The sequence below is a fragment of the Pseudoalteromonas sp. SaAl2 genome (assembly GCF_052947895.1).
In genome coordinates this window covers 2824889-3747634 of record NZ_CM129605.1, presented here as the reverse complement: position 1 = coordinate 3747634, position 922746 = coordinate 2824889, and the positions used below count along the sequence as shown (strand labels likewise).

Annotated in this window: 726 protein-coding genes, 10 tRNA genes, 12 rRNA genes, 1 other RNA gene, 125 pseudogenes and 3 riboswitches (2 of these 877 only partly in view); of the genes and pseudogenes, 476 read left to right on the top strand and 398 right to left on the bottom strand. The window is 40.7% G+C overall.

What is annotated here, in order from left to right; translation table 11 throughout:
- Positions 1-206 (bottom strand): annotated as a pseudogene (locus ACU8V8_RS17695) (efflux RND transporter permease subunit) (it extends 3083 nt beyond the left edge of the window).
- 5 nt (positions 207-211) lie between these two features.
- Entirely contained in the window at positions 212-514 is a 303-nt protein-coding gene (locus ACU8V8_RS17690) for an ArsR/SmtB family transcription factor (protein ID WP_087532521.1), read from the bottom strand.
- Between the two features lie 130 nt (positions 515-644).
- Between ACU8V8_RS17690 and ACU8V8_RS17685 the strand changes: the two genes are divergently transcribed.
- Positions 645-833, top strand: coding sequence for a YgaP family membrane protein (locus ACU8V8_RS17685; protein WP_145241955.1), 189 nt, complete (start codon positions 645-647; stop codon positions 831-833).
- A gap of 1 nt (position 834) precedes the next feature.
- Positions 835-1179 carry a rhodanese-like domain-containing protein gene (locus ACU8V8_RS17680; RefSeq protein WP_145241957.1) on the top strand — a complete coding sequence of 115 codons (345 nt, stop codon included), beginning with the start codon at positions 835-837 and terminating at the stop codon, positions 1177-1179.
- Between the two features lie 63 nt (positions 1180-1242).
- Here the strand turns inward: ACU8V8_RS17680 and ACU8V8_RS17675 are convergent, their stop codons facing one another.
- Positions 1243-3258, bottom strand: coding sequence for a diguanylate cyclase domain-containing protein (locus ACU8V8_RS17675; RefSeq protein ID WP_446888376.1), 2016 nt, complete (start codon positions 3256-3258; stop codon positions 1243-1245).
- A gap of 168 nt (positions 3259-3426) precedes the next feature.
- Here ACU8V8_RS17675 and ACU8V8_RS17670 point away from each other — a divergent pair, with 168 nt between their 5' ends.
- Positions 3427-5208 (top strand): alkaline phosphatase D family protein, encoded by a 1782-nt coding sequence (locus tag ACU8V8_RS17670; protein WP_446888375.1) that lies wholly within the window; start codon positions 3427-3429, stop codon positions 5206-5208.
- Positions 5209-5778: 570 nt separating this feature from the next.
- Here ACU8V8_RS17670 and ACU8V8_RS17665 read toward each other — a convergent pair.
- Both ACU8V8_RS17665 and ACU8V8_RS17660 read right to left on the bottom strand, forming a co-directional pair.
- Positions 5779-6111 (bottom strand): SDR family oxidoreductase, encoded by a 333-nt coding sequence (locus ACU8V8_RS17665; protein WP_446888374.1) that lies wholly within the window; start codon positions 6109-6111, stop codon positions 5779-5781.
- Positions 6112-6219: 108 nt separating this feature from the next.
- Positions 6220-7125, bottom strand: coding sequence for a haloalkane dehalogenase (locus ACU8V8_RS17660; protein WP_446888373.1), 906 nt, complete (start codon positions 7123-7125; stop codon positions 6220-6222).
- A gap of 196 nt (positions 7126-7321) precedes the next feature.
- Here ACU8V8_RS17660 and ACU8V8_RS17655 point away from each other — a divergent pair, with 196 nt between their 5' ends.
- Together ACU8V8_RS17655 and ACU8V8_RS17650 are read left to right on the top strand one after the other, a co-directional pair.
- Positions 7322-7924: a TetR/AcrR family transcriptional regulator gene (locus tag ACU8V8_RS17655; protein ID WP_008304784.1), complete on the top strand. Its 603-nt coding sequence runs from the start codon at positions 7322-7324 to the stop codon at positions 7922-7924.
- A gap of 914 nt (positions 7925-8838) precedes the next feature.
- Positions 8839-9201, top strand: a complete 363-nt coding sequence (locus tag ACU8V8_RS17650; RefSeq protein WP_294121907.1) for an MmcQ/YjbR family DNA-binding protein — start codon at positions 8839-8841, stop codon at positions 9199-9201.
- A 772-nt stretch (positions 9202-9973) separates the two neighbouring features.
- Here ACU8V8_RS17650 and ACU8V8_RS17645 read toward each other — a convergent pair.
- From ACU8V8_RS17645 to ACU8V8_RS17625, 5 genes are all read right to left on the bottom strand, one after another.
- Positions 9974-10516 carry a PH domain-containing protein gene (locus tag ACU8V8_RS17645; RefSeq protein WP_446888372.1) on the bottom strand — a complete coding sequence of 181 codons (543 nt, stop codon included), beginning with the start codon at positions 10514-10516 and terminating at the stop codon, positions 9974-9976.
- 112 nt (positions 10517-10628) lie between these two features.
- Positions 10629-14633 carry an alpha-1,6-glucosidase domain-containing protein gene (locus ACU8V8_RS17640; protein ID WP_446888371.1) on the bottom strand — a complete coding sequence of 1335 codons (4005 nt, stop codon included), beginning with the start codon at positions 14631-14633 and terminating at the stop codon, positions 10629-10631.
- Positions 14634-14653: 20 nt separating this feature from the next.
- Positions 14654-17533 (bottom strand): TonB-dependent receptor, encoded by a 2880-nt coding sequence (locus ACU8V8_RS17635; protein ID WP_446888370.1) that lies wholly within the window; start codon positions 17531-17533, stop codon positions 14654-14656.
- Positions 17534-17816: 283 nt separating this feature from the next.
- Complete coding sequence (locus ACU8V8_RS17630) at positions 17817-18434, bottom strand: LysE family translocator (protein ID WP_446888369.1); 618 nt, start codon at positions 18432-18434, stop codon at positions 17817-17819.
- Positions 18435-18833 (bottom strand): DUF3224 domain-containing protein, encoded by a 399-nt coding sequence (locus ACU8V8_RS17625; protein ID WP_446888368.1) that lies wholly within the window; start codon positions 18831-18833, stop codon positions 18435-18437.
- A gap of 88 nt (positions 18834-18921) precedes the next feature.
- On the opposite strand from ACU8V8_RS17625, the pseudogene ACU8V8_RS17620 reads away from it, so the two are divergent.
- A pseudogene (locus ACU8V8_RS17620) lies at positions 18922-20702 on the top strand (ABC transporter transmembrane domain-containing protein).
- 67 nt (positions 20703-20769) lie between these two features.
- Positions 20770-21435, top strand: coding sequence for a hypothetical protein (locus ACU8V8_RS17615; protein WP_446888367.1), 666 nt, complete (start codon positions 20770-20772; stop codon positions 21433-21435).
- A 138-nt stretch (positions 21436-21573) separates the two neighbouring features.
- On the opposite strand, the gene ACU8V8_RS17610 is transcribed toward ACU8V8_RS17615, so the two are convergent.
- Complete coding sequence (locus ACU8V8_RS17610) at positions 21574-22206, bottom strand: OmpA family protein (RefSeq protein ID WP_446888366.1); 633 nt, start codon at positions 22204-22206, stop codon at positions 21574-21576.
- 76 nt (positions 22207-22282) lie between these two features.
- Positions 22283-23038 carry a substrate-binding periplasmic protein gene (locus tag ACU8V8_RS17605; protein WP_446889669.1) on the bottom strand — a complete coding sequence of 252 codons (756 nt, stop codon included), beginning with the start codon at positions 23036-23038 and terminating at the stop codon, positions 22283-22285.
- Between the two features lie 157 nt (positions 23039-23195).
- On the opposite strand from ACU8V8_RS17605, the gene chrA reads away from it, so the two are divergent.
- Positions 23196-24347, top strand: a complete 1152-nt coding sequence (chrA, locus tag ACU8V8_RS17600) for a chromate efflux transporter (RefSeq protein ID WP_446888365.1) — start codon at positions 23196-23198, stop codon at positions 24345-24347.
- Here the strand turns inward: chrA and ACU8V8_RS17595 are convergent.
- The 4 genes and pseudogenes from ACU8V8_RS17595 to speA all read right to left on the bottom strand — a co-directional run bounded on the left by ACU8V8_RS17595 (position 24307) and on the right by speA (position 29290).
- Entirely contained in the window at positions 24307-25518 is a 1212-nt protein-coding gene (locus tag ACU8V8_RS17595; RefSeq protein WP_446889668.1) for a mechanosensitive ion channel family protein, read from the bottom strand. The two genes, chrA and ACU8V8_RS17595, sit on opposite strands and share 41 nt — an antisense overlap.
- Positions 25519-25565: 47 nt before the next feature.
- On the bottom strand, positions 25566-26489 hold the full coding sequence (locus tag ACU8V8_RS17590; RefSeq protein ID WP_446888364.1) for an acetyltransferase: 924 nt from the start codon (positions 26487-26489) through the stop codon (positions 25566-25568).
- 19 nt (positions 26490-26508) lie between these two features.
- A pseudogene (locus tag ACU8V8_RS17585) lies at positions 26509-27387 on the bottom strand (acyltransferase).
- Positions 27388-27412: 25 nt separating this feature from the next.
- Positions 27413-29290 carry a biosynthetic arginine decarboxylase gene (speA, locus tag ACU8V8_RS17580; protein WP_446888363.1) on the bottom strand — a complete coding sequence of 626 codons (1878 nt, stop codon included), beginning with the start codon at positions 29288-29290 and terminating at the stop codon, positions 27413-27415.
- Positions 29291-29499: 209 nt separating this feature from the next.
- On the opposite strand from speA, the gene speE reads away from it, so the two are divergent.
- Positions 29500-30363, top strand: coding sequence for a polyamine aminopropyltransferase (speE, locus tag ACU8V8_RS17575; RefSeq protein ID WP_446888362.1), 864 nt, complete (start codon positions 29500-29502; stop codon positions 30361-30363).
- A 53-nt stretch (positions 30364-30416) separates the two neighbouring features.
- Here speE and ACU8V8_RS17570 read toward each other — a convergent pair whose 3' ends face one another.
- Entirely contained in the window at positions 30417-31637 is a 1221-nt protein-coding gene (locus ACU8V8_RS17570) for a hypothetical protein (protein ID WP_254911188.1), read from the bottom strand.
- Positions 31627-32250, bottom strand: a complete 624-nt coding sequence (locus tag ACU8V8_RS17565; RefSeq protein ID WP_446888361.1) for a methylamine utilization protein — start codon at positions 32248-32250, stop codon at positions 31627-31629. The genes ACU8V8_RS17570 and ACU8V8_RS17565 overlap by 11 nt, the downstream gene beginning before the upstream one ends.
- 182 nt (positions 32251-32432) lie before the next feature.
- Here ACU8V8_RS17565 and ACU8V8_RS17560 point away from each other — a divergent pair.
- From ACU8V8_RS17560 to ACU8V8_RS17545, 4 genes and pseudogenes are all read left to right on the top strand, one after another.
- Positions 32433-34477: pseudogene (locus tag ACU8V8_RS17560) on the top strand (glycoside hydrolase family 97 protein).
- A 279-nt stretch (positions 34478-34756) separates the two neighbouring features.
- Positions 34757-36163: a hypothetical protein gene (locus ACU8V8_RS17555; protein ID WP_446888360.1), complete on the top strand. Its 1407-nt coding sequence runs from the start codon at positions 34757-34759 to the stop codon at positions 36161-36163.
- A gap of 68 nt (positions 36164-36231) precedes the next feature.
- Positions 36232-39237 carry a LodA/GoxA family CTQ-dependent oxidase gene (locus ACU8V8_RS17550; protein ID WP_446888359.1) on the top strand — a complete coding sequence of 1002 codons (3006 nt, stop codon included), beginning with the start codon at positions 36232-36234 and terminating at the stop codon, positions 39235-39237.
- Positions 39238-39241: 4 nt separating this feature from the next.
- Positions 39242-40408, top strand: coding sequence for an NAD(P)/FAD-dependent oxidoreductase (locus ACU8V8_RS17545; protein ID WP_446888358.1), 1167 nt, complete (start codon positions 39242-39244; stop codon positions 40406-40408).
- Here ACU8V8_RS17545 and envZ read toward each other — a convergent pair.
- The 3 genes from envZ to ACU8V8_RS17530 are packed head-to-tail and all read right to left on the bottom strand — an operon-like array spanning position 40405 to position 42434.
- A complete protein-coding gene (envZ, locus tag ACU8V8_RS17540; protein WP_446888357.1) occupies positions 40405-41709 on the bottom strand; it encodes a two-component system sensor histidine kinase EnvZ in 1305 nt (434 codons plus the stop codon). The genes ACU8V8_RS17545 and envZ overlap by 4 nt on opposite strands.
- 6 nt (positions 41710-41715) lie before the next feature.
- Positions 41716-41877: a winged helix-turn-helix domain-containing protein gene (locus tag ACU8V8_RS17535; protein WP_446888356.1), complete on the bottom strand. Its 162-nt coding sequence runs from the start codon at positions 41875-41877 to the stop codon at positions 41716-41718.
- A complete protein-coding gene (locus tag ACU8V8_RS17530; protein ID WP_446888355.1) occupies positions 41877-42434 on the bottom strand; it encodes a response regulator in 558 nt (185 codons plus the stop codon). Before ACU8V8_RS17530 ends, ACU8V8_RS17535 begins: the two co-directional genes overlap by 1 nt.
- A 191-nt stretch (positions 42435-42625) precedes the next feature.
- Between ACU8V8_RS17530 and greB the strand changes: the two genes are divergently transcribed.
- From greB to ACU8V8_RS17510, 4 genes and pseudogenes are all read left to right on the top strand, one after another.
- The gene (gene greB / locus ACU8V8_RS17525; RefSeq protein ID WP_446888354.1) at positions 42626-43105 is read left to right on the top strand and encodes a transcription elongation factor GreB; all 480 of its coding nucleotides are present in this window, start codon (positions 42626-42628) and stop codon (positions 43103-43105) included.
- 143 nt (positions 43106-43248) lie between these two features.
- A complete protein-coding gene (locus tag ACU8V8_RS17520; protein WP_446888353.1) occupies positions 43249-43560 on the top strand; it encodes a hypothetical protein in 312 nt (103 codons plus the stop codon).
- A 46-nt stretch (positions 43561-43606) separates the two neighbouring features.
- Positions 43607-44188 carry a CBS domain-containing protein gene (locus ACU8V8_RS17515; RefSeq protein WP_446888352.1) on the top strand — a complete coding sequence of 194 codons (582 nt, stop codon included), beginning with the start codon at positions 43607-43609 and terminating at the stop codon, positions 44186-44188.
- A gap of 157 nt (positions 44189-44345) precedes the next feature.
- A pseudogene (locus ACU8V8_RS17510) lies at positions 44346-46680 on the top strand (Tex family protein).
- Positions 46681-46745: 65 nt separating this feature from the next.
- On the opposite strand, the gene ACU8V8_RS17505 reads toward ACU8V8_RS17510, so the two are convergent.
- The 5 genes from ACU8V8_RS17505 to bioH form a co-directional block, all read right to left on the bottom strand.
- Positions 46746-47513 carry an outer membrane beta-barrel protein gene (locus tag ACU8V8_RS17505; protein ID WP_446888351.1) on the bottom strand — a complete coding sequence of 256 codons (768 nt, stop codon included), beginning with the start codon at positions 47511-47513 and terminating at the stop codon, positions 46746-46748.
- Positions 47514-47581: 68 nt separating this feature from the next.
- Positions 47582-48310 carry a hypothetical protein gene (locus ACU8V8_RS17500; RefSeq protein ID WP_446888350.1) on the bottom strand — a complete coding sequence of 243 codons (729 nt, stop codon included), beginning with the start codon at positions 48308-48310 and terminating at the stop codon, positions 47582-47584.
- Positions 48311-48456: 146 nt separating this feature from the next.
- Positions 48457-49314 (bottom strand): putative metalloprotease CJM1_0395 family protein, encoded by an 858-nt coding sequence (locus tag ACU8V8_RS17495; protein ID WP_446888349.1) that lies wholly within the window; start codon positions 49312-49314, stop codon positions 48457-48459.
- Between the two features lie 6 nt (positions 49315-49320).
- The gene (locus ACU8V8_RS17490; RefSeq protein ID WP_087532549.1) at positions 49321-49629 is read right to left on the bottom strand and encodes a hypothetical protein; all 309 of its coding nucleotides are present in this window, start codon (positions 49627-49629) and stop codon (positions 49321-49323) included.
- A 101-nt stretch (positions 49630-49730) separates the two neighbouring features.
- Positions 49731-50468 carry a pimeloyl-ACP methyl ester esterase BioH gene (gene bioH, locus ACU8V8_RS17485; protein WP_446888348.1) on the bottom strand — a complete coding sequence of 246 codons (738 nt, stop codon included), beginning with the start codon at positions 50466-50468 and terminating at the stop codon, positions 49731-49733.
- Positions 50469-50526: 58 nt separating this feature from the next.
- Between bioH and ACU8V8_RS17480 the strand changes: the two genes are divergently transcribed.
- The gene (locus ACU8V8_RS17480; protein ID WP_446888347.1) at positions 50527-51228 is read left to right on the top strand and encodes a ComF family protein; all 702 of its coding nucleotides are present in this window, start codon (positions 50527-50529) and stop codon (positions 51226-51228) included.
- A 2-nt stretch (positions 51229-51230) separates the two neighbouring features.
- On the opposite strand, the gene ACU8V8_RS17475 is transcribed toward ACU8V8_RS17480, so the two are convergent.
- Positions 51231-53780, bottom strand: coding sequence for a M14 metallopeptidase family protein (locus tag ACU8V8_RS17475; protein ID WP_446888346.1), 2550 nt, complete (start codon positions 53778-53780; stop codon positions 51231-51233).
- Between the two features lie 145 nt (positions 53781-53925).
- Between ACU8V8_RS17475 and nfuA the strand changes: the two genes are divergently transcribed.
- Entirely contained in the window at positions 53926-54501 is a 576-nt protein-coding gene (nfuA, locus tag ACU8V8_RS17470) for a Fe-S biogenesis protein NfuA (protein WP_087532553.1), read from the top strand.
- 12 nt (positions 54502-54513) lie between these two features.
- Positions 54514-54783, top strand: coding sequence for a hypothetical protein (locus ACU8V8_RS17465; protein ID WP_446888345.1), 270 nt, complete (start codon positions 54514-54516; stop codon positions 54781-54783).
- An 82-nt stretch (positions 54784-54865) separates the two neighbouring features.
- Here ACU8V8_RS17465 and ACU8V8_RS17460 read toward each other — a convergent pair whose 3' ends face one another.
- The gene (locus ACU8V8_RS17460; protein WP_446888344.1) at positions 54866-55477 is read right to left on the bottom strand and encodes a hypothetical protein; all 612 of its coding nucleotides are present in this window, start codon (positions 55475-55477) and stop codon (positions 54866-54868) included.
- Positions 55478-55936: 459 nt separating this feature from the next.
- On the bottom strand, positions 55937-56404 hold the full coding sequence (locus ACU8V8_RS17455) for a hypothetical protein (protein ID WP_446888343.1): 468 nt from the start codon (positions 56402-56404) through the stop codon (positions 55937-55939).
- A gap of 187 nt (positions 56405-56591) precedes the next feature.
- On the opposite strand from ACU8V8_RS17455, the gene ACU8V8_RS17450 reads away from it, so the two are divergent.
- Positions 56592-57128: a helix-turn-helix domain-containing protein gene (locus ACU8V8_RS17450; RefSeq protein WP_446888342.1), complete on the top strand. Its 537-nt coding sequence runs from the start codon at positions 56592-56594 to the stop codon at positions 57126-57128.
- A 207-nt stretch (positions 57129-57335) separates the two neighbouring features.
- Here the strand turns inward: ACU8V8_RS17450 and rpsQ are convergent, their stop codons facing one another.
- From rpsQ to rpsJ, 11 genes are read right to left on the bottom strand one after another with little or no spacing between them, the layout of a single operon-like run.
- On the bottom strand, positions 57336-57593 hold the full coding sequence (rpsQ, locus tag ACU8V8_RS17445) for a 30S ribosomal protein S17 (RefSeq protein ID WP_058561414.1): 258 nt from the start codon (positions 57591-57593) through the stop codon (positions 57336-57338).
- Positions 57593-57784 carry a 50S ribosomal protein L29 gene (gene rpmC, locus ACU8V8_RS17440; RefSeq protein ID WP_004588692.1) on the bottom strand — a complete coding sequence of 64 codons (192 nt, stop codon included), beginning with the start codon at positions 57782-57784 and terminating at the stop codon, positions 57593-57595. The genes rpsQ and rpmC overlap by 1 nt, the downstream gene beginning before the upstream one ends.
- Positions 57784-58197, bottom strand: a complete 414-nt coding sequence (gene rplP, locus ACU8V8_RS17435) for a 50S ribosomal protein L16 (RefSeq protein WP_054206129.1) — start codon at positions 58195-58197, stop codon at positions 57784-57786. The genes rpmC and rplP overlap by 1 nt, the downstream gene beginning before the upstream one ends.
- Complete coding sequence (rpsC, locus tag ACU8V8_RS17430) at positions 58197-58910, bottom strand: 30S ribosomal protein S3 (RefSeq protein WP_446888341.1); 714 nt, start codon at positions 58908-58910, stop codon at positions 58197-58199. The genes rplP and rpsC overlap by 1 nt, the downstream gene beginning before the upstream one ends.
- Positions 58911-58921: 11 nt before the next feature.
- Positions 58922-59254 carry a 50S ribosomal protein L22 gene (rplV, locus tag ACU8V8_RS17425; protein WP_087532558.1) on the bottom strand — a complete coding sequence of 111 codons (333 nt, stop codon included), beginning with the start codon at positions 59252-59254 and terminating at the stop codon, positions 58922-58924.
- A gap of 14 nt (positions 59255-59268) precedes the next feature.
- Positions 59269-59547: a 30S ribosomal protein S19 gene (gene rpsS, locus ACU8V8_RS17420; protein ID WP_004588689.1), complete on the bottom strand. Its 279-nt coding sequence runs from the start codon at positions 59545-59547 to the stop codon at positions 59269-59271.
- 15 nt (positions 59548-59562) lie between these two features.
- Positions 59563-60387: a 50S ribosomal protein L2 gene (rplB, locus tag ACU8V8_RS17415; protein ID WP_004588688.1), complete on the bottom strand. Its 825-nt coding sequence runs from the start codon at positions 60385-60387 to the stop codon at positions 59563-59565.
- Between the two features lie 17 nt (positions 60388-60404).
- Positions 60405-60707 carry a 50S ribosomal protein L23 gene (gene rplW / locus ACU8V8_RS17410; protein ID WP_016709050.1) on the bottom strand — a complete coding sequence of 101 codons (303 nt, stop codon included), beginning with the start codon at positions 60705-60707 and terminating at the stop codon, positions 60405-60407.
- Positions 60704-61309 (bottom strand): 50S ribosomal protein L4, encoded by a 606-nt coding sequence (gene rplD / locus ACU8V8_RS17405; RefSeq protein ID WP_058561416.1) that lies wholly within the window; start codon positions 61307-61309, stop codon positions 60704-60706. The genes rplW and rplD overlap by 4 nt, the downstream gene beginning before the upstream one ends.
- Before the next feature lie 17 nt (positions 61310-61326).
- Entirely contained in the window at positions 61327-61962 is a 636-nt protein-coding gene (gene rplC / locus ACU8V8_RS17400) for a 50S ribosomal protein L3 (RefSeq protein ID WP_058561417.1), read from the bottom strand.
- A 27-nt stretch (positions 61963-61989) separates the two neighbouring features.
- Positions 61990-62301: a 30S ribosomal protein S10 gene (rpsJ, locus tag ACU8V8_RS17395; protein WP_002957900.1), complete on the bottom strand. Its 312-nt coding sequence runs from the start codon at positions 62299-62301 to the stop codon at positions 61990-61992.
- Positions 62302-62691: 390 nt separating this feature from the next.
- On the opposite strand from rpsJ, the gene plsB reads away from it, so the two are divergent.
- On the top strand, positions 62692-65133 hold the full coding sequence (gene plsB / locus ACU8V8_RS17390; protein WP_446888340.1) for a glycerol-3-phosphate 1-O-acyltransferase PlsB: 2442 nt from the start codon (positions 62692-62694) through the stop codon (positions 65131-65133).
- Positions 65134-65176: 43 nt separating this feature from the next.
- Here the strand turns inward: plsB and tesB are convergent, their stop codons facing one another.
- Positions 65177-66034, bottom strand: coding sequence for an acyl-CoA thioesterase II (tesB, locus tag ACU8V8_RS17385; protein WP_446888339.1), 858 nt, complete (start codon positions 66032-66034; stop codon positions 65177-65179).
- 74 nt (positions 66035-66108) lie between these two features.
- Between tesB and ACU8V8_RS17380 the strand changes: the two genes are divergently transcribed.
- The gene (locus ACU8V8_RS17380) at positions 66109-66567 is read left to right on the top strand and encodes an EVE domain-containing protein (protein WP_446888338.1); all 459 of its coding nucleotides are present in this window, start codon (positions 66109-66111) and stop codon (positions 66565-66567) included.
- A gap of 66 nt (positions 66568-66633) precedes the next feature.
- Positions 66634-67665: a cytosolic protein gene (locus tag ACU8V8_RS17375; RefSeq protein WP_446888337.1), complete on the top strand. Its 1032-nt coding sequence runs from the start codon at positions 66634-66636 to the stop codon at positions 67663-67665.
- A gap of 25 nt (positions 67666-67690) precedes the next feature.
- On the opposite strand, the gene ACU8V8_RS17370 is transcribed toward ACU8V8_RS17375, so the two are convergent.
- Both ACU8V8_RS17370 and ACU8V8_RS17365 read right to left on the bottom strand, forming a co-directional pair.
- The gene (locus tag ACU8V8_RS17370) at positions 67691-67897 is read right to left on the bottom strand and encodes a PLDc N-terminal domain-containing protein (protein ID WP_446888336.1); all 207 of its coding nucleotides are present in this window, start codon (positions 67895-67897) and stop codon (positions 67691-67693) included.
- Positions 67897-68964: a potassium channel family protein gene (locus tag ACU8V8_RS17365; RefSeq protein WP_446888335.1), complete on the bottom strand. Its 1068-nt coding sequence runs from the start codon at positions 68962-68964 to the stop codon at positions 67897-67899. The genes ACU8V8_RS17370 and ACU8V8_RS17365 overlap by 1 nt, the downstream gene beginning before the upstream one ends.
- Before the next feature lie 156 nt (positions 68965-69120).
- Between ACU8V8_RS17365 and ACU8V8_RS17360 the strand changes: the two genes are divergently transcribed.
- Both ACU8V8_RS17360 and ACU8V8_RS17355 read left to right on the top strand, forming a co-directional pair.
- On the top strand, positions 69121-70071 hold the full coding sequence (locus ACU8V8_RS17360) for a chemotaxis protein CheV (RefSeq protein ID WP_446888334.1): 951 nt from the start codon (positions 69121-69123) through the stop codon (positions 70069-70071).
- A gap of 76 nt (positions 70072-70147) precedes the next feature.
- Positions 70148-71461 (top strand): short-chain fatty acid transporter, encoded by a 1314-nt coding sequence (locus tag ACU8V8_RS17355; protein WP_446888333.1) that lies wholly within the window; start codon positions 70148-70150, stop codon positions 71459-71461.
- A 39-nt stretch (positions 71462-71500) separates the two neighbouring features.
- On the opposite strand, the gene ACU8V8_RS17350 is transcribed toward ACU8V8_RS17355, so the two are convergent.
- Positions 71501-72517: a metalloprotease gene (locus tag ACU8V8_RS17350; RefSeq protein WP_446888332.1), complete on the bottom strand. Its 1017-nt coding sequence runs from the start codon at positions 72515-72517 to the stop codon at positions 71501-71503.
- A gap of 144 nt (positions 72518-72661) precedes the next feature.
- Here ACU8V8_RS17350 and ACU8V8_RS17345 point away from each other — a divergent pair, with 144 nt between their 5' ends.
- The gene (locus ACU8V8_RS17345) at positions 72662-73879 is read left to right on the top strand and encodes an EAL domain-containing response regulator (RefSeq protein ID WP_446888331.1); all 1218 of its coding nucleotides are present in this window, start codon (positions 72662-72664) and stop codon (positions 73877-73879) included.
- Here ACU8V8_RS17345 and ACU8V8_RS17340 read toward each other — a convergent pair.
- Positions 73876-74943: a hemolysin family protein gene (locus ACU8V8_RS17340; RefSeq protein ID WP_446888330.1), complete on the bottom strand. Its 1068-nt coding sequence runs from the start codon at positions 74941-74943 to the stop codon at positions 73876-73878. The two genes, ACU8V8_RS17345 and ACU8V8_RS17340, sit on opposite strands and share 4 nt — an antisense overlap.
- 82 nt (positions 74944-75025) lie before the next feature.
- Between ACU8V8_RS17340 and ACU8V8_RS17335 the strand changes: the two genes are divergently transcribed.
- Positions 75026-77521, top strand: coding sequence for an alpha/beta hydrolase family protein (locus tag ACU8V8_RS17335; RefSeq protein WP_446888329.1), 2496 nt, complete (start codon positions 75026-75028; stop codon positions 77519-77521).
- A 140-nt stretch (positions 77522-77661) separates the two neighbouring features.
- Positions 77662-78369, top strand: a complete 708-nt coding sequence (locus ACU8V8_RS17330; protein WP_446888328.1) for a response regulator transcription factor — start codon at positions 77662-77664, stop codon at positions 78367-78369.
- Here ACU8V8_RS17330 and ACU8V8_RS17325 read toward each other — a convergent pair.
- From ACU8V8_RS17325 to ACU8V8_RS17305, 5 genes and pseudogenes are all read right to left on the bottom strand, one after another.
- The gene (locus ACU8V8_RS17325; RefSeq protein WP_446888327.1) at positions 78366-79877 is read right to left on the bottom strand and encodes a YifB family Mg chelatase-like AAA ATPase; all 1512 of its coding nucleotides are present in this window, start codon (positions 79875-79877) and stop codon (positions 78366-78368) included. The genes ACU8V8_RS17330 and ACU8V8_RS17325 overlap by 4 nt on opposite strands.
- A gap of 33 nt (positions 79878-79910) precedes the next feature.
- The gene (locus tag ACU8V8_RS17320; protein WP_446888326.1) at positions 79911-80525 is read right to left on the bottom strand and encodes a trimeric intracellular cation channel family protein; all 615 of its coding nucleotides are present in this window, start codon (positions 80523-80525) and stop codon (positions 79911-79913) included.
- A gap of 319 nt (positions 80526-80844) precedes the next feature.
- Positions 80845-84321: pseudogene (locus tag ACU8V8_RS17315) on the bottom strand (PKD domain-containing protein); the annotation flags it as partial.
- A 767-nt stretch (positions 84322-85088) separates the two neighbouring features.
- Positions 85089-89102, bottom strand: coding sequence for a two-component regulator propeller domain-containing protein (locus ACU8V8_RS17310; protein WP_446888325.1), 4014 nt, complete (start codon positions 89100-89102; stop codon positions 85089-85091).
- Positions 89103-89201: 99 nt separating this feature from the next.
- Positions 89202-90475 (bottom strand): annotated as a pseudogene (locus ACU8V8_RS17305) (MATE family efflux transporter).
- Between the two features lie 39 nt (positions 90476-90514).
- On the opposite strand from ACU8V8_RS17305, the gene ACU8V8_RS17300 reads away from it, so the two are divergent.
- Positions 90515-91546, top strand: a complete 1032-nt coding sequence (locus ACU8V8_RS17300) for a polysaccharide deacetylase family protein (protein ID WP_446888324.1) — start codon at positions 90515-90517, stop codon at positions 91544-91546.
- Between the two features lie 10 nt (positions 91547-91556).
- Here the strand turns inward: ACU8V8_RS17300 and ACU8V8_RS17295 are convergent, their stop codons facing one another.
- The 13 genes and pseudogenes from ACU8V8_RS17295 to ACU8V8_RS17235 form a co-directional block, all read right to left on the bottom strand.
- Complete coding sequence (locus tag ACU8V8_RS17295) at positions 91557-92588, bottom strand: protein-glutamate methylesterase/protein-glutamine glutaminase (protein WP_446888323.1); 1032 nt, start codon at positions 92586-92588, stop codon at positions 91557-91559.
- 8 nt (positions 92589-92596) lie between these two features.
- On the bottom strand, positions 92597-93214 hold the full coding sequence (gene cheD, locus ACU8V8_RS17290; RefSeq protein ID WP_446888322.1) for a chemoreceptor glutamine deamidase CheD: 618 nt from the start codon (positions 93212-93214) through the stop codon (positions 92597-92599).
- 1 nt (position 93215) lies between these two features.
- Positions 93216-94028, bottom strand: a complete 813-nt coding sequence (locus ACU8V8_RS17285) for a CheR family methyltransferase (protein WP_446888321.1) — start codon at positions 94026-94028, stop codon at positions 93216-93218.
- 78 nt (positions 94029-94106) lie between these two features.
- Positions 94107-96436, bottom strand: a pseudogene (locus tag ACU8V8_RS17280) (methyl-accepting chemotaxis protein).
- Positions 96437-96484: 48 nt separating this feature from the next.
- Entirely contained in the window at positions 96485-96970 is a 486-nt protein-coding gene (locus tag ACU8V8_RS17275) for a chemotaxis protein CheW (RefSeq protein ID WP_446888320.1), read from the bottom strand.
- Positions 96967-99051: a chemotaxis protein CheA gene (locus tag ACU8V8_RS17270; RefSeq protein WP_446888319.1), complete on the bottom strand. Its 2085-nt coding sequence runs from the start codon at positions 99049-99051 to the stop codon at positions 96967-96969. Before ACU8V8_RS17270 ends, ACU8V8_RS17275 begins: the two co-directional genes overlap by 4 nt.
- Before the next feature lie 15 nt (positions 99052-99066).
- Positions 99067-99429, bottom strand: a complete 363-nt coding sequence (locus ACU8V8_RS17265) for a response regulator (protein WP_290209780.1) — start codon at positions 99427-99429, stop codon at positions 99067-99069.
- A gap of 9 nt (positions 99430-99438) precedes the next feature.
- A complete protein-coding gene (locus ACU8V8_RS17260; protein ID WP_446888318.1) occupies positions 99439-99711 on the bottom strand; it encodes an STAS domain-containing protein in 273 nt (90 codons plus the stop codon).
- 277 nt (positions 99712-99988) lie between these two features.
- Complete coding sequence (locus ACU8V8_RS17255; RefSeq protein WP_446889667.1) at positions 99989-100576, bottom strand: SCO family protein; 588 nt, start codon at positions 100574-100576, stop codon at positions 99989-99991.
- 35 nt (positions 100577-100611) lie between these two features.
- Positions 100612-101520, bottom strand: a complete 909-nt coding sequence (gene cyoE / locus ACU8V8_RS17250) for a heme o synthase (RefSeq protein WP_446888317.1) — start codon at positions 101518-101520, stop codon at positions 100612-100614.
- A 9-nt stretch (positions 101521-101529) separates the two neighbouring features.
- Positions 101530-102519 (bottom strand): COX15/CtaA family protein, encoded by a 990-nt coding sequence (locus ACU8V8_RS17245; RefSeq protein ID WP_446888316.1) that lies wholly within the window; start codon positions 102517-102519, stop codon positions 101530-101532.
- Positions 102520-102539: 20 nt separating this feature from the next.
- Positions 102540-103035, bottom strand: a pseudogene (locus ACU8V8_RS17240) (transmembrane cytochrome oxidase associated protein).
- Between the two features lies 1 nt (position 103036).
- Entirely contained in the window at positions 103037-103774 is a 738-nt protein-coding gene (locus tag ACU8V8_RS17235; RefSeq protein WP_446888315.1) for an SURF1 family protein, read from the bottom strand.
- On the opposite strand from ACU8V8_RS17235, the gene ACU8V8_RS17230 reads away from it, so the two are divergent.
- Entirely contained in the window at positions 103725-104015 is a 291-nt protein-coding gene (locus tag ACU8V8_RS17230) for a DUF2909 domain-containing protein (RefSeq protein WP_446888314.1), read from the top strand. The genes ACU8V8_RS17235 and ACU8V8_RS17230 overlap by 50 nt on opposite strands.
- On the opposite strand, the gene ACU8V8_RS17225 is transcribed toward ACU8V8_RS17230, so the two are convergent.
- From ACU8V8_RS17225 to ACU8V8_RS17200, 6 genes are all read right to left on the bottom strand, one after another.
- Positions 103989-104864, bottom strand: a complete 876-nt coding sequence (locus tag ACU8V8_RS17225; protein WP_446888313.1) for a cytochrome c oxidase subunit 3 — start codon at positions 104862-104864, stop codon at positions 103989-103991. The genes ACU8V8_RS17230 and ACU8V8_RS17225 overlap by 27 nt on opposite strands.
- A gap of 11 nt (positions 104865-104875) precedes the next feature.
- Entirely contained in the window at positions 104876-105403 is a 528-nt protein-coding gene (locus ACU8V8_RS17220; RefSeq protein ID WP_446888312.1) for a cytochrome c oxidase assembly protein, read from the bottom strand.
- A complete protein-coding gene (ctaD, locus tag ACU8V8_RS17215; RefSeq protein WP_446888311.1) occupies positions 105403-107004 on the bottom strand; it encodes a cytochrome c oxidase subunit I in 1602 nt (533 codons plus the stop codon). Before ctaD ends, ACU8V8_RS17220 begins: the two co-directional genes overlap by 1 nt.
- Positions 107004-108146 carry a cytochrome c oxidase subunit II gene (coxB, locus tag ACU8V8_RS17210; protein ID WP_446888310.1) on the bottom strand — a complete coding sequence of 381 codons (1143 nt, stop codon included), beginning with the start codon at positions 108144-108146 and terminating at the stop codon, positions 107004-107006. Before coxB ends, ctaD begins: the two co-directional genes overlap by 1 nt.
- Positions 108147-108556: 410 nt before the next feature.
- Complete coding sequence (lexA, locus tag ACU8V8_RS17205) at positions 108557-109174, bottom strand: transcriptional repressor LexA (RefSeq protein WP_087532594.1); 618 nt, start codon at positions 109172-109174, stop codon at positions 108557-108559.
- Between the two features lie 94 nt (positions 109175-109268).
- A complete protein-coding gene (locus tag ACU8V8_RS17200) occupies positions 109269-110045 on the bottom strand; it encodes a hypothetical protein (protein ID WP_446888309.1) in 777 nt (258 codons plus the stop codon).
- 110 nt (positions 110046-110155) lie between these two features.
- Between ACU8V8_RS17200 and ACU8V8_RS17195 the strand changes: the two genes are divergently transcribed.
- Positions 110156-110599 carry a PaaI family thioesterase gene (locus ACU8V8_RS17195; protein WP_087532596.1) on the top strand — a complete coding sequence of 148 codons (444 nt, stop codon included), beginning with the start codon at positions 110156-110158 and terminating at the stop codon, positions 110597-110599.
- Here the strand turns inward: ACU8V8_RS17195 and ACU8V8_RS17190 are convergent.
- Positions 110596-110977 (bottom strand): annotated as a pseudogene (locus tag ACU8V8_RS17190) (hypothetical protein). The gene ACU8V8_RS17195 and the pseudogene ACU8V8_RS17190 overlap by 4 nt on opposite strands.
- A gap of 160 nt (positions 110978-111137) precedes the next feature.
- Here ACU8V8_RS17190 and ACU8V8_RS17185 point away from each other — a divergent pair.
- From ACU8V8_RS17185 to ACU8V8_RS17165, 5 genes are all read left to right on the top strand, one after another.
- Positions 111138-111839, top strand: a complete 702-nt coding sequence (locus ACU8V8_RS17185) for a hypothetical protein (RefSeq protein WP_446888308.1) — start codon at positions 111138-111140, stop codon at positions 111837-111839.
- Positions 111840-111973: 134 nt separating this feature from the next.
- Positions 111974-112627, top strand: coding sequence for an endonuclease (locus ACU8V8_RS17180; RefSeq protein ID WP_446888307.1), 654 nt, complete (start codon positions 111974-111976; stop codon positions 112625-112627).
- Positions 112628-112723: 96 nt separating this feature from the next.
- On the top strand, positions 112724-113626 hold the full coding sequence (locus ACU8V8_RS17175) for a PDZ domain-containing protein (RefSeq protein WP_446888306.1): 903 nt from the start codon (positions 112724-112726) through the stop codon (positions 113624-113626).
- Positions 113627-113681: 55 nt separating this feature from the next.
- A complete protein-coding gene (locus tag ACU8V8_RS17170; protein ID WP_446888305.1) occupies positions 113682-114356 on the top strand; it encodes a S41 family peptidase in 675 nt (224 codons plus the stop codon).
- Entirely contained in the window at positions 114349-114720 is a 372-nt protein-coding gene (locus ACU8V8_RS17165; RefSeq protein ID WP_140394315.1) for a hypothetical protein, read from the top strand. The genes ACU8V8_RS17170 and ACU8V8_RS17165 overlap by 8 nt, the downstream gene beginning before the upstream one ends.
- Before the next feature lie 41 nt (positions 114721-114761).
- Here the strand turns inward: ACU8V8_RS17165 and hmpA are convergent.
- From hmpA to ACU8V8_RS17150, 3 genes and pseudogenes are all read right to left on the bottom strand, one after another.
- Positions 114762-115944: pseudogene (gene hmpA / locus ACU8V8_RS17160) on the bottom strand (NO-inducible flavohemoprotein).
- A gap of 27 nt (positions 115945-115971) precedes the next feature.
- Positions 115972-117199 (bottom strand): annotated as a pseudogene (locus ACU8V8_RS17155) (NnrS family protein).
- Positions 117199-117456, bottom strand: a complete 258-nt coding sequence (locus ACU8V8_RS17150; protein ID WP_446888304.1) for a hypothetical protein — start codon at positions 117454-117456, stop codon at positions 117199-117201. The pseudogene ACU8V8_RS17155 and the gene ACU8V8_RS17150 overlap by 1 nt, the downstream one beginning before the upstream one ends.
- A gap of 158 nt (positions 117457-117614) precedes the next feature.
- Here ACU8V8_RS17150 and norR point away from each other — a divergent pair, with 158 nt between their 5' ends.
- Positions 117615-119174: a nitric oxide reductase transcriptional regulator NorR gene (norR, locus tag ACU8V8_RS17145; protein ID WP_446888303.1), complete on the top strand. Its 1560-nt coding sequence runs from the start codon at positions 117615-117617 to the stop codon at positions 119172-119174.
- 4 nt (positions 119175-119178) lie between these two features.
- On the opposite strand, the gene ACU8V8_RS17140 is transcribed toward norR, so the two are convergent.
- Together ACU8V8_RS17140 and ACU8V8_RS17135 are read right to left on the bottom strand one after the other, a co-directional pair.
- Positions 119179-119409, bottom strand: coding sequence for a hypothetical protein (locus tag ACU8V8_RS17140; protein ID WP_446888302.1), 231 nt, complete (start codon positions 119407-119409; stop codon positions 119179-119181).
- The gene (locus ACU8V8_RS17135; RefSeq protein WP_446888301.1) at positions 119409-120305 is read right to left on the bottom strand and encodes a LysR family transcriptional regulator; all 897 of its coding nucleotides are present in this window, start codon (positions 120303-120305) and stop codon (positions 119409-119411) included. The genes ACU8V8_RS17140 and ACU8V8_RS17135 overlap by 1 nt, the downstream gene beginning before the upstream one ends.
- Before the next feature lie 121 nt (positions 120306-120426).
- Here ACU8V8_RS17135 and ACU8V8_RS17130 point away from each other — a divergent pair, with 121 nt between their 5' ends.
- Entirely contained in the window at positions 120427-120996 is a 570-nt protein-coding gene (locus tag ACU8V8_RS17130; RefSeq protein ID WP_446888300.1) for an NADPH-dependent FMN reductase, read from the top strand.
- 5 nt (positions 120997-121001) lie between these two features.
- Here the strand turns inward: ACU8V8_RS17130 and ACU8V8_RS17125 are convergent, their stop codons facing one another.
- Positions 121002-121448 (bottom strand): tellurite resistance TerB family protein, encoded by a 447-nt coding sequence (locus ACU8V8_RS17125; RefSeq protein ID WP_446888299.1) that lies wholly within the window; start codon positions 121446-121448, stop codon positions 121002-121004.
- Positions 121449-121543: 95 nt separating this feature from the next.
- On the opposite strand from ACU8V8_RS17125, the gene ACU8V8_RS17120 reads away from it, so the two are divergent.
- Positions 121544-121915 (top strand): hypothetical protein, encoded by a 372-nt coding sequence (locus ACU8V8_RS17120; protein WP_446888298.1) that lies wholly within the window; start codon positions 121544-121546, stop codon positions 121913-121915.
- Between the two features lie 9 nt (positions 121916-121924).
- Here ACU8V8_RS17120 and ACU8V8_RS17115 read toward each other — a convergent pair whose 3' ends face one another.
- Positions 121925-122518 (bottom strand): hypothetical protein, encoded by a 594-nt coding sequence (locus tag ACU8V8_RS17115; protein ID WP_446888297.1) that lies wholly within the window; start codon positions 122516-122518, stop codon positions 121925-121927.
- 205 nt (positions 122519-122723) lie between these two features.
- Here ACU8V8_RS17115 and ACU8V8_RS17110 point away from each other — a divergent pair, with 205 nt between their 5' ends.
- The gene (locus tag ACU8V8_RS17110) at positions 122724-123038 is read left to right on the top strand and encodes a hypothetical protein (RefSeq protein WP_446888296.1); all 315 of its coding nucleotides are present in this window, start codon (positions 122724-122726) and stop codon (positions 123036-123038) included.
- Positions 123039-123091: 53 nt separating this feature from the next.
- Here ACU8V8_RS17110 and leuD read toward each other — a convergent pair whose 3' ends face one another.
- From leuD to fabR, 5 genes and pseudogenes are all read right to left on the bottom strand, one after another.
- Entirely contained in the window at positions 123092-123691 is a 600-nt protein-coding gene (gene leuD / locus ACU8V8_RS17105; RefSeq protein WP_446888295.1) for a 3-isopropylmalate dehydratase small subunit, read from the bottom strand.
- Positions 123691-125091: a 3-isopropylmalate dehydratase large subunit gene (gene leuC / locus ACU8V8_RS17100; protein ID WP_446888294.1), complete on the bottom strand. Its 1401-nt coding sequence runs from the start codon at positions 125089-125091 to the stop codon at positions 123691-123693. Before leuC ends, leuD begins: the two co-directional genes overlap by 1 nt.
- A gap of 61 nt (positions 125092-125152) precedes the next feature.
- Positions 125153-126229: a 3-isopropylmalate dehydrogenase gene (gene leuB, locus ACU8V8_RS17095; RefSeq protein ID WP_446888293.1), complete on the bottom strand. Its 1077-nt coding sequence runs from the start codon at positions 126227-126229 to the stop codon at positions 125153-125155.
- Positions 126226-127780, bottom strand: a pseudogene (leuA, locus tag ACU8V8_RS17090) (2-isopropylmalate synthase). The gene leuB and the pseudogene leuA overlap by 4 nt, the downstream one beginning before the upstream one ends.
- A 389-nt stretch (positions 127781-128169) precedes the next feature.
- Entirely contained in the window at positions 128170-128793 is a 624-nt protein-coding gene (gene fabR / locus ACU8V8_RS17085) for an HTH-type transcriptional repressor FabR (RefSeq protein ID WP_087532616.1), read from the bottom strand.
- Positions 128794-129001: 208 nt separating this feature from the next.
- Here fabR and ACU8V8_RS17080 point away from each other — a divergent pair, with 208 nt between their 5' ends.
- Positions 129002-130054, top strand: a complete 1053-nt coding sequence (locus ACU8V8_RS17080; RefSeq protein WP_446888292.1) for an acyl-CoA desaturase — start codon at positions 129002-129004, stop codon at positions 130052-130054.
- A 13-nt stretch (positions 130055-130067) separates the two neighbouring features.
- Positions 130068-131495 carry a Si-specific NAD(P)(+) transhydrogenase gene (gene sthA / locus ACU8V8_RS17075; RefSeq protein ID WP_446888291.1) on the top strand — a complete coding sequence of 476 codons (1428 nt, stop codon included), beginning with the start codon at positions 130068-130070 and terminating at the stop codon, positions 131493-131495.
- Between the two features lie 85 nt (positions 131496-131580).
- Here sthA and hemE read toward each other — a convergent pair whose 3' ends face one another.
- On the bottom strand, positions 131581-132645 hold the full coding sequence (gene hemE, locus ACU8V8_RS17070; protein ID WP_256829048.1) for a uroporphyrinogen decarboxylase: 1065 nt from the start codon (positions 132643-132645) through the stop codon (positions 131581-131583).
- Between the two features lie 482 nt (positions 132646-133127).
- On the opposite strand from hemE, the gene rsd reads away from it, so the two are divergent.
- Positions 133128-133598 (top strand): sigma D regulator, encoded by a 471-nt coding sequence (gene rsd / locus ACU8V8_RS17065; protein WP_446888290.1) that lies wholly within the window; start codon positions 133128-133130, stop codon positions 133596-133598.
- Positions 133599-133657: 59 nt separating this feature from the next.
- Here rsd and fkpA read toward each other — a convergent pair whose 3' ends face one another.
- Positions 133658-134413, bottom strand: coding sequence for an FKBP-type peptidyl-prolyl cis-trans isomerase (gene fkpA / locus ACU8V8_RS17060; protein WP_087532621.1), 756 nt, complete (start codon positions 134411-134413; stop codon positions 133658-133660).
- Positions 134414-134615: 202 nt separating this feature from the next.
- Between fkpA and ACU8V8_RS17055 the strand changes: the two genes are divergently transcribed.
- Together ACU8V8_RS17055 and ACU8V8_RS17050 are read left to right on the top strand one after the other, a co-directional pair.
- The gene (locus ACU8V8_RS17055) at positions 134616-135614 is read left to right on the top strand and encodes a WD40 repeat domain-containing protein (protein ID WP_446888289.1); all 999 of its coding nucleotides are present in this window, start codon (positions 134616-134618) and stop codon (positions 135612-135614) included.
- A pseudogene (locus ACU8V8_RS17050) lies at positions 135601-135814 on the top strand (SlyX family protein). Before ACU8V8_RS17055 ends, ACU8V8_RS17050 begins: the two are co-directional and overlap by 14 nt.
- 8 nt (positions 135815-135822) lie before the next feature.
- Here ACU8V8_RS17050 and ACU8V8_RS17045 read toward each other — a convergent pair.
- The gene (locus ACU8V8_RS17045; RefSeq protein WP_087532624.1) at positions 135823-136026 is read right to left on the bottom strand and encodes a YheV family putative zinc ribbon protein; all 204 of its coding nucleotides are present in this window, start codon (positions 136024-136026) and stop codon (positions 135823-135825) included.
- Positions 136027-136157: 131 nt separating this feature from the next.
- Between ACU8V8_RS17045 and ACU8V8_RS17040 the strand changes: the two genes are divergently transcribed.
- Together ACU8V8_RS17040 and ACU8V8_RS17035 are read left to right on the top strand one after the other, a co-directional pair.
- Positions 136158-138080: an ATP-binding cassette domain-containing protein gene (locus ACU8V8_RS17040; RefSeq protein WP_446888288.1), complete on the top strand. Its 1923-nt coding sequence runs from the start codon at positions 136158-136160 to the stop codon at positions 138078-138080.
- A complete protein-coding gene (locus ACU8V8_RS17035) occupies positions 138067-138489 on the top strand; it encodes a TIGR02444 family protein (RefSeq protein ID WP_446888287.1) in 423 nt (140 codons plus the stop codon). Before ACU8V8_RS17040 ends, ACU8V8_RS17035 begins: the two co-directional genes overlap by 14 nt.
- Here ACU8V8_RS17035 and ACU8V8_RS17030 read toward each other — a convergent pair.
- Positions 138469-138873, bottom strand: a complete 405-nt coding sequence (locus ACU8V8_RS17030; RefSeq protein ID WP_446888286.1) for a hypothetical protein — start codon at positions 138871-138873, stop codon at positions 138469-138471. The genes ACU8V8_RS17035 and ACU8V8_RS17030 overlap by 21 nt on opposite strands.
- Positions 138874-139520: 647 nt before the next feature.
- On the opposite strand from ACU8V8_RS17030, the gene ACU8V8_RS17025 reads away from it, so the two are divergent.
- Positions 139521-140501 (top strand): hydrolase, encoded by a 981-nt coding sequence (locus ACU8V8_RS17025; RefSeq protein WP_446888285.1) that lies wholly within the window; start codon positions 139521-139523, stop codon positions 140499-140501.
- On the top strand, positions 140498-140746 hold the full coding sequence (locus ACU8V8_RS17020; protein ID WP_446888284.1) for a YheU family protein: 249 nt from the start codon (positions 140498-140500) through the stop codon (positions 140744-140746). Before ACU8V8_RS17025 ends, ACU8V8_RS17020 begins: the two co-directional genes overlap by 4 nt.
- Here the strand turns inward: ACU8V8_RS17020 and ACU8V8_RS17015 are convergent, their stop codons facing one another.
- From ACU8V8_RS17015 to ACU8V8_RS17005, 3 genes are all read right to left on the bottom strand, one after another.
- Entirely contained in the window at positions 140747-141478 is a 732-nt protein-coding gene (locus ACU8V8_RS17015) for a LytR/AlgR family response regulator transcription factor (RefSeq protein WP_028834815.1), read from the bottom strand.
- A gap of 146 nt (positions 141479-141624) precedes the next feature.
- The gene (locus ACU8V8_RS17010; protein WP_446888283.1) at positions 141625-142527 is read right to left on the bottom strand and encodes a sensor histidine kinase; all 903 of its coding nucleotides are present in this window, start codon (positions 142525-142527) and stop codon (positions 141625-141627) included.
- Between the two features lie 56 nt (positions 142528-142583).
- Positions 142584-143228 (bottom strand): hypothetical protein, encoded by a 645-nt coding sequence (locus ACU8V8_RS17005; RefSeq protein ID WP_099295494.1) that lies wholly within the window; start codon positions 143226-143228, stop codon positions 142584-142586.
- Between the two features lie 193 nt (positions 143229-143421).
- Here ACU8V8_RS17005 and ACU8V8_RS17000 point away from each other — a divergent pair, with 193 nt between their 5' ends.
- The 3 genes from ACU8V8_RS17000 to ACU8V8_RS16990 all read left to right on the top strand — a co-directional run bounded on the left by ACU8V8_RS17000 (position 143422) and on the right by ACU8V8_RS16990 (position 146723).
- Positions 143422-144609, top strand: a complete 1188-nt coding sequence (locus tag ACU8V8_RS17000; RefSeq protein ID WP_446888282.1) for a dipeptidase — start codon at positions 143422-143424, stop codon at positions 144607-144609.
- Between the two features lie 188 nt (positions 144610-144797).
- Positions 144798-145709, top strand: coding sequence for a hypothetical protein (locus tag ACU8V8_RS16995; protein ID WP_446888281.1), 912 nt, complete (start codon positions 144798-144800; stop codon positions 145707-145709).
- Positions 145710-145799: 90 nt separating this feature from the next.
- Positions 145800-146723: an alpha/beta fold hydrolase gene (locus ACU8V8_RS16990; RefSeq protein WP_446888280.1), complete on the top strand. Its 924-nt coding sequence runs from the start codon at positions 145800-145802 to the stop codon at positions 146721-146723.
- A gap of 129 nt (positions 146724-146852) precedes the next feature.
- Here the strand turns inward: ACU8V8_RS16990 and tuf are convergent, their stop codons facing one another.
- The 8 genes from tuf to murB form a co-directional block, all read right to left on the bottom strand.
- Positions 146853-148037 (bottom strand): elongation factor Tu, encoded by a 1185-nt coding sequence (tuf, locus tag ACU8V8_RS16985; RefSeq protein ID WP_446888279.1) that lies wholly within the window; start codon positions 148035-148037, stop codon positions 146853-146855.
- A 136-nt stretch (positions 148038-148173) separates the two neighbouring features.
- Positions 148174-148249, bottom strand: a tRNA-Thr gene (locus ACU8V8_RS16980).
- 12 nt (positions 148250-148261) lie between these two features.
- A tRNA-Gly gene (locus tag ACU8V8_RS16975) sits at positions 148262-148336 on the bottom strand.
- A 45-nt stretch (positions 148337-148381) separates the two neighbouring features.
- Positions 148382-148466: transfer RNA gene (locus ACU8V8_RS16970), tRNA-Tyr, on the bottom strand.
- A gap of 39 nt (positions 148467-148505) precedes the next feature.
- A tRNA-Thr gene (locus tag ACU8V8_RS16965) sits at positions 148506-148581 on the bottom strand.
- 120 nt (positions 148582-148701) lie between these two features.
- Positions 148702-149397 (bottom strand): type III pantothenate kinase, encoded by a 696-nt coding sequence (locus ACU8V8_RS16960; RefSeq protein ID WP_446888278.1) that lies wholly within the window; start codon positions 149395-149397, stop codon positions 148702-148704.
- Entirely contained in the window at positions 149394-150386 is a 993-nt protein-coding gene (gene birA / locus ACU8V8_RS16955; protein ID WP_446888277.1) for a bifunctional biotin--[acetyl-CoA-carboxylase] ligase/biotin operon repressor BirA, read from the bottom strand. Before birA ends, ACU8V8_RS16960 begins: the two co-directional genes overlap by 4 nt.
- On the bottom strand, positions 150383-151393 hold the full coding sequence (gene murB / locus ACU8V8_RS16950) for a UDP-N-acetylmuramate dehydrogenase (protein WP_446888276.1): 1011 nt from the start codon (positions 151391-151393) through the stop codon (positions 150383-150385). Before murB ends, birA begins: the two co-directional genes overlap by 4 nt.
- 143 nt (positions 151394-151536) lie before the next feature.
- Between murB and ACU8V8_RS16945 the strand changes: the two genes are divergently transcribed.
- Complete coding sequence (locus ACU8V8_RS16945) at positions 151537-153381, top strand: M1 family metallopeptidase (RefSeq protein WP_446888275.1); 1845 nt, start codon at positions 151537-151539, stop codon at positions 153379-153381.
- 25 nt (positions 153382-153406) lie between these two features.
- Here the strand turns inward: ACU8V8_RS16945 and ACU8V8_RS16940 are convergent, their stop codons facing one another.
- The gene (locus ACU8V8_RS16940) at positions 153407-154024 is read right to left on the bottom strand and encodes a DUF2057 domain-containing protein (protein ID WP_446888274.1); all 618 of its coding nucleotides are present in this window, start codon (positions 154022-154024) and stop codon (positions 153407-153409) included.
- Positions 154025-154113: 89 nt separating this feature from the next.
- Here ACU8V8_RS16940 and ACU8V8_RS16935 point away from each other — a divergent pair, with 89 nt between their 5' ends.
- From ACU8V8_RS16935 to ACU8V8_RS16915, 5 genes are all read left to right on the top strand, one after another.
- Positions 154114-154485 carry a histidine triad nucleotide-binding protein gene (locus tag ACU8V8_RS16935; protein WP_446888273.1) on the top strand — a complete coding sequence of 124 codons (372 nt, stop codon included), beginning with the start codon at positions 154114-154116 and terminating at the stop codon, positions 154483-154485.
- A gap of 226 nt (positions 154486-154711) precedes the next feature.
- On the top strand, positions 154712-155368 hold the full coding sequence (locus tag ACU8V8_RS16930; protein ID WP_087534627.1) for a helix-turn-helix transcriptional regulator: 657 nt from the start codon (positions 154712-154714) through the stop codon (positions 155366-155368).
- Between the two features lie 119 nt (positions 155369-155487).
- Positions 155488-157239 (top strand): ATP-binding protein, encoded by a 1752-nt coding sequence (locus tag ACU8V8_RS16925; RefSeq protein ID WP_446888272.1) that lies wholly within the window; start codon positions 155488-155490, stop codon positions 157237-157239.
- A 97-nt stretch (positions 157240-157336) separates the two neighbouring features.
- Positions 157337-157645: a hypothetical protein gene (locus ACU8V8_RS16920; protein WP_446888271.1), complete on the top strand. Its 309-nt coding sequence runs from the start codon at positions 157337-157339 to the stop codon at positions 157643-157645.
- Between the two features lie 329 nt (positions 157646-157974).
- On the top strand, positions 157975-158238 hold the full coding sequence (locus tag ACU8V8_RS16915) for a hypothetical protein (RefSeq protein WP_446888270.1): 264 nt from the start codon (positions 157975-157977) through the stop codon (positions 158236-158238).
- Between the two features lie 17 nt (positions 158239-158255).
- Here the strand turns inward: ACU8V8_RS16915 and ACU8V8_RS16910 are convergent.
- Positions 158256-159672, bottom strand: a pseudogene (locus ACU8V8_RS16910) (mannose-1-phosphate guanylyltransferase/mannose-6-phosphate isomerase).
- Between the two features lie 210 nt (positions 159673-159882).
- Between ACU8V8_RS16910 and ACU8V8_RS16905 the strand changes: the two are divergent.
- The gene (locus tag ACU8V8_RS16905; RefSeq protein ID WP_446888269.1) at positions 159883-160131 is read left to right on the top strand and encodes a hypothetical protein; all 249 of its coding nucleotides are present in this window, start codon (positions 159883-159885) and stop codon (positions 160129-160131) included.
- Positions 160132-160195: 64 nt separating this feature from the next.
- Positions 160196-160366, top strand: a complete 171-nt coding sequence (locus ACU8V8_RS16900; RefSeq protein ID WP_446888268.1) for a hypothetical protein — start codon at positions 160196-160198, stop codon at positions 160364-160366.
- Here the strand turns inward: ACU8V8_RS16900 and ACU8V8_RS16895 are convergent.
- Positions 160355-161472 (bottom strand): annotated as a pseudogene (locus ACU8V8_RS16895) (aminotransferase class V-fold PLP-dependent enzyme). The gene ACU8V8_RS16900 and the pseudogene ACU8V8_RS16895 overlap by 12 nt on opposite strands.
- Positions 161465-162646, bottom strand: coding sequence for a PrnB family protein (locus tag ACU8V8_RS16890; RefSeq protein WP_446888267.1), 1182 nt, complete (start codon positions 162644-162646; stop codon positions 161465-161467). Before ACU8V8_RS16890 ends, ACU8V8_RS16895 begins: the two are co-directional and overlap by 8 nt.
- Positions 162647-162787: 141 nt before the next feature.
- Between ACU8V8_RS16890 and ACU8V8_RS16885 the strand changes: the two genes are divergently transcribed.
- From ACU8V8_RS16885 to ACU8V8_RS16870, 4 genes and pseudogenes are all read left to right on the top strand, one after another.
- Positions 162788-163246, top strand: coding sequence for an Lrp/AsnC family transcriptional regulator (locus tag ACU8V8_RS16885; protein ID WP_446888266.1), 459 nt, complete (start codon positions 162788-162790; stop codon positions 163244-163246).
- Positions 163247-163314: 68 nt separating this feature from the next.
- A complete protein-coding gene (locus ACU8V8_RS16880) occupies positions 163315-166029 on the top strand; it encodes an ATP-binding protein (RefSeq protein ID WP_446888265.1) in 2715 nt (904 codons plus the stop codon).
- Positions 166019-167383, top strand: a complete 1365-nt coding sequence (locus ACU8V8_RS16875) for an alpha/beta hydrolase (RefSeq protein ID WP_446888264.1) — start codon at positions 166019-166021, stop codon at positions 167381-167383. The genes ACU8V8_RS16880 and ACU8V8_RS16875 overlap by 11 nt, the downstream gene beginning before the upstream one ends.
- An 8-nt stretch (positions 167384-167391) precedes the next feature.
- Positions 167392-168536, top strand: a pseudogene (locus ACU8V8_RS16870) (GNAT family N-acetyltransferase).
- Here ACU8V8_RS16870 and ACU8V8_RS16865 read toward each other — a convergent pair.
- Complete coding sequence (locus ACU8V8_RS16865) at positions 168520-169113, bottom strand: DUF938 domain-containing protein (protein ID WP_446888263.1); 594 nt, start codon at positions 169111-169113, stop codon at positions 168520-168522. The pseudogene ACU8V8_RS16870 and the gene ACU8V8_RS16865 sit on opposite strands and share 17 nt — an antisense overlap.
- Positions 169114-169294: 181 nt before the next feature.
- Here ACU8V8_RS16865 and ACU8V8_RS16860 point away from each other — a divergent pair, with 181 nt between their 5' ends.
- From ACU8V8_RS16860 to ACU8V8_RS16840, 5 genes are all read left to right on the top strand, one after another.
- On the top strand, positions 169295-169477 hold the full coding sequence (locus ACU8V8_RS16860; protein ID WP_446888262.1) for a hypothetical protein: 183 nt from the start codon (positions 169295-169297) through the stop codon (positions 169475-169477).
- A 97-nt stretch (positions 169478-169574) separates the two neighbouring features.
- Positions 169575-169940 (top strand): hypothetical protein, encoded by a 366-nt coding sequence (locus ACU8V8_RS16855; protein ID WP_446888261.1) that lies wholly within the window; start codon positions 169575-169577, stop codon positions 169938-169940.
- An 8-nt stretch (positions 169941-169948) separates the two neighbouring features.
- Entirely contained in the window at positions 169949-171325 is a 1377-nt protein-coding gene (locus ACU8V8_RS16850; RefSeq protein WP_446888260.1) for a class II fumarate hydratase, read from the top strand.
- A 129-nt stretch (positions 171326-171454) separates the two neighbouring features.
- A complete protein-coding gene (locus tag ACU8V8_RS16845) occupies positions 171455-171928 on the top strand; it encodes a hypothetical protein (protein WP_446888259.1) in 474 nt (157 codons plus the stop codon).
- Between the two features lie 10 nt (positions 171929-171938).
- The gene (locus ACU8V8_RS16840) at positions 171939-172334 is read left to right on the top strand and encodes a hypothetical protein (protein WP_446888258.1); all 396 of its coding nucleotides are present in this window, start codon (positions 171939-171941) and stop codon (positions 172332-172334) included.
- A 16-nt stretch (positions 172335-172350) separates the two neighbouring features.
- Here ACU8V8_RS16840 and ACU8V8_RS16835 read toward each other — a convergent pair whose 3' ends face one another.
- The 8 genes and pseudogenes from ACU8V8_RS16835 to ACU8V8_RS16800 form a co-directional block, all read right to left on the bottom strand.
- The gene (locus ACU8V8_RS16835) at positions 172351-172536 is read right to left on the bottom strand and encodes a hypothetical protein (protein ID WP_087534552.1); all 186 of its coding nucleotides are present in this window, start codon (positions 172534-172536) and stop codon (positions 172351-172353) included.
- 70 nt (positions 172537-172606) lie between these two features.
- Positions 172607-172925: pseudogene (locus tag ACU8V8_RS16830) on the bottom strand (hypothetical protein).
- On the bottom strand, positions 172922-173560 hold the full coding sequence (locus ACU8V8_RS16825) for a DUF4178 domain-containing protein (protein ID WP_446888257.1): 639 nt from the start codon (positions 173558-173560) through the stop codon (positions 172922-172924). Before ACU8V8_RS16825 ends, ACU8V8_RS16830 begins: the two are co-directional and overlap by 4 nt.
- Positions 173561-173629: 69 nt before the next feature.
- Positions 173630-174322: pseudogene (locus ACU8V8_RS16820) on the bottom strand (PspA/IM30 family protein).
- Between the two features lie 58 nt (positions 174323-174380).
- The gene (locus ACU8V8_RS16815) at positions 174381-174794 is read right to left on the bottom strand and encodes a YjfI family protein (RefSeq protein ID WP_087534556.1); all 414 of its coding nucleotides are present in this window, start codon (positions 174792-174794) and stop codon (positions 174381-174383) included.
- An 80-nt stretch (positions 174795-174874) separates the two neighbouring features.
- Complete coding sequence (locus tag ACU8V8_RS16810) at positions 174875-176596, bottom strand: polyamine aminopropyltransferase (protein WP_446888256.1); 1722 nt, start codon at positions 176594-176596, stop codon at positions 174875-174877.
- Positions 176597-176599: 3 nt separating this feature from the next.
- Positions 176600-177499 carry a DUF350 domain-containing protein gene (locus tag ACU8V8_RS16805; RefSeq protein WP_421960093.1) on the bottom strand — a complete coding sequence of 300 codons (900 nt, stop codon included), beginning with the start codon at positions 177497-177499 and terminating at the stop codon, positions 176600-176602.
- Positions 177500-177538: 39 nt separating this feature from the next.
- Positions 177539-178471: a CHAD domain-containing protein gene (locus ACU8V8_RS16800; RefSeq protein WP_446888255.1), complete on the bottom strand. Its 933-nt coding sequence runs from the start codon at positions 178469-178471 to the stop codon at positions 177539-177541.
- A gap of 705 nt (positions 178472-179176) precedes the next feature.
- Here ACU8V8_RS16800 and ACU8V8_RS16795 point away from each other — a divergent pair.
- From ACU8V8_RS16795 to ACU8V8_RS16775, 5 genes and pseudogenes are all read left to right on the top strand, one after another.
- Positions 179177-179872: a hypothetical protein gene (locus tag ACU8V8_RS16795; protein WP_446888254.1), complete on the top strand. Its 696-nt coding sequence runs from the start codon at positions 179177-179179 to the stop codon at positions 179870-179872.
- On the top strand, positions 179869-180528 hold the full coding sequence (locus tag ACU8V8_RS16790; protein ID WP_446888253.1) for a hypothetical protein: 660 nt from the start codon (positions 179869-179871) through the stop codon (positions 180526-180528). The genes ACU8V8_RS16795 and ACU8V8_RS16790 overlap by 4 nt, the downstream gene beginning before the upstream one ends.
- Positions 180529-180793: 265 nt before the next feature.
- Positions 180794-181057: a helix-turn-helix domain-containing protein gene (locus ACU8V8_RS16785; protein WP_446888252.1), complete on the top strand. Its 264-nt coding sequence runs from the start codon at positions 180794-180796 to the stop codon at positions 181055-181057.
- Positions 181014-181403 (top strand): annotated as a pseudogene (locus tag ACU8V8_RS16780) (IS630 family transposase); the annotation flags it as partial. The gene ACU8V8_RS16785 and the pseudogene ACU8V8_RS16780, both read left to right, overlap by 44 nt.
- An 88-nt stretch (positions 181404-181491) precedes the next feature.
- A protein-coding gene (locus ACU8V8_RS16775) for an IS630 family transposase (protein WP_446888251.1) occupies positions 181492-182509 on the top strand; the annotation gives its coding sequence in 2 pieces (ribosomal slippage) (positions 181492-181932 and positions 181934-182509; 1017 coding nt in all).
- A 165-nt stretch (positions 182510-182674) separates the two neighbouring features.
- On the opposite strand, the gene rrf (ACU8V8_RS16770) is transcribed toward ACU8V8_RS16775, so the two are convergent.
- The 3 genes from rrf (ACU8V8_RS16770) to ACU8V8_RS16760 form a co-directional block, all read right to left on the bottom strand.
- Positions 182675-182789: ribosomal RNA gene (rrf, locus tag ACU8V8_RS16770) — 5S ribosomal RNA — on the bottom strand.
- 192 nt (positions 182790-182981) lie between these two features.
- Positions 182982-185869: ribosomal RNA gene (locus ACU8V8_RS16765) — 23S ribosomal RNA — on the bottom strand.
- 295 nt (positions 185870-186164) lie between these two features.
- Positions 186165-187699 (bottom strand): 16S ribosomal RNA (locus tag ACU8V8_RS16760).
- Positions 187700-188312: 613 nt separating this feature from the next.
- Here ACU8V8_RS16760 and ACU8V8_RS16755 point away from each other — a divergent pair.
- Positions 188313-188846, top strand: coding sequence for a gamma carbonic anhydrase family protein (locus tag ACU8V8_RS16755; RefSeq protein ID WP_446888250.1), 534 nt, complete (start codon positions 188313-188315; stop codon positions 188844-188846).
- Here ACU8V8_RS16755 and ACU8V8_RS16750 read toward each other — a convergent pair.
- Both ACU8V8_RS16750 and aroE read right to left on the bottom strand, forming a co-directional pair.
- The gene (locus tag ACU8V8_RS16750; protein ID WP_446888249.1) at positions 188843-189097 is read right to left on the bottom strand and encodes a DUF1488 domain-containing protein; all 255 of its coding nucleotides are present in this window, start codon (positions 189095-189097) and stop codon (positions 188843-188845) included. The two genes, ACU8V8_RS16755 and ACU8V8_RS16750, sit on opposite strands and share 4 nt — an antisense overlap.
- A complete protein-coding gene (gene aroE, locus ACU8V8_RS16745; protein ID WP_446888248.1) occupies positions 189094-189918 on the bottom strand; it encodes a shikimate dehydrogenase in 825 nt (274 codons plus the stop codon). Before aroE ends, ACU8V8_RS16750 begins: the two co-directional genes overlap by 4 nt.
- A 53-nt stretch (positions 189919-189971) precedes the next feature.
- Here aroE and ACU8V8_RS16740 point away from each other — a divergent pair, with 53 nt between their 5' ends.
- Together ACU8V8_RS16740 and ACU8V8_RS16735 are read left to right on the top strand one after the other, a co-directional pair.
- Positions 189972-190409: a group II truncated hemoglobin gene (locus tag ACU8V8_RS16740; RefSeq protein ID WP_446888247.1), complete on the top strand. Its 438-nt coding sequence runs from the start codon at positions 189972-189974 to the stop codon at positions 190407-190409.
- A gap of 104 nt (positions 190410-190513) precedes the next feature.
- Positions 190514-192119: pseudogene (locus ACU8V8_RS16735) on the top strand (methyl-accepting chemotaxis protein).
- Positions 192120-192220: 101 nt separating this feature from the next.
- Here the strand turns inward: ACU8V8_RS16735 and hemF are convergent.
- The 6 genes and pseudogenes from hemF to ACU8V8_RS16705 form a co-directional block, all read right to left on the bottom strand.
- Positions 192221-193171: an oxygen-dependent coproporphyrinogen oxidase gene (gene hemF, locus ACU8V8_RS16730; protein ID WP_446888246.1), complete on the bottom strand. Its 951-nt coding sequence runs from the start codon at positions 193169-193171 to the stop codon at positions 192221-192223.
- Between the two features lie 3 nt (positions 193172-193174).
- Positions 193175-193741: an L-threonylcarbamoyladenylate synthase gene (locus tag ACU8V8_RS16725; protein WP_087533873.1), complete on the bottom strand. Its 567-nt coding sequence runs from the start codon at positions 193739-193741 to the stop codon at positions 193175-193177.
- Between the two features lie 32 nt (positions 193742-193773).
- On the bottom strand, positions 193774-194346 hold the full coding sequence (locus tag ACU8V8_RS16720; RefSeq protein ID WP_087533874.1) for a DNA topoisomerase family protein: 573 nt from the start codon (positions 194344-194346) through the stop codon (positions 193774-193776).
- 61 nt (positions 194347-194407) lie between these two features.
- Positions 194408-194881: a DUF494 family protein gene (locus ACU8V8_RS16715; RefSeq protein ID WP_446888245.1), complete on the bottom strand. Its 474-nt coding sequence runs from the start codon at positions 194879-194881 to the stop codon at positions 194408-194410.
- A gap of 1 nt (position 194882) precedes the next feature.
- On the bottom strand, positions 194883-195971 hold the full coding sequence (gene dprA, locus ACU8V8_RS16710; protein ID WP_446888244.1) for a DNA-processing protein DprA: 1089 nt from the start codon (positions 195969-195971) through the stop codon (positions 194883-194885).
- A 29-nt stretch (positions 195972-196000) separates the two neighbouring features.
- Positions 196001-197123, bottom strand: a pseudogene (locus ACU8V8_RS16705) (LysM peptidoglycan-binding domain-containing protein).
- A gap of 117 nt (positions 197124-197240) precedes the next feature.
- Between ACU8V8_RS16705 and def the strand changes: the two are divergent.
- The 4 genes and pseudogenes from def (at position 197241) to trkA (ending at position 201399) form a co-directional block, all read left to right on the top strand.
- Positions 197241-197747: a peptide deformylase gene (def, locus tag ACU8V8_RS16700; RefSeq protein WP_446888243.1), complete on the top strand. Its 507-nt coding sequence runs from the start codon at positions 197241-197243 to the stop codon at positions 197745-197747.
- Positions 197748-197768: 21 nt separating this feature from the next.
- On the top strand, positions 197769-198722 hold the full coding sequence (fmt, locus tag ACU8V8_RS16695) for a methionyl-tRNA formyltransferase (RefSeq protein WP_446888242.1): 954 nt from the start codon (positions 197769-197771) through the stop codon (positions 198720-198722).
- Positions 198715-200013: a 16S rRNA (cytosine(967)-C(5))-methyltransferase RsmB gene (gene rsmB, locus ACU8V8_RS16690; RefSeq protein ID WP_446888241.1), complete on the top strand. Its 1299-nt coding sequence runs from the start codon at positions 198715-198717 to the stop codon at positions 200011-200013. Before fmt ends, rsmB begins: the two co-directional genes overlap by 8 nt.
- 8 nt (positions 200014-200021) lie before the next feature.
- Positions 200022-201399 (top strand): annotated as a pseudogene (trkA, locus tag ACU8V8_RS16685) (Trk system potassium transporter TrkA).
- Between the two features lie 91 nt (positions 201400-201490).
- On the opposite strand, the gene ACU8V8_RS16680 reads toward trkA, so the two are convergent.
- From ACU8V8_RS16680 to ACU8V8_RS16615, 14 genes and pseudogenes are all read right to left on the bottom strand, one after another.
- Positions 201491-201706 (bottom strand): EF-hand domain-containing protein, encoded by a 216-nt coding sequence (locus tag ACU8V8_RS16680; protein ID WP_446888240.1) that lies wholly within the window; start codon positions 201704-201706, stop codon positions 201491-201493.
- A 68-nt stretch (positions 201707-201774) separates the two neighbouring features.
- On the bottom strand, positions 201775-201987 hold the full coding sequence (locus ACU8V8_RS16675; RefSeq protein ID WP_446888239.1) for a calmodulin: 213 nt from the start codon (positions 201985-201987) through the stop codon (positions 201775-201777).
- 81 nt (positions 201988-202068) lie between these two features.
- Positions 202069-202281, bottom strand: coding sequence for an EF-hand domain-containing protein (locus tag ACU8V8_RS16670; RefSeq protein WP_446888238.1), 213 nt, complete (start codon positions 202279-202281; stop codon positions 202069-202071).
- A gap of 484 nt (positions 202282-202765) precedes the next feature.
- On the bottom strand, positions 202766-203230 hold the full coding sequence (locus tag ACU8V8_RS16665; RefSeq protein WP_446888237.1) for an OsmC family protein: 465 nt from the start codon (positions 203228-203230) through the stop codon (positions 202766-202768).
- A 13-nt stretch (positions 203231-203243) separates the two neighbouring features.
- Positions 203244-203663: a GNAT family N-acetyltransferase gene (locus ACU8V8_RS16660; RefSeq protein ID WP_446888236.1), complete on the bottom strand. Its 420-nt coding sequence runs from the start codon at positions 203661-203663 to the stop codon at positions 203244-203246.
- 40 nt (positions 203664-203703) lie between these two features.
- Positions 203704-204284: pseudogene (locus tag ACU8V8_RS16655) on the bottom strand (DUF998 domain-containing protein).
- A 148-nt stretch (positions 204285-204432) separates the two neighbouring features.
- Positions 204433-204645: a calmodulin gene (locus ACU8V8_RS16650; protein ID WP_446888235.1), complete on the bottom strand. Its 213-nt coding sequence runs from the start codon at positions 204643-204645 to the stop codon at positions 204433-204435.
- A gap of 122 nt (positions 204646-204767) precedes the next feature.
- Positions 204768-204986, bottom strand: coding sequence for a calmodulin (locus tag ACU8V8_RS16645; RefSeq protein WP_087533887.1), 219 nt, complete (start codon positions 204984-204986; stop codon positions 204768-204770).
- A gap of 68 nt (positions 204987-205054) precedes the next feature.
- Positions 205055-205267, bottom strand: coding sequence for a calmodulin (locus ACU8V8_RS16640; protein WP_446888234.1), 213 nt, complete (start codon positions 205265-205267; stop codon positions 205055-205057).
- A 460-nt stretch (positions 205268-205727) separates the two neighbouring features.
- Positions 205728-206408 carry a PilZ domain-containing protein gene (locus ACU8V8_RS16635; RefSeq protein ID WP_446888233.1) on the bottom strand — a complete coding sequence of 227 codons (681 nt, stop codon included), beginning with the start codon at positions 206406-206408 and terminating at the stop codon, positions 205728-205730.
- 83 nt (positions 206409-206491) lie between these two features.
- Positions 206492-207942 (bottom strand): annotated as a pseudogene (locus tag ACU8V8_RS16630) (TrkH family potassium uptake protein).
- Between the two features lie 47 nt (positions 207943-207989).
- On the bottom strand, positions 207990-208604 hold the full coding sequence (locus ACU8V8_RS16625) for a YigZ family protein (RefSeq protein ID WP_446888232.1): 615 nt from the start codon (positions 208602-208604) through the stop codon (positions 207990-207992).
- A gap of 57 nt (positions 208605-208661) precedes the next feature.
- Positions 208662-209985: pseudogene (gene pepQ / locus ACU8V8_RS16620) on the bottom strand (Xaa-Pro dipeptidase).
- Between the two features lie 94 nt (positions 209986-210079).
- Positions 210080-211966 carry a transglycosylase SLT domain-containing protein gene (locus tag ACU8V8_RS16615; protein WP_446888231.1) on the bottom strand — a complete coding sequence of 629 codons (1887 nt, stop codon included), beginning with the start codon at positions 211964-211966 and terminating at the stop codon, positions 210080-210082.
- A 210-nt stretch (positions 211967-212176) separates the two neighbouring features.
- Between ACU8V8_RS16615 and fadB the strand changes: the two are divergent.
- The 3 genes and pseudogenes from fadB to tusA all read left to right on the top strand — a co-directional run bounded on the left by fadB (position 212177) and on the right by tusA (position 215942).
- Positions 212177-214337, top strand: a pseudogene (gene fadB, locus ACU8V8_RS16610) (fatty acid oxidation complex subunit alpha FadB).
- Between the two features lie 4 nt (positions 214338-214341).
- Positions 214342-215511: an acetyl-CoA C-acyltransferase FadA gene (fadA, locus tag ACU8V8_RS16605; RefSeq protein WP_087533895.1), complete on the top strand. Its 1170-nt coding sequence runs from the start codon at positions 214342-214344 to the stop codon at positions 215509-215511.
- Positions 215512-215702: 191 nt separating this feature from the next.
- Positions 215703-215942, top strand: a complete 240-nt coding sequence (gene tusA / locus ACU8V8_RS16600) for a sulfurtransferase TusA (protein WP_421962069.1) — start codon at positions 215703-215705, stop codon at positions 215940-215942.
- A 28-nt stretch (positions 215943-215970) separates the two neighbouring features.
- Here tusA and ACU8V8_RS16595 read toward each other — a convergent pair whose 3' ends face one another.
- From ACU8V8_RS16595 to dnaA, 8 genes are all read right to left on the bottom strand, one after another.
- Entirely contained in the window at positions 215971-216495 is a 525-nt protein-coding gene (locus ACU8V8_RS16595; protein ID WP_446888230.1) for an REP-associated tyrosine transposase, read from the bottom strand.
- Between the two features lie 218 nt (positions 216496-216713).
- Complete coding sequence (locus ACU8V8_RS16590) at positions 216714-217163, bottom strand: hypothetical protein (RefSeq protein ID WP_446888229.1); 450 nt, start codon at positions 217161-217163, stop codon at positions 216714-216716.
- A gap of 60 nt (positions 217164-217223) precedes the next feature.
- Positions 217224-219293 carry a glycine--tRNA ligase subunit beta gene (gene glyS, locus ACU8V8_RS16585; protein WP_446888228.1) on the bottom strand — a complete coding sequence of 690 codons (2070 nt, stop codon included), beginning with the start codon at positions 219291-219293 and terminating at the stop codon, positions 217224-217226.
- 2 nt (positions 219294-219295) lie between these two features.
- Positions 219296-220195, bottom strand: a complete 900-nt coding sequence (glyQ, locus tag ACU8V8_RS16580; protein ID WP_087533901.1) for a glycine--tRNA ligase subunit alpha — start codon at positions 220193-220195, stop codon at positions 219296-219298.
- 143 nt (positions 220196-220338) lie between these two features.
- Positions 220339-222765, bottom strand: a complete 2427-nt coding sequence (gyrB, locus tag ACU8V8_RS16575; protein WP_446888227.1) for a DNA topoisomerase (ATP-hydrolyzing) subunit B — start codon at positions 222763-222765, stop codon at positions 220339-220341.
- A 12-nt stretch (positions 222766-222777) separates the two neighbouring features.
- Positions 222778-223872 (bottom strand): DNA replication/repair protein RecF, encoded by a 1095-nt coding sequence (gene recF / locus ACU8V8_RS16570; RefSeq protein ID WP_446888226.1) that lies wholly within the window; start codon positions 223870-223872, stop codon positions 222778-222780.
- Positions 223873-223878: 6 nt separating this feature from the next.
- On the bottom strand, positions 223879-224982 hold the full coding sequence (dnaN, locus tag ACU8V8_RS16565) for a DNA polymerase III subunit beta (protein ID WP_256829194.1): 1104 nt from the start codon (positions 224980-224982) through the stop codon (positions 223879-223881).
- A 13-nt stretch (positions 224983-224995) separates the two neighbouring features.
- The gene (dnaA, locus tag ACU8V8_RS16560) at positions 224996-226384 is read right to left on the bottom strand and encodes a chromosomal replication initiator protein DnaA (RefSeq protein ID WP_446888225.1); all 1389 of its coding nucleotides are present in this window, start codon (positions 226382-226384) and stop codon (positions 224996-224998) included.
- A gap of 508 nt (positions 226385-226892) precedes the next feature.
- Here dnaA and rpmH point away from each other — a divergent pair.
- The 5 genes from rpmH (at position 226893) to mnmE (ending at position 231003) form a co-directional block, all read left to right on the top strand.
- Positions 226893-227027: a 50S ribosomal protein L34 gene (gene rpmH, locus ACU8V8_RS16555; protein ID WP_004335215.1), complete on the top strand. Its 135-nt coding sequence runs from the start codon at positions 226893-226895 to the stop codon at positions 227025-227027.
- 5 nt (positions 227028-227032) lie between these two features.
- Complete coding sequence (gene rnpA / locus ACU8V8_RS16550) at positions 227033-227458, top strand: ribonuclease P protein component (protein ID WP_016710423.1); 426 nt, start codon at positions 227033-227035, stop codon at positions 227456-227458.
- A gap of 125 nt (positions 227459-227583) precedes the next feature.
- Positions 227584-227859 carry a membrane protein insertion efficiency factor YidD gene (gene yidD / locus ACU8V8_RS16545; RefSeq protein WP_192541280.1) on the top strand — a complete coding sequence of 92 codons (276 nt, stop codon included), beginning with the start codon at positions 227584-227586 and terminating at the stop codon, positions 227857-227859.
- 8 nt (positions 227860-227867) lie between these two features.
- Positions 227868-229502, top strand: a complete 1635-nt coding sequence (yidC, locus tag ACU8V8_RS16540; protein WP_446888224.1) for a membrane protein insertase YidC — start codon at positions 227868-227870, stop codon at positions 229500-229502.
- A 136-nt stretch (positions 229503-229638) separates the two neighbouring features.
- Positions 229639-231003: a tRNA uridine-5-carboxymethylaminomethyl(34) synthesis GTPase MnmE gene (mnmE, locus tag ACU8V8_RS16535; RefSeq protein ID WP_192541272.1), complete on the top strand. Its 1365-nt coding sequence runs from the start codon at positions 229639-229641 to the stop codon at positions 231001-231003.
- A gap of 522 nt (positions 231004-231525) precedes the next feature.
- Here mnmE and ACU8V8_RS16530 read toward each other — a convergent pair.
- Positions 231526-233712, bottom strand: a complete 2187-nt coding sequence (locus ACU8V8_RS16530) for a S8 family peptidase (protein ID WP_446888223.1) — start codon at positions 233710-233712, stop codon at positions 231526-231528.
- A complete protein-coding gene (locus ACU8V8_RS16525) occupies positions 233712-234833 on the bottom strand; it encodes an AAA family ATPase (RefSeq protein WP_446888222.1) in 1122 nt (373 codons plus the stop codon). The genes ACU8V8_RS16530 and ACU8V8_RS16525 overlap by 1 nt, the downstream gene beginning before the upstream one ends.
- 1206 nt (positions 234834-236039) lie before the next feature.
- Here ACU8V8_RS16525 and ACU8V8_RS16520 point away from each other — a divergent pair.
- The 21 genes and pseudogenes from ACU8V8_RS16520 (at position 236040) to rrf (ACU8V8_RS16420) (ending at position 257708) form a co-directional block, all read left to right on the top strand.
- Positions 236040-236495, top strand: a complete 456-nt coding sequence (locus ACU8V8_RS16520; RefSeq protein ID WP_446888221.1) for a flavodoxin domain-containing protein — start codon at positions 236040-236042, stop codon at positions 236493-236495.
- A gap of 422 nt (positions 236496-236917) precedes the next feature.
- Positions 236918-238808: pseudogene (gene mnmG / locus ACU8V8_RS16515) on the top strand (tRNA uridine-5-carboxymethylaminomethyl(34) synthesis enzyme MnmG).
- Positions 238809-238823: 15 nt separating this feature from the next.
- Positions 238824-239444 carry a 16S rRNA (guanine(527)-N(7))-methyltransferase RsmG gene (rsmG, locus tag ACU8V8_RS16510; RefSeq protein WP_087533914.1) on the top strand — a complete coding sequence of 207 codons (621 nt, stop codon included), beginning with the start codon at positions 238824-238826 and terminating at the stop codon, positions 239442-239444.
- A gap of 13 nt (positions 239445-239457) precedes the next feature.
- Positions 239458-240243 carry a ParA family protein gene (locus ACU8V8_RS16505; protein ID WP_087533915.1) on the top strand — a complete coding sequence of 262 codons (786 nt, stop codon included), beginning with the start codon at positions 239458-239460 and terminating at the stop codon, positions 240241-240243.
- Between the two features lie 20 nt (positions 240244-240263).
- Positions 240264-241187 carry a ParB/RepB/Spo0J family partition protein gene (locus tag ACU8V8_RS16500; protein ID WP_446888220.1) on the top strand — a complete coding sequence of 308 codons (924 nt, stop codon included), beginning with the start codon at positions 240264-240266 and terminating at the stop codon, positions 241185-241187.
- Between the two features lie 143 nt (positions 241188-241330).
- Entirely contained in the window at positions 241331-241711 is a 381-nt protein-coding gene (locus ACU8V8_RS16495) for an ATP synthase subunit I (RefSeq protein WP_446888219.1), read from the top strand.
- Between the two features lie 15 nt (positions 241712-241726).
- A complete protein-coding gene (atpB, locus tag ACU8V8_RS16490; protein WP_087533918.1) occupies positions 241727-242584 on the top strand; it encodes a F0F1 ATP synthase subunit A in 858 nt (285 codons plus the stop codon).
- A gap of 60 nt (positions 242585-242644) precedes the next feature.
- Positions 242645-242878, top strand: a complete 234-nt coding sequence (atpE, locus tag ACU8V8_RS16485; protein WP_010561330.1) for a F0F1 ATP synthase subunit C — start codon at positions 242645-242647, stop codon at positions 242876-242878.
- A gap of 41 nt (positions 242879-242919) precedes the next feature.
- On the top strand, positions 242920-243390 hold the full coding sequence (atpF, locus tag ACU8V8_RS16480) for a F0F1 ATP synthase subunit B (RefSeq protein WP_446888218.1): 471 nt from the start codon (positions 242920-242922) through the stop codon (positions 243388-243390).
- Between the two features lie 16 nt (positions 243391-243406).
- Positions 243407-243941: pseudogene (gene atpH / locus ACU8V8_RS16475) on the top strand (F0F1 ATP synthase subunit delta).
- Positions 243942-243955: 14 nt separating this feature from the next.
- Complete coding sequence (atpA, locus tag ACU8V8_RS16470; RefSeq protein WP_192541262.1) at positions 243956-245497, top strand: F0F1 ATP synthase subunit alpha; 1542 nt, start codon at positions 243956-243958, stop codon at positions 245495-245497.
- Positions 245498-245556: 59 nt separating this feature from the next.
- Entirely contained in the window at positions 245557-246417 is an 861-nt protein-coding gene (gene atpG, locus ACU8V8_RS16465; protein WP_008112136.1) for a F0F1 ATP synthase subunit gamma, read from the top strand.
- A 33-nt stretch (positions 246418-246450) separates the two neighbouring features.
- Positions 246451-247836 carry a F0F1 ATP synthase subunit beta gene (atpD, locus tag ACU8V8_RS16460; RefSeq protein WP_192541261.1) on the top strand — a complete coding sequence of 462 codons (1386 nt, stop codon included), beginning with the start codon at positions 246451-246453 and terminating at the stop codon, positions 247834-247836.
- 13 nt (positions 247837-247849) lie between these two features.
- Positions 247850-248272, top strand: a complete 423-nt coding sequence (locus ACU8V8_RS16455; protein ID WP_008112140.1) for a F0F1 ATP synthase subunit epsilon — start codon at positions 247850-247852, stop codon at positions 248270-248272.
- 163 nt (positions 248273-248435) lie between these two features.
- Positions 248436-249296, top strand: coding sequence for a winged helix-turn-helix domain-containing protein (locus ACU8V8_RS16450; RefSeq protein ID WP_446888217.1), 861 nt, complete (start codon positions 248436-248438; stop codon positions 249294-249296).
- Between the two features lie 61 nt (positions 249297-249357).
- Positions 249358-249567 carry a hypothetical protein gene (locus tag ACU8V8_RS16445; RefSeq protein ID WP_446888216.1) on the top strand — a complete coding sequence of 70 codons (210 nt, stop codon included), beginning with the start codon at positions 249358-249360 and terminating at the stop codon, positions 249565-249567.
- Positions 249564-250463 carry a hypothetical protein gene (locus ACU8V8_RS16440; protein ID WP_446888215.1) on the top strand — a complete coding sequence of 300 codons (900 nt, stop codon included), beginning with the start codon at positions 249564-249566 and terminating at the stop codon, positions 250461-250463. Before ACU8V8_RS16445 ends, ACU8V8_RS16440 begins: the two co-directional genes overlap by 4 nt.
- 341 nt (positions 250464-250804) lie before the next feature.
- Entirely contained in the window at positions 250805-252163 is a 1359-nt protein-coding gene (glmU, locus tag ACU8V8_RS16435) for a bifunctional UDP-N-acetylglucosamine diphosphorylase/glucosamine-1-phosphate N-acetyltransferase GlmU (protein ID WP_446888214.1), read from the top strand.
- Positions 252164-252739: 576 nt separating this feature from the next.
- Positions 252740-254275 (top strand): 16S ribosomal RNA (locus ACU8V8_RS16430).
- A gap of 295 nt (positions 254276-254570) precedes the next feature.
- Positions 254571-257457 (top strand): 23S ribosomal RNA (locus ACU8V8_RS16425).
- A 136-nt stretch (positions 257458-257593) separates the two neighbouring features.
- Positions 257594-257708 (top strand): 5S ribosomal RNA (gene rrf, locus ACU8V8_RS16420).
- Between the two features lie 249 nt (positions 257709-257957).
- On the opposite strand, the gene ACU8V8_RS16415 is transcribed toward rrf (ACU8V8_RS16420), so the two are convergent.
- The 4 genes from ACU8V8_RS16415 to hslR form a co-directional block, all read right to left on the bottom strand.
- A complete protein-coding gene (locus tag ACU8V8_RS16415) occupies positions 257958-261182 on the bottom strand; it encodes a TonB-dependent receptor (protein WP_446888213.1) in 3225 nt (1074 codons plus the stop codon).
- Positions 261183-261599: 417 nt separating this feature from the next.
- Positions 261600-263138, bottom strand: coding sequence for a phosphoenolpyruvate carboxykinase (locus ACU8V8_RS16410; protein WP_446888212.1), 1539 nt, complete (start codon positions 263136-263138; stop codon positions 261600-261602).
- A 264-nt stretch (positions 263139-263402) separates the two neighbouring features.
- Entirely contained in the window at positions 263403-264248 is an 846-nt protein-coding gene (gene hslO, locus ACU8V8_RS16405) for an Hsp33 family molecular chaperone HslO (protein ID WP_446888211.1), read from the bottom strand.
- 12 nt (positions 264249-264260) lie between these two features.
- Positions 264261-264680 (bottom strand): ribosome-associated heat shock protein Hsp15, encoded by a 420-nt coding sequence (hslR, locus tag ACU8V8_RS16400; protein ID WP_446888210.1) that lies wholly within the window; start codon positions 264678-264680, stop codon positions 264261-264263.
- 207 nt (positions 264681-264887) lie between these two features.
- On the opposite strand from hslR, the gene gspC reads away from it, so the two are divergent.
- From gspC to ACU8V8_RS16335, 13 genes and pseudogenes are all read left to right on the top strand, one after another.
- The gene (gspC, locus tag ACU8V8_RS16395) at positions 264888-265829 is read left to right on the top strand and encodes a type II secretion system protein GspC (RefSeq protein ID WP_446888209.1); all 942 of its coding nucleotides are present in this window, start codon (positions 264888-264890) and stop codon (positions 265827-265829) included.
- Between the two features lie 23 nt (positions 265830-265852).
- A pseudogene (gene gspD, locus ACU8V8_RS16390) lies at positions 265853-267914 on the top strand (type II secretion system secretin GspD).
- On the top strand, positions 267907-269463 hold the full coding sequence (gene gspE / locus ACU8V8_RS16385; protein WP_446888208.1) for a type II secretion system ATPase GspE: 1557 nt from the start codon (positions 267907-267909) through the stop codon (positions 269461-269463). The pseudogene gspD and the gene gspE overlap by 8 nt, the downstream one beginning before the upstream one ends.
- A complete protein-coding gene (gene gspF, locus ACU8V8_RS16380) occupies positions 269463-270698 on the top strand; it encodes a type II secretion system inner membrane protein GspF (protein ID WP_446888207.1) in 1236 nt (411 codons plus the stop codon). The genes gspE and gspF overlap by 1 nt, the downstream gene beginning before the upstream one ends.
- 74 nt (positions 270699-270772) lie before the next feature.
- Positions 270773-271195 (top strand): type II secretion system major pseudopilin GspG, encoded by a 423-nt coding sequence (gene gspG / locus ACU8V8_RS16375; protein WP_087534409.1) that lies wholly within the window; start codon positions 270773-270775, stop codon positions 271193-271195.
- Positions 271196-271241: 46 nt separating this feature from the next.
- The gene (locus ACU8V8_RS16370) at positions 271242-271844 is read left to right on the top strand and encodes a prepilin-type N-terminal cleavage/methylation domain-containing protein (RefSeq protein ID WP_446888206.1); all 603 of its coding nucleotides are present in this window, start codon (positions 271242-271244) and stop codon (positions 271842-271844) included.
- Positions 271844-272218 (top strand): type II secretion system minor pseudopilin GspI, encoded by a 375-nt coding sequence (gspI, locus tag ACU8V8_RS16365; protein WP_446888205.1) that lies wholly within the window; start codon positions 271844-271846, stop codon positions 272216-272218. The genes ACU8V8_RS16370 and gspI overlap by 1 nt, the downstream gene beginning before the upstream one ends.
- Positions 272218-272877 (top strand): type II secretion system minor pseudopilin GspJ, encoded by a 660-nt coding sequence (gene gspJ / locus ACU8V8_RS16360; RefSeq protein ID WP_446888204.1) that lies wholly within the window; start codon positions 272218-272220, stop codon positions 272875-272877. The genes gspI and gspJ overlap by 1 nt, the downstream gene beginning before the upstream one ends.
- The gene (gene gspK / locus ACU8V8_RS16355) at positions 272874-273860 is read left to right on the top strand and encodes a type II secretion system minor pseudopilin GspK (protein WP_087534413.1); all 987 of its coding nucleotides are present in this window, start codon (positions 272874-272876) and stop codon (positions 273858-273860) included. The genes gspJ and gspK overlap by 4 nt, the downstream gene beginning before the upstream one ends.
- Positions 273857-275062, top strand: coding sequence for a type II secretion system protein GspL (gspL, locus tag ACU8V8_RS16350; RefSeq protein WP_087534414.1), 1206 nt, complete (start codon positions 273857-273859; stop codon positions 275060-275062). The genes gspK and gspL overlap by 4 nt, the downstream gene beginning before the upstream one ends.
- Positions 275059-275532 (top strand): type II secretion system protein GspM, encoded by a 474-nt coding sequence (gspM, locus tag ACU8V8_RS16345; protein WP_087534415.1) that lies wholly within the window; start codon positions 275059-275061, stop codon positions 275530-275532. Before gspL ends, gspM begins: the two co-directional genes overlap by 4 nt.
- A 2-nt stretch (positions 275533-275534) precedes the next feature.
- Entirely contained in the window at positions 275535-276293 is a 759-nt protein-coding gene (locus tag ACU8V8_RS16340; RefSeq protein ID WP_446888203.1) for a type II secretion system protein N, read from the top strand.
- Between the two features lie 18 nt (positions 276294-276311).
- Positions 276312-276932, top strand: coding sequence for a UPF0149 family protein (locus tag ACU8V8_RS16335; protein WP_446888202.1), 621 nt, complete (start codon positions 276312-276314; stop codon positions 276930-276932).
- Positions 276933-277136: 204 nt separating this feature from the next.
- On the opposite strand, the gene ACU8V8_RS16330 is transcribed toward ACU8V8_RS16335, so the two are convergent.
- Positions 277137-277496 (bottom strand): hypothetical protein, encoded by a 360-nt coding sequence (locus tag ACU8V8_RS16330; protein ID WP_446888201.1) that lies wholly within the window; start codon positions 277494-277496, stop codon positions 277137-277139.
- 281 nt (positions 277497-277777) lie between these two features.
- Between ACU8V8_RS16330 and ccoG the strand changes: the two genes are divergently transcribed.
- The 5 genes from ccoG to ACU8V8_RS16305 all read left to right on the top strand — a co-directional run bounded on the left by ccoG (position 277778) and on the right by ACU8V8_RS16305 (position 282091).
- A complete protein-coding gene (gene ccoG / locus ACU8V8_RS16325; protein WP_446888200.1) occupies positions 277778-279208 on the top strand; it encodes a cytochrome c oxidase accessory protein CcoG in 1431 nt (476 codons plus the stop codon).
- Positions 279209-279270: 62 nt separating this feature from the next.
- Positions 279271-280245 carry a serine/threonine protein kinase gene (locus ACU8V8_RS16320; protein ID WP_087534421.1) on the top strand — a complete coding sequence of 325 codons (975 nt, stop codon included), beginning with the start codon at positions 279271-279273 and terminating at the stop codon, positions 280243-280245.
- A gap of 32 nt (positions 280246-280277) precedes the next feature.
- On the top strand, positions 280278-280901 hold the full coding sequence (locus tag ACU8V8_RS16315) for a thiol:disulfide interchange protein DsbA/DsbL (RefSeq protein ID WP_087534422.1): 624 nt from the start codon (positions 280278-280280) through the stop codon (positions 280899-280901).
- A 35-nt stretch (positions 280902-280936) separates the two neighbouring features.
- Entirely contained in the window at positions 280937-281575 is a 639-nt protein-coding gene (locus tag ACU8V8_RS16310) for a thiol:disulfide interchange protein DsbA/DsbL (RefSeq protein WP_446888199.1), read from the top strand.
- A 60-nt stretch (positions 281576-281635) separates the two neighbouring features.
- Positions 281636-282091 (top strand): DUF523 domain-containing protein, encoded by a 456-nt coding sequence (locus ACU8V8_RS16305; protein WP_446888198.1) that lies wholly within the window; start codon positions 281636-281638, stop codon positions 282089-282091.
- 5 nt (positions 282092-282096) lie between these two features.
- Here ACU8V8_RS16305 and trmA read toward each other — a convergent pair whose 3' ends face one another.
- The gene (trmA, locus tag ACU8V8_RS16300) at positions 282097-283194 is read right to left on the bottom strand and encodes a tRNA (uridine(54)-C5)-methyltransferase TrmA (RefSeq protein WP_446888197.1); all 1098 of its coding nucleotides are present in this window, start codon (positions 283192-283194) and stop codon (positions 282097-282099) included.
- Positions 283195-283359: 165 nt separating this feature from the next.
- On the opposite strand from trmA, the pseudogene ACU8V8_RS16295 reads away from it, so the two are divergent.
- Together ACU8V8_RS16295 and murI are read left to right on the top strand one after the other, a co-directional pair.
- Positions 283360-284474, top strand: a pseudogene (locus tag ACU8V8_RS16295) (DUF5610 domain-containing protein).
- Positions 284475-284537: 63 nt separating this feature from the next.
- On the top strand, positions 284538-285302 hold the full coding sequence (gene murI / locus ACU8V8_RS16290; protein ID WP_446888196.1) for a glutamate racemase: 765 nt from the start codon (positions 284538-284540) through the stop codon (positions 285300-285302).
- Positions 285303-285322: 20 nt separating this feature from the next.
- Here murI and ACU8V8_RS16285 read toward each other — a convergent pair whose 3' ends face one another.
- A complete protein-coding gene (locus ACU8V8_RS16285; protein ID WP_446888195.1) occupies positions 285323-285802 on the bottom strand; it encodes an RNA recognition motif domain-containing protein in 480 nt (159 codons plus the stop codon).
- Between the two features lie 650 nt (positions 285803-286452).
- Here ACU8V8_RS16285 and ACU8V8_RS16280 point away from each other — a divergent pair.
- The 5 genes from ACU8V8_RS16280 to rrf (ACU8V8_RS16260) all read left to right on the top strand — a co-directional run bounded on the left by ACU8V8_RS16280 (position 286453) and on the right by rrf (ACU8V8_RS16260) (position 291771).
- Positions 286453-287988 (top strand): 16S ribosomal RNA (locus ACU8V8_RS16280).
- 76 nt (positions 287989-288064) lie between these two features.
- A tRNA-Ile gene (locus tag ACU8V8_RS16275) sits at positions 288065-288141 on the top strand.
- A gap of 111 nt (positions 288142-288252) precedes the next feature.
- Positions 288253-288328, top strand: a tRNA-Ala gene (locus tag ACU8V8_RS16270).
- Positions 288329-288633: 305 nt separating this feature from the next.
- Positions 288634-291520: ribosomal RNA gene (locus ACU8V8_RS16265) — 23S ribosomal RNA — on the top strand.
- Positions 291521-291656: 136 nt separating this feature from the next.
- Positions 291657-291771 (top strand): 5S ribosomal RNA (rrf, locus tag ACU8V8_RS16260).
- A 218-nt stretch (positions 291772-291989) separates the two neighbouring features.
- On the opposite strand, the gene ACU8V8_RS16255 is transcribed toward rrf (ACU8V8_RS16260), so the two are convergent.
- Positions 291990-293258 carry a LysM peptidoglycan-binding domain-containing protein gene (locus ACU8V8_RS16255; protein ID WP_446888194.1) on the bottom strand — a complete coding sequence of 423 codons (1269 nt, stop codon included), beginning with the start codon at positions 293256-293258 and terminating at the stop codon, positions 291990-291992.
- A gap of 66 nt (positions 293259-293324) precedes the next feature.
- Positions 293325-294189, bottom strand: a pseudogene (locus tag ACU8V8_RS16250) (LytR/AlgR family response regulator transcription factor).
- A 183-nt stretch (positions 294190-294372) separates the two neighbouring features.
- On the opposite strand from ACU8V8_RS16250, the gene ACU8V8_RS16245 reads away from it, so the two are divergent.
- On the top strand, positions 294373-295653 hold the full coding sequence (locus ACU8V8_RS16245) for an acyltransferase family protein (RefSeq protein ID WP_446888193.1): 1281 nt from the start codon (positions 294373-294375) through the stop codon (positions 295651-295653).
- A 130-nt stretch (positions 295654-295783) separates the two neighbouring features.
- Complete coding sequence (locus ACU8V8_RS16240) at positions 295784-296263, top strand: REP-associated tyrosine transposase (protein WP_446888192.1); 480 nt, start codon at positions 295784-295786, stop codon at positions 296261-296263.
- A 109-nt stretch (positions 296264-296372) separates the two neighbouring features.
- Here the strand turns inward: ACU8V8_RS16240 and ACU8V8_RS16235 are convergent.
- The 4 genes and pseudogenes from ACU8V8_RS16235 to ACU8V8_RS16220 form a co-directional block, all read right to left on the bottom strand.
- A pseudogene (locus tag ACU8V8_RS16235) lies at positions 296373-296908 on the bottom strand (sugar O-acetyltransferase).
- A 175-nt stretch (positions 296909-297083) separates the two neighbouring features.
- Positions 297084-299477: an ABC transporter permease gene (locus ACU8V8_RS16230; RefSeq protein ID WP_446888191.1), complete on the bottom strand. Its 2394-nt coding sequence runs from the start codon at positions 299475-299477 to the stop codon at positions 297084-297086.
- Positions 299471-300205, bottom strand: a complete 735-nt coding sequence (locus ACU8V8_RS16225) for an ABC transporter ATP-binding protein (RefSeq protein ID WP_446888190.1) — start codon at positions 300203-300205, stop codon at positions 299471-299473. The genes ACU8V8_RS16230 and ACU8V8_RS16225 overlap by 7 nt, the downstream gene beginning before the upstream one ends.
- An 11-nt stretch (positions 300206-300216) precedes the next feature.
- Positions 300217-301443, bottom strand: coding sequence for an efflux RND transporter periplasmic adaptor subunit (locus tag ACU8V8_RS16220; protein ID WP_182798114.1), 1227 nt, complete (start codon positions 301441-301443; stop codon positions 300217-300219).
- 189 nt (positions 301444-301632) lie between these two features.
- Between ACU8V8_RS16220 and ACU8V8_RS16215 the strand changes: the two genes are divergently transcribed.
- The 5 genes from ACU8V8_RS16215 to ACU8V8_RS16195 all read left to right on the top strand — a co-directional run bounded on the left by ACU8V8_RS16215 (position 301633) and on the right by ACU8V8_RS16195 (position 309417).
- A complete protein-coding gene (locus ACU8V8_RS16215) occupies positions 301633-303687 on the top strand; it encodes a winged helix-turn-helix domain-containing protein (protein ID WP_446888189.1) in 2055 nt (684 codons plus the stop codon).
- Between the two features lie 158 nt (positions 303688-303845).
- Entirely contained in the window at positions 303846-304604 is a 759-nt protein-coding gene (locus tag ACU8V8_RS16210; RefSeq protein WP_446888188.1) for a DeoR/GlpR family DNA-binding transcription regulator, read from the top strand.
- Positions 304605-304717: 113 nt separating this feature from the next.
- Positions 304718-306538 carry a glutamine--fructose-6-phosphate transaminase (isomerizing) gene (gene glmS, locus ACU8V8_RS16205; RefSeq protein ID WP_421962258.1) on the top strand — a complete coding sequence of 607 codons (1821 nt, stop codon included), beginning with the start codon at positions 304718-304720 and terminating at the stop codon, positions 306536-306538.
- Positions 306539-306650: 112 nt separating this feature from the next.
- A complete protein-coding gene (locus ACU8V8_RS16200) occupies positions 306651-307838 on the top strand; it encodes an alpha/beta hydrolase-fold protein (RefSeq protein ID WP_446888187.1) in 1188 nt (395 codons plus the stop codon).
- Positions 307839-308118: 280 nt separating this feature from the next.
- Positions 308119-309417, top strand: coding sequence for a DEAD/DEAH box helicase (locus ACU8V8_RS16195; RefSeq protein WP_446888186.1), 1299 nt, complete (start codon positions 308119-308121; stop codon positions 309415-309417).
- A gap of 96 nt (positions 309418-309513) precedes the next feature.
- Here ACU8V8_RS16195 and ACU8V8_RS16190 read toward each other — a convergent pair whose 3' ends face one another.
- Together ACU8V8_RS16190 and ACU8V8_RS16185 are read right to left on the bottom strand one after the other, a co-directional pair.
- On the bottom strand, positions 309514-310926 hold the full coding sequence (locus ACU8V8_RS16190) for a 5-methyltetrahydrofolate--homocysteine methyltransferase (protein WP_446888185.1): 1413 nt from the start codon (positions 310924-310926) through the stop codon (positions 309514-309516).
- A 33-nt stretch (positions 310927-310959) separates the two neighbouring features.
- The gene (locus tag ACU8V8_RS16185) at positions 310960-313383 is read right to left on the bottom strand and encodes a TonB-dependent receptor (RefSeq protein ID WP_446888184.1); all 2424 of its coding nucleotides are present in this window, start codon (positions 313381-313383) and stop codon (positions 310960-310962) included.
- A gap of 93 nt (positions 313384-313476) precedes the next feature.
- On the opposite strand from ACU8V8_RS16185, the gene ACU8V8_RS16180 reads away from it, so the two are divergent.
- The 7 genes from ACU8V8_RS16180 to ACU8V8_RS16150 are packed head-to-tail and all read left to right on the top strand — an operon-like array spanning position 313477 to position 318237.
- Positions 313477-313989, top strand: coding sequence for a ZrgA family zinc uptake protein (locus tag ACU8V8_RS16180; RefSeq protein WP_446888183.1), 513 nt, complete (start codon positions 313477-313479; stop codon positions 313987-313989).
- Complete coding sequence (locus ACU8V8_RS16175) at positions 313986-314462, top strand: Fur family transcriptional regulator (protein ID WP_176372495.1); 477 nt, start codon at positions 313986-313988, stop codon at positions 314460-314462. The genes ACU8V8_RS16180 and ACU8V8_RS16175 overlap by 4 nt, the downstream gene beginning before the upstream one ends.
- A gap of 11 nt (positions 314463-314473) precedes the next feature.
- On the top strand, positions 314474-314902 hold the full coding sequence (locus tag ACU8V8_RS16170; protein ID WP_087531377.1) for a MerC domain-containing protein: 429 nt from the start codon (positions 314474-314476) through the stop codon (positions 314900-314902).
- On the top strand, positions 314899-316227 hold the full coding sequence (locus tag ACU8V8_RS16165) for a dihydroorotase (protein ID WP_446888182.1): 1329 nt from the start codon (positions 314899-314901) through the stop codon (positions 316225-316227). Before ACU8V8_RS16170 ends, ACU8V8_RS16165 begins: the two co-directional genes overlap by 4 nt.
- A gap of 17 nt (positions 316228-316244) precedes the next feature.
- A complete protein-coding gene (gene folE2 / locus ACU8V8_RS16160) occupies positions 316245-317159 on the top strand; it encodes a GTP cyclohydrolase FolE2 (protein WP_446889666.1) in 915 nt (304 codons plus the stop codon).
- Between the two features lie 50 nt (positions 317160-317209).
- Positions 317210-317809, top strand: a complete 600-nt coding sequence (locus ACU8V8_RS16155) for a CobW family GTP-binding protein (RefSeq protein WP_446888181.1) — start codon at positions 317210-317212, stop codon at positions 317807-317809.
- An 11-nt stretch (positions 317810-317820) separates the two neighbouring features.
- Positions 317821-318237, top strand: coding sequence for a hypothetical protein (locus ACU8V8_RS16150; protein ID WP_446888180.1), 417 nt, complete (start codon positions 317821-317823; stop codon positions 318235-318237).
- Here ACU8V8_RS16150 and ACU8V8_RS16145 read toward each other — a convergent pair.
- The gene (locus ACU8V8_RS16145) at positions 318225-318812 is read right to left on the bottom strand and encodes a DUF3299 domain-containing protein (RefSeq protein WP_446888179.1); all 588 of its coding nucleotides are present in this window, start codon (positions 318810-318812) and stop codon (positions 318225-318227) included. The two genes, ACU8V8_RS16150 and ACU8V8_RS16145, sit on opposite strands and share 13 nt — an antisense overlap.
- An 84-nt stretch (positions 318813-318896) precedes the next feature.
- On the opposite strand from ACU8V8_RS16145, the gene ACU8V8_RS16140 reads away from it, so the two are divergent.
- Positions 318897-320123 (top strand): ABC transporter permease, encoded by a 1227-nt coding sequence (locus ACU8V8_RS16140; protein ID WP_446888178.1) that lies wholly within the window; start codon positions 318897-318899, stop codon positions 320121-320123.
- 37 nt (positions 320124-320160) lie between these two features.
- Here ACU8V8_RS16140 and ACU8V8_RS16135 read toward each other — a convergent pair.
- From ACU8V8_RS16135 to ACU8V8_RS16080, 12 genes and pseudogenes are all read right to left on the bottom strand, one after another.
- A pseudogene (locus ACU8V8_RS16135) lies at positions 320161-320407 on the bottom strand (DUF3297 family protein).
- 205 nt (positions 320408-320612) lie between these two features.
- Positions 320613-322642 (bottom strand): annotated as a pseudogene (gene rnr, locus ACU8V8_RS16130) (ribonuclease R).
- Between the two features lie 33 nt (positions 322643-322675).
- Positions 322676-322729, bottom strand: a pseudogene (locus tag ACU8V8_RS16125) (hypothetical protein); the annotation flags it as partial.
- A 382-nt stretch (positions 322730-323111) separates the two neighbouring features.
- Complete coding sequence (locus tag ACU8V8_RS16120) at positions 323112-323321, bottom strand: cold-shock protein (protein WP_007377377.1); 210 nt, start codon at positions 323319-323321, stop codon at positions 323112-323114.
- Positions 323322-323504: 183 nt separating this feature from the next.
- Positions 323505-323714, bottom strand: a complete 210-nt coding sequence (locus tag ACU8V8_RS16115; RefSeq protein WP_011329603.1) for a cold-shock protein — start codon at positions 323712-323714, stop codon at positions 323505-323507.
- Positions 323715-324001: 287 nt separating this feature from the next.
- Positions 324002-325861, bottom strand: a complete 1860-nt coding sequence (locus ACU8V8_RS16110) for a monovalent cation:proton antiporter-2 (CPA2) family protein (protein ID WP_446888177.1) — start codon at positions 325859-325861, stop codon at positions 324002-324004.
- Positions 325862-326027: 166 nt separating this feature from the next.
- Positions 326028-326918, bottom strand: coding sequence for a hypothetical protein (locus ACU8V8_RS16105; protein ID WP_446888176.1), 891 nt, complete (start codon positions 326916-326918; stop codon positions 326028-326030).
- A gap of 330 nt (positions 326919-327248) precedes the next feature.
- Positions 327249-329654: a PKD domain-containing protein gene (locus ACU8V8_RS16100; protein ID WP_446888175.1), complete on the bottom strand. Its 2406-nt coding sequence runs from the start codon at positions 329652-329654 to the stop codon at positions 327249-327251.
- Between the two features lie 393 nt (positions 329655-330047).
- Positions 330048-330890, bottom strand: coding sequence for a DUF4198 domain-containing protein (locus tag ACU8V8_RS16095; RefSeq protein ID WP_446888174.1), 843 nt, complete (start codon positions 330888-330890; stop codon positions 330048-330050).
- A gap of 59 nt (positions 330891-330949) precedes the next feature.
- Entirely contained in the window at positions 330950-331453 is a 504-nt protein-coding gene (locus ACU8V8_RS16090; RefSeq protein ID WP_446888173.1) for a DUF2271 domain-containing protein, read from the bottom strand.
- On the bottom strand, positions 331453-332085 hold the full coding sequence (locus ACU8V8_RS16085) for a PepSY-associated TM helix domain-containing protein (RefSeq protein ID WP_446888172.1): 633 nt from the start codon (positions 332083-332085) through the stop codon (positions 331453-331455). Before ACU8V8_RS16085 ends, ACU8V8_RS16090 begins: the two co-directional genes overlap by 1 nt.
- Before the next feature lie 78 nt (positions 332086-332163).
- Positions 332164-332559, bottom strand: coding sequence for a YbaN family protein (locus ACU8V8_RS16080; protein ID WP_446888171.1), 396 nt, complete (start codon positions 332557-332559; stop codon positions 332164-332166).
- 162 nt (positions 332560-332721) lie between these two features.
- On the opposite strand from ACU8V8_RS16080, the gene ACU8V8_RS16075 reads away from it, so the two are divergent.
- The 9 genes from ACU8V8_RS16075 (at position 332722) to ACU8V8_RS16035 (ending at position 340231) form a co-directional block, all read left to right on the top strand.
- Positions 332722-333309, top strand: a complete 588-nt coding sequence (locus ACU8V8_RS16075; protein WP_446888170.1) for a biliverdin-producing heme oxygenase — start codon at positions 332722-332724, stop codon at positions 333307-333309.
- Between the two features lie 105 nt (positions 333310-333414).
- Positions 333415-334479 carry a TonB family protein gene (locus tag ACU8V8_RS16070; protein ID WP_446889665.1) on the top strand — a complete coding sequence of 355 codons (1065 nt, stop codon included), beginning with the start codon at positions 333415-333417 and terminating at the stop codon, positions 334477-334479.
- 110 nt (positions 334480-334589) lie between these two features.
- Positions 334590-335051, top strand: a complete 462-nt coding sequence (locus ACU8V8_RS16065; protein WP_446888169.1) for an RNA polymerase sigma factor — start codon at positions 334590-334592, stop codon at positions 335049-335051.
- Entirely contained in the window at positions 335038-335355 is a 318-nt protein-coding gene (locus ACU8V8_RS16060; RefSeq protein WP_446888168.1) for a DUF4880 domain-containing protein, read from the top strand. Before ACU8V8_RS16065 ends, ACU8V8_RS16060 begins: the two co-directional genes overlap by 14 nt.
- On the top strand, positions 335345-335977 hold the full coding sequence (locus tag ACU8V8_RS16055; RefSeq protein ID WP_446888167.1) for a FecR family protein: 633 nt from the start codon (positions 335345-335347) through the stop codon (positions 335975-335977). The genes ACU8V8_RS16060 and ACU8V8_RS16055 overlap by 11 nt, the downstream gene beginning before the upstream one ends.
- 139 nt (positions 335978-336116) lie before the next feature.
- Complete coding sequence (locus ACU8V8_RS16050; protein WP_446888166.1) at positions 336117-337970, top strand: TonB-dependent receptor domain-containing protein; 1854 nt, start codon at positions 336117-336119, stop codon at positions 337968-337970.
- Positions 337971-338044: 74 nt separating this feature from the next.
- On the top strand, positions 338045-339052 hold the full coding sequence (locus ACU8V8_RS16045) for a TonB-dependent receptor domain-containing protein (protein WP_446888165.1): 1008 nt from the start codon (positions 338045-338047) through the stop codon (positions 339050-339052).
- Between the two features lie 87 nt (positions 339053-339139).
- Positions 339140-339817 carry a MotA/TolQ/ExbB proton channel family protein gene (locus tag ACU8V8_RS16040; protein WP_446888164.1) on the top strand — a complete coding sequence of 226 codons (678 nt, stop codon included), beginning with the start codon at positions 339140-339142 and terminating at the stop codon, positions 339815-339817.
- Between the two features lie 3 nt (positions 339818-339820).
- Positions 339821-340231 (top strand): ExbD/TolR family protein, encoded by a 411-nt coding sequence (locus ACU8V8_RS16035; RefSeq protein WP_446888163.1) that lies wholly within the window; start codon positions 339821-339823, stop codon positions 340229-340231.
- Positions 340232-340296: 65 nt separating this feature from the next.
- Here ACU8V8_RS16035 and ACU8V8_RS16030 read toward each other — a convergent pair whose 3' ends face one another.
- Together ACU8V8_RS16030 and ACU8V8_RS16025 are read right to left on the bottom strand one after the other, a co-directional pair.
- Positions 340297-341604, bottom strand: coding sequence for a carbohydrate porin (locus tag ACU8V8_RS16030; protein ID WP_446888162.1), 1308 nt, complete (start codon positions 341602-341604; stop codon positions 340297-340299).
- A 128-nt stretch (positions 341605-341732) separates the two neighbouring features.
- Positions 341733-342221, bottom strand: a complete 489-nt coding sequence (locus tag ACU8V8_RS16025) for a MarR family winged helix-turn-helix transcriptional regulator (protein WP_446888161.1) — start codon at positions 342219-342221, stop codon at positions 341733-341735.
- 336 nt (positions 342222-342557) lie between these two features.
- Here ACU8V8_RS16025 and ACU8V8_RS16020 point away from each other — a divergent pair, with 336 nt between their 5' ends.
- The 5 genes and pseudogenes from ACU8V8_RS16020 (at position 342558) to ACU8V8_RS16000 (ending at position 348797) form a co-directional block, all read left to right on the top strand.
- Positions 342558-343409: a D-hexose-6-phosphate mutarotase gene (locus ACU8V8_RS16020; RefSeq protein ID WP_290209892.1), complete on the top strand. Its 852-nt coding sequence runs from the start codon at positions 342558-342560 to the stop codon at positions 343407-343409.
- Positions 343410-343462: 53 nt separating this feature from the next.
- The gene (locus ACU8V8_RS16015; RefSeq protein ID WP_446888160.1) at positions 343463-344023 is read left to right on the top strand and encodes a PH domain-containing protein; all 561 of its coding nucleotides are present in this window, start codon (positions 343463-343465) and stop codon (positions 344021-344023) included.
- Positions 344016-345549, top strand: a pseudogene (locus ACU8V8_RS16010) (PH domain-containing protein). Before ACU8V8_RS16015 ends, ACU8V8_RS16010 begins: the two are co-directional and overlap by 8 nt.
- A gap of 204 nt (positions 345550-345753) precedes the next feature.
- On the top strand, positions 345754-345885 hold the full coding sequence (locus tag ACU8V8_RS16005; protein WP_254911135.1) for a hypothetical protein: 132 nt from the start codon (positions 345754-345756) through the stop codon (positions 345883-345885).
- A gap of 80 nt (positions 345886-345965) precedes the next feature.
- Complete coding sequence (locus tag ACU8V8_RS16000) at positions 345966-348797, top strand: TolB family protein (RefSeq protein ID WP_446889664.1); 2832 nt, start codon at positions 345966-345968, stop codon at positions 348795-348797.
- Positions 348798-348812: 15 nt separating this feature from the next.
- Here the strand turns inward: ACU8V8_RS16000 and ACU8V8_RS15995 are convergent, their stop codons facing one another.
- Positions 348813-349958: a tetratricopeptide repeat protein gene (locus ACU8V8_RS15995; RefSeq protein WP_446888159.1), complete on the bottom strand. Its 1146-nt coding sequence runs from the start codon at positions 349956-349958 to the stop codon at positions 348813-348815.
- 325 nt (positions 349959-350283) lie between these two features.
- Here ACU8V8_RS15995 and ACU8V8_RS15990 point away from each other — a divergent pair, with 325 nt between their 5' ends.
- From ACU8V8_RS15990 to ACU8V8_RS15960, 7 genes and pseudogenes are all read left to right on the top strand, one after another.
- Positions 350284-350898 (top strand): SemiSWEET family transporter, encoded by a 615-nt coding sequence (locus tag ACU8V8_RS15990; RefSeq protein ID WP_446888158.1) that lies wholly within the window; start codon positions 350284-350286, stop codon positions 350896-350898.
- Between the two features lie 88 nt (positions 350899-350986).
- Complete coding sequence (locus ACU8V8_RS15985) at positions 350987-351775, top strand: PhzF family phenazine biosynthesis protein (protein WP_446888157.1); 789 nt, start codon at positions 350987-350989, stop codon at positions 351773-351775.
- Positions 351776-351924: 149 nt separating this feature from the next.
- Positions 351925-353103 (top strand): efflux RND transporter periplasmic adaptor subunit, encoded by a 1179-nt coding sequence (locus tag ACU8V8_RS15980; RefSeq protein ID WP_446888156.1) that lies wholly within the window; start codon positions 351925-351927, stop codon positions 353101-353103.
- 14 nt (positions 353104-353117) lie between these two features.
- A pseudogene (locus tag ACU8V8_RS15975) lies at positions 353118-356295 on the top strand (efflux RND transporter permease subunit).
- A 161-nt stretch (positions 356296-356456) separates the two neighbouring features.
- Positions 356457-356540: riboswitch (cyclic di-GMP riboswitch) on the top strand.
- A 114-nt stretch (positions 356541-356654) separates the two neighbouring features.
- Positions 356655-357224, top strand: a complete 570-nt coding sequence (locus ACU8V8_RS15970; RefSeq protein WP_446888155.1) for a chitin-binding protein — start codon at positions 356655-356657, stop codon at positions 357222-357224.
- 116 nt (positions 357225-357340) lie between these two features.
- Positions 357341-359422, top strand: a complete 2082-nt coding sequence (locus ACU8V8_RS15965; protein ID WP_446888154.1) for a S9 family peptidase — start codon at positions 357341-357343, stop codon at positions 359420-359422.
- A 31-nt stretch (positions 359423-359453) separates the two neighbouring features.
- On the top strand, positions 359454-359711 hold the full coding sequence (locus ACU8V8_RS15960; protein ID WP_446888153.1) for a hypothetical protein: 258 nt from the start codon (positions 359454-359456) through the stop codon (positions 359709-359711).
- A 33-nt stretch (positions 359712-359744) separates the two neighbouring features.
- On the opposite strand, the gene ACU8V8_RS15955 is transcribed toward ACU8V8_RS15960, so the two are convergent.
- The gene (locus tag ACU8V8_RS15955) at positions 359745-360218 is read right to left on the bottom strand and encodes a Dps family protein (protein WP_301561693.1); all 474 of its coding nucleotides are present in this window, start codon (positions 360216-360218) and stop codon (positions 359745-359747) included.
- Between the two features lie 366 nt (positions 360219-360584).
- On the opposite strand from ACU8V8_RS15955, the gene ACU8V8_RS15950 reads away from it, so the two are divergent.
- Positions 360585-360794 (top strand): hypothetical protein, encoded by a 210-nt coding sequence (locus ACU8V8_RS15950; RefSeq protein WP_446888152.1) that lies wholly within the window; start codon positions 360585-360587, stop codon positions 360792-360794.
- On the opposite strand, the gene ACU8V8_RS15945 is transcribed toward ACU8V8_RS15950, so the two are convergent.
- Positions 360791-361387, bottom strand: a complete 597-nt coding sequence (locus tag ACU8V8_RS15945) for a lipase family alpha/beta hydrolase (RefSeq protein ID WP_446888151.1) — start codon at positions 361385-361387, stop codon at positions 360791-360793. The two genes, ACU8V8_RS15950 and ACU8V8_RS15945, sit on opposite strands and share 4 nt — an antisense overlap.
- A gap of 26 nt (positions 361388-361413) precedes the next feature.
- The gene (locus ACU8V8_RS15940; protein WP_193050055.1) at positions 361414-361950 is read right to left on the bottom strand and encodes a YaeQ family protein; all 537 of its coding nucleotides are present in this window, start codon (positions 361948-361950) and stop codon (positions 361414-361416) included.
- Between the two features lie 397 nt (positions 361951-362347).
- Here ACU8V8_RS15940 and ACU8V8_RS15935 point away from each other — a divergent pair, with 397 nt between their 5' ends.
- From ACU8V8_RS15935 to ACU8V8_RS15905, 7 genes and pseudogenes are all read left to right on the top strand, one after another.
- On the top strand, positions 362348-362746 hold the full coding sequence (locus ACU8V8_RS15935; protein ID WP_446888150.1) for a type IV pilin protein: 399 nt from the start codon (positions 362348-362350) through the stop codon (positions 362744-362746).
- Complete coding sequence (locus ACU8V8_RS15930) at positions 362740-363201, top strand: pilus assembly FimT family protein (protein WP_446888149.1); 462 nt, start codon at positions 362740-362742, stop codon at positions 363199-363201. The genes ACU8V8_RS15935 and ACU8V8_RS15930 overlap by 7 nt, the downstream gene beginning before the upstream one ends.
- Positions 363179-363589, top strand: a complete 411-nt coding sequence (locus ACU8V8_RS15925) for a type IV pilus modification PilV family protein (RefSeq protein ID WP_446888148.1) — start codon at positions 363179-363181, stop codon at positions 363587-363589. Before ACU8V8_RS15930 ends, ACU8V8_RS15925 begins: the two co-directional genes overlap by 23 nt.
- A gap of 8 nt (positions 363590-363597) precedes the next feature.
- A complete protein-coding gene (locus ACU8V8_RS15920; RefSeq protein ID WP_087531337.1) occupies positions 363598-364200 on the top strand; it encodes a hypothetical protein in 603 nt (200 codons plus the stop codon).
- Positions 364201-364223: 23 nt separating this feature from the next.
- A complete protein-coding gene (locus ACU8V8_RS15915; protein WP_446888147.1) occupies positions 364224-366464 on the top strand; it encodes a hypothetical protein in 2241 nt (746 codons plus the stop codon).
- Between the two features lie 554 nt (positions 366465-367018).
- Positions 367019-367972 carry a ribosome biogenesis GTPase YlqF gene (ylqF, locus tag ACU8V8_RS15910; protein WP_446888146.1) on the top strand — a complete coding sequence of 318 codons (954 nt, stop codon included), beginning with the start codon at positions 367019-367021 and terminating at the stop codon, positions 367970-367972.
- A gap of 1148 nt (positions 367973-369120) precedes the next feature.
- A pseudogene (locus tag ACU8V8_RS15905) lies at positions 369121-372571 on the top strand (PAS domain-containing hybrid sensor histidine kinase/response regulator).
- On the opposite strand, the gene ACU8V8_RS15900 reads toward ACU8V8_RS15905, so the two are convergent.
- The 9 genes and pseudogenes from ACU8V8_RS15900 to ACU8V8_RS15860 all read right to left on the bottom strand — a co-directional run bounded on the left by ACU8V8_RS15900 (position 372563) and on the right by ACU8V8_RS15860 (position 382980).
- A complete protein-coding gene (locus ACU8V8_RS15900; protein ID WP_446888145.1) occupies positions 372563-373849 on the bottom strand; it encodes a sensor histidine kinase in 1287 nt (428 codons plus the stop codon). The pseudogene ACU8V8_RS15905 and the gene ACU8V8_RS15900 overlap by 9 nt on opposite strands.
- Positions 373849-375226: pseudogene (locus ACU8V8_RS15895) on the bottom strand (sigma-54-dependent transcriptional regulator). The gene ACU8V8_RS15900 and the pseudogene ACU8V8_RS15895 overlap by 1 nt, the downstream one beginning before the upstream one ends.
- Positions 375227-375293: 67 nt before the next feature.
- Positions 375294-375689, bottom strand: coding sequence for an ABC transporter permease (locus ACU8V8_RS15890; protein ID WP_446889663.1), 396 nt, complete (start codon positions 375687-375689; stop codon positions 375294-375296).
- A gap of 261 nt (positions 375690-375950) precedes the next feature.
- Positions 375951-377288 (bottom strand): annotated as a pseudogene (locus ACU8V8_RS15885) (FtsX-like permease family protein); the annotation flags it as partial.
- Between the two features lie 91 nt (positions 377289-377379).
- Positions 377380-377745: a hypothetical protein gene (locus tag ACU8V8_RS15880; protein WP_446888144.1), complete on the bottom strand. Its 366-nt coding sequence runs from the start codon at positions 377743-377745 to the stop codon at positions 377380-377382.
- 1 nt (position 377746) lies between these two features.
- A complete protein-coding gene (locus ACU8V8_RS15875) occupies positions 377747-378502 on the bottom strand; it encodes an ABC transporter ATP-binding protein (protein WP_446888143.1) in 756 nt (251 codons plus the stop codon).
- Complete coding sequence (locus tag ACU8V8_RS15870) at positions 378499-379776, bottom strand: HlyD family secretion protein (RefSeq protein WP_446888142.1); 1278 nt, start codon at positions 379774-379776, stop codon at positions 378499-378501. Before ACU8V8_RS15870 ends, ACU8V8_RS15875 begins: the two co-directional genes overlap by 4 nt.
- A gap of 159 nt (positions 379777-379935) precedes the next feature.
- Entirely contained in the window at positions 379936-380598 is a 663-nt protein-coding gene (locus ACU8V8_RS15865; protein ID WP_446888141.1) for a response regulator, read from the bottom strand.
- A gap of 96 nt (positions 380599-380694) precedes the next feature.
- Entirely contained in the window at positions 380695-382980 is a 2286-nt protein-coding gene (locus ACU8V8_RS15860; RefSeq protein ID WP_446888140.1) for a TonB-dependent receptor, read from the bottom strand.
- 261 nt (positions 382981-383241) lie between these two features.
- Between ACU8V8_RS15860 and ACU8V8_RS15855 the strand changes: the two are divergent.
- The 11 genes and pseudogenes from ACU8V8_RS15855 to ACU8V8_RS15805 all read left to right on the top strand — a co-directional run bounded on the left by ACU8V8_RS15855 (position 383242) and on the right by ACU8V8_RS15805 (position 394870).
- Positions 383242-384544: pseudogene (locus ACU8V8_RS15855) on the top strand (GntP family permease).
- A gap of 9 nt (positions 384545-384553) precedes the next feature.
- A complete protein-coding gene (locus ACU8V8_RS15850; protein WP_446888139.1) occupies positions 384554-385738 on the top strand; it encodes an E22 family MetX-like putative esterase in 1185 nt (394 codons plus the stop codon).
- A gap of 4 nt (positions 385739-385742) precedes the next feature.
- Positions 385743-386503, top strand: a pseudogene (locus tag ACU8V8_RS15845) (3-hydroxybutyrate dehydrogenase).
- Positions 386504-386511: 8 nt separating this feature from the next.
- On the top strand, positions 386512-387219 hold the full coding sequence (locus ACU8V8_RS15840) for a CoA transferase subunit A (RefSeq protein ID WP_446888138.1): 708 nt from the start codon (positions 386512-386514) through the stop codon (positions 387217-387219).
- Between the two features lie 10 nt (positions 387220-387229).
- Entirely contained in the window at positions 387230-387889 is a 660-nt protein-coding gene (locus ACU8V8_RS15835; protein ID WP_446888137.1) for a CoA transferase subunit B, read from the top strand.
- A 332-nt stretch (positions 387890-388221) separates the two neighbouring features.
- Entirely contained in the window at positions 388222-389463 is a 1242-nt protein-coding gene (locus tag ACU8V8_RS15830; RefSeq protein ID WP_446888136.1) for an OprO/OprP family phosphate-selective porin, read from the top strand.
- Between the two features lie 93 nt (positions 389464-389556).
- Positions 389557-390458 (top strand): annotated as a pseudogene (locus tag ACU8V8_RS15825) (Bug family tripartite tricarboxylate transporter substrate binding protein).
- 12 nt (positions 390459-390470) lie between these two features.
- Positions 390471-390941: a tripartite tricarboxylate transporter TctB family protein gene (locus tag ACU8V8_RS15820; RefSeq protein WP_446889662.1), complete on the top strand. Its 471-nt coding sequence runs from the start codon at positions 390471-390473 to the stop codon at positions 390939-390941.
- A gap of 3 nt (positions 390942-390944) precedes the next feature.
- Entirely contained in the window at positions 390945-392486 is a 1542-nt protein-coding gene (locus ACU8V8_RS15815) for a tripartite tricarboxylate transporter permease (RefSeq protein ID WP_446888135.1), read from the top strand.
- A 15-nt stretch (positions 392487-392501) separates the two neighbouring features.
- Complete coding sequence (locus ACU8V8_RS15810) at positions 392502-394124, top strand: ATP-binding protein (protein ID WP_446888134.1); 1623 nt, start codon at positions 392502-392504, stop codon at positions 394122-394124.
- A 23-nt stretch (positions 394125-394147) separates the two neighbouring features.
- The gene (locus tag ACU8V8_RS15805; protein WP_446888133.1) at positions 394148-394870 is read left to right on the top strand and encodes a response regulator; all 723 of its coding nucleotides are present in this window, start codon (positions 394148-394150) and stop codon (positions 394868-394870) included.
- Here ACU8V8_RS15805 and ACU8V8_RS15800 read toward each other — a convergent pair.
- From ACU8V8_RS15800 to ACU8V8_RS15790, 3 genes and pseudogenes are all read right to left on the bottom strand, one after another.
- Complete coding sequence (locus tag ACU8V8_RS15800; RefSeq protein WP_446888132.1) at positions 394867-396150, bottom strand: DUF3472 domain-containing protein; 1284 nt, start codon at positions 396148-396150, stop codon at positions 394867-394869. The genes ACU8V8_RS15805 and ACU8V8_RS15800 overlap by 4 nt on opposite strands.
- 54 nt (positions 396151-396204) lie before the next feature.
- The gene (locus ACU8V8_RS15795) at positions 396205-399042 is read right to left on the bottom strand and encodes a TonB-dependent receptor (protein WP_446888131.1); all 2838 of its coding nucleotides are present in this window, start codon (positions 399040-399042) and stop codon (positions 396205-396207) included.
- A gap of 98 nt (positions 399043-399140) precedes the next feature.
- Positions 399141-400516 (bottom strand): annotated as a pseudogene (locus tag ACU8V8_RS15790) (Gfo/Idh/MocA family protein).
- Positions 400517-400780: 264 nt separating this feature from the next.
- On the opposite strand from ACU8V8_RS15790, the pseudogene agaR reads away from it, so the two are divergent.
- The 7 genes and pseudogenes from agaR to ACU8V8_RS15755 all read left to right on the top strand — a co-directional run bounded on the left by agaR (position 400781) and on the right by ACU8V8_RS15755 (position 409146).
- A pseudogene (agaR, locus tag ACU8V8_RS15785) lies at positions 400781-401550 on the top strand (transcriptional repressor AgaR).
- A 46-nt stretch (positions 401551-401596) separates the two neighbouring features.
- Complete coding sequence (locus ACU8V8_RS15780; protein ID WP_446888130.1) at positions 401597-402880, top strand: D-tagatose-bisphosphate aldolase, class II, non-catalytic subunit; 1284 nt, start codon at positions 401597-401599, stop codon at positions 402878-402880.
- Between the two features lie 17 nt (positions 402881-402897).
- On the top strand, positions 402898-404034 hold the full coding sequence (locus ACU8V8_RS15775; RefSeq protein WP_446888129.1) for an SIS domain-containing protein: 1137 nt from the start codon (positions 402898-402900) through the stop codon (positions 404032-404034).
- The gene (locus tag ACU8V8_RS15770) at positions 404027-404956 is read left to right on the top strand and encodes an ROK family protein (protein WP_446888128.1); all 930 of its coding nucleotides are present in this window, start codon (positions 404027-404029) and stop codon (positions 404954-404956) included. The genes ACU8V8_RS15775 and ACU8V8_RS15770 overlap by 8 nt, the downstream gene beginning before the upstream one ends.
- Positions 404953-406125, top strand: a complete 1173-nt coding sequence (gene nagA / locus ACU8V8_RS15765) for an N-acetylglucosamine-6-phosphate deacetylase (RefSeq protein ID WP_446888127.1) — start codon at positions 404953-404955, stop codon at positions 406123-406125. Before ACU8V8_RS15770 ends, nagA begins: the two co-directional genes overlap by 4 nt.
- 145 nt (positions 406126-406270) lie before the next feature.
- A complete protein-coding gene (fusA, locus tag ACU8V8_RS15760) occupies positions 406271-408355 on the top strand; it encodes an elongation factor G (protein ID WP_446888126.1) in 2085 nt (694 codons plus the stop codon).
- Positions 408356-408714: 359 nt separating this feature from the next.
- Positions 408715-409146 (top strand): hypothetical protein, encoded by a 432-nt coding sequence (locus ACU8V8_RS15755; protein WP_446888125.1) that lies wholly within the window; start codon positions 408715-408717, stop codon positions 409144-409146.
- 96 nt (positions 409147-409242) lie between these two features.
- Here ACU8V8_RS15755 and ACU8V8_RS15750 read toward each other — a convergent pair.
- The 12 genes and pseudogenes from ACU8V8_RS15750 to ACU8V8_RS15695 form a co-directional block, all read right to left on the bottom strand.
- Positions 409243-411988: pseudogene (locus ACU8V8_RS15750) on the bottom strand (ExeM/NucH family extracellular endonuclease).
- Between the two features lie 166 nt (positions 411989-412154).
- Positions 412155-413162 (bottom strand): porphobilinogen synthase, encoded by a 1008-nt coding sequence (hemB, locus tag ACU8V8_RS15745; RefSeq protein ID WP_446888124.1) that lies wholly within the window; start codon positions 413160-413162, stop codon positions 412155-412157.
- Between the two features lie 9 nt (positions 413163-413171).
- On the bottom strand, positions 413172-415022 hold the full coding sequence (locus ACU8V8_RS15740; protein ID WP_446888123.1) for a sensor domain-containing diguanylate cyclase: 1851 nt from the start codon (positions 415020-415022) through the stop codon (positions 413172-413174).
- Between the two features lie 2 nt (positions 415023-415024).
- Entirely contained in the window at positions 415025-415807 is a 783-nt protein-coding gene (locus tag ACU8V8_RS15735) for a TatD family hydrolase (protein ID WP_446888122.1), read from the bottom strand.
- Positions 415807-416328 carry a hypothetical protein gene (locus tag ACU8V8_RS15730; protein ID WP_446888121.1) on the bottom strand — a complete coding sequence of 174 codons (522 nt, stop codon included), beginning with the start codon at positions 416326-416328 and terminating at the stop codon, positions 415807-415809. Before ACU8V8_RS15730 ends, ACU8V8_RS15735 begins: the two co-directional genes overlap by 1 nt.
- Positions 416329-417072: a twin-arginine translocase subunit TatC gene (gene tatC, locus ACU8V8_RS15725; protein ID WP_087531289.1), complete on the bottom strand. Its 744-nt coding sequence runs from the start codon at positions 417070-417072 to the stop codon at positions 416329-416331.
- Positions 417073-417118: 46 nt separating this feature from the next.
- Positions 417119-417448: a Sec-independent protein translocase protein TatB gene (gene tatB / locus ACU8V8_RS15720; protein ID WP_087531288.1), complete on the bottom strand. Its 330-nt coding sequence runs from the start codon at positions 417446-417448 to the stop codon at positions 417119-417121.
- 5 nt (positions 417449-417453) lie between these two features.
- Positions 417454-417693 carry a Sec-independent protein translocase subunit TatA gene (tatA, locus tag ACU8V8_RS15715; protein ID WP_087531287.1) on the bottom strand — a complete coding sequence of 80 codons (240 nt, stop codon included), beginning with the start codon at positions 417691-417693 and terminating at the stop codon, positions 417454-417456.
- A gap of 67 nt (positions 417694-417760) precedes the next feature.
- Positions 417761-419365 carry a ubiquinone biosynthesis regulatory protein kinase UbiB gene (gene ubiB / locus ACU8V8_RS15710; protein ID WP_087531286.1) on the bottom strand — a complete coding sequence of 535 codons (1605 nt, stop codon included), beginning with the start codon at positions 419363-419365 and terminating at the stop codon, positions 417761-417763.
- 17 nt (positions 419366-419382) lie between these two features.
- On the bottom strand, positions 419383-419988 hold the full coding sequence (locus tag ACU8V8_RS15705; RefSeq protein WP_446888120.1) for a ubiquinone biosynthesis accessory factor UbiJ: 606 nt from the start codon (positions 419986-419988) through the stop codon (positions 419383-419385).
- Between the two features lie 37 nt (positions 419989-420025).
- The gene (gene ubiE / locus ACU8V8_RS15700; RefSeq protein WP_087531284.1) at positions 420026-420781 is read right to left on the bottom strand and encodes a bifunctional demethylmenaquinone methyltransferase/2-methoxy-6-polyprenyl-1,4-benzoquinol methylase UbiE; all 756 of its coding nucleotides are present in this window, start codon (positions 420779-420781) and stop codon (positions 420026-420028) included.
- 98 nt (positions 420782-420879) lie between these two features.
- Complete coding sequence (locus ACU8V8_RS15695) at positions 420880-421866, bottom strand: GGDEF domain-containing protein (RefSeq protein WP_446889661.1); 987 nt, start codon at positions 421864-421866, stop codon at positions 420880-420882.
- A gap of 343 nt (positions 421867-422209) precedes the next feature.
- On the opposite strand from ACU8V8_RS15695, the gene ACU8V8_RS15690 reads away from it, so the two are divergent.
- The gene (locus ACU8V8_RS15690; protein WP_446888119.1) at positions 422210-423997 is read left to right on the top strand and encodes a DUF885 domain-containing protein; all 1788 of its coding nucleotides are present in this window, start codon (positions 422210-422212) and stop codon (positions 423995-423997) included.
- Positions 423998-424129: 132 nt separating this feature from the next.
- Positions 424130-425610 (top strand): annotated as a pseudogene (locus ACU8V8_RS15685) (FMN-binding glutamate synthase family protein).
- Between the two features lie 75 nt (positions 425611-425685).
- Here the strand turns inward: ACU8V8_RS15685 and mtnK are convergent.
- Positions 425686-426903 carry an S-methyl-5-thioribose kinase gene (gene mtnK, locus ACU8V8_RS15680; protein ID WP_446888118.1) on the bottom strand — a complete coding sequence of 406 codons (1218 nt, stop codon included), beginning with the start codon at positions 426901-426903 and terminating at the stop codon, positions 425686-425688.
- A 132-nt stretch (positions 426904-427035) separates the two neighbouring features.
- Here mtnK and mtnA point away from each other — a divergent pair, with 132 nt between their 5' ends.
- Entirely contained in the window at positions 427036-428061 is a 1026-nt protein-coding gene (mtnA, locus tag ACU8V8_RS15675; RefSeq protein WP_446888117.1) for an S-methyl-5-thioribose-1-phosphate isomerase, read from the top strand.
- On the opposite strand, the gene ACU8V8_RS15670 is transcribed toward mtnA, so the two are convergent.
- The 4 genes and pseudogenes from ACU8V8_RS15670 to ACU8V8_RS15655 all read right to left on the bottom strand — a co-directional run bounded on the left by ACU8V8_RS15670 (position 428058) and on the right by ACU8V8_RS15655 (position 430250).
- Positions 428058-428396 (bottom strand): gamma-glutamylcyclotransferase family protein, encoded by a 339-nt coding sequence (locus ACU8V8_RS15670; protein ID WP_446888116.1) that lies wholly within the window; start codon positions 428394-428396, stop codon positions 428058-428060. The two genes, mtnA and ACU8V8_RS15670, sit on opposite strands and share 4 nt — an antisense overlap.
- 13 nt (positions 428397-428409) lie before the next feature.
- Positions 428410-428953: pseudogene (locus tag ACU8V8_RS15665) on the bottom strand (1,2-dihydroxy-3-keto-5-methylthiopentene dioxygenase).
- Positions 428950-429636 (bottom strand): acireductone synthase, encoded by a 687-nt coding sequence (gene mtnC, locus ACU8V8_RS15660; protein WP_446888115.1) that lies wholly within the window; start codon positions 429634-429636, stop codon positions 428950-428952. The pseudogene ACU8V8_RS15665 and the gene mtnC overlap by 4 nt, the downstream one beginning before the upstream one ends.
- A complete protein-coding gene (locus tag ACU8V8_RS15655) occupies positions 429633-430250 on the bottom strand; it encodes a methylthioribulose 1-phosphate dehydratase (protein ID WP_446888114.1) in 618 nt (205 codons plus the stop codon). Before ACU8V8_RS15655 ends, mtnC begins: the two co-directional genes overlap by 4 nt.
- A gap of 90 nt (positions 430251-430340) precedes the next feature.
- On the opposite strand from ACU8V8_RS15655, the gene ACU8V8_RS15650 reads away from it, so the two are divergent.
- Complete coding sequence (locus tag ACU8V8_RS15650; RefSeq protein ID WP_446888113.1) at positions 430341-431483, top strand: methionine aminotransferase; 1143 nt, start codon at positions 430341-430343, stop codon at positions 431481-431483.
- Positions 431471-432247 (top strand): amidohydrolase, encoded by a 777-nt coding sequence (locus ACU8V8_RS15645; RefSeq protein WP_446888112.1) that lies wholly within the window; start codon positions 431471-431473, stop codon positions 432245-432247. The genes ACU8V8_RS15650 and ACU8V8_RS15645 overlap by 13 nt, the downstream gene beginning before the upstream one ends.
- Positions 432248-432590: 343 nt before the next feature.
- On the opposite strand, the gene ACU8V8_RS15640 is transcribed toward ACU8V8_RS15645, so the two are convergent.
- The 3 genes from ACU8V8_RS15640 to ACU8V8_RS15630 form a co-directional block, all read right to left on the bottom strand.
- A tRNA-Ser gene (locus tag ACU8V8_RS15640) sits at positions 432591-432683 on the bottom strand.
- Between the two features lie 52 nt (positions 432684-432735).
- Positions 432736-432826 (bottom strand) — tRNA-Ser (locus ACU8V8_RS15635).
- A gap of 212 nt (positions 432827-433038) precedes the next feature.
- On the bottom strand, positions 433039-433179 hold the full coding sequence (locus ACU8V8_RS15630; protein WP_176372489.1) for a hypothetical protein: 141 nt from the start codon (positions 433177-433179) through the stop codon (positions 433039-433041).
- A 325-nt stretch (positions 433180-433504) separates the two neighbouring features.
- On the opposite strand from ACU8V8_RS15630, the gene ACU8V8_RS15625 reads away from it, so the two are divergent.
- Complete coding sequence (locus ACU8V8_RS15625; RefSeq protein WP_446888111.1) at positions 433505-434383, top strand: diacylglycerol/lipid kinase family protein; 879 nt, start codon at positions 433505-433507, stop codon at positions 434381-434383.
- Here the strand turns inward: ACU8V8_RS15625 and ACU8V8_RS15620 are convergent.
- Positions 434333-435346 (bottom strand): DMT family transporter, encoded by a 1014-nt coding sequence (locus ACU8V8_RS15620; protein ID WP_446888110.1) that lies wholly within the window; start codon positions 435344-435346, stop codon positions 434333-434335. The two genes, ACU8V8_RS15625 and ACU8V8_RS15620, sit on opposite strands and share 51 nt — an antisense overlap.
- Before the next feature lie 115 nt (positions 435347-435461).
- Here ACU8V8_RS15620 and ACU8V8_RS15615 point away from each other — a divergent pair.
- Positions 435462-436905: pseudogene (locus tag ACU8V8_RS15615) on the top strand (aminotransferase-like domain-containing protein).
- A gap of 59 nt (positions 436906-436964) precedes the next feature.
- Here the strand turns inward: ACU8V8_RS15615 and ACU8V8_RS15610 are convergent.
- Positions 436965-437762: a YggN family protein gene (locus ACU8V8_RS15610; RefSeq protein ID WP_446888109.1), complete on the bottom strand. Its 798-nt coding sequence runs from the start codon at positions 437760-437762 to the stop codon at positions 436965-436967.
- 391 nt (positions 437763-438153) lie between these two features.
- Here ACU8V8_RS15610 and ACU8V8_RS15605 point away from each other — a divergent pair, with 391 nt between their 5' ends.
- Positions 438154-438342: a PA3496 family putative envelope integrity protein gene (locus ACU8V8_RS15605; RefSeq protein WP_446888108.1), complete on the top strand. Its 189-nt coding sequence runs from the start codon at positions 438154-438156 to the stop codon at positions 438340-438342.
- Positions 438343-438411: 69 nt separating this feature from the next.
- Here the strand turns inward: ACU8V8_RS15605 and ACU8V8_RS15600 are convergent, their stop codons facing one another.
- On the bottom strand, positions 438412-438900 hold the full coding sequence (locus tag ACU8V8_RS15600; protein WP_446889660.1) for a glutathione peroxidase: 489 nt from the start codon (positions 438898-438900) through the stop codon (positions 438412-438414).
- 68 nt (positions 438901-438968) lie between these two features.
- Complete coding sequence (locus ACU8V8_RS15595) at positions 438969-439838, bottom strand: LysR family transcriptional regulator (RefSeq protein WP_446888107.1); 870 nt, start codon at positions 439836-439838, stop codon at positions 438969-438971.
- Positions 439839-439991: 153 nt separating this feature from the next.
- On the opposite strand from ACU8V8_RS15595, the gene ACU8V8_RS15590 reads away from it, so the two are divergent.
- Positions 439992-441146, top strand: a complete 1155-nt coding sequence (locus ACU8V8_RS15590; protein ID WP_446888106.1) for an iron-containing alcohol dehydrogenase — start codon at positions 439992-439994, stop codon at positions 441144-441146.
- A 7-nt stretch (positions 441147-441153) separates the two neighbouring features.
- Here the strand turns inward: ACU8V8_RS15590 and ACU8V8_RS15585 are convergent, their stop codons facing one another.
- Both ACU8V8_RS15585 and ACU8V8_RS15580 read right to left on the bottom strand, forming a co-directional pair.
- Positions 441154-441453 carry an AzlD domain-containing protein gene (locus tag ACU8V8_RS15585; protein WP_446888105.1) on the bottom strand — a complete coding sequence of 100 codons (300 nt, stop codon included), beginning with the start codon at positions 441451-441453 and terminating at the stop codon, positions 441154-441156.
- Positions 441450-442157, bottom strand: a complete 708-nt coding sequence (locus ACU8V8_RS15580) for an AzlC family ABC transporter permease (protein ID WP_446888104.1) — start codon at positions 442155-442157, stop codon at positions 441450-441452. The genes ACU8V8_RS15585 and ACU8V8_RS15580 overlap by 4 nt, the downstream gene beginning before the upstream one ends.
- Positions 442158-442279: 122 nt before the next feature.
- Here ACU8V8_RS15580 and ACU8V8_RS15575 point away from each other — a divergent pair, with 122 nt between their 5' ends.
- Complete coding sequence (locus ACU8V8_RS15575; protein WP_446888103.1) at positions 442280-442936, top strand: cytochrome b/b6 domain-containing protein; 657 nt, start codon at positions 442280-442282, stop codon at positions 442934-442936.
- Between the two features lie 65 nt (positions 442937-443001).
- On the opposite strand, the gene ACU8V8_RS15570 is transcribed toward ACU8V8_RS15575, so the two are convergent.
- Both ACU8V8_RS15570 and ACU8V8_RS15565 read right to left on the bottom strand, forming a co-directional pair.
- Positions 443002-443454 (bottom strand): c-type cytochrome, encoded by a 453-nt coding sequence (locus tag ACU8V8_RS15570; protein ID WP_446888102.1) that lies wholly within the window; start codon positions 443452-443454, stop codon positions 443002-443004.
- 122 nt (positions 443455-443576) lie between these two features.
- Positions 443577-444047 (bottom strand): DUF2721 domain-containing protein, encoded by a 471-nt coding sequence (locus ACU8V8_RS15565; RefSeq protein WP_087531245.1) that lies wholly within the window; start codon positions 444045-444047, stop codon positions 443577-443579.
- Between the two features lie 240 nt (positions 444048-444287).
- On the opposite strand from ACU8V8_RS15565, the gene ACU8V8_RS15560 reads away from it, so the two are divergent.
- Positions 444288-448346, top strand: a complete 4059-nt coding sequence (locus ACU8V8_RS15560; protein ID WP_446888101.1) for a S8 family serine peptidase — start codon at positions 444288-444290, stop codon at positions 448344-448346.
- Between the two features lie 139 nt (positions 448347-448485).
- Positions 448486-450669, top strand: a complete 2184-nt coding sequence (locus tag ACU8V8_RS15555) for a S9 family peptidase (RefSeq protein ID WP_446888100.1) — start codon at positions 448486-448488, stop codon at positions 450667-450669.
- Between the two features lie 43 nt (positions 450670-450712).
- Here the strand turns inward: ACU8V8_RS15555 and ACU8V8_RS15550 are convergent.
- The 4 genes and pseudogenes from ACU8V8_RS15550 to ACU8V8_RS15535 all read right to left on the bottom strand — a co-directional run bounded on the left by ACU8V8_RS15550 (position 450713) and on the right by ACU8V8_RS15535 (position 454442).
- A pseudogene (locus ACU8V8_RS15550) lies at positions 450713-452199 on the bottom strand (sensor histidine kinase).
- 5 nt (positions 452200-452204) lie between these two features.
- Positions 452205-452930, bottom strand: coding sequence for a response regulator transcription factor (locus tag ACU8V8_RS15545; RefSeq protein ID WP_446888099.1), 726 nt, complete (start codon positions 452928-452930; stop codon positions 452205-452207).
- A 58-nt stretch (positions 452931-452988) separates the two neighbouring features.
- The gene (locus ACU8V8_RS15540; protein WP_446889659.1) at positions 452989-453729 is read right to left on the bottom strand and encodes a spondin domain-containing protein; all 741 of its coding nucleotides are present in this window, start codon (positions 453727-453729) and stop codon (positions 452989-452991) included.
- Positions 453730-453740: 11 nt separating this feature from the next.
- The gene (locus tag ACU8V8_RS15535; protein WP_446888098.1) at positions 453741-454442 is read right to left on the bottom strand and encodes a spondin domain-containing protein; all 702 of its coding nucleotides are present in this window, start codon (positions 454440-454442) and stop codon (positions 453741-453743) included.
- Between the two features lie 120 nt (positions 454443-454562).
- Between ACU8V8_RS15535 and ACU8V8_RS15530 the strand changes: the two are divergent.
- A pseudogene (locus ACU8V8_RS15530) lies at positions 454563-454709 on the top strand (DUF4870 domain-containing protein); the annotation flags it as partial.
- 68 nt (positions 454710-454777) lie between these two features.
- Complete coding sequence (locus ACU8V8_RS15525; RefSeq protein ID WP_446888097.1) at positions 454778-455212, top strand: YqaA family protein; 435 nt, start codon at positions 454778-454780, stop codon at positions 455210-455212.
- Here ACU8V8_RS15525 and folX read toward each other — a convergent pair.
- The 3 genes and pseudogenes from folX to folM all read right to left on the bottom strand — a co-directional run bounded on the left by folX (position 455209) and on the right by folM (position 456869).
- Positions 455209-455567 (bottom strand): annotated as a pseudogene (gene folX / locus ACU8V8_RS15520) (dihydroneopterin triphosphate 2'-epimerase). The gene ACU8V8_RS15525 and the pseudogene folX overlap by 4 nt on opposite strands.
- Before the next feature lie 3 nt (positions 455568-455570).
- Entirely contained in the window at positions 455571-456125 is a 555-nt protein-coding gene (gene folE, locus ACU8V8_RS15515; RefSeq protein ID WP_087531235.1) for a GTP cyclohydrolase I FolE, read from the bottom strand.
- 23 nt (positions 456126-456148) lie between these two features.
- Positions 456149-456869 (bottom strand): annotated as a pseudogene (folM, locus tag ACU8V8_RS15510) (dihydromonapterin reductase).
- Positions 456870-457081: 212 nt separating this feature from the next.
- Here folM and ACU8V8_RS15505 point away from each other — a divergent pair.
- Positions 457082-457987: a TSUP family transporter gene (locus tag ACU8V8_RS15505; RefSeq protein WP_446888096.1), complete on the top strand. Its 906-nt coding sequence runs from the start codon at positions 457082-457084 to the stop codon at positions 457985-457987.
- On the opposite strand, the gene nadE is transcribed toward ACU8V8_RS15505, so the two are convergent.
- The 3 genes and pseudogenes from nadE to ACU8V8_RS15490 form a co-directional block, all read right to left on the bottom strand.
- A complete protein-coding gene (gene nadE / locus ACU8V8_RS15500) occupies positions 457972-458808 on the bottom strand; it encodes an ammonia-dependent NAD(+) synthetase (RefSeq protein WP_446888095.1) in 837 nt (278 codons plus the stop codon). The genes ACU8V8_RS15505 and nadE overlap by 16 nt on opposite strands.
- Positions 458809-458866: 58 nt before the next feature.
- Positions 458867-459496, bottom strand: coding sequence for a YceH family protein (locus ACU8V8_RS15495; protein ID WP_446888094.1), 630 nt, complete (start codon positions 459494-459496; stop codon positions 458867-458869).
- 18 nt (positions 459497-459514) lie between these two features.
- A pseudogene (locus ACU8V8_RS15490) lies at positions 459515-462875 on the bottom strand (ATP-binding protein).
- Between the two features lie 235 nt (positions 462876-463110).
- Here ACU8V8_RS15490 and ACU8V8_RS15485 point away from each other — a divergent pair.
- The 3 genes and pseudogenes from ACU8V8_RS15485 (at position 463111) to ACU8V8_RS15475 (ending at position 467464) form a co-directional block, all read left to right on the top strand.
- The gene (locus ACU8V8_RS15485) at positions 463111-465405 is read left to right on the top strand and encodes a penicillin acylase family protein (RefSeq protein WP_446888093.1); all 2295 of its coding nucleotides are present in this window, start codon (positions 463111-463113) and stop codon (positions 465403-465405) included.
- A gap of 210 nt (positions 465406-465615) precedes the next feature.
- Positions 465616-467147 (top strand): annotated as a pseudogene (locus ACU8V8_RS15480) (GNAT family N-acetyltransferase).
- Positions 467147-467464: a DMT family transporter gene (locus ACU8V8_RS15475; protein ID WP_016709982.1), complete on the top strand. Its 318-nt coding sequence runs from the start codon at positions 467147-467149 to the stop codon at positions 467462-467464. Before ACU8V8_RS15480 ends, ACU8V8_RS15475 begins: the two are co-directional and overlap by 1 nt.
- Before the next feature lie 47 nt (positions 467465-467511).
- Here the strand turns inward: ACU8V8_RS15475 and ACU8V8_RS15470 are convergent, their stop codons facing one another.
- The 4 genes and pseudogenes from ACU8V8_RS15470 to ACU8V8_RS15455 form a co-directional block, all read right to left on the bottom strand.
- On the bottom strand, positions 467512-468393 hold the full coding sequence (locus ACU8V8_RS15470; protein ID WP_446888092.1) for a DMT family transporter: 882 nt from the start codon (positions 468391-468393) through the stop codon (positions 467512-467514).
- A gap of 273 nt (positions 468394-468666) precedes the next feature.
- Positions 468667-469879, bottom strand: a pseudogene (locus tag ACU8V8_RS15465) (M56 family metallopeptidase).
- A 10-nt stretch (positions 469880-469889) separates the two neighbouring features.
- Entirely contained in the window at positions 469890-470264 is a 375-nt protein-coding gene (locus ACU8V8_RS15460) for a BlaI/MecI/CopY family transcriptional regulator (protein ID WP_446888091.1), read from the bottom strand.
- Positions 470265-470346: 82 nt separating this feature from the next.
- On the bottom strand, positions 470347-471039 hold the full coding sequence (locus tag ACU8V8_RS15455) for a pseudouridine synthase (protein ID WP_446889658.1): 693 nt from the start codon (positions 471037-471039) through the stop codon (positions 470347-470349).
- Between the two features lie 83 nt (positions 471040-471122).
- On the opposite strand from ACU8V8_RS15455, the gene ACU8V8_RS15450 reads away from it, so the two are divergent.
- Together ACU8V8_RS15450 and ACU8V8_RS15445 are read left to right on the top strand one after the other, a co-directional pair.
- On the top strand, positions 471123-471428 hold the full coding sequence (locus ACU8V8_RS15450; protein ID WP_446888090.1) for a DUF6482 family protein: 306 nt from the start codon (positions 471123-471125) through the stop codon (positions 471426-471428).
- A 13-nt stretch (positions 471429-471441) separates the two neighbouring features.
- Entirely contained in the window at positions 471442-471846 is a 405-nt protein-coding gene (locus ACU8V8_RS15445) for a GNAT family N-acetyltransferase (RefSeq protein ID WP_446888089.1), read from the top strand.
- Here ACU8V8_RS15445 and ACU8V8_RS15440 read toward each other — a convergent pair.
- The 8 genes and pseudogenes from ACU8V8_RS15440 to lptM all read right to left on the bottom strand — a co-directional run bounded on the left by ACU8V8_RS15440 (position 471843) and on the right by lptM (position 477998).
- The gene (locus ACU8V8_RS15440) at positions 471843-472205 is read right to left on the bottom strand and encodes a HopJ type III effector protein (protein ID WP_446888088.1); all 363 of its coding nucleotides are present in this window, start codon (positions 472203-472205) and stop codon (positions 471843-471845) included. The genes ACU8V8_RS15445 and ACU8V8_RS15440 overlap by 4 nt on opposite strands.
- Positions 472206-472218: 13 nt before the next feature.
- Positions 472219-473343, bottom strand: a complete 1125-nt coding sequence (locus ACU8V8_RS15435) for a retropepsin-like aspartic protease family protein (protein ID WP_446888087.1) — start codon at positions 473341-473343, stop codon at positions 472219-472221.
- A gap of 11 nt (positions 473344-473354) precedes the next feature.
- Positions 473355-474062: an HAD-IA family hydrolase gene (locus ACU8V8_RS15430; RefSeq protein WP_446888086.1), complete on the bottom strand. Its 708-nt coding sequence runs from the start codon at positions 474060-474062 to the stop codon at positions 473355-473357.
- A gap of 10 nt (positions 474063-474072) precedes the next feature.
- Positions 474073-475038 carry a tyrosine recombinase XerC gene (locus ACU8V8_RS15425; RefSeq protein ID WP_446888085.1) on the bottom strand — a complete coding sequence of 322 codons (966 nt, stop codon included), beginning with the start codon at positions 475036-475038 and terminating at the stop codon, positions 474073-474075.
- Positions 475035-475658, bottom strand: coding sequence for a DUF484 family protein (locus ACU8V8_RS15420; RefSeq protein WP_446888084.1), 624 nt, complete (start codon positions 475656-475658; stop codon positions 475035-475037). The genes ACU8V8_RS15425 and ACU8V8_RS15420 overlap by 4 nt, the downstream gene beginning before the upstream one ends.
- Positions 475655-476486, bottom strand: a pseudogene (dapF, locus tag ACU8V8_RS15415) (diaminopimelate epimerase). The gene ACU8V8_RS15420 and the pseudogene dapF overlap by 4 nt, the downstream one beginning before the upstream one ends.
- Positions 476487-476549: 63 nt before the next feature.
- Complete coding sequence (lysA, locus tag ACU8V8_RS15410) at positions 476550-477803, bottom strand: diaminopimelate decarboxylase (RefSeq protein ID WP_446888083.1); 1254 nt, start codon at positions 477801-477803, stop codon at positions 476550-476552.
- Positions 477804-477998 carry an LPS translocon maturation chaperone LptM gene (lptM, locus tag ACU8V8_RS15405; protein ID WP_087531218.1) on the bottom strand — a complete coding sequence of 65 codons (195 nt, stop codon included), beginning with the start codon at positions 477996-477998 and terminating at the stop codon, positions 477804-477806.
- Between the two features lie 134 nt (positions 477999-478132).
- On the opposite strand from lptM, the gene cyaY reads away from it, so the two are divergent.
- From cyaY to add, 8 genes and pseudogenes are all read left to right on the top strand, one after another.
- Complete coding sequence (cyaY, locus tag ACU8V8_RS15400; RefSeq protein WP_087531217.1) at positions 478133-478456, top strand: iron donor protein CyaY; 324 nt, start codon at positions 478133-478135, stop codon at positions 478454-478456.
- On the top strand, positions 478453-479109 hold the full coding sequence (locus tag ACU8V8_RS15395; protein WP_446888082.1) for an alpha/beta hydrolase: 657 nt from the start codon (positions 478453-478455) through the stop codon (positions 479107-479109). Before cyaY ends, ACU8V8_RS15395 begins: the two co-directional genes overlap by 4 nt.
- Positions 479110-479132: 23 nt before the next feature.
- Positions 479133-479972 carry a DUF2914 domain-containing protein gene (locus tag ACU8V8_RS15390; protein WP_446888081.1) on the top strand — a complete coding sequence of 280 codons (840 nt, stop codon included), beginning with the start codon at positions 479133-479135 and terminating at the stop codon, positions 479970-479972.
- A 36-nt stretch (positions 479973-480008) separates the two neighbouring features.
- Positions 480009-480959, top strand: a complete 951-nt coding sequence (gene hemC / locus ACU8V8_RS15385) for a hydroxymethylbilane synthase (protein ID WP_446888080.1) — start codon at positions 480009-480011, stop codon at positions 480957-480959.
- Positions 480960-482795, top strand: a complete 1836-nt coding sequence (locus ACU8V8_RS15380; protein WP_446888079.1) for a uroporphyrinogen-III C-methyltransferase — start codon at positions 480960-480962, stop codon at positions 482793-482795. It begins immediately after the preceding gene.
- Positions 482792-483895: a heme biosynthesis HemY N-terminal domain-containing protein gene (locus tag ACU8V8_RS15375; protein WP_446888078.1), complete on the top strand. Its 1104-nt coding sequence runs from the start codon at positions 482792-482794 to the stop codon at positions 483893-483895. Before ACU8V8_RS15380 ends, ACU8V8_RS15375 begins: the two co-directional genes overlap by 4 nt.
- Positions 483896-483934: 39 nt before the next feature.
- Positions 483935-486624 (top strand): annotated as a pseudogene (locus tag ACU8V8_RS15370) (CHASE domain-containing protein).
- 89 nt (positions 486625-486713) lie between these two features.
- Positions 486714-487715: an adenosine deaminase gene (gene add, locus ACU8V8_RS15365; RefSeq protein ID WP_446888077.1), complete on the top strand. Its 1002-nt coding sequence runs from the start codon at positions 486714-486716 to the stop codon at positions 487713-487715.
- A 34-nt stretch (positions 487716-487749) separates the two neighbouring features.
- Here the strand turns inward: add and ACU8V8_RS15360 are convergent, their stop codons facing one another.
- From ACU8V8_RS15360 to ACU8V8_RS15330, 7 genes are all read right to left on the bottom strand, one after another.
- Entirely contained in the window at positions 487750-488163 is a 414-nt protein-coding gene (locus ACU8V8_RS15360; protein WP_446888076.1) for a CBS domain-containing protein, read from the bottom strand.
- Between the two features lie 107 nt (positions 488164-488270).
- On the bottom strand, positions 488271-489008 hold the full coding sequence (locus tag ACU8V8_RS15355; RefSeq protein WP_446888075.1) for a helix-turn-helix transcriptional regulator: 738 nt from the start codon (positions 489006-489008) through the stop codon (positions 488271-488273).
- 26 nt (positions 489009-489034) lie between these two features.
- Entirely contained in the window at positions 489035-489355 is a 321-nt protein-coding gene (locus ACU8V8_RS15350; RefSeq protein ID WP_256828775.1) for a hypothetical protein, read from the bottom strand.
- Positions 489356-489458: 103 nt separating this feature from the next.
- On the bottom strand, positions 489459-490172 hold the full coding sequence (gene fre, locus ACU8V8_RS15345; protein WP_446888074.1) for an NAD(P)H-flavin reductase: 714 nt from the start codon (positions 490170-490172) through the stop codon (positions 489459-489461).
- A 73-nt stretch (positions 490173-490245) separates the two neighbouring features.
- A complete protein-coding gene (gene ubiD / locus ACU8V8_RS15340; protein WP_446888073.1) occupies positions 490246-491712 on the bottom strand; it encodes a 4-hydroxy-3-polyprenylbenzoate decarboxylase in 1467 nt (488 codons plus the stop codon).
- A 74-nt stretch (positions 491713-491786) separates the two neighbouring features.
- The gene (locus tag ACU8V8_RS15335) at positions 491787-493808 is read right to left on the bottom strand and encodes a methyl-accepting chemotaxis protein (RefSeq protein ID WP_446888072.1); all 2022 of its coding nucleotides are present in this window, start codon (positions 493806-493808) and stop codon (positions 491787-491789) included.
- A 74-nt stretch (positions 493809-493882) separates the two neighbouring features.
- Positions 493883-494167, bottom strand: a complete 285-nt coding sequence (locus ACU8V8_RS15330; protein ID WP_446888071.1) for an MliC family protein — start codon at positions 494165-494167, stop codon at positions 493883-493885.
- A 120-nt stretch (positions 494168-494287) separates the two neighbouring features.
- On the opposite strand from ACU8V8_RS15330, the gene ACU8V8_RS15325 reads away from it, so the two are divergent.
- On the top strand, positions 494288-495205 hold the full coding sequence (locus ACU8V8_RS15325) for a DUF808 domain-containing protein (RefSeq protein WP_446888070.1): 918 nt from the start codon (positions 494288-494290) through the stop codon (positions 495203-495205).
- Between the two features lie 33 nt (positions 495206-495238).
- Here the strand turns inward: ACU8V8_RS15325 and ACU8V8_RS15320 are convergent, their stop codons facing one another.
- From ACU8V8_RS15320 to ACU8V8_RS15310, 3 genes are all read right to left on the bottom strand, one after another.
- Positions 495239-496180, bottom strand: a complete 942-nt coding sequence (locus ACU8V8_RS15320; RefSeq protein ID WP_446888069.1) for a tetratricopeptide repeat protein — start codon at positions 496178-496180, stop codon at positions 495239-495241.
- 86 nt (positions 496181-496266) lie between these two features.
- On the bottom strand, positions 496267-497667 hold the full coding sequence (locus ACU8V8_RS15315; protein ID WP_446888068.1) for a M20/M25/M40 family metallo-hydrolase: 1401 nt from the start codon (positions 497665-497667) through the stop codon (positions 496267-496269).
- 133 nt (positions 497668-497800) lie between these two features.
- Positions 497801-499882 carry a TonB-dependent siderophore receptor gene (locus ACU8V8_RS15310; RefSeq protein WP_446888067.1) on the bottom strand — a complete coding sequence of 694 codons (2082 nt, stop codon included), beginning with the start codon at positions 499880-499882 and terminating at the stop codon, positions 497801-497803.
- 187 nt (positions 499883-500069) lie between these two features.
- Between ACU8V8_RS15310 and dbpA the strand changes: the two genes are divergently transcribed.
- The gene (dbpA, locus tag ACU8V8_RS15305; protein WP_446889657.1) at positions 500070-501458 is read left to right on the top strand and encodes an ATP-dependent RNA helicase DbpA; all 1389 of its coding nucleotides are present in this window, start codon (positions 500070-500072) and stop codon (positions 501456-501458) included.
- Here the strand turns inward: dbpA and ACU8V8_RS15300 are convergent.
- Positions 501455-502048: a DNA-J related domain-containing protein gene (locus ACU8V8_RS15300; RefSeq protein WP_446888066.1), complete on the bottom strand. Its 594-nt coding sequence runs from the start codon at positions 502046-502048 to the stop codon at positions 501455-501457. The genes dbpA and ACU8V8_RS15300 overlap by 4 nt on opposite strands.
- Positions 502049-502176: 128 nt before the next feature.
- Here ACU8V8_RS15300 and ACU8V8_RS15295 point away from each other — a divergent pair.
- Positions 502177-505012, top strand: a pseudogene (locus ACU8V8_RS15295) (tetratricopeptide repeat protein).
- A 26-nt stretch (positions 505013-505038) separates the two neighbouring features.
- Here the strand turns inward: ACU8V8_RS15295 and rho are convergent.
- Positions 505039-506298, bottom strand: coding sequence for a transcription termination factor Rho (gene rho, locus ACU8V8_RS15290; protein WP_087531197.1), 1260 nt, complete (start codon positions 506296-506298; stop codon positions 505039-505041).
- 179 nt (positions 506299-506477) lie between these two features.
- Positions 506478-506804, bottom strand: coding sequence for a thioredoxin TrxA (trxA, locus tag ACU8V8_RS15285; protein ID WP_058561197.1), 327 nt, complete (start codon positions 506802-506804; stop codon positions 506478-506480).
- Positions 506805-506894: 90 nt separating this feature from the next.
- On the opposite strand from trxA, the gene rhlB reads away from it, so the two are divergent.
- The 14 genes from rhlB to ACU8V8_RS15215 all read left to right on the top strand — a co-directional run bounded on the left by rhlB (position 506895) and on the right by ACU8V8_RS15215 (position 522749).
- The gene (gene rhlB / locus ACU8V8_RS15280; protein WP_446888065.1) at positions 506895-508172 is read left to right on the top strand and encodes an ATP-dependent RNA helicase RhlB; all 1278 of its coding nucleotides are present in this window, start codon (positions 506895-506897) and stop codon (positions 508170-508172) included.
- 47 nt (positions 508173-508219) lie between these two features.
- A complete protein-coding gene (gppA, locus tag ACU8V8_RS15275) occupies positions 508220-509713 on the top strand; it encodes a guanosine-5'-triphosphate,3'-diphosphate diphosphatase (RefSeq protein ID WP_446888064.1) in 1494 nt (497 codons plus the stop codon).
- Positions 509714-510254: 541 nt separating this feature from the next.
- A 16S ribosomal RNA gene (locus tag ACU8V8_RS15270) occupies positions 510255-511790 on the top strand.
- 76 nt (positions 511791-511866) lie between these two features.
- Positions 511867-511943: transfer RNA gene (locus tag ACU8V8_RS15265), tRNA-Ile, on the top strand.
- Between the two features lie 112 nt (positions 511944-512055).
- Positions 512056-512131 (top strand) — tRNA-Ala (locus ACU8V8_RS15260).
- A gap of 303 nt (positions 512132-512434) precedes the next feature.
- A 23S ribosomal RNA gene (locus ACU8V8_RS15255) occupies positions 512435-515321 on the top strand.
- Between the two features lie 135 nt (positions 515322-515456).
- Positions 515457-515571: ribosomal RNA gene (gene rrf, locus ACU8V8_RS15250) — 5S ribosomal RNA — on the top strand.
- A 290-nt stretch (positions 515572-515861) separates the two neighbouring features.
- Complete coding sequence (locus ACU8V8_RS15245; RefSeq protein WP_446888063.1) at positions 515862-516320, top strand: helix-turn-helix domain-containing protein; 459 nt, start codon at positions 515862-515864, stop codon at positions 516318-516320.
- A complete protein-coding gene (locus ACU8V8_RS15240; RefSeq protein ID WP_446888062.1) occupies positions 516211-516732 on the top strand; it encodes an IS630 family transposase in 522 nt (173 codons plus the stop codon). Before ACU8V8_RS15245 ends, ACU8V8_RS15240 begins: the two co-directional genes overlap by 110 nt.
- 249 nt (positions 516733-516981) lie before the next feature.
- The gene (locus ACU8V8_RS15235; protein ID WP_446888061.1) at positions 516982-518793 is read left to right on the top strand and encodes an assimilatory sulfite reductase (NADPH) flavoprotein subunit; all 1812 of its coding nucleotides are present in this window, start codon (positions 516982-516984) and stop codon (positions 518791-518793) included.
- Between the two features lie 61 nt (positions 518794-518854).
- Positions 518855-520552 carry an assimilatory sulfite reductase (NADPH) hemoprotein subunit gene (gene cysI, locus ACU8V8_RS15230; RefSeq protein WP_446888060.1) on the top strand — a complete coding sequence of 566 codons (1698 nt, stop codon included), beginning with the start codon at positions 518855-518857 and terminating at the stop codon, positions 520550-520552.
- A 43-nt stretch (positions 520553-520595) separates the two neighbouring features.
- On the top strand, positions 520596-521336 hold the full coding sequence (locus ACU8V8_RS15225) for a phosphoadenylyl-sulfate reductase (RefSeq protein WP_446888059.1): 741 nt from the start codon (positions 520596-520598) through the stop codon (positions 521334-521336).
- A gap of 100 nt (positions 521337-521436) precedes the next feature.
- Complete coding sequence (locus ACU8V8_RS15220; RefSeq protein ID WP_446888058.1) at positions 521437-522174, top strand: substrate-binding periplasmic protein; 738 nt, start codon at positions 521437-521439, stop codon at positions 522172-522174.
- Between the two features lie 44 nt (positions 522175-522218).
- Positions 522219-522749, top strand: coding sequence for a DUF4124 domain-containing protein (locus tag ACU8V8_RS15215; protein WP_446888057.1), 531 nt, complete (start codon positions 522219-522221; stop codon positions 522747-522749).
- Between the two features lie 172 nt (positions 522750-522921).
- Here ACU8V8_RS15215 and ACU8V8_RS15210 read toward each other — a convergent pair whose 3' ends face one another.
- The 4 genes from ACU8V8_RS15210 to ACU8V8_RS15195 form a co-directional block, all read right to left on the bottom strand.
- Positions 522922-523185, bottom strand: coding sequence for a hypothetical protein (locus ACU8V8_RS15210; protein WP_446888056.1), 264 nt, complete (start codon positions 523183-523185; stop codon positions 522922-522924).
- Between the two features lie 106 nt (positions 523186-523291).
- Positions 523292-526039, bottom strand: a complete 2748-nt coding sequence (gene acnA / locus ACU8V8_RS15205; RefSeq protein ID WP_446888055.1) for an aconitate hydratase AcnA — start codon at positions 526037-526039, stop codon at positions 523292-523294.
- Between the two features lie 215 nt (positions 526040-526254).
- Positions 526255-526683 (bottom strand): hypothetical protein, encoded by a 429-nt coding sequence (locus ACU8V8_RS15200; RefSeq protein WP_446888054.1) that lies wholly within the window; start codon positions 526681-526683, stop codon positions 526255-526257.
- Positions 526684-526769: 86 nt separating this feature from the next.
- Complete coding sequence (locus ACU8V8_RS15195; RefSeq protein WP_446888053.1) at positions 526770-527150, bottom strand: RNA-binding S4 domain-containing protein; 381 nt, start codon at positions 527148-527150, stop codon at positions 526770-526772.
- 268 nt (positions 527151-527418) lie between these two features.
- Between ACU8V8_RS15195 and ACU8V8_RS15190 the strand changes: the two genes are divergently transcribed.
- A complete protein-coding gene (locus ACU8V8_RS15190; protein ID WP_446888052.1) occupies positions 527419-527706 on the top strand; it encodes a hypothetical protein in 288 nt (95 codons plus the stop codon).
- Between the two features lie 56 nt (positions 527707-527762).
- Positions 527763-528428, top strand: coding sequence for a hypothetical protein (locus ACU8V8_RS15185; protein WP_446888051.1), 666 nt, complete (start codon positions 527763-527765; stop codon positions 528426-528428).
- Here the strand turns inward: ACU8V8_RS15185 and ACU8V8_RS15180 are convergent.
- The 5 genes from ACU8V8_RS15180 to glnA form a co-directional block, all read right to left on the bottom strand.
- Positions 528425-528883 carry a Crp/Fnr family transcriptional regulator gene (locus ACU8V8_RS15180; protein WP_446888050.1) on the bottom strand — a complete coding sequence of 153 codons (459 nt, stop codon included), beginning with the start codon at positions 528881-528883 and terminating at the stop codon, positions 528425-528427. The two genes, ACU8V8_RS15185 and ACU8V8_RS15180, sit on opposite strands and share 4 nt — an antisense overlap.
- Positions 528884-528911: 28 nt before the next feature.
- Complete coding sequence (ntrC, locus tag ACU8V8_RS15175) at positions 528912-530297, bottom strand: nitrogen regulation protein NR(I) (protein ID WP_421962185.1); 1386 nt, start codon at positions 530295-530297, stop codon at positions 528912-528914.
- Between the two features lie 16 nt (positions 530298-530313).
- Complete coding sequence (glnL, locus tag ACU8V8_RS15170) at positions 530314-531384, bottom strand: nitrogen regulation protein NR(II) (protein ID WP_446888049.1); 1071 nt, start codon at positions 531382-531384, stop codon at positions 530314-530316.
- An 87-nt stretch (positions 531385-531471) separates the two neighbouring features.
- Positions 531472-531984: a DUF4124 domain-containing protein gene (locus ACU8V8_RS15165; protein ID WP_446888048.1), complete on the bottom strand. Its 513-nt coding sequence runs from the start codon at positions 531982-531984 to the stop codon at positions 531472-531474.
- 135 nt (positions 531985-532119) lie between these two features.
- Positions 532120-533526, bottom strand: a complete 1407-nt coding sequence (glnA, locus tag ACU8V8_RS15160; protein ID WP_446888047.1) for a glutamate--ammonia ligase — start codon at positions 533524-533526, stop codon at positions 532120-532122.
- A 505-nt stretch (positions 533527-534031) separates the two neighbouring features.
- On the opposite strand from glnA, the pseudogene typA reads away from it, so the two are divergent.
- The 4 genes and pseudogenes from typA (at position 534032) to ACU8V8_RS15140 (ending at position 545341) form a co-directional block, all read left to right on the top strand.
- A pseudogene (typA, locus tag ACU8V8_RS15155) lies at positions 534032-535854 on the top strand (translational GTPase TypA).
- 641 nt (positions 535855-536495) lie between these two features.
- Positions 536496-538643, top strand: coding sequence for a winged helix-turn-helix domain-containing protein (locus ACU8V8_RS15150; protein WP_446888046.1), 2148 nt, complete (start codon positions 536496-536498; stop codon positions 538641-538643).
- A 770-nt stretch (positions 538644-539413) separates the two neighbouring features.
- On the top strand, positions 539414-542173 hold the full coding sequence (locus ACU8V8_RS15145) for a collagenase (RefSeq protein ID WP_446888045.1): 2760 nt from the start codon (positions 539414-539416) through the stop codon (positions 542171-542173).
- Positions 542174-543112: 939 nt separating this feature from the next.
- The gene (locus ACU8V8_RS15140) at positions 543113-545341 is read left to right on the top strand and encodes a fibronectin type III domain-containing protein (RefSeq protein ID WP_446888044.1); all 2229 of its coding nucleotides are present in this window, start codon (positions 543113-543115) and stop codon (positions 545339-545341) included.
- 123 nt (positions 545342-545464) lie between these two features.
- Here ACU8V8_RS15140 and ACU8V8_RS15135 read toward each other — a convergent pair whose 3' ends face one another.
- Entirely contained in the window at positions 545465-546187 is a 723-nt protein-coding gene (locus ACU8V8_RS15135) for a CBM9 family sugar-binding protein (RefSeq protein WP_446888043.1), read from the bottom strand.
- A gap of 191 nt (positions 546188-546378) precedes the next feature.
- On the opposite strand from ACU8V8_RS15135, the gene ACU8V8_RS15130 reads away from it, so the two are divergent.
- Positions 546379-546654, top strand: a complete 276-nt coding sequence (locus ACU8V8_RS15130) for a hypothetical protein (protein ID WP_446888042.1) — start codon at positions 546379-546381, stop codon at positions 546652-546654.
- Here ACU8V8_RS15130 and ACU8V8_RS15125 read toward each other — a convergent pair.
- Both ACU8V8_RS15125 and ACU8V8_RS15120 read right to left on the bottom strand, forming a co-directional pair.
- Positions 546649-547741: pseudogene (locus ACU8V8_RS15125) on the bottom strand (MBL fold metallo-hydrolase). The gene ACU8V8_RS15130 and the pseudogene ACU8V8_RS15125 overlap by 6 nt on opposite strands.
- Positions 547742-547912: 171 nt before the next feature.
- Positions 547913-548569, bottom strand: a complete 657-nt coding sequence (locus ACU8V8_RS15120) for a DUF2959 domain-containing protein (protein ID WP_290211017.1) — start codon at positions 548567-548569, stop codon at positions 547913-547915.
- Between the two features lie 88 nt (positions 548570-548657).
- Between ACU8V8_RS15120 and ACU8V8_RS15115 the strand changes: the two genes are divergently transcribed.
- Genes ACU8V8_RS15115 through dtd form a run of 3 tightly spaced genes read left to right on the top strand, consistent with a single transcriptional unit; the run spans position 548658 to position 550967 of the window.
- Positions 548658-549554, top strand: a complete 897-nt coding sequence (locus ACU8V8_RS15115; RefSeq protein ID WP_446888041.1) for a virulence factor BrkB family protein — start codon at positions 548658-548660, stop codon at positions 549552-549554.
- A gap of 34 nt (positions 549555-549588) precedes the next feature.
- Positions 549589-550542 carry an alpha/beta fold hydrolase gene (locus ACU8V8_RS15110; RefSeq protein ID WP_446888040.1) on the top strand — a complete coding sequence of 318 codons (954 nt, stop codon included), beginning with the start codon at positions 549589-549591 and terminating at the stop codon, positions 550540-550542.
- Positions 550530-550967: a D-aminoacyl-tRNA deacylase gene (gene dtd, locus ACU8V8_RS15105; protein WP_087532757.1), complete on the top strand. Its 438-nt coding sequence runs from the start codon at positions 550530-550532 to the stop codon at positions 550965-550967. Before ACU8V8_RS15110 ends, dtd begins: the two co-directional genes overlap by 13 nt.
- 1 nt (position 550968) lies before the next feature.
- Here dtd and ACU8V8_RS15100 read toward each other — a convergent pair whose 3' ends face one another.
- Positions 550969-551658 carry a spermidine synthase gene (locus tag ACU8V8_RS15100; RefSeq protein ID WP_446888039.1) on the bottom strand — a complete coding sequence of 230 codons (690 nt, stop codon included), beginning with the start codon at positions 551656-551658 and terminating at the stop codon, positions 550969-550971.
- A 195-nt stretch (positions 551659-551853) separates the two neighbouring features.
- Between ACU8V8_RS15100 and ACU8V8_RS15095 the strand changes: the two genes are divergently transcribed.
- Positions 551854-552747 (top strand): bifunctional GNAT family N-acetyltransferase/hotdog fold thioesterase, encoded by an 894-nt coding sequence (locus ACU8V8_RS15095; RefSeq protein ID WP_446888038.1) that lies wholly within the window; start codon positions 551854-551856, stop codon positions 552745-552747.
- Positions 552748-552816: 69 nt separating this feature from the next.
- Here the strand turns inward: ACU8V8_RS15095 and ACU8V8_RS15090 are convergent.
- The 5 genes and pseudogenes from ACU8V8_RS15090 to dapA all read right to left on the bottom strand — a co-directional run bounded on the left by ACU8V8_RS15090 (position 552817) and on the right by dapA (position 558050).
- Positions 552817-553858, bottom strand: a pseudogene (locus tag ACU8V8_RS15090) (phospholipase A).
- A gap of 221 nt (positions 553859-554079) precedes the next feature.
- A pseudogene (locus tag ACU8V8_RS15085) lies at positions 554080-555199 on the bottom strand (succinylglutamate desuccinylase/aspartoacylase family protein).
- A gap of 5 nt (positions 555200-555204) precedes the next feature.
- Positions 555205-556410, bottom strand: coding sequence for a PLP-dependent decarboxylase (locus ACU8V8_RS15080; protein ID WP_446888037.1), 1206 nt, complete (start codon positions 556408-556410; stop codon positions 555205-555207).
- Entirely contained in the window at positions 556410-557150 is a 741-nt protein-coding gene (locus ACU8V8_RS15075; RefSeq protein ID WP_446888036.1) for a 2,3,4,5-tetrahydropyridine-2,6-dicarboxylate N-succinyltransferase, read from the bottom strand. Before ACU8V8_RS15075 ends, ACU8V8_RS15080 begins: the two co-directional genes overlap by 1 nt.
- 15 nt (positions 557151-557165) lie before the next feature.
- Positions 557166-558050 (bottom strand): 4-hydroxy-tetrahydrodipicolinate synthase, encoded by an 885-nt coding sequence (gene dapA / locus ACU8V8_RS15070; protein ID WP_446888035.1) that lies wholly within the window; start codon positions 558048-558050, stop codon positions 557166-557168.
- Between the two features lie 131 nt (positions 558051-558181).
- Positions 558182-558376: riboswitch (Lysine riboswitch) on the bottom strand.
- Between the two features lie 186 nt (positions 558377-558562).
- Between dapA and ACU8V8_RS15065 the strand changes: the two genes are divergently transcribed.
- From ACU8V8_RS15065 to ACU8V8_RS15010, 12 genes are all read left to right on the top strand, one after another.
- Positions 558563-559267, top strand: a complete 705-nt coding sequence (locus ACU8V8_RS15065; protein WP_446888034.1) for a DNA-3-methyladenine glycosylase I — start codon at positions 558563-558565, stop codon at positions 559265-559267.
- Between the two features lie 17 nt (positions 559268-559284).
- Complete coding sequence (locus tag ACU8V8_RS15060) at positions 559285-560694, top strand: protein adenylyltransferase SelO (RefSeq protein ID WP_446888033.1); 1410 nt, start codon at positions 559285-559287, stop codon at positions 560692-560694.
- Between the two features lie 499 nt (positions 560695-561193).
- Positions 561194-562252 (top strand): OmpA family protein, encoded by a 1059-nt coding sequence (locus ACU8V8_RS15055; RefSeq protein WP_446888032.1) that lies wholly within the window; start codon positions 561194-561196, stop codon positions 562250-562252.
- Positions 562253-562711: 459 nt separating this feature from the next.
- The gene (gene acnB, locus ACU8V8_RS15050; RefSeq protein WP_446888031.1) at positions 562712-565309 is read left to right on the top strand and encodes a bifunctional aconitate hydratase 2/2-methylisocitrate dehydratase; all 2598 of its coding nucleotides are present in this window, start codon (positions 562712-562714) and stop codon (positions 565307-565309) included.
- 210 nt (positions 565310-565519) lie between these two features.
- Entirely contained in the window at positions 565520-566464 is a 945-nt protein-coding gene (locus tag ACU8V8_RS15045) for an autotransporter outer membrane beta-barrel domain-containing protein (protein WP_446888030.1), read from the top strand.
- The gene (locus ACU8V8_RS15040; RefSeq protein WP_446888029.1) at positions 566464-567462 is read left to right on the top strand and encodes a hypothetical protein; all 999 of its coding nucleotides are present in this window, start codon (positions 566464-566466) and stop codon (positions 567460-567462) included. Before ACU8V8_RS15045 ends, ACU8V8_RS15040 begins: the two co-directional genes overlap by 1 nt.
- Positions 567463-567559: 97 nt before the next feature.
- On the top strand, positions 567560-568555 hold the full coding sequence (locus ACU8V8_RS15035; RefSeq protein ID WP_446888028.1) for a PKD domain-containing protein: 996 nt from the start codon (positions 567560-567562) through the stop codon (positions 568553-568555).
- Positions 568500-569294, top strand: a complete 795-nt coding sequence (locus ACU8V8_RS15030; RefSeq protein WP_446888027.1) for a hypothetical protein — start codon at positions 568500-568502, stop codon at positions 569292-569294. The genes ACU8V8_RS15035 and ACU8V8_RS15030 overlap by 56 nt, the downstream gene beginning before the upstream one ends.
- Before the next feature lie 59 nt (positions 569295-569353).
- Positions 569354-572638, top strand: a complete 3285-nt coding sequence (locus ACU8V8_RS15025; RefSeq protein WP_446888026.1) for an InlB B-repeat-containing protein — start codon at positions 569354-569356, stop codon at positions 572636-572638.
- 11 nt (positions 572639-572649) lie between these two features.
- Positions 572650-573231: a hypothetical protein gene (locus ACU8V8_RS15020; protein WP_446888025.1), complete on the top strand. Its 582-nt coding sequence runs from the start codon at positions 572650-572652 to the stop codon at positions 573229-573231.
- 213 nt (positions 573232-573444) lie between these two features.
- Positions 573445-574077 carry a 2OG-Fe dioxygenase family protein gene (locus ACU8V8_RS15015; protein ID WP_446888024.1) on the top strand — a complete coding sequence of 211 codons (633 nt, stop codon included), beginning with the start codon at positions 573445-573447 and terminating at the stop codon, positions 574075-574077.
- A 9-nt stretch (positions 574078-574086) separates the two neighbouring features.
- Positions 574087-575319 carry a cysteine desulfurase-like protein gene (locus tag ACU8V8_RS15010; protein ID WP_446888023.1) on the top strand — a complete coding sequence of 411 codons (1233 nt, stop codon included), beginning with the start codon at positions 574087-574089 and terminating at the stop codon, positions 575317-575319.
- Between the two features lie 113 nt (positions 575320-575432).
- Here the strand turns inward: ACU8V8_RS15010 and ACU8V8_RS15005 are convergent.
- Positions 575433-576138: pseudogene (locus tag ACU8V8_RS15005) on the bottom strand (2OG-Fe(II) oxygenase).
- 23 nt (positions 576139-576161) lie between these two features.
- Between ACU8V8_RS15005 and ACU8V8_RS15000 the strand changes: the two are divergent.
- Positions 576162-576563: an acyl-CoA thioesterase gene (locus ACU8V8_RS15000; protein ID WP_446888022.1), complete on the top strand. Its 402-nt coding sequence runs from the start codon at positions 576162-576164 to the stop codon at positions 576561-576563.
- 81 nt (positions 576564-576644) lie between these two features.
- Here ACU8V8_RS15000 and ACU8V8_RS14995 read toward each other — a convergent pair whose 3' ends face one another.
- The 4 genes from ACU8V8_RS14995 to ACU8V8_RS14980 all read right to left on the bottom strand — a co-directional run bounded on the left by ACU8V8_RS14995 (position 576645) and on the right by ACU8V8_RS14980 (position 578474).
- The gene (locus tag ACU8V8_RS14995) at positions 576645-576893 is read right to left on the bottom strand and encodes a YdcH family protein (protein ID WP_446888021.1); all 249 of its coding nucleotides are present in this window, start codon (positions 576891-576893) and stop codon (positions 576645-576647) included.
- Between the two features lie 170 nt (positions 576894-577063).
- Positions 577064-577255 (bottom strand): hypothetical protein, encoded by a 192-nt coding sequence (locus ACU8V8_RS14990; protein WP_446888020.1) that lies wholly within the window; start codon positions 577253-577255, stop codon positions 577064-577066.
- Positions 577252-578151, bottom strand: a complete 900-nt coding sequence (locus ACU8V8_RS14985; RefSeq protein ID WP_446888019.1) for a TraB/GumN family protein — start codon at positions 578149-578151, stop codon at positions 577252-577254. The genes ACU8V8_RS14990 and ACU8V8_RS14985 overlap by 4 nt, the downstream gene beginning before the upstream one ends.
- Before the next feature lie 38 nt (positions 578152-578189).
- Positions 578190-578474, bottom strand: coding sequence for a hypothetical protein (locus ACU8V8_RS14980; protein ID WP_446888018.1), 285 nt, complete (start codon positions 578472-578474; stop codon positions 578190-578192).
- 362 nt (positions 578475-578836) lie between these two features.
- Here ACU8V8_RS14980 and ACU8V8_RS14975 point away from each other — a divergent pair, with 362 nt between their 5' ends.
- The 8 genes from ACU8V8_RS14975 (at position 578837) to speD (ending at position 586685) form a co-directional block, all read left to right on the top strand.
- Entirely contained in the window at positions 578837-579418 is a 582-nt protein-coding gene (locus tag ACU8V8_RS14975) for an anthranilate synthase component II (protein ID WP_446888017.1), read from the top strand.
- Positions 579419-579464: 46 nt separating this feature from the next.
- Entirely contained in the window at positions 579465-580625 is a 1161-nt protein-coding gene (locus ACU8V8_RS14970; protein ID WP_446888016.1) for an HDOD domain-containing protein, read from the top strand.
- A 379-nt stretch (positions 580626-581004) separates the two neighbouring features.
- Complete coding sequence (locus ACU8V8_RS14965) at positions 581005-582210, top strand: aspartate aminotransferase family protein (RefSeq protein ID WP_446888015.1); 1206 nt, start codon at positions 581005-581007, stop codon at positions 582208-582210.
- 88 nt (positions 582211-582298) lie between these two features.
- Positions 582299-583315 (top strand): arginine N-succinyltransferase, encoded by a 1017-nt coding sequence (astA, locus tag ACU8V8_RS14960; protein WP_446888014.1) that lies wholly within the window; start codon positions 582299-582301, stop codon positions 583313-583315.
- A gap of 15 nt (positions 583316-583330) precedes the next feature.
- Positions 583331-584800: a succinylglutamate-semialdehyde dehydrogenase gene (gene astD / locus ACU8V8_RS14955; protein WP_446888013.1), complete on the top strand. Its 1470-nt coding sequence runs from the start codon at positions 583331-583333 to the stop codon at positions 584798-584800.
- 145 nt (positions 584801-584945) lie between these two features.
- Positions 584946-585293, top strand: coding sequence for a DUF3802 family protein (locus ACU8V8_RS14950; protein ID WP_087532733.1), 348 nt, complete (start codon positions 584946-584948; stop codon positions 585291-585293).
- A gap of 78 nt (positions 585294-585371) precedes the next feature.
- The gene (locus ACU8V8_RS14945) at positions 585372-585785 is read left to right on the top strand and encodes an OsmC family protein (RefSeq protein WP_087532732.1); all 414 of its coding nucleotides are present in this window, start codon (positions 585372-585374) and stop codon (positions 585783-585785) included.
- Positions 585786-585872: 87 nt separating this feature from the next.
- Positions 585873-586685: an adenosylmethionine decarboxylase gene (gene speD / locus ACU8V8_RS14940; protein ID WP_446888012.1), complete on the top strand. Its 813-nt coding sequence runs from the start codon at positions 585873-585875 to the stop codon at positions 586683-586685.
- On the opposite strand, the gene ACU8V8_RS14935 is transcribed toward speD, so the two are convergent.
- The 4 genes from ACU8V8_RS14935 to ACU8V8_RS14920 form a co-directional block, all read right to left on the bottom strand.
- The gene (locus ACU8V8_RS14935; protein WP_446889656.1) at positions 586655-586873 is read right to left on the bottom strand and encodes a pentapeptide repeat-containing protein; all 219 of its coding nucleotides are present in this window, start codon (positions 586871-586873) and stop codon (positions 586655-586657) included. The genes speD and ACU8V8_RS14935 overlap by 31 nt on opposite strands.
- A 9-nt stretch (positions 586874-586882) precedes the next feature.
- Positions 586883-587323 carry a hypothetical protein gene (locus ACU8V8_RS14930; RefSeq protein WP_446888011.1) on the bottom strand — a complete coding sequence of 147 codons (441 nt, stop codon included), beginning with the start codon at positions 587321-587323 and terminating at the stop codon, positions 586883-586885.
- An 18-nt stretch (positions 587324-587341) separates the two neighbouring features.
- On the bottom strand, positions 587342-587617 hold the full coding sequence (locus tag ACU8V8_RS14925) for a hypothetical protein (RefSeq protein ID WP_446888010.1): 276 nt from the start codon (positions 587615-587617) through the stop codon (positions 587342-587344).
- Positions 587618-587729: 112 nt separating this feature from the next.
- Complete coding sequence (locus ACU8V8_RS14920; protein ID WP_446888009.1) at positions 587730-588128, bottom strand: VOC family protein; 399 nt, start codon at positions 588126-588128, stop codon at positions 587730-587732.
- A gap of 146 nt (positions 588129-588274) precedes the next feature.
- Here ACU8V8_RS14920 and ACU8V8_RS14915 point away from each other — a divergent pair, with 146 nt between their 5' ends.
- Entirely contained in the window at positions 588275-589756 is a 1482-nt protein-coding gene (locus ACU8V8_RS14915; protein ID WP_446888008.1) for an NAD(P)H-hydrate dehydratase, read from the top strand.
- A gap of 91 nt (positions 589757-589847) precedes the next feature.
- On the opposite strand, the pseudogene rnk reads toward ACU8V8_RS14915, so the two are convergent.
- The 4 genes and pseudogenes from rnk to ACU8V8_RS14895 all read right to left on the bottom strand — a co-directional run bounded on the left by rnk (position 589848) and on the right by ACU8V8_RS14895 (position 593059).
- Positions 589848-590262 (bottom strand): annotated as a pseudogene (gene rnk, locus ACU8V8_RS14910) (nucleoside diphosphate kinase regulator).
- Between the two features lie 186 nt (positions 590263-590448).
- Positions 590449-592097: pseudogene (gene groL, locus ACU8V8_RS14905) on the bottom strand (chaperonin GroEL).
- A gap of 47 nt (positions 592098-592144) precedes the next feature.
- Positions 592145-592432 carry a co-chaperone GroES gene (locus ACU8V8_RS14900; protein ID WP_087532715.1) on the bottom strand — a complete coding sequence of 96 codons (288 nt, stop codon included), beginning with the start codon at positions 592430-592432 and terminating at the stop codon, positions 592145-592147.
- 150 nt (positions 592433-592582) lie between these two features.
- A complete protein-coding gene (locus tag ACU8V8_RS14895) occupies positions 592583-593059 on the bottom strand; it encodes an FxsA family protein (protein WP_446888007.1) in 477 nt (158 codons plus the stop codon).
- Between the two features lie 160 nt (positions 593060-593219).
- On the opposite strand from ACU8V8_RS14895, the gene cutA reads away from it, so the two are divergent.
- The 25 genes and pseudogenes from cutA (at position 593220) to ACU8V8_RS14770 (ending at position 619592) form a co-directional block, all read left to right on the top strand.
- Positions 593220-593540, top strand: coding sequence for a divalent-cation tolerance protein CutA (cutA, locus tag ACU8V8_RS14890; RefSeq protein WP_446889655.1), 321 nt, complete (start codon positions 593220-593222; stop codon positions 593538-593540).
- Positions 593540-595364: pseudogene (locus ACU8V8_RS14885) on the top strand (protein-disulfide reductase DsbD). The gene cutA and the pseudogene ACU8V8_RS14885 overlap by 1 nt, the downstream one beginning before the upstream one ends.
- Before the next feature lie 278 nt (positions 595365-595642).
- A complete protein-coding gene (aroQ, locus tag ACU8V8_RS14880) occupies positions 595643-596095 on the top strand; it encodes a type II 3-dehydroquinate dehydratase (RefSeq protein ID WP_446888006.1) in 453 nt (150 codons plus the stop codon).
- Between the two features lie 33 nt (positions 596096-596128).
- The gene (gene accB, locus ACU8V8_RS14875) at positions 596129-596593 is read left to right on the top strand and encodes an acetyl-CoA carboxylase biotin carboxyl carrier protein (RefSeq protein ID WP_087532711.1); all 465 of its coding nucleotides are present in this window, start codon (positions 596129-596131) and stop codon (positions 596591-596593) included.
- 26 nt (positions 596594-596619) lie between these two features.
- Entirely contained in the window at positions 596620-597960 is a 1341-nt protein-coding gene (gene accC / locus ACU8V8_RS14870) for an acetyl-CoA carboxylase biotin carboxylase subunit (protein WP_087532710.1), read from the top strand.
- Between the two features lie 144 nt (positions 597961-598104).
- The gene (gene tsaE, locus ACU8V8_RS14865; protein ID WP_446888005.1) at positions 598105-598572 is read left to right on the top strand and encodes a tRNA (adenosine(37)-N6)-threonylcarbamoyltransferase complex ATPase subunit type 1 TsaE; all 468 of its coding nucleotides are present in this window, start codon (positions 598105-598107) and stop codon (positions 598570-598572) included.
- A 29-nt stretch (positions 598573-598601) separates the two neighbouring features.
- Positions 598602-599945: an N-acetylmuramoyl-L-alanine amidase gene (locus ACU8V8_RS14860; protein WP_446889654.1), complete on the top strand. Its 1344-nt coding sequence runs from the start codon at positions 598602-598604 to the stop codon at positions 599943-599945.
- Between the two features lie 16 nt (positions 599946-599961).
- Positions 599962-601794, top strand: coding sequence for a DNA mismatch repair endonuclease MutL (gene mutL / locus ACU8V8_RS14855; protein WP_446888004.1), 1833 nt, complete (start codon positions 599962-599964; stop codon positions 601792-601794).
- A gap of 37 nt (positions 601795-601831) precedes the next feature.
- The gene (miaA, locus tag ACU8V8_RS14850; protein ID WP_446889653.1) at positions 601832-602722 is read left to right on the top strand and encodes a tRNA (adenosine(37)-N6)-dimethylallyltransferase MiaA; all 891 of its coding nucleotides are present in this window, start codon (positions 601832-601834) and stop codon (positions 602720-602722) included.
- Between the two features lie 81 nt (positions 602723-602803).
- Positions 602804-603070 carry an RNA chaperone Hfq gene (hfq, locus tag ACU8V8_RS14845; RefSeq protein WP_087532705.1) on the top strand — a complete coding sequence of 89 codons (267 nt, stop codon included), beginning with the start codon at positions 602804-602806 and terminating at the stop codon, positions 603068-603070.
- Between the two features lie 16 nt (positions 603071-603086).
- The gene (gene hflX, locus ACU8V8_RS14840; protein WP_421961182.1) at positions 603087-604370 is read left to right on the top strand and encodes a ribosome rescue GTPase HflX; all 1284 of its coding nucleotides are present in this window, start codon (positions 603087-603089) and stop codon (positions 604368-604370) included.
- A gap of 106 nt (positions 604371-604476) precedes the next feature.
- A complete protein-coding gene (gene hflK, locus ACU8V8_RS14835) occupies positions 604477-605643 on the top strand; it encodes an FtsH protease activity modulator HflK (protein ID WP_446888003.1) in 1167 nt (388 codons plus the stop codon).
- Between the two features lie 5 nt (positions 605644-605648).
- A pseudogene (gene hflC / locus ACU8V8_RS14830) lies at positions 605649-606528 on the top strand (protease modulator HflC).
- Positions 606529-606745: 217 nt separating this feature from the next.
- Positions 606746-608059, top strand: a complete 1314-nt coding sequence (locus tag ACU8V8_RS14825) for an adenylosuccinate synthase (RefSeq protein WP_446888002.1) — start codon at positions 606746-606748, stop codon at positions 608057-608059.
- Between the two features lie 115 nt (positions 608060-608174).
- Entirely contained in the window at positions 608175-608798 is a 624-nt protein-coding gene (locus ACU8V8_RS14820) for a tetratricopeptide repeat protein (RefSeq protein ID WP_446888001.1), read from the top strand.
- Positions 608799-609054: 256 nt separating this feature from the next.
- Positions 609055-610645: pseudogene (locus ACU8V8_RS14815) on the top strand (alkaline phosphatase).
- An 11-nt stretch (positions 610646-610656) separates the two neighbouring features.
- Complete coding sequence (locus ACU8V8_RS14810) at positions 610657-612453, top strand: alkaline phosphatase (protein ID WP_446888000.1); 1797 nt, start codon at positions 610657-610659, stop codon at positions 612451-612453.
- Between the two features lie 111 nt (positions 612454-612564).
- Positions 612565-613278 carry a hypothetical protein gene (locus ACU8V8_RS14805; protein WP_446887999.1) on the top strand — a complete coding sequence of 238 codons (714 nt, stop codon included), beginning with the start codon at positions 612565-612567 and terminating at the stop codon, positions 613276-613278.
- Positions 613279-613363: 85 nt separating this feature from the next.
- A complete protein-coding gene (locus ACU8V8_RS14800) occupies positions 613364-614170 on the top strand; it encodes a VOC family protein (RefSeq protein ID WP_446887998.1) in 807 nt (268 codons plus the stop codon).
- Positions 614171-614273: 103 nt separating this feature from the next.
- Positions 614274-614939 (top strand): SDR family oxidoreductase, encoded by a 666-nt coding sequence (locus ACU8V8_RS14795; protein WP_446887997.1) that lies wholly within the window; start codon positions 614274-614276, stop codon positions 614937-614939.
- Positions 614940-615073: 134 nt separating this feature from the next.
- Complete coding sequence (locus ACU8V8_RS14790; RefSeq protein ID WP_446887996.1) at positions 615074-615439, top strand: hypothetical protein; 366 nt, start codon at positions 615074-615076, stop codon at positions 615437-615439.
- A 1-nt stretch (position 615440) separates the two neighbouring features.
- Positions 615441-617770: pseudogene (locus ACU8V8_RS14785) on the top strand (fatty acid cis/trans isomerase).
- 106 nt (positions 617771-617876) lie between these two features.
- On the top strand, positions 617877-618155 hold the full coding sequence (locus ACU8V8_RS14780) for a type IV pili methyl-accepting chemotaxis transducer N-terminal domain-containing protein (RefSeq protein ID WP_446887995.1): 279 nt from the start codon (positions 617877-617879) through the stop codon (positions 618153-618155).
- The gene (locus tag ACU8V8_RS14775; protein ID WP_446887994.1) at positions 618130-618336 is read left to right on the top strand and encodes a hypothetical protein; all 207 of its coding nucleotides are present in this window, start codon (positions 618130-618132) and stop codon (positions 618334-618336) included. Before ACU8V8_RS14780 ends, ACU8V8_RS14775 begins: the two co-directional genes overlap by 26 nt.
- A 23-nt stretch (positions 618337-618359) precedes the next feature.
- Positions 618360-619592 (top strand): hybrid sensor histidine kinase/response regulator, encoded by a 1233-nt coding sequence (locus ACU8V8_RS14770; protein WP_446887993.1) that lies wholly within the window; start codon positions 618360-618362, stop codon positions 619590-619592.
- A gap of 23 nt (positions 619593-619615) precedes the next feature.
- Here the strand turns inward: ACU8V8_RS14770 and ACU8V8_RS14765 are convergent, their stop codons facing one another.
- The gene (locus ACU8V8_RS14765; protein WP_446887992.1) at positions 619616-620233 is read right to left on the bottom strand and encodes a hypothetical protein; all 618 of its coding nucleotides are present in this window, start codon (positions 620231-620233) and stop codon (positions 619616-619618) included.
- A 153-nt stretch (positions 620234-620386) separates the two neighbouring features.
- On the opposite strand from ACU8V8_RS14765, the pseudogene modF reads away from it, so the two are divergent.
- The 4 genes and pseudogenes from modF to ACU8V8_RS14745 all read left to right on the top strand — a co-directional run bounded on the left by modF (position 620387) and on the right by ACU8V8_RS14745 (position 622982).
- Positions 620387-621833 (top strand): annotated as a pseudogene (gene modF / locus ACU8V8_RS14760) (molybdate ABC transporter ATP-binding protein ModF).
- A gap of 294 nt (positions 621834-622127) precedes the next feature.
- Positions 622128-622217 (top strand): annotated as a pseudogene (locus tag ACU8V8_RS14755) (type II toxin-antitoxin system RelE/ParE family toxin); the annotation flags it as partial.
- A pseudogene (locus tag ACU8V8_RS14750) lies at positions 622214-622306 on the top strand (helix-turn-helix transcriptional regulator); the annotation flags it as partial. The pseudogenes ACU8V8_RS14755 and ACU8V8_RS14750, both read left to right, overlap by 4 nt.
- Before the next feature lie 415 nt (positions 622307-622721).
- Positions 622722-622982 (top strand): hypothetical protein, encoded by a 261-nt coding sequence (locus tag ACU8V8_RS14745; protein ID WP_446887991.1) that lies wholly within the window; start codon positions 622722-622724, stop codon positions 622980-622982.
- A gap of 255 nt (positions 622983-623237) precedes the next feature.
- On the opposite strand, the gene ACU8V8_RS14740 is transcribed toward ACU8V8_RS14745, so the two are convergent.
- Both ACU8V8_RS14740 and ACU8V8_RS14735 read right to left on the bottom strand, forming a co-directional pair.
- Entirely contained in the window at positions 623238-623429 is a 192-nt protein-coding gene (locus ACU8V8_RS14740) for a hypothetical protein (RefSeq protein WP_446887990.1), read from the bottom strand.
- 29 nt (positions 623430-623458) lie between these two features.
- Positions 623459-624336 (bottom strand): annotated as a pseudogene (locus ACU8V8_RS14735) (TraB/GumN family protein).
- Between the two features lie 592 nt (positions 624337-624928).
- Between ACU8V8_RS14735 and ilvG the strand changes: the two are divergent.
- The 7 genes and pseudogenes from ilvG (at position 624929) to can (ending at position 633347) form a co-directional block, all read left to right on the top strand.
- A pseudogene (gene ilvG, locus ACU8V8_RS14730) lies at positions 624929-626624 on the top strand (acetolactate synthase 2 catalytic subunit).
- On the top strand, positions 626575-626820 hold the full coding sequence (gene ilvM / locus ACU8V8_RS14725; RefSeq protein WP_446887989.1) for an acetolactate synthase 2 small subunit: 246 nt from the start codon (positions 626575-626577) through the stop codon (positions 626818-626820). Before ilvG ends, ilvM begins: the two are co-directional and overlap by 50 nt.
- 101 nt (positions 626821-626921) lie before the next feature.
- Positions 626922-628777: pseudogene (ilvD, locus tag ACU8V8_RS14720) on the top strand (dihydroxy-acid dehydratase).
- Positions 628778-628779: 2 nt separating this feature from the next.
- A complete protein-coding gene (gene ilvA, locus ACU8V8_RS14715) occupies positions 628780-630330 on the top strand; it encodes a threonine ammonia-lyase, biosynthetic (RefSeq protein WP_446887988.1) in 1551 nt (516 codons plus the stop codon).
- Between the two features lie 88 nt (positions 630331-630418).
- Positions 630419-631463 (top strand): annotated as a pseudogene (locus tag ACU8V8_RS14710) (ABC transporter substrate-binding protein).
- 32 nt (positions 631464-631495) lie between these two features.
- The gene (locus ACU8V8_RS14705) at positions 631496-632674 is read left to right on the top strand and encodes a methyltransferase (RefSeq protein ID WP_446887987.1); all 1179 of its coding nucleotides are present in this window, start codon (positions 631496-631498) and stop codon (positions 632672-632674) included.
- Positions 632675-632690: 16 nt separating this feature from the next.
- Complete coding sequence (gene can, locus ACU8V8_RS14700) at positions 632691-633347, top strand: carbonate dehydratase (protein ID WP_087532682.1); 657 nt, start codon at positions 632691-632693, stop codon at positions 633345-633347.
- 19 nt (positions 633348-633366) lie between these two features.
- Here the strand turns inward: can and map are convergent, their stop codons facing one another.
- The 3 genes from map to ubiK all read right to left on the bottom strand — a co-directional run bounded on the left by map (position 633367) and on the right by ubiK (position 634736).
- Positions 633367-634140, bottom strand: a complete 774-nt coding sequence (gene map / locus ACU8V8_RS14695; RefSeq protein WP_446887986.1) for a type I methionyl aminopeptidase — start codon at positions 634138-634140, stop codon at positions 633367-633369.
- Positions 634133-634339: a ParD-like family protein gene (locus tag ACU8V8_RS14690; protein WP_087532680.1), complete on the bottom strand. Its 207-nt coding sequence runs from the start codon at positions 634337-634339 to the stop codon at positions 634133-634135. Before ACU8V8_RS14690 ends, map begins: the two co-directional genes overlap by 8 nt.
- A 136-nt stretch (positions 634340-634475) precedes the next feature.
- The gene (gene ubiK, locus ACU8V8_RS14685; RefSeq protein ID WP_421961160.1) at positions 634476-634736 is read right to left on the bottom strand and encodes a ubiquinone biosynthesis accessory factor UbiK; all 261 of its coding nucleotides are present in this window, start codon (positions 634734-634736) and stop codon (positions 634476-634478) included.
- A gap of 114 nt (positions 634737-634850) precedes the next feature.
- Here ubiK and rep point away from each other — a divergent pair.
- Positions 634851-636870 (top strand): annotated as a pseudogene (rep, locus tag ACU8V8_RS14680) (DNA helicase Rep).
- A 16-nt stretch (positions 636871-636886) separates the two neighbouring features.
- Here the strand turns inward: rep and ACU8V8_RS14675 are convergent.
- The 3 genes and pseudogenes from ACU8V8_RS14675 to elbB form a co-directional block, all read right to left on the bottom strand.
- Positions 636887-639465: pseudogene (locus tag ACU8V8_RS14675) on the bottom strand (diguanylate cyclase domain-containing protein).
- 193 nt (positions 639466-639658) lie between these two features.
- Entirely contained in the window at positions 639659-640051 is a 393-nt protein-coding gene (locus tag ACU8V8_RS14670; protein WP_087532677.1) for a c-type cytochrome, read from the bottom strand.
- Positions 640052-640233: 182 nt separating this feature from the next.
- On the bottom strand, positions 640234-640884 hold the full coding sequence (gene elbB, locus ACU8V8_RS14665) for an isoprenoid biosynthesis glyoxalase ElbB (protein ID WP_446887985.1): 651 nt from the start codon (positions 640882-640884) through the stop codon (positions 640234-640236).
- Between the two features lie 553 nt (positions 640885-641437).
- Between elbB and polA the strand changes: the two genes are divergently transcribed.
- The 3 genes from polA to ACU8V8_RS14650 all read left to right on the top strand — a co-directional run bounded on the left by polA (position 641438) and on the right by ACU8V8_RS14650 (position 645680).
- Positions 641438-644173, top strand: coding sequence for a DNA polymerase I (polA, locus tag ACU8V8_RS14660; protein WP_446887984.1), 2736 nt, complete (start codon positions 641438-641440; stop codon positions 644171-644173).
- A gap of 401 nt (positions 644174-644574) precedes the next feature.
- A complete protein-coding gene (locus tag ACU8V8_RS14655) occupies positions 644575-645162 on the top strand; it encodes a YceI family protein (protein ID WP_446887983.1) in 588 nt (195 codons plus the stop codon).
- On the top strand, positions 645162-645680 hold the full coding sequence (locus ACU8V8_RS14650) for a DUF1285 domain-containing protein (RefSeq protein WP_446887982.1): 519 nt from the start codon (positions 645162-645164) through the stop codon (positions 645678-645680). The genes ACU8V8_RS14655 and ACU8V8_RS14650 overlap by 1 nt, the downstream gene beginning before the upstream one ends.
- 6 nt (positions 645681-645686) lie before the next feature.
- Here the strand turns inward: ACU8V8_RS14650 and yihA are convergent, their stop codons facing one another.
- The gene (gene yihA, locus ACU8V8_RS14645) at positions 645687-646343 is read right to left on the bottom strand and encodes a ribosome biogenesis GTP-binding protein YihA/YsxC (protein WP_446887981.1); all 657 of its coding nucleotides are present in this window, start codon (positions 646341-646343) and stop codon (positions 645687-645689) included.
- 282 nt (positions 646344-646625) lie between these two features.
- On the opposite strand from yihA, the gene ACU8V8_RS14640 reads away from it, so the two are divergent.
- The 3 genes from ACU8V8_RS14640 (at position 646626) to ACU8V8_RS14630 (ending at position 649098) form a co-directional block, all read left to right on the top strand.
- Entirely contained in the window at positions 646626-647258 is a 633-nt protein-coding gene (locus ACU8V8_RS14640) for a c-type cytochrome (RefSeq protein ID WP_087532671.1), read from the top strand.
- Between the two features lie 734 nt (positions 647259-647992).
- Entirely contained in the window at positions 647993-648586 is a 594-nt protein-coding gene (gene yihI, locus ACU8V8_RS14635) for a Der GTPase-activating protein YihI (RefSeq protein WP_446887980.1), read from the top strand.
- Entirely contained in the window at positions 648583-649098 is a 516-nt protein-coding gene (locus ACU8V8_RS14630) for a DUF2489 domain-containing protein (protein WP_446889652.1), read from the top strand. Before yihI ends, ACU8V8_RS14630 begins: the two co-directional genes overlap by 4 nt.
- Before the next feature lie 34 nt (positions 649099-649132).
- Here ACU8V8_RS14630 and hemN read toward each other — a convergent pair whose 3' ends face one another.
- The gene (hemN, locus tag ACU8V8_RS14625) at positions 649133-650506 is read right to left on the bottom strand and encodes an oxygen-independent coproporphyrinogen III oxidase (protein ID WP_446887979.1); all 1374 of its coding nucleotides are present in this window, start codon (positions 650504-650506) and stop codon (positions 649133-649135) included.
- Positions 650507-650615: 109 nt separating this feature from the next.
- Positions 650616-652643, bottom strand: a complete 2028-nt coding sequence (locus ACU8V8_RS14620; RefSeq protein WP_446887978.1) for a methyl-accepting chemotaxis protein — start codon at positions 652641-652643, stop codon at positions 650616-650618.
- Between the two features lie 129 nt (positions 652644-652772).
- Between ACU8V8_RS14620 and ACU8V8_RS14615 the strand changes: the two genes are divergently transcribed.
- Positions 652773-653543 (top strand): NAD-dependent epimerase/dehydratase family protein, encoded by a 771-nt coding sequence (locus ACU8V8_RS14615; RefSeq protein ID WP_446887977.1) that lies wholly within the window; start codon positions 652773-652775, stop codon positions 653541-653543.
- Here the strand turns inward: ACU8V8_RS14615 and hutH are convergent.
- The 3 genes from hutH to hutC all read right to left on the bottom strand — a co-directional run bounded on the left by hutH (position 653540) and on the right by hutC (position 657540).
- Complete coding sequence (gene hutH, locus ACU8V8_RS14610) at positions 653540-655072, bottom strand: histidine ammonia-lyase (RefSeq protein ID WP_446887976.1); 1533 nt, start codon at positions 655070-655072, stop codon at positions 653540-653542. The genes ACU8V8_RS14615 and hutH overlap by 4 nt on opposite strands.
- 2 nt (positions 655073-655074) lie before the next feature.
- The gene (hutU, locus tag ACU8V8_RS14605; protein ID WP_446887975.1) at positions 655075-656748 is read right to left on the bottom strand and encodes a urocanate hydratase; all 1674 of its coding nucleotides are present in this window, start codon (positions 656746-656748) and stop codon (positions 655075-655077) included.
- A 75-nt stretch (positions 656749-656823) separates the two neighbouring features.
- On the bottom strand, positions 656824-657540 hold the full coding sequence (gene hutC, locus ACU8V8_RS14600) for a histidine utilization repressor (RefSeq protein WP_446887974.1): 717 nt from the start codon (positions 657538-657540) through the stop codon (positions 656824-656826).
- A 111-nt stretch (positions 657541-657651) separates the two neighbouring features.
- On the opposite strand from hutC, the gene hutI reads away from it, so the two are divergent.
- Both hutI and ACU8V8_RS14590 read left to right on the top strand, forming a co-directional pair.
- Complete coding sequence (gene hutI, locus ACU8V8_RS14595; RefSeq protein WP_446887973.1) at positions 657652-658899, top strand: imidazolonepropionase; 1248 nt, start codon at positions 657652-657654, stop codon at positions 658897-658899.
- Between the two features lie 130 nt (positions 658900-659029).
- Positions 659030-660688: an EAL domain-containing protein gene (locus ACU8V8_RS14590; protein ID WP_446887972.1), complete on the top strand. Its 1659-nt coding sequence runs from the start codon at positions 659030-659032 to the stop codon at positions 660686-660688.
- A gap of 13 nt (positions 660689-660701) precedes the next feature.
- Here ACU8V8_RS14590 and ACU8V8_RS14585 read toward each other — a convergent pair.
- Positions 660702-661749 (bottom strand): annotated as a pseudogene (locus ACU8V8_RS14585) (formimidoylglutamase).
- Positions 661750-662248, bottom strand: a pseudogene (gene rraA, locus ACU8V8_RS14580) (ribonuclease E activity regulator RraA).
- Positions 662249-662465: 217 nt separating this feature from the next.
- Here rraA and ACU8V8_RS14575 point away from each other — a divergent pair.
- The 5 genes and pseudogenes from ACU8V8_RS14575 to ACU8V8_RS14555 all read left to right on the top strand — a co-directional run bounded on the left by ACU8V8_RS14575 (position 662466) and on the right by ACU8V8_RS14555 (position 666858).
- Complete coding sequence (locus tag ACU8V8_RS14575; protein ID WP_421961142.1) at positions 662466-663005, top strand: phosphatase PAP2 family protein; 540 nt, start codon at positions 662466-662468, stop codon at positions 663003-663005.
- Positions 663002-664030: an MJ1255/VC2487 family glycosyltransferase gene (locus tag ACU8V8_RS14570; RefSeq protein ID WP_446887971.1), complete on the top strand. Its 1029-nt coding sequence runs from the start codon at positions 663002-663004 to the stop codon at positions 664028-664030. The genes ACU8V8_RS14575 and ACU8V8_RS14570 overlap by 4 nt, the downstream gene beginning before the upstream one ends.
- Positions 664031-664145: 115 nt before the next feature.
- A pseudogene (locus tag ACU8V8_RS14565) lies at positions 664146-666027 on the top strand (methyl-accepting chemotaxis protein).
- A 265-nt stretch (positions 666028-666292) separates the two neighbouring features.
- Complete coding sequence (locus ACU8V8_RS14560; RefSeq protein ID WP_176372539.1) at positions 666293-666571, top strand: type II toxin-antitoxin system Phd/YefM family antitoxin; 279 nt, start codon at positions 666293-666295, stop codon at positions 666569-666571.
- A complete protein-coding gene (locus ACU8V8_RS14555) occupies positions 666571-666858 on the top strand; it encodes a type II toxin-antitoxin system RelE/ParE family toxin (protein ID WP_446887970.1) in 288 nt (95 codons plus the stop codon). Before ACU8V8_RS14560 ends, ACU8V8_RS14555 begins: the two co-directional genes overlap by 1 nt.
- A gap of 657 nt (positions 666859-667515) precedes the next feature.
- Here ACU8V8_RS14555 and ACU8V8_RS14550 read toward each other — a convergent pair.
- From ACU8V8_RS14550 to priA, 5 genes and pseudogenes are all read right to left on the bottom strand, one after another.
- Positions 667516-667890, bottom strand: coding sequence for a gamma-butyrobetaine hydroxylase-like domain-containing protein (locus ACU8V8_RS14550; protein ID WP_446887969.1), 375 nt, complete (start codon positions 667888-667890; stop codon positions 667516-667518).
- Positions 667891-667965: 75 nt separating this feature from the next.
- A pseudogene (gene hslU, locus ACU8V8_RS14545) lies at positions 667966-669293 on the bottom strand (HslU--HslV peptidase ATPase subunit).
- Positions 669294-669304: 11 nt separating this feature from the next.
- Positions 669305-669823 carry an ATP-dependent protease subunit HslV gene (gene hslV, locus ACU8V8_RS14540; RefSeq protein ID WP_054552816.1) on the bottom strand — a complete coding sequence of 173 codons (519 nt, stop codon included), beginning with the start codon at positions 669821-669823 and terminating at the stop codon, positions 669305-669307.
- Between the two features lie 79 nt (positions 669824-669902).
- Positions 669903-670433, bottom strand: coding sequence for an SPOR domain-containing protein (locus tag ACU8V8_RS14535; RefSeq protein WP_446887968.1), 531 nt, complete (start codon positions 670431-670433; stop codon positions 669903-669905).
- Positions 670434-670453: 20 nt separating this feature from the next.
- Positions 670454-672640: a primosomal protein N' gene (priA, locus tag ACU8V8_RS14530; RefSeq protein ID WP_446887967.1), complete on the bottom strand. Its 2187-nt coding sequence runs from the start codon at positions 672638-672640 to the stop codon at positions 670454-670456.
- Positions 672641-672872: 232 nt separating this feature from the next.
- Between priA and rpmE the strand changes: the two genes are divergently transcribed.
- Both rpmE and ACU8V8_RS14520 read left to right on the top strand, forming a co-directional pair.
- Positions 672873-673085, top strand: coding sequence for a 50S ribosomal protein L31 (gene rpmE, locus ACU8V8_RS14525; protein ID WP_421961133.1), 213 nt, complete (start codon positions 672873-672875; stop codon positions 673083-673085).
- Between the two features lie 605 nt (positions 673086-673690).
- The gene (locus ACU8V8_RS14520; protein ID WP_446887966.1) at positions 673691-674932 is read left to right on the top strand and encodes a malic enzyme-like NAD(P)-binding protein; all 1242 of its coding nucleotides are present in this window, start codon (positions 673691-673693) and stop codon (positions 674930-674932) included.
- Between the two features lie 94 nt (positions 674933-675026).
- On the opposite strand, the gene metJ is transcribed toward ACU8V8_RS14520, so the two are convergent.
- Entirely contained in the window at positions 675027-675347 is a 321-nt protein-coding gene (gene metJ / locus ACU8V8_RS14515) for a met regulon transcriptional regulator MetJ (RefSeq protein WP_016709540.1), read from the bottom strand.
- Between the two features lie 235 nt (positions 675348-675582).
- Between metJ and metB the strand changes: the two are divergent.
- Positions 675583-676847 (top strand): annotated as a pseudogene (metB, locus tag ACU8V8_RS14510) (cystathionine gamma-synthase).
- A 5-nt stretch (positions 676848-676852) separates the two neighbouring features.
- Positions 676853-679197: pseudogene (gene metL / locus ACU8V8_RS14505) on the top strand (bifunctional aspartate kinase/homoserine dehydrogenase II).
- Positions 679198-679276: 79 nt separating this feature from the next.
- Here metL and ACU8V8_RS14500 read toward each other — a convergent pair.
- Positions 679277-681805: a penicillin-binding protein 1A gene (locus ACU8V8_RS14500; protein WP_446887965.1), complete on the bottom strand. Its 2529-nt coding sequence runs from the start codon at positions 681803-681805 to the stop codon at positions 679277-679279.
- A gap of 132 nt (positions 681806-681937) precedes the next feature.
- Here ACU8V8_RS14500 and ACU8V8_RS14495 point away from each other — a divergent pair, with 132 nt between their 5' ends.
- The 9 genes and pseudogenes from ACU8V8_RS14495 (at position 681938) to ACU8V8_RS14455 (ending at position 690831) form a co-directional block, all read left to right on the top strand.
- Positions 681938-683017: a pilus assembly protein PilM gene (locus ACU8V8_RS14495; RefSeq protein ID WP_087532644.1), complete on the top strand. Its 1080-nt coding sequence runs from the start codon at positions 681938-681940 to the stop codon at positions 683015-683017.
- Complete coding sequence (locus tag ACU8V8_RS14490) at positions 683005-683571, top strand: PilN domain-containing protein (RefSeq protein WP_087532643.1); 567 nt, start codon at positions 683005-683007, stop codon at positions 683569-683571. Before ACU8V8_RS14495 ends, ACU8V8_RS14490 begins: the two co-directional genes overlap by 13 nt.
- A complete protein-coding gene (locus tag ACU8V8_RS14485) occupies positions 683568-684188 on the top strand; it encodes a type 4a pilus biogenesis protein PilO (RefSeq protein ID WP_446887964.1) in 621 nt (206 codons plus the stop codon). Before ACU8V8_RS14490 ends, ACU8V8_RS14485 begins: the two co-directional genes overlap by 4 nt.
- Positions 684185-684721, top strand: a complete 537-nt coding sequence (locus tag ACU8V8_RS14480) for a pilus assembly protein PilP (RefSeq protein WP_446887963.1) — start codon at positions 684185-684187, stop codon at positions 684719-684721. Before ACU8V8_RS14485 ends, ACU8V8_RS14480 begins: the two co-directional genes overlap by 4 nt.
- Positions 684708-686810: a type IV pilus secretin PilQ gene (locus ACU8V8_RS14475; protein ID WP_446887962.1), complete on the top strand. Its 2103-nt coding sequence runs from the start codon at positions 684708-684710 to the stop codon at positions 686808-686810. The genes ACU8V8_RS14480 and ACU8V8_RS14475 overlap by 14 nt, the downstream gene beginning before the upstream one ends.
- A gap of 183 nt (positions 686811-686993) precedes the next feature.
- On the top strand, positions 686994-687512 hold the full coding sequence (aroK, locus tag ACU8V8_RS14470) for a shikimate kinase AroK (protein ID WP_087533154.1): 519 nt from the start codon (positions 686994-686996) through the stop codon (positions 687510-687512).
- A gap of 25 nt (positions 687513-687537) precedes the next feature.
- Positions 687538-688609, top strand: a pseudogene (gene aroB / locus ACU8V8_RS14465) (3-dehydroquinate synthase).
- The gene (locus tag ACU8V8_RS14460; protein WP_446887961.1) at positions 688609-689925 is read left to right on the top strand and encodes an AAA family ATPase; all 1317 of its coding nucleotides are present in this window, start codon (positions 688609-688611) and stop codon (positions 689923-689925) included. The pseudogene aroB and the gene ACU8V8_RS14460 overlap by 1 nt, the downstream one beginning before the upstream one ends.
- Before the next feature lie 54 nt (positions 689926-689979).
- Complete coding sequence (locus ACU8V8_RS14455) at positions 689980-690831, top strand: Dam family site-specific DNA-(adenine-N6)-methyltransferase (protein ID WP_087533151.1); 852 nt, start codon at positions 689980-689982, stop codon at positions 690829-690831.
- Here ACU8V8_RS14455 and ACU8V8_RS14450 read toward each other — a convergent pair.
- Both ACU8V8_RS14450 and ACU8V8_RS14445 read right to left on the bottom strand, forming a co-directional pair.
- Entirely contained in the window at positions 690794-690928 is a 135-nt protein-coding gene (locus tag ACU8V8_RS14450; RefSeq protein WP_446889651.1) for a DUF2970 domain-containing protein, read from the bottom strand. The genes ACU8V8_RS14455 and ACU8V8_RS14450 overlap by 38 nt on opposite strands.
- A 55-nt stretch (positions 690929-690983) precedes the next feature.
- Positions 690984-691274 (bottom strand): hypothetical protein, encoded by a 291-nt coding sequence (locus tag ACU8V8_RS14445; RefSeq protein ID WP_446887960.1) that lies wholly within the window; start codon positions 691272-691274, stop codon positions 690984-690986.
- A gap of 308 nt (positions 691275-691582) precedes the next feature.
- On the opposite strand from ACU8V8_RS14445, the gene rpe reads away from it, so the two are divergent.
- The 3 genes and pseudogenes from rpe to trpS all read left to right on the top strand — a co-directional run bounded on the left by rpe (position 691583) and on the right by trpS (position 693986).
- Complete coding sequence (gene rpe / locus ACU8V8_RS14440; protein WP_087533148.1) at positions 691583-692266, top strand: ribulose-phosphate 3-epimerase; 684 nt, start codon at positions 691583-691585, stop codon at positions 692264-692266.
- A pseudogene (locus ACU8V8_RS14435) lies at positions 692266-692932 on the top strand (phosphoglycolate phosphatase). Before rpe ends, ACU8V8_RS14435 begins: the two are co-directional and overlap by 1 nt.
- A 49-nt stretch (positions 692933-692981) precedes the next feature.
- Positions 692982-693986, top strand: a complete 1005-nt coding sequence (gene trpS / locus ACU8V8_RS14430; protein ID WP_446887959.1) for a tryptophan--tRNA ligase — start codon at positions 692982-692984, stop codon at positions 693984-693986.
- Positions 693987-694104: 118 nt separating this feature from the next.
- Here trpS and ACU8V8_RS14425 read toward each other — a convergent pair whose 3' ends face one another.
- A complete protein-coding gene (locus tag ACU8V8_RS14425; RefSeq protein ID WP_446887958.1) occupies positions 694105-694377 on the bottom strand; it encodes a hypothetical protein in 273 nt (90 codons plus the stop codon).
- A gap of 264 nt (positions 694378-694641) precedes the next feature.
- Here ACU8V8_RS14425 and ACU8V8_RS14420 point away from each other — a divergent pair, with 264 nt between their 5' ends.
- Positions 694642-696789, top strand: coding sequence for a winged helix-turn-helix domain-containing protein (locus ACU8V8_RS14420; RefSeq protein ID WP_446887957.1), 2148 nt, complete (start codon positions 694642-694644; stop codon positions 696787-696789).
- A gap of 143 nt (positions 696790-696932) precedes the next feature.
- On the opposite strand, the gene suhB is transcribed toward ACU8V8_RS14420, so the two are convergent.
- From suhB to gorA, 3 genes are all read right to left on the bottom strand, one after another.
- A complete protein-coding gene (gene suhB / locus ACU8V8_RS14415) occupies positions 696933-697736 on the bottom strand; it encodes an inositol-1-monophosphatase (protein ID WP_290209436.1) in 804 nt (267 codons plus the stop codon).
- Between the two features lie 178 nt (positions 697737-697914).
- The gene (locus tag ACU8V8_RS14410; protein WP_446887956.1) at positions 697915-698748 is read right to left on the bottom strand and encodes a mechanosensitive ion channel family protein; all 834 of its coding nucleotides are present in this window, start codon (positions 698746-698748) and stop codon (positions 697915-697917) included.
- Between the two features lie 172 nt (positions 698749-698920).
- Positions 698921-700282 (bottom strand): glutathione-disulfide reductase, encoded by a 1362-nt coding sequence (gene gorA / locus ACU8V8_RS14405; protein ID WP_446887955.1) that lies wholly within the window; start codon positions 700280-700282, stop codon positions 698921-698923.
- Positions 700283-700413: 131 nt separating this feature from the next.
- Here gorA and prlC point away from each other — a divergent pair, with 131 nt between their 5' ends.
- The 4 genes and pseudogenes from prlC to ACU8V8_RS14385 all read left to right on the top strand — a co-directional run bounded on the left by prlC (position 700414) and on the right by ACU8V8_RS14385 (position 706637).
- Positions 700414-702465 (top strand): oligopeptidase A, encoded by a 2052-nt coding sequence (prlC, locus tag ACU8V8_RS14400; RefSeq protein WP_446887954.1) that lies wholly within the window; start codon positions 700414-700416, stop codon positions 702463-702465.
- Between the two features lie 130 nt (positions 702466-702595).
- A pseudogene (locus ACU8V8_RS14395) lies at positions 702596-703778 on the top strand (response regulator).
- 57 nt (positions 703779-703835) lie between these two features.
- A complete protein-coding gene (locus ACU8V8_RS14390) occupies positions 703836-704591 on the top strand; it encodes a class I SAM-dependent methyltransferase (protein ID WP_446887953.1) in 756 nt (251 codons plus the stop codon).
- A gap of 120 nt (positions 704592-704711) precedes the next feature.
- Positions 704712-706637, top strand: coding sequence for a methyl-accepting chemotaxis protein (locus ACU8V8_RS14385; protein WP_446887952.1), 1926 nt, complete (start codon positions 704712-704714; stop codon positions 706635-706637).
- A gap of 48 nt (positions 706638-706685) precedes the next feature.
- Here ACU8V8_RS14385 and yjgA read toward each other — a convergent pair whose 3' ends face one another.
- Positions 706686-707210, bottom strand: a complete 525-nt coding sequence (gene yjgA / locus ACU8V8_RS14380; protein ID WP_446887951.1) for a ribosome biogenesis factor YjgA — start codon at positions 707208-707210, stop codon at positions 706686-706688.
- A gap of 136 nt (positions 707211-707346) precedes the next feature.
- Here yjgA and pmbA point away from each other — a divergent pair.
- Positions 707347-708697 (top strand): annotated as a pseudogene (gene pmbA, locus ACU8V8_RS14375) (metalloprotease PmbA).
- Positions 708698-708850: 153 nt separating this feature from the next.
- Complete coding sequence (locus ACU8V8_RS14370; RefSeq protein ID WP_446887950.1) at positions 708851-709267, top strand: VOC family protein; 417 nt, start codon at positions 708851-708853, stop codon at positions 709265-709267.
- Between the two features lie 121 nt (positions 709268-709388).
- Here the strand turns inward: ACU8V8_RS14370 and ACU8V8_RS14365 are convergent, their stop codons facing one another.
- Complete coding sequence (locus tag ACU8V8_RS14365) at positions 709389-710045, bottom strand: LiaF domain-containing protein (RefSeq protein WP_446887949.1); 657 nt, start codon at positions 710043-710045, stop codon at positions 709389-709391.
- 327 nt (positions 710046-710372) lie between these two features.
- Here ACU8V8_RS14365 and ACU8V8_RS14360 point away from each other — a divergent pair, with 327 nt between their 5' ends.
- Together ACU8V8_RS14360 and ACU8V8_RS14355 are read left to right on the top strand one after the other, a co-directional pair.
- Positions 710373-710942 (top strand): BON domain-containing protein, encoded by a 570-nt coding sequence (locus ACU8V8_RS14360; protein WP_446887948.1) that lies wholly within the window; start codon positions 710373-710375, stop codon positions 710940-710942.
- 73 nt (positions 710943-711015) lie between these two features.
- Positions 711016-711174, top strand: coding sequence for a YqaE/Pmp3 family membrane protein (locus ACU8V8_RS14355; protein WP_087533135.1), 159 nt, complete (start codon positions 711016-711018; stop codon positions 711172-711174).
- A 425-nt stretch (positions 711175-711599) separates the two neighbouring features.
- Here ACU8V8_RS14355 and mgtE read toward each other — a convergent pair.
- The 12 genes and pseudogenes from mgtE to ACU8V8_RS14295 form a co-directional block, all read right to left on the bottom strand.
- A pseudogene (mgtE, locus tag ACU8V8_RS14350) lies at positions 711600-712959 on the bottom strand (magnesium transporter).
- A gap of 103 nt (positions 712960-713062) precedes the next feature.
- Positions 713063-713335, bottom strand: coding sequence for an HPr family phosphocarrier protein (locus tag ACU8V8_RS14345; protein ID WP_446887947.1), 273 nt, complete (start codon positions 713333-713335; stop codon positions 713063-713065).
- A 20-nt stretch (positions 713336-713355) separates the two neighbouring features.
- Entirely contained in the window at positions 713356-714198 is an 843-nt protein-coding gene (rapZ, locus tag ACU8V8_RS14340; protein ID WP_087533132.1) for an RNase adapter RapZ, read from the bottom strand.
- Between the two features lie 20 nt (positions 714199-714218).
- A pseudogene (gene ptsN, locus ACU8V8_RS14335) lies at positions 714219-714672 on the bottom strand (PTS IIA-like nitrogen regulatory protein PtsN).
- Between the two features lie 4 nt (positions 714673-714676).
- Entirely contained in the window at positions 714677-714964 is a 288-nt protein-coding gene (hpf, locus tag ACU8V8_RS14330; RefSeq protein ID WP_087533130.1) for a ribosome hibernation promoting factor, read from the bottom strand.
- Positions 714965-714994: 30 nt separating this feature from the next.
- A complete protein-coding gene (locus ACU8V8_RS14325) occupies positions 714995-716491 on the bottom strand; it encodes an RNA polymerase factor sigma-54 (RefSeq protein WP_087533129.1) in 1497 nt (498 codons plus the stop codon).
- Positions 716492-716559: 68 nt separating this feature from the next.
- Positions 716560-717285 carry an LPS export ABC transporter ATP-binding protein gene (lptB, locus tag ACU8V8_RS14320; RefSeq protein WP_087533128.1) on the bottom strand — a complete coding sequence of 242 codons (726 nt, stop codon included), beginning with the start codon at positions 717283-717285 and terminating at the stop codon, positions 716560-716562.
- Positions 717282-717809, bottom strand: a complete 528-nt coding sequence (lptA, locus tag ACU8V8_RS14315) for a lipopolysaccharide transport periplasmic protein LptA (RefSeq protein ID WP_446887946.1) — start codon at positions 717807-717809, stop codon at positions 717282-717284. The genes lptB and lptA overlap by 4 nt, the downstream gene beginning before the upstream one ends.
- Positions 717799-718353, bottom strand: coding sequence for an LPS export ABC transporter periplasmic protein LptC (gene lptC, locus ACU8V8_RS14310; protein WP_446887945.1), 555 nt, complete (start codon positions 718351-718353; stop codon positions 717799-717801). The genes lptA and lptC overlap by 11 nt, the downstream gene beginning before the upstream one ends.
- Positions 718350-718901 carry a 3-deoxy-manno-octulosonate-8-phosphatase KdsC gene (gene kdsC, locus ACU8V8_RS14305; RefSeq protein ID WP_446887944.1) on the bottom strand — a complete coding sequence of 184 codons (552 nt, stop codon included), beginning with the start codon at positions 718899-718901 and terminating at the stop codon, positions 718350-718352. Before kdsC ends, lptC begins: the two co-directional genes overlap by 4 nt.
- A 1-nt stretch (position 718902) precedes the next feature.
- Positions 718903-719874, bottom strand: coding sequence for a KpsF/GutQ family sugar-phosphate isomerase (locus tag ACU8V8_RS14300; RefSeq protein WP_446887943.1), 972 nt, complete (start codon positions 719872-719874; stop codon positions 718903-718905).
- A gap of 23 nt (positions 719875-719897) precedes the next feature.
- Positions 719898-720869, bottom strand: a complete 972-nt coding sequence (locus ACU8V8_RS14295) for a calcium/sodium antiporter (RefSeq protein ID WP_290209454.1) — start codon at positions 720867-720869, stop codon at positions 719898-719900.
- A gap of 255 nt (positions 720870-721124) precedes the next feature.
- On the opposite strand from ACU8V8_RS14295, the gene mlaF reads away from it, so the two are divergent.
- The 7 genes from mlaF to murA are packed head-to-tail and all read left to right on the top strand — an operon-like array spanning position 721125 to position 725784.
- Positions 721125-721940 (top strand): phospholipid ABC transporter ATP-binding protein MlaF, encoded by an 816-nt coding sequence (gene mlaF / locus ACU8V8_RS14290; protein WP_446889650.1) that lies wholly within the window; start codon positions 721125-721127, stop codon positions 721938-721940.
- Positions 721940-722719: a lipid asymmetry maintenance ABC transporter permease subunit MlaE gene (gene mlaE / locus ACU8V8_RS14285; RefSeq protein WP_087533122.1), complete on the top strand. Its 780-nt coding sequence runs from the start codon at positions 721940-721942 to the stop codon at positions 722717-722719. Before mlaF ends, mlaE begins: the two co-directional genes overlap by 1 nt.
- Positions 722720-722733: 14 nt before the next feature.
- On the top strand, positions 722734-723282 hold the full coding sequence (gene mlaD, locus ACU8V8_RS14280; RefSeq protein WP_087533121.1) for an outer membrane lipid asymmetry maintenance protein MlaD: 549 nt from the start codon (positions 722734-722736) through the stop codon (positions 723280-723282).
- A 5-nt stretch (positions 723283-723287) separates the two neighbouring features.
- Entirely contained in the window at positions 723288-723962 is a 675-nt protein-coding gene (locus ACU8V8_RS14275) for an MlaC/ttg2D family ABC transporter substrate-binding protein (protein ID WP_446887942.1), read from the top strand.
- On the top strand, positions 723955-724248 hold the full coding sequence (locus ACU8V8_RS14270; RefSeq protein ID WP_446887941.1) for an STAS domain-containing protein: 294 nt from the start codon (positions 723955-723957) through the stop codon (positions 724246-724248). Before ACU8V8_RS14275 ends, ACU8V8_RS14270 begins: the two co-directional genes overlap by 8 nt.
- 5 nt (positions 724249-724253) lie before the next feature.
- Positions 724254-724511, top strand: a complete 258-nt coding sequence (locus tag ACU8V8_RS14265) for a BolA family protein (RefSeq protein ID WP_087533118.1) — start codon at positions 724254-724256, stop codon at positions 724509-724511.
- Between the two features lie 13 nt (positions 724512-724524).
- Complete coding sequence (gene murA, locus ACU8V8_RS14260) at positions 724525-725784, top strand: UDP-N-acetylglucosamine 1-carboxyvinyltransferase (protein WP_446887940.1); 1260 nt, start codon at positions 724525-724527, stop codon at positions 725782-725784.
- A gap of 39 nt (positions 725785-725823) precedes the next feature.
- Here the strand turns inward: murA and ACU8V8_RS14255 are convergent, their stop codons facing one another.
- From ACU8V8_RS14255 to ACU8V8_RS14245, 3 genes are all read right to left on the bottom strand, one after another.
- Positions 725824-726906, bottom strand: coding sequence for a trypsin-like peptidase domain-containing protein (locus tag ACU8V8_RS14255; RefSeq protein ID WP_421961100.1), 1083 nt, complete (start codon positions 726904-726906; stop codon positions 725824-725826).
- A 102-nt stretch (positions 726907-727008) separates the two neighbouring features.
- Positions 727009-728361: a Do family serine endopeptidase gene (locus ACU8V8_RS14250; protein ID WP_446887939.1), complete on the bottom strand. Its 1353-nt coding sequence runs from the start codon at positions 728359-728361 to the stop codon at positions 727009-727011.
- A gap of 130 nt (positions 728362-728491) precedes the next feature.
- Complete coding sequence (locus tag ACU8V8_RS14245) at positions 728492-728935, bottom strand: YhcB family protein (protein WP_446887938.1); 444 nt, start codon at positions 728933-728935, stop codon at positions 728492-728494.
- A gap of 182 nt (positions 728936-729117) precedes the next feature.
- Between ACU8V8_RS14245 and zapE (ACU8V8_RS14240) the strand changes: the two genes are divergently transcribed.
- From zapE (ACU8V8_RS14240) to ACU8V8_RS14165, 16 genes and pseudogenes are all read left to right on the top strand, one after another.
- Complete coding sequence (zapE, locus tag ACU8V8_RS14240) at positions 729118-730206, top strand: cell division protein ZapE (protein ID WP_446887937.1); 1089 nt, start codon at positions 729118-729120, stop codon at positions 730204-730206.
- 362 nt (positions 730207-730568) lie between these two features.
- Complete coding sequence (gene secA / locus ACU8V8_RS14235) at positions 730569-733277, top strand: preprotein translocase subunit SecA (RefSeq protein WP_446887936.1); 2709 nt, start codon at positions 730569-730571, stop codon at positions 733275-733277.
- A gap of 549 nt (positions 733278-733826) precedes the next feature.
- Positions 733827-734237, top strand: a complete 411-nt coding sequence (gene mutT / locus ACU8V8_RS14230) for an 8-oxo-dGTP diphosphatase MutT (protein ID WP_446887935.1) — start codon at positions 733827-733829, stop codon at positions 734235-734237.
- Positions 734238-734305: 68 nt separating this feature from the next.
- Entirely contained in the window at positions 734306-734791 is a 486-nt protein-coding gene (locus ACU8V8_RS14225) for a DUF721 domain-containing protein (RefSeq protein ID WP_446887934.1), read from the top strand.
- A 228-nt stretch (positions 734792-735019) separates the two neighbouring features.
- A complete protein-coding gene (gene rplM, locus ACU8V8_RS14220; RefSeq protein ID WP_002957960.1) occupies positions 735020-735448 on the top strand; it encodes a 50S ribosomal protein L13 in 429 nt (142 codons plus the stop codon).
- 8 nt (positions 735449-735456) lie between these two features.
- Entirely contained in the window at positions 735457-735849 is a 393-nt protein-coding gene (rpsI, locus tag ACU8V8_RS14215) for a 30S ribosomal protein S9 (protein WP_024600778.1), read from the top strand.
- A gap of 827 nt (positions 735850-736676) precedes the next feature.
- Positions 736677-737267: a ubiquinol-cytochrome c reductase iron-sulfur subunit gene (gene petA / locus ACU8V8_RS14210; protein ID WP_087533109.1), complete on the top strand. Its 591-nt coding sequence runs from the start codon at positions 736677-736679 to the stop codon at positions 737265-737267.
- Positions 737267-738532, top strand: a complete 1266-nt coding sequence (locus ACU8V8_RS14205; RefSeq protein ID WP_087533108.1) for a cytochrome b — start codon at positions 737267-737269, stop codon at positions 738530-738532. The genes petA and ACU8V8_RS14205 overlap by 1 nt, the downstream gene beginning before the upstream one ends.
- Positions 738529-739272, top strand: a complete 744-nt coding sequence (locus ACU8V8_RS14200) for a cytochrome c1 (RefSeq protein WP_446887933.1) — start codon at positions 738529-738531, stop codon at positions 739270-739272. Before ACU8V8_RS14205 ends, ACU8V8_RS14200 begins: the two co-directional genes overlap by 4 nt.
- 79 nt (positions 739273-739351) lie before the next feature.
- Positions 739352-739978: a stringent starvation protein SspA gene (sspA, locus tag ACU8V8_RS14195; RefSeq protein WP_087533162.1), complete on the top strand. Its 627-nt coding sequence runs from the start codon at positions 739352-739354 to the stop codon at positions 739976-739978.
- Positions 739978-740421, top strand: a complete 444-nt coding sequence (locus ACU8V8_RS14190; protein WP_087533106.1) for a ClpXP protease specificity-enhancing factor — start codon at positions 739978-739980, stop codon at positions 740419-740421. Before sspA ends, ACU8V8_RS14190 begins: the two co-directional genes overlap by 1 nt.
- A 226-nt stretch (positions 740422-740647) precedes the next feature.
- Positions 740648-742721 (top strand): annotated as a pseudogene (locus ACU8V8_RS14185) (M13 family metallopeptidase).
- Between the two features lie 452 nt (positions 742722-743173).
- Positions 743174-744054: pseudogene (locus ACU8V8_RS14180) on the top strand (nucleotidyltransferase family protein).
- Between the two features lie 49 nt (positions 744055-744103).
- The gene (locus tag ACU8V8_RS14175) at positions 744104-745177 is read left to right on the top strand and encodes a phosphotransferase enzyme family protein (protein ID WP_446887932.1); all 1074 of its coding nucleotides are present in this window, start codon (positions 744104-744106) and stop codon (positions 745175-745177) included.
- Positions 745178-745312: 135 nt separating this feature from the next.
- A complete protein-coding gene (locus tag ACU8V8_RS14170) occupies positions 745313-746683 on the top strand; it encodes a Gfo/Idh/MocA family protein (RefSeq protein WP_446887931.1) in 1371 nt (456 codons plus the stop codon).
- 110 nt (positions 746684-746793) lie between these two features.
- Positions 746794-747566 (top strand): annotated as a pseudogene (locus ACU8V8_RS14165) (YggN family protein).
- A gap of 64 nt (positions 747567-747630) precedes the next feature.
- Here the strand turns inward: ACU8V8_RS14165 and ACU8V8_RS14160 are convergent.
- The gene (locus tag ACU8V8_RS14160; RefSeq protein WP_446887930.1) at positions 747631-749259 is read right to left on the bottom strand and encodes a methyl-accepting chemotaxis protein; all 1629 of its coding nucleotides are present in this window, start codon (positions 749257-749259) and stop codon (positions 747631-747633) included.
- Between the two features lie 114 nt (positions 749260-749373).
- Entirely contained in the window at positions 749374-750072 is a 699-nt protein-coding gene (gene rsuA / locus ACU8V8_RS14155) for a 16S rRNA pseudouridine(516) synthase RsuA (protein WP_446887929.1), read from the bottom strand.
- Positions 750073-750135: 63 nt separating this feature from the next.
- Here rsuA and zapE (ACU8V8_RS14150) point away from each other — a divergent pair, with 63 nt between their 5' ends.
- Positions 750136-751236, top strand: a complete 1101-nt coding sequence (gene zapE / locus ACU8V8_RS14150; RefSeq protein WP_446887928.1) for a cell division protein ZapE — start codon at positions 750136-750138, stop codon at positions 751234-751236.
- Positions 751237-751289: 53 nt separating this feature from the next.
- On the opposite strand, the gene ACU8V8_RS14145 is transcribed toward zapE (ACU8V8_RS14150), so the two are convergent.
- Both ACU8V8_RS14145 and ACU8V8_RS14140 read right to left on the bottom strand, forming a co-directional pair.
- A complete protein-coding gene (locus ACU8V8_RS14145) occupies positions 751290-751619 on the bottom strand; it encodes a 5-carboxymethyl-2-hydroxymuconate Delta-isomerase (RefSeq protein ID WP_421961927.1) in 330 nt (109 codons plus the stop codon).
- A gap of 8 nt (positions 751620-751627) precedes the next feature.
- Positions 751628-752215, bottom strand: coding sequence for a hypothetical protein (locus ACU8V8_RS14140; RefSeq protein ID WP_446887927.1), 588 nt, complete (start codon positions 752213-752215; stop codon positions 751628-751630).
- A 122-nt stretch (positions 752216-752337) separates the two neighbouring features.
- Here ACU8V8_RS14140 and ACU8V8_RS14135 point away from each other — a divergent pair, with 122 nt between their 5' ends.
- The 6 genes from ACU8V8_RS14135 (at position 752338) to ACU8V8_RS14110 (ending at position 757288) form a co-directional block, all read left to right on the top strand.
- Positions 752338-752808 carry a CreA family protein gene (locus ACU8V8_RS14135; RefSeq protein WP_087533097.1) on the top strand — a complete coding sequence of 157 codons (471 nt, stop codon included), beginning with the start codon at positions 752338-752340 and terminating at the stop codon, positions 752806-752808.
- A 9-nt stretch (positions 752809-752817) separates the two neighbouring features.
- Entirely contained in the window at positions 752818-753600 is a 783-nt protein-coding gene (locus ACU8V8_RS14130) for a hypothetical protein (RefSeq protein WP_446887926.1), read from the top strand.
- A 4-nt stretch (positions 753601-753604) separates the two neighbouring features.
- Entirely contained in the window at positions 753605-754228 is a 624-nt protein-coding gene (locus tag ACU8V8_RS14125) for a LysE family translocator (RefSeq protein WP_087533159.1), read from the top strand.
- Between the two features lie 12 nt (positions 754229-754240).
- A complete protein-coding gene (locus ACU8V8_RS14120; protein ID WP_446887925.1) occupies positions 754241-754735 on the top strand; it encodes a gamma-glutamylcyclotransferase family protein in 495 nt (164 codons plus the stop codon).
- 21 nt (positions 754736-754756) lie between these two features.
- Positions 754757-756301, top strand: a complete 1545-nt coding sequence (locus ACU8V8_RS14115) for a serine hydrolase (protein ID WP_446887924.1) — start codon at positions 754757-754759, stop codon at positions 756299-756301.
- A gap of 69 nt (positions 756302-756370) precedes the next feature.
- Positions 756371-757288, top strand: coding sequence for a histone deacetylase family protein (locus tag ACU8V8_RS14110; protein WP_446889649.1), 918 nt, complete (start codon positions 756371-756373; stop codon positions 757286-757288).
- Here ACU8V8_RS14110 and ACU8V8_RS14105 read toward each other — a convergent pair.
- On the bottom strand, positions 757274-757570 hold the full coding sequence (locus ACU8V8_RS14105; protein ID WP_446887923.1) for a DUF4144 family protein: 297 nt from the start codon (positions 757568-757570) through the stop codon (positions 757274-757276). The two genes, ACU8V8_RS14110 and ACU8V8_RS14105, sit on opposite strands and share 15 nt — an antisense overlap.
- Before the next feature lie 75 nt (positions 757571-757645).
- Between ACU8V8_RS14105 and ACU8V8_RS14100 the strand changes: the two are divergent.
- Positions 757646-760164, top strand: a pseudogene (locus ACU8V8_RS14100) (EAL domain-containing protein).
- On the opposite strand, the gene ACU8V8_RS14095 reads toward ACU8V8_RS14100, so the two are convergent.
- The 13 genes from ACU8V8_RS14095 to rsmD all read right to left on the bottom strand — a co-directional run bounded on the left by ACU8V8_RS14095 (position 760136) and on the right by rsmD (position 775604).
- Positions 760136-760945 (bottom strand): DUF2797 domain-containing protein, encoded by an 810-nt coding sequence (locus ACU8V8_RS14095; RefSeq protein WP_446887922.1) that lies wholly within the window; start codon positions 760943-760945, stop codon positions 760136-760138. The pseudogene ACU8V8_RS14100 and the gene ACU8V8_RS14095 sit on opposite strands and share 29 nt — an antisense overlap.
- Positions 760946-761023: 78 nt before the next feature.
- Positions 761024-763537 (bottom strand): EAL domain-containing protein, encoded by a 2514-nt coding sequence (locus ACU8V8_RS14090; protein ID WP_446887921.1) that lies wholly within the window; start codon positions 763535-763537, stop codon positions 761024-761026.
- A gap of 99 nt (positions 763538-763636) precedes the next feature.
- A complete protein-coding gene (gene purD / locus ACU8V8_RS14085) occupies positions 763637-764920 on the bottom strand; it encodes a phosphoribosylamine--glycine ligase (RefSeq protein WP_446887920.1) in 1284 nt (427 codons plus the stop codon).
- 14 nt (positions 764921-764934) lie between these two features.
- Positions 764935-765753, bottom strand: a complete 819-nt coding sequence (locus ACU8V8_RS14080; protein WP_446887919.1) for a class I SAM-dependent methyltransferase — start codon at positions 765751-765753, stop codon at positions 764935-764937.
- A 108-nt stretch (positions 765754-765861) separates the two neighbouring features.
- Positions 765862-767448 carry a bifunctional phosphoribosylaminoimidazolecarboxamide formyltransferase/IMP cyclohydrolase gene (purH, locus tag ACU8V8_RS14075; RefSeq protein WP_446887918.1) on the bottom strand — a complete coding sequence of 529 codons (1587 nt, stop codon included), beginning with the start codon at positions 767446-767448 and terminating at the stop codon, positions 765862-765864.
- Between the two features lie 305 nt (positions 767449-767753).
- Positions 767754-768044 carry a DNA-binding transcriptional regulator Fis gene (fis, locus tag ACU8V8_RS14070; protein WP_002957804.1) on the bottom strand — a complete coding sequence of 97 codons (291 nt, stop codon included), beginning with the start codon at positions 768042-768044 and terminating at the stop codon, positions 767754-767756.
- Positions 768045-768064: 20 nt separating this feature from the next.
- The gene (gene dusB / locus ACU8V8_RS14065) at positions 768065-769036 is read right to left on the bottom strand and encodes a tRNA dihydrouridine synthase DusB (protein WP_446889648.1); all 972 of its coding nucleotides are present in this window, start codon (positions 769034-769036) and stop codon (positions 768065-768067) included.
- Positions 769037-769315: 279 nt separating this feature from the next.
- Complete coding sequence (prmA, locus tag ACU8V8_RS14060; RefSeq protein ID WP_446887917.1) at positions 769316-770200, bottom strand: 50S ribosomal protein L11 methyltransferase; 885 nt, start codon at positions 770198-770200, stop codon at positions 769316-769318.
- Between the two features lie 66 nt (positions 770201-770266).
- Positions 770267-772114: an RNA polymerase sigma factor RpoD gene (rpoD, locus tag ACU8V8_RS14055; RefSeq protein WP_446887916.1), complete on the bottom strand. Its 1848-nt coding sequence runs from the start codon at positions 772112-772114 to the stop codon at positions 770267-770269.
- 126 nt (positions 772115-772240) lie between these two features.
- On the bottom strand, positions 772241-773995 hold the full coding sequence (gene dnaG, locus ACU8V8_RS14050) for a DNA primase (RefSeq protein WP_446887915.1): 1755 nt from the start codon (positions 773993-773995) through the stop codon (positions 772241-772243).
- A gap of 163 nt (positions 773996-774158) precedes the next feature.
- Positions 774159-774605 carry a GatB/YqeY domain-containing protein gene (locus ACU8V8_RS14045; RefSeq protein WP_087533082.1) on the bottom strand — a complete coding sequence of 149 codons (447 nt, stop codon included), beginning with the start codon at positions 774603-774605 and terminating at the stop codon, positions 774159-774161.
- Positions 774606-774625: 20 nt separating this feature from the next.
- The gene (gene rpsU / locus ACU8V8_RS14040; protein WP_002957797.1) at positions 774626-774841 is read right to left on the bottom strand and encodes a 30S ribosomal protein S21; all 216 of its coding nucleotides are present in this window, start codon (positions 774839-774841) and stop codon (positions 774626-774628) included.
- Between the two features lie 163 nt (positions 774842-775004).
- Positions 775005-775604, bottom strand: a complete 600-nt coding sequence (rsmD, locus tag ACU8V8_RS14035) for a 16S rRNA (guanine(966)-N(2))-methyltransferase RsmD (protein WP_446887914.1) — start codon at positions 775602-775604, stop codon at positions 775005-775007.
- Positions 775605-775802: 198 nt separating this feature from the next.
- Here rsmD and ftsY point away from each other — a divergent pair, with 198 nt between their 5' ends.
- From ftsY to ACU8V8_RS14010, 5 genes are all read left to right on the top strand, one after another.
- Complete coding sequence (gene ftsY, locus ACU8V8_RS14030) at positions 775803-777821, top strand: signal recognition particle-docking protein FtsY (protein WP_446889647.1); 2019 nt, start codon at positions 775803-775805, stop codon at positions 777819-777821.
- 58 nt (positions 777822-777879) lie between these two features.
- Entirely contained in the window at positions 777880-778557 is a 678-nt protein-coding gene (ftsE, locus tag ACU8V8_RS14025) for a cell division ATP-binding protein FtsE (protein ID WP_421961944.1), read from the top strand.
- The gene (gene ftsX, locus ACU8V8_RS14020; protein ID WP_446887913.1) at positions 778554-779540 is read left to right on the top strand and encodes a permease-like cell division protein FtsX; all 987 of its coding nucleotides are present in this window, start codon (positions 778554-778556) and stop codon (positions 779538-779540) included. Before ftsE ends, ftsX begins: the two co-directional genes overlap by 4 nt.
- Positions 779541-779764: 224 nt before the next feature.
- Positions 779765-780628, top strand: a complete 864-nt coding sequence (rpoH, locus tag ACU8V8_RS14015) for an RNA polymerase sigma factor RpoH (RefSeq protein WP_290209493.1) — start codon at positions 779765-779767, stop codon at positions 780626-780628.
- A gap of 406 nt (positions 780629-781034) precedes the next feature.
- Positions 781035-782906, top strand: a complete 1872-nt coding sequence (locus ACU8V8_RS14010; RefSeq protein ID WP_446887912.1) for a methyl-accepting chemotaxis protein — start codon at positions 781035-781037, stop codon at positions 782904-782906.
- A 180-nt stretch (positions 782907-783086) separates the two neighbouring features.
- Here ACU8V8_RS14010 and ACU8V8_RS14005 read toward each other — a convergent pair whose 3' ends face one another.
- Positions 783087-784013 carry a manganese-dependent inorganic pyrophosphatase gene (locus tag ACU8V8_RS14005; protein ID WP_446887911.1) on the bottom strand — a complete coding sequence of 309 codons (927 nt, stop codon included), beginning with the start codon at positions 784011-784013 and terminating at the stop codon, positions 783087-783089.
- Between the two features lie 155 nt (positions 784014-784168).
- On the opposite strand from ACU8V8_RS14005, the gene ACU8V8_RS14000 reads away from it, so the two are divergent.
- The 7 genes and pseudogenes from ACU8V8_RS14000 (at position 784169) to ACU8V8_RS13970 (ending at position 795988) form a co-directional block, all read left to right on the top strand.
- Positions 784169-784684, top strand: a complete 516-nt coding sequence (locus ACU8V8_RS14000; RefSeq protein WP_290209497.1) for a hypothetical protein — start codon at positions 784169-784171, stop codon at positions 784682-784684.
- 1 nt (position 784685) lies between these two features.
- Positions 784686-785495, top strand: coding sequence for a bifunctional DNA-formamidopyrimidine glycosylase/DNA-(apurinic or apyrimidinic site) lyase (gene mutM, locus ACU8V8_RS13995; RefSeq protein WP_446887910.1), 810 nt, complete (start codon positions 784686-784688; stop codon positions 785493-785495).
- A gap of 582 nt (positions 785496-786077) precedes the next feature.
- Positions 786078-786956 (top strand): NAD(P)-dependent oxidoreductase, encoded by an 879-nt coding sequence (locus ACU8V8_RS13990; RefSeq protein ID WP_446887909.1) that lies wholly within the window; start codon positions 786078-786080, stop codon positions 786954-786956.
- A gap of 282 nt (positions 786957-787238) precedes the next feature.
- Positions 787239-788546 (top strand): MFS transporter, encoded by a 1308-nt coding sequence (locus ACU8V8_RS13985; RefSeq protein WP_446887908.1) that lies wholly within the window; start codon positions 787239-787241, stop codon positions 788544-788546.
- 75 nt (positions 788547-788621) lie between these two features.
- On the top strand, positions 788622-789554 hold the full coding sequence (locus tag ACU8V8_RS13980; RefSeq protein ID WP_446887907.1) for a sugar kinase: 933 nt from the start codon (positions 788622-788624) through the stop codon (positions 789552-789554).
- A 553-nt stretch (positions 789555-790107) separates the two neighbouring features.
- Positions 790108-792863: pseudogene (locus tag ACU8V8_RS13975) on the top strand (poly(beta-D-mannuronate) lyase).
- Between the two features lie 71 nt (positions 792864-792934).
- Positions 792935-795988 (top strand): annotated as a pseudogene (locus ACU8V8_RS13970) (TonB-dependent receptor).
- A gap of 73 nt (positions 795989-796061) precedes the next feature.
- Here the strand turns inward: ACU8V8_RS13970 and dolP are convergent.
- From dolP to ACU8V8_RS13950, 4 genes are read right to left on the bottom strand one after another with little or no spacing between them, the layout of a single operon-like run.
- Entirely contained in the window at positions 796062-796628 is a 567-nt protein-coding gene (dolP, locus tag ACU8V8_RS13965) for a division/outer membrane stress-associated lipid-binding lipoprotein (protein ID WP_446887906.1), read from the bottom strand.
- Positions 796628-797215, bottom strand: a complete 588-nt coding sequence (locus ACU8V8_RS13960; RefSeq protein WP_087533069.1) for an SIS domain-containing protein — start codon at positions 797213-797215, stop codon at positions 796628-796630. The genes dolP and ACU8V8_RS13960 overlap by 1 nt, the downstream gene beginning before the upstream one ends.
- 1 nt (position 797216) lies before the next feature.
- On the bottom strand, positions 797217-797588 hold the full coding sequence (locus ACU8V8_RS13955) for a YraN family protein (protein WP_421961957.1): 372 nt from the start codon (positions 797586-797588) through the stop codon (positions 797217-797219).
- Between the two features lie 24 nt (positions 797589-797612).
- Positions 797613-799478: a penicillin-binding protein activator gene (locus ACU8V8_RS13950; protein WP_446887905.1), complete on the bottom strand. Its 1866-nt coding sequence runs from the start codon at positions 799476-799478 to the stop codon at positions 797613-797615.
- Positions 799479-799539: 61 nt separating this feature from the next.
- Here ACU8V8_RS13950 and rsmI point away from each other — a divergent pair.
- From rsmI to ACU8V8_RS13935, 3 genes and pseudogenes are all read left to right on the top strand, one after another.
- Positions 799540-800396: pseudogene (gene rsmI, locus ACU8V8_RS13945) on the top strand (16S rRNA (cytidine(1402)-2'-O)-methyltransferase).
- A gap of 42 nt (positions 800397-800438) precedes the next feature.
- Positions 800439-800802: RNase P RNA component class A (gene rnpB, locus ACU8V8_RS13940), an RNA gene on the top strand.
- Positions 800803-800925: 123 nt separating this feature from the next.
- Positions 800926-801312 carry a DUF6538 domain-containing protein gene (locus ACU8V8_RS13935; protein ID WP_446887904.1) on the top strand — a complete coding sequence of 129 codons (387 nt, stop codon included), beginning with the start codon at positions 800926-800928 and terminating at the stop codon, positions 801310-801312.
- Between the two features lie 303 nt (positions 801313-801615).
- Here the strand turns inward: ACU8V8_RS13935 and ACU8V8_RS13930 are convergent, their stop codons facing one another.
- Genes ACU8V8_RS13930 through ACU8V8_RS13920 form a run of 3 tightly spaced genes read right to left on the bottom strand, consistent with a single transcriptional unit; the run spans position 801616 to position 802593 of the window.
- Positions 801616-802215 carry a hypothetical protein gene (locus ACU8V8_RS13930; RefSeq protein WP_446887903.1) on the bottom strand — a complete coding sequence of 200 codons (600 nt, stop codon included), beginning with the start codon at positions 802213-802215 and terminating at the stop codon, positions 801616-801618.
- A gap of 1 nt (position 802216) precedes the next feature.
- The gene (locus tag ACU8V8_RS13925) at positions 802217-802417 is read right to left on the bottom strand and encodes a hypothetical protein (protein WP_446889646.1); all 201 of its coding nucleotides are present in this window, start codon (positions 802415-802417) and stop codon (positions 802217-802219) included.
- A 2-nt stretch (positions 802418-802419) separates the two neighbouring features.
- Entirely contained in the window at positions 802420-802593 is a 174-nt protein-coding gene (locus tag ACU8V8_RS13920) for a hypothetical protein (protein ID WP_446887902.1), read from the bottom strand.
- A gap of 244 nt (positions 802594-802837) precedes the next feature.
- On the opposite strand from ACU8V8_RS13920, the gene ACU8V8_RS13915 reads away from it, so the two are divergent.
- Together ACU8V8_RS13915 and ACU8V8_RS13910 are read left to right on the top strand one after the other, a co-directional pair.
- Entirely contained in the window at positions 802838-803062 is a 225-nt protein-coding gene (locus ACU8V8_RS13915; protein ID WP_446887901.1) for a hypothetical protein, read from the top strand.
- A gap of 3 nt (positions 803063-803065) precedes the next feature.
- Positions 803066-803866 (top strand): hypothetical protein, encoded by an 801-nt coding sequence (locus tag ACU8V8_RS13910; protein ID WP_446887900.1) that lies wholly within the window; start codon positions 803066-803068, stop codon positions 803864-803866.
- Between the two features lie 205 nt (positions 803867-804071).
- On the opposite strand, the gene ACU8V8_RS13905 is transcribed toward ACU8V8_RS13910, so the two are convergent.
- The 3 genes and pseudogenes from ACU8V8_RS13905 to ACU8V8_RS13895 form a co-directional block, all read right to left on the bottom strand.
- Positions 804072-804572 (bottom strand): DUF3299 domain-containing protein, encoded by a 501-nt coding sequence (locus ACU8V8_RS13905; RefSeq protein WP_446887899.1) that lies wholly within the window; start codon positions 804570-804572, stop codon positions 804072-804074.
- 10 nt (positions 804573-804582) lie between these two features.
- On the bottom strand, positions 804583-805848 hold the full coding sequence (locus ACU8V8_RS13900) for an ABC transporter permease (protein ID WP_446887898.1): 1266 nt from the start codon (positions 805846-805848) through the stop codon (positions 804583-804585).
- Positions 805845-806533 (bottom strand): annotated as a pseudogene (locus ACU8V8_RS13895) (ABC transporter ATP-binding protein). Before ACU8V8_RS13895 ends, ACU8V8_RS13900 begins: the two are co-directional and overlap by 4 nt.
- Positions 806534-806716: 183 nt before the next feature.
- On the opposite strand from ACU8V8_RS13895, the gene ACU8V8_RS13890 reads away from it, so the two are divergent.
- The 9 genes and pseudogenes from ACU8V8_RS13890 to ACU8V8_RS13850 all read left to right on the top strand — a co-directional run bounded on the left by ACU8V8_RS13890 (position 806717) and on the right by ACU8V8_RS13850 (position 815839).
- A complete protein-coding gene (locus ACU8V8_RS13890; protein ID WP_446887897.1) occupies positions 806717-807823 on the top strand; it encodes a phosphoribosylaminoimidazolesuccinocarboxamide synthase in 1107 nt (368 codons plus the stop codon).
- Between the two features lie 160 nt (positions 807824-807983).
- A complete protein-coding gene (locus ACU8V8_RS13885; RefSeq protein ID WP_446887896.1) occupies positions 807984-808646 on the top strand; it encodes a methylamine utilization protein in 663 nt (220 codons plus the stop codon).
- Positions 808636-810952, top strand: a pseudogene (locus ACU8V8_RS13880) (EAL domain-containing protein). The gene ACU8V8_RS13885 and the pseudogene ACU8V8_RS13880 overlap by 11 nt, the downstream one beginning before the upstream one ends.
- Positions 810939-811772 (top strand): DUF3034 family protein, encoded by an 834-nt coding sequence (locus tag ACU8V8_RS13875; protein WP_446887895.1) that lies wholly within the window; start codon positions 810939-810941, stop codon positions 811770-811772. The pseudogene ACU8V8_RS13880 and the gene ACU8V8_RS13875 overlap by 14 nt, the downstream one beginning before the upstream one ends.
- Positions 811772-812188, top strand: a complete 417-nt coding sequence (locus ACU8V8_RS13870) for a group I truncated hemoglobin (RefSeq protein WP_446887894.1) — start codon at positions 811772-811774, stop codon at positions 812186-812188. Before ACU8V8_RS13875 ends, ACU8V8_RS13870 begins: the two co-directional genes overlap by 1 nt.
- Positions 812189-812279: 91 nt before the next feature.
- The gene (locus ACU8V8_RS13865; protein WP_446887893.1) at positions 812280-813347 is read left to right on the top strand and encodes a CDP-glycerol glycerophosphotransferase family protein; all 1068 of its coding nucleotides are present in this window, start codon (positions 812280-812282) and stop codon (positions 813345-813347) included.
- Positions 813344-813751, top strand: a complete 408-nt coding sequence (locus ACU8V8_RS13860) for an adenylyltransferase/cytidyltransferase family protein (RefSeq protein ID WP_446887892.1) — start codon at positions 813344-813346, stop codon at positions 813749-813751. The genes ACU8V8_RS13865 and ACU8V8_RS13860 overlap by 4 nt, the downstream gene beginning before the upstream one ends.
- A gap of 74 nt (positions 813752-813825) precedes the next feature.
- Positions 813826-815061 carry a capsular polysaccharide export protein, LipB/KpsS family gene (locus ACU8V8_RS13855; RefSeq protein WP_446887891.1) on the top strand — a complete coding sequence of 412 codons (1236 nt, stop codon included), beginning with the start codon at positions 813826-813828 and terminating at the stop codon, positions 815059-815061.
- The gene (locus tag ACU8V8_RS13850) at positions 814994-815839 is read left to right on the top strand and encodes a sulfurtransferase (protein WP_446887890.1); all 846 of its coding nucleotides are present in this window, start codon (positions 814994-814996) and stop codon (positions 815837-815839) included. The genes ACU8V8_RS13855 and ACU8V8_RS13850 overlap by 68 nt, the downstream gene beginning before the upstream one ends.
- Here ACU8V8_RS13850 and ACU8V8_RS13845 read toward each other — a convergent pair whose 3' ends face one another.
- The 3 genes from ACU8V8_RS13845 to ACU8V8_RS13835 all read right to left on the bottom strand — a co-directional run bounded on the left by ACU8V8_RS13845 (position 815840) and on the right by ACU8V8_RS13835 (position 820364).
- Positions 815840-817375, bottom strand: coding sequence for a tetratricopeptide repeat-containing sulfotransferase family protein (locus tag ACU8V8_RS13845; RefSeq protein WP_446887889.1), 1536 nt, complete (start codon positions 817373-817375; stop codon positions 815840-815842).
- A gap of 56 nt (positions 817376-817431) precedes the next feature.
- Entirely contained in the window at positions 817432-819837 is a 2406-nt protein-coding gene (locus tag ACU8V8_RS13840) for a TonB-dependent receptor (protein ID WP_446887888.1), read from the bottom strand.
- A 170-nt stretch (positions 819838-820007) separates the two neighbouring features.
- The gene (locus ACU8V8_RS13835; protein WP_446887887.1) at positions 820008-820364 is read right to left on the bottom strand and encodes a DUF5522 domain-containing protein; all 357 of its coding nucleotides are present in this window, start codon (positions 820362-820364) and stop codon (positions 820008-820010) included.
- A 57-nt stretch (positions 820365-820421) separates the two neighbouring features.
- Between ACU8V8_RS13835 and ACU8V8_RS13830 the strand changes: the two genes are divergently transcribed.
- Positions 820422-820748 carry a hypothetical protein gene (locus ACU8V8_RS13830; RefSeq protein WP_446887886.1) on the top strand — a complete coding sequence of 109 codons (327 nt, stop codon included), beginning with the start codon at positions 820422-820424 and terminating at the stop codon, positions 820746-820748.
- 153 nt (positions 820749-820901) lie between these two features.
- Here the strand turns inward: ACU8V8_RS13830 and ACU8V8_RS13825 are convergent, their stop codons facing one another.
- Positions 820902-821870 carry a class 1 fructose-bisphosphatase gene (locus ACU8V8_RS13825; RefSeq protein WP_421961013.1) on the bottom strand — a complete coding sequence of 323 codons (969 nt, stop codon included), beginning with the start codon at positions 821868-821870 and terminating at the stop codon, positions 820902-820904.
- A gap of 162 nt (positions 821871-822032) precedes the next feature.
- Between ACU8V8_RS13825 and ACU8V8_RS13820 the strand changes: the two genes are divergently transcribed.
- Complete coding sequence (locus tag ACU8V8_RS13820) at positions 822033-824462, top strand: zinc-dependent metalloprotease (protein WP_446887885.1); 2430 nt, start codon at positions 822033-822035, stop codon at positions 824460-824462.
- Positions 824463-824519: 57 nt separating this feature from the next.
- Here the strand turns inward: ACU8V8_RS13820 and ACU8V8_RS13815 are convergent, their stop codons facing one another.
- Positions 824520-825632: a mechanosensitive ion channel family protein gene (locus tag ACU8V8_RS13815; RefSeq protein WP_446887884.1), complete on the bottom strand. Its 1113-nt coding sequence runs from the start codon at positions 825630-825632 to the stop codon at positions 824520-824522.
- A gap of 125 nt (positions 825633-825757) precedes the next feature.
- Here ACU8V8_RS13815 and ACU8V8_RS13810 point away from each other — a divergent pair, with 125 nt between their 5' ends.
- Complete coding sequence (locus ACU8V8_RS13810) at positions 825758-826732, top strand: YihY/virulence factor BrkB family protein (protein WP_446887883.1); 975 nt, start codon at positions 825758-825760, stop codon at positions 826730-826732.
- A 10-nt stretch (positions 826733-826742) separates the two neighbouring features.
- Here the strand turns inward: ACU8V8_RS13810 and ACU8V8_RS13805 are convergent, their stop codons facing one another.
- The 4 genes from ACU8V8_RS13805 to ACU8V8_RS13790 form a co-directional block, all read right to left on the bottom strand.
- On the bottom strand, positions 826743-829841 hold the full coding sequence (locus ACU8V8_RS13805) for an EAL domain-containing protein (RefSeq protein WP_446887882.1): 3099 nt from the start codon (positions 829839-829841) through the stop codon (positions 826743-826745).
- A gap of 284 nt (positions 829842-830125) precedes the next feature.
- On the bottom strand, positions 830126-830383 hold the full coding sequence (locus ACU8V8_RS13800) for a hypothetical protein (RefSeq protein ID WP_446887881.1): 258 nt from the start codon (positions 830381-830383) through the stop codon (positions 830126-830128).
- Between the two features lie 21 nt (positions 830384-830404).
- On the bottom strand, positions 830405-830851 hold the full coding sequence (locus tag ACU8V8_RS13795; RefSeq protein WP_446887880.1) for a hypothetical protein: 447 nt from the start codon (positions 830849-830851) through the stop codon (positions 830405-830407).
- 7 nt (positions 830852-830858) lie between these two features.
- Complete coding sequence (locus ACU8V8_RS13790; RefSeq protein WP_446887879.1) at positions 830859-831194, bottom strand: DUF883 domain-containing protein; 336 nt, start codon at positions 831192-831194, stop codon at positions 830859-830861.
- 493 nt (positions 831195-831687) lie between these two features.
- Here ACU8V8_RS13790 and mraZ point away from each other — a divergent pair, with 493 nt between their 5' ends.
- The 17 genes and pseudogenes from mraZ (at position 831688) to lpxC (ending at position 849432) form a co-directional block, all read left to right on the top strand.
- Positions 831688-832146, top strand: coding sequence for a division/cell wall cluster transcriptional repressor MraZ (gene mraZ / locus ACU8V8_RS13785; protein WP_446887878.1), 459 nt, complete (start codon positions 831688-831690; stop codon positions 832144-832146).
- 33 nt (positions 832147-832179) lie between these two features.
- Positions 832180-833118: a 16S rRNA (cytosine(1402)-N(4))-methyltransferase RsmH gene (gene rsmH / locus ACU8V8_RS13780; protein ID WP_446887877.1), complete on the top strand. Its 939-nt coding sequence runs from the start codon at positions 832180-832182 to the stop codon at positions 833116-833118.
- A complete protein-coding gene (gene ftsL, locus ACU8V8_RS13775; RefSeq protein ID WP_446887876.1) occupies positions 833115-833441 on the top strand; it encodes a cell division protein FtsL in 327 nt (108 codons plus the stop codon). The genes rsmH and ftsL overlap by 4 nt, the downstream gene beginning before the upstream one ends.
- Positions 833438-835254: pseudogene (locus ACU8V8_RS13770) on the top strand (penicillin-binding transpeptidase domain-containing protein). The gene ftsL and the pseudogene ACU8V8_RS13770 overlap by 4 nt, the downstream one beginning before the upstream one ends.
- Complete coding sequence (gene murE / locus ACU8V8_RS13765; RefSeq protein ID WP_446889645.1) at positions 835247-836725, top strand: UDP-N-acetylmuramoyl-L-alanyl-D-glutamate--2,6-diaminopimelate ligase; 1479 nt, start codon at positions 835247-835249, stop codon at positions 836723-836725. The pseudogene ACU8V8_RS13770 and the gene murE overlap by 8 nt, the downstream one beginning before the upstream one ends.
- Positions 836722-838110, top strand: coding sequence for a UDP-N-acetylmuramoyl-tripeptide--D-alanyl-D-alanine ligase (locus tag ACU8V8_RS13760; RefSeq protein ID WP_446887875.1), 1389 nt, complete (start codon positions 836722-836724; stop codon positions 838108-838110). The genes murE and ACU8V8_RS13760 overlap by 4 nt, the downstream gene beginning before the upstream one ends.
- Entirely contained in the window at positions 838104-839186 is a 1083-nt protein-coding gene (mraY, locus tag ACU8V8_RS13755; RefSeq protein WP_446887874.1) for a phospho-N-acetylmuramoyl-pentapeptide-transferase, read from the top strand. The genes ACU8V8_RS13760 and mraY overlap by 7 nt, the downstream gene beginning before the upstream one ends.
- A complete protein-coding gene (gene murD / locus ACU8V8_RS13750) occupies positions 839187-840512 on the top strand; it encodes a UDP-N-acetylmuramoyl-L-alanine--D-glutamate ligase (RefSeq protein ID WP_446887873.1) in 1326 nt (441 codons plus the stop codon).
- Entirely contained in the window at positions 840509-841684 is a 1176-nt protein-coding gene (ftsW, locus tag ACU8V8_RS13745; RefSeq protein ID WP_446887872.1) for a cell division protein FtsW, read from the top strand. The genes murD and ftsW overlap by 4 nt, the downstream gene beginning before the upstream one ends.
- Positions 841681-842045, top strand: a pseudogene (locus tag ACU8V8_RS13740) (UDP-N-acetylglucosamine--N-acetylmuramyl-(pentapeptide) pyrophosphoryl-undecaprenol N-acetylglucosamine transferase); the annotation flags it as partial. The gene ftsW and the pseudogene ACU8V8_RS13740, both read left to right, overlap by 4 nt.
- A gap of 18 nt (positions 842046-842063) precedes the next feature.
- Complete coding sequence (locus ACU8V8_RS13735) at positions 842064-842762, top strand: UDP-N-acetylglucosamine--N-acetylmuramyl-(pentapeptide) pyrophosphoryl-undecaprenol N-acetylglucosamine transferase (RefSeq protein WP_446889644.1); 699 nt, start codon at positions 842064-842066, stop codon at positions 842760-842762.
- A 53-nt stretch (positions 842763-842815) separates the two neighbouring features.
- Positions 842816-844225 (top strand): UDP-N-acetylmuramate--L-alanine ligase, encoded by a 1410-nt coding sequence (murC, locus tag ACU8V8_RS13730; protein WP_446889643.1) that lies wholly within the window; start codon positions 842816-842818, stop codon positions 844223-844225.
- Positions 844222-845142, top strand: coding sequence for a D-alanine--D-alanine ligase (locus ACU8V8_RS13725; RefSeq protein WP_446887871.1), 921 nt, complete (start codon positions 844222-844224; stop codon positions 845140-845142). Before murC ends, ACU8V8_RS13725 begins: the two co-directional genes overlap by 4 nt.
- A gap of 5 nt (positions 845143-845147) precedes the next feature.
- Entirely contained in the window at positions 845148-845924 is a 777-nt protein-coding gene (locus ACU8V8_RS13720; RefSeq protein ID WP_446889642.1) for a cell division protein FtsQ/DivIB, read from the top strand.
- Positions 845921-847154 (top strand): annotated as a pseudogene (ftsA, locus tag ACU8V8_RS13715) (cell division protein FtsA). The gene ACU8V8_RS13720 and the pseudogene ftsA overlap by 4 nt, the downstream one beginning before the upstream one ends.
- A gap of 21 nt (positions 847155-847175) precedes the next feature.
- Positions 847176-848417: a cell division protein FtsZ gene (gene ftsZ, locus ACU8V8_RS13710; protein WP_446887870.1), complete on the top strand. Its 1242-nt coding sequence runs from the start codon at positions 847176-847178 to the stop codon at positions 848415-848417.
- A gap of 103 nt (positions 848418-848520) precedes the next feature.
- Positions 848521-849432 (top strand): UDP-3-O-acyl-N-acetylglucosamine deacetylase, encoded by a 912-nt coding sequence (gene lpxC, locus ACU8V8_RS13705; protein WP_087531093.1) that lies wholly within the window; start codon positions 848521-848523, stop codon positions 849430-849432.
- Between the two features lie 91 nt (positions 849433-849523).
- On the opposite strand, the gene yjjG is transcribed toward lpxC, so the two are convergent.
- Genes yjjG through ACU8V8_RS13690 form a run of 3 tightly spaced genes read right to left on the bottom strand, consistent with a single transcriptional unit; the run spans position 849524 to position 851711 of the window.
- Entirely contained in the window at positions 849524-850198 is a 675-nt protein-coding gene (gene yjjG / locus ACU8V8_RS13700) for a pyrimidine 5'-nucleotidase (RefSeq protein ID WP_446887869.1), read from the bottom strand.
- Positions 850199-850753, bottom strand: coding sequence for an inosine/xanthosine triphosphatase (gene yjjX, locus ACU8V8_RS13695; protein ID WP_446887868.1), 555 nt, complete (start codon positions 850751-850753; stop codon positions 850199-850201).
- 58 nt (positions 850754-850811) lie between these two features.
- Positions 850812-851711, bottom strand: a complete 900-nt coding sequence (locus ACU8V8_RS13690) for a phosphoribulokinase (RefSeq protein WP_087531090.1) — start codon at positions 851709-851711, stop codon at positions 850812-850814.
- Between the two features lie 136 nt (positions 851712-851847).
- Between ACU8V8_RS13690 and ACU8V8_RS13685 the strand changes: the two genes are divergently transcribed.
- Together ACU8V8_RS13685 and ACU8V8_RS13680 are read left to right on the top strand one after the other, a co-directional pair.
- A complete protein-coding gene (locus ACU8V8_RS13685) occupies positions 851848-852717 on the top strand; it encodes a hypothetical protein (protein WP_446887867.1) in 870 nt (289 codons plus the stop codon).
- 58 nt (positions 852718-852775) lie between these two features.
- On the top strand, positions 852776-853141 hold the full coding sequence (locus ACU8V8_RS13680) for a hypothetical protein (protein ID WP_446887866.1): 366 nt from the start codon (positions 852776-852778) through the stop codon (positions 853139-853141).
- Between the two features lie 93 nt (positions 853142-853234).
- Here the strand turns inward: ACU8V8_RS13680 and ACU8V8_RS13675 are convergent.
- The 6 genes and pseudogenes from ACU8V8_RS13675 to ACU8V8_RS13650 form a co-directional block, all read right to left on the bottom strand.
- Positions 853235-855807 (bottom strand): annotated as a pseudogene (locus tag ACU8V8_RS13675) (M1 family metallopeptidase).
- A gap of 85 nt (positions 855808-855892) precedes the next feature.
- Entirely contained in the window at positions 855893-856573 is a 681-nt protein-coding gene (locus ACU8V8_RS13670) for a hypothetical protein (RefSeq protein ID WP_446887865.1), read from the bottom strand.
- Positions 856574-856660: 87 nt separating this feature from the next.
- On the bottom strand, positions 856661-857011 hold the full coding sequence (locus ACU8V8_RS13665) for a DUF2750 domain-containing protein (protein WP_087531085.1): 351 nt from the start codon (positions 857009-857011) through the stop codon (positions 856661-856663).
- Positions 857012-857027: 16 nt separating this feature from the next.
- Positions 857028-857606 (bottom strand): glutathione S-transferase family protein, encoded by a 579-nt coding sequence (locus ACU8V8_RS13660; protein WP_446887864.1) that lies wholly within the window; start codon positions 857604-857606, stop codon positions 857028-857030.
- A 67-nt stretch (positions 857607-857673) separates the two neighbouring features.
- A complete protein-coding gene (locus tag ACU8V8_RS13655; RefSeq protein WP_087531083.1) occupies positions 857674-857955 on the bottom strand; it encodes a peptidylprolyl isomerase in 282 nt (93 codons plus the stop codon).
- A gap of 86 nt (positions 857956-858041) precedes the next feature.
- A complete protein-coding gene (locus ACU8V8_RS13650) occupies positions 858042-858617 on the bottom strand; it encodes a glutathione peroxidase (RefSeq protein WP_087531082.1) in 576 nt (191 codons plus the stop codon).
- 106 nt (positions 858618-858723) lie between these two features.
- On the opposite strand from ACU8V8_RS13650, the gene ACU8V8_RS13645 reads away from it, so the two are divergent.
- The 3 genes and pseudogenes from ACU8V8_RS13645 (at position 858724) to ACU8V8_RS13635 (ending at position 862466) form a co-directional block, all read left to right on the top strand.
- Entirely contained in the window at positions 858724-859212 is a 489-nt protein-coding gene (locus ACU8V8_RS13645; RefSeq protein ID WP_446887863.1) for an N-acetyltransferase family protein, read from the top strand.
- 118 nt (positions 859213-859330) lie between these two features.
- Positions 859331-861255: pseudogene (locus ACU8V8_RS13640) on the top strand (ATP-binding protein).
- Between the two features lie 79 nt (positions 861256-861334).
- Positions 861335-862466: pseudogene (locus ACU8V8_RS13635) on the top strand (response regulator).
- Between the two features lies 1 nt (position 862467).
- Here the strand turns inward: ACU8V8_RS13635 and queG are convergent.
- The 4 genes and pseudogenes from queG to ACU8V8_RS13615 all read right to left on the bottom strand — a co-directional run bounded on the left by queG (position 862468) and on the right by ACU8V8_RS13615 (position 866542).
- Positions 862468-863598 (bottom strand): tRNA epoxyqueuosine(34) reductase QueG, encoded by a 1131-nt coding sequence (gene queG, locus ACU8V8_RS13630; protein WP_087531079.1) that lies wholly within the window; start codon positions 863596-863598, stop codon positions 862468-862470.
- 57 nt (positions 863599-863655) lie between these two features.
- Entirely contained in the window at positions 863656-864882 is a 1227-nt protein-coding gene (locus ACU8V8_RS13625) for a methyl-accepting chemotaxis protein (RefSeq protein WP_087531078.1), read from the bottom strand.
- Between the two features lie 100 nt (positions 864883-864982).
- Positions 864983-865681 carry a glycerophosphodiester phosphodiesterase gene (locus ACU8V8_RS13620; protein ID WP_087531077.1) on the bottom strand — a complete coding sequence of 233 codons (699 nt, stop codon included), beginning with the start codon at positions 865679-865681 and terminating at the stop codon, positions 864983-864985.
- Positions 865678-866542, bottom strand: a pseudogene (locus tag ACU8V8_RS13615) (DMT family transporter). The gene ACU8V8_RS13620 and the pseudogene ACU8V8_RS13615 overlap by 4 nt, the downstream one beginning before the upstream one ends.
- Before the next feature lie 303 nt (positions 866543-866845).
- On the opposite strand from ACU8V8_RS13615, the pseudogene ACU8V8_RS13610 reads away from it, so the two are divergent.
- From ACU8V8_RS13610 to ACU8V8_RS13575, 8 genes and pseudogenes are all read left to right on the top strand, one after another.
- Positions 866846-867016 (top strand): annotated as a pseudogene (locus ACU8V8_RS13610) (response regulator transcription factor); the annotation flags it as partial.
- Between the two features lie 119 nt (positions 867017-867135).
- Positions 867136-869636: pseudogene (rnr, locus tag ACU8V8_RS13605) on the top strand (ribonuclease R).
- Positions 869633-870379 carry a 23S rRNA (guanosine(2251)-2'-O)-methyltransferase RlmB gene (gene rlmB / locus ACU8V8_RS13600; protein ID WP_087531074.1) on the top strand — a complete coding sequence of 249 codons (747 nt, stop codon included), beginning with the start codon at positions 869633-869635 and terminating at the stop codon, positions 870377-870379. The pseudogene rnr (ACU8V8_RS13605) and the gene rlmB overlap by 4 nt, the downstream one beginning before the upstream one ends.
- A gap of 145 nt (positions 870380-870524) precedes the next feature.
- Positions 870525-871214, top strand: a complete 690-nt coding sequence (locus ACU8V8_RS13595; protein WP_446887862.1) for a tRNA-uridine aminocarboxypropyltransferase — start codon at positions 870525-870527, stop codon at positions 871212-871214.
- 870 nt (positions 871215-872084) lie between these two features.
- Positions 872085-873089, top strand: a complete 1005-nt coding sequence (locus ACU8V8_RS13590; RefSeq protein ID WP_446887861.1) for a Fe(3+) ABC transporter substrate-binding protein — start codon at positions 872085-872087, stop codon at positions 873087-873089.
- Positions 873089-874720 (top strand): annotated as a pseudogene (locus ACU8V8_RS13585) (ABC transporter permease). Before ACU8V8_RS13590 ends, ACU8V8_RS13585 begins: the two are co-directional and overlap by 1 nt.
- Positions 874721-875768, top strand: a pseudogene (locus ACU8V8_RS13580) (ABC transporter ATP-binding protein).
- Between the two features lie 35 nt (positions 875769-875803).
- A pseudogene (locus ACU8V8_RS13575) lies at positions 875804-876704 on the top strand (Dyp-type peroxidase).
- Here the strand turns inward: ACU8V8_RS13575 and argR are convergent.
- Positions 876701-877167: pseudogene (gene argR / locus ACU8V8_RS13570) on the bottom strand (transcriptional regulator ArgR). The pseudogenes ACU8V8_RS13575 and argR sit on opposite strands and share 4 nt — an antisense overlap.
- Before the next feature lie 250 nt (positions 877168-877417).
- On the opposite strand from argR, the pseudogene mdh reads away from it, so the two are divergent.
- Positions 877418-878354: pseudogene (gene mdh, locus ACU8V8_RS13565) on the top strand (malate dehydrogenase).
- 94 nt (positions 878355-878448) lie between these two features.
- Here mdh and ispB read toward each other — a convergent pair.
- Positions 878449-879421 (bottom strand): annotated as a pseudogene (gene ispB, locus ACU8V8_RS13560) (octaprenyl diphosphate synthase).
- A 409-nt stretch (positions 879422-879830) separates the two neighbouring features.
- On the opposite strand from ispB, the gene rplU reads away from it, so the two are divergent.
- The 6 genes from rplU to ACU8V8_RS13530 all read left to right on the top strand — a co-directional run bounded on the left by rplU (position 879831) and on the right by ACU8V8_RS13530 (position 885056).
- Positions 879831-880142 (top strand): 50S ribosomal protein L21, encoded by a 312-nt coding sequence (gene rplU / locus ACU8V8_RS13555; protein ID WP_004587921.1) that lies wholly within the window; start codon positions 879831-879833, stop codon positions 880140-880142.
- A 16-nt stretch (positions 880143-880158) separates the two neighbouring features.
- Positions 880159-880416: a 50S ribosomal protein L27 gene (rpmA, locus tag ACU8V8_RS13550; RefSeq protein ID WP_058561666.1), complete on the top strand. Its 258-nt coding sequence runs from the start codon at positions 880159-880161 to the stop codon at positions 880414-880416.
- A gap of 153 nt (positions 880417-880569) precedes the next feature.
- Positions 880570-881724 (top strand): Obg family GTPase CgtA, encoded by a 1155-nt coding sequence (cgtA, locus tag ACU8V8_RS13545; protein WP_087531065.1) that lies wholly within the window; start codon positions 880570-880572, stop codon positions 881722-881724.
- Between the two features lie 72 nt (positions 881725-881796).
- Positions 881797-882288: a type 3 dihydrofolate reductase gene (gene folA / locus ACU8V8_RS13540; RefSeq protein WP_446887860.1), complete on the top strand. Its 492-nt coding sequence runs from the start codon at positions 881797-881799 to the stop codon at positions 882286-882288.
- 79 nt (positions 882289-882367) lie between these two features.
- Positions 882368-882745, top strand: coding sequence for a DUF3718 domain-containing protein (locus tag ACU8V8_RS13535; protein ID WP_087531063.1), 378 nt, complete (start codon positions 882368-882370; stop codon positions 882743-882745).
- A 288-nt stretch (positions 882746-883033) separates the two neighbouring features.
- Positions 883034-883186: riboswitch (cobalamin riboswitch) on the top strand.
- A 34-nt stretch (positions 883187-883220) separates the two neighbouring features.
- Positions 883221-885056 (top strand): TonB-dependent receptor domain-containing protein, encoded by a 1836-nt coding sequence (locus ACU8V8_RS13530; protein ID WP_446887859.1) that lies wholly within the window; start codon positions 883221-883223, stop codon positions 885054-885056.
- Between the two features lie 94 nt (positions 885057-885150).
- Here ACU8V8_RS13530 and msrA read toward each other — a convergent pair whose 3' ends face one another.
- From msrA to ACU8V8_RS13515, 3 genes and pseudogenes are all read right to left on the bottom strand, one after another.
- Entirely contained in the window at positions 885151-885687 is a 537-nt protein-coding gene (gene msrA / locus ACU8V8_RS13525) for a peptide-methionine (S)-S-oxide reductase MsrA (RefSeq protein ID WP_446887858.1), read from the bottom strand.
- A gap of 129 nt (positions 885688-885816) precedes the next feature.
- Positions 885817-888917, bottom strand: a pseudogene (locus tag ACU8V8_RS13520) (efflux RND transporter permease subunit).
- A gap of 3 nt (positions 888918-888920) precedes the next feature.
- The gene (locus tag ACU8V8_RS13515) at positions 888921-889973 is read right to left on the bottom strand and encodes an efflux RND transporter periplasmic adaptor subunit (RefSeq protein WP_087531059.1); all 1053 of its coding nucleotides are present in this window, start codon (positions 889971-889973) and stop codon (positions 888921-888923) included.
- Between the two features lie 242 nt (positions 889974-890215).
- On the opposite strand from ACU8V8_RS13515, the gene ACU8V8_RS13510 reads away from it, so the two are divergent.
- The 4 genes and pseudogenes from ACU8V8_RS13510 to ACU8V8_RS13495 all read left to right on the top strand — a co-directional run bounded on the left by ACU8V8_RS13510 (position 890216) and on the right by ACU8V8_RS13495 (position 893579).
- Positions 890216-890923, top strand: a complete 708-nt coding sequence (locus ACU8V8_RS13510; RefSeq protein WP_446887857.1) for a DUF2982 domain-containing protein — start codon at positions 890216-890218, stop codon at positions 890921-890923.
- Between the two features lie 33 nt (positions 890924-890956).
- A pseudogene (locus tag ACU8V8_RS13505) lies at positions 890957-891288 on the top strand (hypothetical protein).
- A gap of 105 nt (positions 891289-891393) precedes the next feature.
- Positions 891394-893125: pseudogene (locus tag ACU8V8_RS13500) on the top strand (PKD domain-containing protein).
- A complete protein-coding gene (locus ACU8V8_RS13495; protein WP_446887856.1) occupies positions 893070-893579 on the top strand; it encodes an Lcl C-terminal domain-containing protein in 510 nt (169 codons plus the stop codon). The pseudogene ACU8V8_RS13500 and the gene ACU8V8_RS13495 overlap by 56 nt, the downstream one beginning before the upstream one ends.
- Positions 893580-893595: 16 nt before the next feature.
- Here ACU8V8_RS13495 and ACU8V8_RS13490 read toward each other — a convergent pair whose 3' ends face one another.
- The 3 genes and pseudogenes from ACU8V8_RS13490 to ACU8V8_RS13480 all read right to left on the bottom strand — a co-directional run.
- Positions 893596-893754, bottom strand: a complete 159-nt coding sequence (locus ACU8V8_RS13490) for a hypothetical protein (protein ID WP_446887855.1) — start codon at positions 893752-893754, stop codon at positions 893596-893598.
- The gene (locus ACU8V8_RS13485; protein ID WP_446887854.1) at positions 893741-893989 is read right to left on the bottom strand and encodes a hypothetical protein; all 249 of its coding nucleotides are present in this window, start codon (positions 893987-893989) and stop codon (positions 893741-893743) included. Before ACU8V8_RS13485 ends, ACU8V8_RS13490 begins: the two co-directional genes overlap by 14 nt.
- Before the next feature lie 88 nt (positions 893990-894077).
- Positions 894078-894707, bottom strand: a pseudogene (locus ACU8V8_RS13480) (tRNA nucleotidyltransferase); the annotation flags it as partial.
- A 128-nt stretch (positions 894708-894835) separates the two neighbouring features.
- Between ACU8V8_RS13480 and ACU8V8_RS13475 the strand changes: the two are divergent.
- Both ACU8V8_RS13475 and ACU8V8_RS13470 read left to right on the top strand, forming a co-directional pair.
- On the top strand, positions 894836-895753 hold the full coding sequence (locus ACU8V8_RS13475) for an ExeA family protein (protein ID WP_446887853.1): 918 nt from the start codon (positions 894836-894838) through the stop codon (positions 895751-895753).
- A 12-nt stretch (positions 895754-895765) separates the two neighbouring features.
- Positions 895766-896794, top strand: coding sequence for a general secretion pathway protein GspB (locus ACU8V8_RS13470; protein WP_446887852.1), 1029 nt, complete (start codon positions 895766-895768; stop codon positions 896792-896794).
- A gap of 119 nt (positions 896795-896913) precedes the next feature.
- On the opposite strand, the pseudogene putA reads toward ACU8V8_RS13470, so the two are convergent.
- Positions 896914-900718: pseudogene (gene putA, locus ACU8V8_RS13465) on the bottom strand (bifunctional proline dehydrogenase/L-glutamate gamma-semialdehyde dehydrogenase PutA).
- A gap of 170 nt (positions 900719-900888) precedes the next feature.
- On the opposite strand from putA, the gene ACU8V8_RS13460 reads away from it, so the two are divergent.
- The gene (locus tag ACU8V8_RS13460; protein ID WP_087531044.1) at positions 900889-901368 is read left to right on the top strand and encodes a winged helix-turn-helix transcriptional regulator; all 480 of its coding nucleotides are present in this window, start codon (positions 900889-900891) and stop codon (positions 901366-901368) included.
- A 74-nt stretch (positions 901369-901442) separates the two neighbouring features.
- Here ACU8V8_RS13460 and ACU8V8_RS13455 read toward each other — a convergent pair whose 3' ends face one another.
- On the bottom strand, positions 901443-902042 hold the full coding sequence (locus ACU8V8_RS13455; protein ID WP_446887851.1) for a TIGR04211 family SH3 domain-containing protein: 600 nt from the start codon (positions 902040-902042) through the stop codon (positions 901443-901445).
- Between the two features lie 208 nt (positions 902043-902250).
- On the opposite strand from ACU8V8_RS13455, the pseudogene ACU8V8_RS13450 reads away from it, so the two are divergent.
- The 3 genes and pseudogenes from ACU8V8_RS13450 to ACU8V8_RS13440 all read left to right on the top strand — a co-directional run bounded on the left by ACU8V8_RS13450 (position 902251) and on the right by ACU8V8_RS13440 (position 905027).
- Positions 902251-903770 (top strand): annotated as a pseudogene (locus ACU8V8_RS13450) (CYTH and CHAD domain-containing protein).
- A gap of 32 nt (positions 903771-903802) precedes the next feature.
- The gene (locus ACU8V8_RS13445) at positions 903803-904462 is read left to right on the top strand and encodes an START domain-containing protein (RefSeq protein WP_446887850.1); all 660 of its coding nucleotides are present in this window, start codon (positions 903803-903805) and stop codon (positions 904460-904462) included.
- A gap of 157 nt (positions 904463-904619) precedes the next feature.
- Positions 904620-905027 carry a diacylglycerol kinase gene (locus tag ACU8V8_RS13440; RefSeq protein ID WP_446887849.1) on the top strand — a complete coding sequence of 136 codons (408 nt, stop codon included), beginning with the start codon at positions 904620-904622 and terminating at the stop codon, positions 905025-905027.
- Positions 905028-905221: 194 nt separating this feature from the next.
- Here ACU8V8_RS13440 and metK read toward each other — a convergent pair whose 3' ends face one another.
- A complete protein-coding gene (gene metK / locus ACU8V8_RS13435; protein ID WP_087531040.1) occupies positions 905222-906373 on the bottom strand; it encodes a methionine adenosyltransferase in 1152 nt (383 codons plus the stop codon).
- A 276-nt stretch (positions 906374-906649) separates the two neighbouring features.
- Between metK and tkt the strand changes: the two genes are divergently transcribed.
- Positions 906650-908641: a transketolase gene (gene tkt, locus ACU8V8_RS13430; RefSeq protein WP_446887848.1), complete on the top strand. Its 1992-nt coding sequence runs from the start codon at positions 906650-906652 to the stop codon at positions 908639-908641.
- A 352-nt stretch (positions 908642-908993) separates the two neighbouring features.
- On the opposite strand, the gene ACU8V8_RS13425 is transcribed toward tkt, so the two are convergent.
- A complete protein-coding gene (locus ACU8V8_RS13425) occupies positions 908994-909779 on the bottom strand; it encodes a hypothetical protein (RefSeq protein WP_446887847.1) in 786 nt (261 codons plus the stop codon).
- A 347-nt stretch (positions 909780-910126) separates the two neighbouring features.
- On the opposite strand from ACU8V8_RS13425, the gene ppnP reads away from it, so the two are divergent.
- The 5 genes and pseudogenes from ppnP to ACU8V8_RS13400 all read left to right on the top strand — a co-directional run bounded on the left by ppnP (position 910127) and on the right by ACU8V8_RS13400 (position 913076).
- The gene (ppnP, locus tag ACU8V8_RS13420; protein ID WP_087531038.1) at positions 910127-910438 is read left to right on the top strand and encodes a pyrimidine/purine nucleoside phosphorylase; all 312 of its coding nucleotides are present in this window, start codon (positions 910127-910129) and stop codon (positions 910436-910438) included.
- Positions 910439-910622: 184 nt separating this feature from the next.
- Positions 910623-910979 (top strand): ribosome hibernation-promoting factor, HPF/YfiA family, encoded by a 357-nt coding sequence (gene hpf / locus ACU8V8_RS13415; protein WP_087531037.1) that lies wholly within the window; start codon positions 910623-910625, stop codon positions 910977-910979.
- A 193-nt stretch (positions 910980-911172) separates the two neighbouring features.
- Positions 911173-912344, top strand: a pseudogene (locus ACU8V8_RS13410) (NRAMP family divalent metal transporter).
- A gap of 98 nt (positions 912345-912442) precedes the next feature.
- On the top strand, positions 912443-912775 hold the full coding sequence (locus ACU8V8_RS13405) for a type II toxin-antitoxin system RelE/ParE family toxin (protein ID WP_446887846.1): 333 nt from the start codon (positions 912443-912445) through the stop codon (positions 912773-912775).
- A complete protein-coding gene (locus ACU8V8_RS13400; RefSeq protein ID WP_446887845.1) occupies positions 912762-913076 on the top strand; it encodes a helix-turn-helix domain-containing protein in 315 nt (104 codons plus the stop codon). The genes ACU8V8_RS13405 and ACU8V8_RS13400 overlap by 14 nt, the downstream gene beginning before the upstream one ends.
- Before the next feature lie 38 nt (positions 913077-913114).
- Here the strand turns inward: ACU8V8_RS13400 and ACU8V8_RS13395 are convergent, their stop codons facing one another.
- The 3 genes from ACU8V8_RS13395 to ACU8V8_RS13385 are packed head-to-tail and all read right to left on the bottom strand — an operon-like array spanning position 913115 to position 915444.
- Positions 913115-914302: a vWA domain-containing protein gene (locus tag ACU8V8_RS13395; RefSeq protein ID WP_446887844.1), complete on the bottom strand. Its 1188-nt coding sequence runs from the start codon at positions 914300-914302 to the stop codon at positions 913115-913117.
- Position 914303: 1 nt separating this feature from the next.
- Positions 914304-915152: an AAA family ATPase gene (locus ACU8V8_RS13390; protein ID WP_446887843.1), complete on the bottom strand. Its 849-nt coding sequence runs from the start codon at positions 915150-915152 to the stop codon at positions 914304-914306.
- 52 nt (positions 915153-915204) lie between these two features.
- Positions 915205-915444 (bottom strand): DUF1653 domain-containing protein, encoded by a 240-nt coding sequence (locus ACU8V8_RS13385; protein ID WP_290210175.1) that lies wholly within the window; start codon positions 915442-915444, stop codon positions 915205-915207.
- Positions 915445-915504: 60 nt separating this feature from the next.
- Between ACU8V8_RS13385 and ACU8V8_RS13380 the strand changes: the two genes are divergently transcribed.
- The 11 genes and pseudogenes from ACU8V8_RS13380 to rpoS all read left to right on the top strand — a co-directional run.
- Positions 915505-915981 (top strand): DUF2947 domain-containing protein, encoded by a 477-nt coding sequence (locus tag ACU8V8_RS13380; protein ID WP_256829146.1) that lies wholly within the window; start codon positions 915505-915507, stop codon positions 915979-915981.
- A gap of 63 nt (positions 915982-916044) precedes the next feature.
- Positions 916045-916663 (top strand): annotated as a pseudogene (locus ACU8V8_RS13375) (hypothetical protein).
- A 72-nt stretch (positions 916664-916735) separates the two neighbouring features.
- Entirely contained in the window at positions 916736-917026 is a 291-nt protein-coding gene (ftsB, locus tag ACU8V8_RS13370; RefSeq protein ID WP_087531029.1) for a cell division protein FtsB, read from the top strand.
- On the top strand, positions 917016-917717 hold the full coding sequence (ispD, locus tag ACU8V8_RS13365; RefSeq protein ID WP_446887842.1) for a 2-C-methyl-D-erythritol 4-phosphate cytidylyltransferase: 702 nt from the start codon (positions 917016-917018) through the stop codon (positions 917715-917717). Before ftsB ends, ispD begins: the two co-directional genes overlap by 11 nt.
- Positions 917714-918196 (top strand): 2-C-methyl-D-erythritol 2,4-cyclodiphosphate synthase, encoded by a 483-nt coding sequence (gene ispF, locus ACU8V8_RS13360; RefSeq protein ID WP_446887841.1) that lies wholly within the window; start codon positions 917714-917716, stop codon positions 918194-918196. The genes ispD and ispF overlap by 4 nt, the downstream gene beginning before the upstream one ends.
- Positions 918193-919221 (top strand): tRNA pseudouridine(13) synthase TruD, encoded by a 1029-nt coding sequence (gene truD / locus ACU8V8_RS13355; RefSeq protein ID WP_446887840.1) that lies wholly within the window; start codon positions 918193-918195, stop codon positions 919219-919221. Before ispF ends, truD begins: the two co-directional genes overlap by 4 nt.
- On the top strand, positions 919222-919986 hold the full coding sequence (gene surE, locus ACU8V8_RS13350; RefSeq protein ID WP_446887839.1) for a 5'/3'-nucleotidase SurE: 765 nt from the start codon (positions 919222-919224) through the stop codon (positions 919984-919986).
- A pseudogene (locus ACU8V8_RS13345) lies at positions 919976-920615 on the top strand (protein-L-isoaspartate(D-aspartate) O-methyltransferase). Before surE ends, ACU8V8_RS13345 begins: the two are co-directional and overlap by 11 nt.
- Positions 920616-920624: 9 nt before the next feature.
- Entirely contained in the window at positions 920625-921203 is a 579-nt protein-coding gene (locus tag ACU8V8_RS13340; RefSeq protein ID WP_446887838.1) for a YqaA family protein, read from the top strand.
- Positions 921204-921244: 41 nt separating this feature from the next.
- The gene (locus ACU8V8_RS13335; protein WP_446887837.1) at positions 921245-922069 is read left to right on the top strand and encodes a peptidoglycan DD-metalloendopeptidase family protein; all 825 of its coding nucleotides are present in this window, start codon (positions 921245-921247) and stop codon (positions 922067-922069) included.
- Between the two features lie 57 nt (positions 922070-922126).
- Positions 922127-922746 carry the 5' portion of an RNA polymerase sigma factor RpoS gene (rpoS, locus tag ACU8V8_RS13330; RefSeq protein ID WP_446887836.1) on the top strand. It continues 361 nt past the right edge of the window, so 620 of the gene's 981 nt are visible here — the first part of the coding sequence; its start codon is at positions 922127-922129; its stop codon lies off the right edge, out of view.

The window sequence follows — 922746 nt, the reverse complement described above, 5'->3', positions numbered from 1 at the left end:
GGCTGAGTAACCAGCCTAGCAACTTCTGGCGCTTCAACATTAGGGGCTGAGACATAAATATCAAGCATGGGAACGACAATTTGAGGCTCTTCTTCTCGAGGCGTTTGCTTTAAAGCCATCATGCCAAGCAATACAGCCATGACAAAAATAATGATCGGAATACGACCATTTAGGCTATTTTTTACTGCACTATCAAGTCCACTCATTAAGCTCAGTCCTTACAAAACAAACCATATAATGTCGCCAGCATAGCTTGCGCATTTTCATCGATCACTCGGTAAAAAATTGTTTGCCCATCTCTACGGGTATTTACAATATTTGCTTTGCGTAATGCAGCTAAGTGTTGCGACAAAGCAGACTGCGCAAGAGGTATCGATTCATTTAATTCAGACACACTCATTTCACGCTCCTGTAAAGAGCACAAAATCATTAAACGGTTTTTATTAGCAAGAATTTTCAATAATTGCTCAGCGCGCTCAACATTAGTAGCCATGGCAGCGAAGTTAATGCTCATAAATACAGCCTTATATTCAAATTACACGCTAAGTATAAAAGTATATATTAGAAAAGTCTAATATTAGAATTTACTAATGTATATTTATCGAATATATTAAAAGTAACAAACACAATAAATAAGGTTCACTATGAAACTAAACGACGCACTGCGCCTAATTGCAGGAGTAATGATTGGTATTTCATTATTACTACAACACTTTCACAACCCACAGTGGGTTTGGTTTACTGTGTTTATTGCTCTAAACTTAATTCAATCGGCATTTAGCAAATGGTGCCCTATGATCACAGTATTAAAAAAACTTGGTTTCGAGGAATAATATGCTTACATCAATCCCTGACTTACTAAAAATTATTGCACCAAATCAACGTCGTATCGACGCCACACAAGCTAAGCTAGAAATTGCCGAGAATAAAGGCCTGCTAATTGACGTACGTGAGCCTGCTGAACATGCTGCAAAAGCTGCAACAGGGGCAATTAATATCCCTAGAGGTTTACTTGAAATGAAGCTCATGGAAATTGAAAAAGATTCAACACGACCTATTTACTTACATTGCGCCAGTAGCGCACGGGCCACATTAAGTGCAGAAGCCCTGACTCGAATTGGCTATGAGAATGTCACTGTGATTACTTGTAATGCAGGGGAAGTTTGTCAGGTATTTTGACTATAAATCATCAGCTCACCTTTAGTTAGCTGTTTATATAAATAAGCTAGCCTGAAACTTAGGTTAGCTTTGAGTGTTTTCACCATAAAATATATAGTCACTTGTCATAGAATTTTTGACTTGATACATGGCTTCATCTGCTTGTTGCAATAACTCATCAACTGTTAAATTGATACCTGAATAATCCCAAATACTAATCCCAAAGCTTGCAGATAAAGTCAATTTTTGCTTATTGTAGTACATAGGTGTCTTTATAACTTGTACCAACTTTTGTAATAACTCAATGCATTCCTGTTTGGAATTCAGGTTATTAATAACAGCAACAAATTCATCCCCACCAATTCGAGCTAATGTATCCTCTGCTCCGATTGTCTTAGACATACGCTCTGATAAAGTCGTTAGTACAAAATCCCCTGCATCATGCCCAAAAGTATCATTGATTGGTTTAAATTTATCGAGGTCTATAAAGACACAATAAATAGATTGCCTCTCTTGCTTAGCTAATTTTAATGCTTGTTCAAAACGTTGTTGTAATACTATTCGATTGGGGAGCTTAGTTAATGAATCCGTAAATGCAGCTTCTTCTAAATAACGTTGGTGTTTAACTTTATCGGTGACATCAGAAAACACAGCCAGATAATTACGCGTTTTTCCTCGCTCATCTTTAACCACCATTACTGTGGCGGCTTCAACGAGTAATTCATTATTTTTTTTCTTATTCCAAATCTCTCCTACCCACTCACCCGTTGTTTGTATACTATCCCATAACTGGCTAAAAAAAGTTCCATTGTGATTATTAGAAAAAAGTACTTTAGGACTACTTCCTATGAGCTCTTGCTCTGAATACCCAGTTATATCAATAGCAGCCTGATTCACTCGAATAATTTTTTTGTTTTCATCTGTAACAAGAACCCCCTCTCTTAATTTTTCAATTATATTATTAGAAAGGTTGATCTCCCAGTTAGAAAAAATCAAATTACTTGCTTGTGCTTTCACTTCTTTTTCTAATGAATTCACCGCAAAACGAATCGCAAAATAAATTAAAACCTCAATGAATAAAAAGCCAAATATTCCTAATAAAATATTGTACTTTATTGTTTCATTTAAAGATTCGACCTGTTTATCAATGTTACGCCAAAAAATAACAGCCCCAATAGCTTCTCTCTCAGGATGTTTTTTTCCTATATAATCTTTCAATGGGAAAAAAGTTAACATCAGGTTTTCTCCATCGACCTGAATACGCTCTATACCTGAGTCAGAAAAATCAAATTTTTTGTCTTCAGATTTTATTATTTTATCAATACCACCTCTGGATGTTGCTTCTAGATAACAATCGCAATTAACTAAAATATTTTTAAATCGTTGTTCTATTGCGTCTTGCCACATAATACTTTCTATATGCTTCCTCGATAAAAATACTGCGACTCCAATATTTAATTGCTCATCGAGTGCTGATACTAAAGAATTAAATGAAGAGCCCACTTCGAGAGCGCCGATATACTTTTTTTCAACAGCACTGACTCCAGCATTAAAAACCGGAACTACACCTCTAATACCAGAATACACCCTACCCGTTTCAAAACCAGATACAGCTTTTTTATACGTATTAACATCAACGATAGTATGGCGAACATCATCCATATTATCGCCAAATTTTTCTGGTCGATGAACTCTAAGATAACTTTTGGCCCCAGGACCAAATAAAAAGTGTAACTGACGAGCAGCAAACTTATTCTGAACTACTTTCCATGCAGGAGAAACTTTTTCATACAATTGCTGGCGCAGTTTGGCTGATTCCTTTAAAGCTTCCTCCCCGCCTTTTTCAGCATTATCTTTTGCTTTAGAGAAAATGGCTGTCACAGCAGGGTCACTCGCAATAAAAGTAGCCATCGCTTGCATATTTTCTTGCTCTTTAGCCATAACTAATTCATAACTTGAGCGTAATACATTACTGTCTTTTACAAGGGATTCGTGAAGTGTCTGTTGGGCTAAGTCGATATTCATTCTTATATACATAAAATCAAAACTAGCAATAAGTAGTGTAATTACTAAGAAAACTTTTTGTTTTAATGTAAACAAAATAGCTGCAGCCTTAAGAATGTATTATTAACTTTTTATTCCTGAATTTTTACCCTAGTTTGTACCTAACGTCAAGCTAGCTGCTTTAATACAAATAGCATCACAACTTCATATAAAAGTCACACTGGTCGGATAAGCTCGTAGTTTTACTTTTAACGGTACAGAGCAATGACGTTTACACGAAGAAGTTTTTTAAAGGCATCGGCAGCGGGTTTTGGCGCTGCCGTTTTATCATTAGGCATCACAGGTTGCACTTTAGATAACGATGATGATGAAATTATTGAGGTTAGCTTTGATCACGGTGTAGCCAGCGGCGATCCATTGAGTGACAGCCTAATTTTATGGACTCGTGTAACACCCGTTGACGCAACAGCCACTAGCATAAAAGTACAATGGCAAGCAGCCACCGATCCTAACTTTAATAATATCAGCCATGACGGTGAAACCCTGATATCAGCAACCAGTGACTTCACTCTAAAAGTTGACTTACAAGGCTTAGATGCCAACACCACTTACTACTATCGCTTTATTTCGAACGGTAAAGCTTCACCTGTTGGCACAGGTAAAACATTACCAACGGGTAGCATTGATAAAGTAAAATTTGCAGTCGTGTCTTGCGCTAACTACCCTGCTGGCTTTTTCCATGTGTATGGTGAAATAGCAAAACAAACTGACCTTGATGCTGTACTTCACCTTGGTGACTACATTTATGAATACGGCAATGGTGGCTATGCCAGTGAAGACGCTGCTTTACTTGGTCGCCTCCTACCTGAAGACAATAGTGACGAAATAATCAGCCTAACTGATTACCGTAAACGTTATGCCCATTATCGCAGCGATAGTAACTTACAAGCTGCCCATAGCAATTGCGCGTTTATAACCGTGTGGGACGACCATGAGGTTACTAATGATACTTGGCGTGAAGGCGCAGAAAATCATAACGATGGTGAAGGTGAATTTAACGCGCGTAAAATGCACGCTTTACAAGCCTACTTTGAGTGGATGCCTATACGTAATGTAGCTGATAAAGAACGTATTTACCGTCGTTTTGAATTTGGTGATTTAGTCTCGCTGTATATGCTTGATACCCGAGTACTCGCTCGCGATGAGCAACTAAGCTACGGTGACTTTGATTTAACCAGTGCGCAGGGGCAAAGTGACTTTGTTGCTGCGATTAGCTCGCCAACGCGTGCATTGCTGGGAAATGAGCAGCTAACCTGGCTTACCGATGGCATGACAAACTCTAGTTCAAAATGGCAAGTACTTGGCCAACAAGTATTAATGACCAAGATGCACCTACCGTTTGAAGTACTGCAACTTTTAGTTAGCCTGCAAGTAAGCCAAGCTAATGGCGCCGATACTAATGCCTTATTAGCTCAAGCATCAGCATTATTTACAGAACTAGCACAAATTAAGGGCCGCATTCTAGCCGGTGATCCAACAGTCACTGATGCTGAGCGCGCGCGTGTTGATACCACTGCGCCTTACAATTTAGATGCATGGGACGGTTATGCTTATGAACGTGAAGTATTACTAGGCACTGCGATAGCGACACAAAAGAACCTAGTTGTATTAGCTGGCGATACTCATAATGCGTGGGCGGGCCAATTAACCACCGACGCCAGCAACCCAATTGCTGCATCACAAAATGCTGGTGTTGAATTTGCTACCTCATCAGTGTCTTCGCCCGGTCTTGAAGAGTACTTAGCGCTGAACACCCAAGGGCCAGAAGTAACCGCGCAAATGGAGCAAGTTATCCCGCTATTGGTTAATGACTTGATGTATAACAACCTCGTCGATCGTGGTTATTTAACCGTTACCTTTACACCAGAGCAAGCCGAAGCCAAATGGAATTACGTCAGCAGTATTAAAACCGCGTCTTACGAAATGCAAACTGAGCGAAGTAAAGCGTTACATATGCTAGCAGGTCAGCCCGTAATTCAAGGGTAAAGGCTCAAGAAAGTATCTAGGGGCTAGGGAAAAGGTTCTAGTTGAAAGATCAAAACAGCCCGGCGATCAGTTGTTCGCCGGGTTGATTTGAGTGCAACGAAGCCATCGAAATGCGCATCCCTTGCAGTTAATCGAATTACCTTGGATTATCGGATTTATACTTTCGCTAAAACATGCAAAAGTCTTAAAATGATTTATTCACAAAGAGATTAAGAGACGCTGCGCTTTAGAGGAAAGACCTAAGTTAAGAGATTAGATAACGAATTCCTAGGTGCTGGTATTTTCGTAGGTCGTACTTTAGCGCGTTAATTACATGTACTAGCTCATATCTGAACTTACAGATTAAATGAATAGGTTTAGACTTCATCTGACAGACAGCCATGAGCGAGAAGCAGACGGTCGATCAAACTCATTTTTGGACAGAACTGTGTCAGTACTTCTTCTAAATTAGCAGCCCATGGATTACCTAAGGTATTGCAAACCTCTAATCAGGTGTCCAAAATTACTCATCCATTACAACAGATCATGGTCGACACACGTCATATCGACCGCACATACTGTTAGTGCCAGTTAAAATTCTTGTACTGTAGGGCGCAATACAATCTCGTTAACATCAACATCGTTAGGCTGTTCAATCACATAAGTGACAGCATTAGCGATAGACGTCGCTGAAATGGCATCGTTATACACCTCATTCACAAATTGAGAGCTCGTTGCTTCTGAGGTGCCATGTTTAAGTTCAGAATCAATGAGTCCAGGTGAGATGACAGTTGTGCGAATATTACGACCCACCTCCATACGTAGCCCCTGACTAATTGCACGAACGGCAAATTTAGTATCTGCATACACACTGCTCGCTGGCGAAACTTTATGATCTGCAACAGAGGAAATGCTTATGATCAAGACTTTATTCATTGGGGATAGGATAAATATATAGAGGTTGGTTTTCAGATATCACCTGACAGATGCCGAGTCGAGTTATAGACGACTGTCAGGTTTGAATGAGTACAACTAACTCATAGTAAATGAAGCAAGAGCTTGCTCTGCTATTTCAACACCATACTCTTGAACAAAGTGACCCGCTTCTTCAATTTTCATTGGCTCAGGACAACCTTTGATAACCGCTTTAAGTTGCATCATGGCGGCCTCACCTAAGATTGCATCTTTCATTCCTATCGCCATAAAGCTTTCACCGCTCCATTCATTTGACCAGAACTCAATCGCACGAAGTCCATACTTCACCGCATCATCATCTACATTCGTTGGGATCATCTGTGGGAATCGTTTCACGCCAACTTTGTAGTTTTTGTCAGGGAATGGCGCGTCATACGCAATTGCATCCATCACATTGACAGCTGCGCCAGCATCACATGCTATGATCCCTGCTACTGGTAATTCTGAAATTGTTTCATTAAAAGCCATCCACTGTAAAGCGGCTTCGGCCAGCGGTTCACCATTTGAGATAGCAGTGTTCATCACAATAAGTTTTTTGAAACGATCTTGCATATCCATTGGTATCGTCAAACCAAGGCACCCGCCCCAATCCTGACAAACCAACACAATATTTTTAAGATCTAAGTGTTCAATTAATTGAATTAGACTGTTTCTGTGGAACTCAAAGTTGTACACAGAGTCTTCAATAGGCTTATCTGAGCGGCCAAAGCCGAATAAATCAGGGGCAACAACACGATGACCTGCATCAGTAAAAACTGGGATCATTTTACGATATAGATAACTCCATGTTGGTTCACCGTGCAAACAAAGAAACGTGTATTCCGAGTCTTTATCACCTTCATCAATATACGCCATTCGCAGCGATTCATATCCGCCGAGATCATCAACATAATTAGGTTGATAAGGAAACGCAGGGAGTACTGAAAAACGTTCTTCTGGTGTTCTTAATGCTTTAATCGTCATTATTTTTTCCTACAGATTGGTTAGTATTCATAAAATCGTCTGCACGGTCATTAATATTTTGTAGTGATCGATACATATTGTGTAAATGCATTCTGTACCGATCGACAAAGCAAGTCAACAACGAAATTGACATTTTTTAGTGAATACTACAAAATAGTTATCAATCAATATATTCTAGGTAGGAGCACCATCGGTAATGGCCGGAAGAAAAAGAGCATTTGACAGAGAGATCGCACTCGATAAGGCAATGCGCATATTTTGGAACAACGGTTATGCAGCTACATCTGTGGCGCATCTAACCTCAGAGCTTGGGATCAATACGCCTAGCTTGTATGCCGCTTTTGGCAACAAAGAGAAGCTATTCAAAGAAGTGATCGCGCATTACATCACGCAATATAGTGACCCGTGTTATCGCCATATCACAGAGCCTTCAGACGCGCCTTTCATAGAAAGGTTACGAGCGTGTTTCTATGAATTGATTCAAGAGTTTTCAGATGCTGATACCCCGCTGGGGTGTTTATTAGTAAAAAGCGTCAATGAGTCTGACAGCGTTGCCTTTCCTGAAGAAGCGACGGTGTACATCAATCAATTTGGATTGAAAACCCAAAACTTGATCACTACCTTGATCGAGTCTGAGGGTGTAATAACTGAGTCTGAGACCGCAGAACTGCAGACAAAATACTTGCTATCGGTTCTTTATGGGCTTTCTACTCAGATTCGAGCGGGTGAGTCACAGCAAGTTGCAGAATCGGTCATGGACTACGCACTCAATTCGATACAGACGAGCAGCGGTCAGTAATACTATTGTGGTGACGATGCCATTTCACTTAAACCAGTAATATCCGCCATATCTGTTGCAACCACGCCAGGGTGAAAATTCCGTATCGATCACTAAGTAATGTCAAAGCTATAACTAAATATTTTTTAGTGAACGATGCAGAATTAGTTCGAACAACCCTTTCATTTGATTGGGGAGAGAAAGGGTAAAGGAGTTTGTGTCGCTTATTGTGATGGTGAGTATCGCCGTTTGAGTCTTGTTGTAAGTTGGCAAACTCTTTTTTTGTTGTTCTGGTAAATGACAGAGCATAAGCGAATTCTTCATGCAGTCTGTGTGATTGATTTGCAACGAGGATAAGGGGTGAAACCTATTTTGTAGTTATCGCTAAAAAATATTGACATTACTTACTGATCACTACAAAATAAATCCTAGTCAACCGATACATTCAAATGATTGAGTAGAGATATGTTTAAGAAGTTTGTACAAATTACCGCCATTTTTAATTTTCCTGTCGCGATTGGGATCATGATCCCTGAGCTTCTTTCTCTCTAAGCCAAGTTCATTCATTGTTACTCTTGTGCTCGCTTCGTTCTTAATATGTATCGGGGTAGCATTACTTTGGGCTGTCTCAGATTTACCTAGACGTGCTCCAATTATTGTCTGGAATGGCCTTGTTCGACTTTTCGGCTTCTTCGTTGTCAGCTATGCCGCTCTGCTTGATATCGCGCCAATGGCATTTATTCCTATTTCATTAATGGATCTGCTCGCTGCCACAATCTACATAATCGGAAGTTCAAAAATAACGGGGATTCCAGTTATGTCTCTGATTTTAGGAAAGTCCGCTTCTTAAAAGCTTTCGCCTTTTCACTTATAAAGCCAATGTAGCTAAAGTGAGCTAAGTAGCTTAAAAAGCATCAGATAAGGAATACAGGGGTATGAAACACGATGAATTCAATCAATTTTGTGAAGCTTTAAAATCCTCAACCTATGTCATGCAATGGGGAAACTCACATGTGTGGAAGGTGGGGGGAAAGGTGTATGCGATTGGCTTTACTTTAAAAGGAGGCACGACAGCATACACATTCAAAGCATCGAACCTGAATTATGAGTTTTTGTGTAACCATGATGGCTACCGCCCTGCTCCATACTTTGCTAGTCGAGGGATGAAATGGATCCAGCAAACCGATACCGACGGAACGCTTGATGAAGAGCTGAAGTATTACCTGTCTGAATCCTATCGAATAGTTTCCTCAGCGCTAAGCAAGCGAAAGCAAGCAGAGCTTGGTTTACCTCAATGATAAAAATGCACTTGGGCGATCTAACCATAATAGCTCGCTAAAGTTGCTTGCGGATTAAGTGTGTACATCAACTGTTAAACTATGCGTGTAACACTTCTGTCATTGGTCGTATTTCAAGAAGAAGCCGAACCATGAAGCTGGATCGGTATATCTACTTTTACCCGCTTATACTTGCAATTTCACGAGAGTCGTAAGGTTAAGAGCTTGATGTGAACACATCAATCAGAAAGCTGTTTTGCAAGCTCACTCATTAGTAATTGTAGGGCGTATTCCTGAATGAAAAACACACTATTCTGTTGCGCAAACTCATAATGGGGCAGAAACGAGTTACGCTTTAATGTCCGCTATTGGCACATTCAAGACAGCCGTTCATGCAAAATATTGACGCTAATTGATTGGGGCTTTTTCGTTGGGTTTCGCTGCGCTCAAACCAACCTACGTTGATAACTCTAAAGCGCAGCGCCTCTAAACCTCTTTGTGAATAATTCACTTGAAGCTCTTTTTCTATAATGTTTCGCAAGAGGACAAGAAAACGTAACATGGGGTCGCGTCTTGCCTTTTGCCATTTATTTTTTGAATGACCGCTCATGGCATATATGCGACTATCAGATTTGATCAAAATCTAAAAATCACACCTGACAGATTAAGTTAAGACTTATTCAAATTACACTACTGTCGCCATAAATGACGACTTACATGCTAAGTTGATCTCCCTCATTCACTTCTCATTTTCTTCTCTTTGTGCAAAACACAGTACAATAATAAGTTAATTTTACTTTTTCTCATCAAGTAGCGTGACCATCATTTGCTCGATGTTTTTCACACTGTAGGTGAGTGCGCGGAGTAATTCGACTTGGCTTTGTGGTTCATCAGCTTTAGCCTTGCTTGGCTTTGTTTCGGCTAGATTGTCTTTTTGCGTTAATATAGCCTCACGAAACACGCTGGCATTCTCAACCCCGAGTAACGATACTAACGCACCGTGTCCCGACTGACCTGCAGTTTCAAAACTTAATCGATATAAACCAAATAAACGCATCAATGGCCCTTGGCTTAATCCTACATCGGTTATTTTTTCAAGTGGGATGGACTTTTCTTCTTTAAAAAATACCCCACGCTTTACCACCAGCTTACGCTCTAAGAGCACTGCTGACATTGCTTTAAGCATACGCCCTGCCACGAGCCAAATTATTAAGGCTACGATTGGAATCAATGGGATACCAACCAAACACACTAAGCAGGTAATGACTCCTAACGTGATCCAGTAAGATTTTACTTTAGGGTTAAAACTGGCGGTTTTCAGAGCTAACTCAGACATTCATAACCTCCTTGATATTTATTCTATTAACCTAGGGAATATTGTGACTGAATGCAACTATAATAAAAAAAAGCCGAGTATAAAACTCGGCTTTGGCTATCTTAGTGAAAGCTTATTGCAAGTTAACAATAATAAAAGGCGCTTCGAGATCATTTGCATTAACCACAAAGCGATACTCTCCTTCTGTTTCAATTAACAAGCTCAAGTTATTATTAGAAGCCGCTAAAGATGTTTCACTCCCGACTATTACTTCTGAACTATCTCCACCAGCTCCTAAATTGACAGTGCTCCAATCACTGGTAGCAACTTTAAACTCATATGCATCACTTTGTGCACTAAGCTGTTTAGAAAAAGTATATAAACCATCACCACTGTATGTGAATTGATCGCCCGTCCCCCATTCACTACCAGCTTCATTTAAACTGCCACGTAAATACAACGACACATTTCCAAATGGCCCTATTTTTACCACTGTTAATGTTGGGTTTTCTTTATCTGAAGCATTAAACGAGAACAAATAGTTATCTGCGGTGTCAGCCGTAAAGCTAATATTAGCTCCATTAAAACTAAGTTGCTTTTCCGTTCCTAATTGAATAACAGCCTCTTGCTCTGAGTTAGCACCAAAATTCACGATATCCCAACTCTCTGAAGCAACTTTGAAACCAAAGCTTTCCCCAGCCGTTAGCGCCTTCATAATTTGATACTCACCGTTACCAACATATTCAAATTGGTCAGAGATGCCCCACTCATTTAAATCACCGCGAAGATACACCTCAGTGCTACCATAAGGTACTATATCTGCTGCACCAACAGTTGCATCAGCACTCAAGCCAACGCCTTGGCTCTCGCCTTGTGGTTTAACAAACACAGCCATGGTGTAAGCAGGTACATTAAACGTGCCTTCGGTTTCGTTTGCACTAAAACTCACACCCGCCATGCTACTATCTACACCATTTTTAAGAGTAGGATGTAATTCAAACCCAGTAGCCGTAAGTACCGTGTGTGAAAGCGCTTGCTGCGTCGCATTAATAACAACAACAACAGCATCTACTTCTGTATCTAAATCAACGAGACCTTCACCATCGTCAATACTCATTACTATCAAACCATGCTGCTGGTTTTCACCTACATTGTGAAAGCCTACACGGTCAATTACATCTTGCTCGGTGGTTAATCTAAATAATGGACTGCTACTGCGAATTGCTAAGAACTCCTGGAACACATCGCCTGCATAAGCAATATCTTGTGACATTGCCTGTGCATCAGAGTTAGCAGAAATAGGCATGATCTCAGCCCATTTCTCTTGGTTCTTCTCGGCATTTGGTAAACCGATATTCCAGTTATTGTTCTCTTTGGTTAAATCAACAGCATTAAACCAATCACCGGCATTATAGCTATCGCGGTCCATTGATTTTGAGCGCAGTAAGTCAGCACCCAATTGCATAAACGGGATACCTTGGCTCACTAATGGTATAGCTAATGCCATATTATGAGCACGTACACGTTGCTCTATACTCATGCTTGATGCATGCTTATATTGCAACTGATCCCACAGTGTTTCGTTATCATGCTTAGATACGTAGTTAATGCTATCTGCTGGGTCTAACGCATAAGCCGTCGGCTGGGTGTTCCAGCTAAAGCTATTGCCCTTTGCCGAGTTACCTTTAAAGTCTTTGAGTATGTAATTTTGTAAGTTACCCGCCAGCGATAAACGTAAAGTATCTTGATCTGCTAAATTAGCATCTGTCGGGTTATTACTAAACATTGCACCACCACGCACGGCTTCACGAATACGGTCGTTAAATGTACCGACCTCTGAGCCTGCCATATCAGCCTGTTTAGCTTGGGTGAATAAACGATTGTTAGCTACTTCACCAAAATCCCAGCCTTCACCGTAAAAATAGTTATCAGGGTCAACCGCTTGCACAGCTTCGCGCGCTGCTAAAATTGATGATTTAGGCATGTGGCCCATTACATCAAAACGGAAACTGTCATAACCAAAATCACGAGCAAGAATAACCATTGAGTCTGTGACAAATTTGTCCATCATTACATGTTCTGTAGCTGTGTTTTCACAACATGTTGAGCGCTCTATCGTACCTGATACTTCATTGTATCTGTGGTAATAACCAGGCACTAGTTTGTCGAAGACTGATTTTTCCCAGACGCCTGATGATGTTGTGTGGTTATAGACCACATCAAGTACCACACGAAGTCCTACTTCTTGTAATGATTGCACCATGGCGCGTGTTTCAAGTACACGAGCAATACCTTCGCTGCTTGATGCATATGAACCCTCTGGAGCTATAAAATGGTGCGGATCGTAACCCCAGTTAAAACCGTCTAAATCACGCATCACGCTGGCAAGTGCTTGTGCATCATCAGAGCCCGGTAAGTAGCTTTGCATTAAATCTGCAATGATACTGTTTTTATCTTCGATTTTGCAGGCATCTGCTTCATCGTCTATTCGCTCACATAATTTACCTAAGGTGTCAGTGATTTCAACGCGTTGCTCTGCATCTTCTTCAATGGTGCCAATATCAGTCACTGGGAGTAAATGAAAGTGTGTTAAGCCTTTATCAGCTAATTGCTTAAGGTGCTGCATTGGCACGCTTTCAAGTTCAGTGAATGCGAGGTATTTACCACGGTTTGCTTCACTCACTGACTCATCACGTATACTAAAATCACGCACATGACCTTCGTAAATTATTGCATCCTCAGGGTTAGCCACCGTTGGTACAATGCGCTCGTCCCAGCCCTCTGGCTTAGTGTATTCATCATTTAAATTGATCAACTGCGAATACAGGCCATTACTAGATACATTTAACGAATAAGGGTCTGTACTCCATAGGCTTTCGATTGCTTTGGTGGTTGGATGATAAACATCAAACGCAAAGCGATAATAATGGCGGTCGTATTGGCTGTCTAAACTGACAGACCAAATACCGGTATTGTTGTCTAACGTCATGGCTGTGCTATGCACTTGTGCTTTATCGGCGTCAAATACATTGATCATCATATTGCTAGCGGTTGGTGCCCACACTGATACATCAATTGCATTGTTATTATAATGCACGCCTAACATGGCTTCATTCGCGTCACTTTCACCTTCGGTGTACAGTGCATCAAGGGCTTTTGCTGTTTGCACTAAACTTGCTTCAAGTAGCTTACCGTCCGCATCGTAGCCTGCAATTGCTAACTGCTGCTTAATGAGCTGTTTAGCTGTTTCGCCATCCCAATTACCTTGGTAAGCAGTCCACTCAGCTAAATGAGGTACTTTTGCAGCTTGCTCATCACTTAACTGTGTTGCTGTAAGCTCAACGGTCTCACCATTTAAACCTGTATCTAAGTCAACCTCTAGCTCAGCGGTTGCAGATGAGTGTAACTTGATGATTTGCGAAAGCTCATTACTAGGCTTATACAACACCGTATTTAAGTCAATCCAATGCGCTGATGCACCATCAATTGCAACTGGGCGTTCCCCAAGGTCTGCAACTGGGAACTCAAATACAGATGGCTCACCGTCAAAGGTAAAGTTCATGCGCACAAAACGTTCATCGTCTTGCATTAGTGGCATAGTTAAGTCCACGTCACCATGGGCTTTGCCGGTGCCTTCTGTACCAATATGTATGATGAAATTAGCACATTCGGTATAGTCTTCTTTAAGTGCCACAATCCAGTAAGCACCATAATTTGGATCAATACCGTCGTATTCGTGACCATCAGCCCAATCGGTTGCATCAAACGGTGGCGCATAAGCATCACAACCGTCGGTATTCCATGAATGTAAGCGGTAGCCTTCGTACCCTTCATTTTCATCGCGTTTATAAAATAATACAGCTTCGTTATCTCCAGCAAAAACAACTGGATCAGGCAAATCCGGGTTGTAGCCATTGATACAGCTTTCATTGTTCGCATCTGGAAATAACGGTGCGTCGCAAGAGATAGGCTCGGGATCAACGCATTGAGTTCCTTCGGTGTTAGGGACTTGTGGTACGTTACAAGTTAAAAGAGTTTGCCCAGCTTCTACATCGCTACTACCTGAACCACCACAGCCATAAAGTAACGTTAAACTCACAGCGAATAGCAAATGAGTCATTTTAGTTATTATATTCATTATGTATGCTCCAATTTGCATTAATGGCTATAGGTAAAACCTAAATAAACCTGACGTCCAAAGTACTGGGTAGTCCCAGTAATACTTTCATTACCAAAGTAGCTTTGAGTGGGTTCATCGGTGAGGTTATTAACCTGTAGCAACATGCCAAATGAGTCTGTAAATTGGTAAGAGGTTTGAAAATCGACCACAGTCTCGGCATCAAAATTAACCACTTGTTCATTGATAGCCACTTGCTCTGACACAAAGTCTGAGCGGTAGCGCACGTTAAGGCGGGTTTCAAAGTTATCTAAACTATAAAACAAAGTGCCGTTTAACACGTTTTTAGATAAACCAGGTAAACCTTGAGTCGTCGTGTCGCCACCTAAGCTAGTGATAGATTCAACTTCGCTTTCGGTGTAGGAGTAGCTGCCGTTAAAGCCTAAACCATCAAAAGGCGCAGGTAAGAATGAAAAAACTTGTGTATAAGCAAGCTCAATACCGCGAATATAACCGCCATTGGCGTTATTAACTGCGGTTGTATATGTGCCATTGGTGGTAGCTACTTGCTCGCCGCTGACTGGATTTTCTATATAGTCAGGGACGTTAAAGCCATTACCCTTAAAGTCAAACCCCTCTATCGCAATCGTATCGATAAACGAATCTATATTTTTATAAAAACCAGCCACAACTAACGCACCATCTGATTCATCAAAATAATGCTCATAAGAGATATCGTATTGGTCGGCATAAAATGGTTTTAAGAATGGATTATTAGTACTTGAGCCGTTAATTTTACCTGTAGTTTTATCTGCCTGTGCACTAGCATCTCCCGCTAGGCGATTGATTGGTGGACGCGACATAACTTTAGCTGCGGCAAAACGCAATTGCGTGTTATCCGTTAACTGAAAGTTTAAGTTAAGTGATGGCAGGTAGTCGGTGTAGGTCGTGCCAAGCACATTTGGTAAATAGTTTTGATTTACAATGCCGATGCTGTCGGTAATATTTTGTGCGCCTAGCGCTAAATCCCCGTTGACGTTCTCTAAAATAGTGGCCGATTGGTCAGTATCTACACGGCGAATACCAATATTACCCAGCACGGGCATATTGCCAATCTCAGCATTAATATTAAGCATAGCGTACGCTGAAAGCACTTCTTCATACACTGAGCCACTTTGCAACATAGTCCATGAATAGTTTGTGGTGTAACCCTGTGCATCAACCACCCCATCAGCGTTACCCCATGTAGTTACAGGTGTCGGAGCACCTTCAGGGAACCACGCATTCAGCGCTTTATCAACATCTATTGCTAAGTAGGATGGAAAGTAGCTAAACTCGCCTTGCCAATCCACCACATCAACCATGTCATCAGTTAAACGAAGTGGTGGCTCACTTGCTGAAAACGCACCATCATCACCATATTCAAACACAGAACGGTTATTGCTATATTCACGGTCAGAATAACGCGCACCAAATTCAACTGAGCTGAACCAGTTATTATCTAGTTCATATTTCAAATCGAGACGATAAGCTGTTACTTCATCTTCATTTTGAAAAGGGTAAATACCGTACTTACTCACCATAACACGGTCTATGTCGCTAAATGCGGCTGCCTGATTAAAACCTACATCGGGCAGGTTGAGACCATTAAGCTGATAATTTATTGACACATTATTATCAAGTACCGGTTCTTCAGCGCTAGCATCTTCTGCCACTAATGCCCAAAGTAAACCATTGCGAAAGTTACTTTTTGCTCGTGACAAAGACACATCCATGTTGACATTTAAACGCTCTGTTACTTGCCAATCCGCGTTAACGCCGTAACTGTCTACTTCGTCAAAATCTTGATTGTCATCGTTAACGATTTCAATTCGGGTATAGCTTTTTGAGGTACGATTAACGGCTGCACCAATAACTGAATTACCCTCTAACTGCGCATTGGTAAAAGTTGCAGATGGGCCACCAAGTTTAACTCGCAAACCACGGGCAAATGACTCAGTATCAAAGCGTGATAAAAACACATCCCCCTTCAACTTAAAGTTATCTACAGGTATCCACTCAATCGCTGCCATGTAACCGTTACGGGTTTCTTCACCGCCTAAGTGCTGGAGCTCAAAACCCTCACTGATGTATTCGTTCTCTGGGTTTACTTCAGGGCCACCAGTATCATTTGCCAAGCCATCTATTTCTTTATTATCGTTATAAGCGAGGCCAATAAATTGCGTTGCTACACTAGGTTGAAATAGACGCGCATAACCGAGTGCAACCCCTAGGGTGTCGTCAAGGTATTTACCTTGATATGAAAAACTAATGCGATCGCCAAACTCTGTGGCGTCATGCACTTCTGAGGCACGGTCGTTATACATACCTCTGGCGTTAACCACAAACTTATGTTGCTTTTCATTATCAAGCGGACTGGCTGTTTGTAGCTCTACCGTACCTGCAACACCGCCTTCAATGAGCGATGCTTTTGGTGATTTATAAACGGCAGCAGAACTAATTAGCTCCGACGGGTATTGATCAAACTCAATACTGCGACTACCACTTGTAGATACTTGCTCTCGACCATTGAGGGTTGAGAATACAAATCCACCCGACATGCCTCGAATATTTATTTCGGCGGCTTGGCCACCTGTGCGTACAGCTGAAATCCCCGGTAGTCGAGTAAGCGCATCTGCCATTGATACATCAGGTAGCGCCCCTAAATCATCAGCAGATAGCTGCTCTGACACTGTATCTGTAAAACGTTTTTGGTTAAGTGATTGAATTAAGCTTCGGCTAAAGCCTGTTACTTCAATAACCTCTAGATCATCATCTAACTGTGGATTGACTGTCGCTTGTGCATCACTTTCAGCTGCGGCCAATGCACTGCTGGCTGCAAACATTGCGAGCATTAATGCACTCAGTTTAAATTTCCCCATGAGCTTCCTACCCTATTGATTTTATAATTGTGTGCGATTTATTTTTAAATTGTGGATAAAATAAAACCAACAAAGTGTAACCAAAAAGTAAAATAAGTGTGATGAATACGTATGCACTAATAAGGGTAACGTCTAGCTCTGAGAAGTAACTTGTCGCCAAATGTTACGATTGGGCAACTAACGTGAAATGAATAGAGGGTTTGGTATGGAAAAAAGTAAGCAATAAATGTTCAGTCTGAGCCCCAAATTTTTTATTTGGTCCAGAAAACTGGATGATTTAATATTACGTTGTTAAAACGACACGTACGGCAAGGGCTATAAAAATCACCGCGAGAACTTTATCAAGCCAAGGTGATGACTTAGTAAACGCAAATCGTTTTTTTGACAGTTCTGTGAGTGCTGCCACTAACAAATACCAGCCAGTATCAATAACAAATACGGTTAAACACATGATCATGCCCACTTTAAAAGTTAGGTTTGCAGGGTCAATAAACTGTGAGAATAAGGCTAAAAAGAACACCGCAAGTTTGGGGTTCAAAAATGCAATAGCAAAACCATCTTGCAACGCTTGTTGAGCACTACCACTTTGCTGCGCAACTTGAAGCTCATCAGCACTGGGTTTTGCTAATAAAATCTTAATACCTAAATATGCTAAATACGCAGCACCTAAGTAAACTAACACTTGATACACAGTGGGAAACTGTAACATCAATGCACCAAGACCAAGCAAAGATGCCGCTGCATAAAAGCCAACACCTACCCCATGACTAATAGCCGCAAGCATGCCATTTTTCATACTGCCATGAATACTGTGCTTCAAAACCACAGCCAAACTGGGCCCAGGAGACATCGCACCCATCATACAAATGGCGACTAAACTGAGCCAAAGTGATAGTGTCATTTATAACTGATACTCAAAATCATAAAAATGAGTTCCGTCTTCAATGCGAATACTCATTTTACCACTAAGCCCTTCAAGCTCATTACTACCAGAATCAGGTATAACATTTAAAATTAATGAATCTTGGCCTTTATCCATGGTGCCAAAGTGCTGCAATACAAAACTACCTTGCTTACCTGCAAGTGTGCCAACCACTTGCTCAATAGCAACATAGCCTGCACTGCCTTGGGTGGTAGTCATCGCGCTGAGCATTTCGCCAGTGCTAGTTGCATCAAGAGAACCTGTAAAGGTTTTATCAATCGACATACGGCCTAAATTTACACCATCAATGCCTTTTGCATAGCCTTCAATGGGGTTGAGTTTAACGTTAAATTCACCGGTTACTTTATGAGTTGCCATGTTAGTCCCTTAGTTGTTATGAAGTTAGTTATTGAAATTACAATTTAAGTAACCATATCTATACCCTATTGCACAAAAAGAATCCAGCATGAGCACCAGTAAAGCCGAGCCAAAAGACAAAGCTGCTTTTAGTAGTTTAATTCCAATTTTTCAATTCATTAAACCCTATAAATGGGTGGTATTTTCGGCGCTTGTTGCGCTACTTGTCACCGCTGGAGTTAATTTATCGCTAGGCCAAGGGGTTAAATTTGTCATCGATCATGGCTTTATTGCGGGCTCCCAAGCGCAATTAAAACAAGCGGTGCTAGTACTAATAGGGCTGATCAGTTTATTAGCTGTTGGAACATTCAGCCGTTTTTATTTAATGTCGTGGATTGGCGAACGTGTTAGTAATGATATTCGTAAAGCGGTGTTTGATCGCATCGTCACTCTGCACCCAAGTTACTTTGAAGAAAACCGCAGCGGCGAGCTCATGTCGCGCTTAACCACTGACACCACCTTACTGCAATCCATTATAGGCTCATCGTTTTCAATGGCATTGCGCAGCGCACTGATGCTTATTGGCGGCTTAGTGATGCTGCTCGTCACTAACTTAAAACTCACTTTAGTGGTGGTTGCTTGTGTGCCGTTAGTATTAGTGCCGATGATGGTTTTTGGCAAAAAGGTACGCAAACTCGCGAGTTCTAGCCAAGACGCGATTGCCGACATTAGCACTTACGCTGGGGAGATCATTCAAAATATCAAAGTGGTGCAAAGCTATAGCCATGAACAACGCGAGCAACAGGCCTTTGCTCTTGAAACCGATAAAGCATTTAATGTAGCTAAAAGCCGTATTAAGCAGCGCTCATTTTTAATTGCCGCGGTTATATTTTTAACCTTTAGTGCCATTAGCGTCATGCTTTGGGTTGGCGGCACTGACGTACTTGCAGGCACTATGACCGGAGGGGAACTCGGTGCCTTTGTGTTTTACGCTATTATGGTAGCAATGTCGGTAGCCACCGTTGCCGAAGTATATGGTGAGCTACAACGCGCCGCTGGCGCTGCAGCACGACTACTTGAGTTATTAGCGGTAAAAAGTGAGATTGTAAACCCTGAAACACCGCTTGATGATCAATTGCAAACAAATAAAGAGTCAGCTGCCATAGAGCTCAATAACATTAGCTTTAATTATCCGTCACGTCCTGATGTAAGCGCACTTAAAAATGTATCACTAACTATCGCACAAGGCCAAACAGTAGCAATTGTTGGCCCATCTGGTGCAGGTAAAACCACTCTTTTGAACTGCTACAGCGCTTTTATGACCCAGCCACCGGCGATATTAAGTTTCATAGTATTAACATTAAAGATTTATCACTCAATACCCTGCGTAATAGTATGGGTATGGTGGCACAAAACCCGATTTTATTTAGCTCAGATGTAATGCACAACATTCGCTACGGCAACCCAGATGCAAGCGATGAGCAAGTTTATGCTGCGGCTAAGCATGCCCATGCTGATGATTTTATACAACAGTTACCAAACGGCTATGAAAGCTTTTTAGGTGAACAAGGAGTGCGTTTATCTGGCGGGCAAAAACAGCGGATTGTGCTCGCTCGCGCAATATTAAAAGACCCTGAAATACTATTGCTTGATGAAGCAACCAGTGCTCTTGATGCGCAAAGTGAGCACCATGTACAAGCCGCGCTGGAGCATTTAATGCAAAATCGGACTACGCTGATTATTGCCCACCGCTTAGCTACAGTAAAACATGCAGATGTAATCGTAGTGATGGAGCAAGGTGAAATTATCGCAACGGGCACTCACCAACAATTATTAGCGACAAATCCGCTTTATCAAAAATTATGTGAGCTGCAGTTTAATAGGGATTGAAGGAAAGCGGTAAAATTGAATTCATCAGATACAATTTAAATCACTACCGATCTTTAAAGGAATGAGCATGGACAAAAAATTTGATAGTTTCAAACCAAGTATACCTAGTAATCACCTAGCATTCCCAGTAACAACAACTTCAGTGAAGTCCAGAGTTTCAGTACTGAAATCAGTATTCAAGCAAGTTGAGGCGATGCAAGATGAATATAAAGACTTATTAATAGAACTAAATGAAAGAGAGCTTGAGCGGACTAAGCATGAGGATACAGATGATAATTACAATTCCAACTTTAGCCATGAGCTATACGACTTAGATTTTACTTTCTATCGAGTTCATCGTATATCTTCCGTTTTAACGATGTACACATACCTAGAGAATACTCTAAATCGTATTTGTCAATTAAAACAAGCTGAAAATAATATACCAATCACTGTTACTGATCTTTCAAAAAGCGGTATAGAACGTGCTAAAACTTATTTGGAAAAATTTAAGCTTGTTGATTTTTCTGGATGCAATGGTCATTGGTCAAAAATAAAGAACTTAAGTAGATTAAGAAATACTTTAGCCCATGCTGAAGGCGATATTGAGTATAGCAATAATTTAGATGAAAAAAGGATATCTCAAATCCAAGGATTAAGCCTTTCAGGATCAACCATAATGATTTCTGATACATATATTATCGAGGCGCTAGATAATATTGAGGACTTTTTAGTGTATGTGTGTGAAAGCTGAAGTAAGTATGTAACTTAGCATTGATATCAAATATTAATACTTATCCACATAAGCATTTTAAGGTTAGATAAGAAGCTAGCGACAGTATACTTGATTACTGTCGCAGCTAACTTGGTAACCAAAACTATAAGGTAAGTATTAACCTTCAGTATTTGGCACGATTTGAATTTCTACACGGCGGTTTTGCGCGCGACCGTTAGCACTGTCGTTACTGGCGATTGGCTGGGTTTCACCGTAGCCGCGAGTGCTGATACGCCCAGCTAGAATTTGTTGATTCACTAAGTAGCTTTTCACACTTTGTGCACGCTGCTCAGATAGTGTCATATTGTAGCTATCTTTACCTGTGCTATCGGTATGACCTTCAATGCTAAGGAAGGTTTTTTCATATTTGTTCATTACTTTAGCAATCGCATCTAAGGTGTTATGAAAACCCGATGAAATATATGATTGGTCTGTCGCAAAGGTAATATTTGACGGCATAACTAAGCGTAAGTTGTCACCTTCACGGACTATTTCAACACCAGAACCGGCGAGTTCATCACGAAAAGCCTGCTCTTGCTTATCCATGTAATCACCAACAGCTGCACCGGCTAAGGCCCCTATTGCAGCGCCAATAAAAATACGCTTGTCATCGTGGTCACCTGTTGCTTTACCTAGTACAGCACCTGTTGCAGCACCAATACCTGCGCCCATGCCAGTATTATTGGTTTCACAACCTGTCAGTAATACACCTACGATTGTTGCTGTTAGTAGTGGTTTAGTTAACGTCATGGTAAGTCCTTGCCTCTAAATACTCATTTGCTAGTAAGTATGCAAAGCTGTCCATGAACAAACTATGAAGAATCAGTTAAAAGCCCAGCGACTCTCGATCTACGGCGGGTAATTTATAAGGTGCAACGAGTTTCGTTAATTCGCCGCTATCAGCCAGCTTTTTTAGTTGCTCATCAATACGCTTAGCCAAATCAGTGCTATGAAACTGCTTGCTTAGAGCAAGGTAGCCATAAATGGTATCGCTGTGACGGTAATCCATTTTCACGAGTTTATTAGCCGGTTGATTTAAAACACTCATTGCATGATCCGTTGTGCTTTCAATGCCGACCACTAAATCCACTCGACCTTTTACTAGTAAATCAATAGCCGTCTTTTCGGTCAATACAGGAACTTTAATTAACTTATCATCCTCATTAAAGCGCTTAAAATATGCAGCTCCGCGCATAATGGCTATTTTCTTTCCATATAAGTCATCGTAGTGCTTAATTTCTAACTTGCTTTCATGACGCGCATAAAATACAAACGACGAGGTGATCACCATATAAGGAGGCGTAACAAACTGCATCAATTTCTGGCGTTCAGGTGTAAGTATTAACCCTCCCATCGCGTTAACTTCACCATTTTCAAGCATTCTGATACAACGAGAAAATGGGCAACCTACTAATTCTAATTTAAAATCAAGTTGCTGCTGCATTAACTGAAAAATATCAACAATAGCGCCAGTGATTTCACCACTTTCTGATATTTGGCTATATGGTGGACCATGATCCACAGCTAATGAGACCTTAGTTATAGCAACGGCCGCATGAGAACTGTTGCTCACACAAAGCATAATGCCAATAAAAACGGAAACTATAAATCGCATATCTACTTTATTTTAGCTATCACCTACTCTTATTGTAGACAAGTACATAGATTAATAACCATAAAATTGTCACTAAAGTTTGTAATAATGAAACATAAACGTGCTAAAGGAAAATAAATCCATTATGTTACTCGCTATTTTTAAACAGTTTTTTTTACTTGGTTGCATGAGCTTTGGCGGCCCTGCAGCACACCTTGGATATTTTAAACGCCACTTTGTCGATAACCTTAAGTGGTTAAACACCCAGCGTTATGCACAGTTAATTAGTTTAAGCCAAGCATTACCAGGGCCTGGGTCAAGCCAAGTGGGGTTCGCTATCGGTGTTGAGCGTGGTGGCTTATTAGGTGGAATCGCAGCTTTTATAGGCTTTACGCTACCATCATTATTGATCATGATATTACTTGCTATCAGTGCTCATCAATTTGATGCAATTTACTTTGCTATTATCGCCGGATTAAAGTTGTTTGCAGTAGTAATTGTCACTGATGCAACACTCAGTATGGCAAAAAGCTTTTGCACCAGCAGAGTATTAAAAGTATTAGCCGCTTCGAGCACCTTGTTGCTTATAATAATACCTAGCCTTGCAAGTCAAATAGCGGTACTACTGATAGCTGCAACTATTGGCGCTATTTGGCCAATGTTAAACTTAACTGATAACAATGAACCGCAATCCGTAACCAAAGCAGGCGTTAACTGGATTGCTTTGCTGCTATTTGCCTTACTGCTGATAATAAGCTTTCTGCCCATGACTGAAAGCAGTGCATTATTTGCCCCATTTTATCAAGCTGGCGCTATGGTGTTTGGTGGTGGGCACGTTGTACTGCCAATACTTCAAGCTGGTTTACCAACACTCAATACCGAGCAATTTTTAACAGCCTATGCCAGCGCTCAAGCAGTACCTGGGCCTATGTTTACTATAGCAAGTTATTTAGGGACACAATTTGAGGGTATTCAGCCTATAGTAGGTGCATTAATTGCCACAACATTAATTTTTCTACCAGGACTGTTACTAATGTTTGCTTTGCAGCGTAGTTGGTTGCAGTTAGCCCAGCACCCTCGTTTTGCAAGCAGTATTGCTGCACTTAACGCTGCGGTTGTGGGCTTTCTTGCGGCGGCACTATACTCACCAATTTGGACTTCAGCAGTTCACAACGTTTGGCATATAGCGCTGGTAATCGCCGCATTTGCATGGCTAAAATTCGCCAAGCCACCTATATGGTGGCTATTAATTGGCTTTATTCTGATGGGTCTTGGGCAGCATTATTTGCCACTTTAACGGTCGGTTTAATCCCCGTCGAACCATTTATTGCAGGGCTAAACTGCCCTGTAACACTTTGATAAGGACGTAAATCAAACAGCGGTAATACCGCAAGTAGATGATCCATTATTTCGGCTTGTAAATGTTCGAATGATATCCATCGCTTATCTTGGCTAAAGCAGTAGAACTCAATGGGTAAACCATGATTTAGCGGCTGTAGCTCACGCACCATTAAGGTTAATGAGGTGTTTATTTTGTCATGTTGCTTTAAATAGCCTTCAGCATAACGACGAAACAAGCCTAAATTTGATACCGGCTCAGGCAAACTGTTCATTTTTATATAGTCTTTTAGGGCAATGGTTTGACCAATAGTTTTTGTAAGCTCGTCATCAGCTAAGCGAATACTATTCATATCAATATTAAGAGAGCGTTTAATACGGCGGCCGCCAGACTCTTGCATACCACGCCAATTTTTGAATGAGCCAGCTACCAACATGTAAGTTGGGATAGTCGTAATTGTATTATCCCAATTACGTACTTTTACTGTGTTTAAGCCTAAGTCGATGACTTCACCGTCTGCGCCGTAATTATCAACTTGGATCCAATCTCCGTAGGTCACTAAACGATTTGCAGCTATTTGGATACTCGCGACAAAACCTAAAATGGTGTCTTTAAATACCAGTAAAGTAACCGCCGCAATAGCACCAAAACCAGACAAAATATAAGTAGGTGACTTTTCAAGTAAAATACTAACAATTAAGATTGCACAGATTATGAAGGTGATCAGCTTCACAACTTGAATCAATCCTTGTATTGGCACTTCACGAGCAAATTCTAGTTGGTTATAAATTGCTCCAGCGATACTCACTATACTGCTAATGATAAAACCAACATGAATGATCAACAGGGTTTGACCTATGGTTTTAAATACTTCGGCGGCAAATTCACCAACAGGATAAATACTATCGAATGTAGCCAAAAACAATACACAGCAAAGCATGCCTGCAAAGCGACGATTAAGCTTTGTAAGTAATGGCGAGAGGGAGCCAATTCGCTCAGGTGAGAGTTTAGTTACCACGGCCTGAATGCCTGGTAACATTAAGCGCCGAGTAAATAAATACACAATCAGTAATGTACATACTCCAATAGCAGTAGCAGCTAGTGAGCCGAATAGTTCAGCATCCGGCATTCCCTCAAACCAAGGGGTCACAAGCTGCTGTAGACGAGTCGATGAAGTCACGGTAGTTCAATCTCCTTATTGTTGATTATTGCAGTCTCAAAGCCTTGCTCTGCATAGGCTATAGCCAGTTCACTATCTTTTTCTAACCATAACCGATTAATCGACTCTTGGAAACGAGTCCTAAACTGGCTATCTTGTTGGTAGTTACCTAATAACTCGAGGCCCACAGGCACTACAGTAATATTAACGCTCACTTTATTTAAGCGCCCGCGTAAAAAGCTACCACAAATATGATTACTCTGTGCTTGGTATACCAGCGTGGTATTAAGAATGGCATCAAATTGTTCACCTAGAACTTCAAGCGCAAATGCGACACCACCAGCTTTGGGCTTTAATAAATACTTAAATGGGCTTTGCTGTGTTTGGTGCTTTGCCTTGGTAAAACGCGTGCCTTCAACAAAATTAATGATAGTGGTTGGATGACTGCGAAAATTACGGCAGCTATGCTTAGTGCGTGCAACATCAAGGCCTTTTAATGCAGGATTTTTAGCGAGCTGAGCTTTACTAACACGCTTCATAAATGGCATACCCATAGCCCAAGCGCCTGAGCCAATAAGCGGCACATACTTAAGCTCATCTTTTAAAAAGAACTTAGGAGCAGGTAATACATCAATGGCACTAAGCACTATAATATCGAGCCAACTAAAATGATTCGATATCAGCAAGTACCAACCAAGTTTATTTACATCACCATTAATAACTGTTGTGATTTGCGCATTGCTCAATTTTAACCCGAGCCGGTTACCACTACACCAACCTTGATACGCACTATGTAACAAGTTACTTACCCACCCCATGGGCAATACTAGTTTTATTAAGCCCAGTACTAAAACAACACAGCCCCACAGTAAGGTATTACTAAAAAGTACAACCCCCACAATTAGGCCATTCAGCCATTTTGGAATAACACTATTTAGCATGTGCACTCACTATTAATGATCACTTAGCTTGTTGCTCAAGCTTTACTAATTGCTGCTCTTTCTCATGCCATAAACGGTTTAACTCTGATTGAAAGCCAACTCTAAACTCAGAATCCCCGGTGTAATCGCCTATTAACTCTTGGCTTACAGGTAACACTTCAACGTGCACGTTGATGTTTTTAACCCGGCCACTGGCAAAATCGACAAACGTAGGTATGCCATCGGGGTAATGAATTGTCACATTCACTACTTTAGAAATTTGCTCTCCCATCGCTTGCATTACAAAAGCAATACCGCCCGCTTTTGGTTTTAATAAATGCGGGAATGGGCTATTTTGGCGTTGATGCTTAGCTTGAGTAAACCGCGTGCCTTCAACAAAATTAACAATACTCACTGGCATTTCTTTAAACTTTTCACACGCTTTACGGGTTGTTTCTAAGTCTTTACCGCGCAGTTTAGGATTCTTTTTTAAGCTGGCTTTTACTGGTGCGGGTCATGAATGGGAAGTCTAAAGCCCACCAAGCTAAGCCAAGAATCGGCACATAGATGAGCTCTTTTTCAAAAAGAAATTTAAAAACGGAATTTTACGATTTAATAAGCGCTGTAAAACTAAAATGTCGACCCAGCTTTGGTGATTAGCAATAATCAAATACCAATCTTTGAGTTGAACTTGCTCAAGGCCCGTTACATTTAGCTGATAAGGTGTAAATATATTTTGATTTAATGAGTTGCAGCTCACCCACATAGAGGCGCACTTTTTAGCCGCCCAACTCATCGCTTTTTGCAATGGTTTAATTGGCAGTAATTTAATTAAGCCAAAAAGAAAGATTGGTATAAACCAAATTACCGTATTTAAGGTGTAAAAGAAAATACTAAACACACAGCGAATCATCGACATTACTACTTAATTCCTTTCATCAAATTTAATCTTCAAAATACGTGTAACCAGCAAGTCCTGCATTTAGCTCTACTAAATACTGTGCTTTTTCGCTATCACTGATACTTAATTTTGCGACAGTTGCTGCAAAGTTCTCGGCTAAAATTTCGCTATCATAGTCTACAAACTTTAATACATCCTTAACGCTATCACCCTTTATCGCATTTGTTAGTTGATAGCCTTGTTCGTTCAACTCAACATGCACCGAATCAGTGTCACCAAATAAGTTATGTAAATCACCTAAGATCTCTTGGTATGCGCCCACCATAAACATGGCAACATGGTATTGCTGCCCCGGAACATATTGCGGTATTGGTAAACTTGTTTCAATTCCAGCTCCTTCAACGTATTCGCGAATTTGCCCGTCTGAGTCACAGGTTATATCTTGGATAATGGCGCGTTGCGTTAATGGTTTATCTAAATTCTCAATTGGCATTACTGGGAATAGCTGCTGAATACCCCATACATCTGGTAACGACTGAAACAGTGAAAAGTTAACGAATAGCTTATCGGCAAGTTTTTCATTTAAGTCATCAAGTACTTCACGGTGAGCCCGAGCGTTACTTAATGATGCCCGAACACGATGTAGAATTGTAAAGTACAGCTGCTCTATTTTAGCCCACTCTAACATGCTTACTAAACCATGCACGTACTGATCATGCGCTTCACTAAATAAGTGCATCGCATCGTGATAAATTTCAAGCGCCATACGCGGATTCAAACGCTGTAAACATTGCCACATTTCATCAAGCACTAATACACTGTTAGGTTCAGGTGCGCTTGGGTTCAGATGATTTGGCGCTTGTTCAACGTCAATAACATCGGTAATTAATACCGCATGATGCGCTGTAAGCGCTCGACCTGACTCTGTAATAATGGCCGGATGTGGTAAATCATGCTGTTCACACACCTCCGCGAACGCATTCACAACATTGCGAGCGTACTCATCTACTGTGTAGTTCATTGAACAGGCACTGCGTGAACCTGAACCTTCATAATCAACGCCGAGTCCACCGCCCACATCGACGGTATTTAATGGCACACCTAATTGGGTTAACTCAGCAAAATGGCGCGAACATTCGCGTAAAGCTCGGTGAATATCACGAATATTGGCAATTTGTGAGCCGATATGAAAATGCACCATTTGCATTAAATGCAATTTATTATGTTGTTTAAGTACCTCAACCGCATTAAGCACCTGCCCCGCAGTTAAACCAAATTTGCCTTTTTCACCGCCGGTATTTTGCCATTTACCCTTACCCACAGAATTTAAGCGAATACGAATACCAATAGCTGGCTCAATGCCTAAATCATCAATTTCAGCTAGCAAGGTGGTCGGTTCTGATAGCTTTTCAACAACCACTTTAACCTTGTGGCCCATCGCTTGACCAATACAGGCTAGGCGTAAGAATTCGCTATCTTTATACCCATTACACACAATAGTGATAGGTGATGTTGCCACTCCTAAAATAGCCATAAGCTCTGGTTTTGAGCCAGCTTCAAGACCTACTAAACCACTTGGGTGAGCTAACAGTTTACTCACGACTGAACGCTGCTGGTTTACTTTTATTGGGTAAACACAGGTGTAGTGACCATGATAGTCGCGCGCATCTCGGGCTTTGCCAAACGCACTGGTGAGAGTATCAACTCGGTTTTGCAAAATATCAGTAAAGCGCACTAACACAGGCAGTGTTAGACCTTGTTTTTTAAACTGCTCAGTTAAATCAGTTAATGAAATAGCAGCTTTGCTTTGGTCACCATCAGGATAAGCCACCAGCTCGCCTTGGCTATTAATATCAAAGTAACCATCACTCCAATGAGCAACGTTATAGGTAGCGCGTGCTGTGTCTAAACCCCAAGTCATGGCAAATTCTTCTTAATTCTTAAGTTGGCAATTACGTGTTTAATCATGCATTTTAATACGTCATAACTCGCTAAGCTAACAAAAATTAACCTTTAAGCCAAAGCTAGGATAAAATATTCGCTATACTGATAAAATTTCATTGAGCAAAACGCCAACCACTGGCAGAATTGCCCCTTTTTCATACTCAACTAAAAAGTGTAGCTAGCGACATGGCAAATTTAGATCAAAGCAAATGGTTTACCGAAATAAGCGAACGTGACGGCAGTGCGTTTTCTCTACGCATTAATAAAAAATTAGACGAAAAACAGTCTCCTTTTCAAAAAGTAGAAATGTTCGAAACCACAGATTTTGGTAACTTAATGATTATTGATGGTTGCACTATGGTAAGTAGTCGCGAGAACTTCTTTTACCATGAAATGATCAGTCACCCTGCACTATTAGCTCACCCGAATCCTAAGAATGTCGTGATCATTGGCGGTGGTGACTGCGGTACTTTACGCGAAGTACTAAAACACCCAAGTGTTGAGGCAGTAACACAAATAGATATTGATGAAGTCGTTACGCAAATGTCGCTAAAATACTTCCCAGAGTTATGTGAAGCAAATCAAGACCCACGTGCAACGGTGATGTTTGATGACGGTATTAAATATATGCGTGAACTACCAAGTGATTCTATCGATATAGTGATTGTTGATGGTACTGATCCAGTTGGCCCAGGTGAAGGCTTGTTCAACCATGCTTTTTACACGAGCTGCTTAAACGCCCTTCGCCCTGGCGGTATTATGGTACAACAAAGTGAATCTCCACTAATGCACATGCCGCTACTAGTCGAAATGCGCGATGCCATGACTGAAGTAGGCTTTAAGGATTTGCAAACCCTGCCTTTCCCACAACCAATTTACCCAAGCGGTTTATGGTCAGTGACGCTAGCACGTAAAGATGAAGTATTTGCAGGCTTTAGAGAAGATGCTGCTAGTGAGCTTGCTCAAAGTACTGAATACTATAACAGTGGTATTCACCACGGCGCATTAGCTACACCTAATTTTATGAAGCGTGCCTTTGATAAAAAATAAGGTGTTTTAAAAAGTAAGGGGCTCCAAGAATCCCTTGCTTTTTTCATGCTGGTCTAAAAACGCCATTGAGCATTTAGGCTAATTTGTTGCTGGGAAACTTTTTCTGCTATGTCCATAGCGGCACGATTATCTACTTGGCTATGTAATGCAGACCCTTCAATACCTAACTGCCATTGTGGTGAAAGCTGATAACGCCAAGTTGCTGTAACCCCTTCGCCATGACTAGCATTTGGATCAAATGCCCAATCGTCTTTATCTGTTACTTCAAAGTAGTCATAACGAATAGATAGCCTATGAGATGCCATTTTATGGCTCAATAAAACAAAGTGGCTATAAAAACGGTTATCTACACCTCGTGTATCTCCCATCGCCGTACTACCAGACATAACCTGAGTAATTAAACGTGTTTTAGCATTGAATTTATATAACCATGCAGCGCTTGCAAAACGTGTATCCCACGCGTATTGCCCAGTACTGTAATTTACAGCAGCTGGGTCACCATTATTATCATAGTAATAGAATCGAAATTGCGACTTTTTTAAATAATCCCAATGTACACCAGCATAATAACCAAAGCGGCCATCAATCTCTTCAAACGGCAAAACCTGATTAGCTTGAAATTGCAGTTGAGGCGTATCAAGCGATGCAACAGCGGCAAATGCCACTTCTTCGTTCAGTGTTGTTTGGCGGTCATGCATCGCAAAACCACGCCAAGCTAAAAGCGTACCTGCGGGGTCATTACCTTTAAATGTAGCACCAACAAAGGCAAAGCTATGCTTACTATTAAAACTGCGACCAGGGCGTTTAATTGTTGCTTCTACGCCCAAAGTACGCACTTCCTCGCCAATCCATGAGTTTATCGCAGAATTCGTGTAATTGTAGGGAGATATCCAGCCCATATCAGGGTTTTCTAGTGACAATAAGGGATAAAAACCACCAGCGCGAACATGCCATTTATATTTGCTACTAGTCAGAGGTTTATACTGCAAATACACTTGACTGAACCCAAGCGTTGGTTCAGGGTCTTGATAGGCATTAATCACCCCATGCGCAGACCAACCACTTGTTATATCGGCTCTAAAATCGATTAACCCTTGCGTAAGTACAATACCGTCGGTATCAGTGTCGTAGCGATAAAGCCCTACACCACCTTCTTGCCAAGTAGCGTAGGAATCGCCTTTTATTGCACCTACTTGCAATAAACCTTTTACTTGCGCAGTGGCATTTGACACAACAGCCAGAAGGGCAAAACCTAATACGACTCTAATATTCATCAAATTCATCTACACCAATTGCAATACGCGGAGTTACTTTTTGTTTTAATTGATAGTTGAAATCTGTATCACTAACTGTAACGGTTTGCGACTCTGTTGAGCTAATATCGCCAAATCCTTCGTGCCATACACTAAGTGTGTATTCACCTGGCGGTACATCAAAAGAAAACTGGCCTTGCTCGTTTGTTATGCCATAAAATGGGCTATCAACAACCACTATATAACCAAGCATCCAATCGTGGATATTACAGCCAAGCTCAACAACCCCAGCTTGATCAAAGGTGATCGGCACTTGCGGTTGTTCACGATAAAGCTTTAATTCAAACGCCTTGCTTTTAGAAAACGAATAAACGTGATGCATAATCGAATCTAAATTAGGAAATTCGACCTCGGCATTTTGCTCAACCACCAACACATGCGGAGTAAACTGGCGATCCTTTTGCGACATGGTAAATGACTGATTAGTGCGAGCCTTATTCTCTGAGGCTTGTAACGGGGTTAACCACGCCACCACATTTGCTACAGTTTGCTGATCTAAATCAGAAATTGTCACGGTGACGGCATAGCTTTTAACTGAAATAAAAGCTAAAAGTACAAAGGTGATGAATTTCATATTGGCTATTCTAATTATTTTGCATACCAGTATAGACCTGTTTTATAGATACTTTATTACTTATTTTAAAAAATTATTGAATTGAATACGTATGTAGCTACCTCGTAAATTCCCCCCCGTGCGTTTTATGCTAACTAACTGAACTCTGGATAACTTACCCAGTTAGACATAAAGGACACACAATGCGATTACCTTTACTACTACTAGCGCTTTTATCAAGCAGTGGCTTCGCTAAAGAAGCAACTGTTGAATCACCAAACAAAAAAATCAAAATAACCATATCAGATCAAAATACCACGCCTCATTATTCAATCAGCTTTAACAATAAAAATGTTATTGAAAACTCATCCCTAGGATTTGAGTTTAAGCAGCAAGCAGCATTTGATGAAGGTTTCACAATCACTAACATTGCGAGTGAACAGGTACATGACCAATGGCAGCAACCATGGGGTGAGCGTCAAACGGTTGTTGATCAACATAATGAAGTTGCAGTTACTTTTAGTAAACCAACCCCTCATGGTGGTACGTACACAGTGCGTTTCAGAGCATTTGATAGTGGTGTAGGTTTTCGTTACGAAGTACCTAAACAAGCTGGCTTTGAAAACATTGAAATAACCAAAGAACTCACAGAATTTGCAGTTGCCGCTGCGGATAAAGCCACAGCCTGGTGGATCCCCGCGCGAGGCTGGAATCGCTACGAATATGTTTACAACACCACACCATTACAAGATGCAGCCCTTGTGCACACCCCTTTCACATTTAAAAATGCTGACGGTGTGCATATCAGTATTCACGAAGCAGCACTAGTTGATTACGCCGGTATGGTACTCAACCAGCGCCGCCCAGGTACATTACAAGCTGATTTAACACCTTGGTCTGACGGCATCGCAGTTAAAAAATACGGTGCATTTAATACCCCATGGCGTACGGTACAAATTGGCGAACAAGCCATTGATTTGATTAATTCAGATATAATTTTAAACCTAAATGAGCCAAACAAATTAGGCGATGTATCTTGGGTCAAACCAGGTAAATATGTGGGTATTTGGTGGGGTATGCATATCAATGAAACCACCTGGGGCAGCGGTGAAAAACACGGCGCTACCACAGCAAACACTAAGTACTATATGGATTTTGCAGCTAAATACGGCTTTGATGGGGTACTCGTTGAAGGCTGGAATATTGGTTGGGACGGTGATTGGTTCTTCAATGGCGATGTATTTAGCTTTACCAAACCTTATGATGATTTTGATATCGCCGAACTGACTCGTTACAGTAAACAAAAAGGTGTGCAGTTTATAGGCCATCACGAAACCTCAGGTAACGTTACAAACTACCGTAATCAAATGGAAGATGCTTACGCGCTGTATGAAAAATCTAACGTTAACCAAGTAAAGACAGGCTACGTCGCAGATGGCGGTAACATAAAACGCATTGACGAAAATGGTATTGTTCGAAAAGAATGGCATGACGGTCAATTTATGGTTAACGAATACCTACACAGTATAAAGCTGGCCGCTAAACATAAACTCAGTATTAATACCCATGAGCCAATTAAAGACACCGGCCTGCGCCGAACTTACCCAAACTGGATTGCTCGTGAAGGTGCTCGCGGCCAAGAGTTTAATGCATGGGGCACGCCACCTAACCCACCAGAACATATTCCGATGCTTGCCTTCACTCGTATGTTAGCGGGCCCTATGGATTTTACCCCGGGCATATTTGATATGGGTTTTAATGGTTTAGGCGCTGATACTAACCGTCCGCAAACAACCCTAGCTAAACAACTGGCTTTGTATGTAGTGATGTATAGCCCTATTCAAATGGCTGCTGACTTACCCCGTAATTACTTAGCAAAACCGGATGCGTTTAAATTTATTCAAGACGTGCCGACTGATTGGCAACAAAGTATCGCATTGGCAGGTGAAGTTGGCGACTACGTAGTGTTTGCACGTAAAGAGCGCAAACGCGACAACTATTCTGGTAATGACTGGTACTTAGGCGCAGTCACCGATGAGCAAGCTCGTACAATAGATATTAAGCTCGACTTTTTAGAGCCTGGCAAAGTATTCGAAGCACATATATACCGCGATGGCGATAAGGCAGAGTGGAAAAACAACCCTTACGATATCAAGATTGAACAACGTATTGTGACAGCAAAGATACATTATCGCTAAAGCTAGCGACGAGTGGTGGCACAGCCATTAGGTTTAAAGCATTGCAATAACAAACTTAAATAATCTGTGAGCGTGAGCATTACCATTACTCACGCTTACTCATTTCATAGTTAATACTAAGTTAATAGTTATTCCTTATTAAAACCGAGCGACAACACCACAATTATTAATCCCCCTCTAATAAAGCACTCAACTTGATTAACCTAAATACTGAATAACTCGCTATTAGCTATTTGCTGCAATGTCGTGTAATAGATTTAATACCTGTAGTGACCTACTTTGAACTAATAAAAATGATTAGCTCAATTAGCAACTGTAGGAACATAATAATGAAACGTTTTCAGCCAGTTAAAACCGCCGCAGTGGTATTGCTCTGCTTAAGCTCGTTCACCACTTATGCAACGGGAAAATCTGCGGCTCAATATGCTACACAAGCAAACTGCAGTGCTCAAGCACAGTGGTTTAAGTCTCCAGTTAAACCACCAAAAGAAGGCAAAGACAGTCCGTTTGCATGGGTAAATGGACAAGATCAATCTACCAACTGTAATTTTCATCAGTGGTCTTGGCAAAAGTTTCTGTATTTAACTCAAATAGATAAAAACACCAATCAACTAGTCATGTTTGGTGGTGATTACATACAAGTAAATAACGAAATGATGCCTTACCTTGAGCCCTGGAATGATTTACTCAACCCAGCAGGCCTAAAATTAAGCGCTCAGTTAATTTTAGAAGATACTACTCAAGCAGGTAGTAGCCATGGCAAACTCTTTACAAAATATGGTGATCAACCAGCTTATTATTCAATACATATAAACCGTGAATTTATCAAGTCAGCAGCTAAAACGCCTATCACTAGCAGTGATCAATTTGCTGTTGGCTCGGTTGAATTAAAGGTTGCTTGGCTAGAAGTCGATCAATTACGCCCCCTTTATTCTGAGCAAGAAATAGATGAGCAGTTTTATACACACCAAGCATTGATCAAAGCCGATAATAAAACCATACGTAGCAGCAAAGTTGCATTAATTGGCATGCATGTTGTTGGCGTGGTAGAAAATCACCCAGAATTTATTTGGGCCACTTTTGAGCATCAAGCGTCAACACCAGATTATTATGGCTCAACGAGTGCGTTTAAAAAGGTCGATACCGATTACGATGCAAATAAAGTGGTAAGCGATAGTGATAATTTTATTTTCTATCGAAAAAACACCACCGCAGGAGATGCTCACCTGAGCTATCCTTCAGCTGAAAGCACCACCAATACATTTAGACTTTACCAATTTGGCGTACCTAACGGCGCCCCCTATATCCACCTTGCAACAGCAGCTCAGCAAAGCCAAGATGCGGAGAACTTCAATAATATTCAGCAACTAAACCATAGTGTTTATAAAGGGCTAGCTGCGCAGGATAGCCATTGGCAGCATTATTTTTATGCCGGTAGTGTTTGGTTAAGTACTCAGGATTATCAGTTTAGTAACGGCATTAGCGGCAATATTGTCCCACCTAACGCTAACGACAAGTTACGTGGTTCACTTGCACTGGCCAATATAACGCTAGAAACCTACACCCAAACCTATGGCGATCCAAATCAAACCACTAACTATTCAACCAATAATTGCTTTGCGTGTCACGGTATCAGTGCAGGTAAGTCAACCATGGCCGTTAGCCATATTTTTAATAACTTTGAAAAATTAGTCAGTAGCAATCAACAGCTCAATGTGCAAACAAAAAAACCGTGATCAACGAACGGAAATAGGTTTTCAGCTCAAACTATCGAGAGCCCCTAAATTGTATAAGGAATAAAGTGATGACTAAAAAAACAACAAAGAATGAAAACGCCTCTATAACTGCTAACAATGTACCGTGTTGGTCAAATGATAAAGATGTTGAATTGGCTTGCCAACGATTAACCGAAATGTTTGTCGGCCTAGGGCAAATACCCACTATTGACAAAGGACAAAACCCGGCTCAACGGGCAGTATTTAGGAAGCAACATGGTATTGCATATGGTAAATTGGAAATTAACTCAGACATTGCTCAACAGTTTAAAGTTGGTATTTTTGCAGGCAAAGAATATGAATGTGCTGTGCGCTTTTCAAGTGACACCCAGCCAGCTTCGCCAGATTTACACAGTACATTGGGACTGGCAATAAAGCTATTTAAAGTGGAAGGCCCTAAGTTGATTGGTGAAGGTGAAACTGCTGATTTTATTTTTCAAAACATGAATCGTTTTTTCACCAAAAATGCGCAACAAATGTGCCAATTTACAACAGCAGGCGTAATTGACAAAAACTATGATGCCTACTTAAATAATCCTGAAAACAAACAAACAGCTGATATTCTTGAGGCAATGCAAAAAGTAGAAGCCAGTTGTTTAAGCGCAAAATATTGGGCTATATTACCTTTCAAGTTAGGCGATAAGCAAATTGTAAAATATCGCTTAGTCCCAGAGGATAGTGAGCTTGGGGCACCTAGTGTAGATAACAACTATCTTGCCCTAGATTTACAGCGTCGTTTACGTCAAAGCTCAGCCACATTTCGGTTTGAAGTGCAGCTAAGAAGTAATCCCAAAACAATGCCTTTAGATGATGCTCAGGCGCTATGGAGTACAAAGGAAAGCCCCTATATATGTATCGCACGACTGCATTTAGCTCAGCAGAATATTACTGCTATAGGACAAGCTGAGTTAGGAAGTAATCTTTCTTTTAACATTTGGCGCACATTAGCCGCTCACGAACCTTTAGGTAGTATCGCACTCGCTCGAAAATCAGCTTATGCAGCCAGCGCTCACGCTCGTCATTGCGCTAATGGTCAACAATTACAAGAACCTAAACAACTGAGCGATTTCAATCCGCAGCAGAATCAAGATACTGATTCCGAATGCATAGTTTACGCAGGTATTTACCCGCCGATTGGAGTCATGCGCGTAGGCAATAGCAAAACAGAATACTTTATCGGCCCACAACAGCCACTGCCAATAGCACACAGCGATGAAAACAGTTATCGAGATAAAACCGGCGCACTAAAACGCCAAGCTGCTGAATTTAGAATATACGGTTTTAATGCCGCAGGGAAAGCCATAAAAGAACTAACCCTCGATAATGCAGACATTACTTGGCATGCTGAATTAGCAAATCAAAAAGCCTCCTGGTACGAGTTTCAAATTGCCTTGGATATCCCAGAAGCCGCGGATGCACCACCATCGTTACTACGTAATAACAATGTAGCTGATCGTAGTAAATTACTAATCAACGGTGGTAAACACTGTTTAAGCCGTAAAAACGTCAAATCTAACCATGAATTTATCGGCCACTTTATGGATCAAGAAGTTTACTTAGGTGAAATGCGCAGCGATCAAAAAGGCCGTTTAGTTATGCTTGGTGGCCACGGTGTTTCACGTAATATTAACGGCGATATTGCTATTACTTTTGCCAATAATGAAGGTTGGTATGATGATACTTCTGATGGCCCTATTACCGCTGAAGTTGAATATCAAGGTGTCGCATTACGAGTTGAACCCGCTTGGGTAATTTGTGCGCCACCAGATTATGCTCCAATGCAAAAATCAGTGCGAACAATGTGGGATTTAATGCGTGACGTTGCTGTGGATGCCGGCATGTTAGCAAGACCACAGCGCCCATCATTTTGTAATGACATTCAACCCATCTTTAACAGAATGACTGACTTGCAATGGGTTAATGATGGTTTCGCAGGTGCATTTGGTTGGGGTGGGCAATTTAATTACACCAGCGAAGAGTGGCTAACAAAGCTCAGCGACCCCTCGCCTGCTTATCAAGAGTTACGTCGCACTTTGAGCAACAACTTTCGTAGGTTTGATGTGCCTGGTGCTCAAGCCCCACAACTATGGCCTTGGCTGTACGGTGATGCTATAAGCATTCCTCCAACAGGTTCTGTACGTCAGCATGCAACCTTATCTAATTTACAATTGAGCTTTTTAGATCAATGGGTTAAAGGTGACTTTATAAATGATTTTACACCAAAGTCGCACTGCCCTGCACACGCGAACGTGCCAACTATTGACGATTACCCTGTGTCCGAACAACCAGAATTATTAACCCGCGGTGCGATGGAGTTTTGCCTTGCCGACGCATTTCATCCTGGCTGTGAAATGACTTGGCCAATGCGCACCGCAGGTATGTATATGTCGCCATTTCGATTAAAGCATGCCACAGCTGATTTACAAAGTGATCGATATTATTATGGCCCCGTCATGAACAGTGATGTTTATACCTTAGCGCAAGGGCCTTTATTTGGTGGTCAAGTTGCAGGAGGTATTACCCGCTGGATGGCTGTTCCTTGGCAAACAGATACCGCGAGTTGTAGAGATGGTTATAGTTCTGAGTATGATCCATTTTTACCAACATTTTGGCCTGCTCGAGTGCCAAATCAAATTATGAGCCAGTTCCGTTATCAACAAGTGCTTGATACCTCATTATCTGACAGTACTCGTCAACAGGCTTTCGCTTATCGAACTGACTGGCTTGATGATTTACCTTTACATGGCAATCCCGCCACTTATACAAACCAAATCAATAGTATGATAGATAACTTTGCTGAACTTGCTATTGTCCAGCCTCATATCGGCGTAATAGGAAATACACAATTTCCCAGCGCGATGCAGGTTGGTATATTGCCGCACAACCAGCAAAGTGAAGGGTTAGTCAACTTGGCTAGTAAAGCTATGCATCATACTAAAGCAAGCCTCAGCGCTGAACACTCCTCACATCGCAGACAAACGAACTTAGGCGTGACTGAAAAAGCGAACCGCTTCCATCGTATCAAGGGGCGCTAAAAATATGCCATTGCACGAGCATATTCAGCGTCAAGCAGATGTTGTGATCATAGGGGCTGGTGTCGCTGGATGTATAGCAGCACTCGCTTTATGTGATACGTATCATGTTATATTAATTGATAAAGTAACAGCGCCAGAAGAACGCGTTGGCGAATGTTTAGCCCCTGCCGCTAGGCGTATTTTACAGCAATTGGGTTTACTCGCTGAGTTTGAAAGTCAACTGACCAGTAACTCAAGTGCCGCAAACCATTTGCACAATGTTGGTATGAAAATAAGCTGGGGCCAAGAAGCAATCCATATTGCTGACAATTTAAATAACCCTGACGGAAGTGGTTGGCGGTTAGATAGGCAAGCTTTTGAGGTCTTTTTACGCGCACAAGCACAACGGCGTGGCGTAACGTGTATTTGGCCAGCTAAACTCAATAATAGCCATTACAACAACCGGATGTGGCAAATCTCTTTAGCTACAGCTGATACACAACCAAATATCAATATTGCAGCACAATTTGTGATTGATGCATCAGGGCGCCAAGCACATTTCGCTAAAAAGTACACTACACGTATACAAACGGATCGGCTGATTTCTTGCTGGGCCACCATGCCTGATATTGCCCAAAACAAACTTGGTAGTATTTGTGCAACTAACAATGGCTGGTGGTATAGCGCCCCTCTGCCAAGACAGCGGCGTGTCATTGCATTTCAGACAGACTCTGATTTAATTACTAAGGGGCTACACAGAAATGTACAGTTATTTATTAAGCATGCGCAATGCCAGCAGCAGCTCGCCTCATTATTGGTTGGTAATGAAAGTGCACTAAATTTAAAGGGAATTGTTAGTGCCAACTCAACTCGTTTAAAGATCTTTAGCGGACAACAATGGGCTGCACTAGGTGATGCAGCCATCAGCTTCGATCCATTATCATCGCAAGGAATTTTTAATGCGATGGCTAGCGCAATGCAGCTAGCAAAATTAATTAACGAATCGCAGATTATTAAATTTATTGGTAACGATACTCAACAGTTTTTCAACAAAACACATCAGCGACAAATTGAGCTAATCTGGCAACAATACTTATATCACCAACACTACTTCTATAGCCAAGAACAGCGCTGGTCAAACCACGTATTTTGGTGTCGGCGTCAATTACAAGATGAATTCCTACATAGCTAGCTTTGCTTTAATAACAAATAAATTTGCGCACTCAAGCCGCCTTCTGGCCGGTTTACTAATTTTACTTTTCCGTCGTGCATATCAATAATTCGTTTGATAATAGCTAAACCAAGCCCACTGCCTTCACTGCCTCGGGCTGCATCACCTTGTTTAAAGGGCTCAAAGACTGTTTCCAGCTCACTTTCTGGAATACCCGGGCCCTGATCATTAACCATTACAATGGCATATTTTTTATCAGGGCTTAACGCGGTTTCAACCTCTATATCATCATTAGAGTAACGAATGGCATTCTCAATCATATTGGTTACTACGCGCTTAATTGCCACCATACTTAAAGGTACGCTATCGAGGTTTGGATTTTCAATAAAGCGAATATTACGCTGATGCTTTTGTTCAGAATGCACCACTTCAGAGACAATCGCATTTAAGTCTTCGAATGCTAGCTCTTCACGTTTATGATGCCGTAAATATTCAATAAATTGGTCGATAATGGCATTCATATCTTCGATATCGTAAATAATACCTTCACGCAGATAATCTTCTTCCGCCGACATCATTTCAGTGGCTAAGCGAATGCGTGTAAGTGGTGTACGTAAATCATGTGATACTCCGGCCATCAGTAAACGTCGGTCATTTTCAAGTGCAGCAATACCTCGCGACATCTGGTTAAACGCTCGTGTTACCTCTATGACTTCAGTTGAGCCATGCTCTTCCAGTTTAGTAGAAAAGTCCCCAACGCCAACTTTTACAGCCGCTTGCTGCAATGCTTTTAATGGCCGATTTAAATGACGGGCAAACAACCAGCCACCTAAAACGCTCAAGAAGCCAATGCTCGATAAATAGAAGGTTAAAAACTCTAAGTTGTTATCTTTAAATCCTGTGAGGGGTACTTTTACCCAAAAACCCGGCGCTTGTGGGGCTTCAACCCAGTATATTAATGGGCCTATTTGGCTAATACGCACACGGGCAGAGCCATTTAATTGCTCCGACATGCTGCGCGATAACATAGGGTACTCACGTGTCTGCCCAAGCCCTTGAGACATAGCTTGGCGTTGGGTCATTACTTCAATGCCGGTAATTTCGAAAAACTTAGCTGATACTTCATCACTAATTTCAACACCATCTTCCCAATCAATAAACACGGTTTTCACTTGTTTCGCGAGGATGAGATTTACTTGCTCAATTGTAGGCTTAACCACGTAAAGGCTAACAGTAATGTATGAAACAACTTGGTTGATCAGCAATAATGCTGCCACCAAAAACACTGTTTGGCCAAATGCACTTTTGGGAAACATACTCATAAACGGTTATTTTTCACCGTCAGGAACAAAAACATAACCGAGACCCCACACGGTTTGTATATAACGAGGGTTGGCAGCATCATCCTCAATCATACGACGCAGACGCGATACTTGCACGTCGATGCTACGCTCTAGTGCACTGTAATCACGGCCACGGGCTAAATTCATTAACTTATCGCGGCTAAGCGGTTCCGGGGGTGAGTCACTAACGACTTTAACACCGCAAATTCCCCACTGGTCAATGACATGGTTTTATCACCTTGGGTCATTTCTCGCGTAGCGAGATTCAACGAAAACTCACCAAATGTGATCTCGTTTTCCTCTGCTGCGGGCGCACCTGGTACTTCCTTAGAGCGGCGGCGTAAAATAGCTTTAATACGCGCCAGTAATTCACGCGGGTTAAATGGTTTAGGGATATAATCATCTGCACCGAGCTCTAAACCAATGATGCGGTCAACTTCATCACCTTTCGCGGTCAGCATAACAATGGGGATTTCGTTTTCTTTTTGGCGTAAACGCTGGCAAATAGATAAGCCATCTTCACCTGGCAGCATTAAGTCGAGCACCATTAAGTGAAAGTTTTCACGCTCTAATAACCTATCCATTTGTTCAGAGTTTGCAGCGCTGCGTACAATAAACCCCTGCTCAACCAAGTAACGTTCTAATAAGCTGCGCAATCGCATATCATCATCGACGACTAGTACTTTTGTGGTTTCGTGTCCCATAACATTCATTCTTGTTGTTTTTGACTTGTTAATGGTTAATATAAATGAAAACTAAGCTAATAAAAAATGAATTGATTGATTAGATTGTTACACAACATTTCAAACATGCTAACTGGCGTAAAATCCACTCGACAAGATAAGTGGTTTTTTATACCTTGCCACGGCATTCAACAACAGAGTAAACAACAACAGTGAAAACGAATCTAATTACCCGCGAAGGGTATTTACAACTACAACAAGAGCACGACCACCTTTGGAATGTGAAGCGCCCTGAAGTTACTAAAATTGTTAGTTGGGCAGCTAGTTTAGGAGATCGATCTGAGAATGCTGATTACCAATACAATAAACGATTGCTTAGACAAATAGACCGCCGCGTACGTTATTTGCGTAAACGCATGCCTGATTTACAAATCATTGATTATTCACCGCAACAAGCAGGTAAAGTGTTTTTTGGGGCATGGGTAGAAGTCGAAAATGAACAAGGCGAAATACTCAAGTTTAGAATTGTCGGCCCCGATGAAATCTATGATCGTAAAGATTACATCTCGATTGACTCACCGATGGCGCGAGCACTACTTAAAAAGCAAGTAGATGACGAATTTTATGTCACAACCCCACAAGGGAAAAAAGAATGGTACGTCAATAGTATTGAGTACCCAGGAGCAAAGTAAACAAGCAAGTACTTAGCGAACTTTAAGCTAGAATAATTCAGATAAGGTTAATTATTGATTGTCTAAAGTGTATTAGTAGACTATAAATAGTGTTACTCAAGTAAAGCATTTTGCACTTGAGGTGGTAATTGGAAGGTCGTTTTATGTCAAACTTAATGCATCGCATAGTTAATAATGCCGTGTTATTTACACTCTTAATGAGTGTGAGTTTGACCGTATTTGCCCATGACTTTGATAATTCAACTGAGCTTTCTACCCCAACCGCCCATTATATTGCTTGTGATATTCCCGACCAAGCTAGCCTTGACGTTGACATAGATACTCATGCCAACGCACTTTATTTTGGGGCGTTTCAACCACTCCCTGAAGCCACAATTTCACATTATGTGATACCACAATTAGCCTCACTTTTTAATCGTGCTTCAGTACGAGGGCCACCTACTTACTTTATTTAATTCATTGCTTTAAAAAATATTAAATTTAATAAGAATGGTGACTACTATGGCTAATTTCAAAGAATTACGTACTCAAGATGTATCAAAAGGCGTGTTATCTCATGTGTATAGTGACACTCAGCCGCTAATTGATCTAACTTCTCCGGCTTTAAAAATGGTAAATAACTTTACCCAAAAAGATCCACTGCGCGCTCATTACGACATCAGTATCATAGAGGCTCTACAAAAAACCAGCAGCCAGCATACTGACTTCATTTTAGTAATCGACGATAGCGAAAAGCTTATTGGTATTGTATCAAGTGCAGATTTGCAAAGCTCAAAAATCATGGTGTTAGCACAACGTTTAAATGTAAACCGTGCTGATATTAGTTTACGCCATGTAATGACTCCGCTAACGCAATTAACTGGCGTCAGTATGCAAAGCTTAAGCTATGCCTGTATTGGTGATGCCTTACAAACCATGGAGCATCATGGCACTATGTTTTTGTTAGTCACGACCGCTGATAACGAAATATGCGGCTTATTATCAGCACGTGAAATTACTAAAACATTGCAAATTCCACTGCATATTAGCCCAATTGCCCATACTTTTAGTGAAGTATTGGAGCATGTTGAACATCCCCATTAATATCTCTTTCCCCGCGTTGTGTCAGTGATTTTAACAAGGCCTTAAAAGCTCAGCTTTTAAGGCCTTTCCATTGCTTAGTACTGTGATATTATTCAGTTAGTCTTACTGTGCCAGTAAAGTAATACTGGCTTTATTTTTCGTTTGAAAAGGTTTATGCATGAGCACACTCTCTGCACGTTTAGCCACTGAGCTAAATGCTCAACAGCAACAAGTTGTTGCTGCAACTAAATTACTTGATGAAGGGGCAACCGTTCCCTTTATTGCTCGCTACCGTAAAGAAGTAACCGGTGGTTTAGATGACACCCAATTACGCTTATTAGAGCAGCGCTTATCTTACTTACGTGAATTAGAAGAACGTAGAACATTTATTTTAGCCACGATAAAAGCGCAAAATAAACTCACCACAGCCCTTGAAGCAGATATAAATAATGCAGCGAGCAAAACAGAGCTTGAAGACTTATATCTCCCTTATAAAGCAAAGCGCCGTACTAAAGGTCAAATAGCGATTGAAGCAGGCATCGAGCCACTAGCTGATGCGCTGTTTAAAGACCCAACCCTTGATCCTGAGCAGCAAGCAAGCCAGTTTATAAACAGTGATGCTGGCTTTGCCGATAATAAAGCGGTGCTTGATGGGGCTAAGTTTATTCTGATGGAACGCTTTGCTGAAGATGCTAAATTATTAGCAAAATTCCGCAGTCACATCAGCCAACATGGTCAGATAGAGGCAAGTATCATTAAAGGCCAAGAGCAAGCGGGGGCAAAATACCGAGATTACTTTGAGCATCAAGAGCCACTGAAAAAAATACCATCTCACCGTGCACTGGCTATGCTGCGTGCTCGCAATGAAGGTATTTTACAATTAAGTATTAACCCTGAGCCAAACGCTGAAGATCCATCTATTGTTTGCGCCATTATGATTGCCGATCATTACCGCCTTGATATAAAAAACCAAGCTGCCAGTGCATGGTTAATGACCGTGGTGCAATGGGCATGGAAAATAAAACTTGGCCTACATTTAGAAAACGAATTTTTAGCCGCCATGCGCGAAAAAAGCCGAAACGGGTGCGATTGATGTATTTGCTAAAAATTTAAAAGACTTATTAATGGCGGCACCTGCTGGCGCTCGCACAACACTTGGACTTGATCCAGGCCTGCGTACTGGCTGTAAAATTGCCGTAGTTGATAGCACAGGTAAGTTATTAGCAACACAAACTATCTTCCCACATGCGCCACAAAACCATTGGGATAAATCATTACGCACCCTTGAGCAGCTATGTCGTCAGCATAAAGTTGAGCTAATCGCCATTGGTAACGGTACCGCATCGCGTGAATCAGACAAACTAGTCGCTGAGCTCATCAAAGCAAACACAGAGCTTAAACTCAATAAAATCATGGTCAGCGAAGCGGGGGCATCGGTTTATTCAGCCTCTGAATTTGCCGCCAATGAATTTCCGGATCTAGATGTATCACTACGTGGAGCTGTGTCTATTGCCCGTCGCTTACAAGACCCACTTGCCGAGCTGGTTAAAATTGAGCCCAAATCAATTGGTGTAGGGCAATATCAGCACGATGTATCACAGAGTCAATTAGGGCAAACCCTAACTGCAGTAGTTGAAGATTGTGTAAATACCGTTGGCGTTGATTTAAATATGGCCTCTGTACCGCTGTTAACTCGCGTATCAGGGTTAAATAGAACCTTAGCGCAAAACATCGTTAACTATCGCGATGCTAATGGCTCTTTTGCTAAACGTTCAGAGCTTAAAAAAGTAGAGCGCTTAGGGCCAAAAGCATTTGAACAAGCGGCTGGTTTCTTAAAAATCAGTAACGGTAAAGATCCGCTCGATAACTCATCCGTTCACCCTGAAGCCTACCCTGTTGTTAAGCGTATTTGTGAGCAAAATAACTTAGACGTAAACAGCCTTATCGGTAATTCAGAGTTATTAAATAAGCTTGTTGCAAACGACTACATCGACGGCAAGTTTGGCCTACCAACTGTGACCGATATTATTAGCGAGCTCGATAAACCCGGTCGCGACCCGCGCCCTGAGTTTAAAACAGCTGAATTTAAAGCCGGAGTTGAAAAAATCTCTGACTTAAAACCCGGTATGATTTTAGAAGGTGTAGTGTCGAACGTTGCAAACTTTGGTGCCTTTGTTGATGTTGGTGTACATCAAGATGGCCTAGTGCATATTTCAGCGATCACGAATAAGTTTATTTCTGATCCGCGTGAAGTTGTTAAGGCCGGCGACATTGTTAAAGTAAAGGTAGTGGAAGTCGACGCTGCACGTAAACGTATTAGTTTTACCATGCGTTTAGACGATGATATTGACACTAGCAATAAGCCGGCACCTGCAGCTAAGCAAAAGCCGCAAAATAATGCTCGTGGCAATAATCACCAGCCTCGTGCTGCTAAGCCAAAACGCGACACCGGTAATGCTATGATGGGTAATGCCTTTGCAGACGCCTTCGCCAATGCAAAAGTGAAAAAATAACGCGTAAACACAAACACCACAAAGCCTACTTTGTGGTGTTTGCTATTCTATTATTTAAATTTTCTTTAAAAATAATAACGAAATGCTGCAGCTGCGATATCAGCGTATTCATCAGTGTAACTGTAGGAAGCAGCAAACGTTATTTTATCAGTGACTGCATAATTTATACCCGCTTTTAACAGGAGGTTATTTTCACTTTCAGCATCATGCAAACGTACATAACCAGCTCCTACACCATGTAAACGCTCATAACTAATGCCTGCATTTACTTCAAATTGTTCGGTCAATAAATGTCGAATTTGTGCCGTTACTTCAAAGGAGTCAGCTGTTTCTGATCTTTCAGTGTATCCTTTTGAAACATCAAAAAAATTACCATCAGATTCAAGCCGTTGTACAAATGTTTCCTCAGTTTCAACCTTACTTTTCCCATATTTCAGGGCATAGTCAACAGAAGTTTCTCTTGAAAAAAGTTGAATGTATCCAAAGCCAACATTAAAACGAGTTAAACTCATATCCGTTGTTTCATGGTAAGAACCTGTCATATTAGACCCACCTGGAAGTGGTGTAAATGTAGTTGTGCTAGAATAATCAACACGGCTTTGAGAATACGAGCCTGTAACGTACCAATTTTCAGAAAGTTGTTTGCTAAGATTAATAACGTACCCATCGTAGCCAGAATACATTGGGCTGTCAGGGTCCGTTTTATCATTGCTTTTAATGTCAGTTTTTGTATAGCCTGCTTCAACATAATCGTAGCTTAAAAGTGATATTTGGTTTGCTGCTGCGGTAATTGAGAAAAGTGATAAAGCCCCTGCTAATACTGCATATTTCATTTAATTGTCTTCCATACTAAAATCGCCACAAAATCTATTTGCGACGATTTTAATTTTTTATTTCAAGATTAAAAGTAGAAGCGTAACGTCGCCGCGATGTCAGCATATTCATCAACATAACGATAAGATGCACCTAAAATTGCTTTTTCAGTCAGAGCAAAGTTAAAGCCCGCTTGAAGTACTAAGTTATTTTCGCTTTCATCATCGTGCAAGCGCTCGTAACCAATACCTGCATTTACTTCGAATTGCTCGGTTAATAAGTGTCTTAATTTTACATTAGCAGACAGAATATCCGCACTGTTTGACTCTGAATCACCATCAGAATATGAATCAAATACTGCCCCGTTAAACCTTTCTTCAAATAAATAAGTATTGTCCGATTCGAACTTCAGTCTGCCCAACTTAATGCTGTAATCTAAATTGGTCACTGCTGATAACTGCTGGATATACCCTAGACCAAGCTCTAAGCGCGTAATTTCAATGTCTAAACCTGATTCTGTATACAAGGTTGAAGTGCCAACATAATCACCATTTTGATAAAGATCGCGATAATCCATCGATTCGCTCTCAAAAAGATCACCTGATGTACTGGCGTATAAACCTGTTAGGTACCAATTATCACTCACTTGCTTGCTAAGCTTTACAACATAACCATCAAAGCTAAGCTCATCAATATCATCTACGTCCATTTTAGCGTAGCCCGCTTCAACATAATCATAGCTTAAAAGTGATATTTCATTTGCTGCGGCGGTGATTGAGAAAAGTGATAAAGCCCCTGCTAATACTGCATATTTCATTTAATTGTCTTCCTTAATAAAAATCGCAGGAAAAGTAACAATTAGAAATGTTCTTAACAACATAAAAAGCAGTATAGTGTAAACAAACGTAAAATTATTTTAATAGAGAGTCTTATTTAATAGGCAATAGAAATTTACGGCTTAAACTAAATAGTGGCCGAAAACCCTGCTTGTCCATAAGGAGATGTAGCGCCTTGGTAGAATTGAGCTATACGCCCTGCTCGTGCGTCAACATCGGCGTCACGCTTAGCTGTTGCGATTTCAGAATTTGAAGTCGATGAGGCTTGCTCATTGTTACTATTGACTTTAAAAGTTGCGCCGCTAGCCCCGTCGCTTTCATCGTCATTTTCAGGCGTCGTTAACTCTGCTTGCGCTGCTGCGAGTTTTTGTGTGGCATCTGCTGCAATAGCTCGATCCGCGCCTGAAGGTTCAGCAGGGGCAAGTGCTGCTGCACGTACGGTTTGCATTTTTTCAATTGTAGCTTGTGGATCCCCTTCTATTTCGGCAACATCTATTTGAACCTCGCCGCCCACCGCATAATTCTGTCCATCGGGGCCGCGCTGGTATTCATAACTCGGTGAGCCTGCGTACTGACCACCTACAGATGCATGAGCTTGTTCGTGAACACGCACTTCAGTGTCCCGTGCTTTTAGCTCTGATATTTGTGTTGCGTCTAACTCTTCTTGCTCGGCTGTTTGTTGCTCTTTTTTAGTTTCTTTTTGTTGTTCTTCACTTTGTTGTTCAGGGTTTTGCTCCCCTTGCTCACGTTCTTGAACAACCGTTTCGTCAGCAACCTTCCCCTTAGAATCGTAAGTAACGCTTTCAGAGGTGCCGGGTTGTTTGGCCTTGTCATTATCACCAAGCGCTTTATTTTCAGCATTGCTTGGTTTTGTGGCCGCAGGAGGGGGGATTACTTCACGTAGCTGGTTGTCACGCCGAGCAGTTTCCGTATAAACATTTGCGGTGTTTATATTTACATTTGGAAATGGCGTGACAATATTCATGCTTAATTAAACTCGCACATCAATTAAAGTACCCAGTACTTCATCAGCTGTTTGGATCGATTGCGTATTCGCTTTAGCGTTAAACTCTTCAACTTTTAAATTGACCAAAGCTTCATCGATTCGAGCAGGCTGCGATACTGGCGCCGTTACAGCCTCTTCAGGACGTGCTGCTTGTAATTGGCGCTGCTGCGCGAGTTGCGCATCGTCTTGCTGATCAATACTGGCACGATTTATCTCCGCGCTCGCCTTTTCAATACCTTGGCTGGCACGGTTAAACCCTTCTACTCCATTGTTAAATACTGATCCGATTGGCATATTACACCTCCACCAATGTTAAACTACTTTAATTATCGCTCATAAAACAGACAAAATAAAGTATAAAGCCCTTATATTTAATGGCCTCAGACTGCTACATTTTAAAGCATTGATTTAATAGCAGATAAGAACTCTTCTTTATGAGAGATAAATGGTGCGTGGGATGATTTATCAATAACCTCGTATTCAAATGTATCATTTAACGCTTTTATTTTATTAATCGCTCGATAAGGGACTAAAGCATCTAGGCGACCAAATACACCGAATATTGGCACGTTACATGTGGTAAGTAAGTCACGTAAATCTTGTTGTTGTAAAATCTCAAGGCCTGCTGTCAGAGCTTCATTTTTAGGTGCGGGAAACTCATTTAATAATTGTTTTAATTGCTTAATATCATCCCGTGCACTTGTGCTGCCCATCGCTTGGATTGCTAAAAAGCGTTCTATTGTTTTCTCGCGATGTGTGACTAATTGCTCTTTAAATGCATTAAGCACATTGGGTTTTATACCCGGCCAATCAGCTTTTTCAGCAAACAATGGGGTTGATGCCACCAGGATAACTTTAGCGACTTTTTCTGGCCAATACTTAGCAATATACAGTGCAAATAAACCGCCCAATGACCAGCCCATTAGGGTTGATTTCGGCTGTAACTGTTCACTAAGTTGCTTTGCGGCATCATGCAAGTTATAAGGTTGAGGGCATTGCTGGGTATTGCCGTAACCAGGCAGGTCTAAACACTTTACAGTACCACTATGTAAAAACTCTAGCTCAGGTAAAATCACCTGCCACACACCTTGATTCATACCCCAGCCATGTAACAGCACTAACTCATTTTGCATTTTTACCAACCCTCATCCAAACTTAGCGCTCATAATAGCGTTTAAGGGAATGAATGCAATGACTAGCTTAAGTGAATATACCAGTGCGGTTTTTGATTGGTTTTTCCCATCATTTTGCACGCAATGTCAAACCCCAATAAAAGCAAGCCAAGGTATTTGTGACTGTTGTCTCAACGATTTACCTTTATTGGATTTAAGCAGGCAAGCAAACTTGTTACACCGGCCTGACATTGTTGAGTTTTTCCCAGATTGCCAATTTGACCATTTAATTGCATGTGCCTGGTATAGAGCCCCTTTTGATCACTGGCTTAGCCAACTTAAATTTAGCAATCAAATTTTTTATAAAAAAGCGCTACAACAGGTAATTAAGCAACAACTGACAGTTAGTAAAGCATGCTGTGAGCAATGGCCTGAACTATTTATTATTTTACCTTTACACAACAAGCGGTTTCTACAGCGCGGTTATAATCAAGTAGCACAAACGTGGGCAGCTTGTTTACTGACAGATGAAATAAATCTTAATTACTTACAGAGACATAAAAGAACAAAAGCACAGTCCAGCTTAACTAAAGCAAAAAGAATAAAAAACTTAAAAGGCGCGTTTGTGTATAAGGCCGATTTAACCGGAAAAACGGTGGCTATTGTAGATGACGTAATGACCACTGGTGCAACACTCAATGCAGCAACAGTGGCTTTGAAAGAAGCTGGCGCAGAGCAAGTATGGGCTTTTGTTACTTGCCTCACGCCACTAGGGCGATAACGTTACTCGCTGTTTGATCTAAATGTATGACCAAAAAACAACGCATTGCTTAGTAACCGGCTGGTACCATACCAGTAACCTCTAAACACTGGGTTGTCTGTCATACCAATCACATTACCACGGCCATAAGAATGCGCCACAAGCCCAGCAGCACCAGCAACTTGCTCTACGTTCACATCATCAGTAAACCCTGCTAATAATGGTTTTTGAGTATATTGCAGTACATTTACAAAGGGGGCTGATGAGACCTCTAGTAACCAGGTACTATTTTTAAACACAGGTAACGTTTTGCGCTCAAGGGAATAGGTAAGTGGGTGTGTTAAATCAACATGCGTGTTGAATATTGCACCTGCAATACGCTGTCTACCTGCTAAGTGATCTTTATCGCCATAGTTTAAGCCATCTGTATTAAACGCACTTGCTACATCTTGGCGTGATAAATAACCTGTTTTTAATAGTTGTTGGTCAACTAAAAACTTAGCGCCACCTTTATGTCCCCAAATAACCCCGCCTTTGCGGACCCATGTTTTAATAGCAATTTTATCAGCATCACTCAAGCTGTTGTAGTTACCATGTGCCAGTACGATATGACTGTAGTCACTAAGCTCTAATCGCCCTAAGCGCTGCATTTCAACAATAGTAGGCGCAACACCGACAAAGCGATCAAGGTAATACCACACTTCACCGACTTCATATTGACTAGCTCCTTGTCCACCAACCAACAACACTTTAGGTGCTTTAACAACCGCGAGTGAGCGCGAGCCTAAATCGGCACCTTTTGCAGTTAAACCCGAAGTAATTGGTGTTATTTCAATGCCAAATTCGCTTTGTGCTGCGTTTAATAATTCAACCCAATTCTCTTGTTCTTGAATACCCGCAGGAACGATAATGCTACCAGCTGCAAAATCGACACTCTTTGCTACTGATTGGGCCGAGAGCGGACTCAGCGCAACTCGTGCTTTAACGCCTTGGCTAAGCAGTTTATTCAGCATTTTTGGTGCTAAATAATTATCCCATTTAAAACCAAATGCATACTGATTTGATAACGCTGTAAAGCCAGGCTTTTCAGTTCGTTGCCATGGCTTATCGCTAACATCAAGTCCCCAACCACTTTTTACTGAGGCAAACTCAAGGTTAAAAGCATGCGCTAGCGTCCAGCCTGATACGTCGTAAAAAGTATTATCTACAAAGCGTTTTTGCTCACTAAACACCGCTTTTACCAAACGAAATTGTGGTTGCGCTAATGGCACAAAGTAGCTGCCCTCAGAAAAACGCTTGCCGTCAGCTTTTAGTTCTTTGTTTAATGGGTAAGCCTCTATTTGATGCTGTTTTAGTAAATCTAAAAATAACCCTAAACGAGCCGGATCGTTACCTGCTTGTACCACATAACCTTTAAAATCTTCTTCGTTTGCAAGCTCCACTGCTTGGTTATAAAATTTTGCCTGATAATCAAGTAAGGCTTGGCGATTGTCTATTGCAGCTTGAAACGTAGACATGCTGGTCAAGAGCTGGTTTTTAATTGTGAAAGGGAAAGTTAAAGTGCCATTTTGGGTTTCTTGCACATGACCACGCGAGCTTGCTTGCTCAAATAAGATACCCACGCCACCATTTACGTCTGGATAGGTAGAGCCTTTACCATAATAGAAATCATCAAAGCTTTCTTCAGTGAAATACAATGCATTGTTTTCATCTAAGGTTTTTGCATGGTAGTTAGCAATTGCTTTAGTCAGACTGACGTTTTCATCAGGAGTTATAGGGTGCTTACGTGTTGGAATACCCGGTTGGAAAAAATAAGTGCTATTTGGCCCCATCTCGTGGAAGTCAGTTAAAACATTAGGCTTCCAATGGTGGAATTTAGCAATACGAGCACGCGATTCCGGGTGCTGTAACAACAACCAGTCACGGTTTAAATCAAACCAATAATGGTTTGTGCGGCTACTTGGCCAACTTTCAATATGCTCACGAGTTTGTGGGTCTGACGATAAGTTCATGCCGCGGTTGCTGTTTGCCCAATTAGCAAAACGCGCTAGACCATCCGGATTCAATGATGGATCAAGTAAGATGACGGTATTGTTTAATAACGTTTCAACTTCTCTTCCTTGCGCCGCAGCTAAGTAGTAAGCAACTAACAGCGCTGTGTTACTGCCTGATGATTCATTGCCATGAACACTGTAACCCATCCATACCACTGCTGGTTGGTCTGCTTTTTTAGCGTTTTTATCTGCCAGGCGCGCTAAGTGAGCTTGGCGAGTTTGCTCTACATTCGCTAACTTATCAGCTGCGGTAATGGTTAACATTACTAAAGGGCGCTGCTCATGGGTGCGACCAATCACTTCAAAGTTTATACGATTGCTTTTTTCTGCCAGTATTTCCATGTATCTAACTAGCTGGTCATGGCGAACATGCCACTCCCCCACTTCATAACCTAATACATCCTCTGGGGTGGGGATTGCCGGGTCAAATTTTACGTCATCTTCAAAGTAATATGACAGTGGTTGAGCCAAACTCGAAAAGCTCAAACATAGTGTAAAGATTGTTATTATCAAACGCATATAAAACACTCATAAAATGATCAATGTTTGCACGCTAACATTGCTTAAATTAGATGCCAACTTTTTACGCTCAACACTGGCGACAACGCGATGAGCGGAGTATGATACTCAGTATCCGAGTAATTTAGTCAAGTATAGTTGTTTTATGATTTCTATTTCCGAAACCGCACAATCACATTTTGCAAAATTATTAGCTGACCAAGCTGAAAAAACAAATATCCGTGTATTTGTTGTTAACCCAGGCACATCACAAGCGGAATGTGGTGTTTCTTACTGCCCAGAAGATGCAGTAGAAGAAAGCGATATTCGCCTTCCTTTTAATGGTTTTGATGCCGTAGTTGACGTTGAAAGCGCACCATTTTTGGAAGAAGCTGAAATTGATTTTGTTACTGATAAAATGGGCACCCAGTTAACACTTAAAGCACCTAACGCAAAAGCCCGTAAGATTGGTGATGATGCCAGTCTTAACGAACGCATTCAGCATATGTTAGAAACCGAAGTAAACCCGCAGTTGGCTAACCATGGTGGCCAAGTAAGCCTAGTTGAAGTAACAGCTGAAGGCATTGCTGTACTTCAGTTTGGCGGTGGCTGTAATGGTTGCTCTATGATCGATGTCACGCTAAAAGAAGGCATTGAAAAAGAGATGATTGCTAAGTTTGATGAAATTTCAGGGGTTGCAGATATTACTGATCACCAAGCTGGCGATCACTCTTACTATTAATAGTAAGCAGTCATGATAAAACCGCTTATATACCGCTTAGGCTCTAACCCTAAACTAAGCTTAAAGCGCTTTTTACACGGCCTAGCACTGTTTGTGCTGGCCGTGGTATTTATAGCAGTTGGTTATTACAGCCACTATATTCTGCAAGTTATCGGTTTAGTTATTCTCGCTGTGGCACTTAGTCTTGCAGCTTGGGGTTACTTAGGTATTTTTGCCAACCGCTTCTCACAAGTTTTAAATAAAACCACACCTGAGCAAGATGATCCCGATCTGTGGAAATAAAAAGCAACTCAAGATTTTAAGACACAAAGAGTCGCTATTTAGCTCGGCATGAACAATGATTTTTGACTCTCGGTAAATGCAGTTAGCTCGCTAAGACACTGCTTTCAACCAATGGCACAACTTTACCTTGTGCTATCAAATTACTAATATACTGCTTTTCTTGCTGCCAAGGGTGGCGTTTCCAGCCTTTAAAGCCAAAACCTGCAATATGCACCGTTTGATAGTGCGCTAAGAAATATTCTATTGCGAGTAGCCCCGAACTAGCACAACGTGGTTTGCAGCTTGGCTCTCCTAACAACAATAAACGGGCTAACAAGTCGGTCCGAAATTCGCTTGATAAACGTGACGACTGCTCAACAAGACTGTATTTTTGCTGCAGTAACCCGCCATGATCTATTTTCCCTTGACGATGAATAAGCTTAAAGAATGACTGTGATATTGGTGAAGGCTCAGGGTCAGTTATCACAACATTTTTGACCTTATAGAGTTTTGGGTTTATTGGCGCTTTTAACAACTTTGCTGCTTGCCGCCCTCGCCCAGTCAGCCACAAATCGGTACATTTAGTGCCAAGTTTTTCAGGCATGTCTGCACAAAAATTAAACCTTACAACGCGTTCACAGTTATCTACTTGTTCAGCGATATCAGCATCAATAGGGCCATTTCCCAAAATAATAATACTCGGGCTTGCTGTCATGTTACTCTTCCTTGGCAGTATGATTTTTACTCTTTTTAGGTACTAAATTGTTTCATATAGAAGCTACAAAGTAAATGTGTCTAAGCTACTCTAATAACCAGTAAATAGGCATAGGTCTTATACTCGTAGTTTATAGCACAGCAAATCTAGTAAAAATGTCATCAATGCATATTCATTTGTAATCATAGAATTACAATTATTTCTTTCTACCCAAGCTAATGCCGCTTGTGCAAACTCACAGTTGTCTGCCATTGACTGTTGCACTGCTTGAACGAGCTTCACAACTTGTAGAAATGACGGCTTATATTCTGTTAGCCTAGGGCTTAAAAGGTAATTTTGAATTGGGCACATAATGTTGTTGATTAGTGAGAAAAACACATCATACAAGCTCAAGCTAAGTTGAGGTAAAGGGGTTTTTAAGCTATGCCCCATTTATTTAAAAACAATCACTTTTATAATTTAGTTCTGCAAACTCGCTAAGCCAAGCTCCTCAGATGCGAACCGATTTCCCGTTAATTTTATTAACCATGTACTACCTGAAAAGTTGCGGCTAAAGTACACTGTCTGTCCACTTGGTATATGTGGCATAAACGAGGTTATCGATTGCCACTTTCCATCTGTTTTGTCCTTTAACTTCATTGCCGCATTGAAAAAGGTGCCATCTTTATTTGTCTTTACTTCAAGTGCGGTTAAACGGTTTTCATCCCCAATTTCAATTAATGCGCTTTCACCCAATAAAGCTAATAAAGCAGGTTGATGAATAGGGGCTAATAGCTTTAAAGTTTCAGCTACTTTACTATCAATTGTTATTTCGTTTTTTAACTTATAAATATCAGCTTTAACGGCAAAAACAGGTTCGGCATTAGTTTGATAACTTACTAATAATAAAGCCATGAAGCTAAGTAATAAATAGGCGTGTTTTTTCATAATACAATATATCCTTTCGTTAGTTTGATAATGCTAGCATAATTTAAAATAACCCATAAAAAACGCTAATCCATTAATATTCATAGTATTCTTTTATTCATATATATGAATATTGGTAATCCCTCTATCTCTAGATTAGCTAATTGGAGATAATAAAGCGTCAACAATAAATAAAAGAATATTAGATATGCAATCTTTAGGGGTAGAATTAAAACGTCTTCGAGCAAACAGAAAGTGGACCCAAGCGTTTGCTGCTCGTGAGATAGGTATTCAACAATCCTATTTATCAAAGCTAGAAAATGGACAATTTATCCCCTCTCCTGAAGTGATTGATAAACTGAAAGTATGTTATAGCGAGGCGTGTTTTGATAACTGCTTACCTTCGACACCATCAACAAAAGCACCTCTAAAAATACTGCCGATTTTAAGTTTTATATTGTTATTAATTAGCCTCACTGTTTGGCTATGTGCAACCTATGAAATTTTCTATCCGGAAACCTACTTTACTTATCAGGCAAAGCAAGGTGATTTTTTAGCGTTTAATATTAGCCAGCAGTATCAAGGTGAGCGATTTATTGAAGGAGATGTTACTTATCAAATTGTAGGTGAAAGACAAGTAAGTAGGATCGAAAACCGTTTTCTGATTGTAAGTTCCGCAGTATGCATATTAATATCTATTGGCGCTGGTCTATTTTCACAAAGGCATAAATTTCGTAAATTATAAATCCGATATTTAGTTGTTACTTAGCTATAAGAATATTATTTCAGCACGTTTATTGTGCTCTTTTCTCTTTATTTACCTACTCTTACGTATTCTCGGCGTTCTTTGCTCCTCGGGTTTCGCAATACTCAACCCAATCTACGGGGTTCTTTACAAACAAAAAGCCCCGGCTAATGCCAGGGCTTTTTAGTAAAGTAAACTTAATTAAAATTAAGCTTTCTTTGGACGCTCAACAACGTCTACTAAAGTCCAAGATTTATTCTTAGAAATAGGAGCACACTCGCGGATAGTAACTACGTCACCAGCCTGAGCTGTATTGCTTTCGTCATGTACGTGTAACTTAGTCGTACGTTTGATGAATTTCCCATAGATTGGGTGCTTCACGTAACGTGCGATAGCAACAGTGAAAGATTTTTCCATCTTGTCGCTGATTACACGGCCTTGAAGAGTACGGATTTTATCGCTCATTATTGACCTGCCTTCTGGTTAATAATTGTTTTTACACGCGCGATATCGCGACGTACTGTTCTTAGCGTGTGAGTTTGAGCTAACTGACCAGTGCTTGCTTGCATGCGCAGGTTAAACTGCTCACGAAGAAGTCCTAGAAGTTCAGCATTAAGCTCTTCTACGCTTTTGTCTTTTAGTTCGCTAGCTTTCATTACATCACCGTCCGAGTTACGAAAGTTGTTTTGAATGGTAATTTACGTGCAGCAAGGTTGAACGCTTCACGAGCAAGCTCTTCAGAAACACCTTCCATTTCGTAAAGTACTTTACCAGGCTGAATTTCAGCAACCCAATATTCAACAGAACCTTTACCTTTACCCATACGAACTTCAAGCGGTTTGTTTGTAATTGGCTTGTCTGGGAATACACGGATCCAGATTTTACCTTGACGCTTGACGTGACGTGTCATAGCTCGACGAGCTGCTTCGATTTGACGAGCAGTCATGCGGCCACGACCAGTAGCTTTCAAACCGAAAGTACCGAAGCTTACTTTGTTACCGTTTTGCGCAAGACCACGGTTGCGGCCTTTGTGCGTTTTACGGAATTTTGTACGTTTTGGCTGTAACATTACTCGCTACCTCTACTTAGCACTTTTTTGGCTTTCTTTGGTGCGCGTTTAGCTGGCTTCTCTTGCTCTTGTACTAGTGGTAAACCACCAATAACTTCGCCTTTGAAGATCCAAACTTTAACACCAATGATACCGTAAGTGGTTAAGGCTTCAGAAGTTGCGTAGTCGATATCAGCACGAAGAGTATGTAGAGGTACACGACCTTCACGATACCATTCTGAACGTGCGATTTCTGCGCCGCCAAGACGACCGCTAACTTCAACTTTGATCCCTTTAGAACCGATGCGCATTGCATTTTGTACCGAACGCTTCATAGCGCGACGGAACATAACACGACGCTCTAGTTGAGAGGCAATGCCGTCTGCTACTAGTTGTGCATCTAATTCTGGTTTACGTACTTCAGAAATATTAATCTGAGCAGGTACACCTGCGATCTTAGTTACCGCTTGACGTAGCTTTTCAACGTCTTCGCCTTTTTTACCGATAACAACACCCGGACGAGCCGTGTGGATTGTTACGCGGATCGATTTTGCTGGACGCTCAATAACGATTTTAGACACAGAAGCCGCTTTTAATTCCTTTGTAAGGAAAGTACGTACTTTGTGATCGCCAAAAAGCTGATCAGAGAAATCTTTAGAACTCGCGTACCAGGTAGAAACCCAAGGTTTAGATATACCTAGGCGAATACCAGTAGGATGAACTTTTTGTCCCATTACTTATACTCCTAGCTATCTGAAACCACAACAGTGATGTGGCTTGTACGCTTAAGGATGCGGTCTGCGCGTCCTTTAGCACGTGGCATAATACGCTTCATTGTAGGACCATCGTCCACAAAAATCGTGCTTACGCGAAGCTCATCAATGTCAGCACCTTCGTTATGCTCTGCGTTAGCAATAGCAGACTCAAGTACTTTTTTAACTAATACAGCCGCTTTTTTCGGGCTGTACGCCAGGATTTCTAGAGCGCGATCGACAGGTAGTCCGCGGATCTGATCTGCAACTAGACGAGCTTTTTGCGCCGAACCAGAGGCGAATTTATGTTTAGCTAATGCTTGCATTTATCATTCCCCTCTTAGCGTTTCTTCGCTTTCTTATCCGCAGCATGGCCACGGTAAGTGCGAGTTGGTGCAAATTCACCTAGTTTGTGACCGATCATTTCGTCAGAAACGAAAACTGGTACATGCTGGCGACCATTATGGACAGCAATGGTCAATCCGATCATGTTAGGTATGATCATTGAACGACGGCTCCAAGTTTTAATTGGCTTCTTTTCACCGCTTTCCAAAGCTTTCTCTACCTTCTTCAGCAAGTGTAGGTCTATAAAAGGACCCTTCTTGAGAGAGCGTGGCATGGCTATTCCTCAATATTACTTAGTACGACGACGTACTATAAATTTATCCGTACGCTTGTTCTTACGCGTCTTAGCACCTTTAGTAGGCTTACCCCATGGAGACACAGGATGACGACCACCAGATGTACGACCTTCACCACCACCGTGTGGGTGATCAACCGGGTTCATGGCAACACCACGAACTGTCGGACGAATACCACGCCAGCGATTTGCACCTGCTTTACCAAGTGAACGAAGCATATGCTCAGCATTGCCTACTTCACCTAGCGTTGCACGACAATCAGATTGTACTTTACGAACTTCGCCAGAACGAAGACGTAATGTTACGTATTGACCATCACGCGCAAGGATTTGAACGTATGCACCAGCAGAACGTGCGATTTGAGCACCTTTACCTGGTTTTAATTCTACGTTGTGAACAGTCGAACCTACAGGCATGTTACGCATAGGTAATGCATTACCAGGCTTGATTGGTGCATCAACACCAGACTGGATTGCATCGCCAGCTTTTAAGCCTTTAGGTGCGATAATGTAACGACGCTCACCGTCTGCATATAATACAAGAGCGATGTTTGCGCTACGGTTTGGATCATATTCCAAACGCTCAACAGTGGCTGGAATGCCATCTTTAGTACGTTTAAAATCGATTAAACGGTAATGATGCTTATGACCACCACCGATATGACGAACCGTAATACGACCATTGTTATTACGACCACCTGATTTAGAGTTTTTCTCTAATAGTGGTGCGTAAGGTTTACCCTTATGTAAATCTGGGTTAACCACTTTAACTAGGTGACGACGACCCGCAGAAGTTGGTTTACACTTTTGAAGTGCCATAATTCTAACTCCCCTTATTACTCGGCGCCGCCGACAAAGTCTAGCTCGCTACCTTCTTTAAGAGTAACGTAAGCTTTCTTCCAGTCGCTACGACGACCGAAACGCATGCCAGTACGTTTTGTTTTACCCTTAACGTTTAGTGTGCGAACACCAGTTACTTCCACTTCAAAAAGCTTCTCAACAGCTGATTTGATCTCAGCTTTAGTTGCGTCATTTGTTACTTTGAAAACAATCGTGTTGTTTTCTTCAGCAGCAATTGTGCTCTTTTCAGAGATATGTGGAGCAAGGATCACTTTTAAAAGACGTTCTTCACGGATCATGCTAGCGTCTCCTCAAGTTGCTTAACAGCAGCAGCTGTAATAAGTACCTTGTCGAAAGCGATTAAGCTTACAGGATCGATACCAGCTACATCGCGCGTGTCAACCTTGTACAGGTTACGTGCCGATAAGAATAGATTCTCATCTACTTCTTCAGTCACGATAAGAACATCTTTAAGCTCAAGTTCTTTAAGCTTAGAAACTAGTTCTTTAGTTTTTGGTGCTTCAAGACCAAAACTTTCAACAACGATTAAACGCTCTTGACGAACTAATTCAGATAAGATGCTTTTGATCGCACCGCGGTACATTTTACGGTTTACTTTTTGGCTGTGGTCTTGTGGTTTAGCTGCGAAGCTAACGCCACCTGAACGCCAAATTGGACTACGGATTGTACCAGCACGTGCACGGCCAGTACCTTTTTGAGCCCATGGTTTTTTACCACCACCGCTTACTTCAGAACGTGTCTTCTGAGCACGAGTACCTTGACGAGCACCTGCTGCGTATGCAACAACTACTTGGTGTACTAATGCTTCGTTAAACTCACGTCCAAAAGTAGCTTCAGAAACTTCAAGAGCGCCAGAAGCGTCTTTAATTGCTAATTCCATCACTAAATCTCCAGGACTTATGCTTTAACAGCTGGTTTAACGATAACGTCACCGCCGATAGCGCCAGGTACTGCACCTTTAACTAAAAGCAAATTACGCTCAGCGTCAACGCGAACTAGTTCTAGGTTCTGAGTTGTTACTTGCTCATTACCCATTTGACCGGCCATTTTCTTACCTTTAAACACCTTACCAGGTGATTGGTTTTGACCGATTGAACCAGGAGCACGGTGAGATAGAGAGTTACCATGTGTAGCGTCTTGCATGCTGAAATTCCAGCGCTTAACACCACCTTGGAAACCTTTACCTTTAGAAGTACCGGTTACGTCAACTTTGTTGATTTCGTTGAATAATTCAACAGTAAGCTCAGCGCCTACTTCAAAATCGCCTTCACCACCATTTAGGCGGAATTCCCACAGACCGCGACCCGCTTCAACACCAGCTTTAGCGAAATGACCCGCTGCTGCTTTGTTTACACGGCTTGCTTTTTTAGTGCCTGCGGTTACTTGAAGTGAGTTATAACCGTCTGTTGCTTCAGATTTGATCTGAGCAATGCGGTTAGGTGTCGCTTCAATAACTGTCACAGGGATAGATACACCATCTTCAGTGAAGATACGTGTCATACCCACTTTACGACCGACTAGACCTAATGCCATTTTCCTAAAACCTCTCTAATCTTCCGATTAACCCAGGCTGATTTGAACATCAACACCAGCAGCAAGATCTAAACGCATAAGAGCGTCAACAGTCTTGTCAGTTGGTTCTACGATGTCGATCAGACGTTTATGGGTGCGGATCTCGTACTGATCACGCGCGTCTTTATTAACGTGCGGTGAAGTAAGTACAGTAAAACGTTCAAAGCGTGTAGGTAGTGGAATTGGACCACGTACTTGTGCGCCAGTGCGTTTCGCAGTTTCCACGATTTCCGCCGTTGATTGGTCAATCAAACGGTGGTCAAAAGCTTTTAGGCGAATACGAATGCGTTGATTTGACATTCTTAAACCTCAATATAAAGAGCATTTAAAAGAGCATAAAAAAACGACCGAAACAATCTTAATAATTAAGATGCCGGTTGTTGATTTATATCTACGTTGAGTTCCAAATCGGAACTCCTGTTTTATTAGCTTGAAATCCAAGCTTAATGTTCCTTCCAAGTTCCCGGGGAATTTTGAAAGCCTGCGTATTATAGTGATATTGGTGATAAATGCAACAACTATTTCAATAATCCTTGTCAGGCATTGAATTGTTCATTAAAAATACAACAAACTCAAAGTAGTATCCGCTATAATTAATAACGTATAAATACTATCTTAATGGTCAGTCCAGTTATTACTTGGTATTATCTGCGCTTATTTTGCTTTTTACCCTCTAACTTTGGTGAGTTGATGCGTATTTTTAATTATTGTTTAAACTTCTTCTCTATGCTGATGAATCGTTTGCTTGTTAAAAGCAAGGTTCTTCCTGAGAACCCTATTGAACAATACGGCCTTAACCCGGCATACCCTACCTTTTATATAGTTAAACTTAATGCACGATCTGATCTAGCGACACTTGCTCGCGTATGTAAAAAGTACGGGTTACCAGACCCTACCGAACAACAGTTATTAGGCAGTGCAGAGCTTGACCGTTTTATAGGCCTACAAAATCCGCCACCTTTATTTGGTGATACAGCAAAACCAACAGACGCTTTACAAAAAGGTAAGCATATTATTGATCAGCTCATTGGCAGCGATGAAAAGAATGTACAAGTTATTCCTGTCACCATTTTGTGGGGCCGTAATCCAGGTAAAGAAAAGCCTGGGTTAGGCACGCTAGTGTCGCACTCTTTAACACCAAGTTGGTTTCGCAAGTTTTTTGTTTTACTGTTTTCAGGGCGCGATAATTTTGTGCGCTTTAGCAAACCGTTAGATTTGTCACTACTGGTTAATGAAAAAGCCGACGTTGATGAACTACCTCATAAACTACTGCGAGTGGCGCGTGTTCACTTTCGTCGACAAAAGCTTGCTGCTACAGGGCCCAAAATGCCCTCTCGTGAACAGTTATTTAATTCATTATTAGCTTCACCTACGATTAAAAAAGCGATTCAAACAGAAGCTAAAGAAAAAAACATCAGCCATGACCAAGCAAGGCAGAACGCTTTAAAATTACTTGATGAAATTGCCGCTAATTATAGTGACGCTACAATTCGGGTTGCAGAGCGTGTACTTACTTGGTTATGGAACAAGCTTTATAACGGTATTGATATTAAATACACTGAGCAACTACACGATTTAACTAATAAAGGTCATGAAATAATTTATATGCCGTGCCATCGCAGCCATATGGATTATTTACTACTTACCTATTCTATTTATCACCTAGGTTTGGTACCGCCACACATAGCAGCAGGGATTAACCTTAACTTTTTCCCGGCCGGTGGCATATTCCGCCGCAGTGGTGCGTTTTTCATTCGCCGTTCTTTTGCCGGCAATAAGCTTTACTCAGCGGTATTTAAAGAATATTTAAGCCAACTATTTATTAAAGGTTATTCTGTAAAATTTTATACTGAAGGCGGCCGCAGCCGAACCGGGCGCCTACTACCACCAAAAACAGGCATGCTGGCAATGACACTGCAAGCTATGATGCGTGGAATTGATCGCCCAATCTCTATAGTGCCGGTGTACATTGGCTATGAGCATGTCATGGAGATCAATACCTACTTGAAAGAATTAGCTGGTAACGATAAAAAAGGCGAATCAGTATTTGGTATTTTTAAAGCCATTAAGAATTTGAAAAACTATGGTCGCGGTAATTTAAACTTTGGCGACCCAATCTCTATTAACCAGTATTTAAATGAGTATCAACCAGATTGGCGCGAATCAATTCACCCAACTGATGTACAAAAACCACAATGGTTAGGGCCGCAAGTTGCCAACCTTGCTGATAAAGTCATGGTTAATATCAATAGTGCCGCAGCGCTTAACGCTGTAAACCTGCTAGCAATGATTTTATTAGTGAATGATAAGCAAGCACTGAGTAAGCCTAAACTTTTAGCCCAGCTTGATTTTTACTTACACCTGCAGCGTAATGCACGCTATAGCGAGAAGGTAAGTGTACCAGATGACAGTGCTCAAGAGTTATTAAAGCATGCCCTAAAACTCAATAAGTTTGATGTGATCAGTGATGAATTTGGCGAGATAATCGCTATTAACGACAAAGAAAAGACGTTATTTAATTATTATCGCAATAATATTTTACATGTGTTTGCTGTGCCAAGCTTACTCGCCTTACACATATTCAAAAGCCACAAAACCACCTTGAGTGAATGTAAAAACCTCATTAGTCTGTTTTATCCTCTCTTTGCTAAAGAATGGTTTTTACATGAATTAGACGAAAACTATATTACCCGTATTTTGGCAAGCTTTGTTGATCAAGAGCTGATTGAAATAGAGGGAGATAATATAAAAATAACCAACAGTAATGACTGCCTAGCAAAACTAGAAATGCTAGGCCGTGCACTTAGCTTAACTTTACAGCGGTATGCCATTGCTATTGGCTTTATACAAACTAGCTCGGGTATTGGACGCGAAGAATTAGAGCGCGAAAGCCAAGTATTAGCGCAGCGCCTTGGTACTTTACATGGCATAAAGAGCCCTGAGTTTTTCGATAAAAAAGTGCTGGTAGGTTTTATTAGCAACTTAAGAGAACAAGGTTTGATCAGCGAATCAGAAAACGGTTTACAAGGTAGTAATGAATTATGTGAACTCTACATGCATCTCAAAGCATTATTACCTGCTCGTATTTGGCAATCAATAACCGATATAGTGCAAAGTCAAAGTAACGACTAAGCGAGGTTAGGTAGTTGTTATATCTAACCTCGCACTTAGCATATTAACGCTGGCGCATGACACCTTCTTGAATCGTTGAGGCAACTAAGTTGCCTTGACGGTCAAAAAACTGCCCACGTACTAAACCACGCCCCGAGCTCGCGCTTGGGCTATCAATGGTATATAAAATCCAGTCATCAAGTCTAAATGGACGATGAAACCACATTGCATGATCAATCGTTGCAACCTGCATATTTGGTTGCATAAACGACACTCCATGCGGCTGCAAGGCGGTAGGTAAAAATTCAAAGTCTGACGCATACGCTAATAAGTAGTTATGAATGCGTTGATCATCTGGCATATCACCATTGGCTTTAAACCAAATATGCTTAACCGGCTCCATCACCTCAGGTTTAAACGGATTGTGAAAGGTTACTGGCCGCATGTCTATCGGCACTTCTCGGATAAACTTATTTCGGATCACCTCTGGAATATGACTGGCATTTGTTTGGTAAAATTCCAGCGAAGATTTAAGATCCTCAGGCTGCGGCACATCGGGCATAGTTGCTTGGTGCGATAACCCTTCTTCAACCCCTTGGAACGAGGCCGTCATATAAAAAATAGGTTTGCCATGTTGGATTGCTTTAACTCGACGTGTGCTAAAGCTTTTACCATCTCGAATTGTTTCAACATCGTAAACAATTGGCTTTGCGGCATCGCCCGGACGTAAAAAGTAAGAATGCAGAGAGTGAACAATACGCCCTTGCGGTAAGGTTTCTTTAGCGGCAGAAAGCGCCTGCCCCATCACTTGGCCACCAAATACAGCACCAAACCCTAAATCTTGGCTTTGCCCGCGATACAAGCCTTGTTCAATTTCTTCCAATGCTAATAACGACAATAAATCATCTAAAACCTGGCTCATTTTTATATCCTCAATCCCGACAAGGCTCACATAATACTATAGACTATAATTATGTAAATCTTAGGGAGATAACAATGGCTTATTGGCTATTTAAAACCGAGCCTGATGCATTCTCAATTGCTGATTTAAAAAATGCGTCACAACAAACAACGCAATGGGAAGGTGTGCGTAACTATCAAGCCCGTAACTTTATGCGTGATAATGTAAAGCTCGGCGACTTAGTGATGATTTATCATTCGAGCTGTAAACATGTTGGCGTAGTAGGCATTGCCACCGTAACGCGTGAGGCTTACCCTGATCCAACCCAATTTGATTTAAGCAGCGATTATTACGATGCCAAATCAGCAACCGATAATCCACGTTGGGTAGTTGTTGATGTGACCTATCAGCAGCATTTAAATAAATTAGTTAGCCTTAAAGCGATTAAAGACAATGATACAATAACTGACATCGCACTAAAAAAAGGCGGCCGTTTATCAATAATGCCAGTGACTCAAAATGATTGGGATGAAATTATCAGTATGGCAAATTAACGACAACATTTGACCCTTTTTGTTTGAGTTTGCTATGATCTCGGCCGAATTTTTTATGGGGGATTAATGAAACTACTGTATTGGCTTGATGAATGGTTAACTCACCCCCGCGATGAACAACAAAGTAAACTACCTATGGCTGGCAGTGATTTACTTGGCGATGTTTTTATAAAATACCACTTCACAGATCTCAAAAAACCTCTTCTTTTTACATTTTCTCCAGCTGGCACTAATTATAAAGAACATGATCTTCATGAAGCGTTTGCTCCTTGGGGCTATAACTTGGCGAAAAAGCAAAATGTAAATATAATTTCTTTTCAGCACCTTGGAAGAAGTAATTGGTTTAGAAGCCGCAATTTAATCTTTTTTTTGGAACAACTTGCACAGCTACTTGAACCATTCAATCAGCGCTTAGGTTATGGACTCAGCCGTGGTGGTTTTGCTGTAGGTGCTTTTGCTAAACTACTAAAATTAGATCAAGTCTTACTTTTTCATCCAGTTAGTACCAAAAATCAAGTGATTGCGCCTTGGGATAACCGCTCAAGCACAGATATAGCACAACAGTTTGATTGGAATAGTGATTACCATGACCTCGATTTAGGCCATGCCAAAGGTTATATTATTTATGACCCAACCAATCATATCGACCGCCTACATGCAAAACGCTACCAACAACTCACTCATTTACGCGTCTTTGGTCTGGGTCATGGCACACACGCAAGTTACTTGAACAAATTTGGCTTTTACAAACAAGTGGCTGTTGATTTTATTCGTCATCAACAACTTGATATTGCACAGTTTAGATTACAAACCAAAACTCTGCGGTTAAAAGAAGATTATTATCAATGTCTTAATAAAGCGAATGCTCACTCGAAACACCGTCTTGAGCTACTCAGCACCGCACACAATATTTTAATTGATGAAAAGCAGGCCCATATGCAAGAGCAAAAAGATAAAATTGATGTGCAACCACTGATTGATGTGGCAATAACACATCAAAATGAGCATCCGAATGATGCCATAAAGCTGCTCGAAGTAGCGCAACAGCTTGCACCAGAAGATCCACTAATTGATCATAAACTTAAACAGCTAAAATAACGCGATAGTGCATCAGCATATTAAGTTAGGCCTTTTTCTTTAGGCCTTTCTTTTTGTGACCATGCTTTGGCACAATCGCAAAGTACATAACAAGTCCGAGCCATGAAAAGAAAATGATGCCAATTAACCAACCGTTTTTTTCATGCCCTTGCGTACGCTTACTATTAAGCACTAACACCACAGGTAAAATATAAGCGCTTAAGATCAGCAGTAAAAACGCAATCTCGTCCATTATTTTGCCAACTCTTGCCAGTCAACTTCGTTACTTAACACTCGGTCAATTGCAATATAGTGTAAAATATCACCACTGTTTACTGGGTAATTAAGCGGCGGGTTTAAATCCATATTTTTAGCACTCAGGTTATGTGCAACACCGAGCAAAATTGCATCGTGATCATGTTTAAAATGATGAAATAACCTACCAAACTCCATTTGTGCTAAATTATCAGGAATAACCAAGCTAAATTGTGTATCACCATGAAGGGTTGATAACAACTCTTCTTGCACTCGGCTTGAACCTGGGTCTTGCATTGAGCGCACTAGAATCTCTGCTGATTTTGCACTTGAACACTCCACATTATGGCAATGCTCTAATAGCATTTCTACTTTACTTTCATCATTAAAGTGCGCGCTAATATGGCAGCCCTCTTTCACCAATTTACTAATACGTAACGCAGTGGTAAAGGTTTGATCATCATCTTGACCATCAATAATAATTTTATCGGCGTGTTTGATAGCCACACGTTCTAATTGCTCACAATCAGTAAAGCTACTTAAACGCGCAAAATCAACATGCTCATTGGTTAAAAACGGATGTTCCATTTGCTCCGTTACTGCGAGTAAAATTCGTCTATCAGTGCGTTTTTGATCAGCCAGAATATAATCAATCATCTTTTTTGTACGCGTTTGATGCCAACCAAAAATAATAATGTGGTTGTTAGAATGCGAAAAACTTTTATCACCTGTCATAGCACGCCTAATTAAATATGTAACTGTTTGCCCTGTTTTACCTAACAGAACACCAAATAAAGCTAACCCAAATGGGATTTGTAATAATGCAACAATCCAGCGACCTAAATCTGTGCTAACGCTGAAATCACCGTAACCTACCGTTGATGTAGTTACTATATAGTAATACACAAAAGTGCTAACTGGCGTAAGTGCGGATTCACCTGCAAATAATAGCAGCAGCCAAGTTACTGTCATATGTAGCAGTGTCGCTAAAGCTACCGCTTGCCAACTCACTTGATCTATATGGCTTCTTACCAATAGAAAAATTCGTTTAAATATAAAAGGCATACCACCACTTAATAGTTCCTGTTCATCTAGCCATTAAGTTACTGCAATGCGTTATTGATGACAATGTTTAGATAAAGAAGATTATTTCTAGGATGCATTTTTATACTAGAACAGTGTAAGCTATAATTACATTATAACTTTAAAGACGGGTGTATTATGTCGGGTGTATTAGCTTCTGTAGATCAACGAACCCAGCTAGTCGGTGAAAACCGTCTTGAGTTACTGTTATTTTATTTACACAGCCGCCACTTATTTGCGCTAAATGTATTTAAAGTAAAAGAAGTAGTAAAGCTGCCTCATTTAAATATTATTCCTCATGCTCACCCTAAAATATCTGGAGTGGCGAATATTCGCGGCGAATCAATTCCCGTCATCGATTTACGCCAAGCTATTTGCATGCCTGCGGCTAAAAATATAGAAGATAGTAATTTGGTTATTACTGAATACAACCGCACAGTGCAGGGGTTTCTCATAGGTAAGGTTGACCAAATAGTTAATATGACATGGTCTGATATTATGCCGCCGCCAACGTCTGTAGGTAAGAATCACTATTTAACAGCACTGACAAAAATTCAACGAGATGGCCTAGAACAATTAGTTGAAATTATAGATGTAGAAAAAGTGCTGGCTGAAATAGTCGAATATGAAGTACAGATCTCGGATGAAATACTCGATAAAAGCATCGTAAATGAGTTTGTCGGCCGTAAAATTCTTCATGCCGATGATTCACCTACCGCACGCAAGCAAGTCAGTGACACTCTGTCTCAGCTGGGTATTGAAATTATCCCCGCAAGTAATGGCCTTGAAGCATTGAACATGCTGAAAAGCTGGGCCGATCGCGGCGATAACGTAGAACAAGACCTATTAATGGTGATCACCGATGCCGAAATGCCAGCAATGGATGGCTACCGCTTAACCCATGAAATTCGTAACGATGCTCGACTAAAAAACCTACATGTCGTACTTAATACGTCACTCAGTGGCAGCTTTAATCAAGCCCTTGTTGAAAAGGTCGGCTGTAATGCGTTTTTATCCAAGTTCCAACCTGACTTATTAGTCGAAGAAGTACAGAACCGTTTAAAAACGGTATTAAATAATAACAGCTAATACCTTGGTTGATTTGCCAATTAAGCTATTTCATGATTAATTGGCAATATGTAACCATAATAAAAACACTCTCACTATGCTTAACCGTGTTGCAAAACCCTTCACTCAATTAGTTGAACGCTACTTACCTGATCCATTTATTTTTGTTATTTTGCTAACACTTTTAAGCATTATAATTGCCAGCCTATTTACACCTGCGAACCCAGTTGAAGTACTTGACGCTTGGGGAAGAGGCTTTTGGAATTTACTGCAATTTGCAATGCAAATGCTACTGGTACTACTCACCGGTTACATGTTGGCAAGCACCCCTATAATCAACCGCTCACTGGCAAAACTAGCAAGCTTTGCCAACACACCAGCCAAAGCAATTATTTGGGTCACATTGGTTTCATTGTTAGCTAGTTGGCTTAATTGGGGGTTTGGCTTAGTAATAGGTGCATTATTTGCCAAAGCGATTGCAAGGCAAACAAATGTGGACTATCGATTATTAGTGGCCAGCGCTTACTCTGGATTTATTGTATGGCATGGCGGCTTAGCGGGATCAGTACCTTTGACAATTGCCACCATAGAGCACTTTTCAGAGCAAAGTATTGGCGTAATAAGTACATCTGAGACACTATTTTCAGGCTTTAACATTGCGATTGTTTTGGGCTTATTTATTATTATGCCGCTTGTTAATCGCTATATGCTCCCTAACGATAGCGACAGTGTGTATGTTGATCAAAACAAGCTAATAGAACCGCAAAATAAAGAAGTCGCATTAACTCGTCCAGCAGATCATATCGAGCACAGCCGCGTGTTAGGTATGAGCATAGGCTTACTTGGCCTTGCATATTTAGCTTATTATTTTATTTTTAATAATGGCTCACTTAATCTGAACAGTGTTATAGGGCTGTTTTTATTTACCGCAATATTATTACATCAAACACCACATAACTTACTAGCGAGCTTGCAACAAGCCATTTCCAGCGGCGCGGGTATTATTATTCAATTCCCCTTTTACGCTGGGATCATGGCGATAATGGTTGATACCGGTTTAGCACAACAAATTTCCCACGTTTTTATCACTATAGCCAGCGCAGAATCATTGCCCTTTTGGAGCTTTTTAAGTGCAGGACTAGTCAATATATTTGTGCCATCAGGCGGCGGTCAATGGGCGGTACAAGCCCCTATAGTTATACCCGCTGCGCAAGCTTTAGGGGCTGATATGCCCCGCGTGGCAATGGCGGTAGCCTGGGGTGATGCCTGGACTAACCTGATCCAACCGTTTTGGGCGTTACCAGTTCTCGCTATTGCCGGCTTAAAAGCCAAAGACATTATGGGCTTTTGTTTAGTGCAGTTAATCATCACTGGTGTATTTATTGCGTTGATGTTGAGTTTTTATCCATGAATGCGCAGGCGTAATTGTGGATTACGCCTGCGCTATAAATCAACTCGAAAGTATCTTCACTGGTAGGCTTAATATCGCGCTTTCAGAATCAGCAAAGTGCATCATCACCACCACATGGCCAGCCACCACCAATGCGTACATCACCGCTGAAAAACCTTGGCCGTATTTATCCAGCGGCACAAGGTGTGAAAAATGACGGCCGCGCCATTCAAAGACAATTTCCAGTGCACCGATAAACAGAAAGAACACCAGTAGCATTAAGCCAAACGTATAGCTTATCCATAAACCAAATAGAACACCGAGTAAGCACACACTCAAGCCAACCCATGAACGCATTGAAAAGCTTATGCTTTTTAATACATGACCACCATCAAGCGGTAAAATGGGCAATAAGTTAAATAAGTTAAGTAAGGCACTGAGCACCGCGACACCTGCGAAAACCTCCATCTCAGTGACGTAATAAAGCACCACGCCAAGTACTGAAGTGATCAGACCAAACGCGGGTCCCATTAATGAGATCACCACATCCTGCCAACGGGTGGTAATCTTGTCGTCGCTCACCGCTAAGCCGCCAACAAAGGGGATTAAGTAAATACCTTTAGTTTTAATACCAAAATACTGCATGGCGCGTACGTGCCCGTATTCGTGGATCACTAAACAAGCAATCAGCATCAAGGCAAATTCAAAGGTGAACAGCCACGCATAACCGGCAACTGAAGCGCCCGCTAAGGCGACTTTAACTACCTTTGCACTTTTAAACAGTTTGAAACCCAAAGCAAAAATACCCAATAAGCCTTGCTTAGGTTTAGTTTTTTCAATCGGTGGAATATTCAACTCTTGTACTAATTGATCATTCACATACAACATTAAGCTTTGCTCATTGACTAACGAGGTGTCCAGACCTATCACTTTATCGTCGAGCTCAAATTCAAAGTAGTTATCTCTGGGATTATCAAAACCAATCGCTTGTTGCTGTTGGAATATTTGCACAATCTTTTGCTCAGCTAGCACTAAATTAAAAGATTGCTCAGCAAGAGTAAGTTGTATTTGGATCATCGTATCTTAATCTTAATAACATTGCGGCCATTATACCTATTTTACGAATAAATATGAGTGAATTTATTTTAGCCCTATTGCTGACTTTTCTATTTAAACCTACTACTTTTAAATAATTGATGAGTTTTTATTCAAGGAATGAAGATGACAAAACTAGCGCGTAACATAATGGTGGTTGATGACTCCAAAGCGATTTTGATTGTTATGGAGGCAATTTTAAATGAACTTGAAGTACCCCAAGTTACTACCTGCCTAAGCGCTCAAGAAGCGCTTGATAAAGTCAAACAATCCCCTTTTTTATATGATGCTGTATTTACTGACCTAAATATGCCAGAAATGGATGGCATGGAGCTTATTCGCCTCCTAGGTGATATAAAATACACAGGCGCGATTGTTATTATTTCTGAAATGGACATTAAAGTCATAGATTTAGCCGCTGACTTGGCTAAAAAAAGTAATACTCATCTAATTGGTAATATCGCAAAACCAGTGCAGCTTGGCCAGGTTCACACCTTACTTAAAAAGCTGGAGCATTTAGCCTATCATATTGAAAAACCAATTGAGCCAATCACTGAATCACAATTACTTCATGCAATTAGTTATAATAAGGTAACTCCTTACTATCAACCAAAAGTAAATCGTCACACCAATAAAGTACAAAGTGTTGAAGTACTTGCACGAATTATGACAGAAAAAGGTGATATCATTTTACCTGAGCGTTTTATTTGTGTTGCTGAAGAATTAGATCTAATAAACCTTATTACTTTTCAGTTATTTGAAAAAGCAACAGCGGATTTTAGCGAGCTAAAAAATAGCCTAGGTTACATGTTTAAACTGGCATTTAACCTATCTCCTTGCCAGTTAGAGGATTTAAGCTGCCCTGATAAATTAGCGCTCATCTTACAGCTTAATAATTTAACACCCAATGAAATTATTTTAGAAATAACCGAGCAACATGCACTATGTAGTAATGCGCAATTAGAAACATTAAACCGCTTACGAATACGCGGTTTTGATATTTCTTTAGATGATTTTGGTATCGGTTTTACTAATGTTAACCAGCTAAAAACCTTACCTTTTACAGAAGTTAAAATTGATCGTACTTTAATCAGCCACATAGACACAGACCAATTTTCTCAAGTCATTACCAGTAGTTTAGTTAATATTGCAATTCAAAGAGATATTGTGATTGTTGCTGAGGGCATAGAACGCATTGAAGAACTTGAGTATCTCGATCGTTTTAAAGAATTTATTTTGATGCAAGGTTTTTTAATATGCGGACCAAAAGCGAAACAAGACTTTACTCGCTGGGCAAAATCATGGCTGCAAATGACTAATAAATCGAGTCGTAGCCAGCGCTAATCCTTATTTTCATCGTCGTCACTTAGCAGCTTGTCAGACGCAGCTAAGCGCTGGCGCCAACGTTGTTTGGCAACCATTTGCATATTAGCTGATTGATCATGTTCGTCGATTATATCTAAACCCATCAGCGCTTCTATCATGTCTTCGAGTGTAGCAATGCCTTGCACTTCGCCATACTCATCAATGACTAGGCATATATGCGTACGTTCGGCTAATAAAGTATGAAATAAGGTAGGAACGTAAAGTGTTTCTGGCACAGTATAGATAGGTTTGACGAGCTTACTTATCTTATATTCTTCCCCAATCCGGTGGTAAGCCAACATAATGTCGTTTTTATGTACAAAGCCGATAATATCATCACCGTTTTTATCATAAACAAGCACACGTGAAAATGAAGATGAGCCATGCTCTGCTAAATACTGATTAACGGTAATGTCCTTATGTACCTTAAATAACACGGTACGCGGGGTCATTATTGACTCAAGCTTGGCATGGCGAAAATGCAACAAGCTACGAATTATTTCAGATTCCTCTTGATGCAGAGCACCTGATTCTGAGCCAATATCTGCCATCGCTTCTATTTCTTGACGAATATAAAATGCCTCATCGTAATTTCTACCCAGTAAATTAGTTAACTTATCAGCAAACCAAACAAAAGGTTTTAATACCACCACTAAATAAATTAGCCCCTTTGCGACTATTGGGGTTAATGCCCGCCAATGATTAGCTCCCAAAGTTTTTGGAATTATTTCAGAAAGAACTAATACCAATAGAGTCATTATTGCGGAAGCAATTCCCACGGCGGCATCTGAAAAAACCACTGCGGCCTGTGCACCAACTCCAGCAGCGCCGGCAGTATGCGCTATGGTATTTAAAGTTAAAATTGCCGCTAATGGCTGGTCAATATTCTGTTTTAACGCTTCAACACGTTTCGCAAGCTTTGGCTTTTGCTTTCGCAATAAAGCAATATAGCTTGGCGTAATGCTTAGTAACACCGCTTCCATTATCGAGCATAGAAAGGATATGACTATGGCTGCTAGCATGTAAACAATTAATAACGTCATTAAATTCCCCTCATAGCTGGACTAATGAGCATCCTAACAATACATGCTATATTTAGCCAAATTATCGTTCACAGGCTTAATTATGACTTTCACTTTATTTGCAAAATCATACCCCCGGTACATTGCAAAAACACTTAGCTTATTAGCATTGTGTGCTACTGCAAACTCAGCGCTAGCCTCTTCTCTTGATAAGAGTAATATTGCGTTTATTGGCCCGCTAGGCGAACAAATGCAGCTAAAGCCCTACCAAACGCAGCACCATGATGCGATTATCGATAACTTGCTACCCAACTTACAAGCAGACAGTAAAAGCATTTCCGTATTTGGTAAGCAATATAAATGGCAAACGCTAAGTGATATAAACGCACTAACTTTGGCAGGTATACAAGGACTAAAATTTACTGTTAAAAGTAATCGTTTCAGCCAAGGCACGCTAAAACTTATTGGTATAGAGCAAGCTAAGGTTTTTCTCAATGGTCAACTACAAAGTGCTAATGACCACAGCTATGAACTGGCTTTTACGACTGGCGAACATCAAGTTGTTATCATCGCTGAACAAGTAGCTAACTGGCATAACGTTGATATTGAATTTAGCCCAAAATCAGAGTTTGACAACATTACTATTAGCCAACAGCCAAGTAGTAGCTTATCTGCGAAGCAGTTATTTGATGCACCAACCATCAGCATGCTTTCACTGTCACCCGATGGCGAACATTACATTACCAGCACACGCCATTACAGTGATAAAACCACTAACCAAGCACAAATAGTGACCGAGCTTAAAAATCAAGATGATAAAGTCGTTTATCGCTTTGAATCAGGCCAACCTAGTAATGTGATTTGGAGCCCTGATAATGATTATATTGTTTATTTAATCGATGGCCAATTGAAGAAGCTTAATCGCCACACGCTCGCATTAGATGTAATTGCGAATAACCTTAAAGGTGCGAGCGGCTTTGAATTTTATACCAATACAAGCCTACTTTTTACTTGGTCAAAATACCCTGAAGCTGACACGGGTCTCACAAAGCATTATCGTGGCTTACAAGATCGTTGGTCATATGCTCGTACAACTTCGCAAGTATACTTGATGGATATTAGCTCAGGTTTGAGTAAAGCACTTAGTGAAGGGCCACTCAGCCATAGCATTGAAGATTATAATAGCGAGCAAGGCACTGTACTGCTTAGCCGCAGCGCTCACTTAATGGAAGCCGCGACTCATCCGCTAACCGAGTTATTAGAAACAGATATCAAATCAGCACAACATACTGTTTTAGGCCAATTTAAAACATTTAACCAAGCAAAGTATACCCAAAAGGGGATATACGTTGTCGCAGGGCCAGACTTTAAGCAAGGACTTGGCCGAAATATTCCAACTGATATGTTAGCAAATAACTACGACGGTCAGCTGTATTTATTGACCCAGCAAGGCAAGCAAGCTGAAGCATTAAGTAAAGAATTTGACCCTGCGATTGGGCAAATAGACGTACTTGGTAATGGCGATGTCGTACTTAAAGTCACTGAACAGGATACGCAACAGCTTTACCTTTTTGATATAAGTAAAAATCACTTTAAAAAGCTTAAAACCAAACTTGATGTAGTTGAGCAATTTAGCGTTTCAAAAAATCGTTCGCCGGCTATTTTATATAGTGGAACCACGGCATCAACACCACAACAGTTGAAGCGTTTAAACATAAACAAAAATAGAGCCAGTACCGTATGGGATTCTAAACCACTAAACTACGCTGCAACTAAAACCCCAACACTTGAAGAGTTTAACTTTACTAATCAACAAGGTGTAGAAATTAAAGGCCGCGTGTATCTGCCAACCAATTTAGATAAATCTAAGAAGCACCCAGCTTTGATTTATTATTATGGTGGTACATCACCGGTATCGCGTGGTTTTACTGGTCGTTATCCGTTTAACTTATGGGCAGAAAATGGTTACATTGTTTACGTTGTGCAGCCCACAGGGGCGACTGGCTTTGGCCAAGAGTTCTCTGCTAAGCATGTCAATGCGTGGGGCGAACACACCGCCGACGATATTATGCAAGGTACTCAAGCTTTACTTGCTCACTACTCATTTATTGATAAGAACCGTTTAGGTAATTTAGGCGCCTCATATGGTGGCTTTATGACCATGCTGCTAGCAACTAAAACCGATATGTTTAGTGCCTCTATCGCACATGCAGGGATTTCAAATATTACCTCATACTGGGGCCAAGGTTGGTGGGGCTATTTATACTCAGGCGAAGCATCTAAAAATAGCTTCCCTTGGAACAATAGCGATTTATATAGCCAACGTAGCCCGGTGTTTCATGCAGATAAAGTAACGACACCTTTACTGTTATTACACGGCGATTCAGATACTAACGTACCTGTTGGCGAAAGCCATAATATGTATACAGCATTAAAGCTACTTGGCAAAGAGGTCGACCTTATTGAATATAAAGGCGCAGATCATCAAATATTTGCTCGTGACAAGCGCTTCAATTGGTGGAACACCATGCTCGCCTACTTTGACAAACATTTAAAACAAGAGCCGCAATGGTGGCAATATTTATACCCTGAAAAATAACGTTTCGCCAAAAGAAAGAAAATGACCCATTTTCTTTCTTTTGTTTTGTGCAAAAAACTATAAAAAACCCCCACTCTGCACTCTCCCCTTTTACTAATGAGTGCTAACATAGGGTTATTATTGAAAGTAATTAAGATACTATGACTATTCACGTTTTACTGGTTGAAGATGACGAATTATTAGTTAAACGCATCATCAATCACTTTGCTCAAACCGAGTTTCACATTGAAAACGATGCAACGGGTGCTCAAGCACTTGAGATTGTTAAATCCCGTGAAAGCGCCAGCAATGCTATTTCATTAGCCGTTGTAGATATAGTTTTACCTGAACGAGACGGTCTTCATCTAGCAAAAGAACTGAATACACTCACTAACATTGGTGTGATCATGCTATCTAGCCGCGACTCACAAGCAGATAGAATTGCAGGCCTTGCGCAAGGTGCTGATGATTATATTTGTAAACCCGTAGATTTGTTAGAGCTTGAGCTACGTATGCGAGCACTTTATAAACGCTTAAAAAGCAATAATAGCAGTAGCGATGAAAGCGAAGAGTTTATCGAATATGCAGACTTCAAATTGCATCCAGACAACCGTACTTTAATCACTGCTAATGGCATTGAGTCTAGGCTCACAGAAGCGGAACACAAAGTGCTAATTTGTTTGATCAGTAACGCCGGTAAAGCCACTTCCCGAGAGAAGATATCTGAAGAAATTGGCCAGCCGGATTGGAGTCCAAACGACCGAACGGTTGATGTGCTAATTGGCCGCTTACGTAAAAAGTTAAGTGACGAAAAAGACCAAAAGCGCATTGTTACTGTACGTGGCAAAGGCTATATGTTATCAATTTAATATTGGCTCAGCTGTGCTAATAAACGTTCAAATGCCCGATAATTTAACGCTTCCTTTAACTCACTTAAGGTAATATTTTCCTGCCCTTTTAAGTCACTTATCGTCCGCGCCACTTTAATCACTCGATGATAAGAGCGTGGCGATAACGACAGTTTCTCACTGGCTTTGGCTAAAAACTGTAACTCCGCTGCTGCCAGTACACAATACACGCTCATCTCTTTATTATTAAGCCGTGCATTCACTTTGCCTTGCCGATTTAACTGTAAATTATAGGCAGCTTCTACGCGGGCTCGCACTGTTGCACTGCTTTCTTCCTCTTCAGTGCTTTGTAACTGAGCGCTATTTAATCTAGGCAACTCTATCTGCAAATCGATACGATCAATAAAGGGCCCAGATACCCGAGATAAATAACGCATAACCTGATCAGGCGTCGCACGTTTATCATTATGACAACCGGTGGGGCTTGGGTTTAAGGCCGCTATAAGCTGAAATTGCGCTGGGAATTCCATTTGTCGTGCAGCCCTTGAAATAGTTACCGTGCCGGTTTCCATAGGCTCACGTAAAGAGTCTAGCACTTTTCTTTCAAATTCAGGGAGTTCATCTAAAAACAGCACGCCATTGTGCGCCAACGATATTTCGCCGGGTTTAGGGTTAGAAGAGCCGCCAACTAAAGCCACGGCGGAGCAAGTATGATGGGGACTACGAAAAGGTCGTTTACGCCAATTTGTTAAATCGATAGATTGGCCAATGATAGAATAGAGCGCGGCACTTGAGAGAGCTTCTTCATCAGACATACTCGGCATTATAGTAGGCATACGCTGCGCGAGCATCGATTTACCGGTACCTGGCGGCCCTAAAAATAGCAAATTATGGCCACCAGCCGCTGCGATTTCTAATACTCTTTTAGCCCCCGCCTGACCCTTAACATCACTTAAATCATGGATAAAATGCGTATTATTAACGCGCTGCGCATACTCAATGTTTAAAGGCAGTGGCTGCTGGTTAAGTAAATCATTCCATACATCTTGAATTGAATAAACAGCCTTGCGAGCAACTCCGTTAACTAAACTTGCTAAGCTATCATTGACCGCGGGTAAAAAACAGCACCGGCCTTGCTCTTTCGCAGCTAATACCGACGGTAAAATAGCATTCACGCCACGCACTTCACCGTTGAGCGCAAGCTCACCGTAAAATTCATAACGCTCGAGCTCATTACACACCACTTGCCCTGATGCGACTAAAATACCCACGGCTATTGCTAAATCGAATCGGCCACCGTCTTTAGGTAAATCTGCTGGCGCTAAATTGACGGTAATTCTCTGATCTGGAAAACCAAATTGAGAGTTTTCTAATGCGCTACGAACTCGGTCTTTTGCCTCTTTAACTGACGCTTCAGGCAGGCCAACAATATGAAAAGCAGGCAAACCATTACCTAAGTGAACTTCAACCATCACTTCTGGGGCTTGAATCCCTATTTGTGCGCGAGAATATATACGAGCTAACGACATCCTTTGTCCCTGTAATGTTACTTTTATTACAGTCTAGTCAGGATATTTGAAAATATGTAGTGTTAGTTGCCATTTCATGGCTGCTAAGCGTAAAAATAAGGTCGTTAGCATTGCTAAAACCATAGCAACTTCTGTCATTACATTAAATGAGATGCTTTGCGTATACACAAATCCACCAGCAATGCAGGTGATCGCGTACAGCTCGCCTTTTAAAAGCATCGGAATATTGCCAGCTAATACATCGCGGATCATCCCACCAAAACAACCAGTGATTATTCCCATTATAATCGCTGTCGTAGCAGGCATGCCTGCTAATAATGCTTTTTGCGCCCCCATCACTGCAAAAAATGCTAAACCAAACGCATCTGCAACATGTAAATGGTATAACGGAATAGACTTTTGCTTATTGATTAGTCGCGCGGTAACAAAAATAGCAGCTAAAATAGCGATAAAATAACTTTGATCATGTAACCAAAATACCGGCACATCTAGAATTAAATCGCGAAGAGTACCTCCACCAATAGCGGTAACGGTTGCCAGTACTACCACCCCAAAGCCATCCATTTTTTTATCATACGCAATTAAAGTGCCCGACACAGCAAACACGGCTACGCCAATTAAATCAAACCAGTGGTAAAGTTCAGTCATATTTGTAACTAAAAGTTGAGAATATGGACTTTGTATCATAAACCTTAACAACTTTTAAGAATTAGTCACTTTTTCTAATCACTCAATAAATTATATTTAAAAGCGCTTTGTGCTGCTTAACTTTGCTTTGCCAGCTTCAATAAATACTTCTTACGCTTTAAGACAAGCACCTTCGGTAGACAGTAAATCCGTAGAGCTTAAAAATTCACAATTACTTAGCTCAGTAAGATTAATGGTAAGGATAAAAATAAGAACTTCTTACATCACTCATTAATTAGTAACAGGGTCATTTCGACCCTGTTACTAAATTAAATAATTACTACGGTTGTTTAATCATTTCTCCCATCACACTAATATGTAACTCAGGGTCTTCTTGCATAGGGTGATTATCTGGCGCTTCGAAGCCAAATGCTGACACTATGAAGCCACTTTCAAGTTTCGAGTATGGTGTTATCATTACACCATACGTTGAGTCTTGCGTTGGAGCCAGAGGACTGAAAGCTTCGCTATATAACTTCAGGTTCCCAAGATCAATAGACCATGTGGCAATGCGTATTTCACCGTTGATTTCAAATTGTGCTGTGCCATCACTTTTAACTTCTATGGCAATTTCGACAGTACCACTACCATCTTCAGTAACATGTCTAAGCCTATGCAGACCAACAACATCTGCCGCAGTGAACTTCTCCTGCACCATAATATCTGTCACGCGCTGCATCACGCCAAAGTCATCGCCATCCTTCCAAATAAGCTTATTGCCTTCTGCTTTTATAACAAAGTAAGGGTCATAGTATTCATCTCCCTCCAATTCATTAATATATGTTTCGACCGTAACATTCAGTACTTCAGGGTCACCGCTTAGATCTCCTTCAACAATATAAGTTCCTGCAGCAATAGCTGGATCCGACTCATTTGTATGTTCAAATTCAAAGATATAACCATCACTTTTCAATACTGACAAGAAGAAATCATTATTAGTAATTGAGCCGTCAAAATAAGCTCCCACATGGGGCTTACTAGGATCATAAATGCGCGTCATTTCATATGTGAATCTTTCATAACCCGCATCACCTTCACCACATTTATCACCAGTATAATCATCTGCGCATTCATCAACTGCCAATGCTATAGTATCGCCATCAGCTAGAACACTAGCATAGATAATATGACGAATATTATCAGTCCCAGGGGAGACGATATCACTACTTAACCCCCATGAACCATTGGTGTCTTCAATTACACTTACTGTTACTCGACCTGTTGTTTCATCCCACGAAAAATCACCAACTTCATAGCCTAAAAATGCATCGTCAACATCATCGTTACCTCTGGTTTGTATATGAACCCATTTACCATCTAAGAATACAATGACTACCGTTGGTTCATGGGCCAGCTGCCATGCACCATCAAGTGGATGTGCTGGCGTTGGACGAACCACCACGACTTGCTCTTGAGCTTTAGCTGAATCGAAATACCAATTTTGTTGATCCGCTGCTGTACAGGTTGCCGTATTCTCGTAAACACAAACGGTTAGGTATTCGCGATCAAAACCACTGATTTCAGCCTTCATCGTCCCAAACAGCATTTTCCCTGCAGCTAAGGTGTAGCTATTTTCAGTTGTCGTACCTTGATATTGCTGAGTTAGCGTATATTCATTTTTATCAAGCTCTTCATTATACGTTGTCGCGATTGTAATTGATTCTACTGCTTGCTCCTTTGGCGTATAAAGTGTGATGTAATTAACATTGGTTGGGTAACCATTTTCATCGAAGCCTGAATTGTTTTCTAACCAATATGGCGCAAATTTATTGACCCCATAGTCAGCAGAAACCGAGAATTCACGGATATGTGACGAGTAATTTTCAACTCTCTCACTACCATCATAATTAAAGAAACGGTATTTACGGTAGCTGTAGAAGAGGCCATTATTTTTAGCCAACAGTTGTTGCGAAAACTCACTATAAACAGGGCAGCTATTATCTGGACGATCACAGATAGGCTGAACACCTGAGTCAGTAAAATAGTTATTACGAATGAATTTACCTTCACTATCAACTAGCCAAGAACGGTAGTTTTGGTCAAGATTAAAGTTCATTAAGCCATCTTCATATACATCATAATGAAGATCTATTTGCGGCACGTTATAACCTTGGTAAATAGTCCATTTACCTAATAATTCAGAGCGTTCAAATGTTAAAGAGTTATCTTTAATCATTAACCCAGAAGCTGTACGTGTTGCACTTTCATCTTTAGCATTCAAAGATGCAACAAACTGATAACCTGCGACAACATCTTTAACCAACCAAAATGCATAATTAAAGCTAAGCTCTTCAGCTTCGCTAGTTACTTGCAGCTGATTGCCAAGAATAGTCCAAGTGATCGCAACTGGAGTCTTATCATTATCAACCAGTGTACCTGTACCGCCACTTTGCAAATTAAGTGCAACAGCCTCACTAAAACCATCAAACCGAGAAATGCGGTCTACATACCAAGTGCCAAGCAGTTGCTGCTCGTTTACTGTTAAGGTTTTTTCTTTCGCTATTAAAGTTAGGTTGCTAGAGTTCTCGTTGGTATTTACCACCTCAGAGGATGACTCAGCTATTGTTTGGTATTGCTCATAAAACTCCACTGTGCGATTAGCTTCGTTCTCTAACAAAACAGTCATATTCATCGCGACCAGATAGTTACACTGTTCTTGCTCGGTACCACTGTCGTCTGATACAAAGCTACATGACTCTTTTACCGGCTCAGTAAGTGAAATTGCAATATCACCACCTTGTTGTTGCCAAGTAAACGATGTATCTAAATTATAAGTACTAAAATAACCAGAACCATCACTATTAAAATTAACCTGCGAAGAATTATAATTATAATATTTAGGTGCCAACATTACATATTGGCCACTGATCTCACCAATACTCTCATCGACGAGGTCGTTATCTTCTTTTATCTCATTCTTAGTGGCTTCAATTAAATCAGGATCTTGGCTATTAACGGTATTAACAAAATTATCTATATCGTCGGCATTTGAAATTAACTCTAAGGTTGATTCAACGCCTTCAGGCAATTCATAGGCTTCATTATCAACAACTATCTTAATTAAAGCGGCTAATCGTAATTTTTCATCCGCATCAACAGCTAGTAATGCGTTATCAAGTGCCTGTTCATCTTCTACCTCACCATGATCTCGCTTAATAAGAGCAAACTCTGATGTGCTTACGTTGGTAATGTTAACGCCGAAATTTTCATCTTTTGTCAGTTTTCCATCTTCTCCAGCTTGCGATAGTAAGGTAGCCACTGAACGCAATTGTGAAATAAATTCAACTTCAGGATTAAACGCGTTGTTGCCCAGTGCAACCAGCTTAACGAGCTTATTGGCATACGAGTCATCAACTTCTATATCAATGCTGTATATACCGTTCCTATCAGCATCTATTGCAAATTCTTCATCACCAATCATCACTACAACATTCGGTGAGTCAATCGGCTTATCCGTCACGATACCGGTAATTGTTACTGTTAGTACTTTACGCTTTAATTCAATTGTCACTTGAGCTGATGCTGTTGCCCCTTCGTTATCGGTTACAGTGACTTCAAGTACCAGTTGTGCATCATCTTCAAGTTCAGGAGCAGTAAAACTAATATTTGCAGTGTCACTGCCTGTCAAGGTGATTTCTGGCCCTGACACATATTGCCATGAATAACTAGCAATACTGCCATCGCTATCGCTTGCGGTAGCTGAAATTTCCAGATCACTTCCTTCAGTTACTTGTGTATCACCAGAAATACTCACTGTAGGTTTATTATTAGACGTTGGTGGTGTTGAATTATCCTCCCCCCACTATCACCACCACCGCCACAACCGGCAAGATGTAAGGAACTAATTAGTAGCGCTGAAGCCCCGAGACTTTTCATTTTATTTGATGAACTCATTTTATTATCCTTATTTACCTACAATTCAAATCAAGCATTTACTCAACATTAGCTAAAGTGCGAGCTTGATAAATTAGGTGGATGTATTGATAAACGAGGAAATAGCTTTTCAACGATACATAAAATGCTGAGCCAAGCAATCCAAAACTAGGAAGTCAGACATCCATGTAACATATAAATTTATTCCATTTCGTGTATCGGTAGATGTGCGCATTTAAACGCCGATTAGCTTTGTTAATAGTAGGTGAATACACTAAAAAACAACGTATTTATTTACGCCAAAAATGCACTCTTATCCGACAAAAACTAAACTTTCAATAACCTAGAACTAATCTTCATCACCATGGATGAATAGATATTTAACTGCCTAATACAAAATACAGGGCGAAAGGAGTAATTAAAAATAGCAGAAACTGGCCTACTCTCCAGAATCCGCCGAAGGAGAAAACTCAATACAACAAGCTAACTTGCTGCTTTTAATAAAGATGCCGATGCACTATATTAAAGTATAGGATTAGATAATATGACTTGCGTTTTAAAACTAAGTTACAGCATAAGTGAAGACTCAAAAAAAAACAGCTCTCATTTGCGACGAAATTGTTCTCATATACGACAAACCATTAAAATCAACTAGTTAGAAATCTGAAATTCTTTTGCTGTCATACCATATTTAGCTTTAAATGATTTTGAGAAGTGAGATCGAGACGTAAACCCTACATCATCTATGACTAAATTAATTTGCCGACCCTGTTTTAATAACTCAGCCGCCTTGGCCAGTCGAAAATCGCGGATGTATTCCGTAGGAGATATATTAATCAATACTTTTAATTTGCGCTGAAATTGTCGCTCACTTAAAGCGAGCTCTTTGGCGCAACGTGGGACTGTTAATTGTGTATCGTTATAATGACTTTCGAGGAAATCATTCAAACCTGATAATAGCTGAACATCTTTGGGATCATGCATAGGCTCATTGACTGCAATTGCGGGGAGAGTTTTTTCACTGTCTGTTCGCTGGTGATAGGTTTTAATCCAGGCTATCCAGTTGTCAACTTTAACCAATAACTCTGCGCGGTCAAAAGGCTTTGTAATCACATCAAGAGCATAATGGTTTAACCCTTTTAATTTACTTTCATGATCCCCTTTCGCTGTTAATATAATCGCAGGAATATGGCACGTGACATGAGAATCATGCACTGCTTTTAATAACTCAAAACCGTCCATTTTAGGCATCATTAAATCAGTTATTAATAAATCAGGTACATGCTTTAACATAAGTTCCATAGCTAGATCGCCATCTCCAGCCGTCAGCACAGTGTATTTCTGTTTTAACTCATTTCGAAGGTAATACCGAAGTTCATCATTATCTTCTACAATGAGTACCATAGCTGAATGCTTATGTTTTTTCTCATGAGCGACAGCCACTTTCTGACCATCTTCAATTTTCGCTGTTTTTTGTGCAGCGACTAACGCAAATTTAATTGTAAACTTAGCTCCTTCACGTAACTTACTTTTTAAATCGATTTGCCCTTGGTATTTATCAACAAGCCTTTTTACAATTGATAAACCGACCCCACTCCCTTCAATATTGATATTTCCTGTTGCGCGATAAAACAAATCATAAACCTTATCAAGTTCGACTTCAGCTATGCCTCGACCTGTATCGATAAACTCGATAACTGCCTGTTCATGATTGGCGAAAACCTTAAACTCAATTTTCCCAGTTTCTGTATATTTAAAAGCATTACTCAATAAATTATTAAAAATAGTGATTAAGCCTTCTCGGCTCGCTTCAATATATAGGGCTTCTTCAATATGATAATCAAATTGTAGGTTTTGCTTGCCTAGTACTTTAAATTGTTCGGCAACTTCTCGTGAGATAGCTGAAAGGGAAAGCAGCTTTACTTCATCATCACCGCTTTCATCAAACCGCGTTAAAGTTAATAATTTATCGACTAATCCCTCTAAGCGTTTAGCATTTCGTAAAATTAAGTTCAGATCCTCACGTTTTTGCAACTCCCCCTCATTAGCTAATAATGCTTGAGTTGGTGCAACAAGTAAGCTTAACGGGGTTCTTAACTCATGTGATGCATGGGTAAAAAAGCGTACTTTACTTTCGAGGGTATTGCTCAAGGCAACAGCCTGCTTTTCAATGAGGCTTTTTTGTGTTGCTATTTCTTGAGTTCGCAACGCCACAGAATGCTCTAACTCGTACTTTTGACTGCGTAAACGACGTGTCCATAAAGTACTACACAACCAGATAAAACCAATTAATAAGATAAAGTACAAAACATATGAAATTGGCGTTTGCCACCAAGGGGTTATCACGTGAAAGTTTATTACTAGAGGAGTTATGGCTTTTGCGCCAGCATTAGACGTTGCCTCAACAACTAACTTGTATTTCCCCGCAGGTAAGTTGGTATATTCAATTGCAATACTACTACCTGTTGCGGATCGCCATTGTTGCTCAAAGCCCGTTAAGCGATAACGAAACCTATTTTCTTGAGGCTCTTGATAATGCAGATAATTAACCCCAAGCGAGACCCTTTTTACTGAGAATGGGATAGTTAAATGACGGCTTTTATCAACCTCATAATGCATACCGAACTCACTGCCAATACTATTCACTAGCGGCTGATCATCAAAACTTAATTGTGTAAGTGCTAGCTTTGCGGATAACTGTTTTGCTGTTTGTGTATCTGGCGTAAAAACAGTGAGCCCTTGGGTACCACCAAATATTATTTTACCTTGACTGGTTTTGTAATATGCGCCCGCATTAAATTCATTCCCTTGTAAGCCGTCTTTAGCTTGAAAGTGTTCCATATTAAGTGTTTCGGTGTTCACTTTTACTAGGCCATTATTAGTGCTCAGCCAAACATATTGCCCCTGCGATATTAGTCCGTACACCACCTGATTTGGCAGTCCTTCCTCAATACCTAAGTGAATTATTCTACTGGATTTCGCTTTTATAATATTCACACCATTAGAAGTAGCAAGCCACATATCACCATTTTCAAGCAATAAAAATGCGCGCACCGTATTATGACTTAGGCCTTCACCCTGCGATGATTTACTAAAATGAGTGACATCTTCAGAGCGCGTATTAAATTTATATGCGCCACTTCCATCTGTAGCAATCCATAGATTATTATCTGAACCTTGATACAAACTTGTTACTCGAGGAGCGTCGATTAATAGAGCACTGCCTTGTTGAAGCTTGGCGTAACTAATAAACGAGCTTAACTCTCGATCAAATCGAAACAGTCCCCCTCCATTGGTACCTACCCATACTTGATTGCGGTTATCGACTAACAGGCTATAAATGCTGTTTTCACTCAAGCCATGATGACTATCATCAGCATTATACCTAATGAGTTCGCCTTCTTTGGTGATCACGTTTATGCCGTCAGCCCAAGTACCGATCCACGTATTACCAAGCTTATCTTGCGTAATTACTTTGACAGCATTGCTCGATAAGGTCAGTGGTGATGACTGCGTATCTAAATGCTGTAATCGGTTAAATTTCTCATCCAGTATGTCAATACCGCCTCCCCAACTTCCATACCATAGCCGGTGCTGTGGATCCTCATACAGTGCCCATGAATCATTACTCGATAATGGGTCTGGCTTTTTTAGCTTTGTAAAGTTTAAAGATGCGGGATCTAGCTTATTGATTCCATTTGCAGTACCAAACCACATAATACCCGTTTGGTCCTTAAATACGCTGTACACTCTGTTATGAGCTAGACTATACCTATCGAATGGATCATGCTTTAAATGAGTAAAACGCTTTTGTAATTTATTATATATACTCACACCACCACCACGAGTGGCAAACCAAACCCGTCCTGCATCATCGAATTCGATATCCCGCACTTGGTTGCTAGATATCGAGTAGGGATCATTTGGATCATGACGCCAGTTTATGTATTTATTACCAGCTAGATTAATCCTGTAAACGCCTCCTCCTTGTGTAGCTAGCCATACATTGGACTCTACATCCTCCTTAATCGAAAAAATGCTCGGATGTACTTTATGACTATTAAAAACGCTATGTAGGTAATTATTAACAAGCTGATTTGTTTGCAAATCATAATGAAAAAGCCCACTGCCATGAGTGCCAATCCATAAAACACTATTAATCATTGTGAGTGCATAAACTGGTTTTTTTAAATGTTCTGCAATTGTTTCAATTTTTGCGGACTCACGACTTATTCGATATACAACCCCATCAAATGTGCCAACATATAACCAACTTTTAATTGGAAGTACTGAGGTAATACGCTTATTTTTTAAAAATGGGGCAGCAAACTCATAGTTATAAAGATTCAGTTGATTCAACCCACCATGACGTGTGCCAATATATAATGTGTTTTGATTATCTAAGGAAAGGGGATAAATATAATTATTAGTTAAAGAGTTAGTATTTTTCGCAGATGTCTTAAAAACGTCAAAATGGTTGCCATCATACCGATTAAGACCATCTTGTGTAGCAAACCACATAAAGCCGAGCTGATCTTGCTCTATATTAAATACCACACTTTGCGACAAGCCCTCTTCGATACTGTAATGCTTAAACGCCGCAAAAGCACTTGCAACCTGAAAGAAACATAGGAAACTAGCTAATACCCATAGCTTAACTTTCATCCACTACTCTTTAATCTTTTTGTTGTTAGGATAAAGAATAGACGAAACCTAAAATTAACACACGTAATTATTCAGCTGTACCTGTTAATTTTAACTCACTCACGTTTTTGTTAAGCTTCCTTCTTTATATAGCTGTGAATAGCGTATAATCAAGGTCACGCCACGTAACAACATAAAACTAGTCATAGCTAACCATAGAGCGTGATTTTGCCATCCACTAAAAAGTAAAAACACACCAAAAAAGCCAACTCCAGCCGAAATAACCATGGTGTTTCTCATATCTTTTGCACGCGTTAAACCAACAAATATGCCGTCAAATAAAAAACAACTCATCGCAGCAATTGGTAATACAACTAACCAAGGAAGATACATATTAGCAGCGCTGATAACTTCTGGAACAGAAGTTAATAGTGAAATGATTTGCAAACCAAACAAAGCAAAGAAAATACTGTATGCACACGCAAAGATCCCCCCCAAAACAAACTGACCCTCACCCATAAATGAATTTTACGCGCGCTATTTTGCCCCTTAGCATGACCGACTTTAGCTTCGCTTGCGTAAGCTATGCCATCTAACGCAAAGCTCACTAACATTAAAAAGTTAAGCAATACAGCATTTGCTGCAAGGGTGACTTCACCAATACGCGCACCATAAAAAGTCATAAAACTAAAGCAGAGCTGTAAAATGAGTGAACGAATAAAGATATCGCGATTCAAACTGAGTAAATCCAGCATTTTTGCAGCGCTGAACCAGCTTTCAACAAAAAGAGGTACAACCATTTTTTTTGCTAACTTAAACACCATACAAACTGCAAATACAAGCGCTGTATAATCGGCAATAACAGATGCCCAAGCAGCGCCTGCAACTTGCCAGTCTAAAAAAACCACAAAATAGACATCTAATACAATATTTGTAATATTGGTTACTAATAATAAATAAAATGGCCCTCGTCCATAATGCACGCCGAGCATCCACGCTAATAACACTAGGTTGCATAATGCGGCAGGGGCACTGAATATTCGAATATCAAAATAACTGTAAGCTTGCTGTAAAACCTCGCTATTTGAACCCGACAAATAGGCAATAGCTTCCTTTATAAAGGGTGATAAAGCCAACAACAAGAAAGCGACAACTAATGCCAATACTAGACTGCGTTTTAATAAACCCGCTAATAAAACTAAATCTTGCTTACCATATGCTTGCGCGACCAACCCTGTGGTACTCATGCGTAAAAAACCAGCTAGCCAAAATAATAACGAAATTACTGAGGCTCCCAATGCAATTCCAGCAAGATAGTGCGCACTACCAAGGTGACCAATTACCGCAGTATCAACAATTCCTAACAATGGCACGGTTATATTTGATAGTATCATCGGACCCGCTAACAACAGCAAGCTTTGATGGTGTGCCTTATGACGTTTAAGAAATTGTTTCACTATGTTTTCCCAATCCTATTTTGGTTATCTTTACCTGCCAAAAGTGCAGTTATTTTACAATACCATCATGTTAGCGAAACGCTACCAGCGGTCACAAGCATCAGTGCTAATACTTTTACTGAACACCTCAGTTATTTACAGCAACATGATTTTAAAGTAATACCTCTCAATGAGTTATTAACGGCGCTACAAGCCGGGCGAAGTTTACCAGATAAAACAGTATCGATTACATTCGATGATGGTTATAACAATAACTATGAACAAGCTGCTCCTATACTTGAGAAGTTTAATTTTCCTTATACTATTTTTGTGAACCCTAAACTTATTGATGAAAGAAAAAGCTACGTTATGGGTTGGGATAAATTAAGAGAGCTAGCTAAAAAAGGGGCACTGATCAGCAACCATAGTGCTCAGCATGATTATTTACACAAACAATATGACGGTGAAAGTGATGCTCAATGGCAAGCACGTATCAAGCAAGATATTTTATCGTCGCAGCAACGCATAAAAGAAGAAATTGGCCATGATTACAAATACCTAGCATACCCTTATGGTGAGTTTAACAATAAACTACAGACATTAGTAAAAGATATTGGTTTTATCGGTATTGGTCAACACTCTGGGGCGCTTGATGCAAATGCCGACTTTACCCGCCTGCCTCGCTTTCCTGCATCCGGTTTCTACAGTAAGCTAGAAACCTTGATAACTAAATTAAACTCACGGGCTTTTTCAATCAAAGAGCTGACTTACAACGACAGTGTTACAAACCAAAACCCTCCACAAATTAGCATTACATTTAATATGGGGGATTTTCACAAAAGCCAACTGGCGTGTTATGTCTCTGGTGTTGGACAAGCAGAACTAAACTGGATCAATGATGACACTGTCGTTGTTAATTCTTCGAAAAAGCTTAGCCGAGGACGTTCAAGGTTTAACTGTACCGCGCCATCTAAAAAACACAAAGGCAGTTACTATTGGTTCTCACAACCTTGGGTAATTGTTAAATAATATCTTAATATCAATTTTTTTGCGCACGCTGCAATAATTTATGTGCCACTTTATCTAGCGGCACAATATCTGTTGCAGCATTTAATTCTATAGCGGCTTTTGGCATGCCCCACACAACTGATGTTAATTCATCTTGTGCTAGGGTATATGCGCCTTGTAACTTTAACGCCAACAACCCTTTCGCCCCATCACTTCCCATACCTGTTAATAATGCCGCGACGGTATTTTCTGGGCATACATTAACTAATGAATTAAATAAACTATCCACCGCAGGGCGGTGACGATTAACCGGTGGAGATTCATCTAAAGCACAAAACAAATCCCCCCCTTTTTTGATCACGCTTAAGTGCTTATCACCTGGTGCTATATACGCAGTGCCTGACGTTAATTTATCACCGTGCTCAGCTTCTTTAACATTAATTAGACAGGTTCGATTCATTCGCTGAGCAAACGAATAACTAAATACCGCAGGAATATGTTGGGTAATAACAATTGGAGGGCAGTTTTTTGGCATCCTTAATAACACTTCCTTGATAGCTTCAGTCCCACCAGTAGATGCACCGATAGCTACCACAGCTTTTAAATCAAACTCAGAAATACTAACAACATCCTGAGGTTTATCTTGACTCATCTTAAACGAACGTACCCGGGCAGACGCAGCAGTGCGTACTTTTTGCTGTACGAACTGAGCATATTGGATAAATTGCTGCGATACATTAATAGTCGGTTTAGCAATAAAATCCACAGCCCCGAGCTCTAAGGCTTCGAGTGTAATCGGCGAGCCTTTTTTTGTGAGTGTTGAAATCATCACCACAGGCATTGGTCGCAATCGCATTAAATTTTTTAAAAAGCTGATCCCATCCATTTTCGGCATTTCAATATCAAGTGTAATAACATCTGGCTTCAGTTGTTTAATCATTTCACGTGCTTGGTAGGGATCCTCTGCGCAACCGACAACTATTAAGTCCTTAGCTTGGCTCAAAACTTCAGTCAGCAAGCGCCTGATCAAAGGCGAATCATCAATAACTAACACTTTGATCATTGTTTCTCCTAAAATAATTCGATATCTGTTTGAGAGTCTTGTTTTTCGATATCATGTAAGTAACGTATTTCACGTTTTTCAAGGGCATCACTATGCATTCCTCGTAACTTTTTCACTTGCGCCTTGCCTGTTTGCGGATTAAATAACACCTTTCTTGGCCAAGGCCCGCCAACATCATGTGACACAAGCTCAAGCCCTTCCTCTTGTGCATATGCGCGAGCAAAGCGAATGTTTCCTAATCCAATATCCGTTGTAGAACGAATAATTTTCCCACCACCAAACAGCTTTATTTTTAAGTGTTGTCGAGACCCGCCATTTTTTATAACCTCGTTAATTAAGAATTCCATCGCCCAATTACCATAACGACAATTTAAGCTGTGAGCGCCGGTAAACTCAGTCCCTTTTTCCATGGGTAGCATAAAATGGTTCATTCCTCCAATGCCTAAACGGTCATCATAAATACATGCAGCAATACACGAACCAAGTACCGTTGTGATTAATTCATCATTCTTAGATACATAAAACTCGCCCGGTAAAACTTTAGCTATCATATGCTGCTTCCCAGCATCCCAAAACCGCTTAACATGTTCAAAACCAGGTAATACAGGTTTAAACCTTTGCTTCATGCTACACCTTTTGATAAATGGTTCGACCTAAATTTTTAAACTCACTATGCTCTTTCCCCATGCTTTCAGAGTGACCTAAAAATAAATGCCCACAGGGCGCCAAAATAGTGCAATACCGCTGGAAAAGCTGATCTTTGGTTTCTTTATCAAAATAGATAACAACATTACGGCAAAAAATTACGTCAAAAGGCCCCTTCATTGGCCACTCTTGGAGCAAGTTCAATCGCTTAAAATATATTTTTTCCTGTAGTTCAGGCTTTACTTTAAAGAGTTCCCCATTTTTACTTTTTAAAAACCAACGTTGCAAATGATGCTGCCCAAGACCATTCACATTCGCTGCGGTGTAACTTCCTGACTGCGCTTTTGCAAGTACATTAGAATCTAAATCTGTGGCGAGTATCTTCACATCCCAATTAATTGGAAATAACTCATTTAATATCATGGCCAAGGTGTAAGGCTCTTCACCACTCGAACATCCAGCAGACCACACTCTTACTCGTTTTGTCTGTTTATTAGCTTGTAACAACGCAGGAACAATGTGCGACTTTAAATATTCAAAATGATGAGCTTCTCGAAAAAAAGATGTTAGGTTTGTAGTAATCGCATTAATAAAATCACTAAACTCTTGCTCTTTATGAGCATCTAAATAGTCTAAATACTGTTTGAAGTTGGCTAAACGCAGAGTACGAATACGCCTTGCAAGACGAGAGTAAACCATTTCGCGCTTATGCTCTCCAAGTACGATGCCACATGCGCCATAAACCAATGATGCAATTTTTTTAAAATCATTATCCGTTAGTAAAAACTCTTTCATTGCGCGCACTCGACATGCCAAAAACATTAAAACAAATAGATCGGCAGCTCAAACCTTGAACCTACCCTTTAGCTTTAACTAAAACTCTTCCCACTCATCGGAAGAGTCAGAAAAATCGCTGCCTCGAGGAGCACTGCGAATATTTTGACTAGCTCGTATCGGTGTTTTTGCGGTTGGCGTTGATTCAATTAAATCGGGTATCTCTTGCTGACTGAGCGAGAAAAAATTCAGCAGCCTACGCATATCATTCGCCTGCTCCGACATAGATTCACCAGCAGCTGACGCTTGCTCAACTAACGCGGCATTTTGCTGAGTCATCTCATCCATTTGCGAAATAGCTTTATTTACCTGTTCGATACCTGCACTTTGCTCTTCAGAGGCTTCTGTTATGTCAGAAATCATCTCTGTCACTTTTTGCACTGAACTTACAATATCTTGCAGTGTAGCACCGGACTCATTCACTAATAGCGTACCGTCTTCCACTTTCCCAACGCTGTCTCTTATTAACTCTTTAATTTCTTTTGCGGCACCAGCAGAACGCTGTGCGAGGTTACGGACTTCCCCCGCTACAACAGCAAAACCACGCCCTTGCTCTCCCGCTCGGGCTGCTTCAACAGCCGCATTGAGCGCCAGCAGATTTGTTTGAAATGCGATCTCATCAATAACACTAATAATGTCAGCGATCTTCTTACTTGCTTCATTGATAGCCGACATACTAACAACCGCTCGGTTTACAACTTCCCCCCCTGCATCGCTTTGTCGCGAGTTTCTACTGCTAAACTGTTCGCTACCTTTGCATTGTCAGCATTTTGTCGCACAGTGCTGGTCATTTCTTCCATACTGGAAGCGGTTTCCTCTAATGACGATGCTTGCTCTTCAGTACGCTGACTTAAGTCAGCATTACCTTGTGAGATCTCCTCTGCACCACTGGCAACCATAGTCGCCGAAGAATTAATCCGATTAATCACTTCAGTGAGCTTATCTGCTGTTGCATTAGCGTCTGTTTTTAGTTTATCAAATGAGCCTTGATATTCTTTCTCAATCCGAATAGATAAATCACCATTAGCCATAGCATCAAGCATAGTTCCAGTATCAGCTACTGCATCATCAACAATACTGACTAAACTATTTAAGCCTTTCGCTAGACGAAGATAAAAGCCCTCTTTGCCAGCTTCATTTACACGAGTCTTCAGCTCACCTTTACCTGCAGCACTAACCAAATCAGCCATTTCTTTTTCAATAGCGACTTCATCGGTGCGATCTTCCCACTCAACAACTGTACCAATGCGCTCTTTTTCAGGTGTGAATATTGGATTAGCAACAAGACCAAAAGTTCGCCCACCTACATTAATTTCAGTACTGTATATATTCGTTAATTTACTTAATAAATGTTGCTGGTGTGCTGGATTTTTATGAAATACATCAATATTTTGCCCTAGCAACTTACTGCTATTAAAATTAGGCAAATCTTTACGAATATCAGCTTCAGCTGCCGTCATCATATTTAGTACCGATTCATTCATATAAATAATGTCATTATCTGCATTTGCAATCATTGTATTCGTTGCAACACGATCCAATGCTCGACGTACTCGCAGATTTTCTTCAGCTTCTTGCTTTTCTTCTTCTGCTTTATTAACACTATCAGTAATATCTTGCCACTCAACAATTGTGCCTAGACGTTCACCGTCACGACTCATCCAAGGTGTTGCGATTAAACTAAAAATGAGACCTGCCAAACGTAATGTTGCTTTATAAGGGTCATTTAAACTCGCTAATAACTGACGCTGATGCGCCGGCTGCTTATGAAAATCATCAACACAAGTGCCTATTAAGTTTTCAACAGCAAAGCTAGGTAGTACTGTTTGAAGTTGGCTCTCACGTGCTTGCAGCATTTGCTTAACTTGCTCGTTAACGAAAATTATTTTTAAGTCGTTATCAGCAATCATCACATTCGCTTGGCACACTTCAAGGGCATTTGCGAGATTAGCGATACGTATTGCTTCTTCCGTTGCCGATTTTTGCTCGCTAATATCGGTGGCAAATTTCACAACTTTTATAACCTGACCTTGTGAATTAATAACAGGGTTATACGTTGCTTGAATCCATATTTCTTTTCCATTATTTCCTATGCGCTTAAATTCATTAGAAATGAATTCGCCTCCTTTTAAGCGCTGCCAAAATTGCTGATATTCACTACTAGCCACTTCATCCGGTTCGACAAATATAGAATGATGTTGACCTTGAATATCTGCCAAACCATAGTCCACAACATTTAAAAAATTATTATTTGCTGTAAGAATTCTTCCATCTGGCTCAAACTCAATAACAGCTAACGATTTATTCAACGCAGTTAGAACTAAATCACTCTGTGATTTGCTCCGTTGAGAATTACTAAACCATCCCATGTCCATCACCTTTTTATATCAGTTTTTATTAGCTCGATTAACAGATACTCATATATCCATTGCTTTTGTTAGGTCGAGTAATGCAACCATTTTTTCCCCAACGTTTACTAATCCAGCAACAAACTCCGAGTTATCTGATTCTGTAAATGAAGGCACCATCTTCGCGTCTTGTTCCATAATGCTATAAACATCAGACACAGCATCTACCGCCATGCCCATTATTTTACTTTGTTGTGCGCACTCTACTTTCACGACAATGACCACAGTTAAACCACCATACTCGATGTAGGGTAAGCCAAATCTCAGTCGCAAATCTAAAATAGGTACTATAGTTCCACGTAAATTAATCACACCTTTTACATAGTCGGGTGCATTTGGTATTTCGGTGATCTCTTCCCAGCTACGAATTTCTTGCACTGTTAAAATATCAACTCCATATTCTTCCTCGGCCATAATAAAGGTAAGAAACTGTTTCACGCCCTGGACGTTTTCAAGCACTAGCTTATTGTCTAACTCACTACTCAGTGCGCTCATGACGCCTCCAAATTAGCTTGTGACTCAACAATTAACTCTTGGCTGCCTGGCTTTCTTAATCCGGATAATTTGATCAACCCGCTAATATCAACAATGAGCGATACGCGGCCATCACCCAATATGGTTGCTCCTGAAACACCATCTACTTTTTGGTAGTTTGCTTCTAAGCTTTTAATCACGACTTGTTGTTGCGATAGTAAATCATCAACCAATAAGCCTATTTTTTGATTGTCACTTTCAACCACAACCAATAAGGTTTTATCCAAAGTTTCGATTGCATCTTGATGATTAAATATCTGATATAGCCGTAGAATAGGAATGTACTCATCGCGTAACCGTAATACATCTAGGTCTTTGCCTACACGGCTGACTTTAGTGATATCAATTTGCAACGATTCCACGATAGAAATTAACGGAATGATATAAGTATGTTGTGCAACTTTAACTAATTGACCATCCAATATTGCCAATGTCAGCGGCAGCCTAATTGTAAAGGTAGAACCAATACCTGGCGCCGATGACACTTCAACAGAGCCATTTAACGATTGAATATTACGCCGAACAACATCCATTCCAACCCCGCGCCCAGAAAGGTCACTTACTTCATCCGCGGTAGAGAAACCGGGCATAAAAATGAGCTCGTTAATTTCATTATCTGATAATTCATCACCCTCATTAATAAGCCCATTTGTAATGGCTTTTTGTTTTATTTTTTGAGTATTTAAGCCTTGGCCATCATCCATAATCTCGATAACGATATTGCCACCTTGGTGAAAGGCATTTAGGGTCACAGTCCCGATAGGGTCTTTACCTGAGGCTATACGCTGTTCAACTGTTTCTAACCCATGATCCAAAGAATTTCTAACCAAGTGCACCATAGGATCTGATATTTTTTCCATTACAGTTTTATCAAGCTCCGTTTGCTCACCAATTAATTTCAGCTCGACTTGTTTGTTTAATTTTTGTGATATATCTCTGACTAAACGGGGAAACCGGCTAAACACAAAGCTAATTGGAAGCATACGGATGCGCATTACATTTTCTTGTAAGTCACGGGTGTTGTGTGCAAGTTGCGCGAGCCCTTCTTGTAGCGACGCTAGTGTTGCCTCAGTAATTTCTTGCTCACCTAATTGACTTAACATCGCTTGCGTGATCACAAGCTCGCCAACCATGTTTATTAATGAGTCTACTTTATCAATACCCACTCTGATTGAAGTTGATTCCACTGCTGTAGCAGGCGCTGTGACCTTAGCAGTAATGGCGGCTTTTACTTCTGGGGCAGTGTTTTTTGGTACTGAAGTGTTAACTTTAGAAGACTCAATAATTTGAGTTTCTTTTGATTGTTTAGGCTGTTCATCATCTGAAAATAATCCACCACACAGAGCAATGGTTATATCTGCATCATCTTCAACCCATTCAAAAATTTCAGAGATGGCTTGCTCTGGTTTATCAGTGTTTAAAAAAAATCGCCAAGATAAAAAGCAGTCGTCTGCACTTAAGTCGGTTATATCTGGAACTTCGCTATGAAACGCAACAATTTCTAAATCACCTAACTCAGCAAGTTCACTGATCATATACAGTGGTTCATTGCCAGTTTTGAATAAATGATGATGCGGTTTAAAGTCAATCTGGTAGGTATTTACTTCGACTACGGTATCAGTAATGGTATTAGCTTGAATTGAAGGGGTATCATCAAGCGCTAAAATTTTCTCAAACTGCTTTTTAAGCTCTGTTGATTCACTTAAGTCAGGGGTTTGCTCAGCCTGCAATACACTTAACATTGCTCTTAAGCAATCCACCGATTTTAGCAATAAATTTACCAGCTCAGTAGTTAAAACTCGCTTACCCTCACGAACCTCATCTAACAGCGTTTCTAATACATGCGTAAACTCAGCAACTGAATCAAAACCAAAAGTGCCACTGCCACCCTTAATTGAATGCGCAGCACGAAATATTGTATTAATTGTTTCAGAGTCTTCTTCACCAGGCACCAAATTAAGCAGTTCAGCTTCCATGGCATCCAAGCCTTCAAAGCTTTCTTCGAAGAAAACTTCAAAAAACTGACTTAAATCTATACTCATGCCTCGCTCCCTAAATTAGCGAATCACTTTTTTTAAAACCGCTAGTAATTGATCAGGGTTAAAAGGTTTAACTATCCAGCCTGTTGCTCCAGCTGCCTTACCTTCCACTTTTTTGTCCATGCCAGATTCGGTAGTCAGCATTAATAAGGGTGTAAACTTATAATTGGGTAAATTGCGCAGCTCTCTAATTAAAGTAATACCGTCCATAACAGGCATATTTACATCCGAGATCACAGCGTCAAAACCCTGTTGCTTAGCTATATTCAACGCCTCACTGCCATCCTTTGCTTCGGTTACATCAAAGCCGGCTTTTTTTAATGTAAAGCCCACCATTTGACGCATCGATGCAGAATCATCTACAGCTAAAATTCTTTTCATATACACCTCTTAATTTTCATTATCGAGTATTAAATATTCATTTAAACCTAATTGATTGATAACGCTCTTTAATGGCTCACTCTGTCCAATCCAAATTATTTTATGATGCACAGACAGTAAGTGTTTTTGTAAAGCACACAGTAGTTGAATGGACGCAGTATCAGCACGTGATACATCGCTGATGTCTAGGCAAACATCGTCATTAGTACTTAGCTCATTTAGCAAGTCTTGATGTAAAGATTCGACTTTGGTGATTGCTAACTCTTCAGGAAGCTTCAACATACTTTCATCACTTTGCGTAATTTACCAATTCATAACAAAAGCTTAGACTGAGTTGTGAAAAATGCCATATATGCATCGAAAAAAGAGGAAATTATTTATAGAGGGGGAAATAAAAGTAAAAAAGAGGCCAACGCTTCCAAAAACAATCGAAAATATACTTAGTCTGCACTCTGCTTAGAGGGTTATGTAAAGCATTGATTTTAAAAATAAATACTAACACCCCTCTCGCTAGAAACTAATTTATTATCCAGAGTTTTGGCTACTTATTAATAGCAATTTATTGATAGTAATCAGCTATCAATTTAAATTCACTAATTAATAATTTAGCATTAACTAATGGAACACTACCTTGTTTAAACTCAGGTTTAAATATTGCCCTTACAGCCCCGCGTGAATCAACCAAAGCAACAGACGCGCTGTGATCAACCGCGTACTCTTGTTCATCACTGTCACTAATGGCATAAATTAATCCAAGCTCACGCACCAATGGAAATAAGTCTTTATGCTCACCTGAAACGGCTAAAAAATCTGGGTTAAAATAATCAATATAAGCTTTGCGTTTATCTGCAGTATCACGCTTTGGATCCACAGATAAAAACCAAATTTGCAGCGGGTATTGCTCACTTAACGCCTTGTGCACGGCATTTAACTTTGCCAGCGTTAACGGACAAATATCAGGGCAGCTAGTATACCCTAAAAACACTAAATTCCACTGCCCGACAAAAGCTGCTTTCGTCACTTTATTATTATGTTGATCAAGCAATGCAAAATCACTAAGTGGTTTAGCTTGCTCATAGACTAACGCTTCTACATCAGGTTTAGTCGCGTCACTGCATGATGCTAATAGCAACAGGCTTATTAACATAAAAAAACGTTTGCTAAGTGTCCGGGTTAAAAACTTCATATGACCAGCCATTTATCTATAAATAAGGCGACGAAGAGTATCATTAAATGAATAATTGAAAAACGAAATAAATCCATAGCTGTATCATCATTTGGCGCTGCTTTTAGCTTAATCGCTTTGTAAATAAACACCGCGTTTAATACGCAGGCAGAGACTAAATATATTAAGCCTGACATACTGATTAAATAGGGCAGCACACACACCAAAGCAAGTAAAACAGAATATGCAATCACGCATGTTTTACAAAAATCAATACCATGCGTAACGGGTAACATCGGAATTTTAGCCCGTTCATAATCGCTCTTTCGGGCAATGGCTAATGCCCAAAAGTGTGGCGGGGTCCAAGTAAATATGATCATCACTAATAACCAAGGTGCAGCGGCCATTTGCCCAGTTTCAGATACCCAACCAAGTAAAGGTGGCATCGCTCCAGCCAGCCCACCAATAACAATATTTTGCGGTGTAGCGCGCTTTAAAAATGACGTATAAATAAAGGCATAACCCACTAAAGCAAATAGCGTTAATATTGCGGTAAGAGTATTTGCCCAAATCACCAACATAGCAAAGCCACTTAAACCGATTACACTGGCAAAACTTAAGGCATGAAATTTTGATAAACGCCCTTTTGCCACAGGTCTATGCCTAGTGCGGGCCATTTTACTGTCAATTTCACTATCAACCACATGATTGATTACCGCAGCCGCTGCCGATAGTAAACCTATACCTAATAAACTTATAAACTGTACCCCAACACCACGCCCAACATCAGGGGCTAGCGCTAAGCCAACCCATGCTGTTAATACCAGCATTGCGACCACTTTAAATTTACTAATCGCTAAGTAGTCTTTAAATAGCTCTGTCAGTTGGTGTGGTGCATCTTTTGTTATTGCTAATAAATGTGCCATAACAGCCTCCTAGGTACGGGCTTTTAAATAAAAGCATAAACGAACGAGTGTAATTAACAGTATGGCTGCCATTAAATTATGTGCCAGTGCAACACCCAAAGGAAAATGCCAATGCACCACAGCAAGGCCTAATGCTATTTGGCAAAATAAAGCACCGAGTACGGATACACAGCAGTGTTTAATTTTCGTTGAAAGCGCACGACTATATATACGCCACATAATCAACGCGAGTACCACACAGGTAACCAGTGCCCAAATCCTGTGGAGTAAATGAATCGACATTCTCGCTTGTTGTGAAAGCACGCCATATTCATACGTACTGTGCTCCATAGGTAACTGAAATACACTACTAAGTGAAAATGGCTGACCATAGCTGCAAAGCGGTAAACCATTACAATGAGGTGCAGCATAATTAGCGGCAAGCCAGCCACCCAATGCAATTTGCAATATCAGTACCACTAACGCAACCAAACTTAATTTAAAATGGCGCCTCGCAGGTGCATCTCCTCCATCGATAGGTTTTGAGGTTAGCCGTAAGTACAGTAGCGCCACTAGCGACAAAATACTAAAACCGCCTAGTAAATGCCCCATCACGATTAAGGGCTGCAAATTCATGGTGACCGTCCACATCCCAAGTGCAGCTTGAAAGATGACTAATATGAGCAATAGTAAAGGCAATCCAACAGGCATAGTCGGCTGCTTGCGCTTAATAAACGCCACAATAAATAGCGCTAAAATTAATACCCCTAACGTGCCAGCAAAATAGCGATGAATCATTTCTTTCCATGCTTTTGCTGTTTCAAACATCATATCTGGGTATGTTTGCTCAACCAAAGCTAGATCTACCTCATGCTTTGGTACTGTTAAAAAACCATAGCAACCGGGCCAGTCTGGGCACCCCAACCCTGCATCACTCAAACGTGTATATGCACCAAGCCCAACCACTAAAATAGATAAAAAGAAGGTCGCTACCACTAAATATTTATAATTTTTATACATAATCAAACCCTTAGATAAAATTAGCTTGAGCGTGAATAGTTAAGTAATTTTTTTTAAGTCTTTTAATAACCCTTTTTGAATCAGCCGATTTTGCTGCGGCTCTTGCTGGTAGGGGTATTGCAAAACCACCAACCCCATATGATCTATTAAATATAAACTCGCAGGCTCCAGCTCAGCAGTTTCGGCTAATTGTCGCCACGTTGAATCTCGCTTTTGGGGGCTGCCTAAAATAACCATATCGACTTTGCTTTGGTTTTTACCCAATGCTACATACAAGTTATCGAGTGCATGTAATTGCTCTGCACATGCTTGTTGGCACTGTTGAGGATGATTTAAAGCAATCGTCCACTGTTTATGCTCTGAGCTTTGCCAGTTTTTAAGTTTTATTTCTGTGCTTAAGAACGTGCCATTATTTGTTGCAGCTGAAGGTATCCATTCCAGTTTTAGTGCTAAATAGGCCAACACCAAAGGCACCAAACAGCAGCCGATAAAAATAATCAGGGGTTTGTTTTTCATTTTAATTCCTTCTTTTACTAGCAACGATGGCAACCACGACGCAAGACAAGCCAATTAATAGCCATTGAACTGCATAGCCATAATGCTTTTGCGGGCTCATTACGACAGCTTGGTAATGCGGTATACCAAAAGCATCACCAACACCTTGGCGATAAGCAATAAAATCGACTAAGGGCTGCTGTACATGTTTCTCAAATAGCGCTAAGTCGATATTTTGTACGCGTTTGGGCCAATCATTTTTGTGTTCTTGGTGCTCCGAGCTATCTAAAGTAAAGCCACTGAGTTTGCCTTGTTTTAGCTGAACATTAATATCGATAACACCACGAGGTAACGTAACTGACGGTAATTGCTGACGGGAGGCTGGCGCTTTAATCCAGCCAAAATTAACTAATATCGGCGTTTGACTATGTGAAGGTTTAAATAATGCTAAAACATCATAACCAACCTGCCCTTGCACGACTTGGTTATCTAACAACCAATAATGCACCGTGTTTACAGTGCCAGTTAAAGTGGCTTGGATACCAGTTTTATTCCACTCACTGGGCAACGCCAATACTTGCTGCCACGGCATAACCCCTTTAGATTGCACCTTCGCTATATGCGATAGTTGCAAGCTCTTCGCTTGGCCTCGCTGTATTTGCCAATAGCCTAAGCGTAAACACACCAACACCACAATCAGTACCACGCAAATGATGAAAATTGAGCTAAGCTTTTGTTTACGCCATAAAATTAGCTGCATAAAGGTGAATCCAGTGATTATTAAAATTATTATCGTACTGTTGTTATTGTTTATACTTTTTAACTTGTTTAGAGCGTTATTTATTATGGTATCAGGGCGCGATAGTGGGCGGCCAATGTCACATTATTTAGGCCGCCGCGTGATGTTTTCCGTCATCGTACTTATCGTAGTAATTGCTGCTCTTAAACTTGGATACATCTCCCTAATGCCAATCCTACAACACATATACAAACACAAATAAACATAACCAAACCACATCAACAAAATGCCAATACCAAGCAGCCGCCTGAAAAGCAAAGTGTTTATCTGGGCTAAAGTGACCTTTTAATACTCTAAAAAATACCACCAACAAAATTATCGTGCCGAGCGTTACGTGCATACCGTGAAAACCGGTCAACAAGAAAAACGTATTACCGTATACGCCAGCATCTAGGGTGAGACCTAAGTCATTGTAGGCATGAATATACTCTTCAACTTGCAGCCCTAAAAAAGCAATGCCAAGTAAAATAGTAAATCCTAAAAAGGCTTTAAGGGGGCCACGCTTATTATTCTCCATCGCTACATGCGCAAAGTGTAAAGTCACCGATGAGGTAAGTAGGATTAATGTGTTTATTAATGGTAAACCCTGCCAACCCATTGCTTGTGTAGTGCCCCCGCCTGGAGCTGTAACTAGCGGCCACATTGCTTCAAACGTTGGCCATAACACCTCGTTGGTCATGGCGTTATTGCCAGCGCCGCCAAGCCAAGGGACTGAGATCATTCGCGCATAAAATAATGCACCAAAGAAGGCCATGAAAAACATCACTTCAGAGAAAATAAACCAGCTCATACCTTGGCGAAATGATCTATCCATTTGCGCTGAATACAAACCTTGGTGCGACTCATCAATCACATTTTTAAACCAGCTAAATAGCATATAGAGCAAAATAGCGATGCCACCATAAAGTACATACTGGCCAGAGCCGCCTTCTGAGTTTACTTGCATCACAGTCAGTGCTGCACCAACAGCGATTAAAAATAACGCCACAGCGCCTACAATTGGCCACGGGCTTTGTGCGGGTACATAATATTTATCGTAATTTTGATTCATTTCACTTGCTCCTAATTACTAGCCACTAACTGGCTACTAATATCAAACACGGTATATGATAAAGTGAGCTCTTCTACTTCATCGGGCAGCGTGGTATCAACATAAAAAAGCAACTTAAATTCCACTTCCTCACCGGCTTTTAATGGTTGTTGATCAAAACAAAAGCAGGCCATTTTATGTAGATATTTAGCAGCCTTCCCGGGCGATACCGAAGGCACCGCTTGCATGACTTTGTCTTCATTACTGAGGTTCTTTGCTTTAAACAACACTTCGCGCATTGCACCGGGTTTAACGACCACGCTGTACTCCTGTGATTTCACCTCAAATGGTGCACCACTTTGTGCATGAGTAGTAAAGCTAACATCAACTTGGCGTGACTCAACAACCTGCGTACTTTGCTTCGCTTGCTCAAGAGAAGGCTTACCATTAAGCCCGGTGATATCGCAAAAAACATCGTATAAAGGCACCAAAGCAAACGCGAAGGCAAACATACCAAGGCATATTAAAACTAAGCGCTTAAGCAAAGGTGCGTGATTCATTACTTGATCTCCGGTGGTGTATCAAAGGTATGATAAGGCGCAGGAGAATCAACTTCCCACTCTAGCCCTTGCGCCCCATCCCACACCTTAGCCGGTACTTTGTCGCCACCTCTAGCACATTTAAATACCACCACAACAAACAGTAATTGTGACAAGCCAAAAGCAAACCCACCAATACTGATAATGGCGTTAAAGTCAGCAAATTGCAGCGCGTAATCAGGGATCCGCCTTGGCATACCTGCAAGGCCAACAAAGTGCATCGGAAAAAACAATACATTCACACTGACCAAAGACAGCCAAAAATGCCATTTTGCTAAGGTGATATTAAACATATTGCCAGTCCATTTAGGTAGCCAATAATAGGCTCCTGCCATGATTGAAAAGACTGCACCTGTAACAAGTACATAATGAAAATGCGCCACAACAAAATAGGTATCATGATATTGAAAATCAGCCGGTGTAATTGCTAGCATCAATCCTGAAAAGCCACCTAAAGTGAACAACACAATAAACGCAATACTAAATAACATCGGCACTTCAAAGCTTATTGAACCTCGCCACATGGTAGCTACCCAGTTAAATACTTTTACCCCGGTAGGCACTGATATCAACATGGTCGAATACATAAAAAACAGCTCAGCAGCCACTGGCATTCCCGTGGTAAACATGTGGTGCGCCCACACAATAAAACTCAGTAATGCTATCGATGATGTGGCATAAACCATCGAGGCATAGCCAAATAATTTCTTGCGTGAAAAGGTAGGCACTATGGTCGAAATGATACCAAATGCTGGTAAGATCATTATGTACACTTCAGGGTGACCAAAAAACCAGAATATATGCTGAAACATCACCGGATCACCACCACCCGCAGCATCAAAAAAGCTAGTGGCAAAGTATTTATCTGTTAGTACCATGGTCACAGCGCCAGCTAAAACAGGCATAACTGCAATCAGTAAAAACGCAGTAATAAGCCACGTCCATACAAACAACGGTAACTTCATCCAAGACATACCAGGGGCGCGCATATTCACTATGGTAACAATCACATTGATTGCCCCCATAATGGAACTAATGCCCATAATGTGAACGGCGAATACAAATAAAGCCGTGTTGTCATTACTGTAAGTCGTAGACAGCGGGGCATAAAAAGTCCAACCAAAAGCGGGGCCACCACCTGGCATAAATAGTGATGCTAATAGAATCAAAAACGCAAATGGTAGAATCCAGAAGCTCCAGTTATTCATTCGCGGTAATGCCATGTCTGGCGCACCAATCATCAGGGGTATCATCCAGTTTGCCAGCCCAGTAAATGCCGGCATGACAGCACCAAACACCATTATCAAACCATGGACTGTGGTCATTTGATTAAAAAAGTGCGGGTCAACTAATTGTAATCCTGGCTGAAATAATTCAGCACGGATCACCATCGCCATGGCACCACCGATCAAAAACATGGTCAGTGAAAATATTAGATATAAGCTCCCGATATCTTTATGGTTAGTCGTAAACAGCCAACGCTTAAACCCAGTTGCACCGTGATGATGTCCAGCATCGTGATGCGCAGCGCCGTTATTATTTTCGTCTGTTATGCTACTCATTACTTAGCCTCCGCAGTTGCATCAATCAAAGCCTGAATTTGGCTAGGTTGAACCACATCGCCCGTGTCATTACCCCATGCATTACGCTTATAGGTCACGACCGCCGCAAGTTGTTTTATCGATAGTTGTTTTACAAATGCCTGCATTGCTGTGCCTGGGCGGCCATGAACCACAACGTCAATATGCTCATTAACATCACCCAATACCACAGGGCTACCTTTTAGGGCAGGGAAAACACCAGACAACCCCATACCGGTAGGCTGATGGCACGCTGCACAACTGGCCATATAGACTTGTTCACCTAAGGTCATTAACTCTTCTTTAGATAAGGTTTGGTCCATCAATGCTGCATCTGCGGCAGCCGCCTTTTGTTTAGCTTGCTTGGCATCGGCTAACCAATTAACAAAATCTTGCTCAGACTTTGCCTCTACAACCACAGGCATAAAGCCATGGTCTTTACCGCATAGTTCGGCACACTGGCCACGGTAAATACCCTCTTCGTTAATTTTGGTCCATGTTTCATTAATAAACCCAGGGTTGGCATCTTTTTTAACAGCAAAGTCAGGCACCCACCACGAGTGAATAACGTCATCTGAGGTCATTAAAAAGCGAATTTTTTTATTGATTGGTAAAACTAAAGGTTTATCAACTTCAAGTAGGTAGGTTTCCGTTTTTTCAGCCTGGTTGCCAATTTGGTCGCTCGGTGTTGATAAAATAGAGTAAAAATCTACGTCTTCTCCCATATATTCATAATGCCATTTCCATTGCGAGCCAGTAATTTTGATTGTTAAATCAGCTTTACTGGCATCTTCCATTGCAATTAAGGTTTTTGTCGCAGGCACTGCCATTGCAATTAGGATGACGAACGGAATCGCAGTCCAAAGTATCTCAACTTTAGTGCTTTCATGGAATTGGGCTGGTATAGCCCCTTTTGATTTGCGATGATGTATTAAAGCCCAAAACATAACGGCAAATACAATCACCCCAATCACACAACATATAATAAAAATTGTCATGTGCAGTTGATAAACATTATTACTTATATCGGTTACACCTTCGCGCATATTAAATTGGCTATTTGCCAATAATTGCTGCGGCAGCATAAATAATATAAGGCACAAGGTAGAGCTCAGTTTACCCATGTGACGGCTCCTTTTGATGCTATTGCTAAACGCAAAGCGAAAAGGCGGCACTGCTTTTTTCGCGCCAATTCGTTATTTTTATTGTAACTGGTTAAGTTAGTCTCTTCGCATGCAACAATAAATTGCAGCAAGGCCCCAAAGATCTGTCGTTAACACAGTGTATTAACCAATTAGTTAAAAAATGAACAATTAGCAAGTTTTAGTGCAAATAAAATTCTATTTTGGTGCAAAAATAACAATACAAAATCAGCGCGTTATTTTAAATTCAAGAGGGAAAAGAAATGGCTAAAAGCAGGAGAGTCCTAGCTTGTATAGGGGTTTAGTAGCTACAGGTAAGTGCTAAAACTAGCAGTTAAATAAAAATATAAAAGTGAAAGCACCAAATATCACCAATTTGGTGCAAAATAGGTTTACATCCAATCTGCATTGCGGATCACACCGACTGCAAGCCCTTCAATATTAAAAGACTCATGTTCTAAATCAACTTCAATGGCTGAGAACTCTTCATTTTCGGCGTGCAACAAAACTTTACGCCCGGCTTTTTCTAGGCGCTTTACTGTTACATCATCATCAACGCGCGCAACAACTACTTGGCCGTTTTCAGCAACTTGTGTTTTATGCACAGCAAGTAAATCACCATCCATAATGCCAATATCTTTCATACTCATACCCTGTACACGCAATAAAAAATCAGCGGCAGGCTTGAACATTAAAGGGTCAATCTGGCAATGGCTTTCAACATGCTGTTGCGCAAGTATTGGTTCACCAGCTGCTACTCGGCCAATTAATGGTAATCCTAGTTGCTCGGGTTCATCCTCTTCCACCAGCTGAATACCGCGGCTTGCGCCTGGCTTCATTTTAATAACACCTTTTTTAGCCAGTGCTTTTAAGTGTTCTTCAGCAGCATTTGCACTTTTAAAACCCAAGGTTTGGGCTATTTCAGCACGCGTAGGCGGCATACCAGTGTCTTTGATAAACACTTTGATTAATTCAAGAATTTGAGCTTGACGATTCGTTAATGGGCGCATACAACTGGTTTTCCATACAGTACATTTAACTGTGAGTATATACAGTTATTTAAAAATCGCAAATTTTAAATTAGTTACCTTTAACCCTTCTTGATTACCATCTGGTACTCAACAATAAAGTGGCGCTATTTAAACCATCATCAGATTTCAAAGATGAGCCTAAACCAAACTTCAGTGCTATATGTTCATTAAACCAGTACTGTGTTTGCAACTCATAATTATCATTTCTATCGCCACGGTTATGTACGTTAGCAACTAAAGCAACCGACCAACCTTGGTTTACATAATAGCTTGCCCGGCCTTGAATAAAGCGATAACGCCCTGCCAATTGCTTTGCCTCTATATCCCAGCCTTGGTTATGATTGATTTTAGTCCAGCGAATGTATGGCGCATAACTCCACTCTACCGAAGTTAGCTCCTCGCCTGGATAATAAACGCGAGTTTCTTCTACCCGACTATAAAAAGCAGTTAAGCCAATTTGCAATTGATCGTTTACTTGATTACCTATTGATGCACTTAGTAAAGAGCTATCTGATTGCCAATTACTACTATCGTCATTTATATGTTGGATACCACCGGATAGAATTAATCCATTTTCAGCGTAATATGCGCCATCAGCATTTATGTAATACAGGTTATCATTAGCAAACCCGCCGATAGCGACATTACTCACGCTATGTAAATGTGCCTTTAAGTTCTGCGGGCCAGATAAAGCATTTAAGTCATCACTAAAATAACGATATCTCGCACCTAAAAATGCTTTATCCAAGCCACTTAAATCCGTGAACCCGAGATCAATCTGATGATTGATATCTGCATAGCTGGATAACGATAAGCAGCTAATTAACAGCATTATTCCTTTTTTCATCATGCGTTCCTAAAATGTAACATTAGGTACATTTTAGCTATTTTGATGATCTTAACTGTAGGAAAGTGTACAAAAGTGTAGACTGGTTTTAAATTTTCAATTGAGGACATTCCATGACTATTTGGTATCAACCAATCACCTTAGAACAGTGTAAACAACTTGATGAGGGCATTAACGGCCAAGGTACATTAATGAAAACAATGGGTATTGAAATTAGCGAGATTGGTGATGACTACTTAGTTGCCACTATGCCCGCGATACCTCAACATCATAATCCTATGGGCATGGTACATGGCGGTGCCAATGTCGTACTTGCTGAAACGGTTGCCAGTTATGCAGCAAACTTTGTGATTGATTTTACTAAGTTCTATTGTGTCGGCCAAGAAATCAACGCCAATCACTTAAAAGCTTCACGCAATGGAACTTTAACCGCAATAGCAAAGCCTATTCATTTAGGCAGACGTACTTCAGTATGGGAAATTAAAATAACAAATAGCCGCAACGAGCTATGCTGCGTATCAAGAATGACCGCAGCAGTGGTTGAACGTAAAAATTAGCTTTCGATAGGGTAAATCGTTATTTCAACACCCGCACCAATTGCAGATATTCTGAGCAGAGTGTCTGCTTGCAGTGCTTGATTAAAACATTTCGGTGAAGTACCCGACTCAAAGCCAATATCAAATGTACGCCGAGAACACGACAGCCACTGTTTTAATGCATTACGTGAGCATGACTCTATTAACTCACATAAGTGATTAATTGCTTTATCCGGCGTAGATACCTCGATATTTGCTTCTACACGCGCTAATTGACGATATTCATCGTGGTCATAATGTAAAACTGTGGCAATTTTTTTTTAAGTCAGCCACTAGCGCACTAATATCTTGTTTAGACTCAAGCTCTAGATCTACGTTTAAAAATTGAATTTCCGACATTTGTAGCTTTACCCTTAACCCATGTTAAATACACCGCAAACTTTAACCTAAATTTGTATATATACCAAATCATCTATTACCTGCGACAATTTGCCACATTGGCAAAAGCCCCCTAATCTATAAAATATCGCACTGAAAAATAACAACAAATGATTAAGTAATGAACAAACGTATTTTCAAGCATGCACGAAAAATTCATAAATGGCTTGGTTACATACTCGCACTACAAATCTTTGCATGGCTGTTAGGTGGTTTCGTCATGAGTGCAATTCCTCTCGATAAAGTACATGGCAAACATTTAGCGATGCGTTCGCTTGAAAACCCGTTTACGCAGGTCGACTACCCTACATCACTCGATAACATTGTTTCTCAGGTGGCGCAGCCAATACAAATAAATTACACCCACTTTTTAACAACACCTATTATTACTGTGACTAGTGAAAATGAAGAGCACAATTTTAACGGCTTAACTGGCCGCCCTTTCATTGCGCCAAGTAAAGTGCAAATAATTGCTAATGCACAAGCTCACTTATTAATCGATGCCAAAGTAAATGCAGCGACTAAACTCAAAATAGGTCCAAGGGAAGTTGGCTATAAAGAGAATATTTGGCAAGTTAGTTTCGATGATAATTTTAATACAACCTTGTATTTATGGGCTGATAGCGGCAAAGTTATCACTGTTCGCAGCACTATTTGGCGAATTTTCGACTTTTTCTGGATGTTACATATAATGGACTACGATGAACGAGAAGACTTTAATAACCCCTTGTTGATTAGCTTTTCGGCAACCAGTGTGCTGTTTTGCCTAACGGGTATCACTTTGTTACTACAAAATGTTCGTCTACGTCGTCGTAAGCGTTAAATAAGCCCTATCGGGGCAGAATCACAGCCTCGCTTATCATTGCATTTATAACAACTCAACCCATTCAACCGATTTACCTAATAGATCAATCACTCTAAAATAGCGTTTCCTGTAGTTCACTTAAGTGATTGGATATGCCTTACTTTATTATTGCGTTAGTAATTTCCCTTGCAAGCTTTAACCTTCACAGCGAGCAGTTTACCCGCTTCTCAACAGCAAAAAGACATTTAATAAAAACGTTACCCAGTGATGCCAAAAGCATTTACTGTGGCTGCGATATAAAGCGCCAAGGTAAAAAATTAATACCAGACCCTGCAGCATGCGGCTATAAACCGCGCAATGCAGTTACGCGCTCAGGTAAACCTAATGCACGAGCTGTTCGTATTGAGTGGGAGCATATAGTACCAGCGTGGGAGTTCGGTCATCAGTTACAATGCTGGCAAAATGGCGGACGTAAAAACTGCGTGAAAACCAGTGAACAATTTAGAAAAATGGAAGCTGATATTAATAACCTAGCCCCTGCAATTGGTGAGATTAATGCGGATAGATCGAATTATCGTTTTGGTATGATTGCAGGTAACGCCACTCAATATGGCAACTGCCAAGTAAAGGTGAATTTTAAACAACGGGTAGTTGAACCACCCGCCTATTCACGCAAGCGTATCGCAGATGCATACTTTTACATGCAAAAAACCTACGGCTTAAAAATATCTAACAAGCAACAGCAGTTATTTAGAGCATGGCAAAAGCAGAGCTTGGCACAAACCCGAAACTCTCAGCATCTTTAACTCTACAAATGTTTACATTATAAACGTATTTTTTGTTGCCTATCGTCAGCTGTATTGATATTTTCGAAACAAGTATTTACAGGAACGTAACTAAGTATGTTTAATAAAAAAAGAATCTCTACTGCTATTCTCATTGCTTTTTCTGGCCTTGCAATTACAGCATGTGGAGGCGGCGGTAGCCTAAATAAAGATTCAAATAATACAGACTCTACCAATGTGGTAACACCGCCACCACAGTCTAATGAGGTTGAATGGGTTGCGGGTGAATTTGACGCATCAAGTACATTTAAAAACCAATGTGATGTGCCACGCACAGGCAACGATCCATACAATAATAACCAACCATACCCTGATAAAGCGGGCTCCACGCTGACAGAAAAAATGTGGCTGCGCTCTTGGAGTGATGAAACATACCTTTGGTATGATGAAATCACAGACAAAAACCCTGAAAGCTTTGATACTGTCGCGGCATATTTTGCACAATTAAAAACAGAGCAAACCACAGATTCTGGTGCTAAGAAAGATAACTTTCATTACAGCGAACCAACAGAAGACTTTTACAAAGAAGCACAATCAGGCGTGGTATCAGGTTACGGCATTAACTGGTCATTTATTTCAAATACGCCACCAAGAGTGTTAAGAGTTACCTATCTTGAAGATAATTCACCGGCTCAGAATGCGGGGATCCAACGTGGCGATACCGTTCTCTCTGTAGATGATGTAAGCATAGATACCAACACTCAAGATGGAATTGACTCGCTCAATAGTATTTTGTTTGGCCCAACAGCTGGCGAAGCTCATAACTTTAGAGTGCGCAGTAATGATGGGACTGAAAAATCAATCACCATTACAGCGGGTAATATCGCCAAAACCCCGGTTCAGAACGTAAATACGTTTACTACACAAAACAATACACGTGTCGGTTACATGCAGTTCAATAGCCATATCGCTGTTGCACAAGAAGGTTTAATCGATGCCGTTAATAAGTTTATAGGCTGATCAAGTCGACGAATTAGTCATCGACTTTAGATACAACGGAGGTGGTTTATTAGCCATGTCATCACAATTAGCTTACATGGTTGCTGGCCCTGCTAACACCGATGATTTTTATTATTATCAAACCATTCAGAATGACAAGCTACCACAAGAACTACCTTTGTCATTCATTAATCAAGAAATTGATTACTCAACATTTGAAGGCAAACAAATACTTTTACCTGATTTAAATCTATCAAAAGTTTATGTACTGAGTACATCCGGTACCTGCTCTGCCTCTGAAGCCTTTATTAATGGCTTGAAAGGGATTGATGTTGAAGTGGTATTAATTGGTGATACAACATGTGGTAAACCTTATGGTTTTACGCCTACACACAACTGTGCAACTACTTACTACACGATTCAGTTTAGTGGTGCTAATTACAAAGGCTTTGGTGAATATTCAGATGGTTTAACACCCACCCCTTCACCCCAGTTTTCAGCTGATGTTAAAGGCTGCCCTATTGCTGATGACTTTGATCATCAACTAGGTGATACAAACGAAGCACTGCTATCGACGGCGTTATACCATATTACAAATAATGGCTGCCCTGAAGTGCCACAAAATGCAAAACAACAACCTGCCAGCTATTCACCAAGCAACGAAACTGGTTTATCGCTTGAGATACCTCAGTCGCTTTACAACACAAATATGGATTTAACCTGGCCTAGTACAGGAGATGCAAATGACTAAATACATGCTAAGTGCTGTTTGCGCAGTAATACTAACCGGATGCAACAGCACACAGGCTTTAGAGCCTCAAGATGCAACTCTAACACGAGTAAATCCGGGCATTGTTACACAGCTGCAACAAGCAATTCAAACTGCAAAAGGTGGTCCTTTAGTGACTCTTGCGGATGATGTATTTACTAAAAGCGCACAGCTTTTGATAGATCACGGCACGACTAAAGGCCCTGATGGCATGCCTATTATGGGCACACATAACATCCCTTCAGAAAAGTTTGTCTTGCAAAAATCAGGGGAGCAATGCTTTTTATTTTACCCTAAAAAACAACTGAGTATTCCACTTAGCAATGTCGAATGTGAAGTTATCTAAAACCAAAAAGGCGCATTAAGCGCCTTTTTGCTATGAGTGGATTAAAGCGCTTGGTGTGGACCAAACACCTCGTAATGTATGCGTTCAGCATCAACATCAAGTGCAAGTAATTGCTGTTTAATAGCAGCCATAAAGCCGCTAGGTCCACAAATATAAAAATCACCATCCACTAATGGTAACTGCTGAGCAACTGCACTGATATTCATTAAACCAATAAAGTCAGCACCCTCGCCACCTTGATTAAACCATGTATAGTAATTTAAACGCTCATGCATTGCGGCTTGATCAGCCAAAAATTGATTAAACGAATGCTGCTGAGCATTTTCACAAGCATGTAAATAAGTGACCGCTTGATTCGACGTGTCGCTTAATAACGTTTGTAACATTGGCAACATAGGTGTTTGACCAACCCCCGCCGAAATTAACACCACAGGTTTATTGTTTACACGTAAAAAGAAATCCCCTGCTGGCGGGTAAAGCTCTACAACACTCCCTTCGTCTAGCGAATGCAAATAATTTGATACAATACCTGCAGCTGGCAGCAATTCTTTTTTAACACTAATACGGTAATTTTCACCATTACTTTGCTGGGAAATAGAATACTGACGTATTTCGCTATATTGTGCCTCTTCAGGCTTAACTTTAATTCCCAAATATTGCCCCGGTTTGTGGGTGATTACTGCTTTACTATCTACAGGAGTAAGTGTAAAACTTGTTACCAATGCTGATTCTGGTTGCTTTTTAGTGATCACAAATTGACGTGGTTCCTGACCAGCCGCCGTGGTTATTTTTATTGTGCTCATATAGAGCAGCCTCTTCAGTAATACAAATATCAGCAAGTAACGCATACGCTTCACGCCATGCATATTCAACTTCTGGTGTAAATTGCTCGGGGATCAATTCCTTTAAAGTACCAATTAAATGTCCGCCCACAATCGGATAATGCTCAGGCAAAATATGCATACTGGCATGCTTATGATTAATACGCGCAAGCGCTTCTTTTAATACAGCTAAATTATCAATATTTTGCGCATAGGCGGCTAAGGCATTAAATAACGCAAATTGCTGACGACCGCTACGCTGATTCGCCATATTAAAAATATCTTGTAGCTCAGGATTATGGCTAAACATGCGGTTATAAAAATGCTCCGTAACAACGGTCCCAGCTTGTGCGAGCAAAGGCACAGTGCTTTTTACAATATTGATGGTTTTTTCAGATAACATACTACTTTCCTATAACTAAAATAATAATTAACCACGCCGCCCATCAACACGACGCCGCGTTAAAATAGGAATGCAATGGAGTAGAAACAACACAAATGCCACCAACCACAACATAGCGCTCAGTTGCCACGCTATGTGAGGCCCAATAACAAAGGGTAATAACGAACGAACAATCGCTGCAACAAGCACTAACGCAAACGCCACAGCCATAAAATGTGGAATAGTTAAAGGACGTCCTGTATGACCATGAGATACACGCGTCATCATGGCTAAAATCATCAAGCCAATGGTTCCGATAGTGATCATGTGCAGCGCATCTTTGAACAAAATCAGTGAGCTGAAAAAGCTAAGCGTAACCAGTGCCAAGCCTAAGCCTAACGCTAAATATGAAAAGTGTAATGACCAAAGTAGCGGCACCTTGAGGGCTTTACTGTTCCACCACATGAATGAACGGCTTAAATGCAACACAGCCACAATACCCATTCCCCAACCAGGGTTAAAATTATGCAGCTGGCTTAAAAAATAAAGAAAAATGGCTAAGATTGAGCTAAACAATAAAACCTTGTCTAATCGAGGTGTATGTATTTGTTGCTCTAAGTTTAAGCCTCTTGCAGTAAAAAAAGGTAAAACACGCCCTGCGACTATCCCAACTAATAACGTCATAACAAGCACAGCGGTATCAACGATAGATAAAGCCAGCGCCATATTTTTTTTGCAGCGCTAACCACAGATAAATCGCGTTTAGTGCGCACAACACAGCTAGTATCAATAAAAACTGATAGTTATTTTTACTCTTCGCTGCAATTAACATATTTGCTAAGGTAACAATGGCGCTCAGCCACCACAGTGTTTGCAAGCCAATCACAAGGTATAAATTTAAATTATCAATGCCTGTAGCCGTGATAAAAAAAGCGCCTCTGGCTGCCAGCCAAACTAAAGTAAGCAACATCAGCTTATTGCCGCTGATACTTGCTACGCCAGTCCACGTTTGTGCTGCGGTTAATAAAAAACCCACAGCAACGGCGCCTGCAAAGCCAAATAGCATTTCGTGAGCATGCCATAATGTTGCTGGCATGCTTAATTGCCAACTTGCGTTACCCGTTAAAATTAACAGCCAATAAGCCATGGATAAAACAGCGAGTAAACTCGCGCCTAAAAAGTAAGGCCGAAATGCTAACCCCCAAAGCGGCCACTGTCCTACTTGATAAAAACGGATTTGTTTAGGCATGGGTTCGGTTAAATTAATAGGTCGCATTATCGTACCTCTCTGCCTAAGCTATTGAGTGCAATACAGCGAAGTACATAACTAATTTTTAAAATAGTGGCAGCGATGATGGTTGAGATATGAGCTGAAATTTGCAGCTTTATCGTTAACAACTCTGCAAGTGGATAACTTAATATCACGGTGATAACTAAGCTAACTGTACTCAATACCAAGGCCCAATTAGCAGCACTTAGTAAACGAATATAGAAACCTGTTAAATCGTTATAAATCGATGTGTGGGCAGTCATACAATCACCATTATTTAAATATCTACACGATGTACTGCATGGAGCGAGCCAAGTTTAAAATAACTTACTATCAATAAGTTACTGTTTAACCCTTTGACAGATGAGTCATAATGACCTACCGTAGTGAAAGGTAAAAAACATATAAGAGTCAATTTGACATGCTCACTACTGAAGCACTTCTTAAGACAGCAATGCAGCTCGCTGTTATTGAACAACCTCACTGCCCCTACCAACATATTATTGAGTGTGTAAAAAAAGTGCTGCCTAGTGATGCTATCGCTTTACTCATTCGCCAAGATGACGTGTTAAAACCAATGGCTATTCACGGCCTGATGCCTGACACTTTAGGGCGACGGTTTGTGATCAACGACCACCCTCGCCTACATGCTATTTGCAACGCAAGCCAGCCACTACAATTTGCTCAAGATTGCTCACTTCCAGACCCATACGATGGTTTGCTCAGTTGTAAGCAAGGAGATATTCCGGTACACGCTTGCTTAGGCATGCCTTTACTCGATAAAAACGATGATTTACTCGCAGTGATTACCCTAGATAGCCTCAATGCAAAAGCGTTTGATGAGTATGATTTACAACAGCTAACCGTATTGAGTCAGCTCTGTGCTACCCAGTTAAAAACCACTTTGTTGTTACAGCAATATCAAAATCACGCGCAGCACAGTAATGCATTAGTACAAGAGCTAAACCGTGAGGCACTTACCCGTGATGGCGTTGAAATAATAGGGCAAAGTGCTGCGATGCAAAGCTTAAAAAACGATCTAAAACTCGTGGCAGGCTCTGAGTTTAGTGTATTAATTCAAGGTGATACAGGAGTTGGTAAGGAGCTCGTCGCACGTAATATACACATGCATTCAAAACGCAGCAAGCAGCCACTTATCCACTTAAATTGTGCATCATTGCCGGAAAACCTAGCCGAAAGTGAGTTTTTTGGCCACGCGAAAGGGGCATTTACAGGTGCAGAGCACGCACGCCAAGGTAAGTTTCAACTCGCTGACGGCGGCACTTTATTTTTAGATGAAATTGGCGAATTACCTCTGGCGATGCAAAGTAAATTACTGCGAGTTTTACAAAGCGGTGAAATTCAAACCGTAGGCGAAGATAAGGTAAAATATGTTGATGTACGCGTAATTGCCGCAACAAATCGCAATCTAAAAGATGAAGTTGCACAAGGACGTTTTAGGGCCGATTTATATCACCGCTTAAGTGTTTACCCATTACATGTTCCACCTTTAAATCAGCGCGAAAACGATGTGATACTGTTAGCGGGATTTTTTATCGAAAAAACCGCCCGTAAATTGGCGATTGAACAACTCAAACTTAGTGTCGAGGCACAGCTCACACTAGCGCAATACAGCTGGCCTGGTAATGTACGTGAACTTGAGCATGTTATTAGCCGCGCGGCTTTAAAGGCTAAGCAAAGCCAATGGCAACAAGCAATTATCACCATAGAGCCAGAACATTGTGAGCTAAACCTGACAACCAGTAAAACTGTTTCGCCATTAATACCGACACCAAAACCGCATGACTCAGAGCTTTCGTTAAAGCAAGCAACTGACGCATTTACCCACCATCTAATTACTCAACAATTAGCGCATCATGAATTAAATTGGGCGGCAACTGCACGTACTTTAAATATTGATAGAGCCAATTTAGTGAGACTTGCTAAGCGACTCGGGATTACAATTAAAAAGACACTGTAATACTTTAAAGTGCTGTTAAATCTTGTTGATCAGGCGCTAAGCACGGACTGGCTAAACACTGTTTAGCCAGCTCACTTGCCGCGGGTGGAAAATAAACAATCACTTCACAATGCAAACCATGCTTTGCCACATAACGCACAAACAAAGGCGCATAGGCTGCTTTAGCTTGTTGTTTTATTTTATCAAGCTCATTGCCTAACAGCATCGCATCACCTAAATTTTTGCAATGCCACATCAGCCTAATTTACGCTCTTTGAAATAGGCTTTTAGTAACTGGCTAAACGCTTGAACTTTTGCGGTACGGTGCACTAAGTGATGCGTTACAAGCCATAAATCGGTAGGCCAACTTAGTTCACTGGCTAATACCGGCACAAGATCATCATATTGTGCAGCCACATCATGTTGTAAACCACCAATGCCTAAACCTTTAACGATCGCTCGTGTTGCTTCTGAGGTTTCAGATACTCGCAACTTGACCTGTGAAGCAGGAATGTTTTCATCAACCCAGGCAAAGTAAGGCACTTTGCCATTGTAACCTGCAACCCCCGAGACAAAGTTATGTAATTCAAGCTGCTTTAATGATTTCGGCAGTCCGTACTTATCAATATAACGTTTAGAAGCATAAAACCCCGATGACAAATGCGCTAAGTGCTGAGCAATATAATCACCTTCATCTGGACGCGGGCCAGCACGTACTGCAATATGCGCTTGTCCATGGTCCAGCCGCAAACGTTTTTGGTCAAGTATCACTTCTAATTGCACTTGCGGATGCAAACTTTGAAACTGCTCACATACATCACTTAGCACATCAATAAAGCCGCTAACGGTAGTAAGCAATAAACTGCCGCGCAAGGTGCTGTCAGCCGCAATTATATCGTTATGTAGCCGCTCAAGTTCGCTATTGATAGATTGCGCTGTTGTGAATAACTTAGCGCCTATTTCTGTCACTTTATAACCACGAGCATGACGATGAAATAAACGTGCATTCAAGCTTTGCTCTAAGTTATTTATACGCCTAAGTACGGTACTGTGGTGTACGTTAAGCTTTTGCGCTGCGGCAGTTAACGTACCTAACCGCGCAACTTCAAAAGCAACTTTTACGTCTTGCCAGTCATCAAATTGAATCGCCATTTTGCCTCACCCACACTATGTGCATTTATGCACATAAGTTTTGCGTTTATTTGGCTTTTCTGCAAGCAAATTTTTGCTAAAGTAATAACAACGCAACAACAAATGCATACAAGGAATACTCATGACTGCACCAAAAATCATTGCCCTTGCTGGCAGCTTACGCAAAGACAGCTTTAACCAAAAATTGATCAATGAAGCCGCACGTTTTGCACTAGAAAGCGGCGCAGAAGTAGAGGTAATCAAACTTGCTGATTTAAATTTGCCATTGTTCGATGAAGATATCGAAGCGCAAGGTACACCACAAGGCGCCCAGCTTTTAAAAGACAAACTTCGCGCTGCTGATGGTATTTTATTAGCAAGCCCAGAATACAATGGCTCAATCACTGCGGTACTTAAAAATGCCATAGACTGGGCTTCACGCACCGAGCAAGGCGCGGTTCCTGCATTTCGTAATAAGGTAACCGCATTATACGCCTCATCACCAGGCGGATTAGGCGGCCTACGCGGCTTAAACCATGTACGTGATATTTTATCGGGTATCGGTAGTTTAGTACTGGCTGATCAACTTGCAGTACCCGCTATTCATACGTTACTCGATGACTCTGGGCGCATTAGCGACCCTGTTACCGCTGACAAAGTTGCAGGCTTGGCACAACAACTTGTAAGCGTTGCCAGTAAACTAAATAAGTGAACCCTTTAAGAAAGCTTTGTCGCGGCTAGTTTAGCGGCGATAAAGTCTTCATGGGTGACATACAACAAGTTAGCCACACGCCGAATGACGTACTCTTCTTGCGGGTCAAGCTCACCATCGGCATAAGCCAACCGCCAAAGTAATTCAATAATTTCAATACGTTGCTCTGCGCTACACTGATTATTTATTTGTTTAGAAAATTGAAAGTAATCAATCGCATCATCTAAGCTTTTGCCCGCACTTTGCATCAGCTCGTCAACTTCTTCATCCGTTAACTGAAAATACTTTTTAAGTGTGAAGGTTAACGTTTTAAGTTCATCATCTTGCTGCTGGGTATCAGCACGCATTACCTCAATCAATAATGCTGCGACCGCCGTTTTCAGATCATGCTCTTGCATCTGATTGGGCTGCTCATTAAAAGTTGAAAATAGCTGTTTTATTTGTTTGAACATCACATTTTCCCTTTTTGGGTGTTAGACTTAACGCATGACTAGTTGCCCACTGTAGTTAAATCGCGTGCGCAATACAATAATGGAGAACAAGGTTTATGACAGGAAAATGGAGTAAAAGCCTCACAAGTATCTTTATTTTTATAATATTAGCGGGGTGTAATACTGCCTACGCAGAAAAAGGAGAAACCGAAAAGCTCTATGACTTTGATGAAAAAGTACATTACCACCAAACTCAAATAGACGATAATAACTACCACCTTGAAATTCAATCTGACGATTACAAACACTTTAAAAATCAAAGTGTATTTTTACTTCGTCATGCTAACCGCCTATGTCGTGGCAACACCTTTATGATAAAAGTGACTGATGGCGTACAGGAATATGACCGTTTCCCGACCAAACCTCGTAAATATCAGCCACCTTTAACTGTATTACTGCAATGTGAGACTGAGCCCACAAAAGACTAGTCTTTGCTTTTAATCTTTATAACCCCAAGGTGCAGCAGGTGGAGTAATTGGTTTAGTTAAATCAAAATCAACACGGAATTCACGGCCTTGGCGAATCAAGCGGTAAGTAAACTTTTCAGGGTAAATATACATTTGCCATGTATTACCCATTGATTGTGGAATACCTTGGTTAACAAACAATTCTTTTGAGTATTGATCAGCAGGAAAAGACTGCACGTTCTCAAAACCCGCATCAACCGTATGACCGCCATACATAGTAGATACATCATCAGTGCCGTCTTTATGGCGATGATCGTGCTTTAAGCTCAAGCCACTGCCTGTTTTTGTAATTATCCAAGTACGTGAGGCATCATCGCCAACGTGAAATGGCACTTGCAGTTCACTATCAGTGCATTTACGAACATGCATGATTAATTTTTTACCCGCAAACGAACTAGGACCAGCAGCATTATCAACTGTTACAGTTCCTTCGTAAGCTTTACCACAATGGGCGGCAATATTATCAAAAAAGCCATCATGGCTAGGGATAGACACTAACGGTGCTGGGCGTGCAAACACAGCAGTTGATGCCAAAAATAAGGTTGCAGCAGTTAATAACTTCATAGCATGTTCCTAATAGATAAAAAGCCCACCTTAGCTTGTTACTAAAGACAAAGGAAGTAATCGCGGTGAATGGCAGTTCAGCTATAAGTAGGTGAGATAAAAGTTAGCAAGTCTAAAAATAAAACAAAAGCGGCCATCACTGTTGAACTTAAATGAAAAACAACTTATGTTCGGTTAATAAAAGATAAACAAAAATAAGGAAGGTATGATGGGAAGTTATCCATTGCTGGTGTTTATTTTAATTTTTGCGCTATTCATTATACAAAATCGAAAATATAACGCATTACTTACACATTTAGCGCAGGCATACCCAACTCAGTGGGAGCAATTAACGCAAAATACACTAGGCGATACTTCACGCTCCACATTGACTGCTAATTTTAATGAATCACTCAAAAATGGCTTTTTCTCAACCCTAGACGACCCTAAAGTTAGTCAATTTAAAAAGCTTAAAACTATTAATATGACTATTTGCTTTGCACTTGCAGTACTAGGTTTGACGATTGCTTATATGTATTAACCATAAAAAACGCGGCCTGAGCCGCGTTTCATTGTTTAATAACTTTTAAACATCTACTGCCATGGACGCTCGGCGTTAAGCTTTGCTTCAAAGGCGTCGATTTGCGGGTTTAGCGTTTCAGTAACGCCGATAAAATCTAAGCCACTTAATAAACGCTCTTTTACGTCTTTGCGAATATCAAAGCTGATTGGCGCAAACTTGTTACTGGTAAGCACCTGATTTTCAAGGTCGATGTCGATATGAATATCGTCGTGCTGTTCACTCAGTACAAACAAATCTTCCAATGTTTGTGCAGGTAATGCAATCGCCAGCATTTGGTTATTGCCGCAGTTGTTAAAGAAAATGTCAGCAAAGCTTTCTGCCAAAATTACTTCAAAACCGTATTGTTTAAGTGCCCAAGGTGCATGCTCACGTGATGAGCCACAGCCAAAATTATCACGGGTTAATAATATTTGCGCGCCTTGGTAACAAGGGCGATTTAAAATAAACTCTGGGTTTGGCTCGTCGTTATCTAAATAGCGCCAATCATAAAACAAGGCAGCATCAAAGCCATCACGGCTGGTTGAAGTTAAAAACTGCTTAGGAATAATTTGGTCAGTATCGACGTTGTTTTTATCTAGTGGGGCCATTAAGCCGCTAAAATAAGTGCTCATTAAGCTTCTCCTCTAATATCAACAAAGCGACCATGTATTGCTGCTGCTGCGGCCATTGCAGGGCTAACTAAGTGCGTACGACCGCCACGACCTTGGCGGCCTTCAAAATTACGGTTTGAGGTAGATGCACAACGCTTACCTGCACCTAAACGGTCATCATTCATTGCTAAGCACATTGAACAACCTGGTTCTCGCCATTCAAAGCCTGCGGCTTTAAAAATATCAGCTAAGCCTTCGTCTTCGGCTTGTTTTTTCACCAAGCCAGAACCAGGTACAATTAACGCCTCAACACCAGTGGCTACTTGCTTGCCTTGCACGATATGAGCAGCAGCACGTAAATCTTCAATACGGCTGTTAGTACATGAGCCAATAAATACCGTATCAACGCTTGCTGATGACAGCTTTTCGCCCGCTTTTAAGTCCATGTATTTAAGTGCGCTACGAATTGCATCAGCTTTAATTAAATCAGGCTCTTTGTCTGGATCTGGAATAAATTCATCTACACCAATAACTTGCTCAGGGCTAGTACCCCAAGTAATTTGCGGCTGAATGCTGCTCGCTTCTAGTTCCACTTCTAAATCAAACTGCGCGCCTTCGTCGGTTTTTAACGTTTCCCAATAGGCAATAGCTGCATCAAAGTCCGCGTCTTTTGGTGCAAATGGGCGACCTTTTAAGTAATCATAGGTAATTTGATCAGGGGCAATTAAACCGGCTTTCGCGCCCATTTCGATGCTCATGTTACACAGCGTCATACGAGCTTCCATCGATAATGCTTCAATGCCTTCACCACAAAACTCTGCTACATAGCCAGTACCACCAGCCGTGCCTAACTTGCCAATAACGGCCATTATCAAATCTTTTGCTGTTACAGTTGGTCGTAATACACCATTAATTTGAATTTTTAATGACTTGGCTTTTTTCTGTTGTAAGGTTTGCGTTGCTAATACGTGCTCAACCTCAGAGGTACCAATACCGTGAGCAAGCGCACCAAATGCACCGTGCGTTGAGGTATGACTATCGCCACACACTATGGTAGTGCCCGGTAAGGTAATACCTTGCTCAGGCCCCATTACATGCACAATACCTTGATTAATTGAGTTTAAATCGTAAAGCGTAATACCAAATTCTTTACAGTTTGCATCAAGCGCCATTAATTGATTTTTTGACACTTCACTAGCAGCATCAAGTGATCGGCTTTTAGTCGATACATTATGATCCATGGTCGCGATGGTTTTTTCTGGGCAACGTACTTTACGGTTTTTTTCACGAAGGCCTGCAAACGCTTGCGGCGAGGTTACTTCGTGTACTAAGTGACGATCAATATAAAGTAAGTCGGTTTGCTCATTAATACTGGCAACTACATGTGCTTGCCAGATTTTGTCGTATAAAGTTTGGGCCACTTGCTAATTCCCTAATGCTGTTTTGAGCCGAAGCATAACGGTGCTTCGGCTATAAAAATATTTAGATGCGGGCAACGATTGCTGCTGCAACATCACTAGTAGTGTATCCGCCATTTGGATAAATATCTGGCGTGCCGACGCCCGCTTCTACGGCTTCTGCGACTGCTTTTTCAATACTGCGCGCCGCTTCATCTTGGCCTAGCGAATAACGCAACATCAGTGCCGCACTTAAGATTTGTGCGATTGGGTTAGCAATACCTTTGCCTGCGATATCTGGGGCAGAGCCACCAGCAGGTTCATACATACCAAAACCCGATTGATTCAAACTGGCTGAAGGTAATAACCCCATAGAGCCGGTGATCATCGCGCACTCATCTGACAAAATATCACCAAACAAGTTATCGCAAAGCAATACGTCAAACTGACTTGGTTGCTTAACCAATTGCATTGCTGCGTTATCAACATAGATATAGTCAAGGCTGACTTCTGGGTAGTCTTTGCTTACCTCTGTAACCACTTCACGCCATAATACACTTGATGCGAGTACGTTCGCTTTATCTACTGAGGTTACATGGTTGTTGCGCAACTTTGCCGCTTCAAAGGCAAAACGCGCAATGCGTTCTATTTCTTTACGCGAGTAGGTTTGTGTATCAAATGCGGCCTCATCAGCACCTTCACCAGTACGCCCTTTATCACCAAAATAAATACCACCAGTTAATTCACGTACACATAAAATATCAAAACCACGCTCACTAATATCTGCTCGCAATGGCGAAGCTGCACTTAATGCTGGTAATAGCTGAGCTGGGCGTAAATTACAAAATAAGCCGAAGTGCTTACGTAGCGGTAATAAAGACGCACGTTCTGGTTGTTCATCTGCCGGTAAATGCTCCCACTTGGGGCCGCCGACTGAGCCAAACAAAATTGCATCGGCACTTTCACAGGCTGCAAGCGTTGTATCTGGTAATGCTTTACCAAATTGATCAATCGCAGCGCCGCCAATAGCATGTGGGTGACGAGTCATGGTAAAGCCAAATTTGCTGCTTACCGCATCCAGCACACTTTCTGCTGCTGCCATTACTTCTGGGCCGATACCGTCGCCTGCTAATACCGCAACGCTATAATTTGTTTGACTCATCCTGCTTTCCTTTGTTGTTTTAAATCAGACACTTTTTGTGCACGATAAATTAAGTTATAAACACGGATCATGGCGCGTACTGACGCTTCAACCACATCCGCTGCAATGCCCGCGCCGTGATAAGGACGACCATCGTATTTAGCTATAATATTGACTTGCCCCAGTGAACTGGCACCTTCACCTGTGGCTTCTAAATTAAACTCTATCATTTCAACAGCCATACCTGTTAAGCGCTCAATCGCTAAGAATGACGCTTCAACAGGGCCATTACCAGTTGCGGCTTCTTGTTTCGATTCGCCACCGATAGTCATGCCAATAGTTGAGCTTGCCACCGACTGTGAATTAGACGTTGAGTTAACAAACTCTAATTGATATTTTTCGTCTTTATCATTGATTTGATTAAAATAAATCATCGCTTCAAGATCATAGTCGTAAACCGTGCCCTTTTGATCAGCTAAGGCTAAGAAGCTTGCATACAAGCTATCCATATCGTAATCAGACTTTTGGTAACCAAGCTCTTCTAAACGATGTTCAATAACATGACGACCCGAACGTGAGGTCATATTTAATTGGTTATTTGGCACGCCGACGCTTTCTGGCGACATAATCTCATAAGTATTTTGCGCTTTTAATACACCGTCTTGGTGAATTCCCTGAACTGTGAGCAAATGCGTTTTCGCCAACAATGGCTTTATTCGGTTGCACTGGCATATTGCAAATTTTTGCCACTTGACGAGAGGCGCGGTAAATTTCTTCACTACGAATATCAGTGTGTACTTTTAAGTGGTCTTGGCGCATTTTCATGATCATCGCCACTTCTTCAAGCGAGCAGTTACCCGCACGTTCGCCAATACCATTGATAGTACACTCAATTTGGCGTGCGCCAGCTTGAACAGCGGCAACTGAGTTTGCAACTGCCAACCCTAAGTCGTTATGGCAATGCACACTCAAACGGGCTTTATCTATATTTGGCACATTATTCATTAAATGATGGATCATTGCCGCGTATTCGTCTGGCGTTACAAAACCAACCGTGTCGGGTAAGTTAATCGTAGATGCACCGGCATTGATTGCCTGCTCTACAATTTTGCATAAATCCCAATGCGGTGTACGCCCGGCATCTTCACACGAAAACTCAACATCATCTGTATAATTACGAGCAAGTTTGATTGATTTAACCGCCATGGCTGTGGCGTCATCTAAGCTCATACGTAATTTGTGTTCTAAGTGCAACGGGCTGGTAGCAATAAACGTATGAATACGACTTTGTTGCGCCGTGCGTAATGCTTCACCACAGGCTTCAATGTCTTTGGCCACAGAGCGAGCTAAGCCGCAGATAATTGGGCCCTGTACTTCTGTAGCAATACGTTGCACTGAACGAAAATCAGCAGGGCTCGAAACCGGAAAGCCAACTTCCATCACATCCACATTTAGACGACTAATAGTATGCGCCAGTTGGATTTTATCATCTTCAGTTAGGCTTGCTTTAAGCGCCTGCTCACCGTCACGTAATGTGGTGTCGAAAATCCATACCTTGTCTTTATCTTGCATAATCTGCCCTTAATTCTCAGCTGCCCTAGTTGCGAGATAAAAAAAAACCCCGCATATTGCGGGGTTTTTAATGTTTTCTAATGAAAATACACTAATCCCCGCTTACATACGTTAGCAGTAAGAGGTTTAGTTTTAATGTAATTAAACGTGTATTTTGCATCATCTTTACTAAATGTGTGTGTTCAGTGAGCCTTATTTTTAACACCTCACAGTCGAGCATGCAAGCATAATAATTCCCAAAAAACAGAAAAAACACTCCGTATTAAGGATAAAAAATCCAACAAAACAAATAAAACAAATTATTTATTATGTAAACATGAAATATAAAGCGTATTAAACCAATGCAGCTACAACCAATGCTTAGATTAACTTATCGTACTTTTTCTCGTTTATTCACTTTCAGCTTTGGTTTCTCTTACATAATTGCTTGCGCCACGAGTAATGTAACGCAGTTGCCAAATTACTCGCTCTACCAGTTCATCACGTTGTTGGCCCTCTATATCAAGGGCTTCTGCGCCGGCATTAAACACCAGTGTTACCATGGCTTCGGCTTGAATATAGGCATGCGTAGCATCGCACGGGGTTTCACTTTCAAGGTAATGGGCCAGCTCTAAAATGAAATGCTTAATTTCTCGGGCAACCGCGGCTCTAAAGGCTTTTGAAGTACCAGAGCGTTCACGTAATAGTAACCTGAATTGGTTGCTCGAGTTATCAATAAACTCCATAAAGGTCACCACTGAGGTGGTAATAATACTGCCGCCACTGGCAATACGACGTCGCGCTTGGCGCATTAATTGACGCAGTGTTAGGCCTGCTTCATCCACCATGGTCAAACCCAGCTCATTCATATCTTTGAAGTGACGATAAAACGAGGTAGGCGCAATACCAGCTTCACGAGCAACTTCACGTAAACTGAGGTTAGAAAAACTATGATCAGCACTTAGCTGATTAAATGCCGCCTCAATTAAAGCTTGTCGTGTTTTTTGTTTCTGTTGCGCGCGAACACCCGACATGAACTACTCCTGATTTAATTTAAATCAATTTATGATGACTTTTATGTGAATTCGTCAGTCTAATACTTGACGGCGAGAGAATGAAATATTATTTTAGCTTACAAGTGTACGCTCAGATTTTAAAAGATGAAAAAACCACCTATTATTTGGACCAATGTCCTGTTCTTCAGCCTAACTTTTTTAGCTGCTGCTACTTTAGTCCCTTGGTATGGAGTTACCTACGGATTTACCAGCGCGCACTGGATTGCATTTGTCGGCTGTATGTTTTACGCCGGTATGTCAATTACTGCTGGTTATCACCGTTTGTGGGCTCATAAAACATACGATGCACACCCTGTTATTGAAGCCTTTTTTTGCTCTAGGTGGGGCCTTTGCATTACAAAACAGTGCATTGCATTGGAGTAGCGATCATCGAATTCATCATGGTCAAGTAGATGACCCAATCAAAGACCCATACGCTGCAACCAATGGTTTTTGGTATAGTCATATTGGCTGGATGCTGCGTGATTATCAAGGTGACAGCTATGGTGATTACAGCAACTGCCGTGACTTACAACGTAATAAAGTAGTGATGTGGCAACACCGTCACTACATGAAGCTAGTACTTGCTACTAATATTGGCATTCCATTAGCACTTGGTTTAATGGTCGGCGATGTGTTTGGTATGCTATTATTAGCAGGATTATTGCGTTTGGTTTTAAGTCAGCATTTTACCTTTTTTATCAATTCAGTGGCGCACATTTGGGGTTCTCGCCCTTACACTGAAAAAAATACAGCAAGAGATAACGGCTTTTTAGCGCTGTTTACTTATGGTGAGGGTTATCATAACTTCCATCATATTTTTGCCAGCGATTACCGCAATGGCATTAGATGGTTTCATTATGACCCCACCAAATGGATGATCCGCTCTTTAGCTGCTGTTGGCTTAGCTAAAAAGCTTAAGCGCACGCCGGTAGAGCGTATTGAAAAAGCAAAAGCCGAAACGTTAATGAACAAAACGCAAGTTCGCTTAGCTAAATTGCCATTAGCGCAAGATAAGCTTACATTATTGCAGCAAGAATATGATTTATTGTTGAAAAAGCTACAACACTTTTGTGCCCTAAAAAAACAGGTACTTGAAGTTAAAAAGAATAACATGCTGCAACAATGCGAAAAATCAGCTTTAATTACACAATACCATGAGCTAGAAGCCGCTTGGGAAACACAAAAGCAAGCATGGCTAGCACTGAATGCGAGGTTATTAAAAGCCTCTTTTAGTTAATGTAGGAGTGGCTGTGGCCAAACAACAAGTAAAGAAAGAACAACAATCGTTTCAATATGATGCGATTATTATAGGCACGGGTCCTGGCGGTGAAGGCACCGCCATGAACCTATCTAAAAGCAACAAAAAAGTAGCCGTTATAGAACGCCAAGAAGGCGTCGGTGGCGGTTGCGTACATTGGGGTACGATTCCCTCAAAAGCGCTACGTCACTCTGTTAGCCGTTATATTGAGTATAAAGCCAACCCACTATTTAATGTGGGCGAGCGACCAAGCCGCTTGACCTTCCCTGATATTTTGCGCCATGCAAGTTCAGTAATTTCAAAGCAATCTAATTTACGTAGCAGCTTTTACGATAGAAACCGTATTCACTTGTTTCAAGGTGATGCAAGCTTTGTTGATAAAAACACCGTAGAAATTAGGCGTCTTGATGGCTCAACTGAGCGTTTAACGGCAAAAACCATTGTAATAGCAACAGGTTCACGCCCGTACCGCCCACCAGAAGTCGACTTTGACCATTCGCGTATTTACGACAGCGACACAATTTTAGGCCTTGAGCATGACCCACATCGCGTTTTAATTTATGGCGCTGGTGTAATTGGTTGTGAGTATGCGTCTATTTTTAAAGGCTTAGGCGCAAAGGTTGATTTAGTAAATACCCGTGATCGCTTATTGGCGTTTATGGATGCTGAAATATCAGATGCATTAAGCTACCACTTTTGGAACAGCGGCATTGTTATTCGTCATAACGAAGAGTTTGACCGTATCGAAACCCGCGATGACTGTGTAGTAATGCATTTAAAATCAGGCAAACGTGTTAAAGCCGATTGTATTTTATTTGCCAATGGCCGTACGGGTAACACTGATGGTTTAAACCTTGAAGCAGTCGGCTTAAAAGCGGATGGCCGTGGGCAATTAAAAGTAAATGAAACCTACCAAACCGAGGTTGATAACATTTACGCGGTGGGCGATGTAATTGGTTATCCAAGTCTTGCCAGTGCTGCATTCGATCAGGGTCGAATTGCTGCTGATGCTATAGCCTGTGGCAATTGCGATGAAAAACTAATCATTGATATTCCGGCGGGTATTTATACCATTCCTGAAATGAGTTCAGTCGGTAAAACCGAGCAACAACTTACTGCGGCTAAAATACCGTACGAAGTAGGCCGTGCACAGTTTAAACACTTAGCACGTGCTCAAATTGCCGGCACTGAAGTAGGCAGCTTAAAAATATTGTTTCACACAGAAACTAAAGAAGTGCTTGGCGTACATTGCTTTGGTGAGCGTGCCTCTGAAATTGTTCACATTGGCCAAGCCATTATGGAACAAAAAAATGGTGGCAATAATATCGACTACTTTGTAAATACTACGTTTAACTACCCAACCATGGCTGAGGCTTACCGGGTTGCGGCGTTAAATGGTTTAAATCGCTTATTTAAATAACTCACATTTAAAAAACGCTTTAAAAGACAACAAAAAGCCCGCTAACATTAGCGGGCTTTTTAATGCGTAAGTAATGAGTTACTTATTATTTATGATATTGCGCACTTAGCTCATGTACAGCATTAATGAATACACCCGCGTTTTCAGGATCTACATCTGGTGTAATACCATGACCTAAGTTAAATACATGGCCATTACCGGTACCAAAGTCTTCTAAAATTGTGCCGACTTCTTGGCGAATACGATCATGCGTACCATGTAGCATTGATGGGTCCATATTCCCCTGTAACGCCACTTTATCACCAACACGACGTTTAGCATCAGCAATATTGATAGTCCAATCAAGGCCTACGGCATCACAGCCTGTTGCCGCAATCGCTTCAATCCATTGGCCACCATTTTTAGTAAATAGCGTTACAGGCACTTTACGGCCGTCGTATTCGCGAATCAAACCATCAACAATCTTATGCATATATTGCAAAGAAAACTCATTGTAATCACGCGGGCTTAATACCCCACCCCATGAATCGAAAACCATGAGTGATTGAGCGCCGGCTTTTACTTGCGCATTTAAATAATCGATCACTGAGTCGGCTAGCTTATCAAGTAACAAGTGTAGGGTTTGCGGCTCTGCAAACGCCATTTTTTTGATTTTGCCAAATACTTTACTGCTTCCACCTTCAACCATATAAGTGGCAAGCGTCCATGGTGAGCCAGAAAAACCAATAAGTGGCACTTCACCTTTTAACTCACGACGAATAGTGCTTACGGCGTTCATTACATAACCAAGCTCATCCGTTGGGTCAAGCTTAGGGATTTTTTTTACATCGGCTAACGAAGAAATTGGGCGTTCAAATTTAGGGCCTTCACCGGTTTCGAAGTATAAACCTAAACCCATTGCATCAGGAATCGTTAAGATATCGCTAAATAAAATAGCGGCATCTAATGGATAACGTCGTAACGGCTGTAAAGTCACTTCACAGGCTAGTTCAGCATTTCTACACAGGCTCATAAAATCGCCCGCTTGTGCACGTGTAGCGCGGTATTCAGGTAAATAACGGCCAGCTTGGCGCATCATCCATACCGGAGTCACATCAACGGGTTGTTTCTGTAGTGCACGTAAATAACGGTCGTTTTTTAATTCGCTCATAGCGTAAAGGATCCTAAAGCTGTATATATTGCGCAGATTGTATCACCATATCGCCAAGCGCTCTATTGCAATGAAGCTAAAACATAGTTTGATAGATACAGATCAAAGGTTTTATTTAACGTTTAAAAGTCGAGTAACAAAAAATAACATTTGAAATTTTTCATTAATAAGTTTGCAACACAACAAAAAGCTTGGTATAACTTGTCCTGCGTTAACAATAACAACAATAAAAATTATATAACAACAATAATAAAAATCTTCTCATAACAAAAAGAAAGCTTGTTTAAACAAGTCATGGAAAAGAAATTAAACCACCTTTATGGTGGTTTTTTCTTGCCTGAAATAATACTAATAGTGTATAAAAAATGCTTACATATCATTCAGTTCAACTTTTATTACCGAAATAATAAAAAAATGTGTTGATCTTTGCTGCATATTTCATTGTTATATAAAGAAAACCAACCCAGCTTAGGAGAATAATCATGCTGACGCGTTTGGAAAAAGCTCAACAAAAATGGGGCGGTAGCCACACAATAATCGACAAATGGTTAACAGAGCGCCAAGAGCTATTAGTACTTTATTGTAAAATTGCAGGTTTTGCTCCTTATGATAAAAAAGATCATGCCTTGCCTGATCAACTACAAATTCAAAGCTTTTGCCAAATATTAATGGATTATTTGTCAGCTGGGCACTTTGAGGTTTATGACGATATAGCCAAAGCTTGTGAGCAAAAAGGCCCAAAAAGCCAACAGCTTGCCAACGACCTATACCCTCGTATTTCTGACACTACAGATATTGCTCTGGATTTTAATGATAAATATGCAGAAGTGACTAAAGATGAGTTATTAAATAACTTTGATAACGACTTATCTAAATTGGGTGAAGCATTAGAGCTACGCTTTGAGCTTGAAGACGAGCTCATTGACAACTTATATTCTAATCACACAGATTAAGCTTTTTAAGTTGCATTAAAAAAGGGGCCAATTGGCCCCTTTTTGCTAACTTGAGTAAATTACTCAGCAGCTGCAGCTTGCTCTTCGTCTTGGATTTCAAGTAGTTCTACTTCAAAAACAAGTGTAGAGTTAGCTGGAATTTTACCTAAGTCACGGTCACCGTAAGCAAGATCAGCAGGGATTGTGAACTTATATTTAGAGCCAACAGGCATAAGCTGTAGACCTTCAGTCCAACCAGGAATAACACGGTTAAGTGGGAAAGTTGTTGGTTCATTACGTGAATAAGAGCTATCAAATTCAGTGCCGTCTAATAATGTACCTTGATAATGTACTTTAACTACGTCTGTCGCCACTGGTTTTTCACCATCACCTTGAGTGATCACTTCATATTGAAGACCTGACTCAGTCACTGTAACGCCTTCTTTTGCAGCATTATCAGCTAGGTATTTTTCACCGTCAGCTTTGCTTTTCTCAGCTTCTACTTTTGCGTGAGCTTCTTGCTTAGTACGTACAGATGTATCAAGTGCCGTTAACACTTCACGGATTTTCTCTTCATCAAGCTTAGACTCACCAGCAAGTGCATCTTCAAAACCGCGCATAAGTAGTGCTTGATCAAGCTCAACTCCTAGCTCTTTTTTATCGGCTAAGTCTTTATTTAAGAAGTTACCAACTGATGCACCAATACCGTATGCTTGTTGTTGTGCTTCAGTTTCTAGCTTAACTGGTGCTGCTTGTTCTTGTTTTGCTTCTTGATTACAAGCCGTAAGCGCTAAAACTGACGCTGCAATCAATGACAATTTAATCGTCTTTTTCATTTTAAATCTCCGACACACTTTGCAGATGTCATTTATTGTATTATTACTAGTTAAAGATTAACGGCCTACATGGTAGGCTGCTTATCTAATTACTGAGTACGGCGATATGCCAATTTCAAATCATTAGATAAACGACCTCGACCTTTATCGCGTCCTAGTCTAACCTCTCAGTCAACAAGAGTTAAGGGGAAATACCTGTAATATGTCGATATTTCGTACTTTTTTGTATCTTCTGAGCTGCACTTTATTAATTGCTTGCTCAGAACAAAAAGAACACGCGACTGCCAGCTATGAGCATGCAGCTCGAGGCGCGTTTGCCTCTGCACTTTCTCACGATGGCCAGTATAGCCTGATCTCATCTATACACCATGGGGTCGCCCTATGGGATAATCAACAACAGGTACTAAAATATCAATGGTTTCAGCAACAAGACCAGGATAGCCTGGTACACACCGTGGCCATAGCCTTTGATAACAGCTATGCCGTTACCGCAGAAAAAACCACTTTTGCCGTATGGGATATTAATACTGGTGACAACGTTGGTTATTATAAAATAAAAACCGCCACCATTCGCGATATCGCTATTAGCAACCAAGGCCGCAGTGTTTTATATGGCCGTAGCGACAATGTCGTTGTTTATCTTAACTTAGAGACCGGCCGGCGCATTGAGTTCCTTGGTCACCAAGAAAAAATTAACGTGGTAGACCTCTCACCCAATGGCCGCTTTGCACTGAGTGGCTCAAACGACTACGTTGCTTACTTTTGGGATACCCAAAGCGGCCAAGTCATTCACCGTTTTAACCACCCTAACCGCGTAACCCAAGTGGCCCTTGATCCACAAGGTCGCTACGCCTTTACCGCAGACAGTATGGCACAAGCACATGTATGGCAGCTGACAACAGGTGATCTTGTTAGCAAACTAAAGTATATTGCCCGTCAGAAAATTTTTACTGCGGTTCGATTTAACGAACAAGCAACGTTGCTGTTAACTGGATCACCTAACCGCTTAGTTGATTTATGGCAAATTGCTGATGGTGAAAATATTCAAAGCTGGCGAGTCACTCCGCGCGAAGGCAGTAAGCCTAAATCGGCGGTGGTGTTAGATGTCGCGTTTACTGATAACGATACTGCGTTGTTAACCGAAAGCTCCAGCGGAATCGCTGAGCGCTTTACTATACGAGAAGCTAATGAACACAATTGAACATCGCTTAATGGAACTTGAGGCAAAAGTGGCCTTTCAAGATGAAACGATTGATATATTAAATGATGAAATTAAAGCTCACCAGCAGCTGTTGGCTAAAATGAAGCGCCAAACAGAACTACTGGCTGAGAAAATAAAAAGAGTCGCAACAGCCCTCTTTGATGTCGCAAATGCAAGAGCCACCGCCACCGCATTATTAAACAAGCGGTTAATCACCCGGCTTAAACACGCCAATCACTTGTTCAAATTGGCGTGTTGATGCTTGCACTGCCTGTTCCGGCTGAGTCATTTTATGACCGCACTGAACACATTCAACTTTTTCCACGTCATGCTCTTTATATAGCATCATCATGTCCATGGTTTTACATTCAGGGCAAGTTGCCCCCGCAATAAACCGTTTTCTCTGTTTCACAGCAATTCCCCACAGTTTTAACTGCTATCATTTTATCCTAATATCTACCTAGGTGATACGATTGATAACCATAAGTCGATCCGTGCTATGATATAAGCAATTCAATCAGGGCACAGTAAAGTAACGTATTCATGATCCAAATCTCAGAAATAGAACTATTACGTGGCGGTAAAGCACTGTTAAAAGATGCTTCAGCAACCTTATTCCCGGAGCATAAAGTAGGCTTAGTAGGCGCTAATGGCTGCGGTAAATCTACCTTATTTAGCTTGTTAAAGTCAGAGCTTTCATTAGATGCAGGTAATTATACCATTCCTAAAGATTGGTCTATTTCGTCAGTAAAACAAGAAACCCCAGCGCTTGAAATAAGCGCGATTGATTACGTATTACAAGGTCACCCTGATTATTACGCGCTACGGATTGCCTTACGTGAAGCCGAGCAAAATAATGATGGCGACACCCAAGCTAAAATACACATTCAGCTAGAAAATATCAAAGGCTACAGCATAGAAGCCAAAGCGGGCGAGCTATTGCATGGTTTAGGTTTTGCCAATAACCAAATTGAAAACCCAGTCAGTGCATTCTCAGGTGGCTGGCGTATGCGTTTAAACCTAGCCCAAGCTCTTATTCGCGATGCCGACTTACTATTGCTGGATGAACCAACTAACCACTTAGACTTAGATGCAGTTTATTGGCTCGAACGTTTTTTACGTGCTTACACAGGCACACTGGTATTAATTTCTCATGACCGTGAGTTTTTAGATGCGGTGGTTGATCAAATTTGGCATATCGACCAGCAAAAGATTAACGTATATAAAGGCCATTACTCGCAATTTGAACGTCAAAAAGCCGAGCGCTTATTGCAACAACAAGCCATGTTTGAAAAACAACAAGAGCAAATTGCCCACCTTGAGCAATTTATTACCCGCTTTAAAGCCAAAGCCAGCAAAGCTAAGCAAGCACAAAGCCGCGTTAAAGCACTTGAGCGCATGGAAAAACTTGCCCCCGCACATGCCGACTCACCGTTTGATTTTGAATTTGCCGAACCGCTTGCGTTACCGAATCCACTTATGACACTTGATAAAGCCAAAGCGGGTTATGGTGATGTGACTATTTTAGACAGCATAAAACTTAACTTAGTACCCGGTAGTCGCATTGCACTTCTCGGACGTAACGGTGCGGGTAAATCAACCTTAATTAAACTCCTAGCTGGCGAACTGCAACCGCAAGCCGGTGAAGTATTTCAGCATCAAGGTTTAAACATAGGCTACTTTGCGCAGCATCAATTGGAGTCATTAGATTTAAAAGCCAGCGCCGTTACACATATACAACGTTTAAACCCAAAAGCCAGTGAGCAATCACTACGTGACTTTTTAGGCGGTTTTGCGTTTATAGGCGACAAAGCGCTTGAGCCAGTTGCCCCATTCTCTGGGGGTGAAAAAGCCCGCCTTGTTTTAGCTATGCTGGTTTATCAAAAGCCAAATTTATTGCTGCTTGATGAGCCAACCAACCACCTTGATTTAGAAATGCGCCACGCTTTAGTAATGGCGTTGCAAGGCTTTGAAGGTGCTATGGTTACCGTATCGCATGATCGCCACATGCTCAAAAACACCGCTGATGAATATTACTTGGTTGATAACGGCGAAGTCACGCAGTTTGGCTATGACTTAGATGAGTATTACCAATGGTTACTCAATGCCAATAAAGAAGCTGCCAAGGTTGGACAAACTGATGACGAACCAAAAGCAAACTCACAAGTTAACCGTAAAGAGCAAAAGCGCTTAGAAGCAGAGTTTAGAAAATCAATTCAGCCCCTTAAAAAGCAGATTGAAAAACTTGAAAAGCAACTCGATAAACATTCCGCAGAACTTAGCGAAGTTGAAGTAGCACTTGGCGATAACGAGCTCTATAACGATGACAACAAAGCCAAACTAAAAGAGTTAATTAGCAAACAAGCGACATTAACACCTAAAGTAAACGACATTGAAGAAGAGCTACTTATGGCCCTTGAAGAAATGGAAGAAAAAGAACAAGCGTTTGCCGATGAACTTGCTTAACAGCGATGATTTTTGGCAATTTGCATGTGACCTTTACAGCAAAGGTGACATGCAAACGCGTCTGTTGGCTTATCAAAACCAGCAAGGTAAAAACGTAAACCTGTGTTTGTTACTGTATTATTTAGACTCTCTCAACCTCTGTATTAATCAAGCTCAGTTGAACGAACTTGAACAATCCATTAGTGAGTTTGATCAACAGGTATTAAAGCCCCTACGCGCCACCCGCAGCTATTTAAAAACCAATCACACCGAGATTGCAGATTACGCTATAATTCGTAAAAAACTACTCAGTGCCGAGCTTAAGCTTGAAAAGCAACAGCAACAGAGGTTGGTGGAAAAAGTTAACACTTTAACATTAGAGTCTAACTCAAAGATCACCAATGTAATGCTATATATTGGAAAGCTTTAAGCGCTCGTTTTTCGCTTGTAATTTCAACCCTGTCAGTGTTGCTAAAATAATAACTAATAATGAAATGGGCAACTCTATAATGGAAGTTTCTGAAAAAAAGTAAAACTCTTGCAACATCAATGAAACAGTTACCGCACCAATCAAGAAGCATAAAAAGAAAACAACAAATGCATATCGCCAAGCAAAATTATCACTGCGATATGCCATTACACCGTATAGTAAAAAAGATAAGACACTAGAAGGGATGATTGCAATAAGAATGTAATCGCCAAGCCCCGATGATGTATAGCGCTCAAAACCAACAACAAGATTGAGTAATGTCGATAAGGCAACTTGCAGTAGCATAATCACTAAAGTGTATTTAACTATCCGTGTAATTTTCAATGTCCACCACCACTAGGTATAAAAAATAAAGCTATGAAGGAAAATTATAAGCCCAAGCAGATGTTATTTCTACCAATCTTGTAAGAGCCAAGTTTACTGCAAATAAATTTTGTACTCCCCTCCTTTATTTCTCATTCTCTTCTCTTTGTACAAAAAATCTTTAAATGACTTACTGCAAAAATTGTCGCCATAAATAACGTATCTACAGTAATTCATTACCTTGTAACAGCTTTTTATCATTAGTTCTCGTTGGGTTTCGCTATGCTCTACCCAACCTACTTGATCCAAATCAACTTCTGTATCACTGCTAATCAACTTAGGAAAATAGCTTGATCTGGATCATATCAGCCCCAGCCAAACCAGCCTATGATTAACCCATAGACATTAGGAGGCGGTTATGGACGTATTCTTTAGAGATTTTTTTAGCGACCCAGTACTATTTTTATCATTTGGTTTTTTAGGTGTTGTTATTAGTTTATGCCTTTTCTTTGTGTATTTTTTTATTAAGAAAGTACATGACGATGATACTCCTAACCAACCACATTAAGCACGACGCGCAAAGCCCCTATCAACTTGTTTGATTAGGGGCTTTTTATTACGAAAAATTTGTTACACTCATAATTAAATTAGCTAAACAGTTTTAAATAATGCTTTCAAAATTTAAGCCAGCATGGTGGATGAGTAATCGTCATGTGCAAACTATTATGCCACGGTTTTTTAGGCCTCTTCATACTACTCGCTACCAGTTAGAACTACTTGATACGCCCGACGGCGACTTTTTAGAACTCGCTTGGTCGTTACCAAAAAATGACAATGCACCGCTTGCCATTGTATTACATGGCCTTGAAGGCAATATTAATAGCTTTTATGCCAAAGGTATGATGAAAGCATTAAAAAAGCAGGGCTTTAGTGTTGTTTTAATGCATTTTCGCAACTGTTCGACGCAAGCTAATAAATTGCCCCGTGCTTATCACAGTGGTGAAACTGGCGATCTTGATTTTTTTGTTAAGCAACTTAAACAACAGTTTCCAAATCGCCCTATGGTTGCGGTTGGCTTTTCATTAGGAGGTAATGTACTGGCTAAATACCTAGGAGAGCAAGGTAAACAATGTGTGCTCAAAGGTGCGGCAGTTGTCTCTGCACCGTATGACTTATCACCGTCATGCCAAGTAATACGTAAGAGCCTTGGTAAAATATACCAAAAGTATTTGCTCGACCGAATGAAAAAATCAATGCACCGTAAATTACCGCTAATTAAGCAGCAAATCGACTTAACGCCAGATCAGTTAATGAAAATTGATGATTTATGGCAATTTGACGATCAACTAACCGCCCCTCTACATGGTTTTGAAAGCGCAGAAGATTACTACCAACAAGCCAGTGCTAAACCCTATTTAAAACACATTACTACTCCAACTTTAATTGTCCATGCGAAAGATGATCCTATGCTATCAATTAAAGCAGTTCCAAGTAGGCAAGATGTGAGTGAACATGTTACGCTGCGCATCTCAGAAAAGGGCGGTCACGTTGGCTTCATATCAGGTAGCAACCCATTTAAACCTATTTATTGGTTAGAACAAGTTGTGCCAGAGTACTTTAATCAGCTAGTTAATAAAGAGCAGTTATGATCATTCCACACCAGCAACTCGATAAAGACACACTTTATAACTTAATTGAAAGTTATGTTTTACGTGAAGGCACCGATTACGGTGAGCAAGAGTTCAGTATTGAAAGTAAAGTTGCACAAGTTAACCAGCAATTAAAAAATGGCGATGCGATGGTATTTTTCTCTGAACTGCACGAGTCGGTCACCATTATTTCGAAAAACGAATTCAAAGCTATGCAAAGTGAAGAGCAACATCAGCAGCAATAACTATAAATTAAAGCTTAATTGTTGCTTTAATTTACTTGCTTGACGACGAGATATTTCAACTTGCGCACCATTACTGAGCTTTGCTAATAGCCCATAGTTAATAGTTTCTTCGAGTTCTATTATCGCGTCTAGTCGTATTATGTCACTGCGGCTTGCTCGTAAAAAGTAATCTGGATTTAAGCGAGCTTCAATTTTAGTTAAAGAGCTATGAATATAGGCCTTCCCGAAAGCAGTATAGATCGCCGCATGATTACCAATACTTTCAAACCTTAAAATATCTGCCAATTTGATAATTTTCATGTTCTCAGAAAATTTAACCATCAATTTAAAGTTATCATCTAAGTAACTAACAGGGCGCTGTGTCAGTTGCCCTTCCAGCTTTTCTAAGGTGCCTTCTAAACGCTCTTTTACAATGGGCTTTAGTAAATAGTCAACGGCATTAAGACTAAAGGCATCTACAGCAAACTCGTTGTAGGCTGTGCAAAATATAATAGGTGTCTCACCTGCAAGCTGCTCTGCAAGCTCAATACCTGTGCCGCCCGGCATTTCAATATCAAGAAAAACAACATCAGGCTTATGCTTTTTTATTAATTCATTGGCATGGCTAATATTTTCAGCCTCATCAATTATATCTATGTGCTTATAAGGCTTTAATAACCGAGCTAACTCATTTCGAGCAAGGAGCTCATCATCAACAATTAATGCTGTTATGGTTGGCTTATTATGCAGCATAGGGCACCTCCAAAGTTGCATTAAACTGACCGCTCTGTTTTTGAATGAGTAATTTACCTCGTTGCGCAAACATTAGTTCAAGTCTTGATTGAATATTCTGTAATCCTAATTTGGTGCCGGACTTAAGTTTCGTTTCATCAAAAGGGTTACTCACTGTAATCGTGACAGTTTCCCCTGGTTCTCACTACATTTACTTTTATTTCTCCACCCTCTTCTAAATGAGCAATGCCATGCTTTGTAGCGTTTTCAATTAAAGTTAATAAAGCCATACTCGGTAATACGACTTTTTTTAACGCGCCATCACACTGCATTGAAACTTGTAGCCGTTTACCAAACCTTACTTTTTCAATCGCTAAATAATGTTCACATACCTTCCACTCTTGATCAAAGTTGACGTGGGTTTGTAAGTCTGTGGTGAGGTTATATCTAAATAACTCCGAAAGCTGAGTAACAATATCAGCAGCTTTATCTTGATCTTGGTAAATCATGCCGCGAATTGTATTTAAAGTATTGAATAAAAAATGAGGGTTTATTTGGTTTTTAAGGCTTTCAAGTTGCTGCTCTTTCAGCTGGCTCATAATAAGTTTTTTCTCTCTTCGCGATACAACAGCTAAGTAACAACCACTCCATATTAAACTCATTACTAATGCATTTAAAAAGCTTGAGATTATTCCGGTAAACTGTTTCTCATTCAAATCTACGGCTGTTTCTCCATACATTTGTATGCTCATACTCGACGCGCTCTCAGGTAAAATGAAAGGCGTAAAATAAATCACATTCAGCGTCTGCATTAGCGCTAACAAAATAGACAATGCACTTAGCAAAAAAATATTGAGTCGTGCTATTTTTAACTTACCACATAGCCTGTTACCTAGGGTGTAAAGGATAAAATGTGTCAATAAAACAAATACAGATGCATGCGAGATAGTCCTTAAAAGCAAATTAGCATGGTGCTCAATTGACGTATTTAATAACGCAACTCCTAAACCATAGTTTATAAGCACAATACTAATAAAAACTAAAAACTGACAAAGCCAATAAGTTCGCATGGGTACACTCCTTTGATAATACACAGTATTGTACCCAAGCTATGTTAGTTTGCTACTCAAAACTTTGATATTAAAGTAAAAAACATTGATTGATTATTACCTACACTTAGGTAACCCGCGCTAAATAAAGCATATTTTGCCTTGGTTGTCTCAAGTGCCAACTTATACCCGGTCTCGTTTTTTAACGCATCGCGATGCTCTAGAGCCGCATTCACCACAAAATCCTTATAAAAATTATATTTGCCACCGAGACGAGTAATATTAAATGTTTGAGAACCAACGCGATTATTAACTTCAAGTTGCTGCTTCATTAATGCACTTTCGATATAAAAATGTGTCTTATCTGAATACGCCCAATTAACCCCTAAGGTGATTTCAGTTTGAGTTAAATTAGATTTACTGCCCTCTTCATTTATTTGGTGCTGCAAACGCCCATAAAGATCAACCTTACCATTAAGCTGGTCTTCTGAAAGCTCGCTCAATGAAGCTTGGTAATTAATACCAACACCGTTACCATCAAACACGTCTTTTATTTTGGCTGTTTGAAAGTCAACAGAGAAACCCTCATGGAATTTAAGCACTAAATCGGTTTTATCATCTGTTTCATTGGCGTAACTAATTGATGACAATCCCAGTAATAATACTGCTAAGGTTGGTTTTAAAGATAGTTTGCACTGCTTATTGTTGATAGTAAATTGCATAGTGATACCCCTTAAATTGCAGTACGCCTTAGATGCATACTGAGTCTTTGTTGGCTAGGACTATAACGATTACGCTTGATACCTAAGGGTAATAAGTGATTAATGGCTAAAAAAGAGGATAAACGGATAGTAGGCAGGACGAATCGATTGTTGTTACAATCATTGGCATTATTATAATAAAACAGGTAAGAACATGAAATTACGTCTAGCACTTAGCGCCATCGCACTCACCGTTGCAGGGGCACACGCTGCGCAAGTTACCCCTTCGGATAAAGCAATCAAGCTTGCTCACGATACCATTTTAATCGACACCCACATTGATGTACCTTACCGTATTCACGCTAAGTGGGCAGATGTAACTAAAGCCACCGATGGCGGTGATTTTGACTACCCTCGCGCGGTTGAAGGTGGTTTAAACGCCCCTTTTATGTCGATTTATATTCCCGCTCATTTAGAATTTGAAGGCAAAGGAAAAAGCTTTCAGCTAGCGAATCAGTTAATCGATAGCATGGAAGCGATTGCACAGCGCGCCCCTGATAAATTTGCTATTGCAGACTCAACACTAGATATCGAACAGCAATTTAAAGACAATAAAATGTCGATTGCAATGGGGATGGAAAACGGCTCACCTATTGAAGGTGACATGAATAACCTCAAACATTTTTTTGACCGCGGTGTACGTTATATCACCCTTGCCCACTCACAAAGCAATCATATTTCTGACTCATCTTATGATATTCGCCGTAAATGGAAAGGTCTAAGCCCATTTGGTAAAAAGCTGGTTACTGAAATGAACAACATTGGCATGTTAGTAGATGTATCACATATTTCTGATGATGCATTTTACCAGGTTATGGAAATCTCAAATGTGCCTGTCATCGCTTCACATTCATCACTACGTAAATACACTCCAGGCTTCGAGCGTAATATGGATGACGACATGCTGTTAGCGCTGAAAAAGAACGGCGGTGTCATTCAAATAAACTTTGGTTCAAGCTTTGTAACCGCTAAAGCAGGTGCTTGGGGCAAGCAGTTAAAGAGTAAAAAAGAGTCGGCAAAAAAAGAAGGCACTAAATTAAGTCAAGATTTTGATGCCGCGTATCGTGCTAAAAACCCCTACCCGTTTGCTAGCCTTGCACAAGTACTTGATCATATTGATCACGTTGTTGAGTTAATTGGTATTGATTATGTGGGTATTGGCTCTGATTATGACGGTGTAGGTGACTCTTTGCCAATAGGTTTAAAAGATGTTTCAAGCTACCCTAACCTTGTACAAGGTTTAATGGATCGAGGCTACAGCGACAAAGACATTAAAAAGATTTTAAGTGGCAATATGCTCAGAGTTTGGAAGCAAGCTGAACAATACGCTAAACAACATTAAACTTTATTTGCTAGGTTCAAAAATGAGCCTAGCTTTTCGTCAAAAATTCAGTAATGGCGTCTTTTATTAATTTATTCGACAACTCTCGCGCCGCCTTTTTAATTACCCATACATTCATTTAGCACACTTTTTAACAGACTTTTATCCCGAAAACAGATAAATTACCCATTTTAGAAGCGAGTTATCTCATGGCTATAAACAAAGGAACTATTGCGATCACCATAGCAACGCTTGCCTTGGTAATTTCATGCTACGGAGTATTTTTTCAAGACAAGCCAGGTTCACTTAACGAGCCCGAGCAGCAACCGCTAAGAGCCACAGTTTCTGTTAATACTGCTGCACAATACCCACAATCAAATGCAGCCTTAATTGACGAGCTAAACAAAAAAGTGAATTCGCTACAACACCAAATAGTTAACTTAAAGCTACAGGCACCAGGCTCTTACCAAGAGCAAGATACCGACGAATTTAAAGAGCTAGTACTTAATGTGCTAGAAGAAAAACAGCAACAAGAAGCTGAAGAACTGCGCGAACAGAACCCGCTTTATGGCTTCTACGCAGATTTGCCAAAAGACTATGATTTAAGAATCAAATCAGAACCTGATTATGCAAAACAAATAAACTCTCAATTAAGGGAGCAAGTACTAGACCCAAATATGGCAGATTTAGATAGATTGGCAGCACTGAGCCAGTTGCAAATGAACATGTTTATCTTGAATAAATCGAATATGCCTGAATATGACTACGAAGTAGTAGGCAACATGTTAGATTTAGCGAATAACAGTAGCGACGAAAAATTTAAAATCCAAGCTATAGAGTTAACAACTCAAGCACCGGTACTTGATTACCGCCTTGCAGAGCAGTTTACAAACTTGTTAGAACGAGACTCGAATGATTATGTTCGTCGCTTAGCCGCACAGGGATTAATGGCGCAATACTACCAAGCTCATAATGAGCAAGATGGCTACATGAAAAAAATGGCGCAACACCTGCTTTCAGTTTATAACGACACCTCTGATAATTCAGTCAGAGCAACACTGGATGAGATGATGGGCAACCAAGATTTACTTGATGAGCTGCGCAAGAATGCCGGTTATTAACTTATAAAATTCATATTTATAGCCATGATACGACACGCTATTATGGCTATACTCTCTTAAAACTACGCATAACCTTGTAATCAATTAAGTATGCTTACAGTTCAAACCCAAAGCGGGATTACCATTAGTTATGAAGACACAGGTGATAGAACCGCGCCTGTTATAATCTTAATTATGGGTTTAGGTGCACAGCTGACTGTATGGCCGGATGAATTATATTTAGGCTTAGTAGATAAAGGCTTTAGAGTAATCCGTTTTGATAACCGCGACACGGGGCTTTCAAGTCAACTTGAACAATTAGGCAATCCTAATTTATTTAAAGTATGGTTAAGTAAACGCCTCCCTGTTGCTTCTCACATCCCTTACACTTTGGATGATATGGCAAATGATGTGCTGGAGTTAATGGCTGCGTTAAAAATCAAAAAAGCGCACCTAGTGGGCGCCTCAATGGGCGGTATGATTGCACAATTGATTGCTGCACAGCATAAAAAGAAGGTCTTAAGTTTAACCTCAATTATGTCGAGCTCAAGTAAACCTAAGCTGTCGGCCTCTAGCTTAAAGTTATTTTTACAGCTTGCAAAACATCGCTCTCGTCAAGCCAATCGTGATAGTGCTATACATTATAATATAAAGCTAAATCAATTAATTGGTAGTCCAGCCTACCCTCAAGATGAGCAAACGCTACGTAAGCAAGCAACATTAGGATTTGATAGAGCACACAACCCGCAAGGTTTTAACCGGCAACTGGCAGCCATTGCCGCCAGTGATTGTCGGCAACATTTAATGCCAAAAATAAAAGCCCCTACATTAGTTATTCACGGCAGTTTAGACCCAGTCATGCCAGTAGCCGCTGGAAAGCAAACCGCAGCCCAAATCAGGAAAGCTAAATTAAAGATAGTAAACGGTATGGGTCACGACTTCCCGCCAGCATTAATGGCAAAAATGACCAAGTGGATCAGCAAACACGTTAAAAAAGCAGAACAAAAGCGCGAGCAGAAAAAGAACAAGCGGTAAGCTACGGCGTTTAAACTCACACCGAGCAGCTCGCCAACTTTACTCTCGCAAACTCGCTAACTTTTCTACAGGCATTAAAAAAGGCCACCGAGGTGACCTTTTTCTAATAATTAACTTAAAAGTTAACTATTACTCTACGATAGTTGCTACAACACCAGCACCTACAGTACGGCCACCTTCACGGATAGCGAAACGAAGACCTTCATCCATCGCGATTGGTGCGATTAGAGTTACAGTCATCTTAACGTTATCACCAGGCATTACCATTTCTACGCCATCTGGTAACTGTACGTCACCTGTTACGTCAGTTGTACGGAAGTAGAACTGTGGACGGTAACCTTTGAAGAATGGAGTATGACGACCACCTTCATCTTTCGAAAGTACATATACTTCTGAAGTGAAAGTAGTGTGTGGCTTGATTGAACCAGGCTTAGCTAGTACTTGACCACGTTCAACGTCTTCACGCTTAGTACCACGTAGAAGTGCACCAATGTTCTCACCTGCACGACCTTCGTCAAGAAGCTTACGGAACATCTCAACACCAGTACAAGTAGACTTAGTAGTCTCTTTGATACCAACGATTTCAACTTCGTCATTCACGTTGATGATACCAGCTTCAACACGACCAGTTACAACTGTACCACGGCCTTGGATTGAGAAAACGTCTTCGATAGGCATGATGAATGGCTTATCGATGTCACGCTCTGGCTCTGGGATGTAAGAATCTAGTGCTTCTGCAAGCTCAACGATCTTGTCTTCCCACTCTTTCTCACCTTCAAGTGCTTTAAGAGCTGAACCTTGAATTAGTGGTAAGTCATCACCTGGGAAGTCATATTCAGAAAGAAGTTCACGAACTTCCATTTCTACTAGCTCAAGTAACTCTTCGTCATCAACCATGTCACATTTGTTCATGAATACGATGATGTAAGGAACGCCAACCTGACGAGAAAGTAGGATGTGCTCACGAGTTTGTGGCATAGGGCCGTCAGTTGCAGCAACAACTAGGATAGCGCCGTCCATTTGAGCAGCACCAGTGATCATGTTTTTAACATAATCGGCGTGTCCAGGACAGTCTACGTGTGCGTAGTGACGAGTAGGCGTATCGTACTCAACGTGTGAAGTTGAGATTGTGATACCACGCTCGCGCTCTTCTGGAGCGTTATCGATTGATGCGAAGTCTTTAGCTACACCACCGTATACTTTTGCAAGTACGTTAGTGATTGCTGCAGTTAGGGTAGTTTTACCGTGGTCAACGTGGCCGATTGTACCAACGTTTACGTGCGGTTTTACGCGTTCAAACTTTTCTTTTGCCATGACGGAACCTATCAGTTTTGTTTATCTAGATTACATATGAAAATAATCCACCAGCAGGTAGATTAAATTAAATTTTTCAAATTTCAAATAGTATTTTCTGACAGATAAAGGAAGTAATCAAGAAGATTCGTGTGACTGGTGCTGATAGGCAGATTTGAACTGCCGACCTCACCCTTACCAAGGGTGCGCTCTACCAACTGAGCTATATCAGCAACACCAGAAACTGGAGCGGGCAGCGGGAATCGAACCCGCATCATCAGCTTGGAAGGCTGAGGTAATAGCCATTATACGATGCCCGCGTTAGGAACCTGTTCTTAATCTACCTCTAACCGTCAAGAATAAAGTGGTGGAGGGAGCTGGATTCGAACCAGCGAAGGCTGAGCCGTCAGATTTACAGTCTGATCCCTTTGGCCGCTCGGGAACCCCTCCACGATAATTCTTTACTAAGCACTTCCGGTAAAAGGAAAGTGGTGCCGACTAACCGAGTCGAACGGTTGACCTACTGATTACAAGTCAGTTGCTCTACCAGCTGAGCTAAGTCGGCACTGCTTTAGTACGGGGCGAGATATTAGAGTAAGGCGTATTGGGATGCAACAATAAATTTGAAAAAAATGTAATTTTTTAACCCAAATGCTCACAAATCAGTCAAAACGAGTTTTTTTTGTTACTTTTCGCTTAATTCACGCCAATAGTTTAAACCCAACATAACTAAATGCTCCGCAAAAATAGCATCAACAAATTGCGTTTGTAACAGTTTTGCATAGCCGCCAGCCAAAATTAGCTGTGGTTTTTTATTTGTTAAATGCAGTTTAGCTTGTTCAATAGCGCCAATGGTTGCCACAAGTGCCCCATTTTTTAAACCATTGGGTGTGTTAACTCCCAACTCAGTGCTAAAAGGCGTTGTTTGATCGTCAAAAACTCGTTGAGTATTTTGTGTCAGTGAGCGAGTCATAAGTTCTAGCCCTGGGATTATCCAGCCACCTAAATGTTGCCCTTGCGCGTTTAATACATCAATGGTGGTAGCGGTGCCGGTGTCAACAATGATGCAATTTTGCTGCGGCCATAACTTATAAGCTGCAATTAGGGCTAACCAACGATCAATACCTAAGTTTTGAAATTGCGAATAGCCACAGGTTAATCCGTCGAGCTGTTTAGTCACTACAGCTTCAAAACAAGGAATGTTAAGCGTACTTACACGTTTAATTAGCTCATCGAGCTGTTCACTCTTACCTACACATGCGTACACAACTTCTGTTACTTGTTGCCACTGTACAGTATCTACATTACAGCTAGTGATATTACCCTTGTTAAATAACGCTGCTTTTAACGCGGTATTACCTACATCTATCAGCAGTCTCATAGCTGTGCTTTCCGTAAAGAAATTTCACCGCCATAGTAACTCTTCGCTTCACCATCTTGGCGAATTCGAATACCGCCATGCATATCTATTCCCTCACAAATACCCCGCCAGCTTCTATGCCCTGTATTTAGCTCAACACATTGCCCTGCAAAGGCATCTAGGGTATTCCATTGCTGATACATTTCTTGCAAGCCAGTTAGGCTATATTGTGCCAAGCGTTGTTCTAAGTGATAGGTCAGATTCGCAACGAGTTTGTTTTTGTCTAATTTTGTGGTGTGTTGACTTAAGTCTGTCCATGCTTGGTCTATTTGCTGGCTAATGCTTTGTGGCATTTGTAAGTTTATGCCAATACCAATCACTAACTGACATGGCCCTTGAGGTTGTCCGTCAAGTTCAACTAATACGCCGGCTAGCTTTTCTTTATTAAGGTAAATATCGTTTGGCCATTTGAGCTCGATATCTAACTGGTAAAGCGCCTTTAAGGTATCGTAAACAGCAAGCCCTACAGCAATAGACATCCCCATAGCAGCTTGTAAACCATCATCCAACTTCCAGTAATAACTATAATACAGGTTTGCGCCAAATGGCGACTGCCACACTCGACCTCTACGCCCGCGCCCAGCTTGCTGCATTTCAGCTACAATCACAGTGCCCGATTCTAACTGTTGCTTTGCAGCTATACGACGCATTAACTCACTATTGGTTGAGTCGATTATAGGTTGTACTTCTATTTGTGCATTAGCAGCACCGAGAGCTTGGTAATAATGTTGAATTTTGCTTTGTTCTAGTAAACCAACTGTATTATTTAAGCTATAACCCTTTCCATTCACTTTAAAAATATCGAGGCCCATCTCTTGTAAGCTTTGTATATGTTTACTCACTGCAGCGCGACTAATACCAAGCTGCTCTCCTAGTAATTGTCCTGAGATAAAGCCACCGTTATTTAACGCATTTAAAATTGCTAACCTATTTCCATCGGGCGCTTTCATGGAGCTTCCTCTAAATCAATGTGACATTCACCATCACTTGTCATCAAGCGTACTTCATGTTGTAACCGTATTTGATAGCACTGCCACACTTGCTGCTGAATATGTTGCACCATGGCAATTAAATCAGCCCCTGTACTATTACCATGATTAACTAACACCAGGGCTTGTTGTTGATGTACTTCAATATCTGCTATTCGATACCCTTTTAAACCGGCCTGCTCGATTAACCACCCTGCTGCGACCTTGTTGTGCTTAGTGTCATAAAAATAATATGGTAATTGTGGGTACGTTTTTAGCAGTGTTTGCAGCTGCGAGTTGGTCACTATTGGGTTTTTAAAAAAACTGCCGGCATTTGCCAGTTCATAGGGGTTAGGTAATTTGCTGCTGCGTGTTTTAATCACTTGCTTAAAAATGCTTTTTGCACTGGTATCCTCAAGCTCCTGTAATGGTCCATAGCTTAATTCTGGCTGCCATTGTTTTGGTAAACAAAACCCGACTTGGGTGATCACCGCGTTATTTTTCAAGCTATGTTTAAAAATAGAATCGCGATAGCCAAATTGGCACTCAGCATTATTAATACGTATAAACTGCTTGCTAGTGATATCAAAGTACTCTACGTATTCAATGTATTTCGCCAGTTCAACGCCATAAGCACCGATGTTTTGTACCGGTGCCGCCCCCACGGTGCCCGGTATAAGTGCTAGATTTTCAAAACCTGGCATACCATGTTCAAGAGTATAAATAACTAACTGATGCCAACTTTCTCCTGCAGCGGCTTCAAGCAAGTAGTCATACTCTCGCACAGTTGCAGTAATCCCTTTGGTCGCCATTTTGATCACCTGACCATGGTAGTCAGTTAAAAAAACGGTATTGCTACCCTCACCCAAAATACAAAAAGGGCTATCAAATGATTGCTGCTGTAATTGCTCGAGTTCAGTTATTTCAATTAATTGTGAGCACTGACTCGGTAATGAAAATGTGTGAAAAGCCTGCACAGAGTGAGTCACAAAATGCCTCAAAGGTTAATTACCACTAATCGCATTAGTTTACCCCATCATCGCAAAACGCGCATCAGATTGCAGAAATTGTTCAAACTCGACTATCAATCGTGTTATAAAACCAGCACTTTTTATTTGTCTTCAGGGTAATTATGAAAATCACACCTCTTTTTTTCAGTCTCGCAATGGCTGGTATGTGTTCTCAAGCAATGGCCAGTGCTGTTGACCAAAACTCGTATGCGAACCTTAACGATGTTATTACAACGCACTTAAACCTTGATTTAGATGTCGACTTTGCCGACAAACAATTAGAAGGTTTTGTTGAGCACACGTTAGAATGGCAAAACAGCCAAAGTAAGAAACTCGTGCTTGATACTCGCGACTTAGATATTGATAAAGTCATGTATAAAACGCACTCTGGTGGCTGGAAAAAAGCAGATTTTACACTCGCTAAACGCGACGATGTAAAAGGCTCAAAACTAACTATTAGCTTTAAAAGCCAAGCGCAAAAAGTACGTATTTACTACAATAGCCGACCAGAAGCCTCTGGCCTGCAGTGGTTAACACCAGAACAAACGGCGAGCAAAACTCATCCATTTATGTACAGCCAGTCGCAAGCAATTCATGCCCGTAGTTGGTTACCCGTACAAGATACGCCAGCAATGCGTGTTACTTATACTGCACGTATCCATACTCCTGAAGATATTCGTGCAGTAATGAGTGCCGATAATAAAGATGCGCTCTATAAGGATGGAGATTACCACTTTGATATGCCGCAAGCCATTTCGCCTTACTTGATTGCAATTGGTGCGGGTAACTTAGAATTTAAAGCGATGTCTAAGCAAACAGGAATTTTTGCTGAGCCGGAGATCCTTGATGCCTCAGTTGCCGAATTTAACGATACCCAAGCAATGATCGACAAAACGAACGAAATGTATGGTGAATATGCATGGGGCCGTTACGACTTATTAATGTTACCGCCAAGTTTTCCATTTGGTGGCATGGAAAACCCACGTCTTTCATTTATTACCCCAACTGTAGTAGCTGGTGATAAGAGCTTAGTTAATCTAATTGCCCATGAACTTGCGCACTCGTGGTCTGGTAACTTAGTAACCAACGCGACATGGGAAGATTTATGGCTAAACGAAGGTTTTACCTCATACGTAGAAAACCGCATTATGGAAGAAGTCTTTGGCCGTGACCGTGCCGTAATGGAACAAGCACTCGATACTGCAGGGCTTCGTGCACAGCTTAAAACTATTGATGCGCCAGACACTCGTCTTAATTTAAAACTAAATGGCCGTGATCCAGATGATGCATTTAGCTCAGTACCTTACACCAAAGGTCAGCTATTTTTAATCTACCTTGAAAACCAATTTGGCCGTGAAAAATTTGATGACTTCGTAAAAACCTACTTTAACGAGTTTGCTTTTAAATCATTAACAACGGCACAGTTTGTCACTTATATTGAAGCTAACTTAATTAAGAAATACCCAGGTATTGTTAGCATGGATAAAGTAAATGAGTGGATTTTCCAGCCTGGTTTACCAAGTGATGCACCTAACCCAACGTCTGATGCGTTTGACAAAGTAGATGCTGCAACCAAAGCATGGTTACAAGGCTCTACCACTGCAGCACAACTGCCAACAGCAAACTGGACAGTGCACGAGTGGTTACACTTTCTAAATAACCTACCACGAGACTTAAGTATTGAAAAAATGACTGAGTTAGACAACGAATTTAATCTAACTCAATCAACCAATGCTGAGCGTGCCTTTGCATGGTACATGCTTGCTGTAGGCAATGGTTATCAACCTATTTATCCTTCGCTTGATAAGCACTTATCAGGAATTGGCCGTCGTAAGCTAATTGTGCCGTTATACAAAGCATTAATTAAAAATGGCAAGCGTGAGTGGGCACATGATGTATACATCAAAGCACGCCCAGGCTACCACCCGCTAGCACAGGGTACTATTGATGATTTATTTGCTAAGTAAATAAGTTTAATTATGATAAAGGCGCTTAATTAGCGCCTTTTTTTATGACCTTATCTAAGAAGGCTTGCTGTTGTTGTGGACTTGCTTGCTGCCACCAAAAATCTAACATAGCCGCTGCACTTGGCGTACCTGCTACAGCGGGCGCAGGTTGAGATATTGGTGCATTGGGAGCAACCTCAATAGGTTGCTTATTCCCTATAGGTGCTGCCACAACATGCGAGCCTTGACCTTCCTTAGGGCTTGCAGCACTATCTAAGGGAACACCTAAAGACGAGCCTTTAGCTTGCAGGCTGACTTGCGGGGACTCTGCAAATACTTTAGCTGCTACGGCATTGTCTGCACGGTTAAACACGATGTTATAATCTTGACCTTGCTCAATCGTGGCTGATACCCAAAACGGTTCAGAGTCTACAACTTGATGCTCATCATATCCTTGCTCATACAAATCAGTGTATTTAAGCTTAAATTTATATGTGCCTGGCGCTAGCTCTAATTCGTCCACGCGACTAAAAAATGAATGTTCAATTACTTTATCACCCACTTGTAGCGGGACAATTTCTTCTGGGAAAGAGACTGTTTCGGCCATCGCTGCTGTAGCTAAACCTAACGATACAATAGTGCTTACTAATAGTAATTTACGCATAAAAACTCCTTCTGTTTGATTTCAGTTTGACACTGCTAGCAAAATTTGTCATTAGTGACTTTAGTACAAGCCAACACAGAGCCACAAAAATGACGACCGAAACAATTTTTACCAAAATCATTAATCGTGAAATTCCTGCAGATATTATTTATGAAGATGAGCAATCGCTCGCCTTTAAGGATATCAACCCACAAGCACCGTTTCATATTTTAATTATCCCAAAAAAAGCGATTGCAACAATTAACGATATTACAGAGCAAGATGCTCCTATTGTTGGCCATTTATACGTTGTAGCCGCTAAAATTGCGAAACAGCATGGTTTCAGTGAAGATGGCTTTAGAGTAGTCATGAATTGCAACGAGCATGGCGGGCAAACCGTTTACCATATTCATTTACATATGTTAGCAGGTAAAAGTATGGGTTGGCCCCCTTATCAAGATAGCAAAAAAGAACCACTATAAAAAAAATACCCAGCACTTTTGGTTCAATCAAAAATTACCCGTTTAAAAACAATATTCAATAAATTCATATGCATAACAATGAATTTACATGTTTTATCTTTATGTATGACATGCTTAAAGCCATAAAAATGTACTTTTCCTGCCCCTTTCTAGGAAATTTCTAATACGAAAGGGGTGGATTGCGTGATAGGATTGATTAGTCAACTTTATTCAAGAGTATGTAAGTATGAGTAATTCAGCCTTTTTGTTACTAGATTTAGAGCCAATTAATACAATTGGTATTAATGTATTAGAGCCATTGTTAAAAACCCAAGGGCTAAATGTTACAACGGGAACTAATATTTTAGATGTTCCTGAGGACACTCGTTTATTGTTTATTGAAACTTCAAGTAACGGTGCATGGGAAAAATTAAAAGAACAATTAGTAAATCTCCGTGTAAAATGCGATATCGTATTATTTAACTTAGATGAAAATCCTGAGCTTGCTAATCGTGCACTATTAAGCGGTATTCGTGGTGTATTTTATACAACTGATAATGCTGATGTATTAATGAAAGGTATTCGCTTATTGCTTGAAGATCAGCTTTGGTATCGCCGCGATATCATGTGTAATGCGTTAAACCGCATGTTGCAGTTTAATAAAGACGCCCTACACAAGCTTACAGAGGGTGACATTGAGCCAGTTAAGTTAACTAAGCGCGAAAAAGCAATTATCTCATTAATGAGTAACGGCTCTAAAAACAAAGAAATAGCTGAAGCACTTAGCATTAGCCCACACACAGTAAAAACACATTTATATAGCGCATTTAGAAAAACCAAATGCCGCAACCGCATTGAGTTACTTTCTTGGGCTCAACAAAATATACCTGACGAAATCCGCTAAACGTTCGTTTGGTTTTAAATTAAAACAGGTACTTTATGTGCCTGTTTTACGCCTGATAAATTGCTAAGCTTGAAAAATCCTATTATTCTGAACCGGTCTCTGATCTGCTTGGAATAAATATGCTCGACTCCCTCACTCTTTACTTTGCCAGTGCAGCTATGATGGCAGTAATGACATTGCTAAATTTTCTAACGTGGCGTACCAATAAAAACACTCCAGGCACACTCCTTTTCATTTTTTATCCTCTAGTACTTTTTGCTGCACTTATGAGTTTTGCCTTACATGGTAATATTGATAGCGTGCCAATTGTTATACTCGCTAATACGCTTTGGTTTAGTGCATCAGTTATACATGCATTAGCAATTAGTCAGTTTTTTAATTACAGAGGTAAAGAGTTAAACTTTTTTATTATCAGTACACTGTTCTGCGCAGCCCTACTAGTATACTTCACGGTTGTTGACTCAGATTTACGCAACAGAATACTTGCTGCTGATTTACAGCATCTAAGTGAAGCTATACTTTTGCTGTACTTATTTATCTGCTTTGCCAGAAAGCCCTACCCTAATGGCAGTATTGTTTATATATTTATTCTTTCAATTGTCAGCTGTATCTATGCTGGGCGCGCCTTTTTAATGGAAGACGTCAACAATTTCACCCTGTTAAAAGAGAACTGGTTTAGTGTTACTTTATTAGTCAATGGGGTAATAGCCCCCATGTTCTATACGACGGGTATGGCGCTACTTTGTAATGAGCGACGCGAACAAAACCTTAACCAACTCACCGCTAAAGCACAAAAAGATCTCGAGATCCGTGGTTTGTTTTTATCAACGATTAGTCATGAAATTCGCACGCCCCTCAATGGTATTTTAGGCAGTGCACAATTAATTCTTAACCAGTCAAGTGACTCTCGCGATAAACCCTACTGTGAAGCGATAATTAATTCAGCTGAATCTTTGAACCTGCTAGTAGACAAAGTACTCGATTACGCAAGCTTAGATCAACACAACGAAGCTCTATACGAAGAAGATGTTGAGTTTAAAACTTGGCTACATAATTTATGCCTACTACTCACACCATTAGCAGAGCAAAAACGCCTGCACTTTGAGCTAATCTACAATCTCCCTGAGCAAGCTTGTTATTATTGCGATCAACAAAAATTGCGCCAAATAATTATAAACTTGATGGGTAATGCAATTAAATTTACTGATCAAGGTGAAGTAAAAATTCGAGTCGAATTGCTCGAAGAGCGTCAGCTAGAACACCGTATTCGTATAAGTGTCATTGACTCAGGCCCTGGCATTGAAGATGATGAAATTGAATATCTCACCGAGCCTTATGTACAAAGCAATGCAGGAAAAGAAAAAGGCGGAACAGGCCTTGGTCTTGCGATCACCAGCAGGTTATTAGACAAACTAGGTTCTCGCTTAGATATCTTCAGCGAATTAGATAAAGGCAGTTCGTTTAGCTTTGATATTACGCTTGCATTAGGTGAATTGAGCTTGGTCGAACAGCGCCATCAATCGAAAGAATACATTACGGGACTTGATGTTTTACTGGTAGAAGACTTAGACCTGAATCAAAAAATAGCCATTGAATTTATGGCTGATGATGAACATAAAATCAAACTAGCTCGCGATGGCAAAAGTGCTATTAAATTGATGCAACAGCACCACTTTGATGTGGTTTTATTAGACATGAATTTACCCGACCTAACAGGACAAGAAGTACTCAAGACTTTAAAGGGGGTTGAGCATAAAAACCAACGCACACCCGTCCTTGCTTTTACTGCGAGCTTGAGCCCTGACGAAATAAAAAGAATATTTTGCGCTTGGCATAAAAGACATTGTCGGCAAGCCAATAAAACACCATAAACTACGCCAAGCTCTGAGCGACTCACAAAATAACCAAGCACCGATTATTGCCGTTGAACTCAGTAACGTACTCTACGATGAAACCGCCGCAGAGACATTGAAAAGCTCTTTTAGTGAAGATGAAGTCTCATCAATCTATAATGAGTTTGTCCTCTCAGCTCGTAACAAGTTAATACGTGCGCAACAATTACACGATGAGGACAAGGATCAATGTATTAAAGTACTGCACCGACAAGCTAGTACGGCATTGCAGCTTGGTTTTAACCGTTACGGCTCCGAGCTAAAAAAAATAGAACGGCGACTGTTAGACAACAAGCCGCTTAAAGATGCCCTCACCGATGCAATCGTATTATGGCAAAGTAGTTTAGAACAGTATTTAAAATATGTGAGAAGTGAGCTGAGTTAGTGAGTTAGTGAGTTTGCGAGTTTGCGAGTTTGCGAGTTTGCGAGTTTGCGAGTTTGCGAGTTTGCGAGTTTGCGAGTTTGCGAGTTTGCGAGTTTGCGAGAGTATAGTTTCAAGGAATAAAGAAGCAAAGTTAAAAAAACGGGTTTATTCACAATTACTGTAAAGTCGTTTTTCAATAAATTAAGATGACTGTCTTTTTTATTTGTTTTTTTATTTGTTTTCTAAATTGTAATGTTTGCACGCCGCATTAGCATCCTATGAGAAACCGATTGCTCAACTCATAATATTTTAGTTTAATAGGTACGCGCTGAATAACTAAGGATAGAACGATGCTCATTTTTAAAGTTTTGATTTTGGTCGCTCTATTAAAGCTACTAATTAATACTGAACGCCCTAAATTATGCGCAGGGATTTACACTGGAATTGTATTATTGATTAACTTAATGTCTGGTGTAGGATTTCTTACAGCTATTGTTGCAACAGCCATTGCAGGTGCATTGGCGTTACTCTACTTTTGGCTACTCAACCATTTTAGAGATACCGCTATTTTCTGGGTAATATTAATTATAGGCTTGGTTATTAGCCTGATTTGATTCGTCAAACCTAACCATTAACTTCTACCGTAAACATCGTCAAAACGTTCAATATCGCTTTCATCCAGTATGCTACCGGTTTGCACCTCTATTAATATAAGTGGTTTATTTTGGCTATTAGCTAAACTGTGTATATGACCTGCGGCTATATAACAGGATTGATCGGCAGTTAAAGCACTGGCTTTGCCATCAATACTGACATCTGCAACCCCCGACACCACCACCCAATGCTCAGCTCGATACTGATGGCGCTGAGTAGAGAGCCTGCCGCCGCTATTAACCGTGATTTTTTTTAACTTTAAAACCACTTCCTTCCACTAGCACACGGTAACTTCCCCAAGGTCGATAAACAGCCTGATGGTTAAGTAGCTTATCGCTTTGCTTATTCGCTAACTGGGCTAGGAGCTGTGGTAACTGATCTAATTGCGCTTTATTTGCCACTAACGTTGCGTCGTGGGTATGAATAACGGCTAAGTTATTTACACCTAGAGCCGCGATAATGTGGCCTTCTTCACTGTAAACAAGGTTATTTTCGCTATTAAACAACACGTCGTTATAGCTAGCATGATTGCCTAAACTATCTTTACTGACACTTTGCCACAGCGCATTAAAGCTACCAACATCACTCCAATTAAGAGCTAAAGGTAGCACCACTACATTATCGCTACGCTCTAATATTGCATAATCAATAGAATCACTTGGGCATGAGCTAAGCGCGGCTTCATCAGCCCTTATAAACCCTAAATCTTGGCTAAAATTGGCAGCATCGGCAACGGCACGGGCTATTTTTGGCGCAAACCTTTCCAGTTCGCGAAGGTAGCTTTTTGGCGTAAACAAAAACATGCCACTATTAAATGAGTATTCACCACTTGTCACATACTGTTGTGCCAGTTCTAGATCTGGTTTTTCTTTAAACTCATCAACTTGATAGCAGTGTGAATTAGCTATTTTTGAGCCTTGTTTAATATACCCATAACCACAGTTAGCTGTATCTGGCTTAATTGAAAAAGTAACCAGTTTCCCTTGTTCGGCCATTGCGATTGCATCTGGAAGTTGTTGCACTAAATGCTCAAAGTTAGCGATATAATGATCGGCAGGAATAACAAAAATAGGTGAATCAATTCCCTGAGCTAATGCATACTGTGCAGCAAGTGCGATAGCTGGTGCGGTATTTTTACCTTGCTGCTCTAATAGAATAGCTTTAGGCGTTACGCCTATGGCTTCACACTGATGGCTGGCAATAAATCTATGCTGTTCATTACATACTAAAATAGTGTCATTGAAACAATCACCATTAACCCGTGCTAAGGTATTTTGTAATAACGATTTCTCATCTAACAAAGAGAGAAATTGTTTTGGCATCGCTTGGCGAGATAAAGGCCATAACCTTGATCCGATCCCACCAGCGAGAATTACAGGAGTGATTAAAGACATTTACCAGCCACAGCTTGATTTAATTGCTTCATTCTAACAGAAGATTAAGCTCCTTTAATATGCTTCGCCCTATAACTCATAGAGATATTTCTACCGTTACTTTAAGAGTAACTGAAAATATATCCATTAAATTCGTTACATTAATTACTCAATTGCTACACTACAAAAAAGTAAACTAAATTCATGTTTTATGTATTTTAAGGATTAATAATGCGAGCGTTGTTATGTTTTTTTGTATTAACCATAGCTGGCTCAAGCCAAGCTGCAACCACCGTATTCCAATGTGAAAAGAATGGTATTGCTATATTTAGTCAATTCCCTTGTGATGAAAATGCCAAAGAAGTCAATATTAAAACGCCTAATATAGCGCAAACTCAAAGTGAACAAACTCAAAAAAATACACTAGACTCTGTGGATAACTACCTGAAAATACAAAAAAATAGATCGCGAAATTACTGAGCACCAACAGGCAATCAAAAAGTTACAAGAAACGTTTGCAAAGAATAAGCAAAAAGTTGACTACATGACGCAAGACAGTGCTAACCGCATGGGTGCAAATTCCATCGCAGATGCGATTGCTCAGCGCACTGATGAGTTAAAAAGTTATTTTAAGCCACAAATAAGCAGCCATGAGAAAAAAATTAAAACACTCATTGAACTAAAAGATGACTTACGCCAACAATCAGGGCCTTAGCACGCCTTGTACGACTGCGATAAACTGCTCAATATCTTTTTCATCATTATAAATATGCGGTGAGACCCTAATCCCATACGCTCTTTCATCAACACTGATGTTCGCAGCTGTCAGAGCATGCATCACATTAGCTTGTTGCTGTGCAAAATTAAAAATAGCGGTTCCACTAGAGGCTTGTGCCGAGCTGGGTGAAACCTGATATTCACTCAAGGCTAAATTTAACTGGGCTAACAATTTAAGATTATATTCACGAACTGATGCAACACCTAATTTTGCAAAGTATGCAATGCTATGCCCTGCTATAACATAGGGAGCAATCGAAGGGTTCCTCCCCAAAAACGTAATGCCGTAGTATTGTAATCAAAATGATTAATATCAAACTCAAAGGGGTTTTGATGTGAAAACCAGCCGACATCTGTCGGTTGGCAAAGTTCGAGTTGCGCTTCACTGACCCACAAATAGGCCGCGCCAGGCCCTGAGCACAACCACTTTACACTGGAGCCAATCATAAAGTCGACTTCAACAGTTGCTAAGTCGAGCGCTAAGATACCCGCAGATTGTGCTACATCCACTAGACTTAAGCAGTTATTGTGCTTACATAGCTGTGCAATGTCGCTAACAGGAGCTTGTTGCCCCGTGTTGGAATAAGCATGACTAATAAAAACTAAGTCAGTATCTGGTTTTATATATTGCTGCCAAACGTTAATATCTGTTAAGTCTAACTCACTGGGTATATAGTCAATCTGAGCACCTTTGGCCAACGCTTTTTGCATAACAAAACCCATACTCGGGAAATCGCTTTGCGCCATTAATACTCTGCATTTACTTTGTTTAAACCTTGGGTGCGACATTAATATTTTAGTTAATGCACTGGATAAATTAACCTGCGGACAAAAAAGTGTTTGTTTACTGTTAAATAAATCGCTCAAAGCCTGAGTGAAACGCTCAATGGTACATAGCCATTGTTGCCATGGCTCTTTATTAGTCGTTTGCCATGGTGAAAAAAACTGCTCGTTGAAATCGCTTTGGCTACTTTTTAATGCTCGCCCAACCGAGTGATTTAATAGATAACACCCTGAAGATAAATTAAAGTCATCTTTATACATTTATTTTTTTCACCCACTTTTTTAGCTGCGATAAGTCATCATAGCGAGTTTTTATATCATCACGTTTAGCCGCAGCACGGCGATCTCTGAGTTTCTCAAGTGAATCTAACAAAACATGCAATGGCGGCCCGCTCGCCGTCACTTTTTGCATATGTTGTTGCTGCATTTGCTGAGCAGGTTGCGCTATAAACTTACTAACCAATTGATTATGATGACCAATTGCCGTATCACCATGAAGCTTACAAACCTGAATAAACAGTTTTACATTGGTTTGAAACCAATCACTTTCACGCATATTTGATGCAGCTAAAAAATCATCCATAATACTTGGCATACGCATTGATTCACGAAGTATTTGTTGATCTTCTGGCATCATGTATAAAAATTTATCCACCAGCATTTGTGAGTAGTTTGGCTCATTTGCAAAACATAAGCCCAGTAGCAAATCAATTACATTAATACCAGCAAAATCTCCCGCATTCGCGCCACGATAGACTTCTTTACCAACTCGATACGGCTTGTAATATGGACGTACACAAAAAAAGAATCGATCTGTATCGAGCTGTGTATATAACGCGTTATTTGATTCAATAACATCTAAAAGTGCCATTTTTGCAACTTTAAGTAGATCGCCGCACAACGGGTGTGAAATACCTAGAGGTTGCATCTTTAATAGTGCGTCGGCTGCTCGCTTATACGCCAAAATACCTTTTGTGTTGTAATCAATAAACAGTTTTTCATCTGGTAAATCCGTAAAGCGTTTATATACACCATCGACGGCTTTGTTATGGGTGGTTAAATGCGCAGTAGCAAAACGTGGAGTCACCCCAATCGAAGCGCCTATGTGCATCGCTAAAGCCGACGCTTCAACGAGTGGCGATGTTGTTTCTCGTGATGGCTCAGTAATTTCATGACGACGACACGCCGCCATAAATAAACCCACATTGCCAAGTAAATCAAATGCGCTGTCAAAGCCTTCATCTGTATTGCCCTCAGCTAACAGTTTACTTATATGAGTATTCCCTTCAAGCTCTAGCTGATGCTTATATTGCTCCCCTACAAACTCCACATTGGCTTTATCATCTTGCTGCCAATATAACTTCTCCAAGTTAGTATTTATTTCAACAAACCGGGTTCTGAGCCATTCGTCAAATGCTTGAGTATTTTTACTCATATTTACTTTATCCAAAGTTTTTTATTGCATTTATGTTAACAGATAGCATAGAGTAGTAATCAGCAAAAACCCTAAAAATTATTTATAAAATTAGTGGTTTTAACTATTTAACAACCAACTTTCAAAGAAATCCTACAACTCATGAGTTTAGATAAAAAAGATCGAGAGCTGTTAATTCGCCTACAAGATAATGCGCGTAGCCCTATTTCACAATTGGCCAGCGAGGTAAACTTATCGGATACACCTTGTTTAAGACGCATAAAAAAGCTCGAAAACACTGGGGTTATTTGTGGCTATCATGGCGCAATTAATCCAAAAAAGGTTGGCTTAAATGTTTTAGTGTATGCATTTGTAAGATTAAATCAGAACTCAGTCAGTGCAGCAAACTCCTTTGAAGAACAAGTTGAAAAGCTTGCCTATGTTTTAGAGTGTGGGGTGATTTCTGGCAGCTATGATTATTTACTAAAAATAGTGGCTACTGATTTAGAAAGCTACGAGCACTTTGTTAAATATAAGCTGGGAAGCATTGATTGTATTGCAAATATTGAGTCAACTATTGTTTTAAAGCAAGCTTTTAGTAAAAAGCAATTACCATTATAAAAAGCCCCCTTTCTTGTACTATTTAGCTATACTGAAGCGAATATAAAAATAAATACAACAGGACACACGTGAAGGTATTTCAATCTAAAATAAGCTCTTTATGCTTTTACGTAGTTCTCTGTGCCGCTTACTTCTTGATCGGCAAATTACTCACGAATTTCGCATTCCAATCCCAGGTCATTCCTATCTGGTTACCAGCGGGTATTGCTCTTGTGGGTTGCTTTATTTGGTGGTGGCGATTTATCCCCGCCCTTTTTATTGCCTCAGTTGCATTTAACCTCAGTGCTGGCGAAAGTAGCGTCAGCGATAATGTGCTTGTAGGTAATACACTAAATGAAGTTTTATTAATAGGTTTAGGGGTAGTGGTACAAGCCATGGTAGGGGCTGGCTTGTTAAAGTATTGGCTAGGACACCCTCTTTACCTTAAAACTCGAAAGGCGATTATATTTTTCATATTTATCATTGGCATAGTCGTCAGTCTTATTTCGGCAAATATTGGTGTATACGCCCTAAGTATCTTTAACCCGGCTTACAGTATTAGTAATCACTGGAGTAATGTATTGTACTGGTGGCTGGGTGATGCTTTAGGAGTGTTAATAACAACGCCTTTATTACTTGCTTTACTACAAACTAAAAATAAGCGATACAACCTAACCTCCCTCCCTACCATTTTAGTATGCTCCGTATTGCTAGTGTCGGTTGCAATGACGACAAAACTCTATAATCAAGAAAGTAGTTCTAATGCGTTACAAATAGCGAATCGAGAAGCGCTGATCATTGAAAATAGCCTATTTCGCTATTTAAATCGTAGCCAAATTGCAGTACAAAGCCTCGCAAGCCAGATGCAATCTGACCCTAACTTAACATTACAAGAATTTTATAGTTATGCATCAGAGTTACTCTCACAACATGCTTTTATAAAAGCATTGTCTTGGAATGAAAAAATCAGCCAACAACAAATACCTAAACTCCGTAGTGAGTTAAAAGATATTTATCATATGGATATTGAAATCAAAGGTGATCCCTTATCCACAAACGACCCACTTGTAGTGGTAAAGTACATAGCACCTTTTACTCAAAATCAATCTGCACTTGGTTTTAATGTATTCTCGCGTGCTGATAGGCGGCAAACGTTATTAGATCCCAGTATTAAATATCAACCTGTAGGAACTAAAATAATAAAACTGGTGCAAACGGATCAACCTGAGCCAGCTTATTTACTTTTTGCTCCCGTGTTTAAACAAAACAATGATCAAGCGACTATAAAAGGGTATGCAACAGGGGTATTTCTAGTAAGAAATATCATTGAGCAAGCAATTACCCAAGAGCAAGTCGATATGTTCAATATCGTTATTTATGAAGATAAAACACACCCTGCTTTTTTTATTAATGGGCAAGAGAGCAATAAAAAAAACGCCATATTTTCAACGGTTGAGATTAACTTCTCTGGGCAAACCTGGTTTATCGATTTAACCATAAAAGATGAGTTTATCCCTCATTACACAAATCAACTGACTTTATTTTTACTTGTATTACAGGTCGTTGTTTGTAGCCTTATCCTCATGGTTTTATTGTTGTTTAACCACCAACATATCGCGCTTTCAAGGTTAGTATCGGAGCGCACCCGTTCACTTGAGAATGCGAAACAACAGTCCGATGAAGCCAATAAAGCGAAAAGTCGCTTTTTAGCAAATATGAGTCATGAAATTCGCACACCGTTAAATGCAGTGATTGGTTTTTCAAGTTTAGCGAAAAAAGAAGACAATCTAGAGACTTTAACTCACTACCTTAATCAAATTAATTTAGCATCAAAGTCACTTTTGAACTTAGTCAATGACGTATTAGACATATCTAAAATTGAGTCTCAAAAGCTAGTATTAGAAAGCCGCCCTTTTGACTTGAACGAACTACTAGAACGCATTAATAGTATGTTCAAATCCACAGCTGAAAATAAAGGTATCAGCTGGCATTGCAATAATAATCTACCTCATGACACATGGTTTGAAGGTGATGCAATGCGGATTGAGCAAATACTCTTAAATTTATGTAGTAATGCAATTAAGTTTACTCATCAAGGTGAAGTAAGTATTAATGCAACTGTTTTCAAAACAATCGATGATAAAATGGGTATCTCTATCAGTGTAAAAGACAGTGGCATTGGTATCGCAGCATCAGAGCAAGACAAACTTTTTGATGCTTTTACTCAGGCGGATGATTCAACTTCTAGGCGCTTTGGTGGTACAGGCCTTGGTTTAACAATAGCTAAAGAACTTAGTTTATTAATGTCTGGTGACATTTCTTTGCACAGTAAAGAAGACGAAGGCTCCACATTTACTTTAAACCTTGAGCTTGTAACGTGCCCAGCACAAAAGAAATTACAAAAACTCAAAAGCGATATTGATTTAAGTAAATTAAAAGTACTTGTTGCTGAAGATAACTCAGTAAATCAACTCGTAATAAAAGCGATGCTCGACTCGTTAGATATAAAACCGACCTTAGTTGAAAATGGCGAGCTTGCCGTTGAGCAAGTAAAAAATAATGAGTTTGATATTATATTAATGGATTGCCAAATGCCGGTGATGGATGGTTATAAAGCCACGGCCTTAATTCGCCAATTTAAAACAATTGAGCAATTGCCTATTATAGCACTTACAGCTGATGTAATGCCTCAAGATAAAGCGCATGCGTTAGCTATTGGCTTTAATCAACACCTTGCAAAACCGCTTGAACTCGATAAGCTAACACAGTGCCTCACTCAATATGTAGATAATAATGAAAATTAAAGGATTTTTCAGCTCACTTGGCTTATTTGTTTCACTTAGTTTTAGTTCCTTAGAGCTTGCAGCTGATAATAATTGTGTTGATCAGTTAACAGATCTCGACTTCATAATAAAAAGTAAAGAACAAGGTTTACTGCGTTTTACCAAGCAACAATCCAAACAGGTATTTTCATATCAACCTAACACCAGCTTTACCAAGTATTTAGAGTTTGCTTATCAGCATATTACACAAGAAAATCCACGAGCAAAAATGCCTTGCCCAGTATTAACGCCAACCTATAAACAACTTGTAGAGCAAGGTTCACGACCAGAAAAGGCAAACATTGCCGATATTATTGCACCTTTTGAATTACGCCAACCAAATAACGATAAGGTTGCCTTACTCGTTCATGGCCTAACGGATTCGCCCTTTACTTTTCATGATTTAGCGCAAGTTTATTTTCAACAAGGTTACAGTGTAAGAACCATACTGTTACCCGGCCACGGTACCGCAGCAGATTCACTACAAAACGTTAACGCAAAGCAATGGCAAGACGCTGCTGACTACGCCATAGAACGCACATTAATTGATTATGACAGCGTCGTGCTTGGCGGCTATTCTACAGGTGCAGCATTACTGGTTAACTACCTAACTACTCAACCTGTTGATCAAAATATCAAAGCTCTCATGTTGTTTTCTCCTGCAAGCGAGCCCCATAACAAAAATGGCTGGTTAGCACAGTGGATTGATTTAATTCCATTTGTTGATTGGATAGATGAAGACGCTGACATTGACTTTGCCAAGTATGAGTCATTCCCTTGGAATGCCGCAGCTGCTGCACACGATGCAATGGCAACGATTAAGTTAACAAGCCTTAAAAAGCGCAATTTACCTAACATCCCTATATTTAGCGTTTTAAGCGATGTAGATACCACGATTGATAGCCAAGTAACACTGGCATTACTTAACACATTGCACGATAAAAAAGCTCGCCCTAAGAACGACTTAGACACCCTAGTGTTATACGGTGATAAAAAAGCAATACCGACAAGCTTTGCTGAAGATTACACTATTTATAACCCTCAGTGCGTAAATAATAGTTGTAAAAATATTCATGGGATATCACATATTGCTGTGGTTAATTCACCAAATAATCCACATTATGGCAGTAAAGGGGCTTATCGTAATTGCGGCAGCTACCTTGATGATGAAATACTTTACCAACAATGTAAAACGATAGAGAAACCTAACATAGGTGAACGCACAGCTGATAACTTAGCCCAATACAAACCTTTTCAGCGTTTAACGTATAATCCTTATTTTGACGAACTAAGTCAGCAAATACAGCAGTTTTTACACGCAGTTGAACAACAATAGAGCCGTTTATGTCACGTTTTCGTCATCATTGGTTTAGCGCTATTAGTGAAATAGATGCCAACATTTGGCAGTCTTTTTTTGGCGATAACCCATTTACTGATCACGCCTTTTTATTTGCATTAGAGCAAAGCCAGTGCGTGAGTCAAACCAGTGGCTGGCAACCTTTGCACTTAGCTATTTACGAAAATGACGAAATCGTCGCACTCGCACCTGGCTACTTAAAAGGCCATTCTTATGGTGAGTATGTCTTTGATTGGGCATGGGCAGAAGCCTACCAGCAGCATGGTTTAGCCTATTACCCGAAATGGCTATGTGGCTCACCGTTTAGCCCCATTGAAGGTGAGCGTATTGCGATACATGCGAATGATTCAGGTGCTGTGAATGAGTACATTGTGCAATTACTTAACGAACATTGCCAAGAAAATGGCTGGTCTGGTTGGCATATTAACTTTTGCCCGAAACAACAAGTTAATGACTTTGTAGACCTTAATGCAATGGCCCGTATTGGTGTGCAATTTCAGTGGTTTAATCATAGCTATAAAAGTTTTGCTGACTTTTTACAAAACTTAAACGCCAGAAAGCGCAAAGCAGTCAAAAAAGAACGCAACAAAATCACTCAGCAAGGTATCACGATTAAATGGTTACAAGGCAATCAGATCACGCGCGAAGTAGTCAGTCAATTTTGTGAGTTTTATCAGCGTACATATCTAAAGCGCTCTGGCCACATGGGCTATTTAAACCATGAGTTTTTTATTTTATTACAGGCTTTAATGTTAGATAAATTGGTGATCATGCACGCCCTGAAAGACGAAAAGGTAATCGCAGCAACACTGAGCTTTAAAAGTGATGGTACCTTATACGGCCGCTATTGGGGAGCCAGTGAAGAAGTAGATTGTCTGCATTTCGAGCTGTGTTACTACCAAGGTATTGAATATTGCATTAACAATGAATTAAATTGCTTTCACTCAGGTGCTCAAGGCGAGCACAAGATAGCCCGCGGTTTTGAGCCTGTTTTTACGCATTCTATTCACACCATAATAGATCAAAATTTTAGCCTCGCGATTGCTGACTTTTTAAAGCGAGAAACCAACGGCACACTCTAGCTTACCTGCAACACTGTGAGACCCTATTACCTTTTAAACGAGATGTTTAAACACTAATAATTGGTTATTAGCAGGCATTTGGTTATCACTCAAAAGTGTTAAACCAGCTTGCTGCGCAAGTTTAATAATGAGTTCAACGTCGCGAATACCACTTTGACTATCTTGCTGTTTTAGAAACTCATCAAAGCGCTGATTACTATCACTGGTAAATTGGCCTTGGTACTTAAATGGGCCATAAATAAACACTATACCAGCAGGTGCTAAATGCTGTTTTACACCCGCAAAAAATTGTTCAACTAACTTCCAACTTACGATGTGTAGCGTATTAGCAGTGTAAATAGCCTCCACTTTATTAACTGGCCAATCGTGATTTAAATCTAATGTTAAAGGCGAGTGTAAGTTACTTAACTTGGCATCCTCTAACCATTGCATTATGCCAGCATGATTAATTAAACGGTCACTCGTATACCACTGCAAATGAGTTAAATGCGCCGCAAAATGCACACTATGCTGCCCTGTCCCTGATCCCACTTCTAACACATTTTGGGTGTCACCAAGATACTGCTGTAAAACAGCTAATATAGGCCCTTTATTATTTTCACAAGCTTGAGAAAATGGTTTATTCATTCTTTTTTGCGCACCACAATCAGGAATTTATGCACAACAGTAAAGCAAATTTAATTACTTTTGTCGTGTCCAAAAAGCGCTGTTTGTTTTTAATTTACTAAAATCATGCGGTTACATGTTATTGCTCAAGTTGGTACAGCTTATGCTTTATGTAATGTGAACCCATAAATAGGAGAAAATCATGTATATATCACCCTACACCGCACTCGATGCAGCACTCGCAGCTAGCGAAAAACCCGTAAGCGAAAAAATAAACTGTGATGAAAGAGCCACCGTAATTGATTTACTATCACAAACAAATCAACTAGATAAGGCTCATAAAAAGCATGAAACAGATCAAATTTTCATCCTTGGTTATAATTAATACCAGAAACTTTCAACAAGTTTTACACATTCAAACTTGCACCAAAACCGAATAACTGTAATGATAACAATTATCGTTACAGTTATTCGGTTTTATTATGCACGAACACCAAGCAATGCTTTATTATCAACAACAAATGAGGTGTATTTGCCAACGTCCCGGACTACATGCCCCCGCTTTAGTTGCAAACTATATTGAAGCCGGCCTCAATGCTGCACGCTATTACGAAAAAAGCCAAAGTATCTTGCTCCAAGAACTTTATTTAAGACGCACTTTCCATGAAATTCTTAACAAAATGTGCGATTCTTTAATTCATTGCGCAATACGTAAGCAATGTTCAGAGCAACTATACAAACCCTTATTGGCGTTAAAACGTTTTTATAGAACCCATAATGGTAACGAAAAATATCTTATCCTTGAACGAGAAGCACGTATTCTCAGTCACGAATTCAACCCTTTTTAGGAGCTTTTATGAGCGAGTATAGAACTGAAACTGATAGCATGGGCGAATTACAAGTACCAGCCGATGCGCTTTACCAAGCACAGACCCAGCGTGCGGTTAATAATTTTAGTATTAGTGGTTTAGCCATGCCAAAACAGTTTATTACGGCATTGGCATACGTTAAGCAAGCTGCTGCACAAAGCAACTGCGAACTAGGTCATTTAGAAAAACAAAAAGCCCAGGCAATAGAACGCGCCTGCCAAGAAATAATTGATGGCCAACATTTAGATCACTTTCCGATTGATGTTTTTCAAACCGGCTCAGGCACCAGTACTAACATGAATGCCAACGAAGTCATTGCAACACTTGCAAGTCGCTACAATGACGAGCTAATTCACCCAAATGATGATGTGAATATGGGTCAAAGTTCAAATGATGTGATCCCAACGACTATCGCTGTTAGCAGTGTAATTAATGTCGTTTATGAACTGTTTCCTGCCCTTGATCAGCTATCACAGATGCTAGAGCGTAAAAAAGCTGAAGTAGGCGATGTAGTTAAAACTGGCCGCACTCACCTAATGGATGCAATGCCTGTCACTTTTAGTCAAACTCTAAATACATGGCAGCATCAAGTTGATACAGCAATGGCGGCTATTCGCCATAGCTTAGATGGCGTATCAGCACTTGCACAAGGAGGAACAGCGGTGGGGACAGGTGTAAATGCAGATCCCCAATTTGCTGAGCAATTTTGTAAAAACTTAAGCACTAACGTAGGCATACGTTTTACGCCTAGTAAAAACTTTTTCTATAACATTGGCTCACAAGACGCCATCGTTTCATTATCTGGGCAATTAAAAGTACTTGCCGTAGCACAAATGAAAATAGCCAATGATTTGCGCTGGATGAACTCGGGACCACTCGCCGGGCTGGGCGAAATTGAACTTGAAGCATTACAACCAGGCTCTTCAATTATGCCTGGTAAAGTAAACCCTGTGATCCCAGAAGCAGCAGCAATGGTCAGCGCACAAGTGATTGGTAATGACGCCACGATTACTGTTGCAGGACAATCTGGCAACTTTGAGCTTAATGTCATGCTGCCAGTCATTGCCTATAATATATTGCAAAGTATCGAGTTACTTGCAAATAGTAGCCGCGCATTAGCTGATAAAGCCATTCGCACGTTTAAGGTCAATCAGCCAAATATTGATAAAGCCTTGGCAAAGAACCCAATTTTAGTCACGGCCTTAAACCCTGTTATTGGCTATGCAAAAGCAGCTAAAATTGCCAAACAGGCGTATAAAAGTGGTCAGCCAATCATTGATGTAGCAGAGCAAGAAACGCAGCTATCTCGCGCTGATTTAGAAGAATTACTTAATCCCACCAAGCTAACCCAAGGCGGCCTATAAGCGCCTTATGTAACCCGTTTAGCTAAATAGCTTTGCGGGTTTACCTTACTGAATGTAATAGTTTTTATTGCTGTGTTATGTGCAAAGTGTATGATAGTGATTACTTGTTAATCACTATAAAGGTTTGTTATGCGCTTTTCATTATGTGTTGTTGTATTACCTCTTTTTATTGTTGGCTGCTCGGACGCTGCAACACCAGAGGCAGAGCAATTAAAACCAGCCCCCACCGCTTTAGCCAAAAATAATCAGGCAGTGGCTATAGGTGATAAAAACAAAGCCGTTTCGAGAGAAGCAATTCAAACAGCCCACGAACAATTAAAAACACTCACCGAAGATCTTAGCTGCGATACTAGCGCACAATGTAAGGTATTGCCTGTAGGGAGCAGAGCCTGCGGCGGACCAAGCAGCTACCTTGTTTATTCAACTAAAAATAACGATAGTCAGAAAGTTGAACAGGCAGCAAAGCATATAACAACCCTCGAAAGCCAATTGAATGCCCAAACGGGGATGGTCAGTATTTGCCAACATTTAACTGCGCCAGCAGCGCAGTGTAGTAGCAATAAATGTGTTAAAGTTGCTGGTAATGCAACAAGTGTTTATTAAAGGAATTAATATGAAGTGCGTTTCATATTCGAGAACGCTGGCAATTGCAGCCGGCCTATTTAGTATTACCGGCTGTGAAAGTACGTTTGATACTAGCTCATCAGGCCCTGCAAGTTTGGCTAAAGCAAACGATGCATTATCTAAACTAGTTGAAGATACCAGCTGTACAGCGAGCTTTCAGTGTAAAGTTCTTGAGGTAGGTCAACGAGCGTGTGGCGGGCCCAGCAGGTACTTAGTATATTCAGCTTTAAATACTGAGCAGGAAGCCGCTGAGCAGTTAGCTCAACAAGTAACTGAGAAAGAAGCCCTTGAGAATCAAGCGAGTGGAGCAAGCGATTGCTCACCAGTTTTACCAGTACAAGCTTTGTGTATTAATCAAAAATGCCAAGCATTTGAAATCAAATAACGCTTTTCTTGCTGCGCTAAACCATCAATGGGATTAGCGCTGATATTACTAATACGCCAACAATACACACACCTGCTTTAAATATATGCTGCATTGGCATTTGCTTTTTTACCCAGTAAGCGTAAATAAATCGCACAAAGTAACTCGCAGCAGTACCAAATAAAGCGAAAATAATTAAATAAGCGATTAAAACGATATTCACGGCAACTCATTTTTTATTAGGATATGAGCCCTCAGTGTAAGGGCTTATATTTAAGAAGGCAAAACTGCAGCTACTTTTTATTACTGTGGGCAATAAGTAATTCAGCGACTTGTTGCTTAACTGCTCGTTTGTCATCGACCGGAACACCAAAGCGTTCAGCTAGTAATGCAATTTCCTCATCATTGAGATTAAATGACAATCGTTGACGCGTTTTTTTTGACTTAACATCGAGCGCTAAAATTTTACGGATCATATCTGAAGGTGTTAGCTCCTGATCAATCGCCTGCTTTTTTTATTGATTTTTGCACTTCGCTGCTTAGATCAAAGGCCATTTGCGTTGCTCTTACAGCTTGCTCTTGGCGTTGCCATTTAGCCTTTGCATCACTCACTTTGCATCTCCAGGAAATAAATCCACAATATCGGATATGGGTCTAGTCAGTGTAAGGGATACCTCAGTTTCACCACCATCCCAAATTTCAATATTTAAGCTGTGGCTTTCATCGTCAGAGGCTAAGCATATCATTTCACAAGGTTCTCCACCTTCTTGCTCGTAACGAGGTAAAGGTTGTTTACGATAATCTTGCTTATGGAAATAACAAACGTATGGCGATTCACTTTGCTGGTAACTTTTACCTAAGAACTGCATAAAGCGCTCAGGTGTATTCTTAACTTCTATAAAGGTTAGAGATTCTTCGTCAAAAATACGCGCAAACTCGTCGAGGGTAAAAATATCATCTACTTCATCACGTTGAATCTTTATTGAAAAATTAGCCGACTGCTCGCCATCTTCCATTTCAATTTGTAAAAAAACAACTTGCCCACTGTTAGTCTCTAAAACAAACTCGGTATCGCTACTGTGCTGATATTGATAGGTTTGCACATCAATCACTCGCACCGTTTGCCCTTTTAACCAACTAGGGTAAGCAAACGAATCAATGATGCTTAGCATATCGCCTTTTTGCAATTCACTAGCATGAGTTAATTGACGTTCTGGGGCTTTTTTAGATTTAAAGAAATTAAACATAGACTGCCTCTTAAGCAAAAAAGGTAACGCGCTGGTGCTGCGTTACCTTTTAAAATTTATAGCTGATGATTAGCCGTTTTGTTTAGCTTTAATGCGCGCTAATATATCTGCACTTTTCGGGCTGCTATCACCAATACCTGCTTCAGCCATTTTAGCTTTTAAATCGCCGCCACTGGTTTCAGCTTCAGTTCTTTTGCAGCACCAAGTTGGTCGCTACGATCTTGTTGGCGTTTTTTAATACGCTCAAGCGATTGACGAGCATTGGTCATCGACGAGCTATTAGTATTCAATGTACTATTAACAGCCATAGTCGCTTGTTGCACGCTTTCTGTGGTTTTAACCATAGTAAGCTGACGTTGATTTTCTTTAATCGACTTTTCAGCATCTTTTACTTGCTGCTTTAATGTGACGATATGATTACTAAAACCAGCCAACACTTGCTCGTGTTCAGCTTTTTCGTTTTCAAAGTCGCCAATTTTTTTCAGCAATTTCTAAAGCAAGTGCTTCGTTACCTTTTTCAAGCGCTTGACCTGCATAGGCTTCGTGCTCAGCAATCGACGCATCAAGTGCACTTAAAGCACGCTTAGTTTGCATTTCTTTAGCCATAACTTCTGTTAAGCTTTTTTTAGCGCGTTGCAGTGCGTTTTGCGCATCAGCAATCTCTTGTTCAAATATACGGATACCATTAGCATCAACGATTGCTTCACCGGCTTCACGCGCACCGCCACGAACTGCTGTAAATAATTTCTTTAATATACTCATAATCTTAACTCCACTTAAAATAGCTAACTGTTATTTAATTGCACTGATAAATGAGATATTAATCATTCAAATACAAAGTAACAGCTTCTAGGGCATCGATAGCATTATCGGCTAATGTTACTAACTCATGGGTGATGTCATCAAATGATGAGTTCACCGACAGAGCGCCAAAAATTGCATATTTGTCGTCAATTTTGGCAAATGCACTCAATGGAATTGGTACATTCAAGCGTAATAACGTTTCGTTTAGCTCATTACGTAAATCTGGTTTTACTTCGTCATCTGCAAACAAGTAGCTAATACATAACAATTGCTCTTGTGTTTGCGTAACAAAAATTGGAAGTTCATCATTTCCATCAACAATAACTTGTAACACATCTTGCTCGTCTTGGTTGGCGATCAAGAAAGATTCAAAATTAGCGCCTTCAGTTTCAAAAGATGCTAGCTTTATTGAAAGTTCGTTTAATTCCATGTCTCTGCCTTTTTGTTATCTGACATATTATGTCTGAGTTAAGATTCGCACGAGCGACATATTATGTCAACCCTGTTTTATTAATTTTTATACAATTCGCTTTCTACTTGCCATGCACTACGGTAATAGTCATACAAAGTGCCTGACCCTAATCTATTGACTTCAATATCTTTTATTTGTTCAAAGTAACTGCTTGGAAAAGCGAATGTAGCCAGTAAATATTTTTGGCTAATCCACCTTGAAGTAACAGGTAGACTCGTAACATCTTGTATTCGTCCACTTGCTGATTTGCCATTTGTGGTAGCAATTGTCCAGCCCCACTGACCAAATGACGGTATGTTTTGTTGATACTGTTCAACATGTTTGAAGCCCGCCGCTTTGACTGTTTTACCTATACTTAAAAATGCTTTTTTTGCATGATACGGTGAAGTCGATTGCACAGCCATTGCACCATCTGCTGCAAGTAACTGGCGAATATGGTTATAAAAGTAATCACTGTACATTTTGTTTAGATCTGGGTGATTTGGGTCCGGCAAGTCGATAATAATCGTATCGAATCGCTTACCTTGATCAAGTAATCGTTCCACTTCTATAAATGCATCACCTACAATCACATTCGCTCTAGGATCATTCATCGAATTGGCGTTCAATTTAGTTAATCGACTGACTATATGTGCAGGCGCATTATATATCTCATCACGATGACCGAATAAATTAAGTAGCTGAGCATCAAGGTCTATTAACGTCACCTCATCAACTGGCCACTTAAGTACATCACGCATTGCTAAGCCATCACCGCCTCCGATGATTAATATCTTATCATGACGGTTAGATGCTAATAGCGCAGGGTAGACCAACATAGAGTGATAGATTTGTTCATCAACACTTGAGAATTGCAAACGACCATTTAAGTAAAGGTCAGTTATTGGGTCTGGTTGATTACGGCTTAAACGCTCAGTTAAAACTAGATGCTGATATTTGGTTGCTTCAGAATAGATAACCTTATCTTTATAGAGCACATTACTTAAATCTTTCATCCAGCTGCTACCAAGCACTAAGATAAAACCGAATAAAACTAACAGTGCTACATGACATACTAAAAGTAATTTAGCAAAGCGTACATAGCTGTGATAACGCCATAAAAATGCCAAACCAGCAATGATATTAAAAAGAGCAGTCCATGCCGCAGCTTGCATAATTGGCATAGCAAGCATAATACTTACCCAAATTGCCGCACCTATACCCGCCCCAATATAATCTGCGCCATAAATTGTCCCCGCGTTATTTTCTAAAAAACGTCCATATACATGTTGGCGAATTCGGGCAATAAGCGGTATCTCCATACCGATTAATAAGCCAAGTAACAAACCAAATACATAGGGAAGAAAACGCGACCACTCTTGCAGCTTTTGAAAAACATAGCCATTTAATATAGTGTCGGCGGGAAGGTTAAAAATTTCAGAAAATATATGTGGTAATGAATAACTAACCGCAATCACACTAGCTATAGCTAAAATACACCCCATACCGACTAAGGCAATAATACTTTCAAGCCATGCAAAAGCAGTAAAAGGGTCTTTAAACCAGCGAGCTAAAAATGCCCCCATGCCCATTGCGACTATCATAGTACCAATCATGGCATAAATAGCGCTTTCAACCGAACCTAGTACTCGCCCAGCATAATGTGATAAGAGGTATTCATAAATAAGGCCGCACCCAGCGAGTACGGCCATAACAGTTATTAATAAAAAATCATGCCCAAGTAAGGCATTCTTACTTGGGGTCGTTGTTGTGTGTGACAAATCTTATGCGCCTAATAACGTAGCCATCGTTATACCTACTGCAAACGAGATTGCAGCCGAAATTGTTGCTACGCCAACATTCTTTTGGCGATTAACTTCATCAGAAATATCACAACCCGTTAGGATTATTTTTATCGTTATTAAATGTAATAAGATAAAGGCAATTAAGCACACAACCGCACTAATAGCCCAATACACTAGGCTAGCATTAATACTGTCGGCAACATAAGGCGCGATACCTGAAGCCGCAGTAATAGCAAGTGCGCTGCCGATTAAAAAGCCAGCGTAACGTATACCAACAGCTAAATTGCCATCAATGATAGCTTGCTGTAAGCAGTCACCACTGCGATTAGTGCGTTTAAATAACTGCACACGATACTGACTAACAAGTAACAGAGCGAGACTACCAATAATGAATGCTGCAATAACAATCGGTATGCCGTGCCACCCTTCTGTTGCAACCCAAAATAGCGCTGAGCGAATCACTATTGCAACACTCACAACATGACCAAAGTCGATGATTGCAGCAGTAGCATTACCTTTAACTATTTCGTCATGTAGGCTCACTTTGCGTAGTGCTACTTTATCTTGAAAAAAGTGACCTAGTTTTATTAGGACAATTGCCAACACCCCGTAGGCTAGCATTTGCAGTGCTTCTTGCTGTAGGGTTGCAGCAAATGCACCACTACTTACACCAGTGAGTACAATTGCCAATGCAACCAGACCCGCCGCAAAACTGATACCAAAGGCGAAGTTATCGCGCTCTGTGATTTCATCATTGGCATGTAAGTTAGATACCCAGCCTTTAATAAATTTAAGACTGACAAATAAAGCGATAATTATTGCAAAATCAATTGCCAACGCTTGCAGAGACCACATAGTTATTCCATTAAATTCGTACATATTCTTTTAACTCCAACACTTAATTCTTTACGAGGCAGTTTATTTACCGCGGCTAACACCACGAGAAGTGCGACTATTACTGTTTCTTACCGAACCTGAGCTATTACTGTAACTACTCGTTTTTGAGTAACTACTCTTGCTTTTAGGTGGTGTGTAACTGCTACGACTAAGCCCTGAAGCACCTGTTTTTTTCGTCGCGTACGGACTGGTAAATTGTTTACCCTGACGCTGATAAGACTGACGAGTTCTCGTTTCAACTGCCGTTTGTGCTTTCATTTGTTTAGGGCTGGTGTAACGCGCTCTACCATAATCATTGTAATAACTGTACTTACGGCGTTTACTCCAACTACCATATTCAACACGGTCAAATACATCACCTAAAATACGGTACATGCCATACCACTGCCAAAAACTAATACCATTACTATTAGTTTGCCAGTTACCGTAATTTGGGTTACCAACTAATTGATTACCTTCGCCGGCACCTTCTGCTTGCTGACTTATAGCGCCAACACGGGCAAGTGAACCACCTGACATATCAGCTAGCATATTGATAGGATCAGTCAATGCATCAGAAAACAAAGTGGGTTTTGCTGCATCTCTTAATAAATCTAAGTTGCGTAATGTTTCTTCATAAGGCGGTATAAGGTGCGTGCTCTTAATATCAGCTAAGCGTTGCTGTAAGCCAGAATAAAGCGCACCATTTCGCGTTGCATCTTGAGCCATTACAGAAGCAATTTGCGACAACTGAGGTTTTTCATTACTGATTATGCGCGCATATTCAGTCAATAAGACAGCATTACGAATTGAACCATTCTCTAAGGCTTTACCAAGCCCATCTAGTTCAACCTCTGCTTTAGTTATAGATTGTTGAATTGTTTGTTGTAACTGCTCTTCTTTCGACTGGCAGCCCATAAGCAAGCTTATCAAACAAAACAGGCTTATAAGTTTCCAAGCTTTTATATCCGACATTCATGTCACCTGATTTACTAAATTAACTCAGCTAGTTTTACACAGCTTACTTATTAAACCAAGAATGAAATTGCAACAAGATAATATTTTCTAAGGATCAAAGCCTATGTTTTACTGCACTCAACTTTTAATTAGCTAGATGACAACTAGAAGGTGACACGAGCTCCCCTCATAGCCGACAAACACTTTATACGATAACCACTCTCACAAATTTGAAGCCTCTGCTTTTCTGCTTTATAAACATAAGCTCAGCGAGTTAATCTAGTAATGGTTTTTGCAATTTAGTTGGATGCCCTCTCATTTGAATTTACAAAAGTGCTCAATTAAAAATGGATACTTAAACGTACAAATATCCATTACATAGTATGGCCCTAGCTAACTAAACTGAATAATTTGTTCTTATTACATTGACAATGTTTTCTCATTAAAATAATGTAAAAAAGGTACAAAACCACAAATGAAGAACTCTCCAATTATATAATAAGGAATTTTTAATGGAGAAAATGTCTATTGCCGCTTTTCTAATGTCTTCGCTATTTTTAAGCAGTCAAACAATTGTTCATAGAGTTGAAGCAACTGGTACTTTCCATTATTCAACACCAAATAGAATAGAAAGTATAACTTTTAACTACACAACTAACTAATTAACACCTTAGACTCCAAATTTAATCAAAGGAGTCTATTTTCGTTTAGAGGGTCAATAGTATGGATATACCTGATATCAAGAGAAGTTTGTTAAATGCGAGAAAAGCTTTTCCTCAGCCACAATCTGACCCCAAAAAAAGTAAGGATATAGAAATACACGCATCAGTTTCTTCATTAGCGTCGAAATTAAGTAAGGCCAAAAGCTCTATTGATATTTCTAAATTAAGTCAGCAAAATTTATCTCTACATAAGGAAATACTCTCTTCAAATGCAAAAATAAATAGTGATGAGGTTGCCACAGCAAAATGGGAATTTGAACATTTATCCAAATCAAAACTTGAGACGATAGCATTAGACACAAGTAATACATTTAGCAGCTCAGAGAGAGTAGCTGCATATGAAAGATGGCACACACTTGATCAGCAAAACCTATCAAACCTAAAACGAGACAGCCTTAAATACGAAAGTAACGTTACCGCACTAGCATCATTTGAAGAATTACTATTATCTCATATGAACTCTTTTTCTTCTTTTAGTAAAGCGATGGTTTCCGATGAATATAGCTCGCAAGTAACATCACAGTTCGAGTCTATTTTAGATGAACGGGATTTAGAAAAAAGCAAAAATATAAGCCGGTCTGAGCATTATTATGAAACTATGGTGACGGATATTTTTGGTGGTACTGAATCAGAAATTTTAAGCGGCGCTGATGGAATGTCCTTATCTAACTTAATGCGAAGTTCTTATGAATTTTGACACAAGGAGATAGAGAGTTATTAGCTGATATCTATGAATATGCTGATAATAATAATATAGATTTTAAGTATATCCGTCAGTTTGCCAGTGATCTTGGTGGTTACAGAATGCATGACGATGGGAAGATACTTAATAATTTTAATAATGGACACTTCAACGGTGAAGGATACCAGCTTGCGGTCAGCTTTACGGATAAAGATCAAGCTACGATAAATAATATCCTTGATAGTCAGAAAAAACTATCTTCATCTGATATAGATGAGGGTTTCATTTCGTTTATGACTGAGCCAGGTTTAAGTGCATTGTCTCATCGGGGTAGTTACCAATTTCTACAACATATGATAGAAATAAAAGCGGGAATAATGCCAAGCTTTTCGGCTGAAAAATTTAAGGCTTTTGAAGATTCTTCTAAGGTTGATGATCGGTATGTTATTATTACTTCAGATAAGCAGCTCCTCAGACCAGAACCTGATGTTATTTGTAAAAATGGCACCTGTGAAGTAACCGAAAAAGGTCTTAAAAACAATGTTACTTTGGAGGAAAATAAAGGCAATCCAATATTAGATCTTAAATCTAATTCAATGAGCTCTCTTTTACAACTCAGAGTAAATAATGAAACCGAAAATAACACTTTATTTCAATGGCTTGCTGATTGAAGTAGGATTTATTTTAACAATTCTGTAGGCTAATACCGTATATAGTATAACACCTGTCACTTTTACAACAACCGTACGGTTTTTAACTTTAAGAAATTGGCGAACAACTTGATAGCGGGTCTTTAATCGCGCATCTTTGGTGTAGGGAAAGTTTGCAATGTTGGGCAATTTAGATCAATAAGAGTGACTGTATTTATCTCTATTATACCAATTTGCAAAATTATGTGATCTGATTAGCACATCATTACCTATTTACTTTACTAAATTGAGCTTAGATGAATCCAAACAACTTTTAGCCCTATCACGTAAAGAATCTAATCCAAGAAAACGTATACATCTTCTTGCCGTCTCATTATTTTTAGAGAGTGAAAACAAAACCAATATTGCGAAACAGCTGAATACAGCACGTAGTAGTATTAATAAATGGGTTTCAAACTATCTTAACAATGGCGTTGCTGGCTTGAACAACAAACCGATTAAAGGCCGCACGGTTTGGCCAACAAAATCAAACAACGCGCGTATGGGCTGAAACAGACTCTAGACCTTGCGCAACAAAACAACAGCAGTTCGAGTATGGATACTTATTTGGTGCTGTGTGCCCAAGTAATGGTAAAACAGAAGCGCTGATCAGCCCTATCGTCAATAAAGACGCCATGACGCAACACATGGAATTAATATCAAAAGCCACGGAGACGGGACGTCATGCGGTTGTGATCGTTGATGGTGCTGGTTGGCATACTATTGATACTGTACAACCATTTAATAATATAACGTTGATAAAGCTTCCACCTTATACCCCAGAGTTAAACCCAATGGAGCAAGTATGGAGTTGGCTAAGGCAACACTGTCTATCAAATCGTGTATTTAGTGGTTATACCAAACACATTTAATTCATGATCTATTTTAATTACCTTCTTTTTATGATCTAATACTCATAAATTTGTCATTATCATTGAGTCTAGCTTGTCTACTATTCCTAACTTCCCGTATACCAGAGATGCCCGATTAAAAACGCGTTATGAGGTTATTCGCCTCTTTCTCGAAGTAAAAAATCGTACTGTTGTCGCAAAAACTACCCGCGTTAGCCGTCGACTGGTTAATGAGTGGGTTACTGCATACTTATCCGATGGACTTAAAGCGCTTGATATTAAAAAACAATCAGGTCGCCCTTGTGGCTTAACATTAAAACAAAAGTGCCAGCTTAAAGATTATATCTGTGCGCACGCAGTGAAAGAGGAAGGTGGGAGGCTAATAGGTGAAGATATACGCAAATACATTTACGATACATTTGGTGTCCAATACAAACTCAATAATGTTTACCGTTTGATGTATGAGCTTAATCTTTCATGGATAACGTCTCGCTCTAAACATCCTAAACAGTCAATTGAGGCACAAAAAGACTTTAAAAAATTTCCATTATAATACGATCATCACAATTCCAGGCCACGTGGCGCTTGATAGAGTGGATGTGTGGTTTCAAGATGAAGCGCGATTTGGGCAACAAAATACCCCCTCAAAAATTTGGGCTAAAAAAGGCACTAGGCCACGTGTTGTGAAGCAACAGCAATTTCTCTCCACTCATATTTTTGGTGCAGTATGCCCCGCAACAGGGCAAACAGAGGCGATTATAGCCCATTATTTGAGTAAGGATATAATGAAGCAACACTTACAACTCATTTCAGATGCTACGCCATGTGGACGGCACGCAGTGGTTATTGTTGATCGCGCAAGCTGGCATATGGGTAATGTTGGTGAAGGGATTAAAAATGTGTCGGTGATACCGTTGCCTCCTTATTCACCAGAACCTAATCCGGTTGAGCAAGTATGGGCATGGATGCGAGACAGAGAGTTATCTAATCGTACTTTTTCAGATTATGACGACATTGTGGAGCAAGTAAGTAGAGCCTGGAATGTATTTCGTTCAAATATTACTAACGTTAAGCATATGTGCTTTAGAGCATGGACAAATTTGATCACTTAATAAATAGTATTGGTATAAGTAGGGCGTGGAATACATTTCGCTCAGACATTGATAACGTTAAGCGTATCTGTTCGAGAAAATGGATAAATTTGATCACTTAATAAAAAGTATTGGTATAAACGTAAAAAAGCCCGATTCTTTCGAATCGGGCTTTCTCAATTTGGAGCCTGGCGATGACCTACTTTCACATAACAAATGCTACACTATCATCGGCGCTGTTTCGTTTCACTACTGAGTTCGGCATGGGATCAGGTGGGTCCAAAACGCTATTGTCACCAAGCAAATTTGGTATTAATCCGCTCTTTCGAGCCAATTAATTAAAATTTGGAAAATGGCTGATAATTGTCTTCTTACAACTTTAAGCTTATCGCTTACAGCTGCCAGTAAATCTACTTTAGTTGTCGCGATAAATCACGACCTACAATCTTAACTTCTTCGCTTAAACTGTCGCATAAAACGCGTTTGGCGTTGTATGGTTAAGCCTCACGGGTAATTAGTACAAGTTAGCTTAACATATCACTATGCTTCCACATCTTGCCTATCAACGTTGTAGTCTTCAACGGCCCTTCAGAGACTTTAAAAGTCTAGTGAGAACTCATCTCGAGGCCTGCTTCGCGCTTAGATGCTTTCAGCGCTTATCAGTTCCGAACGTAGCTACCGGGCAATGCCATTGGCATGACAACCCGAACACCAGCGGTTCGTTCACTCCGGTCCTCTCGTACTAGGAGCAACCCCTCTCAATTCTCAAACGCCCACGGCAGATAGGGACCGAACTGTCTCACGACGTTCTAAACCCAGCTCGCGTACCACTTTAAATGGCGAACAGCCATACCCTTGGGACCGACTTCAGCCCCAGGATGTGATGAGCCGACATCGAGGTGCCAAACACCGCCGTCGATATGAACTCTTGGGCGGTATCAGCCTGTTATCCCCGGAGTACCTTTTATCCGTTGAGCGATGGCCCTTCCATTCAGAACCACCGGATCACTATGACCTACTTTCGTACCTGCTCGACGTGTCTGTCTCGCAGTTAAGCTGGCTTCTACCATTACACTAACCGTACGATGTCCGACCGTACTTAGCCAACCTTCGTGCTCCTCCGTTACTCTTTGGGAGGAGACCGCCCCAGTCAAACTACCCACCAGGCACTGTCCGTAACCCCGATTCAGGGGCCAACGTTAGAACATCAAAACTACAAGGGTGGTATTTCAAGGACGACTCCAACAAAACTAGCGTCTCATCTTCTAAGTCTCCCACCTATCCTACACATGTAGGTTCAATGTTCAGTGCCAAGCTGTAGTAAAGGTTCACGGGGTCTTTCCGTCTAGCCGCGGGTACACAGCATCTTCACTGCGATTTCAATTTCACTGAGTCTCGGGTGGAGACAGCGTGGCCATGGTTACACCATTCGTGCAGGTCGGAACTTACCCGACAAGGAATTTCGCTACCTTAGGACCGTTATAGTTACGGCCGCCGTTTACCGGGGCTTCGATCAAGAGCTTCGTCCGAAAACTAACCCCATCAATTAACCTTCCGGCACCGGGCAGGTGTCACACCGTATACGTCATCTTGCGATTTTGCACAGTGCTGTGTTTTTAATAAACAGTCCCAGCCACCTGGTCACTGCGGCTCCCGTCCGCTTAGAGAGTAAATCTCATCACAGATAGGAGCGTACCTTCTCCCGAAGTTACGGTACGATTTTGCCTAGTTCCTTCACCCGAGTTCTCTCAAGCGCCTTAGTATTCTCTACCTGACCACCTGTGTCGGTTTGGGGTACGATTCGGTATAATCTGAAGCTTAGAGGCTTTTCCTGGAAGTATGGCATCAGCAACTTCATCACCTTAGTGACTCGTCTCGTGTCTCAGTCTTAGCAACCCGGATTTTCCTAAGTCACCAACCTACTCACTTTCACATGGACAACCATCGCCATGCTTGCTTAGCCTGCTCCGTCCCCCCCATCGCAATTATACCAAGTACGGAAATATTAATCCGTTTCCCATCGACTACGCCTTTCGGCCTCGCCTTAGGGGTCGACTTACCCTACCCTGATTAACATGGGATAGGAACCCTTGGTCTTCCGGCGTGCGGGTTTTTCACCCGCATTATCGTTACTCATGTCAGCATTCGCACTTCTGATACGTCCAGCATACCTCCCGGTACACCTTCAACCGCTTACAGAACGCTCCCCTACCACTCAGAATAAATTCTGAATCCGCAGCTTCGGTGCATAGTTTAGCCCCGTTACATCTTCCGCGCAGACCGACTCGACCAGTGAGCTATTACGCTTTCTTTAAAGGATGGCTGCTTCTAAGCCAACCTCCTGGCTGTCTGGGCCTTTCCACATCGTTTCCCACTTAACTATGACTTTGGGACCTTAGCTGGCGGTCTGGGTTGTTTCCCTCTTCACGACGGACGTTAGCACCCGCCGTGTGTCTCCCGGATAGTACTTTACGGTATTCGGAGTTTGCAAAGGGTTGGTAAGTCGGGATGACCCCCTAGCCTTAACAGTGCTCTACCCCCGTAAGTATTCGTCCGAGGCTCTACCTAAATAGATTTCGGGGAGAACCAGCTATCTCCCGGTTTGATTAGCCTTTCACTCCAAGCCACAAGTCATCCCCTAACTTTTCAACGTTAGTGGGTTCGGTCCTCCAGTTGATGTTACTCAACCTTCAACCTGCTCATGGCTAGATCACCGGGTTTCGGGTCTATACCTTGCAACTATTCGCCCAGTTAAGACTCGGTTTCCCTACGGCTACCCTAATCGGTTAACCTCGCTACAAAATATAAGTCGCTGACCCATTATACAAAAGGTACGCAGTCACCCAACAAGTGGGCTCCTACTGCTTGTACGTACACGGTTTCAGGTTCTATTTCACTCCCCTCACAGGGGTTCTTTTCGCCTTTCCCTCACGGTACTGGTTCACTATCGGTCAGTTGGGAGTATTTAGCCTTAGATGATGGTCCACCTATATTCAGTCAAAGTTTCACGTGCTCCGACCTACTCGATTTCACTTAAAATGTCTTTTCATGTACGGGACTATCACCCTGTATCGTGGCACTTTCCAGAGCCTTCCATTAACACATAATAAGCTTAAGGGCTGTTCCGGTTTCGCTCGCCGCTACTTCCGGAATCTCGGTTGATTTCTTTTCCTACGGGTACTTAGATGTTTCAGTTCTCCGCGTTCGCCTCGTTAACCTATGTATTCAGTTAACGATACCTGCAAGCAGGTGGGTTTCCCCATTCGGAAATCTTAGTCTCAAGTGCTTTTTACTAGCTCGACTAAGCTTATCGCAAGTTAATACGTCCTTCATCGCCTCCAACTGCCAAGGCATCCACCGTGTACGCTTAGTCACTTAACCATACAACCCAAACGGGTCTTTGTTTCGTGACAGTTTAACTTCGCCAGAAGTTAATATTGAATACTAAAGTAGATACCAATCAACAAACGTAATCGTTCATTAAATGGCACTGAATGATACTGCTATCATTCTTTTTTACTTTTGAAAACTCTGTACAAATAACAATGTTATTCATACGAATTTTATTATCAGCTTTTCCAAATTTTTAAAGAGCATATTAATTAGTAAACTCAATGAGCAAACTAACTAACAATCATCTGTGTGGACACTACGAACAAATAAGTTCTAAATCGTATAAGGAGGTGATCCAGCCCCAGGTTCCCCTAGGGCTACCTTGTTACGACTTCACCCCAGTCATGAATCACTCCGTGGTAAACGTCCTCCCTAAGGTTAGACTATCTACTTCTGGAGCAACCCACTCCCATGGTGTGACGGGCGGTGTGTACAAGGCCCGGGAACGTATTCACCGCGTCATTCTGATACGCGATTACTAGCGATTCCGACTTCATGGAGTCGAGTTGCAGACTCAATCCGGACTACGACGCACTTTAAGTGATTCGCTTACTCTCGCGAGTTCGCAGCACTCTGTATGCGCCATTGTAGCACGTGTGTAGCCCTACACGTAAGGGCCATGATGACTTGACGTCGTCCCCACCTTCCTCCGGTTTATCACCGGCAGTCTCCTTAGAGTTCTCAGCATTACCTGCTAGCAACTAAGGATAGGGGTTGCGCTCGTTGCGGGACTTAACCCAACATCTCACAACACGAGCTGACGACAGCCATGCAGCACCTGTATCAGAGCTCCCGAAGGCACCAAACCATCTCTGGTAAGTTCTCTGTATGTCAAGTGTAGGTAAGGTTCTTCGCGTTGCATCGAATTAAACCACATGCTCCACCGCTTGTGCGGGCCCCCGTCAATTCATTTGAGTTTTAACCTTGCGGCCGTACTCCCCAGGCGGTCTACTTAATGCGTTAGCTTTGAAAAACAACTCCGAAGAGCCGAGCTTCTAGTAGACATCGTTTACGGCGTGGACTACCAGGGTATCTAATCCTGTTTGCTCCCCACGCTTTCGTACATGAGCGTCAGTGTTGACCCAGGTGGCTGCCTTCGCCATCGGTATTCCTTCAGATCTCTACGCATTTCACCGCTACACCTGAAATTCTACCACCCTCTATCACACTCTAGTTTGCCAGTTCGAAATGCAGTTCCCAGGTTGAGCCCGGGGCTTTCACATCTCGCTTAACAAACCGCCTGCGTACGCTTTACGCCCAGTAATTCCGATTAACGCTCGCACCCTCCGTATTACCGCGGCTGCTGGCACGGAGTTAGCCGGTGCTTCTTCTGTCAGTAACGTCACAGCTAGCAGGTATTAACTACTAACCTTTCCTCCTGACTGAAAGTGCTTTACAACCCGAAGGCCTTCTTCACACACGCGGCATGGCTGCATCAGGCTTGCGCCCATTGTGCAATATTCCCCACTGCTGCCTCCCGTAGGAGTCTGGACCGTGTCTCAGTTCCAGTGTGGCTGATCATCCTCTCAAACCAGCTAGGGATCGTTGCCTTGGTGAGCCATTACCTCACCAACTAGCTAATCCCACTTGGGCCAATCTTTAGGCGAGAGCCGAAGCCCCCTTTGGTCCGTAGACATCATGCGGTATTAGCAGTCGTTTCCAACTGTTGTCCCCCACCTAAAGGCATGTTCCCAAGCATTACTCACCCGTCCGCCGCTCGTCAGCAAAGTAGCAAGCTACTCTCTGTTACCGCTCGACTTGCATGTGTTAGGCCTGCCGCCAGCGTTCAATCTGAGCCATGATCAAACTCTTCAATTAAAAGTTTTTTCTGTCCTTCCCATAAAGGGAGCGGACATGCTCAATGAATTCTGAATTTATTTAATATCTTTCGATATTGAATTGACTGTGCTGAATAATTACTAAAGGTAACTATCCTGTTGGTCACTCAGTTTCAATTGAGACTCTAAATTTTTTGCCTTGCTTAGCGAACTAAGCCAGGCTGTTAGAACTCAATCTGTACGAGTGCCCACACAGATGATTGCTTTATATTGTTAAAGAGCGTTGCGATTAAAGCGCTTTGCTTTATCTCGCTAGGGCTGCGCATGTTACGCTTTCCTATTTTTTTTGTCAACACTTAATTTTAAACTTTATGAAAAATCTAAACTCAAGTTTTACTCGACTCACTAAGTGGTTTGCTTGCCTCGCTAAGCGTTGCCTACTCTGCCGTCTCAGTGGGGTCGCATTATAGGGAGAACAGATTTTTACGCAAGTGTTTTTTAAAGAAAACTTGAAATAAAGTACTGTTCGCTCGATTTACGACCGAAACACCTTAAAACCGCTATTTTAGTAGTCAATTCACTTCCTCTCTGGCCATTTTATAAGCTCTACTGCTATCATCAGCTTTAATAGCTTTTATTTTATTAGGTGTTCTATGACTATCCGTTCTTATAAAGGAGTTACTCCTACTGTTAATCAATCTGTCTATGTAGATGAATCAGCAGTATTGGTCGGTGATATCACATTGGGTGATCACAGCAGTGTTTGGCCATTAGTTGCTGCTCGCGGTGACGTTAACTATATCCGCATTGGCGAACGTACAAATATACAAGATGGCAGCGTGTTGCATTTAACTCGTTCAAGTAAGAGCAACCCAGACGGTTATCCACTGATTATTGGCAATGATGTTACAGTTGGCCATAAAGTAATGTTACACGGCTGTCGTTTGGGTAATCGTATCTTAGTTGGTATGGGCGCTATTGTTATGGATAATGCCGTTGTAGAGGATGATGTGATTATTGGAGGAGGTTCATTAGTGCCGCCAAATAAACGTTTAGAATCGGGCTACCTTTATGTTGGTAGCCCTGTAAAGCAAGCTCGCCCCTTAACAGAGCAAGAACTTAGCTTTTTAAAAATCTCTGCAAATAACTATGTTGAGCTAAAAGACGAGTATTTAGCAGAAAGCTAAGTAAGTGCCTTTATCTCTATTTTCCCTGCTGAGTTATACTCTTCATCTTCGATAAGTTGCTCAGCAAGCTCTTCATAATCAAAACGCAGTGATTCAAAATGTTGTTTTGCTGCTGTCATATCTGAGATTGATAAGCTTTGCGTATTCACAATACACCCAACCATGAGTCCGCTAACTTGCGCATAAAATGTCAACTGCTGACTTTGCTCATCAAACTCAACCCTATCTATAAATTGAATAGCTTGGTTCATTTAAGCTCTCCAGCTTTTAATGCACTAACTACGGGTAATATCTCTGGCATTTTATTGCGCCACACATAAAATGCTTGGGCGGCTTGGCCAACCAACATGCCACTGCCATCTAAAACTGAAATATCGGGTTTATTATCTTGCGCCCACTGCATGAATAAAGTGTTTTTAAGCGAATAGAACATATCATAAACCCAATCACAGCCACTAAGGTGCTTTTTATCAAGCGCAGGTAGCTCGCCAAGCATACTGCTAGATGTCGAGTTTACAATTAATGAGTAGTTACTTACTGGCAGATCATCAAAGCCATATCCTTTAACTTGGCCATACTGTGCAAATAAATCGGCAAGTGCTTGTGCTTTTGCACTAGTACGATTAACGATAACAATTTCACTAGGCTGTTGAGCTAAAAGCGGTAACACCACGCCACGGGCAGCACCACCAGCACCAACTAACAGTATTTGCTTATCTTTTATAGCAACTTTGTTTGCAAGTAAGTCATTTACAAATCCTACACCATCGGTGTTGTCACCGAGTAAACGACCATCATCAAGTAATTTAATGGTATTTACTGCACCAACGATTTTTGCAAGTTCTGTACGCTCATCGACCAGCTCATAGGCTTGTTCTTTAAATGGCATAGTGACATTAGCTCCGAGACCACCTTGAGCAAAAAAGTCTCTCACTGATTTTTTAAAGCCGTCAATCGGTGCTAATATTGCGCGGTAGTCAATTTGCTCGCCTAATGAGGTTGCAAATTGCGTATGTATAGCGGGTGATTTTGAGTGTTCGATTGGGTTTCCAAAAACCGCATATTTGTCCATGTTCAAGCAACCTCTTTGCACAGTAAATACTGTTAATTAACGATGATAAAATTATGATTAAACGACTTTTCTCAAAATCGAAACCAGCAGAGCCACAACAAGCTCCCTCGCCAGAAAAAACACCTTATCAGATGATGGGCGGTGAACTAGGAGCACGTGCTCTGTCTGATAGATTCTACGATATAATGGCGAGCGATGAATACGCTAAACCGTTATATGATATGCATCCTCAACCATTAGACCGCATACGCCAAGTTTTTTTTGAATTTTTATCAGGTTGGTTGGGCGGTCCAGACTTGTTTGCAGAAAAGTACGGCCACCCAATGCTACGAAAGCGCCATATGCCGTTTCCTATTGATCAGGACTTACGTGATCAATGGATGCATTGTATGAACAAAGCATTGGATGCTGAAATTGATAACCCATTACTGCGTGAAGGGCTACGTAAATCACTTGAGCAACTTGCTAGCCATATGATTAATCAGCACTAAAATAAATTATAGCAACTTTAACCTTTTAAGTTTGCGCTACATCAAAGCCCATTGCTTTTAAATGAAGATAATAATGTAATCTTGTTTAACAGAGCATATCGCGCGTGAAATCCATTCAACATAAAATTTATGCACTACTTGCGCTCACTGGGGCGCTTGTTTTGTCTGCTAGTCTTTTTAGTAGTTCCAATCAGCAACATTCTCTCGCGCAAGATACTATTAAAAGTAATATAAAATTGCTTGCTGATAATTATTTTGACTCTATCAATACTATGATGCTCACTGGCACAATGGCTAATCGTGATATTTTAGGAAGTAAATTGCGTAGCCACCCTAATATTGAAGATGCGCATATAATTCGCGGCCCTATTGTGACAAAAGCATTCGGGCCTGGGAGTCAAAATCAGGCTCCGGTCACCTCTGCGGAACATTCAGCATTAACAGGCAAAGAAGCTCTATTTATTGAGCAACACAAAGGCACTCGTTTCATGACCTACTTAAAGCCAATGTTTGCACGCAGCGACTACAAAGGCACCAATTGCTTAGGATGTCATCAAGCAAAAAGAAGGTGATGTGTTAGGCGTTGTTAAAATTAGCTATTCACTAGATGACATTGATGAAAAGGTCACTAGAAACACTCTAATTAACACGCTGTTACTCTCAACCTTGTTTTTAATTGCATTCGTATTATTAGGTTTGTTATTTAGAAAGATATTCATTAAAAGACTTAAAAAAATGAATCATGTTATTCATTTAGCCACCAGCAATAATGATTTGAGTTTAACTATTGATGACAACAATAATGATGAACTTAGCTCTTTAGCCGGTAGCTTTAATCAGATGATAGGGGCATTTAAAGAAAATATTGCTCAAGTATCTCACTCATCGAAGGTACTAATTCATTGTGCAGAATCAATTTATGCATCTGCAGATGCAACAGAACACGCAATTTTAAATCAAAAACAAGGGACTGATTCGGTCGCGGCTGCGATAAATGAACTTGAAAGCTCATCAAATGAGGTTAAAAATACAACACATTTCGCCTCGGAAAAATCACAAAGTAGTAACTCACTCGCACAAGAGAGTTTACAAGTAGCAACATATACCGAGCAGAGCATTAATCAACTTGCCGAAGATGTACGCAGTGCGGCTGCGCAAGTAAGTCAATTACAAGCACAAACCATAGAAGTAGGAAATGTACTAGAGGTGATCAGTAGCATTGCTGAGCAAACTAACTTACTGGCACTTAATGCAGCAATCGAAGCTGCACGTGCAGGCGATACTGGTAGAGGGTTTGCTGTAGTGGCAGATGAGGTACGTACTTTAGCAACTCGTACACACGCTTCAACAGATGAAATTCGCCAAACAATTAATAAGCTGCAAGCTGAAGCGGCAAATACTGTCACAATGATGAGCGGTTCTTGTGAGGAAGCTGATGAACGGGCATTGCAGGTTAAAAATGTCGCCCAAGCTCTACAGGAAATATCTTCGCAGATGAACGAGATCAATCAGCTGAATGTTCAAATTGCCAATGCCACCGAGCAACAAAACTTGGCTGCCGAAGAAATTAATCAAAGCGTTGTGGCGATTAGCGATAATGCTGAATGTTCGTTAGTTGATGCTAAAGATAATCAAAAAGTCAGTGAAGAGTTATTATCACTCGCTCGATCTTTAGACGAGAAAGTACGTTCCTTCAAACTGACTAAGTAAACCTGCATAAAAATGGCGCTAATGTATTAGCGCCTTATGCCTAAATCGCTTTTAATTCCAACGACGCTCACATATAGAGGTGGCTTGGTTATAATTTGGCTCTACAGTTGCCAGTCTCGGGCAACTAACTGATCGTGTTGCGTATCTAACCAGTTTTGTGGACGTAAGTAATATTGATATAACGCCACTTCAGCGCTATCAGGTTCGGGGTTATAATTATATTCCCAACGGGCTAAAGGTGGCATAGACATTAAAATAGATTCAGTCCTGCCTCCTGTTTGCAAGCCAAACAGGGTTCCTCTGTCCCAGACCAGATTAAACTCGACATATCGACCACGACGATATAATTGAAAGTCACGCTGTTGTTGGGTGTATTCGTCATGCTTACGACGTTCAATAATCGGTAAATAAGCATTGAGAAAACCATTACCGACGGCTTGCATAAACTCAAAGCTCTTTTCAAACCCTTGCTCGTTCAGATCATCAAAGAATAAACCGCCCACACCCCGAGTTTCATTGCGATGCTTAATATAAAAATACTCATCACACCATTTTTTATAGTTCGGATAAACCTCATCACCAAACGGCGCACAGAGATCACTGGCAACTTGATGCCAATGCTTAACATCGTCAAACACAGGATAAAATGGAGTTAAGTCAAACCCACCACCAAACCACCAAATAGGTTGTTCACCTTCTTTTTCTGCAATAAAAAAGCGAACATTTGCGTGGCTCGTTGGAATGTGTGGGTTTTTTGGATGAATAACTAATGACACACCACAAGCATGAAAGCTACGACCAGCAAGCTCAGGACGATGCGCCGTCGCAGATGCGGGCATTGAAGCACCAAAAACATGCGAGTAGTTAACACCGCCTTGTTCAATAACGTGACCATCACGAATAACACGAGTGCGGCCACCGCCGCCTTCAGCTCGCTGCCAGCTATCTTCAACAAACTTGGCGCTACCATCAGCTTGTTCTAAGCCTTGGCAAATGCTGTCTTGCAATGCCATTAAATAGGTTTTTACTTGTTCGAGTAGGTTACTGTGCATTGCTTATCCTCTAAATACTTTGCCTGTCATTACATCTTTAATGGTACTAGGTTGTGTGTTGCCGCCCAGTGGTTCATCGACATAAAATGCAACCTGCTCAGCAAACTCACTTTTAGCCATAACTATACTGGTGACCGTGTCTTGTCCAGATAAGTTAGCACTGGTTGAAACTAAAGGCTTACCTAGCTCTTGGCACAAGCGTTTTACTGTTGGGTGATTGGTTACACGTACAGCAATAGTGTCGAACTGACCCGTTAACCATTTAGGTGTATTTTTAGCTGCTGGCATAACCCAGGTAATCGCACCGGGCCAGCTAGAGAAAATATCAGCACGTTTATCCATTGGAATTTTTACATCATCAACATATTTTAATAATTGACCATAATTATCAGCAATTAAAATAAGCCCTTTTTCGACTGGACGATGTTTAATTGCTAATAAGCTTGCTACGGCTTGTTGGTTATCTGGGTCGCAACCTAAACCAAATACAGCTTCAGTTGGATAAACAATTACACCACCTTGCTTTAATGCATCAACAGCAGTTAAAGGTGAAGGGATTGGATCTGTCACACAAATCTCCAAATACAATAAAAGTTAAGCGTTTACTCGCTGACAGTTATTTTATGCGAGCAACTTTTCTGTGGGCATTGTAACACAACGCTGTTAGTCATTTGCTTTTGCATCATCACTGGCCACTGACACTCGGGGCAAGTATGTTCAATAGGTTTAAAATTAAGGGTATATTTACAGCTTGGGTAGCTATCGCAGGAATAAAATGTTTTGCCAAATTTATTACTGCGCGCAACTAACTGCCCTTTATTGCATTTAGGGCAAGTGGGTAACATTTCTTCATCTGGCTCTTTTTCATCGTGCACAATATAATGGCACTGAGGGTAACCAGTACAGCCAATAAACATGCCATAACGCCCATTCTTAACCACCAGCGGATTTCCACATTCAGGACACGGGCTGTCATCAAGTACTTTAATTTGTTGAGTATCGTGCTGTGCTAAGGGCCGAATAAAATCACACTTGGGGTAACTTGCACAACCGAGAAAAGGTCCACTTTTACTGTTACGGATCACTAGCTCAGAACCGCATTGAGGGCAAATTTCGTATTCTTTTTCGAGGGCATGCTGGTTAGCAGAGAAAAGCGAATGATCTATTTTACTCATGTGATTCCAAAGCGATTGGCTAATTTTCGCCTAATATACCCAAACTAATTAAAGATACAAGTTAATGTAATACCTCTGCTGGCTCGTCAAAAATAAGATCTTCCATTTGCGAATAAGCAAGCTCAGAGCCTGGCACATTAAAGAGCACCATCAACACAACCCATTTTAAGTCATCAAGACCAATATAAGGTTTGTCTAGCGCGAATAATCGATCCATTACCATTTCTCGAGTTACATTATTGATAACCCCAATTTGCTCTACGAACATTAAAAAGCCTCGACACTCGGTACTAAGCATCTGACATTCACTATCGGTAAAAATTCGTACGGCATGATGCGGGTAGGCATTTAAATAGGGCACTTCGTCACTATGTTGCAAGTCAGCCAATTGCTCAAGCCAATCAAGGGCTTTGAATATTTCGGGTTTATTAAAGCCTGCACGCAATAACTCGTCAGTAAGCTCATTTTGCTCAACAAAAATTTCAGCTTCGCTGTGGATATAATTTTCAAACAAATACATAAGAATATCGAACATATTATGTTGCTCCTAACTTGATATAGCCGTCTAAGACTCGCTCCACTTTATCGTCTAATTCAAGATCGAGTAAACGGGTCTGTACTTTGTCAATCGGCAACTCACAGCGCCGAGCAATTACATCTACAGGTGTTACTTCAAAACCTACACTTTTGAGCACTGCACATTCGGGCTCATTTTCAATCGGCTCTTCTATATTATATAGACTGTTTTGACCAAAAAAGCTCACCTCCTCTAAAATATCACTGACATTTTCGACTAATTTAGCCCCCTGCTTTATTAAAAAATGACTCGCTTGTGATAATGGATTTTTAATAGAGCCAGGTACAGCAAACACCTCTTTATTTTGCTCAAGTGCATAGCGCACGGTAATTAATGAGCCACTTTTAATCTCGGCTTCAACAATCAGCACGCCTAACGATAGCCCCGAAATAATTCTATTTCGCCTTGGAAAGTTATTAGAGTTAGCCGCCGTCCCTGGTAAAAACTCACTAACTAGCACACCATTTTTTAATACTTGATCAGTTAATAGTTTATGGCGTTTTGGGTAATAAATATCAACCCCGGTGCCAAGTACTGCAATTGTTTTACCTGTACTTGATAATGCCCCTTTATGAGCAGCACCATCTATGCCCAATGCCAAGCCGGAGGTAACTGTTAAACCGGCTTCACATAACTGGTGGGCTAATTGCGCAGCTATCTCAAGGCCTATAGGGGTTGCATTTCGACTGCCCACAATGGCTATTTGCGGACTCAACAGTAAATCACAATTACCACGACAAAACAGTAATAGTGGGGCGCTGGCAATTTCTTTTAATAATGGCGGGTAACGTGAATCAAAATAGCTTATAGCTTGGATGTCGGCTTGATTAATTAGGGTTTCGTAGTGCTTAACTTGCGTCCAATTGGTAGCCACTATATTAGTGGCAACTTGCTGATTCAAACCTAATGCAAGTAATTGCTCATGTGATAACGTAAATAAATCTGCTAAGGGTAACTTTTGGACCAATGCCAATAAGGTTTTAACCCCCAACCCTTTGCATAAATAAAAGGCAAGCCAATGTGTTAACTTACCATATGACTGTTCCATGCTCTCTCCTTAGAGCACTCAAACCTGTATTAATTTATAACTGCAAAATCACCGACGCGGATTGGGTGCTGATTTTTTACGATTAAGGCATAGCTAACGTTGTCATATACTTTAAACACCATTAACTCACCTACTTTTTCTTTTGGCATATGCCAAACTGTAGCATCTTCATCTGCTTCTACACCAAAAAACTCACTAGTTTTTGTGATCAGCTTTTCCAAACTATTTGAGTCTTCTTTATATCTTGGTCCGTTACGACCGTCAAATACGGTTGGAGATTGACGCTCTATATCTAATATATGGCCAGCTTTAATTTGCTGCTCAGTACCTAAGTTTAGCACTACAATATCCATAGTGCTAAATTCTCGCAATTCATTTACTGCGGCAATAATGTTACCTGTAACAGGCTGCTCAGGACGCTGCATCGTAAAAAAATGCAGGCAGTGCTTGCCCTTCCATTGCTGGTAATAAAAAATCCGTTGGTCTGATTTCTTGCTTTACACTTTCAATTCTAACCGATGCCGGTACAGCATTTTCTACATCACCACCACGAAATGCCCTACCAATCCCTACCAATACTGATTTATAAGCCAATACTTCATCACTATCTATGTCAGTATAAGCCTCTCCTTTTCGGTAAATGGCATAGCTTTCGTGTTGTTTTAAGTTCCCTTTAACATACACAATATGCCCTTTGGTATTCATTTTAGTATTTTCGTTCGCACCTAAAATGTATGGCTTATCTGCAATATCATCACCACTAATTGCTCGTTCATAAGTTAAATACGGTCTTAATAATTCTAATGGTAGCGTCGGTATTGCGTTTTTACCTTTAGGGGTTATACGGCCCTGCGGAGAAAGCTTTTTATAGCCACTATTAATAACCAATCGCGGATTTCCGTGCTCATCATATATTAAAGAAAGTGCATCACCGGGATAAATGAGGTGTGGGTTATTAATTTGTGGGTTCATTTGCCAAAGCTCTGGCCATAGCCAAGGTTCGCTCAAATAAATAGCAGAAATATCCCACAAAGTGTCACCCTTTTTTACAACATATTGTTTAGGCGCATCTTTTTTTATAGATAGAACGTCCGCATAAGACGAAAAAGCAGTGCTTAATGTAAGCAATGCAGCTAAAAATGGGTATTTCATTTGGCTTCCTTGTGGTGTTTTTTCATTATTATTAACCAAAACCTGTTAAAGGTGAACGCGAATGGCTAAAATAAGAGCATACAATACCCTATATTATGCACAAGTGAAAAGGTTACTATGGCTAGGTTAGAAGTTTTAAGATTTCCAGATGAGCGTTTACGTACAATAGCAAAAGACGTTGCACAAGTTGACGACCAAGTTCGCCAAATTGTCAAAGACATGCTGGAAACGATGTATGACGAAAACGGCATCGGACTAGCAGCAACACAAGTTGATATTCATCAACGTATTGTGGTGATCGATGTATCAGAAGAGCGCAACGAACCATTGGTTTTAATTAACCCTGTTATTACCAAGCAAGATGGTGCAACAGTGAGTGAAGAAGGTTGTTTATCTGTACCACACTCTTACGCAAAAGTAGATCGCGCAGAGACCGTAACAGTTAACGCACTCAATGAGCACGGTGAAGAATTTAGCCTGGATGCTGACGAGCTGTTAGCTATATGTATTCAGCATGAGCTTGATCACCTTAAAGGCAAATTGTTTATTGATTACTTATCACCATTAAAGCGCCAACGTATTCGTAAAAAGCTTGAAAAAGAAGCTAAATTTGCAGCACAGTAATAAGCACCTTAGGAAAACTCAGTGACAAAACCACTACGCATTATTTTTGCTGGTACGCCGGACTTTGCTGCGCGCCATTTACAAGCTCTTATTGATTCTGAACATCAAATTGTTGGTGTCTATAGTCAACCAGATCGTCCTGCCGGACGCGGTAAAAAACTCAAAGCCAGTGAAGTAAAAGAGCTTGCTTTAGCCAATGACTTACCTGTATTTCAACCTGCGTCATTAAAAAATGACGATGCATTAAGTGAATTAAGCAACTTAAAAGCAGATATCATGATCGTCGTTGCGTACGGACTATTACTGCCAAAAGCAATTTTAGAGGCTCCACGCCTTGGTTGTTTAAATGTGCATGGTTCAATTTTACCACGCTGGCGTGGTGCAGCGCCGATTCAGCGCGCTATTTGGGCGGGCGACGATGAAACTGGTGTAACCATAATGCAAATGGACGAAGGCTTAGATACCGGTGATATGCTGCACATTAGCCGTTGCCCTATTGATGCTGCTGAAACCAGTGCCAGTTTATATACTAAACTGGCTGAGTTAGGGCCAACCGCACTTGTCGAAACCATAGCCAAATTAGCCAATGGTGAGATAACCCCACAAGTACAAGATGACGAACTAGCCAATTACGCCAAAAAGCTATCAAAAGACGAAGCTAATATTGATTGGACAATGGACGCTACACAAATTGAGCGTAATATTCGTGCCTTCAACCCTTGGCCAGTGTGCTTTACCAAAATGGGCGAGAACACGGTAAAAATTTATCAAGCCAATGTGGTTGAGCAACAAGGTACACCGGGCACTATTTTAAACAGTGACAAACACGGTATTGTAGTCGCTTGTGGCACACACGCGCTAAAAATAACCCAATTACAGCCACAAGGTAAAAAACCAATGGCTGTTACAGACTTTTTAAACGGTCGCAGTGACTGGGTTACTCCAGGCAGCGTCTTAGGCGAAAATAATGAGTAATGTTCCAAACGTACGTGCGCTTGCCGCCGAAACTTTATATAACGTTGTTGATAAGGGCGCATCTCTAAACCAAGAGCTCCCTTTTGCAAGCCAAGGCTTATCGCCTAAAGATAAAGCCTTATTGCAGCAAATTTGCTATGGCGTGTTACGTTACCTGCCGAGTTTAGAGAATTACTGCCAACACTTGGTTGAGCAACCGCTAAAAGGTAAGCGCCGTATATTCCAGTTTTTGTTGTATGTAGGTATTTACCAACTACAACACATGCGCGTTCCACCACATGCCGCAATTAGCGAAACCGTTAATGCTTTAGCGCAACTGCGGGCACTTGGTTTAAAAGGGCTAATTAACGCAATTTTACGTAGCTTTCAACGCCAACAAGCTGAGCTTGAAGAAAAAGCCAAACAAATTCCAGTGTGTTTATACAACCACCCAAACTGGTTTATCAAACAAGTAAAAGAAGCCTACCCTGAACAATGGGAACAAATTTTAGAGGCGAACCAACTGCAAGCTCCTATGTGGTTACGTGTCAATCAAGCGCAATACAGTACTGCTCAATACAGTGAGATGCTCAGCGCGAATGATATTGAGCACACAGTAAACCCAGATTTTGTCGATGGAATTAAACTTGATAAGCCGCGCGATGTATTCTCACTGCCTGAATTTGATACTGGTGCTTGTTCAGTACAAGATGCGGCAGCTCAATTAGCTGCACGTTTATTAGATCCAAAAGATGATGAGCATATACTTGATGCCTGTGCAGCGCCTGGCGGTAAAACCTGCCATATTTTAGAGCTCGCCGACGCCGATGTGCTTGCCCTTGATAGCGATGCAACCCGCCTTGAACGCGTAAAGCAAAACTTAACGCGTATCGGTTTAGGTGCAGACCTACAATGTGCAGACGCATCGCAGCCTCATACATGGTGGGATGAGCAGCAGTTTGACCGCATTTTATTAGATGTACCCTGCTCTGCGACCGGCGTTATCCGTCGTCATCCAGATATAAAATGGCTACGTCGTGCGTCAGATATTAACGACTTGGCGGCGCTACAAGGTGATATTTTAGATAGCATCTGGCCTTTATTAAAACCAGGTGGCACATTAATTTACGCAACCTGCTCAGTATTACCACTAGAGAATCAACAGCAAGTTGCTAAATTTTTAGCAAATAACACAGATGTTGAGCATATACCTTTGCATGATAACGACACCGCCACAAACCCAGGATTACAATTACTACCAGGCGAAAGTGATGGGTTTTATTATGCCAAGCTTGTAAAAAAACAGTCATAAGATAAATAATGAAAATAATCATACTCGGCGCCGGGCAAGTAGGCGGCACACTCGCTGAAAACTTAGTCGGTGAACAAAACGAAATAACGGTTGTTGATATAGATGGCAATCGCTTACGTGAGTTACAAGACAAGTACGACCTACAAGGTGTTACTGGCCACAGCGCACACCCAGATGTATTACGCAGGGCTGGTGCCGAAGACGCCGATATGATCATTGCGGTAACCAGCTCAGACGAAGTCAACATGGTAGCCTGCCAAGTGGCTTACAGTATTTTTAATACACCGACTAAAATAGCCCGTATTCGTTCTGAGCAATACCTAAAGTACCGTGAAAAGCTATTCCAAAACGACGATTTACCTGTTGACCACTATATTGCACCTGAGCAATTGGTGACTAAGTATATTCGCCGTTTAATCGATTACCCCGGCGCATTACAGGTATTACAGTTTGGCGATGGCATGCTGTCATTAGTGGCTGTAAAAGCGTACTACGGTGGCTTGCTGGTCGGCTATGCACTTTCAGCTCTCAAAGAGCATATTCCTAATGTTGAGACACGCGTAGCGGCTATTTATCGCCAAGGTAAAGCCATCAAGCCATTAGGTACCACCGTGATTGAAGCTGACGATGAAGTATTTTTCCTTGCAGCAACCAAACACATTCGCGCAGTAATGAACGAACTGCAAAAGCTTGAGCGCTCATACAAAAAAATTATGATCGCCGGTGGTGGTAACATTGGTGCAGGACTCGCCCGCTCGTTGGAAAAAAACCACAGTGTAAAACTGCTTGAACGCAGTAAAGAACGCGCCGAACAATTATCAGAATTACTCGACAACACCGTTGTTTTTTGTGGTGACGCTTCAGATCAAGAGCTCCTCTCTGAAGAGCACATTGAACAGGTTGATGTATTTATCGCAGTAACAAATGATGATGAAGCAAACATAATGTCAGCCATGTTAGCAAAACGCATGGGGGCACAAAAAACCATGGTGCTAATACAGCGCGGCGCATACGTTGATTTAGTACAAGGTGGCGAAATAGACATAGCAATATCACCGCAGCAAGCCACAATCTCAGCATTGCTTACTCATGTACGCCGTGGTGACATTGTTAATGTTTATTCACTGCGTAAAGGTGCTGCAGAAGCAATTGAAGCGGTAGCCCATGGCGACGAAACACACGTCAAAAGTTGTTGGTCGCGCTATTTCAGACATAAAACTCCCTGCAGGCACCACCATTGGCGCTATTGTACGAAACGACGATGTACTCATTGCCCACGACGATACCATCATCCATTCTGGCGACCACGTTATTATGTTCTTAATCGACAAGAAACATATCACTGTCGTTGAAAAACTATTCCAAGTTAGCGCCATTTTCTTGTAAACATAAAAAAGCAGCTTTGCCTATTTTATAAGGTAAAGCTGCTTTAACGTATATGAAGTGAAATTACCGTATTTTCTATTACCAAACAGTACTACTGTACTTTAGAGAACTCTTCTTTTGAAAGTTCGCCATTTTGGTCAGTATCTAACGCCGAAAAAATTTCAACAAGTTGCGCATTCACAGAGGCTTCTTTTTGGCTAATTACGCCATCGCCATCTGTATCGAATGTGTCAAAGCTCACAGCAGCAAAAGCAGCAGATGAAGTTGCAAGGGCAAGAATAGCGAGTGTTGTATTAATATGTTTCATAATTTGTATCCTAATAAATAAAGGGTAAGAAATCCTTTTCAGAGATCCATTATGTGATAAAATTCACATTAAGCTTCTGAAAACTCTTGTTTTGAAAGCTCACCATTGCCATCAGTATCAAGCTCTGAAAATTGACTCATCAACTTTGCATCCACCGACGCTTCGCTTTGACTAATTACACCATTGCCATCAACATCTAAAGTATCAAAGTCTGTGCCAGCAAAAGCGGCTGATGAAGATGCAAGTGCGATAAGTGCTAATGTTTTATTTAATGTGTTCATAATAAAATTCCTTCAGTTTCTATCTGTTAATGCATAAATTAGTAAGAGTGGAAATCCTTTTCTAAGATCCCTGTGGCTCTATTAAGCCTTTGAAAACTCTTCTTTCGAAAGTTCACCGTTGCCGTCTGTATCCAGCTCTGTAAACTTACTCATTAATGCAGCATCAACTGATGCTTCGCTTTGGCTGATAACACCATTGCCATCTACGTCAAGCGTATCGAAGTCTGTAGCAGCAAATGCCGCTGATGAAGAAGCTAGTGCGATAAGTGCTAAGGTTTTATTTAATGTGTTCATAATCAATCTTCCTTCAAAGTTTATGTACGATGCGATTAAAAGCTTAACCACGTTTTCGTTTCGTTCGAGTTAAGTATTACAACTTCAATGCCAAGATTGATAAACCCTTTTAAAACATACAGTTGAAAGGAATATCAGCAATAATAACAACTATTTGCTGAAATATATGTTGCTGTTTAGCAACACCTCTTCCCTAACGAAAATAAAAACCTTTATTTTCAAACAGTTAGATTTAATAAAAAAGACACAATATTGAAGAAGGGATAATTAAAAGGGTTTTATTAACTAAAATAGAGGTAAACGCTTGCTGAACAGCATTTTTTGAAGAAGCTTATTAAATTAATTTAACTTCTTAACATGTTGATTAAATTTAACTATTTAATTTATTTTTATAAAATCTATAAATTAATTCGTCGTATTTGTGTAAATCGTAAGGTTTGTTGCAAATAAGCGAAAGCAGTGATTTAAATCACTGCGCTTTATTTTATAAAACAACCTCAGTAGTTACTTTGGTCTTTACTGAATTAGCAATAAAGCATAGTTCATGTGCTTGATGATGCAATTCTTCAAGCTGCTCGATAGTTGCTTGCTCGCCAGAGAACTTAACGCACGGTTTTAACACAACCTCAGTCATGGCCATACGGTTATCAGCCCCTTTTTCCATTACGCCAACAGCATTATCGGTATAACTCTGAACCACAAACCGCTTTTTTGCAGCTATTGATAAAAAGAACAACATATGGCAACTCGAAAGTGAGGCTATAAAAGCCTCTTCTGGGTCAACATTTTCAGCAACTGAGTAAGGTAATGGCACGATATGTGGCGATGACGAGGCTTCAATGGCCGCTCCACCATCAAACTGCCACTGGTGAGCTCGGCTGTATTTATTATCTACAAACGATTCGCTAGGGTTGCGTGACCAAGTCACTTTCGCACTATACTCAGACATTAAAACTCCCACCTTATATAAATTTACACATCCCGCAGCCTAATACTGCATTAGGTCTGTCACGGTAGCTATAACGATTATAAAAACTCTCCCTCCCTTTAACTGAAAACAATCCTACTGTTGCACCTTTTTTTGCTGCGCCCGTCAAATACATTTCTATATTATTCATAATCAATGCACCAATACCTTGCCTTTGAAAGTCTGGTTCGACAGCCACATCTTGAACATAAAAAAATAAGCCTCCATCACCAATTACACGACCCATTCCAATCAGTCTCTGTTCTTGGCGGATCACGACATGAAATAGTGAGTTATATAAACTAACACTTGCCATCTGTTTATCTACCTCACCCCATCCTACCTTTTCCCTCAAAAAAATATATTCTTCAAGGGTCGGGGCGTTAAATTCCACTTTCAATTTATCGTCTAGCATTAAATATGACTCCTGCTCTAATACACTAAAACCAGTAAGCTTAAATAATTAAAGAAAAAGCGCTTAACCAAATCAACTGCACACCATATGCTAATCTTTGATAAGCCCCTGCATTTGTGCGCTGTTTAAATGCTTTAGTTAGCTTGAAGCAAAAATAACAGGTGACGCAAACAAAGCAGGCTGAAAACACTCTAAAGCTAATGGATAAGTAATCACTTATCGCGATTAAAATTGGCGCGATCAATAATGACAATAGCATAACTAATCCTGCCCAAGAATGGACTTGGCAAGTTACAGTAGGTGATTCTGTATAAGGGTTTGCATCCATTGGGAAATACCCAGCGACCCAAGTTCCTATACCATGGACAATAGAAAGCCAGCCCACTAAAACAACTAATATAGGTGCATTTTCAAGATTAATTACATACCAACCAAAAGCGCAAAAAAGTATGCCTAAAGGGTAGTTGTTTATAAGGGGAGATAATTTTTCTGTCGCACTTCCTGCTGCGCCAAGCTCGCTGCAAAATTGTTTATTATGGCTATAAGTTTAGCGACTGTAAAAACACCAATTACAATCCAAATACTTGCGATAATTGCAGTATAAGCTAATAATTCAAACATAATTTACTTCCATGTGTAGTCAAACTACCATGATAATAAACTCGTTCAGTGACCTTGTATACTTTGCGTATTAAATATGAAAAAAGCAGCCTGAGGTTGGCTGCTTTAGTTTAGGGTAAAATCCATTTCGCGTAAGCACAGGCTAAATTTATGCGTTATCAAACTCTTGTTTTGATAACTCACCGTTGCCATCGGTATCAAGCTCAGCAAATGTTGCTGAGGTAATGCCACCCATTGATGCTTCTTGCTGGCTAAGTGCACCACTGCCATCAATATCTAACTCTTCAAAGTCTACAGCTGCAAAAGCCGCAGATGAAGATGCCAATGCAATAAGTGCTAATGTTTTGTTTAATGTATTCATAATATAATCCTTCAATGTACTATCAAAAAAATGTGTAAATTCAATTGAGACTGTCCTTGTTATCCTTTGTCATGGGCTCCTTGCCCACTTAGATTGTCTTTGGCAACTCAGGATAAACTCAGTTATGCTCTTGAATACTCTTCTTTTGATAACTCACCATTTTGGTCAGCATCACGCTGTGCAAATTGATTAAATAACTCAGCATCTTCTTTTGCTTCAACCAAGCTGATGGCACCATCATCATTTACATCAAGAGTGTTAAAATCTAATGCCTCAAATGCAAATACAGATGATGAACAAGTTATCGCTATAAGTGCTATTGCCTTGCTAAATGAACTCATCACTAAGCTCCTTTCACTGTCGTTTTAAATATTTAAGAAATCCTTTTCAACATTCCATTGCAAAAGAATTAAGCTTTTGAGTACTCTTCTTTTGATAACTCACCATTTTGGTCAGTATCAAGCTCTGCGAACTTGCTTAGTAACTCGGTATCTACTGACGCTTCGCTTTGACTAATTACACCATTACCATCAACGTCTAGGGTGTCGAAATCTGTTGCAGCAAACGCTGCTGATGACGAAGCTAATGCGATTAGTGCTAATGTTTTATTTAACGTGTTCATAATTATATTCCTTCAAGTTATGGCTGCGATTAATTATCGCGTTTCGTTTATTTCAATAAGACTATTACAACTTCGATGCCAAAATTAAAAATAACATTAATATCAATACGTTAAATTGAACCTTTAATTTTTTCGTTTGCTTTAGTAGACCTTTTTGTTGCTATTTAGCAACAACCTCAGCAAAGGAAAATAAATTAACAATATAATCAACTAGTTAAAAATATATAAAATGATACAAAAGTTACACCTAGAGTTTTTTATAAGTCGAGGGAGGGTTGTTGAATATACAAATGAGGAATAAAAAATAAAATAATAGATATTATCTAAATCAAAAAATAGACTAACCAATTGATAATTAATAACAAGTTTGTTTTTCAATGATAATTAAAGATAAGCTAAATACTCAGTTTTGAAATATTAGCTAGTTTGTTGCAAAATAGCGAATATCAGCAAAAGTATCTTAGACTAAAGGTTCTAATACGGAGAGATCGATAAAGTGATCTTTCATAAATTTTTTCATTTCATCTTCACTTGCATGCAGCTGCACACCAAACTGCACCTGAGTTGCCAAACTACGAACACTGCATATTTGGCCACTAAATTCTCTCATCCCCTTATTCTCTTTATCAAGTAAGATATTACACTGAGTGTTTTTGAGGCCTGATAAGTCTTCTTTGCTTTTAATTTCAAACATAACTCCAGTTGCCGAGATGTCTTTAATAACCCCTAGCCACTGGCGTCCATCACTTAGTTTAATTTCTGCAGGCAATAAGGTGGGTATGCGCGTATGTGAGCGTAAACTAAATAATTGTACTTGTGTTGGAAAGTCTATAAAAATCAATCTTGCAGGGTGTGATGCAACTGACATAACTTGTTGGCGAAAGGCAATAACCTGTCCCCCTCCACTTTCAAGTACAGCTCGAATAATAAGCACTACGCCATCTTTAAGATATTCACCTGCGTTATGTAAACGTCTGACCGATGGGTAGTTAAGTACAATAAAACGATTATTGAGAAGCCCAATAAATTCAGTTTTTACTCGTTTGCTGTCTGTGGGAGTCAATATTTCTACATCAACAAGTGTTCCCGCAGTGATCTTACCCAGCTTTTCTAAATTGAGTTGTAACTTCGTTTTTGGCATTCCCTTTCACCACATACTAATATTAATAGAGTATTTATATTAACCTAAATAGAGATAAAACAGCGATAACCCTAAAGTCTGAACTATCCTCGCCAAAATGTTGGTGTAAACAATACTAATAGCGTAAATATTTCTAATCGACCAAACACCATAGCTATGGTTAATAGCCACTTAGCTGCATCGCTCACGGCACCATAATGGCTAGCCACCTCACCAAGCCCTGGCCCTAAGTTATTTAAGCAAGCTGCAGTTGCCGAGAAAGCGGTAATGTTATCCATACCCGTTCCCATCAAAGCTAACATTATAATAACGAATACGAGTGCGTACGCAGAAAAAATCCCCATACAGCTTCAACAACTTTGTCTGGAAGTGCTTTACGACCCAGTTTAATTGAGTAGATTGCCCGAGGATGTACCAACCGATTAAGCTCGCGCACACCTTGTAAGTAAAGCAAGAACACGCGTACGACTTTCATTCCTCCACCCGTTGAGCCCGCGCAACCACCAATAAAACTAGAGAAAATTAACAAGATAGGTAAAAACAATGGCCACGTAGAAAAAGTGTCTGTGGCAAACCCTGCGGTAGTACTCATAGATACAGCTTGGAATAAAGCCTGATCAAGGGTTTCATCACCATTCGCATAAATGTTATTCGACGACAATACTGTAAAACACACAACAACTAATGCTAATTGAATAAACAAAAATACTTTAAACTCTGGATCTCGAATATAAATTTTTAAGTTTCGACTAGAAACGGCAGCATAATGAAGCGTAAAATTTACAGCTGCGATAATTAAAAAGACCACACAGATAAAGTTAATTAGTGGACTATCAAAGTGACCTATTGATGCGTCATAAGTGGAAAAGCCGCCAATAGCTATAGTAGAAAATGCATGGCAAATAGCATCAAACCAATCCATCCCTGCTGCCCAATACGCCAGCATACATGTAATAGTTAGCGATACATAAATGTACCAAAGGTGCTTCGCTGTATCAGCTATACGCGGGGTCATTTTTGAGTCTTTGACTGGGCCAGGTATTTCAGCTCTATATAACTGCATACCACCAACACCAAGCATTGGTAATATAGCAACGGCCAGTACAATAATCCCCATTCCACCAAGCCATTGAAGTTGTTGGCGATAGAATAATACCGATTTAGGTAAATATTCAATCCCTGTTAATACAGTCGCCCCAGTAGTGGTAAGGCCTGAGAATGCTTCAAATACAGCGTCAGCCAGAGAGAGATTTGGTTCTTGCAAAAAGATAAGCGGGATAGAAGCAAATGCCCCCAGCACTAACCAAAATAGCACCACAATTAAAAACCCTTCGCGTGCTTTTAAATCACCATGCTCTTGTCGATTTGGATAATATGCGATTAAGCCAATAACAACACTAAAAATAAATGCTAATACAAATGGTACACCACCACCATCTTTATATATCAATGATACAACTGCTGGCGGGACCATGGTAATACTAAACAGTACAACAAGTTGGCCAAGAATTTTTATTATGGTACGAAATTGCATTTAGCTATCGCTTATTTAGGTATTTTCATTAACTGTTGGTTATTGTCTTACTGTTTAACTTTTAACTCAACCGCGCCATGGCTCAAATCATAAATATCTTTGATTGCTTGAGCTGCCTCGCGGCTATCTATAGTAATAGTCCATTCAATATTAGCAGTAAATTGCTTTTCAATATTAAGTACTTGATATTTTGTTTTTAATAATTGTTCAATAGCACCTTGAACGCTGTAATCAGTAAAACCTGTAAGCTCTACACTGGGTACTTTCACCACAGTGTTTAATTTTGCTAAAGCGTTATTAAGAGAGCCACCGTAAGCACGCACCAAGCCACCGGTACCCAGTTTAATCCCACCAAAATAACGGGTAACTACCGCTGTAATTTCACCCAAGCCAGAGCCAACTAAAACATTTAGCATAGGTTTGCCTGCAGTACCATTTGGTTCTCCATCATCTGAAAAGCCATATACATGACTGCCCCCTGGGTTTCCAGCAACGTGAGCCCAACAGTTATGCCGTGCATCGGCGTACTTTTCTTCAATATTTTTTATAAATGCTTTGGCTGCAGCTAAATCTGGGGTATGTGCAATATGCACAATAAACGTACTTTTTTTTATTTCTTCTTGATGAAACACATCATCTGCAGGGTATTTGTATTCTGACATATTTTACTTAACCAAAAAAATGGGGCCAACAGGCCCCTTCTCTCGCTAGCTTACAACTTAATCTAAGTGTAAGTCGCGCGTCATATTCTCTAAGCTATCTTCGTGTACTATGATGTTATCTTCTATACGAATACCACCAAATGGTTTGAACGCTTCAACTTTTTCCCAGTTAATAAACTGTTTGTTGTCAGTTTGCGCTAAATCACCTAATAATGAATCGATAAAATATAACCCAGGCTCAATCGTAAACACTTGGTTCTTCTCAATTAAACGAGTGCATCGTAAGAACGGGTGCCCTTCTGGTGGAGCTTGGTGACCGCCTTTCTCATCTGCCATAAACCCACCCATATCATGAACTTGCAAACCAAGGTGATGGCCAAGACCATGCGGGAAGAAAGTTGAAGTAATACCGCGTTCAACAATTTCAGCAGCTGGCAGTTTAACAATATTAAAGTCACTCAGTACCTGCGCCATACGTTGGTGACAATCAAGGTGTAACTCACCGTACAGTAAGCCTGGCTTTAAGGCACCGCCTAATGCAATTTGATGTTCAGTCATAACGTTAATCAAATCAGCAAATTCACCTGACTTTTTAAAGTCATAAGTACGGGTAATATCTGCGGCATAACCATTAAAGTTAGCACCAGCATCGATTAAAAATGATTTATGCTCTTTAGGTGCTACTGGGTCAAAGTGCGTATAATGCAAAATAGCGCAATTTTCGTTAAGTGCAACAATGTTGCCATACGGCATTTCGTTTTCACTTTGGCGTGTTGCGATTAAATAGGCTTGTTGAATATCAAACTCAGAAACCACCAGCAAAGAAAGCATCTCGCGCTGCTTTGTGGCCATCTACCGCTATACGGTTTGCTTGGCGTAAACATTCAAGTTCATATTGTGTTTTATATGCACGATGATAGTTTAGATAATTTATAACCGGCTCAGGGTTCATAACGCTAAAGCCAAGCGCTTGCGCTACTTCGAGATACTCACCGATATACGCATACTTTTCTTTATCGTACGGTAATAACTTCTCAACCTGATCTGGCTTTAAAAGAAGTTCAATATCAAAGTAATCAGCCCAAAAATCACGAGGTTCATCAGGTACTTTGTGCCAAAAATCAACGGGGCGATAAAAAATCAGTTTTGGCTTATCACTGCCATTCACTACAATCCAACAGTGAGGATTATCAATGACCGGTAACCAAGCTTTAAAATGAGGATTAACTTTAAACGGGTAATACATGTCGTCTAAAAACTGGCGTTTAGCTTGGCCTGAATGAATCACTAAACCTTCTAAACCTTCACGATCAATAATAGTACGCGTACGCTGTTGCAGTGTTGCAATATGTTCGGCGTATGAAACGGCTAATTTATCCATAGAAAACCCATCTGTTAAATTTAACTTGTGCGAGAGTCTACCATAGACTCATATAACCCCCAATGTAGATACGTCAAAGCGTACCTGAATAAGGTTAACCGCCCATTTTCATGTCGAGTATCGGTTCGAGTATATTACCCTCTCGCCCTAAACGTGTGTGATACACCTGACGATAAGCAAACACATTTTTAACGTAATTACGTGTTTCACGATATGGGATAAGCTCAACCCACAACTCTGCTGGCATAGCGTCATCAGGTAACCAGCGTTTTATACGATGATACCCAGCATTATACGATGCTGTGGCGAGCACTTCATTACCATGATTTTTCTTTTTTAAGTACTCTAAATACTGAGTGCCTAAACGAATATTAGTTTTTGGTTGATTAAGCCGCTTACTCGATACAGTGCTTTTATTTACGTATTTTGCTGTGCTAGGTAGTAACTGCATTAAACCACGTGCATTAGCATGCGAACGTGCATCCGGTGCAAAGGAGCTTTCTCGACGCGATATAGCAATGCTCCAAGTCATATCAATATGATTACGTTTGCTATAGCGTTCAAATAAGTCTTGAAAGGCAAATGGAAAACGCAGCTCAACATAATCCCATGCTTTGATTTGTGCCAAGGTATAAATGGTGCTGTCGTACCAATCAAGCTCTGCCGCAAGCTTTGACGCTGCGAGCTTTTCTTGTTCACTGGAGGTACGTGTAAGATAATTCCACTCTCGTCTCGCTGAGGTAAAACGCTCTAGCTCATAAAGCGCTTTGGCACGCTTAAAACCTGGTGCTTGCGCAACTTCTGCCACTAACGCATCACTGACTTGCAATGGCTGATTGTTTAATTGCACTGGTATATTTAATCTCGCAGCAGCTAAAAACCCGTAGTAATCACGCTCTTTCGCCACCGTTTGCCAAATAGCATTGGCACGTTGTGTATCACCGCGCTGCGCTAAGCTATAAGCAAGCCAATATTGCTGGCCAAGGCTAAGGTTTTCTTTACCTGTAAAAAACGCCACTATGCCCGACCAATCTTGAGCTTTTAACATATTACCCAATTGCCACTGCATTAATTTACGATCTTGGCGTTCCTTAGGAACTTTGTTTAACCAGAACCGCGCTTGTTTATGTCCACTCGATGCTAATGACAAAGCGAAGGTGTAATACACATCTGCTTTTTCCTCATCAGAGTAGGCAAACATTTTATCAAGTTTTTCCCACGCCTTTAGCGCTAAATCTCTATCACGCCAAACTAATCGCTTCACACCATAGTGAGCTATTTCACTTTCTTTAACTGTTTTATTTTTATACCGATAAAGCCCAGCAGCGGCACTTGGATCACTGCGTACTTTTTTGTATAAGTCAGCTAAGTACTGTTCATTTTTCGGGAGTAACGTTTTTAAATACGAAAGTAAACTCCTGTCGCCACCTTGAGCAGCTAAAGTAATACGCTGCCAAACACGATCTTGGTTAAGGTAACCTTTTTTGCTCCATAAACTAAATAACGAGTCGCATTCCTTAGGTTGTGACTTACCAACCACCCACAAATCACTCACTTGGCTTAAAATTGCTTTTTCTGGCGCGCCTAAATCAAGCTGGTATTGCAAGTAAGTACAGGTGAGTTCATTGTTAGTCGTTTTACGATAGTTATTTATGTAAGTAGCCTTGTGATCATGCTTACGCAAATATTGTAGCCAAGATTTACGCACAGGCCATTCAAGTGGTGTGTTTTGATAAACCGTTAAGTAATTTTCTATCTCTGTTTGATACTTCACATTTGGATGTCGCTGCCAATAGGTTTTCTCGACATACGGCTTAAGTGGATGATCCAGGTTATTAATAACGTCTTGAAATTCTTTATAGTCGCTATAACGTACTTTTTTTTCAGCGTCTAAAAACGCGTCATGTTTGTCATTGGCCCCGGCAGAAAAAAGAGGGAGAAATAATGCAGCTGCCGTCCAACCTAATAAATGTTTTTTCATGATGACCTTTACGATTAAAAGTACTCAAAAATAAAAATATAAATTCAGCTAAAAACTTCACCTACACCTTAGCACCAAACCAGCTATATTTTAACCAGTAGTAACACAGCATAGTAAATTTTTCGTTGCATTTTTAATTTAAAGCAAGCACACTGATTGAAATGCAAACTCATCGTACCAGTCTTAGTTCACACACTAGGGAGAATAATAATGTTATATAAGAGCGATTCCTTTGAAGTTGCTTTCATCAAGGATAATATCGCCGAGTTCAAATTTTGTGTTGCAGGTTCTGTAAACACTTTGTCTCAGCAAACCTTGAAAGATTGCGCCTCTGCATTAAAAGAATTAGCAGCAAATACAGATATCAAAGGCATGATTTTTACCAGTGATAAAGACCACTTTATTATTGGCGCCGATATTTTTGAATTTTTACCAACGTTTACTAAACCAGAAGCTGAATTAGTTAACTGGATCAAAGATGCCACTGACGTATTTGACGCATTAGAAGACCTACCTTTCCCAACGTTAAGTGCAATAAACGGCTTAGCACTTGGTGGTGGATGTGAGTGGGTACTTGCTACCGATTATCGCGTTGCCAGTACTACGGCTAAAATTGGCCTTCCAGAAGTTAAACTTGGTATCATGCCTGGTTTTGGTGGTACTGTTCGCTTACCACGCATAGTTGGCGCTGATAATGCGATGCTTTGGATCACTTCAGGCACAGAAAACCGTGCTGCTGACGCCCTAAAGGTAGGTGCAGTTGATGCCGTAGTTAGTGCTGACAAACTTTTAGAGTCAAGTATTTCAACACTTGAACTAGCTATTTCTGGAAAGTTAGATTGGCAAGCAAAGCGTAATGTTAAGCTACAACCGCTTAAACTAAACCGCGTTGAGCAAGGCATGAGCTTTGCAATGGCTGAAGGTATGGTTATGGGTAAAACCAAAGGCCACTATCCTGCACCAGTTATGGCAGTTCGCACTATTAAAGCAGCGGCTAACTGTACTCGCGATGAAGCAATGGCAATTGAAAATGCCAACTTTGCAAAACTAGCTCGTACACCAGAAGCAGCAGCACAAACAGGTATTTTCTTAGCAGACCAATACATCAAAGGTAAAGCACGAAAATCGGCTAAAACCAGCGATGTTGAAATCAAGCAAGCCGCTGTATTAGGCGCAGGCATCATGGGTGGCGGTATCGCTTATCAATCTGCGTATAAAGGCACGCCTATCATAATGAAAGACATCCAGCAGGATGCCCTTGATTTAGGTATGGGTGAAGCATCTAAACTATTAGGTGCTAAAGTTAAACGCGGCCACATGGCAATGGATAAAATGGTTGCCACACTAGGTAAAATCAAACCGACTCTAAATGATAGCGACCTACAAAGCGCAGATATCATTGTTGAAGCGGTTGTTGAAAACCCTAAAGTTAAACAAGCGGTGTTATCACAACTTGAAAAAGACATGCCAGAAGGCACTGTACTTACATCAAACACCTCAACTATTCGTATTGATGAATTAGCTACGGCGCTCGACAAGCCTGAAAATTTCTGCGGTATGCACTTCTTTAACCCAGTGCCTAAAATGCCTCTTGTTGAAATTATTCGCGGTGAAAAAAACCTCAGAGCAAACAATTAATGCAGTGGTAGATTACGCATTAAAATTGGGTAAATCACCGATTGTTGTTAATGATTGCCCTGGCTTCTTTGTTAACCGTGTTTTATTCCCTTACTTTGCAGGCTTTAGCAAGCTCGTTGTTGAAGGCGCTAACTTCGCAAAAGTAGATAAAGTAATGGAAAGCGTATTTGGTTGGCCAATGGGCCCAGCCTACTTACTAGATGTTGTAGGTATTGATACCGCATACCATTGTACCGGTGTTATGGCTGACGGTTTCCCTGAGCGTATGTCTCGTCAAGAGAAAGATCCTGTTACTGTATTTGCCAACGAAAAACGTTATGGTCAAAAGAACAAAGCAGGCTTCTACCAATATGCACCAGACCGCCGTGGTCGCTTGAAAAAAGCCCAAGACCCACAAGCTGTTGAATTACTAAACTCAATCACTGATGCACCAAAAGAATTTGATAAACAAGAAATTATTGACCGCTGTATGGTGCCAATGATTAACGAAGTATTACTTTGTTTACAAGAAGGTATTGTTGCTTCGCCACAAGAAGCAGATATGGCACTTATTTACGGTATCGGTTTCCCTCCATTTAGAGGCGGCGCGTTCCGTTACTTAGATCAAACTGGTTTAGCTAACTTTGTGGCAACAGCCGACAAATATGCTCACCTAGGTGCGATTTACCAAGTATCAGAGCAAACTCGCAAATGGGCTGAAGAAGGCCGTGTATTCTATAAGGTGGAAGGATAAGACCATGAATAATCCAGTAATTGTAGATTGTATCCGCACGCCAATGGGCCGCTCTAAAGGCGGCGTATTCAAACACAAGCGTGCCGAAGACTTAAGCGCCCACTTAATGAAGGGCCTACTTGAACGTAACCCAGCGGTTGATCCTGCATCAATTGATGATATTTATTGGGGTTGTGTACAACAAACTTTAGAGCAAGGCTTTAACGTTGCTCGTAACGCATCATTACTTGCCGGTATTCCGCATTCAGTACCAGCAACGACAGTAAACCGCTTATGTGGCTCATCTATGCAAGCATTGCATGACGCTGCTCGCGCTATTATGACTGGCGCTGGTGACACTTACCTCATTGGTGGTGTTGAGCACATGGGCCACGTACCTATGACACACGGTAATGACTTTCACCCAGGCTTAGCAACATCAATTGCACAAGCGTCTGGTTCAATGGGTTTAACTGCAGAGTACCTTGCTACTATTCACGGCATTAGCCGTCAGCAGCAAGATGAATTTGCATACCGTTCACACCAACGTGCACATGCTGCAACTGTTGAAGGCCGCTTCCGCCGCGAAATTCTCGCAATGGAAGGTCACGATGCAGATGGCTCATTAATTCTTGTTGAAGACGACGAAGTAATTCGCCCAGAAACAACAGTAGAAGGCCTATCGCAGCTACGTCCAGTATTTAACCCTGCTACGGGCTCTGTTACTGCTGGTACTTCTTCAGCACTTTCGGACGGCGCATCAGCAATGCTAGTAATGAGCGAAGAAAAAGCCAAAGCATTGGGCCTACCAATTCGTGCTCGTGTTAAAGCAATGGCGGTTGCGGGTTGCGATCCATCAATCATGGGTTACGGCCCAGTACCAGCAAGTAAAAAAGCACTTGCACAAGCGGGTATCACTATTGATGACATCGACGTTGCTGAACTTAACGAGGCATTCGCAGCACAATCATTACCCGTATTAAAAGACTTAGGTCTTGCAGATGTGGTTGATGAAAAAGTGAATCTAAATGGTGGCGCAATTGCACTTGGACACCCGCTTGGTTGTTCTGGTTCGCGTATTAGCACATCATTAATTCACTTAATGGAAGACAAAAACGCAAAATATGGTTTAGCGACTATGTGTATTGGTTTAGGCCAAGGCATCGCAACTGTATTTGAGCGTGTACAAGACTAATTAGCTTATACACGTAACCAACTCTTGGTGATAAAAGGCCGCGCTGATTTATAAATCAACGCGGCTTTTTTTATATGCTGTGCTTTGTAGCTTAAAAAGCATAACTGAAGTGACTTTATTTATTGCAGCGAGGTCGTTAAACTAGCAGCCTTAAATTAATCGTTAAGCGCCACTTGATAAAGGTCACCGCCATGAGTTTTGATAATCCCGATCACCAATTAGACGCCATCGGCCTACGTTGCCCAGAGCCTGTCATGATGATCCGCGGTGCGGTACGCAAAATGGCAGAAGGCGAAACCTTACTAATCATCGCCGACGACCCATCCACTACCCGTGATATCCCTAGTTTCTGCACATTTATGGATCACACGTTGGTGGCTAAAGAAGTTGACGCCGTGCCGTATCGGTATTTGGTGAAGAAAGGATTGTAGGTTGAGTGAAACGAAACCCAACAGAAAATTATTCTACGTCTACACTGATATTTACAGCATCAATTCCCCAATCAACAGCTAATGTCCCTGAATTTACATATTTATGAAAACTAGAATATGGCCAATCAACAGCTCTGGTTACATATTTATGTTTCACAGGATTATAATGAATGTAGTTAATATGGTTTTGCAGATCATTATCGTCTCTAATTTTATGCTCCCAGTAACGACGTTGCCATATGCCTCGCTCAGATTTAGCAATTCGGCTTTTGCTGCGAAACTCATCTATCGGTAATGAGCGTGAGAAGTTACTTTTAATTAATCGCCAGCGCAAAGCATAGCCGCTATCATTTTCAGGAAGTTGCCATAGAGCATGTAGGTGATCGGGCATGATAACAATTGCAATTGTTTCTAGTGGGTACCTTTTAATAACTTTTGAGTAAGCACTTCGCAATAAATCAATATATTGTGTTAGGTATTCTTTATTTCTGTCTTCTAGAGTCAATGTGAAAAAATAACAAGCTCCAGAGTCTAAAACCCGCCTATATTGCATCTATATTCATCCATGAACAATTGGAATTTTTTAATTATAGAACACAAAGTAAATTAGGCACATGTAGGTTGGGTTGAGTCTTGCGAAACCCAACATTTATAAAGGTAACCATCACTCATTCACAACCTAAATACATTGTTATATATGTTTGAGTAAAAGTATTTACCTAACTTGTGTTGGGTTTCGTTTCACTCTACCCAACCTACAGCTTACAGCTCTTATTTCTTGGTTATCGTCACTTTCGGTTCATCGAAATTACGATAGTCGATGCTAACAATGTAGCTGCCTTTGATTGCTGGGGTAAAGCTAAAGTAATTATAGATGGTATTACAATCGGCGGTGGCGGCTTGGCCGAGTATTAATGACTGCCCTGTTGGTGCGGCTTCGCTGTAACCACAATTGTACCCTTCACTAAAGTCTGCATCGGCAATTTTAAATTCGTATACTTTACCAGGTGTTGAAAACTTAACATTGGCTTGGTAAATCGCGGGGGCAACTTGCTCAAACTGATATTGTGGTTCTGCATCCCATAAGGTGAAATCACCGCGTAAGTACATGGTTTTGTCTAGCTCTTTACTAGGCAATACATCATCAATACTTGGGAGTTGGACCTGACTCGAACATGCGGTTAATAAGCTAACTACCGCAAGCGTTAAAATACGTTTCATAGGTTAACCTCTTATACAAAAAAGCCAGCATAGCTGCTGGCTTTTTAAGCTAGGCTGAACTTACTTCTGTAGTACAGAAATATCAGCAATATCTAAAAATAAGCTACTTAATTGGCTCAGTAAGGCTAAACGGTTTTGCTTAACGGCTTCATCATCTGCCATCACCATGACATTATCAAAGAAGTTATCAACACTTTCGCGGATACCTGCTAATTGCGCTAATGCTTCTTGGTAATCGCCTGCGGCATATAATGGGGCAAGATCAGTTGCGAACTTAGCAACCTGTGAAGCAAGTACTTTTTCAGCATCATCACTTAGTAAGCTCTCATCGACCTTACCTTGGCTTGTAATGTCATTCTTAGCCAATATGTTACTTACGCGCTTATTCGCTGCTGCAAGTGCTTCTGCGGCGTCTAATGTACGGAAGTGACTTACCGCTTTAACTCGGCGGTCAAAATCAACAGGCTTAGTTGGGCGACGTGCCAGTACCGCTTGAATTACATCGACTTGAATACCTTCATCTTGATACCAAGCGCGGAAGCGACCAAGCATAAACTCAAATACATCGGTTGATACATTTAAGTTAGTTAGCTTTTCGCCAAATAAGCTTTGTGATTTAGCAACTAAGTCTAGAATGTCTAACGGCAGCTCTTTCTCTACCATGATACGTAACGCACCAATCGCTGCACGGCGAAGTGCAAACGGGTCTTTATCGCCTTTTGGCGCTTGGCCAATTCCGAAGATACCCACTAGCGTGTCAAACTTATCAGCAATCGCAACCGCACAGCTGATTAAGTTTGTTGGTAAACTGTCGCCTGCAAAGCGCGGCATGTACTGCTCATTTTGCGCAATGGCTACGTCTTCGGCTTCACCGTCATGACGTGCGTAATGCATGCCCATAACACCTTGTACGTCAGTAAATTCCATCACCATTTCGGTCATTAAGTCTGTTTTACTTAGTAAGCCGGCGCGCTCCGCCAGTGTTTTATCTGCACCTAGTTGCTCAGCAATGTAACCAGCAAGTGCTGCAATACGCTCTGACTTATCTTTCAACGTACCCAGTTGTTTTTGGAACAATACGCTATCAAGTGATTCTAAGCGGCTTTCTAAGGTTTTCTTTTTGTCTGTTTCAAAGAAGAACTGCGCATCCGCTAAACGTGGGCGCACTACTTTTTCGTTACCCGCAATAACAACACTTGGGTTTTTGCTTTCAATGTTTGAAACAAACAAAAACTTGTTAAGTAACTTGCCATCTTGATCTAGTAACGGGAAGTATTTTTGGTCGTCTTTCATGGTGTAGATCAGCGCTTCTGCTGGTACATCTAAAAACGCTTCTTCGAAAGTTGCGGTCAGTGTCACTGGCCACTCAACTAAAGAAGTTACTTCTTCTAGCAAGTCTTCATCCATCGCAACCACCGCATTAACTGCTTTTGCTGCAGCTTCAATTTGGCTACGAATTTGTGCTTTACGTTCCTCGTAATCGGCAACAACGTGTGCAGATTTAAGTACGTCAAAAACTTCATCAGCATGGTTAATGTTAATTTTTTCTGGATGATGAAAACGGTGCCCTTGAAGCTGGTTACTTATTGCTTTACCAAGTACTTCGCCTTCTATTAGCTTATCGCCAAACAAAATAGTGGCAGTATGTACCGGTCGAATAAATTGTGTTTTATTCGTGCCCCAACGCATTGGTTTTGGGATCGGTAATTTTGCTAGCGCTTTATTTACTACATCATTCAATAAAGCAGTGGTTTCTTTACCTGCCACTTTAGCTATGTGTAATAACCATGCGCCTTTATCTGTTTCTAGTGTTTGTGCTTCACTTACGTCGATTCCACAGCCTCGTGCCCAACCCATGGCCGCTTTAGTTGGGTTACCTTCACTGTCAAATGCAGCTTTAGTTGCAGGGCCACGCTTTTCAACTTCTTTATCTTGTTGCTTAGCTTCAAGCGCTGCCACTTGTAAACCTAAACGACGTGGTGATGCATACCATTTCACGCCTTGGTGTGCTAACTCTAAGCTCTCAAGTTCAGCTGTTAGATTTTCTGCAAATGCTTCTGCTAATTTACGCAGTGCTTTTGGTGGCAGCTCTTCGGTGCCAATTTCTACTAATAAGTTTTGTGCTGACATGGTTAATCCTTACAAAGCGGGAAGCCAAGGGCTTCGCGTGCATCATAATAACTTTGTGCACATGCTTTTGATAATGCACGAACACGTAATATATAACGTTGACGCTCTGTCACAGAAATAGCATGACGCGCATCAAGCAAGTTAAATGCGTGCGATGCTTTCATTACTTGCTCGTAGGCAGGTAATGGTAAGCCAGCTTCAATTAGCTTTTCGCTCTCAGCTTCACATTTATCAAACTGTGCAAATAAGTCTGCAACGTTTGCGTGTTCAAAGTTATAAGTTGATTGCTCGACTTCGTTTTGATGGAATACATCACCATAGGTAACGCGTCCCATTGGACCATCTGCCCATACCAGATCGTAAATACTGTCTACGCCCTGAATATACATAGCTAAACGCTCAAGGCCATAAGTAATTTCACCAGTGACTGGTGAACACTCTAAGCCACCGACTTGTTGGAAGTAGGTAAACTGTGTTACTTCCATACCGTTTAACCAAATCTCCCAACCTAGGCCCCAGGCACCTAATGTAGGTGATTCCCAGTTGTCTTCTACGAAGCGCACTTCATCTGTTAGCGTATCTATGCCTACAGCTGCTAAAGAGCCTAAGTAAAGCTCTTGGATGTTCTCTGGTGATGGCTTTAATACTACTTGAAATTGGTAGTAATGTTGTAAGCGGTTAGGGTTTTCACCATAGCGGCCATCTGTAGGACGACGACACGGTTGTACGTAGGCGCTAGACATTGGTTCAGGGCCAATAGACTTTAAGAATGTTTGTGGGTGGAATGTACCCGCGCCAACTTCCATATCGAGTGGCTGAATAATGACACAGCCTTGCTGTGCCCAGTAATCCTGTAAAGCCAGGATCAAACCTTGAAAGGTTTTAACGTCATATTTTTGCATATTTGGCTTTTAGTATCTGCTGTGATGTAGCGTGAATATTACCCTCAGTATACCTTGTGCGTAGTCATGTTTTAAGCAGTTTGTGCAATTGCAGCCAATAAAAAAGGAGCCAATTGGCTCCTTTTTTAAATTATTACTCGCAATTAAACATCTAGGTTAACTACGCGTAGTGCGTTCGTTTCGATAAATTCACGACGAGGCTCTACTTGATCCCCCATTAATGTAGCAAACAACTGATCTGCACCAACAGCATCTTCAATGGTTACTTGCAGCATACGACGAGCATCAGGGTCCATTGTAGTTTCCCACAGTTGACTTGGGTTCATTTCGCCAAGTCCTTTATAACGCTGTATATAGATCCCACGCTTAGACTCTGCAATCAACCAATCCAATGCATCCACAAAGTTATCAACAGCTTTTGTTTTTTCACCACGTTGGATATATGCCCCTTCAGAGATGATATTGGCAATGTTTTTACCTGTTACGGCAATACGTTGGTAATCTCTTGAAGTAATAAAGTCATAATGTAATACGTGTGCTTTATCCACACCATGCTGACGAATATTCACAACTGGGTAATATAAATTACGCTCAGTATCGTACTCAGTACCGGCATGGAAAATCGTTGCATCTTCGTCACGCTCGATTAAGTCATCTACAAGTTCTTTGGTCCACGCGATTACTTTCTCTTCATCAGCAAGATGCTCAACTTTAAGCTCGCTTTGATAAATCAAACGATTCATAACCGTATTAGGGTATTTACGTTTTAATCGCTCAATTACTTTTACTGTATTTTGGTAATCGTGAACAATACTTTCAAGTGCTTCACCTTCAAGTGCTGACGCATCTGCACCGGTATAAAGTGCTGCACCATTTAGTGCTAACGATGTTAAGTAATCAACTAATGCAGGATCATCTTTGATATAGCGTTCTTGCTTACCTTTTTTCACTTTATAAAGTGGTGGTTGCGCAATATAAATATAGCCACGTTCAACAATTTCTGGCATTTGACGATAGAAAAAGGTCAATAGTAAGGTACGAATGTGAGAACCATCCACGTCAGCATCGGTCATGATAATGATGCGGTGATAACGTAATTTTTCAGGGTTATACTCGTCACGACCAATACCACAACCTAATGCTGTGATCAGTGTCGCTACTTCTTGCGAAGATAACATTTTATCAAAACGTGCTTTTTCAACGTTTAAGATTTTACCTTTAAGCGGAAGAATCGCTTGATTCTTACGGTTACGACCCTGCTTGGCTGAACCGCCAGCTGAGTCACCCTCCACTATGTATAGTTCAGATTGTGCGGGGTCTTTCTCTTGGCAGTCAGCTAGTTTACCCGGTAAACCGGCTAAATCCATAGCACCTTTACGACGAGTCATTTCACGTGCTTTACGTGCAGCTTCACGTGCCCGTGCCGCATCAATAATTTTACCAACAACGATTTTTGCATCCATTGGGTTTTCTAATAAAAACTCAGTGAATTTTTCAGCCATTGCTTGCTCAACCGCAGACTTAACTTCACTCGATACTAGCTTGTCTTTTGTTTGCGATGAGAATTTTGGATCAGGAACTTTAACACTCACAACTGCAGTTAAGCCTTCACGTGCATCGTCGCCCGTTGCATTACTGGTTGTTTTAGCTTTCTTGTTAAAGCCTTCTTTTTCCATATAGTTATTAAGCGTACGAGTTAGCGCAGATCTAAAGCCCGCTAAGTGAGTACCACCATCACGCTGTGGAATGTTATTTGTGAAACAGTATATGTTTTCTTGGAACGCATCATTCCACTGCATAGATACTTCAACGCTAATACCATCTTCTTCACGTTCGTGAGTAAAATGGAAAACACCTTTATGTACTGGGTTTTTATTACGATTTAGATATTCAACAAATGCTTGAATACCCCCTTCGTATTTGAAGTGATCTGATTTATTTTCTTCTCGCTCATCCGTTAAGATGATGCTCACACCTGAATTCAAGAATGATAATTCGCGTAATCGTTTGGCTAAAATATCATAATGGAAATCTAAGTTAGTAAACGTTTCAGCACTTGGCCAAAAGCGTAATTCTGTACCTGAGCTATCAGAGTCACCAATAACTGCTAGTGGTGCATCTGGTACACCCATGGTGTAAGTTTGCTCGTGTAACTTACCTTCACGGCGAACAGTTAGTTTTAGTTTTTCTGATAGTGCATTTACAACGGAAACACCCACACCGTGTAAGCCACCTGATACTTTATAAGAGTTATCATCAAACTTACCACCAGCATGAAGTACCGTCATAATAACTTCAGCAGCAGATACACCTTCTTCTTCATGGATTGAAGTTGGAATACCACGACCGTTATCTCGAACAGAGACTGAACCGTCTAAATGAATTGTGACAAAGATGTCATCACAGTGGCCAGCTAAGGCTTCATCAATAGAGTTATCAACGACCTCAAACACCATGTGGTGTAAGCCTGTGCCATCATCGGTGTCCCCTATATACATTCCAGGACGCTTTCTTACTGCGTCTAATCCTTTTAGTACTTTAATACTCGACGAATCGTAATTCTCAGACATGGTTAATCCCACTTATCTTGTTATTAGGTTGCCATGTTTCACGTGGAACATTTGTAGTTCTCGTTGCATGGGTTCCACCACAGCAGAAATACTTTCAGACTCAATTGCAGAGATAAATATTTGAGAATTACAGTGCGACAATAATTGGCCGACCTTCTCTTTTGTATCTTCTCCAAGTTCTGAAGGTAAATCATCTATTAGCAATATAGATTGCTTTTCAGTCTCTGATTCAATCAAACTATTTTGCGTTACTTTTAACGCATAAAGCAATAGTTTCAATTGACCGCGGGAAAATGTATTTTCAACACTATTACCAGAGACACTAAAATTAAAATCGGCCTTATGTGGGCCTTTACTTGTAAAACCTTGGCGGCTATCGCGTTCAAAGTTTTGCTCAAGCGCTTCGCTTAAAGACTCTGTCTCTTTCCAGCCAGCTTGATAGTTTATTTCTAAATCGCTAATAAGCGTTAAGTCTGCACACATTTTATCAAAAAACTGCTGCTTAAACCTACTTATATACGCAATTCTTAAAGTATTTATTTGTTCAGCCAGTCTAACAAATTCTTTATCCCAAAACCTAATTTGGTCAAAATAATTTCTAGGTTTGCTTTTTAATAATGCATTACGCTGCTTTAGTACTTTATTGAATGATTGCCACAAATAAAAGAAGTCTTGTTCCACGTGGAACAATCCCAAATCTAAAAATTTACGACGTTCTTTTGGGCCACCAAAAAATAACGAATAGCTCTCAGGCGTAATAACCTGAACAGGCATGAGTTGTGCGAGCTCAGAGACTCTACGGCTAGTTTTCCCTTGAATCTTAAGCTCTGTATCTCCATTTAAGCTTTTGCTGATACCGATAGGTATAGATAAGTTATAAAGCGCTTTTCGACCATGAATCGTAAACTTACTTTGCTGGTGCTTTATGATGCTTTTATGTTTAGGTGTACGAAATGATTTGCCATGAGAAAGGTAATAAATAGCCTCTAAAAGGCTGGTTTTACCACTGCCATTATCACCGTAAATTACATTAATACCGTTTATAGGCTCTAATGTAAGCGCCTCAATATTTCTAAAATCATTGAGGCTTAAATGACTTAAACTCATAGAACCTTATAAGCGCATTGGCATAACAACGTACATGGCTTCTTCGTCACCTGCACCTTCAATTAATGCACTACTATTTGAATCTGCAAGCGTAAATAAAACATCTTCAGTTTTCAGTGTATTTAACACATCAAGCACATAAGAAACATTAAAACCAATTTCTAAGTCATCGCCTTGGTAATTTACCTCAACCACTTCTTCAGCTTGTTCTTGCTCTGGGTTATTGGCGGTAATTTTTAATAGTCCATTCGATAAATTTAAACGTACGCCTCTAAACTTTTCGTTTGATAAAATAGATACACGTTGAAACGCACTGCGCAACCATTCACGATTTGCGGTAATGACTTTATCACCACCACGAGGTAATACTCGACGATAATCAGGAAAACGACCATCAACCAGCTTGCTGGTAAAAGTAAACTCAGTATCAATAATTCGAATATGGTTAGCGCCAAATTGAATGGTGACCAGTTCTTCGTCGGCAACCATTAGGCGCATAATTTCTTGCACACCTTTACGCGGGATAATTAACTGACGCTGGGTATTTAATGATTGCCCAAGTTGTTTCTGTGCAATCGCTAAACGGTGACCATCTGTTGCGACTGTTTTAATATCAGCATTATCAACTTCAAACGACATACCATTTAAGTAATAACGCACGTCTTGGTTAGCCATTGAAAAGTGAGTGCTTTCCAACAGCTTTCGTAATTCTAATCGAGTTAACTGAAACTCAACTTCACCATCCCACTGCTCTAAATTAGGAAAATCTTCAGCTGCAAGTGTTGTTAATGAAAAGCGGCTTTTGCCACTCGTTAACAGCAGTTGATGATCTTGGCTTGATAAAGTTAACTCACAGCCATCGGGTAAACTTTTACAAATATCGAGCAATTTTTTGGCTGGTAACGTTAGCTTTGTATCTTCAACATCGTCACCAACAAAGACGTTCGCGACTAGCTCAATTTCAAGATCAGTACCTGTCATGGCCAACTGACCATCTACGACCTCTAACAACACGTTAGATAAAATCGGCAAAGTGTGTTTGCGTTCTATAGCACCCGACACTTGCACTAAAGGTTTTAAAAATTGATCTCTTGGTATGGTTATTTGCATAATAAAGTCAGCCTTAAGATGACAATGTTCTTATTAGGTTTTGATAATCTTCTTTCACTTCGTGGCTTTCGTCACGTAGTGATTTAACTTTGCGACACGCATGTAATACGGTGGTGTGGTCACGACCACCAAACGCATCACCAATTTCAGGTAAACTGTGATTAGTGAGTTCTTTTGATAATGCCATAGCAACTTGACGCGGCCTTGCTATAGAGCGACTACGACGTTTTGAAAGTAAATCTGATACACGAATACGGTAATACTCCGCAACAGTGCGTTGAATATTATCAATAGTGACCAGCTTATCTTGCAAAGCAAGTAAATCACGTAGTGCTTCTTTTACAAAGTCGATTGAAATTGGGCGGCCAGTAAAATTAGCGTTGGCAATTACACGGTTAAGCGCACCTTCTAGCTCACGTACATTTGAACGCAGTTTTTTCGCAATGAAAAACGCCACTTCGTGCGGTAAATTAATTTTGCTCTGCTGCGCTTTTTTCATCAAAATAGCGACTCGAGTTTCAAGCTCTGGCGGCTCAATAGCAATGGTTAAACCCCAGCCAAAACGTGATTTAAGGCGGTCTTCAACCCCTTCAATCTCTTTTGGATAACGGTCTGAAGTTAAAATAATTTGTTGGTTACCTTCAAGTAATGCATTGAAAGTATGGAAAAATTCCTCTTGAGAACGCTCTTTGTTAGCAAAAAACTGAATATCATCGATCATTAATGCATCAACACTACGATAATAACGCTTAAATTCTTCAATGGCATTATTTTGCAGCGCTTTTACCATATCTTGTACAAACCGCTCTGAATGCATATACACGATTTTAGCATCTGGCTTATTCGCCATGATGCCATTACCTACCGCATGTAATAAGTGCGTTTTACCTAAGCCGGTTCCGCCATATATAAATACAGGGTTAAAAGCAGCACCAGGGTTATCTGCAACTTGTGTTGCTGCCGCTTTGGCTAGTTGGTTAGATTTACCCTCGACAAAACTATCAAAGGTATAGTTTTCTTTGATATTTGATTTATATCCGGACTTAGGCGCGGGTTCAACAGCTTGCTTAACCGCTTTAGGCGCTTGTTTAGCAGCAGGTTGATTTACGGGGGCTGCACTTTCTACTACTGGAGCGGCCATTTGTGTATTAAGAATCGGCTTACTGCCAACATCAAAACGCAACTCTGGCGCTTCGTCTTTACAGATCTCAACCAATAATTCGTTAATGCGATTAAGGTACTTCTCTCTTACCCAATCAAGCACAAAACGATTAGGCGCATAAATAGTAAGGGTATCTTCGGTACTTTCTGCTTGTAGTGGTCTTACCCACATACTGAACTGCTGCGAAGGCAGTTCATCTTGCAATACATATAAACAACTTTGCCAAACCGACAGATACACAGTTAAACTCCCAAAGATTTAGTTTTTATTCCCGGTCATATTAAAACAACCAAAAATCATACTTTAATTACTATTATTTAGGCAATTTATTAACCCAAGACCGAGTATTATGAAGGTACTTTATCCACAAGTACAAGATTGATTTTTTTGAAAAATATGATCTCGGCCATAAAAAACAGTAACAAGTTGATTTTAAACAAATAATATTTTTAATACTAATGAGTGATCATAACAAAAAAGACACTAGATCGCGATTGAAATATATGATCTAATTTACTTACCCCAAGCTTTTATGCACTTTTTATACAGAGGCTGTGGAAAACTCTATATTAATGATGATCCTATAAGATCCCATAATAAGATCCTTTATAATTAAAGTGTTTGCGCTGTAATTATGATTGACTTTTGCTGCCTTCCTCTATAATATCTCGCGCTCGCAATGGCACCTGTGCCAGGATCGCGACCTGCATAGGATGTTTTAACCTTTAACCGATCGGATGGAATTGTTATGAAAAGAACTTTTCAACCTAGCGTTTTAAAACGCAAACGTGCTCACGGTTTCCGTGCTCGCATGGCAACTGTAAATGGCCGTAAAGTATTAGCTCGTCGCCGCGCTAAAGGCCGTAAAGTTCTTTCTGCTTAATATAAGTGGAAGACTTTAACTTTGGCAGGGAGTTACGTCTGTTAACTCCCTCGCATTACTCTCGCATATTTAATGAACCCGCTCGGGCTGCAACTCCTTTTTTTACCTTATTAGCAAAACCTAATGACCAAGCAAAACCTCGCTTAGGCCTTACAGTTGCTAAAAAACGAGTTAAAAAAGCCTGCCAACGTAACCGTATTAAACGTCTTGCTCGCGAAAGTTTTCGTTTAAATCAGCACACCATTGATAATATCGATATTGTGTTAATGGTTAAAAGTGGCATTGATGAACAGTCAAACGAAGAGCTCACTAAACAATTAACTAAATTGTGGCGTAAAATTAATGAACGCTGCAAACCTGGCGCACCTAAGCCTCCACCATTTAAAAAGCGCCCTAACAAATCGGCTAAATCCAATAAACAAAGCCAATAGCAATAGAATTATACAGTTAATTAAGGTATCTTTAGCTCACCTTTTAATCATGCATTTAAAATTCCGTTTCGGGTGTTTAAATTCATGGTATCAACCCACTAAATCTACACAGAGGATAGAACATCATGAGGTTACTTAAACCACTTGTTGCTTTTCCAAAGTTCTTTTTAGTGTTATTAATTCGCGGTTATCAAAAGTGGATTAGCCCACTGTTAGGCCCGCATTGTCGTTTTAATCCCACCTGCTCAAGTTATGCTATTCAAGCAATTAATTTGCACGGATCAGTAAAAGGCAGTTGGTTAGCGCTCAAACGCATATTAAAATGTCACCCTTTACATTCAGGCGGAGACGACCCCGTACCTGAAAAAACAACCCATATTAACCACCAACACGAGAAATAAGAGCTGTTATGGAATCGCAACGCACGTTTTTATTCATCGGTTTGATGCTTGTATCGTTTTTATTGTTCCAAGAATGGAATAACGACTACAACGCACCTAAAGCCGATCCTAGTGCCAACACACAAACACTACAATCTAACTCACCTGATTCTGATGATTATGTACCTTCATCTACAGATGGTGATTTACCAACTGCAGCAACCAGTGCAAAACGTTCAGTAATCGAAGTTACAACAGACGTATTCACTGTAAAAATTGATACCCGCGGTGGTGATATTGTTGAATCAGACCTACTCCAATATGAAGAAGTAAAAGGTGAAGAAACACCATTTATGCTTTTAGGTGAGTTTGATGGCAATCAATACTTCTCACAAAGTGGCTTAATTGGTTTAAATGGCCCTGACGCTTCAAAAGAAGGTCGCCCAGTTTACAGCACTGAACAAAAAAGCTTTACCCTTGAGGGTGATGAACTTCGTGTTCCTTTAACGTTTACTGATAGCAAAGGTGTTACGTTTACTAAAACCTATGTATTCAAAAAAGGTCAGTACGATGTTGCTCTAGAATACAACGTAAACAACGCCACAGCTGAGCCGATTCAAGTACAGCTTTACACACAAATTAAGCGTACAGTTCAAGAAAAAGGCAACTTAGTTGACCAAAACTACTTAGGTGCTGCTTACGGCTCTAGCGAAGAAAAATATGAAAAGTATAGCTTTTCAGACATGGCTGATAAAAACCTAAGTATCAATACCCAAGGTGGTTATGTTGCCTTTATTCAGCATTACTTTGTAAGTGCTTGGGTACCTGAACAAGAACAACAAAACACCCTTTACAGTTTAATCGCATCAGGTAATGCTGCCATCATAGGTACTAAAGGTGAGCCGGTAAATATTCAAGCTAACCAACAAACTACCATTGGTGCAACGTACTACATGGGCCCGAAAGAGTCTGATACATTAGAAGCGATTCACCCTAACCTAGATTTAACAGTGGATTACGGTTGGTTATGGTTTATCTCACAACCATTATTTGTATTACTAAAATGGTTGTACGGTATTTTAGGTAACTGGGGTCTAGCGATTATCGCTATTACAGTTATTATAAAATCACTAATGTACCCACTTACTAAAGCACAATACACCTCAATGGCGAAGATGCGTGCGCTACAGCCTAAAATGGCTGCACTTAAAGAAAAGTATGGTGATGACCGTCAAAAATTCGGTCAAGCAACGATGGAAATGTACCGCAAAGAAAAAGTTAACCCTATGGGTGGCTGCTTCCCTATTTTGCTACAGATGCCAATCTTCTTAGGTTTGTTCTATGTATTCTTAGAATCAACAGAACTACGTCATGCTGAATTTATATTTTGGTTAACTGACTTATCAGCGAAAGACCCATACTTCATCCTGCCAATATTATTTGGTGCAAGTATGTTTATTACCCAAAAGCTACAACCAATGACAGTGACTGATCCGATGCAGCAAAAGATGATGACTTACATGCCTGTAATCTTCTCTGTGTTCTTCTTATGGTTCCAGTCTGGCCTAGTACTTTACTGGTTAGTGTCTAACCTTATTTCAATCGCGCAAATGCTCTATATTTACCGCGGAATGGAAAAGCAAGGAATAAAAGTAAGGGGCTAACAAACCTTATTACTGAAAAAGGCGACTTAGGTCGCCTTTTTTATTGCCTGTTTTTCAGCACAGCTATTCGCTACAAATAAATCCATAGGTTACAATACGCACATATCGTTATTCATTTAGTTGGCAAATTATTAGCATGATCAATCAAGATACAATTGCAGCCCAAGCAACCGCGCCAGGACGTGGTGGTGTAGGTATTATTCGCGTTTCAGGTAGCTTAGCAAAAAGTGTTGCAGAGCAAATTATTGGTCGTTGCCCTAAAGTACGCTATGCCGACTATGTGCCGTTTAACAGCCTTGCAGGTAAACAGCTTGATCAAGGTATTGCTATTTTCTTTGCGGGCCCTAACTCATTTACCGGCGAAGATGTACTTGAGTTACAAGGCCACGGTGGCCCGGTAGTGCTAGATATGCTATTAAAAGAAATAAGCCAGATAGACGGCGTACGACTTGCTAAGCCGGGTGAATTTTCAGAACGTGCCTTCATGAACGATAAAATGGATTTAACCCAAGCTGAGGCCATTGCTGATTTAATAAATGCAACCAGTGAGCAAGCAGCTAAAAGCGCCTTACAATCGCTTCAAGGTGAATTTTCAAAGCATATTGAGACGCTCGTAGAAAAAGTAATTCACCTGCGTATGTACGTTGAAGCAGCCATTGATTTTCCTGATGAAGAAATCGACTTTCTATCAGACGGTAAAGTCTCAGGTGATTTAAATGCCATAATAGAGCAGCTTTACAATGTCACCAATCAAGCCAAACAAGGCAGTATTATGCGCGAAGGTATGCGTGTTGTTATTGCTGGGCGCCCTAATGCAGGTAAATCAAGCTTACTTAATGCCTTAGCAGGTAGAGAAGCCGCCATTGTCACTGAGATTGCCGGCACAACGCGTGACGTACTGAGAGAACATATCCACATTGATGGTATGCCACTACATATTATTGACACCGCCGGCCTACGTGAAAGCCCAGACCGAGTCGAACAAATCGGTATTGAGCGTGCCTGGGATGAAATAAACCAAGCTGACCGAGTGTTATTTATGCTCGATGGTACAGACACCACAGATACCGACCCACATGCAATTTGGCCGGAGTTTATGGCTAAGCTTCCAGACGGTATGGGGGTGACGGTGATCCGAAATAAGGCTGATTTATCAGGCGATGAAGTAGGTATGAGTGAAAACCAGCAATATCCTGTGATAAGTCTCAGTGCTAAAAATGCTGATGGTATAGAGTTAGTTCGTACTCACTTAAAGGCATGTATAGGGTTTGATGGCGCAACGGAAGGTGGTTTTATGGCACGTCGTCGTCATTTAGATGCATTAGACAATGCCGCCCATCATTTGCATACAGGTAAAGACCAATTAGAGATGCATATTGCTGGTGAAATCTTAGCAGAAGAGCTGCGTTTAACGCAGCATTACCTCAATGAGATTACTGGCGAATTTACTTCTGATGACCTGCTCGGAAAAATATTTAGCTCATTCTGTATCGGTAAATAACAAGGTAAACCAACACCTAAATTAAGTTAATAACCTAATTTATTGATAAATTTAATAGCTTTTAAGTCTTTCTTTAGTTTCATAATATGGGCCTCGAATGGCCCATCGACCTCTTTGTCATAACCATTACTGATCCACCAAATAGGAAATTATTAAGGTTCGAAAGTAAAAGAGCCGATGAGCACCCTACCAAGTCTATTTTAATAAAGAAGATTAGATTAGGGAAACAGATAAATATAGGCTTATTTACCTTCCCGCTTTATTTGAAAAGCCAGTTGTATCCAGAATATGTGAAAACATCGAGTGCTTGCCCCTCAGAGCGCAGCATACCTCTAGAATAACCTTCACTACGCAGAGAAAAGTCAGTCAAGCTAGAAATAGCCCGAAGGGTTGCGAAGCAAAGGGGTCCCGCTTGCGGGGTTCTGATTTATGGCTTTACAGGATTTGAAAGGAGTGGTTACACATATAGATATGTGTAGACCACTAATTCAACTAATAATTTACGTTCGCTTTTCTCATTTTTTATAGTTGTAAAGGTACTTGCTGATCAATTACCAGATCTGATACTTCCCAGTTATAAGCATCCATCAAATTAATCATTTCATTATATACAGGCTGCTCTTTGTCAATGTCTCGGATTGTAAGTAGTAAAGTGAACGGGATTTGAACCCCCTTTGCCTCGTAGCCGTCTCGATCTAAAACCTTAATTCTTAAACGCCAATTTTCAATATTGACACCTCTAGGGAAGCTCTTCTGATAAACTTTTATTGGTGACCACTTGTCACCGTTTTTCACTAAGTCTTCTTCATACAAATGGGAGTCATTTTTTGGAGGTATTCTAGAAGTAAACTTTCCTTCCTTGTCTATTTCACCAAATCCAACTTTTACATCTAACTGGCAGTATTCAAATGCCTGATTTGGATCAAGGTCAGGTTGATATACTAGCGTCATAAAAAATTCACCTCTAACCTTTCCATCTTCAGTCCTAAGACAATCAGGTATAGGAAATGGTAGTTTCTCAACTTCGAAACTTTTTTGAGCATGCCCCTCGAAAGCTAATGTTGTTTCATAGTCGGCAACACTTAAGATCTCTGTAATATCTTGTGGGAGTCCCCATCCATAGTATGGGCGATGTTCATCAATTACGTTACAGCCAAATGATTTATTCGCATTATGTATAAGAAGCGCTTTAACCAAATTAGGCGTAGCGCGCTCTCCAAGTTCTTGGAATAAATTTGCAGCTAGGCTAGATATGATAGGTGTTGCATAACTCGTCCCTATATCGTTTCGTTTATTGCCATAAGGGCATATAGAATTCACGCCTAGTGCTATTGGATTGCCACCCACAACTAATTGATTACCACCAAAGTGAACTAAGTCCGGTTTCTGCACATAATTTGATACGGGACCTTTTCTGGAAAATGGTGATGGTTCCTCATTTTTAACAACACCGTCTACATGTGCAATTGAGCCTATTGTTAAACCTCTAACTGAATCGCCCGGACTAGAAACACCATCGTTTAATTTAGTCGTAGGAGGCCATACTCTTGGTGAATCACAATAGTTTCCAGCTGCAATAATACATAAGCAGTTATATTTATCTTGAAACTCATCTAACATTAATGCCATAGCCGATATCTCAGTCTGAGATACAGGTTCACTGGTGCCTAATGATAAATTCCAGACCTTAATTTCAGGGTGTTCTTCAGCCGTTTCATACATAGAATTCACTATGTTATAAATGTCACCAACATTATTACCAAGTACTTCTACACTGACGACTTTTGATTGGCATGTAGGAAATCTAGGGTCTTGATTGAATAAGTAACTGTTAGTAATCATACCGCTAACAAATGTACCATGATTTAAATCCCTTAAGGCTTCAGGAACGGTCTTCTTTTGGCTTATTACCCAATCAGTTAACGGAGCACAATTCTGACTTACGCCACTATCAACGACCCCTACTACAGGGTAATTTACTAAAGGGTCAGGGGATTTAATATCTGCGGGTGAAGGTGTAACACCAGAGTTTTCCATTGGTTGAATAATAATACTATTAGATACAATGGCACTTTGAACTGTTACGATATTAGGAAGTTTCTCTAACAAACGCTCTACATTTGAGCTTACTTTATATAATCTTACAGATTCAGAGCGATGCTTTTCCCATTCACATTCAAGGTGATTTAGTGTCAATTCAAAATCTGCATCTACTTTTTGATTTAGCTTTTCTGCAGAATACCGAAACAAACGAACGATAATTCCATCACTTTTGTCTTCAGGGACTGAGATTGGAGCCGTATATGCTTTGATTGTTTTTATTGCAGACAAAGCTTTAATACCGTTCTTAGTATTAATGCTATATATTTCTCCCTCGAGCTTATTTAAACCAGAACTATGTACCTCAATCAACATATTCCCATAACCAGCATCCCCAAAAAAAGGGCATGTTCGTTCGTTGAATATATCTGTTGGCCGATGAGACTTTGCAATAGCATTATCTTCTAGCTCTACTACAGCAGTACATACATCTAAATTACTTGATGATAGGCTCTTTTTTATTGAAGTAAGTGAACTAACTAACTCTTCTCTAAAATCATCACTAACTTTTTTTAAAGGAGCGTTACTACCTCCACCATTTACTTCTGGTTGGTAGTAGTCTTCAGCTGAAAACTCAACATGCTTTATCGGATTTTTCCCTTTACTCATTATTTGTTTTCCTTAAGTAATTTGCTGATGTAACTAGGAGAAACCCCCCACAGTTCAGCTAATAGTTTTCCAGTAAATATACTTGGGTTAACAGCTTTTAATCTAGGTATTGAGGTCTGCTTCGATTCTAGATCATTAAAGTTTAACCATATGTGGCTCACCATAAGTAGCTCTTTCAATAATCCTAAATACGAGGGAAGCTCATCATTTATTACTACATGCCTCAAATACTCAAATGCAGCTATTTCAATCTCAGCACCAGTCATACCTTCTGAAGCTTTAACACAAATATCAAATACGCCCATGTCGATATCAAAATTTTGAAATATTGATTCAATTAACCTTCTTCTTTCCCTCTCTTTTGGAGGTATTAATTCAAGTTTGTAATGAAAGCGCCTTCCTACTGCTGGATCTAGCAAATGAACGTGATTAGTTGCAGCAACCAAAACAGTATCACCCAAATTATCTATATTTTGTAATAGACTCACGACTACACGCTTTAACTCACCAATCTCATTTTTGTCGTCTCGAGCTTTGGCAATAGCATCAAACTCATCAAGAAATAGAACACAAGGCTCATTTTGAGCATATTCTAATAATAAACGAATGTTTTTAGATGTAGAGCCCAAATAAGATGATATCAAGGCATCAGCTCTTGCAGTAACTAATGGAAGATCAAGTTTTGCAGCCAGAAAATTAGCTAGTTTGCTCTTACCTGTTCCTGGTTGGCCGTGTAGTAAAAGAGTTGGGTTTAATGGAATTCCAACAGCTTTTAACTTGTCCTTTTTATGCAGATACTCAATAAATGCATCTACTGTTTTTTCATTCTCATTAGAAAGAAAAACGAGTGAATCTTCAATGCTTGGTGTTGTTTTATCAGCTAAGGAAAATCTATTATCTTTTTCAACAGGAACAGGCCTGTCTAACTTAGTTAACGAAAATGATGCTGCTTTAGTTTTAGCTGTAAGGCTAGAGATATTATCACTTAATCCCTTTGCAGCTAACTTTTCACCTTCTTTGGATAGCTTTTCGATCAACTGTTGAGTGTAAGCTGTAACCAAAACTTTATCTTCACTCATTGCGCCACGAACGATATGAGATATTTCATTAAAATACTTCATTATTAACCAGAACAAGAAATTAATTAACTTATTGTACAACAAAATAAACCAATATTCCTCTTAAATAAACATACATATAAAATAAAAGTAAGTTTATAGGCTACTTTCACTTGAGTCGTCCGTCGAGGCCACAGCTCATGATGCCTCGACACCCAATCCGCCTTAAAAAGGTGTTGCAACCTCTGATCACTGTGATAATTTTAATATTGAACTCGCTCGAAATGAGCATCAAAAAAAGGGCGTATTTCACTGCCCGCAACACTTTTCTGGGAGCTGCATTCGCAGCATTATGGATCACACGACCACCCCCTATAAACAACACAAATATAAACCACTGTAGTTCGCGCTGTATTTCAACAGAAATCACACAGCTCAGCTTTGTTGCTTTAGACCCGTTAGCTTTTTTAAACTCACAAGGAAGGTAAAATGAACAAATGAGGGTATCGTTTTTAACAACTGATAAGCTGGTGGAAAAGTATTACAGGAGAAGATTGCACTAGCTCGTGCAAAGAAAATGGTGAACAAAGTTCGTGTCAGTATCTTTAAATCAACATGGATTAGCACAATTTTTGCTAATACATGCGAAGCTGTTACCTGAAAACTATAAAAAACTTACACTCAAAAAGCCAAAAACAACCAATTAATACTGCTTTAGATCTCGATCTGTAAAATTTGTTATCCACAATTGCTGCTGATCGAGCCTTATTTAGCTGAACGAGGAATAAATAACTAATTAATTTTAGCTACGCCCCTCGGGTTTGTTCAATAAAACCACAAAAATGCACTTAATTTGTAATTTTAAGTCGATTACTAATAAATTTTCAGTTTTATTAAAATCCATAGCCTAACAAAATGATCGTTATCAACAAGCTTTCTATCCACAATCAAATATAGAGCGTCAAAGCACTTAAAAAATCGTAATTAAGATTAACGACGAAATTAAAGATCAAAAGCTTAGGCCATATAACTGGCAATAACATAATTAAAGAACAGAGCTTTCTTACTATTTATCAACAGCTTGATCATAAGATTACAATTAGGAATATATTATTTTATATAACAAAATCATAAACTTAATGCATCATTAATTTTGTTGTATAGTTTTACACCATAAAAACTTATACAAAGATCGATTATCTACTTTACTGCACAATAAACTTGTTTATCATAACCATCAAATCTAGCAGGAAAGCGATCAAGAAAAACATGTATTCAGTAAACATTATTATCGGTAGTCAAATGGGATCTGCAGAATATGTAGGTGAACAACTAGCCGAGCAGTTAATATCGCAAGGGATCACCACTGAAGTACATGATCAACCTGACTTTTCACAAATAGATCAAGCAAACACTATTTGGCTATTATGCACCTCAACATATGGTGCGGGTGACTACCCTGAAAACCTATTACCCTTTATTAATGATCTTAACCAAGTTGATGATCTAAAAGGACTAAAATTCAGTGTTATTGGTCTCGGTGATACCAGTTACGATACCTACAACCTAGCTGGTCGTAATTTAGAACAACTACTTATAAGTAAAGGAGCTGAGTGTACAGCAGCAAGGTTAGAACTGAATATTTTGGATGAAGAGCTACCAGAAGACACTGCTTTAGCCTGGTTACCTGAGTGGATCGAAATAAACAACCTTAAAACACAGTGATCTAATATAAGTCCACCAGCTAAAGTTATACACAATTTATCTATAATTTAGATCGGATTGTGGATAAGCTATGATCTAATTGCGTTTTAAAGGGGTGTTATCCATTGGATAAGATCCGAAGTTAAACCCCCTGTGCATAAATAGCCTTTTTGATCAGAGCTTATATCTACCTTGATCCGATCATATAAACACCTTTAGATCGGATCTAACTTCATGTTTTTAATTATAAACTAAACCTTATCAACAGAAATGGCGATCACTAGTAGTAATAGAAATAAAAGATCTCTTTAAAAGATCCTTTATATTATTAGAGATCACTTACTTAGATCTTGGCGAGAGTTTAATCATTTATCTTCTGTCAATTTATAGGTAGAATACGTTCCCCTTGGTAGTTTGCTGGTTGATTTAAGTAGGATCCTGAAATGATTTTTCACGAAAATTTTGATGTTATTGTTGTTGGTGGTGGACACGCTGGTACAGAAGCTGCGCTTGCTGCTGCACGAATGGGTATGAGCACCCTGCTGCTAACTCACAATATGGATACTCTTGGTCAAATGTCATGTAACCCAGCAATCGGTGGGATTGGCAAAGGTCACCTGGTAAAAGAAATTGATGCTCTAGGTGGCGCAATGGCGCAAGCTATTGATAAAGGTGGGATCCAATTTCGTACATTAAATTCATCTAAAGGCCCTGCTGGTTCGTGCAACTCGTGCACAAGCTGATCGCGCTCTTTATAAAGCTGCTATCCAAGATATTTTACAAAACCAAGCTAACTTAAAGATCTTTCAACAATCGTGTGATGATCTTATTGTTGAAAATAATCAAGTTAAAGGTGTAGTTACCCAAATGGGATTACGCTTTAGCGCGCCTTCTGTTGTATTGACCGTTGGTACTTTCCTTGGTGGTCAAATTCATATTGGCCTTGAGAATTTTAAAGGTGGCAGAGCTGGTGATCCACCTTCAATTGCATTAGCCGATCGCTTACGTGAGCTACCATTTCGTGTTGATCGTTTAAAAACGGGTACTCCACCACGTATTGATGCGCGTACAGTTGACTTTAGCAAAATGCAAGAGCAACCAGGGGATGCGCCTACACCGGTATTTTCATTTTTAGGAAAGCAATCAGATCATCCGCAACAGATCCCATGCTATATCACCTATACCAATGAAAAAACGCATGATGTGATCCGCAATAATTTACATCGTTCACCTATGTATTCAGGTGTGATCGAAGGTATTGGCCCACGTTACTGCCCTTCTATAGAAGATAAAATTGTTCGTTTTGCAGATAAAGACAAGCACCAAATCTTTGTTGAGCCTGAAGGCCTTACTTCTTACGAGCTTTATCCAAACGGTATTTCAACAAGCTTGCCTTTTGATGTACAACTAGAGATTGTGCAATCCATTGCCGGTTTTGAAGATGCTCATATTTGTCGTCCGGGCTATGCTATTGAATATGATTTTTTTGATCCTCGTGATTTAAAAAAATCGCTCGAAACTAAATTTATTGATGGTTTATTCTTTGCTGGCCAAATCAATGGCACCACAGGTTATGAAGAAGCCGGTGCACAAGGATTAATAGCCGGCATGAATGCGGCATTACAAGTTCAAGGTAAAGAGCCTTGGACACCACGTCGTGACGAAGCCTATGTGGGTGTACTTATTGATGACTTAACAACACTCGGTACTAAAGAACCATACCGTATGTTTACTAGTCGCGCTGAGTACCGTTTATTACTACGTGAAGATAATGCTGATATTCGTTTGACTGCAAAAGGTCGTGAGTTAGGTCTTGTTAATGACGAGCGTTGGCAGTCATTTAATGAAAAAATGGATGTGATCGCCAAAGAATCACAACGTATAAAAGAAACCTGGATCCACAAAGATCACGCTGTTATTGATCAAGTAAACAGTTTGCTTAAAACACCTTTAGTGCGTGAAGCTAGTTTAGAAGATCTTCTGCGTCGTCCTGAAATTCGTTATAACGATCTTATGGCTATTGATGGCCTCGGATCTGAGTTTGATAATGCACTGGCACTTGAGCAAGTTGAGATCCATACTAAATATGCAGGCTACATTGCACGCCAGCAAGATGAGATCAACAAACAACTGCGTCATGAAGAAACTGTATTGCCAAAAGATTATGATTATTCGACTGTTTCGGGGTTATCAAATGAAGTTGTTGCTAAGTTAACAGAGGCGCGTCCGGATACCATTGGCCAAGCATCGCGTATTTCTGGTATCACCCCTGCAGCTATTTCGCTATTATTAGTGTATCTAAAGAAGCAAGGCTTGTTACGTAAAATTGCGTAATAATTAAGGAATACTGTGTTACAGCAACAATTGACCTCTTTGTTAGCGCAAACTGATATTGCGCTAACCGAAAAACAACAGCAACAACTTGTTCAATATGTTGAGCTACTTAACAAATGGAACAAAGCATATAACTTAACCTCAGTGCGAATGCCTGAAGAAATGATGATAAAACACATCATGGATAGCTTAGTTGTTGCACCTCACCTACCCGGTCATCATTATATTGATGTTGGAACGGGCCCTGGCTTACCTGGTATTGTATTAGCAATTGCGTTACCTGATACTCAGTTTGTGTTATTAGATAGCTTAGGCAAACGCGTACGTTTTTTAATGCAAGTTAAACATGAGTTAGGCCTTAAAAATGTAACCCCAGTTCAGTCTAGAGTTGAAGAATATCAACCAAGTGTTAGATTAGATGGTGTTTTAAGCCGCGCATTTGCTTCATTACAAGATATGGTTGACTGGTGTTCGCACTTGATTGATCATTCAGGTAAATTTATAGCATTAAAAGGTGTTTTTCCTAGTGACGAGCTAGAATCATTACCTGCTGGCATTAAATTTGAGCAAAAAATAGCATTGGAAGTTCCAGAGTTAGATGCACAAAGACATTTAATTATTCTTTCTAAAGACTAGGGATCAGAGCACTGTGGCAAAAGTCATCGCAATAGCAAATCAAAAAGGCGGCGTGGGTAAAACCACTACAGCTGTAAATTTAGCAGCTTCAATGGCGGCAACAAAACGCAAAGTGCTATTAATCGATTTAGATCCGCAAGGTAACGCAACCATGGGTAGCGGTATCGATAAATACAGTGATGTTGCCACTATCTATGACTTATTAATCGAAGATAAGCCGATTGATGATGTTGTCTGTAAAGAAACATCAGGCGAGTATCATTTAATCGCCGCGAATGGTGATGTGACTGCGGCTGAAGTTAAATTAATGGAATTGTTTGCTCGCGAAGTCCGTTTGCGAAATGCACTTGAAAAAATATCAGATCAATACGAGTTTATCTTTATAGACTGCCCACCTTCATTAAACATGTTGACCGTTAATGCAATGGCCGCTGCTGACTCTATTTTAGTGCCTATGCAGTGTGAGTATTATGCTCTTGAAGGTTTAACCGCTTTAATGGATACCATCACCCAATTAGCAAAACTGGTAAACCCTAAATTACAAATTGAAGGTATTTTGCGCACTATGTATGATCCGCGAAATCGTTTAGCTAATGATGTATCTGAGCAATTAAAACAACACTTTGGTGATAAAGTATACCGTACAGTGATCCCTCGTAATGTTCGTTTAGCTGAAGCCCCTAGTTTTGGTGCTCCAGCCATGTATTATGACCGGGCATCAAGTGGCGCTAAAGCCTATTTAGCACTTGCCGGTGAAATGTTACGCAGAAAAGAAAAAACATCTCCTATTGTCGCCTAACTTTGAGGTAAAAAAATAACATGTCTGCTAAAAAACGCGGTTTAGGCCGAGGACTCGATGCTTTACTTAGTTCATCAAAACCAGCACCAAACCAAACAGAAAGTGTTCAAGATAGTGTGCCTACGGTGGATACAGCTGCCTTAGAACAGCCAAAAAGTGAATTACAAAAGTTAGCTATTGAGTTTTTACATTCGGGTAAATACCAGCCGCGTAAAGATATGTCAGAAGAAGCGCTGGAAGAATTAGCAAGCTCGATTCGATCGCAAGGTATTATTCAACCAATTGTTGTTCGCCCTATTGCACAAAATAGTTACGAAATTATCGCTGGTGAGCGACGCTGGCGTGCAGCGCAACTTGCTAAGCTTGAGTTTGTACCCTGTATTATTAAAGACGTACCAGATGAAGCGGCTGTAGCCATTGCACTGATTGAGAATATTCAGCGAGAAGATTTAAATGCCATGGAAGAAGCCATTGCATTAAACCGCTTACTCAACGAATTTGAATTAACTCATCAACAAGTGGCTGATGCTGTAGGTAAATCACGTACAACAGTGACCAATTTACTGCGTTTAAATAATTTAAATGACGATGTTAAAATATTGTTAGAACATGGTGATATAGAAATGGGCCATGCACGTTGTTTATTAGCCCTAGAAGGTGAACCTCAATCAGACGCTGCTCGATTGGCAGTTGCTAAAGCATTAACGGTACGCGAAACTGAAAAATTAGTCCGTTCAATTTTAGAGCCTGCGCCTAAAAAAGAAATTGTAGAAAAAGATCCAGATGTCAAACAGTTAGAACTGCAATTAGCAGATAACTTAGGCGCAAAAGTGGAAATTAACTACAACAAAAAAGGTAAAGGTAACTTGGTTATTTCTTACACTAACCTTGATGAGTTAGACGGGATTTTAAACCGTATAAACCAAGACTATTCCCAGCATTAATTAATATCATGTCCAAAATGAGACAATTGTCTCATTTTTTGCACCACAATACACCGACTCAAGTTGCAAAACTGGTAGGATTCAGTATAATTTCGCCAGTTTTCATACCCTGACAAATAGAACGCTAATAAGGTTAACTAAACGTGACTAATAAGTTAGCAGCGCCTTATCAATTGGCTGCATTTAAATTAATCTGTTTGCAAGGTAGTGTAGCATTGGTTGCTGCCATAATTGTTTTCATCGGTTGGGGAGTAGAAGCCGGGCTCTCAGCATTAGCTGGAGGCGCTGTAGCAGTACTTCCCCACTGTGTATTTGCCATCTATGCATTCAGGTATATGGGTGCAAGTAAGGTAAATCAAGCGTATTCCTCGCTAAAACGAGGCAACGCACTAAAATTTTTGCTGACAATCATATTGTTTGCACTAGTACTTAAGCATTTTTCGGTAATTTTATTACCTTTTTTTAGTATCTATGTACTGGTGTTATTAACTGGATTGTTCGCACCCGTTTTTTTTAAACATTAACTTTTGGGATATAACATGGCTGCAGAAGAAGTTACTCTATCTAGCCATATTCAGCACCACTTAACCAATGCTAAGATGTGCTCGACCGATGCTGGTCTTGCCTTCAATAAAGCATGTACGGACAGTGGTTTCTGGACATGGCATGTAGATACCCTCGCATGGTCTATCGGTTTAGGTCTTATATTTTTATGGATCTTCCGTAGTGCCGCTAAAAAATCAACACTGGGTGTACCAGGTAAATTTCAATGTTTTATTGAAATGATCGTAGAGTTCGTTGGCGACAACGTACGCGATACCTTCCACGGTAAGAGCAAGCTTATTGCACCATTAGCATTAACAATATTCGTGTGGATATTCTTAATGAACTTAATGGATTTAATACCAGTTGATTTTCTACCTGCATTTGCTGGTGTTGTTGGCGAAACTGCATTTGGTATGGATTCACACGACGTATACATGAAAATCGTACCTACTACTGACATCAACTTAACAGCTGCGTTAGCGCTAGGTGTTTTCTTATTGATGATCGGTTACTCAATTAAAATCAAAGGTATCGGTGGTTTTATTAAAGAACTAACACTTCACCCGTTTAGTTCAAACAATACAGCTATGCAGATTCTTTTAATCCCATTCAACCTATTACTAGAGCTTATAGCATTGGTTTCTAAGCCATTTTCACTGGCTCTGCGTTTGTTCGGTAACTTATATGCAGGTGAGTTAATCTTCATCCTTATAGGTGCTATAGGTTTAATGCAACTACCGTTGCACTTTGTGTGGGCTGTATTCCATATCTTGGTAATTGTATTGCAAGCATTCGTATTTATGATGCTAACAATCGTATACCTAAGCATGGCAAGTTCGGATAATCACTAATTACTATATTTACAATTTTACTTTTAACTTTAATTTACAATTGAAACTTTGGAGAAAAAAATGGAACTAATGATCGGTCTTAAGTATATCGCTGTAGCTTTACTTATCGGTTTTGGTGCAATCGGCACTGCAATCGGCTTCGGTAACATGGGTGGTAAATTCCTAGAAGCATGTGCACGTCAACCTGAACTTGCTCCTTCACTACAAGTTAAGATGTTCATCCTAGCTGGTCTAATCGATGCTGTAGCAATGATTGGTGTTGGTATCGCGATGGTATTGTTGTTCGTACTTTAATTTTATTTTTTGAACAGCTTACTATTTAAGGAGGAGCGGTTGTGAACTTAAACGCCACTCTTATCGGTGAATTAATTGCATTTACGGTGTTCGTACTTTTCTGTATGAAGTTCGTATGGCCACCACTAAACGGTGCAATTGAAGCTCGCCAAAAGAAAATCGAAGATGGTTTAGCTGCCTCTGATAGAGCCGAGAAAGACTTAGAACTAGCGCAACAGAAAGCTGCAGAACAGCTTAAAGATGCAAAGGCTCAAGCGGCAGATATCATTGAACAAGCTAAAAAGCGTGCCGTGCTAATTGTTGACGAAGAAACTGTTCGTGGTCAGCAAGAGCGTGAAAAAATTATTGCTCAAGGGCACTCTGAAATTGAATCAGAGCGTAACCGTGTGACAGAAGAGCTACGTAAGCAAGTAGCAACTCTGGCAGTGGTTGGCGCAGAAAGAATTTTAGAGCGCGAAATCAATCAAGCCGCACATAGTGACATCGTTGAAAAACTTGTCGCTGAGCTGTAATTAGGAGGGTATGAGCATGTCTGAATTGACTACTATCGCTCGCCCATACGCTAAAGCGGCTTTTGAACTTGCCGTTGAAAAAGGCGCTATTGATAGCTGGAATGACATGTTGTTCTTTGCTGGCCACGTTGCCAGCAATGAACAGGCATCTACCATTTTAGCTGGATTGCCTACTGCTACTGCACAAGCTGAGTTATTTATTAACTTATGTGGTGAGCAGCTCAACGAACAAGGTCAGAACCTAGTTAAGGTGATGGCTGAAAATGGACGTTTGATTGCACTACCTGAAGTTGCTCATTTATTTTCTGCTTTAAAAGCAGATTATGAAAAAAGAAATCGATATTGATGTGATTTCGGCAACACCTCTTGCTGCAGCGCAGCAAGAATCACTGGTAGCGGCACTTGAAAAACGTTTCGCACGCAAAGTTAAGCTGAATTGTAGTGAAGACGCTACAGTAGTTGGCGGCCTTATTATTAAGGCGGGTGACACTGTAATTGACGGCTCTTTACGCGGTAAATTAAATCGCTTAGCCACAACACTACAATCGTAATTGGGAAAAAGAGCATGCAACTTAATTCCACTGAAATTTCAGATCTGATCAAACAACGTATTGAGAAGTTCGAAGTTGTAAGTGAAGCTCGTAACGAAGGTACTATCGTATCTGTTACGGACGGTATCATCCGCATCCACGGTCTAGCTGACTGTATGCAAGGTGAGATGATTGAGCTTCCTGGCAACCGTTATGCTATCGCACTAAACCTTGAGCGTGACTCAATTGGTGCAGTAGTAATGGGTCCTTACGCTGACCTTACAGAAGGCGTAAAAGTATACACAACTGGTCGTATCTTAGAAGTTCCTGTTGGTGCGGGTCTACTTGGTCGTGTTGTTAACACACTAGGTGCTCCTATCGATGGTAAAGGCGCTTTAGATAACGACGGGTTTGAACCTGTAGAAAAAATTGCACCAGGTGTAATCGAGCGTCAATCAGTAGATGAGCCAGTACAAACTGGTTACAAATCTATCGATGCTATGATCCCAGTTGGTCGTGGTCAGCGTGAGCTTGTTATCGGTGACCGCCAAACAGGTAAAACTGCACTAGCAATCGATGCAATCATCAACCAAAAAGACACAGGCGTTAAGTGTGTGTACGTAGCGGTTGGTCAAAAAGCATCTACTATTGCTAATGTAGTACGTAAATTAGAAGAGCACGGTGCACTTGCAAATACTATCGTAGTTGTAGCATCTGCTTCTGAATCTGCGGCACTTCAGTACTTAGCACCGTTCTCGGGCTGTACTATGGGTGAATACTTCCGTGACCGTGGTGAAAACGCATTAATCGTATATGATGATTTATCTAAGCAAGCTGTTGCTTACCGTCAAATCTCATTGCTACTTAAGCGTCCACCAGGCCGTGAAGCATACCCAGGTGACGTATTCTACCTTCACTCGCGTCTTTTAGAGCGTGCATCACGTGTAAACACTGATTACGTTGAAAAGTTCACTAACGGTGAAGTGAAAGGTAAAACAGGTTCATTGACGGCATTGCCTATCATTGAAACTCAAGGCGGCGACGTTTCTGCGTTCGTACCGACAAACGTTATCTCTATCACCGATGGTCAGATCTTCTTAGAAACTGACTTATTCAACTCAGGTATCCGTCCGGCAGTAAATGCTGGTATCTCGGTATCGCGTGTTGGTGGTGCTGCACAAACTAAAATCGTTAAGAAACTAGGTGGCGGTATCCGTCTAGCCCTAGCTCAGTACCGTGAATTAGCTGCGTTCTCGCAGTTCGCGTCTGATCTTGATGATGCTACTCGTGCTCAACTTGAGCATGGTGAGCGTGTAACAGAGCTAATGAAGCAGAAACAGTACGCACCAATGTCTGTTGCTGAAATGTCTTTGTCGTTATTCGCAGCTGAGAAAGGTTACTTGCAAGATATCGAAATCTCAAAAATCATGGATTTCGAAGCGGCATTAATTTCTTTCGCAAATAGCACATACGCAGAGCTTATGGCTCAAATCAATGAAACTGGTAACTACAACGCCGAGATCGAAGCGCAGCTTAAAGAACTTCTAGAGAAGTGTAAGTCTACGCAAACTTGGTAATTTAGTTATTAATGGTGCGCTTTATATCCTAAAGCACACCTTGATTCGGAGAGAGAGTCATGGCCAGCGGAAAAGAGATTAAAAGCAAGATCGGCAGTATTAAAAATACTCAAAAGATCACTAGCGCAATGGAAATGGTTGCTGCGTCTAAAATGAAAAAGGCGCAAGAACGAGTGGCTTCAAGCCGTCCATACGCTGAAAAATTACGTAAAGTGATTGGTCGTGTTGCTCAAGCAAATCTTGATTTTACTCACCCGTTCTTAGAAGAACGTGAAGTAAAACGAGTTGGTTATATTGTTATCTCTACTGACCGTGGTCTATGTGGCGGCTTAAACTCAAATGAGTTTAAGAAAGTTGCATTAGACATTAAAGCGTGGAAAGAGAAAGGCGTAGATGCTGATTTTGCTACTTTAGGTAGTAAAGCAGCTGGCTTCTTTCAACGTTTTGGTGGTCAAGTGCTTGCTAAAAAAGCAGGTCTTGGAGATAAGCCTTCAGTACAGGACGTAATTGGTCCGGTAAAAATAATGCTAGATGCATTCTCTGAAGGTAAAATTGACCGTTTATTCCTGGTATATAACAACTTTGTTAATACCATGAAGCAAGAGCCAATAGTAGATCAGTTACTCCCTTTGCCAAAAGCTGAAGAAGAAGTATCTACACATGCGTGGGATTACTTATATGAACCAAACCCAGAGGCTATTTTAGAGTCTTTGTTAGTTCGCTTCATTGAGTCTCAAGTATACCAAGGTGTAGTTGAAAACGCTGCCTCTGAACAGGCTGCCCGCATGGTTGCAATGAAAGCTGCAACTGATAATGCCGGTGACCTTATGGATGAGTTACAGCTTGTATATAACAAAGCTCGCCAAGCAGCAATCACACAAGAAATTAGTGAGATTTGTTCTGGTTCAGCAGCAGTTTAATGCTTCAGGCAAAGATTAACGAGAGGAATAGACATGAGTTTAGGTAAGGTCGTCCAAATTATCGGCGCCGTTGTGGATATCGAATTTCCACAAGACAGCGTGCCAGCCGTATATGACGCGCTAAAAGTAACAGATGGCGATTTAGCTGGTTTGACTTTAGAAGTTCAACAGCAGCTAGGTGGCGGTGTGGTACGTACTATCGCACTAGGTACTACAGACGGTTTACGTCGTGGTGCTTCAGTAGAAAACACAGGCGAAGCAATTCAAGTTCCAGTTGGTACTAAGACCCTAGGTCGTATCATGAACGTACTTGGTGAGCCAATTGATGAAGCAGGTCCAATCGGTGAAGACGAGCGTATGTCTATCCACCGTGCAGCACCTACTTACGAAGAGCAATCAAGCTCAGTTGAACTTTTAGAAACGGGTATTAAGGTAATCGACCTTGTATGTCCATTCGCTAAAGGTGGTAAAGTTGGTTTATTCGGTGGTGCCGGTGTTGGTAAAACCGTAAACATGATGGAACTTATCCGTAACATCGCAATCGAGCACAGCGGCTACTCAGTATTCGCAGGTGTTGGTGAGCGTACACGTGAGGGTAACGATTTCTACCATGAAATGAACGATTCAAACGTACTTGATAAAGTATCGCTTGTATACGGTCAGATGAACGAGCCACCGGGTAACCGTTTACGCGTAGCGTTAACTGGTCTTACTATGGCTGAGAAGTTCCGTGACGAAGGTCGCGATGTACTTTTCTTCGTAGATAACATCTACCGTTACACACTTGCAGGTACTGAAGTATCAGCACTTCTTGGTCGTATGCCATCAGCGGTAGGTTACCAGCCTACACTAGCTGAAGAAATGGGTGTATTACAAGAGCGTATCGCATCTACTAAGACGGGTTCAATTACTTCAATCCAAGCGGTATACGTACCTGCGGATGATTTAACGGATCCATCTCCAGCAACAACGTTTGCTCACTTAGATGCAACAGTAGTACTTTCACGTGATATCGCTTCACTTGGTATCTACCCTGCGGTAGACCCACTTGATTCATCTTCACGTCAACTTGACCCACAAGTAATTGGTCAAGAGCACTACGATACAGCACGTGGCGTTCAAACAGTTCTTCAGCGTTATAAAGAACTTAAAGACATCATTGCGATCCTAGGTATGGACGAGCTTTCTGACGAAGATAAGCAACTTGTATCTCGTGCACGTAAAATCCAACGTTTCCTATCTCAGCCATTCTTCGTGGCAGAGGTATTTACAGGTGCGTCAGGTAAATACGTTTCACTTAAAGACACAATTGCAGGCTTCAAAGGTATCTTAAACGGTGAGTTTGATGATATGCCAGAGCAAGCGTTCTACATGGTTGGCTCTATTGAAGAAGCTCAAGAAAAAGCCAAAAGCATGTAATTAGGAGGGTAGTATGGCAGCTATGACTGTACATCTTGACGTAGTAAGTGCTGAAGAGAAATTATTTTCTGGTTTAGTTGAATCTATTCAAGTAAGTGGTAGTGAAGGTGAACTAGGTGTTAATGCTGGTCACGCTCCACTACTAACTGCCCTTAAACCTGGTATGGTACGTTTAGTTAAGCAATTTGGTGAAGAAGAACTCATCTATATTGCTGGCGGTACACTAGAAGTTCAACCGAACATAGTGACCGTACTTGCTGATACAGCTGTTCGTGGTGAAGACCTAGACGAAAAAGCTGCAGAGCAAGCTAAACGTGACGCTGAAGCCCAAATGGCAAAAGGTGCATCTGCTGAGCTTGATTACAATCAAGCCGCAATGCAACTAGCTGAAGCAATTGCTCAGCTACGCGTTATTCAGCAATTACGTAAAAAGTAAGCCTATCTGGTTTTTAAAAGCCCACTTTATGTGGGCTTTTTTGTGTCTGAATAGATGACACTGAAAGATTTAGCTGTTAACCTGCGGTTAATGGGAAATGGTGGTTTATTATGGAGATCAAGCTATAAATAAGCTGCTATAAGGATATTATGTAAGCGAAAAAATGAAACAAGCAGAGTTTCCGGATTCAGTAGTAGAAGTAAAGTTTGGTGCTTGGTGTTTAAATATAAAGCGGCAAATAATTAGTGATGGCATCGTTGAAAAAGAGCTAGAGCCACTACTGTTTAAAATTTTAAGTTATCTCATCTTAAATCAAAGTACTATTATCACCCGCCAAAATCTAATCGATGATGTTTGGTGTCAAAGTTACGTTGATGATAACGCCATAAATCGCGCGATATCAGAACTTCGAAAAATCTTAAAATCCCCAAACCAAGCTGCTTTAGTTGTCAAAACACATTACAGAAAAGGGTATAGTTTTGTACCCGATATTGAAATTATAGAAGGAGGTTACCAAACCCCGAACTCAACACCAGTCAATGACCTAGATGCTAAAGAAGCCGCTAAGCCAGTGACAAAAAAATACAGTGTTTGGTTATTTGCCTTAATGACCATTCTGTTAGCAAGCATTGTAGTTAGTATATTTATGTGGACTGTTAAAAAGGACGAAGTAAAAGTTACTGATAGAAACTACCAAGAAGAAATATTATCCATGAAAGAAGGGGTGCATTCTTTTCTCTCACTTTCGCCTAATGAGAAAAATTTAGTTTTTACACTTATAAAATATGCAACTTCAGAGTTTATTTTAATTAATAAAGAGCTTGCTACGGGAAAAGAAAAACTATTAATTAAACCTGGCTATGAACTACACCCAGTTGGTTGGTCTCATAACAATAATGAGATTATCTACTGGCAAAGTAATGGCTTGGATTGTCAGGTATTTATTGTTGATAGTAACTTTGCTGGCGAGAGTAGATATTTGTTTGATTGCTCACATTTGCCTTTTTTTTGGGGAGGGTATTAATGATACTAACCTCGTATATTCTAAATTTGGTTATCGTAATCGGGATGAGCTTGCTGTATTGATGAATCGTAACCTCATAACAGGTGAAGAGTATCAAATAAGCTCTCCGAACCTAAACTCTTACGGTGATAAATTTTTAGCGCATATAGAAGGTAAAAATAAAGTAGTTTTTGAACGGCATCAATTTGGTTTTAGTGAGTTGTACATTACAGATATTGAGGGGGAGCTCAAACTCATCTGTTTACGACTAAAAATCGTATCTGGACATTGAAGTATAACCAGGAGTTAGATTCATTACTTTGGTACGACAATGTAGACAACATTTTATTTCAGTACTCTTTATCCGAGCAAAAACTATTAAGTAAAACATCAATGCAAGGAGTGTCGCTTTACTCTATGACCCTACCAATTAGTCCAAATGAAATGTTGGCTTTTCAATATCCTTACAATGCTGATATTAATAAAATTGATTTAAACAGCTTTAATTTATCCGATTCATTAACTGATAGTGATTTACTTGTTCACATATTCCCGCAAGTAACGAATAATGGAGATATATTTTTTCTTAGTGCAAAAAATGATTTAGGGACTAGTCGTTCCTATAAATTGCAAGTTCTGGATGAAACAACAAAAAATATAAACACAAAATCGAGTATTGATTTTAATCCGCTATTAAGAGTGTCACGAGATGGTGAAGAGGCGTTACGAGTCACTACAAAGACGATAGAAATTCGTGATACTGAGCTGATTAATTTAAAAGACTCTATTCAGGTTAATAATACTATTGTTAACACTGAGTTTTTGATAAATAAAAATATAGGCTTTATTGTACGTAGTAGTCATTCTTCGGGTAATTCATCTTACATTTATGATAGAACAACGAAAAAGAACGTTATATTGCCCATAAGTAATGCTGTGTGGTTTGATCAACTGTCGTCAACACAATATATATTTCTTTCTGCACAAAACAAGCTACTAATTTTTGATAGTTGGAAAAATTTAGTCATTAAAGAGCTTGATTTAAATCCAATGAAATATAAGCACTCTCTATCGCTAGATGGCAATAAACTATTTCATTCAGATGGTATAAATGTTTTCTTATATGATTTTAGTGTAGGTTTTAATACCGCCCCCAGGTTGTTTTCAAAGGAGAAAGCTCAAGGGTGATAAGAAGTATTGATTATAACGAAGCAGTTAATACTCTATTTATTGGTTCGATTACGGCACATAATAATAAAATATTTAAAGTAACTCAGGTTGAAAATTAAAGTTGGATAACGCTTTGCAATTTAGGTTAGTAGAAGTCACTCATAATATTTTTACTTATATCCTTCATCAATCCTCGCTACAATAGTCGCAAATAAAGCGAATAATAATTTCAGCTTAGATTCAGTGGCTACTGCTAGATTGCTGCTGAGTAGGTGCACATGATGTGACTTACGTAATCTTATTGAATTCACGCTCGCTTACTTATTTCAATAAAACAAAGAAAGAAGGAAATTGTTTTAATGTTTTTAACAACTGTCATTCTTGCAGCGGGTAAAGGTACTCGTATGCGTTCAGCTCTTCCTAAGGTACTGCACAAAGTTGCAGGCAAACCTATGGTGCAGCACGTTATTGATAATGCTAATGCACTTGGTGCGACATCAACTAATTTGGTTTATGGTCATGGCGGCGAATTATTACAACAACAACTTGCTGACAACGATGTAAACTGGGTACTTCAAGCTGAGCAGCTAGGTACAGGCCACGCAGTGGCACAAGCAAATCCTCATATTAACGATAACGACACTGTACTGGTTTTATACGGCGATGTACCACTTACAAAGCAGTCAACCCTGGAGCGTTTACTTGCTGCAACCCCTAGTAATGGCTTAGCCGTACTTACAGTAAACTTAGTTAACCCTAATGGTTACGGTCGTATGTTACGCGTTGATGGTAAGTTAGTAGGTATTGTTGAGCAAAAAGATGCAACACCAGAGCAGTTACTTATAAACGAAGTTAACACTGGCATTATGGCTGTTAATGGCAAGCTATTAAAAAGCTGGTTAGGTAACTTATCTAACGAAAACGCACAGGGCGAATACTACCTAACAGACATCGTAGCAATGGCGCACAGTGAAGGTGTTGAGATCAGCTCAGCGCAACCGGATCACCCAATGGAAGTTGAAGGTGCAAATAACCGTGTACAACTTGCTGGTCTTGAACGTGCATATCAAGCATGGCAGGCTGAAGAGTTAATGTTAAATGGTGCAACCCTTGCCGACCCTGCGCGTATCGATGTACGCGGTGAAGTGACTACCGGTGAAGATGTGTTGATTGATGTAAACGTTATTTTTGAAGGTAAAGTAACTTTAGGTAACAATGTTGAAATCGGCCCTAATTGTGTACTTAAAAATTGTAGCATCGGCGATAATGTTGTTATTAAAGCCAATACATTAGTTGAAGATGCGAGCGTCGCTGCTAAATGTACTCTTGGTCCATATGCTCGCCTTCGCCCTGGGGCGATTATGGAAGAAGACTCGCATATTGGTAACTTTGTCGAAATGAAAAAATCGCGTCTAGGCAAAGGCTCTAAAGCAAATCACTTAACCTATCTTGGCGATGCTGAAATTGGCGAAAAAGTAAATATAGGCGCAGGCACTATTACCTGTAACTATGATGGTGTGAATAAATCAAAAACTATTATTGGTGATAATTCATTTATTGGTTCTAACTCATCATTAGTAGCACCTGTAAATATCGGCGCAATGGCTACCATTGGTGCAGGTTCGGTTATTACCAGCACAGTAGCCGATGACCAATTAGCACTAGCGCGCAGTAAACAGCGTAATTTAGATGGTTGGAAGAGACCAGTAAAAAAATAAGATTATAGGCTGCAATTGCAGCCTTTTTTATAACCGCAGAAAAACCGCTCAAAAAGTAGCTGAAATACCGTTTCAACCCCCGCTTTGTATGCCATTTGTACAGAATTGAAATTAATTTAATAAAACTGAAATAAAGCGTTGACGGCTTCATTAATATCCCTATAATGCGCATCCACTGACCCGGCAAGCAGCAATGAAAAGCGCTGAATAAAGGGTAGGTGAGTCGAGTAAAACTTAATATTATAAATTCTTAAAATTAAGTGTTGACAAAAAAATAGGGAAGCGTAACATGCGCAGCCCTAGCGAGATAAAGCAAAGCGCTTTAATCGCGACGTTCTTTAACAATATAAAGCAATCATCTGTGTGGGCACTCGTACAGATTGAGTTCTAACAGCCGAGCTTAGTTCGCTAAGTAAGGCAAAAAATTTAGAGTCTCAATTGAAACTGAGTGACCAACAGAATAGTTACTTTTAGTAATTATTCAGCACAGTCAATTCAATATCGAAAGATATTAAATAAATTCAGAATTCATTGAGCTGTTCTTCACTCTTTATTGGGTGGGAACAAAAAAACTTTTAATTGAAGAGTTTGATCATGGCTCAGATTGAACGCTGGCGGCAGGCCTAACACATGCAAGTCGAGCGGTAACAGAAAGTAGCTTGCTACTTTGCTGACGAGCGGCGGACGGGTGAGTAATGCTTGGGAACATGCCTTTAGGTGGGGGACAACAGTTGGAAACGACTGCTAATACCGCATGATGTCTACGGACCAAAGGGGGCTTCGGCTCTCGCCTAAAGATTGGCCCAAGTGGGATTAGCTAGTTGGTGAGGTAATGGCTCACCAAGGCAACGATCCCTAGCTGGTTTGAGAGGATGATCAGCCACACTGGAACTGAGACACGGTCCAGACTCCTACGGGAGGCAGCAGTGGGGAATATTGCACAATGGGCGCAAGCCTGATGCAGCCATGCCGCGTGTGTGAAGAAGGCCTTCGGGTTGTAAAGCACTTTCAGTCAGGAGGAAAGGTTAGTAGTTAATACCTGCTAGCTGTGACGTTACTGACAGAAGAAGCACCGGCTAACTCCGTGCCAGCAGCCGCGGTAATACGGAGGGTGCGAGCGTTAATCGGAATTACTGGGCGTAAAGCGTACGCAGGCGGTTTGTTAAGCGAGATGTGAAAGCCCCGGGCTCAACCTGGGAACTGCATTTCGAACTGGCAAACTAGAGTGTGATAGAGGGTGGTAGAATTTCAGGTGTAGCGGTGAAATGCGTAGAGATCTGAAGGAATACCGATGGCGAAGGCAGCCACCTGGGTCAACACTGACGCTCATGTACGAAAGCGTGGGGAGCAAACAGGATTAGATACCCTGGTAGTCCACGCCGTAAACGATGTCTACTAGAAGCTCGGAGCCTCGGTTCTGTTTTTCAAAGCTAACGCATTAAGTAGACCGCCTGGGGAGTACGGCCGCAAGGTTAAAACTCAAATGAATTGACGGGGGCCCGCACAAGCGGTGGAGCATGTGGTTTAATTCGATGCAACGCGAAGAACCTTACCTACACTTGACATACAGAGAACTTACCAGAGATGGTTTGGTGCCTTCGGGAACTCTGATACAGGTGCTGCATGGCTGTCGTCAGCTCGTGTTGTGAGATGTTGGGTTAAGTCCCGCAACGAGCGCAACCCCTATCCTTAGTTGCTAGCAGGTAATGCTGAGAACTCTAAGGAGACTGCCGGTGATAAACCGGAGGAAGGTGGGGACGACGTCAAGTCATCATGGCCCTTACGTGTAGGGCTACACACGTGCTACAATGGCGCATACAGAGTGCTGCGAACTCGCGAGAGTAAGCGAATCACTTAAAGTGCGTCGTAGTCCGGATTGGAGTCTGCAACTCGACTCCATGAAGTCGGAATCGCTAGTAATCGCGTATCAGAATGACGCGGTGAATACGTTCCCGGGCCTTGTACACACCGCCCGTCACACCATGGGAGTGGGTTGCTCCAGAAGTAGATAGTCTAACCCTCGGGAGGACGTTTACCACGGAGTGATTCATGACTGGGGTGAAGTCGTAACAAGGTAGCCCTAGGGGAACCTGGGGCTGGATCACCTCCTTATACGATTTAGAACTTATTTGTTCGTAGTGTCCACACAGATGATTGTTAGTTAGCTAAGCCACTGGCTTAACTAATTAATATGCTCTTTAAAAATTTGGAAAAGCTGATAATAAAATTCGTATGAATAACATTGTTATTTGTACAGAGTTTTCAAAAGTAAAAAAGAATGATAGCAGTATCATTCAGTGCCATTTAATGAACGATTACGTTTGTTGATTGGTATCTACTTTAGTATTCAATATTAACTTCTGGCGAAGTTAAACTGTCACGAAACAAAGACCCGTTTGGGTTGTATGGTTAAGTGACTAAGCGTACACGGTGGATGCCTTGGCAGTTGGAGGCGATGAAGGACGTATTAACTTGCGATAAGCTTAGTCGAGCTAGTAAAAAGCACTTGAGACTAAGATTTCCGAATGGGGAAACCCACCTGCTTGCAGGTATCGTTAACTGAATACATAGGTTAACGAGGCGAACGCGGAGAACTGAAACATCTAAGTACCCGTAGGAAAAGAAATCAACCGAGATTCCGGAAGTAGCGGCGAGCGAAACCGGAACAGCCCTTAAGCTTATTATGTGTTAATGGAAGGCTCTGGAAAGTGCCACGATACAGGGTGATAGTCCCGTACATGAAAAGACATTTTAAGTGAAATCGAGTAGGTCGGAGCACGTGAAACTTTGACTGAATATAGGTGGACCATCATCTAAGGCTAAATACTCCCAACTGACCGATAGTGAACCAGTACCGTGAGGGAAAGGCGAAAAGAACCCCTGTGAGGGGAGTGAAATAGAACCTGAAACCGTGTACGTACAAGCAGTAGGAGCCCACTTGTTGGGTGACTGCGTACCTTTTGTATAATGGGTCAGCGACTTATATTTTGTAGCGAGGTTAACCGATTAGGGTAGCCGTAGGGAAACCGAGTCTTAACTGGGCGAATAGTTGCAAGGTATAGACCCGAAACCCGGTGATCTAGCCATGAGCAGGTTGAAGGTTGAGTAACATCAACTGGAGGACCGAACCCACTAACGTTGAAAAGTTAGGGGATGACTTGTGGCTTGGAGTGAAAGGCTAATCAAACCGGGAGATAGCTGGTTCTCCCCGAAATCTATTTAGGTAGAGCCTCGGACGAATACTTACGGGGGTAGAGCACTGTTAAGGCTAGGGGGTCATCCCGACTTACCAACCCTTTGCAAACTCCGAATACCGTAAAGTACTATCCGGGAGACACACGGCGGGTGCTAACGTCCGTCGTGAAGAGGGAAACAACCCAGACCGCCAGCTAAGGTCCCAAAGTCATAGTTAAGTGGGAAACGATGTGGAAAGGCCCAGACAGCCAGGAGGTTGGCTTAGAAGCAGCCATCCTTTAAAGAAAGCGTAATAGCTCACTGGTCGAGTCGGTCTGCGCGGAAGATGTAACGGGGCTAAACTATGCACCGAAGCTGCGGATTCAGAATTTATTCTGAGTGGTAGGGGAGCGTTCTGTAAGCGGTTGAAGGTGTACCGGGAGGTATGCTGGACGTATCAGAAGTGCGAATGCTGACATGAGTAACGATAATGCGGGTGAAAAACCCGCACGCCGGAAGACCAAGGGTTCCTATCCCATGTTAATCAGGGTAGGGTAAGTCGACCCCTAAGGCGAGGCCGAAAGGCGTAGTCGATGGGAAACGGATTAATATTTCCGTACTTGGTATAATTGCGATGGGGGGACGGAGCAGGCTAAGCAAGCATGGCGATGGTTGTCCATGTGAAAGTGAGTAGGTTGGTGACTTAGGAAAATCCGGGTTGCTAAGACTGAGACACGAGACGAGCACCTAAGGGTGTGAAGTTGCTGATGCCATACTTCCAGGAAAAGCCTCTAAGCTTCAGATTATACCGAATCGTACCCCAAACCGACACAGGTGGTCAGGTAGAGAATACTAAGGCGCTTGAGAGAACTCGGGTGAAGGAACTAGGCAAAATCGTACCGTAACTTCGGGAGAAGGTACGCTCCTATCTGTGATGAGATTTACTCTCTAAGCGGACGGGAGCCGCAGTGACCAGGTGGCTGGGACTGTTTATTAAAAACACAGCACTGTGCAAAATCGCAAGATGACGTATACGGTGTGACACCTGCCCGGTGCCGGAAGGTTAATTGATGGGGTTAGTTTTCGGACGAAGCTCTTGATCGAAGCCCCGGTAAACGGCGGCCGTAACTATAACGGTCCTAAGGTAGCGAAATTCCTTGTCGGGTAAGTTCCGACCTGCACGAATGGTGTAACCATGGCCACGCTGTCTCCACCCGAGACTCAGTGAAATTGAAATCGCAGTGAAGATGCTGTGTACCCGCGGCTAGACGGAAAGACCCCGTGAACCTTTACTACAGCTTGGCACTGAACATTGAACCTACATGTGTAGGATAGGTGGGAGACTTAGAAGCAGAGACGCTAGTTTTTGTGGAGTCGTCCTTGAAATACCACCCTTGTAGTTTTGATGTTCTAACGTTGGCCCCTGAATCGGGGTTACGGACAGTGCCTGGTGGGTAGTTTGACTGGGGCGGTCTCCTCCCAAAGAGTAACGGAGGAGCACGAAGGTTGGCTAAGTACGGTCGGACATCGTACGGTTAGTGTAATGGTAGAAGCCAGCTTAACTGCGAGACAGACACGTCGAGCAGGTACGAAAGTAGGTCATAGTGATCCGGTGGTTCTGAATGGAAGGGCCATCGCTCAACGGATAAAAGGTACTCCGGGGATAACAGGCTGATACCGCCCAAGAGTTCATATCGACGGCGGTGTTTGGCACCTCGATGTCGGCTCATCACATCCTGGGGCTGAAGTCGGTCCCAAGGGTATGGCTGTTCGCCATTTAAAGTGGTACGCGAGCTGGGTTTAGAACGTCGTGAGACAGTTCGGTCCCTATCTGCCGTGGGCGTTTGAGAATTGAGAGGGGTTGCTCCTAGTACGAGAGGACCGGAGTGAACGAACCGCTGGTGTTCGGGTTGTCATGCCAATGGCATTGCCCGGTAGCTACGTTCGGAACTGATAAGCGCTGAAAGCATCTAAGCGCGAAGCAGGCCTCGAGATGAGTTCTCACTAGACTTTTAAAGTCTCTGAAGGGCCGTTGAAGACTACAACGTTGATAGGCAAGATGTGGAAGCATGGTGACATGTTAAGCTAACTTGTACTAATTACCCGTGAGGCTTAACCATACAACGCCAAACGCGTTTTATGCGACAGTTTAAGCGAAGAAGTTAATATAACTAAAGTAGATTACTGAAGACTTTTTATTATCAGAAATTCCAAATTTTAGTTAGTACGTAGAAATACGGACTGACACCAAATTTGCTTGGTGACAATAGCGTTTTGGACCCACCTGATCCCATGCCGAACTCAGTAGTGAAACGAAACAGCGCCGATGATAGTGTAGCATTTGTTATGTGAAAGTAGGTCATCGCCAGGCTCCAAATTGAGAAAGCCCGATTCGAAAGAATCGGGCTTTTTTACGTCTGCAGGAAAGTGAATTAGCTCGCGAGTTAGCGAGCCGCCCTGCGTCAATCAATACACCGTAGCGTGGGTTGAATATCATGAAACCCACGGTTAAAGGAACGCCACAATCCCTCTGGGCCAACTTACACCTTACCTTGGCTTGTATTTTAATCTTGAAAAACTCGCACTCCTTATAAGTGAATGCAAACTCGAGCTTTCATATTTAGAATATTGCACGAACGCTTAATGCGTAGCGGCGATCTGTGGTAAAACTGAGTGCTTCAGTTCTGGTGCCATCTTGATCTAATTGATACTGAGTTTTTGTTTCTGTATCGAGTAGATTGCTCGCTTCAAAGCCTATCTTCCAATGATCATTGATGGTGTAGTATATGCTAGCGTCCATCATACCTGAAGCTTCAGCATAAGCTGGGACGTATTCTTCCGATTCACGTAGTGTCAACAGATACTCAGAGCGCCAAGTATAAGCGAGACGAAATGAAATGTTTTCGTACTCGTACATACCAATAATATTTAGATTTTGGTCTGAATAGCCTTGTAGTGGTAAATCAGTAAAGACACGAAAGGTGTTGCGATTATCTGCGATAGGGTTACCGTTCTCATCAAAGCCAAGAGTACCCGCAGATACTTTGTTTGGATCTTCTAATCCGTCTTGGTCTATATAGGTGTAGTTAAACTGTAACCCTAAACCGCTAAATGCACCAGGTAACATGTCATAGAATTGAGAGTAGGAAAATTCAGCCCCTCGGATGGTACCAGAACCTGTATTTGCAGGGCCATAAGCAGATACATCATAGGTTTCATCATTGTAGGTAACGTCTAAATCGAAAGCTCTATTACGAATAATATTACTGAGTTTTTTATTAAATAGGCCTACTGTGACATAGCCTGCTGGAGCAAAATACCATTCTGTTGATAGGTCAAGGTTTATTGATTCTTCAGGTTTTAGATTAGGATTACCAGATAATGCCGTTAGCTCTATATCATCAAGTGCAACAACCGGATTATTGGCTTCGTCATAGTCGGCGCCAGGGTTTTGTAGGCGACGTGTATAATCTAAATTAAGGATACTGATGTTACGTGCGTCTACTAAGCTTGGGTAATACAATGCTTTCGATGCACCAAAGCGCACAACGACATCTTCGCTTACGCCAAAACTTAAATTTAAACTCGGCAGTATAGTGTTGTAGTCGGTTCCATCAACAGTACTTAATTGAGATTCACCATTGGCAATATCGTAGTAACGCTTATATTCAGCCTGTTGCATTACGTCATTTAATGATGTACCAAGTTCACCACGTTTAATTACTTGTGGCTGCACAAAAGCGCCTGTTGATTGCAATTGATAGTTCACATAACGTAAACCAATATTACCTGTAATTGGAATTGCTAAATCTATAAAATCAAAATCGCTGCGAATGTAAAATTCACTACGCTTTTCATTTGTTGAACTAATATTATGGGCTGCAAAAGGGCCTTCGACACGATTATCTTTATCTGCATAGGGGACGTAAGTGCCTGAGCACGTCCCATTGTTTGCGGCGCTATTTGTGGCATTATGCCAACCATCCTCACAGCCTTGACGCAAAGAGTCTGCGTAGTTTTTAACTAGATCCATGCTAGGGAAAAGAAAGTTGTTCACGCCTCCTTGTAGTACTTGGCCATGGTAGTAATCAGAAAAGTCCACGCGTTCAAATAGTTCAGGGCGGTTAATTGCTGCTGCGGCATTACGGTCTGCTTGTATCCAAGGGGTACCAATTGCCGACCATCCCTCATAGGCTGTATCGCGCACAGTTAGGTCTTTATCTGAGATATAGAAGCCAGCTTTAATGTTTGTAAAATTACCATCAAGCTCATAATTCATATCAAATTTAAAGCTGTTTGCTGTTGCTGTATTATGCTCTTCTTGTTCCATACCACTGCCTAAAAATAAATTAGGCACTGGACCGTCCCAATCTTCATTTGGCGACCAACCCGCAGTCATTATGTTCTCACTGAGAAACTCAACTGTAGGTCTGTCACCGCGCATATCCAGAAAATACGGTGATACGGCATGAACGTGGTTACCTCTAGTTTGGCCTGACATGCTGTAATTATTTACGACCTTTTCCGAGTCTACATGTTGATAATCGAACTCTAAGGTGAGTCTATCGACTGGCTTTAAGACAAGATTAAATGAAGTGTCTTCAACTGTGCTCTCATTGTAGTTCCAGCGGCTGCGGTAGAAAAAAGGCGTTTCAGGGCTAACGCCAAGCGCAATACCTGATGTGACAAAGCCATTCTCTGTCGTTAATGGGTGGCCATTTGCAGAATCATCTTGCCAATTTTGCGATGATCCCATAAAGCCTCTAAAGCCCTGTGCGGCCTGTCCTATTTGACGCTCATTCCACTCTAAAGATGCTTTTGAGTTGATGTGTTCAAGCGTTGCGACAATTTTGTCATCATTACTTGCCCATTGTAATGAAGTAGTGAAGCCAGTTCGTTCTCGGTCATTGGTTGCTGTACTCATGTGGATCGCTGCAGGCACATACCAAACACTTGCAGGTTCTTGCCCTGGCAAAGCTGCGCCATCTACAGGGGAGCTTGGGTCAACACCTGTGATGCCGCCCCATTGATCTAGTGTCGGAATGAAGGAGTCACCACGAGCATGAAAGTTACCTAAGCCAACGCCATCACCACGGGTTTTATACTCGGATTGAGATGCTGCAATTAAAAAGCCAAACTTACCAGCACTGGTTTCCCAATTATCAGAGAAAAGCGCAGAGAAAGAAGGGGTGGTTTCATCGCGAAAATCACTATAGTTTGCTTTGGCGTTAAAAGAGATTATACGGTCGGTAGAATCAAATGGTTTACGGGTAATTAAATTTACAGTTCCAGCAACACCACCAGAGATAAGATCTGATGTTTGGTTTTTCACCACCTCTACGGCGTTGAGTAATTCGGCAGGAAAGTCTTCATAGCTTAAACCACCATTTGGATTTGCACTGAATGCATCACGGCCATTCACCTCAGACCGCACTCGGTCTAAACCGCGAACTAAAACACCAGTACCTTCATCAGCATAATGTTTTGGATCACTCGATGAAGCAAAACGTTCAATGGTAACGCCTGGCACACGTTGTAAGGCTTCTGTTACAGATTTGTCAGGTAATGCACCAATATCTGAAGCGGTAATGACATCTTTTACTGTATCGGCATAACGTTTAAGATTTTGCGCGCTATTGATACTACCTCTGATCCCTGTTACTTCGATGACTTCAATAGGATCATCTTCATTAATTGACATGACATCGCTGTCATTTACTTGCGAATTTTGAGCTGAAAGTAATAATGGGCACAAACCTAATATTGCATATGAAACCGCTAAGCTAAGCCGGGTTTTAGTTCGTTTTATATTTTTATTACAGCTACAGGTGACTCGTGTTGACATGGTTTAATTTTTCCGTTTCTTTTTATAATGACCATTAACTTCATAAGTAATTTGATTACCCGAGAAGTTATCCTTTTTATCTGACATTAAGACTTAGTATGCCAAATTAGATTACACTCAAATTAACATTTAACTCTCATTTTGAGTAATAAAGTAACATTTAATTTAATATGCGTCGTTACTTTTTAACATAAAGAAAAAGAAAGTAAATGTTTTCGCATAAAATATTTTAACTATTAAAAGCTATTGCTTGGATGAGTAAATATATTTTCTAGTAGCATTAGGGCTTAGTGACAAAAGAGCAGTCATAAGGGAAGAAGTTAAATAATTCTGTTTTGATAATGAATAAAAGTATGCTTTATCTGATCAAAAACGCCAGCTCGTGGCTGGCGTTTAATATAACTTTAAAGCATGTAGTTATGCTTTAGGACCTGCATTTTTAATTTCATCTGAAACATCGTATTTAGCGAAGTTTTCAGTGAAGTCTGCTGCAAGCTTAGCTGCGTATTCAGCATATTTAGCTTTATCTTCCCATGTATTGATTGGGTTAAGTAGCTCACTTTCTACGCCCGGTACAGCAACGGGTACATCTAGGTTTAAAACATCAATATGTTGAGTTTCAACACCAGCCAGTTTACCCGATACAATTGCATCTACAACAGCGCGTGTTGTTGGAATATCAAAACGCTTGCCAGTGCCGTAAGGGCCACCAGTCCAACCTGTGTTTACTAGGTATACTTTAGCGCCAAACTCACGTACACGCTTCATAAGAAGCTCTGCATAAACGCCTGCTGGGCGTGGGAAGAACGGAGCGCCAAAGCAGGTTGAGAAAGTTGATTCAATATCACTTGTTGAGCCAATCTCAGTTGAACCTACTTTAGCCGTGTAACCACTTAAGAAGTGAAATGCTGCTGCTTCTTCTGTTAACACAGATACAGGTGGTAAAACACCGCTAACGTCACATGTTAAGAATACAACTGCTTTTGGTTCACCTGCGCGGTTTTCAACTTTACGCTTTTCAACATGTTCAAGAGGATAGGCTGCGCGGCTATTTTGAGTCAAGCTAGTATCGTTAAAGTCAGGTACGCGATTTTCATCAAGTACTACATTCTCTAAGATAGTACCAAAGCGAATAGCATCCCAAATGACCGGCTCATTCTTTTGTGAAAGGTCGATACATTTCGCGTAACAACCGCCTTCGATGTTAAATACACTGCCAGGTGCCCAGCCGTGTTCGTCATCACCGATTAAAAAGCGTGTTGGATCTGCTGATAAGGTTGTTTTACCTGTTCCAGATAAACCAAAGAATAAAGCAGTATCGCCAGCTTCGCCTACGTTAGCAGAGCAGTGCATTGGTAATACACCTTTTGCTGGAAGTAGGAAGTTTTGAACTGAGAACATTGATTTTTTCATTTCACCGGCATAACGCATACCTGCTAGCAATACTTTACGTTGTGCAAAGTTGATAATTACAGTGCCATCACTGTTTGTGCCATCACGTTCTGGGTCACATACAAATGAAGGAACATTCATTACCTGCCACTGGGGTAAATCAGATGCATTATAAGATTTAGGTTCGATAAACATGTTTTTGGCAAAAATGTGATGCCATGCAGTTTCTGTAGTTACAACTACGGGTAAGTAATGCTCAGGATCAGCGCCAACTTCAAGGTGAGAGATGAAGTGGTCATTGCTTTGCACATGTTCTTCTACACGTGCCCATAAAGCGTCAAATTTATCTGCATCGAAAGGGCGGTTTACATTGCCCCATTGAATATCATTTTCAGTGCTTGGTTCTTGAACAATAAAACGGTCTTTTGGAGAGCGACCAGTACGGTGACCAGTTTTTGCAACAAAAGCTCCATTGGCGGCTAAAGTCCCTTCGCCACGACGGATCGCGTGTTCGACAAGTTCAGCTGCAGTTAGATCGACAAAACGAGTAGCGCTTGAAGTCATGTTTATACCTAAATTGTGTGAGATTGAACGGGATAGCTCTGGGGTTCTTGTTTCCCTTTAAGCTGTAATTATAGTAACAGATGGATTAGGGATATTCGAGCCTATGAAAGGTCTAAAAACACATATATTTGGTAAAAAACATGAATAATTTCAATGATACCGGTGTCATAAAAATCATAAAATTTATGACACCGGTATCAATTGGGCGCACAAAAAAAGCCGCAACTATTGCGGCTTGATTATTGAGCAGATTAAAGAGGTGCTTTAGTTAAAAATACTTTTTATATCTTGCTCAGAAAAGATGTAATCTTTTAAACAATAATGACAGCTGATTTTTACTTCGCCATTAGCTGCTACATCATCAAGTAGTGTCTGTTGACCAACATTTACCAATGCCGTTATTGTTTTCTCACGTGTACAGCCACATTTGAAGTTAATAGGCTGAGGCTCATAAACACGCGGGTTATCTTCATGGTACAAGCGAGTAAGCACAGTTGTTGCAGCTAATGTTAGCAATTCTTCATCTTTAATCGTATTAGTAAGTGCTTCAAGGTGTGTAAAGTCCTCGATCGACTTTTCTTTATTTACAGGTAAAACCTGCAGTAATAGCCCTGATGCTTTTTCTGAACCGGTAGTAGTATCTGTAGCAAACCAAAGGCGTGTTTGTAGCTGCTCTGATTGGGCAAAGTAAGCTTCTAAACATTCAGCTAGGGTTTTATGCTCTAAAGGGACGATACCTTGATAACGCTCACCATGGTTGGGTGTAATGGTTAATACCATGACGCCATTGCCAATAAGGTCTTGTATGGTATTTCCTGTTACTTCACTTTGTAAGCGAGCAATTCCTCGCATGTTTTGCTGATCATCACCATTAATAACAGCATATTTAACAGGGCCATCGCCTTGTAGTTGCACGGCTATGTCACCTTCAAACTTCAGGGTTGCTGTTAAAAGGCATGTAGCCACTAAAAGCTCGCCTAATAGTTTTTGTACAGCAACAGGGTATTCATGACCTGAGATCATTTCTTGATAGGTTTGTTCTATTTGAACTAGTTCGCCTCTGACGTCTAGTTGATCAAATGTATAACGGTGAAGTAAATCTTGTTGCATGAGTGACATTACCTAACTTGATTTCATTTTTAAAAGTTCGCGTCTTTGTTTTTTATCCGGCTTGCGATCTGGATGCGGGGCAAAGAAGCTATTATTTTTGCGGGCAATACTATTTGCTTCGCGTTTTTCTATACTGGCTTGCGATTCTTCATATAGGGTTTGTGCAATGGGGGCTCCGGCACGTTTTTCAACTATTTTAAGTACAGTAATGATTTTTTCATCAACCCCTTGCGCTAATTTTATTTGCGCACCCAGCTCAACTATTTTACTCGGTTTAGTTCGCTTGCCATTATAATGTACTTTGCCGCCTTGCACCATGTCACGAGCAATAGCGCGGGTTTTATAAAAGCGAGCAGCCCATAGCCATTTATCTAAACGGACATTAATTGTTTCATCAGTTGACGCTAAATTACGGGTGTTACTTTTTGACACAATAATACTCTTTATAAAGCGATTGCTATAAGGCAAAATTTACCATGAAACTAACTGACAAAGAAACAGTCATAGTATTTCTCACTCGTAACCCTAGTTAATTTACCTTGTTTACAAAGTTTAATATTAGTGCGCTTGTTGAATGAAAAATGAAAAGGTACTATAGGCTCGCGATATAGCAGTAAATTAAAATAAGAAATGGCATTTATGGATCAGCAATTACAGCAGCTAAAACAATATATAGGTAAACTACCTTACGCTAAATTAAGTTGGGTGGTAACACTTTTAGCCGTTGTTTACATTGCCTTTTTAATGGCTAAGCTATTTTGGCTTTTATGGCCTGAGCCAGTAAATCCACCTCTTCCTACCAGTTATAATACAGCAACTAATAACCAATCTGAGCGCGTTAATTCTAAGTCTATAATTGACCTACATTTATTTGGTAAAGCCGATGCTGTGGTGAAAAATAACCCAAGTAGGCAAGAGAAAGTTATTAACAATGCTCCAGAAACTCGTTTGAGTATCAATTTAACGGGCATTGTAGCAGTAAGTGATAATGATCAAACAGGCCTTGCTGTTATAGAGTCACAAGGGCAGCAGGCGACCTATTTAGTTGAAGATGTTGTAAAAGGTACGCGAGCCAAACTTGCACAAGTACTTCCTGATCGTGTAATTCTGGATGTAAGTGGCCGCTTTGAAACATTAATGTTAGATGGCTTAGACTTTACTAAAACAGTCTCAATGCCTGTATTAGCTGAACGTGAAGCCGATGTTGAGCAAGGCCCTCGAGAGCTTGAAATTGATCAACAAATAGATGCTACAGCAGACGAAGACGTTAAAGAAGCCATTATTGAAACTCGCGATGAGCTATTGCAAGACCCAGGTAAGCTTTTTGATTATATTCGTGTTTCGCAAGCTATGAAAGATGGTGAGCTGATCGGTTATCGATTAAGCCCAGGTAAAGACCCAGCCTTATTTAAGCAAATGGGTTTACAGAATAATGATTTAGCTGTTTCTATCAACGGCTATCAACTATCAGATATGCAACAGGCCATGTCAGCTATTAATGAGCTGCGTAATAGTACCGATGCCAACATTACAATTGAACGTGATGGTGAGCAAATCGATGTGCAATTTAGCCTGCAATAACCTAGCTTTGGAGTTTTAATATAATGGTTAACGTGCTACACCTCAAAAAAATCAGAAAAGGGTTAGCTAAGTACGCAACACTTTTTTTTGCGGCTAGTTTATCTTTATCGGTGTCAGCCGTTGAATATGCTGCAAATTTTAAAGGCACAGATATTAATGAGTTTATTAATATCGTGGGTAAAAACCTAAACAAGACGGTGATCATTGACCCTAATGTGCGTGGCAAAGTAAATGTGCGTAGTTATGAGTTAATGGATGAAGCACTGTATTATCAGTTTTTCTTAAATGTGTTGGAAGTGTATGGCTATTCTGCTGTCGAAATGGATAACGGCATCATAAAAATAGAAAAAAGCTCAGATGCCAAAAAATCAAACGTTCCGTTAATTACTGAAGATAACCAAGCCAGTGGCGATATGATGGTGACTCGTGTAGTACGAGTAAAGAATGTAAGTGTACAAGAGCTAGGCCCATTAGTACGCCAATTTAGTGACCAAAAAGATGGCGGTCATGTTGCCAATTTTAACGCCGCAAACGTAATGATGTTGACCGGTCATGCTGCTTCAGTAAACAGGTTAGTAGAAATCATCCGTTCGGTTGACCAAGCGGGTGATAAACGGGTTGATATTGTTAAGCTTAACTTTGCTACCGCTGACGATGTGGTATCCGTCGTTGAGAATATTTATAAAGATAGTGGCAAAGGCAGTGGTTCCTGAGTTCTTAATCCCTAAAGTGGTTGCTGATGGCCGTACTAATAGCGTTATTGTGAGCGGTGAAGGGCAAGCTAGAAATCGTGCTATTGAATTGATTAAGCGTCTTGATGGCGAGTTACAAAACCAAGGTAACACTAAAGTAATTTACTTAAATTACGCCAATTCAGAAGACTTAGTAAAAGTACTCCAAGGTGTAAGTAAAACACTTGCTGAAGAAGGGCAAGGTAGCGCAACAAAAACACGTAGCCGCAGTCAAAATGAGACTAGTATTGAAGCACATCCTGATTCAAATTCACTGGTTATTACTGCTCAGCCAGATACTATGCGTTCACTTGAATCTGTTATTGAGCGATTAGATATTCGCCGAGCTCAAGTACTTGTTGAAGCTATTATTGTTGAAGTCATGGAAGCCGATGGTGTTAACTTTGGTTTGCAGTGGATTTCTGAGCAGGGTGGTATGATGCAGTTTAATAACGGCACTACAGTTCCTGTTGGCTCTTTAGCGGTTGCTGCTGAACAAGCTCGTGACACTACAGTAACTAAAACCATCACAGGCGATAATGCCGAATTAAACGAATATGATGAAACAGTCGAAGGTGATTTAAACCCTCTTGCCGCTTTACTAGGAGGGATTAACGGACTTGCCATGGGGATTATTAAAAACGACTGGGGCGCGATAATTCAAGCAGTATCAACAGATACTAATTCAAACATTCTTGCTACGCCTTCTGTCACGACCATGGATAATGAAGAGGCATCTATGATTGTAGGTCAAGAAGTCCCTATAATTACAGGCTCGCAAACGGGTTCTAATAACTCAAATCCATTCCAAACAGTCGAACGTCAAGAAGTAGGTGTAAAATTAAAAGTAACACCGCAAATTAATGATGGCACAGCAGTTCAGCTAACTATTGAGCAAGAAGTATCAGGGGTAAGTGGTACTACATCGGTTGATATTTCTATCAATAAACGTGCAATTAAAACTACTGTTATGGCGGATGATGGCGGGATGGTGGTACTTGGTGGTTTGATTGACGAAGATGTACAAGAGAGTGTTTCGAAAGTGCCTTTATTAGGTGATATTCCGATTCTTGGTCACTTATTCCGCTCAACGAGCACCAGTAAGCGTAAACGTAACTTGATAGTATTTATACGCCCGACGATTATCCGAGATGGCGTTAAAATGAATCAACTTAGCCACTCTAAATATAACTTTATTCGTGGTGAACAGCATAAGCAAAAAGAAGATGGTATTGATTTAATGCCACTAACTGAAGCACCCATTTTACCTGAGTGGAATGATGCATTAGTGTTGCCACCAACATATGAAGAATATTTAAAGCAGCAAAATGCGGATGAGCGCAATAATGACTGAAGCTATTACATCAGTAAATGAAGAGCTTGAAGCAGCACAACACAATGAGCTGCTAACCAGTGATGACTTAGTTGAGTTACCACCTAAGCGGTTGCCATTTTCTTACGCCAGACGTACTGGTGTGCTATTAAGTAAAAATGACGATGACTGGGTAGTGTATTATCGTGGTGAGCTTGAAATTGATGTTCTACTCGAAGTTCGTAGAATTGCAGGGCATGGTTTTACTCTTGAGCAGCTGGAAGACGATAAATTTGAGTTATTACTAGAGGCCTCATACCAGCGCGATAGCTCTGAAACACAGCAAATGATGGAAGATATTGGTAACGAAGTTGACCTATTTTCGCTTGCTGAAGAAATGCCACAAACGGAAGACTTACTGGCCGGTGATGATGACGCGCCAATCATTAAACTGATTAACGCGATGCTTAGTGAAGCAATCAAAGAAGGTGCTTCAGATATTCACATTGAAACCTTTGAGCAAGAGCTTGTTATTCGCTTTAGGGTTGATGGCGTACTTAAAGAAGTGCTTAAACCTAACCGTAAACTGGCATCGCTGTTAGTTTCACGTATTAAAGTAATGGCCAAGCTTGATATTGCTGAAAAGCGTATCCCACAAGATGGTCGTATAAGTTTACGTATTGCAGGGCGTGCAGTAGATGTCCGGGTATCAACCATGCCGTCAAGTTTTGGTGAGCGAGTGGTACTGCGTTTACTCGATAAAAATAATGCCCGTTTAAATCTTGAAGACTTAGGCATGACGCTACGAAATCGTGAGCTGTTTTCTGACTTGATCAGTAAGCCTCACGGTATCATATTGGTGACGGGTCCAACTGGTTCTGGTAAAAGTACCACGCTTTATGCCGGTATGAGCCAAATTAACTCTCGGGATCGCAATATTCTAACCGTAGAAGACCCAATCGAGTATGAAATTCCCGGGATTGGTCAAACCCAAGTTAACGCAAAAGTGAACATGACTTTTGCTCGTGGTCTGCGCGCAATTTTACGCCAAGATCCCGATGTGGTGATGGTCGGTGAAATACGTGATTTAGAAACGGCACAAATTGGTGTGCAAGCTTCACTAACTGGTCACTTAGTCATGTCTACGTTACATACCAATACCGCAGCTGGTGCTATATCACGGATGGAAGATATGGGGGTCGAACCATTCTTATTATCATCGTCGTTACTGGGGGTCCTTTCGCAGCGCTTAGTCCGTACTTTATGCGATAGTTGTAAAGAAGCGCATGTTGCCGACGAGCGTGAATGTGAACTCCTTGGTGTAGCAAGCGATAATCCGCCAACAATTTATCGTGCGATGGGCTGTGAAGAGTGCAACTTTAATGGTTACCGTGGCCGTACAGGTATTCACGAGCTACTCGTCGTTGATGAAACCGTACGAGAGCTTGTTCACAGTGGTAAAGGCGAGCAGAGTGTTGAAAAATACATTCGCAAACATACCCCGAGTATTCGTCAAGATGGCTGTAGTCGCGTATTAGCAGGTAAGACTACTCTGGAAGAAGTATTACGTGTTACCCGTGAGGAAGGCTAATGGCTGCGTTTGAGTACCGTGCTTTAGATGGCCGCGGAAAAGAGAAAAAAGGCATTTTAGAAGCTGATACAGCAAAGCAAATACGCCAATCTTTACGTGAGCAAGGGCTTACTCCGCTAGAGGTTGTTCCGGCAGCTGAAGGTGATAAACAAGTTAAAGGGGCGAAAAAATCTGCTTTTGGCGGCTTGTTTAAATCTAAAATTTCTACGTCGGATTTAGCACTTATTACCCGCCAGCTTGCAACGCTTATTCAATCTGCATTGCCAGTTGAAGGTGCCGTTATGGCTGTTGCTGAACAATGTGAGAAGCCGCGCTTAAAACGCATGCTGATGTCTGTGCGTTCAAAAGTTGTTGAAGGTTACACTTTAGCTGACGGTATGTCAGAGTTTCCTCATGTATTTGATAACTTATATCGCGCTATGGTGGCGGCTGGAGAAAAGTCGGGCCACTTAGATGCCGTACTAAACCGTTTAGCTGATTACACAGAGCAACGCCAACATATGCGCAGTCAAATTACGCAAGCCATGGTATATCCTGTGATCTTAGTGATTTTTGCCATTGGTATCGTTTCTGTTTTATTAGGTACTGTGGTGCCTAAAATTCTTAAAACATTTGAAAAATCAAAACAGGTATTACCTTGGACTACCGAGTGGGTAATGGCTGCCAGTAACTTTGTGCAGAATTATTGGCTGATCTCATTAGTAGTGATCACCATGCTCGCAATCTCTATAAAACATGCGTTGAAGCAACCTAAGATTCGCTTTTGGTATGATTCCAAAATTTTAATAATGCCAGGCATAGGTAAAGTGGCGCGTAGCATAAACACAGCGCGTTTTGCTCGTACTCTAAGTATTTTATCTTCAAGCTCGGTACCTTTGCTTGAAGGTATGCGAATTTCGGGTGGAGTGCTCGTTAATGAAAAAATCAAAAAGTCGGTGGGTGATGCTGCAACACGCGTGAGTGAAGGGGCAAGCTTACGCGCGTCTTTACAAGAAACGAAGTTGTTTCCGCCTATGATGCTGCATATGATTGCCAGTGGCGAAAAATCCGGTGAGCTTGAGCAAATGCTAGAGCGTGCTGCAAACAATCAGGATCGTGAATTTGAGACCATGGTAAATGTCTCGCTAAAACTCTTAGAGCCTGCGATGATAGCGTCTATGGCGGTGATAGTCTTGTTTATCGTAATGGCAATTTTACAACCAATTATGGCAATGAATAAAGCAATCGGGCTTTAACATTTTCAAGGATTTGTAGCAGCAGTATGTGTGTTGTTACAGTGATTAATTAATAAGAAAATAGAGGTACATACGTGAATAAACAATCAGGTTTCTCATTACTCGAAGTTATGGTAGTACTGGTTATCATTGGCATGATCATGTCAATCGTGGCACCAAATATCATGGGGCAACAAGAAGAGGCTGCCATCGATAAAGCGCATTTAGATATTCAACAACTTGAAGATGCGATGAGCCTTTATAAACTAAAAAATAAAGCTTACTTAAGCACTGAGCAAGGTCTTGAAGGTCTAGTTAATCAAACTAGTATAGAGCCTGTTCCACGTCGCTTCCCTGAAGGTGGGTTTATTTCTAAATTACCAGAAGATCCATGGGGCAATCCGTATCAGTTAATTAGCCCAGGAGAAATTGGTAAAATTGATATTTTTTCAATGGGGCCTGATGGCGAAGCCGGTACTGATGATGACATCGGTAACTGGGATGAAGAAAAGCAATAATGAAGCATTCAAGCAAGGCGCAAACTAAAAAAGAGCGCGATTTATTATGATAATAAATCGGGCATCTTTGCGCCATGCTAAGCAGCGCTCTGTTATAAAAGGGTTTAGCTTAATAGAAATTTTAGTGGTATTGGTGGTTATCGCCTTTGCCACCAAAATGGTGGTATACAGTCTTGATGGCGGCGCTGAAGACGCGCTAGAAAAGCAAGCATTGAGACTGCATACCACCATTAACATGGCGTCTGAATTTGCCATATTAAACCAAGTTGAACTAGGTTTTCATATCGATGAAGACATCTTTGAATTTTTAGTGTTTGACGGTGAAAAATGGATCACCTTCGATCGCGAAAAACTGTTTGCGCCGCTTACCATCACAGAAGACTTTAAACTAACCCTAAACTTAGAAGATTTAGCCTGGGCACAAGAAAACCTATTAGAGCAATCTAATTGGCGTGAGCTTATGAGTTCAGGCGATGATGAAAGCCTATTAGAGTTAAAAAAGCTTAAAATACCACAAGTACTCATTTTATCGTCAGGAGAGATCAGCGCGTTTCAATTGACTCTTGAGCTAGAAGAGCAAAGAGAGCCTGTTTACTTCATTGAAGGTGAGTTTTTAGCTCCTGTAAACCTACGTAGAGAGCCTGAATAATGCACAGCTTTAAAGGGTTTACCTTACTAGAAGTCATGGTTGCACTGAGTATTTGTGCGCTCGCTGGTATTGCTGCTATGCAAGCGACGGGAGAGCACATTAATCATTTATCAAGCCTTGAAGAACAGACTTATGCCTCTTGGGTTGCTGAAAACGTCATGGTTGAGCAACGCGCAAAAGGGAAAGAGTGGCAAGGCAAAAATGGTCAAAAGGGCACTGAGAATATGGCTGGTATCGACTGGTATTGGCGTCAAGATGTGGTGGCAACTGCCGATAAAAGTTTTGTTAAAGTGACGATCAATGTATTTACCGATGAAAAGTTAGAGCACTCAGTGTATGAGTTAACGAGCTATTTAAATAAAGGCGGTAAATAGTGAAACAACGTGGTTTTACACTGCTAGAGGTAATGGTAGCGCTGGGCATTTTAGCTTTTGTAGTATTAGCGACTCACCAAATCTTAGACTCTACAACTAAAGCCAAAGAAGCATCTGACGAAAAAATAGCTGAGCTTAATGGTTTGCAGACTACCTTTAGGTTAATGGATCAAGACTTTAGTCAGATGACAAAACGTGAAGTGCGCAATCAATCTGGCGATATTCAAGAAGGCTATATTTTAGCAGGACGCTACACGCTTGATAGTCAGTATGATGGTATTGGCTTTGTTCGTGATGGTTGGATCAATCCTATTAACTTACTTCCTCGCTCTGAGTTACAGGCTGTGGGTTATCGAGTTATCGACGATAAGCTCGAACGTGTATATCGTGTTTATGTAGATCAGCTCGATAATACAGAGCCGCGTGCGCAAGTTATTTTAGACGATATTGAAGACCTTAAGTTTGAATTTTTAGATGACAAAAATGAATGGCAAGAGCAGTGGCAAATAAAAGCATTACCTAAAGCGGTTGCGGTGACAATTCAGCAAATTGAAGAAGAGCCGATTAAGCGGATTTTTTTAGTCCCAGGTGATGGGAAGGTTGCGACACCTTCTACGCAAACACCAGGAAACGGCCAAAATCTAGGTGATGACTCATGAACAGTAAGTCGTCACGCGGAGCTGCCTTAGTCATTGTTTTATTCATCGTTGCGCTGGCTTCTATTCTGGCTGTAGAAATGAGCGCAAATTTGATGGTGCAAGTACAGCGTAGTACTAACATTCAAGGCCATCAACAAGCTAAGTGGTATGCTTATGCTGCTGAAGAGCTAGCCATCAAAGCTTTGCAGCAAAGTAAGAAAGACGACCCAGATAAAACCACGCTGCAACAAATTTGGGCACAACAGGGTGATATTCCATACCCAGTTGATAATGGCACCCTACAAGGTAATATTACTGATTTACAGGCGTGTTTAAATTTAAATGCGCTAAGAGCGAAAGCGCCGGCAAATGGTAAAACAAAAACCAACCCTGCGCATAAAGCCTTATTAGCATTACTTGAAAATATTGAAGATCTCCCCTCGGATGAATCCGAAGAAACCATGGCAGATAGTGTCTATGATTGGCTGGATCAAGACAATATTACTTACCGTTCAGGGGCTGAAGAAGATGAATACTCATCACGAGATTTTCCGTACTTAACTGCTAATAATTACTTTGCTTCGACCTCAGAGTTACGTTTAATTCGAGGGTTTAATCCACTTGTCATGGAAAAGGTACTTCCTTATGTGTGTGTTATACCAGGCAGCGAGCTACTGGCTATTAATGTCAACACATTAGACCCAGAGCATGCGCTTTTATTAAGTGCGCTGATTGATGGTTTGGAAGAGTCTGGCGCGCAAAGTGTGCTCTCAGCTCGCCCTGAAGAAGGCTTTGGGGATATTGAAGAATTTTTTGAACAGATAAATCAACAAGGCGCACAAAATGTGAAGTCCGTTGAAGATCTGTTCACTATTAATAGCGAATATTTTAAACTACAGGCGCAGGCTGAATTTGTAGAACTGCGTTTTTCGATGACCACTTTACTGCAAGCCAAAAATGGCGAAGTAACTATACTGGCGCGAAAATTTGGAGGCGTACAGTGACAGAAACACTCTTGATCCGAACGGGTCAAACCCAACAAGATTGTATTCATTGGTTGGTTTACTCGCCATTAGAACAAGAAATAATTGCCAGTGGCGAACTGCCTAATGCTGAGCAATTAACAGAGTTAACTGATAAAGCACAAAGCCGTGAAGTTGTGGTTTTGTTACCAAGTGATCAAGTGCAGTTAAAAACAGTTGAACTTCCTACTAAATGGAACCGAAAACTGGAGCAAGCATTGCCTTACATGCTTGAAGAAGACATTGCATGTGATGTTGATGATTTGTTTATTGCTATTGCCGAACCAACAATAGTTGGTGAAAAGCACGCAATTAATGTAGCAATGACAGATCGAGAATGGTTTGAAAGCTGGCTTGGGGTTTTTGCTGAGCATGATATTGAAGTATTTACTCTCTTACCAGATGCATTATTACTTCCAACCGCAGAGCAAGGCATCAGTGCAATTGAGCTAAAAGGGCAATGGCTTTGTAAGTTTGGGCAATGGCACATTAGTGCGGTTGAGCAATCATGGCTGGCAGAGTATCTATCTGCACTGGGTAATCCTGATATTGCTCATTACAGCCCTGCTACTAATTTCCCTGATACAGTGAATCTTGATGCGCAAACTTCTGCTTACGATTTACCGCTAGCATTATTTGCTACGCAATTACCTAATACCAAGTTCAACCTACGCCAAGGCGAGTATCAGTTAAAGAAAAAAAGCGCACTTTGGTGGGGTTACTGGAAAGGTGCAGCTATTGCTGCCAGCATTGCATTAGTGAGTTCTATATTAATTAAAGGGTTTGAGCTGCATCAGCTTACTCGAGACCTTGAGGTGGCAAAATCACAAGTGGTAGAACGCTATCAAAATGCATTTCCGGGAAAAACTGTGCGACCTCATCTAATTAAAAGCCAAATCAACGGCGAGCTAGCTAAATTAGAGGGCGGCAGTAGCGCAGGCTTTTTAGACTTAACCAGTGAGCTGGTTACTGTGTTTAGTCAAGTGCAAGATTTCACTCCAGAAACACTACGCTATGACCAACGCCGTAATGAATTAAGAATTCGTGCTCGTGGTAAAGATTTTCAAACCTTTGGTAAAGTGAAGTCAATTTTAGAGCAACGAGGCTTAACGGTTGATCAAGGCTCGTTAAACAACGACGGTGATTTTGTGGTTGGTGAATTAAAACTAGGAGGTGCAGCATGAAGCAACAACTAGTGAAGTATTGGCGCTCATTGAAAGAGCAAGAGCAACAGTTGGTAATGATTGCTGGTGGTATTTTTGTTATTTTTGTTTTGGTTATGGGTATCTTTAGACCGCTTAATAATGCCATTGCCAAAGCGCAGCAGGACCAAGTAAAGCAACAAGAGCTTTTGACTTGGGTTGATAGCAGCATTGTTCGATTAAAAGCAGCGGGCAGTCGCTCTGTTGTAAACAATAAAAACTTAAGCCAAATAGTTAATGCTACACGTGGCCGCTTTGGTATCACTATTAGCAAAATGCAACCTAACGATAACTCATTACGTTTAACAATAGACTCAGTGCAATTTAATAAGTTAGTACAGTGGCTTGATGAGATTGTTTACAAAGAAGGTGTGCAGATTGAAAATTTAGATCTCAGCCGTGACGATAAGCAAGGTTATGTACGCGTAAGCCGACTGGTATTAGAGAAGTAATAATGAAAAAAACAGCGTTTCTTATAATTATATTTATTATTAGCTTTATTGTATTTGCAGTAATAAAAACACCTGCAGCAGTTGCTATCAACTTAGCGAGTGGTTATTTACCGAAAGATCTAAAACTAGGTCAAGCCTCTGGCAGTGTGTGGCAAGGTCGTATCATGCAGCTGCACTATCAAGGTGAGCAAATTAATAACCTAAGTTGGGATATTTCTGGATGGGCCCTTTTTACTGGGCAATTAACCGGAAACCTCAAATTTGGTAATGTTCGTGATACGGCTGATATTTCTGGTCGTGGAGATTTTAACTATGGCTTATTCGATCAAACTGTTTCACTTACCGACGCAACACTTAGGTTGAGTGTTGAACGAGCAATGGATCGCTTGCAGCTACCTTTGCCAGTAAAAGCGAAAGGTCGAGTAATTGTTGACCTAGATGAGTATAAATCGGGCGTTCCTTATTGTGATGCGCTAAACGGTGAAATCGCCAGCCCTAATATTGACGTTCAAGGTCTATCCGGTTGGTTTAGTATTGGCCCACTAAGCGGTCGATTGAGCTGTAAATCAGGTGATGTCGCAGTATTAGTTGATCCTGATAATCGTCTGGGGTTAGAAGCCGATGCCGTATTAAAGGCGAATTTAGACTTTAAAGTTGCAGGATTCATTAAACCGGATGCAACATTGCCAAAAGAAGTGCATGATGCAGCTAAATTTTTAGGCCGCGCCGATAGAGATGGACGCTATCCGCTTAATTTTTAATGTCATATTGAGTTTTTCATGCAAATACCCGCATTTACACCTGAGCACGCACAGCAATTAAGTACATTTTTGGCAAGCCATGGTCAAGCCATGACGCTTCCTCAAAGCCAAGGCTATTTGTTTGCAGTGATTTGTTCTCCTGAGCCACTAGACGTTCACCAATGGCTCGAAGTTATAGTGCCTAATACCGGAGGTCAGCTTGATGAAACAATCTTGTTTGCTTTTATGGGGCTATACCACCAAATAAGTGAACAAGTTTATGAAACTGGTTTTAAGCTACCAGTCACGTTAAAACATCATGCTGATAGTGACAGTTACCTAGATCTTGATGAATGCCAAATGTGGTGTCAGGGTTTTATTCAGGGCGCACAAGAATACTACATCAAACTGAGCCAAGCGCCGGCTTTAGATGCAAACTTGTTAGAGGCTTTACAAACTGCGTATGCAAGCTTAGTTTTTTTCGCTCTGGATGCACAAGTGATGACTACTATTGCTGAGCAAAATAGTATAACTGACGTACAGCTAGCGCAAAGCCAGTATGAACTTATGGGCGATTTTGCATTAGGATTTGCTGAGCTAATAGAAATAATCGCTGTGCAAAGCGGTTTATATAGTGAAGAAGATGAGAGTTGGAGCTAGGTTAACCTAGCTCTAATACTATTTCAGTGCAGCCTTTAGCGCACCTAGCAACCCCTTGGCCAGGCTTAGGGGTTTTTAAATCTAACGTTAGAACCCCCTGACACTGCTCGCATTTTACAGTCTGCCCTTTCGCCAGCTTTTTTAATAGATTCTTATGCTGATTAAATGACTCACTACTTTTTTTGGTTAGCGCTGAAAAGTCCACTATTTGCCTCTGCGTTCTGCGAGTGATTCAGCTGCAATTTTACATACTGTATTTAAACGGTCTTCGTAAAAATAAAGATTTAGATCTTTGCTGCGACAGTATCGCGTGTGAAACAGTTGTAATTGCTCATCTGTTTGCATGGTTTCTTCTAAGTACTCAAGCTCAGACTCTGATAATGATAGTGTTGATTTAATTCTGTTTTTAGCCATGCTTGCAGCTGGACCGCGATTAATATTGCTTGCACTGCTTAAAATACCGACACCTTCGCCGAGTAGTTTTTCTCTGGGTTCTTTTATCATTGGGTGGTCAATGGTAAAGAGCGCGAGTACGACAATAACAAGAAAAAGAAATTTTTTCATAGTTGACTTTGATCTGAACGGGTAAGAGTTGAGCAACAGTGTAATAAAATGCACCTTTATAAAGCAAGTGACTAAGATGAATAAATTATTAGCGATCAATGTCAGCTTTTTTGAGCAGACTTGATATAATGCTAAAGAACAATTAGATTTTTCAGAAATCTCTGAACATACTTGGGTATGTTTAGTTTAGCTCTACTTTAACAGTTAAGTTAAATACATTAGCTATAACGGCGAGCAATAATTGTTTGACTATTATTCTCCAAAGGCGTTGAGGAACTTCGATGGAAAAGCAAATTAAGGTAAAAAATATTCCGACAGAGGTAAAGATCGAAAAACCCGATCTTAATGCTCCAGAGGATAGGTTTAATCCCCGAAATCGTATTTATGTACGTGCAGTTAAAGGCTTGCATCAATTATTAAGGCAGCGTATTGGGTTTATCGGCATGCTCGCATTTATGCTGCTGCCATGGATAAACTTTAACGGTCAACAGGCTGTATTATTTGATTTAATGGGGCAAAAGTATAATATTTTTGGCCTTACTTTGTGGCCACAAGATTTCACTATTTTAGCATTTATTCTAATGTTGGCAGCATTCGCCCTATTTTTGGTAACGACTTTCTACGGTCGCGTCTGGTGTGGTTACACATGCCCGCAAACTGTCTGGACATTTATATTCATTTGGTTTGAAGAAAGGTTTGAAGGCACAGCTAACCAGCGTAAAAAGCTTGATCAAAGGCCAATGGACTTTGATAAGTTTTGGCGAAAAGCGGCTAAACATACAAGCTGGATCGCGTTTTCACTTTATACCGCTATTTCATTTGTCGGCTATTTTACGCCTATTCGTGAGCTCCTGCCTGACTTTATCACCTTCAATGTGGGTGGTTACGCATTAGTGAGTATTATCGTGTTCGCCGTATGTACCTACGGTAATGCTGGTTGGATGCGCGAAATCATGTGTCTACATATCTGTCCTTACTCACGCTTTCAATCAGCAATGTTTGATAAAGATACTTATACCGTAAGTTATGACGAGAAGCGAGGTGAAAACCGCGGTCCTCGTTCACGCAAACAAGACCCTAAAGAGCTTAACTTAGGTGACTGTATTGATTGTAATTTATGCGTACAAGTATGCCCGACAGGTATAGATATTCGTAATGGTCTACAAGCTGAGTGTATCAACTGTGGCGCATGTATTGATGCATGTGATGGCGTTATGGACAAAATGAATTACCCTCGAGGACTTATTTCTTATACCACGGAACGCAATTTAGAAACGCCAGAGAATAAAACCAATCCATTGCGCCCCAAAATTATTGGATACTTAGTTATTTTAATTGTGCTAAGTGGTGCATTAGTGGGTAATATCGTGATGCGTAAGCCGATGGATTTAGATATTATTCGCGATAGAAACCAACTTTATCGGGTCGACTTTAACGGCTTAGTTGAGAATACTTACACGCTTAAGGTGATCAACAAAGCACAATATGAGCAAAGCTTTAATATTAAGGTCGAGGGATTAGAAAACTTTAAATACATTGGTAAGCAAACATTCACGGTGCAAGCGGGTGAGTCACATAATGTACCATTGTCATTAGTGGTGGATCCGTATGATTTGAAAAAACCAATGACTGAGTTTAACTTTGTTTTATCGCCAGTAAATGACCCTAGCTCGAAAATTTCGCAGCCGAGTAACTTTTTTAAAGCGCGATAGTTAAGTACACTAACATAAATTAAAAAGCGGGGTTTTCCCGCTTTTTTATATTGATGAGAATTATGAGTAAATTTAGCTTTGAAGGCTTAACACCCGACTCTATTTTAGATGCCGTAGAAAGTATTGGCATTTATGCTGAATCGGGGTTGTTGGCGTTAAATAGTTACGAAAATCGGGTTTATCAATTTAAAGCTGAAGATGGTAATCGTTATGTGGTGAAGTTTTATCGTCCTGAGCGTTGGAGCAAAGCGCAAATATTAGAAGAACATAGCTTTGCATTTGAACTCGCAGACGCGGAGGTGCCAGTTGTAGCACCTATAATTCATAATGATGAAAGTTTATTTGAACACAATGGGTCTTTATTTACCTTGTTCCCAAGTGTTGGAGGACGAATTTTTGAAGTTGATAACCTTGACCAACTAGATGTCTTGGGCCGTTTGATTGGTCGTATGCATCAAGTTGCGAAAGCGAGCGAGTTTAAAGAGCGACCGTTGATCGGCTGTGATGAATATTTAGATACAGCTAAAATTCAGCTACAAAATAGTAATCTCGTTCCCGCAAGCCTTGGGACTGCGTTTTATACCATTTTAGATATGGTGATCACTGAAACAAAAGCTCAGTACAAAAACGTTGAAACGATTCGTCTACACGGTGATTGCCATGCTGGTAATATTCTGTGGTCCGGGGATGCGCTAATGTTTGTTGATTTAGACGATAGCCGCCAAGGTCCCGCAATACAAGATTTATGGATGATGCTCAGTGGCGATCGAAATAATCAACTGTTACAGTTAGACACCTTAGTGGCTGCTTATGAAGAGTTTTGTGATTTTGACCACGCTCAACTTAAATTGATTGAACCATTACGTGCTATGCGTATGATTCATTATATGGGGTGGTTAGCTAAACGCTGGGATGATCCTGCATTTCCAAGGAACTTTTCTTGGTTTGCGGATGACAAATACTGGGAGCAACAAATTTTAGCTTTAAAAGAGCAGTACTCTGCACTGCAAGAACCACCGCTAAAGTTACTGCCATAAATTATTTTCAAGAAAAATGAATAGAGAGTCAAATGCTTAAAAAATTAAAACTGAGTTTACTACTATTATGCTTGCCATTCGCCGCTATGGCCGCTGACTTTAAAGCGGGCGACCAATATACGGTATTAGATATTGAAAAAAGTAAAACCCCTCAAGTAACAGAGTTCTTTTCATTTTATTGTCCACATTGTTTTAAGTTTGAACCAGTGGCAAAGGCGATGGAAAAAAGCCTACCAGCAGGCACTGAATTTATTAAAAATCATGTAAACTTTTTAGGTGGTTTATCTCCACAAGTGCAAAGTAATTTAAGCTATGCCTACATTATTGCAAAGCTAAATGGTAAAGGTGAGCAAGTTGCTGATCAAATATTTAATAGTATTCATGTTCAACGCGCGCCGCTTGATAACATTAAAGATGTAAAGCAGCTACTTGAGCTAAATGGCATCGATAAAGCTAAATTTGATCAAGAAATTGCTAGTATGCCTGTAATTTCAGCTGAACGTGCAATGCAAGATAAACAAAATAAGTTTTCTAAAGCGGGTGCTTTGACAGGCGTGCCAACATTTATCGTTAATGATAAGTATAAAATCAACATTAATACTATCAAAAGCCAACAGCAGCTTGATGAGTTAGTTGCCTTTTTATTGCAACAATAAGCTATTACAACAATAATTTTTGGAGTTAATAAATAATGATCAAATTAGTTAAAGCTGGGTTACTGGCACTTTTATTACCTTTGGCCGCAACTGCCGCACCAACAGAATATGAAGAAGGCGTGCACTACGATGTAGTATCTGACCGCGCCAGTAAAAAGCCTGAAATAAAAGAGTTCTTTTCATTTTACTGCCCAGCATGTAATAACTATGAAGCTTTACTTGCCGATGTTAAACCTAAACTAGACAAAACAGTTACTTTTAAGAAAAGTCATGTGGATTTTGTGGGTGTACGTGATACTGAAAACCAGCAAATGATTTCTCAAGCGCTTGCTACAGCTGAAGTGCTACCACAAAAAGATGCATTGATTGCAGCAATGTTTAATCACATACACACTAAGCGCGCCAAGTTTAATGAATTAGCTGATATTAAAGATGTATTTGTAGCACAAGGTGTTGATGGTGATAAATTCGATAAAATTTATAAAAGCTTTTCAGTACGTACTATGGCCTCAAAAATGAAACGCGAGCAAGATTACTATAAAGAGAAGGGTGCTCTGAGAGGCGTACCAACCTTTATCGTAAATGGTAAATACAAGCTGAATCTTGGGCGTGAAACAGGTATTACAGCGCCTGAAGATATTAGTAAATTGATTAACTACTTAGCTGCTAAATAACAAAGCAGATTGATCTTATAAAAGCTCCGCTCACGGAGCTTTTTTGTTATTAGAGAAATAATGCAAAAATTACTCGTTTCAAGTTGTTTACTCGGAACGCCTGTTCGTTACGACGGTACTGGGCAAAAGCTAGTTCACCCACAAATTACCACATGGCAATCACAAGGGGTTATTATACCGCTGTGCCCTGAGGTTGCTGGTGGATTATCGACACCTAGAGCGCCAGCTGAAATCAAGCATAATAAAGTGATTACAAATGACGATGAAGATGTAACGGCTGCATTCAAGTTAGGCGCGAAGAGGGCTTTACAATTGTGTCTGTCTCATAATATCCACTTTGCACTACTAAAAGAATCAAGTCCATCTTGTGGCCGTAATACGATTTATGATGGTTCGCACCGCGGTATTAAAGTCGCGGGAATGGGTTTAACGGCTGCGTTATTAGAACGAAATGGAATTAAAGTATTTAGTGAGGAGCAAATGCCAGCACTTTTAAAAGCGCTGGCTTCATGCTGAGCAGTCTATTTCTTTTGTAAGAAAACACCCGACTCGATGTGGTGGGTATAAGGGAACTGGTCAAAAATAGCAAAACGCTCAACTTCATGGGTTTGGCATAAATGATCTAAGTCTCGTTCCAAAGTGTCTGGGTTACATGAGATATAAATAATATTTTCATAGTTAGCGACTAAATCACAGGTAAGTGTATCCATACCTGCACGTGGCGGGTCGACTAAAATGGTTTGACAGTCGTAGCTTGTTAAATCAATTCCTTCTAAACGAGAAAAAGTACGCTCGCCATTCATTGCTTGAGTAAACTCTTCACTCGACATACGAATAATATCTAAATTAGTAACGCTATTTTTAGCTATGTTGTATTGGGCAGAGTGTACTGATGACTTCGAAATCTCTGTTGCGAGTACTTTATTAAATGAACCGGCTAGGGCGATAGAAAAGTTACCATTACCACAGTAAAGCTCTAGTAGATCGTTTTTCAGCGGTGCGCATAACTGTTGTGCCCACTCAAGCATTTTAATGTTCACCTTGGCATTTGGTTGCGTAAAGCTATTTTCAACTTGTTGGAATATTAACTCTTGGCCATTTACAGTTAAGCGCTCAGTAACAAAGTCTTCACCTAGCACTTCTTTTTGCTTTCGAGCTCGGCCAATAAAATCAATTTTGTATGTGTTACTTAGTTTAGCCTTTAATGCTTTTATCTCTGTCATCCACTGCTCATCAAGTGGTTTGTGATAAAGTAGGCTAACTAAAATTTCACCGCTTAAAGTAGATAGGTAATCAATTTGAAATAACTTACGGCGTAAGACTTCGCAGTCTTTCAAATTTTCGATCATGGCAGCCATAACTTCACCAATTAAAGGTGCTGCAGGGTCAAAGGTATCAACACGTATTTTTTCTTTTGTGGCTTGATCAAACATAATATGGAACAAATCATCCCCATCATGCCATACTCTAAATTCAGCCCGTTGGCGGTAGTGAATAGGCTCTGAGCCAAATACTTCTAATTGCTCAACCCCAAAACGTTGGAATTGCGCAATAATACGCTGCTCTTTTTCACTTAGTTGTGCATCGTACGTTGATGTATCGATCTTAATAACTGCCATTATGCCCACTACCTTCTATCTTTAAGCTATTTGTCGGCGCTATTGTAGGGGGCCGGAAGTATTTGTCTAGTTTTGAGTAAAAGTAAGTGCTGATTTTTTGTCCGTTTTACTTTAGGTTTTTGTAAACTTGCCGATAATAAAGAATGCAAATATAGGAGTCGGATTATGAAAATTGGCAATTTTGGCTATGTCCCAAACAATAACGTCAATCAAAACAGCAGTAAGGCCGCATTTACTCAGCCTACAATACAGTCCCCACAAGACAGTTACCAGCAACGTGGTAAAGAGCTAGCGGCAAAAGTATTGGGCGACAAAATGGCAGAAGCGCTCGGCTTACCTGTTGAGCAAGAGAAAAAGACAAGCCTTTGTTTGATTTTGAAGAAATCGTAAAAAATGTTTTAGACTTTGTCACAGGAGCTGTAAAAAAAGCGCAAGCTGATGGCGCTGATGATGACAAGCTCAAAGGTATGCTTAGTGATGCTCGCAAAGGAGTTCAAATAGGTATTGATGATGCGTATGCAGAACTCAAAGATACTGGTGTTTTAAATGACGATATTGAACAAGGTATCGAAAAATCAAAAGAGGGCATTTTTAATGGTCTTGATGAATTTGAAGACGACCTATTTAACCCTCAACCGGATTCTGTCAGTGTTAGTCAGGCGCAATATTTAAGTTTAAGCAATAATGCGCAGTATAATTTTACAACTGCCGAAGGTGATGAAGTAAGTATTAGCTTTGCCGATGCCTTTACTCAGCAGTCAGCAAGTAGCTATCAGCGCTCTGGTGATAGCGAAGGTTTTGCTAGTGAGTCATCTCAATCTCGTGAGCTTTCATTTAGTATGTCAGTAAATGGTGATTTAAATGAAGATGAACAAGAGGCAATCAATGCCTTAATGGAAGACTTACAAAGTGTCAGTCAAACTTTCTTTGGTGGTGATTTAGATGAAGCCTTTGAGCAAGCGCAAGAACTTAGTTTAGGCAGCGAGCAGCTGGTCGCTTTTTCGATGGATCTAAAGCAAACTAAAACATTTGCATCGATTAAAGGTTATGAAGAAAACAAACCAGCTCCAGAAAAAGAAGTAGCAAATAAAGTGGCGCCGTTTAATGATGAATTGAGAGAGACATTTAATAAGGCAAGTGAACTTGGGCTGCAAAATCAGTTGTCAGGAATTTTACAATGGCTAAATCAAGATCAAGAAGAGGTTAGTAAGCTGGTCGATTATACGAAAACTATGTTTGAACAAATGAATAAACTTCGTGATGCCGTGTCAGAAGCTTAAGCTTTATTTTATATGATGCTCATGGCAAACTGCTCAGCTTAAGTAAAGCTTGGAGTAGGCGGTTTGTCATCACACATTATGGTATTCGATTCAGGAATAGGCGGCACAACAGTACTTGAGCATATCCAAGCCTTATTACCTCAAGCTCAGCTAAGTTACTTTATGGATAATGCTTATCTGCCTTACGGTAAGTTAAGCCAAGAAACAATTGTTGCACGTCTAACCTCTTTACTTCATTACATTACAGCCCACCAATTAAAAGTTGATGTTCTAGTGATAGCTTGTAATACAGCATCGACATTAGCATTAGCAAAAGTAAGAGAGTTGACTAGCATACCTATTGTGGGTGTTGTTCCTGCAATAAAGCCAGCCACTTTATTTACACAAACCCATCGTATAGGTTTATTAGCAACACCTGCCACAATAAGCAATAGTTATACTCAGCAATTAATAGCACTTTATGGTAAGGGTTTGATTGTAGACTCATATAGCAGTGTTGAGTTGGTGGCTATCGCAGAACGACTCTATTTTACAGGTGAGTTCGACCAAGTTAAGTTTGCAAAGGAAATGAAAAGACTTGCTATTAAGCCAAGTACTGACGTACTGGTATTAGGGTGTACGCATTTTCCGATATTGGCTAAGCAAATAGATAACTTTTATAATAGAGCTATTAAACTGATGGATTCTGGGGCAGCAATAGCCAAAAGGGTTGCAACAGTATTAGTTGAGCAAAACGATTCTGATCGGCTAGCCTCCAATATTGAAACTATACAAGCAAAACAAAAAAAAACCGCTGCATTACTATGCAACGGCTTCTGTATTAACTAATAAGCTAACGGTGGAACGTATTAAACTGATTGATTCGCCTCTGAACGCATAGAGGTTGAATCATCATCTTGTTTTTGTTTTGCTTCACGAACCTTTAATGTACGTTGTTGGAACTCGCTATCGTTTAATTGCGAAATAGCATTGTCAGCATCTGACTCCGCCATTTCAACAAAACCAAAGCCACGACGCTTGCCTGTATTTTTATCCTTTAATAGGCGTACGTTGAAAACTTTACCTTGTTCTTCAAATAAGGCGCGAACAACACTTTCATTTGCACGATAAGGAAGATTGCCAACATAAAGCGTTTTTGTTTTTACTTCGACTTCTTCTGCAACGCCAGATGATAGTGCACTAACTACAAGGCCACCAACTAAAACACCTACAGCAAATAGTAAGCCAGGGCTTAGTGCTAAGCTTGAAAGTGCGAAATTGACTATAACAAAACCAATAACAGCCAGAATAACTAAAGAGATAAGAGATTTTTGATCGGGTAATTTCATTTTGATCTACCAATAAACAGGAAATAAACATTAATTTAACATTGTGAACTTGCTATCTTAACGCGATAAATGAACATATCAATGTTATTTATGTGAAATTATTAAATTTGCCGTAAAAAATGGCGTTAAACCCTCTGTTAAGTGACTATTTTGCAGGTTTTTGGGCGCTTTTTGAGCGAACGATTAAAAGTTTTAAAAAAAGGGTTGATCTGTTTTCGGATCTCCCTATAATGCGACCCCACTGAGACGGCAGAGCGCAACGCATAGCGGAGCACGAGCTACTTAGTAAGTCGAATAAAACTTGAGTTTAGATTTTTCATAAAGTTTAAAATTAAGTGTTGACAAAAAAATAGGAAAGCGTAATATGCGCAGCCCTAGCGACGTAAAGCAAAGCGCTTTAATCGCAACGTTCTTTAACAATATAAAGCAATCATCTGTGTGGGCACTCGTACAGATTGAGTTCTAACAGCCTGGCTTAGTTCGCTAAGCAAGGCAAAAAATTTAGAGTCTCAATTGAAACTGAGTGACCAACAGAATAGTTACTTTTAGTAATTATTCAGCACAGTCAATTCAATATCGAAAGATATTAAATAAATTCAGAATTCATTGAGCTGTTCTTTACTCTTTATTGGGTGGGAACAAAAAACTTTTAATTGAAGAGTTTGATCATGGCTCAGATTGAACGCTGGCGGCAGGCCTAACACATGCAAGTCGAGCGGTAACAGAGAGTAGCTTGCTACTTTGCTGACGAGCGGCGGACGGGTGAGTAATGCTTGGGAACATGCCTTTAGGTGGGGGACAACAGTTGGAAACGACTGCTAATACCGCATGATGTCTACGGACCAAAGGGGGCTTCGGCTCTCGCCTAAAGATTGGCCCAAGTGGGATTAGCTAGTTGGTGAGGTAATGGCTCACCAAGGCAACGATCCCTAGCTGGTTTGAGAGGATGATCAGCCACACTGGAACTGAGACACGGTCCAGACTCCTACGGGAGGCAGCAGTGGGGAATATTGCACAATGGGCGCAAGCCTGATGCAGCCATGCCGCGTGTGTGAAGAAGGCCTTCGGGTTGTAAAGCACTTTCAGTCAGGAGGAAAGGTTAGTAGTTAATACCTGCTAGCTGTGACGTTACTGACAGAAGAAGCACCGGCTAACTCCGTGCCAGCAGCCGCGGTAATACGGAGGGTGCGAGCGTTAATCGGAATTACTGGGCGTAAAGCGTACGCAGGCGGTTTGTTAAGCGAGATGTGAAAGCCCCGGGCTCAACCTGGGAACTGCATTTCGAACTGGCAAACTAGAGTGTGATAGAGGGTGGTAGAATTTCAGGTGTAGCGGTGAAATGCGTAGAGATCTGAAGGAATACCGATGGCGAAGGCAGCCACCTGGGTCAACACTGACGCTCATGTACGAAAGCGTGGGGAGCAAACAGGATTAGATACCCTGGTAGTCCACGCCGTAAACGATGTCTACTAGAAGCTCGGCTCTTCGGAGTTGTTTTTCAAAGCTAACGCATTAAGTAGACCGCCTGGGGAGTACGGCCGCAAGGTTAAAACTCAAATGAATTGACGGGGGCCCGCACAAGCGGTGGAGCATGTGGTTTAATTCGATGCAACGCGAAGAACCTTACCTACACTTGACATACAGAGAACTTACCAGAGATGGTTTGGTGCCTTCGGGAGCTCTGATACAGGTGCTGCATGGCTGTCGTCAGCTCGTGTTGTGAGATGTTGGGTTAAGTCCCGCAACGAGCGCAACCCCTATCCTTAGTTGCTAGCAGGTAATGCTGAGAACTCTAAGGAGACTGCCGGTGATAAACCGGAGGAAGGTGGGGACGACGTCAAGTCATCATGGCCCTTACGTGTAGGGCTACACACGTGCTACAATGGCGCATACAGAGTGCTGCGAACTCGCGAGAGTAAGCGAATCACTTAAAGTGCGTCGTAGTCCGGATTGGAGTCTGCAACTCGACTCCATGAAGTCGGAATCGCTAGTAATCGCGTATCAGAATGACGCGGTGAATACGTTCCCGGGCCTTGTACACACCGCCCGTCACACCATGGGAGTGGGTTGCTCCAGAAGTAGATAGTCTAACCTTAGGGAGGACGTTTACCACGGAGTGATTCATGACTGGGGTGAAGTCGTAACAAGGTAGCCCTAGGGGAACCTGGGGCTGGATCACCTCCTTATACGATTTAGAACTTATTTGTTCGTAGTGTCCACACAGATGATTGTTAATTGTAAAGAGAACAACACTTATTGTTTGGGTCTGTAGCTCAGTTGGTTAGAGCGCACCCCTGATAAGGGTGAGGTCGGTAGTTCAAATCTACTCAGACCCACCACTTCTTCTTAATACTGCGTTGTAAGCTTCGTTGTTTAGTGAACTAAACGGCCTCAACTTACGCCTTGTCTTAAAAAGAAGTCGGTATACAAACAGTAAGACCAGCATATGTGGGGCTATAGCTCAGCTGGGAGAGCGCCTGCCTTGCACGCAGGAGGTCAGCAGTTCGATCCTGCTTAGCTCCACCACTTTTACTTCTTAAAAATAAATATTCTTTATCGGGTAGCAACACCACCTGAGAATAGAGTGTGTTTAATTTTGAGAAGTTTTTGATTCTCTGCTCTTTAAAAATTTGGAAAAGCTGATAATAAAATTCGTATGAATACATTGTATTTGTACAGAGTTTTCAAAAGTAAAAAAGAATGATAGCAGTATCATTCAGTGCCATTTAGTTAACTCTTATGAGTTGATTGATTGGTATCTACTTTAGTATTCAATATTAACTTCTGGCGAAGTTAAACTGTCACAAAACAAAGACCCGTTTGGGTTGTATGGTTAAGTGACTAAGCGTACACGGTGGATGCCTTGGCAGTTGGAGGCGATGAAGGACGTATTAACTTGCGATAAGCTTAGTCGAGCTAGTAAAAAGCACTTGAGACTAAGATTTCCGAATGGGGAAACCCACCTGCTTGCAGGTATCGTTAACTGAATACATAGGTTAACGAGGCGAACGCGGAGAACTGAAACATCTAAGTACCCGTAGGAAAAGAAATCAACCGAGATTCCGGAAGTAGCGGCGAGCGAAACCGGAACAGCCCTTAAGCTTATTATGTGTTAATGGAAGGCTCTGGAAAGTGCCACGATACAGGGTGATAGTCCCGTACATGAAAATGCATTTTAAGTGAAATCGAGTAGGTCGGAGCACGTGAAACTTTGACTGAATATAGGTGGACCATCATCTAAGGCTAAATACTCCCAACTGACCGATAGTGAACCAGTACCGTGAGGGAAAGGCGAAAAGAACCCCTGTGAGGGGAGTGAAATAGAACCTGAAACCGTGTACGTACAAGCAGTAGGAGCCCACTTGTTGGGTGACTGCGTACCTTTTGTATAATGGGTCAGCGACTTATATTTTGTAGCGAGGTTAACCGATTAGGGTAGCCGTAGGGAAACCGAGTCTTAACTGGGCGAATAGTTGCAAGGTATAGACCCGAAACCCGGTGATCTAGCCATGAGCAGGTTGAAGGTTGAGTAACATCAACTGGAGGACCGAACCCACTAACGTTGAAAAGTTAGGGGATGACTTGTGGCTTGGAGTGAAAGGCTAATCAAACCGGGAGATAGCTGGTTCTCCCCGAAATCTATTTAGGTAGAGCCTCGGACGAATACTTACGGGGGTAGAGCACTGTTAAGGCTAGGGGGTCATCCCGACTTACCAACCCTTTGCAAACTCCGAATACCGTAAAGTACTATCCGGGAGACACACGGCGGGTGCTAACGTCCGTCGTGAAGAGGGAAACAACCCAGACCGCCAGCTAAGGTCCCAAAGTCATAGTTAAGTGGGAAACGATGTGGAAAGGCCCAGACAGCCAGGAGGTTGGCTTAGAAGCAGCCATCCTTTAAAGAAAGCGTAATAGCTCACTGGTCGAGTCGGTCTGCGCGGAAGATGTAACGGGGCTAAACTATGCACCGAAGCTGCGGATTCAGAATTTATTCTGAGTGGTAGGGGAGCGTTCTGTAAGCGGTTGAAGGTGTACCGGGAGGTATGCTGGACGTATCAGAAGTGCGAATGCTGACATGAGTAACGATAATGCGGGTGAAAAACCCGCACGCCGGAAGACCAAGGGTTCCTATCCCATGTTAATCAGGGTAGGGTAAGTCGACCCCTAAGGCGAGGCCGAAAGGCGTAGTCGATGGGAAACGGATTAATATTTCCGTACTTGGCATAATTGCGATGGGGGGACGGAGCAGGCTAAGCAAGCATGGCGATGGTTGTCCATGTGAAAGTGAGTAGGTTGGTGACTTAGGAAAATCCGGGTTGCTAAGACTGAGACACGAGACGAGCCACTAAGGTGGTGAAGTTGCTGATGCCATACTTCCAGGAAAAGCCTCTAAGCTTCAGATTATACCGAATCGTACCCCAAACCGACACAGGTGGTCAGGTAGAGAATACTAAGGCGCTTGAGAGAACTCGGGTGAAGGAACTAGGCAAAATCGTACCGTAACTTCGGGAGAAGGTACGCTCCTATCTGTGATGAGACTTGCTCTCTAAGCGGACGGGAGCCGCAGTGACCAGGTGGCTGGGACTGTTTATTAAAAACACAGCACTGTGCAAAATCGCAAGATGACGTATACGGTGTGACACCTGCCCGGTGCCGGAAGGTTAATTGATGGGGTTAGTTTTCGGACGAAGCTCTTGATCGAAGCCCCGGTAAACGGCGGCCGTAACTATAACGGTCCTAAGGTAGCGAAATTCCTTGTCGGGTAAGTTCCGACCTGCACGAATGGTGTAACCATGGCCACGCTGTCTCCACCCGAGACTCAGTGAAATTGAAATCGCAGTGAAGATGCTGTGTACCCGCGGCTAGACGGAAAGACCCCGTGAACCTTTACTACAGCTTGGCACTGAACATTGAACCTACATGTGTAGGATAGGTGGGAGACTTAGAAGATGAGACGCTAGTTTTGTTGGAGTCGTCCTTGAAATACCACCCTTGTAGTTTTGATGTTCTAACGTTGGCCCCTGAATCGGGGTTACGGACAGTGCCTGGTGGGTAGTTTGACTGGGGCGGTCTCCTCCCAAAGAGTAACGGAGGAGCACGAAGGTTGGCTAAGTACGGTCGGACATCGTACGGTTAGTGTAATGGTAGAAGCCAGCTTAACTGCGAGACAGACACGTCGAGCAGGTACGAAAGTAGGTCATAGTGATCCGGTGGTTCTGAATGGAAGGGCCATCGCTCAACGGATAAAAGGTACTCCGGGGATAACAGGCTGATACCGCCCAAGAGTTCATATCGACGGCGGTGTTTGGCACCTCGATGTCGGCTCATCACATCCTGGGGCTGAAGTCGGTCCCAAGGGTATGGCTGTTCGCCATTTAAAGTGGTACGCGAGCTGGGTTTAGAACGTCGTGAGACAGTTCGGTCCCTATCTGCCGTGGGCGTTTGAGAATTGAGAGGGGTTGCTCCTAGTACGAGAGGACCGGAGTGAACGAACCGCTGGTGTTCGGGTTGTCATGCCAATGGCATTGCCCGGTAGCTACGTTCGGAACTGATAAGCGCTGAAAGCATCTAAGCGCGAAGCAGGCCTCGAGATGAGTTCTCACTAGACTTTTAAAGTCTCTGAAGGGCCGTTGAAGACTACAACGTTGATAGGCAAGATGTGGAAGCATAGTGATATGTTAAGCTAACTTGTACTAATTACCCGTGAGGCTTAACCATACAACGCCAAACGCGTTTTATGTGACTGTTTAAGCGCAGAAGTTAATATAACTAAAGTAGATTACTGAAGATTAATTTATTATCAGAAATTCCAAATTTTAGTAAGTTTGATTAAATCGAACTTACACCAAATTTGCTTGGTGACAATAGCGTTTTGGACCCACCTGATCCCATGCCGAACTCAGTAGTGAAACGAAACAGCGCCGATGATAGTGTAGCATTTGTTATGTGAAAGTAGGTCATCGCCAGGCTCCAAATTGAGAAAGCCCGATTCGAAAGAATCGGGCTTTTTTACGTTTATACACCGTAGCGTGGGTTGAGTATCACGAAACCCACGGTTAAAGAACGCCACAATCCCTCAGGGCCAACATACCTTACCTCGGCCTGTATTTTAATCTTGAAAAACTCGCACTCCATAAGAAAATACTACCCACAGTCCTCTGAGTGAATTTCAAGTATAGGTTTACTTTTAACTATTAGATAAAAATACAGTGAGCTTTTCACCTATTTTTAAATTATCCCGCGAAAGATTATTCCATTGTTTAAGTTTAGTAATACTGACTTTGTAGTGGTTGGCAATTTTCCACAGGCTATCACCAGATTTAACCTGATACTCAATTTGAGTATCAGCTAATTGTGGTAGCACTAGCCTTTGGCCAATCCTAATAGTGTTTCCCTTGAGGTCGTTGAATGCTTTTAGTTGGCTTAAAGTTACTTTGTAGCGCTTAGCGATCACGCTCAAACTATCGCCACGCTTAACTGTATAATGTTGCCATTGGCTGTAGTCGTTAGAATCTTGATCAGCAATCATAGTCTCAAATTGCTTTTGCTCACTAGCAGGGATGACTAGATGCGGTGCATCAATAATCGCCGGAAAGCGAATGACCCCGTAGTTTAAGGGCTCTAACTGTTGCCATTGGGCTTTATTATCTAAAATAACTGAGCCATCAATAGGCAATACTGTAATTGCTGGGCTATTTGAAATTGCAGGAAACGCCATCTTTTGGCTTTTTAATAATTGCGCCGCAGCAAGCAGCTTAGGGACATACTGACTGGTTTGCTGAGGGAGTTTTAAACTGAAAAAGTCAGTTGGTTTACCTTGCTTTTTATTGTTGCTGATCGCTCTAAGTACACGGCCTTCACCTAAGTTATAGGCTGCTATAGCGTGATACCAATTACCATCAAAGCGTTTGTATAAGTACTCCATAAAATCCAGAGCAGCGTGGGTACTGTCGATCACATCTTGGCGGCCATCGTACCAAGGGCTAATTTTTACCTTAAAGTACTTAGCAATGGCAGGCGTTAATTGCCAAAGCCCAGATGCATGCTTATGCGAGTAGGCACTGGCGTTAAAGTCACTCTCAATAAGAGGCATTAATGCCAGTTCTATGGGTAATTCTCGTTTTTCTACCTCATCAACAATATAGTAAAGGTAAGGCTCAGCACGGCGACTTATTTCATCCATATAGTTGGGGTGAGATAAATACCAAGCAATGCGTTGTTGAACGGCGGGGTGGCTTGAATTGGCAAATGTTAGCTGTGCGCGAATACGTTGCCATACATCATCGAGTTCTTTTGTTGTGAGTGGCGCTATTTGTGTAATATCTTCGCGCTGTTCACTAACAATTGTTTTGGGGTTAGCCTTTATTTCAGGAGTTGATGTTGGTGTATCGGGCGTGCTTTCACAACCAGATAAAATTATTAATGGCAAAATGCGGATAAATCGATTTAAAAACACGTACTACACTACTCCGTAAATATAAATGCGGCTAACCTAAAGCAGGTAAGCTTAACATAGGGTGAGTTAGATTTGAGCGGAAGATGAATTAATCTGCCCCTTAAACTGCTCTTTGTAACGACGTGATAAGTTAAGTACTTCTCCTGTTGTTAATTTTACTTCGCTATCGCCACTGGATAAGGGGGGTTATTGATTCAATCGTATCGAGTCTAATAGCATGAGAGCGATGAATACGGCAAAAGCCTTGTGGTTCTAACCTAGCTATAAGATTGGTCATGGTTGCTCGTAGCGGGTAAATGCGTGTCCCAATATGCAGGTTTACGTAATTACCGCTAGACTCAAGCCAATCAATTTTATTTGTAGAGATAATAAACTCTTTACCTAGTTTCTTAACGAGTAATCTGTCGAAATTCAAATCTTGTAGTGTGTCCTCCTCATGTTTAATTGGCGTGGCTTCACCAGTTAATTGGCTAACAACATATTGATAGGTTTTAATAACAACAATCAAAAATAAAAAGCCCCATAAGTCTTTACGGTATTCATAAAGCAGCTCAAACCACACCAATCCAAAGTCATACTGCATTTGTTGAATGCTATAAATAAACTTGCGGATAGTTACCATGATCCCTACATGCAATAACGAGAAAATAACGCTTGCGAATAAGTAAATGAGTAATGAGCGGGTGATCTTTTGCCAATTAAAGGGTTGGGCTTGTAATAACCAAACTAAAGCAGGAAACAACAATAAAGTACCAATAGCACTTGAATACTCCCATACAAATGGCTCCCAGAGCATAAACGGGAGTACGCCATCGCGCTGGGCTTCCATAATGTTTGAGCTGGCATTAATGGTATTGTTGATAAAAATATAACTACATAAAAATAGTGTCGCATACCAAGTTTGGTAACGCTGAAAATGCGTTAAGGTGATCATTACTATTGTTACTCTTAAGCTGCCTCACTATTAGACTATCAACATAGCGAACAATTACCAAACTTATCATCCCTGTTATCCACCGCTTATCCCTACTGACTGTTTTATCAGCCTTTTTTAATTTTTTAGCGCGGTAAGAGGGGCATAGTTGTTATTAATTAGTCGTAAGTTAAATCTACCATGACACTTAAAATAGTAATTAAAAACACAACCCGCATGCTATTACAGCCATGGCATAATGCGTTCAATCAACCAGTTGAATCACCAGAGCGCCGCTATGATTTAGATTGGCTACGGGTGATTGCATTTGGTTTATTAATTTTCTACCACAGCGGTATGCTATACAGTGAAAATTGGGGTTTTCATTTTAAAAGCCAGTATTTATCCAGCAGCATTGAAAATATCATGCTCTTACTGTCGCCATGGCGGATGGGATTAATTTGGTTCATTTCAGGTGTGGCGCTGCGCTTTATTGTTGCGCGTTTTAGTCTAGGTATGTTTTTAACTACGCGCAGTGTAAAGATATTACTGCCTTTATTGTTTGGCATTTGGTTTATAGTGCCGATTCAGCTTTATGCGCAAATGAGCCAAGAGGTTGGTTTAGCTATGAGCTTTTGGCAGTTTTACAGCCAGTTTTTTGATTTAACCAACACTTTATTTGAGCACTATCAAGCTGGAGTTTGGCCGCATGTTGATGTAAACCACCTTTGGTATTTGCGCTCCTTATGGCAATTTACTTTATTACTGATGTTAGTGATGCCGCTGCTTCATCACGCTAATGTGCAAGCAATAATCACGCGCTTATCTGGGCGCTCGTTATTTACAGTTTTTATCGTATTACTATTGCCGATTTGTATTTTAAAATTAAGCTGGCCAAGTGATACATTCAGATATCCCATGGGGGCGCTGTTTTTACTTTATGGTTACCTGCTTGCTTGGCAGCCTGCATTTTATAGCAAATTGCTACGTCACTGGCAGGCGTTATTACTGGTATTCATTTTAGGTTATTTAGTTGTAGTGCTGGGTTATCACATGATTTGGCAAAATCCTGCTGTTAGCCAATGGCAAATTACCAGCATGGATATGCTGTATACTGCGCAACGATTAGTCGGTGTGCTGTTGATGCTAGCTCTAGCACAACGTTTTTTGAATCACGATCACCCCAAACTAGCTTTACTAAACTGTGCAGTATTTCCTTTTTACCTATTACATCAAAGTGTGATTATTGGCTTGGCCTTTTATTTGTCTAAGCTGCAATTAGGTGGTTTTGTGGAGCCATTACTTATACTAAGTCTCACATTCATTATTTGTTGGCTAGTGTTTATTGTTGCGCGCCGTGTCGATCTATTAAGCCCATTGCTAGGGATTAGAGTCACAAGGAAATATAAAGCATGGCAAGTTAAAGCAGGCTTTCTTTGCGGACTAATATTGGTAAGCCCGCTGATCTTTAGGTTGATTTAACTATCTGTATTACAGACTAATTGTCGCCGTAAACGACGACCTACGGATGTGTATTGAGGTGATGTAGGACGTGCTTTAGCGCGTTAATAGGCTATATTTTACTTCTGCTTTAGGAAAAGGAGTTTATCTAATGAGCTGGAGTTACTTAGAGAAAGGGCGCGTATCAATTCAATCTGGTGAATACTTCATTACATTTGCATGCCACCGCAGAGAAAGAATATTTAGTAGCTACGATCTTGCCAATATTTTTTGTAGATGTATCGCTAGTAACGAGCTCAAGTTTCAATGTCGTTGGTTAACTTGGGTTTTAATGCCTGATCATTTCCATGGTTTATTGCAATTAACATCAAGTGAGTTAGGAATAACTGTGGGCCATTTAAAAGGTGTATCTGCTCGGGAAGTTAATATAGTACGAAATAAAAATCAGCCTGTTTGGCAAAGAGCGTATTATGATCATGCACTGCGAGAAGAAGAAAATAGGATAGTAATAGCAAGGTATATTGCTGCAAATCCTTTGAGAGTAAGTTGGTCACTCGAATTGGTGACTATCCATATTGGAATTCAGTATATTTATAAGCTTAATTTCGCAGAGAGTTGTTGCCATAAATGACGACCTACGGATGTGTGTTGAGGTGATGTAGGACGTGCTTTAGCGCGTTATGTTTAGTTTGGGTCTTTATGCTATTGTCGCCGTAAACGACGACCTACAATATATACGATTAAATATCTTTAATTTTCATTGCAGGATTACCAGCAACTACAGTATTTTCGGCAACATTTTTGGTGACGATAGACCCCGCGCCCACGACAGCGTTATCGCCAATGGTAACACCCGCTAAAACGATAACTCCCGCGCCAATCCACACGTTATTACCGATTGTAATCGGTGCCGCAAAGTTGTCTTTATTGAGTCGCTCTGTGGGGGAACCGCATGCGATACAGCCAAAAGCTGAACGTTTGGGCCGATTAAACAATCGTCGCCAATGCTTATCGCCCCCTCATTAATTGGCGCATCTAACACAGTGCAGTTAATGTTTATAAAAGTACGATCACCTATTTGCACTTGCGAGCCGTAATCTAAGTGGAAGCCGGCTTCAATAATCACGTCTTCACCACAATGCGCAAATAAACTCTTAATACGTTTTAAATTACCCTTGCTGGGGCTTTTTGCAAATAACCGACAAGTCTCATGGGCGACTTTGCGTTGCTCAATCAGTGGTTTTTCTAGGCTATTAAATTGAGTTAGATGAGTCATCGTTTTAGGGAGTTAATGAGTATGTATTGATGATAAAGCAAAATTGGCTGCTAACCAAACGGGACTATCAGTTGTTGACCGTAATTCAATGAAACCCGACTTTACGCAGAATAGATTAAAGTCGGGTGTTTATTTATAACTTCAATTGTGGGTATGAGTCGCCAGAGTCTCAGTTTCACTCATTTCGTAATGCCTTTATTGGATCTTGTCGTAACGTTTGGTTGATCGGAAAAAAGCTGGCAAGTACTGATATTGCTAATAAACCCAGCCAAATGACCGTTGTTAACCACCAGTCTATAGGCAGGTCAACCTCAGGTAATGACATACAATAGCCTATAATTAAAAATGCCAACGAAAAGGCTAACACTAAGCTCATTGTTATGGGTTGCATGAGTTCTAATAAGCTTTCTTTTAGTAACCTATAATTGTCAGCCCCCATAGAAAGTTTGACGCCTAAGCTATATCTGCGCACTTTAACTAAATAGCTAACAATACCGTTTATGCCAATACACACCATCAGCAGCGATGTTGATGCCAACACAATAGCCAGCCATGCTGCATTTAAGTGACGTTGCCTTTTTTCATCAAACATACTTGTTAAAGAGGCTATGTTATTAATGTCTAATCGTTGGTCGACTTCCAATACTGCTTGTTGAATATGGGCAATTGCATTATTTTCATCTGCAACAGTAATCAAATATGTAAATTGTTGCCAACCAGGGTAATCTTTAGGTGTAAAAACTTCAAAGTCTTCACTTTCAGGGCTGCCCGGTACATAGGTGTTGCTGACAATACCTATGATTGAGTAATATCTTTTATTATCAAAACTCACTTTACTGTTTAGTACTTCATTACTGTTTTTATTAAGTAAATCTGCAAGGCGTTGATTGATAATGATCGGTGGGTTTTTTAGTTGTTCATCCCCTTTGGCAAAGCCTTTCCCCGTTATTATTAAGTTAAGTTCAGTAAAGTAATTGGCAGTTACTAAGCTATTACGTGCTTGGGCAATATACTGTCCAGCTTCGTTATATATTTGATTGACATTAACCGTTTTTGGCAGCCTCATTTCGGATGACACAGCTAAGCTGCTCACATTATTAAGCGCCAGCAACCTCTGGTTAATTGCTTTGTGTAAATTAATACGTTCGCCGGATTTATCGACATTACTATAGTTTATTGTTAATGAATATTTACCTTGTGTATCCAGTCCGTTATCTCTGAGTGCTTCAGAAAGAGTTACTAAAACTACGTGGCTAGCAGTGGTTAATACTAAAAACGAAAACAAAATTTGCAGACCAACAAGTAAATGGCTGGTGGCTGAACTCATTTGCTTACCCGTTCCTTTACCGCTGCTTTGTAGGCTGCTCATTAAGTTTTGCTCTTTCACTACACTAAGTTCTATAAATGAATAAAGTGAGGCAATACTAATAATCAGAAAAGCTGAAAATAACAAAGTATTAAAGCTAAGAGAAAGCGTGTCTAAACGTTGAATGGCGTCAGCTGCTAGGTTTTGAATAACGATAAAGCCGATTTGAGTAAGTGTTAAAGCAAGTAACACTGCAATACTAATAAGTAAAATATTGTGTTTTAACGTTTCAATAATTAGTTGTTTTTTGCTTGCCCCAAATGCAAAGCTGATTGCAAGAGGTTTGATGCGCGTAATGGCTTTAGCGAGCTGCATACTAGAAAGGTTGATAAGTGCAATGAGCATTAATAAGCACACACCCAATAATAGCATTAATACAATCTTCCCGCTGTCGCCCCTAAGTGCATCATTAAATGCAGTAACACGCGCATTGACAGTAAAGTCTTTTAAAATATTAGGAGCGTGCAACTGCGCACCTTTGAGTGATAAATCACTTAATTGTTTACTAATTTCTTGCTCTGAGGCTGTGGGCTTAAATCTAACAACACTCTTATATGCGCCCATAAAACCGTTAGATGTTTTAGGGTTAAAAGCTTCGTCAGCATCAATAGGAAGCCATATTGCATCATTTATATTGCTATATGAGGGTAATACGAGACCGTCAGGTGCAACACCTACAACGGTAAAGCGACGTTGGTTGAGTTGTATTTTTGTACCAACAATATTCGAGTCACCATTATAGTGGGTTTGCCAAGCGCGATAGCCTAATACGACTGACATTTGCTGAGTACCGAGTGCTTCTGTCTTGTTAAATAATCGACCAAGTTTGGGTTGTACACCGAGTAGATCAAATAAATTATGTGTGGCAAGTATTACGTCCACAGCAGGTCTAGTTGGTTTATCTAGTAGCTTGTAGTCAGTCCATCGATGGTAAGCAGCAACATCAGTAAAAACGGTGTTTTCGTTTTCAATGTAGTTCATTACCTTTGAGTTACTAGCGGGCCCTGAATAGCCTTTAGAGTTAATAGTGCCTTCAAGTAAGTATAAGTTATCACTTTGTTGATAAGGCAAAGGCGAGAAGAACACTAAGTCTACTAAACTAAATGAACTAAGCACCATCGACAGTGTAAGTGCCAGTGTAAAAACGGTGGTGAAATAGTATTGTTTGGCACGTTTAAAAGTATTGTAGGCAGTTTTTAACATGACTGAGCAACCTGTTCTACATTTGCAGGTGTGCTTGGCACGAGTTCATCGTTTTGGGCAACTACAGTACCGTCTCTTAACTGGATATTACGCGTAGCCATATCGGCATAACGGGGATCATGGGTAACCAATACAATGGTGGTGCCTTGCTGATTTAGGTCTTTTATTAACGCCATGATTGCATCGCCGTTTTTTGAGTCTAAGTTACCTGTGGGCTCATCGACCAGCATGATGCCAGAATCGCCAGCTAGTGCGCGTGCAATCGATACGCGTTGTTGTTGACCACCAGAAATTTGATTCGGATGTAAATCAGCTTTATCAGCCAAACCTACTTTTTCTAGGCAATCTAACGCTCTTGCGTGACGTGATGATAAAGAGTCACCACGGTATTTTAGCGGTAGCGCAACGTTTTCAAGTACGGTCATTTCATCAATTAAGTTAAACGATTGAAACACAAAGCCAATGCGATTACCGCGTACTTTCGCACGTTGGTTTGAGTCCATATCAGAGACGAGTAAACCGTCAATGTAATATTCACCACTTTGAGGGGTGTCGAGCAGCCCCATAATGTTAAGGAGTGTTGACTTGCCACAACCAGAAGGCCCAGAAATAGAAATAAACTCACCGTCGTACACGGTAAAGCTAATCCCTTTTAAAATTTGACTGACTTGTTCGCCATTAGAGAAAGACTTGCTTAGGTTATTAACTCTTAAAATTTCAGTACTCATATTATTCTTCCTTAACCAGCAATTTTTATTGTTGTTGTTTCAGCGGGGATATCTAATGTAGAAATAATAACCTGTTCGCCAGGCTCAAGTCCTGACAACACTTGGATGAGCTGGCCAGATGCTTTGCCGTATTGCACTTCAACTTTAACGGCTTTGTTATCCATTGTGAGCTTAAATAATGAGCCATAGCTGCCTTCACTTGCACCTGTTGGTTGTTTTATATAATTCACCTCTTTTTGTACATCGGCAAAAATAGTCGCATCTACTTGTTGCATGGGTTTCATGGTGTCTGATTCAGAAACCTCGAGCTCAATATCAATTTGTACAGCGCCGTCGCTGATCACAGGATCTACACGCACTACTTGGCCGCGCACCTGGTCATTCAACGTGCTAATTTGGGCTGTCATACCTATTTGAATTAAATGAGCTTGAATTTGCGGTACTTTTATTTCACCAACTAGAGGAGAGAGGCTGCCGATTAGCGCCAGTTCAGAGCCTGCACTGACACTTTGCCCTAAACTTAAAGGCAAGCGCTGAATAACACCATTCATACCTGCTTTAACTGAAAGTTGCTCAACCATTAATTTGGCTACATCAAACTCGTCTTGTGCTTGGGCTATTAAGTCATCTTGAATTGAAAGCGACTCTTTTTGCATCTGTGCTAATTTATCAAGCTTAGATTCTTCAAGGTTAATACGCTTTGATAGCTGTTTGGCTTCGAGCTCATTCTTCTTCGCGCTGATCCCCGATACAATACCTGATTTAGCCAGTGTGCGTTCTGCTTCAACTTGTAACATGGCAATTTCAGATTGTGCTTTTAGCTCTGACACGGTTGACTCGTTATTTAACAACTCACGCTGTTGCAGTAATACGGTTTGTCGTTTTTGGGTTTTGGCATTTTTAAGTTTTGCTAATGCCAAGCGTAGCTTACTTTCTAGTTCGGGGTTATTTAAAGTGAGGATCACTGTGTCATGGTTAACCACAGCACCCGCTTTTAGTTTTATTTCGTCAACCACCGCATTACTTGTAGCTGTGAGAAGTCGTTTATTGATTGATTGCAGTGAACCATAGCCATCCACCTTAATTGAAAAATCACCGCGCTCAACCTTCGCAATGGTGACAGAGTCTTTTGATATAACTTCGGCATTATCTGCAAAGCCTAATTGCCAGCCAGAGATAAGCATAACGACAGATAAACCTATCAACCCTTGATAGATTAGTTTGGATGTAAACTTCATAGTTATTCCTTTTTTAAACGAAAATACGGCAACGTATCAATTAGGCAATAATGTATTAATAATTTTACTGTAACCAAACTGTGACTATGTTTAAAATCAAGTAGTTAAGCTGTTGTGGTAATGATAGGTTGCGTAGGTTATGATTGGACTAAGTAAAAGAAATTGGCCGTTAAGAGCTGTAATGGAAGTATGTTGATTCAATTAGGTGAATATTGCTTAGATACAGATGGAATGTCTTTGCAATTTGATAAGCAAGTGGTGACACTAGAGCCCCAAGTATTTGCAGTATTAATGTACTTAATTGAGCATCATGAGCGTTATATATCAATGGATGAATTACATGAAAATCTATGGCAAGGTCGTTGTGTGTCAGATGCGGCTGTACGGCGGATTATTAGTAAAATACGCTTAGTGTTGAATGATGATCACAAAAATCCTAAATACCTACAATCACTTTCTAAGCGCGGCTATAAATTAATTTGTCCTGTTTCTAAATTTTCTACATTGTCAGTCTCAGAAGACAGTAAAAAACGGATTTCCACAGAAAGTAACAACACAAAAAAAACGAAAACTTTTTTGCTTTTTGCAATTATAGCTTTATTGATTTCGTTAGCCTATTTTATATATGAAAATATTGATGACAAATCACATGTCGTTACAAAAGTTATTGACTCGATTATCTCTGATAAAAAAGCGCTGGTAGTTTCGAATGATGGTAGGTACATCGCATTTACAAGTAAATTAAGCCGTGGAAATAACTATCAAATTTATTTAAAAGATCAAGATAGTCAAACAGTAAAGGTGCTAGTTGATGATACAAGGTTACCTAGGGGCTTAGCTTTCTCACGTGATGGAAATTACTTATACTTCTCTGATAATGTCGGTGATGCAGCATCATTAAAGCGGGTAGCTCTTAAAAATAAAGAATATGAAATAGATGTTTTAGTGACACATTTTTATTTTATCTCAGATGTGTTTATCGATAAAAATGAAAGTAAAGTTATTTATTTTTCAGCACAAAAAAGTAGAGAAAGCGCAATGCTTATCTATAAATTCAATACTGACGCTGGTTTGGTAGAAGAAATCACCTCTGTCTCTCAAAAAGGCTCACATGATAGTCGTGCGGACATTTCTCCAGACTCTGGTAAGTTGGTTGTACTTCGAGTTTATATGGATAGTAAGCGTAATTCTATTCGAGTACGTGATTTAAAGACTGGCAGTACTATTTTTCAGCATGATCAAGATATAGTTATCTATAATGTTCAGTGGCTTGATAATGACCATATCATTTTAATTGATGATAAAAAGCTAGCTAAAATAAATGTTAAAACTGGGCGTTTAGATGAAATCGCCATTACAGGTCAAGATATTTTCTCACTTGATGTGGTGAGCCCAAGCATGCTGTTTGCTATTAGAGATACCTATGGAGTCAGTGCAATTACTGAGAAAAAATTACCGTTAAGTAATTTTAAAGATATCGAATTGTTTCATGGTGAGCAGTCAGGGCAACGTCGTATTGTAGATTATCAACCATTAGGAGATAAGGTTTGGGTGATCGAGAAGCTTAAAGGTATAAGCGATTTAGCTTCTTATAAAAAACAGAAGCGAAAGGAAAAGGTGGTGTTTTTAAGTACGAAAAAGTCGCTTGAGCTAATAGCTCCATCTCTGTCGGGACAATATGTACTAATTAAACTCCAAGGTCGTATTGCTATACTCAATACGCTTAATAACAATTTAACCTATATATCTAAAGTGGATGAATTGATTGGCGATATTGCTTTCTCAGAAGATGAAAAATCTATTTTGTACACCAGAAAAAGTAATGGTGAATGGTTGGTTTTTGAATATTCTATTAAGGAAGAAACACAATCCATTCTTTTTGAGGGATATCGTTTCGTCCGACAATTTAAATACGGTTATATATTAGGTGATAATACAGGCAAGTTGTTTCGTTTTAATGTTAATTTAAAAACAATGACCCCACTGCAGATAACTGTTTCAAAAGAAAAAAATACTAACTGGGATGTTGTAAACGGTAAAATTTTATGGAGCAGCCACAACTTAATAAATACAACATTCAATGAAATCGATATAGATGATGTTGATGGCTCTAGCCTAAGCTCTAAAACGTTTGACTTTAGTGTGATCAGACCAAATTTTTATGTGGACAAAATAAATAATACGGTTGTAGTTGAACGTTTAGGTAGTAGGACTAGTGAAATAATTACAATTGAAATTCAGTGAGTGATTTTAATGCAATAGTTTTAAATGCGTTTGAAATCCATTGTTTTGGGGTTAATTAAAAGCGCATTTTGCGCTTTTTTTTGATCTACACCTTGCCATTCTCATAGTTTCGTTTAAAATCTCGTAACTTTCGAAACGAAACTTAAATGGTTTGCTTAATGACTAAACGAAACACCCAGCAACGTCGTCACCTTATTCTTACTCAAGTTAATGAGTTAGGCGAGGTAGCTGTAGATATTTTAGCTGAGCAGTTTCAAACCTCTGAAGTAACCATTCGTAAAGACTTAACAGCGCTTGAAAAAAGCGGACTATTACTGCGCCGCTATGGTGGCGCGATAGCATTGCCGCAAGAAATTGTAAGCGATGATATTGATTCAAAACGTAAAGTGGCGATTGCAAAAGCCGCAGCAGCACTCATCAAAGATCATAACCGCATTATTATCGATAGTGGCCGGACAACGGCGGCAATGATCCCAGAGTTGGGTAATAAGCGCGGCTTAGTGGTGATGACTAATGCCATTAAGGTCGCAAATAGGTTGTTAGCGCTGGAAAACGAGCCAACACTTTTGATGACCGGTGGTACCTGGGACCCGCATTCTGAGTCGTTCCAAGGCCAAGTTGCCGAGAACGTTTTGCGTTCTTATGATTTTGATCAGCTATTTATTGGTGCTGATGGCATTGATGTTGAGCGCGGTACCACTACCTTTAATGAACTTGTAGGCCTAAGCCAAGTTATGGCAGGCGCTGCTCGTGAAGTTATAGTGCTAGTTGAGTCTGAAAAAATAGGTCGTCGAATACCCAATTTAGAATTGCCTTGGCAGAGAGTCACTACACTCATCACAGATAGTAATTTGGCGCTTGATACACGCCAAGCTATTAAAGCATGCGGTGTGCAGTTGATTTGCGCTGAGCTTTAAATTTATAAATTCGTGTTTATTGCAGGCCGACAACACCTGCGATGGACATTTAAATATTAAATAACACATACGGCCTAAAGCTTTAGTTTTGGCACGTGCAAATGGAGAATACTATGTGTGGAATCGTTGGGGCAGTTGCAGAACGCCCAGTAAATAAAATTTTAGTAGAAGGCTTAAAGCGCCTTGAATATCGTGGCTATGACTCTGCGGGTGTCGCACTTTTAGAAGGCAACACGCTCAATACAGTAAAAGCAGTGGGTAAAGTCGCTAACCTTGAAAGCGCCCTTGAAAATGCCGGTGTAAAAGGCACAACCGGTATCGCGCACACACGCTGGGCGACACATGGTGGCGTAACAGAAGCAAACGCTCATCCGCACATCTCAAACAGTGAAATTGCCTTAGTACATAATGGTATTATTGAAAACCATGCAAGCCTGCGCGAAGCGCTTAAAGGCGATGGCTACGAGTTTTTATCAGATACTGATACCGAAGTCATGGTGCATTTAATTCATCAACTTCGCCAGCAACATAGCTCACTATTAGCAGCAGTACAAGCGGCCGTTAAGCAGTTTGATGGTGCATTTGGTACTGTAGTATTTGATAAAGCTAATGATAACGAAATCATCGTAGCCCGTTCAGGCAGCCCGTTGGTTATTGGTTTAGGCCTTGGCGAAAACTTTATTGCCTCTGACCAACTCGCTTTATTACCAGTAACACGCAGCTTTATATACCTTGAAGAAGGCGATGTAGCGCGTATAACCCGTGACACCGTGGAAATTTTTGATGCAGACGGTAATGCTGTTGAGCGCGAAGTCATTGAATCAAACATTACCCAAGATGCGTCAGGCAAAGGTGAATACCGCCACTACATGCTAAAGGAAATTTACGAGCAGCCGCTTGCCGTACGTAATACACTTGAAGGGCGTTTAAATGACGACCGCGTAGCGATTGATGCCTTTGGCGACAGTGCACAGCAAATTTTTAAAGACGTAAAACACGTACAAATTATTGCCTGTGGTACCTCTTATCACTCAGGTATGGTTGCCCGCTACTGGCTTGAGCAATTTGCCGGTGTGAGCTGTAATGTTGAAATTGCCTCTGAATTCCGCTATCGCGAGTCTTTCGTGCACGAAAACAGCCTACTTGTGACAATTTCACAATCTGGTGAAACAGCTGATACTTTAGCTGCACTGCGTTTAGCGAAAGAGCAAGGTTACATGGCCTCAATGACCATTTGTAACGTACCTGGCTCATCACTCGTTCGTGAATCTGATTTAGCCTTTATGACTAAAGCAGGTGCTGAAATTGGTGTTGCGTCTACTAAAGCATTTACCACGCAATTAGTTGGTTTGTTAATGCTTACTGCGTCTGTAGCGCAAGAAAAAGGCTTAGATCAAAGTGTAATTGTGAACGCAATTAAAACCTTACCAAACAAGTTAGAAGAAGCGTTATTACTTGCTGATGGTATTGCAGACTTAGCAGAAGAGTTTGCCGACAAGCACCATTCACTGTTTTTAGGTCGTGGTTCACAATACCCAATCGCAATGGAAGGTGCGCTTAAGCTTAAAGAAATTTCATACATTCACGCTGAAGCATACGCAGCAGGCGAACTCAAACATGGTCCGCTTGCGTTAATTGATGCCGACATGCCTATTATTGTTGTTGCACCAAACAATGAGCTATTAGAAAAGCTTAAATCAAACGTGGAAGAAGTACGTGCTCGTGGCGGCATCATCTATGTATTCGCTGATAAAGACTCACACTTTGAATCAGACGAGACCATGCGTGTAATTAACGTAAACCACGTAGATGACGTAATTGCACCAGTTGTATATACAATTCCACTACAGTTACTTTCATACTACGTAGCGGTGATTAAAGGCACTGATGTAGATCAGCCTAGAAATCTCGCAAAAAGTGTAACTGTTGAGTAAAATCAATGGGTTAATGAAACTTCATTAATTTTAAAAAAAGCGCGTAACGCGCTTTTTTTGTGCCTGAAACTCTGTTAGCTTAAGTAACTCATTATTCTCTAAGGGATTAGTCATGCGTTTATTTACCACTCTGTGTTTTATTAGTTTTTGTATTTTTAGTTCACAAAGTGCCTTTGCACAATCTAACACCAAACAACAAACCGTAGATTATTCTCAGCACACACATACATTTAAATCGGCAGTTTTAAATGAAGAACGTACCGTTGTCGTTCAATTACCTAAAAGCTACCAAACTAACCCCGATAAAGTTTACCCTGTGATATATCGCTTAGATGGAGCGGGTAATATACCGCTTGCCAGTGCTGTTATTGAGCGTTTACAAAATGATAATCGTGCGCCAGAGGTTATTATTGTCGCTATTGAAAACACTAGCCGACTTAGAGATATGTATCCTACCGTGAACAAGGAGCCGCAAGGTCCAGTTGGTGAAGGGGGCGGTGCTGCAAAGTTTTTAGCGTTCTTTGAACAAGAGCTTATTCCTCTCATTAATAAAAATTATCGTACGCATGACTATAAGATTATTGCTGGTGCCTCTGCTGGTGGTGTATTTTCGTTATATGCGTTGCAGGCAAAGCCTGAGTTATTCCAAGCACATATTGCGTATAGCCCTGCGGTTTGGTGGAACTATGGCGCATCGGTAAAAAGTACAAAGTCGTTTTTAGCTAAAAGCAAAGACCTTAACAATTACGTTTATATAAATATCGGCGAAGAAGCCGGCATAATGCGTGAAAGGTATGATGAATTACAGCAATCACTGCAATCACATAAAGCGCGGGGGTTACGCTTTTTTAATGATGCGTTTGATGGCATCTCGCATGGCTTAACTACTGCTGCTGGCGTATTTAATGCCTACTACAACTTATTTTTACCTAAACAAATGCCCATAAGTGCTTTAACTGACGATGTAGCCTCTATTGATGTTTATTATCAAAACTTATCTCAGCAATGGGGTGAGCAGATATCGCCACCGGATCGCGCTGTTAGATCACTAGGTTATAACTTAACGGGCAGCAAACAATTTAACCGTGCTATTGAGGTGTTTAAGTACAATATAAAAAATCATCCTAAATCAGTCGATGCGCTTTCTGCTCTATCTTATGGTTATGAAATGCAAGGCGATACTAGCCAAGCGCTTAAACATATGGAATCTGCTTTAGCAATCGCAGATGACTCATACCCTTATATAAATTACCTAAAAGAAACAAAAGCTAGGCTGCAAGCTGAACTAAGTAAGAGCTAATAATATTGCCAACTTAGTTGTTGGCTTTTTATGAAAGCCTCGATAGGCTTGAAACACTTACGGTGATAGTCTAATTTACTTGTGTTTCTATGAGGAGGCAAGATTCTGCACCTTTAATTACTTAGATTCGGCAAAAAGCAATATCACAAATTAACTCGTAGTTTGTAGATCGAAGCTCGCGGCTGTTACCTAAACCACATTAAAATCACTAATCCCTACTTAACGGGCAATAAATACGCTAAAATTGCAGGCTATTTTTAGTAATGAGCCCGCACCCTTTATGACCTCAGCCGCAAACCCTAGCAATTTCAACGAACTTGGCCTAATTCCAGAGCTAATTGCTCGATTGTCTGATCTTGAATACACGCAACCTACGCCAATTCAAGCTAAGGCAATACCAAGTATATTAGCGGGCAGTGACCTTATTGCTGGTGCAAATACCGGCTCTGGTAAAACAGCGACCTTTGCATTACCAATGCTACAAACGCTGTTTTTAGCACAAAATGCTAAAAAAACGGCTAGCAAAGGTAATTTTGTTTCAGGGCTTATTTTAGTGCCTACTCGCGAGCTTGCTACGCAGGTGGCTGATAGCGTTAAATCGTATTCTGCGAACTTTAATGGCGCGATTAAAACCGTGGCGGTATTTGGTGGTGTGTCGGTTAATACCCAAATGCAGGCATTACGTGGCGGTGCCGATATTATCGTAGCAACCCCAGGGCGTTTGCTTGATTTAATCTCAAGCAATGCCATTAAGCTCGATAAAGTGAGTACATTGGTGCTCGATGAAGCTGACCGCATGTTAAGCCTTGGCTTTACTGAAGAGCTGGCTGAGCTGTTAGCGTTAATGCCTGCTAAAAAGCAAACCATGTTGTTTTCAGCGACTTTCCCTGAGCAAGTTAAGTTATTAACCCAAGAGCTTTTAACCAACCCTGTTGAAATTCAAGTACAAAGCAAAGACGAAAGCACCTTAGTGCAGCGCGTATTTACGGTAAATAAAGGCGAGAAAACCACGGTTTTAGCGCATTTAATTAAGCAGCATAAATGGCGCCAAGCGCTTATTTTTGTCAACGCTAAAAAAGACTGTGAGCATTTAGCGGGCAAGCTTGAAAAACGCGGTGTTAACGCGCAGGTATTTCATGGTGATAAAGGCCAAAGTGAACGTACTCGAGTAATCGAAAAGTTTAAAAATGGCGAAATTGAAGTACTGATTGCTACAGACATTGCCGCCCGTGGTTTAGATATTGAAAAACTGCCAGTGGTAATTAACTTTAACTTACCGCGTAGCCCAGCTGATTATATGCACCGCATTGGCCGAAGTGGCCGTGCCGGTGAAGTGGGTTTAGCGTTATCGTTAATTGATTATGAAGACTTTCACCACTTTAGAATTATCGAGAAGAAAAACAAACTACGTTTAGAGCGCGAAGAGGTAGCAGGCTTTGCTGTAAACCAAGCCAATCTTGATGCGGCACAGGCACTTAAAAACGAAAAGCCAATGGCCAAGCCTGAAGGCACTGGTAAAAAGAAGAAGAAAAAAGCCAACCAAGAAGATGACGTATGGAGCGGCTGGCGCCGTAAATAGTTCAGTCAATTAAAACATAGTAAAAACCCCGTAATTAAGTTAGTTACGGGGTTTTTATTTTGTGGCGTTAGCCCAAAGCGTTAACGGTTAAACACGCTACGAACTTAGTGGTTCGTGGTCGTGCTCTTCTTCCTCTTCTGCAATACCTAACCAAGTGATTGCCGCTGGTGGGAATGTAAGCTCCAGTTCACTTTCAATTTCTAAATCTTCTAGGTGTACTTGTACAACATGTTGAGCAATAGGGTCGGCTACGTAAGCAAACTGACCATTTTGCGCCACTGTCATACTAAACTTCATGCCTTCAGGCATAGTTGTTACGTCTTCTTCAGTGATATCAACTTGGCCTGCTAATTCCCAGTGTGTGTGGTCGTCGTGTGCATGTGCTTCAAGCACGTTTAAAAAGCCTAAGCTGTCTAATACTAAAAAGTGCTCGCCGTTGGCGGAGAAAGAGTAAGAAATGGCACTTGCGCCATCAGCTAGTTGCCATTCTAATTCTTCCATTTCAGCATTTTCAGGGTCGATGCTTACAATTACGGCAGGGCCGCCGCCATGACCAGACGCAACGCCAATAAAGCTCTCGCTGTTTTCATGGCCATATATAGTGCCAATACGTAGATCGCCAACGGCTGCAATATTCGCTATTTTTTCAGCTTCGTATTCGTCATCATGCTGATGAGCTAATAGTACGCCATCGCTACAACCAAATATTACGTAATCGTGGTTTTGTGCTGCGCCATGTAAATCAGGGCAAGTTAACTCTAAAGTTTGTTCAAGCTCATATTCACCATCATGAAAATGATAAACACCCACTTGGTCTGGCAGGATTTTAGCAACTGATGTACTTTCAGCATCATCACGACGAATGGTTGATAGTAAATGCTCACCACGAGGCTCTGCAACACCGTGCATATTAATATCGTAAGTGATGCCCGGTAACGCTGCTGTTGCACTTGTGATGTCGTTATCTGTTAATACTTCAACAGATGCAACCGTACCTGACTCTGCATCACCATCGTAAAAGATAGCTAATTTACCATCGTGTTTAACCAGGTGCGTTGGGCGGCTACCGCTGGTTAACTCAAAGCTGCTAGCTGCTGGGCCTTGCTTGTAGTCGTGTAAATGCTCGCCGTGGTCTTCACGCCATAAACCACCGTCGATAAAACCTAGGTAATCTTGTGCGCGACTAGCAATCACTGCATAACGAAAATCAGGTGACGATGACAGCGTATTCGAATCATTGGTAAGGGTAAATGTATCCAAAAGTTCATTATCGTCTAAATCAAAAAAGCTTGCGGTGTTGCTGTCGTTAGCAAGTACTACAAGTCGCCCTAATGAATCAATAGTGTATTCATCACCGTGGTCATGATCGTCACCATCACCGTGATCATGGTCATCAGGCACTTCTATCGGATTTTTCTCAACGATATTGGTTTCTGCATCGCCACAAGCGGTGATTAGTGTGCTGCTTATTGCCAGTGCAATCAGTTTTAATTTGAATAATTTAGTCATGTTAATTTCCTTAATTTATAATTTTTTTAGCGCTTAAAAGTAACCGCGAATACCAAGTGCAAAACTACGACCTGGACGTGGTGCTATATTCTTTAAAAATGAGCTATGCACACGTGCTTCGGTGTCTGTTAAATTAGTGCCACGTAAATACAGGGAGACATCTTGATTAAGCACTGATAAATCATATGAAACGCTGGCATCAAGCATGGTGTAACCGTCAGTAGCTGTTTCTTCTGGCGCGGTACGGTCTTGCTCTTGATAGCGAGTCACGTGTAGGTGTGCGCTCAGCTTTTCTGTTTGATAGCTAAACTCAGTACCGAAACGAAGTGGTGGTGTGCGTGGTAAATCGCCGCCGTCTTTTAAGCGGGCGCGAACGTAATCTGAGAATAAATCGACTTTAAACTCATCAGTTAACTGCCATGCCACTTGTGCTTCAAAACCATGTAAAATGACGTCATCTGTTTTGAATAAATAAACCGGTAATTCAGATGAATGGTCGTGTTCATCACCATGATCATGACCGTCTTCATCACCATGGCTATGGCCGCTTTCAGCGTATAAGCCCGTATCTATTTGGTAGTAATAGTTGTCTACTTGGTTGTAGAAAGCATTAAAAATAAAGCCGATATCACCTTGCGTTTTACGGAAGGTTAAATCAATGTTGTTGGCTGTTTCTAGGTCTATCGCTTGCTCAGACAAGCCAAAATGGCCGTCTTTATCAACATCAAATAACGCACCTACTTCGTAAGTACCAGTACCAATGTGCGCACCGAATGATAATAATTCAGAAGCCGAAGGGGCGCGCTCTGAGCGTGATACTGACAACCCTAAATTATAGCTAGGGGTAAAGTCCCACACTACGCCAGCAGATAAGCTAACCGGGGTAAACTCGTGCTCTACGTCAAATACGCGAGTGATTGCAGTGCTTTCTTCATGGTCATGGTCATGGTCGTGATCATGCTCATCAGCCTCTTCTTCATCATGAGTGTGAGCGTCAATATTAGGCAATAGCGCGTTGTCTGCATCAATAGTTACACGTTCAACACGACCACCTAGTTGCACTAAAAAGTCACCAAAGTGTCTTTCTTCCATTAGTGCGACAGCAAAACTTTGTGTTTGTGAAGGTGGAGTAAATGCTTCCTCTCCTTGTGCTTCAACATCGCTTTGTTTGTAATGAAAACTTAAACCACCATTCCACTCACTAAATGGGTTGTGCATTAAGTCTACGCGGAACTCATTTGTTTCATTTTTGAATGTGGTGCCCACTAGGCTATTTTCAATTTCGGCATGTTTGTAATCAGTGTGGCCAACGCGAAGGTTTATTTTATTAAGCCACTCATTATCTAGGTTATACTCGCTTAATAATTGCACCTTAGTTTGCTCTAAGTCAGCGTATACGCTTTCTTCTTCGCTGTGCTCTTCTTCTTCGCCGCCATGTGTATGGCCAGGAATACCGTATTGACGATTAAATTGCTCAATAGCGATACCAATGAAACCTTGGTCCATTAAATAGCTGGCACCTACGGTGAAACCATCAGACTCTTCATTGCTGTTTTCAACTGTATAATCACCACTGTGCTCTTCATGATCATCGTGATCTAACTCAGCAGCTACGGGAATTTCATAGTCATCAGCTTCACGCCAAAAAGCATCGGCATAAAATGCGAATGAATCAGTGCCTGTGGTGGCATTAAACGAAGCCACTTTTTGATTATCAACAGAGTTATGTTCTAGGTTCCACTCGCCGCGCGTTGTGCTATCTGTTGGCACACGGTTATCAACGACATTAACAACACCGCCAATTGCGCCGCTGCCATAAAATAATGTTGCAGGACCACGTAATACTTCGATTTGCTGCGCAGTTGACGCTTCTGAAGCAACAGAGTGATCAGGGCCCACTCTTGATACATCACTGACATCAAGGCCGTTTTGAGTGATCAATACACGAGGGCCGCTTAAACCACGAATAATAGGGGTACTGGCTACTTTGCCATGAAAGTTGGTATTAACACCCGGGAGTTTTTCAAGGCTATCACCTAAGGTTGCTGCTTGCTGGCGTCTTAATTGTTCACCAGATAGCACACTGACAGGAGACGCTGATTCCATTGCCGACATATGAATAGGCGTTGCTTCAATGTCGATTACTTCGATTGGAGAACGTTTTAAATTAAATGTAATTGACTGGTTTTCATCGCCACTTACTGTGATGTCGCGATGAAGGTGAGCGTACCCAGGTGCAACAACATGAAGTTCTTTTAAGCCATCTTTTAAATTTACGATGACAAATTTACCATTTTCGTCGGTGGCGACTTTTACGTCTGAGCCTTCAACTTCTACCGTTGCGTTAGCAACAACATTACCTTGGTTGTTGAGTACTGTGCCTTCAATAGAATTTGCAAGCACACTTGCAGGTAATAAAGCTGCTATCAAAACAGCTAATTGAGATCTTCGTTTCATTTGACTACCTTGTTGGATGTTATACTATATCAATTGTGCTTGAAATGTTATACTGTATCAAGTGAAAATTAACTATTGTGTAGAGATTTTTAAGTGGGTCTTATAAAAAACCGTTATTTACAGTTCATGCTGCTGGTAATTTTATTAATGCCTTTTTTTGCTGCAAGTCATGAGCATCAACATGTTCATGGTCAAGGTCAGTTATTAATAGTGCAGCAAAAGCAACACTGGCATTTACAATTCACTTTGCCAGCAGCGGATGTGCTTGGTTTTGAGCACACCCCAGAAACACCAGAACAAATACAGCGAGTAGCTGCGCTTAATAAGCGGTTGGCAGTTATAGAACAAGTTGTAAAGTTTGATAATGCATGTGTTATGGAGCAAAGCGAGTCAACGTTGCCCAGCGCACACGATGATGCTCATGCACATCAAGATATTAAGGTCGAATATAGACTGTTATGTGAATCACCAGCCAAGCAAATAACGCTAACGATTTTTGATTGGGTAAGCTCATTGCAACAGGTAGAGGTTCAATGGAGTCATGAAAAGGGGCAAGGAATGGCAAAACTCAAGCCAAGTAAACCTGAGTTAGTGTGGTTAGAGTGAATCAACAACAACTTAAAAAAGCAATTCGTTTTGCAGATATAAAGTGTGCGACTTCAGGCGGGAAACTCACAGAAAAACGCCAGCAAGTTTTAGAAATATTACTAAAAGCAAAAAAACCTTTATCTGCATATGAGCTGACAGATCAATTCAATAAGGTAATGGATGCGCCTATTTTGGCGATGTCTGTTTATCGAATTTTAGACTTTCTTGAATCGGTAGATTTAGTACACCGATTAAAGTCAGAGAATAAATTTATGGCATGCAGTCATGCAAATGACGGATGCCAGCATCAGCTATCTATGTTTTTGATTTGCAGCTCATGTAACAAAGTCATAGAGATGAATGATGTGAATGACAAAGTAAAAGCCTTGTTCGAACAGGTGGAGATCGCAGGCTTCACACCGAGTAAGTCACAGTTAGAAATTACGGGTTTATGTTGCCAATGCAAACCAAAGCCACCTAAAACCAATTAGAGGAAACGAGAATGAAATCAACACAAAGTGTAATGGATAAGTTTGCTATCGGACTTTCAATGATGTGCACAATCCACTGCTTTGCAACCCCTATTTTACTGACGCTATTACCTAGTTTTGCAGCATTACAACTAGATAACGAACAGTTTCATTTTTGGATTTTAGCGGCCGTTATACCTACCAGCGTACTTGCATTGAGTTTGGGTTGTAAAAAGCATAAACGTTTTCGTTATATGGTTTCAGGATTTGTAGGCGTTATTTTAATGGTACTCGCAGTGACTGCTGGTGAGGCGTTATTCGGTGAGTTAGGCGAGAAAGGATTTACGCTTGTTGGTGCGGCTTTTATTGCTGTTGCGCATTGGTTTAATTATCGCCAATGTTTAGCTAAAGATGATGAAGAGTGCCCGTGCACTGGTAGTGTATCGGAGCAAGCAAATTGAAAGTGACATTAATAAAGCAGGCTAAGATTGTAAATGAAGGCAAGTCATACATTAGTGATGTACGCATAGTTGATGGCCGGATAGAAAAAATAGCAACAGAAATTTCAGCACAAGCTGGCGATACTATAATCGCAGCAGATGGCTGTTATTTATTACCCGGCATGATTGATGACCAAGTACACTTTCGTGAACCTGGTTTAACGCATAAAGGTAATATAGCGAGTGAGTCGCGGGCTGCGGTTGCTGGTGGCATTACAAGTTTTATGGAAATGCCCAATGTGAGTCCATCAACCACGACCATTGAAGCATTGGAGCATAAGTTTGCGCTAGGGCGTGATAACTCTTTGGCAAATTACAGTTTTTATTTAGGTGCGACTGAAAATAACTTAGAGCAGATAAAGCGGCTCGATCCTGCGCGTCACTGTGGGGTAAAAGTTTTTATGGGCGCATCGACAGGTGATTTATTAGTTGAGCACCCCGCAGCGTTAGAGGAAATATTCAAACATAGTCCAACACTTATAGTTACACACTGTGAAGATGGCAGTGTTATTGCCAAAAACCTTGAGACCTTACAAGGGAAGACGCTAGAAATACAACACCACCCGATCATTCGGGATACGCAGGCGTGTTATGCATCATCTTCTTATGCGGTGGGGCTTGCTAAAAAGCACCACAGCCAATTGCATGTGCTACACATCACCACAGAAAAAGAGCTGAGCTTGTTTTCAACAGGTGATATTCGTAATAAACATATTACTGCCGAAGCCTGCGTTCATCATTTGTGGTTTAGTGCAGAGGACTACGCTCAGCGCGGGAACCCGATTAAATGTAACCCTGCGATCAAAGCTAAGAGTGATCGTGATGCGTTGCTGCAAGGAGTGAACAATGGTCAAATTGATATTATTGCCACCGATCATGCCCCGCATACATGGGATGAAAAACAACTGCCGTATAGTCAAGCTCCGGCTGGTTTGCCTTTAGTTGAGCATGCATTACTCAGCTTACTTGAGCATGTGCAACACCAGCGCTTAACCATAGAGCTAGTGGTTGAAAAAACAGCGCATAATCCAGCACTGCGTTATAACATTATTGACCGAGGTTTTATCCGCGAAGGCTACTTTGCCGATCTAGTGTTAGTTGATATGAATGACTCAACACTAGCAAGTCATGAAACAGCCCATTATCAATGTGGTTGGACGCCATTTGATGGCCACCGCTTCCCTGCCAAAATTAAAGCTACTTGGGTTAATGGCGAGCAAGTATTTGATGGTCAAAACCTAATTACAAAAACTGGCATTGCTATGCCTTTGCTATTTAATCGCTAAGAATGAAAAGATAGATAATAAATATGAATTTACCTGATGTTACATCTAAACAACTTACAACAGCTTCGTTACCTTTAAAATGGGTAGGTATGGAAGGGATAGCCTTACCAATAACACTTGCAGAGCAACCTAGTTCATTATTATCTGCTAAAGCGAATGTGTTTGTGAGTTTAGATAAGGCGGATGCTAAAGGCATTCATATGTCGCGGCTGTATTTGCGGTTAAAAGAGTCATTAACCAATGAACCACTTACAATGGAGGCGCTCACAACTTTACTACAGACGCTCGTTAGCTCACAAGAGGGCTTAAGCCTAGCTGCAAGACTGCAGTTAGATTTTGAATTAACGATACGAAAGCCAGCTTTGCTGAGCGGGCAATTTGGTTATCAAACTTACCCGGTAAGTATTCGTTGTGAATATATCAATGAAAAAATGAATACAGAGCTGTCATTAAGTATTCCTTACTCTAGTACTTGCCCTTGCTCTGCCGCGCTATCAAGACAAGCGATGAGTGATGCAATTGCTGAACAATTTAGTGAAGAAGTCGTAGCAAAAGAGGCGCTGTTAGCGTGGGTTACCTCGCAACAAGGCTCTGTTGCTACACCGCATAGTCAACGTTCATTTGCATATTTAAAGTTACAATTACAGCATAGTGAGCTACCTGACTTTTCAGCGCTGATCAAAAACTTTGAAGACGTGATTGGTACGCCCGTACAAACAGCGGTAAAACGCGAAGACGAGCAAGCATTTGCAAAATTAAATGCCGAAAACCTGATGTTTTGTGAAGATGCTGCAAGGCGTTTAAAACAAGCGCTGGAAAACAACGAGAAAATATCGGATTATTGGTTCAAAGTTGAGCATCAAGAAAGTTTACATGCTCACAATGCGGTGGTTATTGATCATAAGTTTCCACAAGGCTACGACAAGTTATAAGTAATTATAACTTTGTATTATTTCTTCTCGTGAGATTATAAGCATTACCTATGAATACAAGCACGAAACCATTACAAGGTATTCCAACTAATATAATTACTGGCTTTTTAGGGGTAGGTAAAACAACGGCAATTTTGTCATTACTTAAACATAAACCAGAGAGTGAACGTTGGGCCGTATTAGTAAATGAGTTTGGCGAAATCGGTATTGATGGCGGTTTACTAAATAACTTAAATGGAAAAAGCGACGAAGTATTTATAACAGAAGTGCCCGGTGGCTGTATGTGCTGTACAGCTGGGTTGCCTATGCAAATTGCACTAAACCAGCTATTAAAACAGGCCCAACCACACAGGTTATTAATTGAACCGACAGGACTTGGTCATCCAAAAGAGGTGCTAGAGGTATTAAATTCTGCGCACTATCAAAATGTGTTGGATATACAAAATAATGTGACACTCGTTGATGCCAGGAAACTACATGATCCCCGTTACACCAATCACGATACCTTTAATCAACAAATAGATATTGCGGATATTATTGTTGGTAATAAACAAGATCTTTATCAAGCTGGAGATAAAAGCCTATTGCAAGACTATGTAATAGCGCGCAGAGGTAAAAAATTCCAGTTGTTTTTACTGAGCAAGGCTTAATTGAACCTGCATTGTTAGAGGGTGACTCAAATACGGCATGGCCTCATGATAGCCACGATCACCACCACAATCACCACCATCAAAACAGTCATACATCAGATATTAACAGTGTCGCCATCCCAGCATCTGGTATGCTAATGGTTGAAAATAAAGGTGAAGGTTACCAAGCTATTGGTTGGCGCTTTGCACCAGATAAAATTTTTAGCAGAGATACGCTGTACACCTGGTTAAGTGGCTTGCAAGTAGAGCGTGTGAAGGCTGTTATACTTACAGAACAAGGCACATTCGGTTACAACTTTACAGCAGATACGTTAACTGAGTTACAGTTAGAGAAAGTGGCTGAAAGCCGCCTCGAAGTAATCGCCACCCAAACAGATGCTCATTGGCAGGCGCAATTAATGGCATGCCTTATAACTCATTCTTCGTAAGGTGCTACATTGTTTAGCTGAAGTCGATACGCTGAACTCGCCACGCTGTTTTCAATGTTTTCAATGACTAACGTACCTTCAAACCAAAACGGTTCATACAAGCTATCCAATTTAATACCTTGTTCAGACGTTGAATAGATTATTTGATTCGGTGGCGGTGGTGGCATGTGTAAACATGCGCCAAAGTAAGGAACAATAAAAAACTCCGTGACGTTTTGCTCTGCATTTGAGGTCAAAGGCACGATAAACCCAGGGATACGAATAGCTTTTTGGTCAAATTCAGCTATCACTCTGCTTGACGATAATGCTTGTAAGTAACGAGTGGTTTCAGAGTCTGCTACATCACCTTCTTTGAATACATCTAAATCGTCTTGCTCTGAGCCATCTTCAATGTCGTATAAAGACTCTGGTGGGTTTAATAAAGCATCCAAGTCATCAGCAGGCATCAACTGCGTCCACTCTAATTGCTGATAGCTTACCGGTTGGCTGACATTGGCGTGGGAGCTTAAAGAGATTAAAAAACAAAGGGCTAATAATAAAAACGGTTGCTTGGCAAAGCGCAAATCACGAAACATAAGAAATAACGACTATAAACTTAACTATAATTTGTTATAACATATCACGTGTGTTTTTGTATAGATGAACTACTTAGGAGCCAGATGTTAATCACACTTGCGTGCAAAAGCTTAGCAAGCCGACGAAAGTCAGTGATGCTTACGTTTTTATCATTGTTGATAAGTATTAGTGTGCTACTGAGTGTTGAGCATATTCGATTACAAGCCAAGCAGAGCTTTAATCGCTCTATAACTGGTGTAGATTTGATTGTTGGTGCGCCTAGTGGGCAGCTTAACTTGCTGCTATATGCTGTTTTTAGAATGGGCAGCGCAACTAATAACATTCGTTATGAAAGCTATGAGTTATTAAAAAACAATGAGCAAGTAGAGTGGGCAGTCCCTATCTCTTTAGGGGATTCGCACCGAGGGTTTCGGGTTATGGCCACCGATGACAGCTATTTTAAACATTATAAATACGGTGATGCACAACCATTGAAAATGCAAGGTGGAAAGGTATTTAGCGACTTATTTGATGTGGTGATTGGCGCCGATGTTGCGAAAGAATTAAACTACCAACTGGGCGATAAAATAGTCATAGCCCATGGTATTGGCAGCACCAGCTTTACCAAGCACGATAATACACCGTTTGTCATTTCAGGGATTCTAAAAGCAACGGGGACACCGGTTGACAACACTTTACACATTAGCTTACCCGCAATTGAAGCCATTCACTTACCTGCAAGTAAACAACGCCTGCTGCTAAACGATAATAGCGCAATAGATTTAACCCCCAAAAGTGTTACTGCGGTGATGTTAGGGCTGAAATCAAAATTCACTACGTTTACTTTACAACGACAAATCAACAACTACCGTAAAGATAGATTAATGGCCATGTTACCCGGTGTTGCCATGACCGAATTATGGCAGCTTATGGGCACTGTAGAGCAGCTATTACGTGTGATCAGTTTATTGGTGTTGTTATCGTCGCTATTTGGTTTATCAACCATGCTGCTTGCATCTATGGAGCAACGAAAAGCGGAAATTGCAGTCTTAAGAGTGGTTGGTGCCAGTCCTGTGGTTATTTTCAGTTTAATTTTGCTCGAAGCGTTAGTGATTGTACTCGTGGCAAATGTGGTTTCAGTGCTTTTGCTTAGTGCAAACTTAATGGTGTTAGGTGATTGGCTAGCAACAGAGTTTGGTTTATTTTTAGTTGGAGGTTTATTTACTTGGCACACGTTACAAATGACAGGATTAGTCACTATGGCAGCAATAATAACAGCACTTTTACCCGCACGTGAAGCCTATAAAAGTGCGTTGCATACCTCATTGTAAGTCTAATAAATGGGCTTACAATGAGGTAATTGAGATGTTACTTATAAAACACGTCAACAGTGCCTTTTACTTTCATAAGTAAAGGCTGACCACGGCGGTCTAGTGCTTTTGGTGCGGCTACTTTTATCCAACCTTCGCTGATACAGTACTCTTCAACGTCAAAGCGGTTCTTTGCCATTAAGGGTTACACCAATTTCATGTTCAAATACTTCTTCTACATAAAACTTGCTGCGCGGGTTGATAGATAATTGGTCTGGTAACTCTGGTTTATTTGTATCAGTCATAGTTGTGTCTGCATTGAATAGATTGTGCGCCATTGTAGGCAATACAAGCCTTAGGCTCAATATACTGTTCAAAATAAATTAACTACAGACTTGTTCCAATTGCTTTTAAGTAGATTTATTTTGGTACGCTAAGTGTGTTTGTTATTAAATGTAAACTAGCTTTTAGGCTAATTAATAAGTGGCTTTAGTAGCCCGCAAAATATGACTAATGGAATGTTAAATTAGAGATAGAAAAATTCATTTTACGCTGGCGTAGATCAATGCTTTTTAAGGTAACATTAATACGTTGGCCAATAGTGAATTTTTGTTTGTTGTTGCCCCATAGTTGTTTTGCAGCATTAAAAACAAATTCACCTTGGCTAAAGCTACTGACTGGTACTAATCCTGCAACGCCGGTATCGTCTAGCTCAACAAAAAAGCCGGCACTTGATACTCCACTTATCGTGGCGGTAAAGGCATCACCAATGGATTTTTCCATATAGCTGCACTTCAAAGCGCTTTCTACCTCTCGGCTGATATCGTTAGCTTTTCGTGATTGTGCGGAGCAATGCATACTGAGTGTTGCTATGCGTTCAAGCTCATAAGAATAAGCTTTTTTAGCTGATTTATTATTGGCTATTTTATTCGCAAATATTTTTAAGTTGCTTATTGCCCGCTGGAATCCATTTTGCTGTTTAGTTTGAATTTTGGCACGAATTGCACGGTGGGTAACTAAATCCGCATAGCGACGGATCGGCGATGTGAAATGTGCATAGGCATCATACGCTAGACCAAAGTGCCCTTGGTTATCAACACTGTACTCGGCTTGCGATTGTGAGCGTAGCAATAAAGTACGGATCACGGTTGCATCACTTCGTTGGCTAATATTGTTTAGTAATTTATTATAATGCGCCGGTGTTGGTTGCTCCCCACCACCAAGTTGCAGACCTTTTTCTGTTAGTAGCTCGCGTAATACCTGAAGCTTTTTGGCTGTGGTCCTGCATGGACTCGAAATAAGCTTGGGGTTTGGTGTTGGTCTAGAAATTGTGCTGTACACACGTTAGCACAAAGCATGAATTCTTCGATCATTTTGTGTGCATCATGACGTTCTATAGGTTCAATACTGGTAATTTTTTGATTTTTATTGAGATTAAGCTTGAGTTCTTGCGTGTCAAAATCAATCGCACCACGAAGCTTGCGAGCTGCGTTTAAAGCCAAATAAAGATAATATAAGTTTTTTATTAGTGGTGATATATTAGGATTTGACTTCGCTAAGTTTGAATTTGGTTTTGTGATTATTGCATGAGCTTGATTATAAGTAAGTCTTGCATGGGAATGGATCAATCCTTCGGTAAAATGGGATTGGATAATTTTACCATCTTGGTTAATGCTCATATCACATACCAAAACTAGGCGATCTTCACCTGGATTTAGTGAACATAGGCCATTTGATAAAGCTTCTGGTAGCATTGGAATAACTTGTCCTGGGCAATAAATAGACGTTGCACGTTGCTGCGCTTCTAAATCTAACACATCATTAGGTTGTACATAATGAGATACATCAGCAATAGCGACAAGTAAGCGCCAATGGCCTTGCTCTGTTCTTTCACAATAAACTGCATCATCAAAGTCTTTTGCGTCGGCGCCATCAATAGTGACAAACGGAAATAAACGGTAATCTATACGGTTTAACTTGTCTTGCTCGGCTACCTCTTTTCCTAATGCGTCGGCTTGAGTTAGTAAGTTATTACTCCATTTTGCATCAACACCATGGCGAAGTAGTGCAAGCTTGGTTTCTATTCCTGCAGAGTGAGGAAAGCCTAGTACTTCAGTTATTTGTACTTGAGTTGCCTGCTTATAATTAGGGTATTGAGTGATTTTAGTATTTACATATTGGCCCACGCTTGAGTTTGTTTGTTGGCATTGTGCTACGTGTACTTTTTGTGGGCTTTTAGTGCTATCAGCGACTAGTACGAAGTCGTTACCCTGACGTTTTAATATGCCAGCTAAATGGGTCGTTTTACGCTCAATTATTTTTATTAGTTTATTGTTTGAGCGTCTGTTATTGATTGATTCAAGTAATACTTGGACAATATCTCCTTCAAAAACATGTGCTAACTGATTTTTAGGGATAAATAAATCTTTTTCAGTCGCGCTATAATTAACGAAGCCAAAGCCATCTGCATGTAGGGTTATAGTTCCACTCACGAGCAGAGCTTGATCAATAACTTGATAACCTTTTCGTTGGTTAAACATAAGTTGGCCATCACGTTCCATAGCACGTAAACGCCTTCTGAGGGCTTCTTTTTGAGCGGCATTTTTTAGCTCTAAGGCCTGCGCGATCTGTTCGCGGTTAAGGTTTTTTTCATTTTGCCAAAAAGGCTTAAAATAAATTCACGACCTGGGATCGGATTGTCATAAATTGGTGATGATAATGGTGCGGTTGGGTTCAAATTCATAAAATTCTCTTAAATTCGCCCATCGCTTTTACTGTGTATCTTCAAACTAGGAATATAAAAACTTAATATAAATAAAGATAAGGTGGAATAAAGCATGAGGCGAGAGTGACTCAGTAGTGAGTCGATATAATAAATTAAGCTTGTATTCGTGCATGCTTAATTGGAGGGAAGTACCAGCTATTTCATATAAATGGTAAGTACATGCTCACTAATAAATTAGTTATGAGTGAGCAATTAATACATTTTGACGTATTATTTTACAATGTTTATATGCAAACAATGTTTTCGGCTTGTGGGCCTTTCTGACCTTGTGTCACAGTAAACTGAACACGCTGGCCTTCAGCTAAGGTTTTAAAACCGTCGCCAGAGATAGCGCTGAAATGTGCAAAAACGTCTGCGCCAGATTCTTGCTCAATAAAACCAAAGCCTTTTGCTTCATTAAACCATTTTACTGAACCAGTTGTTGTATTAGACATAATATGTATCCTAAAAATTAATTAAAGTGTGCCTGATAGGCGATTGAGCTGGAAAAAATAGTTAACTTGAGGATAGCGCGTAGGATTATTACTAAAACAACGGGGTACTAACAAATAAAACAAAACTTCTTTCAAACTAATATTCTAAATGGGTTATTACTAACCCATTAAATTGTTATGTAATTAGATACAAACAATATTTTCGGCTTGTGGGCCTTTTTGACCTTGTGTCACAGTAAACTGTACACGTTGGCCTTCAGCTAAGGTTTTAAAACCATCGCCAGAGATAGCACTGAAATGTGCAAAAACGTCTGCGCCAGATTCTTGCTCGATAAAACCAAAACCTTTTGCTTCGTTAAAAAATTTTACTGTACCAGTTGTTGTATTAGACATAATAGTATCCTAAGAATTAATAAAAGATTGCCTTAAATTAGGCAGTTTAACAGGGAGAAAACAAGCATTTAACTGAGGATAACGCGTAGGATTATTACTAAAACAACGGGGTACTTACAAATAAACAGGGCTTTCAATCAACCCGATGGAGCGAATGATAGAGTAACTTAGATAACATAGCAAGTTATATATAATAAAAAGTTATAAAAACAGCAGGCTTTAAGTTTAGGGTATTGTTTTATATAAAATAAATAAATCAACGGTTCGAGCTAAACTACAGTAATAACTTAGCTCGAAGTATTTTTACTGTGCTCCTCACAATCACCTTGGTCACATGTATTAAGGCTTGAACGGGCTTGTTTATCTTGATTAAGCACTTGTTTTAAATCTTCAGTTCGTTGTCGCACTGCAACACCATAACTGTGATCGTCGCCCCACAATTTTGCTAGTTTAACTACCGACTCACGATCATGCTCTCTAAATAAATGTCCTGCACGTTGTGCATCTTCTTTTGAATTACCTAATAACTCAAGGGTTTCTACGCCTAAGTTTATAGCCGAATCAACAGTTTCACGGTTAAATGCATCAACCTCTAGTTGCAGTAGTTGGTATGCGTGACGGCGGTCGATTGCACGGGCAACAATCTTTAGTTGAGGAAAATGTTTTCTTGCTAATGATACTATCTCTAAGGTTTTATCGGCGTTATCTATGGCAATCACCAGTAGCTGTGCAGTGTCAGCCCCAGCGGCTTCGAGTAACTCTTTTCTGGCTGCATCGCCATAGTGAACGGTGTTACCAAAGCGACGTAGTAAATCTATTTGACTCGGGCTGTGATCAAGCACGCTAATATCATAGCCTTGGGTACTCAATAAACGCCCCATAATTTGCCCAAACCGACCGTAACCGGCGATGATCACATGCTTAGCAGGGCTGATCTGCTCAGGCTTATCAAACGCTGGCACACTGGTGATGTTGCTGCGTTTTTGTAATTGCTCGTAAAGCATCAGTAGTAGCGGGGCAACTAACATCGAAATTGCCACAACTAGGGTGGTTAAACTGCTTTGCTCCGGAGTGAGAATTTGCAGTGAGTTGGTCATTGTTAATAATACAAATGCAAATTCACCGCCTTGTGCTAAGGCTAAAGTGAAGAGTAATTGTTGTGTCTGGTGTATTTTAAAAGCACGAGCGAGTGCATATAGTACTGCGGCTTTCACGGCAATTAAAGCCACCACAAGCATAGCTACATTAGCAAACTGATCGAACAACAGAGCAAAGTTTATCGATGCACCAACCGCAACAAAGAACAACCCTAGTAATAACCCTTTGAACGGCTCAATATCGGCTTCTAGTTCATGACGAAACTCACTTTCGGCTAAAACTACACCAGCTAAGAAGGTGCCGAGTGCGGGTGATAAGCCCACGTTTTGCATAATTATTGCTATAGCGACAACTAAAAATAATGCAAAAACAGTAAATATTTCGCGCATGCGAGTCTCGGCGATATACCTAAACAGCGGCGCTGAAATATATTTACCAGCTAAAATAATAGCTGCTATAACAGTTACCGAAGCCATTACTTGCCCCCAGACGGGCCAGTCGGCTGTGAGAGAATGATTTATGTCAGTGGTATTTAATTGTGGCTCAAATGCAAGGAGAGGCAATAAAGCCAAAATCGGGATCACCGCAATATCTTGAAATAGTAAAACAGAGAAGGCATTTTGACCTGCCTCGGTTTTTAGCCAGCCTTTTTCTTCAAGGCTTTGTAATACAATGGCTGTTGATGATAGCGCTAGCATTAAGCCGATAGCCAGTGCGCTTTGCCATTTCATTGCTAATAACCAATAGCATATGGCAAAAATGAGCGTTGCAGACAATGTGACTTGCAAGCCACCGAGGCCTAAAATAGAGTGGCGCAATTTCCAAAGCCGAGCTGGCTGTAACTCAAGGCCGACTAAAAACAGCATCATCACCACGCCAAACTCAGCAAAGTGCATGACGGAGGTTTGATCTCCTACTAAACCTAAAATAAACGGACCAATTAAAATCCCCGCTAATAAATAGCCAAGCACAGAGCCAAGCCCTAAACGTTTTGCAATTGGCACTGCAACAATCGCTGCGGCTAAGTAAATTAAAGCAACTTCTAACATTGCAGATTCCGAGATTATGCTGATTAGATGTAAGTATGCCTTAAATTTAGATTTTCGAAAGGTGTGTTTATGTCATCTAGCAACGATTTTGATAGCCTTTGAAGCTTAGTAGGTTGACGGCCACGCTAACTGAATAGCATAACCGTACCGTTCAGGTTCGTTAAAGTTAGTCGAGTTTTACCGGGCCATTGATATTATCAATGCTTAAATCGCCTGAGCCAGCTTCAATAATAGTTAGGCCTTTACTGTCGTTGACGCGAATACTGCCTGAGCCGTCTTCAATCGTGACTAAGCCATTGACGTGCTCAACATAAATATCGCCAGATTCATCTTCAATTGTGATGTAACTGCCTAGGGTTTTGGCATTAATACTGCCAGAGTTATCGTCAATATCGACACTGCCAGTAATGTTGGTCAGGGTGATATCGCCAGAGTCATCTTCGATAACCAGGTTACCACGTACATCTCGAATATTGATGCTGCCTGAGTCGTCACTGATTTCAATATTACCAGTTATATTCTGCAAATCGAGATCCCCAGAATCATCATCAATCGTAATATTGTGCCCTTGATTAATAGTGATGCTGCCTGAGTCATCATCTATTTCTATATTGCCTTGCACACCAGCTATATTAATATCGCCAGAGTCATCATCTATATCAAGGTTAAATGCACTTGGTACAGTCACAACTAAATCAATGCTTGGCGAATTACCTTGGTATACAACCATGCCTGTTGGGTTGTAGTTTTCTGCAATTAATACTGCTTTGTTGCCTACTTGTTCTAGAGTGAGTGTGTAAGCGTCATCTATCTTTGCTGTATAAATAGTCGCATCTACGGTGATTTCAGTGGCGGTGTTTGAGCCCATTATTTGCAATGACCCCGATTCAGCATCAATAGAAAGTTGCTGTAACTGCGCTGCTGACAGTGAGAGTTGTTGTTGCTGTTGTACATTGGAGCCTGAGGTTGAAAGATGCACAATACAGCCACTGAGCAATAATAGGCTAGCGGTAATAGGGAGGGCTTTAGTTAGCAAAGACAGACGTTTGTTGATCATTATATTGGTTCTCATTTTTTTAATTAGATTTACAGCTTATGATTTGAAGAGCAAAAATAAAGCCAAAATTTAACAAGCTGTTTTTATTGGTTTTAATTTTTTATTGCTGATAAGCATAACGAATAATTGGTCAAATGGACTAAATTCGAGTGATTATTAATATAGTGAGGTCGAGAGAGAAGGCTTATACCCGAGCCACCTCAAGATGTAGTTTCAGTTGGAGTTAAAAGCGATTTAGGCAAGGCATTGATTGCAAATAATGGTTGTTCCCTTGTTAAAATCAGTATCTAAGCCACTTCAACAAGGGTTAAAGTGGCTTAGATGATTATTTTAGATATTACAAATACTTATTATTGCTAGGTTTGGTGTGGCTTGAGAGTAGTAAATAGTTGTGTTTGCACCCGTTATATTACTCACAGTATCCTCAGTGACCGTTACCTCATAAATTGCGCTGCTAGGAAGTGCAATATTCAAGGTGGCATCTAGGTAGGTGCCATTACTTTTTGGCAATACCAAAGGTTTTGTTTCGTCAAACTGAAACTCAAAGCTACTTGAGGTTAAAATAGTATCAATCATTTTAAAACGTAAATTTACTGTATCAGGGCCAGTAAACTCAGGGCATACGAATACTGATACTTCAGCGTCTTGCATTACTGGTAAACTTGATTGGCCTAAATTTAAAGTAAAGTCATTTTGTGTAATAGCTACTGACTTATATTCGCCGTTTGCTAGTCTTTCATCTGCGGTTGTAATTGTGGTTTTTGCGCCTTCTTCTAACGCCGTTACTGTATCAAACACGCCGCTAGCATCGGTTGTATGCTCTACTCCATTAATAAGCAACTTAGCATTGGGTATACCAACTTTTTGGGTATTAGTAATTTGTCCTTTTACAGCACCTGTGAGCATCGCTGTATCTGTTGCTGAGGTTATGAAAAGCATACTTTTCGAATTACCATCAGTATCTTCAATAACAATATTAGTACTGTAGATGCCAGCAGTATCAGGTGTAAATTGTGTGGTGCTTTGATCTGTAGTTGTTAAAGCTGCACTTGAACCATCAGGCTTAATAAGTACCCAAGTGTAATTAAGCGCGGTACCTTCTGGGTCATAACTTTGGCTAACATCAAACGTAACGGGGTTGCCAACAACAGCTATGCGGGTTTGCTGTCCTTCAAAAATAAGCACTGGCGGCGCATTTCGATTAACTGTGATGGTAATAGTTTGAGTGTCAGAGTATTTAGCGCCATCGTTGGTACGTAACGAAACAACAAACTCTCCCGCCATTGATGCTTTAAATAAAGGCTTAGCAACATTGGTGTTAGAAAGCGTAGCATGACCTAATGGTGATACCACTTCCCATTCATAGGTAAGGCTTTCTCCTTCAGGGTCTGCACTTTGTGAGCCGTCAAGTTGAATTTCCTCATCGACTAAAATAGGTTGGACATCACTAATAATGGCTGTTGGTTTTTCATTGGCTTGCGCGCTTAGCACGGTTATAGCTTGTTCAGAGTTAAGTTCTCCATCTGATACGATTAATGTGATCACATAATCACCTTCAATATCAGCGCTAAGCGAGGGTGTTGCTGTTGTGTGCTGGATTAGTTGCGCAATACTGTTTTCTGGTTTGCCTTGTAACTTCCAAAAATAGCTTAAAAGTTGCTCTTCAGGATCGTTGCACTGCGCGCACTCTAGCGTGACTAAATCATTGAGCATGATACTTCTTTCGGGCACAAGCTGTGCAATAGGTGCTTGATTAGTTGCCTCTACCGCTAGCGTTACTGAGGCTGTATTTGCTTCACCATGTTGATCTTTAACTGTCAATGCGAGCGTGTACAGGCCAAGTGCTGAGGAAGAGAACCCAGCTGTGTGGGTTAAGTTATCAGTTAGTGTGGGGTTACTGTTTGCAGGTTGTGAGGTAATCGCCCATAAGTAACTTAAAGTATCACCTTGATCAGGGTCGTTACTTTGTGTGCCATCAAGTGTAGCTATGCTATTAGGTGCGATGGTTTTATTTTGCACTTTTATAACAGCTTGAGGAGCTGAATTCTCATCAAGTGCTTCGCTTTGTATTAATACTTCATTGCTTGCTGTTTCGCCTAGTGAATTAGTAATTGTTAACTTTACTGCATAACTCCCACTTTTATCTGCAATGAATTGACTTTTAACGCTATTATTGTTTTCTATCGTTGCATTACTGCTCTGTGGTCTGGTATTAAATTGCCATTTGTATTGAGTGATCACACCATTTGAAGTGCTGCTTAGTGCGCCATTTAATAAAACTACATCACCTTGCTTTACGGTTTGAGGTTGTCCAGCACTGGCTATTAGTTGCGTGGGAGCTGTTTTAATTTCAATTAATTTATCAACCGGTGTACTTAAAAGCTTACCATCACTTACGATTAAAATAAGCTTATAGCTTTGTGCTTCAGTTACGGATATTTCGACTTTACTTTGATTGTTCACAGCAATGGCAAATTCATTTTTTTCATCAGTGCTAGTTAGGCGCCATTGGTAAGTTAAAGTATCGTTCTCAGGGTCGCTACTGCTTTCGCCGCTAAATATAAGTTTTGTATTTACACGCATTTCACCTGTCGGGGTGTTAATTATCGCGGTTGGTTTAGTGTTTGTTAGTGCTGCTTTACTTGGGCTTGTATTGTCTTTTGATGAATCGGAGCTACCACCACATGCAGTGAGTGTAAATGCCAAAACACACGGAATTAAGGTCTTCCACGCCATATTAATTTCCTTGTCGGTAATATTGATGTGTAAATTTATTTTAAGGATGTGAGATAGATTTAAGTATTGGAGGGAAAGTAATTACATTGCAGATGCAAGAATGAAATCCATTTTCCATAATATTTATATCCGTTAAATATATTTTAAAGTAATTATTCAAAATAGGTGTTTAATATGTACCTAAAAATGCAAACAAGCAAGTGAGTTGCGTTAATTAATTGTGTTTTTTTTAATCATGAAAGCTTTAATGTATAGCTATAGATTGTTTTTTGAGCTAAGGCCAAGGTATTGATTTTATAGTTTAACTTTCGAATATGGGGGGAGGTGGTGAGATATTACAGGTAAAAGGCCAAACATGTTGCTTGGCCTTAGCTGTTGAGTTACGTAAAGAGGTTACTCAGGTGCTACGTCTAATGTAGTGAAAAGAGAGTAACGTACACTGTCGATACCTTTTTCTTTAGAGTCTTCGCTTATGCTTGCCTCAATCAGATATAAACCAGGATGCTGCCAAGTATTAGTAAAGAAACCTGCTTTATCAGTAGTTACTTTTACTTCGTTACGCTCATTACGGTAACGAGTGTCGCCTTTTAAAATAGCAAGCTCTACGTTTGCAGCTGGTTTACCATCTTTTAATAATTGAAAACGCGCTTCTTCACCAACAAATAGATCATTAGGGTGGGTTGGGCCACTGATCTCTAAACCTTTACCTAAGAGCGCAGGCTTTGAAGTACCGTTACGGCTAACAAATGTATCAACCGTTGAGAATGCCTTCGTTGTTCTTACATCTTTTGCATCTGCAGGAATATCTTTGCTTGTTTTTGGACCAAATACACGCTTGCGCTCGCCTTCTGCATTTTTGTAGAAAGTCATGATACGCGGCTCACGTTTCATCGCGATATGATAAGTACCTTCGTCTGCAAGTTTTACTGCAGCTGAATTTTTACGTTGCAAGTAATAAGCGCGGATTTTGTCGCTAATAGGTTTACCATCAGGGCCGATAGCGATAAGTAAATTATCGTCATATTCTGCGCCTTTCTCTTTCGGGCGATACGCTTTATCAGCAGCAAATATTTCGTTTGAAATACTTGCGTCGATCATCACATAGTGTGCTTTATCACCAGATAATGAAGTATGAGAGGGTACTAGCCACTGCGCATGGGCGTTTGCATAGCTAGATGCAAGTGCAGTAAACGTAAGTGCGCCAATAAATGCGCTTTTAAGTAAATTGATTTTCATAATCTTTCCTTATTTAAATAATTTATAAGCATTTTTTACTTGCTAGTTATTTAATGCTGTTATTTGGCTTTAATAGTGACGAAGCTTTCTGAAAATTCTTTTGTGCCCGCAATCGTAATTTTACCGTTTTTGCTTAAATCAAGTTCTACACGGGTATAATCGCGGCCACCTTCTTCACGTACCACTTCTAAGTTCAGTAAATATTTACCCGGTGTGACGGCATTACCTTCTAAGTCTTTACCATCCCAATTAATCGTGTAGTTTCCTGGGCGTTTTGTGGCGCCAGTTACACCATCAAAATTAGCATTACTCTTACCTGCTTTACGCCACCACTGGCGTAAGTCTTTAAACCATTCTGCTTCTTGGACCCATAACGCAACAGTGGTTACATGTTTACGCTTGGGAGTTTCAAGCCACACAGCCACGTATGGGCGGTGATAAGGCTGTACGTCAAGTTCAGGTAAGGTGAGTTCTATTTCAAGTTCAGCTGCATCAGCATTGGGTTGAAATAAAGCGGCTGTGAATAAGATCACAGCGCTAAATAAGGTATTAAGTTTTAGCATTAAGACACTCCTTTAAGTTGCGGAACCCAGCATAGATAAATGACTACAGGTGTTGCGACCCCAAGTACTGTAAGCCATATTCCTACTAAGCGTTTTTTTCTATTTTGAAATAAAATAATCATGCCGGTGATAGCAAATAAAATCATCAACACGGCTGATATATCAATCACCCAGCTCCATGCTTCACCTGTATGGCGACCTTTATGTAAGTCACCTATTAGGCTTAAAATGCCACCGGTTTGATACTCTAAATTAAGCTCGCCACTTACAAAGTTGAATTCTGCAAAGGCAAAACCAGCGGGCAGCGGGTAATCAAGCATAACTAGCGCATCTTCTTTTTCCCAATCAATGCTTTTTACTTTCGTTAAGCCATGCTCAGTTGCTAGATAAGCTTCGATTTCAGGATAGAGCGTTGGTAAGGTGTTTAGGTTTTCATTCGCTTTTGTTACCAAGGCCTCTGGCAAGGCGATTGTGTGTTGGCCATCATTTTTGTCACCTTTAAGCCACTCGACGTGATTTAACACTATGCCACTGATACAAAATAAAATGAGTAAAAATAACAAGGCTGTTGATAGGTAAATGTGCAATGCACGGCTAGTGCTATATAGCGTGCGCTTATTAATTAACGGCATAAATAATTAAAAATGTTATAGGCATAATACATACATGGTAATGATTTGCATTAGTTATCACAACAACATTTACGAAATTTACACTTTAGGCGCTGTTGAAGGGCGAGAAAGTAAGTAGATCATCACCACTATTTCAATGCTAGCTACTAAGCCAACAACCCACCAAGGAGGGTGGCCAAGCATCAAAATGATTAACCCAATAAACATGCCCGTTGCTGCAAACAATTTCGCTCTTTTGGGCACTACTTTATATGCTTGCCATTGCTGCAAGGTGACGCCATAACGAGGGTGGTTGAGTAGCCAAGCCGCCAGTGTGGGTGATGAGCGGGTAAAACAGGCTAACGCCAAAATAAAAAAAATAGTCGTGGGCATTACAGGCAATACAATACCAATGATGCCTAAAGCCACAAAAAATAGCCCCAGAGCTTGATAGCATGCATTTTTATATGCAGTGAAAACATTTTTTACTTTCATAATAAATAACATGCCTGACAAATATAAATAGGGTAGCTACTTGGTAACTATTACATAAATAACTTTACTATGAACTTTCCTGAAAAAAAATCATATTTATAGGTGTGGGTATTACTGGTTCATTCGTCTTTATAAGTAATGATGGTAAATTAGAATCAAATTATGTCGAGCATAGCCCAAGTAAACTTCCCACGCATGTCGCAGCTTAAGCGTACAACAGCTGAAGTACACGATAACTTAGATAATAAAATTATGGCGCAATCACCTTTTGCCTCTAAAGCAAACTACGGTGATTTTTTACGTTTTCAGTATTTATTGTTAAACCATGTTGTGCCAATTTATAACAGTCAGCAGTTAAAAGCCTTTTGTGCTGATCTAGCGAGTAGAAATCGCTGCGATGCTATTGCACTCGATTTACAAGATCTAGGCATGCAGGCTGAAGGTTTAGCTGAGCAAATTCAGCTTGATGATTTAACATTGGCGCAAGCGGTAGGCTGGTTATATGTTATTGAAGGCTCTAAGCTAGGTGCGGCAATGCTGGCAAAAGAAGTAACACAGTTAGGTTTAGACGCTGATTTTGGCGCACGCTTTTTGGCTGGGCCTGGTAATGGTCGTGGTAGTCAGTGGCGTGAGTTTATGCAAGCAGTTGAAGCGTTACAATTAAATGCAGATGAAGAGCTAGAGCTTTATCAAGGTGCAAAAGATGCGTTTGCTGTTGCGCATCAGCTGCTTGATGTTATTTATCAATAATTGTCTTAATCAGTGTTAAGCGCCGCATTTAGGCAAACTTTGCCAATCAAAAAATTCATCTATTTTATACTAGGCTGCCTTAGCGTAGCCTTGGCTATAATAGGCATGCTGCTGCCTGTTATGCCGACCACTGTTTTTTTAATTCTAGCACTTGCATGCTTTACCCGTTCAAATGATAAGCTTGCAGCTTGGCTCTTGAATCACCCTAAGTTCGGTAACACCCTAGTTAACTGGCAAACAAAACGAGTGGTGCCCATAAAAGCAAAATATTTTGCGTCGCTTGGTATGTTTATTAGTTTAATTATTATTGCTTTAACAAGTAAATCTATCTGGTTAGTGAGTTTTTGCTTACTGCTCTTCTTGCTAGTGATTAACTACCTATGTTCCAAGCCTAGTCAAGTAAATGAGCCTTCATCTAAACCATATTTTAAAGTGATACAGGGCGTATTATTCGCTATGTTGTGTCATTTTTTAATCGCTTGGTTAGTGTTTTTTCAATTCACAGGCAGAGCACAGCCAATACAAGTACAACAACCGAATGTTATTGCGGTAGAGTTAATTGCGGCGCAAGCACCTAAACCAGAAGTCTCAGAAGCCAAAAAATTGGCTGATCAAGCCGCGCTGAGCCAAGTGGCAGTAACGCAAAATACGCCCCCGCCAAAGCCGGTAAAAAAACAAAAAATACTCACTAAAAAACAGCCAGATGAAATTAAAGTGGCAGTGCCAGAACCTAAACCGTTAAGTAAAAAACAGCAAGAAGTGCAGCCAAAGACTAAAAAGCAGCAGCCTACACCGCCAGCAATTGAGCAGCCGAAACGCCAAGCGGTAGCGACCACTACAAAACAGCAACATAGTGTGTCTAAGCAACTGGTGGCTCAAGGTAAGCAAAGTTGGACGGCAAATCTACTGACGCACTTAATGGCGTATCGTAAATACCCGACAAGTGCGATTATGAAAAAGCAGCAAGGCGTGGTGTATTTGGAAGTGGTATTGGCGCGTGATGGCAAGGTGATAGCGCTGGAAATAGTTAAAGGTTCAGGTGTGAGCGTGCTCGATAAAGCCGCATTAAAAACAGTAGCAGATGCAGCGCCTTTACCCAAAGTGCCGAAGGGTTTAACTGCTCCTCATAAATTATTATTGCCTATTGAATTTTTTATTAACAATAAATGATAATTATTACTATTTAAGTTTAATTCTATTTTGTATTAAAATAGGGCCTGTTTTAACAACGCAGTAGTAAACTATGCCTTTTTTCCGATTTTAGCAACGTCATAAATATTATGGCGCGGCGAACGGGCTGCCGTGATAAAGCGCAGAGCTTGATCCAAGAAGCGATAACCCGACTATTAAAACAAGATACAAAGCAGCTTGATAAAAATAAAGAAACTGAAAACCGTGCTTTAATTTTAAAAACCGCAAACAATTTATTGATTGACCTTTATCGTCGTGAAAAAGTATGTCAATTTACTGCGCTGCCAGAAGAAGAAAGTGCGATATACGCTCAAGAGCACTTAAACCCTGAATCAACATTAATGGCTCAGCAGCAACTTGACGCATTAGAGCAATGTGTAGCGAGTTTGCCTGAAAAGTGCCGAGAGGCATTTGTATTGTATAAATACAAATGCCTCAGTCAGGCGCAAATCGCTGAGCACATGCAGATTTCCCAAAGTATGGTCGAAAAACATTTAATCAAAGCAATGAGTCGTTGTCGTGAGATATTAATAGCAAATGAAGAATACTAAAAATAATACCCCGTCATTTGAACAAGCAATGCAGTGGCTATTACGCTTACAAGAAAACCCGAGCCAAGAGCAGTTACAGCAATGGCAGCAATGGCTACAAAGTGATCCTGATAATGGTCGTATTTTTAAGCAGTGTTTGGTTTTAGATGCCAAGTTAACCGACCTTCCTCCTGAAACCGTTAGCAGTTTATTGGCTTTACTCCCGACTAAAAAAGCATCGTTACCTCAATGGTCAAAAAGAATCGCAATAGCTGCTTCTGTGGTCGTTGCATTTATTGGTATTTCTTTTTTATATGCAGCCTAGTGCAGAGGTTTATACAACATCAGTAGGTGAAACTGGCTCTTATACTTTAGTTGATGGTAGCGAGATAACATTAGACAGCGATACTCGTTTAGCTGTTTATTATAATGACTCACAGCGCCGTATAGAGTTGCATAAAGGGCAAGCTATCTTTGATGTAGCTAAACAAGTACATCGGCCTTTTTTGGTTGTCGTAGATGAAATTACGGTAACAGTATTGGGGACCCGCTTTAATGTTAATCGAGTCGAAGATGATGCAATCATTGCTGTCGAACGTGGCAAGGTGAGCGTTTATGATCCAACGCTAGGTAATACATTATTACAAGCACAGCAAGGTTATTACAGCTACGATGATCGTGCCGTTGAGCTTGCAGCTACACAGTTTGCCATGTGGCAACATGGACAAATTCGCTTTTCTCACACGCCATTAAACCTTGCTATTGATCAGCTAAATCGTTATCAGGCTAAAAAACTACAATTGGATCAGCAGCAACTAAGCCGGCTTACTATCAGTGGTACGTTTCAATTGAATGATATTACGAATACCGCTCAGCTATTGCCAAAAATATTACCCGTTGAGGTTGTCGCAAAACATAATCATTGGCTAATACAGCCTCGCAAATAAAGCGCTGTTAAATAAATGGCGCTTTTACATTTTAAATTCTTATAAAAATACTTAATTCAGACATAAATATTAAGTTATAGGTGAGGGATAATTATTCTCATTCGTTTTATTGGGTAGTGAAACAACATGAGAACATAAAATGAAAAAAATGCAGTTATCAACCGTTGCTTTGGCAATTGGTATCGGTCTAGCTATGCCAGCTATGGCAAATACCAATGTAATGATGTTGGATATCAAGCCTCAGCCTCTAGAGATGACGTTAAATCAACTCGCCTCAGAGTCAAATATGACCCTTATTTTTGAACCTGAGTTGGTTGATTCATTAAATGCCCCTGAATTACAAGGACCAGCTACAGTGCGCGACGCTTTAAATCAGGTGCTGCAAAATACGGGGATTACTGCAACGATTGAAGGTAATTCAATCATATTAAAAAAGTTAGATAGTTCTAAATCATCAACAGACTTAGCGGCGCTTTCAGTGGTTGGTGGTTATGTTGCGCCAGGTATGTTTGATGAAGATAGTGTTGCCGCAGAAGATTTACCATACCTAAAAACCAGCTCAAACGTGCAATTAGATAGTCAATACGTTGAGCAATTTCGTGGCACCTCAGCTGGTGATATGCTCAAAGGGATCCCAGGGGTTGAGGTTGGTGAATCGCGTAATGGTGGCGCTATTGATGTAAATATTCGAGGTGTACAAGGTCAAAATCGCGTTCCAGTAGTCATTGATGGCAGCATTCAAAGCAACACCGTATATCGAGGCTATGCAGGGGTTTCTGATCGCGCATACATCGACCCTGACCTAATAAGCACCGTCTCTATCGACAAAGGCCCCGCAAACAATGCCCAAGGTATGGGAGCTGTCGGTGGGGTGGTGGTGATGGAAACTTTAAAGACAGCTGATATTTTACGTGATGGTGAGCATCATGGTGTGCGACTTAAAGTGGGGATGCAAAGTAATAGTATTGATGCACAAGATAAGTTTGCAGCAATACCACGTACAGATGCGCCCAGTCTTGTTGCTAGTGATGGTGAATTTGCCAATATTGCTTATGCCACTGAACAAGATGGCTTTGACTTGGTTCTAGCTGCTTCACGTCGTGATATTGGTAATTACTTCGCAGGAGAAAAAGGCCGCGAAGACTACTTTTATGACGAAGAAAAAAGTCGCTGGAATGAAGTGGATGGTGCTTGGGTTGAAGAAAAGTACACCGAGGTGAACGAAGGGATCGCTCGCTTTTATAAACCCGGAGAAGAAGTACTCAATACTGCGAATAAAAGCACCTCTTTACTTATTAAGCCAACCCTTAAAATTAACGCTGATTCTAAATTAGAGTTAAGCTATCGAAAGTACCAAGCCGAGTACGGCGAAATCATGGCGTCGCAAATATTTCGTAACGATGGTGATACATTAATGCAATGGAAACCATCGAAGCAAAGTATCGATAGCTACAGCGCACGTTATAAATATGCATCGCCAACAAACCCTTTACTACATAATTTAAATATTAATTTATGGCATACGGAGACTGATTCTGCAGCTTATAACGGTTTTGCATTTGGTAATCCTCTAGAAGGTAAAGAGCCTCCCGCTGGTTATGAATGTGAGTCATGTATCGATGTGTATTATTTAGCAAAAACAGCCTCGCTTAGATCTGGGTTTGATATTAGTAATCAAAGCATATTCAATAGTGAACGCTTTGGTACAACAACTTTAGATTATGGTTATAGCTTTCAAAAAGAATCCGTAGGCAAAGGCGATGGCGTTAAATATTCGCAAGATGATATTCAAAATAATCGTACCCATAGGGATGGGGATCGATACGAGAGCAGTGTATTCTTACAAGCTAAGTGGTCACCAATAGACTGGTTGAGCCTTGAGCTGGGTGGACGTTACTCTTGGTTTAAGGTACATGATAATAACGCTAATTGGGTTGAAGATACGAAAAGTATAAAAATATCACGCTGTTTGGTGATGATGGATCGAGTTTAGGAGATGTTCGCTGGTTTAGGGATGAAAATGGTGAGTATAGTGACATCACCGATCCTCGTTTAACAGGAGTAGGGATGGTTGAAAAGTGGGGAGAAGAGCCGAGCGATATTAGCTCTATAAATTTCGAATCTAGTTATGTTGGTGGGTATGAGTACGGTTTATCGTTAGGCACTTTTACCGTTGGCGATAAAATGTCGCGTAAGCACGATGGCTTTGCACCTAACATTGCATTAAATATGCAGTTAAACGAATCATGGCTTGCATATGCTCGATACAGTGAAGCTTTACGTATGCCAAGCATAATGGAATCTACATTGGGCTGGTCAGTATCAAGGCGTATTTTTGATGTTGACCCAGAACGTGCAAAAAATAAGGAAATAGGCCTTTCATATCTCAATGATGAATTAGTAGATGATCTTGTTTTGCGTGCGAAAGTTGTGTACTTCGATAACCAAATTAAAAACTATATTACTCGTCGTTCTGTAGATAAAGAATTAATAGAGTCTACAGATGTTAGTTTGGCTATCGGTAATTCAGACAGTTTTAACACCAGTGGCATTGAGTTACAAACACGTTTGGAATATGGTAATTTTTATGGCGATGTAAGCGCCACCTATTATACCGAAGCCAAGCTGTGTGATGCTGAACTCGCTCAATCATTTCGTGATAACCCTATGATTTCATGGAGACAAATTGATATTCCTAATTGTTCTAGTTCAGGTTTCTCTGGGATGTATGTATCAAATCATATTCCGCCGAAGAAATCAGTGGCTGCTATTTTGGGGTTTAAGTGGCTAAATGGTGCTGGAGATATTGGTATGAGAATGACTTATACGGGGGCGCCAGATACAAGCTATGACAGGCAGTCAAGCTGGCAAAATTATCATGGTACAGCCCCACATATACCAACAGAGGCTTACACATTAGTTGATATATATGCGCGCTATGCAATAACAGATAATATGGACGTTAACTTTAATATTGCTAACTTAACCAATGAGTTTTATCTCGATGCATTAGCGCTCAGTTTAATGCCGGGGCCGGGCCGCACTTCTCGTCTTACCTTTACGGCGCACTTTTAAATAAAGCGAGTTCATACGTTTTTACAATTTTATCTTAGCCGCATTGCGGCTAAATTTTTTATAAACAACGGGTTGTTGGAGAATGAAATGGAAAACCCTTATGGCATTGCAGCGCTGTGGCAGCAAAGTGATGCAGTCATTAAATTTGTTGGCTTCTCTTTATTAGCGATGTCGCTTGCATCGTGGGCGGTCATTTTTATACGTTTGTTTAGCTTACTAAAATTACGAAAAGCAAAGTATTTAGTCGTTGGGTTTTGGCAGCAGCAAGATATTAATAAAGGTATTGAACTCTTGGCGCCACAGGTGCATTTTCAGCAGTTAGCCGCTCAAGGCTTGCAAGCTAAAGAGCACCATCAAAATCATGAAGAACAGCTACAAGGCCAAGTTCCACTAGCTGATTGGTTAACAACAGCACTTAAAAACAATATTGATGATACTCGCGAGTCTCTCACTGGTGGCCTTGCTATTTTGGCCTCTGTAGGCTCCACATCACCGTTTATTGGTTTGTTTGGCACTGTGTGGGGGATTTATCATGCGTTAGTCGGAATCGGTGTTTCTGGCTCGGCAAGTATTGATAAAGTGGCAGGTCCGGTGGGTGAAGCTTTGATAATGACCGCATTTGGTCTTGCGGTGGCAATTCCTGCGGTACTAGCATATAACGCCATTAGTCGTGGTAACAAGTCGGTGATTATTCAACTAAATCGTTTTGCATCACAGTTACACGCTTATTACTTAACCGGCACAGTACATACTAAGGCAGGGTAGTGTATGTCATTCCACTTTGATAATGATGATGAAGAGATTATGAATGAGATCAACATGACACCATTAGTGGATGTGATGTTGGTATTATTGATTATTTTTATTATTACCGTGCCGGTGATTAACCAATCTATACAGGTTGAGCTACCCTCTGCAGAAAGCGAGCCTGTAGCAGCAAAACCTGGCACCATTGTATTGTCTGTAGACAGTGACGGTGGTTATTTTTGGGCTGAACAAGCCATTACAAAAGAGCAATTGATAACGCGCTTAGCAGAGCAAGCGACTAAAACTCCGCAGCCGATTTTGCATATTCGGGGCGATAAAACCACAGAGTATCAAAATGTGGTGTTTTTAATGGAGCAAGTGCAGCAAGCTGGTATTAGTAGTATGGGCTTTATTACTGAAGCGAAAAAATAACAGCAGTGATTGTTTGCAACTGTGCGCTATTGCTTTGTTAGCAATAGCGCACAACGTATGTCGGGCTAGAAGTAATAGCCGATATTGATATTAAAACGGCCTTCAGTTTCATCACTATCACCAGCGACAGAGCCACCAACAAATGCTTGGTTTTTCGCTAATGCGTAATCAACATAGGTGAATAACCCGCCAGCGGCAATAGACACACCCGTAACGTTCATCCAAGTATCAGCGCTGTTATCTGACTTATCATAAATAGCGCTATAGTCGTTATAAAATTGCAAGTTACTTACCGGGCCCCACTCCACAGGTAAACTATAAGCGATATTTAAGCTGCTCATAGTGGCATCAGCGGCAACAGAATCATAAAAAGCGTATGCGCCTACCGCAATGCGGTTTGTATCATCGATATTATAATCGTACTCACCGTGCTGAAGCTGAATATTCCAGCTGTTGATATTGCTGTTTACGTGTAGTGCCCACGCGTTGTAACTGCCTGCGCGGTCTTGGCCATCATGCAGACCACCGGCTAAGGCTGAAAAGCCCACTTCGGTTTTCATACCTTCGCCATGTTCAAAAAAGTAGGCGTAGCGGCCAGTAAAGGTATTGTATTCGCCTAGAGGGTTGCCACCCTCGCCAGGGTCGGCATAAATACCTTCATCGGCAGTGCGACTACCGACTATGTCGTAAGAATAGCGATGACTACGGTCTTCTACATAACCATCTACGCCACCGAGCTCGTCATTTTTGAAAAAGCCTAAATCCAGTTGCCAATTATCGGCGACCTTACGCTTAAACATCACACCTAAGTCATGATCATCTTCAAGGCCAACGTAGTAGTTGGCACTAAAAAAGTAATTATGTGAATTATATGGATCGTTACCGAATGGCACTTTGGTAACACCGACTTGCACTTGCCAATCATCAGTGAATTGATAACCAGCCCAAGCTGATTTAATTGCGGTCATATAATCAAAAAAGCGAATCTCACCGCCGATTAGTACGCCGCCAATGTCACCTGAAACATTGACGCGGAATATATCAAAATCAAAATCACCACCGCGATTTTTATTGCCATCGTTATATGAGGTATGGCTGTAGTTAGTACGAATGGCACCGCCAAATTTCACCCCAGACTCTGCCGTGTCGGTATTTTTTTGTGCTTGCTTAGCAATAATTTCGTCTTGCTTTTCGAGCTTTTGATTAGTCTGTGCTTGCTTTGCTTTTTCGTCAGCAAGCTGCTTTTGTAATTGCTGCATTTGCTGCTGAAGTTGATTAAGCTGAGTTTGCATTGCATCAATATCTGATGCATAGGCTTGGCTAGTGGTGGTCCCTAGCAATGTCGCGAGGGCTAACTGTGATAGTTTAAGCATGATAAGTCGCTATTTTGAGATTGAGTATGCATAGAATAGACTATTTATACTTATTACCCAAGTGAGCAAGTGTTTTATTCAAAGATAAGATACTGTTTATTTTAATTATTATGACAATATTTTTACTACTAAATTTTACTATCTGCAGCTCGGGTAATCAGGCCGACTTCAAGCAATGGGGCTGCATCAATACTTTGTGCATCCATCATAGTCGCAATACGTTGCATTGACGATAGCAACTGGCTCTGCTCCCATTGTTCAAGTGATGAAAACTGTTCTATAAAGTGTTCTTGTAGAGGTTGAGGTGCATCTGCAAGAATATCTTTACCACTTTGAGTGAGGTAAATACTCACGCGACGTTTGTCTAGTTGGCTGCGCACTCGAGTAACTAAGTTGCGGTTTTCTAATCGATCCAGAATATTGGTTACAGTAGCGGGGCTTAAATTCACATTTTGCGCGATACGACTGGCAGTAATGCCGTCTGTTTGTGCTACCTCGGTCATTATTAACAGCTGTGGCCCAGTCAGCCCTGACGTTTTATTTAACTGTTTAGAGTGCAGATCAATCGCACGAATTACTTTGCGTAATGAAACCAACAGCTCGTCATATTTTTGCATTATTTTATCTCTTGATAGGGGCGGTTGCGATCAAGGAACGATCGTAATCAATAAATATTACACATCAAATAAATAGAGTTCAAATAGTTGAGGTGGATTAATGCTGTATTATTGGCTTTACAGTTAGTCGTTACTGATAGCAACTTTATTTGAGTTGAAATTAAATTTAGCTTATTTGTTACTTATTTTATTAACTGTTTTTATCAGCTAAGTTATATGTTGAGCGTGACTAAGTGAGAAATTATAACTTTGCTGCAAAAACCATTAATTAATATTTACTAATTGGGGAAGGATTGGGTAAGGTATTACAGGCTTTTCATTATTATGGGACGTATTATGAAGTTATCTCCATCTGTAAGCATTGAACAATCGGACTCTGGATTAGAATATATTAATATCGCAAGCGACTTTTGCAGCGCGAAAATTTTTCTGCAAGGTGCGCAATTAACTGAGTTCACTCCGAGTGGTAAAAAGCCGCTGATTTGGGTTTCAAGCGAAGAAGATTACCAAAAAGGTAAGAGTATTCGTGGCGGTATACCAATTTGTTGGCCTTGGTTCGGGGTAAACCCAAATCCAGATTGGCCTATCCATGGTGTTGCGCGTACCAGTTTATGGCGTGCAGATGAGGTATCGGAACAAGATAAAGAGATCCGCGTTAGTTTAACGTTACCAATGACTCAGGTAGATGAAACATATTGGCCTTATAAATCAACACTAAAAGTTGAATTTATTTTAACTCACAAGCTTGAAGTGCGTTTAACAACCACCAACTTGAGCGAACAAATAATTACCTTTAGCCAGGCACTACATACTTACTTCCCAACTCCTGCAATTGAAGAAACCAAAGTAGATGGCCTGCAAGGCGCTAAATTTATTGAATTTGGGGAAGGCCCATTTGATCAAAATGAACTTGTTGGTTTTGCCCGAGAAACAGATATGGTTTATACCCAAGCTGTTGAAACGCAGAAAATAATTACGCCTGATGGTATTATTGAAGTCGGCCGTGAAAACTCAAGCTCTTGCGTACTCTGGAACCCGTGGATCGATAAATCTAAACGCTTATCTAATTTTGCTGACGACGAATATCACACTATGCTGTGTTTAGAGGCGGCTAATGTGATGGATGACAGTGCTGTTATTGAGCCGGGGCAAAGTCATACACTCGCCACGACAATTAGCTGGGTTTAAGCAAACTTAAGCCAACTTACACTGATAAGTTGGCTTTTGAAGGAAAATACAACGTGTTTGAAAACCATCAACTTGACTGTTTACCGCAACACCAGTCTATCGAATTTAAACCCCTCGCAAATAACGCATTACTGCATACACAGTTGAGTTGGTTATTATTTTACGTACCTTTGATGGCTGTGTTAGCCGCGGTGTGCTTTTTCAACCAAAATTTTGCAAATGCGGCACAAACCCCATTAATGATTGGCTTGCCAGTCATTTTAGTGGTGTCGTTAATTTTTAATATAATTAGCGTGCGTTTGAAAGGTGTTGCAGTTCGTAACCACGATATCGCCTATCAAAAAGGTGTTATTTGGCAGCAAGTAACCATTTTGCCGCTTTCTCGAATACAGCATACCGAAATACACCGAGGCCCACTTGAGCGCAAGTTAGGCTTAGCAAGCTTGCGCTTATACAGTGCTGGTGGCATGAGTGCTGACTTAAATATTGGCGGCTTGAGCCACACTGACTGTAAAGATATTCGCCAATTTATACAAGACTACACTCAAGACAAACAAGCGCCCGAGCAATCACAAAGCACCCAATCAGTTAGCGAAGCATCAACAAATGAATAAGCAACACTGGCAGCGTGTATCGCCGTGGGCGTTACTTTACTTTGTATTGCATTTTGCCTATCGCTTTATTAAAGACGGTATTTTTAACTTATTACCTATTGCTGTTGTATTTGTCACTCAAGTTCAAGATAAGTTATTTTGGGGAAAAATCGGTGCATCGATTGCTGTTGTGGGGCTTTTATTGTATTCGTTTGCCTATTACTTAAACTTTCGATTTTGCATCACCGATGATCACGATATCTTACTCAATAAAGGGGTATTTAAAAAAGAACGCCTAACGCTTAGCTTTTTGCGAGTTCAAAATGTGAATGTGGCCGAGCCATTTTATTTTAAGCCGCTAGGATTAGTTAATTGTATTTTTGATGCTGCTGGCAGCGTAGCGCAAGAGGCTGTACTTCCAGGAGTTACTCAAACATATGCTGAAGATATACGAGAACAGGTGCTCACTTACAAAGAGTCGCAGCAAGTAGTTGAAGATCAACAAACGACTAATAATGAGCAAGTAGAAGAAACCCAGTACAGTTTAAAATTGACCAACAAAGAAGTCGCTAAATTTGGCCTAATGTCTAATATGGCGATACTTGCACTGGCCGCTTTAGCGCCATTTATGAATGTGCTGTTTGATTTTTTTGAACAAGCAGTGATTAATCGCTTGGAAGCTTTTTATGAGCAGGAAGTGGGCTTACTGGTTAATGCAGCTGCATTGGCAATATTTTCAATATTGTTTATGCTAGTCATGCTTGCGATTTTGTTGTCGGTTATAATGTCGCTAATTCGGTTCTATAACTTTGAGTTATATTTTCAGGCCGGTAAGTTCAAGCGTATCTCTGGCTTGCTAGAGCGCCATCAATTGTCGGTGAGCCTTGATAAAGTGCAATCAATTGTAATTAAACAAAATCCGATTGCGCGTATGCTACAGCGTTACACAATACAGTGTTTTCAAGCGACAAGTGGTTATGTTACGGGGGGCAAAGAGTAAGCAAAGTTTAGTTATGCCGGTATTAAAGCGTGAGCAAGTTAATCAAACACTCCAGCGCGTTTACCCTTGGTTAAGTGAAGCGAACTTTGATTTCAAAGCATTGAAATTTAAAGGCGTTGAACAAGCTCTACTGCTTAAAAACTTTCTGTTTTACTCATTGATACCAAGCCTATTGTTTAGCCTCTTTAATTATTATGTAGTTGCTAGCCACGCTTTATATAGTATCTGTATTTTGGCGGTGTTGAGCTGCTTAGTGTATTTATCTTATAAGCGCTATGGCTATTACTTTTATCATTATCAAGGGCGCTACTACGGTATTTTCAGAAGCGGAATGCTGGGTGTGCAGTATCGAGTATTTGAGCTGTACAAAGCACAGAGTACGCGTGGGGTTAGCACGTATTTTATGCGAAGAGCTGGGTTGAAAAGCTTGTCTATACAACTTGCGTCAGGCAATGTTAGCTTGCCTTATCTAAAAGCAACGTTGGCAGATGAAATTATAGACTTCACTTTGTTTCAAGCTGAGTCAGAGCGGCGAAATTGGATGTAAAACCTAATTGCAAATAATTATCAATTGCATTGATATATTTTAAATACTCATTATACTAACAATCTCGGTAACTCATTTGTTGTGGAGGTTATGATGGTTTCAACGCTCTGTTTAATCGCTTTTTGCTGCATTTTGGTTTTAATGTTCCATGTACGTTGCCATAAAAAGCCATCGCTGATTTGCGCGCGCTGTGGTGTGCTTGTAGTGGGTAGCTTAATCACATTGGCTATGTACAGCGCAGGCCTTGGCGCATTACGTACCGTATTGGTGTTCGTTGTATCTGTGTTTATTATCAGTATGTTAGTGAGTTTAGTTCAGCCGTTAGAGATTGACTAACACGCTTTTTACATTTTTATGCTCTCTTTTATTACACGTTATGGCCATAATAGTTAAAAATAAAACTATCAGGGATCATGATGAAAAGAACACTTCTTACAGTTTGTTTATTAGTCGCATGTAATGTTCAGGCTCAGTGGCAAACTATTTATACCGAGCATTTTAACGTCCATCATACTCACGATAATCAAGATTGGGCGCGATCTGCGGCGATTGAATTAGAAATTGTGCGCACTAAAGTGTTAGAGCAACAAAATCGAGCGCTTGATACAGCGGTCGATGTTGTCATATTTGATCCTCTCAATAGTGCCAATGGGTTTGCCCTACCTCCCTCTGAAAATCCTATGATGGCTTTGTTTACCACGCCACCTCAGTCAGATACGATTATTTCGAATAGCAGTGGCTGGCAGCAACTATTAATTTTGCATGAGTATATTCACCTAGTGCATTTAGCCCAGCCAACTCGCAGTGATTGGCGCCAAGCTGTTCGAAGTGTATGGGATATTTACGATTTAACTTATGCTGCAATGCCCCGCTGGGTTGCTGAAGGCTATGCAACCTTACTCGAATCTAAAATGACTGGTCGTGGGCGGCTATTTGATAATTACTCAGATGCTATTTTACTGGAATTTGCACAACAAGGTTCATTACCCAGTTATGACCAGCTCAATAGTACTAAAGGCAGCTATATGGCTGGTTCTATGGCATATTTAATGGGCGCTCGTTTTTTATATTGGCTAGAAGAAAACTATTCTGAGCAGCAGCTAGACGCGGTATGGACGCGAATGCAAGGGGTGAAAAAACGCGAGTTTGATGAAGCATTCAGTGGCGTGTTTGGTGATTCTGCGAGCAAGCTTTATCGACGTTTTATTGCTGAATATACGTACAAAGCGCTGGCAAAAGAACACGATGAAACTGAGCTAAATAGCGATCTATGGCTTGAGATAGATTTTAGTGCTAGTAATCCTACATTATCACCTAATAAGCAGCAATTAGCCGTCGTTGAACGTGATAAAGACGGTAAAACCCAGTTGGTTATTTATAGTACAGAGCAAAATGCAGAAGCAGCTGAGCAGTTCGCGAAAGATCAAACCGATTTATTAGCTGATGACCCTGATGATATTGCAGATAAAAAGCCCACTGTTTTTAAACGTAAGCAAAGGCAGGTGCTCAATCAAATCAATCGTGCAAGTATTCAAAACCCACAATGGCTTAACGATGAGGTACTTTATTTTGGTGCCTATACCAATAATGATGTTGTTGAAAATAGCCGAGTAGCAGATATTTATAGTTTTAATACAACTACAGGCCAAGTGGAACAACTTACTAAGCTTGCAGGACTGCGCCGTTTTAGTATTTCAGAAAATGGCCAAACACTTTATGCAGAACGGGCAAGAGCAGGTTACTCTGAGCTAGTTAAGTTTGATCTACAAACAGCTACAGCGACCCCTTTATTCGAAAAAAGTTTAAAGAACGTATACGATTACCCAGTTTTAAGCCCTGATGAGCAACAACTGGCCTTTTTAAAGACAGAGCTTAACCACAATTGGCAGTTGTATATACAAGATTTAGATGGGCAAAATGCCCAACCAGTACCTATGCCACATGGTTATCAGTACCTCTCACAACCTAGTTGGAGTGATGACGGTCAGTCACTGTATTTTATTGCGGGGCTGAATAGCTCACTTGATATATACCGTTATGATCTCATAAACAAAGACCTTTACAAACTTACCCAAGGCCAACAAGCAGTTGCTAACCCAATTGCAATGGCGGATGGCTCTGTATTATATCTTGCTATCACCAGTGATGGACCTGACTTTTATCAGCTCAAACCTGACAGCGAGACTGCACTTGTAACAGATTTTGCTACTAATTCTATTGCTCCAACCTTTATGGTTTCGCAGTCGGTACTACCGCCAGCAAAAGTCTACACTGCTGCGCTAGGGCAGCAGCATGATTATGATATTTGGCAGCAAAACAGCACGCTGGCTATCGGTGCGCAATATAACTCAGCATCTGCAGCGCTACTTAATTTCAGTCTCAAGGGAAGTGATTTATTAAAGCAGTTCGATTGGCAAATTGGCTATAGTGCGGATTTGCATGATGACGCTATCGCTGGGATGTTTGCGCAGGCAAAGTTTAACGCGAGTGTAATAAAATACAGTGGCCAAATATTCTCTTTTGATTTGGACAGTGCAAAACAGTACCAAAGCGTCGATTTACAAAAATATAGCACCAAAGGAGGTTACCTTGATGCCAAATACCCGCTTAGCTTTGGGCAGCTTAAGCTAACACCAACACTTGCCTATAACTACTCTGAATTTGACACTCATACACGTACAGGGGCTTCCCAGCAATGGCTGCGAGCAGGTATTACGCAGCGCTGGGAGCATGATCGACAATCATTTGCCGTTGGGCAAAGCTTCAAAGCGCGCTGGTACGAAGGTAAAATAGAGCATAAAGATTGGCAGGGCTATGATATTTCAGCGCATGTTTTTGGTAAACTAGCCGATATCCCAATGTATTTAAATTACCGACAACAACATCGAGATAATGCAAGTTTAGCTTTAGGGGGCTTTGGTTCTTCACTTATTAGCCCAAATACTCATGCTGAGTTTGTGTTTGCCCCTGAGTTGCCTTTTTACGCTACCACAGCTGAGCGCTATCAAGCATATGGTGGTGGTATCAGTGTTGCTGCTGGCATGCCATGGTTTTACTATCAACAGCATCAAGTTGATAGTGCAGTGTTTGCGCAAAGTTATGGTATTAAATGGCAAGGCGAGTTTGACTTTGGATTAGGCATTGCAGGAATCAACGACCTTAACTTTGATTTTGGCTTAGTTAAAGTCGAAGGTGATAGCGTTGAAAATGAGCTTAGAAGCTGGTTAGGCTTTTATTACTCGCTGTAATATATAAAAAAGCGGCTATTGATACATTTGAACAGCGTTAAGCTTAGCTTGGTATACATTTATTTGTTCTTTATTTCTTTCAAGTTGTATAGCTTGTTTAAGCAACCTTTTTGCGTCTTTTTGATGACCTTGTTGATAGCTGATTTTTGCTAATGCTACGTAAGGTTCAGCCAGGTAAGGGGCTTTATTAATGGCTTCGTTTAAATGTTTTTTAGCGCTCATAACACGCCCGCTCAAGTTTTCTGTTTCACTAAGCGCAATTAATTCGAACGGATCTTTATCTTGCATACCAATTATGGAGTCAAGTTTATCAGCCAACATAGAATCGCCCAAGCTTTGTGCAAGTAATTTGTAATTACTCAATAAGTTCAAACTGTGTAGCTTTTGATCAAGCGCTGATTGATAAATCCGTTGGCTCGTTGCTATATCGTTTGAGCGACGGTGTATTATTGCAGCAAGGTTAAATAATTCAGGATCATTAGGTGTGTATTCATTCGCTTTAATAAGCAAGCTGAATGCTAAATCGTAATTATTTTTTAATACGGCATCAGCTGCTAAGTTGCTGTAATATTTAGAAACTAAGTCATTTTTGTTAGCGCTATTCACATAAAAACTTCCTCGAGACGGAAAGTAATCAATGAGCGTGCCTGGGCGAATAAATGTGATCTCACCTTCTGCTTCCACATACGGGCGATATAACTTAGTGCGAAAGTGATTAGCAATTAAAACAATGTTGGACTCTTTACCGTAAACGGGTTCACTGGTCATTTCTTGAAAGCTTGTTTCAAGGTCAATTAGGTTGGCATAAGACTGAGTTAGTATGGCTAAGCTTATGCAATTGCCATGTTGAAATTTCAGCGTTTGCTCAGCTGTGAGAGTATCTCCGTGGTAACTAAAACGACTATAGCTACGTTCAATGTAGTCAGAAAGAATTACATCGTCAGTCGGTTCGCGTTGGCGCTGCTCGTTTACATAAGATAAAAACTTATTTACTTCATTTTGGGGGAGTATAAAAATTTCATCTTCAGAGGGAGTTAGCTGTAATTCAAACCGCGAATAATTGAGCAAACTATTTAAAGAGGCTGAAGGTGTGTTTAGAGGTTCAGTACTCTTACAGGCAGCTAATAAGCATATTAATAATAAAGAAAAATAAAGTTTCATAATCACCTCCTCACTTAAATCTACACATTTGGGAAGACTTGAGCAATATTTAATTTTAGCGCGTAAAATTTTTAAAAATTAGATATCGAGGGTGAAACCCTAAGAGCGGTATAAACCTGAGAAGTAAGTCATACTAGCGTAAACTGTAAGGCTAAGTTGCCAGTTTTAAGTTGCCTTAATTTTAAACAAAGGTTGCTTGTAAATCTCAGCCCTATACAATGCCGCGCCTAAAATAAATCAAGTAAAAACAGTTGTTTACATTTTGTTTTTGCTTGGTTTATATGATAGTAACTTATTAACCATTATGTAACTAGCGAGGTTTGCTTTGGCGCATTATTTGCCTGTTTTATCATCTTTTATTTTAGTGTTTAGCTTCTTACCACTTCTAAATAAAATTCGTAAAAATCGCAGTGTATCAGGACTGTCATTATTGATGATGAGCTTTGGTGTAGCGCAAAGCGTTTATTTTATAACCTATAATTTATATTTTGAACGTTTCTACATGGTGTTGCCATTTGTAGTGACTGGTAGTTTGAGTGGTTTAATTTTATATTATTTTGCTCGCTACAATGCAAAAAAAAGAGAGCGAATTCAGTTGAGTGCAATGCTCGGGTTTTCTCTTCTGCCATTTTTATTACTATTAAATCCAGAATTAGAAACAGCAAAGGTATTGACCTGGCTTACTTTTGTTGGGCTAGTAATGAGCTCTGTGCGTGTTATGCCGCAAACGTACAAAACCCTGCGTAGCGGTGATATTAGTAACCTAAGTGCCCGTTATTTCAGCTTGCAATTTATTGCAGGTTTATGCGGTTTGTTTGCTGAGCTAGCAATGACAGAGCCAAGCACATCGCATATTTTGACTTTTGTGATGATCTTACTTACTAATGCAGCCCAACTTGGCTGTATCCAATACTATAAAATGCGTCCAGTCGCGGCTTAGTCCACCAAAAATGAAATAATTTTGATGTTCAATTAGCTCAGTGTATGGCAGTTTATTAGAAATATGTTTCCATACCGTGAGCTTTTTAATGCAATTAACTATTCATCAAATAGATGCATTTACCAGTGAGTTATTTAAAGGCAATTACGCAGCTGTTATTGATTTAGAAGCGTGGCTAAGTGATGAGCTAATGCTCAAAATTGGCGCAGAAAATAACGTCTCTGAAACGGCGTTTACGTGCCGTCAAGCCGATGGTAGTTATGCAATTCGTTGGTTTTCACCGCTAATGGAAATAGACTTTTGTGGTCATGCAACGCTTGCCGCTGCCTTTGTATTGTGTGAACAGCACAATTTATCGCAGATTTGCTTTCAAGCCACTGCGGTGGGTGAGTTAATCATAAATAAAAATAGCGATGGTAGTTTTGCCATGACCTTCCCTAAGCAAGCACCAATTGAAGCTGATAATATACCTTCAGAGCTACTTAAAGGCTTATCTATACAACCTGTTAAGGTATTGAAAAACCAACAAGCTTATTTTGTTATATATGAAAATGAGCAAGATATTTTGAATCTAAAAACAGATTCGCAAGTACTTAAAACCTTGTTTCCACTGGACGTAGTGGCAACGGCTCCGGGCACAGAATATGACTTTACCTCTCGTTATTTTTGGCCTGCCAGTGGTGGCGATGAAGATTTTGTAACAGGCTCCATTCATACCGGTCTTGCGCCATACTGGGCGCAGCAATTAAATAAAACCTCTTTAAGTGCTTATCAGGCATCAAGCCGCGGTGGCCATATGCAATGTGATGTAGGTGAACATACCGTGACCCTAACAGGGCATGCAGTGCGTTATATGCATGGCACTATTTACCTTTGATTTAATCTCGTTTTTTACTTTCTTGAGTTGTAATCGCGTGGGTTACTAAGCAGTGTATGTATTTTTGTAACAGTTGCTTACAAATGTCACGTTAATGTTTCATTCAGCTCTGTTATTATGGCTCCAGTAAAAATTAAGGGGTATTAATAATGCGAACAACTCTATTGAAGTGGGTGTTGCCATTTGTTGTGTTAAGCGTTGGTATTGCTGGCTTTGCAGGAATAAATGCGATTGCACAAGAACCAGAAAAACAAGACGTTGTAGATACACGACCGGTTGTTAAAGTAGAGCCTGTGGCTGCGAATAATCATCAAGTTGTGATTAACAGTTATGGTGAAGTTAAACCGCTTGAGAGCACTCGCTTATCAGCGCAAGTCTCGGGTGAGGTAGTAAGTTGGCATCCTAACTTTGTCGCAGGTGGCATAGTGGCACGTGGCGAAACCTTATTTACGATAGAAAAAGATAATTACGAAGCCGCTTTATTACAAGCTCAAGCAGAGCTTGCTCAAGCTCAAGCACAATTAATAGAAGAGCAAGCACAAGCACAAGTAGCCGAAGATGAAGCTAAGCGTTTTCCTGGTAAGGAGCGTACCGCGCTATTTTTACGTAAACCACAAGTGCTCAGTGCTGAGGCATCGGTTAAATCTGCTCAAGCTCGATTAAAACGCGCACAACGCGATTTAGATAACTGTGAAGTTACAGCCCCATATGATGCACTGGTTGTGAGCCGTGAAATTGGTGTTGGTCAATATATTAATATGGGCACGCAAGTGGCTGAATTAAACAATATTGAAACAGCAGAAGTTATTATCCCGATCGCAGGCTTTGATAGTGTGTTTTTACCTGAGCGTGTTAAAGGTATTAAAGCGACGGTAATGAAAACAGGTTTGCATGGTTTCAGCCGTGAAGCAAAGATTGACCGTGATTTAGGTGTAGTAGACAACGCGACTCGCATGAGTAGTTTAGTTGTTCGTATTGATGACCCATATGGCTTAGTAAATAAACAACATGCAATTAAATACGGCACATATGTACAAGTTAATTTTGCCGGTGCGATGCTTGAAAATATTTATCGTTTACCGCAAGAGTTGGTAAACAATCAAACGGTATGGATTGTAAATGCTGAACAGCAATTAGAACCACGTAAAGTAAAAGTGATTCGTGAAGAGGGTGAGTATTTTTATATTAGCGATGGTTTAGAGGCCGATGACCAGCTGGTAATGACTCTACCTGAATATCCGCAAAAGGGGATGGCGGTTAAAGTTGCTGGTGTTCAAGATGTTAAAAAAATTGATGCACTCGATAGTGCAGCCACTGAAAAACTATAAAAGGTGACTGCGTTATGAGTAACACGGAACTACCAAAATCAGAGCAACCAAATGTTGCCCCTGCAAGTACAGAAAAGCAAACGGGCTTAATAGCCTATTTTGCTAATAACTCTGTTGCTGCAAATTTAATGATGGTTTTCATTATTGTGATGGGCATCATTAGTTTTTTCACAATTCAACGTCAGATGTTCCCAAACATCGAAGTTAACTATATTACTATAAACGCAAACTACCCAGGTGCTTCGCCCCAAGAGATGGAAGAAAGTATCTTAATTAAGATTGAAGAGTCTTTAAAAGATATTACTGAAATTAAAAAAGGGACCTACCGCGCATTTCGTAATGGTGGCAGTGCACAGCTTGAAATCAATACCGATGTTGAGTTGACCGATGTACTCGATAAAGTAAAACTGCGCGTCGATGGTATTGCGACTTTTCCTGCGGGAATGGAACCGGTCACCATAAGTCAGGTTGAGTTTCGCCAAGATGTAATCGGCATGACGCTCGTTGCTGATTTACCACTTAATGAACTCAAGCCTATAGCTAATCGAATTGAAGATGAATTATTGCAGCTATCAAATGTATCATTGGTGGTTAATGATGTTCCATTGGATGAGATAGCAATAGAGATTGAGCCAGATACGTTACGTCGTTATAACCTTACGTTAAGTGAAGTAGCCGCAGCTGTGCGCCGCTATTCAGCAAATTTTTCTGCAGGACAATTAAAAACCGATGCAGGTGTAATATCTGTAAGGGTTGAAAACCAGCTTTACTCTGGTGAAGAGTTTCGTCAAATTCCAGTTAAAATTGGCGCTAATGGTGCCAAAGTATTACTGCAAGATATCGCTGTTATTAAAGATCAATTCACAGAAGGTGAGCGTTACTTTAAGTTCAATGGTGAAAATGCCGTTTACTTATCAGTGAAGGCAACGGAGCAGCAAAGTATCATTCCTGTTGCAGATTCAGTTAAAGCATTTATCGATCAGAAAAATAAAGAACTACCGCCAGGTGTGCGTTTAGAGCCGTTAATGGACTTCACTTATTACCTGAATGCGCGTTTAGATATGATGGTAAATAACTTGATCCAAGGCGCTATTTTGGTAGCCATTATGTTATCTATTTTCTTGCGTTTTAAGCTTGCATTGTGGGTAATGATTGGTCTGCCAGTGTGCTTTTTAGGTGCGATGATGATGATGCCGCTGTTTGGCGTAACCATTAATATTCTATCGTTATTTGCCTTTATTATGGTGTTGGGGATTGTGGTGGACGATGCCATTGTCATCGGTGAGAGCGCCTATACCGAAATTGAAAAGAAAGGCGGTGGTGTTGTTAACGTTGTTAATGGTGCTAAAAAAGTCGCAACACCAGCAACCTTTGGAGTACTCACCACTGTTGCCGTATTCGCGCCATTTACTCTATCAACCGGTCCTGAGAGTGCATTCTTTTATGGTATTGCCGTTGTGGTTATGCTGTGTTTAATTTTTAGCTTAATTGAGTCAAAACTAATTTTACCAGCGCACATCGCACATACTAAATTTCCACCAATTAAGCCGGATAGTTGGCGAGCACGTTTTAATAAGCGCTTTTTTGGCTTTGTGAATGGCCCATACAGACGCTTTATTGTGCGCTGCGTTGAATGGCGCTGGGCTGTGTTTTCTTTATTTGTTGCTCTGTTAATTATTACTTTTGCTTTGATAGCATCAAATCAAGTACGTACTGGGTTTATGCCCAAAATACCGCATGATTATCCACAAATTAATTTAGAAATGAACGATAATGTTTCGGATATGCAAACTATTGAAGCGATACGTGAAATTGAAGCAATGGTTATTGCTATTGATAAAGAAACTGAACGTGAATATGGGCATAAGTTAATTAGGGATGTATTGGTTTTTAATCAAGGCCGTACAGAAGCGCAGCTTTTAGCACCTTTGGTTGAAGAAGATTTACGTCCTTATAATGCATTTGAGCTTTCTCGTCGCTGGCGAGAGAAAATGCCTGTTATTGCGGGTGTGAAGTCGTTAACAATTTATGATGATGTAAATGGCCAAGGTGGTGGCGATGGTGAATTTGGCTACCTACTATACGGCTCTGACATTGATACTTTAAACGATGCTGGGCGTCGCTTTATTCAACTGTTACAACAACAAGATGGTTTGTTTGATATAAGCTCAACCATTGACCCCGCTAGTAAAGAAGTGCAAATGAGCTTGAAGCCAGTGGCTTATGACTTAGGCCTAGACTTAGCAACGATAGCTAACCAAGTGGGCGCTAGTTTTTACGGTGGTGAAGCGCAACGTGTTATTCGCCGTGGTGAAGAAGTACGCGTTATGGTGCGTTACCCTAAACTCACTCGTGAAGCATTTTCTTCACTTAAACATGCCGTAATTACAACACCTCAAGGTAAAGAGGTGCTATTAGGTGATGTAGTTGAGCTTACTGAAACACCAGGGATCAGCTATATTCGTCGCGAAGGTGGTTATCGTACAGTATATGTTTATGGCAATATTGACGAAGAAGTTATTGAACCAAATGAAGTGATTAACCAGGTAAAAGACAAATTACTACCGCAGCTTAAAGAAGAGGTTCCCAAGTGTAAAATCAGAACTTGGTGGTGCAATAGAAGAGCAGCAAGCGCAAGCTAATCAACAGGTAATGTTTTTCTTTGGCGGCATGATTTTAGTTTACATTTTGCTCGCTGTACCACTAAAAAGCTATGCCCAACCGCTGATTGTGATGTCGGTAATACCATTTAGTTTAACTGGTGCAATTTGGGGTCACTTCTGGTTTGGGCTAGATTTAACGCTAATGTCTGGATTTGGGATTATAGCTGCCGCAGGCGTTGTAATTAATGACTCACTGGTAATGACTGATTTTGTAAACCAAGCCCGTCGACAGGGGGTTGCAGTTAAAGATGCTGTAATTGAAGCTGGCTGTGCGCGTTTTAGACCAATATTACTGACGTCAATAACAACGTTTGCAGGCGTTTTACCCATTATGTTTGAGACCAGCCTACAAGCACGGTTTGTAATTCCAATGGCGGTAGCACTGGGCTTTGCAGTTATGTTTGCAACGTTGATCACCTTGGTGTTGGTACCGTGTTTATACATTATGATGAGTGATATAGGCGCGGTGTTTGGAAGTCCATTTAGAAGGCTTAAAAAACTTTTTAATCGAAACAGACAAACCGCGTAAAAAGCGACAATCCAACTATAAAAGCCAGCACCAATGATGCTGGCTTTTTTATACCTGATAATTAGATATCCGCTTTTTGAATGTTTATAGGTTTTAAGGATTGGTTTTTATTTCTGGTTACATTCTTTTGTTTGATCTTTGTAGGACGTCACTTTATACTTCAAACGTTTTGGCAAACTAATCGAAAGGTTAGGACGCAAAGCCTCCGGTCTAAGGTTTAGTACTAAGATAGCGGGGTTGCTGCACGGGTAGTCTCCTTCACCGTGTATCATTTGCCTAAAACTAGTAAAAAAGTATTTATTTTATTCTGTAAATGTTGGATAGTACCTATTAAGTATTCATAAGGTGTTACTTTGTTTATGCATTCGTCATTGGCCTGTGGAAAATGGTCGGCAATAGGTTGCTTAAATCACCATACCCAGTTATTTGTTGGCGATATGGTGACAGTGACCTTTTATGATATGCAAGGAGAGCTAGTCGATTTATCGTTTGATTATAAAATCACTAATAGTGAACAAGGTGAGCCACAAAACTGGCCTCGTCGCATTGCCGAGCACATTAATATGTATATCCCATTAATTGAAGCGGGAAAAATGACAGAGCAAGGCTTGGTGATTGGCTATCGCTCTAATCAAATTTATGCGCTTGATGGAAGTGGTATCACGCAAGCGGAGCTAACATTCCATTGTATTGCCCAATGCGATGACTGGGAGCAAGCTAAACCTGCATATGACTATGTTTATCCAGATAAAAGTAAAGATTATAATGCAGGAGTTAAAGTTTTACAGCCAAAAACAGGGATGATTTACAAGTGTAAACCTTGGCCATTTGATCGTTTTTGTAAAGTAAAAGAAGAGAATAACCCGTTGTATGAACCGGGCGTTGGCCAAAGCTGGGATTTAGCTTGGCAACAAATGCCAAATAATTGAACTGTTCCCCCTAATGCTATTTAGCATTTTCGGCCCACTCATTTGAGTGGGCTTTTTTATGGGATTTGAAAAGTTATGATAAACTCACCGTAACAAAATTTTTTATTGGTTATTCTGTGTCTCTATCAAACGTATCTTTGTCTTTATTACCTAACGCCCCTGTAGCGCGTAAACAATCACATTCTTTAATTGCGCATGAGAAAAAGCGTGTCGATGAATACTACTGGATGCGCGATGACGAAAGAGAAGCGCCTGAAATACTTGAGCACTTAAATGCAGAAAACGAATACTGCGATAAACAACTTGCGCCAATTAAGTCCTTCCAAACGCAACTATTTGATGAGTTAAAGGGCCGGATAGTTAAAGACGATAATAGCTTTCCGGTGAAAGATGGTCAGTTTTGGTATCACGCAGAAGTGCGTGGTGATGATGAATACGCTCGTCACTATCGTAGTAGTGATATTAGCAGTAATGATAAGCAGCTTCTGTTAGATGTTAATAAGCTAGCTACCGGCTATGAATTTTATGACTTAGGTGAAGTGGCGATCAGTCCTAATGAGCAACTACTTGCTTACTCAGAGGACACTGAAGGTCGCCGTATATATACTGTGAAGTTTAAAGTAATTAGTGATGATTGTTTACTTGATGATGTACTTGAGAATACTGAAGGCCAAGTGGTTTGGGCTAACGATAATCAAACGGTATTTTACGTTAAAAAAGATTTAAAAACCTTACTAGGCTTTCAAGTCTACCGTCATGCATTAGGTACCTCGCAAAATGACGATGTCTTGGTATATGAAGAGCATGATCGCAGCTACTTTATGGGCTTGGGCAAAAGCCGCGATGAAAGCTTAATTATTATCGATTTAGCAAGTACAGAAACCAATGATACCTGGGTGCTCGATGCCAATCAGCCAAGCGGTGAGTTTTCACAGTTAATGCCTCGAGAAGAAGGTCATGAATTTGATATTGATAAACTTGGCGAAACTTTTTATATCGTCACTAATTGGCAAGCCAAAAACTTTCGTTTAATGACCGCTACACAAGCAACGGTAGCAGATAAAAGTCAGTGGCAAGAACATACCCCGCACCGTGAAGATGTGCTGCTTGAAGGTGTTGAAACGTTTGATAAATTTTTAGTGCTAACGGAGCGCGAGCTAGGCCAAACACGGTTTGTAGTTGTTGATCAGCAACAGCAACGTATGACCCTGAAGTTTGATGATCCCTGTTATTATGCAGCGGTTGCCATGAACCCAGAAAGTAACTCTGAAACAGCACGTATTTATTATTCGAGTCTTACGACCCCTGGTTCTTTATATGAAGTAGATTTAAAAACAGGCGCAAAAAAACTGTTAAAACAGCAACAAGTTTTAGGCGACTTCAAAGCAGAAAGTTATGCGTCGGAGCGTTTAATGGTGACTGCACGAGACGGCGAAAAAATTCCTGTTTCATTAGTTTATCGTAAAGACTTGTTCAAACAGGATGGTACTAACCCATTATTTCAATATGGTTATGGCGCATATGGTATAACCATTGATCCCAGTTTTTCGAGTACCTCGCTTAGCTTATTAGACCGCGGTTTTGTTTACGCGATCGCACATGTTCGTGGTAGTGAAATGCTAGGGCGTTATTGGTACGAGAGCGGTAAAAAACAACATAAGCAAAATAGTTTCAATGATTTCATTGATGTCACCAATGCCTTGGTTGAGCAAGGTTATGGGGCAAAAGATAAGGTGTTTGCATCGGGTGGTAGTGCGGGTGGTTTATTAATGGGCGCGGTGGTTAATCAAGCGCCAGAGTTATATTTGGCTATTGGTTGCCATGTACCATTTTTAGATGTACTCACTACAATGCTTGATGAGTCTATCCCATTGACGACTAATGAGTATGATGAATGGGGTAACCCAAATGACTCTGAGTATTATGATCTAATAGCTGCGTATTCTCCGTATGATAATATTAGAGCACAAGCTTACCCAAATATTCTGGTGACTACAGGCTTACATGACTCCCAAGTGCAATATTGGGAGCCAATGAAATGGGTGGCTAAAGTACGAGAGTACAAAACAGATGATAATATTCTAGTATTTAAAACTGATATGGATGCTGGGCACGGCGGCGCATCAGGGCGCTTTAAAAGCTTAGAAGAAAAAGCCTTAGAAATGGCCTTTTTTATCAGCTTAATTAACAAAAAGTGACCAGTAGGGGGCGCCTTCAATAGGTATAACAATGTTCAATGCGCATGGTGATTGGCAATATTCAATCGAGCCGCCAATTATTTATATTAAAGTGATAGGCTGTTTTAATAATGAAGGCGTCCAAGCCCGTGGCTACAAACGGGTTGACTACCTTCAACCTAGTTTAATTGCAAAAAATACGGTGGAGCATATTTGTCAAGGAAGTGATATGAACATACAGTTTTATCCTAGCGTTCAAAGCTACTTAGAAAACTACCCTGACTATGAATATGTAAAAAGCTGGCTTTAAAAAGAAGGCCCTTAATTAAGGGCCTTATTAATTTTAATCTAAGTATGCTTTTAACATCCAAACTAATTTTTCTTGCTCAGAAATATAATCACTCATCAGTGAAGCCGTACCTTCATCTTGTGCATCACTTGCTTGTTCTAAGATATCACGCTGCATCTTAATTAGCGTGCTGTAACCTGCTAATAAGTTTTCGACTGCTGTAACACCATCACTAATGTTTTTAGCTTCTTTAATCTCGCTGATCTCTAAGTAATCAGAGAATGCATGCAGTGGTGCACCATCAAGCGTTAAAATGCGCTCAGCGACTTCATCTACTTTTAAAAGTAATAGGTTATAAATTTCTTCAAACTTGATATGTAGTTCAAAAAAGTTGCGGCCTTTAATATTCCAATGAAAACCGCGGGCATTCATATATTGAATCTGGTAGCTGCTTAACAGAGTATTGAGTGATTTTACGATACCTTCACTTTTGGCGCTGTTAAGACCTATTGCATTTACCTGTGACATATTCTTCTCCTTAATAAAACTGTTAAGTGTGTTGCTCAATGGCTTAGGGTAAGTATCAGCCATTATTGCTCATGTGTAAAATGGTTAATATCAATAATATCTATAGTTTTTACCTATCAATAATTAAGCTCTATCTATAAGTTTATAAATTACTATGGTTGCTTAATAGAGATGGGACTTAATTCTGCAAAAAACACCCCTAGTAATGAAAACGCCCAGTTGATAAGTAAAAATAGATGCTAAATATGATCTAAAGCAAACTTTTTATCGCATTGTGGATTATGCCTTAGCATATTTGATTTAGGTCAATAGTTTGTTTTTTAGTCGGCGCATACTAAACCCAGTTAAATAACTGGGAGATTACTCATGCAAGCTAAAACACAAAAAGAAAATAAAATGGAGTTGGTTGTAATAGGGATCGCATTAGTTGCGTTTGTGGTTGGATTAGTGGGTCATTTGGCTGGAGCGAGCTTTGCTAATTTTAATACCTTTGGCTATATTGCTGCCCCAACTCAATTGTTATTAGCCATCATTGCATTCGTAGCTTATAAAATTGCTGCTAGCGCAGAAGATTAAACTAATAATTCAAGAATATAATTTATGACTTGGCGTGAGTAAATCATACTAGTATGGCTTAAATGAAATACTTTATGTTCTGCCATGCCTTGCAACTTGGTTTCATCAATTAATACAGTACCATCTGATTGACTGCCTTTAGCAATTAGTGGCATTAGGCCGATTGGTAAGTCGCCAGCAATACTATAGAGCTTTGCGTTAAATGGCCAATCACCATTTTCGGTAAGTAAAAAATCGACGCTATTTTTTAAAAACACATCAAAGCCTTTTTGCTGCATTCTGCGTGCGATATGACTGCCCTTATGCGGGGTGCCTAAGGTAATGACTTTTTCAACATTTTGACTTTGCAGAGAATTAGCGGCCAAGTAAGCTCGCGCCACAAGGCCGCCCATAGAGTGACATACGAGTGCCGTACTTTTATTATCTATAAATGTATCAATTTGCTCAAAAATAGCTGCTCGATCGGGAGAAAGCGTATTATAAGAAAGGTTAAGAATGTTCAACCCAGACTTTTCGAGCTGCGAGCATAAAGGGCGCATTACAAAGCCAGACATATACAATCCGTGAAGCACCACAACGTGTTGAACAGCCATACATCCTCTTTTTTACAGGATACAATTTACATTAATTGTACGGGTTTAATCTCAATGTTCACTGAATCAGAGCTCACCCATACATCACCATCTTGAATAGTAATAGTCAGCGATATATTGCGATCAACCAATCCGGCAAGTGCCTGTGTTGCTGCAAAGTCTAAACTATAAATGCTTAAGTTTTTAAATTCATACAGCTTAGGTTGATGTTTTTGCCACCAAATAGCTTGATTATTTTCACCATAAGTATAGAGCACGACTTGTTTAGATTTATTACAGGCCTTTTTAAGGCGCTTTTCATCTGGTAAGCCAAGCTCAACCCATAATTCAATCTCATCGCTGTAGTTTTTATGCCATAGCTCTGGTTCATCATCAGCCGATAAACCTTTAGTGAATTCTAAACCTTCACAGGCATTGAGTGCATATGCCAGCAAGCGGATCATCAAGCGCTGATCGTTTTCAGATGGATGCTGCGCCAAGGTTAAATTAAAGTCTTGGTAAAGGTGGCGGTCCATATCGCTTAGCGATAATTGCGCTTTAATAATCGTCGATTTAAGAGCCATAACAGTTTATTTGAAAAAATTTGCGCCAGTATAGCGCAATTAAACATTGATAAAGTAAAAATAGGTGATGTTTTAAGCTTTGTTAGTGGTATTAAACTAAACCTGTAGAGTTATATCTGTATCTGATTTTTAGCTCAGCTGCCGAGATTGATCTAAGTTAAATAAAAATTGTAATATTACCGTGTAGAGCTCTTATGCATAGTGAGGTATAAAATTATTATAGCAAAGCTATAAATAGTTTCTTTTATAATCAATAGTTATTACCAAATATCATCTCTTTTAGTGTATAATGTATAATTTAGAGTTAGGGTGATGCGTTGGTAATAGTATCGGTCCAGAATGTTAGTCTTCCTCGCGTTTATAGCTCTAAATTGTTTTTTTATATAAAGGTGTTGTAATGAAATACTGTTCTAATCAGTATAATTGTTGTTTTAGACAGCTAGGTTTTACCTTAATTGAGTTAATGATTACACTGGCTATCATCGCTATTTTGGCGACAATTGCATTACCATCTTATCAAAATTATATTGAACGTAGCCGTGCTCAAGTCGCAGGTGCTGATTTAGTTGCGCTCTCAGTGGCACTTGAAAACCACTTTCAACGTCAATTGAGTTATACCGGTGCAACTACCAGCAATGTGAATTGGTATCAAGCTTCTACTGATTACACTATAACCATGACTCTTACCGCAAGTACTTATAGCCTAAAAGCAACCGGCTCTGAATGCACCCTCACATTAACTCATGAAGGCACTCGTACCCTATCTGGTGGCTGTGGCGGATTGAGCTCTTGGTAAGCAAAGAATCGGGCTTGTCCCTTATTGAATTAATGGTGGTGGTAAGCATTATCGGTGTATTGGCATTGGTGGCTGTGCCTTATACAAAAACATGGGTGTACGATGCACAAATTAATGATGCTAAAAGCCAACTGAATAGCGCTTTTAAACAAAGTAAAGCATTAGCTCTGCGCAACCCTGTAGACGCGCGAGGCGATAGTAGTAGCGCTTCTTGTATTAATCTAACGAATAATAAACTAGAAGTTCGTCAACCGAATGGAAATATTTGTTCAGGCACTATTATATGGCAAGGAAAATGGCCAGAAGGTGTAGAGTTAAGCAGCGATAATAAAAGTCTAACGGCTATCTTTATCAATAATCGTGGAGCCGTGTTGAGCAATAATACCCCACTCAATACCAATTTAGATTACGTACTAAGCAAAGGCAGTGTTAATGATACCGGTCAACTTTACTAAGGGACGAACTTATCAAAGAGGTATCTCTTTGATTGAAGCCATGGTTGCAATGTTGATTCTCGCGGTTCTTTTTTTGGGAATTGCACAAGTGCTAGCGCGCGGACTTGTGAGTCAGCGTTATATGAATACTCAAAACTTGGCTTTGTTGGAAATGCGGGAGCGTTTTCAACAAAGCAACGAAATAAACCTATGCACAAATCCAGGCAGTTTAAACTGGGTGGGTACTGTACCGCTGACGGCGAACTGTAACGAATCCGAGGTGACTATTTCTGCTGGTGGTATTAGCGTTCCTGTAACGGCTTATTCTATTACTTTATCTACTACAGAAAATGATACCTCAAGCGAGTTATTTGGTGGAGATGGAGTTATACGAATGTCGGACGAGTAGGAAGTAGAATGAATAAGCAATACGGTATATCGTTAATTAGCTTGTTAATTGGGTTGTTAATCTCATCTATTGTTTTGATTGGGATGATGATGATTTTTCGCAATACGATACAAACTACTGTACCTGCGTCTGAATCCTCTCGTAGCGATGGTGAACGTGTATCAGCTTTACTATCTGCGCACATGTTATTACAAGACGCAGGCTTTGGTATCGCTGATGCGGCTTATAATACACACTTACGTATATTAAATGACGATACGTTGGTAGCTTTAGATGCGCCTTCGGGGTCAATAGCCACAGGAAATACCATTGTGTGGTTAAGTGATATTGCTGGCAGTATCCAATGCAATGGATTACGTGCCGATACCAGTGGCGGTTTATGGCGAGTGTCTTGCGATACTATGATGGGTAACATTACTCCTACAGCTCGACTTGTTTTACCTTCTCAATATTCAACTGACGATGTAGAGCCAATTACAATAGTGGCGACACGGGCCCCTTGTTGGCCATTTGGTATCGGAGTTGAGGGGAGCATTAAAATTACGTTAGTTGTGCAAAACTCAACAGAGCACTTTATAGATAGCTCTACGTGCATGGTGAATTTTGTATAATAAGCGAGCAATAAATGAGTGCCATGAAGTTTTATAAACCATTCAAACAAAATGGAGTTGCTACTATTGCTATATTGCTTTTTGTTGGTGTAGCAATATCCGTTGCAGTATTTGGAGCTTTTAGAGCTGTAGAGGGATCGCAAAGTCAAGCCATGACCTTTCACGCTCAAACTCAAGCTCAGCGAAAAGCCTGGGCAGGAGTCGATATAACATCAAAATATTTAAGCTCTTTAAGTAGCGATAACTTAGAAATATTAATTGAAGCTTTACCCTCAAAATCAGATTCAGAGCTGCCACAGCAAAAGTTAAATGCAGAAATTGAGGATGAAAATATACAATTGTATATTTATAAAGAAGAAGTTGATGATGATGTATTTGTTTATGCAGAAATCACAGGTGAAGCTGCAAAAAATACAAAGGCACATGCTACCTCAACCATAGAAGCTGTATTTGAAATGCAAAGAAGTAGCGAACCAGAGGCTTCATCATGTTCAGTAAACCGAACTGCAGTTATGAGGGGGGTAACTAATTTAACAGGAGGGGGGACGGATTTTCTCTCTGGTGATACCTTATCTGATATTGCTGTTGAAGGTAGCCTAACGCTTGGGGCCTCTTCAAAAAGTGGTATATCAGGCTGTGCTAGCGGTGATGTTACTATGAGTGGTGGAGGAATTAAAGATAATGCAACTTTGCTCGTTGGAGGAGAGTTTAAGGTTGATTCGATGTCTCAGCCAAATAATGCAAGTGTCTGGGCGCGTGATATTAATATTGGAAATACAGGCAATGGAGATTATAACTTTCTTCGTGCAGGCGCTTATACCACGACTATATTAGATAAAAATGGAATTGTAATAGGCACGGGTGATGTTGGGGGCAAGCTAATTACAGATTCTACAAATTCTTCTCTTCCTTGGATATCTGGTACTTTAATCCCAACTAAAAATATTCCTTTTGTTATAGAAATGGATACTGGTGGGAGGTTATTAGTTGATTTGAGCGAAGCTATTATAGATGAGCTAAGTGGCTTTGTGACTGGGCAGAAATATGAGGTATTAGAAGGTGAAGGGTCTTTACCTTCTACATTACGATTTGAAGCAAGTAATATTTCTGGTGGCAGTATAAATATATATAGCCTAAACGTTAACCAGCTCTGGGGGCATAGCATTTTTGCTGATGGCTATGGTGCTAACTATAATACCGTTCTATCAAATGGTGATTTTATTATGGGGGCTGGAGATATTGGAACATTAGTTGGTGGAGGAAACCTAACAGCTAGCAAAGGTGGATGTAGTAGTAGTTCAAACTGTTGGAACACCCCCAACCTTGCAAGCACAAGTGAAATTGCAGGTTTATTTAATGTACCTAGCTACTCAGGGAGTGTTGGTCTTAAAAACTTAACTCAGCAAGTTTCGTATCTTAGCCCAGGGTTACCTGGAATTCCATTTTGTGACACAAGAGTTGAGCAAGTTGTTGCCGAAGATTTTAAAGCATCTGCTAATTATATATTTGAAGAGATAGGTGCAAAACGACAATTAACCATCCAGCATGTAACATTATCAGACGGTACAGAACTAGATGGGGTTTATGATTTATTGACAGAAGATCTGCGATCATTCAATGGGCAGCCATTTTTAACGTGTGGTTGGGGAAATAATCATTGTTTTCGAGGTTATAACGTTTGGGAACCAGATGGTCTTTCAGCTTTCCCTCCAGGGGTTGCTTGGTTTGATAGCTCACTTAAAATTAATGGTGTGAGTAGTAATAATGCAGTAAGTGGCATAGGAAAAGATCTTCTTAACACTTTAATTACTGTTGGGGATGTTGAGTTAACTAGCTCAGGACATGGTGATATTATTGCTCCCAATTTTGATGTTGTGGCCCTATGTCAAGGCAATATCATTCCTACAAATCTTTGTAATCAAAGTGGCGAGTTAGTTGGTGATGACAATAGCGGTTTATCAATTGCCAATTCAGCTATTGTTTCAGAAGAGTCTTTAAGTGTTGCTGGTTGGAGTATGAGTGGCCATGTTACGCTGGGTGGTGGAATCACAACGACAGGAGCTAAAGTTATTATCAACGGGGGCTTAGTTGTCGGATCTAATAAGGATGGAAGTACTACTGTCGGTCAAGGAGGATTGGAAGTTAACACTCAGAATTTATCTGAAGACCAATTACAAACTTCATGCACTAATGATAATGGAACTAATGAAAGCTCAGGTATTCAGCTCAAAAGAAGCAGTCCGATTTGGACTCGATACCTATAAATAATGCATACAACTAATTTGAGCCAAAGTTACGCTAAGTGTATTGCTGTACTCAATGCGAATTTGGTGCTTTGTAAATTGAGTATCTAAACTTTATAGTGTAAAAGTTCTAAATTTAGGTTCTTTGGAGTCTAACAAACTATGGGAAGTCCATACGTCCTTTTATGCCTACACATATTTCCCATTAATTAGATGTAGCATCGCGAAAATATATATCTAAACCCTTCTGATTATAAAGTTCTAACAACTTAAAAAAGGCAGGAGATAAATCATCTGTCCAAGTTACTGTAGCTCGGGTGATCTTTTATAGAGGCTATGAGCGCCATATTAAGCCCCTTCAATTATGATTAAAAGTAATTACATAACTTATAGCACATAGGTAATCTTGGTTTGATTACTCTTTTTATTTTTAGAAGCATTAAATTGCTCTTCTGTAGTAAACTATCCATTATTAGTTGAGGTGATAAATCGAAATTATTCACCCAGTACCCCACATAGCACTTAATTAAGTAAAGCATGGTGTTGTGGGCTGAATTAAAAGGTTTATAAATCAAATGAGTAGAGCAGGAATACAGTGGTTCCCTGGGCACATGAACAAAGCCCGTAATGAAATTAAAGAAATCATGCCACAGATGGATGTGATCATTGAAGTGCTTGATGCGCGCATTCCTTACAGTAGTGAAAACCCTATGGTGACGAGTTTGCGTGAAGGTAAGCCGGTCATCAAAATTCTCAATAAAGCCGATTTAGCCGATCCTAAAATGACCCAAGCGTGGAAGGATTACTTTGAGCAAGAAAATGGTGTAAAAGCTATTGCGTTCGGTAATGATAAAGCGGCTGAAGTTCATCGTATTAATGAGCTGTGTAAAAAATTAGTACCACACAAGGTTGGCGCTGATAAGCAAATTAAAGCCATGATCATGGGCATTCCCAATGTAGGCAAGTCTACGCTTATTAATACCTTAGCAGGCCGTATAGTTGCCAAAACAGGTAATGAGCCTGCGGTTACAAAGGCGCAGCAACGTATTAAGCTTGAAGATGGTATTATGCTTTACGATACGCCTGGTATGTTATGGCCAAAAGTTGAAAACGAAAACTCTGGTTATCGCCTTGGTGCGACAGGTGCTATTCGTGATACGGCGCTTGATTATGAAGAAGTGGCGAGCTACACCGCTGAATATTTATTGCATGCCTATCCTGAGCTTTTAAAAGCGCGTTATAAAATTGATGAATTACCGCAAAGCGATTGGGAATTTGTTGAAATGGCGGGTAAAAAACGTGGCTGTATTCGCGGTGGTAACCAAATCGATACGTATAAAATGTCAGAAATTCTAATTAATGAATTACGCGATGGCATTATTGGCCGTATTACTATGGAAACACCAGCCATGCGTGAAGAAGAAGAAGTGATGGTTGCTGAACTTCGTGCTGCAGCTGAAGCTAAAAAAGCAGCTAAAGAAGAAGAGAAAAAACAACGCCGAGCGCGAGCACGTAAAAATCGTCGTTAGTTTTTGCTAAGGTTCTTCAAGCCATAAATCACAGACATAAAAAAAGCCCGTAAGGGCTTTTTTAGTTTCATATCAACCGTCACCGATATGAGCAATGTAGCAAGTAAATAGTAGGAGCGGTTACCCGTTATCAATATCAAGGGGCGTTGCGATTAATAACAGGTAACCATAGCTTTAACGTGGGCTACACGTTGCTTCAGGGTCGAGAAACAAATTCAGTTTATTCAGTACAAGCCGCTGTGCTTTATCGTCTTATTGATATTGATTATCAGTTAGATTTGATAAAGTGTCAACACCTATTTGAAAATAATTCTCATTAAGTTTTGTCTGTTGGTTATTTCTATTTAATTTAAGTAGTTACCAGGTGGATCTAATTTTTATAAGAATTTTAGGCATAAAAAAAGCCCGTAAGGGCTTTTTAGTTTCATATCTACCGTCACCGATATGAGCAATGTAGCAAGTAAAATAGTAGGGTGGTTACCCGCTATCAACATCAAGGGGCGTTGCGGTTAATAACAGGTAACCATAGCTTTAACGTGGGCTACACGTTGCTTCAGGGTCGAGAAACAAATTCAGTTTATTCCGTACAAGCCGCTGTGCTTTACCGTCTTGTTGATATTGATTATCAGTTAGATTTGATAAAGTGTCAATACCTATTTGAAAATAATTCTCATTAAGTTTTGTCTGTTGGTTATTTCTATTTAATTGAAGTAGTTACCAGGTGGATCTAATTTTTATAAGAATTTTAGGCATAAAAAAAGCCCGTAAGGGCTTTTTAGTTTCATATCTACCGTCACCGATATGAGCAATGTAGCAAGTAAAATAGTAGGGTGGTTACCCGTTATCAACATCAAGGGGCGTTGCGGTTAATAACAGGTAACCATAGCTTTAACGTGGGCTACACGTTGCTTCAGGGTCGAGAAACAAATTCAATGCTGGTTCTAACAAGTCGTTATGTCTATCGACTTGTTGGTATTGATTATCAGTTAGATCTTTTGATGTGTCAACAGTCATTTGCAAATAATTCTCATTATCCCCCTGCTTTGATAAAGCTGTTTTTACAACAGCTACTTAGGACTAAAGTTAGTGCTGATTTTTTTTACAAAAACACCTATGCTGATTTAATAATAATTAAAAAATCTGTGATTATGTTTTCTATTTGGTCAATAAGTTTGCTTGCTGTGGTCTATTTAGGGATTTTATTTGCTGTAGCTGGTTGGGCTGATAGACGAAAAGTATTACCTTTTAAAGGCTTAACTTACGGTTTATCTTTAGGGGTTTATTGTACCTCGTGGGCATTTTTTGGCACCACAGCGCAAGCGGCAAACAATGGTTGGTGGTTAGCCCCAACCTATGCGGGTACTATTTTATTGTTTCTTTTTGGCTGGCAAATTTATTGTCGTATTGCGCATATATGTCGTCAGCAAAAGTTGACCTCAATGGCTGATTTTATTGCTACCCGTTATGGCCAATCATCAAGTTTATCTGGCTTGATTTCGCTGATTTCAGTTATTGCAATTGTGCCTTATATTTCGTTACAGCTTAGTGCGACTGCGCAAAGTATTAACTTACTCACTGCACGGGCTGCATCACAAAGTCATCAAGTATGGGCTGATAGCACTTTTTATATCACCTTGTTATTAGCGCTATTTGCTATTTTATTTGGCGCTAGGCGATTAAGGCCTAGTGAACATAATCCAGGGCTTATCGCCAGTATTGCCTTTGAGTCTGTGGTTAAATTAATTGCATTTATTGTGGTTGGTTTATACGTTTGCTTTGTGCTTTTTGATAGCCCGAGTGTGTTGTTTGCAAAAGCTGGCGAGCTTAATATAGATAAACAAGTAGCCGCAACTCAAAGCCCAACCTATGTATATGTTGCGCATACAATATTGGGTGTTTTGGCTACCCTATGTCTGCCGCGACAATTTCATATGAGTTTTATTGAAAATAATAATGACAAAGAGCTGACAACAGCACGTTGGTTATTTCCAGTTTATTTATTACTTATTAACCTATTTATTTTGCCGATTGCTTATGCTGGTCTGATTTACTTTCAGCACAGTGATGTTGGTTACGATACCTTTGTACTGGCACTTCCCATGGCGGCAGACAGTCCGCTTGTTGCTTTACTCGCTTTTTTAGGCGGCTTTTCTGCTGCAACCAGCATGGTGATTGTGTCGGCTATTGTATTGTCGGTCATGATCACCAATGACTTTATTAACCAATTTATTCTCCGTCGGTTCACAGCTTACTTCGGGTAGCCGAGGACTTGATAAGAGCAATTTACTGCATGCCCGAAAAGTGGTTATTGTGTTAATTTTGCTGCTTAGTTATTTTACTCATCGGGTGTTGGGCGAGACCAATACACTAGCCAATGTAGGTTTAATGTCGTTTACTCTTGTGGCACAGTTTGCTCCTGCGATGATCATTGGATTATGGTGGCGGCAAGCCTCATGTAAAGGTGCGCAACTGGGTATTTTGAGTGGCTTTGTTATTTGGGGTTACACCTTATTGTTACCAAGTCTAGCGAGCGGTTTAGGCGGTGATAACAGCTGGCTAGTAAATGGTCCTTGGCAGATTGCTTGGTTGGCACCAACGGATCTATTTTCCCTTGGGCTTGAGAGTATTAGCCAAGCGTTAATTTTATCATTGGGTGCCAACTGCTTAGTTTATTTTTTAGTTCCTCTGTTTAGCCAAGCCACATTAGCTGAGCGCTTGCAAAGTAATAAATTTATTAGCCAAGTGACTGACTCGCGAGTAAATACAGCCTTGCAACCACTTAGCTACCATGATTTAGGTGCGCTACTACAACGCTTTGCTGAAAAAGATGCCAGTCAAACCTTAGTGAGTGACTATTTTCCTGCTGATAAAAGTAAGTGGAAGCATCCTGCTAATGTTGAACTTGAGCTATTAATTGAGCGAGAGATGTCGGCAGTAATAGGTGGCGCATCTGCGCGGCTAATTTTAGACGTGGCTAAGAATGAGCAGCGTCAACCGCTTGAGCAAGTGGCTGAGTTTGTTGATGAAGCAACACAAGTATTAAAGTTTAATCGTGATTTATTACAGTCGACCATAGAAAACATACAGCAAGGTATTAGTGTGGTCGACAGTGAGTTGCGCTTGGTGGCGTGGAACCAAGGCTATAAACAGATGTTTGCCTACCCTGATGACGCGCTTTATATTGGTCGGCCAGTGGCTGATATTATTCGCTTTAATGCTGAGCGAGGCTTATTTAGTAGTGAAAACATTAATAATGAAGTGGAGAAGCGGTTAGCGTATTTAAAACAAGGCAGCGCTTATAAATACCAGCGTTCTCATAATGATGGTCGGGTGTTTGAAATGCAAGGGAACCCTTTGCCGGGCGGAGGCTTTGCAACCACGTATACAGATATTACTGAGTTTGTTAAGCAGCAAAAAGCACTCACCGAGGCCAATGTTAGCCTTGAAGAAAAAGTAGCAGCACGCACTACTGCGTTAACGCAAGCAAATCATGAACTATCACAAGCCAAGCAAGTCGCAGAGCAAGCGACTGTGAGTAAAACACGCTTTTTTGCCGCTGCGAGTCACGATTTATTGCAACCATTTAATGCTGCTAGTTTATTTTGCTCACTTATGAATGAAAAAGCACATAATACTGAGCTCAAAGAATTAGCTCTTAATATTAAAAATTCACTGGGAAGTGCCGAGGAGCTGCTATCGAGTATTTTAGAATTAACCAAGTTAGATTCAGGTGCATTTAAAGTGCAAACTAGTGAGTTTTTGGCAAGTAGCCTAGTTGAGCCACTACGTAATGACTATGCAGCTCTTGCTAAAGATAAAGGGTTGAGCTTTATTATTGAAACCTGTGACGTTCGTTTAACAACAGATAAAGCCTTGCTACGTCGAGTTCTTCGTAATTTACTGAGTAATGCAATTCGTTATACTGATCAAGGTGAAGTGCGGTTGAAAATGCAACATCATGATGAGCATGTTTCTTTCATTGTTGAAGATACGGGGATTGGCATTGCAACGGCTGATCAGCAAACTATTTATCAAGAGTTTAAACAACTAGGCGCTAAGCATAACGCTGAAGGATTAGGTTTGGGCTTAGCCATTACTAAGCGTATTTGTGATTTACTTAATATCCCTCTAGTTATGGGCTCAGAGTTGGGCAAAGGCACGCAATTTACGCTAACGCTGCCTTGTAAAAAAAATCATACTCATAATGGTGTTCATCATATCGAGCAAAGCCAAGAAACAGAGTTAGGCCGCTTACGAATTTGGTTAGTTGATAACGACAGTAATGTCCTCGAAGCACTTAAGCAGTTACTTGAAAATTGGGGCTGTGAAATAGCCACTGCAACTAACTTAGTAGAGCTTGAGCAATTAAAAGTAGCTCACAATTTACCGCAACTACTGATCGTTGATTATCAACTAGATGACGGTGTGACTGGGCTTGACGTTATTGAGCAGGCAGGCCTTGATACTCTGCCTGCCATAGTTAACACAGCCAATCATGATGAAGGTATTCGTGAGCGGGTGCTTGATGCAGGCTACCCGCTGCTTTACAAACCACTCAAAGCGCCCGCGCTAAAGCGAATGATAAAACGACTAACGTGATTGCAAGGACACGAATACTTGGGTCCCCGGTTTATTTGAACGTGCGTTAATAGTCAACTCGCCACCTTGGTTGCGTATTAATTCGCGGCTGATCACCAAACCAATGCCCGCGCCTTGTGCTTTGGTTGAGTAAAAAGGCACAAATAGGTTGTCGGGGTTGGCAATGCCTGTGCCGCTATCAGTCAGCTCAATCACAACGTTATCTTTATACTGTTGCCAGTTAAGCGTGGGGGGCGTGTTACCGCCCGCTTCAAAGGCATTTTTTATTAGGTTGATAAGTGCTTGCTCAAGCTGGCCTAAATCGGCTGTAAAATTCACAGGCTGAGATGAGTGAATTACGAGTTCTGGGAATATTGCCTGTAGCCGTAAATTCACTTGTTCGTTATTGATTTGCTGTTTATTTGGCGAGGGGAGTTTTGAAAATGCGCTGTAGCTATTTACAAAATCAAGCAAATGTTGCGCACGTTTTTCAATCACTTGCAGCATATCTTGGGCAAGGTCTGGGCCTGGGGTTATTTGCCCTTGCTGTTTCATGGTTTGCAGTGATTGGCTCATGGAGTAAATCGGCGTTAAGGAGTTACGCACTTCATGGTTGAGCACGCGAATTAAGCGCTGCCAAATGTCTTGTTCATTTGCGCGTAGCTGTTGTTCAATAGAAAATAGCGTAAGCAGCTCGTAATTTCGCCCTGTGCGCCAAAATGTTTGTGCTGATACGATAAAACGGCGTTTAAAACGCGACTCTTTCTCTATTTGCCAACGACCACTGTTATAAATCAGCCCTAGATCGGTGCTACTTAATCCTTCAACATTGGGTGCTGTTAAGGTGTTTAAAAATGCGTTATTGGTAAAGTAAACTTGTCCGTGAGGGTCTAAAATAACAATGGGTAAATCAAGCATTTTAGCAAACTCAAACACGAACTCTTCAGTTTGCATATAGTGACGCTTACCTTGCGCTATTTTGTCACTGAGCTTGGTAAAGTCATTTTTAAGGTTGGCTACTCGCCCGTTTTGATACTGTGCTAAATGCCAGCTATTACTCTCGTTGTTAGCCAGTGCATCGAGCTGTGTACCAAAGCGTTCGATAACATCAAGGGTCAGTTTGTAGCTTTTGACTACTGCAAACAGGCTAACTGCAACGACGGGGAGTATAATACTAATGCTTGCAAACCAATCGAGCCCCCACGTTATTACAAGCAAAATACACAAGGTTAATACAATAAATATAACTAAGGCAGCATAACGCATTAGGCGCTGTTCGAGCGAGTGAGTGCGGGTCATTAAAAGTCTGCTTCTTTTAAATCAAGCTGGTGTTTATCGATTCGTCTGTAAATCGCTGATTTACTCAAGCCTAAAAACTCACCCGCGGCAATAACATTACCATTAAATTGTGCCAGCGCTTTTTGAATCATTTGTTTTTCAAGTTCTTCCAGTGGCAGCAACGGTAATGAATCACTTGTTGCGCTGTTGCTTGCATCACTACTGGGTTGTTCAAGAATCAAATCATTGGCATCGATATTGTCGTTATCGCTCATGATCACGGCACGTTCAATACAATGACTAAGTTCTCGCACATTGCCTGGCCACGTATAGTTCGTGAGCGCTTTAATCACAGTGGCTGAAAGTGACATGCCTTCACGCTGGTATTTTTTACTGTGCGTTGCAAGTAAGTGATGGGCTAATTCTATAATGTCTTCAGGGCGCTCGCGTAGTGGCGGAATATGCAGTTCAATAGTATTGAGCCTGAACAATAAATCGCGGCGAAACTCACCCGCTTCAATGGCTTTAGCGAGCTCTGCGTTAGTGGCAGCAATGATCCGTACGTCCGCTGTTTGCGTTTGGCTTGAGCCCAATACTTCAAACTCTTGACTTTCTAGTACGCGCAGCATTTTACTTTGTAGCTCAAGGGGGAGCGTGGCTATTTCATCTAAAAATAAGGTGCCGCCATTGGCTATTTCAAAGCGGCCTAAGCGGTCTTCTTTGGCGTCGGTAAAGGCGCCTTTTTTATGACCAAATAATTCGCTTTCAAATAAAGAGGGGGCAATAGCACCAATATTTACGCTCACATAGCGCTGCTCGCAGCGATTGGAGTGCTGGTGAATATAGTTTGCTAGTAGGCTTTTACCGGTGCCATTTTCTCCGGTGATTAAAATACTGGCATCGGTTTTTGCGGCGCGTTTTGCGCGTGTTAGTAATTGTTGCATCACCGCTGAATTGGCGATGTAATCACTATTTTTTGGTAAGTTCAGTGCTTTTAAACAGGCATTATCGTGATTGCTTTTTTTTCAGCGTTAGTTGCTGTTGTACAACGGCAGTTAAACGCAGGTTATTCCAAGGTTTTTCAACAAAATCAACGGCGCCTAATTGCATCGCTTTGACCGCGACATCCACACTCGCCCATGCAGTCATTACGATAACGGGAGTGGTTGAATCAAGTGATTGCAGTTGCTTTAAAAATCGCAGCCCTTCATCTCCTGAGGTGGTATCGAGCCTAAAGTTCATATCGAGCAAAATAAGGCTAATTGCATTGCTGTTTATAATATCGAGGGCTTGCTCAGGGCCTTGGGCTTCAATACATTGCAAGCCGAGTTGATTTAAAGCGACGATGGCGGCCATGCGAACATCGGCTTGGTCGTCGATTACTAAAATTGGGTCCATTTTGTTCTTCTTATTGCAAGCAAAAGCAAATTACTTTGCTTTTGCTTGGTGGGTAAACAATATTCGCTTAGTCGTTACGAAGTGCGGCCATCGGTTTGGCTTTAATTAGTAGCAATAGTGGCCTAAAGCAGGCGAACATTGCAATAATCAAAGTGATAAACCATGCCATTAATTGCAAGCGCACGTCTAAAATTAACCATGTGACAAGCTGTTCTTGCAGGCTATGGTAGCCGACTACCATTACACTTAGCGCTAAAATAAAACCGATTAACACGGGGAGTACGGCTTCTTTGCTCATAAGTTTAAACAAGCGTGCTTTTTTAGCCCCTAGTGCCATTCGAATGCCAAATTCATACCGACGTAGGCCTAAGTTGTAACTCAGTACGCCAAATATACCTATTGCAGCGAGTAATAGAGTAAAAAGCGCCAGCGTACAACACAGTACTACTGTAAGGCGGCTCATATACAGCAAACCATCGTACTCTTGCTGTAAGTCTCTAAATTGCCATAAGGTTAGGTGGCTATTGGCTTTTCTTAATAAATTCAAAACTTGCTTGCTAGTAAGCTCAACACTGGGTTCTGTTTCAATAACAAACATATAACTCCAAGGTTGTGCCGGCCACCACATGTGCCGACCAAATGATTCATCATAATATTTAGGGTGGTTAAAATCTTCAGTTATGCCGACAATCTCAAACATTTTATCTTCAAGGCCTTTGTAGCTTTTACCGATAATGTCTGTGTATTCTTGATCAGGTAATAACCATTTAGCCACACTAATAGATACCAAAAGTTCATTTGTTTCCCCTCGCATAGCTTGTTCGCTAAAAGTACGCCCTGCGAGTATTTTGGTGTTCACTAAGTCAAAGTAATCAGGCCCGACCCATTGGCTGGGGAAGAAGATGGAGCTTTTACCTTCAACGTCGGTCAGGGTGTTGGCATTTTGCCTTGCGGATACTGGGCTTTGCCCAAGTGCGACATCTTTAATACCTTCACTGTTTTGTAATACTTTTTGATACTGCTTAATTTGCTCGTAGCGCTCAGCTAATGTTGCATCGTTATTAACTTGAAATAATTGTGCAAAATACAGGTTTTCAGTATCGCTGCCTAAAGGGCGGTTGATGGTCTCTAAGGATTTACTCACCACCATGACCGAGAAGCTAACCAGTAAAGCGGCTACAAACATTTGCACGCCAATTAATAAACGAACAGTACGCCCTGATACTTGCGAAACACCGCCTTTACCGCTGTTCTGCATTTGCTGGTTGAGGGTTTTATAATTAATTAAATACGCTGTGATGATTGAGAAAATGTACGCTAAAGCAATACACATCACTATGGCGATAAGTACCAAGTTGATATCTACAGCTAGGCTATTCACTAATGGTAAGCGGCCTTCAGCAAGCACTTTAAATAGTCTAATTCCCCAGACTGACAAAAACAGCGCAATACTGACCGAAATACTCATCAATATAAGCGATTGTAGTAAAATGCTGTTAAATAATGTTTTACGTTTTGCGCCCAGCACAGCTTGTAAAGCTAAGGTTTTATGTTGCGCTAACGCTCGAGAAAAGAATAAGGTACTGACGTTTAGTACAGCAATGACGAGTAGCCCTAACGCACCAGCGAGCATCATTAAGCTTAAATCATCGTTGTTACCTAGCTCGACTTCACGGTAAGGCGTGACAACGGGGTTCACATCTGTAATACCACCATTGTTCAGCCACTCAGATTTTATGGTATCAATTTGGGCTTTTAAGTCGGTTTTTACTTGCGAAGTAGTGACGCCAGGCTTTAATACTGCTATTAACTTGAGATTTCTAAAGGTGTTAGTCCATGGGCTTTGCCAGTCATCGTTATGAAAAAATCGACGATCGGCACTGCTTGGATACCAAACATCAACAGAGCCCGCTTTAATCATGTAGGGTGGGCTGAAATTAGCCGCTACAACACCGGTTATAATATGCCCATCACCTTCAATTTCACTGGCTGTTTTTAAGGGTTTACCAATTACATTAGGGTCACTATTAAAATGCTCTTTCCAGAACTTTTCTGAAATGACTACACTATTATCAACGTCCTCTAAGGTTTCGCCCTTTTTAAAGCCACGTCCGAGTAAAAAGGAGTATGTAGGAGTTCAAAGTATTCACCACCTACATACAGCACATCTTTTTTGGTTGACCGTCTAAGTTTAAAAAAATATTTTCAGCGGCATTCATCATAAATGCCTGCTCAAAACTTTGATTGTTCTTAATCCAGTGCACCATGGATTGATAACTTTGAAAGCCAACCGCATCATAATCATCATAAGTGAGGCTTTGCTCAACCACCACCATGCGGTTCTCATCAAATACATCGAGCGGTTTTAAAAAGTAACTATTCACTAAACTCAATACAACAAATAATGCCGCTAAAGTCAGTGCGAGGGTTGAAACAACGGCGGTGACAAATCCTGGTGCATTCATCAGTGATGCCCATGCTAAGCGCAGTTGGCTACGTGTTTTAGTTAAACGGCTCATATTAAATCACCTCGGCAGTATCAGCGGGTACAGCGCTGGTATTTTCAGTGTGCGCATCTTGGCGTGCTTGCGAATACGAGACAATTTCGCCATCGAGTAGTTTTAGCTGAGTTTTTGCCCGCCCGGCATAACGTAAATCATGGGTTACCATGCAAATGGTGGTGCCTTTTTGATTCAGACCATCGAGTAGGTCCATCACCGCATCGCCGTTTTTAGAGTCAAGGTTACCGGTTGGCTCATCGACCAATAAAATGCTGGGCTTTCCGGCAAGGGCGCGAGCAATAGCAATACGCTGTTGTTGGCCACCAGAGAGTTGGTTGGGCTTATGTTGCGCGCGGTGACCCATTTCAACTTCATCAAGGGCATGTTTTACTGCACTTTGAATGTCAGCTTGGCTCATAGCTGGCTCACGATAAGTCAGCGGCAGGGCGACGTTATCAAATACTGATAATTCATCGATTAAATTAAATGACTGAAAAATAAAGCCAATGTGCAAATTGCGTAGCTCGGCTTGTTGGTCCATATCAAGGGTTTTGGTATCGACATTTTTTATCGCATATTGACCGTCTGTTGGGCTATCAAGTAAACCTAATAACGACAGCAAGGTCGATTTTCCGCAGCCTGAAGGGCCGCTAATACAAATATAATCACCTTCATGAATAGTCAGGTCGATATTTTTTAAGGCATAGGTTTCAACATTTTGGCTGCGATAAACCTTGGCGATATTTTTTAATGAGATAAGTGTATTGGTGTTCATAAACTTTCCTGTTCTATTTTTATAGTTGCCAAATGCTGCCATTTAGAAAGGTCTGAAATGATCAGCTGTTCGCCCACCGTAGCGCCATCTAAAAGTTGAATTTTATTATCACTGAGTGTACCAAATTCAATATTTATCGGGGCAGCTAAATGAGTGTTGGGGTTGAGTTTAAAAAGCATCGCTTTTGAATGAGCTTTTGCTTTTTGCGGTAATTTGATGGTCAGTGCATTCGCTATTACATCGCTTATAACATGGCCTTCAATGCTTAGGTCGGGGCGAGCATTAGCGGGTAATTCACCAATAAGGTCGAGCTCAATCATTACTCGACCATCACTTACGATAGGGTCGATTCGGGTCACTTTAGCTGTCACTTCGCCTAGCTTTGAGTTGCTAAAGGTATTGACGCGGGCTGGCATATTGAGTGCTATTTTTTCAGCGTCACTTTGTTTAATACTGAGCTCTGCTTTGAGTGCGCTATCAGAACCCACCACAGCTAAACGAGTGCCAGGTGTGAGGTTTTGGCCTAGTTCTACGTTGAGCTCTTGCAGCATGCCGTCAATGCCCGCTGTAATTTTTAGGTCATCAAAAGCTTGCTGTTGTACTTTATAATTTAACTCAAATTGGCGTAATAGCTCCTGCTGAACCTTACTGCGCTGCAGGTGCATTTGCGCTAATTGCACGAGACGTTTCTGTTCAATCTCAACGCGCTGCTTGAGCTGTTTTACGGTGAGTAAGCTGCGTTTGTAATCAAGGCTTGAAACAATGCCTTGTTCGATTAATTGACTCTCTGCTTCGCTTCTTAGCTGGGCGCTTTCAAGCTCACTCTGTAAAAGAGTTAGGTTAGCTTCGCGCTCCAATAGCTGACTTTTTTGATTGATTTTTTGTTCGCTAAAGCTAGCTTGTTGTCGTGCAAGCTCCAGTCTTGCGACCGACAAACGCTGCGCTTGCAGTGGGTTCACTAGGCTGATAATAACCGTGTCTTTGCTTACACGCGTACCTGGGTATACATGGATGGCTTCGACCATTGCAACATCTGTGTTGGTTAAATAACGTTGATATTTGGATTTTAATCGGCCAAAGCCCTTAACTTTCACAACAAAATCCGCTTGTGTCACGCTGGCAATTTGTAATTGGTTAGCAGGAATTGTTGTGGGGGCAAGCCAAGATTGTACCAGCCATATCATAATGATGATGCTAACAATTAAGGTAGCAATAATGAGTTTTTTACGCTGATTTGGTTTATTACTGGGCTTTAAGGTGCTATCTAAATCCATTGGCTGTGTTTCATTATATTCTAATTAATAAACACGATAGCGAGGAATATGCCAAAGTTTAAACTGCTGATTTTATTTTGTTTTTGTTTTTTTGCTGAAGAGGGTTTTCCCGGAAATGGGATTGTTAAGTTGAAACTGGGATAGCTGTTTGCTGGTTTGCTAGCCTTCTACTGCTTTGCCAACTTGTGAGAGCTGATTAAATAAAATGCCTGCTTGGGTGCGGTTATATACGTTGAGTTTGCGCAAGATAGCGGATACATGTTGTTTGATTGTGGTTTCTTGAATCGACATTTCAAACGCAATTTGTTTATTCAGCAGGCCATCAGCAATCATGGCTAAAACACGGTATTGTTGCGGGGTGAGCTTTTCAAGGTTGCGAGCAAAACTGCTTTGTTCATCATTGACGACTACATCGGTTAAATCTATGTCGAGTGGCAGCCAGGTGTCGCCGTTGAGAACATGGCTAATGGCTTCGCTTATGACATCCAAGGATGATGATTTTGGGATATAGCCTGCAGCACCTAAGCTCATGGCTTGTTTGATTATAGTAGGGGTTTCGTTGGCTGATACCATAATAACCACTATATCAGGGTAGCGGTTTCGCAGTTGCGATAGTGCTTGTAAGCCATTGGCACCGGGAATGGTTAAATCTAAAAAAATAAGTTCAGTTTCCGGGTGATTTTTGAGTAAAGTGAATAAGCCATCGATATCGCTGGTTTCTTTTATATGTTCTTCAGGCACACAGGTTGCAGCCGCTTGGCGCAATGCGCTTCTAAATAGAGGGTGATCATCGGCAATTATTGTGTTCACAGCGAAAGACATTCCTAATACTCCAACACGTTATGTTATAAGTGATTTTTTAGATTGAAACAAGGTTTACCTGCTAGGGAAATATCAGGCAAACCTTTAAACATCAGCTTAGAAACGATAGCCCACAGTGAGTGACACTGTGCGAGGGTCGCCGTAATAGCTGATTAAGGTGTTATCACCACCAAGGCCTGGAGTATACTTACTGGTATCGCTAGGATCACTTGGATCAGGGGCAACAAATTGATAGCCGCCGATCATATACTCCTCGTCAGTAAGGTTTTTACCATATAATCCGGCACTCCAATGGCCGTCAGTGCTGTACCATGTGATACCGATATTCAGTAGCCCATAGGCATCTTGCGTGAGCAGGCTATCTTCTTCAAAGAGTGCGTAATCACCTCGGTAATAGTAGTTACCGTTCATAACAAAGTCGCCCATGTCGGTATACATACGGTACGTTGCACCTAAATTAAAGGTGAGATCTGGCGTGTTTGATACACTAAAACGGTCTGATTTATCGAAGGTTTCGCCAGTTTCAGGGTTTGTATCAATGACGTTATCAAAACTACTGTCAATATAACCAACGGATGCATCAAAGCTTAGTGCTTCGGTAGCAACATAGCTTAGCTCTATCTCTATTCCATCTGAGGTCGATTCACCAATGTTACCTAAGCGCTGATTTAAGTCGGCGGCGTTGTCACCTGGTAGTACAGAGATGTATTGGCGGTCTTGGTGATCAAGTGTGAAAAGTGTGACATTGGCGCGTAGGTTATTGTTCCATTCGCTTTTCATACCCAGTTCAAATGAGTCTACTATCTCAGGTTTTGCAGCCGGTTCAGCGGTGGTTGCACGCGGGTTGAAGGTGCCTGATTTAAAACCTTGCGCGTAACTGGCAAAGAACATGATATCGCGGTTGTATTGATACTCAACCCCTGCACGCGGTGTAAAGCGTGACCAGTCTTCGCTATCATCCAGTACTGTGGGGACTAATTGACCTTCAGGGCGAACATAGCCCGGCACCCAGCCAGATTCAGGGTATACGGTATCAAATATAAGGCCGTTATTGACCGTTGCTTCTTTGCTGTCTTGGGTATAGCGAGCGCCCAAAGTCATTGACCATTTATCGTTAAAGTCATAACTACCTTGGATATAGGCTGCTTTACTGGTGGAGTTGCTGCACCCACTTACTTCGCGGGTAAGGCCCGGTGCGGCTAAGCTTTTACCGAGTTCTTCTAAAATAGCTTCAAATTGACCACACGATTCACCGTCATAATAATACAGCCCCGATACGAGCTTGTAGTTATCACCTTGGTGGTTCAGCTGTAATTCGTGAGTGGTTTGCTCATCATCATAAATAGCGGGTACGTCAAAAATACGGATAGAGGTATTATCAAAGTCAATATTTGTTGGCGAGTAGCTTTCACGGCTTGAACCAATGTACTTTAAGCTGGTGTTGTTACTCATATCCCAGCGTGCGGTTAAGCTATAGCCTTCAAGCTCCACTTTGTTCCATGTTGGCAAGCTGGTGTAAGAATCGTATACGCTATCGGGGACGGGAGCATCAGTGAGTAAGCTCGGCAATAAGCGATAGCCGCCTTTGGCGTTTGACTCATCTTCGGTTTTATCCCACGCGAGTCTAAAGAATAAGTCGTCAGTGGGTGTGTACTCTAAGGTCACGCGTGCAGCGGTAACGTCTTTGTTGTAGTTTTCACGGTCTTGATTATCAAGGTCAGAGGTTAAAAACTCACCAAAGCCATCACGGTTCAAGGTAGCAAAACCAAAGCCAACATAGAGTTTTTCATCGATAAGTGGTAGTTGCCCGGTAATTTTTAAATCTTTTTGATTGTAGCTTCCTACGGTACCTTGTACGTTGAGTGTGGCATCGCCACTCATTTCTTTAGTAACGTATTTAATTGCCCCACCAATGGTATTTTTACCATATAGCGTGCCTTGTGGGCCGCGTAGTACTTCAATTTGTTGTACGTCCAGTAAATCCAGTACAGCACCTTGTGGACGAGCTAAATAAACGTCATCGATATAAATACCAACACCGGGTTCATAGCCCCAGAGTGGGTCTTGTTGGCCAACTCCTCGAATGAATGCCGTGATGGTTGAGTTAGTACCGCGGCTGGCTTGTAACGTAGTGTTAGGTGAAAACTGTTGCACTTCAGTCATCACGCTAATGCCGTTCTCGGCCAACTCTTGTGCCCCGATAGATGTGACTGCCACGGGGACTTCTTGTAGGTTTTCCACAGTTTTACGCGCGGTTACTTCAATGCGTTCTAACTCGCCTTTGGCTTGAGTGGTTTGCTCGGCGGCAATACTGCTGGTACTTAATAGTGCCAGTGAAACGGCGAGAGTAACCGGTGTGATTGTTTGATTGAGCTTAATCATGGTGTATTCCTGTTTTTGTTGTCTTTGTTGATTGTTTCATTGCTCATGTCACCTGCATCTAATGTAGAAGATAGTTGCAAAAAAGGAATTAGTACCATAGTGCTATACGCTCTCAATGCCTTGACTTACCAGGCTTTTAAGCCAAATTTAAACGGTGTAGTACCTTAGTGTTATGTCATTTTTAATGTTTTAACGTAAGACTAAATCTAATTACTGCGATGTCACCTCATCTGTGTAATAACAATAATTATAGGAATGTCTATGCTGAGCATGATAGGGCTGTTAGGCGGTTTAATACTGCTAATTATATTAACGTTGCGTGGCGTGAATTTGTTTATAGCCGCGCCAATCTGCTCACTGCTAGTGGCACTAAGTAGTGGGATGGCTATATTTCCAGTCTCGGCAGAGAGTAATTTTATCTCTGCTTATATGGACGGTTTTGCTGGGTTTTTAAGTGCATGGTTTTTTATGTTCTTACTAGGATCGCTATTCGGTAAGTTTATGGAAGACACCGGTGCGGCAGATAGCGTAGCAAGCTACATTGTCGGCAAGCTAGGCATGAAACATGCGGTGCTCGCGGTGGTTATTGCTTGTGCCGTACTTACTTACGGTGGCGTTAGTGTGTTTATTGTGGCGTTTTCGGTCTATCCGATGGCGCTTAGTTTATTTAAAGACGCTGATTTACCCCGGCGTTTTATTCCTGCCACCTTGGCATTTGGCTCGGTGACATTCACCATGACCTCGGCAGGCTCGCCTGAGATTCAGAACTGGATACCGGTTAAGCACCTTGGTACATCACCTTATGCCGCATGGGAAGTGAGCCTAGTAGTGGCTATTTTTATGGCGATAGTGGGTTATGTTTGGCTTAACAAAATGATTAAAAAAGCGGTTTCAAACGGTGAACGATTTGCTGCCCGTGATGATGATCCGGTGATCTTAGAAACGTGAACGACCACACCCAATCACTGGGGTTATTCCGCTCATAGTGGTGTTGCTTTTATCATTTATGTTGCACGATATTTTACAACAAACAGCCTTAATCGTGGCGCTACTCGGTGGGGTATTAAGCATTGTAGTAATCAATTTTAAATACTTTCATAACATGGCCAGTGCCATCAATGTGGGCACTACCGGCGCTTTGGTCGCCATTGGTAATACAGCCGCCGTGGTGGGGTTTGGTGCAGTGGCTAAAGTGTCGCCGGCGTTTATTGCGGCTGTTGATCTAATGACTCAAGTGCCTGGTAATGAGTTAGTCGGCGCAGCGGTGGCGGTGAGCGTTATTGCTGGCTTAACAGGCTCTGCTTCGGGCGGTCAAGCCATTGCGCTACCGCTTGTTGCCCCTGGTTATTTAGATATGGGTGTCAACCCTGAACAATTACATCGAGTAGTGGCCATTAGCTCCGGCGCACTGGATAGTTTACCTCATAATGGATATGTGGTGACCACTATACGGGCTATTTGTAATGAAACACATCAACGGGCTTATTGGCCGCTGGCTGCATTAACCGTGGTTATTCCACTTATTGGTGTCGCATTGGCACTGGGTCTATTTATAACTTTTTAAGGAAGGGCAATGAAAACAACATTCATAATAATCGGGTTGCTTTTGTTTTATAGTAGCGCCGCATTTAGTGCAGATAAAATTGTACCAATGTTGGTCGAAAAACAACATTTTACCAGCAAAGATTTTACCACTGTGTCGGGTAAGACTTTACCGCAGGTTGATATTGGTTGGGAAAGCTACGGCACGCTGAATAAAGCTAAAGATAATGTGATTTTAATTACTCATTATTTTTCTGGTACATCCCATGCTGCGGGTAAATACAAAGCCGATGACGCCCTGCCTGGGTATTGGGACGCGATCATTGGCCCTGGCAAAGCCATTGATACTAATAAGTACTTTGTGATCAGCTCTGACACTTTAGTAAATGCAAACTGGCATGATCCGAACGTAATTACAACGGGTCCTGCTTCAATCAATCCTGCGACTAACAAACCCTATGGACTCGACTTCCCTGTGGTGACAATTACTGACTTTGTAAATGTGCAAAAACGGTTGCTTGATAGCTTAGGTATTAAAAAACTACACGCAGTGATGGGTGCATCAATGGGGTCATTTCAGGCGCTTGAGTGGGCGGTGCGTTACCCTGAACAGGTTGAGCGACTTATTCATGTGATCGGTGCTGCAACTATGGATGCGTGGACGGTGGCGGCCCTTGAAAAATGGGCATTGCCCATTCGGTTAGATAAAAATTGGCAGCAAGGTAATTATTATAACAAAGAGCGCCCGCTAGATGGTTTGGCGGCAACCATGCTGAACATTACTCAAGATGCCATGCACCCGATTATTTATAACGCCAGCTTCCCTAAATTTACCGTGCTTGACCAAGGGGCGTTGAGTGATATTCGCACCTTGCCACAGCTTAGCCAAACATTAGCAACACGGGCTATGGCACGCGCGAAAACCCAAGATGCTAATCACGTGTTGTATTTAGTGCGAGCATCACAGCTGTTTACCGCAGGTATGCAAGGTGATTTAACGAGTGCACTGAAAAGCGTGAAAGCAAAAACCTTATTGCTGCCTGCAACAAACGATTTATTACTTCGTCCTGAAAACATGCGAGCAGTATATAGCGCGATGAAAGCAGCAGGAAAAGAGGTTGAAATTTCAGAGATTGAAGGCGGTTGGGGGCATTTAGATGGTATTTTTTCTATCTCACCAAAGGCTGAGCTTATCAGTGACTTTTTAAAGGAGTAATTGTATGAGTAAAACGGTATTAATTACTGGGGCTGCCAGTGGCATTGGTTTTTATATTGCTGAGCAATTAGCCAAGGCTGGTCATTACATTATCGTCACTGATTTACATCAACACAGCGCCGAACAAGCTGCAGCTAAGATCATTGAGCAGGGGGGAATGCACAAGGCTTTGCACTGAATGTGGCTGATAGTGATGCAATAGAGGCATTTTTTAATGAGTTTAAACGGTCGGTTGATGTATTGATCAATAACGCGGGTATTCAGCATGTAGCTAAGCTGGAGGACTTTCCGGCTGATAAGTGGCAGCTTTTACAACAAGTGATGTTGGTTGGGCCAGCGATAATGACCAAAGCGGTGTTACCGCGTATGCGAGAGCAAAATTTTGGCCGCATTATTAATATTGGTTCTATCCATGCGATGGTCGCGTCTAAATATAAGTCAGCTTATATTGCTGCCAAACATGGTTTAATTGGCTTTGCTAAAACCATGGCGCTGGAAACAGGGGATGCCAATATTACCATTAATACGGTATGCCCTGCGTACGTAAAAACGCCGTTAGTTGAACAACAAATTGCATCACAAGCTAAAGAGCATGGCCTATCAGAGCAGCAAGTCATCGATACTATTATGCTTGCACCCATGCCTAAAAAAGCCTTTATTGGTTTGGATGAAATACATCATACCGTCGCGTTTTTAATGGCAGATGCGGCACGTAATATTACCGCACAAGCAATAGCAATAGATGGCGGTTGGACAGCACAATAGGGGGTATTATGGCAGGTTTTGATAAAGTAGTAGCTAGTTACGATGAGGCCATGGCTGGTCTTACTGATGGCATGACAATTATTGCCGGTGGTTTTGGTTTATGCGGTATTCCTGAAGGACTTATTGCGCAGGTTAAGCACCAAGGTACTCGAGATTTAACCGTCGTATCAAATAACTGTGGGGTTGATGGCTTTGGCCTTGGGGTGCTGCTTGAAGATAAACAAATTAGCAAAATGGTCGCCTCTTATGTGGGTGAAAACGCGTTATTTGAGCAGCAATTATTAAGTGGTGAGCTCGAAGTAGAGTTAACCCCACAAGGCACATTAGCCGAAAAAATGCGTGCCGGTGGCGCGGGTATACCTGCCTTTTATACCGCAACTGGAGTGGGTACCCCTGTGGCTGAGGGCAAAGAAACACGCACGATTAATGGCCGTGATTATTTACTCGAACCGAGTATTACCGGAGATTTTGCCATTGTTAAAGCATATAAGGCAGACCGCTACGGTAATTGTATTTATCGTCACACGGCGATGAACTTTAATCCGATGGCCGCTACAGCTGGGAAAATTACCGTATTAGAGGTGGAAGAAATTGTTGAACCAGGAGAGCTTGAGCCTAGTCAAATTCATACCCCAGGTATCTATATCGATAGAGTAATAAAAGGCGAGTTTGAAAAGCGCATCGAAAAAGTCACTACGCAAGCGGCAAAGCTTTAAGGAGTAAATAATGGCGTTAACACGAGAGCAAATAGCAAAACGCGTTGCTATGGAATTACAAGATGGCTATTACGTTAATTTGGGGATTGGTATCCCAACACTTGTCGCGAACTATGTACCTGAGGACATTGAGGTAATGTTGCAGTCTGAAAATGGCCTACTAGGTATGGGGCCATACCCCAGTGAACTTGAGGTCGATGCAGATATGATCAACGCCGGAAAAGAAACCGTCACGGCAGCGAAAGGTGCTGCCATTTTTAATTCCGCTGAAAGCTTTGCCATGATCCGCGGTGGCCATGTTGATTTAACTGTGCTCGGTGCGTTTGAAGTGGATCAAAACGGCAATATTGCCAGCTGGATGATCCCTAATAAGTTGGTTAAAGGCATGGGCGGTGCAATGGATTTAGTCGCGGGGGCTAAAAATATTATTTGCACCATGACCCATGCTAACAAACATGGTGAATCTAAATTGTTGCGAGAATGCAGCCTACCACTGACTGGTGTAGCGTGTATTAATAAAGTGATAACCGATCTTGCGCTGTTAGAAATAAAAGACGGTGCGTTTCATCTATTAGAGTGTGCACCGGGTGTGTCAATTGAAGAAATAAAAGCTAAAACGGCAGGTAAGCTTGTCGTTAGCGAGAGTGTAAAAATCATGAATGTTGATTAATAATATAGGACACTTACCTAAATTACCTGCCATGAAAAAGTGCTGTTGCATGTTTTATATATGTATAAAACATGCTCATCTATCGCTTTGAATACCTCTTGTATAACCAAAAATAAATCAATCACTTACTATTAAACACTGCTTGTTTATTCTTTTTGCTCATAAAGTTCATGCATTTTATGGTTTTAATCGTTTTTAGATCGATCAATGCAGCTTAACTTCTAAACATTTCGTTAATTTCACGTTAACACTATGCTCGAAGACAGATGGCAGTGTGCAGTCGCTCATCTAACGACAACAAACGATTATAAAAATGAGTGTGGAGAACACAAATGAAAGCAAGTAACACACAGCTCGCTTTAGCAACTGCAGCAGCCTTAGCTAGCGGCTCAGCTTTTGCTGATAACGATACTCAACAACTACAACAGCAACTAGATGCATTACAAAAAGAGGTTGATTCATTAAAAGGCAATAAAGCCTTTGACCTTGAGTTTGGTGGTCGAGTGCAGCTTGATTACAACTATTTTAATGGCGCGTATAACGCTAATAACGGTGGTGATGCAGGAAGTGATTTTTTCCCGCGTCGTATTCGTACTTATGTAGAAAGTGGACACGGTAACTGGGATCACAAATTACTCCTTGAATTTGGAGAGGGGACTGCAGAAATCGTTTTGGCTCGTGTTCGTTATGCATTTGATAACGGCCTAAAAATTAAAGCCGGTAAAATTCGTGAGGATATGTCGCTTAATGCTTTAACTAGCTCTAAACATATAAATACGATTGAACGCAGTACTTTAGCAAATACTTTTTCACCCTTCTTTCGGTGGGGTGCCTCTGCATATCAATACTTTAAAGATAGTGGATTGCGTTATGCAGTCGGCGTTTATAAAAATGATGCGTTTGGGGCATCAGGTAAAGATGAGGATGACCAATTAACATTGGCATTTACGGGTCGGGTTACATGGTCAAGTGCTGCTCCTGGTGATGTTATTCATTTAGGTGCATGGCACTCATATCGTGATATGGGTGGGAATGATTTAAGCGCTCCTTTTGCTCGTGGTGAAATCCGTGAAACCAATGTTCGCTTACTTGATTATGCTGTAGGTGGTAGTGAGGTTGCCCTTGATAGTATGTCACAAAGCGGCCTTGAATTTGCGTATCAAGCAGATTCTTTAACTCTTGAAGCTGAGTATGCAAGTCGTTACCTAGATACCTTGGATGGTGCTAATCCTCTAGATGGTGAACGTTTCGATGGTTTTCATGTTTCTGCTAGTTATTTCTTAGGTGGTGAGCAGCGCCAATATAAAACGGGCTCTGCACTATTTGTCCAACCAAAAGGTGTTAAAGATACATGGGAGCTAGTAGGTCGTGTTTCTCAGATGGACGCGACAAGCAGCACACAGGGCACTGAAGTTACTACTTATACAGTGGGTACATCATATTATTTGAGTAGCAATATTAAGTTTATGGGTAACCTTGTATACAGCGATGTAGAGGGCCCTGGCACGACCGCATTAGTGGGCGAGGAAGACGATGGTCTAGGCTTTGCTGCGCGTGTTCAGTACTTATTTTAAGGGGAACTAAGTATGAAATTACTTACAAAAACATTTAAATCAATTAAAACTACGGTGCTGGCTACTTCGCTAGTACTGAGCAGTCCTTTTGCAATGGCGGATATTCACTTTTTAGTACCTGGCGGCCCTGGAGGCGGTTGGGACACGACGGCACGTGGTGTTGGCGAAGGCTTAGTCAAAGCGGGCATTGAAGATAATGCGTCTTTTCAAAATATGTCAGGTGGTGGCGGTGGTCGTGCGATAGCCTATTTGATTGAGTCTGGAACTAAAAAAGGCGATATCCTAATGGTTAACTCAACACCAATCGTGTTGCGCGCATTATCAGGGAAAATTCCTTACAGTTATCGAGATTTAACACCAGTCGCGAGTATGATTGCCGACTATGGTGCGTTTGTTGTGCGAAACGACTCACCTTACAAAACGTGGCAGGATGTGATTGCTGCAATGAAAAAAGACCCAGGCTCGGTAAAAGTTGCGGGGGGTCAGCTCGTGGCAGTATGGATCATTTAGTTGCTGCTCAAGCAGTTAAGTCAGCAGGCCTTGACGGGCGACGTTTACGTTATATTCCTTACGATGCAGGTGGCAAAGCCAAAGCGGGGCTGTTATCGGGCGAGGTTAACTTGCTCTCTACAGGCTTGAGTGAGGCACTAGAAGTGGCTAATGGTGGTCAAGCTCGTATTTTGGCAGTGACTTCAGGGAAAACGCTCCCTGATTATCCACAAATTCCAACACTTAAGTCACTGGGCTACGACATGGAATTTGTTAACTGGCGTGGCTTTTTTGCAGCCCCTAATTTACCCGCAGAGAAACTAGCGCAGTACACCGAAAAATTACGCAAGCTACAAACTACCCCTGAATGGGAAGCCGTACGAGCTCGTAATGGGTGGTTAAACCTGTTTCAAGAGAAAGATCAATTTATAAAGTCACTTGAGCAGCAAGAAGCACAGCTTAAAGTCGTTATGGAAGAACTCGGCTTTATTCGTACATTACGTTAATCGGGGCTAATGATGTTAAACCGTGAATTACTAGGGCCAAGTTTATTCTTGGCGCTATTTACCTTATACGCCATTGTTGCATGGCAAATTCCACTGCTTCCTTTTGAAGAATATGAGACGGTGACCTCGGCAACGTTGCCCAAGGTTTACGCTGCTTTTGGTATTGTCGTCTGCCTGCTATCGATTGGGGCGACTTTATTAAAACCTAAAGAGCAAACCGCTGAGTTAGCACAGCGCTTAGATAAGGATGATGTGCTTCGCACTTTCGCCTTGCTAGTGCTGATGGTTTTATATAGTGCGGCATTAGAGCCAATTGGTTTCTTAATTTCTACGAGTGCTTTTTTATTAGTTGGTTTTTTTGTGATGGGTGAACGACGTAAAAAGATTTTATTGTTTGCATCTATTCCTGTTGCCGTGGTTTTTTGGTTTTTAATGACCCAAGTGCTCGGTATTTATTTGGTTCCTGGTGATCTGTGGAGTTAAGTTATGTTTGATGGAATTATGCTAGGTTTGTCGACCGTGCTCGACTGGAATAATTTGTTGTACGTTATTGTCGGTTGCTTTGTTGGTACGTTTATCGGCATGCTACCAGGCCTTGGTCCTATTACTGCAATCGCGTTAATGATCCCAATTACTTATAGCATTGGTGCCGATTCAGGGATGATATTAATGGCTGGGGTTTATTATGGTGCTATTTTTGGTGGTTCAACATCATCAATATTAATCAATGCACCAGGTGTTGCAGGCACGGTAGCCTCCTCTTTTGATGGCTACCCATTAGCTAAGCAAGGGCATGCTGGTAAAGCATTGGCTATCGCTGCTTATTCTTCCTTTATAGGTGGCACAATAGGCGCAATTTTACTCATGGTTGCTGCGCCGCTGTTAGCAAAAGTATCGTTAAGCTTTCAGTCACCGGATTACGTTGTATTGATGTTTTTAGGCTTGACTGCGATTGCTGCATTTTCTAATAAAGGGCAATTTTTAAAAGCCATGATGATGACTGTATTCGGTCTTATGCTTGCAACAGTGGGCATTGATCCATCGTCTGGCACAGAGCGTTTTACCTTTGGCCAAGCAGACTTACTTGATGGTATTAGCTTTTTACTTGTGGCAATGGCGACCTTTGCATTAGCAGAAGCGTTAATCAATGTGGTTCGCCCTGAGAAAAAAGAGGTGAAAAGTATTAATGACTCAGACACTCCGCAAATTGGTTCAACCAAATTAAGTAAAGAAGAAATTAAAGAGATGGCACCAACTGTTGGCCGATCTTCTCTCCTTGGTTTTATTGTTGGTGTACTCCCAGGCGCTGGGGCGACAATTGCTAGCTTTATGGCGTATGCAACTGAGCGTAACTTAGCACCAAAAGCATTAAAAGATAAATTTGGCAAAGGTTCATTGCGTGGTTTAGCTGCGCCAGAGTCAGCTAACAATGCAGCTTGCACAGGCTCTTTTGTGCCATTATTAACATTAGGTATTCCAGGCTCTGGGACTACTGCAATTATGTTAGGGGCATTAATTGCCTACGGCATTCAGCCAGGCCCAATGTTGATGGAAGAAAACCCAAGCGTATTTTGGGCTGTTATTGTTAGTATGTACTTTGGTAACATTGTACTGCTTATCTTAAATTTGCCACTGATCCCTTACTTTGCAAAAGTACTGGCGATGCCTAAATCAGTGCTCACTATCATGATCTTATTCTTTAGCTTAATTGGGGTTTATTTAGTCTCTTTTAATACATTTGACTTGTTTATGATGGTTGGTTTTGCGCTGGTGGCTTTGGTGTTAAGGATTCTAGCTTTCCCAATGGCTCCTTTACTACTAGGCTTTATTTTAGGTGATATGATTGAGCGCAACTTCCGTCGTTCGATGATGCTATCAGATGGTTCACTAAGCTTTTTATGGGAGCGCCCACTGACGTTGAGTATTTTTATCATCTCAATCTTGGTATTGTTATTCCCACTAAAAGACTTTATAACTCAACGCCGTGTAGATAAAGCCGCACTAAAAGCGAATCAAGAGCATACCTAATAATTAAGGTTAAGTATGAAGTACACCAAAAAGCGAAATTCGTTGCACAGCATGGTTAAAAAACCTAAGCGTTTAGAAACGCGGTTAATAATATGGGTGACTGGATTATGCGTACTACAAGCAATATTATTTGGCGGTTTGGTGTATCAAATTACTGCACAAAGTTTGCATAACCACATTGGTGATAAAGCACTTGCAGTAGCAACCAGTATTGCATCAAGCGATTATGTTATTAAAGCATTAAAAACCCCCAATGACTTGGAGATAATTAACCAAAAAATAGAAAGTCTGCGTCAGCTTACTGACGCAGATTTTATTGTTATTGGTGATAAAAATGCCCATCGAATTGCGCACCCAGATCGTAATAAACTCGGCCAACCTATGGTCGGTGGTGATAGCCAAGCTGCATTGCGCGGAGAGCGCTATATATCTGTAGCTCAGGGTAGTTTGGGAGAGTCGATTCGAGGAAAAGTACCTGTATACGATGAGCAAAAAAATATTATTGGTTTAGTCTCGGTTGGCTTTTTAGTTCAGTCAGTGGAGCCTTTGATTCAGGCGCGTATTGTTGAAATAGTCGCTTGGGGTTTGCTATTAGTTGTACTGAGTATTTTAGCCGCCGTGTTTATTGGCCAACGTGTTCGTAATGCTATTTTTGGTTTGCAGCCTGATGAAATCGCCCGTTTATTTTCAGAGCAAGACGCAATTTTAAATACAATGCGCAGTGGTGTTATAGCCCTTAGCCCTGATGGGCGAGTGCGTAAATTAACGCAGCGCGCGTGTGAAATTTTGGATAAACCGACAGCCTCTAGTGAGCCGGATTTAATGCTCAATGATCTACTGCCAGAGCATGCTGACTTTTTATTGCGTAATCAACGCCGTAAAATGGTTGGCTTTGAATTGTTTGCCGCAGATAAACGGTTAGTGCTGTCTCGTTTTTCACTACAAGTTCAAGGCCAAGCGGATGGTATTTTATTAACTTTGCGCCCTGCTGATGAGCTTGAATATATGAGCCAACAGCTCACTAAAGTTCAAGCGTTTGCTGAATTATTACGTGTTCAAACTCATGATTATTCAAATAAACTCAACCTTATTGGCGCATTAATTCAAATGGGCGAGACGGATAAAGCGGTCGAATTGATAGGTCAAGAAAGCCAAGGCTCGCAAGCACAAATTCATCACTTGTTAGAGCGTATTCAAGACCCTGTGTTAGCAGGTTTGCTTGTTGGTAAATACCACAAGGCACGAGAGCTTAATGTGATACTTGAGTTAAATCCTGACAGTTTACTTGGCGCAATGACGCGAAAAGATATGATTGAACGAGTAGTGTCAATATTAGGTAATTTAATTGATAATGCGATTGATGCGGCAATTCGAGCATCAGAACAACGTAAACCTCATGTCCGAGTAACTGTGGACGAAACCAGTAAAACACTGTTGTTTGATGTTGAAGACAGTGGCATGGGATTAGGCAATGATCATGAAGTGATTTTTACCCCACAGTATAGCTCAAAATCAGGGGCTGAACACGGCATCGGCTTGTACTTAGTAAAAACCAATTTAGACTCATGTGGCGGAAGCTTAGAAATTGGTGAGTCAGATCTAAAAGGCGCTCGATTAAGCGTTTACATTCCCAAATAAAACAATTTAAGAGTGGTAGTAAAATGACATATTCTGTGGTCATTATCGAAGATGAAATCGAAGTTGCGCAATTACTCGCCCAATATTTGCTGCTGCCTAATGGTGGAGCTGGAAGCCAAGTTGCGCGGCAAGGACTACGTAAAGGGCAATATCAAGTTGTTGGGATTGCGGCGAATCTTGTGACCGCAGATGCTTTATTAAAAGCAATAGAGCCAGATTTAATATTATTAGATATTCACTTGCCGGATGGAAATGGATTAGATTTACTGACAGAGCTTCGCGCACGTGCAATCAAAAGTGATGTGATGCTACTCACGGCTGCAAAAGAAGTTGAAACTCTTGAAAAGGCAATTCAACTAGGCGCATGTGATTTCTTAGTGAAACCGTTAATGTTAAACCGCTTAGACCAAGCATTGGCTCGTTTCGAAGCACGTCATCAATGTTTGTCAGATGCTAATGAAGTTACGCAATCTATGGTCGACACTTTATTTGGTTCGAGTGAGCAAAGTAAAGCACCCGCTCGGTTACCCAAAGGAGTTGATCAACTCACATTACGAAAAATTATAGATGCTTTCAATATGAACAAAAAAACACCTTTCACAGCTCAGCAAATGGGTGATCTAGTGGGAGTGAGTCGCTCTACAGCAAGGCGTTATCTGGAATATTTACTTGAAGCTGAACAAGTGAGTGCCGACCAAAGCTATGGTAGTATTGGCCGACCAGAACGCTGTTATAAAATGGATTAGTACTTAGGCAGTGTACTGAGTTCAACATCAGGTTCTGCTGTTGTCTTACGTTCAAATTGACTATGCAATTTGGTAGGGCCAGTGAAAAAACCCGTATTACGTAAGTAAAATTGCCCTTTGTGAGTGCCTCCTTGATAATCCATTCTAGATTGTTTAGCGGCAGTTGCATCATATGAAAATTTAGCTTTAGTTAATGCATGCCACTGACCTTGGGTGTCCCTTAGCCATTGGTTATTGTATAAAGCTTTGCGTTCAAATTGCCCAGCGTCAGGAATGAAGTTTTCTAAAAAGCTATGTGGTCTGGTTACATAAGTATTTGTGTTTGGGCGCCTGAATGATGCGATAAATAACCAGCCTTCATTCAAAGGGTCATAAAAATAAGCGCTGTAATCAGTGTGATTGACCAGATTGTCGGTAGGGTTGACCTTTAGCAAAAAACGATATGTTTGGTCAGTTTGCCATGGAAAGATCAAATAACTTTGCCCACCCGAGCCTTCATTACCAAATTTACCAGTGTAAACATTTTTACCCTTTGCTAGCAGTTGAATACGCATATTATTTGGTATCGCAGTTGGATCATCCGTTTGAAATGGACTCCAAACTGAAAACAAAACTCTGCGCTCGGTTTCAGAGTTAACCTGTATACCAAAGTAACCCTCAGCAAAGCCATTGGCCATAAAATAGGCGCCTTGACGATCATACCCTTGTGGTACCGTGAGTTCTGAGTAAAACCATTGATAGCTTTTTGAAGTATCGTTTATTGGGTAGTTTAAATGTACAGATGGACCGCGACGTCCCCAATAAATATCATCCTTTACATACAAAGGTGCTGGCGACTCTTTATCTAGAGTGATAATTAGCCCTTGAATATCAGCAAAGGTGTCTGCTGTTTTAGCTATACCCCTAAGTTGTAATTGTTGGTACCCGATCTGTTCTGGCATAAACTCACCAAGGTCGATATCTTTAAAATGTTGATTAGTTAGCGTAATTAACTGACTTTGTTGATTGAAATCGACTTTAAGCTGGCTTTGTTCACCTGTAACTTTTACGCGCAACTTTAAATTAAAGGCGGCTTTTGTTGGTAGGTAAAAGTAGTGATTGACGGGTATTGTTGAGTCTTGCCAGTGCGTGATCCCCGCATCACTAATCAGTTTTTTATTTACTGAGATACTATGGCTAGTAGCACTATTACCGTAACTAGGAATAAAGTAATCTGTGGTTTGGTTCGCCACTGCAAATGAAGTCCATAATAATGAACCAATAAATAGTAATACTCTCATAGCGAGCTCCATAAAAAGCGCCGACAAACGGCGCTAATATAAGTGGGTATAAGCTTAAAATGATGCTGAAAAACCAAGGCTTACTGAGCGTCCATAACGCGCTAAACGACGGATCTGTTCTTCGTTTTTCACATATGACCATTGTCTTTCATTAGTTAAATTAGTGACGCTTAAATCTAAACGTATTTTTTCGCTAATATTGTAGCTGGCACTAAAATCATATTGACCATAGTCAGCTGCCCATTCAGGGCCACCCCAAGCATCAGGGTAAACTAAATAATCGTCGCGCCAGTTATAAGCTATACGCGTTTGAAATGCCTCTTTTTCATAGTAGACAACAGCATTATATGAGTGCTCAGACATACCAACAAACGGTAGATCGTTTAGCTCTTCATCGTCATAACTACTGTCTGTGAATGTGTAGTTTATTTGCACTCCTAAACCATCAAATGGTGCAGGTAAAATGTCGTCAAATGATTGTTGATAGGCGGTTTCAAAACCTAAAATAGTCGCGCCTTTTTCTGATGTAGGTGATATTTTAGTAAAAACAGGACCATCTACTTCAACACCATCTTTAAAGTAATTACCTACCTGCGCAGTGCCTATACGGCCGCGAGCGATTACTGATTCTATGTCTTTATAGTAAGCGGCGAAGGTCAATGCGCCATAATCAGAGAAATACCATTCAATGGTGCTGTCTATTTGGTTGGCTCTCAGTGGCTTTATACCTGGATTTGAGGCATGGTATTCAGCATTATTAAAATCTAAATAACTATAAGGTGAGAGATAGTCTAAATTTGGTCGCGTGATCACTTTTGCGGCACTAAAGCGATAAAGTAAATCATCACGTAAATTCAATTTAAAATTTAAACTTGGTAGCACATCGGTGTAGCTTTCTTCTGTGGTAGAGCGAGTGTAGTAATCTTCAATTTCGCCATCAACACGATAGCTCAATGCGCCATCTTTTTCGGTTACATTGTAGCGAACGTTCTCAACATCAAAAGTATAGCCATCTGAAGATACATCAGTTTGTATCACCCTTACGCCCATGTTAAGTGCAAATGGTAATTTGCCTAAGTCACCTTGCAGATTTGTTTCGATAAAAGCAGCTAAAGTTTGCTCTGTTAAGGCAAACGAATCATTTGGGCTACTCTTAGCGGTGATTTTATCTTGTGCAGCTTGTGGATTAATTGATTCATAAAAAGCATAAAGTTTGTCGTAATCAAAACTTGCCCATGGATCAGGGTGTTTACCAGGCTCACCATCTAAAAAGTTATCAAAGTTTGCAGGCACTAATACATCGGCAGGTAAGCGAAATAAATCCAAGCCACCCAGTTCTTCAACGCTAGAGTCATCAAAACTAGGGTATTCTGAGTTTTTAAAATATGCACCACCGTTACTAAACATTGAAGCATTTTTAGACTTATAAACACTGCGCTCTTTTGTTTGTTTGCCATAATGCACACCAAACTGTATATCTTTGACTAATTCAAAAGTTGGGATATAAGTTGCTGCAAGTCGAACTTCTTCAATCTTATCTTTTACATCAGTGCCATAATTATAGCTGTAGTGTGCCCCAAAGGGCTGCTCGGCACTTAAAGCTGGTGTCATGGTAACATCTGGCAGCATGTTGTTACCTGTTTGGTCAATCGTGATTCCATCGACAAAGCCGCGAGCTACAATAAAGCGATTATTTCCATTACTGACATTTTTGGCTTGTGATTGTGAAATATCTAAATCAAATGTTAGAGTGTCTGTCGCGTACCAAGCGGTATTAAATCCCCATTGCCAAGTATCTGTATTACGTGGCACAGATACATTTAGTAGCTCCGCCATTGCTCCATCGACTAACTCGACATAATTTGCATTGCCGTCTTCGTTAAATTTTACTTCACCAATTGATGGTATACCTGGTGTCCAAGATTCATCGTACGTTACAAACGAGATTTGGTATTGCTCGCCATTGGTCTCGTACTGTGAATACATGCTGTCAAAGTTGACGTCTACACTGTCTGAAGGGCGCCATTGCATTGCTAAGCTTGCACCAAGTCGTTCGCGAGTATCTTGCCAGTTTGAATAGCGGACGTAGCCTGGAATAACCGATGGGTGCGATTGTTCGTTATCTTCAAGTGTGTCGTTACCATTACTATCAATGGGAATACGTACATCCACATTTTCGTCAGGATCATAAAAACCTTCACCTTCATACGAATCGGCACGTTGTGTGCGTTCAGAATAAACGGCAGTAAATAGCGCGCCAAAAGTGTCATCAAAAAATGTATCGCTAATTAAAAAAGATGCTTGCGGGTTAGTGTCCCCAGTACGTTCTTCGTAAATTCCTTTGGCGCTGCCTGATAAGGTAAAGCCATCTAAATCGAGGGGCTTACGGGTTTTAATATTGATAACCGAACCAATCCCGCCTTCTTGCGTTTTACTTTGTGGTGATTTATATACTTCAAGTGATTGCACTATTTCAGGGGCAATCAAATCAAAGTTAAAGTTACGACTAGAGTGCTCTGATGCCATGCGCCGGCCATTGACTGTGGTTACATTGTAGTCCCCGCCTAAACCTCGAACCGTAACGTTTTGTCCTTCGCCACCGTTACGCGTAATGGCAATGCCGGTCATTCGTTGCAGTGCTTCTGCAATATTTTGATCGGGAAACTTGCCAATATCTTCTGCAACAATGGCATCCATAACCCCAACGGCTTGTTGTTTTAAATACAGGGATTCCTTAATACTCGAGCGAACACCTCTAACTTCGATTACTTCTACTTGCTCGGTTTCGGCTTCTTTTTCCTTTTCTTTGTCTTCTTCAGCAGCCAAGGTTGTACCACTGAAAATGGCACTCATGGATAAAAAAAGGGTGGGCAGTTTTAGTTGTGTTTTCATAATAGTTACCTGTATTTTACTTGTTGATGGTTGTTTTTATTAATTTATTTAGAGCTAAGGGCATTAGCTTGGTTACCACTAATACCCTTTAGGGTTAATTACGAAATAATGCCAAGTGGTTTGGCTTGTTGCCAAAGTCCACGAGTGAAGTCAGGAAAGTCTTTGCTATTACTGCGATCACCAACAGATTCAACCGAAAGCGGGAATACAGCTGACCATGCTGCAGCGTCATACACATCTTGATCAAGTGGCTCACCGTTGCGAAGGCAAAAAATAATGCGCCAAAACATTAGAAAATCCATGCCACCATGGCCGCCGTTACGCTCAGCTTCTGCGCCCATTTTTTTGCCAAAGTGGATGATCGTATTTGTTATACCAATCAGCCATGTCGTAATCCCACTCGTGGTAGCTTTTACTGCCACCTTGCTCAAGGGCAATGCGGTTAGGGGAAACCTGCAAATACACCATTAGTACCTTGAATTAAGTTATGACGAGAGTAAGGGCGTGGCGTGGTTGTATCGTGTTGGACCATAATGCTACGACCTTTAACCGTTTTAATGATGCTGGTATTCATATCGCCGGCAATGTAATTTAGTTTGTTACGACCATGCTCAGCTGGGAATTCCTTTTTAGCGTATGCTGCGCGCCCTAGTGATGGTGAGCTCATTGATGTTATGTAGTCAAACCGATCGCCACGGTTGATATTCATATACTGAGAAACTGGGCCTAAACCATGAGTAGGGTATAAATTACCGTCAACAGCTGCATGCCAAGGAGTACGCCATGAACCTGTTTTATGGTCAATTTCTTTCATTTGCCAGCGTAACTCGTGGATATATGCCGCTTCACCATGCAATAGTTCACCAAAAACACCTTGGCGAACCATATTTAGTACCATGAGTTCATCACGGCCATAACAAACATTTTCCAACATCATGCAATTCATCTGGGTTCGCTCAGACGTATTAACTAGTTGCCATGCTTCTTCAACGGTAACGGCTGCGGGCACTTCAACAAAAGCATGTTTGCCACTTTCCATAGTGGCTACCGCCATGGGGGTATGCCATTTCCAAGGGGTTGAGATAATGACAATATCAATATCTTGGCGCTCTAACATACGAAGGTAATCATGATCGTTTTTGCCGTAGGTATCTGGCTTTTTAAAGCCCTTATCGACAACTATTTTTACTGCTCGGTCTACAACGGCCTGATGGGTGTCGCAAATTGCTTTGATTTCAACACCGTCTAAATGGCAAAAATGTTTAACGGCACCAACACCCCGCTCACCAACACCAATAAAGCCGACTCTTACTACATCCATTTTAGATACTGTTAAGCCAAGTGTTGAACGCCCTTGTGTTGCTGTTTTTAGCATTGAGTTGGCATTGGTTGTGGAGGCACAACCTAACGCTGCGCTGGTTGCTGCAATTGCGGCCATTGATTGAAGAAATCGTCTGCGGTTTAGATCGCCCATGATAGTGCCCTTATATGTTTATTATTTGTAAATTTGTTTTCACAGGGTTTTATTTGTACACGTAAGGAAATCCTAATGCAAGGCAAAAATCTTTCGTTTGCTTTCGTTTTTGTGTGTGCTAAATTATTTTTATATTTTAAATTCTTTCATTTCAATCGGTTGGTTTCTTTTTTCGTGAGTTGAGGGGGAATGTAAAAAAATTGAATTGAAAGTAAACGAAAGCTGCGTACAATGAATGAAAGTTAATTATGAAAGAGAGCGAGCATGCTTAACACTATCGAAAGACGACATGAAATTGTGCAATTGGTTTTCAAGCAAGAGCGTGTACAGGTTCCTGAGCTTGCTCAGTTGTTTGGTGTATCAACGGTGACGATTCGCAATGACCTTAATGAGCTTGACGAAAAGGGCTTGCTAGTACGTTCCCGTGGCGGAGCGGTGGCGAGTAATCGTTTAACTCAAGAGTTATCATTAAAAGAAAAGCATGACGCAAATCGTGGCATTAAAGAGCGATTAGGTAAGTTTGCTGCCAGCCTGATTAAAGATGGTGAATCGATCATTTTAGATTCTGGTACCACGACCGAAGAAGTCGCTAAAAACTTAACCAATCATCATAGTGTTGTTGTGATGACAAATGGTTTAAACGTCGCACACTCTTTACTCAATGCACCTTCTGTCGAAGTGCTGATGACAGGGGAACTTTGCGTAAAAAATCACTGTCTTTTTATGGTCGTCAAGCCGAACAGCACTTGCAACAATATCACTTTGATAAGTTGATTTTAGGTGTTGACGGTTTTGAGAAAGATATTGGTATTACCACGCATTTTGAACTTGAAGCCTTGTTAAATCGAGTCATGTGCGAAGTGTCACGAGAGATTATTGTTGTTACCGACTCAAGTAAATTCAATCGAAAAGGAGTGCACAAAATAATTTCTGCCAGTGAAGTAAATACAGTGGTGACAGACAGCGATATTCCAGCCGATATTAAAGCGGCTCTCGAAAGTGTTGGTGTCGAGCTGCACATAATCGACCTTTAATTTTCCATAGTAATTATACAACGACTAATCAATATAGAGGCTTGCAATGAAAATATTACAGCAATTAATCGCAGCGAATAAATGTGGCGATAAACAAGGTATATATGCCGTTTGTTCGGCACATCCATTGGTACTCGAAGCCGCTATATTGCAAGCCAAGCAAGACAATAGCTACTTGTTAATTGAAGCTACTGCGAATCAGGTTAATCAGTTTGGTGGCTATACCACGATGATGCCAGCAGACTTTATGGCATTTGTTAAAGAGCTTGCTACAGAGCAAGCGTTTGCAGTTGATAAGCTGATCCTCGGAGGTGATCATTTAGGCCCAGTGTGTTGGTGTGATGAAAGTGCAGCAGTGGCAATGCAAAAGGCAGAGCAGCTAATCGCCAGTTATGTGGCAGCAGGATTCAAGAAAATTCATTTAGATACCAGTATGCGCTGCGCTGATGATGAGGCGGTTTTAGCCGATGAAATAGTTGCAACACGAGCAGCACAGCTATGTGCAGTGGCGGAGCAAACAGCATTAGATACTTTTGGCCACAGTGATTTAGTGTACGTGATAGGAACTGAAGTGCCCCCGCCAGGTGGAGCTGACGAACATATCGATACGCTTGCGGTGACAGAAACAGACCATGTAGCGAGTACACTGGCACTGCATTATGATGCATTTTCACAGCTTGGTTTATCAGCTGCTTGGCAACGTGTAATAGGCTTAGTTGTACAGCCGGGTGTTGAGTTTGATAATACCCAAGTATTTGATTACGACAGCAGTAAAGCCCAGCAATTAAAACAATATATACAAACTGTGGATGGAATTGCTTTTGAAGCACATTCAACAGATTATCAAACCCCAATTGCTTATAAGCAGTTAGTGAATGACCATTTCGCGATTTTAAAAGTGGGCCCTGAGCTTACGTTTGCTTTACGCGAAGCGTTATTTGCATTAAGCCATATTGAGGATGCGCTTATAGACCCTGAATATTGCTCGCATTTACGTACTGTAGTTGACGCTGATATGCAGCAATTCCCAAAAAATTGGCAGCGTTTTTATCAAGTTGATAGTTCTCTACAGAAGCTATATCGACGTTTTAGTTTTAGCGATCGAATCCGCTATTACTGGGGAAAGCAAGGAAATCAAAACGCGGTAGAGACCCTATTTAGTAATCTTCAAACACAGCCGATCCCGTTACCGCTATTAAGCCAATATATGCCATTGCAGTATCTTGCTGTGCGCAATCAATCAGTGCAAAACAGTCCTAAATCTTTGGTGCTTCATCACATAATGCAAGTAACCAGCCGCTACGCAGATGCGTGCTTTAAACAACAATAGACGTAGATGAGGTAGTTATGTCGAATTATTTAGCAATTGATGACTCTCTTTTAGAAGCGAATAATAGCTTGTGGACCGCAAAAGAAATTATGCAGCAGCCTGATTGTTGGCGAGAAACGCTCAAGATAGTCAAAGCGGCTCGTACTCAACTTGATAGCTGGTTGGCAACGGTGTTAGAGCGTGCAAATACACAAATAATTTTTACAGGCGCTGGTACGTCTGCCTATGTCGGTGAGGCGGTAGTTGGCTATTTAAATCAGCAGCTGGATATTACTTGTCGAAGTGTTAGCAGCACCGAGCTCGTTGCTTGCCCACAACAGTATTTACAACAAAATAAGGCCACTTTACTGGTGTCGTTTGCGCGCTCAGGAAATAGCCCTGAAAGTGTTGCTGCTGTTGAGGTGGTAAATAACTATGTGAAGCAATGTGCTCATCTATTTATTACCTGTAATCCCGATGGGGCGCTGAATCAGCAAGCGGCAGAGCATGAGAATTGTTTTTCGTTACTGATGCCACCGCAAACGCTCGATCAAAGCTTTGCAATGACCAGTAGTTTTACTTCGATGCTAATAGCAAGTATCGCGGTGTTTAGTGAAGCGGATAATGCAGTATCTATAATGGCTAACTGTGTTGAAAAAAATATTCCTCAGCAATTGTCTCAGTTAAAAGCACTCGCTGAATTACCTATGCAGCGTTTGGTGTATTTAGGGGCAGGGTCATTAAAAGGTTATGCGCAAGAGGCTGCTTTAAAACTGTTAGAGCTTAGTTCAGGTAAAGTGATGGGTTATTTTGAATCGCCGTTGGGTTTTCGACATGGTCCGAAGTCATTGGTCGATGAAAAAACCTTCATTGTTTTATTTAGCTCAAATAATAGCTATACCAAGCAGTATGATACGGATTTATTACATGAGTTAAGCAGTGATAACCAAGCGCTTGGCGTAGATGCATTAGCCGTGCCGCAGGAAATGCAAGTAGAACAGTTAGATGATGTTTTTTATGGCTTATATTATATGGTATGCGCGCAGATCATTTCTTTTTATAAAGCATGGCAATTGGGTATTACTGTTGATAATCCGTGCCCAACAGGGGAGGTTAACCGTGTAGTGCAAGGTGTGACTATTTACCCGTTCACACAAGGAGATATTAATGGCTAAGCAGTATATTTACGGCATTGATATTGGTGGTAGTAAAATTGAACTAGCTGTATTTGACACGTCATTAAAGCAACTTGAATCATCACGAATTGCGACTCCACAAAGTAGCTATCAAGATTTCTTAAATGCGTTAGTGGCTATGATTTTAAGCGCTGATAAAAAGTACCAATGCCAAGGCGCAGTAGGCATTGGTATGCCAGGAATTATTAACGCAAACCAAGAAGTGTTATCAGCAAATGTACCTCATGCAACCGGACATAATGCTGCGCAAGATTTAGCGAAGCTTATTAATCGCCCTGTAGCTATTGAAAATGATTGCCGCTGTTTTGCATTATCAGAGGCACAAAGTTACGTAGGCATACAACATACACGAGTGTTTGGTGCGATTATAGGAACTGGTGCTGGTGGAGGGTTATGCATTGACGGTAAGCTTTACAAAAGTGCTCAAGGTATTGCTGGCGAGTATGGTCACTATGCACTGTCCGCCGTGTTGCAACAAAAGTATCAATTGCCTATTTTAAAGTGTGGCTGTGGTTTAATGGGTTGCGTTGAAAGTTACATTGCAGGGCCTGGTTTAGCAAACATTTATCGACATTTTGCTGGTGAAGTGCTGACTACTTTTGAAATCGTTGAAGGGCTTAGAAAAGGCGATGTGCTATGTCAGCAAAGCTTTGCCTGTTATGTTGATTTGATTGGTAGCACGTTTGCAGCAATTATTATGGCTTATGACCCTGAAGTGATCGTAGTTGGTGGTGGTATGTCGCTGGTAAGCGAGTTAATGGATAAACTGGAGCAAGCAATCACACCTTACATTTTTACAGGTATTCGGGTGCCAAAAATTGTACTTGCTGAATTTGGCGATGCCAGTGGTGCACGTGGCGCTGCTATTTTAGCAAAAGCACAAGTTGGGGCGTTGTCATGAGTGAATCAGTATATTATGTCAAAGCTGCAGCTATTTATTGCCAAGATCGTGTGCTTAAAGATCACTTAATGTTGGTAGAAAATGACCGTATCAGCGCTTTTACTCAAACACCGCAATTGGAATTTCCCATATATGATTATGGCGATGCTGCGATTATTCCTGGATTAATAGATTTACATATTCATGGCCGTGAAGGCTGTGATGTGATTGATTGTAAAATGAGTAGCATTGAAACTATCTCATGTTCATTAGCACAGCATGGCGTAACGGGTTTTTTAGCAACAACAGTAACGACAGATTGGCAGCAAACTTTAGATGCAATGGCTATTATTGGTCAGGCATATGTACAGCAGCCCAGTGGTGCACAAGTACTTGGTGGTTATAGTGAAGGGTTGTTTTTTAGTGAAGTTCATAAAGGCGCCCATAACCAAGATTACTTTTTGGAGCTATCAAAACCTCATTTAGAGGCCATGATTAAAGCAGCAGCTGGGAGTCTGAAAATTGTTGCTCTAGCACCAGAAAAACCCGGTGCTAATGCGTTAATTGAGTACCTTACTGGGCAAGGTATCAGAGTTATGCTTGGTCATTGTGATTCTAATTTCGAACAAACAGAACAAGCTCTTGAGCACGGTGCGTGCGGTGGGGTACATGTTTTTAATGGCATGCGTGGTATACACCATCGGGATCCTGGCTGTGCGGGGGCTGTATTAATGAACGATGCCGCTTTAGTTGAAGTTATCGCCGATGGCATACATCTTCACCCTACTATTTTACAATTAATTTATAAGCTAAAAGGTCCGCAAAAAATTGCGTTGATCAGTGATTGTATTAATGCTGGTGGCCTAAATGATGGACAATACAAACTGGGAAAAATGGATGTGTTTGTTGATAATGGAGTTGCGAAAACAGCATCAGGCTCCTTAGCTGGTAGTACATTAACTTTAGAGTTGGCTGTGAAAAATATGCATTTGCTAGGTAGCGTTACTCTGCTAGAGGCTATAAACATGGCCAGTATTGTACCCGCTCGGTTTTTAAACATTGCAGATCAAGTTGGCTCTTTAGCAGTAGCTAAGCAAGCAAATTTTGCTATCTTAGATAACAATTTTACTATTCAAGCAACCTACATAAAAGGCCAAAGGTGCTTTTTAAGAAGCGCTGATAATGCTTAAAGTGTTTTGACATCAGCGTTAAATAGCATGGAAAGTAAAATATTATAAAATTGATTGCATTTTAAGCGACTTCTATGGTGATGTTCGCTTTAACTAATGCTATACTCCCGCCGAATAATTTTTCGACTTTATTAAGAGTAAAATAATGGCAGATTTATCGAAGTACAGAAACATTGGTATTTTCGCGCACGTTGATGCGGGTAAAACTACCACCACTGAGCGTATCCTTAAGCTAACGGGTACTATTCATAAAAGTGGTGAGACGCATGATGGTGAGTCAACAACTGACTTCATGGAACAAGAAGCTGAGCGCGGTATTACTATCCAGTCTGCGGCTGTAAGCTGTTTCTGGAAAGATCACCGTTTCAACGTTATCGATACTCCAGGACACGTTGACTTCACAGTAGAAGTTTATCGTTCACTTAAAGTATTAGATGGCGGTGTTGGTGTATTCTGTGGTTCTGGTGGTGTTGAACCACAATCAGAAACTAACTGGCGTTACGCTAACGAATCAGAAGTTGCACGTATTATCTTTGTAAACAAATTAGACCGTATGGGTGCTGATTTTTACCGTGTAACTGAGCAAGTACGTAAAGTACTTGGTGCTGTACCACTAATCATGACTTTACCAATCGGTATCGAAGATGAGTTTGTTGGTGTTGTAGACGTTTTAAACAAACAAGCATATGTTTGGGATGAAACTGGTCTTCCAGAAAACTACGAAATCACAGACGTTCCTGCAGACATGGTAGAAAAAACTGAAGAATACCATGAGATGCTTATCGAAACTGCTGTAGAGCAAGACGATGACCTAATGGAAGCGTATATGGAAGGTGAAGTTCCTTCTATTGAAGATATCAAGCGCTGTATCCGTAAAGGTACACGTGACCTTGCTTTCTTCCCTACTTACTGTGGTTCTGCGTTCAAGAACAAAGGTATGCAATTAATCCTTGATGCTGTTGTTGATTACTTACCAGCTCCTACAGAAGTTGACCCTCAACCTCTTATGGATGAAGATGGTAACGAAAACGGCGAGCATGCAATTGTATCTGCTGACGAACCATTCAAAGCGCTAGCATTCAAAATCATGGATGACCGTTTTGGTGCATTAACTTTCGTACGTATCTACTCTGGTAAACTTAGCAAGGGTGACACTATCCTTAATGCGTTTACTGGTAAAACAGAGCGTGTTGGCCGTATGGTTGAGATGCAAGCAGATGATCGTAAAGAGCTTACTTCAGCACAAGCTGGTGATATCATCGCTATCGTAGGTATGAAGAACGTGCAAACTGGTCACACTCTATGTGATCCTAAGCACCCAGTAACTCTTGAGCCAATGGTATTCCCAACGCCAGTAATCTCGATTGCTGTACAGCCTAAAGATAAAGGCGGTAATGAGAAAATGGGTGTTGCTATCGGTAAAATGGTTGCAGAAGATCCATCTTTCCAAGTTGAGACTGATGAAGATTCAGGCGAAACTATCCTTAAAGGTATGGGTGAGCTTCACTTAGATATCAAAGTAGATATCCTTAAACGTACTTACGGCGTAGACCTTATCGTTGGTCAACCACAGGTTGCTTACCGTGAAACTATCACTCGTGAAATCGAAGATAGCTACACGCATAAGAAACAATCTGGTGGTTCTGGTCAGTTCGGTAAAATCGACTACCGTATCAAGCCAGGCGAAGTGGGTTCAGGCTTCACGTTCTCTTCATCAGTTGTTGGTGGTAACGTACCTAAAGAATTCTGGCCTGCAGTTGAGAAAGGCTTTAAGTCAATGATGGGTGAAGGTGTTCTAGCTGGCTTCCCAGTACTTGACGTTGAAGTTGAACTTTTTGACGGTGGCTTCCACGCCGTGGATTCATCTGCAATCGCATTCGAAATCGCTGCTAAAGGCGCTTTCCGTCAATCGATCCCTAAAGCGGGCGCACAACTTCTTGAGCCAATCATGAAAGTTGATGTGTTCACGCCAGAAGATCACGTTGGTGATGTAATCGGTGACCTTAACCGTCGTCGTGGTATGTTAAGCGACCAAGAAGCTGGTTTAACTGGCGTTCGTATTAAAGCAGACGTTCCGTTATCTGAAATGTTCGGTTACATCGGTTCACTACGTACAATGACATCAGGTCGTGGTCAGTTCTCTATGGAGTTCTCACACTACGCACCATGTCCACAAAACGTAGCTGATACTGTAATCGCTGCAGAAAAAGAGAAAAAAGCTGCTAAGTAATTAGTCACTTAAACTCTTAAAAAACCCGCACTTGTTGCGGGTTTTTTGTTTTTATAATTATTATTAATTTGGGCGAATAATAGGTCGCTAACTTTTTAACTAGTGTCATTAATAGAACCTAATCATAATTACCTGCCGCAATATTTATCACTAAAAGATTCAGAGAAATAATATTTTTGAGATAATGTTGATATATTAAGTAGTTATGACAAATCCTTTTGTTCTAGTTAAAAAGTAGTGCAAATACTCTTGTTAACTCTATTATTGTGTGTAAAATCATGTTCCTAAAATATTGATTTTAGATTATAAATGGAAAGCCTTCCTTGAAGACGAAGGTCATAATAGAGGAGCTTCATTCAATGAATGTAGTAAAGTTATCGCCAAATTGGACTTTGCAAATAGCAAAAGTAATTTTCGCATTACTTGTTGCATATATTCTAAGTGCAATAACTGCTTTTGGCTTTGAATCAGCAAGCGTCATTATTATTCCTCTCGTTTTAGTTATTAGCCTCTTTAATATTATGCAATTAAGGTTTCTTCATTGTTATAAAGCAGGGGTAAACTATTCTCGTGGTCTGGGTAAGCGATATATTAATGCAGATGAAATAAAAAGTATTAGCTTTAAACGGTATGGAATAATCACAGAATTTAAAATTGTAACGTTAGCAGAGCAATCTCATCGCTTTATAAATTGGCATATATCAGCAGACCAAAGAACAGGAATTAAAAACTTATATGCAGCAAAGTATGTGGGTTGTGATAACAACAATACGCAAAGTTGTAATGCTTAATTAGTAGGTTGTTTAGCTTTAATCTTACTAATTTGGGTGTAAACTAAATCAATGCCACTTTAAATTAAAGTGGCATTTTTATTACTTATAATTCATTTATTTTTTAGCTTTTCTTCTCGCTAAAAATGGTAATGCTAATAAGCTTAACCACGCTAATGAGCCCGAATCATCTTCATCATCGTCTGTTTCATCATTGCTTATATTTATAAATACTAATTGTGCAGCGGACAAATTGCCTACGCTATCCTGTGCCTGCACCATTAATGTAATTTTACGTTCAAACTCATAATCAAGCGCTGCTGCAACAATAAGCTGACCTTGTTCATTTATAGTAACTGCAGAGTGGCCAGATACAATAAAGTTAGTGACAGGCGTGTAGTCGCTATCTGCATCTGTAAATTCAAGCTGACCAATAACCGTACCAATGGCAGCGCTTTCAATGATATTAAAGCTTTGCTCAGGGGTTAACACTGGAGCTTGTGGCACTGGAGTTGGCTCAGGCTCTGCTTCTGACTTGATATCAATGATAACAGGGTCGTGATCAGATGCGCGATAAGCGCTTTGTGAGTAAAGGCTAGCGACTTGGTTATCTGACTTAAATTCAACGTTATAATCCAGACTGATCGGTTCGTCAGCATTGATATGCCAATCAGTTGCGGCGACAACTTTATCCAGCAGGCTTTGTGTTGCTACAGCATGATCTAGGCTGCCTAAACGGCCTGAAAAGCTATATGAATAGCCCAGTGTATTACCATCAAGCTCAGCAATCACATTTTTATAGCCCTTATCAGCAAATGCACGAATTGGATCTTCCTTTGCATACGCGTTCATATCGCCAACTAGAATGATGTCTTCATCATCTACACCTGTTGGTTTGCTGTTTAACCAATCGGAAAAGGCATTTGCACCTGCTACGCGAATTTCATTCCAGCAAGATTGGCCATCACCTAAATCAGCATTATTACCGTCAGCGCTGCCGCAGCTACCTTTTGATTTTAAGTGAGCTACAGCGACAGTGAATACTTCACCTGAATTTATTGCTTTAAAGCTCTGAGCAATTGGCGCACGGTTACTGTAGTCAAATGGGTATTCAGTGGTTATTGCAGGAGTACCCACTTCACTGACCATATTTGCACGATAAATTAGGGCAGTAGTAATGGCATCAGTACCAATTTGGTCAACTTTGAAATCTACAAACGCGTATTCGTTATTGCTGTCAGCGTCATTTAATGCCGACACTAAGCTTGCAACAGCGCTGTACTCATCAAAGCCATCATTTTCCATTTCCATCAAACCAATAACATCAGCTTCTAGGGCTGTTATTGCACTTACTAGCTTAGCTTGTTGACGAATAAGTTCTTGTTCTGAATCTGCGCCACGGCTGGTAGGGAAGCCACCGCCTTGGCCGTCACCATTAAAGTAGTTTAGTACATTAAAGCTCGCTATCCGTAAGTTTGCATCAGAGTGTAATTCAGGAGCATCAGTACGTGGGTTTGTAGCAGTAAACTCAGGTTGTACCGTTGGGTGAATACGGTAACGGTCAAAGCTGTAACCCAAAACGCCAGTAATAACGCTGACAGAGTCGCCCAAGCGAAGTGTATTATACGCTTCTAAACCTGTGCCCGGATAAGCGATTGGATCTAGATTTTGTTTTGTTGAGCCATCATCCAATAGAATTTGTTTCTTCTCATTTTCAACTTCTACTGCATTTGCAGCATCACCCGGTAAAGCTACTTGTGTGCCTTGGTATAAGCGGTTCTGTGGCAAGGCCAACCTCACCATAGCGACCAAGACCATAATTATTGGTGACAACGAGTGTTTGCTCTAAGGTCACCAGCATACCTTCATAGGCTTCTAGGTCGCTTACACTTGCAACTGGCAAGGCTATTTTTGTAGCCGTTGCTGTTAAGCCTGAAGCACATATTTCGATTTGGCTTACATCGCCAATTTGTGTCGCACTGTAATATTCAGCAACAGTACCTTTGACGCGAATATGGTCACCTATAGCTACATCGGTATCTGAAAAATATACAAACACGCCTTCCGATGTTAATGGGTTGGTATCAATATCTGCTTCAAGAGAAGTAATAAAGAAGCCATTTAATTGCTCATCACCTTGGAAATCAGCAGTAACGATACCTTCAAGCTCAATGATGGTATCTAATAATGGGCTATCGCCACCTTCACCTTGTACTTCATTGATGAGAGTTTTTTCTGCGCCACATTCAAGGGGTGTAACCGGTTCTGGATCTGGTTCAGGTGTTGGCTCAGTACTTTCTCCGTGAAAGCCTAGTCCGCTAAAGTCATCTTTATCAAATTGAAGCCATTGCTCACTCGGGTCAAACTCTGCGGTTGCATCTGTACGGCCTGATATTACATCAGCTTTGCGGCGGAGAGTTTTATCTTTAGTCGCAACTCCTCCGACAGACCATTCGCCATCGGGGCGAAAGCCTAGTTGACCAAAACTATCAACAATTACGCCTTCTTTGGTCAGAACTAATGCATCGTCACCATTAAAATACGTTACAGTTGCTTCAATATCAGCTTTGGCTTTGAGTTCGTCTACAGAACCTGCGTTGACAATTACATAGGTAGCGTCAGCGGCTAAAGTGCCTGAAAGGTCAAGAGTATTATTCGGGGCTGTTAAATCGTCATTGCCATTGGAATAAAGAGATATGTTGTAGCCATCAAGCGATAGCTCTGCACCTGAGTTGTTATATAGTTCTAGTGCTTTATTGTTTGATCCACCTTCAACATACTCTGAAATGATGAGGTTTGCTGATGCTGGAGCACTAAGGCTTGCAATAACAAGCGCCAGTGGCGTTATTTTTGTATTAAACATTATTATTTTTTCCCGTGTATTGTGTCCCAAATGGGACAAACAGTTTAAGGAAAATTTATGACAAAGAAAATACAGGATGTTAATATTATGAAAATAAAAAGGGCGATAAATCGCCCTTTCTTAAATGATCTATCTAGAACAGCGTCTATTTAACTTACCATTCAAGTTACTTATTAAGCCATTGCGCAGCTTGTTTTGCAAAGTAAGTTAAGATCCCATCAGCTCCAGCACGTTTAAATGCGAGTAGAGACTCCATAATTGTCGCTTCTTCGGCTAACCAACCGTTATCAATGGCAGCTTTATGCATCGCATATTCTCCGCTGACTTGATAAGCAAAGGTTGGCACGCCAAATTCTTCTTTAACGCGATGTACAATATCTAAATATGGCATGCCGGGTTTGACCATTACCATGTCTGCACCTTCTTGCAAGTCTAAAGCAACTTCGCGAATTGCTTCATCAGAGTTTGCAGGGTCCATTTGATAGGTTTTTTTATCGGCGCCTTTTAAATTACCAGCAGAGCCTACCGCGTCACGAAAAGGTCCATAGTAACTAGATGCATACTTTGCAGAGTAAGCCATAATACGAGTGTGAATGTGACCATCAGCTTCAAGCGCTTCACGAATAGCACCAATACGACCATCCATCATATCGGAAGGAGCAACAATGTCAGCGCCAGCCTCAGCATGTGAGAGCGCCTGCTTAACTAAAATTTCAGTGGTGACATCATTAATCACGTAGCCTTCATCGTCAATAATGCCGTCCTGGCCATGAACTGTAAACGGATCCAGTGCGACATCAGTAATCACACCTAGCTCAGGAAATGCGGTTTTTAATGCACGTACGGTACGTTGCGCAAGACCATCGTTACTATAGGCTTCTTCAGCTAAAAGCGATTTTTTATCCGCAGGTGTAACAGGAAAAATAGCAACTGCTGGAACGCCTAGCTCCACTAATTCTTTTGCTTCCGTGAGTAATAAATCGATAGATAAACGCTCGATGCCTGGCATTGATTCTATGCTTTCACGGCGATTTTTTCCTTCAAGTACAAATACTGGATAGATTAAATCATTAACACTTAGTTGATTTTCAGCCATAAGGCGACGTGAAAAATCATTACGACGCATTCTACGCATACGTGTATATGGGAAAAGATCCAGACCTGATTGGGCCATTATTTGCTCCTAGTCTAATATTGGAAAGCTGATTACGCGATTACGACCATTTTGCTTGGCGTGATAAAGTGCTTTATCCGCGCAGTCAGTGAATAATCCTGGGTTATTAATATCTTCTGCGACAGCGCAATAGACACCTGCACTAATTGTAAATTTTATATCTGAGTTGGCAACAGTGATTGTGGTTTCCATTATTAATAGCCTGATGGATTCAGCTATTTCTAGCGCACCTGCTATTGGGGTATTGGGAAGTAACACAACAAACTCTTCACCACCGTATCGAGCCACCTCATCAAGTGGGCGTTTTAAGTGGCTTTTTATTATATCAGCCACAGCACGAATTGTTTGGTCACCGATTAAATGGCCATAACTATCATTGATCACTTTAAAGTGATCAATATCGAGCATGATAATACTTAAGGGTGTTTGTTCTCGACGAGAGCGACGTAAATCCATGACTAACTTTTTGTCGAAATAACGTCGGTTTTTAATTTTTGTTAACGGGTCTTCCATATTGAGCTGCTCTAACTCGCGATTTTTTTCTTCAAGCTCACGTAAGGTAACTTGTAGCTCAAAAGTTCGCTCTTCAATATTGCTTTCTAAGTCTTGTCGAGCTTGCTCTTGCAACTCTAAGCGTTCTTGTAATAACTCATCTTGAGCTTCATTTTGCGCTATTTTTGCTTGTTGTAAGGCTATTTGTGCATCGCGCTCAATGATGAAATGCCTAATAGTGGCAAAACTTAAACTTAAGGCGCAGATTAAAAAGCTAATAAACATAAAGGGAAGACTTCGAGAGTTAAAGTCGAAGATGTTAAATACAACGATGTTTAGATAAATTAAAGAGGCGCAAAAAGTTATAGCCCCTGTTAACAAAGCATTCAGCGGTTGGCTGGGTTTATGCTTAATGTTTATAGTAATAACAAGGCTGTGTATGAGCATCATCAATAGACTTGCAAGTAAACTATAGCTTACAAATAGTTGAGTTGGCAGCCACCAAGTTATAAGTAAACTGGTGAGCAAAAGATAATTACTCCAAGTATGTATCTTATCGAGCTGAGGCCAAACAATCTCAGCTTTTAATTGCTCAAATAAAGGCTTGAATAAGTAAGTGGTAATTAACAACATGCTGGGAATAGTAAGCTGTTGCAAGCTTGGTAAAGAAGGGTGGAAATAACGATAACCAAAGCCATAAAGGTAGATGAGTAATAACCATAGAGTAACAAGTATGCCTGCGGAGAGCGCAAAGTAACGTTTTCTTGAAAAAATAAATAACACAAAGCAAGTTAGAGCGAGAGATAAAATAAAACCTACAAGTAAGCCATAGAGTAGGTTAAATTTACTTTTATATTTTAAATACTCATCGTTTTGCCAAATACTTAGGGGCACTCTTAAGCCGGCTTGATTTTCAACTCGTAATAACAAGGTGGATGTACTTTGTGCAGGCAGGGCTAATTTTACTAATAAGGATTCATTTTTTATTTGCCGGTTTTTAAGAGGTAATGCATCACCAATCTCTTTAAAAAGTAAAGTTTCATCACGGTGATAATGATAAATAGACACTTTATCTAATAGCGGGTTATCAATAGATAATAAGATAGCTAGATTGGTTTGTTCAGTATTATTTAGTTGAACGCGTATCCACGCGACTTGTTCACTGAAACCTAGGTTTAAGTTATGCTTGCTAGTAGTACGCCAGTTTGTAGTTGTTTTAGCTTGTTCGATTGTCAGGGGCTCAGCTGTATATTCAAAAGGAATATCTTGTAAGTGAGTGAGCTGTTTATCAAGCGAAATACTGGCTGCAAAAGTTGCAGAGGAACTAAATATAAGGAAGCTAAGCAGCAACCACCAAGCACACCGCATAATCAAGCCTTAGTGATAAATAGCTGTTGAAAGTTAAGTGTAGTTTGTTTCGCTACTGTTGCAAAGTCTAAGCCTTTTAATGTTGCAATAGTCTGGCATACATAGGGTAAATAGCATGGCTCGTTACGGCGTGATTTGGGCTTAGGTTTAATTGTTCTGGGTATTAAAAAGGGCGCGTCTGTTTCTAGCAATAATCGTTCTAATGGAATGTTAGGTATAAGTTGCTGCAACTCTTGCCCGCGACGTTCATCACATACCCATCCAGTAATGCCTATATATAAACCTAACTCTAGGTATTGTGCTAAAGCATTCTTATCACCAGTAAAACAGTGAAGTACACCGCGTATTTTATGTTGTTTTAAAATTTTCAGCATATCTTCACTTGCATCGCGTTCATGTAAGTAAACGGGTAAATTTAATTTTTCTGCTAATATGAGCTGACGCGTAAATACACTTCGTTGAATGTCTCGAGGTGAAAAATCACGATTATAATCTAGGCCGCACTCACCAATTGCAACCACGTTGACTTGTTGAGCAAGCAAGCTTAGTTGCTGTTCTAATTGCTGATCCGCGGTTTTAGCATCATGAGGGTGGACACCAGCAGTAGCCAGTAATTGGTGTTTTTTTGCAAGGTTTTGTGCTTGTTGGCTGCTTGGTATATCGCAGCCAATAAGTAGCATTTGGTTAATGTTTTCTGCTTTAGCGCGCGCAATAACAGCTTCATGCTGGCCATCAAATTGATGATTTGTAAGGTTTACACCCGCATCTATTAGCATTGAGGTCATTAATCAGTACGTTTTACGCGAATAGAGCGATTTTGCCCTTGTTTCTTCAGCAAAAATGAATTGAACATACCACGTTCGATAATGACTGTATCACCAGAATCCAAGCTTAATCTATCTGAACCTATTTGACGCCATTGTTGGCCGTTATCCAATGTAATGATCAACTCGCCATATGGCGCTTCTTTAACATTAGTAACATTTGCTGTTATTTCGTCATCGTTTTCTTTTGCGGCTTCTTTATGTTCTAAACCAAAATCTTCATTTTTGGTTTTTACTATTTTATCAGTAGCTACCACTGCACCGGCTGTTGCATCAGATGCGACCGTCTCAGTAGAGGTTAACTGTTTTGTCGTTGTTGGTTTGCTTAATGATTTTCCTGCCATTGTGTTGTCGTAGCATAAGAGACGATTAAAATCATTTTCAACGAAAGTGCAGGCCTGTAGTGCTTGTAAGTTCACTTCATCGGCATAAACTGTTGATGCACTTAAAAGTGCTATTATTGGTAATATTTGTTTTTTCATTTATTCCTCTGATTCATCTTGCTGAGGCTTAACACTGTAAAAAGCCGCTAAAATTAATCCCAATTCAAATAACAGTAGCATCGGAAATGCTAATAATGTTTGTGAGAGTACGTCTGGTGGGGTTAAAAACATAGCCACCACGAAAACACCTACCACAATATAAGGGCGCTTTTCTTTTAAGCTTTGAGTGGTAGTAGCGCCACTCCAACATAGCAACATGATTGCTACAGGTATTTCAAATGCGACACCAAAGGCAAAAAATAGCTTTAAAGCAAAGCTTAAATAGCTGCTTATATCCGGAGCTAAAGTCATCATTTGTGGACCCACACTGGTAAAAAAACCGAGTATGATAGGTAATACCACAAAATAACAAAACGCAATACCGCTATAAAACAATAGAATACTCGACGCTAAAATTGGCATAAGCATACGCTTTTCATGCTTATATAAGCCAGGAGCAATAAACCCCCATATTTGGTGTAAAATTACCGGGATCGCTGCAAATAATGCGACAAATAATGTCAGTTTAAATGGAGCAAAAAAGGGTGCCGTGACATCGGTTGCGATCATAGTTGCGGTACTTGGTAAGTGTGCGACTAATGGTGCGGCAACAAAGCTGTAAATATCGTTTGCAAAGTAAACGAAGGCAATAAAAAACAATAAAATAGCTAACAGTGCCTTCATTAGCCTATTACGTAATTCAATTAAATGACCAACAAAGCCAGATTGAGTTTGTTCAGTCATAATTTAATTCTTACCTATGAATAGACCAGGGACAGCAAAAATAATTTCATTTTTGTTCATCAATATTCACTTTATCGGTTTGCTCTGGCGTTTTTTTATAGCTGTGGGTTACTGAGTCAGCTGCTTTTTGAAGTTCATCAACAGAGTCTTTTAAAGCGGGACTTAGATCTTGCATACTTTGTTGCTCTGCTTTTTTTAGATTTTGATGTAATTCATGCACGCGAAGCTCTTCGTTTACCTCTGCTTTGACTGAGTTTGCCATCGTCTTTATAGTTTTAATCCAGCGGCTTACAGTTCTAATAGCAACAGGTAATCGCTCAGGACCAAGTACAATAAGGCCCACAATCAAAACTACAATAAGTTCCCACATGCCCATTTTAATTAAGCCTTATGGTCTTCTTTGCTTTTGTCAGTCGTTTCTTTATTTTGCACTGAGTTATTAGACTGCTCTATGTTGTCAGTGGTTTTTGCTTGTTCTTCTTCAGATACAGCTTTTTTAAAGCCTTTTACAGCGTTACCTAAATCACCGCCGATACCACGTAGTTTTTTAGTGCCAAAAAGTAGCACTATAATTGCTAACACTATTAATAATTGCCAAATACTGATACCGCCAAAGCCCATGATTTACTCCAAATTTTATTGTATGTTTACGCTGATTATACTCAGCAAAATGTAAATAGCACTTAGTTTATGCGTTTCGCCACGCTAAAATAAAGCCAATTAATGAACAGCTAGCTGCAACAGTGCTGGCTATTATGTCGCTTTGTAAGTAACACAAGCCTGAGACTATCATTGCGGCGCCAGCAAACACTCCCATGATAAGTGGTTTATGTGACGCTGGTGCTGCTAGTGGTTCACTTGTTTTGCATTGCTGCTTCAAGTTGTAATAAATTAGATCTGGTAATTCGGGCATTTTTTCAGCCCAAAATGGCAAGTTAGCATACATTTGCTTAAGTACCGCGAGTGGCCCTACTTGCTGCTTGACCCAGTCTTCTAAAAAAGGCTTCGCTGTTTGCCACAAATCAAGTTGTGGGTACAGTTGCCGTCCGAGTCCTTCAACATACAGTAAGGTCTTTTGTAATAGCACTAATTGTGGTTGAACTTGCATATTAAAGCGACGAGCGGTATTAAATAGGTTGACTAACACATGACCAAACGAGATCTCAGCTAGCGGCTTGTTAAAAATCGGTTCGCACACTGTGCGAATGGCAAACTCAAACTCTTCTACACTGGTATCTTTAGGCACCCAGCCTGAATCAACATGTAGCTGCGCAACTTGGCGATAATCACGGTTAAAAAAGGCGATGAAGTTTTCTGCTAAATAACGCTTATCTTCTTTATTAAGTGTGCCAACAATACCGCAGTCTATACCAATAAACTTAGGGTTTTCTGGCGTATCATAAGAGACAAATATATTACCCGGATGCATGTCAGCATGAAAAAAACTGTCGCGGAAAACTTGTGTGAAGAATACTTCAACACCACGTTCTGCAAGGAGTTTCATGTTAGTGTTTTGCGCCATTAGGGACTCTGTGTCAGATACCGCAATACCGTAAATACGCTCCATCACTAAAATATTCGATCGGCTGTAATCACTGTAAACATAAGGTATATATAGCGAGTCAGAGTCTTCAAAGTTGCGCCTTAGCTGGATTGCGTTGGCACCTTCGCGCATTAAATCGAGCTCATCAAGCAATGTTTTTTTATACTCTTTTACTACTTCGACGGGGCGCAAGCGTTTTGCTTCATTAACGAGTTTTGCTATTACTTTTGCAAATTGCTCCATTAACGCTAAATCAGCATCAATCTGTACTTTGATATCAGGACGAATCACTTTTATTACCACATCTTGTGGTTGATTGTGTTCGTCAATTAAGGTGGCGGTATGTACTTGTGCGATAGATGCTGACGCTAATGGTGTTTGTTCAAAGTCACTAAAGCATTCACTAATGTCATTAATCTCTAACGCATTTTCAATTAATTGTTGCGCAAGCTCGCCTTCGAAAGGCAGTACTTTATCCTGTAATAAGGCCAGCTCTGTAGCTATATCATGTGGCAGCAAATCTCGTCGTGTTGACAGCATTTGACCAAACTTAATCCATACCGGGCCTAGTTGTTGTAACGCTAGGCGCAAGCGTAACCCTGCTGATTTTTCTTTATGTTTATTTTTAAGCCAAAATAAACTAGCACGGCCAACTTTGCCATACCAAGGAATTTTTTTGCTTGGAATTAACTCATCTAAACCGTAATTAAGCAGGGTTTTGGTAATGTAATAAAGCCGAGCTGCTGACACAAATAATCCTTACTGATTTAGTGGATCTGAAGTAATTGGTTGATACGTTGCTCAAGTTGAGCGACTTGACCTTTGAGCTGACGTGTTTGCTGTTTGAACTGGTCAAGCTCAAGTGGGTGAATGGTCACTTTGAGTTCGTCTTGACATAATTGGGTTAAGGTCGCTGTTACTTTGCTGTCTGTAACTAATGCTTGGTGTTTAGCACGCTGCATTATTTGCCATAACTGTTGTGCGGGAGCATCACCTAAGTAGCGAGACAAATGTTCCGGCCAATCTATATCCATAGCTGAAAATGCATTACTAAAGCCTTGAGCTATGTTTAAATCACCTTGTAAGTCTAACTTATCTTGGCGAATTAACTGGGTCAACATAGCAGGGTTTTTAAGGGCTAGGAGGGTTTCTATATCACCACTAATCATACAGTCGAATTGTTGTTCGTTAGTGCTGTATAAGTGAATACCTTGCTTGGTAAAGACTAATAAAAATTGTTGTTGCCAGTCTCGGATGTCAATAAGTAATCGTTTATGTGACACAGGCTCAAGTTTATCGATTAAGGTGGTATCAAGTTTTAAGCTGGTATTTAAAATACGTTCAACCAGCGCAACAATAAAGTTAGTCAACATAACAACACCTTAATTCGGTTTTGGTAAGAATTATATTTTAATATTTAAAACCACGATGTAGGGCAACAATACCACCGGTTAAATTTTGATAAGTCGTTTGTTCGAAGCCAGCGTCTTCCATCATGCTTTTAAGGGTATCTTGATCTGGGTGCATACGAATCGATTCAGCTAAGTATTTGTATGAATCGCCATCATTAGCAACGAGCTTACCCATAGTCGGTAATAAATTAAAAGAGTAAAAGTCATAGGCTTTACTTAATACTTCATGCTCAGGCTTTGAAAACTCTAATACCAATAAACGTCCGCCTGGCTTTAAAATACGGTACATAGAACGCAGTGCTTTATCTTTATCCGTGACATTACGTAGACCAAAAGCAATGGTGATTAAATCAAAACTGTTATCTGGGAATGGCAATGCCTCAGCATTCATCTGCACATAGTCAATATTACCAACAAGGCCTAGGTTGTGAAGTTTTTCACGACCTACTTTTAGCATCGATGAATTAATATCACCTAAAACTACTTGCCCTGTATCACCGACAAGTTGGCTGAATTTAGCGGTTAAGTCGCCAGTACCACCTGCTAAGTCGAGAACGTGATGTCCTTTACGAACGCCCGAGCTGGCAATGGTTTGGCGTTTCCACAAACGATGAATACCAAAAGACATGAGATCATTCATTACGTCATATTTTGCTGCAACGGAATGAAACACGTCAGCAACCATAGAAGCTTTGTCTGTTTCGGCAACGGTTTTATAGCCAAAATGCGTAGTCTTTTCTTGATTCTCGTTCATGATAAATCTCTATCGTGGTAATAGAGACTAGTGTACTTGATAGTACCCCTGAGGTGCAATTTGATTATAGAAAAAATGCTTTTGGATCAAGCATGAGGTTATTGTCCAGTGATAAAGCTGCTTTGTCCTAGTGACTTTGCTTTATAGGCCGCATTTGATGCTTTACGAGCGAGTTTATTAAAGTCTTTTTCATCTTGGTGCTTTGCAATGCCTAGGGATAGGTCAATGGTGGGTAGTTTTAGACCGCTCTTAGAGCTAACAAAACGTAGTTTTTCAACACCATTACGGACTTTTTCAGCAATAACATTGGCAGTTTCAGGATCTATATCAGCTAATAAAATGGTAAAAGCATCTTTGCCCGTGCGACCAGGTAGTCCACTTTCAAACACGTACTTTTGTATTTGCTTGGCTACTTTATTTAAAATAACTTCGCCAATCATGTCGCCATAATTATCAATAAAGTGATCTAAATTATCAATTTGAATAGCAATTGCACAAACAGACTTGTTTTGATTTAACCAAAGTTGAGTTTGTTGGTTTAAATAATGGCGCTTATATAAGCCTGTTTGTTGGTCTGTAATATGTTGTTTACGAAGCTGTATTAATTGTTGCTGAGTTTTTTCTTGCAGCCTTTTTGCTTTGATAAGCTCTTGTTTAAATTGTTGATGTTGAGTAAGTAATTGAGCTGTATGCTTACTTAAGGTATCAAGTGCTTGCCGGCTTTTTTGAGTGTTATTTTCATCGAGTGAATGTACACAATCATTTACTTGGCTAGCAAAACGAACAATATCATGTTCTGTTGACTTAGCACTGCGTGAGAGTGAGTTGATAATTCCATCGACATTACGCACCATCGATGTTTCGGTCTTGTGGGCTTGGTCCATATAATCAAAGTATAGTTGTTCGATGTAAACACAGTCTATTTCTTGGCCAAGCGCAATTGCGCGGTCTAATGTGGCGTTTAGCTCTGCATTTGCTTGGCTAATATAGGTATAAACAACATTATAATTGAGTGGGGAGGGTGGTAGTGCATGACGTTCTAAAAAGATACATACTTTTGTCATTTTTTCTTGAGCAATAGCCATGGAGTCATGGAACATCATTTATTTATACCAATTAAATACGCATAACAGCTAAATTAAATAACTCACTCCTTAAGACATCAGCGCAATCCCAGCATTTGATACTTACCTACATTAATCTGTATCGCGCGTATTTAAAAGTAAAAAAGTACTTTTTACCATGGATATTTACTTTTTCGCCGATCGATAGCTTGTTTTATAAACGATAGTAAAGTGCTGTTTAAGTACTAGGCAAACCTTGATGTAAATTTAACCTGAGCAAAGCAACTCTTGGTCGCATTTATTTTGGTAAAACTGATCGAATAAGGTAGTTTAAAATCAACTAAAGTTCGCAGAGCCTTTTAAGATGAAAATAAAGTTAAAAAATAAGACACCAGCTGTTTTTCGCCATTCTGTATTAAGCATCGCGTTTGCATGCTCATTAAGTGCCTGTCAAATGACGAGTGTTGATAGTGATCAACAATTCACTACAGTGGCGCAATCAATCATTGATTATCGCAAAAGCATCAGCCCATATAGCAGTCCTGAGGGAGTTGGTGGCTATTTATTAAATAACCTGTCAGCTGAGTTTTTAGAGCAAAAATATCAAAAAAATACCGATCTTTTGGCGCAGCTTGATGCCATTGATAAAGACACACTAAATGAAGAAAACCGCATTAACTTAACCATCATACGCGCCCAAGTGCAGAACAGTATCGATGAGTATGTATTTAACAGTCATTATATGCCGCTGACTTCTGAATATGGCTTTCACTCAAGCTTGTCATTTATAGTATCGCAATCAGATTTTAAAACGTTGGCAGACTATCAGCTATACCTCAAACGTTTACAGCAAGTTCCTCGCTTTTTTGCGCAAAATATTGGGTGGATGCGTAAAGGCTTAGAGGTCGGGTTAACTCAGCCTAAAGCGGTATTGGTAGGTTATCAAGACTCAATTACGGCCTATATTGTAGATGATGCAACGCAATCAGAATTTTATAAGCCATTTTTAACTAACACTGCGGGCTTACCTAATGATGAGTTTAGCGCACTGCAACAGCAAGCGAAAAAAGTAATTAAAGAGCAAGTGGTCGGCGCATATAAAGATTATCTGATCTTCTTTAACGAAGAATATCAACCGGGTGCGCGCAGTGAAATTGGTATTTCAGCCACGCCAAATGGCGAAGCATTCTATGCAAACCGTGCAAAGTATTACACTACGACAGACATGACACCAAAAGAAATTCATGAGTTGGGCTTAAAGGAAGTTGCTCGTATTCGTAGTGAAATGGATGAGATAATTAAAGGCGTTGGTTTCAAAGGTTCGTTTGCCGAGTTTGTGCATTTTTTACGAACTGATCCGCAATTTTATGCCACAACACCGGAAGAGTTATTAAAAGAAGCCTCATATATTGCGAAGAAAATGGATGCGCAGTTACCAAAGTTGTTTCATACCTTGCCTCGTATGCCATACGGTGTAGCTCCAGTGCCAGCTAGTATCGCGCCAAAATATACAACAGGTCGTTACTCAGGTTCGCGTCGCGATGATCAAGCTGGGTATTATTGGGTAAATACGTATGCACTAGATAAGCGCCCACTTTACGTTTTAGAGGCGTTAACTCTGCATGAAGCAGTACCTGGTCATCACTTACAAATTTCGTTAAATGCAGAGCTTGAATATTTACCTAGTTATCGCCGTGATGCGTATTTATCCGCGTTTGGTGAAGGGTGGGGATTATACTCAGAATACCTAGGCCTAGAAGCCGGTTTTTATCAAGACCCTTATAGCAACTTTGGCCGTTTAACTTATGAAATGTGGCGTGCAGCGCGTTTAGTTGTTGATACTGGCATGCACATGTACGGCTGGAGCCGCGATCGTGCGATGAAATTTATGAGCGAAAACACGGCGCTTTCTTTGCACAATGTAAAAACCGAAACTGATCGTTATATTTCGTGGCCAGCACAGGCGTTGTCATACAAAATAGGTGAGTTAACGATTAAGCGTTTACGTAAAGAGACTGAACAAGCACTTGGCCAAGATTTTGATATTCGCGGGTTCCATCATCAAATACTTCGTCATGGTTCTGTGCCAATGTCAGTATTAGAAGATCAAATCCATCAATACATTCAAACTGAGCTAGAAAAACGCGGCTAAATTTCTATCCTTACTGTATCTCGGTGCGTGCTTAGTCGGCACGTAACCGAGTTTCCCTTTTAAAGCATTTGCTTGAAACTTGTTCTACTTATATGCTCAAAGCTAGAAAAAATAACCAGCAAGGGGCGTTGCGTGAGTAATTTTATTATATTTAGTATTGATGTATTTGCCAGTTTATTCATTGTGCTGTTTGGGTGCTTAGTTTTATTAGTAATTTATTTTTACATTAGTGACGTTACTCAATCCAAGCATGCGATTCGTAAAAACTATCCAGTTATTGGTCGGTTTCGATACTTTTTTGAGCGCCAAGGAGAGTTCTTTAGACAGTACTTCTTCGCGATGGATCGTGAGGAAATGCCATTTAATCGCGCCGAACGTAGTTGGGTATATCGTGCGGCGAAAAATGTTGACCGCACTGCGGCGTTTGGCTCAACTCAGAGTTTAGAGATTACGGGCACCGTGATGTTCATGAACTGTGCTTTTCCTACTTTAGATGAAGATGCCCTTGATCCAAGTGCTGTTACCTTAGGGCCTTATTGTGCAAATCCATATATTACTAAATCACTGTTTAACGTTTCGGGAATGAGTTTTGGTGCTTTATCAAAACCTGCGGTGCGTGCGTTATCAAAAGGTGCAAAAATGGCTGGCTGCTGGATGAACACTGGTGAAGGTGGATTAAGCCCATATCATTTGGAAGGCGGGGCTGATCTTGTATTTCAAATTGGTACGGCTAAATATGGGGTTAGGGACGAGCACGGTAACTTAAGCCATGAAAAACTCAAAGAGATTGCGGCTCATGAGCAAGTGAAAATGTTTGAAATTAAAATGAGCCAAGGTGCAAAGCCGGGTAAAGGCGGTATGTTACCAGGCAGAAAAGTTACCGCAGAAATTGCCGCTATTCGTGGCATACCCCAAGGACATGATTCGATTAGTCCAAATGGGCACTTAGAAGTAAAAACACCTGCAGATATATTAGATATGGTTGCTAAAGTGCGTGCAGTCACAGGCAAGCCGACTGGTTTTAAAGCGGTGATCGGTGCTTATGCTTGGTTAGAAACCTTATTTGCTGAGATCAATCATCGTGGTATCGAGTCTGCACCTGACTTTATTACTATCGATAGTGCTGATGGCGGCACGGGTGCTGCACCACAACCGCTTATGGATTCAGTGGGTTTACCATTAAAAGAAAGCCTGCCTTTAGTGGTGAATTTGTTGGAAAAACATGGCTTACGTGAGCGAGTTAAAGTTATTGCATCTGGTAAGCTCATTGTGCCGTCAAAGGTAGCTTGGGCATTAGCATTGGGCGCTGACTTTGTAGTCTCGGCGCGTGGTCATATGTTTGCTTTGGGGTGTATTCAAGCACTGCAGTGCAATAAAGACACGTGTCCAACGGGGATCACAACGCATAACGAGCGTTTACAAAAAGGCTTAGATGTAGCCGATAAAGCGCAGCGTGTCGCCAACTACAATAAGTATATTCATTACGGTGCAGGTTTAATTGCCCACTCATGTGGGTATTTAGTGCCCGAGAACTCGGTCGCCAGCATGTTCGCGTTGTGCAAGAAAATGGCCTATCAGAGCCACTTGATAAAATGTATGAAAATTACCAATAATGTAAAGAGGCTAGGTAATAGGCCTGCCTAAAATAGCAAAGGCACTTAATAAGTGCTTTTGCTATTTTTATAAACTTAATTTAGTTGGCTGATTAATAAAGAGAAAAATGCTTCTTTGTTATTGCAGGTATGAGCGTTAAGCACTAATTGCTCGCCCAGCGCTAAGGTGTGGCGTTGTACCTCTAAACGCGCTTGCTCGTCTTCAATGCCATCAATGTCAGCAACATGCGCTAAGCCAATGGTGCGGCGTATCAGCTCGGTTCCACAGTAACCAATCGCGTCTTGCAATACTTGCTGCATAAAATACTCGCCATAACCGGCGGCTTTTAAATTGTTATCTGTTGTATGCTCTGCAATTAATGTCAGCCAGTGCTGCTCAAATAAAGAGTAACTTTCTTGTAGGCAAGTTAATAAATGGCTGTGGTAGTTACGGCGAATAACAAATTCATTAATGCGGGCGTTTTGCGCGCAATAGTTTAATAGTAAATTACCGATAAATGAGCCGATATCAAAGCCAACTGGACCAAAAAAGCCAAATTCAGGGTCGATCATCTTAGTGGTGTTTTGATCCACAAAAATACTACCGCTATGCATATCGCCATGCAGTAATGTTTGCGGGCATGATAAAAACCTCGCTTTAAGTTTTGCGATCGCTAAATGCAGCGTGGCATTATTTTGCAATTTACTAACTGTTTTATGTAGCTCGCTTGGGTAGTTGTTGCGCTCATGTTCACGCAGAATATCGTTAAAAAATAGGTCTTCAGTAATTTGGCACAATTCAGGGTTAGTAAACTGACTGACTTTGGCTTTTTTATCTTGTGCGGCTAAGTAAAAATCTGAGTTATAAAAGCCGGTATGGCTGAGGTAATGAGCAACATGTTGGCCTAATAGCGGAAATTGCTCTGCGTTTATTTGTGCGCTGCGCAAAATTTGTAAGTGCCCGAGATCTTCTAAAATAGTCAGCGCTTGCTCTGGATTGTGGTGTAAAACTTTTGCCGTGTAGTCAGGACTTAATGCACCGTGATTGATTAAAACCTCAGCTTCAATACGTGCTCGATCAAGCGTTAATGGCCATGATTCACCCACACAACGGGCATAAGGCAAGGCTTGCTTTAAAATAATGCTATTATTTTGCTTGTCGCTTATTCTAAATACCAGATTTAAATTACCATCGCCAAACTCATACGCCGATAACGTTTGGTCAGGATCAAACAAATCATATCCATCTTTAGTTACAAGATTTTTAATATAATCAATTGCATGCTGTGCATTAAAAGCAACGTATTCGGCCATCGGCGTACTCTCAGAAAGTGATAAACGATAGCATTCTATACCTGCAACCGTTTAGATGTCTACACTTCTGGGTTGTGCGTTTTAAAAACTACTGTAAAATAGCCGCAGCCTTAAGATTATTCTGGATCAACTATGCAAAACCTCGTCGCAAGCAGTTTGAAATATCAAAACAATACACTCAGTGTGTTAGACCAATATTTATTGCCGCATCAGCAGGTATGGCATGTGTGTGATGATGTAGCCACTATGAGAGACTTAATCTTAAGCTTAAAAATACGTGGTGCGCCGTTGATTGGCTTAGGAGCGAGCTTGCTGGTAGCTCATTTGGCGGAGCAAGACACTGCAAAAGCGACCTTAGCTAAGGCTATTGATGATCTAGAAGCCACCCGACCAACCGCAGTAAACTTAATGCATTGCATGGCAAAGTTACGCATTGCGTTACAGCAAGATGATTATGTAACGGCAATTGTAACTGCTGCCGTAACTTTGTTTAATGACGATATCGCCTTGTGTGAAAGTATGGCGAATCATGGTGCCGCGCTGGTTAACAGTGGTGATAATATTCTTACGCATTGCAATACCGGCGCGTTAGCGACTGCGGGTATTGGTACCGCTTTGGGTGTTATTTATAAAGCCCAGCAGCAACATGGCGATATTCATGTTTGGGTTGATGAAACACGGCCATTACTGCAAGGCGGGCGTTTAACTGCGTTTGAGCTCGAGCGCAGGCAAGTACCTTACACCTTGATTTGCGATAATATGGCAGCAAGTTTAATGGCTGCAGGTAAGGTGGATAAAATCTTTGTTGGCGCTGATCGTATTGCCGCCAACGGTGATTTTGCTAATAAAGTGGGCACTTATAATTTAGCGGTGTTGGCGCATTTTCATAACATCCCATTTTATGTCGTCGCACCCTTAACCACTTTAGATGTAAATACAGCATGCGGCGCAGAGATTGAAATAGAACAACGTAATAGCGCTGAGGTACGTGGTGTTAGCGGAAGTTTTGGTGAAGCGTTATGGGCACCAACAAATGCTAACGTTTACAACCCCGCATTTGATGTGACTCCAGCCACACTTATTACTGGTTGGGTGTTAGATACAGGCGTCTATAACCAACAACAAGTGTTAGCTGGTGAATTACAAAGGCTGGTTTAACAGCCTTTTGCCACATATACCCATGCATTAATTCCGCTGCTAAATGACTCTTCTATACGGATATAGTCATCAACTTCATAGCTGTCTGCATTGGCGAGCTCTTGCTCGGTGATGATAAAAATAGTGCCGGTTACGATATCTGCTGCAAGGCCAGTTTTAATTAATGCTGGATGAAACCGCTGGCCGCTGCTTTTCAGTACGGCGGCATCGGTGATCTCAACTTCGCCTACTACGTAACCTTGTAGCGTATCGGCTTGGCCCTCAAGTAAACGGCCAAAGGTATCAAGTTGGACTTGCTCAAGTTGTAGCGTACCGTACGAGAATAGCTTTTCCATTTAAACACCTTTATTAGTCCAATAACGGAAATTGTTTAGCAATCTCAGACTCGGTACTTTGTGCCACCCAGCCTTCAGTATTATTGAATAAGCGAATCGCGGTGAACTCCAGGATCGCTGCCCATATCAAACCAATGCGGGGTTAGCTCAGGAACTGAAATTAAATCACCCTGCTGGCAAAGCACTTGGTATATTTTGTCGTTAATATGTAGGCAAAATAGCCCTTGGCCTTTTACAAAAAAGCGCACTTCGTCTTCGCTGTGGGTATGTTCAAATAAAAACTTGGTACGTAACTCAGTGGCATTTGGGTTGCCTTTCGCCAGCGAAATAACATCTACAGTTTGATAGCCGCCTTGTTGCTTTAAACGTTCAATATCGTTGCTGTAGGCATTAATTATATCTTCATGGCTGGTATCTGCGTTAATAACTGCGTTTGCTTGCCACTGTTCAAAACGAACATTTACTTTATTCAGCTCAGCGGCAATTTGTGTTGTATCTTGGGTATTTAATAAGGCATTGCTGGCGTTACAATCAGCAAAAATAGTCAGTTGGCTCATGCTAAATGCTCCGCAGTAAATTGGCTGAAGTCGTTAATATAGTTATGTGTAGGAGAGCTTGCTTGACCATCGCGAATCAAGTGTAGGGTTTTTAAACCTGCGGCCTTAGCAGCATCGAGCTCTGCGGCTACATCACTTAAAAATAACACTTCGTTAGCGGCAAAAGGTAACTGGGTAATAATGTTCTCATAAGCGGTGGCTTCTTGCTTGGCACCCACGTTGGTATCAAAGTAATCTGTAAATAAGGAGCGAATATCGCCAAAGTCAGAATAGTTAAAAATTAAATGTTGAGCTTTCACTGAGCCTGATGAATACACGTAAAGCTGCTGGCCGGCTTGTTGCTGCGCAACTAAGAACTGGTAGGCATCTGGGTATAAATGGCCGGTAAAATCGCCATTTTCATAGCCAGTTTGCCAAATCAGGCCTTGTAACTGTTTTAATGGGGTGATTTTTTTATCGTCACGGATCCATTCCAGCAAAGTGTTAATTACCACATCGATGCTGGCATTCGGCTGATCAATAATCGCTTTTACGGCAGTAATTTGCTCTGCTACCGCACTTTGTGTTTGTTGAGCTTTTACAAATTCAGGAAGTTGTGCGGCGGCATACGGAAATAGCACCTCTTTAACAAACGAAATACGGGTGATTGTGCCTTCAATATCGGTCAGCAGCGCTTTGATCATGATTCTAATCCTACTAATTTTAAGCGTTCTAATTCACATGAAAATAAGAACTCAAGGCCTTCCAATTGACGGCGAACTTCAGCTATTGTGCGACCCACAACATACAGACCATGACCACGAATAAGCACACCATGTTCAATAGGGATATGTAGATGATGATCGCTGACTAATAAGCTGAGTCGGTCAATGTCTTGGTCGTTATCAAAAATTGGAATGCTTAAGGTGTCTAAATGCGAGGTTATGCCGGTTAATGATTTTTGCATTTCGTAGCCGTGTAAATCTAGGCTGTGGCCTTTAATAACTCGAGACAATACAGTCGCGGCGACAGAGTGTGTGTGCAATACATAATTAGCTGAAGGAATTAATCTATACATGCTTAAATGCAATTCAGTCTCGGCCGATGGCTTGGCTGCACTAGCACTGCGATTACCTGCGTGATCAAGCTCAATAAAGGTATGCGACCCTAATTGGCCTTTATCAAAACCGCTGGCAGTCACTACAAAGCCTGTATTAGTTCGTGCTGAAAAATTACCACCTGTGGCAGGTACCCAACCACGTTGACTGATCCATTTTCCTGCTTCTATAAGTTCTGAAATAGCGGTATTGTTATGCATACATTCCCCATACTGTTTTAGACGGCTATACTTCTGTTAAAAGCAATGATAGCATCGCTTTGGGCGCAAAACCATCATTAAGGGTAACCAGTGTTTGAAAGTAAATTGCCAAATTTAGGCACCAGTATTTTTAGTCAAATGACCGCTTTAGCAAATCAATTTAAAGCAATTAATTTATCGCAGGGTTTTCCTGAGTTTGATGCGCCAGAGTTACTTAAAAAACAACTTAATCATTATGTACTTGAAGGCGTTAACCAATATTCACCTTCATCAGGTGTACCGCGCTTGCAGCAACAAATCGCTCAATTGGTTAAGCGTAAATATGCAGCTCAAGTAGACGCAGCAGAGCAAGTAACAGTTACATCAGGGGCGACTGAGGCACTGTTTGTCGCCATTCAAGCGTTAGTGCGCAAAGGTGATGAGGTCATCGTATTTGACCCCGCGTATGATTCTTATCAGCCTGCGATTGAACTGGCTGGTGGCAAGTCAATTAATATTGCGTTGCAGGCTCCAAGCTATGCAACTGACTGGCAAACGGTAGCTGCGGCTATTAACAGTAAAACGCGGGCTATAATTATTAATACCCCACACAACCCAAGCGGTAAAACGTTAAAGCAACACGATATAAACGCCCTGAAAGCCTTGGTCTGCAAGCATGATTTGTATGTAATAAGTGATGAAGTATACGAGCACATTACTTTTGATAACCAGCCACACTTAAGTGTGCTACGTGATGAAGAATTGTTTGCCAAGAGTTTTGTGATCTCAAGCTTTGGTAAAACCTTTCACAGCACCGGCTGGAAAATGGGCTACTGTATTGCCCCAGCAGCACTTACGTTGGAGTTTCGTAAAATTCACCAATATGTGACCTTTTCAAGTTTTACGCCTGCGCAACATGCACTCGCCGATATGCTAGAGCAACAAGGTGAGCATGTAGATGAACTCAGTGAGTTTTACCAACAAAAGCGCGATGTGTTGAGCAATGCTCTCAAAGATAGCCGCTTTACTATTTTGCCTAGTGAAGGTACTTACTTTTTACTACTTGATTACAGTGATGTATCAGATCTCAATGATGTAGAGTTTTGCCACTGGCTAGTAGAGCAAGCTGGGGTTGCAGCTATTCCACTGAGCGTGTTTTATCAGCAACCAAGTAACGATAAAGTGATTCGTCTTTGTTTTGCTAAAAATGAGGCCACACTATTACAAGCGGCGGAGATTTTATGTCAACTTTAACCATAGCACTGATACAAACATCGCTTAATTGGTTAGATAAAGATGCTAACTTGACGTATTTTAGCAATAAAGTAGCCAATATAGATAAATCAGTAGAACTTATATTATTACCAGAAACATTCGCCACAGGGTTCGCTATTAACCTTGATTGCGCAGAGCCCGAAAATGGTACCGTGCTTAATTGGATGATTGCGACAGCCAACTCAGTCAATGCGGTGATAGCAGGCTCGGTGCTGGTGCAACAAGGTGATAAAAAAGCTAATCGCTTTTATTGGGTGTGGCCCAATGGTGAGGTTAAATTTTACGACAAGCGTCACTTATTTTGTTTAGGCAAAGAAGGCAACTTTGTGAAAGCAGGTGAGCAACGCGAAGTGTTTACTCTCAATGGTTTTAAAATTCTACCGCAAGTGTGTTACGACTTACGTTTTCCGGTATTTCAGCGCAGCCGTAATGATTACGACGTGATGATCAATGTAGCCAATTGGCCAGCAGTACGACGCAAAGTGTGGGATACCTTATTAATGGCCCGTGCAATGGAAAACCAATGCTATGTCATAGGTGTTAACCGTATTGGTGATGATGGTAATGGTGTTGCACATAATGGCGGCACAGCCGTGTATGATTTTAAAGGTGATACATTAGCTCAAGCAAAGGACAATGAAAGCTCTGTTTTGATCACGACACTTGAGAAAGAGCCACTTGAGGCATTTAAACAAAGTTTTCCTGCGTATTTAGATGCTGACGAGTTTATTTTGGAGTGTTGAAATAAAGTGCGGAGAAACACTCCGTAGCTTGGGTTGAGTATTACGAAACCCGAGGAGAAAAGAACGCTGCGAATAGGAAGGTTGTTACTTCAATTATCACCCTCCTTCATCGGTGTAAAGGTTACGGACATAAAATGATAGGCTTTTTAGACTGATATTTGTGTCAAACGTGGGGATAGGCTTGCTTACGTCCATGTAATCAACCGCTTCGCGGCGCTTGCAGCGGCCTAAAATGTTCCAGACATTTTGTCGAACCCTGGTCGAGGGTTCTCACCCGCCTTCAGCCATTTTTAATAACAAAAAAAGCCCCACAATAAATTGCGGGGCTTTCTTCGTTATTAAATGGCGGAGAAGGAGGGATTCGAACCCTCGATAGAGCTACAAACCCTATACTCCCTTAGCAGGGGAGCGCCTTCGGCCACTCGGCCACCTCTCCGGCGCATAAACTTTTCATTTTGATAGTCGAGTGAACCACCAAAAAGTAATAATGGTGGAGAGATAGGGATTTGAACCCTAGAGGGGCTATAAACCCCTGCCGGTTTTCAAGACCGGTGCATTCGACCACTCTGCCATCTCTCCGTTGGGAAAGAATAATACGCAGGTGATTGAGGTGTGTAAATAGGAAAAAAGATCGTTTGCTGGTTTTTTGTTCTAAAAAGAGAGTTTTTTTCTAAAAGGGGAGAGTTTTAATAGTTTTAAGAAGAGGTTGCAGCAAACGAGGGAGCTAAAGAAGTGTCTTCGTTTAGTGGTTGGGTGTTTGCTGCACCGCTAAAATAATCATGGTTGGGTGATTATTTGTATTGAATTACGCCGCCTAATGCGAGTGCTTTGCTGTATCGGTTGAGTCTAGCAAGCATTTTAGCTTTGCGATTACTTGATTTTACGGCAACATGGGTTGCTGCATTTTCATTTAATGTGTTTACTGGTTTCATTACTTTTGCTCCGGGTTATGTCTGTTTTGAGAACGGGGCTATTTTGACGTTAAATTGCACAAAAATAAAACGATAAAAAGTAAGGTGAACAGATAAGAAAAACTAATGCATTTTCTTGTCATTAACATGCGGTTAAGTTTCGTTTTTAAGTGTATTCTGCATAATTATGTGTTTTTGATTGTTGCTAAGACGCTTTTTGTGTAGGGTTTTTATAGGATTTATATTTTTTATATGCATTTCATAATGAATAAAGTGACTATTTATTCAGATTAATTTATTTTTTGTTTATATGTATTTTTACATAGTGATATAGGTTTGCCTATCAATGCTAATAATAATTAAGCCGAGTACGAAAAAAAATCATAAAAAAATGTGCATGTGGTTGTATAAAGAGTGCGAAAAAAGACAAATACAATTAGATATGTTTATCACCACTGGTAATTTTGCAGCAGACTGTGCGGCAATTGCAAAATTAGCAAAGCAGCATACGCGCGTGGTTGCGGTTGGGGGAGATGGCACATTGCATTTGACGGTCAATGGGTTAATTAATAGTGAGTGCTCGCTGGCGTTATTACCGCAAGGCACAGGCAATGACTTCGCTCGGGGCTTTGCTTGTAATATAAGTGATTGGCAAAATAGCATTTTTTCACTAAATGATGAGCCTATCGATATAGGGCAGATAAATGACCGCTACTTTATTAATGTTGCAGGGGTGGGGTTTGACGCTCATGTAGTTAAATCCTTGCAAGGTAAGCCTGCAATGTCTTCATTTGGCTATAGCTTTGCGGGGTTTAAACATTTACTCAGTTATAAACCGCATCGGTTGGTGGGTAACTTTGCAGGACAGTCAGTATCTCAGATTAATTTAATTACTGTGTTTGCTAATCATCGTTTCTTTGGCGGTGGGTTAGCCATTGCACCTAAGGCACAATTAAACAACGGCTTACTAGAGTGCTATGCTATGAGCGCGGGAGGGATGTTAGCAAATTTATATCACTTTTTGCGTTTACTATTACGTAATCACCACGGCATGAAGGGGCTTATCTATCAGCAAGTAAATAGTGCTGTCATCACAAGTGCTGGATTATTGATTGAAGCGGATGGAGAATTGGTAGGCAAAACACCAGCCATTATTACGGTTCACCCGCAGGCATTACGTTTCTGTACTCCTTTTAAGAGCAATAAAAAAGCGCCTAACAAGTAGGCGCTTTGGCGTTAGTTGCGCTATTGCGCATTCTAACTGGGGATGGAGCTTTTTTGTTGCAATGCTCTTGCTGCCAAAAAAAGCGTTAATACGTTTTGTTGGAGTGAGTACTATGGCATTACCAAGTAGTACTAAACTAAATCCTAAAAAGGTGTTGGCCTGCCAAATGAAACCTTCGAACAATGTGCTTAATGTCACAGCTACAAGTGGAAATAAAACGATAACGTAGCTTGCTCGTTCTGGGCCAATATTTTTAAGTAGTGCAAAATAGCAAGCAAAGGCAATAACAGTGCCAAAAATGGCTAAATACAGTAGTGAGTACCAATAGCTTGCTGGCGCTGAAAAACTCAAACTAGCGTCACTTAATAGTAAGTAGGCTAACAAGCCAACAGCGCTGTATAACATACCCCAGGCGTTGCCTTGCATTACGCCAATATGTTGTTTTGAGTTACGTACGCTTACCATGTTTCCCAATGAAGCCACAAAGGTGCCTGTAAGGGCAAGTAGTAAACCGACCAACACCTCATTATTCAAGTCGAATTGCTGTAATTGTGGCCAGAACAAGCAACCAATACCTATTACCCCGAGTAATGCACCAAAGTAAATGCGTTTAGCTATGGGCTTGCCAAAAAATAATCGGGTATTCACTATGTTCATCAAAAGTAATAATGAAAATGCAATTGAAGCCATGGCTGATGTTAAATGGTTTTGTGCCCAATACAGCATTAGGTAATTTAACCCGAAATTACATAATGCTAATAGAGCGAAGAAGCCATGATCTCGCTTATTGTAACGCATAGGCAGCTTCTTAACGCTTACCCATAACCACATTAAAATGGCGGCTAAGCCAAAGCGGTAAAATAGCGAGGTTTCAACTGCTATATCACCTAATTGAAATTCAATTGCGAGCCAGGTTGAACCCCAAATTAAAACGGTGACAATGTAAAGTGCGATACTTTTCATGGCTTTTTATCCAATGTGTTGACTAAGTGTGTATTCTAGTGCGCATGTGTATACTTAACATATACAGAAAACCATAAATGTAACCTATACAGATTTAGGTTCGTGAGGCCGTGCGATGTCATTAGTGATCAGTAAGAGTAAGCAAGAATTTTTATACCAACAGGTGATGCAGTTAGTTCGCGAACTGTGTGATCAAGGTACGTTGCTGCCGGGTGAAAAGTTACCTTCTCTGAGAAAAATGGCTGACAAATTAAATGTCAGTATTCCAACAGTTAAATTGGCTTATCAATCTTTGGAGTCGCAGGGATTGGTTGAGGCACGCGAAAAGTCAGGTTATTTCTTAAAGTCTGTTGCTATGCAGTCAGCCAGACCTAAGCGGGTTAAATTAAGCCGTGAGCCAGTGTCAGTTAACATGCAGGTATTAATTGAGCAGGTTTATGACGCTATCCATCAGGCAGATGTGGTGCCTTTTGGTATTGCAAACCCAGTGGCAGCTGCGCCGACCGACAAAATGCTTGCTCGGACTATGCGCCGAGTTATGTCGATGGCAGGTAGTCGAGCAATTAATTATGGGGCGATTGATGGCTATGCGCCGTTAAAGCAGCAATTGGTTAGACGTTATTTAGATTTTGGTATTGGAGTTGATAGCCAAGAGTTGGTGATCACCAATGGTGCCCAAGAAGCATTAACCATAGCGTTAAAGTGTGTCGCAAAAAGCGGGGGATATTATCGCGATCGAGTCGCCATGCTATTTCGGCATAATTGAACTGATCGAAAGTTTAGGGCTAAAAGCATTGGAGATCCCTTTGTGTCCAGATGATGGGATCTGGCTTGATGATCTAAATCAGGCTTTACAAGATCATGATATAAAAGCCTGTGTGTTTTCAACGGCGATCAATAATCCGGTGGGGAGCTTTATGCCGGATCATAAACGTAAAAAGTTGGTTGAGCTGTTAGAATCACAGGATGTGGTATTAATTGAAGATGATGTATACGGTGATTTGCATTTTGGCGCTGCACGGGGCACACCCGCTCAAGCGTATTCCACAAAAGGCTTAGTGTTAACATGTGCGTCGTTCTCCAAAACAGCGGCACCGAGTTATCGAGTAGGCTGGTTGATCGCCGGTAAGTTTGCTGCACAAGCACGTCGTTTTAAGCGAGCATTTAGCTGTTCAACATCGTTGATCAATCAATGGACGTTATATGAGTTTGTTGCCAGTGGAGAGTACGAACGAAATTTAAAATTACTCAGACAAACGCTGCGCAGTAATAAGGAGCGAATGATCTGGTGTTTACAACAGACCTTTCCTAGCTCTGTAAGAGTAAGCGATCCGCAAGGTGGTTGTGTAGTGTGGATTGATTTAGGTAAAAATTACGATAGTGTAAAGTTATTTCAATTAGCATTAGAACACGGTATTAGCATCACACCGGGGTATATTTTTTCTGCAACCAATAAGTATCGCAACTGTATTCGTTTAAGTTATGGCCTACCGTGGGGTGATCGCTTGGAGCAAGCAATTAGTAAATTAGGAGAGCTGTTACCTTTGGCTAAAAAGTAAAAAAGCAGCAGGGACTGTTAAGGCCAAATGCTGCTAAAGGGATATCAAACTATATTGATTTAATTACTTTTCTTATAGCTAAATAGTTGGTAATTTTTAAGTTCAGGTACCAGTTGTACAAGTTGCAACTCTTGTTCTGCAATAGTTGAAAAATTTCCACACAATGCATCGGCACGCTTTTCAAGTTGATTGGCTTGTAATTCTACTTTTTGCTCTATTTGCGAGCCCATGTTTTCCATGCGTTGTTCAAATGCTTGCATATCACCACCAGAACCCATTAATTCAGATCCTAATGCCATCAATATACTGCCCATCGATTGCATCATGGCTGATTCTACAGCGCTTTCAATTTGCTCATCAAAGTGGCTTTCAAAGTTTTCACCAAATTCATTAAAGCTTTGCTGGCCCATGACGAAGGCACCTTGCTGATAAAATGTATTTTCTACTTCAACCTCAATATCTGCCATAAACTCATTAATGCTATCCAACCCTTGAATGTTAAACGCACTAGCGACTTCTTCAATGGCGACGCCCGCTATTTTTACACCTTCAAGCGCAATATCCGCAACTTCAGGTAGTTGGCTACGTAAGCTGTCTGAATAAGCGCTGATTGCTTGACGTTGTTCACTATCAAGGACAAGTGTTTGGCCGTCAATGATTAACTTGCCATTATTACTGAAAACCATACTGTGATTATCTGCGGTAAAAATTTCTAATTCACTTGGCCTGATTCGAACATCATTTTGAAATTCGACTTCACATGAATCACCACTAAATGAGATGTTGGTATCGTGATCGTCATGAGCCATTGCACCTGTAGCTATAAATAAAGAACCGACTAGAAGTAATTTTTTCATTTTTATAATCCTGCTAAGTGTTGAATTTAACTTTTGTTGATAAAGAGATATCAAGTTTGGTGCCAATAATTAAAATCATTTAAAAACAATGCTTTAATTGTTTTCAATGCTAAATGATAGAATTCTTTTATTTTAAAATTTACTATTAATTAGTCATTTTGACCAAAAATTATAAATGCATAAAAGATGTTTATCGTTTCGATAAAAAACTCTCACTTCCCAGAACTCAAATTAAGCGCTATTTATTCACATTACTGACATACCTTCTTTATAAGATAGAAGGGTGGCTGTATTTGATGCTTTTTTATACTTTAAAAAGCACTAAACTTTTTAACTTTACCAATGTCTGTACTAAGCTGGCATTGGTCTCAAACACTTTATGGAGTGGGTTGTGGGTAAGACATTTAGTTACGATGCGCTAGATGATGATTTTGTTGAAGATGAGTACGAAATGGTTGGGCGCAATCAACACGACAAAAAAAAGCAAAAGGTGAAGAAAAAGTTGGAAGACTACCTTGAGCAAAAACGCTTACGTAAAAACTTAGGCGATGATGACTTCGATGAGTATTTAAACAACTAATTTTATTGATTTTTCAGCCGTTTAAGACTGAGCTAAAGGCTGCTAGCGAGTGCAAGCAGCCTTTGAGTATTAGTTTTTTAAATTAAGTGCTTGTCTAATGCTGCTCTCTATTTGCTGTGGTTTAGTAAATGGTGCAAAGCGTTTTATTGCATTACCCTCTTTACCAATTAAAAATTTAGTAAAATTCCACTTTATCTTACGTGTTAAAAACCCAGGTAAAGCAGATTTTAAATGCCTAAACACAGGGTGAGCGTGTTCACCGTTGACATCGACCTTGCTCATTATTTGAAAGTCGACGCCATAATTAATTAAACACTCTTGTTTAATTTGCGTTGCATCACCGGGTTCTTGTTTGCCAAACTGATTGCAAGGAAAGCCAATTATCACTAGGCCTTGTTGGTGGTACTTTTCATGCAGTGCTTGTAAGCCAGCATAGTGCGGGGTGAAGCCGCATTGGCTTGCGGTGTTGACCACAAGTACAACCTTGTCTTTAAAGTCATTAAACTCAATAGATTGCCCTTGCAGGCTGGTGGCGCTAAGCTGATAAAAGTCATTCATGTTAAAGATTTTTTTATTTTTGTTTGTCAAAGTTTATCCTGTGTAGCGACAGACTTAAAGCCTAATTTTTAGTCATCAGAAAAACTAGCTAATAAGTATTCAATTAGTAATCGAACACGGTACGGCATTAAATCTTTGCGTGGATACACCAGCCATGATGCATTATCGGTTACTTGGAATTCATCAAGTAAAGTGACTAGCTGACCTTGTTGTACGTAGGGCTGAACAATATCACTGGCTAAGTGGGCAATACCCAAACCTGCCAAAGTAGCGCTGAGTAATGCTCTTGGGTGATTACTACGCCAATTACCATTTATTTTTACTTCTTTTAAGTCACCTGCAAAACTAAACCGCCAGCGCTTACCCATGGCAACTAAGCAATTGTGATTTATCAGTTGTAATGGTGTGGTGGGAGATGTGTGATGCTCTAAGTATTCAGGGCTTGCAACTAAGGTCATTACCCGTGGGCATAGTGGTCGGGCAATTAAGTTTGAGTCTTGCATGCGACCAAAGCGAATTGCTAAGTCAAAACCTTCTTCGACTAAATCAACATTACGATTGTTAAAGTCCATATCTACCTCGACTTCAGGGTAACGCTTTACAAATTCAACAATTTTCGAGGCCACATTGGTTGCGACAAACTCACCTGCACCCGTAATACGAATAAGGCCTTTTGGCTTGCGCTGCTCACCTTGCAATTGGGTGTTGGCATCAATTAACTCTTGTTTAATTGCTTTGAGTTTGATGGCGTATTCACGCCCGGCGTCGGTGAGACTAATTTTGCGAGTGGTGCGTTGAAATAATACTGAGCCTAAACGGTTTTCCAATTGCTGAACCTGACGGCTAATATGGGATGTTGAAACTTCCATCGCTTTTGCGGCGTGAGTAAAGCTGCCATGCTCAACAACATGTAAAAATTCATCTAGGCCTTGCCACATTATTTTATCTCATAAGGTAAGTAATATAAGTATATTGCATTAATTATTGCAGCTGTGCAAAAGTGATTGTCTGATTCTCGTCTTTAATTTAGCGTTTAAACACTTACAATTACTTGGTCACCAAAAATATATTATTCAAGCATTGGAGCAAGCATGTTAAATTTTAGTTTTGTAAACCCAACCAAAATCCATTTTGGCGAGCAACAAATCGCGAAAATTAAAAGTGAAATCCCAGCAGATGCCAAAGTACTAGTTACTTATGGTGGCGGGAGTATTAAAAGTAATGGTGTTTACGATCAGGTTGTTGAGGCCCTTAATGAGCATACTTGGTTTGAATTTACAGGCATAGAGCCAAATCCAAGCTACCAAACATGTATGAAAGCAGTTAGCGTAGTAAAGGAAAAGCAAATTGATTTCATCCTTGCTGTGGGTGGTGGGTCAGTTATTGATGGCAGTAAATTTATAGCTGCAGCAGCAAATTATGATGGTGAACCGTGGGATATTCTTGCTAAGGGCGGCGAAATTAAATCAGCTATTGCTCTGGGGGCGGTATTAACGTTACCGGCGACCGGTTCAGAATCAAACGGCAATAGCGTTGTTTCGAATCTTGAAAGTCACGATAAACTACCATTTGCGAGCCCCTTAGTGCTGCCAAAATTTGCAGTACTTGACCCTGCGGTAACTTACTCGCTGCCAAAGCGTCAAGTAGCTAATGGGATTGTTGATGCATTTGTGCATACGATGGAGCAGTATTTAACCTATGATGTAGGCGGCAAGCTGCAGGATAGGTTTGCTGAAGGTATTCTTATGACCTTAATGGAAGAAGGTCCTAAAGCATTTAGCGAGCCTGACAACTACCAAGTGCGTGCTAATATTATGTGGTCAGCGACAATGGCGTTAAATGGCCTGATCGGAGCCGGTGTACCTCAAGACTGGGCGACTCATATGTTAGGCCATGAAATGACGGCAGTCTACGGGCTTGATCATGCGCAAACACTAGCGATTGTTTTGCCTCGTATGATGGCTGAACAAAAAGAGGCGAAGCGCGGTAAAATTTTACAGTATGCGGAGCGTGTTTTAGAGCTTGATATTACAGATGAAGAAGTGGCTATCGAGCAAGCAATTGCAGCAACAGAAGCGTTTTTCCACAGTGTTAATATGCCAACACGTCTAAGTGATTATGGACTTGGCGAAGAAGTTGCTGACAAAATCGTTACGCAACTAGAGCGCCATGGTATGACTGCCCTAGGTGAGCGAGAGCAAGTGACGTTAGATAAAAGTCGAGCAATTTTACTCGCCAGCGTTTAACACTCGTTTAGTTTAATATCAAAAATAGACCCATACCGACCAGTGTAGTGTAGTAAATATTGTGTGTTTTATACGCGACAATTATTGCAGCAATGGCAGCACTAAGGTATGGGTTTTGCCAATCAAGATTAATACCCTCCTCATTGACGAATACAATAGGTACCCATATTGCGGTAAGCACCGCAGGTGCACTAAAACTCAAAAATTGCTGCATTTTAGGACCTACTTTAAACGGTAGAGCGTGGTGCAAAAATAAGTAACGAGTAAAAAAGGTAATGCACGCCATCAGTAAAATAGTGGTCATCATAAGCTATGCTCCAATCGGCTTTGTATACGGCTGATCATATAACCTACAGTCATTGCGGTTAATGCCGCCGCCACTAACCATAATTCAAAGCCTTGGCTTTTTAATAGAGTAGCAAAAATACCTGCAGTAATTACGGTTGCTAATGTTGCTAGGTTTTTTATACCAGGAATAACTAAGGCGATAAAGGTGGCGGCTATAGCGAAGTCTAGCCCTAAGTTAGTTAAGTCAGGTAGCAGACTACCGGTAACAATGCCGATAAAAGTCCATAGATTCCATGCTATATAAAAACTAAACCCAGCGCTTAATGCATAGATCAATCGTGTTTTTGTACGATAGGCCTTACGGTGATGAGAAAATGCAAATAGCTCGTCAGTCAGAACAAAGCTAACTGGCAAACGCCAACGCAAAGGTTGGTCGATTACTTTATGGCGAATTGCTAAACCGTATAAAAAATGCCGAGAACTAATTATCAAAGTGGTAAATAAAATTGTTAGCAAGGGTGTGTTACCTGCTATTAGTTCAATGGCAACGAGTTGCGCCGACCCTGCGAATACCAGTAAAGACATAGCTTGAGTTTCAATTGCAGTAAAGCCATTTTGTACGGCTAAGGAGCCACATAATATGCCCCATGGGATCACAGCTAAACACAGTGGTAACATGTCTAAAAAGCCCTTTACTAAAGCGCGTTTTGTACTTAGTTTCATTATTGTTATTTATTATGAAGTTTATATTGGTAGTCTGCCATAGATCAATTAACTATGAATAGTAAAGATGCTAACTTAGTGAAAGTTTGGGATAATAATATTTTTATTTAAAGGGGTTGAGAATGGATAAGCTTAAGGTGTGGGATGGTTTTATTCGAAGTTTCCATTGGTTATTAGTTATTGCAATTGCCACTTTGTATTTCAGTGCTGAAGAAGGCATGCTCGAACTACACTTTGTTGCAGGTTTTTTTACTTTAGCGTTACTGCTTACCCGTTTAATTTGGGGGGTAATTGGTAGTAAAACTGCAAAACTCGCTGCACTTATTCATTCTCCACTGGCTGCCATAAAGTCATTTAAGCTTGGCGATACTAAGCCTGGACATGGGGCCGCTGGTAGCTATATGGTTATCGCATTTTTTATTTTGATTTTGACACAACTTATCAGCGGCCTAATGACCACTGACGACATTTTAACTGATGGACCGCTAGTACAATATGTATCGAGTAATATTGTTGAGTGGGCAGGTTGGGTGCATCATAGGAATTTTGATTTACTTTTCTACGCCATCATTTTGCACATTAGTGCGATTGTTATATACCGTTTAAAAGGCAAAAAGCTCGTCAAAGCGATGATCACAGGCAAAGCTGACGCTGAGCAAATGAACGAGCACAGCTCAGTAACTAAAGCACCTTGGGCTGCATTTGTCATTTTTGTAGTGCTATTGATTGTATTAATGACAACATGGGGTGCAGAGCCTTTAAGCTATTTATTTAGTTAAATTTTCTTTGAAAAGATAATAAAAACGGCGCTAAGAAGCGCCGTTTTTATTATTCAAATTGTTTATTAGTCTTTAAAAGACTTATGGCAATCTTTACAGCCTTTAGCCCAAGGGCCAAATGCTTTAGCAATGGCTTTTTTGTCACCACTTTGTGCCGCAACGGCTAATTCGTCAGCGTATTGCTGAAAAGTTGCGGCTTTTTTCATAAAGGTTTCGTTGTCACTCCAGATAGCCGGTAATGCAGAAGTATCACCTTTATCCGAGCCCTCAACAAATGCTTCCCATGGCATTTTCGATAATGCAGCTGCGTTATTTGCACGGTGCTTAAAACGCTCAGCATCAAACTCTACCTTACCTTTTAACATGTCGCCCATGTCACCAATTTGTACTCGGATCATAGAAAACGCTGCTTGACGATATTCGATTGCGTCTTTTGGCTCTTCAAATGCTGAATTAGCTGATGCGCCAAGTGTAAAAGTTGATAGGATAGCTCCTAAAAATACCTGCTTAAATTTCATTCCTTTTGCCCCTAAATAAATAATTTATTACCTGAATAGCTGTTGTATATCAGCACGTCAGAATATTCAAGTATATTGCGGTTAAACTTAACTGTTATTGAATTCAATGATTAAGGTTTAGGTTAGTCATTTATATCAATATCTGCAAATATCATTCCTCTGCGCATACTGCGCGTGGCTAGGAAGACTTCACCAAGCAGTGACATAAAAGCACAGATTAATAAAGCCATAGCGCCGACAAAGCAGCTGCCTATAGTCACCCCTAAGTTAATGGATTGGATGTGCGACAAAAATAATAACATGACCACTGCACACACTAATACTGCACTTAATACGCTTAAGCTAAATGCGATGTGAATACAGCGAGAACGTTTTAACAGGGCTCTAAGTTCGGTGGTAAGTGATAGGTTAAAATCTTCATCGATGCTTACTTTTAGTTTACGCTCAAGCTGGCGTGCGCGATCGGTGATACGCGCTAAGCGATTTGAAAGTACGCCTAAAGTTGCAGCGATCCCTGTGATCAAAAAAACCGGAGCAACGGCCGTTTGAATTACTTTGGCCATTGTTAATATGTTAATAACTTCGCTATCCATTTGTTTCCTTTTACTAAGTCTATGCTCTAATGTTTACAAAGCTTTACAATTAGTGAGTTTCTTTAAAATTCATAAATTACAATGATTTGCGATTTGTTTTTGATGCTTTTTGTGATTTTATGTAATTAATATGTAACTGCGTTGTTGTCAAACTTTGCTGTGTAGCTTTATATTAGGTCACGAAATGTAATTTTTAACCTACGTTAGACACAATAATACATAACTCATCCAGGGGAAACCATGTCTAGAAATCTAATAAAAAAAACAGCTGTTGCAACTGCTGTAACCAGCGTATTAATCGCAGGTGCTGCTAGTGCAAATACATTAAATCAAAGTGCGCTTAAGCACGTCAGCTATACACCTATTTCACAAGCCGATGTAGCAGAGAAAAAAGAACCGACATCATTTTTAGTTGTATTAAAAGCAACAACGGCAGCAGATATGATGGAGCAAGGCACGTATAGCGTATCGAGTGCTCGTACAAGCTATGACAATGTAGCTTCACTGCAAAGCCAAGTAAAAGACAAGCTGTTCTCTCTTGATAGCAACGTAAAAGTCCTTGGGGAAACCAAAATACTGGCTCCGACTCTTATTGTTCAAGCAAGCCCAGGTGCACTTGAAAAAATAAAGAACGACCCACGTGTAGAGCGCGTACTTCCAATGTTTGACTACGATCTTCATGTAGCAGCAACGGCTGATTATATTAAGGCTTCTCCTTTAGTAACTAACGGCACTGTCACTGGTTCTACTCAAACGGTTGCTGTGTTAGATACCGGTGTTGATTATACCCATTCTATCTTTGGTGGTGAAGGTACTGTTGAAGCATATGAAGCTGCACAAGCTGATCCAACATCTGTTACTTGGCCACAAGGGCAAGTAATGGGCGGCTACGACTTTATACGTGATGATGCCGATCCAATAGAACATGATCCTGAAGTAGTAATACCTGATGTCGATGAGCCAACAAGCCATGGTACGTCAGTTTCTCACTCAGTTACCGGTATAGCGCCAGAAGTTGAGCTTTATGTTTACTCTGTGTGTGGTGGTGGTTGCCCAAGCGCTGCGCAAGTATCAGCTCTTGAAGCGGCGATGGATCCAAATGGTGATGGCGATACCGCTGACCGCGTTGATGTTATTAATATGTCACTAGGTGGAGAGTTTGGTGATACTTATATTGGCGGTGGTACACAATTTTTAATCCAACAAGCTGTTGAAGCGGGTGTAAATGTTGTTATTTCTGCAGGTAATGATGGTGATAACCCGTTCCGTATTGGTGGTCCATCAACTACACCTAATGCATTGTCTGTTGGTGCAATGACTCACCCTGCTAATGATGTAGGTGTGGCATCAGGCACAGTAGCCGGTGAAGAAACAATTATTCAGCCTTCAGGCTTTGGCCCACAAACGGCTTTTGCAATGACAGAAGCGGATGCCGAAGTAGTATACCCAGAAGAAAATCAAGATGGCTGTGTTGAGTTTTCAGAAGAAACAGATTTTACAGGTAAAGCGGTAATCATAGATCGCGGTGCATGTAACTTTACTCAAAAAGTATTAAGTGCACAAAACCGTGGAGCGGCATTTGTATTTATCGCAAATAATGTTGACGATGGTACACCTGCACCAATGGGTGGTTTTGATGCTGCTGTTACCATTCCTAATGTAGGTATTAATTTTGCAGCTGGTGCAGCGATGAAAGCAGCATTAGAAGCAGGTGAAGTTGCAACTTATGATATTACCGTGGAGCGTAAAGTAACAGCAGGTGCTGTTGCATCGTTCTCATCGCGTGGTCCATCAATGGACGGCTTGTTAAAACCTGAAATTACAGCTCCTGGTACTGACATCATGGTTGCAGCTACAGGTACTCAAGATGGCCTTGCTCCAGCAACAGGTACTTCGTTCTCTGGTCCTATTACAGCAGGTGCAGTTGCACTTGTGCGTGAGGCTCACCCAGATCGTACTGCGCTTGAAATCAAAGCGACTATCATGAATGCGGCAGACTTAAATGTTACCGTTGACCCAGTTTCAATTAACCCTGATTCGCCACTTGCACCAATTAGCTCTATTGGAGCTGGTTTAGTTGATGTTGATAAAGCTGTGAGCTTACCGGTGGCAGCATGGGTTGAAGATGATGAATATCAAACTGCGCAAGCTGCATTATCGTTTGGTTTAGAGCGCATGACTGAAGCGACTAGCTTCATGAAAACTGTGACGCTTAAAAACTTCTCTGATGAAGATAAAACATACGACCTTCGTATTGAAGAGCGTTACATGAATGATGCAGACAGCGGCGCAGTGAGCTTCGATATCCCACGCAGTGTAACGGTTACAGCTAATTCAGAAACGACATTCGATGTAACGATGACTGTTGATCCAACTAAACTACATGAGTGGACTCTAGAAAACCCATTTGATGCTGATGATTTAGCAGCTCGCAGCCCTTCACTTACAATGGCAGAGTTTGATGGTGCACTCGTATTTGATGATACAGCAGATGCTGATTCAGACCACGCTTTACACCTTGTTTATCATGCACTACCGAAAGCAGGTGAAGAGCTTTCATTTGGTTTTGAGGAAGTTGATGGTGTAACGCAATTAGTCGTAGAAAATGTAGGGGCTTTACCTGTATCACCTATTGCAGAGCAAGTTGTAGCGACAAGCCCTGAAAATACTGATGCTGATTTTGATATTTTAAGCACGACGTTTGCAGCTTATGCATCTGAAAACTGTGACTCAGGTGTGTTTATTACATCTTCTATCCAGTTACGCGATGAGATTACTCATATGCGTCAAGTCGGTGTTCGTATGAACTTAGATACTGACAATGATGGTGTTTATGATCACTTCATGATGAACCTGAATGATGTCGGACAAACTGCTGCAGTACCTGGCCGTAGCCGTACATTAATTGGCACAATTGATGCTAATGGTGTTGACGGTTGGCAGTGGGGCACGCCAATGTTCCATGCTGCAGGTGAGAATACAGTTACTTTCTCTGGTTGTAGTGAGCTAATGGGCTTGAATGCAGATATGTTGGGCGGACAGGTTAATATTGCAGCTTCTGTAGGTTACCCTAGTTATCAAGCGGGCGTTTATTTTGAAACAGATACAGCAGTAGGCTCAACAACCTTTACAGGTAACCCTGTTGTTTCAATGCTTGCAACAGACAGCAGTGGTGACAAGTTAGCTTCTCTAGCACCTGGTCAAAAAGCAGTTGTACAATCAAGTGGTGCATTTGCACTAACATCGCCAGCAGGCACTAAAGTATATCTTACTGCACCACGAGACATTGCAGATGCACCAACAGTACCTAACCTAATAATTGAAGATTTCTCAGTTGATGAATCTATCCTAACGGGCTTGACAGTGGGTTCAATCACGTTTGATGGTGAAACGAATTTAGACATTGCTTACTTTGAAACGTTAAGTATGTCGGCACCGGGCTTAGTTGTTGATGCAGATACAGGTGATATCATCGTTGATGATATGGATGCACTTGATTCGGAGTCTGGTCTAACAGAAATTACTATTACAGTTAAAGCTGTTGATGTTATCGGTACTGAATCGGCGCCAGTTACATTCACAGTAACAATTAATAATGTGGCTGATGAGCAACCAGTTATTACCCCTGCACAACAATTCAATGTAATTGAGTCAGCAGCAGAAGGTACTGTAATAGGTCAACTTGATTACGAGTTGTTTGAAAGTGCCGCTACTATGATTAGCTCAACAAGCGTAAGTGGTACTGACGCAATTGAAGTGAATGAAATGGGTGAACTAGTTGTCACTGGTAGCTTAAATCATTATGCAACGCCAACTCTAGCTATCGACGTTACTATTACAGATGATTCTGGTATGGAATCTGAAGCAGTGACTGTTATGCTTAATGTTGAAATTGACCCAATGGCTCATGCGCCAATGATTGATATGAATCAACGATTCAGAATCGACGAAAATGTGGCGTTAGGTACAACTATTGGTACACTTGCTTTCTCTGACCCAGATGCTGATGTTTCTCCGGTTGAAAGCTTTATTGTAACTGGTAGCTACTTAGTTTCAGTTAACCCTGACGGTACTATCGTAACTGCAGGTGAGATTGACTATGAATTTGACCGTGAAATTGTGTTCAGCGTACAAGCAGTTGACAGCAAAGGTTATGTGTCAAACGCAGTTAGTGTTGAGATTGGTGTTAATAACTTACGTGCCGGTGACGACGATGATAATGATGCATCAGGCTCACTAGCTTGGTTATCATTACTAGTTGCACCATTTGCGTTTATGCGTCGTCGTAAACAAAAATAATAGTATAACTAGTAAATATTGATAGTTAATAAAGGGAGCTTCGGCTCCCTTTTTTACATTGTGTTACAAAGCGCTATTGGTAACATACAAGTACATATATATTATGGAACATGGAAAAATAATAATTTTAGGGAATACTATGAAAACTCTCCATTCTTTTGCGCTCGCAGCGCTATCTGTCGCTGTTTTATCGGCATGCGATAAAGCCCCAGAACAAAAAAAACAATCAACAATTAACAACACTCAAAGTGTGGCTGAGCAAACTCAAGTGATTGCGCCAGTGGCAAAAAAAGTGCCTCATGAAATGACCATACATGAGGATACTCGCATCGATAATTATTACTGGATGCGTGATGATGAACGTAAAGACCCTGCTGTTATTGCATACCTTAATGCTGAAAATGCTTACACCGACCAACAGCTCGCGCATACAAAAAATCTCCAGGCGACTTTATTTGAAGAGCTAAAAGGGCGAATTCAAAAAGATGATGATTCAGTGCCAACCAAAAGTGGTGACTATTTTTATTCATCACAAACGCGTGGTGATAATGAGTATCCAACTTATGTACGTAGCACTGATGCAGTAGGCTCTGATCAAACCGTTATTTTAGATGTAAATAAATTGGCTGAAGGCCATGATTATTATTCAGCGACGGGTCTGTCTGTCAGCCCTAACGGTAATCTCCTTGCGTATGGCGAAGACACTGTTAGTCGTCGTATTTATACAATTTTAGTAAAAGACTTAACCACGGGCGAGCTGTTAAAAGATAAGCTTGAGGGCACGAGTGGCGATATTGTTTGGGCCAATGACAATAAAACCTTTTACTACATCAAAAAAGACTTACAAACATTATTAGGTTATCAAGTATATCGTCATACGCTTGGGTCGGCGCAATCAGAAGATGAGCTAGTATACGAAGAAACCAATACCAGTTATTACACCGGCCTAGGTAAAAGTAAAGATAAGCAAGAAATTTATATTTGGCATGGTAGCACCAGTGCATCAGGTGTATCGGTTATCGATGCTAATAATATTAAAGCACAAGCTAAGCGCCTAATTGAGCGTGAAGAAAACCTTGAATACGATATATCTAAGCATGGTGATTGGTACTACATTGTAACGAATTTGAATGCCGTAAACTTTCAGCTCATGAAGGTACATAAAGACAAAGCACACGATAAAACGAATTGGCAAACGGTGATTGCACCGCGTGACGATATTAAACTCGAAGGAATTGATTTATTTGCCAATCACCTTGTTTATAAAGAGCGTGAAATGGGGCAATCTCGTTTAACTGTGCGTAATTTAACATCGGGCGATGAGCAAACATTGAGCTTCAATGATAGTAGTTATATGGTTCATGCTTATGGTAATAACGAGTTAGATAACCCAAGTTTACGTGTTTATTATGCCAGTATGACGACCCCGGGTACCTCATACGATATTGATTTAGATAGCGCTGAAAAAACCTTACTCAAACAGTTAAAAGTTGTCGGTGATTTTAATGCTGATAATTACGCATCGGAACGCTTATTTATTACTGCTCGAGATGGCGTGAAAGTACCGGTGAGCTTGGTTTATCGCAAAGACAAATTTAAACAAGACGGCACTAATCCATTATTGCAATATGCGTATGGTTCATACGGTGCGACAATGGATCCTAGCTTCTCAAGCTCTCGTTTAAGTTTACTCGATCGGGGTTTTGTATTTGCCATCGCTCACATTCGTGGTTCTCAAATGTTGGGGCGCCCTTGGTATGAAGATGGCAAACTACTTAATAAGAAGAATACGTTTAACGATTTCGTTGATGTCACTAAGGGCTTGGTAAAACAGCAATATGGCGATGAAAATCAGATATTTGCTATGGGTGGTAGCGCTGGAGGCTTATTAATGGGTGCAGTGGCTAATCAGGCTCCTGAGCTTTATCAGGGGATGGTAGCAGCAGTACCGTTTGTCGATGTGGTAACGACGATGCTTGATGCGAGTCTTCCGCTGACAACGAATGAGTATGGAGAATGGGGTAACCCGAATGACAAAGTGTATTATGACTACATGTTGTCGTATTCTCCTTATGATCAAGTAAGCAAACAAGCTTATCCAAATATGCTGGTGACAACAGGTCTACATGATTCACAAGTACAATACTTTGAACCAGCTAAATGGGTTGCTAAGCTGCGTGATTACAAAACAGATGATAATAAACTACTGTTTAAAATAGATATGGAAGCAGGGCATGGCGGCGCATCTGGTCGCTTTAAAAGCCTTGAAGATACTGCTTTAAATTATGCGTTTATACTTGATTTAGCTGGTATTAAAAACTAACTACAATAAAAATTAATTAATGTTCTAAAGGTATAGCCAACGGCTATGCCTTTATTTTTTGTGGCAAGTTAAAGCTAAACATTGTCCCTTTACCTATTTCACTTTGAACCTTTATTTCACTGTCCATAAGTTTTAGTAAGCCTTTGCAAATAGCGAGCCCTAAGCCACCTTGTTGGCGCCCTTCTTTATTGGAGTTGCTTGCTTGGTAATGAGCATTAAAGATAGCGTTCAGTTCATCATGTTTAATACCCACACCGGTATCAGAAACCTGCACAAATAATTGCTTTTGATCAATACGCTTAACGTGTACAGCTATGCTGCCGCCTGTAGGTGTGTGCCTTATTGCGTTATCGATTAAATTACTCAACACACGCTCAAGTTTTGCAATATCGGCAACGACAGGAAAATCGCAAATTGCAGGCTCTACGGTTAAATTAAGTCCTTTTTTCTCGGCGGTTAGAGAAAACTTGGCAATGCAATCGTAAATAAGCTCACCTAAATTAAAGGTTTCTTTGAGGATGTTTATTTCACCGCTTTCTAAATGGGCAAGCTCAAAAATTTGCTCAATAAGCTGTTTAAGCTGAGCGCAGTTATTAAGTGAAACATGCAAGTACTCATGTTGTTCTTTAGCACTTAATTGCGCCCCCGATTGATTAAGCACTTCTAAAAACCCCTGCAAAGAGGCAAGTGGCGTTCGTAAGTCGTGAGATAAATGGGTAAGAAGCTCCTTGCGCTGTTTATCGCTTTGCTCAAGAGCTTTAAATTGCTCGTCAATACGAGTAACCATAGCTTGAATGTTGCGGCCTAAACTGTGCACTTCGTTGTTTTTTGTGTTGAATAATTACTGAGTTTTGTATCGGTAATATTGTAATTAGCCGCTTCAATATTGCTTACATCACGGGCTAATCGCTGAATAGGATTGGTAAAAAAGCGCAGTAAAATAAGCATAGCAATCAGTAAAAATGCAAGTGCAGCTCCAAGCCATAATGCGGCAAGCCATAGTTTGTCATTATTTTTAATTGTGTTTAAAGAGGTATCGTAAGCTTCACCGCCAATAATTACATACAAGTACCCTTGCAGCTTATCGTTATTAAAAACAGGCGCTACGGAGAATATTTTTTGCTGCTCTTTATTTCTTGGGTTATCCCCATAAATTGGCGTTGTATCTGGGTTGTTAATCAGCTTTTTTAAGGGGGCTAAATTAATATGAGTGCGTTTAACTTTGCCAGGCTTTGCTGAGTAAGTGAGGATTTTTCCGTTTTCATCTACAAAATAAAACTCAAATGCGGGGCCTAGTAACATCAAAGTATGAAATAGGTTTTCTAGGGCTGCGTAGTCGTATACGCCTTCTTTTATTAATGGGTTATCTTGTACTAAATGCTCGGCAAGGGCTAAGTGCAGGTTTTGCTCGCCGTGATGCTTTGAGGTGAGCTCTAGTTGTTTACTCCAGCTATAAACGAGAGCGCAAATAAAGCAAAATATAATTACCAACGAGATGGCCAGTTTTTGATATAAAGAAAAATTAAGCATGTAAGTTACCCAAGTTGGCTTGGGTTAAGCTTATAGCCTACACCCCATACGGTTTCGATAATAGGCGCTTGATGGTGTAGCTCAAGTTTGGCACGTAGCCTATTTATATGTGAGTTAACGGTATGCTCGTATCCGCTGTGTTGATACCCCCATACTTTATCGAGCAATTGCTGACGGCTAAAAACATGGTTTGGGTGGCGGGCAAAATATACAAGTAAATCAAATTCAGTGGCGGTGAGGTTAAGTGCTTGTTCGTCTAAATAAACTTGATGTGAGCTAAATTCAATATTGAGTGAGCCTATATTTAGCGTTTGTTCGTTGCACGGGCTGTCGCTTTCGTTATTTTGAATCGCTAGAAGCTGTGAGCGATGGCGTAATTGTGTTTTAACTCGGGCTTGTAATTCGCGAGCAAAAAAGGGTTTGCAAATATAGTCATCAGCACCCATTTCAAGGCCAATTACACGGTCCATATCGCTACTGAGCGCAGTAAGTAAAATAACGCAAACGGTAGGGTAGTGCTCTTTAATTTTACGACATAGGCTTAAGCCATCCATTTGTGGTAGGTTTATATCCAGTAAAATGAGCCCGTAAGGTTGTTTTGCTATTTTTTTGAGTGCGAGTTCAGCGCTTACAACATGATCAACATGCAAATTTAACGAAGCAAGTTGAGTTGTTATTAATTGCCCTATTTCTCTATCGTCTTCTACTATCAGTATTTTTTCGTGCCGCATGGTTAACCTCGTAAAAAAGGGACATCCGTGTCGCCTCACTTCCCCATTACAAGCTGTTTTACTGTGTACGAGTAATCACGATTTTCGATACTGGGTTATCAAACTTTTGTACAGCACCTAGCGCTGAGGTTGATAAGCCATCTTGGTTAGACACAACACCTGAGTGCATTGTGATTATATCGGCAATATCGTCGCGTATTTCGTTAAACCCTTCGCCGCCAGCAGCGGGACCCGGCACAGTGTCAGCTGTTTCTGTATTCGCTTCCGTACCGGCATCGTAAGCTGGCGTTGTTCTTGATATTGAACTGCCTACTTCCAGTGTTGATACATCTACAGAACTAAGACCGGTAAAAGCGTCATTTGTATTCCCAAGCATTGCAGCAAAAGATAAATTAAGAACATCTTGTGCATCAACTAAGAGAGTTACAGAGGTTGTTTCGCCAGGGCCAATACCGCCTTCAGCCGAGACTGAAGCAAGTGCATTTTCGTCGCTAAGGTACTCTTCATTAGCGCCGCTTTCTGCAATCATTTCTAAACCAGCAGAAGCTGTCTCACCAAATTTCCATGGTGAGGTTTCATCAAATGCAATTACAGATAATGGTGATAGCGGTTGACCAGCTGTTAAGTTACTAAAAGTGATAGTAAACTCATAAACAACAGGTTCAGGTTCAGGTTCAACCACCACCACAGGTTCTTGATCTTCAATGGGGTCATTATTATCGTTATCACCGCATGCGGCTAGCGAGCTGGCTAACATTAAAATAAGGGCGCTTTTCTTAAAATTAGAAAGAGATGACATCATTAACTCTCCTATTTAACCGTCACAGTTAATTTTGCAACAGGGTTCAACCATCTGTGTACCGTGTTATTTAAATCACTATTTCCACCTTCTAGGTCGTCATCGCCTAGAGCACCCGGGTGAATGTGTACCATGGTATTAGTATCGCCAATAGAAATACCTGTACCGTTAGTGCCTGCTTGGCCGCCCGGCGCTGCAGGGATACCTAATACACCTGGTGCACCCGAGCCCTCTACTACAAGCTCGTTATTTGCTTCTGTACCTGCATCATAACCATTTAGATAAACAGTATAGGTGCCTGCTTCTGTTGGGACTTTCCAGCTATCTAGGCCTACAAACCCATCATTGGTTGGCAGTAACATAGCCGTTACAGATAGATATTCGTTACCATCGGTAGTTGTAAACTCTGCTGTTGCAGATGCTGCTGGTGCTAAAAGACCTGCCGCTGGGTTTTCCGCAATATCGCTGCTCGATGCTGACGCTTGAGTAACAAGCGCTGATATATCGCCGCCTTCAGCCATTGCTTGCAGTGCAGCAGAGGCTTCGGCTGCTACTTCAAATAACTTATCTTCACTGTCATGTGCTGTTATTAGTACCGGTGTAAAGTAAAGGCCTTTAGTAAGGTTAGTAATTTCTACTTCTAGCTCTGCTGCCAGTGTTGATTGGCTAGCCACTGCTAAAAGGGTTGCAACTGTAAATGTTGAAGCTTTCATTATTATTTCCTGTAAGTGATGATTCAGGCTAAGTATTGAATAACCACCTCAAGAAACTCTCACAAAGTTATCACTTTTTTATCACAGCGCTACCAGAGCACATTTTGTAGTATAAATTATTGCAGTTGTTTAATGTTTGTTGTGATCGGCGTTATTTTACTCCCTATCGTAGCTGTATTTTCATTCATTATGGTTGTGGTTGGAGCTATAAAAGCTAATGACGGTAAAGAGTTTAACTACCCAATTACGTTAAATTTGATAAAATAATTTATCAAATTAATTATAAGAACCCAGCAACATTGCTGGGTTTTTATTTGCTTAACCAATAGAGCAATATGGCGTATTTAAGCTTATTTTTAACGGCATTCATCTCGGCAACCTTATTACCTAGTTCTTCAGAGGTTGTGTTAATGGCCATGATAACGCAGGGAGACTACCTGCTTTGGCTATTGTGGTTGGCAGCCACTGTGGGTAATGTTTTAGGCAGTTGTATTAATTACTGGCTAGGTACGCAAGTAATGCGGTTTAAAGATCGTAAATGGTTTCCGGTTTCGCAAACAAATATAGACAAAGCCCAAGTGCGTTTTGAAAAATACGGTGTGTATAGTTTATTGTTTGCGTGGCTACCCATAGTAGGTGATCCGCTCACTGTTGTTGGGGGGATTTTTAAGGTTCGTTGGTGGACATTTATATGCTTGGTCGCACTTGGCAAAGGGGCACGCTATTTGATGGTGCTGGCCTTTGCCGTAGGCTTAGATAAAGTGATTTAAGGCTTCACCCAATCGAGTGTGAGGGACACTGAATCAGCGAAGCGTAACGCATGTGGTTTATCTACACGTGCTTTTGCATAATGTACGCTGTTGTGACTATGACAAGCTGCTAAAATCTCTGCCACGAGCTTTTCTAAAAGCAAAAAATGCCCGTTTTCTACTATGTTTATCACCTCTTTGGTGATCACTTTGTAGTTTAAAGCTTGATCAACCTCATCGGTTTCACACGCTTGCTCAGCAGGGTAATGGATTTCTAGATTAATCACGACATCTTGCTTTTTTCACGCTCTTCGGGATTAAAACCAATAAAAGTTCGCAGCCGCAAGTTAGTGACATTAATGATCGCATTGGCCATAGCTTAACCTTTTATCAATTGTAAAAACTCATTGCGGGTTTTAGGATCAGCCCTAAAGTTACCTAGCATAACCGATGTACGCATGCTTGAGTTTTGCTTTTCAACACCGCGCATCATCATACACATGTGTTTTGCTTCCACTATAACGCCAACACCTTTCGCGCCCGTAACTTCCTCAACAGCTTTGGCTATTTGATGGGTTAATTGTTCTTGAATTTGAAAACGTCGTGCGTACATATCTACAATACGTGCAAACTTAGATAAGCCTAATACTTTACCATTTGGAATATAGGCAATGTGGCAACGTCCAACAAAAGGCAATAGATGGTGCTCACACATTGAATAAAGCTCAATATCTTGGATCAAGACCATATCATCTGCATCTGATGTGAATACTGCATTATTGGTAATTTCATCGAGTGTTTCGCGATAGCCTTTGGTTAAATACTCCATCGCTTTAGCTGCGCGTTTTGGTGTATCAAGTAAGCCTTCGCGTTGCGGATCTTCACCCACAGCACTGATTATTTCTTGGTAGCTATTTTTTAATTCATTGTGCATAAAGTTCTCAATTTTTAAATACGTTATTTTAAATGTCTACCACCATCCACTGGAATTGACCGCCCAGTGATGTAGTGGCTATTTAGTAATAGTTCGACGCTGTTTATAATTTCTTGGCAACCTGGCTCAATACCCATCAGAGATTTTTTTAGCGTTTTTTTGCGATAAGCTTCATCGTCGTCCTGATTAAATATAATCAGTGAGGGGGCAATGGAGTTAACTTTAATTTGCGGTGCAAACTTAGCAGAAAAAAGATTTTGTTAGGTTATCCAGTGCAGCTTTACTTGCTGCATAGGCGAGATGTTTTGGGCTACCTGTTTCAACAACATAGTCAGTTAGATGAATAATATCAGCTGGGGTATGTTCATTGTTTTGATGCGCTAATAAAAGCTCAGCACAATTTAAATTAATTAAGTAAGGTGTTTTAGCATGTATGCGCATCATATTGTCGAACAAGTCAGCTCTATCAGGGTTATTCGCTTCGCAGTCCCAGCTAGATGCGTTATGAATAATTGCTTTTAGTGACTGAGTATGGCTTTTCAGCGTCGTTATAAATTCATTAATAGCTTCATCACTATTAAAATCAGCGGCAATACAGGTCGCGCCTTTTGCTGCTAATTCATCTATAGATTTGTGGCGGGTGCGATAGGTAATAATGATTTTTTGCCCTTGAGTGAGCAAATGCTGTGCTAGTGCTAGCCCAATTCGCTGGCCGGCACCCGTAATTAATATGGGAGATGTCATAAATATGGTTGTTCTCTGTTAAACGCTATGTATTAACTTGCGTTACTATAAACTAATTTACAGTATTATTTCACCCTCAGTGTTGTAGGGTTATTATGTGTTTTTACGGATTAATCTATTTATTCGATCAATGTATTAATTATTATCACTTTGCTGATGATTTTTTTAACAGCATAATAGGAGTGTAGTCTAGATAGAGTTGGTTCATTCCCTTGTTTACACATGTTTTAAAAATCAAGCCCTGGCTATTACCAGCAATCTTTATTGTAATTATTTACAGTGGCTTATTGATCAATCAAGGCTTCTCTGAGCTATTAAGTAATTTCATTGCACAAATAAGTATCGCTGTGACTATGGCCGCAGGCTCATTTGTTGCAGGTGGCACGGCGTTGGGTGGTGGAGCGGTCGCTTTTCCCGTAATGACCAAGTTACTCGTCATTGACCCCGCAACAGCTAAGGTATTCTCTTTAGCTATTCAAAGCTTTGGCATGAGCGCCGCCGCGATAACTATCATTTTTACTGGAATTAAGTTTTATCGCAATGTAGTGTTGGTAGCCGCTCCTATTGCTATAGTGGGTTCAAGTATAAGCTTGTTGTTTATTGCCGAGTATTTGCCAAGGTTAGTTGTTAAAGGAGTGTTTAGCTGCTTATTACTGTGCTTTGCATTAACGTTGTTATGGCGCTTATATCACAGGCGTCAGTATGTCTGTAGTGAGACAGCTATCTGCGTTGATTATGTCTCGCTCGCTGTTGTTGCCTTTGTTGGCGGTTTAGCGTCGGGACTTGTTGGCTCTGGTGCTGATATCGCAATTTTTGCTTTATTAATTATTGCTTGCAATGCCAATATTCAAAAGGCGACGGCAACATCAGTATTAATAATGGCGCTCACTTCGGTGGTTTCAAGTGTAATTAATTACTACTTTCTAGATGTGATTAGCCAGCAAATCGAAGCTTATTTACTTGCCGCAATACCTGTTGTTGTTGTGGGGGCACCGCTTGGTGCATATTTATGTGCAAAAATGAAAAGTGGGCAATTAATTGCGTTTTTATTGCTATTAATTGCCATTGAGGTGGTGTTTACTTTATACGAATTAACTCACAACTACTCTTCGTCATAAACAGTTGGAATGGCTTGGCGTTTGTGCTGAGTACGTAGGTATATAGCAATAAGTTTATCACTTACTTCATCGGTCACTGGCTTGCCTTCTAAAAAATCATCTATTTGCTCATAGCTAAGACCTAGCGCTTCTTCATCAGTTAAGCCTGGGCGGTCGCATTCTAAGTCAGCAGTTGGCGCTTTAGTTACCAGTAGCTCTGGAGCACCTAGCTCCTTAGCTAGCGCTCTAACTTGACGTTTTGATAAACCAAATAGTGGTGCTAAATCGCAAGCTCCATCACCAAACTTGGTATAAAAACCCGTAATGTTTTCAGCGCTGTGATCAGTGCCAACCACTAAGCCTTGAGTAAAACCGGCGATCTCATATTGCGCTATCATGCGCTGACGCGCTTTAACATTACCTTTAATAAAGTCGACTTGGGCTTGTTCTGGCACGGTTTCACCACAGCCTACAATCGCCGCGAGAGCCTGTTCATGCATCCCATCTGCCGCGGGTTTGATATTGACGGTTAAGCGCTTACTCGGTTGAATAAAATCAACGGCTAGTTGGGCTTCGTCTTCATCGGCTTGTATTCCATAAGGTAAGCGTACAGCGATAAATTGGTATTTATCAGTATTTTGCTCTTCATTTAACTGGTTAACAGCAAGTTGGCACAAACGGCCACAGGTTGACGAGTCAACGCCGCCGCTAATCCCTAATACCAATGAGCGAGAATGTGCCGCAACAAGGCGATTTTTGATAAAACTAACACGGCGGTTAATTTCATTACTTATATCTATATTTGGCTGAACTTTCATTTCTGCCACGATGTTGGCACGCATTAATAGCTCCTGATTATTTAAGGGGGTTGAGTATATTATGTTATTCATAGCGCTTAATTTAAAGCCCTAAATGTTGCTTAATTTTTTGTAATTCAGTTTTCAACGTGTCTATTTCAGCAAGTAATTCGTCCATTTCTTGCGTTTTTAATTGTGTTGGCTCAGGCTCGTCTGACACAGCATACTCAACGTTTGGTGAATCAGTGAATAAATGACTGTAACGGCTTTCTCTTTTACCTGCTTCTCGCGGGTGTTTGATTATATATTCTTGCGAGATAAGCGCATTAAGAGCGGCTTCCACTTCAGCGACATTAGAAAAATCGGCAAGGCGATTACTCCGGGTCCTCAATTCTCCCGGTGTTTGTGCTCCACGTAATAACATTAAGCATATAATTGCACGCTCTTGCTCAGTAAACTTGAGGCTGCCAAATTCAGTATTACAAAACCTGTGTGCATATTTACTCACACGCCCTGATAAGCCCTCATCTTTGGTAACGAGGCGTCGTGCTTCAAGTTCGTCTAAGGTGTTCTGCACTTGGTTTTGTGTTAAACAAAGCACAGGTTCCCTGTTAGATTTTTGGTTGCACGCATTTACAAGGCTGTTTAAAGACAGTGGGTAGTGCTCAGGGGTTGTACTTTGTTTTTCTAATAGGCAGCCTATAACACGCTGCTGGATGGCTGTTAATTCCATTATCTTTCCTTATTGTTTTTATTGACTAAGCCAATGCTCTAATTTGGGGTTTAGAGCATTAAAGTCTAGCGGCTTTGTAAGGTAGTCACTCATGCCTGCTGCTATGCACTTGTCTCTATCCCCCTGCATAGCGTTTGCAGTAAGCGCTATTATGGTAACATTCCTGTATTCTTCACCGGCTTCTCCCATTCGTATAGCTTGAGTTGCTTGGTAGCCATCCATTTCGGGCATCTGGCAATCCATTAATAACAGCTTATAAGGTGATTGAATATTGTTTTTTAACAGTGTAATTGCTTCTAAGCCATTCTGAGCAATATCAAAGTAAATACCAGCTTGTTTTAGCAAGGCGGAGGCGACGACTTGGTTAACTTTATTATCTTCAACTAATAGGACTTTAGTGACATTTGAAGAACTAGAAGTAGATGAATTGATTGCCGCTAGTGGGAGAATATTATTTTGCTGTTGCTCTACAAACTTATCATTCGCCAGTGAATCGAATAAATCTGAAGGGGTTAAAGGTTTGAAAATAATGCAGTCAGCTTCTATTGGTAAGTTCGCATTTTCTTGAGAAAAGCTCATCGGTGCCATTAATATTAGCTTTACTTTGTGGATTTTTAAGTAATTCTTAAGTTGATTTATGGCGTCGTTATTGACGTTTGAGAAGTAGTCATGGTCAACTATCAACGCGTCTATAACATCTAAAACTGTGCCTAGGTGCTCGCTTAGTGCGTTATAATCACTAATTATAGTCGGCTGCGCTCCCCATACAGTGAGTTGCTTATATGCAATTGAACTGTTTAGTGGGCAGCTATCTATAATTAATATGTGTTTGCCATTAATCAGATGGCTAGGCAAACTATTTTCTTGATTTAGAAGTGACTTCACTTTGATTGAGAAAGTAAACGTGCTGCCTTCTTCTGGCACACTAGTGACGTTGACCTCACCATTCATTAAATGACATAGCTGTTTAACAATCGCTAAACCTAGTCCGGTGCCACCATATTGACGGGTAGTTGAGGTATCTGCTTGAGTAAATGAGTCAAATAAATCAGCTTGTTTATCTGTATTAATGCCAATCCCCGTATCAACGATTGAACAATGTAAGAAGGTACCATCAGTGGTGTCTTTTAAGTCAGCAATAACAATTATTTCGCCATTTTCAGTAAATTTCACGGCATTACCTAGTAAATTATTAATAATCTGCCGTAATCTATTTGGATCGCTGCTAATTTCACTTATGTTGATTCTAGTTGCATCTAAAATGAGTTTGGTGTTGTTTTTTTCTGCTTTCAGAGCAAAAGATTCTACAACTTCCCCTAATAATTTAGGTAAATTAAAAGCAACATATTCAATATCCAGCTTACCCGCTTCAATTTTTGAGAAGTCTAAAATATCGTTAATGATATTTAGTAATGACTGACCAGAGGATTGCGCTAGTTGAATGTGGTGTAGTTGTTGTGGATCGAGTTGTGTTTGTTGCACAATATTAAGCATGCCTAATACACCGTTCATTGGTGTGCGAATCTCATGGCTCATACTCGCTAAAAACTCACCTTTTGCAGCTACTGCATACTCAGCGGCTTCTTTTTGCTGCAACCAACTGTTGCTCCGTTTCAATGCGCTGTTCACTTGAGTGTAAGCTGCCGATGAGGGCTGCAACAGCAATTAAAAAGCTTTCTTCATTACGAGACCAGTCTCGATAGTTATAACATTGCTCAGCACACACAATACCTATGGCTCCACTTCCCCCTACTATAGTAACAATTAACATGGATTCAATGTCTAATAAAGAGAGGTAAGAGTCGCAAAGTGGGGCAGTAAGTTCATGTGAGCATGCATTCGAAACTCTGATCACAGCCTGATTATCAATCGCAGTAAAGAAGGTGCTAATTTTATCCTTTTCCCACGCCTTAAAAGTTGTTCCATCTGGTAAAGAATTTCCGTAATAAGCATATGGCTGCAAGGTATCTCGATCGTCATTAAATAGCCAAATACTTGCTCGCTCAACCTTTAAAGCTTGGCATATAGCTTGAGTAATTACGTCTTTTGATTGCTTTAGATAACCTGTTAAAATTGCTTTATGTGATGTTAACGAAGCTAATGTCTCGTTGTGTAGAGCAATTTTATTATTCTCAAGCTCACTGCATTTACGAGAGTGTATATTTTGTAAGGAACCAAAAATACGTACGCAGTGACCATTACGCATTTCTGCTTCACCATGCACTAAAGCCCATATTGCTTGGCCATCCGAGTCGACTATTTCAATTTCAGCTTCATAATTTTCGCCAAATTTAATTGCTCGTTCTACCAGCTCTTTGATCGTGTCTCGGCTCTCGCCCTCTTTAAAATAGTTTAAATTAGTTGGCCAATCAGGCTGCTGTTCAAGAGGGTATTTAAATATCTTTTTAGTTGTGTCTGACCAATAAACTTGTTGGCTATCAAGGTTAAAAGACCAAGCGCCAATTTTGGCTAAGCTACTCATGGTGGTAAGCATTTTTTCACTTTGTTGCTGACGACTGAGCATTTTTAAAAAGAATAAACATGCCCAAATCAGTAGTCCAAAAATAGTAATAATCGCAAACCTAAGAGGCCAAACTGTTGATGCCGGAGGTGCCCAACCAGCTTTGGGGGCCACATATATTTCCCACTCACCGCCTTGAAACGTTAAATTTAACTGTAGTGGTGAACGTGTCAGAATGTCAGCATTACCAAAGAAGAAGTCGCCATTACTTCCCAGTCCATTTTGTCCTTGAATAGCTACATCAAAATTGTTTTTTAATTGGTTAAAGCCTGAGTTTTCGTAAATTTTCTCTATATCTAGAACAACTGATAGTAGCCCCCAAAATGAGTTGTCTTTGGTAAGATAAACGGGCACTCTGGCGATAAGAGCTTCTCCCCCTTGAATTAGTTTGAGAGGTCCTGCCATGACTATTTCATTACTATCTCGCGCTCGAATTGCGTCAGCACGCTGGTTGTCATTTTCTAAAAAATTAAGACCAATAGCCTTTTCATTACCCTTTAATGGATATGTCATACGAATAATCATGTTGGGTGCTGCACCAATGTTACGTAATTCAGAAGATGTAGCGAATAAAGGTTTTGCAATTTGTGTAAAACGTTGTTGGTCTAAGTTTGGCTCTGCAGCTACTGCTACACCAAGGCCACGAACAAGTTGAATATTTGATACCAAGGTTGATTCAAGCTGCGCTCTATAATTACTCACTTCAGACAAAATAAGTAAGCGATGAGCTTCTTTAGCACGATTATAGTTAATTCTATCGAGTACTACGCTGGTGATTAATATAAATAAAAGAGATAACCAAAACGCCAGCTTAAATTTTGATATTTGCATGTGGTCTTTAGTTGGTGACAATGGCATTGGCGTACGTACTTTTAAGATAAGGCACTTCAACTATAGCTAATTATTAGCGGAATTAAAAATCTCTACTAGAAATAAAAATATCAATATTCATCGAATTTTATTAGTGTTTTCAATAATATTGAAAATACGCATAAACATTTTTGGTTATATGAAAAGATTCATTCAAAATAACATTAATTTTTCATAAATCTGTGAGTATTATGGAGAAACTCAATAATTAAGGAATTTAGTTATGCTAAGGCTCATCAAGTGGTTGGTTTTAAGTGTACTCATTTTAGGTTTGGCGGCAACAGCTATTGTTTATGGTATCTTGTCACTGAGCTTACCAGCTATTGATGGTAAAGGGCGCAGCCAAGCAATAACCAACGAGGTACAGCTTGGGCGAGATAATCTAGGGCAAGCTGTTATAAATGCAAGTAATCGTAACGATGCTGCTTATGGGTTAGGCTTTGCTCATGGTCAAGATCGTTTTTTCCAAATGGATTTATTGCGCCGTAATGCTGCGGGTGAGCTGAGTGAATTATTCGGGGAGGCAGCGCTAGAGCTTGATAAAAAAATGCGTTTTCATCAACTACGCAAGCGCAGTGTGTCGATTGTTGAGCAGTTACCATTAAAAGATCAAGCCTTATTGCAAAGTTATGCCGCTGGAGTAAATGAGGGCTTAGCACAAGTTGGGTTTGCAAGCTTTGAATACTTATTAACAGGGGCAAAGCAAAAGCCTTGGCGTAGCGAAGATAGCTTATTGGTTATATACAGTATGTACTTGGACTTACAAACGGCCACTTTTGAGCGAGATCAAGCGCTCATTCAAATTGCTGATATTTATGGTATTGATATGGTGAAGTTTATAACACAACCCAGCCCATATCAGGCTCCACTTGATGGCAGCCAACTACCAGCGTATGAGCAGGGTATACCAGAGCTACCTACTCAACATAGTTATGTTTATCATCGTATTGAGGCCAACCAAGAGCGAGGAAGTAATAACTGGGCAGTCACTAATCAGTTAACCGCTAATGATGCTGCATTACTATCCGATGATATGCACTTGTCGATGGGCGTTCCCGTTATTTGGTATCGTGCGCAGCTTAATTATCAGCATGCCGGTCATGCTTATCAGGTAACCGGGGTATCTCTTCCTGGCGCGCCAGCCATTGTTGTTGGGACTAATAATAATGTTGCTTGGGGATTCACTAATGGTTATTTAGATACCGCTGATTGGGTTACTTTAACGAGCAGCAGTAAAACGTGGCAAGTAACTGAGCAAATAGCCCTACCTGATGGGCGCTTTGAGCCATATTTACTGACTATGAGTGAATATGGCCCTGTACGGGACATAAATGGTAAGCAGTTTGCCCTTAGCTGGGTTGCTCATATGCCTTATGCAGTGGATATGAACTTGCTGCAATTAGAGCAAGCTAAAACGGTAGATGATGCCCTTGCACTTGCCAGTGACGTCGGTATTCCTGTGCAAAACTTAATGGTTGTTGATAGTCAGGGGAGTGCTGCCTGGAAGCATATGGGAGCTATTCCTGCGCGTAAAAAGCCGAGTGAGTTGGCTGTTAGTGAAGCTGATTATTCCTCATTATGGCAGCAAAATGAGTCAGCTAGACCAAGTGTTAAAAACCCTACTGATGCGCGCTTATGGACAGGGAATTCACGTGTTGTATCGGTTGCGGATGATCTACGATTTGGCAACGGTGGTTATGCAATGGGAGCGCGTTCAGCGCAAATACGAGATAGGTTATTTGCACAAAATCACTTTGATGAAGCTGATTTTAATACGCTTCAACACGATAACGAAGCGCGCTTTTTAAAATCTTGGTACACTTTGTTATTAAGCCAATTAAGTAAACAAGCAGATACTAATCAGCAATACATAACGCTTCTTAATGATTGGCAAGCTTGTGCATGCCCAGATTCAATTGGCTATACTTTGGTAAGGGGCTTTCGTGATGAAATCATTAATATAGTATTTAGCCCATTGCAAACCCGGCTTAAGCAAGAAGCTGGCTCCCTTAGGTATATAAAACGAGATTTAGAACCGGCTGTTTGGCAGTTAATTAAGCAACAACCAACAAGCTGGTTGAGTCCTGATTATACTAGTTGGGATGAGCAATTAGCAGGTGCGTTTACAAAAACGATAGCAAATTTAACCAATAAATTTGGTAGTAATATGCAAAACTGGCGCTGGGGAGTAGTTAATGAGCTTGCCATTGAACATCCTTTTGCCCAGCAGATCCCTCAATTAAGTAAGTTATTAAATATGCCTAAAGCTCCCGGTTTTGGTGATAGTTTTATGCCAGCAGTGCAAGGTCCTAGTTTTGGGGCTTCACAGCGCTTTATAGCGCAACCGGGTCACTTAGAGAACGCAGTAATGGCTATACCAGGTGGGCAATCAGGTCATCCGCTTTCCCCGTTTTATAGAGCTGGCTTTAATGATTACATTGAAGCGAAGTTAACACCTTTGTTACCACAAGCTATCAATCACCAAATTGTTATTCAGCCTCAGTTGCGTGAATTCTGAGGATATTAAATTGATTCGCAGTGCTTATATAATGACGGCCATTGTTTTATGTTCTAGGGGCAGTGGCTGTGTTTTTATAAGCGGCTATTCAGGACCTTTCAATTACACTATTTTATCAATAAGAAAATAAATAATTATACCTTGTAGGTATAAGCTGTTTAAATGACAGGTAAGCAAAATAACTATGTCTTGCACCTCAAGGAGTTGTGTATGTCGGCAGAAAAAACCCATTTAGAAATTTGTAACTTAACCAAAGAGCAGTACCCACAAATTAAGACCTTAATGGATCAAGCCTATCCCGATTTGGGGGAGCATGGCCAACTCACACTATTTTTAGATTAATTGATCAATTTCCTGAAGGTCAATTAGGTATGGTTGACGACGGAGTCTTGGTCGGTATTGCGTTGAGTGTGCAAGTTGACTACGGGCGTTTTTCAAACCCCCATACTTATGAAGATATTGTAGATGGCCATGATCGCGTATTTAGTGATCCAGAAGGGGATGCTCTATATGGCTTGGATGTGGTTATTTCGTCTACCCACCGTGGTATGCGCTTAGGGCGTAGGCTTTACGATGCGCGTAAAGAGCTATGTCGCCAGTATAATTTACGTGCCATTTTAGCTGGGGGGCGTATTCCGTGTTATTACAATTACAGCAGTGAGATGACACCGACGCAGTACATCGAAAAGGTTGATCATAAAGAGCTGTATGATCCTATTTTGAGTTTCCAGTTATCGAATGACTTTCAAGTAAAGCGGTTACTCAAAAAGTACCTGCCAGAAGATCAAGAATCTGTAGGTTATGCCACCTTACTTGAGTGGAATAATATTATGTTTGAGCCGACAGACACGGTGCTTGAATCCACTAAATCGATTGTGCGCGTTGGCGCAGTACAATGGCAAATGCGGTGTGTAGAGTCGGTTGATGAACTGCTAAAACAAGTCGAATACTTTGTTGATACGGTCTCTGATTACAAAAGTGATTTTATTCTTTTCCCAGAATTTTTTAATGCACCTTTAATGGGCCTGACGGAACAAAGTAATCAAACCGAAGCAATTCGTTACTTAGCCGAATATACAGAAACCTTTCGTGATGCGATGTCACGTATGGCCATTGAATATAATGCAAATATTATCACTGGCTCGATGCCGTTGGCCGAAGGTGATAAAATATATAATGTCAGTTACTTATGTCATCGCAGTGGTAAAATTGATGAGCAACGTAAAATCCATATTACCCCGCATGAGCAAAATGACTGGGTGATTCAAGGCGGCGATAAAATTGCGGTATTTGATACTGATGCAGGCCGTGTTGGTATCCAAATTTGCTACGATGTTGAATTTCCTGAGTTGTCACGTATTTTGGCAAAACAAGGACTCGATATTCTATTCGTACCCTTTTGGACTGACACCAAAAATAGCTATTTACGGGTACGCCACTGCGCGCAAGCTCGTGCCATTGAAAACGAATGTTATGTGGTTATAGCCGGCTCTGTGGGTAATTTACCTGAAGTCGAAAGCCTTGATGTGCAATATTCACAATCAGCGGTATTAACACCGTCTGATTTTTCGTTCCCTCATGATGCTACGCTTAATGAAGCAACCCCCAATACTGAAATGTTATTATTTAGTGATTTAGATATGGATAAGCTGAAAATCCTTCATAGTGAAGGTACGGTGCGTAACTTAAAAGATCGTCGTGAAGATCTGTACGATGTAATATTGAAAAAGAGAGAAAATTAATGGCGTGGATTTACTTAATTATTGCTGGCTTGCTGGAAATTGGCTGGCCAGTAGGGTTAAAGATGTCGCAAGAGGGTGAAAACCGTTGGCTAGGAATTGCGATTGCGGTGGCGTTTATGGTCGCCAGTGGCTTTATGTTATGGCTAGCGCAACGTGATATTTCGATGGGGACCTCCTATGCGGTATGGACTGGTATAGGTGCAGCAGGGACATTCCTAGTCGGTATTTTATTTTATAACGATGCCGCGACATTCGGCCGTATTGCGGGTGTATTGATGATTATCAGCGGCGTGATCACCTTAAAAATTAGTCATTAACAGCAGAATTTAAACATTATAAGGCGGCCCTATTGTAGGCCGCTTTTTTACGTTGAGGGTAACATCACTAACACCGCAGCTATGGCAATCAATAGCAGCCCTGCGCTGTCTTGGCGTTTTAATGGTTGCTTGAGCCACAACACTGAGATCAAGATGGTAAAAAACACTTCCACTTGCCCTAAGGTTTTAACATAGGCGACATGTTGTAAGCTCATCGCACTAAACCAACCAATTGAACCAATACAGCTAAAAAAGCTGACTAAGAAAACCATTTTTTTGTAATGCCACATCTGTTTAATTGTTTGCGGCTCTTTAATTAGTAGGTAAACGAGTAATATCAAGCTTTGCAGACCAATGACAAACAGTAATACCCATGCTGCCGAATGTGGAAACAGTAAGCCTGAATTTAAGCTGGCTTCACGCACCCATAAAGATGTCAAAGCAAAGCAGCTACCGCACGCTAAACCAATTAATGCGGTAGTTAAGTTAAACTGTTTAACCTTGGCAATGCCACTAAGTAATAGCACGGCTATTGCACCGATAAATACACCAAGCCAACCAAGTAAACTCAGTGTTGAGCCGAAAAATAACACCCCTAAGATAGCTGCCACGAGTGCCTCGCTTTTAGCGAGACCTGCGCCTACAGCATAATTATTCATCTTAAAGAGTTTAACCATTAGCCCAGTAGCAACTATCTGCATAAGGCTAGCCCCAACAATGAAAAGCCAAAAAGCACTATTGAAAGTAGGTAAAGACGTCGGTTGATATTGATACAAAGAATAAAGGTAAATCGCCGCTATGGGGCTGGCAACTATGAATCGAGAGAGGGTAACACCTGCAAGGCTCATATCTGTACTGAGCTTACTTTGTAGCGCATTACGCCATGCCTGCATAAAAGCGGCTAAAAAAGTGAAAAATATCCAGACCATAATAAACTCAGCGTGTTCAAGGTAAAGCTAAATTACCAGCTGAGGCACTTTAACGCGAATCAATAATACGTAATATGAAAATATATCAGCTGCGACAATATGTCACAGTTTCAAAGTGCTAATACTGAGCTATAGTGACACTGATGTTATTGTTAGCCGCCATTGCTTAGTAAGTAATGGCGGCTTTTTTAATTTAATCTTTTTATTAATTGGCAAAAACGCTAAAGCAAGCGGCTTAAATAAGGCGCTTGCTTTAGGGTTTTCTATTACCACTTATTTAGCCGCAACAGTCACTTTTTCAATAAGGTCTTCTGATTTGTAATGCTTATCTATCGCGAAGTCTAGTTGCACCAATACATCTTTGAAGCCTGAATGTGAAGGCTTATATTGCCATTTCATTAATGCTTTTTTCGCCTCGCGGTTAAATACACCTGCAGGCTTTGCATTAACAACGGATACGTTTTCAGTATTTCCAGCTTGGTTTATATCGTATTTTAATACTACTGAACCGCTGATGCCTTGCTCTGCAGCTTGAATTGGGTAAACAGGTTCAATGCGCATAGTAGGTGAAATTGCATGTTTGTCTGTTTTAACTTCTGGTTGTTTTGCGCTAGCAAAGCTACTAAGCATGCCGGCAGCAAAAATCAGTAAAGCGGCCTTAGCAACGAATGAACTATTACCGTTGTGTTTAATTTGCTTGAGTCGTTGAAGCATCGTATTTTTATCTCCATAGTGTGAATAGGCCATCAAACCTGTGCGGGTATTAGCCGCGCAATTAATGAGGGCTTTGCTGTATAAAATTCGTTGATGTTTATTTTTTTGTCGCAAGTACGGTCTCATCGCATGAGAGTTCTTGTAAGCGACGAAAGCTCATGTAACCAAGCCATGCAATAGGGTTAAACCAAAATATGAGAGTGGCTAATAAGCACACCATATTAAGTAAGTTGTCTCTGCGTTTTATGTGGACTTGTTCGTGTTCGATTATCAATGCGAGAGATGCACGGTCTGTTTTTTGTAAATATCCCGTTGGCAGCACCAGTTGTGTGTTCAATAGGCCGATTACCATCGGTGTATTTACCGTGTCACTTTGCAATAGCGTAATATTAGGGGTTTGCTCAGCTAATTGCTTATTATGCAAAGGAGCCAGTTTTAGCTGTTTTATAAATTGCTTGTGTGTCATAACCGCGATTACCGCTAAAAAGCTAAATACCATGCTATACAGTAATACCCAGCTAATGCTGAAGTGACTGTTTACATGTTGATTCGGTGTAATCAACATCGTACTCATTGCCATATTTTGAATTGGCTTATAATGTTCTGGTAAGTTAACCAGTAGCAGTGAAAGCGGCACCAATAACCATAATTTATAAACAAAATCTGCACTAAGCCATTTTAATGAATAGCGCTCTAAAATGAGTAAACTCAGGATCAAAGTGGTTACTAATAGCTGTTGCTCAATAAGCCCGTTAAATGTGCTCTCTAACATGGTTGCGTCCTTACTTTTGTTGTTTTTCCCAGTCATCAATCACTTTTTTAAGTTCGTTGATGTCTTGTTGAGAAAGCTGCTCTGATTTTGCAAAACCACTGACGAGCGGTGCTATACGGCCACTGAAAAAGCGCTCAATAAAGTTTTGGCTTTCTTTTTGTGTATAGTCAGCGCGCTCCATGCAAGGAGTATAAATATACTGGCGGCCTTCTTTTTCAAAGCTAAGTGCACCTTTTTTAACTAAGCGGCCTAGTAATGTTTTGATGGTTTTTTCATGCCATTGCTTTTCATCGCTTAAGCGTGCAATGATTTGACTTGCTGTTGCCGGGTAGCTCAGCCAAAGTGCATCGATCACCTCAAATTCTGCTTTCGATAATTCAATCATTCATATATGCCTACAAGTGTAATCTTTAAATTAAGATTACACTTGTAATCATTATTTGCAACTACTTTTGTATAAAAAGTGATTAATTTTTTAAAATGTCGGATTTGCTAATTTTAAGGTAGCTGTTTTCAGCAAGGTTGAGGGTCGTTAAGTTAAGCTCACTAATTTGCTCTCGGTATAAATCAATAACCCGATAACCACAGTAATGCGCCATTTTACGAATTTGCCTGTTTAGCCCCTGTTTTAGGATGATAGTGAATTGATTCTCTGCGGTCTTTTCGACAATACAAGGCAAAGTTATTTGTTTATTTACAGGGACTCCCTTTGCCATTTTTTGGCAAAAATTATCATCCAGTGGTTTATCTACTCTAACAATATAACGTTTGGGCTGGTGGAAGTCAGGGTGAATGAGTTGATTACAAAACTCACCATCGTTGGTCAAAATAAGTAAGCCTCTTGAGTCTTTATCTAATCTCCCTATAGGGTAAACACGTGTTGTATTAGGTAAGTGGTGGATTAAACTGCTGGGGTCGGTGTGGTTTAGTTTGCAGTCAATGCCTACGGGTTTATGATAAGCAAAATAGACGTGTTTTGCCTTACCTTGAACACGATTACCGTTAACCACAATAAGGTCGTTATCATCAATGTGATCAATATGGTTTGCCGCACGGTTATTTACTGTGACTACGCCTTGATCAATGAGTCTCGATGCTTGTTTACGAGAGCATAAGCCCGCATGAGCGAGGTATTTGGCAAGACGGATTTTGTCAGTCATAAGTGTTATTAAAAATTCTAATTGATCAAAGTATAACAAAGCCACGTATTGAGCCTAACTATACTTTGCAAAAGAGTAAACTTATGGCGATTAAATTATCAGAGTTGGCTAATCACCAGCCTATTCAAAAAGTGATCGTACACTCCCTTGAAATGGCGCTTTATCAGGTTTCTGTAATGATCAATAATGTGGAATATTATGTTACAGATGAGCACGATGAGTTTATTCGTGGTCTGAGCCCATTACATATTCAAAAGCGATTAGAGCATTTAAGCTACGTGCAAATGGTATTACGCCATACCAGTGCATATGATGAAATGTGCGGTCAACCTGAAAAGACAGAAAGTAATATGCTTGAGGTTCCTTATGGAAAAAACCATTTGTATTGAGGCTAGAGCTTAAATGTATACCTTAGTTAAAGACGATTCAATTGAGCTAAATGCTCAGCTACGCTCAGAAATAGTCGCATTCAACAGCACACACTTTAACGCAGAGCGTATTCCTTTGGGCTTTAAGATAATTGAAAAAACGGACTTGGTAGCAGGAATTTCAGGGCACGTTTTTGGTAATTGGTTATTAATCAGTTGGCTCTGGTGTGATGAGAGATTTAGAGGTTGTGGTTTTGCCAAGCAGCTACTGAATGAAATGGAATTAGCCGCTGTAGAGCGCGGTGCAATTGTTGCGCAGCTTGATACACTAGATTTTCAAGCTAAGCCGTTTTACGAGAAAAACGGCTATAGTATTAAGTATCAACTTAATAATTATCCGCGCTCTGGTACGCGCTACTTTATGGAGAAAGTACTTTAATTTTTGCTCGTTAGGACCTGCTTTTCATCAAAAGTAATCCCTAAAAATGGGGTGACTTCTGGCGCGAGCGTAAAAGTGCGAATATTCATGTGATCTTCGCCATGTGGATTACCTAATACCTCATCACGATAAAAAGCGCCAAAGCAATCCAAGGTATTTTGTTTGCTAAGCTGATTCAGTTTCGCGAAGGCAAAAATTTTACATGAACCATTATTTTCATTAGCACCACTAACCAACCCATGATTATTAAAACCCGATGGCGTAAATGTGTAATTGTTGTCTATTACAGCCATTGTATCGGTAAATGCAATACTTTGCGGGTCATTGGCTAAATTGCTGAGAAAATCGTTGAGGTTCATAGCTATCCTTAATTTATTGTTTGTCTAACTCTAGCTGATTTGTTTGCTGATTAATATTAAATTTAAAATGCTGCAAAAAGTTCATCCCTAGCAAACCGTGTCCTGAATGTTGGCTGATAGCTAAAATATCAAAATCAGTTAGTACTTGTTGGCCAATTTTAATTGATTCAACGCGGTATCGTTGTGCGGTAGTTTTGCCGTTAGCTGTGTTTACCGTCATGGTGCCTAAATATTCAGGCGTTGGGTAAAGAGCATCAATCACTGTTTGCGGTAAAACGGTGAGGCTGGCGCCGGTATCAATCATTAATTGCGTGTTTAATGCGTCATTCACGGTAATATCAAGTAAATAATGTGCTCCGTGTTTAGTCAGTGGTACTAAATCGACTTCTGAGTAAGCATTGTTAATTAAAGTTTGTAGCTCACTTGCTTGGGATTTGAGCGGATTCTCTTCATCCAGTCTATCTAGATTACTCTGCGCGCTGACTAAATCACCCAGTTGATAAAATGCATTTGCTTGTGCCATTAAGTAGTAGGGGTTTTCACTGCTGTAATCTAACCATACAGCCGTTTGATTAACTATTTCTTGCCATGCCTCTCGCTTATTTAGGGTATTTATTTGGGCTTGCGTTAATTGAGTTAAACGCATGGAGACGGCGGCTTGCTCTGCTTCATTCGTCATGGCTTGTAGAGTAAAAAGTGCCACGATAGCTTGATGAGGCTGCTGGTTTTTAACTAAGCGCTCAACATCTAATTGCAGCATTTTTATATCATAAGGAAAACTACTTAAAAATGCGTATAAGAAGGCTTCACTGGTTGTTAGTTCATTATTAAGCAGCCAGCTATCAAGTGTATCTAACCAGCTAGAATAAAGCTGCTCAGCTTCTAGTGGGTGTGAGTTGATCAATTGTTGATAGCTTGCTACAGCTGCAGTAAATTGTTGTTTTTGGAACTGATTAACGGCCTGCTGGTATTCTGGGCTGGTTGATTTTACACTGTGTTTTAGTATCGGTTTTGTCTTAGTTGATATTAAAGTTTGTGCTTGCGATTGAGTCGGTTTAGGCCAAAGTAAATAGGCATTAAGTGCAACGGATAGTAATAATAAAAAGCTAACTAATTTAGTGTAAAAACCCCAGCCCATCGATAACTCCTTTATCTTAAAAAGTATTTAAGCGCGTGAATGTTTGTTATTTCTACATCAGGTAAACCACGGTACGCATATTGTGTAGGTTGATCGCTTAGCCACAGTGATTGACAGCCAGCGTTATGCGCGCCGTGCACATCAGTATCTAAACTATCACCAATATGTAAAATTTGCTCAGGTACTACGCTTAAATGCGAACAAGCTTGTTCAAACATGGTTGGGTGGGGTTTTGCTTTGCCATGCATTCCGGCTTGTAGTACCAGCTCAAAGACGCCGTTTAGATTAAAACGCTCTATTTCGACATTGCCATTAGTAATGGCAATTAAACGATAATGCTTACTAAGTTGTGAGAGCAGTTCTAAAACATCATCACTTACAGTTATTTGGCTGCGAGCGTCAGCAAACGCTTGATACGCAGCAGTGGCATGCAGCTTAAGTTGTTCGCCTTGGTAACCCAGTTTTGCTAACCCTAATTGTAGGGTGTCTTTTCGCCATTGGGTTACGTTATCAACGAGCGCTGGGTTTTGCTTTACAGCTTGCTCTCTACATTGTTGCCAATAATGCTTACCTTGAGCTTGCCAGTCAGGTAACGCGTTTAAGTAATCAATTTGTGCTTGCACCGCGGCTTTAATAATAGGGTGATTGTTATAAAGCGTGTCGTCTAAATCAAAACTCAATACTTGTATGGGTGATATAGCTCGGTTAAAACGGATCATACGTTTCCTTTTAATCGGTATTCTGGCGTTTTTTAGCGCGGGGGTGAGTGTTATCGTACACCTTAGCTAAATGTTGAAAATCTAAATGGGTATACACTTGGGTAGCTGACAAACTGCTATGCCCTAAAAGTTCTTGTACGGCCCTTAAATCTCCTGATGATTCGAGAATATGTGAGGCGAATGAGTGACGCAGTTTATGCGGGTGTACTTGGCTGCTAATACCTTGCTTAATACCCCATTGCTGCATCCGTAATCGTACTTGGCGCACTGATATTCGGCATTTTTTACTGCTGACGAACACAGCTGGCTCGTCTGGATTGGCAAATTGTGGTCGTAACTTTAACCAGCAATTTAACGCATCAAGGGCTTTGCCGCCCACCGGTAATAAGCGTTCTTTATTGCCTTTACCTCGCACCAATATTTCACCTTCGCTGCGGTTAATATCCTGTATATTAGCGCCAACTAACTCACTAATACGTAGTCCTGATGAATACATTAATTCCATCATCGCTTTGTCACGGACAGCGAGGGGGGCATCGTCATCAATTTCTAATAACCGTGCCATTTGATCAACATCGAGATTTTTGGGTAAAGGTTTCGCGAATTTGGGGCCTTTTATCGATTCTGCAGGGTTGTGATAATGGCTTTGCTGGGTAATGTTTTTAGACTTAAGGAATTTATACAAGCTACGTATACAACTAAGTTTTAGGCTAATTGTTCTACCGCTGAGTTGTTTGCTGCGCAGTGCCATACTGTAGCGGCGAATATGTTCACCTTTTACGTTCTGCCAGTTATCACATAGCTTGCTAAAATAGTGCGCGGCAAATTGTAGTTGGCTAGTATATTGGGTAATGGTGTGCGCAGAGTATTGTTTTTCAAACCGTAAGTAATCACTAAACAGCTGGATAGGAGTGAGCCATTGTTTGCTCAATTGCGCTGTTAATTGCTCTAAACCAGGAGGTTGCTCCTCGCTCATGCTAGTTCCAGTTGTAATTCCAATAATCTAAGCTGTAGCGAGCGTACAAACTCAAGTACAAAAAAGCTGTCTTTAGCGGGTTCAAAATGATTCGCATCAAGACTACCAAAAGCTAAAATTGCAACTGGATGTTGGTTGCTGCCAATCAGGTACAAAGCAGTTGATTGGGTTTGCTCAGCAAATAATAAATCTCGCTCCTGTTGGCTAACTCGGCCTAGGTAAGTGCCAGTTTCTTTTAAGCGATGTTCGATTAATGCATCATATTTAGCTTCATAGCGTACTAAATGGCACTCACTGATTGCAGGACTGGTGCAAATAATATTTCGTAAGTTAGTAGCTAAGGTTTTAAAATCGTAATTAGTCCAAAGTTGACGGTGGCATTGGCTAAATAAGCGATAGATAGACTCGTTTTCAGTTGCTTGCTCAATCAGTTGCTCAATTTGCGCTTTTAGCTTGGTATTGTGTTCACGCAACTGGCGTTGTTGAATATGCACTAAAGACGTTGCGCCTTGAGCATGTTGCTGTAATTCAAGCTGTGCTAAGAGATCTGGGTTTTGCAGCAAAAAATCCGGATTTTCAGTTAGAAAGTCGCTAACTTGTTGTTTGGTTATTTTACTCATAGGGCAACTTGTCCATCAAATACGTGCTCTGCGGGGCCTGTCATTCTTACTGGGTGACCTTCACCTTGCCAACGAACTTGTAGACTACCACCGGGTAAATCAACCTGTACCGTTGTGGCTAACTTGCTTTGAACCTGGCCAATAACCATGGCTGCACAAGCACCTGTACCGCATGCGAGTGTTTCGCTGACACCGCGCTCCCAAACTCGAAGTTTAATATGTTCTTGCGAAATCACCTGCATAAAGCCCACATTTACACGCTGTGGAAAACGCTCATGGTTCTCAAGTAATGGCCCTAATGTATTCACGTCGGCGGTTTCTATATCGTCGACCTCAAGTACGCAGTGAGGGTTACCCATCGAAACCGCACCGCTAAATACGGTGTGTTCTTCGGCGCGAATAATGTAGGTGAGCTCTCGTTTACTGGCTTTGAGTGGAATTTTATTCGGCTCAAAATTGGGGTGGCCCATATTAACTGTGACTTGCCCATCTTTTTCAATATAAAGAGTAAGGTTACCTGACTTGGTAGAGACGGTGACTTTATGTTTATTGGTTAAACCCTTCATGCGTACAAAGCGTGCAAAACAGCGAGCTCCGTTACCGCATTGTTCCACTTCGTTGCCGTCAGCATTAAAAATACGATAATGAAAATCGAGATCAGGAGAATAGGGCGCTTCGACCATTAACAGTTGGTCAAAGCCAATGCCAAAATGGCGATCTGCCAATTTTTTTGATTTGATCTCGTGATAAGAAAACGTTTTGTGTAATGTTATCAATTACAACAAAATCGTTGCCTAGGCCGTGCATTTTAGAAAAATTAACTAACATAGCGCTCTAATTCGGATTTGCTCTGCGCTAATCATGCCACAGAGCAGCCGGGTTACAAAAAGTTTATGGTAAAATTTTCTCGCCTTGCCATAAGCTTTCTACGGTTTCACGCGCGCGGATCAAATGGCTTTGTTCGCCATCTACCATTATCTCGGCAACGCGGGGGCGTGAATTGTAATTTGAACTCATGGTAAAGCCATAAGCACCAGCACTAAGCTGTGCTAATAAGTCGCCTTGTTTTAAGGCTAACATACGATCTTTACCTAAAAAATCACCGGTTTCACACACTGGTCCAACAATGTCGAAATTATTAGTTGGCGTATTATCACTGTGTGGGCAAACAGGCACAATATTTTGCCACGCTTGGTAAAGTGATGGGCGCAGCATATCGTTCATGCCAGCATCCACAATGGCAAAATACTTATCTTGGTTTTGCTTTATAAACTCAACTTTAGTGACCAAAATACCAGCATTTGCAGCAATAGCGCGGCCGGGTTCAAATATAAGCTCTAAATCTTGGTAGTTTGCTAAACGTTCAGTGATATGCGCTACATATTCGCTAGGGTGAGGTGGTGTTTCTCCATTGTAAGGCACGCCTAGACCGCCGCCAATATCAATATGACTCAGTACGATACCGTTTGCTTTTAGCTCATCAATCAGTGCTAATACTTTATTTAAAGCTTCTAAGAATGGTTTAATCTCGGTAAGTTGTGAGCCTATATGGCAATCCACGCCGGTAATTTTTAGTCCTGGTAATGAGGCTGCATATTGATACACACTCACAGCAGTAAGAATATCTATGCCAAATTTATTTTCTTTTAACCCTGTTGAAATATAAGGATGCGTTTTAGCGTCGATATCCGGGTTTACACGAATTGAAATAGGTGCAATTAGCTCAAGGTCTGTCGCAACCTGTGAAATACGGTCAAGCTCAGATACAGACTCAACGTTAAAGCATTTTATACCGAGCTCAAGTGCATAGGCTATTTCATCAGCAGTTTTCGCTACTCCAGAAAAAACCACTTTTTTGGCATCACCGCCGGCTTCAATTACACGAGCCAACTCACCTTTAGATACAATGTCGAAGCCCGAGCCTAAACGCGCTAATACATTTAATACGGCTATATTAGAATTTGCTTTAACGGCATAACACACTAAGTTTTTATGATTTTTAGCAGCTTCAGCAAAGGCAAGATAATGGCGCTCAAATGTTTTACGTGAATACACGTAACATGGTGTACCGTATTGTGTTGCCAATTCATTGACAGCGATGTCTTCAGCATGCAGCTGATTATTTTTATAGTCAAAAAAATCCATCTATTGGTCCTGTTTCGATTCGGTTGTTGATGATGGTTTAACTGCTTCAGTTGAAGCTTGCTTTTGTTGTTGATTTGGTTCTACTTTTTCATCGGGTAAATACAATGGGCCGCTTTGCCCGCAACCAGCGAGAGTGATAAGTAGTACAGCAATTGGGGAAAGTTGTTTTAATTGTTTAAGATGCATCTCTTTCATTAGATTAATCGCGTTGCTGGCTTTATAATCGCAGATTAACAGAATATCTAAAAAATGCAGCTATTCGCGGATGATTTTATTCCTGTTACACTATCTGCATGTAAATTGTACCTAATGCCGTTAAGGAAATAACAATGACAGACCATGAATATCACCAATTAGCCGAAGCACTTATGTTCACAATCGAAGAGCAGGTTGATGATTGCGAAGCGGATCTAGATTACGAATCAGCAGAAGGTATTTTAGAAATTATTTTTGCTGATCGTTCTAAGATAGTGATCAACAAGCAGGCACCTTTACATCAAGTTTGGGTAGCAACTAAATTTAATGGCCATCACTTTGAACTACAAGGTGATAAGTGGATTGATAACCGCTCCGGTGCAGAGTTTTGGCAGTTTATGAATGACGCAGCAACGCGCCAAGCAGGTCAAACAGTTGAGTGGCAATCAGAACTATGAGTTTAGAGTTTGTAGAATACCCGGCAAAAGGTGAGCACAAAGCCACGGTAATTTGGCTGCATGGTTTAGGTGATTCAGGAGAAGGTTTTTTGCCTGTTGCGTCACAACTTGCACTACCGGAAGAACTTGGTATCAGGTTTGTATTTCCACATGCCCCAGTACAGCCTGTTACAATTAATGGCGGCATGGCAATGCGCTCTTGGTACGATATTAAATCAATGGATTTAGACAAGCGTGCTGATGAGGCCGGTGTACGTGAATCGGCTGCTAAAGTAGAGCAACTTATTAAGCAAGAGCTTAATAATGGCATTGCTGCAGATAAAATTATTTTAGCAGGTTTTTCACAAGGTGGTGTAATTTCACTACACTTAGCACCGCGATTGCCACAAAAGCTCGCTGGTGTGATGGCACTCTCTACTTATATGTGTGTACCAGAGAAGCTGACCGAAGAAGCACAGCAAACGGGGTTATCTGTATTTATGGCCCATGGTCGTCAAGATGATGTAGTGCCACATAGTGCGGGTCGAAGTGCGTTTGATGTTTTATCAGCGCATAACATGGATGTAAGCTGGCAAGATTACCCTATGGCTCATCAGGTCTGTGGGGAAGAACTAATGGCGATCCGCCAATGGTTAATTGCTCGCTTAAATTAATTATTTACAGCATTGAGGCTATTATGAGTCAAAAGATCGTGATCACTGCAAATATGAATAGAAGCGCAAGCACTGTGGTGCCCGAGGTAACTTATCAATGGCATTGGCGACGAATTGTAACTGTTGCGTTACTGGTTGGTCTGGCGTTGATGGTTTTTGCATATAGCCTGATGGGTTCTGTTAATGCTGAACAAAACGATTCGGCCACTGATGAACCAGCCCAGTTTATTTCAGCATTTGAAGTAATTGAGGAAGAGGTGGATGATGAGCCACTCATAGGTCAGCATGATGCACAGGCCTCAGAGTCTTTAGATTCGCCTCAAGCCCCAGTAACTGTTATTGATAACGATACCACGGTTGAAGCTGTGCCTGAAATTTCACTGCAAGGCAACTCTTCACAAAATGAAGTTGTCATTGAAGAGCCTGAACCCCAAGAGCAAAACATTGAGGTTGTGCACGCAGATGCAAGCCAAGATAACTTTGCCGCAACAGCTCATATTGCGAGTGTTGCTTTAGGTGCTAAAATAGATACTGACAAAGTAAGCCGCGCAGTTTTGACTCGAGATGTGGTTGATCGTGAACCTGTAAATGTATTTAAAGCGGATATTCGCTTCTCTGAATTTACAGAGAGTTTGGCTTTTTTTAGTGAGTTAAAAAACTTACAAGGTCAACGTATTAGGCACATTTGGCGTTATGAAAATCAAGTAATGGCAAGTATTGAGCTTAATGTTACCTCGCCGCGTTATCGTACCTATTCAAATAAACATATTTTACCTGAGCAAACCGGACAATGGCGTGTTGACGTGGTTGACGAACAAGACCATTTACTTGCTCAAAAAGAATTTCGCATTTTAGCTGATTGAACAATTTTTGATTAGCAAAGAACATTGGACCTTTTCATGACAACACAAGCAACAGAAAACAAAAACATCGTTCGTATCGCCACACGTAAGAGTGCTTTAGCTCTTTGGCAAGCTGAGTTTGTAAAAGCACAACTTGAACATTTTCATCATGATATCCAAGTTGAGCTAGTTCCTATGTCAACCCAAGGTGATATCATTTTAGATACGCCACTGGCCAAAATAGGCGGCAAAGGCCTATTTGTTAAAGAGCTTGAACAAGCAATGCTTGATGGCCGTGCGGATATTGCCGTGCATTCAATGAAAGATGTGCCGGTAGAATTTCCTGAAGGGTTAGCACTGCACACTATCTGCCAGCGTGAAGACCCGCGTGATGCTTTTGTATCAAACAATCATGCGAATATCGATCAGTTACCACAAGGTGCTATTGTTGGTACCTCTAGTTTACGCCGTCAGTGCCAAATACGTGCGCTGCGCCCAGATTTAGTCATTCGTGATCTACGTGGCAATGTAAATACTCGCTTAGCTAAATTAGATGATGGTCAATATGATGCGATTATTTTAGCGGCTGCAGGCTTAATTCGTCTTGAAATGCATGATCGTATTAGAGCATTTATTGAGCCAGAGGTGTCTCTTCCTGCAAATGGTCAAGGTGCCGTGGGCATTGAATGTCGTGTTGATGATGAAGTGACAAAAGCATTGCTTGCGCCATTAGAGCATAATGAAACACGTGTTCGTGTGAATGCAGAGCGTGCTATGAATCGCCGTTTAGAAGGTGGTTGCCAAGTGCCAATTGGTGCCTATGCTTTAGTTGATGGCGATCAAGTTCATTTACGTGGTTTAGTCGGCGCTGTTGACGGAAGTGAAATATTACGTGCAGAAATAAGCGGTAGAGCAGCTGATGCACAAACGCTGGGCACTCAATTAGCTGAGCAACTACTTGAAATGGGCGCAGATAAAATTCTAGCTGACGTATACAGAGACGCATAAATGTCACATATCCTGATAACTCGCCCACAAGGAAAAGGAGCCAGTCTTGCTCAGCAACTTGAGCAAGAGGGTTATCAGGCGACTTTATTTCCAGTGCTAGAAATAAACGCCCTTGAACCTAACGGTGCTCAATTAACACCCTTATTAAATGCCGATAAAATTATTTTTATCTCACAAGATGCTGTTACTGCATTATTAGCACTTAAGCCTGATATCAACACTAAAGCACAGTTTTACGCAGTAGGCGAACAAACAGCAGAAGCTGTTTGGCAAGCTTTTGGCATACGCGCAGCTGTGCCAAAACAACATGATTCAGAAGGCTTGCTAGCACTCACGTCGTTGCAGCAAGTGGCAGGGCAAAATATTGTTTTGGTCAAAGGCAAAGATGGCCGACCGACTATAGCGCAAGCATTAAAGCAGCGTGAGGCATTTTTAAATAGTTTAGTTGTTTATCAACGCGGTCCTGTTAAAGGAAATGCTGCAGACTGGATAGACCACTGGCAAAGCATTGATGTTGAAGGTATAGTCATAACAAGTAACGCGGCTGTTGATGCTATCTTCCGTCAACTTTCGTCAAAACAACTACAATGGTTAAGACACTGTCAGTTCTATGTTGCAAGCAATCGAATTGGTGAATACCTTAAGCAACAGTTAGACTCGGCAAACATACACATTGCTGCAGGCGCGAGCGATAGCGCTATGTATTCCTGCATCAGCCAAGGTAATACTATGAGTGAAAATGTAAAGCCAACAACCTCTTCAGAGGCAAAACCAGCAGCCGCTAAGCCAACAGCAAAGCAGGCGTCTGCGTCAGCTGCAACAAAAGAATCAACAATGCAGCCAAATAATAAACAAAGCATAAGCAAAACAGGCAGCCTTGCGCTACTTATTTCTCTCATTGTGGCATCGGGAGTGGGCTATCAGTTCTATCAGAAACTCAATTCTGAGCAGCAAGCCAACCTGTTAGTGAATCAATTAACGACTGATAACCAGCAGTTAAATAAAGAGTTAAACGCAGTTAAAAAAGCGCAGCAAACACTACAGCAGGCATTGTTTAATAGTGAGAAAAAAGTAGCAGCGGCGCTGGCAGAAAACAGTGAAAAAACACAGCAGCAACTAGACAGTGCATTGCAACGCGCAGAGCAACAAGCCTATAGCTTAAACCCACAAGAGGTTACAAGCTTACAGCGCATGGCTGAATTTAAACTCTGGGCTGAAAAAGATTACCAAGGTGCAAGTGCGGTACTGTCGCGCTTAGATTCACTACTTGCAGAGCACCCTGGAACAGGCGCTATTCGCCAAGCAATCCATCAAGACTTACAAGCACTTAGTAGCGTGCAAGCTGTGCCAGTTGAAGCCATTTATTTAAAGCTGCATGGTATTGTTGAGCAAATTGAAAAACTTGAATTCAATGCTGTGGCTTTACCACAAGAAGTGGCGCAAGATGAGCAACATGCACTGAGTGAAAACGTGAGTGATTGGCAGCAAAACTTAGTTAATTCATGGCATCAATTTACCGACAATTTCATAAAAATTCGCCAACGTGAAGATATGTCTATTGAGCCTTTATTGACAGAACAAGAGCGTCATTTAATTCAGCAGCGTTTGAGTTTGTATTTATCTCAAGCGCAAGATGCATTGTTAACCAAACAAGCGAGTATTTATTTTACTGCTGTTAGTCAGGCGCATATTATTGTAAAGGAGTATTTTAAACAGGATGATCCACTAACTAAAAGTACTCTCAAGGCGTTGAATGAGTTAAGCAAAGAGCAGATGTACTTTAGTCCTGAGGTGAAGCTGCAAAGCACCGAGCAGGTCAAGGAGTGGGTACAATGATCCGCCTGATATTGCTAATTTTAGCCATTGCTGTGTTACTAGCTTTATCTCCTATGTTAATTGGTGAAGTGGGCTATGTGTTAATTTCGTTTAATCAAACGACAATTGAAGGCTCAATAGTTGCGTTTTGTGCAACCTTTTTAGTTATCGCACTGGGCTTGTATTTAACTTATAAATTGATTCGTTATATTTGGTCTTTATATAGTAATACTCGCCATCGTTTTTTTGCCCGCAGTGAGGAGCGCAAGCAAGCAGCGATTGAACAAAGTGTTTGGAGTTTAGTTAATAGTGATTACGAGCAGCTAGAGCTCGCACTCGCAAATAACAGCGTTGCGGATCAGTGGCAGGATCTACGTCATGCTATGCTCGCCAAAGCTGCTTTACATAATAATGAGTCTAACAAAGCAATAGAGCAACTAGATAAAATTAGTCCTGATAATCAATTGAAAGCAGCTAAGCTCTGGCTTGCCAGTGGAGATAGTAGTACGGTTACAGGTGAGTTAAAAGCATTAGCAGAGGCTAAAAAAGCCAGCGCGCTGGAGCTTAAGTTATATGCTGAAGTGCTGGTACAGCAGAAAAAATGGTCTGCACTTGAGCAGTTTATGCCGCGTTTATTAAGTAAAAAAGCGCTTACTGATAGCCAATGGAATGTATTATTTTCAGCATACTTCAATGCTCAAAGTGAACTACCCGAAAAGTATCAAGCATTAAGTAAACACTTAAAAATAAAAGCTGGCACCGCATACTTATCTGCCATGGCGAAATGCGGGCACTTAAGTGAAATAGAACAGACTTTAATAAAAATGCTGAAAAAGCCTGACGATCAGCACCAACTTGCGCAAGTACTTAAAGTATCTGCCCCGGGAGATGCATTAAAACTGCAAGCCAACTTACAAGATATTCTAAAAAAACAGCCTGACAACCAAGACTTATTATTGGCATTGGCGTGTCTGGCAAATGCACATGGTGAGTATGACCTTGCTGCACGAGTGTTTGATAAAGCATTGACACCAAGTAATAAACGCGAGTATTTAGCGCAAGCGCAACTTAGTTATAGTAAAAGTGCACAACCACAAAAAGCGCTCGACCTTTATTTGTAATCATACAACTACTTAATTAGGCATAGGAGCGCCAAGATATTGAAGAATACTATTACATTAAGCTTCAGTCTTGCGTTTGCTTACCTATGCACAGGTTATTTTAGCAATCTCTTATTAGCTATTGATGGCTATGCCGTTGCCTCTTGGCCTCCCTCTGGTATTGCGCTTGCGAGCTTTTTGCTTGTAGGCCACCGTGCTATGTTTGGTGTTCTGCTTGGCGCACTGTTAACCAATTTAATTCACCTCGATGGCGTTGCTGATATTCTCTATTGGCAAGTATTCCTCCAAGCGTTATGTGTATCTTTAGCTGCGACTTTGCAAGCTTGGGTGGGTTGTTTACTTATCACAAAAGTGATCAAAGCCCCTTTAGATTTATCATCGTTAAAGCACAGTGTACAAAGTTTAATTGTGGCAGGACCAGTATGCTGTACTATCGCGGCAAGCATAGGCACTGGTTTACTTGTGATCAATGAGGTGCTCCCCAATCAGTTGGCTCTTGATAACTTCATTGCTTGGTGGATTGGAGATAGCATAGGGGTGTTAATTTTTACACCACTGATGCTTGCCGCTTTTAACTATGCGCAAATACGTCACCGGTTACAGGTTATCGTTCCTTCCTTGCTTATTTATCTCGTGATTAGCGTTTGTTTCTATGCTGCAGCAAGCGTGAAAAAAGAAAAAGACACACAAAAGCAAGATGCGAAAGTCGCCGAAATCCAATCAGAAATTAATCATAAAATAGATGAAATTTCTGGTCACTTGGCATTACTCGCTACCTTTTTTGCCAGCGGTGATGAAGTTAGCTATAGCGAGTTTAAACGTTTCACTTCTCAACAGCTTGAATATAAAAAAGAAATCATTGCTTTTGAATGGGTGCCTGTTGTTCCATTTTCTGGTGTTGAGCAATTTCAACAGCAGATGAGGCAGCAAAATGCCGAAGCTCAGTTTATAAAAGAAAAGTCTCCTCAAATGTATTGGCAAAAAGCAGCTAAACGTGAGCAATATTTCCCCGTCAGGTATGTACACCCCTTAGCTGGCAATGAAGACATTATTGGTTTTGACTTAGCATCGAGTGAGCAGCGCCGAAAAGCTCTGCTGATGTCTAAAGCACTGAATGAGTTGGTTCTCAGTGAGCCAATTAAGCTAATGCAGAATGTGCCAGATAAAAAAGCGGTATTGTTCTTCGTTCCTGTGTTTGGTGATTTAGATACTTTAGGGGATTTTAGAGGGTTGGTCGTGGGTGTTGTGAGCCTTTCTCGGCTAATAGATAGCTTACAGTTTGATCTCCATAGTGAAGTAAGTGCTAACTTTTATGACGTCACTAATGAGCAAGCTAAACAAGCTATTTTTATGAGTCCTCGCAAGGAGCTTGAGTTACTTAAGGAGTATCAACTATTAATTGGTAAGCGTATTTGGCAGGTTGAACTACTTGGGCCTAAGGGGCCAAAGTCATGGTTTGTATACTGGCTTGCGCAAATTGTAGGAATGCTATTTGTTTGGTTGCTGATTACTTTTTTAATTTCTGTCACGGGGACTAATATCCAAGTGAGAGAGCAAGTAGCGCTGCAAACACGTACGTTACGTGAAGAAAAGCGCAAAGCTGATGAAGCGAGCCAAATTAAAAGCCAATTTTTAGCTAATATGAGCCATGAGGTTCGCACCCCAATCAATGGTATTAAAGGACTGCATTATTTAGCATTACAGCAACAAGATTGGCAGCAAGCTAAACGTTATATTGAACAGGCTGATGGTGCTCTTAGTGTTTTACTAAGAGTGCTCAACGATGTGTTAGATTTTTCCAAAATGGAAGCTGGTAAACTTGAACTTGTGCAAGAGCCGGTTGCTTTAAATCAACTGACAGATGAGTTGATGAATTTAGTGCAATTTGACGTTGGCGTGAAATCACTGGCTTTAGAGCTTGAAATAGATAAAAGCGCTGAACTTATACTAAATACAGATCCCATTCGGTTAAAACAAATACTGCTTAATCTATTGAATAATGCGATTAAGTTTACTTCATCAGGCTCTATCACAGTAAAAGTATGGCAACAGGATAGCAGTACTATATTTAACGTTACCGATACCGGAATTGGGATTAGCCCTAGTGCCCAAAAGCAACTCTTTCAGCCTTTTTCACAGGCCGATAGCTCCACATCACGCCAGTTTGGTGGCACAGGTTTAGGTTTGAGTATCTGTAAAAAGTTGGTTGAATTGATGGGGGGAGTATCTCCTTGCAAAGTGCGCAAGGTCAAGGCTCCACTTTTAGTTTTTCATTACCTAATAATTCACCCTTGCCGCAAGCACAGCATTTGGCTCCTTTGCACAATGAGGTTGATGTTAAGGCTTTATCATTTGCAGGAATAAAGCTGTTATTAGTCGAGGATAATCCTCTGAATCAACATGTTGCCTCTGCTATTTTAAAAACAAAAGATTGCATAGCTGATATTGCTAATGATGGTTTTGAGGCAATAGAAAAAGTTTCAGAAACGAAATATGACCTAGTTCTTATGGATATTCAAATGCCGAATATGGATGGTTTGCAAGCGACAAAGGTAATTCGAAATGAATTATGTATGAGTGAGCTGCCTATTATTGCGCTATCGGCAAATGCCCATGATGAGGATATTAAAAAGGCTATTAATATAGGTATGGATGGTTACTTAACTAAACCAATTGATGCTGAAAAACTATTTAAAACAATTTGGCACTACATTAACCATGACAAATGACCTCTGTATTGCAAACAAAATCAACTAAACTTGAATTACCGATTTAAGTGCGTATTATGCGCGAAAATTAAATAGACTGAGTGCTAACTATGATCAATAAAAAACTCCCGCTGCTAGATATCCATCGTCATCTTGATGGCAATGTGCGAGCGCAAACAATATTGGAATTAGGGCGTCAGTTTAATATCCAATTGCCCGCCGATAACGTAGAAGCATTAACCCCTCATGTTCAGGTAATTGACCCTGAACCAAACCTCATGGCATTTTTACAAAAACTAGATTGGGGCGTCACAGTATTAGGTGATTATGATGCATGTCGCCGGATAGCCATTGAGAACATTGAAGATGCACAGGCTCAGGGTTTGGATTATGTAGAGCTACGCTTTAGTCCGTACTATATGGCGAAGAGCCAAGGTTTACATCCTCAAGGTGTGGTTGAGGCTGTGGTCGATGGCATTAAAAGTGCTACTCAAACCAGCACTGTTAAAGCAAACCTGATTGGCATTATGTCGCGTACTTATGGCAGCAAAATTTGTCAGCAAGAGCTTAATGCCTTACTCGCGTTTAAAAATGATTTAGTAGCTGTTGATTTAGCTGGGGATGAAATTGGTTTCCCTGGTGAGTTGTTTGTCGATCACTTTAAACAAGTGGGTGATGCGTATTTGGCGGCAACAATTCATGCTGGCGAAGCGTTGGGCGCTGCTAGTATTTGGCAAGCAATTAATGACCTAGGCGCTAATCGCATCGGTCACGGTGTAAAAGCAATTGAAGATGCTGCATTGATGGATTACTTACGCGATAAACGTATTGGTATTGAATCATGTTTAACCAGTAATATTCAAACCAGCACCGTCGCTAGCTTAGACGTGCATCCGTTAAAACGTTTCTTAGATCATGGTATTTTAGCCTGCATTAATACCGATGACCCTGCTGTTGAAGGCATTGAAATTGAACATGAATATAACGTAGCTGCACCTGCTGCGGGTTTAACACAAGCAGATATGGAAAAAGCGCAAGCCAACGCGTTGGAAATTGCTTATCTTAGTGAAGCCGATAAACAGCAATTGAAGCATGTTGCCGCTGCACGATAACAGCGGCGACCAGGCGTACAGAAGAAGTGTGCGCCTAATGCTCTTGTTGGCAACTTAGGTAATTATCATATAACGCTTTTAGGATATCACTGCGGCCAATCATGCCAATGACAGTTGCGCCGTCGACCACCGGGTAGTTTTTCGGCTTACCGGTTTTCATTTGCTCAGCCAGCTCAATAATATTGCTGTCGCCGTTAACAGTTACTACCTCGGTTTGCATCAGTTGTGCAACTTTAACCACACCGTCACAAAAGTAGCTATTCTGCATCAATGGTTTTAGTAGTTCTTGCTCAGAAATAAAGCCTACTAAACTTTTATTCTCATCAAATACCGGTGCACCCAGTAGTTTAAACTTTTGTAGTTCAGCAATAGCCGTTGTCATTTCAGTTGCAGGAGTAATGTGCGGTAACTTGTGTTGCATGAAATCTTTTACTTTTGTATTTAACATTTTGGGTCTCTCCCAATTAATTAGTTAAACAAAGTATGGTTAAGAAATAGGTTTTTGTGAAATTGTTTATGTTGATTAAATTGATAGGCAAAACCAATTGGTTATTCTTATTTATTTACTTTTTTATTGCAACTATCAGTACTTGTTGGGTTCGCAAGGTCTAAGTATTTTGCTTTCACGAGCTCCATGTAATGGTTTAAACTCTTTTGTGTTGTAGTGGCAAATAATTCGCTTAACTTTGCAACAGTTTGTATTCGGTCAAGACGAAATTCACGATAATCATTTCTTAATTGGCAATATGCAATAAGGGTCCATTTACTTCCCCAATAGACTAACCCTAATGGTTCCACATCGCGAAGGCTGGCCTGTTGTTTTGCATCTTGATAATCAAGCCGAACACAGTTTTTACAATTAATCGCTTGGCGCAATAGTAGGGTTGTTGCTTGGTGGGATTCATCATGGCTAAAAGATGAGACTAAATAAGGAAGCTCTTCAACTTGTTGCTTTAAATGTTCAGGTAATACGGCATTTATCTTTGTTATGGCCGATTGAGCGTGAGCAGCTAACTGAGGATCTGTCCAAGCGCTGACCATTTTACTACCTAGTAATAAGGCCTGTAGTTCCTCAAGGTTGAACATCATAGGTGGTAAATCGTAATGAGCTATAAGATAACCAGTGCCAGCTTCTCCCTCAACGGGGACGCCAGAGCTTTGCAAGTGTTGGATATCGCGATAAATAGTACGAGGCGATACATTCAAACGACTCGCAAGTTCGGCTGCAGTTATCGCAAAACGACGACTTTTAAGTATATTAACTAGCTGAAATAGTCGCTGTGACTTATGCACTGGTTATCACTCCTTAAGATTGCTTCTTAGCTTTGTTGGCATGCCGTTTGGCTAAGCACTTCGTATTGAGCTAACTGTACACTTTGCTTTTCTATTAGTGCAGTAAATTGCTGACATATCAGGTTTTCTGTAAATACATCACTGACTCTTTTTGCATCCGCTGGCGTAGCAAAGTAGATTAGATCGACGTATTGCTGAGTATCTGCTTGCTTGGCTAGTGAGCGATAAAGCACGCCCGGTTGTTGATCGATAAAGTTTTGAAATGCGTTATTAGCAATATGAAATTGCATTAAATCTGCTTTATGGCTAAGTTTAAATGTTACAACTTCGGTTACATTAGTGGTCATTACTATTCTCCTTGTTTAAGAGAGTCTAGTAAATCATGTTGGATTGTCAGGGAGTGTCAGTAACCAGCTTAATTATACAATTAAGCTGGTCAGTGAGTGTCACTTACTTAATAAATGCAAATGCGTCGGCATACATATTTTCGCGGATCGCACCCTGTGCTAGGAAGTCATCCCGAACAATACCTATCATGTCAAAGCGACCTGCCATATATATATCGTATGGCGCAAGCGAGGCAATATCTTTCATTACCGCTTTGTGCACGTAACCTGTGTGGCCACTCCAGCCATCCGTTGGGTTTTCAACCACGGGAATAAACTTAAAGTTTTCACGGCTGTCGGCCCAAGCTTGCATTTCCTGGTGGGCATATAAAGCCGATTCGTCACGGACACCCCAATAAAATAATACTGGGCGATCACAGCCAATTTCACTTAAATGATCGGCCATTGATTTTACATAAGAAAAACCAGTACCACCGGCTAGCAAAATAATTGGTCGCTCACACTGTAAACGAAGTTGAGAAATACCTAGGCCTGTTTCAATCGTTACTTTGCTATTATCTTGGTGTGCAGCACGCAAGTGCTCTAATGTTTGCATTGCATATGAATCAGCAGCAGAGGCACCAATGTGTAGCTCTGGTTCATCACGTTGAGATGGGCGGCTAGCAATTGAAAATGCGCGTTTATCTTTTTCACCTAATACAACTTGCAGGTACTGACCTGCTTCAAAGGTCACGCTTTCTACTGGTTTTAAAACGACTTTATGAACAAATTCAGTTAATGGGCTGATAGCAACAACTTCAGCATGTAATGTTTGCATGTTTTACCTTAAATTAGCGGAGATGCAGTTTATTTGAGCAATAGTAGCATATCCGCACTGTGAGTTTACAGAGTTAGAGAATATCTAGGCTATCCCAAAGTTCATCGACACGATCTTTGGTTTCTTGATTCATTACAATTGGTTCACCCCATTCACGCGTGGTTTCACCTGGCCACTTATTTGTCGCATCCATACCCATTTTTGAGCCTAAACCAGAGACAGGTGAGGCAAAGTCGAGATAGTCAATTGGCGTGTTTTCAATCAAAGTAGTATCGCGAGCGGGATCCATTCGCGTGGTGATAGCCCAGATAACATCATTCCAATCACGGGCGTTGACATCATCATCACAAACAATGACAAACTTGGTGTACATGAACTGACGTAAAAATGACCAAACTCCCATCATGACGCGTTTAGCATGCCCAGGATATTGCTTTTTCATGGTGACCACTGCCATACGATAAGAACACCCTTCTGGCGGTAAGTAAAAGTCAACAATTTCAGGGAATTGCTTTTGTAAAATTGGCACAAATACTTCGTTTAATGCAACACCTAAAATCGCCGGTTCATCCGGTGGGCGACCTGTGAAGGTACTATGATAAATAGGATCTTTGCGGTGGGTCATATGGGTGACTGTCATCACAGGAAAGTCATCTACTTCGTTGTAATAACCCGTGTGGTCTCCGTATGGGCCTTCTGGGGCTGTTTCGTCTGGCATGATATAGCCTTCGAGCACGATTTCTGCACTTGCAGGTACTTGTAAATCATTAGAAATTGATTTTACAACTTCGGTTTTACTACCCCGTAATAAGCCTGCGAAAGCGTACTCGCTTAGGGTATCAGGTACCGGTGTTACCGCACCTAAAATCGTGGCGGGATCAGCGCCTAATGCCACTGACACAGGGTAAGGTTGCCCAGGATTTTCTTTACACCATTCTTGAAAATCTAGTGCGCCACCGCGGTGTGATAACCAACGCATAATGATCTTGTTTTTACCCAGTAATTGTTGGCGATAAATACCTAAATTTTGTCGTTTTTTATAAGGTCCTTTGGTGACGGTTAAGCCCCAAGTGATAAGCGGAGCAGCATCACCAGGCCAACAATGTTGAATGGGTAATTTAGTTAAATCAACGTCATCCCCTTCGATGATTACTTGCTGGCAAACCGCTTTTTTTACTTCTTTAGCAGGCATGTTTAGAACTTGCTTGAATACTGGAATTTGGCCAAGGGCTTCTTTAATGCCTTTTGGTGGCTCAGGCTCTTTTAAAAAGGCTAATAACTTACCTACTTCTCGAAGCTCACTGACATCATCTTGCCCCATGCCCATCGCTACACGTTTAGGCGTACCAAACAAATTAGCTAAAACTGGGATATCATAACCTTTGGGATTTTCAAACAGTAAAGCAGGACCTTTAGCACGCAATGTGCGATCAGCAATTTCGGTCATTTCTAAATAGGGATCAATTTCTTGATGAATGCGTTTTAACTCGCCTTGCTTCTCTAATAATTCAATAAAATCGCGAAGATCTTTGTATTTCATAGTGGGCCGCTTTAAAGCTTAAATTTAGCTCATTATACCCAGTTCAGAGTGAGCAAGTCACCTAAAGTACATAGTTAGAATTTAAAGCGTTCAACGGCACTGGTTAGTGAGTGTGCAAGTTGATTTACATCTTCACTTTGCGTAGCAAGCATGCCTGCATGCTCAGCATTACTGTGTGCTTGTTCGGTAACAGTCGCCATTATTTGTTTAATTTCATTACTGTTATCAAGCTGATGATGTGATGAATCGGCAATTTGTTGACTCATTTGGTTTATGGTGACTAAAGTGCTTTTTATTTTATCGACTGCTTGGTTTAGCTCACTGCTATTTGCCACGCAATCAGCGGCTTGTTGTTGGCCGTCGTTAATTTCTTGCTGCGCAGCTTGAGCTTGTTGCTGCAGAGTTTGGATCATTGTATGGATCTCGTTGGTGGAGCTTTGCGTTCGTGCCGCCAGCGAGCGTACTTCATCGGCAACCACGGCGAAACCTCTGCCATTTTCACCCGCTCTTGCAGCTTCAATAGCGGCATTGAGTGCCAGTAAATTAGTTTGCTCTGCAATACTGCTAATAGTATCAACAATGGCACCAATGAGCTGAGTGTGTTGCGCTAGTTCTTCAGTACTTTGTACAGCTTGTTCTAAGCGTGTTAGCAGAGCTTTAATACGTTGGCTGTTTCTATCTGCAATTTGATTTACATCGTTGGCAAACTGCGAGGCATTAGCTATTTCATTTGATGTACTATCTGCTTGTTGATAAACCGTTTGCGAATTGTTTAGCATATTCTGCGCAAGTGAAGTCGCCTCAGCAATGCGCTCAAGTTGCTGCGCAGCAGCCACGGTCATATGTTGCCCTTGTGCGGATGTTTGAATCGCGGATTGATCTAAGGTGTGGGCGTTATCACTTATATCGACTAGTAATTTACTTAAATCATCAATCAAGTGATTTATATTTGTTAATAATACGCCAAACTCATCATCACTTCGTGGCTGTGTACGCTTGGATAAATCACCCGAAGCAATGCGAGAAAGCGCTTTATTCACTGCGTTTAAAGGTTTAAGCATGGCACGTGTGGTTAATACAGAAATAAGTGCAGCGAAAGACAATAATACGACGCTGATGATAACAGCCAGTGTCGACCCAGTGGTAATCGTTGATTGGGCATCCTGTTGCAAAGATGCAAACCGTTTGTCTGCCAGCTGATTCAGCTCAATAAGTAGTTCTTCGGTGTTTTGGAATTGCTGCTGAAAGTTATTGAATGTGCGTTCAGTATCGTCACGGCTGGTTAAAATGGTTATTTGCTGCTGATAAATATCGGCTAAATTTTGCTGTAGTGCATTCATTTGCGATGTTAAGGAAGTGAAGTTGGCTGCATCTTCAAGTTCACTGGCTTGTTGTTTTAGATAAGTAAAATTGGAATCTGCGTTATCAAGTAAAAAGCGAGTATCTTGTTGGTGCTCTTCTAGAGTTTGTAAGGCCGTTATATGTTTTATACTATTTACGTTATTACTCAAGGTGAATAGTAAGTCATCGATTCGTGTTGCAGTACCGACTATTGCTTCAAGTAATCGTTGCTGTTCATTTGAAACTTCAAGTAATTCTAAATCAAGTAAGTTATTACTGAGAGTTGTTACATCTTTTATATAAGCTTGGCTGAGCTTTGCTACTGCAGCTGTTGCAACTAAACCGTTTTGTTTAGCGCTGAACATAGTATCACTAGTTACTAATAGCTGATTAAAGTTTTTCTCAATGTTAGCAAGCAATGCTTGCATTGTTTGTTGATCATGTAATTTTTGGTTTAGGGCTGTGAGTTTGGCATCAAATCGTTGCTGCTCATCATGCGCTTTATGTTGCTCTTGTTGCAATTTAGCTAGTGTGTTTTGGCTAAATGCCACTGCGTTAAACTTAGTGATAGATAATAATGATAACTGCAGGGCATTACTTTGTTGCTGTACTGGCACTGCTAGGGTTTCTATATCTGAGTTAGCGGTACTTATTTTGCCTAATGACCAATAGAAAAAGCCACCACTGAGTAACATCAATAGCCCTATTGCAGAGAATGCAAAAATCACTTTATATTTGATCGTCACGGCTCGCATAACAAACTCATTAATACCAACTTAGTAATGAGTGTAGCAGTGTTTTTATAAAATATAAGGTTCTGTTTATCTGCCTACTGCACATTACAGTGGTGCTTATTGCCATCGATGATCAGCATGGCTTCATTACCTTTAGTCCAAAATAATATGTCATCATTAGTGTATTTAACACCTGAGGCACTTTTTTGTCTAACTAATTGGTATTGTTGCTGATTGTATTCAAGCTTGGCGTTTTCGTCATCTTCACTTGTTATTGTTGCTGTTAGATTATTATCGCAAGAGTAAACATCGCTTTGTGCTTGTTCAGAGCAGGCAGTTAATGCTAGTAAGCAGGTTGTTAAGAAAATTGTTTTATACATAAAACAGCCCTTGGTTGATTTCATTTTATAGTTAGGATAACAAACGAAAATTAACCGTTGGTGAAAGTAACAGTTTAGGCTATGTTGAGGCTTAATTATTTTGCGGCTAGAGGAATGAAAATGGCAGGAACTAACCTCCTAACTTTGTTGGATGACATAACAACACTATTAGATGACATTGCAACCATGAGTAAAGTTGCAACTAAAAAAACCGCAGGTGTACTAGGTGACGATTTAGCGCTTAATGCACAGCAGGTTACAGGTGTTAGTGCTGAGCGGGAGCTGCCTGTAGTGTGGGCTGTTGCAAAAGGCTCATTTTTAAATAAAGCAATACTGGTACCCGCAGCACTGCTGATCAGTGTTTGGCTTCCTTGGTTAATAACGCCTTTACTAATGTTAGGCGGGTTATTCTTATGCTTTGAAGGTGCAGAGAAATTAGTTGAAAAAATGCTACCGAGCTCTAACGCTATTCAACACGAGACGGCCCCTGTAGATTTAGTTGAGTATGAAAAACAAAAAGTAAAAGGGGCTATACGCACTGATTTCATTTTGTCAGCTGAAATAATTGTGATTACTTTAGGTACTGTTGCTGGTGCGACTTTACTTAATCAAGCATTAGTTTTAAGCGTTATAGCGATTATTATGACTATCGGAGTCTATGGCTTGGTTGCCGGTATAGTGAAACTTGATGATGCGGGTTTATATTTATTGAATCAGTCAAAAGTCTCTGGAAGTAAATTTAAACAGATAATTGGCCGAGGGTTACTGGCTGCAGCTCCAAGGTTAATGGCCTTTTTAGCATTCGCAGGCACTGTGGCTATGTTTTTAGTCGGCGGTGGCATTCTTGTTCATGGTGTAAGTTTGTTCCATCATTGGCAAGTGGCAGTAACAGAATTTGCTTTGTTAAATCTAGGCTCAATAGGTGAGGTTGTTGCCCCTTTAGTATTCGATGGACTATTTGGTGTGCTAGCGGGTGCGATTGTGGTGTTAATTCATCATGCAATTGCAGCTGTTATGGCTAAAAGGCCAGTACCATAATGTCACTGGCATAATTATTCTATGAGGCCAGCTTTACTCACACTCAAAGCTGCTACATAAATCTTTTAATTCGATTTTTGCTTTTCGGTTGCCTTGAGCTGCTGCTTTTTGGTACCAATAAATCGCTTGCTGTGTATCTTTGTCGGTTCCTTGTCCGTCTTGAAACATTTGCGCTAAGTTTAACTGTCCCCATTGAGAGCCTTCTTTAGCGGCAAGTAAAAAGCTGTCGAGCGCCTCTGTATAGAGCTTATCTTTATAATAGGTGATACCTTGCTGATTATTTTGGTTAAGTTTAACACCTTCATATAAAGGTTTCGGTCTAGGTGGAAACATCACGAAGCCACCATATAAACTGTAGGCATAGGGACGCAGTACATCATAAATTGTGCCCTCGTCATACAGGCGCTGTACTTCAGTGCGTGGTAACGTCAGTGTGTTAGCTGAGAAGAAATCTCTTTGTACTAACAAACTAGTTCGCATAGCCATAGTGATAGCTCGGTCGCGTTTGTAACGGTAATTACTAATTTGAAAAGTGATAAATTTATCATTAAATTCCAAAACTTGCGCTACTTTAAGGTTTTCAGGTCGCAGTGGTTCTTGGGCAAATTTATCCGCTTTGACTAAGTATGTATCATAGGCTTGTGGGTTGTTAATGATGTTTTGCTGCAATTTAATTTTTGCATGGTATTGCTGATAAAAATAAAGCAGCATGCAAATTAACAGCAATGAACCAGTAAAGTATTTTATCAATGATAATAGCTCAATAAGAGGCAGCTTATGCAAAGAGACAGCCTCAGTATGTTGGCAATCATCACATTGATATTGGTATTGCCACGCTAATGGCATAATAGGAATAATTGTAAACCGTAAGAAGCGACTGTGATTTTTTAATTGGTAGTTTTTGCTTTTACAGTGAGGGCAAGTTGTTGTTTGGCTAAACGACGATAATGAATCACAGGTATTAAAAAGTAGCATAAACGCCCTCCTAGCTTTTTTAATAAATTAAAACATAGAAGGGCGAAAGCAAAGAAATAAACTGTAAGAAAGTATGTTTACTTAGTTTATTTTTTTACAGGCTTTGGTTTAATTGTGGTTTTGGCATCAGCAGCCATAAACGCAAATACAGCATAAGCGGCTGTATTTTGCTTAAGCTTTGCTGGGTCTATTTTATCTAATGTGTCATCAGCAGTGTGATGGTAATCAAAGTAGTCAGTACCATCTTGGTGAAGGTCAAAAATAGCCGCGCTTTTGGTATTTCTAAGCGGGATAAGATCAGGGCCTCCACGAGCGCCATTTTTACCAATATATTCAACATTCAGTGCTGAAAGTTCTTTTGCAATAGCGCGTACTACAGGCAGTGATTCTGCAGACACATTTGACTCAAACCCGTATACTACATCTGCACCAAAGTCTGACTCAGCAGCCGCGACAATACTATCAAGTTCTTTTGCATGTTGCTTAAAGTAAGCTTTCGCACCCCATAAGCCAAGCTCTTCGGCGGCAAATAACACCACGCGAACACTGCGTTTTGGGCGTTTAATTTCGCTAATGTGTTTGGCTGCCGCCATTGTTAATGCAACTCCTGCACCATCATCAAGCGCACCCGTGCCTAAATCCCATGAATCTAAATGGCCACCAATTAGCACATATTGCTCTGGGTTTTGTGTGCCGTTGAACTGACCAATTACGTTATAACCCCTACCTTGACCACGATCTTCTGTTTGCACATTGATATTAACGGTCACTTTTTTATCAAGTGCAATAAGACGAGCAATTTGATCTGCATCTGGATTGGCAATTGTTACATTTGGAATTTTAGTTACGCCATCTTTGTAATGACTGCCACCAGTGTGTGCAAAGCGATGGTGAGCCGTACTTACCGAGCGCATCATATAACCAATCGCACCTTTTTTAGCGGCTTCTACAGAGCCTGTAGAGCGTGCGCGAACAGCTGGACCGTAGCCGTTACCATCAATATGGCGATTCATACGATAATTAATGTAGGCAATCTTACCTTTTAGGCTATTTTTAGGTGCTGCAATGAGTTCATCAAGGGTTTCAAATAAAACCACTTCGCCTGTAATACCTTCTTTAGGTGTACTGACACTGTGGCCCAATGCAGTTAAGTGCAGAGGCTGCTCACTGGGTGTTAAAATTTTTCCGCTTTCGCTAAAACGACGCCATTCAGGGAACGTAGCTTCTTCAAGCCATACTTTATCAAAGCCTAAAGATTTAAATTTAGCTTGTGCCCAGGCGACGGCTTTTTTATCGTTTTCAGTGCCTGGTAATCGAGGGCCTACTTCAGTGGTAAGGGATTCAAGTAATTGATAGCTTAAATCACTACTGCTGGCATTTGTTCTAAGTTCAGCAACTTGCTTAAGTTGTTTGGCGGTAAATTCAGGCTCTGCAGCACTGGCTAAAAAGCTACTGGTAAGTAGTAACCCTGTGATGATCTTTTTCATTATTGACCTTGGCTTGTTAGAAACGTTAGCGGTATTTAATCATTAAATAGCTGATTTCAAAAATACAATGAGATAAAAAGTAAAAAGCCCACACTTTGTGCAAAGTGCGGGCTTATTTTAAGGTCTATTAATCTTAGAAGTTAAACTGTGCAGCTAAGCGCAAGCTAGTGCCTTCGCCAACAGTAACATTGCCATTACCACCACCACCTAGATAGTTGGTATCAAATAAGTTTTCAACGTTAAGGCGTAAGTTAATATCGGTGTTACTCATTTCAAACTTATATGTTGCACCTACATCAACACGAGTATAAGCATCTTTAGTGATGGTGTTATCACTATCGGCAAAACGCTCACCTTCATAAAATGCGCCGGCGTTAAAAGCAATAGCATCATTTAATTCGTAACGAGTCCAAAGCGAGGCTGACCACTTAGGTGCATCAGTCGGGCGTTTACCTTGTAGGTCTTCGTTCGCTCTTTCATAGTTAGCATCTAAATACATAGTTGAGGCCATTACAAATAAGCGGTCAGTTGCTGCGCCTTGTGCTGCAACTTCAAAACCTTTGTGACGTTGCTCACCCACTTGATTCGTTTCAGTTGTAATTGAACCAATAGGCGTTGCAAGATCTTCAGTTACTAACGTACCATTTTTGCTTATATCGAACACAGCACCACTTAGCATTAGGCGGTCATCAAATAGTTGCCATTTAATACCCACTTCTTTTTGCTCAGAGGTAACGGCATCAATTTTCATACCGAAGTTGATATCTTCATCGTTAGTGATGGTTTCATTTTGTGGCTCGAAACCTTCTGTATAGCTGGCATAAATAGTAGCCGATACATTTGGATGATAAAGCACGCCGAATTTAGGTAAGAAAGATTCGTTGTCCGCACCTTCTTTGTTTTGTTTATCAAAACGGCCACCAACTGAAACTTGCCACTGTGGAGAAAAAGTGATTAAATCTTGCGCATAAACACCGTAATAGTCGTATTCGCTTTCGCTTGTTCTATTTGGATTTTTATAACTGATATCAGGGCGTGATGGTTCGCTATCACCCGCAGCGAAAGGAAATGAAGCTCCATCAGCTCTTAATTGGGCATAATAATAATCAAGTGAGTTGGCACCAATTAAAAACTGATGCTGTATGCCTGCAGTTTCAAATTCACCGATGAAGTCAATAAAAGCCGTGGTGAACTGCCAGTCGTCAAAACGATCGTATGGGTTCGAGGTGTATGTACTCGTTTGTGAGATGTAAGAATTTCGACTAGGAGATGATTCAAAACGTTGACGTTCAAAAGTTTGCTCGTTGTAGCCAAGGTTTACTTGCCAGTTATCTGATAGGAAAACTTTAAAGTCGATACCTAGATTCTCAACTGTGTTATCTATAAATGCCCAAGACATATCGCGAATCGTTTTATCATCACCAATGACATTGGCGTTATCATCAATCCAAGCACCTGTATCTATATTTGCTTCATCTTCTGTTCGGTCATAATGTACGCGAACCAATGCGTTGTCGCTAATATCGTAATCAACAACTAAGGCACCTAAAAAGCGGTCTCGCTCGCGGTTTTCACCATTTTGGTATTCACGCCAATATTCAACGTCTTGCTTTACTAAAATACCGCGAGCACGCAAATCTTCAGCTTCAGTGAGGGCGCCTCCGGCATCAACCATGAAACGTGTTGAGCCATGTTGGTCAACATCCGCACTGGCGTTAAATAATGTTTGTGCAGTTGGCTTTTTGGTTACCATGTTTACCAAGCCGCCAGGGCCTGATTGACCATATAGAATACTTGAAGGACCTTTAATTACTTCAACTTGTTGTAGTATTTCAATGGGTTGCTGGTAGTGTGACCAGTGCTGATGACCGTCACGTAAATAACCCGTACCAGAGCTTAACTCAAAGCCACGAAGGTTAAATACTTCACGGTTACGTTGCTGTGAGCCTGCAGTTAAGCTGGCGTCGTTTGTTAATACTTCACCTAATGTGGTGGCAAGTTGTTCGTTTACAATTGTATCTGTAATTACTGTGACAGATTGTGCTGTTTCAAGCAATGATGCAGATGTGCGCATTGCCCCGTTTGCATTGTCTACTTTATAGTCATTAAAGTAAGTGCCTTTAACTTCTATTTTTTCTATGTTTTCGTTATTTCCTGCGGCGTTTGCAATGCCTGCAGTTGTGATAAGGGCAAGATAAAGTGGACTTAATTTCATTCAATGCTTCCGGCTGAGTTGTATAAAAACGATACGGATCTTAATGAAAACAAATTTTATTTACAATATCTTTATTGAATAATTTATAATAAATATGCTTGATGGTCGCTGATAGCTATATCTGCTATTATTAGCGGAATCATTACAAGGCTGAATCCTTGTTAGTAACTATTAATTTTGTTTGGATATAACTGTGACTGCATTTTCATCTCTCGCTTTACCTTCAGGTTTGGTCGATAATTTATCTACTCTAGGCTATAGCCAAATGACAGCTGTGCAAGCGCAGAGCCTTCCGCCTGTTCTTGAAGGGAAAGATATCATTGCACAAGCTAAAACAGGGTCAGGTAAAACGGCTGCGTTTAGTTTAGGTGTATTAGCGAAACTTAATGTTAAGCGTTTTCGTATTCAGTCTTTAGTGTTGTGTCCCACGAGGGAGTTGGCCGAACAAGTTGCCGTTGAAATGCGTAAGCTTGCTCGCGGTATACATAATATTAAAATATTGACTTTGTGCGGTGGTGTTTCTATCGGCCCACAAATAGGATCGCTTGAACATGGTGCGCACATTATCGTTGGCACACCTGGGCGTGTTGATGATCATATTCGTAAGGGTACTTTACGGTTAGATGATGTTGAAACGCTAGTACTTGATGAAGCAGATCAAATGTTAGACATGGGTTTTCAAGATACCCTTGATGCAATTATTGAGCGTATACCGCCAAACCGCCAAACCTTATTGTTTAGTGCAACATTCCCAAGAGCTATAGAAGCAATTGCTAAGCGTGTACTAAAAAATCCAGAAATGATTAAAGTAGAAGAAGAGCAAGAAAAAAGTACCATTAAACAGTATTTTTATAAGATGGATAATAACAAGCAACGTTTTAATACATTGAAGTTATTGCTTTTAAAATTTCAACCAACTAGCTGTGTGGTGTTTTGTAATACCAAAGTTGAAACCCAGCAAGTGTGCGATGATTTGGCAGCAGAAGGCTTTAGTGCAGTGGCGTTACATGGTGATTTAGAGCAGCGAGAACGCGAGCGAACACTTATCCACTTTGCTAATAAAAGCGCTTCTATTTTGGTCGCTACTGATGTGGCTGCCCGAGGCTTAGATATTGATGATATGGATATGGTTATTAACTATCACTTAGCACATGACCCACAAACGCACGTTCATCGTATTGGCCGGACGGGACGTGCGGGTAAAAAAGGTATTGCATGTTCAATTTACGGCGATGCTGAGCAGTTTAAGGTCGCGCAAATTGGCGATCATTACGAGTGTGATTTTTTGCCAGAACAGTTACCACCGTTTAGCTTATTAGAAAAGCCGCCATATAAACCTGAAATGGCCACATTAATGATTGATGCAGGTAAAAAGCAAAAGGTGCGTGCCGGAGATATTTTAGGCGCACTAACGGGCAAAGAAGGTGTTGCTGGACGTCAAGTGGGTAAAATCAATGTACTTGATAACGTCGCATTTGTTGCGGTTGAGCGCAATTGTGCAAAACCAGCATTACGCAAATTAACTGAAGGTAATATTAAAGGGCGTAAAATAAGAGCTCGCCGCTTAACTCGCTAATTACTTTGAATGACTGAGCAGCTGGCTTTAAGCTGCTCGTATTCCTCTCTAATACGTTTAAATATTTCTTCATCTTCTGCGGATTTATCGGGATGATATAAAAATGCCAACTGTCTCCAGCGCTTTTGTATCATTTTTAATGTCGCATCTTCTGCTAATTGCCACTGTTTGAGTAAAGCACTGCGGGTATGCGGTTCAAGCTGCTGTTTATTATCTTTTTTTGTGTCAAATCCTTGCCAAAATCCATCTAATAAAGCTTCAATTTCTGTGATTGAAGTATCATAATTTTGCCAGTTTAAGTAGTAGTCTCTTAAGGGGTCTACTTGGCTTAATGGGTTGCTCTGTGATACCTCGCAAAGTTCTATATGCAAGCTGGCGATTTGTAAATATTGAGTAGGTGCTAGTTGTTTTTGCAATTGGAATAATGCATTCATAATTAAAAAATTACGTTTAAATAAATCACGATGAGGGTCTTCATCTAGCGTCGCCATTGTGCCGTTATTAGTTAATTCCAGCGCTAAAGTATGAACTTTCCAAACCCGTTTTGTTAGAATTAACTCAAAAATCACGTCTATCAGTGGGTTTAGCATTGTTTGCACTCTAGTTAATAGTGTATCTTGAACACATTATTATATTTAGATGCACAATGGAATGTTTTACGGCTTTCTAGCGGTGCTCTCATTGTTTTAACTGCTAAATAAATACCAAGGACACAGATATGTTGGGTCAGTTTAAGCGTTTCTTTTTTATTGCTTTTATTGTTGTACTTAGCATGTTCCCTAAGGTTAATGTTGCGCAATCTCAAACGTCTTTGTTAGAGCAATTTGAGCAAGCAGATAATTGGTCGAAAAAACAAACGCTCGCTACCCAGCTTCTTGAAAAAAAAATCTAACCAAGCAGCAAAAAATTTCAATTTATGCCGCGATGGCTGAGCGTGCTTTTGCTGAAAATGATTACCCTGCAGCTATTTCCTTTTATAAGCTACTAGAGCAAAACACTAGTCTAGGCAATCAGCCTGAGCTGCATTTTAGAGCTATAAAAATGCAAGGTGTAACTTATTATTATCAGGGCTTAGTTCAGCAAGCTGTTATTGAGTATAACCGAGCATTGAATATAGCCACTCAACTTAATAACCGTATCAAGCAAGCTTGAACTTACTGAGTAATATAGGACTTGCTTATTTTGATATGTACAACATGGAGCTAGCGCTAGAGTATTATCAACAAGCGAAAGCTATATATGAAATCAGTGGTAGTGCGCAAGATAAAGCTGACATATTGCACAATATTGCAGGGGTATATACTCGGCTTTCACGTTACGATTCAGCACTTGATATTTACCGACAAGTTTTAGATGTATTTCAACAACTGGATGATAAAGACGGTGTTGCACAAGCTTATGGTAACATGGGAGTTGCTTATGATGAGTCTGGACAAGATCAGCTAGCCCTCCATTATCATCAGCTTGCATTACGTTATTACCAAAGCGTTAATGATGCTTACCAGTTATCTACTCGACATAATAATTTAGCAAATTTAAACCTTAAAATAGGTGAGCTAGATACAGCTCAGTATCATGCTCGATCAGCTCAGAATTTTGCAATTGAAGCCGACAATAAATCATTACTGCTTGCTGCCTTACATGTACTAGCCAAAATACAGCTAGTACAAGGTGATTTAATAGGTGCGAAAACGAATCTTGAAAAGTCTATTTCTTTAGCTAAAGAATACAAAAGTGAAATGCGAGTTAAGGATGGGCTAGGGATTGAAGCGTTATTAAGTGCAGGCTTCGGTGATTTTAAAGAAGCAATACGTTTACATCAGAAGTTTGTTGACTATCAACGAAGTTTAACCAGCGAGGAAATTCTCAAAGCACTAAATGTATTTCAATCTCAGTCTGAGGCCAATCGGTTAAATCAAGAAATTCAGCAACTTAAGCAAGAGCGTAACTTGCAGGAGTTACAAATCGAAAAACGCTCTCAATTTACTATTTTATTAGCTATTGTGGCGTTGTTAGTGCTTATGTGTGGTATTGCAATTTATCGTCGAGCTGTAGAAAAAAGGGCAAAAATACAGTTAGCAGAGCAAGTTGAGCAGCGCACCCAAGAATTGCAATTTGTTGCTCAAGAATTACGAGCTGCTAACAAAGTTAAAAGTCAGTTTCTTGCTAATATAAGTCATGAGATACGAACGCCTTTAACAGCTATTTTAGGTCAAACAGACGATTTAATTAACGGCTTGTACGAGCCTCAGCAGCTACAAGATGAGCTCTTTGTCATCAAAAAACATAGTGATCATTTAAAAGATCTCATTAATGATGTGCTTGACCTTAGTAAAATTGAAGCAAATCGTCTTGAGTTGAACCTAACAAAATTTGATTTAATCCAATTGCTCAATGATGTTTACACAATGAGCCAAGCGCAAGCATCGCAAAAAGGCTTATTCTTAGTGTTTGATAACCAATTAGATGATAGCTATTGGGTAAAGCTAGATTTAATGCGTGTGAAGCAAATACTAATTAACTTGCTCACCAATGCAATTAAATTTACGGATCAAGGCAAAGTTATACTCAAGGTGATTAAAACGGACAATGGCGTGCAATTTACCATTGTTGATACGGGTATTGGCATGAGCGAAGAGCAATTAAAAATGGTTTTCAAATGTTTTCAGCAAGGTGATAATACGATTAGTCGACGCTTTGGAGGGTCTGGCCTTGGACTGTCGCTTTCACAGCAGTTAGCAATGATGATGGGCGGCTATATAAGCGTATTAAGTGAACAACATAAAGGCAGTGAGTTTACATTTAACTTACCTTGTAAGCAGTATGCTGCTGAAGACTTTAATGAAAGTAATGAGCAAGCTCGCAGGCTTAGACCTTTGCAAGGAAAAGTACTCCTTGCGGAAGATCACCCTGATAACCGTCGTTTAATCACTCGCTATTTAGTATCTCTTGGCTTAGATGTTATTGCGGTTAGTAATGGTGAAGAAGCTGTAGAGAAGTGTTTAAGTGAATTTCCAGACATTGTATTACTTGATATACAAATGCCTATTATGGATGGTTTGAGCGCTTTAGGATTACTAAAGCAATGTGGTTTTAATAACCCTATTTACGCATTGACTGCAAATGCTATGAGTCATGAGATAGAGAATTATATTGCTCATGGTTTTACCGGCTACCTAGGTAAGCCAATAGATAAAACAGTTTTTTATCAGACTATTGCTAAGCATTTACAACAGGTACATGACGTTAGCTCTACAGTTAAAGATGTCGGGATGGCAGATTTACGTAGTAGGTTTATTGTCAGTTTTGAACAAGAGTCGCAATTACTTGCAACACACTTACAGCAGCGAGACTTTAACGAATTACAGCAAGATAGTCACCGCATTCTGGGGGCTGCGCAGGTTTTCGCGGTAGATAATGTCGCTAAAAAAGCGTTACAACTAGATAAAGCACTATTACAAAAAAGTGAAGAATTAACTTTTGAGGAAATTGAAGTGCTGGTAACTCAACTAATCATTGAGTTACAACAATCAGCAACAAAAAAGCCCGCATAAACGGGCTTTTTTTAACATCGTAAGCTCTACTGACGTTTCATTGAATCAAAAAATTCATCATTGGTTTTACTCATCGATAACTTATCGATTAGGAATTCCATCGCATCAATTTCAGACATCTCATGAACTATCTTACGCAGAATCCACATTTTTTGTAACTCAACTGGTTTTGTGAGTAGCTCTTCACGACGAGTACCTGAGCGGTTAAAGTCGATTGCAGGGAATACACGTTTTTCAGCAATTTTACGATTCAAGTGCAATTCCATATTACCAGTACCTTTAAACTCCTCATAGATAACTTCATCCATCTTAGAGCCGGTATCGATAAGTGCCGTTGCGATAATGGTTAAACTACCACCTTCTTCAACATTACGTGCCGCACCGAAGAAGCGTTTTGGTTTATGTAATGCGTTAGCATCAACACCACCGGTAAGTACTTTACCTGAAGAAGGAATAACAGTGTTATAAGCACGTGCTAAACGTGTGATTGAATCAAGTAGGATGATTACATCTTTCTTGTGTTCAACTAAACGTTTTGCTTTTTCGATTACCATTTCAGCTACTTGAACATGGCGACTTGCTGGCTCATCAAAGGTTGATGCAATAACTTCACCTTTTACAAGGCGTTGCATCTCAGTAACTTCTTCTGGGCGTTCATCGATAAGTAATACCATCAATGTCGCATCAGGGTGGTTATGGGTAATTGATTGAGCAATGTTTTGCAGTAGCATTGTTTTACCCGCTTTTGGCGGTGCTACTAATAAACCACGCTGGCCACGGCCAATGGGTGATGCTAAATCAAGGACTCGCGCAGTAATATCTTCGGTGCTGCCGTTACCACGTTCCATACGTAAACGTTCGTTAGCATGTAGTGGTGTGAGGTTCTCAAAAAGGATTTTTGTGCGTGAATTTTCTGGTCTATCGAAGTTTACTTCATTTACTTTAAGTAGAGCGAAGTAACGTTCACCATCTTTAGGTGGACGAATAAGGCCCATTATTGAATCACCAGTACGCATACTAAAACGACGAATTTGGCTAGGTGATACATAAATGTCATCGGGGCCGGCTAAGTAAGACGCTTCTGATGATCTTAAGAAACCAAAGCCATCCTGTAAGATTTCTAATACACCGCCGCCAAAAATGTTTTCTCCACTTTTGGCGTGGGCCTTAAGGATAGCAAAAATTATATCTTGCTTTCTTAAGCGGGCTACGTTTTCGAGCCCCATGGACTCAGCTAAGTCTACAAGTTCTTTGATCGACTTGTCTTTTAATTCGCGTAAATGCATATTGGTGGGTTCTTTATTACAGTTATCATACTCATATAATCGACATTGATTAGTGAGAGAGGTTTGTTGGTAAACTAAGGATTAGTTGGCTTTATAAACTAGCAGTTCACTGGCCAAGCGTCCAGTCTTTATACAAAATAAACGCAAAAAAAGGGCAAAATGCCCTTTTTTAATATGTACTAGATATTGTTTTCTAAAAATTCAACTAATTGAGTTTTAGAAAGTGCACCAACTTTAGTTGCTGCAACTTGGCCATCTTTAAAAAGAAGTAATGTTGGAATGCCACGAATACCAAACTTTGGTGGTGTGCCAGCATTTTGATCGATGTTTAGTTTACCGATAACAACGCGGCCATCAAACTCATCTGCTACTTCATTAAGAATAGGGGCGATCATTTTACAAGGTCCGCACCATTCTGCCCAAAAATCAACTAATACAGGCTTGTCTGATTGTAATACGTCAGCTTCAAAGCCATCGTCAGTTAATTGAATAATTTTCTCGCTCATTGCGCTCTCCGATAAGTTAGGCGAATTATTTAATGCGTATTTAAACACTCTTGTTTCTTATTGCAAGTTTAAACGTTATGCTTAAACGCTATGACTAAGACACATTTGACCGATAAAAAGTTTTCAGACTTTGCTATCGCACCGGAAGTGGTTACCGGTTTAACCGAAAATGGGTTTGAATACTGCACTCCCATTCAAGCTAAATGCCTACCTTTTATTTGTGATGGCCGCGATATTGCGGGTCAAGCACAAACAGGTACAGGTAAAACGTTGGCGTTTTTAACCGCCACATGCCATCGGTTATTACAATCTAGCAAAGCACCTAGTAAACATCCAAGAGCCCTGATCATGGCCCCAACTCGGGAGCTTGCGATTCAGATCCACAAAGATGCCAAAATTTTAGCGCCACACTGTAATCTTAACTTAGGTTTAGTATATGGTGGCGAAGATTACGAAAAACAACGTGCGCAACTAGAAAAAGGCGTAGATATTTTAATTGGTACTACAGGCCGCCTTATCGATTTGTATAAGCAAGGTTGTTATACCCTCAATGAAATTGAAGTTGTAGTGCTTGATGAAGCCGATCGTATGTTTGATCTAGGTTTTATAAAAGATATTCGTTATATGTTCCGTCGTATGCCAGATACCTCTGAGCGACTAAATTTACTGTTCTCTGCAACGCTATCATACCGCGTACAAGAATTAGCCTTCGAACATATGACTAATCCAGAGCACGTACAAGTTGAGCCAGATGTAAAAACTGGCAAGCGAATACAAGAAGAGCTATTTCATCCATCACAAGATGATAAAATTAAGCTTTTACTGACATTAATAGAAGAAGAATGGCCAGAGAAAGCGATTGTTTTTGCGAATACTAAACATAGTTGTGAAACAGTCTATGCATGGTTAAAAGCCGATGGTCATCGTGTCGGAATGCTCACTGGTGATGTAAACCAGAAAAAACGTCAATCTATTTTAGCGCAATTTACTAAAGGTGATTTAGATTTTCTAGTTGCGACGGATGTTGCAGCTCGTGGTTTACATATCCCTGAAGTAAGTCATGTATTTAATTTTGATTTACCAGATGATTGTGAAGATTACGTTCATCGTATTGGTCGAACAGGCCGTGCAGGTGCTTCAGGTCATGCAATAAGCTTTGCCTGTGAGCAATATGCTTATAATCTTCATGAAATAGAAGAATACATCGAACACAGCATACCTTTATCACATTATGATAAAAGTGCATTGCTTGATGATGTAACTAAGCCTACTATTCATAGAAAGCGCAACTATTCGACAGGCCCTCGTAATCGTAGTAATAACAACGGACGTAGACCAAACAATAGCTACCAAAAAGCACGGTCGTAATTTGCGACCGTTGTATAGTCGTATTAGTAACTAGAGGTTTTTGAACGGTGGGGCAACTTAAACCGCAAAAAAATGTTTATGCAGTAATTGATTTGGGCTCAAATAGCTTTCATATGTTAATTGCCAAATCAATTGCTGGCGGCTTACAAACCATAGGCCGCGTTAAACGCAAAGTAAGATTAGCAGCAGGGCTCGACGAAAATAACGAGTTAAGTACTGAAGCAATGCAAAGAGGATGGGAGTGCCTAGCGCTTTTTGCTGAACGCTTACAGGATATTCCTAAAGCCAACATTACCATTGTGGCAACTGCTACATTAAGATTGGCAACCAATGCTGATGTATTTAAACAAAAAGCAGAACAAATTCTTGCTCACAAGGTAAATGTTATCAGTGGTGAGCTCGAAGCGCGTACTATCTATAAAGGGGTAGCACACACTTCGTCTTGTAGTGGCCGTCAATTAGTTATTGATATAGGTGGTGCAAGTACTGAAGTTGTAATTGGTAAAGGGTTTGATGCCCTTCATTATAAAAGCCTTAATATGGGTTGCGTAACTTATCTCGAGCGTTATTTCAAAGATGGCAAATTAAGCGAGACCAACTTTGATGCAGCGATAAAAGCTGCCAGAATCGTAATTGATGATATAGCCCCAAGTTATAAAATAGCTGGTTGGGAAGTAGCTTCTGGTGCGTCAGGTACTGTTCAAGCAATCCAAGAAATTATGGTTGCTCAATCACTAGATGAAACATTAAGTCTTGATAAGTTACTTGAAATAAAAAAGCAATCGACTTCCTTTACCACGATTGCTGAGCTGGATTTGCCAGGATTAAGTGAAGAGAGAAGGTTGGTTTTTGTTTCAGGGCTTGCAATTTTAATAGCATTATTTGAATCACTTGAAATTGATAAAATGGGTTTGGCTGGTGGAGCGCTGCGAGAAGGTGTTTTATATAGCATGATCCCAGAGTTTCATAATCATGATATTCGTAAACGCACTATTGACGCATTTATGAGTCGGTATCATGTGGATCAAAAGCAAGCGAATCGTGTTGCTGAGTTAAGTCAGTATTTGGCTCAACAAGTATGCCAACAGTGGTCTGTAATCGAACAGAATGGTTTTGCGTTATTAAATGCAGTTGCAAAGCTGCATGAGATTGGCTTATTAATAGAATATAAGCAGTATCAGAACCACACGGCATATATTTTAGAAAATACAGATATGCCAGGCTTCTCGCAATCAGAGCATAAAATAATTGTAGCGATAGCAAACGCCCACCGCGCAGATCTGCAAAAAGATGTGTTTCAACATTTAGGTTGTCATCAACAGCTGACCCAATACTTAACAAGGTTAATTAGAATTGCAGTGATTTTATCGATGCGTCGTCAAGATGACGTGTTACCAAAAATATACTTAACTGCTACTAATGAGGTTTTAACACTTGCGTTTGAAGGGAATTGGCTAAATGTACATCCCTTAATGGCTAGTGAGCTACAGCTTGAGTCTAAACAACAGGCAAAGGCTGGCTGGAAATTAATAGTTAAGTAAAAAAGGCTCATTTGAGCCTTATTTTGTGCTAAAACACAGCGTTTTGGTGTAAAAGTATTCAAACAACCTTTTTTTAAAAAAGATCGAAAAAAAGGGTTGATCTGTTTTCGGATCTCCCTATAATGCGACCCCACTGAGACGGCAGAGCGCAACGCATAGCGGAGCACGAGCTACTTAGTAAGTCGAATAAAACTTGAGTTTAGATTTTTCATAAAGTTTAAAATTAAGTGTTGACAAAAAAATAGGAAAGCGTAACATGCGCAGCCCTAGCGAGATAAAGCAAAGCGCTTTAATCGCAACGTTCTTTAACAATATAAAGCAATCATCTGTGTGGGCACTCGTACAGATTGAGTTCTAACAGCCTGGCTTAGTTCGCTAAGCAAGGCAAAAAATTTAGAGTCTCAATTGAAACTGAGTGACCAACAGAATAGTTACTTTTAGTAATTATTCAGCACAGTCAATTCAATATCGAAAGATATTAAATAAATTCAGAATTCATTGAGCATGTCCGCTCCCTTTATGGGAAGGACAGAAAAACTTTTAATTGAAGAGTTTGATCATGGCTCAGATTGAACGCTGGCGGCAGGCCTAACACATGCAAGTCGAGCGGTAACAGAGAGAAGCTTGCTTCTTTGCTGACGAGCGGCGGACGGGTGAGTAATGCTTGGGAACATGCCTTTAGGTGGGGGACAACAGTTGGAAACGACTGCTAATACCGCATGATGTCTACGGACCAAAGGGGGCTTCGGCTCTCGCCTAAAGATTGGCCCAAGTGGGATTAGCTAGTTGGTGAGGTAATGGCTCACCAAGGCAACGATCCCTAGCTGGTTTGAGAGGATGATCAGCCACACTGGAACTGAGACACGGTCCAGACTCCTACGGGAGGCAGCAGTGGGGAATATTGCACAATGGGCGCAAGCCTGATGCAGCCATGCCGCGTGTGTGAAGAAGGCCTTCGGGTTGTAAAGCACTTTCAGTCAGGAGGAAAGGTTAGTAGTTAATACCTGCTAGCTGTGACGTTACTGACAGAAGAAGCACCGGCTAACTCCGTGCCAGCAGCCGCGGTAATACGGAGGGTGCGAGCGTTAATCGGAATTACTGGGCGTAAAGCGTACGCAGGCGGTTTGTTAAGCGAGATGTGAAAGCCCCGGGCTCAACCTGGGAACTGCATTTCGAACTGGCAAACTAGAGTGTGATAGAGGGTGGTAGAATTTCAGGTGTAGCGGTGAAATGCGTAGAGATCTGAAGGAATACCGATGGCGAAGGCAGCCACCTGGGTCAACACTGACGCTCATGTACGAAAGCGTGGGGAGCAAACAGGATTAGATACCCTGGTAGTCCACGCCGTAAACGATGTCTACTAGAAGCTCGGCTCTTCGGAGTTGTTTTTCAAAGCTAACGCATTAAGTAGACCGCCTGGGGAGTACGGCCGCAAGGTTAAAACTCAAATGAATTGACGGGGGCCCGCACAAGCGGTGGAGCATGTGGTTTAATTCGATGCAACGCGAAGAACCTTACCTACACTTGACATACAGAGAACTTACTAGAGATAGTTTGGTGCCTTCGGGAACTCTGATACAGGTGCTGCATGGCTGTCGTCAGCTCGTGTTGTGAGATGTTGGGTTAAGTCCCGCAACGAGCGCAACCCCTATCCTTAGTTGCTAGCAGGTAATGCTGAGAACTCTAAGGAGACTGCCGGTGATAAACCGGAGGAAGGTGGGGACGACGTCAAGTCATCATGGCCCTTACGTGTAGGGCTACACACGTGCTACAATGGCGCATACAGAGTGCTGCGAACTCGCGAGAGTAAGCGAATCACTTAAAGTGCGTCGTAGTCCGGATTGGAGTCTGCAACTCGACTCCATGAAGTCGGAATCGCTAGTAATCGCGTATCAGAATGACGCGGTGAATACGTTCCCGGGCCTTGTACACACCGCCCGTCACACCATGGGAGTGGGTTGCTCCAGAAGTAGATAGTCTAACCTTAGGGAGGACGTTTACCACGGAGTGATTCATGACTGGGGTGAAGTCGTAACAAGGTAGCCCTAGGGGAACCTGGGGCTGGATCACCTCCTTATACGATTTAGAACTTATTTGTTCGTAGTGTCCACACAGATGATTGTTAATTGTAAAGAGAACAACACTTATTGTTTGGGTCTGTAGCTCAGTTGGTTAGAGCGCACCCCTGATAAGGGTGAGGTCGGTAGTTCAAATCTACTCAGACCCACCACTTCTTCTTAATACTGCGTTGTAAGCTTCGTTGTTTAGTGAACTAAACGGCCTCAACTTACGCCTTGTCTTAAAAAAGAAGTCGGTATACAAACAGTAAGACCAGCATATGTGGGGCTATAGCTCAGCTGGGAGAGCGCCTGCCTTGCACGCAGGAGGTCAGCAGTTCGATCCTGCTTAGCTCCACCACTTTTACTTCTTAAAAATAAATATTCTTTATCGGGTAGCAACACTACCTGAGAATAGAGTGTGTTTAATTTTGAGAAGTTTTTGATTCTCTGCTCTTTAAAAATTTGGAAAAGCTGATAATAAAATTCGTATGAATACATTGTATTTGTACAGAGTTTTCAAAAGTAAAAAAGAATGATAGCAGTATCATTCAGTGCCATTTAATGAACGTTTACGTTTGTTGATTGGTATCTACTTTAGTATTCAATATTAACTTCTGGCGAAGTTAAACTGTCACGAAACAAAGACCCGTTTGGGTTGTATGGTTAAGTGACTAAGCGTACACGGTGGATGCCTTGGCAGTTGGAGGCGATGAAGGACGTATTAACTTGCGATAAGCTTAGTCGAGCTAGTAAAAAGCACTTGAGACTAAGATTTCCGAATGGGGAAACCCACCTGCTTGCAGGTATCGTTAACTGAATACATAGGTTAACGAGGCGAACGCGGAGAACTGAAACATCTAAGTACCCGTAGGAAAAGAAATCAACCGAGATTCCGGAAGTAGCGGCGAGCGAAACCGGAACAGCCCTTAAGCTTATTATGTGTTAATGGAAGGCTCTGGAAAGTGCCACGATACAGGGTGATAGTCCCGTACATGAAAATGCATTTTAAGTGAAATCGAGTAGGTCGGAGCACGTGAAACTTTGACTGAATATAGGTGGACCATCATCTAAGGCTAAATACTCCCAACTGACCGATAGTGAACCAGTACCGTGAGGGAAAGGCGAAAAGAACCCCTGTGAGGGGAGTGAAATAGAACCTGAAACCGTGTACGTACAAGCAGTAGGAGCCCACTTGTTGGGTGACTGCGTACCTTTTGTATAATGGGTCAGCGACTTATATTTTGTAGCGAGGTTAACCGAATAGGGTAGCCGTAGGGAAACCGAGTCTTAACTGGGCGAATAGTTGCAAGGTATAGACCCGAAACCCGGTGATCTAGCCATGAGCAGGTTGAAGGTTGAGTAACATCAACTGGAGGACCGAACCCACTAACGTTGAAAAGTTAGGGGATGACTTGTGGCTTGGAGTGAAAGGCTAATCAAACCGGGAGATAGCTGGTTCTCCCCGAAATCTATTTAGGTAGAGCCTCGGACGAATACTTACGGGGGTAGAGCACTGTTAAGGCTAGGGGGTCATCCCGACTTACCAACCCTTTGCAAACTCCGAATACCGTAAAGTACTATCCGGGAGACACACGGCGGGTGCTAACGTCCGTCGTGAAGAGGGAAACAACCCAGACCGCCAGCTAAGGTCCCAAAGTCATAGTTAAGTGGGAAACGATGTGGAAAGGCCCAGACAGCCAGGAGGTTGGCTTAGAAGCAGCCATCCTTTAAAGAAAGCGTAATAGCTCACTGGTCGAGTCGGTCTGCGCGGAAGATGTAACGGGGCTAAACTATGCACCGAAGCTGCGGATTCAAAATTTATTTTGAGTGGTAGGGGAGCGTTCTGTAAGCCGTTGAAGGTGGTCCGGGAGGATTGCTGGAGGTATCAGAAGTGCGAATGCTGACATGAGTAACGATAATGCGGGTGAAAAACCCGCACGCCGGAAGACCAAGGGTTCCTATCCCATGTTAATCAGGGTAGGGTAAGTCGACCCCTAAGGCGAGGCCGAAAGGCGTAGTCGATGGGAAACGGATTAATATTTCCGTACTTGGTATAATTGCGATGGGGGGACGGAGCAGGCTAAGCAAGCATGGCGATGGTTGTCCATGTGAAAGTGAGTAGGTTGGTGACTTAGGAAAATCCGGGTTGCTAAGACTGAGACACGAGACGAGCACCTAAGGGTGTGAAGTTGCTGATGCCATACTTCCAGGAAAAGCCTCTAAGCTTCAGATTATACCGAATCGTACCCCAAACCGACACAGGTGGTCAGGTAGAGAATACTAAGGCGCTTGAGAGAACTCGGGTGAAGGAACTAGGCAAAATCGTACCGTAACTTCGGGAGAAGGTACGCTCCTATCTGTGATGAGATTTACTCTCTAAGCGGACGGGAGCCGCAGTGACCAGGTGGCTGGGACTGTTTATTAAAAACACAGCACTGTGCAAAATCGCAAGATGACGTATACGGTGTGACACCTGCCCGGTGCCGGAAGGTTAATTGATGGGGTTAGTTTTCGGACGAAGCTCTTGATCGAAGCCCCGGTAAACGGCGGCCGTAACTATAACGGTCCTAAGGTAGCGAAATTCCTTGTCGGGTAAGTTCCGACCTGCACGAATGGTGTAACCATGGCCACGCTGTCTCCACCCGAGACTCAGTGAAATTGAAATCGCAGTGAAGATGCTGTGTACCCGCGGCTAGACGGAAAGACCCCGTGAACCTTTACTACAGCTTGGCACTGAACATTGAACCTACATGTGTAGGATAGGTGGGAGACTTTGAAGACGAGACGCTAGTTTTGTTGGAGTCGTCCTTGAAATACCACCCTTGTAGTTTTGATGTTCTAACGTTGGCCCCTGAATCGGGGTTACGGACAGTGCCTGGTGGGTAGTTTGACTGGGGCGGTCTCCTCCCAAAGAGTAACGGAGGAGCACGAAGGTTGGCTAAGTACGGTCGGACATCGTACGGTTAGTGTAATGGTAGAAGCCAGCTTAACTGCGAGACAGACACGTCGAGCAGGTACGAAAGTAGGTCATAGTGATCCGGTGGTTCTGAATGGAAGGGCCATCGCTCAACGGATAAAAGGTACTCCGGGGATAACAGGCTGATACCGCCCAAGAGTTCATATCGACGGCGGTGTTTGGCACCTCGATGTCGGCTCATCACATCCTGGGGCTGAAGTCGGTCCCAAGGGTATGGCTGTTCGCCATTTAAAGTGGTACGCGAGCTGGGTTTAGAACGTCGTGAGACAGTTCGGTCCCTATCTGCCGTGGGCGTTTGAGAATTGAGAGGGGTTGCTCCTAGTACGAGAGGACCGGAGTGAACGAACCGCTGGTGTTCGGGTTGTCATGCCAATGGCATTGCCCGGTAGCTACGTTCGGAACTGATAAGCGCTGAAAGCATCTAAGCGCGAAGCAGGCCTCGAGATGAGTTCTCACTAGACTTTTAAAGTCTCTGAAGGGCCGTTGAAGACTACAACGTTGATAGGCAAGATGTGGAAGCATAGTGATATGTTAAGCTAACTTGTACTAATTACCCGTGAGGCTTAACCATACAACGCCAAACGCGTTTTATGCGACAGTTTAAGCGAAGAAGTTAATAGACTAAAGTAGATTACTGAAGACTAATTTATTATCAGAAATTCCAAATTTTAGTAAGTTTGATTAAATTGAACTTACACCAAATTTGCTTGGTGACAATAGCGTTTTGGACCCACCTGATCCCATGCCGAACTCAGTAGTGAAACGAAACAGCGCCGATGATAGTGTAGCATTTGTTATGTGAAAGTAGGTCATTGCCAGGCTCCAAATTGAGAAAGCCCGATTCGAAAGAATCGGGCTTTTTTACGTTTATACACCGTAGCGTGGGTTGAGTATCACGAAACCCACGGATAAAAGAACGCCACAATCCCTCAGGGCCAACATACACCTTACCTCGGCCTGTATTTTAATCTTGAAAAACTCGCACTCCATAAGAAAATACTACCCACAGTCCTCTGAGTGATACCAAACACATTTAATTGATGATCCATTTTAATTTAATGCTATTTGTGATCTAATACTGGTAAATTCACTCATTATTATTGAGCTTAAATTGTCCAACATTCCAGATTTTCCCTACACCCGAGATGCGCGATTAAAAACCCGCTATCAAGTTGTTCGTCAATTTCTTAAAGTTAAAAATCGCACGGCTGTTGCACAAGCGACAGGCGTGAGTCGGCGCTTGGTAAATGAGTGGGTGACAGCTTATCTTACCGATGGCATTGCGGCATTAGACATTAAGAAACAGCCAGGTCGCCCTTGTGCTCTAACGCCTAAGCAAAAGCAGCAACTCAAAGATTATGTATGCAAACATGCAGTTAAAGATGAAGGGGGTCGCTTAATCGGTGAAGACATTCGTGAGTATATTCGCGAGACATTTGATGTGCAGTATAAGCTTAATAATGTTTATCGCTTATTACATGAGCTTAATTTGTCGTGGATTACATCTCGCTCGAAACACCCTAAACAATCAGTTCAGGCGCAAGAAGACTTTAAAAAATTTCCTTCGTAATACGATCATCACAATTCCAGGCCACGTATCACTTGATAGAGTCAATGTCTGGTTCCAAGATGAAGCGCGGTTTGGTCAACAAAATACCACATCTAAAATTTGGGCAAAGAAAGGTTCAAGGCCCCGCGTGGTCAAACAGCAACAGTTTCTATCAACTCATATATTTGGTGCAGTTTGCCCTGCGACAGGTCAAACTGAGGCTATCATAGCGCCTTATTTGAGTAAGGATATAATGAGGCAGCACTTAGAACTCATTTCGGATGCGACACCCTGTGGGGAGCACGCTGTGGTAATCGTTGATCGGGCAAGCTGGCATATGGGTAATGTTGCTGAGGGCATTAAAAATGTGTCGGTGATACAGTTGCCTCCCTATTCACCAGAACTTAACCCAGTTGAGCAAGTAAAAACTTGAGCACTTATATAGTATTGGTATTAGCTTTAATCTGTTTTTGCAGGAAATAATCTAATTCCATAACTAAATGGAATAACAAAGCAGATTCTATTCTTTTTTTATTCGCCAATACCCCGTTATTCTTCACTTTCAGAGAAATCTTTGGAGCGGGTATTTACGCTTTAAAGTTGAAACAAATTTTAGGCGAAGTGATTTACTAATAAAAGTAGTCATTTTGTAGTTAACTTTTAGGGTTACGGGGACGAATTCATGTTGTTAGGTCAACTCAATGCAGCGGCAAGTCCGCTATCGCAAGAGCAAGTACAAAAGCTGCAAGGTTTAGTAGCTGAGCTTAATCCAATTCAGCAAGCTTGGGTGAGCGGCTATCTTGCTGCGAATGCAAATACTGCAGCCCTAGGTGGTGTTGTGGGCGCAGCACCGAGTGCAGGTGAAGCTGCTGCATTAACTATTTTATATGGTTCGCAAACCGGTAATTCAAAAGGTGTTGCAACTAAGCTTAAAGAACAAGCTGAATCACGCGGCTTAGCTGTTAAATTGGTTAGCATGGCTGATTATAAACCAACGGCATTGAAAAAAGAAAAGTTCTTAACTGTTGTTGTATCTACGTACGGTGAAGGTGAGCCGCCTGAAGATGCAGAAACACTGCACGAATTTTTAACCACGAAGAAAGCCCCTAAACTCGATGGCGTTAAAATCGCGGTAATAGGTTTAGGTGACTCAAGCTATGGGTTCTTCTGCCAGACAGCCAAAGATTTTGAAGAGCGCTTAAATAAATTAGGCGCAGAGACAATTTACCAGCGCGCTGATTTAGATGTTGATTACGATGATGAAGCCGCTACTTGGATCACTGGCGCATTAGATGCCTTTGAACCGGATTTAAAAGCACAGCAAGATGCAGGTGGCCAAGTTGTTTCTATGCCGTTTGGTGCACCAGTAGCGGTTGCTAGCCAATACACTAAGCAAAACCCATTTGCAGCAGAGCTTAGTACGGTGCAAAAGATTACCGGCCGTGATTCAACCAAAGATGTTCGTCACGTTGAAATCTCTCTTGAAGGCTCCGATATTACTTACACGCCGGGTGACTCTCTGGGTGTGTATTTCTTAAATGATGAAGTATTGGTCGACGAAGTACTTGAACTGACGCAAATAGATGCTGCAAGCCAAGTTAAAATTGGTGATGAAGAGCTAAGTATTCGCGATGCCTTAATTGAAAAATTAGAGCTAACGCAATCCTACCCAGGCTTTGTTGAAAAATACGCAGTTGCGACTGGTACACCTGAGCTATTAAAGCTAGTAGAAGATAAAGCGGCAATGCGCGAGTACATTGAACCTCGTCAAATCTTTGATGTGATCCGACAAAATCCAGCAAAAGTCGAAGCACAAACGCTCGTTGATTGCCTACGTAAGTTGCAAGCACGTTTATACTCAATTGCTTCAAGCCAAGCTGAGGTTGAAGACGAAGTACATCTAACAATTGGACTGGTTGAATTTGAAGCCTTTGGTAGTGAACATTTAGGTGGTTGCTCTGGTTATTTAGCACGTCGTGCTGAAGAAGGCTGCAAAGTAAAAGTATTTAGTGAGCACAACGATAATTTCCGTTTACCAAGCAATGACGAAACGCCAGTGATTATGATCGGCCCTGGTACGGGTATCGCGCCGTTCCGTGCATTTTTACAAGAGCGTGATTCGCGAGAAGCATCGGGTAAAAACTGGTTGTTCTTCGGTAATCCACACTTTACTCAAGATTTCTTGTATCAAGTAGAGATTCAAGGTTATTTAAAATCAGGCCTATTGAGCAAAGTTGATGTGGCATTTAGTCGCGACCAAAACGAGAAAATCTATGTACAAGACAAGCTTCGCCAAAACAGTAAAGACGTTTTTGCATGGTTAGAAGCGGGCGCACACATCTACATTTGTGGTGATGCAAACCGTATGGCGAAAGACGTACACAATGCCTTGGTTGATATCATTAGCGAAAATACAGGTAAGAGCTTTGAAGATGCAGATCAGTATTTAAAAGACTTACGTAGCGCAAATCGCTATCAGAAAGACGTGTATTAATCACGTTTCTTATTTTATTTAACAGCTAACAGCCGTCACTGTAACAAATTTAGGATTTAAAATGAGCGAACAAGATAAGAACGTAAAGCTTTCTGATAACGAGCGTTTGAAAAGAGAAAGTAACTTTTTACGTGGCACTATAGAGCAAGATTTAAAAGACGAGATCACCGGTGGTTTTACCGCTGATAACTTTCAGTTAATTCGTTTCCACGGTATGTATCAACAAGATGACCGCGATATTCGTGGTGAGCGTGCTAAGCAAAAGCTTGAGCCACTACACAATGTAATGCTGCGTGCACGTATGCCTGGCGGTATTATCAAGCCTGAGCAATGGCTTGCGATTGATAAATTTGCCGATGAGAAAACCAGCTACGGCAGTATCCGCTTAACAACGCGTCAAACGTTTCAGTTTCATGGTGTATTAAAGCCAAATATTAAAGGCATGCACCAAATGCTTAATAGCGTGGGTATCGATTCAATCGCAACAGCTGGTGATGTGAACCGTAACGTACTATGTACCACTAACCCAGTTGAGTCAGAGCTTCATCAAGAAGCATACGATTGGGCTGCAAAAATTTCAGAGCATTTGCTTCCAAAAACTAAAGCGTATGCAGAAATTTGGTTAAATGGAGAAAAGGCAGAAACCACGGAAGAGCCAATTTTAGGGTCTAATTACTTACCACGTAAATTTAAGACAACGGTGACGATCCCACCTAATAATGAAGTGGATGTACACGCGAATGACTTGAACTTTGTGGCAATTGCAGAAGATGGAAAACTAGTTGGTTTTAACGTACTTGTTGGCGGTGGTCTTGCTATGACGCACGGAGATACTGCAACGTACCCACGTAAAGCTGATGACTTTGGTTTTATTTCCCTAGAAGACACGTTAAAAATTGCTGAGCATGTGGTGTCGGTACAGCGTGACTGGGGTAATCGTTCGAACCGTAAAAATGCAAAAACTAAATACACCTTAGATCGTGTTGGTTCAGATGTATTTAAAGCGGAAGTAGAAAAACGTGCCGGTGTTAAATTTGCACCTAGCCGCCCATTTGAATTTACTCACCGTGGCGATCGTATTGGCTGGGTTGAAGGAATTGATGGTAAACATCATTTAACGCTATTTATCCAAAGTGGCCGTATTTTAGATTACCCAGGTAAACCACTGAAAACAGGTTGTCGTAAAATTGCCGAAGTTCACCAAGGTGATATGCGCATGACGGCGAACCAAAATTTAATTATTGCCGGTGTGCCAGCCGATCAAAAAGCAGTGATCGAAGAAATCGCCCGTAATCACGGTTTAATTGATGACAAAGATACTGAGCAACGTAAAAACTCGATGGCGTGTGTGGCATTGCCAACGTGTCCACTTGCAATGGCAGAGGCTGAGCGTTACTTACCAAGTTTAATTGAAAAGACTGAAGCACTGCTAGCTAAACATGGCATTCCGGATGACAGCATCATTATGCGTGTTGTAGGTTGTCCAAATGGTTGTGGCCGTGCGATGTTGGCTGAAGCCGGTTTAGTTGGTAAAGGACCTGGAAAATATAACGTGTACTTAGGGGGTAACCTTGAAGGCACACGTATTCCTAAATTGTATTTAGAAAATGTCGGCGAAGACGTGTACCTAGATGCCTTTGATAAGCTAATTGGTCAATGGGCAAGTGAGCGTAACGACGGCGAATGTTTTGGTGACTTTGTCATTCGTAAAGGCATTGTTGCTGAAGTTAAAGTGTCAGTCACCGATTTTCACGCTTAATTTAAAAGCAAGCGGTAACGCTTGCTGAGGTTTGGAATTTACTATGAGTGAATTTAAAAACATATTACAGCTCGATAAAGAAAGCCAAGTTGCTTTACTTGCTGATGCTAACGGCATATTAAAAGATATGAGCGCTGAGCAGCGTGTTGTATGGGCGCTGGATAATTTGCCCGATACACAGTTTTTATCATCAAGCTTTGGTATTCAAGCTGCTGTGATGTTGCACTTGGTAACAACACAGCGGCCAAATATACCTGTAGTACTGACGGATACAGGGTATTTATTCCCTGAGACTTACCAGTTTATTGAGCAGATGACGGAGCGTTTATCACTTAATTTAAAAGTGTATAAATCAACGCTAAGCCCAGCATGGCAAGAAGCTAAGTACGGTAAGTTATGGGAGCAAGGTGAGGCTGGTATTAAGCAATACAACCAGCTAAATAAAGTAGAGCCGATGACCCGTGCCTTAAAAGACATTGATGCAGGGACTTGGTTTAGCGGTTTGCGCCGTGACCAAGCGTCTACCCGTGCTGATAAGCAAATTGTTGAGATCAGTCGTGGTACGGTAAAGGTTTATCCAATTATTGACTGGACTAACCGCGATGTGTATCAATATTTAACTAAGCATGATTTACCCTACCACCCACTTTGGGAGCAAGGGTATGTGTCTATGGGTGATGTCCATACTACACGTAAATTAGAACCAGGTATGACGGAAGAGGAAACGCGCTTCTTTGGTTTAAACCGTGAATGTGGTCTACATATTGATGGGGATGGGATTTAATCCTAAATAGTTCTCTGAATATTCTAAAACGCAGCCTGGCTGCGTTTTTCATTTTTGACTACAGTATAGTAATTAACTACAACTTTACACGAACTCACTTATGAAACAAACTTGTGTTGTTCTACTGCTATTAATATCTAGCCAGGCATTTTCTGATACCTTTCGCGTTGCCCTGCCTGATGAAGATTATCCACCCTTTCATTTTATTAACGCCGATAGAAAAGGTATTTTAAACCATGTGTTATCACGATTCTCAATAGAGTCAGGCTATGAAATAGAGTATGTGTTTGTACCCGAGATGCGTTCAGCTAAATTAGTCCACGATAATGATGTTGATGCCAGAATGGAGTCAGAAGTATGGCAAGTTGATAACCGTCAATATTATTGGAGTGATGGCATTGCTTCTGTTGAGGATGCTGTCATTGTTGGCAGCGATGTTGACCCTGATATATTTCAGGAAGAAAATAAGCTTGCTTCAGGGGTTTTACTAGGTCGCTATGGTTATATATACCCACAATATGAGTCATTAGTTGAAAATAAGGTTTTTCATCGAGAAAATTTTTATTCAGACTTAACAATGCTGCAAAGTCTTCAAAGTGGAACTTTAAAGAGTAAGCGATTTGCTATTATGTCTCGGGCAGTCTTTAATTGGTATTGTAAAAAATATCCTGAGTTTAAAGCATTAAATATTAGTGATTTTAATGTGGGAAAAGCACCTCTTCAATTGCAGTTCGCGTATTCCCCAAGAGGCAAAGCGCGCGCTGATGCATTTAATGTTTTTTTAAAAAAGCTGAAAGATAGTGGTGAGCTTGATAGAATTATTGCTCGTTACCAATGACGGAAGTTTTTTCGTTCATATCAACTTATCTCAAAGGATTGAAAATGAAGTACTTTGCATATCTAGCTGTGATGGTATTGCTTATAAGTGTTGTGGCGCTATTTTACTTGAAGCGCCCGGATGGGCAAGCGTGGCTCACTACAGAGCAAGTAACAAATAAGTCTGACGCTTTAAAAGAGCAAATGGTTGCGCTTTCAAGTGATACGCTTGATCAGGCTGTAAAGTTAGTTGCAGACACTAGTAGTAAGGTGGTGGAAAAGGTTACATCTAGTACAAAGCCTTCTACAACTGTCATATTTAAATGGCAAGATGATACTGGGCAATGGCATTATTCTGATCAACCCAACCCCAATGGTAACAGTGAGCAAGTAGTATTAGACCCAAATGATGTCACCGTGGTTGCGGCTGAAGACACTTCAATACTTAAAGGTAGTGCTAAATCGGGCGGGACACCACTGAAAAAAGCGCCCACAAGTGCTTATGACCCCATCGTTATTAAAAAGCTGTTTGACGACGCAGAGCAAGTAAAGTCACAATTAGAGCTGCGTAATAACACCCTCGAACAATCGCATTAAAATACCCTGAAGGTGAATAGCTCAGCATTACATAGGTGCTTAGTATCAGGCATTACTTTATGCTTATTTTTGATGGGGGCTTTCTGTTGTCCGAAGCGATAAGTAATACTTTGCTTAATATGGCTGAAGATGTAATACACATAGCAATAGTTGAATAAAGACCCTAAAGTGTTTAATTATCTTTAGCTGTGAGCTCAATCTTTTTCAGTTTCTTATGCTCAGCTTCAAGGTGCATAAGGTAAATAGTTAGATAAATCTTTGTTGGTAATGAGAATAAAACTCCGATAGCGATACATGTTGCACTGATTGTAATTCTTTGGACACTATTAATAGCATCAAACAAGTCAGACATAAGCAAGTAGTGACCTAATAAAATTAAGCACAGCCCTGAGATGATAAATACTTTAAGTATTTTGATGATGGATAGATCAGGCATACACTTGTTATCCTAGCTTTCATGTAACTAAGTGTAGCCAATAATATGAAATGTGATTTGTTCTGAATCAAACTGGGGTTGATTTTAGGCAACCCCATTTGTTTATTTACTCTTGCAGCATATTTCTTAATACATATTGTAAGATGCCGCCATGCTTGTAATAGTCCCACTCTTTTGGTGTATCAATACGCACATCGGCGCTAAAGCTCACTTGCTTTCCTTCACTGTTGGTGACAATAACGCTTACTTCATCCGTTTTGTCATACAAGCCTTCAATATCAAACTGCTCTTGACCTGTAAGCCCCAGTGACTCATGACTTTCACCATCTTTAAACTGTAAAGGTAATACGCCCATACCTATTAAGTTAGAGCGGTGAATACGCTCGTAACTCTGTGCAATCACGGCTTTAACACCTAATAATAAAGAGCCCTTAGCAGCCCAATCTCGCGATGAGCCCGTGCCATACTCAGCCCCAGCAAGAATGACTAAAGGTATACCTTGTTCTTGGTATGTCATTGCTGCGTCGAAAATACTAGCAAGTTCATTATCGGGTTGCGTGCGTGTAACGCCTCCTTCAGTACCTGGTGCAAGTAAGTTCTTTAATCTTACATTGGCAAAAGTACCGCGCATCATCACTTCATGGTTACCACGGCGAGAACCGTAGGAATTGAACTGTGATTTTTCAACTCCATGCTGTTGTAAGTATTCGCCAGCAGGTGCGCTAGCTTTAATTGCACCAGCAGGTGAAATATGATCGGTGGTCACTGAATCACCTAATTTAGCCAAACAGCGGGCGCCGCTAATGTTTGGAATACCCGGTGGTTCAACACTCATACCGTCAAAAAATGGCGCTTTTTTGATGTAGGTAGAAGCATCATTCCAGTCATATAATTTGCCATCAGGTATTTTAATTTGTTGCCAGCGTTCATCACCTTTGTAAACATTACTGTAGCTGCTAGCAAACATTTCTTTTGTAACTGTCTTCTTCACAAGTTCGTTTACTTCACTGACACTTGGCCAAATGTTTTTAAGATAAATGTCATTGCCGTTGCTATCTTGTGCTAAAGGCTCATTGTATACATCGATATCGGTACGCCCTGCAATTGCATAAGCAACTACTAAAGGTGGAGACGCTAAAAAGTTCATTTTTACATCTTGGTGAATCCGTCCTTCAAAGTTCCTGTTACCCGATAGTATAGAGCTTACCACTAACTTGTGTTTTTGAATTGCTTCAGATATTTCATCGGGAAGTGGCCCAGAGTTACCAATACATGTTGTACAGCCATAGCCAACAAGGTTAAACCCTAATGCTTCTAAATCATCCATTAGCTCAGCGCTTTTCAAGTAGTCGGTGACTACTTGTGAGCCCGGTGCTAGTGAGGTTTTGACCCAAGGTTTTACATTAACGCCTAATTGGCGTGCTTTTTGTGCGACTAAACCGGCAGCTAAAATTACACTTGGATTAGAGGTGTTAGTACAGCTAGTTATGGCTGCAATTACACATGCACCATCGTTTAGCTCAAATTCTTGGCCTTTAAAGTTAACTTTTGCAGCGCCCATAAATTGCGCTTCATCAACCGGTTCATCTGGATTTGTGGTTGGACCTTCACTTTCGATACGAGCCTGTTGTTCATCGCTTTTATCCCGAGAGGCCATTCGTTCATCTTGAAATCCCTTTAAGTGCTCGCCAATTATATCGCCAGCTTTATCAAGAGCGATCCTATCTTGTGGACGTTTAGGGCCAGCTAAGCTTGGTACTACGTCATCAAGTTTTAATTCGAGCTTGTCGGTGTAATGAGCTTCATCGCCAGCATTACGCCACAAACCTTGGTGTTTTGCATAATCTTCAATGAGCTTTAATTGTGTTTCATCACGGTTAGTTAAGCGTAAGTAGTTAATTGTTTCGTCATCAATTGGGAATATACCGCAAGTAGCACCATACTCTGGTGCCATGTTAGCGATCGTCGCACGATCCGCTAATGGTAAATCAGCAAGGCCATCACCATAAAACTCAACAAATTTACCTACAACACCATGGTTGCGCAGCATTTCAGTCACAGTCAATACTAAATCTGTTGCTGTCGTTCCCTCTGGTAGGCGACCGTCAAGCTTCATACCGACCACTTGTGGTATCAATAGGCTAATAGGTTGGCCCAGCATAGCCGCTTCGGCTTCTATTCCACCTACACCCCAACCAAGTACACCTAAACCATTAATCATTGTTGTGTGGGAATCAGTGCCAACGAGCGTATCAGGGTAAGCAAACTTTTGGCCGTTGCGTTCTTCATTAAATACAACACGTGCTAAATATTCTAAATTTACTTGGTGAACAATACCGGTAGCTGGTGGTACTACTTTTAAATTATCAAAAGCAGTTTGGCCCCAACGCAAAAATTCATAACGTTCTTTATTGCGTTCATATTCGAGTTTGGCATTTAAATCAAACGCGCCGTCATTGCCATAGCCATCAACTTGCACTGAGTGATCGATAACAAGTTCTGCAGGAGATAGCGGGTTTATTTTGGCCGGATCACCACCGAGTTTTTCCATGGCATCACGCATGGCGGCTAAATCAACAATCGCTGGCACACCCGTAAAATCCTGCATTACCACTCGCGCTGGAGTAAAGGCAACTTCGGCATTGGGTTTAGCCTGAGGATCCCAATCAAGTAAAGCTTCAATGTCTAGCTTCTTTATATTGATGTCATCTTCATTACGTAATAAGTTTTCAAGCAGAATTTTGAGCGAAAAAGGCAATCGCTTGGCTTTATCCCCGAGTCCCTGTAATGAATGAATGTGAAATTGCTCACCGTTAATTGTGAGTTGTTTTTGGGTGTCAAAACTATTGCTCATTATATGCCCCTTTATGATACCGGTAAGGTATGGTGAATATCCTTAAATCGTAAATGTAATCGCTTAATCGCGTAACCTCTTAATTATCTAAACCAAGTGCAAAGTGCATACCAAAATAGATTTGTATTATTTTTATGCACTTCATTTAACTGATCTGGTCTTTAATTTTCATATTTCAAGTCATCAGTATCACAAAGCAGCAGTTACGAGGAAAATCATTTTAACCACCCATGTTGGACACCTTTATGACTGACTAACAGAAGTAATATCGCGATGACAATGACAAAAATAGGCATCAAAACAGCGCTTGCACCAAGCAGTTCTATACTGTTGATGATAATAAAGTTATAAAATTGCTGTACGGCAATAGCCGCCAACGATAATGCAAATACACTGCGAGCAAGGGAGCGCTTAACAAGTAAAAGTATCGCGCCAAAGGTGCCTCCAAATACTGCAATTGCGAATGCAACTGTTGACCAAAGAGGAATGTTAGAATATGCAGCTTGTTGTTCTACAGGAAGTTTATTTATCATTTCAGGTGTCATCAGCATCTGCATGATAAAGGCAATAACACCTAATAAATTCCATATAAGGGCTGCCCAAGCGGTGCTTTTTAGCCAGCTTGGCGAGGGCGGGTTGGCCATAATTACCTTCTTAATTATTATTATTAAAAAGGTAATTAAAGACGACGGTGAGTTAATTTACAAGCTAGCGCGTGGGCTTTAATCAATTAACCAAATGAAATAGGTCGACGACCTGTTTTTTCATCTACTTTTGGCTTTTTAGTACGTTTGCGCTTACTTTTAGCCGGTGTTGCTTCTGTAGTGCTTGTTTTTGTTACCTCTGGTTGTGTATTTTGTGCTGGTCTTTGTGCTGGGGTAGCATCTTCACTTAACGTTAATTGAAACCATTCACCATCGAACTCTAGTACGTCACCACTGTATAATTTTTTCCGTTTTATTGTACATATTTCATGGTTAACGCCAACGTAGCCTTCACTAATTAGGTTCTTTGCTTGGCCACCACCTTCAACTAAATCAAGAACTTTGAGTAGCTTGCATAGCTCAATGGGTTCTTCTTCTAATTCTATTTCAATGTATTCGTCATTCATGTTTGGTCTCACAGAGGTAGGGCGTAGCCTTTATTATAAAGGCTTAGAGCGAATTTTGCATCACACTAGGTAGAGTACAAAAAATTTATCTGATGTTTATTTTAAACTATTTTATTTTTTTGGGGTCTTTAAAAAAACTGCAGCAATAAAGCGCTAAGCTGCAGCTGTTAAATCTGGCCTGTTATTTGCCAATACATGATTCAAAATTTATCAACGTTAGATAGTAGTAACTAAATGTAAGTGCTATTACATTGAAATGGAGTAGAAAATGGGCATAAGATTAGCAATGCGAAAAGAGTTAATGGGCTTAAATAACTCGGATATGTTAACTGCCGATGATGTCAGAACACACCTCTCAAAAATAGTGAAGCAACAATCGCAAAGCACACAAAAGGGCTTTTCGGTTATTTCAAAATTTAACGATAACCATAGTCAATTAGTAAGTGGCGATAATAACAAAGAGCGTTTGCTTAAGTTTGAACGCCATCGTTTGTTTAAAGATGTGTTATACACCCGCCAAAGTGTCGATGCCTGGTTAAGCAGTCAAATGAATTAAGTTGCTTTTAATAATTACCTCCAATAGACTACAGTTGTAATCATTTGGGGGTGATCATGAAAAATGGACTTTTAATATTTATTTTGCTCGCATTTTTGGCTGCATGCCAACAACCCACCGTTTATATTTTTAGTGAAAACTTGCAGGATGAACAGAGTCAGCAGCTTGATGCGGCGCTAAAAGCACAATCACTACCTTATGAGTATGTTGAGCTTGAGGTGCCAAGAGAGTTTGGTGCAGCGACATTGATGTTAGCAAATGATAAGATTTTTCGCACACAAACGCAGCAGTTAGCGGCCATTATGCAAACGCTGGGATATCAACCTGAAATAAGTTATACAACACGCGCAAATCATTTTTATGGTGATGGTAATATAGGTTTTTATCTAAAAAATGTAGACGCAGATAAAACATTTACTATGCCGAAAGCTTTGCGCACCAGCGAATGTGAAAAAGATGAGCATAACGATTTAGCTGTGAGTTTTACTCCTCAACATGCCCAATTCACGTTAGCCAGCGGAGCAAAGGTAGTTTTAGAATGGGAGTACTTATATGGTTATTTGGTTATCTACTACAGTAACTACTCACAAACCTACACTCATGCAAAGCCATTGGTCGCAACTCCTTTTGGCCTTAAGCCGTCAGATAGATATTCAATCACGGCGCATGTTAATAAGCCAAGTTGGCTAAACTGTTCGTTGCAGGTCGTGTATATGGGTTAAGGGTGGTTTTCAATATGCGCACTAAGCTTGGCAATACGTTCGCTCATTCCTTCGATAATGCGGTCTTTTATTTTTTCTCGAATGACATTAGGCAGCCGCGTTAGCGCTTGTGGTGTGATTGCAAGGACAATGGTATCGCAGGTGGCACGGGCGCTAGTACTTCGCTCGCGGTTGTTAATAAATGCACCTTCACCAATAAACTGTCCGGGCTCGATAGTGCCTAAATCCACCAAGTGACTGTGTTTAAAAACGACAATCGCGCCACTAAGAACAATATATAGTTGCTTATCGTTATCGTATTGTTTAAATAGAAACCGATTTTGATGAACTAAATATAAATGACTGAATGATTCAAGTAATACCTGCCGCTCATTGAGGGTAAACTCTTTAAAAAAATTCAGTCTATTGATAATTTCCATCTGTTTTATTAATGGAATGTGCTCGATCAGCTTCATGGCGCATCAATACCGTTAGTCATTTTGTTTAACTAATATTGCGCTCTTTTAATTTACGGGTCAATGTATTGCGCCCCCAGCCAATCTTAACTGCCGCTTCTTGCTTGTGCCCAGCACAGTTAGCTAAAGCCGTTTTAATTAAGCGGGTTTCTAGTTGTGCCTGTACGTTTGGCCAAATGTTCTGTTTACCTTGTTTCAGCTCTTGATTTAACCATTGTTGGAACGAATCTAACCAGTCCCCCTCTTGTTGAGAAACTTCGGCTTCGAGAATTTCGGGTGGTAAATCTTGCTCACTTATAAGCTCACCCGGAGCCATTACAGTTAACCAGCGGCAGGTGTTTTCTAGTTGACGCACATTGCCTGGCCAGCCGAATAGGCGTAGCTGTTCAGTTGCTTTAGGACTGAGTATTTTGCTTTCTACTTGTAAATCTTTAGCGCTTTTGTGTAAAAAGTGCTGTGCTAATCGTTCAATATCTTCAGTGCGCTCACGTAAAGCAGGAAGACGTAGCCTTACCACATTTAAGCGGTGAAATAAGTCATCCCTAAATTTACCTTGCTTAACGAGGTCTTCAAGGTTTTGGTGTGTTGCAGCTATGATCCGCACATCGACCTTAATGCTTTGATGGCCACCAACACGATAAAATTCACCATCCGCTAATACGCGTAATAAGCGAGTTTGTACATCTAATGGCATATCGCCTATTTCATCTAAAAATAGAGTACCGCCGTTGGCCTGCTCGAAGCGACCTTTGCGAACACTATCTGCCCCAGTGAAAGCGCCTTTTTCATGTCCGAACAACTCAGACTCAACTAGTTCTTTAGGAATGGCGGCCATGTTAAGAGCGATAAATTGATTTTCTTTACGCGGGCTGTGATTATGTAGAGCACTTGCGACGAGCTCTTTACCTGTACCTGATTCACCATTAATCAACACGCTCATGCTTGAAGCAGATAATTTACCAATAGCACGAAACACTTCTTGCATTGCAGGTGCTTCACCAATGATATGAGCGCTTTTAGGCGGGGCAACCTTACGTTTGGTTTTTTTCGCTGAATTTGCACGACAGGCACTTTCAACTAAAGCTACAGCCTCATTTAAGTCAAATGGTTTGGCCAAGTATTCGAACGCACCTTTTTGGAAGGCGTTAACTGCAGAATCTAAATCTGAATGAGCGGTCATTATGATCACAGGTAAACCAGGGTTTTGTTCTGCGATTAACTCAAGTAATGCCATACCATCCATACCTGGCATACGTACGTCAGAGACAAGTACTGTTGGTTGGCTAAATTTTAGTGCGCTCAATACATCTTGTGCATTGGCAAAACTTTCTGTATTAAACCCGGCACGAGAAAGCGCTTTTTCTAATACGAAGCGAATAGATGCATCGTCATCAACAAGCCAAACTGTTTTCATGGGCACTCCACATTAATTAATCCACAAAGGGCAGATATATATTAAATTCTGTATGACCAGGCCAGCTATCGCATTCGATATAGCCATTGTGTTGATCAATCAAGGTTTGCGCAATTGAAAGCCCTAAGCCTGAACCACCTTCTTTATTGGTGATCATTGGGTAAAATAAGGTTTCTTTAATATTGCTATCAATACCTGGTCCGTTATCTGATATTTGGATCAGCAAAGCTTTTTTAGGTGCTTTACCTGGGCGACGCTGCTGATGGCTGATACGCGTTTTGAGCTTAATTACTCCGCCATCGACTAGTGCTTGTTGTGCATTGCGAATAATATTTAATACGACTTGTTGAATTTTACCTTGGTCTATATATACGTCAGGTATGCTTGGGTCGTAATCTTTTTCTAGGCTAATATTAGCGTTGCTATCAAGCATGCTTAGCTTTACAACAGACTCGAGTGTTTGGTGAATATTACCGTGTGACTTTTGTGGTAATTGATTCGGACCAAGTAATCTATCTACAAGCTCCCTTAATCGATCTGCTTGTTCAATAATTAGCTCTGCACATTCATCACGCTCTTGCTGATCAACCTCATACTGCAATAATTGCGCCGCTCCGCGAATTCCGCCAAGGGGATTTTTAATTTCGTGTGCAAGTCCGCGTATAAGATTGCGTGCAGCTTGATATTGATGCATTTGATTGGACGCTTGATCATGGCGAATTTCATCGTCCGTTTGTCGACACTCAAATAAAATATAATACTCATCATCGAGTTTTACCCGCCTTGCACTAATCGCTAATTTAGCATGGCGGGAATCCACGAAAACCACGTCAGCTCTATGCTGATGGCAATCTACACCGTCCATTAAGGCGTATTTAGCAATGCGTTCTAAGTCTACGGAATGGTAGTTAAACAGGCTATCAAAAGGCTGATTAAGAATGCGTTTAGGACCAAGCCCTAGCAGCTCACTGGCACTATCATTGACGTAAACGAGAGTAAAATTTTTATCGAGTAAAATGACAGCAGTTGTTAGGTTTTTCCATATGCTGGTTAGTAGTTCAGGACTGAATTTTTTATTATTGGACATTGTTGCACCATTTTAGTGCGTTGATGATAGATAGCAGCTTAGCACATATATTTATAATCAGAGCGCCATTATAAAAAATAGCGTAGGCTATAATGATGACTGCCGATGCATAAAGAATACACTTGTTGGGCTAACCGACAATAGTTTGCCTCTTTGGTTAAATAATTTAACTTGTAAGGAATGCTCGCCGCGGTCAACATTGCGTAGTGCAAACGTGCTAGAGTTACTGGGTTCTGCGTAAGCTACCCCATCAACGTATAATTGAATTTTAAAGCCATTCTCAAATCGCGGTGAAACTCGGCTGGTCACATAAACTGAGCCGGTATTTTCTCTAACGGTTTCTTCATGGGCTGGAGATGCGATGACAATTTTAAAGCTTATACTGGTGGCAGGTTTTGCTTCATTTAGAATACTGGTATCAGTGGTAGGCATAGAAAGTATTTGGCTTGTTAATTTAACTTCCTGCGCACCCACTTTAGGAGTATCAGAAAAAACAACTGCGCCATTTTTATCCTTCCAAGTATAAATCTTTTTATCACCTGAATAACCATAAAAGCTGAATAAAATTGTCGTCAGCAATACCAAAATCTTTGTTTTCACCCTTTAACCCTGCATTTTTTACGCTAATTAAACTTTAGTGGAGAATTAAACATTTTGCCATAAAAAAAGCCCGTAAAACGGGCCTTGAGAACACACATATATTATCTATAACTAGACAATTTTAGCTACAGCGTATTAAACGCTGTAGTACATTTCAAACTCAACAGGGTGAGTTGTCATGTTAAGCTTTTCAACTTCTTGAGACTTAAGCGAGATATAAGCATCGATTAGGTCGTCAGTGAATACACCACCTTGAGTTAAGAACTCACGATCAGCATCAAGTGCTGCTAGTGCTTCGTCTAGTGATGCTGCAACTGTTGGAATTTCAGCGGCTTCTTCTGCTGGTAAATCGTATAAATCTTTATCCATTGCATCGCCAGGGTGGATCTTGTTTTTGATACCGTCAAGGCCAGCCATAAGCATCGAAGCAAATGCAAGGTAAGGGTTCGCAGTTGGATCTGGGAAGCGAACTTCGATACGACGACCTTTTTCAGATGGTACTACTGGAATACGGATTGAAGCAGAACGGTTACGTGCTGAGTATGCAAGCATTACTGGTGCTTCAAAGCCTGGTACTAAACGTTTGTACGAGTTAGTTGACGCATTAGCAAATGCATTGATTGCTTTAGCATGCTTGATGATACCACCAATGTAATAAAGTGCATCTTCAGAAAGACCGCCGTACTTGTCGCCTGCGAATAAGTTAACACCGTCTTTAGCTAAAGACTGGTGACAGTGCATACCAGAACCGTTATCACCAACGATTGGCTTAGGCATAAACGTCGCTGTTTTTCCATATAAGTGAGCCATGTTGTGAATAACATATTTCATTTCTTGGATTTCATCTGCTTTTAATACCATGGTATTGAAGCGAGTAGCGATTTCGTTTTGACCTGCGGTTGCAACTTCGTGATGATGTGCTTCAACAACTTGACCTAGTTCTTCAAGAACTAAACACGTTGCTGAACGCCAATCTTGTGAAGAATCAACTGGTGAACATGGGAAATAACCACCTTTAACACCTGGACGGTGACCTGTATTACCGCCTTCGTATTCTTTATCTGAGTTCCATGACGCTTCTTCTGCATCAATTTTATACATAGAGCCAGACATATCTGATTTGTATTTAACATCATCAAATAGGAAGAACTCTGGCTCTGGACCAAATAATACAGTATCAGCGATACCTGTTGAACGCATATATTCTTCAGCGCGTTTCGCAACAGAGCGAGGATCACGTTCATAACCTTGCAATGTAGAAGGCTCTACCACGTCACAACGTACGATTAGTGTTGTTTCTTCTGTGAAAGGGTCAAGTTTTACTGATTCAGGAACTGGCATTAATACCATGTCCGATTCGTTAATGCCTTTCCAGCCCGCGATTGAAGAACCGTCGAACATCTTACCGTCTTCAAAAAAGTCTTCATCAACTTGGTGATGAGGAATAGAAACATGTTGTTCTTTACCTTTTGTATCAGTAAAGCGTAAATCAATGAACTTGACGTCATTTTCTTTAATAAAATCTAAAACCGATTGTGACATGTGTCCTCCAACTGTTGGGTTTTATTATTGCTGCATAATTGCTTTTGTTCTCTAGCAAGCTGATTCTGTGCCATGTTTGTAACTAGCTGTTTGCACTGTTAAAAAATATAAGCAAAGTAAATAAGTATACATTAAAGCACCATTTTGGTGCGAAGTATTTTCATATTGGTGCAATCTTTACAGGTTTCATTTAGCTGATATTTTAAACGCTCAAATCAGCATAACCCAATTGCAAAATAGTGCCAAAAATATCCTCAAAATAGCTCAAAAATTGATTTTAAGAAAATAAATGAAATTTAATTCATTTAATTGTCATATATAAAACAGATACTTAGTAAAAGTATTGAGAAAGTTTTCAAATTTATATTGGATAAACTTTCATCCATGTCATTAATGAGGGATAATATGCGCCCTTTTAAATCCTATGCTGGGACATCTGGTGAAAACGCAGATGAGTGCGTAGATCTTGCAGGATCAATGAGAATAAACTTCTCTGAGTAAATATATGAGCATCGAACAGTTAAGAAATATAGCGATTATCGCGCACGTTGACCATGGTAAAACAACTTTGGTTGACAAACTACTTGAGCAATCAGGTACATTAGAAACACGCGGCGGTAACGAAGAGCGCGTGATGGACTCAAACGACATTGAGAAAGAACGTGGTATTACCATTTTAGCTAAAAACACAGCTATTTCTTGGAAAGACTACCATATCAATATCGTAGATACCCCGGGACACGCCGATTTCGGTGGTGAAGTTGAACGCGTACTTTCGATGGCTGACTCAGTATTACTACTTGTTGATGCTCAAGAAGGTCCAATGCCGCAAACGCGTTTCGTAACGCAAAAGCATTCGCGCAAGGCTTAAAGCCAATCGTTGTTATCAATAAAATTGATAAGCCAGGCGCTCGTCCAGATTGGGTTATGGATCAAATTTTTGATTTATTCGACAACCTTGGCGCTACTGACGAACAGTTAGACTTTAAAGTAATCTACGCATCAGCTATCAACGGTTGGGCAACATTAGATTTAGACGAACCATCAGACAACATGGAACCTATGTTCAAGATGATCGTTGACGAAGTATCACCGCCGGATGCAGATCCTGAAGGTGACTTCCAAATGCAGATTTCACAGCTTGATTACAACTCTTATAAAGGTGTAATTGGTATTGGTCGTATCAAACGAGGTTCTGTTGCGCCTAACCAACAAGTTACGGTTATTAGTGCTGACGGCACCACTCGTAACGGTAAAATTGGTTCAGTACAAAGTTACCTAGGTCTTGAGCGTATCGAAACTGATAAAGCTTTCGCTGGTAACATCGTAACGGTAACTGGTCTTGGCGAGCTTAAGATTTCAGATACGCTTTGTTGTCCTAACAACGTTGAAGCGTTACCACCGCTAAGCGTTGATGAACCTACAGTAACGATGACGTTCTCTGTAAATAACTCTCCTTTCTGTGGTAAAGAAGGTAAGTTTGTAACATCACGTAATATCCGTGAGCGTTTAGACAAAGAACTAGTACACAACGTAGCACTTCGCGTTGCAGATACTGATAACCCAGATAGCTTCCGTGTTTCTGGTCGTGGTGAATTACACCTAGGTATCTTAATCGAGAACATGCGTCGTGAAGGTTACGAGCTAGCAGTATCTCGTCCAGAAGTAATCTTACGTACTGTTGATGGCGTGTTAGAAGAACCATATGAAACACTAACAATTGACTGTCAAGAAGAGCACCAGGGTTCTATCATGGAACAAATTGGTCTTCGTAAGGGTGAGCTAACTGATATGGCGCCAGATGGTAAAGGCCGTATGCGTATGGACTTTATGATCCCAAGCCGTGGTTTAATCGGTTTCCAAACTGAGTTCATGACGTTAACATCAGGTTCTGGTTTACTTTACCATACGTTCGATCACTACGGTCCGCACAAAGGTGGCGAACTAGGTGTTCGTAAGAACGGTGTAATGATTGCAAACGCAACAGGTAAAGCACTTACTAACGCATTATTTAACTTACAAGAGCGCGGCCGTTTATTCATCGGTCATGGTGTTGAAGTTTATGAAGGTATGGTTATCGGTATTCATAGCCGTGATAACGACCTTACAGTGAACGCCCTTAAAGGTAAGCAACTTACTAACGTTCGTGCATCTGGTACAGATGAAGCACAAACATTAACACCAGCACTTAACTATTCACTTGAGCAAGCGCTTGAGTTTATTGCTGATGATGAGTTAGTAGAAGTTACACCTGAGAACATTCGTATTCGTAAACGTCATTTGACTGAAAATGAGCGTAAACGTGCGGGTCGTGCTCCTAAGTCATAATCTATTAATTTAGAACAATGATTTTAAAAGCCGCTGTATTGCAAAATACAGCGGCTTTTTTGTGGATATTAGTTTACGAGGGGGTAAATAATTAAAGAGAAGAAGTGTTTAAGAGGCCATCGTTGCAATTAAGTATACGTATAGTTTATTGCACATTTCCTGCATTGTTATTAATGGGTCTAAATATCACTCGGAGCAAGTGGGTTAAGAAGTAATTTTTAGCGCAAATATGCAATAGGGTTAAGAAGTAATTTTTAGCGCAAATATGCAATAGGGTTAAGAAGTAATTTTTAGCGCAAATATGCAATAGGGTGAATGATGTACTTTTATTGGAAGCTAAAATATGAACAATACATCTAACTCAAGTAACTAATTAAATGCGAATATGTTGAATTAAGTCTTGCTGTGTAAATAAATTGGCCTTATTCCACCAGAAGAGATCCACAGTCGGCTGGCAATATTTATGATTTTAAATCAGTGTATTAATGTATCTATTAATCAGTAATCAGGCTTAATATCTTAAATTTAAGCAGCACGTTCGGTGGCTATTGTATAAGTGAAAGAAATATTACAGACACTAGTAAATATTGTGTTTTATGTATATTGTATACTATTTGTTAATTGTCTTAAGAAGTGCAGTAATGACTGACTTTCAGAAAACATTTCAGCTTGCAAATTTAACTGTTGAGCCTACCGTTGATCAATTAAGCTGTAATGGCAGGTCTATCGAGATTCAATCTATGGCTATGAAGATACTATGTTATCTTGCTAGCCGAGTAGAGCAACTAGTTACAAGGGATGACTTAAGAAAATATGTATGGAATAGCTCTGCAGTCAGTGATCATTCAATTAATAATCATATTTATAGTCTACGTCGTTCAATAGCTAAGCTAGATCCAGAGAAAAAATATATACATACAGTGACAGGTACAAATGGCAATGGATATAGGTTAAATGCTCTGATATATCAGAAAGAGATCAGCCTTCAACCTGAATTACTTGTCGATAATAATATAAGGAGTTTTAGGGTCGCGATTAACTGTCTTCGATTTAAAAACCGATACTCTAAATTTTACTTAGCTATAGTTATAATCGTTTCTTTAATATTACTCTCTAACCTTTATACGTATTTTATCCAGTCTGAGAAATATAGCTCAATCACTTTTGTCCTTACCAGTATAGGTAGGCTTCAAAGCCCTTCAATCAGTGATAATGGTAAAATATTACTCTACTCTAAACGCACAGCTCAAGATGAATCTTGGCAGTTGTATGCAAGCCATATTGATAATTTAGAGCGTGCCAGTAACGTTTTTAGTAGCTCGTTGAGCAATGATAATTTTGCTAGCATCTCTCCAGATCAATCAAGAATAGCATTTGTTAGGTATGAAGCTGATTCAATTGGTATATATCTAGCTGATTTTGATTCCGTAAAGTTAAAAGCAAAGAATGCGAAATTACACATCACACTACCTGATGCAAACTTATCTCCATCGATAAAATGGCTTAATAACCAACAATTTTTCTATAATATGAAAGAAGATGTAGCAGCCCCTTTAAAATTTTTTTTGTACGATAGCTTACAGGCTCAATCAGAGCAAATCAGCTCGCCTAGAATTAACACTCAAGGTGATTTATTTGCAGCCATATCACCAAATAAAAAGTGGTTGGCGGTAATGCGCTCTAATGCTGAAGAGGGCTATCAAATAAAGTTATATAATACTGTTAATAGAGAATTTGTTTCAATTGCTATTCCTACTCTCCAAATAAGATCCGGCTTTAGTTTTAGTGATAATAGTAAATCAATTTATTTTATTGATGATAAGGGGTATCTAGCAAGATATGACATTACTGCAGAGTATATGGTTAAAGTGGCAGATAAGCCATATGTGGGCTATTGGCCGATAAAAGTACCAGGAAGGCATGAAATAATCATGCAGCAAGATTGGCGGGATGGCTCAGGAGGCAGCCAGGTAGTCAAATACACTAACCCTTTAATCAGGAAAGGAGGCACTGCTGAAGTAATTGTTAAGGATAACTTGGCTATCCGCGCTATTGAAGAAGTTGGAAGTGGTAAGTTACTATTCGCGACTATAACACCAAAAAACAAAGTCCAGCTATGGCAGTATGAAAAAGGTGTTAAAGAGCGGTTTGTAGAGTTTAATGAAGCCTTAAAACATCAATCACCACTTAGCATAAGCTGGAAAAAAGATACCAATTCAGCTTTGTTATCTATTAATAGCACTTGCCGATTAATAAATACAAAAACAGGAAAAGGCACGCCTTTATGCCCCGATGGGGAAACGCTACATGGCGGACGATATTCTCGCTCTGGTCATGAGTTATATTTTACTACACCAAAAAGTAGTAACTCGGCTGTTATTAGAATGGGTGGGGCTGGATACCCATTTAAATGGGTGACTGCTATAGCTGATGCAAAGAGTGTTATGCAATCTTCAACTGGGGATTTTTACTATAGTAAAATAAGTAATAATAATATTTATCGTTATACTCCAAAAACAGAGAAGCATGTAAAAATCATCTCAAGAAACCGCCAAATTGTTAACAATGTCATAAATGACTTTGTGCTTTCTAGTAGTGGGATCTACTATTTAGATCGAGTTAGTAGGAACAAAAGCGCGGTGTTTTTTTATGGTTTCAAAGATAAAAAAATCCATAAATTAATACATAGCCAAAATATTTACCCTGCAATTGCTGTGAGCTCTGATGAGCAATACCTGTATCTTATTCAACCACACTATAGGAATAACCATTTATTAATTTTACGCTAAGCTGTGATGCCTTGTTTAAATCTACTTAACGGCTGTCTCAGGTTTTCGACTGCTGCTGTAGTCCTTGGTAATACAGTGATTATTGTTACTATTGACTACACTAATGTCAGCTGGATCTAGATAAAAACCGAGTAAATTTATTTGAGTCAGAAGTCATCTGCTTTTTAGGTTAGAAGAAACAGCCAAGGGTTTGGCCTTAGGTAAGTTAAAGGGTACTTAATGCTACTCATTACAATTGACTGAAGAAAAACTATAAATTTAAATAATCGTTAATTTAAAAAATTTATTTTTAGCTTGCCCGATTAACGCTTGCTCCCACCCAAGTATTAGCCAGAAAAATCAAGAAGGAATATTTATTGTACACTAAGTTATAAACTTCACACTTCGATATAGTTTCTAAAATGAATGAAAGCTCCTGAAAGATGGAGGGGGATTACGAGCTGAGCTGTATTAAGGTACATCATTTTCTATCATTTATTATCACTTGCTCTCTTTTTTTAACAACTTCATTTACATTTGTGCAACTGTTAGTTAGATTCGTTTTGTATATTGAATAAAGTATATCAATATCGTTCTGTGCAATACCTAATAGGATTGCAGTATTAATTTAATGAATTTTGGAAACTTAAAGTTATCAATTGTCAGATTAATTAAGATCGGTATATAAATTGTGAAACATAAGCTTAGAGATGTTTCTTCCAAAAAATAGAAAAGAATTTTACTGACACAGGAATGTCTTTATTCTTCACTTTCAATAAAGAGAAAAGTGTATGATTAAAACAATGAGTTTAACTGGGGGGATAGCTGTATTTTTGCTTTGCGGGGTTCAAAGTGCGTCAGCTGCAACAATAGATGAAGTATTCACTGAGATGTATCAGTGTAACTCGGTGAATCTTAGGGCACAAACAGGTATAACACAGCAGCAACTAAGAAATAGTTGTGATGAAATAGCAGAAACCGAAACGGATTTTTATAGTTTTTTCAATACGAATGCTAGCTCTCCACTTCCCAATGATAATAATACTACCTTAGATGTTTATATTTATTTATCGAGTGCGGAGTATAAAGCTAATGGTCAAGCGCACTTTGGAATAAACACTGATAATGGGGGAATGTACTTAGAGGGGACACCATCAAATTCGACAAATCAAGCGAAATTTATATCGCATATATGCGAAGACAGTTGGGTACCTTTTTCTTGTGCTTATACAGGGCAGGTATATAACCTACAACACGAATATGTACACTATTTAGATGGTCGTTTTAATGTCTCAGGTCCCTTTGGCACATTTACATATAATGCGGGCTTGACTGAAGGTTTAGCTGATTTTTTAGCTAATGGTACAAACTATACAAGAACGCTAAATAGCCTCTCTGGTAAAGAGATTCCGCCTTTGTACAATATTCTGAGTGCGGACTATAATCACCCTGATTTATATCAATGGGGTTATATGGCGATTCATTATATGAATGCAAACCATCGAAGTGATTATGACGATATAATTAATGCGCTTCGATCTGGGAGTACTGCAACTTATCAAGCAACCTTAAAAAATGTTTCAAACCGTATAGGCGATGGTTTTTCTGATTATGTGCAATCATTAACATCTGCTACGGCTATGAGCTATGTTGCACTTCCTGAAAATAATAACTTTGGCTCATGTAATTTGGAGCAAAGGTATATTCGATATGTGGACGATTCTTCTACATCTAATCTGTCAGTGCTAAATAATACTTCAGTCCCGCTAAGATTAATGTGGATTGATAATGTGACTGGAAATGCAGGAACACAAGAAATAGCATTATTAACTCAAGGTCAGCAATACAATAATAACTTTTGGCGTGAAAATGACCGCTTTATTATGATGAGCGAAAACCGTGAGTGTGTTGGAGTCGGTGTGGTTGGTCAAACCGCTAATTTTTCGATTGATCAGAATTTAGTGAATGCTGTAGTTCCTGATGTTTTACCTGAATCTAATGAAATTGGTTCATGTAGCTTAGAGAGACCTTATTTTAAAACTGATACAGCTACTAATGTACAAGTGACTAATAATTCAGATGAAGTTATGGAAGTTAGGTGGGTTAACTATGTAACAGGAGTTCGCTCAGATACTGTGTATGCAACACTTAATGTAGGTGAAAGTTATACAGGAACTACATGGCAGGCTGGTGATAGAATGGTGTTCGTTGATTCATTAAATAGCTGTAAAGGGGTGGTTTCTCTTACACCTGGTGAAAATGTATATTCAATAAATGGCAATATTCAGAATATTGCACCAACAGCTAACATTAATGGTACTTATAGTGGTATTGAAAACACAGCTATTAGCTTTAGTAGTGTTGGATCTATTGATAGTGATGGTTCGATAGATGTTTTTCGTTGGGATTTTGGTGATGGGTCTGTCAGTACAACAGCTAATCCTAGCCATGTTTATAGTGCGCAAGGAACATATAAGGTAAGCTTAACAGTTACTGATAACTTTGGAGCTGCGAGCACTGTAAGTACAACTGTAATTATTTCAGCTGGTAGTACAGCACCAGTTACCAATCTACCAAATACATGTGCCACCCAAAATGTGGTTACAAGAGGCAGCTTAACTGCTGGTAATGCAGTTTGTTTGGGCAATTCAGCAACGATTTGGCTTAGTATCGCTAATATTAGTGGCCATGACAGTGTAACAATTAGAACGGCACATGGTTCAGGTGATTTGAGTCTCAACTACGACAATACTGGTTGGCCTACAGGTACTAATCTTGATGATGGTATTTCGAACAATAATGGCAATAGTGAATGCATTCATGTAGTTGGAGGGGTTAACTACTGGGGTAATATCAAAGTTGTGGGCTCAAATGGTACAGCGTCTATTTTAGTTGAATTTGATACTGTGGGCTGTGGTATTAATGAGAGTGAAAATACAGCGCCGATTGCCAATGCAAATGGTGTATATACTGGTATCGTGAATGACATTATTACATTTAGTAGTGCTGGTTCATCAGATAATGAGGGGCCAATAGCTTCTTATAGCTGGAGTTTTGGTGACGGCGTAACCAGTACATTAATGAACCCAAGCCATAGCTATTCAGCTGCGGGTAACTACGATGTAGTGTTAACCGTAACTGATATAAATGGTCTTACAGGCACGGCAGTAACGACTGCTTTGATAGTAGCTAATCCAACAGACAATAATGTGGTTGATGCATGTGCTACAGAAAGCGCTATTTCAGGCTGGGTTGGTCACAATGATGATATTTGTGTGCCTAGTGGCTCAAGATCCAACGCTATCGCATATTACGGTATTAATATTCCTTCAGGTACAAATAAAGTAGTTATAAATACAGCATATGGAACAGGCAATGGAAATCTTTATTATAAGTCTACTGGTTGGGCTAATGAAAATAGTTACGACCAAAGGTCTGAAAACCCTGATAATGCAGAATCCATTACGATAAATAATCCTCGAGTAGGTTATCATTATTTTAGTGTCGTCGGTGAGCACAGTGGTATGTCTGTTAAATTTGATTTTGAATGATCTTACGCTTATCAGCACTAGGGTCACTGGAACCCTTTGCGCCTTTGATACATAGAGGTAAACCGGAGTAGTATATTGCTTTACAGGCAAGGAAGATCTGATGCGGCGCCCCTTCAAATAGGATGTAGGGGCGTTGCATAAATAATCAGTGCGCGTTGGTTTATAGCTCTTTATATTGCGATTAGCTTTTTGCCCAAAGAGGTTAAATACACTGATTAACCTTGCTCTATTCGTATCTTTTCTCAGGGACAACTTTGTAAATATACTGCTCTCATTAACTTACATGCCTCATTACGCGATTCAATTATTATTTGATTAAATAAATCTAGCTCCTAAGAAGTTAAACCTCTAAGTAGAACTCTTTGTATAGCTGAAAATTTAACTTGAACTGTGGATAGTAAATCTATCTCCAGCTGGAGACTAAAAGTTTCGTTATTTAATATCAATTAATTAGTGCATCTATTAACCAGAGGTTAGGTGAATTTAAATCAATACATAGTAAACGTTTTAGACTGACTACGGTGGAGGTTGTGTGTAGTGAAGTCCAGCGCTTATTTGATATAAGCTCTTTTTTAGTTAATTGGTGGAGTAAAACATTGTGTTCACTTTTACTTTTTGGAATTTCTATGTAGATTTATTTCATAATTATGTTGAGTAAGAAAAAAACTTAGCCTTGTTTAGTAATTCATGTTCGTTATGTTTTTTAAAGTTTACCATTTTATATCATTTGCTATCATTGTTTATCACAAGATTACTTAACGCATTGATTTATATTGTTTTTATTTTTTCCTTCTTATTGTGTATTTGCATTTTTCTTATGCTTGATTGTATATTTTATGTAAGTTAGTTTTTAAAACTCAATTGTAAATAAAGCGTGAATTTTGTGTTTATTTTGAAGTTGAAACATAAAACAGTTAACTAACTTAGAGTGGTGAAAAAATGAAACGACCCCCATTAAAGCTAGCGAAAAGCCTGATAGGTTCTTTGCTATTCATCTCATATTATACTTCAAGTGCTGAATTACCTGATATGTGCGCAACTCAAGGGGTATCAACCTCTATAAGTGATGGATCTCCTATTTGTATCAGTGATGATGGTGTTGCATATTTAAGTATTGCAGGAGCAAGCGATTATAACAGTATAGCTATTAGTACTGCGCACGGTACTGGCGATCTTAACTTATATGTGGATCAAGGCCGTTGGCCTAATACCAGCACAAATAGCTCAGCTTATAGCTCATTAACAGATGGCTCGAATAAGGAATGTGTAATTATACGAAACCCGAGCCAGCATTGGTTGATGGTGGCTGTGTCTGGGGAGCGAAGTAACGCCTCTCTTGCGGTTGATTTTGGTGCTACAACGTGCCGCAGTAACGACGAACTCCCTGATAGTGGGGATAACATCGGTACTTTAGTCTCTCCTAGTAATTTAAGCGCTACAGCTAATGGGACTTCGATTAACTTACATTGGCGTGATAATTCAAGTAATGAGAATAGCTTTGAGATTCAACGATCAAGCGCAGGCTCATCTTGGCAAGTAATATCAACCGTGGGTGAGGATACCACAACTTATACAGATACAGACTTAGCTGAAAATACAACCTATTATTATACTATGTTTGCTCAAAACAGCACGAATAGATCGGGTTGGAGTAACACCGCAAGTGCTCAAACAAGTCAGTCTGGTACTACAGACCCTGAGCCAAATCCAGACCCCAATTTAGGTGTGTTAGCGGATGTTTGCGCTATTGAAGGCCCAACATCTATAGCCTCATTACAAGATGGTGTTCCTGTGTGCGTACCTGCATCATCAAATAAATTTGGGTTTAGTGTTTCTACATTTAATCAAAATGTGACAAGCATTGCATTTAGCACCGCTCATGGATTAGGTAATGTGACATTAGCTGCGCGTTCAAATGGTTGGCCAGCCGCTGGCGATGATAGTATTAGGTCATCACATGTAGGCAATACTGAGTGTGTTATTTTAACACAACCAGCAAATGGCTGGAATAATGTTAGTTTAGAAGGGCTATTTAAAGGAGTAAGTGTTGTTGCTGATTTCAATGCAACTAATTGTCGCGTCACTCCAGGGTTAGTAGATCCAGGTAATGATGGATACGATTATGAGAGTGTTCATGTCTTAGTTTATCCAATTAGATTTCCTGACCAAGATTTAGAGTTTAGTACTGCTCAAATTAATGCTGAAATGCAAAAAACTAAAGAATACTTTACTGAGCAATCATACGGTAATTTCAATGTCACGTGGGAAATTAAGTCAAAAATAACAATGCCTCATAACCATGATTATTATAATTACGATAAGTCTAAGTGGGGGGTAGGTTATAAAGAAGAGCTAATTAATGCTGGTATAGATCCTAATTTTCCAGGTGAAGGCACGATCATTATGGTAACAGCACCGCCTGTAGGTACAGAAGCTAGCTATTTTATTAACTCTCAAGCAAGTCCGCCTTTAATGGAAATCTATACATATAAAGCTGGCACTATTGCCCATGAGGCGGGTCATGCATTGGGTTTGCATCACTCAATGTCTATCGAGGGGGGGAGCAGTACATTAAATGGAAATAGTAATGACACAGTTACTAATTACGGGAATGTATTTGGCTTAATGGGAATGGGTGCTCACTCTTTAGAAGAAATGAACTTAATGTATAAAGGGTATTTTAAAAATTGGATTACAGAATCTGATGTACCCACTGTCACAACTTCAGGAAAGTATAGAATATATGCTTTTGATCATGGCACCAGCAATGGCCATAATGCGCCTGGCCCGATAGGCCTAAAAATAAAGTCAGGGGATGGAGATAAAACATATTGGGTAGAATATAGAACCACACAAAATGGTGAAACAAATACACCTCCAGAGTCTCAATTACGTACTCCTTTATTGCAAAGTGGTATTCTTATAAATCTACAAAACTACATGGATGAAAACGCGGCTCCTTGGTATAACCATAACTCATTATTGTTGGATGCAACTCCAAACTCTCGAAGTTCTGGTTGGTCGTTAGAGGACTTTAATGATTCACCATTACTTCTGAACCAAACGTTTATAGATCCTTGGAATGGCTTTAGTATTTATCCAGTTGAGGTTGGTGGTACATTAGGCACTGCAAACGCTTGGATTGATGTTCAAGTTACTATTTACTAATACGAGCTTAGAAGAAATACACATTCTTAATGTGTATTTCTTTGTTGCTTAATAGTTAATGTGACGACTACTATTTATAAAATTTAGAGTTTTACAGCTCATACCTCCAATGCTAAAGAGCGGCTAGCGCACCAAGGTGATTTTGCCAAATACATCTGCGTCTATAAATCCACGGTTTCTATCGCCGTTTACAGGTTGGACTTCGTGTGAGCCCATAAAGTGTTCGCGCACTTTGCTGCCATCGTTATCACAGTAGGCGAGCATAAACCCGATAACTTGTTTTTCCGTTAATTTAATAGGTGTATTTTGTCCGTCTTCTTCATAGTTGTTTGGATAGAGTTTGATCGCCACTTCCCAAGTAATGTTATGAGGTGCCTCGGTATTTCGTTTCCAGTTACTTACTAAGTGCTCTGTGTATAAATGGGGTTTTTTATCAGGTCCAAAATCGGCAGCTTGGTTATCAAGGCCTATATGGTAGGCAAATGCAGTATGGTTAAATTGATGGTTACCACCTGATGCATCACTGTCAATAAATATTTCTAGTGCGTCGTCATTCCAGTATTTTTCCGTTGGATCTAGGTGCGTATCAATCAGCACATCATCAGTAATATCGGCTTGTAAATAAAGTGTGTTTTCATCCCAAAGTAATTTGTAGCGGCCTTTAAAGTCTTTATCTGAATTAGGCAAGGAGCCATCCATAAGGTATGGCATAGGGTGCCATGTTGTTTGGTCCCATGCGCTTTCAGCAACACCATCAATGACAATAGGTGTTGTTGTATGCTCTACATCGATAGCCAAGGCGGCATTGCTCATTAAAATGCTTAAGGTTAGTGCGTGTATTTTCATGTAACTCTCAAATATTCATTTTTATTAATACTGTCTGAAACATTATTTGAAAACAATAGGTAGAGAGGTACAGATGCTAAATAACAGGTGCAGCAACATTTAGGTGGGAAAACAAATTTTTACATTTGTTAGTAATAAAAACAGGTAAAGTAACTGCGTTGTTTACATTAATACATATTCAAGGAATTATTTTGGCTAAAGCATTACTTTTAGTTATGGCTGTGTTGTTATCAGGCTGCACTTCTTCACAAGTGATGGAATCAGGTTGTGATTTTGTTGTTGGTAACGCGCAAAGTCAACAACGGCAAGTGCAAAATAGTTCACTCGATAGTTCTGACACAAACCAAGAAATGAACGTGATTAACGGTGTCTTGCAAATGTTACTTGGGCCAATAAGTCGCTCGCTTGGTGATGATGAATGTAAGGCGCAGGAGCAACCGTATCAATACCCAAGTGCCGCTTTATAAAGCGACACTTTCTCCTTCATTTAAGATATACAGAGGAATGGTTGACTCCATTTCATCGTACATATGCAATAAGCGAAGTAATGCCGAATGACTACTGTGGTCGCCCATTTTCCAACTTGAATTACCATAACCCCATGGGATCATTACTTTGCAGTTGAGATCTTGCGCAGCTGTTAGCGTATCTTCTGGTGTGGTATGAACATATCTATACCAATCACCATCTTCTTCGTGATAATACGAGGCAATTGGCATTAAACAAATATCAATTTCGCCATATTTCTGCCCAATATCGCTAAAATGCTGCGAGTAGCCGGTATCTCCGGCAAAAAATAGTGTCTTACCATTTTGCTCAAGCAGCCAGCCATTCCATAAGTCTTTATCGTGATCTTCATAAATAAAAGGCACCAAAACACGGCTACTAAAGTGATGAGCAGGCAGTGCATGAATGGTTAAATCATCAATAGTGGTTTTGGCATACCAAGCCATTTCGCTTATATAAAAGCCACCTGTTGGAAAGTTATCAGCCATTCCCAGTGGGGTTAAGTAGCGAGGCTTATTACCTATTTCTTCAATATCTGCTTTATTGAAGTGGTCATAATGAATATGTGAATACATCACAGCATCTAAGTTTTTAAGCTCGCTGGCTGTGAGCCAGTCACCAGGTTGGCGGTAAAACCCAGAGGCCAGTCTAAAAGCTAAATCTACAGGGGAGTCGAATTGCTCTTTTACTGGATCAAACACCACTTGTTGTCCGTTTGGCGTTTTAATCATAAATCCTGCGTGACCGAGCCAACGAAACAACGAAACCAGTATTTGATTGTGGTTTTATTTGTTCAGCAACATACTGGCAATTTTCATTTTCTTCTTCACATTGTAAGTTGGTATTGCTCGGGTAGCAGTCACTCTCACAACTAACAGGGTAAGTCTTTTTGCCAGAGTAAAGGTTATGATAGCGACCAGCCCGTTCACCATCTTTATGAAGTGGTACAACTGTATCTGGGCCAGCAATGATCTGCACATGATTCGCGGCCGCGCATGCTGTTAAAAAACCAGTTAGGGTGATGAGACTAAGGGTGCTTAACTTCATTATGGTAACTTTTTAATTTTATTTTGATAAAAGTGTACCAAAAAGAAGTGCTTAATAAATATTTAAAAAATAACAATAAAAAGCCTGCAAAATGCAGACTTAATATATGATTTTCTCGCCAACTCGCCAACTCGCCAACTCGCCAACTCGCCAACTCGCCAACTCGCCAACTTATCCCGCTTTATTCATTTGCTCAATGAACTTATTAGAATCAGCGATAGACTTATTCATGTCATCCATCAACACTTTAATATCTCGCTTAAGGTTAGTAAATTCACCCTGTATTGCTGTTACAGCTTGGGCATTAAGATTATGTTTTAAGTATAAAACATTATCTCGTAGTGATGATAATACCGGCTCCATTTTACTTTCTGCGTTACGCATTGAACGTAGTAATTTGTCAAAATCACGTTTGGTTGACGTTAACTTCTTATTACTTTCACGCTTTAAAGAGGGATTAGAATACTGTTCTAGCTCATCTGCCCACTCTTCAAAAAGGGCTTCAGCAACGTCTTCAACTTTGTTTATATTAGTAGTTACGTCATTGGCAGCTGAGAGGCTTGACTCGTAATCACTATTAAGTTGGTCGTACGCTTCTTTTAGATCACCGCCATCAAAGTTAATGAGTGTAGATAAGCGATCTAAAGCCGATTGAAATTCTTCTTGAGACTCTTCTTGTGATTCTTTTGTTTCTTCAACACGGTCTACCAAAATATCGCGTTTATGAACGCCAACGGATTCCATGGCAGAATAGTAGGCCGATTGGCAGCCTGATAGCGCCATTGTGAGTGCGAGCAATGGTGCGCTTAGTGCAGTAATTTTTTTCATTGAGATCCCTTTTTCTTCCCGTTTAGTTTTTAAATTATGTGGTGGATTGCTATGATAATCAAAACAATTTTAGCAGAAAGTTAAAACCATGAATGAAAAGGTAGCACATTTTAAGCAACAGGTTGGCTCATTTCTACGCCAACAACCAAGCTGGTGGATGCAATATTTCAATCGTTGTATTGATGATCAAATCACTGTTAACGCTGGTTATTTAGCTTATGTTACGTTACTTTCATTGGTGCCATTAATCGCCGTAGCGGTTGCTATTTTTTCCGCTTTTCCTGGTTTTGAAGAAACGCGAATTGCGATTGAAAACTTTTTATTTACCAACTTTGTGCCAACATCATCCGATGTAATTAAAGAGCATATTAGCTCATTTGCTGGTAATGCAAACCAAATGACTGCCGTGGGGGTTAGCTTTTTAGCAGCAATAGCGCTTTTATTGATGAAAAATGTTGATGCTACACTTAACCGTATTTGGCGGATTAAGAAGAAACGTCCTTTGATGATTTCTTTATCTGTATATTGGATGATTTTGACACTCGGTCCCGTTTTATTAGGGGCGAGTATCGGTATATCTTCGTATATTGTGTCTTTAGTTTCATTTGCAGATCAAGGCATTCCTGGTTTTAGTGGCTTTTTGATAAAACTTTTACCCTTTATAATTTCAATGGCCGGCTTTATTTTGCTCTATACTTTAGTTCCAAACACACGCGTTCCATTTAAGGCGGCAATCCCTGGAGCTATTTTTGCAGCTGTTTTGTTTGAGCTAACCAAAAAAGGGTTTGCTTTGTATATTAGTCACTTTCCATCTTATGAATTAATTTATGGAGCGGTGGCAACAATTCCCATTTTATTTGTTTGGGTGTACCTTTCTTGGACAGTGGTATTACTAGGTGCAGAGTTTACTGTATGTATAAGCCCTCATGTTGTTGAAGATATGCCAGATAATATCTTAGATAATGAAGAGACTTTAAAACAGTAAATAGCTGCACCACTGATTGGTAGGAGTCAGTGTTATGCAGTTGTATCCAAGTATTACCCCTTATCATGACTTTCATCTAAGTGTGGGTGAGGGGCATCAGCTTCATGTACAAGAGTACGGTGAGCCTTCAGGTTTGCCGGTTGTAATTTGCCATGGTGGGCCCGGGCTTGGCCTACACAGTGATAATTGCCGCTTTTTTGATCCTAACCGTTATCGTATTATTTTATATAGTCAACGCGGATGCGGTTTATCCTCACCATATCAATTAACGACCAATAATACGGATTATTTAATAGCTGACTTAGAGTACTTAAGGCAATCTTTAGGGATAGGAAAATGGTCATTATGTGGCGCATCATGGGGCGCGACTATTTGTTTACTCTACGCGATAAAACATCATAAAAACGTGGCTAGTTTATTATTACGAGGTACGTTTTTAGCAACAAACTCTGATCTGCAATGGATATATGGCGCTGACGGTGCGGGGGCACAATTTTACCCTGAGCTGTATGAGCAGTTTGCACAAAAGCAAGCTGACGTTAAAAGTATACTCGCGCTCTATCAACAGCAACTTAATGTTGATGATCAGATTAGTGCGAGCCATTATGCAAAGTTATGGTGTCAGTGGGAGTCAGTGTTATCGCAGAGCCGAGATTGTCCCGATTGGACGTTAAACTGTCCGCAACATGGTTTAAATATGGCGCGGCTGATGGTGCATTATTTTAGCGCTCAATGTTTTATAGAAGAGCAGTTTATATTGAACAATAGCCAGAAATTGGCACACATTCCTATTTGGTTTATTCACGGTAGACATGACTTAGTGTGCCGCTTTAGCGCGATACAAAAGTTTGCTAAGCAACTACATGCGCAGTTATTAGTGCTGGATGAAATTGGGCATGGTGTTGATAGTCAGGTATATTTATCAGCAGTACGGCGAGCAGCCGATCATATGTATATCAAATTATCGAGGGATCAATGCAAGGGCTAATACAACGCGTTAAGCACGCTAAAGTCGAAGTTAATGGGCAAGTAATAGGGCAAATAGGGCAAGGTATTTTATTGTTACTCGGTGTTGAAAAGCAAGATGATACTGCAAGCGCGGAAAAACTATTACACAAGGTGAGTAATTACCGTATTTTTAGTGATGAAAACGACAAAATGAATTTGAGCTTGCGTGATATCAAAGGCGAGTTACTAGTCGTATCACAATTTACGCTTGCTGCCGATACCAAAAAAGGTATGCGCCCAAGTTTCTCATCAGCCGCGGCTCCCCAGCAAGCAAATGAATTATATGAGTACTTTGTGAGTCAAGCGAAAGAACAGGGATTAAAGGTGGCAACAGGCCAGTTTGCATCTGATATGCAAGTAAGTTTATGCAACGATGGGCCTGTAACCTTTAATTTAAACGTATAAACTATTTTTTGATCATGACAATATGATTGGTGTATCCCGGTATTTTTTCGATACTGGGTATTTTACCAAAGGTTGTGATCAGTAAATGTTCCAATTGCTTAAGTTGGGACTCATGGGCAGATAAGAAGTTAATAAATAAATAGCCATCTGCTGACAGCGCGTTACGCACTTTTTGATAAAAAAGATGTTTATATAAAAAGCCCGGTGCATCGAGTTGACTAAATAGGTCAAGGATAATCCAATCATACTCTTGGCCTTGATCTAATACTTCTTGTGCGTCAAAACAGCGTAAATTAGTGGCATGATCGCCGCCAAAAAAACGCTTATAGCAATGAATGATACTTGGGTTTTTCTCCACCGACATGAGTTGGCTGTCAGGATAAACATGTTGCAGATAGTTACGAATAGCCCCTGCGCCCAGACCAAGCTCAAGAACTGTTTGGGGCGCAGGTAAAGGTTGCCACAAACAGGCTAAATGCTGCAAATGTGGGAACAACAGATGACTCGGGCGGCTTTTTTCAACTACAGATTGTAACGTCTCATTTATCAGTAGCCAGCGAAATTGCTTGTGCTGGCGTACTTGAATGCTGTCAGAGCCATGTTTATGCCAATATATAAGCTGTCCGATGCGGTGGCAGTCTTCAATAAAGCTATGCTTTACGGCGCCGGAGCCTGCAATTAAATTTTCCATATAAGTAGCTTAGACGAGTCAACATAAAGCGCCAGCCTGTTGTGCAAATTTTACAGTAAAAACAGGTGCTCACCAAAGTCGTATTCCAAGTTTTTAAAAGATAGCGTATGGTAGTTTGCAATAATAAAGAACCAAATTGTTTTATTTAACCACTGCGCATTAAAGTAACGTGGTATTTGTACGGCAGGAGAGAGTATGTTTCAGGTAACTACCCCGCAAAGTAGTGAAGATTGGCAAGCTTATTATCAATTACGTTGGCAAGTATTGCGCGCACCTTGGGATCAGCCCAGAGGTTCTGAGCAAGATGATTTGGAACAAGATGCTGAACACCGCTTTATTAAAAACAAGGTCGGCGAAGTCTTAGGCGTCGCGCGTTTGCACTTTAATAACCAACAACAAGCGCAAGTACGCTATATGGCGGTTGCAGAAGGAAATCGTAATCAACACATTGGCAGCCGACTACTACACGAACTTGAAAAAATAGCATGGACACAAGATGCAGATGAACTTGTGTTATTTGCTCGTGAACGTGCATTAGAGTTTTACCAGCGTCATGGCTATGAGCTAAAAGAAAAAGCACATTTAGCTTACGATGATGTACAGCACTTTAAAATGATCAAGCAAAAGCCATCAGAACCAGGTTGGTTTCGCCACCCTAATTGGACCCAAGTGCTACAAAATATTTGGCGTGAATCAATTCCAATTAGTGATGCAATGGGTATAAAAGTTGAAAGTTATACTGATTGGCAATTTACCACTATTGCCGATTTAGATGCTAATTTGAATTTACATAACACCATGTTTGCGGGCTCTATTTATAGTTTAGCGACGTTAACAGGTTGGGGGGCGACTTACTTAGCGCTTAGAGAAGCGGGTTTTGAAGGAAATATTGTGCTTGCGGATGCAAACATAAAATACCTAAAACCACTCAATAATGATCCTCGCGGCAGTGTCGATTTAAGTGGTTGCAAAGGTAAATTGAGCGAGCTCGAAACAGAAGGTAAAGCGAGTTATCAAGTGCCTGTAGAAATCTATGATGGTGAAGCACTAGTCGCTGAGTTTGAAGGTACATTTGTTGTAAAAAAATAAAATGTATTGTATTAGATAGATTAAAGAGCCAAGCAGTGCTTGGCTTTTTGCTATATAAAATTATAAGTGTCAGAGCAGGTCGGTTAGTAATATACCTACACCAATACGTTCGATATCTGCATTATAATCAATTAAGCTTTCACCATATCCGTTAAAATACTGTGCATAACCTCGTAATCGCCCCCACAATGGGAAAGACCAATCTAGCTGAATAGCACCACGGTTATCAGAGTTTAAGTTATTGCGCGTCATAAAACTAAACTCATGATCTTCATAGCGATAAGCACCACTAAATTCAAAATAGCCCATGTATTTATAAATATCAGGGTTATCATCACCTTTGGCTTCCATGGGGTCTTCTTTTTTATCTTCAGGAATGCGGTACCAAGGTTTAAAGCTAAATACAAAGCCTTCATTTTCCCAAATGAAATTAGCGTAAATACGGTTCCATGAACGAGAATTGGGCTGGCTACGGCCATTTGATTGATGCACAAAGCCCAATGAAACTGCCATTTCATCACCCCAAAGTACATTTTCAGGGTCTAAATAATTAACCCAAAAAATTTCTGGTTCGTAATTGGTTTCGCGAAAGGGGGATGATATGTCGTTATTATAAAATTGCCAAAAAAGATTGCAAGGTAAAGCCAAAAAACACGGCTTGATCTTCATCTGCAAAGTTATCGTAAAGTGGTACTTTAATCGAAAGTTGATATTTAACCTCTAGATTATCTAAAGACTCACCATCAGGCTCATCCGACAGCTCACTTAAACCACTAAAGGGACGAACATTAGGATTTGAAACATAAGATAAAGGTAATATATAGTTTCGTTTATGGGGTGTAATTACATTGCGATTTTTTTTACTGACTTCTTCACGCGCTTTGCGCTTATCTAGTGCTGTAATTTGCTTGCTTTCATCGAGTGCAGAACACCTTTCACGTAGTTGAGCAAGCGTTTGTTCACCATCGCCGGCAATGGCTTCATTCAAAATACATTGTTTAACTAATTCAATGTCGCTGTTTTGCTCATTTGCCTTTTCAGTGTCAGCTTGTTGTGCTAACACACTTGTTGATAACAAAGTCGTTAGTAAGATCCCGTTGCGCCAAGTCATTATTATTCCTTTGATAAACGTACATGTTAAAAAAGTATACAGGGTTTTATATCTTAGTGACTGTGAACTTTTACTTAACTATTAAAGAAAGTATTATTTATGTTACGACAGATTTACTAATTTTGATCATCTTTATAGAGAAAAAGCGGCATTAGCCGCTTTTTCAATGCAATATTAGCACTTTATGCTCATATTACTCTCACGCAATGAGAAGGGGGAGCTTACAGCTCAAATACGTTAGTAAAAAATTTGTAGAGTTCGGTACCTTGATTCACACTTGCAGAGGCAAAGTGTAAAATAGCGATTGCATCACAATCGAGAGTAAGTGTTTGTAATGGCTGCTCATTAAGGTAACGCTCCATGCGTAAAACTTTAGCAATTGGCTCACCGGCTTTAATATGCCCGCCTAGTGGGGCTATATATTCAACCATACCGCCCATCGGCGCGTAATAAGCCATATAATCATTTAAATTACAGCCGTAGCGTTTCATTACTTTTGGTTGATGAGGCGCATCAACAAAAACTTGCTTGTGATTTAAGTAACTTAAAATACTGTTGGCGTCATCAAGTGCCGCGCTTAAATCGATTTTTTTCTTGGCTACCTAATTCAACAGTAAACGCTTCAACTTGTACGTTAAACTCACGGCCTTGCTTTGCTAATTGTTCAGTTAGTTGCCACCATGGGCAAAAGCTGGCTTCATCCATTGCCCCGTCAAAGTCGTTAGGAATAAACAACACATGGGGGATGTTAAAGTAGTTGGCGCTGGCCTTGGCGTAATCTGGGCAATATAAATGCTGGCTAGAAATAGGGCCTGTGTGTAAGTCGAGTACAATATCAGCTTGGTGTGCGAGCTTTTGTAAATTAAGCGCAATACGTTTGCCTGTAGTTAAACGATAATCTGGCCCGGCTAACTGTTGTTCTACTTCATTTATCAGTGCGGATTTAAATACTGCTTTTAGAGTTTGCTCATCGGCATCACTGTATTGCTCTGCAAATTTAGCAGCTAATTGGCTGTTGCAATGATACATACGGTTCCAGTTAGTGCCAGTAATTGGATCAAAGCGACCAAGAGTAAACTCGCCTGATTTTTGATTACAGCCAATTGGGTTCGCATAGGGCACTAAAGTGATATCGCCTTTTAAGTCAAGTTGCTTTAGTTGCTCAAGTAATTGATAAATTACCGCGTTGCCTTGCACTTCAGCGCCATGCATATTTGCTTGTATATAAACGCTTGGTCCGCTGCCATCGCCTTTTAAACGATACACAGGAATTGTTAGCGGTAAACCGTTGGCAACTTCGCCAACGACTATATTCTCTTGGCTGATTGGTGTTGTACTCATCTCAATTACCTTAGATAGTAGCTGGCATCTTCAGCTTGGCGAACACATTGTAATTCGCCACGGTGCAAAACATATTCAGCGGCAAGCTCGTGGCATAAAAAGTAGGGCATGCTTTCAGTAAAACCATAAGCACCGCATTGACTAAATGCGAGCCAGTCATCTTCATTTAAATCATTGGGAAGTTGATGCTCACCTAAGCAGTCAAGCGCAGTACATAATGGCCCATATAAGCTCATTGCTTGGTTTTCAGCCGTTGAGTCACGGAGTAATTGCACAGGGAAATCTTGGCTCGTAACCGCTGGGCGCAATAAATGATTAATGCCACCACTAAGAATCACTTGTTGTTGTCCGTAGTTTAATTTGCGCTCGACAACAGGAGTTGCATAATGACCGCATTCGCCAACGGCATAACGACCAAGTTCCATCCATAACTCATCAACGCCAGCATCGCGTTTAATTTTCGCTAGTGCATCGATTAACGCATCCCAACTTAGAGTTGGTGCATCAAGTGTGTAAGGAATACCTAAACCACCGCCTAAATCGAGCACTTTTAAATGAATACCTAAATTGCTTGCTAGCTGTTGTAGTGGCGCGACCATTTGTGACCAAAGCTGGGCGAGTTTATCGCTACTAAGCATATTTCCCCATTGAAAAATATGCAGGCCGTTAAAGTTAAGTGCAGGGTATTCACTCGTGTTGAGAGCTTGCCACTCATCGCAGCCTAAGCCAAATGGCGTAAGGCTATCGCCCCCTAGTGGGTTTTTTTCACCTTCAGGCCAGCGTAATTGCACCCGCAGTAAAACCTGTAGTTGGCACTGCTTTGCAGTTGCTTGTTCATTGAGCCAACGCACTTGGTTAAGGCTTTCAGCGACAAAAATACGTACACCGCGCTCAATAAAGTATTTAATTTGTTTTGGGCTTTTAGCAGGCCCAGTGTTGAGCACGCGCTCACTGTTAATACCTTGAGCAAGCACTTGCTCAAGTTCGCCTTTACTTGCCACATCAAAGTTAAAACCAGCACCATCTAAGCTTTGAATTACTTTAGACAGTGGATTGGCTTTAACTGCATACCAAAGTTTCACTTCGGTTTGTGCCACTAAACGCTTAAGGTGTGCATTGAGTGAATCAAGGTCGTAGACAAAAAATGGTGTATCAAGCTTTGTTGATAACTCATCAATGGCGGCTTTAACTGGCGTGCTCAAAAAGGTCATTAACGTAAAACCTCTTCAAGTAGTAATGACGCATCACTTTGTTCATCACGGTATTTTACGATTAACGCGCATGACATGCTTAGACCTTGCTCACGTGCCCACTCATTCGAAGCAGGTCGAGAGCCTGGAATTACAATGGCATACTCAGGAATTGGCTCACCTTTATCAAGTTGACGCTCGTTAACGCAGTCATAAACAGGAATAGTTGCTGACAAACGTACGCCTGGCGCAAGTACCGCACCCTTTTTAACTACAACCCCTTCAACGATTACACAACCTGCGCCGATGAAAGCATCGTCTTCAACGACTACAGGGCTTGCACCAATTGGTTCAAGGACACCGCCGAGTTGCACAGCAGCACTTAAATGTACGTTTTTACCAACTTGTGCACACGAACCAACTAGAGCGTGGCTATCAACCATGGTACCTTCGTCAATAAAAGCCCCAATGTTTACGTACGCTGGTGGCATGATAATCGTGCCTTGAGCTACGTGAGCACCACGGCGAACACTTGAGCCACCAGGTACCATACGAACGCCATTTTCGGCAGTAAACTCTTGCGGTGCTAAGTTGTGTTTATCAACAAAACCACCGGCAAATTCGGTGTTAGTACCGTTTTTAAACGCCTCTAAGATACCTTGCTTAACTTCAACGTTAGCATGCCATTGGCCGCTTGCGTCTTGTGTTGCAGCGCGTACTGCGCCTGATTCTAAATTATTTAATAGTTCTAACCAGCTCATTATAAAAACCTGTGTTTAATGCCAAGATAAAATGGTGTTATTTGCATTGTTAATGCAATCTGTTTGGGTTAACTCTAAGTGAGTTAATGGTGGGCGCAAATACGGGCTGTTTAGTCTCCCTTGTAGATGCATCAAAACTTTTACGGGAATAGGGTTCGCGACGGCAAACAAGCTTTGAATTGCTTGCGACCAATCGGCAAATAGATTGGGGTGTTGACCGCTAAGGCTGCGTTTTACAAATTCATGGGTTTGTGTAGGCCAAGCATTTGCGGCAACAGAGACTAAGCCTTTTGCTCCGGCTTGGGCAAAATAAGGCATGAGGGCATCATCGCCACTGAATATCGCTAATTCTGGCGAGGCTTTTCTAAAACCTTCAAATTTAGCAATATCACCGCTGGCTTCTTTAAGCGCCCATAAATTTTTATGATCTTTTAAATTGCTAATAACGGCTGGTGGAATATCAACTGCACTGCGACCAGGCACGTTATATAACATGCAAGGGTGATTGCTTGCGTTCAGCAGCGTTTCGAACCAGTGGGTTTGGCCAACAACGCCAGGCTTGGCATAAAGTGGTGAGCCCAGTAAATAACCGTGAATAGGGAGTTGATTACAGTATTCAACCCACGCAATTTGTTGGGTTAGGTTCATACCGCCAACGGCAACCATTAATGGCACAGTAGGCTTTAATTGGCATACATGTTCAATAATGGCTTGTTGCTCTTTTAAACTAAGTGCTAAGCCTTCGCCCGTACTACCAAGTAGTAAAATGCCATTATTAGCTGCTTGTTGTTGTGCAACTAGCTGTTCAAGTACTACGTAGTCGACTTCGCCTGAATCAGTAAAAGGCGTGACGAGTGCAGTCCATAACGGATAGTCGTTTAAATTAAAGTTGTTTTTCATCTGCAACGAACTTCTTAGGTGTTCGATGAGTTCAATGGGGAAGTTAAAAGCGCCGCATTTACATCATTCGAACATTAAAATTCGAAGAGCGAATGGACTTAAATAATAAGGCACGCAGGCCTTATTATGCTAAGACCAGAAGCTCTCCACCAAACTTATCAACAGCGTTAGCTGTTGTTGGTGACAGTCGCTGGGATTCAACCCAGTCGCCCGAAATAACCCTTCACAAAAAGTGTTACTTCTCGGCGTTAATTCCCCTCACGTATGATCATTGGAGTGTGTGCTCCTCACATACGTTACCTGAATAACGCACCTCTTCTAGCCCACAGTGCGAGTTTAAAACGAGTAAACTCACACCTTAAATAGGGGTAATGTCGGTGATTAAAGCATTTTAGCCGTCTAGGTGTCAAGGCTAAGTATGTCAGGATGTATTGATCTTTGTTTGTGAGAGGTTACGTATTAACTGCTTTTTTCGTACACTAGCAAATAGACAAAGCAAGGGTAGTTAATTAATGGAAAAGTTTCAGGATATTTATCAACGAGCAGCACAGCGAAAAGGCGGTAAAGCGATGTTAGCGCAATTGCTGCATGCGCCACTTTCACAGGCACAGCTTAAAAAGTTGCCCGATGATGCTTGGCTTGAAGAGTTTACCCGCAAGGTTTTTCAAAGTGGCTTTTATTGGTCTGTTATTAATAGTAAGTGGGCAGGCTTTAGAGAAGTGTTTTGGGATTTTAATGTAGAAAAGCTACTGATGATGCCACCAGATATGCTAGAACAAAAAGCCAGTGATGAGCGTATTGTACGTAACTTTAAAAAAGTACAAACCATTGCTGATAACGCATATATGATTCATGAAGTGGCGAGTGAACACGGTAGTTTTAGTGCGTTTATTGCTAATTGGCCTACAGACGACATTATTGGCTTATGGGCATATTTAAAAAAGCACGGCGCGCGCTTGGGTGGTAATACTGGGCCTTATGCACTACGTACGCTTGGTAAAGATACGTTTTTACTTTCACGCGATGTAGAAAGCTACTTGCGTGCACATAAAATTATAGACGGTGGCTTACAAACTAAAAAATCCCTCACTGCCGCACAAGCTTTTTTTAATGAGCTACAGCAACAAAGTGACTTAAGTTTACAGGAGCTAAGCTTAATCGTAGCCTATAGCGTGGGTGATAATCGTGTGGGTATTCAAACAACTGAACCGCAATAGCGGCGAAAGGTAATTTTATGAAATTAGTATCACGCTATACTGACATCGCAGATCAATTTGCTATAGCCGATAGACCAAGCCCAGTTGGCGAACCTTCGCTGCTGTTATTTAACGATGTTGTGGCTAAGCAATTGGCCATTGATGTTGTCCCTGAACAACGAGCTGGCGTGTTTAGTGGAAATCAACTCATATCAAACATAGCGCCTGTTGCACTGGGCTATTCAGGCCATCAATTTGGACATTTTTCGCCTCGCTTAGGAGATGGGCGTGCGCATTTACTTGGGGCTGTAGCTGATCAAGGTGGATTACTTTGGGATATCCAGCTAAAAGGCTCTGGGGCGACACCGTTTTCTCGTGGTGGTGATGGCCGTTGTGCTATTGGCCCAGCAGTACGTGAATACATAATGAGTGAAGCAATGCACGCGCTAGGCGTGCCGACAACCCGATGTTTAGCAGTCGTCGCGACAGGTGAAAGCGTTTACAGACAACCACCCCAACCCGGCGCAATTGTGACTCGTGTTGCATCAAGCCATATCAGAGTAGGATCATTTCAATATTTAGCCACGCAAGGTGATGTTGAAGGCTTAAAAGCCTTAGCTGATCTGGCGATTGAGCGACACTATCCTTATATACAAAGCACAGGCCCTGAGCGTTATTTAGCTTTCTTAAGTGAAGTAATAAAAAAACAAATCGCACTTGTGATCAGCTGGATGCGGGTGGGGTTTATTCACGGTGTAATGAATACAGATAATACACTTATTAGTGGTGAAACTATTGATTATGGTCCGTGTGCGATGATGAATCAGTTCGACTTTGATACTGTATTTAGTTCCATCGACCGCCAAGGCCGTTACGCCTTTGGAAATCAGCCAAATATTGCAAACTGGAATTGCGCACGATTAGCTGAGAGCTTAATGCCGTTAATCAACGAAGATGATGAACAAGCCATTGCTTTACTAAGCCCTTTAATTAATCACTTTGCTGAGCAATTTAATCACGCGTTTACTCAGATGTGGGCTGAAAAACTAGGCCTTGATGGAAATCAGGATTTAGATAGTGAGTTGGTTGCGCAGTTGTTGGCTATATTAAAAGACCAAAAGCTTGATTACACTAATACCTTCGATACGTTAACTGAATCACTGCAAGATAATGCTGAAATACCAGCAACCTTAACTCAGTGGTCGAAGTTATGGTTGCAGCGCACCAATAGGAGTAGTTATGAAGTTATGCGTAAAAACAATCCTAAATTGATCCCGCGCAATCATATTATAGAAAATATCTTAAATGACTTTGTACAATCTGGCCAAAGCGCTACTCTGAGTGAGTATTTAAAGGTGTTGCAAAAACCGTATCAAGCGCAAATCAAAGAAACCTGGTATACAGAAGCTAAAGACGATGCGCATTACAAAACTTTTTGCGGTACTTAATTTTGTCATAGCTGGCTGTTAACTTGCTTTGAATTATTTTTTGATTTACAGCAGGGAATAGGAGGCATTGCTATAAAAAGCAGCAACTCTCATGAGTTTTGATGGTGTTTTTTTACTGTGGGCTAGTTAATGACTGTTATTTATTAATTTTTTTGAAAAATAAATACGGTTTCTACTTGTTGATTTAAAATTAACCAATATAATGCCCTCATGGACTTTAAAGTTTGCATTACTTTAGTCGATAAATCGCTAATACTCTATGTAACTACTTTTTTTACGCATAGTAATTACAACATGCAATTACTATGCTGGTTAGATAAAGTTTTTTATCTAGTCTATACTAAATCAGCGATTTATTATTAAAACTGCTTTAATTGATAAAAATACAATTTAAGTGTTTTCGTTAAGTAATGATTAACAAATGATTTTGTACTCTGGTCAAACTTATTAAGCTAGGGTCACTTAGCTACAATTTAATTGTGAAAATGGGAAGGAAACAATGAAATTAAAATCACTTACTATTGCTATAGCACTAGCTGCAACTAGCGCTTCAAGTTTTGCAGCCGAAAAAGAAGGCTTCTTTATCGGTGCATTTGGTGACTATTACGACGCATCATGGGAAAATATCCGTGGTACTAATGGCATGAATGTTGATGATTCAACAGGTTGGGGTGCTGAATTAGGTTACCGTTTCAACGATTACTGGAGCGCACGTTTAGAATACGCTGATATGGATTTTGATATTTCGAGTTCAGATCCAGCTATGACTGCAACCAGCATGGACGGAGATCGTTTAGGTATTGATGGTCTTTACCATATTAACGGCGGTCCTTTTTATGGTCTTTTTGGTCTTAAGCAATTAGATGTTTCTGAAAATCTTACATTCGCTAATGTAGGTGCTGGTTACCAGCATTATTTCACAGACAACTTCGCGTTTAATGCTGAAGCAGCTTTATACCAAGGTCTTGATCGTGGTTACACCGATGTTGCTGGTAAATTAGGTCTTAGCTACATTTTTGGTAAGCAAGGTTCATCAGCACCGGTTGAAGCGGCGCCAACAGCTGCAGTAGTACCTGTAGCAGTAGCTCCGACTGATAGCGATAATGACAACATCCCTGATGCTGACGATCAATGTGCTAACACACCTATGACTGATGCTGTAGATGGCACTGGCTGTACATTATACGAAGATCGTGAAGTAACTAAGAGCTTACTAATTACTTTCCCTAACAATACTTCAAAAGTATCTGAACAATATTTAGATGATATTGATAAAGCAGTTGCTTTCTTAAATGAGCACCCAGGCACTGAAGTACTTCTTGAAGGTCATACTTCATCTGTAGGTAAAGCTGATTACAATAAATGGTTATCGAAAAAGCGTGCTGACGCTGTTGCAGCTCGTTTAATCGAAAATGGTATCGATAAAGAGCGCATCATCACTGTTGGTTTAGGTGAAGAGCGTCTTAAAAATGAAGCTAACACGGCTTCAGCTCATGCTGAAAACCGTCGTGTTGAAGCGCATGTAACTGTTATTGAACGTGTAAAAGTAAAGCGTTAATATATAGCAAAGTGTTAAAACCCAGCATATGCTGGGTTTTTTTATGCCTGAAAAGACTAAAGTTCATAACACATTGATTTTATGTAGCTGACTGCTATTTATGGTTATTATAATCGTTTCAAAAGAGCTGTAATAAAAAATCTACGCATTTATAGATATTAATAATGGATACGCTTTAGTTTTAAAGACTTAAAGTTAGTTACTAAAGGGCATTCTAACTTGATAATATGACGCTCACCAACTTTGCTTTCGCCAACATTACCCATTAATAAAATGAGTATTTAAATCACTTATCATTCAACGTATTTATACTGAGTATCATGATTTGCTTCGCAGCTTGAATTTTCATCTATACTTAAACGTTTTATAATTAACCATCATATCTAGGTACAAATTAGGTTTTATTTGCGTTTTTCGCACTATCTATCAGTTTTCTGACGTCACCAAGAGGGTAATATTGTGCTACATGAATATCGTAAACACGTAGAAGAGCGTGCCGCGTTAGGTATCGTACCTGCGCCATTAGATGCTCAGCAAACGGCTGATTTAATTGAGCTCATTAAAACTCCACCCGCAGGTGAAGAAGAGTTTATTCTCGATTTATTAATTAACCGTGTGCCACCGGGGGTTGATGATGCGGCTTATATTAAAGCTGGTTTTTTAGCAGCTATAGCGAAGGGGGAAGCATTTTCACCTTTAGTATCAAAAGAAAAAGCAGCTGAATTTCTCGGCACTATGTTAGGTGGTTACAATATTGAACCTATGGTAGAGCTTCTAGATGACGACTCTTTAGCTCCTATTGTAATGAAAGGTCTTTGCGGTACTTTATTGATGTTTGATGCTTTTTACGATGTTGAAGAGAAGGCAAAATCGGGTAACGTATTTGCAAAGCAAGTTATTGAATCTTGGGCTAACGCCCAGTGGTTCACTAATAAACCAGCAGTTGCAGATAAAATCTCAGTGACGGTATTTAAAGTAACGGGTGAAACGAATACTGATGATTTGTCACCAGCACCAGATGCATGGTCTCGTCCAGATATCCCACTGCATGCTTTAGCCATGCTAAAAATTGAGCGTGATGGTATTACACCAGATAAACCAGGTGGAGTTGGTCCAATTTCTCAACTTGAAGAATTAAAAACTAAGGGCTTACCACTTGCTTACGTAGGTGATGTTGTTGGTACTGGTTCTTCTCGTAAATCTGCAACTAACTCTGTGCTGTGGTTTATGGGTGATGATATCCCATTTGTACCAAACAAGCGTGTTGGTGGTGTCTGTTTAGGCAATAAGATTGCGCCAATCTTCTTTAATACTATGGAAGATTCGGGGGCATTACCCATTGAGTTAAATGTTGATAAACTTAACATGGGTGATCAAATCGATATCTATCCGTATGAAGGTGTTGTTAAGCGCCACGGTACCGATGAGGTTATCTCTACTTTTGAGCTTAAATCTGAAGTGATTTTAGATGAAGTTCGTGCGGGTGGTCGTATTCCATTGATCATTGGTCGTGGCTTAACTGATAAGGCACGTACTTCACTTGGTTTAGGTGCAACAGACGTATTTAAAGTACCAGCAGTAACTGAATTGTCTGATAAAGGCTTTACGCTTGCACAGAAAATGGTTGGTAAAGCATGTAACGTAGCGGGTATTCGCCCAGGTCAATACTGTGAGCCTAAAATGACCACTGTAGGTTCACAAGATACTACAGGTCCTATGACGCGTGATGAACTTAAGGATCTAGCCTGTTTAGGTTTTTCTGCAGATTTAACCATGCAGTCTTTCTGTCATACATCTGCTTACCCTAAACCAATTGATGTAAATACTCACCATACCTTGCCTGATTTCATTATGAATCGTGGCGGTGTATCACTCCGCCCAGGTGACGGTGTAATTCACTCTTGGCTAAATCGTATGCTATTACCCGATACAGTTGGTACGGGGGGGGATTCACACACTCGGTTCCCATTAGGTATTTCTTTCCCAGCAGGGTCTGGTGCGGTTGCTTTTGCAGCAGCAACCGGTGTTATGCCACTTGATATGCCTGAGTCTGTTTTGGTTCGTTTTAAAGGGGAAATGCAGCCAGGTATTACCCTTCGAGATCTTGTGCATGCAATCCCGCTTTACGGTATTAAACAAGGTTTATTAACGGTTGAAAAGAAAGGTAAGATCAATGAATTCTCTGGTCGTATCCTTGAAATTGAAGGAGTGGAACATTTAACGGTTGAGCAAGCGTTTGAGCTTTCAGATGCATCCGCAGAACGTTCAGCTGCTGGTTGCACTGTTAAGCTTTCTAAAGAGTCGATTGCTGAGTACTTAGAATCAAACATTGTAATGCTTAAATGGATGATCTCTGAAGGGTATGGCGATGTACGTACAATCGAACGTCGTATCACTGCAATGCAAGATTGGTTAGCAAATCAAGATCTGATGGAAGCTGATGCAGATGCAGAATATAAGCACGTACTAGAAATCGACTTGGCTGACATTAAAGAGCCAATTTTGTGTGCACCAAATGATCCTGATGATGCACGGCTATTATCAGATGTTACGGGTGAGAAAGTCGACGAAGTGTTCATTGGGTCATGTATGACTAATATTGGACACTTTCGTGCCGCAGGTAAGTTGCTTGATGGTTTTACAGGTCGTATACCTACTCAATTATGGGTTGCACCACCGACCAAAATGGATAAAGAACAACTGACGGCGGAAGGTTATTACGGTATTTTTGGCCGTGTTGGCGCACGTATAGAAACGCCGGGCTGTTCACTTTGTATGGGTAATCAAGCAAGGGTGGCAGATAGGGCAACTGTTGTATCTACCTCAACGCGTAACTTCCCCAACCGTTTGGGGAATGGCGCAAATGTATTCCTAGCATCAGCTGAGCTTGCTGCTGTAGCGGCTATTTTAGGCAAATTACCTACGCTAGCTGAATATCAAGAATATGCAGCTAAAATCAATGCGACAGCGGCAGATACGTATCGATATTTAAACTTCCATCGCATGCCAGCGTACACTCAAAAGGCCGATAATATCATTATTCAACAAGTCGTCTAGTTTCTTTTTAGTATCAAATTATTGCAAAAACCCGCTTTATGCGGGTTTTTATTAAGTTTTCATTCATTTTCGCTTGACGATGACTTCTGATCGTCTAAACTCTTTCGCATATAAAATTAACATATGTTATTTTTTGTTACCACGGACGGTACAGTGAGCATCTCACTCTTTCCTATTAAGGTGACTTTATAGCAGTGAGAAGGCGTCATAATGAAACTACCTTTACTAACAACAGTCCTATTTAGTGCATCAGTGTATGCAACCCCTAACCCCTCATTCAGTGAGGTTCGCATTGGCTTTGAAAATATTGGTTATAGTGAAACTTTAAACGATGTTGCTGGCTTTGGTCAGTTAAGCCAGTCTATCGATGTCACCAACCCGGCTATTAGACAAATTTCCTACACGGGTATTGATGATGATTGGGGATTTTATGTTGAAAGTGCTGCAACAATCTCTACAGATATAGCCACAGAGACATGGTATATGGGAGAGTTTGGAGCTATTCAAGAAAATGCATTTAAGATTAAAGCCAATGAAATTGGCTTTAAAGGTGCCTACAACTTTACCCAAGCACTTCAGTTCACCGTTGGCACCAAGTTTTTCACATCTAGCTTTACACGTTCTAACTTCTCATTTGTTCAACCTGGTGCAGAAAAATTTGACCAGGCACTAATAGCGATTTCAGATGATCCAAGTAGCCCTGCTCGCTTTACTTTACCGGGTATGGAAGGGGGGCAACCGGGTGAGCAACAAAACTATAATTCTCAACTCCGCCCTGTAATCTCAGTATCTGAAGATCAAATGGGTATTTTACTTACATTAGGTGCACGCTATGACAGCCGCCTTAAAGACAGCTTCAATAAATATAGTTGGTATATCGAAGGAGAGGTAAGCAGCCCAATGTATTCTGAAATTCAGAATACGCAATTTGAAACGACGACATTAACTGATAGTTTTAATGGATGGGGGGTATTAGGACGAATAGGAATGCGCTATCAAGTTATGCAACATATAGCAATCATTGCAGGTATCGATGCACAGTATAAGTCTCGAGATATTGTTACTGAAAACCTGGAGAATGGTCAACGCTTACGAGTTCCTGAGGTTGAATATAGCAATGTTTCATTTGCACTTGGCGGACAGTGGAGCTACTAATGAAAAAACTTGTATTAGCATCCATTATTATTAGCGCGAGTTTGACGGGGTGTAAAACTATCGAGTCAGTACAAAGTGACTTGGGGAACCTTACTTCAGGGTTGAGTGGTGAAGAAATCACTCCAGAACAATTACAGTTAGCCTATGAGAAGGCTGAACAAGCTTTTCAAGAAGCTCTTACAGCATATAATTTAATAGATTCGGAAGCACTCGCTGACTTCGACACAGAAAAAGTATATGAGGCTAAAGAAGTATGGCAAGTGCTTGAAAGTGAATTTGCTGAATTAAGACTATCGCCAGATCACGCCCTTGATAGTGCATCATTGTTTTCATCAGATACAGTAGCAGATGAAATTATGGAACAAAGTCAGCAGGTTATTACCTTGGTTGAAGGGGCTACAGTTTCAAAAGAGCGTATTACAGCAGTGCTTAAACCTGTTAGAGAAGAGTTTGCTGTATTGACTCAAATTGACGCAAAGATTCATTTTGAAAAACGCTATTCTACATTGGATGAGCAACACCAAGAACTAAAACAGTTACTCATTGATGGTAAAGAAGCACAAGTAGAGCAGTATGTACCTCAGCTTTTAGAGCAGCTAACAGCATTAGAAAAAGATGCCGTAGTGCAGTTTTATTTCTCTGAGCATATTAACAAAATTTATAAATTAGCTAATTCAGATAAAGCTAGCGTCTTTCCAATAGTGTACGAAGAGGTAAAAACTCAACTAAGGCGTGGACAAACGTATGCACATCAACATAACCGAGAATATGACGGCATAAAGTTAGAAGCCGATCGCGTTGCTCATCAAATTGCTCGTATTAATAGTTTGTATGGTGAGTATGCAAACTTAAAAACAGCGTTAGATGAGAAAGAAATTGAGAATGAGCTGCTTAAATTTGAAAGCGAATTAGCTGAACTTACAGAGAAAGTAGGGTTAGGAGATTTAAGAAATCTAACGTTTTCAGAACAATTGAACAAGGTCAAAGAAAAGTTGTAACAATAAAATACACACAAGCCATAGCACAGCTATGGCTTTTTTATTTCTAATGAGCGAAATAATATACAGAACTTTATCCATTTCAGAGGGGAATCGAATGGATTTTTGCAACAGCAAACTACGCATTGGTTTATTTACGAGTGCACTACTTTTAACTGGCTGTGGAGGCGGTAGTGATGACAGTGGAGGGACAACACCAGTTACACCAGTCGATCCAACAAATCAAAGCCCAACTATTAGTTTAGTCGCTCCCATTGAAGCGATAGAGCAAGAAGCATTTACACTCACAGCTGATGCAACTGATAACGATGGTAGCATTGCATCTTATAGCTGGAGTCATGATGCTGGTATCGAGTTGACCAGTGATAGCCTGTCAGCAGCCAATGCGACATTTACTTCCCCTGATATAACAGAAGATATAACAGTTAATTTTACTGTTACAGTAACCGATGACAAAGGTGCTACGGCTGCAAAAACACAAGAAATAGTTATAAAGCGCAAAGTGTCGAATGTGACTATTACAGGCCTGGTTACCGATGAACCTATTGCCAATGCAGTGCTTGAAATTGTTGTTGGAGATGAATCTTTTCCTACTCAAGCGGATGCAAGTGGACGCTACAATATATTGCTAGATATAGATGAATCATCAAGCAAAAAGTTGGTAAGAGTTAAGGCCAAAGGTTTAGATGCTTCAAACCCTGGTGTTGAATTTGTTTCTCAATTAAGTTCTGTAGAAAAGCTTTTAGCACAAGCTGGCGATGATAATACGCTTGATAGCACGGATAACTTTGGCGTAAACATTACTAATGTTACTACGGCTGAATATGCATTGTTAACTCGTGGCGGTGTTGAACCAAGTAATGAAGAAGAACTTGATACTGCACTGCTGAACGTTGATGCCGATGAAAAAATTCAATTAGCGACATTAATCAAAATTGTAGTTGATAACCCAGATTACCAATTACCTGAAGGTGTTAATAGTACCCTAGAGTTGGTTGCAGATGAAGCTGTTGCACAAAAATTTGAAGATGAAGTTAATGCAAAAGACCCTGAAATTATCGAAAAAAACCAAAGAAGAAATCAAGCAAGATGATGACTTAGTAACAGGTTCTAAAACCTCACTCGTGGGTGATTACATTATTAATTCACCTCGCTATCACAACAGCCGTGCTTATCATTTGCTATTAAATGAAGATAACAGCGGTACTTTTAATTCGATTACACAAAGTGAATTAACTTGGGAAAGTGTAGATGGTGTTATTAAGTTAAGTTTCGAAAATCCGGTAGTAAATAGTGAATACACAAATACAGAGGAGAATACGAGTAATACCATTTTCCTTAACAGTTTAAGTTTTGAGGTATTAGCTGAAAATGATGTATTTAGAACCCTTGATATTACAGAGACTACATCACGTAAAACAGTTAACACTGTAACAGGTGAAGAAACACTGACGCCAGAAGAGCCTTATACTTATACGTCAAACTTAATTAATAAGGCAAAAACACTAGCACTGGCTGAGGATGATTTAATCGGAACTTGGGTTTTAGATACCGTGAACTCAGGCTTTCATGCAGACGACCCTGAAACTATTATTTTTAATAACGATGGGACTGGTGAAGTAGTCACTGATAATAATGAGCCGTTCACTTGGTCACTATCAGGCACTAAGTTGTCAGTTATGTATGACAATGATGGGGAAGTTGGAGTAACAGACTTTTGGTTTACAAAAGCACTTAGAGCTGGCTACCAATTAGTTACTCTAGATGCAAACTCAGATGAAGCCGCTAACTCTACGGCGGGATTGTTGATCAAAAAGAGCCTGTCTCATTAACAAATGAAGACTTCATAGGTCGTTGGCATGGCTATATTGGTACCGCTCAATCATTTGATATGAATGTTCATCCTGACGGCACTGTTATGATTGGGATGGGGAGTACCGTTTACCAAGGCGAGATTGATGGCGGCGAATTTACTCGCAAACTTTATCTTTATAATAATAATGAAGTTTCTAGTTGTGCAGGGTTTGATACTAGTTGTTACTTGTATGCACAAATGCGTCATGAGTTCTTGAATATAAAAGATGATCATTACTATGTTTTAAGAACATTTGAACATTTTGATTCAGAAGGTGAGGTTACATCGAGTATTGAAAGTGTTTTAGTATATCAATATAGTAAAAGTTTTGATTATACTGAATTTACAGAGGAACTGCTGAGTCAATGGACTGAGTTATATAGAGAAAATGGTGGAACTGATTTCTTGTATCCTACGAGTGAAGGATACACATTAGAGCTAAATGGAGAGCAATTTACAGGCTTAACTTTTGTTGATGGAGTATTGAGCTATGAAGTTGATGGCATAACATGGTTTCTAGAACTTGTTTCAGCTGATGAGAATGAGATTATTGTTTGTCATTACCAGCAAGGTACTGAGTGTTCAGCTGCAACACTGATTAGCTACTTAGCTAAGCGCCCTAAAGTAACCCTGACTGCAAATTCGAACGGTAATGGAGAATTATCACCGGTAATTCAAGAGTCATTTATTTATCAAAATGTAGGCTTTGAAATAATTCCAGCAGATGGTTATGTTGTAGATTCTATCGAAGGCTGTGAAGGCTATATTGAAGGCGAGCATTATATCGCGTTTGCTAGTAATGTAGATTGCGAAATTAATGCTACGTTTAAAGAGCAGCAAGAGTCGATTGGTTCCTTCATAATTGGGAACCAAGATCTCTATTATGCAAGTGCTTATACAGTAGAGTTGCTTGAAGATAATACTGGCTCTTTAACTTACAACGGTAAAGTTGATATAACGTGGAGTCGAAGTGCTGAGGGGGTTATAGAGATTACTCCTTTAAGTGATTTTGTTTTACAAGAATATGAAAGCTACTCTAATAGCACAGGGATGAATGTTGCGACTAAAGATATTGCAACAAAACTGACTTTAACTCCACTCCCTGAGAAAGGCAGTAATTGGTTTGAATTAGCGCGAGACATTGAGCAATTCCAAGATGATGTGCTTGTTGACGAATATACAAGTTCATATGAGGTGAACAAAACAAATCTAGACCAACGTTTAGTCATTAACGACGATGATATTGTAGGTGAATGGTCTGTTGACCTTGTAGGTGAGGATACTGTTTATAAAGTAACTTTTAGTGACGATGGTACTGGTGTATCCCACAATATCAGCGATTTATCTGATGAGAGTTTTACTTGGCAAGTAACCGATAACACTATGGTGCTTAACTTTCCTGAGGATGGCGGAACAGAGTCACTTTATATCACTAAAGATCTAAACGTCGGTTATCAGGTGGTTACTCAAGGTGTGTTTGAAGGTGAGCATTATACAGACTCGGGCATCATGGTACGCCGTAATCAGCAAGCTATTACGGCAGATAATTTTGCTGGTCGCCATCAATTTAGAGATGGTCATGGCATTGATACTCATTGGTCTGAAATTCAAGTTTATGATGATGGCGAGATTTTCTTTACCTTTGGAACAAGCGCTTATCAAAGAGGATTTGAAGATGGTCATTTAAAGCGTGACCTATATACTGAGTATGTTGATGGTCGTTCACAAAGAGTTGATTGGTGTGATGTCACTTTAGATAGCTGCACTCTTGATGGGGAATTTATATATACCTTAGTTGCTGTTGATGGTCAGCGCTATTTTATAGAGCGCACCTTGGGAGATGGTTCCTTTGATGAAGGCACTACAGCACACCTATATATCCATGATTACAGTCCTTCAACAAAGGTCGACCAATTTAATGAGTATGATTTAGGCTATATTAGCCTCTATCAAAATGATAGCAATGGTATTGCTCGCTGGTATTTAACTTATGGTGATTACGACGAAGCGCAAGATAAACAATATTATACTTTCCAAATTGATGATACTGAGCCTGTAAATGTTACGCTCTTTGATGGCAAGCTTGAGTTAATACTTGATGGCCAAGATACCGTCATAGAGCTTATGGATAACAATCGTCGTGATGTTACCTTCTGTAAATACTTAAAGGGTAATACTTGCCAGCCCGGTGATGAAGTGTATTTATCATTTGATGCGCCAGAGCACACGATAACAGTAAATAGCGATGGGAATGGCTCATTAGCTGTAGGAGATGATAGTAATGTTGTTCATGGCTCAAATTGGTCGACATCTATTAATCCAAACTCAGGTTATGAGCTTGATGAGATTTCTGGTTGTGATGGCTATGAAGATGGCAGTGATTATAGAATCCCTTATGTGAAAGAAAGCTGCCAAATCGATGTAACCTTTAAAGAGTTTATCCCGTTATCTGCTCAGGCGAATATTACAGATCCTGCACTGGCAATGTGTGTTGATAGCTCTGATCAAACTAGCTTAGAGGATGTGACAGAGTTACGTTGTCACAATCAGTATAATGGTGAGATCACTTCTTTATCAGGTCTTGAGGTTTTACCTAACTTACAAGTGCTAGAACTGGAGAATATCAATGTTGGCACAGATCTGGATTTAAGTAGCCTAGAGGGGTTAACTGAGTTTTCTATCGGTTATAATATTGACTCTGAGCAGCAAGCACAAATTGAAAATGTTACGTTTTACGATCCTAGTTTAATTACTCGCTTAGAGCTGAGGAATCAACATATTGTAACTATTGATTTATCTGCTTATACGTCGCTTCAATATTTGAGCTTATTTTATACTCCGTTGATTCAGATCGACTTATCAAATCAAACGCAGTTAGTGAATTTAGACTTACAAGGGACAGTGTTAAGTCAGTTAGACCTAACGTTCAATACTCAGTTAGAGTCTTTAAGGCTTAATAGCGGTAACTTAACTGAGCTTAATATTGGTCATTTAACAGAGTTAAGGGATGCATATTTGTGGGATCAAGGAAATGTAACTGAACTTGATATCACTAATTTACAAAAACTTACCTGGTTGAGAATTGGTCGTATGGGTATAAGCTCAATTGATTTGAGTAACCAGACTGAACTTGTAAGTTTAGATATTAGAGAAACCTTAATTAACAATTTAGACTTTTCAAAATTGGACTCGCTTGCATCTATTAATGTAAGGGGAGTTGAAGAGTCTCTGGTGCCTTGGGATCAACTTTACCTTGTTTCTAGCATTAGTATGGGGGGCAAAGTTATAGCAGTTTTAACTTCTCACCGTTTACCAACTTAACCTATCTTTCTGTGGTTGATTCTAGCATTACTGAGTTTGCAACAATTGCTAATCCTCAACAATTACAGACGTTAAGTATCAGGGGGAATAGTGCGTTAACCCAGTTAGATATAAGCGCAATGACATCATTACAGGATCTTATCTTAGTAAGTACAGCCGTAACAAATCTGGACTTTTCTAATAACGCTAATTTGCAAAGGGCTGGTGTTATAGATAATCCACTGCATACAGTGGTTGGGGTTGAAGCTATTACTTCTAATAGCGCAGTGTTGTCCTTTGAAAATAATCCGCTAAGCAGTGGTACTGTTAGTTATTTAGATGATTTACGTGATAACCAAGGTTATTACTATATTTCGTATTCAGTAAGCTACAGCGTTACAGTGAATGTAATTGGTAACGGTAGTGTTAGTGAATCTAGCTTTCTATTATCAGATGGTGCAAGCCGCGGGATAAATTTATACCCAGATAGTGGTTATGAAGTTGCAAGCGTAACAGGCTGTAATGGTACTTGGGACTCAACTGACTATTATGAGGTAGGTCCAATCACAGAGTCGTGCGAAGTAAATGTTGAGTTTGTAGAGACAACACCATAAGTTTATTGAATACCTTTTGTAGTTGATAAAACGGCCACTCCATGTGGCCGTTTTAATTTTTAAATTAAAAATTCAATAAAACACGATTTTAGATCTTAATTTTGTACATTTACTTGCCTTAAACTAAATAAAGACGCAAAAATTCCTCTCCACTTGCATTAAAATCCTCTTCAATAATTATGAGTAAGTCTCTTATTTTTTAGGTGATCTTTTATGACAGCATTAAACAACCAGAACCTATTACAACTTCGTTTTGTAAACCAAGCTCATATCGAGGCAGTAAAACCGTCATTTGCCAATCTTCCTGCTAATCCGTACGCCGATGGTGCGTTTCGTAAACGCCGCTATTCAGTCATTAAAGTGCAAGATGGTGAATTAAAACTACAAGCCACTAAAGCCTTTGTACAAGATGATTCAATTAATACTTTTCAAGGCAATGTTGAGCGTACTTATGAGAACTTAGAGTCAAGCTTACTGCAAAGTGAAGGCATGAAAAGTATCGTTAATGAGTTTCGTGCAATTACAGGGATAGATGAAGAGCGTGATATTGAGATTCATCAATTTAGAATGCTCGCAATTGATAGCGATACGCCTCCGGCACCAGAAGGGATTCACCAAGATGGCTTTGATCACGTGTGTATATGCGGTGTATCTCACGAGAATTTAGAAGGTGGTGAGCTTTTAGTATATGAAAACAAACAAGCTGAGCCCTGTTTTAAGATGGAAATTAAAGACGGTATGTTTGCGCTTATCAATGATCGTGAAGTATGGCATAACGCCACACCGATGAACAAAATTGATGCAAGTAAAGACGGTTACCTAGACTGCTTTGTATTAACTGCTTAAGGATTGATAATGAACTTAACAAAATTACGTCGTCAATTCCCGGCATTAATGCAACAAGTGGCGGGTAAGTCACCAATATTTTTAGATGGCCCGGGTGGCTCGCAAGTACCTCAAACAGTGCTTAGTGCGATGTCAGCCTATTTAGGTTATTACAACTCCAACTTGGGTGGAGCGTTTTTCTCAAGCGATAAAACAGTTGAGCTAATGGCAAATGCACGCCAAGCGGCAGCTGATTTACTCAATGCCCCGTCGCGCGATCAAATTGTATTTGGCGCGAATATGACCAGCTTAACGTTTAGTTTTAGCCGTGCTATTTCTCGTGATTGGCAAGCGGGTGATGAGATCATTGTGACTAATGCAGATCACTTCTCAAACGTTTCGTCTTGGCAGCAAGCCGCAGAAGATAAAGGCGTTAAAGTCAATGCTGCGCTTATCAACGAGGCTGATTGCAGTTTAGATTTAGCACATCTTGCTAGCTTACTAAATAGCAATACTAAGCTTGTTGCAGTGACTTATGCGTCAAACACCACAGGGTCTATTAACGATATTCAACGTATTGTGGCGATGGCTCATGAAGTGGGTGCTCTCGTTTATGTTGACGCAGTGCATTATGCACCTCATGAACTGGTGGATGTACAAGCGCTAGATTGTGACTTTTTAGCCTGCTCTGCTTATAAATTTTTTGGCCCTCACTTAGGCGTGGTTTACGGTAAACGTGAACACCTTGAAGGGTTTACGCCTTACAAGGTTGAACCTGCGAAAGATGTGATTCCAGGACGCTGGGAAACCGGTACGCAAAGCTTTGAGGCATTAGCTGGGCTTATCGCTGCAGTGGATTATATCGCAGATATTAGTGAGCTTGATGATAGCCACTCACGCCGTGAAAAATTAGCTTCGTCTTTTGCTAAAACGAAACAGCATGAAATGGCACTAAGTGAGTACTTCCTTACGCGTTTAGTTAACTATCCTAAAATTAAGCTATTTGGTATTGATGACTTGGCGCGTTTATCAGAGCGTACTCCTACCTTTGCTTTAACCTTTGAAGGGCTTGAGCCGCGCCAGGTCTCTGAGTTTTTAGGTAAACAGCATATCTGTGTTTGGGATGGTAACTTTTACGCACAAGGTTTATGCAAGCAATTGGGTGTATTGGATACTGGCGGCGTTGTACGCATTGGTTGTATGCACTACAACACTACCGAAGAGCTCGATCAGTTATTCGATTTGTTTGATGAACTGATTTGAAGCCGTCAGCTTTGTGTTTAATGCAAATACTTGACAGTGGTCAGCAGCTAATAAATTTTTTGACCGCTGACCGCTGACCGCTGACCGCTGACCGCTGACCGCTGACCGCTCGCTTAGCTCTGCGGAGTCCCGTATATTTGCTCTGCACGGTTAAACATCACCCATGAAGTCAAAATATACTTATTGTTAGAGGTGGGCTTGTTGCCACGGTGAGTATGGGTAAAATAGCCCGGAGCAATGACCATGGTACCTTTTTTTGGTGAAATTTTACGTTGTTGATAGTAAAACTCAGTCTCGCCACCTTCTTCAACATCGTTCAGGTAAAACATAAAGAGTAACACTCGGTGCAGCGCTTCGTTATGCCCAGCCTGTGGGTAAACCTCACTATGCCAATAAGGGTAGCCGCCTTTGTTTGTCTCGTATTTTTGCGCTTGAATATTGCCCAGGCGAAAAATCTGCTGCACTAATAAAGGCAGTTGAGGTTTGCCAATTTCATCAAAGTTAGCTTGCGTTAAATCGGTCGGCACGCCTGTTTTTGGGTGATACACCTTTAGTCCAAATGCACCTATCATCATGAAAATATGTTCTTCAAGGTATTTAAATACATAGCCTGCAGTGGTCTGCTGAATGTATTTTAGTTGTTCTGAATATTCAGGATAATTATATAAATGTAGATCTTGGCTGTCTTTTTTTAGCTAAATCTACACCGCCTGAAGTCATACCTTGTTTTAGATGCGGGCTTTGTTCAAAGAGCGTGATAAAGTTATCACAAAATTCATTGCTTAGGGCGTTATCGTAAACGCGAATAAAGTCCGTCATGAGCTGCCTTTATTGGAATTATTATGTTTATAGAAAAAATTACACCGCGCTTTAGCGAAACCGATGTACTAGGACACATTAACAATACCGTACTCCCTGTGTGGTTTGAAGCGGCTAGAGCACCTATTTTTAGATTTTTTACCCCTGACTTAAATCCACATGAGTGGAAATTGATCATCGCCAAAGTAGAAGTAAACTTTGTTGGTGAGCTTTTTTATGGCCATGATGTTGAAGTGAAAACTGTGGTAGAACATATTGGTTCTAGCTCTTTTATTATCCGCCAAGAGGCTTATCAGCAAGGTAATCTTTGTGCACTAGGTAAAACAGTATTAGTACGTTATGACTTTAAAGCGAAAACAAAAAAGGCGTTATCTAGTGAGGAAATATCAGCACTTAATGAGCACCTAATTACTGATCAAAAGTAGCAACTACAAGTTTTTATTTTGGCATTTGTAAAACAACGTCAGAAAAATAGTTTAGAGCCCACATTGGTGGGCTAGAATGGGTTAAGAGGCGTGAGCGCTCATTAACTCTTGATGTAGCCAATCTTTTAATTCGGCACGTTCAACTTTCATTTGGTGCATTGATTGATCATCAATTGGTGCATCTTGAAGTTCTAATACACGCACTTCTTTATCAATGGCATCATATTGCTTAGCCTTTGTTGAAAACTCAGTACTTTCACTGTTTAGTGTAGCAATCGTATTCAGATATTCAGGAAACTCTTTAGTTAATGAATGGTCTTCGCCTAACATAGGTTGCTCCTTTAGGTTGAATGCAGGTAATGTAGAGAGTATTAACCCTACATAATAGAGCTTGGGCTATTTAATAATAAATCAACAGTATGATACTTATTTACTTGAAGGTAAGTGAATTAAAATAGTATGCCAAAGGAGGCTCACTTTAGCATACTGCTCAGCAGCTTCTAATTATCATCATAGATGTTGATGACACTACCAATAGTACATTGCTCGAAACTATGTTCAGAGCTCAGTATAATATCTGTTTGTGTTTGTTCAATTACAGATGCTGCATAGCTTGGCATGACTACACTGGCTAACATTAAGCAGGTAAATGCACATAACAAGCTGATGGCTTGTTTGTCAGTTTTATTCATTGCACTTCACCTCGTTGCTTAATTTGCGTAACGCTATAACCTTGCTCTGTGAGTAGAGTTAAAAGGTTATGCTCACCAGCTAAGTGAGCTGCGCCTACAAGTAAGAGCTCTTTTTGTTGATTACCAAACAATGCCTCTACTTTTGGTAGCCAATTGTAATTCCGCTGCTTTAGTAATTTATTAAATGTATCAGGGTCATTTTTTTGTAATGGCTGTACAACAAGTTTATTTAATTGTTCTGTATTACCACTACGCCATGCTGTTGTCATTGAGGAGAATAACTCTGCATAATCACTTAGTTGTGCCAAGTTATTTTCAATAAATTGATCTTCACTATCCTCACCCATTTGCTTAAATAATTGCAGTTGATAGTCTAAAGTTTCAAGGTAAGCCATTGTTTTATCATCGCTATGTGCTCGTTTTATAAAGTAAGCATCAACACCTTCACCAATTAAATGCTGTTTTTGCAGCTCCATCGACATTAAAATAACGCTGATCATAAAAGGCTTAAAATGGTTCAGTTCATTTAAATTAACCTCGAACTCAGACAGCTTAGTCTCCAACTGCTGCTTTACATGGGGCGTTAATTTGTTCGCCAAAAGCTCACCGTTTTCATAAGATAAGGCTTTTAGCATGTTCATTTGCGCTTGGGTATCTGTTGGATCAGGCATTGGCGCTTCAACGACTAGAGTATCTGTATGGCTATACGCATATTCAAACTCTGTTGGTAATGGCATTTGATTTTTTGGTAAAATATGTAGGGTGCCACCAATATAAATACTATCTCCACCTTTACTTACTTGCCACACCGAGGTTTGCGCTACGCTGCTTAAACTTAGTAAAGAGCAGCCTATAATCAGTCCTTTTGTCAGTATGTTTTTGCGTAAATTAACCATGGTTTCCCTCACTCCTTTATTCGGTTCTTAATAATGATTTAAAACAAGTTCGCTATTTTTGCTGAAATTTGCTGGTTAATTTGTTTAATCGAGCTTTCTATTTGCTCATTTATTGCAGCATTCATTTGGTTGAGTTGATTTTGTACTGTGTTAGCCAAATCATCAGCAACAGTTGTTTTTACTTCGGTGATTTGCACGGCTGTCGGGGCTAATTTAACTAAGGTTGTATCTTGCTCATTGGCCATGCTGCTTGCACTAAAAAAGGCTGACACGAATACGCCAATTACAAGTAATTTGTTTGCAGAATTAGTTAGGTTTTTCATAATATTATTCCTTCAGTTCTTAATTTACCGCTGTCATGATTAATAACGAGCGGTGTTATTAAGAGTGCAATAGCTACACTCTCTGGTATCGATGAGTGAATATTAGAGTTGTGCAGCTGAAAAGTCGCTTATCTAGACGTTAGCAATTTACTTATAAGGTTTTGTTTTGTTTTTTAATTTAAAATCAAGTTGTTAACGTTAAACCTTATGAGGGTTATAAGGTTTTAAAGGTGAGTTCTAGTCTGTTTTTTTGTTTTTAATGGCGTTTGATTCGATATTTCGCCGATTGTTGGTTGTGTTGAGGTGGTTTGGGTATAAAATGCGACCCCATTATTCTGATTATGCTTTGGGTTCTGTATTTCATGCTGTTAATGATCGACAACTATGACTCATTCACTTACAACTTGGTGCAATATTTTCAGCACCTGGATCAAGAGGTGTTAGTAAAGCGCAACGATGAGTTATCCGTTGCACAGATTAAGCAGCTTAACCCTCAGCATATTGTAATATCGCCAGGCCCATGCTCGCCTAATGAGGCGGGAGTGTCATTACAAGTGGTAGAGCAATTAAAAGGAATATACCCTATTTTAGGGATATGCTTAGGACATCAAACTATCGCCCAAGCACTTGGAGGTAATGTAATACGTGCCAAACAGGTGATGCATGGAAAAACATCGCCGATTTATCATAATAATAAAGGTGTGTTTAAAGGTTTGGCGAATCCGCTAACAGTTTGTCGTTATCATTCATTGGTTGCACAGCGGCAAAGTTTGCCCAGCGAGCTAGAAGTTACTGCTTGGACGCAAACTGTTGACGGTGAATTTGACGAAATTATGGGGCTATTACATAAAACTTTAGCGTTAGAAGGGGTACAATTTCACCCCGAAGCAATTTTAACCGAACAAGGGCTTGAATTACTTGCCAACTTTTTAACTCGGTTCTAGGCTTAGAACTTACTCTTTAAATAACATTTATAAAAGATACTAATTAATGACAGACAAATCGCGCCAACAAGTCACTGCAAAAGCACTCGCTCAACGCGCACATGATCTGTTGCTGGGACATAGCTTTGCTCAGCGTCAAATCGGTTATATCCATACTCTTGAGATTGATTATGGTGAGCCAATAAAACAGCGTACTTTACTCCAAGTAGAAGTCGCTGCACACACTAAGCGTCAAAAATCCAGCACAGCCCATCATAAGTATCGTGCGCAAGCGAGTGAACAACTTCATCAAGTGATAGAGCATGCAATGCAAAAGCAGCTAGCTGATATTGATACTGTTATTCATGAAACAATTGGTATAGAAGATAATATACCTGCAATTTTAGATATTCTGTCAGTTAAGTCAGCATCAGTAGGTCGTTTAGAGCCATTAGTTAACGACTTGAGCTGGTTAGGCCGCGAGCTTGTTACCTTTGTGAATCTGCCTTATTACCGAACTCAGCGTAATAAACATACTTCTGTTAAAGTCGATAATCCATCTTTAGCACTGCGCTATATCGGTCTTGATAACTTAAAATTTGTAGTACCCACTTTTGCGGTGCGTCATTGGATGCCTCATAGCACTGAGCCATTCCCGCTATTAAAACGTCGCTTGCGTGATAATTCAATGGCTTGTGCTATTGCTGCACAAGAGTTAGCTAAATTAAATGGTGTAAACGAAATTCATGCGTTTACTCTAGGTATGCTATTGGATGTCGGTAAGATTGCTTTAGTACGGCTCTATTTGCGTACCTTTGAGTTGGTATGGCAACGAAAAGTGAGCATAGCACGGGATGAGCAGCAAAAAGATTTACACACTGCTTTATTGGAACTCAAGCCTGATCCCCTTTTTTTAAGCACTTTGTTAAGTGAGCACTCTTTAAAGGTAACGCAAAAGGTGATTGATAAAATGGCCTTTCGTTATTTACCTTTTAAGTTTGCCATGCAGCAACTCACAACGCCGTTAGGGAAAGGTGATACATTATTACCTTTAACAGAGGTGATACAAAAGGCTCGCTGTTATTCTCAGCACCTCACTCTGGTTGAGCATCAAATGGTAGAAAGTGACGAAACAGCACGGTGGTTTGAGTTTTTCAATTTCACTAAATCGGAACTAAACCAGCTAGAAAAAACCAATTTCCAGCACTTCCATATCAAAATTGACTAATTTCATAAATTTTTTGTTAATTTTTTTGCGACTATTCATTCATTAGTCAGTTTAATACTCTATTACAGTTTATAAGCTAAATGCATGCTCAGTGAGTAACGGAGCAGACTTATGCAACAAATTGGTCGTTATAAACCTGAGTAAATAGTTATTCACTATCTATGAAATAATATCTCAAAGCCTTGAATAACAAGGCCTGCATGAAAGTTTTCTAAGAGACAACAGCATAAAACTCTGAAATAATGGCCTTCTGAAAATTGAACCAGAGAGTATTTTTTGGCAATTTAAGCTATGCTCATTTACGCCAAAAGGAATGGTGCACTAATCCACCATTCAATTATTCACACTCTCTGTGATATCACAATTAAGAGGATACAAAATGACAGTTAATCGCGAATTATTTGATCAAGTAATGGTACCAAACTACGCACCTTCAAGCGTTATTCCTGTTCGTGGCGAAGGCTCACGTGTTTGGGATCAGCAAGACCGCGAATACATCGATTTTGCTGGTGGTATAGCTGTTAACTGTTTAGGCCATTGTCATCCTGCATTAGTTAATGCATTAAAAGAGCAAGGTGAGAAGATTTGGCATTTATCAAATGTAATGACCAATGAACCAGCGCTTCGTCTAGCTAAAAAGCTAGTTGATGCTACATTTGCTGAAAAAGTTTATTTCGCTAACTCAGGCGCAGAAGCAAATGAAGCGGCGCTTAAATTAGCGCGTCGTTTAGCGCTTGAAGAGTTTGGTGCCGAAAAATCGCAAATAATTGCATTCAATAAAGGTTTCCACGGCCGTACATTCTTTACTGTAACAGTAGGTGGTCAAGCTGCTTATTCTGATGGTTTTGGCCCTAAACCTGGTGACATCGTACATTGTGATTACAACGATTTAGCTGCTTTTGAAAAGCTAATTTCAGATAAAACATGTGCGGTAATGATGGAGCCTCTACAAGGTGAGGGCGGTATTATTTCGCCAACGGACGAATTTGCTAAAGGTGTTCGTGAGTTATGTACGAAACATAACGCGCTACTTATTTTTGATGAAGTACAAACCGGTGTTGGCCGTACTGGTGAACTATATGCATACCAAGGTTTAGGTGTTACACCTGATATTCTAACGTCAGCTAAAGCATTAGGCGGTGGCTTCCCAATTGGTGCAATGCTAACGACGACTGAAATCGCTAAGCACTTAAAGGTAGGTACTCACGGTTCTACTTATGGTGGTAACCCACTGGCTTGTGCTGTAGGTGAAGCTGCATTTGATACAGTTAACACACCTGAGGTACTTGCTGGTGTTAAAGCAAAAGAAGCATTATTCCGTGAATTACTAACGGCTGTTAATGATAAATACAAAGTGTTTTCAGAAATCCGTGGTCAAGGTTTATTAATTGGCGCTGTTGTAACTGAGCAATATAAAGGACGTGCAAAAGAGTTTTTAGTTGCAGGTATTAACGAAGGTGTTATGTCGTTAGTAGCTGGCGCTGATGTTGTACGTTTTACACCGTCTTTAGTTATTCCTGAAGCTGATATTCGTGAAGGTATGGCGCGCTTTGAAAAAGCCGTTGCTACAGTCGTGAACGGTTAATCAACTCGTCTCACCTGATCAAGGGCAAGTAGCAAGCTTGCCCTAGTATTCTAATTTTACCGTTATTTATAAGGGAGCAAGCGGACTCATGATGATCCTTCGCCCAATCCAGCAATGTGATTACCCAGCTTTATTGAAGATTGCCCACGAATCGGGGCATGGCTTTACGTCTTTACCTAATAACGAGGCGTTATTACAAAAGAAAATAGACCATTCAGTAAGCTCATTCGCAAAAAATGCATCTCACCCGGGTGATGAAGGCTACTTGTTTGTTCTTGAAGATAGCGAAACCGGTGAGGTAGTAGGTACTTCTGCCATCGAAGCTGCCGTAGGCCTTGATGACGCGTTTTACCATTACCACCTTAGCAAAGCGATTCATTCATCTCGCACTTTAGATGTTTACAAGGCGGTTGATATACTAACCCTGTGTAATGATTACACCGGTGCAACCGAGCTATGTACACTATTTTTAAGAGACGGTTATCGTAAAAACAATAACGGCAAGCTACTATCAAAAGCACGTTTTATGTTTATTAAACAACATCAAGAACGTTTTGCTGAGACCGTTATCGCAGAAATGCGCGGTGTATCAAATGAAAATGGTGATAGTCCGTTTTGGCAATGGCTTGAAGAGCATTTTTTCTCGATGGACTTTCCTACAGCCGATTACCTTACAGGTATTGGTCAAAAAGTGTTTATCGCCGAGCTGATGCCTAAATACCCAATTTATGTCAACTTATTAAGTAAAGATGCGCAAGCAGTAATTGGTAAAGTACATGACAATACACGCCCTGCAATAGAGCTATTAAAGAGTGAAGGTTTCACCTTTAACGGCTATGTTGATATTTTTGATGCAGGCCCTACTGTTGAAGCTAAAGTAGGCAATATTGCGACCATTCGTAATGCAAGTAACTTTACTGTAAAAATTGGTGACAATAGTGGTGACACGCCAGTAATGCTAGCGAACGATAAATTAAATGACTTTAGAGCAACCGTCGCACAGTTAAACTTTGATGCGACAAGTGCAGAGCTTACATTGCCTCAAGCAATGGCAGACGCACTTCATTTACAAGCGGGCGATACCGTTACCGCAACAAGCTTATAATTTAGGAGAAAGTATATGACTCATCCTGCACAATTTATTAATGGTCAGTGGTCGCAAGGCCAAGGCGATGCATTTAATTCAGTAAACCCTGCAAATAACGATGTTATTTGGCAAGCAAACTCTGCAACCAGCAAACAAGTTGATAGTGCGGTAAATTCAGCACGTAAAGCTTTCTATAGCTGGGCTGATAAATCATTCGATGAGCGTTTAGCCATTGTAAAAACATTTGCTGAAACCTTAAAAGAACATAGCGAAGAGCTTGCTGTAGCTATTGCGCAAGAAACGGGTAAACCATTATGGGAAACCCGCACTGAAGCCGGCGCAATGGTGGGTAAAATAGCGATTTCTGAAAAAGCATTTTTAGAGCGTACGGGTGATGTAGAAAACCCAATGCCACAAGGCCGCGCTATGATCCGCCACAAGCCACATGGTGTAGTTGCCGTGTTTGGGCCTTATAACTTCCCTGGTCACTTACCTAATGGTCATATTGTTCCTGCACTATTAGCAGGTAACACCGTGGTATTTAAACCATCTGAACTAACACCTATGGTGGCAGAACTAACCCTTAAGTTATGGGAAAAAGCAGGCCTACCGGCTGGCGTGATTAACCTTGTACAAGGCGAAGTTGAAACAGGTAAAGCGCTTGCTGCGCATAAAGAGATTGATGGCTTGTTCTTCACGGGCTCATCACGCACAGGACATATCTTGCATGAGCAGTTTGCAGGCCAGCCAGGTAAAATTCTCGCATTAGAAATGGGGGGGAATAACCCGCTTATCATTACTGATGTTGCAGATACCAAAGCCGCAATTCACGATATACTGCAATCTGCATTTATCTCAAGTGGTCAACGTTGTACTTGTGCACGTAAGTTATTTTTACCAGCGGGTGAGCAAGGTGATGCAATTTTAGCGGGTCTTATCACAGCGACTAAAGCCATTAAAGTGGGTAACTTTGATGATGCAGACCAGCCGTTCATGGGGGCGATGATTTCATCAGCTGCCGCAGCGGGTATGGTTAAAGCGCAGCAGCAGCTTGTTGAGCTAGGTGCACAGGTGCTTGTGGAGCTTACACACACTGAAAACACAGGCTTTGTTACGCCAGGTATTATCGAGTGTACAAATGTTGCAGACTTCCCAGATGAAGAGCATTTTGGTCCTTTACTAAAAGTTTTCCGCTTTACTGACTTTGATAGTGCTATCGATAAAGCAAATGACACCAGTTTTGGTTTATCAGCTGGCTTATTAAGTGACAACGCAGCTGATTACGACCACTTTTTACGTCGTATTCGCGCAGGTATTGTTAACTGGAACCGCCCAATCACAGGTGCATCAAGTGCTGCGCCATTTGGTGGTATTGGTGCATCAGGTAATCACCGCGCAAGTGCATATTACGCGGCCGATTATTGTGCATACCCAGTGGCTTCGGTTGAACTTGAAAAAGTAGCGATGCCAGCGACATTAAGTCCTGGTTTAAAAATTGACTAGTACTGTACATTGAATTGGTACTAAATAATTAAAAAAGCAGCCACGGCTGCTTTTTTTGTATTGCTTAATGTTCAAAGGTAGCAATTAAAAGCGCTTTCTGCTTAAATCATATAGTCGTGATAATTTTATTGTAGGTGTTTTAATTATGGTTTTAGATAGGCAAGGGTATGATGATCTCATCATGTATCTCACTCAAAATTTAGCGTTATTTGAGAAGCCCGGCGAAATAAAACCTGGCGCTCCTACTGTTATGGAATTAATTGAGGACGATATCGCAGAAAATGTCATGCTGTTATGCCAGCAACATACAGAGCTTTCAACTGAGCAGCGCGGCATGATAGTGCGTGAAGTAGATGGTATTGTGTATGACTTGCAAGAAGTGCTAAGTAGTGTTACCAGTAAACAAGTGACTATTGAGCAACATGCATTTATTGATGAGTTTGCCGGTTTAGTTAAAAACCTGTTTGATTGTGCTGTAGCAGAAGGTGCATAATTACGTTGAATATCGCTTTTAATTGCATCTGAGCGTGACTTGCATACAATAAATAAAACAATTTTTTAGAGTAGAAAAATGCAAGCGAATGTAAAATGGGTTGAAGGCGATACGTTTATTGGTCGTTCTAATTCCGGTCATAATGTAGTATTTGATGCTGGCAGTGATAGCGCTGCACCAAGCCCTATGGAAATGGTATTAATGTCTGTTGGCTGTTGCTCATCAGTTGATGTGGTCAGCATTCTTAAAAAAGCTAAACAAAATTTCTCTGACGTTCAAGTACAGCTAAGCTCAGAACGAGCGGAATCAGCTCCTCGTGTATTCACCAAGATTAACTTACACTTTGTTGTAACAGGCAATAATGTTTCTGAAAAGCACCTTTCACGTGCGGTGCAACTGTCTGCCGAAAAGTATTGTTCAGTCGCATTAATGCTTGATAAAACGGTAGAAATTACCCACAGCCACGAAGTTGTACAAGAACAGGTAAAATAACGCTTTTTCCTGCGGTGAAATTCGTATAAAATCCGCGAACTTTCATTCTGCTGTGGCAGATCTCACTAGTTTATAGGTTGGTTTATCATGAACAACCCCTTCGATAAAATTAAACTACATGGCTTTAATAACTTAACCAAAAGTTTAAGCTTTAGTATTTACGATATTTGCTACGCAAAGACCGAACAGCAGCGTAAAGAATATATTGAATATATCGACGAGCAGTACAACGCTGATCGACTAACCGATATTTTAGGTGAAGTGGTTGATATCATCGGCGCAAATATTTTAAATGTATCTCGCCAAGATTATGAGCCGCAAGGTGCCAGCGTAACGATTTTGGTATCTGAAGAGCCAATTGAACAACAACAGACTTACGATGTTGATGAAGCGCCTGGTCCGTTACCAGATGCAGTGGTTGCCCATTTAGACAAAAGCCACATCTGCGTACACACGTACCCTGAAGCGCATCCTGATGATGGTATTTGTACATTTCGTGCCGATATCGAAGTATCAACGTGTGGCATTATCTCGCCACTAAAAGCGTTGAACTTCTTAATTCACAGCTTGGATTCAGACGTTGTGACAATCGACTACCGCGTACGTGGTTTTACCCGTGACGTAGATGGTGTGAAACACTATATCGATCATGCGATTAATTCGATTCAGAATTATATGACTGAAGATACCAAGGAAGCGTACCAGATGATGGACGTGAACGTGTATCAAGAAAACTTGTTCCACACTAAGATGATGCTAAAAGAGACCGATTTAAATACTTATTTATTTGGTGTTTCTACTGATGATTTATCTGACGACGAAGAAGAAGAAATTCGTTCGAAGTTAACCCGTGAGATGCAAGAGATTTTCTACGGCCGTAACTTACCAGATACAGAATAAGCTAAGTTTGTTCTTAAACACGGCGCATAACGTAAGTTATGCGCCGTTTTTTGTAAGTAAGTGAGAGTAAAGTTAGCGAGGGTAAAGTTAGCGAGGGTAAAGTTAGCGAGGGTAAAGTTAGCGAGGGTAAAGTTAGCGAGGGTAAAGTTCGTGAGAGTAAAGTTCGTGAGAGTAAAGTTAGTTTGAATTAAGTGTTCTTAGTGTCGGTGGTAATCTTGCCAGTAGGGTTTAGCGCCTATCAAAAAGCAAATACCAGCGTATAGCCAAACCGAGCTGGCTACTAATTGCCAAATATCAAGTTCCGTTGAGCGAATGAGTAAAGGGACTGCAATTAAAGCACGGGCTACGCATATCAAAGCGATGATTGATAAAGCCGCTGTGGTTAAAGGCATTTTTCGTATTAAGCCCGCAGCACAGAATGCGTAGGCACTACAGGTAAACATAAGCCCTGCAACTATAATCGTGGCAACAGGCGCAAGGTATGTGCCTTGCTGAGCTGACTCAATTAAAGCGTGTGGTGCCCTAGCAAAGGCATACCAGCTTGGCCCACCCCCAATACAGAGTAAATGCCAAACAGCCGCGGCAAATGCGATGGCCCCTGCGCTGATTAATAGTTTCTCGGTGTTAGTTTGTTGCATTATTTAAGTCTACTTTTATTATTCTATGGTTTCATCATCAGGAGGGTCGCCCGAGTCTTCTTTACGCTTACGTTGCTCTTGTTTGGCTTTTTGCACATTCTCAAATTGCGGGGGCGGAATAGGGAATAACGAAATCAGCGGGAAGAACGATAAAAATAAAAATGCACCCCGAGACATAGTCTTACCCGAGGCCAGCACTTTAATCATGGCCCACACTATAATAAGTAACAGTAAGGTAACTACAAACCAATGTAGTAGTAATGTGTCAAGGCCAACCCTGTCTAATAAATCCATTTGTTTTCAATATGGTTACTAATATAAAAGTAATGAGGGTTAATTGAACAATATCAAGTCAATAGATGCTATTACCGTCATGTAGGCTGTGATTTATCGCTATAACTAATTTTTAAGCCAATTGCAGGAGATCCCATTTATTGCCGTATAAATCTTCAAATACCACCACAGTGCCGTAGGCTTCTTCACGGGGTTGTTCGTTAAATTTAACACCTTGTTGTTGCATCACTTTATAATCACGCCAAAAGTTATTGGTGTGCAAAAATAAAAATACACGACCGCCAGATTGATTGCCTACAGAGTCTAATTGCTGTGGCGTACTTGCTTGTGCAAGCAGTAAGTTAGTGCCATTAGAATTAGGTGGAGCGATGAGTACCCAACGTTTACCATTGCCAAGGTTAGTATCTTCAATTAAATCGAACCCCAGTTTTTGAGTATAAAATGCGATGGCGTCATCGTAGTTTTCGACCACTAACGCAACGCTTCCTATGTGTTGTTTGATATTGGGCATTGGCTAACCTTACGGATTAATAAGTGTGTATGGTTGCTTTATCACATAACAGCAATCCATCAGAGGATAAAAGGCTGATTTTACCAACCATTTGACTGCGATTGCCACCACTTATATGCTGGTAAAAAACATCATTAAGGTTCAGCATGCCAGCAAACTTATCTCAATGTGTATTTAGTGCCGAGCAAGTACGCACTCACGAACCTAGTGCAGCAGAGCAAAGCGCTGTGTCTATGTATACGCTGATGGAGCGTGCAGGGAAGGCAGTGTTTGAGCAGGTAATTAAACATTACTCACATGCACAAAATTATGTCATTTTAGTTGGCGTCGGCAATAATGCTGGTGATGGCTATATTGTTGCAAGCCTTGCAAAGCAAGCAGGTAAACAGGTTACTGTGATTCCTGCACTACCAGATAAGCCTTTAACAGGTGATGCGCTAACAGCGCAAAAAGCATGGTTGGCTATTGGTGGCGAAATATCAACTTATGACCCGTTAACAATAAAAACTGCTGACATTGTTATTGATGGTCTGCTGGGCACAGGCCTTAAAAGTGAGGTGCGAGAGCCATTTACTAAGCTAATAAAAACGGCCAACGATAGCCCTGCGCCAATTATTGCGATTGATTTACCTTCGGGCATTGATGCTGATACGGGCGCTGTACAAGGTATTGCTATTAAAGCCAAGCTTAGCGTTACTTTTGTTGGGGTAAAGCAAGGCTTAGTGACGGGCGAGGGCAGAGCATATACAGGTAAATGTGAATTTGCAGATTTAGGCGTTGGGCAGGCGTTTATCCAGTTGGCCACACCCAGTGCAGAGCTTATTAATTATGGCACCACTCAAGGCTTAACTAAGCGACAAAACAACAGCCACAAAGGCAGCCATGGCAAGTTACTGTGTGTTGGTGGAAATGCGGGCACTGCCGGTGCAATAAGATTAACCAGCGAGGCTGCGCTTCGTACAGGTGCAGGTATGGTTAAGGTGTATACTCACCCAGATTCTGCATTGGCTATCAGTATGGGTCGCCCTGAGTTGATGGTGACTACCACCGAGCTTGACGCAGCATTAGAGTGGGCAACATGTATAGCGATTGGTCCAGGGCTTGGCCAAGATTCATGGGCTAAATCCACCTTTGAAACGGTTATTCAACACTGTGTTGCCCATAATAAAGCAATGGTTGTCGACGCCGACGCATTAAACCTTATTGCTCAGCAATCATCGCCTACTGCACTGAAAAACACGGTATTCACACCGCACTCAGGCGAAGCCGCACGGCTACTTAAGTGCACTATTAGTGAAATTGAGTCAAACCGTTATCACAGTGCACACAAATTGGCAGAGACATATTCAACGACTTGTGTACTCAAGGGGGCGGGTAGTATTATCGCAGATGGCACTAAAGCGTGGGTATGCACTGATGGCAACCCTGCGTTAGCTGTAGGTGGCAGCGGTGATGTACTCACTGGCATTATTGCTGGTCTTATCGCACAAGGGTTAACAACTGAGCAAGCTGCGTGTTTTGGTGTGACCTTGCATGCAAAAGCCGGAGATATAGCCGCACAGCGCGACGGCGAACGAGGTATGTTGCCTAGTGATCTGTTTACGATAGTTAGGGAGTTGGTAAACTAAAGCCGTCAGTTTCTGATAGCTGCCAGCTAAAAACTGAAAGCTATAATACGTAAAACCCCAGCCGAAGCTGGGTTTTTAATGACACTAACTATTAGCGATGTAACTCGCCAACTCTTTCTGGTTGATAGGTTACTGCTTTTATTTTTACTTTGATCACTCCGCCACTAGGCTTGGGCCACTCAATTTCATCGCCTTGTGACAAACCAAGTAGAGCACTTCCTACTGGCGCTAAAATTGATATCTTATCGTCATTCGCATCAGCATTTTTTGGATACACTAAGGTCTTGGTGAATTCTTCTTGAGTCGATTCAACGATAAAGTTTACTGTCGAATTCATAGTAACAACCGTTGATGGCATATCTTTTGGTTCAACGATTGTGGCACGGCCTAGTTCAGCTTCAAGTTCTTTTTTCACCAGCGAAGCTGCCAGCTGGTAATGATTCCATTAAATCATATAATCTATCAGCATCGAGTGATGAAATGATTAGTTCAGGTTTTTTATTCATCTTACTATCCTTAACAATGTTGTATAAATAAAATTAACTCTGGGTTTGGCTTGCTACGCAGTTCAAAGACTGCTCTACGCTGGAGTCATTTTATTTGTAAGTTATATCCGCTATTTTATCTTTGCCTATAATGCTAAAAAACCCAGCCGAAGCTGGGTTTTTAATTGAGCTAGGTTAGGGGGAGGATTACATCATTCCGCCCATGCCACCCATACCGCCCATGCCACCCATATCAGGGGCACCAGCTGGCTCATCTTTTGGGATTTCAGCAACCATGGCTTCAGTGGTGATCATAAGACCCGCAATCGAACCTGCAAATTGTAGTGCAGAGCGCGTAACTTTAGTTGGATCTAGGATACCCATTTCAAGCATGTCGTTGTATTCGCCAGATGCTGCGTTGTAACCGTAGTTACCTTCGCCGCCTTTAACTGCGTTAATTACTACAGACGCTTCGTCACCTGCGTTAGTCACGATTTGACGAAGTGGTGCTTCCATAGCACGTAGTGCTACTTTGATACCGTGGCTTTGGTCTTCGTTGTCGCCTACTAGTGCAGCTAGTTTGCTAGCAGCACGTACTAGTGCAACACCACCACCCGGAACTACGCCTTCTTCAACCGCTGCGCGAGTTGCATGAAGTGCATCTTCAACGCGGTCTTTCTTCTCTTTCATTTCGATTTCAGTCGCTGCGCCAACTTTGATTACTGCAACACCGCCAGCAAGTTTTGCCATACGCTCTTGTAGTTTCTCTTTGTCGTAGTCAGACGTTGCTTCTTCGATTTGTGCTTTGATTTGTGAAACACGACCGTTGATGCCATCTTCTTCGCCAGCACCGTCGATGATAGTTGTATCATCTTTAGTGATTACTACGCGTTTAGCTGTACCTAAGTCTTCGATTGTTGCTTTTTCAAGCTCAAGACCGATTTCTTCAGAGATAACAGTACCGCCAGTTAATACAGCGATATCTTGTAGCATTGCTTTACGACGGTCGCCAAAACCAGGTGCTTTAACAGCTGATACTTTAACAATACCGCGCATGTTGTTTACTACTAGTGTTGCTAGTGCTTCACCTTCAAGGTCTTCAGCAATGATAAGTAGTGGCTTGCTTGCTTTAGCAACGGCTTCTAATGTAGGTAGTAACTCACGGATGTTAGAAACTTTTTGTCTACAAGTAGAATGAATGGGTTATCTAGTTCAACTGCGCCTTTTTCAGCGTTGTTGATGAAATACGGAGATAGGTAACCACGGTCAAACTGCATGCCTTCTACAACATCAAGTTCGTTCTCGAGTGATTGACCTTCTTCAACGGTGATAACACCTGTGTTACGGCCTACTTTTTCCATCGCTTCTGCAATGATGTCGCCAATCTCTTTATCAGAGTTAGCTGAAATAGTACCTACTTGAGCAATCGCTTTGGTATCAGCACAAGGAACTGAAAGTTCTTTAAGCTCAGCAACAGCGGCGATGATTGCTTTATCAATACCGCGCTTAAGGTCCATTGGGTTCATGCCCGCTGCAACTGCTTTTAAGCCTTCGTTAACGATAGATTGTGCTAAAACAGTAGCGGTAGTTGTACCATCGCCGGCTGCATCATTTGCTTTAGATGCAACTTCTTTCACCATTTGTGCGCCCATGTTTTCAAACTTGTCTTCAAGTTCGATCTCTTTGGCCACTGATACACCATCTTTAGTGATCACTGGAGCGCCAAATGATTTGTCTAATACTACGTTCCGGCCTTTTGGCCCTAACGTTACTCGAACTGCATTTGCTAGGATATTTACGCCAGTTAGCATTTTAGCGCGTGCGTCACTTGCAAAAAGTACTTCTTTTGCTGCCATGATTTTTTCCTCTAAATTCTTAAATGTTTGTTAAACGAAAAGTAGGTTTAGCCTACAATGCCTAAAATGTTGTCTTCACGCATGATCAGGTATTCTTCACCTTCGATCTTTTCAGCTTTTTCAACATATGAGCCGAATAACACAGTGTCACCGACTTTAACTTCTAATGCTCTCACATCACCGTTATCTAGAGTACGGCCATTACCAACAGCGACAACTTCTCCGCGCGTTGATTTCTCAGCAGCAGAGCCAGTTAATACAATACCGCCAGCAGACTTGGTTTCTTCTTCTAGACGCTTAACGATCACGCGATCATGTAAAGGACGAATGTTCATTTGTTTAGTTCTCCTAACAGTTTCTGAACAGGACAGAAAAAAGTTTTGTGTGTACCAAGGCAACTAAAGAGTGTTATTTAATTGCCGTGGATTAGTTGTACTCAGTAATGGGGGTAATGCGGAAAAATCCAAGAGAAAAAAATAAAAATTTTAATCTTTTCTCTCGTATTCACCATCAATCGTGGTTGGCTCACTCATTTTTCGTGGCTCAGACTCTTGTTGAGTCTGTTGTGTAAATGGTGATGCGCCTTGTTGCATACCGGCACTCATACGAACAGTTGCTTGGCTCGCAAGGCCTGCGGCTAGCTTATTACGAATAGCCGGGGTGAGCAGTAAAAAGCCAAATACGTCAGTCATAATGCCTGGGGTGAGTAATAAGATACCGGCGATAATGACACATAATCCGGTAAATAATTCTTTGGCTGGCATTTGCCCTTGGGCCATTTGCGTTTGCACATTTTGCAGTGCGCCCATGCCTTGCTGTCTGACCAGTTTTGCACCAAAAATGGCGGTTAAGATAACCAGTGCAATGGTTGCAAAGCCACCAATAACATCGGCCACTTGAATTAGCAGCGCGATTTCAATGATCGGCACGAGAATAAATAACAAAAATAAAAATCTAAACATAAAGCTCTCTAAATAGTGCTCACGTAACATCGTGATGAAATATAAATATGGGCTATCAGGTCTTTTTTCAATAGTAGTGCAGTCATGCACATGGCTACACTTTAGTTTAGCTATCAGCTACTATGAGTTGGGCAGAACAAACAACTAAAGGTTCAATATGATGACGACTCATTTTCGACTTGTTTTTACCACTTGCGCAGATGCAAGTGAAGCGCGCGCAATGGCAGAACAATTGGTGAGCCAAAAACTGGCTGCATGTGTCAGTATTCTCCCTAATGTAGAGTCGGTTTATATGTGGGAAGGTGAAGTAACGCAGGCAACAGAGTGCAAACTTTTAATTAAAACCAAATCAGAAAAAATGAACCTAGTTATCCAAACTATTAAGCAATTACATAGTTATGAAGTTCCCGAAATTCAGGTAGTCGATGTATCAACGGGCAATTTAGCCTATTTTAATTGGATGGATGAGGTACTTAATTAATGCGTTTTTTTGTTTTTTTGCTTTGTACGCTGTGGTTTATGCCAGCACAGGCTGCGTCTAATAATTTATTGAGTGATTTACTACAGCCTGCTGAACAAACGTTTTTACCTGTTGATCAAGCCTTTAGTTTTGATTTTGATCAGCAAGGCAGCACTTTATTTATTGGCTGGGATATCGCTCCTGGTTATTACCTTTATAAAAAGAAACTTGAAATCATTGCTAAAGATGCTGATATCAAAGTCCCGGAGCTGGGTGAAGGGGTGGTGATTGAAGATGAGTTCTTTGGTAAAACAGAAGTTTTCTTCGACTCATTTAGCGTGGTAAGTAAATTAAGTAATGTCGCGCAACAAGGAGTCGTTAAAGTTCGTTACCAAGGCTGCGCCGAAGCAGGACTATGTTATCCACCAGAAATAATTACTATTCCATTAAGTGTGATTGCAGGCCAAACTCCTGAGCAAAACACCACCACAGATACTGCCAGTGCATTTGCTGCACTCAATAGTGAGGTTACAAAGTCCGCTAACACGGCTCCTGAGCAAAGTGAGCCAGCAGAAACAGAACAAAATTTTACCGAAAAATTGGCATCACAAGGTTTATTGGCTAATTTAGTTATTTTCTTTTTAGTAGGAATAGGCCTTGCCTTTACACCGTGTGTATTTCCTATGTTTCCTATTTTATCGAGTTTAATTGCCGGTCAAAAAAACCTATCAACCAAAAAAAGCTTTTGCTTTATCGTTTGTTTATATTCAAGGTATGGCAGTCACCTATGCGGCACTGGGTTTAGTGGTTGCATCGTTAGGTGGGCAAGTGCAGGGCTACTTACAGCACCCATATGTTTTGATCAGCTTTAGTTTATTATTCGTGTTGTTAGCCATGTCGATGTTTGGTTGGTACGAAATCAAATTACCAAGCTCCATGATGAATAAGCTTACTCAAGTGAGCAACAATCAAAAAGGCGGCAATTATATTGGTGTATTTTTGATGGGGGTATTGTCTGGCTTGATTGCCTCACCTTGTACTACAGCACCATTATCTGCTGCTTTATTATTTGTTGCGCAAAGTGGTGACTACTTAGTTGGTGGTTTAACGCTTTACGTTTTAAGTCTTGGAATGGGCATACCATTATTGCTGTTAGGTACTTCTGGCGGTAAATTACTGCCAAAAGCGGGTGGTTGGATGGAGCAAGTTAAAACCTTATTTGGTTTTATTATGCTAGTTGTGCCGCTGATACTGTTAGAGCGTATTGTTGATTTTGACATCATACTATTAATGGCTGGCTTATTAGCATTGGCAACGGCGCTTTATTTACATCATTGGCAAAGCGGCCAAAGCCAAGGCAAGCTCAAAACGGCATTGTGGTTTGCAGCAACCTTATTGGTGGTTTCTGGTGCAAGTTTAACTAAAAACTATATTTGGCCAACAGCGAATACGGTTGAGGTAAGTGCTGAACAATCGCAAAGCCATAAGTTTAAATTAGTGGCTAACTTAGCCGAACTTAAGCTGGCGATAAATGAAGCAAACGATGAAGGCCGCATGGTAATGGTTGATTTGTATGCCGATTGGTGTGTTGCTTGTAAAGAGTTTGAAAAATACACCTTTCCAGAGCCGAGCGTTCAAGATGAGTTTGCTCACTTTGAGTTACTTAAAATTGATTTGACAGAGAGTGACGAAACCACTATTGAAGTTATGGAAGAATACACTGTATTTGGTTTACCCAGCATTCTGTTTTTTAACACTCAAGGTGAAGAATTAGCAGCTCAGCGTGTTACCGGTTTTTTAAATGCTGACGATTTTGCGCAGCACTTAGCTGAAGTTCGCCAATAAGCGACTAAGAAAGTTAGCCACAATATGATTTAGATATGAATCTAATTGTGGCTAAATCACTTTTTATAATAAGCTATTTTTAGCTCCCGCCTTTATCCTCGCAACTTTGCGCCATAGTATAGTCATTAGACCAGTATTTTGCTGCTATTTACATCGAACTAGCTATAATAGGTGGTTAACGTGAGAAATACTTGCTATTTTAGATTTTATCCCCTACGTTGTGGTGTGATTTCTAATCAAAACGGCTTAACTCATTATTTATAGGATTATCGCGTATTATGGCTGCAAAATTTAAACTTTTAGTTATAAATGGCCCCAACTTGAATATGCTTGGTAAGCGAGAACCAGAGAAATATGGTTCGCAAACCCTGGCTGAGATTATGAGCGAACTAACCAGTGCAGCCCATGGTCTAGATGTTGAGTTAACGCATTTTCAAAGTAATAGTGAGCAAGCTTTAATTGAGCACATACACAGTGCATGGCAGGCTATTGATTACATCATTATTAACCCAGCTGCATTTACGCATACAAGCGTGGCTTTACGTGATGCATTACTGAGTGTTGATATCCCGTTTTATGAAGTGCATTTAACCAATGTGCACGCGCGGGAAGCGTTTCGCCATCATTCGTATTTTTCTGATGTGGCGCAAGGCGTTATATGTGGATTAGGTGCAATGGGTTATCACGCAGCGTTAGAAGCTGCTGTTAACCGGTTGCAAAACTCAAATTAATTTTAAACACACAAACTAGAAGGCGGGTCGTTCATGGATATTCGCAAGATCAAAAAACTAATTGAACTAGTAGAAGAATCAGGTATTGCTGAGTTAGAAATCACTGAAGGTGAAGAGTCAGTACGTATCAACCGTAATAACATGAGCGCAGGCCCTGCTTACGCTCCACAATATGCTCCTCAGTACGCACCAGCTCCAGCAGCGGCGCCAGCACCTGCGGCTCCAGTTGCAGCCGCTGAAGCAGCAGCGCCAGCAGCACCAACAGGTCATCAAGTATTATCGCCAATGGTAGGGTCTTTCTATGCAGCAGCTTCTCCTGAAGCGCCGGCATACGTAGAAGTGGGCACGCAAGTAAAAGTAGGCGACACACTTTGTATTATCGAAGCGATGAAAATGATGAACCAAATTGAAGCAGATAAAGCTGGTACAGTGAAAGCTATTTTAGTTGAAAATGGTGAACCAGTAGAATTTGATCAACCTTTATTCATCATTGAATAATAGCGCAACCTTAGAGGCCAACTCTCATGTTAGATAAAGTAGTCATTGCAAATCGGGGTGAAATTGCACTTCGTATATTGCGCGCCTGCAAAGAGCTTGGGATCAAAACGGTTGCTGTGCATTCAACGGCGGATCGCGATCTTAAGCACGTATTATTAGCAGATGAAACCATCTGTATCGGTAGACCTTCAGCAACTGAAAGTTACTTAGATATTCCGCGTATTATTGCGGCAGCTGAAGTAACAGATGCGGTTGCTATTCACCCAGGTTACGGCTTCCTTGCTGAAAATGCAGATTTTGCTGACCAAGTTGAACAAAGTGGTTTTGTATTTATTGGTCCTAAGGGCGATACCATTCGCTTAATGGGCGATAAAGTATCTGCAATCAGCGCTATGCGCAAAGCAGGTGTACCGTGTGTTCCAGGTTCTGATGGTCCGGTATCAGATGACAAAGAACGCAATATGCAAATTGCTAAGCGTATCGGTTACCCGGTAATCATCAAAGCGGCTGGCGGCGGCGGCGGTCGTGGTATGCGTGTTGTACGTAATGAATCAGAGCTTATCGATTCAATCGCACTTACTCAGCAAGAAGCAAAACAGTTCTTCGGTAATAGCATGGTTTACATGGAAAAATTCCTTGAAAACCCACGCCACATCGAAATTCAAGTACTTGCGGATGGCCAAGGTAATGCGGTTCACTTAGGTGAGCGTGACTGTTCAATGCAACGTCGTCACCAAAAAGTAGTTGAAGAAGCACCAGCGCCAGGTATCACTGCTGAAGTACGTAAATTCATTGGTGAACGCTGTACGCGTGCATGTATCGAAATCGGTTATCGTGGTGCGGGTACGTTTGAGTTTTTATATGAAAACGGCGAGTTCTATTTCATTGAAATGAATACCCGTATTCAGGTTGAGCACCCTGTAACTGAAATGGTTAGTGGCGTTGATTTAATTAAAGAGCAGTTAAAAATTGCTGCGGGTCAACCGCTGTCATTCACGCAAGATGATGTGGTTATTCGTGGTCACGCTATTGAATGTCGTATCAACGCAGAAGATCCTGAAACGTTTATTCCTTCACCGGGTAAAATTACCCGTTTCCACCCTGCTGGTGGTTTAGGTATTCGTTGGGATAGCCATATTTATGCTGACTATAGTGTGCCACCACACTATGACTCAATGATTGGCAAGCTCATTACTTACGGTGAAAATCGTGATGTAGCGATTGCTCGTGCACGTAATGCATTAAATGAGTTAGTAATTGACGGCATTAAAACCAATACGCCACTGCATAAGAAAATCTTGGCAGATGAGAACTTCCAAAATGGTGGGACTAATATCCACTATCTTGAGAAGAAATTAGGTTTATAAGCAGTTATAAAGCTAATAATTTAAAAAACCGGCAACTTTGCCGGTTTTTTTAGCTCTAACGAACAGTGGCTCTGTATTCGCGATACAAAAATAATCTGGTATGATTAATACAGTAATGATTTATTTGTTTTTCATGAGGTAATAATGACCCAGAGTGTTGGTTTTCAACTCGCTGATGAAGCAGCAACGGTCGCAATGGGTAATAAGCTTGCAACTTTAACTGAGCAAGGCGCGGTTATTTATTTACATGGTGATTTAGGTGCCGGAAAAACCACATTAACACGCGGCATAGTGCAAGGGTTTGGTCATCAAGGTAAGGTTAAGAGTCCAACTTATACATTAGTCGAACCTTATGAATTAGCAAAAGCCAATGTATATCACTTTGATTTATACCGTTTGGGTGACCCAGAAGAGTTAGAATATATGGGTATCCGCGATTACTTCTCAGATGATGCTATTTGCGTTGTTGAATGGCCAGAGAAAGGCGGAGAGTTTATACCTGTGCCTGACTTAGACATTACTATGCGCTATGTTGGTGAGGCCCGTGAAATCGAAATTTGCAGCGTGAGTCAACGTGGCAAGGTAGTTGTAGAGCAGTTAACTCGAGATTAAAAATAATAATTAAAGGTGTAATGGATCAGATGAATCGAGTAGTCGTTAAGTGGGTGTGTGCTTGTTTGCTATTTGCAATAAGCCAAGGCGTTGTTGCACAAAACACTATTAACAGTGTGCGTGTGTGGCCGTCGCCTGATAGTACTCGTGTTGTTTTTGATTTAGCTGACAAACCAGACTTTAGCTACTTTATGCTGAAGAATCCATTACGTCTCGTGGTTGATTTAGAAAATACAAATAAGATTAAAGACCTGCCTAGCATTCCTAAAAAACATCAAATTGTCAGTAAACTGCGTTACTCCAAAGCTAAAAATAGTAAAGGTGTGCGGTTTGTTTTTGAGTTAACCGGGGCTGTTAAACCTGTATTATTTGCTTTGGCCCCAACTGGTCCTTATAAAAATCGACTCGTGGTAGATTTATACGATAAAGAACAAGCAAAACCTGTGGCGAAAAGCAGTAATGCTGCAGTGAAAAAGCGTGAGCTGAGTAAGCAACGCGACATCGTGATTGCCATTGATGCCGGTCATGGTGGTGAAGATCCTGGCTCTATTGGGCCATCAGGTACCTATGAAAAAACCATAACACTACAAATTGCAAAACGTTTAGAGCGCATGATAGATGCTGAGCGCGGTATGATTTCGCGCATGATCCGTCGTAGCGACTACTTTGTAAATCTCAATACGCGTACCAGTCGAGCCCGTGAGAAAAAAGCAGACTTTTTTGTTTCTATTCATGCCGATGCATTTACCAGCCCAGGCCCTAATGGCGCATCAGTGTGGGTGCTCTCGTTACGTCGTGCCAATTCTGAAATTGGTAAATGGATCGAAGATAAAGAAAAGCACTCAGAGTTACTTGGTGGTGCCGCCGGTGTGATAAAAGACACAGCTAGCGAAAAATACCTCGCCCAAGCGCTGCTTGACATGTCGATGGATCATTCTATGAAGACTGGCTTTAATGTGGCTGAAGAAATGGTACAAGAGCTTAAAAAAGTTGCCAAGTTACATAAAAAAGAGCCGCAAGCAGCCAGCTTAGCAGTGTTGAAGTCTCCGGATATTCCATCAATCTTAGTTGAAACGGGGTTTATTTCTAACCCGCGTGAAGAGCGACTACTTAAAAGTGCAAATCACCAAGAGAAGTTAGCAAAAGCAATATTCACCTCGATTAAGAGTTATTATTTAAAAAATCCACCGGATGACTCTTTATTTGCATCATTAAAATCACAATACCCTACAAAGCACAAAGTGAGGCCTGGTGAGTCATTAAGTTTATTAGCTAGCCGTTATGGGGTGTCTATAACGCAGTTAAAACGCGTTAATAAACTCAAATCCAATACTTTATTTATCGGCCAAGAGCTAGATATCCCGCAAAGTTAACATCGTTAGGATGAGCATGAATATTGAAATATTACCCGCGCGATTAGCTAACCAAATTGCTGCGGGTGAAGTGGTTGAACGCCCTGCGTCTGTTGTCAAAGAGTTGGTAGAGAACAGTTTGGATGCGGGGGCTAATCGTATTCAAATAGATATTGAACGCGGTGGTCATAAGCTTATTCGTATTCGTGACAATGGTTCAGGTATTAATAAAGATGAGCTAACACTGGCACTGTCACGCCATGCGACTAGCAAATTAAAATCCCTCGATGACTTAGAGAATATATGTTCACTGGGCTTTCGTGGTGAAGCATTGGCTTCGATTAGTTCTGTATCGCGGTTAACCCTAAGCTCTAAAACCAAACAGCAAGAGGCTGCGTGGCAAGCGTTTGCTGAAGGCCGAGATATGGCGGTACAGGTCAAGCCTACCGCTCACCCTGATGGCACCACCATTGAAGTAAAAGATTTATTTTTTAATACGCCAGCGCGACGTAAGTTTTTACGTACCGAGAAAACTGAGTTCAATCATATCGATGAGTTGATAAAGCGTATTGCTTTAAGTCGCTTTGATGTCTCAATAACGCTAACTCACAATGGCAAAGTTGTGCGCCAATATCGTGCCAAAACCGATCCCACACAAGCAATTACCCGCGTAGCGCAAGTAGCTGGCAAAGCATTTGCTGAGCAAGGCTTGTATATTGAATCGGGCGATACAGGATTACAGTTACACGGTTGGGTTTTACCTGTGGGTTCAAGCAATACCACACAATACACCTATGTAAATAATAGGATGATGCGCGATAAACTTATTTTGCATGCCATTCGCCAAGCATTTGAAGAAGTCGCAGGGCAAGAAGAGTTACCTGGCTTTGTGATTTATATAGATATTGATCCGCGCCAAGTGGATGTCAATGTGCATCCGGCAAAACATGAAGTACGCTTTCATCAAGGGCGCTTAGTGCATGACTTTATATTACAAGCCGTGAAACAAGTTGTTGTACCTTTGCAAGATGATTTTGTTGCGCCACATGTATCACAGCAAGCTCAACCAACTGAGCACTTTGCAAGTGCGCCGCCAGTCGAGCAAGCTGATGTATTCGATTACCCAAAAACGCCTTTGCAACCGAGTCAATCAGGTGGCTATTCGGGCGGTTCATCGCGTGCTGGCTCTGCTGCGAGTGGCTTCTCTGGGCAAAGAGAAAGTAAAACCTCGCATCATGATGTGAATGCATTTTACCAAGGCGTGAGTGAGCAACATGCTGCACATTTTGATAGTTTTGCTGCCCCACCAGTACAGCAAACACCAGTTTCAACGCCTGAGCACAGTACTAATACGACCTCACTAATAGTACAAGAAGATGGTAGCTGTGTTTTCTCTGAGCAGCAGCAACTTTATTGCTCTCATTTTAAGTATGCTTTAGCCGATTATTGGCAGCAGCAAATTACTGAACAAGCAAGCCTTGAAGGAAAAGCTTTATTACTTCCCGTGCGAGTAAATATTAGTAAAGAGGATCAGCAAAGGTTAACTGAGCAGCAATCGTGGTTTACTTTACTGGGCTTTGAACTAAATATAGAAAAGCAATTCGTGATGGTGAAAAAGCTGCCTCATAGTCTGTATTTATTAGATGTAAGTCAGGCCATTGATATTCTTCTAGAAGCGAGTCAAAAGCAGCTCGATAACATAGAAGAATGGCTTAATTGGCAGCAGTGCAATGTACCCGAGCGCTATTTTGCCAGCCAAGCATTTGCAGGGGAGTTACAACAAATGAAAAATAATCCGCAAACAATTCAACGTTTACGGGCAAAAGCAGTTAAAATAGACTTACATCACTATTTATCACAGTTAGATTAGGGTTAACGCGTTGAGTAATTTACCGGTCATATTTTTAATGGGTCCAACGGCTGCAGGAAAAACTGCACTGGCTATTGAGCTTTGTCAGCATTTAAATACCGAAATAATCAGCGTCGATTCAGCCTTAGTATATAAAAATATGGACATTGGTACGGCAAAGCCAAATGCACAAGAGCTGGCATTAGCACCACATCACCTAATTGATATTATTGATCCTGCCCAAAGTTACTCTGTGGCAGATTTTCGTCGTGATGCGATTGAAAAAATTGATCAATTTCATAAACAAGGTAAAGTGCCTGTTTTAGTTGGCGGTACTATGATGTACTTTAAATCACTGATAGATGGTTTATCGCCGCTTCCTGAGGCTTGCCCTAATGTGCGTGCTGAGCTTGAAGCTCAGGCAAATGAGAGTGGTTGGCCAGCACTTTATAAAGAGCTTGTAGAAGTAGACCCACAAGCGGCAGAAAAAATGAGCGAAAACGACTCGCAACGTATTAATCGGGCTTTGGAAGTTTATCGTTTAACGGGGAAAACCATGACGGAGCTGCAAAAAAGTAAGCAGCCAAGTTTACCCTATACGTTCCATCAATTTGCTATTGCACCGGATGATCGGGCTGATTTGCATGAACGTATTGCACAAAGATTTAAAATAATGCTTGATGAGGGGTTTGAAAAAGAAGTTTCATCCCTATATCAACGTAAGGATTTACACCCAAACTTACCTTCTATTCGTTGTGTAGGTTATAGACAAATGTGGGATTACATTGCTGGCGAAACTGACTATGATGAAATGGTGTTTCGCGGTATCGCAGCAACTCGACAACTTGCAAAGCGTCAATTGACGTGGTTGAGAAGCTGGCCCAATGTAACTTGGTTAACTACGGGTGATGAAGAAAACTTGCAACGTGTTGTAAGTTCGCTAAGCTAGTAGTAGTTGAATGTTTTTTTAGCTTTGTTAAATGAGTTCAGCCACTTAATTATAATAACACCTAGAACGAAGGATAATAACATGGCAAAAGGCCAATCGTTACAAGACCCATTTTTGAATGCGCTACGTCGTGAGCGTATTCCAGTATCAATCTTTTTGGTAAATGGCATCAAATTACAAGGTAAGATTCAGTCATTTGACCAATTTGTAATTTTACTAGAAAACACCGTTAATCAAATGGTGTACAAACATGCAATTTCTACAGTTGTTCCTGCTCGTGCAGTAAACTTCCAAGGTGTTCAAGGAAGTGAAGAAGGTGAAGAGCAGGCTGAACCTGGAAATTTTTAAATTAGGAGCGTAATGCTTGTTTGACCGTTATAAAGCCGGCGAACAGGCAGTCTTAGTCCATATTGACTTTCCTCAAGAAGGAGATCGAGAAGATCTTCATGAACTGGAAATGTTAGTATCTTCTGCTGGTGTTAGCAGTTTGGCGGTTGTGCAAGGCAGCCGTCAAGCACCACATCCGAAACTATTCGTCGGTAGCGGTAAAGCAGAAGAAATAGCTGAGATTGTCAAAATCCACAATGCAGATGTCGTCATTTTCAACCATCAACTCAGGCCATCACAAGAGCGCAATTTAGAACGCGTTTGTCAATGTCGTGTACTTGATAGAACGACCCTTATTTTAGACATATTTGCCCAACGCGCACGTACCCATGAGGGTAAATTGCAAGTTGAGCTTGCGCAACTGCGTCATATGTCGACCCGATTGATCCGAGGCTGGACTCACCTTGAGCGCCAAAAAGGCGGAATAGGTTTACGTGGGCCTGGTGAAACTCAGCTCGAAACAGATAGACGTCTGCTGCGAGTGCGTATTCAGAGTATTCGTGCGCGTTTACAAAAAGTAGCTGTACAACGTGAGCAGGGCCGCCGCGCGCGTAATCGTAACGAAATACCAACGGTATCGTTAGTGGGTTATACCAATGCGGGTAAGTCGACTTTATTTAATCGTATTACTAATTCAGATGTTTATGCAGCCGATCAGTTGTTTGCAACACTCGACCCCACTCTTCGTAAGCTCGAAATTGGTGATGTTGGCTCGGTAATATTAGCCGATACGGTTGGCTTTATTCGTCATTTACCCCATGACTTAGTTGCCGCATTCAAAGCGACATTAACGGAAACCCGTGAAGCAGATTTACAGCTGCATGTAGTTGATGTGGCCGATGGGCGTCGCAAAGAGAATATAGAACAGGTACAATCGGTGTTAAAAGAAATTGAAGCCGATGAAGTACCGCAATTACTGGTTTATAATAAAATTGATGCACTTGAAGACGTTTCACCGCGTATAGATCGTGATGACGAAGGTGTGCCAATTAGAGTTTGGCTGTCTGCACATAGTGGGGCAGGCTGTGAGTTATTGTCAGAAGCCATTAGTGAGTTACTAGCGAAGAAAATGTTCGCACACACACTTAAACTTGCACCGCAGTATGGGCGTTTACGCGCCGCGTTATTTAACTTAAATGCAGTGCATGAAGAAGACTTTGATGAACAAGGGCAGTGGCTATTAACCACGCGTATGCCAATGGTTGAATGGAACAAATTAAAGAAAGAATTTGGCCCGGAAATCGACTCATTTATTTTATGAAAGTAAAAATCTACCGCACATTGTCGTTTTTAGTATGAGAATGGCCTTATATTTGGTAGATTTAACACAATTACCTAAATTATTTAGATAACAATGGAGTATAGCTATGGCCTGGAATGAACCGGGTAATAATGGCAATGACAAAGATCCGTGGAACAAAAAAGGCGGACGTGATCAAGGCCCACCTGATTTAGACGAGGTGCTGCGTAAGTTCAGCAGTAAGTTTGGCGGCTTATTTGGCGGTAATAAATCCGGCAAAGATGGCGGCGGACTTGGTGGAGCAGGGCTTTCGTTCGTGCTTATCATTGCTGTAATTGTATGGGCATTAAGTGGTATCTACACTGTTAAAGAGGCCGAGCGTGGTATTGTTTTACAGTTTGGTAAATATGACCGCATTGCAGATCCAGGTCTACGTTGGAAAATGACCTTTATTGAAACGGTTATTCCAGTTGATATTGAAGCGGTACGTTCACTACCTGCATCAGGCTTTATGCTAACTGAAGACGAAAACGTAGTAAGCGTTGAGTTTGAAGTACAATATCGTGTTATTGACCCACACCTATACAAGTTTAGCGTAACAGATGCTGATCACAGCTTACAGCAAGCGCTTGATAGTGCTTTACGTTATGTTGTTGGTCATTCAAAAATGGACCAAGTACTGACACGTGGTCGTGAAGAAGTGCGACAACGCACATGGGACGAACTGAATAAAATCATCGAACCTTATAACCTAGGTTTAATAGTGACTGACGTGAACTTTAAAGATTCTCGTCCGCCGGCTGAAGTAAAAGATGCATTTGATGATGCTATTGCTGCACAAGAAGATGAAGAGCGTTTTATTCGTGAAGCAGAAGCGTATGCCCGTGAAATTGAACCGCGTGCTCGTGGTCAAGTAACACGTATGACGCAAGAAGCTGAAGGTTATGGCGAACGTATTATTTTAGAAGCGCAAGGTGAAGTAGCTCGTTTTGAGAAACTATTACCAGAATACCAAGCAGCTAAAAGAGTAACCCGTGAACGTTTATACATAGATACAATGCAAGAAGTGCTTGGTAGCAGTTCTAAGGTGTTAGTAGATGTTAAAGGTGGTAATAATATGATGTACCTACCACTTGATAAAATCATGGAAAAACAAGGTACGGCTACACGCGTAGCGTTACCAAGTTCAAGTGATATAAACGACTTACGTAACAAAATAAACACATCGCGCAATAGCACTGTGAACTCAAGTTCAGACCGCTTTGCAGCTGATCGCTTTAACGACGGGAGATAAGCGTAATGAAAAACTTTAGTTTAGTTCTATTATTAGCTGCCGTTGTATTGTCATTTTCGTCAGTATTTGTGGTGCCTGAAGGGCAAAAAGCAATCGTAATGCTTTTCAGCAAAGTACAAAAAGACAGTGATGATAAAGCGATTGTGTATAACCCGGGGTTACAGTTTAAAGTGCCTTTCTTTAGCCAAGTACGTCGCATTGATGCGCGTATTCAAACTTTAGATGGCGCGCCGGATCGTTTTGTTACTAGCGAGAAAAAAGACTTAATCGTCGATTCGTTCGTGAAGTGGCGTGTCAATGACTTTAGCGCGTTTTACTTACGTGCGCGTGGTGACAAGCAATACGCTGAAACACTGCTTAAGCAAAAAGTAAATAACGGCCTACGTACTAACTTTGGTTCGCGTACTATTCGTGAAATCGTATCAGGTGAGCGTAGTGAGCTAATGGAAGAAGCATTAGTTCAGGCCTCTGAAAGTGCGCAAGAGCTAGGCATTGAAGTACTAGATGTTCGCGTTAAGCAAATTAACTTACCATCAGAGGTGAGCAACTCGATTTACCAACGTATGCGCGCAGAGCGTACTGCAGTGGCAAAAGAGCACCGTTCTGAGGGTCAAGAAAAAGCGGAAACAATTCGTGCAGAAGTAGATCGCCGTGTAACCGTAATGCTTGCTGATGCAGAGCGTAATGCTCGTTCAGTACGTGGTGAAGGTGATGCACAAGCCGCTGCTATTTATGCTAACGCTTATAATAAAGACGCTGAATTCTTTAGTTTTGTACGTTCATTAGAGGCTTATAAAAAAGACCTTTAAAGGCAAGCAGGACGTGATGGTGTTATCGCCAGACAGTGACTTCTTTAAATATATGAAAGGGGCTGCTGCGCAGTAATCTTTTCTTTTTATATAGACCAAATCCAAACCCTGTGTATGCAGGGTTTTTCTTTTAGTAAAACGAATTTTTATGAATAACTTAATGTTATTCAACCAGTTAATTTTTATTCTGGGTGATGCATTGTGCGTGCGCAGAAAAAATAACCTAAACGGGGTGATCTTTGCCCTCATTTTCTGGTAAAATCTCGTCCTAATTTTTTCTAAGTGAATTTACAATGGGTAAAAACGTTGTTGTATTAGGCACCCAATGGGGTGACGAAGGTAAGGGTAAGGTAGTTGACCTCCTTACAGACAAAGCATCTTTAGTAGTTCGATACCAAGGTGGCCACAATGCTGGGCACACTTTAGTGATCGGCGGTGAAAAGACGGTTTTACACCTTATTCCATCGGGTGTATTACGTGACAATGTTAAGTGTGTGATTGGTAATGGTGTAGTTGTATCACCAGAAGCGCTTATGAAAGAGATTGGCATGCTTGAAGAACGTGGCGTACCAGTACGTGAGCGTTTACTGATCAGCGAAGCATGTCCGCTAATCTTGCCATTCCACATCGCATTAGATGTAGCCCGTGAAAAAGCACGTGGTAATAAAGCTATCGGTACTACTGGTCGTGGTATTGGTCCAGCTTATGAAGATAAAGTAGCCCGTCGTGGTTTACGTATTGGTGATTTATTCAACCCTGAATTATTCGCTGCAAAACTTAAAGAAGTATTGGAATACCATAACTTCACATTAGTTAACTACTACAAAGTAGATGCAGTTGATTTCCAACAGACTTTTGATGATGCAATGGCTGTTGCTGATATTCTTAAAGCGATGGTTGTTGATGTTACTGAATTACTTGATCAAACTCGTCTTGCTGGCGATAACATCTTGTTTGAAGGTGCACAAGGCACATTACTTGATATCGATCACGGTACTTACCCGTATGTAACCTCCTCTAATACTACTGCTGGTGGTGTTGCTACAGGTGCAGGTTTTGGTCCATTAAACCTTGATTACGTACTAGGTATTATCAAAGCATACACCACACGTGTAGGTTCAGGTCCTTTCCCGACAGAGCTTTACGACGGTGTTGAAAAGCAAGATGAAGTGGGTAAGCACTTAGGCACAGTAGGGCATGAGTTTGGCGCAACGACTGGTCGTTTACGTCGTACAGGTTGGTTAGATGCAGTGGCTATGCGCCGTGCGGTTCAAATCAACTCAATCACTGGCTTTTGCTTAACTAAACTAGACGTACTTGATGGCTTAGAAACGCTTAAGATCTGTACTGGTTATAAGCTTGAAGATGGCACTGTTACTAACGTAACACCGCTTGCAGCTGAAGGTTACGAGAAAGTAACACCTGTATACGAAGAGATGCCAGGTTGGTCTGAAAACACAGTCGGCGCGACGTCTGTTGATCAGTTACCACAAGCGGCGCTTGATTACATCAAACGTATCGAAGAAATCACAGGTGTACCTGTTGATATTATTTCTACTGGCCCAGATCGTGTAGAAACTATGGTATTACGCAGCCCGTTTGCATAAATACTGTTAGTACTAAAAAAGCTGCCTAGTGCAGCTTTTTTTGTGTCTTTATTTCAATATGGAACGATCTTTGTATAAACTTTATTAAGATGGTTTTAAATTTAAAGTGACCTAAATGCGTTTGTTGTCTTGTTTTTCATTAGTGGTGTTATCAGTGCTGCCTGTAAGTTATGCCAAAGCTGATGAGCCCTTAACGGCTGTGCCTTTGTATACTGAAACAGAGCTGTTGGCACTGATCAATAAAAACGCTCACTTAGCACGTGTGAAGGCAGATGATTGCCAGTTGGTACAAGATATTGAAGCCAGAGCCAATAAAATGGCACTGCCGTCTTATCAGTTTTTATATGGCGATATGCTGGCCTATGCTGTGTGTGTTGATCGCAATGTTGAGCTAGGTGTTTATTACATGCGCCAAGCTGCAAATCAAGGTTTGGCAGCGGCACTGGAACAACTTGGCCGCTATTACGACATTGGCCGTTTAGTGCAAAAAGATAAAGCGATGGCGATAACTTACCTACGTGAAGCCTCCGCGCAAGGAAACTTAAAAGCTCAGTTACGGTTAGTGAAACTATTTAACGACGGCTTCGGTAGCCCGCGTGATTATGAGGACGCCTACCGGTGGTTATTTCATGCCATGGTTGCTGACAAAGCAACTCATAAAAAAATAGAGCGTGCACTGAGTCAACTAGCACAAAAAATGCCTGACAGCGTGGTTGAGCGTGCTCGCTTGCCTATGTAACTAGCGTTTTGAACTAGAGCATTATAATTAAAGTAAACTTAATCGGTATCCGTTTGACAAGATTAGCACCTGCCTGTATTGTGATGGTATATCATATCTAAAGTGTTGATTTTCATAAATTTTAAATTATTTCTTAACCTCTTTGTAATTCAGAATAAGCGTTACAGTCATAAACCCTCTTTATTATTTACCCGCACATTAACTCACACCCTATCGGGTTTACGATTCTATTAATAACATAGAGACGGAATTTATAATGAAAATCAATAAAATTGCGACTGCAATTGGTTTTACATTGGCACTATCTGCAACAGTGAATGCAGGTGTTTTACCGCAAAGCCAAATACAAAGCCAATGGTACGAAAGTGCTCAAGCTACTCTTGCACAAAAGCAAAGTCAGGCTCAAGAAGAACAACTAACTAAAGCTAAAAATGTGATCTTGTTTGTGGGTGACGGTATGGGAGTGTCTACTCTTACTGCTGCACGTATTTTAGCAGGACAACGAGAAGGCCAGCTAGGTGAAGAAGGTCTACTAAGCTTTGAGGAGTTCCCATATTCTGCTCAAGTCAAAACTTACAATGTTGATGCGCAAACACCTGACTCTGCTGGCACCATGACGGCAATGGCATCAGGTGTTAAAACAGATGTAGGCGTGATTGGGGTAAATGAGAATATTGAGCGAGGTAAGTGCTCTACCGTATTTGGTAATGAGCTAATTACTACAACTGAGCTTGCAGAAATAAAAGGCCTAGCGACTGGTGTGGTATCAACCGCGCGTATTACTCATGCAACACCTGCTGCTACCTATGCAAAATCTGCAGATCGTAATTGGGAAGATGTATCAGATATGCCTGAAGATGCAGTTGCAGCAGGCTGTGAAGACATTGCCTCACAGTTAGTTAACTTTGAAAAAAATGTTGAAGAGCGCTTTTTAGGCACTGATATTGATGGGATCGACGTCATCATGGGTGGTGGCCGTCGTCACTTTTTACCAAAAGACGCGGCGTTTAACTCAACTGATGCAGTCAGTGCTGTAGAAGGCGATCGTACTGATGAGCGCGATTTAACAGCTGAATGGCAAGCTAACTATCCTGACGGCCAGTATGTGATGGATAAAGCCGGGTTCGAAGGGATATCAGCAGATACCAACCAAGTTTTAGCCTTGTTTAACGAATCACATATGCAGTACGAAGCAGACCGTGAAAACGATATCGCTGGCGAGCCATCACTTTCTGAAATGACAGCAAAAGCTATCGATATTCTAGATAATAACGAAAAAGGCTTCTTCTTAACCGTTGAGTCTGGCCGTATCGACCATGCGCATCACGCTGGCAATGCTTATAACGCATTAAGCGATACCATTGAATTTGCTAAAGCTGTTCAAGCTGCGGTGGATAGTACTAATCCAGAAGAAACGCTTATTTTAGTGACTGCCGATCACAGCCATGTATTTACTATTGCAGGCTATCCTAAACGTGGTAATCCAATCTTAGGCAAAGTCGTTGCAGTCGGTAGCGAAGAACCAAGCCTTGCGTCAGATGGTATGCCATATACCACTTTAGGCTACGCAAATGGTTTAGGATATCGAGATTTAGGCGATGAAACTGATGCGGATGCAGCTTATAACGAAGCGCCTGTCGTTGGCCGAGTAGACTTAGCGGCTATCGATACTAACTCAGCGGGTTTCCACCAAGAAGTGACAGTTACCGCTTGGTTCTGAAACTCATGCCGGAGAAGATATTTCACTTCATGCAAAAGGACCGGGCGCACAACTTGCTCAAGGTGTTGTTGAGCAAAATGTGATTTTCCACTTGGTTAATCAAGCACTCGAATTAATTGAACAATAATGGCGGCTAACATGAACAAATTAAACCTATTATCTTTAGCTGTTGTAGTCGCACTTGCGGGCTGCTCGGATGATGACGATAACGATTATAAAACTCTGGTTGTGAATAACACTTTACCTGTTGGTTCACAGCAATGTGTTAATGGTGGTACAGAAACACTTGAAGGTGAAGATACTAACCGTAATGGTGAGCTTGATGCCGATGAAGTATTAGAGACTAGCCTTGACTGTAACGACCCTGCATCGTCATTGACACCACAACAGCTAGTTAATTTATCGACTAACCAATGGTTTAAAGATGCAAAAGTAAAAATGGCCACAAGCCAAGAGAACATTGCTGAGATTGTTAAAGAATCTGGAAAAGCAAAAAATGTAATCCTTTTTGTTGGTGACGGTATGGGGGTTTCTACTGTCACAGCCGCGCGTATTCTTGCAGGTCAGCTTGAAGGTAAAATGGGTGAAGAGCACGAATTGAGCTTTGACACTATGCCGTTCTCAGGCTTTGCTAAAACATATAATGTGGATGCGCAAACTCCGGATTCTGCGGGTACTATGACTGCGATGATCTCGGGTGTTAAAACTGATGTGGGTGTTATCGGTGTTGATGAAGATATCGAACGTGGTGTTTGTTCAACAGTTTCTGGGAATGAACTGGTAACTGCAACGGAACTTGCTGAAATTAATGGCCTTGCAACGGGTATTGTGTCAACTGCGCGTATTACACATGCAACACCTGCGGCAACATATGCTAAATCGGCAGACCGTAACTGGGAAGATGTATCAGACATGCCTGAAGATGCAGTGACTGGCGGTTGTGAAGATATCGCATCACAATTAGTTAATTTTGAAGCAAACCTAGAAGCACGCTTTGAGGGCCTTGATGTTGATGGTCTTGAAGTGGTAATGGGCGGTGGTCGTCGTCACTTTTTACCTAAAGATGCAGCGTTTAACTCAGCGGATGCTGTAAGTGCCGTCGAAGGCGACCGCACCGATGAGCGTAATCTAATCACTGAATGGCAAGCTAAGTACCCAACCGGTCAATACGTAATGGACCAAGCTGGGTTTAATAACCTAGACACAGAAACAGCGACTCAAGTATTTGGCTTATTTAATGAATCTCACATGCAATATGAAGCTGATCGTGCAAACGATGTGGCGGGCGAGCCATCACTGTCAGAAATGACAGCAACGGCAATTGATGTGTTAGACAATAACGACAAAGGTTTCTTCTTAACCGTAGAGTCGGGTCGTATTGACCACGCGCACCATGCAGGGAATGCTTATAATGCGTTAAATGACACCATTGAATTGTCAAAAGCTGTTCAGGTAGCTATGGATAAAACCAGTATCGAAGATACCTTAATCATTGTTACTGCTGATCACAGCCATGTATTTACTATTGCCGGTTACCCTAAACGTGGTAACCCAATTTTAGGTAAAGTGGTTGCAGTGGGAAGTGAAGAGCCAAGCCTTGCCGCTGATGGTATGCCATATACTACGGTTGGTTATGCTAATGGCCTAGGTTTTAGAGATTTAGGCGATGAAACCAATGCCGATGCTTCATACCTGGCAGGGCCTGCTGTAGGTCGTTATGACCTAACATCTGTTGATACAACAAGTGCAGGTTTCCACCAAGAGGCGACAGTCCCTCTTGGCTCAGAAACTCACGCTGGTGAAGATGTGGGTGTGTATGCAATTGGTCCTGGTGCTCACCTTGTTACCGGTACTAACGAGCAAAGCTACTTGTTCCATGTTATGGACTACGCGGCTGACTTTGTTAAAAATGCCGATGCAAAGCTAGCAAACTAAGCGACGCTTATAATAACTTTAAGAGCAACTCGCCCGAGTTGCTCTTTGTCATAAATCTGCCAAATCAACGCTATACAGTATTAGCATTATCTAATTGAAAAAGAGAACCCCGTGAAATTAACAATTTTGACTTTGGCGCTATTGAGCCCATTAGCCAGCGCTGCACAGTGCACTATTGATAACCAATATATGCAGGCAAGTTATCAAGTAACTCAGAAGCAGGGAGCGGCGCAAGTGACCGACACTCAACAGTTCACATTATGGCGCACACCTTTGCAAGCTGCTCAGCAAGATCAGCAACTAGTTGAATTGTGGCAACAGTTAAGCAATAAACAACTGAGGCCTATTCGTTACTTTCCACAGGCCGAGCGCGGTATTGAATATCAACCATCGGAAGTGAAAGGGCAACAGAACTTTAGTAGCAAACAGCAATTAGTTAGTGATGAGTTACTGGCTCAAATGACGCTGCAAAGTGAGCACGGAGAAGGGTGCGATAAAGTACAAAAATATACCTTAAAGCAAGCCGATACGACAATTGAAGTGTCATGGGTTGCGAACAAAAAGTTACTTGAATCAATGCACATTACTAAGCCGATAGGAAGCCAAACAATTACTTTGCAATCGGTTAGTTTTGATAAGCAAACCGTGCAACAGCAGTTTGCCGTTTGGGATAACTATCAAACCACAGACTATGCTGATATTGGTGATAACGAAAGCGATCCGTTTTTAGCTAAAATGATCAATCTAGGTTTTATCGAACATAGTGCTACAGGTTTTTATGATATCAACGGAAAAGCACTCAAAGGTGGGCATAGCCATCACTAAGCAAACCGATTTGGGTGATTAAAACTGGTAAAAATTGTGTTCCTCTATTAACTTTAATGTACCAACATCAAATTATGAGTGACCCATGAGTACTGAAAATACTAATCACCCACACGGGGTGTTTTGCTGGTCAGAGTTATGCACGCACAACTGGGCTGAAGGAAAGCATTTTTACACCGAGTTATTTGGTTGGGGCAGTGATGATCAGCTGATCGGTGATGATTTATATTACACCATGTTACAAAAGCAAGATGATGATATTGTGGCCATGTATCAAATGCCGGAAGACCAAAACAAATCAGGCGTTCCGAGTCATTGGTTAGCTTATATTGCTGTTGATGATATTGATAACGTGGCTGAGAAAGCCAAGCAACTTGGCGCTGAAATTATTGCCGGACCGCATGATGTAATGGATGCGGGTCGTATGGTGCTACTCAATGAGCCTGGTGGCGCTTTATTTGCTCTATGGCAAGGGAATAAGCATAAAGGATGTCAGCGGTTGAATGAATTAAACACCCCTTATTGGCATGAGCTTGCTTCTCGAAATAGTGCAAAAAGCCGCAACTTTTACTGTCAATTATTAGGTTGGGAAAGTGAAATTAAGCCAATGGAAGGTATGGACTACACCTTATTTAAAGTGGCAGGTGAGCCTATTGCAGGTATGATTGAAATGACCCAAGAGTGGCCAGATGATATTCCAGCGCATTGGATGATCTATTTTGCTGTAGCCGACTGCGATGACACAGCAATAAAAGCGCAGCAACTCGGTGGCGAAGTGTGTGTGCCGCCGACTGATATCCCTGAAGTGGGGCGCTTTAGTGTCATCACGGATCCGCAGGGTGCGGTATTTTCAATTATGACTTCAACAATGGATGATGTGAAATGCGGCTAGGCTGAGCAAGTACTTTATCGATAAAAAAATAAGCGCTGCGGCGCTTTTTTTATTTTTATTTGCCCCAAGTTCTCAATTATACATTGTCAATTGGAGCTCACTTATGGCTAAGCACGTAGTTATCACAGGCGCGAATCGAGGAATTGGTTTAAATTTATGTCAGCAATACCGAGCAAAAGGCTATCATGTTACAGCTGTTGTTCGCCAAGCAAGTGAAGAATTAAAAGCACTTGATGTAACGATCATCAGCAATATTGATGTTGCCAATGAGGGGGATATTGTTGCGCTGCAAAGCCAACTCCATGGCCATAAAATAGATTTACTGATCAATAATGCGGGGGTTTTTCATAATGAAAGTATTACTGATATGGACTTTGCTGCTATTAACCAACAACTCGCGGTGAACGCTGTGGCACCAATACGTGTCACGCATGCCCTTATTCATAGTTTAGGCATAGATGCAAAAGTAGCGATGATCACCTCTCGTATGGGGTCAATTGCAGATAATGGCTCAGGTGGTTACATTGGTTACCGTATGTCTAAAGCGGCGTTAAATGCAGCATCGGTGAGTTTAGCGCATGAACTTAAAGCTAAAAAAATCGCAGTGGGGTTATTTCACCCAGGCTTTGTACAAACTCAAATGGTCAACTACGCTGGTGATATTTCTCCAGAGCAAGCGGCGGAGCGTTTAACACAACGTATCGATGAGCTAAACCTTGAAAACAGCGGTGGCTTTTGGCACTCAAATGGTGAAACATTACCTTGGTAATAGCCTCATAGTTGCTAAATAACTAATGCAATAGTTGGTGGCTTAATGTCACTAACTGTCAAAATCTTTCGCGAATTTTGATCTTATTCTTTGCTATAATCGTTCTATTAACAGCCGTACTTTGAGAACCGCACATGGAATTAGAGCAAGATAGTAATTTAACCCTTCCGTTGTTTGTGTTTGATGAAACACTAAGTGACCGTGATTTAGAAAAGCCTGATTTATTGCTGACCATCGTTTTAGATGATGAGCTGTTAACTCAACTGTGTCAAAACCCAAGCGCAGATAGCAGCATTGCTATCACTATAAATAGTTATCAGCTAGAAGCCGTTGATCAAACGTTTGCTGAAATTATTGATACAGATCATGATGCGCAATTAACCCTCACTCATGGACCATTGCTAAGCGCAGTGCTGAACACGCAAAAAGAGACAACATTTGTTTCGCCACAAATGGACATGATGCCTACGTTTGATCTAGGCGATGAGGACGAAGAATAATATGAAAAAATCGCTCATTTTAAGCTTTATCATCATATTAAGTGGTTGTGCTTACTTAGGCGCAGCGCATTATGATGAATTATTTGGCCCTGAACAAACGCAGCAACGAATAGTTGAGCATGACACAGGAGCTGGCGCTGAATTTTTACAACACGTACAGCCGGTACTCGACACTCGCTGTGTTGTATGTCACGGCTGTTATGATGCACCTTGCCAATTAAAGCTTTCATCTCCAGAGGGAATTGATCGCGGCTTAAGTAAAGAATTAGTTTATGATGGTACACGTTTACTCGCATCTAACCCTAGCCGTTTACTTTATGATGCAGCAGATCTGCAGGTTGGCGTGAAAAAAATTTTTCGCCGGTACTTAATGAACGAGCTCAAAGTGAAGAAGCCAACCTTGCTGGTAGTGTTTTATATAATAGCTTAGTGTTAAAAATGAGCTCACCTTTACCTGAAGATGAAGTGCTTGGTGATGAATTCGACTTTGCCCTTGATCGGTCTCAAACGTGTGCCAGTATGGGGGAGTTTGACCGTTTAGCGGACAGTCAGCCACATGCAGGTATGCCGTATGGATTACCGGGGATTTCTCGTAGTGAATTTAAACATTTAGAAAAATGGCTTAAAAATGGCGGCAAGATGGCGCATATTGAAGCACCCAGTAAAAATGTTATAGCGCAGGCACAGCGCTGGGAAAGCTTTTTAAACCAAAATAGCCTAAAGCACCAATTAACTGCTCGATATGTCTATGAACATTGGTATTTAGCACATATCTATTTTGAACAAGATGGTGAAAAGAGTTTCTTCAAACTTGTTCGCTCAAGCACGCCACCGGGTGAAGATATAAAACTAATCAATACCCGTCGCCCTTATGATGATCCTAAAGTTGAGCGAGTTTATTATCGTTTAATGCATGAACGCTCAACAATCCTGGCTAAAACGCATTTACCACTGGCACTGGATGACACCAAGTTAGCTCGTTTATACACGCAATTTATTGAACCTGATTACCAAGTAACTGCAATGCCTAGTTACAAGCCAGAGGTTGCCTCAAATCCATTTAAAACATTTGCCGCAATGCCAGTTAAATCAAAATATCAATTTATGTTGGATGAAGCTGAGCTGATTATCATGGGGTTTATTAAAGGGCCTGTATGTCGTGGTCAGATTGCTTTAAATGTTATTAACGACCATTTTTGGGTGGCGTTTGCAGATCCAGATAAAGCCGCAACACCAGAAGTAGGTCAAATGCTGCTACAGCATGAAGATGCATTAGCACTACCAGCGGCAGAAGAAAGTAATGCATTGCCGATTTCTAGTTGGGTTAAATATTCAAAACGCCAAAGTACTTACCTAGAAGCAAAAGTTAAGCTCGCTAATGAAATGTTTAAAAATAGTGAGCACTTAACCACTGATGTTTTATGGCGTGGTGAAGACGTTAATGATAATGCTGCATTAACTATTTTCCGCCATTTTGATAGTGCAACAGTTGTAAAAGGCTTAATAGGGCAAGAACCAAAAACAATGTGGATACTGGATTACGCATTGTTTGAGCGTATTCACTATTTACTCGTTGCCGGGTTTGATGTGTACGGCAATATTGGCCACCAACTCGTTACTCGTTTATATATGGATTTTTTAAGGCTCGAAGGCGAACAAAACTTTTTAGCCCTACTGCCTAAGCAGCAGCGCCAGGAGTTAAAAGCCAATTGGTATCGTAAATCACCAACGAGCTTAACTAACTTTTTCAAAAGTGGTGAAAGCTTTGGCCAAACAACCGGTATTGAATACCAAACTCAAGATCAACAACATGAATTATATGGCTTAATTAAGCAGACTTTAAAGCCTGTGCTAAGCCCTCGTTATGACTACACCCAAGTGACTGAACCCTTGCAGCAGCTTAATGATATGCCCGCGAAAGCTATTAATTTATTACCGCAGATTTCATATGTACTAGTCAAAGATGGTAAGTTAGAGCACGAAGCCTATACTTTGATCCATCATAATGCGCATTACAACATATCTAGCTTGCTCAACGAGGAAGGCCAACGCGCTTATAGTGAGGACACAGTTACTATTGTGCCAGGATTTATTGGTGATTACCCTGAAGCTATTTGGTATTTAAACAATGAGCAACAAGTCGCAGCCTTTGCTGAGCAATTACCGTTAATGCAAGATGAGAGCGATTATAGGGCGTTGAAGAGCAAATTTGCAATTCGCAGAACTCACCCGCAGTTTTGGCAGTACAGCGATATATTGCATAATGTTGCGAAGCAATATCGTGGTGTTGAATATGGCTTATTCGATTATAACCGCTTAGAAAACCGTTAGTTTTACTCGTTTAAATAAACCCCGTTGAATACGGGGTTTATTTTTGTCTAAAGGTGCCACTTTACCATAGCTGGACTACAATTATAGCAGAGTCAAAGGAGACGCCATGCTACAAGTAATTGCTAATATTCGAACTCGGTATCGATGGGCTCTATTAGCTATTGCTATTTTAAGTAGCGCTACAGTTTTACTTATTCAATCTTTTCTTAGTATTCAACAAAGTGATGCTCACGTTATTAACATTGCGGGTAAACAGCGGATGCTTTCGCAAAAAATAGCTTGGCATGCCAACACGATTCAGCAAAATAGCAGCAGCGAACATCGGCAATCTTTAAAGCAAGCAATGCAGGATTTTCAATATGGTCACTTTTTTTTTAATAGCTAAAAATGATCTAGGGGAGTATCTGTATTTAGATGAGGATTTAATTAACTTTTACTTTTCAGCGCCGACTAATTTAGCCCAGCAAAGCGAACGTTATCTTTCTGCGGCAACAGGGTTGTTGCAATCAACGACTTATAATACCGCTCCATCGGTATTTAACTTAATAGAGGTAGAGCTTTTTTAAAAAAACTAGACCATGCTGTTAGCTTGTTTGAGCATCAAGCAAATAAAAAGGTCACAATGGTTTCGTATATAGAGCTCGGCTTCTGGCTGCTGACTTTAAGTTTATTGCTCCTTGAGTTGCAGTTTATTTTTAAACCCATGGAAGCCCATATAAAAACAACGCTCAATAAATACCAACGACAAAAACAGCAGGCTGAGTTAATCAGTAAAAATAAAGAGCGCTTTATAGCCCGAGCAAGCCATGAATTTAGAACGCCGTTACAAGGGTTAATAAATGCCGTTGATGAACTCCAAACAAGCCCAGCACAAAAAGCACTTCAACAACAGGCACATTATTGCTCGAACCGGTTGCTTAATATACTCGATGAATTAAATGAGGCACAACAGCTAAGCTCAGGACAGTGGCAATTAGAGATCAGTAATGGCAATTTATTAAATACAGTTGAGTCTGTTATTAATTCTTACCAGTTCTCTTTTACAAAAAATAATTTAATACTGGTTAATAAAATATCACAAGAGCTCGATATTGACGTTGAGCTTGATCACCGGCGCCTACAGCAAGTTTTAAGTGAGTTACTTAATAATGCCCTTAAATTTACGCAAGTAGGACAAGTAACGGTGACTGCAAGCATGCAAAATAAACAGCAATTATTGCTTTCGATTAGCGATACAGGAAAAGGCTTTGCAAGCCAGTATCCGTATTTATCATCATCGCATACCACGCACGACAATCATTTTCAGGGTATGCAGATGGGGTTGTCACGGGTACAGCATATTTTACATGCCCAAAACGGGGGGATTGAATTTACCGATCAAAAGCCTAACGGGGCGACAGTTAATGTCGTGTTGCCTATAAAACTCCCTGAGCAACAACAAGGTTTGCTTCCGGCTAAACTTCACTGTCTCATAGTAGAAGATAACCCGCTTAATGCGATGATTCTAGATAGTATTTTAAAAAGCATTAATTACACAAGCGAGCAAGCCAGTAATGGCTTGATAGCGACAGATAAAGTAGCCAGTAATAGTTATGATGTAATTTTTATGGATTTGAATATGCCTGTTATGGACGGCTTCAGAGCAATAGAGGTTATTCGCCAAGAGTTAAATTCTACAACGCCGATTATTGTGGTTACTGCTAATACCTCACAAGCTGATTTAGAAAGAGCGTACCAGCTTGGCTCAGACGGCCATGCTTATAAACCCATAAACAATGAAACCATTAAAAAAGCCCTTATAGATGTACTAAATAAGGGCTAACCAAGGATGGAACTTTACAAAAGTTAGTGTTTTATCTTTATATCGCCGACACCGACTTCTATTTTAATTGTGTGAGTACCACTGCCAGTGTATTCACTTTCTGAACTGACCATTTTACGGCTGGTTTTAGCATCACTTTTTAAGCCAGAAATACGTGTATCACCTACACCACTATCAAGGCTAATATATTTGTAGTCGTCACTTTGGCTATCGATACGAACGGCACCTACACCTACTTCAATATCAGCACTGTTAGCAAAATCATTGATTTCAATATCACCAACACCTAAGTCAAGATTAACCGCTAAACTTAGTGGCACGCTTACTAACCAGTTTTGTTGCACATCGTCGTTATCTAAGCTTAGAGTAAGCTTATTAGCCGTTTGTTCGCTATCTAGTGTTAACTCATCAAGGTTATCTGAATCATCAAACCAACCATTGTTTTTTTCTTCGAGTTCGATGGTTACTTTCACTTCATTGCCATCATGGGTATTAATTTCAAGGCTGCCGACAGGAAAACTAATATCAAGTGTTTGCTGAGTATCAACTGTAAAATTGCGTTTAATTTCGTGCTCAATCTTAGCGTTGGCAGTCGTGCTCATAAATACTGCAAATGCAGTTAATAATAAAACTTTTTTCATAACGTTACCTGTTGTTTGAATGTATTTATTAATTAGTCGCAAGGGGGTCATAAAAGGTTTAAAGCAAAACAAATAATTTTATCGGAGGAAAAGCTAGCCAAGTAATAATTTGTCGGGTATTTTCAGTTTATGCAAAGATAAAGAGGGCTGCTGGTGGCATTTATACAACTACAAACAGTAACTGCTAAACTACAAGGTGAAGGACAAAATAGTTACCAACTTAATAATTTAAACTGGCAAGTACAAAGCGGTCAGCACTGGTTGTTAATTGGTGGTAATGGCGCGGGGAAGTCTGCCATTACAGCTGTTTTACTCGGTTATGCGCAGCTGATAACGGGCGATAGACAGTGTACATTTGAGCGTATGGAGTTGGTCTCATCAGATATGCAAAAGCAGCTAATTAACGCTGAGTTACTGCAAAATCAAGATGACATAACCGATGGCTTAATTGCAGCTAGGCTTGTAAAAGATATCATTTTTGAAAATGCAGATAGCGCCTTTTTTGATAATGAATTATGTCAGCAGTTAATCGATATCTTTTCATTTTCTTCATTACTAACCCAGCGCTTGCGAGCTTTATCAACCGGTGAAACACGCAAACTTATGTTGATCAAAGCATTGAGTAATCGGCCTGAGTTTATAGTGCTTGATGAACCCTTTGATGGCTTAGATACTGCCAGTACTGCGGCGCTTAATGATATTTTAGCGCAACTTAGTAGTAGTGTAACCATGGTGTTTGTGCTGAATCGTTTAGATGAAACCCCTGATTTTATAAACCATTATGGCTACGTGGTTGATGGTCAATTGCAGCACCAATTAGCTCAGCCAAACGATGCACAGCGAGATGACTTATTTAAACTGCTGCATTTACAACATACAGACTTAACCATCCCTGAAAAAGACCCTGCAAACAGTCCGCCGATTTTCACAGGTAACGTATTAGTAAAGCTGTGCCAAGCAAAAGTAAGCTATGCGAATAAAACTGTGTTTAGTAACTTGGATTGGACAATCGAAGCCAAGCAACATTGGCAGTTAAGTGGTCAAAATGGCTCAGGAAAAACCTGCTTACTTAACTTGATCACTGGCGATAACCCGCAGTGCTACAGCAATGATATTGAAGTATTTGGCTTCAAGCGTGGTAGTGGCGAAAGTATTTGGCAGATCAAACAACATATCGGCTATATTTCAAATGCTTTGCATATGGACTACCGAGTTGGAGTGTCTGCTTTAAACACTATCGTATCGGGCTTTTATGACAGTATCGGGCTTTATCAAAAAAGCCAGCGACAGCGAAATTAACACCGCACAACGGTGGCTGGAGTTACTGGGCTTAACTGATTATAAAAATACAGCGTTCACACAACTATCGTTTGGTGACCAGCGCATGTTACTGATTGCCAGAGCTATGGTTAAGCACCCAACTTTACTTATTCTTGACGAACCCTGTTTAGGGCTGGATGAAGCAAATCGGCAGCGCGTACTACTACTGATTGAAAAAATCTGCGCCGCACAAAGCAGCACGGTTATTTATGTAAATCACCACGCCAACGACAAAATAGCGGGTATAGAACACTACTTAAAAATGGAAGATTTTAGGTAAAGTAAAGGTTCTAGGTGTTAGGGGCTAGGAAAAAACAGAGCAGCTTGGTATTAAATTTACCGCCGTAGGTTATGGTTGAGAGCAACGAAACCCAACAGTGAATGTTTAAAACCAAAGCTGTATTGCTTGCTACCCCCAAGTTATGAAGTGAGGGGGCAACCTATTAAATCCACTCCTTTTAGATTACATAAATGCTTGAGTTAAGTTACCCAAGCGTTTATTAAACCGTTCATTGGCATTTCGCAAACCTACGGAGTGCCTACCTCGCTTATATTTCATTGATGAGTGATGGGGTCTATTACTGTACATGGTAACTGGCGCATTACTTTTGAATTTATTGATGGTAATGCATATATTCTCAACTATGAGGACTATCACTTATAACTATGTATAATCCGCCGCATCCTGGAGAGTTTATCTTTGACATATATCTAGAGCCATCCGGCTTAAGTTGTCGTTATTTGGCTAAACAACAAATTAATTTGAGTAATGTCCACGCAGTTAACTTTGCGATGGCATAAAAATATAATCAGGTAGCCGGAGGTACGTAGCCTCTAGCTCTACACTCTCACCTTGCAATTTAATTTATGTCTACGAAAAAAGTGCTTCATGGTTTTTCCCTCTAAAGCGCAGCGCCTCTTAATCTATTTGTGAATAATTTAATTAAATTTTTTGGTACCAAGAGTAATGAATGAGCAAGAGCTGGCATGCTTAAATAACCTCCCAGTCCACAGGAATACTAAAAACTGGCTAAATCAACTAAATTTTGGTTAATATCCTCTTTCTTAGTTTGCTTAGTGCGCCATAGGCCTGATTTTATAAGGTGAAGAGAAGTGGTTCAATTTTTGCTACTTTAAAATCAATCAAATCATTTAACAGGATAAAAAAATGAATAAATCACTTACTGCTACACTTTTAATTGCTTTATCACTCTTGCTCTATACACAATTTTCAGAATTAGCATATAAATTTGGATTTGCGGAACTGAAGTTAGTTGCTGTGCTAGAAAATCCAGATAAAATGAAAGTTAAGTGTGACGCTTACTCACTTGGTTTTTTTGATGAAATCAAACTTCAAAATAAGTATCAAAAATGTATTAATGAGTATGAAGCCCAAGGCTATGAACTAATCAGTAGAAGTGATAAGTAATAGTCTTAGCACCGGGCTGTCAGTTAAAAAGATGGCCCTTTTATCACCTTCTGAAGCCACAAGTTTTAGGCATCATATTCTTGACTGACTGTTTGCGCTTTACAGCTATCTGGCAAACCACTATTTGAAATTACATAAACGCTTTAGTTAATAAGCTACCTAAGTGTTTATTTTACTCATTAGTGTTGCATATAAGTAGGTCGTGCTTTAGCGCGTTAATCTCAAATAATGCAAACTATTTAAAAAGCGGCTGGTTTAGGTCGTTGGTGGTTGTTTGTATTTTTTATATAATTTGACCGCTATATAAATACTTACTTCTATTACAATAATTATTGTTGCGAAAGCTAGTGTAGCACTAAGTTTAAAACTGCCTTCTTGATAGTAATAAATACCAGCTAAGAATAGCGCAATCAAAAAGAAAGAGATCGAAAATTTAAAATCTGTCATTGATACATCCTATTGTTAATTATTCAGTTTTATAATCGCGTTATAGAAACACCTTGCTCTTTAAACTGTTTTAATAAACCGTGTTGCTCGGGTAAGTGCAGGGCGCCTACGGCGATAAATAATTGCTCTTGTGCTAGGCGTGGAGTGAGTTCTTCTACCCAATTGTTGTTACGTTCAATCAGCATAACTTGCTCGCTGATTTCGCCGTAGTTACTGTCGTCAAAGCTCTCATTGTAATACTTGGTTAAAGTGTCCATATCGCCATTTTTCCATGCATCTACAAGCGTAATAAAATAGGTCTCAACATCGGCGAGTTGCTCAAAGGTTTCTTCTATCATTTCGTTACTAAGCAGTGACATATGGTTAAACATTTCCATTTGATACTCTAATGTTTCAAGTTCACCAATTTGCTTGTTTTTAGTTTTAGCGTAAGCAAGTACTTGCTTATCAATGCCTGTTTGATCTGAAAAACCTGCATTTTGAAACTCCATTTGCATCATGGTGACCATCACAGCCCACGGTGCAAGGCTGTCAAACATAGCTATATCGATTGATTTGTTACTAAAGTATTTTTTTAGCTTGCTGTAGTTTTGCTCGGATAACTCGCTTTTTAGGGTTTTACCATTTTTTAGCATCATAAATGGCATTGAGCGGCGCTGCATTTCCATTGGACTAATTGCGCTGATATCGACCTCGACAATCACTTTGTCGGTGGCATCAATCGCTTTGGTTACTTTATTCGGCAGGCCTTTCATGCTGCTATCGCCAACATGGACGGTACCAAATAAATACGACTTAACGCCATTTTTTCAAGTTGCCACAAACCAGGCTCCGCATGGCTGGCAAAGCTCAGTGTAAATAAAACCGTTAAAATAAAGTAGCTACTGATACGCTGTGTGAAGTTCATAATTATCCTTATTGCTGAGTTGCTAATGTAATCATATACCCAAGTAGCTTAATTAAGCGAGTAGTTGTTATTTTATTGCAAAATGCTTTTTGTTTCTGATATAGCTTATTTGAGATTTTATCACTTAAATATATCAAAAGTTTATTCAAGTTATGCTAAAAATGAATCAAACCGCGAAATGGTTATTACTAGGTATGAATTATCAATAAATGGCTATATTTGGAAAGATAATTCGTAATTCTATATATTTTGAATTTTTAAACCAGTAAATTCAATTGTTACAAGCTTTTTAGATTGTTTTTAGGGTTGACTTAACACGGGCATCGCGGTACTAATAGATAAAGACGCGAGGATGCAAACGCTCCTGCGCTAATCAAACAAATTTACGGTATTTATTACATGCTTACAAACGCACTAAACCTAGTCCTTATTAACGTCGTGGTGATTATTATTACCGCGGGGGCTACTTAGTGCTTTAAATATTGTAAAGCATTATAAAAGCCCCCCGCACTTAACCAGTCGGGGGGCTTTTTAGTTTCAGGTTTAGAGAAAGTAATAGCACACAATGTCACTGAGGAATGAGGATTTACTAATGACAGGCGCAGAAACTAACAATCGACTTATTAGCCAAACATGGCGTAAATGAAGTATTTGGTTACCCAGGTGGGGCCATCATGCCAATTTACGACGCCCTGTATGGCGCGCCAGTGAAGCATTATTTGACTCGTCATGAGCAAGGTGCAGGCTTTGCTGCGGTAGGATTTGCGCGTAGCACGGGTAAGTTAGGTGTGTGTTTTGCTACATCGGGGCCTGGGGCAACTAACTTAATCACAGCTCTTGCCGATGCGATGATGGACTCAGTGCCGCTTTTAGCAATCACAGGGCAAGTACCCACCGCGGCAATTGGCTCTGATGCTTTTCAAGAAATCGATGTGTTAGGTATGTCTTTATCATGCACTAAGCATAGTTATATGGTTGAGCGAGCAGAAGATTTAGCTGAAATTTTACAAGAAGCTATGCATCTTGCGCAAAGCGGCCGCCCGGGCCCCGTGCTTGTGGATATTCCAAAAGACATTCAGTTAGCGCAAGTGCCTTTTCATCCTTGGTTGGCTGCTGACGATTATTTACCGCAGTTAGATCTAAATCAAGTGGCAATTGCAAACCAGTTATTGAGCGAAGCTAAGCGACCTGTCGCGTATGTTGGTGGTGGCGTACAAAGTGCTGGAGCACAAAACGAGTTAATGCAATTTTTAGAAAAAACGCAAATGCCAGCTGTTTCAACATTAAAAGCATTGGGCAGTGTATTACCAGATTATGAATATGACTTAGGCATGCTCGGTATGCATGGTGGTCAAGCAGCAAATTTAGCGGTACAAGAGTGTGATGTACTAGTATGTATAGGTGCTCGCTTTGATGACCGTGTAACGGGTAATTTAAGTAAGTTTGCAGCCAAAGCAAAGGTGATTCATTTAGATATTGATGCGGCCGAAGTAGGTAAGCGAAAGCCTGCTAAAGCATCTTTAATTGCAGATTTAAAAACATCGTTGCCGCAACTTGAGTGTTTTGTAACGCAACAAGCATGGTTAGTGCACACTAAAGAGATGATGGTTAAACATGCGTGGCGTTATGATTACCCAGGTGAAAAAGTATTTGCACCGTATTTACTAAACCAACTTAGTCAGCGCATGCCTAAAACTGGCGTAGTATGTTGTGATGTAGGCCAGCACCAAATGTGGGTTGCACAACATATGAAGTTTAGCCATCCGAGTAATCATTTAAGCAGTGGTGGTGCGGGCACTATGGGCTTTGGTTTACCAGCGGCAATCGGCGCGCAAGTCGCGCGCCCAGATGATTTTGTGATCACCGTTTCTGGTGATGGTTCAATCATGATGAACATCCAAGAGTTGGCGACTATTCGTCGTAACAATTTACCGGTAAAAATATTAATACTTGATAACCAACGTTTAGGTATGGTGCGCCAATGGCAAGAGCTATTTTTTGATGGCCGCTATAGTGAAACGAATCTATCAGATAACCCAGACTTTGTGCAGTTAGCTGCAGTATTTGGCATTCCAGGGCAAACAATTACCCATGCAAATCAAGTGGATGATGCAATTACCGCATTAGTGAACAGCACAGGCCCGTATATAGTACATGCCTGTATCGATGATAAAGAAAATGTATGGCCATTAGTACCGCCAGGTGCCGCTAATGATGAAATGATGACGGAGAGTGCAAATGAAACACAGTTTAACAGTGACTTTAAAAAATCAGAATGTGGCCGTTGAGCGTTTTTTGCGTGTCGTGCGTCATCGTGGTTTTGATTTAACCCATTTACAAATCAACTTAGACGACGGCCACTATCAAGTAGAAATGACGGTCGATAGCGATAAACCAGTTTACTTACTAACAACACAACTGGCTAAATTAGTTGACGTAAAGCAGGTGATGCTACAAAGCGTACAGCAACAGCAAGCAATGTAGTTTGCATTAAAAAATCAACAGGGTTAGAGGGTATTTACCCTCAAACAGCAAAAAATTAAAGAATGAGGAACAGCCTTGCGGCTGCAAACACTGAGGTAACTATGGCTAAATTAAGAAGTGCAACTACAACAGAAGGTCGAAAACGCGCAGGTGCCCGTGCATTATGGCGCGCAACTGGTATGACAGACACCGATTTTGGTAAACCAATTATTGCTGTTGTGAACTCATTTACGCAATTTGTACCAGGCCACGTGCATCTTAATCAACTCAGCGAACTTATGGCCGAAACCATCACTCAAGCCGGTGGTGTACCAAAAGAATTCAATACTATCGCCATTGATGATGGCATAGCTATGGGACACGGCGGCATGCTTTATTCATTGCCTTCGCGTGATTTAATAGCCGATTCAGTAGAGTACATGGTTAATGGTCATTGTGCCGATGCGATGATCTGTATTTCAAACTGCGACAAAATCACCCCAGGTATGATGCTGGCAGCATTACGTTTAAATATTCCGGTTATTTTTGTATCGGGCGGGCCAATGGAAGCAGGTAAAACCAAGCTTGCGAATATTGATATTAAACTCGATCTCGTTGATGCCATGGTCAAAGGTGCTGATACTTCTGTAAGCGATGCCGACTCAGAACAAGTTGAACGTTCAGCATGCCCAACCTGTGGTTCGTGCTCAGGCATGTTTACAGCGAATTCAATGAACTGTTTATTAGAAGCGATAGGTTTAGCACTGCCAGGCAACGGCACTACGCTTGCTACACATAAAGACCGTAAACAGCTGTATGTTGAGGCTGGTGCGCGTATTGTCGATTTATGCCGAGAGTACTATCAAAAAGATAACCATGATGTATTACCGCGTTCCATTGCCAATAAAGCGGCGTTTATGAACTCAATGGTGGTTGATATCGCGATGGGGGGTCGTCAAATACCGTACTACATTTATTAGCAGCAGCCCAAGAAGCAGGCGTTGATTTTGATATGTCACATATTGATGAACTATCTCGTAAAACGCCTTTCTTATGTAAAGTAGCACCGGCAACGCCTGAGTATCATATTGAAGATGTACACCGTGCTGGAGGCATGATGGCAATCGTACGTGAGCTAGGAAAAGCAGGCCTATTTGACTTGTCTGTAAATCATGTTGCCGGTATGACTATGGGTGAACTAGTTAAAAAATGGGATGCCACTGATCCAGATAACGAAGCCGCGCAAAAATTCTATCGTGCAGGGCCTGCGGGTATCCGCACGACTAAAGCTATGAGTCAATCGTGTCGTTGGGATGAAGGCGATAACGATCGCGAAAACGGCTGTATACGTAGTGTTGAACATGCGTTTCGCCAAGATGGTGGGTTAGCTGTACTTTCGGGCAATTTGGCGCTTGATGGCTGTATTGTTAAAAGTGCAGGCGTGGTTGACGAAATGCTGCATTTTGAAGGCACAGCTGTGGTGTATGAATCACAAGATGATTCGGTGGAAGGTATCTTAAATGACGAAGTGAAAGCCGGTGATGTTGTCGTTATTCGCTACGAAGGTCCTAAAGGTGGCCCAGGTATGCAAGAAATGCTTTACCCAACCAGTTACTTAAAATCAAAAGGTCTTGCTGAAAAGTGCGCCTTGATCACCGATGGTCGTTTTTCGGGTGGTACCTCAGGTTTATCAATTGGTCATGTATCACCAGAAGCAGCAAGTGGTGGTGCCATTGCCTATGTTGAGAACGGCGATAAAATTATAATTGACATCGCTACTCGTGAAATCACTCTAGCATTAACCGATGAAGAGCTTGAAGCGCGTAAACAAAAACAGTTGGCTCGTGGCAAACAAGCCTATAAGCCGCTTGATCGCGATCGCTATGTATCATCAGCATTAAAAGCGTATGCGCTACTTGCAACCAGTGCTGATAAAGGTGCCGTGCGTGATTTGGCCAAACTGGAGGAGCTTAGCTAATTATGGTTTCTCAAGAGCTCGATTATTTTCGCGCTATTATTCAAGCGAATATGGAGCCGCTGGCAAAAGTTACTGAGGTAAGCGAAATGCCTACCTTGAGTGAGCGCCTCGGGAACCATGTTTGGCTGAAGCGCGAAGATCAGCAGCCGGTTTATTCGTTTAAACTGCGCGGCGCATATAATAAATTAGCAAAGTTACCAAAAGGTACTGTGGTGATCACAGCCTCTGCGGGTAATCATGCCCAAGGTGTTGCGCTCAGTGCCTCACATTTGGGGCATCAGGCGACTATTGTCATGCCTGTTACCACACCTGAAATTAAAGTAAATGCAGTACGTGCCTTAGGAGGCGAAGTCGTATTACATGGTCATCACTTTGATGCCGCTAAAGCTTATGCCCTTGAGCTGACCGAAAAGCGCAACGGGGTATTTGTTCCGCCATTTGATGATCCTGATGTGATTGTGGGTCAAGGCACTGTCGCGCGTGAACTAATGCAGCAGCTTAATCAACTTGATGCAGTGTTTATTCCTGTAGGGGGCGGTGGCTTACTTGCGGGAATGGCGGTGTATATCAAATCGTTGCGCCCAGATATTAAAGTCATAGGTGTTGAGGCTGACGAAAGTGCTTGTTTACAAGCTGCTCTTGAAGCTGGAAAGCCTGTAGAGCTTGATCGCGTTGGTAGTTTTGCGGATGGTGTTGCCGTTAAAATTATCGGCAGTGAAACCTTTCGTTTAGCACAAAAGTTTTGTGATGAAGTGGTTACGGTATCTGGCGATGAAATATGCGCAGCAATGCAGGATATCTTTGTTTCAACCCGTGCTATTGCAGAGCCTTCTGGCGCTCTTGCTACTGCCGGGCTTAAAAAGTGGAGCCAGCAAAGTGGCCTTAAAGGGTTGCATTTAGCCGCTATTTTGTCTGGCGCTAACTTAAACTTTGACCGCCTGCGCTATGTTGCTGAGCGCACCGCATTGGGTGAGAAAAACGAAGCTTTATTTGCGGTAACCATTAATGAAGAAAAAGGCAGCTTTAAGCAGTTTTGTGCATCTTTAGGTGGCAGAGCAATTACTGAGTTTAACTACCGTTATGCAGGTCCTGGCGAAGCACAAATTTTTGTTGGCATTGCCCTGCGTCAAGGTCAACAAGAGCTTGATGAACTGAAAAGCGATTTAACCTCGAACGGTTATCAATTTTGTGATTTATCAGATAATGAGCTGGCTAAATTACACGTACGTTATATGGTGGGCGGTAAAGCGCCAGAGCAAATGCAAGAGCGGTTATTACGCTTTGAGTTTCCAGAGTATCCCGGCGCGCTAGCACGCTTTTTAGATACCTTGGGCAGCAACTGGAATATTACTTTATTTCATTACCGCAACCATGGTGGCTCAATGGGCAATGTACTTGCAGGCTTTGCGATAGAGCCGAGTCAGTTTGAGGTGTTTAATGAGCATCTAAATCGCTTAGGGTATAGCGTTCAAGATGAAACAAACAACCCATGCTTTACTCAGTTTTTGACAACGCAACCGCCGATAAATGCGCCTCAGGCTGCTAATAACTAATATTATTAGCATATATAGGTAAAATTGCCTTATTAACAATTTTACCTATAGTTAGTAGTAATGACTTATTTGCCCATAGGTGTATCTATTGCTACTTAAAGGATTTATCGCAGCAATCGTTTTATCGTATTGTATTGGTGCTTTAGCTGAGACGAAAAACGTGACTTTACAGCTAAAATGGTCGCATCAGTTTCAGTTTGCTGGCTATTATATGGCCCAACAAAAAGGCTTTTATAAAGATGTTGGGCTCAATGTAACGATAACAGCCGCTGATGTAAGTGAGCCAGACACCTTTAGTAAAGTACTCGCGGGCCAAGCAAACTTTGGCGTGGGCCACTCGGGTATTTTACAACATCGTATTGATGGTCAGCCCTTGGTGGCAATGGCTGCTATTTTGCAATTCTCTCCTTATTGTTGGATGGTAAAAAAAAAGCTCCGATATTTTTCATCCTCGAGACTTTTTCAATAAACGTATTAGTTCTATTAGCCGTAAAGAAAATGCAGAGTTATTGGTCATGCTTGAACGTAGTGGCGTTGATCCCCTGTTATTGCCAGCTTATTTAAGCAATGGAAAAGCAGAGCAATGGTTGAATGGTCAATTAGATGCGATGCAGGTTTATATTACTAATGAGCCTTTTATTATGAGGCAACAAGGGGTTGAGCATCGTTTAATTTGCCCGCAAAGGTACGGCATTAACGTTTATAGCGACATTCTCTACACCACACAAAGCATGCTAGTGCAGAACCCTAAAACGGTTGAAAACTTTTATCAAGCAAGCTTAAAAGGCTGGCGTTACGCAATGATGAACTTAGATGAATCAATTGCGGTTACCGCACAGTATTATGCGAACGATAAAAGCTATCAAGAGCTCAGCTACGAAGCCGAAGTGTTAATTGATTATATCTCTCCGCCCGGTTCTAAATTAGGGGCTATGTCGATGGCTAAATGGCGATTAATAGCTGATTTATACAATATAGAGCAGGATCGTTTTGATGAAGTGAAAAATGGCTTTATTTACCAATATGAGAAACCTAAAAAACTACGGCTCTCGTGGATGTTGATAGCGGCCATTATTATTAGTGTGTTATCTATCCCGCTATACCTACGCTTGATGCTGAAAAAAAGCGTATAATAAGGCAAATACTTTTCATCGTTAAAAATTTTATGACCCTTGCTGAGCAGTTTACAGCCCTAGATACTCTCTTATTATCGACTCGCCAATTTTGGCAATGCACCGCATTTGATTACGATGAACTTCCTTGGCCAGAGCTTGCGCCGATTCTTGAAGCATTAACCGATCAACAAGTTGCTGAGCTGGATAGTGATCAAGATGCACTTTATACCTTTTTTAGTCCATCAATTAATGAATTAGAAAAGCTTGCTGATTTGTGTGCGATATCAACAGCGCAAATTATGCGCACAGATTATCCTTTTTGGATCAGCAATGGTATTAAAGGGCGCAAGTTTGAGCAGCTCCAAGATTTTGTTGCGGCTTTGGGTGTGCAAACCAAGCCTGTACTTGAATGGTGCGCAGGTAAAGGTCACTTAGGGCGGATGCTGGCATTTAATCAAGCGCCGAATGTACACAGCATCGAGCTACAACAACATTTATGTGATCAAGGCCAGCATAGTGCGCAGCAGCAGGGGCTTGCGATGCACTTTAGCCAGGCTGATGTGTTAAAAGATGACGTATCAAACCACTTTAGAGAGCAACAACATGCGGTTGCTTTACATGCATGTGGCGCACTGCATCAAAGCTTTATACGTGAAGCATGCTTTGCGAAAACTCAACAGATCAGCTTGTCCCCGTGTTGTTATCACCTTTTTACGGAAGATGCTTATCTAGCGATGAGTGAGCCTGCAAAGCAAAGTGAATTAATGTTGCGTCATCGAGATCTAAAACTAGCTTTACAAGAAACCGTCACCGCACCTTCAAGAGTGGCAAAAGTGCGTAAAACTGAAGTTGAGTGGCGGCTTGGTTTTGATGCGATGCGCAAAGCAATTACCGGCTCTACTAACTATGTCAGTGTACCGTCAGTAAACAAGGCTATGTTCTCAGGTTCATTTAAAGCTTTTTGTGCATGGGCAGCTGAAAAAAAGTCATTAGAAATACCGCAAGATATTGATTATGATTATTTTTTATTAAAGGGGAAAATGCGCAAAAAGGTCACTGAGCGTATTGAACTGGTTCGACATGTGTTCAGAAGAGCAATAGAAGTTTGGCTTGTGCTCGATCGTGCTTTATATTTGCAACAACAAGGTTATCAAGTCACTGTGAAAACATTTTGTGAAAAGCAATTAACGCCTCGCAATATCTTGATCCAAGCAAATTTACCGTTATAAATAGATAAGAGATGCAATGAGAAAGTTAAAGAATTTATTCGAAAATAATAAACGCTGGGCAGAACGCACTTGCAAAGATGATCCTGAATTTTTTAAAATTTTATCAATGCAGCAAAACCCAGAATACTTATGGATCGGTTGCTCAGATTCACGCGTTCCAGCGAACGAAATTGTAGATTTAATGCCAGGAGAGTTATTTGTCCACCGTAATGTAGCTAATGTTGTTGTACATACCGATCATAACTGCCTTTCAGTAATGCAGTACGCCGTTGAAGTGTTAAAAGTAAAGCACATTATGGTGGTAGGTCACTATGGTTGTGGTGGCGTGCAGGCGGTGCTTAATGATGCTAAGTTTGGTTTGATTGATAATTGGCTACGTCATGTTGGCGATGTAAAAGAAAAATACATTACCAATATAAGCGAAATGCCAGAGCAAGAGCACTTAAACTGTTTAATTGAGCTTAATGTTATTGAACAAGTACGTAATGTTTGTCGCACCAACATAGTTCAAGAAGCATGGCAGCGTGGCCAAGAACTCACCATTCATGGTTGGGTATATGGTTTAGCAAACGGCCACTTAACCGATCTTGAATCAGTAGTGACCTGTGCCGATGAAGTGGCTGATACTTATAAAAGCGCAGCGAAAAGAGTGTTTGAGCGCAATATTAAATAAGGCTATTTGAGCTATGACTTTACGCGCTTTCTTCTGCGCGTAAAGTGAGCACTTCATAACCATCAGCAGTCACAGCAATAGTGTGCTCCCACTGTGCCGATAGTTTTTTGTCGCGCGTAACTACCGTCCATCCATCAGGCTTGGTTTTTATCTTTGCTGCACCTTGATTGATCATCGGCTCAATGGTGAACGTCATGCCTTCTTTGAGTTCTACCCCTGTATTGCGTTTACCATAATGAAGTACTTGTGGCTCTTCATGCATTTGTTCACCAATGCCATGTCCGCAGTACTCTTTAACTACGCTATAACCATTACTATGAGCAAAGTTTGCTATAGCGTTGCCAATATCGCCTAACCTCACTCCCGGTTTTACGAGCTTGATGCCTTGCCACATAGCTTGGTAGGTTTTATCAACCAAACGCTTAGCCAATGGTGAGACATCGCCAAGCATGTACATTTTACTTGAATCAGCAATATAACCATTTTTCTCCAGGGTGATATCAATATTAACAATGTCACCTGACTTTAAAACGCGTTTAGTATCGGGGAAGCCATGACAAACAACCTCGTTAACAGAGCTATTTAATACATACGGGTAATCGTATTGCCCCTTACTTGCAGGACGCGCAGTAAGCTCATCAATAATATAGCGCTCAACTAAATCATTAATTTGCATAGTGGTAATACCGACTTGCACATGCTCATCTAAATAGGCAAACACCTGCGCAAGTAAACGGCCAGATTCACGCATTAAAGCAATTTGTTCGGGGGTTTTGATGACGATATCACTCATGTTGGAACTCCTTCGTAGTGACATCAGCTTGCGCCAGCTGTTGTTTTAAAATTTCAGCGTAAGTCATGGTTGGGTTAAGCTCAGCAAGCATGCCTATTTTTATCCAGAATTCAGATTGTGAATTGATTGAACGCACCATAGTGCTGCTGGCTTTGCGAATTTCTTCGTGCAGTTCGTCGCTAATTTTTACAATGCCCATAAATCTGCTAATATGTAATGTATATATGTTTTGTATATATAGCGTATATTATTTTGCCTATATATCAAGTATAAGTTTTTTACAGGTATTAAAAAAGGCAGCGAATGCTGCCTTTAAAGTGAGCTTGATAAGTTAATTAAGCGTCATCTTTATTAGCTAATTGCTGCTCTAATAAGGCAACTTTCGCTTCAAGCTCGGTTAACTTTTCACGCGTACGGATAAGCACTTGGCTTTGTACATCAAACTCTTCACGGCTCACAAAGTCCATTTCAGCTAGTTTATTTTGAATAGCCTGCTTGGTTTTTACTTCAAAAGTATCCGCGAGGTTTTTTACACCTTGTGGCATATTGCTTGAGATTTGCTTGGCGATTTCTTCAATTTTTGCTGGGTTGATCATGTCTATCCCTCGGTGTCGCGTAAAATGATAATAACTAATCTTACCTTATTGGCTAGGCGTATTGTAGTGATTACGCTAAAATTGCCCGTCTTTAATGTAATCTCTTTGGTCGTTATGAAACTCAATCCTAAACAAGATGAAGCGGTAAAATATATTAGTGGTCCATGCCTAGTGCTGGCAGGGGCGGGCTCTGGTAAAACGCGAGTAATTACTAATAAAATCGCTTACTTGGTGCAAAAGTGTGAGTATCAAGCGCGTAATATCGCCGCGGTTACTTTTACCAATAAAGCAGCTAAAGAAATGCGCGAACCGGGTGATGCAAACGCTCGGCAAGCAAGAATCAAAAGGGTTATGGGTGTCTACCTTTCATACCTTGGGCCTTGAGATCATTAAAAAAGAGTTAAAAACGTTAGGATTTAAACCGGGTTTTTCATTATTTGACGATCAAGACACCAATCAATTACTTGGTGACTTAACCGAAGACGAACTGAAAAAAGACAAAGATTTACTTAACTTATTGAAGATGCAAATCGGCAGTTGGAAGAATGAACTTATCTTGCCAGAGCAAGCTATTCGCGAAGCTCGTGAACCGCAAAAAGCATTGTTTGCCCAGCTTTATGCGCGCTATCAAACACAGTTACGTGCTTATAATGCATTAGACTTTGACGATCTGATCATGATCCCAACATTGTTATTAAGCACTAATGCCACGTCTCGTGAGCGGTGGCAGCAGCGTTTTCGCTATTTGCTAGTGGATGAATACCAAGATACCAATACTAGCCAATATCAGCTGGTTAAGTTGTTAGTAGGCGAGCGTGCGCGCTTTACAGTGGTAGGTGATGACGACCAATCAATATATTCATGGCGCGGTGCCCGTCCTCAAAACCTTGTATTGTTAAGTAAAGACTTCCCAGGGCTTAGGCTTATTAAGCTTGAACAAAACTATCGTAGTGCAGGGCGAATTCTTAAAGCCGCGAATATTTTGATTGCTAATAACCCTCATGAGTTTGATAAAAAACTATTTAGTGAGCTGGGTTATGGTGAGCCAATAAAAGTAATTGGCTGTCGTGATGAAGAGCATGAATCTGAGCGAGTGGTAGCGGAAATTATTTCGCATAAGTTTATGAAGCGCACAAGCTATAAAGACTACGCTATTTTGTATCGAGGGAACCACCAAGCCCGTGGGTTTGAAAAATCATTAATGAGCAACCGCATTCCGTATAAAATTAGTGGTGGAATGTCGTTTTTCTCTCGTTCTGAAATTAAAGATATCATGGCGTATCTACGCTTGCTCGTGAACCAAGATGACGATAATGCATTTTTACGTATTGTGAATACGCCGCGTCGCGAAATTGGCACAGTCACGCTTGAAAAGCTGGGGACATTAGCGAATGAAAAACACGCGAGTTTATTTGCTACCTGTTTTGATAACGATCTTAGTTATCGATTGAAAGGGCGTGGCTTAAATTCGTTAGCAGGGTTTGCCCGCTGGGTGGTTGAGCTGTCTGATAACGCTGTACGGGGCGATACGCTCGAAGCGGTAAAAGACTTGATCAGACAAATTAACTACGAAGCTTATTTATACGAGTCATCACCAAGTGCCAAAGCTGCAGAAATGCGGATGAAAAATGTGTCAGAGTTATACCGTTGGATCACCGATATGTTAACGGGGGATGCAGATAATCCACCTATGACACTGGCCGAAGTGGTAAGCAAACTAACGTTGCGCGATATGCTTGAACGTAATGAAGAAGAAGATGAAAGCGATGCGGTACAATTGCTAACACTTCATGCTTCAAAAGGGTTGGAATATCCGTATGTGTTTATGGTGGGAATGGAAGAGGGGTTACTGCCTCACCAAGTCAGTATTGATGAAGAAAATGTCGATGAAGAGCGTCGCTTAGCGTATGTGGGGATAACCCGTGCACAACAAGAACTGACCATGACTTATGCGAAAATTCGCCGTCAATTTGGTGAAACATCGCAAACCGAATTAAGCCGTTTTGTGCAAGAGCTACCACAAGATGATTTAGCGTTTGAGAATAAAAAGGCGCCTAATACTCAAGCCGAGCGAATGGAAAAGGGTCAAGCACGCGTTGCAAACCTGCGTGCTATGTTGAAAAAGCCTAACTAAGCAGATTTCAGGTTAACTAATTTAGTTGTTGCTCGCTGCTATCAAGAGTTGGGTCTGCAGTAGGCAACATATTAATTGCATGTTGCCTACCAACAAACAAAGATAGACCATGAGTGTCTAGTAAGGCTCTAAAATTTAAAATTGAAGGGCCTTTTGCGATCACTTTAATGTGTTTAATTTTAGTGATCGCTAATACACCTTGTAATTGCAAATCGTAGCTTTGTTGTTGTAAAACGCGCTTACTAAATGTTGAGCTTAGCAGCAGGTAGTCAAAGTTAAGCTCAGTTAATAGGTTTAACTCGCAGCGGTCTTTAGCAAAGTCATTTAAGCCAATTGCATAGCCATGAGCACTCAATTGTTTCAGATTATTTAGCTGCACGGCTGAAGCATATCTAATTTCTTGTTCATTAAATAATAAGCAAAGCTGTTTTTTATTTATTTGCCCTTGTAAGGTTAAGCACAAAGCTTGAAATTCAATTTTTTCCAGCAATAATGCAGAACAAGGCAATAATACTACGCCTAAACCAGCCGCTTTCGCTTGTTTGCAAGCTTGATCTAGCAGCTGCAATTCCACATCGAGTTGCTGTGCTTTGTCTGCTGCAAATTTTTTCAAAATATCAAAACTGGTGCTGCCAAGTACTGGATGTTCACCAAATGCTTCTATTAACACTTCTGATTGGAATTGCTCATTCAGGGTAATGATTTCAGAGCTGCGAAAATGCATAGGTAATGCATCGAGATGATGGCTAGCCTCAAACTCCTGATTATTAGCAGTAACATTGAGTAACGGGTGGAAAAACTCAAAGCGACTGCGACCTGCATTTTTAGCGTAATACATGGCTGCATCTGCATCACGAATAATTTCATCGGTATGCTTGTAATGTGTTTTTGAATAGGTAATGCCCACACTGGCACCACTTTGCACACAAATACCTTTCATGCAAAATGGTTTTTTCATAAGCTTAGTTATACGCTTTGCAACGTCTTCGGCTTGCTGACGCTCTGTTAGGTGAGTTAATAAAATAACAAATTCATCACCTCCAAGACGCGCTAATAAATCGTGCTCACGGATACATTGCGAAAATGATTCAGCCACCCCTATTAAAAATTGATCGCCCGCTTGATGACCGAGTTGATCGTTAATGTCTTTAAATTTATCTAAATCTATAAATAAGACCGCAAACTCTTGCTCGGGGTAGCGCTGGTAGTGCTGTAACGTTTTTTTCAAGCTGGGTCAAAAATAAGCTGCGGTTTGGTAAACCGGTGAGCGAGTCGTGGTGGGCATCGTGATATAATTGCTGCTCAACTTTTTTCCGCTCTTCAATTTGCATCTGCAAATGCATATTGGTTTGGCGAATCTCTTTGGTTTTTTTCAGCGACGCGATGCTCAAGACTTTGGTTACTGCGTTTTATTGCTTGGCTTGCTAAATGTGTTTGTAATACGCTCGCAATTTGGTGAGAAACAAAGGTAATTAACTCACAATCATCGTGATTAAAAATATGCTTATTTTGATAAGCTTGGCAAACAATTAAGCCAATAACTCCTTGTGAGGTTTTTAGTGGCGCTCCTAACCAGCTGGTTGCTATTTGCTGCTCTGGTACTAATTCTGGGCGCTCAACAACACCACTTTTTATTAACTTTTCAGCGCGGATTGAATCAATTAATTGCGTTTTCTCAGTACTTAATACTAGCTCGCTATAACCTTTGGCAAAAGGGCGAGGCTGGGTATTGGGGTTAAATTCGTCGACACAATAAGGAAAGTTTAACCAGCCCGATTTCTTGTCATACAGAGCAATGTACAAGTTTTTAGCGTAAGTGATTGATTTTATTATCTCATGAACTTGCTGATAGACTTCTTCTATATGTTTGCTCTGGGTGGCAAGTTCAGATATTTTAAACAGAATATGCTGACGCTCTAACGTTTTTTTATGTTGTTCAACTTCAAGATTGAGTGCTTCATTACTTTGTGTCAGGGCGCGAGTTCGTATTTTTACCTCAGACTCTAATAGTTCACGTTTTTTAACCCGCTCAATTGCTGTTGCAAGGTATAAAGACATGACTTCAAGCAGCTCTATTTGTTGCTCTGAATAACTTTGTTTTTTATCGTAACTTTGTGCTACAAGAACGCCGATTATTTGTTTTTCTCGATAAACAGGTACACCTACCCAATGTTCCGCTGATGAGCCAAGTAATTTAAAATGCCCTTTGTCAGCAGCTTTCTGCATCTCATTACCTTGGTAATAAGTTGTCTTACCTTGCTTGAATACATAACCTGTTACACCTTGACTAAAGTTATGATCTTGGTTTAAAGGAATAGATATACCGTCTTTTTCATCGGCGAAATAGGATAGCTCTAAGGTGTTTGTGAATTGATTTAATAATACAACGTAAAAACTTTTACTTGGTACATAGTCTTGCAAAATATTGTGGATTGCAGGGTAAAGTAGGTTTAGTTCGGCAACTGTACTTGCTTGCTCTGATAGCTGTATCAGGGCATTTTGTAGGTGATGTGATTGCTTGTACTTTTTAACTAAAGCGGATAAACGGGCATTCTTATGCTCTAGTTTTTGTAATAAAGCTGCTTTATCTTCCACTGACGTTAAACCGACTGTTTTTATTGTATAATTATTACACTCATATTTTCATTTTTTAGGTTAATCGTCAAGTAGATAATAGTATTAGAAGAAGATAATAATAATTCACTATAAAATATTAAAATTTATAGTTCATCTAACAAAAAAGGCTGGTAAATACCAACCTTTTTAATTTTAACTAAATAATTAAGTATTACTTTTTAGACATGAAATCAATAGCAGCTTGTAATTCATCATCAGAACAATCCATACAAGTGCCTTTAGGTGGCATTGCATTAAAGCCGTTAATTGCATGATTTAATAGAGTCTCAGCACCCTTAGCTAAACGAGGCGCCCAATCCTCAGCTGATTTTGGCGCGCCTAGTGCACCTGTGCCATGGCATGCAAAACATGCAGCTTGATAGACTTGTTCACCAGAACGAGGACCTGTTGGCACTTCAGCAACTGCTGCTTTATCGCCTTCAAAGTAAACGGCACCGATTGGTGCGATACGTTTTTTGATCGCATCTTCAGTCATAGAGTTATCATATGGCTGTGCGTATGCGGTGGTTGCTAGCAATAATAATGCTGCTGATAGTTTTTTCATTTTGCCTTGCTCACTTCGATTTGAACGTGATCAATCACGATAGATGACGGAATTTAGAACGATTATAACGCTTAGCCACAATTTATAAAACGCTGTGAGCTGTTTTTATTTTGAAAAAACGACATTTTTTGCGTTAGCGCAAAAAATGTCGTTATAAAATTCACTCATTAACCGCTAATTGATTAACACATTTTAATGACCGCTTTGACTAGCTTTTCAATTCCTGCATCGGCATCTAGAATAGATTGCGCTAGCATGTATGCAGGCGTAGTAACGACTTTATGCTGTTCGTCAATAACAATATCTTCCACCGTGCAGTTAATATGTTCAGCACCTAAGGCATTAATTACCGATGCCGTGTCAGTATCATTACCAATGGTGGCTTTTACACCTGGTTGATAGATCAATGGGATCATTGCTGGTGCAATGCATATATAACCTGCGGGTTTAGCCATGTCAGCAAACTGTTTGCAAGCCTGCATTACCTCAGTATTCATTTGTGCCTCAGCGCCCTTAATTGCAAAATTACACAAGTTTTTTGCTGCACCAAAGCCGCCAGGAACGATCAGTGCATCAAAGTTATCTGCATTGAGCTCGGTTACTGGTTTTATATCGCCACGGGCGATGCGAGAGGCTTCAACTAATACATTACGATTTGGTGTCATTTGTTCACCATTTAGATGATTAATAGTATGTAGTTGCTCTGTATCTGGGGCAAAACATTGGTAGCTCGCATCGGCTTTGGCTATATGGAGTAATGTAAGTACTGCTTCGTTTATTTCTGCACCATCATAAACACCACAACCAGCTAAAATTACAGCAATTTTTTTCATAATGAAGATCTCCTTGAAGTTGATATGATTAGTCTAGCATGCAGCAGGGTTAAATAGAGATAAGCGAATTATAAAAATAAATTTATTCTGGAAACGTCAATGTAGCAAAGTGAAATCGCGGTATATGCTTTTTTTAAAGTCACTAAAGAGGAAAAAATTATAAAGGATCACTATGATCTTTGATCCATTATGGTAGAATGCTCGTCCGGTTATTTAGAAGGGTAAAAAATAACCGTTTGCTAGGTTACACGAAAAGGCCATATATTAGACAAGTACAAGGGAAGTAAATAAAACAAAATTGCTTTTCCACATTGGCCTAAAAAAAATAAAAAAGAACGCCGTATTATCTTTTTATATAAATCAACTGGTTATAATTTTTCTAAGTGCTTTTTGCTACTTTGGAAGAATTGACTGTGTTTGTTATCTACAAAGTTATCCACAGCTTGCTATTATTTAAAGCCTTAAACATAACCTAATTCAAGTCGTTTTATGCGTGTCCTTGTGGCATGCTTATAATTATTTCGTTTTATCTCATTTAGGATCCAATTACATCATGGCTCAGATCCCCGAAAATCCACTTATCTTAGTTGATGGCTCTTCATACTTATTTCGTGCGTACCATTCGCCACCACATTTAACTAACTCTAAGGGCGAGGCGACAGGTGCCATTTATGGTGTGGTAAACATGCTGAAGAGCTTGATCAAACAATATGATCCATCTCATATGGTAGTGGTATTTGATGCCAAGGGTAAAACATTCAGAAATGATATGTATAGCGAATATAAAGCTAATCGTCCCCCTATGCCGGATGATCTGCGTACGCAAATAGCGCCATTACACAGTATTATTAAAGCGATGGGATTCCCGCTGATCAGTATTGAAGGTGTTGAAGCTGATGATGTAATTGGGACTTTCGCACGTATCGCTACAGAGCAAAAGCGTCATGTATTAGTATCGACAGGTGATAAAGACATGGCTCAGCTAGTAAACGAGCATGTTACTTTGATCAATACCATGACCGATAGCATTTCAGATCCGGTCACTGTGGTTGAAAAGTTTGGTGTTGGCCCAGAGCTTATTATCGACTACTTAGCCTTAATGGGTGATAAAGTAGACAATATCCCAGGCGTAGACGGTTGTGGTCCAAAAACTGCGGTTAAGTGGCTGCAAAAATACGGATCATTACAAGGTGTGCTAGATCACGCCAGTGAAATCAAAGGTAAGATTGGTGAAAAGCTAGCGGCCGCAATTGATCATTTACCATTGAGTTATGAATTGGCAACTATAAAATGTGATGTTGAAGTTGAGTCGGATCTTGATACATTTAAATTACAAGAGCCAAATAAAGATGAGTTAATTGCATTATATGGTGAATGTGAATTCCGGCGTTGGTTAGCTGAATTATTAGATAGCTCTAAAGATGCTGATACGCATTTGGCAGTACCTAGTGAAGCCAATGAGTTACCTAAAGTTGACGACGCACACTATGAAACAATTTTAACTGAGCAGCAACTCGACACGCTAGTTGAGCAATTAAACGCAGCCCAATTATTTGCCTTTGATACAGAAACAACCAGCCTAGATTACATGCAAGCGCAATTGGTTGGCATGAGCTTTGCTGTAAAGGCGGGTGAAGCCGTATATTTACCTGTGGCTCATGATTATCCGGGTGCCCCTGAGCAATTAAGCTTAGATACGGTAATGGCTAAGATTGGTCCTATTTTGGCTGATGAAAAGAAAGCCAAAGTCGGACAAAATCTTAAATATGATAAAAGCATATTAGCTAATGCGGGTTTTGAGCTAAAGGGTATTAAGTTTGACACTATGCTTGAGTCGTATGTCTTTAATAGTGTGGGGACTCGCCATGATATGGATTCATTGGCACTTAAATATTTAGGCCATAAGAATATTAGCTTTGAAGAGATTGCCGGTAAAGGCAAAAAGCAATTGACCTTTAACCAAATTGAACTTGATAAAGCTGCGCCATATGCAGCGGAAGATGCCGATATTACACTGCGTTTACACCAAGTGTTATGGCCAAAAATTGAAGCTGATGAAAAGTTAAAATCAGTATTTGAAGAAATAGAACTACCGCTGATCAGTGTTATATCTGATATTGAACGCACCGGTGTTGCGATTGACAGTAAAATGCTGGCTGCGCACAGCCAACGTTTAGGTGAGCGTCTACTTGAACTGGAAAAACAAGCTTTTGAGATTGCCGGTGAACCATTCAATTTAAGCTCGCCCAAGCAGTTGCAAGTATTGTTATTTGAAAAACTTGAGCTACCAATTATTAAAAAAACGCCAAAAGGCGCACCGTCAACTGCAGAAGAAGTGCTGCAAGAGCTTGCTCATGATTACCCGCTACCAAAAGTAATTATTGAACATCGCGGACTATCAAAACTTAAATCTACTTACACCGATAAGCTACCATTAATGGTTAATGAGCAAACTAATCGTGTGCATACTTCATATCACCAAGCGGTCACTGCAACAGGACGCTTAAGTTCAACCGATCCCAACTTACAGAATATCCCGATTCGTTCAGAAGAAGGGCGTCGCATTCGTGAAGCCTTTGTCGCAGCCGATGGTTATAAAATTGTCGCTGCCGATTACAGCCAAATTGAGCTACGTATTATGGCGCACTTATCGCAAGATAAAGGCTTGCTAAATGCCTTTGCTAATGGTCTAGATGTACACAGCGCTACTGCCGCCGAAGTATTTGGAGTCGAGTTAGAAGACGTAACCACCGATATGCGCCGTAAGGCTAAAGCCGTTAACTTTGGCTTGATTTATGGTATGTCGGCATTTGGTTTAGCGCGTCAACTTGATGTGCCACGTCATGAGGCACAACACTATATTGATAAGTACTTTGAGCGTTTCCCTGGTGTTTTAGACTACATGGAATCAACTCGCGAAAAAGCTGCAGAAAACGGTTTCGTTGAAACTATTTTTGGGCGACGTTTACATTTACCTGAGATCAACGCACGAAATGGTGCTCGCCGTAAAGGTGCTGAACGTGCGGCTATCAATGCGCCTATGCAAGGTACTGCAGCAGACATTATCAAAAAAGCTATGCTTACAGTGCATAAATGGGTCGCTGAGCAAGCGCCTGATACCGTTAAATTACTGATGCAAGTACACGATGAATTAGTCTTTGAGATCAAAGCTGATTGTGCCAAGCAATATACAACAGAAATTTGCCAGTTAATGTCACAGGCTGCTCAATTAGATGTACCGCTGATTGTTGAAGCCGACACCGGTGATAATTGGGAGCAAGCACACTAACAAGCTAAAGCTTAGGTTATTACATCAAGTTATAATAAGAGCGCCTATGGCGCTTTTATTGTAACTAAAAGGTAAATTTATCGAGTAAAATGTGTTCAAGCGTTATTTGTTCATTAAATCGAACCAAAATAGAGGATTTTTAATTTATTTTTAGGGCTGATTTTGGTAAAGTCCGCGCCGTCCTCATCCTGTAGGACATCCTGTTGATGATGCACTCGAAAGGGTGCAACTTATTGATAGCTTCTCCCCAGTTTGCTATACCGGCCCTGCATTTATTTGTTGGGCCGTTTTTTCTTCTGTTACCTTAAAAAACAACCTAGCTTGAGCCTACTTCTATTTATTGCACTTCACAGTTGAGGTGATACCATTGAATCTCATTTTCATTTTGAAAGGATCGCGTCGTGATTAAATCAATCGCTGTTTTAGGTTTTTCGTTAGCAAGTTTATTAGCAAGCAATGTAGCGTTTGCTGATTGGCAGTTAAATAATGATCAAAGCAAGGTGAGCTTTGTGTCGATTAAAAATAACAGTGTTGCTGAAGTGCATCATTTTAAGGCGCTGTCAGGGAGTCTAACTGAGCAGGGTATGTTTAAAGTCGATATTGACTTGTCATCTGTTGAAACAATGATCCCTATCCGCAATGAACGAATGACTAAGTTACTATTTGAAACGGTTAAGTTTCCAGCGGCTACGTTAACTGCAGATTTAAGCAAACACTTAACGACTATTATTCCAGGCCAGCATATTTTAAAAGGTATAAAGGCACAGCTATCTTTTCATGGTGAAACAAAAGAGATAACAACAGATGTACTTGCTAATATGTCGCCAGAAGGTGACGTAACCGTGTCATCTGTATCGCCTATTATTATTAATGCAGCTGATTTTGCCGTGACAGGTGGTATTGCGCAATTACAAAAACTAGCTGGATTATCAGCTATCGCTACGGCTGTGCCTGTTAGTTATTCACTGACATTGAGCAAAGATAAGTAATGTTATCGGTTGCTGAGCTAGCGGCTAGTTTGTCACAGCCAAGTAAACCGTTCGAACAGTGGCAACCTACCGAGTGCGGTACGTTGCCAATTGTTATTGATAGCAACGGCAATTGGCATTATCAAGGTAGTGAAATATCTCGTATTGCTATGGTTAAGTTGTTTGCTTCTGTGTTGTGTAATGAGCAAGGACGTTTTTATTTAAAAACACCAGCTGAGAAAATAGCGATCACCGTTGCGGACGCACCATTTATTATAGTTAGTTGGCGTTATGAGAAAACAGCACAAGGCGATGTACTTTGTTGTATTGATAATATTGATCGGGTGTGGTTAGTGACGAAAAAGCAGTTTTTGTATATGCAAGACTATCAAGGAACAGCAATACCTTACTTACAATTACCTCATGGTTGTAGCGCCAGAGTTGCGCGAAATGTGTTTTATCAGTGGGCTGAACAAATAGCTCAAGCTGATGAGCAAGGCTATTTTGTTCAGTCTGCAACGCAGCGGTTTTATTTATAACAGCTATTAAGCGTCTGATTCAGGCGTTTTCTCTGTAGGCGGTACTGCAACGATTGGCCCTAAGTACCACTCATCAAGTTTTTTTGCCAGCTCTGGTAAACCCGTCCCTTTAAGTGATGAAAACGCATGAACGGTAATATCACCTTCCAAATTGCTTAACTCACGACGAACTTGAAGTACTTGTGCTTTGCGTGCACCTTGCTTGAGCTTATCGGCCTTAGTTAATAGTGCTAAAACAGGGATTTCACTGCCAATTGCCCAATTAATTAAGTCTAAATCTAAATCTTTTAATGGATGGCGAATATCCATTAACACTACAATGCCTTTTAAGCTTTGACGTTTTTGTAGATATTCACCGAGCGACTTTTGCCATTTCTTCTTCATTTCGATAGGCACTTTAGCGAAGCCGTAACCTGGTAAATCTATTAAACGCATATTATCAACGTTTGCTAATTCAAAGGTATTGATAAGCTGTGTTCGCCCAGGCGTTTTACTTGTACGGGCAAGTTTTTGATCAGTAAGTGCATTTAGCGCACTTGATTTACCAGCATTAGAACGACCAGCAAATGCAACTTCAATTCCCGTATCATCAGGTAATTTAGTGATATCTGGAGCGCTGGTAACGAACGACGCAGTGTTGTATTTGATACGAGATTTAAGCACGGGCTTTCCTAAGTACAATAATAATGAATAAAGAGTAAACCATGTTTACTCAGGGCGCGTATTTTATACTATTACCAACACATTAAAAAGCGTATTTAAGGTAACTAAAGCACCTTAAATTAACTAAAACCATATGAACAAAGCTTAATCTAGGTCAAAACCCTATAATTTATAAGTTTAATATGAGTAGAAAACGTGCCAGAGAATTTATTATCGTGTAGAATATATAAATCGCAACATCCATATTGTAGATGATACAGGGTCGGAAACAGAGAATTCACCATGAAAAAAATAGCACTATCTTTAACTATATTGCTTGGTGCGTTGTCAGCAAGCAACGCAACAGCATTTGATGGCGATGTAAACGCAGGTAAAGAAAAATCAGCAACGTGTGCGGCTTGTCACGGCCCAGACGGTAATGCGCCGGTTAATATCTACCCAAAGATTGCAGGTCAACATGCAGATTATATTTATAAACAGCTTACAGAATTTAAACTAGGTATGACTTCTGGGGGCAAAGAAGGTCGTATGGATCCAGTGATGAGTGGCATGGCTATGCCGCTTAACGATCAGGATATGAAAGACTTAGCTGCTTATTTTGCATCTCTTAATATGTCTGAGGGTGCGACACCTAAAGATGTTGCAGAAGTCGGTGCGATGTTATTTAAAGCCGGTGATGCAGAGCGTGGTATTCCATCATGTGCATCGTGTCATGGCCCTCGTGGTAATGGTTCGTCTTTAGCTAAGTTCCCGAAGATTTCTTTCCAACATCCAGGGTATATCAAATCGCAACTAGAAAAGTTCCGCGATGGTGGCCGTAATAATGACTTAAACGGCATGATGCAAGATGTAGCGAAGAAATTAACAGACAAAGATATTGAAGTACTATCTAAATATCTAGGTGGTTTACACTAAAGTCGTATAGATTAGCTGATTAGCTAATCCTAAACTGTTAAATGGTATAAAAAGCAGCGTACGCTGCTTTTTTTGTGTCTGCAATTTACCGTTTTTACCCTTTCCTTTGTAAGACATTGACTATGGTGAAGTGTAAGTTAAATCTTATTTTTATTTTGATTAAATAGCTAAGTTATTGTTATTTGATATTTTTCAATTGTTTCAACTTATGTTTTTTAAGAAAAATAATATAAATTAGTTGTAACAAAATTATTAATGCGTAAATTAACCCCTGTCGCAAAAACAATAAAACAAAATGGATACAGCTATATGGATCGTAGTTAGCGGCGTATTGGGATTGGCATCAGTTGATGCTGCAAAGGAAATACTAAAAAAGTGTCATTGAAGACCGAAAATAATAAAAACTCATGGAAGTTTGATAATAATAAAAAAATGGAATGGTACACGGAAGATAAAAACAATAACAAAATGGAACAGCAATAATAATAAAAATAATAAAGACTAAAAAGTCGAAGGGAGAAGTGTCCAGATTTATGGCGCTCAGATTAGTAGGCGGTAGAGATGTTTTCTCTACCGCCTTTTTATTTGTCCTGTTACAATAGCGAGCGAAATAGTGCGCTAGTAGTCGAGTAACCCAACCTCATTTCCGCACAAACCGAATTCTTCTGGCAAGGCCAGCACTGCAACGCCATAATGTGTGTTGTTCAAAACCTCTTAAGTGAGATGATCAAGATATGAGTAGAAAGAAAAAATCACGTAAAATACCGTCTAACGGCCCTGTTCGTTTAAGTAAAGATAAGCTTCAGGAAATGCGTGCTTTAAAAGAGCAACGTGTTAAAAAGCACAAAGGTGCAAAACCAGGCTCTCGTAATGCTGTAGATGCACTGCAGCCGGAAACTAAAAATAACAACTCGCAAAATAAAGATAAGCGTGTTGGTAGTAAGAAGCCTGTGTCTTTAGTTGCTAAAGCACCTGAGCCAGTGGTTGAATTAAAACGTAACCTAAAACCTCAGGTTGAGCTGAAAAAAGTGACTGAGCCTGAGCTCACACCAGAGCAAGAACTTGAAGCGTTAGAGAACGATGAGCGTTTATTAAAGTTAGTTGAGCGTCATGAGCAAGGTGAAATGTTAACTGGTAAAGATGCTAAGTACTTTAATACCCGCATAGATCGTCACCAAGTGCTGTGTGAGATCTTAGGTATTGAAGATGAGCCAGAAGATGACTTTGATGACGAAGAATATGAAAAGCAAGGTAGCAGCGACTTTGATCAATACTTGTCGAATGATTTAGCCAACGAGTGGCTAGATGACGACGAGGATAATAAATAATGACGATGATGATCTTAGCTCTGTGTGTGGGCGCTGTGATCATCGCTGGTCTTGCATTCTATGCAGGGCAGCTGCTGTACAAGCTCAGAGCGCAAAATAAACTAATCGCTAAGGAGCAAGCTAAGCAACAACAGAAGCTTGCTAAGTCGCGCTTAGAGCGTAATGTTAAGCTTGCTGATAGCATTCATTTAATTGCTCGCGCCATGGAGCAAGAGCAATGTGAGTTTTCTGAGGGAAGCTTACGAATATGGGTGCTGATGTCGCAATATAGTTTTGCTGATGAAAGTGACTTAACACTCCGTTATCCGGGTATTTTTGCTATGTACGAAGTGGTAAAAGAAATGCCAACCCACGAAGCCCGTAAAAAATACTCGAAGAAAGAGATTTTTAAGCAAGATACAGCTCGTTGGCGTGCGGAAGAAGAGCATGCAGAGCAAATAAAAGCAGACTGCAAAAAAATTATTGCAGAATTTCAAGCTGCTCCCGGCAGTGAAAATGTAGTATTCAATTAGAAAAAGCAGGCCTAGCCTGCTTTTTTATTGCCTGTTATATTACCCGAGAAAATCGTGTTGCGTTTATTTGCTTTTGTAGGTGGGCGTCAAAGCACATGCAGATTATACGAATAAATAAATTCCCTCGTGCTGTCACACGAATAATGTCATTTTCTATTTTCACTAAGCCGTCAGCCTGCAGTGGTGCTAACGCAGTTAACGAATCAGCAAAGTAGCGCTGAAAATCTAACTGGAACTTAGTGGCTACGTGTTGCATATCAAGCTCAAAGTGACAAATTAATTGCTTGATTACATCAGCACGAATCACATCATCTAGGTTTAATTTCATGCCTTTACAAATAGCACTACCCACATTGTTGTCGATTGCATGGTAGTAGTGTTTTAACTCTTTTTGGTTTTGCAAAATAGATGTGCCAATTTGTGAGATTGACGATACACCTAAGCCTAATAAGTCGCAGTTACCGTGGGTGGTATAACCTTGAAAGTTACGGTGTAACTGTTGCTCATTTTGTGCCACAGCCAGTTCATTATTGGCTTTTGCAAAGTGATCCATACCGATAAACTGATAACCCGCTTCAGTCATTTGCTCAAGGGTGTTTTTGAACATGGTGAGTTTGTCGTGGGCGCTAGGTAGGTCAGCATCTTTGATCTTACGTTGTGCGGCAAAGCGCTCAGGTAAGTGTGCATAATTAAATACAGAGACACGATCTGGGCTTAGAGCAATAAGCTGCTCTATGGTTTCTTTAAAACTCTGTGGTGTTTGCAAAGGCAAACCATAAATCATATCTGCATTGATTGAGTTGAAGCCAAGTTCGTGAGCTTCACTGATCAAGCTTTTTACTGCATCTGCGCACTGAGGACGATTAACAGCAAGTTGTACCTCGTCGTTAAAATCTTGAATACCGAATGACACCCGGTTAAAGCCTAAAAAGCGTAAATGATTAAGCATACCATCAGCAAGCGATCGTGGATCAATTTCAATGCCGCGCTCTGCATCTGGACTAAATTGAAAATGCAGTTCAAGTATGCCAATCAGGCGTGCCATTTGAGCTGCAGTTAAAAAAGTGGGTGTACCACCCCCTAAATGCAGTTGCTCAACTTGATAATGATTAAACAGATGTGACTGTGCAATGATCTCTTTTTCTAAGTAATCCAGATAAAGATCGGCCTTTGACTGATGGCGAGTAATGACTTTGTTACAGCCGCAGTAATAGCAAAGTTGACTACAAAACGGAATGTGAATATATAAAGAGAGGCTGTTAGTTGATGATGATTTTACTGCATCAATAAGGTCATTCTGTTGGTAGCCTTCATTAAAGGATAAAGCTGTCGGGTAAGAGGTATACCGCGGCCCCGATACATTGTATTTGTTTATTAAGCTTTGATCCCACTCGGGTAAATTAATCATCACGCGCACCTTTATATAAAGTTTGCGTCATTATAAAAAGTTGCAACAAAGCGTTATTGATCTACAACAAAAAAGAGTGCACAAGGCACTCTTTTTATTTTTATAAGCGTTAAAGCTTAAATTGATTGACTGTACTATTTAGTGAGCTGGCAAGCTCATTTAAATCCCGTGCTTCATCGGCAAGCTCTAAAGCATGGTCAGCGGTACTGTTCACTAAATGGTTAATAGCCGATAAACTACTATTTATATCTTCAGCGACCACAGTTTGCTGCTCAGTAGACGTTGCTATTTGATGGCTCTGATCTTGTACTTTTGTCACTGATTCAGCAATATTCTTCAGTGCGTCGAGTACCTCTTGAGTTTGCGTAACTGAGCCTTGCGCACGCTCTTGTCCCTGTTGCATCATCGTTGACGCTTGTTGGGCAATTTGTTGTAAACGTGAGATCATATTACGGATATCATCGGTAGATTCTTGGGTACGACTAGCAAGTGAGCGTACTTCATCGGCTACCACGGCAAAGCCACGACCTTGTTCACCGGCTCGTGCTGCTTCTATTGCGGCATTAAGTGCAAGTAGGTTTGTTTGATCTGCAATTGAATTGATTACATCAACAACAGCACCAATATTGCCACTTTCTTGCTCTAAGCCTGCAACCACCTTAGACGCCTCACCAATATGCTCGGCCAGTGCTGTCATCACACTTTGTGCGTTTTGCGAGCGAGTAGCACCATCGGCAGTTATGTTTTGTACTTCTTCTGCGGCGCTGTTGGTGTGCTGTGCATTACGTGAAATCTCCATTACTGTAGTGGCCATTTCAGTAACCGCAGCGCTCACACTATCAACTTGCTGCTTCTCTTGCTGGATTTCGTCATTGGTTTTCTGCGATACCGACTTTAACTGCGCAGCTGCATTGGTCAGTTGCTCAGCTTGTGCTGCTGTGTCTAACATCATGGCGCGAAGTTTATCAATAAAGGTATTCATGTGATGAGCTAATTGACCCACTTCATCTTTACTATCAATAGTGATCTTTTGTGTTAGGTCACCATCGCCAGAGGCTATATCGCGCATAATGTGAGTCAGTGTGGTGATTGGCTGGGCTATCATATGAGTTGCCCACATGATCATTGCAATAATGATCAAGAGAATAATAACAACAGAAGTCGTGGTCGTGGTGACCGCTTGATTCACTGGCTCATCAATCATTGAACGAGGTACTAATATACCTACATACCAGTTTAGGTAGGGCTCTTCTAACTGCAAGCGATCATAAACCACAAAATACTCTTGTCCTTGCAGAATTACGCTAGCATCACCATGTGTGTTGCTCTTCATTTCACGATTTAATTGGCTAAAACCACTGGTATCGCTAAACTGCTTTTCTAATTGCTCGAGTCCTTCTTTACCATTTGGGCCTTCGTCAGTAACCGATAATTTGTGATTGGTGCGGTTAGATAGGTGCACGACCTTTTGATCGCCGTCGAGTAAAAAACCGTAACCTTGTCCGTTAAAGCGAATGTCTTCAACCATTTTATTGATTTTGTTGAGCTGTAAATCAACACCACCAAAGCCGATAAGCTCACGTTGTTGGTTATATACTGGTTGCTGTACTACCGCTGAGGCATTGCCTGTGGTCAAATCCACTGAAATAGGGCCAACATAAAGACGGTTGAGTTTTAGAGCGTCCTGCCACCAGCCACGTTTATAGGCATAATAAGGTTGGCCATTATAGTGAGTGGTTCGTTCATGCTCTTTAAAGTATTCGCCGGTTCTTGCTGATGCAAAAAATGCAGATAGAACATTTTCGTCATTGCTGCTGATGCGGATAAAGTCTTGATCAACTTCGTCATAACCAGGTGCACCTTCGAGCGGTTGATCACGTTGATCCCAGGCATCAAACCAATTAACTAAATGCGGATTAGTGACAAAGGTACTAACTAACTTACCGTATTTAGCAAAATAGCCTTGCATTGAAAGTTGTTCGCTTTGTAAATAGCTATGAGCTTCGCGCTCAACCCCTTGGCGTGATAGCGAGGCGATGTGATTCACAAAATAGGTTGAAGCAATAATTAGTAAAACACTAATTGTTCCTCCAATTAATAGTAATATTTTTTTTCGCAATGATAGATTTTTAAGCATGAGTGCACACATTCTTATTATTTAGTAGAGTAGGCATCTATATATAATCATATCTTAGTCTTAATCGCCATATTATGGGGTAAGGCAAATGCAGCATTTTTTATAAAATCGTAAGGGTCTTGTTACTTTATGGGTATATTCGAGCGAAAATTAGTCGTTTTAGGGGCAGGTTGGTTAGGTGGGGCGTTATGCCTGAATAGGCTACAACAGAACTGGCAAGTTCAAGGCACACATCGAAGTGCAGAGCTCCAAGATGATTTTTTACGGCAGTTTGTGTTGCAAAATGAGCAGTTAATTCATCAGCTGGATTTAGAGAATGCTTGGTGGGTATGTGCTATGCCACCACGTAGCCGACAACATGATAGTAACTATCAAGCGACATTAGAGCATAGTTTAAAATTAGCAAAAGCGATGAATGCACAGGGTTTTTTATTGTGTTCATCCACTGGCGTGTACGATCCCAGCGCAAAAACGTATGATGAAACAAGCAATATTACGGCTTCAGATGAGCGTCAAAAAAGGTTAATCAATGCCGAGCAAAGTGTACTAAAAGCAGGTGGTAAAGTGTTGCGCCTTGCTGGATTAGTCGGCCCTGGTCGAGAGCCAGGACGGTTTGTTGCTGGTAAGCAATTAAACAGTTCTAGTCAACAAGTTGTGAATATGGTGCATCAGCAAGATGTAATAAATGCAATTGTTACAGTGCTCGAACACTGGCAAACAGCAGCACCTATTTATAATGTAGTTAACCCTGCACACCCAAGTAAAGCTGATTACTATAAACAAAAATGTGCGCAATACGGTACACCAGCACCTACATTTACCAGTGATGTAAAAGCCGAGCGCATTATTAATGGCTCGGCGATTGAATCACTTGGCTTTAATTATCAGTTTGATATTTAAAATGAAGGCAGTACACCATTAGATAGTAGGCTGCATAGATTACCTTGCGCTAATAACGTATTTGCAGCTTCGATATCAGGACCAAAATAACGGTCTTTATCATAGTAGCTCACTTTATCACGTAAGGTTGCTTTTGCTTGTTCAACTTTAGCTGATGCTTTAAGTGGTGATCTAAAATCAAGGCCTTGTGCTGATGCTAACCATTCAACGGCGAGCACACCTTGGGTGTTATCGGCCATTTCGTTTAAACGACGAGCAGCAAATGTGGCCATTGATACATGGTCTTCTTGATTTGCTGAGGTCGGTAAGCTATCTACCGATGCTGGGTGTGCGAGTGATTTATTTTCAGAGGCCAATGCCGCTGCTGTTACTTGTGCAATCATAAAGCCAGAGTTAACACCGCCATTTTCAACTAAAAAAGGCGGGAGCTTTGACAGGTTTGAGTCAATTAGTAATGCAATACGTCGCTCAGCCAGTGCGCCGATTTCAGCTATTGCTAGGGCTAGATTATCCGCAGCCATTGCAACAGGCTCTGCATGAAAGTTACCGCCAGAGATAATATCGCCAACATCAGCAAATACTAACGGGTTATCAGTAACACCGTTAGACTCACACAACAGTACCTCAGCAGCTTGACGAATTTGGGTTAAGCAAGCGCCAAGCACTTGTGGCTGACAACGCAGGCAATAGGGGTCTTGTACTTTTTCACAATCAACATGAGCTTCACTGATTTGTGATTGTTTGCCAAGTATGTCACGAAATACTGCCGCTGAATCAATTTGCCCACGTTGACCACGCACCTCATGAATACGAGCATCAAAAGGGGAGCGGCTACCCATTGCAGCTTCAATGCTCATTGAGCCAATTGCGCAACTTTGCGCGTACAAGTTTTCAGTACGGAATAAGCCTTGTAAGGCAAATGCGGTCGACGCTTGGGTGCCATTTAAAAGGGCCAGCCCTTCTTTTGCCGCTAAAGTGAGTGGCTCAAGACCCGCAATTTTTAGACCTTCACTGGCTTTAATCACTTGTCCTTGGTGACGCATTTCGCCTTCACCTAAAAGAGGTAGACACATGTGTGATAGCGGCGCTAAATCACCCGAGGCGCCAACAGAGCCTTTTTTTGGTACGCAAGGGTAGACTTGTGCAGCTAGTAGCTGGATAAAAAACTCAATGACTTTTAAGCGAATGCCTGAAAAACCACGTGATAATGAGTTGATTTTTAACACCATCATCAAGCGAACTGTACTGTCATCCATATACTCACCAATACCAGCGGCGTGAGAGAGTACAATTGAGCGTTGTAATAGCTCAAGTTCGTGTTCGGCAATTTTTGTATTTGCTAATAAACCAAAACCAGTATTTATGCCATAAACTGTACGCTGCTGATCAATTACGTCTTGCACTGTTTGCGCACTGGCAGCAATTTTGATGTCGCTGTCTTTGGCGAGTGTTAATGTTACTGGCGATTGATTTATTTGGCGCAAAGTTGCTAAATCAAGTTGTCCGGGTGTGAGTGTATATTCAAACATGATTAATCCTTATTTAGCATTGGCAGGTCTAGACCTTGTTCATTGGCGCAATTAACAGCGATATCGTATCCAGCATCCGCGTGGCGCATTACGCCTGTGGCAGGGTCATTCCAAAGTACTCGTCCTACACGCTCTGCTGCTTCATCAGTACCATCAGCAACAATAACTACACCTGAGTGCTGGCTAAAGCCCATGCCTACGCCACCACCGTGATGTAACGACACCCAAGTAGCACCGCCAGCGGTGTTTAATAATGCATTAAGTAATGGCCAATCAGATACAGCGTCAGAGCCATCCTTCATGGCTTCAGTTTCGCGATTAGGACTAGCAACAGAGCCAGAATCTAAGTGATCACGACCAATCACAACGGGGGCTTTTAACTCGCCGTTTTTAACCATTTCATTAAATGCTAATGCTAGACGCGCGCGGTCTTTTAAGCCAACCCAGCATATGCGTGCAGGTAAGCCTTGGAACTGAATTCGTTCGCGGGCCATATCTAACCAATTGTGTAAGTGCTTGTCATCAGGAATAAGCTCTTTGACCTTAGCATCGGTTTTATAAATATCTTCAGGATCACCAGAAAGCGCTACCCAGCGGAATGGACCAATACCTTCACAAAAGAGTGGGCGGATATACGCGGGTACAAAGCCTGGAAAATCAAACGCACTCTCTACGCCTTCTTCAAACGCCATTTGACGAATATTATTACCATAGTCAGTTGCCGCTGCACCTGCTTGTTGCAATGCGAGCATTGCTTTCACTTGTACAGCCATAGACTGCTTAGCCGCTTTTACAACAGCTGCCGCGTCTTGCTCACGCATTTTTGCTGCCTGCTCCATCGTCCAGCCTTGTGGTAAATAACCATTTAGCGGATCATGAGCAGACGTTTGGTCGGTTACGACATCAGGGGTGATATTACGCTCAACTAACTCACTAAAGATATCGGCGGCATTCCCTAATAAACCCACCGAAAGTGCTTCGCCTTGAGCACAGGCCTCGTTAATCAGGGTTAAAGCATGATCTAGGTCTGTCGCTTTAACATCAACATAGCGAGTCTTAATGCGAAAATCGATACGACTTTCATCACACTCAACGACTAAAGCACTAAAACCAGCCATAGTTGCAGCAAGTGGTTGTGCGCCGCCCATACCGCCTAGGCCACCGGTTAATACCCATTTACCTTTAGCATCGCCTGCAAAGTGCTGTTTTGCCATAGCTACAAAGGTTTCGTAAGTGCCTTGTACTATGCCTTGTGAGCCAATATAAATCCAAGAGCCTGCCGTCATCTGCCCGTACATCATTAGGCCTAGTTTATCGAGCTCATTAAAATGTTCCCAATTTGCCCAGTGCGGTACTAGGTTTGAGTTTGCAATGAGTACTCGCGGTGCGTTGCTATGTGTTTTAAATACACCAACAGGTTTACCCGATTGGACAAGTAATGTTTCATCATCTTCGAGCCTATCTAGGGTTTCGATAATTTTATCAAAGCAAGGCCAGTTGCGTGCTGCGCGGCCGATGCCGCCATAGACAACTAATGCATGTGGATGCTCTGCAACCTCAGGGTCGAGGTTATTCATTAACATACGTTTAGCCGCTTCTGTAAGCCAGCTTTTAGCACTGATTTTATCACCGTGCGGTGCGCGTATCACACGCGATTCATCGAGTCTGTTATTCATAGTGTGCTCCTGTTGTATATACAAGCTTGTTAGTTACAAAAAATACGCAGTTAAGCGCATCTTTATGATCTTTAATTATTTTTTGTTGTTTTTAAACGTCAAGTGACCACCTAAACGGTATTTACTACCAGGCGATACTAGGCGCGCAAAACTCACAATGCCCGCTGATGACCATGTTCGACGTATAACCTGTAAGCATGGCTCTTCATGGTAGAGGTTTAACCATTGGCACATTTCGCTGTTAGGCATTACCGCTTCAACGGTATGGCGCGCTTCGGTTAATGGTGCCACGCTGGATAAATATTCGTGTGGTGTCAGGGCTGTAAAATCTTGCTGTAGGTAGCTACTCGCAAGCGCTGGGTTTACAAACCGCTCTTCTACTTGCAGTGGTAATTCATTTTCGTTGTGCACTAAAACACTGCGATAAACCACGCTATTGACTTCAACTCCTAATGCAATTGCAATAGGGGCGAGTGCGTTAATTGATTCTAATACCAATACCGTACAGCTGTAATTACCATTTCGGGCTTTTACTTCATCAGCTATATTTTTAATTTCAAGTAATGACGATTGCGACTTAAAGCTTGCTACAAACGTACCAAGCCCTTGGCTGCGCGTTAAAATACCGGCTTCGGTTAATTCACTTAAAGCGCGGCGGGCAGTCATTCGGCTGACGCTAAATTGCTCGGTCAATTCATTTTCAGAAGGAACACGTTGGTTTTCAAGCCAAGCGCCACTACGAATATTATCAACAATGAATTGCTTAATTTGTGCGAACTTAGGAGTCGTCATTAGTTTAAATTACACTGTGTATTAATTTTATATTATTTATAAGATGGCATAATAAGCTTGTATATACAAGATGGGTTGTTAAACTAATAAAAAAACTTTTTAAGGGCCGTGATGAGTAATTCAACGATAGACAGTTTACCTTGTGAGTGGGATTTATTAATAACCGACGCCAATATTGCCACCATGGATAGCAGTATCGACTCTGCATATGGTGCTATTGAAAATGCGGCCTTAGCAATTAAAGATGGCCATATAGCGTGGCTTGGAAAGCAAAGTGAGTTACCAAAATTTGATGCTTTTGCTACGCCGATGCTTTCAGCAAAAGGGCAGTGGTTAACGCCAGGTCTAATTGATTGTCACACCCATTTAGTATTTGCGGGTTCTCGGGCCGAAGAGTTTGAACAGCGCCTACAAGGCGTTAGCTATGAGCAAATAGCCGCTCAAGGGGGTGGGATTGCCAGTACTGTGCGCGCCACACGTGAAGCCGATCACGAAGCGCTATTTGTACTGGCCAAAGACAGACTAAATGCGCTTTATGCTGAAGGTGTGACTACGGTTGAGATTAAATCGGGCTACGGACTTGACTGCGAAAATGAAGTAAAAATACTCGAAGTTGCTCGACTGCTGGGAGAAAACCACCCTGTTGACGTAAAGACCACATTTTTAGGCGCACATGCATTACCACCGGAGTACAAAGGTCGTAGTGATGAATACATAGATTTGGTTTGTAATGACATGCTAGAGCAAGTTGTTTCTACCAATTTAGCCGATGCGGTTGATGTATTTTGCGAAAATGTCGGTTTTAGCAACGAGCAAACCCGTCGTGTATTCGCTGCAGCTAAAAAACATAACTTACCCGTCAAATGCCATGCCGAGCAATTATCAAATCAGCAGGGTGCAGAGCTGGTGGCTGAGTTTAAAGGGCTTTCAGCTGATCATATAGAGTACTTAGATGAGTCTGGTGTGAAAGCGATGGCTGCTGCTGGCACGGTTGCAGTGCTACTACCTGGCGCGTTTTACTTTTTACGCGAAACTAAACAACCACCAATAGATTTATTAAAGCAGTATAATGTGCCCATTGCGATATCGACAGACTTTAATCCGGGAACATCGCCATTGTGCTCTTTGCAATTAATGATGAATATGGGATGCACATTATTTAGGTTAACTCCCACAGAAACCTTAGCTGGTGTAACTCGAAATGCAGCTAAGGCACTGGGTTTAACTGACCGAGGTGTGCTCAAAGTGGGTCTGAGAGCAGACATCGCACACTGGCAGATCTCACACCCAGCGCAATTAAGCTATCAATTAGGTGTAAATAAACTGTTAAATCTGTGGATATTAGGTAGACTTAACTAGTCTATTTTTATGCTGTACTTATTTGATGACTTTACTTGCGCTATTAACAACTACTGGACTTATACAAATAGCAGGAAGCTCTTTTTTAACTAACACACAAATCCCCGTTTTTCTAAGTGGGGCGATATTGATGTCAATGATATGTGCCTTATGTGTTGTAAGGCACCCATTACTACGCTTAAGTTATATAGCCAATGCCTTTGTTGCATTAGCATTATTGAGCTTTCATTACGCCTATCTTGAACTATTACTCGCTTTGATGATTGCCTTACATTTGTGGCAAACGTTTAAACAAAACAACTGGACTATGCTGAGCATTAGCTTTGGTGCTGCGCTAGTTTTTACAATTTGTTTTGCTGCCCACTTACTGTTAGCTATTCCAAATCATTGGGTGGTACTTGCAACGCTGGTATTAGCAAGTTCAGGTTATTTTTTCGAAGATGAACATGACTTAACCAATAGCCAAGATGAAGTTAGCCGAGACGAGCCGTTAATTTCATCGCCGCTATCTGAACTACCAAATCGTGCTAAATTAAAACAGGCTTATTATGACTGGCGCCATGGAGGCGAACATGATGGCGCACTCGTTATTATTCGCTTAGAAGGTTTTGCTGCTGTAAACCAGCACATCGGCCGAGATTTCGGTGATTTACTATTGGCGCAATCGGCAAGTAGAGCAAAACAGTTATTAGCTATTGAAGACGTTATTAATATATCAGCACAGCAAAAATTAGCGCATTTAGGTGGATTAAACTTTGCATTTATATGTTGCTTAGATACCTATAAGCACCTTCACGAACAGCTTATTAGTCAAATATTAGGGGCAACCCTAAAACCCTTCAATGTGGCCAATTGCACCGTCGAAGTAACTGCACGGGCGAGCTATGTAAATTGTGATGAACAAGAAAGTGGTTTTGATAGCTTGATTTCGTACGGGTATTTAGCACTTGATAGCCAACCTAATAAACAAGTCGTAGCTTTTCATCAACAAATGATGGTTGAGCAACTAGAGCAACAAGCTAGGTTAAAAGAGCTAGCAAATATTAACTTTTCTAGCGAGTTGGAGTTGTATTTTCAGCCCGTTATTCGTAATCATGATGAAGATATCGAGTTTTTGGAGTTGCTGCTGCGTTGGCAACATCCTAAGCAGGGTATTTTATCTGCCAGCCGATTTATCGAAGATATTCGTATTGCAGGGTTGGGGTATCCTTTAGCTGAATTTGTTATCGAAAGAGCGGCTGAGTTGGTAATGGCATTGCGAATGGAAGGCATAAAAATGCCATTAAGTATAAATATATTTGGCCCAGAAATGCTTAATGAGGAGTTTATTGCATTTATTGATCAGGTTTTTTTAGAACATCATTTATTACCAGGAGATTTAATCATAGAGTGCCCTCTTGAGGTCTTTATGAATTTAGATGAGCAAGGCAAAGCAATGGTTGCAAGGCTTAATAGTAAAGGGGTTAAAATGTGTGTCGACGGCTTAGGCGATAGCCCTGTGTGGTTGGCTAAGTTACCTAACTTAGCTGTTGAGTATGTAAAAGTATCGCCTTCGCTTACCGCAGACTTTAGCCAGCAAGGACATATAAGAAGCTTAATCGCTGGCATGGTTGAAATGCATAATCAACAAAATAGTAAAGTTATTTGTGAGGGAGTTGAAACTAAAGAGCAGTTAAGCTTTGTTAATAACCTCAATGCGTTCGCAGCCCAAGGTTATTATTTTAGCCACCCATTGAGTAGCGTCGGTATGATTTCTTGGTTAAAGCAATGGCAAATCGAGCACAGCTAAATTACGCGACGGCTTAGTTTTCTTTAGCTTGCAGGTATGCATTAACCAGTGCGGTGATGATTTGCCCTGCATCATTTAACCCCGCATGTAAACCACTAGGGTGTTGGTTCGGCGCTGCTTCACAAAGGTGTAAATATTGGCTATTAGCTTGCGTTGCGGCTAAATATACAAAATGCTCTGCATCACTGACGCTAAATCCGCAATTGGTGTATGCGCTTACTGGCATTAATGAAATACTGTCTAAATCAACCTCGACACCTAAAGGCGCATGACTTAATTTATCAAGCGCTTGCAGGCATGCTTCTGTAAGTGATTTTTCACGTCTTACTTGCAGTGATTGGTAGCTATCATAACCAAAATTAGCCTCAGCTAATGCGTCAATAATCGCTTGATTATTCTTTAGTTCGTGCAATCCAATCACATGATAATCATGCAGGTGCTGCTCATTGTATGCATAACGAAAGCCATTGCCAGAATGACGACCTTCACAGTCACGAAAATCGGCATGAGGGTCAAAATTAATAGCGTTGATAGGCTGCTTTTTATGTTTGCTTAAAGCACGAATAATACCTAAGCAATTGTTATGGCCGCCACCTATTATTATTGGCTCAAGGCCGGCGCTAAAAATTAAATTTAAAACGTGCTCAACACGGGTATCTAATTGGCCGCAATAATCACGTAATTGATTAAGTTGCTCTGGGTTCTGAATATCTAAATCAGCTGCGGCTGCGGTTATATCTGCAACATCAACCTCACCAAGCAATAATACTTTTTCGTTTGCTAAAAATTGATTATTTGACTGATTCAAAAAGCGCTTAATAAACGCGTGCCAGCCATCGCTTGCTCCGCCATTACCAAGGTTTGCTCTGGGGCCAATGTCTTCACAGATGCCAAGTAAAACGTATTTAATACCAAACTGCGCAGCATCTTGCATGGCCTGTAGTGGGTTTACTTGGGTGTCTAATAAAGCAATAGACTGCCATGCTTTTTTTTTCATTTAAACGACTGCTACACCAAGGTTTAACAGTCGCTTCATCGTAAATATGTAGGTATTCGGACATTTATTCTTCAACAATTTCCAATTCTAGCTCTTCAGCTGATAACACGATCCCCGTGCTGTCTGCGTAGATGTAATCATCATCAAAAAAATGAAACACCGGCAAAATTAACCCCAATACCATCTTCACCAGCACCTTGGCTATCTGCCGCAACAGGAATAGATGCGATCGCTTGAATGCCAAAGTCGAGTTCTTCAAGTTCGTCTACATGGCGTACTGCACCGTAAACAACAATGCCTTGCCAATTATTTTCTATGGCTAATTCAGCTAGCTCAATATCAATCAGTGCACGACGAGTTGAACCACCGCCATCAATGAGTAAAACACACTCATCACCATCTTCGCTAAGGATCTCTCTGATCAGTTCATTATTTTCAAAACATTTAACGGTTTTGATACGGCCACCAAAACTGTGACGGCCACCAAAGTTAATAAACATAGGTTCGAGCACATCGACCACGTCGGCAAAGTGATCGCATAAATCTGAGGTGCTGTAATCCATTTTTCTATCCTTCTAAAAGATATAAGAGCTAGTCTTCAGTATACCCCTCTTAAACGCAATAACAACGACTTAATGATAGTTAATTGTGCTCTTTTTATGCAAAAAAGGGCGTAAGTAGGTAAAAGCAACATTAGTGTCTTAAAAGCGTCACCCAATTGTTATTTAGAGCGCCTATGCTGAAATTGTGTACATAGTTTGCGTGAAAAAGGACCCAACCATGAGTCAGAACAATATACTAAAAAAGGTTGCACAGTTAGATGAAGATTTGTTCCTTAAGCTATTTAATGGAAACTCACCCGTATGGATAAAAAATTCAGCGTTAGGGTTTTCAAAAAGCGGTAATGGTGGCTTATACGTCATGATAGCTTTGGGGTTTGGCTGGTTAGGCAGTGAGCAAGAGTTACAACTGCTATCGATCACCTTGTTACTTGGCTTTTTGATTGAAAGACCAATTTATTATGTTGCAAAAAAAACCTTCGCGCGAGTTCGCCCATGTGATTGTTTAGTAAAAGGCGCATATATAGTGCCTAGCGATAAGTTTAGTTTGCCATCAGGGCATAGTGCGGGCGCTTTTTTAGTCGCCATTATACTGGCGCAATATTTTCCAGAATTATTCTGGTTATGGTTTGCATGGGCCAGCGGTGTAGCTGCTTCTCGTGTGGTGCTAGGGGTTCACTTCCCTGCTGATGTCGTGCTTGGGGCTTTAATGGGTTCAAGTTGTGGTGTAATGGCTATTTTATTGGTGGGTTATCTATGAGAATACTGTACGGTATTCAAGGCACAGGAAACGGACATATAACTCGTGCACGAGTAATGGCAAATGCGTTTAGCCAGATGGGCGTAGAAGTTGATTATGTTTTTTCAGGGCGCGCGCAGCAAGACTATTTTGATATGGGCGAATTTTCAGATTACCGTAGTTTTCGCGGATTATCGTTTTCAACCCAAAATGGTCAAGTCAGTAGTTTACGCACAGTAAAGAATGCGCGAGTGTGCAAATTGCTAAATGATATTAAGCAGCTGGATGTATCCAGTTACGATTTTGTATTTAATGACTTCGAGCCCATCACCGCGTGGGCAGCAAAGCGCCAAGGTGTGCCGGTTATTGGAATGAGCCACCAAGCCGCTTTTTTATCACCTAAAGTGCCTATGTTTGGTCATGGTTTATTTCGCCGTTCATTAATTCGTTGTTATGCACCTGCGGATGTTTATTTAGGCGTTCATTGGCAACCGTTTGCAGACAATATTATCCCACCGTTTATTGCCAAACACCATCATGATAACCCAGTTAGTGTTGATAATAAGGTACTGGTTTATTTACCATTTGAAGAGCTGACTAGTGTCATCGATTACTTAAAGGACTTTCCGGCAAAAGAGTTTTATTGTTACCACCCTGATGCAAAAAATAATTCTCACGGGCACATTCATTTAAGAGCACCTTCACGTAGTGGTTTTTTGAATGACTTAGCCAATGCCAGCGGCGTAATAGCCAATGCGGGGTTTGAGCTTTCCAGTGAAGCGCTAAAGCTCGGTAAAAAATTATTACTCAAACCATTGTCAGGTCAATTTGAGCAGGATGCTAATGCACAAACGTTATTAGCCATGAAAGCAGCACATGTGATGAGTTATTTAAACCCATGTGCACTTGATGAGTGGATTACTAGCAAAGATCACATGCAGATAAATTTTCCCAGTGATCCTAAGCCGTTGGTAAACTGGCTGGCAGAGAAGCAATGGAGTAACACCCAAAATTTACACGAATCATTATGGGATTCAGTGGCTTAATTTCAGATAAAGAGTAAATTAATTTACAGATGATTGGTTTAAAGTGAGATAATCAGCACATTAAGACTAATACTTGACTATAATCATAATGATTAAATTAGAAAGGCTGTTGTAGATGACTTTACTCCAAAACCTGACGATTAAGCGTCGGTTACAAATTAACGCTTTAGTTGTTGGTTTAGCAATGATTGTTATGCTTTGTATCATCATTTATGAAGCACGAACCATGCTAAAACTAAATGAAACCATTCAATATGCAGAAGAACTGGATATACATGAGCTGTCGATGCGTAAACATGAAAAAGATTTTCTTTTTTATAAGGATGTGTCGAAGTTAGCAGCATTTGATCAAGAGTATAAACTATTACAGTCTAAACTAGATAAACTGACTGTACTGTCAAATGAATTAAATATCGCCACTGTTCAAGTTAATCAGTTCGCGGCGCTAGCTGAGAAGTATTATAACGATTTTCAGAAAGTTGTTGAGTTACAACGTGTCATAGGATTGCACCCAGCAGACGCCTTATATGGTGAGTTGCGTAGTGCTGTACATGAGATGGAAGTGGTACTAGATGAGCAAGACAACTACCAACTTTTAACTTTAATGCTACAGTTACGCCGTGCAGAAAAAGATTTTATGCTGCGCTTAGAACTTAAATATCTTTCGCGTTTTAAAGACTTAACCCAGCAATTAAGCCAACAAATTAGAGCCGCAGATATTGATGCTAACACTAGTGGGCAGTTGGTCTCATTACTTAACAGCTATCAAAGTAAGTTTACAGCACTGGTGGATGCACAAGTCGCACTGGGTCTAGATTTAGATTCAGGTGCTCTAGGAAAAATGCGCGGTAGTGTCAAGCAAAGTGATGAGGTGGTTTCGCGCATTACAAGCGAGACCAAGCGGCAAGTGGATGAAACTGCTAAGCAGGCACAAATGCTAGCAATTGCAATTTTTGTCATTGCTAGTTTAATTGTTATGGCACTGGTTTATTTTACTAGTCGCTCAATCATCTTACCTATCGAGCGGGTGTATCACACCATTAATGATATTAGACGCAACAACGATTTAAGCTTGTTTATTGAAGAAACAGGTAAAGATGAAATCACTACCATGACCGTTGACTTTAATAGCTTAATTGATGATTTTAAAAAGCTTATTTATGAAGTAAACACCGCGCTCACTACATTAAATATTGCGACAGGTAACTTATCAGAGACAACCTCTGCAACAAGTAGTGGTATGCAAGAGCAATTACATGAAGCTGATATGGTCGCAACAGCCGCTACTGAAATGCAGGCAACCATTCAAGATATTTCTCACAATACTGAAGCGGCGGCTAAAAAAGGCCGAGTCGACTAACTTAAGCGCGCAACAGGGGCGCTCGGAAGTTGAATCTACTGTTAAGCATATTAATCAATTATCGGATTCATTAGGTAATGCCTCAACAGTGGTGTCGCAACTTGAAAAAGACGGTGAAACAATTGGCTCAGTACTTGATGTGATCCGCGGTATTGCAGAACAAACAAACCTGCTTGCTCTAAATGCTGCTATTGAAGCAGCCCGTGCTGGAGAGCAAGGCCGAGGCTTTGCTGTTGTAGCTGATGAAGTGCGCTCACTTGCTCAGCGAACACAGGAATCAACAACAGAAATCGAAAGTATTATTTCAACCTTGCAAGAGCGCACTCAAGAAGTGGTGAGTATCATGCAGCGTTGCCGTACACAAGGCGGGGAAAGTGCCGCTCAAGCTACAAAAGCAGGTGAGTTGCTTGGTTCTATCACTGAAGATGTACAGACTATCATGGAAATGAGCACCCACATCGCCGCCGCAATTGATGAGCAAAGCCAAGTGGCGTCAGAGGTTAATAAAAACGTAGTGCGTATTCGTGATATTGCAGAGGGTGCGTCAACTCATGCCACAACGAACGCACAAACCAGTGAAGAAGTATCAGAGCAAGCAAAAGTGCTTCATCAAGCGATAGATAAGTTTAAGGTTTAGCCGTCAGCCGTCAGCCGTCAGCCGTCAGCCGTCAGCCGTCAGCCGTCAGCCGTCAGTTTTAAAGTTATAAGCCATAAGTTTTAAGCAGTCTAAGTTGCTTTGAGCTTATGGTTTTTTTGTTTGGGTAATTAAATGAGTGTGAGGTGAAGTGGGCATATGCGCAATTCGCGCACGACAAAGTGCTATTGCACAATATCAACCTCTTGCTAACAGTGAACTGTTGAACTATTATTTGTACGTTATTTTGTACTAATTGGAGTTCAATATGAGTCGCATTCATTTCGATCAAGATATTCAACCGTTATCTGAGTTTCGTGCTGGCGTTGCATCTTACATCAAACAGATCAATGAGACTCGTCGTCCATTGGTAATCACACAGCGTGGTAAAGGCGTAGCTGTTGTTCTCGATGTTGCTGAGTATGAAGCAATGCAAGAAAAGATCGAACTACTTGAAGAAATGCGTACCGCAGAAGCCCAGTTGGCTTCAGGGCTAGGTGTTACAAATGAAGATGCGCGTTCACAAGTGCTACGGCGCATTAAGTAATGAAAGTAGTGTGGTCCCCATTAGCACTTCAAAAACTGGGTGATGCAGCAGAGTTCATTTCTTTAGATAACCCATCTGCTGCTGAGAAATGGGTGAATGACGTTTTTGATAAAACAGAATTGCTTGGCAATACGCCAGAAATGGGGCGCTTCGTTCCTGAAATACCTAACACAAATTACCGTGAAATTATTTTTGGTTACTATCGAATTATCTACAGTTTAAGTCACGAAATTCGAATCTTGACTGTTCGTAACTGTCGGCAAATTTTGACCGAGGACGATGTGTAAACTCTGTTTAACATCTTTAAGCTTTAACTCAGTCAATAATCACTAATGTTCTTTTTGAGCGTTTTTATACAGTGACGGTCAATTCTAAAACCAATAAACAAATTCGTTTACTTATTTTCCTCTAAAGCGCAGCGCCTCTTAACCTCTTTGTGAATAATTCAGTTAAAGATCTTTTTCACAAAGAGAAGGGAATGAAAAGTAAATGAGGGGAATTTAGCGCTTAGCAATTGGCATGTATAAATAATCGATAATCTACACGAATATTACTAACCAATTGAATCAAAATAGCAACTCGCTATGGTGGCTAATACATCAATAAAAATAAATTAAAAACGAATTATTCTACAGGTTAGTTACTGAAATTGTAAAAATAACGAATCAAAAAAGTACATTATGGTAAGTAGTAATTCCGGTATAGAAGGTGGCTCTGGCTATTCGTTTCAGCGTTGCTTGGACTTCCCAGAGTTTGATAAGACTACTGTATGGCTCAGCAAACCTAGAACCTAGTTACCTAGCGCCTTCTCATTAGATTTCGCTGCACTTAACCAAAACGACATAGTTAACTTTAACGCCGAGCTGCGCTAACTTTCACCTTGAACCTTTTAACTTGCTAACTTTACTCTCGCCAACTCGCCAACTCGCCAACTCGCCAACTGACTAAGGCACAAACTTTATCGGTACGCTGTCTTTGCTCGCTTGGTGCTCTGCTACGCGTTGCTGATATGTTTGCCATAACTCATCATGCTTAGCTTGTAGGTGCGAGAAGTAGCTCCAGCTAAATAAGCCGCTGTTGTGGTTGTCGTCGAAGATAAGCCTTATTGCATAATGACCAACGGGTTCTATTTTGCTGATGCTAACTTGTGATTTACCCAGCACTAGCTTCATTGGTTCATTGCCATGGCCTTGTACTTCGGCAGAAGGGGAGTGGACACGCAAAAACTCACTGCTGAAAATGCAAGTTGAGTCGTCATCAAAATAAACATCAAGGTTTTTGCTAACGGTATGATGGTGTACCTTGATCACTTGTTTCATTGTTATACCTTTGTGAGTAACCTAGAACCTAGAACCTAGAACCTAGAACCTAGGCCCTAGATCCTAGTTTTAAAATTAAAGAATAAAGCGGCTTAAGTCTTCATCTTCAACTAATGCGCCTAAATGTTTTTCAACATAAGCGGCGTCAATTACTAAGTTTGAACCTGCTTGTTCTGAAGCATCAAATGAAATTTCTTCCATTAGTTTTTCCATCACAGTATGTAAGCGACGAGCACCGATGTTCTCGGTTTTTTCGTTTACTTGCCAAGCGGCTTTTGCGATACGTTCAATTGCATCATCGGCAAACTCTACATTTACTTGTTCAGTTTTAAGTAGTTCGCGTTGTTGTTCTGTGAGTGACGCATGCGGCTCAGTTAGAATGCGTTTAAAGTCATCGGCTGTGAGTGCTTCTAGTTCAACACGAATTGGTAAACGACCTTGTAGCTCTGGGATCATGTCAGATGGTTTTGACATTTGGAATGCACCAGAGGCGATAAATAGCATGTGATCGGTTTTAACCATACCGTGCTTGGTGTTGACTGTTGAACCTTCAATTAACGGCAGTAAATCGCGTTGTACGCCTTCACGGCTTACGTCTGGGCCTGATGATTCGCCACGCTTACAGATTTTGTCTATCTCATCGATAAATACAATACCGTTTTGCTCAACCGCAAAGATAGCTTGCTCTTTAAGTTCTTCAGGGTTTACTAATTTAGCGGCTTCTTCTTCGGCTAATAGTTTAAAGGCTTCTTTAATTTTCAGCTTGCGCTTGGTCTTTTTATCAGAAGACATGTTTTGGAACATGCTCTGCAGCTGGTTGGTCATTTCTTCCATACCAGGAGGCGACATGATCTCAACATTAGGTTGCCCTTGAGCAACATCAATATCAATTTCTTTGTCGTCTAATTGACCTTCGCGTAACTTTTACGAAATGTTTGGCGCGTTGATGAGTTTTCATCACGCTGAGCTTCACCGTATGAGTCTTTCGCTGGTGGCAGTAGTGCGTCTAAAATACGTTCTTCAGCAGCTTCTTCAGCACGATGTTTAAACTTTTTAGTTTGCTGTTCGCGTGTCATTTTAATCGATACATCGACTAAATCACGAATGATGGTTTCAACTTCTTTACCAACATAACCCACTTCGGTGAATTTAGTGGCTTCAACTTTAATAAATGGCGCGTTAGCGAGTTTTGCTAAGCGACGTGCAATTTCAGTTTTACCAACACCGGTAGGACCAATCATTAAAATATTTTTTGGGGTAACTTCAGCGCGTAAGTCGTCGCTTAATTGCATACGGCGCCAGCGATTACGAAGCGCAATAGAGACGGCTTTTTTTGCTTTTGCTTGGCCAATGATATGTTGGTCAAGTTCATGAACGATTTCTCTTGGAGTCATAGCAGACATAGCGGTTCCTATTACAATTCTTCGATAGTTTGGAAGTTATTTGTGAATACGCAAATATTGCCTGCAATTGTCAGGCTTTTTTCTACGATATCACGGGCGCTCAGGTCGGTGTTTTCAAGTAACGCAGTTGCGGCTGATTGCGCAAAGTTACCACCACTACCAATAGCGATTAGGTCGTTTTCAGGCTGCACGACATCGCCGTTACCTGTAATAATCAATGACGCGGTTTCATCAGCAACCGCCAGCAAGGCTTCGAGTTTTCGAAGGGCACGGTCACTACGCCAGTCTTTTGCCATTTCTACGGCAGCTTTGGTTAGGTTGCCTTGGTGCATTTCAAGTTTGCTTTCAAAACGTTCGAATAGGGTAAAGGCATCAGCAGTACCGCCAGCGAAACCCGCGATTACTTTGCCATTATAAAGGCGTCGAACTTTACGGGCGTTGCCCTTCATTACGGTGTTACCAAGTGAAACTTGGCCATCGCCACCAATGACGACTTTGTCGTCGCGGCGTACACTTACAATAGTGGTCATGTTATTCCTCATCATCGAGCCGCGAGGGCGACTCGTAAAAGCGATTGATGAGAAGTTAATATGGGTTAATGGATTAAAATCAAGTCCAAAGCCAAATTCCACAGCCCATTATTTTGCTGCGTTTGAGTTTGTTTTTGTCACTTTCAGCTAAACGCTTGGTTTTATAAGGCCCAAGGCGTACTTTATACCAAATTCCATTTGTGCCAGTGGTTTCACGTACTTCGGCAATGAGTCCTGCAAAGGCTATTTTTGCTTTGAGTGTTTCGGCTTGAGAACGAGTTCTAAATGATCCGCATTGCATGACATAAGGGCCTTTTTGTTCAAGCTCTTTAACTTCAACTTGGATTTCGTGCTCTTTTATTTCTTTAATAAATTCAGGCGGGCGCGGTTTGGCAGGCTCAACTTTTTCTTTAGCTTTAGTCGGGTTGGCTTGTTGTTCAACAAGTTTAGGATCGGCATTGGTTTTTACATACCATAGGCCAAAGCAAAAACCACCGACCAAAAGAGTCGTTAAAATAACTAATAAAACCGGAAATGGCTTTTTAGCGGGTGGCTGTTTTTTACTGTTACGGTTGCCCGGTTTTTTATTAATAAAATCGTGTTGTGCCATGTGTGTTCTAAGTTCTAACCTTAAATCATATCTATTGGGTCGACATCTAAGCTCCAGCGCACTTTTTGTGCAAGCTTACTGGTGCTTAGGTAATCAATCATTTGTGCTAAATATTGGTGCAATAATTGACGATCAAGCGCTTGAATATGTAATTGAAAACGGTATTTTCCTGCTATTTTTTCAAGAGGAGCAGGAATTGGACCTAGCAATTGTATACCAGTTACACCGTGCACAGGAACTAAATCAGTTAAAAAATCCACCACCTGCTTAACGTTATGCCCTTGGGCGCGGACAATGGCCATATTGGTGATTGGGGGCAGTTGTGCATCTTCACGCTCTTGTAATGCAAAGCGGGCAAAATCTTGATACCCATTATTAACTAAGTCTTGTAATAATGGGTGCTCAGGAAAGTGTGTTTGCAATAAAACATGGCCAGGCTCTCCGCTTCGTCCTGCTCGCCCTGCAACTTGTGTAACCAGTTGAGCTAAATGCTCGGTCGCACGAAAATCACAGGAGTATAAGCCGCTATCTACGTCTAAAATAAGCACTAAGCTGACATCGGGAAAATGATGTCCTTTAGCGAGCATTTGCGTACCCACTAAAATTCGTGCGCCGCCTTGATTAATATCATCAAGGGCTTTTTCTAAGCTTCCCTTGCGCCTAGTTGAATCACGATCAATCCGGCTGATAGGAATATCAGCAAATTCGTTTGTTAAAAATTCTTCTATTTGCTCGGTGCCTTTGCCATTTGGAAATATTTGCGTGCTGCCACAGTCGGGGCATTGATGTGGCACTCGTTCTTGTTCGCCGCAGTGATGGCAAATCATTTGGCCTATGGCTTTATGAAACGTAGCGCTGGTGCTGCAGCGCGAGCATTCACTGAGCCAACCACATTCATGGCAAATTAGCGTAGGTGAAAAACCACGGCGATTTAAAAATACCATTACTTGCTTACCACGGTTTAAGTGTTGGCGCATTGTGGCAAGACTTGCATGGGCAATGCCTGCTTGATCTGGCTGACCTTTCATATCTAACAGCTGAAACTTGTTATCTGTACTGGTTTGCGCACGCTGAGTTAAGCTTAGCAGCTGGTATTTGCCATTAACGGCTTTGTGTAGGGTCTCTAATGCGGGCGTTGCTGAGCCCAATATTAATGGAATTTTGTGTTGATAAGCACGATACGCTGCTAAGTCTCTAGCATGGTAGCGTAAGGTATCTTGCTGTTTGAATGAGCTATCGTGTTCTTCATCAACAATGATCATACCCAGCTTTAAAAATGGTAAAAATATACTCGAACGTGTCCCTATCACAATGGCGCAACTGGCTTTTTCACAAAAACGCCATGTTTGCAGGCGTTCGTTATCAGTCAAGGCTGAATGCCAAAGCATAATAGGAGTATCAACAAAGCGGCGGCGAAAGCGGTTAACGGTTTGTGGTGTTAAGCCAATTTCAGGCACTAGTACGAGTGCTTGCTCGCCCCGTTTTAGTACTTCTTCTAGGCATTGTAAGTAAACTTCGGTTTTGCCACTGCCGGTTACACCCTCAAGTAAAAAGCTATTAAAACCTGTGCTTTGGTTTATTGATGTACAGGCAACGGCTTGCTCTTTGTTTAATACGGGTTTGGTACCAATTTGTGGCGCTTGTTGTTGCCATTGATTATCGTGTTCAATAGTTTGGCTAATAAGCTCTTTTGTCAGCAGACTATCAATGGTTTTTTTATTAAACCCGAGCGCTTTTAATTCGGTGAGTGATGATTTTCCTGATTCTGCTAATTGCTTCAATAGTCCTAGTTGGCTTTTGGCTTTTAAAGACGGAAGCTTGGCGCCTTTTTCAGTTAAGGCGACCATGTTAATACTGCTTTTATCAGGGCATTCGCCTTGGCGTAATGCGCCAGGTAACGCAATATGTATTGTTTCGCCTAATGGGTAGCAGTAATAGCGGGCGGTAAAGCGTAATAAATCAAGGTGCTGTACAGATAAAATAGGCTCTTCATCAATCACCTCTAAGAGTGCTTTAATTTTATCTTTTGGCACGTCTGTGGTGGTTTTTAGTGCAAGCACCACCGCGACTTTCTTTTGATTACCAAATGGCACAATAACCCGAGTGCCAACTTGTGGCGTTACTGATAAACCGTTAAGTTGTTCCGGTAGGCTGTAATCAAAAGTACGCTGTAGCGGAACTTTTATAGCAACTTCAACAAAACTCATAGCAACTCAACAAAAACCAACAAGACAGCTAATGTACTAAAGTTACGATAAAAAACCTATCAGCAAATGCTGGGTTTAAAGTTTTTGCTCATTTAATTAGCAAAAAACGCATTTAAAGCTTGTGGCGAGGGGGGTTGTTGCTTAGAATACGCGTCCAATTATTTTGATTTAAACGACGTATGGTGCCAGACTTCGGGTTTGGAGAGCGATGCGGCCTTAACTAGAGGTTTCTATGAAAGAAGGTATTCACCCTAAGTACGAAGTAATTTCAGCAACTTGTTCATGCGGAAATAAATTCGAAACTAGTTCTACACTGTGTAAAGACATCCACTTAGACGTATGTTCTGCGTGTCACCCGTTTTACACTGGTAAGCAAAAGATTTTAGACACAGGTGGCCGTGTTGATCGCTTTAACAAGCGTTTCGGTGCACTTAGCAGCAAGTAATTTCTGCTTTCGTGTTAAGAAAGGCACCTTCGGGTGCTTTTTTTGTGCTCATGATTTATAAAAAGTAACGGTAACTCAGTTCATTCCCTAAATTTACGTAGACTTAAATTAGAAAATCTTCCTTTGTGTATTACTTTGTTGCCAGCGATATAGACAATTTATAGCAATATTATTCTGACTAATATTTCTGTTTTTTATAATGATTATAGTTGGTGAAACACAGACAAACCCTAATTAATTCACTATATTAATTATTAATATAAATTACATTGCTGCTATTACTGTATCTAAAATGGGCTAAATTGCAGTTATTTGTCGCTATCGTCGATTATTGTTGTTGTTTTTTAGTTTGTTCAAGTTGCAGTACTATTTGCTTTAAATTCATGCAAACTTAGCTGGGTTTTTTGATGTTTTGTTAGTGTTTTAATCATGCGTTTTTAGAATTATTTACTAAAAATGCTGGCAAAACGCATAAAATTAACTGATATAGCTTATAACAGGATAGACCTGATATTGCTTGAATTTAATTATAATATAGGTATTGTTCGCTAAGAACTGCTCACTCTCACTTTAAATTTAACTTACTTGCAGGATAAAATCGCGTTATGTCAGACTTTCGTGAACAAGCATTACATTACCATGCTCACCCCGTTCCAGGAAAAATCAGCATTGAACTTACTAAGCCAGCTGAAACCGTTAATGATCTCGCTCTAGCTTATAGCCCAGGTGTTGCTGAACCAGTGCGTGAAATTGCAGCCGATCCAGCTAATGCATATAAATACACGGGCAAAGGTAATATGGTGGCTGTTATTACTAATGGTACCGCTATATTAGGCTTAGGTAATCTAGGGCCACTGGCGTCAAAACCAGTAATGGAAGGTAAGGCATTATTATTTAAGCGTTTTGCAGGTCTAGATTCAATTGATATTGAAGTTAAGCATCGCACAACTGAAGATTTCATCAATACTGTGGCCAATATTGCAGATACGTTTGGCGGTATTAATCTTGAAGATATTAAAGCGCCAGAATGTTTTGAGATTGAAAAAGCATTAATTGAGCGCTGTAGTATTCCAGTTTTTCATGATGACCAACATGGTACTGCGATCGTAACTGCTGCGGGTATGATTAATGCGCTTGAAGTACAAGGCAAAAAAATTGAAGATGCGATCATTGTATGTTTAGGCGCTGGTGCAGCTGCTGTAGCATGTATGGAACTACTTATTAAATGTGGCGCTCTGCGTGAGCACATTTACATGCTTGACCGTAAAGGGGTTATTCATACACGTCGCGATGATTTAAATGAATATAAACAACTATTTGCAAATAATACAGATAAACGTACGTTACAAGATGTAATAGCCGATGCAGATGTGTTTGTTGGTGTATCAGGTCCGAACTTGTTAGATCCAGAAGATTTAAAGCTAATGGCCGACAAACCAGTTATTTTTGCATGTTCCAATCCAGATCCTGAGATTGCGCCAGAGCTTGCACACGGTGCCCGTAAAGATCTTATAATGGCGACAGGGCGATCCGATTATCCGAACCAAGTAAACAATGTTTTATGCTTCCCATTTATCTTCCGTGGTGCGCTTGATGTTCGTGCAAGCCAAATCAACGATGAAATGAAGATTGCAGCAGTAGATGCCATTCGTAGCATTGCGAAAGAGCCTGTACCTGCAGAAGTATTAAAAGCAGCGGGTGTTGATTCTCTTGAATTTGGCCCTGAGTATATTATTCCAAAACCAATGGATCCGCGTTTGTTGCCACGTATAGCAAAAGCGGTAGCGCAAGCGGCTATTGATTCAGGTGTTGCGCAAATCGATATGCCTGAAAATTATATGGCTTAGATTGAAACGCTCAAGCAATAAAAAAACCTCAGCAATGTTAGTTGTTGAGGTTTTTTTGTATCCAATTCCTGAAGGCAGGAATGCAAACCGTAACTTAATCTTCGTTAAGTACAGGTACTTCAAGTCCCATTTCGAGCATGATTTTCTTCACTTCTTCAGGTACTTTCTCAGGGTTGTCTTTACGCAAGTCTTCGTCGTTTGGCAGTGGTTGCCCAGTAAAAGCGTGTAAAAATGCTTCACAAAGTAGTTCGCTGTTAGTCGCGTGTCGTAGGTTGTTAATTTGACGGCGGGTGCGCTCGTCGGTTAACACTTTTAGCACATTAAGTGGGATAGACACGGTGATCTTTTTCACTTGTTCTGATTTTTTACCGTGTTCTGCGTATGGGTGAATATATTCACCGTTCCATTTAGCCATAAGAAGTATCGTTGCCTCAGGTTGTTAGTTGTTTGCATAGCCTATTTGCTTTGCAAAGATGCGGAAATTCTATCGTTTTAAAAAAGATAGTCAAACACTTGTTATTTAGCCATCTAGCGAGCTAAATATCTTTACTGCTAATAAAGCTCCAGTTGCACCACAAATGCTTTGACTTATGGGGACTGATCCTCTAACCTTTTAGACGTCTAAACATCCATTTATTGTAGGTGACGTTATGAGTCAAAAGAACAAAGCAACTATCGCGGTACGAAATGGTATCGATGCTGATAAACATCATGGTGCTGTTGTGCCGCCTCTTCATTTATCAACAACCTATTCATTTGCTGATTTTGATACTAAACGCCAATACGATTATGGCCGCAGTGGTAACCCAAACCGCGATATTCTAGCTGAGACGCTGGCTGAACTTGAAGGAGGCGTTAAGGGAATTATTACGGCCACGGGTATGTCGGCAGTACATTTAGCGACCCAACTACTTAATAGCGATGATACTTTAGTCATTCCTCATGATTGTTATGGTGGCAGCTACCGTTTATTTACCTCTCTTGAGAAGCGTGGGTTATTAAAGTTAGTGGTTTTAGATTTAACGAAAACCGAAAATCATAAAAAATTATTGAAATTAAACCTAAATTAATTTGGATAGAAACCCCGAGTAATCCAATTTTACGCCTGACCGATATTAAAGCAATTACTACTATTGCTAAGCAATGTGGTGCACTTGTTGGCGCAGATAACACCTTTTTATCGCCGGCATTACAAAATCCAATCGAATTTGGTGTCGATATTGTAGTGCATTCGACAACCAAATATATCAATGGTCATTCTGACGTAGTCGGTGGGGCAGTGATTGCTGCAAGCCAAGAGTTAGGTGATGAGCTTGCGTGGTGGGCAAATAATATTGGTATTACCGGTGCGCCGTTTGATAGTTATTTGACCTTACGTGGTTTACGTACACTTAATGTGCGTTTACGTCAGCACCAAGAAAATGCGTTTATCATAGCGCAATATTTAGAAGATTCTCCTTATGTAAGCCAAGTTTATTATCCTGGTCTTGAGTCACATCCACAGCATGAGTTGGCTAAAGTACAGCAGCGTGGTTTTGGTGGCATGGTGAGTTTTGATATTAAGGGCGATGTAAATGACGCTGCAGCATTTTTAACGAGCCTTGAAGAGTTTAGTTTAGCTGAGTCACTGGGCGGCGTTGAGAGTTTAATTTGTCATCCGGCTACTATGACGCATGCCGGAATGGATGCTACTGCTCGCCTTGAAGCTGGTGTGGGTGACACGCTAATCCGTATTTCTGTTGGTATTGAAGATGTTAAAGATTTAGTGGCTGATTTAGAGCGCGTATTTAATAAAGTAAAGCCAGGTCAAGGTGGTCAAAGTGAGCAAGTTGTTGCGCAGCAAGCTACAGCTAAACAGCAAGATCAGCAATCAAGCTCATTTAAACTAACGCCTGCACATACGGCATTGTGGTAAGAATAATGGTTAATATAGTACATAAATTTGGTGGTTCGAGCTTAAGTTCGCCAGAGCGCTATCAAGCAGTCGCGAATATCATTTTAGCGAATAGCGAAGTAGGTGATTGTGTTGTGGTTTCAGCCGCAGGTAAAACAACCAATACTTTGGTTAAATTGTGGCAAAGTTACCAGCAGGGCGATCTGCAAGCTGTTAGCGACATTTTATTATTGTTAGATAATCACCAGCGAACCTTGATTGAGCAGTTATTAACGGCGCAAGCCAAGCAGCAGGCCCTAAGCTTATTGCAGCAAGAGTTGGCGCAATTAGCTGAACAAGCCAAGCTGCAAACCTTGGCGGAGTCAGCTTTACTTGCTCATGGTGAAGTGTGGTCGGCAAGGTTACTTGCAAGTTATTTACAGCAATTAGGCTTAGCTGCAAAGGGTATTGATGCGCGTCAGCTGTTTACCTTAAACGATGGGCAGTTACTGCATCAAAAGAATCAGCTAGCGTGTGCAGAGTTTGTGAGTAAGCAGCATATTAATGTGGTTACCGGCTTTATTGCCAGTGACTGCCAAGGTGAGACAATTACCCTTGGGCGTAATGGCAGTGATTACAGTGCCACATTGTTAGGTAGCTATTGTCATGCGCATCAAGTGTCTATTTGGACCGATACTCAAGGTGTATTTAGTACTGACCCTCGTAAGGTAAATAAGGCGCTTAAATATTCGAAAGTGTGTCGCGGTCAAGCAAATTTATTAGCACGATTAGGTAATCCTGTTTTACATGCTAAAACATTATCACCGTTAAAAAATACTGATATAAAGCTGGTTGTACGCAGCAGTTTTGATACTGAAGCCAGTGCCACTGAAATAGTTAAAGAAGGTTATAGTAAAGCCAAGCGCTTTATCACCACGCTAGAAAACATTGATTTACTGCGGGTGGATCAACTCAATGCAGGTGAAGTTGGGCAGTTGAGTCAGCTTATTCAACATAGTTTGCACCACTTTGTTAAGCAGGGCGATACTTACTTATTAGTACCAGGTAATGCGACTCATCAAATAGTGAGTCAGCTACAAGGGCGTGCTAATATTATTGAGTCAAACTTACATGGCTGCGCTATTGTTGCGCCAAATAACGATATAGCTCATTTATCTGTGCAGGCTTCCTCGTTGCTAAGTGAGCAAAGTTTAGCGCCTCGCTTTAGCCACCAAGATACTGAGTATGCATTACTCTTAACTGACCAAGCAATTGATAGCGATGTATTAACGCTATTACACGACAAGTTAATCAATAAAGGCCAAGAGCTTGCAGTGATCATCGCAGGTTTAGGGAATGTTGGTGAAGTGTTTATTTCACAGCTATCACAACAGCTACATCGCTTAGAACAACATTTTAGTGTGAAATTGGTAGGTTTATTACGTTCTCAGCAAATGTTATTTAGCCCAAGTGGGATTAGCTTGGAGCAATGGCACACGCAATGGGATAACGAAGCCGTTGATTATCAACAGGCTGATTTATTAACGCATATAAGTGAGCTTGATTACGAACATAAAGTGGTGATTGATATTACTGCTAGTGAATCATTTAGCTTAATTTACCCTGATTTTGTTAATTTAGATTGTCATTTGATCAGTGCGAATAAATACGCAGGTACGGCTGATAATGACTGGTATCAAGCATTACGCCACAATCTAGCTGAACGCAATTTATTTTGGCGCTATAACACATCCGTTGGCGCGGGTTTACCAGTTAACTTTGCTTTAGCTGATTTACAAAATAGTGGTGACAAAATCACGCGTATCGAAGGGGTGTTTCTGGTACGTTATCGTGGTTGTGTAGTAGCTATGATGGTAGTGTGCCATTTTCAGATTTAGTACTACAAGCGCAGCAAATGGGTTTTACAGAGCCTGATCCGCGTGAAGACTTATCTGGTCGTGACATGCAGCGTAAGTTACTTATTCTAGCCCGTGAGTTAGGTTTAACGTTAGAGTTAGATGATATTGACTTAACAGCACTGATGCCTGAGCAATTAGCACAAGGCGATTGGCAGTCATTTTTAGATAACAAACAGCAGCTAGACAGCTTTATTGCTGATAAAGCTAAGCAGGCGAGCGAGCAGGGTAAAGTGTTGCGCTATACTGGCGCTTTATCACTTGCTGATAATAAAGTCACAGCGCAAGTTGGATTGGCGTTTGCCACGCAAGGCGATGCCTTAGCTAATTTAACACCAGGCGATAATATCTTTGTGATTAACAGCCAGTGGTACAGTGATAATGCGCTTGTGATACAAGGACCTGGCGCAGGTAAAGAAGTCACAGCAGCTGGTGTGCATTCTGATTTATATTGGTTAATACAAAATCTAAAGTAAAAAGCATGCAATAAAAAAGCGCCAGTCTTGGCGCTTTTTTACGTAGCAGCGATTTTATATCGCGTTTATATCGCGACGATTAAAATAGCTCTTCTTCAGTTTTAGTATCCTCTTCAAATACATCTTCAACGTGCTGCATAACGTATTTTGTAGGGGCGGTGCCTTTTTTGAAATACTCAAAGCGACTAGTGTAATCATTCTTTTGGCTAAGTAAGCCTGTTGCTAGGTCTATACGAATTGACACTAGTCCTTCAGGTGGCTCGATTGGCGCTTCTGGCTGGTTTTTAAGTGCTACACGCATAAAATCAACCCAAGCAGGTTGAGCTGTTTTAGCACCTGACTCAGCGCCTGAAATCTGAGATTTACTCAGGTTACTATTATAGGTAGAGCGACCCAGTGGGTTACCCGGATTATCAAAGCCCACCCAAACAGAAGTCATTACGTTGCGATTAAAGCCGCTAAACCAAGTATCAACGGAGTCATTGGTAGTACCTGTTTTTCCTGATAAGTCGCGACGCTCTAACGCTTGTGCTCGCCAACCAGTACCACTCCAACCCGTTTTATGGGCCCAGCTACCGCCTCCCCAAATCGCACTGTTCATAGCATCAGCAATTAAGAATGCATTTTGCTTAGAAATAATGCGTGGAGCACATGTTACTGCGGATGCATGGCCTGTAGTGGAATCATCAAAAGCATTAGTAGATGGGCTTGTTAAATTACTATTTAAGGCAACATCACCTTCGTTAGCAGCTTCATCAGCGTCACAAGCGAGTTGTGGTTGAGTCTTAAATAGCACATTGCCAGCAGAATCTTGAATTTCACTAATAAAGTAAGGGGTAATTAAATGGCCTCCATTAGCAAACGCGCTCATACCCCGAGCAAGCTCAAGCGGAGTAATTGAGGCACTACCCAAGGCCAACGATTCACTACGGTTGATATCACTATTTTGAAAGCCAAATTTAAGTAAATGATCAGCAGTACGATTGAGTCCAACCCCTCTTAATAAACGCACGGAAATAACGTTTTTAGATTGCGCCAGAGCTCGGCGAATACGAATTGGACCATTATAAACCGCAGGGCTGTTTTTAGGACGCCATGCCACACCTAAGCTTTTATCCCATTGATTTATAGGTGCATCGTTTAAAATAGATGCTAAGGTATAGCCTCTTTCTAGTGCTGCAGAATAAATAAAGGGTTTAATGTTTGAACCTACTTGGCGCTTCGCTTGAACTGCACGATTGTATTGGCTTTGCTCAAAGCTATAACCACCTACAATAGCTTTTATGCGGCCATCATTAGGATCTAGGGATACTAAAGCACTGGCGGCTTCTGGCAGTTGACTAAGTAGATAGCTGCCGTCGTCATTTTTACGCAGCCAAATTTGAGCGCCTGGCGCTAAAATTTCATTGGCTGTTTTTGGCGCAAAACCTTGACGGTAACGAGTGATGAACTTGCGTGCCCATTTTAAATTATCCCAGTTTAGTGTGGCGTGCTCGCCATTTTTTAATAATACATCAGCGCTTTTTTCGCCTACCTCTAATACTGCGGCGGCCAACAGCGGGCCTATTTCTTTGATGGGAGCAAGTTTGTCTAAAATTGCTTGTTGATCGAGTGGTGATTGTGTCTCATGATCCCATAGATGAACCTCTGCGCCGCGATAGCCATGGCGCATATCATAAGCATGTAGATTATCTACCAGCGCTTTTTGTGCCGCGGCTTGTACGTCTGATTCTACACTAGTGTATACTTTAAAACCGGTATTATAGGCACGTTCGAAACCGTAGCGAGCGACCATTTCGGCACGTACCATTTCCGAAATATAAGGGGCATACAAATCAATTTCAGCTCCATGAAAGCGTGCTGTAATTGGCTGTTTTGACGTTTCATTGAACTCTTGCTGGGTGATAAAGCCCTCGTCAAGCATCCGACCTAGCACAACATTGCGGCGAGCTTTAGCGCGCACAGGGTTACGAATCGGGTTTAATGCAGACGGTGCTTTAGGTAAACCTGCAATCATCGCCATTTGTGCTAAATTTAATTCATTAAGCTCTTTACCATAATAAACTTGTGCAGCTGCACCGATACCGAATGCACGGTTGCCTAATTCGATTTTATTTAAGTAAAGAGCAAGTATTTCATCTTTACTAAGTAGGTTTTCAATATGTAGGGCAATAAAGATTTCTTTTACTTTACGAATATAGGCTTTTTCTCGTGTTAAGAAAAAGTTACGAGCAAGCTGCATGGTGATTGTACTTGCGCCTTGTTTTTTCTCGCCAGTTGATATTAATACTATCGCTGAACGAACTATACCTATAGGATCTATACCAATATGTTCGTAAAATCGTGTATCTTCAGTGGCTAATATTGCATCAATGAGTGGCTGTGGGATCTCATCGATACTAACAGGTATACGGCGTTTCTCTCCAAATTGGTTGATCAACAAGCCGTCTCGAGAGAATACTTGCATGGGAGTTTGTAATTGCACGTCTTTTAAAACTTGCACACTTGGGATATCGGATTTAACGTAATAATAAAGGCTTGCTAATGTAATTAAGCCCAAAAACGTGCAAATGATAAAAAATTGTAAAGTTCGTTTGAATAAAATCACTTATATTTTCCCTAAATGGACTCCCAATTAGAATCGTAGACTGATAGTATATATTGATTAAAAAATGAATAGTATTTTTTCAGATAAAAATTATAACTTGTTTATTCTTAAAACAAAGGCCGAATCGCAAACATGTTAAGCCAACTAATGAATAAGTCTTCATCAATGATGATAGGGATAGATATCGGTTCGCACGCTATTAAAGCTGTGTTACTGAATGAAACGGAAACCGGCTACCGCCTAGAGGCCTTAGCAATTGAACCTATGCCAAAAGGAACAATGTCCGAACGAAATATTCAGGACATTGAAGCGATTGGTAATATTATCACTAAATTGAAGCGTAAATTACCTAAATCGGCAAAATTTGCGGCGGTTGCTGTTTCCGGACAAACAGTGATCACCAAAGTTATCTTTATGGACGTTACGTTAAGTGATGCCGAACTTGAGTCGCAAATTGAAATTGAAGCCGATAGCTTAATTCCATACCCGCTAGATGAAGTTAGTCTCGATTTTGAAAAACTAGCAACCAATGAAGCCGATCCTACTAAAATGAACGTGTTACTTTCGGCTGCACGAACCGAAAGTGTTGAAGCCCGTGTAGGGGCATTAGAAACCGCAGGCTTAACCGCAAAAGTCGTTGATGTTGAAAGTTATGCGCTTAGCCGAGCCATGGACGTGTATTACCAACAACTGCCCAGCGATGCATTTAATAAATGTGTGGCAATGATTGATATAGGGGCTGTGCTGACCTTAGTAAGTGTGGTACTTGCAGGTGAAACTATTTACACTCGTGACCAAGTGTTTGGTGGCGATCAATACACTAATAGCATTGTTGCTTATTATAATAAAAGCTTTGATGAAGCTGAAATAGGTAAAACAACCGCTGATTTACCGCCTAACTATACGTTTGAAGTATTAGCGCCTTTTCAAACTTCACTGTTACAACAAGTTCGCCGTGCTGTACAGATGTTTTTGACTACCAGTGGTAAAGAGCAAATTGATTATATTATTTTGACCGGCGGAACAGCCATGATTAATGGTTTAGATCGCTTGTTAATAGAAGAGCTTGGTATACATACAATTGTTGCCGAACCATTTGAAAATATGGATATATCACCTAGAGTTGATCGTAATGTAATGCAGCGTCACCGAACGCAGTTTGCCATTGCTACAGGGTTGGCATTAAGGAGCTTTTCATCATGCCACATATAAATCTACTGCCATGGCGTGAACAGCAACGTAAACAATCTCAGAATAAGTTTGCCACTACTTTGTTTTTAGTTGTGCTATTGAGCTTTTTAAGTATGTATATGTTAAGTACATATTACGGCAATCTGCGTGATGGACAGAATGTTAAAAATAATTTTTTAACAACCGAAATAGGTCATCTAGATACGCGTATTCGCGAAATTCGTGAGTTAGATAAAAAGAAAGAAAACTTACAACAGCGTATGCGTCTTATTGAGGATTTACAGAGTAGTCGAAATTTAGGTACGCAAATTATGGATGAAGTGGCTAAAATTGTACCTGGTGGGGTTTATTTAACTAAGTTAGAGCGTCGGGGCAGCGCCATTCATGTAATTGGACGCAGTGAATCAAATAACCGCCTGTCAAGCATGTTAAGGCAAGTACAAAACTCTTATCTGTTAGAAAAACCCACTATGCAAGGGATCGTAGCGGGTGAAAAGTCATCTCGCTTACTTAGTGATTTTAATATGGAGTTTTATGTTAAGCCCTTTGATAAAATTGGTGAGGTTAAGCAATGAACCTTGATATCAAAGCCTTAACCGAGATTGATTGGAATGAAATTGAGCTAGAAAATATTGGTGATTGGCCAGTTGTTGTTAAAGTTATTTGTTGTGCTTTTGTAGCAGCTTTGGTGCTATTTTTTAGTTATAGCCTGTTAGTTTCAGACGAAATTGATAGTTACCATAATGCGGTAGCGAAGGAAGTTGAGCTACGCAATACTTATCGCGCAAAATACGCGGTAGCGAGTAATTTAGAGATTTACCGCCAACAAATGGTGGAGATGGAAGATAAGTTCTCACAGCTATTAAAGCGCTTGCCAACGTCTAATGAAACACCTGGTTTACTAGATGATTTAACTTATGTTGGTACCACAAGCGGATTAACCTTCTTAAAGATTGGTTGGCTACCTGAAATAGAAAAAGAATTTTATACTGAGTTACCTATAAAAATAGAAGTGGTAGGTAGTTACCATGAATTTGGTGATTTTGTTGGCAAAGTAGCGCAACTACCTCGCATTGTAAGTTTGCACGATTTTTCAATAACCAGCACAAATACCGGTAAACTTACATTTAGCGTGGTCGCAAAAACCTATCGCTATGAAGGTACAGTTAAGAAGGGAGTGGCTAGAAAATGAGAAAAATAGCTACAATACTTCTTTCAGCTTTTGCTTTAACTGCGTGTAATGATGATATTGCACAGCAGCAAGAATTTATTGATCAGGTTAAGGCCAGCACAACTCCTAAAGTTGAAGAAATACCTAAGTTAACTAAGTTTGAACATTTTGAATACAGCGCACGTCAATTACGCAGCCCGTTTGTTGCGCCACAGCCTGAAATTATTCAAAATAATATGGTGCAAGTGAAGAACTGTTTACACCCTGATCCTGATCGAGCTCGAGAACCATTAGAGAAATACCCTTTAGATAACTTAGCAATGAAGGGGACTCTTGGTTCAGATGGCAGAACATGGGCGTTAATTAAAGCCGCTGATGAATCTTTGCACCGAGTCACAATTGGGGATTACTTAGGTTTATATCATGGTGAAGTGAAAGATGTTCAAAGTGATTTTATAGAGTTACTAGAATTAATACCCGATGGGTCTGGTTGTTGGAAAGAGCGCCTGACTAAGCTTGAAATGTTAGAGGCGACAACTGATGGCGCGAGTTAAAAATAAAAAAGGTAAAATTAAAATGCATAAGGGAGTATCTTGGAGTAACCGCATTCAGCAATCAGTGCTTGGCGTTATTGCCCTTTTTATCACGCAGGCGGCTCTTGCTGAGCCATTACTTTATGACGTTCGGTACAATCCGTTACTTGCAGGAGAAACCGAGTTACAGCTGGTTTTTGATGAAGAGTTAGCGCAGCAACCGACAGTACAAGTATTTAATAACCCCGCCCGCATCGAAATGCGATTCATTGATAGTAATGTAGAAAAGGCTGTCAGCGACGTTGCTATTGACCAAGCAGGAATTGAGAAAGTAACAAGTAAGGTAAGCGACGGTCACTTAATTGTAACCGTACATATGGATCGTTTAAAAATTTACCAAACGACGGTGAATAATAATTTAGTGTCGTTACATGTATCAGACAATATGCTGACTAACTCAAGGTCAGATGCAGCCGAAGCAAGCGCTAACGATACTAGTAATTATATAAACTCGATCCAATCTATTGATTTTCGTCGTGGTGAAAAAGGTGAAGCACGCGTTTTAGTATTTTTACAGGATACCCAAGCGGCGATTGATGTTCATGAAAGTGGTGGAAAAATTATTGCTGAGTTTCATCATACAGATATTTTAGACGACTTACTGTATGAGTTAGATGTGCTCGATTTTGGCACTGTTGTGAGTAAGATTGAGACATTTAAAGAAGACAGTAAAAGCCGCATTGTGATTGAGCCCAATGCTGCTTTTAAATATACATTTCAACAAATCGAAAATGTATTTACTCTGACCGTTGAAAAAGATGCTTCACAACGTTCATTTTTAGATGGTGGCAAAGAGTATCAAGGTCGTCCAATGACCTTAAACTTCCAAGATATTTCTGTTCGTGCGGTGCTACAAATCATAGCCGGCTATAATGATTTTAACCTCGTAACGAGCGACTCTGTAACGGGGAATATCACTTTACGTCTTGATGGTGTGCCATGGGACCAAGCCCTTGACGTGGTATTGCGTGTTAAAGGTCTTGATAAGCGCATGGATGGGTCAATTTTAATGGTGGCACCCTCAGAAGAGTTAGCAGCCAGAGAAGCTAAAGATTTAAAGGCTAAACAACAAGTCGAAGATTTAGAGCCACTATATAGTGAATACATTCGTTTAAACTACGCAAAAGCAGAAGAGTTTGCAGATTTACTAAAAACAGATACCAACAGCATCATTACCCCTCGTGGCAGCGTGTCAGTTGATAAACGTACCAATACCTTACTAATTAAAGATACGGTTAAAAGTATTGAAAGCGTGCGTCGTATGGTTGAAACCCTTGATATTGCCGTTAAGCAGGTTGTGATTGAGTCTCGTATGGTTACTGTACGTGATAATGTTCAAGAAGATTTAGGTGTACGCTGGGGCTTTAGTGATGCTTCAGACAATGGTGGGCTATCAGGTTCACTAGAAGGTGCGCAAGGAATATTTGATGCTGGCAGTTATGATGATATTCCTAGTATTGCTGATCGCTTAAATGTTAACTTACCTGTTTCAAGTGCTGCAGGTAGTATCGGTATGCAAGTAGCTAAACTAGCAAATGGTACGTTACTTGATTTAGAGCTCAGTGCATTAGAAGAAGAAAACCGTGGTGAAATTATCGCAAGTCCACGTATTACTACCGCAAATCAGAAAAAGGCCCGTATAGAGCAAGGTACTGAAATTCCTTATGTGGAGTCTGCTTCAAGTGGTGCGACGACCGTTACATTTAAAAAAGCGGTGCTAAGCCTTGAAGTAACGCCGCATATCACGCCGGACAATAAAGTAATCTTGGATTTAATTATCACTCAAGATACGCGTGGTGATACGGTACAGACACCAACCGGCTCTGCTGTTTCGATAGATACGCAAAAAATTCAGACACAAGTGTTGGTTGAGAATGGTCAAACAGTGGTACTTGGTGGTATATTCCAGCAACAAATCATAAACTCAACGAAAAAGGTTCCACTATTAGGTGATATTCCTTACTTAGGTGTGCTGTTTAGAAGTACGAGTGAGTTTAATGAGAAGAAGGAATTATTGATTTTCGTTACTCCGAAGATTCAAATAGACTAAATCTGGTCTATTTTCCTTAACGCAACGGGCAATTTTGACTTTAATTGCTCGTTAATTGGCTTTTTGTTCTATTTGACTTGAAATACCGCCTCAATTACTGAGATAATCCCCTCCTTAATTTTGGGGCCAGGTCGTTAGGCGGGGTTTTATTTCAAATTTTAGAGTTCGTTTGTACTAAAAGATATGGCTGAAAAACGTAATATATTTCTAGTTGGTCCTATGGGGGCTGGCAAAAGCACAATTGGTCGTCACATTGCCGATCAATTACATCTTGAATTTGTCGATTCTGATCAAGAAATCGAACGCCGTACTGGTGCTGATATAGCATGGGTGTTTGATCTTGAGGGTGAAGAAGGCTTTCGACTTCGTGAAGAAGGCGTCATTGGCGATCTAACTGAAATGCAAGGTATTGTACTTGCAACAGGTGGTGGTTCAGTGATGAGTAAAGAAGTACGAAACAAGCTTTCAGCTCGCGGTATCGTTGTATACCTAGAGACACCAATCGAAAAGCAAGTTGCACGTACGCAGCGCGACAAGCGTCGCCCATTACTGCAAACAGAAGAAGCACCTCGTGACGTTTTAGAGCGTTTAGCACAAGAGCGCGAACCGTTATATAAAGAAGTTGCTGACTTTACTGTACGCACTGATGAGCAAAGCGCTAAAGTTGTTGCTAATCAAATCATTGAGAAATTAGATTTTTAAAAACCAATAATAAAGGATACTGGCGATGCTTGAATTAACTGTTAATTTAGACGAGCGAAGTTATCCTATTTATATTGGTGAATCTGCACTTCACAACACAGACAGGTTGCGTCAGCACCTAGGTGACTGTCGTCCTATCTTCATCACTAATGACACCATTGCACCTTTGTATTTAAATGATGCAATGGCGTTATTAGCTGATTTAAATCCTCTTCATTTTATTATTCCTGACGGCGAACAATTTAAATCACTTGAGTGGTTTGAAAAAATATCAGCGTTTCTGTTGGAGAATAACTGTGGCCGAGATACTTGTTTAATCGCTTTAGGCGGTGGTGTAATTGGCGATCTTACTGGATTTGTCGCTGCTTGTTATCAACGTGGTGTGCCTTTTATTCAGGTTCCAACCACTTTGTTATCTCAGGTTGACTCCTCTGTGGGCGGTAAAACTGCAGTAAACCATCCGTTAGGTAAGAACATGATTGGGGCGTTTTATCAGCCACAAGCCGTGTTTATTGATACTCAATCATTGCACACACTACCTGAACGAGAGTTTGCAGCGGGTATGGCTGAAGTTATTAAGTACGGTTTGATCTACGATACTGAGTTATACAGCTTCTTAGAAGATAATGTTGCTAAGTTACAAGCGCTGGATGAAGAAACACTGCAGCATGTTATTTTTCGCTGTTGTGAAATTAAAGCATTGATTGTCGCACAAGATGAAAAAGAAGCTGGATTACGTGCATTACTTAACTTAGGCCATACTTTTTGCTCACGCAATTGAAGCACAAATGGGCTATGGGGTATGGTTACATGGTGAAGCTGTTGCGACAGGCATGGTATTAGCAGCTCAATTAGCGCATACCCGTGGTGATTTAACTGCGGCTGAGGTATCAAGAATTACGGCTTTAATTTCTGCCTATAACTTACCATGTGAAATCCCTAGCGATATGACCAGTGAGCAATTTTTACATCATATGCGTAAAGACAAAAAGAATAAAAAAGGCACCATTCGATTTATTTTACCAACCGAGTTTGGCCAGTGCGCGCTCGTTGACGATGTATCTGATCAACAGGTTCGTGATTTAATAGGGCGCTAATGCAATCGCAAATCTTACCAAGCCGAGCGGCTCTGGTTGATCGCATCGCGCTGCAATTTGAATACGGACAGAATTTAATTGCTTTGTTAGGACCATCAGGTCTTGGTAAGAGCTACCTTCTTGAAACTTTCATTACAGACAAGTACAGCGATTTTAATAAAGCATTTGTCCAAGTAAGTGCTCTAATGACAGACAGTCAACTCATGAGTGAATTACTTGATCAAAGTTTTAGTACGCCGTTGATTGACCAACAATTATCACTGTCTGAAAACTTCTTTCAATTAGCTCAAAAGCAAAATTGTGGCCCATGTTTATGGGTGCTAGATGGTGCACGCCATTTATCTGATGAAATGGCAGCTGACCTAGCTTTGCTTGCTAAAAATAGTCCAACCACATTGTATATTTTAGTTGCTGCACAGGCTGTTGGGCAATTTAGTAACGCAGTTGAAATTCACCTTGAACCCTTATCAATGGCTGAAAGTAAGCAGCTTATGCGCTGGTTTTTTAATAATCTTCCCGTTGATGAAGATCCTGTTTTTCAAACGTTTTTAAAGGAATCTCACGGGAATCCAAGCTTGCTATTGGCTTGGCAGCCAATAACACATAGCGCAGAAGTTAAAGTAGCAGATAAGGTTTCATGGCGGCTTCATTTAATTACGCTGATGATTATTATCATGCTATTGATTATAGGTTTGTTATATAAATCAGATATGACTCAGTGGTGGCAAGCGGTTTACCAACAGCCAGACGAGCCTGTAGCAACAGCGATAGCAGTAGAGAAATTTAAGCAAAGAGCAGATAAAACACAAGTAAAAGCAGAGCCAAGCCCAATAGTCCTTGAGAGTGAGCCTTTTGCCGTTATAAATGTCGAGCAAGATGAAGTACACAATAATGTGGCGGCTATTTTAGACAGCCTTGCGGTTAGCCCTAAACAGCCGGTATTGCCAGTGTCTGAAGCTAAACCAACAGAGGTTGAGCTAGTTAAGGCTAAAGATCCTGCAGTTGCTAACTTACCATTTGATAATGCATGGTTTAACGAGCAAGCCGACGAGTATTTCGTGATTCAATTACTCGCAGTAACTAAGCAAGCTATCGCAGAACAGTTTATTGTCGCACAAGAGTTAGGTGAGGCTGCTAAAATTTATCAAACACAGCGTAATAATAAGAATTGGTGGATAGTAACTTATGGTAACTATAAAAGCCTTAATGCGGCACGTAAAGTAACAGCCACTTTGCCTGAAGCTGTGCGTAATAATCAGCCATTTTATAAAAAAATAAGTAAAATAAAACAAGAAATCGCGTTACTAGATCAGTAAAACTAAGCTGTTTAGTGTAAAATCGCGGCCATACCAGTTTGAAGTAAAGAGCCGATGCAAACAAAGACCAGAGCCTTCCTTAAATGGGCTGGCGGAAAATACAGCTTAGTTGAAGATATTAGTGCGCGCTTGAATGTAGCGAGCAAGCATGCAGATACCTTAGTTGAACCGTTTGTAGGCGCTGGATCGGTATTTTTAAACACTAATTTTAAGCATTATATTTTAAACGATATCAATGCAGATCTTATTAATCTGTATAACGAGCTTAAGAATTCTCCTGATGAGTTTATTAGTGATGCAAAAAAACTGTTTGTGGATTTAAACAATCACCCAGACGCGTATTACGATTATCGTGTACAGTTTAATCAAAGTAACGATATTTATGAACGTGCGATTTTATTCTTATACATGAACCGTCATGGCTATAATGGCTTATGTCGTTATAATTTGAAGGGGATTTTTAATGTGCCTTTCGGTAAGTATAAGCGTCCTTATTTTCCTGAAAAAGAAATGCATTTCTTTGCACAAAAAGCTCAGCAAGCAACATTTACTTGTTTAGGTTACGATGATGTTTTTAAATTAGTACCTGAAAATGCAGTGATTTACTGCGATCCTCCTTATGTGCCATTGAGTAAAACAGCGTCGTTTACCTCTTACGCAAAGGGGGGCTTCAACTTAGATGATCAAGCCAATTTAGCAAACTTAGCTGAGCAAGCTGCATTTGAAAATAGTACACCTGTACTCATATCCAATCATGATACGGTTTGGACGCGAAAAATATACAGCCAAGCAAAACTAGATGAGATTCAGGTAAAGCGCACCATAAGCCCAAAAGGTGGCTCGCGCAATAAGGTGAATGAATTAATGGCTATGTATTTAGCACCAAAGCCACAACGGTGTAAATAGCAATAATAAATAAAATAAATAGCCCAATTGCAATAAGAATAATAGAGCGTGGGGAGTGCTGCTGAAAGTCAGATTGGCGCTTATTTTCAGATTGCACACCAAAGAAAGCGGCAATAACGCTTTGCAAGGCACTGAATAAGTGTTTCACTTAATTAAAACCGCGGCCCTAAAGAACGTGCCTTTTTTGGTTCGTCAGAATGGGTTAATAGTTCTAGTAAATCTAAGTAATGAAATTGTGCACTACGGCTATCACCTGTGATCCAAGACATCCAGCTTGATGCGTGCTCTGTATTCATGCATTGTACGGCGTTATTTATTAAATGTTCACCGCTGCATTGACAGTCATTAGTAGCGATAAAAGTGTCATCACTTTTAGATAAATAGCTTAGTGTACCGATAGTTATAGCAGTCGCAGTTAAGATCCCAATTTTAAAAGCATGCATTTTACTTAGTCCATAATGGTGTTACTAAACTAAGCATACCTAATAAGTGTTCAAATAACAAACTTAATTTACCCTTAATAATTACAAAAAATCAATAGTATTATAAAGTTAAGGTAAAAATAATGTATAAATTAGGTTGCTCAAAAAACAATCGTTGCGCTAAGTTGAATAGAATAAGTACTTTAATTGCAATAAAATTCATGTTTCTTGCAGTAATATAGCCGTTATCATATTTATTTTCCCAGGCGAGGGTTATTTGTTACATTAAGCGCACTTATGCGCATTTTGAAACACATTAAGGATTGCCAATGTTAGAAACAATGCAAAAATATCTTATAGCACCATCAATTTTGTCTGCTGATTTTGCCCGCCTAGGTGAAGATGTAGACGCAGTGCTAACGGCTGGCGCTGATGTAGTTCATTTTGATGTAATGGATAATCATTATGTACCTAACCTAACTATAGGCCCTATGGTATGTAAGGCGTTACGTGATTATGGAGTAACAGCGCCTATTGATGTACATTTAATGGTAAAACCGGTTGATAGTTTAATTCCGCAATTTGCTGATGCAGGGGCGTCTATTATTACTTTTCATCCCGAAGCCAGTGAGCATATAGATCGCACTTTACAGTTAATAAAAGATAACGGTTGCCAAGCGGGGCTAGTGTTTAACCCTGCCACGAGCTTAAGCTATTTAGAGCATGTCATAGATAAACTCGACGTGATTTTATTGATGTCAGTAAACCCTGGCTTTGGTGGCCAGAGCTTTATACCTCACACGTTAGAAAAACTACGGCAAGCGCGTAAGATTATCGATGATTCAGGCCGTGCAATTCGTTTGGAAGTTGATGGTGGTATTAAAGTTGAGAATATTGCAGCCGCAGCACAGGCGGGTGCTGATATGTTTGTTGCAGGCTCCGCTATTTTCAATCAACCAGATTATAAAAAAGTCATAGAGCAAATGCGTGAACAATTAGAAGGTGTAAATTAATGAAGTACGAGGCCGCTTTTTTTGATTTAGATGGCACCTTAGTCGACAGTGTATATGATTTATATATTGCAATGAATTTGACTTTAACTGAGTTGGCTTTTCCTATAGTGAGTCAGCGTTTAGTTGAAACCTGGGTCGGAAATGGTATTGAAACCCTAGTTAAGCGTGGTTTAAGTGGCGACATGCAAATCAGTGAGCAATTAGATGAACCAGCTTGCCAAGCGAGCCATCAATCTTTTTTATGGTCATTACGAGCAACAAGTTGGTGAGTACAGCGTGCTTTACCAGCATGTTGAAACAGGTCTTGCTGCTCTTCGTAGCACCCCAAAAGCACTCATTACCAATAAAGCGCGTCGTTTTACTGAAAAGCTACTTGATAAACTAGCGTTAACAGAGCATTTTGATGTGATCGTATGTGGGGATGATATGGCTAAAAAGCCATCGGCTGAACCGCTTTTGTTTGCTTGTAAGCAATTAAATGTGCCAGCAAGCCAAGCTATAATGATTGGTGACTCAAAAAGTGACATCTTAGCGGCGCATGCTGCAAACATAGATGTAATTGCTGTGAATTATGGTTATAACCAAGGTGAAAAGTTGAGTGATTACAATCCACAGTACCTCTGTGATACATTCTTAGATATAATACCCGTACTTACCCAAAGGTAAGAGCGTTTTTAATTTTAGTATTTTTATTTTAGTAATATAAAGGAACATCATGAGTAAACCAGTAGTATTAAGTGGCATGCAGCCAACCGGTGGTATGACAATAGGCAACTATGTTGGTGCTATTAACCAGTGGGTTAAACTACAGGAAGAGTATGATAGTCACTTTATGTTAGCTAATTTGCATGCTATTACCGTACGACAAGACCCTGAATTGTTACGATCGCGAGTGCTCGATGGCATCGCTTTATATGTTGCATGTGGTATAGATCCTAAAAAAGCTGCTTTATTTGTGCAATCGCAAGTGCCAGAGCATGCACAGTTAGGTTGGGTACTTAATTGTTATGCACAAATGGGTGAACTTAATCGTATGACTCAGTTTAAAGACAAGTCATCTAAGCATGCAAATAATGTAAATGTGGGCTTGTTTGCTTACCCGGTGCTGCAAGCTGCAGATATTTTACTGTATCAGGCAGATCAAGTACCTGTTGGGGATGATCAAAAACAACATTTAGAGCTTACTCGAGATATCGCCACACGTTTTAATAACTTATATGGTGAGGTTTTCACAATTCCAGAACCTTATATTCCAGAGTTTGGCGCGCGCGTAATGAGCTTGCAAGATCCGCTGAAGAAAATGTCTAAATCAGATGACAATCCAAATGGATTTATCATGATGCTAGATGAGCCGAAAAAGATTGAGAAAAAGCTGAAAAAAGCCGTGACAGATTCAGATGAGCAAGCACGTATTTATTTTGATCGTACTGAAAAGCCAGGTGTATCAAATTTATTAACGCTTATGTCTGTTGCCACTAAGCGCTCTATCGAAGAGCTTGTGCCAGAATATGAAGACAAAATGTATGGTCATTTGAAAAAAGATACTGCAGATGCGGTTGTAAGCATGATTGAGCCAATTCAAGCTCGCTTTAAAGAAATTCGTGAAGACCAAACTTTACTTGATAACATCATGAAAACCGGCGCCGAAAAAGCCAGTATTCGTGCTGAGAAGACGTTAAAGTCGGTTTACGACGCGTTAGGGTTTATCCCGCGCCCATAGTCGTTATTGAGACAAAAAATACCGCTGCTTGGATTATTCCCTCAGCGGTATTTTTGTATCTGTAAGATCTGTTTTAGCTGCGTGTTGAAGTGACTCACGCAGCTATTTAGCTTTGCCATTATGCTTTATTGAGTTTGTTAGCTAAGTTTTGATCAATCTGTTTTTGCAGATTTTGCATTGATTTTTCCAAGTTTAAATTTAGTTTTGTATCTAGCCTGCTTTCAAAAGTTTGCTCTTTCTTTTGAGCGTTTTGTACAACTGCTTTTGAAATATGAACATTCCCTAATTGTTGCACTACAAGCTCTGGGTTTCCTGCGGCCATTGCTGAGGATGTAGCAAACGTTGCTGCAACTAATAAAACTGGTAATGCTTTTTTGATTAATTTGTTCATGATAAAACCCTTTTAAATTGTAGATAACTTGTTTACTTAAATGTTTGTTACTAGCGTGTTCGTTGTTGATGGTGATAAGAATAGGACTTAATTGGGTGCAAGTCGCTTATCTAGATGTGAGCAATTAATTGATAAGTTTTAAAAGTTATTTTTCATTAAAAATTAATACGTTAATTTAAAACCTTATATTGCATTATAAGGTTTCACTACATTACTAATCGTCCCTGTGCTAGGGTTGTATAAAATATAAAAAGAAATAATGTTATGAATTATCAAATCGGACCTTGGCAATTTATTGAAAACCGCTGTGTGTTAGTGGCAGGTAATATTGAGCGAGAGCTTGATCCATTACTGGTAAAGCTGTTGCTTTATTTTGTAGCAAAGTCACAACAGATAGTTCCACGCCAAGAGTTAGTTGAGCAGGTTTGGAAACAAAGCTTTGTCGATGATAACGCGATTAACCGCGCTATTTCAGAGTTACGTAAGCAGTTAGCTCATCCTGTTCACAAAGCGCCTCTTATTAAAACTCATTACCGCAAAGGCTATAGCCTCACAGTGGTTGCAGAGCCACTTAAAAAAGCCGAGCCCACTCGGCTGCTAGATACGCCTGTGAACTCAAATTCAATTGAGTCAAATCATCAGGAAGAGGGCATACCAGATCCGCAAGTAGAACTTATACAATCTAAAAATAATATAGTAGCCAAGCGCTTAATTATTGCTGTTATTTTAGTATTGATAATTACAGGGATCAGCTGGGCGGTTTTAAGAGGGGTAGTGGAGAATGACAATGAAAAAAATAAAGAGGTAGCTGCCACCCTTATTCCTAGTACATGGAATATCGGTGCGGAAGCTAATCCTGAGCTATCATCTGATCGACAATTTTTAGCTTATACAAATATTGAACCTGCCCAAGGAGCAATTCGCGCTTTTGTGAAGCGCTTTTCCGATCAACGAGAGGTAGAACTAGTTTATCCGGGGTTTCAGGTTTCTATTTTATCATGGCAATTAAACCAGCACCGAGTACTGTTACAAGCTATCGATATCCCTAATCAGCGGTGCGAAATTGTGTTAGCGGATTTAACTGACTTTCCAATAATTGGCGAATTAAAAAGTATTAAACAGTGTGAACTACGCTATGCAGGGTTTGCCCAGTTAGATGAAGCGGGAGAGTATCTGTATTTTGCAGATTATAAAGCACAAAGAAGTGGCGCAGGGCTTTTTCGTCTTCACTTAAAACAGAATAAAGAAGCTACTTTAATACCAACCTCAGATATTATGTTTGGTGTAAATATGCCGCGTTTATCGCCAAATGGGAAACAAATTGCGTATGTACTTAACCAGCAAGGACAACCTTTTTCAGTTTATGTTTATAACTTAGCAAGTAGTGAGACTAAACGTGTTTTTCAAGCGAAGGAAAAGAGAATTAGCTTCGCCTTTGATTGGCTTCCAAACGACAGTGCTATACAGATTGGTGAAGAAAATCAGCTTACGACTGTGTATCTCAATGGCACTGACATAGTAAACACTGAAACAATAACTATCACGCCTGAGATATCGCCTTTTTATCTGGCTTCATATGCAGCCGATAGTTTATTTTTCTCTCCTGGGCAAACACAGCAGCTGTCATTATTGAAAGTATCAAACTTATTTAGCGATGAGCCGCAGCAGCAAGCTATATTTTCTTCTCAAAGCGACAATTATAACGCGATTGAATTTACCAATGCGCAGGGCACAGGGAAAATATTTGTATCGAATAGATCTGGGAGCGCTCAACTTTGGATGCACCTCGATGGCCGTGAGCAACAGCTAAGTGCTCTTGAATATGAACAAGCTGACACGTCTAAAATTGCACTATTGCGCTTAGCCAGTAACGGTAAATTTGTATTGCTTAATTATAATAAAAAATTGGCCTTTTTTGATATTGCTAGTAAACGGATGCATTCTTTACCTGAGCTAGCTGACTTTAATATTACTACGTATGCCTGGGCCGATGGCAGTGAAAGTTTGTACTTTATTGATCAGCAAGATCAAAACTATCACCTTTGGCAGTTTAGCTTACTTACCAGAGACCTCACTAAACGAGAAGATATTCAACCCCATGCATTATTATCAGCACCTGATGGTGCGGGGTTTGCTGTTACTGATGATGAATTAATACGTTTACGTGATAATAAACGTTGGGCTATTCCAAAAGAGTTACAATCAGCGCTATTCCATACAGTTAATCATGATTACTTATATTTTAATGACGCTATTTCACAGGTATCTAGACTAAATTTACACACTAATGAAGTAGAAAAAACACTTGTTGATTTTCACCCAATAGTTTTTTCGGTTAATGCAGAAAATGAACTATTATTTAGCAAACGCCAGTACAAAAGCACACAAATCATGCAGGTCACATGGCAATAAGTGGATTGAAATAAAAGACTAAATCGCTGATGGGTTCAGCTGCGAAAGGTAAATTTTTATAGTAGTTATAACTGGCTGCTTTCAACGCGGTGTGCATTGAAAGCAGCTGCTGGGAATAAGAAGTAATTTCCCTGGCGTACTGATTAACGAAGCAGTGACTCAGTTAATACAGGGCGCATCTCACGTACAATTGCTTGTGTTAGCTTTGGTGCACCACAAATAAGGTTACCGCTTTGGTTGTAGTTATTACCGCCAGCGAAATCTACAATCATACCACCCGCTTCTTTTACCATTAACTCACCAGCAGCACTGTGCCAAGGTTTTAAGCCAATCTCAAAGAAACCATCAACACGACCAGCCGCAACATAAGCCATATCTAACGCTGTGCAACCTGCACGACGAATATCAGCAGTATGCACAAACAATGCTTTGAATGCTTCAGTGTATGCATCCATGTGGTGTTTGTTTTTATACGGAAAGCCAGTAGCAAGTACAGTACCTGCAAGAACAGTTGTTTTGCTAACACGAAGACGTTTGCTGTTAAGTTGTGCGCCTTGACCACGTGAAGCAGTAAAAAGCTCACCACGGATAGGATCATAAATAACAGATTGGTCTAAACGACCTTTAACTTTTAATGCGATAGAAATCGCGAAATGAGGAAGACCTTTGATGAAGTTTGTTGTGCCATCAATAGGATCTACAATCCATTGGTAATCTGCATCCTTGCCTTTGTGCTCACCTAATTCTTCACCCACGATAGAGTGAGTAGGGTAAGACTGTAAAATAGTGTCACGAATTACGGCTTCAGCTTCTTTATCAATATTCGTTACTAAATCGTTAGTGCCTTTTTGTTGCACTTCAACTTTTGATAAATCTTCACTCGCGCGAAGTAAAAGTTTGCCTGCGTTACGCGCAGCGCGAACCGCAATGTTTAACATTGGATGCATGGTTTTACCTTTGGGTTGTAAAAGAACGTTTATATATTTTAAGCCGGCGTATTTTAACGACTTTTGCCACAAAGTAAACAATAAACCCGAAATAGTTTTGAGTGTTTTTTATACACCCTTGTTTGAAAAGAGGTTTAAATTTATTTTTGTTGCTCTTCAGTCCGTTGAATACATCAGTTTATCTGTGATCGCAAATAATGCTTGTGGATGCTTCGCGGTACCAAAGCTCCATAAAAAATGCAGTTAGCTGGTGTTCTATTTCTAGCGCTCTTTCGGTTGGACAAAATAATGTAAAACTAGCCTTAAACTCACCTAAGTCTGTGGTGCTAAAATGAATTTCTGGTTCTGGCCCTGAAATTTTTGCGTCCAATTTTCTTTCAATAATAGAATTATAACGACTAGCAAGATCGTGAAATTCCTCACAGCATTGTTTTGCTTTTTCACTTAAAACGGTGTAAATCGGGTATGGATTGAAGCTCTCTTTACGAACAATAGTGAAATGATGTGTTGTAAATCGCTTGACGAAATTTAAATTTTTTATTGGCTTGGTGATTAGTTTATTATTAGGTATATAAATAGTCTTACGTGAAAACTGGTATGTGTGCATGTCGATCTCATGCATTGTTGTTTTTATCCAGTCAGTTTCTGCTATCTCTCCGTAGTATTCTCCAACCTGCACCCAGTCACCAACCCGAAACGGGCGTGTGGTGACTAAATAGAAAAAGCCAATCACACATTGAATAAACTCTCGTGTAGCAAGCACAATCGCAACAGCAAATGCAGCTATTGATAGGGCAAAATTTTGAATTTCAGTAGACCAAACAAACAGCAGTAACAGTACAGTTACTAAGTTTATAGAGTGCTTAATATTGTGCGAAATGTAACGAATATCTTTTTCTTTTTTCTGTGCTTTATGGCGCGTAAATCTGTCAACCAACACTTTAAGCGTAAACGCAATAGTGATCATTGCTAATGAAATAAGTACCGGATGGAGCAGTATATCAGTATCCATAAATTCCTAATGGGTGGAATGTTAATAAAAAACACTTGAGTATATTAGCTAAATTTTGCAGGTTTAACCATGATGGAGTACTAATAAAGAGGCTAAGATGATGTGCCAAAAAAGGGTAATAAAAAACCTTGTAGTGAAACTACAAGGTTTTTAGACTCTGCCAAAGCCCGAACTATCTCATGGTAACAAACTCTTCCGAGCCTGTAGGGTGAATAGCTACCACTGAATCAAAATCAGCTTTCGTTGCACCCATTTTCATGGCAACAGCGAAGCCTTGGATCATTTCATCTACAGTAAAACCGATACCATGTAGGCCAACAACTTTTTCATCATCACCTGCGCAAACCAGCATCATGTTACATGCTTGGCGGTGCTGAGTAACGGCGGTGTACATAGCAGCAAAGCTAGATTTATACACTTTTACGTTTTCGCTGCCGAATTGCGAAATAGCTTCTTGCTCTGTTAAACCTATCGTACCAATTGGCGGATGGCTAAATACCACTGTTGGCACTAAGCTGTAATCCATTTTTAAATCATCTGGCAGTTCTTTATTAAACAAACGTTCTGATAAAGTACGGCCCGCTTTAACGGCAACCGGTGTCAGCTCTATGCCATTTTCGATAATATCACCCACAGCGTAGACGTTTTCAGCTGTGGTATTTTGATATTCATCAACTTTTACATAGCCGCTTTCATTAACTTCAACGCCGGCAGCTGCAAGGTTAATTTTATCTGTTGTTGGTGTACGGCCAATTGCCCAAATTACTTGATCAACGTTTTGGCTGTAACCGTTTTCAAAGTGAATGGTTAAGCTGCCATCGCTTTGTTTGACTACTTCTTTTGGTGAACATTCGGTATGTAGCGTTGGACCTTCCTTCGCCATAATATCAACAAGTGTGTCGATGATGTATGGGTCAAATGAGCGAAGAGGCTTGTTTTTACGAACAAATAAGTGTGTTTCAGTGCCTAAGCTGTGTAATACGCCTGCAATTTCAACGGCAATATAGCCTGCGCCAATTACGGCCACACGTTTTGGTTGTTCGCTTAATTCAAAAAAACCATTTGAATCAATTCCGTGCTCAGCACCTGGGATATTTGGAATAGTTGGGCGGCCACCTACAGCAACTAAGATATGATCAGCCGTGTATAGCTCGCCGTTTACTTCAACGGTTTTATTATCAACAAACTTAGCAAAGCCATTGATCACAGTCACGCCATTACTGGCTAAGTATTTGTCATAACCTTGGTGGATACGCCCAATATAAGCTTCGCGACTTTCGACTAATTTAGCCCAGCTGAAGCTTTTTAGTTCTACATCGAAGCCATAATCTGGTGCGTAAGCATTAATTGCTTCGGCAATTTGTGCGCCGTGCCACATTACTTTTTTTGGTACGCAACCTACGTTTACACAGGTGCCACCCATGTGTTGTGCTTCAATCAGTGCTACCTTAGCACCGCGCATTGCTGCACGGTTAGCTGAGCCGATACCGCCACTACCGCCACCAATTGCAATGTAATCAAAATGCTGAGCCATTTTTAGTCCTCAAGTTTATATAAAACGTAATAGTTTGATGATAACACAAGGTTGACCCGTGAAAAGCCCCTTGTATTTCAAGCTCTGCGCCCCAATTTAAAAATCATCTTCGAAACGATTTGAGAGCGAACATGAGCGATTTACAAAATAACCCACTAGTAGGCCTTGAGGGCTTGCCACCATTTTCAAAAATTAAGCCCGAGCATGTTGTGCCAGCACTTAAAGCAGGTATTGATGAATGCCGAGCAAAAATTGATGAGGTTTTGGCTAAAAAGTCATTTACTTGGCAAGACTTAGTGTTACCGCTTGAAGAAGTCGACGATAAACTTTCACGCATGTTTTCTCCTGTTTCGCATATGAACTCTGTAGTTAACTCAGATGAACTACGTAAAGAATATGAACAATGTTTACCGCTTATTTCAGAGTACTCAACGTTTGTTGGTCAGCATCAGGGGCTTTACGACGCTTATAATGCACTGTACAACAGCGATGAATTTAAAACTTTGAGTACCGCACAGCAAAAATCAATTACCAATGCATTACGTGACTTTGAGCTTTCAGGTATTGCATTGGCACCCGAACAACAAAAACGTTACGGCGAGATCAGCGCACGTTTGTCTGAGCTTGCTGCTAAATTTGGTAACAATGTGATGGATGCTACGCTTGCATGGCAAAAACATATTACTGATGAAAGTGAACTTGCAGGTTTACCCGAATCAGCATTAGCACTGGCAGCCGATACCGCAAAAAGCAAAGAGTTAGATGGTTGGTTATTCACGTTAGATTTTCCGTCGTATTTACCGGTAATGACTTACGCTGATAACCGCCAGCTGCGTGAAGAAACCTATACGGCATTTGTTACTCGTGCATCAGACAAAGGCCCAAATGCGGGTGAATTTGATAATTCAGCGATTATGAGTGAAGAACTTGCGCTGCGCCATGAACTTGCTCAATTGCTGGGCTTTGAAAGCTACGCTGAAAAGTCACTTGCAACCAAAATGGCTGAAACACCAGAACAAGTGTTTTCATTCTTAGAAGACTTAGCAGCTAAATCAAAACCTCAAGCAGAGCAAGAGTTAGCAGAGCTTCAAGCTTATGCTAAAGAAAAACACGGTATTGATGAGTTAGCTGCGTGGGACTATGGCTATTATGGCGAAAAGTTAAAGCAAGAAAAGTACGCTATTTCAGATGAAGTTCTGCGTCCTTACTTTCCTGCCAATAAAGTGCTCAGTGGCTTATTTGAAACAGTAAATCGTTTATTTGGAATTATCGTAAAAGAAGTTAAGGATTTTGACAGCTATCATAAAGATGTACGCTTTTTTGAGATTTACGATAACAGCAACACCTTACGAGGACGCTTTTATTTAGATTTATACGCACGTGATCACAAACGTGGTGGTGCCTGGATGGATGATTGTATGGGCCGAAAAATTCGTGCCAGTGGCCAGCTGCAAACGCCCGTTGCTTATCTAGTGTGTAACTTTAATAAAGCGGTTGGCGACAAACCTGCATTGTTTACTCACAACGAAGTGACTACTTTATTTCATGAGTTTGGCCACGGTATCCACCATATGTTGACCCAAGTTGAAGCGGCACCAGTTGCGGGTATTAACGGTGTTGCATGGGATGCTGTGGAGCTACCGAGTCAATTCTTAGAAAACTGGTGTTATGAAGAAGAAGCACTTAACTTTATTTCAGGCCATTATGAAACCGGCGAACCACTGCCTAAAGAGTTGCTAGATAAACTGTTAGCAGCTAAAAATTATAATTCAGGCATGCAGATGCTACGCCAAATTGAGTTCTCATTGTTCGACTTTAGAATTCATAATGATTATAAAGCGGGAGAAGAATGTCAAATTCAAGCGCGTTTAGATGAAGTGCGTAGCCACACATCAGTTGTTAAACCGCCAGAATTTAACCGTTTCCAACATGGCTTTAGTCATATTTTTGCCGGCGGTTATAGTGCAGGCTATTACTCATATAAATGGGCTGAAGTGCTATCGGCAGATGCATTTTCACGTTTTGAAGAAGAAGGGATTTTTAACCCTGAAACGGGTCGATCCTTTATGCAGCACATTCTAGAAAAAGGTGGCAGCGAGGAGCCAATGGCATTGTTTAAAAACTTCCGTGGTCGTGAGCCAAGTGTCGACGCATTACTGCGTCATAGCGGTATTGCCGCATAAGTTTAATACTGATATTTAATTTGAGTAAAAAGCGCCTTTTGGCGCTTTTTTATTATTAAACTAATAATTTTTCGCAAAATCAGTGCTCCGTACTATGCTTTTTTAAGTAATAAATAAAAAGGGAATAAGCATGACTAAGCTAGTACTGGCAATTGACGATGATAAATATGTTCACCATATTATAGAAGAGTCACTAGCAGGGTTTTGTAAACTCATACATGCTAAAAATGGTGAAGAAGGGCTCAGAAAAGCGATAAAATATAACCCTGATATTATTTTACTTGATGTTGAAATGCCGGGAAAGTCAGGTTACGAGGTATGCACAGAGCTCAAATCACTTGAGCAAACAAAAGAAACGCCGGTGATGTTTTTATCTGGTAAAAGTGAGCTACCGGAGCGAGTTAAAGGCTATAACTCTGGAGCTGCTGATTATATCGTTAAGCCATTTAACGGCGAAGAATTAATGGCGCGGATCCGTGTTTTATATCAGTATCGACAGCACTCAATTAAGCTTAAAAGTGATGTAGAGCGCGCGCAAATAACCGCGGAATTAGCAATGACTGATTCGGGTGATATGGGGCGAATAATGCGTTATGTTGGGCAGAGTTATCATGCTCATGATGTGAAATCCCTATCAACGTACTTTTTTGAATTTTTCAGGCCTTTTAATTTAGAGGTAGTCATTGCTTATTGGCATCAGGAGGTTGGTATATTTTGTAGTGATGAAGGCGGGGTTTGCCCTCTTGAACAAGAGCTACTAGAAAAGCACCGTCACGCTAATCGATTCGTTGATTTTAGCAGTCGCACTATAATTAACTATCCTAAAGTGTCGATTTTAATAAAAAAATATGCCGCTAGATGATGCTGCATTGTATGGTCGCTATAAAGACCTATTTCCGCATATTTTAGAAGTCACGAATGCTAAAGTTCAAGATATGGAAGTTAACGAAAGGGCTTTATCTCAAGCACATAGTGTCAGTAATGCGTTTGCTGAACTTTCAACAAAAATGTACGACAATAGTGACGCTAGAGAATTGGCCGTAACCAAACTGGCGGTTCAATTAGCTGAAATCCGTAAAACCATCGAGCAAAAGCCTGAGCTTAAATATAATCAAGAGTTGGTTTTTCATTTAGAGCAGTTAGAACAAACACAATCTGAATTTTCATCTTTAAATGAAGAGCTAGCATTTATAAAGTATCAGCTTAATCACATTATTGAATCACGAAATGAGCTGGTGATAAGCTTAAGTAAGATCGCAAATCCAGAGCATACACAAGAGGTAACTTCACAAACTGATATTGAGCTATTTTAGTGCTATAGCGGGCAGCTCTTGATATACTCTGCAGGCTATTTTTGGTCGGAGTTAGTTTTGGTTATACAGTGTCCTTTTAAAGAAATGCGTTCTTATCTTACTGAAGTAGAGCAGCGATTTGGTTTAGAGCAGTGGGCTGCACAACAACACGGTTTTTCTTTGCATTATGATGATCAGGGGCTTAGCTTACGTAAAACTGATGAGCCAAAATTGGGGGCTATTAGTGTTGACTTTGTTACTGGGGCTGCGGCACATAGACGCAAATTTGGTGGTGGTAAAGGACAGTCCATAGCAAAGGCGGTAGGTTTAAATAAAGGCGCAACACCGGTGGTGTTAGATGCAACTGCAGGGCTTGGTCGAGATGGTTTTGTATTAGCTTCTCTTGGCTGTAAAGTTATTTTACATGAGCGTCACCCAGTTGTAGCTGCCCTTTTATATGATGGCTTACAGCGTGCATATGATGATCTTGAAATTGGCGCCTGGATGAGTGAAAACATGAGCCTAGTGTTTGGTTCAAGCCATACATTACTTGCTCAATGCGAAAGTATGCCTGATGTTGTTTATCTTGATCCTATGTTTCCTCATCGTGAAAAATCAGCATTAGTTAAAAAAGAAATGCGTGTATTCCAAGAGTTAGTCGGCGCTGATACAGATGCTGATGATTTACTCGAATTTGCCTATCCCCTTGCCAGTAAAAGAGTTGTGGTAAAGCGCCCTGATTATGCACCATTTTTAAATGATAAAACTCCTAGCATGCAAATAAAAACAAAGAAGAACCGTTTTGATGTCTATGTGAAAGCGGCCATGATCTAATCGTTTAGTATTTAAAATAAATGCTAAATGACCAACATGTAGTAACTTCATGCTGGTTTTCATTAAACCGTCATAAATAGTTAATATTCTACGCGCGCAGTTAAACGAGGGAGTTCTTTTATGCGCGTGTCATCATTTACCCGGTTATTGGCAATTTTACTAGCCTTAGCCAGTATACTCTTAGGAGCTACCCTGTTCTGGGCCAGCCAAACCTTAGTCAAACTTGAACAACAAGACCAATCATATAACCAATTAAAAAATAAGATTTTGGTCGACCTTGAAGGTTTGCTGGAAGATTACTTAGCTAAGGGAGATAGCTTGTACTTAGGTCAAGCATCTGAACTTATTAGTGAAGTAAAGCGAACGGATCTTAATGTATTACCCAGCAATTTAAAGCAGCGACTAGATGTTTTACTTACCCAGTTAGACACTGATATTAATGGTAAATACCGAGCGCTAGGTAAGCTCTCTGGTAATGAGACTGCATTGCTTGATAATGCATTACGGCAAATGGCAGGCTCCGCCTCTTCTTTGATTAATTATGCGAACAAAGCGCAGCAGCAGGGCCGATTTGAGCAGCGATATTACTCTTTAGCGAGCGACTATTATAGTGAAGTGACCTCGCTGTCTTTATTTACTTATCAGCTAATTATTGGTTTTGATCAAGACACTCAAGATAGCTTAATGCAAAGCGTGGCTAATCTAAATAGTCTAGCAAAGCAGATTGATACTTTGGAGAATCTCGGCGTTATGAGCGAAGTCGATGAAGATGCCCTCTTTTTTGGTGCGCAAGCAGAAGATTTAGCCGATGAAATTAAAGCAGAGTTAAGCAGTTGGCCGAATCGCTACCCGAGAGACTTAGCCAGCACCATTGAGCAAGCTCAGCAACGGCAAATAGGAATAGAGGAGCTGCGTAAACAAATTACCTTGTTGTCTGATACAGTGATCAATGCCGAGCAGCAATTAAGTGCAGAGCAAGCAACGTTAAAAAGGCAGGTGCTGGTTGTGTTTGCGATAGCGATTAGTTTGTTAGTTATTTTGGCTATTGGTGTTTATATCGTTCAACGAAATCAGGTACTTAACCCCTTAAGGCAACTTCGTGATGGTTTTGCTTTTTTAATCGAAAGTAATGAACTTAAAAATATAGAAAGTAATAACCCTAAAACAGAAGTAGGGGAAATTGCCGCTTATTTTAACTTGTTAATTGAGCGGCAACGCGGCGAGGCGGATGAGCGCGCACAAATGCTTAAGGTAATAAATGACTTTATGCAGGAGATGAGTGAGCATTTACATACTATTAGTCAGCAAACCAATGATAGTCACCAGCAAGTTGAGCAAAACCAAGCTCTATTGAGTAATATTCAGCATATAGGCGACCAGGTAAATAATATTAATAGCCAAGTAGCGGATAATGCAAAGCAAACATATGCGGCTATGGAACAGAGTTTAGGTTTTGCAGAAAACATGCTCAGTGCCAGCTCTCATACTCAACAGCGTGTTGATGGTGGTCTCAAAAGCCTGCAAGAGCTACTAAGTGGTGTACAAGATGTAGGACAGGTTATTGAGGTTATTCGCACCATTGCAGAGCAAACAAATTTATTAGCTTTGAATGCGGCGATTGAATCTGCACGTGCAGGTGAGCATGGCCGAGGTTTTGCGGTAGTGGCAGACGAAGTACGTAAGCTTGCTCGTCAAACACAGGGCTCGTTGAGTGATATAAACGATCAATTAAATTTGTTAAGCGAAAACTCGACTATGGTATCGACTCAAATATCAGCACTTGCTGATGATGCTCAGTTACAAACGGATAATGCGCAGGATCTTAAACGTAACTCTGAAGGAGTGGCCAGCAATGCTCAAGATGCTAATAAAGTGGCGTTTGATGCAATGGAGTTGGCTAAACAGCAAAATGCATTATTAGAGAATTTTAGTGAGTCGATGCAGAACATGAAAGGGCAAGTCAGTGAATCAAGTCATTTAGTCGAAGATATTCATCAACGCTTACAGCAACAGATGCAAACCATTCGTGGTAGCTTAGGGTTATAAAATTTATAAGCAGATTAAAGTTTAATGCCTTTAATCTGCTAACAGAAATTACATCATGGTGTCTTTTAAGTATTGAAATAGCTCTTTATAGCTTCGAGCTGGCTTTTCAGCTTTTACTTCTTTCGCTGCGTTTCTTACTAGTTGACGCATTTTTTGGCGCTCAAGGGCCGGATATTGCTCAATCGTTTCATTGATTAGATCATCGCCTTGTACAATTAAGTCGCTGCGTAACTGCTCAATCTTTTTGATCATTACTTCGGCTTGATTGTTTTTATTAAGCATAATATCGATGATGGCTTTGATCTCATCGATATTTTCAACGGTACGTAGCGTTTTAGCGATGTAATTTAGGTGACGGCGATAAGCATCACTTTTATTACTGATCTTATCGGCAACGACCATCGCGGCTTTTAAATCATCATTGAGAGGTAAGCGCTCGCGTTGCTTTTTGCCCATTTTTGCAATATCAGAACCTAACTGATGAAACTCTTGCGCATCACGCTTAAGCTCACTTTTCGATACGTAAATAATTTCTTCTTCAATTTCAGCAGGGTTGCCTTTTTTCTTCGCCATGGGGTGCTCATATAAGATCGTTAACTGGAACCATTATACTTGATTCTTTTAATGATTAATATTAGCTGATGCAATGCACTGGGTGTGTTAGCATTTAAACTATATTAAAAGTGATAGCCGCGCAGGACCTACGAACATGAAAAGCCAACAGCAAGATCCTATTTATACACAAATTTCTCAAGTAAAAGACGCCGTAGCAGAAGTGTTAGAACACGCAAAAAAAACTGGGTGCAACAGGTGCTGAAGCGGCCATGTCGAGCACCTCAGGTTTATCTGTCAGCACTCGCATGGGCGAAGTTGAAACCATTGAATTTAATCAAGATGGCGGCTTAGGCATCAGTGTTTATGTCGGCAACCATAAAGGCTCTGCTTCTACAGCAGACCTAAACCCGAAAACTTTGCGCACTGTAGTTGAAAAAGCCATCGATATTGCCAAGTTTACTTCTGATGATCCGCATAACGGGGTGGCAGATAAGGAACTATTAGAGTTTGCACCGCTCGATCTCGATTTATATCATCCTTGGGATGTTAGTCCAGAGCAGGGTATTGAGCTTTGTCATAGTGCAGAGCAAGCTGCGCTTAATGCCGATGAGCGCATTGTTAATTCAGACGGAGCGAGTTTTTCATCTCACCAAGGCCTGCGCGTGTATGGTAACAGCCACGGTTTAATTGCTGGTTACCCGCGTACGCGACATAGCATCAGTACTATGGTTATTGGTAAAGATGGCGAGCAAATGCAGCGTGATTCAGCGTATACCCTGTCTCGTGAACAAAGTGGTTTGAAAGATGCTGCAGCAGTAGGGCTTGAGGCCGCAAGTGAAACGTTAGCTAAATTAAATAGCCAAAAATTGGGCACGATGAAAGTGCCAGTTATCTTTCGTGCTGATATTGCTAATTCATTATTTGGCCATTTAGTATCTGCAATTGGTGGCGGTGCTTTGTATCGTAAATCGAGCTTTTTAATGGACAGCCTAGGTACGCAAGTATTTAGTGATGTTGTTAATATTTCTGAGCGTCCTCACCTTTTAAAGGGGCTCGCATCGACACCTTTTGATAGTGAAGGGGTGAAGACCATTGACCGTGAAATTATTCAAGGCGGTGAATTACAAACTTATCTATTAGCCAGCTACGCAGCTCGAAAAATGAATATGACGCCGACAGGTCATGCCGGTGGTATTCATAATTGGCTTGTTGAGCAAACTCACCAAGACTTAGCACAGTTACTAAAAACCATGGGCACAGGTTTATTAGTGACAGAATTAATGGGGCAAGGCGTAAATACTGTAACTGGCGATTACTCACGTGGCGCGGCAGGTTTTTGGGTTGAAAATGGTGAAGTACAATACCCTGTGAGTGAAATTACCATAGCAGGCAAGCTGCAAGATATGTTTAAAGCAATTGTTGGCTTAGGTGGCGATATAGAACGCCGTGGCGGGATTCAAACAGGCTCAGTGCTGATTGAAGAAATGCAAGTAGCGGGAAGCTAGCCGTAAGTTAAAGGCTATAAACTACATGACTAGGTTCTAGGGCCTAAAACCTAGTTCCTAGAGCCTAATACCTTTCATTTATAAAAACACTTTACCTCAACTTAACTTTAGGTTTTAAGCTAGCTTTAACTACTTAAATAAAGGAATTTTATTATGTATTTAGAGCACGTAAATTTAGTTGTTGATGACGTTGACGCAATGCTGCACTTTTATAAAGCAGCATTTCCACATTGGTATATCAGAAGTCAGGGTAAAAGTGCTTGGCATGGGAAACCACGACAATGGCTGCATTTTGGCGACGATTATCACTACTTAGCATTAAGTGATAATGGAGAGCAAAGAAATCGAGACTTAACTGGCCACCAGGTCGGCTTGGCACACTTTGCATATGTTACAAATGACATCGCAGCTGTTATTAATCGTTTAGAGCTTGCGGGCTACAGTATTGATAAAGCAGGCGCAGAAAACCCTTTTCGTAAAAATGTGTATTTTATTGACCCTGCCGGTTTTGAAGTTGAGTTTGTTGAGTACCTCAGTGACATACCCAAAGAGCGTAATAATGATTTTTGATTCAACACTATTAATCAAGGCTGAAGCGAGTTCCTACGTTATATTGCCATGTAGGAGAGCGCTTTAGCGCCGAAACGTTGGGCACGGGGTTTAAACCATAAACCCAACCTAGCAGCATGCTTTAAGATTTATTCATATCTTTCCAGCTGGTTTTTAGGCTATTGGCAAAGGAGATAAACTTTTCTTTAATGGTACGTTTTACTTTGATCTCTACTGAACCGAGAATCACTTTACCTTCTATAGTTATAGTAGGGCCATGAAGTTTGTTAAGCGATACAGATTTGTTTTCAACACTGCCAACAACACTAAATATTTTAGACACCACATTCACATGTTCTGGCACGTATATCTCATCGCTACCTAATAAACAGTTAACGTGTAAAGTAATGTGCTGGTGTTGAAATATTGCATCGGTAAAATCTAATTCAATCGAACCCAATAGATTCGTTATATGAATTTCTTTGGGTACGACCCATTGGCCACTACGTTCATTGGAACCTAATATACTCCTTAAGTGTAATGCTTCGTCTTGGCTTTGGTTACTATAGTGAGGACTAAACTGTGCACGCTTTTCATTTTGGTAACTAGTATCAGCTTTTAAATCTAAATCACTTACTAGCTCCATTAATACTAAGTTATCTGTTGCGGCCATTGCTTGGTCTAAGCGACGTTCGAATGCTTCTGCAGATATAATCCCATGACTGTAGTTATAGATTAATTGATCAATAACTTGTTCGCGTACTTGTTCGATTGGGCGATCTTCTATTTTAACTGTCATGATGGTATCCCTATATAATGGCTGTATTATTTTTCTACTTCGATAACTAAAGCAAAGCTCAGGCCAATAATTAACTTATTAAAATTCAGTTGCTTATTTCCCACTCTCAATTTTTTAATAGTAATATTAACGACAGATTAATAAAAACAACGACTAAATGGTAAATCTGACACAAGCAGAACAAATTACCGAATTGTTTGTAAATTATTACCAAGTGAATATCGCTATAAAATACCACCTCACCATAAGTCTTTGATTTAAATAAAATTAAAAGTTGGCTTGATGTTCGCATTAACCTAAGTGTCTTTAATCAAAAGGAGAAAGATTATGAAAACATTTAACAAATCTATGATTGCGGCTTTAGTTCTTGGTACAACAGCTATGGGTGCACAAGCAAGCAGCTGGGAAAATGAAAGTAAAGATGCTTGGATTGATGGTAAGGCGGAAACAGTTCTTTTAATGAACACTAATCTTAACAACTTTGACATTAACACTGACGTAAAAAATGGCAAGGTTGTGCTAACCGGTAAAGTCGAAAGCGACTTAGATAAAGAGCTTGCTGAAGAGCTTGTATTAAGCCTTGATGGTGTAAATGATGTTGATAACGAACTGACTGTCGTTAAAAATGTTGATACCGATCACAAACGTATGAAATCTGATGTTGATGACACTGAAAGCGATTTGACAGACGCAAAAATTAGTACTGTGATCACGACACGCTTCTTATTTAATTCAGAAGTTGGCGGTACAGATATCGACGTAGATACTGATAAAGGTGTAGTTACACTTAAAGGTACTGTTGAGTCAGAAGCTGAAAAACAACTAGCGATGAAAATTGCTAAAAATGCTGAAGATGTTCGCAATGTAGTTGATGAGCTAACTGTTGTTGCTGAATAATTACTTATTATGAAATGCCCAGCTAGGCTGGGCTTTCTTATGCATTTTAACAAATTGGCAAGGAGCGATAACAATGGATTTAATACGAATTATCTTATCAGTGTTGATCCCACCACTTGGTGTTTTTTTACAAGTTGGTTTAGGGGCACAGTTTTGGATTAATATTTTGTTAACATTACTAGGGTATATTCCTGGTTTAATTCATGCGATTTACATAATCGCCAGACGTTAATTAAGTCTTTGCAATGCAAGTCTTACAAGGAGGAACTATGGAACATGTACAAAAGGACTCTCAGCAAAGAAAAGCTGAATGTGCAACGGCTTTATGGACAGCTAAGCAGTGGAAGCAATTTATGGATTCATGAGCAAGGATTGAATGTAGCACGATGGATGTGACAAGGATTGAATGTAGCACGATGGATAAGTGACAAGGATTGAATGTATCACTATGGATTAGTGCAAGGAAGAACAAACTATATGGTTAGCTGTTGTATCAGTAGTTTTAGGATAAATTAGCGGATAATATTGTGGTTTCACATGGATAAATAAGGAGATTACTAGGATGGTAACTATCAAATCATAAGTGCATGCTTATCTAATGAGAGCATGCACTTATGAATACTTCTTAAAACGATTTAATTAAAAAGAACCTTGAACCTAAATAAGTAACCAAGTCGCAGTACCTAAAAAGGCGAATATACCAACAATATCTGTGATTGTTGTTAATACAACACTGCCTGCGAGTGCAGGATCAATTTTCATTTTTTTAAGTAGTAATGGAATACTAGCACCCGCAATACCTGCAGCAACCAAATTCATAAACATAGCAAACGCTAAAACGCCACCCAGTTTAAAAATCCCATTGCCAAATAGCAACAACACCGGCTATTAAGATAGACCAAACCATACCGTTTATTGCACCAATTGCGAGCTCTTTTAACATTAAAAAGCGTTGGTTTGTTTGATTGATGTGACCCACAGCAATACCGCGGATCACTAAAGTTAAAGTTTGGCTACCTGCAACGCCACCCATTGAAGGCACTATGCCGTTAAGTACCGCAAGGATTGGCAATATGGCCAAGGTATTTTCGAAAAAACTCGCTACGATAGCGGCCAGAAGAGCTGTTAATAAGTTTACACCTAACCACACAGAACGCTTCTTCGAACTTTTTAATATGGGAGCGAAGGTATCTTCTTCATCATCAAGACCGGCTAAGCTTAACAAGCTGTGTTCAGCATCTTCACGGATTACATCTACAATGTCATCGATTGTGATACGGCCAAGCAAATGGTCATTATCATCAACGACGGGTGCCGATATCCAATTGTGTCGCTCGAATAGTTGGGCAACTTCGCTTTCATCCATGGCGATTGAAATTGATTCGCAGTCTTCATCCATTAAGTTGCGAATGATTTTGTCTGGCGGGTTAGTTAAAAGCGTTGTGAGTGACATAGCACCGAGAAAACAATTGTGTTTATCTACAACGTATAAGTCATCGGTACCTTCAGGTAACTCTCCGCGTAGGCGTAAATATCGAAGCACCACATCAATTGTAACGTCAGGACGAATAGTCACCGTATCCGTATTCATAAGAGCACCAGCAGAGCGCTCTTGATAAGAGAGAGCTTGTGTTGCACGCTCTCTATCTTGGCTATCCATGGCCCCAACTACGTCTTGGTAGACGGTATCAGGTAGACTTCTTAAAACCTCCCCTAAGTCATCATGACTCATGTCTTCTGTCGCCGCAGCTATATGCTCTGGCTCCATTTGCGCGATGATACCTAATCGTACGTCTTCAGAAAGCTCCTCTAAGACATCACCTTGTACATCAGGATCAACTAATTGCCAGAGTAGTTTACGGATCTTGTGCGGGGAAGATTCGAGTAATAATGCTGTGTCACAAGGAGCTGTTTTTGCCAACATTCGCCTAACTTGAACAAATTGACCACTATTGAGTGACTTGGTCACTTGTTTTAGTTGTTGTAGTGGGTAATCTTGTTCAAAAGCTTCAGGCATTGGCGTCCTTAGGTTACAAATTTTATTGGGTAGGGTGATAGTAAGCTAGAATTTTTTGCTTTCCTATCGTTATTTAGTTTAACGCAATTTTAAAAAAAGTGCGCTATTCATGCTCATGAAAGCGCTGTTCGATTAGCTCACCTATTGCCGCTAATGCCGGCTTGGCGTCTGGCCCTTCACAGACTACTTTAACTTCTTTACCTTGGCTGCTTTCAAGTAGCATTAAAGCTAAAACGCTGTCACCAGCAGCTTGTTTATCGTCTTGATATAAGGTAATAGTCGCGTCAAACTTCAGCGCGAGCTGAGCTAAAACGCTGGCAGCTCGTGCATGTAATCCTAATTTATTTTTGATTAAAAAAGTGTCTTCTAAATGCATATCAAAGCCTATAGCAGATATTATTCTTGTTCACGATGACGGATTTTTACATTGCTATGACTCATTGCAAAACTTTCACCTATAGTTTGCGCCAAGTAGACAGAGCGGTGTTGCCCGCCGGTACAACCAATAGCAATAGTTAGATAGCTGCGGTTATTACGCTCTAAGTGAGGCAGCCAAGTTTGTACAAAGGTCTGAATCTGCCAAGTAAACTTTTGTACTATGCTGTGGCTAGCTAAATAGTCTTTTACTGGTTGATCTAGGCCTGTAAGTGGCTTTAGCTCAGGCTCCCAGTGTGGGTTTGGTAAAAATCGGGCATCAAATACGTAATCAGCTTCTTTAGGGATACCGTGCTTAAAACCAAAAGATTCAAAAGTGATAATTAACTTTTTATCTTTTTTACCTAAAATCTTCTCACGAATTGATTCTGCTAATTGGTGAACGCTCAACTCTGTTGTATCAAGAATAAAATCAGCACGAGTGATCAATACATCAAGCAATACTTTTTCTTGTTTGATGGCTAAATCAAGGGGCAGAGAATCTAACGATAAAGGGTGCAAACGGCGAGTTTCAGAAAAGCGTTTGATCAGCGTTTGGTCGTCACTGTCTAAATAAAATAAAGTTGGGTTTGCAAAGCCAGGTAAATACTCAAGAATGTCATTAAACTCTTCTTGTTCTTTTGGCAGATTGCGCACATCAATACTAACTGCTGTTTTATCATAGTTATCAGAAACGCTTCGTACGAGTGAAGGCAGCAAGTTCACAGGAATATTATCAACACAATAATAACCTAGATCTTCTAATACGCGAAGGGCAACAGATTTACCAGAACCTGAACGCCCACTGATGATAATTAACTCCATGTAATGACTCCTTCACTTTCCTAAGACAGCTCGACAATAACTTGGTATAAGTCGTGGTCAGATTTAGCGCTACGTAATTGTTTACAAAAAATCTTTATCGTTAAGTTTATCAGCAATTGTGGCCAAGGTCTTTAAATGAAGTTGGCTGTCACCATCAGGTACGATGAGTGCCACAAATATATCTACAGGACGGTTATCAATCGCATCAAAGTTAATGGGCGTTTCGCTCACTAGTATCAGTGCTAATGGAGTATCAACACCCGTTATTCTACCGTGAGGAATAGCAATTCCACGGCCAATACCTGTGCTACCTAATTTTTCTCGATTAAGTAACGAGTTAAGAATTTCTTGTTCTGAAAGGTGAGGGAGTTGTTCATGAGCCAACTGGCTAATAAATTCTAAAATTCGTTTTTTGCTATTAAAAAGGACCGCAGCTTTACTGCAGTCCTTACAAGTAAGTGAACTTAGTTTCATAATATTAGTGTCGAGCGTGCTTCTCTTTGTGTTTGATAACTTGACGGTCTAGTTTATCTATTAGGGCGTCAATCGCAGCGTACATGTCTTGATGTTCGGTTGAAGCAAATAAATCAGCACCACTGAGGTGTATTGTGGCTTCTGCTTTTTGGCTTAGCTTTTCTACGTCTAAAATGACGTGCACGTTGTTTATATGATCAAAGTGCCTTTCAAGCTTTGCAAACTTATTGTGTACATAGTCTCTAAGTGAATCGGTAATTTCTACGTGACGACCAGTTAAATTCAGTTGCATAAGCATTTTCCTTCTTTGTTTTTTTACGCCTTAAATCAAACTCTTTCTTTGATTCGACGGTGGAATAGCCAGTGACTCGCGATATTTTGCAATTGTACGTCTAGCTACTTTGATACCTTGCTCTGCCAATATATCTGCAATTTTGCTATCACTCAATGGTTTCGCTGAGTTTTCTGCGCTAATTAATTTTCTAATTAATGCGCGGATCGCTGTAGATGAACATTCACCACCGTTTTCAGTGCTCACATGGCTTGAGAAAAAATACTTTAACTCAAAAATCCCTCTTGGGGTGTGCATGTACTTTTGCGTGGTAACACGTGAGATGGTTGATTCATGCATCTCTACCATTTCAGCAACATCGTTTAATACCATAGGGCGCATTGCTTCAGGGCCATGCTCAAAGAACCCTTGTTGCTGTTGAACGATACAGTTGGTTACTTTAAGTAATGTGTCATTACGGCTTTCTAAACTTTTTATAAACCACTTTGCTTCTTGCAAGTGGGAGCGAATAAATTGGCTGTCGCTACTCGATTTAACCGAGCGAGACATAGCTGCATATTGGCTGTTTACTCTAATTTTAGGCATGCTATCGGGGTTTAACTCAACAACCCAACGGCCTTTAATTTTCTTTACTGAGACATCTGGAATAACGTATTCAGACTCTTCACGTACGATGCTATCCGCAGGCTTTGGGTTTAGACTGTGGATGAGTGTCATCACTTCTTTAAGTTCATCTTCCTTAAGCTTAGTCTTTTTCATCAAAGTGCGATAGTCACGACTGGCCAATAAATCGATGTGTTCAGTTAAAATCATTTTTGTCTCGCTAATCCAAGGAGTTGCGGGGTCAAATTGATTTAGTTGAATACATAAACATTCTTGCAAGCTGCGTGCACCAATACCAATTGGGTCAAACAGTTGAATACGTTTTAAAACGGCTTGCACTTCATCAAGCTCAATTTCTTCTTCGTTATTATCTTTATTTAGGCTCTCTGCAATGTCTTCACAACTTAGAGTTAAAATACCTGACTCGTCGATAGCTTCGACAATGGCAATAGCGATCGCCTCGTCGGTCGGACTAAATGGGGTGAGCTGTAACTGCCACATAATATATTCATGCAAGGTTTCGGTTGAAGCACCTTGATAAATAGATTCATCTTCAGGCATCGGGCCTGATGAGCTGGCAGGAGCAGCACTCATGTACTCATCCCAGGTCACATCCATAGCCATGTCATCACTTACTGTGTCTTTATTAAGTGCTTCGCTGCTTTCTTGTTCGTATTCGCTGGGTGTTTCATCGGCTGAGGCACTTACTGTGACATCGTCAGTGTCTTGTTTTTGTTCATTTTTGCCAGCCGTTTCATCACCAAACTCTTGCTCTTCGACCTCAAGTAATGGATTGCTGTCGAGTGCTTCTTGAATTTCTTGCTGGAGATCCAATGTACTTAACTGCAATAAGCGAATTGCTTGTTGCAGTTGTGGTGTCATTGTAAGTTGCTGGCCCATGCGCAGCTGGAGTGATTGCCTCATTTATCTCTAACAATCCTTTTATTGTGTTGTCATAATTTAGTTTAGCAGATAGTTAGCTGAGTGTTGCTTTATAGCCTAAATTGCTCACCCAGATATACATCGCGAACTGTTTGGTTGGCAAGTACATGCTCAGGAGTTCCTGATGCAATTAACTCCCCATGAGAAACTATGTAGGCTTTTTCACAAACATCAAGGGTTTCTCTTACATTATGGTCGGTTATTAGTACACCGATGCCACGGTTTTTAAGGTGCTCGATAATCTTCTTTATATCTAACACTGAAATGGGATCAACACCAGCAAAAGGCTCATCTAATAGGATAAATTTAGGATTTGCGGCTAAAGCACGCGCAATTTCAACACGGCGGCGTTCACCACCTGACAATGCCATGCCTTGACTATCACGAATGTGTTGAATGCTAAATTCATCAAGTAGGCTATCTAAGGCTTCTTCACGGGCTGTTTTATTTAGCTCTTTACGGGTTTCTAAAATCGCCATCAGGTTTTGGTAAACGGTCAATTTACGAAAAATAGATGACTCTTGTGGTAAGTAGCCAATACCCAAGCGAGCACGGCTGTGCATGGGTAATAATGTAATATCGTTATCATCAATACTAATTTTACCTTTATCGCTGGGCACTAAGCCAACAATCATATAAAAAGTGGTGGTTTTGCCTGCGCCATTAGGACCTAGCAGACCAACAATACTCCCAGCGCTAACTTCTAAGCCAACACTTTTTACAACTTGGCGGCCCTTGTAGCTTTTTGCTAAAAACTCGGCTTTTAATGTACTCATGGCTGGCCTTTTGATTTTTTGCTATCGACAGGTACTAAAATTGTATGCACGCGGTCATTTGAGTCTTCGCCTCTTTCAGCACTTATTAGCTGCTGTTCCATATCGTAGGTGATGCTTTTAGCGTTAATTTTTTGCCCTGCTTGGGTTACTTTCGCATTACCTATTAAAGTTAACAGGCGCTTTGCTACATCGTAACGAACTTCATCAGCACTGGCGCTCATTAGAGTGCCATCGGTTTGTTTTTCTTCAAAGTATGCAGGTTTGCCTGTGGCCACGAGTAACTGTTTATTATCGCCTAAGTCTTCACGTTTATGTACTTCGAGGCGATCTGCTTTAATTCGGCGGTTACCATGGATAATTTCAACGTTTTTTTCAAAAATACCGACATTAGATTTAAGCTGAGCTTGTTGTTTATCAGCGCTGATTGATACCTGATCGGCCGGTGGTGTTGTATCTTGGGCAAGGCTCGAAAATGCAATGAGTAAGCTTGGAATGATAAATATGTTGGCTAGTTTATTGGTCATAATATATGGTTCGCGTATGGTTAATTAGTTCTATTACTTCGGCTTTTAAGTCGGCTTGTAATCCGCGCCCAGTAATTTTTAAATTAGGGCCGACCAACTCTACAGGTTGTTCTGAACTCATTGTTTGAAGTTCAATATCAACTTGGATGTTATCGGCATTAATGTGATCTATCATGGCATTATCTGTGAGATTTTTCGCCGTCACATTGCCTTCTAAAACCAGCTGGTTATTTTCATATAATGTGGCTTCAGCTGCATTAATTTGCCACATTTGTTCTTGATTATATAAGGTGAAAATAGGTTCTTCAAAGTACGTGAATCCTAACTGCTGATATAGTTCCATTTTAGCAGCGGTCACTTTGTGGCTTATTTTACCTTGCTCATCAAAGGCTGTTTGTTTTAATGCCACTGCTGTGTAGTCGGGCTTGGCAATAACATCTTCTTCAACGAGCTGTTGTGTGTTTGCTTGGTTAAAGTATGGATACCAAAGCCAAACCATACAGCCAATAAATAATACGCTTAATATTAAACGCGCACTATTCATGAGCTGGTGCCTTCGCTAGTCAGCGATTTGCCATTTTCTAGCATTAATAAATCAGTGAGTTCTCGCACTGCGCCAAATCCACCCGGTAGCATAGTGGTATAATGCGATACGCGTTTGATTAACGGGTGGGCGTCGTTCACCGCTACTGCAAAGCCAACTTGCTCCATGACTGGGAGATCTGGGCCGTCATCGCCAATATAGGCGATTTGCTCATCGGTTAAGCTCAGTTTATCTTTAAGTTCTTGATAGGCTTGCAGCTTATTTTCTTGACCTTGATATATATGTTGTACTGTTAGGCTAGTCATGCGCTGCTGAACTATCTGTGAATGACGACCTGTGATCACAGCAACTTCAAAACCACTGTTGATAAGTGCTTTGATGCCAAAACCATCTTTGGTATTAAATGCTTTTAATTCTTCGCCTTGATTACCTAAGTAAATTCGACCATCAGAAAATACCCCGTCAATATCGCAGATCAGTAATTTTATTCTTTTAGCGCGAGTTTGAGCATCTAAGCTCAATGGTTGGTATAAGTCAGCAAATTGCATTTTATAACACTCCTGCTTTGAGCAAGTCTTGCATATTTAATGCACCAATAGGGTGCTGGTTTTCGTCAATTACAATAAGACCGTTAATACGTTTACGTTCCATAATATTAAGCGCTTCGGCGGCAAGCATATCCGCAGTTGCCGTGGTGCACGAACGTGTCATGACTTCACTAATAAGCGTGCTATGTATATCGATACGTTGCTCTAAAATACGGCGTAAATCACCGTCAGTGAACAAACCATTGAGTTGGCCAAGGTTGTTTACAATTGCTGTCATGCCTAGGCCTTTGGCTGACATTTCTATTAAAGCGTCTTTAATGCATTGCGTGTCTTTAATAATAGGCGTTGAGGCACCATCATGCATTAAATCTTTTAAGCACAGTAACAAGCGTTTGCCTAAACTGCCGCCTGGGTGTGATAGTGCGAAATCGTCGGCTGTGAAACCTCGTGTTTCAAGTAGGGCGACGGCTATTGCATCTCCCATTGCAAGTGTTGCTGTGGTGCTGGCTGTTGGTGCAAGGCCAAGAGGGCAAGCTTCTTTAGATACTTTAATGCATACATGAGCATCAGCCCAATTTGCCATTGACGATGTTGGGTTGCTGGTCATTGCGATCATTTTAGCGCCAATGCGTTTAATCACTGGGATTATATTGAGCACTTCACTGGTTTCGCCAGAATTAGATATCAGCATGACTACATCATCACGGGTGATCATGCCTAAATCACCGTGGCTCGCTTCACCAGGGTGAACAAAAAAAGCTGGTGTGCCGGTGCTTGCTAATGTGGCAGCAATTTTATTGCCAATATGGCCCGATTTGCCCATGCCGACAACGATAATTCGGCCTTGGCATTGATACATCAACTGACAGGCCTGGTTAAAGTTTTCGTCTAGGTATTGAGCTATATCAACAAGGGCTTGACGTTCAATATCAAGTACTCGTTTTCCTTGTTCAATAAAATTTAACTGCGTCATTGTGTTGTCCAATTTATTCGGTATTAAGCTACTTGGCTAAAAATATAACCTTGATAAGCAACAAATGCGGCTAATAATAAGCCACCTTCAACTCTATTAATACGGCGTGCCCCACGAAAACTCAAGGACATAGCGATTAATGCGATGGTGGCACCTATCATAATTAGCGCGTCACGGTTTGCCGCTGAGGGGTCAATAATCGAAGGATTTATAATCCCCGCTAATGGTAAAACGGCTAGTAAGTTAAAAATATTAGAGCCAACAATATTACCCAATGCTAAGTCGTCTTCGTTTTTTAGCACCCCTGCAATACAAGCTGCAAGTTCAGGCAAGCTGGTACCGATAGCAATAATAGTCAAGCCGATGACTAAATCGCTTAAGCCAAAATACTTTGCAATATCAACAGCTGAACCAACTAAAAAGTGAGAGCTTAAAGGAAGTACGACCATGCCGACAACTAGCCAAAATAGTGCTGACTTGGTTGGAACATTATCTGGCACATCATCACAGGCTTCACTAACAAATGGGTCATCGGCTTGGTTCTTAGCGCGAATCGAAATTATGATAAGCCCAGCAATAAAAACAATAAATGCAATTAGTAGCGCAATGCCTTCGGCAAACGAGAAGTAGTTATCTGAAAACACATACCAAGCAGCAATCGAAATAAGTAACACTAGCGGCATTTCTCGCTTGAGTGTTGTTGAAGATACCGAAAGCGGGCGTAACAATGCGGTAATGCCTAATACCAACAAAATATTAGTGATATTTGAACCGACTGCATTGCCAACTGCAGTATCCGTTTTACCGGCAAGGGCGGCGGAGGCCGAAACCATCATTTCAGGCGCTGATGAGCCCATAGCAACAACGGTTAAACCGACTATTAAAGTGGGGACACCGAAATTTTTTGCCAGTGCTGCAGCACCATAAACAAAACGATCTGCGCTCCAAACAAGTCCAGCAAATCCAAGAATTAAAATGACAAAAGAAGTCACCATTACATTACGCCAATTATTCAATATCAGATTGCGGTAAATAGTAACAAAAGCCAACCTGAAAGTATAAATAAAAGAATCGGGTCTAATGTTTAATAAGTCGTTATTTTTACCTTAGAAAAATTTATTTAAGGTTAGGTTAAGTCAGCTTTAGTAAGGCTTAGGCTGTTATTACATAGAATATTACAAAATTTTACGATTTGTTTTTTCCATCTTTGCGTAAAAAGCCTTAAAATAGGGGAAGTAGTGAAAATAGAAATGGAGAGCGACTTGTCGCAACCAATAGTAGAAATCAAGGATGTAAGCTTTTCACGGGGCGATAGAAGCATATATAAAAATATGAGTTTTAGCGTTCCGAAAGGCAAGATCACTGCCATTATGGGGCCCAGCGGTATTGGTAAAACTACCATGCTGCGTTTAATTGGTGGTCAATTAAAACCCGATAACGGTACGATTTTGTTTGAAGGTGATAATATCCCAACGATGACGCGCAAAGAGCTTTATGCCGCGCGTACCAAAATGAGCATGTTGTTTCAAAGCGGCGCCTTATTTACCGATATGTCTGTTTTTGACAATATCGCGTTTCCGCTTAGAGAGCATACCCGCCTCAGTGAAGATTTAATTCGTCTTGTTGTGTTAATGAAATTACAAGCCGTTGGTTTACGTGGTGCCCAAGATTTAATGCCGTCAGAGCTATCTGGTGGTATGGCTCGTCGTGCGGCACTTGCTCGCTCTATTGCGTTGGATCCTGAACTTATCATGTATGATGAGCCGTTTGCTGGGCAAGATCCAATCTCAATGGGTGTACTGGTTAAACTAATTAAATCACTGAACCAAGTACTTGGGCTATCGTCACTTATTGTTACTCATGATGTAACAGAAGTAATGAGTATTGCTGATCATGTAATCATTATTGCAGATCAAGGAGTTATTGGTAGTGGTTCGCCAGATCAAATGCGAAATCATGAGTCGCCATTGGTACAGCAGTTTTTGAAAGGCCTATCTGATGGACCTGTGCCGTTTCATTTTCCGGCTCAGCCTTATAATGAAGAGTTGCTTGGAGGGCGTAGCTGATGTTTGATTTGTTTCAAAAGCTAGGTCATAAAACATTGGGTCGATTTGCCGCACTTGGCCGTTCAACACAAATGTTGATTGGCGCTCTGTGGAATCTACCTAATTTCAGGAAAGGCACACCACTGCTTATTCGCCAACTCTATATGGTGGGTTCTCAGTCGTTGCTTATCATTATGGTCTCTGGTTTATTTATTGGTATGGTGCTCGCGCTGCAAGGTTACACCGTATTAGTGGGTTATGGTGCAGAAGACAGCTTAGGGCCACTTGTTGCATTGAGTTTACTCAGAGAGCTTGGCCCTGTTGTTACGGCTTTGCTATTTGCCGGGCGAGCAGGAAGTGCACTTACCGCAGAAATTGGTTTGATGAAAGCGACCGAGCAGTTATCAAGCCTTGAAATGATGGCGATTGATCCGCTTAAACGTATTATTGCTCCTCGTTTTTGGGCCGGTTTTATTAGTATGCCGTTGTTGGCTCTTATTTTCTCAGCGGTTGCAATAATTGGCGCTCATTTAGTGGGTGTTGACTGGTTAGGTGTTGATACCGGTAGTTTTTGGTCAATCATGCAGTCACAAGTGTCATTCCAACAAGATATTTTAAATGGCATGATCAAAAGCTTTGTATTCGCCATTGTTGTAACTTGGATCGCACTTTACAAAGGCTACGATTGTGTACCAACTTCAGAAGGGATCAGTAAAGCAACAACAGAGACCGTTGTGCACTCATCTTTGGCTGTTTTAGGGTTTGATTTTATTTTGACAGCGGTAATGTTTACCAGCTAAGAAAGGTATAGATAATGAATTCACGGAAATTAGAGATTTTAGTTGGCTTTTTTGTAGCTCTCGGCATTGCCGCTTTTGCTATGCTGGCATTGAAAGTGGCTAACGCAGGCATTAGTGGTAGTGGCGAAACATACTTGCTAAAAGCCAAATTCGAAAATATTGGCTCATTAAAAGCACGTGCTCCAATTAAGGTGGGTGGTGTTGTCGTCGGGCGTGTTGAGGCTATTTCGATTCATCCGCAAGAGTTTTTACCAGTAGTTGATATGACCATTGATGCGCAATATCAATGTCGCTTTTCAGATACTAGCTCTGTCTCGATTTTAACCTCAGGTATTTTAGGTGAGCAGTATTTAGGAATTAACCCCGTTATCGCACCTAAATCGGCAGAGCAAGCCTGCTTAGGCCTTGAAGTAACCAGTAATGATCAAGACTTAGGCTTGGACGAGTTATTTGGTGTTGAAAGCAAAGCGTTAAATGATGGTGATTTTATTACCGATACCAAATCTGCTTTAGTACTTGAAGAATTGATCGGGCAGTTTTTATTCAATCAAGGTGGCGAGTAATTATTATGTTTAAGAAATTTTTAGTCTTTGTTGCTTTTACTTTTATCGCAACCAATGTAAATGCTCAATCTGTGGACTTAAAAGACCCATATAAAATGGTTCGTCAGGTATCTGATAACACTTTTCAGCGTATTACCCGCGATCAACCATTAATAGAAAAAGATAAAGAGCACTTACGTGTAATCGTTACTGAAGAATTAATGCCTTACATTGATTATAAATATGCCGCACTTCGCGTGTTAGGTAGCCATGTTTCAAAAGTTCGTGCAATTAAAGATCCCGCAGAGCAAAAGCAAGCGGTTGAAGATATTAAAGAGTTTATTGATGCCTTCCAAGAATATTTAGTTGCGACTTATGCCGGTGTTTTTACTCAATATACAAATCAACAGGTTGAATTCGCACCTGCTAGAGCGTTTGCTGGGCAGGATGTTGTATTAGTAAAAACTAAAATTGTAGAGCCTGGTAAACCGGATATTAAAATTGACTTTAAAGTGCGCGAAGACAGAAGCGGTGATTGGCGAGCTTATGACATGGTAGCTGAAGGTATCAGTCTATTAGATGCGAAACAAAGCGAGCTGCAAGGAATTCTTCGTCAGCAAGGTATTGAGCATGTCAGTAACCTGCTTAGACAGAAAAGTCAGTTACCAGTACAATTTAGAGGTGAAGGTGGTAATGAGTAAAGTAAGCGTTACTCAAATCGATGAGCAGCAATTTAAAGTAAGCGGCGAATTAACCCGAAACTCAATTGCGGCTGAACGCCTTATTAATAAAAACTCACAAACTAACCATAAAACTTGGTATTTTGACCTTTCTGATGTATCAAGGGTTGACACGGCGGGCTTAGCTTGGTTAATTCACTCTTTCGCAGAATTAAAGCAGCAAGGCATTCGCCTTGAATTGCAAAATATACCTGAGCAATTGCAAAAATTAATGCAGTTGGGGCAGGTTACAACCCTATTTGAGTGAGAGTTATGCAAACAAGCGAAGTCGAGACGTTATTACGCGACGAATTACAATTAGCTGAAGTTCATGTTAAAGCAAATGGTAGTCATTATGAAGTGATTGCAGTGGGCGAGTGTTTTGACGGTCTAAGTCGAGTGAAAAAACAGCAGCTAGTGTATGCACCATTAATGAATACCATTTCTGACGGTACGATTCATGCCGTGTCTATTCGTGCTTTTACACCTACAGAGTGGAAGCGTGAACAAAAATTTATTTTACCGCAATAACTAAGGCCTCCTCATGGATCAATTTGTAATTCAAGGTGGCACTGGGCTTGCGGGTGAAGTAACTATTTCAGGCGCTAAAAATGCCGCGCTACCGATTCTTTTTGCCGCTCTTTTGGCTGATGGTAAAAGTACGTTTAATAATGTACCACGTTTGCGTGATATCGGTACCACTGAAGCATTGTTGAAAACCCTAGGGGCTGATGTGCAGTGGCAAGGTGAGCAGTTAGTTATCGATGGTGCTACCGTTGATAAAACGCTTGCTCCTTATGACTTAGTAAAACAAATGCGTGCATCTGTTTTAGCGTTAGGGCCATTGGTTGCTCGTTTTGGCCAAGCGCAAGTGTCATTACCTGGCGGGTGTGCGATTGGTGCTCGCCCAGTTGATATTCATATTCAAGGCCTTGAGCGCATGGGCGCGAGCATTCAGGTTGAAAATGGCTACATTAATGCCAGTGTTGACGGCCGCTTAAAAGGGGCTGAGATATACATGGAAATGGTCAGCGTTGGTGCAACTGAAAACCTGCTTATGGCAGCAACTTTAGCTGATGGCAAAACGGTACTTGAAAACGCGGCACGCGAACCAGAAATAACCGACTTGGCGGCTTGCTTGGTTGCTATGGGGGCTAAAATTACAGGTGCCGGTACCAGCCGTATAGAAATTGAAGGTGTTGAGAAACTTCATGGTTGTGAGCACCGTATTTTACCTGACCGTATTGAGACCGGTACTTTTTTAGTTGCAGCAGCGATGGCTGGCGGCGAAGTATTATGTAAGCTTACAGATTTTCATAGCCTTGAGCCTGTTATTGAAAAGCTTCGTGCAACCAATGCACTGGTAGAAGTAACTGATGACAGCATATACTTAGATATGCGCAATCGTGAGCTGCAAGCGGTGAATATTAAAACGATGCCTCACCCGGGATTCCCGACAGATATGCAAGCGCAATTTACCGCATTGAATGTGATTGCAAATGGCAGTGCGACTATTACAGAAACAATTTTTGAAAATCGTTTTATGCACGTACCTGAACTACAACGTATGGGAGCCAACATTCGCTTAGAAGGTAACACAGCAATTTGTGGCGACACTAAAAGCTTAAGTGGTGCCCAAGTGATGGCAACTGACTTACGTGCATCAGCAAGCTTGATTTTGACCGGTATAGTGGCAAAAGGTGAAACGGTTGTCGATCGTATCTATCACGTTGACCGTGGTTATCAGCGTATTGAAGATAAGCTCAGTGCACTGGGTGCTAATATCAAACGTAGAAGTAGTTAATAGCCTAGAACCTAGGTCCTAGCTTCTAGGCCCTAGGTTTTATAATTTCGTCTCAAGCTCTGCTACATTAACCATTACCTTAAGTATTTCCCCATTTCTATATAGCTGAAACTCAATTTCATGGCCAGGCTCTGAATTACCGATTGTAGTGAGTGTTTTTTGTGGGTTACTGACATCTTCACCGGCAATTTTAACGATAATATCTTGCTCTTTAATACCTGCTTGCCATGCCGGGCCTAATGGGTCTAAATTGGTAATACGAAGGCCTGCAACAGGCGTAAAGTTATCACTGACCTCTTTACCCGTGCTATCAACCGCGGTGCCTGTGAAGCCTAAATAGCCGCGTACTACGCGACCATGACGAATAAGTTTATCCATTACTTCTTTGGCCAATGAATATGGCACCGCAAAGAAAATCCCTTGTATATCTAAGTTCTCGCGGGTTTTAAACTGTGCTGAGGTAATACCGACTAAATCACCATTGGAATTAACCAGTGCACCGCCAGAATTACCTACGTTAATTGCTGCATCCATCTGTAATAGACTGTTGTACGGGCTGTCGGTGATCTTTTGTTTACCTGTTGCACTTACTATGCCTTGGGTAATTGTTTGGCCTAAGTTAAGCGGGTTGCCTATGGCAAGTACTACGTCGCCAACACGCGGGTTAAAATCATTATTTATTGGGATCACGGGTAAATGCTCGGCGTTTATTTTTAATAATGCGAGATCAGTAATGGTGTCAAAGCCAATAAGTTGGACATCAAAAAAGCGGCGGCCATCGGTGAGGATCACCATGATTTGGTCAGCGTTATTAATAACGTGATAGTTTGTTAAAATATAGCCATCGCTGGACATGATAACGCCAGAACCAAGCTCTTGTACTGTGTTTTGGCGTTTATACCTAGGTTGACTAGAAATACTCTCAGAGAAAATAGTCACTACAGAAGGACCAGCACGTTTAACTGCGTCGGCAAAGCTCAGGTGCTGTGCGGTAATTGCACTTGGCAAGGTAACATTGGGTAATAACGCTGCACGCATATTGGGACTAAAGAACACCACTAAAAAAGCAATGCCTAGTCCGGCAAACAACGGGGGGAGGACAAATTTTAAAAATTTTAGCACGGTATTCTTATTGTTAATGGGCAATCCCTTTATGATGGCACAAAAAAAATAACAGCGGCAAGTGCCGCTGTTATTATTTATGTCATTTGTACAATATTTGCGTTATTGAATTAAAACAAATACAGATTCTCGCCCTCTTTTTACACCAAGCACAATATTACCTTTGGTATTTTCGATGATCTTATTCATATCACGAATATTCTCAACTCGTTGGCGATTGACTTGCATAATGATATCGCCTTCTTCCAAGCCAACGCGTGCAGCTGGTGAGCGCGGATCAACAGAAGTCAGCTCAATGCCTTTAGCACCATTTTTTTGAATGCTTTCAAGCGTTGCACCTTGGAATGCTGGGTGTAGCTCATCGCCTGAAGCACTCAAGCCAGATGCGCCATCTAAAGTGACTTTAACGGTTTTTACTTTTCCATCGCGGTAAATGCCTAGTTTAACCTTTTTACCTTCGCCTAAGGTGGCTATCTTACTGCGTAATTCATGGAAGCCACTGATATCACTGCCATCAATACTGATAATAACATCACCGGCTTTAATACCTGCTTTGCTTGCAGCTGAGTCGTCCATTACTTGCATAACATACGCGCCTTGTTTGACGTCAAGCTGCTGTGCTTTTGCAAGTCCTGCATCCAATGGGCGGCCTGAGATACCTAACGAACCGCGACGAGTTTCACCGTGCTCAATAATTTGATCAACCAAGTTTTTCATCATATTTGATGGAATAGCAAAGCCAATACCAACATTACCACCTGAAGATCCTAAAATAGCGGTATTAATACCAATTAGCTCGCCGTTTAAATTCACCAGTGCACCACCTGAGTTACCTTGGTTTATAGCTGCATCAGTTTGAATGAAGTCTTCGTAGCCTTCGATATTTAAACCACTTCGGCCAAGCGCACTGACAATCCCAGAGGTTACAGTGTGGCTCAGTCCAAAAGGGTTACCAATTGCGACAGCAAAATCACCAACTCGTAGCTTATCTGAATTGGCTAATTTTATTTCAACTAGATCATCGGCATCAATTTGTAATAAAGCGATGTCAGATTCTTTATCACTCCCTATGCGAGTGGCTTCATATTCACGACCATCTTCAAGGGTAACCAGCATTTTTTCGGCATCTTGCACTACGTGATTATTGGTAACAACATAGCCTTCGTCGGCATCAATAATCACGCCTGAACCTAAACCGCTAAACTCTCGTTTTTGGCTGCGAGGTTGCGGATTGCCAAAAAAGAAATCGAGAGGATCAGCGCGTCTACGAACTTCTTTAGAGCCTGATACTTGTATGCTCACCACGCCTGGGGTGATTTGCTCAAGCATAGGAGCTAGGGTAGGTAATTGTTGACCATCGACAGCCACTGGCATTTTAGCCATTGATACACCAGGGGTTAATAATAGGCTCGCAGATAGAACAGCTGCGCTGATTAACGATAATTTCATTTTCATAGTCAGGGTTTACTCCACATCACAAAAAAGCAAAAACATAGACATAGAAAAGGGCTGCATAAGCAGCCCTTTTCTAGGTTTAGATATAAAGCTGTTATATCTACAGACTATGGGGTCAAAAAAAAGTTCATCAAGAGGCTTTAGAATGTTCTGAAACTTTGTCGTCTCCAGCAAATAAGCCTGACTCGCCTGACACGTAATCGGCAGGTTGCGCCTCGGCTGAAGAACGATCGCTTTGACGCTCTTTTAATGAACGTTGTAATTGCTCTGTGGTTTCTTTTGAAAAGAAAGGTTCAGCTGGGTGCTCTTTTTTATCACTTAATAATAGCTTGTTAGTCTCATCAACGTGATTCAAAAGCTGGTCATAGTTGTCTTTCATACGATTTACTAGCTTACCGGTACTTGCTAAGTGGTCGGCAACATCCTGGCGATATTGCTCTAGCGCATGCTTAGCTTGCTCTGCTTGTTCTTCTAGTTCATCTTGCTTAAATTGTTTTTTAGTCACAAAAGCGCCCAAGAAAAACGCTGCTACGGCAACAATAACAATAATACCAATCCAAGTAACGGTGCCCATAAATTCTACCCCTTTGGGAAATAAAAAATAACGAAAAAATTGCGTGTGTAATTAATAAATTTAGTCTGTCGTTAAATAACCTAAGCCCAGGTTAAATAAATCTTACTGTCTCTAATATACCCCGAGTTACGATGCGTGTTAATATATTGCGCAAATTAAACCGTGTTTTATTGTAACTATCTATGACTCCTTGGCAAAAATACCAGCAAGATTTACAGCGTGATGACTTTGTACACGATGCCGCTCAAGAAAATGCAGTGCGTCACTTACAGCGACTATACGATGACTTAACCGCTGCAAAGCCAGCTAAAAAAGGCTGGTTTGCAAAGTTATTTAATAAAGATAGCACGCCGGCTATAAAAGGCTTGTACTTTTGGGGAGGCGTAGGGCGCGGTAAAACCTACTTGGTTGACACTTTTTATGAAGCGTTACCTGGTGATCGTAAGATGCGAGTGCATTTTCATCGCTTTATGCACCGAGTGCATGACGAACTTAAAAAGTTAAATAACAAATCGAACCCACTGGAGATTGTTGCGGATATATTTAAAGCAGAAACAGACATTATCTGTTTTGATGAATTTTTCGTGCAAGATATTACCGATGCAATGTTGTTAGGTGGTTTAATGGAGGCACTTTTTGCACGAGGTATCGTGCTTGTTGCTACATCTAACATCGTGCCTGACGAATTATACCGTAACGGACTGCAGCGTGCGCGTTTCTTACCAGCGATTGAATTAGTGAATGCCAATACTGAAATTGTCAATGTGGACTCAGGCATAGACTATCGATTACGAACACTTGAACAAGCAGAAATTTTTCATAGCCCGCTTGATCAACAAGCTGATGCAAACTTATTTGAATATTTTGATAAGTTATCGCCAGAGCCCGGCAAGCTCGATATAGCTATTGAAATCGAAGGGCGGATGATTAAAACCCGTAAAGTAGCAGATTGTATTGTCATGTTTGAATTCAGCGAGCTATGTGAGACTGCTCGCAGTCAAGTGGATTACATGGAAATAAGTCGCTTATATAATACAGTGATCTTGTCTAACGTGAAGCAACTTGGCCAAGCCAATGACGATGCTGCACGGCGCTTTATTGCCTTAGTGGATGAGTTTTATGAGCGTAACGTCACCCTAATTATATCTGCTGAAAAGGGTATCACCGAATTGTATACCCAAGGTAATCTCAACTTTGAATTTAAACGCTGTATTAGCCGTTTGCAGGAAATGCAATCACTTGAGTATTTAGCGCGAGAACACTTGGCTTAAACGTGATGACAAGTTTACTTTGCGCTCTTGATTTAAAGTTTATTGTCGCCATATCTAAAGCTTGTTACCTCGTTAATTCATTTATTGTCAGGGAAATTTAAATTGTAATTTACAGCAATAGCTAAATTTTTCTTGCATAAAACGGGTATCTTAACTACGCGATGGTTTGATGTTTCGCAGAGTCTGGTATAGTAGCGCACGTAATTAATGCTGAAATTAACAGCATTTCGCAAAATTACTAATTAATATGTGCTTTTATTGAGCAATATATTAATTAGTAATAATCCCCATGTATATCTTGGGTGCATTAAATGGGTTAGCCAATGACTGGTTAGCAGAGAATATATTGTAACGGTTTTATCATGATATCTAATTTATTTACCAAGATTTTTGGTAGTCGCAATGACCGCACTATTAAAAATTTAAGAAAGACGGTCGCGCTAATTAACGCACTTGAAACGCAACTTGAAGCGCTTTCAGACGAAGATTTAAAAGCCAAAACAGCAGAATTTAGAGAGCGTTACGATAACGGGCAAAGCCTTGACGATATTTTGCCTGAAGCGTTTGCTGTGGTACGTGAAGCATCAAAGCGTGTTAATGGCATGCGTCACTTCGACGTGCAGTTACTTGGTGGTATGGTGTTACACCAAGGCCGCATCGCAGAAATGCGTACCGGTGAGGGTAAAACTCTTACTGCAAGTTTACCTGCTTATCTACGAGGCTTAACAGGCAAGGGCGTTCACGTTATAACTGTGAATGATTATCTGGCAAAGCGTGATGCTGAAACTAACCGCCCATTATTTGAATTTTTAGGCTTAACGGTTGGCTGTAACGTACCAGGTATGATGCCGCAACAGAAAAAAGAAGCCTATAGCGCAGATATTACTTACGGTACCAATAACGAATTCGGTTTTGACTACCTACGTGACAACATGGCGTTTAGTATTAATGAACGTGTGCAGCGCCCACTTTATTACGCAGTAGTGGATGAAGTGGATTCAATCCTTATTGATGAAGCACGTACACCGCTTATCATTTCTGGCCCAGCTGAAGATAGCTCGCAGCTATACACTGAAATTAACACCATCGTCCCTTTACTTGAACTACAAGAAAAAGAAGACGAAGAAGGTGTTGAAGGTGACGGCGATTTCACTATCGATGAGAAGTCTAAACAAGTTCATCTTACTGAGCGTGGTCAAATTAAAGTTGAAGAGCTTTTAACTGAACGTGGTTTAATTGAAGAAGGCGACTCGCTTTATTCTGCAGGTAGCATTACGCTACTTAGCCATGTTTATGCAGCTTTACGTGCGCACAAACTTTATCAAAAAGACATTGATTACGTAGTAAAAGAAAACGAAGTAATCATTGTTGATGAGCACACAGGCCGTACTATGGAAGGTCGTCGTTGGTCTGAAGGTTTACACCAAGCTGTTGAAGCAAAAGAAAGTGTAAAAATTCAAAACGAAAACCAAACGTTGGCATCAATTACATTCCAAAATTACTTCCGTATCTATGAAACACTAGCAGGTATGACAGGTACTGCAGATACTGAAGCGTTTGAGTTCCAGTCAATCTATGGCCTTGATACGGTTGTTATGCCAACGAATAAGCCAATGATCCGTGATGATCGCGCAGATTTAGTTTATTTAACGCAAGAAGAAAAATACGAAGCAATTTTAGTCGATATTAAAGATTGCCAAGAGCGTGGACAGCCAGTGCTTGTGGGTACTATTTCAATTGAAAGCTCAGAGTACTTGTCGCAATTCTTACGTAAAGAAAAGATAAAGCATAATGTACTTAATGCTAAGTTTCATGCTCAAGAAGCTGATATCGTATCTGATGCAGGCTTACCGGGCACGGTAACGATTGCAACAAACATGGCTGGACGTGGTACTGATATTGTACTTGGCGGTAACTGGCATAGCGAAGTTGAAAAACTTGAAAACCCAACCGATGAGCAAATAGCTGACATTAAAGCCGCATGGCAGGTTCGCCATGATGCTGTAATTGCTGCGGGTGGTTTGCATATTATTGGTACTGAACGTCATGAATCACGTCGTATCGATAACCAACTACGTGGTCGTTCAGGTCGCCAAGGTGATGCTGGTTCAAGCCGTTTCTACTTATCAATGGATGACGCATTAATGCGTATCTTCGCTGGTGAGCGCATGACTAACATGATGCGTAAACTAGGGATGCAACGTGGTGAAGCAATTGAACATCCATGGGTAAACCGTGCAATTGAAAACGCGCAACGTAAAGTAGAAGCACGTAACTTTGATGTTCGTAAGCAATTACTTGAATACGATGATGTGGCTAATGATCAACGTCGTGTGGTGTATGCACAGCGCAATGAATTACTGGTTGAAGGCGATATCTCTGAGACAATTACGGTTATTCGTGGTGATGTACTTGGTAATATCATTGACCAATATATTGCACCGCAAAGCCTTGCAGAAATGTGGGATATCCCGGGCCTTGAAGAGCGCTTGAAGCAAGACTTCTTATTAGAGTTGCCAATTTCACAATGGTTAGCAGACGATAACAAGTTGTATGAAGAGAAGCTTCGTGAGCGTATCGAAGAAGAAGTGAATAATGCGTACAAAGAGAAAGAACAGCAAGTAGGCGAGTCGGTTCTTCGTCAGTTTGAAAAAGCAATTATGCTACAAAGCTTAGATCAACACTGGAAAGATCACTTAGCGGCAATGGATCATTTGCGTCAAGGTATTCATTTACGTGGTTATGCGCAAAAGAACCCGAAGCAAGAGTACAAGCGTGAATCGTTTGAGCTGTTCTCTGAAATGCTTGAAAATTTGAAAATCGACGTTGTTGGCATTTTAAGTAAAGTTCAAGTCCGTGCAGAAGATGATGTTGAAAAAGTTGAAGAGCAGCACCGTAAGAGTGAAAATGCTCCTCGCGAATATCAACATGAAGAAGCAGAGCATGTTGGCGGAGAAGCACCTGCAAGTGCAACAGTAACTGCACGCGCTGAGCCTAAAGTGGGTCGTAATGAGCCATGCCCATGTGGCTCAGGTCAAAAATTTAAGCAATGTTGTGGTAAGTTAAAATAACTATTGCTTTAGTTTAATAAAAGCGACGCATGTGCGTCGCTTTTTTTGTTTGTAAATTAAGGTTAAAGGTTAAAGGTTAAAGGTGCTAGGGAAGTGACTAGGTATATTTGGCTTTTGTGGGAACAGGCTTCAGCCGTGATAGTTTGGGAGTTATGTCGAATCAATCGGCGCTAAAGCGCTCTCCTACGATTATTGAAGGAGCAAGGTTCTAGCTGTATTCTTACTCGCAGCCCGTGGCTTTTCTTCGCTGTGCAAATATGGTTTTCGTAGGAGCAGGCTTTAGCCGCGAAAAGTGTAAGTGATTTGTTCACAAAGAGGCTAAGAGGCGCTGCGCTTAAGAGGTAAAAGGCTAAAGGTGTTAGGGAAGTGACTAGGTATATTTGGCTTTTGTGGGAACAGGCTTCAGCCGTGATTGTTTGGGAGTTATGTCGAATCAATCGGCGCTAAAGCGCTCTCCTACGGTTATTGAAGGTGCAAGTTTCTAGCTGTATTCTTACTCGCAGCTCGTAACCCGAAGCTGTGTAGATTAATAATAAAGGTAAGATGATAATGACAAAAAAAATAGTCCATGTTGCTGTGGGTGTAATTAAAGCTGGTAACACATTGTTTATCTGTAAGCGTCCAGATGAAAAGCACCAAGGTGGTTTATGGGAGTTTCCAGGTGGTAAAGTAGAATGCGGTGAAAGCGTATTTGAGGCACTGAAACGCGAACTACAAGAAGAAGTCGCACTCACTATTCATAGTTCAACAGAGCTAATGGTTATTGAGCATGATTACGGCGATAAATACGTGAAACTAGATGTGCATTTGGTAACTGATTTTAGTGGTGATGCGCATGGTGCTGAAGGGCAACAAAGTGAATGGGTAGCACTTAATAAGTTAGATGACTATAACTTCCCTGCAGCTAATGTAGAGATTATAGAAAAAATTAAAACAATAAACACAAATGAACACTTATGATTAATAGCTATTGCTTTCGCTTTATATTGGATTAAAATTGATTTCTAACTGTACTTTTGGTGTGTGTAATGGCTAAAGATAAATTTGCGCCAAAACCGTTAAACGATATTATAGCAGGCTTGAGTGGTCGTTTATCAAGCTATGCAGGTAAAAGCCAAGCGCTTGATAAGCAACAAACATTATTAACGGAATTTTTAAGTCCTAACCTAGCTGAAAAATGCCGAGTGAGTAATTATAAAGATGGCACATTGACGATTGAAGCGGTGTCAGCACCTATTGCTCTGCGCTTGAACTACCTTAAAATGGATATGCAGTCTCACTTTCGCGGTAATGGACTCGCGGAGTTAGGGCAAATAAAGATCATCGCCAACCCGCAATCAAGCCAACGATTAAGTAAAAATAATCCAGCCAAAAAGGCTAATGCTACTGTAGCTAAAAAGCTCCCCATGAGCGAACAAACCTCAGATTACCTAAACGCCATTGCGCAAAACGCACCACCATCATTACGTGAAAAATTAGAGCGTTTAGCGAAGCACGGAAAAAAAACGAAGTAACCACTAATTTTTAAAATTCTTGCGGAAAAAACAACCGTCAGGTAGCAATGTCGATTAAGTGCTGGTATACTCCCGCGTCTGCCACGTTGCGTTCTATTGCCTTCATTAGCTTAGCCTCTATTGAATGGCGCAAAAGTCTTAAACTCGAAGGGGTTGGAGCAAACATTTAGAGCGGTAATTAATAATAATTACCTGTGGTTTTAATTGAAAAACATTGGATTTTTATAAATGAAAACGTTTGTTGCTAAGCCAGAAACAGTAAAACGTGACTGGTACGTAGTTGACGCTGAAGGTAAAACTTTAGGTCGCATCGCTACTGAAATCGCTCATCGCCTACGCGGTAAGCACAAAGCTGAATATACTCCACACGTAGATACTGGTGATTACATCATCGTTATCAACGCGGAGAAAGTTACTGTAACTGGTAACAAATTCAAAGATAAAGTTTACTACGCTCACTCTGGTTTCCCAGGTGGTCTTAAGTCTACTACTTTTGATAAACTTCAAGCTGCAAAGCCTGAAATGATCATCGAAAAAGCTGTTAAAGGCATGTTGCCACGTGGTCCTTTAGGCCGCGCTATGTACCGTAAACTTAAAGTTTACGCGGGTACTGAGCACAATCATGCTGCACAACAGCCTCAGGTTCTAGACATTTAAGGAGCACTATCATGGCAAATCAATACTACGGTACAGGTCGTCGTAAAAGTTCAAGTGCTCGCGTATTCTTACGCCCAGGCACTGGTAACATCGTAATCAACAAGCGCTCTTTAGAAGAGTACTTTGGTCGCGAAACAGCACGTATGGTTGTTCGTCAAGCTCTTGAGCTTGTTGATATGACTGAAAAGTTTGACTTACACATCACCGTTGCTGGTGGTGGTACTACAGGTCAAGCTGGCGCAATCCGTCACGGTATCACTCGTGCACTTATGGAGTTTGACGAGTCACTACGTCCACAACTTCGTAAAGCCGGTTTCGTTACTCGTGATGCGCGTAAAGTTGAGCGTAAGAAAGTGGGTCTTAAGAAAGCACGTAAGCGTCCACAGTTCTCAAAACGTTAATATTACGTTTTACAGAATTCCAAAAACCCAGCCTCGGCTGGGTTTTTTGTTTTTGGTGCTATAAAAGTTAGCGAGTTGCACAGCATCAACCAATGCACCGTAGCGTGGGTTGAGTAACACGAAACCCACGGATACAAGAACGCGACGACCACTTCAGGGTGTAACATACACTTTTAAAACAGCTGCCCTTTTAATTTTGCTGTATTTGAACCCTGAAAAACTCACACCTTTTCTCAGAAATAAGTAAGCTCGCATTTTTATCAAGAATGGGCAAACTCACACCTTTTATCAAAGATAAGCAAACTCGCACTTTTTATCAGAGATAGGCAAACTCGCACTTTTTATCAGAGATAGGCAAACTCGCACTTTTTATCTGTAACCAGCAAACTCGTATCAAATATGCGCCTAATAATTAACCGGCTTAGGCCTTTACTGCGTATAACTTTAAAAAAAAGTTCAATAATAATCATAATAAGTGTAAATCCATCAGTTAATTGGTGGATTTTTTTGCTACAATTGTTTGGCAAGTAATGTGAGTGAGTTCAACAGCACCATCTGCAGTTTATCTGCTTCCGCTTAGTGGGGTTGATCTCGGTCAGTATATTGTTTTTGTAAAAGTAATATCATAAAAACGGCTGTATGCTCGAGCTGACTTAGTCAACGGGTTGATAAAGTCGGGAATATTCGAGCATGAAGCTGTTAATAACCTTGTTTTAATCAGGGGTTTTAATTATGATCGCTTCTATTTTAAAATTTCTAAAAATTAAATTGCTGTAACTGATGTTCTCAATATAGCAAGTGTTGGGAATCATAGTGGAGATAAGTGGATGAGCAATGCGCCTGTAGACAATGGCCGACGTCGCTTTTTAACCATAGCTACCTCTGTTGTTGGTGGTGTTGGTGCGGCTGGGGCTGCTGTTCCTTTTATTGCGTCTTGGAATCCAAGTGAGCGAGCTAAATCTGCGGGTGCGCCTGTAGAAGTAGATATAAGCAAACTTGAGCCAGGGCAATTAATACGTGTCGAGTGGCGTGGTAAACCTGTATGGGTTGTATCACGGACCCCAAAAATGCTTGAGCAGATGAAAGCTCACGAAGGTCAACTTCGTGATCCGCAATCGCAAGAGCCACAACAATTAGAATCGTCAACTAATGACTACCGTTCAATACGTCCAGAGATTTTTGTCGCTGTAGGTATTTGTACTCATTTAGGGTGTTCGCCTGGTTTCCTAAACGGTGGCTTTGGTGAAAAAGTCGAAGGCACGGATGATGGTTTCTACTGTCCATGTCATGGTTCTAAATTTGATATGGCTGGCCGTGTATTCCAAGCGGTACCTGCACCATTAAATTTAGAGATACCACCTTATACTTTTCTTGATGAGACCACTATTTTAGTGGGCGAAGAAAAAGGGGTAGCCTAATGTTTGGTAAGATTATTGGTTGGATCGACGACCGTATCCCAATGACTCGTGTTTGGAACATGCATATTGCACAGTATCCAGCACCTAAAAACTTTAACTTCTGGTACTTTTTTGGCTCGTTAGCCATGTTAGTGCTAGTAAACCAAATCCTAACCGGTATTTGGTTAACGATGAACTTTGTACCTTCAGCTGAAGGTGCGTTTGCATCTGTTGAATACATCATGCGTGATGTTGAATACGGCTGGTTGTTACGTTATTTGCACTCAACGGGTGCGTCTGCGTTTTTCATCGTTGTATACCTACATATGTTCCGTGGCATGATCTACGGTTCTTATCAAAAGCCACGTGAATTACTGTGGTTGTTTGGTATGTTTATCTTCCTAGCATTAATGGCTGAAGCCTTTATGGGTTACTTATTACCATGGGGTCAAATGTCATTCTGGGGTGCGCAGGTAATCATTTCATTATTCGGTGCGATTCCGGTAATTGGTGATGACTTAACACTGTGGATCCGTGGTGACTACGTAATATCTGGTGCAACGCTTAACCGCTTCTTTGCATTACATGTTATTGCCTTACCATTAGTTATTGTTATCTTAGTATTCTTACACATTGTTGCACTTCACGAAGTGGGCTCAAATAACCCAGATGGTGTTGAAATTAAACGTAAGAAAGGTTCTGTAGCTGAAGAAGATAAGCCTAAGTTTAAATTCCATGAGTATTACACTGACAAAAAAGACATTGTTGATGCGATACCGTTCCACCCATATTACACTGTAAAAGATATTATGGGCGTGGTTGGATTCTTAATCTTATTCTGTTGGGTTGTGTTCTTTATGCCAGCGATGGGTGGGTTCTTTTTAGAAGCGCCGAACTTTGAGCCAGCAAACCCACTTAAGACGCCTGAACATATTTTCCCAGTTTGGTACTTTACGCCATTCTATGCAATCTTACGTGCAATCCCTGATAAGTTAATTGGTGTTGCGGCGATGGGTGCATCGATTGTGGTACTGGCACTATTACCTTGGATTGACCGTGGTACAGTGAAATCGGTTCGTTACCGTTGTGGCTTCCATAAATGGAACATCGCAGGCTTTGTGGTTACTTTCGTTTTACTTGGTTGGGTGGGTGCAACTCCACAAACTGATTTGAAAACGATTATCTCACAAGTGTGTACTGTGACTTACTTTATGTTCTTCGTACTGTTATTTGTATACAGTAAGAATGAAAAAACTAAGCCATTGCCAGAGAGGTTAACGAAATGATGAAAAAGCTAATTATCGGTTTATTTGCTTTATCAATAAACGTATTACCGGCAATGGCGGCTGGCCCGTCAGTTCCATTATTGGAAGCGGGTAATGACTTAACTGATCAGCCTTCGTTGCAACGTGGTGCTAAGTTGTTCATGAACTACTGTCTTGGTTGTCACCAAATGCAGTATCAACGTTATGAGCGTACTTTCCGCGATATAGGTATTCCGACTGAAGTAGGTCAAGAGCAACTTATTTTTGACGGTTCAAAAGTTGGTAGTCACATCACTAATTCGATTGAAAAAGATGATGCTGAAAAATGGTTTGGTGCGGCTCCGCCGGATCTAACAAATGTTGCGCGAGTGCGTGGCAGTGATTGGATTTACACCTATTTAAAATCGTTTTATAAAGATGAATCTCGCCCGTTCGGTGTAAATAATACGTTATTTCCATCGGTAGGTATGCCTCATGTTCTGCAAGAGCTGCAAGGTTTACCGACACCTATCATTGAAGAAGTACAAGAACATGGTCACACTGTGACTAAAGTTGTTGGCACTAAGACTGATGGTACTGGCGAATTAAGTGTAGATGAGTATGACCAAGCTGTTCGTGATTTAACGAATTTCCTCGAGTATGTAGGTGAACCTACGCGTCTTGAATCGGAAGCGCTTGGCCTTAAGGTAATCGGATTTTTAATTATTCTGTTTATCTTGTCATTTATGCTGAAGAAAGAATACTGGAGAGATGTTCATTAATTTTGAACATATTTAAAGGTAATTTTGCAATAGGGGCTTAAGCCCCTATTGCTGTTTTTGTTATTTAATGGAGGTAGGCATGGCCGTAGCTGCCAATAAGCGCCCTGTAATGACCCTTTTTTCTGGTGCTAACTGTATGTATAGCCACCAAGTACGTATTGTACTTGCTGAAAAAGGCGTAAGTGTAGACATTCATCTGGCTGAAAAGGATAACTTACCAGAAGCACTTCATGAAATTAATCCTTACGGTACAGTGCCAACACTGATCGACCGTGAGCTTGGTTTATATCAGGCAAACATCATCATGGAATACCTTGATGAGCGTTTTCCTCATCCTCCACTAATGCCTGTTTATCCGGTAATGCGTGGTCGTAGCCGTTTGATGATGCATCGTATCGATACAGACTGGTATAGTTTAGCTGCAAAGATTTACGCAAACGGTGCTGAATCAGCACAAGCACGTAAAGAACTAACAGAAGCGTTACTTGCTGTATCTGCAATCTTCACTGAAGCGCCATATTTCATGAGTGAAGAGTTTAGTTTAGTCGATTGTTACTTAGCACCACTATTATGGCGCTTACCAGAACTTGGTATTGAACTAAATGGTGCAGGTTCTAAAGAGATGAAAGAGTACATGATCCGTTTATTTGAGCGTGAATCTTTCCAAGCATCTCTGACTGAAGCAGAACGTGAGATCCGTTTGTAATGACGCCTAATCGTCCTTATTTACTTCGCGCATTTTTTGATTGGATTGTCGATAATCAATGTACACCCCATTTGGTGGTGAATGCTGATTTTCCTGCTGTGCAAATACCAACGCAATTTGTCCAAGATGGTCAAATTGTATTGAATATTAGTCCTTCAGCCGTCACGCAGTTTTCGATGGATAAACAACAATTAAGTTTTAATGCCCGTTTTGGCGGACAGCCGATGCAGGTATACGTACCATTAGGTGCTGTACTTGCAATCTATGCTCGCGAGAATGGAGAAGGTACCGTATTTACTGCAGATGAGTTTTTAGAGGACGAAGACGATTTTGCTACTGAGCTTGAAAGTGTTGATTTAGACGAAGAGTTTATCGCTGATGATGAACCTACACCGCCTAAACCAGACAAGAAAAAAGGCTCACATTTACGCGTTATAAAATAACTTGTAATTGATAATAAAAACCGCTTTTTAGCGGTTTTTTTGTATCTAAAATTTGGGTCAATAAAGTTAGCTGACACGACTTGATAGATTTTGTTACATATTAAAGACAGTCGTTTTAACTTGCTGGTTTATTGTTATCACTAACAGGTTTAAGATAGGTGAGCGAATCCTTTTTGAAGTATTTTACTTCTGAATATTTTAATAATATCTAACAATCGAGACTCTTATGAAAAAAGTAACTCTTAGCGCTGCAAGTATTGCGCTGGCTTTAGGGCTGGTTGGCTGTGGTGATAAACAAGAACAAACAAATGCACCTGAGGCCACAGTACAAACAGCACCTGTTGAGCAATTTAATTCAGGTATAGAACTGACGAAACATGGATAAATCAGTTCGTGCCCAAGATGATTTTTACTACCATGTAAATGGTCAGTGGTTAGAAACAACTGAAATTCCAGGTGATAAATCTAACTATGGTTCATTTACTCAACTTTATGATGACTCGCAAAAAGCCATGAAAGCGGTGCTTGAAAAAGCTGCTGCGAATAAAAATGTTAAGCCAGGCAGTGACGAATCTAAATTGGCCGCTTTTTATAATAGTTACATGAACGAAGCTCAGCGTGAAGAGTTAGGCATTAAGCCGTTATCACCAATTTTGACAAATATTGATGCCGTTAACGCTAAATCTGATTTAGTATCTTTAATGGCGCAATTGCGTATCCAGGGTGGCAGTGTACCGTTTGGTTGGTATGTAAATAACGATGCAAAAAACTCAAGTGAAAATGCTTTATATGCATATCAATCAGGATTGGGCTTACCTGATCGTGATTACTATATCAAAGATGATGAAAAGTTTAGCAAAATCCGCGAGCAGTATCTCACTTATGTTACACAAGTATTAGAGCATGCAAATGTTAAAAATGCCCAGCAAGCTGCAAGTAACATTCTTGCTCTAGAAAAGAGAATTGCTGAGGCGCAATGGAGTCGTGTACAAAGACGTGATGCAACCAAAACTTATAATAAAATGTCGGTTGTTGATGCAAGTAAACTAACCGGGGAATTTGACTTAGTCGAGTACTTTAAAGCGTCAGGTGTTGATACCGCAGATATAATCGTGGGTCAACCAAGCTATTTTGAAAAGTTTGCAGATATTTATAAAGATACCGACTTAGCAACTTGGCAGCATTACCTTAAATTTCATTTTGTAAGTAACTATGCGAATTTATTAAATAAAGACTTAGTTGATCTTAACTTCGACTTTTACAGTACTACTTTACGAGGTGTAAAAGAGCAAGCGCCGCTGTGGAAGAAAACAGTTGATGCATCCAATAGTGTATTAGGTGAGATCTTAGGTAAAGTCTACGTTAAAGAAAACTTCCCGCCAGAAGCAAAAGCGCGCATGGAAGAGCTCGTTGATAACGTTATTCGCGGATATGCTGTAGCCATTGAAAATCTAGAATGGATGAGCCCAGAAACTAAACTTGCAGCAAAAGAAAAACTGGATAAATTTACACCGAAAATTGGCTACCCTGATAAGTGGAAAGATTATTCGGAGCTTGAAATTAAAGCGGATGATCTCGTAGGCAACTATATACGCCATAGCCAGTGGTCTTATGCAGATATGACTGCAAAATTAGGTAAGCCTGTTGATCGCTCTGAATGGCATATGACACCACAAACTGTAAATGCTTATTATAATCCCGTTAATAACGAAATTGTATTTCCAGCAGCGATTCTACAGCCACCATTTTTTAACTTAGAAGCGGATGATGCGGTCAATTATGGTGCGATAGGTGCTGTAATTGGGCACGAACTTGGTCATGGTTTTGACGACCAGGGAGCTAAATACGATGGTGACGGCAATCTTCGCAATTGGTGGAGTGAGTCAGATCTTAAGCAGTTTGAAGAGCGTACAGGTCAGTTAGTTGCTCAATATAACGAATATAAACCATTTGAAGATGCTAGTGTTAATGGTGAACTCACTTTGGGTGAGAATATCGGTGATCTGGGTGGCTTAACAGTAGCTTATACAGCTTACCAGCTATCACTAGGGCAAACCAAAGCGCCTGTGATTGATGGCTATACTGGCGATCAACGCTTCTTTATGGGCTGGTCACAAATTTGGCGCCGTAAATATCGCGATGAAGAGCTACGTAACCGCTTAATGACGGATTCACATTCACCGAGCCATTATCGTGTAATTGGTATCTTGTCTAATATGCCTGAGTTTTATCAAGCGTTTGATGTAAAAGAAGGTGATAAAATGTACATTAAACCAGAGGATCGGGTAAAGATCTGGTGATCATAAATCTATATCAAGCATAAATTAATGTACGTGAATTCTTAATTCATGCCTATTTTAGATTAGCTTTAAAACGGTGACTTACTACTAAGTCACCGTTTTTGTTGGAGTAATACATACCCAAACCACCTCAAGATGCAGAATTCAGCGCTTCACAGGGGCTTAATATCAAGGCGTTACTTTGCAAGAATGGCAGTCCCTTTTAATAAGTAACAACGATGAGAGTAAGTTCCTGTGAAACGCCCAACGGGTTGGTTTAAAAGCGATTTATACTGCGTTATTGATTTTAACAATAGAACCACTATTATTTGCAATCAATGCCTTGTCTAAATCGTTTTTAATTCCAACTGAAACTCGCATCTTGAGGTGGCTTGGGTATAACTCCCTCACAGGCTAGATTTGATAAGTAAAGCTGGTACAATTATTTACAATAGAGCAATATTAGGTAAGACATGGAAAGTACAAAACATGCATTAAGTTTAGTGGTTCTAGCAGGTGGTCTAGGTAGTCGCTTTGGTGGTAATAAGCAAATAGCAGAAATCGCAGGCTTAGGCTGCACGATTATGGAGCTGAGTATTCAAGATGCTTACGCTGCAGGCATTACACAAGTTGTGCTTGTTATTAATCAAGCCGTAAGAGCTGAAATTGAGAACACAATCCTACCTCGATTACCAGCGCAACTAGAAGTAATATTAGTAGAGCAGCGTATTGATTTAATGCCAAAAAAATTTGCTGAAATAGCTAAGCAGCGCACGAAACCATGGGGCACTGGACATGCGTTATTGTGTGCTAAAGACTATATTCATAACCCTGCGATTGTGATCACCGCTGATGATTATTATGGCGCAACGTCATTCAAACTAATCAGTGAGCATTTTAAAAATCAATCAAATTGGGCCATGGTCGGCTATCCTATTGCTGATACTTTATCCGCTGAAGGGGGGTGAACCGCGGTGTTTGCCAAATTCAAAGTGAGTGCCTTCAGGGAGTGGTTGAGTATTTAAATATAAAAGATGAAAATGGAGATTTGATGGGGGATACACCCACTGGCATTCGAGAGAAAATAGCTGATAATGCTTTGGGCTCGATGAGCTTTTGGGGGATTACACCGACTTTATTTGATAGTTTAGAGCATGGATTTGCTGAGTTCTTGCAAAAACATGACAGCGGTGTCAGAAAAGAGTATTATTTACCTGATCAAATACAAAAGTTAATTTTAACAAAAAAACAAAAAGTGTCTGTATATATTGCACAAGAGCCTTGGTATGGCGTGACATATAAATCAGAATTACAGGAAGTTGCAGAAAAGTTATATGAGCTACGCCATGGATGAGTTATCCCCGATATTGCCCTGTTCTGGGCGGAATAATAGTGAAATAAGTATGAAGTCTAACCCCGTTGCGGTTTACTTGTCTGAGAGTTTTGGCTTGGGCAATGAACTCGTTAGTATGAAGCCAATCGGCAATGGCCATATTAATAGTACCATGCTGTTAACTGCTGAAAATAAATCCTTGGTTGTGCAAAAGCTAAATACTGAGGTGTTTCCTGAGCCTGAAATGTTGGTTAAGAACGCACGTTTAATTGAAGGTCATTTATCGCAAAAACATCAACTAGGTGACTATGCCTTAGACATTATTCGTCATGTACCGACTCAGGCGAGCGATTTCTTAGTAAATTGTGATAATGGTGTGTGGCGCGCACTCGAATTTATTGGCGGCAGTTATAGTGAAGATGTAGTAGCGAATACTTCGCAAGCAGAAATTGCCGCCAATGCATTTGGCCAATTTGCCGTGGCATTAGAAGATTTTGATGCCGAGCAGTTGCACCATGTTATCCCTGATTTTCATAATCTAGCAATGCGGGCTGAGAAGTTAAAATCTGTGATTGCGCGAGACCCTATTAATCGTTTGGCGAGTTGCCAAGCTGAGGTCGATTTTTGTTTATCACAATTTGGTTTAGTTGATGAGCTAAAAAAATTGCGTGGTGTAGTTCCTGTAAGGCCTTGCCATAACGACACTAAAATCAATAACATGCTTTTTTGTAATAAGTCTCACGTTGCAAAAGCGGTGATTGATTTAGATACCTGCATGCCGGGTTATTGGTTGTATGATTTTGGCGACATGGTACGCACTTTTTGCTCTCCAGAAGAAGAAGATTCAACCAACCTTGATAACGTACGTGTGCGAGAAGAGATTTTCGCTGCTGTTGTTAAAGGCTATGTTGAACCACTAAAGGGTTTGATCACCGAGCAAGAAAAGCAAAGCTTTTGGCTTGGCACTAAAGTAATGACCTTTATGATTGGACTACGTTTTTTAACCGATTATATTGATGGTGATAATTACTTTGCTATTAAGCATGAAAGCCACAACCTTGAGCGAGCACAAAACCAGTTTGCCCTTTACCGTGATATTTTAGCAAAAAAGCAAACGCTTAAAGCAATTTTGAGTGATGTTTAATTACTAAGTCTAGGGTATTTTTACGCTAGGCTTAACTTTCCCTATTCATCTCATTTTCTTGTGAACTACCTTGGTCTACTTTACCTAATCACCTATTTTAGGTAAGTTGCATTGAGCTTAATCAAGGATAAAATAATGAAGCAGTTTAATCGTAGAGACTTTCTTAAAGCTGCCAGTGCAGCCGCTGCCGCCAGCGTGGTTACAGGCTGTGCTAGCAACACACATAATGGTATTATCACACCCGCTCAGCAAGGCCAGTCTGTTATCGGCTTAGTAGTCCCGAAGATGGATGTGGTTAGGGTCGCTTTTATTGGTGTGGGTCAACGCGGCTTTGGTCACGTGAAGCGAATGAGCCATATTGATGGTACACAAATTGTGGCAATTTGTGACACCCATGATGAAGTATTACAACGTTCAGCCAATTATTTAACCCAGAATGGGCTAGCAAAACCAGCCCTGTACTCTGGCACTGATCAAGCTTATCAACAAATGCTAAACCGTGATGATATCGATATTGTCATTATTTCAACCCCGTGGGCGTGGCATGCGCCAATGGCCATTGATACTATGAACAGTGGTAAACATGCATTTGTCGAGGTGCCACTGGCGTTAACGGTCGATGAAATGTGGCAAATTGTTGATACAGCTGAACGCACGCAAAAGAACTGCATGATGATGGAAAACGTCAACTATGGTCGTGATGAGTTGATGGTACTTAACATGGTTCGCCAAGGCGTATTTGGTGAGTTGCTTCATGGTGAAGCGGCTTACATTCATGAGCTGCGTTGGCAAATGAAAGAACTTGATCATAAAACAGGGTCGTGGCGAACCCCTTGGCATGCTAAGCGTGATGGGAACCTATACCCAACTCACGGCTTAGGGCCAGTATCTCAATATATGAATATTAACCGTGGTGACCGTTTTGACTTTTTAACTTCAATGAGCTCACCGGCACTGGGTCGTCAAGCTTATGCCAAACGAGAGTTTCCCGAGGGACATCAGCGCAATCAGCTTAACTATATAGCTGGTGATATGAACACAACACTGATTAAAACAGTGAAAGGACGCAGTATCATGGTACAGCATGATACAACTACGCCAAGGCCTTATTCTCGTCATAACTTAATTCAAGGCACCAATGGTGTATTCGCCGGCTTCCCTAACCGAATTGCACTTGAGGAGGGCGGCTATAAAAGCTTTCATGAGTGGGATTATGAAATGGCTGATTGGTATAAACAATACGACCATCCATTATGGACTAAAATGGGCGAGGAAGCACAACGCAATGGTGGCCATGGGGGCATGGATTTCTTAATGTTTTGGCGCATGATTTATTGTTTACGCAATGGCGAACCTTTAGATCAAGATGTATACGATGGTGCCGCTTGGTCAGTTATATCTCCACTATCAGCCCAATCTGTAGGTAATCGTAGTGCATCGATTGATATTCCTGATTTTACCCGTGGAGCATGGCAAACAGCACAACCACTTGGGATTGTGAGTTAACACTCTTTTGAAACTAGCTAGAGCAAATGTGTTCTAGCTAGTTTTTCTTGCATAAAATTGGTTTTTTGTTAACCTAGCCGCCTTCCATTCTTTGTCTTTTTGAGGTGTTTATGGCGTTTTTATCTCGGTCGATATTGGCGTTGTTTATAGCACTTTCAAGCCCTTTCGCTTTTTCTCAAGCTCAATGTGAAGTTGAACTTAGCCACGGTCTTATCATCACCGATGACGTCATTCGTATTGTCGATAAAGGGCAAACACGAGTTCAAATAAATAATAATAACCAACTTTTTATTCGCGGTTATTGGATAGATTTAAGTAATGAAGAAAGCCAAGTATTGGAGCAGTTCAGTAAAGGAATACGAGATACTGTTCCTGAGCTGGTAGAGCTCGCTACAGATGGTGTTAACCTCGGTTTAAGCGCCATTGAGCAAGTTGTTGAAGGTATGTCAGATAAAGAGCCTGAAGTGCTGAAAACACAATTACAATACGTTGAGCGTGCATTAATGGATAAGTTTAAACGTGGCGATGATTTCTTTTTATTGCGCCACAATCACTATCTAAAATTGATGATTTTTTTACCGAAGAGATAAGTAAAAAAATTCACTCTGCAGTTCATGGCTCATTAGGTGCTATTTTAGTATCGCTGGGTGACGCATTTAAATCTCGCGAAGGTAACATCGAGGATCGTATTAATGACATGGGCCAGCGGATGGATATTATCTCGAAAGAAATTGATAAGTCGTTGCAAAAAAAAGCGCATCAGCTTGAGCTTAAAGCCTCTGAGTATTGTGAGTGTTTAAACTCATTAGATGTAACAGAGTCACGTTTACAAATGATCGTGCCAGACCTTGCTGACTACGACCTAGTACAAATAAAATCGTAAAACAATAAAAAACCCGCGTTTATTTAGCGGGTTTTGTTAGGGAAGGTATTTACCTAAAAGCTAACTAAGACCTAAACTTATCAGTCTCAGCCTCCAAATTATTGGTTAGCCCTTTAATTAAATCTGTTGCTGCATGCGCTTGATGTGATACATCAGCAGTTTGTGAGGCTGTATCTGAAATAGTCACGATTCGTTTTGCTGTATCTTCACCAGCGTCAAGTTGTTCTTTTGCTGCAATCGCTATTTGATGACTCATTTGTGCTATGGCACTTAATGACGAAGCAACCCGTTGCAGCTCCTCACTAGCATGTTTTGATTTAGCAACGGTTTGTTCGCTAGTAGTAATGCTTAGGTTAACAGAGGTCTTAGCATCTTGGGTGGCGGTTTGAAGTTTGCCAATCATGTTACGTATTTCTTCTGTACTGGTTTGAGTGCGCTGTGCAAGCCCTCTAACTTCATCGGCCACCACCGCAAAGCCTCTGCCTTGTTCACCCGCTCGTGCGGCTTCTATCGCTGCATTAAGCGCAAGTAAGTTGGTTTGCTCAGCTATACTTTGAATAACGCTTAGCACATTTGCGATATTATTTACTTCATCATCAAGAAGTTGGATGTTATTGCCAGCGCTATCAATTTGTTGCTCTAAAAGAACTATGGTATCCGCAGCCTCTGTGGTTAAGTGATTTGCGTTTTGACCTTGGCTTTCAGCTTCTTGCACCGAGTGGGCTGCTTGCTCGGCATGTTCAACCACTGTTTGCGCTGATGCTGTAAGCTCGGTGATTGCTGAGGCAACCATGTGGGTTTCTTCATTTAGACTACGGGTTAGCTTATCAAGCTCAGTAGAGCGTGATTCGTTATCTACGCTTTGACTTTTAAGGCTGTCAGTTACATCTTTAATACTACCAACGACACCTCGTAAGCCCTGTTGCATATAATGCATCGCAGCTATAATACTTTCTGGCGGCGCATCGGTTCGAATATGTGAGTTTAATTTGCCTCGAGATACCTGTTTTACAATATCAATAACTTCATCAACTTCACCACCGAGTGCATTGCTCAATGAAATACCAAAGCGAGCTATTGCAATAGTTAGTGCAACTGCAATAATTAAGGACAGACCAAGTAACCACTTGGCGGTATTCCAATAACGTTCATTAACTTCTTTTTCACTGATACCAGTGCCAATATACCAGCCAAATAATGGGGTCTTCTGTACAACTGAGGTTAAATTAACAGTGTCTCCGTCTCTGATAGAATCCCAGTGATACGTAATAATTGTGTTTGTTTTATTACCAACTAATCGTTCAACTATTCGTCCAATACTGTTGCCTTTGGCATCTTTAAAGTCATTAAAGCTGGTATTGTGAAGCTGCGGATCATGAGGGGCGGCTATAAAGTTTAATTTATCATCAACAACATAAACATACTCAGAGTCATGATATTTGTTCTCTTGTAACACTTGTGTTGCTAATTGTTGGGCCTCTTGATTACTTAATTGACCTTTTTTTACCATCTCTTCAAATTGCAACACGATGTTACTGGTGCTTTTCATAAGTTGGTTTATTCGCGCAATGTTATCGCTTTGGCTTGCATGACTTAATGATTGTAATCCTAATATTGCAATTGCGATTAATGCAATAAAAATTGCAATTGCAAAGATCGCTATTTTTGTTTTTAGTGGTAGACCTGAGTGCACAATGTAACCCCTTATCATGTATGCCTTAGTAATTTCTACCACGTTTTTCGTCAATTTGTTAGTTTTTATTAATAAAAAATGACAACGCTATCATGAAATATTATCAAGATTATATTAAAGTTGTTGCTCTTGTTCTGTAAGGGGGCGATATTCTCCTTGAGCAAGATAATGGTCAAGCTCAATGTTTGCTATTTTTTCTCTATGCAATTCAACTACTTTATTATTTACAGCGGCAAGCATTCGTTTAACTTGATGGTATTTACCTTCACTGATCGACAAGCGTAAACTGTAGCTGGCCAAGGCTTCTGCTTTAGCTGGCCGAGTAAGATCTTTTTCATTGTGTAATTGTACCCCTTGGCGAAGCTGCGCAAGTGCATCATCAGTCAGTGGCTCTTGGGTTTCAACTAAGTAAGTCTTGAATTTATTGTGTTTAGGTGAAGTGATTTTGTGTGACCAATCGCCGTCATTGGTAATTAAAACTAGCCCTGTGGTATCGATATCAAGGCGGCCTGCAACATGAAAATCATTCATGTTGGGCTCGTCGAGCAAGTCAAAAACGGTTGGGTGTAACTCATCAGTGTTGGCACACACATAACCCGCCGGTTTATTGAGCATAAAATAGCGTTTTCCTAAAAATATCAAGGCTTCATCAAACCATAACACTTCATCAGTTTGACTAACTGGGTGATCAAATGCGGTTACAGTTACACCATTTATCGTTGCGTTCTTTTGCTTTATTCCTGCTTTTGCTTTACTGCGCGGTATTTGAGCTAGGTGGCTAATAAATTTATCTAAACGACATGGAAATTTCATTGGGTTCACATTTTTAGTCGGCTACAATGGCGCGAGTATAGCCGATAGTAAGCAGCCAGAACAGTGTCACAAATACAAATTTTAGCCACCTACCAGCAGCGTGTAGAGCAAAAAGAGTTACAGTATGATCAAGCTCAACTAACAGCGGTCAATGCCTTGCAAAGTCTTGCTGAAAGTTTAGTTAAAAAACGTGTTTGGTGGCAAACACAACCAAAGGTTCGGGGCGTGTATTTACATGGTCCGGTAGGCCGTGGAAAGTCGATGTTGATGGACTTATTTTATCATCAGTTAAGTGATGATAAAAAAATACGACTGCATTTTCATCATTTTATGGCACAAATTCATCAACGGCTAGGGCAGTTACAAGGCAGTAAAAATCCATTAGAAATCATTGCTAAAGAATGGCGCCATAGTGTTAACGTTTTGTGCTTTGATGAGTTTTTTGTTAGTGATATTGGTGATGCTATGCTGATGGCTGGGTTATTCAAAGCACTCTTCAAGCAGGGACTTATTCTTGTTGCAACCTCAAACTGTCATCCTGACGAATTGTATAGGAACGGCCTACAACGAGCGCGCTTTTTACCAACTATAAATTTACTCAAAGAGCACTGTAAAGTGATTAGTGTAGAAGGGAAATGCGATCATCGTTTTCGGTATGGTCATCAATTTAAGTATTATTTTATTAATGATGATGTAGCACTTACGATGCTCTTTGAACAACGTGAAATTAAACTCAATTCGCACTCTAATTTAAATGTATGTCATCGGCCTATTCACTTTATACATCTAGCAAAAGAGGCTATTCTGTTTGATTTCATGGCTTTGTGTTCAGGACCGAGAAGCACTGCTGATTATATTTTTTTAGCAGAGCATTTTGAACGAGTATATATTGCGAATGTTCCCGTCATGGGAAGTAGGGCAACAGGCAAGCAGATAGTGCATGGCATTGAAGACAGCTATCAACGCGAGAAGCAAGACTTACAAGAGCATACTTTAGATGATGAAGCGCGACGCTTTATAGCCTTAGTTGATGAGTTTTATGACCGAGGTAAATTATTAGTTATAAGCACCCAAGTTGATATGGCTAACTTATATTGCGGTAAAAAGTTAGCCTTTGAATATGCACGAACAGAATCCAGATTAGTCGAAATGCAAAGCTGGTGACAGAGAATAATCATTAACTATAAATATATCTAAACTTAAAACATACAAAGAGCTCAACACTTTCGGTAAGTGTCGCTGTTATTCTCATAAATATTAACACTTAAGCTGTAGGATTCTCTGCAATAGGTGCGCAGGCAGTTAAGTAATCGCTCACTGAGATCTTGTTTTTCTGTTGTTGTTCGACCTGCCATTATATAAGCCGCGATATAGATAAAGCCGTCTTTACCTTCACCCAATTGATAATGTTGGTAGGCGATGGCGCGGGTTTTAATGGTCGATAGTTCAAATAAACCACTCTCAAAGGTCGTTTGATGCACTTTATCAACTAAAACTTGTGGTAAAAGTGGTAAGTCTTCAGAGTGTTCGATCACAACATGGGGCATGAGGGCTCCTAAAATCGGTAAGTAAAACCTAAACTTGTTTGAAATTGGTTTAGTACGTCGCCATCGAAATGCCATAAACATTGATCATCTTCGTCGGTGGGCAAAGTGCAGTTAACCGTGCTTTCGTTGTTAACTATAGTTGCCAACCAGCGGGTTTCAAATAAAACTCGGGCTGTATCACTAAACAAATATTCAATGCCGCCATATAAGCCGCTAGCAAAGAATACGTCATTACTTGTAAAATTAGTTTGTACATAATTGGCGCCCACTTGAGCACCTACATAGCTATTTATATGATTACTTAACGCGACTTCAACCGCACTTTGGAATAAAAAGTATTTCATGGTTACTTCTTTATCCTCTGTGTTTTCAGGTTCGTTGTTACTTTGTGCAAAGTAAAAGCCATAGCGGGCACGGTCAATATTACGATCAATACTAAAAGCGAAGTGGTTGCCGTCATTCACTTCAACCTTGAGTGCTTCTTTGGTTTCTAATGTTTGGCTAAAGTTTTTACCCGCATAGAGGCTTACAGAGTAATCATCTTGGGCGAAAGCCGTGGCAGATAAAAAACACAGCAGGATGAGTATTTTTTTCATTATATTGCAGCTCGTTGTTGAAGAATTTTTCAGTTACTATTGAAGCATAGCTATTATTAAAATGTAACCACGCAGCGCACTATTGTAGTGGATTTGTTGACACATTGAATTAAAGGAATGGTATGAAATCATTAAAAGTCATTAGTCTATTAGGTTTATTAGCTTTACAAGCAGGGTGCTCAGACGATGCTGCATCAGTAAGTTTAGGGTTATTTACCACTAAAGATATTAAGGTCGTGTCTCAGCAAGATCCGTTGGTTACAGGGGTGACTTGCCACATTAGTCATATTGAAGCTAATTTAGATTTTTCAGACCCTTCGGATATGTCAATTGCGTGTCGCCAAACGGGTCCTATTACTGCTGAACAACTTCAAGGTATCGATCGCAGTAAATCGGGGGAAGTGGTTTTTAAATCGTCAAAAAGTATTTTATTTAAATCGCTAAAAGTACGTCGAATCTATGATGCACAAACACGTAGTCTATTGTATTTATCGTATTCAACTAAAGAGTCTACAGGTAGTCATCATCATGCATTATCGACGGTACCTTTGTATAACACGCAAGCTTGGCAATGGGCACAAGAGCAGGAATAAGAGCACTTTATGTTAGCGTTATTTAAATCTAAGCCCTTGCTGGACACACAAGAACAACAATGGTTAATAGACACTTTTATGTGGGCTATTGAAAACTTTGGCAGTGATTACTTTATTAATAATACCCAGTTAGTGCTGCCTAACTATCAATGCTTTCCAGACCCTGTATCAAGTATTGAAGAAATGGCTAGTAAGGTATTTGAACGTGTGGTGGGTTATGCTGGTATGCAGACATGGCCTATTCAACTTGTAGGACCTGCACAATTAAAACCACAAGTATTTCCGCATTTTGCATTTAATGAACACTTACGTGGCGAAGCGAGCCAATTAATTGTACCCCCTCCCCATAAAGTTAATGTGTCTTTTAACCCAAATCAGATAAACCAACCACAAGATTTAGTGGCGAGTTTTGCAGGGACCCTAGGCACCATTATGATTCACCATGTTGGTGTTTTTCCTCCTGGCGGTAAAGAGTTTTTACCACAAGCTAGCGATGCATTAGCGTGCTTTTTAGGCTTTGGTGTAATGATGAGTAATACCGTTTACCAATTTAAAGGTGGGTGTGGCTCTTGTTATAACCCGTATGCTAATAGGCAGGCGGCATTAAACGAGTCACAAACGTTATTTATGCATGCTCTTGTGTGTCACTTTAAAGGGCATAATGATTCTAAAAAGTATTTAAAGCCTCATTTACGCAGTCAATTTAAAAAGGCGCAAAAAGAAATTAAAGCTGTAATCAATGACACAGCAAACCCTTTGCTTTTAGCTCTTGATGATAAAAAAGCGGGGTGAACTTTTGAATTACTTAGATGAATTTCTACTGATCGCATTAGCTCATTTTTTTGCTGTAGCAAGCCCAGGGCCAGATTTTGCAATTGTGCTCAAACAAAGCATTCAACACGGACGGCGTAATGCGCTATGGACTAGCTTTGGCGTAGGCTTGGCGATTTTGCTGCATGTGGGTTATTGCTTATTGGGAGTAGCGGTATTATTAGCTCAATCACCCTCTGTATTTATGGCATTAAAATACTTAGCAGGCGCTTATTTAGCGTATATAGGATTTCAAGCGTTACGAAGTGCTAAACCTGAAGAAAATACTCGCGAAGAAGTATCACAAACGCAAAGTGAAGAATCAGTCTGGATTGCGTTTCGTCGAGGCTTTTTAACGAATGCGCTAAACCCCAAAGCGACATTATTCTTTATGTCGTTATTTACCTTGGTGATCAGTCAAACAACACCGCTTTTGGTGCAAGCAGGTTATGGTCTGTACATGGCAGTAGCAACCTGGCTTTGGTTTTCATTTTTATCATTGGTGTTATCTAAATCTAATGTACGTGGATTTTTTCAAAAAAGTGGTTATTGGTTCGATCGGGGTATAGGTGTGATTCTAATCGCATTAGCAATACGCGTAGTTTTATAGGAGTATACAAGCATGGCACTTTATAATTTTTCGTTTGGCTCAAATATGTCCTCAAATCGCTTATTAGCACGTCTTCCTGAAGTTAAACGCATGGGGACCGCACGCTTAATGGGGTATGAGTTAACATTTGATATGGTCAGTCTTGATGGGTCTGGTAAGTGCAGTATTAAAGAAAGTGTTGAGCCTGGGGCGCAAGTGTATGGTGTTGTTTATCAATTAACTCCCGCAGAAAAAGAAATTCTCGATGGCATTGAAGGGCCGCGTTACGATTGTGTTGATGTTGAAGTTATTTTGCTTGATGGCGAAAAAATACCAGCACATTGCTATATTGCAAATACCACAGATGCAACAATCCTACCCTATGACTGGTACATAGAACACGTTCATCGCGGAGCGCTTGAAGCGGGCTTGCCAAATGAGTACAGTGAAAAAATAAAATCTCGGCCCACCCGCCAAGATAGCGATAAAGTACGTGCAGCTGTTGAGTTTGCCGTACATCAACAATAAAAAAACACGCCAAGGAATGTTATGAAATTAACAAAACTCGCCATTGCAGCCTCATTGTTAACTGGCTTTGCATTTAATAGCCATGCTGAGATAGACACTAAACAGCTCAATCAAGTGATTGAAAATTCAATGGCACGCTTTGATGTCCCAGGGATGGCTGTCGCTGTTGTTGAAAATGATAAAGTGGTATTTGCTAAAGGCTTTGGTGTTAGTCACTTAGATACAGGCAATAAAGTAAATAAAAATACCTTATTTGGCATAGCTTCTAATACAAAGGCATTTACCGCCGCTGCGTTAGCTAAATTAGTTGACGAAGAAAAAATTAGCTGGGATGACAAAGTGATTGATCACTTACCAGAGTTTCGTTTATACGACCCTTATGTCACCCGAGAGCTGACCATCCGTGATTTATTGAGTCACCGTAGTGGTTTAGGCTTAGGTCAAGGCGATTTAATGATCTGGCCTGATACTGATAAATCAGTAGAAGAAATCTTAGCAGGTTTAAAGTACTTAAAACCTGCGAGCAGTTTTCGTAGTAAATATGCTTATAACAACTTAATGTTTGTCACTGCAGGCGAAGTGGTTGCCCGAGTATCGGGTATGAGCTGGAACGATTATATCGAGAAGAATATTTTGCAGCCACTAAAAATGGAAAGCTCACGCGCTGGGTTTTCACGTATCCCAAGTAGCAATAAAAACTGGGCGACGGGTCATATTCCTATGGATGGGAAATTAAATCCATTTTTTGTTAATTACTTAGAAGACTTTCGTGGTGCTGGAGCAATTGCATCAAGTGTTAGTGATATGAGCCAGTGGCTTCGTACGCAACTTGCTGGTGGCAAGATGCCAAATGGTGAGCAACTCTTTAGTGAAAAACAGCAAGCGCAAATGTGGCACCCACATATTACTTCTATGGCGTCAGAAAAAGCGTATGAAGCGTATCACCAACAGTTTAGGGGATATGGTTTAGGTTGGAGTATTGAAGACTTCCACGGGGTTAAAAAGCTTGCACACGGCGGTGGGATTTTAGGCATGGTATCGCAGGTAACCTTGGTGCCCGAGAAAAATCTAGGGATTGTCATTCTCAGTAATCAGCAAGCTTTTAGCGCACTATCTGCGATTACTTACGAAGTGCTAGAGGATGCCTTTGACCTTGAAGATAAAGATTGGGTTGAAGATTTAGCAAAAAAACACTTTGAAGGTAAACAAAAAGCGTACGCAAATGCAAAGCCTGAAGCCCCGGCAGATTATCAGCCACAACTACCAAATATCAGTTATACAGGCACGTTACATGATGATTGGTATGGTGATGTGATCATAGAGGAATTAGATGGCAAGTTACGAATAGACTTTACCCATACTAAACGTTTAAAAGGGCAGCTTGAGCATTACACAGGTAATACCTTTATTGTGAAATGGGATGAGAAGTTATTAGAAGCTGATGCATTTATTCAGTTTCAAATGAGTCCTAAGAATCGTGTACAAAGTGCAGATATGCGCGCAGTATCAACGTCGGTTACAGACTTTAGCTTTGATTTTAGAAACCTAAATTTACAAGCAAAGTAAACCAAAGTCGCAGAGCCACCATTAGGTGGCTTTGTTATTATGGCTCGATTAACTTATTTGGAGCTTAGTATGCGCACCGCGATTATTTCTCATCCACATTGTCGTAAACATAAAATGATTGACGATCACCCTGAGTGCCCAGAACGTTTAGATGCTATAGCAGATCGTTTATTGGCAAGTGGACTCGATATCGCAATACAACAAAAGCAGGCTCCAAAAGCACAGCGTGAACATTACTTATTGGCCCATGAAGAATCGCTGGTAAAACACGTAGAAAATACCTTACCCGATGAAGGCCTTGTATCACTTGATGGTGACACATGGTTATGCCCTGACTCTCAAAAAGCGGTTGAACGTGCTGTAGGTGCAGGGTTACTTGCTGTTGATGAAATTTTAGCTGGTAACCTCGATGCCGCTTTTTGCTCGGTTAGACCGCCAGGTCACCATGCTACTCGCGCGACATCTGCCGGTTTTTGTGTTTATAACAATTTGGCCATTGCGGTAAAGTATGCACAAAGCAAAGGGGTGAAGCGTATTGCCATTGTTGACTTTGATGTTCACCACGGGAATGGCACCCAAGATATTTTCATTGATGATGATTCTGTGTTGTTTTGTTCGTTATTTCAATATCCATTCTATCCCAATACCGCAGTTGAGAATAACGCAACGCTGGTTAATTCACCGCTGCCGATTGCCAGTGATGGTTCAGATTTAAAAGCATTATATGAGCAACAGTGGTTACCTAAACTCAGTGCGTTTCAGCCTGAGCTTCTTTTTATTAGTGCAGGTTTTGATGCTCACCTAGAAGATGATATGGCAAGCTTAAAATTTGTTGAAGATGATTACGCTTGGTTGACAGAGCGACTTGCCATCCTTTGCAAGGAGTTAGGTTGTAGGGGGATTATCTCTTACCTTGAGGGAGGTTATGCGCTTTCAGCTCTTGGTAGAAGCGCAATCGCTCATGTAAAAGCGTTAGTCGATAGCTAGTAATGTAAATGCTTGAGCAGGGGTCAGTGTTGCTATTTTACCAAGGCAACATTGTCCTTCTTTCGCTAAGTAGTGTTTTATAAGCTCAGCGAGTTCCTCGTTTGATAACGCTTTAGTTTGATGGCCTGAAAGGTTTGTATAGCCTGTATTTTTACCTAATAAAACCACGGTTTCTTTTTGTTTTTCACCCATACCATAGAGCAGCTCATTAATATCATTCGCATGTTTAATGATATCTATTTCATCATCATAAATTAGTAATAGTGGCTGAAAGTCACTCATTATTTGTCCTAAATCAAATAGTAGTCTGTTGCTTAATTTATACTCATAGGTTCTATTGTGCAAAAGAATTTGAAGATGCCTAAAAGTAGTCGCTATCAAAAAGTCTGTGATGTATTTACTAACAAAGTTATTGCCTGCTCTAAGGAAACCCATCTTATAGAAGCTGTAAAGCTAATGCGAGCACATAATGTTAGCGCTATTTTTATTGAAAAGCAGCAAGAGGTTATAGGTGTCTGGACTGAATCTGATTGCATGAAACTTGATTTTACTTATCAACAGATTAAAGGGCTAACAATTGGTTGTGTGATGTCGAGCCCTGTATTGAGTATTTCAAGTCAACGGTTATTGAGTGATGCAGCGTTAGTATTTCATCAAAATGGTGTACGCCACTTACTGGTGACAGACAAAAGTGGTCTTGTATGTGGTGTAATTAGCGTAAGCGATATTGTGCGTAATCAAGGGTTGGATCATTATTTACAATTTAGAGCGATCAACGATCAATATAATAAAGATGTGTTAATTGTCTCGAGCCAGATGATGGTTACTGATGCTATTAAACTAATGCGGGAACGTAATGATAAAGCGATTTTAGTTTTTAATGAACAGCTACAAAAGCACGGTATTATTACCCAGCGTGACCTTTTAAGCCTTATACTTGAGCATCAAAATGGTGGCATATGCTGGGACTTTGCCTGTAGACCTACCTATCAAATCAGTTCTACTGGGAGCTTATTTGATGCTTATCGGTTGATGTCTAGTAATAATGTACGCCACCTAGTTGTTGTTGATAATAATAACGTTTTGGGGGTGCTGTCTTTAGAGCATTTAATCAATGAGATTGAAAGTGCATACTGTTGCGAGCTTGAAAAAGTGCTTGAGCAACGAGATGCCGCACTACAACATTCGCAGAGTAACCTTTACCTAGCAAATAAAATTATAAATTCTTCTCTAGATGGCATCATGATCACTTCGCAAGAAGGGATCATTATTCAAGTTAACCCTGCTTTTACTCAGTTAACGGGCTATAAAGAGTTTGATGTCATTGGCAAGCGGCCTAATATTCTTAGCTCAGGGCGTCATGATAAGCCATTTTATATTGATATGTGGCATGAAATTACTACTAAGGGAGTTTGGCAGGGGGAGATATGTAACCGTAAAAAAGCGGTGATCTTTATGTTGAATGGTTAACTATTATTGAAATAAAAGAGCTAAATAATGCAGATGTACTTTATGCTGCCATTTTTAGCGATATCACCGAGCGCAAAAATGCAGAAGAAAAAATAGTTCAGTTAGCTTATTTTGACGAGCTTACAGGCTTACCCAATCGGCGCTTGTTTAACGATCGATTACAAATGGCACTCGCCACAGCACACCGTGATAGTACTCTGTTAGCAGTGATGTTTATCGACTTAGACCGCTTCAAAGAAATAAACGACACATTGGGCCATAGCGCTGGTGATTGCTTATTACAACTCGTTGCAAAACGTATTCAATGTGTTTTAAATGAAGGAGATACGCTTGCACGCTTAGGTGGTGATGAATTTGTACTATTGTTTGATGTGGATAGCTTTGAGTATGTTAGTGAAGTCGCAGAAATAATTCTGAATAAACTCAATACGCCATTTTTGCTCGATAGCGCACAAGTAGGTGTAACAGCTTCAATTGGCGCCGCTATTTATCCTGAAGATGGCCAAGATAGTGAAACGTTACTAAAGCATGCTGATATTGCAATGTATCGCTCTAAAGAGCAAGGACGCAATTCGTTCCAACTATTTAAACCATCAATGAATGCACGATCTTTAGAGCGCTTAGCTATGATGAGCCGCTTTCAATATGCACTTGATAATGATGAGTTTGAGTTGTACTTTCAGCCTAAGCTAAACCTAAAAACAAATTGCATTCAGGGCGTTGAGGCTTTATTACGTTGGGACGACCCTACCTTGGGTATGATTTCACCTGCGCATTTTATTCCTTTGGCCGAGGAGTTAGGTCTCATTGTGCGGTTAGATTTATGGGTTATCGAACAAGCAGGCAAACAGTTGGCAACGTGGCAAGCACTAGGTATTAATGCAGGGCGTTTAGCAATTAATATTTCAGCGTGTCATTTAAGTCAAGGGAAATTGGTACAGCATATTGATCAGATGCTCAAACGTTATCAACTTCCAGGTAGTTTATTAGAGATAGAATTAACAGAAAGCAGTTTTATCGGTTCCTTTCCTCAAGCTAAAAAGCAATTACAGCAAATAAAGTCTTTGGGGGTCTATGTTGCCTTAGATGATTTTGGTACTGGTTACTCGGCCTTAAGTTACTTAACTAAGTTACCTTTTGATACATTAAAGATAGATGCTAGCTTTATTGCGAAAGTCCCCGATGAATACGGTAATAGTGAGATTGTGGCGGCCATTATTGCGCTAGCAAGTAATTTAAACTTATTAGTTGTTGCTGAAGGGGTGGAGAAAGCTTCACAACAAGCATATTTGTTGAGTTTAGGCTGTGATGTAATACAAGGATATCATTATTGCCGCCCTTTAGCGCAGCGGCAATGGGTTGATTTTTATACGCAGTTTACTCAACAGTCACTTCATAAGAAGTAAACTTACGGATATTGATTACGCCATTATCAAAAATTAAATACTGGCCTTTTATACCTTGCAATATGCCACTTACTACAGGGTCTTTATCAAAATTGAATGAGCTTATTTTGCTCGGATAAGCACTCACTGGGAACTCTAAATCCACAACTTCTTCATCAAGTTGCTCAATTGCTGTTGCACCGAATAATTCAGCGAGCTCATTAAGTTTGTCTGCAATTTGCGGTATTAATTCTGCAGCAGCGGCTTTTAGATCAAGCACATCATTTTGCCCTTTGAGCATATTGCGCCAATTAGTTTTATCGGCAATAAACTGCGCTAATGCAACTTCAACTAAGCCAGATTGTAACCGAGTTTGTACCTTAAATATTGGTAATGCCTGAGTTGCACCTTGATCAATCCAGCGAGTCGGAATTTGCGTGTGGCGTGTAATCCCTACTTTTAGACCTGAGGTGTTAGCCAAATATACGTAATGTGGGATCATGCAGTTTTCTTCACCCCATTGTGGCTCTCGGCATGTGCCTTGGTCGTAGTGACAGGTCTCAGGCTTCATTATGCACATATCACAGCTTGCTAGCTTACGCATGCAGACAAAGCAGTGTCCTTGAGAATAACTTTTTTTGGTTTTTTTACCGCAATTTGAGCATAAAATTGTGCCGCTAAAAGTGAGTGTTAGTTGTTTACCAATATAAGCATTCAAATCAACCAGCTCTTCACCTACAGGTAGGTGATATTGGATTGGTTGAGTAAGAGAAGATTTTAACTTCTTAATAGTACCTTGCATCTTTACGCCCCTAAAGATGTTTAAAAAGGGGATTTTATCAGTAATCTGTAAAGTTGTGGCACTTTAACTGTAATTGCCTTATTTATTTTTACTTAACCAGTCTAGGTAACTATCAAAAGAAAGCGCTTTAGAATAGTAATAGCCTTGACTAAAGTCTGCGCCCATTGATTTTAATAAGCGGTGAGTTTGCTCATCTTCAACCCCTTCAGCGGTTACACTTAAGCCTAGGTTATGGGCCATATCAATGGCTGTTTTCACGACCACCTTATTAGTAGGATTTGCTTCTAGATCAATAACAAATGACTTATCAATTTTTAAATTAGCAAAGGTATAATGCAGTAAATAAGTCAAAGAAGCATAACCAGTACCAAAGTCGTCAAGTACCACAGTAACGCCAATTTCATTTAATTGCTTTATGAGCGTCTGCATTTGTTGTTGATCGCCAATTAATGCGGTTTCCGTGAGTTCTAATTTGAGTTGCTTTGCAGGTGCATTATATTTCAATAAGGTGTTTTCAATTTTTTCAGCTAATTGCACTATGCTTATGTTTTTAGCGCTTAAATTAGCACTAACGCAGTGCCCGCTGTAACCCTGCTTATTAAGCTGGGCAATGTCTTGGCAGGCTTTGTCCAATACCCATAAGGTGAGCTCGTTAATAAGTCCTGTGCGTTCGGCTAATTGAATAAGCTGCTCTATATTTATGTGCTGATACTCAGCACAAGGCCAACGTAACAGGACTTCACTACCTACTACTTGGTTGTTGGTTAGGTCAGTCTGAGGTTGGTGATATAATGCCAGTTCATTGGCTCTTATCGCCTCTTGTAGTTTTGCTGCCAGCTCAATGTCCATGGCTTGGTTAGGTTGTTGTTGTGAGTTACTAATGCGACTCACCGTGGTTCTTGCTTGTTTTAATGCCACATAACCACGTTGTAGGCTTGCTTCAAAGTTATTGGCAGTATTGGGAAAACTGATCCCGACACTGTATTCTAGCTGTAAGTTTAACCCTTGTATTTGGTAGTTCTTTGGTAAGCCTTTAATGATCTTTGTTAAATTTAGAGATAGCTCTTCAGCGGATTGCGCTTTAGTTGAAATACAGGCAAATACCCCCGTGCCTAAGTCGGCAAGTTTAGAGTTGCTATCTAAGGTTGAATCTAAAAAGTAAAACTGACGTTCGCCAACTAGCTGTAGCTCTAATGATTTTGCTACCTTGATGATTAATTCATTGCTTTTTGTCGGTGTCAAAATGGTATCTAGTGAGTGAAAATAACGAATTTTAATTAGGCACAGGGTGTTTTGTCTTTGCTGCTGCTCAAGTGCCATATAAGCTTGCTTTAACATTGCACTATTAAGAAGTTTGGTTTGCTGAGTGTGAGTAGCATGATAAAGCGCTCGCTCTCTTTGATAGCGAACTCTATCAGCCAAGGCCATGGCCATGAGCACCACTTCGCACAATATAGCAGCTAAAAAAGTATGGCGAATTGCAAAGCTATACGGTAATACTCCCGTTAACTCAAGTGGCTGTATAGCTGCACCTATAATCAAGGGTATCCATGAAATAACATAAAACTTTGCCCAACGAAATCCACTGCGCAGTTTGTTATAAATCATGATGATACAAATTACATAAAGCAGTGCTAAAATAGTAAAAAATATCGGCGCAGCGATGTTTTCAGGAATGATAAAACAGCTTAAGCCTAAAACAAACATGAGCCCCATAAAGTAAACACTGAGTTTATAACGCCAGCATTGCTCTTTATGGTAGCGTAAAAACATGGTACAAAATGCGAGGGTAAATATCGCGATCGCATAGTTACTAACAATAATGTATTTTTGAAAAAACAGTTGCCAACTAATCGGCCACAAGTAAAAACCAAAACCAAGCACGCAGCCCATTAAAATAATCGCGCTAAAAATGTAACCAATATAAATTAAGTAAACGCGATCCTTAATACCAAAAAATAGCACTAAGTTATACAGTGCAGCCATGATCAATACGCCGACAAAAATCCCCCAAATTGCAGTTTGTGAACGGGTTAAATCTTGAAACTCAGTTTCGCCATAGAGATTAATGGGAGTTTTACTAATTCCGGTTGTATCAATTTTTAGTAATAGTTTCTGTTTACTTTGCGGGGTAACTGTTAAGCGTATATGCGGTACACTGTACTCAAAACGGGTGAGCTCTGGGGTTAAGTCGCCAAGTTGCGTAGTCGTTATAATATGATTGCTTTTATCCAAGTGATAAATCGTTAAATGATCGACCATGGGGTTATCAAAATGAGCGACAATTTTTTCATTCTGTTGGCTTCGATTCTCCAGCTCTACTAACAACCAATAATTACGGGGTGTAAAGTTCCAGTTTATATCTGCAAATGACCCCACAGTGAAATCATCTAGGTTATCAATAATTTGATGAGTTGGTAGTTTTTTTGTTTCATCAATAAAGTAACTATGGGATAGGTAAATTGGAGTGGTTTTGTCAATGGTGTATTTTGTAGGGGTCGCTAAATGGCCTGCAAGCGTTGCTATTACATAAAACAACACAAGTAATATTAATACGGCAATAAAATGATAGCGTAAGTAATTATTTTTCAATTTTTAACGTTCTTTTTCAGTCCCTAGAAATGAGTGTAGCATTAAAAAGCGCAGATAAACTGCGCTTTTTATTAAATTTTAACTGGTTATACCAATTAATTATTTTTCACGAGCGATAGCACGATAAGCTATATCAGTACGATATTCCATACCTTCCCAGCTGATTTCGTCTACAAGCTCATAAGCACGTTGCTGTGCTTGCGTCACTGTATTACCAAGAGCCGTGGCACATAACACACGACCACCTGCGGTTACTACGTTATCGCCGTCTTGCTTAGTACCTGCGTGAAATACTTTTTCACCTTCGGCGTAGCTAACTTTAAGGCCGTTAATTGTATCGCCTTTCGGGTAGCTATCAGGGTAGCCTTTAGCAGCTAAAACCACACCTACAGCAGCGCGTGAGTCGAATTCAATAGTGGTTTTATCAAGTTCTACACGGTTAGCAGCTTCAATCAATTCTACTAAGTCTGATTGTAAGCGTAGCATCATAGGTTGTGTTTCTGGGTCGCCAAAACGACAGTTATACTCAATAACCTTAGGTGTACCGTCGGCGTCGATCATCAGGCCTGCATACAAAAAGCCTGTGTATGGATGACCTTCACTTGCCATACCTTCTACCGTTGGATAGATCACTTCATTCATAATACGCTGGTGGATTTCGTCAGTCACAACAGGCGCAGGTGAGTATGCCCCCATGCCGCCTGTGTTAGGACCTTTATCGCCATTGTAAGCACGTTTATGATCTTGGCTAGTAGCAAACGGGAGTACGTTTTTACCATCAACCATCACGATGAATGACGCTTCTTCGCCTTCTAAAAATTCTTCGATTACTACGCGGCTTCCCGCTTCACCAAAGGCGTTACCAGCTAGCATATCGCGGATAGCAGCTTCAGCTTCGCGCTCGTCCATGGCAACAATAACGCCTTTACCGGCAGCTAAACCGTCAGCTTTGATGACAATCGGTGCACCTTTTTCTTTTAAATAGGCAAGGGCAGGTTCAATTTGTTCAAAGGTTTGGTAATCTGCAGTTGGAATATTATGGCGTGCTAAAAAGTCTTTAGTAAATGACTTAGAGCCTTCTAGTTGTGCTGCACCTGCTGTTGGGCCAAAGATAGCTAAGCCGTGTTCACGGAACTTATCTACCACACCTAGTACCAGTGGCACTTCAGGACCTACGATAGTAAGGCCAACATTGTTTTGCTTTGCAAAATTAAGTAGACCATCTAAGTCTTCAACATTAATTGTAACGTTTTCAAGTTTTGGCTCAAGTGCAGTACCTGCATTACCCGGAGCAACAAAAACGGTAGTAACTTTGGTATTTTGAGCGGCTTTAAACGCAAGTGCGTGTTCGCGGCCGCCGCTGCCAATGACTAATACATTCATGGCGAATATCCTATTTAAAGCGGTTTTTTAAATTTCAGCGTCATGCGGTCACTTTCACCAATGGCTTTATACTTAGCAGCATCTTGCTCGCCAAGTCTTAGGCTAGGTGGCAGTGTCCATACCCCTTTAGGGTGATCGGCTGTATCAAGTGAATTTGCATTTATGTCACTGCTTGCTTCAAGTTCAAAACCTGCTTTTTTAGCAAGTTCGACTACAACACTTTGCTTCATATAACCTGATGATTTTTGCATTTCATCATCGCGCTCTTCTGGCAAGCGGTGTTCAACTACACCTAAGGTACCGCCTGGTTTGAGCGCAGTGTAAAACGATTTGAAAGCGTTAGCTGCCGCCTCTTTATCTTTGCTCATATACCAGTTATGAACGTTACGAAAGGTTAAAACCATATCCGCACTGCCAGCTGGTGCAATATCTAAATGTGTTGAAGGGGCAAACTCAGTAATTTTTACTTTACTGAATCGTTCATCCTCAGCGACTTTCTTTTTAAAGCCTGCTAATGAACGTTGATAGTAGCCAACCGATGAATCTGCAGGGAAGTGCGCAGCATAATAGGTGCCGTGATCTTTCAATGCTGGTGCTAAAATGTCACTGTACCAGCCACCGCCAGGGGCAATTTCAACCACTGTCATGCTTGGTTTAAAACCAAAAAATTCCAGTGTTTGTACTGGGTGGCGGTATTGATCGCGTTCAGTGTTACGTTCGGTTGCTTTAACTGCATGTGTTAATGCTGAATCATGGCCGTGATTATGAGCAACGGCGGTAGTAGCACTGACTGCTAAAGTGGCAACCAGTAACGTTTTTAGTGCAAATTTCATCGTCTGTTCCTTCACATTATAATTTTACGAGAGGTTATAGAATAAGCAGAATACGTGAATTTGATGCAAACAAAAAGAGCTAACTGATGCAGTTAGCTCTTTGTGTGATTAGTGGCGGAAGTGACGCATACCAGTAAACACCATTGCCATGCCAGCTTCGTCAGCAGCAGCGATAACTTCTTCATCGCGCATTGAACCACCTGGTTGAATTACAGCAGTAATACCTGCCTCTGCAGCAGCATCAATACCATCACGGAATGGGAAGAATGCATCAGATGCCATTACTGATCCCTTAACTTCAAGGTTTTCATCAGCAGCTTTAATACCAGCAATTTTAGCTGAGTAAACGCGGCTCATTTGGCCTGCACCTACACCGATTGTCATGCCGTCACGGGCATATACAATAGCGTTTGATTTAACAAATTTAGCGACTTTCCAGCAGAATAATAAGTCTTTAAGTTCTTGCTCAGTAGGCTGGCGCTTAGAGACAACTTTTAAGTCGCCTTGCGTTACCATACCTAAATCACGGTCTTGAATTAACACACCGCCATTAACGCGTTTGATGTCGTGGCCTGTGCCTTTAGCAGAGAACTCACCACACTCAAGCAAGCGTACATTTTGCTTAGCCGAAACAATTTGAGCGGCTGCATCAGATACTTTAGGTGCGATGATTACTTCAACAAATTGACGTGCAACAATCGCTTCCGCAGTGTCAGCATCAAGTTCTTGGTTAAAGGCAATGATGCCACCAAATGCTGATGTAGGATCTGTTTTGAACGCGCGGTCATAGGCTTCAAGAATGTTTTCACCAATTGATACGCCACAAGGGTTAGCATGTTTAACAATAACACAGGCTGGCACGTCAAACTCTTTAACACATTCAAGAGCCGCGTCAGTGTCTGCAATGTTGTTGAACGATAAGGCTTTACCTTGAAGTTGTACGGCGGTTGCAACAGACGCTTCTTGTACGTCGTTCTCAACATAAAAAGCCGCGTCTTGGTGTGAGTTTTCACCGTAGCGCATATCTTGCTTTTTAGTGAACTGCATATTGATTGTACGTGGGAACTTTGTTTCCTCAGCCGCTTCATCAGTGTAGTCAGCAACCATTTTACCGAAGTAGTTAGCAATCATGCCATCGTACTGTGCAGTATGCTCGTAAGCGGCAATAGCTAAATCAAAACGTGTCTTGTACGTTGTTGAGCCATTGTTGCTTTGCATTTCGCTGATCACGCGATCGTAATCTTTTGCATTTACTACGATGGTCACGTCTTTGTGGTTCTTAGCTGCGGCACGCACCATAGTTGGGCCACCGATATCAATATTTTCAATGGCATCTTCAAGGCTGCAGTTTTCTTGAGCGACTGTATTCGCAAAGGGGTATAAGTTAACTACAACAATATCGATAGCAGAGATATTATTCTCAGCCATTACGTCTTCATCTTGGCCACGACGCGCTAAAATGCCGCCATGAATTTTTGGATGAAGAGTTTTTACGCGACCATCCATGATCTCAGGGTGACCTGTGTGGTCAGATACTTCAGTGACTTTAATGCCGTTATCAGCAAGTAATTTACAAGTACCGCCAGTTGATAAAAGTTCGACACCTTGTGTTTCAAGTGAACGAGCAAATTCAACGATACCGGTTTTATCTGACACACTTAGTAGTGCGCGACGAATTGGACGATGTGTATCCATTGTAGTTTGATTACCTCAGTGTTTGAGCTAGCTTAGAAAGGCGCTATTTTAACTGAATATCGCTTAAAAAACGATATTTAAAGAGTGAGGATTTTTAAAGATATAAAAAAAGCACCCGAAGGTGCTTTTTACTCAAAATACTTTATACCAGCTGTATTGGATTAGTAAGCAATTATAACGACAGAGAAATAAGTCAATAACAAGGCAAAAATTTTGCTGTGTAGTTATTCTACATAAAAAATTTTTAACGCAGTTAAGGGCTTATTTAACTCGTTAGAATGATTACGGTTTCAATATAGCTGGTATTAGTTCATGCCGTATTTCTTAAGCTTCTTACGTAAAGTACCACGGTTGATACCTAGTAAGATTGCAGCACGTGTTTGGTTACCACGTGTATAAGTCATTACTTCTTCAAGTAATGGTGCTTCTAGCTCTGAAAGAACAAGGTCGTAAACGTCTTGCACATCTTGACCGTTAAGCTGTTTTAAATAGTGATGAACAGCTTTTTTCACTGCATCGCGTAATGGCTGCGGTTTCTCGTGCGACTGAACATGAGGGTTAGTGATAAATGGAGAAGTCACGTTTTGTTCGAACATTGTTTATATCTCTTTCTTTCTTAGTTAGCTGCTAGTGTTTTAAAGTATTGCTCTAATGTCTCGATTTGTGCCTGTGGATTATCGAGAGCATTAAATACTCGCCTAAACTGACCGTCACTGTCATGGGTTTGCAAATACCAAGATACATGTTTGCGAGCAATGCGCGCTCCCATTGGTTCCCCGTAAAACGCATGAAGGTTCACTAAGTGTTCCATCAAAATACCACGTACTTCCTCAATTGGAGGTGTAGGTAAATGTTCTCCGGTTCGCAAATAGTGGTCTATCTCCCTAAATATCCAAGGGCGACCTTGGGCGGCTCGACCAATCATAATGGCATCTGCACCCGTATAGTCTAAAACCTGTTTTGCTTTTTCAGGTGAGGTAATATCACCATTAGCAACCACAGGTATCGACACTGAACGTTTAATATCCTTAATTGTGGCGTATTCTGCTTCACCTTTATACATACATGCGCGAGTACGCCCATGTACGGCTAATGAAGCAATACCATAACGTTCAGCTATTCTCGCAATCTCTACACCGTTGCGGTTGTCCTGATCCCATCCAGTTCGGATTTTTAGTGTCACAGGTACATCAACAGCATTAACTACTGCATCAATAATCTCTTCGACTAACTCAGGAAACTGCAATAACGCTGAGCCTGCAAGTTTCTTGTTCACTTTCTTAGCTGGGCACCCCATATTTATATCTATGATTTGTGCACCATTGCTGACATTGAATTGTGCGGCCTGAGCCATCAGCTCAGGATCAGCTCCTGCGATCTGCACCGCGCGTATTCCTGATTCACCGCTGTGATCCATACGGTTCATCGATTTTTCGGTTTTCCATACTTTAGGATTCGACGATAGCATTTCAGACACGGCCAGCCCCGCACCTAAGCGTCGGCAAAGCTGTCTAAATGGTCTGTCTGTAATGCCTGCCATTGGCGCGACAATTACATTGTTCTCAAGTTGGTATGAACCGATACGCACTGTATTCAATAGGCCTCTTTTCAAGGGGCGCTAAGTTTACGGTGTTTTCACTAAAAATCAAAGGCTATAAATTGAACAAAAGTGACTTTTTTTTTGCCTTTTTCGTATTGACTTTTGATAACAGTTTGACGGGCGGGTTGATTTGTTTGATATTTATACAAAACAAATTTACTGGTAATAATTTACACGGTAAATGAATGTGTGAATAATAGGTAAAGCCTGTTAACTACAGGCTTTACAAACGTATTTAGAGTTAATGCTTAAACTAAGGTAATACGATTAGTTGGCGTTTTTTTCACCGCTTACTCGTGTCCATTCACCTTCAACAGCAATTTCATCAAGGGCAATAAACGGCGCATAAACATCAGCAACTGACTGCGCTTGTTCCTGTAAAATACCTGACATAGCAATTTTACCGCCTGGTTTTAACAAGCCTAAAATCACGCTGTGTAATTCACGAAGTGGTGCGGCTAAAATGTTTGCTACTACTATATCAGCTGTAAATTCAGGCTGATTTTCAGGTAGGTAAACTTCCAATTTGTCGGCTACACCATTGCGCTGTGCGTTATCTAAACTTGCCTCAAGTGCTTGTGGATCGATATCGATGCCTATCATACGCTCGGCACCTAATTTGATGGCTGCAATGCCTAAAATACCTGAGCCACAACCAAAGTCGACTACGGTTTTGCCTGTTAAGTCTTGGCTTTCAAGCCATTTTAAACACAATGCGGTAGTAGCATGAGTGCCAGTACCAAACGCAAGGCCCGGATCAAGGAGCACATTAACAGCATCAGGGTCTGGAATATCGCGCCAGCTCGGACAAATCCATAGTTTTTTGCCAAATTGAATCGGATGGAAGTTATCCATCCATTCACGCTCCCAATCTTTATCTTCTAGTTGTTCTACTTTATAAACTAACGAGTCTTTTATCTCGTCATGGCGCTTTAAAAGCTCAATTACCGCGTTCATATCGTGATTCGCTTCGAACAGGCCAATAACCGTTGTATCAGCCCAAAACTCGACGGTGCCAATTTTAGGCTCATAGATAGGCGTATCTTTAGCATCAATAAAGGTAACTGATGCGCTACCAGCTTCCATTAATAAGTCACTGACTGCATCAGCGGTTGCTGCGTTAGCATTGATACGGATTTGGATCCAAGCCATGATAGTTTCCTTGAAATAGAAAAAGGCCGCTACGGCGGCCTTTTGATTATGTTTGTTAGCTGCTAATTATTTAGCGTCTAAGAAGCTCTTAAGTAAATCAGAGCGAGAAGGGTGGCGTAGTTTACGCAGTGCCTTCGCTTCGATTTGACGAATACGCTCACGTGTTACGTCAAACTGCTTACCTACTTCTTCTAAAGTATGGTCGGTATTCATATCGATACCAAAACGCATACGTAATACTTTAGCTTCACGGGCTGTTAGGCCTGCAAGTACATCGTTGGTAGCACCACGAAGAGATTCCATTGTTGCCGAGTCAATTGGCGAATCAATGGTGGTATCTTCGATAAAGTCACCTAAGTGCGAATCTTCATCATCACCGATTGGTGTTTCCATCGAAATTGGCTCTTTTGCAATCTTAAGTACCTTACGGATTTTATCCTCAGGCATCATCATGCGTTCTGCTAATTCTTCAGGGTTTGGCTCACGACCCATTTCTTGTAGCATTTGACGTGAAATACGATTCAATTTATTAATCGTTTCAATCATATGTACCGGAATACGGATTGTACGTGCTTGGTCAGCGATAGAGCGAGTGATTGCCTGACGGATCCACCACGTAGCATAAGTTGAAAACTTATAACCACGGCGATATTCAAACTTATCAACTGCTTTCATTAGACCAATGTTACCTTCTTGGATTAAGTCCAAGAATTGTAAACCACGGTTGGTGTATTTTTTCGCAATTGAGATAACAAGACGTAAGTTAGCTTCAACCATTTCTTTTTTCGCGCGACGGGCTTTTGCCTCACCGATACTCATACGACGGTTGATGTCTTTAATACGCTCAATGCTTAAACCTGTGCTCTCTTCAATAACACATAGTTTATTAATGCAACGAATTATTTCTGGCTTAACTTCTTCAAGTTTAGCTGAATGCTTTTCGTTAGCGGCAATTTCTAAATCGAGCCACGATGCATCTGTTTCGTTATTTGCAAAATGCTTAACAAAGGTTTTCTTTGGTAATTTTGCAAATTGTACCGCTTGTTTCATGATGAGACGTTCTTGTACACGTACTCTGTCCATCATTTCACGCATGTTATTAACCATGCGATCAAACTGTTTTGGTACTAATTTAAATGTTCTGAATAACTCACCGATCTCAAAAATAGCGGCTTGAGAATCTGGGTGTGAACGACCTTTTTTATCAAAAGTGTCGCGCGCTTTGTTATAAAGATCACGAAGGTTTTCAAAGTGTATACGGGCTTCTTCAGGATCTGGGCCGGTATCTACTTCTTCTTCATCATCATCGTCACTATCTGCATCATCTTCATCTTCATCTTCTTCATCAAGTTCTTTTTCACTTAATTCAGAACCAATGTGCGTTGCAGAAATTTGAGCTTCATCTTCGTTAGGATCAAAGAAACCAGAGATAATGTCGCTTAAGCGCATTTCTTCTGCTTCAAATTTATCCCACTGTTCAAGAAGATAAGTAATTGCTTCAGGGTACTCAGCAACCGAGATCTGTACTTGGTTGATGCCTTCTTCAATACGCTTAGCGATGACAATTTCGCCTTCACGGGTCAGTAGTTCAACTGTGCCCATTTCTCGCATATACATACGAACCGGATCCGTAGTACGGCCGATTTCTTTGTCTACAGTAGCAAGCGCAGCGGCTGCGGCTTCTGCTGCGTCTTCATCTGTCGTGGTTTCTTGCATCATCAATTCATCGGCATCAGGTGCGTTTTCGCTAACCTTTATACCCATATCATTGATCATGCTAATGATATCTTCTACTTGATCTGAATCGATAATATCTTGTGGAAGGTGATCATTAACTTCTGCAAAAGTTAAATAACCTTGCTCTTTACCTTTTTGAATCAGAAGTTTTAATTGTGACTGAGGAGTTGGATCCATAGAGATTGTTTCTTCCACTCTGATAAGTTGATACAACAGGCGCCAGCTCGCTTAATTCATATAAGCCAAGCTAAGTATAATTTGACGCAGTGAATAGCACAGTATAGCAACAAAAATCAATTTTGGCTAGCTGTTAGTGCCTTTTAGCGCTTGAGTTAATAAATGACACTCAAGTCTTTCATCGCTATTTAACCCTTGGGTCTTGTCCTTTATTAATAGGGTCTCGAGTCGATAATTTAAACACTGATCTTCAATAAATTTAAAAGTATTTTTAAATTCATCCTCTAACCGGTCGTCATTTATTTCATGGCGCCAAGTTGCAAGTTTTATAAGTGCTTCATATTCTGGGCTTTCTCTAAACGCCTCAAGTAGTTGGGCGGTAGTAGTTGTGCCTTTTTGTAACGCGTAGTGCTGTAATTTAATCAACAGAGCGATACCTGCAATATTCATTTGTGCTAAGTCAGGCAAATAAGGTACTGCGTTCGCTAAATTAGGGTGTTGTACCAATAAACCAATAGCACGACGCATCGGCGTTATTTTAAACTTACGCTCAATAGCATGCTGTTGTTTCGGTGTTTTTAAACGGCTATTTAGCTGCTCTTTTGTACGCCCAATAAGGCGACCAAGTTGCTCTAGTAAGTTTTCTTGATAAAACTCACTAGGGATTTTTTCAATCAGAGGTAGTACCGCACTAAGTAACTTTGCTTTACCTGCATCAGTTGTTAAATCAATTTCTTGGCTTAGCTTATTAAACAATACTTGAGTAAAGTTATCCGCTTGAACTAAGCGTTGCTCAAACGCGTCTTTGCCTTCTTGTTGCACGAGCGAATCAGGGTCTTCGCCATCAGGCAAAAATACAAATTGCAGTGCTTTACCATCACTCAAATAGGGCAGTGCATTTTCAAGTGCACGCCAAGCTGCATCGCGACCTGCGCGGTCACCATCGTAACAACATATTACTTTGTCTGTGGTTCTAAATAAAGTATGCATGTGTTCAGCTGTCGTCGCCGTGCCTAGAGCCGCTACTGCGTACTCTATATCTTGCTCACTGAGCGCGACCACATCCATATAGCCTTCAACAATAAGAATATGCTCAAGCTTTTTATGTGCTTGCTTTGCCTCGTAAAGTCCATAAAGTTCAAACCCTTTGTGGAAAATACGGGTTTCAGGGGAGTTTAAATATTTGGGTCCTTGGTCAGCTTGCATTACACGACCACCAAAGGCGATTACACGGCCTCGTTTATCACGAATAGGAAACATTAAGCGGTCGCGGAAAAAATCAAACTGTCTGCCAGGAGTTTTCTCTGAAGCGAGTTTTAGTTCTACTAGCTGCTCTTTTTGTTCTTTATTACGTCCTAGTTGTTGGCACAAGGCCTCCCATTCACTTGGGGCATAGCCAATCATAAACTTTTTAACGGTTTCGCCACTTAAGCCACGGCCTTTGACATATTCAATGACATCAGCAGAATTTGCATGGTGCTTTAATTGATGCTGATAAAAGCGGGCGGCATGCAACATTAAATCGTAATCAGAACGTTTTTGTTCAGCAGTTCTTTGTGGGCCAGAGCTGGTGTTACCTTGTTCGCGTGGTACGTCGAGGTTTAATAAGCTGGCAAGTTCTTCAATTGCATCAACAAACTCAAGTTTATCGTATTCCATTACAAAGGAGATTGCGTTACCGTTAGCGCCACAACCAAAGCAATGATAAAACTGTTTATCTTGTGAAACAGTAAACGAAGGAGACTTTTCGTTATGGAAAGGGCAACACGCTTGGTAATCTTTACCGGCTTTTTTAAGACCAACTTTAGAGTCAATGAGCTCGACAATATCTGTTCTGGCGAGTAAATCGTCAATAAAATTTCGTGGTATCTTTCCGGCCATTATTAAAGTGTAGTCCTGAAATGAATAGAAAAAGGTGAACGAATTAGCTTTCGTTCTACAAATTTAGATTTGAACACAAACGTTATTTTTATTAAAGCTAAAAACGAAGAAACCGAGCACGTGGCTCGGTTTGCTTCAATCATACTTTATGTATGTGGGCGTATTAGGCTGTTAATCGTTGCTTAATTAAACCGGAGATCTTACCTAAATCGGCGCGACCTTCAGCTTTGCTTTTGATTATACCCATTACTTTACCCATGTCTTGCATACCAGCTGCGTTAGTGTCAGCAATAGCCGCATCAATGAGAGCAATGATTTCGTCTTCACTCAATTGTTGAGGTAAAAACTCTTCAAGCGCTTTAATTTCACTGGCTTCAACTTCAGCTAAATCATCACGCCCAGCATCTTTATACTGAGTGTAAGAATCGCGGCGTTGTTTAACAAGCTTCACTAAGACCGCGGTAATACCGTCATCATCAAGTGTTATTTGCTCGTCAATCTCACGCTGCTTGATTGCAGCAAGTACCATACGAATAGGGTTAAGACGTGTTTTGTCTTTCGCTCGCATCGCATCTTTTTGTGCATCTTTTAGCTTTATTAAAAGGCTCATTTATACAAGACCTAATACTATTAGTATAATTTAACGCGACGTGCGTTATCGCGAGAAAGCTTCTTCATGTGACGCTTAACCGCTGCAGCTTTTTTACGCTTACGCTCAGCTGTTGGCTTTTCATAGTGCTCGCGACGACGAACTTCTGAAAGGATACCTGCTTTTTCACATGAACGCTTGAAGCGACGAAGTGCTACGTCAAACGGTTCGTTCTCTCTTACTTTAATTACTGGCATTAAAAATTCACCTACCTAAATAATGAGCGTTGCTCAAGTTGATCAAACAATGATCAAGTGGTTCAAAAATGGTGCGGTATTGTAATCCGAAGCCACACCACATGTAAAGGATAAATATTGTCTGTTCTAATAGTAAACGAAAAATATCGCTATGTTGCTAATTTTACTGAAATTGATACAGACGACAAAGTACTTGCCCTGCGACTTTTTCTTTTAATAACAGCCAATTGCTAGGAAGATCTAAATTGTTAAGTTCACTTTCAACTTCGACATAAATCAACGCATTTTCACTTAACCAGTTATTTTTTATCAGTAAATCACAGCATGGTTTAGCTAAGTTTTGGCGAAAAGGCGGGTCAACAAAAACTAAATCAAATTGTTGTTCGTTGGTGTTTTGAGCTAAATAACGCAAACTATCGGTGCAATAAATGTCGGCATTATTCAAATTAAGCGTTTGCGCGTTTGTTTTTAATTGCGCACTGGCTGAATTGTCCATTTCTAAAAACGTGGCGCTGTGAGCAAACCGAGAGAGCGCTTCAAAGCCCAGCCCGCCGGAACCTGCAAAGCAATCGAGTACTTTAGCATCTCGGGTATCTTGCATTAACCAATTAAAAACAGTTTCTTTTATACGATCGGTCGTTGGACGCAATCCTTGTACATCTTTAACAGGTAACTTACGATTGCGAAACTGCCCGCTGATGATTCGAATAAAACCATCATTTGATTTGTTATTTGGCTGTTTTTGTGGTGATTTTTTTCTCATTTAACTCACTAATAAATGGTATCTGTTACGCGGCTCAGATAATATTGTACTGATATCGTAGCGCGTCATTTTTCAACTGCGCTAAAAGTGTTACCATAAGCATCTTGGACAATAGTTTTATCAATGGCTTTAAAAGCGGGTTCAGATAAAACTATTTGCATTAGTTTATCAGATTTTTATAAGTGGTTTTTAGCAACTATGGCAAAAAAAAGTAAATTCCTGTCTTGGCTAGGTTTTGGCAAATCAGAAAATAAACAACAAACAGAGCAGGCAGCAGAGGCTGATAACCAAAAGCAATTAGCAGAGCAAGAGCGCATTGCTGCAGAAAAAGCAGAAGCAGAACGTGTAGAGCAAGAGCGTATTGCTGCAGAAAAAGTAGAAGCTGAACGTATAGAGCAAGAGCTTATTGCTGCAGAAAGAGCAGAAGCTGAACGCATAGAACAAGAGCGTATTGCTGCAGAAAGAGCAGAAGCTGAACGCATAGAACAAGAGCGTATTGCTGCAGAAAGAGCAGAAGCAGAACGTGTAGAGCAAGAGCGTATTGCTGCAGAAAAAGCAGAAGCTGAACGTGTAGAGCAAGAGCGCATTGCTGCAGAAAAAGCAGAAGCTGAACGTGCAGAACAAGAGCGCATTGCAGCAGAAAAAGCGCATGAACAGCTACTTGCAGCAGAGCAGGCTGAACAACTGCGTCGTGAGCAAGCAGATCGTTTAGCACAGCAAGAAGAAGCAATGCGTTTGGAACTTGAACGCAAAGCAGCAGAGCAAGCGCAACATGATGCTGAATTAGAGCAACAACGCATTGCGACTGAAAAGGCCGAGCGTGTAGAGCAAGAACGCATCGCTGCAGAGAAAGCAGAGGCTGAGCGTTTAGAGCAAGAACGTATTGCTGCAGAGAAAGCAGAGGCTGAGCGTTTAGTGCAAGAACGTATTGCTGCAGAGAAGGTAGAGGCTGAACGTGTAGAGCAAGAACGCATCGCTGCAGAGAAAGCAGAGGCTGAGCGTTTAGAGCAAGAACGCATTGCAGCAGAAGCTGAGACAGAGCGCCTAGAGCAAGAACGTATTGCTGCAGAGCAAGCAGAGGCTGAACGTGTAGAGCAAGAACGCATTGCAGCAGAGCAAGCTGAGGCTGAGCGTGCAGAACAAGAACGCATTGCAGCAGAAGCTGAGACAGAGCGCCTAGAGCAAGAACGTATTGCCGCAGAAGCTGAGGCAGAACGCCTAGAACAAGAGCGCTTGACTGCAGAGCTTGCCAACGATGAAACCAAAAAAGCTGAAAAGCCTAAGAAAGAAGGCTTTTTCTCTCGACTTAAAAAAGGCTTACTCAAAACAAAGCTAAATATAGGATCTGGTTTTGCGTCAATTTTTAGTGGCAAAAAGATTGACGATGATCTGTTTGAAGAGTTAGAAACACAATTGCTAACCGCTGATTTAGGTGTCGATACAACTATGAAGTTAATCGACAGTTTAACGGATGCAGCAGATCGAAAGCAGCTAAAAGACGGTGATGCACTTTACGAGCTGATGAAGCAAGAAATGGCAACTATGCTTAAAACAGCAGAGCAGCCATTAGAAATCCCGAGTGACAAAAAGCCATTTGTTATTTTAATGGTGGGCGTTAATGGCGTCGGTAAAACCACTACAATCGGTAAGCTTGCTAAGCAATTTCAAAATGAAGGTAAATCAGTGATGCTTGCAGCAGGTGATACCTTCCGTGCTGCGGCAGTTGAGCAGTTGCAAGTATGGGGTGAGCGTAATGAAATCCCCGTGATTGCGCAGCATACGGGTGCGGATAGTGCATCTGTGGTATTTGACGCTTTTCAAGCGGCGAAAGCACGTAATGTTGATGTGTTAATCGCTGATACAGCAGGGCGCTTGCAAAATAAAGATAATTTAATGCAGGAGCTTGAAAAAATAGCCCGTGTAATGAAAAAAATAGACCCAGATGCCCCTCACGAAGTAATGTTAACTATTGATGCAGGCACGGGTCAAAATGCAATTAGCCAAGTAAATCTATTTAATCAGTGTGTTGGTTTAACGGGGATTACACTTTCTAAGTTAGATGGCACAGCTAAAGGTGGCGTGATCTTCGCCGTCGCTGATAAGTTTAATATTCCAATCCGTTATATTGGTGTGGGTGAAAGCATTGATGATTTAAGAGCATTCAATAGTAACGACTTTATCGATGCGCTGTTTAGCCAAGACGAGGACGAAGCATAAATTTAAAAAAGGGGCTTAAACTAAACTGGTTTAAGCCTTTTTTAGCTGAGGGATAAGAATGATAAATTTTCAGCAAGTCAGTAAAACATACCCCGGTGGCCACCGAGCACTGGAAAAAGTGAGCTTTCATGTAAAACCAGGTGAACTGGCTTTTTTAACCGGTCACAGTGGTGCTGGTAAAAGTACCTTACTTAAATTAATTAGCTTAATGGAACGCCCATCCGCTGGACAGGTGTTGATCAATGGCGTTGACTTAAGTGCTGTAAAATCAAGGCAGATCCCTTATGTTCGTCGTGATATTGGCATTATTTTTCAAAATCACCGTTTGTTAGAACGTCATACTATTTTTGATAACGTTGCTTTGCCGCTGGTTATTGAAGGCACGCACCATAAACAAATCGAAAAGCGAGTACACGGCGCGCTGGATAAAGTTGGCTTACTAGATAAAGTTAAATGTCACCCATCCACTCTTTCTGGTGGTGAGCAGCAGCGTGTAGGTATTGCCCGCGCCATTGTGAATTCACCGCCGTTATTACTTGCCGATGAGCCTACCGGTAACTTAGACCCTGAATTATCTATGGATATACTGCGTTTATTTGAAGACTTTAATAAACACGGGACCACAGTCTTAATTGCTACTCATGATTTAGGGCTTATCTCACGGATGCGTTATCGTAGCCTTACCTTAAAAGATGGCCGCATGAGTCAAGACCCATTGGCAGAGGCAACACTATGAGCTTGTTATTTAAAGGGCGACAAAGCCAAAATGAGCGCGCAAAAAAATCTTTCATAGCTACTGGCTACTTTTTTGTATTGAATATCTTTCGTCAGGGTGTTCATAGCTTAGGTGAAATGTGGCGGACACCAATCGCATCTTTAATGACTATTGCCGTTTTGGGATTGAGCTTAACGTTACCCGCAACACTTTATTTAGTGGTTAAAAACGTGCAACAAGTGAGCAGTGGTTTTGAGGAGGCGGCAGAGATCTCGTTATTCGTTAAAGAATCAATGAATGAACAAGAAACGCAAACCCTAGTGAAGCGGCTGGCTTTATACCCCGAAGTTGATAATGTGGCGTTTATTTCCAAGCAAGATGCCTTAGTTGAGTTTAAAGAGGTCTCGGGTTTTGGTCAGGCGCTGGAATATTTAGACGCCAACCCTTTGCCTGATGTTGTGATAGTTACGCCTACTTCGCGTTACCGCCAACCAGAAACAGCTCAAGCCTTACTTGTTAAACTTGAAAAAGAGCGAGAAGTCGACTTTGGTAAACTAGATATAGCTTGGCTAGAAAGACTAAATGCATTATTGAGCTTACTCAAAGAAAGTGTGATCACTATTGCTTTATTGCTACTGACTTCTGTTACTTTAATTATCGGTAATACTATTCGTTTATCTATTATGGATAAAAAAGAAGAGATACAAGTAATGAAACTGGTGGGGGCGACCAATACCTTTATACATGCGCCATTTTTATGGACGGGTATTTGGTATGGTATTATCGGTGGTTTGTTTGCGTTTATTTGCGTTGCACTAATGATGTGGTGGTTAGGCTCCGCGGTCACTGAGGTTGCTGGGGTGTACCAAACTAGCTTTGATTTAATAGGTTTAAGCTTGGCTGAATTTGGCTCTTTAGTGTTATTAGCAACCACTTTAGGGTTTGTTGGTTCCTACCTATCCGTTAATCGTTATATTAAAGAAATCGAACCCGATAAAGTGTAACAATTGGTGTGTATCATCAATTAGCGAGTTGGTAATAGTAACCCCTATTGTTTTTATCAACTCGTCATAAAGCTAGAATTCATCGCATATTCAGACGTTTAAAGTACAATAAAAAACATCAAAAAAACCACTTGCTTCAATCGAAAAAAAGATTTAAATTGAAGTTAGCACTCTCGGTTAAAGAGTGCTAAGATGGTTTCAAATGTTTATCACCGAGGTGAAAAATGAGTAAAGATATATACGCAATGGCACTCACAGTTGGACAGCAAAGCGCAAGTATTGATGGTTACCTACAAGCGGTAAGTACAATACCTATGCTAGAGGCTGAGCAAGAAAAAGAGTTAGCGACCCGCTTACAGGAAGACGGCGATCTTAATGCTGCAAAGCAACTCATCATGTCTCATTTACGCTTCGTGGCGCATATCGCTAAAGGTTATTCAGGTTATGGCCTACCACAAGCTGATTTGATCCAAGAAGGTAACATCGGTCTGATGAAAGCTGTAAAACGTTTTGACCCATCAGTGGGCGTACGTTTGGTTTCATTTGCAGTACACTGGATAAAAGCAGAAATTCACGAATTCGTGCTTAAGAACTGGCGTATCGTTAAAGTTGCGACCACTAAAGCACAGCGTAAGTTGTTTTTTAACTTACGTAAAAATAAAAAGCGTTTAGGCTGGTTTAACCAAGCTGAGGTTGCAACTGTAGCAAGCGAGCTAGGTGTAAGTGAAAAAGAAGTACGTGAAATGGAATCGCGCATGAGCGGCCAAGACATGGGCTTTGACTTAACGGGCGACGATAATGACGACGCACCAAGCAGCACTTACTCACCAGTACAGTACTTAACTGACGGTAGTAACGATTTAGCTGAAGAAGTTGAACAACAGCAGTGGCAAGAGCAATCTCACACACGTTTGTTTAGCGCATTAAAAACACTCGACGAACGTTCGCAAGATATTGTAAGCGCACGTTGGTTATCTGATGAAAAAGCCACGCTACAAGAGCTAGCTGCAAAGTACAGCGTTTCAGCAGAGCGTGTTCGTCAGCTTGAAAAAACAGCGATGAAAAAGCTACAAGCAGCAATGAGCTAACGCTTAGTCACCGTATATAATTTGAAAGCCCCGCATGAAAATGCGGGGCTTTTTGTTTAAGGGAAGCTACAAGTTTTAATCGATAAGTCATAAGCACGAGAAAAATCCCATCAAGCCCTTTTACAGAAGGTGAGCAAAACAGCATTTTAAATAAAAATATACATACCGTTTTTATACTAAGTTATTTATTTACAGTCGGTAGATTTTTAATTTAAGTTTTACATTTTATCCATATTACTTGTTTTTAAATCGCTCCTAATGTTTTGATTTTAATTTGTTTTTTTAAGCTTGTATGCGAAAATAAAACAAGGTTGAGATTGTCCTCAATTCATACTCTAAATTAAGCTAACCCCAAGCTGTATTTATCTCCGTTTCTATTTAATTAAAATCAGTATTAGCACTCAATATGAACTCATATTCACTAAAGAAAAAAATATTATTATCCGTTGTCCTTGCCCTTGTAATTGTTGTTGGACTTTTATCATGGTATAGCTATTCCACCCAAAAAGCGTTGTTGCTACAAAGTAGCGTTGATAGTGTAAGGCAAACAGGTAAACAGCAAGCAGAGCGTATCGAAGCATGGCTGGCGGATCGCCAACGAGTTATCGCTTCGGTAGCCAATAAAGTTGACGGTGATACGCTTAATGCTTTACAACAAGCACAAGCATCAGGCGATTTTCAGTTAACTTATTATGGTGATCGTGACGGGGTGATGGTGGATTCAGATCCGCGCATTGATCGTACCGGCTACGATCCGAGGGCTCGTCCTTGGTATCAACAAGCACAACAAGCTCGACAAGGTATTATTACTAAGCCTTATTTAGATGTAGCTTTTAATTTACTCGTGGTGAGTATTGCTCAACCAGCTCGCAATGGGGTCGTTGGCGGTGACGTATCAATTGCTAGTATTGTCGATAGTGTTAGCAATATGTCTTTACCAGCTAATGGCCATGCCATCATGATACATGATGATGGAACTGTCATTGCTTATAAAGATGCGAGTAAACTGATGGGAAAGATAACCAATATTGAGAGTAAGTTAAACAATAGGCTAATTGAATCGAGTAACCAAGCGGGTCAATTAACGCCAGTATATTTTGAAACTGAAAATCGCGAAAAGCTATTATGGAGTGAAAAAATTTCTAATACTGATTGGCAACTTATTTTTGTTCTTGATAAACAAACATTAGAAGCACCGCTGGTGCGCTTAATGGTCACTCAATTAGGACTCGCGACTATCGCATTAATAGTTAGTGTATTATCTATATCCTGGTTACTAACGTTATTATTAGGGCCTCTAAGCCGTGTATCGCAAGCATTATCACGTATTGCAGAGGGGAATGGAGACTTAACTCAACGTATCCGTGTTGATAGTCAAGATGAAGTCGGAGTATTAGCGGATAGTTTTAATTCATTTGTCAGTAGCCAGCATCAATTAATTAGCCATATTCGTCAGCTAGCCATTGATTTGGATTTAGATGCAGAGAAAAGCCTGCTAACAAATCATTCTAGCGTAGAGGAATTAGAGCGTCAGCAGCAAGAAGTCACTATGGTCGCTACAGCTGTTACCGAAATGTCCAGTGCCACACATGAAATAGCAGCAAATGCTGAAAATACCGCTACAGCGTCACAGCAGTCTGCGCAAAGCAGTATTGAGGGTAAAAGCTTGGTTGATAAAACCAGAACTACAATTAACTCATTAGCATCTGAAATAGATGAAACCACAGTGGTTATTGGTGAGCTAAGTCAGCATGCACAAGCAATCTCAAGTATTCTTACCACGATTCAGGAAATTGCTGAACAAACTAATTTATTAGCGTTGAATGCAGCTATAGAAGCGGCACGTGCTGGAGAACAAGGGCGTGGTTTTGCTGTTGTCGCAGATGAAGTGCGGGTACTATCACATCGCACTCAAAATTCAACCGCTGAGATTTATACAACAATTGAAACTTTGCAAAATACCACAAAACAAGCGGTAAGCTTAATGGGGAGTAGCAAGGGGTTAGCAAGCAATAGTGTTGATGATGTTAATGCAGCGGCAAAGGCACTTGATGAAATAACTCAAGCAGTGAATGAGATTTCAGATATGGCAGGGCAAATTGCCGTTGCTGCAGAAGAGCAAACTCAGGTAACTAATGAAATAACTAGAAATACAGTCGCGATAAAAGATGTGACGGATGAAATCACCTCATCAGCAACGGATCATTTAAGCCAAGCTAAAATACTTAAAGATCGTGCCGCCAACCTGAATGAAAAAGTCGCCACTTTCATCCTGTAAAACAGCATGTTTTTTTAAGGGTAAGTATCAAGTTAGAAAACCTTTAAGTATGTGGGGGGTTAAATATACCCTCACTAAGTTTTAAGTGATTATTTATGATAGAAAAAATAGTCTGGCGACAGAGTGGACGTGATATGACTCTATAATCGCACAGAGTCATATCATTCTAGTAGCTAGTTCTTAAAGCTTTGCAAAAGCATCTTGCAGTGGTGGTACTACTTGCTTTTTACGGCTTAAAACGCCATCAAGCCATACTTTACCGTCTTTAGGGATTTCGCCATAAGCTGTTTCGACAAGTGTTGCATCATCAGATGCAATTAGCATTTGTGAGCCTTCTTTCATGATGTCGGTTAGCAGTAAAAATACTGAGTGACGACCACCTTCTTCTTTAAGAAGCGCAATGTCAGCTTCAAGGTCTGCTTTAATTTCATCAAATACAGCAAGGTCAATAACTTCTAATTGACCAATACCAACTAATTTACCGTTCATGTTAAAGTCTTTAAAGTCACGCATTACTAAATCGCGAGCGGGAGTGTCTTCAACCGCAGATTTAACACGGAACATGTCCATGCCTAATTCTTTAAAGTCTTCAACACCAGCAATTTCAGCCAGTGCTTCTACGCACTTGATATCAGCGGTCGTACACGTTGGTGATTTAAATATAACAGTGTCGCTTAAAATTGCACACATCATGATGCCTGCAATGTCTTTCGGTATTTCAACATTGTAGAAGTCATACATCATTTTGATGATAGTGTTTGAGCAACCAACAGGGCGGATCCAACACTCAAGGGGAGTTGATGATGTTAAGTCACCTAGTTTGTGATGATCTACCACACCAACAACACGGGCTTGATCAATATCATCAGGGGCTTGTGTTTTTTCTGTATGGTCAACTATGTAAACATCTTCACCGGCATAGCTTAATTTAAGTTCAGGTGCTTCAAAGCCAAAGCGGTCAAGAATAAACTGTGTTTCTGGTGAAACATCACCAAGACGAGTTGGTATTGCTGGCTCATCGATTTGGTTTTTGAAATAGGCTAGTGCAATTGCACCACAAATAGAATCAGAATCTGGGATTTTGTGACCCACTACATACATTGACATTGACGGAGCTCCTTAAAATTTGCAGATATTCTAACAAAGTAATCGTACTTTGGCACATTCAACATAGGTGAATTTTTATAACAAATTTACCGGTGCCATTATTTACTATTTTTAGTTACACTTTCACTACTTGAATCTTTTTAAAAGAGTATAAGATGCAGCTTAGCCGCAAAGCATGGAATAATGTTTTAATCTTCTCTATGTTATTGATGATCTTCTTTTTTAATGGTCTTCATAAAAAGCTTAACAGTGTGCCTGAGCAGCCCAGCATACAAACTCTTTTGCCTGCGCAAAGTTTTATTCTTGCTCTGAGCTTTCCTGAGCAAAAAGTTGAAAGAATAGGTACGGCGTGGCGAAGTCTACCTCTGCTCGAAAATCCAACCAGCAGCGAATGGTCTGCAAATCAAGAAAACATCGTTAAACTTATAAATGATTGGCAAGGCGCAGAGTTAAGTGTGAGCGAGGTATCTCCTGCAAAATTAACTCAGCCAATAACAGTGGCAACGCTTTGGTTAGCAGGCGAGCAATTACCCTGGCTTTATCAGTTGTACAGCGCACCACAAGGTTATTATTTGTTAGATAAAAGTACGCAACGGGTATTTTTGATTGATGCAAATAAAGCCCAACAGTTATTTGTAAGTTTTGAATTTTTACCGAGTGAGTCTAACTAGTATGCCAGAGTTACCTGAAGTTGAAGTGAGCCGAATGGGGATAACCCCCCATATTTTGCAACAAACCGTGGTTAAGGTGAATATTCACAATCCGAACATGCGCTGGCCAGTGCCTGACGAAGTATACCAAATAGCTAACCGTCCTGTTGTTGCTGTTGAGCGCAGGGCGAAATATTTACTGCTTACCTGTGAGCTTGGTAGCGTGATTTTACATTTAGGTATGTCAGGCAATTTACGGGTTGTTGATAAAACAGAACCACTTAAAAAGCATGACCATATTGAGTTTATTTTTGAAAATGGAAAAGCACTTAGGTTAAACGATCCAAGACGATTTGGTTGTTGCTTATGGCAAGCTCCAAATGAATGTCATACATTATTGAGTAAACTTGGTCCTGAGCCACTAACAGATGAATTTACAGCTAAACGTGTGTATGAGCAATCACGCAACAAAAAAACGGCGGTTAAGCAATTTATAATGGACAATACAGTTGTGGTTGGAGTGGGAAATATTTACGCTAATGAATCACTATTTAAAGCGGGAATTGACCCAAAACGTGAAGCGGGTAAAGTATCTTTAGCGCGTTATCAAAAATTAATACCAATTATTAAAGAAACCTTAGCTTCAGCAATTACCCAAGGCGGCACCACATTAAAAGATTTTGCCCAAAGTGATGGTAAACCAGGTTACTTTGCTCAGCAGTTACTTGTTTATGGCCGTAAAGGTGAGCCTTGTTTTGTGTGTCATAAGGAGTTAACCGAAATCCGTTTAGGGCAACGCAGCACGATATTTTGCAGCAAGTGCCAACGTTAAAAGTAAAGGTAATATCAAACATATTTTACGATAAGTTGTTTCTTTACAACACGTGCTAACCGCTAAATTATACTAAGTGCTTATTAACCAGTTCAGTCAATTGAACTGGTTAATAACTTAACGCTATGTTAAATACTTTCCCCTCTTCCATTTTACCAATTTCCCTTTTTTAAATTTTATAAATTCTTATATTTAATAGATGTTTAAAATGCTATGGAGCACTTTATTGGCCAATGTCACCGATCCTATTGGTCAAATAAATGTAGTTAAATTGAAGTTTCTTGTTTTACAAATATTGCTTATTGGTTGACAAATTGGATATATAGTAATAATGTTTTTACATACCGATTGGTAAGCTCTTATTTTTCATATCAGAGCTGTATCAGTATATAACCAAAGTTTCACTTAACGTGTATTTTGTCAGTGTTAATTTATTAGCTATTTATGTGTAGTGGCAAAATTGTAAAGCGTGAGAGCAGTGTAACTTTACAGAATTCAAACAGCGACACCGCGTTAGTTTTATAGAGTATGTATAGCATTGTACTTACCAATAAATATACGCCAACAGATTAGGAGTTATTCATGTCTAAACCAGTCATCGGTTTTATCGGCCTAGGATTAATGGGCGGCAATATGGTCGAAAATTTACAAAATAAAGGCTATGAGCTGATTGTAATGGACCTTAATAAAGATGCTGTGGCAGCGTGTGTTGCCAGAGGTGCCAAAACCACAGACAGTGCGAAAGAACTTGCCGCAGCAGCAGATATCGTCATGCTTTGTCTAACAACGTCTGCAATTGTAGAAAAAGTAGTTTACTCTGAGGACGGAATTTTAGCGGGAATTAAAGAAGGCGCGGTACTGGTTGATTTTGGTACTTCAATTCCGTCTTCGACTAAGAAAATTGGTGCAGATTTAGCAAATAAAGGTGTAGGCATGATTGATGCGCCTTTAGGTAGAACTCCAGCGCACGCTAAAGATGGTCTTTTAAATATTATGGCATCAGGTGATATTGATACCTTTAATAAAGTTAAGCCAGTGCTTGATGAGCAAGGCGAAAATGTTTTCCATTTAGGTGAGCTTGGTGCAGGCCATACAACTAAGTTAATCAATAACTTTATGGGTATGACTACTGTGTGTGCAATGTCGCAAGCTTTTGCTGTGGCGGATCGTGCAGGTGTTGATAGACAACAATTATTCGACATCATGTCGACAGGTCCATCTAACTCACCATTTATGCAGTTTTGTAAGAACTACGCTGTAGATAACGTTAGTGATCTTGGCTTTTCAATTGCTAATGCAAATAAAGATTTAGGCTATTTCTTACAAATGGTTGCTGACTTAGGTACTGAATCTAAGATTGCTGAAGGTTCTTCTGCAAATTTACAAGCGGCATTTGATGCAGGTATGGGCCAAGGTAACGTACCTGAGATCTTTGATTACTTTAAAAAGTTAGAAAAGTAATTGCATAGGTAAGATAACTCGGCGCTTTAGTTAACCACCTGCTTATTATGATTAATGAATAGGTGGTTTAAGCGCTAAACACACATTTGATATTAGTTAGCTAAATTTAACCTACTTTTATTTATGACTGTACTAAAAATTGTGTAGAACAACTTTTGTCATAATATGAAGTGGTTAACCAAACATTTAATTAATGTTAACTTAATGAGGCTTTGTTCGTAGAGTGATAGCTAAAAGCAGAATTAATTCATTTTACGTGAAGACTTTTCTTAAGGATTAACTATGAAACTTAAAGGTTTACGCTGGTGGGTTATTGCGCTGATTGCGCTTGCTACCATAATTAACTACATCGACCGTCAGGCGCTAAGTGTACTTTGGCCTGATATTGTTGAAGACTTATTTCCTGATAAATCAGCGTTAGAGCGAAAGCAAATTTACGCTAATATTTCTATTGTGTTTGTATTTGCCTATGCATTTGGTCAAGCCATTTTTGGTAAGATTTTTGACTGGGTTGGTACACGGTTTGGCTTTGTGCTTTCAATTGGTGTTTGGTCATTGGCAACTGTTGCTCATGCATTCGCACAAGGGGTTTTAAGTTTTAGTATATTCCGCGCTATCTTAGGTGTTGCCGAGGCCGGTAACTGGCCAGGTGCAGCGAAAGGTAATGCTGAATGGTTTCCGACTAAAGAACGTGCTTTAGCGCAAGGTATATTTAACTCTGGTGCTGCAATTGGTGGCATTATTGCGATTCCACTTATCGCTTATTTAACAATCTATTTTAGCTGGCAGATGGTGTTTGTACTTGTGGGGGCAATGGGCTTTTTATGGTTGGTACCTTGGTTAGTATTGGTAAAAGCACCACCAGGCTCTCACCCTTGGATCACTGAAGAAGAACGTGAATATATATTAACAGGCCAACGTCGCACTGTAGATCCTAATGATGCATCTTCTGCAGAAGAAGAAGAGTATAACCCTGCTACAGGTGAGTTACTTTCTCGCAAAGAAAGCTGGGGTGTAATTATTGCCTCTGCTGCTATTGACCCTATTTGGTGGTTGTTTGTTTTCTGGATCCCAATTTACTTAAACGAAGTATATGGTATGGACGTCAAAGCCATTGGTATTTACGGCTGGGTGCCTTATGTGGGTGCTATGTTTGGTGCTTGGTTTGGCGGATTACTTGCGCAAAATAGGCTTAAAGCAGGTTGGAGTACTAATAAAACTCGTAAGTTAACAATTACTCTAGGCTGCTTAATCATGTTACCGGCGTTACTAGCTATGGCAAACCCTGGTGCACCAGCAATCGCTGTTATGATTATGGCTGTGATCTTATTTGGTTTTCAAACCGCAATCGGTAATGTACAAACTTTACCAAGTGATTTGTTGGGCAAAAAAGCGGTGGGTACTTTATCTGGTTTCTCAGGTATGGCTGCTAAATTGGGTGCGGTTGGCCTTACATCGTTAGTGCCAATCTTAACTGCGGGCGGTAACTATACTCCTGCATTTATTATCGGTGCTTCGTTAGCTATTATTGCGATGGCAGCAGTTTGGATATTAATTCCAAAAATAGAGCCTCTTAAAAAGCCACAATAATTAAACTGTAACTGTTAAGTTTTACCACCAAGGTGGTGAAGCTTAACAGTTAGTTACATATGGTAAGTGTGATTAATGAAAAATATTTACTTCCTAGGTGAATGCATGGTTGAGCTTAGAGCGATGAACGAATCTGCTTTACATCAATCTTTTGCAGGTGACGTGTATAATTCTGCTGTGTATTTAAAAAGATGTTTTCCTGAGTTAAACGCTGCTGTAGTTACTGCGATCGGGCAAGACAAGTTAAGTGCACAAATGTTAGATCGCTTTAACAGCGAGCAGCTAGATACGCGCTTTGTATTTGCTCATGATGAAAAAGTACCTGGCATGTATTACATTGAAACTGATGAATTCGGTGAGCGTAGCTTTTCGTATTGGCGTAATGATTCTGCAGCTAGAAAGATCGTTGATTTTTTAACGACTAATGTTGTTGAACAATTGTCTTCTGGAGATATGTTTTTCTTTTCAGGTATTTCACTTGCTGTGCTTGAACAAGATGCACGTGAACTATTTTGGCAAAAAGTAACACAGCTCAAACAAGCTGGGGTAAAAATTGTATTTGATCCTAATTACAGAGCTCGTTTATGGCATAGCATTGATGAAACTAAGCAACAATATGATAGTGCCTTTGCTGCTGCAGATGTTGTGTTACCTGGAGTCGAAGACTTTGAAATGTTATACGAAATTGACACTATTCAAGGTGTGATAGACTTTTGTAAGCCATATGACATTGAAGAGATCGTTGTAAAAAACGGTCCGAAATCTGTTGTAACTGTGATTAACAACGAACAATTAAGCCATACTATTACTCCAGTTACCTATGTTGTTGATACAACTTCTGCTGGTGATGCGTTTAATGGTGTTTACTTAGGTGCGCGTTTATCAGGCCGCGAAATAGTTGATGCAGTTAATTTAGCAGCTAAAGCTGCTGGCACGGTTATTCAACAACCGGGTGCTATTGCGCCTAAAGATGTTTTTCAGCAAGCCATGGCAATTGCTGGCTTGTAATTAGTTAGACTTTAGGTAGGGGAGCTCTTGCTCTGCCTACCTTGTATATTTTCCTCTTTATCCTCAGCGTATTAATTTAGCTTAATAGTTATAACTAAAATAAATTCTCATATGTTACCCCCTCATTCTTCTAAGTCTTCATTTAGTCTTTTAGCTACGGTAATGAGTGATCTCTAAGCACGTGTATATGGACGTTTTGAAGTAAACCAAAAGATCCAATACAGGCTATCAATTATATTTGTATGTTGTTTTACCAATTCAATCCAAAAATGAGATTGGTTTTTCTGCGTATTTAAATTTAAGTATTGAAAATAGTGACATAGCTGCAGAGCACTAAATTACAGGTAATGCATCAGTATGTGAATTAAATGTTATGTTTATTGAGCGATTATACTGGTAATGGTATTTACATTGTGATTATATTACCACTCTGGTTAACAATTTATCTTTTTAAGTAATTATTTTGGTAATAACAAATTAACGAGTTTTGGTAATAATCACACACATTATAATGAAAAGAACCAAGACCATGACTGTGGAGAATAAAGCCGTTATGAATTTAAAACATTTTGCACTTTGCGCCGTTGCTGCTGCGATAATGGGTTGTAATAGTGACTCAAAAGACGAAGGGAACTCATTGGGCACTATCGCTCTATCTGGCACAGCATTAATGGGTGAGACACTCAGTGCGAGTGTGAGTGATCCTGATGGTATTTCAGGTGATGTTAAATATTATTGGTATGCTGATAATGAACTCATTGTAGGCGCAAATAGTACAACATTTACCTTAACAGATGCACAAGTTGGTATGAGCATTACTGCACAAGCGAGCTACACTGATGACGGCGGTATTAATGAGTCACATATAAGTGATCCAACTGATGATGTTGCAGCTGTACCTTTTGATGCAACGGTGTCCATTTCAGGTGACACCTTAGTTGGCTCTACGCTTACAGCGAATGTAAGTGATGAAAACGGTTTTGATAAAGAAATAGTTGTCTATGAATGGTATGCCGATAGCCTACTTATAGAGGGTGAGATTCAGTCAGAATTAGAACTTACTGAAGCGCAGTATGGCACGACGATTACGGTTAAAGCTCTATTCGAAGATGCGAGAGGTTTTGATGAATCCCCTATCTCCGCGGCTACTTCAGCTGTAGAACGTGTTAACACTGAAGGCATGGTTAGTATTAGTGGGGTTCCTACTGTAGGCAAAACGTTGAGTGCGGAGATTACTGATGTTGATGGCGCAACGGGTACTATTACTTATCAATGGTTTGCTGACTCAGTTGCTCTTACTGGTGAAACGGCGAGTGAATTTGTAGTTAAGCAAGCACAGCTAGGTCAAGTAATCACAGTACAAGTTATTTATACCGACGATAATGGCTTTGTAGAAGATAACCTTTCAGAACCTACTCAAGCCGTGACAGATGAGGCTATTAATATTGATGGTAGTATCATTATTACAGGTGACATACCTCGTCTTGAAAGCACCTTGTTAACAGCTCAGCTTGATGAACAAAATGGTGTTGATGAAACCAGCATTACTTACACTTGGTTAGCAGATGGCGTTGAAATCGCCGATACGAATAGTAACACTTTTACGCCAACTGATTATGCGGGAGCTGCCATTTCTGTAAAAGCTGTCTACACAGATAACGATGGCTATCTAGAAACAGTTATTGGTGAACTTGATAGTGTGGTTTACTCACAAATTATTAGCGATTCTACAGAGCTTTCTGATGCGCTTACAAGTGGTTTAGTTGAAGGTTCAGTATTAGGCTTGAACTCTGCGGTATACAGCGACCTACCAGAAATCTTACTTACTAGTGCGGTAATAATCCGTGCCGTTGAAGGTGAGACTCCTATTTTCTCGGGTGAATCATGTATTCATGTGGCAAACGGAGTTGATGGTGCCGCTATTTCAGGTATTACATTTAAAAACTTAAATACCAAATCAGATTCTTTTGCGAAAACGAAGAGGAAGCCATTGTATATTCTGAAGGTGATAACTTCGTTTTCTCTCACAATACAATGGACGGTGATGTTGCCGCCAGTGAAATACGTGAAGAAACACATCATTGGATTGTATTAAAAGGTAAAGGCGCATTAGTTGAGCGTAATACTTTTTCTAATCGCAATAATGCGGTTAAAGGGTCTGTAATTAAAATGGCCTCTTCAAGCACTGATCATACAGTGCAATACAATTTATTCAGCAACAGTGAAAATCCTAACTATGGCGAATCAAGTTTATTATTATTAAATGTAGGTAGTACTACAGGTTCTGATGCCGCAGATAACTCTAATTTCAAAGTTCAATATAATCGTATTGATAACTTTGCCACAGGTCGTCGTTTGATGCGTGTACAAACTTCAAGTGCGACGATTCAAGGTAATACGATTATAAATGCCAATGGTGGTATCTCGTTAGAAGACGGAGGCTTTAATACCGTTAGTGATAACATCATAATTCGCACTACCAATATCAACGATACGAGCGATCGACCAAGTGGTGTCATCATGACTCCACTGGGCCATACAGTAACCAATAACTACATCGCAGGGACTCGTGCAAGTAATAAAGAGGCTGGTGGTATTGTTTTCTCTGCAAACCCTTTCTCACAAGCAACGGGTGGCTTGCCTAATAGTGGTAACCAAGCGGTCCTAGATGCTGCGGGTGATTTTACTTTAAATGTTAGTAACAACACTGTTTTAAACTCTATTCAACCTATCGTATTTAGTACTGAAATTGGCTCAAAAGCACGTGTTGGTGATTGTGATGAACTGACCGCAGCAGATGATCCAATTTTATATGGATTAACCAAAAACTTCTTCAAGATTAAATTTGACGCGAACCTAATTGCAAATGGTGTGGGTGTTGATGATACAGATGAGTCGGATGATGATATTTCTGATGCATTAATTAATGGCTACTTCTTAGCAAATGGTGACAGTACTTCAGCTCATGCTTTTGAATACGATTGTGACTTAATTAACCATGAAGAATCTTTATTTTCAAATAACTATGGCTTTACTGTGAGCTACGCTTCAGGTGATGTTGAAGATGAAGACTGGGTCGATATCAGAAAATTAAATGGCAACGGCGAATTTGATTCTCAAGGTGCGCTTGATCAATCTCCAGCTGAGAATGGTAAAGAAGTACCTGAATTAATCATTGCTACAGAGGCAAATACGTTGACAGTGACAGACCCTAATGGCGCTCAAGCGATTGCTGGCGCAAAAGGCCTGCACTATATCCAAGCTTCTGAAGTTGGAGCCGGTTCTACTTGGACAGTAGAGCAAGAGTAACCTTATAAATAATTTTGTATTGCTAAATAGGTAGCGAACGCTACCTTTATAATAACAACGGAGATCTCGACATGTCGTTGACAACAGAACACACAATAGCAAATGGAGCGCAAAAAGAAGCGCGAAATCAATTTGCTCTTCGTCCAGTTGCTAAGCTTGTTAAAGCAACTATTTTTGCAGGTATGGCTGGTTCATTGGCATTTACTGTTAATGCTCAAGAAGCACCTCAAAATACTGAAATAGAAGATGATAATATTGAAATTATCAGCGTGACAGGCTCGCGTAGAACCATTCAAGATCAAATCGCAATCAAGCGTGAAGCAACCACGGTTGTAGATGGCTTATCTGCGGAAGATATTGGTGATTTACCTGCATTGTCTATTGGTGAAGCGCTTGAATCTATCACGGGGGCTGCTTCGCACCGTGAAAATGGTGGTGCAACTGAAATTACTATTCGTGGTTTAGGCCCATTTCTAAGTGCTACTCATATTAACGGCCGTGAAGCAACTAACGGCAGTGGTGACCGCTCGGTTAACTTCTCTCAGTTTCCTTCAGAACTAGTTAAAAAGATCGCGATTTATAAAACCCAAGATGCATCAATGATAGAAGGTGGTGTAGCGGGTGTTATCGCTCTTGAAACGGTACAGCCACTTGATTATGGTAAGCAGCGTATTCAAGGTGAAGTTAAAGTAAACTATAACCCTGACGAAAGTAATGTTGATAACTCATTACAAAGTGATGTTGGTTTTCGTGGTACCTTTAGTTATTTAGATCAATTTGAATTTGATAATGGCCAAGCTCTAGGTGTGTCTTTTGGTGTGCAACGTCAAGATATTAGCCAGCCAGAAGCGGAATACCGTAGCTCTAGCCCTGCGGTTCTTCATTGTGGGCATGCTTAAATGATCCAAGCAACACTAATGAAGGCTTTTATCGCTATGAACCTACTGGGGCGATTAAGGATTGTGAAGATCAAGTAAGTGGTAGCACTAACCAAGGTTACGATACCGAAATTGACTCAGATACAGGTAAAGCAATTAGTGATGGCACACCTTACGCGTGGACTGGCAGTAGTAGAAGTTTCCGTCAAAATGAAACTTCAGATGAACGTGATGCATTGTTTGTAGCTTTTCAATATCAGCCATCAGATGCATGGGATATTAATCTAGATATTCAACTATCAGATCGTGTACAGCAAGAAGCACGACACGACTTAATTTTCTTACAAAAAGGAGTGACTCGAGGCATAACGGGTCCTTCACTCGTGACCAATCAAGCAGGTGGAATTTTACACTGGGAAGGTGAAGAGCGCATTGAGTCTGCTGGCGAGCAATTCTCTCGAGAAGAAAACTACAAAGGTTACGGTTTAAACGTTGAGTATCATGCAACAGACAGACTAACATTAGATTTTGATGTTTCTTACTCACAAACTAAGCGTGAAGAAATTCAAATTTCTAACCGGGGTAGAACCGCTGATCGTCCTTTCTTTAGTTGGGATATGGGGGAAAGCATTCCTCATTTCACTCTCACAGATTTTGATGTGACTGATATTTCGAATTACACCGATAGTTTACGCACGCGTATAGACCGTGAAAACACGCGTGATAACGAAGTTATTGGCGCACGTGTAGACTTTGATTATAAATTAGAAGGCGATGTATTCACCAGTATTCAAGGTGGTGTGAGAATGTCTGAGCTTTCATTTATTCAGTACGGTGGTTCACAAGGGAATGGTTCACGTACAGAATTTACGCTGGACGAAACGAACACTGCAGCGCTTGATGTGTTGCAAGGCTGTCAAATTGATTTCCCTGAATCAGGGTTTTTATCGAGTGTTTCTGACGGCAATATTATTACACAAATAGATAGTAGCGGAAATGTTGTGGACAGTGGCACCGGTTCATCTTGGGCAACATACGACAATGTATGCTTCTCACAAGCGCTTGCAGCTTCTAATGGTGGTGAATTTGCCTACCCTGAACTGGAGTACGCGAATGCAGGCACGAAAGATGTTACCGAAGAAACAACCTCAGTTTACTTAATGGCGAATTACGATACAGAAATGTTCGGTAAGTTTATTCGCGGTAATTTTGGTGTGCGTGTCGTTGATACTGATGTAACGTCAATAGGCTTTAGAAACACTTTTGAAGTAGTTGCTGATGAGTTAGGTATATTGAGTGTTGTGCCCGGTGAATCACTAGAGCAAATCGAAGGTGGTGGTGGTTACACTGAAGTGTTACCAAGCTTTAACTTAGTAGTAGATTACAGCGAAGACATCTTATTCCGAGGAGGGATTTTCCGTGGTATGTCGCGTGCTGATCCAAGTGATATGAGCTATAGCCGTACATTCCAAACCGATGATAATGCTGCACCAACGACTGTAGAAGATTTGTTTGTTGGTGTTAACGGCTCAGGTAACCCTGATACTAAACCATTAATGTCGTGGAACTACGATATTGCGGCTGAATGGTACCCAAATGAAGATGCTATTGTATCGCTTGGTTTTTACTACAAGCAATTCCAAGGTGGTTTCCAACAGCAAACGGTATTAGAAGAGTTTGTAATTGACGGGGATAGCTATCTTTTACCAATTACTAATTCTGTAACAACGGATGAAAAAAGCGATATCTTTGGTCTAGAAACCTCAATTGCTTATCGTTGGGATACTGGTATTGGTGTGAAATTTGGCTATAACTACGCTGATACAGATTATGAATTTGAAGATAGTAATTATGGCGATACTTTCATTACTGATGTAGATGGCAACACAACCCAGTTAACAGAGGGAATTGTTGAGCCGGGCTCTGGTTCCAGGCTTCTCAGAGCATGTATTCAGTGGCCAACTTTATTATCAAATCGGCGACTTCGATACGGCGGTTATTTATAAGTATCGCAGCGAATATTTTCAACCATATACAAGTAATGGTACCCGTTTACGTTATGTAGATGCGGTAGGTGTATGGGAAATGAGGGCGTCATACAAAGTTAATAGCCACGTTAAAGTTAAAGTTGAAGCAATTAACTTATTTAGTGAGCCTAAATCACAAGATTACTATACTGAAGGGAACTTAGGTGAAGTGAATAGCTACGGCCCACGCTTATTTGCCGGTGTATCATTTAAATTCTAAGCTTATCTGAAAAACAAAAGGCGGGATTTACTCCCGCCTTTTTTAATTTTAAAACTTTAATAGATTACTCGCGTTATAAATACTCGAACACTTTTATAACTCGTTCAACACCAGATACATTACGGGCAACATCCACTGCAGTATTGGCTTCTGCATCTGTTACTAAGCCCATTAAGAATACTTCGCCGTTTTCGGTTATGACTTTAATATTATTACTGCTGATGTTATCGGTGGTGAGTAATTGAGTTTTCACTTTAGAGGTTAGCCATGAGTCATGGGTTTTAGTGCTCATGCTGATATTTGAGCCAATACGAATTTGGTTATGAATTTTGCGAATGCCATCTATGCCCTCAACGGCATTTTGCGCTTCATTTTTCATTTCTTGATTGGCAACTTGACCAATTAACAACACAATACCATTGACGCTAATCGCGTTTAGATTGGCATGGTCTTTTAAGCGCTCTACGTCGTTAATAGCAATACCGCTTTTAATTTCAATGTTGTTATCGTCAATTTGTGAGCCAAGCGTGCGGCGATCGTTTGCGGCTGTCACTGCACCTGCAGTACCAGCAACAACAGCTGCTGCGCAGCCTTGTAATAATAAAACGGTTCCCATAACAATAAGTGATTGCTTGAACATTAACTTTCTTCCTGTGGAAATAGGGTTAAATCGATTAGCCCACTTAAACAATGGAGGTTGACCAAGTGAGACTCGATGATACGGCTAGGTCGTTTAGAAGGTACGCGGATTTCTACATCATTAGCGCCAAGTAGGCCTACTAATTCTCCACCATCATCGCCAACCATTACTATGACTTTCATGTCTTTTGTCAGTGCTGCTTCCACTGCTGAAATGATATTTTTTTCGTTGCCGTTGCTTGCCATCACCAGTAATAAATCACCTTGTTGAGCAAACGCACGAATTTGACGTGCAAATGTTTCGTGATCATCAGTGTGGTTACTTTGCCCTAAATTAATGTTTTCTTGCGATAGGGCAATTGCAGGTAGGCAGGGGCGCTCGGTTTCATAAAAGTTGATTAGTACACCAGCCATATGTTGAGCTAGCATGTGGCAGCTTGCGGTACCACAACAAATCAACTTATTACCATTAATAAGACTCTGTGCAATGGTAAAAGCGGCGGCTTCTAACGCGCTTGGTAGCACTTCACCGGCAGCGATTTGCACCTGAATGCTTTCTGTAAAAATCTCTTTTATAGTATCTTGCATATTAAAATACGTTTTTTATCCAATTAAGTTGTTGTGCTTTGTCGCCAGTAATAGCCACAAAGTCGATTCTTAGTGCTTGATCCTTTAGCTTTTTAGCTGCTAAATAATGATAAATTGTGCGTTTTAAACGTTGCTGCTTTTGTTTACCTAGCGCATGCATTGCACCGCCTTTGATACTACTTGCACGAAACTTTACTTCTACAAATACAAGTGTATCACCGTCACGCATTATCACATCAAGCTCACCATAAGGGCAGTTATAGTTGCGCTCTATGGGGGTTAGTCCTTGTTGCTGTAAATACTTTTGCGCTTGAAGCTCATAGTATTGACCTTTTTCTCGGCTATTTTGCCATAATTGTTTGAACCACGACATGACACGTCCTTGTCTTGTTGGTAATTATTCACTTGTAGCTGTTTGCATAAATAAAGGTACTGGCGCTTGGGTTTTTAATTGCACAGGCTTAATTTGTTTATTTTTATATTGTGCCCATTTAAGCTGACGATTAATTTGGCCATCACTAGCGATGCTTAATTGACCCGTTAATCCGGTATATTGTTTACCTGGGATCATGCTCAGTTGCGTAATTTCGCTTAGCATAGCCACAGAGTCATAGGCCATGGCAAATAAGCGTTGGCTGATATCGACTTGCTCTGGCCATAGAGAATTATATTGTTGGCGCAAGGCTTGGTTAGATACTTGACCGTTAAGCATCCAAGGTAGCTCAGTAAAATATAAGCCGTCTAAATCACCTTTGTCGGTTCTATCGATTTGTTTACTATGGCTCTTAGAGCTCGCGTAAAGAGGAATGCGCTCTACAAAGGTACTTACGTTAACATCTAAGTAAGGCTTAATTAAACGGGTTTCTATGGCATCACCCAAAATGTAAATAACGTCAATATCCCTACGTGAGCGGGTTTCACTCTCAACTTCTTGCTTAAATAACGATTTAACCGTTGTAATGCGTTCTTTTGATTTATCAACTTCGAGTAACCCTGCGATTGTTTTTGGCATATCCTTTTTACTGCTATATAGCCCTACTTGTGGCTTTGTTTCACTATAGCGTTGCCACTGCATATTAAAAAAATCAACTAAGCGTTGTCCGGCACTGCTATTTGGCGCAAGAATCATAGGCTTTTGGTAGCCTTGAGCTAAAAAGTGCTCAAGGGCTTGTTGTACTTCGTGCTCAGGATTTAAAGCAAAAAAGAAATGTTGGCCTGATACGCGCTGTCCTTCAAAAGAGTTTAAATGTAAAACAGGGTAGTTCACTAAGGTTCGATTATTCGCTAGTTTATCAATGTTTGCTTTGAGTAGTGGGCCAATAACAAAGTTAGGTTTTAATTCTGCGAGCTTGGTTTCTAGCTCAGTGGTCGTCAGCATTTCATCAAGAAAAACTGTTTCTGTGATATTACTGTTATCGAGTGCCCCAAGCACCCCTGCTTTCAATGCATCGCCTAAGCGTTCATTAGCCCCAGATTGAGGTAGTAATACAACTAAACGCTCAATATTAATTGACTCTATCGCGACTAACTCAGAAGCTCTCTTAGGTAGCACTGCCATTGCTGGATGAGTCGGGTAGCGGCGTTGCCAATTATTGATTGCCTGATCTAATTCAACCGGTGCGCCTAAATAAACTTGGTGATATAAAGCCAGGTTTACCCAACCTTGCTGTACCACAGAGCCACGATTAAAACGCTCTAATGCGTAAGATGAAAGTTGCTGTAGATTTTGCCAAAGTGCTTTATTAAGCTCAGGGATAGTTAAATTATTTTTACTGGCTGCCTCTGATGCTCTAAAAAAATACGGTGCAGCTTGTTTGGGTAAGTTTTGTGATGCGTAGATGCTGGCCGTTAAATATTGGTGCCAAGCAAAATGCTCAGGTTGTGTTAACTGGTTATTTAAAGTGGCTAGCATTTCCAGCGCTAAGGTGTTTTTACCCTGCTGCTTTTGTGCAAATGCAGTGTAGAGTTTATTTTGCACCTGATCAACCGTTGGGGTTTGCTCAAGTTCAGTGCATATTTGCTCTAGCAGTGGCCAACGTTGCTCTTCGATAGCAGCGTCACGCGCGCTATAAAGCAGCTGAATCTTATCTGCACCTTGGCGATTTAACGCAAGTTGGTACATAGATTGTGCATCAGTCGCTTGAATTTGTGACGTACTATTAGCTGAACTGAGGTTTTCAGTGGTTTTAGTCTGTTTTTCGGTTGTACTACAAGCCGATAACCCTGACAATATGATTAATAGACTAACAAGTTTAAGTCGCACAATGATTTCCCAATACGTTAACGCGATTTGCTTATATTACTGACTGACGCAGGAGACCTCAATGTTAAATGAGGAGAATTCAGATAAAATCGGCACTCTTTACATCGTTGCCACCCCAATTGGCAATTTTGACGACTTAAGTCAGCGTGCAATCGCGACATTATCGCAGGTTGACTTAATCGCTGCTGAAGACACTCGCCATACAGGTAAGTTGCTCAGTCACTTTGGTATTAAAGCAAAAACCTTTGCTTTACATGACCATAATGAAAAGCAAAAAGCGCAGCAAATAATTGACCAGTTGAACCAAGGATTAAATATCGCACTTGTTTCAGATGCAGGCACTCCGTTAATTAGTGACCCTGGTTATGCGGTAGTTAATTTATGTCGTGAGCAAGGAGCTCATGTAACACCTGTACCGGGTGCGTGTGCAGCAATTACTGCGGTATGCTGTTCAGGCTTACCGACCGATCGCTTTCAATTTATTGGTTTTACTCCAGCGAAAAGTAAAGCTCGCCAAGACTTCTTCATTGAAGCCGTCAATTCAGGCATTACCAGTATAATGTACGAAAGTACGCACCGTATTATGGCTAGTCTTGATGATTTAGAAAGCGCCCTTGGTAGCGAACAACAGGTGGTTTTGCTAAAGAACTAACCAAAACGTTTGAAACCTTTTTTAATGGCACGGTAACTGAGTTAAAACAGTTTTTAACGGATGATCCAACTAAACAACGTGGTGAAATTGTTTTAATGCTACCGGGCAAACCTAAGGTGGTAGATGATATTCCGCCAGAAGCGCGTAAAATGTTAGCCTTACTTGAGAGTGAAATGCCAATGAAAAAAGCCTGCGGTGTGGTAGCCGATTACTTTGGCATGAAGAAAAATGCCCTTTATAAAACAATTATTGACGAAAAAGGCTAATTCTTTACTGTACACAGCATCAAGCTCAGGTATACTGCGCGCCGAGTCAGCCAAGATAATCGCTGCCTGCAACGAAAATGCGCAGGGGGAGGAAAGTCCGGGCTCCACAGGGCAGAGTGCCAGCTAACGGCTGGGGGGCGTGAGCCCACGACAAGTGCAGCAGAGAGGAGACCGCCAACTTCGGTTGGTAAGGGTGAAAGGGTGCGGTAAGAGCGCACCGGGCCGCTAGTAATAGTCGGTTGCAAGGTAAACTCCACTCGGAGCAAGACCAAATAGGGTTCCTTATGGCGTGGCCCACGTTGGAACCGGGTAGGTTGCTTGAGCCATAGAGCGATTTATGGCCTAGACGAATGATTATCGCTTTCTTCGGAAAGAACAGAACCCGGCTTATAGGCTGACTCATAAATTTCCATAACCGCCTGATTTTTTAGGCGGTTATGGATATTTATTATAAGCAAAAGCAATTGTGACACCTAGTGTGCCACCGAGTTGTGCCACCTAAAAGCAACGACCTCACCAAGAGGCCATTATGAAATCAGTTGCAGGTGCCGAATATTTATATATTCGTAAAGGTACATTTTACTTTCGATATAAACTTCCAAAATCCTTCTTAAAAAAAGATATTCGAATCTCTTTAAACACCCAGGATTTAAAACAAGCTCTTGTTATTGTTAAGTATTTAACCCCTATCGTCAACAACTTAATCTCTTTACCCCTATATCACAAAATGTCTGATAAACTACAAAAAGAACAAGTGATTAATGCGATTAAGCTGGATATGAAGAAACGACTTGAGCAACATCATATAGATCAAATTTTAGCTTCTGAAGAGGTGCTTTTTAAAGATAACCTCAATATTACTAACGCTTTAAGTCGCGTCCAAATTACTTCGGACACTACAAATTGCAGGCACTAAAGTGCCAGCAGGCTATTAGTTTGTTCGAGGAAGTAGTCGGAGTAGGGCTTGATACGGATAGTATGAGCCAGTTGATTCAGATGACAAACTTAACTGCTGGCGATTTTGCAGTATTAGCGAGAAGGCTCCGTTTTAAAGGCAAAAATGTAGATTCAGTGAGAGCCTTTGAAATATTAAGAATTGAGAGTGAGATAAAAAAAGCCTAGTAGGAGAATAGGCTTTTAACATGAGATACAAGGTACTTTTATGCTTTACTAGAGCAATTGGCTTATATACATTAACTAATACTGTTGTAGTTGAACGTTAGTCTGTGCCAACGGCGTCTAAAATATTTTTCACGTCTTGATTGCCAGTAGCCTCGTCGCTATTAGGGTTTTCTTCGGGCTCAATATTAGTTTGTTGTTGAATTACTTGTTTCGATAGCTCGGTGAAATCGCATGCAATGAATGACTGTTCATGAATTTCCTTGTGTAATTTTCGAACTGTACTGAGCGCTAACTCGTTTAATATATATTCAACTTCTGTTTTAACTTTTCTTACCTTATTGAATAGGTGATTGGCTTCGTAGTAATCAATTACAAAGCTATGGCTCGGATACCCTTCAATCAATTTATTTAAGGAGTTTTCTTTAAGGTTATTTGATTTTTGATTTAGTCGTTCAGCATACTCTAGCGCTATACTTAAGGCTCTTTTTTGCTCGCCTAATTTTACAGGGTCAATCTGCGCTGAAATAGGCTTTATAAGGCTTTCACTTAGAGTTGAGGCAATATCCGATGCTAGTTTAGTATTTAAGCCACTACCATATTTTATGTCTGTGACATAGTGGCGAAAAGATTCAATTACTCTAGCCTGTAAGTTATCGAGCGCTTTAAATATATCTAAAGTAGAGCTTTGTTCGCCCATCTCATCTTTTTTTTCTAGTTTGAATATCTAATGGGCCCAACTCTCCTAAAGGCCCATAAATTATTTCGTTTGCTGCTATAGCTATTAATGTTCCTGCGCTTTTACACATTTCAGGAATTGCTACTGTTAGGTGTTTATATTCATACTGGAGTAACCTTGCCATCTTATAACCTGCATGAGGATCACCACCGAAAGTATTAATAATTAAAACAACATTATCACTTTTAGTACCATCAATATTTCTTTTTCTAATTCTGAGGATAGCTTTGTAAACCCTTCATAGGAGATCGTGCCTGCATATAAAAAAATGTCAGTCGTTTCAAGTTCATCTACTAATTCTAAGTGGGGATTTTTTTCAATCAGTTCAACGTGTTCCATTGTTTTATTGGTACTCCATGCAAAATAAATCGAATCAGAATATAGCATGTGAATATAATGTATGCGAATTTTATGTTTGCTTTGTCATAGCCTAATCTATAAAATCGCACCACAATTTTCACGGGGCTTGCCTGCGTAAATGGTCGGGTATTATTTAGTGGCTTTTTTTTTAAATGGGCTATATAGTTAAATTAAGAGCAGGGATTATACGCTCTACTTATTAACATTAATGAAGGGGATTCGCATGAATATGAAAAATATCCTAGACTTTCTATTATCTGACAATGCTAAAGAAATTGCTGATAACTTCGATAAATCATCAATTAAAGGTGCCCAAGTTGTTGGACGTGGTACGGTAGTCGTTGATGGTAAAGAAATAGCCTCCTCTCAAGAGTTTACTGCTTTAAAAGCAGCAGCTTCTCGTATTGTTAAAGCAGAAAATCTGCGTGGTGCTCAAAGACAAGGTTAAGTTTTGTTTGCCTTACTAATTTTACCAATTTTGATAAGCGGTTTTATTCATTTATCACAATATCCAAAAGAAAAACTAAAACTTCACCGTTATGATGGTCAACTACTTTACCTAAAGTCAGCTAAACACGGTGTTGTATATCTTCTTATTACTTCGCTTCTTTGTTTTTTATTGAAAGATCTTGCTATAGCAAGTCATTCGTTCCAACCAGTAACTTGGTTGGTCGATATTATTAAGAGTAGAGATTTAAACAAAGAGAAAATATCAACTTCAGAAGTTCAATTTGCTTGGTTGTTGGTGATATCCTTCCTGACTATAATATTTTCATATTTCTGTACATACTTAGCTCAGCTTTATACTTTTTCGTTGGATACACTCTCAGAAAAATATTACGGAAACAAAGTACAGAGTATATCTTATCTTGGCGATATTCTGAAAGATAGTCCGATTGACAGCTTGTTTTATAATAGTTTTAGTAACTTAAAACCAATTTTAATTACTTTAAAAAGTAAAAAAGTTTATGTAGGTATTGTAAATCAGCTTGGTGAACCTAATGAATCATCTTTGCCAAACCAAGAAATCTCGATAGTTCCAGCGTTATCTGGCTACCGTTCTTCAGATAAACTTAAGGTGATATTTACTAATGACTATGATGAGTTAGATTCTAACGAGAATGATATTAGTACAATTATCAAAGTATGTGAAATAGAAACTACATCATGGTTCAACGCTGAAGTATATGAAAGAGTTAATGGTAATGTTGATAATACTCAGGCGAAGAGCAAGGGCTCTAATGTTAATTAGAAGTTCACACTGATATTTTTCGATAAATTTTATAATAAGAGGTTATAAAGTGTGCCACCGAGTGTGACACTCAAAACCGTGAAATTACTTAAGTTGTTGTTTTTATTTAGGTGGAATAGTTTGCTTGTCAGCTTATAGGCTGACTCACTCATTCAACAAAAAAGCCCGCAGTTAACGCTGCGGGCTTTTTTGTGTTTTAAGTTTTTTAAAGTTCAAACGGGGCGACGCCAACGGCTTTTATTTTATAGCCGACTTGAGCGATGTCGCCGCTCCATGTTTCGGTGCTGATGATGCCGGTGACAACAATCGCATCATATAAACTTTCGATTGGTACGCCGCCTTTAATAGTGACGTGGACAATCTGATTGGGTGGCGGTGGTGGTACGTGAATACAAGCACCAAAATATGGCACCAGTAAAAACTCGGTGATGACTTCGCTGTCACCTTCAAGTGGTACCACAAAACCCGGTAAACTCACTGATTGTCCGTCGAGCTCTTTTACGACCGGTGCATCAAGATCGGGTTGCACCCAGTTTTGCTCACTGCCTTCATGGCTTGCTTGGTCTTGAGTATCAATTTGCACATGCCCTTGGGGGATCAGGTCTTCCCAAAATATTTCTTTTGGCGCATTAGCATGAGCTAAAAAGCTTACTGCTAAGCTAATAATAGCTAAGCTCATAAAGCTAAGTTTTTGAATGTACTGCATGGTGTTCCTCTTAAATTTTAATGCTCATGCCATCGGTCAGTGAGTAGAAATAAGCACGCGTTGCGGGAATAAGGCCAACGATAAAACCTGCCGCCATAATAGCGCCGATCAACATCAGTTCATAGTGGGAGAGCATACTGATTGTGACAGAGATACCCCCATGGCTTTGTAAAAAGCCTGCGGCAACGCTCATCAAGCCATAAAATAAACCACAGCCTAATAAGGAGCCAAACAATGTGATAAGGAGCGACTCTATACTAATAAGCGAGAACAAGTGCCAAGGTCTGGCACCTACAGAGCGTAAAATCGCCAGTTCACGACGGCGTTGGTTTAAGCTGGCTAGAAGCGTTGTTAACATGCCAAGCAGGCTTACTAATACTACAATTGATGAAAATAACAGTAGGATTTTTTCGACTATTGAGAGCATTTCCCACAGCTCGCGCAATGTTACACCAGGCATAATAGCTAGTAGTGCTTCTGGTTTATATTGATTAATATTACGGCGCACTTGCAAGGTGTATAAAGGCGAGTCAAAGCCCATTAAAAAGGCCGTAATTTGTTTTGGCTCTCCGGTTAGGTTGTCATTATGCTGCTCATGCTCATGCTCATGCTCATGCTCATGCTCATGCTCAGAGTGACCCCCACCGTGAATTAACTCGATGGCAGCAAGGGGAATGTGCAAGGTTTTATCAACCGGTGTGCCTGTGGCTTTTAAAATACCGACCACGGTAAATGGATCTTCATCGTGATGGTGAAAGCTGGTATTGCCCATGCCATGTGAAATAACTACTTTATCGCCAAGCTGATAATTTAGTTTGTTGGCGATTTCACTGCCTATTACCACTTCGTTTAAATGGCTAAATGCAGCGCCTTGGGTAAAAGTTAGCGGTTGTTTTTTCCCGTATTTGTAATGTGTAAAGTAATCTAAGCTGGTACCAAGCACGGCTTGGCCTTTATGGCTGTCGCCAAGGGATAATGGAATTGTCCACGCAACGCCCCGTTGTTGCTTGATATATTGGTAGCTTTGCCAGCTTACACCATTGTTTGTGTGGCCAATGCGAAATACAGACGACAGCAATAATTGAATATCGCCAGTGCGGGCGCCAACAATCAAATCTGTGCCTGATATTGTATTGCTAAAACTACTTTTGGCATCAACGCGTACACGTTCAATACTCAACAGGAGCATAACGCTAATAGCAATTGTAAACAGAGTTAAAAATGCACTGCCACGGCGGTTCAGCAGGCTTTTATAAGCAAGCTTTATCAATATCATTGTGCTTGCTCCGTAATATCACTTAGGCTGATTGAGCGATTAAACAGTGATTGTAGGCTTTCATCATGGCTAACAAATACTAAGGTGCTACCGGCGATACTGGCCTGAGCAAATAATAGCTCAATAAATGCAGTGCGGTTATTAGCATCTAGTGCAGAGGTCGGCTCATCGGCAATAATGAGCTCTGGACTGCCAATAAAAGCGCGTGCGGCAGCAACCCGCTGCTGTTGGCCAATACTTAAATTTGCTACGTTTTGCTGGTGGTGTTCCATTGTGAGGCCAAGCGCAGTTAATAACCGTGCGGCTTCTTGCTCTAATGAGGCACTTTGTTGCAGTGCTTTTTGTTGGCGTGGTTTTGAAAATTGGCAGCCTAGCATTACGTTTTCAAGCGGGGAGAGGTAAGGCAGTAAATTAAAGTTCTGAAAAATATAACCTATATGATCAGAGCGAAAAACATCACGTTTGCGGTTGCTCAAGGCTGTTAAATCAGTATTTAATAGTTTTACAGTACCTGAGTTGGCAGTATTGATCCCAGCAAGCAATGACAGAAAGGTTGATTTACCAGAGCCGCTCGGCCCATGTAAAAAACATGTTCGCCATCAGCAATGTTTAATGTCGGTATACTAAGCGTGGGCTTTGCTTGTTGCTTGTGCCATTTGAAACTGAGTTTTTCTATATCAATCATATGTAGCTAGTTAGAAGTTATTTGTTGTTATAATATAACGACAGCGCTTAAATTCAAACTAAACAGGTTAAATCACCAAGCGCTTTAATTGTGATTTATCAGCGACTCGATTATTATTAGCAACTCATAACCCCAATACCATACATATGCTCATTATGGGCATGCCATACATCCGGAGATAGCATGACTAGCTATAAAGTTTTAGACGTAAACGATGACTTACCTATTCGTACAAAAGGCCCTGTTCACAGTGGTAAAGTGCGTTCAGTTTATTGGTTAACTGATGAAGATAGCGCTCGTTTAATTAGTGAAAAAGGCTATAAAGTTCCAAAAGGAACTGAACTTGCCATTATGGTGATTTCTGATCGTATCTCTGCGTTTGATTGTATTTGGCAAGGTGAGAACGGGTTAAATGGTGTACCAGGTAAAGGGATTGCCTTAAATACAGTGGCGTCACATTGGTTTAAGTTATTTGATCAGGCTGGCCTTGCAGGTAACCACATTGTTGATATTCCTCACCCTTATGTATGGATTGTGCGCAAAGCGAGCACTGTTAAAGTTGAAGCGATAGCGCGTCAATACATTACAGGCAGCATGTGGCGTGACTATAGTAAAGGCATACGTAGTTTTTGTGGCTTAGAACTACCAGAAGGTTTAACTGCTAATCAAAAGTTAGATAAGGTGTTAATCACACCTTCTACAAAAGGTATTATCACGGGCGTTGCAGAAATCCCTGAAGTGGATGATGTAAATATCACGCGTGACAATATCACTAATAACTTGGGTGTGTTTAACTTTAAGTCTGAAGATGATGTTGCTAAGTACGAAAAATTATTAACACAAGGCTTTGGCTTAATAAGTGCGGAGCTTGCGAAGCTTGATCAAATTTTTGTCGATACCAAATTTGAGTTTGGTTATGTAGAAGATGTAGATGGCACAGACAAACTGATTTACATTGATGAAGTGGGCACACCTGATTCATCACGTATTTGGGATGGAGCCGCTTACCGAGATGGTAAAATTGTTGAAAACTCAAAAGAAGGTTTCCGCCAGTTATTGATCAACAATGTGCCAGATAGCGATGTATTACTAAATAAAGACCGTATGGGTGAGCGTGAAGCTCTAGCGCAAGAATATGTCTTACCGGAGTCTGTTATGCTTGCTGTTTCTGATACTTATGTTGGTATTGCAAGTAAAATTGTCGGTACTGATATCACTATCCCTGCGGATCCACGTGGAGAAGTGATTACCATATTAGACGACCAATATGGGTTAATTACTAAGTCTTAATAATGAGTTGGTAGTTAAGTGACTTTAAAAAGCCCAATATTTTACTATTATTTAGTGTAATTGGGCATTTATAGTTGCATTACAGAGCACAGTTCAATTAGCTTAAGTAAAACCTAATAAAAACTTTAAACGTGGTACTTCGTGTATCCAAGGGTATAAAATGGCTATGCAGGGAATTGTAACTAAATACATAGCGGCATTGGGTCTTTTGCTATTCTCTTGCTTTATCTCTGCTGCAGATATTACCCTTAAGATAACTGATCAACATGGCCAGCCATTAGCTAACTCTGTAGTAGAGCTACTCGGGCAGAATAATCAAGTTGTTGCAGGTGATTTACCTGTGTTGATTATGGATCAAATAGATAAACATTTTTCACCTATTTTACTTGTTGCCCAGCAGGGGCAGAAAGTTAACTTTCCTAATAGTGATAACATTCGCCACCACGTTTATTCGTTTTCCAAGGCTAAACCATTTCAATTAAAATTGTACTCAGGGCAACCAGAACAGCCTGTTGAGTTTGAAAATGATGGCATTGTGGTGCTTGGCTGTAATATTCATGATTCTATGGTGGGCTATATTTATATAGCAAGTAGTCCTAATACTTACCAAAGTGATGCAAATGGTATCGTGCGTATAGAGCAGAGCCGATTACCTATGAAAATTAGCCTTTGGCATCCTCTGCAATCGCTGCCCCTTGAAGAAAAAGCGCTATTAAGCATTACTGAAAATGCTGTTAGCAGTTTAGCTATTGTGATTAAAACGGATACCCCTGCGCCACGTAATACATTTGGTAATAAATTTAAGGCTGAGAATGACCAATAGTTTAAAAAATCGCATTATTATACTGTGTGTCGGCTTGGTGTTATTAACCACGGTAGTGAGCTTGGCTAGCTTTTGGTGGTCAACGAGTCAATTTAATGAAAATAAAGTGACTCAGGATATAAACGTTGCTGAGAATGTGTACAAGCAATATTTAACGGCAAAAGAAAGCCTACTATTAACAGCGGCAAAAGTTTTAACATCAGATTTTGGCTTCAAACAAGCTGTAGCGACACGTGATGCAGATACTATCAGCAGTGCCTTGTATAATCATAGCCAACGCATAAATGCCGATGTAATGTTGCTATTAGATTTATCGGGTGAACTAATTTCATCAAATCAGCCAAACCAGACTTTTAGCAATGACTTTAAGCAGCTAATGACTGAGCTACTTAATAACTCTGAGCAATCAAGTTTTGTGGTCTTTGACGGTGAATTATACCAAGTTATATTACTGCCAGTGAGAGCGCCTAGAACGGTTGCTTATAGTTTGGTTGGCTTTCAAATTAGTGACAACGTAGCAATAGAGTTAAAAAATCTAACGGGCATGGATGTGAGTTTTATTGCTCAAAGCGACGGGGTTATTCGCAGCTCGTTAGTGTCTAGACCCACTCCCTTTGTACCAAATAGTTATTTTCATCAAGCAACTACATCACGTTTGTTTGGTGAGCAACCCATCTATCGTAATCGAGATTTACACTTAGCTTCACTAAAAAAACATCCTGTTAATGTATTGCTAAGCGCTGATTTATCACAAAGCTATAGCGAGTTTGAGCGGTTGTTTTTTACGTTAATATTTTTAGCTTTCTTAACTATTGTAATCGGTATTATCACCAGTAGCTTATTAGCAAAAAATTTAACCATGCCTTTATCGCAACTGGCTAGCTTAGCCCGTCAGTTCGCCCGTGGTAATTACAGTGTTGATGCTATGAGCAATAAGCAAAGTAATGAAATAAAAACGCTTATTGATGCGTTCAAAAACATGGGTAACGATATCAACGAACGCGAACAGCAAATTAGTTTTGCGGCAAAACATGATTCATTAACAGGTTTTTATAATCGTTCTGCAATGCTTGAAGTGTTAAATGAGTCTCTGGAGGAAGCTCAACAGTACACCTTAGTCGCAATTGATATTCGCGGTCTACGCCATATAAACGATAAACTTGGCCCAAGAGTAGGAGATGACTGTTTAAAAGCGGTTGCGTGTCGTATTGCCGAGTTTTCTGACGAATTAGGAGGCTTTCATGCACGTATTGGGGGGGGATGAGTTTTTAACAGTATTTCCTACATTAACCAGCCAAAATATAAAGTGTGGCATACCAGGTCTAATGGACCAGCTACAGGCTTGTTACACAATTCAAAAATTAAATATTAGTTTACGCTTTAGTGCTGGGGTTGTGAATTATCCAGAGCAAGGGCAGCAAGCTGATGATTTGATCCGTCGAGTGTTAATTGCTGTTGATAGTGCGTCAACTGAACATGAAAATATTCATTACTATCAAGATGGTGAAGATGAAGAACATCTTGAAAGCCTACGCATGATCGATGAACTTAAACAAGCGATCAGTGATGATGACGGACAGTTATTTATGACCTATCAGCCCAAATTAAATATTGCCACGGAACAAATTGATAAAGTTGAGTCTTTGATCCGTTGGCAACGAAAAGACGGCAGTTGGGTATCACCGGAGTTATTTATTGATCTTGCTGAACAGTCAGGACTCATCGTCGAGTTAACTGAGTGGGTTATTAGCACAGTTGTGAAGCAAGTCGGCTTATGGAAGCAAGATGGTATTAATATGCAGGCGGCTATTAATGTATCGGCTCAAGATATTGCTTACCCAGGCTTTCACGCAAACTTAGTAAAAACATTAAAGAATCACTCGGTAGCACCTGCGTTGATCACTATTGAATTGACTGAACGCGATATGATTGAAAATGAAGAAAAAGGCATTCAAGCATTAGAGAGCTTGAAAGCCATTGGCGTTAAAATCTCGCTGGATGACTATGGGGTAGGGCAAACATCACTCGGGCGCTTGAAAATGCTGCCCATAGATGAGCTTAAGTTGGATAAGTGTTTTATTCTAAAGCTAGACGAATCGAAAAAAGATCAATTTATTGTCGAGTCAACTATTACACTTGGTCATCAATTAGGCTTTTCGGTAGTGGCTGAAGGAGTTGAAACCGAGGGCTCCTTAGAGTTACTCAAAGCGATGCAATGTGATCATGTACAAGGTTATTACTTAAGTAAGCCCTTAAAAGCTGATGTATTTGAGCATTGGTTGGAGCAATATAATGAACCCGCTTAAAGTAATCATAGTTTTAATAACATGTGTTTATTCATGTCACACTCTTGCTGCGCAAGGTAAATTGTTAGCTACGCCGGGTGTTTCACAAGTGGAAGGTAGTGCGGGCGGCGGTATTATACCTTGGGCGCAGTTAGCTGGTTATGCCAGTGATGACGAATTTGCTGTAAGCGGCTTTTGCAGCCGAGCAGATGTCACAGATTACAGTTTAGATGTATGTGGTGCTCAAGTTAACTTGTTTAACCGAGTTGAATTTAGTTATGCACAGCAACAATTTGATGTACCAGCACTCGATACACAAATCGAGCAGTCAATCACATCAGCTAAGGTGAGAGTGTATGGTGATATTGTTTATAGTCAATGGCCACAATTAAGTGTTGGCGTACAGCATAAGTCACTAGAGGATGGCACTGTTGCGACCTTGCTTGGTGCACAAAACACCAGCGGGACTGATATTTATTTAGCGGCAAGCAAGTTACATTTAGGCGCCATAGCAGGTTATAACTGGTTCTGGAATATCACCACGCGCTACAGTGATGCCAACCAACTTGGTTTGTTAGGTTTTGGTGGAGTAGATAAAAATAAAGAAATCTTATTTGAAGGCAGCACTGCGGTATTTTTAAGCCGTGAAATTGCGGTTGGTGTTGAATATAGACAAAAATCAAATAACCTCGGCTTAGGTGAACAAGATTGGCAAGATGTGTTTGTTGCTTGGATGCCTAATAAGAATGTAAGTGTGACTGCTGCATGGCTTGATTTAGGCCGTATTGCAGGCGCAGAAGATCAAACTGGTTGGTATTTATCTGTAACGGGTTATTGGTAATGAAAAACGCTTTATTTTTACTTTTTTTATTCACACTTACAGCATGTACATCAGCATCAAAGCTGAGTTTATATCAGCAGTTGGATGGTCAAAAAGGCATTGAACGTTTGGTTGATAGCTTTATTAATCAAATAGGTAATGACGATACTATATTACCTTATTTTACGCACGCCAATGTTGCACACTTTAGAGCGGGCTTTATTACTCACTTGTGCTCTATCACAAATGGCCCCTGTGAATATAAAGGCGATAATATGGTCGATATTCACACTGGGATGCATATTAGTGAACGAGACTTTAATCGCGTGGTAGATTTATTAATTAATGCAATGGATGAGCAGCACATTAGCCATTCGGTACAAAATCAAATTTTAGCGAAGATGGCGCCATTAAGAGCTGAAATTATTAAGATTTAGCTATAAATAGCGCTTTATTGTTAGTTATGGCTGAAATCAAATGGTGTTTTATGTACAATAGAGCCCGCTTTTAGTTAATTTAATGTAAATTATGTTCGTGTGTTTTGATGTTCAACATATTTATTATATCCCTCAATACCTACCTGTTATTAAAAAACTGACTGGCAAAGGGCATAAATGTGAATTGGTTTTTTATAAATCGCAGGACGCGAAGCTAATTTCTATTTGTAATGAGTTTATTGCAAAAAACGATATTTCGGCTGTGTGGTTAGATGAGACTAGTGAAGCTTTTGCTTATTATCAACAACTCAATGCTGATTGGATTATTTTTGGTAACTCATTTGAACACAGTGATAATTTAACTAATAAAACAGCATTAATGCAGCATGGTATTGGGCCAAAGCAGTGTTATTATGATGTATCTAATAGCGGGATGACGGTTCGATTTGTTGAAGGTGAACACCGGCTAAAACGTTTACAACAGCTTTACCCTAACGGTAATTTCATTGACACGGGTTATGCTAAACTGGATCCTATTTTTAATAATAGTGTTGAAAAATTACTACTTATAGATTTAGGCCTTGATCCGCAAAAACCTACACTTCTTTATGCTCCAACTTTTTACCCTAGCTCAATAGAATGTATGAGCGATAAGTTTGCAGATGATTTTGCAAATTACAATATAATAATTAAGCCACATTTTTTTACATTAACAAAATCACGTTATAAAAAGCAGCAAGCTAAATTAGCGTGTTGGGCACAGAGCGAGAATGTGTATGTTGCTGATGAAAATCAATTTGATTTAACACCATTTTTAGCTATAGCAGATATAATGCTTTCGGATGCATCCTCCGCAATATTTGAGTTTGCAGCGTTAGATAAGCCTGTGGTGTGGTGTGACTTTTACAAGTTACGTTGGAGTTATCGCGGTATATTCTCGTTTCGTTTAAAAGAGCGATTAGATGACGATATTCATTACTTTAATCAGATTTGTCATACAGCGAGAAAGTATACAGAGCTAACTTCGATGATTGACAACTCTTACAAAGAGAGCCAAGTTTTTAAAGAAAATAAAGCGCGCTTAATAACACAGCTTGCAGGTAAAATGGATGGTTTTGCAGCTCTGCGTATAGTTAATTACTTAGAGGGCAATTCATGAAACGAGTTATTACTTTTGGGACGTTTGATATTTTCCATGTGGGCCATATCAATATTTTAGAGCGAGCTAAAGCACTTGGTGATTATTTGATTGTAGGTGTTTCATCCGATGCACTTAACATGTCTAAAAAAGGTCGCAACCCAGTTTACAGTGAAGAAGAGCGATTAAAAATTATTAGTTCATTACGCTGTGTTGACGAAGTGTTTATTGAGCATTCTCTGGACCTTAAAGGTCTTTATATAACTGAAAATAAAGCAAATTTATTGGTTATGGGGGATGATTGGGCTGGGCGTTTTGATGAGTTCAGTAATTTGTGCGAAGTGGAGTATTTACCTCGAACTCCATCAATTTCTACAACTGAAATAATAGAAGTCGTTAGAAAACCAGTCACTCAGTTGTCATGATTTAGTAATCTAGTAGTCATAAAAACGGCTTAGTATTTATATCCAATATTGAATAATTGGGTATAATCGCCGCTATGCATTTTCTATTCGTATCCCGCCGCAATGTCCATGCTCGTTACTATAAAAAATTAATTGCTCAGCTCAACTTGAATGCAAGTTTGTATATTTATGGAAAGCCTATACTAAGTGCATTGAAGAACTTACCTGAGGCATTTAATACATCATTTGATGATATTGTTGCTACTCAGGTCAAACGAAAGCGAGCAAAAAATAGTATTTGGCAGAACCCGTTATTAACGAAGGTTTACTCGGTTCTCTTAAATATGATCGAGTGTTGTCGTTACGCGAAGTATTTATCATTATTTGAAGAGCGTAAGCCTACTCACTTAGTTATCTGGAATGGTAATAAGCTACCTAATATAACCGTGGTTAAAGCTGCAAAAAGGCTAGGTATTAAGGTGTTTTATTTCGAGAATGGCTTGTTGCCCAATACGAGTTGTTTAGATCCTAAAGGTGTTAACTTTGCTTCGTCTATGAGTTACCAGCGTGACTTTTACTTAAATTTTAAGCTGCCAAGTCACTTTAACCTTGAAGATGTAAATTTAATCCCTAGAGCAAATCATAAAAAGCGCAAAGAATTTATTAAAAGTAAATTGCCAAAGCGTTATATTTTTGTGCCGTTTCAGGTTCCTCATGATACGCAAGTTGTGTGTTACTCGCCTTGGTTGAATTCAATGGAAATGCTTTACAGTGAGGTAATGAACGCTATAGAAAAGTTAAATGACCCTGATTTAAAAGTGGTTTTTAAAGAGCATCCATCGTGGCATAAGCATTATACACACTTATACAAAAAGCACCCTCAAGGTATATTTGCAAACGGCAATGCAACTACTGATTTAATCGAAAATGCACAGGCTGTAATCACTATCAATTCAACCGTAGGATTAGATGCGCTGTTATTAGCAAAGCAGGTAATTACACTTGGTCAGGCATGTTACAACATTGATGATTTAGTTTTACATGCAAATAATAGACAAAAGCTATTTGAGCGCTTATTGCAACTGGATCAAGGTTGGCAACTAAACTTGGCGTTACGAGATAAGTTTTTTTGTTATTTAAAGCGTGTTTACACTATTGAAGGAAGGTGGCAAGATTGCTCAAAAGAGCATGCTGAGGCTGTCGAAGAACGTCTTATAGGGTTAGATGTTTTTTCGCAGCAACTGAATAACGTAAAGGATAACAATGAAGAATGTAGTAACTTGTCAGTGGTTAAAAGAGCGCATAAACGATACAAAACTTGTTATTTTTGATGCGGGTATAGTGCGCCCAGGCTTACCTGGGAGGTATCAGCCAGACGCTAAGTTACCCAATGCACAACGTTTTGATTTTAAAAAGCAACTCGCGGATTTATCCAGCGGTTTATCTCATACTATGTGTAATCCTGCGCAATTTACGCAGCAAATGCAGCTTATGGGCGTCGACCAAGATTCGTTGGTGGTTATCTATGAAGATGAAGGCCTGTTTAGCTCTGCGCGCGGCTGGTGGATGTTTAAAGCTATGGGTTTTGATAACGTTAAAGTACTCAGCGGTGGCTTAGCCAAATGGCAGTCTTTAGGTTACCTTACTCAAGTTGAATACAGCCATAGTCACCATACAGGTAACTTTATTGCCAAACCTAGAGCCGACTACTTCATTGATGCCGCAGCGGTGTTTAATGGCATTGATAACGACGACGTTTTGCTATTGGATGCACGCAATTACAAGCGTTACACAGGCGAAATGGCTGAGCCGCGAAAAGGCATGCGCAGTGGTCATATACCAAATAGCTGTGCTATGCCATACAGTGAACTACTGAATGACGGAGAAGCTAAATCCCTTGAACAGATTCAAGCTGCTTTTGAGAAAGTCATTGATAACGAGGCAATATTGCAATTTAGTTGTGGTTCGGGGGTTACTGCGTGCATCTTAGCGTTATTTGCTAGCGAGTGCGGCTATCAAAACCTGCATGTATACGATGGTTCTTGGAGTGAGTGGGGAGCACGAGACGAACTCCCTATCGAAACAGGGCCTTGCCCTAGGCGGGTATAGTTACAAAGTATTTACTGCAAAGTCATAGTGGCGCCAATAGTTAATTGCTTTACGATTAAGTGGTTGGCGCACTTGCACTTTACTGGCTGTAGCCGAGGGGCTTTGTTGTTTATAAAAGTCTAAGCAGTCGGGTTGCCACTCTAAATTACAAAAAGCGTATACCTTTTGCGTATTACTGGTAGGTTCAGTTACCAACTCTTCATATTGGATGATCAAGACATTGCCTTTATATGTGCTCGCGAAGTGATTTATTAAGTCACAGTAGTCATAGTAATACCGATTTATATTTTTTAAATCATAACTGTAATGATGAAAAGCACTCGCAGGGTTATAAAGCTGACGGAAATTTGCAATACAGGTATCTTGTTGCCCCCGCTGCATACAAATTATTTTAGCTTGTGGAAATGCAGCTAAAATTAAATCAATATAATAAAAATTGAAGGGCTGCTTATCACAGCTACGTAGTGATGGTGCGACTAATTGTCTAACCCGCTGTTGATAACTATTAAGTTGCTCAATAGTGTGTTTATTTTTATAGGCGTTTGCTAAAACATTGCTATTTAAAACTTGCTTATTATCCCCTTGGCAAAGTTGAGCAATGTCATTAAGCTCGCCAACACCTTGAACTTGATCAGACTGATTTATAATTTTTTCCATTAATGTGGTGCCTGAACGTGGCATGCCGACAATAAATATTGGCGCAAAGTCGGTGTCAGTTTGAGTGTTGGGGAATTGCTGACTAAGCTTTGTAATCTGCTGGCAAAACTGACTATGTTGATCTGCGTTATATTTTACGAGTTGGTTAATGTTCTTTTTGCTGGCGATAAACGCATTGTAAGCGTTTTTAAATTCACCTAAGTGCTCATAATTAAGTGCCATAGCATGTTGTGCATAGTGACTGTCTTGCGCTGATAGTTTACTTTTAACTAAGGCTTTAAGCTGCGCTAGATGTACGTTTGCTGAGTGTGAGTTATTTAACTCTGCTAGAGAATAATGAGCTTGAAAATACGCAGGTTGCTGAGTAATTAATTGCTGTAGTAAATCACGAGATTTATCAAACTCCCCCATCACTTTGTAACCGACAGCCAAATTATAAGTTACTTGTGGATTTGATGGCTGACATGTAAAAGCTTTTTTCTGCCAAACGAGAGCTATTTCGTATTGCCCCAGCCGAGTCAGTACGTTGGCCACAAGGTCATAATACGTAGCATCTTCAAGTTCACTCTTTATTGTTTGATCAATATAATGCTGAGCACTCATTAATTGGCCTGATAATGTAGCAAGCTTTGCTAAGTGAGCAATATATAAAGGATGCTTGGTAATACTCAGTGCTTTTTCGAGTAGCTTTTGTGCTTTACTGGTATCGCCCGCGGCTAAATTTACTTGTGCCAATAAAAAATAACTAAAATGATCGTTTGGGGTCTTTTTTATATTACTTACTAATAAATGGTGGGCGTCATTAAGTTTACCTTGCGCAATTGCTTGGTCAATATGGCGTTGAAGCTGAGTTTGAGCTGATGTTAGTTGCATAGTCATAAGCATAAAAGCCTTGATGTAAAACACCAAGGCTTTTGTTTATAAAGTTAATTTACTTACAGCTCAAAGTTATACGTAAACTTCATGCCGATAGTACGCGGTGCTGTAGTGTAGTGACCATACACGCGTTGTAGTTCAGGCAGCTCTTTGTTTAGCTCTGCATACTTAGCCATGCCAGCCCATGATTTATCACGGCGTACCGAGGTAAACGCGTACTTATCGAATAAATTATCAACATAGAGAGTCGCTGACCACATATCACCGGTTAACTTGGCTGATAAATTACTCAGTGCATAACCTGCAAGTGTCTCGCCATCGGCTTTTAAGCCGACTTTAGTGATCACATCACTTTGCGCGGTCATACCGTAGTTAATGCTTAGCAATTTATCATCGAGTACATCTTGCTCGTAACGTAGGCCAAATGAAAACTGATGCTCTGGAGCACCTGGTAAACGGTCGCCATCTTCACCGCCTTGTACTCCTGCACCAAATACATCAGGAGCATCTTCAGTTAATTGCGCTTTTGCATAAGCGTATGTGGCATAAGCAGTCCAGTTATCCGCGATGATTGCTCGGCTTGAAACTTCAACCCCTTTAGAGTTAGCAGTAGCTGCATTTGAGGTAATCAACTCCTGACCATTTACGGTTGTGCTACCGATTTGCGCGTCTTTCCAATCAACATTAAATAGCGCAGCATTGAAATGTAAGCGATTTTTAAACCAACTAGATTTAAAACCAAGTTCATAATTTACAGTGGTATCAGGCTCATAACCAATTTCATTTGGTAGAGCACAGACAATTTGTTGCTCGGGTAATACATCAGGGCAAGGAGCTAGACCGTTGCCACCACCAATCCTAAAGCCTTCACTAACGGTAAAATAGGCTAGTACACCAGTTTCAAAAGTGTAATTAGCATTAAATTTAAATAAGTTACCGCTGTCGCTGGCACTTGTATTAACCATTGTAAGTTGATCCAATGATGAAAAATCACCGGAGTATAACGGAGTAGCAGATCCTGATGTGGTTGATACATCATACTCATAAAAACGCGCACCAAGTGTTACGTTAAATTGATCGGTAAAGGCATAGCCTACTTCACCAAATAGCGCTTTTTCTGTGGTTTCAGAGTCACTGATCAAAATATACTCGAGGTCTTGTTGCAGATTTGGAATACCACCGCCCCAAAATTCAGTTAAACCAGGTGTGTATTCTCTATCATCTGAGTGGCTTTCAAGTTTGTTGTAGTAACCACCCACAATCCAGTTAAAAGCGCTATCAGAGTTAGATACTAAACGAATTTCTTGGGTGAAACTATCACGTTTTGAGGTATCCAAAGTTTGCGCTACAAACGCTGGGAACTCAGCATAGCCACTCCAGATATCGTAAAGTAAATCAGTTTGGTCACGCTGGCCTGATTGTTCGTAGCTTGACCAGCCAGAGGCAGATACTAATTCCGCAAAGCCTAAGTCAGCCTTAATTTCTAAGCTTAATAAGTCGTTCTCTTCTTCACCTGGCTCAAGTACTCGGGCTGCATTTTCATATTGACCAACCATACCTTGTAGGCCACTGCTGTCACTTAATGAGTTATATTGTGATGTTGAGTTGCCGCCATTTTCTTGCTTTTGATAAAAATAGTTAAGCGTTGCTTCAACAGCTTCGTTAGCTTGCCAACGCAGTGACACACGGCCTGTAGTTATTTGTTCATCGTTTACGTCACTAACACGATGTAAGTTAGCACTGACATCTTGTGGGTTGGTAAAATCAGGATTTGGGTTTGATACACCAGGGTTTTGCACCACGTAGTTGTAATCGATATATCCTGGGTTGGTGTAATAATTAACACTGGCACGAATTGCCAATACATCGTCAATTAATGGCGTGTTAAATACTAAACCCAATTCACCACCGGTGCCGTCGCTTTCATTTAAGCTAAATACATCACCAGTTACTTGGCCTTCGGTAATATCAAGTTCAGGTTGCTTTAATAGATAGCGAATCGCACCACCTAATGTGCCAGCGCCATATAAAGTACCTTGCGGGCCAATAAGTACTTCAACGCGGTCAACGTCAGTTAAACGTAAATCAATATTAAGAGGAATTTCACCGACGTAAGTGGCAACAGTACCGCCATCAGAAATACGATCAGAAGTATTGGTATTCAAACCACGCACGATTATAGGGGAGCCTTCACGACCACCTTGATCAGAAATAGTTAAGCCAGGCACCCAGCGAGCTACATCTTCAAGATCACCAATGTTTTGATCTTTGATCACATCACCATCAAGTGCGGTAATGTTAAGTGGTGCTTCCTGCACTGAGCCCGCACGACGAGTAGCGGTAATTTGAATCGTTTCAATCACTTTGTCTGCTTGAGTTGTTGATTCTTCAGCAGCAAGGTGGTGACTATTAAATAAAATAGCAGAAACAGCTGATGCAAGAAGTGCTGGCCTAAAGGTGATCATGTTCATATTCCGAATAAGTTACAGTATATTTATGCTTAAAAATCAACCAGTGTCGATATGTTAAGCAGATTTTCTGGATGTTTTGTGAATTTATATCCAATTATAGTGTATTTTTATTCTTGTAGTCATGCGTTATTTGCAGCTTTATGCTATTTATTTGAATAAGTACTCTAGCTGTTTCTATAAGGGCAGTTTTTACAGTTGTTTTTACAGCATTTTCCACGTTTTAAGAAAAACCAACGACTGAATACCATATAGCCGTTTTGCATTTCATAATCGAGGTTTTCGATTAAATTGGTGTTAGTGTGAAAGGGCTTTGCAAAAGCAAGCTGCTCTTTGAGAGGGCGTAGATAGAGGGTAGTTAGAAATAGATTAATTTTCGCTAAGGTACACTCTCGACATAAACAGCTGGTGGTTGTGCTATCAAGCGGTAAAATAGCTGGCAGCTCATTGCACCAACAGGCGTTGATATTATCAACATTACAGGTAAGCGTGGTTTGGCATTGTGAGCAAGCTAAAATAGTCATTCGAGATTCGTTTAATTTTTTAATAATAATCCACTATAGAATAACAGATAACTAACTATGAACAGAGCACAAGCGATAGCAGAGTTTGCCCGTTTTGGTAAACAAAAAGACGAGGCCATCAGTATTATTGTTTCAACAACAAGTGATGAGCAAAGCCCTGCTTACACATTAACGCTCGCAACCGTACTCGATGTACTCACTCGCTGCTTGGCAGGCGAAATAGATTTAGACGAACTAGAGCTGTGGGCCAATGTTATAGAATCAAGAACCGACATCGATCACAGCGCCGTGGAAGGTGCAATTTATGCCCTAAGCAACAGTGAACAAATGGGCGAGCTTGATAAGAGTAAAGTTGCGAAGTTGATTGAATTATTAGCAAGTTAGTAGGGGTTAGGTTCTAGGGATATTGCGGCTAACTTCGCCTTGATATAGCTGAAAATAAAAAACGCGGCATAAAGCCGCGCCTACGATGTGATTGTTATTTGAGAAAATCAATTTCCTAGAGCCTTTTACCTAGCTCCTCTTTCCTAAAGTCTATTACTTATGATATCCCAAACAGGTTTCGACTTCGTTTTTAGAGCCTAAAATCACTGCTACACGTTGGTGGATAGCATCTGGTTGAATGTCCATGATGCGCTCAGTGCCGGTTGATGCGATACCGCCGGCTTGTTCGATTAACATCGCCATTGGGTTTGCTTCGTAAAGTAGGCGTAGTTTATTTGGTTTGTTGGGATCTTTAGTATCGGTAGGGTAGGTAAATATACCACCGCGGCATAACACACGATGCACATCACCTACCATGGCGGCAATCCAGCGCATGTTGAAGTTACGTGCGCGAGGGCCGGTGTCACCTGCAATTAAATCATTAATATAGTTTTGCATTGCAGGCTGCCAATGACGCTGGTTTGATGCGTTAATAGCGTATTCATTGGTATCTTCAGGCACTTTGGCGAAATCTTCAGTTAATAAGAATGTGCCGTGAGTCTTATCTAAAGTGAAAAAGCGAGTACCTTTACCTGTAGTTAGAGCTAAAACCGTTGATGGGCCGTAAAGTACGTAGCCCGCTGCAACTTGATTTTTACCCGGTTGCATAAAAATGCTTTGATCGGCAGGATCAGAGCCTTCAGGTGCTTTCATTATTGAAAAAATAGTGCCTACTAATGAGTTGATATCAGTATTTGACGAGCCATCGAGTGGATCAAACGCTACGATGTAATCTGCATCGGGGTTGCCGGCAACGGTATAGTCTTCTTCTTCTGATGCGATAGCTTTAACGTAACCTGATTCCAGTAATATGTCTTTTAGCAGCTGGTTGGTTAATACATCAAGTTTCTTTTGTGTTTCGCCTTGAATGTTTTCGTCGAGGGTTGAACCAAGTACGCCAGATAATGCACCTTGACCGACACGGAATGAAATCTCTTTACATGCCGCTAAAACAGTCCTGATCAACGAAATTAAATCTCTAGGGCAACCGTCTTCAAGTAATACTGGGGGTAGTCTACGCATTCTATTTTCCTGATAACGTTAAAGGCCATGATAATCATAGGGTGAGAGGGATTATCAAAGCTAGCGCTGAATTTCGTCTTAAATAGATGTATTTTAAAGTGGATACATTATACTGGCATCACCTTTAAACTTATTTAAAACGCGAATAACAAAGATAAGATTATGCAAAAAATACCACTGATACGTTACATACTCTTTACTGTGTTGCTAACTATGATACCCCAAGCGCACGCAGCAATTAAGTCTATTAATGATTTTACTTCACAAATGAATCATTTTCCTGGCTATTTTTCATTCTTTTACGATACCGAAAATGGCAAAGTCTATTTGAAGGTAGATAAATTAGAGCAACAGTTTTTATTACAGCAAAGCTTACCTTATGGTGTTGGCTCTAATGATATAGGTCTTGATCGTGGCCAATTAGGCAATACGCACTTGGTGCAGTTTGAGCGCTTTGGCGACAAAGTAATGCTCAGAGCTATTAATACATATTACCGTGCAAATACCAGTAATAAAGCAGAACAAAAAAGTATTAAAGAAGCCTTTGCGTCGAGTATATTGGCTGGCTTTAAAGTGGTCGCTAAAAGCCCCAAAGCGGTATTAATTGATTACACGCCTTATTTATTAAGTGACGTTCACGGTGTTAGTCGCACGCTTGCAGCTCGTAAACAAGGTAGCTTTAGTTTAGATGAAAATCGTAGTGCGGTATTTATGCCACGCTCTAAAGCGTTTATGAAGAATACTGAGCTTGAAGCGGTGCTTACCTTTAAAGGTAGCAAGCCGGGGCAATATATTCGCCAAGTCAGTGCTGACCCATATGCGCTAACGGTACATATGCATCACTCTTTAATTAAACTGCCTGACGATAACTACACACCACGTGCGTTTCATCCGCAATCCGGTTACTGGAGTGTTGAACATAAAGATTACGCAGCTTCATTAAGTGACTCTATGTTAGTGCGTTATATTCCGCGCCATCGTCTTGCTAAAAAAGATCCATCATTGCCAATTAGTGAACCTATCGAGCCAATTGTATATTATTTAGATCCGGGCGTACCAGAGCCAGTAAAAACAGCGTTATTAGAAGGCGGGAAATGGTGGAGTGATGCATTTTCAGCGGCAGGTTATAAAAATGCATTTATCGTCAAAGTATTACCTGATAACGCAGATCCTATGGATATCCGTTATAACGTTATTCAATGGGTGCATCGTGCTACGCGTGGTTGGTCTTATGGCAGTTCAGTGATTGACCCTCGTACAGGTGAAATTTTAAAAGGTCACGTTACCTTGGGATCACTACGTGTACGCCAAGATATTTTAATTGCTGAAGCTCTTGCTGCGCCTTATGTTGAAGGGAACGAGGTTGCTAAAACCTTGCAAGCGATGGCGCTAGACCGTATCCGTCAATTGAGTGCGCATGAGATTGGTCATACATTAGGGATTGCACATAATTTTGCTGCATCAGTCGCTGATAGAGCTTCTGTAATGGATTACCCTCATCCGTTATTAAGCTTTAACGATAAAGGTGAGCTTGATGTTAGCCGTGGTTATGCGCACGGTATGGGGCAGTGGGATACTCAGGTTATTAAATATGGTTACAGTGACTTTACTGGCTTTGATGAGGACACAAAGCTGGCTGCTATTTTAGCTGAGAATAAAAGCAAAGGGCTGGAGTTTATTTCTGACAGCGATGCAAGAGCAAAAGGCGGAGCACACCCAACAGCGCACCTTTGGGATAACGGCACTTCACCGAGTGATGAACTAACCCGAGTACTTGAGGTGCGTAAACACGCATTGGCTAATTTTGGTATTAACAATATTAAAATGGGAACCGCACTGTCGCAGCTTGAAGAAATGCTGGTACCGCTGTATTTATTTCATCGTTACCAAGTAGAGTCTGCGGTTAAGCTGATTGCAGGTGTTGATTATGACTATGAAATACGCAGTGAAGCCACCGTTAAAGGCGCGCAAGTTGTAAGTAAAGAAGTGCAACAACATGCGCTCACTGCAATGCTGAACACATTAAAGGCAGACAACTTAGCTTTACCTGAAAGCATTCTAGCCTTGATCCCACCAAAGGCTTACGGTGAGTCTAAAAATCGTGAGAGCATTGTTGGTCGCACTGGTTTAACATTGGATGCCATGGCATTACCTGAAGTTGCTGCACAGCATAGTTTATCGCTTATGCTAAATAGCCAACGGTTAAATCGGTTAGCTCAACAGCAAGCGCGCAGTAATGCGTTTTTCAGTCTTGATGAAATGCTTGCACAAGTATATGAGCAAGTGTTTACAACGAGTAATGAAACGCCAATGGCCGCTAAAATTAACCAACGCGTACAGTTATTAACGGCTAAACAGTTTGCTGACTTGGTAGCCAGTGATAATGTTGCTCCGGAGGTTCAAGCTCAGCTTCGTTATTATTTAGTTAAGCTCAGTAAAGATTTCCAACAAGGCTCGTTGCTTAGCAGTGTCAACATTGGTGAAAGTGCCTTTAAGCAATACTTAGCGGAGCAGGTTAAGCTGTTCTTATCATCTGGACAGTGGCCAGATAACTTTAAAGCGTTGCCAATACCACCGGGTTCGCCTATTTAAAGTGGGTTATTACACTCATTTTTTAAGGGAGCGAATAAATGCTCCCTTAGATTTACACTAAATTATATTATTGCCTTGTTCTGGGTCACGAGACTCTTCTGCTTGCTCTCTAATTTCATCGGTATCACTACTGACATCATCAATATTAGTGTCGTTATCTTGGTGAATTGGTGTATCGACTCTGTTAGCTTTTTTGGCTTTAATAGCTGACTTTTCATTATTATTGAGCGTAGGGTAAATATCGTCGCCTTGGCTATTTACGAGTACACGTTCACGTGCATCGTCGGGCATGCTGACACCTTGTTCAGTAAAGTTATTGACCAGCTCACGCATTAGTTGTGATGCAACTTTTAATACGCTGTGCTGTTCACTGTTAACCCAAAAATAAATAGTGAAGTTGACCGTGGCTGAGCCCAAGTCGTTAATAAGTACTTGTGGAGCTGGTTCTCTCAAAACCGGCGCTTGTTTGTTCAGAATATTTAATCCAAGGCGTTGAGCCGCTTTAATATCATTATCATAACCAATACCTAAGGTAAAATGACCACGCATTTTCGGATTCGCGGTTAAGTTTTTAATAACATTTTTATATACATTCGCATTCGGTATTTGAATATGGTTACCATCAAAATCAACGAGGGTGGTTGCACGAGCCGTGACTTTTTTAACTACACCTAGGTGCCCGTTTACTTCAATAACATCATCTATTTTGAAAGGTCTTTGCACGCTCAAAAGCATGCTTGAAATAAAATTTTCGGCGATATCTCTAAATGCAAAGCCGAGTATTAAGCCTAGTAAACCTGTACCACTCATTACGGCCACGGCAAACTGAGTCAGCTCCGCTAAGCGAAGAAATAAATATACGCCAAATAATATGATTAATATGCTTATAAAGCGTCTCGTTACCACATGTAATAAGCGACTTTCACTAACATACCCCAATGGTTTTATGAGTAAGTAAGAGAGTGGTCGGGCAAGAAAATAGCAACCGATAATCGCGAGTACACCTAATATCAATGCGGGTAGCATTTGCCCAGCAGCATGTAAAAACTGCATTGTTTGAGAGTTAACACTTGCAAGAGTTAACTGCCATGTTTGCTCGTTTGGTAGTATTTTTTCGTTGCTAGATAAAGTTATAAGATATTGATTTATATTGTCAAATAAGTTATGCATGGCTTCTTCCTGATGTGTTTTAAACTCTCTACCTCGGTTTCTCAAAGCAAGTTGAAGGCCATGCTGTATTGGCAAGCTGATTGCTATATCTAAAAGATTACATAACGATAATTTAGAGTTCTCAAATGCCACAAAGTCAATATGGTTATCAAGCTAACAAGCCAAATGAAATCCCATTGCGGGGTTGGTGGAGTATTTGTAAGCGCGTTTATACCAGCCTTGCGCAAGATAATTTATCTTTTGTTGCCGCGGGCGTGGCGTTTTATGCATTACTTGCTATTTTTCCGGCAATTGCAGCTTTAGTTTCTGTTTATGCTTATTTTGCATCACCAGCCGATATATCGGCTCTGTTGAGTAAATTTATTACCCTGTTACCACCAAGTACCAGCGAAATAGTGCTAGAGCAAGTGACAGCGGTGAGTCAAAGATCACAAGCGTCATTGAGTTTAAGTGCTTTGAGTACATTATTGCTGGCTATTTGGAGTAGCAGTAAGGGCAGTCAAGCGCTGATCACTGCATGTAATATTACTTATCATGAAAGTCATACGCGGCAATTCTTTATCGCATTGCTGTTTAGATTTCTTTTTTCAGTCGGTGCAATTACGGTTGCTGTTGTAGCGTTACTTATTATTGGCATCTTGCCAATTGTTTTGAATTTAGTCGGTTTTACGCAACGTATTGATCTCATTATTCAATTAATATCTTGGCCTTTACTTGCGGTTATTTTTAATTTTGCGTTGGCTTGTCTATATCGTTACGCTCCTCATCGGCGAGCTGCTAAGTGGCGATGGGTGACACCGGGTTCATTATTGGCAACTATATTATGGATTGTTGCGTCACTCGGTTTTTCATTTTACGTTTCTACATTCGCTTCATACAACGAAACGTATGGCTCATTAGGCGGGGTGGTGATTATGCTTATGTGGTTGTATTTAAGTGCATACATCATCATTTTTGGTGCAGCACTAAATGCCAGTATCGAGCAACAAACTATGCAAGATAGTACCAAAGGTAAAGCAAAAAAGCGCGGTGAACGCGGTGCTTTTGTTGCTGACGAACTAACGAGTAAGCAACAACAAATGCACCGTAAAGATAACTAATGTTAGCACGTTACTTTTTTAAGAATGTTAAAAAATCAGCTTTTGGTAATGGTTTTGAAAATAAATAACCTTGCCCGTAGTCGCACCCGAGTCCAAGGAGTAACAGATGTTGTTCTTGGGTTTCGATCCCCTCGGCAATAACTTTGAGATTAAATTGGTGAGCCATAGTAATGATTGCTCTACAAAGAGCGAGTTCTTGGTTTCCTGCCTTTATGTTATCGACAAAGCATTTATCTATTTTTAAGTAATCAGCATCCATTTGCTGTAAGTAAGCAAGAGAAGAATAGCCCGTGCCAAAGTCATCAAGAGCTAACTCCATACCTGAATGCTCTAATGTTTTAAGACGTCTTTGAGTTAATGGTTCAGGGGTTATCATTAACCCTTCCGTAATTTCTGCGACGATTGAACTGAGCGGTAAATTAGCAGCCTTTAGTAGCTCAGGCCATTGATCAATGCCACTGTCTAAGCAGCTAAATTGTACCGGTGACACATTGATACTTAATTGAAAACCTTCATCCACTTGTGATCTTAAAGTGTTTAGCGTGTCTATTGCAGTAGTAAATACAAATTGACCTAATGGATTAATATACCGAGACTCTTCAGCTAAGGGAATAAAATGTGCAGGGCTAATTAGGCCTTTGCTTGGGTGTTGCCAACGTATTAAAGCTTCAGCTTTATGTATTTTACCTGTATCAAGATTTACAATTGGTTGATAGTGCAAGTCAAATTCTTGTTGCTCAATACCGTGGCGCATATCTTTTAACAGCTCCATCCTTGCTTGGGCTTGTTTTCGAAGGTTTACATTAAAGAACTTATAGCAGTTACGGCCGTTTTGTTTTGCTTGAAACATTGCTTGATCGGCAGCTTTAAGTAATTGCTCACAATTATCCCCATCATTTGGCGCGATGGCAATGCCGATACTTGCAGCAATATAGACTTCTTCACCTTCTAATTTAAAAGAGGTTGCCATGGCATCTAGCACATCTTGAGCGACTTTTTTAATATGTTCTTCGCTGATTAGTTTTGAATGAACAATCACAAATTCATCACCACCAATCCGGGCAATAAATTCAATGTCTGTAATGTTCTCCAGCAACCTTTTAGAGATGAGCTTTAAGAGCTTATCACCATAAAAATGCCCCAGAGTGTCATTGATATCTTTAAAGTGATCAAGGTCAAGTAGCATGACCACCAGTGGTTTGTTTAGGCTAACTTTACTCGCTAAACGTTGATTCAAACGCTCTTTTAATTCAATTCTGTTGGGCAAGTTTGTTAAATGATCAAAGTGGGTTTGATGCCAAATAAGTTCATCGGCTGCTTTTTTCTCTGTAATATCAGTAAAAATAGCAACCCTACGATGAGGTTGGTAATGTTCATCATAAACAGTGTCTATGGTTAGCCATTCGGTAAATAGCTCACCATTTTTACGTCGGTTGATGACTTCACCTTGCCAGCGGCCAGTTTCTTCTATTGCTTGCCACATTTGTTTATAAAATGATTTTTTGTGATTGCCTGAACTAAGAATTGATATTGGCTTCCCTAATACTTCATCTTTACGATACTGAGTTAAATCACAAAATGCAGGATTAACATCTAATATAATTGCACTTGGGTCAGTTATCACCATGCCCTCACTACTATTAGCGTAAACTAAAGAGGCTAAATTTGAGGCATGCTCGGCTTTTTTTCTCTGGCTGATATCTTGCAATACAATAGTGTATTCATTACTGGTTTGTTTAGCACTGATCCTGACTTCGTATATATGCTTAGAACTAGGGGAACTTTGAACGATCTCAAATTGTGCAGTATCATTTTTTGTAGGTAATTTTTTTAGTATTTGCTTACTTGCTTCTTCATCAAGCAGATCTCGTAAATGTAATTTGTCTCGCACTTTCAAAGGGCTATTTAGCTTAGAGGATTGGCCTCCTAAATTAAGCACATCACCGTGGATATTGATACGAATATAAATATCGGGTAGAGCACTTAATAAGCCGTTAAGCTCATCGTGCTGCCGTTTTATGTGTGCTTCAGAAGCTAAACGAGTTTGAGCCATATATTCAAAATGTTTATATAAATTATTAAGCTCTTCACTTTTAAGGCTAAATTGTTTGGGTAAATCACCTTTTGCAAGGTCTTGTATTGCTGTAGTTAAGCGTGTCAAGGGGGTTAATACGACTTGTTTTAATTGTATACGGGCAAAAATGCAAAGTAGAACTATCATGAGGGTAAAAGCGAGCAGAGTATTAAAAAATAATTGATTCGCTTTACCTATCGGCGCGTTAAAAGGAATAGCAACATAAACATTAAGTGAATTACTAACATTATCCCTATACATTTGCTGACTATGAATTACATAGCTTTTGTTTTTAAAATCAACAATGTTACTCACACCTGAAGTGCTATCGGTAAATCCATACTGGCTTATGCTTTGACCAAACATGTCACTATCATGATTTGAATTAGCAACAATACGGTTATGGTTATCGGTTATAACAGCTATAGCTCCATCAGGTAAGCGAAAGTTGGCTAGCTTTTTACTCCACCAATCTAAAGTGATTACAGTAACGACTGCGCCATATGGGGTTTGTTGAGTGTCGAGCAGTGGGTATGCGAAATTGACAGTATGTGTACCTAAACTTCGATCTTTTTGAAAAAAACCTATAGCAAAACTTTGAGTTTCGAGTGCGTTGATGTAGTACTGGCGATCTGAAATATTTATGTCTTTATTCATTCCGCTTAGTAGACATTGCGGCTGACCCTTAAGGTCAATAATACCGATATTTGCAATTTCAGGATTAAGAGACTGTATTTTTTCGAGGTAAGGCGGACAACCAGACTTTAACGGAGCCGCAAAAGCGTCTAGTTGTGCAAGCTCGACAGTAAAATGTTCAATCTCATTGAGTAAGCTTGTTTGTTGCGCCGCTAACTGTTCTGCAATAGCTAATGCTTGTAAACGGCTTTCTTTGAGCACATTTTCTTTTGCATGCCAAAGACTAAATAGAATTACTACAACGCCGGGTAAGCTTAATAAGACGAATAAACGATAAAGACGCTTTTGTAATGATGAAGATAAAATAACGACACTCTTTATTCTTAATATTTGAACCAAATTGTAGTCAATAAATCATTAAAAAACCATGTTTTTAATAAGGTTATAGCACTTTTGGTGTAACCGAATGTAATAAACTGTTTTATCTACTGGGTTTTTCAAACGGTGTCATTAAAGTATGAGGCATTTCTATCTAACTATAAGAGAATATTAGTAAAAATATATCCGTTGGAAATCTATGAATTATAGATAAGCATAAATTGAGCGCGCACTCGGAGTTATGGATTGAGGACTTCTTTGATTTACCATGTCGTAATCAGCTTTGCTCTATCGGAGCTTTATTATTACAGTAGGCGCAAAAGCCAAGTGAATTTACCCACAGTACTGATAACACCAGTTGAGTTCTTATTCGATTTTAAAGCTTGGTAACCTGCGCCTGCCGTGAAGGCACTGGCTAAACCGGCCTTAGAAACGGCAAAGCGTTTTAACCTGTATTTAAATGCTTGTTGATGTTGGCGTTTTAATTCATCTAAAGTATCCATTTCAGTACTGAGTTGGTCAACCTTGCTTTGGGGCTTATGAATAAAATAATCAATGAACATGGCTATCCTTAATACAGAGATTTACTCTTCGTTAATATTGAATAATTGTTTGACACTGCGAGAAGTTTTATCAAAGCCGATTTTACGACTTATATGACCAATATTTTTCCATAACCAAGCTAAACACAGCAGTTGCATCACTATCAATGACAACGCGGTTAACCAAATGGAATGACTTGCAGAAAAAATAGCTAAGCCAATAGTTGCTAAAAGGCCGGCCCATAGTAAAACGAGTCCGCCTGCAAAACTAACCAGTAATATGATCGTAAGAGCAAGTGAACGGGTAGATAAGCGCCATTCGGCAGCGGCAACCTGCTTACAGATACCTGCTTGTTGGCGATAATCTTGATATATCTGTTCGCCATATTGAGCTAGTTTAGCTATATGATCTTGCCACTGATCTGCACCTTGCGATGCAGTCTCAGTGGCTGAATGATCATTATTGCCTGAGTTGGTAGGCTGTTTCATAGTCAGATTACTTATTACGAACTAGTGCTGAAACTAACATGCCCGCAGCAAAGGCTATTCCCGCTGTTGCCAATGGGTTTTCGGCGGCAAATTTTCGGGTTTTACCACTGTATTGGTTTAGTTTTTCACGCGCAATTTGCTGTTTTTCTGACAATGTTTCAGCTGAGTTATTAGCACCTTCACGGATGTTTTGTTCTGCTGTTGCAGCGCGAGTAGATAAGGCGTCAACCGCGCTGTGAGCAGCAGAAGTTGCTTTATCAGTTAACGGAGCTTCAGCGTGTGGCGTTTTTGGATCAGTCTTGCTATTTGCTGATGTGGTCGTATTGGTAGTTGTAGTAGCCATAGTATTCCTTCCTTAAATAATTAAACTCGATGTGTATTTAACTATGCAGCCTTTATACCACCCTTAAAAATTAATAATAATCAATGTCTTGGATTTTAATTTAAAAGAAACACTTTCTCATTTAAAATTCTGGCGTAACAATTTCAGGCTGATTGAGTAAATTTTACAACGAGCAAATCCAGCCGTTTTACATATCTTCTATTTTGTTACTATTCATTGCTTATTCATTAAGCGGTTTAAACCACCTAGCATGCTAAAAAACCATAAAAAAATATTTTTTTATGTTTCTCTCCTTTTTCCCACGTAATTCAGTAGCTTTGCGTGAGCCCTTATATTTTCTGGCTTGAACAGGGGATTATAAGATTTTGCCGACTTGACAAAATAGCTTGTCAAGCCCTAAACTGGAGCACTGTGGTAAAAAGTGGTTTTTAGTGGATCAAATTGGATCAAACTTAATCTAAATGGATTAACAACTAATTTTAAATAGGCTTTTATGTTTCGCGGTGCGAGTTCACTTAGTATGGATGACAAAGGACGTTTTGCGGTACCGACTAAGTACCGAGATACTCTATTGTCTGAAGACTTAGGCACGGTGATTTGTACTATTGCTCTTAATGAGCCTTGCTTGTGGTTGTATCCACTTGCGCAATGGCAAGATATTGAAGAGCGCTTAGCTAAAGTTTCTAATATGAATCCACGCGCCCGACGCATGCAGCGTATGTTGTTAGGTAACGCAACAGAATACCAACTAGACAAAAATGGCCGAATCTTATTAGCACCGTCACTTCGTGCGCACGCAGATTTAGGTAAAAAAATAATGTTGGTCGGTTTAATGAATAAATTTGAGATCTGGGATGAAGAGCGCTGGCATGAGCAAATGCGCCAAGACACCGAAATAGAACGACTTGGTGACTTTGAATCTAGCCCTGACTTAGATAACTTCTCACTCTGATCGACTAAATCAAAAAAAGGCAAAAACTAACTAATGACAGCGCAATTTGAACACATATCCGTGCTAATGGACGAAACCATCGATGCCCTTGCTATTAAGCCTGACGGTATTTACATGGATGGTACGTTTGGTCGTGGCGGACACTCTGGGCAAATTTTAGCGCGCTTAGGAGATGCAGGCCGTTTACAGGCAATTGATCAGGATCCTCAAGCAATTAAAGCTGCTGAAAAATTTGCGAACGACCACCGTTTTGCCATTGCTCATACGCGTTTTTCAAATATATACGATGTCGCACAGCAAAACGATCTGTTAGGTAAAGTCGATGGTATCTTGCTAGATATTGGGGTGTCTTCACCACAGTTAGATGACGCTGAGCGTGGTTTTAGTTTTATGAAAGACGGACCTCTTGATATGCGTATGGACCCGACTAGTGGTCGAAGTGCAGCGCAGTGGCTCGCAGAAGCTGAGCTTGAAGATATAACTCACGTGATAAAAACCTACGGCGAAGAGAAGTTTGGCCGTCGTATAGCGCACAAGGTATTAGAGGTTCGTGAGCACACACCAATCACCACGACTAAGCAGTTAGCTGATTTAGTTGATGAAGCCGTGCCAGTAAAAGATAAGTTCAAGCATCCTGCGACTCGTACATTCCAAGCTATTCGTATTTATATCAACAGCGAACTTGAAGAAATCCAAACCGCACTGCAAGCAGCAATTGACGTATTGAAGCCAGGCGGGCGCTTAGTGGTGATTTCATTCCACTCGCTTGAAGATCGTATTGTTAAACAGTTTATTAAAAAACAGAGTAAGGGAGCAGCATTACCCAGAGGTCTGCCTTTAACTGACGCACAAATAAATAAAGACCTGACGTTAAAAGCAGTGGGTAAAGCTATTAAGCCAAGCAAAGATGAAATTGAACGTAATCCACGTTCGCGTAGTTCAGTGCTTAGGGTTGCACAGAGGTTGGGATGAAGGCAAAAGCGAATCATCGTCAGCCCAATTTATTTTTAGAGATTATCAAAGGCCTAGGAGCAAATAAGCTAACCTCGGCCTTGTTGGTTGTGATATTCGCATCAAGTTTGAGCGTGGTGCAAATTACCCATTTAGCTCGCCAAGAGTTAATTGAGCAAGATCAATTGCTACAAGAGCGGGATGAGCTTGATCTTGAATGGCGTTATTTGCTCGTAGAAGAAGAATTTTATTCGCAACATGCGCGCATTGAAGAAATAGCCACCATGCAGCTTCAAATGAAACGGCCTACTAGCCAAGATGAACAGGTGATAATACTGCCATGAGAAATAAAGGGAAGAAACCAGTCAATAGTTTGATCACGTGGCGTTTTATGCTGGTGTGCTCTGTTGTGCTGCTTGTCTTTGTTACTTTAGTGTCTCGTGCTGCCTACTTACAAGTTATAGAACCCGATAAAGCACGCTCAGAAAGTAATAAACGAACAGTACGAGTTGAAAAGCTCCATGTTCAGCGTGGGATGATATTTGACCGCCACGGTAAAGAGCTTGCAGTGAGTGTGCCGGTAGTAAGCGTGTATGCCGATCCAAAAGCACTACATAAATCGTTAGTTGCTAAAGTATTAAAACAAGCCCGTAAAAATGGCGAAGATCATAAATCATTAGCACAGAACACCCCTTTACTTGAACAACGAGTAGCACAGTACTATCAAAACGATCTTCGTTGGCGGAACTTGCTGATGTATTGCGGATTGAACCGAAAAAAATTAATAGCCGTTTACGTGATGACGCAAGCCGTCGCTTTGTCTATCTAAAGCGCCAAGTTACGCCTGCTGTAGCCAATTATATAGGGGACTTACGTCTTCCTGGTATTCACTTACTGGATGAATCAAAACGTTACTACCCAGCTGGCGAAGTAACAGCGCATGTTCTTGGCTTTACCAATATTGATGGTAAAGGAATCGAAGGTATCGAAAAACTGTACGAAAATGCGCTTACTGGTGAAGAAGGTCGTCGTACGATTCGTAAAGATGCTAGAGGGCGTGAAGTAGAAGTACTTGATGAACGTGAACGCGTAGAGCCTGAAAATATTCAATTAAGTATCGATCAACGCATTCAAGCGATTGCTTACAAAGCCGTTAAATCAGCTGTATTAACGTATAAAGCCACTTCAGGTTCGGCCATGGTGGTTGATGTTAAAACCGGTGAAGTACTAGCAATGGTCAATAGCCCTTCATTCAATCCAAATAACTTAAATGATGCCGCGCCACACAAACGTCGCAACCGTGCGATAACTGATTTGTTTGAACCGGGCTCAACCGTTAAGCCTCTAGCCATTTTAGCTGGATTAGACTACGGCACAATCCAACCGGATGACAAGGTCGATACTTACCCAGGCTGGATGCGCCTAGGCGGCAGCTTAGTACAAGATACGCGTAACCATGGCGAAATGACCTTACGTGAGATTTTAAAATATTCAAGCAATATGGGCGTGACCAAAATAAGCCAAACAGTGCCAAAAGACTATTTTGTTGGTTTATATCAAAAAGTAGGTTTTGGTAGTGACAGTGGTACAGGTATGGTTGGCGAGAGTAGCGGTTTATTTTACCCAGATCGTCGTTGGTCTGATCATGAAATCGCGGCGTTATCGTTTGGTTACAACCTTGCTGTAAGTACTGCTCAAATGGCCCGTTTTTATGCCATGTTGGGGGCTGGTGGCGTAAACCGTCCGCTTACTATATTAAAACAAGATGGCATTCCTGAAGGCGAACGAATCTTTCAGCAGCAAGACGTTGAAGCTGTTGTGCATATGATGGAAAGCGTATTTGAGGAAGGTGGCACAGCGAACCGTATAAAAGTTGACGGATATCGTGCCGCGGGTAAAACAGGTACCTCTAAAAAAGCCGCCGTTGGTGGTTATGGTGATGAATACGTTGGCTATTTTGCAGGACTCGCGCCAGCAAGTAATCCGCGTTTAGCTGTGGTAGTGATGATCAATGAGCCCGGTGGAGATGTTTACTATGGTGGCGCAACGGCTGGACCGGCGTTTGCTGAAATAATCTCTAATTCACTAAGAATTTTAAACGTAGCGCCAGATAAGAATTCAGTGGCGTACGTTAAGGGCAAAGATGATGGTGCGTGATTTACACACAATTTTAAAACACATTGAAATAGATGCAACTAGCTTAATGGTTAATGAGTTGCGACTTGATAGCCGTGAAGTTAAACCCGGCGATGTATTTGTTGCCATTAAGGGTCATCAGTTGGATGGCGGGCGATTTATAGATCAAGCCATTAAAAATGGTGCAGTGGCGGTTATTGCAGATCGATTATGTGAGTTTGATAGCGACTTTGAGCAATTATATCTATCTTCGGATTTAGATAAAAAACTTCCTGTACTTGCTAATCACTTTTATCAAAAGCCTAGTAAACAGCTCGATTTAATTGGTGTTACCGGCACCAATGGTAAATCTACAACCACAGCGATGATTGCTCATTTAGCAAATTACTGTGCAAAGCCCTCAGCGATTATTGGCACGTTAGGGTACGGCGCACCTGAGCAGCTAACACCACTTATCAATACCACGCCTTCGAGTGTTGATTTACAGCGTATTTTATCGGAGTTGGTGACAGAGCAAAAACAGCTCGTGGCTATGGAAGTGTCGTCACATGGTTTGGTGCAGCACCGTGTTACTGGTAGCCAATTCAAAGCAGCCGTATTTACCAACTTATCTCGTGATCATTTAGATTATCACGGTGATATGGCAAGTTATGCTGATGCTAAGTTGATGTTAATGCGAGACTTTGATGCTCAATTAGTCATCTTAAATCAAGATGACAATCAAGTGCAGCAATGGTTAGAGCAATATGGTTTCACTAACTTAATATGCTATGGCCGCAAAGATTTAGTGCCCAAAGGCGCTAGGTTTGTGCACTTTACCGATGTAAACTACCACAAATCAGGTATTTCGGCGCAATTAACCACAAGTTGGGGCAATATTGCTATAGAATGCCCGTTGTTTGGTGAGTTTAATTTATATAATTTAACCGCTGCGATTGCCACGTTATTGGGGCTTGGCTTTCCACTGCAAGATTTAGCTGCTGGCTGTGCAAGCTTGCAACCTGTCGCAGGGCGTATGCAGGCTTTTAGTGCACCAGGTAAACCAACGTGTATCGTTGACTACGCCCACACACCAGATGCATTAGCTCTGGCATTACAAGCATTACAACAGCATGTCCCAGGCGGTGTAAGTTGTGTATTTGGTTGTGGTGGTGATCGTGATAAGGGTAAGCGCCCGATGATGGCTAAGGCTGCTGAGCAGTATGCGAATACAGTGATTGTAACTAGCGATAACCCGCGTAGCGAAGACCCTGAACAGATCATTGCAGATGTCGCTGCAGGCTTAGATAAACCACAAGAAGCGCACTTAGAAGCGGATCGTGGCGCAGCAATCGCATTTGCTATTGATAATGCTCAAGATAATGAAGTAGTTTTAATCGCTGGCAAAGGCCATGAAGATTATCAAATTATTGGGTCGCAAAGAATTGATTTTTGTGACCGCAAATTTGTACAACAATACTTAAAAGAACAAATAAGAGGATCGCAGTTATGATCCCTATGGATTTCGATTGGCTAGCGAATGTGTTAGCAACTGATAGCCCGCGAGGCAATCAAATAATAAAAAATATAAACACTGACACCCGTACTTTGTGTGATGGTGAGGTATTTTTAGCGCTACAAGGGCCTAACTTTGATGGCCATAAATTTGTCGAGCAAGCAAAAAGTAAAGGTGCAATTGCGGCGATTGTACATCGTAAAGTTGATGTAGATATTCCTCAGTTTTTAGTGACTGACACTCGTTTGGCCTTGGGTAAAGTTGGTGCGGCAGTGATGGCAACAGTAGCCCCTAAGACCATTGCAATTACCGGTAGTGTCGGTAAAACCACGGTTAAAGAAATGTGCGCGGCCATTCTTTCGTCGCACGGTGAAGTACTTGCCACTAAAGGTAATTTTAATAATGATATAGGTGTGCCATTAACTTTACTTAGGTTAGAACCACAACACCAATATGCAGTTATCGAGTTAGGTGCAAACCACATTGGTGAAATTGCCTACACGGCGGCGATGACAAAACCTGATGTTGCTGTGGTATGCAATGTTGCAGCCGCACATATTGAAGGGTTTGGTTCACTTGAAGGCGTAGCCACTGCTAAAGGCGAAATATATGATGGTTTAAAGCCAAATGGTGTCGCTATTGTTAATTGTGATAGTGAATTTAGCCAACAATGGTTAGATAAACTAGCGCAAAATAATATTAAACGTGTATCCAGCTCGCAGCAGCTAGATGTATGGGCTGAAGACATTTCCCTTGATGCACACGCTCACGCATCATTTTATATTTGTAATAAAACACACCGAGTACCCGTTAAGTTGGCGTTACCTGGACGTCATAATGTGATGAACGCCTTAATTGCCGTTGCATTAACCAGCGAGTTTGGTGTTAGTGTTGAAAACGCAGCTACTGCACTTGCTACTATGGATGAAGTGCAAGGGCGGGTTAATATGATCAACGTGAGCGACACACTGACTGTAATTGATGACACCTATAATGCAAACGTTGAATCTGTAAAAGCAGCCATTGATCTACTGAGTGATATTGAAGGACAACGCATCTTAGCATTTGGTGATATGGGGGAGCTTGGTGAAGAAGCTCGCATGTATCATCAGCAAGTAGGTGAATACGCAAAACATAAAGGGATCGATGAACTTTATACCTTAGGTGTGCTTAGTAAGTATGCCAGTGATGAATTTGAAAAACCAAATAGACATTTCTCTAGTCGTGACCAATTGCTGCAGCAATTAGAAACTGGGTTAACTGACAAATCACAAAAAACCACCATAGTCGTGAAAGGATCGCGCAGTTCTCGAATGGAATTACTCGTACAAGATTTAGTTAACAGCCAGCAAGTTGGCAGCAATGGAGTACCTAAATGTTAGTTTGGCTGGCAGAATATTTAACCCAATATTACAGTGCATTTAATGTATTTTCATACCTAACGGTACGTGCTGTATTTGGTATTTTAACAGCGTTATTAATTTCGTTGTATTTCGGCCCTAAGTTGATACGCGGCCTGCAAAAAATGCAAATTGGCCAAGTAGTACGTGATGACGGGCCAGAATCCCATCTATCGAAAAAAGGCACCCCAACGATGGGTGGCTTACTTATTTTAGCGTCAATATTTACCAGTACATTGTTGTGGGCAGATTTGGCAAATAAATATGTATGGGCAACTTTATTTGTAATTGGTTCATTGGGCATTGTTGGGTTTGTGGATGATTATCGTAAAGTTATTCGTAAAGACCCTAAAGGCTTAATAGCCAAATGGAAGTACTTTTGGCAATCAGTTATCGCGTTGGTTGTTGCTTGTGCGTTGTTTTTTACTGCAAATCACGCCGATGAAACCTCGCTTGTAGTGCCATTTTTTAAAGATGTATTACCGCAATTAGGTTTGTTTTATATTGTAATGACTTACTTTGTGGTTGTAGGCACATCGAACGCGGTGAATTTAACCGACGGCCTTGATGGCTTGGCAATCGTACCAACTATTTTAGTTGCGGCGGCCTTGGCAATTATTGCTTATTTAACCGGTAACGTTAATTTCTCAGCTTATTTACATATTCCGCATTTACCACTGGCCAGTGAGTTAGTTGTCGTTTGTACTGCGATTGTAGGCGCAGGGCTTGGATTTCTATGGTTTAACACTTATCCAGCGCAAGTATTTATGGGTGATGTTGGCTCCCTCGCGCTTGGTGGCGCACTAGGTATTATTGCCGTACTGGTTCGTCAAGAGTTGGTATTAGTGATTATGGGCGGCGTATTCGTGATGGAAGCTTTGTCAGTAATCTTACAGGTAGGGTCATACAAACTTCGCGGTCAGCGAATCTTTAGAATGGCGCCTATTCACCATCATTACGAATTAAAAGGTTGGCCAGAACCGCGAGTTATTGTACGTTTTTGGATTATATCAATCGTACTTGTTTTGGCAGGCTTAGTAACATTAAAGATCAGGTAAATGAGCTATTTAAACGAGATACAAAACAAACGCATAACAGTGCTTGGACTCGGTGTAACCGGTCTGGGCATTGTGCGTTTTCTATTGTCTCATAATATTACGCCAACCATTGCTGATAGTCGTCAGTCTCCACCGGGTATAGATTGGTTAAACCAGCATGCCCCACAGCTTACTACTAAGTTTGGTGATTTAAATAGTGCTGAACTAAACACTCAAGATATTATTATTATCAGCCCTGGGCTTAGCTTATCGACACCAGCTGTGGTTGAGGCAATTGCTGCGGGTGTTGAAGTAATAGGTGATATTGAATTATTTGCCCGACTTAATGATAAACCAGTGATTGCGGTTACAGGCTCAAATGGTAAATCAACCGTGGTGACACTTGCCTTTGATGTTCTCAAAATGGCTGGGTTTAAAGTTGGTTTAGGTGGCAATATTGGCACAGCGGTACTTGATTTACTTGCCGGCGATTTTGATGTGTTTGTGCTGGAGCTTTCGAGTTTCCAATTAGACACCACAAAAAGCTTAAAACCTATCAGCGCCACAGTATTAAATGTATCAGAAGATCACCTTGATCGTTATGTTAATTACCAAGCTTACATAGACTCTAAACAAACAATTTATAGCCATGCTGCTTTAGCTGTAGTTAACAAAAGTGATGTGGCGACTCATTGCGATATTAATCCGCAAGTGAGCTTTGCTTTATCTAACGCAGATTATTGTTTATCAACATACAATGGTGAGCCTTACTTTACTGCTCACGGTAAAGCCGTCTTACCTGTTAGCAGCCTCGGAGTTGTGGGGAGTCATAATCAACTCAATGCGTTATCAGTTATGGCGTTATTGCAGCCTTTTGAGGTGCCAGTTGAGCAATTTGCTAAGGCATTTTCTGCATTTAAAGGGCTTGCTCATCGTTGTCAGTTTGTTGCTGAGCAAGATGGAGTTAAATATTTTAATGACTCAAAAGCAACGAATGTAGGGGCAACAATAGCCGCAATAGATAGTCTTGCGGAGCAAGCTAAGCAACTTATTGTGATTGCTGGCGGAGATGCCAAAGGTGCGGATTTAGAGGCACTAAAACCTTATTTGCAAGATAAAGTCAAAGCACTGATTTGTTTTGGTAAAGATGCGAATGCACTTGTGGCACTGACAGATAAAGGCCGTTTAACTGAAAACATGCCACAGGCGGTAAGTCTTGCTAAAACATTGGCTGAAACCGGTGATTATGTGCTGCTAGCACCAGCGTGTGCCAGTATCGACATGTATAACAACTACATGCAACGTGGCGATCATTTTAGCGAGTGTGTTAGGGCGGTTGAGCAATGATAGCACTGACTGATATTCGAGAAGCGCTTACACCTAAGCAGTCGGCTCAGCTTTATGATGTGCCTTTGCTGTATTGTGTGATCATGCTTATTGGTGTTGGTTTTGTCATGGTAACCAGCGCCTCAATGCCTACCGCTGAGCGTTTATTTGATAACCCTTATCATATCACTATTCGTCATAGTATGTTTTTAGCCATGAGCTTTGCGCTATTTTGGATAGCTTGCAGTATGCCAATGGATTGGTGGAAGCGCTCCAACCCATATTTATTATTATTGGGAATGGTGCTGTTAATTATTGTATTAATTGTTGGCCGCGAAGTTAATGGTGCAAAACGTTGGATCCCCATAGGCCCTATTGGCTTTCAGGTAGCAGAAGCCGCAAAACTGTTCTTCTTTAGTTATATTGCAGGCTACCTGGTACGTAAGCGGACTGAAGTGCAAGAGAACATCAAAGGTTTTGCTAAGCCTATTGCAGTATTTGCAGTATACGCACTGTTAATTTTACTACAGCCGGACTTAGGGACTGTGGTGGTTATGTTTGTGACCACCGTTGGCCTGTTATTTTTAGCGGGCGCTAAACTTTGGCAGTTTTTTGCATTGATCTTAACGGGTATAGGTTTAGTGGTATTACTCATTATTGTTGAGCCATATCGTATGGCCCGTGTGGTTGGTTTTTTAGAGCCGTGGGATGATCCGTTTGGTAAGGGCTACCAATTAGTCCAGTCTTTAATGGCTTATGGTCAAGGTGGTTGGTTTGGTCAAGGGCTTGGCAATAGCGTACAAAAATTACAATACTTGCCAGAAGCACATAACGATTTCATTTTTGCTGTAATAGGCGAAGAGCTTGGCTTTATTGGTGTATTAAGTATTTTAATGGTGTTCTGCATTTTAGTTTTTCGTGCTCTTTTAATTGGGCAACAAGCGCTTAAATGTGGCAAAGAATATGAAGGGTACTTTTCATTAGCGATAGGTATTTGGTTTGCCTTTCAAACTATGGTTAATGTAGGTGCCAGTGCCGGTATTTTACCAACCAAAGGGCTTACCTTGCCATTTGTCTCTTATGGTGGTTCCAGTTTATTGATTATGACCATTGCCGCAGGAATATTATTTCGCGTTGATTTTGAAACAAAAATGGCAACCAAACAAGCAACATCCCGAGGAGGTAAGCGATGAGCAAAAAATTAGTCGTCGTTGCCGGTGGTACGGGCGGGCATATTTTTCCTGGTATAGCTGTAGCACAACATTTAATACAACAAGGTTGGCAAGTAAGCTGGATTGGTACCGCTGATCGAATGGAAGCGCAGGTTGTACCTAAGCATAATATTGACATTAACTTTATCAATGTTAAAGGCGTGCGTGGGAATGGTTTGAAGCGTTTAGTTAAAGCACCTTTTATGGTGATTAATGCCATTTTACAAGCACGTAAAGTATTAAAACAACAGCGCCCAGATGTGGTACTTGCGATGGGGGGTATGTTACAGGGCCAACTGGAATTGCAGCAAAAAGCTTAGGTATACCTTTGGTTATCCATGAGCAAAATGCGGTCGCTGGGATGAGTAATAAGTGGCTGGCAAAGTTTGCCAATAAAGTACTGGCTGCATTTCCCAGTGCATTTGCGATTGGTCAGAGTGAGGTTGTCGGTAACCCTGTTCGCCAAAGCGTAACGCAGGTAGCTGTTCGTAATGCTACCAGCCCTATCAACATTTTAGTTGTAGGTGGTTCACTAGGTGCTCAGGTACTAAATAGCACACTACCTACAACCTTTAAGCAATTATCTAAAATATGCGAACTAAATATTTGGCATCAAACGGGTAAAGGGCATTTAGGGGCGGTTACAGAGGCTTACACAGAGCAAAACTTTAATACTGAGCAAATAAGAGCGGCTGAATTTATTGATGACATGGACACCGCTTATGGCTGGGCAGATATTGTTATTTGCCGTGCAGGGGCGTTAACTGTTAGTGAAATAGCAGCAGCAGGAAAAATGGCGTTATTTGTGCCGTTTCCTCATGCTGTTGACGATCATCAAACTGCCAATGCTCAATTTTTGGTAAGCGCTGAAGCTGCTTTATTAATGCCTCAGGGGCAATTTCAACAAGACGCGATTGTTGATTTGTTACGGCCATTTTTAGCAAAACCTGAATTAATTGATCAGATGGCGAAGCGTGCTAAAGCACTCGCTATACTGGATGCTACAGCGCATGTTGCACAGCACTGTGAGCAAGTAATAGATAAAAAGAGAGCCGTGTGAACGAATTAAATAAACAAGTAAATGCTGGTCAACAAAGATCAACACGCCCAGCAATGAGACGAATCGACACCATTCACTTTATAGGTATTGGTGGGGCAGGTATGGGCGGTATCGCAGAAGTACTAGCCTTTGAGGGGTATCGAATCACTGGTTCTGATATTGCTCATAGTGCTATGACAGAGCGTTTAATTCAAGCAGGCGCAGAAGTATTTATTGGTCATCATCAAAGTAACATAAAAGATGCCAATGTAGTGGTGGTTTCAAGTGCGATTGATGAAACAAACCCAGAAATTATTGCCGCAAAGGCGGCGCGTATTCCAGTTGTTCGCCGTGCTGAAATGTTAGCTGAGTTAATGCGTTTTCGCCACGGCATTGCAATTGCTGGCACTCATGGTAAAACCACAACAACAAGCTTAATTGCCAGTATTTATGCTCAAGCTGGGCTTGATCCGACCTTTATTATTGGTGGTTTGCTTAATAGTGCCGGCAGTAATGCAAAGGTGGGTAAAAGTGATTTTTTAATTGCAGAAGCAGATGAAAGTGATGCATCGTTTTTGCATTTACAACCCATGGTGTCAGTGATCACTAATATCGAAGAAGATCACATGGAAACCTACGGTGGTAGCTTAGAAAAAATGAAAGACACCTATGTTGACTTCATTCATAACTTACCGTTTTATGGCTTAGCCGTGGTGTGTATCGATTCAGAGGTGGCCGCTGAACTTATCCCGCGTTTTGGTCGTCCAGTGATCACTTATGGTGAATCTGCTGATGCCGATTACCGCATGCTGAACTTTAGCCAGAAAGGTAATACGTGTGACTTTACAGTACGCACTAAGCAAGGCTCCGAGTTAAGTATTCAGCTAAATATGCCTGGAATACATAATGCGCTTAACGCAACGGCTGCGATTGCTGTTGCCAAAGATCAGAATATTTCTGATCAGGCAATTTTACAGGCTCTACAAAAGTTTGAAGGCGTAGGCCGTCGTTTTCAGCATTACGGTAATTTTGCCACTGAACGCGGTGATGTAATGTTGGTGGATGATTATGGTCATCACCCATCAGAAGTGGCGGCTACAATTGCAGCTGTGCGAGAAGGTTGGCCTGATAAGCGTTTAGTTATGATTTATCAGCCACACAGGTTTACCCGAACCCGCGATTTGTACGAAGACTTTGTCAAAGTACTTGCTGATGTTGATCAACTTTTATTGCTTGATGTATACAGTGCAGGCGAGGAGCCAATTATAGGTGCTGATAGCAAAAGCCTTTGCCGTAGCCTCCGTCAACGCGGTAAAGAGCCGCTGCATATAGCAAGTAATTCAGAATTAGCTGGGGTGCTGGCAAATATATTACAGGGCAATGACTTAGTTTTAACGCAAGGGGCTGGTAATATAGGTCAATTAGTTAAAAAGTTAGCAGCAACTGAGTTGTCAATAGAACAACTTAAGCAGGTAGAAGTATGACTCATTTAAGCACACAATTTGGCAAGGTTGCAGTATTATTAGGCGGCCATTCAGCTGAACGTGAAGTATCGCTAAAATCAGGTCAAGCAGTGCTTAATGCATTACAAAATGCGGGTATTAATGCTATTGCTTTTGACCCGAAAGAGCAGCCTTTGTGGCAGCTAAAAGAGCTTGCTGTAGAGCGTGTATTTATCGCCCTGCATGGTCGCGGTGGTGAAGATGGTACTATTCAAGGTGCACTTGAATTTATGGGCATACCTTATACCGGTAGTAATGTATTGGGGTCGGCACTGGCAATGGATAAAATCCGTTGTAAGCACTTATTTAAATCGGCAGGTTTAAGTACAGCACCTTACGCGGTTGTTGATAGCAAGCGTGGCTTTGATGCTCAAGTAATAATGAGTGAGCTGAAAAAAGTAATGGTTAAGCCTTCTCATGAAGGGTCAAGCATTGGTATGGCACAGGCAAACAATGCTGACGAATTAACGGCTGCGCTTAATGATGCATTCGAATTTGACAGCCAAGTATTGGTTGAACAATGGATATCTGGCCGTGAATTTACTATCACGGTACTTGGTGATGATGTACAACCTGTGATTGAAATGACCACACCAAATGGTTTTTATGACTATCAAGCTAAATATCAATCAACCACAACGCAGTACCATTGCCCTGCAGATTTATCTGCACAAGATACGCAACTACTGCAAGATATGGCACTACAAGCATTTGACTTAGTGGGTGCCAGTGGGTGGGGACGAGTAGACGCTATGCAGGATGAACATGGTAACTTCTATTTATTAGAAGTTAATACTGTACCCGGAATGACTGAAAAATCTTTAGTGCCAATGGCTGCAAAAGCAAATGGTGCAAGCTTTGAGCAATTAGTTGTTCGCATTTTGGAGCAAACACTTTAATATGCATCCCCTTTTGGAAAAAAGCGCAGCAGTTAAAACAGCGATTAAATTGGTCGCTGATTTTTGGTGTTAGCTTTTTTTTGGTGGTGATATTTAGTTTAGTGCAAGTCACCAGCGGTGTTAGACAATGGCTAGTAGAGAATAAAGATGCTCAAATAAAACATTTAGCAGTGCTAGGTGAGCCAAAACACACTGATGAAACAGCCATTATTAAGGCAATTAAACAAGCTGATCTATCGAGCTTTTTTGATTTAGATGTTATCCATGTACAAAATTTAGTGCAGGATTTACCTTGGGTAGCCACAGCATCAGTACGTAAACAGTGGCCAGACACACTACAGGTTTATGTTGTTGAACATCAAGCTGTTGCTATTTGGAATAGTGATTTATTGCTCAACCAAAGCGGCGAGGTGTTTCAGGCCAGTAGTGAGCAACTAATTGATAAGCTACCTCAGTTATATGGCCCTGAAGGCAGTGAAATAGAGGCTTGGACTGCATTTAAACAGTTTAATGACATGCTTAGTTTGAACAACTTACAACTCACTAGCTTGGCATTGTCGGAGCGCTTTTCATGGCAGTTGTGGCTTGCAAATGGTATTAAGCTTAATTTGGGCCGAAAAGAAAAAGCAAAGCGGGTGCAGCGGTTTATAGATGTGTACCCGAGAATGGAAAAACGTGCAGATGCACAAGTAGATGTAGTGGATTTACGGTATGATACCGGCCTTGCGGTGAGCTGGAAGCTCCTGGAAGAAGCGCAATTACAAAATAAGAGTAAGGCATGACTAAGTCAGCAGAAAGAAACCTAGTGATTGGATTGGACGTTGGTACCTCAAAAGTGGTGGCCACGGTTGGTGAAATCACCGCAGATAATAAACTCAGCATTGTTGGAGTTGGTAGCCAAGTATCCCATGGTATGGATAAAGGTGGTGTGAACGACCTGAATTTGGTATCTGAGTCTATTCGTCGTGCAATTGATGAAGCAGAGCTAATGGCTGATTGTCGTATTAGCTCAGTTTACTTGGGTATTTCGGGTAAGCACATCCAATGTCAAAATGAAAACGGTGTGGTGGCAATTAATAATACAGAAGTCACTGATGAAGATATTGAGAATGTAATTCACATTGCGCGCTCGGTACCGATTTCTGCTGAACGCAAAATGTTGCATGCTTTACCACAAGAGTACAGCATAGATATGCAAGAGGGGATTAAAAACCCATTAGGTATGAGTGGCGTACGAATGGAAGCTCGCGCCCATATCATTACTTGCTCAAACGATATGGCAAAAAATATTGAAAAGTGTGTTGAGCGTTGTGGCTTAGAAGTTGACCAACTTATATTTACCGCTTTAGCGTCATGCTATTCAGTATTAACTGATGATGAAAAAGAACCCGGTGTTGCCGTGCTCGATATTGGTGGTGGTACAATGGACATCACTATTTATATTAATGGTGCGCTACGTCATTCGGCGGTGATCCCGGTTGCGGGCAACCAAGTAACGGGTGATATTGCAAAAAATATTTCGCACGCCGATATCACATGCTGAATCACTCAAGGTACAATACGCCTGTGCGAGTAGTCAGATGGCTAGTAGCGAAGACACGATTGAAGTGCCAAGCGTTGGTGGACGCCCGGCACGGTTAATGTCGCGACATACTTTATCAGAAGTTGTTGAGCCACGTTTTAGAGAGTTATTTGAACTGGCGATGGAAGAAATTCGCCGTTCAGGTTTAGAAGACCAAATTGCAGCAGGGCTCGTCATAACAGGCGGCAGTGCTAAAATGGCTGGTGCGATGGAAGTAGCAGAAGATATCTTTCAAATGCCAGTAAGAGTAGGCAAACCAATCGGGATGGTTGGTTTGACAGATTATGTAGATGACCCTTCATATGCAACGGCGGTGGGCTTATTAAAGTACGGCCGTACAATGCAATCGATGAATGCACAAAAGTCGAAACCTGAAGGTGATAACAATTGGTGGAACCGTATAACGAAGTGGTTTCAAGGCGAGTTTTAATACTCAAGTCGGAGAGTAAACATGTTTGATATGATGGAACAACACAGCGAAGAAGCTGTCATAAAAGTAATCGGCGTGGGCGGTGGCGGCGGTAACGCTGTTGAGCACATGGTGAAGCAACAAATCGAAGGTGTGCGTTTTATCGCAGCGAATACAGATGCTCAGGCATTACGTAATTCATCTGCAGATATTACTGTGCAACTAGGTACTCAGATCACATCTGGGCTAGGTGCGGGTGCAAACCCTGAAGTAGGGCGTAATTCAGCTGAAGAAGACGCTGAGACGATTCGCAACAGCTTAGAAGGCGCAGATATGGTATTTATCGCTGCTGGTATGGGCGGTGGTACAGGCACTGGTGCAGCTCCTGTTGTTGCTAAGATTGCTAAAGATTTAGGTATCTTAACCGTTGCGGTGGTAACGCGCCCGTTTGATTTTGAAGGCAAAAAGCGTGCAGCTGCTGCTGAACAAGGTATTAATGAATTGTCAGAAATTGTAGATTCACTTATTACAATTCCTAACAATAAATTGCTTAAAGTTTTAGGGAAAGGGACTACACTTCTAGATGCCTTCGCTAAAGCAAATGACGTATTGTTTGGTGCGGTGCAAGGTATTGCAGAATTGATTACCCGTTCAGGTCTAATCAACGTGGATTTCGCCGACGTTCGTACTGTAATGTCAGCGATGGGCACTGCGATGATGGGCACAGCGTCTGCGTCAGGACCTGATCGTGCACAAGAAGCAGCTGAAGCAGCTATTTCTAGCCCGTTATTAGAAGATGTAGATTTAACCGGTGCAAAAGGTATCTTGGTTAATATTACCGCGGGTATGGATATCGCAATTGAAGAATTTGAAATTGTTGGTAACCACGTCAAAGCGCTTGCATCAGAAAACGCAACGGTTGTTGTGGGTGCCGTAATTGACCCAGAAATGAGTGACGAGTTACGTGTTACGGTTGTTGCAACTGGTCTTGGTGGCGATCGTCGTCCACAGTTTGGTATTGTAGATAATGGCTTTAAAAAAGCATCAGGCTCTGATGTGACAAGCTCTACTAATCAAACAAGCAGCATGTATGTACCAAGCTTTGCAAGCCAAGGCAATAGCAGCCAAGAAACGGATGCAGCGCCTAAAACTGAAAAGCAAGAGTCAAGCATGACTACGCAGAGCAGCAATTCGAAAACAGAACAAAACAGTGGTAAATCTGATAAATCAGAAGGTGGCGATTATTTCGACATCCCAGCGTTTTTGAGAAAACAGGCTGATTAAGCACAAAAACAATGATTTTTGTGTGAAAATCAAACAAATTTGGCAGCTGATAGTATTTATGATACAATCCGCCGTCTAACTGTAACTATAAGTGAGCGAACCTATGATTAAACAGCGTACGATTGCAAAAGTAGTCAAAGCCATAGGAATTGGACTTCATAAAGGTGAGAAGGTCACAATAACTCTCCGACCTGCGAGCGCAAATACTGGGATTGTATTTCGTCGTGTCGACCTTGATCCGGTTGTTGATTTTGAAACAACACCTGAAGCCGTTGGTGATACGCAATTGTGTACCTGTTTAACCAATAAAGATGGCGTTCGCTTATCTACTACTGAGCACCTTATTGCGGCTGTTGCAGCAATGGGCATCGATAATCTAATCGTTGAATTAGACAGCTCAGAAGTGCCTATTATGGATGGTAGTGCATTACCATTCATATACTTGTTACAAAAAGGCGGAATTGAAGAGCAAAAAGTTGCTAAACGCTTTATTCGTATTAAAGAAAAAGTACGTATTGAAGAAGGCGATAAATGGGCTGAGATTGAACCATATGATGGTTTTCATATCGACTTTGAAATTGCTTTTGATCACCCAGCAATCAATGAAAGCCGCCAACGTATCGGTTTAGATATTACGGCACAAAGCTTTACAGAAGAAATCAGCCGCGCACGTACGTTTGGTTTTATGAAAGACATTGAATACATGCATGCTAATAATCTAGCTCTCGGTGGTAGCATGGATAACGCAGTTGTATTGGACGAGTTTAAAGTACTTAATCCAAATGGTCTGCGCTACAGCGATGAATTTGTAAAGCATAAAATTTTAGACTGTGTTGGTGATATGTTTATGACTGGTCACAATATTTTAGGTAAAATTACTGCCTACAAATCAGGCCATGACTTAAACAATAAACTACTTCGTAAAATTATGGCAACAGAGTCAGCATGGGAATGGGCTACGTTTGATACCCCTGTTACTATGCCAGCACCAGGACTTGAAGTGGCTACAGCTTAATAGATTACATTAAACAGTTATAAAAAATGACGCTTTTAGCGTCATTTTTTTTGCTTAAATATTACGGTTTAATTGTGAACCTTGAACCTTGCTACAATCCCAAAAGTTGTTGTAATTGCACCAGTTCAGTAATCTTATAAGTTGGCGTAACTCCTGGTGGTAGTTCAAAGCCTGGATGCTGTAACCAACATGTGTCTATTCCTGCATTCATACCACCAAGAATATCGCTGCTAGCAGTATCACCCACCATTAAAATCTGCTCTTTTGCAGGGTTGCCCATAAGCTCAAATGTATGATTAAATATTTCTACAGCGGGCTTCGCGATACCCACTTGCTCAGAGATAACCAGCCAATCAAACATATCTTGTAAACCTGTGTGCGCTAATCGGCGTGCTTGTAATTGGGTAAAGCCATTAGTGATAATACCCAGTTTTGCATGGGGCTTAAGTTTAGTTAAAAGCTCTACTGCACCGGGTAGAGGCTGACAAATTTCTGCCATTGCAGTTAAAAAATCATCATTGAGTTGTTGTGCTGGCACCTTGAGTTTAGTGGCCCATTCACTAAAGCGTGTTACCTGAAGATGAGTTGCCGATATTTTATTATTTTGATAGGCGAGCCATAATGATTTATTTGTTAGTTGGTACTGTTCGTAATCAGCTTGAGTGAAATCTATATCGTAAGTGGCGAACATGCGCTTTAAGCCAGCGTAGGCATTAAAGCTAAACAATGTTTCGTCAGCATCAAATAGAATATGGGTATACTTCATTTAAACTTCCTTAGCGTAAAGTTCGGGATGTAAAAAAGGCGCCATAGCGAGTGTGAGTGCTTGAGTGTATGTACTTTGACGTGTGGCTTGGTTATTGGTTAACAAGCCAATAGCGCCCCCTTGCTGCTTAATATTGTGAGTGTTAAATGCATTGTCCATCACATCGCCAAGTTCTTCACCATTTAAGAGGGCATTGAATAAAACGTGCGGCAAAGGCAAGTTGCTACTGCGCCCTATACTTTGTTGTACTGTATTGGCAATCACAACATAAGCAAAAGTAGCTGGCCCATAGCTAAACTGCGCAGCTCCACCTTCCATCGCAACATAAAAATCTGCGTGGTGATGTTGTTTTGCATACGCTACGCGATTTTCTGCACCAACTCGGGTTTGTTCTTCACCAATCGGTTGGTCGGGTACCTCTGAAGGGGCATGTATACCTACACACTTAATTTCGTGTTGCGGGAAAAATGCAGTGAAAACATGCGCTGCGGCATTGATCTTAACTGGGTTCTTTGAGCCAACAAGAATGTTTAGTATTTGAGTATGAGACTTCATACACTACTCCTTTACGTCGCAAAGAGGTAGTGTACGTTATTTGTATTAAAAGTATATTTTAAATAGGGATATCTACAGGAGACAGATCAGCAAGGGCGCGTTTCTTTAAAATGATGTCTTTGATAAGTGGTGTTAATACCAATTCCATAGCTAAGCCCATCTTGCCACCAGGTACCACGAGGGTGTTGATCCGCGACATAAAGCTGCCTTCAATCATTTGCAAATAGTAAGGGAAGTCCACGTCATCAATTCCCCTAAAGCGAATAACCACAAAGCTTTCATCAAGTGATGGAATGTCTTTAGCGCTGAATGGGTTTGAAGTATCAACGGTTGGTACGCGCTGAAAATTAATATGCGTACGAGAGAACTGTGGCGTAATGTGATTTATATAGTCATCCATACTGCGTACAATAGAGCCCATAACCGCTTCACGAGAGTGTCCGCGCTCAGAGGTATCTCTGATCAACTTTTGGATCCACTCAAGATTAATAATGGGCACCATGCCAATCAGTAAATCGACATGTTTTGCAACATCGTGATCTTGATCGACAGCGCCACCGTGGAGACCTTCATAAAACAGAATATCAGTGCTGCTTTTTAGCTCTTGCCAAGGAGTGAATGTGCCTGGTAATTGATTATAAGGCACGGCTTCATCAAAGGTATGTAAATAGCGGCGTAGCTTTCCTGTGCCGGTTTCGCCATAGGTACTAAACAGCTCTTCTAATGCGCCAAAGTCATTTGCTTCACGACCAAAGTAGCTAATATGTTTACCTTCTTGCTGCGCTTCACGCACTTTTTTATCCATTTCAGGGCGGGTATAGCGATGAAAGCTATCGCCTTCAATAAAGGCCGCTTCAATATTTAAACTGCGGAAAATATGTTTTACAGCGTTCGTCGTGGTGGTTGTACCTGCACCAGATGAGCCAGTAATTGCAATAATAGGATGTTTAGCTGACATAGTTACTCTCGTTTTAAGTAGCACACTAGTTATAAGGGCAAGCATGGGGGTAGGTCAAGGGGCAGATCATTAACAAGTTTGTGAATCTTCTTCAAATAGCGCTATTATGTAACGATAAAAATAATTAAAGAGATTGTTGAAATTGACTTTATTACGACACGGAATTGCCTGCACAGCATTATTAATGCCGTTTATAGCGCATAGTGCTATGCCAAAGAGTGAAATACTATTAGCGAAACCAAATACTGAATACGGTTTACAAGTGAGCCGAATTACAGAAGGAAATAGTTATAATAACCAGCCTTTATTGACTGATAATGGTATTTATTTTACTCAAGAAGTGAATGAGTTAGGGCAAAGCCAAACAGATTTAGCCTTTTATAGTTTTGATGATCAGCAAACATACAATCTCACAAACAGCCCTGTTAGTGAATACTCCGCGACTTTAACGCCTAAAGGCGATGCACTTTCTGCGATTGTGGTTGAGGCCGATGGTAAACAAAAGTTATGGCAATACCCATTAAACACTGAGTTGCCACCGAGTCGTATATTTGAGTGGATTGAACCTGTTGGCTACCATGCTTGGGGGATTGATAATGATCTTGTGATGTTTATTTTAGGCGAGCCGCATACATTACAATACACCAAAGTTGCAGCTGCTAAAGGGCAAGTTGTTGCACAAAACATAGGTCGAACATTAATGTTTAATGCTTCACTAGCCGCGTTTACGTTCACCTATACTAAAAATGCAGAAAATTGGTTGGCAAGTTATGCGCCTAATTCGCAAATGGTAACGGATTTGTTTCGCTTACCGGATGGTGTCCAAGATTACACCTTTAAAAACGACAATACGGTTGTTTACGCACTAAACAATCGTATTTACCAACGCAGTTTAAGTGCACCTGAGAATGTATCTCAGTGGCTTGATTTAACACCTTATTGCAGTGCACAAATTACAAGACTAAGTTACAACAATGAACAATTGGCATTTGTTTGTCGGAAATAGCAAATTTATTTGCTGTAATTGAATTACAGCTAACAACCTAATAAGAGCAAGTAACCTTATGGTAGCAACACCAGAGCAAATCAACGAACAACTCGTCGCACTAGATTGTCGCAGTAACTTTAAAATTAAGAATATTTCTGAATATATGCTGCCAAAATCAAAAGAAGCGATTTATTTGCATATTGAAGGTGGGCAAGCAAAGTTGGTATTACGTCCGGCGCTTGAAGTGTTTAGTGATGACTTTCATGCTATTGATGGCGTTAGTCGAATTTCAGGCTTTTTCCACAGCAGTGAAATGACTCGTTTTCCGACGCGTATTTATAAAAGTGCAAACCCTATTCACTACGGTATTGGTTTTAAAATAACGACAGAAAAAGCAGCAAAAGAGTTTATTACTTTACTAATAAAAATTATAAATGGCTAATTTAAAATCTGTATTAAATAATTTTTTACTCAGAACAATATAAAAACGGCAAGCCATTGGCTTGCCGTTTTAGTTAACTTAAATCTATATGAATTAACGCTTTAAAAAGCTATTAACTGATTCAAGTTCTCGTTCTTTAAGTGAAATACAGTTATTAACACTTTCTTCTAGCTTACTTAATGTTCGTGCATAACCTGGGACATCCGCAACCTTATCGTTAAAGAAAGCTTGGGTCTTTGCTAAGCTATTAGCACTACAGCCTGAGGTGGTGAAGTAAGGTAGGTTTGGTACTAAGAATGGTGGCAAATTAGCAGCCACTTTGTCGTAATTTTCATAAACCCAATTAATAAACAAAGCTTCCCGTGCTTTTGTATACATTTGGCCCGACATAATAGTGCGCATGTCTGATGCTGTTACATCATCCGTTAAACTGTAATTAAGCACTTTAGTTTGCAACGCTGATTTGCCAAAATAGCTCATCCCTGCGAGCATTTTAGTGCGTACTTGTGGGTCTTTTGTCGTTTTAAAAGTGTTGATGTACGCATCTAAAAGGTTTTTATCACCATGAAATGCCGCCAAGTTTAAATAGGTTGAAGCTAAGTAAGGATCTACTTTTTCAGGGTTATTTAAATATAATTGTGCCTGTGCTTTTGCTGTGTTTATAACATTTTGATCCTCGCCATCAAAACCGAGGCGTGAAACAACTTGGAGAACGCAGTTGAGCAATTGCAGCATCTTCATTTATTTGTGCTGTTAGGCCATATTGCTTAGCAGCAGGGGTGATACTTTTACGAATAAACGCAGGCCATAAATCGTGGTTGCTTTCATCTTCGAAAGTATGTTTTTGAGCGGCTAAATAACCCAGAGCGGTACTTGCAACGCGAGGGTGCTTGTCACTGACAAATGTTTCCAGTGTTTGCATTAAATGCCCAGCAGAAATCACACCAGCATCTAATAGTGCATCAGCAGCTGATAATAGCGCTAAGCGCTCACGCACGGTGAGTTGCTCGGCCGCATTTTCCATTAATGATGCAAATTGTTTGTCATCCATCACCCATCGGTAATAACCCAGTGCACCTTGATCTGGGTAAATCCATTCAGGGGTAAAGTCTAGTTCAACCTTTTGGGTATCTTTGCTGAGCAATACATTGGCTGTTTTTACTTTATCACCTGCGCCATATTTGATTGCAACAGGTACATTCCATAATTGTGCTGGTGCATCAACACCTGCATTAGTAAATCGGCTTTGCTTGATAGTAACCGTTTTACCTTGCTGACTTACTTTAATAAGTGGAAACGATGATTGCTCAATGAATGACTTTAATACACTTGCAACATCTTTGTTAGACGCTTCACCTAAGGCTTGCCATAAATCGGCTGCTTCAGCATTTTTATAAGAGAACTTTTTTTAAGTAAGCCTGAATGCCTTGTTGAAAAGCTTTTTCGCCAATCCAGTTTTCAACCATCGCAAGTACGGAGCTGCCTTTACTGTATGCAAGGCCTAAGCCGTCCATAATATCGGCTTCAGTTTTGATTGGTTTACGAATTGGTTTAGTGCTTAACCGGGCATCTAGGGCCATTACTTGGTTTTGTGGTAAATCTAGATGAGATTCAAATTCAGGGTTTAACTGTGCAGTGATTTTGGCGGCCATCCAACTTGCAAATGCTTCATTTAACCATAAGTCATTCCACCATTTCATGGTCACTAGGTTACCATACCATTGGTGCGCAAGCTCGTGAGCTATAATAGATATGTTGCGCTGCTTTTTACTGCGCGTTGCAGTTGCGAGATCTACTAATAAAATGTCTTCACGGTAAGTAACAAGACCTGAGTTTTCCATTGCTCCAAACGGGAATTCAGGGACTGCAACTGAATCCAATTTCTTATAAACGTACGGACTACCAAAATACTCTTCAAGTGCAGCTAAGACGCGTGGCATATTTTGCTCGGCATACTCGCCTAAATGAATTTTACCTTGCGGGGTAATAATGCGCCCAGGAATTGGCATGCCTTTGACTTCACGCTCTTCAAATGGTCCTACAGCCATAGCAACAAGGTATGATGGAATTGGCGGTGTTTTATCAAAAAAATGCGTCGTCATATCGCCATTTATAGTGGTTTTTAGTTCAGGCGTATTGGCATACACTTTTTGTGAACTCGGTGCTGTAATGGTCAGCTGAAATGGAATTTTATAACTAGGCTCATCAAATACCGGAAATGCGCGACGTGCATCACTCATTTCAAATTGAGTAAATAAATAGGGAGTGCCTTGATCTATGGTTTTGTATAAGCCTACGCTGTTTCGGTTATATGGTGCGGTAAAATCAATTTTTAGGGTGTATTTACCCGGTTGAATTTGCTCTGCACATACGAACTTCACCTTGCCTGTCTTTAGCATTTGTGTACTTAAGTCACAATTCTCTGCGCCTAAAAGTTGTGCCATTTGCGCTGCATAATCAACGCCATTGAGTTCAATGTATTTAGTTGGTTTAAGTACTTCTAGTGCTATTTCTGTTTCACCACTGAAGGAATCTTGGGCAGGATCTAGGGTCAATGAAACCTGCTGAGAACTTGGTTTGGCGAGTTTTTCGATGACGTATTCATTGGCATGAGCTGAATTTACAGCGATAGCCACACTAAGAGTGAGTAAGCTTTTTATAAACATAAGAGTCCCTGAACTGTTCTTGTTAGAATTTACATCCTAGCAGTTTTTAAGGGCTGAGTAATGAGCCGGTTGGTAACAAAGTTTGTCAGGCGCTGTGGCGAGCTGTAAATCGCTGCCAATGTATGTGCGGGTTGATATTACGTATCTGTTGAATAACTTGGTTAAGTAGTGCGATATCTGTAAATGCTTGTTCAGGGTACTCAATAAAGCCCATTAAATAATTAAAGGCATCTTTAGAGTTTGCTTGAATTGCAAAAATACGGATTTGTTGCTCAAAGTTGAGTCGTAAACTGCTGATTGCGGTTTTCATTCCTAATTGATCAACATTAGGAATATCGCACTTTTGTAAATACCCAGCGCGTTCACCTTCGCCTGAAAACCAAATGCGTACTTTTTCACTGTAGCGGCCTGACTTTGAAGGTAAGTCAAACAGTAGACGGGTGTGTTTTTGCTGTTTAAGTAAAGCAATGTATTCATTCAAGCCAGCATCAAATAATGCCTGATGAATAGGGACTAAGCGGGGTTTTATTTTTCCATGAGTATGAAAGTCAAAGCAGGCAATACCATTGTAAGTAACAATGTTATTTAGCTCTAAATGACCAATTTCGTCGCTATAAGCACCAGAATAATATGCAATTAATGGTAACCAAAAGTGCCAGTGTTTGGCTTGTTCTCGGGGTAAGCGTTGATCGCCATAAATATAGCCATGGGAGAGTGTATGTAATTCCATCGCTGAAAATGGGCGTCGACCTAGATGGGATTTCAACGTAATACCTTGAGACTATAGATTTACGCTAGTTTATAGCAAATTTTACAAAGCAAATAAACTAGCGTTTTCAGTATGTACTTAAATTTACTCACTTAAAGCGCGAGCAAGGCCTACAGGTTCGATTTCAACACACACTTGATCGTCATTCCAGTTTAGTCCAATCAAGGCATCGTCTTCTTTTAGATCTTCAATCCATTCATCTAAAAACTCATCAAGGTTTATTTCTGCAGGAGCATAATCAGCCCACTCTTCTTTACACTGGGCTTTTGCAGCAGCTTCACTTTCCCACAGAAGTAATACATCCGTGCTTTCAAACTGGTTCGATTCGCAAACAACAAAGCCACCGTCTTGCGCACCAAGCGCCCAAACTTGCTCACTTTGACGTACTTTTTCTACAAAACTAACTAGTTCCGATTCAATTTCTATTTCGCTCATGTGTGTACCCTTAATATTAAATTCGAGGATCGGTTTGTTGTACTGCTTGTTGCTGAGCAAATGAATGATAAAACTTCATTAACTCAGTATGTCCTGTGAGATCTGTTAACTCGCGGAAGCAAATCCAATCAAGTAAGCAGTATAAACTGATGCACAGGTATTCACAGCTTTTAAATTCTGCATCGGCAAAATGGTTATTTAAATAGCTTAATGTTTCAGCAATGCGTTCATTTTGTAGATTAAAAAATAATTTATCATCCTGCGTATCGAATCCTGAACGCTGACAAAGTAATAGCTCAACCAGTGAATCATTGCATGCATTAATGATTGTTAATAGGTGCTCTTGTTGCCAATTCAGACGAGTTTGACTGTGTTGTTCGAGTAAAAAGCGGATGATGTTATTTGAATCCGCCAACGTTTGCTGCTTAGTGATTAACACTGGAATTTTTCGGGCTGGATTATTTTGTATCATTAGCTGACGATCAGTGTCTGAAAAAATATCTAAGTTGATAAACTCAAGACTGCATTGATTTAACAGTGCCCAAATACGAATGCGACGAACAAAGGGCGAGGTTGTTGAGCCTAATAGTTTCATGTGCTTTCCTTAGGGTAAAAAGAAAGCCGCAGAGGCGGCTTTCTTTTGTTTAGCTATAAAGCAAACGTTATTCTGTACGGCTGGTTACTTCTAATAAATGGTAACCAAACTGGGTTTGCACAGGGCCTTGTACTTGGTTGATAGGCGCAGAGAAAACAACCTTATCAAACTCAGGAACCATCATACCAGGACCAAACTCGCCAAGTGCGCCGCCGTCTTGGCCTGATGGACAATTTGAATGTGCTTTAGCGAGTTCAGCAAATTCCTCTCCTTGTTCTATTTTTGCTTTTAAATCTAAACATTCAGCTTCGCTGTCTACTAAGATGTGTCGTGCGCTTGCCACTGTCATAAAATCTCCCGTTTACATTGTGGTGTTTTTTTAATCAAATTTATTTCTATTCTAGTCTAATTAAGACCGATAGTACCAGTATAAATTTAAATCTTTGAAATTGCTTGCTCTATCGCTTTAGTTAGCTTTTCAGAGTTAGGCTTAGTTTTACTATTAAAGCGTTGTACAGTGCTGCGATCTGCTGAGACGATATACTTATAAAAATTCCAATTTGGTGAGCTGGTTTGCTCGTTTAAGTGTTTAAAAATAGGGTTTGCATCACTGCCACGTACCTCGCTGGTTGCGAACATGGGAAAAGTCACGCCATAATTTACATAGCAAACTTTTGCTGTTTCTTTTTCATCGTCTTCTTCTTGGAAAAAGTCGTCAGAGGGAAAACCTAATATCACTAACCCTTGATCTTGGTATTTTTGATAAAGCGCTTCTAAACCTTCAAACTGAGAAGTGAAACCGCAGTTGCTGGCAGTATTGACGATAAGCAAAGGTTTGCCTTTGAATTGACATAGGTTTATTGACTCTTTTGAACGTAACTTACGTATAGCAACGTTAGTAAAGTCATCACAACTTTGTGCGCTTGTGCTGTTTGATTCATTTATCTGTTCTGCATGGGCTGAAAAGCCGCTACTTAAAATAGCGCCACACAGAATTAATTTTTTCAACATCTGACTATTCCTTTATATGGTATGGCTAGTTAGTGCCATTTGCAGTAGTGTCATTTTCATTGATACGTTACTATGCAATTTACTGATCAACAACTACTAAAACTTTATGATTACTCGATTAGCCGATAAAAACGACTTACCTGCCATTGTTGCTATTTATAACGAAACTATTGCTGGGCGTATGGTCACTGCTGATACTCAGCCTGTGAGTGTTGCTGATAAACAAGCTTGGTTTGATAGTCACACAGAAAAACGGCCGATCTATGTTTATCAGCAAAATGAGAAGATTGTTGCATGGCTAAGTTATAAGTCTTTTTATGGGCGCCCAGCATACGACGGTACAGTTGAAATTAGCATTTACATTACCTCAACTGCACAAGGCCAAGGTTTAGGTAAAAAGCTACTAAAGTTTGCCGAGCAACAAGCAAAACGTTTGGATATTAAGGTGCTACTAGCATTTATATTTAGCCACAATACACCAAGTATAAAGTTATTTGAAAAGTTTGCCTTTTCGCACTGGGGCGAACTTCCTAATGTGGCTGTTATGGACGGTAACCCTTATAGCTTAACTATACTGGGTAAACACTTAGATTAAACATACCTTACTTGTGCTAATTAAGAAAATTTATACTACGCTTTGCTAAGGTCATTTTTTAGAGTGTGGTTAACTTGTGCGAAAAATTTTAATCGTTGATAGCAGTAGTGTATTAGCAATGCGAGTCAAAGTGTTACTTGAACTCATAGGCTGTGAGGTTGAATTGACTCATTTTTCAATGTTGCATGAGGAAGAGTTATTAAACGACTATGACTTAATTGCTATTGCACATGGCACGCCATTAGATATAGCACAATTGTTAGTGGCCCAAGTAAGTAAAGATAATTTTTTATTATTAGCCCCCAAAGCTGAAAATGGCGAGCAGCTAAATGCGTTCAGTGAACTTAACAGGTTGATGCCTAATGCGGTGGTTATCTATCCGTTTTTTGTCAATAAAGAGATCAGCTCTTTACTTGAAAGCATCTTAGAACTTGGCTCTGATTTTATTTTACAACTACCCACCGTATTGCTCGTCGACCATATTCCCCAGCGGCTAGAAAAATAGAGAGAAGTTTGCTCGGCGCACATATTCCAACAAAATCCGCAAGTACTTTAAATGAAGCTGTAGCTCATGCAAACAAGCAAAAGTTTGACTTGTTGCTTAGCGACTTTAGTTTACCTGATGGTTCAGGCCTTGAAGTATTTGCCAAGTTAAAGCGGTTACAGCCACAATGTCGTTGCCTGTTGTTTACTTCTAAACCCGATCAAGTCTCTATGATTGAAGCAATTCGCCAAGGTGTTGAAGATGTACTAATAAAGCCACTTGATGAAAATGTATTGCTACAATCTCTACATAAACTTTGGCAAACTGAATTATTAAAGCGTCATAACACTGAACTAGTTGAGCGACTTCAAGATACTGTTGATGCGCTAATTGAAAAAGACAGTTTATTGCGTGTTATTTATAAGCATACCCCAGATGCGATTATGTTATTTGAGCGTAACGGCAAAATTATTGAAGCGAATGATGCTTGTTCACGCTTATTTTCTTTAGCCGCTAAAGATTTTCAAGGGCGTTCGGTGTTCGAGCTATTAGATAGTCCCTCGATTTCACAGATTAAAGAAAAAATAACCACACTTAATTTAAACCGACAGTTTAGCTGTGATTTATATCTGCCTCAAAAAGAGGGAGCTGGAATTCCTTTAGTCGGCTCATTTAATGAGATTGACCATCATGGGGAAATAGCACTGGCTGTTATCTTTAAGAATGTAACGCACTTGAAACAAAAAGAGGAGCTTTTATTAGAAGCTAAAGATATGCTCGAGGAGCAAGTTCGTGCAAGAACGTGTCAATTGGAACAAGCAAAAGATTTAGCCGAAGCTGCTAATCATAGTAAATCAGAATTTTTGGCGAATATGTCTCATGAGTTAAGAACCCCCATGCACTCAATTTTAAGTTTTGCTCGGTTTGGGTTAGAGAAGCTTCGTAAAGGGGATTTCTCCGCGGATAAAATACTCAAGTACTTAACTAGAATTGAATCCAGCGGTGAACGTTTACTTTCATTATTAAATAATTTATTAGATTTATCTAAACTAGATGTAGGTAAATTTCCCTTTAATCCACAGGCACATGACTTGAGCCATATAATTAAAACAGCGATAGAGGATGTTGCGGGGACTGCGATGGAAAAAGAAATAGAAATCGCATACCAGCCCCCCGAAACATCTGTCGTAGCTGATTGTGACGAAGAACAAGTAAATCAACTTTTACGCAATATCTTAGGCAATGCGCTGAAGTTTAGTGGTCCTCATAGCTATATAACCTTAACACTAATGCAAATAGAACAGCATGCAATGATAGAGGTGATTGATAGTGGCGTGGGTATTCCTGAAGATGAATTAGAACATGTTTTCTCAAAATTTATTCAAAGTAGTAAAACGAATAATGGTTCAGGAGGAACTGGCTTAGGTTTAGCTTTATGTAGGGAATTTGTGCTTTTACATCAAGGTGATATTACTGCGCATAATAATGATTTAGGCGGCACAACAATCAAGGTTAAATTACCGCTGAAAACAATGACATCTTGTACACAGGAGAAATAAATTACTTAGACTGACTGGTAAGTGTTTTTTTTGAGACTAAACTATTAAAAGACAATATAAGAATGGATGACATATATTTATGCCTTTAACTCGAATTTTAGCTGTGGATGACGAACCTTTTAACCTCGAAATAATTGAAGAAATTTTAGCAGACCTTCCCTTTGAGCTAAAAGTAGCAAGTGGCGGCCCTGAATGCTTAAGTATGGTCGAAGAGTTCTCACCACAAGTTATTTTGCTTGATGTTAGTATGCCAAAAATGAATGGTTATGAAGTGTGTAAGCAATTAAAGGCAAACCCAAAGACGGAAAATATGATCGTCATGTTCGTATCTGCTAGAGGTACGGTGGAGGAGCGTATGGAAGGCTATGCTGTAGGGGCGGAAGATTATATTGTTAAGCCATTTAGCCAAGATGAACTTAAAGCAAAACTTGTCCATTTAAACGAAGTGTTACTTGAAAAAGCAAGTTTAGAGCAACAGGTAGAAGACGCAACATCGACGGCTTTTAATGCAATGGCCAATTGCAGTGAAATGGGGCAAATAGTTAACTACATTGAAAGTATTGCATTAATAGATAACGTTAAAGACCTAGGCCAAGCCTTGGTTAATTGTCTGAATAGTTTTGATCTGCAAAGTAATATTGAGTTTAGATTAGACCCTGAGCCTGCACAGCATTTTGCTTTAAATGGTAGTTGTTCACCTATCGTAATAGAGCTATTTGATATGTTAAAGAACAAAGGGCGTTTACATGAGTTTTCCCATCGTATTTTAGTTAACTATGAGTTGATTAGTATGCTGATTTTAAATATGCCAGATCACGATCCAGATAAGCATGGTCGAATTCGTGATCATGTTTGTTTTATAGTGAGTGTAACTGAGCAGCAATTACGTGCAATTCTAACTAGTAAAAAATTAGAATCTCAGCAAGATAATTTTAATAATGTGGTTACTATGCTACATAAAAAGTTTCCAAGATTTGATTGAATTACTCGATAAAAATAGAGTCGCTAATGAAGCGGTGTTTAAGCGCTTGCAAGAAGAGCTCGAAGAGCGGATCCCGAGTATGGGGTTGGATGATGACCAAGAAATGTTTATTTATCAGAAGGTAGATCAAACGATCCAAAACTCAGTGGCTCGTGAGGCGTCTGTAAAAGGCGTTAAAGCTGCATTTAACGAGATTGAGCAAGACTTAACTCTTTTAATAAATAACTAGGTTATGCGTCTCGAGGTAGGCCTTTTTCAACAATTCTGATTAAACGAGCAGTTTTACGGAGCTGCTTTTGTTTTTTTAGTTGTTGTTCGATGGCCCAATCAATATGTTCTTTTACTAATTCAGATGCATGTTCTCGACTGCTGTTGAGGGCATTAATGATTGTTTGATTAAACTTTGCATTACCTAGTCCAACGGCTAAGTTGCGCAGCCAACGTTGGTGGCCAATACGCCTTATAGGGCTGCCTTCGGTATTTTTTAAAAATGTTGCTTCATTCCAGGTGAAAAGCTCGAGTAAATCCTTATCTTTTAGTTGTTTACGTGGATGAAAATCAGCTTCATCGGTAATTTGGCCATAGCGGTTCCATGGGCATACTAATTGGCAATCGTCACAGCCATAAACACGATTGCCTAATAAGGCACGGTATTGTTCAGGGATTGGACCTTGCAATTCAATGGTTAAGTATGAAATACATTTGCGTGCATCAACTACATACGGTTCAACAATCGCCCCTGTAGGGCAAAGGGTTATACATGCAACACATTTTCCGCAGCCTTCAAATTCATTAGGTTTATCTATCGGCAGCGGTATATCAACAAATAACTCTCCAAGAAAAAACCACGAGCCAGCTTCTTTGTTTATTAATAAACTATGCTTGCCACGCCAACCAAGGCCCGCTTTTTCTGCAAGTTGACGCTCCATGACGGGCGCTGAATCAACAAATGGACGAAAACCAAGGTGTTCAACATGTTGTTCTATTTTTTGACCTAACTTTTTTATACGGTTGCGCATCAATTTATGATAATCGCGACCAAGCGCGTAGCGGCTAATATAAGCTTTGTCGGTATTTTTAAGGTTTTTAGCAAAGCTTGCATCTGGAGGCAAGTAGTTCATTTTGACAGAAATAACCCGTTGTGTGCCAGGGACAAGCTCTGCGGGGCGGGCGCGTTTCATGCCATGTGCTGCCATATATTCCATATCGCCGTGATAACCTAAATCAAGCCAACGCTGAAGTTGAGCTTCATGCTTAGTTAAATCAATATCGGTAATACCGACTTCGCTGAAGCCGAGCTCTAGACCCCATTGTTTTATATCTAAAGCAAGTTGTTGGTAATTAGGCGTTGGGTTCGTCACGTGGGTACACTAATCATGAAAAATAGCGGCGCAATTTATCATAATCGTTGAGCAAAATCACTGTTCCTCAACAAAGCGCTTTAACTGTTGTTGAGTATGTTCACTAAGTCTTTGTGATTGTTGGCAATCAGTTAGTGCTACATCTATTTGAGATTTAGCTTGTGAACCTAGTGCTACAATTTCCTCAACGGTCTTATGCGTCTGGTTTTGGGTTTGTTCTAACTGGTGTACAGCGCTGACTATTTGTTGAAGTTGTTGTTGGTTTTGTTCAAATTCAATGAGTCGCTGAGTAAAGCCATGAGAGGTTTTACTTATTGTGTCTTCAGCATTGCGAGAGTAGCCCATTAATTGTTCAGACTCTTTGTTTGTTTGGCCAACAAGTGAGTCCATTTGATTAATAAAGTCGCTAATTTGTCGCGTCGCGTCGCTTACTTTTACAGATAAGGTTCTAACTTCGTCAGCGACAACCGCAAACCCTCTTCCTGCTTCGCCCGCACGAGCTGCTTCAATCGCAGCATTCAAAGCTAATAAGTTTGTTTGGTCTGAAAACTCCTCGACCATTTTTAAAATGCTGCGAATGTTTTCACTATTTTGCTTTAACCCTGTAATCGTTTCTGAAAACTTACCAAGGACATGCCCAATAGATTTTACTTGAGAAACTAACTCTGTGAGTTCTTTTGCAGAGTTAGTTACAAAGTGTAAATGTTCAGCGTTCACTTCATGAACATTATCAGTATTGGTGACAATACCTTGTAAATTGTCGGTTATTTGATTACTCGCTGATGTAATTGTTTGGCTAAAGTTAATTTGCTGTTCACTTAATGCTGCTGTTTGCTGCATTGAGTGAGTAACGTCATTGTTACTTTGCGCACTTGCTTGTGCACTTTGGTAGGTAGTTGCAAGTAACTCAGTTAAATGAGTGGTAAACTGGTTATATTGTTCGCTTATTTCACGAAATTCGTCATAAGTAAATTGGGGGAGTTTAGCCCCGAGATTGGCATCTTGCTGATTTATTTGAGCGAGGGTGTCGCGCATAGCTGTTACTGGGCGCACAATTAAAAAACGCATGTAGAAAAGAGTAAAAGCAAAACCTATGACAATGAGACCGCTCAGCAACCAAAATAAGCCTGTACTCGCATTTTTCTCATTTAGAGATTGATACAACCAAATTAGAGTAATCAATTGAAAAGTAAAAACAAAAATTAGATTGCCCACTATTTTTCGTGTTAAAGTGAAGAATAAACTCTGTTCGATAAAATTATAAATACGCATATACCCACTCATTAATGGTCCACTTGATTGTTGCATCGTGTTTAACTCAGTATCGCTCAAATTTAAATTAATTCAAGAATATAGGTTAAATCACAGCCATTGAAAATGTTCATTAGATTGAGTTTAAAATCATTTTAGTATTGCACGGATAGTTAGTAAAAATGCCGTCGACACCATATTCTAGCATTTGTTCAATGTCTTCTTGTTTATCAACAGTATAGGCATAAATTTCTAAGCCCCTGCTTTTTGCGTCAACAACAAACTCATGATTAATAAAGTTTTTGTCAATGTGAATGCTGTATGCATGAAGTCGCTGAGCAAACTCTGCGTAATGAATTGGGATAGAGGCCGTTAAAGCGCCTATTTTTACCCATGGTAACTGTTGTTTAAGCCACATGAGTTGATGGTGATCAAAGGAAGACACTAAAAGGTTATCACGAGAGAGCTTATTATTTGCTACACTCGCTTCAATTTGTGCAACAAACTTATCCAGAGAAAAAGTATGCTTGAGCTCTAAATTAATCAGTGTTTTATTGGCTACCCAATCAATAAGTTGGCTAAGAGTCGGCACAAATTCCCCATTGCCAGCATCAAAGCGTTGAATTTGTTCACGGCTTAGCTTATTTACTTTACCTCGTCCGCTGGTGGTTCGGTCAAGCCAAGTATCATGGATTATCATGTAGTCGTCTGAGCAACTTTGTACATCAACTTCAATACCATCTACTTCTATTTCAACGGCTGCTTTGATTGCACTTTGCGTATTTTCAGGATAAGTACCGCTTGCACCGCGGTGAGCAAATATTTTCATCATCTGTGTTTCCGTGTCACTGACCAGGTTTCATAAAACGCTGCGCTGATCACTAAAGTTCCACCGACTAAAGTCAGTAATGAAGGTTGTTCATGTAATAATAAAAAGGCTAAAAATGTACCATATAATGGTTGTAAACAAGATATAAGCCCTGCCGTTGATGCAGATAAATACTGTAAACTTGCTGCAAATAACGAGTGTGGTGTTGCCGTAAAAATAACGCCTGCAACAATTAATAAGCTCAAATCATAATGAGCTACTTGCATAATAGGTACTTCAATGAATGCACATAACATAAGACACGCAATCACTGTTTGGTAAAGCATAGTCTGTGGGCCACCGTATTGACTAAAGTAGCGTTTATGGATGATGTTTCGAAAAGCAAAGAAAAAAGCCGATATGATGCCTATTATGATACCTAGAGTCACATCGTTACCAATGTCTGCATCAGGAGTTAGTAAATAGATTCCTACCATGACAACAGCAGCGCTTATTAAATCTTTTAGTTTCGGTTTATTGCCATGAAAAAAAGGCTCTATAAATACGGTGATAACAGGGTAAGTGAAAAATGCAATCATACCCACGGCAATACCAGCTAGTTGCATTCCGGAAAAATAAGTTACCCAATGGAGTCCCACTGTTACCCCTAAAAAAAGCGCTATAGCGTAATCTTTGAGTGAGTGTAGCCTAATTGCTTTTTTTTTGTAACACTAACAATATTAAAAGCGCAACCGCTGCGATTGCAGTGCGGTAAACAGTAATATCTAATGCATTAAGGTTAATTAATTTAGCAAACAAAGCTGTGCCGCCAAACAACAGTACTGCTATGTGTAAATAGATAAGGCTTTGTTGTTGTGGCTGCATTTTACCTCTTTTGAATCATTAAAAATTAGCATTTTACTGTAAAGTTAGTGGCGTAGTTTTGTTGCTTTTTATATGTTGGTTATGACAAAAGTTAGTTTGATTAATGACAATTTACACTACACTAAGCCTGCTTTAAAAGAGATAGTTAACGTATTGAGATGATTAACTTCTGTTAGGTGGGTGAGCTATGAATAATACTCAGATGCTAAACCTCATATGTTACTTACAACCTCAGAACATTACAGCCTGATTTAAGTGATAGTGTTTGGCGCAGGGTTTTATTTTCAACAATCAGAAAAATAACGAAAAGCATTGCCGTTAGCCAGTGAAGGGTTGAAAACCGCAGAGGTTGCCGCAAGGTTATTCTTAAGAGGGGGCACTGTGCGTCATTATTTATCAGCAGCCATTGCCAAATTAAATGCCAGTAACCGAGTCGATGCAGCACGAATAGCCAAGCAAAAAGGTTGGTTATAGCCTTTTTTAGCCATTTTAACGTTACTAAATTGGCTTTCTTAAAAGTTTCATAGCTTTTGCCTGTCTCATTGTTCGGTTATGGGTTAAAATAACAACATAACCAATTAACAAGATAGTGAATGTCAAACCAAGATCCTAATCTCAGTCGAGAACAAGAAAAGTACGAAAACCCTGTCCCAAGCCGTGAGTTTATACTTACTCATATAAAAGACCGTGCAAAACCAGCCAACTTTCAGCAGTTATGTGATGAAATGGCGGTGAACGACGACGAGCGCCAAATTGCGTTTAAACGCCGTTTGAGAGCTATGGAGCGCGATGGTCAGTTATATTTTAATAAGTTTAAATGTTACGCTTTAATTGACGAAGCAGGCCTGACTAAAGGTAAGGTCATCGGTCATAGAGATGGGTTTGGCTTTTTAGAAGTTGAAGGCGAAAGTAAAGACTGGTTTATTGCCAAGCATCAAATGAACATGGTGCTGCACGGTGACATTGTATTAGCTAAAGGCACTAAACGTGGCTCTGGCGGCAAGTGTGATGCGCGAATTATCAAAGTGCTGACCAATGAACGTGCGCCGATTGTTGGTCGCTATTTTGTTGAGCATGGTATTGCGGTTGTTGTGGCCGAAGATCCACGTATCACCCAAGACATTATTATTTTACCTGGTACAGAAAAAGGTGCTCGCCATAATCAAATGGTGCAAGTACAAATAACTCAAAATCCAAGCCGTAATATGAATGCGGTAGGTAAGGTTGTTGATGTACTTGGAGAGCATTTAGCGCCAGGAATGGAAATTGAAGTTGCGCTACGTAACCATGATATTCCCCATATATGGCCTGAAGCGGTTGAAAAACAAGTTGCCCATTTAGGTGAATTTGTAGAAGAAGCCGATAAACAAAACCGCGTAGATTTACGTGATTTACCATTAGTAACGATTGATGGTGAAGACGCCCGCGATTTTGATGATGCAGTTTATTGTGAGCGCAAAAGTCCGGAGGCTGGCGCTTATGGGTAGCCATCGCTGACGTATCGCATTATGTTGGCATGAATACGCCACTTAACAAAGAAGCGATTGAACGCGGTAACTCAGTGTATTTTCCTGAGCAAGTTATTCCGATGCTGCCAAAAGTACTCTCTAATGGGTTATGTTCATTAAACCCAGAAGTTGATCGCTTATGTATGGTTGCGGAAATGATGGTATCAGAAGCAGGTAAACTGTCTGGTTATCGCTTCTATGAAGCGGTTATGAACTCGCATGCGCGTTTAACCTACACTAAAACCAATGCCATTTTGCAAGGCGATGAAAAGCTACGTAAAGAATATGCAGCTGTGGTTCCGCATTTAACTGATTTACAGCAAATGTACATGGCACTTAAGTCCGCACGCCAACAGCGTGGTGCGATTGAGTTTGAAACATTAGAAACCCGCTTTGTATTTAATGCCCAACGTAAGATAGAATCAATCGTGCCAGTGGTACGTAACGATGCGCATAAGTTAATTGAAGAATGTATGATTTTAGCCAATGTATCTGCGGCTAAAATGCTTGAAAAACACGAAGCCAGCGCGCTTTATCGAGTGCATGATGAGCCCGATGGCGAAAAGCTTGGTAATTTTAGGCAGTTCTTGTCTGAGCTTGGTATTGAATCAACACTTAGTGATGAGCCAACGCCAAAAGAAATCACCCATGTACTCGCTAGGTTAGGGGATCGCCCTGAAGCTGAGCTTATTCAAACCATGTTGCTGCGCTCGATGAAGCAGGCTGTGTATCAAGCTGATAACATCGGTCACTTTGGTTTGGCGCTGGGTGAATACGCACACTTTACCTCACCAATTCGCCGTTATCCTGATTTAGTGGTGCATCGTGCAATTAAAGGTATTTTAAAAGCACAGGGCATGCAAACATCCGGTGACTATGTATATAGTGATGACGAAGTTGATCAATTAGGCGAGCAATGTTCGACCACTGAGCGCCGCGCAGATGATGCGACCCGTGAAGTTGCTGATTGGCTTAAGTGCGAATACATGCAAGATCATGTAGGAGATGAGTTTGAAGGCGTTATTTCATCGGTAACAAACTTTGGTTTGTTTATTCGTTTAGATGATTTACAAATTGATGGTTTAATTCATGTAACCAACTTAGGTAATGAATATTTTCAGCATGATGCAGCTAAACATTGCTTGATTGGAGAGCAAACCCACAAGGTATATCGTCTTGGTGATAAGGTAACTGTTCAGGTAGCATCTGTTAGCTTGGATGAGCGCCGTATCAATTTAACCCTAAGTGGTGATGTTGCTCAAGACCGTTATTCACGCCGCCGTGGTTCTGCAAAAGGGGGTCATGCCCCAGCGAGTGTTCGTTCACAATTAAAAGCGGGTAAAATCCCTGGTAAAAAAGGTGATGAAAAAGAGCCTCGCAAAGGTAAGTCATCAGCGGGTACTAAGGGTAAATCAGACTCACAAAGCAGTAGTAAAGGTAAAAAGAAACCTGCCAGTCGTACCAAAGCAAAAGCGACAACCGATGGCGTAACTAAAAAGAAAACCAAGAAAAAGGCTGTTAAAAAGCCAAAAAGACCCGGCAAAAATGCCCGTAAACGTACCAGCCCAGGAGCAAATAATACGTGAGTAATGAATTAATTTTTGGCTTTCACTCTGTTGAAGCGATTTTAGCAAAAGAGCCTGAGCGTTTTTTAGAAATTTACGCCCTCAAAGGACGTGATGATAAGCGCTTAACTCCGATAATTAATGAAGCACGTAAATTTGGTATTTCAGTACAGTTTATGCAACGTAAAGCGCTTGATAACAAAGCAAAAGATGAGCAGCACCAAGGCATCATTGCCAATGTAAAAGCGGCGCCGACATACAATGAAAAAGATCTTGATGTGATCATTGCTCGTGAAGACACTCCGTTCTTATTAGTACTTGACGGTATTACAGATCCGCATAACTTAGGTGCTTGCCTACGTAGCGCCGATGCTGCGGGTGTTCATGCGATTATTGTGCCAAAAGATAAGTCAGCAAAGCTTAATGGCACAGCACGAAAAGTGGCGTGTGGCGCAGCCGAAACAGTTCCGCTTATTCAAGTGACAAACCTTGCCCGTACTTTACGTGAAATTAAAGATGCAGGTGTATGGGTTGTTGGAACGGCAGGCGAAACAGACACCCATGTATTTGATGCAAACTTAACAGGTCCGATGGCCATTGTAATGGGCGCTGAGGGTGAAGGCATGCGTCGTTTAACCCGCGAGCATTGTGATGTATTGGTTAAAATCCCTATGGCGGGGAGTGTATCAAGTCTTAATGTATCTGTTGCAACTGGTATCTGTTTGTTTGAAGTACTGCGCCAGAGAAACGCAACGCAAGCCTAAAAAGCTGTAAGCTTGTAGCCGTCAGTTTAAAGATAAATATAAAACCATGCTTGACTTAACAAGCATGGCTTTTATTTTTTAGCTGATAGCAGCTCCTCTTTACTTTAGCGTACAACGCCGATTAACCTTTAGGTACTTAACTACAGTGACAACCCCTTCAAACAATGCTGTTCTGGCCTTACGCGCGCAGCAAATTAGCGAATCTCGACGTGAGTTTAATGCTCGTGGCGGTAAAATGGACCGTTGTGAACAGTGTTTGATCGCAAAGCATTATTGTATTTGTGAAGGCGTTGAGCAGGCTCAGTGTAATGCAGCTGTTTGTATGCTGATGTATCATAATGAAAGCTTTAAACCTTCTAATACTGGGCGTTTAATCGCTGAAATAGTGCCTGATAATTACGCCTTTCGTTGGGACAGAACAGACCCTGACCGTGAACTTTTAGCTTTGTTAAACGATCCTCAATATCAGCCAATGGTGATTTTTCCTGCCACAGATGTTGAAGATGCTAGTCGAGTGATAACGAAGGTTAAACCGCAACCGGGCAAGCGCCCATTATTCATCTTTTTGGATGGCACATGGCGTGAGGCTAAAAAAATGATTCGTAAGAGCCCGTATCTTGATAACTTACCGGTATTATCGATTACAGCTGAAAAACTGTCGGATTACCGTTTACGGGTTGCACCTCATGCACATCAACTTGGCACTGCTGAAGTCGCAATCATGGTGTTGGCATTAGCTGGTGAGTTTGATGCATCCAATAAACTTGAACAACATTTTATGAAGTTTCGCGATGCGTATTTATTAGGTAAACGAAATAAAGGTCGGCCACTATAGCGAGTAAAGTTATACGTTGCATGCGTTACAATAAGATATAAATATTTATTAAAATGTTTTGCACAATAAAATATAGGTTTTTTTGATAGTTGAATTTCAGGCAAAAGAAAAGCGCGTACTATCTCTAGTCGCGCTTGCGGAATCTTCTAATTTTCTGCATCCTGCAATTGAACTTAATCAACTCCTAATTTTTACTAATCCATGTGATTACGCTGTTACTTATTCGTTCTGCGCAATTTAGGCTATCCGGGCCTGTATCCAAGTAGTATCCATTCTTCCATATTGGTAAAATCTATTACCTATCCGTTACGCACCTTCCTGATGCTATCCTTTTATTAAACAGTTCCATTGCGTTGCCTTTCAGGCCTGTCCATTCGTCCGCTTTGTAACTTCCTGTATAACAACTCTCCTTCGAGCCCTGTTGTCATCCATTTCGCATCATCTTGACGCTGTCCGTGTGTGTACTATCCTTTGTGTTACTCATCCTGAGCCTGTCCGTGAGTCCTTATTTTCCTAACGTAACCTTAATCCGAGGTTGCTGAGTAATCATTCCTTGTCCGTTTACTCATTTAAGCCTGTTTGCTTAACCGATGAAGTAAGTATAGAGCGTTTAAGCAAACAAAATAGGCATTTAATTACACTCAAAATTAGGCTGTCTCTTATCATATTTTAACAAGTTCTTTATTAACAATTGCTTAGTGAGTGATTATGACGTTTGTCCTGTTATTTATACTCATTAGCTGTCAGTACCGTAAGATATATCTCACAAGCAATTTCCTTTTATCTCTTTTGCTTAGATAATGGGTGCACTTTTTATAGGGAAAAGGTATTATTTGCTGATAATAATTACTATTTAGATGAAAAATATTTATGAAAAAAACACTCGCTATTTTGCTTGGATTGACAATCTCAGCCCCTGTTTTGGCTGATGATGCAGTAAATATATATTCTTTTCGTCAATCGTTTTTAATTCAACCTATATTGGATGACTTTACTCAACAGACAGGTATTAAAACTAATGTGGTATTTGCTAAAAAAGGACTGATCGAGCGAGTGAAACGTGAAGGTAAGTATAGCCAAGCGGATTTAGTACTGACATCTAATTTTAGTGATTTAGTCCAGCTAGATGAACTTGATTTAACCCAAACTATTAGCAGTGAAACGGTTAATAATAATGTGCCAGCTAAGTTTCGTGATGATGAAGGTCAGTGGATTGCACTGACTAAGCGTGTGCGTAATGTATATTCATCAAAAGAGCGAGTTGGTGCATTGGCGCATTTAAACTATGAGGAGTTAGCTGATCCTAAATATAAAGGCAAGTTGTGTACGCGCTCAGGTAAACATCCTTACAACTTAGGGTTAGTGGCATCTATGATAGCACATCATGGTGAAGCTAAAACTAAACAGTGGCTTGAGGGAGTAAAAACTAACCTTGCACGTAAACCACAAGGTAATGATCGCGCTCAGGTTAAGGCTGTTAAAGAAGGCTTGTGTGATTTAGCATTAGGCAACAGCTATTATTTTGGCAAAATGCTCCAAGATGCGGCGCAAAAACCATGGGCCGATGCGGTGAATATCAACTTCCCAAATCAAGATAATAGAGGCTCACATATTAATGTATCGGGTGTGGTTATTACTAAGTACGCTAAAAACCCAGAAAATGCCTTGAAACTAATAGAGTTTATGACCGACAATAAGGCACAAAATATGTATGCCTCGGTTAATATGGAGTACCCGGTTAAGCTAGGTGTGGAATTATCAAGTTTAGTAGCGTCATGGGGTAGCTTTAAGGAAGACAGTTTACCCCTTGATGAGATTAGCAAATATCGTCCGTTAGCGCTTAAGTTGATTGATGAGGTGAAGTTCGATCTTTAATGAGTCTTAATTTTTCGCGGTCACGATGGCAACTTTTTGCATGGGTTACTGGCCTTGTATTAGTAACCCCATTATGCTTTTTACTTTTCGAGTCGCTGCAAGGCGACTCTGATGTTTTTAGCCACCTTTGGAATACCGTATTATGGGATTACACTCGCAATACATTAGTGCTTATTGTGGGTGTGTGCGTAGTGAGTTGTGCACTTGCATTACCATTAGCTTGGCTTACAGCCTATTGTAGCTTTCCTGGTAGAAAGCAGTTTGAATGGGCGTTAATGTTACCCCCTGGCTATGCCAACTTACATTATTGCCTATGTGTACACTGACCTATTTGATTACGCAGGCCCTATACAAATAGTACTGCGGAATTGGTTTGGTTGGCAATCACCCGATGATTACTGGTTTTTTGATATTCGTACTTTGCCTGGTGCGATCATGATGATTGCACTGGTACTATACCCTTATCTTTATTTAATTTTTAAAACCGCATTACGCGAACAATCATTTAAATTAGTACAGGCAAGCCAGAGTATGGGTTTGTCTCCTTTGCAAAGTTTTTATCGTGTGAGCTTACCCCTTGCTCGTGGTGCAATAGTGGCTGGGCTTACCTTAATAAGCATGGAAACGATGGCAGATTTTGCCACAGTTAACTACTTTGCAATAAGCACACTAACAACGGCTGTGTACGATACTTGGCTTGGTTATTACTCATTAACTGCAGCGGCAAAAATTTCAGGTATTATGCTGTTAATACTATTTTTAGCATTGATGATAGAGCGTTTTAGCCGTCGAAAACAAGCTGTATTTGAGCGCCAGTCTGGGTTTAACAGTGAAACCCTTTACAGCTTAAAGGGGAAGACTGCTTGGTCGGCAACCTTGTTTTGTTGTGCGGTGTTATTTTTTGCGTTTGTATTACCTGTTGCGGTGTTACTCAATTATGCATTTGCGTATGCCGAGCAAGCGTGGAATGACGCGTTTTTTTGTACGCGTGGCAAAGTTTTAAAGTTGCCGGCATTGTGTGTGTGATCACTATTATTTTAAGCTTGCTGGTGGTGTTTTATCAGCGAATTAGCACACAACAATATTCACTTGTACCAGGGCGCTTAGCCAGTACGGGTTATGCATTACCGGGCACTGTTTTAGCAATTGCTGTACTACTACCTTTAACCTTACTTGATGACCGCCTTAATACTTGGTTAGAGCCTTTTGGAGCTGCACCAGGGCTGCTGCTTAGTGGAACGTTATTTGCCATAATCTTTGCCTATGTAGTGCGCTTTTACGCAATCGCGCACGGTGCTGTTGAAGCGAGTTTTATGCGAATTAGTCCATCGCTTGATATGGCAAGCCAATCTATGGGGAAAAGCTATGGGCAAACGTTACGCAAAGTGCATATTCCTTTATTACGACGTGGAATTTTAACCGCAGGCTTATTAGTGTTTATTGAATGTATGAAAGAGCTACCGGCTGCTTTACTGCTCAGGCCATTCAATTTTGAAACTCTGGCGACACATGTGTTCCAATATGTCAGTGATGAGCAATTGGAGCTGGCGTCTATCTCTGCGCTTGCTATTGTAGTGGTAGGCTTAGTGCCTTTGTATTTTGTTAATCGCTCAATGGAGCAACACAGTTAAATGAGTAGTTTAATTTTAGAAAATTTATCGTATCAATATAATGATACTGCAGTGATCGAACATTTAAATTTAACTGTTGAAAAAGATGAAATTGTTTGTCTGCTTGGACCAAGCGGTTGTGGTAAAACAACCACTTTAAAAGCGATTGCGGGTATTGTTACTGCTAACCAAGGTAAGGTGTTCATTGATACTAAGTTGGTTTCTGATGAGGATACTTTTTTAGCACCTGAGCATCGTAATATTGGCATGATGTTTCAAGATTATGCGTTGGTTCCCGCATTTAACAGTTGCAGATAACATTGGATTTGGCTTAACTAAAATGAGTAAAAGCCAAAAGCAGCAACGTGTTGACGAAATGCTTGAGTTAGTGCAGTTGCAAGGTTGTGCCATGCGTTTTCCACATCAGTTATCAGGAGGGCAGCAGCAAAGAGTTGCTATTGCTAGGGCGTTGGCTTATAAGCCAAGCTTATTATTGCTTGATGAACCTTTTTCAAATATAGACACTCAAGTTCGTTTTGAATTAATTGCTGATATTCGCCGCATTATTAAAAATCAGCAGGTTTCAGCCGTGTTTGTTACTCACTCAAAAGAAGAGGCATTTGCGTTTTCTGATACGTTGGCTGTTATGCATCGAGGTAAAATTGCACAGCAAGGCACGCCAGAGCAGCTTTTTAGCGCTCCAAACTCAAAGGTGGTTGCAGAGTTTCTAGGTCAGGGCATATACTTAAATGCAGATGTATTAACGGCGACTGAATATTCGACATGCTACGGAGTGGTCGAATCGCTTATTGCGCATCACCATAGCTCAGATAGTGGGCAGTTATATATTCGCCCGCATCATTTAACTCTAACGCCTTTCTCGGTGCAATGTGAGCAAACAGTTAAGGTGCTAAGCCGTCGTTTTATTGGTTCAAGTTATGTTTATAAAGTAGTAGTTAATGAGCAAGAAATTGAAGTTGCCGCTGAACTAGCGCAGTCATTTGATATAAATGAACTAGTTACAATAAAAATAAAACCACACACGGTAAATTTTTTTACTGATAAATAATTAAAGCTGTGTCCAATTTAAGTTAAGGATGTTCCATGGCGCAAGCGCAATCAGGGATTTGTGCTGAAGCAAACTTACACGGTTTGCATTTATTTTTTAATGTATTTGATGGTCATGATGAGTCACTACGCAAAAAATTAAAGCGAGTTAGTGCGATTCAGGATGAGTTTGCCGATCAATTTTCAGAATCTATGCTATCTAGCTTTGTTGCTGTAGGCGCACAATACTGGCCGCATATATTGCCAGAATTTATCCCGAGTCAACTTCAAAGTTTTCCTAATATTACTCATAACGATCATGTGATGGGGGCTCAACCATTTGATTTGTTTGTGCAAATACGCTCAGATCGAGAAGATGTTAACCACCTTTTTGCGCTACAAATACTGCAATTGTTCGCTCCTGATGTTGAATTAGTTGAACAAGTGCGTAATTTTCGATTTTTAGACGGTCGCGATTTTAATGGTTTTATTTTAGGTGGAAACACTCCCCATGGCCGGCAAAAGCGTGTAACAGCGTTAGTAAATAATCCTGGGCATTTTGAAGATCAAGGCAGTTATATTCATGTTCAACGTTATAAGCATGATTTAAGTGTTTGGCAGCATTTATCGCTCTATGAGCAAGAACAAATAATGGGTCGCACTCGATTAGATAATAACTTATTAGAGCCAAGTGTTGAAACGAGCCATGCGGTACGGTTCTGAGCTCAAAGATGAGCACGGTCAAGCTTTATTGTTAAGCCAAAGCATGCCTTATGGTGATGTTTATGAACAAGGTGTCTTATCGATTAGCTGTGCAGCACAAGGTAGTGCATTTGAAATAGTATTAAAAAGTAGGTTAGGGCAGGGCGATTGCTACGACCATTGGCTCGACTTTACGCAAGCCGATATGGGCTCGGCATTTTTCGCCCCATCAATTAACTTTTTAAAGCAGCTTTAAACTGTATCGAATAAGATGCGCACGCGCTCTAATGTGATATCGATTTCTGAGATCTTAGCTGGGGCAATAAATATTGTATCGTCGCCAGCAATGGTGCCTAACACGCCATCGGCTTTACCTAAAGAGTCGAGCAAGCGAGCAATTAATTGTGCAGCACCAGGGCTGGTACGAATGATGATCATCATTTCGTTATGCATAATATCAATAACCAGCTGGCGTAGCGGGCTTTTGCTGTTGGTACACCCATTTCTGCAGGTAAACAGTAAACCATTTCTTGTTTTGCGTTACGGGTTCGTACAGCACCAAATTTACTTAACATGCGTGAGACTTTACTTTGGCTTATATTATCAAAGCCTTGCTCTTTTAAGGCGTCAACAATTTCGCCTTGAGAACCAAAGTTTTCTTCTTTTAAAAGTGATTTAAAGGCTTTAACTAACGCTTCTTGCTTATCTTGTGGTTGCATGTCATTTATCTGCTTTGTTATTTGATGTCCTAAATTCTACACAAAAATGAATATTTATGCAGTAGTTGTTTTTATTAGTGAATAGAGCTATTAAGTCGCCGTTTGAGGTATGCTTTTGTCCATAGAACAGTTTATTTACAACTATGGTCGAAATTATATGCAAAATAAGCAGGATAAATTTGTTTTTAGGCGCTAATTTCTTTATCTTAGTGCCACAAATATTTTCTACCTTAAATTACGGAGAATTCCCATGAAAGTTGCTGTATTAGGTGCTGCAGGCGGTATCGGTCAAGCGTTGTCTTTATTATTAAAAACAGGTTTACCAGCTGGTTCTGAATTATCACTATATGACGTTGCGCCAGTTGGTTCCTGGTGTTGCTGTTGACCTTTCTCACATCCCAACAGATGTTAAAGTAGCTGGTTTTGGTGCTGACGCATTAGATCAAGCGCTAACAGGTTGTGATATTGTACTTATCCCTGCTGGTATGCCACGTAAGCCAGGTATGGATCGTGCTGATTTATTCAACGTAAATGCCGGAATCATCAAAACATTAGCTGAAGGTATTGTAGCTAACTGTCCTAAAGCATTAGTGGGTATCATCACAAACCCTGTAAACGGCACAGTGCCAATCGTTGCTGAAGTATTCAAAAAAGCGGGTACTTATGATGCAAACCGTGTTTTCGGTATTACAACGCTTGACGTAATTCGTTCGGAAGCATTTATTGCCGAGCTTAAAGGTGTTGATGTTGCAACTGTAAAAGTACCAGTAATTGGTGGTCACTCAGGCACAACTATTCTACCTCTACTTTCTCAAGTTGAAGGTGTTACTTTCACTGATGAAGAAGTTGCAGCTCTTACTCCACGTATCCAAAATGCAGGTACTGAAGTAGTAAATGCTAAAGCAGGTGGCGGTTCAGCTACATTATCAATGGGTGCTGCAGCAGCTCGTTTTTGTATGTCTCTAGTTAAGGGATTACAAGGTGAAGACGTTGTAGATTACGCTTACGTAGCTATTGAAGATGGTGATGCAGAATACTTTGCACACCCTGTACGTTTAGGTAAAAACGGCGTAGAAGAAATTCTTTCTTATGGTGAGCTAAGTGCGTTTGAGCAACAAGCTAAAAACGACATGTTAGATACACTGAAAAAAGATATTCAAGAAGGTGTTGATTTCATCAACGCATAATCTTGTTATTACTGCCAAGTAATTGGTGGTAATAAAAAAGCCTGCGATTGCAGGCTTTTTTTTTGCTCGAAGTTATGTATTTTAATACGTGCTTTTAGTGACTCCGATCAACAGCAATACGGGCTAAACTGATCAGTGCTTCTTTATAAGGTGAGTCATCTAGCACTGATAAACAGGCTATGGCTTTATCGGCTTCTTCATCAGCTTTTTTTCATGGTAAATTCTAATGCGTTTGTTTCTCGTAACGTCGTTAGTATAGATTCTAAATGATCCATTCCGTTGCTGTGCTCTATAGCATCACGAATTAACTGAACCTGCTCTGTATTGCCTTGCTGCATTGCATAAATAAGCGGTAGCGTAGGTTTGCCTTCTGCTAAATCATCACCAATATTTTTGCCTAACTGTTCAGCGTCAGCATTGTAATCAAGTACATCATCAACTAATTGAAACGCAGTGCCCAGATGCATACCATAAAGGTTGAGTGCCTTAAGAATTCTCTCGTCTTGCTCCGTAATAACGGCAGCAAGCCCTGTGGCGGCTTCAAATAATTTTGCTGTCTTAGAGTAGATGACCTGCATATAGCTGTCTTCGGTGGTGTCAGGATCATTACAATTCATTAATTGTAAGACTTCACCTTCAGCGATGACATTGGTTGCATCAGCCAGTATTTGCATAACTTGCATTTTGCCAATACCTACCATCAGCTGAAAAGAGCGGGTATAGATAAAGTCACCCACAAGTACGCTTGCGGCATTACCAAACTCTGCATTTGCAGTTGGCGTACCACGGCGCAAGTTAGACTCATCGACAACGTCATCATGTAATAAAGTTGCTGTATGAATAAACTCAACGATAGTTGCTAAGGTAATGTGATCATTCCCTTTATAACCAAGCGCTTTTGCCGCTAAAATAGCTAACATAGGGCGAACACGTTTACCGCCGCTATTAACTATATATAAGCCAAGTTGATTTACTAATGCTACATCTGAGCGCATTTGTGCATGTATAAGTTGATTGACGTCATTCATATCGTTTTCGATTAACGCCTGGATAGCTTTTATATCCATTGATCTCCGAGCCAATTTTAATGGGTATACGCAGCCGATTGTACAACAAAAAACGCGCCCGCTCGATATTTTGTGACAATTCACTGAAAAAATAGGTTTAAAGTGCTTTTTTAACTCGTTTTGCAAGGGTTAAGTTAAAAATAGCGATAATTCACATGTTTACTTTTTATTCTGATGATGACTTTGCAAAGGCTGTAATTTATTTGTCACCTTGTGTTAAAAAGCGCTTGGCATACCTGTGATTTAATATAAAATAGGTGAAAATATTGAATTGCTCTCAATGCAGCTATTTTTTATTCATTTAATTAAAAAACAGGCTTGCTAGTTTTTACGCATTAGCGTAAACTTCGCGCCCTATTGAAGAATATTTTAGTTGCGTCGATTTGAGGGCGCACAGACGGAGTTAATTATGTACGCGGTTTTCCAAAGTGGTGGTAAACAGCACCGTGTGACTGAAGGTCAAACAATTCGTCTTGAGAAATTAGACGTTGAAACTGGTGCAGCAGTTGAATTTGATTCAGTACTTTTAGTTGCTGATGGTGAGAAAATCGAGATCGGTGTACCGTTCGTAAACGGTGGTAAAGTAACAGCTGAGGTTGTTTCACATGGTCGCGGTGAGAAAATTAAGGTTGTTAAATTTAGACGCCGTAAGCATTCTCGTAAGCAAATGGGCCATCGTCAATGGTTCACAGAAGTTAAAATCACTGGCATTAGCGCTTAATTAGAGGTACTTAGAAATGGCACATAAAAAAGCAGCTGGTAGTACTCGTAACGGTCGCGATTCAGAAAGCAAACGCCTAGGTGTTAAGCGTTTTGGTGGCGAATCAGTTCTAGCGGGTAGCATCATCGTACGTCAACGTGGAACTCGTTTTCACGCTGGCTCAAACGTAGGTATCGGTAAAGACCACACTATCTTCGCGAAAGCGGATGGTAAAGTTCAGTTTGAACAAAAAGGTCCTTTAAACCGTAAATACGTAAGCATCGTATCTGAGTAATCAGAGCCGGTTCTTAAAAAACCCCGCCTTTGCGGGGTTTTTTGTTTTAAGCCTTGAGAATATATACCCAAGTGTTCTTACACATAGTGTGCTCTATAGGCCACTTGGGTATATAATAGAGTAATTAACAAGCCAATCCTAAAGTGAGTAATCATGAAGTTTGTAGATGAAGTAGAAATTCGCGCAGAAGCTGGTGACGGTGGCAGTGGTATCGTGTCTTTCCGTCGTGAAAAGTATGTCCCTGACGGTGGCCCAGATGGCGGCGATGGCGGCGATGGTGGCAGTGTTTATCTACAAGCAGATGAAAACTTAAATACCTTAATCGATTATCAGTTTGAGCGCTTTCATCGTGCTGAACGTGGTACTAATGGGCAAAGCCGTAATTGTACCGGTAAAAAAGGTGAAGACCTATACATTAAAGTACCTGTAGGAACACGTGTAACAGACGTTGATACTCAGGAATCTTTAGGTGATTTAACACAAGATGGTCAACGTTTAGTCGTGGCTAAAGGTGGTTTTCATGGCTTAGGAAACGCACGTTTTAAATCAAGTACTAACCGTGCGCCACGTCAAAAGACATTAGGCACACCAGGTGAAGTGCGTATGCTTAAGCTTGAGCTAATGCTACTTGCTGATGTAGGCTTACTTGGCTTGCCAAATGCAGGTAAATCAACCTTTATTCGCAGTGTATCTGCTGCAAAACCAAAAGTAGCTGATTACCCGTTTACGACGCTAATACCAAACTTAGGTGTAGTACGTCCAGATGCGAATAAGTCATTTGTTATTGCAGATATTCCAGGTCTAATTGAAGGTGCCTCAGATGGCGCAGGCTTAGGTATTCGATTCTTAAAACATCTAGAGCGTTGCCGTGTATTATTGCACATTATCGACATCATGCCTGTTGATGGTTCTAGTCCTGTTGATAATGCGTTTGCCATTATTAATGAGTTACATCAATATAGTCCTAAACTTGCAGAGAAGCCGCGATGGTTGGTGTTTAATAAGATTGACTTACTTCCAGAAGATGAAGCACAAGCATTGTGTGAACAAATTGCAGAAGAGCTAGGTGAAGAAACAAATATTTACCGTATCTCAGCTGTTAATAAGCAAAATACACAAGCACTTTGTCACGATATCATGGCGTTACTTGATAGTATGCCTAAAGAGAAGTTTGTACCAATCGAAGATGAAGAAGTTGAATTTAAGTGGGATACCTACCATAAAGATGCAACTAAAAATAGCGATGATGATGATTGGGAAGACTGGGACGAAGATGACTATGATGTTGAAGTTGTCTACGAGCGTTAGTAGCGTATAGATTTTAAAAAGGAGCTGATGCTCCTTTTTTCTTGTTTAGTTATAAAGTATTAGGTGATTACTGTGAAGATTTCAATGATTGCAGCCATGGCGAACAATCGTATTATTGGCCAAGATAATAAAATGCCTTGGCATTTACCTGCTGATTTACAGCATTTTAAACGTGTAACTATGAGTAAGCCAGTGATCATGGGTCGTAAAACATTTGAGTCGATCGGTCGTCCATTGCCAGGTAGAAAAAATATTATTATTAGTCGTAATGCTCAATACAGTGCGCAAGGGGTTGAGGTAGTAACATCACCTGAAGAGGCGCTGTTGCTGGTTAAAGACTGCGAAGAAGTGATGATTATTGGTGGTGGAAATATCTATCAGCAGTTTTTATTACAAGCAAGCACACTGTATTTAACTTTTATAAATCTTGATGTTACAGGAGATACTCAGTTTCCTGACTATGAAAAAGTTGCTAATTGGCAGGTGGTTGAAGAACAAATTAATAACCCCGATGATAAAAATTTACATCAGTATAAATTCGTAACCTTGGATAAAGTTGAGTAACATTATTGCGCTTAAACTTATAGATTGGTATAATAATAACCAATAAGCATAGGTAAAAAGTATTACGCAAGGGTGTCCAATGGTTAAATTATCAACATTACTAGTTGTTACTGCTGTTATTTCTGGTTCGGTGGCTTTTAGCGCTCCGGTTAAAGCTGATGATCAATTAGCTGTGTCAATTTGTGAGTATATCGCGGCAGACGATAAAAACCGTCTTCGCAGTAAGTTGAAAAGCTCACGAGTAAAGATTCGTAATATTTACGATGCGGTTTTATGCAATGGTAATAACTTATTACGCCATGCAATTGCTAGTAATGCAGTTGATGCGGGTGAGTATGTAGTTAAAAATCTATCTAAAAGCTCATTATCAGATGGTGCTGATATAGCTTGGGCTGAATCAAATGGCCATGGCGGTTCTGCACTTATTCCAGTAATTAAAGATCGCGCTGGTTTATAAGTTAAAAAGCTAAAATAAATCATAAAAAACCGCACTTGTTGCGGTTTTTGTTTTTAGTATTAAAAGATAATAACTATCTTCAATTTAGTTTCTTTGAAGTAAAGTCACGCTAATATTTTTCGCCAACTCGCCAACTCGCCAACTCGCCAACTCGCCAACTCGCCAACTCGTGCCTTTGATCAAAAATAGGCAAACTCGCTAATTTAACTTTAGATGTATAGCCGTCCATTGACATTCGCCCTTAAAATAATCACAATAGCGACCTATTTTCAAGGTGCTTACTAAATACTAAGGTATAGGTTTCAAGGTATTGAAATTTTTAGTGAGATAATCGGGAAGTTGGTGCGTAGACATGAAGACTACAACCCCAACACTGCCCCCGCAACGGTAATGTGTTTATAAGCACAGAGTCCGGAGACCGGCCTTGATACAAATTTACTATTGCTTGTGCGGTGGGCACGAGTCAGGGGATATCATGCTAAAAAAATCTACTCTAGGCGTAGCAATCGCTGCTGCGTTATCTTTTTCTGTGTCTGCAGAGCAACCAATTGAACGCATTACAGTTACCGCAAATAAATTTGAGCAATCAATTGACGATGTACTTGCCAGCGTAGCTGTTATCGAACGCAGTGATATTGAAATAAGTAATGTACGAGACTTACCTAGCCTACTTGAAACACAAGTGGGCTTTCAAATTAACTCTAATGGCGGGTTTGGCCAAAGTTCAGGTGTCTCTCTTCGCGGTTCAAGCTCGCGTCATACACTTATATTAGTTGATGGTATTCGTACTGGATCTGCCACTCTAGGCTACAAATCAATTAGTAATATTCCTCTAAATTCAATTGAAAGAATAGAAATAGTTAAAGGCTCTAGAGCAGCGGTGTATGGCTCCGATGCACTTGCAGGTGTAATCAATATTATTACCCGACAAGCTCAGGACTTAACGCTAGATGCAACATTTGGTTCTGATGCGTATCAAAGTTATCAGGTTGCAGGAACAACTGTTGTAGATAAAGTTACAGCTTCCTTCAATGCTGGTTTTGAAAAAACAGATGGCTTTGATGTATTACAAGGCGTAGCACCGGATGACGATGGCTATGAAAATAAAAATATAGGCTTTAACATTCAATATGCCGATGAATTGTTGGGGGAGCTAACAACGAAGGGGCAATATAGTGAGGGCTATGCTCAATATGATAGTGCGTTTTCGCCAGTTGATAGCACCGTTGAAAATAATGAGTTTGAAAATTACCAGTTAGGCCTTGGCTGGAAAAAATCCTTTGGGCAACAAACTCACTCAATTGATATCGCAATAGCGAATGATGGCTCTGATAACTCTCGTGTAGACTATACCGGTGCAACGGTGATAGATGCGTTTGAAACTAAACGTGAACAAATAGATTATAATGGCTTGTATGCTATTAATGATGAGTTTGATGTTTCAGGTGGTCTTAACTGGTACGAAGATGATATATCAGAAACTTCTGGTGATTACAGTAAAGATAATCGTGAAGTATTTGCAGGCTTTGTGGGTGCCTACTACGATAATGAGAGAGTACTCGCTAATTTTGCCTTACGTTATGATGATGATCAGTATTTTGGAAATGAAACAACTTATACTGCGGCTGCAGGTTATCGTTTACATGAAAATGCTACCTTTAGAATGAGTCAAAGCACTGGTTTTAAAGCACCAACTTTCAATGACTTATATTACCCCAACTCGGGTAACCCTGATTTAGTTCCGGAAACTTCAGTTAATCAGGAGTTAGGTTTGAAACTTGATTTTACACAAGCCAAAGTTGATATATCTATCTTTAGAAATGATGTTGAAAATCTTATAGCATGGGCTCCAAATGCTGCGGGAGATTGGCAACCTGCAAATATTAATGAAGCTCGTCATGAAGGGGTGGAGTTTAGTTTTGCTAATACAGTTCTTGGTTTTGATAATCAATTTAATTTTACTTATTTAGATGCTGAGAATAAAGAAACAGGTGCTGCTCAAACGTATGTTTCGCCACGTACAGTAAATTGGTTTGTTGCGAAACAGTGGGGTGATTTCGACGCGGGTTTTAATATGCAATACCGTAGTGATCGTCAAGGTAAGGTAACAAAGCTTAGCTCTTATACTTTATGGAACTTAACTGCAAACTACCAATTCAACCAATCATTGTCGTTTTCTCTACGAGTTGAAAATCTATTTGATAAGCAGTATGACGCTGTTGATTCAAGTATGGATTATACGACAGGCGAAGTGTTCTACTATAATACGGCTGATCGACGCTTCTTTGCAGGTGCAAGTTATCAGTTCTAAGTACATTTACTGAATTGAGCTTTGGTTAATTGCAGCCCCTAAATAAAAAAGCCCGTTATGGATTAATCCATAACGGGCTTTTTTATTTAATAATTTAGTCTTTTAAAAACTGTTTATAGTCTTTTTCAAAACGTTGTAACTTGGGGGCAATTAAAATGCTGCAATAACCTTGTTCTGGGTTTTGCTCATAGTAGTCTTGATGATATTGCTCAGCTGGGTAGAAAGTGGTTGCAGGGCTTACCTCAGTGACTATTTTTTCGCGTATTTGGTTTTGTAGTTGAGCAATGTAATCAGCTGTTTGGGTATGCTGCTCATCATTGTGGAAATACACTACGCTGCGGTATTGCGTGCCAATATCGTTACCTTGGCGGTTTAATTGCGTTGCGTCATGCAGGGTGAAAAACATAGCTAATAAGCTCTCATAGCTTATTTCAGAGCTATCAAATTCAATATTTACCACTTCAGCGTGACCTGTCAGGCCTGTACATATCTGTTGGTAGGTTGGAGCATCAGTTTCGCCCCCTGTGTAGCCGGAGCTTACATTGGTAACACCTTTTACACGCCTAAATGCAGCATCAATACACCAAAAACAACCGCCGCCAAATGTCGCTGTTTCAATTGTTTTGCTCATTCTTTACTCCATAAAACGTTAAATTGCGAATATGCTCTAGCCTATCAGAAGAACGAGTAAGGTGGTTTTTTTATTGCATGAAAACAAAGAGAAGCGCTGATATATGATTATATCAGCGCTGAATATCGCTTAAAGCTCTTCTTTGAGTGGTTTGTCTGCTTCTTGTTGGTTAAGTTTTTGCTGTAAAAACTCAGGTGATTGCGTATTACGAGCTAATGCATAATATGCTGCTGGCACAACAAATAATGTCAGTATTGTAGCGACGATAACCCCAGTAAATACAACCACACCAATTACCATACGGCTCTCAGCGCCGGGGCCTGATGCAAGTACCAATGGCACAGCGCTCATTACAGTGGTGAGTGATGTCATGATAATAGGCCGCAGGCGCTGGCTTGCAGCTTGTATAATTGCTTCACTAAATTCGACACCTTTATCACGAAGTTGATTAGTAAATTCAACAATTAAAATACCATTTTTAGCACTTAAACCAATAAGCATTACAATGCCAATTTGACTGTAAATATTAAGCGTAAGGCCTGCCGCCCATAAGCCAAACATGGCACCCATGAGTCCTAGCGGTACAGTAAGCATAATAACAAAAGGATGTACAAAGCTTTCAAATTGAGCTGCTAACACTAAAAAGGTCACCGTCAGTGCTAAAATAAACACATAGGTCATGGCTGATGCGCCTTCGTAAAACAACTGTGATTCACCTTTATAATCTACTGCGCCATCAATATCATTTTCTTCGGCTGCGACTTTATTTAAAAGTTAAGCGCTTGTTCTAGTGTATAACCATCGGCAAGGTTTGCACTCAGTGTAATGGCGCGCATACGGTTATAGCGATTCAAACGTGATGCTGTGGCTTCTTCTTTTAGGCTAATTAAGCTATCTAAAGGGACTAATTCGCCACTACGTGACTTTAGGTAAATGTTTGAAATATCGGTTGGATCTGTAAAGTCAGATTTAGTTCCTTTTAATATTACGTCGTACTCTTCACCACGGTCGATAAAGGTGGTAACACGACGTTGTCCAAGCATTGTTTCAAGAGTGCGGCCAACATCCGATACAGATACACCTAAATCGGCAGCTTTATTCTTATCAATACTAATTAAGAATTGTGGAAACGTTTCTTTGTAATCATGATCAATGCGTACCAGCCCTGGATTTTTCTCAGCGCGTTCAATAATACGATCGCGCCAATCAGCTAGTTGATCGTAGTCGTTGCCTTGTAGAACAAATTCAATGGGCCGAGAAGAGCCTCCACCGCCAATACCGCGTCGCATAATAGCAAAGGCACGTACATCGGTTACTTCGGTCATTTTACCGCTGATTTCATCCATTACTTCCCAGGTTGAACGTTTACGCTCATCCCAATCAGCCATGCCAACAATTGCAACACCGCCGCTGCCGCCCCAACCCGGAACACGAATTAATACCCGGCTAAGCTCTCCCGATTCAGAGTAGGGCATTAAGCGCTCTTCGATCTTCGCCATGTTTTCGGCGTTATTTTCATAGCTTGCGCCTTCAGGAGGGCTCATCATTATAAAGAATGTACCACGGTCTTCTTTAGGGGTTAGCTCTGATGGTATTTGCTGGAACAATAAGTAACTGGCAAAACCAGCAAGTAATAAAGTTAAAGTCAGGCCGCCTGAACGGGTCATATTTGAGCGCAGCGAGTTTTGATAACCTTGCTCAATTTTACTGAATAAACGGTCCATCCCTTGGTTAAACTTACTTGGTTTATCTGAGTGTTTTAGTACTTTTGAGCACAAGGCTGGGGAGAGAGTTAAAGCCGTAATACTTGAGAAAAATACCGCAGCGCTAACTGCCATCGCAAACTCAGTAAATAATGCACCAATACGACCATCCATAAAGACTAAAGGTACAAATACCGAAATTAATACCAAGGTGGTCGCAATAATTGCAAAACCAACTTCACGGGCTCCGCGATAAGCGGCAAGTAAGGCAGGTTCACCTAATTCGATACGACGGTGAATGTTTTCTAACATTACAATGGCATCATCGACCACTAAACCAATAGCTAAAACGAGCGCCAACAGCGTTAATAAGTTAATTGAATAACCCATTGCGAGTAAGAACATAAAGCTACCTACTAATGCGACCGGTACGGTTACTGCCGGGATCAAGGTAGCACGAATATTTCCTAAGAATAAAAAGATAATTAATACCACTAAGGCCATTGAAATAGCTAAGGTACTGTAAACTTCGTTTATGGATTCTTTAATAAATATCGATGAGTCATAACTATCTTGAATAGTGGTGCCTTCAGGCAAGTTACGTTTGATTTTTTCAAGCTCTGCACGAGCATTATCAACAACCGTCAGTGTATTCGCTTTTGCTTGTTTTACAATACCAAGCCCTACCATGTTGCGACCGTTACCACGGAACAAGCTTTCATCGTCAGCTGCTTCAAGGCGGACATCAGCGACTTCCCCAAGGCGAACTAAATAGCCATCGTCGCCGCGTTTGATTACCAGATTTTGAAAATCACGTTGTTCTTTATAACTACGAGCAGTACGTACCGTAAAGTCACGGTCAATAGATTCAATTTCACCAGCTGGTAGCTCAACATTTTCTGTACGTAGGGTATTTTCAATATCGCTTGAGGTAATACCGCGCGCAGCCATTGCTTGGCGGTTAAGCCAAATTTTCATTGCATATTTACGTTCACCACCTACCCGCACATTGGAGACACCATCAACTACCGCTAAGCGGTCGACAATGAAACGTTGTGCGTAATCAGATAGTTGCAGTGAGTCCATGGTATCGCTGTTGAGTAAAAACCAGGCTATTGGGCTTTCATCGCTGTTTGATTTAGATACTTCCGGTGGTCGAACTTGTTCGGGCAAGCTATCCAGTGCACGAGCAACACGTTCACGTACATCGTTTGAGGCAGCATCAATATCACGGCTAATATTAAACTCAATGGTAATATTAGAGCGGCCATTCCTACTTGATGAGTTTATACTCTTTATGCCTTCAATCCCCGAAATTCGATTTTCTAATACTTGGGTTATTTTGGTTTCGATAATCTCAGCTGAAGCACCTGTGTAGTCAGTGCTTACACTCACTATAGGGGATTCAATATCAGGGTATTCGCGCAGAGGTAACATCGAAAAAGCCACTAAACCAAACGTTAGTAGCAGTAAGTTTATTACAATTGCAAAAACGGGACGTTTAACACTAGTATCAGTAATTTTCACAGGTTACCCCTTCACTGTTACTTTACTGCCTGAACGAATTTTAATAATTCCTTCAGTCACAACTTGTTGACCATTGCTGATCCCTTGATCTATTGCTACCCAGCCGTTATGACGACCTGCAACATGCACTTCAACCTTTGTTGCTACACCATCTTCAATTTGGAAAACATAGTGTTTATCTTGTTGCGGAATAACTGCTTTTTCAGGCACCATCATCGCTTGATTAGAGCTAAGTTGTAGCGCGGTGTTTAATAACATACCTGGGCGTAAAAGGCCTGATTTGTTAGAAAAGCTAGCCGTTACCTCAACACTGCGAGTAACCGCATCTATTCGTGCGCTAACATGAGTTACTTTGCCGGTAAATGTCTTCTCTGGGTAGGCATCGTTTTGTGTCATGACCTTCATACCTACATTTAACTGCGCTAGGTATTTCTCAGGGACTTTAAAGTCAACTTTGATAATACTTATATCATCTAAACTGGTAATGATTGTGCTATTACTAACATAAGCACCGATGGATATTTGACGTTTACCTAAAATACCTGAAAAAGGTGCTTTGATAGTCATTTCAGCTAATTTGGTTTTAGCATTTTCTAGCTGCGCTTGTGTTGCATCAACACGAGAAAGTTGTTCTTCTAATAATGATTTTGCGGTTGCTTGAGAGCGTGATAACTCAGTTAAACGTTCTAGTTGACGTTTTTCTTCACGTAAATTAATTGCCAGCTCTTCAACGGTTAGTTGTTCTTGTTGAGATTGTAGTTGTACTAGCTTTTGACCCTTACTCACTAAGTCGCCATCATTAAAGAAAATGTCAGTCACATAGTCACTTTGCGCGCTTTTGATATATATAGCTTGATTAGCTCGAGCACTCCCGATAGCCTCAATCAAAACAGCATTTTCTTCACTTGCAACAGTATGTGCTGTTACCTGTGTAGCAGTAGGAGTGTAGCCTAATTGCTCGCCTTGGCTATTAGGTAAATAAAGATAAACACATAACCCTAAGAGTAGGGTAATAATAAACGGAAATAGCGCCTTGCCTGATTGCTTTGAATACATCTGAGTTATACCGGAAGATTAATTAGCTATAGTGTACAAAATAACCTCGTGAAAAAGTTGTCGCGTATCTCATAAATATGTCAGTTTGGCGTAAATATAGGTTAATTTGTTACTTGTCCCTGTTTTGTAAAGAGAAATGTATGCTATGAAATTTAAAACTGGCTGTCCGCATTGCATGAAAATTCGCAAATTAATAATATGGGCTATAATTATGTTTGTTTTGTATATGGTATTTTATCGTCATGGTTGAACAGTCAAACTTACTTTTAAAACTCAGAGCGCAAGGTGCTTCACACGGCATTGAAACTCTACTTGTAGGGGCGTTTGGTGTTGTCTTTATTATGTTATTTAACCAGTTGCGGCCTGGAGCAATTAGTATTATCGAGATATTTTTAGTTAGTTTATGTTTAGCCGCTGTATTTGTCGGCTTTTTAAAGACGCAAGAACCATTTTATAGTTTAATTATTTCTGAACAACTACTTACTTACCATCACAAGTATGGTTTTTGGTCTCTCAATAGAGAAAATGTGCACCATAGTGGCATTCCTAAAGTTGAGCACGGAGTTGAGTACCTTGAGTTAAATGCCGTCGGTATTACACTTAATGACCGTGATGAGTTTTTAATGCATATTTCACCAAGGCTTGCGGGTAAATTATTGATAGAACAGCGACACTTATTTATGCAGGTTGTTCAAAAACATTGCAAAAATGGTAATTGCCCATCAGAATGGTTGGTAGAAGATAGTTTTTATACCTCTTTGAATGGTCACAACTTTAATGGACTAATTGCAATGTTCGCAAATAGAATGCGGCATTTGCAGCAATTAACAGGGTATGACTTGCTGTTACCTGCGAGTGTATTAGATCGAAGTATTTGGGACTTTAGTCATAACCTTAATAGGTGGCGACAAAATCCCAAGCAGTTTATTCAATCTCAATTAAAGGGCTAAAAACGCCTAAGTAGACGTTAGTAGGATAAAGCGATGAGTCAAGAAAGATCATTTATAAAAAGTGGGAGAAATACGATTATCCACAAAGAAAAAAAGCTCGATTTAGTGATCGTAAACTCTGAAACTCACCCTAAGATTAAAGTAACACAACATGGTTTAGAGCCATTTAAAGAAGACTTGCCAAAAAACCGTCGAGAGGCAAAAGAACGATACCTAGAAATGGTTTATATAGGTTCAGTAGATGTATTTGGTGAAGAAAAACGTTTGCTGTTTATCCAGGCCTTAGATGGCCGCGAATATAAAATAGACTACAGTAAAGTAGGCACTAAACTTTTGTACGTATCCATCAAGATAGTTACCTTTAACACGACTTAAACAATTGGCACTGTTGTTGCTTACTATCTAGCTTAAGAATGTAGCGTTAAGTATTTGTGCTGCAAAATTTTTTAATGTAGATGAGGAAGCAGTGCATGAGAGTGCTTTTCGTTATATTACCGATTATTTCTTTGCTAAGTGCGTGTGGTGGTTCAGGGGGCGGTAATGATAACCCTGAAGTTGCCACTTCAGTAAATGCTGGAGTTGATCAACAAGTTATTGAAAAAATTGAATTTACAGTTACGGCATTAGGCTCGCCAGCCGATGGTACATTTACCTGGCAGCGAGTTAGTGGTCCGAGTATTGATGGTCTACCCGCTGACGGCGCTGAACAAACACTGACTGCTCCAGATATTAAAGCTGATACTGAACTTGTATTACGTGTTGACTACCAGACCATTGACGGCACTTTAGTTAGTGATGATGTGATAATCTCAATAGCGTCAAATAATCAACTACCTGAAGCGATAGTAACACAGACAGCACCCACGGAGTTACCATCAGATTATAACGATACCATCACGCTCAGTGGCCAAACATCCATAGACCCTGATGAAAACGGGGCAATCAATAGCTACAACTGGTTACAGATCTCTGGGCCATCAATGGTCATAGATAGCGATAGTAATGATACTATTAGCTTTACTCACCCCTTACTCGATGTAAACACCACTTTAGTTTGGCAGCTAACCGTTGTCGATGATGAAGGTGGTGAAGACAGCACACAATATACACATATTCTTAATAAAACGGATGAAGTTGTCATTGCAAATGCTGGCGCTGATCAAACCGTTATTGAAGTGGAACAGGTTACCCTTGATGCGACCTCAAGTGAAACAGTCACTGATACCTTCTCATGTTATTGGCAACAATTGACTGGTAATGCAACCTTAGCTAATCAACGGCAATGCATTGTTTCTTTCACTGCACCAAATACTGACGCAATTAATACGTTAACTTTTGAAGTTACTGTGACTGATAGCAAAGGACGTACTGATACTGACTCTGTGAATGTTACTGTCGAGTCTAAACCGCTTGGGTTGATTAATGACTCGGGTATGGGTAAGTGTTACAACCATACGCAAGAAGTTGCTTGTACTAGCCCTGATTTCCCACGTCAAGATGCGGCGGTTGGCCGTGATAGTGTGGTTACTACACATATAGATAAAGTAGGGGCAGGTGAACATGCCTTCGATTTTACTAAACTTAATGAATTTGCTGATGAGTTGCCTGACACTGAATCTGACTTTAGCTGTGTACGCGATAATGTCACAGGCTTAATTTGGGAAGTGAAAGCGCAAAAATACAGGGACGGTGCCAAATACTCAGTTAAGAGAAGGGCAAAATCATTATACTTGGTATTTAAACGATAATAACGGCGTACAAACAGGGAGTAGCTTAGGGGCTGCTAATAGCACTTGTCCAAGTACATCTAATTGCGGTTTGCAAGCTTATGTTGATGCCGTAAATGGACTTGATTATTGCGGTGGTACTAATTGGCGAGTGCCAACTTATACAGAATTAATGACATTATTAGATTATGGTAAACAAGGGCAATCATTACTGTTAGATGATGACTATTTCCCTAATACACCCAGCCAAAATACCTTTACTCAGGCGCCTTACCTACCTTATTGGACATCGCAAACCGCAGCTGATGGTACGAGTTTGTCGCAGGCTTATATTATAGACATGAGTAATGGTAACGATTTAGCTTATCCAAAAAGTAAAACTGCATTTGTACGATTAGTGAGAACAGCGGGGGCACGCAATGAAAGCTTTATTAGTACTAACGCTATTATTTACACCTTCAATCTTGGCAGCTAAGACCTGTTATGATTCGATTAGCGAAACTACACCAAGTACCCGTTTTACGCTAAATACTGATGGTACAGTCAGCGATAGTGTTACGGGATTGATGTGGCAAACTTGTAGTTACGGACAAAGCTTTGATGCTGATACCACTAGCTGCACAAACAGCGCAATTAAAACGACTTGGCAAGAAGCGCTTAGAGCATCAGTTAATGACCGCACAGGTAATTATGATGATTGGCAAGTGCCAAATATTAAAGAGCTGGCGAGTATTTTAGAGCATAAATGTGTAACGCCAAGTATTAATGAAGACGTTTTTATTGGTAGTAAAAACGACAACTATTGGACGAATACATCAGACGTAACGGATCCAAGTTTTGCTTGGGTATATACTTTCGATAGAGGCCTTAACAGTTTGCATGCTAAAGCCTCAAATGTTTACTTGCGTTTTGTCCGTTATGAAGAATAGTTAGCTAGCATTTAAGTTAGCTAAAATAGTCTTTGAAAATTTCTAACCGCGCATTTTCTAGCGCGGTTTTTATCTGTGCGCCTTTGATACCTTGGGCAATAAATTGCTGTGGGTTGATCGTTTTGGCTGCATCGGTCGCTTTTATTAACTTTTTCTTATTATTAAAAAACGCCACAATTGGCAACCTCTAAGGCTAAAAGCAATCCTGTGAATCGCTCTGGGCGGCGCCACAAATCAAGTTGATTACAACAAGTAAGTAATTGCTCTGCGCTGATTCTTTTACTCGTTAAAGTTGCTTGATGGGCATTGAGTTGTAATGAGAGATCGCGTACATCATTGGGTAAGCGAATCGTTTCGCTAGTGGCTTTTATGTCATCGGCAGTTAACGAGCTGGTGGCTTGTGCAAACAAGAGTGACTTATCCGTTATTTCTTGGCTTTGTGCATATGCATATCGGTTTTTTTAATTGTTGGTATAGTTCATTGTTCCAGTTATTTGCTAGGGCAGGGCTAATTGCGTTGAGGGCCCCCAGTTGTGCGAGAACATTTAAAAACTCAGCAAACGCACCATCATCGAGTGATTTTTCACATTCAAGCCAAATACGCTCAGCGGTCAACGTATTTAGTTCGCCACGGTTAACCATTTGAGTTAATAATAACTGAGTTTCATCGGCAATGGTAAAGCCTAAATAGTGGTAGCGTGCTGCAAATCGCGCAACACGTAAGATACGTAGCGGGTCTTCACTAAAAGCTTCGGAGACATGACGCAAAATACGATTATCTAAATCTTGCTTGCCACCGTAAGGGTCAACTAAGCTGCCGTCATCGGCTTTAGCTATGGCATTAACAGTTAAGTCGCGACGGCGCAAGTCATCTTCTAGGGTTACATCGGCAGAAAATTCACAGACAAATCCTGTATACCCTTGGCCCTGTTTACGTTCCGTGCGGGCAAGGGCATATTCCTCTTTGCTTTTTGGGTGCAGAAATACTGGAAAGTCTTTTCCAACTTGTTGATAGCCTTGTTTAAGTAACTGCTCTGGCGTTGCCCCTACCACCACGTAGTCACGCTCTTTAACAATTCGCCCAAGAAGTTCATCTCGAACCGCGCCACCGACCAAATAAATTTGCATAACTTACTCTGAATATTAACTGTGCAAACTATTTTACGTTATTTCACTAATAAAACGCTAACAAGGTTTTCACTTAGTGCATTTTTTTGCCATTATAGGCGCTGATTTACTCAGCAAGGAAATTCAGGGTGTATTTAAGCTATTTTGGCTTGTCGGAAAAACCATTTTCAATCGCGCCAAACCCACAGTATTTATTTTTAAGCGAACGCCACAAAGAGGCTTTGGCTCATTTAACCTATGGTTTAGGTGAGGCGGGTGGATTTGTGTTGTTAACTGGTGAAGTGGGCACAGGAAAAACTACCCTTACCCGTAGCTTGCAAGAACAACTGCCAGAAAATACTCAAGTGGCTTTGATCCATAACCCAGCTTTGTCTCAGTTAGAGTTATTGGCCAGTATTTGTGATGAATTTGCCATTGACTACGATGATCAAAATGCCACTTTAAAAACCTTAACGGATGCGATCAAAAAACACTTAGAAGCAAATCACCAAGCGGGCGGTCATACAATTTTGTTGATTGATGAAGCGCAGTTGTTATCACCTGATGTACTGGAGCAGCTCAGACTCCTTACCAATATAGAAACAGATCATAAAAAGCTACTACAAATAGTGTTAGTAGGCCAGCCTGAATTGCAAGCGTTGCTCAAGCGCAATGAATTGCGTCAGTTGGCACAGCGGATCACTGCGCGTTATCACTTGTTACCGCTAACTGAGGGACAAACTATTGCCTATATTAAACACCGTTTATATGTAGCTGGTTGTGAACGGGCTTTGTTTTCAGCTGATGCAATTAAAACAGTGTATGTTGCGACCCAAGGTATTCCTAGGTTGGTTAATTTATTATGTGAGCGTTGTTTGATGGGCGCGTTTTCAAAGCAGCTCATGGTTATAGACAGTGATATTGTCATGCGTTCCGCCGAGGAGGCGTTACCACCCAGTGCAATTAAAAGTGAGTTAAAGAGCGAACAAAGCTCTATTAATTGGTTATTACCTTTAGGTTTTCTTGCTGTGCTTGGTTTGGGTATTGGCTTGTCGTTTATTTTTTAGAAATGGTAAATTATGTCGTATTTATTAGATGCATTAAAACAATCTGAACACCATGATGAAGCATCAGCTTACGATCAAAGTGCTCAGCAACTTAAACAACAACAAGAATTAAAACGATATCGTTTTATTGCTATGTCATTAGGTATAGTTCTCGCTTTAGCACTGACGCTAATAGGAGGGTTTGCGCTTGGGAAGTGGTTACAATCTGAAAAGAACTCAGTTGATAACATTAAAGCACAAGTCAGTGTTGAAGCTCAAGGTGACACTTCAGTTATAAAAGAGCCAAGTGTAGATGTTATTGATGAGCCAACAGATAATAGCACCGTTGAACAGGCTGCATCCAGTGCGCAAGGGCTGCAAGTTAATCAGCCAGCTCAACAAATGATGGTGCCCTCGAGCAACCCTAACCAAACTCAACAATATCAATGGGTACAAGTGCCTGTGAATTCCGTTCCAGCCTATCCACAAAGCCAGCCGATGCTAATACAAACGCCAAATGGTTACCAACAAGTATACAATGTCCCCCCTGTGTCGCAGTACCAAGTGATGGCGAGTCAACAACCACAATTTGCTCAGCCAACTGGAATTAATACCAATTCAAGTAATGTCGATTTAAGTAAGTACAAGGTGTTAGGTAAGCCTATTAGTGAGCCTAATACAGTAACTAAACCTACAACAGTAACAGATGATGAGTTAAATGCAGTACCAAGTGAACTTAAAAATGCCTTTGCTCGAGCTATACAAGACACTGAGCAAACACAGACACATCAAGTGACTCAAGGTACTAAAAATTCATCTTATGCTCAGCCGATAGAGCTGTTACCAGACGGGTTGTTGGCTATTTTGCCTAACATCAAATACCAAGCACATATTTACTCTTCTTCGGTAGAAAAACGCTGGATAAAGCTAAATAATCGTGAGTTGTATGAAGGCGATAGTTTTGGCGACTTTGAAGTGTTAGAAATTACGCCAGAACAAAGTGTGCTTAGTTTTGATGGTTATGAATTTAGTTTAAAAGCCCTGCAAGATTGGCCTGAGTAATAATTATTAGGTGTGGTTTTATTATTTTATGCTTAATAGTAAATAATTATAATAATTACAGTTATTAATTTTATAAAAAAGGGCGCTTAAAAGCGCCCTTAAATAGTTAGTCGTTAACTTTACTCGTCGTCTTCAACCAAGGTCATCAGTGATGTATTACCACCTGAGGCCGTAGTATCAATACTTATAGTCTTCTCAGTTACTAAGCGCTTAATAAGCGTATCGTAGTACTCAGAGCTTATTACTGGCAAGATTGCGCCTTTGCGCTGTGCTAGCTGTTGGCTAAAGTAACCTAGACGCGACGAACGCGCAGCAACTAAAGCGCCGGCTAAATGAGGGTGGGCTAAAAGAGCTTGTAACTGGTTCGGTTTAGCTACTTGGAATACACCTTCTGCAACGCCTGTAGAGATAAATTTATCTTTAAACGCCACTGCTTCGTCATAAAATAATTCTGACGCTACAGTGATCACGGTATTACCCGCTGCAAGAGCCGTAATGATTGAGATAGCCCAAAAGTTAAATGATGTGCTCTTATCGGCATAACATACCACGCAACCACGTGCTTCGAGGTGCAAGGTATTTGATTCACCCGTTGGCCCTGGCAGTGTCGTAAATTTACGCATGTGCTTTTCTAGACGGTTAAGCTGAGCTCGCGCATCGGCAAGTGTTAACGCTAAATCGTCGGCAAGCTCGTCGATAATATCAACGGTAGCAACTTTTGCGAGTAACTGACGTACAGCCGAAACACGGTCATTTAGTGGGGTTGCGCGCCAAATTTTTTCATCGCGTAGTGAGTTTGCCATTAACTTATCAACTTGTTCGTTTGCACCTGAGTAGTGGTGTAAATCAAGCTCGTCTGGAGTTAGGTTTGTCATTTGCACGTTATCTGGTGATGCTTTTTCTTTCACTAAACGTTGTAAGTAGTTAGGCCCACCGGCTTTTGGACCAGTACCTGATAACCCACGACCACCGAACGGTTGCACACCAACAATTGCACCAATCATGTTACGGTTAACGTAGACGTTACCTGCACGCGACATCTTAGCTAGGTACTCACAACGCTCTTCAATGCGAGAGTGAATGCCCATGGTTAAGCCAAAGCCAGTCCCATTAATTTGATCAATAACACTGTCAAGCTCAGTCCCTTTAAAGCGAATAATATGCACACATGGGCCAAATACTTCACGTTTAAGTACTGATAAGTCTTTGATTTCGTATAAACGAGGTGCAAAGAAATAAGCGCCATTTTCACTGTTATCAGGAATGTCACATTGATAATGCAGTGTCGCGTTACCTTTTAAGTATTCAACATGGTCGTTTAAGCTTTTCAGTGCTTTTTCGTCTATTACCGGACCAATATCAGTCGAAAGCAAAGAAGGATCGCCTACGTGCAACTCTTTAAGTGCACCTTTGATCATCTCTATCACGCCATCAGCAATGTCTTCTTGTAAAAATAATACTCGAAGTGCTGAACAACGTTGACCGGCACTTTGAAAGCCTGAACTAATGACATCATCAACCACTTGCTCTGGAAGTGCAGTTGAATCAACGATCATACAGTTTTGGCCACCGGTTTCTGCGATTAGCGGTACTTGAATATCGTTACGTGCAGCTAATGTTTGTGAAATGATAGTGCCTGTTTCTGTCGAACCTGTGAACATAACTGCTTGAATACGCTCATCAGGTACGATTGTTTTACCGACTTCACTACCGCGGGCAATAACTGGTTGCACAACATATTCAGGAAGACCAACAGAGAGCATTAGCTCAATGGTGCGAAGCGCAATATAGCTTGTTTGTTCAGCAGGTTTTGCGATTACTGTGTTACCGGTCACGATGGCCGCAGCGACTTGACCTAAGAAAATCGCAAGCGGGAAGTTCCATGGGCTGATACATAAGATCACACCACGCGCTTCAAAGCGTTCATCTTCGCTAAGCTCCTCTGCACGGGCTGCGTAGTAACGGCAAAAATCAACGGCTTCACGCACTTCGTCAATACCGTCTTGAGCAATTTTACCCGCTTCTTTAATACAAATAGCTACTAGCTCATCGTGGTGACGTTCTAAAATATCCGCAATACGACGTAATAAGTTAGCACGCTCTTTAACTGGTGTTTGCGACCAAGATTCAAACGCAGTTTCGGCGTTTTCAAGTAAAGTGAGCATTTCATCGCTGTTTTGCAGTTTTACATGACCAATGACTTCTTTGTGATTGGCTGGATTTTTAACCGCAAGTGCACCTTCAGGTACATCACTTTCGTTTATACGGTGTTCTTCAAACCACGAATCTAGGTTTTCTTTAAATGGCGTAATAACGTTAATGTCTGTTAAATCCATGCCTTTTGAGTTAGCACGTTCTGCGCCATATAAATCAATTGGCATTTTGATTTGAGTATTGTACTTATTACGTAAACCTTGCAGTGTTTCAACGGGATCTGGCAGTAATGCTTCTACTGGCTGAGTTGTATCAACAATAGCGTTTACAAATGATGAGTTAGCGCCATTTTCAAGTAAACGACGTACTAAGTAGGCAAGTAAGTCTTCGTGTTGACCAACAGGTGCATAAACACGGCATTGAATTTTTTCTTGCGTTACGATTTGGTCAAATAAAGATTCACCCATACCGTGTAAACGTTGGAATTCAAATCCATCGTGATCGCCTTTAGCAACTTCTAAAATAGTCGCTGCTGTATAGGCGTTATGTGTGGCAAATTGTGGGTAAAGCACGTCACGGGCTTCAAGCATTTTAATTGCACATGCTTTATAGGAAACGTCAGTCGTTGCTTTACGGGTAAATACTGGGTAGTGGTCTAAACCATCTTGTTGAGTGGTTTTGATTTCTGTGTCCCAATATGCACCTTTTACTAAACGTACCATTAACTTGCGACCAACACGGGTAGCAAGATCAGTTAGCCATTCAATAACAAAAATCGCACGCTTTTGATAAGCCTGTACTGCTAAGCCAAAGCCATTCCAACCTGCTAGGTCTTCATCGCTAAATACCGCTTCAATAACATCGAGTGAAATATCTAAACGATCAGCTTCTTCAGCATCAACGGTAAAGCCGATATCATAACTTTTAGCAACAAGCGCCAGCTCTTTAAGCTTAGGCACAATCTCTTCCATTACACGTTCTTTATGAGTGAACTCATAGCGAGGGTGAATTGCAGAGAGTTTTACAGAAATACCTGGACTCTTAATTGGGCCACGGCCATTTGCTGCTTTACCAATCGAGTGAATCGCATTTAAATAACTTTGATAATAACGCTCAGCATCTTTCATAGTGCGTGCGCCTTCACCTAGCATATCGTATGAATACACATAGCCTTTACGCTCGGTTTCTGCTGCACGTTCAATCGCTTCGTCAATGGTACGGCCCATAACGAATTGCTTACCCATGATCTTCATCGCAAAGTTCACAGACTTACGAATTACTGGCTCACCTAAACGGCCAATGGTTTTTTTCAACACGCCAAATTGCTGTTCTTTGGTTTTGTCTGTGTAGTTAACCATTTTACCGGTAACCAGAAGACCCCAAGACGATGCATTAACAAATAAAGAGTCGCTGCTGCCTAAATGTGAGCTCCAGTCGCCTTTTGCTAACTTGTCGCGGATAAGGGTATCTTGAGTTGCTTTATCTGGCACACGAAGCAAGGCTTCTGCCAAACACATTAGTACCACACCTTCTTCACTCGAAAGTGAAAATTCATTTAAAAGTGCATCAACACCGCTTTGACCATCTTGATCTTTACGAATATTGTGAACTATTTGACGCGCACGTTCCCATGCACGACTACGGGCTTTAACGCCTACTTCGGCAAGGGGTAAAATATGATCAATTACTGCATTTTCGTCAATGCGGTAAAAGTCACGGATTTTTTTGTCGAATTGGACACGTTGTAGTCAAATCGCCGTTGAATAACATAAGTAACCTCAAAAGTGTGGAGTCTTGCAGCTAAAAAAGTTTGCTGCTCGATTATCATGTTGTTTAATGCGTGCATTCTAATTAAATTCCAGCAGAATATGCTGGTTAAATTTCCCGATTTACGATAATTTACAGGGCATACCTTAAACTTATCCGCATAAAATTCTGTTATGACAAGTCCCAATAGATTACGCCTGCTTGATCGTATCGATTTAGCAATTTTAGACGTTCTGCAAAAAAACGGCAGAATTTCTAATGTTAACCTCGCAAAGCAGGTTAACTTAAGCCCTAGCCCGTGCTTAGACCGTGTCAAACGACTTGAGCAAGAAGGCTATATAGAAGGTTATTTTGCAAAGCTTAGCGAAGCAAAACTTAATCAGAGCTTATTAGCGCACGTACAGGTGTCATTAGTAACATCGAATACGGCTGTATTTAAAGTGTTCCGTGAACATATCTTAAAAATAGATCAGGTTGTTGAATGCGACATGGTCGCTGGTGGCTATGATTATCTTTTAAAAATACGGGTGTCTGATATGGACGAATACCGTCAGGTATTGGGTGATTTAGTCGATATTCCTGGAGTAGGAACCCACCATACCTATATGGTGATTGAAAAGATAAAACAAGATAAAGGCTTGAGGTTGGATTAACCTTTTGTAATGAGTTTATAAATAAAAAAGCACCCGAGGGTGCTTTTTTAGTATCAAATATATGTAGCTATCGCTTATGCCCAACCGTCGTAACGTTTACGACGAGATAATACAATAGTTAAGATAATCCCTAAGAACAAACCAATAAATGCAATTGCGCCACCATAGGTAAGTAATTGACGCTTCTCTTTTGCACCCGCTTGTTGTTTTTGCGTACGTTCAGCATTTAAGGTGCTTTTAAGTTTAGTTATTTGCTCAGACAGCACGGTATTTTGGTCTGTCAGTGTTTGATTTTGCTCTTGTAGTTGTGGCAATTCAATTTGTGCTTGGCGAAGTTGTTCTTGCATTGATGCCATTTCTTCACTCAAAGTACGGTACTGTTGATGAATTCCTGCTGCTTTTGACACAAACTTAGCTTCAACCCAGCCTTCACGCTCTTTATCATCAATAACTTTGATAAAGCCATTTTCTTCTGCTGATAATTGCGTCAACTTTGTACCTGCATCAACTGAGCCAATAATTCGGTAGTTTTTACTCGAACCCGAATGCATAAACGTATATAGGTTATCAACAATATAAGCCGTATTGTCGTCGCTTGCTGCATTGGCTTCTTCAGCGTGGCTTACAAAAGCAACCGCACTTAGTAATAAAGCTAATAAATAATGTTTTAACATCAATCTACCCTGTTAATGTAACCGTGATTGTTACGGCAATTTATTCGTATAAGTATAGAGATAGTATGGATTTAGCACGCCAATAGCAAGGCTGATATTGTAATCGCTTTACATTGGAGAAGGGGAAATCTCACTAAAAAATTTGCATTACAGCTGTGCTTTGTTTATTTTGAGCTCTTATTTATTTTAAAGGTAATCCTCAAGCCTAATGGATACTGAGATAGAACTGAAGTTTTTGGTGTCAGATGCCGTTGTTCCACTGATCCCCGCGTTAATTACTCAATTTGCAAAAACCGTTACAAATAAGCCTTCTCGAAGTTTGCAAAATGCATACTACGATACGCCAAGTCGTGAGCTTAGAGCGCTTGATATTGGTTTTAGAACGCGTTGTTCTGATAGCCAATGTGAGCAAACAATTAAGCTTGCAGGTGAAGTGATGGGGGGCTACATCAACGCCCTGAATATAACTTACCACTTGAGAGCAATCGTCCAGACATTAGCGCTTTTGATAGCAGTATCTGGCCTCATGGTATGCAAGTGAGCGCAATTGCAGCAAACTTATATCCTATTTTCAGTACTAACTTTATTCGCCGTACTTGGTTAATCGAAACCGACAGCGGTGCAAAAATTGAAGTGGTTTTAGACAAAGGAGAAATTTCAGCATCTGGGCAAATGGAACCAATCTGTGAACTTGAAATTGAGTTGGTGGAAGGCAGCCGCGATGAACTCTTTGCCTTAGCTGACAAATTAGTGGCACAAAATAATATCCGCTTAGGTTTATATTCAAAGGCCGCAAGGGGCTACCGTTTAGCGGATGAAAAACCGCTAAAGCCGAGTAAATCTATAGGCTTTGTATCATTGCCTAAAAAGCCAACGCAAGAACAAGCATTAATAGCAGCGATTGGCTTTGGCATTCGTTTTGTGCAAAAGCATGAACAATGTTATTTCAATAAACCAAGTTTAAAAACACTTAAGCGTGTAACAGATGGTATTAGCTTAATTCGCCATACATTTTGGTTGTTTGATGACATCGTTGATAAAAGCACCACTGAATCTTTGCGGGTGGAGTTAAAATGGTTGTTAAGCGAGCTTGCTTGGGTAGAAAACGCTATTCAGTTAAAAACGTATACTTCAAAACGCCACGCTTACTATAAAAAAATAAACAGTGCACCTGAGCTAACTCAAGTCATAAATGACTTAAAAGAGTTACAGCCGAGTATTGATGATATTAATAAACTGTTTCATACCGCACGCTATAACCGACTATTATTAGCTTTAACCACTTGGCTTGTTAATAAGCAATGGCGTAAGAGCTGGAGCCAAGCAGAATATCAAGCTGCTGAGCAACCTGTGGCTGATATTGCAAGCCGATTATTTAATAAAGATTGGCAAGACTTACATCAATTACTACCAGAGCAACAAGCTATTAGCTCTAAAGAGTACTTAAATCTTAGGGCACGTTTAGAAAACAGCCTGCTGAGTGGTAATTGTTTAGGTGCGTTGTACGATAAAGAAGAGCGCAGCGAATTTCGTATTCCTTGGTTAGACATTTCTCATGGGATTTATGAGTTAAGTACGCTGGAATACTTAAAGCAGTTATGTGCGGGACAAGACGACGAAGAGCTTGCAAAAATTCAGCGCTGGCTTGAGAAAAAGTCAGAGTTTTTAGTCGCAGCGATGGAGCAAAGCCGTCAAGCGTCCTTTAAAATTCAGCCTTATTGGCAATAAGCGTTTGTAATAAGCAACGCAAAGGAATGTGAATGCTAACTAAATTACTGTTATTTATTACTGCTTTTTATTGTTTAACTGCGCCAGCTCAGGAAAAACAATGGCAGCTATGGAAGCAGCAAGATGGCGCTAGTATTTCCTATAAAAAGCATGAAAACGGCATATTAGAAGTGCGTGGAAGCATCACAGTACATGGCAGTAGTGCTGATGATTTTATGGCGCTATTGAGTGACACGCAGCAAGCTCCGTTATGGATAGAAAATGTCACCTTTGTTGAAGTGCTGTCTCGGCTCAGTAGTTCAGAAACAATAGTATATACGCAGCTTGATTCGCCGTGGCCGGTTACAGATCGAGATATGGTAAGTTATTCTTGCTATCAACGATTGAGCCCCTCTCAAACACAGTTAATAATTACAGCTTATCCTGATTATAAAGCAGAGGTTAACTCAGTAATTAGAATAAAGGATTTAAAAGCCCGTTGGTTATTAGATGAAAAAAATACCGAACAAGGTCGCAGTTTAACCCTTACCCATGACGTTTATGCAGATCCGGGTGGGGCAATCCCGCATTGGATAAGCAATAAAGTTGGTTTAAAAAGCGCTTTAAAAACCTTACTTAGGTTACGTCAAAAGCTCAATACGAAAGAATACACTCCTGCGCTACAGATAAGTCAAGCAGGAGATTGTGCTTAAGGTATTTTGCATTGAGTTCGGGTTATATTGAATTAATAATAAGCTTTTTATTGTTGATGATTAATAAACCGGTAAAATCGACCTTTATCGTTGTTATTCGATTCTGAACAACTTTTGAAAGTTAAGTTTAGATTACGCAAATTTAAGATATAAAAAAATGAATAAACCAGAAATAAACTTAATTAATAAGCCCAACGGCATTGGTCTTGGGCGTATTATTAAAGCAACTAAATGCTCTATTAAAGGCTTTAAAGCAGCGTTTAAAGAAGAGTCAGCTTTTCGAACCGAATTGGCGTTAGGGATTGTGTTATTGCCATTATCATTTTGGTTCGCGCAATCACCACAACATTGGGTAATACTGATTGTTAGCTTTTTATTTTTATTAGTTGTTGAGCTACTTAACTCAGCCATTGAAGCGTTAACCGATAGAGTTGGGGTTGAGTACCACGTACTATCTGGTCGAGCGAAAGACATTGCTTCTGCGGCGGTTAGTTTAGCGTTACTGATATTGATGATCGTTTGGGGGGTCGCTGGGTATGAAAAAGTACTTACATTGATAGGTTAGGAAGTTAGGTAAAACGGCTACGGGCTTCGAATAGATCTTAGCACCGAGTCACTTCTAGCTATTATTTTATAATGACTTCTCTAAAGCGCAGCGCCTCTCAAGCTCTTTGTGAATAAATTACTTAAAGCACATAATCAGCAGACATAAAAAAAGCGCCAAACGGCGCTTTTTTTACATTCACACAAAGGCTGGAATTAAAGGCCAGCAGCGGCGCGAAGTGCGTCAGCTTTATCTGTGCGTTCCCATGGGAATTCATCGCGACCAAAGTGACCATAAGCCGCAGTTGGTTGATAAATAGGACGCTCAAGATCAAGCATTTGAATTAAGCCGTAAGGACGTAAGTCAAAATGTTCACGAATAAGTTCGATTAAACGTGATTCTTCAAGCTTACTTGTACCAAACGTTTCAACACTGATTGACGTAGGCTCTGCAACACCAATAGCGTAAGACACTTGTAGCTCACACTTATCAGCAAGACCAGCCGCTACTACGTTCTTAGCAACGTAACGTGCAGCGTATGCAGCTGAACGGTCAACTTTTGATGGATCTTTACCAGAGAATGCACCACCACCATGGCGTGCCATGCCGCCATAAGTATCAACGATGATTTTACGGCCAGTTAAACCACAGTCACCCATAGGTCCACCAATTACAAAACGGCCCGTTGGGTTGATAAAGAACTTAGTTGCGCTAGTAATTAACTCAGCAGGAAGTACCGGCTTGATAATAGTTTCCATCACCGCTTCTACTAAATCTTTTTGTGAAATGTCTTCACTGTGCTGAGTAGAGAGTACCACAGCATCAATGCCTACTGGCTTGCCGTTTTCGTATGCAAACGTAACCTGTGATTTTGCATCTGGACGTAACCAGTTTAGCTCGCCGCTTTTACGTACTTGCGCTTGGCGCTGTACTAAACGGTGAGAATAAGTGATTGGTGCAGGCATTAGCACTTCAGTTTCGTTACATGCGTAACCAAACATTAGGCCTTGGTCGCCAGCGCCTTGCTCTTCTGGGCTAGTACGGTCAACACCTTGGTTGATGTCAGGTGATTGCTTACCAATCGTGTTTAAAATTGCACATGAGTCTGCATCAAACCCCATGTCTGAATGCGTGTAGCCAATTTCACGCACTGTTTTACGGGTGATCTCTTCAATATCAACCCATGCGCTAGTAGTGATTTCACCACCAACCATCACCATACCGGTTTTTACGTAAGTTTCGCACGCAACACGGGCATGAGAGTCTTGCTCTAGGATAGCATCAAGTACCGCATCAGAGATTTGATCGGCGATTTTATCCGGATGACCTTCAGAAACAGATTCAGAAGTAAATAAATGTTTTGCCATTGTATTTCTGCTCACAAATATTGCGCTTCACAAACGTCGGTATTAGCGCTAAAAAATTAAGGGGCGTATTTTATCTAAAACAAGGTTACTTGCATAGTTTTTTTACGCCTAGACGTCTAAATAAAATTACTAATAACATTTTGTTCTTAAAAAAAATTCATAATGCCCAATTTAATCAGGTTTTTAATTGCACACAGCCCCCACAATAAGTAAGAATGGGTGTTCTTGTTAAACACACAATAACCAGCGCAAATACAGTTAAAGGTAGGAGAATTCATGCCGTCTCGCAAAGAACTTGCAAATGCTATTCGCGTCTTATCAATGGACGCAGTACAACAGGCCAAATCTGGTCACCCTGGAGCCCCTATGGGCATGGCTGATATCGCAGAAGTACTATGGCGCGATTATCTAAATCACAATCCAACGAATCCAGAGTGGGTAGACAGAGATCGATTTATACTCTCAAACGGCCACGGTTCAATGCTTATTTATTCTCTCTTGCACTTAAGTGGTTATGATTTGCCAATTGAGGAAATTAAAAACTTCCGTCAAATGCATTCAAAAACACCGGGTCACCCAGAGTATGGTTATGCACCAGGTATTGAGACTACTACGGGCCCATTAGGTCAAGGGATCACAAATGCGGTAGGTATGGCGATTGCTGAAAAAGCATTAGCGGCACAGTTTAACCGTAAAGGTCACGATATCGTTGATCACTATACTTATACATTCTTAGGTGATGGTTGCCTAATGGAAGGTATTTCTCACGAAGCATGTTCACTTGCAGGTACATTAGGCCTTGGTAAGTTAGTTGCATTTTGGGATGACAACGGTATTTCAATCGACGGTGAAGTGGAAGGTTGGTTTAGCGATGATACACCAGCACGTTTTAAAGCCTACGGCTGGCATGTAGTTAGTGGCGTTGATGGCCATGATTCAGACGCTATCCGTGCAGCCATTGAAGAAGCACGCAGCATCACCGACAAACCAACACTAATTTGTTGTAAAACTGTGATTGGTTACGGTTCACCGAACAAATCAGGTAGCCACGATTGTCACGGCGCACCATTAGGTGAAGACGAAATTAAAGCTGCACGTGAGTTCCTTGGTTGGACCGGTGAAGCATTTGAAATCCCAGCTGATATTTATGCACAATGGGATGGCAAAGAAAAAGGTAAGCAACTTGAAGCGAGCTGGGATGAAAAGTTTGCCGCATACGCAGCAGCACATCCAGAATTAGCAGCAGAGTTCAAACGCCGTACCAGTGGTGAGTTACCAGCTGATTGGAGCGAGAAATCACAAGCGTATATTGAGCAGCTTGACGCAAACCCAGCAAATCCAGCATCACGTAAAGCATCGCAAGATGCATTAAATGCATTTGGCCCATTGTTACCTGAATTTATGGGTGGCTCTGCGGATTTAGCCGGTTCAAACCTAACAATCTGGAAAGGCTCTAAAGGTATCGAAGCAAATGACGCCAGCGGTAACTACATCTATTATGGTGTGCGTGAATTTGGTATGTCTGCGATTATGAATGGTATTGCGCTACACAAGGGCTTTATTCCTTACGGTGCGACTTTCTTAATGTTTATGGAATACGCACGCAACGCTGTACGTATGGCTGCATTAATGAAAGTGCCAAGCATTTTTGTCTATACCCATGATTCAATTGGTTTAGGTGAAGATGGCCCAACTCACCAACCAGTAGAGCAAATTGCTAGCATGCGTTTAACGCCGAACCTAGTTAACTGGCGCCCGTGTGATCAAGTTGAGTCTGCGATTGCTTGGCAACAAGCCATTGAACGTAAAGACGGCCCAACGTCACTTATCTTTACGCGTCAAGGTCTTGCTCAACAAACTCGTTCAGCGCAGCAATTAAGCGACGTGAAAAAAGGTGGTTATGTACTGAGCTGTGATGGCGAGCCAGAGCTTATCTTAATTGCCACAGGCTCAGAGGTGCAATTAGCGCAAGACTCAGCGGCTGAGCTACGTAAGCAAGGTAAAAAAGTACGCGTTGTATCAATGCCATCAACCGATGTGTTTGATGCACAAGACGCTGCATACAAAGAAAGCGTATTACCAGCTGCAGTTTCACGCCGCGTAGCAGTAGAGGCTGGCATTGCAGACTACTGGTATAAATACGTAGGCCTAAACGGCGCAGTAGTAGGTATGACCACCTTTGGTGAGTCTGCACCTGCTAACGAGCTGTTTGAACACTTTGGCTTCACGGTAGAAAACATCGTTAGCAAAGCAAACGAATTGTTTTAATCTTTAACGGTTAAAATTTAAAAGCCCGCACTGTGCTAAACGCAGTGCGGGCTTTTTGTTGGTAGGTTGGGTAGAGCGCAGCGAAACCCAACAGCCTGAGCCGTCAACCAGAACCAAAGCCGTCAGCCATAAGCTTTCAGATCAAAATTATTTGAAGCACAGTGCCAAGGAGAAATCGTAGGAGGGTGCTTCAGCCCCGATTGTTTTGGGAGCTTTATCACCGATTTTATGGCGCTTGCGCCTGATTATTCTTGCCGCTTTTTTCAATTGTTTGTAAGACCTTGTAGGCTTGAAACTTGTTTCGTGCGTTATTTTTATCAAAAGCCTTATGCTTATTTTATAAAATAATGAATTAATACACTTCTTTTTTATAAGGATTAATTAGCTCATTTAGCAATATTTGATTGAAATAGTAGATAGCTGCTTCTAGCTCGCGAGAGTTCATGGGGACAAAATAATTAATTACCCTTAGTAAATCTGAAGCTGTTTTTATTACGCTAGCTAGCTCACTTATGTTATAGCTTCCTATTATGAACCTAAACCCAAAAGGCTCGAAGTCTTTTTGGATTTCATTAATCATTCCTTCTACATATCGTTCAGTTATTTCTTCTTTCTTGACTTCAATGGAATGATTAATGGACTTAATCGCAAATAAAAAGTTTGGAAATTCAATAGGTGGAACTTTGGAGGTAACGTCAAAATTTATTACTTTCTTTGGGGTGTTTTCAGGAAATAAAGCTATGTAAAATATTGATGGGTGGCTTGAGTAATTATTTTGACTTTCAATTGTAATTAATTGTTCTTTCAATGTATCAATAATGTATTCTCTATGCTGAATGAAAATTGAAAAATTGTCTTTACTTTCAACTTGTTTTATTTGTCTCTCCGTTTGAGTAATTTTATACCACAAACCAAAAACACCTGTTACTGAAATTAATACTTTAAAAAGTTCTATAGCTAGTGAGAAGGTATTTGTGATATTTGACCAATTTTCTGGCTTTGAATGAGAAAAAGATAATTGAGGGTAAGTGAAAATAATTTGGGAAATTACTAAAAGAGTTGGAAGAAAAAAAGTTAAAAAACTTAGGTATATTAATGTCTTAAAAAATTTTGAGTTTTCTTTGTTATTTATTACCATTAAGCTTTAATCCTTAAAAAGTAGGCCTGTTAAATATTACAAATTAAAGTATCACACAAAAGTATCGAAAATCTTCTTAAAACCTGAACTATAAAAAGGCTGTGCCTTGCCTTCTCTATCTCTGTTTAATCATTTATTTAAACGAAAACCACTTGACGCGCTAAAGCACGACCTACACTGGTAGCCCGAAGCCCGAAGCCCGAAGCCCGAAGCCCGAAGCCCGAAGCCCGAAGCCCGAAGCCCGAAGCCAAATGAACTTTTTTCACATCACTACACTTGCAAGCCTTAGATGTATCAGGCACTGTGAACATAATTAAAATTATAAACTTAAATAAACAGGAGTGAGGATGTCTCAGTTTGATAATGTAAGTGTTGTTAAAACAGCAAACGTGTACTTTGACGGTAAAGTTTCAAGCCGTACGGTAATTTTTGCAGATGGCAGCACCAAAACATTAGGCTTTATGCAAGCGGGTGAGTTTGAATTCGCCACTAGCAAAAAAGAATTAATGGAACTCAATGGCGGTCAGTGGCAAGTTTTACTACCAGGCGAGAGCGAATGGAAAACAATGTCAGCAGGTGAGTCATTTAACGTTGATGCGAACGTTACTTTCCAAGTAAAAGTGGCTGATTTTGCCGATTACTGTTGTTCGTACACTTAATATACAAAATCAACAATCGCGCTGAAAGCCCCGCATCATGCGGGGTTTTGCATATTTAATGTCCTCAAATTGATCTTAATCACCTTTAATAACAAATAAATATCATATTTCTGAGTTTTCTGCTTGTGTTAATTCAAATAGCCCCCAATACTAGAGTTGAGGTAACAAAAAAAAAGGATACCCTATGAAAATTAATCTTTCTGGTCACCATGTTGACGTTACTGACTCTATTAGAGAACACATCAACGAAAAGTTTTCAAAAATTGCGAGCCATTTTCCATCTCTGATCGCACTCGATATTATTCTTTCAAAAGAGCATCATAAGCTCCAAGCAGAAATTAGCACTATTTATGAAGGCGCGCGTTTATCAGTAAAAGGTGAAGATGAAGTTCTTTATCCTGCAATTAAAAACGCGGCTAAAAAACTCGATGCGGCACTAAAACATCGTAAAGGACAAATTAAAGCGAACCTACACGAAAAACCAGTGAGTACCACACCTGAAATTGCTCACGAAAAAGTTCAAGAAATGGACTTGCGTTAAAAAATAAAGGCGCTAGGTTCTAGGTAACTAGGATCTAGCGAACCGTTTAATCTTCCACTAATTTTCTCACTTTCAATCCTCAGTAAAACGCTGTAACTTGCTTATTAATAAAAGCAATATAGTAAGCACACACATGCAATCAGTAGTATCAACTTGGCAAACCCGTTTAAACGCACTTGGCCCCGGTATTTTAATGGCTACAGCGGCAATTGGTGGTTCTCATTTAGTAGCATCAACGCAAGCAGGGGCAATCTTTGGCTGGCAGTTATTTTGGCTAATTGTGGTGGTAAACATTCTTAAATATCCGTTTTTTCGCTTTGGTATAGAGTACACGCTAGCTACTAAAAAAGCCTGGTGGAAGGCTATCAAAGTAAAGGACCGTGGTTTTTTTACAGTTTTATTGGTTTGAATATAATTGCTGCGGTGGTGAATACCGCGGGGGTTTTATTGTTAACGGCAAGCTTACTGCATTATGCGCTGCCTGTTAGTATTTCAGTGACCTTATTATGTTGGTCAATACTAACCGTGTGTTTAGTTATTTTATTACTTGGCCATTTTAAAGCGCTCGATAACGTCGCAAAGGCTATTATGGGGCTACTTACACTAGCAACCGTAATTGCCCTCGCGATTGCATTTAGTAACGGCCCAATGGCACCTGCTGATTATATTGGCCCGTCACCGTACGAGCTTGCTATGCTGGGTTTTATAGTGGCGTTAATGGGCTGGATGCCAGCACCGATTGAAATTTCAGCATTAAGCTCATTGTGGCTTAAAGAAAAACAAAGCCAACAAACGGTAACGAGAACGCAGGGGTTATTTGATTTTAATTTGGGTTACTGGTTAACCGCAGGGCTGGCATTAGTATTCTTTTCACTCGGTGTGTTAGTGCAATACGGACAAAGCGCAAATATAGAGCTAGGCGGCGTGGCGTTTGCAAAGCAGCTGATTGATATGTACGCCTTCACAATCGGCGAGTGGGCAAGGCCACTAGTATCGATTATCGCCTTTTTATGTATGTTTGGTACTACTTTAACTGTGCTAGACGGTTATGCCCGAACACTTAACGAATCACACAAGTTATTAGGCTTTAAGCAAAGTAAACACAGCCTAAATATCTGGCTAATACTGCAATCACTCGCAGGCATGGCGGTGATCTTGTTTTTTAAATCAGCCCTCGGCCCCATGCTTACTTTTGCCATGACACTTGCCTTTGTCACCACCCCCGTTTTTGCATGGCTAAACTTTAGCCTAGTGCGCTCAGAGCCCAGTATTCAGCATTCTAAATTGGTGCGAACACTGAGTTGGGTTGGTTTGGTTTATTTGGTTGGTTTTGCATTGGTGTTTTTGGGTTGGAAGTTGGTTTAATTAAGTTAGCGAGCTTGAGAGAGTAAAGTTAGCGAGAGTAGAGTAGAGCAATAATCGCTAACTTGAAAAGTGTACGCTATCTGCGTATACTTTTACATATGAAAAGTCTATTTGTTGAATCAAGTATATTCGAAAAGTACCGTGAGCTGTACTTGAGTGATGACGAGTATCGTTTATTTCAAGCAGAACTAATGATTAACCCCAAACAAGGTGATGTAATTCAAGGTACTGGAGGGTTACGTAAAGTTCGAGTTGCGAGCAAAGGTAAGGGCAAGCGTGGCGGTTCAAGAATTATATATTACTATTTAGACGAAAAAAGACGTTTTTACCTACTCACTATTTACGGTAAAAGCGAAATGACAGATTTAACAGCAGTTCAAAAAAAGCAGTTAAAAGAGTTCTTAGAGGTATGGCGCAATGAGCAATCGTGATTTATTTTCAGAGCTAACTACAGCTCTTGTTGATGCTAAAGCACATTCACAAGGTAAACTTACGTTACGTACACATGCTGTGAGTGATATAGATGAACTCGCCATTTCACCCGATGAAATCATCAAAATTCGCGAAACGTTTAATATGTCGCGCGGGGTATTTGCAAACTTGCTACATACATCAGCAAGAACGCTCGAAAACTGGGAACAAGGCCGCAGCGCGCCCAATGGTCAAGCTATTACTTTATTAAAACTGGTGCAGCGCCATCCTGAAACTTTAAATCATATAGCTGAGCTGTGAGTTGGTATTTCTAGTACCTAGCCCCTATAACCTCGTATCTATGTTAATTCTCTAATCGCATTACTAATTCCATCCAAGCTCAATGGGTACATGCGGTTATCCATCAGCTGTTTGATAAAATCAATTGATTGATAGTAACGCCAGTGTTCAACCGGTTGTGGGTTAAGCCACGCGACTTTATCAAAGTGATTGGTGATGCGGTTTAACCAGGCACTGCCGGGCTCTTCGTTGTAGTGCTCTACTGAGCCGCCGGGGTAGGCGATTTCATAGGGGCCCATGGTGGCGTCGCCAACAAAGATCACTTTATAGTCACTGGTGAATTTGTTGATCAGCGTCATGGTGTCGATGACGTTTGAATGGCGGCGTTGGTTGTCTTGCCAAACATGCTCGTATAAGCAGTTATGAAAGTAGTAAAACTCTAGGTGTTTAAACTCGCTATGGGCAGCGCTAAATAGTTCTTCACAGGTGTGAATGTAGTCATCCATTGAGCCGCCAATATCAAACAGCATTAACACTTTTACCGCGTTGTGACGCTCAGGGGCCATTTTTACATCCAGCATGCCGCCTTGTTTAGCGGTCGCGCGAATGGTCTCGTCTAAATCTAACGTATCACTTGCGCCAGTGCGGGCAAATTTACGTAGCTTTTTAAGCGCAAGCTTTATGGTACGCGAGCCTATTTCACGATCTGAATCTAAATTACGGTATTCACGTTTATCCCATACTTTTACCGCACGGCGGTTGCGGTTACCGTCTTGACCGATGCGCACGCCCTCAGGGTTGTAGCCATAAGCACCAAAAGGTGATGTACCACCGGTGCCTACCCATTTATTACCGCCAGCGTGGCGTTTTTGTTGTTCTTCTAGGCGCTCTTTTAGGGTTTTCATTAGTTCATCAAGGCCACCCATGGCTTTGAGTTGTGCTTTTTCTTCATCGCTTAGGTGTTTTTCAAACTCTTTGCGTAGCCACTCATTGGGTAAGTCATGTTGCTGTTTTAAGCTTTCGAGTAAGTCGAGGTCGGCAATGCCGCTAAAGTAATCAGCAAAGGCTTTATCAAAACGGTCAAAGTGGGTTTCGTCTTTAACCATAATGGTACGGGCTAAATAGTAAAACCCGTCAACATCGGCAAATACCGCGCCTTTTTTGAGTGCGTTGATTAAATCAAGGAGCTCACGCATGCTCACAGGCAAGCGATATTCACGTAATTTGAAGAAAAACGCAATCAACATCTTAACGGCGGCTCATAAAGGCAAGTTTTTCGATTAGGCTGATATCTTGCTCATTTTTTAATAGCGCACCAAACATCGGCATCAAACCGCCTTTTTGGCTTTTGTCATGCAAGGTCTTAGCATCGATATCTTCGGCCATTAATAGTTTAAGCCAATCGAGTAGTTCGCTGGTGGAAGGTTTTTTCTTAATGCCGTTAACTTCGCGTAGGCCAAAAAATACTTCCAGTGCTTGGCGTACTAAATCTTGCTTAACGTGAGGGTGATGTACGTCGACAATTTGCTGCATTTCGTCACTTGATGGAAAGTCAATGTAATGGAAAAAGCAGCGGCGTAAAAATGCATCTGGCAGTTCTTTTTCGTTGTTTGAGGTGATGATCACAATAGGGCGCTGTTTAGCAACTACGCGCTCGCCGGTTTCATAAACATGAAACTCCATTTTATCAAGTTCAAGCAATAAATCGTTCGGGAATTCGATGTCGGCTTTGTCGATTTCATCAATCAACAATACCGGGCGTTTGTTATTCTGCTCGCCGTAGGTAAAGGCTTGCCAAAGCTTACCTTTAACAATGTAATTGCCGATGTCGTGCACACGCTCATCACCGAGTTGGCTATCACGTAGACGTGACACCGCATCGTACTCGTATAAGCCTTGCTGTGCTTTGGTGGTCGATTTGATATGCCACTGTATCAGTGTGGTGTCTAAACTTTTCGCCAGCTCTTCGGCCAACATGGTTTTACCTGTGCCAGGTTCGCCTTTTATTAGCAATGGCTTTTCAAGCAAAATTGCCGCATTAACCGCTTGTTTTAACGAATTACTTGCGATGTAGTTATCTGTAGAATTAAATTGCACGGTAATACCTTATCTGGTCTGAGCAGTAATGATTTTAATCATGATGCCATAACTATTCGGCATCGCCAAGGTAAGCAAAGCGGGGGATAGTTTGACCGTCTTTTTCCACGGTTTCTAAAAACATACTCAATGGACGCGCCCAAATGCCAAATTCGCCATAGAGGGCTTGGTAAATAACCAGTTGTTCTTGCGTCTCGCTGTGGGTGGCAACATGGAGCACTTTATATTGCGGACCTTTGTAGTGTTGGTATAAGCCTGATTTGAGGGAAAGTGGTTTTATTGCTGTAGTCATGTTTTGATCTCTTGTATAATTTGCGCTTGCACTTTTAATGCTAACTAATTTGCCACTATTATGAACTATATACCGTTAGATGATTACAAAAAAGCGTGGGTTTTTCGCCACCAAGATGCGCCTGTTTCAGAGCAAGATCTTGCTTTAATTAAGCCTATGAGTCATGAACGTGCCGCTGTACTTTGGAGCACTATGGTGAGCCGAGAGCACGACCACCCAGACTTTTTTGATAAAACAGATTGGTGTGGTAAAGACGAAAGCTTTACACAAACTGTGCACTGGGAAGCAGCCTGGGAAGAAGGGGCAGAGCTACCACCTGAAGAAATTTTAGCGCACTTAGATTGGCAGGCAAATACGACTGTGTATTTTTGTATGGCGCGAGATAACATTATTGAAACCAGTTTTGCGGTATTTAAACGTAACTGGCAGAACTTTATGTTTTTAGCAGACGGCAGTTTATTACTTGGTAAAAAACGTGATGCTGTTGTGCAGTTTTTAGAAAACGGTGATGCAAAGCTGGGTAATAAGCCTGCTTAGACGCTTAAAAAGCGGTCAATACTATGCTATAAAATAAACACCTAGGTGTATTGAGTAGAAGCGTTGACTGCGAGTAACCCTGATCAACAAGTTGATATTTGGCAATCTGATGCACAACGTGTGTTGTATGCTCAACTATGCAATGCGTTTTATGCTCGTGAAATAACTCGATTAGTTAGCGAACCTAGTGAACAGCGCCTACGCGCGATATTAAAAAGTTTACCTTACTATATTGAACGTGCAGCCACTCGTGTGGTGAATGGTCAGGTCCCTTTTGTGCTTGATCCACAAAATGGTAGTTGGTTAGATAAACAAAAGGCCAAACCACCTAGCCAAGATGATCTTGCCGATTTTTATTCCCGCTATAAAAAATTAGGCTTAATTGTGCCGTTATTACTCGATAACGCCAATCAAACTCGGGTAGCAATAGACAGTATCGACCAAGTAAGCGACAATAAACTTCATTGTAATGAACATGGTTGGTTTGATTGCCAAGGTAGGTCGCTTGAAGGGCAAACTGCGTTACTATTAAAACCAACAAAAGCAACGATGAGCGCTGCTTGTTGTGGCCACCAGTGGCGTTTTAATAAGCGATGCAGCTCCGCGTGTGTTGTCGTTGAGAGAAATGCTGCTAGCTAGTAATATTAACTGGCGTAATTTAAAGCGCACTCATGTTCAGTAAAACTTAACATCAGTTGTCTTCTAATGTGTATTTTTAACTTAAACTGATAAAGCAACAACCAAGGAGTGTTTAATGCGGCTGTTTCAATTTGCGCTACTTTGTTTAGCGTTGTTTGTACAATACCGATTGTGGTTTGGTCACAATGGTGTGCAAGATTATAGTCGATTAAAATCAGCGGTTACTTCCCACCAAGACACTAATGCCAACTTAATAAAGCGCAATAAAGTACTTAAAGCTGATATTGAAGACTTAAAATTAGGTCAAGAAGGCGTTGAAGAGCGCGCTCGTAACGAATTAGGAATGATCAAGCCAGGTGAGACATTTATACGTGTGTTACCTGGACAACAACTCAATGAAAAATAAACATACAATCGCTGCTATTGTCCCTGCCGCTGGTGTAGGTAGTCGGATGAAACATAGCGCGCCAAAACAATACATAACTCTGGCCGGGAAAACTATTTTAGAGCATACATTAGCTAAGTTGGCTAAGCTTTCACAGCTCGATAAAATAATTGTGGTGGTTAGTGATGATGACCCCTTTTACGAACAGATACCCCAGATGGACAAGCGAATCGTTCGAGCCTGTGGTGGTAAAGAGCGTGCTGATTCAGTACTAAATGGGTTATTAACCTTGCATGCTGATCCACCTGATTGGGTGTTAGTGCATGATGCTGCTAGACCGTTAGTTAATACAACTGATATCGAACACTTGATACAGCAATGCCTAAGCGCTGATGAAGGTGGCATTTTAGCGACTAAGGTCAAAGACACAATAAAGCGTGGTGATACCCACAGTGAACAAACGGTGCCACGAGATGACTTATGGCAGGCATTGACGCCACAATTTTTTAAATACACAGATTTAACGAACGCACTACAAGGTGCATTGGCACAGCAAGTAGCAATCACCGATGAAGCATCAGCTATTGAGTGGGCGAAAAAACCAGTCAAGTTAGTGCCTGGGCGCAGCGATAATATAAAAATAACCACACCAGAAGATTTAGATTTAGCCCACTTTTTACTCCAAAAACAACACAGCGAGAACGCATCATGATTAGAATTGGCCATGGCTTTGATGTTCATAAATTTGGCGGCGAAGGCCCGTTAACTATTTGTGGTGAAAAAATAGCTTACCCACAAGGGTTTTTAGCCCATTCCGATGGTGATGTGGCAATTCATGCATTGTGTGATGCGATTTTAGGTTCGCTTGCGATGGGGGATATTGGTAAACACTTTCCTGATACTGCCAGTGAATATAAAAATATCGACAGCCGTATTTTATTACGCCATGTAGTTGATTTAGCTAAGCAGCAAGGCTATGTACTCGGTAATGCTGATGTAACGATTGTGGCACAAGCGCCAAAAATGTTGCCTCATATACAAGCTATGCGTGAAAACTTAGCCGCCGATTTAAAGGCCGAGCTGAGTCAGGTTAATGTTAAAGCCACTACGACTGAGAAGTTAGGATTTGAAGGACGTAAAGAAGGCATTTCAAGCCATGCGGTTGTGATCATGAGTAAGCTCTCAGTATGAGTGAATTAAATTATTTGTATGGTAAGCCATTATCTCAAGCGGACTTTAAAACCACGGCTGAAGACTTCATGGTTGATGAAGACCTTGGCATTGAATTTACTGGCAGTGGTGAACATGTATGTTTGCAAGTCGTAAAAAAAGGCGAAAACACCCAATACGTTGCTAAGTTACTGGCGCAAAAAGCGGGGATTTCTCCTCGTGATGTCAGTTATGCGGGCATGAAAGATCGCCACGGCGTGTGCAGCCAATGGTTTAGCGTGCCAGTGCCAATAAAAAAAGAGATTGATTTTACCGAGCTTAATAGTGACTCGGTATTTATAGTTTCTCAGCAACGACACAATCGTAAACTACGTACGGGATGCCATAGGGGTAATAAATTTACAATTACTCTGCGCAATGTCACACAGCCGTTAGATATTCTTTGTAGAATTAATGCCGTTCGTGCCGGCGTACCTAACTATTTTGGTGAGCAACGCTTTGGTCATGGCGGGCATAACCTTGATATGGCAAAGCGCATGTTTGCTGGCGAGCGTATTCGTGATAAAAAATTACGTGGCTTGGTTATTTCAGCGGCTCGCTCCTATGTGTTTAATCAAATCGTTAATTTACGTGTTGCCGAGCATGGCCTAGCTAAAACCATGCACCGTGAAGTGTTTATGCTCAGTGGCAGTAACGCCTTTTTTGAAGACGCCATTAGCGATGAAAACATTGCTCGGCTTGCCTCTGGCGACATTATGATGTCGGCACCTATGGTAGGTAAAAGCGAAAAAGGCTTAACAGAGCAAGAGAGAATATGGCTAGAACCGTACCAACAATGGTGTGAAGGGCTTGGTGAGCTTGGTCTTAAAAATGAACGCAGAATGTTACGTTTAATACCACAAGATTTAGCGGTAGAAACTATAGATGAAACCACGATAAAATTAAGCTTTGGTTTACCTAAAGGCACCTTTGCAACCGCGCTGTTACGTGAGCTGGTGGATTACACCGATGCGAGCCCCAAATTACACAAAGAAAAGGACGCGTAAATGAAAATTTTATTGAGTAATGATGATGGTGTAAACGCGAAAGGAATTGCCGTACTTTATCAAGCTTTAACACAAATTGCTGATGTCACTTTAGTGGCACCTGATCGTAATTGCAGTGGTGCAAGTAATTCTTTAACGCTGATGAACCCTCTGCGTGCGACCAAGCTTGAAAATGGTTTTATATCAGTAAACGGCACACCAACAGATTGCGTGCATTTAGGTGTTAATGAGTTGCTAGATGAAAAGCCAGACTTAGTTGTTGCAGGTATTAACCACGGTGCTAATTTAGGGGATGATACACTTTATTCTGGTACGGTTGCGGCTGCAACCGAAGGTCGCCATTTAGGCTTGCCTGCAGTGGCTGTGTCGTTATGCTCAAAAGAAGGTAACTACTTTGAAACCGCGGCTGCGGTGGCTGTTAGTATTATCAAAGAGCTTACTTCGCATCCATTACCAAAAGATCAAATCATAAATATTAATGTACCAGATATTCCATTGAGTGAGCTAAAAGGTGTTCAGGTAACCCGCTTAGGTGCTCGGCACAAGGCTGAAACCATGACCAAGCAACAAGATCCTTGGGGCAGAGATATATACTGGTATGGCACGCTGGGTGCTGAAAGTGATGCCGGCAATGGCACCGATTTTTATGCCATCAATAATGGGTATGCATCAGTTACACCTTTAAGTGTTGATATGACCGCTAAAGAAAGCATACAAGCGGTTGGTGATTGGCTTAAAACAATGGAGATCAATGGTGCTGTCTAATTATACTCGCAGTGCGCAGGCTCTGGCTGATTTATTAGCGCGAGAAGGAGTTGAGGATAGGCAGGTTCTCGATGCGATTGCTGCTATTCCTAGGCATATATTTATCGACGATGTACTAAAGCATAAAGCTTATCAAAATACAGCATTGCCAATAGGGCAAGGACAAACTATTTCACAGCCTTATATAGTTGCCCGCATGACAGAATTACTGCGCTTGGCAGGGGTTCGTGATAAAGTTCTTGAAATTGGTACAGGTTCGGGTTATCAGACTGCAATACTGGCAAAAAACCTTTACCAAAGTATGTTCCGTTGAACGTATAAAGGCGCTGCAGTGGCAAGCCAAAAGGCGATTACATAACCTTGATTTATACAATGTAACAATGAAACACGGAGATGGCTGGCAAGGCTGGCAATCACAAGCTCCGTTTCAAGGGATTATTGTAACCGCAGCTGCATCACACGTGCCACAAGCATTACTTGATCAACTTGCCGATGGGGGAGTAATGATTGCGCCAATTGGTAATGACCAACAGCAACTAGTTATGGTTGTTAGAGAAGATAATAAATTTACCCAACATGTAATTGCACCAGTGAGATTTGTTCCACTCGTCCCTGGTGATATTGAATAGGAAGTCACTTTGAAATTGTTTACTAAGTTATACGATATGGCATTAGTGTGGGCTAAACATCGCCATGCAGAGCGTTATTTAGCCGGAATGAGTTTTGCTGAATCTGTTTTTTTTCCGGTCCCGCCTGATGTAATGTTAGCACCTATGGCACTTGCGCAACCTAGCAAAGCTTGGCGTTTTGCCAGCTTTACTACGATTGCATCTGTGATTGGTGGTGTTTTAGGTTATTTGTTGGGGTTTTGGTTATTTGAGCCCGTTGTCGAACCGCTTATCAGCCAAATGGGTTGGCAAGATAAGTTTGATATCGCCCTTGAGTGGTTTAAAAACTACGGTGTTTGGGTGGTATTTTTGGCTGGTTTCTCACCCATTCCCTATAAAGTGTTCACCATAGGTGCGGGGCTTTTACATATGGCCTTTTTACCATTTTTATTAGCGTCTGCTATTGGTCGCGGTGCCCGGTTCTTTTTAGTGGCAGCGCTAATGAAGTGGGGTGGTGTGAAAATGGAGCAAAAATTACGTCAATACGTTGAAGCACTTGGCTGGGGCTTAGTCATTTTAATCGTCGTTGCTTACTTTTTCTTACGTTAACCGCTAAAAGTTACAACTTTTGAAATTAAGGGTAAAGCACCATGAATAAACAATATGTGTTCTATGTTACTTTATTTATGAGTGTTTTGCTCAGCGCCTGTTCTTCTCGTCAAGCCCCTGCACCAGTTAGTAGTTTGGATACAAGTGTTAAACCATACACCAGCAGAATAAATATAAATGGAGATAAGTACACCGTTAAAAAGGGAGATACGCTTTACTCTATTGCATTTAGTGCCCGCCAAGATTTTCGAACCTTAGCAAAAAATAATGCTATACCAGCCCCTTACATTATTCATCCTGGTCAAGTTATCTCTTTTACGCGTGTTACAGAAAAAAATAAAAAGCAGGCAAAATATACGAATTCGAGCAAAAAGTCTACAGAATCGAAACAAAAAAATAACAAAAAATTAAAAAAAGAGCTTGATCAGCCAAAACAACGAGAGTATGTTCAAAAACAAGCCAGTAAAAAAGTTAGTAATACTAGTCAGTTAAACCCAAGAAAGGTACGTTGGTTTTGGCCCGCTAAAGGTAAAGTAACACAACGTTTTTCGACTAGGGAAAATGGGTATAAAGGGCTACAAATTACTAACAAAAAAGGGTCGTCTGTTTTAGCAGCAGCACAAGGGACCGTGGTATATGCGGGTAACGCACTTCGAGGATATGGTAATTTAATCATTTTGAAACATAATGATGATTACCTTAGTGCCTATGCACACAATTCGAAGCTGTTAGTTAAAGAGAAACAGAATGTGAAAGCAGGGCAAAAAATAGCAGAGGTTGGCAGTTCAGATTCTGATGTTACGGCATTGCGTTTTGAGATCCGTTATAGAGGAAAAGCTGTTAATCCCCAAAAATACTTGCCTTAGCTATCGGGTATTGACACCAGTGATTGAATAATCACTTATTTGCTTGAGGGTACGCTAATGGGTAACACAGCAAAAGTAGAAAAAACGAAGTCCGCGGCTGATGAAAAATTTGATGATGTAGTAGTCGAAGAGGCTGCAGCATTATTAGAGGAAGTCGATAAAGAAGATGATATATTCGCTAAAGAGGAGGTAACCAAAAATTTAGACGCCACTCAATTGTATTTAGGTGAAATTGGATTCTCTCCTTTATTGAGTGCTGAAGAAGAAGTGTTTTTTGCCCGCAAAGCGTTAAAAGGCTGTGAAGCATCCCGCAAACGCATGATTGAAAGTAACCTACGTTTAGTTGTAAAAATAGCCCGTCGCTATAATAACCGTGGTCTTGCATTACTTGATTTAATTGAAGAAGGTAACTTAGGACTTATTCGCGCTGTTGAAAAGTTTGATCCCGAACGTGGCTTTAGATTCTCAACCTATGCTACTTGGTGGATCCGTCAGACTATTGAGCGTGCGATTATGAATCAAACGCGTACCATTCGCTTACCTATCCATGTAGTCAAAGAATTAAATGTATACCTACGTACAGCGAGAGAACTGACACAAAAACTTGACCATGAGCCAACCGCTGAAGAAATTGCAGAGTGTTTAGATAGACCGGTTGAAGACGTCACAAAAATGCT

What these genes read in the sequence shown, in the direction of transcription:
- ACU8V8_RS17690 (WP_087532521.1), bottom strand. Translation starts at nt 514, where the DNA reads ATGAGCATTAACTTCGCTGCCATGGCTACTAATGTTGAGCGCGCTGAG.
- ACU8V8_RS17685 (WP_145241955.1), top strand. Translation starts at nt 645, where the DNA reads ATGAAACTAAACGACGCACTGCGCCTAATTGCAGGAGTAATGATTGGT.
- ACU8V8_RS17680 (WP_145241957.1), top strand. Translation starts at nt 835, where the DNA reads ATGCTTACATCAATCCCTGACTTACTAAAAATTATTGCACCAAATCAA.
- ACU8V8_RS17670 (WP_446888375.1), top strand. Translation starts at nt 3,427, where the DNA reads ATGACGTTTACACGAAGAAGTTTTTTAAAGGCATCGGCAGCGGGTTTT.
- ACU8V8_RS17660 (WP_446888373.1), bottom strand. Translation starts at nt 7,125, where the DNA reads ATGACGATTAAAGCATTAAGAACACCAGAAGAACGTTTTTCAGTACTC.
- ACU8V8_RS17655 (WP_008304784.1), top strand. Translation starts at nt 7,322, where the DNA reads ATGGCCGGAAGAAAAAGAGCATTTGACAGAGAGATCGCACTCGATAAG.
- ACU8V8_RS17650 (WP_294121907.1), top strand. Translation starts at nt 8,839, where the DNA reads ATGAAACACGATGAATTCAATCAATTTTGTGAAGCTTTAAAATCCTCA.
- ACU8V8_RS17645 (WP_446888372.1), bottom strand. Translation starts at nt 10,516, where the DNA reads ATGTCTGAGTTAGCTCTGAAAACCGCCAGTTTTAACCCTAAAGTAAAA.
- ACU8V8_RS17640 (WP_446888371.1), bottom strand. Translation starts at nt 14,633, where the DNA reads ATGAATATAATAACTAAAATGACTCATTTGCTATTCGCTGTGAGTTTA.
- ACU8V8_RS17635 (WP_446888370.1), bottom strand. Translation starts at nt 17,533, where the DNA reads ATGGGGAAATTTAAACTGAGTGCATTAATGCTCGCAATGTTTGCAGCC.
- ACU8V8_RS17630 (WP_446888369.1), bottom strand. Translation starts at nt 18,434, where the DNA reads ATGACACTATCACTTTGGCTCAGTTTAGTCGCCATTTGTATGATGGGT.
- ACU8V8_RS17625 (WP_446888368.1), bottom strand. Translation starts at nt 18,833, where the DNA reads ATGGCAACTCATAAAGTAACCGGTGAATTTAACGTTAAACTCAACCCC.
- ACU8V8_RS17615 (WP_446888367.1), top strand. Translation starts at nt 20,770, where the DNA reads ATGGACAAAAAATTTGATAGTTTCAAACCAAGTATACCTAGTAATCAC.
- ACU8V8_RS17610 (WP_446888366.1), bottom strand. Translation starts at nt 22,206, where the DNA reads ATGACGTTAACTAAACCACTACTAACAGCAACAATCGTAGGTGTATTA.
- ACU8V8_RS17605 (WP_446889669.1), bottom strand. Translation starts at nt 23,038, where the DNA reads ATGCTTTGTGTGAGCAACAGTTCTCATGCGGCCGTTGCTATAACTAAG.
- chrA (WP_446888365.1), top strand. Translation starts at nt 23,196, where the DNA reads ATGTTACTCGCTATTTTTAAACAGTTTTTTTTACTTGGTTGCATGAGC.
- ACU8V8_RS17595 (WP_446889668.1), bottom strand. Translation starts at nt 25,518, where the DNA reads ATGCCGGATGCTGAACTATTCGGCTCACTAGCTGCTACTGCTATTGGA.
- ACU8V8_RS17590 (WP_446888364.1), bottom strand. Translation starts at nt 26,489, where the DNA reads ATGCTAAATAGTGTTATTCCAAAATGGCTGAATGGCCTAATTGTGGGG.
- speA (WP_446888363.1), bottom strand. Translation starts at nt 29,290, where the DNA reads ATGACTTGGGGTTTAGACACAGCACGCGCTACCTATAACGTTGCTCAT.
- speE (WP_446888362.1), top strand. Translation starts at nt 29,500, where the DNA reads ATGGCAAATTTAGATCAAAGCAAATGGTTTACCGAAATAAGCGAACGT.
- ACU8V8_RS17570 (WP_254911188.1), bottom strand. Translation starts at nt 31,637, where the DNA reads ATGAATATTAGAGTCGTATTAGGTTTTGCCCTTCTGGCTGTTGTGTCA.
- ACU8V8_RS17565 (WP_446888361.1), bottom strand. Translation starts at nt 32,250, where the DNA reads ATGAAATTCATCACCTTTGTACTTTTAGCTTTTATTTCAGTTAAAAGC.
- ACU8V8_RS17555 (WP_446888360.1), top strand. Translation starts at nt 34,757, where the DNA reads ATGAAACGTTTTCAGCCAGTTAAAACCGCCGCAGTGGTATTGCTCTGC.
- ACU8V8_RS17550 (WP_446888359.1), top strand. Translation starts at nt 36,232, where the DNA reads ATGACTAAAAAAACAACAAAGAATGAAAACGCCTCTATAACTGCTAAC.
- ACU8V8_RS17545 (WP_446888358.1), top strand. Translation starts at nt 39,242, where the DNA reads ATGCCATTGCACGAGCATATTCAGCGTCAAGCAGATGTTGTGATCATA.
- envZ (WP_446888357.1), bottom strand. Translation starts at nt 41,709, where the DNA reads ATGAGTATGTTTCCCAAAAGTGCATTTGGCCAAACAGTGTTTTTGGTG.
- ACU8V8_RS17535 (WP_446888356.1), bottom strand. Translation starts at nt 41,877, where the DNA reads ATGAATTTAGCCCGTGGCCGTGATTACAGTGCACTAGAGCGTAGCATC.
- ACU8V8_RS17530 (WP_446888355.1), bottom strand. Translation starts at nt 42,434, where the DNA reads ATGGGACACGAAACCACAAAAGTACTAGTCGTCGATGATGATATGCGA.
- ACU8V8_RS17520 (WP_446888353.1), top strand. Translation starts at nt 43,249, where the DNA reads ATGTCAAACTTAATGCATCGCATAGTTAATAATGCCGTGTTATTTACA.
- ACU8V8_RS17515 (WP_446888352.1), top strand. Translation starts at nt 43,607, where the DNA reads ATGGCTAATTTCAAAGAATTACGTACTCAAGATGTATCAAAAGGCGTG.
- ACU8V8_RS17505 (WP_446888351.1), bottom strand. Translation starts at nt 47,513, where the DNA reads ATGAAATATGCAGTATTAGCAGGGGCTTTATCACTTTTCTCAATTACC.
- ACU8V8_RS17500 (WP_446888350.1), bottom strand. Translation starts at nt 48,310, where the DNA reads ATGAAATATGCAGTATTAGCAGGGGCTTTATCACTTTTCTCAATCACC.
- ACU8V8_RS17495 (WP_446888349.1), bottom strand. Translation starts at nt 49,314, where the DNA reads ATGAATATTGTCACGCCATTTCCAAATGTAAATATAAACACCGCAAAT.
- ACU8V8_RS17490 (WP_087532549.1), bottom strand. Translation starts at nt 49,629, where the DNA reads ATGCCAATCGGATCAGTATTTAACAATGGAGTAGAAGGGTTTAACCGT.
- bioH (WP_446888348.1), bottom strand. Translation starts at nt 50,468, where the DNA reads ATGCAAAATGAGTTAGTGCTGTTACATGGCTGGGGTATGAATCAAGGT.
- ACU8V8_RS17480 (WP_446888347.1), top strand. Translation starts at nt 50,527, where the DNA reads ATGACTAGCTTAAGTGAATATACCAGTGCGGTTTTTGATTGGTTTTTC.
- ACU8V8_RS17475 (WP_446888346.1), bottom strand. Translation starts at nt 53,780, where the DNA reads ATGCGTTTGATAATAACAATCTTTACACTATGTTTGAGCTTTTCGAGT.
- nfuA (WP_087532553.1), top strand. Translation starts at nt 53,926, where the DNA reads ATGATTTCTATTTCCGAAACCGCACAATCACATTTTGCAAAATTATTA.
- ACU8V8_RS17465 (WP_446888345.1), top strand. Translation starts at nt 54,514, where the DNA reads ATGATAAAACCGCTTATATACCGCTTAGGCTCTAACCCTAAACTAAGC.
- ACU8V8_RS17460 (WP_446888344.1), bottom strand. Translation starts at nt 55,477, where the DNA reads ATGACAGCAAGCCCGAGTATTATTATTTTGGGAAATGGCCCTATTGAT.
- ACU8V8_RS17455 (WP_446888343.1), bottom strand. Translation starts at nt 56,404, where the DNA reads ATGAAAAAACACGCCTATTTATTACTTAGCTTCATGGCTTTATTATTA.
- ACU8V8_RS17450 (WP_446888342.1), top strand. Translation starts at nt 56,592, where the DNA reads ATGCAATCTTTAGGGGTAGAATTAAAACGTCTTCGAGCAAACAGAAAG.
- rpsQ (WP_058561414.1), bottom strand. Translation starts at nt 57,593, where the DNA reads ATGAGCGATAAAATCCGTACTCTTCAAGGCCGTGTAATCAGCGACAAG.
- rpmC (WP_004588692.1), bottom strand. Translation starts at nt 57,784, where the DNA reads ATGAAAGCTAGCGAACTAAAAGACAAAAGCGTAGAAGAGCTTAATGCT.
- rplP (WP_054206129.1), bottom strand. Translation starts at nt 58,197, where the DNA reads ATGTTACAGCCAAAACGTACAAAATTCCGTAAAACGCACAAAGGCCGC.
- rpsC (WP_446888341.1), bottom strand. Translation starts at nt 58,910, where the DNA reads ATGGGACAAAAAGTTCATCCTACTGGTATTCGCCTAGGTATATCTAAA.
- rplV (WP_087532558.1), bottom strand. Translation starts at nt 59,254, where the DNA reads ATGCAAGCATTAGCTAAACATAAATTCGCCTCTGGTTCGGCGCAAAAA.
- rpsS (WP_004588689.1), bottom strand. Translation starts at nt 59,547, where the DNA reads ATGCCACGCTCTCTCAAGAAGGGTCCTTTTATAGACCTACACTTGCTG.
- rplB (WP_004588688.1), bottom strand. Translation starts at nt 60,387, where the DNA reads ATGGCACTTCAAAAGTGTAAACCAACTTCTGCGGGTCGTCGTCACCTA.
- rplW (WP_016709050.1), bottom strand. Translation starts at nt 60,707, where the DNA reads ATGATCCGTGAAGAACGTCTTTTAAAAGTGATCCTTGCTCCACATATC.
- rplD (WP_058561416.1), bottom strand. Translation starts at nt 61,309, where the DNA reads ATGGAATTAGCAATTAAAGACGCTTCTGGCGCTCTTGAAGTTTCTGAA.
- rplC (WP_058561417.1), bottom strand. Translation starts at nt 61,962, where the DNA reads ATGGCATTAGGTCTAGTCGGTCGTAAAGTGGGTATGACACGTATCTTC.
- rpsJ (WP_002957900.1), bottom strand. Translation starts at nt 62,301, where the DNA reads ATGTCAAATCAACGCATTCGTATTCGCCTAAAAGCTTTTGACCACCGT.
- plsB (WP_446888340.1), top strand. Translation starts at nt 62,692, where the DNA reads ATGCGTATTTTTAATTATTGTTTAAACTTCTTCTCTATGCTGATGAAT.
- tesB (WP_446888339.1), bottom strand. Translation starts at nt 66,034, where the DNA reads ATGAGCCAGGTTTTAGATGATTTATTGTCGTTATTAGCATTGGAAGAA.
- ACU8V8_RS17380 (WP_446888338.1), top strand. Translation starts at nt 66,109, where the DNA reads ATGGCTTATTGGCTATTTAAAACCGAGCCTGATGCATTCTCAATTGCT.
- ACU8V8_RS17375 (WP_446888337.1), top strand. Translation starts at nt 66,634, where the DNA reads ATGAAACTACTGTATTGGCTTGATGAATGGTTAACTCACCCCCGCGAT.
- ACU8V8_RS17370 (WP_446888336.1), bottom strand. Translation starts at nt 67,897, where the DNA reads ATGGACGAGATTGCGTTTTTACTGCTGATCTTAAGCGCTTATATTTTA.
- ACU8V8_RS17365 (WP_446888335.1), bottom strand. Translation starts at nt 68,964, where the DNA reads ATGCCTTTTATATTTAAACGAATTTTTCTATTGGTAAGAAGCCATATA.
- ACU8V8_RS17360 (WP_446888334.1), top strand. Translation starts at nt 69,121, where the DNA reads ATGTCGGGTGTATTAGCTTCTGTAGATCAACGAACCCAGCTAGTCGGT.
- ACU8V8_RS17355 (WP_446888333.1), top strand. Translation starts at nt 70,148, where the DNA reads ATGCTTAACCGTGTTGCAAAACCCTTCACTCAATTAGTTGAACGCTAC.
- ACU8V8_RS17350 (WP_446888332.1), bottom strand. Translation starts at nt 72,517, where the DNA reads ATGATCCAAATACAACTTACTCTTGCTGAGCAATCTTTTAATTTAGTG.
- ACU8V8_RS17345 (WP_446888331.1), top strand. Translation starts at nt 72,662, where the DNA reads ATGACAAAACTAGCGCGTAACATAATGGTGGTTGATGACTCCAAAGCG.
- ACU8V8_RS17340 (WP_446888330.1), bottom strand. Translation starts at nt 74,943, where the DNA reads ATGACGTTATTAATTGTTTACATGCTAGCAGCCATAGTCATATCCTTT.
- ACU8V8_RS17335 (WP_446888329.1), top strand. Translation starts at nt 75,026, where the DNA reads ATGACTTTCACTTTATTTGCAAAATCATACCCCCGGTACATTGCAAAA.
- ACU8V8_RS17330 (WP_446888328.1), top strand. Translation starts at nt 77,662, where the DNA reads ATGACTATTCACGTTTTACTGGTTGAAGATGACGAATTATTAGTTAAA.
- ACU8V8_RS17325 (WP_446888327.1), bottom strand. Translation starts at nt 79,877, where the DNA reads ATGTCGTTAGCTCGTATATATTCTCGCGCACAAATAGGGATTCAAGCC.
- ACU8V8_RS17320 (WP_446888326.1), bottom strand. Translation starts at nt 80,525, where the DNA reads ATGACTGAACTTTACCACTGGTTTGATTTAATTGGCGTAGCCGTGTTT.
- ACU8V8_RS17310 (WP_446888325.1), bottom strand. Translation starts at nt 89,102, where the DNA reads ATGAAAGTTAAGCTATGGGTATTAGCTAGTTTCCTATGTTTCTTTCAG.
- ACU8V8_RS17300 (WP_446888324.1), top strand. Translation starts at nt 90,515, where the DNA reads ATGACGTTTAAGAAATTGTTTCACTATGTTTTCCCAATCCTATTTTGG.
- ACU8V8_RS17295 (WP_446888323.1), bottom strand. Translation starts at nt 92,588, where the DNA reads ATGATCAAAGTGTTAGTTATTGATGATTCGCCTTTGATCAGGCGCTTG.
- cheD (WP_446888322.1), bottom strand. Translation starts at nt 93,214, where the DNA reads ATGAAGCAAAGGTTTAAACCTGTATTACCTGGTTTTGAACATGTTAAG.
- ACU8V8_RS17285 (WP_446888321.1), bottom strand. Translation starts at nt 94,028, where the DNA reads ATGAAAGAGTTTTTACTAACGGATAATGATTTTAAAAAAATTGCATCA.
- ACU8V8_RS17275 (WP_446888320.1), bottom strand. Translation starts at nt 96,970, where the DNA reads ATGAGCGCACTGAGTAGTGAGTTAGACAATAAGCTAGTGCTTGAAAAC.
- ACU8V8_RS17270 (WP_446888319.1), bottom strand. Translation starts at nt 99,051, where the DNA reads ATGAGTATAGATTTAAGTCAGTTTTTTGAAGTTTTCTTCGAAGAAAGC.
- ACU8V8_RS17265 (WP_290209780.1), bottom strand. Translation starts at nt 99,429, where the DNA reads ATGAAAAGAATTTTAGCTGTAGATGATTCTGCATCGATGCGTCAAATG.
- ACU8V8_RS17260 (WP_446888318.1), bottom strand. Translation starts at nt 99,711, where the DNA reads ATGTTGAAGCTTCCTGAAGAGTTAGCAATCACCAAAGTCGAATCTTTA.
- ACU8V8_RS17255 (WP_446889667.1), bottom strand. Translation starts at nt 100,576, where the DNA reads ATGTTAATAAGCCTGTTGCTATTAGCATCATGCAGTGACGCGACTAAA.
- cyoE (WP_446888317.1), bottom strand. Translation starts at nt 101,520, where the DNA reads ATGGCACATTTATTAGCAATAACAAAAGATGCACCACACCAACTGACA.
- ACU8V8_RS17245 (WP_446888316.1), bottom strand. Translation starts at nt 102,519, where the DNA reads ATGTATAAAAATTATAAATATTTAGTGGTAGCGACCTTCTTTTTATCT.
- ACU8V8_RS17230 (WP_446888314.1), top strand. Translation starts at nt 103,725, where the DNA reads ATGATGAAAATTGAGCTAAGCTTTTGTTTACGCCATAAAATTAGCTGC.
- ACU8V8_RS17235 (WP_446888315.1), bottom strand. Translation starts at nt 103,774, where the DNA reads ATGCAGCTAATTTTATGGCGTAAACAAAAGCTTAGCTCAATTTTCATC.
- ACU8V8_RS17225 (WP_446888313.1), bottom strand. Translation starts at nt 104,864, where the DNA reads ATGAATCAAAATTACGATAAATATTATGTACCCGCACAAAGCCCGTGG.
- ACU8V8_RS17220 (WP_446888312.1), bottom strand. Translation starts at nt 105,403, where the DNA reads ATGAATCACGCACCTTTGCTTAAGCGCTTAGTTTTAATATGCCTTGGT.
- ctaD (WP_446888311.1), bottom strand. Translation starts at nt 107,004, where the DNA reads ATGAGTAGCATAACAGACGAAAATAATAACGGCGCTGCGCATCACGAT.
- coxB (WP_446888310.1), bottom strand. Translation starts at nt 108,146, where the DNA reads ATGGGTAAACTGAGCTCTACCTTGTGCCTTATATTATTTATGCTGCCG.
- lexA (WP_087532594.1), bottom strand. Translation starts at nt 109,174, where the DNA reads ATGCGCCCATTAACGAATCGTCAAGCTCAAATTCTTGAATTAATCAAA.
- ACU8V8_RS17200 (WP_446888309.1), bottom strand. Translation starts at nt 110,045, where the DNA reads ATGATGAAAAAAGGAATAATGCTGTTAATTAGCTGCTTATCGTTATCC.
- ACU8V8_RS17195 (WP_087532596.1), top strand. Translation starts at nt 110,156, where the DNA reads ATGACTATTTGGTATCAACCAATCACCTTAGAACAGTGTAAACAACTT.
- ACU8V8_RS17185 (WP_446888308.1), top strand. Translation starts at nt 111,138, where the DNA reads ATGAACAAACGTATTTTCAAGCATGCACGAAAAATTCATAAATGGCTT.
- ACU8V8_RS17180 (WP_446888307.1), top strand. Translation starts at nt 111,974, where the DNA reads ATGCCTTACTTTATTATTGCGTTAGTAATTTCCCTTGCAAGCTTTAAC.
- ACU8V8_RS17175 (WP_446888306.1), top strand. Translation starts at nt 112,724, where the DNA reads ATGTTTAATAAAAAAAGAATCTCTACTGCTATTCTCATTGCTTTTTCT.
- ACU8V8_RS17170 (WP_446888305.1), top strand. Translation starts at nt 113,682, where the DNA reads ATGTCATCACAATTAGCTTACATGGTTGCTGGCCCTGCTAACACCGAT.
- ACU8V8_RS17165 (WP_140394315.1), top strand. Translation starts at nt 114,349, where the DNA reads ATGACTAAATACATGCTAAGTGCTGTTTGCGCAGTAATACTAACCGGA.
- ACU8V8_RS17150 (WP_446888304.1), bottom strand. Translation starts at nt 117,456, where the DNA reads ATGACTGCCCACACATCGATTTATAACGATTTAACAGGTTTCTATATT.
- norR (WP_446888303.1), top strand. Translation starts at nt 117,615, where the DNA reads ATGCTCACTACTGAAGCACTTCTTAAGACAGCAATGCAGCTCGCTGTT.
- ACU8V8_RS17140 (WP_446888302.1), bottom strand. Translation starts at nt 119,409, where the DNA reads ATGTGGCATTGCAAAAATTTAGGTGATGCGATGCTGTTAGGCAATGAG.
- ACU8V8_RS17135 (WP_446888301.1), bottom strand. Translation starts at nt 120,305, where the DNA reads ATGGCGATTCAATTTGATGACTGGCAAGACGTAAAAGTTGCTTTTGAA.
- ACU8V8_RS17130 (WP_446888300.1), top strand. Translation starts at nt 120,427, where the DNA reads ATGACTGCACCAAAAATCATTGCCCTTGCTGGCAGCTTACGCAAAGAC.
- ACU8V8_RS17125 (WP_446888299.1), bottom strand. Translation starts at nt 121,448, where the DNA reads ATGTTCAAACAAATAAAACAGCTATTTTCAACTTTTAATGAGCAGCCC.
- ACU8V8_RS17120 (WP_446888298.1), top strand. Translation starts at nt 121,544, where the DNA reads ATGACAGGAAAATGGAGTAAAAGCCTCACAAGTATCTTTATTTTTATA.
- ACU8V8_RS17115 (WP_446888297.1), bottom strand. Translation starts at nt 122,518, where the DNA reads ATGAAGTTATTAACTGCTGCAACCTTATTTTTGGCATCAACTGCTGTG.
- ACU8V8_RS17110 (WP_446888296.1), top strand. Translation starts at nt 122,724, where the DNA reads ATGATGGGAAGTTATCCATTGCTGGTGTTTATTTTAATTTTTGCGCTA.
- leuD (WP_446888295.1), bottom strand. Translation starts at nt 123,691, where the DNA reads ATGAGCACTTATTTTAGCGGCTTAATGGCCCCACTAGATAAAAACAAC.
- leuB (WP_446888293.1), bottom strand. Translation starts at nt 126,229, where the DNA reads ATGAGTCAAACAAATTATAGCGTTGCGGTATTAGCAGGCGACGGTATC.
- fabR (WP_087532616.1), bottom strand. Translation starts at nt 128,793, where the DNA reads ATGTCGGGTGTTCGCGCGCAACAGAAACAAAAAACACGACAAGCTTTA.
- ACU8V8_RS17080 (WP_446888292.1), top strand. Translation starts at nt 129,002, where the DNA reads ATGGAGTTACCTACGGATTTACCAGCGCGCACTGGATTGCATTTGTCG.
- hemE (WP_256829048.1), bottom strand. Translation starts at nt 132,645, where the DNA reads ATGAGCGAATTAAAAAACGACCGTTATTTACGTGCACTACAGAAACAA.
- rsd (WP_446888290.1), top strand. Translation starts at nt 133,128, where the DNA reads ATGCTGACGCGTTTGGAAAAAGCTCAACAAAAATGGGGCGGTAGCCAC.
- fkpA (WP_087532621.1), bottom strand. Translation starts at nt 134,413, where the DNA reads ATGAAAAAGACGATTAAATTGTCATTGATTGCAGCGTCAGTTTTAGCG.
- ACU8V8_RS17055 (WP_446888289.1), top strand. Translation starts at nt 134,616, where the DNA reads ATGTCGATATTTCGTACTTTTTTGTATCTTCTGAGCTGCACTTTATTA.
- ACU8V8_RS17040 (WP_446888288.1), top strand. Translation starts at nt 136,158, where the DNA reads ATGATCCAAATCTCAGAAATAGAACTATTACGTGGCGGTAAAGCACTG.
- ACU8V8_RS17035 (WP_446888287.1), top strand. Translation starts at nt 138,067, where the DNA reads ATGAACTTGCTTAACAGCGATGATTTTTGGCAATTTGCATGTGACCTT.
- ACU8V8_RS17025 (WP_446888285.1), top strand. Translation starts at nt 139,521, where the DNA reads ATGCTTTCAAAATTTAAGCCAGCATGGTGGATGAGTAATCGTCATGTG.
- ACU8V8_RS17020 (WP_446888284.1), top strand. Translation starts at nt 140,498, where the DNA reads ATGATCATTCCACACCAGCAACTCGATAAAGACACACTTTATAACTTA.
- ACU8V8_RS17015 (WP_028834815.1), bottom strand. Translation starts at nt 141,478, where the DNA reads ATGCTGCATAATAAGCCAACCATAACAGCATTAATTGTTGATGATGAG.
- ACU8V8_RS17010 (WP_446888283.1), bottom strand. Translation starts at nt 142,527, where the DNA reads ATGCGAACTTATTGGCTTTGTCAGTTTTTAGTTTTTATTAGTATTGTG.
- ACU8V8_RS17005 (WP_099295494.1), bottom strand. Translation starts at nt 143,228, where the DNA reads ATGCAATTTACTATCAACAATAAGCAGTGCAAACTATCTTTAAAACCA.
- ACU8V8_RS17000 (WP_446888282.1), top strand. Translation starts at nt 143,422, where the DNA reads ATGAAATTACGTCTAGCACTTAGCGCCATCGCACTCACCGTTGCAGGG.
- ACU8V8_RS16995 (WP_446888281.1), top strand. Translation starts at nt 144,798, where the DNA reads ATGGCTATAAACAAAGGAACTATTGCGATCACCATAGCAACGCTTGCC.
- ACU8V8_RS16990 (WP_446888280.1), top strand. Translation starts at nt 145,800, where the DNA reads ATGCTTACAGTTCAAACCCAAAGCGGGATTACCATTAGTTATGAAGAC.
- tuf (WP_446888279.1), bottom strand. Translation starts at nt 148,037, where the DNA reads ATGGCAAAAGAAAAGTTTGAACGCGTAAAACCGCACGTAAACGTTGGT.
- ACU8V8_RS16960 (WP_446888278.1), bottom strand. Translation starts at nt 149,397, where the DNA reads ATGAGACTGCTGATAGATGTAGGTAATACCGCGTTAAAAGCAGCGTTA.
- birA (WP_446888277.1), bottom strand. Translation starts at nt 150,386, where the DNA reads ATGAAAGCGCCCGATGGAAATAGGTTAGCAATTTTAAATGCGTTAAAT.
- ACU8V8_RS16945 (WP_446888275.1), top strand. Translation starts at nt 151,537, where the DNA reads ATGAAAATCACACCTCTTTTTTTCAGTCTCGCAATGGCTGGTATGTGT.
- ACU8V8_RS16940 (WP_446888274.1), bottom strand. Translation starts at nt 154,024, where the DNA reads ATGCGTAAATTACTATTAGTAAGCACTATTGTATCGTTAGGTTTAGCT.
- ACU8V8_RS16935 (WP_446888273.1), top strand. Translation starts at nt 154,114, where the DNA reads ATGACGACCGAAACAATTTTTACCAAAATCATTAATCGTGAAATTCCT.
- ACU8V8_RS16930 (WP_087534627.1), top strand. Translation starts at nt 154,712, where the DNA reads ATGAGTAATTCAGCCTTTTTGTTACTAGATTTAGAGCCAATTAATACA.
- ACU8V8_RS16925 (WP_446888272.1), top strand. Translation starts at nt 155,488, where the DNA reads ATGCTCGACTCCCTCACTCTTTACTTTGCCAGTGCAGCTATGATGGCA.
- ACU8V8_RS16915 (WP_446888270.1), top strand. Translation starts at nt 157,975, where the DNA reads ATGCTCATTTTTAAAGTTTTGATTTTGGTCGCTCTATTAAAGCTACTA.
- ACU8V8_RS16905 (WP_446888269.1), top strand. Translation starts at nt 159,883, where the DNA reads ATGCGAGCGTTGTTATGTTTTTTTGTATTAACCATAGCTGGCTCAAGC.
- ACU8V8_RS16900 (WP_446888268.1), top strand. Translation starts at nt 160,196, where the DNA reads ATGACGCAAGACAGTGCTAACCGCATGGGTGCAAATTCCATCGCAGAT.
- ACU8V8_RS16890 (WP_446888267.1), bottom strand. Translation starts at nt 162,646, where the DNA reads ATGAGTAAAAATACTCAAGCATTTGACGAATGGCTCAGAACCCGGTTT.
- ACU8V8_RS16885 (WP_446888266.1), top strand. Translation starts at nt 162,788, where the DNA reads ATGAGTTTAGATAAAAAAGATCGAGAGCTGTTAATTCGCCTACAAGAT.
- ACU8V8_RS16875 (WP_446888264.1), top strand. Translation starts at nt 166,019, where the DNA reads ATGAAAATTAAAGGATTTTTCAGCTCACTTGGCTTATTTGTTTCACTT.
- ACU8V8_RS16865 (WP_446888263.1), bottom strand. Translation starts at nt 169,113, where the DNA reads ATGAATAAACCATTTTCTCAAGCTTGTGAAAATAATAAAGGGCCTATA.
- ACU8V8_RS16860 (WP_446888262.1), top strand. Translation starts at nt 169,295, where the DNA reads ATGTATATATCACCCTACACCGCACTCGATGCAGCACTCGCAGCTAGC.
- ACU8V8_RS16855 (WP_446888261.1), top strand. Translation starts at nt 169,575, where the DNA reads ATGCACGAACACCAAGCAATGCTTTATTATCAACAACAAATGAGGTGT.
- ACU8V8_RS16850 (WP_446888260.1), top strand. Translation starts at nt 169,949, where the DNA reads ATGAGCGAGTATAGAACTGAAACTGATAGCATGGGCGAATTACAAGTA.
- ACU8V8_RS16845 (WP_446888259.1), top strand. Translation starts at nt 171,455, where the DNA reads ATGCGCTTTTCATTATGTGTTGTTGTATTACCTCTTTTTATTGTTGGC.
- ACU8V8_RS16840 (WP_446888258.1), top strand. Translation starts at nt 171,939, where the DNA reads ATGAAGTGCGTTTCATATTCGAGAACGCTGGCAATTGCAGCCGGCCTA.
- ACU8V8_RS16825 (WP_446888257.1), bottom strand. Translation starts at nt 173,560, where the DNA reads ATGTTTAATTTCTTTAAATCTAAAAAAGCCCCAGAACGTCAATTAACT.
- ACU8V8_RS16815 (WP_087534556.1), bottom strand. Translation starts at nt 174,794, where the DNA reads ATGGAATTAAACGAACTTTCAATAAAGCTAGCATCTTTTGAAACTGAA.
- ACU8V8_RS16805 (WP_421960093.1), bottom strand. Translation starts at nt 177,499, where the DNA reads ATGTACGAATTTAATGGAATAACTATGTGGTCTCTGCAAGCGTTGGCA.
- ACU8V8_RS16800 (WP_446888255.1), bottom strand. Translation starts at nt 178,471, where the DNA reads ATGTCGGATATAAAAGCTTGGAAACTTATAAGCCTGTTTTGTTTGATA.
- ACU8V8_RS16795 (WP_446888254.1), top strand. Translation starts at nt 179,177, where the DNA reads ATGGATATACCTGATATCAAGAGAAGTTTGTTAAATGCGAGAAAAGCT.
- ACU8V8_RS16755 (WP_446888250.1), top strand. Translation starts at nt 188,313, where the DNA reads ATGACTATCCGTTCTTATAAAGGAGTTACTCCTACTGTTAATCAATCT.
- ACU8V8_RS16750 (WP_446888249.1), bottom strand. Translation starts at nt 189,097, where the DNA reads ATGAACCAAGCTATTCAATTTATAGATAGGGTTGAGTTTGATGAGCAA.
- aroE (WP_446888248.1), bottom strand. Translation starts at nt 189,918, where the DNA reads ATGGACAAATATGCGGTTTTTGGAAACCCAATCGAACACTCAAAATCA.
- ACU8V8_RS16740 (WP_446888247.1), top strand. Translation starts at nt 189,972, where the DNA reads ATGATTAAACGACTTTTCTCAAAATCGAAACCAGCAGAGCCACAACAA.
- hemF (WP_446888246.1), bottom strand. Translation starts at nt 193,171, where the DNA reads ATGCACAGTAACCTACTCGAACAAGTAAAAACCTATTTAATGGCATTG.
- ACU8V8_RS16720 (WP_087533874.1), bottom strand. Translation starts at nt 194,346, where the DNA reads ATGAGTAAAATAGATCATTCGCTTTTCTCTGCTAACCAGCATGCCCTC.
- ACU8V8_RS16715 (WP_446888245.1), bottom strand. Translation starts at nt 194,881, where the DNA reads ATGTTCGATATTCTTATGTATTTGTTTGAAAATTATATCCACAGCGAA.
- dprA (WP_446888244.1), bottom strand. Translation starts at nt 195,971, where the DNA reads ATGGAACAGTCATATGGTAAGTTAACACATTGGCTTGCCTTTTATTTA.
- def (WP_446888243.1), top strand. Translation starts at nt 197,241, where the DNA reads ATGGCTAGGTTAGAAGTTTTAAGATTTCCAGATGAGCGTTTACGTACA.
- rsmB (WP_446888241.1), top strand. Translation starts at nt 198,715, where the DNA reads ATGAGTAATGTTCCAAACGTACGTGCGCTTGCCGCCGAAACTTTATAT.
- ACU8V8_RS16680 (WP_446888240.1), bottom strand. Translation starts at nt 201,706, where the DNA reads ATGAAACATATTAATACAACACTCGCTATTCTTGCCCTTGCAACTTCA.
- ACU8V8_RS16675 (WP_446888239.1), bottom strand. Translation starts at nt 201,987, where the DNA reads ATGAACACATTAAATAAAACATTAGCACTTATCGCACTTGCATCTTCA.
- ACU8V8_RS16670 (WP_446888238.1), bottom strand. Translation starts at nt 202,281, where the DNA reads ATGAACACATTAAATAAAACCTTAGCACTTATCGCACTAGCTTCTTCA.
- ACU8V8_RS16665 (WP_446888237.1), bottom strand. Translation starts at nt 203,230, where the DNA reads ATGTCTGAGTATAGTGCGAAAGTGACTTGGTCACGCAACCCTAGCGAA.
- ACU8V8_RS16660 (WP_446888236.1), bottom strand. Translation starts at nt 203,663, where the DNA reads ATGCTAGACGATAAATTGAAAGTGGAATTTAACGCCCCGACCCTTGAA.
- ACU8V8_RS16650 (WP_446888235.1), bottom strand. Translation starts at nt 204,645, where the DNA reads ATGAATACATTAAACAAAACATTAGCACTTATTGCATTGGCATCTTCA.
- ACU8V8_RS16645 (WP_087533887.1), bottom strand. Translation starts at nt 204,986, where the DNA reads ATGAGTTCATTTAGCAAGGCAATAGCACTTATAGCGATAACTTGTTCA.
- ACU8V8_RS16640 (WP_446888234.1), bottom strand. Translation starts at nt 205,267, where the DNA reads ATGAACACGTTAAATAAAACATTAGCACTAATCGCATTAGCTTCGTCA.
- ACU8V8_RS16635 (WP_446888233.1), bottom strand. Translation starts at nt 206,408, where the DNA reads ATGCCAAAAACGAAGTTACAACTCAATTTAGAAAAGCTGGGTAAGATC.
- ACU8V8_RS16625 (WP_446888232.1), bottom strand. Translation starts at nt 208,604, where the DNA reads ATGTCAGAATACAAATACCCTGCAGATGATGTGTTTCATCAAGAAGAA.
- ACU8V8_RS16615 (WP_446888231.1), bottom strand. Translation starts at nt 211,966, where the DNA reads ATGAAAAAACATTTATTAGGTTGGACGGCAGCTGCATTATTTCTCCCT.
- fadA (WP_087533895.1), top strand. Translation starts at nt 214,342, where the DNA reads ATGAATAATCCAGTAATTGTAGATTGTATCCGCACGCCAATGGGCCGC.
- tusA (WP_421962069.1), top strand. Translation starts at nt 215,703, where the DNA reads ATGAGTTTTGATAATCCCGATCACCAATTAGACGCCATCGGCCTACGT.
- ACU8V8_RS16595 (WP_446888230.1), bottom strand. Translation starts at nt 216,495, where the DNA reads ATGCAATATAGGCGGGTTTTAGACTCTGGAGCTTGTTATTTTTTCACA.
- ACU8V8_RS16590 (WP_446888229.1), bottom strand. Translation starts at nt 217,163, where the DNA reads ATGAAACGTATTTTAACGCTTGCGGTAGTTAGCTTATTAACCGCATGT.
- glyS (WP_446888228.1), bottom strand. Translation starts at nt 219,293, where the DNA reads ATGTCAGCACAAAACTTATTAGTAGAAATTGGCACCGAAGAGCTGCCA.
- glyQ (WP_087533901.1), bottom strand. Translation starts at nt 220,195, where the DNA reads ATGCAAAAATATGACGTTAAAACCTTTCAAGGTTTGATCCTGGCTTTA.
- gyrB (WP_446888227.1), bottom strand. Translation starts at nt 222,765, where the DNA reads ATGTCTGAGAATTACGATTCGTCGAGTATTAAAGTACTAAAAGGATTA.
- recF (WP_446888226.1), bottom strand. Translation starts at nt 223,872, where the DNA reads ATGAGTTTAAGTCATTTAAGCCTCAATGATTTTAGAAATATTGAGGCG.
- dnaN (WP_256829194.1), bottom strand. Translation starts at nt 224,982, where the DNA reads ATGCAAATAACCATACCAAGAGATCAATTTTTAAAACCTTTAGTGCAA.
- rpmH (WP_004335215.1), top strand. Translation starts at nt 226,893, where the DNA reads ATGAAAAGAACTTTTCAACCTAGCGTTTTAAAACGCAAACGTGCTCAC.
- yidD (WP_192541280.1), top strand. Translation starts at nt 227,584, where the DNA reads ATGAGGTTACTTAAACCACTTGTTGCTTTTCCAAAGTTCTTTTTAGTG.
- yidC (WP_446888224.1), top strand. Translation starts at nt 227,868, where the DNA reads ATGGAATCGCAACGCACGTTTTTATTCATCGGTTTGATGCTTGTATCG.
- mnmE (WP_192541272.1), top strand. Translation starts at nt 229,639, where the DNA reads ATGATCAATCAAGATACAATTGCAGCCCAAGCAACCGCGCCAGGACGT.
- ACU8V8_RS16530 (WP_446888223.1), bottom strand. Translation starts at nt 233,712, where the DNA reads ATGAGTAAAGGGAAAAATCCGATAAAGCATGTTGAGTTTTCAGCTGAA.
- ACU8V8_RS16525 (WP_446888222.1), bottom strand. Translation starts at nt 234,833, where the DNA reads ATGAAGTATTTTAATGAAATATCTCATATCGTTCGTGGCGCAATGAGT.
- ACU8V8_RS16520 (WP_446888221.1), top strand. Translation starts at nt 236,040, where the DNA reads ATGTATTCAGTAAACATTATTATCGGTAGTCAAATGGGATCTGCAGAA.
- ACU8V8_RS16500 (WP_446888220.1), top strand. Translation starts at nt 240,264, where the DNA reads ATGTCTGCTAAAAAACGCGGTTTAGGCCGAGGACTCGATGCTTTACTT.
- atpB (WP_087533918.1), top strand. Translation starts at nt 241,727, where the DNA reads ATGGCTGCAGAAGAAGTTACTCTATCTAGCCATATTCAGCACCACTTA.
- atpE (WP_010561330.1), top strand. Translation starts at nt 242,645, where the DNA reads ATGGAACTAATGATCGGTCTTAAGTATATCGCTGTAGCTTTACTTATC.
- atpA (WP_192541262.1), top strand. Translation starts at nt 243,956, where the DNA reads ATGCAACTTAATTCCACTGAAATTTCAGATCTGATCAAACAACGTATT.
- atpG (WP_008112136.1), top strand. Translation starts at nt 245,557, where the DNA reads ATGGCCAGCGGAAAAGAGATTAAAAGCAAGATCGGCAGTATTAAAAAT.
- atpD (WP_192541261.1), top strand. Translation starts at nt 246,451, where the DNA reads ATGAGTTTAGGTAAGGTCGTCCAAATTATCGGCGCCGTTGTGGATATC.
- ACU8V8_RS16455 (WP_008112140.1), top strand. Translation starts at nt 247,850, where the DNA reads ATGGCAGCTATGACTGTACATCTTGACGTAGTAAGTGCTGAAGAGAAA.
- ACU8V8_RS16450 (WP_446888217.1), top strand. Translation starts at nt 248,436, where the DNA reads ATGAAACAAGCAGAGTTTCCGGATTCAGTAGTAGAAGTAAAGTTTGGT.
- ACU8V8_RS16445 (WP_446888216.1), top strand. Translation starts at nt 249,358, where the DNA reads ATGAATCGTAACCTCATAACAGGTGAAGAGTATCAAATAAGCTCTCCG.
- glmU (WP_446888214.1), top strand. Translation starts at nt 250,805, where the DNA reads ATGTTTTTAACAACTGTCATTCTTGCAGCGGGTAAAGGTACTCGTATG.
- ACU8V8_RS16415 (WP_446888213.1), bottom strand. Translation starts at nt 261,182, where the DNA reads ATGTCAACACGAGTCACCTGTAGCTGTAATAAAAATATAAAACGAACT.
- ACU8V8_RS16410 (WP_446888212.1), bottom strand. Translation starts at nt 263,138, where the DNA reads ATGACTTCAAGCGCTACTCGTTTTGTCGATCTAACTGCAGCTGAACTT.
- hslO (WP_446888211.1), bottom strand. Translation starts at nt 264,248, where the DNA reads ATGCAACAAGATTTACTTCACCGTTATACATTTGATCAACTAGACGTC.
- gspC (WP_446888209.1), top strand. Translation starts at nt 264,888, where the DNA reads ATGGATCAGCAATTACAGCAGCTAAAACAATATATAGGTAAACTACCT.
- gspE (WP_446888208.1), top strand. Translation starts at nt 267,907, where the DNA reads ATGACTGAAGCTATTACATCAGTAAATGAAGAGCTTGAAGCAGCACAA.
- gspF (WP_446888207.1), top strand. Translation starts at nt 269,463, where the DNA reads ATGGCTGCGTTTGAGTACCGTGCTTTAGATGGCCGCGGAAAAGAGAAA.
- ACU8V8_RS16370 (WP_446888206.1), top strand. Translation starts at nt 271,242, where the DNA reads ATGATAATAAATCGGGCATCTTTGCGCCATGCTAAGCAGCGCTCTGTT.
- gspI (WP_446888205.1), top strand. Translation starts at nt 271,844, where the DNA reads ATGCACAGCTTTAAAGGGTTTACCTTACTAGAAGTCATGGTTGCACTG.
- gspK (WP_087534413.1), top strand. Translation starts at nt 272,874, where the DNA reads ATGAACAGTAAGTCGTCACGCGGAGCTGCCTTAGTCATTGTTTTATTC.
- gspM (WP_087534415.1), top strand. Translation starts at nt 275,059, where the DNA reads ATGAAGCAACAACTAGTGAAGTATTGGCGCTCATTGAAAGAGCAAGAG.
- ACU8V8_RS16340 (WP_446888203.1), top strand. Translation starts at nt 275,535, where the DNA reads ATGAAAAAAACAGCGTTTCTTATAATTATATTTATTATTAGCTTTATT.
- ACU8V8_RS16335 (WP_446888202.1), top strand. Translation starts at nt 276,312, where the DNA reads ATGCAAATACCCGCATTTACACCTGAGCACGCACAGCAATTAAGTACA.
- ACU8V8_RS16330 (WP_446888201.1), bottom strand. Translation starts at nt 277,496, where the DNA reads ATGAAAAAATTTCTTTTTCTTGTTATTGTCGTACTCGCGCTCTTTACC.
- ccoG (WP_446888200.1), top strand. Translation starts at nt 277,778, where the DNA reads ATGGAAAAGCAAATTAAGGTAAAAAATATTCCGACAGAGGTAAAGATC.
- ACU8V8_RS16320 (WP_087534421.1), top strand. Translation starts at nt 279,271, where the DNA reads ATGAGTAAATTTAGCTTTGAAGGCTTAACACCCGACTCTATTTTAGAT.
- ACU8V8_RS16315 (WP_087534422.1), top strand. Translation starts at nt 280,278, where the DNA reads ATGCTTAAAAAATTAAAACTGAGTTTACTACTATTATGCTTGCCATTC.
- ACU8V8_RS16310 (WP_446888199.1), top strand. Translation starts at nt 280,937, where the DNA reads ATGATCAAATTAGTTAAAGCTGGGTTACTGGCACTTTTATTACCTTTG.
- ACU8V8_RS16305 (WP_446888198.1), top strand. Translation starts at nt 281,636, where the DNA reads ATGCAAAAATTACTCGTTTCAAGTTGTTTACTCGGAACGCCTGTTCGT.
- trmA (WP_446888197.1), bottom strand. Translation starts at nt 283,194, where the DNA reads ATGGCAGTTATTAAGATCGATACATCAACGTACGATGCACAACTAAGT.
- ACU8V8_RS16285 (WP_446888195.1), bottom strand. Translation starts at nt 285,802, where the DNA reads ATGAAATTACCCGATCAAAAATCTCTTATCTCTTTAGTTATTCTGGCT.
- ACU8V8_RS16245 (WP_446888193.1), top strand. Translation starts at nt 294,373, where the DNA reads ATGACACTTAAAATAGTAATTAAAAACACAACCCGCATGCTATTACAG.
- ACU8V8_RS16240 (WP_446888192.1), top strand. Translation starts at nt 295,784, where the DNA reads ATGAGCTGGAGTTACTTAGAGAAAGGGCGCGTATCAATTCAATCTGGT.
- ACU8V8_RS16230 (WP_446888191.1), bottom strand. Translation starts at nt 299,477, where the DNA reads ATGTTAAAAACTGCCTACAATACTTTTAAACGTGCCAAACAATACTAT.
- ACU8V8_RS16225 (WP_446888190.1), bottom strand. Translation starts at nt 300,205, where the DNA reads ATGAGTACTGAAATTTTAAGAGTTAATAACCTAAGCAAGTCTTTCTCT.
- ACU8V8_RS16220 (WP_182798114.1), bottom strand. Translation starts at nt 301,443, where the DNA reads ATGAAGTTTACATCCAAACTAATCTATCAAGGGTTGATAGGTTTATCT.
- ACU8V8_RS16215 (WP_446888189.1), top strand. Translation starts at nt 301,633, where the DNA reads ATGTTGATTCAATTAGGTGAATATTGCTTAGATACAGATGGAATGTCT.
- ACU8V8_RS16210 (WP_446888188.1), top strand. Translation starts at nt 303,846, where the DNA reads ATGACTAAACGAAACACCCAGCAACGTCGTCACCTTATTCTTACTCAA.
- glmS (WP_421962258.1), top strand. Translation starts at nt 304,718, where the DNA reads ATGTGTGGAATCGTTGGGGCAGTTGCAGAACGCCCAGTAAATAAAATT.
- ACU8V8_RS16200 (WP_446888187.1), top strand. Translation starts at nt 306,651, where the DNA reads ATGCGTTTATTTACCACTCTGTGTTTTATTAGTTTTTGTATTTTTAGT.
- ACU8V8_RS16195 (WP_446888186.1), top strand. Translation starts at nt 308,119, where the DNA reads ATGACCTCAGCCGCAAACCCTAGCAATTTCAACGAACTTGGCCTAATT.
- ACU8V8_RS16190 (WP_446888185.1), bottom strand. Translation starts at nt 310,926, where the DNA reads ATGACTAAATTATTCAAATTAAAACTGATTGCACTGGCAATAAGCAGC.
- ACU8V8_RS16185 (WP_446888184.1), bottom strand. Translation starts at nt 313,383, where the DNA reads ATGAAACGAAGATCTCAATTAGCTGTTTTGATAGCAGCTTTATTACCT.
- ACU8V8_RS16170 (WP_087531377.1), top strand. Translation starts at nt 314,474, where the DNA reads ATGAAATCAACACAAAGTGTAATGGATAAGTTTGCTATCGGACTTTCA.
- ACU8V8_RS16155 (WP_446888181.1), top strand. Translation starts at nt 317,210, where the DNA reads ATGAATACAAGCACGAAACCATTACAAGGTATTCCAACTAATATAATT.
- ACU8V8_RS16145 (WP_446888179.1), bottom strand. Translation starts at nt 318,812, where the DNA reads ATGTTTCGTGATTTGCGCTTTGCCAAGCAACCGTTTTTATTATTAGCC.
- ACU8V8_RS16140 (WP_446888178.1), top strand. Translation starts at nt 318,897, where the DNA reads ATGTTAATCACACTTGCGTGCAAAAGCTTAGCAAGCCGACGAAAGTCA.
- ACU8V8_RS16120 (WP_007377377.1), bottom strand. Translation starts at nt 323,321, where the DNA reads ATGTCTAATACAACAACTGGTTCAGTAAAATGGTTTAATGAAGCAAAA.
- ACU8V8_RS16115 (WP_011329603.1), bottom strand. Translation starts at nt 323,714, where the DNA reads ATGTCTAATACAACAACTGGTACAGTAAAATTTTTTAACGAAGCAAAA.
- ACU8V8_RS16110 (WP_446888177.1), bottom strand. Translation starts at nt 325,861, where the DNA reads ATGTTAGAAGTTGCTTTAATTTACTTAGCCGCAGCGATTGTTGCAGTG.
- ACU8V8_RS16105 (WP_446888176.1), bottom strand. Translation starts at nt 326,918, where the DNA reads ATGATCAACAAACGTCTGTCTTTGCTAACTAAAGCCCTCCCTATTACC.
- ACU8V8_RS16100 (WP_446888175.1), bottom strand. Translation starts at nt 329,654, where the DNA reads ATGGCGTGGAAGACCTTAATTCCGTGTGTTTTGGCATTTACACTCACT.
- ACU8V8_RS16095 (WP_446888174.1), bottom strand. Translation starts at nt 330,890, where the DNA reads ATGAAAATCAATTTACTTAAAAGCGCATTTATTGGCGCACTTACGTTT.
- ACU8V8_RS16090 (WP_446888173.1), bottom strand. Translation starts at nt 331,453, where the DNA reads ATGCTAAAACTTAATACCTTATTTAGCGCTGTGATCTTATTCACAGCC.
- ACU8V8_RS16085 (WP_446888172.1), bottom strand. Translation starts at nt 332,085, where the DNA reads ATGCCGTTAATTAATAAGCGCACGCTATATAGCACTAGCCGTGCATTG.
- ACU8V8_RS16080 (WP_446888171.1), bottom strand. Translation starts at nt 332,559, where the DNA reads ATGAAAGTAAAAAATGTTTTCACTGCATATAAAAATGCATGCTATCAA.
- ACU8V8_RS16075 (WP_446888170.1), top strand. Translation starts at nt 332,722, where the DNA reads ATGTCGAGCATAGCCCAAGTAAACTTCCCACGCATGTCGCAGCTTAAG.
- ACU8V8_RS16070 (WP_446889665.1), top strand. Translation starts at nt 333,415, where the DNA reads ATGCTGCTGCCTGTTATGCCGACCACTGTTTTTTTAATTCTAGCACTT.
- ACU8V8_RS16065 (WP_446888169.1), top strand. Translation starts at nt 334,590, where the DNA reads ATGGCGCGGCGAACGGGCTGCCGTGATAAAGCGCAGAGCTTGATCCAA.
- ACU8V8_RS16060 (WP_446888168.1), top strand. Translation starts at nt 335,038, where the DNA reads ATGAAGAATACTAAAAATAATACCCCGTCATTTGAACAAGCAATGCAG.
- ACU8V8_RS16055 (WP_446888167.1), top strand. Translation starts at nt 335,345, where the DNA reads ATGCAGCCTAGTGCAGAGGTTTATACAACATCAGTAGGTGAAACTGGC.
- ACU8V8_RS16050 (WP_446888166.1), top strand. Translation starts at nt 336,117, where the DNA reads ATGAAAAAAATGCAGTTATCAACCGTTGCTTTGGCAATTGGTATCGGT.
- ACU8V8_RS16045 (WP_446888165.1), top strand. Translation starts at nt 338,045, where the DNA reads ATGGTTGAAAAGTGGGGAGAAGAGCCGAGCGATATTAGCTCTATAAAT.
- ACU8V8_RS16040 (WP_446888164.1), top strand. Translation starts at nt 339,140, where the DNA reads ATGGAAAACCCTTATGGCATTGCAGCGCTGTGGCAGCAAAGTGATGCA.
- ACU8V8_RS16035 (WP_446888163.1), top strand. Translation starts at nt 339,821, where the DNA reads ATGTCATTCCACTTTGATAATGATGATGAAGAGATTATGAATGAGATC.
- ACU8V8_RS16030 (WP_446888162.1), bottom strand. Translation starts at nt 341,604, where the DNA reads ATGCTTAAACTATCACAGTTAGCCCTCGCGACATTGCTAGGGACCACC.
- ACU8V8_RS16025 (WP_446888161.1), bottom strand. Translation starts at nt 342,221, where the DNA reads ATGCAAAAATATGACGAGCTGTTGGTTTCATTACGCAAAGTAATTCGT.
- ACU8V8_RS16020 (WP_290209892.1), top strand. Translation starts at nt 342,558, where the DNA reads ATGAAGTTATCTCCATCTGTAAGCATTGAACAATCGGACTCTGGATTA.
- ACU8V8_RS16000 (WP_446889664.1), top strand. Translation starts at nt 345,966, where the DNA reads ATGAAAAGAACACTTCTTACAGTTTGTTTATTAGTCGCATGTAATGTT.
- ACU8V8_RS15995 (WP_446888159.1), bottom strand. Translation starts at nt 349,958, where the DNA reads ATGAAACTTTATTTTTCTTTATTATTAATATGCTTATTAGCTGCCTGT.
- ACU8V8_RS15985 (WP_446888157.1), top strand. Translation starts at nt 350,987, where the DNA reads ATGCAATTAACTATTCATCAAATAGATGCATTTACCAGTGAGTTATTT.
- ACU8V8_RS15980 (WP_446888156.1), top strand. Translation starts at nt 351,925, where the DNA reads ATGCGAACAACTCTATTGAAGTGGGTGTTGCCATTTGTTGTGTTAAGC.
- ACU8V8_RS15970 (WP_446888155.1), top strand. Translation starts at nt 356,655, where the DNA reads ATGCATTCGTCATTGGCCTGTGGAAAATGGTCGGCAATAGGTTGCTTA.
- ACU8V8_RS15960 (WP_446888153.1), top strand. Translation starts at nt 359,454, where the DNA reads ATGTTCAATGCGCATGGTGATTGGCAATATTCAATCGAGCCGCCAATT.
- ACU8V8_RS15955 (WP_301561693.1), bottom strand. Translation starts at nt 360,218, where the DNA reads ATGTCACAGGTAAATGCAATAGGTCTTAACAGCGCCAAAAGTGAAGGT.
- ACU8V8_RS15950 (WP_446888152.1), top strand. Translation starts at nt 360,585, where the DNA reads ATGCAAGCTAAAACACAAAAAGAAAATAAAATGGAGTTGGTTGTAATA.
- ACU8V8_RS15945 (WP_446888151.1), bottom strand. Translation starts at nt 361,387, where the DNA reads ATGGCTGTTCAACACGTTGTGGTGCTTCACGGATTGTATATGTCTGGC.
- ACU8V8_RS15940 (WP_193050055.1), bottom strand. Translation starts at nt 361,950, where the DNA reads ATGGCTCTTAAATCGACGATTATTAAAGCGCAATTATCGCTAAGCGAT.
- ACU8V8_RS15935 (WP_446888150.1), top strand. Translation starts at nt 362,348, where the DNA reads ATGAAATACTGTTCTAATCAGTATAATTGTTGTTTTAGACAGCTAGGT.
- ACU8V8_RS15925 (WP_446888148.1), top strand. Translation starts at nt 363,179, where the DNA reads ATGATACCGGTCAACTTTACTAAGGGACGAACTTATCAAAGAGGTATC.
- ACU8V8_RS15920 (WP_087531337.1), top strand. Translation starts at nt 363,598, where the DNA reads ATGAATAAGCAATACGGTATATCGTTAATTAGCTTGTTAATTGGGTTG.
- ACU8V8_RS15915 (WP_446888147.1), top strand. Translation starts at nt 364,224, where the DNA reads ATGAAGTTTTATAAACCATTCAAACAAAATGGAGTTGCTACTATTGCT.
- ylqF (WP_446888146.1), top strand. Translation starts at nt 367,019, where the DNA reads ATGAGTAGAGCAGGAATACAGTGGTTCCCTGGGCACATGAACAAAGCC.
- ACU8V8_RS15900 (WP_446888145.1), bottom strand. Translation starts at nt 373,849, where the DNA reads ATGACCCGCACTCACTCGCTCGAACAGCGCCTAATGCGTTATGCTGCC.
- ACU8V8_RS15890 (WP_446889663.1), bottom strand. Translation starts at nt 375,689, where the DNA reads ATGAGCCGCCTTACAGTAGTACTGTGTTGTACGCTGGCGCTTTTTACT.
- ACU8V8_RS15880 (WP_446888144.1), bottom strand. Translation starts at nt 377,745, where the DNA reads ATGAGCCGTTTAACTAAAACACGTAGCCAACTGCGCTTAGCATGGGCA.
- ACU8V8_RS15875 (WP_446888143.1), bottom strand. Translation starts at nt 378,502, where the DNA reads ATGAACACCAATACACTTATCTCATTAAAAAATATCGCCAAGGTTTAT.
- ACU8V8_RS15870 (WP_446888142.1), bottom strand. Translation starts at nt 379,776, where the DNA reads ATGGATTTAGATAGCACCTTAAAGCCCAGTAATAAACCAAATCAGCGT.
- ACU8V8_RS15865 (WP_446888141.1), bottom strand. Translation starts at nt 380,598, where the DNA reads ATGTCTTTCGCTGTGAACACAATAATTGCCGATGATCACCCTCTATTT.
- ACU8V8_RS15860 (WP_446888140.1), bottom strand. Translation starts at nt 382,980, where the DNA reads ATGATTAAGCTCAATCAAACAATCACACCGGTTACTCTCGCCGTTTCA.
- ACU8V8_RS15850 (WP_446888139.1), top strand. Translation starts at nt 384,554, where the DNA reads ATGAAAACAACATTCATAATAATCGGGTTGCTTTTGTTTTATAGTAGC.
- ACU8V8_RS15840 (WP_446888138.1), top strand. Translation starts at nt 386,512, where the DNA reads ATGGCAGGTTTTGATAAAGTAGTAGCTAGTTACGATGAGGCCATGGCT.
- ACU8V8_RS15835 (WP_446888137.1), top strand. Translation starts at nt 387,230, where the DNA reads ATGGCGTTAACACGAGAGCAAATAGCAAAACGCGTTGCTATGGAATTA.
- ACU8V8_RS15830 (WP_446888136.1), top strand. Translation starts at nt 388,222, where the DNA reads ATGAAAGCAAGTAACACACAGCTCGCTTTAGCAACTGCAGCAGCCTTA.
- ACU8V8_RS15820 (WP_446889662.1), top strand. Translation starts at nt 390,471, where the DNA reads ATGTTAAACCGTGAATTACTAGGGCCAAGTTTATTCTTGGCGCTATTT.
- ACU8V8_RS15815 (WP_446888135.1), top strand. Translation starts at nt 390,945, where the DNA reads ATGTTTGATGGAATTATGCTAGGTTTGTCGACCGTGCTCGACTGGAAT.
- ACU8V8_RS15810 (WP_446888134.1), top strand. Translation starts at nt 392,502, where the DNA reads ATGAAGTACACCAAAAAGCGAAATTCGTTGCACAGCATGGTTAAAAAA.
- ACU8V8_RS15805 (WP_446888133.1), top strand. Translation starts at nt 394,148, where the DNA reads ATGACATATTCTGTGGTCATTATCGAAGATGAAATCGAAGTTGCGCAA.
- ACU8V8_RS15800 (WP_446888132.1), bottom strand. Translation starts at nt 396,150, where the DNA reads ATGAGAGTATTACTATTTATTGGTTCATTATTATGGACTTCATTTGCA.
- ACU8V8_RS15795 (WP_446888131.1), bottom strand. Translation starts at nt 399,042, where the DNA reads ATGAAAACACAACTAAAACTGCCCACCCTTTTTTTATCCATGAGTGCC.
- ACU8V8_RS15780 (WP_446888130.1), top strand. Translation starts at nt 401,597, where the DNA reads ATGAAAATATTACAGCAATTAATCGCAGCGAATAAATGTGGCGATAAA.
- ACU8V8_RS15775 (WP_446888129.1), top strand. Translation starts at nt 402,898, where the DNA reads ATGTCGAATTATTTAGCAATTGATGACTCTCTTTTAGAAGCGAATAAT.
- ACU8V8_RS15770 (WP_446888128.1), top strand. Translation starts at nt 404,027, where the DNA reads ATGGCTAAGCAGTATATTTACGGCATTGATATTGGTGGTAGTAAAATT.
- nagA (WP_446888127.1), top strand. Translation starts at nt 404,953, where the DNA reads ATGAGTGAATCAGTATATTATGTCAAAGCTGCAGCTATTTATTGCCAA.
- fusA (WP_446888126.1), top strand. Translation starts at nt 406,271, where the DNA reads ATGGCAGATTTATCGAAGTACAGAAACATTGGTATTTTCGCGCACGTT.
- ACU8V8_RS15755 (WP_446888125.1), top strand. Translation starts at nt 408,715, where the DNA reads ATGAATGTAGTAAAGTTATCGCCAAATTGGACTTTGCAAATAGCAAAA.
- hemB (WP_446888124.1), bottom strand. Translation starts at nt 413,162, where the DNA reads ATGGCCCAATCAGGTCTGGATCTTTTCCCATATACACGTATGCGTAGA.
- ACU8V8_RS15740 (WP_446888123.1), bottom strand. Translation starts at nt 415,022, where the DNA reads ATGCGGTGTGCTTGGTGGTTGCTGCTTAGCTTCCTTATATTTAGTTCC.
- ACU8V8_RS15735 (WP_446888122.1), bottom strand. Translation starts at nt 415,807, where the DNA reads ATGACCTCAATGCTAATAGATGCGGGTGTAAACCTTACAAATCATCAA.
- ACU8V8_RS15730 (WP_446888121.1), bottom strand. Translation starts at nt 416,328, where the DNA reads ATGAAAAAACAAATATTACCAATAATAGCACTTTTAAGTGCATCAACA.
- tatC (WP_087531289.1), bottom strand. Translation starts at nt 417,072, where the DNA reads ATGACTGAACAAACTCAATCTGGCTTTGTTGGTCATTTAATTGAATTA.
- tatB (WP_087531288.1), bottom strand. Translation starts at nt 417,448, where the DNA reads ATGGGCATGTGGGAACTTATTGTAGTTTTGATTGTGGGCCTTATTGTA.
- tatA (WP_087531287.1), bottom strand. Translation starts at nt 417,693, where the DNA reads ATGGGCTTTGGCGGTATCAGTATTTGGCAATTATTAATAGTGTTAGCA.
- ACU8V8_RS15705 (WP_446888120.1), bottom strand. Translation starts at nt 419,988, where the DNA reads ATGTTGACTAACTTTATTGTTGCGCTGGTTGAACGTATTTTAAATACC.
- ubiE (WP_087531284.1), bottom strand. Translation starts at nt 420,781, where the DNA reads ATGAACGAGAATCAAGAAAAGACTACGCATTTTGGCTATAAAACCGTT.
- ACU8V8_RS15695 (WP_446889661.1), bottom strand. Translation starts at nt 421,866, where the DNA reads ATGGCTATTGCTCAAGAAAAAATGACAAAAGTATGTATCTTTTTAGAA.
- ACU8V8_RS15690 (WP_446888119.1), top strand. Translation starts at nt 422,210, where the DNA reads ATGAAAATAAAGTTAAAAAATAAGACACCAGCTGTTTTTCGCCATTCT.
- mtnK (WP_446888118.1), bottom strand. Translation starts at nt 426,903, where the DNA reads ATGGCCGAATACGTTGCTTTTAATGCACAGCATGCAATTGATTATATT.
- mtnA (WP_446888117.1), top strand. Translation starts at nt 427,036, where the DNA reads ATGCAAAACCTCGTCGCAAGCAGTTTGAAATATCAAAACAATACACTC.
- ACU8V8_RS15670 (WP_446888116.1), bottom strand. Translation starts at nt 428,396, where the DNA reads ATGGAAAAGCTATTCTCGTACGGTACGCTACAACTTGAGCAAGTCCAA.
- mtnC (WP_446888115.1), bottom strand. Translation starts at nt 429,636, where the DNA reads ATGATCAAAGCGCTGCTGACCGATATTGAAGGCACAATCACCCGTATT.
- ACU8V8_RS15655 (WP_446888114.1), bottom strand. Translation starts at nt 430,250, where the DNA reads ATGCATAACAATACCGCTATTTCAGAACTTATAGAAGCAGGAAAATGG.
- ACU8V8_RS15645 (WP_446888112.1), top strand. Translation starts at nt 431,471, where the DNA reads ATGTCAACTTTAACCATAGCACTGATACAAACATCGCTTAATTGGTTA.
- ACU8V8_RS15630 (WP_176372489.1), bottom strand. Translation starts at nt 433,179, where the DNA reads ATGAAACCAGTAAACACATTAAATGAAAATGCAGCAACCCATGTTGCC.
- ACU8V8_RS15625 (WP_446888111.1), top strand. Translation starts at nt 433,505, where the DNA reads ATGCTAATAATAATTAAGCCGAGTACGAAAAAAAATCATAAAAAAATG.
- ACU8V8_RS15620 (WP_446888110.1), bottom strand. Translation starts at nt 435,346, where the DNA reads ATGAAAAGTATCGCACTTTACATTGTCACCGTTTTAATTTGGGGTTCA.
- ACU8V8_RS15610 (WP_446888109.1), bottom strand. Translation starts at nt 437,762, where the DNA reads ATGAAAAAATTACTTCTAGTCGGTTCTTTATTTATAGCTACAGGTGCA.
- ACU8V8_RS15600 (WP_446889660.1), bottom strand. Translation starts at nt 438,900, where the DNA reads ATGAATGACTTTTATCAGCTTAGCGCCACCAGCCTGCAAGGGCAATCT.
- ACU8V8_RS15595 (WP_446888107.1), bottom strand. Translation starts at nt 439,838, where the DNA reads ATGTGGCAAGGCCTAGATGAATTTTTACATGTTGTTGAGCATGGCAGC.
- ACU8V8_RS15590 (WP_446888106.1), top strand. Translation starts at nt 439,992, where the DNA reads ATGTTAAATTTTAGTTTTGTAAACCCAACCAAAATCCATTTTGGCGAG.
- ACU8V8_RS15585 (WP_446888105.1), bottom strand. Translation starts at nt 441,453, where the DNA reads ATGATGACCACTATTTTACTGATGGCGTGCATTACCTTTTTTACTCGT.
- ACU8V8_RS15580 (WP_446888104.1), bottom strand. Translation starts at nt 442,157, where the DNA reads ATGAAACTAAGTACAAAACGCGCTTTAGTAAAGGGCTTTTTAGACATG.
- ACU8V8_RS15575 (WP_446888103.1), top strand. Translation starts at nt 442,280, where the DNA reads ATGGATAAGCTTAAGGTGTGGGATGGTTTTATTCGAAGTTTCCATTGG.
- ACU8V8_RS15570 (WP_446888102.1), bottom strand. Translation starts at nt 443,454, where the DNA reads ATGAAATTTAAGCAGGTATTTTTAGGAGCTATCCTATCAACTTTTACA.
- ACU8V8_RS15565 (WP_087531245.1), bottom strand. Translation starts at nt 444,047, where the DNA reads ATGGATAGCGAAGTTATTAACATATTAACAATGGCCAAAGTAATTCAA.
- ACU8V8_RS15560 (WP_446888101.1), top strand. Translation starts at nt 444,288, where the DNA reads ATGTCTAGAAATCTAATAAAAAAAACAGCTGTTGCAACTGCTGTAACC.
- ACU8V8_RS15555 (WP_446888100.1), top strand. Translation starts at nt 448,486, where the DNA reads ATGAAAACTCTCCATTCTTTTGCGCTCGCAGCGCTATCTGTCGCTGTT.
- ACU8V8_RS15545 (WP_446888099.1), bottom strand. Translation starts at nt 452,930, where the DNA reads ATGCGGCACGAAAAAATACTGATAGTAGAAGACGATAGAGAAATAGGG.
- ACU8V8_RS15540 (WP_446889659.1), bottom strand. Translation starts at nt 453,729, where the DNA reads ATGTCATCTCTTTCTAATTTTAAGAAAAGCGCCCTTATTTTAATGTTA.
- ACU8V8_RS15535 (WP_446888098.1), bottom strand. Translation starts at nt 454,442, where the DNA reads ATGAAAGCTTCAACATTTACAGTTGCAACCCTTTTAGCAGTGGCTAGC.
- ACU8V8_RS15525 (WP_446888097.1), top strand. Translation starts at nt 454,778, where the DNA reads ATGGCGTATTTAAGCTTATTTTTAACGGCATTCATCTCGGCAACCTTA.
- folE (WP_087531235.1), bottom strand. Translation starts at nt 456,125, where the DNA reads ATGCACAATGAATTAAAAAATAGCTACCAAGAAATAATCAGTGCTGTG.
- nadE (WP_446888095.1), bottom strand. Translation starts at nt 458,808, where the DNA reads ATGCGTGCCAACATCGTGGCAGAAATGAAAGTTCAGCCAAATATAGAT.
- ACU8V8_RS15495 (WP_446888094.1), bottom strand. Translation starts at nt 459,496, where the DNA reads ATGGAATTAACAGCCATCCAGCAGCGTGTTATAGGCTGCCTATTAGAA.
- ACU8V8_RS15485 (WP_446888093.1), top strand. Translation starts at nt 463,111, where the DNA reads ATGCTAAGGCTCATCAAGTGGTTGGTTTTAAGTGTACTCATTTTAGGT.
- ACU8V8_RS15475 (WP_016709982.1), top strand. Translation starts at nt 467,147, where the DNA reads ATGGCGTGGATTTACTTAATTATTGCTGGCTTGCTGGAAATTGGCTGG.
- ACU8V8_RS15470 (WP_446888092.1), bottom strand. Translation starts at nt 468,393, where the DNA reads ATGGTCTGGATATTTTTCACTTTTTTAGCCGCTTTTATGCAGGCATGG.
- ACU8V8_RS15460 (WP_446888091.1), bottom strand. Translation starts at nt 470,264, where the DNA reads ATGATTGAATTATCGAAAGCAGAATTTGAGGTGATCGATGCACTTTGG.
- ACU8V8_RS15455 (WP_446889658.1), bottom strand. Translation starts at nt 471,039, where the DNA reads ATGACTGACAAAATCCGTCTTGCCAAATACCTCGCTCATGCGGGCTTA.
- ACU8V8_RS15450 (WP_446888090.1), top strand. Translation starts at nt 471,123, where the DNA reads ATGGCGATTAAATTATCAGAGTTGGCTAATCACCAGCCTATTCAAAAA.
- ACU8V8_RS15445 (WP_446888089.1), top strand. Translation starts at nt 471,442, where the DNA reads ATGTATACCTTAGTTAAAGACGATTCAATTGAGCTAAATGCTCAGCTA.
- ACU8V8_RS15440 (WP_446888088.1), bottom strand. Translation starts at nt 472,205, where the DNA reads ATGAACCTCAACGATTTTCTCAGCAATTTAGCCAATGACCCGCAAAGT.
- ACU8V8_RS15435 (WP_446888087.1), bottom strand. Translation starts at nt 473,343, where the DNA reads ATGGGCTGGGGTTTTTACACTAAATTAGTTAGCTTTTTATTATTACTA.
- ACU8V8_RS15430 (WP_446888086.1), bottom strand. Translation starts at nt 474,062, where the DNA reads ATGATCCGTTTTAACCGAGCTATATCACCCATACAAGTATTGAGTTTT.
- ACU8V8_RS15425 (WP_446888085.1), bottom strand. Translation starts at nt 475,038, where the DNA reads ATGAGCGAGGAGCAACCTCCTGGTTTAGAGCAATTAACAGCGCAATTG.
- ACU8V8_RS15420 (WP_446888084.1), bottom strand. Translation starts at nt 475,658, where the DNA reads ATGAGTAAAATAACCAAACAACAAGTTAGCGACTTTCTAACTGAAAAT.
- lysA (WP_446888083.1), bottom strand. Translation starts at nt 477,803, where the DNA reads ATGGATTTTTTTGACTATAAAAATAATCAGCTGCATGCTGAAGACATC.
- lptM (WP_087531218.1), bottom strand. Translation starts at nt 477,998, where the DNA reads ATGAAAGAGATGCATCTTAAACAATTAAAACAACTTTCCCCAATTGCT.
- cyaY (WP_087531217.1), top strand. Translation starts at nt 478,133, where the DNA reads ATGACAGACCATGAATATCACCAATTAGCCGAAGCACTTATGTTCACA.
- ACU8V8_RS15395 (WP_446888082.1), top strand. Translation starts at nt 478,453, where the DNA reads ATGAGTTTAGAGTTTGTAGAATACCCGGCAAAAGGTGAGCACAAAGCC.
- ACU8V8_RS15390 (WP_446888081.1), top strand. Translation starts at nt 479,133, where the DNA reads ATGAGTCAAAAGATCGTGATCACTGCAAATATGAATAGAAGCGCAAGC.
- hemC (WP_446888080.1), top strand. Translation starts at nt 480,009, where the DNA reads ATGACAACACAAGCAACAGAAAACAAAAACATCGTTCGTATCGCCACA.
- ACU8V8_RS15380 (WP_446888079.1), top strand. Translation starts at nt 480,960, where the DNA reads ATGTCACATATCCTGATAACTCGCCCACAAGGAAAAGGAGCCAGTCTT.
- ACU8V8_RS15375 (WP_446888078.1), top strand. Translation starts at nt 482,792, where the DNA reads ATGATCCGCCTGATATTGCTAATTTTAGCCATTGCTGTGTTACTAGCT.
- add (WP_446888077.1), top strand. Translation starts at nt 486,714, where the DNA reads ATGATCAATAAAAAACTCCCGCTGCTAGATATCCATCGTCATCTTGAT.
- ACU8V8_RS15360 (WP_446888076.1), bottom strand. Translation starts at nt 488,163, where the DNA reads ATGTTAAATACAAAAGTAAAAGATTTCATGCAACACAAGTTACCGCAC.
- ACU8V8_RS15350 (WP_256828775.1), bottom strand. Translation starts at nt 489,355, where the DNA reads ATGACCACTAATGTAACCGAAGTTGTAACATTTAAACTTAGCCATAAA.
- fre (WP_446888074.1), bottom strand. Translation starts at nt 490,172, where the DNA reads ATGCAAACATTACATGCTGAAGTTGTTGCTATCAGCCCATTAACTGAA.
- ubiD (WP_446888073.1), bottom strand. Translation starts at nt 491,712, where the DNA reads ATGAAATACAAAGATCTTCGCGATTTTATTGAATTATTAGAGAAGCAA.
- ACU8V8_RS15335 (WP_446888072.1), bottom strand. Translation starts at nt 493,808, where the DNA reads ATGCGAGCCGTGACGATCAAATATAAAGTGATTTTTGCATTCTCTGCA.
- ACU8V8_RS15330 (WP_446888071.1), bottom strand. Translation starts at nt 494,167, where the DNA reads ATGTATAAAACAATTTTCTTAACAACCTGCTTACTAGCATTAACTGCC.
- ACU8V8_RS15325 (WP_446888070.1), top strand. Translation starts at nt 494,288, where the DNA reads ATGGCAGGAACTAACCTCCTAACTTTGTTGGATGACATAACAACACTA.
- ACU8V8_RS15320 (WP_446888069.1), bottom strand. Translation starts at nt 496,180, where the DNA reads ATGCTACTTTTTAATACCTGTGATTCATTATCGTCGTTTAGCCAAACA.
- ACU8V8_RS15315 (WP_446888068.1), bottom strand. Translation starts at nt 497,667, where the DNA reads ATGAAAAAGATCATCACAGGGTTACTACTTACCAGTAGCTTTTTAGCC.
- ACU8V8_RS15310 (WP_446888067.1), bottom strand. Translation starts at nt 499,882, where the DNA reads ATGAAATTAAGTCCACTTTATCTTGCCCTTATCACAACTGCAGGCATT.
- ACU8V8_RS15300 (WP_446888066.1), bottom strand. Translation starts at nt 502,048, where the DNA reads ATGCTAAACCCACTGATAGACGTGATTTTTGAGTTAATTCTAACAAAA.
- rho (WP_087531197.1), bottom strand. Translation starts at nt 506,298, where the DNA reads ATGCATTTACGCGAATTAAAAGACAAGTCGATCAAAGAACTTGTAGAC.
- trxA (WP_058561197.1), bottom strand. Translation starts at nt 506,804, where the DNA reads ATGAGCGAGAAAATTATTCAATTAACTGACGATGGCTTTGAAGCTGAC.
- rhlB (WP_446888065.1), top strand. Translation starts at nt 506,895, where the DNA reads ATGACTAAGACACATTTGACCGATAAAAAGTTTTCAGACTTTGCTATC.
- ACU8V8_RS15240 (WP_446888062.1), top strand. Translation starts at nt 516,211, where the DNA reads ATGTTTATCGCTTATTACATGAGCTTAATTTGTCGTGGATTACATCTC.
- ACU8V8_RS15235 (WP_446888061.1), top strand. Translation starts at nt 516,982, where the DNA reads ATGTTGTTAGGTCAACTCAATGCAGCGGCAAGTCCGCTATCGCAAGAG.
- cysI (WP_446888060.1), top strand. Translation starts at nt 518,855, where the DNA reads ATGAGCGAACAAGATAAGAACGTAAAGCTTTCTGATAACGAGCGTTTG.
- ACU8V8_RS15225 (WP_446888059.1), top strand. Translation starts at nt 520,596, where the DNA reads ATGAGTGAATTTAAAAACATATTACAGCTCGATAAAGAAAGCCAAGTT.
- ACU8V8_RS15220 (WP_446888058.1), top strand. Translation starts at nt 521,437, where the DNA reads ATGAAACAAACTTGTGTTGTTCTACTGCTATTAATATCTAGCCAGGCA.
- ACU8V8_RS15215 (WP_446888057.1), top strand. Translation starts at nt 522,219, where the DNA reads ATGAAGTACTTTGCATATCTAGCTGTGATGGTATTGCTTATAAGTGTT.
- ACU8V8_RS15210 (WP_446888056.1), bottom strand. Translation starts at nt 523,185, where the DNA reads ATGCCTGATCTATCCATCATCAAAATACTTAAAGTATTTATCATCTCA.
- acnA (WP_446888055.1), bottom strand. Translation starts at nt 526,039, where the DNA reads ATGAGCAATAGTTTTGACACCCAAAAACAACTCACAATTAACGGTGAG.
- ACU8V8_RS15200 (WP_446888054.1), bottom strand. Translation starts at nt 526,683, where the DNA reads ATGGCCAACCCGCCCTCGCCAAGCTGGCTAAAAAGCACCGCTTGGGCA.
- ACU8V8_RS15195 (WP_446888053.1), bottom strand. Translation starts at nt 527,150, where the DNA reads ATGAATGACGAATACATTGAAATAGAATTAGAAGAAGAACCCATTGAG.
- ACU8V8_RS15190 (WP_446888052.1), top strand. Translation starts at nt 527,419, where the DNA reads ATGGGCATAAGATTAGCAATGCGAAAAGAGTTAATGGGCTTAAATAAC.
- ACU8V8_RS15185 (WP_446888051.1), top strand. Translation starts at nt 527,763, where the DNA reads ATGAAAAATGGACTTTTAATATTTATTTTGCTCGCATTTTTGGCTGCA.
- ACU8V8_RS15180 (WP_446888050.1), bottom strand. Translation starts at nt 528,883, where the DNA reads ATGAAGCTGATCGAGCACATTCCATTAATAAAACAGATGGAAATTATC.
- ntrC (WP_421962185.1), bottom strand. Translation starts at nt 530,297, where the DNA reads ATGAAAACAGTTTGGCTTGTTGATGACGATGCATCTATTCGCTTCGTA.
- glnL (WP_446888049.1), bottom strand. Translation starts at nt 531,384, where the DNA reads ATGTCCAATAATAAAAAATTCAGTCCTGAACTACTAACCAGCATATGG.
- glnA (WP_446888047.1), bottom strand. Translation starts at nt 533,526, where the DNA reads ATGTCACAATCGGTTTTAGATTTTATTAAAGAAAATGACGTCAAGTTC.
- ACU8V8_RS15150 (WP_446888046.1), top strand. Translation starts at nt 536,496, where the DNA reads ATGACTGACTTTCAGAAAACATTTCAGCTTGCAAATTTAACTGTTGAG.
- ACU8V8_RS15145 (WP_446888045.1), top strand. Translation starts at nt 539,414, where the DNA reads ATGATTAAAACAATGAGTTTAACTGGGGGGATAGCTGTATTTTTGCTT.
- ACU8V8_RS15140 (WP_446888044.1), top strand. Translation starts at nt 543,113, where the DNA reads ATGAAACGACCCCCATTAAAGCTAGCGAAAAGCCTGATAGGTTCTTTG.
- ACU8V8_RS15135 (WP_446888043.1), bottom strand. Translation starts at nt 546,187, where the DNA reads ATGAAAATACACGCACTAACCTTAAGCATTTTAATGAGCAATGCCGCC.
- ACU8V8_RS15120 (WP_290211017.1), bottom strand. Translation starts at nt 548,569, where the DNA reads ATGAAAAAAATTACTGCACTAAGCGCACCATTGCTCGCACTCACAATG.
- ACU8V8_RS15115 (WP_446888041.1), top strand. Translation starts at nt 548,658, where the DNA reads ATGAATGAAAAGGTAGCACATTTTAAGCAACAGGTTGGCTCATTTCTA.
- ACU8V8_RS15110 (WP_446888040.1), top strand. Translation starts at nt 549,589, where the DNA reads ATGCAGTTGTATCCAAGTATTACCCCTTATCATGACTTTCATCTAAGT.
- dtd (WP_087532757.1), top strand. Translation starts at nt 550,530, where the DNA reads ATGCAAGGGCTAATACAACGCGTTAAGCACGCTAAAGTCGAAGTTAAT.
- ACU8V8_RS15100 (WP_446888039.1), bottom strand. Translation starts at nt 551,658, where the DNA reads ATGGAAAATTTAATTGCAGGCTCCGGCGCCGTAAAGCATAGCTTTATT.
- ACU8V8_RS15095 (WP_446888038.1), top strand. Translation starts at nt 551,854, where the DNA reads ATGTTTCAGGTAACTACCCCGCAAAGTAGTGAAGATTGGCAAGCTTAT.
- ACU8V8_RS15080 (WP_446888037.1), bottom strand. Translation starts at nt 556,410, where the DNA reads ATGACCTTTTTGAGCACGCCAGTTAAAGCCGCCATTGATGAGTTATCA.
- ACU8V8_RS15075 (WP_446888036.1), bottom strand. Translation starts at nt 557,150, where the DNA reads ATGAGCTGGTTAGAACTATTAAATAATTTAGAATCAGGCGCAGTACGC.
- dapA (WP_446888035.1), bottom strand. Translation starts at nt 558,050, where the DNA reads ATGAAAAACAACTTTAATTTAAACGACTATCCGTTATGGACTGCACTC.
- ACU8V8_RS15065 (WP_446888034.1), top strand. Translation starts at nt 558,563, where the DNA reads ATGGAAAAGTTTCAGGATATTTATCAACGAGCAGCACAGCGAAAAGGC.
- ACU8V8_RS15060 (WP_446888033.1), top strand. Translation starts at nt 559,285, where the DNA reads ATGAAATTAGTATCACGCTATACTGACATCGCAGATCAATTTGCTATA.
- ACU8V8_RS15055 (WP_446888032.1), top strand. Translation starts at nt 561,194, where the DNA reads ATGAAATTAAAATCACTTACTATTGCTATAGCACTAGCTGCAACTAGC.
- ACU8V8_RS15045 (WP_446888030.1), top strand. Translation starts at nt 565,520, where the DNA reads ATGAAACTACCTTTACTAACAACAGTCCTATTTAGTGCATCAGTGTAT.
- ACU8V8_RS15040 (WP_446888029.1), top strand. Translation starts at nt 566,464, where the DNA reads ATGAAAAAACTTGTATTAGCATCCATTATTATTAGCGCGAGTTTGACG.
- ACU8V8_RS15035 (WP_446888028.1), top strand. Translation starts at nt 567,560, where the DNA reads ATGGATTTTTGCAACAGCAAACTACGCATTGGTTTATTTACGAGTGCA.
- ACU8V8_RS15030 (WP_446888027.1), top strand. Translation starts at nt 568,500, where the DNA reads ATGCAAAAGACCCTGAAATTATCGAAAAAAACCAAAGAAGAAATCAAG.
- ACU8V8_RS15025 (WP_446888026.1), top strand. Translation starts at nt 569,354, where the DNA reads ATGAATGTTCATCCTGACGGCACTGTTATGATTGGGATGGGGAGTACC.
- ACU8V8_RS15015 (WP_446888024.1), top strand. Translation starts at nt 573,445, where the DNA reads ATGACAGCATTAAACAACCAGAACCTATTACAACTTCGTTTTGTAAAC.
- ACU8V8_RS15010 (WP_446888023.1), top strand. Translation starts at nt 574,087, where the DNA reads ATGAACTTAACAAAATTACGTCGTCAATTCCCGGCATTAATGCAACAA.
- ACU8V8_RS15000 (WP_446888022.1), top strand. Translation starts at nt 576,162, where the DNA reads ATGTTTATAGAAAAAATTACACCGCGCTTTAGCGAAACCGATGTACTA.
- ACU8V8_RS14995 (WP_446888021.1), bottom strand. Translation starts at nt 576,893, where the DNA reads ATGTTAGGCGAAGACCATTCATTAACTAAAGAGTTTCCTGAATATCTG.
- ACU8V8_RS14990 (WP_446888020.1), bottom strand. Translation starts at nt 577,255, where the DNA reads ATGAATAAAACTGACAAACAAGCCATCAGCTTGTTATGTGCATTTACC.
- ACU8V8_RS14985 (WP_446888019.1), bottom strand. Translation starts at nt 578,151, where the DNA reads ATGGTTAATTTACGCAAAAACATACTGACAAAAGGACTGATTATAGGC.
- ACU8V8_RS14980 (WP_446888018.1), bottom strand. Translation starts at nt 578,474, where the DNA reads ATGAAAAACCTAACTAATTCTGCAAACAAATTACTTGTAATTGGCGTA.
- ACU8V8_RS14975 (WP_446888017.1), top strand. Translation starts at nt 578,837, where the DNA reads ATGCTGTTAATGATCGACAACTATGACTCATTCACTTACAACTTGGTG.
- ACU8V8_RS14970 (WP_446888016.1), top strand. Translation starts at nt 579,465, where the DNA reads ATGACAGACAAATCGCGCCAACAAGTCACTGCAAAAGCACTCGCTCAA.
- ACU8V8_RS14965 (WP_446888015.1), top strand. Translation starts at nt 581,005, where the DNA reads ATGACAGTTAATCGCGAATTATTTGATCAAGTAATGGTACCAAACTAC.
- astA (WP_446888014.1), top strand. Translation starts at nt 582,299, where the DNA reads ATGATGATCCTTCGCCCAATCCAGCAATGTGATTACCCAGCTTTATTG.
- astD (WP_446888013.1), top strand. Translation starts at nt 583,331, where the DNA reads ATGACTCATCCTGCACAATTTATTAATGGTCAGTGGTCGCAAGGCCAA.
- ACU8V8_RS14950 (WP_087532733.1), top strand. Translation starts at nt 584,946, where the DNA reads ATGGTTTTAGATAGGCAAGGGTATGATGATCTCATCATGTATCTCACT.
- ACU8V8_RS14945 (WP_087532732.1), top strand. Translation starts at nt 585,372, where the DNA reads ATGCAAGCGAATGTAAAATGGGTTGAAGGCGATACGTTTATTGGTCGT.
- speD (WP_446888012.1), top strand. Translation starts at nt 585,873, where the DNA reads ATGAACAACCCCTTCGATAAAATTAAACTACATGGCTTTAATAACTTA.
- ACU8V8_RS14930 (WP_446888011.1), bottom strand. Translation starts at nt 587,323, where the DNA reads ATGCAACAAACTAACACCGAGAAACTATTAATCAGCGCAGGGGCCATC.
- ACU8V8_RS14925 (WP_446888010.1), bottom strand. Translation starts at nt 587,617, where the DNA reads ATGGATTTATTAGACAGGGTTGGCCTTGACACATTACTACTACATTGG.
- ACU8V8_RS14920 (WP_446888009.1), bottom strand. Translation starts at nt 588,128, where the DNA reads ATGCCCAATATCAAACAACACATAGGAAGCGTTGCGTTAGTGGTCGAA.
- ACU8V8_RS14915 (WP_446888008.1), top strand. Translation starts at nt 588,275, where the DNA reads ATGCCAGCAAACTTATCTCAATGTGTATTTAGTGCCGAGCAAGTACGC.
- ACU8V8_RS14900 (WP_087532715.1), bottom strand. Translation starts at nt 592,432, where the DNA reads ATGAACATTCGTCCTTTACATGATCGCGTGATCGTTAAGCGTCTAGAA.
- ACU8V8_RS14895 (WP_446888007.1), bottom strand. Translation starts at nt 593,059, where the DNA reads ATGTTTAGATTTTTATTTTTGTTATTTATTCTCGTGCCGATCATTGAA.
- cutA (WP_446889655.1), top strand. Translation starts at nt 593,220, where the DNA reads ATGACGACTCATTTTCGACTTGTTTTTACCACTTGCGCAGATGCAAGT.
- aroQ (WP_446888006.1), top strand. Translation starts at nt 595,643, where the DNA reads ATGGCTGCAAAATTTAAACTTTTAGTTATAAATGGCCCCAACTTGAAT.
- accB (WP_087532711.1), top strand. Translation starts at nt 596,129, where the DNA reads ATGGATATTCGCAAGATCAAAAAACTAATTGAACTAGTAGAAGAATCA.
- accC (WP_087532710.1), top strand. Translation starts at nt 596,620, where the DNA reads ATGTTAGATAAAGTAGTCATTGCAAATCGGGGTGAAATTGCACTTCGT.
- tsaE (WP_446888005.1), top strand. Translation starts at nt 598,105, where the DNA reads ATGACCCAGAGTGTTGGTTTTCAACTCGCTGATGAAGCAGCAACGGTC.
- ACU8V8_RS14860 (WP_446889654.1), top strand. Translation starts at nt 598,602, where the DNA reads ATGAATCGAGTAGTCGTTAAGTGGGTGTGTGCTTGTTTGCTATTTGCA.
- mutL (WP_446888004.1), top strand. Translation starts at nt 599,962, where the DNA reads ATGAATATTGAAATATTACCCGCGCGATTAGCTAACCAAATTGCTGCG.
- miaA (WP_446889653.1), top strand. Translation starts at nt 601,832, where the DNA reads ATGGGTCCAACGGCTGCAGGAAAAACTGCACTGGCTATTGAGCTTTGT.
- hfq (WP_087532705.1), top strand. Translation starts at nt 602,804, where the DNA reads ATGGCAAAAGGCCAATCGTTACAAGACCCATTTTTGAATGCGCTACGT.
- hflK (WP_446888003.1), top strand. Translation starts at nt 604,477, where the DNA reads ATGGCCTGGAATGAACCGGGTAATAATGGCAATGACAAAGATCCGTGG.
- ACU8V8_RS14825 (WP_446888002.1), top strand. Translation starts at nt 606,746, where the DNA reads ATGGGTAAAAACGTTGTTGTATTAGGCACCCAATGGGGTGACGAAGGT.
- ACU8V8_RS14820 (WP_446888001.1), top strand. Translation starts at nt 608,175, where the DNA reads ATGCGTTTGTTGTCTTGTTTTTCATTAGTGGTGTTATCAGTGCTGCCT.
- ACU8V8_RS14810 (WP_446888000.1), top strand. Translation starts at nt 610,657, where the DNA reads ATGAACAAATTAAACCTATTATCTTTAGCTGTTGTAGTCGCACTTGCG.
- ACU8V8_RS14800 (WP_446887998.1), top strand. Translation starts at nt 613,364, where the DNA reads ATGAGTACTGAAAATACTAATCACCCACACGGGGTGTTTTGCTGGTCA.
- ACU8V8_RS14795 (WP_446887997.1), top strand. Translation starts at nt 614,274, where the DNA reads ATGGCTAAGCACGTAGTTATCACAGGCGCGAATCGAGGAATTGGTTTA.
- ACU8V8_RS14790 (WP_446887996.1), top strand. Translation starts at nt 615,074, where the DNA reads ATGGAATTAGAGCAAGATAGTAATTTAACCCTTCCGTTGTTTGTGTTT.
- ACU8V8_RS14780 (WP_446887995.1), top strand. Translation starts at nt 617,877, where the DNA reads ATGCTACAAGTAATTGCTAATATTCGAACTCGGTATCGATGGGCTCTA.
- ACU8V8_RS14775 (WP_446887994.1), top strand. Translation starts at nt 618,130, where the DNA reads ATGGTCACTTTTTTTTTAATAGCTAAAAATGATCTAGGGGAGTATCTG.
- ACU8V8_RS14765 (WP_446887992.1), bottom strand. Translation starts at nt 620,233, where the DNA reads ATGAAAAAAGTTTTATTATTAACTGCATTTGCAGTATTTATGAGCACG.
- ACU8V8_RS14745 (WP_446887991.1), top strand. Translation starts at nt 622,722, where the DNA reads ATGAATAAATCACTTACTGCTACACTTTTAATTGCTTTATCACTCTTG.
- ACU8V8_RS14740 (WP_446887990.1), bottom strand. Translation starts at nt 623,429, where the DNA reads ATGACAGATTTTAAATTTTCGATCTCTTTCTTTTTGATTGCGCTATTC.
- ilvM (WP_446887989.1), top strand. Translation starts at nt 626,575, where the DNA reads ATGAAACACAGTTTAACAGTGACTTTAAAAAATCAGAATGTGGCCGTT.
- ilvA (WP_446887988.1), top strand. Translation starts at nt 628,780, where the DNA reads ATGGTTTCTCAAGAGCTCGATTATTTTCGCGCTATTATTCAAGCGAAT.
- ACU8V8_RS14705 (WP_446887987.1), top strand. Translation starts at nt 631,496, where the DNA reads ATGACCCTTGCTGAGCAGTTTACAGCCCTAGATACTCTCTTATTATCG.
- can (WP_087532682.1), top strand. Translation starts at nt 632,691, where the DNA reads ATGAGAAAGTTAAAGAATTTATTCGAAAATAATAAACGCTGGGCAGAA.
- map (WP_446887986.1), bottom strand. Translation starts at nt 634,140, where the DNA reads ATGAGTGATATCGTCATCAAAACCCCCGAACAAATTGCTTTAATGCGT.
- ACU8V8_RS14690 (WP_087532680.1), bottom strand. Translation starts at nt 634,339, where the DNA reads ATGGGCATTGTAAAAATTAGCGACGAACTGCACGAAGAAATTCGCAAA.
- ubiK (WP_421961160.1), bottom strand. Translation starts at nt 634,736, where the DNA reads ATGATCAACCCAGCAAAAATTGAAGAAATCGCCAAGCAAATCTCAAGC.
- ACU8V8_RS14670 (WP_087532677.1), bottom strand. Translation starts at nt 640,051, where the DNA reads ATGAAAAAACTATCAGCAGCATTATTATTGCTAGCAACCACCGCATAC.
- elbB (WP_446887985.1), bottom strand. Translation starts at nt 640,884, where the DNA reads ATGAAAAAAATTGCTGTAATTTTAGCTGGTTGTGGTGTTTATGATGGT.
- polA (WP_446887984.1), top strand. Translation starts at nt 641,438, where the DNA reads ATGGCTCAGATCCCCGAAAATCCACTTATCTTAGTTGATGGCTCTTCA.
- ACU8V8_RS14650 (WP_446887982.1), top strand. Translation starts at nt 645,162, where the DNA reads ATGTTATCGGTTGCTGAGCTAGCGGCTAGTTTGTCACAGCCAAGTAAA.
- ACU8V8_RS14640 (WP_087532671.1), top strand. Translation starts at nt 646,626, where the DNA reads ATGAAAAAAATAGCACTATCTTTAACTATATTGCTTGGTGCGTTGTCA.
- yihI (WP_446887980.1), top strand. Translation starts at nt 647,993, where the DNA reads ATGAGTAGAAAGAAAAAATCACGTAAAATACCGTCTAACGGCCCTGTT.
- hemN (WP_446887979.1), bottom strand. Translation starts at nt 650,506, where the DNA reads ATGATTAATTTACCCGAGTGGGATCAAAGCTTAATAAACAAATACAAT.
- ACU8V8_RS14620 (WP_446887978.1), bottom strand. Translation starts at nt 652,643, where the DNA reads ATGCTTAAAAATCTATCATTGCGAAAAAAAATATTACTATTAATTGGA.
- ACU8V8_RS14615 (WP_446887977.1), top strand. Translation starts at nt 652,773, where the DNA reads ATGGGTATATTCGAGCGAAAATTAGTCGTTTTAGGGGCAGGTTGGTTA.
- hutH (WP_446887976.1), bottom strand. Translation starts at nt 655,072, where the DNA reads ATGTTTGAATATACACTCACACCCGGACAACTTGATTTAGCAACTTTG.
- hutU (WP_446887975.1), bottom strand. Translation starts at nt 656,748, where the DNA reads ATGAATAACAGACTCGATGAATCGCGTGTGATACGCGCACCGCACGGT.
- hutC (WP_446887974.1), bottom strand. Translation starts at nt 657,540, where the DNA reads ATGACGACTCCTAAGTTCGCACAAATTAAGCAATTCATTGTTGATAAT.
- hutI (WP_446887973.1), top strand. Translation starts at nt 657,652, where the DNA reads ATGAGTAATTCAACGATAGACAGTTTACCTTGTGAGTGGGATTTATTA.
- ACU8V8_RS14590 (WP_446887972.1), top strand. Translation starts at nt 659,030, where the DNA reads ATGTCAATGATATGTGCCTTATGTGTTGTAAGGCACCCATTACTACGC.
- ACU8V8_RS14575 (WP_421961142.1), top strand. Translation starts at nt 662,466, where the DNA reads ATGAGTCAGAACAATATACTAAAAAAGGTTGCACAGTTAGATGAAGAT.
- ACU8V8_RS14570 (WP_446887971.1), top strand. Translation starts at nt 663,002, where the DNA reads ATGAGAATACTGTACGGTATTCAAGGCACAGGAAACGGACATATAACT.
- ACU8V8_RS14560 (WP_176372539.1), top strand. Translation starts at nt 666,293, where the DNA reads ATGAGTCGCATTCATTTCGATCAAGATATTCAACCGTTATCTGAGTTT.
- ACU8V8_RS14555 (WP_446887970.1), top strand. Translation starts at nt 666,571, where the DNA reads ATGAAAGTAGTGTGGTCCCCATTAGCACTTCAAAAACTGGGTGATGCA.
- ACU8V8_RS14550 (WP_446887969.1), bottom strand. Translation starts at nt 667,890, where the DNA reads ATGAAACAAGTGATCAAGGTACACCATCATACCGTTAGCAAAAACCTT.
- hslV (WP_054552816.1), bottom strand. Translation starts at nt 669,823, where the DNA reads ATGACCACTATTGTAAGTGTACGCCGCGACGACAAAGTCGTCATTGGT.
- ACU8V8_RS14535 (WP_446887968.1), bottom strand. Translation starts at nt 670,433, where the DNA reads ATGGCACAACACGATTTTATTAATAAAAAACCGGGCAACCGTAACAGT.
- priA (WP_446887967.1), bottom strand. Translation starts at nt 672,640, where the DNA reads ATGAGTTTTGTTGAAGTTGCTATAAAAGTTCCGCTACAGCGTACTTTT.
- rpmE (WP_421961133.1), top strand. Translation starts at nt 672,873, where the DNA reads ATGAAAGAAGGTATTCACCCTAAGTACGAAGTAATTTCAGCAACTTGT.
- ACU8V8_RS14520 (WP_446887966.1), top strand. Translation starts at nt 673,691, where the DNA reads ATGTCAGACTTTCGTGAACAAGCATTACATTACCATGCTCACCCCGTT.
- metJ (WP_016709540.1), bottom strand. Translation starts at nt 675,347, where the DNA reads ATGGCTAAATGGAACGGTGAATATATTCACCCATACGCAGAACACGGT.
- ACU8V8_RS14495 (WP_087532644.1), top strand. Translation starts at nt 681,938, where the DNA reads ATGTTAAGCCAACTAATGAATAAGTCTTCATCAATGATGATAGGGATA.
- ACU8V8_RS14490 (WP_087532643.1), top strand. Translation starts at nt 683,005, where the DNA reads ATGCCACATATAAATCTACTGCCATGGCGTGAACAGCAACGTAAACAA.
- ACU8V8_RS14485 (WP_446887964.1), top strand. Translation starts at nt 683,568, where the DNA reads ATGAACCTTGATATCAAAGCCTTAACCGAGATTGATTGGAATGAAATT.
- ACU8V8_RS14480 (WP_446887963.1), top strand. Translation starts at nt 684,185, where the DNA reads ATGAGAAAAATAGCTACAATACTTCTTTCAGCTTTTGCTTTAACTGCG.
- ACU8V8_RS14475 (WP_446887962.1), top strand. Translation starts at nt 684,708, where the DNA reads ATGGCGCGAGTTAAAAATAAAAAAGGTAAAATTAAAATGCATAAGGGA.
- aroK (WP_087533154.1), top strand. Translation starts at nt 686,994, where the DNA reads ATGGCTGAAAAACGTAATATATTTCTAGTTGGTCCTATGGGGGCTGGC.
- ACU8V8_RS14460 (WP_446887961.1), top strand. Translation starts at nt 688,609, where the DNA reads ATGCAATCGCAAATCTTACCAAGCCGAGCGGCTCTGGTTGATCGCATC.
- ACU8V8_RS14455 (WP_087533151.1), top strand. Translation starts at nt 689,980, where the DNA reads ATGCAAACAAAGACCAGAGCCTTCCTTAAATGGGCTGGCGGAAAATAC.
- ACU8V8_RS14445 (WP_446887960.1), bottom strand. Translation starts at nt 691,274, where the DNA reads ATGCATGCTTTTAAAATTGGGATCTTAACTGCGACTGCTATAACTATC.
- rpe (WP_087533148.1), top strand. Translation starts at nt 691,583, where the DNA reads ATGTTAGAAACAATGCAAAAATATCTTATAGCACCATCAATTTTGTCT.
- trpS (WP_446887959.1), top strand. Translation starts at nt 692,982, where the DNA reads ATGAGTAAACCAGTAGTATTAAGTGGCATGCAGCCAACCGGTGGTATG.
- ACU8V8_RS14425 (WP_446887958.1), bottom strand. Translation starts at nt 694,377, where the DNA reads ATGAACAAATTAATCAAAAAAGCATTACCAGTTTTATTAGTTGCAGCA.
- ACU8V8_RS14420 (WP_446887957.1), top strand. Translation starts at nt 694,642, where the DNA reads ATGAATTATCAAATCGGACCTTGGCAATTTATTGAAAACCGCTGTGTG.
- suhB (WP_290209436.1), bottom strand. Translation starts at nt 697,736, where the DNA reads ATGCATCCAATGTTAAACATTGCGGTTCGCGCTGCGCGTAACGCAGGC.
- ACU8V8_RS14410 (WP_446887956.1), bottom strand. Translation starts at nt 698,748, where the DNA reads ATGGATACTGATATACTGCTCCATCCGGTACTTATTTCATTAGCAATG.
- gorA (WP_446887955.1), bottom strand. Translation starts at nt 700,282, where the DNA reads ATGGCTCAGCATTTTGATTACATTGCAATTGGTGGCGGTAGTGGCGGT.
- prlC (WP_446887954.1), top strand. Translation starts at nt 700,414, where the DNA reads ATGAGCGATTTACAAAATAACCCACTAGTAGGCCTTGAGGGCTTGCCA.
- ACU8V8_RS14385 (WP_446887952.1), top strand. Translation starts at nt 704,712, where the DNA reads ATGCGCGTGTCATCATTTACCCGGTTATTGGCAATTTTACTAGCCTTA.
- yjgA (WP_446887951.1), bottom strand. Translation starts at nt 707,210, where the DNA reads ATGGCGAAGAAAAAAGGCAACCCTGCTGAAATTGAAGAAGAAATTATT.
- ACU8V8_RS14370 (WP_446887950.1), top strand. Translation starts at nt 708,851, where the DNA reads ATGTATTTAGAGCACGTAAATTTAGTTGTTGATGACGTTGACGCAATG.
- ACU8V8_RS14365 (WP_446887949.1), bottom strand. Translation starts at nt 710,045, where the DNA reads ATGACAGTTAAAATAGAAGATCGCCCAATCGAACAAGTACGCGAACAA.
- ACU8V8_RS14360 (WP_446887948.1), top strand. Translation starts at nt 710,373, where the DNA reads ATGAAAACATTTAACAAATCTATGATTGCGGCTTTAGTTCTTGGTACA.
- ACU8V8_RS14355 (WP_087533135.1), top strand. Translation starts at nt 711,016, where the DNA reads ATGGATTTAATACGAATTATCTTATCAGTGTTGATCCCACCACTTGGT.
- ACU8V8_RS14345 (WP_446887947.1), bottom strand. Translation starts at nt 713,335, where the DNA reads ATGCATTTAGAAGACACTTTTTTAATCAAAAATAAATTAGGATTACAT.
- rapZ (WP_087533132.1), bottom strand. Translation starts at nt 714,198, where the DNA reads ATGGAGTTAATTATCATCAGTGGGCGTTCAGGTTCTGGTAAATCTGTT.
- hpf (WP_087533130.1), bottom strand. Translation starts at nt 714,964, where the DNA reads ATGCAACTGAATTTAACTGGTCGTCACGTAGAAATTACCGATTCACTT.
- ACU8V8_RS14325 (WP_087533129.1), bottom strand. Translation starts at nt 716,491, where the DNA reads ATGAGGCAATCACTCCAGCTGCGCATGGGCCAGCAACTTACAATGACA.
- lptB (WP_087533128.1), bottom strand. Translation starts at nt 717,285, where the DNA reads ATGAGTACATTAAAAGCCGAGTTTTTAGCAAAAAGCTACAAGGGCCGC.
- lptA (WP_446887946.1), bottom strand. Translation starts at nt 717,809, where the DNA reads ATGACCAATAAACTAGCCAACATATTTATCATTCCAAGCTTACTCATT.
- lptC (WP_446887945.1), bottom strand. Translation starts at nt 718,353, where the DNA reads ATGAATAGTGCGCGTTTAATATTAAGCGTATTATTTATTGGCTGTATG.
- kdsC (WP_446887944.1), bottom strand. Translation starts at nt 718,901, where the DNA reads ATGCAATTTGCTGACTTATACCAACCATTGAGCTTAGATGCTCAAACT.
- ACU8V8_RS14300 (WP_446887943.1), bottom strand. Translation starts at nt 719,874, where the DNA reads ATGACGCAGTTAAATTTTATTGAACAAGGAAAACGAGTACTTGATATT.
- ACU8V8_RS14295 (WP_290209454.1), bottom strand. Translation starts at nt 720,869, where the DNA reads ATGGTGACTTCTTTTGTCATTTTAATTCTTGGATTTGCTGGACTTGTT.
- mlaF (WP_446889650.1), top strand. Translation starts at nt 721,125, where the DNA reads ATGGAGAGCGACTTGTCGCAACCAATAGTAGAAATCAAGGATGTAAGC.
- mlaE (WP_087533122.1), top strand. Translation starts at nt 721,940, where the DNA reads ATGTTTGATTTGTTTCAAAAGCTAGGTCATAAAACATTGGGTCGATTT.
- mlaD (WP_087533121.1), top strand. Translation starts at nt 722,734, where the DNA reads ATGAATTCACGGAAATTAGAGATTTTAGTTGGCTTTTTTGTAGCTCTC.
- ACU8V8_RS14275 (WP_446887942.1), top strand. Translation starts at nt 723,288, where the DNA reads ATGTTTAAGAAATTTTTAGTCTTTGTTGCTTTTACTTTTATCGCAACC.
- ACU8V8_RS14270 (WP_446887941.1), top strand. Translation starts at nt 723,955, where the DNA reads ATGAGTAAAGTAAGCGTTACTCAAATCGATGAGCAGCAATTTAAAGTA.
- ACU8V8_RS14265 (WP_087533118.1), top strand. Translation starts at nt 724,254, where the DNA reads ATGCAAACAAGCGAAGTCGAGACGTTATTACGCGACGAATTACAATTA.
- murA (WP_446887940.1), top strand. Translation starts at nt 724,525, where the DNA reads ATGGATCAATTTGTAATTCAAGGTGGCACTGGGCTTGCGGGTGAAGTA.
- ACU8V8_RS14250 (WP_446887939.1), bottom strand. Translation starts at nt 728,361, where the DNA reads ATGAAAATGAAATTATCGTTAATCAGCGCAGCTGTTCTATCTGCGAGC.
- ACU8V8_RS14245 (WP_446887938.1), bottom strand. Translation starts at nt 728,935, where the DNA reads ATGGGCACCGTTACTTGGATTGGTATTATTGTTATTGTTGCCGTAGCA.
- zapE (WP_446887937.1), top strand. Translation starts at nt 729,118, where the DNA reads ATGACTCCTTGGCAAAAATACCAGCAAGATTTACAGCGTGATGACTTT.
- secA (WP_446887936.1), top strand. Translation starts at nt 730,569, where the DNA reads ATGATATCTAATTTATTTACCAAGATTTTTGGTAGTCGCAATGACCGC.
- mutT (WP_446887935.1), top strand. Translation starts at nt 733,827, where the DNA reads ATGACAAAAAAAATAGTCCATGTTGCTGTGGGTGTAATTAAAGCTGGT.
- ACU8V8_RS14225 (WP_446887934.1), top strand. Translation starts at nt 734,306, where the DNA reads ATGGCTAAAGATAAATTTGCGCCAAAACCGTTAAACGATATTATAGCA.
- rplM (WP_002957960.1), top strand. Translation starts at nt 735,020, where the DNA reads ATGAAAACGTTTGTTGCTAAGCCAGAAACAGTAAAACGTGACTGGTAC.
- petA (WP_087533109.1), top strand. Translation starts at nt 736,677, where the DNA reads ATGAGCAATGCGCCTGTAGACAATGGCCGACGTCGCTTTTTAACCATA.
- ACU8V8_RS14205 (WP_087533108.1), top strand. Translation starts at nt 737,267, where the DNA reads ATGTTTGGTAAGATTATTGGTTGGATCGACGACCGTATCCCAATGACT.
- ACU8V8_RS14200 (WP_446887933.1), top strand. Translation starts at nt 738,529, where the DNA reads ATGATGAAAAAGCTAATTATCGGTTTATTTGCTTTATCAATAAACGTA.
- sspA (WP_087533162.1), top strand. Translation starts at nt 739,352, where the DNA reads ATGGCCGTAGCTGCCAATAAGCGCCCTGTAATGACCCTTTTTTCTGGT.
- ACU8V8_RS14190 (WP_087533106.1), top strand. Translation starts at nt 739,978, where the DNA reads ATGACGCCTAATCGTCCTTATTTACTTCGCGCATTTTTTGATTGGATT.
- ACU8V8_RS14175 (WP_446887932.1), top strand. Translation starts at nt 744,104, where the DNA reads ATGAAGTCTAACCCCGTTGCGGTTTACTTGTCTGAGAGTTTTGGCTTG.
- ACU8V8_RS14170 (WP_446887931.1), top strand. Translation starts at nt 745,313, where the DNA reads ATGAAGCAGTTTAATCGTAGAGACTTTCTTAAAGCTGCCAGTGCAGCC.
- rsuA (WP_446887929.1), bottom strand. Translation starts at nt 750,072, where the DNA reads ATGAAATTTCCATGTCGTTTAGATAAATTTATTAGCCACCTAGCTCAA.
- ACU8V8_RS14145 (WP_421961927.1), bottom strand. Translation starts at nt 751,619, where the DNA reads ATGCCCCATGTTGTGATCGAACACTCTGAAGACTTACCACTTTTACCA.
- ACU8V8_RS14140 (WP_446887927.1), bottom strand. Translation starts at nt 752,215, where the DNA reads ATGAAAAAAATACTCATCCTGCTGTGTTTTTTATCTGCCACGGCTTTC.
- ACU8V8_RS14135 (WP_087533097.1), top strand. Translation starts at nt 752,338, where the DNA reads ATGAAATCATTAAAAGTCATTAGTCTATTAGGTTTATTAGCTTTACAA.
- ACU8V8_RS14130 (WP_446887926.1), top strand. Translation starts at nt 752,818, where the DNA reads ATGTTAGCGTTATTTAAATCTAAGCCCTTGCTGGACACACAAGAACAA.
- ACU8V8_RS14120 (WP_446887925.1), top strand. Translation starts at nt 754,241, where the DNA reads ATGGCACTTTATAATTTTTCGTTTGGCTCAAATATGTCCTCAAATCGC.
- ACU8V8_RS14115 (WP_446887924.1), top strand. Translation starts at nt 754,757, where the DNA reads ATGAAATTAACAAAACTCGCCATTGCAGCCTCATTGTTAACTGGCTTT.
- ACU8V8_RS14110 (WP_446889649.1), top strand. Translation starts at nt 756,371, where the DNA reads ATGCGCACCGCGATTATTTCTCATCCACATTGTCGTAAACATAAAATG.
- ACU8V8_RS14105 (WP_446887923.1), bottom strand. Translation starts at nt 757,570, where the DNA reads ATGAGTGACTTTCAGCCACTATTACTAATTTATGATGATGAAATAGAT.
- ACU8V8_RS14095 (WP_446887922.1), bottom strand. Translation starts at nt 760,945, where the DNA reads ATGCAAGGTACTATTAAGAAGTTAAAATCTTCTCTTACTCAACCAATC.
- purD (WP_446887920.1), bottom strand. Translation starts at nt 764,920, where the DNA reads ATGAATGTATTAGTCATTGGCAGCGGCGGCCGCGAACACGCACTTGCG.
- ACU8V8_RS14080 (WP_446887919.1), bottom strand. Translation starts at nt 765,753, where the DNA reads ATGAAATTTGCACTAAAAACGTTACTGGTTGCCACTTTAGCAGTCAGT.
- purH (WP_446887918.1), bottom strand. Translation starts at nt 767,448, where the DNA reads ATGGATACACATCGTCCAATTCGTCGCGCACTACTAAGTGTGTCAGAT.
- fis (WP_002957804.1), bottom strand. Translation starts at nt 768,044, where the DNA reads ATGTTCGAACAAAACGTGACTTCTCCATTTATCACTAACCCTCATGTT.
- prmA (WP_446887917.1), bottom strand. Translation starts at nt 770,200, where the DNA reads ATGGCTTGGATCCAAATCCGTATCAATGCTAACGCAGCAACCGCTGAT.
- rpoD (WP_446887916.1), bottom strand. Translation starts at nt 772,114, where the DNA reads ATGGATCCAACTCCTCAGTCACAATTAAAACTTCTGATTCAAAAAGGT.
- dnaG (WP_446887915.1), bottom strand. Translation starts at nt 773,995, where the DNA reads ATGGCCGGAAAGATACCACGAAATTTTATTGACGATTTACTCGCCAGA.
- ACU8V8_RS14045 (WP_087533082.1), bottom strand. Translation starts at nt 774,605, where the DNA reads ATGAGCCTTTTAATAAAGCTAAAAGATGCACAAAAAGATGCGATGCGA.
- rpsU (WP_002957797.1), bottom strand. Translation starts at nt 774,841, where the DNA reads ATGCCAGTAATTAAAGTAAGAGAGAACGAACCGTTTGACGTAGCACTT.
- rsmD (WP_446887914.1), bottom strand. Translation starts at nt 775,604, where the DNA reads ATGAGAAAAAAATCACCACAAAAACAGCCAAATAACAAATCAAATGAT.
- ftsY (WP_446889647.1), top strand. Translation starts at nt 775,803, where the DNA reads ATGGCAAAAAAAAGTAAATTCCTGTCTTGGCTAGGTTTTGGCAAATCA.
- ftsE (WP_421961944.1), top strand. Translation starts at nt 777,880, where the DNA reads ATGATAAATTTTCAGCAAGTCAGTAAAACATACCCCGGTGGCCACCGA.
- ftsX (WP_446887913.1), top strand. Translation starts at nt 778,554, where the DNA reads ATGAGCTTGTTATTTAAAGGGCGACAAAGCCAAAATGAGCGCGCAAAA.
- rpoH (WP_290209493.1), top strand. Translation starts at nt 779,765, where the DNA reads ATGAGTAAAGATATATACGCAATGGCACTCACAGTTGGACAGCAAAGC.
- ACU8V8_RS14010 (WP_446887912.1), top strand. Translation starts at nt 781,035, where the DNA reads ATGAACTCATATTCACTAAAGAAAAAAATATTATTATCCGTTGTCCTT.
- ACU8V8_RS14005 (WP_446887911.1), bottom strand. Translation starts at nt 784,013, where the DNA reads ATGTCAATGTATGTAGTGGGTCACAAAATCCCAGATTCTGATTCTATT.
- ACU8V8_RS14000 (WP_290209497.1), top strand. Translation starts at nt 784,169, where the DNA reads ATGCAGCTTAGCCGCAAAGCATGGAATAATGTTTTAATCTTCTCTATG.
- mutM (WP_446887910.1), top strand. Translation starts at nt 784,686, where the DNA reads ATGCCAGAGTTACCTGAAGTTGAAGTGAGCCGAATGGGGATAACCCCC.
- ACU8V8_RS13990 (WP_446887909.1), top strand. Translation starts at nt 786,078, where the DNA reads ATGTCTAAACCAGTCATCGGTTTTATCGGCCTAGGATTAATGGGCGGC.
- ACU8V8_RS13985 (WP_446887908.1), top strand. Translation starts at nt 787,239, where the DNA reads ATGAAACTTAAAGGTTTACGCTGGTGGGTTATTGCGCTGATTGCGCTT.
- ACU8V8_RS13980 (WP_446887907.1), top strand. Translation starts at nt 788,622, where the DNA reads ATGAAAAATATTTACTTCCTAGGTGAATGCATGGTTGAGCTTAGAGCG.
- dolP (WP_446887906.1), bottom strand. Translation starts at nt 796,628, where the DNA reads ATGTTCAAGCAATCACTTATTGTTATGGGAACCGTTTTATTATTACAA.
- ACU8V8_RS13960 (WP_087533069.1), bottom strand. Translation starts at nt 797,215, where the DNA reads ATGCAAGATACTATAAAAGAGATTTTTACAGAAAGCATTCAGGTGCAA.
- ACU8V8_RS13955 (WP_421961957.1), bottom strand. Translation starts at nt 797,588, where the DNA reads ATGTCGTGGTTCAAACAATTATGGCAAAATAGCCGAGAAAAAGGTCAA.
- ACU8V8_RS13935 (WP_446887904.1), top strand. Translation starts at nt 800,926, where the DNA reads ATGAAATCAGTTGCAGGTGCCGAATATTTATATATTCGTAAAGGTACA.
- ACU8V8_RS13930 (WP_446887903.1), bottom strand. Translation starts at nt 802,215, where the DNA reads ATGGGCGAACAAAGCTCTACTTTAGATATATTTAAAGCGCTCGATAAC.
- ACU8V8_RS13920 (WP_446887902.1), bottom strand. Translation starts at nt 802,593, where the DNA reads ATGGAACACGTTGAACTGATTGAAAAAAATCCCCACTTAGAATTAGTA.
- ACU8V8_RS13915 (WP_446887901.1), top strand. Translation starts at nt 802,838, where the DNA reads ATGAATATGAAAAATATCCTAGACTTTCTATTATCTGACAATGCTAAA.
- ACU8V8_RS13905 (WP_446887899.1), bottom strand. Translation starts at nt 804,572, where the DNA reads ATGCAGTACATTCAAAAACTTAGCTTTATGAGCTTAGCTATTATTAGC.
- ACU8V8_RS13900 (WP_446887898.1), bottom strand. Translation starts at nt 805,848, where the DNA reads ATGATATTGATAAAGCTTGCTTATAAAAGCCTGCTGAACCGCCGTGGC.
- ACU8V8_RS13890 (WP_446887897.1), top strand. Translation starts at nt 806,717, where the DNA reads ATGACTAGCTATAAAGTTTTAGACGTAAACGATGACTTACCTATTCGT.
- ACU8V8_RS13885 (WP_446887896.1), top strand. Translation starts at nt 807,984, where the DNA reads ATGGCTATGCAGGGAATTGTAACTAAATACATAGCGGCATTGGGTCTT.
- ACU8V8_RS13875 (WP_446887895.1), top strand. Translation starts at nt 810,939, where the DNA reads ATGAACCCGCTTAAAGTAATCATAGTTTTAATAACATGTGTTTATTCA.
- ACU8V8_RS13870 (WP_446887894.1), top strand. Translation starts at nt 811,772, where the DNA reads ATGAAAAACGCTTTATTTTTACTTTTTTTATTCACACTTACAGCATGT.
- ACU8V8_RS13865 (WP_446887893.1), top strand. Translation starts at nt 812,280, where the DNA reads ATGTTCGTGTGTTTTGATGTTCAACATATTTATTATATCCCTCAATAC.
- ACU8V8_RS13860 (WP_446887892.1), top strand. Translation starts at nt 813,344, where the DNA reads ATGAAACGAGTTATTACTTTTGGGACGTTTGATATTTTCCATGTGGGC.
- ACU8V8_RS13855 (WP_446887891.1), top strand. Translation starts at nt 813,826, where the DNA reads ATGCATTTTCTATTCGTATCCCGCCGCAATGTCCATGCTCGTTACTAT.
- ACU8V8_RS13850 (WP_446887890.1), top strand. Translation starts at nt 814,994, where the DNA reads ATGAAGAATGTAGTAACTTGTCAGTGGTTAAAAGAGCGCATAAACGAT.
- ACU8V8_RS13845 (WP_446887889.1), bottom strand. Translation starts at nt 817,375, where the DNA reads ATGACTATGCAACTAACATCAGCTCAAACTCAGCTTCAACGCCATATT.
- ACU8V8_RS13840 (WP_446887888.1), bottom strand. Translation starts at nt 819,837, where the DNA reads ATGATCACCTTTAGGCCAGCACTTCTTGCATCAGCTGTTTCTGCTATT.
- ACU8V8_RS13835 (WP_446887887.1), bottom strand. Translation starts at nt 820,364, where the DNA reads ATGACTATTTTAGCTTGCTCACAATGCCAAACCACGCTTACCTGTAAT.
- ACU8V8_RS13830 (WP_446887886.1), top strand. Translation starts at nt 820,422, where the DNA reads ATGAACAGAGCACAAGCGATAGCAGAGTTTGCCCGTTTTGGTAAACAA.
- ACU8V8_RS13825 (WP_421961013.1), bottom strand. Translation starts at nt 821,870, where the DNA reads ATGCGTAGACTACCCCCAGTATTACTTGAAGACGGTTGCCCTAGAGAT.
- ACU8V8_RS13820 (WP_446887885.1), top strand. Translation starts at nt 822,033, where the DNA reads ATGCAAAAAATACCACTGATACGTTACATACTCTTTACTGTGTTGCTA.
- ACU8V8_RS13815 (WP_446887884.1), bottom strand. Translation starts at nt 825,632, where the DNA reads ATGCATAACTTATTTGACAATATAAATCAATATCTTATAACTTTATCT.
- ACU8V8_RS13810 (WP_446887883.1), top strand. Translation starts at nt 825,758, where the DNA reads ATGCCACAAAGTCAATATGGTTATCAAGCTAACAAGCCAAATGAAATC.
- ACU8V8_RS13800 (WP_446887881.1), bottom strand. Translation starts at nt 830,383, where the DNA reads ATGTTCATTGATTATTTTATTCATAAGCCCCAAAGCAAGGTTGACCAA.
- ACU8V8_RS13795 (WP_446887880.1), bottom strand. Translation starts at nt 830,851, where the DNA reads ATGAAACAGCCTACCAACTCAGGCAATAATGATCATTCAGCCACTGAG.
- ACU8V8_RS13790 (WP_446887879.1), bottom strand. Translation starts at nt 831,194, where the DNA reads ATGGCTACTACAACTACCAATACGACCACATCAGCAAATAGCAAGACT.
- mraZ (WP_446887878.1), top strand. Translation starts at nt 831,688, where the DNA reads ATGTTTCGCGGTGCGAGTTCACTTAGTATGGATGACAAAGGACGTTTT.
- rsmH (WP_446887877.1), top strand. Translation starts at nt 832,180, where the DNA reads ATGACAGCGCAATTTGAACACATATCCGTGCTAATGGACGAAACCATC.
- ftsL (WP_446887876.1), top strand. Translation starts at nt 833,115, where the DNA reads ATGAAGGCAAAAGCGAATCATCGTCAGCCCAATTTATTTTTAGAGATT.
- ACU8V8_RS13760 (WP_446887875.1), top strand. Translation starts at nt 836,722, where the DNA reads ATGATCCCTATGGATTTCGATTGGCTAGCGAATGTGTTAGCAACTGAT.
- mraY (WP_446887874.1), top strand. Translation starts at nt 838,104, where the DNA reads ATGTTAGTTTGGCTGGCAGAATATTTAACCCAATATTACAGTGCATTT.
- murD (WP_446887873.1), top strand. Translation starts at nt 839,187, where the DNA reads ATGAGCTATTTAAACGAGATACAAAACAAACGCATAACAGTGCTTGGA.
- ftsW (WP_446887872.1), top strand. Translation starts at nt 840,509, where the DNA reads ATGATAGCACTGACTGATATTCGAGAAGCGCTTACACCTAAGCAGTCG.
- ACU8V8_RS13735 (WP_446889644.1), top strand. Translation starts at nt 842,064, where the DNA reads ATGAGTAATAAGTGGCTGGCAAAGTTTGCCAATAAAGTACTGGCTGCA.
- murC (WP_446889643.1), top strand. Translation starts at nt 842,816, where the DNA reads ATGAGACGAATCGACACCATTCACTTTATAGGTATTGGTGGGGCAGGT.
- ACU8V8_RS13725 (WP_446887871.1), top strand. Translation starts at nt 844,222, where the DNA reads ATGACTCATTTAAGCACACAATTTGGCAAGGTTGCAGTATTATTAGGC.
- ftsZ (WP_446887870.1), top strand. Translation starts at nt 847,176, where the DNA reads ATGTTTGATATGATGGAACAACACAGCGAAGAAGCTGTCATAAAAGTA.
- lpxC (WP_087531093.1), top strand. Translation starts at nt 848,521, where the DNA reads ATGATTAAACAGCGTACGATTGCAAAAGTAGTCAAAGCCATAGGAATT.
- yjjG (WP_446887869.1), bottom strand. Translation starts at nt 850,198, where the DNA reads ATGAAGTATACCCATATTCTATTTGATGCTGACGAAACATTGTTTAGC.
- yjjX (WP_446887868.1), bottom strand. Translation starts at nt 850,753, where the DNA reads ATGAAGTCTCATACTCAAATACTAAACATTCTTGTTGGCTCAAAGAAC.
- ACU8V8_RS13690 (WP_087531090.1), bottom strand. Translation starts at nt 851,711, where the DNA reads ATGTCAGCTAAACATCCTATTATTGCAATTACTGGCTCATCTGGTGCA.
- ACU8V8_RS13680 (WP_446887866.1), top strand. Translation starts at nt 852,776, where the DNA reads ATGGTAGCAACACCAGAGCAAATCAACGAACAACTCGTCGCACTAGAT.
- ACU8V8_RS13665 (WP_087531085.1), bottom strand. Translation starts at nt 857,011, where the DNA reads ATGAGCGAAATAGAAATTGAATCGGAACTAGTTAGTTTTGTAGAAAAA.
- ACU8V8_RS13660 (WP_446887864.1), bottom strand. Translation starts at nt 857,606, where the DNA reads ATGAAACTATTAGGCTCAACAACCTCGCCCTTTGTTCGTCGCATTCGT.
- ACU8V8_RS13655 (WP_087531083.1), bottom strand. Translation starts at nt 857,955, where the DNA reads ATGACAGTGGCAAGCGCACGACACATCTTAGTAGACAGCGAAGCTGAA.
- ACU8V8_RS13650 (WP_087531082.1), bottom strand. Translation starts at nt 858,617, where the DNA reads ATGTTGAAAAAATTAATTCTGTGTGGCGCTATTTTAAGTAGCGGCTTT.
- ACU8V8_RS13645 (WP_446887863.1), top strand. Translation starts at nt 858,724, where the DNA reads ATGATTACTCGATTAGCCGATAAAAACGACTTACCTGCCATTGTTGCT.
- ACU8V8_RS13625 (WP_087531078.1), bottom strand. Translation starts at nt 864,882, where the DNA reads ATGAGTGGGTATATGCGTATTTATAATTTTATCGAACAGAGTTTATTC.
- ACU8V8_RS13620 (WP_087531077.1), bottom strand. Translation starts at nt 865,681, where the DNA reads ATGATGAAAATATTTGCTCACCGCGGTGCAAGCGGTACTTATCCTGAA.
- ACU8V8_RS13590 (WP_446887861.1), top strand. Translation starts at nt 872,085, where the DNA reads ATGAAAAAAACACTCGCTATTTTGCTTGGATTGACAATCTCAGCCCCT.
- rplU (WP_004587921.1), top strand. Translation starts at nt 879,831, where the DNA reads ATGTACGCGGTTTTCCAAAGTGGTGGTAAACAGCACCGTGTGACTGAA.
- rpmA (WP_058561666.1), top strand. Translation starts at nt 880,159, where the DNA reads ATGGCACATAAAAAAGCAGCTGGTAGTACTCGTAACGGTCGCGATTCA.
- cgtA (WP_087531065.1), top strand. Translation starts at nt 880,570, where the DNA reads ATGAAGTTTGTAGATGAAGTAGAAATTCGCGCAGAAGCTGGTGACGGT.
- ACU8V8_RS13535 (WP_087531063.1), top strand. Translation starts at nt 882,368, where the DNA reads ATGGTTAAATTATCAACATTACTAGTTGTTACTGCTGTTATTTCTGGT.
- ACU8V8_RS13530 (WP_446887859.1), top strand. Translation starts at nt 883,221, where the DNA reads ATGCTAAAAAAATCTACTCTAGGCGTAGCAATCGCTGCTGCGTTATCT.
- msrA (WP_446887858.1), bottom strand. Translation starts at nt 885,687, where the DNA reads ATGAGCAAAACAATTGAAACAGCGACATTTGGCGGCGGTTGTTTTTGG.
- ACU8V8_RS13515 (WP_087531059.1), bottom strand. Translation starts at nt 889,973, where the DNA reads ATGTATTCAAAGCAATCAGGCAAGGCGCTATTTCCGTTTATTATTACC.
- ACU8V8_RS13510 (WP_446887857.1), top strand. Translation starts at nt 890,216, where the DNA reads ATGGTTGAACAGTCAAACTTACTTTTAAAACTCAGAGCGCAAGGTGCT.
- ACU8V8_RS13495 (WP_446887856.1), top strand. Translation starts at nt 893,070, where the DNA reads ATGAAAGCTTTATTAGTACTAACGCTATTATTTACACCTTCAATCTTG.
- ACU8V8_RS13470 (WP_446887852.1), top strand. Translation starts at nt 895,766, where the DNA reads ATGTCGTATTTATTAGATGCATTAAAACAATCTGAACACCATGATGAA.
- ACU8V8_RS13460 (WP_087531044.1), top strand. Translation starts at nt 900,889, where the DNA reads ATGACAAGTCCCAATAGATTACGCCTGCTTGATCGTATCGATTTAGCA.
- ACU8V8_RS13455 (WP_446887851.1), bottom strand. Translation starts at nt 902,042, where the DNA reads ATGTTAAAACATTATTTATTAGCTTTATTACTAAGTGCGGTTGCTTTT.
- ACU8V8_RS13445 (WP_446887850.1), top strand. Translation starts at nt 903,803, where the DNA reads ATGCTAACTAAATTACTGTTATTTATTACTGCTTTTTATTGTTTAACT.
- ACU8V8_RS13440 (WP_446887849.1), top strand. Translation starts at nt 904,620, where the DNA reads ATGAATAAACCAGAAATAAACTTAATTAATAAGCCCAACGGCATTGGT.
- metK (WP_087531040.1), bottom strand. Translation starts at nt 906,373, where the DNA reads ATGGCAAAACATTTATTTACTTCTGAATCTGTTTCTGAAGGTCATCCG.
- tkt (WP_446887848.1), top strand. Translation starts at nt 906,650, where the DNA reads ATGCCGTCTCGCAAAGAACTTGCAAATGCTATTCGCGTCTTATCAATG.
- ACU8V8_RS13425 (WP_446887847.1), bottom strand. Translation starts at nt 909,779, where the DNA reads ATGGTAATAAATAACAAAGAAAACTCAAAATTTTTTAAGACATTAATA.
- ppnP (WP_087531038.1), top strand. Translation starts at nt 910,127, where the DNA reads ATGTCTCAGTTTGATAATGTAAGTGTTGTTAAAACAGCAAACGTGTAC.
- hpf (WP_087531037.1), top strand. Translation starts at nt 910,623, where the DNA reads ATGAAAATTAATCTTTCTGGTCACCATGTTGACGTTACTGACTCTATT.
- ACU8V8_RS13405 (WP_446887846.1), top strand. Translation starts at nt 912,443, where the DNA reads ATGAAAAGTCTATTTGTTGAATCAAGTATATTCGAAAAGTACCGTGAG.
- ACU8V8_RS13400 (WP_446887845.1), top strand. Translation starts at nt 912,762, where the DNA reads ATGAGCAATCGTGATTTATTTTCAGAGCTAACTACAGCTCTTGTTGAT.
- ACU8V8_RS13395 (WP_446887844.1), bottom strand. Translation starts at nt 914,302, where the DNA reads ATGTTGATTGCGTTTTTCTTCAAATTACGTGAATATCGCTTGCCTGTG.
- ACU8V8_RS13385 (WP_290210175.1), bottom strand. Translation starts at nt 915,444, where the DNA reads ATGACTACAGCAATAAAACCACTTTCCCTCAAATCAGGCTTATACCAA.
- ACU8V8_RS13380 (WP_256829146.1), top strand. Translation starts at nt 915,505, where the DNA reads ATGAACTATATACCGTTAGATGATTACAAAAAAGCGTGGGTTTTTCGC.
- ftsB (WP_087531029.1), top strand. Translation starts at nt 916,736, where the DNA reads ATGCGGCTGTTTCAATTTGCGCTACTTTGTTTAGCGTTGTTTGTACAA.
- ispD (WP_446887842.1), top strand. Translation starts at nt 917,016, where the DNA reads ATGAAAAATAAACATACAATCGCTGCTATTGTCCCTGCCGCTGGTGTA.
- ispF (WP_446887841.1), top strand. Translation starts at nt 917,714, where the DNA reads ATGATTAGAATTGGCCATGGCTTTGATGTTCATAAATTTGGCGGCGAA.
- truD (WP_446887840.1), top strand. Translation starts at nt 918,193, where the DNA reads ATGAGTGAATTAAATTATTTGTATGGTAAGCCATTATCTCAAGCGGAC.
- surE (WP_446887839.1), top strand. Translation starts at nt 919,222, where the DNA reads ATGAAAATTTTATTGAGTAATGATGATGGTGTAAACGCGAAAGGAATT.
- ACU8V8_RS13335 (WP_446887837.1), top strand. Translation starts at nt 921,245, where the DNA reads ATGAATAAACAATATGTGTTCTATGTTACTTTATTTATGAGTGTTTTG.